We start from the raw sequence: 922,746 nt of genomic DNA, 5'->3' as shown, positions 1-922,746 counted from the left end.
GTTCTTATAACGATATTGAAAATTACAAGGATTTCTTTTCTTATAAAGTAATTGATGACAACAGCGAAAGCCTGGTTAAGGTTAAAGTGGGCGACCGCTTTTACACACCTATAGAGCTATCGGGGCTTATACTTAAGGAGCTGAAAGAACGTGCCGAACATGCGTTGAAAACACCAGTTAACCGAGCTGTAATTACCGTACCTGCTTATTTTAATGACTCGCAGCGCCAGGCCACGCGTGATGCCGGCAAATTGGCTGGTTTAGATGTATTACGCATTGTAAACGAACCAACAGCGGCAAGTTTAGCTTATGGTATTGGCTTAAACCCTGAAGAGACCAAAACTATTGCAGTTTATGATTTAGGCGGCGGCACGTTTGATGTATCTATACTGCAAATACAGAACGGTATATTTGAAGTGCTTTCCACTAATGGCGATACGTTTTTAGGTGGCGATGATTTTGACCGCGCCATATTGCAGTACTGGATTGAAAAAAACCAGCTTGATAAAAATGAACTAGCCAATAACCGTGAACTCACACAACAACTGCGCTTGAAAGCCGAAGAGGCAAAAAAAGCATTTGCCCACCAAAGTCTGTTCAATGAAAAAATAGGCGACATTTGGTGTACCATTGATCGCAATACATTTGAAGAACTAATTACTCCTAAAGTTGCGCAAACCATAACAGCCTGTACCAACGCATTAAAAGATGCCAACTTAACTGCAGCTGATATTGATGAAGTGATTATGGTAGGCGGCTCAACCCGTACTGCACTCGTACAAAACAAAGTGGCCGAATTTTTTGGCAAAGCCGTGCATAACGAGATGAACCCGGACGAGGTGGTAGCTTTGGGTGCTGCTATACAAGCTGATATATTGGCCGGTAATCGCAAAGATATACTGTTACTGGACGTTACGCCCCTTTCACTCGGTATTGAAACCATGGGCGGTCTGATGGATGTAATTATCCCACGAAACTCTAAGGTGCCCACCAAAGCTGGCCGACAGTATACAACCTCGGTTGACGGACAGGTGAATATGAAAATATCAGTTTTCCAAGGTGAGCGCGATTTGGTGAAAGAGAACCGGAAATTGGCCGAGTTTGATTTAAAGGGCATTCCTGCTATGCCGGCAGGCTTTCCAAAAGTCGACATCAACTTTTTGCTGAATGCTGATGGAATTTTAAAAGTTCAGGCTATCGAGTTACGGTCGGGTACCAAGCAAGAAGTAGAGGTAACGCCGGCTTACGGTATTACTGATGAGCAGGTAGAACAAATGTTAATGGATAGCATCACCCATGCTAAAGACGATGTTAGTCAACGTATGGTGATTGAAGCTCGTACCGAGGGCGAGCAGATGGTATATACTGCTGAACGCTTTATTGAAAAACATGGCGAGTTACTCAGCATTGCAGAAGTGGCCAGTACCCATCAGCATATACAAGCACTTAAAGAAGTTTTGACCAGCGGCGATAAGGATCTGATACTGAAAAAGGTTGATGAACTTAATGAGCTAACCCGCCCCTATGCAGAGCGTGTGATGGATCAAGCCATTAGTACGGCCATGAAGGGCAAAAGCATCGATGAATAATCTATAAGCCCAATAATAAAAAGCCCTCATAATTGAGGGCTTTTCTTTTTTACAGTTTATCGATTGCTTCTTGCTCTTTGAGCGCCTGAATATTATTCTTGCTGTTGTAATCGCTGGTTTGATCAGCAAAATCTTCCAGGATAGACGCAATTGTATCCAGATTGTCGGCAACACGCTGGTGCATATCGGGCAAATCTTTCTCGAGCCGTTTGTCGCCCAAATCTATATTGTCCACTTCAATTTTCCCTAATTTTTGTATGATAGCCTGCTGGCTATTTTTTAGGTCCTCTAACTCATGGACAATCTTTTCCATTAGTTCAAACTTTCTGATCTTATCCATTTGAGTATGTATTAGTATTTACTTACAAGCATAATTTTTACAAAAAGTTTGATGTGTTGATATTAACTAATACCTTAGTTGATATTAATCGGATGTATGAACACTAAATTCTTCCTCATATTTGTTTCTCTATTAGCTGTTAGCTCGTGGGCAGCAGCACAATCCAGCACCGTAAGTGACCGTACACTGCTGGAATACTACCAGGCGCAAAAATATGTTGAAGCGGCAACCTATCTAAAAAGCGTTTATAAGGAACCTGTAAGCGATCCTAATGCATTACGTAATTTGGCTTACACCACGCAAATGGCGGGCAAATTGGTTGAGGCCGAAGCCTATTATCAACGCCTGTTTCAATTAGATACTACCAAGCTTTCCGTTTTGAATAGTATAGCGGGCATCAATTTGCGAAGGGGTAACCTGCAAAAGGCTCAAACCTACTATTTGCGTATTATTTCGGTCGATTCAACCAACTTTTATGTCCTCAAACAATTGGCCGATATTAGCTCACGCAATAATGACACTACCGGCTATGTCAAATACCTAAGCAAAGCTAATGCGGTTAACGGAGACGACGCCGATGTGGCTTCGGACTTGAGCAACTGGTATGTGAACGTAAAAAAATATGCACTGGCCAAGGCTGTGTTAAACAAGGCTATAACTGCTGATCCGGAAAATGTGGTGCTGCTACAAAGCCTTCTAAGGCTGGTACATGCACAATCAAACTGGGCTGAAACTGTTAAAGTGGGCATGAAACTGTTGCAACTGGGCGACGGCACCTACCCTACCGCGCTTAAGCTAGGGCAAGCGTACTATAAGCTTAAAAACTACATGTGTTGCCTCGAAACGCTGGCTGGTATGGAAGATATACAGCAAACAGAAACTTCCTTTTATTATATGGCATTAAGTTACAAAGCCCTTAAAAACTATCCGAAGTCTATTGTATACTTTGAGCGGGCCATTACCGAAGGCATATCACCAGCCATACCAACCTACTACGGAGAAATGGCTGGCAGTTACCAGGAACATAAGCGCTTTAAAAAAGCGGTGTACAGTTACGAGAAGGGTTTGCAGTTTGAGGAACGGCCACTGCTCCTTTACTCGTTAGCTACCTTATATGATAGCGATTTGAAAGACAAGGCCAAGGCGGTAAGGTACTACAAACGGTACTTAGGCACTAATCCGCCGGCTGTGCAGCAGGTGTATGTAGATTATACCAGGAGCCGTATCAGCGCCTTAGGCAGCCGACTTTAGCGCTGCATTAAGCGGGCCACGTATTTGCCTATAATATCAAACTCCAGGTTTACAACCGAACCTTCGCGCACACTTTGCAAGTTGGTATGCTCATAAGTATAGGGTATAATAGCAACAGAAAAGCTGTCATCCTTTGAGTTAACAACGGTTAAGCTGATGCCATTTATGCATATAGAACCTTTTTCCACTGTTACATTACCCTTGGTGGTATCGTACTGAAAAGTGTATTCCCAACTACCTTCAAGCGCCTTGTACATGGTGCAAACAGCAGTTTGGTCCACATGCCCTTGTACAATGTGGCCGTCTAAACGAGCGTTCATTTGCATACAACGTTCTAAATTTACCAGGCCGCCTAATTCAAGCTGACCAATGTTGGTTTTGTTAAGCGTTTCTTCAATAGCAGTAACCGTGTGCCGGTTTCCATCTACAGCTACCACCGTAAGACAAACGCCGTTATGCGCTACCGATTGGTCGATTTTTAGCTCGGCTGATATTTCAGATTCTATGTTAAGATGAACATTGCCTTGTTCACGCTTAAGTTCGGCCACGCGGCCTAATGTCTCTATAATTCCGGTAAACATTTAACCCCCTAATCCTCCTGCCGGAGGGATATTGTTAAGCAGCAAAACTAAGTATAATGTTTGGTGCGTTTATCAGTTGTAAATCATTATCATTACTGTAACGTTAACAAATTACAGCAAGAATCGGGTTTTGGGGCACTGGCAGGCGGGCTACTTTTGTAGAAAGATTAGCATAACATGGAAACGCAGAACGAAATAGATTACAAAAGGATAGCGCAGGCCATTGAGTATTTAAAGCTCAATTATAAACGCCAGCCCACGCTGGATGAGGCGGCCGCACATGTACACTTAAGCCCTTTCCATTTTCAGCGCATGTTTAAGGACTGGGCCGGGATAAGTCCAAAACAGTTTTTGCAGTACTTGAGCATTGAGCATGCCAAATCCATCTTGCGCGAAAAGCAAACTTCGCTTTTCGATGCGGCTTTTGAAACCGGCTTGTCGGGCACAGGCAGGCTGCATGATCTATTTGTTAAGATAGAAGGCATGACACCCGGCGAATATAAAAATGGCGGTGAGCAGCTGCATATTAATTACAGCTTTACCGAAAGTCCGTTCGGAACCTTACTGGTAGCCTCAACACCCAAAGGAGTTTGTTATATGGCCTTTGTTGATGAGCCGGAGCCGGATGCTTTGGCCAAGCTTCGCCACAATTTCCCAAATGCTACTTACCATCAATTGCTTGATCAGCTACAGCAGAACGCGTTGCAAATCTTTACGCAAGACTGGAGCCAGCTTGATAATGTTAAACTACATTTAAAAGGTACCGCATTTCAACTTAAGGTATGGGAAGCTTTACTTAAGGTGCCAATGGGTGGCCTATCTACCTACGCTGGCCTGGCCGGCATTCTTAATAACCCTAATGCCTGCCGTGCGGTAGGTTCGGCTGTGGGCGATAACCCGGTGGCATTCCTTATTCCCTGCCACCGAGTGATACGCTCAACCGGTGAGATTGGGCAGTACCATTGGGGCAGCGTGCGCAAAAATGCCATGATTGGCTGGGAAGCAGCAAAGTTGTTAGTTGTAGCTGGCTAATATGTACCGGCATACTGAATTAGGCATTACAGTTTACGCGCGTGCCAGGAGACTTTATACCCTAATTAATTCTAACGAAGTCAGTTTAGCAGGCTACACTAAGAACAAGGTATATGGTACACTTTCTTGTGCATCCGGTAAGCTCATGAAAGCCGAAAACAGAGTGTTTTTCCAGAACGAACAGGAAGCTCTCAAGGCAGGCTACCGCCCCTGCGGAAACTGCATGTCTGAAAAATACAGACAATGGAAAATATCTTCTGATAAATAAGTGATGAATAGCATTGAATATAACTTGCAAAGCAAGGATTGGGAATTTATAGCCAACAGCCTGAACACTAATGGTTATGCCGTTGTAAAAAACATATTGAGCGCCGAACAATGCCAACAGCTTATTGTAAATTACGGAGACACCAGCGCCTACCGTAAAACTGTAGTAATGGAACGTTACCGTTTTGGGCTGGGCGAATACAAATACTTCGATTATCCTTTGCCTGACCTGATTACTACAATCAGACAAGCTGCTTATCCCTATCTGGCTAAAGTTGCCAACTTATGGATGGATGTTTTGGGCACCGGCATCATTTATCCGTTAACACATGATGAGTTGAAGCGACAGTGTCACAAGGCAGATCAAACAAAACCCACAGCACTTATTTTGAAGTATGGTCCGGGTGGCTTTAATACACTGCATCAGGATTTGTATGGCGAAATTTACTTCCCTATGCAGGCAGTACTTTTTTGAATGAACCCGGCACCGATTATACCGGCGGCGAATTTGTGCTTACAGAACAAACACCACGTGCTCAATCAAGAGCTATAGTTTTACAGCCTAAACGTGGCGATATGCTTATTTTCACCACTAGCTTTCGGCCGGTTAAAGGCACCAAAGGCTATTACCGTGTAAACACGAAACATGGCGTAAGCACAGTAAATACCGGCGAACGGTATACGCTTGGCATAATTTTTCATGATGCTTTGAGTTAATGTAAAATGGATTTGTTTAGTGCCGATATTGATATTAGAACTAATTTACTGCCTTATGATGGGGAGGTGAATTATTATGGCCCTATCTTAAACCTTAATCAAGCAAATTTTTATTTAGACGCTTTTTTAAGCACTATTGCCTGGAAGAATGACGAAGCTATCATTTTCGGAAAACACTTTATCACCAAGCGCAAGGCAGCCTGGTACGGTGATGAAAACTATGCTTATACCTACTCTAATACCACCAAACAAGCGTTGATATGGACACCCCAACTGCTGGAATTAAAAGCATTGGTTGAGCAACACAGCAATCACCAGTTTAACTCGTGCCTGCTTAACCTTTACCACGATGGTAACGAAGGTATGGCATGGCATAGCGATGATGAAAAGTCTCTTGGACAAAATACCACTATAGCATCGCTAAGCTTAGGCGCGGAGCGTAAGTTTGCTTTTAAGCACAAAATCAGCAAGTACACTACTGCTGTTATTTTACAAGCCGGCAGCCTACTGGTTATGAAAGGCGCTACACAAACCAACTGGTTGCACGCTTTGCCAAAGACCACCAAAGTTAAGCAACCAAGAATTAATCTTACTTTTCGCACTATCAGTTATTAACGTTTTAATTAATAAAAAAAGGCTGTTTGAAACAGCCTTTTAGCATTGTAGATTGTGATTAGGTATGTAGGGCGAAAGTCTTACTAAACTTTTCAATTGGGTTATGATCAATAATCAGAATTCAACGTAGCAAAGGAAATTTGCTGGTTGTTGATTACGATTTTACATACTACTGTATTAACTAAAAGGTAAGCTAAACATATTATGGTGACAACCGTTGTGTTCTCATGTCCCATTTGCTTGGATCACGATATAAAGATAAATGCTTATTTTCCTGTAGGTTAATCTTTAACATATCTTAACACTATTAGTAGTATAAGGCTATGCATCGGCACGAATATGAAAATGCAACTTACATCACAGCTTAATAACTATGGTTCGAAAAAGCGCAGGAATCTTATTGTACAGATTGGTTGACAATCAGTTAGAGGTATTCCTGGTACATCCCGGGGGCCCTTACTTTGTAAATAAGGATGTTGGTGTATGGAGCATCCCGAAAGGAGAATTTGATGAGCATGAAGATGCACTAACTGCTGCCAAGCGCGAGTTTGAGGAAGAAACAGGTCAACCTATACAGGGTGCGTTTACACCTTTGCAAACCATTAAACAAAAAGGTGGCAAGCTAGTGCAGGCCTGGGCAGTTAAGGGTGATATTGACCATAAGGTAGTAGCGAGTAATACCTTCAAAATGGAATATCCCTACAAATCGGGCAAATGGATTACGGTACCCGAAATTGACAAGGCGGCCTGGTTTACGGCTGAAGAAGCAAAAGAAAAAATTATCGGGGCACAAGCAGCTTTGATTGAAGAGCTAACAGAGTTGCTATTCAACCAAAGCTAAATTGAAAAGTTTATTGCGCTGGTGTTGCGGCAGGTTGCGGTGTAGCAGGTGCACCTTGCTGGCGCGGCATGCGGGCAACGTGTGCGGCCTTTACTTCGGGATGTGCTGACCCTTTATGACAGGTATTACAGTTAACCCCCATTTCCATAATGCGTCCTAGTGAATCTTTGCCGGCTTTAAAATATTTTTTGTTAATGTTGGCTGTCATGCGGTACATCTCGCGGGCCATTTGTTTCTCGGGTTTACCATCAAGCGCCCAATCCATTTTCTTGGTTTCTTCGTTACGCGAATGGCAGAAATTGCACCGTACGCCCAAAGCCGCGCCCCACTCGTCCATTACGTTGTGCAGCTCTTTTTCTGAAATGTCTTTCGGCAGAACTTTGAGATTCTGAAACTTTTTTTCGTCAACAGTTTTCGACTGCTGCTGCATAGATGTGGTAGAGACGAAAATTACGGCAGATACTAAGCCAATGGTGACGATGAGCTTTCTGTTCAGTAGCATATATTAATTAGCGTTATGGTTGAGTAAGCATAGATAATAAAACTTATTTACAAAACCATGACATTATTACATGTTACAACATTGTTACGCTCATCTTAAAAAAGGTGCCGCTAACTGCTCGCTAATCTGCCATAGCTTATTACGTGCTGATGCATTTTGTGCCGCCAGATTAGTTTGTGCCACACTCCCTTTTTTAAAGTACTGACCGCTTAACTTAGGATTTAATTTTGGAGCGCCGGCCAGGTAAATGCTGGTTTCTGCGCCTTGCCGTGGTGTAATCATAAAAGGCTTAGCCAGCAACATCAGCACTTTACCAAATCCACCCAGCTCAGTGCCAAAGCCCGTGCTTACAATGCCCGGGTGTACAGCGTATGCAGTTATGCCAGCCTGAACATATTTTTCAGCAAGCGATTTAGTGAAATAAATATTACACAGCTTGGCCAAACCATAAGCCTTAAAGGATGAGTAATCGCGTTCGAACTGAAAATCGTTTAACAACTGCGGTCTTGCAATTTTGTGCGCCTCTGAGCTTATATTAACAATGCGGGCCTGCCCTTTTTGTAGCAAAGGCATCAGGCTCATCGTTAGCAAAAAGTGCCCCAGGTGGTTCATAGCAAAAGTTAACTCATAACCGTCTTTGCTTAACTTACGGGTTTGGTTAATACCACCAGCGTTGTTGATTAACGTATTGATAGCAAAAAGCTTTCCCTTTAACTCGGTAGCCGCCCGCTGTACAGACTCCATGTCTGCCAAATCGCAGTACACTACAAAGATACTACGGTTGCCGGTTTGTGCTACCAGTTCCTTTTTTAGGGCCTCGCCTTTGTCAACATTACGTACCAACAGGTACAACGCATGGTCTATTTTAGCCAGTGCTAAAGCAGTTTCTTTACCTATACCCGATGTTGCACCCGTAATAACTGTTGTTCTAAAAGGCATTTTATTTTATTTGAATTACAAGTTGCTAAGTTATTAAGATTTAGAACTGCAATTGTTTCTCCATGGTAAATTATACCATTTACGGCCTGCCCTGCTTCTAATTAATCTACCAACTTATGATCCATTACGCGATGAAAGTGTTTATAAGCCACAAATATCTAAAAATTATTTTTTTATTTACGAAACTTTCGTAGATTTACGAAGTTATCGTAGAAAGATGGAAAAATTAACGCAGCAAGAAGAGGACGCCATGCAGGTGATATGGCAAAACACAAAAGGTTTCATTAAAGACTTTTTGGATGCCATGCCCGAACCAAAGCCGCCTTATACTACCCTTGCCTCCACTGTAAAAAATTTAGAACGCAAAGGATTTGTGAAAGGTGAAAAGATTGGAAATAGCTATCAATACTCGGCCTTAATAAAGGAAGAAGATTACAAGAAGCGCTTTATGAGCGGGTTTGTAAATAATTACTTTAAAAACTCTTATAAAGAATTGGTTACTTTTTTTGCAAAAGACCAAAAGATAAGCGCCGATGAATTACAAGATATTATAAAACTAATTGAAAATCATAAAAAGTAAAGCCATGCCTGCATTGTTAATATATCTACTTAAAGTGAATATTGCCCTGCTGCTGTTTTGCCTTGGCTATTATGCTGTGCTACGTAAACTAACATTTTATACATTAAACCGCGTATACCTCATAACGGCAATCTTATTTTCAAGCATTTACCCGCAAATTGATTTGAGCAACATGATGCAGCACCACCAAAAACTGGTGGAACCGTTGCAGATTGTTGTAATTAACCTAAACAGCCGTGCAGCAGTATTGGCAAAACCTATTGCACATGCCAATTATTGGGAATGGGTGATTGTAGTTTTTTGGATTGGCGTTTCTGTTATGGCTTTGCGTTTAGCAATCCAATTTTGGTCGCTTTACCGCATTTACCACAACTCTAAACCAGCTAACTTAAATAACCAAAAGGTAAGAGTTATTGCAGATGAGGTTAATCCCTTCTCTTTTTGGCAAAGTATATTTATCAACCCAAGGCATCATGCTGCCGAAGAACTGCATTCAATTATTGCTCATGAGCAAGTGCACATTAAGCAATGGCATACGCTGGATATCTTATTAGCAGAACTGAGCTTGATGTTTTACTGGTTTAACCCAGGCGTATGGTTAATGAAAAAGGCGGTAAGCGAAAACCTGGAATTTATTACCGACCGCAATGTACTGCAAAAAGGTACTGACGTAAAAAGTTACCAATACAGTTTACTATACGCCAGTTTCAACACCTCTCCTAATGCCATGGTGAACCACTTCAATATTTCCACAATTAAAAAAAGAATTATGATGATGAACTCAAAAAAATCTTCGGCTTTTAGCCTCACCCGCTATAGCTTTATAGCACCAGCTGTGTTAGTGCTGTTATTAGCCTTTGGAACATCTAAGGCTGCACTCATAAGAAAAGGTTATCATGCTGTCAAAGCAGCATCTAACAAAGTTATAGCAATAGCAACTGAAGCCACAACTTATGCAACGGCAAGCAACCAGACTGTTATTAAGCCAGTAGTTAAACCGGTAACCATACGCACTAACACCTCGGAGCTAAAGGGCTACAGAACAGAGCTTAACCAAACGGTCGATACCACCTTTAATGATGTAGTTAATCAAATAAACATTAGCAATGACACGCCAAAAGTAAAGGGTAAACTTGTTTTAGGTTCCGTTGGAGTCGATTCGGCCTATTACCTCATAAACGGTAAGCCTATCTCTTCTAAAACAGCTCTGGGCAGCCTTAACCCCAATGCTATCCATAGCGTTAACGTGCTTCACGGCACAGCAGCCACCAGCCTGTTTGGCGAAAAGGCAAAAAACGGAGCTGTACTTATTGTAACCAAAGACGGCATTAATACCCCTGAAACGAAAGAGATGCTGGAAAAAGTCACCAGCTCGAATTCTGCTATTTTAAAAAGCTCTTACAACAGCGGTTCAGCAACCAGAACAGCCGGTGTTATAGGTGTAACTACGAAACATGACACCAGCAGACTAAGCCTTACACGTGTGACGTCTGCTGCCTCCCAAAAAATGCTCGACAGTCTTCATAAGTCATCGCCCAAAGGCCAGTTAAAAGAAGTAGCCGTTATGGGATACGCTACCCCCCGCTCGCGTGAGCCATTAACCTTATCTTTTAAAAACCCAAACTCCGCTGCCAATCCGTTAATTTTAATTAATGGCAAAGAAGCCACTAATGAAGACATGAAAGGCTTAAATCCCAACAGTATTAAGAGTATTGATATAATTAAAGATTCCGCTATTACCACGCAATACGGAGCAAAAGCATCGTATGGAATTATAAAAATAACTACTCAAGAAAGCACCAAGAGCACCCCGAAGAAATAATTTTTTGTGTTAATATAGTTTCCTGTTCTTTATAGATCAGCTGGCCTCGGCCAGCTTTTCTTTTTCCAGTATCTCGAGCAAGGCTTTCTCTGCAGTATTAAGTTCCGAAGCCCTGATATCCTTATCCTCGTCCAGGTTCTGGATGTATTTAAAAAGCGTGCCCTCCTCGTAACTTTTAATTACGGTTGGGTGCACGTAATACTTTTTACATACCGTGCGGGTGTTGCCCAGGTTAATGGCTACTTCGTCCAGCACACTGATGATATTTTTTTTGCATTGGGTCTGGTTTTCAAATTCGCCCGCTTCCTTGAAGGCATATAGAGCGCTTACACTGCCAGCCCAGGTACGAAAATCTTTGGCAGTAAAATCCTCGCCGGTAATTTGCTTCAAGTAACCGTTTACATCACCCGAATCGATGGTACAGCGTTTACCTTCATCATCATAATACTGAAACAACTCCTTACCGGGTATATCACGGCATTGCTTAACCAAACGGGCCAGTCTTTTGCTTTGCAAGTCTATCTTATGATAAACTCCTTTTTTGCCTTTAAACTCAAAATTAATTTTGGACCCATCAACTTTTACGTGCTTATCCTGCATGGTGGTTAAACCGTAAGAGCCATACAGCTTTTTGTACGACTCGTTGCCTATACGTATACTGGTTAGTTCCATTAACCTAACAACCAGCGCTAAAACTTTATCATGATCCAGATTACGGCGCAGCAAATCCTGGTCAACCTGCTTACGAATGGCCGGTAAATGAACGGCAAACGCCTGCAGGCGGTGATATTTAGATTGGTTACGGATTTTATTCCAATCGGCATGGTAACGATATTGCTTGCGGCCGGCAGCATCAGTACCGGTAAACTGCAAGTGGCTGTTCTCGTAAGGAGATATCCAAACTTTGGTATAAGCCGGCGGAATAATGAGCTTGTTAAATCTTTGTATAAGTTCTTTATCTTTTACCAGCCCCCCATCCGCGTCATAAAAAGCGAAGCCCTTGCCTGAGGGTTTGCGTGTATAACCCGGCGAGGTGTCAACCACGTATCTTAACCCCGCTGCCTTAGCAGTTATCTTTGGGTCGCGGCCAATTTTTTCAAGTTTTTTAAGGAGGCGGTTCATTATACCATATAAAACAAGAAACATCATTAATGTTTTATATTAGCCTGCACATGCAATAAATAACTATGGGCTTAGACATTCACATCCACGTAGATAACCCTGTTGATGTCTTCGACGCAACTTATTACGATCATGATGACAATAATTTTAAAAGGCACAGCTTAAGCAGGACTTTTTGTGATTTAATGTCCAGAAGAGACCTGATAGAAGGTGAGCCCGAATTGGATCAAATAGCAAGAATGGCCGGAACAGATATTTCTCCGCTGTATGACATGAATAATTATGGGGATGAAAGCGAAATTCAGTTTCGGCTTGAATATGCAAAGTCGGATATTGAAAGAGAAGAGATTTTACAAAAAGTAGAAGCACGAAGGAGCGCTTTAAGGGGAAATATTGATAAAGTTAGCGTATTGATAACACAATTAATAGAGAAGCTATCAACCGTAGCCGATATACCGGCGTTACTTTTACCCGATGAAAATGAAGAAGATATTCTAAACAGAAACTTCTACTTTTCTGACTTTAATACCGACCTGGGCGATGGCTACATTGACAACAATCTTGGACATGACCTGCGGAACTTTAAACGCTTTTTAGAGTACGCTAAGGAACGTGGCACAAAGACTGTTTATTTCGTGTATGGCTAAGGCATGCACCGGTGTTGAGGTATGACTATTGGCTGACCATGCTACATAAACAAAAGCGCTGCCCCTGTAGTTAAAATTTCTAAACAACACTAACATGAAGTACAACTTTTTAGGCGGAACCGGGTTGCTGGTTTCCGAGATTTGCTTTGGTACCATGACCTTTGGCGGAAAGGGTATTTGGGAAGCCATAGGTAAAATACAACAGCAAGAGGTAAACGAGTTGATGAAGACGGTGATTGACGCCGGCATTAACTTTATAGATACGGCCAACGTGTATTCTTTCGGCGAATCTGAGAAGCTGCTTGGCCAGTCTATTGTAGATTTAGGCCTCAGCCGTAACGATCTGGTGATTGCCACCAAGGTTCGCGGTAAAATGGGCGATGGTATCAACAACGTAGGTCTTTCACGTTATCATATTTTTAATTCTGTTGATGAAAGTCTGCAACGTTTACAGTTAGATCATATAGATATTCTATATGTGCATGGCGTAGATCAACGCACTCCGGTTGAAGAAACCATGCGGGCCTTAAACGATGTTGTACTAAGCGGCAAAGTACGTTACATAGCCTGCTGTAACTGGCCAGCATGGATGGTAATGAAAGCACAGGGTATTGCCGAAAAGCATGGCTGGAATAAATTTGCTGGCTTGCAATACTTTTACTCATTAGCAGGCAGAGATATTGAGCGGGAAATACTGCCATTAGCGCAAGACCAAAATTTGGCAGTAATGCCATGGAGCCCACTCGCAGGAGGTTTCCTTTCGGGCAAGTATACCAGGGATGATGAAAAGACGGGTGACGGCCGCCGGGCAACGTTCGACTTCCCGCCCATTAACAAAGAAAAAACGTATGACATTATTGACGTGATAAGCGAAATTGGCAAGCGTTATGATGCCTCTGCTGCTACAGTAGCACTGGCATGGGTAAGGCAGCAACCAGGCATTACGAGCACTATCATCGGGGCAAAGCGGATCGATCAACTTCACGACAATATCAAATCAACCGGGCTTGAACTCTCGGCTGATGACCTGAAAAAGATTGATGAAGTAAGCGCCCTCAATAAAGAATATCCGGGCTGGATGGTTGAAAGACAGGGAGCTGATAGATAAAGTGAGTTAATAAGTCCGCTAGTTGGTAAGTCAGCATATATCTGCCAACTTACCAACTAGCGGGCCTCACACAAACTTACTGGCTAAAGGCTCTTCAACACCTGAACGGTATACTCAATCTGCTCAGGGTGTATATCCAGGTGAGTTACAAAGCGGATACGTTTGGTATCGGTACAACCTGCCTTAATGCCTTTTGAAAGTAGTTTGGCTACAACGGCATCCGCCGGCCCTTCTGTATCAAATAATACTATATTGGTTTCGGTCGGCATCACATTGATTACCCATGTACATTTAGCCAATTCGTCGGCCAGTATCTGAGCATGCATATGGTCAATTTTCAAACGCTCTACGTGATGGTCTAAAGCGTAGCTACCAGCTGCTGCTAAAAAGCCGGCCTGCCGCATACCACCGCCTAACACCTTGCGTATACGGCGTGCATAAGTAATGGTGTTCTTACTGGCCAGCAATACCGAGCCTACCGGTGTACCTAATCCCTTAGACAAGCAAACCGATATACCATCAAAATACTTACCATAATCAACAGCTTTATCACCAGTATGTGCCAGCGCATTAAATATCCGGGCGCCATCTAAATGCAATTTCAAGTTGCGGCGTTTGCACAAGGCTGCAATAGGTTCAATCTGATCCAATGTATAGCAGCTCCCGCCTCCTTTATTCACTGTATTTTCCAGTACAACTAAACTGGTATTAGGGTAGTGTATGTTGCCTACGGCGTTAATTTCAGGCTCTATCATTTCAGCTGTTAATATGCCACGGTAACCGTTCAGCAAACGGGTAGAAACGGCAGAGTTGAAAGCAATCCCCCCGCCCTCATAACGATACACATGCGCAGTTTGGTCGGCAATCAGTTCATCGAGCGGTTGCGTAAAACACTTTATTGCGATTTGGTTGGTCATGGTACCCGACGGGCAAAAAATTGCGGCTTCCATGCCGAACATGGCGGCAGCTTTGGCTTCCAATTCATTCACACTCTCATCCTCGCCAAAAACGTCATCACCAACCTTAGCGCTCCACATAGCTTCGAGCATACCTGGCGTTGGTTTAGTTACGGTGTCGCTTCGTAAATCAACAGTCATCATTTTAATTTAATACTATATTCGTTTCAAATATCTAAATCTTATGCGTACAATTTTACTGCTATTGTGTATTTTGACTGTTACAGTGCCAAGTAAAGCACAGTTGTTCCGCGATTGGAAACCCGGTAGTTATTACGACACGCTTAATAAGAAAAAAACTGGGTTAATTTCCTGGTATATCGTTAATGCGAAATCACCAAAGCAAAATTTCATTCGGTTTAAACCCAACGAACATACGGATGACGCAAAAATTAGCACGCAAAATATCAGAGCTTTTACATTTGGCACCGACAGCTTTGTGGTATCAAAATCTAAGGAAACTCATTTTGCGCCTGTATTGCAAGTGTTAGCTAACGAAAATGTAAAATTGTATAAGTTGTTAGTAAGCAATGGTTCTTTACGTTTAGGTGGAGGTAGCATGGGCTTCGGCGCTGTACCTGCGGGCTATGGTAGTAGTACTAAGCTGGAATATTATGTTGGCTCCAATCTTGAAAATTTAACCTTGCTAACCAAAAAGAACTTTATTGAAATGATGAGCCTGGTTATGGCTAACAAACCCGATATTCAAGATAAAATAAAGAGTAAAATACTCCGTTTGGAAGATATGCAGGATTTACTGGTATATTACCGTACGGGCAAAATGCCAGTACCACCTGACGATGACGTGTATCATTAATTAACTATGTTTCGCAATCTAACCTTTACAGCTGCACTATTACTAAATCTGTCTGCTTTTGCTCAAAAGTGGCAGCCTGGCTATTTTTTTGATACCAAGGGCAACAAGGTACCCGGACTAATACAGATCGGCCAAACCGGCAAAGGCCCTATAAAGAACGAGGGGTTTATTATCTATAAAGACAATCCCAAAGCCAACGAAATAAAATTAAGTGCCAGTGATATTAAGTACTACGTAGCAGGTAAAGACAGCTTTATTGTAGCCCATCCCCCCTCTTATGAAACGTGGCCAAAAGCCGAATTGGATTTTGTACGGGTAGAACTGGATGAACCTTTAAAGCTATATGTTTACCAGGGGGGCAGCAGTGGCGGCGGTTTCAAATTGAGCCCGAGCTTTTCCGGAGGCTTTGGTACCGGCGGCTATGGTGGTGGCGGTGTTGGCATAAGCTTGGGCGGCGGAGGCGGTAATGGCGGCTACAGCACCCGAATCACCTATTACTTTGGTGCCAGCGTGGGTGAAATGAGCCAGGTCACCCCCATGAACTTTGTTGATGTTATGAGCGACATTATGGGTGATGAGCCACAGGTTGTAGAGGCCATTCAGAAAGGCAAATTCAGTATCAATAAGATGGATAATCTTATTAAGTACTACAAGGATGTAAAAACATCACACAAAAACTAACTGGCAGCTTGCAAAGGCTGTTCTGGCGTACCAATAGGATGTAGAATATTAGCAGCTTTAAGCTGCTTTTCCTTATTGCCAAAATCAGACATCAAGAGTTCATAAACCATTTTAGCCCATAAGGCGATATAAGGCCAAACCTTCATGGCGTAGCGGCTTACATAGGGCTTACGTATAAATGCCGGTATGGCATCGGTAGAAGCTAAACCTGCCAGCAACGCAATTAGTATAATAAACGCCAGATTACCTTTACTGAACGGACTTTGCTGTGCCAATAAATAAATCATAGCGCCAATAATGGCTATTATGTAAGTAGGCGGTTCAGAACCTGTACTAAACAATACAACTACCATTAAACACAAAGCGAGCACTTGTAGCCTAAAGCTTTGGTAACTAAATTGTTTAACCCTTAAAACAGCTAACCCCAGGGTAATAGCTCCTACAGCTAAAAATGGAATATTAGGAATAGTTAAGTTACTGGTGATACGCCTTACAACGCCCATAACCGAAAGGTCCTGAGCCGAATTTAAGCCAATGTTCACTAGGTTTTTATCGCTCAATGAGTGATACCAGTCCAGGTGTGACTGCAAAATAAAATGCGGACTTGAAATAAGCATAGGTAAGCACACACCTACAATTGCCCATATAACACACCACAATGCAAATGCTGCTTTCCTTTTCGAAAACATGAAGAAAGCCAATCCAATTATAGGGTACAGCTTAATTAAAGCACCAATCACAATAAATAGCGTAGCCCATTCTTCGCGCTTCTTCTCTAGAAAGTAAAAGCTGAATATTAAGAAAGCCGCAATTACCGGATTAAATTGAATAGAGTGTTGCGTATTAGCAAACTCGATTGAGCAAAGCAACAATAACAGTATCTTACGCTTATTTGCCAAGGGCAAAAGCGTAACGGCCCAGATCAGAACGCCAGCGTTCATCAGGTTCCATAAAAAAAAGCCTAAGCCTGTAGGTAATACCGCAAAAGGCGCTACCACCAAACTAAAAAATGGCCCATAGTGATTAGTATCATAATACTCGGCGGGATAAGGCGCATATAAGTTGGTTTGAGCGACGGTATGATGGTATACTCCGGCAAAGATGCTGTAATTGTTGTAACGATTATTAAAGTACTTGTACTGCCAACAAAAGATACTTACGGCAAGCCACAGGAAAACAATAGGTTTGTAACTGTTTGTTAGGTTTAATCTTTTAATCATTTGTAACAGGGGAGTTACAAAAATACATTTAAGATAATTATTTACAAAATAATAGAAACCACTATAAGTTTTGTGCTATAACAAACCCGCAAGCCCATGCCCACTGAAAGTTATAGCCTCCCAACCAACCGGTTACATCCACACACTCGCCGCCAAAGAAAAGGCCCGGCACCTTCTTAGCTTCCATCGTTTTCGATGACAATTCATTGGTGTCAATACCGCCCCGCATCACTTCAGCTTTGTCGTAACCTTTGTCGCCGGCCGGTTTCACTTTAAAGTGATGTATCTGTTGTTTAATTGCATCCAGGTCTTCCTTACTTAATGATGCCAAATTTTTCTGAACGGGCAATTGTCCGCTCAAGGCATCGGCGAACTTGCGGGTGTACAAGCCAGCCAGTAATAAACCCAGCGTTTTCTTCGGATTTATGAGTCGCTCGTTCTGAATAAGCTCCGCCACATCCCTATGCGGTAACAGGTTTATATAAAACACCTCACCGGCCTGCCAGTAAGAGGAAAGCTGTAATATGGCAGGACCGCTTAATCCCCAGTGCGTAAAGAGTATATTTTCTTCGAAGCTTATCTTGTCGTTGGAGACGCTGCAAAAAATACTGTTACCAGATAACTGCTCATACCATGGCTGGTCTTTACCCGTAATAGTAAGAGGGACCAGTGCAGGCATCGGTTTTACAACGTTCATCCCAAATTGCCGGGCAATGCGCAGTCCAAAATCTGTTGCTCCCAGTTTTTGTACAGGTAAGCCACCGGTAGTAATCACCACCTTAGGGGCCGTTAAGCTTCCCAATTTTCCGGCGCGCTCATAGCTTACAGTAAAACCTTCGTCGCTCTGTTCAACAGCGTTTACATTGGTGTTAAGCCAAACAGGCTGATCTAAATCCTGGCATAGCTGGGTAAACACTTCAACTATATCCTTTGCCTTGTTAGTTGCAGGAAAAAGTTGACCCAGGGTTTTCTCCTGGCCCTGTATGCCGTAAGCCTCAAAAAAGCTAATAGTATCATCAACCGTCCACTGGGCAAAAGCCGATTTGCAGAAGTGCGGATTAGCAGAAATAAACTGCTGGGCAGAGGTGTGCAAATTTGTATAATTACAACGGCCACCGCCACTTATCAATATCTTAGCTCCTGCCCGGTTGTTCTTTTCCAGTATCAGGGTACGCTTGCCTAAAAAACCAGCCTGAACAGCACACATTAAACCACAGGCACCGGCACCTATAATTATAGCATCAAAAGTTGTTTGTTTTGTTAAATTTGCAGACATGAATGAGGTTTCGCAAATATCGGAATTTGGAAAGATATTTATCTTCCTGATTATCGGCTTTGTGCTGGTTGGCATGACTTTGTTTTTAAGTAAGCTTATTTCACCCAACAAACCCAACCCCGAAAAGCTTACCTCATACGAGTGCGGCGAAGAACCGGTAGGCAGCGCATGGATTCCTTTTAATACCCGCTTTTATGTTATAGCGCTCATTTTTTTGCTGTTTGATGTAGAAATGGTATTTATTTTCCCGTGGTGCACCATATATGCCAACGCCGATCTGATTGCCGCCGATGCCAGATGGGGCGTATTTACGCTGATAGAAATGTTTGTTTTTGCTGGGATACTAATATTGGGTTTGGTATACGTGTGGCGCAAAGGCGATCTGGAATGGATTAAGCCTAAACCGGTTATTCCTGAGGTAAATACCGTTATACCGTTAGCTGTTTATGACGCACTAAATGAGCAGCAAAAAACGTTCAAAGTAAAAAGCTTTTCGGCTGAACCGGAGCCGGTTTTGGTTACTGCTGCTGTTGCAAGCACTTCTGCACCGGTTGCCCGAAAGCCTATGTTTAAACCATCATTTAAAAAAACCACAGATGAGTCAGGAAATGAATGAAGAGGGTGGTGTAATTGTCACTAAATTAAATGATCTGCTTAACTGGGCGCGTCTATCATCTATTTGGCCGCTAAGCTTCGGCATAGCTTGCTGCGCCATTGAAATGATGGGCATGTATGCCTCAACTTATGATGTTGACCGCATGGGCGTGTTTCCACGCCCCTCGGCCCGCCAGGCAGATGTTATTATTATTGCCGGAACGGTAACCTTTAAAATGGCCGAACGCATCAAACGTTTATATGAGCAAATGCCCGAGCCACGCTATGTGATATCAATGGGATCATGCTCCAACTGCGGGGGCCCCTATTGGCAACATGGTTACCATGTTGTTAAAGGCGTTGATCGTATTATTCCGGTAGACGTATATGTGCAGGGCTGCCCGCCCCGCCCGGAGGCTTTAATAGGCGCGATAATAGAACTGCAAAAGAAAATTGAAGGGGAATCTTTAATTACTGTCTAAGTAGCGTTAATTAATAATTAATTTAAAAAATAACTTTCTACCTTCTTATAGATATTAAATATTTATCTTATTTTTATATCATAATATTATTACTTAACGTAACTATTTATCCCCTAATTACGTCTAAGGACTAAAACAACTATTGATATGAAATTATTTTACAAAGCCCCTCTGGTTTGTGCGATGTTATTGGGTGCTGCCGTAATGCTTAGCACCGGCTGTAAAAGCTACAACGATCTTGCCGGACATTACAGCTCTAAACACATCAAAGCAAATACCAACCAAGTTACTGCTCAAATACCGGAAACTGGCGAATTAGGCTATATCCTTTTATCTTTAACGGAAACAGGTAGTAATGACACTACCCTTATTAATAAAGAGAGCGCTTACTATAAAGACGTTATGAAGCAGTTTGCTGCATTCAAAAACCACAAAGCTGTAAAATTACTGAACAGTGATTTATTAGCTAACGGTAATAATTTTTCCCACTTCCGTAACGGCCTTTATGCTTACAAATTTAATAAGCATAATAATATGGTTCTTAAAACCGAATACCGTGTTGATTTAAACCGTGTTGATTTTAGACGCTATGTTGGTGCTATTGAAGACTTTATAGAGAAAACAAACTTCCGCAGCTTTTATGCAGAGCATAATAACCTGTACACTAAAATTATTAAAGAGCAAGGCCAGCAGTTAAATATGAACGCAGCCTGGGCTACAATGGGCAAACAATACACCCAGCCGTTCCAAAGCTATCAGGTTATACTTTCTCCGTTAATGAAGGGTAACGCCAGCACTTTAGCTGTTAGTGGCCGCGGATTCCGCGAGTGCTTAATATTTGCAGAGTCGACTAACAAAGCGTTGTTTTATTCTTCAACTACGGCAAGCACACCTAAAGTTGCTTATAACGACTAATCAAATATTACAATATCAAAAAAAGCCGCTTTTCTTAAGGGAAGCGGCTTTTTTTATGAATTAACACCTATCATCTCATTATCTTTTTATAATTGCTATAATTTGCTTAAAAGCTTTTTTAGCCTCCGGTATAGGAAATAATATCCAGTCGTGAATCATATGTTCATACTCATAAAAGTTGATATTTACCCCCTGCGTATTTGCTAAATCCTTAAACTTATGAGCATCAGGATTTAGGATTTCATCCGTACCGGTGAATAAGCTTATTTCGGCTAAACCTTTAACCGGCCCATACATAGGGCTTACTAAGTAGTCTTTCATATCACGGTCTCCGGCGTGCATACGGCCTAATTGGTCGCCATTGGTTGCCAGATAAGGGTCCCGTTTGTCAACCTCCCTAATTTTCGGATTACTCATTGACACATCGAGCCATGGCGATAGCAGTACAATATGCCTTGGTTGGGATATTCTATCGTACAGGAGCTTTTGCGCTAATGATAAGGCTAAGTTTCCGCCTGACGAATCGCCCATTAAAAAGATATTACGTGGAGACGCATGATTTAAAAGACTATTATAAAGCTTTTTCGCCATTGCAATACGCTCTTTGTACGTATAATCGGGCAGCAACGGGTAATCGGGTGCGGTAATGGTAAATCCTGTTTCTCTCACAAGTTGAGCCAGCATACGCCAGTGATACAGCGTAAAATTGATAACATAAGCTCCACCATGAAAAAACAAGATATATTTATCTGCTTTATTTTTTTGGGGGCTGAGGGTATAAACTTTTCGTCCGTCAATTTCTGTAACTTTTAAATCAATGTCTTTCAAGGTGCTTTCAGGCGGGTCAGGCATATTTATCTTATGCAAGCGATTGCTGGAGAAAACATCAGTCGTTTTGCTAAGCATGCCTTTTATGTTTAAGGCTCTTAATATAAACCGCAATAATCTGCTCCGAATACTTTGCCCTTTATGATAATATTCTTGTTGGCTATTTGAGTTATTCATTTATTCTGGCTATTAACTTAAAATTAATTTTAAGGTTATAATAAGAAAGAGCCGTACAAAGTTTGTAATTAATTGCACAGCAGCTATTACCTGCAGGTTTATCAAATAGAATTCCAGATTACAAACCTATACTTGTGGAATGATTTGGTTAAAATGATTTAGGCTTTTTAAAAGATTTGGGGTAAAATTGTACATCGAAATATGAAAGCATTTTATGGTGATTTAAAGCTTGGCATTTTAGGTGGTGGACAACTGGGCCGCATGCTGATACAGCAAGCTATAAACTATAACGTTACGGTAAAAGTGTTAGACCCCGACCGGGAGGCACCTTGCCGTAAATTATGTGACGAATTTGTAGTTGGCTCACTAAGCGACTATGAAACCGTATACAATTTTGGAAAAAAGGTTGATTTGCTTACCATCGAAATTGAAAAGGTAAACGTTGATGCGCTTGAGCAGTTGGAACGTGAAGGTGTAATTGTATATCCGCAACCCCGCGTTATCCGATTGATACAGGATAAGGGCTTGCAAAAGCAGTTCTTTAAAGAGAACGACATTCCAACAGCCGAATTTCAGATCATCTCATCGGCAAAAGACTTGCAGCAAGCTAGCATCCCCTTTCCTTATATACAAAAGTTACGCCGTGATGGTTATGACGGCAAGGGTGTTTACAAGGTGGTTGATGAGTCATACCTGGCCAATGCGTTTACGCAACCCAGCCTTATAGAGCGTTGGGTTGACTTTGAAAAAGAGATTGCGGTAATTGTGGCTCGTAACGAAAACGGCGAGTTGAGCACCTTCCCATTGGTAGAAATGGAATTTAACCCACAAGCCAACCTCGTAGAGTTTTTGATATCCCCTTCAACGCTGCCATTTGAAGTGCAGCAGGATGCAGCTGAAATTGCCAAAAGAATTGCCGAAAGCCTAAAAATTGTAGGCTTATTAGCTGTTGAAATGTTTTTAGACAAAAACGGTAAAATACTGGTGAATGAATTGGCGCCGCGTCCGCACAACAGCGGCCACCAAACTATTGAGGGCAACACGGTATCGCAATTTGAACAGCATCTGCGAGCTATATTTAACCAGCCTCTCGGCAATACCGACAGCCTGAGCAATGCCATTATGATAAATGTTTTAGGGGAAGAAGGGTACGAAGGGCCTGCTATATATCAAGGTATTGAGAAAGCGTTGAAATGCCCTGGGGTGTACATTCATTTATACGGCAAGGCGCTAACCAAGCCATTCCGTAAAATGGGCCACGTTACCATTGTAGACACAGACCGCGAAAAAGCTATTGAAAAGGCACGGTACGTTCAGCAAACACTGAAGGTGATCAGCTAAACTTATTTAAAGAATGAACCAATTTAAAATAGGCATCATCATGGGCAGCAAGTCTGACCTTAATATTATGCAAGATGCTGCCGATGTATTAAGTGAACTAGGTGTAGACTATGAAATAACCGTAGTGTCGGCACACCGCACGCCCGACAGGTTGTTTGAATACGCTAAATCGGCCGCAGGCCGCGGATTAAAAGTGGTGATTGCCGGTGCAGGCGGTGCCGCCCATTTACCCGGCATGGTCGCCTCGTTAACGCATTTGCCTGTTATTGGTGTGCCGGTTAAATCCAGCAACTCTATTGATGGTTGGGATTCTGTACTTTCCATCCTGCAGATGCCAAATGGCATTCCGGTGGCTACTGTTGCGCTCAATGCAGCCAAAAATGCGGGGTTATTGGCCGCACAAATACTTTCTACTGCAGATGAAGATCTTGGGCACCGATTAATAGCTTATAAGCAGGATTTGGCCAAGAAGGTAACCGACTCGGCTTTGGAGATGAAACAACAAGGCTACCCTTCAGGGTACGACGATTAGGTAATGGTTGAAATGGCTTTAAACCCTGTCATATAACTAATGCGTATGGAGCGCAACCTACCTATCAACTTCGCCTAGTACAAAATCTATCGAACCTACAATAGCAATAAGGTCTGCGATCATTACACCCTTAGATATTTCGGATAAGACGTGCAAATTGTTGAAGCTCGGACCCCGTGCTTTTACACGAAATGGCACTTCCGACTTACCGTCTGCAATAAAGTAATAGCCTAATTCACCTTTAGAACCCTCGCCACGCATGTAATAGTCTTGAGCTTTCGGAATTATTTTACGTGGCAGCTTTGCCCTTGGGTCAAAGTCGGGCGTACGTTTAAGTTCTTTTTGCAGACGATCAAGGCATTGCTCAATGATTTTCAGCGACTCTTCAATCTCATCAACACGTACTTTATAGCGGTCCCAGCAATCACCTTTGGTACCCATTTCACCGGTCCCGGCAGGTATGTCAAAATCTATTTCAGGGTAAACTGAATAATTATCAATCCGTCTTAAATCCCACTTCAACCCCGATCCGCGTAACATCGGCCCGGAGCAGCCGTAATTTATCGCAACGTCGAGTGGTAAGATCCCCACATTAGCTGTACGACTAATAAAGATTTGGTTGTCGGTCAACAATCCGTTAAGCTCAACCATTTTTGGTTTAAAGTAGTCAACAAATTCACGGCATCGCTCTTCAAATCCCACCGGCAAATCAAAAAATAAACCACCAATCCATATATAGTTATAGAGCATACGTGAGCCCGAAGCCCATTCCAGCATGCCCATGATGTGCTCGCGATCTCTAAAACACCACAAAAAAGGCGTAAAAGCGCCAATATCTATTCCGTAAGTACCAATGGCAATCAAGTGTGCTGCAATGCGGTTAAGTTCGCACACCAGTACGCGTATATACTCTACCCGCTTGGGTATGTCTTTATCAATGCCCATCATGCGCTCAACGCCCATTACCCAAACGTGGCTATTATTCATAGAGGCCAGGTAATCCATACGGTCGGTAAACGGAATGGTTTGCTGGTAGGTAAGCGACTCGGCGTGCTTTTCAAAGCACCGGTGCAGGTAACCGGCATGCGGTATTACCTCTTTAACAATCTCACCATCGGTAATCAGTTCCAACCGTAACACTCCATGTGTAGACGGGTGCTGAGGCCCCATATTCAGAATCATATCCTGTGTGGCAGCCTGAGCTATTTTATGATGGTAACGTTCGAGTGCGTCGTTCTTCATGATTCTGGATTCTCAACCTCCAAAAGTCGAAATCAATCTATTTTTATGCCTTTGTAATATTCGGCCGCTTTGTAATCTTTCCTAACCGGGTAACCCTCCCAATCATCGGGCAGTAAAATGCGTCTTAAATCAGGGTGATTTTCAAAGAAAATTCCTAACAAATCATAAGCCTCGCGCTCATGCCAGTCGGCAGTGCGGTAAACTGATGAAACGCTGGGAAATACCGGTAGGTCTTCAATGTCGCGACCGTGTTCTTTACTTATTTTTAGCGTTAGCTGTGTTTGGTACGGTATGGAAGCCAAGTGGTACACTACCCCAAAGCGATTAGCCGTTATGCCATAATCCACGCCAGAAAGGCACGATAAGTAATCAAAATAGGTTGCCGGATTGTTACGAAGCTCAAGGCAAACATCTACAATACGTTCAGGCGAAATTATTAGGGCCGGCTGTAAACCGCCCACTTCTTCACCAATAATCACATTATTGCCTAAACGCTCAACGAGCAGTTGTTTAACTTCTTCAAACATCATGGCGCTAATCTCACAATTTTCCAGTCGCTTTTGCCGGCTTTCTTGTACAAAATACGGTCATGCAAACGGCTCGACCCACCCTGCCAAAACTCTACCAGCTGAGGTTTTAATATATAGCCACCCCAATAAGCCGGCTTAGGCACTTCTTTACCTTCATATTCTTTCTCCAACTGTTGCCACTTATTTTCCAAACTTCCACGGTTAGGTATTTCCTGGCTTTGCGGCGATGCCACAGCACCAATTTGGCTACCAAACGGACGGGAATGAAAATATTGTTCAGATTTTTCCTTGCTCAGCTTTTCGAGTGTACCTTCAATGCGCACCTGCCGTTCGAGCGGGCCCCAGAAAAACACCAGTGCTGCATGTGGGTTTTTCGCAATTTCTTTGCCTTTACGGCTCAGGTAGTTGGTATAAAACGAAAACCCTTGTTCATCAACACCTTTAAGCAGCACAATACGGGCCGAGGGTAATCCGTTAGTAGTTGCAGTGGCCAGCGTCATAGCGTTGGGCTCGTGTATTTCGGCAGCAACTGCATCATTAAACCAGCTTTCAAACTGCTTTAGGGGGTTACCTTTAACGGCAGCTTCAGATAAAGTACTGGCGCGGTAGTCCTGCCTTAGGTTTTGTAAATCTATTTTGTCCATTTTATGCAAACTTACTAATTGCTATTAATCATTTATCAGTGAAATGCTAAAATGAACATATTTCAACTGTTCATGTTATCTTAATAAATTGTAAACTATGTTAAGTACTATAACACCCGCATCAGGCCGCCTGTTAATTTCTGAACCTTTTATGATGGATCCTAATTTTAAGCGTTCGGTTATACTGCTGGCTGAGCATTCCGAAGAAGGCACATTGGGTTATGTACTTAACCAGCTCAGTGAGTACAAACTTGGGGATGTGTTACCTGATGCTGCTTACTCAGAAATGCCGGTTTATGTAGGCGGACCAGTGGCCAACAACACCCTGCACTTTATACACCGTTGCCCCGATAAAATTGAAGGCGGCGTTGAAATTTGGGACGGCATATATTGGGGTGGAAGCTTTGAACAGGTGAAGGAACTGCTCTCCACCTACCAAATCACCGAAGATGAGATTAAGTTTTTTGCCGGATACTCGGGCTGGACAACCGGCCAGCTAGACGCTGAGATACTGGAAGACACCTGGATTGTGGCTAATAAATTTAACCCTGAAATTCTTTTTACGCATGATGAGCAAAATTTATGGCGCGAGGTAGTAATAAGCCTGGGACAGCGCTATGCCCACATCGCTAATTTTCCGGAGAACCCAACACTGAACTAAGTAGATATAAGTAACACTCAAAAAGCTTAAATAAAAAAGGCCCTTCTCAGAATAAAGAAGGGCCCTTTTTATTTGATAAACGATGTAATTAATTGTACACCTTCACCATAAATACATAATCCTTAAGCTTTTTAAACTGCTGAGACTGATTTAAGCCAGTCAAACTGCTCTTGCTGTTTAAGGTTATCTTATTGTTAGTAGAATCTTTAGTTATTTCGCGGGCAATTTTAAACAGGTATTTTGATTTAATGGCGTAAGCAGCACCTTCAACCTGGGTTTGCTTACCGCTTATGATACCTATAATATTTCCTTTTCCATCAAGCACTGGGCCGCCGCTGTTGCCCGGATTAACTGGCAATGAAACCTGGTAAGCCACTGTATCACCATTTAAGCCATTTGCAGAGCTTAAATAGCCACGGCCTAACACCAATGAGTCGCCAGGAAAACCAACTGTATAAAGGTCTTCTCCTACATCACTCCGGCCCTTGCGAAAATTATAGGGTATGTTGCCTAAGGCAGTAAAAGCCGAATCATCGATTTTAAGTACAGCTATGTCGTATGCTGGTTCAGTAAAAATTAACTTTGTGTGATAAGAATCGCCGGCTGAATTTTGAACATATACAGAGTCGGCATTGCGGATCACATGGAAATTAGTAATAATGTAGCCGTTTGATGTTAAAGCAAAACCCGAACCTGCAAAAGTACCTGCACTAACCACCCGCTTACCCGACTTAATATCATGCAGTAAGGCTTTATTGCTACGCTCAGCATTTTCGGCTGTGCGCTTTATGCTTTGCATTTCGCGACGCAGGGCTGTGAAATTAGTAGTTGGCTTATTAAAATAACCGCTCAAGTAAAGTGTGCTTAAAATAGCGAATATAGCGATAGAGGCAGCCACCGATATTTTTGAATGATGGTTGCGCCACATTTTAACCACCCAGTTTGGATGAACAGTTAACTCTTCAGTAAGCGTATGCACATCAATTTCCTGGTGTATAGCGTTTAATCGTTTTTCCAGCTCAACACGCTCACCATATTGCTTAATCAAACCAACAAAGTGGGCATGATCAGTAATACGGCTATCAACGGTGGCATTTTCGCGACGCAAAGCTTCAAAACGTTGCTTTTCCTCGTCGTTCAGCTCACCGTTAAGGTACCGCTCTATTAATTCTGTTAGTTGTAACTCACTCATCGTATTACGCTTATGTTTGCTGAAAGAATAACTTTTTCAGCCGTTGCAGGCATTTGTATTTTTGAGTTTTGGCGTTATCTGCATTTGTATATCCAAACCTTTCACATATATCCTGCATGGAATGGTTGTGGATGTAAAAATCTTCAATAATTGTTTTACACGGCTCACCTAACAGCTTGAGTGCACCTTCCATCTTGGCAAACTGAATATCCTTTTCGGTATGCAGTTCGCTGTCATCTTCCATCACCAGGTGCTCCTGAAAATCTTTTATATCACCACCGTAACGGCTCATTTGGTGTAACCTTTTAAGCCAAAGTTTACGACAAACCGAGTATAAAAAGGTTTTCAATTTGCTGCTAAGCTCAAATTTTCCGCTTTTAACTTTGTTATAAAGAACAATGATGGCCTCCTGATAAACATCTTTTGCATCATCGGCCGTGCCATTATTATTAATGATTAGCTGCAACACCATCGGGAAATAAGCCACGTACAGTCGTTTTAAGATAGTTTCTGAATTGTTTAAGATTCCGAACACTACTTCACTATCTGTTGGTGCTGAACTATTTAACGCTTTACTCACTATTTAATACTGTTTATGCGAAATTGTAACCCATTATTGATAAAAAAAAATAATTAAGCAAATAAAGTTATGGGTTACCTTTCTTGCACAGCCCGGATTAAGGGTAAATAAAAACAACTACAACTATGAAGAACACAATGAAAGCTTTGGGCTTAGCAGTGGTAATTGCAGCCTTAACCTCATGCCAAAGCGGTACACCTAAAGGCACTACCGATTCGGTTGCAAATCATCCAAGCGATACTGGTACTTCTGTCACCGTTGATACCATGAGCACAAGTCCGGATACTGCTACTACTGATTCAACCAAATAAACACGTAAAATCTTGAAGATACTCACTATTTGAGAATCTCGCTAACACAACTCAAATTTTATACCCATGAAAAAAAATTTTAAAATTGTATTGGCCCTGGTAGCTTTGGCCAATATGCTGGTAGCTTGCGATGCCAGTGGCAACAAAAACACCGGCGACACAACATTGGTTGATTCGTCATCATCTGCACAATCCACTACCGACACAACTTACAAGGTCGACTCAACGAAAGTTGACACATCTGCTCTTGGCGATTCGTCGGCAACTGCAGCAGCAGGTGATACTGTTAGTAAAACCATCACCAAAAAAACTGTTGTTAAAAAAACAGTAAGTAAAAAGCAGTAATACTGAGGGTTTTATAGCGGTTGAAAAACTTTTTTATTTTTTTTTCAATTAAGCGGGTTACCTTTTGCAATTACCGGTATTAAAGAGAAACTATTAATCACTTATTAAAAGAAATTAAAATGAAAAATGCATTCAAATTCGGCTTTTTAGCCCTTGCTATCTCTGTATCAATGGTTGCTTGTAAAGGTTCTGGTTCAGGTTCATCTGCTGATTCTGATACTACTGCTGCTGCTGTTGACACAACTGTAAAAGTTGATTCAACTGTTACTGATACTGCTGCTGTTGATACTGCTGCTGCCGATACTACTAAAAAAATGTAATTTCTGCTTCAAGCAAATAAAAAACCCCAATGCATTAAGCATTGGGGTTTTTTATTGCTTAAATTTCCCGTATAAGTACTCAAAAAAAAATCCTTACCAATTTAACAGGCAAGGATTATTCAATTGTTCTTTTTAGGAAGCTTTACCTCTCCGGAAGAATTTATTTCTTTGTGGAATCTTTTTTTGCTGTGTCGGTTGCGGCAACCGGCGTAGGTGCTGCAGCTGTTGGTGCAGCCATAGTAGTGCGCGCACTAGGCTTGCCTTTAGGGATGGTCATACCACCTGAGCCGGAGTAATCTAACAAAGTAGCTCCGCCTGTGCTGGTAACTGTTTTAGAGGTATCTTTGTTCGACACATCGTAGTTATTTATATCCTTTACCGAGTCAGCAGCATCTTTGCTGGCATTGCCGACGTTGCACGCTTCGAACACAGAAACGCTGCCGGCAAGCATCATAAATAAAATTACTTTTTTCATCAATATGCTTATTGTAGTGATTGTTTAACAGCTTTAAAAGCTAAATGTTGTTTTCTGCTGCCAATATACAAAGATGCCTTCGCTTATGCGGCTTAACAGTAACAAAAAAGCATGCCGAAAACAAATCAGCATGCTTTAATGATTGATTGGAGTGGCTCTATTTTATTGCTCGGCTCTTTTAGCATCGCGCAAAGCTTTCACCTTATCGTGCGCTGCCTTTAAAGTAATATTCTGTTCGGTAAGCAAGTCTATTAAGTAAGCCGGCAGGTGCTCATTTTCTGTGGCAGATTTATAAGCCTTCTGCGTAGCATCCTCACCAAACTCACATTCTTCAAGCACACTTTTAGGATTATGGCCTGTAAAGAACGCCTTAACATTAATCCAGGTACGGTGTATATCACCACTGCTCGATGTAGTGTTTTCTACATCGCGTGCATAAGTTTGTACTTCGGTAGCTATGGCTAACTTAAATTGGTGACTATCGCCAATAAAGCTTGTAAAAAGCTTTTTCAAATCAGCATCCTCTTCAGGTGTTTCTTTAATAGCGCGTTCATAACCCTGTATACGGTCGTTATGAATCTTCACTAAGTCGTTTAATATCTCTACGGTTTGCTCTGTGTATTCCATCGTTTCGGCTTTTGCTTTTTAATAAATTATAAATGCGTTTGTTTTAACTTGACTATTGCTTGTGAAATGGTTACTATGACCTTCCTCTGAATAAAGAAAGTATCCACCAAATGATGGCGATAACAATAATTACGGCAATGATGCCTACATAAGCACCGGCTTTAAATATACCGGCTATGGCATCGCAACTGCTCAAAGTCATAACCAAGGCAGTTAATAATAACAGATTTAATTTTTTCATGATAAATGTTTTAAATAGATAGATGCTTATTAAATAAAAAACCTGCAATTTTTGTTTTGCAGGTTTGTATAAAGCGTTATAAAAAAGCTTTTTTACTTATTAAAGGCGCTTTTCAACTGGCTCACAGCATAAGCCTGGGCCTCCTTAGCATCGGGTACTAACGCTGCCATACCAAAAAACTCGTGCGTAACACCATTATACACCTTACGGTCAACCGTTACCCCCGCTGCTTTAAGTTTACTTTCCAACTTTTCGCCGTCACTTAAAAGAGGATCTAACTCGGCATTAATAATAGTAAACGGCGGCAAGCCTTTCAGGTTAGCAGCAACCAGGTTTAATCTGGGGTCTTTTGCTTCGGCCATAGTGTTGGTATAATTTTTCGTGAACCACATCATCATGCTTTTATCAAGTGGCCTTGCCTGAATATATTTGTTATATGACGGGCTAAACATGTCGGCACTTGCAATTGGGTAAACACTTACCACATGCACGGGGGCTTGCACCTTTTTATCACGGGCCATAATTGCCACGTTAGTTGCCAGGTTTCCGCCGGCGCTCTCCCCTACTACAGCAATTTTTTCCGGATCGCCTTTAATAGATGCTGCGTTTTTAACTACCCATTGATAGGCTTCAAATGAGTCGTTATGAGCGGTTGGAAACTTATGTTCCGGCGCTAAACGATAAGCAACTGATACCACAACAGCTTTAGTTTGATCGGCCAGCGATTTGGCAGAAGCGTCATACACATCAATGTTAGCAATAACAAAACCACCGCCATGATAATATACAATAACCGGTAACGGGCCATTAGCGCCTTGCGGTGTGTATACGCGTAAATGAATGTTACCACCTGTTACGGGTATATCTTTACCTAAGGTATCAACTTTCATTGCAGGTGTAGCAATGTTATAATCTTTCATCACATCCATTACAGCGTCGGTAGCGGTGTGGTTTTTACGGGCCTGTCCGGCCGTTAATTGTGGAATAGGTTTATCACCATAGCTAGCCAGCTTCTCCAGCACAACGGCCATCTGAGGTTTAATATCAGGCCCCCAAGCAGGCTTAGGCCCTTTTGGCTTAACACTATCCAAATTTGCACTTTGTGTACTGTCACCCATCGCTTGGGTAACCGTAGTTGTAGAGCTATCGGTTACTGTTGTAGTGCTTTCGCTACTGCTTTTGGGGTTGCTGCAGGCCGAAACCACTGCAATGCCGCATAAAAAAAGCCCCTTAATAACGAGGCTGCTTTTAAAATTAGTTTTTTTCATAAGTATTGTAGATGTATTGTTAATGTACACCTTATCAACCAATCAATTCTTAATTTGTTGATCAACACCCTGATAGTCTTAAAACACTATAGTTTTAAAATGTGTTGCTCTTTCACTTTGCTAGCTACCTGTTGTAATACCCCTGCATTCTTTCTATCTAACAGCTTTATTATGGCTGATGATACTACGCCTCCTGTAAAGTAATATAAGACCGACAACAACTGTGTTTGCGCTGTCCGGTTACTGTGCTTCTCGTTAAGTCCAAGTGGTTTTGGCAGTAACACTGCGCCTAAACCAGCGGCCAGGCCAAGGACTGTCCCTTTAAGCCAGGTTTTTTTGTCGCCCACACCGGTTAAGCTATAAAAAATGGTGTTGCTCACTATATCTCCAACCATGGTCATATAATAAAGCTTATCGCCCTCCGGCGGCTCAACACCTGCTTTTTGCAGCAATTTGGTTATAGATTCCATTCCCAGCAAATCCATACGGGGAGCATCTTCATCATTTTTTTTAATTACCTGATGTAAGACCGTAACAGCGCAAGCACCGGCAAAACCGCCTATCAACGCATGTAATAATTTCATAAGCAGCAATTTTGTAAGTAAAAGGTTTAAAGGTGCGTTTTTGTTCGTACCTACGTTATAATTTTTAATATTGCAACACAAGCTTTGTATATGTCTATTCTGTCTCTTCAAAATATTAGTATTAAAAACCGACAACATTTATTACTTAATAACGTCGGCTTTACGGTTAAACCGAGTGAGCATTGGTTGTTAGTAGGCCAGAGCGGCTCTGGTAAAACAGTGCTGCTTAACGCTATTGCAGGTGTTATGCCGCCAACGGCCGGTATACTAAATTACGGGCCAGATGTTAAGAACAGGATAGCGCTCGTTACCTCCAAACATCATTTTAAAGATAAAACCAACACAAGCAGCAATCTCTATTACCAGCAACGCTATAATTCATCAGACTCTGACCAAGCGCTCATTGTAGCTGAATACCTGGAAAACAAGCAGCCTGCCGTACCGGGTTCAACACATTGGACCGTTGACAAAGTGGTATCCTTGTTCCAACTTGAACATCTTTTAAGTAAAGAACTCATCAAACTATCAAACGGCGAAACCAAGCGATTAAGAATTGCTTCGGCATTGCTTGCTCAACCCAAAGTATTATTATTGGACGACCCACTATCGGGATTGGATCAGCAAACACAACGCAGCTTCAGTGGCATTTTAACTAAAATTATTGAAACAGGCATTACCATTGTAATGTCGGGAAGCGGACAAGAAATACCTACCCCTATTACACATGCAGCAGTTTTGGAACATGGTACCGTAACTCACACCATGCCGGTAGAGGAGCTCAGTCCTTTAATGACCAAACCAACGCTTACAATTAAACCGGAGGCCATAGAGGCGCTAACTTCGGGCTATGTTAAAGCGCCATTTGAATGGGTTATCAAAATGAGCCATGTAAACGTCGAATACGATAAACACATTATTTTGAACGATGTTGACTGGCTTGTTAAACCGGGCGAAAAGTGGGCATTGTTTGGTCATAACGGAGCTGGCAAATCAACGCTATTGAGTTTGATAAATGGTGATAACCCGCAAGCTTACGCTAATGACATAATTCTGTTCGACAAAAAACGCGGTACCGGCGAAAGCATTTGGGATATTAAGCAGAATATAGGATTTCTTTCACCCGAGCTATACCAATATTTCCCAGCCGATCAATCGGCCCTACAAGTAATAGAATCGGGTTTTTATGATACCCAAGGCTTGTTTAGGCCAAGTAGTGCGGCCAAAGCTGAAAAGGCTTTGCAGTGGCTTAAAGCCCTGAACATAGACCAGTATGCCACGCAGCTACTTAAAAACTTGCCAGCCAGCGCCCAGCGTTTATGCCTGCTGGCAAGAGCTGTTATTAAAAATCCTTACTTATTGATTTTGGACGAGCCTTGCCAGGGTTTGGATCAGCAGCAACGAGTGCTTTTTAATCAACTGGTTGATGCTATTGTTGAGGCTACCGGCGTTACGCTGATTTATGTCACACATTATCTGAATGAATTACCATTGTGCATTAATCAAACACTTAAACTTGACCAAGGGAAGGTGGTTAACAGCTAAAACCAGTATCAGTATTCTATCATATTATTGAGCACAGTTGCCCGTAATTGGCTTTGTCATAAATACAGGTTATCTTTGTGCATGAATACTGCCGATCTGTTACAACGCGCTCTAAACTTCGATTTTTTGAGTATTGATGAAGGCGTTTATTTGTATCACAATGCCTCTACCCCAGAGCTGATGTATGTGGCTAATGAGCTGCGTAAAGTTCAGGTTCCGCATGGTAAGGTTACCTGGCAAATTGATCGTAATGTTAATACAACTAATGTTTGTATAGCCAACTGTAAGTTTTGTAATTTCTTTCGCCGTCCGGGCCATGAAGACAGTTACATTACCGACCTTGAAACCTACAAGCAAAAGATAGAAGAAACGTTTCGCTTAGGCGGCGACCAGCTTTTACTGCAAGGCGGCCACCATCCCGACCTGGGCCTGTCTTTTTATACCGAACTGTTTGCAAAGTTGAAGGAGTTATACCCAGCATTAAAATTGCATTCCTTAGGCCCGCCCGAAATTGCACACGTGGCTAAGCTGGAAAGCATGAGCCATATTGACGTTTTAACGGCAATGAAAGCCGCTGGACTTGACTCGCTACCCGGCGCCGGGGCCGAAATTTTAAATGACCGCGTACGCCGTTTAATCTCAAAAGGCAAATGCGGCGGTCAGGAATGGCTGGATGTGATGCGTGCTGCACATAAAATTAATTTACCTACGTCGGCTACAATGATGTTTGGCCATGTGGAAACCATCTACGAGCGCTTTGAGCACTTGGTGTGGATACGCGAAGTACAGGCCGAAAAGCCGGAAGGCCACTATGGCTTTACTGCCTTTATTCCCTGGCCTTTTCAGGATGACGGCACTTTGCTGAGAAAAGTACGTGGCATAACCAACAACGTTACCGGTGATGAATACTTACGTATGATAGCGCTAAGCCGTATTATGTTACCTAATGTTAAAAACATCCAGGCCTCATGGCTTACTGTAGGCAAGCAGGTGGCGCAGCTTTGTTTGCACGCCGGCGCTAACGACTTTGGCTCGATTATGATTGAGGAGAACGTAGTATCAGCCGCTGGTGCGCCTCACCGTTTTACCGCACAAGGCATACAAAACTCAATTAAAGAAGCCGGCTTTGAACCACAATTGCGCAATCAAAAGTATGAATGGCGAGAAATGCCTGAGCAATTGGAAGAACAGGTAATAAATTATTAAAAGCTACAGCAATAAAAAAAAGCAACTCTAATTGAGTTGCTTTTTGCTTAACAAGCTATTTGTAACCTATTTAATTACAAAGTTGCTTAAAATTGCTAATGTCTGTTCTTTAGTCAACGGCTCATCAAATGATTCGGTTGCTGCTTTTACAGTGACACCAGAAATAGTGGTTAAATCTTTTCCTCCTTGTGACACGTTAGCTTCATTTTGATAAATTAAGTTAACTACCGATGGAGCTACAGAAATTCCACTTGCTGTTGTACCATCCTGAGTAACCCATGGACGGAAAGTTGTTGGTACACCTGAGGGACGCAACATACGTAGACGACGCAGGTATGAAGCATGACGCGCTTCAACAGAATGGATGTCTAAAGCTGCAGTTAAAACTACCGCGTTACCTTTCAAAAATCCAGCCTGGCCTTTGTAAGCTCTTACACCGGTATCCTCAAAAGCTTGCGCAACCGCTAAAAATACGTCGTAATCAGTAAACACTGAAGAAAACGGACCCGTACCTGCTGTGCTTTTTCCGCCAGAGTAGTCAAAAAACGCGTTTGTGTTACCAACAAGAATCGGGTCGGTTACACGCGCAGCATTTTCTGGGCTGATAGCTGTTTTCAACTGGTCTTTAAGAAACCTAACGTGATTATTTTCGTCGTTTCTGATTAGCGTAATCGCATCACGCGCTGTACCAGCCGGAACAATGTTTCTTGCTATTGCGGTGTTGTAAAAGCAAGCCTCTGTTAACTCAGCAGTTAAGGCAAAGTTTAATACATCGGTTACTGATGGAATAGCTGTTTGGCCATAGGCTTTTTTGAACAGTGTACTAAAAGCAAATGGCAAAGCAGCAACCGCTACTTTTGAACCAAAGCTTGTAATATTTCTTATGGCAGCTCTGCGCGGACTAATTCTGTCGGCAAATTCTGGGTCGGCTGCTTGTATCTCGTTAAATAAATTTAAAAAATCCATTTTCGTTTGTTTTTGATAGATGATAATTAAGCGCCTAATGCAGGAGCAGATAGTGGTTTACCAGTAATAAAGGAATTTGCTATTGGCAATACCTGACTTGGAGCTTTATGTTTTTCCAAACCAGTGCTTAAATCTAAAATGCTTTCATCAGCCAGGTTTTGGTTTAACAGGTTGCGAATTAATGCAGCATGACGGGCTTCAACTGATACAATTTTACCCGCTAACACCAAATATTCGGTTGTTTGAATTAAAGCACCAGCGCCATTGTAAGCAGCTACACCTAAATCTTCAAAAGTTTTGGCAGCCGTTAACACTGCGGTTCTGTCGTTGAAGTTGATAGTAGCGAAATTTGCTGTTAAATCTGGTATAGCATTACCACCAAGGGCAGCTTTAAAAAATGCTGCGTGGATAACTTCGTGATCGCGAATATCGGTCAGTAAAGCCGTTTCATCGGCGTTCATGCCAGAATACTTTGAGTCGATCACTCGCTTATAAAAGGCAGCCTCTAATTGCTCAAGTGCATAAGCATAATTTAAAACGGCAATGTCGCCAGTACCTAAATCAATTACTTGAGGGTCGCTTACTACGCCACCATGTTTTTGGCATGATGCTGCAGTTGCCAGTACACCAGCTGCTACAGCGCCCGCGCCAGCATACTTCAGGAACGACCGTCTGGCCATTCTAGAATCAGCCACAAAGGTTTCTTGTGTTGTTGTTTTCATAAGTAAAAAATGTTAATTATTAGATTACAGTTACTACAACGTACGCAGGTTTTAGTTTTACGGTTCTCACAACTACACGTTTTCTTTTACATTTGCTGAGGTGGCACAATTTGAACAGAATATTGAAGCGTTAATTTTCGCATCGGAGCAAGGCATCCGCATGGAAGAAATCATGTATTGCTTGCAGGCAGCTTTGAACACAGAGATCGACGAATCGGCAGTGATAAAGGCTATTAGCAATGTTACCAAAAAGTATGAAGCTGATGCTTTTGCTATTGAACTGGTTAAGATTAATAACGGTTATCAATTTCTAACAAAAAAAGTGTTTCACCCGGTTATTAGCCAGTTACAGCTGCAACGCTCCAAGAAAAAGCTTAGCCAGGCGGCTTTAGAAACTTTAGCTATTATTGCCTACAAGCAGCCGGTTACGAAGCTGGAAGTTGAGCAGATACGAGGCGTTAATTGCGATTATTCAATTCAGAAGTTACTGGAAAAGGAGCTAATTACTATTACCGGGAAAGCCGAAACCGTTGGGAAGCCCCTATTGTACGCTACGAGTAACCTGTTTGCCGATTACATGGGAATAAACAGTTTGAAAGACCTGCCCGCTATGAACGAACTAAGCGACCCGGCAAATACTATTGGTAATCAGCAGGAATAAATTTCGGGCTAATTTTTAACAAAACTGTTTTTTAATTATTTTTGATGTAAAGCAATTGCGATAAACACTTATTTTAAACTACTGGATTTAGAAACAAAAACCACTAATTACCATTCATCATGCAAACGCCAAAAAAAACCGTAAGCAATAGCGCTTCTTTTAAAAGTGCCGCTGTTAACACCGCCGAAAAGCCGGCAGAGCAAAAAAGATTTGATGACGAAGATGATTTTGATAACGACTTTAATGACGAACCGTTAGATGACTTAGATTACGACGGCGCAAACCGTTATGACGATGAAGACGACGATTATTAATCTGTATAATTAAGCTTTATATTTAGCATCCGGCTTAAATCGGATGCTTTTTTATTTTATCTGCCTTTTAAATATTTCATGACCATAACTGAAGTTAGCAACAAACAAACACGCCAGGCTTTTTTAGATACTGCACGTTACATTTATCAGCATGATTCCAACTGGATATGCCCGCTTGATAACGATATTGAAGCAGTGTTTGATCCGTCTAAAAACGTTTTCTTTAATTTCGGAAAAGCTTGTCGCTGGATCCTGACAGATGATGATGGAAAGCCCGCCGGGCGGGTTGCCGCTTTTATTAATAACAAAAAGGCTTTTAATTATGAGCAACCCACCGGCGGCATGGGATTTTTTGAATGTATTGAAAATGAAAAAGCAGCTGTTTTACTGTTTGACACAGCCAAAACTTGGCTACAGCAAAACGGCATGCAAGCAATGGATGGCCCTATAAATTTTGGCGAAAACGACATGTTTTGGGGCCTATTGATTGATGGCTTTGTACCACAGTCGTACGGCATGAACTATAACCCGCCTTACTATAAGCAGTATTTTGACAACTTTGGTTTTAAAACACTGTACGAACAGATAACCAATCACATCAGTGCACACAAGCCCTTCCCCGAACGCTTTACCAAAATTGCTAATTGGGTAGCTCAAAAACCGGGTTATACTTTTAAACACTTAAAAGCATCACAAATTGACCGCTTTGCGGCAGATTTTATGGAGATTTATAATGACGCCTGGAAAGACTTTGAAAACTTTGTGCCTATAGAACGTGCCACTATTTTAGAGAGTTTCCGGAAGATGAAGGTGATTATGGACGAAAATCTTATTTGGTTTGCTTACGTAGATAATGAGCCGGCTGCGTTCGTTGTTGTATTGCCTGACGCTAACCAAATGATAAAAACCCTGAATGGAAAGTTAGACCTGATAGGCAAACTGAAGTTTTTATATTATAAGTGGAAAGGTGTTAACCGTATGCGTGCAATTGTAATGGGTACCAAAACAAAGTTTCAGAAACATGGTCTTGAATCTGTTTTATTCATCAAACTAAAAGAATACGTACTGCCGCTTAACCAATACGACGAGATGGAACTTTCATGGGTGGGCGATTTTAACGATAAGATGATTGCCTTGCATGAGGCAATGGGCGGCGTATTCGGAAAAAAGCATGCAACCATGCGCTGCTTATTTAACGATAATAAAGCTTAAGCCGGTTATGCAATATTTCCAGATCGCTGTACGCCAAACCTAAGGCATCAACTGATGATTTATCATCCTGCAGTGCACTGAATATATAGTTCATAAACTGCGGATTCGTTTTAACAATATAGTAAACCAAAGCATAAGCAACATCATAACGAAAAGTTAGTTCTTCTTTCTTATTCCAGCCTGCATTGGTTTGTTCGCTAAGAAAATCATACAGGTCAAGCTTTCCGTCTCGCACGTATTCCTTCATGCGTTGTAAGCGGCCGGGTTGCGCATTTATGTAAATAGCACCGTTATCACCTACATATATCTCTTCAATAAACTCAGCCAAACCTTCGTCTACCCACCTTGGCATTCGTTTTACATTCTGAAAGTGCATAAAAAGGTGACTGACCTCATGATTAATGACGTGCTGAAAACCTTCACCTTTAAATACGAAACACTCCTTAGTAGCAGGACTGTAAAACCCGGTGTGCGTAACAGTTACATTAGCTTCTTTTTTTGCCTGATTAAACTGGCTACGCTTACTGAACAGATTTATAACAACAGGTAAAGAGTCGGGTATGGATTTGGCGAATAAGCCGTTGTAGATGTTAGCCTGATATTTTATCAAGCGGCCAAGCGAAATAGTATCTTGCTGAGATAACTTGCCGCCTATTGTATTGATGGAGATCTTTTGGGCTTGGGCGGCTAATGAGAGAAAAAGGAATAAAAGTATTACGGCCAGTGAAAATCTGTTAAAATCTTTACTGGCCGTTAAATAATTAAGCAGTTGCTTTGGTCTGTCTAAGCTCCTCAAACAGCTCTATTACTTTCTTCTGAAGGTCAATAACTTCCGTCTCTCTATCCATTAACTTCTTATTAACGTTCTCCAGCTCGTTCACATATTTTTGTTCGTACTCGGCATCGTTAAATGTAAGTAACTGAACCACTGACATTTCAAACAAATTAGCTATTTGCTCTAATCGCGATAGGTTGATATCTGTAATACCTGTTTCAATTTTTGAAAATGCAGGGATCGAGATGTCTAGCCTCTTGGCCACATCTTCCTGACTCCAACCTTTTTGATGTCTTAATAATCTAATTTTTTTGCCCAGTGTTTTCATTTTTTTGTTTTTGGATAAGGATTTCTCAATAGTTAATAAAGTTACAATAAAATATTTAAATATTAAAAATCCAAGTTCATTTATTTAATATTTTCACAGCTAAATCGTTTAAATCAACACCTCCAAAGTTTCCGGAGCTCATTAATAACAAGTTTTTATCGGTATAATCCTGTTGTTGTAAAAAAGCCTCTAAAACCTCCGGCTGATTATAAAATTGAAGCGTAGGCATGTCGAATGCTTCTTTTACGAAATCTTCGCCATAAGGTTCCATCTTTTTTTGAATAAACGTGTGTGCATCAATAAAAACAATGGCATGGTCGGCCTCATTCATACAACCAGCGTACTCATGCAAAAATTCCTTATTTAAGCTGCTAAATGTATGCAGCTCCATACAGGCAATGAGCTTACGGTCCGGAAACTGCGATTTAACTGCATTTATGGTAGCCTTTAGCTTTGACGGAGAATGTGCAAAATCTTTATAAATGTTGGTTGCTTCATTTTTTCCGAGCAACTCCAACCTGCATGCGGCTCCTTTAAAGGTTACCATACTGCTGTAAAAATCATCAGTACTTATACCCAACTCTCCGCATATGTTACGGGCAGCTTCTATATTGAGCAGATTGTGTTCACCAAATACTTCTAACGGGTATTGCTTTTCTTTATAAGTAATAATGGTTATGCCATTAACAACTTCGTATTGGGGTAATTGGTATTTTATCTTGTTAATTTTTGACGTGTTAGCTGCAATTACTTTTTGCAAGGCTTCATCGTTACCGGCGTAAAAAACAGTGCCTCCAGGAACCATAGTTTGAATAAATATTTCAAACTGCTCTGTATAATTTTCGAATGTAGGAAACACATTGATGTGATCCCACGCTATGCCGCTCAAGACGGCCAAGTTGGCTTTATATAAATGAAACTTGGGGCGGCGGTCTATAGGCGACGAAAGATATTCATCGCCTTCAATAACGATAAGTGGCGCATCGCTTAGTTTCACCATTGTATCAAAACCTTGCAATTGCGCGCCTACCAGGTAGTCAAAATCTTTACCGGCAGCTTGCAAAGCGTGCAAAATCATTGAGGTAATAGTTGTTTTTCCATGGCTTCCTCCTACCACCACACGCAGTTTGTCTTTAGATTGTTCATACACATATTCTGGGTACGAAAAAATCTTGAGGCCCTTTTGCTGCGCTTCCAATAGTTCTGGATTATCTGGCCGGGCGTGCATGCCTAAAATCACTGCGTCCAGATCGGGTGTAATTTTTTCAGGATACCAGCCATTTTGCTCTGGCAACAAACCGTACCTGGATAGCCGCGACACTGATGGTTCGTAAATGGCATCATCCGAGCCTGATACGATAAATCCCTTTTTATGTAAGGCGATAGCCAGGTTATGCATAGCACTGCCACCTATGGCTATAAAATGTACTTTCATGTAAATTGTTAGCAATTGAGCAACTGGGTGCAAAGAAAAGCAAAAATCAGCTATTTGTGATTATTACGATGTATGCATTTTCATCATCAAGATCTTAAATGACAATAATCAGCAATTGTTTACTTACTGTCATTATTGAGGAAAAGCTTTTACCCTACTCAAAATTATCATACCATTGTACTGTAATAATAAGCATTACAGATGAACGGAAGATTCCAGATAGCGGTCCACATACTCACCCTTTTACATTCAGCCGGAGACGCTATGCTGTCTTCTGAATATATAGCAGGCAGCGTAAATGTTAACCCGGTACTAATACGCAAGGAATTAAGCACTTTGCGTAACGCCGGACTTGTAGCCAGCAAAGAAGGTAAAAACGGTGGCTACAGCTTAGGGAAACCTGCTAACGCTATTTCTATGGCCGATGTATATGAAGCAGTGCAACAAGCGCAGGTATTAGGCAAAGCCCGTAATATTCCTAACCCGAAGTGCCCTGTAGGTCGGCAAATAAGCGCGCACCTGAACCATTTAGACAACAGCTTAAGCGAGTTACTGGTAAAGCAACTGAACAAAACATCACTCGAGGAATTCTATAGAAATTTTAAATAATATATTTTTTAAACAAAACTGTAACAATTTAAATTTCATTAAACATGAAGATTGCAATTATTGGAGCAACTGGCTTTGTTGGCCCTAAAGTAGTAAATGAAGCGCTAAGCCGCGGGCACGAGGTTACTGCCTTTGCCCGTCAGCCGGAGAAACTTGACATTGAAAATGAAATGCTGACAAAGCAGTCGGTTGATGTGACAGACACTGATATTTTAGCCAACTTAATGGTTGGCCATGACGTGGTTATAAGCACCTTTAATGCAGGGTGGACTAACCCTAACCTGTATAGCGATTTCTTAAAAGGTGCCAGATCCATACAGGAGGCCACTAAAAAGGCAGGTATAAAACGCTATATATTTGTAGGAGGGGCCGGAAGTCTGGAAATTGAACCAGGTGTACAGTTAGTAGATACCCCTAACTTTCCGGCTGAGTATAAACCAGGTGCAACATCGGCCCGTGATTACTTAACCGAACTTAAAAATGAACAGGAACTCGACTGGACCTTCTTAAGCCCAGCTATAAACCTGCACCCCGGAAACCGCACAGGCGTGTACCGTTTAGGTACAGATACACCCGTATTTAACGAAGCTGGTAAAAACGATATATCGGTTGATGATTTAGCCGTAGCATTATTAGATGAAGTGGAGCAAAACCGGTTTGTAAAAAAGCGGTTTACTTTGGGGTACTAACTAATTCCTACTCAAGCGGAGACGGGGCATTTAGTAACCCGCCTCCGTTTGAAATATTTAACGCTGCATTATGCTTTCACAAATTTAGCGGCAACCCACTCATTACTTACTTTATGACCTTGATATTGAAAGCCGCATTGGTGTGCTTCTTCTTTTATAATGTCCAGATCAGGTGATTGGTAGAAGCCGCTGAAAAAGATCTGTCCGCCAGCTTTAAGCACTTCACTATAGCGTGGCATCTGATCAATTAAAATATTACGGTTTATATTGGCCAGTATAATATCAAACTCTTCGTCTGGTATATCTTCTTTTGAGCCGCAAATGACATGCACACCTTTTACATGATTGAGTGCCGTGTTCTCAAAAGTACTTTTGTAGCACAGCATATCATAGTCTATTGCAGTTAACTTACCTGCTCCTAGTTTGCTGGCCAGTATAGCTAATATACCGGTACCGCAGCCCATGTCAAGCACGCTTTTACCGTTAAAATCGGTTTCCAGCATACTTGACATCATCAGGCAAGTGGTATCATGGTGACCGGTACCGAAAGCCATCTTCGGATCAATAATGATTTCGTAAGGAAACTCCGGCTTAGCCTCATGAAAAGTAGCGCGTACGTAAATTTGATCGCCTACGGTAATGGGCTTAAAATTACTTTCCCATACCTCGTTCCAGTTTTTTTGCGGTATCAAGTTCACCTCGTACGAAAACGAAACCATATCGTTATAAAACGATAACCGGTCATCCACCTGCGCCTTATCAAAGTCCTCTGAAGGTATATAGGCCTTAAAACCAAAATCAGTCTCCTCAAATGTATCAAAGCCCAAGTCTGCCAGTTCATCGATAAGTAAATCCTGATGATGATTTTCCGCACTCATTACGGTAAATAACAGCTCGTAATAATTCATCTGTTTGGGTATAATATGTTAGAAATAGAGATGAGTGCTCAACTTGAACCTTAACGTTTTGTTTAAACACTCAAATCTCATATCTCAAGTGCCCTGACTAATTAAACACTTTTACGATATCTAAAAAGTCGCGTGATTTTAGAGAAGCGCCGCCAATCAGGCCACCGTCAATGTCGGGTTGGGCAAACAACTCAGCGGCATTCTTAGGATTGCAACTGCCGCCGTATAAAATGGTAGTGTTATCTGCCACTTCCTGGTTATAAGCGTTGGCAATTTCTTCACGAATAAAAGCATGTACTTCCTGCGCCTGCTCAGCACTTGCAGTTTTACCTGTACCAATTGCCCAAACGGGTTCATAAGCTAAAACCACTTGCTCAAATTGTTCAGTAGGCAAGTGAAAAGTCCCTTCCTGCAACTGTGTTTTAATAACGTCAAAGTGCTGTTCGGCTTCGCGCTCATCCAATGTTTCGCCAATACAAAAAATAGGTTTTAAGCCGTTTTTTAAAGCGGTATCTGCCTTTACAGAAAGCAACTTATTATCTTCGCCAAAGTACTGACGACGCTCCGAGTGACCTAAAATCACATAAGCCGCACCAGTTGATTTTACCATTTTAGCCGATATCTCGCCCGTATAGGCACCCGATTCATTTTGATGAGCGTTTTGCGCTCCTATGGCAACTTTATCATACCCTTTAGCTAATTGTGCTAAGCTGTTTAAATGAATATATGGCGAGCAGATAACCGCCTGTTGTGAGCCGGTCACTTCGTCCTTTACCATGTTTACAATTTCAGAAAACAAGGCTAAGCCTTCGTTATAATCAAGGTTCATTTTCCAGTTGCCGGCAACTATTTTTTTTCTCATAATTTTAAAATATTCTGTATGGTTGGGTTAAGTTAAATATATCCAGCAGTAACTGCTTTTCTACCTCATCAAGCTCTTTATTCCGACGGTCATAAACCAGTTTTACGGTCTCGAAAACCTTATCCATTTTATAAACCTCGAAGCCGTGGGCTCCTCCCCAGGCAAAGTCAGGTACAAAGTTCCGGGGGTAGCCGGCGCCGAAAACGTTAGCACTTACACCTACTACGGTACCGGTATTAAACATAGTGTTGATGCCACATTTTGAATGGTCGGCCATTACCAAGCCGCAAAACTGCAAACCTGTTTTACGGAAGTGATGGGTTGTATAATCCCATAGCTTCACTTCAGTATAATTATTTTTAAGATTTGAATTGTTAGAATCTGCGCCAATGTTACACCACTCGCCCAGCACTGCATTACCCAGGTAACCCTCATGCCCTTTCGAAGAATGCCCCCACAATACTGCATTGTTAATCTCGCCCCCTACTCTGCATTTTGGACCAATTGTAGTTGCGCCGTATATTTTGGCACCCATTTTTATCTGCGAGTTGTTACATAATGCTAATGCACCGCGTACATGCGTTCCTTCCCAAACCTCTGTAGTCCTGCCGAGGTATATAGGGCCGTTTTTTGTATTAAATGTTGAGCATTCTGCCACGGCGTCTTCCTCAGCAAAAAAGTCGTCGCCTATAACGGTGTTACTATTACTAATGGCTGCGCTACTACGCCCTTTGGTTAGCAGCTTAAAATCGCGCCGTAGTTCTGTATCGTTCTTCCTAAAAATATCTTCCGGATATCGCAGCTGAACAAAAGAAGTATCATACTGCACTATGCGGTCCAAACGCATGTCGAAGGTAAACATGCGTGCATCGCCTTCATTTAGCTTAACCGCTATCAGCGAATCGGCATGGTATAACCCTTCACCTGTTTGCAATTTGTCAATGGCTTCCACCAGATCCTCATCTGGGCACACGGAACCATTGATAAAGACGTTATGAGCTGAGATGTTTACAGGAAACTTGCCTTGCAGGTAAGGTAGAGTAAGATAAGAATAGTCGGCGTTGAGGTACTTGGCCCATTTCTCGGCAATGGTTAAAATACCTATGCGTAAATTGGCTACCGGCCGGGTGAACGTTAACGGCCGTAAAGTATAATGTGCATTATCGTCGAACAAAATTATAGCCATGGGCCAAAAATAAAAAAGTCTCCCGATGTAATGGGAGACTTTCAAATATTTGTTTCTAAAGCTATTACTTTTTGTTGTAACGCGTACGGAATTTATCGATACGACCTGCAGTATCAACCAGTTTCATTTTACCGGTATAGAATGGATGCGAGGTGTGGGAAATTTCTAACTTCACCAATGGGTACTCATTGCCGTCTTCCCATTTTACGGTTTCACGGGTATCAATGCATGATTTAGTGATGAAAGAGTAGTCGTTAGACATATCTTTAAAAACCACTAATCTATAGTTTGCTGGATGCAGATCTTTTTTCATTTATATACTTTCCTTTCAAAAGAGGTGCAAATATAGTAAATATTTCACTTATAAAAATACGCTACTTAATTAATTTTCAACATTATTCGATGGCCCTTTTTAAACCAGCAACAGCGTTAAAATTAACTAACCATCAAAACATATTTATTTTTGATAAATTAACTGCTCTAAAATGGCAAAAACATGACGTACTCTGCCTGTTTAGTATAACTTTACTATAAAACATTTACTTATCTTTGTACTATTAATAAAACGGATATGAACCTTCCTATATATTTAGATAACAACGCAACCACACCTATGGATCCACGGGTGCTGGAAGCGATGATTCCTTACTTTACCCAAAAATTTGGTAACGCGGCCAGCCGCAATCACCATTTTGGCTGGGTGGCCGAAGAGGGCGTAGATTACGCTCGCGAGCAGGTGGCCAAAATAATTGGCGCAAACGAAAAAGAGATCATCTTCACATCAGGCGCTACCGAGTCAGATAACCTGGCTATTAAAGGGGTGTTTGAGATGTATAAAGATAAAGGCAACCATATCATTACTGCTGTAACTGAGCACAAGGCTGTGCTTGATGCCTGCAAACACGTTGAAAAATTAGGCGGCAAGGTTACTTACTTACCGGTTAAAGAAGACGGGTTGGTTGACCTTGCGCAGCTAGAAGCTGCTATGACCAAAGAAACCATTTTGGTTTCAATTATGTACGGCAATAACGAGATTGGTGTAATACAACCGGTTAAAGCAATTGCTGACATAGCTCATAAATATGGTGCTTTGTTTATGACAGATGCCACACAAGCTGTAGGTAAAATATCGGTTGATGTAAACCGTGACGGTATTGACCTGCTTGCGCTGTCAGCACATAAAATGTACGGCCCTAAAGGTGTAGGTGCTTTATACGTACGCCGTAAAGGTCCACGTGTTAAAGTTACCGCCCAAATGGATGGTGGTGGTCACGAACGCGGTATGCGTTCAGGCACCTTAAATGTACCTGGTATTGTTGGTTTAGGTAAAGCCTGCGAAATAGCTTACAACGAAATGGAAGCAGAAGCAGCACGTTTGTCAGCATTGCGCAATAAGCTGCAAGCGGCCTTAACCGTGCTTGAAGAAAGCTATGTTAACGGCAACCAGGAACATCGCTTACCGCACGTAGCTAACATTTCTTTTAAATATGTTGAAGGCGAAGGTTTAATGATGGCAATGAAAGATTTGGCTGTATCATCTGGTTCAGCTTGTACTTCGGCTTCATTAGAGCCATCATATGTATTAAAAAGCTTAGGCTTGTCTGACGATTTGGCGCATTCTTCAATCCGCTTTGGTTTAGGTCGTTTCACTACCGAAGAAGAAGTTGATTATGCTATTGAGGTGACCAAAAAGGCTGTTAATCACCTTCGCGAGCTTTCTCCGCTATGGGAGATGTTTAAAGAAGGTATAGACCTTAACTCAATTGAGTGGGCTGAACACTAATCAAGTGGGGTAATGAGTAATTGTACTCATTACTTTGGCATACATTTAGACGATAATTAAATAGCCGGCAACCCAAACGCGGCAAAACAATATAACTGATAACTAAATACATAAAGCTATGGCTTATTCAGATAAAGTAATTGACCATTACACTAACCCGCGCAACGTAGGTACATTAGATAAAAGCAGTACTAAAGTAGGTACCGGCTTGGTAGGTGCTCCTGAGTGCGGCGACGTAATGCGTTTGCAAATTGAAGTAGATGACAACAACGTTATAACTGATGCTAAATTTAAAACCTTTGGCTGCGGTTCGGCAATTGCCTCTTCATCACTGGCAACCGAATGGTTGAAAGGTAAAAGCATCGATGATGCAATGGCTATCGACAACATGGACATTGTAGAGGAACTTGCATTGCCACCGGTTAAAATTCACTGTTCGGTACTGGCCGAAGACGCTATCAAAGCCGCTATTAACGATTACCGTGTTAAAAACGGCTTAGCTCCTATTGAGCTTGAAAAATCACATCATTAATTTTTAAGGGTAAGAAACAAAATCAAGGAAATAAGATTTTCAACTTTTTCTACCTGGTTATTGTTTCTCGGCTCTTGGCTCTAATATAATAAACATGGTTACCATAACAGATAAAGCAAAAAGCAAAATTGATAACCTGATGCAGGATGCCGGGCTTGATGCCTCGTATTTTTTACGGGTTTCGGTTCAGGGCGGTGGCTGTTCGGGTTTATCATATAATATGGACTTTGACAACGAAGAGAAAAAGGGCGACCAATTTTTCGAAGACAGAGGCATCCGCATAGCTTTGGATATGAAATCTTTTTTATACCTGGCAGGTACTGAGCTCGATTTTTCGGACGGGCTGAATGGCAAGGGCTTTAATTTTATTAACCCTAATGCCAGCCGCACCTGCGGTTGCGGCGAAAGCTTCTCGGTGTAATTATTATTATACTTTTAAATAGAATATTTAGGCGCCGCTAGGCGCCTTTTTTTATGATCATCTACCTAGCTTGCTTAATGCGCCCCATCCGGGCCATAAATCAGTGTTGGGCAACTATAGTTAAATACTGATACGCCTAAGTAAATTACTAACCATAATGTTCATGTAATGAAGCAAACAATTAGGCATTAGCGTGCTTTTGTATTTATGGTTATTTGCCTAAGTTTGTTAAACTAATATAAGCCAAATTTAAACTTAATGGATACGGTTAAAAAACCCACTACTGTTCCTGCACTCATTCGTAATATTGTAGCCAACCTGCATCCCGACACGCATACTTTTCTTACCCATAAAGTAAAAGATACTTGGGTGGAAATTTCTTATCGCGAAGCTATCGAAAATATTGACGCTATATCGGCCTGGTTCCTAAATATGGGAATTCAGAAAGGTGATCGTTTAGGTTTGGTGATTGAGAATGGGCCAGATTACATTTATTTTGACCAGGCACTTCAGCAAATAGGAGCTGTTAATGCCTCCATATATCCAACGCTAACCGAAGCAGAAACCGAATACATTATCAATGATTCGGGCATGAAAGCCATACTAGTAGGTAATCCTTTTTTATTAAGGAAAATTATAAAGGTTGCTAATAACTGCCCTACCCTGCTCCGTATTATACCTGCCTTTGATGACTATGAAAAGTATACCGACAAGGTAAATTTGAATGCCGGCGTCATCAGTTTCGATAACTTGATCAAAGAAGGCTTACAGATTGTTAACCAATATAGCACAACGATTGATATTGCCCGTGAAGCTATCCTGCCATCAGACTTATCGTGCCTGATATACACTTCAGGAACAACAGGCACCCCTAAAGGTGTTATGCTGATGCACAGCAACTTTGTGCAAACCGTTTGGGCTGGCCTGGAGCAAATATCAATTGTTGATAAACACGATACTTTTTTGTCTTTCCTGCCCCTCTCCCACGTTTTTGAGCGCGCTGCCACTTATTATATATGCATGGGTGCTGGTTGTACAATAGCGTTTGCACAAAGCTTAGAGCTACTGGCCAAGAACATGATAGAAGTTAAACCTACTATTATGAATTGTGTGCCTCGTTTGTTGGAGCGTATACATGATAAGGCCATGAAAAACGGTACAACAGCCGGTGGCATAAAAACCAAAATCTTTAATTGGGCATTTGAAATTGGCAAGCAACGCCGGGAGACTTTTGAAAAAGGAAAACAGCCTGGGTTAATATTACGTAACCAGTATAAACTGGCCGAGAAACTGGTATTTAGCAAAATTAAAGAAAAAACTGGCGGCCGCCTAAAGTTCCTGATCTCTGGTGGTGGCGCTTTACCTAAAAATGTAGGCGAGTTTTTTGGCAATGTGGGTATACCTGTTTTGGAAGGTTACGGACTTACGGAAACCACCGGGCCGGTATGTGTTACAGAGTTTGACCGCCAGGTGTATGGCACGGCCGGTTTAGTTTTACCAGGGTCAGAAATCGCCATTCAAAACATCGAAACAGGAAAAATTTATACTGTACAAACGCATACTTCTATGGATCCTACCCTTATTTCGGAAGAGGGTGAAATTATTATCCGTGGTGTAGCTGTAATGAAAGGTTATTGGAACAAGCCAGAAGAAACCAAGGCTGCAATTGATGCAGATGGATGGTTTCACAGCGGCGATATTGGCCGGTTTTACAAAGGTTATCTACAAATTACCGACCGCCTAAAAAATATGCTCATTAATGCTTACGGTAAAAACATATATCCTACACCGGTAGAAAACACCTATCTAAAAAGCCCCAAAATAGAGCAGATATTTTTAGTGGGCGATCGCCGCGAGTATGTAACTGCCATTATTGTTCCGCCGAAAGAGCTATTGCAGGAAACGTTTAACTTGAACGAAGCCTGGTTTGAGCAGTCCGAAGCTTTTGTTGATGACAAGCAAATTATCGACTGGATTAATCAGGACATACGTAAGCTAAGTAATGAGCTGGCCAAATTTGAGCGCATTAAAAGCTTCAAAGTAAAGCGTAATCCTTTTAGTATGGAAGAGGGCGAAATGACGGTGACATTAAAAGCTAAACGCAAGGTAATCGAGAAAAAATACGCTCAGGCCATTGATGAGATGTACATGCAGGAAGTTGATGCAGATTAATTAACCAATACATTAACAGGTAATGGTTGCTAATTAACACATGCTCACACCCGAAGACATAAAGTTCTATCTCGGCATTTTTAAAGGTCTGAGTTTATCCGACCTGAATGAGCTGTTTAAAATGGCTCATTCTCGTAATTTAAAAGCTGGTAATGTATACATTGAGCAAGGCGCTGTCTCTAAAAAGCTCGGCTTAATAAGTAGTGGTTTAATACGCGCTTATTGCATTAAGGAGAATGGTGATGATATTACGCTAATGCTGCGCTGGGAAAACCAATTTGTGGCCTCCCATGATAATATAATTCTAAATCAGCCTTCCCGTTTCATTTATGAGGCGCTTGAAGACACGTCGTTACTGGAATTTGATTATGAGCGCATACAGGCGATTCTAGATAATAACCCTAAGCTTTCATCTCATCGCAATTTATTTTTATTGCGTATGCTGGCCGAAGCGTTGGAAAGAATGGAGTCATTTGTACTGTATACGCCCGAGGAGAGATATTTGCAATTGATGAAAGAAAAGCCTAATATTTTTAACCGGGTACATAATAAATATCTGGCTACCCTACTTGGCGTAACACCAGTATCACTAAGCCGCATCCGCAAGCGAATTGCACAAACCCATAAGCGATAATTATCTTTTGTTAATTGCTGGTTATTAACCGCTGTGTAATTTTGAGTTCGAAGGAATTATTGTTATGCACCCTATTTTAGAAATATTCATTAAAATATTCAGCATATCGGCTGTCCACTACTTTGTAATTGCGGGTTTGCCGTTTATTGTGTTCTATAAATTTTTAACCAACTGGTTTGCCAATAACAAGATTCAAAAACGGGAGGCAGATATAAAAGATTTTAAGCGGGAGATACTGCACTCTATGCAAACCACAGCTGTGCTGGTTGTTATCGGATATCTGGCCCTTTACACCCCACTAAAAAACCACACGCTTATTTACACCGATTTAAATGCTTATCCTTCTTGGTGGATAACCGCCAGTCTTGTCATTAGTTTGGTTATTCATGACACCTATTTTTACTGGATGCACCGTTTATTACACCATAAAAAGCTTTTTAAGTTAGCACATTTAGTTCACCATCAATCAACTAATCCGTCGCCATGGTCGTCCTATTCGTTCCACTTTATTGAGGCTTGGACAGAAGGTGCTGTTCTGTTCATAATCATCTTCCTGATACCCGTTCATCCGCTCACAGTAATGCTTTTTACGGTAATTGGTTTTATGATCAACGTTTACGGCCACCTTGGCTATGAGATTGCCCCTAAACAATTGCGTAATTCATTTTTGTTCGAGGTGCTTAACACCTCGGTTCACCACAATTTACATCACAGCAAGTTTAAAGGAAATTACGGCTTATATTTTCGTGTTTGGGATAGGTTGATGGGTACAGAACACCCGGATTATGTGAAGGAATACGACCGCATTCAGCAAAATCGATTTGGCACTAATTTGCAACAGGCAGCCGACCAGTCAGAAGCTTAACCAAACCTGTATCTTCAGTCAAATTTACTGTCTTTAAAGTAATGATGATTAAAATTTTTAACCGCCAGTAGCGTTTTTATAAAACCTTGCGTAAAGGTTTTATAAAGTTTAATTAATACGTACAGCAATGAAAAACATTACACAAATGGTTAAAGGGAGTGTGAAGATTTTAGGCCTTTTGTTTTTAGTGTCAACAACACTTACTTCCTGTTTAAAAGACAATGATAATGACGGTTACGTAGCACCTAAGTCCGCCTTAATTTCGGTAATTAATGCCTCACCCGATTCTCAGCCGCTTGATTTTTATCTGGATCAGAACCGTGGCAATAATTACCCTATTAGCTATGGCAACGGGCTCGACTACATTAACGCTTACACCGGTAAAAGAACTGCCTCTTTTTACGTAGCTGGCACGCAGACTAAAATTAAGTCGGATACGATGACCCTGAATGTTGACAGGGCGTACACGTTATACTTAACCAATTTAACTGCGACACCAGATTTTGTTTTGTTACAAGACGCTATTGAAAAGCCGGCTGCAGGTCAGGCTGCTATTCGTTTGGTGAACGTAAGCCCAACTGCCCCAGCTGTTGATCTGGCCATTAAAGATGGTGCAGTGTTAGTAAACAATAAAGCTTACAAAGGCTTCTCGACGTTTGTACCTGTTCAAGGAAATGGCACGTACACGCTTGAGATCCGCCAAACAGGCACAAATACGGTATTAGCATCTATACCCAACGCAAATTTAAAATCAAATGCCGTTTATACAGTATGGTTACAAGGTTTGGCTGCGGCCACCGATGCTAAAAAGCTTACGGCTCAAATACAAACCAACGCCTATTATAACCAATAACAGCGTTGCGCTAACCTTCTGAAAGGCTAATCATTTTACAAATGATTAGCCTTTCTTTTTTCCTGCCTATCCGCACCTGCCATGTATACCTATTCGCTGTAAACCACTAAGTAAAAATCCCTATCTTTGCAGCTTTAAAAATACCGTTTATTATTATGAGTATTGCAGCTTTATCTGAGCAAGAAATATTACGTCGCAAGTCTTTACAGGAGCTTAGGGCGCTGGGTATAAACCCTTATCCTGCCGAGGCCTACCCTGTGAACGCGTGGGCAAATGACATTATTACCAACTTCAACACTAACCCTGATAAATATAAAGAAGTAACCATTGCAGGCCGTATCATGACGCGCCGCATTATGGGCAGCGCTTCTTTTGCTGAAATACAGGATTCGACCGGCCGCTTACAGGTTTACATTAAGCGCGATGACATATGCCCTGGTGAGGATAAAACGCTTTACAATACCGTATTTAAAAAACTGTTGGATATTGGCGATTACATTGGCATTAAAGGTTATGTTTTTTTAACTCAAACCGGCGAGATTTCTGTACACGTGCAGGAATTAAACGTATTAGCCAAATCATTAAAACCGCTTCCGGTTGTAAAACGTGATGATGACGGTAACATCTACGATGGCTTTACAGACCCTGAGCTACGCTACCGCCAGCGTTATGTGGATTTGACGGTTAACCCCGAGTACAAACAGATCTTCATCAACCGCTCAAAAGTGGTAAGCACCATGCGTAATTACTTCAACGAGCAAGGTTGGATGGAAGTAGAAACTCCTATTTTACAAGCCATACACGGCGGCGCAGCAGCTCGCCCGTTCAACACGCATCACAACACGTTGGATATGCCCCTTTACTTGCGCATAGCTAATGAATTGTATTTGAAAAGACTAATAGTAGCTGGCTTTGATGGTGTGTACGAGTTTGGCAAAATGTTCCGTAACGAGGGTATGGACCGTACCCACAACCCGGAATATACCGCTATGGAAATTTACGTAGCCTACAAAGATTATATATGGATGATGGCGATGGTAGAAGAGTGCCTGGAAAAAGTGGCCGTTGCAGTACATGGAACACCAATTGTAAAAGTAGGCAGTAATGATATAAACTTTGCTGGTCCTTACGAGAAACTGTCTATGTATGAATCAATTTTGAAGTATACGGATATAGATGTATCTCAAATGGATGAGCCACAATTGCGTCAAACCTGTCGCGATTTGGCTATTGACGTAGATGCTACGATGGGTAAAGGCAAATTGATTGATGAGATTTTTGGTGCCAAAGTAGAGGCAAACCTGATACAGCCTACCTATATAACCGACTACCCGATTGAAATGACGCCGTTGGCAAAAAAACACCGTACCCAAGATGGCTTGGTAGAGCGTTTTGAGCTATTTGTAAACGGTAAAGAAATTGCTAATGCTTACAGTGAATTGAATGACCCTATAGATCAGCGCGAGCGCTTCGAAGAGCAGCTACTGTTAGCTGGCCGTGGTGATGAGGAGGCTATGGCGATGGACGAAGACTTCCTTCGCTCGCTGGAGTATGGTATGCCACCAACGTCGGGTTTGGGTATAGGTATAGACCGCCTGGTGATGCTAATGACTAATCAAAGCACTATTCAGGAAGTTTTGTTCTTTCCGCAAATGCGCCCTGAGAAAAAAGCTAAAGTAGTTACTATAGATGATTTTGTAAACATAGGCGTTCCGGCCGAGTGGGTACCGGTTATCAATAAGATGGGCTTTAACACTGTTGAGGACTTAAAGGCAGCCAATCCTAACAAGGTCTTCAACGATTTAGGCGGCATGCGCAAAAAGTTAAAGCTTGATTTAAGCATACCAACTAAAGAAAGCGTAATGGCTTGGTTTGAATAATTAAGAATATCGATTAATATATATTACGCCATTGTTTGGAGTCATAAAACTCAGGGCAATGGCGTTTTTATTAAAAACCTTAACCGAAACTTAAAATTAGAATAACTTCGTGTTCATAATGCTCATTTACTTTTATAAAAATGAGAATTATATGAACTCTACACTTGAAATAACAGAACAAGAATTTTTAATTAAGCTAGACCGTAAAAAGTTTAATGTATCCTTTGTACGTTCTTTGCTGAAGCTGGTTGAATTTTCGAACCCATCTGATGATAGCTTTGTAATGCCCGACCGTAATATACAACCGAGCTACCGCAACGCTGAGCCCAACTATTTTGGCAGTATCGATGAAAAATAAAAAAGGCCTGAATGTTTATTATTCAAGCCTTTTTTAATTCTTCTAAACTAATTAAAAGTTGCGGTAACCGCCACGCTGTACTTGCTGCTTATCCATTTGAGCCATCTGGCCCTTCATCATTTTGATTTGCTCTGCCAGCAATTTATTTTTATCTTCTTTAGCAGCTTCCTGTAGGTATTGCTGCGCCTCACGTTTGTTACGTTTAGCCATTGATATGCCAGCCAAACTTAATTTGGCCAGCGCTATATTGTGCGACATGGTCATGCCTAATGATATAGCTTTCTTAAAGTATTTCTCTGATTTTAAAGGCGCCTTGCGAGATTCTATTAAACCTACTAAAAGGTTATAGTAACCATGTTGTCCTTTAAATAATTGTTTTTCGTAATCGGTAATCTTCATTAACCACTTCTCAGCTTCTTCAGAATTCTCTTTACGCAGGTAGTATTGAGCAACCAGCATATTTTCGTTAAAAAAGAAAGTAAGTAATACCAAACCACCAATCAGGAACACCAAAATGCCCCAGCCCCAAAAACCAAAGGCACACAGGGTAACGCCTGCACCCATTACCACACAGGCTATTATTAACCGAACAATATTAGACATCGTTTGTACTTTGTTGTATTAAAGTGCAAATATCCGTTTATTTATACGTTTAAGCAATTAACCGCACAAATATTTATATGGCAATAGAATTGGAACCATCTTGGTTAAAAGTACTTCATAATGAGTTTGAGAAAGACTATATGATTAAGCTCAAAGAATTTTTGAAACAGGAGAAAGATGCCGGCCATAAAGTATATCCTAAAGGAAGCGATATTTTTAATGCCTTCAACCATACGCCTTTTAACAAATTAAAAGCAGTTATTTTAGGCCAGGATCCATATCATGGGGCCAATCAGGCCTTTGGTCTTTCATTCGCCGTACAAAAAGGCATAACAGTGCCGCCATCCCTCAAAAACATTTACAAAGAGTTAGCTACGGATATCCCGGGCTTCACAATTCCTAATCATGGTGATCTTACCAAATGGGCCAACCAGGGTATATTGCTCTTGAACGCCACACTTACTGTACAGGCGGGCAAACCAGGTTCACATCAAAAGAAAGGCTGGGAGATTTTTACTGATACGGTAATTCGTACCATCTCGGAACAGAAAGAAGGTATTGTATTTTTGCTATGGGGCAAATTTGCACAAGCAAAAACTGAGCTTATTGATACCGAAAGGCATCATGTGCTTAAAGCTGCTCACCCATCGCCCTACTCTGCCGATAACGGCTTTTTTGGCTGTCATCATTTTTCAAAAACAAATGGTATACTGACTTCTGACGGAAAAACACCTATCGACTGGCAAATTGACTAAAAAATAAAACCAGGCATTGTAAAATAAGTTTTTGATTTGAACAAGAACGGCTGCAAGTGTTATACATGCAGCCGTTTCAGTTTTACTTGTAAACTTAAATTACTAATATTCTAAAGGCACAGTAGGCTCTTTCTTACTGGTCGACATAATCATCATAGTTTGAAATGTTTTTACCACGGGTATCCGGCTTATCTTATCCATAATTAATTGCTCGTAAAGTTTTATATCGCGTACATATACTTTCAGCAAAAAATCGCATTGCCCGGTCACGTGGTGACATTCCGTTACCTCTTTTATTTTCTGAATTTCTTTTAAAAAAACATCTATTGTGTTGCTTTTATGAAAGTCCAGAGAGACCTGTATAAACGTTTTTATGCCTAATCCCAGTTTCTCTTCATCTACTAAGGCATGGTAGCTTTTAATGTATTCCGCATTCTCCAGCTTACGTACACGTTCTAAGGTAGGTGCCGGCGATAACCCAATTTCATTGGATAGTTGCAGGTTGGTGATACGTCCGTTCTCTTGAAGTATTTTAAGTATTTGTAAGTCTATCTTATCTAATTCAGCACCCATGTTTGCAAAGATATATCAGTACAGCACAAAATAAAATTTTTTATTCAGTTTGATAAACAAAAGTTAATTTTATAAGTTTTAAAATTTAGACAAGCCTAAATTTAATATTAGATTTGTATAAATGCACTCATTTACAGAAGAAAACTATATAAAAAGCATTTATCATTTACTTGTACGCACACAAAGCGCTACAACAAATGATATTGCGGCGGTGCTTGGCACCAAAGCTGCCTCTGTTACAGATATGCTTAAAAAGCTGGCAGATAAAAAGCTTATTAACTACACGCGCTACCAAGGCGTTAGTTTAACCGAAAGTGGTGAGCAGGTTGCATTAGCTGTTGTGCGCAAGCACCGCCTGTGGGAATATTTTTTAGTAGAAAAATTAAACTTTAAATGGGATGAAGTACACGAAATGGCTGAGGAACTGGAGCATATTACTTCGACAAAATTAATTGACAGGCTGGATGAGTTTATGGGATGTCCGCAATTTGATCCGCATGGCGACCCAATACCAGATGTAGACGGCCGGATAATCCAGCAGCAAATGCAGCCAATGCTAGTGCTTTGTAAAGATCAAAGCGGCACCATTGCAGGTGTAGCCAACCACTCCCCTGCTTTTTTGCAGTATCTGGAAAAGACACAGCTTACACTTGGCCAAACTATAACTGTAAAGGAAGTTACAGATTATGACCTTTCGGTGCAATTACATACAAACAACAAGGAATTTAATATAAGCCATGAAGTGGCTAAAAATTTATTAATAATTATATGAGTACTAACAGTGAATCGCTCAGCAGCGTACACAGTTCGGTTGAAACCCAAAATAAAACCGGCTGGCGTAAAATACTGGCTTTCATTGGCCCCGCTTACCTGATTAGTGTAGGTTATATGGACCCGGGCAATTGGGCAACCGATTTACAGGCGGGCAGCCAGTTTGGTTATAAATTGGTATGGGTGCTTTTGATGTCGAACCTAATTGCGCTGTTGCTACAATCGTTAAGCGCGCGGTTAGGCATTGTAAGAGGTTTGGATATAGCCCAGGCCTCAAAAAACACCTATCCACGATTTATAAATTTCTGTTTATACGTTTTGGCTCAGATTGCTATTATAGCATGTGATCTGGCCGAAATTATTGGCATGGCCATTGGCTTGCAATTGTTATTTGGCCTGCCGCTTATTTGGGGTGTATCCATCACCATGCTGGATACGATACTGCTACTTTTCCTGCTCAACAAAGGTATGCGACGGCTTGAAGGTTTCATTGTTTCGCTGATTTTTATTGTTGGGTTTTCGTTTCTTATAGAGATGATTATTGTAAAGCCCGATTTGCCGGAACTTGCCAAGGGCTTTATTCCATCCCCCCTAAATCACGATGCGTTATACATTGCAATTGGTATTATCGGCGCAACAGTAATGCCACACAACTTGTATCTACATTCGTCCCTGGTGCAAACCAGAAAAATAGACCGGAGTGATGCTGGTATACGCAGTGCCTTAAAGTTTAACTTTTGGGATACAACTATAGCTTTAAATCTTGCCTTTTTTGTAAACGCAGCCATATTGATTTTAGCAGCCAGTGCATTTTTTCGCAACGGCTACCACCAGGTTGCCGAAATTCAGGATGCGCACAAATTGTTAAGTAATATCTTTGGCCCAATGGCACCTAAACTGTTTGCCATTGCCTTAATTGCGGCTGGTCAAAGCTCAACTGTAACAGGTACGCTGGCAGGCCAAATTATAATGGAAGGCCACCTCAATCTGCGCATAGCGCCTTGGTTGCGCCGTTTGTTGACCCGTTTGCTGGCTATACTACCGGCATACCTAACCTTGCTGTACGCCGGCGAGAACGGACTAGGCCGTTTGCTGGTTCTAAGTCAGGTGGTTTTGAGCTTACAGCTCGGCTTTGCGGTAATACCACTGATACATTTTACTTCAGACAAGCAAACCATGGGCAAGTTTGTGATAAAGCCGTGGATAAAGATATTGGCCTGGATATTTGCAATTTTGATTGTAGGTTTAAACGCACGCTTGGTTATTGAAGAAATTAATAAGTGGAGTGATGCCAACCCCCAATCCCGCTATATTGTGCATTACGTAATTACTCCTATAGCTATAGCTGTAGGCGTCTTACTGCTGTATGTATTCATCAAGCCATTAATTAGCAAAACAACAAAAAGCACAGCTGCCGTGCCGCACGGCATCGCAGTAGCTATCCAGGAGTTGGATGAGGTGAGCTACAACCGCATTGGCATTGCTATAGATTTTTCGAACAATGACCAAATAGCCATAAAGCACGCCATAACGCAAGGCGGCAAAAAGGCTATGTATACGCTTATACATGTTGTTGAAACTGCAGGCGCCCGTTATCACGGCACACAAGTAATGGACTATGAAACCCAAAGCGATTTTGCCAATATGGAACAATACGTAACGGCGCTTGAGCAATTAGGTTACCAATCGGTAACGCGAATTGGTTATGGTAATAGGGCAAATGCCATAGCAAAGGTTGTACGCGACGAAGGTGTTGACTTTTTGGTAATGGGATCGCACGGCCATAAGGCCATGAAAGATTTAATTTATGGCACTACTGTTGATACGGTAAGGCACCTGGTAAATGTGCCTGTGCTGGTGGTAAAACCAGCCAAAAAATAATTTGCATATTTGCATGCTCAGCCATCATGAACGAACAACTCTATATAAAAAATAAAAAAGCGTATTTTGAATATCATATACTCGACGAGTATACTGCCGGCATAAAATTGCTGGGTACCGAAATTAAATCTATCCGTGATGGAAAGGCTAATCTTAACGATGCCTTTTGTACATTCATCAGTGACCAATTGTACGTTCGCAACCTGCACATATCCGAATATTCGCACGGCTCATTTTATAACCACGAGGCCAAGCGCGACAGGGTTTTGCTGCTGAATAAAAAAGAGCTAAAAAAACTTCGTACCCGGTCTGAAGAGAAAGGATTTACTATAGTACCACTTGCCCTGTTTATCAGTGAGCGCGGCTTCGCCAAATTGAAAATTGGCCTGGCCCAGGGAAAGAAGACTTTCGACAAACGCGAAACCATGAAGGAGCGCGACACCAAGATTGAATTAAGCCGGGTAATGAAAAGATAACCTTGATTTAGGAAGGGTGTGATGAGGAGTTATTATATATACAGTACTACACCGGGTTGGCATAACATCATTACCCTCAAATGCTTACCATGCCTTGTCGCCTACTAGTGGTACAAATCTAAAGGTATCCAATACTACCTTTTCGTAGTCATTTTCAGCTACTTTTAAAATAGTTACCATTTTTTGCTCATTCTCGTCGCCAACCGGAATAACTAGTAAGCCGCCCACATTTAATTGTCGCAACAATATTTCGGGCACCGTGGGTGCACCTGCAGTAACAATAATTTTATCATAAGGAGCATGGGCTTCGATGCCCTTAGAGCCATCGCCTAAAAAGAAATGCGGTTTGTAACCCATGTATGGCAACACCTGTATGGTACGCTCATAAAGTTTCTCCTGCCGCTCAATGGTATAAACCTGCGCACCTAATTCCATTAATACGCAGGTTTGATAACCACAACCGGTGCCTATTTCCAGCACCTTTTGCCCTTTATGAATATGCAATAACTCAGACTGGTAAGCTACGGTATAAGGCTGTGAAATAGTTTGCCCCGCCCCTATCGGAAAGGCAATATCTTTGTAAGCCTGATTCCAAAAGGTTTCATCAAAAAAGAAATGACGGGGTACTTTACCAATAGCGGCCAACACTTGTTCATCTTCAATACCCTTCTTTTTTAAAACTTCAACCAACCTTTTACGGGCACCCTTCTCGCGGTAATTATCAATAAACTTGTAAGCCATTTGTTCTGCAAATCTACGTTAAAACGGGCGCTTTTTGATGATGCTGTAAAAAGTTTGGGCGTGATTGGCGTTTAAGCTATTGGGTGTAAGCACAGTAAAAAATTGTTCTAAGATGTTTGGCATCGAAGCTAAACTTCACAATTTGATAACAATAAACGTTGTTGCATTTATGCAATGCTGCACGTACTTATTTAAACAATAACTAAATGACAAAATTTGTACGTACAAAAGCGTGGTTCGCGGCTTGTTTGTTGATCATATCAACAATAGCTTGCAATAAACACGATTGTGAAGAAGTCGAAGACGATCGCTTGGAAACTACTGCAACCATTATTGATAGTGGAAGCCCGGCCCTAGATGGTTGTGGATGGCTGATCAGAACAAACGGAACAACTTACAGCCCGGATAATTTGCCTGAGGCTTTTAAACTGAATAACATTCAGGTAAAAATTATTTACACTATATCAGAAGCTAAATTTCAATGTGGATTTAACAACAGTGGTCCGAATTTTATCCACTTGTACGATATCAAAAGATAGCCCGCCTTAGTAAGGATCTACATTGGGCTGTACCAAGCACCCTTTACTTAATTTGGTGGTCTGAAACTGCAAAATCACATCGCGAATTACGGTTTTAACCTTAGCAATAGAAACACTGTCCTTCTCGAATTTTAGCATGATAGATTTGATATAAAAGTTACGTATCCGGCTTATCAACGGAAACTCTGGCCCTATCACACGGTCGCCAAAGTGCTTACCAAGTTCATTAGCCAGGTACTCGGCCTGATGAAATAATCGTTCTGCATCTTTGTGTTTTACGTCCATTTGTATGATGCGATAAAACGGCGGATACTTAAAGCTCTTACGTTCCTCTATCTCTGTCAAATAAAGTTCCTTATAATCATTCCGTATTACTTGGTCAACAACCCGGTGATGCGGATTGTATGTTTGTATAACTACCTTACCTTGCTTGCCCCGTCTTCCGGCTCTTCCACTCACCTGTGCCAACATCTGAAAACTACGCTCGTTGGCACGATAATCAGGATACTTTAGCAAACTATCTGCATTGATGATACCAATAACGGTTACATCAGAAAAATCCAGTCCCTTGGCCACCATTTGCGTACCTACCAGTATGTCTATGCGTTTTTCCTCAAGGTCGTTAAGCATGTTTTGGTAAGCATTGCGTGTGCGGGTGGTGTCCAGGTCCATACGGGCTATGCGTGCATCGGGTAGCAAAACCTGCAGCTCGTCTTCTATTTTTTCCGTACCAAAGCCCTTATACTCCAAGTGGGTTGAACCGCATGCCGGGCAGGTATTGAGTGATTCCTCTTTATAACCACAATAATGGCAATGCAAATGGCTACTACTTTTATGGTAAGTTAAACTTACATCACAATTGATACAACGCGGTGTAAAGGCGCAAACGCGGCAAACCAATACAGGTGCGTACCCGCGCCTGTTCTGGAAAAGAATAACCTGTTCTTTATTGGCTATAGCATTTTGCATATCCTTCATCAGCACACTCGTAAAGTGCGATTGCATGGTTTTGCGCTTGGTTTCCTCTGTAATACTCACAACCTCAATTTGCGGCAGGCTTACGCCACCAAAGCGTTCCGTTAACTCGGCCAAACCATACTTTTTAGTACGGGCATTAAAGTAAGATTCGAATGATGGTGTAGCCGACCCCAACAATACTTTAGCTTGATAACGGCCCGCCAGATAAATGGCGGCATCGCGAGCATTGTACCGCGGAGCTGGCTCAAACTGCTTGTAAGAAGTTTCGTGCTCTTCATCAATGATAATAAGGCCCAAATTATCAAACGGCAAAAATACCGATGAACGTGCGCCAAGTACCACTTTGTATTCATGCTTTAGTACCTTTTGCCACACCTCTACGCGTTCATTGTCATTAAAACGGGAATGGTAAACACCTATATCATTACCGAAATATTTACGTAAACGCTCAATAACGTGCGTGGTTAAGGCAATCTCTGGTAATAGATATAAAACCTGTTTGCCGGCCCGTATAGCTTCTTCTACCAGCCTGATATATATTTGCGTTTTCCCGGATGATGTCACACCATGCAGTAATATCACTTCCTTTTCATGAAATTGCTGTTGTATATCTTCTAACGCCCCTTGCTGTGCCTCATTTAAGTTGAAGGTTGCAAATGATTCATAATCTTCATAATAAAGCCGGCTTACATTTTTATCTTCTGCTATCAATATCTGCTTATCTGTTAATGCTTTAATGATAGATGAACTTGCATCACTTGCATCAGTAAGGTCGTTTTTAGATACCAGCTTTTTCTCGCGCGACAATTTGATGTAAGCTAAAACGGCATCTGCCTGTTTAGGTGCCCGGCGTTCGAGTTGTACAAACAAGGCCTTCAACTGGTCCGGATCATCGTAAATCGGATTTAATCGGATGTAAGTACGCTTACGGGGTTTATAACGCTCACTCACCTCTTCCGATATGTGGATGATGTTCTTATCAAACATGGATTTGAGCACCGGCATTACCGTTTTTTGGCCCAGCAGCTTTACAATATCACTTACCGTGAGCACAGGTTGCAGGTCAAGTGCATCTACAATTAAAAATTCCTTATCATGCAATTGAGAACGGTCAACATGTTCGTCGGGGTTGAGCATAATGCGGGTTTCACTGGCCAGCTTTAGGGCCGATGGTAGCGCCGCAGCCATCACTTCGCCTATGTTGCATAAATAATAATCGGCCAGCCACTTCCAAAATTCCAACTGCTGTGGCGTAACAACAGGCTCTTTATCTAACACATCCATTAGATATTTGGCCTCATACCTACCAGGCGCTTCGTTTGTAATCTCTTTAATTATCGCAGTGTATAATTTGCTTTTACCAAACTGTACTACCACCCGTTTACCTATGGCAACGGCATCATTAAGTTCAAATGGCACACGGTACGTGTAATTTTTAGAAATAGCCAGCGGCAGTATTACCTCTGCAAAAAGAGTAACACGGTCGGTGTGGTGTGTTTCAGCAAATTCTAACATGATTTATTTTTCTTTCCCGGCGCCTAATGCCAGTGTAATCCAGCCGGCTATAAACAACAGTCCGCCTACTGGTGTGATTGGCCCCAACACGTGGAGCCAGCTCCATTGCAGTATACTATTACAGGCCAGCAAGTATAATGAACCGGAAAAAAATAATATACCCAACGTAAACAGCCAGTAACTGGCATAGGTAAAATTATTATTGCTGCGGTTAAATGCTGCCAGAAACAATAACGCAAAAACATGGTAAAAATGATACTGAACGGCAGTACCCCATACTTGCAGTTGCTGTGGTTCGAGCCGGGCCTTCAATCCATGGGCGCCAAAAGCGCCCGTAATAACAGCCAGTGCGCCTAATAACGCTGCAGTAACAATTATTCTTTTATTCATTCAGATGTAAATTCATGCTAAATTAACCAATTGCAAGTATTCCTTTATTGGCACAAGGTAAAAATCTACATTTGCCTATTGTAAAGCATTATGAAGAAACTGATTATCATCACCATACTTTTATTGATAGCAACCGCGGTGGTAACAGTTGCATATTTTAAACACCTGAACCCGCCGGGTCAACGAGCCACTCAAGTAATCAATACCATACCGCCGTCAGCAGCCTTAATTTTTGAGTTTAACAATGATGACAGCTTTTATGACATTTACCAAAAAAGCAGCCTATTTAGTGCTGTAACAGGCAAAAACAAAATGGCGCAGTTACACGCGCTACGTCAATCTGTATTGGGCAACAATTTGTTAAAGCCTTTCTTTTCTGATCAAAATATCTTCGTCTCCATACACCCACAACGTGATGACAGCCTGGCATTTTTAATAACCATATCTACCACAACAGAGCTAGGCAATAATGTTATAGCACAGGCAGTGCACCAGCCCAACGTTAAATTAAAAGCTGTTAAATTTGGTAAAAAAGCAGGCTATGCACTAAAAACCGATTCGCTTGATTCAGACTTTTATCTGGCTAACAAAGGTAGTGGTATTTGGCTGGGTAGTTTTTCGAAAGACCTAGTAGAGGAAAGCTTGAAGTATGCTGCTAATGAGCAAACAAGCCAATTTGTTTTATTACCTGATCAGCAAAATGCAACTTCTTTAGGCACCCTTTACGTCAATTACAAGCAAGTTGGACCTTTACTTAACCAATTATACAAAGGAGAAAATGTAGATCTTTGGAAGGGTTTGCCTATGCTCCCCGCTACCGCTACTTTAAGCCTAAATTATAAGAGCGACGCCTTAATGTTTAATGGGTTTACAACGTTTAAAAGCGCTCAGCACATTAGTTATGTTGACATTTTCAGAAAGATGGCCCCGGTTGCAATGGACCTGAAGAATTTGTTTCCCTCCACAACTGCCTATGGCTGTAGCTATGCAACACCGGATGTAAAGTTATTTAAAAAGTTGTTGAATAGCTGGCAACACAAGGCAGGTTTAGAAGCAGACAAATCATCGCTTTTTAAAAAGATAAAGAACGAAACCGGCGTGCAATTCAACAAGGAATTTGACAATTTACTCGATAATGAGTTTGCCGTAATTACCACCCGTTTTCAAGAAAAGCTAGCCATTATTAAAGTGAAAAACGGTACAGCACTTAGGCCATACCTTAACAACATTAGTACACTCACACCAGATGAGGAAAGCGGGCAGCTTAATTATAACCAGGTTTTCTTATTTTTATTAGGCGATGCCCTAACACCGTTTCGCCGGCCCTATTTTATAATTTTAGATAATTATCTGGTACTGGCTAACTCGTCGCATGATTTAGCCAACTTTAAACAGAATTATCTGAACAATGAATTTTTAAACAACAGTGCCGACTATGTGGCTTTTAACAACTTGTTGGCGCAACGTTGTAATGTAAGTTACTTCGTGCACTTTAAGAATGCCGGCTACGTTTTTAAGCGCACGCTTAAATCGCCATATGCAAAAGCTTACCAGCAGCAGCCCGGACTAAAAGATTATTACGCCGCATCCTATCAACTTTCTGCTTCTGAAAATCAATATTACACCAACCTTTGTTTCAAACTAAACACGCCCGACAGCGTTTCTTTATCCAGGTAACATTATTTTTACAATTTGTGGCTGGCGCTGTAATAAAAGGCAATATTCTGCGTCTATGCTACTAATACTTGCTTTAACGTCTGAATGAATAAGTTTTTAATTGGTTTACTATTAATTGGCATAAGTACTAAAAGTTACGCTCAACGTTTTGCCCACTATAATACCGGCACGTTGTACGACTCTTTTGAAAACCCATCGCAGGCTGCTTTTATACCCGACTCGAGCCGGCAGTTTGCTTTTAGTTTGTTACCCAACATAAGTGTAAATGCGTTTTTACAAGGTAACGGTCAATACACCTTAAAATCGAGACTTTTTTTGGGCCGATATAATAGTGAAGCGATTACTGTAGGCCAAAACCAGAATAACAATGTAATGGCTAATGTTAACGGGTATATTGGAATGCTTAAAATGTTTACCAGTTTAAGCGGCAAACAGGAAGTTGGCGTGTCATGGCAAGTTAAGGGTTATGGACGCGGTATGGTTACCGATGAAACGATGGCCCTTTTTAACGGAGCCGGCCCCTTTATTGGAAACAACCCCTCTCCTGTTATAAGCTATGCAAATATATTTAACAGCAAGGCCTTCTATGAAGCCTATCATCAGTTTAGTATCACCTACCGTGAAAAGGTAACGCAAACATTTGCAGTTGGCGTTAAGTTAAGTGCTTTATCAGGAATAGCTTACAACAAAATCAACATTACGCAATCGAACATAGACTTTTTCCGGCAACAAGATGCTGCCGTCCTCGCATTAGCCGGTACATTTCAAAGCACTTATGAGCTTGGCACCTTTCGAAAACGGGATTTGCTTCCTAATATAAATAATCCAGGCGCAGCTATTGGTTTAGGTGCTACGTATACAGGCTTAGCCGGCATCATTATGCAGGGTAATATTAAAGACCTTGGCTTTATAAGATGGGGAGGCGACGCAACAACTTATACCTTTGGCAATGGTGTACCACCTGCACGTATCGAGGGTCTATCTACACCGCAACGCGAAAAAAATGTGAGCAATGCTTTAACTAAATTAGTAGAACGATTACCAGAACAAAAACCTTTTGTTAAACCTATTGTGGGTAGGGCCGAATTTTCGATGGCTAAGAAATTCATGTTTGGTAAAACTACCTATTTACCTACGGCTATAGTTTCTAAGCAACTTTACGGATCTGGCACTGCCCTCGCATTGGTGAATCAAATAGATTTCGGTGGATTTGGTGCCTCTTTAAGCGGTATTTCCAATGAAGAAAAGCGCTTTGATCTAGGCCTTCAATTCATGTATAAATCACCGAACTTTGAGATTTTTGTTGGCAGCGAGCAACTCGGCAAAACAATGAACCTTAATAGTGCAAGCGGAAAAAACGAGGATGCTATACTCAAACCGATGTCACATTCGGGTGGAAATATCTACTTTGGCTTCTCCTTTAAGTTTGGTAAACTTATAGAACGCTGGAAGGGCGAAGGATACCATTACAACGGAGCAGAACAAGGACCGCTTGGCCAGGCCTGGAACCGGTGGTTTAATAAATAAGCTTAAGCACCTGCCTTTTTGCCGGCAATAAACTCCTTCAAATAAAAAGGCTCAAAGTAAGCAACGTCCTCAAACAGCCTAGCTTCAAAGGCTGCACCTGCACGGAATGCCAAATGAGCGGCAGAATTTATAAAGTTGGTATGAAATAAAGCGTTGCCGTGTGCTTCTAAAACGGACTGGCACTTAGCTGCACCATCTCCAAAAAATAGTACTTTTTGACTCGCCAGCACAGTAGCAAAACTATTTTCATCAATAATTTCTGCAGTGGTATTTTGCAAACGGTTTCCGTTAACATCAAATAAGGCCGTATAAACCTCCATTCGTCGGGCGTCAATCATAGGGCATAATAACAGGCTTTTATCCGTTACCTGCTTAGCCATACCATCAGCCATAGCTTGTAAAGTTTCAACAGCAATCAATGGTTTATCCAAAGCATAGCACATACCTTTGGCTGTTGATACACCTATCCGTAAACCCGTGTATGAACCGGGCCCACTGCTTACTGCAACGGCATCAATATCCTGGTAAGTTTTTTGGGCCGTTTTGAAGACGTCTTCAATAAATATTGTAATTACTTCGGCGTGTACGTTTCGCTGGTTGAGTTCTTTTAACGCTAAAACATTTCCATTATCCACTAACGCTACCGAACACGCTGTAGTGGCTGTTTCTATTTGAAGAATTAAACTCATTGGTTTTAGTTAAGGTACCGGATCATGCCCATGGCCTCCCCAAGGATTACAACGGATTATACGCTTTATTGTAAGCCAACCACCTTTAAAGGGACCATGTTTTTTTATAGCCTGCAAACCATAATGCGAACAGGTAGGCGTGTAGCGGCAAGATGCGCCCAATATTGGCGAAAGCACAATTTGATAACCTCTTATGAGCAGGATAAATAACCGGCTTATAACGTTATTAAACAGCTTTAGGATGGTTTGCATAAGCCTGCTCGCACAGTTGCGACAATAGTTTAACCATCTTTTTATCCATAAAAGTAAAATCGTTTATCTCTTTACCAATGTAGTTAAGGGATAAAAGGATTTGCGTGCCTTGCTCTTGCAACGGTTGGTAGAGTAACAGTTGTTTGTGTAGCCGGTACACCTCACGCATGCGCCTCTTAATCAAATTCCGATCAACCGCACGGCGATAGCGCTTCTTAGATACTGCAAAAACAACCTGCACAGTAGCCGGCTGCTGTACTGATGCCTGCAACCATGATACACGGAATGGATAACACAAAAAGGAAGAGCCGCTACGAAAAAGCTCATCTAAAAGCCTTTTATTGCATAGCCGCTCTTCCTTTTTAAAAGTATACATATTGCTTATATGGTTAACCGGAGATTAATAAATAACGGCACCAACCCCAGTTATAGGAGCAAGCAACCTGTATTATGCCTTATGACGACGCTCGTCAGACACTGATAATCTCTTTCTGCCTTTTGCTCTTCTGGCTGCTAATATCCTTCTGCCGTTAGCAGTTGCCATGCGCTCACGGAAACCGTGTTTGTTTCTTCTTTTACGTTGAGACGGCTGAAACGTTCTTTTCATGATTGTATATTCTTATATTCGTTATATTCCTAAAAAACGGGAGCGCAAATTTAGTGTTTTTCTGTTAGTTATCAAATATAATTATTACTATTTAAAATTATGGCTTATTGGCAGTAAATTACGATTCTAAACAGGTAATTATGAAATTAGGTCTTGTATATGTACTGCTACTTATACCCTTTCTGGCGCCAGCGCAAAACAACTACAAAGTGTTTAACACCACTACACAAAAGCTGGCCACGCTTGATGATATTGCAAAGGAGATGGCTAACGCGGATGTGTTGTTTTATGGTGAAGAACATAACGATTCGGTTGGCCACACATTAGAGCTAGCGTTGTTTACCAAACTTATTGAAAAATATCCAGGCAAAGCTACTTTATCGCTCGAGATGTTTGAGACAGATACACAGCCTGTGCTAAATGAATACCTCAACGGTTTGATACGCGAAAAAAATATGATTAGCGACGCACGTGCATGGCCTAATTACACAGACTACCGCCCGATGGTAGAATTGGCTAAACAGCAGCACATACCTGTTATTGCTGCTAACTCACCCGGCCGATATACCAACCGGGTAACCCGCTTGGGCTTAAACAGCTTAAACGATTTGAGCTCCACCGCAAAAACTTGGCTTCCTCCCCTGCCTGTTGATACAGCAACTGGTGCCTACGCTAAAAAGTTTGCCGCTTTAATGGGAGGGCACGGGATGCCGGGCATGCAAGTGTACCAATCACAAAACCTTTGGGATGCCACAATGGCCTGGTCAATTACCAAGCATCTTAAGGCACACGCCGGCTGCAAAATTATGCAAATCAATGGAGGCTTTCACAGCGAGGATAAGTTAGGCGCTGTAGAAAAACTTAAAAAGTATGCACCAACAGCACGCATAATAAACGTGGCGGCATATGCTATTGACAATATAGAAACGGTTGACTGGAGCAAATACAACAAAGCCAACAATTATATAATTGTAACCGACATTAAATTGCAGAAAAGCTTTTAGTTAAGCCTTACGAGCCAGAATATCTCTTATCTCAGTTAATAAAACCTCTTCTTTGCTTGGTGCCGGAACCACTGTGGGCGCCACAGCTTCTTTCTTTTTGAACCTGTTGATTGCTTTTATAAATAAAAATAAAGCAAAGGCAACGATAACGAAAGAAATGATTTGTGACAAGAAATTGCCGTACTTAATGGCCGTACCGGGCACCACCAACTGGCTCAGGTTTGATAAGTTAGCCGCTTTTAGTGCAGGCGTTAATATAGCCGGAGTAATTATATCCTCCACAAGCGAGCTAACAATTTTTCCAAAAGCGGCGCCTATAACTACTGCAACAGCTAAATCCAACACATTGCCTTTAACGGCAAACTCTTTAAACTCTTTTAAAATCGACATAAGGCGAATAATTAGTTGTACGCAGGCTAATTTACAATAATATTAGCATATCAAAATTCAATGTCAGCACAAACAAAACCCCGCTTTTGGTATTTACCCATTAATCTATAAACTTACTTTTTGTTTAATAACGCCTATTGATGTATTTTTGGCGTAGTCTATATTATGTTAAAACAGAATCTTCAACAAAAACTCTTACAAAAGCTTTCACCACAGCAAATTCAGTTTATTAAGCTGTTGCAAGTACCTACGGTATCGCTCGATACCCGTATTAAGGAAGAATTAGAAGAAAATCCGGCTCTTGAAGATTTAAGCTTAACTAATATGAGCGAGCCGGAAGAACAATATCCCGACCGCGACCCAGATGAAGATTACTCAGGCAACGAAGAAAGCAATGAGTATGATGAGTTTAATATCGACGACTACCTGCAGGACGACAACGTAAACGATTACGGCTCCCGATATGACCAAAACGGTGATGACGACGAGGAACGTAAGGAAATGCCTATAGCTATACAAAGCTCATTTTTCGAAAACCTGCAATCGCAATTGGATTTAGTACCATTGAGCGATAAAGATTTCCGTATAGGGCAGCAAATTATAGGCAGTTTAGATGATGATGGTTATTTACGCCGCCCTATCATGTCGCTAACTGATGACCTGGCATTTTCACAGAATGTAATGGCCGAGGACGAAGAAGTGGAAGAAATGTTAAAAGTGATTCAAAGCTTCGATCCTCCGGGCGTTGGTGCACGCAGTTTGCAGGAATGTTTGCTCATTCAATTACGGCGCAAAGACGTTACCGATCCTATCATTGTTAAAGCCATACTGGTAGTTGAGCACTATTTGGACGAGTTTACCCGCAAGCACTACGACAAGCTAGAGAAATCGTTGAACATGAACTCTATTGAGTTGCGTGGCGTTGTTAACGAAATTTTGAAGCTCAACCCTAAACCGGGCGACTCTAATGAGGTTAATACCAAACAACAGCAAGTTATTCCTGATTTCCATATCAGCAATAATGATGGCGTGCTGATACTTACCCTTAATGCCAAGAACGCTCCCGAGTTGCGTGTAAGCCGCTCTTACCAGGAAATGTTTGAGCATTATGATAAGGCTTCGCAGCGCGATAAAAAAATGAAAGAGGCGGTACAGTTTGTAAAGCAAAAACTCGACTCGGCCAAGTGGTTCATAGATGCTATTAAGCAACGGCAGCAAACATTGTTAAAAACAATGAACGCTATTATGCAGTATCAATATGAATTCTTTTTAACCGGCGATGAAAAGAATTTGCGCCCTATGATATTAAAAGATATTGCAGACCGTATCGGTATGGATATTTCTACAGTATCGCGCGTGGCAAACTCCAAATACGTGCAAACCGAACATGGAACTTACCTGCTTAAGTCTTTCTTTTCCGAAGCTATTCAAACCGAAAGCGGCGAAGAGGTATCCAATAAAGAGGTTAAGAAGATTTTGGAAGAGTGTATTGGTGGCGAAGATAAACGCCACCCACTGGCCGATGAAAAACTTACCGATATATTAAAAGAAAGGGGCTATAACATTGCCCGCCGCACCGTGGCTAAATATCGTGAGCAAATGAATATACCGGTAGCCCGCCTGCGTAAGGAACTTTAAGAGTATAAACTGGTAGCAGAAGCGAAGACCTGGCAAAACCAGGTCTTTTAACGTCTCTCTAATTCTTATTCAATTACTCGTTATCAAAATCAGGCTCTTCCTGGCTGTCGTTGTTGAATGCTTCAGGGCGCACACTTTGTATGGCGGCACCAATTCGCTCAACCAGGTCGTCATCCAAAGCGCCATCTTGCTGTTCCCAGCATTCAATTTCTTTACATGTGTGCACCAGCGTACACAAATGCTCGTCGTTAGCCACAACAATGTAAGTATCATTACAAGGTATGACTAACATGTTGCTTAAATCGCCGGTATCATAAAAATCAACTTCAATTCTAAATGACTCTTCGCTGTTTTGCTCGTTGAAGTCAAGCTCGTCGAAATTTTCTTGTTGCATATTTAAAATACAAACTTAGTCACGGATGGTTTTCTGAAAAACGATGAAGCAATCGTTAATATTAATTATAGATTAATTTTCACTAAACTAATTGCTAAGCCGCATTTTAATGAGTTACTTTACTATATGGAACTCAACCTCGCCAACTCAACAAGCCCCGAGATGCTCAAATTGCACTTTGTGCATCACTTAAACAGAGTTTATTTCGGCAAAAAATACCTACAGGAACATGTTCCTAATCTAATCGGTATATCCTCTCTTCGCAAGCTACAATTAGCTATACATGAGACTTGGGAAGATATTTGCAACCAGGTGAAGCGGCTGCAAGAAATATATGTGCTTATTGATGAACAGCCAGCTAACGAAAATTGCGTTCCTATAATTGCTGTATTTAAAGACGCCTTTGAACCACAGGATTATGGTGCTGATACCAACCTGATCAATGATGTGGATATTATACTCTACTTGCAGCTTTTAGAGCATATTAATTTAACCTCATACAGGCTGTTAAAAGTATTGGCCGCCGCACTAAATTATAAAGAAGCGGAGCAACTACTGCTTGAAAGCTTTGATGAAGCGATAGATAACGACAAACTTTTTGCGATGATTGCGGACGAATATGTTAAACGTTAACGCTTATTGATAAACTAAAAAAGCCTTTAGCGTTAAGCTAAAGGCTTTTTTAGTTTATATAAATTGCTTTAAATTATGCGTTTTGAACTGAAGTGTTCAGATCGTCAGCTTCGCCTTTAAAGGCTGATTTGGCTCTGTCAACAGAATCACTTGCATATGATTTTGCATCATCAAACTTAGCTTCAGCCTCGTCTTTGTAGTCTGATAAGTTACCCAATACGCCGTTGAATTTTGACTTTGCTTTATCAACCAGTGTATTGCCATATTCTTTCAGGTCATCACCGGTAATTTTTGCTTTGTCTTTCGTTTTTTCAACTAAGTCATTTACATAATCGGCAATGTCTTCGCGCAACTCTGAGCCACTCTCAGGCGCTAACAGTAAACCTATTGCTGCACCAGCTGCAGCACCTACTAAAAGTGCTGCAATAATTTTAGTTTGATCTTTCATGTCTTTGTTCTTTTTAGCAGATGATATAAATGCATAACGTTTTATGAACACTACTGTTTAAATAATTTGCAAAAAAGTGTAATTGGGCAGATTAGCAACAAGCTAAGCCTCATATCTATACAACGGTAACGAAAAGTAGAAGGCAGAGCCATTGCTTTTTTCACTCTGAACCCAAACATGCCCGCTGTGCCTTTTAATAATTTCGGCAGCTACATACAGGCCAATTCCAAAGCCAGAGAACGTTTGCTCATTTTTCCCTTCAACCCGGTAAAACCGGTTAAATATTTTTGCTTGCTCCTCCGGATTAATACCTATTCCATAATCCTGAACCGCAATCTTTACTTCATGCTCAGTAGCGCTTACTTTAACATCTATACGGTCACTTTCGGGCGAGTATTTGATGGCATTAGTCAAAAAATTAGTCATTACCTGGGCAATACGGTCGCGGTCGGCGTTAACGGTATAAGATGGCGCTGGCGTAAAAACGATGTCATGGTGTGTGGCTGTATGCTGCACTTCCTCTATCGTTTCTTTTAAAACATCATTCAACACAAACGGCTCGCAATTAAGGCTTAGCCTGCCGCTTTCCATTTTCGAAACGTCAAGTAAATCGGTAATTAAACGTGTTAGCTTATTAATTTGCTTATTAACGGTGTTTAAGGATTTCAACAGAAATTCATCCTCACTACGATCTTTATAAATGGAAAGTAACAGTTGTATATACGCCTTTATTGATGTAATTGGCGTTTTTAGCTCGTGACTGGCCATGCCGATAAAATCGTTTTTGACTTGCTCGTGTTCTTTCATGTCGGTAATATCCATACCCGAGCCTATATAGCCTTCAAACACACCAGCGTTCATCCGCGGAACTCCTTTCATACCAATCCACCTAAAGTCTTCGCCACTCTTCATCCGGTACTCCAGGTAAAATTCTTCGCGGTTATCAAATGCCTGGTTGTAGCTGGTGATAACCATTTCCTTATCGTTAGGATGCATAAGGCTGCTCTGCAGATGCCCATTATCTGACAGCAACTCGGCCACGTTGGCAAATTGCGTCCAGTTCTTATTCAAAAAAGTAGTACGTTTATCAACACCCGTCATCCAGATGAGTACCGGAGCAGAGTCGGCAATGTTTCTGAAACGCTCCTCGCTGTCTCTCAGCATTTGCTCAGATTTTTTACGCTCCGTGATATCCATACATGAGCCTACATAACCTGCAAACTCACCATTTGATAAATAACGCGGTTTTCCTGTTGCCGCTACCCACTGGGTACATCCATCCTTTCTTAAAACCCTAAAATCAACCTGATACTGGCTTTTAAGGTTAACATCCCGCCTAAAATTGTTGATGACCTGCTCACGGTCCAGCGGTACTACAAATTCAATCCAGCCGCGGCCCAGGTGAACATCGTACGGTTCGCCGGTCCAGTCAATCCAGGTTTGGTTTACAAAAATTATATCGCCTTTGGTGTCAACAGTCCACAACGCTGTTGCGGCTGCATCGGTTATATCTTTGAATAGTAATTGTTGTTCTGCAAATTGCTGGCGTGCTTGTACCTTAACGGTAACATCATGCCCAAATAAGATTAATCCATCAATATCATTTCCGGCACTTCGATAAGGAGAGCATGCGAAGTCGAAGAAGCGTTCAGATAAATTACCATCACTGTCCCAGTCTGCTGTTACCGCATACTCATATTTATGTGCGGTTTCGCCGGTTTTATACACCTCTTCTAACATCCGGAACCATTCGCCCCCTTCCGGGTCATGCCATGCCTGCCGTAAGGGTTTGTTTAACAGGTCTCTGCCTCCACATATCTTCTGAAACAAAAGGTTGTTAAATTCACATAAACTCTCAGGTCCGCGCAAAATAGCTAGCGCACCAGGAGCCTGCATAAATGCTTGCCTGAGTTGGTTATCTGACTGATAAAAGCTGCCGGCAGAAAAACCGGTCTCTTCTGTTTCGGATAGCATATAATAGATGTTAATCTAATTTCCAGATTTAATTGCGAAATAGCAAGCTTAATTTTTCAAATTGTATTAGTTTCAATTTTCACAAGTTGGCAAAGTACAGGAGGTAACAATTTTGAAGAACAACGAGAATTTTAAGAAAAAATCGAGGTTAATCTATATCTATTTAATAATTTTGCCTTTTAGGTAATGTTCGAATATCATATGTTCGCGCAAACCAAACTGATACTTACAGGTTGTGATAGGCCACTGGCATCATGGCCCATATTACAACCCGATGACTAACTACCAGGTAGATTTAACCAATTGCGATAGAGAGCCCATTCACATTCCGGGCAAAGTACAGGCACATGGCTTTTTAGTAGCTGTTGACAACAGCTTTGCTATTAACTACGTCAGTGAAAATATTTCAAAGTTTTTGGCAACAGATGCGAACAGCCTGTTAGGGAAGAAAATCGCTGACCTTGAAAGGCTGTTATTAAGCCAGGAAGACGCAGGATTTATAACTCAACTGCTGCTGCTGGGCAAGCATACTAAGTCTTTCGAAACCATTAATCCTTACCGGCTCAGCATAAGCAACGAGAGCTTTAATCTCATCTTATCGCAAGCTGGCACTAATTATTTGCTCGAGTTTGAGCCTGACAGTACCGCTACTGAGTTTGATATTCAAAAGACTATAGGTAGATCGGTTTCAGAAATGCTAACCGGCAAAAGCTTAAAACATTTACTTGATAACGCGGCCGAACAAATTAAAAACCTGATTGGCTATGACAGGGTGATGATTTATAAGTTTTTAGATGATGGACATGGCGAGGTAATTGCAGAAGTGAAAGAGGAGCACCTTGAACCATTCATAGGTTTGCACTACCCTGCAACTGATATTCCCAAGCAAGCACGTGAACTTTATAAAGTAAATTTAACCCGTATCATTACCGATGTAAATGCTGAAGCTTCTGCAATTTTAACCCTTGCAACCGAGGGCGAAACATTAGCCTTAAACCTTACGCATTCGGCCCTGCGTGCGGTTTCGCCTATACATATTCAATACCTCAAAAATATGGGTGTGGCATCTAGCTTTAGCATTTCATTACTTTACCAGGATGAACTGTGGGGTTTAATTGCCTGCCATAATTATACACCGCGTTTCATCAACTTCAAAGCACGTGAAGCATCCAAGCTAATCGGGCAAATAATTTCATCGGCGCTTGAATATAAACAAGACGAAGAGAACAGCAGTAAAAATAACCAGTATAAAGCTGCGTACGATGAACTTACGGGCATATTGCGCAAGGGCGGCAATGTTGCCGATGCCATAACCAAGCATACCACTAGTATTTTAGATGTAACTGATGCCAGCGGCGCCGTACTTGCGTTCGAAGATCAGTTGATTATGCTTGGCGTAACTCCAAGCACCGAACAAATGACACCATTGGTAGATTGGCTTAAAACCAATATGGAAGACCGCATATACCATACGCATAAATTACCTGACGTTTACCAACCAGCCAAGGCTTTTAGCACGGTTGCCAGCGGTGCACTAGCGTGCACGCTTTCTAAAGAATTAGGTGAAATGATTGTATGGCTAAAGCCCGAACAGATATCTACTGTTAACTGGGCCGGTAATCCTAACAAACCTGTTGAAATTAATGAGGATGGTTTGATGAGCTTGTCACCAAGGCGATCATTTGACGTGTGGGAAGAAACAGTTAAACACACCTCACAACGATGGAGCAAGGCGGAAATTAGCAATGTACTTAAGCTACGTGATGAGGTGGTTTTTGCCATAAACCGCCAGGCAAACGAGATTAGGATACTTAATGAGAAACTGAAACAGGCGTATGAGGAATTGGATACTTTCAGTTTTACAATTTCCCATGACTTGCGTACGCCTTTATCAACTATAAAAAACTATTCGGAACTGTTGTTGGAATCGAACTCCAGTTTAGATGAAGATGCTAAACGCATTCTGAACAAAGTAATTGGCGGTGCCGACAAACTCAATTTCCTTATTAAAGAAGTGTTAAATTACTCGCGCGTTGGCCGTGCAGAGTTACAGAATACTGACTTGGAAATGGCGAGTATCATTAATGATTTAAAAAATGATTTAGTTGTAGCATTTAATACCCACAATTTAGTTTTTGAGGTTGGAAACACACCGTCTGTCTATGGCGATAGAACCATGGTTACGCAAGTTTTCGCAAATTTGTTAAATAACGCCATTAAATATTCCAGCCGTTCGGCCCCTCCACACGTAAAGGTTGAAGGAAAAGAAACCCAGACGGAAGTGATATACTCGATCACTGACAACGGCGTTGGAATTGATATAAATTACTATAACCGTATCTTTGATCTGTTTAAGCGGATGGACAACGTGCGAAACTACGAGGGTACCGGTGTAGGCTTAGCCATTGTTAAACGTATAATTGAAAAACATAACGCCCGTATTTGGATGGAGAGTGAGCTGGGTGTTGGCACGGTATTTTATATAGCATTTAGAAAAAACCTATAATGGGAGCACCTGACATTTTATATATCGAAGACAATGAAGATTTTATCGACGTTGTTGAGCGTGCTTTGAGTCAAATAGATCAACAAACCGTTATGCATACCATCGAGGATGGCGCTCTTGCGTTGTCTACACTTGATAAATTAGTGGAGGATAAGGCCCCGCCTCGATTGATACTGATTGATTTGAATTTGCCTGGTCTCTCTGGCCTGGAGTTACTCCGAAAAATCAGGGAAAGTACGGCCTTACGCTACGTACCTACCATCATGTTTTCAACGTCCGACAATCCGAAAGATATTAGGGCATCGCTGGATTTTGGGGCAAACGCCTATGTAACCAAGCCGCTTGGATACAACAACCTGATTAAGTGCCTGGGCGCCATGCACCAATTTTGGATTAAAACCAATTGTGTTGCTTAAGCCGCTATAGCAAACAAAAAGCATTCTTTTAAAGTATACATAAAAAGGTTGACCATTGGTTGGCCTTTTAAATTTCCGATCTATGAAAGATATACGTTTAATACTGTTATGCCTGTTTGCATTTACCGCTTGTAAATCACAAAAGCAAAATTCGAACAACGGCTGTACCGATATAATGTGCACCGAGGAGTTTCAAATGATACCGGTTAAACTGATCAGCACATCTGGTAAAGAAGTTAGCTTCAAGTCGTACAAAATTATTGAGACCGCTACAGGCAAAGAAATTAAGAACAACGCCGAATTGCCTAACACCAGCGAAAATACCAATACCCTAATTGTAGCCGACGATAGCCACCGCAAGGAATTTGCCGAAAGAGGCACCGACCTGCAGTTACAAATTACCCGTAGCGATGATAAGATAATTAAGGTAGCATTTAAAATATCTGGCGGTAAATGTGCATGCCATGTTGCCAAACTTAACGGCCCAGACCAAGTTGATATGGATAGCTTGTAAGCAAGAAAACAAGTATTGTACAGCCATTAATTACCATAGTTTTATTACGTGCCTATCCCTGCTAAATTACTTACTCGGAAAGATGAAATCACCAAGGATTTCCTGCAGTTGTTTGAGGAGCATATTAGCGCCCTAATGAGTGGCCAGGTTCAGGAGCGCTATTCGGCAAGCCAATTTGCCAGCCTGCTATTTATTGCTCCGGGCCACCTCACCAATACCATCAAGCTCACTACCGGCAAATCCCCTTGCGATTTTATGGAAGAGCGCTTGCTGCTGGAAGCACAGAAAATGTTGCAGGAAACCAACTTTATCTGTTGCAGAGATAGGCTATAAGTTTGCTTATAACGACCCGACTAATTTTACCAAATTTTTTAAAGGTATGGCTGGCATTACGCCTTTACAATACCGCAAGAAAGTAAGATAACTGCCTGACAGATTCTGAAGAGTACACCTTTTTTGTTAGCGTAGCTAGGCTAACTTTGTCTCGTCAACAAATACTGAACAACACTTATGATAAACACCAATAAAATAGCCTTGGTTACCGGTGGTAGCCGTGGCCTGGGCAAAAACATGGCACTAAGCCTTGCACAAAAAGGGTTAGATATTATTCTTACCTATAACAGTAAAAAAGAGGAAGCGCTGGATACAGTAAAAGAGATTGAGTTACTTGGACAAAAAGCAATAGCGCTACAGCTCAATGTTGCTGATGTACAAAGCTTCGATTCGTTTTTTGCTGAGGTTAGCAGCGCCTTGCAACAAACCTTTGCTACCGACAGTTTTAATTACCTTGTCAACAATGCAGGTATAGGCATACATGTACCATTTGCCGAAACTACTGAAGAGCAATTTGACACCCTGCTTAATATTCAGTTTAAAGGAGTTTTCTTTCTTACTCAAAAAGCATTAGGGTTGTTGGCCAACGGTGGTGGTATTGTAAACATTTCAACCGGTTTAGCGCGTTTTAGTTTACCTGGTTACGCTGCTTACGCAGCCATGAAGGGTGCTATAGAAACGCTTACCAAGTACCAAGCTAAAGAATTAGGCAGCCGAGGCATTAGGGTGAACACGGTGGCTCCGGGTGCTATAGAAACCGACTTTGGAGGTGGTGTTGTACGCGACAATGATCAGCTCAATAGTTTCATTGCTTCGCAAACAGCTTTAGGCCGTGTAGGTAAAGCTGATGACATTGGCAGCGTAGTTGCCTTTTTATGCAGTGATGATGCCAAATGGGTAAACGCCCAGCGCCTCGAAGCATCAGGCGGTATGTTTTTATAATAAGCTTCTGAAGCAAAAAAGCAGGGTGCCTATGCGCCCTGCTTTTTGTTATGTTCGCACAACAAATTGGCAACTACTTACGACTTATTATTGGTAAAGCATTATATTGAATTTGATATACTATACTGAGAGGCTGCTTTAGATTTTTTACCTGAACGTTTCTCGAAGTAGTAATCAATTCGGCCCAGGTTTATGCCGGCCCAGCCTACCTGGTTAATAGTAGTGATATGGCCATCGAGGTTTTGCACATCTTCGGGCTGGTCCAAAAATGTATGCGTATGCCCACCTATAATTAAATCGATATTGCGGGTGCTTTTGGCCAACACCTGATCAGAAACTTTATTCTCTTTATATTGATAACCTAAATGCGATAAACAGACAATAAGGTTGCAATTTAAATCCTTTTTCAACAGTGAGGCTATCTCATTTCCTTTTCTGATTGGGTCCAGATAAACTGTCTCTTTATAGTTTCGCGGGTCAACCAATCCGGCCAATTCAATACCTAAACCAAACACCCCAATTTTTAAACCTTTTTTATCGAATATTTTATAGGGCTTAGTTGATTGGTTCATAACGGTATTGCTGAAATCGTAGTTACTCACCAGTATCGGGAAGTTAGCATTAGGCAATTGCTTGTAAAATCCGTCTATGCCGTTATCAAAATCATGGTTACCCATAGTGGCTGCATCATAACCCATATCGCTCATAAGCTTTAGCTCCAGCTCACCGCCAAATAAATTAAAATATGGCGTGCCCTGAAATATATCGCCTGCATCAAGCAACAATACGTTTTCATGCTCTGCTCTGATCTTTTTAATCAGTGCAGCCCGCCGGGCTGCACCACCTAAGCCCTGGTTACGGGACCCATCCATCGGGAAAGGCTCAATACGACTATGCACATCGTTGGTGTGTAATATAGTAAGATGCTGCAAGTCGCCGGCGGCAAAAGCATCAAACGAGTATGCGCTCAAGGCGGCAGAAGCCCCTAACAAGCTTGTGGTTTTAAGAAACTTTCGGCGATTATAATTTTGCAACTCGTCCATCTAATTGAGCGTTAACAGTTTTGCCTGCTGCAGTTTGCAGTTTTACATAATTAATTAAAGCGTCACGTACACGCAAGCCGAGCACCTTTCTTTCCAATGGGGTACTAAATCCAGCAATGTTGTCACCACCATTAGCTAGGTAATCCGAGGTTAGCACAATGTATGTTTTCGTACGGTCGAATGGCTGGCCTTTAACCAGCACATTAACGGGCTGTTTATCTTTTATCTTAAGCCTTATAGCACTAACCGGCTGTCCATTAGTTACAGCAATAAAATTAAGCAGTGCTTCTACATCAGTCCCTTTTAATTTTAACGTAACCAATTCGTTTTCAAACGGCATCATCTCGAACATGGTACTTAAGTTAATATTGCCCTTGGCTAAATCGTTGCGCAGCCCTCCTTTTGTAGTCGGAACGGCAAAATCAATATTCGGCTCAATCTTTTTAGCCTCTGTTAATACAGCATCAGCATAGAAATTACCCAACAAAGTTTCGGGGTCATCGCTTTTAGTAAGCGCCTGTGCACTTTGACCTATAACACGATTCATCTGCGCATCCATTTTTTGCTTGTATGGCAAATAAGTTTTTATAACGCCAGAATCTACGGCAAGACGATCATTTATATTGTATTCTGAACGATTACTTTTTACCAGTTGATAATGTGACTGGCAGGAAACCCAGCTAAAAAATGGCAGAAAAAAAAGAAAAAGCTGGTGAGGCTTTAAACGCATATATAAGAAATAATTTAGCAGGTGCCCTACATCAGCATCTGCACCACAAATATACCCTTAGCGCCCTAAACTCAGTAATATGAACAAAATTGTTATAATGAAGGCCATGCTAATTTCAGCCTACTTTAGTTGCTGTTAGCGTGGTAATTAGTCGGCTATCTTTGTCCAGGTCAGATCGTCATAATAAATATCACCATCAGTTGTGGATTGCCAATATTCATCACTCCCGCCTCTAAAAGTATGAAAGGTAATTTCTTTGATCTTCCGGTATGCGTCATTAGTTGTCCATCTTATTGCCTGGCTTAGCAGTGGCACGCCATCAATTTCATAAAGCACGTTACCATCAGTAGCGGTACCTGAATTACTTTTCACCCTTATTTTAACCGTGTACCACTGATTTTTATTAAGTCTTACACTCTGTTTACCAAAGCTATTGCCACAGTCTTCGGGCATGTCTTTATAGTAAACATACGGACGAAAATACGGTGCATCATTAACGCTATTACTGGTTTTAGTACCATTGGGGTTATACCACATTAAACGCGCTGTACCGCCGGTACCGTCATCGGCTTTATTGCAACCGGTAAATCCATTTCCAATATGAAAGCCAAATCCTACTTTCCCTCCCCTGCTCCATTCAAATGTAGATCCGAAACGGACCTTAAAGCTTAATTCGTATTCCGTTCCATCGGCAACATCAATATTTACAATATTTCCGTTTGATAAGGTGTTTGAAGGAATTTTAATTTTTACTGTATTGCTAAAGATATCAGCATTGCGCCAAGTGCCAATGATATCGCCCATGTCGCTCTTTGCGGAGGCAACTGTATAAACACCATCGGCATTAGAGTTCCAGTTTACTGATTTTGAAGCAACTGTAACTTGCGGCGGTAAAACACCGTTATTTTGGTTTGACGGGCCAATTGGCTTTTGTTTACCGCACGACAATAGTGCGTTGACAACCAACATGGCAATAAGTGTATGAGTAAGATTGCGAAGCATATATATTTATATTGTATTAAGAATAAAGGGTTGCCCCCAACCACAGCAACCCTTTAAATTAGTATTTAACTGGCTATGCGGGTATAGCTTAAATCATCATAATAGATTAAACCATCAGTAGTAGCTTCCCAGTATTCTTCACTACCGCCGCGGAACGTGTGGAACGTAATGTTCTTAATTTTACGGTAATTATCATCAGTTGTCCACCGCAAGGTTTGGCTTAGTAAGGTTACACCATCAATTTGGTACAGTACACTGCCGTTGGTGCTGGTTCCTGAATTACTCTTAACTCTGATCCTGACCGTATACCACTGATTTTTATTTAGGGTATTACTTTGCTTGCCAAAATTGTTACCGCAGTTTTCAGGCATATCTTTATAGTAAACATACGGGCGGAAATATGGAGCATCGCTGCTGCTGCTGGTTTTGGTACCGTTAGGATTGTACCACATTAAGCGTGCAGTACCCCCGGTGCCGTCATCAGCCTTGTTACAGCCGGTAAAGCCGTTACCAATGTGAAAACCAAAACCAAGTTTACCACCACGGCTCCAGTAAAAATTCGGCCCGAACCTTACTCTGAAAGTTAGTTCGTACTCTGTACCGTCAGATACGTCTATATTGACGATGTTACCGTTAGATAATGAATTGGCAGGGATACGAATGCGGGCCTGCTCGCTAAAAATGTCGGCATTTTTCCAGGTGCCGCTGGCTAACTGCCCCATATCAGCTTCGGCAGACGATTGCGAATAAGTACCATCCGGGCGGGCAAAACTGGTTGATTTGCTGGCGTAAATGGCTTGTGTTGCAACGGCATCATTGTCAACAATGGCTTCTTGCTGCACGTTGCCCGTTTCCTTTTTGCAGGCACTAAACACTGCAGGCAACAATAAGGTAGCTGCCAGCATTCTGGTCATGTTTTTCTTAAAATTCATAATTGATTGGTTTTATGTGGATTGGTTGAGTACTTGATTAGCTTTTCTTTTCCTCTAAAATCTCAAGGTTCTCTTTCAGGTATGACAGGTAACTGGCTTTTGAGCCCGAATCGTCGGGCAACACTTGTGCCTTACTGATGGCTAAGCGAGTATTGCGAGCGTCTTTAGCAACAACATAAGCCTCTGCCAAATTGAGGTAGGCAAACGCGGAATTAGGATATTGATGCACACAGAATTGAAATGCCTGCAGCGCTTGTTGTTTATTATGCACACGGTGCAAAAGGTTAATGCCAAATTGTGTTAAGGCCTGTGCACTAAAATCATAGCTGTTAGGCTCTGTTTTTTTCAAGGCAGAAAAAGTTTTAAAAGCATCCCTTATCTCGCCGGTACGGGCAAGTGCTTTGCTCATAGCCAGGCTTATGGGCATTTTGGGCTGTGTTAAGGCGCTACCGATGAGCCATTGTGCAACAAGTTTACCCAAATTAGCAGGGTTAAATTCACCCGCTATGTTACTGCTTACAGCCACGCCGATCTTCTTTTCGGGTATTAGCACAACCAAATTGCTGAAGCCACCGTACTGGCTACCCTTTAGAAAAATACGCTGGCCTTTTTCTTCTGTAATTTCCCATCCATACCCGATAGCAGTACTTTTACCTGTTTTAAACCGGGTTGATAATACTTCATCGTAAAAACCCGAACCAAATGATTCAGCTCTTCCAGCACGGCCTTTGTTTAGCAAGGTAAACATCCAGCTGGCTATATCCGTTGCGGTAGTATGGAAACCGCCGCTGCCACCGTTCTCGCGGTTATAAGGGTAAAGCGTATCCTGCTTTGTGGTGTGGGTAAGCCAGTTACTTGTTTTAAACGGCATAGCTGTACCTTTAACCTTAATAAAGGATGAACTTTTCATCCCTAATGCCCCAAAAACATTAGTCTTCATATAATCCTCAAACGGCTTGTGAGTTACTTTGCAAATTACATCTGCCAGTATATCGTAGTTGTAAGGCGAACGTTTTACCTGTGTGCCGGGCTCCTTAAATTCAGGGAGTTGGCTGCCAATGCTTCGGGTGGTCACCTCCAACGCATTGGGGTTATAATTGGGCATATCCCACATAATGTTGTAATGAGGTATGCCAGATGTGTGAGTTAGCAAATGCCGGATGGTTATTTTCTGATAACTGTCTCCCCCCATTTTAAAGTATGGTAAGTAATTTACTACCGGTTCATCAAGGTCGAGCTTTCCATCATTGGCCAGTTTTAATACGGCAGTAGCCAACATAGGTTCTGAGATGCTACCTGCTAAAAAGGGCGTATTTACTGTAAAAGGCTTGTTTGCAGCGTTAGCAACCCCCATAGTAGTACAATAAACAGAATCGCCACTGACCATGGCCAAGGAAATGCCTGGTACAGAAAAGTCGCTTTGAAAGGTTTTAATTAACTGATCGACTTGCTGTGTGCGGGCTTTAGCAAACGGCTCCTCAGTCTTCAGTTGCGGCTTTGTACACTGGCTGCTTAAAACTGCAACCAGTAGGTTAAACACAAAAAAAATGTTACGTTCCAAAATGGCATACTTATTCACTTTTGTGGTCATACAAGTCAGGTTGGTAAGAGGTTAAAAATTGGTTTAAAAGGTTATACCCTTAAAGTAGCAGATCTTTTAATTAAGCTATTGGTTTGCACAGTGCAGCAATAAGCCATTGCGTTGCAATTCAAATAATAGTTAAATAAGGCGTGTGCTTTGACTAATTGGTTAGACCAAATTAAGGGAGAATTTATCTTACTGTCAATATTAAAATACCAACAAAATGCTAAAAATCAACCAGTTGAGCCAACAGTGATACGCTTCAATAGCAAACAGACAAAGCGTTATTGATTTAATTATAACTTCAAATTGACCTTTGCCAAATGAAAGCACGTTACCTAGCGATACGTTAAAAAAACAATATAAAATTTTTGTTAAATGTCCGGGTTCAAGTTGATTAGCCCCCTTTAATGCTATCTGCCATAGCCTCGATTACGGGACAGGCGTTTATTTTACATAAGCATTGCGTTATATCTTTTGTTATACCGCGCTTCATCACTATCATTGTTTCAAAATTCGTCAACCTTATGTTTTCCGAACCCTCCTATCTGGCAGCGCGAATGGTAGCCGAAACCATTGAAGTTCATTTTGCCGAGCATTTGTCTCAGGCTCACGAACTCGGCGAGCAAGATCTGGCTACAGCTTGCAGCGCAAACATTATCGAAGCTGTTATTGACACTGCTTTTTGGGCCAGTTTGCGCCGGGAGGAAGGCCGTTCGGTAAGTATTTCTATGGCTTTGTTAAAACCAGAACAGGCTGGCAAGCCCCTGGTATTTGGTGACCGCCTAAGGCTTACACCACATAATCTGGTTAAACTGGCCCCAGCTGTAGAGCAACCGGGCATTCACCTGGGCGTATGGCACGAAAATGACGAGTTGTACATTTGGGGCACTACACACACTGTACCGGGAATTTGCTTTGTGCTGGAAGTGGTTGAACCGGGGTTACTAGTTATTAAACACCGCCGCCTGGCAGGCTTTGGCAAGTTTGTAAATATTGCTGTTTTACATGGCGATCAGATTAAGGTGCTCGACGAAAAATCAATGGGCATTGCAGATTGTCCTGCTTTGCATGCCTCGCTGATGAATATGTCTCTGCCTTCGTTTATGGGCGAAAAATTTAATGTGCTGGTACAGTTGGCATCATCTATACGCATACATCGCCGCGGGGGATTGGTCTTGATTGTTCCGCGCGCATCAACTGGCTGGCAGGAATCTATCGTTCATCCCATTAAATATGCTGTAACGCCGCCTTATACCGTAATTGCCGATTTGATGCTGCAAAAAGAGCAGGAGCGTAATAAGTTTGAATGGAAAGAAGCCCTGCTGCAGGCCATTGATATTATTGGCGGATTTACAGCGGTTGATGGCGCAACTGTGATTACACAACATTATGATCTGTTAGCATTTGGTGCAAAAGTGGCACGCTCTGCCAACAGCGTACCGGTTGAAGAAATTATACTTACCGAACCTATAGCAGGTGCCCAAGCCACACGCATTCATCCGGCGCAAAATGGCGGCACACGTCATCTTGCTGCAGCACAATTTGTACATGACCAGCATGATGCAGTTGCCCTGGTGGCCTCGCAGGATGGCCAGTTCACAGTATTTGCATGGTCAGAAAAGTTAAAGATGGTTCATGCTCATCGCATTGACGTTTTACTATTATAAGCTAAATCTGCCACGGCAACTATCTACGAAATGAGATTAATGAGTCGTGAGGGTTATAGCAAGGCATTATAAAGTATTTCTACCGGGTGTAATGCTCTTCGGCCTGTTCCATCCTTTATTTGATGACGGCAACTGGTACCAGGGGCCGCTATGATTACATCGTGTGGCTGCTTACGAACCGTTGGCAACAAAACCAGTTCGCCGATTTGCATAGAAATGTTGTAATGCTCTTTCTCATACCCGAACGAGCCTGCCATTCCGCAGCAACCGGAAGGTATCGTTTCTACGGTATAATGTTTGGGAAAAGACAAGATCCGACTTGTAGGGCCTAAGGCAGACCAAGCCTTTTGCTGGCAATGGCCATGCAGCTTAATTAACTGTTGTGCGTTGGTAAAGCTCTCTTGCTTTATATTCCCCTTAATTATCTCTGCAGCAATAAACTCGTCTATTAGGAAACTGTTTGATGCGAGATGTTTGGCAGCCGGTAAAAGATCATCATCTATCAGATCCACGTACTCGTCACGAAAAGTAAGTATGGCCGATGGTTCGATCCCAATCAAAGGCTCATCTGCTGAAATTAACTTACTAAGCATCTGGACGTTAACATGTGCTATCTTCTTAGCCTCTCGTAGTAAACCTTTTGATAAGTGTGCTCTTCCGCTTTCAGTATGTTGCGGTAGTATCACCTCGTAACCTAAGCGCTCTAGTAGCATGATGGCTTTAACGCCAATGCCGGTATCCTGATAATTCGTAAACTCATCGCAAAAAAGGTATACTCTGCCTAGGGTTTTTTTACTAGCAAATGAGTTGCTGCCTTTATGCTGAGCAAACCATTTTTTCAGCGTTAACTTACCAAGCGTTGGTATTGAACGTTTTTGCGCAAAGCCGGCTATGGATTTGACCAACCTGGCTGTTAACGCATTCGTCATTATAAAATTATATAAGCCAGGCACAACCGAACCTAATCTAGCTGATGCCGCATAGTTTGCTATTAACCGGGAACGAAAAGGAACACCATTGGCATCCTGATAGTGCTGCAAAAACTCAGCCTTAAGCTTAGCCATGTCCACATTAGAAGGACATTCAGATTTGCAGCCTTTACAGCTAATGCAAAGGTCCATCACCTCTTTGATCTCCTCATGGTCAAAGCGATTAGGTTTGTCAGAATTAGTCAAAAATGTCCTTAATATATTGGCCCTTGCGCGTGTGGTATCCTTTTCGTTTAAGGTGGCCATGTACGACGGACACATCGTACCCCCTATTAAATGCGATTTGCGGCAATCTCCCGATCCGTTGCATTGCTCGGCATGTCGCAGTACATCCTGATTGGGGTAGCGAAATACCGTACGGAATGCCGGGCTCTGCTGCCCGGGTTGGTAACGTAGCATAGTGTTCATGGGCGGTGTGTCCACTATCTTACCAGGGTTAAAGAGATTATTTGGATCCCAGGTGCTTTTGATTTCTCGCAATAACTCATAATTGCGTCTGCCTATCATCTGCTCTATGAATTCGCCACGAAGGCGTCCGTCGCCATGTTCGCCGCTTAATGAACCTTTATATTTTTTTACTAAGGCTGCAATTTCCTGTGCAATCACCCGAAACAGACGGTTTCCTTCGGCAGTTTTTAAGTTGATTATAGGCCTTAAATGCAGTTCACCCGACCCGGCATGTGCATAATGCACGGCATACAAGCCGTACTTTTTTAAAATTTCGTTAAAGTCTTGAATGTAGGCCGGCAAATCCTGTACATCTACGGCAGTATCTTCTATAACCGGAACGGCCTTCTCATCACCGGGCAAGTTACTTAATAAGCCCAGGCCGGCCTTTCTTAAAGTCCAAATGCGTTGCGTATCGGTTCCGAATAATAGCGGGAAATGATAACCCAGACCAGCCGCCCGCATTTCAGCCTCTACCTGGGCCGCTATAGCTAAAACTTCATCACGTGTTTCCCGCGCATATTCTATAACGAGTATAGCACCAGGATCACCTTTAACAAAAAAGCGGTTTTGGCTTTGTTCTATGTTATCTTTGGTACATTCCAGAATGTAATGGTCTATCAGTTCACTTGCGCCGGGGCGATACTTTAAAGCAATCACGTTTGCTCGTAAAGCTTCGTCAATAGAATTGAAATGCACACAAAGCAAACCATTCTCCCGGGGCGGCAATGGCTCAAGGTTTAGTTTGATCTCGGTTATAAATGCCAGTGTGCCTTCTGATCCGGCCAGTAGCTTGCAAAAATTAAAATCTTCGCCACCTGCTGCAAAGGGCGCACTTTGTAGTAGTATATCTATTGCATAGCCCGTGTTACGCCGTGCTATGCTTTGCTTTGGAAACTCACTCCTAATTTCTACTTGATTCTCATAATTACTTAGTTGGCTGCGTATACCTTGGTACACTCTGGCTTCCAACGTATCTCCGGCGCATTTTGAAATAAAGTCATCAAAAGACAAAGCTTTAAATTCAACCTCCGAACCATCGCTTAATAACGCCTTGATCTCAATAGTATGTTCACGAGTACTCCGGTAAATGATAGAGTTTGATCCACAGGAGTTATTCCCTACCATTCCTCCTATCATAGCTCGGTTAGCCGTAGAGGTCTCAGGTCCAAAAAATAGATTATAAGGCTTTAAGAACAGATTAAGTTCGTCACGCACCACGCCTGGCTGAACGCGCACCCAACGTTCAGCAGCATTTATTTCGAGAATTTTAGTGAAGTGTTTAGATACATCTACTACTATACCCTTACCCACAACCTGACCTGCAAGCGATGTACCAGCCGTACGTGGAATAAGAGAAGTGCCTTCAGTTCGGGCAAATTCAATCAGCTTTCTTATATCAACAACACTAGCAGGCATAGCCACAGCCAAAGGCATTTCCGCATAAGCAGAAGCGTCTGTAGCGTACAGAACACGCATAGTATCATCACAAAACAGCTCTCCCTCCAGCTGCCCGGCCAATTGCTGCAGCTTTTTATCCATATTGCTAAGCCTTGGTTTGCCCTGTGTAAGTGCTTTCAAAAATTTTATCTGCATTGTTCGTCTCAAAACCGTCGCGGCGGTGCCGGGTCAACAATTCATCCGGTTTTAAATGCGCAAATTCAGGCAAAGGAAGACGTTCGGCAAACTCCACATAGCTGCCCGCAATACTCATGGTTTGCCCGTCAGCAAATAAGGCATCCTGCATTTCGGCTACCGTACTACTTTGTTTCAGTAGGCCATCACCACTAATTTTGACTTTTCCACCCGCAGTATTTAATTTTATTCCTAAACTCTCCACAAACGCATCGAATTCTTCGAGCCGGTTATAGCCCTCTTTTAAGGCATGTACGCTTATCGTATAATGGTTAAGGTAATAGCGGTTATAAATTACCCAGGCTGCATACTCGCTTTCTTGCAATAGGTTTTCGTAGTCTGCTTTGGTTGGCAATGCCCAAAGTGATTGATGCAGAAACTCGCCAATCTGCGCTCCGTCGTTTAAGTTAACTGAATCGACAGGATCAGCAATGATGGAGTCGGTAAATTGGTGAATGATTCGCTGCGCCTGTTCTGATAGTTGATCTACAACTAACTCGCTCATAAAAATGCGGGGATACTTATCGGCCGGCGGCGCATACCAGTATGCATTTAGCTTTTTACCTTCAAAATAATAGTAGTCTTTTTTTTGATAGCCATGATGCAGAAATATCTTTTCGAAAGACTGTATACCCAAATGTGGAACGCCTAATGTACGAAAGGCAATATGATCGTTTACAATCTCGTCTTGTGATTGGACTACGTCTTGCGCAACGAGGGCATTCGTAATTTTATTTACCGCAGGTACCTTGTTACTATAGCGCTCAAAAAGAATATTAAGAAATATATTCAGCGGAGTTTCGTCACCAAAATACATAGGTTGTTTAGCTAAAGGATTATTGCTCAAATAACGCCCTTTATATAAACTTCTGCAAGTAAAATTCCAGTTGCTAAAGATTGATTATCCGGTCCCTTACTTCTTCCATAAGCCACATAGGGGTAGATGTTGCACCGCAAATGCCAACACGGTCATTTTGCTTAAACCATTCCGGCTGCAAGTCGCTTAATCCTGAAACAAAATGGGTTTTTGAATTAGCCTCTTTGCAAACCTGGTAAAGCATTTTGCCATTAGATGATTTTTTGCCTGAAACGAAGATAACCGTATCATAAAGGGCGGCAAATTCCCGCAGTTCCAGATCACGATTGGATACCTGCCTGCAAATGGTATCTTTTAAGTCTACCTTTGCTCCGGATGCCTCCAGGGTATCTTTGATGTTATAAAGTTCTGCAGTGCTTTTAGTAGTTTGGCTGTATAAGGTAATCTGCGCTGGGAGAAGCTCTGTTTGCAGTTCTGTGTAACTACCAAAAACCACGGCATTGTTGTTGGTTTGACCCTTTAACCCAATTACCTCGGCATGGCCTTCTTTACCAAATATAAATATCGGCTCCCCGTTATCATAACTTCGTTTAATTCGGTTTTGCAGTTTAAGCACCACAGGGCAGGATGCATCTATGAGCTGTATGTTATTAGCCAAGGCCAACTGATAAGTAGAAGGGGGCTCGCCATGTGCACGTATCAGCACTTTCTCGTTACGCAATACGCTGAATGAATCGTTATCAATTATCCGTAAACCTTTGTGCTGCAAGCGCTGCACTTCTTCGTCGTTGTGTACAATATCGCCCAGGCAATAAAGATAACCCTGTTCTTCTAAAATTTGTTCGGCCATCTCAATGGCGTAAACAACTCCAAAACAAAAACCAGAATTGGCATCAATATCAACTGATAAGTTCAGCATAGTATTCAAAGTTATAATAAATACAACTTTGAACCAAAACTGTTTGAATAAGTTAAATATTGTACTAACCCGTTTAACTATTGAATTCTTGCAAATCCCTCTTTGAATTGATGGTCTTCTTTTCGTGATGATGATAGTGGAACGATTCCAATTTTTGGAGCAGGTGCTGCAAAACCAGCTTTTCGGACAAGTTTAGTTCGCCTGTAACTATTTTACCTACGTTGTTCATTTCTTTAAACACATCATAAAGCAACTCGCGTCCGGCATCAGTAATGCAAATACGTTTTCCTCGCTTATCTTTGTCATCGTTCCACTGCTCAACTAACCCGGCTGTGATTAAACGTCTGATTACTTCTGTGCCTGATGTCTTCTCCTGCAAGTTACGGCTAATCAGATCGCCTTTAGACATATTATCGTGAGTAAGCAGAATGGCAAGACAGGTAAAGTCTTCACCCGTTTGCAAAGGAGTACCTTCTAAAGCCTTTTTGATATAATATTTGGCATAGCGGCTCATGTAAATAAACAAGCGTGCAATGCTATTATCAATTTGATAAGCCTGTGATTGAGCCTCTTTCTCATTTTCACCAAAGCGAATATCTGGTGTGGTTTCGTTCGGAGCCGAATCTTGCAAATGATTAACTAAGAAACCAGCGAAGCCCTGCATCGATATTTCCGATCCGTTACTCTCCTTTTCAAACTGTTCAACAAGGTTCAATAATTGGTGTACCAGTCCGTACGATTTCATGTCAATTGAACCATATTATGTTCATTTTGTTTAAGTTAAAAGGAATACAGCGTTATACTGTCTTCTTAACCATATTGTTATAGGCAGAACTAGTTATTTAATTTAATAAAGCCTCCATCAATAGGATAATCACATCCTGTTATAAAGCCGGCCTCGTCAGAACATAAATAAAGCGCTAAGGCGGCTACCTCTTCGGGCTTAGCCATACGGCCTATAGGCTGGCTTTGCGATAGCTTTTCAAACATCTCTGCCTCACGACCAGCATAGTTCTTTGCAATAAAGCCATCAACAAATGGTGTATGAACTCTGGCCGGCGATATGCTGTTGCTACGTATGTTATCACCCAGGTAATCGCGTGCTACAGACATGCTCATGGCATGAATTGCACCTTTACTCATAGAATAAGCAAAACGATCGGCAATACCCACAGATGATGCAATGGAAGCCATACTAACGATAACACCACCTCCGTTGCTTTTCATAATCGGCACAACTGCATAAAGGCAATTATATGCACCTTTTACGTTAACATTATATACCCTTTCAAAATCGGCCTCTTCGGTTTTTTCAACGTTGCCAACATGGGCAATACCGGCATTATTAACTAAAACATCTATTTTACCTATAGATTGGAAGACCTGTATTATCTGTTGTTGATTAGTTACGTCGCCGCTATGCGCAAAAGCATGCCCGCCAGATGACTGTATTTCATCAATCGTTTGCTGCGCCGCATCAGCATTAAGTTCTATGACATGAACGGTTGCACCTTGCTGTGCAAATAATTTGGAAATGGCTTTTCCTATACCACTACCACCGCCGGTTACAACAGCGATTTTATCTCTTAAACTAAACATCTGTAGTTGTTATTAGTGTAATACTCATTACGCATTTAACACATCTGTGTAACATGCACAGCTTCAAAGGTATCATTTTGTGATATGCATAAAACTTTTTGTTTGATTATTTCGCCTATTTATCACTTTATCGGCAGGTCTGCCCCTTATTGCTTCCTGACTTATAGGCAATGATGGTGATTGTTATGCAAAACACTTAGTGTTACCAATGGTTAAAAAAAGATGGAACTACAAAACAACCATTTAACAGGTAAGACAATTGTTATAACAGGGGCATCAAGTGGTGCCGGCCGTGCAGCTGCGCTTGAGTTTGCTCCATTTAGTCCTAATTTGGTTTTAGCTGCCCGTAATGAAAATGCATTAAATGAACTATCAGACGAGTGCAGGCAATTAGGCGCGCAAACGCTGGTTGTGCCTGTAGATGTAACTGATGCCAAAGCCATGATAAACCTGGCCAATGCGGCACAAGAGTGGCAAGGCAAAGTAGACGTTTGGATAAATAACGCCGGCGTGTTAGCAGCCGGCGATTTTGATAAAACGCCAATGGAAGTGCATCAGCAAATTATAGAAACTAATTTGTTGGGCTACATGAATGGAGCCCATGCCATATTACCTATTTTCAAAGCACAGAAACAGGGCACTATTATTAATAACATCTCTATCGGCGGATTTTTACCAGTACCTTATGGAGCTGGTTATACTGCAAGCAAATTTGGCTTAAGAGGCTTTTCAGAGGCGCTTAAGGCCGAATTGACTGCATGGCCTGATATTCATATTTGTGATCTGTTCCCGGCTTTCTTGGACACTCCCGGCATTCATCATGCAGGTAATTACACTGGCAAGGTGCTAAGGCCTGCGCCACCGGTTTACGATCCTAAGCGGCTTGCTCAAACCATGGCAAACGTGATCAAAGATCCCCGGTCTAATACCTATGTAGGGAGCTTGTCGCTTTTGCTTAAATTATCACACGCCTTATTTCCGGAGCTTACGGCTAAAGCTACCGGATTTGTAATGCGGAGATATTTTAAAGTAGCCGATAACCTTCCTTTAACAGATGGCAACTTGTTTACCACCGTAAAGTACGGAATGAGCACGCATGGCGGTTTTGGACTACCCGGGAAGCCACGAGCACACCGTAAGTATTTAGCAGGAGCTTTATTGGCCGGCTTGCTTACAAGCGCACTGGTTATTGGCTTAAAGAAATAATTGATATTTAAGTAATAAAAGAAAAGCCTGTAGATTATTCATCTGCAGGCTTTCTTTTGATATGTAATGAGGTTTGAAGTTTTTAAATCATATTACTTACTATCAACTATCTTATTTTAGCTAATTCGTTTACGTACTTTTCTATTAGCGTATAGCCGTCTTTGCCTACTTTACTGGTATCTGCCAGGTTAGCTGTATCACTTAGGTGAGTCGACTCCCATTTATCGGGTATACCGTTGCCGTTTGTGTCGGCTAACTTTTGCGCAACAGGTAATTCCGGCTGGCCGCCGGCATCAACTTCGCTTTTAAATATAATGCCCGACTTGCCCAAACTCCGGAGGTAGCCAATAATGCGTGTATCGACGGCATCACGTGACAGGGATGCGCCTGCTTCGGCCAATACTTTTTGGTAAGCCTCTGTGGCACTTTCGGCTTTGACATTGGCTTTGTAAGTAGGGCGCGGCAACATGGTTAAGCCACGTTTTACAAAATCTGAATCTACTGTTAAACGGCCATTCAGTTTGCCGTCTTTGTTCATATCTACATAGTTACCCTTATGGTAAACCTTATCAGTTGTCGAAAACATGCCAATAAAAGCATGACCGGAATTAGGACCGGCAATAAAGTAATTATTTATAATATCTTGTGTGTGCACAGCGGCTGAGTGTCCACCTACAAATCCGTTTACTCCCCAATTATACACCACGTTGTTCACATACTCTAAACCGGCCTTACCTTTGGGGTTACGGCTTTGGTTGTCAATCCACAAACAGTGGTGCACGGTTACATTAGTTGGGTTCTCGAACAAGGCTCCAAATCTTTGCGGGTCAATGGCTTCACCTACGAGGCAGTATTGTAATGTGATGTTTGAGCTGTTTTTGATGTGCAAATTATCCCATCTTCCCCACTCAATACTTACGTGATCAAATATTACATCTTTACAATCATCAGCCACTACTGTGCAGGCGCCGCGTGGCATGTTGATGCTGCCTCTAAAACGCATATAACGCACAATGGTACTGTCTGAAAATGACACACCGTTGCCGTAAACTACAATTCCTTGTCCCGGTGCGGTTTGTCCGGCAATAGTAATTTTGGATGCGGCGGCTATTTTATCGGTAATTTTGATTACACCAGTTACATCAAACACCACAATACGGCTGGGTTTGCTAACTGCATCGCGGAAAGAACCTTCGCCTTTATCATTTAAATTAGTAACATGATATACGCTGCCTCCCCTCCCGCCGGTTGCAAAGCGGCCAAAACCTTCGGCACCCGGAAAAGCCAGCTGTTGCGCCTCAACCGTAGTTGATGCAAGGCATCCTCCTAAAGCAATAGTTGCGCAAATACCTTGCGCTGCTTTTTGAAGGCGTAATTTTAGAGATGGTATTGAAAACATAATAGAGAAGTTAATTTTTGTTTATGTTATTTAAAAGGTAAAAACCAGTTGCTTGTATTCATCAGGCGTGCCCTTACCGCCGAAGCTGCAGGGTTACCATCTTTCAAAAGCTTATTGTATACCTTATCGGCCAGGAAAGCCGGATTGTTACGGCGTTGCGCTATACGCATCAGATCTTGCCACCGGTTACCCTCGTACGCTAACTCCAGGGCGGCTTCTTCCATAAGCTTGTCTTCCATGCCGAGCATATCCTGTTGCAGGTTTACGTTAAGCAGCGTGGTGTTAACACGGGCACGAATGCCCAAATTGCGGTGATACTTTCCACGAATTGAGGGCGCATCAAGTTTGCGTGCATCAAACGCATAAGGTTCAGGCAATAGCGTTATTCTTCGTTTAGTTGCATCAGGCTGCGTTAAATCATCATACGCACTTTTTATACCAGCATTTACCAGCGCCCAGGCAATTTTAGTTTGGCCATCGCGGTTAGCGGCTTCTGCATAGCGCAAGTGCAGGGTTGCCGTACGATACAAGAACCATTTGCCATTTTTTTCGAGCTGGTTTATAGGCAAGCCTGTAGACGTGCTTAAGTAGTTGTATAAAAATTTAACAATTACCGGCTGTCCATTTATAATCCTATATGTATTGTTTGGTCCTCTTAAATCGAATGGTGTGCCGTCACTTTGCTGCTGGGCGTTCCAGTTATCAATTGCTGTTTGTGATGGTTTAACCAAGTACCTGCCGCCTGAATTTGCAAAAAGATCAACAAATGGATTTTCCGGAGCAAAGTTTTTGTCGAATACCATAGACCATATCCACTCGGTTTGATATTCACGATCTTGTGTAGAGCGTGAGAAAAATGTTTGCCAGGCGCTTGCCGTAACAGCATCATTGTCTGAGCCGCTATTAAGCGTGTAGGTATTAAAGTAATTGTAACTATCACTCGGTCCTGCGGGCGTCGATGTTTCCAGTACCTGTTTAAAAACTACTGCAGCATTATGATAGTCGTTATTCCACAAATACAAATCGCCCAGTAAACATTTCTTGTTGATAAAGAAAATCTTTGATGGATAGCCGTCTATTTGAGTAACCAGTGAGTTGGCTGCCGGGTAAGGATCTTTATACGGTAATGCCTCCATAAAGGCAATGAGTGTTTTTACTAATGCATCGAGCTTTAACTTCGGATATTTACTTTCATCCTTTACATCGGCCGCATTAGCCAGGCTCTCTGTAACATAGGGCACCTCGCCAAACTGCAAACCCAACTGAAAGTATAACCACGAACGCAGGGCGGCAACATCACTCCAACGCTGGTTAAAATCGTTGCTGGTTATCTTTTTGGTATCGTACATTACTTTCAAGTTCTTCATAACATCGTTACAGTTGAGTATAACGGTATAAAAAGGCTGCGGGTCGGCATAAGTATTACCCGCCTGAACGCTGTGCGTGTTAATTTGCTGCAGTTCGGCACCTGCATTAGGGGTTACGTCCATTAAATCGGCACGTAACTCATTGAGTACTTCATACTGCCTGGCCAGCCCAAGCATTTTACCGTATATGCCAATAACGGCTGCGTCGGCATCGTATATATTCTGAAATGTGTTTTTGTACTCAATTTGGTTTTGAGGCTCTACATCATACATATTGCGGCATGAGTATGAGCCTGACAACAATACAACTAACGCTGCACTTTTTATAACAGAAGATATTTTAAGTTTCATGTTGTGTTCTTATTAAAGTCCAATACGTACGCCTAATTGCGCCGATCTGATGTTGGGTTCTAAAGCCGTATCAATACCTTGTGTTAAGGCGCTACCCGATCCGCTGAATTCCGGATCGTAGCCTAAATACTTAGTAACCGTAAATAAATTATCGGCTGTTAAATAAATGGTTGCGTACTTCATGAACTTAGGTTTAACCGGCAGGTTATAGTTTATAGCCAATGTTCTTAAGCGCAGGTAAGAGCCGTCCTCAATAAACCGGTCCGAAAAGCGGGCGTTACCCATAGGGTCTCTGTAGGCTGCCCTCGGTACATCGGTTGCCTGCCCGTCAAAACGCCAACGGTTTATAACGTTTGCAAACTGATTGGCTGGTGATGACAGTGACTGCAGGATAGCTCTTGGGCCGTTATAAAGCTGATTACCGCTGCTGAACGTAAATAATGCAGCTATAGATATGTTTTTATAGCTTAAACGCCCATTAAAGCTTCCAAAAAAGTCGGGGTTGGGGTTCCCGATTATAGTTCGGTCGTTATCATCAATAACGCGGTCGCCATTGGCATCAACAAAACGCACATCTCCCCCTCTAAAAGGAATTAAACCGCCATCGGTGCCTCTTATACTTAAATTTGCGGTTGCAGCCTCTGCATTTGACGCGTATATACCACTGGTTTTATAGCCATAAAACATAGCAGCAGGCTGCCCTATTTGCGTAACAACTGTAGCACCGCCATAGTTGGTAACAGTGTTGTTAGATGGTAAGGCTGTAATGCGATTGCTATAGGTTGACAGGTTAACACCCACATCGAGCTTAATTGCGCTGTTAATTATGCGGCTATTTAAAGCCAGATCTACTCCGTTGGTGCGCATGCCACCGCTATTAGCTATTACATAGCGCATACCCGCAGCACTGCTAACCGGGTCAAAGGTTATCATTTTTGATGTTACGTTATGGTAAGCATCAATGCTTAAAGACAGGCGCTCATTAAATAGAGCAATATCCAAACCCAAATTGGCTTTTTTGCTCAACTCCCACTGCAGTTGCGAGTTGGCAATATTGCCCAGTACTAAACCTTGTGAGCCCAACAGGTTTTGTGAAACGTAATAAGATTTGGTACTGTAATTGCCAATATCATCATTACCGGTTAAGCCGTAGCTCACTCTCACCTTAAACAAATCAACGGCGCTCAAACCCGACATAAACTCTTCCGACGAGACGAGCCAGCCAGCCGCTACTGATGGCAGTACCGCATACTTGTTGCCGGCTATACTTAACGCCCCCGGAATTTCCTTACCGAAGCGTGATGAGCCATCAATTGAAAGATTAGCCGAGACGAAGTACTTGTGCTGAAAACTATAATTGGCTGCTGCGTAAGTGTTTAACCATCGCCATTTTCCATAATCTCCGCTAAGGCGGCGTAAACTGCTTACACCGGTGCCTATGCTTACAAAATCATCTGTTGGCGAGTTATATCCCTGGGCATAATCCTGCTCGCTTTCACTATCATGATACCGGAATCCGGCGTTAAACATAAGATCGTGCTCACCGGTAAATGACCTTTTGTAGCTGTACCAGGTATCATTATAAAATGAATTATAACGCTGAATAGATGCACCCAGGCGACTGTAAGCCACCGCATTTCTAAGCGTGTCTGGCGCTACACCTAACCGTGGTATAAAGGTATTTTCACGCACTTTATCATAAACCAAGCCGGTTAAAGAACTAAGGCTGTGATGTTTATTAAATTGGTAATTGAACTTTACAGAGCCGAAGAACCGGTAGTACTTGTTGGTTTGCTGTGCGTTCTTAATTAACGAGACCGGATTGCTTACGTTAAACACATCAACATCGGCCAAATTGGGCGATTGTACGCCGGTTTCAGATATCTGGTTAATTGACAAGAACGGCGCTTTTACCAAGCTAACCAACATAGGGTTAGAAGTACTTAACCCCTGATCGCGCAGGTTTTGTTCGGACGATGAAAACGACAAGTTAGTATTAGCCGTTAGCTTGGCTGTTAAGTTTAAATCGGCATTAAAACGGGTGCTGTAACGCAGCAGGCTGGTACTGTCAATAATACCACTATTGTTTAAGTAACCTACCGATAGCGCATACTTAGCTATATTATCGCCACCGGTTACTTTAAGGTAATAGTTTTGGCTGTAGCTGGTGCTGAATACTTTCTTGTGCCAATCTGTTTCGTTATGATACTGATAATAGGCCGGGTTAGTAACCGGATTATCATTCATGTAGGGTTGCGCTTGAATTTGCGCATCGGTTTGCCCGGCGCTCCTCAAAACATCGGATAAGTACAAGCGGTAATCATTGCTTTTTAGAAGCGGGACATTTTTGGGAGTAAAATTCATGCCACCATAAACAGCAAAATCTATACGTGTGCTTAGCTCTTTTGCATGCGCTGTATTGATGAATACTATGCCGTTTGCGCCCCGGCTTCCATAATAAGAGGCACCATCCTTTACAACAGTTATGTTATCAATATCTTTAATGTCGATATTAGAAAGTGGATTAGTAACATGACCACTTATGATAGAGTTACCATAAGTACTGGCATCATATATCATTCCGTCAATTACATATAATGGTTGGTTACTGGCATTTAAAGAGTTAAAACCATGTAAAAAAAGATTCGCGCCAACCCCTGGCGTTCCCGAACGCCGTGTTACATTGAGGCCGCTTACCTGCCCCTGCAAAAAATTATCAGGCGTTTCTTTAGGGCGGTTCCAGCTGCCATCGGTATTAACAGAAGCAACCGAATAATTGATCTGCGATTTTGCTACCTGCCTGAAAGGAAGTGTTACCTGATCATAAACCGAGGCAAAACTATCCTCATAAAGTGCTACATTAATAGTTTTACGGTTATTAACAGACACTTCCTTGTACTGGTAACCCTGGCCCGATACCTGAAGCAAGCTATTGCGCGAAGGTGCGGTAATTTTAAAATTACCCCTATCATCGGTAATTGCTGCCGATACATCTTCAATAACTACATTTATGCCGGGCAGCGGCTTTTTAGTTGCAGCGTCGGTAACCTGACCAGTTACTTCTAACCCGGTTATATTCTTATTTTTAACTGCAGTAACTGTCTGCGGAGCGCTGGTTTGCTGGGCATAAGCTGCCGTACACAAGCACAGTGTGCCGCATATAGCCAATACAGGTATTTTGGTAAATATGCGCATGTTTATAGGTTGTATAAAAATCTTATCAATTAGTTAGGGTATTTGCGGCACCAGTATGAAATAATCGAGGTTTATAGAGTTGGTTTGATCTACGCCATTGTTGGCCGCTATAACATAGGCTGTTATGCCGCCAAATGTTGCTGGAGAATAATCACCCACATAAATTTCACTATAGTCTTTTAAGTTGACCTGTGTTTCGGCAAACGCTGTTGAGTTAGGATCGTTTACCGCAAAGCGCTGTTTAAATGTTAATGTTTGTACATCATTTGGTGCTACCCAGTACACCTTGTATTTAACCTTGTAAAGCTCTTTCAGGTTATATCTTACATTAAACAGCGGTATTTTGTGGTTAAAAATATAAATGTCATTAAACTGCTGCCCGTTGTTGGGATTTACTCTTAGGCGATAAGCTATGTTACCACTTTTGTCGTTTCGGCTAAAGCCGTCGGGTTTTTCTCCTTCCCGCTTTACCGGTCTGATCTTATCAGAGAGCTTTACATTTGCCTCACTCATTACATACACTATGCCATTGCTGGTAACGCGCGTTTCGAGTATAGCATTTTTGTTAATGGGCACAACTACCCCATCGGCAGATACAAGCGTAGCAGGTAAGTCTTGAGGGGCATAAACACCTTTTATTACCAGATCCTTTATCACATGCAGAGAGCTAAGCTTATCTGTTTCGGCCTCTGTTGTGCTTTGCACATAAGGCTTAATTTTATTTTTTTCGGCGTCGAGTGCATCATCGGTTAGCAAAATAAATGTGTATTCCTGATCCTCATTACGCAGATCGCCAACGCGGTCAAACAAATAGTTCTTGGTAACCAACCCTGTGCCCGCCTGGTAAATGGGCTTTCCGGTAGCCGGATCAAGGCCGGTTTGCACCGCTTTAGAAGAATCAATTGCGGTAAAGTCTAACGCTTTTATATAATCTTTCTGTTTATACGCTGTGCCGGTAATGTATTCCCAAACATTAGGTTTAGGTAACACTATTTTATTAATAATGTGCAGTACACCATTACCAACATACTGATTGCCTTGTGTAATAGTAGCATCTTCAAATTGCGTTGATGTAAGTTTGATATACTTACCATTAAGCGTTTTAATACGCAGGCTTGGATTGGGGCTGTTAGTATAGTAAGCCAAATTAACAATGTGATTACCTACAAATTGCTTCAGGCGTTCACCGTCGTTTGTAATAGCAGCATCAAGCGATTGCAGTGTTTGATTATCCGGAGCCCAAACCGTGTACATTTTTGATGTAGCCAGCAACTTGTCATATCCGGTTTTTACTAAAAGTTCATTAAAACGGCTAATGGATGGCGTTTGCTGTATTAGCTGCGCAAGCGATTGCTCCAAAGCCTCGCTGTTAGCTTTAGTTTGCTCATTATATTTATTGCAGGCCGCCAGCGTTGCAATGAATATAATTGATGCTACAAATCTGAATAAGTTTTTTAATATCATGCTAGGCTTGTTACTGTTTATAAACTATTGAGCCATCGGGGTTAAACTTTGGATAAAGCTGGTCCATATTTTCGGGAATAAAGTGGATCATATCTATCTGTACGTCACCAGATACATCGGCTACTGCTTGCAGCCTTAGCAAATGACGGTCGGTTTTGGTCACGTCAATTGTACCAGCCAATAAAGCGTAGCTGTCACGATAGTAATCAATAGTTTGGGCGGGGTTGTTGTAATAAGGTACATTACCCCCGAAAGTCATTTTTTTACCCAAGGCCTCCAGCGACTCCGGAGTTGTGCCGGCAGGGTACGTCCATTTGTTACCCACTAACACTTGGGCAGGCAAGCTTTCAGTCAGGTTAAGCACCCGCGACAAAGGTTGTCCATCGAACAATACTGAAACGCCTCTGCCGCCACCGCGTCTTACAAAGCTTACCCACACTTTGTACCGGCCTTTAACCAGCAATGGTGTTTTAAATTCAACAAAGCTGTTGGCGGTTGCGGCAGTTCTTAACGCAGCTATAAACAAATAATCGTTATTGTACACGTAAAACTGACGTGCCTCTGGTGCCACCCGATAACTTACAGAACCGGTCTGCCAGCTTATATCCTTCAAATCGCCGTTCGAATAACTAGGACTGTTTTTATTAGTAACACGATAGACACCAGTAAGCGCTTTAAATTCAGGCTGGTCGGTTACCTCCCAGTATACCGGTATTGGAAATCTTACCTTTATGGCGTAATGACTAGCCATAAAATGCAGCACGCCATTTGATGTCGTATTATCGCTCGATGCCCTATCAATAGCAGCACCTGGCTCGTAGATGCCATTAAAGGTGTCGTCATTAATTAAGACGCTCTTGTTAACAAGCTTGGAAGTAACTACATCAAGCGGCGACAATGTAGTATGCGAAGATGCATTGAAAATATCCGGTAAATATTTTAAGCCAGGCAAGATGTGATAGTTAATGAAAAGATGCAGGCTATCATTTGCCAGTTGCGGATTACCGGTGTTACTGTATTTAGCCTTTAGAGCACTGTATGAACTTATACCGGCTGCCTTTAACACCGCATCCGATTCGGCCAGTACGGTCAGGAACCGCCTTGTGGTGTCGGGGTTATTGGTTGGCAGTATATTCAACGTGTCGTACAGCTTGGTTGCCTTCAATGCCTCGGTAAATATGGAGTAGGCCGGGTTTTGTTCAATAGTTTGCGCCAAGGTAAGTCTCGACGGTTTTAGTACCCTATCAATAACATGGATGATGCCATTACCTGTACGTATGTTGGCCTGCAAAAGTGTAGCCTGCCTGTTAATGGTTAGCGTTGTTACCCCATTTATGTTTTGTGCTCCTGTAAGTAGAGACTGACCATACATGGTTACGGTACGTAATTTACCATCGGTAAACTTGTCGGTGGTAATGGTATCTCTAATGAGGTGAAACTTAACTAGGTCCTTCAAGTCCTCAACACCAACCTGCTCTACGGAGGCTTTGCCAATCTCGGCAAGGTACTTGGTTATTGCCTCATTATTTGGAGCGAACAGGGTGTAAGTTCCATAGCCGCCCAAGGAGTTATCGCTGCCTGTTATCTCTAATATTTTAGACAATAGAGAGAAGCTGCCAGGGTTGTTCTTCAGGTATTCGGTTATGTTTACATCGCCGGTTGTGCTCACTGTAAATTCCTCGCGTTTACAGGCCGACAAAACGGTTATCAATATCCAAACCAGGGTTATTGATGCTATCCATTTGTGCTTTATTAATGTCTTCATAAACACTTTATTTAGTAGTACTTATTGATAAAAAGGATTTTGAACCAAGGCTTTGTTAGTTTGCAACTCTCCCAAAAAGATGGGGAAATAATGGCTGCGTTTATCGCGGTATTTAACAATAGCTGCCTGCTGATATTCCGGGCTGGCTGTTGTGCTTACTATATCAAGCAACAGGTCAATTCTTTCGTAGTTATTGCGGCGGGCGTTGCGGAGCAAATCATACCAGCGTTTACCCTCATAGGCAAACTCACGGGCACGCTCATTAAGCAAATAATCGGTTATACCCGATTTGTCGTCGGGCTGCACAATAGCCGCCGATGTTGGCAGCGCATTGCCCCTTTCACGTATAATCTGAATAATGTCCAGCGCGCCTTGTCCATTATTTAACTGATTAAGCGCCTCAGCTTTCATAAGCAACACATCAGCATACCGGTAAACAAACCAGTGTGCATATGAAGTAGCCGAGGTACGGGTTGAGCTGCCGCTTATGCCCTGATACTTGTAAATGCTACCATCATTAAATCTTACTGACGCACCGTTACCGCGTATGTCCTGATTGGTAATATCAATATTATCAACCGTGTAAAGCTCGGGAGCTACTTTTAGTGCAGCCCTAAAGCGTTTATTTGCTACAGCCAGCATGTCGTTAAACGGGTTAAGTTTATTTTGGCTAAACTGCAGCTCAAACAAACTTTCATTGGAGTTGCCTTGAAAGAAAAGGGTTGTAAACCAGTTATTATCGCCGGGTATTAAAATAAACTGATTTGAATTGATAATGTAATCGCAAGCTTTAACACAATCGTCATACCTGTCCATCCATAAATAAAGATCGGCCAGGGTAGCGTTTACCGTGTACCGTGTTATCCGCCCCTTATCATCGTTACGGTTGCCGTAGGTTGTTGCAACATATTGTTCGGCTTGTTTTAAATCGGCTAAAACCTGGTTAAACACTTCCTGCTGCGTACTTTTGGCTATCTGCAACACATCATCATCACTGGTTGTGGATTTGAGTTTGAGTGGCACATCGCCAAAACTGCGGGCCAGGTAAAAGTATAGCAGGCCGCGTAAAGCCAGCGCCTCGCCCATATAACCGTTTAAAGTGGCTTGGGTGAGTGTGTTATCTGACTCCATAACCTGCGGAGCAAAATCCAATACCGTGTTGCAATTGTTTATCGCTTTATATATTACAGACCAATCGGTTATGGTATTGGTGGAGGTAATGTTAACGTTAATCACATTTAGTTCCGGGTTCCTGATGCCCGAGCCGGGTGAAAGCATATCAGCTCTCAATTCGCCCCATAAAAACAAGTCTTCTACTAGCGGATCAGTCAGCATTGCAGCATAACAGCCCATAACCGCAGCCTTGAGCTGCTCCTTTGTCTTCCAAAAGTTTTGCCTGATGATGCCATCCTGTGGCTCAAGCGACAGGTACTTATTACATGATGTGGAGCAAAGCATCAACAGCAATAATATAACCGGATATTTAATTTTTTTATTCATGCCAGTACTTATCATTCATACTTAAAAACCTACCACTAAACCCGTTACAAAATTGCGGGTTGGCGGCGTCATCGAATTATCGGTAGCTACCCTGAACGGATCACTGCCTTTTACAGAAACTTCAGGATCCTGACCAGTATATTTGGTAAAGGTTATCAGGTTTTCGCCGGTTACGTAAATGCTTGCACTACGTATGCCAATTCGGTTAAGCAGGTTTTTGGTTAAATTATACCTAACTGTTACCGAGCGTAAGCGTATAAAAGAGCCGTCTTCCACATACCGGTCCGAGCCTAACCAGTTATATCCATCATTCCATAACGCCCGCGGAACATTGGTTACATCGCCTTCGTTACGCCATCTTTGCAACACCTCGGTACTTTGATTGTTAAAATTGTACATGTTACTGGTAAGCATGCGGGTACCGTTAACGAGCTGGTAACCGGTTCTGAAACTGAAGAAAGCGTTAATTTTTAAGTTGCCCTTATACGTAATTGTTGGCCCAAAACCACCGGTAAATTTAGGGTTACCGTTACCCAGGTAAACCACGTCCTGGTAATTAATGTTACCATCATGGTTCACATCTTCGTATATGGCATCGCCGGGTTTAAAAAGGTAGTCGGTTGCCGGATAATTAAAGCGCATTTGCAGCGGCTGCCCGTCCAGGCCTACTATAGGTTGTCCGTTTGCATTAATGGCTGTGGTAGCGGCCTGATCTTTGTATACCCCTTTAAAGCGGAACCCATAAAAAGACCCAAATGGATTATTGGTTTGCAGTAACGTTTTATACTGCCCGTTGGTGGTAATGTCGCCCTTCGTACTGGGGTAAAATTCTGATATGCTACGTATAATGTTAGTGTTATTGGCAATGTTAAAGTTCATTTCAACAATAACTTTTTTGCTTTTTACCGCCACAGCACCTAAGTTTATCTCCCAACCCTGGTTATCCATAGTACCCACGTTGAGGTTTATATTGCCGAAGCCAGATATACCAGGCAATCTTAGCCCGTTAAAAAACAAATCGGTGGTACGGTTACGATACACATCCACATCTACATTGATGCGATTTTTTAGCATGGCAAAGGTTAAACCTATATCCTGACCGGTTACGGTCTCATAACGCAGGTTGCGTAATTCGATATTTTGCGAATAAACAGCCGATGAGCCTAAATAATCATATGCATAATTTCCATAGATGTTATAGAACGAATAATTGTTTTTAGGATCATTACCGCTCTTTCCATAGCTTAAACGTAAGCTCAGATCATCAAAAACCGTTAGCTTTTTCATAAAAGGTTCGCCCGATATTCTCCACCGTGTGGATACAGATGGAAACAAACCCCAGCGATTTTCAGGACCGAATTTTGAGTTACCGTCGGCACGTAAAGCCATATTAACAATATAGCGGTCCAGAAACCCATACTGCGCATTCATCAATGCGGCCAAACTGCGCGATTGTGTAAAGCCAGAACTCAGATTGCGCACACGACCATCTACCGACGGATCTTGAAGATTTACCGATGCCGAGTTTGATGATTGTGCTTGTAATGTAGTTGTCTTATTGTCGTTAGTGATAAAAGATACCAGCCCCATTAAGCTGTGCTTATCGTTTAAACGGGGAGTATATATGAAGTTAGTTTTTGTAATAATGCCAAACTGATCTGCATCACCATCAAAAGCATTATTCACATTTACATCGCTTATAGGCCGACCGGTAGCTATCTGTGGTAAAAAGGTTTTGTTTTTAGTATTGTTGATGTCAAACTGTACATCAAAAGTAGCTCTGAATAAGCTGGGCAGTATATCATACTGCAGGTTAAAGTGCGGCACTATACGCTGGCCAATTACGTTGTTTTTACCAGCGTTTAGCATGGCTACCGGGTTAAAGGTGCCCGGATAACCGCCCTGTATATTTTGTATAGGCGATAAATAATTACCTGTGTTATTACCCGCACTATTGAACTCATAAATACTCATGTTAGGCATTTTCTGGTAAGCAATGCTGCGGGTATCGTCATCATAAACCCGGTCTGTATTTGAACGCGTGTAAGAAACATCAGTACGGAACCGAATTCGGTCTGATACGTTGTAATCAAGGTTAAGGCGGGTTGTTATACGATTTAGGCCGGTACCAATAGTTGTGCCCTTTTGGTTAAGGTAACTTACTGAGGCAAAATAACGCGCCTTCTCTCCACCGCCAGATAATGACAAGGAATGATCCTGCATATAACCGGTACGTGTTATAGCATTAATCCAGTTAGTATTGTTGCTGTAGTTGTTGTAGTAATAACGGTCGCTGGGGTCGTATAAAAACTCTTTAACCGTTTCAGTATTCAGCGGCGTACCGGTACGGTTCATTACCTCCTCGGGTATTAATTGGGAATATTGATCACCAGAAAGCATGGGTATGGCATTGGGTTGCCTTGAAGCGGTTGCCTTAACGGTGTAAGTAACCTGCGGAGCTCCAACTTTACCCCGTTTAGTGTTTATAATTAACACACCATTTGCCGCTCTGGATCCCCAAACGGCTGTTGCAGCAGCATCTTTTAATACAGATATATCCTGAATATCCGATGGTGCAATGTTAAGTAAGGAGGCGTAGCCCTGTTCATCGGCCGTACCAAAATTAAAATCGGAAGGTATGTTGGTTTCATAAGGCATACCATCCAATACAATAAGCGGATTGGTTGAACCATTGATGGTAGAGGTTCCGCGAATACGTATCTGCATACCTGCACCCGGATCGCCTGAGTTTGCGGCAATGTCTACACCCGGTAAACGCCCCTGTATAGCCTGATCGATAGAGGATGCCGAAAGCTCTTCAATATCTTTAGCACTTAATTTGGCAACAGCGGTTGTTGAGTTGCGCTGATCTATTTGCAACAAACCATTGCTCGACGTCCTGTTAGCAGTGATAGCTACATCGGCTAGTGTGTTTGTGCTTTGCTCAAGTTGTACAGTAACAGTTGTGCGGTTGTTTATATCCAGCACAACGGTTTTGTAGCCTATTAAAGAGATTGATATCCTGTTTTGCGGACTTTTAACCCGCAACGCAAAGTTGCCGCCAATGTCGGTAGTAACGCCGCCAATGGTACGTTTTTCTTTATCTACTTCAACTACGGTTACCCCTACCAGTGGCGCACGGTCCTTTTTATCAGTTACCTTTCCACGCAGGGTAGCCACAGGGGCAGCAGTAGTTTGCGCGTTAACGGTGGTGCTACATACCAAAGCCGCTGTAAATATGGAGCAGAAGAAAAAAAGATGGGTAAATATTTTTTCCATTAACTATATTTTTATTCAGGTTAATGCACCGGCATATTAACCGGTGCATATCTATTGTAATTGGTTATAGGTTTGCCAGTTATTAATTGGCGTTGAATTTCAGGAATGTGTTTAAAAGGTGTATAACCGTACGGTTTGAGAGGTTATTACTACTTGCCGGCACTACGCTGGCCGAACCACCCAACATGTCCTTTACCTGCATGTTATTTACGCCAACATTGGTAACGGTAACCGATGTGGGGTCGCCGTTGCTTCTCTGTAACAGCGTTAAATAACCGCCGTCTTTTTTTCCGTCGGGTACAATGGTTGCTTTTTGTATAATATGATAGCGGATAAAATTGGCTACCTTATCCTTACCCGGCTGATCGGTGGGTGTTATAGAGGCAGGCAAGTATCCCTGTGCCACAGCAGCATCTATGGCGGCATTGGTTGGGGCCAACACTGTGTAGAACGAACCGGCAGTAATACCTAATATTTCACCATTACTAGTGTTATAAATGGCGGAGTTTTTAACATAATCAACAAACTTTTTGTAATTGGAGCCAGCAGGTGCAGCTAATGCTTCGAGGTGTTTACCTACCGAAAGGCTGGGTTCTGATAATAGCCCATCAATAAAATATACGGTACCATTTTCTGCTTTGCGCGTTCCGGTTACATTTAACGTAACACCTGCATCGCGGGTACCGGCAGAGTAAACTGTGTTATTGCTATACCTGATATACTCGCCGCCGTAAGTTTCTAAAATGCCATTACCACCTAAACTCTGCTCATCCGAACGTACAACCTGGGTGTTGATAATGCGGTTTAGTTTATCTAACGCCGATGAGCCGGATAGTGCCGTACCTCCACCCGGCGGTGTATAACGCCAGGTATTAGCATCCAAATCATAAGTGAACCCTAAGGCACGTATGGTGGCATCAGAAGTTAGAAAAAGTGTGTACTTGAAACTGGTATTAATAATGTTGGTTTTGAGCGAAGCTGTTAAAGCCCTAGTCATTAACGAGTAATTGGGATTCAAATAAGCCCGGCCAAAAACAGTACTGAACACGTTGGCATTCTGTACTTTATTGGTACCATAAAACACACCGTTACTCAGTAACTTTTTATCAACCACGTCGGTAGCACTATTAAACAATGCGCCTTGTCCCTGCCCGTTTGTTGTTGTAGCAAACTTGCTCGGCCACACGGTAGTTAAAAACATGTGCGCGTTTAAAAAGTCGAACAATATATCCTTTGGTAAGGCGTCAAGTGACGGATAATATTCAAGCAACACATTTTTTATATAGGCATCCAATGCATCATTGGTAGGTGCGAACATAGAGTAGCCTTCCATTTGACCGTCGTTATCATCCAGTTTAAGATAATTTTCGTTATTCGGTGAGTAGGCCAGTCCGGCATCATACGTTTTGATATATATGTCCTGTTGTTTACCGGTATTTTCCAGATTTTTTGCCGTTGCAGCCTCACTAATGAGGTATGACACCATATAACTATCAAACAGCGATTTGAACTTGCTATACTGTGGATTGGCAGCAAGGTACTGATCAATATTAGGCAAGGGCAAAATGACCCGGTTAATTTCATGAATTACTCCATTCTCGGCAATTATGTTGCTACTTACCACTTGCGCATCGGCTACGTTGAAGCCGATGTAAGGGTTCTGATTATAGAAGTAATTGTAATCGGCAGAGGTAAGATTTTTGGGTGCCAGGAACCGGTCAAGTAAGTAAGGTACGTACTTGTTGTTATTATCGGTTACGCTAAAGTAGCTTGTGCTACCACGGTTATTGCGGTTGGAGTTTAAATACAAAATATCTTTACCGTTGTAATTTATAGGCTGCGGACCATCATAATAGGCCGTGCGACGTTTGAATGCTGTATTAGGCATCCAGCCCGCACTTGATTGAAAATCAGGTAAGCGGTCTGTTTTAAAAGCGTTAAACACAAGGGCGTACTTCACTATCTTTTGGGCAGTTGCCGCATCAATATCAGCCGCGCTGTTAATACCTTTCTCTTTAAAGTACGCAGCGAAAGCGGCATCATTTGGAGCAAACATTGTCCAAAACCCGGCTTTACTTAGAATGTCCTTATATCCAGCTTTTTCAATACAAACCAGTAAGCTGGTAAAATTTCCGCGCTGCTGCAGCTGCTGGTAAATAGGATCGGCCAGGGTTTCCGGACGATCATACCGCTCGTTGAACTCCTTTTTACTGCAGCCCGTTAAAAAAACAAGGCTTAATATAAAAACAGATGCACTTTGTAAAATTCTCCTCATATAAATGCATTAATAGTGAATTGCCAACCCTTTGTAAGGCAGACAGCTTTCCATGAATACTAAAAAAATGAGCATTTATTCCCGGAGGGCAGCAAAAGGTCAGACATAGGTTTTGACGCCTATAAACCCTGAACTTTTAATAAACCGGGAGATATGCTGGTTATAATTGTAAAGCAAACCTACTAATGGAGGAGGTTCCAAAGGTTTTAAAAATTGACAAAATGCTTCTAAAATTCGTTAAAAAGCACTTTTAATGAGCATTTAGCCCTCTTGTTCGCTCTGTTTATCAATGCAGTTGTTTGATAGACTTTAAATACTGCGATGGAGATTGATTATACTTTTCTTTAAAGCAAGTGCTAAAATATCCTGAGCTGCTGAAGCCTACCTGATAAGCTATTTCGGCCATAGTATACTCACCAGAATCGATGAGTTGCTTACTGCGTTTTAAACGCATCTCTTTTACAAACTCAACCGGAGCCAAGCCGGTAAAGCTTTTCAACTTTTTGTAAAAAGTGGTTCTTCCTAAGCCAACGGTTCGGGCTACATCATCAATATTGAATTCAGGGTCTGCCATGCCTTTTTCAACCGTTTCAATAACTTGTTTCAACAACTGTTCATCTTTCGAGGTAATCAATATTTCGCCGGGCGAGAGTTGAATAAGGTTTTTGCTGCCTAATAAACCATCAACAAGCTGCTTACGTTGTTTAATCAAGTTTTCAACCAGTACCAACAGGTATTCAGTGTTAAAAGGTTTAGTAACATAAAAATCAGCGCCATAACGCATCCCTTCAATCTGATGCTCTACCGACGATTTTGCCGTAAGCAGCACCACCGGTATATGGCTGGTAATCATATTGTGTTTAATAGCATCCAACATAGCAATGCCATCCATATTAGGCATCATTACATCACTTATAATTAGTTCCGGAATGAGTTCTGTGGCTTTTTGTAAGCCAATTACGCCGTCGGCGGCGGTCGCTACGCGGTAATAACGGCCTAACTGATCTGCCAAAAACTTACGCAACTCCGTATTATCTTCAACTATTAAGACCAAAGGATGTGTTTCATTGTGAACTACGGTTTCAACGCCACTTGACATTGTGGTGTCAGGTTCACTAACCAAGTTGTTTGGTGCCGGTATAAGCGGTGTAACAAAGTCAACATCATCATCTGCAAAATGGGCTTTGCCCGATTTTAATCTCACGGTAAATGTCATGCCCCCGGCGGGATTGTTAGCCGCACTTATTGTTCCATGGTGGCCGCTGATAAGCTCTTTGGAAAAGGCCAAACCTATTCCCGTTCCTTTAGTTGGCTGGCCTAAATTATTAGCCGCTTCGTAGTAAAGCTCAAAAATTTGCTTGAGCTTATCTTCAGGCACGCCCGTGCCTTCATCAATTACCTTAATACATAAATGGCCTGTATGCGTATCAGGCTCCAGAAGTACGTTGATAGCTTTACCCTCCGGCGTGTATTTGAATGCATTGGCCAGTAAATTATAAATGACTATGTCTATCTTATCTTCATCAACCCAGGTGTAATAAAACGGCACATGCGTTTGAAAATTGAAGCTTATGCCTTTTTCATGTGCAAGTTCTGTAAAATAGGTAGTTGTATTTTTAACCAGGGCTACAACATCTGTCTCAGCAATTTTTAAACGGATTTTACCGCTTTGCAGCTTTCTGAAATCAAGAAGCTGGTTAATAAACCTAACCATACGATCGGCGTTTTTGGTAGCCAAATTAATATGCTCCCTACCCTTTGCTGTTAAGGTCTCCTGATGGGCAATTGCCTTAAGGGGATTTACGATGAGTGTTAAAGGTGTACGCAGTTCGTGCGAAATATTGGTAAAAAAGCCCAATTTTAATTCGGCAACCTTTTGCTCTACTACAATACGGTTACGCAATTTCACCATGGTTAGGATGATTCGCCGTGCTGTTTCCATTAATGCCGCTCCAATTATTAGGTAAATGCAGTAAGCCCACCACGTTTTCCAGGGTGGTGGCAATATATTGATAGCTACGCTTTTTTGAGGGGTGTTGTTAAATAAGTAGCCACTAACACTCTTTACTCTAAAAACATACTTACCGGGCGGCAAATTGGTGTAAGTTGCCTGGCGTGCATTTTTCACCAGGTTCCATTGTTTATCGTATCCTTCAAGTTTGTAGGCGTACCATACCTTGTGGGCAGTTTTATAATTAAGTACAGTATAATTTATACTTATCAAATTTTGGTTATAAGCTAACCGAATATCGTTGGTCTGGTCAATCGCATATTTCAAGATAGAATCGGGCGCGCCCGGCAAAATATCCTTATTAAAAACCTGAAACCTGGTCAATGCAATGTTTGCACTTTGTTTTATGGTTCCGACAGCCATTGGGTTGAAGTTAATATACCCGCTTATACACCCCAGATAAAGATCTCCCGACTTCGACTTTATAAAAGCCGACTCTGAAAATTGAGTTTTGGGCAAACCATCATCACTGTTATAGTTTTTAAACGTTTCGGTAGCCGGGTTAAATTCCGATAAACCGTTTTCGGTTGCAATCCAAAGCCGTTGCTTGCTGTCACTACTCATACTGAGTATTATATCATTGGGTAGGCCGTTAGCTGTGGTATAAACTTTAAATTTAACCTTTTGGCTTGTGCTAAAGTTGGTGATTGCTTTTTGCAGACCGCCGCCGAAAGTGCCGAGCCACATTGTGCCTGCTCTATCGCGGTGAATAAATTGCACGTCATTGCCGCCTAAGGAGTTCTCATCTCCCCGAACCTTTGTATACCTCCGAAAACGAAAATAATTTATACCGTTATTCGGATTAAATATCACTAATCCGTTTGTGGTTGCAATCCAGATATTTCCCTTAATGTCTTCCTGGATATGCCTTATACCATTTGCCCTGGCAGCCGAATAATTTTTGAAGGCATTATTGGCATTTTTAAAAAGGGTTTTGCTGCCTGCCCGCTGAAGCAGGTTTAACCCACCGCCAAACGTACCCACCCAAATGCGCCCGTTCTTATCTTCATACACTGTATAAATGGTGTTACTGCTTATGCTATTGGGGGTATTTTTATCAGCAACATGCCGGGTTGTTTCATAATGCAAGGAGTCGTTTGGTAATGGACGCGCTTCAATCAAACCACTTCCCTTTGTGCCAAGCCATATGGTATGGTTCCGGCTCTCAAAAATTGTATATACTTTGCCGATGGCTTTTGGCTGCAGGTTAACAAAGGGATTGCCTTGCCTCACGCCGTTTTTATATAAAATCACCTCCCCTGCTTTAGTACCTACCCATAACCGGCCAGTATGGTCTTCGCACAGTGCCCTCACCTCATTTTCTGTTTTGGCTGTGGCATTAGGGTACATCACGTTGTGCTTAAAAACGTGGGGTTGTAAAATAACCTTGTTTATTCCCCTATCATATCCGCTAAACCACATGATGCCAGCTGGATCTTGGTATAGTGCAGTTACTACGTTTGAAAATTGCTGATCTGGCTTACCCGGTTCGTCATGAAAATACTTGACCTCGTCAGCTCGTTGATCATAGTAACCAAATCCACCTCCGGCCATACAAACCCACAACATGTTGTAAGCATCTTCAAACACCTGGTAAGTAGTATGAATAGTTAATGCTTCAGCATCCTTTTTTTGCGTAAACCACTTAAACGTGGCATGCTGTGGGTCGAATTTAATTACACCGTTGCCCGGTTCAAGCCATAACAGCCCTGTTTTATCCTGATAAATTTTGCGTAGCGTGGCAAAGCCGGGTACATGATAGCTAAGACTTTGTTCAGTTAGGTTATACTCAATCAGGCCCCTGCCACTAGTGGTTAGGTAAAGTTTATTCTTACTAACCAAAATATCATTTATGGGCGTGCCCGGTACTATGCGTATCGTTTTTTCCGACTTGGTTTTGATGTCATAAACCAGCACCACACCCTGTGTTGTACCAAAATATATCTCATTTTCATAAAACCTTATGCAGGTGAACGCATACTGACTACCCAGAATGCCCTGATGATTAACTAAGTTTACTTTTTGGTATTCACCGGCGGTTGTTTTACTCAGGCAAATTACACCCTTGGAGGTGCCTAGCCAAATCAAGTGATTTTTGTCTTCATAAAAAAAAGCTACGCGGTTACTTGGGATTTTAAACTGGCCGATAGCTTTTTGATGATACGATTTAACCAGGGGCATACCGTGTCCATGCTTCTTTGCAAACGCACAAAGCACACCTTGCCTTGCAGTTAACAGCCAGGTGTCTCCATTTGAAACAGGTACGATGCGATCAACCAATAACTTACCAAGGTATGCAGGCGACCCGCGCTCCGGAATTGATAAAAAGCCTTCGGTCTTTTTATCAAAGCGGTAAATTTTGTTATCGAAAGTTTTCACCCAAAGATAACCCTGCTTATCTTCAACTATAATTCTGATTTTATTATTTTCCAGGTTTGAACTATCTCCTGCCCTACCCTTGTAAGTAACAAAATTATGCCCGTCAAATCGGTTAATGCCATCCCAGGTGCCAAACCACATAAATCCTTGGCGGTCCTTCATAATGCAGGATACCCTGTCATGTGACAGGCCCTCTTCTGTAGAGTAATGCTTTAAATTATAATGCGGCTGCGCCTGTGCGCTAAAAAACAGCGCACCTATCGCAATAAGTAAAACTAAGGCATTAGAGCAGATTGCTATCCGTTTAAGCATTACAACACCGTAGCAAGAAAAGTTTATAATTGGTTTAAAACGTAAATATCGACAATATTTACGTAAGCCAGCAAACAAAAGGAAATTGTTTAACCACTCCAATTTCCGCACAATAAGTTATAATATCAAGTGAAAATCATTTAGGCCTGAATGCATAATATAACCTAACCAGAGGCCGGAATGTATAACTATGAAACAACCCTGTTTAATACAAAGGATAATTTTTTTATATATCTTAAAACTATAGTATAACCCAAACAATATTATTAATTTCTGGTTAATATTCAAACTTCAACAACGTATTGATCAATTAACTTAGCTATTATTATATGTTTTACCACCTTCAAAAACTAATCAACCCTATCGTTGCCGACGAACCAGATCCGGCCGCTGCTAATGCTTTACAAGAGGGCCTAGGCGGGCAGTTTGGTGAAATGCGTACCATGATGCAGTTTCTGTTTCAAAGTTTCAACTTTAGGGGCGACGGCATTCCTTACCTCGATCTTATTCAGGGTATAGGCATTGAAGAGATTAGCCACGTAGAGCTGATTTCTAAAACCATCGCTCAACTGCTTGACGGTGCACCGGGTTACAATGGAGACAAATTTGACACCCCAGGTAAAGGTGGCGAAGCAACGCTTGATATTGGTAAACTTGCTAAAAACCCGCATCACTTTATTCATGGTGCACAAGGGGCATTACCTGTTGATGCTGCCGGCAATCCATGGAGCGGATCTTATGTACATAACCACGGCAACCTAGTGCTCGACCTGATGGACAACCTGGTATTAGAGGCTACAGGTCGTTTGCAAAAATCCCGCATCTACCAGATGTCTTCAAACAAAACACTACGTGCAACCGTCTCATTCCTGATCGTTCGTGACGAGGCACACCAAATGGCTTTTGCTAAAGCGTTAGAAACGCTGGGTGTAGATTGGGCTAAGGTATTACCAGTTCCAAAATTTGACTCGTCTCAGTACCCGGAAGTAAAAAAACTACTGGATGCAGGATTACACCGTGAGCAATACCACTTCCGTTTAGATTCTTCGGAGATGGAAAAAATTTTTAGTGGCAGTGCGCCTGCTAACGACGGCACAGAACTGGTTACTAAAAAAGAGCCCGACAACTCTTATGATATACCGGTGGCACCAGAAAGACCAGAAGAATTTGCACCTGGACTTGATCCGGAAATGCAGGATTTAGCTGACGCCTTAAATGAGTTTAAGGAGAAAACCCTAAAAAACATGGAAGAAAAAGCGGGACCAAACCCAAGAAAAAAGAAACAATAACAAAAAAGGAGGCTTTCGCCTCCTTTTTTGTTATTGTTTCTTTTATTTTTAGCTGCCTTGCAGAAATAATTTCTAATTGAAAAGGGAATGAGTTAAAAATCGGGCAAAGTTATAATATGGATACAAGCGCTAATCTGCCTTGAATAGATTGCCCTTCGCTAACACTAAATGAAAAAAGCTACCTTGTTATAAACAAGGTAGCTTTTTAATTAAGTCATTTGTTATTTTACAAGGCCTGTCCTATCGGCAGCAAACTTCTTAGTGATCATTGCATCCATTTCCTGTAAATGCAAACGCGTCAGTTGGTTAAGTTTTGTTGCTTTTGACCTTTGCCTAAACAAGGATTGCAATTGCTGCAACTCGGCTTTTAGCATAGCATTAATATCAGTTATCGTGAAATGATATGTGTTGCCCATAAAAATGGTGCTCATCTCATTTGCGAGAAACGCCTGTTCGGTTAACCGGTATATGTACAGCTTTTGCACAGTACGGCGGTAAACATCAACATTTCCCGCAGCATACACCTCTTTAAATATACCTTGACGAAGATCTGTCAGCAAGTTATTTAAAGTGTAAACTTTAACTTTGCTTTCCAGTTGGTCGGTGTACATATGACTTAACCGCATACGTGTAATCAGCGAATTCAGTGCATTCTCTTGCAAACGGCTCAACTCTAACGGAAAGCTTAAAGCAAAAGATGACTGCAGATCAGGAGTGTTAAGCCATGTAGGTGTGTTAAATACCTGTCTGTTCAAAAAAGCTACAGCTTGTTTTTGACGATTGTAAGGTACCGGTTCGTAGCTTGGCAAATGTTCGCCATTTAAACGCACGGTATGGTAAGTGCCGCCCACGTTCTTTATCACATGACCGATGTACATCGACAATTGCCCCCATACGCCGTTATATCCTTCAAGGAGATTTTCCTGGTCTTCTTCCGGTTTATTGAGCCAATGTTTTAACTGGGGCACAATGCGTTTAAGGTTCTTAATACCATATTCGCTTGCTAATACCGAATTGTTGCCTAAGTCCTCGTTTTGTGAACGGGGGTCAAATGGTTCCATCTCGTTACCAAACCATAAGCGATGATTTTTAGCCAACGAGTCGGTTACCACCTTAACCATGCTTTTATGTTCTTCTGCCTCATTAGCGAATTCGGGACGCCAGGTATAGCCAAATTTAATAGCCCATCTGTCATAGTCGCCTATGCGTGGGAACAAACCCTTTTCACCAATATTATCTTCGGGCTGGGCCACATAATTAAACCGTGCATAATCCATGATTGATGGGGTATGACCGTGTGCCTCCACCCATGCTTTGTTACGTAAGTTCTCGACCGGTACAGTTGAACTGGAACCGAAATTGTGTAATAACCCCAGCGTATGGCCAACTTCGTGCGATGAAACGAAGCGGATAAGTGACCCCATCAGCTTATCATCCAATTCGGGCTTGCGCACACGTGCATCAACAGCGCCGGTCTGTAATCTGTACCACTGCTGTAAAAGCGACATTACATTGTGATACCAGAAAATGTGACTTTCAATAATTTCGCCACTACGTGGGTCTGAAATGCTTGGACCCATTGCATTGGCTACAACAGATGGCCGGTAAATGATTGCCGAGTGATTGGCATCATCAATGCTCCAGGTGCTATCTTGTGCCTTGGTGGGTGCTTCTTTAGCTATCACTGCATTTTTAAAACCGGCTGCTTCAAAGGCTTTTTGCCAGTCGTTAACGCCTTGCATTAAATAAGGTATCCATTTGCGTGGGGTTACCGGGTCTATGTAAAACACAATAGGTTTTTCAGGCTCAACCAGTTCGCCACGCTTATATTTCTCTTCGTCGCCTGGCTTCGGATTTAGACGCCATCTTTTAATATAAGTGGTAGTGCCTACACCTTGTGGCTTTACATCAAAGTCTCTGAAAGATGTGGTAAAATATCCTACCCGTTCATCCTGCAGCCTGGGGCGCATAGCTTTAATGGGGAGTAATACCAGCGAGGTATTTAACTCAACCGTGTAACTTGAATTAGTTGGATTCATCCCGGCGGCATAGGTTTTAACCGTATGGATTTCAACGTTGGTTGGAAAGGTGTGGATGTAATCGACATAGCTTTTGTCGTTTTGCTGCCCGCCCATACCAGCTTTATCTTTGAATTCTTTTCTTTGGAAATAAATTACGTCATTATCCGTATTTAAAAACTCGGTAACATCTACCACCATAGCTGTTGAATCGGACGTATATGAAACCACTGGAAAAGCTGCCATAATGGTACTCACGTTATTCTTTACTACGCTTGCGTACATACTGGACGTACTATCCTTTGCGTATTCCCTGAATGACTGGCGGCGCATAAACAGTTTATTGTCTGGCCCTTTTTCAAAAGTATAAACACTTTCGCCAATTTGATCACCTGCGTAGCCCATACTTCCATTTCGCATGTCTGATGATGCTTTGGAAATGCGGCTTACAGTAAGAATTTCCCGGCCTAATATATTCTTAGGAACTTCAAAATAATATTTAGCATCGGTTTTATGTACAGTTATAAATCCTCGGTTTGTTTTGGTGCCCTTAGTTACTATGGTTGCATAAGGTTTTAGGGCCGTTGCTCTTTTCAGACTATCAGCCCGTCTTTGCGCTGCATCTACAGCTGTTAGCGGGCGTACGGGCGCCGCCTTCTTTTTGTGCAGCAATCTACAAGCCGGCGCTAGTAATACCGTGCCAGTTGCAAATGCCACGAGAAGCATGTTTTTGTTAAAATTCATTGTAGTTTGTTATCTCGGATTCTGTGTAATTTCAGGGTTTAATAAAATGTACTTTTCGGCAATTGGGAAGGTATACCGGTTACTGCCGGGCTCAAGTGTATAGGTGGCATCTTTAAATTTGCGGGTAACAGTTGAAATAAAACCAGCATCTTTACTCAAACGGCGCTGATCGAACCAGCGGTAACCGCGGCCCATAAATTCGCGTTGGCGCTCATCAATCACCACATGTAAAGCGGCGTTGGCGTTAGCGGCTGTCAGGTCATAGTATTCAGCAGGCTTAAAGCGCTTTTTACGCAGCGTATTCACGGCGTCCATAGCATTGGCGGTGTTGCCGGCACGCGCTTCGCACTCAGCCTTAATTAACAGCATTTCGGGCACGCTTGGACCAATGTAAAGCCCGTCGTTAATTAAACGCTGACGGAACAGTCCGCGGCCTACTGTAAAATTTGTTCCAACTATGGCAGTAGCATCTTTCGTGAAAACCACATAACGCAGGTCTTTAGGATCGTATAAGCTTACAGCATTAGGGTTAAGCGGAAGGTTAGTAATGAACTGACTAGTACGTTTAAAAAACATCTCTTCGGGGTTGGCCAGTTTAAGTGGCAACACTGGGGTTGCTGCCAGGTAATTATTCAGGTCCAGCAAGCCGTTTTTTAATGAAAGTGCAAGGTTAGCATAACGCTCAGCTTCGGCAAACTCGCGTGTGTTAAGGCATAGGCGAGCCATTAGCGCATAAACCGCCATTTTTGATGGGTTTACATTATAAATTGGCACATCAGGCAGGTAGGGCAACGCATTCATCAAATCTGCTCTAACCTGATCATACACCTGTTTTACAGATGCACGGGTAAGATCAGCAAATAAGTTAGGCGTAAGCAGCAACGGCACACCCGGGTCTGAAGCAGATGTGGCTGCATCATACTGCTTGCCGTACATGTTTACCAGCGTAAAATAGGCATAGGCCCTGTGCACCATGGCCCAGGCTTCAATGGTTTTCTTCTGGTCGTCGGTACCGCCCTCGCTGGCTATAACACCGGTTATAGCAGTGTTAAAAATGTTGATGCTCTTATACAAAGTGCTCCAGTCAGTATCATCTTCGGCAGAGGTATATATCTTGTCGGCCCAGATGTAAGCATTCGCAGCAGCACTGGGGCTTAGGCGGGTATACCAGGTATTGTCTTCAACGCCATAATCATCGGCCATTAAAACGGGATAGTAGTAACCAGGCTCAATAGTTAAGCCTGCATTTAATAGCGCTTGATAATCAGATGTGTATTTTAAGGCCCTTACCGACTCGGGCGGAATTTCCACATATTTACGGCAGGCGCTGGCACAAAGCAACAGGCAGCTTAAAATCAATAAATTAACTTTATTCATGATAATGATTAGCGTTAGAGTGAAACATTGAGATTGAACAGGTAGGTTGCACTTGGCGGCAGGTTGGTATACTGGCCGGTTACCTGGTAATCCGGATCTACACCATCTTTATTGGCCCGCCAGATAAGACCCAGGTTAGTAACCGAGAAGCCCACATTAACTGCTTTAAGAAAAGGTGCCTTACGGAGTATTGTCTGTGGCAGGTTATAGTTAAGGGACAGCTGTTGCAAGCGTACATTGCCGGCATCTCTCAGGTTATAATCTGAATTTACGAACCAAGGTACATTGTTGAAGGTGTTGTTACCTAAGCCAGGGATGTTAGTGTTAGCTTCATCACCTGGGTTACGCCAACGGTTTACCAAACGGGCGCTGTTGGCAACAAGCCCAGAGTAGCTGGTGCCGGTTGGGAACGATTCGGCATTAATGTCTTTCATCAGGAACTTATAACCAAGGCTGTAGCTGGCCCTTACTATGAGGCTAAGATTTTGATAACGCACGGTATTAGTCCAGCCGCCAAAGTAAGGCGGAGTTGTACGTCCGCCGTAAATCAGGTCGGCGTTGGTTACGCTGCGCGAACCGTTAACGTTTAAAATGGCACCATCAGCACCATAAATGCGCGACAGGCCTTTATTGTCCAACCCGGCCCAACGATATACAAAAATGTTATCGCTGGGATAACCATCAGTAACCTGACTTAAACCAGCTATGCCGAAAGTACTTTTCAAGCGCTGATCGGTAATCGTATTGGTGGCATAGGAGAAGTTGAACGATGAGTTCCAGTTCCAATCTTTCGTAGCAACAGGCACGCCCGTAACCATGAATTCTACGCCACGGCCTTTAGCGTTACCTGCATTATACTGTAATGAAGTATAACCGTAGGTAGCATTATAAGGTAGATTAACCAGCAAATTATAGTTGCGTTTCTGATAAACATCTGCTGATAATGACAACCTATCATTAAAAAAACCAACATCAATACCTTCATTGATAGTGCGAGAAGTTTCCCAGGTAAGCTGGCTATTGGCAGGCACCACAATAGAGGCCGTTGGCTGACCAGTATTAGGATCATTCGAGCCAAGGCTGATAGTTGCATAAGAATTACCGGTATTAGGAATAGAACCACCTGTACCTAGAGTAGCACGCACGTTAAGGCTGCTTATCCAGCTAACATCTTTCAAAAAATCTTCGCGTTTGGCATTCCAGCGTAAGCCTGCCGAGTACAGTGGAATAGCACGTTGCCGACGGTCAAGGCCCTGGTTAGTGTAATCATCAAAACGAACACTACCACTGGCGTAATACTTGTTTTGGAAAGAGTAGGTAGCTAAACCAAAATAGGAAAGATAGCGTTTGGTGTCTTTATAAATATTGCCATCTGCGTAGCCTAGGGTTGAGGTTCCTCCAAAAAGAGTGGCATAAGAAACTGTTGGATTAACCGCCACTGAGGTTGATATATCTTCGTTATATCCATAACGGGTTTGCTGGCCGCCATTGTACTTGAATTGCCTGATTTCGGAACCACCTAAGAAATCAATGTGGTGATCTTTCCAGCTTTTGTTAATATTTAGCTGACCGCGAACGCTGTAATCATCGTAAGTGCCATTGGTTGTTTTGTAAATACCGCCTTTAGGTACACCATATGTTGCGATGGCTCCTGTATAAGTAGTACCATTGTTAATTAGCAAGCGTGTATCATAACTGTTTTGATTTTGCAGATAGTATTCATTCGTCAATACCTTTTGGAACTGCCCTTGAACACTTAACGTCAGCCATGAGGTAATTATACCCTTAATGGATGTGCCTAAGCGCAGCGAATTTTTGGATAAGATGGTGTTGTTATAGTTCAGCTCATCTATAGCGTTATAACCAAATGGCAGGTAACCTATGCGTTGTAAACTATCAGCTGTGCGCTGGTTATAGGCAATTGGTTTGCTGATCGCATTCCCGTTGGCATTAACCAGCATTTCATAAGGCGCAAAACCCCTAGAACCTGTACTTAGGGCCTGACTTGCAGCTCCGTTTATCTGGCTTTTTGAATTTACATAGTTAATGTTGGTAGCCACCACGATGTGACGATTCAGGAAATCATTGTTTAAGTTAGAGGTAAGCGAGTACGTTTGGCCGTAATTACTGCGATAAACAGGAACGTCCTTTGAATAGTTAGCTGATAAATAATAGCTGCTATTGATACCGCCGCCAGATATTGACAGGTTGTGCTGCTGGGTTGTTGCACGTTGCAGCAGATATTCGCGCAGTTGGTCGCGGTTTGAGCGGTTGCCTAACACCTTTAGTGCTGAGTCGCGTTGCGCAATTGTGGCGGTACCTCTTTTGACCCTGAACATCCATTCCTGCGCTTCGGTTACGGGGCCAGCCCTCCTATTTGAATTGGGGTCGGTAAAAAAGTTCTTGTCGAACATTTCCTGTTCCAAGTCAATATACTCGGCATTTGTCATGGCTTTTGCATTCGAAAAGTTTGCAGTAGCCGAAGTACTTAACGTAGTGTTGTAGTTGATGGTTGGCGCTGAACGCTGGCCCCTTTTGGTAGTAATTACAATAACGCCGTTGGCCGCAGAAGCGCCCCAGATAGATGCAGCTGCCGCATCTTTCAAAAATGTAATGCTCTCGATATCGTTCGGGTTGATGGTGTTCATTACAGCATTAACCGATGTATTGGGCTTTGTAACCGTTGTTGGATTGTTGGGTCTATTAGGGTTAGCGCTGTTATCAGCAAATCCTGTGCTGATAGTCACCAGGTTTTGATTCGCCGCCGGGAAACCATCGATCACTATCAAAGGCGGAGTGTTACCACTTGATAAGCTATTTGTGCTTCGCATCTGAATAGTATTGTTACGCACATCGAAACGCACACCGGGCACTTTACCTACCATGCGTTCTAAAAGATTTACGCTTGGCGTGGCCTCAATGTCCTTATCTGTCAGTACACTGTATGAGCCGGTTGTAGCTCCTTTGCGTACCTGCTGATAACCGGTAGATACCACTACGTCCTCCAGATTTTGCGGCTTAGGCGACAGCTGGACCACCATAGTTTCAGATGCAGTCTTTTCAATATTAGCATAGCCTATGTAAGAGAAAACCAGCACATCGTTATCCTTTATGTCTTTGAAAAGGAATGTACCTTTCTCATTAGTAAAAACCCGGCGCGTGGTGCCTTTAAGTGTTACATTCACGTTTGTTAGAGGTAAACCCGTCTCGGCATCTAGCACTTTGCCATTAGCATCAATGTTGCTAAATAAGCTCACTACCTTTTGGAGCAAGGTTTTCTCCTGCGGCTTTATCACTACCGTTTTGTTCACAATGGTATAAGTAAGCGCATGGGGTATGAGTGTTTGGTCAAGTACTTTTTGCAGTGTTTCTCCTTTATAATTCACATTGAGTTTTTGCTGCTCATTTACTTTGTTGTCTTGCCAAAAAACATTATACCCTGTCTGTTTTCGAATTTCTGTAAACAATTCTTTGAAAGAAGCGTTTTGTTTGACGAAAGTGACCTTCTGTGCAAATCCGGCGGCGCTAACCTGGATAAGGAAGGCAGTCATAAAAAATACAGTAAGTTTCACGATGCGAATGACTGAGATGTTATTGCAGGCGGAATGCCCCGATCTATTTAGATCTTGAAATTTCATTACATTTGTTTGTTAGTGATTTAGTTGAATGTGTGAATATGTCTCGGCTAAACACTGATCATTTTGGCCGGGGATGTTCCACCATTCCCGGCTTTTTTATGTGTTTATCAGGCTGGATAAAACTTATTGCATAGCGGTTACTCTCCTTCCTTCAATTTTAAAGTGAACAGAACCGGTTGTTTCCAAAACCTCAAGCAGTTCGGATATATTCTTAAAGCGTGATAAAGCCCCGCTAAATAGCTGTTTTTTCAGCTCCTTGTCCTCAAATACAACCTCTACGTTATACCACCTTGAAACCTGCCTCATAATAGTTTCTAAGCTTTGTTGATTGTATAGGAACAAGCCGTTTTTCCATGCCATTGCCTCTTCCAGATCTGCAGGTTGCACATCAATGTGATTATTAGTTAATACAGCCTGCTGCCCTGGCTTAATAATTATACTATGCGCCGGTGTAATAATATTAACACGGCCTTCCAACAAGGTGGTACTACTAACAGGTTCATCATCATAAGCATTTACATCAAAATGAGTTCCCAGTACTTTAATTTGCTGGTTAGCTGTAATGACCCTAAAAGGGCTTTTTTCATTTTTGGCCACTTCGAAATAAGCTTCACCCGTGAGTTTTACGGTGCGTTCATTTCCTTTAAATCTTACCGGGAAGGTTAATGCTGAAGCTGTGTTCAGCCAAACATGGCTACCATCTGAAAGCGTAACTTGAAACTGCCCTCCTTTGGGTGTTTTTAAAATGTTTACTGCAGTGTCGGTACCGACAGCAGAACCACGAGACTGAAAATCGTATAGTAATGCTCCATCGGCTGTTTTTTTAATAATAACACCCTGTTCCTGGGCCACAGCTTTGTCATTGGTTCGGCTTAAATCAATTATCTGGCCATTGGCCAGTGTTAGTGTGGCCTGAGTGTAGCCGGGTTTTATATCATTTTTATAACGTTTGGCAACGCTATTTTCAGAAGCGTGCTTTAACAGGTACAAACCCGTCGCCCCTATTAAGACTAGTACGGCTGCCGCTGCATATCTATACCAGGGTGTTATAGATCTAAGCTTGGATGATTGCCTGAACTTTTTGTTGGCTACTAAACGTTGGTAAAATGCGTTTTTTGCCTCGTCTGGATAAGCAAATTCATCTGTCTTTAAATCCTGCCAAATTTTTTCCATGGCAGACCATATCTCCTCATCATTACCTGATAGCTTAAAGTGATGGATTAAGATTTGAAAATCTTCGCGACTTATGGTGTTGTCTGCAAACTGCTCAAGTAAGTTGGCAATAGTTTTATCTGTCATGTATTAATACGGCCTTAACAAAGCCTTAATACTAACATTACACTTTAAAACTTAAGATGTACTAGTGAGATGTGAAAAATATTAGGATTTTTTTCAAAGAAGCCAAAAAAACTTGCCAAAATGAAAATGTTTGGATCAATTAAGTGCTTGCGCAACGTTTTTAACGCTGATGATAGGTGATTTCTTACGGTATTTTTAGAAATACCTAGCTGTTCCGCAATTTCTTCATAACTCAAACCCTCATTTCTGCTTAATTTAAAGATCTGCTGTTGCTGGGGAGGCAAAATTGCTATTTTACTCTCTGTAAAGCGCTGCAAGTCGTTCAGTAAAATGGCTTCTTCCGTTTGGTTAGAAACATTCTCCATTCGGTTCCAAAGATTATCAATTGCTTTCTGTGAGCTTGCAGTTTGCCTGAGTGCGTTGAGTGCAAGCCGCTTGGTTACCGTAAACAGATAAGGTGTAATCGACAACGAATCGTCAATCCTATCACGGTTTGACCATACATTTAGAAAAGCATCATTGACAACCTCCTCTGCATGCTCGCGGCTTTTGAGCATTTTAAAAGCAAAGACATACAGCTTTTTAAAGTTTTGGTCAAAAACCAGCTTAAATGCGGCTTCATCGCCAGCTTTAAATTTATGTATGAGATTTGAATTGAAATAATCGCTTTGCTCTGACATTAACCGGTATGAACCGGTAAATAACAAATCAAATAAAGTCCACCAGTTTGGGCTTTTTATAACCATCATTATTACCTAATTAAATCAATCACTAACTCAAGCATATTTTTCATTGGTAAATAGACAGAGTTTAAAGCTAACAATAAAATTGTTTTACAGAAAATTTAAGCAGCAAGTTTGTCTAGATTTTGATTGCTTCTGTCTGCAAATAGCTTGAAATATTGATAGGTGACTACAATTAGGCTGATATAACTGTAACTAAGAATAGCAATGATTGGGGGAAATTGCTGAGCGGGCAATGACATAAACCCAGTATATGGATACTGCATGATGGCACCCATTAAATTTCAATCACCCGGACTGCCAATGATCAGCATAGGATCCTTTACCCAGGTCGAACAGTTAGCGCCTTATCTAAAACTATAAGCATCTTCTGTTAGAGGGAGGCAGCTACGCTAACGTATTTCCGCGTAAGCCGATAAACGGCTAAAGCGGTTCGGCAGCATCTATAAACAAAGCATGCCGATTGACTGCAACCCTGCTTCTGTTTCGCGCATTTCGTTCTGTGCTTTAACATACGCAATGAACAAGATAATTGCAGCAACTACTATCAAACCCAAGATCACTGCCAGAATGATCTTTATGGCGCTATAGGGACGCTTGCCGATCACCTCGCCGGTGCAGGCATTGACCGAGAACTGAAACACTTTGCGATCATAGGTGTATGCGCTCACCCAAACCGGCAACAGTACATACTTGATGGCCAGGTTAAGGTACTGATTTTGATAACCGAAAATGCGCTGTTCATCTCCGCCGATATCATTCCGTATGGCTGACTCAATTGTTGAATCCATCACTATCTTTGCGGCCTCTAACCCGTCGTCCGGTTTTATCTGGAAAGTTTCTGCGCTAAACCCGCTCAGGTAGCGCTCATCATAAATTTGAAGGTCTACAAAATCCCAAGGATTAAGCGCTTCCAGTGTTTCTGCCGGCAAAGACTTGCTGGCCGGTATAGTAACATCCTCAAAGTCGCAATACACAGTTCCGCTAGCGCTGTACCAGCGCGTATGCCTTACCTCGCGGGTACGGGTTTCGGTTTTACCGTTTACAGTTACAGTATACGATTCTTTGGTATAATAATATTCACCACGCTCACCGGTATACTGAGTAACGGTGTTACAGTCGTAGGTCCAGTATGGCAGGTAAATACCTTTCAAGGATACATTTGCCTTCGCTTCCTTTACAATATCGTTGGGCGCAAACCAAAGATCCGCCAGCCAGTCTCTGAACTTTTGCCCGGCCTCCTGCTCATTTAGCCTGAACGGCAAAATGTAATGAGGCTTTAACGAATGATAACCCTTACCCAACTGAATAATTAGTGGAGAGGCACAAAAGCCACACTTGCCGGCTGCTTCATTGCCGCTAAAGTTTGTTTCGGAACCACAACTGCTACACTTGACAATTTTGATGTCAGTGGCTTGAGGCAGTTCGTTGACCGCTTTCAGAAACGAAGTATATTCAATAGCGGTTATGGCAGTATGCGGAACAGCAGATATAATCGGATTACTTTCCCCGCAATATGCGCATTGGAGTTCCCGCGTACCGGGCACGTAATGCAGTACAGCGCCACAGCCGTTGCATTTCAGCGAACCATGGGCAACAGCCTCACTTGTTGAATTCATATACTCGAATTATCAGGCTTGCGGTATTGGAGGCGGCATATTATTAAACAGATCGGCTAGTTCGGGCGCGTTACCTGCTGCCATCCAGGAGGCCATACCCTTCTTCCAGACCATGGTAGTGGCGCTGATTTTTTGCGTTGCTGCCATTTGGGTAAGCGCAGCCAAATCATGTGGGCCATCTGATTTTCCGTCAATTGCAATAAAAAACTCACCCATCTTCGGCAACGGTGGCGGAGCACCTGCATCATTATTGCCGGTGGCATCGAAGTGGTTAGGCTGAAAGATTTGACCCACCTGTCCCATTATGGCAGCGCCCACCCCCAAACCCATCCCGGCAGCACCCAGGTTGCCGCCTATCGTATTCTCGGCAGATTTTTCAATCGCATTAGCTGCCTGAAACTGTGAATAAGCACCCAGGTTACCGATGATGCCCATTTGACTCCGCTTGTCAAGTGCAGTTTCTACTTCAGGCGGCAGTGAAATATTTTCTACCAGAAGCGTAGTGAGTTCAAGGCCTAAACGGCCATAATCATCCTGTATTTTATTTTTAATAAGTTGCGATACCTCGTCATAATTGGCAGCCAGATCCAAGACCGGTATTTTGGAGGCAGCAACTTCATCCATGCCCCTTGATACAATAGTGTTGCGCAACTGCTCGTTGATGTCCTCTACGCTAAAATCAGGGTTAGTAGCTGCTACTTCCTGCAAGAAAGTTACTGCATTATTTATTCGGAAGCTGAAAGTACCAAAGGCGCGGAGGCGTACCGGGCCAAATTCAGCATCCCTAATCATAACGGGATTTTTAGTGCCCCATTTTTGATTAGTGAACTGCCGTGTACTCACAAAAAACACATCTACTTTGAACGGACTTTCTAAGCCGTACTTCCACCCTTGCAGGGTAGAAAGTATGGGCAGGTTCTGGGTAGTCAGTTCATACATGCCCGGTTTGAAGACGTCCGCAATTTTTCCTTCATTTAGAAAGATCGCTACCTGGGACTCCCGAACGGTCAGCTTAGCTCCCATCTTGATGGCGTTGTTATGCCGCTCAAACTTCCATACGAGTGTATCTTTGGTATTGTCCACCCACTCAATTATATCAATAAACTCACTAAATAAGTTGCTTAAAAGTCCCATATTTTGGTAATTAAGTACAAAAATGTGCAGGTGCTAAAATGCTGATTAACGCCCATAAAACAAATATCTTCAGAAAATTATAAATCTGCCTTTCCAGTCGGTATATACTACTCTGTATAGCAGCAAACAAATAGAACAATCTTTTAATCAATATTTGATATGAATTAATCCTTGCTTAGGTGTTGGGAATAACGGGAGTGATAATTCAATCTATTATTTATGGTCATCTTAATCGCCTTGGTAAATCAGCCCTTCCGCTTTCGCATAACCAGCCTCAATGGCCTTACCCATTCTCCCCAGCATACCTGTCAAATACAACACCCGGAACACCTTTAAAGACGCAAAACCCCAACAGGTGTTCGGATAGGGGAAATATAACTGGAAAACTTTGGTTTACTTTGGTATTTGAGGAAAGTGCCCTAAAGCACAAAACCCTGTGAATCAGACGATTTACAGGGTTTTGATTTGTTCTGATATCGCTATCTGTCGGGATGGCAGGATTCGAACCTGCGGCCTCCACATCCCAAATGTGGCGCGATACCGGGCTACGCTACATCCCGAAAGGGTTTGCAAAGGTAAGATTTAAAAACACGTTTGCAAATATTTTTTTAAAGAACTTTCGCGTTTCATGCTACTTAAAAAAGCAGCTTAATTATGCGATTGATTTACAACAAATTAATTTTAAGTCTTCTTATTTTTAATAAGACTTAGATCGTCTTTACCGTAAATCTGCTGCAAATATAACGTCATTCACTTCATTTGCAAATTATTTAATTCTATTGCCAAGGTGTATATGGCTATTAAATTGGGCGGCTACAAATTTCAAAAGTTGTACACAACTGATAAACAGACATAATGGTCAGTAAACAGCATACATACACTACCATAATTTTTTTTAAAAAATTATGGTAGCGGATAAATACCTCAATGTTAAAGAATGTTAAGGTTCATGGCATTTTAAGTATTTACGCTGACCTTGGTGCTTATTACAATATGGTAACACCTTTACTAATTATTTCATGCATTACAACCGGATCAACAATCTTTTAGGCTGGGCATGCTTTGCTATTGCGGCAACCACCTACATCCTTACCCTCGAACCTTCCGTAAGTTTTTGGGACTGCGGCGAATTTATTTCCTGTGCTTTCCGCTTGCAGGTATCGCACCAGCCAGGCTACCCCCTATTTGCCATGATTGGCAAGGCTTTCTCCCTGCTTTCAATGGGCAATAATGCCAAAGTGCCTTACTTCACCAACATGGCTTCGGCATTGGCAAGTGCTGCTACAGTTATGTTCTTATTTTGGACAATAACCGCACTGGCGCGAAAGCTATTAGTTAAACGGGGGGAAATACCAACCGGAAACAACCAACTGCTTGTTATGTGCGCTGGTGTGGTGGGGGCGCTAGCTTTTACATTTACTGACACCTTTTGGTACTCTGCAGTGGAAACAATTGTATTTGCACAAGCAGCTTTGTGCGTGTCGGTGGTGTTTTGGGCAATTTTGAAGTGGGAAGCACGCGCCGATGAACCCGGTGCCGACCGTTATCTTGTTTTGATAGCCTATGTAATGGGATTGTCTATTGGTATCCATTTGCTCAACCTGCTTACCATACCGGCGCTAACTATGGTGTATTACTTCAGGCGCTCTTCGCAAACGAGTACTAAAGGCACTATCATTGCCTTATTTACGGGTGTGGCTTTACTTGCCCTTGTACAGTTTGGCATTATTCAATATACGGTTAAAATTGCTGCTTACTTTGATCTGTTCTTTGTGAATAGCTTGAGAATGGGTTTTGGCAGCGGTGTATTCGTTTTTTTAATTACCTTGATAAGCCTGCTGGTTACCGGACTTTTCTACAGCATACGTAAAAACAAACCGGCTCTTAACCTGGCACTGGTTTGCCTTACTTTTATTTACCTGGGGTATGGATCGTTTGCTATGATACCTATCAGGGCTCACGCAGGCACCAATCTAAACAACAGTCATCCGGATAATGCTTTTAAATTACAAAGCTATCTAAACCGCGAGCAATACATTGCTCCGCCCCTGGTGTACGGCCCATACTTCGACTCGCAAGCCATTGAGCAAAAAGAAGGTGCTACCATATACCGTAAAGGGAAAACACAATACGAGGTGGTTGGTAAAAAGCAATCCCTTGTCTATGACCGTAACACCATCCTGCCACGTATTTACAGCAGCAATGATAATGATCCGCAGTTTTATAAACAGTGGTTACGTTTGGGCGAGGGACAATCGCCAAATTTTAGTGACAACCTGAAGTTTATGTTTAGCTGGCAGCTATATCAAATGTATTTTCGCTACTTCTTGTGGAACTTTGTTGGCCGCTACAACGACCAGGATGGCCAAGCAAGTACAGCTGACCTGGATGGCAACTGGACCTCGGGTTGGTTTGACGGCAAACATTTGCCAAAAAACATCACCCAAAATGTTACCTACACGCCGCTTTACGCCTTGCCGCTTATTATTGGTTTGTTTGGTATGTTTTACCACTTTAAACGCAGTAAAAACGATGCATCTGTAATAGCCCTACTTTACTTTTTTATGGGCGTTGCCATTGTTTTATATGTGAACCAACCCAGCATTCAGCCGCGCGAGCGCGATTACTCTTATGTGGGGTCGTTCTACGCATTTGCTATATGGATTGGGCTGGGTGTTATAGGCATAGTACAATTTTTGAAGCAAAAGATTAATGTGAGGTATGCCACCCTAGCAGCAACAGGAATATGCTTACTGGCAGCACCCGTTTTAATGGCCACCCAGGAATGGAGCGCCCATGACCGGTCGACCAAAACAACGGCGCATGACATGGCTAGCAATTACCTTAATTCCTGCGCACCTAATGCCATCCTGTTTACATACGGTGATAACGACACCTATTCGTTGTGGTATGCTCAGGAGGTAGAAGGCATACGGCCCGATGTGAGGTTGGTAAACCTCAGCTTATTTGGTACCGACTGGTATATACGGCAAATGAAGAAGCAAATGAATAAATCGGCACCGTTACCCATAACCATGAACAACGATAAGTTTAAAGATGGCGTGCGCGATTACTTAACTTTTCAGGACGCTAAAATACCCGACTCGGTAGAACTGAAAGAAATATTCGACTTCATTACTTCTGACGACAGCGCAGCTAAGCTCCAGTATGAAAATGGGACTACCAGTAATTACCTGCCAACAAAAAATTTCAAACTGAGCATTAATGCTGATGAGGTGATAAAATCTGCCACCGTACCTGCCGGTCTGCGCAACCAGATTGCAAGTGCAATGGAATGGAAGTTTCCAGGTAACTTTTTAACCAAAGACCACTTGGCTATGATAGACATTTTGGTACATAACCACTGGAAGAGGCCTGTGTACTTCACCAACTCGGCACCAGATGAAAGCATTTTAGGGCTACGACCATATTTGTACAATGAAGGCTTTGCGTATCGTTTGTTACCACTAAAACGTGATACAGCCACTGAGCAGTACAAGGATAAAACCAATACCATGGTCATGTACAACAATGTGATGAACAAATTTAAATGGGGAAACATGAAACATGCACGATACTTAGACCAGCAGTCGACCGCATTATTTTACCCATTCATAGCTACCACCTTTATGAACTTGAGCCAAAATCTGGTTAGCGAAGGCCGGCCGGAGCTTGCCGTGAAAGCACTACATAAGTACGACCAGGTTATGCCCGACCTTTATCCCTATATGAATGTTGCCGCCCGTAAGTTTTACATAGCAGACACGGCCTGCTATTTAAAAGATTTTAAACTGGCAAATAAGATACTTACCAGCGTTGATAGCTATATAAAGGATATATTAGATTACAACTACCACCAATTAAAACAGGACGCTGATACAGTAAATCTACATGATGTGCAAATGGGCGTGTCATTACTTAATGAAATGGCAATATTAGGCAATAAACACAAACAGTTAGCTGTGAACAACCGCTTGCAAAAACACCTTACCGAATACCAAAACAAGTTTGCTGCGCTCATGCAGCAATGATATTTAATGCCATAATTAAAAAGCCTGTAAGTTAAACTTACAGGCTTTTCTTTTTACTTAATTTAGCTTTTCTAGTATGATAAAAGGTGAATAATTTCTTAACTTCACCACAGCAAGACTTTTGAGACCCTTTATCAAATTTAAACGAAAGCTAACACCATTATGGCGTTGGTTAACCGGTTCTGTGACGGAGTTCGATCTAACAACACGCGTTTTTCACTCTATATGTTTGTTTATTATACTGGCGCTTGGCTATAACATTCCGTTTAATTACATTGTAGGTTTAAAGCGTATAGCTTTGTTGAGCGCAGCGAGCTTTGCTATGTTTACGTTGATTTATTACCTCTCAAGGTTCCGTAAAAATCGTTCAGCATCTTTAATACTCTTCTGTGCAAGCGGCAACGCGCTGTTCATAAGCAATTTCTTTCTAAATTCGGGTATCAACGGACCTACCGACCTGTTTTTCGTGGTCACCATGTCGGTTATGATAGCCGTTATTCCGGTTAGGCATTACTGGTATCTAATCATCAGTAATATAGCCATTGTTCTGTGGCTGCATTACATACAATACACCAACCCCCATTGGGTGCCTTATACTTACCGGAGTGAATTGTCGCGGTTCACCGACATAACATCGGCCTACGTAGTTGTTGTAGCCGTTGCTTTGTTTAATTATTACTTTATCAGACGCAACTATGAGGCTGAACGTAAATCAGCAGAACATAAGACTGCCATGATGAAGTTGCTCAATGAAGAAAAGAACAAATTATTTTCTATCATTTCGCATGATTTAAGAGCACCGCTCACCAATGTTCAAAATTATTTAGAGTTGCTTACAGAGGTTGACTTGAGTGCCAAAGAACAGCATGATATCCAAAAGAAACTTCTCTATTCAACCCGCAGTACATTAGATATGATGAATAATGTATTGTCGTGGTCCAAATCGCAAATGGAAGGCTTGAAGTTCAAGTTATCAGACATAGCGGTGCATGAATTACTGCTGCCACAATTGTTACTCTTTACCCATATTGCCGAAAACAAGAAGATAAAAATTGAGGTGTCGATTGATCATGAGCTACAAGTACTTGCCAATGGCGATATGCTGCAACTTATGGTACGCAACCTCATCAATAACGCTATAAAGTTTACAGCGCCCGGTGGCCACATCACCGTGAGTGCAAAACAGGATGATCAGTACGCGTTAATCAAGATTAAAGATAGCGGCAATGGCAAACCAGCAAAGCTGTCCAACCAGATATTTTACCTGAACGGCGAATCGACCAGGGGAACAGCTGACGAAAAAGGCGTTGGATTAGGCCTGGTATTATGCCGGGAATTTGCCGAGGTACAAAACGGCGAAGTTTGGTTTGAATGCGACTCGGTAAGCGGCGTTACCTTTTTTATAGAATTACCTGTATCACAGTTAAACTTAGCGGTTATTTAACGTTGGTTGCTGGTGAGCATGCTTATTGCTACCGGTATTTTAATTCCGTAGATCCCTCCTCTTCCATAATTACCCAAGCGCGTTAACAACCACCACATTCGGGGTCAAAACAAAAGATACCGGTTTGCTTGGTAGTGCCCATGCCATGGCTTAACACTTATTCTATTGTAATTTTCTGCACGGCAATCATTACTATAACGCGTAAGATTTTTTAAGCTTGTCACAAACCTACAGGTTATTGATGCTAGCAAACAATTCAGCACGTCATGCATTGAATTTGCCTGCTACAAGTGTTCTCGATTTAAAAGCTAACACAAAATACGCCGCAATTGCACCTGTTATGCTTGCTGATCAACTAAAATTGCCGTTAAGTATCTGTTAATAATGTAAAATAATTATGACTAAGATTTAACGAACATCCTGTAGATTAATGTGTTAAATTGATGCACTTCTCATCTAGTACATTTATAACCTGTTTTTATGCGCTTATTAAAATGCGGGCTGCTTTATTGTCTTGCATCTTTATAGCTTTGATTTTACTTTTACTGCTTAATTTGTACCCCTATATTAGCTGTTAAGTGCACTATTTATAACTATTGGTTAAATGGAATCGAGTTTAAATAAAGAGAATCCTGAAGTAAGACTACGTGCTTTTAGAGCCATTGACGAGCCTGAAACCTGCCGACTGTTTATTGAAGGACATACGCACGTCTTAACAAGTATAGGTGTAACCAAAGTCACATCGTCAAAAGACGAATGGACCGAAAATCCGGCAGCTTTTGTAATGGTTGTTGAATCATTAGACGGAAAAAAAGTTTACGGCGGCGCACGGGTACATGTAGCCGGAGGATCGCAGCTTTTACCTATTGAACAGGCTACAGGGCGCATGGACCCGAGCATATTTGATTTAGTTTGGCACTTTGCACAACACGGAACAGGCGAATTATGCGGCCTGTGGAACTCCCGCGAAATTGCGGGATACGGCATTGGCAGCATTTTTTTGATACGTACGGCAGTAGCTATTTCTTATCAAATTGGCATCCAATCGCTTTTTGCGTTGTGCGCACCTTATACCATCCCCCCCGGTGAGGCCGTAGGCATGGAAATTGAACCTACCGTTGGTAATAATGGTACATTTTATTATCCTAAACTAGACCTCGTAGCCACTACAATGGTATTAAAAGATGTACCTACGCTAGCCAGAGCTTATGAGGAAGATAAGGCAGCGATTCTTAAAATAAGGGAAAACCTGAATATTATCCGCACCGAAGTACTCAGAAAAAAGGAGATTACTATCCATTACGAAATTGAAATACCAAATTTACAGCAGTGGGATTTAAGCTCCGTTATAGCCAACGCTCAAAAAACCTATTCGCAGATTAAACTTAATGACGACGATCCGGAGATTTTGTAGTTGAACGGCCAGTAATAAACAGCAACACGATTAACAATTTGCCGATTGTTAAAACGTTTTCCTGGTAGCAGTCGTATAATGGCTCTACGTTTATTATGATCAACAACTACTCCACACTCTACACATCTCCTGAAGACAATTTGGTTTATCAGCCTCAATTTTTTAATTGTGCTTACGAGGATCAAAAATCACAGCTTAATGACCTGCTGGCACAAGGCAGGGTTTTACGCATACACGACTCCATCCAAACCCAGCTTCAAGAGCTAATAAAAAGCAGGAACCCTGCAGCGAAGATCGGTCCGGATGACTATAAACGTTTAATTGAGGCGCATTTAGCAGGCCGACCTTTGGAAGATTATGGTCTATGGGTTTTTTATCCCTGGAGCCGAAGCCTGGTGCATTTAGTTGAAGAAGAAGAGTTTATTGAAGTAAGAACTAACCGGAACCAGCTCAAAATTACCCAGCAGGAGCAGCAGCAGTTAAGAGAGAAAAAGATAGGCATAGTTGGCCTGTCGGTAGGTCAGTCTATTGCACTAACGTTAGCTATGGAGCGTACCTGCGGCGAATTAAGGCTTGCAGATTTTGATACGGCAGAATTAAGTAATCTTAATCGCCTGCGCACCGGCGTTCATAATATGGGTTTAAATAAAACAGTTATTGCCGCACGTGAAATTGCAGAGATAGACCCATTCCTAAAGGTAAAGCTTTTTCATGAAGGGTTACATCAAGGTAATATTGACGCTTTTTTTACCGGCGATGGCAAGCTTGACCTTTTCATTGAAGTATGCGATGGGCTAGACATTAAAATAGAAAGCCGCTTTAAAGCGCGGGAACTGAACATACCGGTGGTAATGGATACGAACGACCGCGGCATGCTGGATGTGGAGCGCTTTGACCTGGAACCTGACCGCCCTATCCTCCATGGTTTAACCGAGGGCTTAGATCCCAGTAATATAAAAAGCCTCTCAAATGAGGACAAAATACCTTACATTTTAAAAATGGTAGGTGCCGAAACCATATCAACCCGTATGAAGGTTTCAATGATGGAGGTACAGCAATCCATTAACACATGGCCTCAGCTGGCATCATCGGTAGTATTGGGTGGTGCACTTACAACAGATGTTTGCCGCCGTATCTTGTTAAATGAATTTCATGAGTCGGGCCGTTATTATGTTGATCTGGAGGAATTGGTAGCCGATAAAAAAACTGTATCACCAGCTTATGTACGCAGTAACCCGTTTACACCCCTTGCGGTTGATGAGATGAAACTGCTGGCTCAGAAAACGCCTGCAATTTATCATAATGCGCAAGCTATTAAGCCTGATGCTCGCACTATAGAAACTTTGGTACAGGCCGCCTGTGCTGCTCCCTCAACGGGGAACGACCAGCCATGGAAGTGGCTTTACACCAACGGAACATTGTTTTTGTACCACGATGAACACCGCTCCTACTCCTTCGGCGATTTTAGGAAGATGGCTTCATTCATTAGTTTCGGTGCCGCTTATGAGAATTTAAACATTCAGGCACTCAGCATGGGTTTGCAGCCTCATCTTCATTTCATGCCCAATAACAGCAGCGAGCGGCTGGTAGCCGCCATTAGCTTCGGGCCGGCCATTAACGAGCAACAGGCGGACCTGCTGACACCGCTGCAAGGCAGTATTTTTACAAGGCACACCAACCGTAACCTTGCTGGCCGTGCAGACCTGCAGCAGCCCATCTTCGATCAATTAACACTACTAACCGAATCTATCCCTGGTGCAAAGCTGCATTGCTTTACCGAAGCCGATACCCTGCGCGAGCTTGGGAAAATTATAGGGGCTTGTGATCGGATACGTTTACTGAACAAAGAAGGCCACCATGATTTTGTACACCACGAAATGCGCTGGACAAGTGAAGATGCCGAAGCCACAAAAGATGGCATTGATGTTAAGACGTTAGGACTGAGCAACTCGCAGCTGGCTGCATTAGGCGTTATTAAAGGCGCAGAGGTTGTGCAATCCATTAATGATTTTGGTGGTGGCAAGGCACTGGATATGTTAGCAACCCGTACAGTAGCGGCAGCATCAGCCCTTTGTTTTATTACGCTACCGCAACACGGCCTGCAAAGCTTTTTTGATGGTGGCCGGGCCATGGAGCGCTTTTGGCTGGCTGCTACCCAACTCAACATAGCTGTACATCCGGTTATTTCCCCATTATATATTTTCCCGAGGATAGTATACGGTAATGGCGAAGGCTTGAGTGAGCAAAACCAGCAGGAACTACAACAACTAAGGGAACGCTTTATAGCGCTAACCGGTATAGACAATAACCAGGCCGAGGTATTTTTAACAAAAATAGCTATTGCGAACGAACCAGATTTAAAGAGTTTCAGACTGCCTATTCATCAAACTCTTTTTATTGATTAATTGCACCAAATACAGCAATGAATACAGATATACGTGTTAAGCTTATCAGATACATCTGCGTTTTAATACTGGCACATGTAGCTTTTGTGCATAAAGCGGTAGCACAGCAGCCGGTAATTTACAAAAATGGTGGTAATGTAGTGCTTGGAGAGCATGTTGCGATATTGGAGGATTCTACCAACCGTTTAACCATCAACGAGGTATTAACAAATAAAAACTTTGCAGCTTCTGGCAATGAAGTCCCTAACCTTAAGTTAAGTAAGTCGAGTTTCTGGTTACGGTTTTCTATCAAAAATCAATCGGCGTACAATCACCTCTTACTGTCGCTAGAGTATCCTACGTTGAGTGTGTGTGATTTTTACCGTCCAGAAAATCACACCTATAAACTTACGCGGTTCACAGACACATCAGGGTTCTATAAAAGAAAATACAAACATCAGGATTTTATTTTCGACATCAATTTGCCAAAAGACAGCGCGGCCACTTACTACATTAAAGTAGAAAGCAGCGAGCAGATGATATTGCCATTAATTTTAAGCACCGAGCAGCAAACAGCCGAATCTTTATTGGCTAAGAACCTCTTTTGGGGTATCCTGATAGGACTTATACTAGTGATGATATTGTACAATTTGTTTGTCTATCTGTCTACCAAAGATGTAAGCTACCTGTATTACGTTTTGTATACAACCTTTATTGGCCTTACCCAAACTACCTTATCGGGCTATACTTTTCATTACCTGTTTTACAACCACCCCTGGCTTTTCAAAAAAGCCATAGTTGTTTTTCCGGGCCTGGCCGGTGTGGCGGCCGTATTGTTTGTAAGCAAGTTCTTGCATACCAAGCAGCGCACGCCCAAGCTTCATAAATTCTTCGGTGTTGTAATAATTCTTTACAGTACTGCCATCATTTTACGACTGCTTGGATACAATCACGCCAGTTATCGCATGATTGACATTTCTGCATTATGCGTTACGGGCAGTATATATGCGGCAGCCTTAATCACATCCGCGCAGGGATATCGTCCGGCTCGTTTTTTCCTGCTGGCCTGGACTATATTTTTAGGTGGCCTCGTCCTGTTCGTGCTGCGCAATCTGGGCGTGTTACCATACAATGTATACACCAATTATACTATGCAGGTGGGTACTGCATTCGAGATTACGCTGCTTTCTTTAGCACTAGCCGATAAGATCAACATTTTCAAAGCCGAAAAAGAAAAATCGCAGGAAGAGACGCTATTAGCGGTAAAGGAAAACGAACGCATTGTACGCGAGCAAAACGTAGTATTAGAAGCACGGGTAAGCGAACGCACCCTGGAGCTCCGGCAATCGAACCAGGAGCTCAACCAAACCCTGGAAGAACTAAAACAAGCACAAACCCAGTTAGTTGAAGCCGAAAAAATGGCCTCACTTGGTCAGTTAACGGCGGGCATTGCGCACGAGATCAACAACCCTATCAACTTTGTCACATCCAATATCAACCCGTTAAGGCGCGACATTGAAATGGTATTGGATACGCTGAAAACAGTTGAGGAAATTGGCATATCAGAATTACCCATAGCTGAAAAACAAAAGCAGATACAGGATTACAAAGACGAGTTAGATTTTGATTACCTCACGCTAGAGATCAACCACCTGATGAAAGGAATTACGGAGGGTGCCAACCGCACTGCCGAAATTGTTAAAGGTCTCCGAATTTTTTCGCGCCTGGATGAAGACGACCTGAAGCGTGCAGATGTTAATGAGGGTCTTGATTCGACACTGGTTATTGCCAACAATTTAATAGGAAAAATAAGGGTTGAAAAACAGTACGGTGACTTGCCGTTTATTGAATGCTATGCCGGTAAGCTAAACCAGGTATTCCTTAATATCATTTCAAACGCAGTTTATGCGGTGAAGAAAAGATTTGGAGACAGTGCAGATGGCAAGTTAGAAATCGTTACTACACACGATCAGCAAAATGTTTACATCAAGATAAAAGACAATGGTACCGGCATGAGCGTTGAAACACAACGAAAAATGTTTGATCCGTTTTTTACCACAAAAGACGTAGGCGAAGGCACTGGTTTGGGTATGTCTATTGCCTATAACACCATTAAAAAGCATCAGGGACAAATACGGGTTGAGAGTGTTTTGAATGAGGGCACAGAGTTTACACTGGTTATACCAATAAATTTTGATCCGAGACAAACCTAATGTAAACTATATTCGTACAAAGAGGTTATTTATAATAATATAGCCTTCTTCCCTACGATATTATCTTTCAATAAAATTTCTCAGGCATTGATCCCGAATTCAGAAAAAATTAAGATTTTGTACATCGACGATGAGCAGGATAACCTTGTTGGTTTCAAAGCATCGCTACGTATGAGCTATCAGGTGTTTACCACTGTTGATGTAAAATTGGCGGCAGGTATTCTTGATAAAAATCCAGACATCAGGGTCATATTTTGTGATCAACGGATGCCCGGAATGACTGGTGTAGAGTTTTTTGAGAGTATCAGACCTACTCACCCCCATCCTATCCGCATCCTCTTAACCGCTTACACGGATGTCGACTCCATCATTAACGCCATTAATAAAGGCAATATATTCAGGTATTTAAACAAACCGTGGAATGAGGCCGACTTACTTTCGGCTATTGAGGAGGCTAACAAGTTTTACCTGGCCAGCTCAATGCTCTCGGTAAAGAACGAGGAACTGAATACCGCTTATAATGAACTGAATAAGTTTGCTTATAGCGTGAGTCATGACATCAGGGGCCCAATAGCGGGTTTGTTAGGTGCCATTAACGTGGTGCGGGAGATTGACAGTATCGATGAAATGAAGGAGATGCTGGTATTGATGGAAAAATCCTTAAAGAAGCTGGATACATACATTGTAAGTATGCACGATTATTATGCTATTCAGAGAGGAGAGCTTAAATTAAAGGATGTTGACTTCAAATTATTAGTAGAAGAACTACAGGCATTTTATAACGTCATTTCAACTTTAGATAATATAGATTTTAAAGTTACCGTAAACCAAAGCGAGCCGTTTAGAAGTGATGACAGACCATTGAAGCTTATTTTAAATAATCTTCTCTCCAATGCCTTTAAATACCAGGATAAGAACAAGACAGAAAAAGCGGTAAATTTACATATCGAAGTTAAAAAAGGGGTAGCCACTATAACCATTATGGATACCGGAATTGGTATATTAGGCAACCATATAGGAGAAATATTCAACTTATTCTATCGTGCAACTGCACAAGGGTCAGGATCGGGCTTTGGCTTATATAATGCTAAAAGCGCCTTGTTAAAATTAAATGGGCATATAGAAGTTAATTCGATTATGGATAAGGGCACTACATTTAAGGTTGTTATCCCCTCAATTTAATCGGCATGAAACCAGCATTCATAATTATTGATGATAGTGAACTTGATTGCTTCATTATTCAGAAAATAATTCAGCACATAGATAGCAACTTCAACTTTAAAATATACCGTAGTGCCCAAAAAGCATTAGATGCCCTTAAAAAAGTTACCGAAGAGGATTATGTGTTTGGACTGATTGTGCTGGATATTAATATGCCGATGATGAATGGATTTGAATTTATTGAAGCATTTGAAAAGCTTCCTTCCGGCATAAAGGATAAGTATAGGATCGTTGTCCTTTCCAGCACCAGAAATCCCGGTGATATAGCCAGGCTTTCAACTTATAAATCTGTAGAAAGCTTTATCGACAAACCCATTACTAAAGAAAAACTTTACGCACTTCTGGCGCGAACCGACGTCGAAGCCTAATGCTTAAGACAGCAGTTTCTGCCTTAGTAAAAACTCCAGCTGGTTGTTAGAATCTTCAAGCTTCTCGTTCATTTCCTTTAGCTGATCGTTCTCCAGATATTTTTCGTAAGCGCGATTGATTGTCATATCCAGTTCTTCCTCATTCCAGGGCTTTGCTAAATAATGAAATATCTTGCCCTTGTTTACCGCATCTACTACGGCTCCCATATCGGCATAACCGGTTAAAAGAATGCGCATAGGTGCCGGATAAATTTCTAACACTTTTTCCAAAAACTCAACGCCGGTCATTTCGGGCATACGCTGATCGGTTATGATGATTTGAATTTTACGCGCCGCAAGTATTTTCAAGGCTTCGTCACCGCTAATGGCAGTCCAAACCTGGTACTTTATTCTAAAGGTCGCTTTAAAGGAAAACAAATTATTTTCCTCATCATCTACATATAATACTGAAATTTTTTCGGACGACATAACACGTATAAATTCAAAGCAAAGTTAAAGTAACTTAATAAAACCCCAAACATTCATTTGATAAGATGTAAGTGGTATCGGTTTTGAAACTGTTGTAAGCTTACTAATTGGTTATCATAAAGATAGCAAAGACAGTGCTGTTTACAAAAAGTAGTTTTCAACTTTTCTTATTAAGATTACATCTGCTTACGTGTTTTGGTTAAAATATGTTATAGGCCAAAGCGCATATTTGGTGCTTTGTAGCATAACTTTTAAGGGTTTGTTATAGAAGTAAGTGACAAGATATTTTACCGCCATTGCGGCCTGCACATTGTTGCGTTGGTTATTTACCGCACTGTTTACTTACGTTTATACATAAAAATATTTTTTCAAATCTAAGTGTCAGGTATACACTAAGATTTCCTATCTTTCGCCGGTGCACAGGGCATGGCTGGTTTTCAAAGCAACCGGTCCAATGCATAAGTTTTTCAGGGGCCATTAAGGCGCCGATTTAAGAACAGTAAAATGAATAACATTTCAAATATAGGGGTTTATACCTCCGGGGGCGATGCGCCCGGCATGAATGCAGCCATCCGTGCTGTGGTTAAAACAGCCCTGTTTAATAAAATAGAAGTTACAGGTATTCGTTTGGGTTATGAGGGGATGATTACCGGCGATATGCACGCTATGACGCCAAAATCGGTTGGTAATATTATCCATCGCGGGGGCACTATACTTAAAACAGCCAGAAGTGAAGAGTTTAGAACCGAAGCGGGAAAGCAAAAGGCTTACAAACAGCTAAAGCGCTTTGGTATTGATGCGCTGGTTGCTATTGGCGGCGACGGCACTTTTACCGGTGCTAATATGTTCAGCGAACTGTTTGATGTTCCGGTTATAGGCATACCGGCTACTATAGATAACGATTTGAAAGGAACAGATTTTACAATAGGTTATGATACGGCGTTAAATACGGTGCTAAAGTCTGTTGACCAGATCAGGGACACAGCCGAATCACATGACCGCCTGTTTATTGTAGAGGTAATGGGCCGCGACTCGGGTATGATAGCCATGCGGGCAGGTATTGCTGCTGGTGCAGAGGCGGTAATGTTGCCTGAAATTAAGAACAACCTGGAGCCTGTTTTTCAAAAACTGGAAGATTCCCGGCATCATAAAAGCTCTAAAATTTTAATTGTTGCTGAAGGCCAGGAAATAGGTGGAGGATTTGAGATAGGACGTATAATTAAAGAGAGATTTCCTCAGTATGATACTCGGGTTTCAGTTTTAGGCCATATGCAGCGTGGTGGCCACCCCAGTTGTACAGACAGGGTATTGGCAAGCCGCTTTGGAGTTGCAGCAGTTGAAGGCTTGCTTCAGGGTCGAAGCCAGGAGATGGTTGGCGTAAGGCACCATGACATTGTATATGTACCCTTAAAAGAAGCTATTTTACAACCTTCAGAACTGGATTTAAACATGCTGAAGATCATTGACGTGCTGGCCTGATATAGCCGCTTACAGGAGACATTTGTAACCTAAGGCCTGCAAATTACAGATGCCCTAACTTAAATTGTACAAAGGCTCAAGGTAATTGTAACTTTGACCTAGCCCTTCTATTGGGCAGTATATGAAAAAACTGGAAAAGCGGGATTACGATGCCATTGTGGTAGGTTCAGGGCCTAACGGCCTTTCTGCGGCCATCTTATTACAGCAACACGGCCTCCAGGTTTTAGTATTAGAAAGCAAAAGCACTATAGGGGGCGGTTTGCGCACTGCAGAGCTTACATTACCCGGTTTCAAACATGATATTTGCTCAGCCATTCATCCTTTAGCGCTGGGTTCACCATTTTTTAAAACACTGCCACTTCAGCAACATGGTTTGCAGTATGTTTTGCCTGAAATAGATGCGGCACATCCTTTTGATAACGGTAACGCAGCTGTGCTTAAACGCTCCATACATGAAACGGCAGCACTGCTGAAGGCCGATCAAAATACTTATCTCAAACTATTAGCGCCGCTTGTAAAAAGCTGGGCTGGTTTATCGCCTAATATATTAGGGCCTCTTCAATTCCCTAAGCACCCGCTTGACTTTGCCCGGTTTGGTTTATTGGCCTTGCAACCGGCCACTCTGCTAGCTAAAAACTTTAAAACTGCAGAGGCACGGGCACTATTTGCCGGCATGGCTGCCCATGCCATACAGCCGTTAGGCAATCTTGCCACATCGGCTGTTGCTTTGGTACTGCTGGCTAATGGCCATTTGGGCGGGTGGCCTATTCCAAGGGGCGGCTCGCAAGCTATCGCTAATGCGTTGGCCGGATATTTCTTATCGTTAGGCGGTAACATACAAACCGGCATTCATGTTACTTCGCTGGCACAGTTACCATCAGCACATGCCGTGCTGTTTGATGTAACACCTAAACAGCTTTTGCAAATAGCAGGTCATCGATTTTCGTCACTTTACAAGTGGCAGTTGGAACGCTACCGTTATGGAGATGGCGTATTTAAGATAGATTGGGCGCTGGACGCTCCCATCCCATTTAAGGCTGAGGAGTGCCGCAAAGCCGGAACTGTGCATTTAGGAGGCACGCTTGAGGAAATTGTTATGGCCGAAAATGCATCGGCTAAAGGCAGGCATGCAGACAAGCCTTATGTACTGCTGGCCCAGCAAAGTTTATTTGACAATACCCGGGCGCCCGAGGGCAAGCACACGGCCTGGGCTTACTGCCACGTACCAAACGGTTCCACTAAAGATATGACGGTTAGTATAGAACAGCAGGTAGAACGCTTCGCACCTGGCTTTCGCGACCGCGTTTTAGCCCGGCACACATTCAACACACAACAAATCGAAGAACATAACCCCAACTATATAGGCGGCGATATTAATGGCGGCAGGTTAAATATAGCACAATTGTTTACCCGCCCTGCTTTGCGCTGGTCGCCTTACAAAACCTCGGCAAAGGGTTTGTATATCTGCTCTTCATCCACTCCACCCGGTGGTGGTGTGCATGGTATGTGTGGTTACCACGCAGCCAAAAGGGTCTTGAAGGATCTGTTTCATATCATCGCCCCATAATAATAAGCCAAAAGAAATTACTTCAAGTATTGTAGGTACCGGACCGTGACGCGATGAAAAGACGCATACGGCATTAAGTTACGGTATGATATAAGCAAGTTTTGAGCAGATAATGCTACTTTTAATTCATGACAGAGCAGTTCCCTTTCTATATAAGTCTTGTTATTGCCATTGTTGTACTGGTGATGATTGCCGATAAGGTAAAGGTAGCCTATCCGGTAGTGTTAGTTGTTGCTGGGTTGGGCATTAGTTTTATGCCGTTTATGCCGGCGGTGCGCATGAATCCCGACTTGATTTTTGTCGTTTTCCTACCGCCGCTGCTATATGAGGCTGCCTGGGCCATTTCCTGGAAAGAACTTTGGCGCTGGCGGCGCATTGTAGGTAGTTTTGCATTTGTGGTTGTTTTTTTAACGGCCTTGTCTGTTGCGTTTATAGCCAACCGGTTCATTCCCGGGTTTTCACTGGCTCTCGGCTTTTTGCTGGGCGGCATTGTGTCGCCACCTGATGCTGTAAGCGCTGGCGCTATTTTAAAATTTGTAACGGTACCCAAACGGGTGTCCTCTATTTTGGAAGGTGAGAGCTTACTTAACGATGCTTCCTCACTAATCATTTTTCGTTTTGCAATGATTGCATTGGCTACGGGCCAGTTCATTTGGTACAGCGCCGCTTTAAGTTTTGGCTGGATGCTACTGGGTGGTTTAGGTGTAGGTTTGATTGTAGGCTGGTTGTTTATGAAGGCACACCGGCATTTACCTACCAATGCCAATATCGATACTGTTTTAACCCTGGTAACGCCTTACGTAATGTACATCATTGCCGAGGAAATACATAGCTCGGGCGTGTTGGCTGTGGTAAGCGGCGGCTTGCTGCTGTCTAGCAAGCGGCATTCGTTTTTAAGCGGCAGCTCTCGTTTAAGGGGCGTAAACGTATGGGAGAGCTTAGCCTTTGTACTTAACGGACTCGTTTTTTTACTGATAGGGCTCGAACTGCCCGAAATTACGGCCGGGCTTAAGCAGGAAGGGGCCAGTATCTCTGGAGCTATTGGTTACGGCTTGCTGGTTACAGGCGTACTTATTGTAACCAGAATTATGTCTGCCTACGGTGCGGTGTTTGTAACACTGATTGCCAGAAACTTCATTAAAGTTGCAGACCCACGCAACCCCGGTTTTCAAACGCCGTTAATATTGGGATGGACCGGCATGCGTGGAGTAGTTTCACTTGCGGCCGCCTTATCCATACCAGTGCAAATGAGCAATGGTGCTGCGTTTCCGCAGCGGAGCCTCATTCTGTTCATTACTTTTGTTGTTATCTTGGGTACGCTACTACTTCAGGGTCTTACTTTGCCTGCGCTGATTAAAAGAATCAAAATACCCGACTTTCATGACTACCCACCCGAAGGCGAAGCCGAAAACTACATACACCGCGAACTGGCCAAACATGCCTTGCAACACCTTGACAGTAAGTACACCGGGCAATGGGAAAATTCGCCTTTACTACAGCAAATGGTAGCCAAATGGCAAGGCAAGGTTAACGATGTTGCTGAAGTGGCTATTTCCTTGGAATACAGGTCTATTTACCTGAACCTGCTGGATAAGCAACGGAACTGGCTCATTCAAAAGAACGATGACGATGAGCATTTTGACGAAGACATAATCAGGAAGCATTTGCGGTTAATTGATATTGAGGAAGAAAAAATTAGGTCGCTTTAACATTATCAAAGTAAAACGGCCCCTATTGCTGTAACTGGTAAAAGAACTACTATCATTAATAGGAAGCTGGCAAACTAAAAACAAATCTGCTACCTTCACCTATAGCGCTTTCAACCCATATTTTACCTTGCTGCGCTTCTATAAAGTCTTTTGATATGGCAAGCCCCAGGCCCGACCCCGATTTATTCTGTCCATCTGTAGGTACCTGAAAATAACGATCGAACAAGCGCTTCTGGTACTGCTCATCTATACCCTTACCGAAATCGCGCACCGAAAACTCAACTTGTTTATGACCTACGGCCAACTTGACGATGATCTTCGATTTTTCGGCACTGTATCGCAATGCGTTTGATAAAAAGTTAACCAGCACCCAGGCTGTTTTTTCTACGTCAGCCTGCACTTTGGGTAAACGCCCATCGCTAACCACATCTATAGCTATCCCCTTTTGCCCCGCCTGAAAATTGACCGAATTAATTGCATAATCCACTATCTGCATTGGGTCAACCGGTACAAAATTTAATTGAATATTTCCAGTTTCAACTTGCGATAGCTCCAGCAATTCGCTGGTAATTTTGAGCAAGCGGGCGCTATCATCGGCAATGTGTTCTACCAGTTGCTGTTGTTCAGTGTTCATGGCTCCTACCCTTTCGTCCTTCAGCAATTTTAGACTCATCTTAATAGAAGATATCGGCGTTTTTAGCTCATGCGATATGGTTGCAATAAAGTTTGTCTTAGCCTCATCACGCTCCTTAAACTCGGTAATATTGCGCAGCACATAAACTTTGCCAGCCGATTTTGTAGCAATTTTAATTGCATCACTCTGCTTATCCAGGTTAGGCACAAAGATATCACGGCTTTGCAGCTGAAAATGCGATTCCTTGCTATCGAGCACAATCTTCAGTGCCTTAACAGCCGAATCATTTGTGATGATAGACCGAAACAGGTCGTTGTTCTGAACCAGCTTTTGGGTGTTTTGGCCAATCACCTTATCCTCAGTAATATTGAGTACTTTGCGCGCCGTATCATTCATAAATAACACCTCCTGCTTTTCGTCTACACCTACAATGGCATCCTGCATTTGCTCAATGATGGTCTCGATGCGCCGCTTTTCGGATAAAACGGTGGCCAGATTGCTGTTTTCCCACTCATTGAGCCGGGCCGCCATGTTGTTAAAGGCGCCGGCCACTTCGGCAAACTCATCGCCCTGGTCAAAATGCAATCGTTTGCTGTAATTACGCTCGCTAATCTCGCGGATACCCTCCAGCAGTGCACGCAAAGGGTTGGCAATAAAACCCGGGAAATTAACACTAAAACTAAATAGTACCAGAAAGGTAAAGGCACCGGCAATACCCAGCATTAAACTAGCCTGGTTTACCGATGCCCTTGCAGCGTCATTTTTGCGCACAATAGCCTGCATGTTTAACAACTCAATTTGCCGTAAATGCGAACGGACCTCTCTTTGGGCCACTTGCTGATTAAGGGGCGTTTGTTGGCGGTTAAGCTGATCAAAAGCTACGCGTAGTTGGGCTACCGCTTGCTGCTCGCCTTTCTCGGTTACATTATGTTCCTCTTTACCTAACTGCTTATCAAACTGCGCTGCAACTGCTGGCGCAAGGGGCAAGTTGTTCTCATCCAGCAGCGTACGCATTTCGCGGGTGTAGCTCAGGGTTTCGTAATTGTCTTTTAAAATTACTTTAGCATTGTTGGAGATATCCTGGATATAATAAAGAGAGATAGCGCCAAAGAACAGGACCACGACAAACAAAAAGCCGAATCCTAGTCTGAGTTTGGTTTTAATTTTCATGAGAGTATCACTAAATCGGTTTCTGTAGCGGCTATTTTTTTAAGCAGCTCGTTAAACACTGCAGTGCGTAAAATTACCTGAAATAAGCTTAAGTGCGGCTTGCCAATACAAATGGTGGTTACTTCGCGCTCATCGGCTATTTGCATAATGGTTTGGGTGATCTGGTCGCTTTTAATTTTCACAACCTCGGCGCCTAATTCGGTAGCCAGTTTAAAGTTATTAATTAAATGCCGCTGCTTGTCCAGCTTAATTTTGTCGAGGCTTTCGCTGCTGCTTTGCACGTACAATACCACCCAGGGCGACCGGTAGTAAGAAGCCAGCCGGGCGGTTTTGCGGATCACTATTTTGGCCGTAACTGAGTTTGACGAAATACAGGCCAAAAATTTCTCCGGACGGAGTTTAATCTGCTTAGGTATTTCGTTGTCAATTTTACGTTCCAGGTGATGTGCTACTTCTTTCAATGCCATCTCGCGCAACTGCAATATCTTATCGCTCTGAAAAAAGTTCTGCAATGCCAGTGCTATCTTGCCCTGCTCGTAAATTTTCCCTTCCTTAAGCCGGTCTATGAGTTCGTCGGCGGTAAGGTCAATGTTTACAATCTCATCAGCCAGTTGCAATATCTTATCGGGGATGCGCTCAGTGATGGCAATGCCGGTAATATCTTCAACTTCCTCGTTCAGGCTTTCCAAATGCTGAATATTTACAGCACTTATTACGCTGATTCCGGCCTCCAGTATATCCAGCACATCCTGCCAGCGCTTCCCATTCTTGCTGCCTTCAATATTAGTATGGGCCAGTTCGTCAACAATAACTACCTCCGGGTGCCGGTTCAAGATACCCTGCAAGTCCATTTCTTCGAGTTGCTTGCCTTTATAAAAGGTTTTGCGGCGGGCTATTACGGGCAATCCATCCAACAGGGCATGTGTTTCGGCTCGGTTGTGGGTTTCTATATAGCCAATTTGTATGCCTATACCATTACGCTGCAGGGCATGCGCCTCCTGCAGCATACGGTAAGTTTTGCCAACTCCTGCGCTCATGCCGATATATACCTTTAGCTTGCCACGCCTGGATTTTTTAACCAGCTCGATAAAGTTCTTAACCGAACCATCCTTATGTTCTTCTTCGGGCATCTTGGTTACTAATTAAAGGTGATTGTGTTTAATTGGTAGCTTAACCTTTTGCAACAAACCGGCTTTAACATTACTAAAACGAAACGGCTATGCTTGCCGTGATAGCCGGGTTGGTATTAACGGCATTACCCAACCTGGTAAATATTGCATCTTTACTATCATACACTTTACCTTCTAAGCGTAGTAGGGCATTGCTTACCGGTGCGTAATCCAAGTTAATGGAATAGCCTGTGGTTTTAAAACCATTAGGCGTTCCGGTGGCTATAATGACGCCATTTTTGTCATGATAATACTCAACCCTGCAAGCCACCGCCCATTGCGTAGCTAACTGGTAGCGGGCAATGGCTACAGGAGAAATAATATGATTGTATTGATTACTGCCTTTGGCCTGCTGCTGCATACCGTAATCGAAACCGGCTGTTAACCCAAAGGCGCTGCTGAGCTGAAACACGCCGTAAAAGTTATTATAAAACCTGCGTACAAGTACAGAGTCAGCTCCCTCTGTTCCTAAATAATTACTGTAATTAAGGGTAATTTTATCAGTTGGCTTGTAGTAAACCTGCAAACCACCGGCGGGCTTGCTGTTGGCATCCTGACGGTTAATGCGTTGCCATCCGTTAAGGTATAAGCCTGTTAGGGTTAGCTTACCATCTGTTGTGGTATATCCCAGCTTTACGCCCGATTCATAATAAGGTGTATTTTCGGCCAGGATGCTGCGGGTTAACGTCCAGCAGTCTTTTGAAATAGCACTTTCAAACCCGATGTGCGAGGCGAAGATACCCGCATCGAGCCAAAGGCTGGCTGTTTTTGAGAGCTTCACACCAGCATTAGCCTCCAGTATATTCTTAAGAACCCCAGGTTCGGCAGCTAAATTAGCATTGGCATATGTGCCTGCCATAACAGCCATGTTGGCTCTTATACTGCCGTTATCATAATTGGCTTTTATAAAACCCAGGTTCAGGTTTACCTCGTTGTGCCGGTTGTGCGAATAGATAAATCCCGGGCGGTTATTATTGGTTGGCCGATTAAAATCGAACCCATAGTAAATTTCGGCATAACCGCTAACGGTTAATTTACCGGCCTTTGTACTGTCCTGGGTTTGAGATTTCGCTAATAAAGTGGTGCAGCTAAGCGCTGTTATGAGCAGAATATTTTTCATTTCGTGTTGTCAGTTTTGCTATAAAGCATTCGGTCATTCAGTGTGGTAACGAGAGCAATCTTTTTTTTGCAGCGTAAACTTTTTGCCACTAAAAAGGTCCCTCATTAGTATTGGTGATGACAAAGGATATTATGGTAGTTTCGGGTTATTTCTTTAATGCGTCTAATGCTACGTTCAGTTTAAGAACATTAACGCTTGACGGGCCGAACAAGCCCATTAATGGCTTTTGTGTATTGGCAGCAACCAATTGAGCCACTTGTTTTTCATCCAGCTTACGAATTGCGGCTACTCTTTTTACTTGTATAGCAGCTGCTTCGGGTGAAATGTCGGGATCTAAACCGCTGCCCGATGCCGTAACCAGATCAGCAGGTATATCGCTCTTTTTAACACCGGGATTATATTTTAATAACGTATCTATGCGGCTTTGTACATCCTTTAAGTAATCGGGGTTACTGGGGCCTTTGTTAGAACCAGCAGAACCTGCGGCATTGTAACCTACGGCAGATGGGCGCGTCCAGAAATACTCCGGCTTATCGAACTTTTGGCCCAGCAGTGCGTAGCCTATAATTTTCCCGTTGAGGGTTACTTTCTCACCATCACCCTGGCCTTTGGCCAATTTGCCGGCAAAGGAAATTAATACAGGGTATATTACACATAATAGTATTACGAGTACCAGTGTTAGTCTTAATGACTGTGTTAAACTTTTCATTTTATTATTTTATTTATTGTTATAAATGACAGCGTTTAATTCATTTGGAGAGGCTAAACCATAAGTCCCACAACCAAATCAATCAGCTTTATGCCAATGAATGGCGCAACTACACCGCCAAGGCCATATATCAGCAAGTTGCGGCGTAGTAACGCTGTGGCACCAATGGGCTTGTATTCCACCCCTTTTAAAGCCAATGGTATGAGTAAGGGAATAATAACAGCATTAAAAATTACGGCCGATAAGATGGCGCTTTCCGGACTGTGCAAGCGCATAATGTTCATACTCTGCAGGGCCGGTATAGAGGCTATGAACAATGCCGGTACAATGGCAAAATATTTGGCCACATCATTAGCTATCGAGAAGGTAGTTAGCGTACCGCGGGTAATGAGCAACTGTTTGCCTATTTCTACAATTTCAATCAGTTTGGTGGGGTCATTGTCCAGGTCTACCATGTTGCCCGCTTCCTTGGCCGCCTGTGTACCACTGTTCATGGCTACGCCAACATCTGCCTGGGCCAGCGCAGGTGCATCATTAGTACCGTCGCCCATCATGGCCACGAGCTTTCCAGTTGCTTGTTCCTGTTTAATGTAGTTCATCTTATCTTCGGGTTTAGCCTCGGCAATAAAATCATCCACGCCAGCTTTTTCGGCTATAAACTTGGCAGTTAATGGGTTATCGCCGGTTACCATTACGGTTTTAACACCCATTTTGCGCAGCCGTTCAAAACGTTCGGCAATACCTGGCTTAATAATATCCTGTAATTCAACCGTACCTAAAACTTCTTCATTTTGGGTTACCACCAGCGGCGTACCACCGTTTGATGAAATAGCTTCTACCCTGTCTTTAACCACAGCTTGCACCGTATGACCGGCATTCAGCGCCAGCTTACGCATAGAATCATAGGCGCCTTTGCGTATACGTATACCATCGGGCGTATCTATGCCGCTTGAACGGGTTTCGGCAGTGAATTTTATAGATACCGAGCCTTGCGGAGCTTGCAAAGACACACGGCTATTATTGTGCTGAGCCAGTTCGATGATCGATTTTCCTTCGGGCGTTTCGTCGCTTAATGAGGCCATTACGCAGGCCTTAACCAAATCTTCTGGAGCTACGCCGGGCGCTGGCCAAAACTGGGTGGCTTTACGGTTGCCTATCGTTATAGTTCCGGTTTTGTCAAGTAGTAATACGTCAATATCACCGGCGGTTTCAACCGCTTTACCGCTTTTGGTAATTACATTGGCACGCAAGGCCCTGTCCATACCGGCTATACCAATGGCCGATAGCAAACCGCCAATGGTGGTAGGTATTAAACACACAAACAGCGAAATAAGTGCAGCAACGGTAATGGGCGTATTGGCATAATCAGCAAATGGCTTAAGCGTTACACATACGATAATAAAGACGATGGTAAAACTGGCCAGCAAAATAGTTAAGGCTACTTCGTTAGGGGTTTTCTGCCGTGATGCACCTTCAACCAGCGCAATCATTTTGTCCAAAAAACTTTCGCCGGGCTGCGTGGTAACCATCACCTTTATACGGTCTGACAGAACTTTTGTACCACCGGTAACAGATGATTTATCGCCGCCAGACTCGCGTATAACCGGGGCAGATTCACCCGTAATGGCCGATTCATCTATTGTAGCCAGGCCTTCTACAATTTCACCATCGGTAGGAATGGTATCGCCGGCTTCACAAACAAACACATCGCCCTTTTTTAATTGATTGGATGATACAACAGTGATATTGCCTTTATCATCGATCACATTAGCGGGCGTATCTTCGCGGGTTTTGCGTAAGCTATCCGCTTGTGCTTTGCCACGTGCTTCGGCAATAGCTTCGGCAAAATTGGCAAACAGCAGGGTTAAAAGCAGTATTAAAAATATGATAAGATTATAAGCAAAGGTACCCTGGCCATTGTGTGTTAAACTGTATATGGTTACGTATAGCATAATGGCGGTGCCAATCTCCACGGTGAACATTACCGGGTTCCGCATCATCACCTTTGGATTAAGCTTTATAAACGACTGTTTTAATGCTGATTGCACTAAGGCCGGTTCGAATAATTTATTGGATTGAGATTTCATTTTGAGTATGAAGGTTGCCGCTCTTAATCCTCCTCGGGAGAGGAAGGGCTTTGAGAAGCATAATTTATATTTCTGTTTCGATTGCAAGTCTCCCCCGGGGGGAGATGAGAAGGAGCTTAATTAATCATGGAAAAATATTCAGCAATGGGGCCTAATACTAATGCAGGGAAGTAAGACAAGGCGTTTAGCACCAAAATGATGGCAAACGTCATGAGGCCGAAGGTTACCGTATCTACACGTAAGGTACCTGCACTTTCAGGTATATATTTCTTTTGTGCCAATAAACCAGCTATGGCTATAGGGCCAAAAATGGGCAGGAAACGACCCAGTATAAGTACGATACCGGTACTGATATTCCAAAAGATATTATTATCGCCCAACCCTTCAAACCCGGAACCGTTGTTGGCGTTAGATGACGTAAATTCGTATAACATTTCCGAAAAGCCATGATAACCTGGGTTATTTAACCAATTGGCCGGCTTAACAGCCCAATCGGCATTACCGTGTGCTACAAAAACATAACTGGCCAGGGCTGTACCTGCCATAATCAACAGCGGACTTAGCAGGGTTATAAGCGCTGCTATTTTCACCTCACGTGCTTCCACTTTATGCCCTAAAAATTCGGGCGTACGGCCAACCATTAAGCCCGATATAAACACGGCTATAATAAGGTAGATAAAGTAATTAAGTATGCCCACACCACAGCCACCAAAGAAACCATTGATCATCATACCCAGCAGTTGCCACAAGCCGGTAAGCGCCATGGTACTATCATGCATCCCGTTAACCGACCCTGTTGATACAATAGTAGTTAATGTGCTCCAGTATGCGGTAGCTGCTGGTCCGAACCTAACTTCTTTGCCTTCCATGGCTCCGGTGGCCTGTGTTACACCCATTTTAGCAATGGCAGGGTTGCCACTTAACTCGCTTGTTATAGTAGGTATCAACAGCATAAACATACCCGCCATCATTACTCCAAATATTACCCAACCCAGCTTTTTACGTCGTATAAAAATACCAAAGGCCAATATCATAGCCATAGGGATAATCATTTGCGATACTATTTCGGTTACGTTGGTTAAATAGTTGGGGTTTTCGAGCGGGTGCGCCGAGTTGGCTCCAAACCAGCCGCCACCGTTGGTACCCAGATGCTTAATAGCAATCATTTGGGCAGCCGGTCCACGTGACACGTTCACAGTATCGCCTTGCATGGATACAAACTGATCTTTACCGGCGTAGCTTGATGGTGTACCGTTGAAAGTGAGTATTAAAGCTACAACAATAGCTAACGGCAGCAACAAACGGGTAATGGCCTTTACAAAGAAATTCCAAAAGTTCCCCAAATCGGTAGTTGTTTTATCGCGAAATGCTTTAAATAATGCAACAGCTGCAGCTATACCGGTTGCCGCACTGGTAAAGTGCAAAAACATGAATATAAAGTGCTGAGTTAAGTAGGTAGCGCCGCTCTCGCCAGAGTAGTGTTGCAGGTTACAGTTAACTACGAAACTTATAATGGTGTTAAAAGCAAGGTCGGCCGTCATACCGGGGTTACCGTCAGGATTTAGAGGTAACTTGTCTTGATATATTAACACAAAAAAGCCGTAAACCAACCACAGGATATTGATGGTCATCATAGCTTTCAAAAACTGTTTCCAGTTCATGGGCTCATTAGGATTAATGCCCGATAATTTAAAAAGGCCTCTTTCGAGCGGCTTCATGAAATCTGTCCATACCTTTTCGCCGGCAAACATTTTGGCCAGGTACTTACCCAGCGGAATGGCTATGACCAGTGTAATGACAAAAGATGCAATGATGCCTAATAGTTCAGTGTTCATTGTTTGTGAAGGTTAAAATTTTTCGGGTTTGAGCAGTACATACACCATGTATGCAAACACTGCCAGAGAGATGATGAATAGCGCTAACATAATTTTCAGATTTTTTCGAACCAGTCGATAGTTTTAAAGATGAGCCAGCACAGGATGAGCAGGATCGCAAAGAGCAGAATGGTAAGCATAGTAATTGTTTTTACCCCTAATGCCAAAGCAGGTGCCGTTTTTAATACGCTATAAATAGAACCTTGACTACCAGTCAATTAAGCCACAAAAACAACAAAGTGGCAAAACCAGGAAATAAAAAACCCTTCCATTTTGGAAGGGTTGATTTTCATTTTGGAAGAGGACAACTTCATAATCACGATTGCTGAACGGTATAATCGTATGATTGTGAAGTGATAGCGGCGCATTGGCATTACAGCTCTTACTAACCGGTAATAACGTGCCACCTAAATAGAAGAATATTGTTATCGATACTTTTAAGAGGGATGCCAGATTAAACACCTTATTGTCCTCAATTTTTTGATTACCTGTGCATATGAGTGTATCCCAGCTTGGCCGATAAGTGCTAAATGCTATGTTAGCTTATACTCATCAAGCTTACGGTACAAAGTGGTAAGGCCAATGCCTAACAGGCGCGCTGTTTCGGTTTTGTTGCCGCGGGTGTGTGCAAGTACTTTTTGAATATGCTGCCGTTCTACTGTTTCTAAGTCTAAAGCATTGGTATTGGTACTAACGTAATTAAATTCTGGCGGTAGTAAATCGGGCGTAAGCAGGTTGCTATCAGCCAGGATCACCACGCGTTCCATCACGTTCTTCAGTTCTCGTATGTTGCCCTTCCAATGATGTTGGGTGAGCAGGCGTAAAAAGTCGTCAGTAAGTTTGATAGGGTACTTGCCGGCTTTAACAGTGAATTCTTTAAGGTAGTGCTTTGCCAAAAGTTCAATATCGGCCTTGCGCTCATTAAGCGCCGGTAAATGGATGGTAAAAACCGACAAACGGTAAAACAAATCTAACCTGAAACGGCCGGCTTCTGCCTCTTTTTGCAAATCGCGATTGGTGGCAGCCAGTATACGTAAGTTTACTTTGGTAGTTTGTGTATCGCCTACCTTAATGAAGGTTTTACTCTCGAGCACCCGTAATAGTTTGGCTTGCAGTTCCATGCTTACCTCGCCTATCTCGTCTAAAAAAACGGTGCCATGTTGGGCCTCTTCCAAAAGCCCTTTTTTGTCTTTTAAAGCCCCTGTAAATGCCCCTGCCTTGTAACCAAATAATTCGCTTTCCAGCAGTTCAGCAGTGAAACTACTGCAGTTGATTGCCACAAACGGCATCAACCGCCGCTGACTTTCATAATGTATGGCCGATGCAAAAACCTCCTTGCCGGTTCCGGTTTCGCCTAACAGCAATACGGTGGTATCGGTTGCAGCCACCTTCCGGGCCAGGCTAACCGCTTCTGTAATGGTCTTGGATGTTCCGATTATTTGAGCAAAGCTATGCTTGCTATGTATTTTCTTTTCCTGTTCGAAGGTACGCTGTTGCAGTTGTGCTTTCTGTAATGCCTGGTTTATAAGCGGTATAATCTTGTCATTATCGTCGCCTTTAGTTATGTAATTAAAAGCGCCGTTTTGCATGGCTTTTACCCCATCTGCTATGGTGCCATAAGCGGTAAGATTAATAACCTCTACGTATGGTTTTCTTTCTTTAATGGTTTTTACCAGGTCAACCCCGTTTACATCGGGTAGCTTTACATCACTAAGCACTACCTGCACATCCTCCTGTACCAATAGCTTTAGGCCGTCTTTGCCGGTGGCCGCCTGCAACACGCTAAAACCTTCTAACTCTATAATGCGCGAAAGCAAGCCACTTAATTTCTTTTCGTCATCGATGATGAGAATGGTATTTTGCATAGCAAGTAAATCAATGCAATAATATGCTTAAACTCCCGTAGAGGCAAGAAAAACATTCGGCCTTGCTTAAGCAAAAACTGATAGGACGTGCAACCAATTTATAAAATAGTCAACCGAACCTCTAACGAAAGATTTACAACAGGCAAGGTGCGCTTATCGGTTCGCTGTTTTTTGTGTTATTTATTTTCCCTGGTCCACTTTTGGGCGTTAAACAATTTATACGTTCCATTCTTAGCGTAAATTATCAGCGTTAAACATTGTTAGTATGTTTTTTAATTGTACGTGCACTTTAGCATCTTTAAGCTGGTTTTGCACATTATATTTACAACCATGAAACGCATTTTATTGGCAATGCTTACTATGGCAACACTTAGCTCCTCTGCTCAAAACATAGACACTGTATTTTTAAAGAGATTATTAGAGTCGCGGCCAGACTTGTTCGCAAACATCCTAAAGCATCCGCAACAAAACGAGGTTCAGTTACTTTACACAAAAATTGACCGGGATAAGAATAACGTTCCGCACTTTACCTCATATAGTTACCGCCTTAACCCCAAACGATACTTTTACCCGGCAAGTACAGTAAAATTACCTACAGCCATTTTTGCGCTTGAAAAAATAAATGAATTGAAAGTTACTGGTTTTAACAGAGATGCGGTAATGATTACTGACAGCGCCTTTGCCGGCCAAACTAAAGTTACTAAAGACCCTACCTCACCCAACGGCGCACCCAGCATTGCGCATTACATCAAAAAAATTTTGCTGGTGAGCGATAATGATGCTTATAACCGCTTGTACGAATTTGTGGGCCGTGAAGAGATCAACCAAAAATTAAAAAAGTATCAGTTAAACAATACACGCATTGTTGGCCGTTTAGCCATTGGTGATGTAGGTGAAGGCACTAAACATACCAACCCGGTAAATTTTTTTAAAGACGGCAAATTGGTTTATACTAAACCAGCCCTGTTTGATGCTAATGATTACCCCATGCAAATGGACTATATGCTACAAGGTAAAGGCTATCTGGATAACAAAGACCAGTTAGTAATGAAGCCATTTGATTTTAGTGAAAAGAACATTTACACCATAGCCGACCAGCAATCGGTTCTAAAGCGATTGATGTTCCCGGAGGTATATCCGTTAAAGCAGCGGTTCAATTTACTACAGGATGACTACCGGTTAATTTATAAATACATGAGCATGCTGCCTACCGAGAGCGATTACCCTGCCTACAAACGCCCGGAGTTTTATCCTGCGTTTTGTAAGTTCTTGTTTTATGGGTCTGACAGCAGTGCAGTGATTAACCCGGATATAAGAATATTCAACAAAATAGGTGATTCTTACGGTTATAATATTGATAACGCTTACATTGTTGATTTCAAAAACAAGGTAGAGTTTATGATTACGGCGGTAGTACAATCAAACGAAGACGGTATTTACAACGATAGTAAGTATGAGTACCAAACCGTATGTCTTCCTTTTTTGAAGAACATAGGCCAGGTACTTTATTCATACGAGTTAAAACGCAAAAAAGAACACCTGCCCAATTTGTCTAAATTCAAGTAACCTATTAATGGCTTTACTCAATTTGGCTAAGCGCTAATTAAACTTACCTTTTGCCTAGCCATTGTAAAGCGTTTAATAAAAACTTATTTTGCATGCTGTTGTGAAATGTATAGGATAGGGTTCTATTAGTATTATCAAACTTGTGCTCGTAGTCCATATCGTTGTGTCCCATATTCACATAAACCATACGGTAATTCTTGTTTCTCCAAGCCACCGGATAGTCGCCGCTATGCCAAATTTCATTCGGTTTTGGCCCGGTTCCTAACGGAAAGCTACTCGTATCAACTGATAACAGAATTTCGATTGCAGCATTCTGGCGCAGGTTCTTTTCCCACCTATACCATTCGTTAGGGGCTGCTGTAAAAGTTGCCGGAAGACCTTTTGTAATGTCACTTCGTTTATTTTCTACACGCAATACAGCAGAAGTTGGCCGCCAGGTATTGCTGCTATACTGCCCGGAGCCCAAAAATTCGTTATGGTACCAGTCCCAGTTTTGAGGAACGCCTGAAGGACTTAATGCGAAGGCTGCAAAATGGAACCCCATCCAGGCGCCGCCACCTTTCATGTAAGCCTCAAACGCTGCACGCTGTTCAGGCTGCTCTGGTCTGGTATCTAAAAAAAGCACCACCTGGTACTTGCTTAAAAAAGCCATATTCAGGTTGTTCCAGTTATTGGTAGAGTCATAAGTAAAGTTGTATTTCTTAGCCATTTCGGGAAACCAATGATTAGCTTCATGTACGAAACTGATATGAGCTAAATCTGCTTTAGCGGTATAAAAAGCAATGACCTTAAATTTCGGTTTTGCTGCATCTGCAGCAGCACCAATAGCTACAAGCGCGAATAACGCAACTACAGTAGCCAGGCCTTTAAAAGCTGTCTTCATATTTGGATTTGTTGTTTACTATCGTGACTGCATATTTTTTAGAGAAAGCTGTATCTGATCTAACAACTGGCTGTTTGGATCGGCATCGTATTCCCAAAACATTACTCCGGCCATTTGATGATCGATCACATACTTGCATTTATGCCCAACCGACCATCCGTCTTCATAGGTGATAAACTGCCTGTTTTTTGGGTTAAAAAGATAGGGAGCCCGTGCTGAGGTGTCCTGGTATCTTTGAAATCCGTTTTTGTTTATAAATTCATCCTGCAACACATAAAAGTCACGGCCTTGCATGTAAGCACTTTTACGGTCACCAAGTCCGGTACGTGCAGTGCTGTCTAGCTGAAACATTCTTCCATAAAAGGCAAGGCCCATAACTAGCTTGGAGATGGGTACACCTGCTGCTATATAATCTCTTACAGCCTTATCTGCACTGTCGCCGCGCGGATCGCTTGCCGATGCATACAAATTACTATGATGTACAGCCCGATTACCACCAAAATAATCGTAAGTCATTAAATTGATGTAATCCAAACTGACCTGAACTTTGCCCATTTCGGTATGCTTTAAAAAGGTACGGAAAGCACCTGTGGCAGCAGTCAGCAGAAATCGCTTGTCGAGCTTTCGTCCAGCCAGATCCAGCTCCAAACGCAATGCTTTAAGCAACAGGGTAAAATTTTGCTTATCCGACGCCAGGAAGTGGTGCCCACTGCCGGCCATGCCCGGATATTCCCAGTCTATATCAAGCCCATCCAGGTGAAACCTCTTCAAAAGGTCAACAGCACTGGCTGCAAAAGCTTGCCTGGAGGTATCAGAAAGTGCTGCTTCTGAGAAGCTATCGCTCCAGCTCCACCCACCTACTGACAGTAACACTTTGAGTGCCGGGTTCTTTTTCTTAAGGCCTATTAAGTTTACTAAATTTATGCTGTCTGTTCTGGTATAAGCCAGCCTGACCCTGTTGCGTACAACCTTGGCAAACGCATAATTGATGTGTGTCATCTTGTTAACATGGATTTGTTCTGCAGGTATGACCCTGCCCCGGTAACCACCCACATAACCAATGATAACCTTTTTGGGGCCTTCGGCGACAATGCCAAACACCTGTAACGCCACGCTCCAACACAAAAAAACAGAAAGGTAAATTTTGCTCATCTCGTTTTTAGTTATATCGGTAAAAGATCATAGTATGCTCTTTAAAACCAAATGCCGTTTGTATACTTTAAGTTCTCAAGGCCCAGAATATCGCATTGCTAACAAGCCGTTTATAAGCCTCATTCTTAAACAATTCGGGGGAATGCCCCATAAAAATATACACGTTTCTTGCCTTGACTTGCGGATTCACCCAAACTACCGGATGATCACCCATTTTACTAGTGGCAGATGGCTCATACGTGCTTTCATCAACACTGGCCAGTACCTTAACCTTACCACGGGGGCTCTGATTGTAGGTGTACCATTCCTCTTTTTCGATAAGAAATGTAGCCGGAACACCCTCCATTACCGGGTGCTTCCCATCTTCTACCTTTACCATTCCGTTGGCAAACGTTGAGATGTAATTTTTAAAGCGGATATCACCCATAAAATGTGCAAACCACGACCAAAGCGGGTAGCCATCAAACTGCCCAAGCAAAGTGGCATGATGAAAGCCTAACCAGCCGCCTTTTCCCTGTTCTATATATTGTTGAAAAGCTTTTTCAGCTTTTGGTGGCCAACTGTAAGGAGGATAATCAAGCTGTATAATAAGTTGATAGTGATCCAGGCTACCTGGCCCGATTTGTTGCGCATCAGTGATATAATCTATCGTTAAACCGCTATCGGTAGCCAGTTTGTTTAACCAGTTTTTTGCTGCCAATGAATAGGCCAGGTGATGACCGCCATTTTCATATAGCACCAGCACACGCCGATGTGATACCTGGCCCGCCCGCGCCCGAAGCGCGCACATACTGAATAACATAACTAAGGCAATGCAAAACAGGCTTTTCATTTGATTTCAAACTTTAGATTAGTATTAATTGCGTTAAAGCCGGCCTCACTTGTTGCTGGACAATCCCTGGTTTACCACATCTTGTAACTCAAAATCTGTACTCAGCTTAATATCGTTTGAGGCGGCGCCAATCATTAATTTAAATGATCCCGGCTCAGTGATCCAGCCTTGCGTTGGTTTATAAAAAGCTAACTGATCTGGTTTAACCGTAAATGTAACGCCCTGATGTTCGCCGGGCTTAAGCATTATTTTGGCAAAAGCTTTTAGTTCTTTAACCGGCCTTACAACAGATGCCTTTTTATCCTGTAAGTACAGCTGCACTACCTCTTCACCGGCAAAGGCACTGTTGTTAGTGAGTGTGAACGTTACATTAAAGCTTTCCTTTTGCGTTAGCTTGGCTTTACTAATTTTCAGGTCGCTATAAGTGAAACTACTGTAGCTTAACCCGTAGCCAAATGCGTAACGTGGGGTATTAGGCAGGTCAATATATGCTGATTTGTACACGATTCCGCTGGTAGCAGTAACCGGCCTGCCGGTGTTTGAGTAATTATAAAATATAGGGATTTGCCCCATAGCGCGTGGGAAAGTGATCGGAAGCTTTCCGGATGGATTATAGTCGCCTGAGATAACGTTAGCTATTGCATTTCCGGCTTCAGAACCCAGCCAGAAAGCGTATATAATACCTTCTGCTTTATCAGCAATGTCATTAAAAATCATTGGCCGACCCGCCATTAATACAACAATTACCTTTTTACCGGTGGCCTTAATGGCATTAAACAATTCCTCCTGTTTACCGGGAAGATGAATGTCTGAACGCGACTTAGCCTCACCCGACATATCTCCTGCCTCACCCAACGCCATAATTACTATATCCGACTTGGTGGCCAGTTCAATAGCTTCATGAAAGCCTGCACTACTGGTATCATTGATGCCGCAACCACGGGCATAATTAAACGTGGTTTGCGAGCTAAACTTTTTACGCAAACCCATATATACGCTGGTTATACTTGCTGTATCTGCATACACGGTCCAGCTTCCCGCTAAGTCCTTTTTTGCTTTTATAAGCGGCCCAATTAGCGCTACCGATTTAGGTGCTTGCTGAAGGGGTAAAATATGGTTCTCATTTTTAAGTAACACTATTGATTTTTCCGCAACCGATCTTGCAATCAATTGGTGCGAATTATCGGCCATCACTTTTGCTTCGCGCGTTGCATCACAAAACCTATAAGGATCATCAAACAAGCCCAATTCGAACTTTTTATATAAAATGCGCCGTACGGCATCATCTATCCATTTGATATTGACCTTACCGGAAACAACCAAGCTTTCCAGCTCCTTTTTGTACGCCTGACTTTCCATATCCATATCGCTGCCGGCAGTAATGGCATGGCGTGCCGCATCTTTCAAATCATCAGCATAGCCCCAGGTTGTCATCTCACCTATCGATCCCCAGTCACTTACAACAAATCCCGGGTACTTCCAGTCGCCTTTTAATATATCGCGCTGCAAATACCGGTTGCCCGTAGCCGGGATGCCGTTCAACGTATTAAATGAATTCATAAAAGTGGCAATGCCGGCATCTGCTGCTGCTTTAAAAGGCGGTAAGTATACCTCCTGCAACATTTGCTCGCTCATATCAACCGCATTATAATCGCGGCCGGCAAGCGCAGCGCCATAGGCGGCAAAGTGTTTGGCGCAAGCCATAACGGCATCGGTACCCCCAAGCCTTTCACCCTGGAAACCCTTTACCCTTGCTTTGGCAATTACCGACCCTAAGTAAGTGTCTTCTCCTGCCCCTTCCATTACACGTCCCCAGCGCGCGTCACGTGCAATATCAACCATGGGTGCAAAGGTCCAGTGAATACCAGATGCAGCCGCCTCTTTAGCCGCTGTATGCGCAGACAAACGTATGGCGGCAGTGTCCCAGGATGCTGCTTCGGCCAACGGGACCGGAAAAACGGTTTTATAACCATGAATTACATCCAGGCTAAAAAGCAGCGGGATTTTCAGCCTCGATTGCAGGGCCACTCCTTGTATCTCGCGTGTATCTTTAACGCCCTTTACATTGAGCATCGAACCCACCATACCGTTTTTAATTTCGTTACGCAGGTTATATTGCTGGGGGTTGGATGGCCCGGTTACATCACGTCCGGAATATTGGTTTAACTGGCCAATCTTTTCTTTAAGCGTCATAAACCTAAGTACAGAATCAACCCGTTGATGAATGCGCTTGTTTTGAGCCGATGTATTGAGGCAATACATGAGCAGAAAACAAAGCGCCACATTGTATTTTTTCATTTTTGTTGGTCGTAATTTTAACTGCACCTGATGTATCACCCAAACATCTTGTACATATTTAGGCGATACAACGTTGCTTTGCAGTTTAATATCCCGGATTTTGAACAAGTGACTTGTCCCGGTTAATTTCAGTTTGCGGTATTGGAAACAGGTAATTCGATTCCACAAATACATGATTAGCGTTCCCCGACGGTGTAGCTACCACTTTAGCATAAGTGTAGGTATTGCCGGTCTTAGTGATCTTCATCGCATATATGGTTTGATTTTGCGTAAGAGGTGCAATTTTCCAACGTCGTACATCAAAATAGCGGTGATCCTCATACGCAAATTCTACCCGGTATTCGTTCTGTATCACTTTACGCATGTCGTCTTTCGAAAGGCCGGCAGTAAGACCGTATAAGCCATCTGCACCAGGTAAAATTCCGGCCCGCTTTCTTATCAGTTTAAGTTGCTCGTAAGCTGTATTTACATCTCCCATCTCGTTTTTTGCTTCTGCGTAGGCCAGCAAAATTTCGGCATACCGGATCAGTGGAAAGCATCTGTCGGTGTTTGACCCGCCATTTTGAGCAGAGTTATCGCTCATCATCTTTCGCCAAAAATATCCGGTGCTATTCTTCACTACATTGTAGCCGTCTCTGGCGGCACCATCATAAGTAAAAATAGGGTCTTTCTTTCCGGTGGTATTATTATACCACGGCGTTTCGTTGTAAATAAAGGTGTAATTAAAACGGGGGTCCCGATTTTTAAAAGGATCTGTAGCCGCATACATCGGCGATTTTGCAATCGGTCCGCCATCAACAATAGGTTTACCGTCAATCATTCCAAAAGCTTCGGCTAAATTCTGAGTGGGCATAGACTCAACCGTGTTGTTGCCTCTTGATGGTGGCAAAAGCCGGTTCTCTAAAGTTTTATTGGGAGCAAGCATACCCGGCAAAACGTACTCTGTGTTTACACGGGTAAGAAAGACTCTCGAGAAACCATATCCCGGGGCAGTTACATTGTCTTCCATCAGCATGTATTTATTCAGTTTAATAACTGCTTCTGCCGCATCAGCAGCTTGTTTCCAACGGTCTGGATTAAAATCAGGATAGGAAGTTAGCGCCTTTAGCTCAGGGTTGCCGGATACGCCGCCTCCATTAAATAACGGGCTGGCCGCATACAATAACACTCTGGCTTTTAAACCAAGGCAGGCTCCTTTGGTAATACGGCCGTAATTTTGCGGCAGGTGCTCTATCGGCAAAACGTTTGCAATAGCATCTAACTCGCTTATTATGTAGCTAACGCACTCGGCATAAGTATTTCGAGGTATGTTCAGATCGTCAGATGGCTCGAACAGCTTGTCGCCTATTAAAGGCACACCGCCAAAGTTGCGCAACAGTATGGCATAATACCACGCTCGCAAAAAGCGTACTTCGGCCATAGTAAGTTCTTGTGTGGCAGGTTTAAGCGGTGAATTTTTCACATTACCCAAAAACACGTTCGATCTTCTGATATTTCGCCAGGCAATGTTCCAGGCATCAATATAAGGTGTGGTTTGGGTTGGGTTCATGGTGCCCAAACTGGTCATTACAAAAGGCTGTGTAGGGCCACTTAAGGTACCCCACCCTTCTCCGGCACCTTCATCGGTTCCGGCAAAAATACCTTCATATCGCTTATAGCTAAAGGTGAAGCTAACATCGCTGTAAATGCCGTACATAAAGCGCATAGTAAGCACACTATCGGCAAAGGTCGACTCCTTATTTAGTGTTGTACTTGTTTGCGGGTCGAGCAAATCCTGGTTCTTGCATGAGTAAAGCAGTATACTCAACAAGGCCAGTAAAAAACTAAGCTTTTTCATATCGTTAAAAAGTAAGTTGTAATCCGAAGTTGAAAATTTTGGTTTGTGGGTAAAAGGCTGAACCGTCCTGCCCTGAGTTGTTCTCAGGATCTATTTGATAGATATTTTTATCTATCAATGCCCATGTGGCCAGGTTATAACCGTTGGCATAAACTCGTACACCGTTGAATTTGAATTTGTTTACAAACTTTGCCGGAAGTGTATAACCAATCTCCATGGTTTTAAGCCTCAGGTAATCCCCTCTTCTCATCCAATAGTCGGACACGTAATTAGCCGGGTGGCTGGTAGTTGCACCAATATTTGTTGCTATGCGAGGAAAACTCGGATTTTCCTGATTATCAGGCCGCCATGCATTCTGGTGAATGTCGCGGAAATTATTAACAAACGGAACAACAGATTCGGCTATTCCACGAAGTGCAAAATTAAGCGCGCTTTGAAACGTTGCCGTAATGCTGAAACCCTTGTAACTGAAAGAAGGCGTAAAACCGATAATCGTATTAGGTAAGTTCGGATATTTAAGCACGGTCTGATCATCGGTGGTGATAAGGCCATCGCCATTTCTGTCCAGGTATTTTAAATCGCCGGCGTTAGCTGCGCCAACCGCTGCTGGCTTGGCAACCTTAGGGTCGGCTATATCTGCTGCCGTATAGTAGCCCAAAAAGGTATAGCCCAGTATGGTACCCATTGGCTGACCGGTAAGCGATAACCATGGATAAGGCTGACGGGGCTCATCCCGCTCCAGCACTTTATTGCGGGCATAAGAAACATTGCCGCGCAATGAGTAATTTAAGTTACCAATGTTGTTGTTATAGCCCAGATCAACCTCAAAGCCGCGGTTTTGAACACGCCAAAGGTTAGCCGGAGGCAAATCAACTCCAATTAAGCTTGGAACTGATGCCCGAGGCTGCAGGATATCATAACGATAACGTTTGAATACCTCAACAGTGGCAGTTACTTTCCCTTTAAACATGGTTAAATCCATACCCACGTTGGTGACCTTTTCTTTCTCCCAGGAAACTATGTTGCCCAAAGCACCTTCAGTAATACCAGTAAAGCTGTTGTTAGATTCACCTACCGAATAGCTTCCACCGTTTGCGTACGTTTGCAGGTAGATGTAAGTATTGCCATACACCTTGTCACTGCCTGTTAAACCGTATGAACCTCTGAATTTCAGCAAGTCGACAAAGTGAATATGCTTCTTGAAAAACTCCTCTTCGCTAATGTTCCAACCTGCTGCAACTGCCGGGAAAAACCCGTAACGGCTACCCTCAGGAAAACGGTTTGAGCCGTTGTAACCTGCTGTGAATTCGATTAAGTACTTACGTTTATAATCATACCCTAAACGACCGGTTAATCCGCGCAGGGCGGCCGGATCACCTGTTCCGGTAACAGCGTTCTGATCGTTAAGCAAAGCCAGTCCATAAACGTGGTTTCCGCCAAACGTACGGTCGTAGTTTAAAGACGCCAGGTAGTTCAGACGCTTATAGGAATTACCGCCGTTTGTTCCATACACCAAGGAATACTTTTCGATACGACTGGTGTTGTTTTTGGGTGCATAGGTATCAGTAACCGGGTTATAGATGAAAGATGGAAAACCCGATGCAGTGCCACGGGTAAGGCTGCGCCAGTATTGATAGCGCCCGTTATAGCTAAAGTTGATCATAGCAGACAATCCTTTTGTAAGCATATCGAGTTTTTGTACTGCTTTAAGATTGGCGGTTATGTCATTATAATAGTCGCGGTTATAACCGCTTAAGGCAATACGGCCCACAATGTTGTTATTGATTGCCGTAGCTGAATTGGCACCGTAAGAGCCGTCAGGGTTGTAAATGGGATAGGCAAACGGTGGTAATTGGTTGTAATCACTTATTTCATAAAAAGCATTATTACGGCCGTTTCGGCCGCCTATATTTGGTTGATTGACCTCATTAAACGCGCCAGATAAATCCAATTTTAGCGCTAATGTCTTGGTTGCCTGGATATCTAAATTTGACCGGAAGTTTGACCGGCGATAATAGTAATTGGTGTTTACCTGTGAATTAGGGTCATCAAAATTTTGCAGCAAGCCGCCTTGTGATAGGTAACCTGCCGAAATGAAATACCGGGCTTTATCCACGCCGCCCGATATATTTAAATTCTCCCTGAACTCTGAAGCCGACGGCCTGATCAGTGTCTTAGTCCAGTTTACATTCGGATGACCATACGGATCTGTGCCGTCTTGAAAGAGCTGAAGGTCGCGGGTGTTATACAAGGGCTGCTGACCGGCGTTCACATAGCCTTCATTTACCAGCAAAGCTGATTGATAGGCATCGAGATAATGCGGTTGATTGGTAGGTGTTTGAAAGCCTGCCTCAGATCGCAAGGTGACCACCGGTTTTCCCAGTTTACCACGCCGGGTAGTAATTACCATTACCCCGTTTGCTCCTCTTACCCCGTAAATAGCCGTAGTAGCCGCATCTTTTAATAACGAAATTGACTCCACCTGATCAGGATCTAACTCACTGATGGGTTGTGTAAATTCTACATCATCAACTATAATAAGCGGGGCACCATCATTGGGTGTACTTAGTCCGCGTATTAAGAAAGAGGCACCATCAGCACCGGGTCTGCCCGAACGCTGTTGTGATGTAAACCCAGGTAAACGACCAATAAGCGCATTCTGGATACTGGCGGTAGGCGTTTGCCGAATATCGTCTCCTTTAATACTACTTATTGCGCCTGTGTTTGTGATTTTCTTTTGGGTACCGTAGCCTACAACCACCACCTCTTCAATGCCTTTGGCATCGGGCTGCAAGTCAATAACCAACTTGCTCCGGCCGGCTACATTTACCTCTTTAGTTAAATAACCTACCGACGAAACCACCAGCACCTGACTGTTACCTTTCAACGTAATCTTAAAATTACCCTCACCGTCAGACGTGGTACCGTTATTTTGGTTCTTCTCAAGTACCGTAACGCCCGGTATTTTTTCCTTTCCTTCGGTAACCGTACCGGTAATTGTTCTTTGCTGGGCAAACAGCTGCTGTATGCAGAGGAGCCCTATAATAATCAATAAATATTTTTTCATGTTTAGTTAAATGGGCAATCGTTACCAGCCATAGTTTTGAATCAGATTACTGCTTTTCGAGATTTCGGCAAAAGGGACGGGATACAAATACATTTTAGGAAAAGCAAAACGCACCTGCCCTACCGGCACTTTGGTATAGGTGAATGAGCCGTTTGCATTTTTAATGATTTGCATGCCACTGAGGCTTTGGTTCAGTACCTTTTCGGCATCTTTCCATCTGCGCAGGTCCCAATAACGGTGTTCTTCAAAAGCCAGTTCCAGCCTTCTTTCATTTTTAATGGCGTCGCGCATTTCGGCCTTGGTCATATTGTCTTTAATGCCAAACTTGTTGGTTGTGCCTTCGGTAATCTGAGCTCGTCTTCTTAAGTCGCGAAGGGCATTATAAATGTCTGCGCTTGGGGTAGATAGATATTCGTTTTGCGCCTCTGCAAAGTTGAGCAGTATTTCGGCGTAACGAAAAATGATAAAGTTGCGAGGGCCGTTAGCATAAGAAGTTGCCGTGGTAAAATTGCCCATGAATTTACGCAGGTAATAACCCGTTTTAGTTTGCACGCGTCCGCCTTTGTTAGGCTTGTCCAAACCACCTTCAAACATTTCCAGTTTGCGATTTAGCCAGGTTACATCATTAGCCAGTACGGTAAAAGCCAACCTGGGATCGCGGTTTGCGTATGGGGCTTGTGATTGATAGCCGGAGCCGGTCTCTGCTATGCCTCGTCCGGCAAGCGTTGGGAAAGCATCAACCAAATCCTGTGTAGGGCTGGTACGCCCCAAGCCGGTTGCCTGATTAGAGAAACCGATAGGCCCGTTATTGTACTCAATATCATAATTAACATCTCGCAGATAATCTAAGATGATCTCTGAATTTTTACGGTCTAAAAATATAGCGCTAAAGCTTTTGCTGGCAGGTGCAGGTAAGCTATACGGTTTGCCGGGAAGGTTAATAAGTTCTAAAGCTGCCTGGGCTGCTTTGTTCCACCTTTCAGCATCAAAATTGGCATAGCCCATTACCTCTCGCTGCTCAGCAGTGGCTCCGGCAGCAACACCACCATTAAATAACGGACTGGCGGCATATAATAGCACCCGTGATTTAAGCGCTAAAACAGCGCCACGGGAAGCATGACCCCAGTCGGTTGCTGAAAGCGGCTCTTGCTTCACCAGGGTTTTAATGGCATCGCATTCGTTAACTATGTAATCTACACAGGCGGCAAATGTGCTGCGTTTGATATTCAGGTTATCCGCATCAGAAAAAACCTGGTCGCCCACCAATGGAATACCACCGTAGCGCTTAAGCAGTTCAAAATAGGCCATGGCACGTAAAAAACGAACTTCTGCTTTCCAGCCTGGTATTCTGGCAGCTACCGGCACTACGTCAATTTTCTGCAAAAACACGTTTACTTTACGAATGGTGGTGTAACCGTTATTCCAATAACCGTCCGGGTTGCTGATAACGCTGCTAATACGTGCCTGAGAGACATTTTCAATATCCGTTCCATCTCTTGATGGCAGGGCATCATCTGTAGCGGCATCTAAAAAGTCGCCGCCAATGCGGTTAAATCCATTTGGCAAACTGCTATACAAATTATTTAAATATTGTTCGGCGTAATAGCCGTTTTTATCTTGAGGATCAAAAACCAGGTCTTCAGTCAGGTTTTCAAGTGGCCCATCCTGCTGATACTTTTTACAGCCTGATATAATCAGAACTGCTAAAAGAATTAAGTATATGTTTTTCATGAACTATAAATTGATGTTAACGCCAGCGGTAATAAGTTTCTGTACGGGATACCCGCCTGTGTAGCTTTCGGGATCCAAACCGTTGAGTTGCGTAGTAGTGAATAAATTGTAGCCATTCACAAAGATTCGTGCCCGGGTTAGCCTTATCTTTTTTATGATAGAAACTGGCAAGGTATAACCTAACTCAATAGAACGGAGGCGCAGATAATTAGCTGGTTTGTACCAGTATGATGAAAACTGCTGGTTGTTAAGATTACGACCGATAGAAAGACGCGGATAGGTAGCAGTAGCTGCTGTAGCAGGTGTCCACCGGTTAAGATGATGCTCATAAGCCTGCTCCTTACCACTACCTTGGAATTCCCAGTACGAATTTCCTGACAGGTAAACCATGCGGTTAGCTACACCCTGCACCAATGCCGAAAAATCAAATCCCTTCCAATTTGCACCCAGGTTCACTCCACCGTATAGCAAAGGTTTGGTGCCCCCAATGGCAGTGATATCATTTTCATCGATAGTGCCATCCTGGTTCAGGTCACGGAACTTGATATCGCCCGGTTGTGGTGTAATGCCCACAGGCACTGCGCTTGAAGCTATTTCCTGAGCAGATTGGTAAAGGCCGTCGGCCTGATAGCCGAACGCCTGGTTCACAGGCATGCCTGTGCGCTGCATCCAGCTATACTTCCGCTGAACTTCGTCCTGATAGGTAACTTTACTTTTGAGAGTTGAAATGTTTGGCGAAATAAAATAGCCGAACTTTCCTATTTTATTACTGTAGGTTAGCTGTAACTCCAAACCTGAGTAACGCTGTTTGCCGATATTTACCCTTGGGTAAGCGTTACCTAAAACCTGAGCATTAGCGCCAATAGACTGTAAAAGGTCATAATAGCTATCAATAAAGTAGTCGGCACTAATAGACAGTTTGTTTTCAAACATACTGGCATCAACACCACCGTTAAACTTTAGGGCTTTTTCCCAGGTTAGGTTAGGGTTGTTTAAAGCTCCTTCCTGTACTCCGCTTACCGGGGTTACTGCTTCACCAAAGTTATACCCGGTTCCTGAAGCATAGTACTTGTTATACTCAAAATACCCGGCGTTGTTGTTGCCCGTTTTGCCGTAACTGGCTCGTAGCTTTAAGATATTAAGCCAACTGGCTGTATTTTTAAGAAAATCCTCCTGCTTGATATTCCACCCCAAACCAATAGCCGGGAAGAAACCATAACGGTTATTTTTTGGATATGCAAGCGAACCGTTATAGGCTAAAGCTACATCCAACAGATATTTCTCCTGATAATTATAGGACAACTTGCCCGAAATGCCTTGAACGTAAGAAGGTAGCTGGGAATTTTCTGTTACATTATCAATGTTACCCAACAGCAGCGCCTGCAGTTCATGATTACCAATCTTTTTAGACCATCCGGATGATAGCTCGGTATAAAAACGGGTGTTCTGCGCAGTGATCTCAATGGCATTTGACATAGTACTTGGATTACTAAACTGCTGATAACCTGCCGCTCCCTGGGCATTGGCATTTTGTTGATACGTAGCAAAAGCCTTGGTACGGGTAATGGTTTCGGCCAGGTAGGCGTTAATGGATCCGCGCCCGGCAACCCATAAGCCAGGCAGTATCTTATCCAATTTGGCTTTTAGCCCTAGGTCTACCCTAAAATCGCGGAAGTACTGCGGCTGGTAGCCCGAGTAAACGGTTTGCCCGTAGATGTTATTGGTATAATCGCGGTTGCCACCTAAAGTCCCATTATCGTTTAATACAGGGTAAGCGTTATTAGGCGTTGCACGGAAACTTGAGAATATGTTAGACGCTGAATTTCCGGGCTGATCCTGGTTTTGGATGCGCGTAAAAACATTAAGGTAAGTACTCACATCCTTACTCAAATCAACATCTACATTGGAGCGAAAGATGTATCGTTTATAACCTACTCCTGTGTTGTAAGTATTGAAATCAGCCGTTTTGATTAAGCCTTGCTGGTTCAAATAATCCAGATCTACGAAGTACCGCGCAACCTTTCGTCCTCCTGAAATAGCCAGATCGAAACGGTTGTAAGGCGATTTGCTTTTCAGTATCTCCTTTTGCCAGTCTACATCCGGATGCCCGATCGGGTCTGTATGATTGCGGTACGCATCTAAATCGGCCTGTGTATAGGCCGGAGCTTTGCCGTCATTAGCCAATGCTTCATTGTATAAACGGGAGTAATCATAGGCGTTTAAAAAGTTGGGCAGGTTGAGCGGAGATTGCAGACCTGACAGCGCAGTAAACGAAATTCGCTGTGCACCTTCGGCTCCCTTTTTTGTAGTGAGTTGTATTACACCACCTGATGACCTCATGCCTAACATGGCTGTTGACACAGCGTCTTTAAGCACAGTTATGGATTCAATTTGTTCAGGATTGATAGATGAAAAACTTTGCGGTACCCCATCCAGCATAAAAAGCGGCGCCTGGCCACGAAGGGTTACTGTATAATTGTCGGCGCCAGGTTCGCCACTACCCTGAAAGGCCTGTAAGCCGGCAAGGCGGCCTGCGATTGTGCCATTAATGTAAGTCGAAACTGTTTTAGTGAGTTCCTCACTTCTAACTTCTCCGATAGCTGCTGTATTGGTTGTACGTTTTTGAGGCACGTACAATGAATTAAATACCTTAGGTAAGTCTGCAACCGCTTCCTGAAGCGTAACCTGAATCGTTTTGCCTAATTCGACTGCCACTTCTTTCTTTTGGTAAGAAACTACACTAAAAATCAGCACATCACCTGCGTTGGCATTAATACTGAACTTGCCGTCCAAATCTGTTTGGGTTGAAATGTTTTTAGATTTAACTTGAACGTTAACATCAATTAAAGGCTTTCCGGCAATGTCGGTAACAGTGCCTGTAACTTGCGATTGGTTAGCTTGCTGATGGCTGGTTAATATTTCGGCACCATTGTGCAAATAGTTTGGTGCATTGGCCAATACTTCGCCCCTATGTATGACAGCGAGCCATACCAAGGTCAAAGAAATTTTTTGCAAAACTCTTTTAAGTAGAATTTTTCTCATAAAGTTAAATTGGTTTGATATTACCAGTTGGAACCGGCGGGTTAAAGATATGTGAAAAGAGAAGAGAAATACAAGGAATTTTATTTGCAAATACTTGATAATTAGGTATTTATAATTAAAATAATACGGTTAATGCACCTAAATGGAACTGCATAACTAGCTGATTTCAAGAAGCGTTCATGAAAGCACTTTAAAATGCTAATACGGTTAAAGTTTAATACAAATAATTTTCAATTTTTAGCTCTTCACCGTAAGTGATTTAGTATTTAAAGACTGTTGTAGATACTCGCGTACCGCCAAACATTGCACAAGAAATCGCCCCCACACAGAATTTTGCTCAAACAGCAACTTAGAATGATATTGAGGTACAACTTAAGATTTGAAGATAGAAATGTGCCATAGAGGCATTAATGCTACGAAGGAAAAGAAGCAGAAAAATTCAGTATCTGGTTGAAAAATTGACCAGGTTGAAATAAAAAGGGCACGCTTTCAGCTGTTATGGCGGTTTTAAATTATACTAAAGCGTATTATTAGCACTGCGTTTTGGAAATATTCTGATGATACTTAATTTTTTGTTCCACTGATTACAACGCAAACAAGCAACTGTTTAATGAGAGAAGCGAGTATTTTTAAAGGTTGATGGATACAAAAAAGCTTTATAGCCAATATGCTGGACGTATTCCCTAGTATAATAACTATACATTATGCTTAATTACCTTTCACCCTAACATATTTAATAGTTAAGATAGTTGTTAACGTAATTAGCAAGATAGCTACACAAGCAATTAATGGTATAGCAGAAAGGATAGATTCCAGACCACCTGCTGCCAATGCGCCAAACGCGGCAACACCAATAGCTCCACCTGTTTGCCTAACAGTATTTAGCACAGCTGAAGCTGTGCCCGATAATGATTTTTCTACACTGGCTAAAATACCGGTGATCATGGCAGGCACAGCCATTCCCATGCCTACCGGCATAATTAAAAAAGGAAAGAAAAGCTGCCAATACGGGGTATTTGCTTTAGCCAGGAACAGGCCGGCAAAGCCGACGGCGAAGAGCGCAAGCCCAGCTATGATGGAAGCGCCGATACCAAACCGGTTAATCACCTTTCCACTCAGCAAATTAGTGATTACAAAGCCTACCGTCAATGGAACAAAAGCAAGCCCCGCGGTCATAGATGGATAATGTAGAACGTTTTGCAGGTAAAGGCTAAGCACAAACACGCTGCCATAATAAGTGCCGTTAAGCACCCCTCCTAACAAAAGCAGCACATTAAAGCGTGAGGAATTAAATAGATGTAAGGGTAATATTGGATACGATATCTGCTTTTCAATTGCTAAAAATAAAACGAAAAAGCTAAGGCTTAGCAATAACCCTCCCCAAATCAAAGGATTTTGCAATCCGAGCTGGTGCCACTCTATAATTGCGGCTATTAGTAAAGTAGCGGCCAGCATCCATATTAACTGTCCGGCGGTATCAAACTTTTTAGCAGCAGTTGAAATGGCGCCTTTATGGAGCTTAAAACTCAAAACAAAAGCCGCTATACAGAAAGGAATATTCACGTAAAAAATAAACCGCCAGTTACTAATGTGGATTAAAACCCCTCCAATAAGCGGACCAGCAGCCAACGCCGAGCTGCCGGCAGCTGTCCAGAGCCCTACTGCCCGTGCACGTGTAGCAGGTTCGTGTGCAAAGGCCTGGTTTAGTAATGACAGCGAACTTGGGATCATGGTTGCAGCCCCTATACCTTGCAAGATTCGGAAAATGACCAGGCTAAATGAATTACCCGCTAACCCACAGCCCGCAGAAGCAATACCAAAAATTACAATACCGATTTGGAAAATCCGTAAGGCACCTAGGCGGTCACTTAAGCTACCTGCTGACAACATGAGTACCGCAAAAGCCAGGGTGTACGCATCAACCACCCATTGCAAGGTGCTTATACCTGCCTGGTAAGACTGCGCTATTTGAGGTAAAGCAAGATTAACTATAGATACATCCAGTTGCGCAACCACAAAGGCTAAGCTGGTTATGGTAACCACCTGTACGAAACTGGTTTGTTTTACTGTACTCAATTTAACGGTATGCTAATACGCCGCAAAAGTAAGCAAACTTCATTAAGTATATAGGTTGGCCATTTTATGCAGTGTGAAATGCCTTTTGTTATTTGTTATCATTGCTGGAGGTAGCTAATTACGAATTTGTGATTGATCAATTTATAAGTGAGCCCTTCATTTGCTAATTTGGAATCTTAATTACTAAACGACAACGATAACGGCACTTATATTACATCTGAACCGGTTAGCACATAGATGATCATCTCTGTTCGGATTACGAATCCCATGGCCTGATAGAGGTTAATAGCACGGGTGTTATCTGCTCTAACGTGTAAGTAAGGCATCTTACCGGCGGCGCGTAATTGGCGGATATGACTGTTAATAAGCGCTCGTGCAAACCCTTTGCCGGTATGAACAGGATGTGTGCAAACAGCACTAATTTCGACATAAGGCCCGCAATGAAAGCGATGACCGGCCATAGCAACCAGTTGTTTATCCTCAAAGATACCTTCATAGCCACCAAACCTGATCGTTTTTTCCATGAAAGGTCCAGGCGGACTCAATTTGGTCAGTTCCAACATTGCCGGAACGTCTTCTTCACTTAATTTAGTAATTGTTATTTGCCGCTGTTCTTCAGGTGTTGCGCCGTCATACATCATTTGGTATCCATCTATCCGGTTAACAATGGTCCAGGGATGTGCATTCAGATTTTTATCGGTTGTAAAAACGGCAATGGTTTCACCCCAGGGTTTAAGGTCCATTAAAGCCTTGAAATGTGCAAAATTGTTTTCTGCAACAGCGGCGAAGGCCGAAACTCCCGGTGCATAATATCTAGCTTTATCGTTGCCTATAGCCAAATTCACGTTGCCCGACGTTAAAGCTGCCCAAACAGGGTTATCCAATTGTTCTATTAACATGTGCTCTCTTTACTAAATCCGTTCTGTCTTATTCCGGAGTTTTGTCTGAATATTTTGTATCGTATTTGTCCGGTCATTACGCATACCCCAACCAGATCCTGCTTCAGTGCTGTTGGGTGGTGTTGCGATCACGTAACCACTATTTCCAGCAAACCTAACCGGTCGGCCAAGATATGGGTTGCGATCTTCTCTGCAGAGTTTGGAAATTAGCAGCAGGTCGATTGCCCGTCCATTATCATGTCGCGCAAAATAATCAATTGTCCGTTTGTCGCCAAAGAAGTCGAGCGTTTAGACTCGGCGGTCCATCAGAACGCGACTTTATTTCCTTCATAAAAAAATGACAGTTAGTTACTTGTACTTACAAGTAACTAACTATCATTTTTAGATTGCGAGTGCAAATAATATAAATAAAAAGACTTATGTCACCGGTTAAACCAACGGAACCTAAACCCGAACAGAATAGTACCTTTTTAGCCCTACAAGCATAATAACAAATGAAAGCCCATCACTTGTCACCATTCGTGCTCCAGCAAGCATAAGCCTTTGACAAGTTTACGCAACCCTTAAAATACATTCCATCCTACTGTTAACTGCATATCATTGCTTCGGAAAATTCAGGGCGGCTTTAACTTCGTCTATTTGCTGCGTATGCCGGTTGCTGTGTGCCGCGATGAGCAGGATAAACTGATAGCTATCATAAGTACCAACAGGTAAAACCACAATATGGTTGCGCAAATCAGCGTTGGATTCTTTAACCAGGGCAATCAATTTTTCACGCCCGGCTTTAAAAGCAGTTAAGGCTTCGGCTACTGTTTGATAGGGTGAATTTGCAGGCTCCAGTGCTGTAAAAGTTTTAGATCTACGGCTACGATCTTCCACCGCTTTGACCAGGTCATCATCGCTGAACCTGATCTCGGTTCTTTTTTCCGGATTGGCCGGTTGAGATAAGGCAGGTTCTGCCATGGCCCAAAGTTCCTTTTCAGCGGCTGCAATATGTTTGATACATTCGGCCACGCTCCATTTGTCGGCCGCCGGTTTAAAGTTAAGTTGCGCTTCGCTTAAGCCTTTTACGGCAGCAAAGACGCCGGCTTCAGTTTGCTGTAATAGCTGGACTGCCTTTGATCGTTCTTGTGAGGTAAGCATATTTGTTGTTTTTTGTTGTGCCAGGCCTTGGTATACTGCAAGGCTTAAAAATGTGGTAATCAGGAGGTGTTTCATCTTAAAATAAAGGTGTTAAGGTTTGAGAGGTGTTAACGGCTTTAATTGCTTTTTCCAAATTTTGATAGGTTGCCCGGTAAACGAAAACCGCCATACTAATTCTCTTTATACCGGCTTTTGCCAACGATTCAACAGTAGCCAGGTTGGGGCCGCCTACGATATTAACCGGTAAGAATACGGCCGAGGTGATTGCTGAGATTACCGCAGGATCACCAATGCCGGTTACGAAAAGACCGTCCGCACCCACATCTCTGTAAAGCTTGGCCCTGCGGATAACGGTTTCAAAATGGTTCTGGCAATCTTTGTAGAAAAGCATCGGTGCGGGCGTTTATAAAAAGTTGCTGGCTGGTTCTTGCGAGGTAATTTTTTATACCTTCCAATTTCCGCAAATACACGGACTCACCTTCAGCATCTTCTAAATTGATGCCCGCAACTCCAAGATCGAGCAGTTGTTGAGTATGATCATTGATAACAGAAAGGTCGTTCGTATATCCCCTTTCAAAGTCAACGGATAAAGGTATAGTTGTAGAGGCTTTTATTCTTTGAATGATGTAGAGCAATTCCTTAAAAGGAATCTTTTCGCCATCTGCGTATCCTAATGAATCTGCAATAGCGCCGCTGGAGGTGCCGATGGCCGGAAAACCGGTAGCTTCGATTAGTTGAGCACTTTTAGCATTCCAGGCGTTAGCCAATAAAAACGGGTTCGATTGGTAATGTAACTGATAAAAGGTTTCGTATGAAGTCATCATCAAAGCTATTGTAATAATCGCGTACTGGCAGGCCGCTATTTAGACATCTTAGGGGGTTGATTTAGACAATACGTGCGCTTATCTTACGCCATAAAACACGAAAGTACGCCCGCTAATCACTGGCTAAATGACTTAAGCAGCATTATGGTCGCCTATAGCGTATTCGGCCGGTCCCTAGCTACGGCTAACAAGTTTAAAATTGAGCGGGTTGGTATCAAAAACAGTTCATTTCACCAAGTGCTCCTAAAGGCGTGACCGCATAAAGGTATCTCGCAAACCAAGAGAACCATCTTGTTATCATTGTTCGCCAAACCATTACGAAGGCTCAACCGCTATGAACAACGAAGTAATTAAGTTGCCGGGTAAAACTTGGAGGGCATAACTTCCGGCTGCTAAACGAATCGTTTACTGTAAGCTTTGGTTCATTTGACAAGCAAATGCTTGGCATAAATAAGTAGGACAGACAATGTCCTGAACAATAATTAATTTGTCGGTCAAAGGTGAACTAAAAAAGTGCTTTCATTGATCTGACCTATGTATCCCCACCGCTACGAGGGGGCATCCCTCTAAAGCGGCAAACCGTTTTCATGGCAGCCGGCTGCCTGCTACTGAGGCAGCAGCAGGTAAGTTTAATGTATCGCTTTTTACGTGACCTGTTTACCTTTGTTGTTGTACTATTTAGGTTGAACAGCAAGAGCTTCCTACAGGGCTGGTATCGAATATTTAATGCCGGCCTATTACAGAATTTCACTCACCGATTACCTTTCCATAAAACAGGAAAATGACGGATGTGACAGTCCGTCATTTGTTGTAAACATTTATTTCTCATTTCAATTTGCTCATCGAAATGGGCTTACTCGTCAAAGTAAGTTCGAACATATGTAATCTTTCCTCTCAGAACACCATTCGGTGAGGTTGGTGTGGTAATCAAAAAGGACCACTTCCCGTCTTTAAGGTCATTCGCTTCTTTATCAGATAGTGCATTTAAAGAAAAAAAGGCACTTGTCAGGCTATCGGTCTTCGGACGATTGTTCGCTGTTGTGGTACTAACAAAGATATCCCTAAGTTGAACGTTTTCCTGTCCAACTGCGTTTGGTCCATAAAAACGGGCAGTAACAACTGTAGTGTCCAAATTTTTCCAGTTTAGCTTGTAATTAAAAACCTTTTGGTTAGCATCATAAACACCGGAAAACGTTGCTGTGCCGGTTGAAGTTCCCGGCGGTGTTAACTGCGCAGCGTTACCGGTACCCGCAAAAACAAGCTTTCCAAGATCATTTGGCCTGCTGTCGTCAAACTTTTTACAAGAATAGAAGCTTAAGCTGCCAAGGCAGGTTATGACGTACAAGGCATTCTTCAAACAAATTTTCATGAGTTGAATAGATTGATTTTAGTTGGTAATCGTAAATGTGAATTCCTTAATAACTTCTGCACTGTTTTCGCTATCCTGATTTTTGGCTACGAAAGTCACCTTGTAAGTACCCGGCTTTTTAAATATATACCTAAAGTCCGTAGGTTTTACAGTAGCGTTTTTCAAAATCTGTCCATAATCTGATGGAATGGTGTTCAACACAAGTGGTCGGGAAATTGCCCAGTCTTCATCTTTTGCACTGCCGATTGCAGGAGCGTTGAATGTCAGCGAATTATTGGCAAAATTCCAGGAATTATCAATGTTAGCAACCGAAATGATATTATTCAGTCCCGCACTGTTAACGTTACTTGCCATTGTATTAACGGTATCTTTAAAAAAGCTTCGTATCGTCAATGCTGGTGTTGGACCCACTGTCCATTTACGCGATACAGCATTTACAGTTGACATATCGGCTAAATACCGAAAGGCTACATAAATCGGCGACGAGCCGTTCAACTGATCCTCCAGATGGACATTCCCCGAGGCAACGGCTGTTGTTGTGGTTGCCAATTTCGCACGGGAGGATATATCCGTCCAGGTTGCTTTTTGAAGACTTGCAATATCACTTCCGCCATTGAAATCTTTAGACACAAGCACCGCCAAATTATTAAGAGATGCAGGCTGTGTAGTTGCGCTAGGCGCAGTTGTTGATGTGGAAAAATTCAGGATTACGGAGTCTGGAGCGGCGCTAAGGCGTTCCCTGTTCTCATAACGATGGTTAGGTTCACCCGAGTAAAAGGTAATATAATCCGGGTTTCCGCTGAAAGAAAAATACACGGTGTCTTTAGTTGTCATATTTATTTTCGAAGCCTTTACATCAAAGTCCGAAGGGGGAGTTACTTTTACCTTATTGCATGCAGATAGCGCTAGTAATAAAGCAGGCATTATTAAGTATCTTTTCATGTTCAAGAAGTGAATTAATAACCTGGATTCTGTTTTATCTTTTTGTTAAGTAAAATTTCATTTTGAGGAATCGGCCATAAAATATCCTTGGAGCCTATGTTAGTTCCGGGAGCGGTTGCAGCACCAATAACATCAGCAGCTGTAATTTCAGTAGCCATTGGCGGTATTGGCATACTCCATTTTGGGTTTGACGATCCTGCTATATCTACCAACAAGCTCTGAACCGTTGGTATAAATATTCCCCAGCGCTTAAGGTCAGACTTACGCAGTGCTTCAAACGCCAGTTCAAGATAACGTTCGTTTTGAACAGCTATGCGAAAATCGTCTTTACTCAGAACCTGCGTTAAATCACCAGTGGTTACTGTTGTTAAATTTGCGGTCGCAGTAGCTTGAACTCCGGCATAAGTGAATGTGGCACCGGTTGTGGCGGGATTAGATGCGCCAGAAGCCTGTGTGGGTGGAGTTGCAGTTGAAACGCCAGCCTTGGTTACTGTATACAGTTTTCCTGCATTGGTTACTTGAGTGTTGAGTGCATAGTTTGTATTTGCTGCCCAAGGCGTACCAATTATAACGGTGGGTGCTGTAGCATAACCGCCACCGGCATTAGTTACCGAAATCAGGCTTACAGCGCCCGAGGTTAAGGTGCTTACTGCAGTAGCATTACCTGTGGAAAAATTAACCGCCGGAGCAGTTGTATAGCCAGAGCCTGCGTTAGTGATGGTAAAGTTATATATTAAAGGGGTTTTACTGTATGCCCTTCTGCGTACCTGATTTATGGCGTTGTAGGCTTCTGCGGTTGGCCCGTTAAGCTCATTCTCAGCTTCGGCATACATTAGCAGCACATCTGCATAACGCAACATAGGGAAATTCACCTGAGAAGTGGTCTGCGTTAAACGGCTAACGTCTGGTTCGTACTCCCTGTTCCATTTACTAATCTGCCTTGACCAAATCTGATTGGACGTATAGTAAGTTTTGTTTAAACCGGCCCAACCATAACTTGATAAATTCCAATCTCTTCTCAGGTCGCCCGGCTGGTAGGAAACATATAAGCGAGGGTATGCCCTTACGTAACCGTAACTATAGCCATCATAAACAACAGGTGAGCCGCTCCCGGTAGATTTGCCGATGTTCATGAACACATTGAACTGCCCCCCTGCTGAAACCGCTCCGGTAGCATTTTGATTGAACCCAATTTCCCAGATATTTTCCTGGTTATAGCGATTTTGAATCTCATCAAGAAAGACCTGCTGATAGGAAGAAAGTAAGGTATGCTGCCTTGATTCGATCACTTTTGCAGCCCACTTTTTTGCATCAGCAAAACGTTTGGTATCATTCACCGGATTTCCAGCAGCATAAAGGCACACACGTGCAAGTATTCCTTCAACTGCCGTGACGGAAATTTTTTCTGAATAGCCTATAGAAGCGAATGTTTGGTCGGTAAGCATTCCTTCTGCTGCAGTCATATCACTAATGATCTGGTCATAAACCAACTTTACAGGCGTACGTTCAATTTGCCCTTCTGATGGATCTTGGGTAGCATGGACCATGAGCGGCACGTCCCCGTACCACTGTGCAAGCAGGAAGTAATAATAACCTCGCAAAAACAGGGCCTCTCCTTTTGCCTTTCTTACGGTAGCGGCGCTTACTGTTCCCGATGCAGCGGACACATCTATGTTGTCTAACAAACTGTTGCAATAATTGATCGATTGGTAGCAAAGTCGCCAAAATGTGCCTATATCACCATCCGTAGAAGGGACAATCGTATAGCTGTAGTTATTGTAACCGTAGTTAAGATTATAAAAATAAGTTTCGTCGGTACCCAGTGTAAGGCGGGTTGCATAAAATGATCCATACAATGTACTGGCTCTTAAGTTAAAATACAGCCCTGCCAAAGCAGCCCTAACCTGCGCTTCGGAAGAATAAGAAGTCTGAGGTACCAATGCCCCTGTAGGTACTGTATCAAGCACCTTTTTACATGATGTAAAAGGCAATATGATCATTAAGTATATGAGTATCTTTTTCATTATGGGTCTTATAAGGTTAGGTTAGCGCCAAAGGTTAATACTCGCGTTCTTGGATATGGAGAGAAATCGAATCCAGGGGCTAAGTTGTTGCCGGCATTCGTGCTGACCTCCGGATCAGGTCCGGTATATTTGGTAAACGTTAGCAAATTTTGTCCCGACAGAGAAAACCGAAGGTTATTGATATGCAAGCGCGTAAGCATTTTCCTGGGTAAATTGTAACCGATTGAAACGGTTTTCAGACGTAAGTAAGAAGCGTCTTCAATGATGCGGGTCGAATATTGTCTCAGTCCGCCAGTATTCGCGTTTGCGCGCGGGTATTCATTGGTCGGGTTAGTCGGTGTCCATCTGTTAACATAGGAAGCAAACTGATTGACATTTACGCTACCTAAGTTTGTTGTTGGAGAATTTCCGGATTGGGGTGCGTTGGTATTCCCTTCAAACTTAAGTTTATTGGCGTTCATCACCTGGTTTCCATATGACCATTGAAGGAAGACGTTCAAGTCAAAATTTTTGTAGGAGAAGTTGTTAGAAAAGCCGCCGTAGTGTAGCGGATAAGGATTACCAATTACCGTGTAATCATCACCGTTGATCAATCCGTCTCCGTTTATGTCTTTGTATTTAGGATCGCCTGGTTGAACAACCAATGACTGATTTGTTTGTGGGCTTGCCAGTGTATTTTTGCCTGCGTAATAAGGAATGCCTTCTTTGAGCACGTAATAAAATCCGGCTGTTCCGTTCGGAATCTTGTAAAAGTCGTTCAGTTGGTATAAACCGTCAGCAACATAGCCGTAAAACTGCGCCACGGGCCGGCCAATTTTTGCAATATAATTGGGCGTCGTCATGGCAGATTCAAAGCTCCTTGTTGTTAACCTCGATTCCTCTCCTCCCGTTAACTCCAGTACCCTGTTCCTGTTAAATGAAATATTAAAGCTACTACTCCAAGTAAAATTCTTTTTACTGATGTTTACGGTTGCCAGCGTAAATTCAAGACCTTCGTTACTTACGCTACCCACATTTTGAAAAGCCGTTGTAAACCCTGTACTGTAAGGCATTGCAGCGCTCAAAAGAAGATTTTTGGTGATACGTTTATAATAATCGGTCTCAAAGTTCAATCGACCTTTGAACAATGAAAAATTAATGCCCAGGTCTGATTCATAAGTAGTTTCCCATTTCAAATTATAGTTAGACATTGTCTGTACGGTTGAGCCATAAACATTCTGATCGTTATAGGCATAGTAAATGTTGCTACCTGTATTAATTTGGGATAGGTAAGCAAAATCAGCTACCCGGTTGTTGCCGATCACACCATAACTAAAACGAATCTTGGCATCGTCAATGAACGAGTACTTTTTCATGAAATTCTCACCACTGAAACGCCAGGCTAAAGCACCTGAAGGGAAATATCCCCATCTGTTATCCTTGTAAAATTTGGAAGATCCGTCGGCTCTGAAGTTGGCAGTGAATAAGTAATTTTTGCGGTATGTGTAATTTAATCTTCCATAGTAGGATTGTAACGCACTCAGGGAAGAAGAAGAACTCACTCTGTAGGGGGTGCCCTGTCCCAGCCCGTTAATCCCCAACGATTCGTTCGGTAAATTTGTTGCAGAAAAGCCGTTACCGCTGTTCTTACTGGTTTGCGAGCTATAACCTATTAATGCCGAAAGGATATTATTTTGATTAAAATTTTTCGAGTAAGAAAGTGTATTCTCATTAATAAAACTAATTGACTTTCCTGCAGATGTGCTGCCGTTAACCCCGAAAGCAGCACCGGCAGCTGTTAACGGGCTGCCGGACTGTGTTCGGGAATTGTAAAAGGTGTTGGTAAGTGAGTTCGTTAAATTAATTCCGGCAGTTACACGAAGCTGCAAGCCAGGAATAATCTTATATTCAAGATAAGAGTTGCCAGTTAGCGTGTTAGCTAAGCGGTCATTAATCACATTGCTTGTGTTAATGTAAGGATTAATGGATGAGTTGCCACCAGGCAGGCCGCCATCCTCGTTATTATCGACCAAGTCATTGTAAATGAAGTTTTCATCAAACAGACCCGAACTCAGTACCGGGCGGTAGCTCCAAATGTTATACATGAGGTTGAATGCGGCCAAGTTTTGCCCGTTTCCTGTTGGATTGGCTTGAACCGAAGGAATGGATCCATAAGATTTGGTATCGGCGTAGTTGGTATTGATACCAATCTTCAGCTTATCATTAATTTCCTGATCAAGAACAATCCGCGCCTGATAACGCTTGAAACCACTTTTAATGATCAAACCAGCTTGGTCGGCATAGGAGGCAGAAACAGCGTAAGACGTTTTTCCTGATCTTCCGGTAAGAGACACGTTATGATTTTGGAATGCAGGCAGCTTATTGAACATGATATCCTGCCAGTTTATGGTTTGAGCATTTTTGTAACTGTCCAGCGTTTTTCCATTGCGGAAGTATACATAGCTGGTGAAATAAGGGTTAATATCATTCTGAAGTTTTACAAACTCATATGCATCCATCAGCTTCACATTATTAATAGATTTTTGAAATCCACTATTGGTAGAAAATGTTAGTTGCGGGATGCCGGAGGTGCCTTTTTTGGTCGTAATTAAAATAACGCCATTAGAACCACGGGCACCATAAATTGCAGTAGCTGAGGCATCTTTTAAAACATCGATGGAGGCGATATCAGCCGGATTGATGGAATTGAAGTTGGCATCTTCCTGAGGAAAACCATCAATTACGTAAAGCGGAGCCGAGGATTGCGACACCGAACCCACTCCCCGTACAAGTATCTCTGCATTAGCGCCCGGTTGGCCATCATTTGACGTGACCTGTACACCTGCAATGCGCCCTGCCAACGCTCCGTCAACTGAAGTCACGGCAGCTTTTTGAATATCTTTCATGTTTACGGAACCCACAGAACCTGTTAGGTCCCTTTTTTTTGACGTTCCATAACCAATAACAACCACATCATTGAGGTCATTAGCACTTGATTTCATGATAACGTCTATCGAATTGTTGGATCCAATGGGTATCTCCCTATTTTCATATCCCACAAATGTGAACACCAGCACTGCATTCCTATTTGGAGCAGAGATAGAATAATTGCCTTTAGCATCTGTACGGGTGGCGGTTCGGGTTGTTTTCAGGGTAACGGTCACACCAGCCATTGTACCCGTCTCGTCAGAAACGGTACCTTTAATAATGATAGCTTGCGAAAAAGCGGGCGAGCAAATGACGATGAAAGCACAGACTAACAATAGTATTTGCCACGTGACCGGGGTAGAAATAAAGATGCGACTGGTTAAAGCAAAAGTAGAACTTTGTTTCATCAATGTGTGGTTAGGATTAATTGGAATTATTCTTTAAGTGGATTTGAGATCGACTTTAAATTTTAAGTTAACTGCCCAAAATTACTAACTAAATCGGTTAAGTAATTTTGCATAATAAGTTTTGTCTAATTTTTATATTTTAATAATATTTCTTGAGCATTTTGTAGGTATATAATCTGGTATTTAGAACTTTGTAAATGACTAGCGCATTTTACTCTAAGACGTAAACCGATTTAGTAAATTTACGTATTCGACAACTGCTGAGTATTTTGGCGTGTTGGATTAAAGGTACTAAGCAAAAGAAATAAAGTTTATAATTGCAATTGAAGAACGTCACTGGCTGGCTATTGACGTTAACCAATTGTTTACCATATTGTTGCCAAGGGAATGATACCAATCCATAATAATAAAGCATTAGTAAACTTGTTTCAAGAACTGAAATTAGCCATGTTTTAACTAATCTGAGTGGAGCTTGGACACGGTTCATAAACAGCTTAGACATTATAATGAATCAGAAGGAATTACATCTCCTTACTATAGGAATACTTCTCATCGTACTTAATACCCTGACGTGACGACCTTAGGAGCGCCACCCTCACTCTTAATAAACTTATAGTTCTCTACATGTTCGCCTATGAAAATTCCACCCAGGTCTGATGTTTTGTAATACGATGGCTTTTGTGGCATTGAGTCAAAAAGGGTCCTCCCGTTTATTGTAAGATTCTCAAAGGTGATATTCTTGATTTTATGTAATTCGTCATAACCCGTAATAATAGAAGGACTTGCCTTATCGCCCTTATAAACAATGTTTCTGAATAACACATCTTCAATTCCACGCCCCGGTGAAGTATTGTATTTTTTGTTAAACATTACCCTAAGGTTAATCAATTGTCCTTTACGAATATTATCTACCCTAATGCTGTCAAAAACAATATCTTTTATCAAGTTATCATCACCAGCGTTTAATGCCAGGCAGCCTTGGTAATCCAACTGGTTTTCGTGCTGATCAAGAATATCAAGATTTGCAAATTTCATTTTGGACAAGGTATCAGGATCCGCAGAGTCACCATGCGTCCCAATCAGGAGCGGGTGAGCCACATCGGCCCACAGCACAGCGTTCTTAACGGTTATATTAGTACTGTTGCCATAATATTTCCAGCGATGGCCATAAATGGCAATACAGTCATCCGAATTCCGCATAAAGACTCGACTGATGTTCACATTAGTGCAGCAGAAAATATCCAAACCATCACCGTTTCCCTCAAAGCTAAAGGATTTAATATTGTCGACATTAATATCACTGGACTGGCCCATCAGAACTGTATACTTGTGAGGTAATACAATTATACCTTCCACTTTAACATCTTTCGAATATTCTACAGTGATCGCATCTGCTCTTCCATTGGCGTATTGCCGAGTAGCTGACCCGTTTCCGGCTCCAGGAGGCGCGTTGGGTTTAAACAATTGGGTAAGTATTCCATGTCCATAGATCCTTACATCTTCGGCGTTAGAAACAATGAACCTACCTTGAACAACCGCTCCACCTGCAATGTAAACCCGTTGGCCGGATTTTAATACCACGTCACCAATTGTATGCAATCCCGGGCCGTAATAAACCAGGTTGGCACCCTGGGTTGGCTGCTGCTCTAAAGGATTTGCAAATAGGTGTAGATTATTGAATATATCTCCATTTACCTCCAACGAAAAGTTTTTCGGTTTACTTAGCTTAAGTAAGATGGAATTGCCTGTCACTTTAATTGGCAAATTTTCTTGGTTAGGACGTAGTTTAGCCTCGCTAACCTGTTCTTTCAAAACCTGGACGAGTACATCAAACTCACCCTGAAAGTCGAAATAAGCAAAAGAACTGATTTGTGGACTAATTTTAGTGTCGGTGGTTTGAGCTACTTGAGCCATATAGACCGGAACAGGTAACCAACTACCTCCTTTCTGCCTTATAGAGACCTTATACCTTTCATTGTTGAGCGCACTACCCTTTGGTGCGGGATAGTTAACTACCTGCGCACAAATTGCAGAAGTAAAAAAAGTCAGCCATAGGTTTAAAAATAACGTTTTTTTCATCTTAATGATCGTGGCAGTCCTCCCCCAAAGCAACAATTTTGAATTTGGTAAAGCCATTGGTTTAGCTTATTGAACTGCATTGCATGATCGGATATTAAATCTGATCTTAACGCATAATGCATATTCAGTTCGCTAATTTGGTGGGTAATTCAGAAAGCCAAGGGGGGTATAGCGGTCATATAAAGGGGCCAAAATGACGAATTTCCCCTCATCTTCCACAATTTAAGGTTACAGCACTTAAATGCATAGAATCACCTAACAAATCGATTCTATTATATAATGCCGCTCTGGAAAAAGAATTAAGTAAGCAAGCACTACAAATACATAGGTTTAACTGCTTTTTGATTTTTGCCCTTTTAGCGTAGGGTTTAGTTTGTAGGCTGGAAGAAAAGCTCCTCTGTATTTTTTGATAAACCCGGAAGGGTTAGTTTTAAACAACTTTTGAAACTGTTCCCGAAAATATTTGATGTCTTGAAAGCCTACTTTATAAGCGATTTCTTTAATCTGCAAATCAGTCTGAATCATTAATTCAGCAGCCTTACGAAGCCGAATGTACCGAATGAACTCACTTCCGGTCAGACCGCAAATGGATTTGATTTTCCGGAATAATTTTGATCGGCTCATATTGAGTTCCTCAGCAAGTACAATCACAGTGAATTCTTCATTTTCCAAATGATTTTCAATAACTACTATGCATTTGTGTAAGAAATCACTGTATTCTGCCGGAACCTTTAACTCGTTGTTTTTTAAAGTAATTTCATTGAAAAAGTAATTTTTCAATGTATCTCTGCCCTTTAGTAAGCTTTTAATTTTGGCAACCAACAGATCGCTTTCAAAAGGCTTGCTGATGTAGTCATCTGCACCGCATTCGATTCCCTTTAATTTAATTTCTGGCGAAGAAGTACCTGTAAGCAAAACAATTGGAATGTGGCTCAATGATGGCGCATCCTTCATATCAGAACAAAATTCCACGCCGCTTTTCCCCGGCATAATAACATCACAAACAATAATATCTGGATGATGTTCCAGAACCAGCTCAAATCCTGCTTCAGCGTTCCCGGCTTCCAGTACGAGATAACTTTTATCCAATAAGGATTTAACGTAACTTCTGATCTCCTCATCATCGTCAATCAATAATACGACTGCCCTATTTTGAACAATTTCGTCCATCGCACCCGACTCAGAATTTATCCGAACAACCGATGATGATTGGAGGGGCTCGCTAGCAGCATCGGTTATAGCAATTTCCTGCAAGAGCGGCAAAGTATTACTCATAGAATTTGATGCTGTTTCGAACCTCGTTTGATCAATAGGTCTTACACTGCGCTGTGGAAGCAGCACATTGAAGGAAGTTCCTCCTTCTACCCTATTTGTATAACTAATGGCTCCTTTGTGTAGCTCTACAAACTTTTTTGCTAAAAACAACCCTATTCCAAAGCCGCTCTGTGCATGGCCAGATCCAGACTGGGATAGACGATAAAACTTATCAAAAAGTTTATCGCCAACGTGGCTCGGTATACCCTCGCCACTGTCTTCAACAAGCATTAATACCTGGTTATCTTTTAAACTTACGTCCAGCCTGACCGTCCCGCCAACAGGGGTGTACTTTAATGCATTAGATAACAGATTAAACAGAACTATTTCGATTTTCTCCCGATCAGCTAACATTTCAGCATGCTCGTTTACGCATGAAAATTCATAAAATATTCCTTTTGACCTTGCCTGATTATTAAAGCAGATGAATACCTCCAGGCAAACCTCACGAAGCGTAAAAACAGAAAGATCGAGATCTGCTATCTCGTTTTCAGACTTTTTGAAAAGCATGATCTGATCAACCAGATTCAGCAGCCGTCTTGAGTTACGGTACACAGAACTTAAATCAATCAGATCACGGTTTGCACCATCACTTTGAAGTAAATCTTTAAGGGGGTTTACAATTAAGGTAAGTGGAGTTCTCAGTTCATGAGCGATATTAGTGAAGAAAGAGATCTTCTTTTCATTGATCTCCTCTATAAATTTCAACTCATATTTTAAGCTGGTTTGCTTGCGATGATAAAAAAGATAACCGTAAATAGAACCAAATATTAAAGTAAAGTAAAATACATACGCCCACCAGGCCCGGTACCAAGGCGGTAAAATGACAATGGATATCCTTCTTTCTACCGTATTCCACAAACCTGAAGAGTTTGTCGATTTGATCCTTAAGGTGTATGCACCCTCATTTAGGTGAGAATAATTAATAGAGCGCTGGCTACCAACAAAATTCCAAACTTTATCTCTGCCCTGTAAGAGATAAGCATACTGTATTTTTCCGGGAAGTGAATACTCTAGTGCAGCATAATCTAACGAAATAATGGCCTTATCGTATGGTAATGTTAATTTTTTAACTTGATAAATGTTATCAGCACCAGGTAAATAATTTGAATTTGCCCCAACCGATAGATTGGCCAGGCGCACACCAGAGATAACCAAAGGAGGAAAGTCATGAAACTGCCTGACACTATCCGGATTAAAAATCGTGAAGCCTTTTATACCGCCAAATATTAGCTCACCTGTATGTAGCCGAACAGAAGCATTATAATAAAACTGGTTGGATTGCAGGCCATCTGCAGCATAATAATTCTCTATTTTACCACTGCGCTTGTTGAATTTGGACAGGCCATAATTGGTACTTGCCCATATGTTTCCTGCAATATCCTCTTCAATATTAAGTACTTTGTTATTGCATAATCCATTAGCCTCTGTATAGTTAGTAAGTTTACCCGTGCGAATATTGTAAACAAATAAACCCCTTCCATACGTTCCTATCCATAATAATCCAGAAGCGCTTTGATGCAAGGTCCGAACTGCTGCACCGAAATTCAAAACTTCTTTTATACCATGCGTTAAATCTGCCTTTAAAAGACTGGTAAAGCTACCCAGCCAAAGGTGCTGATCATCAGCACTGGTTATGGTAAGAATATCCTGATTTACAGGGAAATTAACTGGTTTTAACTCCTTGGCTAAAACATCATACCTAAACAAACGGTTGTTACCACCAGTTTTGCTATTTCCTCTCAATATGGACGCAAATATTCGTCCTTTTAAATCTGTATAAAGTTTCCAGACCGGGTTACGAAAACTCCGGTTGCTGAAGGGAACAGGGTCGAACCTGTTTGTGTTCCGATTGAATTTTTTAACGCCTTCGCCGCCAAAAATTCCAATCCATATTTGAGACTCATGATCCCTTGTAATACTCGAGATACGATTTCCGGACACTTGATCCCGACTGGTGAGCGATCCGGTAGGTATTTCGGTAAAACGTCCTGTAGCCCGCTTCCATAAACTTACACCGCCACCGTCCGTTCCAACCCACACATCGTCTCCATCCTCACAAAAAGAAAAAGTAAAATTGTTATTTAAACTTGTGCTATTGCCGGGTTGATGGCTGTAAGTGGTAAATTGATGTTTTTTATCATTTAAGATGTCAATCCCTCCCCGCAACGTCCCAACCCACTTGCGGCCCAATTCGTCTTCGTAAAGGGCATTGATTGCATCACTCGACAGATTACTTACTTTATAATACTGAAGACTAGCTATTGCCGGATTTGTAGTGGATGTGAGGTAAATGATACCCTTGCCATCAGTTGCGGCCCACAATTGTCCGCTTTTTGTCACTAATAAGTCGAAGATTTTGCAATTGTTGAGCTCAGAATCCCGGGAAGTAATAGAATACATCTTTTTAGATGGGATTTCATAACACAAAAGGCCAGTCGTGGTGCCAATCCAGACAAATTTTGAGTTAACAATTTTTAAGGAAGATGCCAAGGATTGAATTTTACAGCAAACTTTAAGTGACGAGCTCTTGTGGTCATAGAAACACAAGCCGACATTGTTGACCATAACCCATACATTGTCGCTTTGATCTACAGTGATGGCACTTGCGGTATAATTATCCAACTTTTTGCCATCTTTTTGAAGCGGAATGACATAAGCGTTAGCTTTTCCAGTTTCCTTGCACAATAACCCTAATTCGTTGCAGGCGAAGAACACATCACCTTTCTTATTAAACTCTATACCGTTGGTCCAATGTGTTGCCTTTATGAGTTGGTGATTGTTAATTTCGATTGGTAAGATGCTGAATTGGAGAGTTTTACTATTTAGCAGCCCTATCCCTTTTTCTGTTCCAACCCAAAGGTTACCATGAACATCAGAATTTATACAATTAACAAGATCATCTGGCAGGGAGGTGGAATCTTTGTATCGGTGTCGAAAGACTTTAAAATTATAACCATCAAACCGGTTAAGTCCATCTTTCGTACCAAACCACATTAACCCAATTTTATCTTTATGAATGGTGGTTACCGTATTATTAGATAGCCCTTGTTCTATACCAAGGTAGTATAGGGGCTGACCTTTAACGTAAGTAGAACATAGAAAGGCCGTTAAAAAAAATAGCGCCCTAAAAAGTATCCGGCAGTTTAACCTCTGGCAATCCATCCTCAAAAATTTACAATTAACCCCTGCACAACCATTTAAGGCGATATGAATGAGGAGAAATGGTTATTAAAATTGGCTACTGCTAAATTAATATAATTGATGAGAACTAAAAAGAAAAGAGCTGTTCTTTACTTAATTCCTCAAAACAGTAAAAGTTTGATTCGGGCTTCAGATTTTTGGGGGAATTGTAAAAGTTTCGATAAGCCTGTATAGTGCAAACTGCTTATCTGCCCTTCTTCACTAAGGCGCCTGAGGACGGTTGATAATCTAACACTTTAACGACATCAAGTTTCGTTAGCTGCCAGTTGCCGAACGCTGCATGACGGCAAACGATTCTGAGTTACCTAACATCTCAGAAGACACTGCAATCTGTGCAGCGTGTTTAATACGTTTGTTACCATGAGTAAAGATGCTCATATTACAACCTCAGAGGAATTTATCAACCTTGGGATACAAGCAGGTTGACAAATTACCTCAAGGTTTGTGGCACCGCATGCCAACAATCTTATGTAGCCAGTATAGACTTAATTGACCTGGTATGATCAGGGTGCTAGTTTATATTGGCCGGTCTTTAAATTGATAGACCAGGGCTTAGGCTCGGGCAGTTTTAATTTACCATCTCCTATTTCCAAAGGCATCCATAAATATCTCGAATCCCATTGCTCTTTGGGCTTCCAGATATCGCCCATAAAAATAGCCGTTGTTCCTTTTGTCCCGGTAACTTTAAGGATCATTGTAGATTGAGAACTGTAAGTATTAGTTTCGGGCGGTGCAATATCCTTAAATTCAGACCACGGGCCTGCAAGTGATTTTGCAGTTGCAAATTTATTAGGATTTGGCCGCCATCCGGTAAGCGCTGAACCAATGGCATAATAAAGCCCTTTATAATGCACAACAGCACCGCCTTCTAAAGGCGCATGGATAAAACAGACTTCCTTATCCACATTCATATAATCATCGGTTAAGCGGGCTATGTAAAACCCTTTAGAAGGTCTGCTTTCAAATATGAGATAAGCAGAGCCATCATCATCCACAAATTGCCCAATGTCCCGGCTCTCGTACCCTAAAGGTCGGAAGCTTTTTACGTACTGGTAATCGCCGTCGACCCGATCGCATATAGCAACGCCTACCCGTGCAACTTTGTATCGGGCATCATCAATATGCATATACATTACATATTTACGTGTTTTGGCATTATAAAACACCTTTGGCCGTTCCAGTACCCAACGATACCCAAGATTTTCGGGATCCTGAATATTGATAACCTTATTCCTGAAAGTCCAGTGTGTTAAGTCTTTTGACGAATAGCAACCCACATAGCGGCGGCTGGTATCGTTATCCTGAGCGCGGTATTCACCGAACCAATAATAGGTATCTTTAATTTTAATAATGCCACCACCGTGTGCCTGAACATGGTTGCCTTTATTATCGGGCCAAATAGCGCCTGGCTGAATAAGCCCTTTGCTGGCATCTTGTGCGAATGTGTTCGGGCCAGAAAATATGATGTATAAAGTAACAAGACTTAAGAATCTGAACATAATATGTAGAGCAAAAAATTGTATAAACAGCCTGCATCGGAATGCTCGATACAGGCTGATTTGTTATCTGTTATTTACCAACCCGGATTTTGAACAAGTTTTGGGTTAAGGACCAATTGGCTAGATGGTATTGGATATAAGTAATTTTTCTCAGTAAACTGCCTTCCGGTATTATCCAGTATCAGATTGCCATTCGCATCCAGGCCATTGGTTGGTTTTGGGCTAAGCGCGTTGGGTCCTAGTTCGGCCTGTGTGCCTTTGTATTTAATGCCAATTGGCCAAGGACTAACAAATGCAGCTGCATTACCATAAGCGGTTCCACCAACGTTAGTTACCAAGTCTGTTGCTGCACTGTGCCAGCGTTTGATATCATCAAATCTGAAATTTTCATAATACAATTCGATGAATCGTTCGCGTCTTATTTCGGTTCTAAAATCTAATCCGTTTGCAGACACAAAGCCGTTACTCAACTTTGGCATATTCTTATTAACGCGAAGCCGAACAACGTTAAGGGACTTGTCTAAATCCGCATCGCTTATGGCCTCATTGCTTTCATATACTGCTTCAGCATAGTTCAATAACACCTCGGCATACCGAATTACTGGATAATCATAAGATTCCTTGGTGTCAGGAACACTTCGCTCCGCTATCCACTTTTGGTTGGTGTAACCAGCTATTTGGGTAACTTTGCCACTAAAAGAGTTATTAATATCGGGCGCATCGTTTAACCAAGTGATTCTCCCATTGGAATTGCCATACCAATAGTAAGAATTCATTACTCTGATGGTATATTTTAGACGGTTATCGCGGTTTGTAAATTCCGACCCATATTGTTGAAATCCTTGAAACAACGGCGACTTTTCTATGGGTAAGCCATCCTGACAAAGAAACGCATTGACAAACTTATGCTGAGGGCCAATTTGCCAGCCCTGACGGCTGACATTAATGTTGATTACTTTCGATACATCATCGTAGCGATAGGCTAAGACATATTCATGATTGGCCACTTTGTTTACACCTGCAGGGTTTGATTTAGGATTCTCTAATATAAACAGGTATTTCTGAGCTGAATCGCCTAAGATGGTACTGTTTCCACCTAACGCGTTGGAGGCGGCTGTTCCAAAAAGTGCAAATTGATTGCTGGTGATAACAGCATTAGAAGCAGCGGCTGATTTGTCCAGTAACGCCTTGTAGCGTGTAGGACTTAAATTCCTGAATTTGAGCCAGGTACCTTCGTACAGGGCTACCCTGCCTAAAAAAGCCTGAGCGGCCGTACGGCTTACTCTTCCATAATCCGGAGAATTAGCCAGTATAGAGGCCGGCAAGTTAGGGATAGCTGCTTCTAAATCAGAAATAATCTGGTCGGCTATTGCATCGCGATCTGCCTTTGGACCGTAAAGTTCCGGTGAATTCAGATCGAGCGTTTTGGTAACTAATGGCACGCCACCAAACAATTGTAGCAGCTCAAAGTAACAGTACGCCCTAAAAAATTTAGCCTCTGCAACAAACTGTGCAATGCCAGCCTGGTCACTATAACCTGCCGCTTTTTCAAGCAAGTAGTTACAGTTGCGAATGTTTGCGTAATTGTTAGTCCAGTTATTGTCTGTTGCCGGTACAGTGTTTATACCGGCGCCGTAGGTGCCTCCACCGTTAAAGACGTCGGCCCGGCCGTCATAGTGAGCGTTATCTGCAAATGAATTGCCAAAGTTATGCAGATAGCTGTAATATTGATTTGCCCAAGTTTTGAAATCATTTGGGGTCTTGAAATAGGCCGCATCGGCAAGTGTGTCCAAAGGTTCAAGATTGGTAACTTTATTACATCCCCACTGGAATGCGATTAAAATAAGCGCTGTACAATACAGCATATTTCTATTAAGTTTTTTCATATCTACGTTTAAAAAGTAAGGTTTGCACCTAAGGTTACATAGCGGTAAAAAGGATACCTTTCATTTCCTTGTGTAGTTCGGGTTACTTCAGGATCCCATCCGTCACGAATACCACTGAATTCAAACAAATCACTTCCAGACAAATAAAATCTAACTGTTTTGAAAGCTTTTGTTCGCTGCATTAGCGATTTAGGTAAAGTATAACCCACCACAATGTTTTTACATCTTACGTATGCACCGTTCTCTACCGACCAGGTTGAAGCCTGATAATTATAGGCGTTAATAGCATTACTATGCAAATTAGGGTAATAAGCATCTGTGTTAGTTGGTGACCATGTTTTTCCTATCCAGGAAGTCACCTGGGCTTGTCCCAATGCGGTATATGGTATGCGCCAGTTATTCTGACTACCCTGGGCACGGAAAATCGTCCTGTTTCCTACTCCTTGAAAAATACTGTAGAAGTCGAACCCTTTCCACTGGAAACCAAAATTGAGTCCAAAGGTTAACCGAGGAATGTCACTTCCTAAATAGACTAAGTCTCCCATGTCGGCTGTTGAACTGCCTATTGACAATTTACCATCACCATTCACGTCAGCAAATGAGTTGTCTCCGGGACGTAAACCGGAAAATTGCCCGGGAAGATTGGGTAGTGCTGTAGCTGCCGGTAAATTGATATTATTATTCACACCACCTACATTGTAGTATTTATTGTAAGCGTCCACTTCTGCCTGAGTTTGCAGGCGGCCGGCATACTGCAATCCAAAATAAGAGTTGAGTGAGTAACCTTCAACTGTCGAATTAAATCCGGAAGCCACTAAAGGATTTCCATTGAAATAGATGAGTTTGTTCCGACTATCGGTTAGGTTACCTGACACCGTATAGTTAAACTGGCCAATATGATCTTTCCAGGTAATCACACCTTCCCAACCCCAGGTTTTCAAATTACCATTATTGCTTCTTGGTGCACCAATACCCAGTACACCCGGATAAGTGACGCTGATTAACATATTATCGTTTTTGCGCTGAAATACATCTACAGTGCCACTTAGCTTGCCCTTTAGCACACCAAAATCAAAACCTAAGTTCATATCACGGACAGTTTCCCAGGTTCGGTTTAGTGATACCAAGTTTCCGGTAGAGTTGGTTTGGGTTGCAATGCTGCTGCCCAATAAGTTGTTACTTGTTCTGGCCTGCAGTTGAAGAATGTAGTCATACAATCCAATGTCGGCTTGGCTTCCTCGGGTGCTGTAAGAACCGCGGAACTTTAAATCGTTGAAAATATTTAACCGTTTAATAAACCCTTCTTCGGACATACGCCAGGCTGCTGATAACCCGTAAAATGCTTTCCACCTTTTTTCAGCAGCAAATTTTGAACTGCCGTCGTATCTTACAGAACCTTCAAACAGATACTTACTTTTAAAGGCGTAGGTTCCGCGTGCAAAGTAAGAGCCTAGCGCATAGTGGTTACGTGATTCTCCGTTGTCCACAAAACCGCCTACACCGCTGGTTAAGCCTCCTCCTAAATAAGGGATATCTTCATTAGCTAAATTATAAGTCCTTGAATAAGTGGAATTATACTCATCTCTTTCATAAGAACTACCCAGCATCATACTCATATCGTGGTTCTTATCAAAAGTATTCGCATAAGTAACCCGCCCAACCAGGTTGTAGTAAGCATCATTTACATAACCCCTGTAATAATTAGCGTTCGCGCCAGTATTGCCCGCTGTCCCTGTTGAAGGATTAGTAGTAATTAAGTAACGATCGTCATAAGAGTAAAATCTTACGGACTTGGTTTGTATCTGAGCGTCCTGATACCACGAGTTGTAGCCAACCGTACTGCTGAAAGTTAGGTGCTTAGCAAAGTTGTAAGTTAGCGTAGAGTTCAGATAACCACGGGTGTTGAACTCCAGGTTGTCTCCACCATCGCGTAGTGCCCCTGGAGGGCTTGGTACGGTACCCCACTGATAAGGCTGGCCCGACTGTGTATATGCCGGTATGCCTGGTTGAAAACCATTACTGAGCGCACTATACCCTCCGTAGCCGTACTGCGTTGGCTGCTGAATATTATTGCGTTCGAGTGCAATACTTAAATCCAAATTTACTTTAGGGCTAAAGCGGAATCCGTTATTTAAACGTACGTTGTAGCGTTGATTACCATTATTGCCAACACGTAACTGGCTTCCATCATTCAAATAACCTAAAGATGCGCGGTAGGTAACTTTGTCGCTACCGCCTGATACTGCCAGATTGTGTTGCGTTGACGTAGCAGTTCCCCACAAGAAGTCAGACATTCTTGTATCAGTAAAATTCAGCTCCTTAACATCTCCAAATTTGGGAACAGGTAAGCCATTGTAAGTTAACTGCGGCGTTACATTGAATGAACCATTATAGCCAGGAACTTGTGAGCCAAGAACTATTGTACCATTGTTGGCTAAAGCAAAATTAGCCATCTGGTACCATAGATCGTTGGGATCAACAACGCCGTAATAATCGTTAATCTTGGCTTCTTTCAATCCATTTGCCCACTGCTCAACATTGGTCATCTCCGGCTGCAATCCTATGTACTTCTTCGAAACGGTTGGATCGTACTGTATTTGTGTGGTACCAGACTTGCCTTTTTTTGTAGTTATCAGCACCACGCCATAAGCGGCACGGGCACCATAAATAGCCGCAGAAGCGTCTTTTAATACTGATATGTTATCAATATCACTTGGATTTAAGGAATTGAGTGCATTATTGTTGTTCAACGCTACTCCATCAAGTATAATCAATGGATCCTGATTGTTGGTAGATGTAGCACCGCGGATTTGGAAGTTCCAATTTTCACGGCCTGGTTGAGCCGAGCTTCGGGTAACAACAACACCCGGTACCTGCCCTTGCAAATTGGCGATTGGGTTATTTGTAGGGCCGCGGTCTTGAAAAGTCTTAGACGATACTGTGGCAATGGCTCCTGTTAAGGTTGCTTTTTTTTGCGCGCCATAAGCCACAACCACTACCTCATCCAAATTACTGGCATTCGCTTCAATCGAGATAGACATTACTCCCAAACGGCTTGCCGGCACCTCCTTGGTGGTATAACCAACGTAGCTAATTTGAAGAACTGTACCGTCAGGAGCATTTATTGTAAACCGCCCATTAACGTCGGTTTGTGTTGATAATTGCTGTCCTTTTACCTTAACGGTAGCGCCAACAATAGATTCGTTAGATTTATTATCCAGAATTCGCCCCGTTACGGGGCCAGTCTGTGCAGCGGCGTGCAAGTATAACAGCAACATAGAAAAGCAGGTAATTACAAGCTGCCTTGTCCACTGTTTAAAAGTAGAGTTCTCCATACATGAAGGTTTAATAAATAATTAATTGGTTTTTAATCAGCGGCTTTTAAGTGAAGACCGCTTAATTGATGGAGGCTAAAATCGAGGAAAATAGAACTACGAAGAGGGGGAAAAGGGGTCAAACGAGGGGGGCATAATGAAGAATTGCTAAGAAAAGCCGGTTAGAAAGGCCTTAAAAGTTAAAACAAGCTAAATGGATAAGTTTATTAAATTGAATAAGTTAATGCTCCAATAACTTTTTACTGAACTGAATCAGCGTCATTAAATAAAGAACAAGAATTAACAGTTAACTTATACGAAACAATTTACGGGAGATATTTTTAGATAATTACCACCCTTGAATGCATCGATACCTAATCGGTTGATGTAGCTAAATTTTGCACCCTTCATTTGACTGAATTGACACCGTTCCGCCCGGGTTCAACTTCCTAGTTTTGGCTTAACCATAACCACTGAACCAATATCAAACTTAAATTTTTGTAGAATGAAAAAACAAACACTTATTGCTTTGGCGGCAGCATTTACCTTTACCGCTATCTCCTGTCAGAAAGAAAATAAAAGTAACAAATCTGAGCAGGCGGCAACGCAAAGCGAGCAGGCTGGTAAAGTCACTTTAGCAACCACCTTCGCCCATCCCGGACTGCTGCACAATGCTGCAGATTTTACCCGAATGATTAGTAAAGTTAATGCCAATGCCCAGCCACAGAAATCAGGCTGGGATAAACTTTTGGCTAACTCTCACTCATTAGCCACTTATACCATGCAAGGCCCTGCTGCCATTGTATATAGAGGATCGGGCAGTCCGGAGAACTATTCAAAACTTTATAATGATATAGCAGCAGCTTACCAAAACGCTCTTCGTTGGAAGATTGCAGGAACAACCGCTAATGCAGACAAAGCAGTTGCGATTATGAACGCCTGGTCAAACACGCTCACTTCCATTCAGGGATCAGCTGATCGATTTCTGGCGGCTGGTATCTATGGGTATGAATTTGCCAATGCCGCTGAGATTATGCGCAGTTACAGCGGCTGGGCTGCCGCTGACTTTACGCGTTTTAAAAATATGATGCTGAACGTATTTTACCCACTTAATCATGACTTTTTGGTTAATCACAATACAGCCTGCATCACTAACTATTGGGCTAATTGGGACGCCTGTAACATGGCAAGCATTTTAGCTATAGGCGTTTTGTGTGACGACACAGCCAAATTTAACGAGGCCATTACGTATTTTAAAAGCGGTGCAGGTAATGGGGCTTACGGTAAAGTTGCTCCTTTTGCTTACACAACTAATGGCGGTTTAGCTCAATGTCAGGAAAGTGGTCGGGATCAGGGGCATTGTGGACTGGATATTTCATTATATGGTGCACTTTGTCAAATGGCTTTCAATCAGGGACAAGATCTATTTCAGTACAATCCATGGAGCGACACCCGTCCCAGAATTCAAGGCATGTGCGAATATGTGGCTTCTTACAACCTTGGAAACACCGTGCCGTTTACCACTTACAATTGGGGAAGCGGACAAACTTGTACTGCCAATTCTCAAACGGTTATTTCTTCTTCGGGCAGAGGAGACACCCGTCCAAGCTGGGAACTGCTTTATGGCTATTATGTACAGTTAAGAGGGTTAAGCTCTCCTAACATCACTGCATATGCGCAAAAAGTAAGACCTGAAGGAGGTGGTGGCGATTATGGAACAACCAGCGGTGGCTATGATCAATTAGGCTTTGGAACGCTAACCTACACCCGATAAAAACACTTCACAAGTGGTTATGGTAAGCAGATGAATAGCCAATAATTCATCTGCTTATTACTTACATCATTTTTGGGCAAAATGCAACAGATGAATATATTAAGTATAGCGTAACCTTTGACTAACCTATCTACTTTCTATCATTTTGTATCGCTGTAACGTTATTAACATTAAGGCGATTGATCTATTTGAGTATGTATTTTGATGAATCAGAACTAAAAGAAGTGGCGTATTGGAGTTATGAAGATGAACTGCTGAACCATTCCGCTCCATCGCTTTATCCAATTTATACAGACCTCGCTTCAAATTTGTCTCACCATTACGGTTTTGCATCACTTCATCAGGAGCATTTGCTACTTCATAGTGATGATCGCGCCGTTATAAAATATAGTTCTGTAAGTAAAATCTCTAGGGGTTTCCAGGATAATGGCACTCAACCCGCACTTTCGACGATAATTGGCCACTGGAATTTCTTAACTATCCAGTTCAAATGTTCAAAAGCTAATCGGAATTTATACATCAGGTTTCACAATGACTCAGACGACGTAAAAATAACCCGCTATTATACATTCCTAGTCCGTGTTATTAGTTTAAGCGAATAAGTTGATGGCGCACGCTTATTTAAAACTTACGGCGTAGCCGTCTTTTAACCGAGAACTTTTGTTGTACCACTTGGGACCCATTTTGAAATTCCTGTTGGTATCATTCAGTTGGCAGAAGGTTCACTGCTAACATCTTCGCTATTATTAGCCTATGCTTTGTCCACCGTTATCTTAAAAATCCAAGCGCCCTCATTTTTAACGAACAGCTTGCATTTAGTAGAATACATTGTGAGTTATCTGATTAGTAACCGGATGATTTTACGATCGCATGCATAAAGCTGATCAATTTCATAACTTCGTTATAAACAGATTACTCTATCATCGGGTTTCTCTGATTTTTGGCCTGATGATAAGGGCCTGACCACCTTTAGCTTTAAGATTGATATCAAGTTGTGACTGGCTGGTAACTGTAACCTCTCTTTTTAAGATTCCTTTCTTTTCGTCATCTTCATAAATAGTAGCTATATATTCTTTACGGGGCGTCAAAAAGCTCAGTGGTATACTCGACCTCCATGCAATCAGACCGGCGGCATTGCCCATGTACCAGGTTTCGCCTTTACGTCGGGCAACGCTGATGTACTCGCCAATCTTACCATCAAGGTATTTGCTATCATCCCAAACGGTTGGAACATATTTAAAAAACTCTATCTCCTTTTCATCCTGATAATCACCTGCCTTTCCATACCAAAAAATAGCTTGCAACGGGTCAAAGTAAACCACAGTAAGTGCCAGTTGCTGGCCTTTGCTAACCTTTAAATTCTTAGCAAAGTCGCTTTTGGCGTTAGGGAAACAAAAAGTAAAATCAGCCGGGCCAGCCAGGAACCGGGTAAATGGCAAGACCATGTTATGGAATGCGTCCGGACTGTTCTCATCTCCGCGGATACCCTCCTGACTTAAATGGTAAGGGTAACGCCTGCTTGTTCCGGTTGGTTTATAATGGTCATGAACATTCAGCACAAACCCATAGTCATTCACTTTTTTAACAGCCTGATCTAGCCATGCTAAACCCTGTTGCGTTCCTCCATCAATAAAACCAAACTTCATCCCACTTACTCCCCATTTTTTGAACAGCGGTAAGATGGTATCTAACTTAGCTTTGAGTCCAACGTAATTAACATAAAGAATTACACCAATATCTTTTGAACGGGCGTAGTTTGTAATTTTAGGTATGTTTACTGTTGGTATAGGTTGTGTAGGATCGGAAGTGGTTCTGAATTCTGCGCCGTACCATCCAGCATCTAACATAATATACTGAAAATTCATTTTCGCAGCGAAATCCACGCCTTCCAAGGCGCCTTCTGTACTGATAGGTACTCTAAAGACTTTGCCCGGCCTGATGTTTTCAAGATTGGTATTAGACGGCTCGACCAACTTTAAATTTAATTGACTAAAATTGTGCAGGCCTACAGCATTTGTTGACATACTAATAGTACGCCAAGGGGATAATAAACTTTTATCAAACGTAACCGCTGTGTCTATAGTGACTTGCTTATCACGCCCAACGGTGTCCGTATAAAATTGGAGTTTCAAACTGTTCTTATCCTTACCATGGACGAAAACACATTTGGTATAATTCCGGTTATCTGCTTCACCTATAGAAAGGTATAAACCACTTTTTTGAACAAGGGTAGCCGGCTGATCACAGATGCCTGTTAAAGAGTCTAACTTGAGCGGTCTGAAGAGTGATTCTTCATGATATTGATAAACTGTTGAGGCGCTGGCCAGATTGTACTCTGTCAATTCTTCCTCTAAGCGGGTTGAGCCACTTTTTAAGTCAACCCTGTATCGTATTGCAATGCTGCCATTATATACACGTACAGATAGCTGATACGGCGTTCCCGTTGTTTTGCACTGCAGTGTTAAAGCATTATAACTGTTATCAACATAACTGGTTTCTCCCAATGGCCAGCGGAAGCTTGACCGTACCGAAGTTGTTTTTCCGGGTTGAGCATTAACTACTTTATCTGTTTTGTAGTTATGAAGACGCAAGCCAAGTAAAGACCAGAGAACCGCTGGTTTATGGTTAAAAGAAATACGATAAACCAAGTCCTGCTGATCACGAATTCCCAATTCGATGAGCGTTGTGCCATTTGGCGACCTTAAGCTGCTCACTTTACGCACCTGTGCTTGCGCGGAAAAGCACATAAATAACAGTAAGCCCGCCAATAATAAGAATCGATTCTTCATCTTTGAAAAGGTTTAAATATTCCAGTTAAACATTACATTGTAGGTAAACAGTGATGAACAGCCATCTACACACTCAGGGCAAGCAGCTTTCGGAATCATCACTTCAATTATCAAAATTTTTATAGAGCATTTCGCTCAATCCGGAACCAGTCAATGTCCGCGTAGCCTCCCACGCGTACATTTGGTTGACACACACTAAACAAACCTACCTTGGCCCCAATCCATTTATCGGGTTGAGCAGTGAACAATTTGCCAATGTTGTTAAATGTAACGCCATCTTCGCTATAACTAAACTTACAAGTACCCTTATCGTCAACCAATTCGACTCGAAGAAAAGCTGCTGCTCCACTTATACGTTGCTCTTCAAGAACACTTTCTGGAGTTCCTTCAAGTGCCCGGTCGCATTTTACCTGACTGATTTTATATCCTTTTTGATCTTTTGAGATTGCCAGATAAGCGTAGTCATTCCCCATAATTATAATTCCTGCTTTCTTACTTTGCCAAACGTCCCATTCCACTTGAAACTGAAGTTTGACAGTGGCCGTGAACCGCGGAGCAGGAAACTTTTGGAGAAGCAAGTTAGGCGTATCCCATAAGTTTTGGGCATTAGCTATTTGGGGATAACAGAAAAGGCGCAAATAGCCACTGCCAGGAAGTAGTGCACTCCATTGTATTTTAGGATTACTGTGCCATTGCCATTGCAAGCCTATATGGCTGACATTAAATTCATCATTTTCAACTGGTGTTTGAACACGGTAACTTCTTCCTACGTTAGGCTTTCTGTAAGTTAGTACCGGCTCACCAGTACCGTCGCCATCTGCATCAAGGCCCATTACTGGCCAATTGTTCACCCATTTCACCGGCTGCAGATGCACCACCCTGCCATAAGCGCCTTTATCCTGAAAATGCAGAAACCAGGACTCCCCGGTTTGTGTGTCCACAAGAGCACCTTGATGAGGGCCATTGATCTCAGATTTCCCTTGTGCTAAAACTACTTTTTGTTCAAATGGGCCGTAAATGGATTTAGCACGTAGTGCCAATTGCCAGCCGGTTGCCACTCCACCAGCCGGAGCAAATATGTAATAATAACCGTTTCTTTTATATAATTTAGGACCTTCAACCGTATGGTTAAACCCATGGCCATCAAACACATGCCTGCCTTCTGTAACAACCTTGGTGCCCGTTGTATTCATTTCGTAAAGCGTTAGCAAGCTATTAACCCCTGCCCTACTTCCTGCCCAGCCTACGGCCAGATAAACTTTTCCATCTTCATCCCATAATGGACACGGATCGATAACGCCCTTCTCAGCTAACACCAAAACTGGTTTACTCCAATTAGATAGAGGATTGGCTGTTTTAATCATAAATATACCGTAATCAGGATCAGGGTAGTAAATGAAATATTCACCCTTGTGGTAACGGATAGCTGGCGCCCAAACACCTTTGCCATGTTGTGGCAAATCATATACAGCATCAGGCTCTTGTTTGTTTAAGGCGTAATTAACGATAGTCCAGTTAACTAAATCACGAGAATGCAAAATGGGCAATCCAGGCATACAGTTGAAACTAGAAGACACCATATAGTAATCATCACCTACACGGATCGCGTCCGGATCCGAGTAATCAGCGTGTATAATAGGGTTCTTATAAGTTCCATCACCGTTATCTGCTTTCCATACCTCCGATACTTGCGAATACACATTAACGCCCGGTAAAAAGTAAAAACAGATCAAAAAAGCTTTTTTATAAAATTTCATTGCAGCACTTTATTAATAGTTTTAGTGATCTGATTATAAGTTTCGGTTCCTATATATACTTTCTGTTCATCAATGATTTTCAAGCCGGTCTTCAAATGGTGCACTGGTAATAATTATTTATGCTTGACTTGATAGAACTTTGCGCCAAAAAGAAAGATTACTGCGTAACAAACAATTGGCAAGTAATAAGCTGTTGCCACATCATGGTTAGCAATCAGCCCCATCAGCATCGGGAAAAAAGCTCCGCCTACTACACCCATAGAGATAAATGAGGAGGCTTGCTGGGTTTGTTTGCCCAGGTTCTTGATTCCAAGGCTGAATATGGTAGGGAACATGATACTGAAAAAGAAATTAATCATGAAAAGTGCCACATAAGAAACCCATCCCAATTTCTGAGCAACAATCAGGCACATGAGAATGCTTCCCACAGCAAACGCGGCCAACAACTTGTTAGGAGCAATAAACCGCATTAAAAATGTGCCTACAGCCCGGCCAATAGCCATCATCGCCATAAAAATGCTCATATAACCTACGGCTGTGGCATCACTTAAGCCCATTACTTCATGGCCATAGTTAATAAAAAAAGCCCAAGTGCCGCCCTGAGCAGCAACGTTAAAGAACTGCGCAATAACGGCCCACACAAAATGGCGGTGTTCATACAGCTTCTTCCTGGGTTCAATATCAACATTAACAGATTCAGGATCAACATGGGTGCCTTCTGCCGTGTGCGGATCGGTTAATACTGGAATGCGGAGAAAGAAAAAAACGAATGCAATTAAAACGATGACACAGCCGATACCGACATACAATGTTTTTACGGAAGATAAATGGTCTTCTTGGTTACCAGAAGCATGAAACAAAAAGTATTCGCCTATTTGCGGACCAACAATTGCACCTACTGCATTAAAAAATTGGGAAAGATTCACGCGTTGATCACTGGTACGTTGATCGCCTAAGGCAGCTGCGAAGGGGTGAGCTACTGTCTCGAGTGTTGCCATACCACAACCCAATACAAATAAGGCAATCCGGAAATAGCCGAAAGAACCAGCATTGGCTGCCGGCACAAACAGAAAGGTACCAATAGCAAAAAGACTTAACCCCAGGATGACTCCAGGCTTATAACCAAATCTCTTTAAAAAATAGCCGGCAGGAATGCTCATAACGAAATAGGCACCAAATACCGAGAATTGAATTAAACCAGATTGGGATTTTGACAGCTGAAGTACATTTTGAAAATGTTTATTTAAAACATCACTCATTGAATGTAGCAATCCCCACATCAAGAATAACGATGTTACAAATATGAAAGTGATAAGATATCTTCTTTCAGTAAAAGTCGCTTTTTGTTCCATGCAATGTCAGGTGGTTAAGATTTAGATTGGTTGTGAAGATTATGCTCAAAAGTGAATGCAGCACCAATTAAGGCAGCATCCTCGCCCAAAAGGTCTGTTACAACAAAGTTCGGGTCTATATATGGCGCTAATTGTATTTGTAACTCATTCAAAAACAAATGTTTTGATTTTGCAATGTTACCTCCAATCAGCACTTTTTGGGGCTGATGGCTAACTACCTTATCAGTTATAAATGCAGCAAAACTTCTGGCAAAGGAAAGAAAGACACTGCTCGCATTACTATCAACGTCGGCAAGTTCGGCTAAGTCCTTTACATTGTTGCAACTCACGCCTGCCAAAAGCGAGTATGCTTTAAGGAACCAGCGCGTTGAAAAGTAATCATCGGCAATACTGCTACCAAAACACTCGCTTCCCCAATTGGCATCAGTTGTGACGCCCGCCATACTCACTGCTGATCCCATTCCCGTCCCCAGCGTAAATCCGATTAAACGGGAGCAATCCTGTCCGGATCCAGCCATTACCTCGCCATGCACTAACGCTTCCGCATCATTACGAAACCTGATATTTTCAGGTTCCAGTTTGAGAAGGCTTGCCAGGCCTTCTTTCACATTAATCCCGTAAAGAAGTTCATACTTATGCAAGCCTTTGATGAAAGAAACACCGGTTTCATAATTGAAAGGGCCTGGCATGGCTAATGCTAAACGCATGATTTTTTCCGGAAATACCGTCAATACCGCTTTAATAGCATCGGACCATGCCGAAAGAATTCTATCTGCCGAATCTTGTGCGTTGACGGGGCGTCTCGTACGGGTATCTTTTAATATAGTTTTATTAAGTAAATCAATTACAGCAACTGTAATGTGCGATCCGCCTATGTCGGCACTAATAATGAACTTCTCTTCGCTTGGTATCTTCATTAACAAAAAAGTAAAAAAAGCATCGGTTATTTTGAGGGTGTCAGGTAAATTGCTTCTCCTCCTGATGCAAATAAATTAGCTTGTAGAACAGATTTATAATTTACCCTAACTGTCCGCACCTTGACATGCGTGGTGGTATTTAGCCCCGGATCATCACTGTAAATGGTAGCCGTGTACTGGCTGTCTTTATTTAAAAAGTCTAATCGAAGGCTGAGTTTCCTCGCATCGTTATTGGTGATGATGCCAACATACCAATCATCTTTACTTCTGCGAGCGGTGGCAATATACTGACCGGGTAAGCCTGCAATAACTTTAGTTTCGTCCCAACTGGTAGGAATCTTTTTCCAATAATCAAGTTCAGGTTCACCGTGGTATTGAGACGGCCTGTCGTACCAGAATAATGTTTGAATAGGACTGTAATACACGGCTGCAAGCGCAAGTTGGTGGGCATGAGTTGTTTTAATACGTTTATCAAAGTAACAGATCGTATAATCGGCCGCTCCGGCTATATATCGCGTAAACGGCAGTACCGTGTTATGTGTAGCGTCGGGCATTTCCTCATTTCCACGAATCCCTTCTGCTGTCATTAGATTGGGCCAGGTACGTTGCTCTCCGGTAGGGCGCCAATCGTCATGAATATTCACCATGATCTGCTGGTCGGCGGCTTGGTGAATTGCTTTTTCGAGCCAGGTCGTCCAGCGGTGAGAACCCACCTGTACAAAACCAAATTTTACGCCTTTTACACCCCATTTTTTGTAATAAGTAAATAAGCTATCGCTTTGAGCAAGCAAGGCTTGTTGATTAACATACAGCCAGACACCTATTCCCTTGTTAGATCCATACTGAATAATACCTGGCAGGTCGAAATCAGGGATAGCTACTTTGGTAGCATCCGAGCTGAAACTGAACGCCGGGCCATACCATTTCCAATCAAATAATATGTATTGTAAACCTTGTTGCGCAGCAAAATCGATGTTCGCTTTAGCCTCAGCTGTAGTCAAATTCATTACGCGCATAATTTTTCCGGGTTTAATCCACCCCGAGTTTTGAATCTGATTAGGAGGGTTTAAATTGAGCAGCAAACTATTATTCTCAATTAACACCCCTGGTGAGTTCGCAACCATAATGACTCTCCATGGTGTAGCTACAGGAGAAATCAAAGCTGCCTCGCCTGCCATTGAGGTAACGAGTGTATTAGGCTTATCATTACTTAAACGGAACTTGGCCCGTGCATAGTCAACCATCTGCGCTTCTGCGAGACAAGCATAAATGCCGCCCGGCAACTCCAGTGTTAGCGGTCGTTCACTTTCGCCAGGCCAATTTTTAAGTGGTAGTTTTTGATAAGGCGCTTGCGCCCAATTGGCAAACCAGGCCATTGTTCCAGCTGGTAACGAAAATTCAGTGTTTTCACTGGTTATGTTATAGTATGTACCTTTCGGATTTTCTGAAAAGCGATAGCGAATAGCGGCTCCTTCATCGTAAGCACGAATTTCAAGATACATTATATAGATCGGATTATCATCTTTAACAAACGCTATGGTAGCTGCGTTGTAGCAATCTCTGATTTGGGCTTGTTCGCCATAGACCGGTTTCCACAAAGAATCTTTGCTTGATGTTACAACCCCGGTCACTTTCAGATTTTCAAACCATCTTTGATGTGTATCTACCTGCAGTGCCATTGCCTTTTCAGATAAATTGTTATCCAGCCGCAAATCCAGTTCGGATTCCTTTATCACCGTTTTTCCATAAAAATTGACTGAATAGTACATCCTTCGGTGCCCTTCATCCCCCGTCTGATGAAAGTCAATCTGCAGGTTTCCGTTGGGAGATTTTAATACATTATGCTGAATGGCCGTAGTTTGTCCTTCGGCCGATGTGCAAATCACACACATCAGTTGTATTAGACAGGTAACCACTGCTTTGTTTATAGTAATCTTGTTGAATCCCCTACGCGACACTTGTATTAGCCAACATGAGAGCAAAGAACGACTTGTCTTCATGACTATAGATTTTGGCATAAACGCTTACCAACCTGAAGTTTCTTTAATCGGACAAGGGCTTCCAGGTAATAATAATCAGCATAGATTATTGATGCATCAATTTCGGAGCCATTAGGATGATGCCCGGTGGAATGCAATAGCGCTGCCGAATTTACATCCCTACTTTGATATTGAGCTGATGATAACGCGTTTAGCATTTGCTCAGCTTTTTGACGGTATAAGCGGGCCTGGCTTTTATCCTTCACAAAGGTCGACAGCTCGAGTAAAGCAGACGCAGTAATTGCTGCGGCTGACGCATCACGAGACTCGTTTGGTATATTGGGTGCATTAAAATCCCAATATGGCACCATGTCTGCGGGAAGCTTTGCAAGGTATATACCAGCTACTTTTTGTGCAAAATGCAAAAATTGCGGATCTTTAGTTTCCCTGTAACACATCGTGTATCCATATATGGCCCATGCCTGCCCTCTTGCCCACATACTGCTGTCTGAATAACCCTGGTGTGTAATGCCTTTAATTTTCTTTCCGGTTATTGTATCGTACACTACCACATGATAGGCACTATAATCTGGCCGGAAATGGTTCTTCATAGTTGTCTTTGCATGGGCAGATGCAATTTCACATAATCTTTTAGGGCCCCCGTTTTTAGATGCCCAAAACAGCAGTTCTAAGTTGATCATATTATCGATGATTGTATTATGCGGCCACCCCATACGTTTAACATTTTGAGGCCAGGATAATATTGTTCCGATTTTAGGATTAAATAGTGTAGCTAACGAATCTGCTGCCTTAAGTATAACCGCTTTGTATTCCGGATTTTTGGTTAAACGGTAGCCGTTACCAAAGCTGTTGAACAACTGAAAACCCAAATCATGATCAAATCCGGGCTCACTGGCAATCGGCGTTAAATGGCGTGTAAATTTATCGGCTTCAGACAGCCATTTTTTATTGTGCGTGCTTTCATATAAATACCAAAGTTCACCGGGCCAAAAGCCACTACACCAATCCCGGTAGGTTGTAAATTTCCATTTATTCTGACCGTTTTGAATATTTCGGGGCATATTCAACTCAGAATCGTTCGGTATAAGCTTAAGTACTTTATTAGCCTGGCTGGCGCAGTAATTTATATTGTAGATTGCTGAGAATGGTTGTTGTGCATAGGTATTTGAAACCAAACATAGACAACTTAAAAATAAGACAGCAATGTGTTTAATAGCCAATTTCATGGTAATATTCCTTAATCTTCTATTTATAATTTCTAAATGTTTGGCCATGTTAACTACATTACGCCTGCCTGCAAACATTTTATTATTGAGCAGCAAGCTCCAGTTATCATTACCGAACCGTTGTCTTCATAGATGCGCACTTTAATCTATCTCTGACGGCCCTTTAACGATAAGATAGCTTACTAACAAGCCATCTTTAAAGCATGGTCCTTAAATCGCGTTGCCAAAAAAACTATAAAGTTCAGTTATCATGAGCCGCAGAATAGAAAGAAGCTCGCGCTCAAAAATAATTACTAAATCGATTAAGTTAATGTCACAGGTTTGATTTGCTTAAAATTCATTAGCTTCTGAAATCTATTAGGAATCCAGAGCGCGGATTTAATTTAATCTGCACTTTTCTTAAAATAAAGTCACTTTAATTGAATTTTTAACAATAGCTATATCCTTTATCTGTATGTCTTGTTTAAACGTCTTCCAGTTTGAGCGGTCAGTAAATTACTAAATCAGTTAAGTGGAGAGTAAGTGATTTTACATTACTTGGTGAATGGAGGAATCAGCGCATTTGTAAACTATGAAGGTGCATGCTGTAAAAAGCCGGAGAAACAAGATTATGAGTTGGCATACCTCATCATTCAAGCTTCAAAACTATTTCATTGCAAACACACGTTTTTAAGCATTAAAAAGAATAGCGTTAAACGGGTGGAAGTGAATTAAAAGAGCTTAAAACCAGGTAAACGCTGAATACTTAAACACGTTGATGCCATAGTATTTAAACAAACAGCACTTATGATGATATTTACAGATACTAATGAAAGCTCGCTAATTCCCGATTATTTAAAGCATTACAACTTGCTTGCGAGTTGTAGAATTACGAACTATAAGGGAAGTGGCTAATTGGACAACTCTTGGGGCACTCTCACCATCATTGTCCAGTTGCTCCAGAATTAGTTGAACGGTCTGGTCGCAAATAGCTTGAATAGGTTGGGATATCGCCGTGATTGAAGGTTTGAAAAGGCGGAACAGATTAGCGTCGTCGAAAACGATAATACCTATTTGTTGTGGAATTTTAAGGTCAAGGTTCAATATTGCTTCAAGACCATTCTCGGCCAGATAGTTGGTTGCAAAAAATACGGCATCTATAGTTGGGTTATTTTTCAAATAATCTTCAATATCAGCTACTGTCTTTTCTTTTTGTTCATGGTATTTCAATTTCATTACATAGGATTGCCGGCCTGCCTCTTTTATACACTCCAGGTATCCCCTCTCGCGTTCTTTCATCTGCGCTTGGTCAGAAGCCAATGTAATCATTGCAATATGTTGATAATCATTATCCAAAAAATGCTGAATAGCCCGGGTAGTACCTTTAAAATTATCAACCAAAACACAACTGCTGTCTACTTCTGCAAGCGGCCTGTCAAAGAATACAACTGGTATCTTGTCATCAATTAGCTCTTGCACTGCCTGTTCAATTCCTGGCGCCGGAGCAATGATAAATCCGTCAACTTGATGGTTACGGAACACTTGGATAAGATCTTTTGTGACCTCCGTGTTATTCTCAGTGCTACCATAAACAATACGATAACCTTTATTCCCTAATATCTCTTCGAAACGCCTGGCAATTGTAGAAAAGAAAGCGTCTGAAATATCCTCAATCAATATTCCAATCGTTTTACTGCGGCCGGTACGAAGGCCTTGAGCCATTCTGTTAGGTCTATAACCAACTTTCTCAATATGCTTTAAGACCTTTTTTTGCATGGCCTTGCTGATACCGTTTTCATCTGCCTTACCATTCAAGACAAAAGACACTGTTGTTTTGGATACATTGAGCTGTTCAGCAATATCCTTTATAGATAATTTTTTTTTCATCATCAACGTTCAGCAGTCTTGTATTCGAGAGATTTTTAAAACGCAAATTACGAAAAGTGAAAAACTATATCGATTTTAATTTACTATTAGAAGTACAATCCGTTATTAGCTTAAATACGAGCATTATCCTTTTCACCTCGACAGTGTTACGAGCCAAAAACAGACCGACATTGTGAATAAGGTAAAGAGACAGAACTGGAAGGCAGTTGAAGCAGTTACGGCTAAACTGTCAAATCAAACTTTTTTATATGAATTACCTAGTAATCTTCACCTCGCCAAACCTCACCGTTGTAGGTACATCTTTTATTCCAGAATAAACCAACATCCCAAAATCGCCACTCTTTTTGCAATTCAATTGTGCTGAACCAGCTGTCATCCACGTCTTACCGTCTGTGGAGTAAGCAGCTGTGAACAAATTGTTTTTACGCTCCAATTTCAACCATACCGGGCCAGTTAACCGATTGTAAGTGACTGCAGGTTCGCTGATAACGGGCGACGTGTAAATGATATTGGAACTATCTGATGATGCAGCTCGAGCCCGTAATTGCACTACCCATCCAGGTGCTTCGATTTGGGATGTTGATCGGGGTGACACAACTATTTCAACGCTTTTTGACCCAACATCTGATGCCTCACGGAATGTTAAACCAAAGCCCGTAAACTGTGAACTTAATTGAGGAACGTATTTCCCCCCGATAGTAGCATCATCATTAACTGCTTTGGTCACAAACATAGCCTTATCATAAGGAACATCCATGCCCATTCCACTACTTTGAATGATAAACGTGTTGTCAATGTAATTCACTACACTTTGACGCTTAGCGGAAAGATCAGTTTGCTTCCATCCTGAAGGCAATCCAGCACTAAATGCTAAAGGATAGGCATTTGAACTTTGCACTTCTCCGTTTACCGCACATACCGTATAACGATATTGATTGCCTTTAGCGGCAGACAGGTCATAGAAAGCAGCAGGTTTAATGCCTTTAGCAATTATTTTAAAGGCGCCTTCACCATCTTGCGCCCGCTTTACTATGTAAGATGTTGCTCCAATAACCGGGACCCAAGTTAAGTGAACAGATTTGCTTTCATATTCTGCATGAAGTCCTGCAGGTGCAGCCAAATTGTTGTTATGCGATCTGTTTTTGCTGGCACCATTGTCTGCTCTCGAATAAAGGAAAGTTCCGAAGCCAATATGATCTGCGCCTGGCAAACCCTGCAGTTCGGGCCTAACTTTCTCTGCCGCCTGCTGGGTATATGGCGCTTGCACACTAATACGATGAACATAGTGATTGTAAACTTCTTCATAAACAGCTCTTAACTTCCCCCTGTCCTGTTCCGAAATACGAGGATGTAAGTATTTACCAGTTCTGTCCATTGCAGGCACATAAGGCACTTCCATACCTAAATTGTACTTAGCAGTGTATTCAAATCCCTTCAGGAGGCGGTTATCGTAAATGCTGTATAAATTAAGGCCTTGGTTCCATGCCATTTCCGAGCAGTCAGCCAGGTGCGCTATCCCCAGTTGTGTGTGGCCCTGATCACGCCCGCTTTCCTGGCATTGACCTTGTTCATTAATGATATAATTGGGTAAACTTCCGTCGCCCCAGCCATATTGGTAATATACAATAGCCCGTTCAAACATCATGCGATCATTACAGAATATAGCAATAGCCATCATTGTCTTAAGGGCGGCAGAATCCCAATTTCCGTTAGCAAATGGCGCAAAATCTTTGATTACCGGGTAAATCACCGTTTTGAAATGCACCTCGGCCTTTTTAATGTCATCTGATCTCCAACCAGCATTTGTGTACCGTAGAATTTCTGCTGCATTAACCATTTTAAATGGCCCGAGTCCGGCCATCAGCACAGCATCCCTACCTGTAATTTCTTGGAGTGTGCTAGCCCATTTGTTAATAATTTCTTTAGACTTTTCTGCATAGCGCTGCTCACCTGTTACAGTCCACATTATGGCATTTTGGTAAGCAGCGTTTGCATCTGCATCATAAATTGCTTGCCCAACTGTTGGGTTTCTCCCTACGGTAGGCATAGCCCCCTGCATTTTATAGTCGGGTTGTGATTGAGCATGCGCCTTAAAAACTAAATAACCGGCATAGAGAGGCTGGGAAGAGGTAAGAACTCCTTTCTTCAAACGGACTAAGTCCTCCTGACTTTGTAATATTCCCGGATGAATAAATGGTTGCGCCTGCAGCGAAATAACTTTGAGCAAAAAAACAGATAGAAAAATACCTTTTGAAATTATTTTCATTTTAGATTTTTGGTTTGTGTACTTCCATGTGATTTTAAATTTTATAATCATCATGTATTCTCACTCTTGGTTAGCTATAATAGATAACATCTTGGTTCACGTACTGTATCTTAAACTGCTTCCGCGTATTCAAATCAATCTCAAACGCGGCAGTGCTTATAGTAAATAACCTACAACTAAGTTGAATTTCTCAAGCAATTAAAAGAAACGTAACGAAAGCATAAAATGCAATTCGATATCGGAATAGCCGATTTTCTGTCTCACGAGATACTAAACTGCTTGATTTATGATCACATTCAATCTGAAAAGCCTTAAATTAAAATACGGTTCGCTAATAATCTCGATAGTCTTCTCTTTTCGATGCGTTAATACGGTTTTACTTCTGTTTAAGATCTAAATTCGTGTAACAGGATTAGCCCTCGCATTCACCCATCATAACCAATTCATCTATTTAATCATTGTTGAGCTCCTGAAGTCACCTTACTTTAAAATTGATTTACTACAGCAAACTTAGTTAACTTAAACGATTTAGTAAAGATTTATTGATGACAAATTTTACGATGAGCTATTGGCTTAACGTTTAAGTCGCAACTTGATGTCCACTCTTTAGATATCATTCCTACAAAAGATAGTGGCATCTGTTCGCTAGTTAGAAAAGTGATTTAGCATAAGCAGAGCACTTAAATATTATTGCCATTTCAACATTCTTAACGGCTAACTCCTACTTAGGGGCCTTGTTATTAATAATTGTAGAGGAAGTAGTTAAAGGCAATAAGTTAGTCATAAAGTCCCACTGAAAGCCAAATACAATTTAATGTAATCAAGCGATCTAGGCGCAGACAGCTGTAATTTTAAAAATCATTTACAACGGTTTAACGAACTACAACACCTATGCAATCAGCCTCATATAAACATATATTGATTAGAAAACTGGTGCTGCTGACACTTGAGTTCAATATGGGTGGTTAAGGTAACCACCCATATCGAACTTAATTTCATCACAAATAATTAAGCTGTATTCTACTAACAAACTCATACTCCGAATTAAAGAAGGAACGCAGGCAAAAGTATTCTTTTGGCTTTCTAAACGCATACCCAAAACCGCTGGCTTTAAAAGCGAGGCTTATCTAGCTTAATGCGTAACAGTAAAGTCGACCGCCCTGGTTTACTATAATAAAATACAGCTAGTTACAAATAGATTTATTGAAATGACGACAAATAAATGTACTTGGTTATCATACCTGTTGGTGTGTAATATTCTGCTTTAAGAAGCGCATACTGCCCGGCTCTCAGTTGCAAAGTACCGTATTGGCCATAATTAAAGTAGCTTTCCGGGTTACCGGCATAAAGACTTATGGAGCCAAATCCGCTTAATTCTCCTGATGTAAATTTTCGTGGCTCAAGATAAATTTCAGTATCCGGTGCTACATGATATTCCGGACAATAATACGGGTCATCACCCATTTCAAACGTCCCGTAAGAATCAAAGCCAGAATAATCTCCATAGGTATATTGGAAATAACATTTGTATTCAGTTTGCGCTGAAACCTTAGACGAAAAAGCTAATAGAAATATACAAGTAAAAATGCCTGGAAGATAGATTTTTAAAGTTTTCATTTTTGGTTTGATTAAATTATTGCCGCTATTCTGGGTCATGGCTTCCCCATCCTGTTTTGGAGAAGACAGGACACTCCATTGTTGGCCGAACAATATTTTAGCCCTCTGCGGGAGAACAATTTCCTTACAATAAAAGATACGGTTTGAATATTAAATGTAAGCACTCCTCTATCGCGTAATTGAATTAACGCATGTTGAAATACTTTTAAAAGTTGATTGCGGACTTAAATTCAAAGCTTTTCCTAAGTCAGTTAAGCAAATCTCCACATTCTTAAAGTAGTTTGAGGGGGGCAAAGCGGTTAGTTACAGGGGACAAATGTTGAAAATTGCATTCTGATGCAATAGCTTGAGGTGATCATGAACAATAGCTAGATAAACACTAATATTTCCCTTTATACAGATGATTTTCTTAATGCTTTGACCAAGTAGTAAAATAAAGCCCCCCCAAATTGATATCTAGAGGGTTTTAAATGTTTTGACAGGCTTATAGTGGTGACGGAGGGATTTGAGCCCAAGCCTTAAAATGTAGATCTACAGTGATTTATATTATTCAATCTTACCTACTCCCTAATTTACCTTTTTTAGAAGTACCAAAATTGTCTATAAACTAAAGATATCAACCCGGTAAAAACGGACGTAGCAGGAGATTATACCTGAGTGTTAAATACCTTTTAAAGGCTTATTAACAAACTCTCCTTTTTGCAAGGCAATCTGATTGCCCCAGCCAAGAACTGCATCAAGTACAGGTATAAAAGAACGGCCAAAATCAGTTAAGCTGTAAATAACTTTGATGGGTGGCTTTTCTCCGAAGACCTCTCTCGAGATCAGGCCATCCTCTTCCAATTGCTTTAATTGCAGGCTTAATGTCCTTTCAGTAATCCCCGGCATGTCCTTTCCAAGCTCACTATAACGCTTACCCGTATCTTTTAGGTGGTATAGCATTACCACTTTCCATTTTCCGCCTACCAAATCCATCGCCAGGCTTACCGTACATGGATAAACCTTATTATTCACCTTTATCAGATCGCTTTTACATTCTATACCCATTTGTTCGATTTGTTGCAGCTATCCTTATGGATAGTTATTGCAAAGCTATAAAGCTATACATAGTTTCGCAACTATAATTTTTATAGTTCACCATTTAATCATGAAAACAACACCACGGCAACATAAGCCGCTCATCACCATCACCGGTGTTTTAGGCAAACAAGGACGTAGCGCAGCTCAAACGCTTTTAGCAAGCGGCAAGTATCGCGTGCGGGGCATTACCCGCCGCATTAACTCTCCTGAGGCACTACATTTAGTAGCACAGGGAGCTGAACTGGTAAACATACCGCTTGATCAGGGATACCAAAAAGAATTTGTTGAAGCTTTTCGTGGCTCAGACGGTGTTTTCTTGATGACGCCTAATATTGCCCCACCGGCAACGCATGAGTTTGAATTAGGTAAGGAGTTGGCCGATGCCGCAGTTGAAGCGGGTGTACCTCGTATTATCTTCAGCAGCCTGGAGAATGTTGACCGCATTACAGCAGGTAAAATGTTTGCTCCTCATTTTACGGACAAAGCCAGAATCGAGGAGTATATCCGGACACTGCCAGTTATCAGCTCGTTCATTTACATGGCTTTCTTCTACACCAACCTGGTTGAATTTTACACGCCTAAAATGCAGGGTGATACGCTGGTATTCCCAATTTATTTGCCTGAAGATTTCCGCGCACCATTCGTCGACCCGCTTACAGCTACCGGACCGGCGGTTTTTGAATTATTATCTGACCCAGTCAAATATGCCGGTAAATCGCTGCCAGTAATAGGCGATATGATCTCACCCCGGGAAATGATCGAAACTTTTAACCGGGTCACCGGCAAAAGCGCTGTTTACAGTTCTGCATATACGCGCGATGAATTACTTCATCATTTCCCGGAATTTGGTTCGAACGAATTTTTAGTACGTGAGATTTTAGGCATGACAGCATATGCGGTTGACTGTGGTTATTTCAGTAAAGACCGTGACTGGTCATGGAGCCGGCAGATAAACCCGGAAAGTTTGAGTTGGGAACAATTTTTGCGAACCACCGGTTGGCAGGGGCAAAAGCTTTCCTATTAGGCCTGGTTGATGAAGAAGCATTTTACTATGTATTAGTAAAACGCTTCTTGTTATTAATCCTAAAATATTTTTCTTGCCATCATCTCTTTTTGTTGCTGATTCCCTACATTAAATATCTCCGTATTTCTGATATATCCATAATGAACCAACGCAGTAGAATGGTATCACATCCACCTAAACGCCTATTCCGTTACCAAGAAAGTATTGCCGGTCCTCAAAGTAAACCATTACAAAAATCCGAATAGCTAATGCTTCGTATTGGTTGAAAACCGTGCTTTGAAGGCATCTTTAGACATTAAATATGTTAGGTAGGTAAGTACATTGTGTTCGCATTCCGGCTTTGTTGGTTCCAAGCTGCGCATTACTAAGTTATTATTATTATCAGTCGATTCTACAGCTATCTTTTCATTCGTTCCCGTAAAATTAAACACGGGTACAGGGTTCTTTTGTGTTCCATAGTTCGAATCTGTCAAATCTTCTTTGTTAACATATACCAAGATTTCTTTTCCTTCCAATTTATCGGCCAGTGAAAAGGTACGCTGCCGATTGATATCACATAGATAGATCTTAAAAAATTTCCTACTTTTTTTATCGTAGATAGAGATCAGCATAAGTTGGCCAGTAATCCCTTTAAAACCTATTGGGTTAGCTCCCGCTCTGTAGCTGTCATATTCAACTTTTAATTGGTTAGTATAAGCAGTACTAATTTGTGGAACCACAATTTTGTATGGAATTATTTGCTGCAGATAAACTTGCAAGTACTTAGCGCCATCGTTTTCACTAACCATAACCCTGTTGTAGATGAATACAAAAATTGGAAAAAGGACAAAAATGCCGATCAACCATCCGATGGATTTTGAGCTCATTATTTTAAAGAAGTGATAAAATTAACGTCGTTGATCTATAAGTTCTGTTCATACGGTCGGTGGTATATTATGTTAGCAAAATACAAGTGTATACGCCTGGTAGCCACAACAGATCAAAGTCAGACCAGTTCATTCAATATTTAGCCTTTAGCTATTGGTTAAGACAATTAAATCTGATATGTCGGCAGACCAATTTTGCCTTAAGTATATGCTTAAGAATCTCAAAAATGAGATGAACTTGAAATTTTGAACTGCAGGCATAACTAAACAATTACTGGAACCGCTTTAATAAGACTTTAAGAACCCCTATTTAAAACAACTGAAAAAAGGCCGATTTGGATCGACCATTCTTTCGTTATTACCGATAAATTAAAAAAACGTTATTACGATGACTGCCAGATAACACGTTCTCCTTGAATAACCGCAAAGCCCACCTCAACAGCGTGATTGATCCCCGCATTCATCACATTTTCTACATTGCTGCCTATACGCGCGTAACCGAATAGTTTTGCCGTTTCTCTCACAAGGTCTTCCCTATTTAAACTGATCTGGTTTTGTAAAATCAGTTTGACACCGTTGGCTACTTCTTGGGGCGGCAGGTCACCGGCATCTCTCTTTTGCGCTTCATTTACCGCCACACGGTACTGTTTGTAATCAGCAGGATTCTGATCTTTTTTCCAAAAGAAGGCATTATAGGTGCAAGGAATCGGCGTCATGCCTAATTGTTCAAATAAAAGATCGAGATGAGCAGCAATCCTAGTTCCCATGCGGGTGATGCCCCAGGCCGCAAGCACCCTTTTGCTCAACAACGATTTGCTGATCGGCGCTTCAATTTCCAGAACATTAAAGATCTGCGTTTTCAACTTTCCTCTATTTTGCGGTAGCAGGATATCCTCATTCGAGCTGGTCAGCACAATTTCAATTGGGCAAATTTCGTACGCAACACCTGCAGTAACCGGGGGCTCCGATGCCCATTCCCTTTGAACCGGCGGTTGATAGGTCCGGTTCAATACGATTGGAGCTTCTTGTACAACGGCTTTAGGAACTTCTGCGGTGGGTAGGGTCACTTTATTTTCTTCAGCATGCTGAATGGCTGCAACAATGCCGTCTATTACCAGATCTGGCTTTTCCCACCAGGCTGTTGCATATATCTTATGAATATTCCAGCCCAGCATTTTCAATACATCGACCTGAACGATCTCCCGGTCACGCGATGTTTTCGCATTATAGTAATTAACGCCATCGGTCATGATCCCTAAAATATAGCCTGAAGGATTGTCCTTATCCACTACGCCGATATCGATTTTATAAGCAGAGCAACCGATATGTGTGTGCACGTTGTACCCTTTTTCGCGCAGTACATTAGCAATAAGGCTTTCGAAAGAATCACCGGGATCATTTTCGGGACTCGTTCTAATGGGCAATGCCGTCTTCCCTTTTTCGGCATAAGCCAGGAACGCTTTTAGCCCGGCTACCCCTTCTGACCCTGTGCGGTTCAAGTTGATCTGGTCTGCTTGTAAAGTAGAAAAGACCTTCATTTCGTAACGAGCCCGCGACACGGCAACATTTAACCTGCGCCAGCCACCTTCCCGGTTGATCGGTCCAAAATTAAGGCTTACTTTGCCCTGCTCATCCGGCCCGTAACCAATGGAGAACAGGATGATGTCTCTTTCATCTCCCTGTACATTCTCCAAGTTTTTTATAAATAGTGGTTCATCACGTTCCAAAGCAATTTTTTCCAGATCCGGTCGCAGCTTGAAAACATCATTTAACAGGTCATCCACCAGCACTTGCTGTACGGAACTGAAGGTAATTATACCGATACTTCGTTTCGCCAATTCAGGGTCAGACAGCCGGTGTACCACTTCATCTACAATCGCTTTAGCTTCAAACTTATTTTGCCTTGACTTACCCTTATCATAAAAGCCGGGCACGTGCACGAACTGGACCTTACTTACAATATCATCTGTGGACGGAAATGTAAGTAATTTGTTCTCATAATATTTGGCATTGCTGAACGCGATAAGGCTTTCATGCTTACTGCGATAATGCCATAATAAATGATGTGATGGCATGGATAGCGCCAAACAATCATCCAGTATGCTTTCCAGGTCTTCCTTGTCAATATTTTCTTCGTCCACATTATTGGTCGCGAAAAAACTGGTGGGCGGCATTTGCTTAGGATCTCCAACAACGATCACACTAGTGCCCCTGGCTATGGCGCCAACGGCTTCGCAAGTCGGCATTTGGGAGGCTTCGTCAAACACTACCAGATCGAACTTGGCGCTGTTAGCATCAAAGTATTGTGCCACAGAGATCGGACTCATGAGCATGCAAGGTGTTAAACGCTGCAAAAGATTGGGAATGGCATCAAATATCTTGCGGATAGACATGGCACGTCCGTTATTCCTGATATTGCGTTGCAGCATCCCAATCTCTGAACTTTGAGACGCCTCCTGTGTGAATGATGGAATTCTTGAAGCAAGTCGGGCGTATAGCTCCTGCTTGGTCAGCTCTTCAAAATCCTTGTTGATCTCGCGAAAACGGCGGACCTTCTCATCGAACAGGCTGCCGTTGAAGGTTGCCAGTTGCACATTTCTTTCAATAATATATTCAGCGGCAGAACGGTAAAACCCTTTTTCGAACTGTTGTGTAAGGTCTGCGGTCTGCACTTTTCCGCTTTCATAAGCGGCCACCAACGACTCCAATCCGTTTGTCAAGGCTTTCTGCCGGGCTGCCAGCCAATTGAACCAATCTTTCAAGGAGTCGATATGTACTAACCATTCGGACGCCGCAGCAAAAAGCGTTTTTTTCCAATCCGTACCCTGCTCTTCTGGAGTACTCAAGTTGATCCCCAATAGCGAGGCAAGCCTGTCCTGTAGCTGTAAGACGTTTCGGTTGGAACTTACATAAGCTTGTAGCAGCTTGTAATGGCCGGAAATAAAGGCCTGGCTCCCTTCTGCAAACTCATCTGCTAATTGCAGCCGCCAGCCTCTTAAACCGGCTGAACCGATAATAGTGCCTGCTGCCCTGTTCAATTGAATAACCTGTTCACAGGCTTTGATCACCCTGTCCCAATCGGCACCTCCACTACGCCAGAGGTGTCCTATTACCGGAGGCAACCATTCTGCTTTGGCCAATATTTCCTGCTCGTCTTGATACTGGATAATCTGCTGCAGGGCTCCCGGCACACCTTCTTTTTCGATTCCGCCGGATAACGACAGGCGGTTCACATCCTTCAACAAAGCCCTTTGCTTAAACCAGCGTGGTAAAAACCACTGCCCCGAGGCGATGTTCCAGTCCGCAAGCGTACGGGACGCCGGGTAAGTCAAGCTTTCTTTTTGAAAACGGCTTAATAAATCTGCACGGATATTATCTCGCTTACGCCCATGCGCAGCTATCTCCACCACCCTGCCCATAGTCTGCTCCAAAGAATCTGTGCGCAGCATCGAAGCCGGCAGATCTTCCATTTGCTGGAAAACTTCCGCTAAAAGTGCCAGTGCTGTTTCCTGCTCTCTTGTTCTGACCAACTGCCCAACCTTCAGTACCTCGCTCACCTTCTGCGTTTGCTCAGCAGAATTGTTTAATTGCGCTAATAAATCTTCAAGAACCACCTTTATATCCTGTTTGAGCTGAAGATTATATTGTGCGATCCGGGTCGCCTGCCAGGGGTGGCCGTAAGGATGCCCGATCAATTGACCGGCAGCTTGTAATTCTTGTACGGCATCTCTCCAAACCGTTAGCTGTTGCGCAGTTAATGCCTGCAATGAATCTGCCGAGAAATTGACCAGGTCGGGGCTTTGCGGCAAGCGGCTGTACCTGGTAAATAACTCAAACAGCGAAAACCCGAAAGGATATTTTTCATGCAATGCGGTCACGTAAACGTTGAGCTCGTTACGTAAATTGAGTAAGCGCTCTGCCTCGGCCTGGTAGGTTTCAGGCGGTTCTCTCCGGATAACTTCTGTAGCAGCTTTCAGCTGTTCAAGTACGGCAGATTTTTTCGATTTATTGGAATGCAGTTCCAGGCAAAAAGGACCGATACCGATAGATTCCAGCCTGCTTTCCACCACATCCAGGGCCGCTTTTTTAGCGGCCACGAATAACACTCGTTTACCTGAATACAAGGCGTTGGCGATGATATTGGTAATGGTTTGTGATTTGCCTGTTCCCGGAGGGCCATGCAGTACAAAGCTTTTTCCCTCTCCCGAACTGACTATAGCCTGTAATTGGGATGAGTCTGAACTGATAGGCAGGGAAACAGCCCCCGGATGCAACTGGTCGTCGGCTATCGATGCAGCATCTGCTTCAGCATCCGGCTGCCATTCCAATTTACCCGAGATAAGGCTCGCTACTACCTTATTTCGAGCCAGCTTATCTGCGTTATTATGAATATCGTTCCATAAGATAAATTTGCTAAAAGAAAAAGTGCCCAATAGGGCCTGCTCTTCCACGTCCCACCTTGATCTGGTCATGATAGCCTGGCGAATGATATTGAAAACGCGCTTGACATCTATCCCACTTTCGTCTTTTGGCAATGTTTCTAAACCACCGATCGTGATTCCAAAATCCTGCCTGATCATTTCCAGCAGGGTAATGTTCATGATCGTTTCCTCTTCCCGACTCCTGATCACATAGCCCTTTTGCGCCGATTTACGTACGATCTCAACGGGCAGCAGTAAGATGGGTGCATACCTGGGGCGTTCGCTAAGGTCGGTTTCAAACCATTTTAGCAAACCCAAACCAACATAAAGTGTATTAGCGCCATTCTCTTCCAGAGAGAGACGGGAAGACCGGTACAGACTGGTGAGGCTGTAATCAAGTTCAAGATCAGACAAATAAGTTCTCAGCCGCCGTTGTGACAGTTCATTTTTAACCAGGTCGGCAATGGGGTCTGATTGATGTAAGGCTTCATATACCCCGGTATCCCGTGGGTTATTACTCCAGTCTGTGGGCTTGGCCAGCACCTGGAACTCGGTACCATCTGCGAGTGCATCTTCCAGCTTACCCGCATTAATGGTGATGAACTGGATCACACTCTTGGTAATTCTTACGTTCAACAAACTATTGCGAAGGGTGAGGTCAAGCAACTTCCTCTCCCAAAGCCTTTGCTTGGAAACAGCTATCTTATCAGCATGGATCAGCTTTTCGCCGATAAAGATATCCTCCGGCAAGGCTGTTTCTTTGGTCAGCCTCGCTTCTTCAACGATCTCCCAACCAGCGGGCGTGGGCATTCGAAGCGGCAGCGGGCGGATGGAACTGAACCGGGCCCGTTTTACATCCAGGAAAAGAATGAAGTCTTCGGTCCTCATCATTTTTTGATCGGCCGATCGCACGGCATCGTCAAACGAGGCTTGGTTACCTGCATTCATACAGGTTGCTTCCAGAATCACAATATCGTTGATGCCATCTGCCGTGCGCTTGGTGATCAAGGATGGGTCATCATTAACGGTATCCGCAAACGACTCGTCGATGAGCCAGCCACCTACAAAGGCATGCCCCTTGATGATGATGACCAGGGGATGAATGCCTACCGCTTCCAAACAGGCTGCGTAAAGCAAAGACAGATCCAGGCAGTTCGCCAATCTGTTATGGAAAATATTATCAGCCAGCCTGATGCGCTGGCCACTTTCTTCAAAACTTGCCGGTACGGTACAATACACGAGGTCCATTGCAACTATGGCTTCAAATATAGCAGCCATCTGTTTCCTGACACGGTTTGGGTTACGGCTTTGATACTCATCGAACGATGGGCTGCCTGTCCATTCTTTTAATAAATCCGAAGCTGTTTTAATAACTTTAACTATCTCAGGATGATTAGGCGTAATAAAGGCCGCCAACATTTCCGGTAGGACAGCAACACCGTTCCATTGATCATAGGCCAGAAGCTCTATGCAGTAATGTTCCCGAAAGATCACATCGTTACCTGCAGTTACGGTCAGTATAAACTTGCCTGAAACGCGTTCGGTTAGTTCGGCAAGGTATTTCGACGAAATGTGGATGGGAATATTCTTGAAGACCTGCTCTTCCCCACTGTGCAAAATACTGATATCACCATCCCAAATGGCCGCAAAATCAGGTTCAGATTCAATATTTAACTTTACATTTTCCCAATGTAGTCCAGAATTGTTTTTGATAGTTAAACTGCGGATAACCGGGACATGGTTTTGCTGGAAAGCAAAATTGATGGCGGGAGAATGATCGAGAACTATTTCGGGTTTAGGATGGCTGATTGTGTTCATACAGGCTGTTAATATAAAAAAAACCTGTTAGTATCAACCCGTTAATTCTTAATTTAACGCCATAAACCCAAACCAATGTTCACCGCTTCAAACAAAAACAACCAGCTTGGTCCACTGAATTTGAATCGTATTTGTCTTGTCCGTTTATGTTTTGCTGGCTATTCTGACGGATACCATCTTTAAACTCCCTGAAGAAACCTCCATTCTACTGACCTACATTGATAACCTTACCCCCAATAAAGCCCTATGTCCCAACCGCAAAATACACCTTGACGATGTAGACCAGATATACAACATAGTGAACGTTACCCAATATAGATAGCCAATCATGAAAAGACTTTTTACAATCCTTATTGCTTTTATATCCATTCAATGCCTCGCGCAATCCCAGGATACAACCGGCCTTAAGATACCTTATACTGAAGGTAAAGTTATTTATGAAGAGGTTGTAGACCTCAATGGAATTAATAAGCAACAACTGTATTACAATGCGAGGCAATGGTTCATTGATTACTTCACTAGCTCCAAAGCGGTGATTGAAAATGAAGACAAGGAACAGGGTAGGGTAATAGGCAAGGGCACTGTAAACACTACAGTGAGCGGATTTTCGTCGACAACATACCCCACAGGATTAACTGTACAGATCGATGCAAAAGACAATAAATATAGGTATAAGATTTACGACTTTGTAATCACTAGCCCAGAGGTCGACCTAGGACGAATGTATGGGAAGCTTAGAGCGTTCGATTTTACACCGGAAAGGATCCTTGAAGATTTAGCGGCAGGCAGAAGAAAGACCTTCACAAAAAAACAGGCTAGAAACTTCTTGACCGCTTTCGACGCTCGGATTAAGGAAATGTCGCTTTCTATTAAAAAAGCAATGCTTAAAAACAACTCTAACGACTTTTAATACAAGCAAACGCCACTTTAAATTATCTGCAATCCATTAGGTTCATAAACCACACGATATTTATCCAAATTCATCACCACAATGGCAGGTTTAGATAAAGAATACCAGGATGTTATTAAGGCACAGCAAAGCCTAATTAACGCCATGAAAGCAGAAGTGAAAGCAAATAATCAGTTCGTGGACGTCAATAAGGCGTTCACCGAACGGGGCTGTAAAGAAAACATGGAGCTTAAAATGCGCATACTCAAACTGGAGAGGCCTAGCTTTGAGCCCGATGGTTTCTTCTACGATGATATGAACGGGTTGAACGCCGATTATAAAACAAAACACATAGACTTGCAAACCCGTCATTACCGCGCTTCGCTACTTCTTAATCAACATATCTAAACAATGCATGATAACCAGCTACTAGCACGGCTTGCTATTATTGTTAAAGAGGCAGGCACACAACAAGCTTTTGCGAATGCGGCCGGTATTACTCAGGCTAATGTTAGCCAGATGCTAAGCGGGAAACTGGCGGTTAATAAAGAATATCTGTTCTATGCTGTGTACAAGCTACATTACAATGCCGAATGGATCCTAACCAAAAAAGCAAAAAGCCCCCTACATTGCTGTAGACGGCTTTTTCTTGGCGGTGAGGGAGGGAACTGAACCACTCTCCTAACCTATTATTTTTCAGTGTTTTATATACTCAATTTTCTACTACTCCCGAAACTACTCGCAGTTTTCAAGAGCGCTTAAATCGTTTATAACACAAAGATAATCAATCCGGTACCATTTGCAAGGTTCGAAGTGAAAAACACCTTGAACCCTATTTAATCCTACCGCGAAAAACGTATTATAGCTTTAAAATGCAGTTCCAGTTAATCAAGATTAACGAAAATAAAGGCGATGTGGTAACCTAAGAAAACCTTTATGATACGCCACCTTCACCGGTATTTTCCTGTCCAAACAAGAGACATTTTTTGATCTACATCTTGATGCTGCTTTCAAAGACTATATACCTCCAAGTTTCTGATGCAGAGACCTATCATACTTCATGGCAAACAGCCGTTACAAAAGTTATTCAGTCGTTGAAGGCAGCTTGCAGTTCATCAAAACTTCAAATGGGCTCTATTTAGCATATAAATAAATTCTTTTATTGTCCGGATAAAGACCAGTCGAACGACATGGCAACAAACGCTGTAATTAGTCCCTGACGGACAATTATGACCACTAAATATCGCCTAATAACAACTTACAGTGCCGTCGCATCGGCGTCGTCTTCAAACTGGCCGAAAAATTCCCGAATAAACTGATCGACTTCGGCTTGGCCCCCCGGGTAGGTCGAGGAAAGTTCATTTGAAATGAGCAGCAGATTGTTTTTGATCGCATGATCCGGTTCATACAATTGTGCTATTGAACCCAGCAAAGCAAAAATCAGCCGGCGCCTTTGCTCATCGCCATTTTCACCATATATCTCGCTGAAAATTGGACTTAGTACCGTTTTGTAAAAGATATTGACTGCGATTGATAAGGATGTGTAGCCGTCGAAAAGGTCGGAATGTATACCGCCAAGTGCACGCAAGACAACAGGATGCACAACATCGCGGAAGCGATCCAGTGCTGTAAATACGACGATACTATCCGCGGGAATGCCATGATAGTTCATGCTAATCAGTTCCACGACCAAATCAGCATATTCTTTCTGGGATATGAGACTTCGTTCACGAAAATGATCGAGCAGCACCAGTGAGAAAATCCCATCGACCTTTTGCTCATCAAACGCCAGTGCCCTGAATGTCCATTCCTCCGCAAAAAGCAGGTAATCTTTTTCCCTTGCCGTTAACGCCGTATCTACAAAGCTTTCACCCATCAGCTCATTCAACTTCGTTTTCTCGGACCAGCCAAGATCAATGGCCTTATGGCAGGGGAGCACATCGCAACGTTGGGTGATCCAGTCATGCAACCTGGCCAGCTTTGCACGCTGATTGGCAATGTCCACGGCGGTCAGGTGTTGCCATGCAAAGCCGTCACCCTGCGGTAGCAGAGACTTACTTTCCTTCTTTCCGGCGGGAAAGTCCCTCATCAGATCATTCAAAACATCGAGGGTGGATTGACTGACCGCTAAGGGATTAGTCAAGGCGCCGACTAGATCAAGAAGCTTTAACTGCTCGAGCGTGAATAAAGTGATGATATCCATAATCATTCCTTTACCTGCCGCAAGCATGTTTCTGGCAGTGATGAACTCCTGCGGTCCATTCGCGGTCTGTATGCCGGGTGCGTCAAATGGCAGCAGTTCACTCCATATCTGTATTGGGTTTACCTGTCGAAGCGCTGCGATACCGCCGATCGTCATTTTACCGGTCGCTATAAAAGAGTTAACGTATCGCTGTTGCTTCACCTGTTCTTTTAATTGTTCAAACAGGGGCTGAAAGTCAACGGCAGGATTACCCGTCGTACCCAAGGAAAACTTCCGTAAGGCAGTTGAGCCGCTTTGCTCATCAGCCAACATGTCCATGCTAACCTGGTAGGCATAGTTATACCGGTGACGGATTTTCGCAATCGTCCATTGACCGGTCTCTAAAGTCACACGGTCACCGGGCTTTTTTCCGATCAGTAATTGAGCAATCGTTTCATCTTCCTGACGTTCGTCGGGTAGCAAGGTTCGTGTGGAGGACGGGCAGATCACCCAGCTTACTGTGGTGCCATCCTCGCCCGTTAGTGTAACTGCACTACCGATACCCGCTGTCTGCGGATCAGCAGGGTGTTCCACCGTAGAACCATGGCCGATCAGCAGGCCAAAAAAAAGTTCATGAGCCGCTAAAAGGGTAATAAATTGTTTTCTCGTTTCATACGCAGCAGCATAGCAACGCTCTTTCTGCCCGCATAGGTAAAATAGAAAAGCCAGTTTGTACTGCATCTCCATAGGCAGTTGCCGGTCAATTTCATGAATCACCGCCAAGTGCACGCGTATTGCCTGCCAATCATTCTGCTGATATTTGATCTGCAATAACCTCACAATCATCCGCTGGTCATCCGGGTAAATAGCAAGGTACTGTTCACATGCCCGTAAAGCACTCGGCACATCGTTTATATGGTGATAGGTGGCTACCATGTATTCCGTTAGGAATTGGTTTGGGCCATGATCATTGATCAGCCGCTGGCATAATTCAAACACTTTTTTGGTCAGACCTGCCGCGAAATATAATCTAACGAGGTCTTTAGATAGAGGGGAAAGCACCGAAGCATCCGTGATGTCTTCCATCAAACGTATCGCTTTATCATAAGCATCCACCTTAGCGAGCTCCATCGCCAGTTCGTGCACGTCCTCCTTCGAGGTCGCCTGGGGTACATTGGCGTAGGCCATTTCTAAATTATCGATAACTGCTACCGTATCTCCCTTCTCCCTGCACCTGCGTGCCTTATTGACATAGGGCGATATCCTTTCAGGCTGCCAAGCAATAACCTCATCGATCACCCGGTCGGCCGCCGCAGCATTTCCTATTCTGATCAATAATTTAATCAGCAGTTCATAGGCATGTGTTTTAATTTGTTCATTGGTCGCGTTGACCAACAATTCATTGAGTCCCGCGATGGCTTCAGCATATTTACCATCGACAGAATTGTTCTCTGCCTGCAATAGTTGGATATCCTCCCGTTCCGAAGCACTTTTGGCTAATTGCGACGCCAAGGAAGTGTATTGAAGGGCCTGTGCACTATCCCGCAATTCCATGGCGATGATGGCTGTTTCACGTAGGATCTCAAACGTCTGCTGCAAACGGCCGGCCTCCTGCATATCTTCTAAACAGCCTTTCCTGTTCTGCAATATCCGTTTGGCCACGCCGCGGTTCCGAAGGAACCAGCTACGGGAGGCGGCCAGGTCGGTACCCTGCAATCGGGACCAGGCTTCATCCAGTAACCGGATCACATAATTAGCCTTGTTCATGGTTTCCCGATTTACCTGACCTGAGGCGACCTTGAAGGGGTCGTGTATAGAACTCAGGATCACTGCTGCGAGATTACCCTTCAAGTCATGGTCTGTCTCGCCACCTGCATCCAGTGCAACCTGTGCCCAGGTGATCGCCTCATGCGATAATCCCCGATCCAGTGCGGCTTTTGATAGCATAAAAGCGACTTGGCTGTCCTGCCGTGCCGGTACCGGCATAATCGCTAAAAGCGTCGACCACGACTCGCCTTTGCTAATCTGAAGGTAGGTGGACCAGGCCTGTGCGTCATCAGGTGATACTTGGAATATCTTTTGAAGCAAGGTTCGAGCTATATCATGTTCGCCGATTACAGCATGCCCTAACGCCGCAAAGTTCAGAGCCTTCAGATCTTCCGGTTGGTATTTGCCCGCTTCCACCAACATGGTTCCCGCCGTTATATGTTCGAATAACTCCAAATGACAGATGCCCATATTGGCCAGCACGCGGTAACGCTGACGGTCGTTAAGCTGTTGCCAGTGCTTTCCCCTGAAATCGGAGTACTGCTTAATCGCCAGCCGGTGCTGATGCCCGTCGCGGTATTTCATGATATTGGTGATCTCTTCGTCGAGGTCGGCAGGCGCTGTTGCAGGGCTGTTTGAATCGATTTTTTTCATCAACGCAAGGATCTCAAGTGAGATACCGGTATGCGTGGCCTGTTCCGTAACCAGTTGCGTGGTCTGCTGCCTGATCACTGTCGTATCGTTTTTGATTGATTCGAGCTGATCCTGGTAGACCCGGTTAATCAGCTGCTCTTCCACAGCGAATTGCTGCCCGGTTGCCCGAAACTTCGACTCATGATTGGCTTTTATCTCCTTAAGTTTTTCGACCGGGTATTTATCGACGTTATTAGTCCTGACATGATGAGCATAACACATAAGCATCAGGTTGTCGAACCCCCGGCGCTTTTCGTTGGTCTGTTGTGTGTTAAATCGCTCGCCGCCTTCCATCGCCGCTTCGATGTGGCAGACCTGTGCGATGAAATTCATTTCTTCGTCAATCAACGGATGGGAACATCCCGGATAGGCACAGCAGTTACCTGACAAGGCGAACAACCTGGTTAGGGTTTCTTTCAGCGGCGCAAATCGTTTGGTGTCCTCATTCATCAGTTTCAGTTCAAAAAGTAAAAATGCAACATTAGTCCGAATTAACAGGCATCAATTCTTAGGCGTCGTATTAAATGAAATGAAAAGTAGCTCACATGACAGCACCATTTAGGGGAACGATTACCGTTCCGGAGTATAATGAAAGGCAGCCTATCTAGGAAGGATCCGTTCCAGGTAAATAAGCTTTTTTGTAAATTCGCCGAGTGAGAAGCGGTTTCAACATACAGCTTCTCTACAGTTGCTTGGAGCAACTGTCAACGATATGAATGTCAACAGTTGTCCATAGAAACCTGATTGAGAGTATTTGGTAACTATATGAGAGTCGCCGCTCATGGCAATTTTGTCTTTGCAAACACAAAACACAGGTTAGCCCAATATTTAATGGATAGATTTCCGCCATGAAGGTATAGCGGATGAATCAATGTTCTCATGTCTAAGCTGAATGAGGCGTCGTTGCTGTTTGAACATGCCTTCGAATAAAGGAAGAAGTTGACGTGGTTTGGAGCATCTTAAAAAAATTAACGATGCAAGAAAAAACGTAGAATTACCGATTTTTACCGGAACGCTATGGAAACGGAAGCAAAAGCAAGTGCTTCCATTGTTGCCTTAGGCACTTAACCATACAAACTTAATTTTTTAAGCTTCCTAATGATAACGAGTGATTTTTTATCAGATATAAAGTTCATCACGACTAAGCCCCTATTCTACCACATGGTGGATCAGTTGGTGGTTAAGCGATTGACCACTGAGGACCTGAGCATCGAACTGGTGGAACTTGATGGCGATGAACTCCATGAACGATCAGAATGGATTCCCATTTCATCATGGATTAACCTTATAGTGAAGGAAGCTTTCATCACCAACCATTTTAAAAAAAAGTCGGTCGCCTTTACAACGTTTATGCAGGAATGGGAATCAATTTTTTCCATGTTTAAAGGTGATGGGAAAGAGCGTTCACCTCTTAATGATTACCCGCCGCTTTCCATATGGTATGTAACTCATGAGAACATAAAATTGCGCTTTCTACTTACACACGGTTCCAAAGAAAGACTGAAACGCGAAGTAAAATCCGCATTCGAGACTATTTATGTGTTGAACAAAAGCAGAAAATCGCGGGTTAAATCTGTTTTAAAAACGGTGTTTGCTCAATCGGATCACATCAAGTATTTGCGCTTTATAGAAGACGAGTGGCAGGTAATCAATCCTATCTTTGAAGAAAGTTCCAGGATAAGCCGTAAATATTTACAAGAAAACGATTACCGAATTAAAAAACCTTGGATCGTATTTCAAAAAAATAATCTGCACCAGTATAAAATCACCAATAACAACTGGGTACTGGAATTCGACAACCTGGAAACGTTAATGCTTCAGCCAAACGATGTTGCAATTTATTCAAGTATCAGCGACCAAAATCTAAATTTTGCCCTTTCCTTCTACAACGAAACTATTCTTCCGCGCCATAAATACTACCATGGTATGTTTCCACATGTCGAGCAGCAACAGGAATACTTCACCTATTTTCAGTTCATTATAACTTCGTTGATATTTGCTTATACTGCCCTTGAAGCTTTTGCAAATATTTGTATTCCCGACAATTATTCGATCGAGGAGGAAAAACAAGGTATTAAGACCATCTATTCAAAAACTGGGATCGAGCGTACCTTTACGTTGAGGGATAAATTTAAGCGAGTGCTAACCGAAGTATTACAGACAACAGAACCAAGCCAGGAAAAGTGGTGGAGCAAATTTATTACGTTAGAAAAGCTTAGGAATGAGATCATTCACACAAAACAGTCCAGTTCAGATGGACGATATTCAACTTTGTTGTCGAAAAACATTTTCGATATGATCAAAGTTCACAAAACCATCATTTCTTATTACGGTCATTATATCAATTTGAATAAACCAGAACTCCTTGAGGAGTTCCCTTATCAATTTGGATATGATGATGTTGTTGCCGGGCTGAGCGATAGCCCTGAATTCGATTCATGGACCGTAGATCACAAAATGCACAAGGCGTTCTTCAAAGCAAAAGGGAAATAACGCCACTGTCCTGAGAAGTGACGTCCTGGAAGAATTTTGTCAAACCGAGGAAAGGCCTTGGCCCGTTTCTAAGCTGCTTATGATGCAGCATTACTGGCAAACCATTTTCGTTGTTGACATCCCGTTGACATGCCCTAGTGTAGAACATAGCCCGATTCATTTCAATCCCTCAACAACATTCAAAACAAAAAAGCAAGTTTAACGACAAGCCTTCTCTATATGGAGAAACCAATGAGATTAATGGTATTGTATAGCCCGTTTCTTTAAGATGGCAATCGCATCGTCGGCTAATTCATCGGTGAGTCCAACAGAGGGGCTAGTCAAAACCAAATGCTCTTTGATGTTGTCCGGCAGATTCCCCAGCATTTTATCGTCGTCTATAATCACAAACCTTTCCAAATGATTATGTTCATGGTGATACCATTCCAGTATTTCGTTCAGGCGACTGACTTCTAAACTGTTTGTGGATAGTTTTTGCACGTTTCGTGCCCTGATTCCTCTGACCGCTAACATTCTTTGCCACTCAGAATCGCTATACTGGCTCTTATGTGAAGTAGTCAGCAAAACGGAGGCATCCATTTCAACAATAATACGCTGCAGTGCTTTTACCGATCTGAAACTAAAGACGGGAAAACCATCCTCCATAAACTCCGGCTTTCTCCAGGAGTTCGCAGGAACCATAACACCATCAATGTCCAACAAAATCAACATGATACGAATTTACAATTAATTTTTCAGCGGGTGGTTATTCCCTTAACGAAATCCACTTCTAAATTGTTATACTTCGCATCCATTTCATTCAAGTGCGCGATTTTAGCGGGTGTATCCCAATCCTCTTCATCGAAGAGCACGGTATCCCAGCCGACTTCCTGGGTAGCTGAGGTAGCATGTGTTGCTAACTGGCCAAGTTCAACCGCCATGATCAAGGCACTGAGATAACGGTGATGCCCGTCGATCACCAAATGACCAGACACTTTAATTTCATCAAACTTAATATCATGCGCCATTTTCTGACAAAGTCGAAAGATAATCTGCACGCTCAATTTCGTTTGCGTAGCAACCAAAGGTATTTCTCGACCTTTGATAAAATTTTGAATGTATTCAAGATTGATATTTTTCTTATTCGATTCCATAATGTACGAACAATACACAAAGTCGTGGGTCGTGTCACGGCTCTTTTCAAGAAATAGTCATCTGCCGCGGCATACACCTTGTGGATGCTCGCATGGTTCAACATTTAAACTGACTATGCTAAACATGCTCTCACAAAGAAGTTTTGCGTACTTTTCAAAGCCGCCTACCCTGTTCGGCTGCCTCGATTAACCGGAATTGTTCGAAACTCGAACGGAAAATACTTCTTCTCCATCGAACCGTATAGTTGTAAAAAAACCTTAAACTCCGGCAAGTATGAATGCTCCGGAGGCACGTTATCGACAAAGTCAATGAGTTGGTTCCATGATTCGAATACATCAGCAAACCAATCCGCCAGGTACCAGGAATCTTCATTTTTATGATTGAACGAGATTGCGCTAATAATTGCCGATTCAAGATGTGTACAGATAAAGTCCAGCATGAGCGACTGCGCCTCAGGACACATTCTCAGTTTAGTGGTGGGCAAGTCACCATCCATCACAGTTTCGTTTGTCCGATTGTACTCATAGTATTGGATCACTTCGTAATTGACCTCCTCGTTATTAACGAGCACCTCCTTGAAATAACGCAGTAAGTAAGCACGAATCTCGTTGCGATCCAGCACCGAAGCCTCTATATTTTGACCAATTAAAAAGTAATGCAACAACTGCCCCTCGATATGAAACGGGTAAACGGCCTGCTCGAAGAGGCGTTGCACAAAATTCTTGAATAACCCCGCTACCCCGCCTTTGTCCTGGTAAACCTTATTCGAAATCCGGTGCTTATAATCATGCAGCTTATCTGCAATATCTTTCACCTGGACGGGCATATAATTCCAAGGAAAATGTGGATTCGAAACCAGCGGAACATTCGCGGCAAAGAAAACCGCCTGGATGACTTTTTCAAAATCCTGCTGATTATCCTCCATTTTAATCCGTTCAAAAAGGCGGTTGAGTTCTATCGCATGGCCGCCATGCAACCAACTGACAATACTTTCTTTGAATTCAGGAAGATCACTATTTCGTGCCTTCAGAAAACTGCTGTAAGATAGTTGGAAGCCTTTAAGGCTATAATGGAAGTACTTGGCAAAGTTTAGTGGATACCGGACGGATAAGAAATCCCGTTCTTCGTGCGCCCAAGTTTCTTTGAAGATACTGTTCAACAATATTTCAATTTTCTTTCCTTCCTCCTTTGAAAGGCGATACTCACCATTCGGTTCCGTCAACTCCGTAATCATCGCAGATTTGTGGTCGACCTGTTTCAGTTCATAGCTATGCTCCCGGTTTGAAACGACTGACCTGCCGGCGTAAAGCCAAGTGGTAGATTTATCAAACAGATCTTTATATATCCGTGGATAGCGATAGCGCAAAAGCTCTAACCGAAGCAGGTCTGCAATCAAAATCTCGTTTTTTAGCTCCTCGGAATTGACAAGCAACGCATTTAAAATATGATTGACATCTCGAAAAGAAGACAACCAGTCTTCCAGAATACTGACCTCGTGGTCATAGATCTTTTTGATCGCGGTTTGACACGCTTTTTCTTGCTGGGTGCCGAAAACCTTGATCAGTTCGCATTCGAGGTACTCTTTTAAGATATGACTGCTAAAGCTCGGTAGATTGATCTCCAACTGAAATATTTTTTCGAGAAAATGGTTGTATTGATGTTCATTTAGCGCTTTGATGGCGTTCAGCAGATAGTCGCGGTCATATGCGACCAAAAACACGGTGTTGTAAAAATTTGCCGTATTCCTGATTAGCCGGATAACTTCACGAATTTCGCTTTTATCCAGCCGGTCCAAATCATCGATCACGATGATAATCTGCCGGTCAATCTTTTTCAACCTGGCATTGATGTCTTCATACTGCTCGGACAACGAACCTGCACCGCCAGTGATCATTTCTGCACCAGCGGCTATACCCCGTACAATGGTATTGTCGTGTAAACTGATCAGTTTTTGACCATAATCATGAATATCGCGTGCTAAGGTTATGTGAAAAGGGCTGATCTTGTGTTCGAGGCTTTCAAAAAAATCTTTGAGAATAGCTGTAGGCTCGTGAGCGTTCCAGGGATTGAAAGGAACAATGAGCTGCGAAGGGCCATTCAATTTCTTCACAACAAGATTCAGAAAGCTAGATTTGCCACTGCCCCACTTGCCATTGATGCCGATAGCGAATGATGACTGAAAATGGCTCTTGTTTAATCGCTCTGCAATGGAGGCAGCATACGTCGTATACCCCAGCCTATCATCACTTTCAGCGGTAACCGGCAGGTTGCTATAAAATTCGGAACGGTCAATATTTTCCGGCTTACGCTTCAACCACTTAATTGCATGCAGGTAGCATTCACCGGCTGCAACCAGCATAAAAGTATCCCCATATTTCAAGGCCGGAAAGAAACGGTAAGGTGTAAATATCCATATATTGTGGAAGTAACGGTATGCTAAGTAAACCAAGGCCAAGCCCCAAAGCAGGGTACTGCGCCTGAGAGATGGGACATAGCCCAGCGGTCTTGACAGGTAATAGGCGATCAGCAGACCGGCCACACCTATAAATGCCAAGTCATTTAAATAGCTAGCCTCTACCCATTGCAGAACGTAAAACACGACCGTTTTGGTAAACAAGCTTTCCAAAACGAGATGAAAAAGCAGGATAGGCAGGAAGAAAAGAAGATACAGGCGAAAGAAACGGTTTATGGTCATATGAGCTAAAATAACAACAATGTTTAAAGTAAGCCAGTAAGAAACTGTCAGAAAGACATCCGAAAGCGCAAGCGGATCAAGCTCGGACTACGGATTGCAACCAAGAAAATCCGAAGCCTAAGTCGTCAACAGCTTTTCCAAAACGGCGGGAGACATATCGACCAAACGCTTTAGGGCAGGCTTTAGATGCTCATAGATTTCATCCGCTCCTTTGTTACCGGCGTAGCTCACGACAATACCGGCGGCACGCTGATACCAGCGCTTTTTGCCTAATGGAAACTCGGCTTTCAAACTACCAAAATCGCTTCGAAGCTCTTCGATCGAATTAAAAACGATCTCCTGGCCCGCAGCGAGTTTATCTAAAATCGCAATCACCTGATCCACTTTGCTGGAAAGCTCCTTGACCTGCTCCACCGAGAAAGTATCCTTGCCTAATTGCGTTACGCCCGCTTTTTCCAGTTCGCGCACGGCATAAAATATCTGGGCCTCGTACCGAAGCTTACACCGCTGATAATCCTGTTGCCTGGAGTGTTCTTCCAAACCGGTTATGCTAAACTCATCCTCGCTGCCACCAGTTCTTGCAGGCAACAGCCGCCCGGCGAGCCAGTCCAGCCGTTCATTGAAATAGTTGATAGCCTCCGCATAAAAAATGGTTTTGTCACTCTTACTGGCGAACCGGCGTGCACCATCGGCTAGCAGCTTTTTATGTTCGTCTCTTCTTTCGTAGGCATAATAATTGGCATTTTGTTCCAGGAATGCCCTTGTTTCCCTGCGAACAATACCCTGAAAATCCAGGTCGTTTATCTGCCTTAAGAAATCGTCTATTTGCATGTTGATATTTAACAAATGATATCTTGTCAAATATAATGGCGGCCTGTGCGATTACGCGAACTTAATTGACTTTCATAAGTCGTCCTGCTATATTTGTAAAGATGCCACCCAAGATGTTAAAGAAACACCGTCCAAAAGGAGAAAGACTCGGATGGAAGCCACTGCAAGAAGCGCAATGGGTTCGCGTGAACAGCATCACCGTTAAAGGACGCCCGGCATATGTCAACGAAAACCTAATGAAGCAACAGGTCCTTCTTCAGTTTACCCGGCCCCTACTTTCCTGGTTCCTTGATATAAACTTTAACCGGCTGCCCCTTAAAATTCATACAAAAGCACCCGTGCCGTGGTGAATGCTTGACTCGACGCCTCAGGTCTGGACGTTAAGGTACCTGATGTTTGGGTTGATCCTTTCTATCACCTGAAACAAATCATGATGCCATACGCTGTCTCCTAGAACCATTTTCTGGTAGGATATCCCGGTAGGATTCAGCTCCTTAAACAACAAAACGACCGCGGCTCTTCCTCGTATCTCCTCATGAATGGCCCTGGCATCAATATCTTTTTGCGTGATTGGAATGGCCCGGTTATTGGAAAAGCTGCTAAAGACGCGCTCGATACCCAGGACAATGACCAAATTTCCCTCTTTATAGGTTTTATGCTGTGCCAGTTTTTCCCTGATTTTGGTAACAAGTCGTTTATTCACGTCCGCTACTGTGGTGTTGGTCGCGACAAACGCATTAGCAACAAACTTATTCGTTTTCAAATCAGCTTCTATTTTAAACTTGATATACCCAGGATAGGAATGCAGCAGCTCCTCGTAGTGCTTTTCGTAGTGCTGACTGAAAGTTGGTTCAATGTTGAACACATACGTATCCGTTTCTTTTTTCGCAGGATGTAGGATCACGTTATCCTTCGCCGACCGGTAACCATGTAAAAAGGATTTTACGCCCTGATTAAACAATTCCTTACTTTGTCGGATTAGCGAATCATCGCGTTTTTTAAAACCCATATAGCCGGAAAAGATTTCATGGGGCATGAGCGTCCGGTTGATCGTTGTCCTATGGAGATGGCCAACAACATCTGTAGCGTAAGCCAAAAGCTCCTCGGTGAATACATCGTAGTACCTGGTGATTTCGACGTTATAAATCTGGCCGTTCAATGCCATTAAGATATCGATCTCCTTGTGCCGGCCATCGCTCAGATAGGTCTTCCCTATTTGGGGGTCCAGGCCAACGGTCCGTAAGAGGTAGTTGACATGTAGCTCGAACAACTTCTCGTTAAAGCCCTTGTAGTTAATTCTGCCATTTTTCTGGACCAGGTTATAGCAATGATGATCGGGTAAGGTCTTGTATAATCTTAACAGTTCCGCTACTTCGTTGAGCAGATAGATGGAATTGGGCTGCTTATCCGCTAAAATATGCAACAGCCAGCTATCGTGGTTTTTCATCAGCGGCGATTCCAGGTCCTCGGCAGGCAGAAACGCTGCCAGTTCATCCCGAATGCCCTCGATGTTTCTGAAATGCGGGTCATTGACCAGGACATGCTGCCATTTAAAGAGCTGAAGACTATTATACCACTCCTCTAAAAAATTCATTTTAAGCGTTAATTGTGTATTTTTATGAATGCCGGAAATTTCGGTTACTCCAATTGCACTTCGATGAATATACCAGAAAATATCCATATTGATTTCCTACATGAGCTGAAGTTTGTCACTTTCCCATTAAGCGATCTAATCAAAAAAAACGATCGTTTCACGGCGCTCATCGAAAAAGAATTTGCGCGACTGCAACCGCGGCCGAAACCCTATCTCTACGTGCAGGATTTAATTACAGACAAACAATGGGAAACATCGGTTGCTGAAAGTCATGCCCGGGCCAGCGTGTCCGGTCCTGGAACAGTCGCGGCGCCTGTCGTAGCGCGGACGGCGACCGAACGTCGCTATTACCAATTAATGGAACAATTCCAGGAAGCTATTGCCAACCAGTCCCTCGCCGAAAAATATTATGGACGGTTGATCACCGAAACCCCGACGGTTCAACTGCTCAAAAAAATCAACGAACAGGCAGAGGTCTTCAAGAAGTATATTTTCCGAGACTTGCACATTCCGAATTATCAAGCCTACGGTAACGCTGCAGCCAAAAGCATTGTGGCATCCATATCCAAAATCAATGATATGGAATTGAAGATGGCCTTATTGGATTGGGTAATGGCCAGTTCAATCGATGTCAATCTGGTTATCGAAGCGATGTTCGATCGGCTCTCTTCCACAGAACAGGAGGAGGCGAAAGGACGTTTCATCATCTTAAAATCCTATGCCGATGAAGTATTTCAGGCCGCTATATCCGCGTTACAGGATACCCTGGTTGCCGGGGCTGACCACCAACCAGAAAAACCACCGATCACACCCGTTGACCGCCTGTTGCGGGAACTAAATATCATTATCGCCATTTTCAAATCGCAATACAGCAAGTACGATCCCGAAAATCCGGAGGCTTACCCTATGGTACTGGGCCCGGACGGTCGTGGCGGCATCAACGGACGTTATATTCAACATATGGACATCTCGTCCGAAGTTGAACTCTTTAATCTCCAGGAATTCAAGCGGCAAATGACTGAACGCTTTGAAGCCGCATCGAATCACCGCTTGCTGGAAAACCAGCTGATCGAAATTCACGAGCGGGCATTGGAGGGTTTAAACTTTTTCAATCAAAAGCTGACCGCAAGAAACAAGCTAGTTGATGACTTTTTGAAAGATCAGGAGCGGCCACTGGAGGTTCGGATCCATGAACTCGAAAAGTACCATGCGATCGTCACTGTTCATCCCCACTATATTTCCAGTATCGTCTTTGGCACGGATCGGTCGGCTTTACAAGAAGCAGGAATTAACCTGCCAATCCAACCGTTTAACTATATCGCCGATAATGCGCGGCTGGCACAGATCTGCGGCGAGGTCATTGCTTTCATTGAGAAGTTCAACATTATCGCGGTGAATGACCGCAGCCATGGCTATTATGAGGCCCCGCACCGGTTTTTTTCTTTCAACCTGAACACCTTTCATTTTCAAAACGACCCGGACCTGACAGCGGCTGAAAATATCAAAAGCCGTTTCCAGCAGCAACAGATCGTTTTAGAGACCAAGTTCAACTATGCGTTCAAGCAGGCTACCGAAAGCGCACTGGTGCCTTTTTTGGAAGAACAATACCTTTTAACGCCTGCGCCGAAAGCAGACTTTCTGAACTATGTCGAACTGCTGGGTAATCGGAATTTAGAGCGCCACTCGGCTGGGGCCAACCTGAAAAAAGCAGATATCTTTCGGGTATGGCTGAACCAAAAGCGTGCGGCGGAAGGGCCGGTCAAGACCGTAGCGGCCACCCCGTCGCCAGTAGCCAGCATTTTTAGGAAACCCGCCCTTACCGAGCAATACCTCAACGTTTTAAAGGTGGTCAAACCGCCCATTGTCAGCCTGGCCGGACATTACATTTTAGGTGAACGCTCCAAAAGCGCGGTGGTCGCCTGGTTCGATGTGCTGCAGCGGGAACACAGAACCGACCCGGCGTTGAGTCCTGATGTAAAAACCAAACTCATCAATGAGCTGATACCCGGCCTGGACATCACCAAACGCACGCTATCGAATCCCCCCAGCAGAGCTTACCACCAGTATTATAACGACCTGGAGCGGCTCATCAAGCAGATTTAGCTTCATTTTCTTCTTTATCTTCATTCGGGAAAATCGCGAAAATCGGTAAGGGCAACTTGCATAAAAATCAAATTTTATGCGATCATTCAACAATTCATCTGCACCGCAGAACAGCAAATTCAACAACGTAAAATCAGCGCCTGATGAGTACCAACGCGTCATTGACGCCTTCTTTGCAGGTCCTGCAACGATGCGCATGATAGAAGTCCAAACAGGTGTACTCCGGCCCAACATCTGCCGGTATGTGGCCAGGTTAAAACGGGCAGGTCAGATCAAGCTGGTCCGTTACGGCTATTGTCCCTATACCCGGCATATCGCCGGCTTTTATTGTACCAACATGCAACTGATAGCCAACGCAGAGCGATGTTCACAATTGCGCTTATTGTAAACTCCGTCAAAGGCACTAACTTTTTTTCTAACAGCTATCACCGTAGTTTCATTCCCGGTGTCTGGTTCCACGTCACTACACGAAAACCCAAGCAGCAGCGAAACGCCTCGGCAAAGCCGGGGCGCCGGGGATGGTTACTGCATTAACGCTAGAGGTAGAACAATGCAGTTCGTGATAGCGTTTGCCAAAGGCATCCTAGGTTAATCCCGGCCTCTTGGTTATTCCTTCATAAGTTCTGACCAGCCATTAGCAGATACGTTAGTCAAATTCTGACACTAGCGTTTCCTTCTAGACAGTGGCGGTCAACGATATCGGCAGGCGGAGGTCATGTGCCCTTTGCAGCATCACCATCCGGCAGCTGGTTGCATTATAATCAACTTTGCTCAATTCAACGGATTGCAGCCGCTGCGCGTTTAAATATTACCAGAACACGGTTGAATAAAGTAAGATTTAAAAACAGTGTTAAATACTGGTTTACAACAGATTAATAAACGGAGTATGATTATTTTAGCGGACTTTTTGCGTACTTTGATCAGACGATCTGTATATGTTGGTAGATGCAGTTTTTGCTGAAGTCATGCATGTATGTTAGGCGGCGACTGTACAATCCCTAATGCTATGGCTTTTACCCTGGCGCAACGGACCGCCATATCCTAAATATGCGCCCCATTCCTCACCAAGCGTCCATCATGCGCTTGAAACAACTAGACGGACTGGTTGAATGAATCTCAATCTAATAGGCCCGTCGTAGGTAGACCAGTAAGCAACTTAGGCAATTATGATTTACCATTCTTAACCGGCACAAATAAAATTTAGGTTGATGGCCTCTCCTCGATTTTAATGCACTGGTAATGAATTTACTATTTATGGTTACTATACGGGTTTTGCGTCCAGTCCTATTGAGAGAGTCTGTTTTGGACAACGGCTCGATGTCATTGTAGACATTCTTTAGAGCCTCATCTATTGATGATAATCATCAAATATTTTATAAAAAATAGTCGAAGATTTGAAATAAAGCAGTATATTACCATCATATTCAAGCGGGTGACTTCTCGCCTGCTTTCCCTTCCATAGTCAGCGAATTCAGATTCGTCATTAATTCTCTCATTACATTTTACTGTATTATTCACGACTATGGCGGCAATAGAAATTATTACCAAAGAAGATTTACTGGCTTTTAAAGCCGAGTTACTCAGTGAGCTTAGATTACTGATTAGGCCACAACAAACGGAAGAACGACAATGGTTAAAGAGCAAAGAGGTCCGAACAATGCTCAACATCTCGTCAGGCACTTTACAAAATCTGCGTATCACCGGGCGGTTGAATTACACTAAAATTGGCGGCACGTTATTTTACAAGCATTCCGAGATAAAGCGATTACTAGATGCTGGAAAGGAGAATTTATAATGGCTTCAACAAACAAGCTTTTCATTTTCCTCGATCAAGCAGTTACAGATAATTTGATCACCCCAAGTCACATCTGCTTGTTTCTAGCTCTATATAGATGCTATAAGGAAGCAGGCACCAATCCTTTTAACATTTCAAGAAAACAATTAATGTTTCACAGTAAAATTTCTTCAGCTGCTACCTATCATAAGTGCATCGTAGAATTGAGTATCAGGGGTTATCTTTGTTATCAACCAAGTTTCCATCCAAAAGAAGGCAGCAAAATTCATCTATTTTAATATTTAGATATATTGAACTGGCTGTACAGAAAGATAGGGTAAAAAAATTTTCTCCCATCTCTATATTTTGCCGTTATTGTGCCCCTACTGATTGTTAAAATAAAGATAAAACAATAACTTAGAGCTGGGTATTCTGCTGAAAATGACCAAGTATTCCGGAATAAAGAGGTCGATCATTCCGGCGCAAATTGACCACCCTATTCCGGGACAAACTGACCAGGGATTCCGGGCGAAAATGACCACCCTGGAATGCAGCTGATGCGGTAGAAGCCGCCATCTTTGAGGGTTTAAAACTCCTCAATAGCATGGCAAACACTACGATCAGTATGAATAAGATAAGAAAGATCTTAAGGATGTATACGAATGGGCGCAGCATTATGTCTATAGCCGCCCAGGCCGATGCATCCAGAAACACCGTAAAGAAGTACCTGGCATCTTTCAAAGAGAGCGGCTTTACCTTTGATGAAGTAAATGCTTTCAATGACAAAGAGCTGGAAGATCTGTTTGGCAAAGCAAAAGAACAACCGCCCAATAGCCGTATGCAAGCCATGCTGCGCTGCTTTCCCAAAGTAGATAAAGAGCTGAAACGTACTGGTGTTACCCGTCATATACTTTGGGAGGCCTACCGCAAAGAGTTCCCGGATGGTTATCAATATAGCCAGTTCTGCTTTTACTATACGCAGTGGAAGGCCCGGGTTAACCCTGTCATGCATATTGATCACAAAGCCGGTGATAAGCTATACGTAGACTTTGCCGGTCAAAAGCTGAATATAACCGATAAGGAAACCGGTGAGATCATTCCTGTTGAGGTCTTTATAGGCATACTTGGAGCAAGCCAACTGACGTATGTAGAAGCTGTTTTGAGCCAGCAAAAAGAAGACTTCATAACGGCCTGTGAGAATACACTCCACTATATTGGCGGCGTGCCGGAAGCTATTGTTCCGGACAATCTGAAAGCTGCCGTCACTAAAAGTAACCGTTACGAACCTACGCTGAATGAAACGTTTGAAGACTTTAGCAATCATTATTGCACGACTATCTTACCGGCTCGGGCGTTCCGGCCACGGGATAAAGCACTGGTAGAAGGTGCTGTAAGGATCATTTACACTCGGATCTATGTGCCGCTTCGTAAGAACGTCTATCATTCTTTAAAAGAGCTGAATGCAGCTATACATGAACTACTGGAAGAGCACAATAACAGGTTAATGCAAAGCCGCCCCTATAGCCGCAGGCAGCAGTTTGAGGAGGTAGAGCGCGAAACACTCATGCCTCTGCCTGTATTACGCTATGAGCTTAAAAAACAGTTCCATGCAACCGTAATGAAAAACGGGCATGTCAGCCTTGGGCCTGACAAAAACTACTATAGTGTCCCTTATCGCTTTATCGGCAAAAAGATAAAACTGCTTTATTCCAGTTCCACAGTAGAGGCCTTTTATCATTATGAACGAATAGCCATTCACAAGCGTACCAGAGGACTGCATCGCTATATTACTGACAAAGACCATCTGGCCTCCACCCACCAGTTTGTTGCCGACTGGAATCCAGATAAGTTCCTCTCATGGGCGGCATCAATCCATGAGGACGTGCGCCTTTATATTCAACACATTCTCAATCGCAAAAATTACGCAGAGCATGCCTATAGATCTTGCGTTGGCGTACTGGGCTTTGCCAGTAAGGCGGGTAATGAACGCCTGATCATGGCTTGCAGAAGGGGGCTGAGTTATGGTATGTACAGTTACAAGACCATACAGATGATTCTGGAAAAGAACCTTGATCAGTACGAAGAAAGCCTGTTTGCAAATGAACTTACCATGCCGGAGCATGATAATATCAGAGGAGAAGACTATTACCAATAAACAATAATAATATCAATATGAACACGAACACTTTAGACAAGATGCGGAAGATGAAGTTCTTCGGCATGTTCCATGCTTTCCAAAGCAGCCTGGAAACCGGGCAAACAGATAGCTATACGGCCGATGAATTGCTGGCTCATCTCATTGATGCCGAATGGGATGATCGGCATAATCGTCGCATTGAGCGGCAGATCTATTATGCTAAGTTCCGGTACAAAGCATCTATCGAAGATGTAAACTACCATGCGGACCGGAGCATTGATCGTAATCAGGTAATGCGGCTTGCAGATTGCACATTCATCGAGCGTTATGAGAATGTATTGCTGACAGGTAGCACCGGTATAGGTAAGAGTTATATAGCCTCTGCAATTGGCTATCAAGCTTGTACGCAGGGTTACCGAGTACTCTACGCCAGTACCCCCAAACTACTGGCCAAACTAAAGATGGCCAAGGCCGATGGCTCATACATCAAAGAAATAGCAAAGATCGAACGGCAGCACCTGCTTATACTTGATGACTTCGGATTGCAGCCATTTGATGCGCAAAACAGGGCTGCCCTGATGGAGATCATCGAAGACAGGCATGGCAAAGCCTCACTGGTCATTACCTCACAACTTCCGGTAAGTAAATGGCATGAGGTGATCGGCGAAAAAACGATAGCTGATGCCATACTGGATCGTATTGTACACAGCGCTCACAGACTGGAGCTCAAAGGAGAATCTATGAGAAAAAAACGCAGGGCTGATGAAAAAGAAATCAGTTACCAATAATAACCTTTAATAGCTAACTTTGTAATAATGCTTCTACAGCATTTGCTGCACCATTCCGCCAGTTCTTAGACTGGTCAGTTTGCCACGGAATCGCCTGGTCAACATTCCCGTAATACCTAATTAGAACTATTGGATCTTTTAGAAAATGATGAAACTTTGGATTCATTCAAGATTAAAGAAACGATCGTCTCGATCTATGATCAAAAGGAGCCAGAACTGCGGGTGGAAGAAATGGAAAAGTTCTTTCACGGTGCCTATGAAAGTATCGATGAGGTTATTGCTTTTCATGTGAGTGTCGGGTTTCTCAAACACGATAGTAAGAAAAGAACTGATGGAAAGAAGTATGACAAGAATTATTATATCACCCATATATGTGCTGATCGTATAGAAACGTATTTGAAAGACATTCCCTCAGTCACCTGGTTTTTCGAGCGATGCTCGTTGATCAAAGAATATTTCGACAAATTTTCTGGTTCAGAATTAAAACAGCGGCAGTATCAGTATTCTGAATATAGCGTCTCTTATAAATCCTACATCCAGAATGTGAATAATAAAGTAAGGGACAAATTCAAAGACCGTTTTAACTTTCAGCTTTCATGAGCAGCACAGACATTAATTATAAAGAATTCGTAAAATATGTTCATGATCATTTTGCTGATCAGATCACTATTGAAGAAGTAAATGAAATACTTTACTTAAAACAAGGTTACAACAAAGATAGCCCTACATCGCTTGGAAAATCTCTTGTACTTAACCGGTTAAGATTTAGCGGACAAAAGATTAATGGTGACAATTTCATTTACGACAAGCCGCTTTTTAAAGGTATAAACGTTTGGATCGCTGATAATCACAAAGGTAAATCGACCATATTCAAAATCATCAAATTTGCTATTACCGGAACAGACAGTATCAAAAGGGACATCAAAAACTGGATCCATGAAATTCTACTGGAATTCCATATAGGCCAAGTTGTTTACACCTGTTATATTGATCGCCGGGGCCGTGATCGGGGAGCGTTATATAGATTGCCGATGGCCGAGTTTCTGACACTCAGAGAAAATCAGAAACTCGATGATGCCGGAAACGATGTTGAGTTCGAGTTCAGAAGTATGCGGCAATATGAAGAGAAGATCCAGGATTTTTTTTTCGAACAATTTTCTTTTTACACCTTAAAGTACACACAAAAGAACAGTTCTAAAGAGGAATTTGAATTAAACACGGCTAACCTTAGTTGGACAACTTATTTCAAATCGATTTACTTGGAATCGAGCAATTACGAATATCTGTTTTTCGACAATGAAAATTACGGTGCTCAAGGCAAAAAAATCTTCGAAATGATCCTTGGATTACCCTTGACCTACCCTATAAATATGTTAGGTATTCAGTTGGATAAGGTCTCTGAAGAGATCGGCCGGATAAGATTAACCGACAAAACAAGATCAGAAAACACGTCGACAAGCAAAAAAATTTTAGAGGAAAACTATCAAAAAGCAAGCGCTGAGCTTCGCGAAGCAGAAAAACTGACTATTGTTACATTTAGTGAAAAAGCGTTTGTAGCTGAGTATTCTACCATTCAAAACAAGGTTAATGAAGTTCGGCGGCAACAAAGGATCGCTGAAGATGCCTATCGCGCTGAACAAGCAAAACAAAGACCATACGATGAAGAATTGAGTAATCTACTGGAAGATAAGCAAAAGATCCAAGCTGAGATCACCCGTTTAAGTAAACAAGAAATAAACGTGGAGTTATATCGCCAGGCAGAAAGCTTCTTTACTAATTTGGACATAAAGCTATGTCCACATTGCGAAACGGAGGTCAGCGAACATAAAAAAGAAAAAGAACATGTCAGCCACGCTTGCAGTTTATGCGGAGAAACACCGACAGAACAAAAAATTGATGAGGAAGAACTCAAAGAAAAGGCTGAACGTATCAAACAGGAGATTAACGGCCATAGTGCCCGTCTGGTGGTAGTGGATAAACAGATTTTAGATCTGAAACTGACCATAAACCAATTAAAGATAACTGTAGCTAATCTGTATAACAAAGTGATCGCAGTTCCTTCGGTTCATAACGAGGTTGAAACGCTCAAGGAATTGGAAGATAAAATAGAAGCCGTTAACAGAGACAGAAAGAACCAGCAAGGACTATTCGATAAAAAAGAACAATTGATCAAGGAAAAAGCAGTATTGGAATTCCAATTAGAGGAGTTGCAGAAACAAAAACATGTGGATAATACTGAAACACTGTCTAAACTGCTACTAAGAAAAGAGATCCTTGAATATGCCTTGATCGCTCTCGGCAAAAAACGGAGCAAGTTGAATAAAAAGATTTTGAACATCCTGGAGGACTTAATTTTAAATGAGGTAAATGCTTTTGGTTTAACCAGTATCACGAAGGTTGATATCGATGACAAGTTTAACCTGTCATTTACTCAAAATACTGTTTCAGTGGACTTTAATGAAATGGAACCGGGCGAGAAGCTCAGGGTTAAACTTGGCTTCTATTTAAGTCTTATACAACTCGATATTGAACACAATCTTGGCCGACACCCAAGGTTTCTCATCTTTGACTCACCGGGCAGTGAAGAAATGGTTCCAAAGCACCTACAGGGTCTTTCCGAGATACTCAAGAAAGTTAATAGCCGCTTTAACAATCAGTTACAGATACTTATCGGATCAGCACTTAGGGAATTCGAGCAGATCACGGAACCGGAAAAGAGCTTTGTTAAAGATGAAGTTGAATTCGTATTTTGATAGCAATCGAACCCGCACATTTCACACTTTTTAGAAGCGGAAGTGTTTTCCAGCGAACACTTTTTCTTGATAATTTCTATTCCCATATCGACATAGATCAGGTCAGCGGGCCAGATCTCGCAGGTTTTTTATCCTATGTCATTTATGGGAGTGCTGAAAGTGCCATAAAACGGGAGGCTTTTAAAATCTTGGCTGATCTTTCTATTGTTGGAAAAGTCAATAACAGATATACCGTATTAAGTATAGCCCATGACTTTGTCAACGGAAATGATGTTCATCTGCAGGTGATTGCAATGAAATATCTCCCGTACTTTTCTTCATCCTTGAATGTTGACATGATTGACAGGATTACAAATCTTTCAGATAGTCCAAACGGGGATGTATCCAGCCAAGCTTATTACTTCCTCGGTTTGCATAAATTTACGTCCGGTGTCGGCGCAGATGATCGCAACAGTTTGATCGTTTTGCTCAATGAGGCATTACGTTTATTTCAGGCCTCTGCTGAAAGCGTAGAGAACCGGGTTGATGCTGTTTGCTTCGTAAGTTTTGTCAGGTTCAATTTATCACTCATGTATAACGATCATCAGGCCATGATGACCGCTTTCGCCACTTTCAAAGATGAATTGCGCAAATATGCTATGTATGCGCTGACTGAAACAGATTTCACAATTCAATACCGAATATTTCAGCAGGTAGAAATTATTAAACAGATCATGGAACATGCATCTGGTGCAGATGTATGGTTGGAACTAAAACCCAATATTGAAGTATTGATGCAATTGCAGGCTGGTCGTATTGATCATCTAACATCAGACTCGGTCAATGCCGGTATGCTAAGCGCTATAAATGGCCAACTTTTGTCCAGGCTGGAAGAAAGTGCTTTTTTATTTAACCTGGCTAACGAAAAACGAAGATTAGCCGCGCTGAAGGATTATAGTTCTGATAGCGATCTTGTCGCTTTTATATCTTATGTCATCGATCTTTTTCCACCCACCTCGGATGCACCGGTGGAGAACCTAGAATTATTAGCCATATTATCAGGCTTTGCCGGCAGTGATGAAGGGCTAACATTATATCAGCAGATCCAGCAAAAGGACATTTCTTTGGAAAAAGCCATCAGCTCCTTGCTAGAACAGCAAGCAAGTGTTTATAAGTCTTTTAAAACAGGAAGTATCTATGGTGAAGAAGTATTAATATCCCTTATGAGTAGTATTGATCAATCCTTGCCTGACTATGCTGGTGACAAACGACAAGCCTTTATGAACGTCCTTGAAGAAGTGATCCGTTATGCAAGGGTTACTTTTGTCAACAATGATAAAGTAAGATTTAAATTCCTATTCAGTGAATCAGATGGTGGAAAGGGTCAAACTGCCATTGAGCAAGATTTGCAAGATAGTATGCTAATATACTTAGAGCATTCGAAGATTGCCGATGGCCTGGAGCATGAAAAAGCTAAATTCGTAGATGGAGGGCGAGTTGACATTTTGTATAAGAGGGATGTGCTCACGCTTCCGATCGAATTAAAAAGAACATTTTTAAGACAAGACAAAACTTCTCTTGAAGTGAACTACATTGCCCAAGCTCAAACTTATACCGCCGGTTACGACCAGCTTGGTATTTTCGTGCTACTTGACTTGAGTGATAAAACGAAGGCTCCGCCACCAAATTTTAAAGATTGGTTTCAGATCCATCATTTATCCCCATCAACATTGTTGGACCTAAATTATCCTGACTTTATTGTATCAGTAATCATTCCGGGCAACCGGACACTCCCTAGTTCAAAAAGTATGTATCAATAGAATAAAACGAACAGACTCGATTGATTCGCTAAATCCCTATTCCTTTAGAAATTATACTTTTAAGCCATGATGAGTCACCTGAATGAATCTACTCTAAGATCTTGACTCTTACAAAAATTAACAGGAACAATACTCAATTCGATAGAAAATTGACTATCAAAAGCCCTCGATTCTCGTCGTACCGTACGGTTGAAAGCGTCGCGTTCAATGTGCCCTAAAGAGTTGGTTTATTCCATATTATAATAATAGAATTGGATTGTCCATATTAGGGGCGTGTTAAAGGATTGTAATGATTTGCCGCATTAAATGAAGCCGCATGGGTTTCTGGAAATGGCTTCACCAAAACACCTTGTGCATTGTTAAAACCATTGATTAACGCGGACCTCACTTCATCAAACGCATGGAAGACACTGTACCACACTGTAAAAAAACCATTCGTTTGCGCTAGATCAACAATAGTTTCTAAGTCGGTCGTGGGTACAACTTGTGTATATTTGGCCAAGTGCCGGGTAGCCAAATCGTATACCTTCAAACGGTTATCCCATCGATCATCCTTATCTGAATATTTCAGATGCCCTGGAACACGATCGAGACCGACTAACTCCAAATAGGCATTAGTTCTTGTCAAGTCATTTCCTGTCACGCCATTTTTAATGACGATTAATCCACCCGTAATCGCTTCCAAGTAACAAAGCAGGTTATCGGTGTGCGGCATAAAAGGGTTTAATACCGCGACATCTTTCTTTCCTTTGACACCATTACAATTTACACAGCCTAAAAGGAAATTATCCCACCTAAGTTTGAGGTGGTCGTAAATCTTGTTACCTTGAGCGTCCACAGCATTTTTGGCATAGATGTGCTCAACGTGGAGCGCAGATCTGGAATTGTACTTTTCGCAAAACGAACAGAAAGTGCCAATTTCGTCACATAGATCAGGCTTTGCGGCATCATAAGGATCGATCTCCAGAGGCGCTCCCAGAGCATCAAACCTGGCAGATTTTTCAACCGGTCGCATAACTATATCGTATTCGGAAATTCAGATTCTAACAAAGCTACATAGGCTGGATCGTTGTTGTACTTGATTCGGATCTCATCCAGCAACAACTTTGCGCGCTGAATGTCTTCAGCACTGGCGTTGGTTTTGATCAAGTCAAAGTACTCTTTTGCAATTCGCTGCATTTTTTGGAATGTCTCACTTCTTTGAACATGATCAACGCCCATTTCCTGGGATGCTATCTCTTCAATACTATATCGGTCGGGGTTATCGTCAAGTCCAGTAACCGTATCTAAGTTGATTAATTCTTCCGCTTTTAAACTTTGCACAATGAAGGGCGAATGTGTGGTAACGACAAATTGAATATTGGGAAAAGCTTTCTTGAGATCCTCTACCACGTGTTTCTGCCATTTAGGATGTAAGTGCAAATCGATCTCATCAATCATGACTACGCCTTTGGATTCCCTCACGGCTTGATCGTCTAAAAAGCCGTTCAAAGTGACACAACGGAAAGCCAGTTCTGCAACCATTTCCGTAAAGAAGCGGATACCATCACTATGCAAAGATATAGGCAGCAAGTCGGAAGTAAATTCGTCCAATTTAACTTTCAGAAGCAATTCGCCATTTTCGGTTTCAACTTCTAAGATATGTGGATTTGCAGTCTTGATCGCTTCTAAAAACGCTTCTCTCGTACGCGGTCGCTCTTTTCCCTGCTTTCGTAAAATCTTATAAGACCTTAACCAAGACTCATAGTTGAAGGTGGTTGATTTCATCTCGAACCAATCCTGATAACCTTCTTTAAATACTTGCCGGCCTAAGCGGGATTTGACGTTCCTGCCTGCACCATGCGCCCTTGAAGTTCCAAAAAAAGCAACAACAGGAAGAGGAATCTCCTCGCCCTTAGTGACTTTTGCATAGCTAATCTTTCCGACATTTCTGATGATTCCGACTTCAGATTCACTCGATGTTGTCGTGTTACTATTTTCCGTGATTTGCCTTTTCCAGTGCACAGATGTTTCATAGCCAGGGAACATTCCCACGGCTTCTATTTTAACTGGTTTTTGCTGAACCAACTGATAATTTAGTTCAGCCAAATGGATATCGTCGTTTTTAATATGCCTTTTTTTAACTTCCGGAATGGCTAAGAAGAATGCGCCACATGCTATTCTCAGGGCATGAAGAATCGTCGATTTGCCCTTTCCATTAATACCAATGATGGTCGTAAATTTGGGGTCTAGTTCGAATGAGCGCTCTTCTCCAATGTTCCTAAAATTCTTGATCGTTAATCTTTCAATATTCATTGCAATAATGTTGGCATATGAAATCAACTCCGGTGTGCAAACGCACGGACAGATAAGTTACTATGACCTGCTAAAATTACGAATACAAACCGAATACTGCACATAAACATTTCGAGCAACCAGAATGCCCGAGAAGGCCATTGCAAAAAAATCACCGTGTTTCTTCAGCAGTTATAAATATAAAACAAATTTTGATTGTACGTGTATTATACGTACATTTGCAATGCTAATACAAACACGACAAAGGGCTCTCAGACGGGCCGCTATCGTGAAAATTCAGATAAACAAAGTTTAACAAGTTAAAAATCAATAAAGTAAACGATCGAAAAGTAGAAGGTTAATCAGTCAGCAGCAATTAAAATCAGTCTTAACATATTTAAAGCGCATCATCAAAAATCAAAAGATCATCACATCAGTACAATCATTAATATTATATCAAGTACATTATCAAGATCATAATCATACACTTAAGCGCATCCGTTATTAAAAAGACAATCATCAAAAGCATCAATAAATTATAACCGAAGAAGAAAGATCAATTCAATAATCATCACAGAATATATTCAAATCAACAACAGTCAATACAGTCCAGAACGATATTTTATGTCAACCGCAGTTAACGATAGAATCGATGTTCGTATTAGCACAGAACAAAAAGAGCTGATTAAGTATGCGTCAGAGTTGCGGGGATTCAAAAGCTTGTCGGAGTTTGTTGTTTTCTGCATCAACGCAGAAGCAACAAAAATCATTAACGACAATAATAGCATGCTGACCAGCCTGGAAGACAAAAGGATTTTTGTAAATGCGCTGTTGAATCCGCCAGCTCCGAACGACAAACTTAAGAAGGCTTTACGAATAGCCAAAAAGTTTAACGGAAATGGAACTAACGATCTCGATACTTGATAAGACGCACGATAAAAAGGAATTCGAATGCGGCCAGCCGGCGCTGGACAACTATATAAAACGGCAAGCGAGCCAGGACGTCAAAAAGGACCTGGCAGTTTGTTACGTACTTTGCCAAAAGGGTAACACCACTGTGATGGGCTATTATACGCTTTCCAGTCATGCTGTCCGCAAAGACGAGCTACCTGACGACTTAGCCCAAAAGCTGAGTTATCAGGAAATACCGACAGTGCTGCTAGGCAGGTTGGCGTTGAGTAGTTCACATCAGGGAAAAGGTTTAGGCCACTATCTGTTAGGTGAAGCGCTCACCCGGTGTGCAGAACTCGGAAAGCAAATGGGGATATTAGCCGTTATGGTGGATCCCATTGACGACAAAGCAGCCAAATTCTATAAGGCCTTCGGTTTTATTCCTTTGCCCGGAAGCGGGCGAATGTTTATGACGGTTAAAACAATTGAAGCCGGGCTTGCAGCAGATGATGAGCCGGAAGATTAAAAAAGGGGAGCTTCGGCTTCCCTTTTTCTGTTAACATCAGCCGTCTAAGGGACGACCATTGGGGTTAATGTCGATGGTTCACACTTAGATTTAGATAGCACTGCTTATTTATTTCAAAGCATAAAATAGAGTGAGTTCAACGTTGGTCTAAGCGCACGTCTATAATGTGATTAGTTAAGTGAGCCGGTAAATGAGCACTCTTTACCTGCATCCAATAGATTATAACCCATTTCGCTAAATAGGGAATAGTAGGTTCAGATGGCTGGTTACGTTCATTTTTTACCAAATCGCAGATAGCGCAAACATAAATTATTGCTCAACAGCATTATACATTGCTGCGTACATAAATATTTGACCGCATCATTCGAACGTACGGCATCTTCCATGTCAATCAAATTTGTTTGATAATTGCTATCTGCATCACAAAGGATGTTACCGGTGTATCTTAGATTTATAATAATAACATATTTTGAGTAAATATATTCAGGTTAACCAAGCGTTGGCTGCCATTGAACAAGGGCGTTTTCAAATTCTTTGCAATGATTTTTTAAGAAGCGAGTATTCAGGAGATCTGCAAAGTACCGGCACAGTGGAGGGGAAAGAAAAAAGCCGCAAGGGGCAGCCGGATGCATATTTGCGTATGTCTACCGGCCAGTATATTTTAGGCGAGTTTACAACCAAAGATGACAGCAACAAACAAGCCTTCGAGAATAAGCTGCTTGCTGACTTGCAAGAATGTCTTAAATTCGATTCGCTGGGTATCAAGGCCCATCAGGTCGACCAGGTTGTACTGTGCTGTAACTCTGCGGTCGATCTGGCGTTCGAAGAAAAACTCCACCATATTGTCAGCCCGTTGAACATCCGGCTTCGCATTGTAGGCATTCATACACTGTCCACTTACTATTCAAGTACCGGTAAGGTATTTGCCCGAGACTTTCTGAATATCCCTTTTGATACCGGCCAGATATTGAGTAAAGCTGAGTTCCTGTCCCGTTACGGCCTGAAGAATTTGGCAACGCCATTAACGAACCCGCTCTTTGGCAGGGAAATGGATTTAAAAAAGGTTTTATCGATGGTTGAAAATCGGGCTATTTCGGTGTTATGCGGCAGTCCCGGAAATGGCAAAACCCGGCTAGCGCTTCAAGTGATGGATGATTTCGTGATGGCAAATCCTGAATATACACCCTACTATATATTTTTAAGAACCGGAGACATCATCGAGGACCTGGTAACTTTCCTTATTCCTGGGAAAAAATATATCCTGTTAATCGATGATGCGAACCGGCAGTTGACAAATCTGCTGTCAGTACTTGACCGGCTGCTGGATCATGACATTAAGCTTAAAATTATGCTGACTGTAAGGGATTATGCTAAAGAAGATATAATTAAATACGTCCGCAAATTGGATTTTGAATTTTATTATCTACAGAAACTAAATGACGAAAGCATTCAGAGAATGATCTCCAGTGAGCCATACCAAATCAGAGACTGGTCGGTAAGCAGGCGCATCTGCGAAATCGCGGAAGGCAATCCCCGCCTTGCGATGATGACTGCCAGAGTATATACGCAAAATCCAGTGGTCCATTCGATATCTGATATTTCAGCCGTATATGATGAATACTTCCAATCAATTATGGATGATGGATTTTCGCTTACGGACGAGTTATCGGTAAAAGTGTTAGGTATACTATCTTTCTTTAACAGCATTGACATCAATTCTGAACTGGATTTACCCATTCTCACCATGTTTGGTATTACCGTGGAAGATTTTTACAGTACGGCCGAACGCCTAGAGCACGTTGAGGTTGTCGAGATATATCAGCACACCGTAGTTAAAATTACGGAGCAGATTTTATCAACCTACATGTTTTACCAGGCTTTTATTGCCCGGGAAGTGCTGAACCTTCGTTTATTGTTGCACAAGTACCTTGAAAGAAACAGGTCGCGGTTCATGGATACGATCATACCAGTGATCAGCGTTTTTGGAGTCGAAAAGGTTATTGGCAAACACAGAAAAATGTTCCTGGAAGTGTTTGATGAAATACAGGAGGATACACAAACGGCCTCCGTGTTCTTGGAATTATTCGGCGCTTATTTCCCGGAGCAATTGTTCCTGTATGTGTCACGACAAATCAAAGACACTAAGGAGATCAAGCCAAGTGACCAACAAGCATTATGGGAGGCTATGCGGTTCAGCGGCAAAAGCACTTTGCTCAACCTGCTGTCGCCATTTTATTCGAAGGACAGTAATAATTTTTTAACAGCGCTGGCGCTGGGGTTCTTATATATAGAGAAAAGGCCCGATCGCCAAGACGAATACGTGGAACAACTTAAAAACTCCTTATACCCTGATGGTGAAGAGGTTTCCAACGGTTTTCCACGCTTGCGGAAATTTTCTGAATGGCTAGCTGATACCCAACACCTGAATGATTACAGGCGCAACGCCTTCTATCAGGTTTTTAAACATTGCTTTTTAAACACGCACTACGAACCACAGTTCTATATCACTATCGAGAATGGGCACCAGTTACATCCTAATTTCGCAGTGATGCGGACGTTGCTATGGGAAAGAATTATCAAGGAATATCTAGGTCATCCCAGGCTGATAGAACCTGTACTACAAAAGTATGTGCAGGATAAAGCCCACCTGAACATGGTGTTATTGCATTTCGACGAGGCATTCGTCATGCGGTTCATTTCGGCTAACATGCAACCTGCAGTGTTCGGACATTGTTATTTTGTGCAGGAGTTCCTGCGCCTTTTAAGTGCCACATACGGACGCTTACCGGAGCAGTACAAAAGCTTAAATGGCACCTACATGAATCGTACTTACGAAATATTCCAACTGCTCTCCTACCAAAATTACCGCGGCATATACAATCATGACAAGATCGAAGAAGCCAGAAGCAGTTCAATAGCGAAGCATCTTCCTGTTCATTCATTAACAGCTTTTGAAGAAATTTATCGACATATCACGACGATAACTAACTATTCTATAGAAAGCGCAAACGCCATTAGCGACGGTTTGTCCGTTATCTTGTCTGAAGCGCTGAAAATTGATTTGGAGGTCGGCCTTTCCGCGCTTACGTTCTACATGAAAGAGCCCAATGACGTTTGGATCAATGTCAACCGAATATTTGGAACACTTTTTTATCATTATCCGGAGGCTGCCACCCGCGTTTATGAGCTTGTCCTGAATGCAACATTTAAACATAGACAAAACTGGTTGGAAAACTTCTTTTACACGATGCCGGAGAAAATTGTCAATGCTAGCTGGTCAGAAAAAATGTTGTTGTGTTACCACCATGTGGCTTCTTCCAATCTCGCCATCTTTCCGGACCATTTCATGCGCTACGAGAAGGTAAGGGAAGATACGATATATGAATTACTGCATATCTATTATTCTAAACGGGAAGCAGATCAGGAGTTTATTTACAAGCTTGAGTATGAGTTTTTCCAAAAACTTCCCCAGCTTGTAGCAAAGCATCCTGCTTTTTGCGAGGCGCTGTATTTTCATCAGGACTTAATGGAAGCGCAATATGATTTACGAACTGATGAATTATTTTACCTCATTGATAACGATATCACTTTCTTCAACCGTTATATTGACCACCTAACTAGCCGGCAGGAACGGACATTCAATGGTAGCAGAAAGACACTGACGCGCATCTGGTTCTACCAGGAGCAATTGATATGGTTTACGGGGCTATTATCAAAATGCGGCATATGGAATATTGGAGTTCGGTTGACCTGCTGCCAGCTGTATTCTTTTTCCATGTGCCCGAAGAATTCATGTCCTTGGCTACAGAAGTATTGGATCGCTTGGTGTTAAATCATAGCACTGATGTCCGTATGCTTAATATTATTCTTGACATCACTCGCAACAACATCCCGGAATTATACCATCCCTACATTCAAAAGATCATAACGATTAACCCGAACCTTGAGGTTTTTGAAAACCTGCAATTTTTTAACAACCATTTCAGTTCATCAGGCAATCAGATTTGGGCGGATCATAAAGCCGATGTGCTACTTAGTATTTACGAGTATATCAGAGTTAATCTACCAAATCCTCTCGACTATCTTGAACACCGTGATTTCCTAACAAGGCGGATTGCGGCATTTAAAGAAAGCGCTGATTGGGAAAGAAAGTTGATCTTCCGCGGTTACAGGTAAGTTTCAACAGCGATATCTTTAACCATTATCATACTTGAATTAATGCCCTTAACGGTTGAAATCATCCCTCCGGCGTAGCCATTCCTCCAGCCGCCGTTCCCTTTGGCCTCTCTTCGCAGCTTTTTGCCTGCGTTTGTGCCAACCCCAAAAGAACCATGCCCACAAACCACAGGCGACGAGAATACCGGGAACGGCGTTAAGACTGCCTATGGCTACCATATAAATCCCGGTGGCCAAAAAGCAGGTGCAGAGGAAATAAATTAACGTTTTCATATTAGATCCATTTTAAGTTGCAGTAACTTCTGATAAAGGTCTTCCGTGGTAAGCGTATCGTTCGAAAGCGCTTTTGGTGGGTTTGGCCACCCGGTAGTGCCGGTAACCGTCTGATTGCAGCAGGGCCAAACCGAGGTTGGTCACCTTGATGATCTTACCATATAAATTTGTGACATACATATTTACGAGCATTGAGGTGCGTTGTTTCTTTTACGGCTTTTCTTAACGGTTACTGCTTTCGCAGGGGCAACAATTTTGAGGGGCTGGGTTCTGAAATCTTTCAGGTTTAAAAAGAAACCCCGGTTGGTCAGCATGCCTTCCCGAAACAGTTGCCAGAGCAGGGAAGCACCGAGATTAGCTAAAGTGGAGTTGATAAACAAGTCCTGTTTGGTCAGGGCTTCAGCGAGGGAGCAGCTTGGCGTATTATCGCCCTGTTCAGATGCCAGTAACAGATCTTTAAACTCGTCCGTTACCATCGGCAGTTCGGCAACTGTGTGATATTTCTGCATAAGGGGCTGAGCAATTTTCCCGACAGTGGACAGCACGACCTGCCCCGTAAAGCGGCTGTTACCGAAGTCCATATAATAAACAGGCTTGTTGCGGCTATGTGCCGACCGCTTTTCCACCTGCCTGAGGATAGCGGCTATTTCCAGCCTCGCCCCTACGGTATCGACGCAGGCAATCGTCAGCCCGGCGTGCGCCATTTCCGGCTGCTGCCGGAACAGCGTCCGGTCGTAGCATTCGGATATCGCTTTCCAGTTCGTACCGAAGAAGAGATTGATACGACTGATGAGCGCCGTTGCCTTGTACTGCCCGACTTCCGCGCTGGCAAACAGTTGCCTGCCGAGATTGGCGCGTTCAACCTTATCGTCATCAAACACGCGCACAAACAAGCCGGGATGGTTCAGGCTGATGAGCGCATGGTTCATCCGGGCTAAGGCGGTCAGCACCTGGGAACCTGTCCCTCCTGCCCCGATAAGATTAACCACTATGGGATTGTAAGGGTGCAGCCATTCGGGTTCCACGACATGAACGGCGGTTTTGGGTAAGGTATGCGTTTTCATGGGATGAGGGATTTAAAGGTGAGGGTATGCGGAGTTAAAGCGGCTTCTTGAAAAGGCTTGCCGCTATCTACCTGCTGCTGCCAGAGCTGAACGATATTGGTCTCAGTCAGACCGCCGCCTGCCAAGCCGTGACTGAAATAGCTGCCGAAAAAATATTTTTCCCACTGCGCCATGAAGTCTTCCAGCCGGGTACTGCGGTCGATGCGGATGCTGACCGTCCCCATGCAGACGGCACCATCCGCATAAATATTGAAGTACGGGGCATGGTACAATTTCGTGGTGATCGTCGGCTTGCGTTTGCCTTTGAGGGCAAAGACCTGCAAGCGATCTCTGGACGCTTTCCATAACATGGCTGGCACGAATGCTTTACCGCAGGAAATATTTAAATTCTCGACAAAAAACAGGCTTCGCTCCTGCGGCGGCGTATACCAAAGGGCATATCCTGAATTTTGCATATCGAGGTACAGCACGTTACCGGGAATGATGCCTTTGGCACGTAAAAAGCCGTTCTGTAATTCGCTGCTGCTTTGCAATAATCCGGCAAGGGTAATGCTTTCGGGGATAGTCAAAGGATGCGGATTGATGGGATTACCCTGTTTGCCGATGTCGTAACTTTCGACGTAAACAGCACAGGTATTATCGGAATGGCTATAGCCGCCGCTTTCTTTTGCGCACTGGTAGATCAGCAGGGCTTTATAGGGCCTATACTGGTCGCTGAAAGTATCACTGATGTTCGTCATGGTCGTAAGGGTTTAAAAATTCGCAAAGCCCATCGATGAGTTCAAAAAGTTTTCGCTCGTAGGCAAGGTCATCTCCTTTCGTTGCTTGCAGGGTGTCAAAGAGCCGGATGCTAGTGGGTTCATCGGTGATACCGCATTCCTGAAAGTCGTTGTTCACCATCTCGAAAAGCATATCGTAAAAGCAGTCGTTACCGCTCCAGTAAAAGCTGATATACTGTTCCCCCCGGATGCGCTCGTTTTCTTCGGGTTCTATGAGGTCATCGCGGATGTTATCAAACAGCCCATTTTGGGGGTAAGCCCGGTACAAGGCTAAAAGCTGTTCAGCCAGTTCAACGAAATCCACCCTGCACCCGGCAGTCTGGCGGTAAGCCGCTAGGTTCGCTTCCCAACTATCCAGCCAACGCCTATCGCGCAGAAGCACAAGCAAGCCCTCCCCTGCGCTGCGCAGGGTGTCCATTTCTTTGGTTTGCTCGTCTGCGCAGGCTTGGTCTTCCACGCTATCGTATTCGGCTTCATCAATCCAGTTTTGCAGGCTGTCATACTGGCAATCCATATAGGAACCGCTTTCACTATAGAATGGAATACCAGCCACCTGATAGAGATAAGAGTAGATCGAGAGCAGGAGTTCCGCCAAAGGCTGCTGCTCGGCGGTCTGCACGAGGTGCCACAGGGGTCTGACCGGGATATAATAAAGGCATCGTCCGGTGTCATAGGTTTTCAGCACCGCTAATGTGGCCAGATGCTTTTCGTCCCGTACGATGATGCAGTTTGCATTCGCGTCCAGCTTTTTCACTGCGGCGGCGGCTTCGGCATAGGCTGCGGCAACATTTTGGGGGAACGGCAGGTTATCATACTGTAGAACAGGCAACTCATAGCTATTTTGCAGAAAGGCGAAGGAGCGGAAAAATTCCGCTTCCACCTGCCTGTAAGTTCGTTGCGCCACTGCCCAGAAAGGCCGGAACGTATGTTTTAAAAAACCATTGGCACCATTCCCGGCGGTGCGCTCCGGGCAGGATTGCGCTGTACGGCTGCGGCGTCCGGCAAGCGGTCGAGTGCCTCGGTGAAGCTTTGGAATTGCTGGTGTAGCTGCCATTGGTCGTTCTCCTTTTGTATTTTTACCCTGCGTGTCTGAATATTGGGTTTTCTTTTCATAGTCATCAGCCTTTGGTGCCCATCGTGCTTTCAAAGCGGTACTGAATTTCGTCGTTAAGAATTTCCGGCCCGATAATTTTGGCGGTGGTCAGGATGGGATAAGTTCCCGAATAGAAGTTGAGTACTGCTTCGGGGCTGAATGTTTCGCCGGGGTCGGTCAGCCGGACTTCTATATGGTTTTCCCGATGCAGGAAAATGCGGGATAGTGTGGTGGTCTGTAACATGGTCGATAGGATAAAAGGTTAAAATAAAAGGGCTTTTTTCTGTTCGCGCCTGCGTTCGAGGTCTGCTTGCTTTTTGGCCAGTTCTGTTGCCTTGTCAGGGTAATCGGTAACAGAGGGCAGGACGGCCAGCGCCTCCTCGTACAGGCACTGACTGTCGAGCGCACTCACCTGCTGCATGGCTTCCTCCCATGCTCTGCGCTGCGCTTCCTTATCGGGCTTTGGCTCCGAAACTTCTATGCCGTCTTCTTCTTCACTTTCCTTGGGTTCGGTTTTGGCTTTCGCGGCTTTCGCCTTCTTATCCTGCTCCATTTTGGAGGCCAGCTTTGCCTTTTCCAGTTCTTTGGCGTAAGCGTTCAGGTTATGATACAAGCCTGCGGTTTGCTCTACGGGCTGCATAATTGCTTCAAAAAAGCCGTTGTCCAGTTCTTCGGCGGTTCCGCGCAGCAGCATGGGCGGTATGGCTTTGGTGGCGTTGTCGGCCTGATGCCCGGCGGTAAATAAGGCGGATATGGTAAGGTGGCCTTGTTCATCGCTATGGATGGACCGGTTCCATTTGCCGGGAACCTGTAAGGCTATGATATTTTGAAAAAAGTTTGTGGTCATGGTTGGTTCATTTTAAATGCGATTGGTCTTGGCTGAGTGCTAACAAGTGACCTGCCGGATGGCCATCGGCGGTAAAGAGATATTCGTCACTGCCGATACTTTCCCCCACTGCGGTATCACTGGTCAGGTATTCATACTGCTTTTCGAGGGTTCCATACAAGTAACGGTTCAGCGTTTCGGCAACCTGCTGCAACCAGTCTTCGAGTTTCAGCAGTTCCGCGCGGATGTTTCCATGTTCCCTGCCCTTATCTCCCGGCATTTGCACAATGAGGTCGGTAAAAACTCCGTAGCTACTGTGGCCGCCGATAATTTGAGGGTTAATAGTCAAGATACCTTCGGTGATTAAAGCCATTAGCCTGCGGTCGGCATCTGGCAAACAGAATGGAAAGGTTTGTAAGGGAGCATACGCCTTCCATGCCTGTTCAGGTATGGCCTTACACAGTTTCGGGAGGTTCACCCCGGCAGAGAATGCACTGCCGTCACCGGGCGAATCAAAGCCACTGAAGCGGATGCTCGACGGGTCTACGGCCATGCCAAGATAAGTGCAAAGCGTTGTAAAATCTTCATATTCCGTTTCCCACCAATCTAATTCTATATTTACATGCCTGTAGGTGGTCAGCGCCTTTTCCTGTGCGGTTTTGTCCAGTTCGTTAAATCGGTATAAGTTGAGGGTTATCGTTTTCATGAGGTCAGGGATTTAATAGCCTTTTTTCTTTCAAGGAGAATGTCCAGTATGAGTTCGCTGCTGTCATAGGCTTCGTTCTCGAACAGGTACATCTGGTTTTCTTCATCATAGTGGTAAGCAGCCCAATCATCATCTTCCAGACAAATGTCAGTCAGGTGACCGTTTTCATAGGTAGCCTCGCCATGTATACCGTTATCCGGTTCACTGTAGCTGTGGATAAAACCCACGCCCATAAACCGCGCAATCAGGATAAGGGTATGCGTGTTCGGTATCCATTTCGTACCATAACACAGCGCATCATCCTCCCACCCGATGTCAAAGAAATAACCGTCTTCCGCGGAAACAAAGCCGGGCAATTGCCCCATGTCCTGCCTGCGTTCCTCGTCTGCCATTGCTTGAAACAAGGTTCTCAGAGCGGTCATTTGATGCGCTTCACCTGTGAAAAGCACCACATTGCTGCACCAGTTTGCCATAGTCGTTTGCTTGCTTGGGTTGTTTACTTCAGTTTAATAAAGCCGTACAAGGCCGGAACCCTGTACGGTTATTACCTGGTTCAGAAAGGCAGGTCATCATCGTCCGCGCCTGCTCCTGCTGTGGTCATTTTGACCGCTACACTGTCCGCCCTTTCGATACCCGCTTTCCCGGAATTACCCAAGATTTTGATTTCGCTCACGTGAAAGGTGATGGTGGCTTTCGCCTCGCCGCTGCGGTTTACCCACGCTTCGGCACCCAGCCTGCCACTGACGGTAACCAGCGTCCCTTTTTTGAGGTATTCGGCCACGCCCGCATTGCGCCAGTAGGCACATTCAATGTAAGTGGTGATTTGTACCCGTTCGCCGCCAGACGGGCGGTAGCTGTCATTGATGGCGATTGTGAATTCGGTTACCTTTTTGCCGCCTTTGATGGTTTTGACGTTCGCATTAGCGGTCATTCTGCCTGTGATTTCCATTGTTTTTGATTTTAAAGGATTTCAAAAATTTGTTCGTTTATCCTTTCTTCCGTTTGCCTGTCTGTGTGTTATTTTTCAAAAGAAAAAGGGAAAAAAGAAAGCAAAGGAGGAGTGGCCGGAAAGGAAGCGGCGAGCTATAAGTCCCGGAGGGTGACGGCATGAAATGGCGGCATTATGCGCTCGGAGCGACCGGCGGCCAATACTTTAGCTGCCCTTTTTACCCGTTTCGCCTGGAAAATGGACCATCAAAAGTTCCCCGACAGTTACACCCGATAGGGATAGCAGTGACATCGGGCGAAGCAGATACAACGGATAGCCCGGGCCGGAGGCATCGGCCAAAGTGATATTAGGAGATTGATGTAATACTGAAAGATGAAAAACGGTAGAAAAATAAAGCATTACAGCAACTTATCTATCTATATTTCAGACAAATTCATTAATTTTATAATGATGTAAAATGGTTACCAGAGCTTAATGTTCCTGACCCAACCCATAACCCTTTGAAATTATGCAGTGCACCTTAACCGTCATCTTTACCGACGAATCTCTGTTCAGCCACGACTTCAAAGGGCCCAAAATCTTTAGCGTGGAAAATCCGCCGTTCATCCCCAATCCCGGTGAGACGGTCAGGTTCCACACTGCGGAGTTTACGAATGATGCGCAAACCATTGAAAACTTTACAGACTTTCAGGACAATGACCTGTTTTACTGCGACCTGCATTCCAAGACCTACGGCAAGGAGAAAATGGAAGTCAGGATACTGGTCTACCCCGAGAAGGAGTTCAGGGATGAATGCCCGGAGCTATATGCACAGGTAAACGGCAATTCCCGGTGAAACATTGACCATGTGTACCCAGGTGTGCCGCTTCAGACAGGTTTATTTAAAATTATCACAACGCTTCAATATCTATCGATTTCCCACAATTTGATCTTTTTGCGCCATGATTAAATGCATTATGACAGAAGTGGAAGGAACGACTTTTGAATTTAACACCTCCATATTTGTTTTATGTTGCGCTATAAGTAATGTCAAACGTTTCGTCACATGTACCTTCCATACTTAAATAAGAAACGAGGATTGCGTTTCTTGATGAACTGGAATGCTGTCCCATTACCCAATCTTAGTTAATAGACATTGAATTGGCAACAAAAAAGAAATACACCAAGTACTTCACCAGTTTTTTTAAGCAACTTTTTGGGCAAACACCATTAAATATAGGTCATTGAATTTGAAGTAAAATTGCGAGACTCGAACTAAATATTTCGCACTTTATGAGACGATTAAACTTACAAATCAACCTTTTGGATATTATGTGTACTAAATTGTTGTTTACTTGATTGCTTCTGTAACTACTTGTTTCTATCGAATCAAAACCAATTAAAGCTAATTATCAATGTCAGAAATCTTCTTCTCTGTGAGCTTCATTCCATTCATCGTCATTAGGCTCCGTATAAAACGGAATGTCATTTAAGCCAATTTGCGAAATTGGCGCCCGGCTCAAACTACCTACAGAATAGTAGGTTAAAGGAGTTTCCAAAATATTTGATAGTTGTGGGTTGACTATATCAATCACAAATTGCTCGTTTAGCTCTAATGACTGAGTTTGATTCAAACAGGGTAAGTTGAGCAGATATCGTCCTAATTTCGTAATTTTAACATATGCTGTCCCAACAAGCAGTCGTGCTGCTTGACTTAGATTGTCATTAAAACAAGGAAAGCTAATTCCAGTGATGCCTCCAGGAAATTCATCAGGGTTAAATCGCTCCATAAGCGAACTACTTAGTTCAGCAAGCTTGGCGATAACTTCCCGCTGCTTGTGTTTGTCTATGATTAGATATGGGGCGATTTCTATTCGCCCGTTGCTAATAAGATCATTGATAAACTTTGGATCCTGAATGGAATCAGGATTTGCTTGCAGATCCGAAAAAAATAAGATATATGTGAATAAGTTAGCGCTAATCTTGCCCTGATCAATGAGCCAAAGTATATCACGCAATATTAATCTAGCTTGTTCCTTTGTTTTTAAAATGAAGCCTATATTGCTTAGAGGTTGTTTATCAAGGTTCAAACCGTGAAACTCAATTCGTTCCTCGTCCCTCAAGCGCATTAATTCTAGTGTATATTCCTCAAGCGGATGATCTTCGTCAGAAAAATCCTGTTGAGGTATCATTTTGCTTATATAATCAAAATTGGCCCATCGCCATTCACGTTCATGTGTCCAATCTATTGCATAAGGCAAGCTGGTCGGATCATAGGCTACAAAGCGATATTTCTCTGTTTCAGGCAGTGCTTCGTTTTTGGTAGCCCCATAAATTACTGGGCGGGCACCGATGGCAAACATTTGCTTTTTGTCAAATACCAAAGCATAATTACTAATCTTCTGACCTTTGGACAGCCTATCTATACTGGTAGCGACAAACGCTGATATAGGCATATCTGTGAAGCAAGTAACAGGATAGTTGCCTCTGATCGTCGAACTCCCATTTCTATAGGACCAAGTGGACAAGACTTGTAATTTCCTGATTATTCTCCTCAGTATAAAAAATGGTGAAATTTTATCTTCTTCAACTAATTCGCCAAATGCGAATTCATAACTATGCATTTCGGACAACATGTAGTCATTGCTTTCCCTATTCACAGCCCTTACGAAATGAATTAATTTGTCAGAAAGATCGGTTCTAATAAACATTGATCAAGGTTATAATTGGTTAATTAGTTCATTTAACTTCATAGGACTGGGTATTTTCCATATTCACGAATCAAGCTATTAATCTCGATTATTCGCTCAGTCAAAATACCACGGTTATCTCTAATAAATTCATGTAACTCTTCCAAACTATTGGGGGCTACAATCACAGGATGTAAGTGGTGTCCCATAAACGTACCTGAGCGTTCTTCAATCAATGCATCAATCACTAAAATAGCCAAATCAAGGGCGCGATGTAATGGAACTTCTTCACTCTGACGTGTCCATCTTCCATCCACACTTCGCCATATTTTAACAGAAAATACATCAGGGTCGTCCCATTGTGCTTTACCAATCGATAACGACCGGACATCGGTCCAACTACCGTCATGTTCTGGATCATCTAAAGTCCTCGCATCAACTGTAGCTATGACTGGCTTATGCGTTAGGTGCATCGGCGCTATATCCTTAAAAGTTTTGCTGGCTTCAATGTAAGAAACTACGCGGTATTTGAACCTACTTAACTCTGTATTATCGATAGCCTGCCAATGGGGCGATTCTAACAATATTTCATTTCTCACGTCGGAATTTGGATGACCATAGGTATTTTTAGTCCCGTAATTCATTATGAGCGTTGTGTTTTCTAAATCGTCCAACTTCGATCGTTCCCAATTTACTTTTGAGCCGTGATGAGGAACTTGTACAATATGAGTTTGAATTATGCGGTCATTGATAAACCTTGACCATCCCTTTTTCATATTAGTGTCACCCGTCAGCAACGTATAGCAATCCGGGAAGTAGTCTTGTTCTCTTGGCGTCGACAGAAGTGCAAAGGAATGATTGATCGGACCATGCATAACTACGATGCCCGTACTGTTTGTTTCTTTGAAGTAACGTTTGAAAACCTTTTTTAACTGATCAACTCTATCCTGATATTTAAAAATCTTTTTTAAGTCTTCACCTTCGATGTAACCATTTTCAAGTTCTATTTCGAACGTATGTTTGATTTGAGCTCTAAAAGCTGCTATATCGGTGGGTTCCTGGCGAATTTGATAGAAGTAAAATTGCCAGTAAAGACCTGCACAAATGTCGCCACCGCCTTTCTTAAATTTTACTTTACCGCTATATTTAGCGTCAATCATCGCTTGTTCTTGATAAAATAAGCGTGCATCTTGATCGTCCAAGCCAATTTTTAAATCAAAAAGTTGATTATTCTTAATTTCTGACGTATCAGGAGAGCCTTGTGGACCGTTTGGATTTGGATTATTATTTACCAAACCATCGACTTCGCCATTTCCGGTAATGAAAATAACCTGGTCTACTCCGCGCTGTAGCAAAAAGCCAGCAGGGTCTTGAATAAAACCCGAATAAAGGTCATCATCAGTTGTGTCGTCATACCCATTTGCAAAATAAAGATACAAGCGCTCAATGGGAAACAAGTATGGGAGCACCGCAACCTTAACCTTGCAATTTGTTAACAGATAATCCAATTGATTGACGTGGTCGGCATCAAAGTGAGAAATTATCAGCAAGTCTAAATTATGCTGCTTTTCAGAGCCGATCAACTTCTTGAATTCACTAATTTCCTTTTTCAAGATGGCTGTCCCCTGCGTTGAACCGCAATCGTAAATCATTGAAAATTGTTGACTCCCTCTTGATGTGATCTGTCCGCCATAGAAACATCCCTGACCAGCCTTATAAAAATTCCAATCAGAGATTATCATTCTCTTCTGCATATCACCAAGTTTTAGCTTGTAAGGGCATTAATTTTACCGGTCAAATAAGTTTTCACCTCAAAGCTGATTGCATCATTGTTTGCAATATGACTATCGTACCAGCTTATTATTTCAGGGATTACTTCGTCGTTTGAAGAGCTTAGCAATTCAGGATTTATGAATCTATTACGGTCATATTCGGTCAATTCAAATTGATACCATTTAGGTTTGTAGTCTATTGCAAACTCATTGCTCTTAAGATCTAATTCGTTTGTACCAGATAAGACAAAAGAACTTTGCAGCTTCGGCCGATTACCGAATAATGTCGTCAGATCAAAATATTGATCTGCAACGTTTTGAGTTTCCAGTACCATGATTTGTCCTATATCACCCGGTACACCGCAAGCAGCAAAGTGAGCAGCGACCAATAGATCACTTGTCACATCCACGAAACCCGTATCAAAACCATAATGCTGCATCAAACCTGCAATTGATTCCTCAATTTTTGGGTGTTGTTTTTTCCGGTCAACAATAGAAATATTCCATAGAGCTTCGCGCAAAAAAAGGTACAAACTATAATTGTTAATAATTTCTAAAGTTGGAAGATGAATGCCAGTTACCAAATAATTAACTTCTTCAAAAATCGGCTTGCCATGTAGATTCCGGCTATAAGTCGATTTTGAAGTTTCCCATTTCGCCGAACGTTCTCCTCGAAAAAAGTATTTCGGCTGAGGGACTATAGGACTTGTTAATGTGCTGTTATCAAAATATTTCAGTGGTATTAATTCTTGGGGGTATCTCAACACGAGATTTTCAATAGTTTGGCTTAGGGTATTCATGTTTAGGGTTTCCCAAATATGATAAAAATTGACAAGTATGGACAGATTAAAAATACATCTTATTTTTGTGACAGTCCAATTTCAATCAATGGCAAAAAAGAAAAATATAGTTCAGGAAGATCCGGTTAAATTACAGGCCAAACATAAGCGGGACTATCTCTCACGCCTAAAAATGGTTTGCGATAAGCTGGTTGGCGCTGGCTGGTTTGAATTGATTCCTGCGGCTGATATTGATATTATTTACGAAAAACGTTACCGCTCGTTAACCATAAAACCAGTTCCAGGTGTGGTCATTGATACAGTCCGCTGGCAAACCTACCGTGAAACACTTTCGACTTTACTTGATGCTCCCGCATTCAATGTCATCGAGCAAAACATTCCCTTAAAAACGATGCTCAGCGAGGGTTTGACATTGACACATTTTGTTTCAATGATGGCCGAAAATCGATTTCCTCGGTCGGAAGAACTTCGTGCAGTGTTTAAACCCTTTCTAATCACAACCCATGGCTATTACGGCTATATTGCTGACCAGCTAGCTTCTCTGCTGTTTTTGATGGATGTGCGCAATGGGAATTTTCACGATGGTTTCCTGCACGCGGACTGTACACAGACAAACATCGGAAAAGTTCCTGCAACTGAAAATACGATCTTTGTTCACTTATTTAAGCCAATCATCAGTAATATAGCAATCAATGGCCGTAAGCGTGAAATAATAGCAGTTAACAGGTTTGTTCCGCGTGGTGTCAGTTTGCAAGTTAAAATTCGACCCTCCGCTATCGGTCTTCAATCTGTGGCAGATGATCCTTTACCGCTTTATATACAGCGCCACGCCCTTCAGCGCTTGGATGAACGACTGGGTTTACAAGCCAACAATGTACACGCACATTTATTTTTTAGCTTATTTGAACAGCCTTTAAATTACGTCCTTGGCAATGGCTGCACCCTAATCGAGTTCAATATGTATGAATACAAAGTCGGTTATTTACTAACTACGCTCCATGACGACAAACTGGTTATTCGCTCCTTTCTGTTTTTGACTAACGACGGCACACCCGAAGGCCGTAAATTGCGCCAGCTTACCGGGTTGGTGAAATACGACAAAAAATATTTAGGCATTGATAAACTGTCCACTTTTACCGCATATAAGATCCATGAGGATGAAGAATTAAGCTCTCTTTTTAACGAAGCAGGCTGCGGTTCATTGCTAGATGCAAGAAACCTTCAGACTATCGCCGCCGAATACATGCCCGAGCGCGACAAAGCCACCCTGCATAAATATATTAAGGCAGATTAGTCAAAACAATTATTCCAGTTTTACAAATTCCTGCTGAATGGCACCAAGTTGTAGTTTTTAAGATGCTTTTGAATGATTAGCAGATGGTTTTTGTAGACGTATGACTATTCATAAATTAAGGGATAAAGGTTGCATAAGAATAATAAAAGTCCCTTAACACTCGCTGCAAGGGACTTTCAACCTAAACCTTATCACAATAGTCAAGCTTTCGCTTAACTGTAGTGCAGCTAAGTTAGTATTTTATTCGTTATTAAATATTCCGCCCCTGTTTCCACCGGAGCTATACAACTCCACAGCAAGCAAGGTGCGTCCTCAAAATGGCGGACAACGGCCCCGTCCGACAATGTTGAAAACAAAGAGGTTTGCTCCCATTGCAGCGCTTAATTGGAAATCAGGGATTCGCTGCCATGCTGCACAAAATCGCGGCAAGGTCAATAGCCGTTTGTACCTACTATTTTACTGTTCCTTCCATGATAGACTTAAATTTTGCTTAATCGCTTTTAAAGCTGCGTACGTTCTGGAATTATTAAAATCTACATACTGACGGTGAACAGATAAAATGAATTAAACGTTGCAAGGCGGGTAAAGCTATTGTGCTTTATTAACACGTATAATACGCTCTCTTGCTGAAGCCCCGATTTTGTTCTGCTATCCGTCAGGGAAATGCCGAATTCATTCATAAGTGACTGGTGCGGTTTAGTGAGACTACCTATCTGTCAATAGAAAGTACTCGAAACGATGAAAAATTGGCGAGCTTGCGCTTAAGTGAAAAGGCAACAGTCATTTCTGCATCACTAATGCCTTGGCAAAGCATACACTTACAATTCCGTTTATGTCACTCACATTCTCTACTTAAAACTTGTACGTCAGTGCTATACCCCAGTTCTTATTCTTTAAAGAACCATTCAGCTGGGTACCACTAAATTCAGGTACCAGGTTCGCCAAGCCCAACTGGCTGTTGACCTGAGCAATCAGTCCTGAAAACACTTCATAAGCGGCTAATAAGCTGACACCGTAATCCAACGATTTACCATAAACGTAAGATTCTAAATTACCACCCTCGGCCGAGTCATTCCTGAAAATGACATCACCTTTATTGCCAACTACAATGTCGCCTATAACGGGGCTGGTCGCAGACTTCCAACTGCCGCCAATTCCGTAGCCCAAATAAGGACCGGCGCCCAGGTGCAAACGGCGTCCCAAAAGTTCAGGTTTAAAAATTAAGGTGACCGGCAACTCTATATAATCTGCTTTGATCGTGGCCTTCCCACCAGATCCGAAAACGCCGTCTTCCTGTTGATATCCTTTTCGGGAGTAGAATAAAGCAGGTTGGATGGAAAACTGACGACTTAGCGAAACCTCTGCATTTACCCCAACCCGCAAACCCGACACGGTTGCTGTATTGGCCTTATTACTCCGCTCTCCTTTAATAGATACATCGGAAAAGTTCACGCCTGCCTGGATATTAAATCTGGTTTGCGCGCGAACTTTGGTGATGGTGCCACTCAAGGCTACAACGCATATATAAAACAGTACCATTTTAAATCTCATAGCTCCAGCTTTTATGGTGTAACAATTTGTTGGCACGTCAATAAGACACGATCGTGACCATCTTATATCCGTATGGGTATCAGTTATGAAAATGCAAGCGAATACCCTGAAGCAGTTACGTGAAGAGAAAATCAGACGCGACAGGATGAGACTTATTTTTTAGGAAAATGCAATGACTTGTTAAGAATAAAATAGAACTTGCTTCAGCACGGTAAAATCCCTTTCCTGCCTTTCCGATTTGACCGTAAAATGAACATCCATCTGCCGGTCCCGAATACGATTGATCAGGCTTACAATCATCGGTTGTAGTGTTTCGTAGGTCTCTTGAAAAGGAAAATTTTGGGGCAGGCTTATGATCAGCCGGTCAGCCTTGACAACGAGCCAATCCTGGTATGCAGGTGACAACTCCTGCCTTAGGTAGGTTAACACTCTGTTCAGATATCAGTCCGTTTCCATAGGCCGTCAATAGAATTTACAAAAGGCAGTAAATGCGTTTTATTGTGGGTCAGTTCAACAATGGTTTTAGGTGCTTTTCTTTCCAGTCGAAAAAGTCCAGTGCCTCTTCCGATACGTCCCTGGTCATATAGCCTAACAGTTCCGGCGTCATCTCATTAAAGTCCAGTGACCGGCTCTCGATAAAGTCTTTTTTATAAGCCGGCGAATAAATGATCTCATCAGCAGTTAAACACCACTCCTTGGCCATATACTCACTGATGGCATTGCTGACCAGCTGGTGGCGGAAAAAAGGTTCGTAGTCAATATCATTGAAAGGGCAAATGCCAAAACAAACCACTACATCATCTTTGAAATGCTGCACCTGGGGATGGTTTTTCCATTTGATCACGGCAAAGACCAGAGGCAAATGATCCGGGTACGCAGGTATATCCAACCGTTCGGTCACAAAAATCTCCAGGTTGCGATTACGTGCACTTAACAGGTTATGCCCGTCCAGGTGTTCGATGTCAAATACTTCCTTCATACCTTAGCTTGACTGCGAAGATATACTAATTATTTTAGTAATTTAAAAAGTTTCTTACAACTTTTAAGAAGCATCCAACAAACTTTGAAACCCTTCATAATCGTAAGGTGCCATAACCTCCGGCGAATTAGAACTTTCATACCGGGAAGTGATCAGCTTGGAAATCGTATGCGCCGTGAAGTGTTCATCCCCTAAAGGCCGGATTAGTTCTTTCACATTTTCCTTAGCCAGATCATAGTCGATCCACGTTCCTTCGGATTCGCGCGGGAGAATAAACGGCTGACGAAGCTTGCTGTTATGGATGCGTGACATCAGCGAATTGGCCGGGTTAGTCAGGATAGCGTAGGTCCTCACAATTTCCCCGGTTTCGGGGTCCACCCAGTGGCTGTAAATACCGCCGAATGAAAAAATCTCCCTTGATTTGAGGTAAATGTAATGCGGCATTTTGGTCTTCTTGTCCAAGTGATGCCACTCAAAAATACCGTTTGCAGGCACCAAACAACGTTTTTGGCCGATGTAATTGCGGAAAGACGGTTTATCAAATACCGTTTCCCCAATCGCGTTTAGCGTCTGGTTACTGAATGCCCGGGCCTGTTGCAGAGCCGTCATTTTGTTACCCTGCGCATCCACGGCGCCTTCCTTCGGCTTGAACCAATGCGGGATCAGTCCCCAGTCATAAAGCTGAATTTTATGGGGCTCATCGGCCGTGATGACCGGCATGGCGCGGTGCGCAAAACCATCGTTATGATAGACAATATCGTAGTCGTTCATCAACTCAATCGTCTCTTCATCTTCCAGCGCATAGCGGGTACTGATCTCGACTTTATCCGCCGTCAAGGCATAATGATAACACATGATCGCAATTTATTGAATAACAAATTACAAGCAGAAAGTTGTAAACATTTTGTCCACACCTGTTGTAAATGCTAATATTATTAGCATAGTTTTGTAGTCCCTTAACTGAACAATTTATACATGAACGCCAATCGCCAGATCATACACATGGACCAGGACGCCTTTTTTGTGTCCGTGGAAGTACGCAAAGACCCACGTTTGACAGGTAAACCGGTCATTATTGGCAGCCTTTCCGACCGGGGCGTGGTTACCTCTGCCAGCTATGAAGCCCGCCAATTCGGCGTCCACGCAGCTATGCCGGCCAAGCTCGCCCGCATGCTCTGCCCGCATGGGATCTGGATACGCGGGAATATGGACGAGTATTCCAAGGCCTCCCACGAGATCACGGCCATCCTCAAAGAACGGGTGCCTGTCATCGAAAAGGCCAGTATTGATGAGCACTACATTGATATGACCGGTATGGACAAGCATCACGGTACGCTCAAGTACAGCAAGGAACTGCGTGCGGCAGTGATCAAAGAGACCGGTTTGCCCATTTCCTTCGGCCTGTCAGTCAACAAAACGGTATCTAAGATGGCGACCAATGAGTGCAAGCCTAACGGGGAACTCTTCGTAGAGCCGACCGGCGTCCGGCCCTTTCTGAACCCCTTGTCCATCAAAAAAATACCGGGCTTGGGTGAAAAGACCTTTATCAAGCTCAGTGATATGGGTGTTAAGCGCATCCATGAGCTCGCGCAGGTCTCCCCGGAATACATGACCAGCATCCTGGGAAAAAACGGTATATGGCTGCTGCAAAAAGCGCAGGGCATTGACGAGTTGCCGGTGGTACCCTACCAGGAACAAAAAAGCATCGGTACGCAATCCACGTTCAAGAATGACAGCATTGACCTGGAGTCAATCAATTTTTTATTGGCCTCGATGGTCAGCGAACTGGCGTTTGAGCTTCGGGAGAAACGCCGGCAGTGTGCCTGTATTACTGTCACCATCCGCTATACGACACGGGAGGACGTGACCAAGCAGGCAGCCATTCCCTATACGGCGCTGGACAGCGTGCTGATCAAGAAAGCCAAGGAACTGTTCAGGCAGGCCTACCAGAAACGCTTGCTGATCCGCCTGGTCGGCGTGCGCCTGTCCAATCTGGTCAGCGGATTCGAGCAGATCGACCTGCTCAGCGGCTCCGAGGAACAATACAGCCTGTGTCAGGCGATGGATAAGATCCGTCGCCGGTTTGGCTCAGACGCTATCAAAATGGCTTCAGGAATGAACTTAAACTTATAGCGCATGTACCTAAATGTCCATTCCCAATACAGCCTGCGCTACGGCACTATGTCCATCGGAACACTGGTGGAAGAGGCATTGGCACGTGGCGTTACCCAGATGGCTCTCACCGATATCAATAACTCCACCGGCATCATGGAGTTCATGCGGGAAAGTGAGGCAAAAGGTTTGAAGCCTATCGGCGGCATCGAGTTCCGCAGGGATGGCCGCTTGCTGTTCATCGGGCTGGCGCAAAACCGAGAGGGCATGAAAGAACTGAACGACTTTCTGACCGAGCATAACCTGGAGCAGAAGCCGCTGCCCGATTTGGCACCGGAGTTCAGCAACGTGTTCGTCATTTACCCTTATGCTTACCAGGGTGAACTGCGGGAGCGTGATTATCTCGGCATCTGCTTTCATGAACTCAACCAGCTTTATGGGAAAGACCTTTCCCTGATCCGGGATAAACTGCTGGCCCTGCAGCCAGTATTCGTATTGGACAAGATCGGCTACCGTTTGCATCAGTATCTTCGGGGCATCGACCTGAACACTGTGCTCACGGAGGTCAAGGCAGTGGATAAATGCCTGCCGACCGATATGTTCCTGGCACCGGGCGAACTGGAAGCTAAGTTCTCGAGGTATGCCTTTATCTTGGATAATACCCGAAGGCTCATGGACCGCTGCGTGATGGACTATCCCAAGGGACGAACCAATCTGAACCTGCGTACTTTTTCGAGTTCCGGCAGCAAAAAGGATGACCGGGAACTTTTGGAGAAGCTGGCTATGAAAGGACTGGTTTACCGTTACGGGCGAAATAACAAGCAGGCGCTGGCTAAAGTCAAACATGAGCTCAAGGTAATCGAGGAACTGGACTTTTGTGCCTATTTTCTGATCACCTACGACATCATCCGCTACTCAATGAGCCAGGGCTACTACCATGTAGGCCGGGGTTCGGGCGCAAACAGTATTGTGGCTTATTGCCTGAAAATTACGGATGTGGACCCTATTGAACTGGACCTGTACTTCGAGCGTTTTTTGAATGCACAGCGCACGTCACCTCCTGATTTTGATATCGACTACTCCTGGGACGAGCGCGAGGATGTGCAGGATTACATTTTTAAGCGCTACGGCAAAGGGTATACCGCGCTGCTGGGTACAATGACCACCTTTAAGGACCGCAGCGTGATCCGGGAAATCGGCAAGGTCATGGGCCTGCCCAAATCGGAGATCGATAGTTTTACCGACCCTACACGTGCGGCGCAGAACAGGGATAACGCCAAATTCAAAAAGATCGCAGCAATCTACGAGCACATGGCCGATATGCCCAACCAGCGTTCCATTCACGCTGGCGGTGTACTGATTTCCGAAGAACCGCTCACCTACTACACCGCGCTTGACCTGCCGCCCAAAGGTATGCCGACTGTCCAGTGGGATATGTACGAGGCCGAAAAGATCGGCTTTGACAAGTATGACATCCTGAGCCAGCGCGGTATCGGCCATATCAAAATGGCGGTACAACTGGCGGAAGAGAACCAGAACGCCAAGATCGATATCCATGACGTCAAAAAGTTCATGAAGGACCCGCTGATCAATGCCAACCTGAGCCAGGGCAAAACCTGGGGCTGCTTTTACATTGAGTCACCGGCCATGATCCAGCTGAATCGAAAGCTGGGGTGCAACAGCTACCGCGTGCTGGTAGCGGCCAGTTCCATCATCCGACCGGGCGTAGCTAGTTCGGGTATGATGGGTGCCTATATCAAGTACCATCATGCGCCACACCAGGTCAAGTACCTGCATCCGGTTATGAAAGAGCAGCTGGAGGAAACCTACGGCGTGATGGTCTACCAGGAAGATGTGATCAAGATCTGCATTCATTATGCCGGGATGGATGGCACGGATGCCGATATCCTCCGCCGGGGCATGAGCGGGAAGTACCGCTCCAGAAAGGAGTTTGACCGTCTGGTCGAACGCTTCTTCGAATGCGCCAAAGCCTTGGGCAGGCCCGAGCATATCACCGCCGAGGTCTGGCGGCAGGTATCCTCCTTTGCCGGCTACAGTTTTTCCAAGGCGCATTCAGCTAGTTTTGCGGTTGAGAGTTATCAAAGCTTGTTCCTCAAGACCTACTATCCAAGAGAGTTCATGGTCGCGGTACTGAACAACTACGGTGGTTTTTATGACCGGGCGATTTACGTTCACGAATTACAACGTGCCGGGGCCAATGTGCACCTGCCTTGCGTGAACCACAGCGATACTATCGTGAACATCAACGGAATCGATGCCTACCTGGGTTTTGTGGGCGTGCATGGCCTGGAGGGCCAGTTCGCGGAGCGCATCCCCGAGGAGCGCAGGATGAACGGACCTTATGCCGATCTGGAGAACCTGGTTAAACGGACCGGACTTGGAAAAGAACAAGCCATCATTCTGATCCGGGTGGGCGCATTGCGCTTTACGGGTAAAAGCAAAAAGGCGCTGCTTTGGGAACTGGAGCTGGTCGTAGGTGGGAAAGCAAAGCCATCTAATGACACAGCGCTTTTTGCCGTCGAAAGGAAAAACTATGCTTTGCCGGTGCTGGAGAACACCGACCTCGAGCATGCCTATCATGAACTGGAGCTCCTGGGTTTTCCTTTAACCATGAGCTACTTTGACCTGCTCGAAACGGAGTACCGTGGGCAGATCATGACAAACGATTTGATCAATCATGTGGGGCAAACGGTCGAGATGGTGGGGCGGTATGTCTGCGAGAAAACGGTGCATACCAAAAAAAATCAAAAGATGTGGTTTGGCAACTTCATTGATGCCGAGGGCAACTTCTTTGACACCGTGCATTTCCCGAATACCACACCCTCCTATCCTTTCCGCGGGCAAGGTTGCTACGTGATGCGCGGACGGGTAGTGGAAGAGTTCGGCTTTGCCAGCCTTGAAGTGCAGACTATGGAAAAGCTGCCCATCAAGGGAAACCCGGTGATGGATTAAAAAATAAAGTGAGCGCGATATGAAAGAAAAACTGAAACACCAGCTGCTGACGATAGAGATGAAAGCCTGGCTTAAACATCGGAACGGGACCAGCGATGTGGTTCGCATTCTGCCGGATGACAGCAGTCATGCCGCGCAATGCTACCAGATATATACGGCATATGGGGAATACCCAGGCTATCTGGGCCGGATATTGTTTGACCAGGAAGGATGCTGGATTTATGATGGCCATGACCTTGACATTGCGGAGCAAGAACAGCTGGCAAACTTTATACTTAGACCTGTAGAAAGGAGGTACAATTGAAGAGTTCGCCTTAATTTCCGAAAGTGGGGCAAAAGTTTCACTTAGCAATACCTGAAGTATTTCTCTGAGTAGAATGGTCTGTTTGAGAGGTGATATTGTAAAGATTCATCAACGAAATGCCCCGGAAACAGCGGACCCGGAACTTGTACATGAAGGAAGTGATGAGGCGCAGCTGCCACCCTGATATTGTGCGCATTCAACAAATGGAAACTGTTGATGATGAGATTTTAGATAAAGTTACCAAAGTGCTTGATGTATCAGCAGCAGGGATTGAAAGCTTTATGGAGAGATGCTGTAATTAATAATTTTAATATAATTGTAAGTACTGTAAACAGTCATAACCAGTCAACACAGTTCGTCTTTTATCTTAATTTCTACCTGAGAACTACTTAAGTTAACGCAGAACCTTTATCATCTACCTACTTGTCCTGATGCCTTAAAGTAATCTGGAAACCATGCTTACCTGTTTAGTACGATATGCATTATAGTATAAAAGGAGTCCTCTTGATCAAAAAAGAACTCCTTTTATATCTGATTACTCAATTGAGTCTTCTGCGCCGTCCTTATACAATGTTACACCGCCTTCGGAACAACACTTTTTACTACCACTGGGACAATTTGTATAGTCACAGGTTGGAGCAGCTATTTCTGTGGCAAAGGCTTTAATTGCTGATCCTGCAGACACTACGGTAATCAGGGCTAAAAATAATAATTTTTTCATGGTTTTAAATTTTAGTTTAATCAAATTTAGAAGTTTTAAAGACATAAAATAATTGATAATCAGGATATTACACAACTCAGCATATTTGTCATACGAACGTACGTAATGGCTATACAAGCACAACTTTTTCTGGCTGCTTGGTCGGAAACAGGATTATTTTTCCATTAAAAAAACCCGGTAAAATTTACCGGGTTTTAAGTTTAAAGCAGATGAATTAAAGGTCTGAAACAACCTCATCATCATGATAGGTCGTGATACCTCCGCTTGTGCAACATACTCTTGGGCCCGGTTCACACATAACCTTCAGACAATCATTTTCCTCTGTTGACATTGCGACTCCTTTTGAGCTGAATGCAGCTACGACTACCACTGTAATTAGCAATAACTTTTTCATAATTTAATTGATTTGATTGATAAATAGGCGTTAATATGTAAGAACAATCTTGAAAAACTTCTTTAACCTATATTCAGAAAGGACAGTACGTTTCCATTATCCTTATTCTAGATCTGTGTTGGATTCAATCGTTGTGGAGGAGATTTGTGTTTTAAAACACGAATGCTTAGTCGGCTACCCTTAAGATGATGTACAAGCAGAGAGAGGAATATCAGAATTGTGCATATGATATTGAAGTACATATGAGTTCTGTGCCCCAATTTCCCCAAAATACCACCGCAAGCACAAGGGATAAAATCCGGAAAATTCAATAAATAATAGATATAGAGGCTGAAGAAAAACATTAACGAATACGAAAGCCACAAACCAATAAGATAAAATCGTTTACTGAACAGAAGATATACAATAGCCAGTTCTACACCTATCACCGAAATGGCTGTAAAAAGAACTAGACTTCGAGGAACCAAAGGAGACCCGCTTAATTGAATTAGAAACTTTTGGAATTCCAGCCCTTTGGAAACAGCGGCATATAAGAATAAACCGGCGACTAGCCATTGAACCACTGTTTCAAATTTTGTTAGGTTTACGTTTTTCATATAGATGTTTTTAAGATTTTCTTGCTATAAACAAGATAAAGGCGGCCATTGGAATGAAAAGCATTTAACAATCGTCCATACTTTTTATGATCTTTTGGTACGCGTATGCTATTTTTATATGTATAATCGACTAACGAGTACCTATCGATGATATAGTTTTCTTTATCGTAGTCCTGAGCGATATCTTCATACGAGTAAACATTCGTGACAATGTTCAGGTATCTATCATCAGTAAACCCAAACAAATTTACGATGTCAAATTTGGAGTCTATCCGATAGCCTGCTTTCGAAAAATGCACGACTGGTGGAGCCTTTGTGTTGCTGTCAATCGTAAGCTTTGGGGCAGAAAATTTTAGGCTTGATTTATCAAATACTAAGAATCGGCCGACGTTATAATTAAGATATATAATCTTATCAGAGGTCGGTATGAAATCACCGTCCATTGCAAAGCCGCCATCATTATAGATAGGAGTATTCGGATGAAGCATGGAATCCTTATTTGTGTTTGAGAAATGAACAAAGAAATTCTCGTTGGCAAAATTGGCATCGAAGGTCTTATAGACAAATTTTGTATGATCAATCGGCACATTTTTCAGCAAAGGTGTACTAAGTGAAAATACGGACCGAATAGAGTCACCTTCGACTTTATCAATAGACTTCTCATTTGCCTCAGTAACAAATAATTTTCTGTCAGCTAAATACCAGCTGATCAGCGGGCGAGCAGACTTTGGAGATATCGATTTTAGCTTAAAGGTCTCCAGATCAACTGCAGAAACTTCATTATAACTTGCAGCATAGACTTTTCCTTCAAATGATTTCAACCCGACTATTTTAGGATTGGCCATCTCGGACAGAATGTTCACACCAGGTCCGGTATAAATCCTCTTAAAATTTTGTTTGACGCCATTAGTCTTTTTAATCGTCATGTGCAGTAGTAAAATTGCTGCAACAGGTAATAAACTGAATAAAGCGGCTGTTTTAATGAAGTTTTTCATTAGTTGATATTTTCTACATTATTTTTGTTTTTCTTGTCGTCTGCTGATGCTTTCTTTTTCGTTTGCGAATTGGCCTTTTTAGGTTTGCCAAATGAATACCGAGCACTGAAGAAAAGACGCTGCTGCGGGGTTATGCTTTCCGATTGTTGGTATAAATCAGGATATGTCCGGCGAAAAGCATAATCTTTAATAAATGGCTGCCTTAAGGAGAAAGTGAGCCGAAGCTTTTTTTCCAGAATGCTTCTCGATAAGGTCAAATCTTGATAGAAGAAAGCTGTACCATACCCCTGTAAATAAACATCCCTTAAATTGTAAATATTAGATAGCGCGACATTGTAATTTTTGAATAGTTTGGTAGTCAAATCAGCGCTAAAACTGCCATAAAATCCATTATTATTGAGCAGTAAGGTGTTATCCGGGAATGCTTTTTTCATCAACGAATAGTATAGGTTCGATGAGAAACTTAATTCAATCTTCTTGGCAAAGGTTATGGTGCTGCTGGCATTTAAGCCAAGCGTCTTTTGGCTATTTAGATTAATAAACTGCGTATTGACAGAGCTATCTGCCTGAAAGGAAGAATAGCCCTGGATGGCGTTTTTGTTATAGGTATAGGAAAACATCACCAAATAATTATTGCCACGGTTATCGTCCTTGGTAATTCTAAGCTCGACATTATGAGAAATCTCAGGCACCAATGCTGCATTCCCACTATTGGTCACATAGGGATTTGAGTTATTTCGAAATGGATTAAGATAATAAATTTGGGGACGGTTAATGCGGCTGGTGTATCCGAGGCCAATATTTATCCGTGATTCAGTAAATGTTTTATCAATGGAAATACTTGGAAAAAGATTGAATTTTTTATTGTCTATGAATACCTGAGAGCCGGTTGTGTTTTGGTAATCGGAAACCTCACCGCGAGTACCAGCTAAGACATTTATGCTTTTAATCTTTTTTGAATAGGATACATACGCACCGTAGATATTCTGCGTAAAATAGGAACTTTCACTATTTCTAACGTCTGAATTAAAATCTCTCAAACTTGTTCTCAAGCCGGTTTCAAAGCCAGCATTGACATAATCCAGTTGAATTATATTTTCTGAGCTTTGGCTTCTATTGTTGGAATTATTAGTTTCAGTACTTAAATAAGTAATTTCTGACCTGTCTTTCTGTTTGTTATACTTATAAGAAAAGATCAGGGATGCCTTTTTGTTAAATTTGTGTTCAAACCCTCCACCAATACCATAATTATGATTTACTAAATGGTTTATTGTGTTAACGCTACTTATGTTATCCGCGGCAAAGTACTGTGTAATATTTCCGTCGCCCGTATAACCGTTGACATCTATATTTAAAAGATTATTTGCATTAAAATCATAACTGAATTGAGCTAATGAGTTCAACTGCTTGCGTTTAGGGGTCGTCCGTCCCTGGTAATCATGAGTTATTCCGTTATCTGCCTGAACCAATGAATAGTCATAAGTTCCGTTTCGGAAAAACCCGCCGGATGCGATTAGCGAGTACCCGAATTTGCCCTCACGTCCAGATAGGCTTCCATTCAAATAGGACGTGTTGTAGGTATCGATACCAGCGCCAACAGCACCAAACGTGCCATCGACTTTCGATTTCTTCGTTATGATATTGATGATTCCTCCAATACCTTGGGCACTGTACTTTGCGGAAGGAATGGTTATCACCTCGATACTTTCAATGTCTTTACTATCGAGCGATTGTAAAAATGACCCGACATTGGTGTTAAGCGCAGCGTTGCTTTTCCCATTGAGTAAGATTCTGAAGTTATCCTGACCTTTTAGCCGTATAGATTCCGTCCCATTGATCGACACCAGTGGCGCATATCGTAAAACTTCCAAACCACTTTTCCCTTCTGCACGCAAATCGGTTGCTACGCTGTATATAATTTTTCCTGGAGCAAAGCTTAAAGCACTTTTTTTGCCTTGTACAGAGACTTCCTTCAGGGTATTGGTGGTCGATGTTAGTTCGATGTTCCCCAGGTTGAGGTTAGAAGATTGCTCTTTTAAATCAATGGGTAAAATTTTATCGCGATAACCAATACTGGTAAGTAACAGCGTGTATTTTGCATGGGACGCTGTAAAGCTAATCAGACCGTTTTGTTGCGAAGAAGTTGAATACTTGATACTGCCATATTGATCCTTCAGAACGGCAGTTACAAAGTCTAGCGGTCGCTTTGTAGCCGAATCAATTACATTTCCTATAATAGAATTCTGTGCCTGCAGACTGGCGGAAAAAGTCAGTAATAGCAATAATGAAGTAAGTATTCTGCTCATAAAGTCAGGTGCGTAGTGCTTTTCTCTTTGTAAAGACAAGGTCTTTTCTGATAAGCTGGGTAAAAGCTTCTTTGTATGCATGACCTAAAACCAGTATCGTTTTATCGCGCATGGTAATGTTGTTTTTTTCAATGGCTTTTATTTTTAAATTGTTGATGATATAGGATTTATGAATTCTTGTAAAATGATCCGGCGGCAAGTGCTGCTGAACCTCATTCATGGTGAGGTAAGTAATGAATCTCATATCATCCTGATGGATGATTACATAGTTAAGTGCTGCCTCTATGAAGTTGATATCGACAAAGTTTATCCTTGTAAATCTCCCTTTAACCTCACTCTTGATATAAAAGAATGTCCGCTCTGTCAAATGCTGTAAAAGCATGATTTTTTTATTAAAGAGGCTTTGATATCTGCTAATACATTGCAGTAGTCGTTTTTGAGCAACAGGTTTTAATAAATAATCAAAAGCTTGCCTTTCAAAAGCATCATAGGCATAATCTTTAACCTTGGTGGTAAAGATTATTGTTGTTGTTAACTTGATGTTTTCTGCAATATCCATTCCTGATAGACCAGGCAAATCCACATCGAGAAAGGTTAAGTCTGGAGACTCTTTATTATTAATAAGGTAATCCAATGCTTGATATGGATCACAAGAGGTACCGATTATTTTGATCCCGCTAACCTTTGCTATTAAGCCACGCAACACTGAAATCGCATCGTTATCTGCATCCACAATATAACAGGTAATCATAGTAAACTATAGTGATTAAAGCTTGAGATTTTACGAGTATCTTTAAAATAGATATCAAGCCTAATCTACTTGGATTAAAAGAAAAACTATCATAAAGTCAGAACTGTGTATCCCGAATGTTGACCTATCTATCCCGGAAAAACCAAGAACAGCCGGATTTATTTTGGCAGTACACGCTTAAGAAGTATTGAGACAACTTTAGTTGCTGCATAGTCACCAAGTCCTGGGTATGGTAAGCGGTTGCTGCAGCAATTTTTCATAAACGGGTGAGGCTTGCAGAAACCATAAAGATTACAGCCGATTAAAAAGACACGGATAACACTGCATGGCTGACGAATCGATATATAAAACCATAATACTATAGTACACGAAGAATTGCATATCCTAACTGTGATAACACCTTAAACAATTACGTTAACATGGAAACCATTCACACTGCAACATACTTAGACCTTCATGAGCTTCTTCCATTATTTAGGGATCTATGGCCGGATGATGAGCCAACAGGTTTGCATCAAACACTAACTGAAATATTGAGTTCCAATAAGTTCAGGATATGGGTTTCCCGGCAGGATACCACTGCAACCGGCTTTATCTATGTAAGCATCAGATATGACTATGTGGAGGGAGCTGACCACTCACCTACCGGGTTTGTGGAAGGTATTTACGTCCGGCCGGCTTTTCGTAAGAACGGCATAGCTTATCGCCTTTTACAGGCCGGTGAGCAGTGGCTTCGGGAAGCGGGCTGTCGTCAAATTGGCTCCGACATGCAGTTTGACAATCAGATGAGTTTTGACTTTCATCATCGTGCAGGATTTGTGGAAGCCGGGCGGCTGATTACGTTTATAAAAGATTTGTAGCCATGTGGTCAATCTGGCACGTCAAACCAATTACTGTTATATGGCTGTCTCCTGCTAAGTTTTCAACAATGTAAACAACTTACAGTAGCCGACGTTAAATTGGTCGAACAAATTTACTTTCCGATCCAGCCCTTGCTTATGCATCACATTTACCTTGAAAATGATGACCTGCTCATATGCCCTGTTGACCAGACTGCTTTGTTGAACTACCAGCGTTTAACTAAAGACATTTTCCAGTTATTGTCTGATCATAAAACATTACAGTTCTTACCTGAAAAGCGGTTGTTTAGTTTGGCCGAGGCAGAGCATTGGCTGGGTACAACCTTAATGAATATGTATTGCGGGCGCAACCAGACCCATCTGATTTTGTCAAAACAAACAGAACGTTTGCTTGGAATTATCGATCTCATTCCTCCACGGGTAGCGCAGGAATATTATCAGCTTCCGGAGTACCCCTACTTTCTCGAATTTTACCTGAACAAGTCTGCTTGTGGACAATTGCTCATGTCAAACCTGCTGCCACAAGTGGTGGAGCTGCTAAAAGCCAGGGGAATTGAACAGATTGCTGCTGTCGTCAACCGTAAAAACCTCGCTGCATGCAAAGTTCTGAGCAGAAGCGGCTTTTTGAACAAATGTTACTTTGACTGTCAACAGGACATGTATTTGGTTTCAGCCTGATCTCCAACATTGATACCCTTTTCTGTCGGATAATTTTAAGTGTCCACATTCAAATTCATGGCACTTCATTGTTACAAGATCATAACAGCAGCTTAATCTTCCTGCCTTAAATTTGCTGCCATGAAAAAATATTTAATTTTTGGTATCGTAGCCCTTTCTGCCCTGGTTTTAGTGTCTTGGGGTAGTATCGGGCACCGGACCGTTGCGCTGATCGCAGACAATCACCTCAACCCGAAGGCTAAAGCAGTAGTAAAGGAACTGCTGGGCGAGCAAAGCATGGCGGATGTGAGTTCGTGGGCGGATCAGGTCCGTAACCAGCCGGAGTTCAAACATACTGAACCCTGGCATTATGTAAATGCGCCGCTGGGCCTAAGCTACCACGACTTTGCGCAGTTAGTGACGAACCAGAGTAAGGACAACGTTTACACGGCAATCGAGAAAGAAATTGCAATTTTGAGAGACGGCTCCAGTACCCACCTGCAGCAGGCTGACGCTTTAAAATTCATCATTCACTTTGTGGGCGATTTGCATCAGCCGATGCATGTGAGCCGTGCGGAAGATAAAGGCGGCAATACCATCCAGCTGCAATATGAAGGCCAGGGGACTAACCTGCACAGCTTGTGGGACGGCAAAATGATTGCCACTTCGGGCATGACGGATATACAGCTGGCCAAAGCCGACGATAATCTTACCCCCGCAGCGATAGCGAAACTGCAGAAGGACCCGCTCATGCAGTGGCTCTGGGAAAGTTACCAAATCAGTTCCAAACTGTATGCGGAAATCGAACAGAACAACAAACCGGGAAAAGATTATTACGACAGCCATATGCCCATCGTACACGAGCGGCTGCAAAAAGCAGGCATCCGCCTGGCCGGACTACTGAACGAGGTACTGGCCAAGGTCAAAGTGTCACCGGCAACTGATGCAGCCGTCACCACACAACCGTCAGCTCCTCTTAAGATCAATGCCAAAGATGCGGCCAGCCATGTTGGTGAAACCGTAAGCGTTACCAGCAAAGTTTTTGGCACCAAGGCTTTCGGTGGTATGACGTTATTGAACTTTGGAGGTGAATATCCAAATGCACCCTTAACAATTGTCCTTCGCGGCGATGTTCAGAGCTTGGCCACTCAGGTTGACGGCAAGGTTATTTCAGTAGTTGGCAAATTGATCAATTATAAAGGAAAGCCGGAAATTGAGGTAAATGATCCTAAATCGATTACTGTTGCTCGTTAACCATGTCCTTCAAATTTGAAGTGCAGCTGAGTTGCAAAAATCATCGTAACTTAAGGTGAAATGCCAAAAACAGAACTAAAGCTATAGATGTCCGATTATCATTCTTCCCTTTAGCCTCAACAGTACCGGAAAAAAGATGCAACATTGAGAAGGTCAGTAAACAGACCTATTGTCCAAAAAAGAGCTTCCTGTCTTAGACTTATAGGTTTTAATGCCAAAACGGTAACCGGAAGCCCTTTCGAATGCATGCAGGCTAAAGCCTTGCTGGGGTAAACAAAAATGCTGATTACGGAATCTGATGTAAAGGCGTTCTTGACCGGTCAGTTCTAAGGATACCGGCAGGTTATGCAACGCAGCAGCAGCTTTCACATCTGCAATACGTCCCAGCAAATCATCCTCAAATATAAGGGCATAGCCTTTACCCTCGCAACTTTCCTTGATACGAGAAAGTTGCGAGGCATAAAGGCCCGCTCCGGTAGCCAGAAACAGGTGTTGGTACAGGGGGCCAAGCAAATGGCGGTACCGGGCGGCAAACAGAATGACCTCCATGGCTGAATGGCTGATAAAGACTGACTTTATAGCTGGATCACTTAACTCGCCCGCCATCCATAGACCTTCAGTTGCAGGGACCCGATGAAAGCCAAATCCAAAAACCTCCTGATGATCATGGTAAGAAAAGCACAAATTACCGCTATCATCATTCGTATAAAAGGGCGTAAAATGTTGTTGAATTACAGTCGGTATTCCTAATCTGGACAGAAATGGGTGCATTAGCGGGACATGCCTGAGCGGGAATAACCGCGTGAATATTCATTCTTGACTTCATATTCTGGCACTGCTGGTTTAGTGCTCCTTTGTGTCCGAAGGTCTTCCAGCGCCTGGCGGTAACCCGGGCTCATTCTGGCACGCTGTTTCTCATCCACAGTTTCACCGAACAGCGCGTGTAAACCTTTATAAAGCATATAAGATATGCCGCCGTCGATCATTATGGACGCTACGAGCGCCAATTTATTCGAGCGTACCCCCTGGCTGTTACTACCGGAAAACTGGATGACCGTACCATCCGGAAGTTCCACGGTTTTTCCCTTGCGATAACGTTCCTTTTGCTCGGTATTCAGCTTTTCGTTGTTAACCATCTCTGGTACCACTATTTTCTCGGTATCCGTAATGATAAATTCCCGGGTTTCCGGATCATATTCTACGAGGATATCCATCGGCTTGCCTTCGTCGTCTTTAATGATCTTCCAGATATTGGCCGCCTGTCCTTTCTGTAGTTCTTCAGCCTCCACATCGGTGAGGAATTCCGGGTAATCCGCTTCTTTATATATCGGGTGCAAGAATAATTCCAGCTTCCCATCTGCATCCGGGCGAATGGAAAGCTTGGCGTCCAGCTCGGCGATGTGAAAGCTATCCATGGACAGGTTATTCAGGCGGATCATTTCTGTCCGCCTGCCGGTGAGCAGCGTCTGCAACGTACCTGCATTCATCTGTATTTTGCCATCTTTGGCGAGCCCGATCTTTTCGAGCTCCGCCAAAGGCAAATCGTTTTCGTTGAAAATCTGTTGTGTCATGTTAAAATTCGATTAGCGTTTCATTCCCCGGCCTGGTGCCTGTTCCTGTTCAGCCATTTCCATCTGGTGACTGAATTCGACCTTGTCCTTGGTGGCATCATAATGCATCATCTGCTCAGCTTCGCGTGCAACGGGATTATTTCTGGCATAAACCAAGGAACTATACAGGCCGTCTTTAGGCCCTAGCTTAAACTTGTTACCGCTGTTCAGTTCTACCATTTGGGCAGTTTTGCCTTTCAGGATAGCTAAAACACGGTACTCTGCATTTTTGTAAGGGATGACATCGCCTTTATTGAGCACATTGTCATTTGTTTTTGCCGCGGTGACTTCCTGCTTTTGCGCCAGTTTATTCTCGATATCCAGCACAAAGTCGAATATTTTCTGGGCATCAGCCGAGGCTTTGTGCAGTTCGAACGGCTCATCTTTCAGGATCTTGATCCAGGAATCCACATAGGCAGCGTGCTGGCCGAAATTGTGGCCGATATTGATCTCGCTGCCGATCATGAGCGAGGCGATCTCCGCCCTTAATTCTTCACGGGCATAATCTTCTGAGCCGAACTTACCCTGCATGGGGCGGTCCAGGCGGCTTTCTGCCCCCGTCCAGTGGCCGAGCTCATGCAGCAGGGTCGCATAATACTTGGCCGCGGAATCAAACTGTTCCTTTTTAGGCAATTGGATGAAATCCTTGGTCAGGTTGTAGTAAGCCTGGTTACCGCCATGTTTGATCTTCGCCTTGCTGGCTTCCACGATCTGTTCTGCCTTTTCGATAGGCGACCATTGCTGTTCTGCCTGTTTGGCTTCGTAAGCTTCCTTCCAGTCCGGAATACCTTTGATCTGTTCGCCGTTAAATACCCAGGCATTGGTAATGATCGGATTCTCCAACTTCACCGTTTGCATTTTGGCCTTACCATTCTCGTCCAGCACTTTTTCACCTTTTTTGTCCAGTACCGGTTGGAGATCGGTGGTCTTGACGAAATTGATCAGCGTGGCTTTAGCGCCTTTTTCCACGGTCCACTTGTTAAACGAGGCCTGTTTCAGCGTCATCCAGCGGGGGTCCTGCCGGTCCTGCATGGCCAGCCATAAGGCGTTCATACCACGGTAAGGTTTGCCGGTCGTCGGGTTGAGCGGCGTCATAAAACCAGCCGTGTGATCGTCGGTCCAGGGCTTCTGAAACGGCGAGGTACCGGCTTCCAGTGCGGCAATCAGCTTTTCCGCCACCTGTTCGTGCAGTGCTTTGAATTTACTCATAATTTTGTTCTCCTTTTTCTGAGGTAAATGAATCGGGTTCAAGCAGGTCAGCGCCCTGCACATCATACAGGTCCGCCTCTTCTGCCGAAAGGGCGATCTCCTGTAATCCCATCAGCTCGCGGAGCTTGCGGGTCAAAGAGACTTCTACAGTGCTATTCATGATCAGCATGTGTTGGGTTAAAGCAGCTCCTTCGGAGAATTATTTTCAGAAAGAGCAGCGGGTTAATAAAACGGTTATTGAATTTCACGGCAAAGTGGAGGTGTTCACCGGTGACCTGGCCGGTAGACCCGGTCAGTCCGATAGGGCTTCCTGCGCTCAGGGTTTCTCCTGTTACGACCCATAATTGCGACAAGTGGCCGAATAGGCTTTCCAGGCCGCCGCCATGATTGATCCGGATATACAGGCCGAGCAAGGGATGATAACCCGTTTGGGTCACAACGCCGTCCATAACGGCTAAGACCGTGTCACTGCGCGCGGCGAGGTCAATGCCGGCATGAAACTTTTCTTTTCCGGTAAGCGGGTGAATGCGATAGCCGTAACCGAAGTTAAGTTTCAGGCGGCTTAGCGGAGAAGTGCTGTTCCATAGCGCAGTCTGCCCCAGCATAGGTGACGAAAAAGCAAGGCAAGTCACCCAAATGAGAAAGCGCGTCATTAGCGTCCAATCCTTACCGCAGAAGCCTGCTGAATATCCTGCGCAGCGGATTTTTTTAGCCCGAGATGGTCATCCAGCGTGTTCATCGCATGCTTAAGCAGGGTATCGTTGCCTAACGCCAGTTCCATAGCGGTCTTGATTTGTTTTGAAGTGCCGTGCTGTTGCAGCAGGTTGATCTGAAAAAGTGTTTTGAAATCATCTTTTTCCAGCTGTTTGAAATTAGAAATGAGATCGCGATAAAGCTTATCCGGGTGTTTCAGCACCATGAGCGCGTCGGTGGCATAGAGCGCCTGTTCCCCTTTGCCAAAGCTCACAAAGACATCGTCTTTTTCCAGGTCGGCTGAGGTAATCATGCCAATGACACCCTGCTTTCCAGCTGTATCTGACGGCAGCCTGGGGTGCACCAAAACAAGGGTACCTGTTAAATCATCCATAAATTATTTAATTAAAAGGTGAGTTTATTGGGTTGACGGGGCATTCATAGATGCCTTCGTTGCCGGAGGCGTAACCGGCGCTGACGGTGCAAAAGCGGCGATGACCTGCTCTATCTCGCTGTTAATGCGCAGGAAATTTTGGCGCAGTACCTCGTCCTTACGCCCTTGGAAATCATAAAACACCGGCAGGTCGCGATAACCGGCTTCTTCATCCTCGATTTCCTTCCGGTCAAGGTTGACCTTGCAGTTAATTGCCGACGTTTCGAAGCGGCCGGTGAAATTTTCCTGCACGTCCTGGGCGATCAGCCCGACCATTTCTCCCGTGTTCAGGGAAGCGATCTTACCCGCTGGTATTAGTGATTCCAGTTTTTCGTTGAGCGAGGTGGACGTTTTGTTACGGTCGATGGACAGGCCTTCGCCGATCTGCTTGTTTTTGCCCAGCAGCTTTTCCAGCCAGTCCAATGTATCCTTGTTTCGGACCGAGCCGGACAGGACATTGCCGGTCACCGCAGTGATCGTCGCTGCCGTGTCCTTGCCGTACTGCTGCTGGAATTGGGGCAGCTCCTGCAGGCCGAGCAGGATACTGACCTTATTGGAACGCGCTACGGCAATAAGGTTCTCTACTTTGTGCACGTAAAGCGTCGGCACCTCATCGATGATCAGCGCCGAAGGGAGATTACCCTTATTGTTAATGAGCTTGGTCAGGCGGTTCAGGATGACCGAATAGCAGGCCGAGTTGATGTTCTGCGTATTCGGATCATTGGCCAGAACGAGTATACCCGGCGCATCCTGGTTGGATATCTTCAAATCGAAGTCATCACCGGAGAAAACCCAAAACGATTCTTTCGTGGCCAGGCGGCTGATAAAGATTTTGAGCGTTCCGACCTGGCCTTCCAGTTGGTCAAAGGCCTTGGCCAGAAAGGCGCTCCTGAATGGTGAAAGCAGGGAGACGAGTTCCGCTTCACTAAAGAGCGTACCAAATATCTCTTCATAGCTTCGGTTCAAAAACGAAAGCACATGCGGCAGACTGGAGTACTTACCGCCTTCATGCTTGCTGAAGAAATAAACACAGGCCGCCAGAAAGTTGATCGCGGACTGCGTAAAAAACTGATCGCTGCCGCCGGACTTATCACCTTTTTTCAAAGCTTCGACCAAGCCCTCGGCACTTTCCGATGCTTCGGCCAGCGTGGTGATATAATCGCTGCGCCAGGGATTAATGCGTCGGCTCTTTTCTACCTGGTTAAGGTTAACCACATGGAATTCGTGCATCCTGCAACGCCCCTTCTGCTTGGCCAGGAGGTAATTGTAATAGGCAATCTTGCCCAGGTCAGGATATTTATAATCGTAGATACAGGCACAGAATTCCTTAGCAATCAGCTGGCGGATAAAGGGGTTCACAATCCCGTAGGACTTACCGCTGCCGGGTGTGCCGATCAGGATACTGCCGCGAAAGGGGTTGACAATATTGATCCAGCCGTCACGGACCTTACCTTTATAGTAGAACAGCATCGGGATATTGACCGAGTAAGGGGTATCAACGCGCCTGACCGGCTGCATAAAGCTTTCCCCTTCGACATTCCAGATATCCTTGCCCAGACCTGAACGGATGATCTTGGAGATATTGTCCATCGCCATACTCATCAGCAATGCCCCGGTGAAGGATAAAACTAAATAACCCAGGTTATACCAGCTGGTGTAGGCAAACGCGAAACCGGATGGACGGTTATAGAACCACAGGCTGCCAAAGAAAAACGACAGCCCCAGGGCAAGCGGATAAACGATATGTGTTTTCGGATCAAGTTCCGTTTCCTTTTTAGCGAGTGTCCCGATGCTGACCAGGGAGATTAGTAACAGGGTCGACAGTTTGCTGTAGACCAGGTTATCGTAAATCGCAATATGGCTGATCCTGACCAGTGCCGGGTGAAATATCCCCCAAACCGGCGCACGGATGTAAATAAAAATAGCCGCCTCCAGGACGACCATGACGTAAATGATGCATTGCAGAAAGCCATGCAGCTTCTGCTGTTCACGTGTTTCTTCCATAAATTCAATGGTTTAGTTATTGGTCTGAAACGACCTGAAAAAATTGCGCTAACGGCGGTAAGCAAACCTGCGCTCGTTCTGGCCTTCAGCAGCTATCGGCTGGCTTACGATTATACTTTCCGCAGAAACTTGTTTCGCTTCCGGTTCGCCTTCCGTCACATGTAACAGCACCGGTTCCGGGCATTCCGCTGCTTCAACCGGTTTTTGCTGGCTCTCCTGAATTTTCTTTGCTATCTCCTGTTCAAGACGCACCTGTTCGGCTTTTAGTTCGGCCAGCTCGTCTTCGTTATCAAAGCTCTTCTGCACCAGGTTGCGCAGCATCGGGACCTCCCGCTCATGTTCCTTCAGTTGCCGTTCGTATTTTTCACGAAGCGCTACCGTCCGGTCAATCGCGTTCAGAAAGTACCGGGCAGCCAGTTTCGGGTTGTCTATATTGGGATGCCCGTTGTTGTATATGTACTTGATACCCGAGGCAGGACTCTCCGCGTATAGCTGATTCTGGTAGCGGTACTGCACCATCTCATCCTTCTCGTAGGCTTCCCGTTCCCGGCGCACATACAATTCAAAGCCGTAAAGGCTGCCCATCAGCATCTCGTCCGGCTGGCCCTTAGCCGGTTCCCACTTCTGATAAAGTGAAATAAAATGCTTGCCAATAACTTCCGGGTCGGCGGAGACAAGCGATTGCACCATGAGCGGGTTTAACTTAGCGCCTTCCGCGTCATATTGCAGCTGCCCTTTATAGGTCGCCTCGTCTGTCATCAGCTTTTGCAGCGTGTCATGAGTCGATGCCGCCTCTTTCTCCATATTCTCCAGCGTATAGCGGCTCCTGGCTACTTCCTTGTAATGGGCTGAGCGGTAACTTTCCAGGACGGCGATCTTTTTCTCCACCCGTGTTTTTTCCAGCAGCGTAGTGTCACCGGAAAGAATGGCAATATATTCGGAAAAGTTCATGCCACTTTTCTCGTCCATTGCACCTTCATCGATGGTACGGACATTCAGCGTCGATTGCTTCATCTGGCTGATAAAGATCTGCTTGTTTTTGAGCAAATTGAACTTGTAATTGTCCAGGGACTGTTCGACCGCATAAATGAAGTTCCTGACCTTGTTGCCATAAAACAGCTTGGCGATCCAGTTACCCTGGCGTGCCCCGCGCCCCTCACGCTGCTCCAGTTCGCTTGGTTTCCAGGGGATGTCGAGGTGATGCATGGCGACGATCCGTTTCTGAACGTTCAGGCCGGTGCCCGCTTTTTCCGTGCTTCCCAGCAGTATCCTAACCTGGCCCTCATTCATTTTCCGGAACATGGCGGGCTTCGTTTTGCCTTTTGCCCAGTCAGGATCATGGATAAAGGAGATCTCATGCGCAGGAATATGAAAGTCACGGACCAGTTTTTCTTTTAGCGCGTCATAAACATTGAAGGCGCCGGGCTTCGGCGTGCCGATATCGCTGAATATAATCTGCGTTCCCTTGTTGGCATCGCTCTCAAAATAGATCTCTGCTACTTTCCGGGCGCAGACATTGACCTTATTGCCGGGATGATCGCCGTAGTCCGGATCAATGAGCCGCATATCCGCCGACATTTTTTTCGCATAGTTGGTCGCGATCAGCATGCGTGCGTTGTCTTCGTCCCCGGTCAGCGGAGGCCGGCCGATCAGCGTGGCATCCCCCGACTTGGCAAAGGCCATGAGCTTTTTGATGAATTCGGCCTGATCAGGCGTCGGCGGAATGTTGACTAATGCCTCGTCGAGTACCGGCCGGTCCAAGCTGATCTGTTTAGCCGTCTTATAATCGGTGATCTCGTTGTAAAACAAAGCCAGTTCCGGCACCTTGATAAAATGACGGAAACGTTCCTTGGCAATGATCTCGTTGGTGACGGAGAACTCAAAGTCGACGGTCTTGCGGGCAAAAACCGCCGCCCAGCCGTCAAAGTTCTGGATGCGCTGCCGCTCCAGTTCCCTTGGCCTGAGGTATTTGAAAAGCAAATACATTTCCGTTAAGCTGTTGGAGATGGGCGTTCCGGACAAAAAGGTCACGCAAAGATCAGCGCCAAACTTATCCTGCAGGCTGCGCACCGCGAAAAGCATATTCAGCGCACGCTGGCTGCCCTCGGTATTGCCCAGCCCCGCCACCCGGTTATGCCGGGTCGTAAAGGTCAGGTTTTTGAACTTATGCGATTCGTCAACGAACAGGTGATCGATGTTCATATCCTGGAAGGTGACGCCGGTGTCCTGGTGGTTCTCGATGGCATAAAGTATCCCATTGAGCTTGGCTTCAAGGTTATTCTTCCGGATCTCCAGTCCTTTGAGCATTTTCCGGCTGATCTCACCGCCGAGGTTGCGCAGGGTGTCCAGGTCACGGTCGACGTTTTCCAGTTCCTCCTCAACGATCTGCTGCTGGATCTCCGGCGACTGCGGGATCTTGCCGAACTGGTCATGCGTTAAAATGATGCAGTCCCAGTTATTATTCTTGATCTGGTGAAAGAGCTGCTGGCGTCGTTCCGGCGCAAAGTCATTTTCGGCCGGGGCCATGATACGCGCTTTCGGATAGGCCAGCCGGTAGGTTTCGGCAATCTGGCTGACATTGGCCTTGAGGGCAATGATCATGGGTTTATGCACAATGCCCAGCCGCTTCATTTCCTGTGCGGCCACGATCATGGTCAGGGTTTTACCCAGGCCGACCTCGTGGTCGATCAGCGCTCCCCGGTTCTGGATGATGCGCCAGGCGGCATCTTTTTGAGAATCGTACAGGTCCACAATACCCAATGCTTTCAACTGCAAACCCGGAAAACGCAGGTGACTTCCATCGTACTGACGCAGCACATAGCAGTTAAACGTGTCGTTATAAAGTTTTTCCAGTGCTGCCTTTTCTCCCTGCGGCAGTTCTTTCAGCCAGTCAAGGAAACGCGTTCGGATGGTCTCGATCTTCTGGTGGGCCAGTTGAATGGCTTCGTTATCCGGCAGCCGCACCCTGTCCGCGCCTTCTCCCACCTCGTAGGTGAAGTGCGACGAGGTGTTTTCCAGTGCGTGTTCCAGCAAAGTGTGACCGTTCATCTTTCTTCCCGATTTGGGCAATACCGCGAACTGCTCGTCCGTAATGGTATTGCCGAACTTATAGCTCACTTTAAACGTATCGAGCGAAGCGAAATATTCGATCTGCGTATCCAGCTCAAAAAGTTCGCTGGCAAAGCGCTGGTAATAATCCAGGGGTACCCAGCGTTCGCCCAGGTTAAAGTCCAGGATCTCGTACGCGATCTTTTCCGGCTGAACCCTGCGGATAGCGGCCAGGCTGCGGGCCACCTGCAGGTCTTCGGGGTTCTCCTGTGCGGCCTTTTCCGCTTCCCCCAATTTGATCACCACATTACCGGAAAGGTACCGGTCCGTCGTTTCCCATTCGCGGGTAGCCGGGTTAAGTATCACCTGCTTCTCCAAACGGCGAATAAGCTGATTCTCTTCCAGTCCGGTCATCCGGCTGATGTAAGAAAGATCAACGTAACCTTTATCATTGAGACAGCGCGCCAAAGCTTCCGCAGGGTCTTCCGTACGTAAGGATTCCTGTCTGGGGAAAACAGGTCCGCTAAAAATATCGGTCCTGATCCAGGCTTCATTTTCGCGCCTTTCCAGCGAGGATAAAATGACAAAGCCAAATGCGGGGTCATTCAGGATACGGGAACGGTTTAAGGTCTTGTTCAGCTCGCCGTAAGATTCGAGAAACTGCTGGTAACGAAAATTAAGCTCATCGCGCAGTTCGCGCTGCTCGGTCATCGTTTCCGCCTCCAGTGTGGACAGCTCCAGGTAACTGTCGCGTAGCGGTACGTAGGACTGATAGAAGCCGCGGTCGCGCTGCTCTTCGAAAGGCAGGAATACTGCCTGTCCCTTCGCCGGTGTATCCAGCAGGCCGGCCTTGCCTTCATGAATGACCAGCGTTTCCTTGACGTAGAAAGGTTGCAGCTGCGTAAAAGCAGCGGTCCGTTCGGGCTGCAGCCCGAATGCCGCTTCCAGGCTGCGGTCCCCTTCAAACCGGAAGTCATGTCCGAAATGCTTCAAACGCAGGGACAAGCCCTTCAGGTCATAGGTCAGCGCATTCCCGGTCAGCCATTTGTTCTGGAAGCGCAGCTCGGCCACATTGCTATAGAGCTTGTACAAGTAGCGGTTACTGCCCCGGGCTTTCGCCGTGATCAGGACCACCGCTTCATGTTCGGGCCGGTCATGGGTACGGATGGTAGCGATCAGCCTGGCTGTTGCAGCATCGATTGTCGCCTCATCCAGATCGGACAGGTAAGCATGCGCGCGGTTGTCACCAGCGGCCGGGGTGCTGTCGAACAAGCCCAGCTGCCCGGAGCTGGCGCCCTGTTTATTTTCCGGCATCGGCACATAGGTCAGTTGGGCAGCGCCGTTTCGCGAGGGCAGCACAGCGCCGCCGGTTTGCCGCTCTTCTTTTTCAACTGCCCATTCGCTTTGCAGGTTTGCGAACCTGCCTTTATCCAGCCGGGCGTCTATGCCTTCAGCAATCTGTTCGGCAAAGGCAGAAAAAAGATCTTCCAGTTCACCGTTATGCCAGATCATTTGTGAGGGTTTGCCGTATTGATTGGTGCCCTCGCCGACCTCATCGGCCAGTATCAGTTCGGGATGACGTAGGACGTAGCCATTCACCGTATAGCTGCCGTAACCGTTCTCCTGCTCCACGATGGAGATCAGTAACTGCTCATCCTCCGTCAAGGAATTTTTGTGATCGTTCTTCTGGACGACGAGGAGGTGGCTCGGCGCTTCCACGTTGGCGTTCTCTTTCATCAGGTTATCCGGCAGGACGGACAGGCTGATAAAATCGGCCGAGGTGAAGACCAGCTTCCGGGCAAGCTCATTGGCCGGGATGTTCAGAAAGGCGTTAGTCGTCAGGTAAGCCATGACACCACCATGGCCCAGCTTTTCCAGCCCCTTGGCAAAAAAGTAATTGTGGATGCGGCTCGTTACGCCACCGGCGCCATAGGCCGGGTCAAAAACCGAAAAGTTTCCGAAGGGAATATTGCTGACGACCAGGTCGTACTGGGCCTTCTCGGTAGCCGGCGTTTCTTCCAGCCCTCGGATCTGCACGGTTGAGGGAACGCTAATGCTGCTGCTGATTGCGGTCAGGATTCTACCGGTCAGCAAATCCTTTTCTACGGCATTGATCGCCTGCATATCCGGGAAGAACCGCAGGGCCTCCGTGATAAATATCCCGGCGCCTGCGCTGGGTTCATACAGTCTTTTGGGCAGGATATCCTGGTCAGCCAGTGCGGTGTAGAGTGCCCGCGGCACCAGGTCCGGTGTAAAAAAGGCGGTCAGCGCGCTTTGCCGCATCGCGTCGACGGCATCTTTATAAGCTGCTTCTGGAAGTTTTTCCTTGAGCAAGCCGTGCAGTTCCATGACTAAAGGGTACAGGCGCAGGTCGGCTTCAGAAGCGTTGTTGCTGACCCATTCCCCGCGTTCTCCCGCCGGGAACAGGATCACCTTGATCCCGCCGAAGCCGGCATAATTTTTCAGGGTCTCCAACTCATCGGAAGAAAACCGGCGCTGCCCGTCCCACTCGAGTGCCAGGCGGATAGCGGCGATATTGCCTGCGAGCTTTTGTGCTGCGTTAAATGCCATCGGGCGACCCTCCTTTCAGGAAGGTATCGATCGTGGCAATGACCGCGTATCGAAGCAGGCGGCTGTCCTCCTGCCCCGGGAACCAGTGCTGTTCAAAATCATCCGCACAGGCAGCCGTCAGGTTGATCAGTTCATAGCGAAGGATGCCGCAGCCGCTGAACAGCAGGTAACTGGCCAGAAAATCTTCTTCCAGGACACCGGCGACATAGTCATAACGGCTGGCGCCAAACCTGGAGGCCATTTCTGCCAAGGGATCAGGAACGGCATAAAAACTGTCGAGGTAATCAGCGAGGCGTCCTTCGTCCTGCAGGCGGATGTACAGTTCGGGGTCCAGCTGCGCCAGGCGGAGCGTTAGCTTTTTTACTTTGTCCTCCATAGCAATGATTATTAAGATGAATGATTGTCCTATGGAACAGGGATGATGTCCGCGTCCAAAATGTCCCGGTAAGGTATCTTCAGGCTGACCGTGCGGCCGGAAAGCTGCTTTTCACTGAGCTCGACCGTCAGCAGCTTATTGCCGGGAAAGGTGAACTTTTTGAAGACAAACACGTTACGGTAATGCTCTTTAAAAAATGGCGTGTTGAACAGCACGAAGTCCGGCCTGATCTCCAGCGTTTGAACAGTGCTGGCCTTGGTCACCTTTTTATCCTCGATTTTAAAGCGCAGCTCGTCAATATCATATTTCAAACGGGTGTCGTTCTCAAAGCCGATGTCCAGAAAGATATAGTCCCCTAATGTATAGACGTGGCCCAGGCTCGCTTTGATGCCATAGGCCTTGCTGTGTTCCAGGTGTTTCTCCGGCTTTCGGTTCATCAACCCGGCAGCATACCCGCGAAGTTCGGCCTGTGAAAAAGAAATGCCCGGAAAGTCCAGCGGCCGAATGTCGCCAGGCCCGATCTCGATAGTTGTTTTTACCGGCAGCGGGGGCTCAGGCGGAACAAACAACAGCCGGTACTGGGCAATGAATTTTTCGCCGACGATGGTCAGCACGGCATCGCCCTCTTGACCGGCGAACTTCAGGGAGTCGGTACGCTGACGGATGCGCAGGATGTTTCTGACCGGCAGGTCACCGGCAACGGACTTGCTGGAAATATCCACATAGCCGATCGGCTCGGGCGATACGAAGTGTATCGAAACGTTATCCGGCAGGTAAACGACGGGCAGCGCGTCTTTTCCTCCGTTGCTGTTCCCGGAAATTTGGGCAAAGATATGCCCGGCGGTCATCATCATGACCGCTAAAAGCATGCGTAATTTCAACATGGTTAATGGGTGTTTTGCAGGGCGTTCTGCTGCGCCTGCGGGTCGATTAAATAGATATAGGAATTGTATTTGATCTTCGCTTTGTTCTTGCGGATGGCGCTGGCGATGGCCGCAGACGTCGACTGGAACATTTTATCGAGCGTACTCATCAGGAACTGGCTGCCGTTTTGTGCGCCGCCGTCGATGGTCACCCCCTGCATGGAATTACCGCTCAGGTCCTTGGTAAAGTCCCGGAAAGCAGAAGCCGGCACATACAGGCCGGGCAACCCGTCCTGGTCGTACACTTCCAGTTTCACAGGCAGGATTTCATTCCCGGTCAGCACCGTGGTCACCGATAAGGTCACACGCTGCCCCTGGAAGCCGGAGATCAGCGCATACAAATAAGTACCTTTTCTGATCAGCACCCTTCCGGCATAGATGTCGTCCAGCAGGCGCAGCCGGATGCGGGAGCCGGCAAATCCGGTCACATTCTCATCAATGATCGCCGTAATGAATGCCTCTTTCTTTTGGGGCATGACGGTGTTGAAGTCATCCGGCATTTCCAGCGATTTACGGACTTCCAGTACCGGCTGGCTTTTGCGTAGGGCTTCCGCCTTGGCTAAAGCCGCCTTCTTTTGCTGCTCCGCCCGGTACTGCGGATCATTGGACTTGCTGACGCTGTCCATATAAGCCATCTGTGTTTTGAAGAGTTCCATCGGGTCTTTTTCTTTGCTGGTCATATCTGCAGCAGGGCGACTGGCAGGCGGATGTTGCCGCCCGGCAGAAAGATTGTTTAGCGCCGCTGCCAGCGCCCGGTCGTCCGCATCAGAAGCCGCAGGCCGCCGAGGACCGCTCACCGATGAATAGGAACCGCTTTTTCCGCGAGTTGCGGCCGTATGACCGCTGCCGAACTGCTGCTTCATTTGCTGGTCGATGGAATCCAGCCTGCGCTGCTCTTCCGTACTGTATCTACTGGTAAAAGCAGTGCCGCCGGACGATTCCGTCCCGATCGGGTTCACAGCGGTGTAGCCGTCAGCTTCTTTATAGGTATTGCGAAAAGCGTCCAGCTTATCAGAAAGCCCTTTCTTTTTGACATCAGGCGATACCTCGCCGATATTGTCCTGTATACCTGCATCGGGTTTTGCCGCCGGCTGCTGTTTTGCAGCATGGCTGTGCCACACGTAAAAGAACAATACCAGGAAAGGCAGCACGATCAGCGGCAGGATATATTTGGGCTGCTTAAAGTCGATCTTCATGGTCTTTGATTTATAGTTTTTTGTAAATGACTGAGCCTGTCCAGCGCTTTTTCCAGTTCTCCGCTGTCCGCAGCCGTGAGTGCCGGTTTGGCGAGCAGGTTTTCCACCTGCTTTCTGACGTCCAGCGTTTGCTGCAGTGCGGAGGTGGTCGCCATGATCTGGTCCAGTCCGTCGCTGACCGGGGCGTCCGGATGAATTGTTCCGTTTCTGTCAGGAGCATGTTGGGATGGCGTCACATTTGCCGGCTGGTGAAACAGCGTGAACGAGAGCACAAGGGAAACCAGAATACAAAGTGCCATCGCGGCCAGCGTATATTTAGGATGACGCTCCAGCAGGCACTGCGTAAGGCTGCCGGCATTTTTAAAATAGACAGCGAACTCTTTTTGGATCTCGCTGCCGAGCGTATCGCCCGGGTCGCGTTTAGAATGAATTCTTTTGAACATTTTCGAGATCTTTGTTTTCTAAGGTTTTCCAATCGGTGATGAGCACGCCGTGCGGGTTGTTGTCGCTCCTGGGAATATCTTTCAGGTTGCCTTCTGTGACCAGCGAACGGACGATGGTCGAGCTGCGCCGGTCGATTTTCAGCTTGCCGTAGAACCGGAAATAATGGTGCGGCAGGTCCAGGGTGATGGAGTCGGTCTGCAGGGTCAGCACGGAACTGGATGACAACACGGAATTGAAGTAACCCTTTTCCTTGAGGTTGTTCATCTGCTGAGCCCCGGACTCATCGATCAGGTACATGGCCTTTTTCATCTGGTACTCGATGTATTTGTCATCAGGTGTCAGCGAAAAAAAGATGGAATGGAACAGGTCGATATGTGCGCGGTACTCCGCAGGTCGGTTCATCTTGACATCGGTTTGTTTGGCGAGAATGGGCACATTGCCGTCCAGGATATACACACTCTGCCGGGCGCTGAGCACCTGGCGGTAAGCGTAACCGCAGGCCAGCCCGGCGATGATCACTGCGGCAACCAGGCTGCTGATGGCGACCGTTGTCGCCAGCCGGATCTTGGATTCAATATTTTTGATGATCATGATTTAATGAAAAAAGGCCGCCTGCAGGAAGTACAGACGGCCGGGTAAACAGGAAACAGAAAAGAAGAAGTGATCGATTGTATCAGAGGAAGCTGCCCGATGCCTTTTTTGCCAGGCCTCCGATGGTGGCAGCACCACGGCCGAAGCTGGAGGAGGCAGACGTGATGCCTGATGTGGAAATAATCCAGGTCGATATGCTCGGTACCGTGAACATACAAATGGCGCCGACCACAAAAGTAATGATCACCGTTCCGAAAGAGAGTATGCCGTTACCGGCAAACACCGCCATCTTTTCGATACTCGCATTGAGCCCGTCCTCGCCGACCAGTTCTTTATATTTACTGATCTCGGAGGTCAGCGCATATTTCTGAACCAGGGCACACAAGTACATCACCAGGTAGCCGATACCGGAATAAAGATTTACGGATACGAACCGTGCAACCCAGGTAGAAAAGCTGTCGCGGAAGGCCGGAAGGATACTGGCGGCAACCGCAAAGGGACCCAGAATGATAAGGATGGACGAGTAGATGATCTGGATCATGAAAATAATATACACGGCGATCCGGAGTATCCAGATGCCTGCCAGTTCCAGCAGCTGGGTGAAAAGCAGCTGCAAGCCGACGGTCAGCCGGTTTTTCAGTTCCAATAAGGGTGAGACGACCGTGGATATGCCTTCTTTGACCGTACTGGTCACCGAATCCCAAGCCCGGCCATACCAGGTATCCGATTCCTTGGCGGCCACTTCCGTCTGCGCCTGGTAAGTATACAGGGAATTGGCTACCTTGAGCATATAATCCGCACGGGTAAAGCGCAGGTCATTGACGTTATTCTGCTCGCTTTTAAACATTTCTTCGGTTTTTAAGGCGACCAGGTCGGTGGGAAAAGCGACGACTTTGGTAAAGCCCCCCCACCAGATGATGACCATGACCAGACCAAAGGGCCTCAGCAGCGGCATGATCTCCATCTTTTTATCGCCTGCCATCATTTCATAGGATTTGATCGCAAAAAAGATGATCATAAAAATGGCGGACAAGGCCTTGGCATCCGTGATGAACAGGTCAAAATTGCTCCAGATGGAATCCTTCAACCCTTTGAGAATGGTCATCATCCCTTCCTCATAGACGCCGTCACCCTGCAGGAACTGCAATGACTTTTTGTATTCCGGGCTGGGACCAACCTGGCCGAAACAAAGCGTGACGCCCAGCAGCATCCATAAGCTGAACGCCAGTGTGATTTTTTTCTTCATGATACTTGAGATTAATATTTTCTGTCAGCCAACACCCTGTTGGCGATCTGAATATCGGTAGCAGGCGACCAGTTGCCGATCGTGACCTGGCCGCTGGTCGCCCGCGACTGACCATCGGTCATCTGCCGGTTCAAAACGGCAGTAGCTGTTCGTGTGGCCCAGGTTGCAGCCAATACGCGGTATTCCAGGAGCATCCGGTGGTAAGCCATAATGCGCGAGCCGCGGTCCATATCGGTACTGCGCGCCGCGTCGAGCCGTTCTTTCAGCATGTCGAGTTCCCGGCTGTACCAATTGTAAATACCCTCGCTGACCACCTGGCTGCGGATAGCTGCGGGCAGGCTGCCCAGAATAGTTGCTTCCGAATGATCAAGCACCGGTCTTAGTTCTTTCGAATAAAAAAGCAACCACAGCGGATCAGCGCCGGAAAGCATGCCTTGCTGATTAGCGATTTCTGAAAGCGCTGAATTGCGAAGCGTATCTGCATGCAGCTTATAACTGTTGTCCGTGCTGTTCATCGTGCTGACCAAAGCGAGGCGCTGCGTTTGCGGTCCCGAAGGACCTAAGGGACGAAGGTCCGTCTTTTTATAACCGGGCATCAGTCCCCAGGTCAACCAGTAATAAGGGCTCAATCCTAAAAAACCGCTGCCAGGCTTGAACTTGTTCTGGTCCCATTGCTTGAAGACCATGCGTTCCTCCTGGTAGCGGATGGCCTCGTCCCTGATCGTCATCTGGGCGAAAGCCTGGGTTAACCACCACAAATTCATCAGCAGTATCATCGATATTTTTTTCATCAGTTATTGTTTTAAGTATTTAGCCTGGCGGATGATATCCGCTACAAACACCTTGTCGTTATTGATGTAAGCGGCAAAGGGGTTGACCGAAGCAATGATACCTCGCTGCTTCGCCCAGAACATGGCCCGCCACGCGCCATAGGCCATCCCGCCGATGATCTGCAGTTCCCGCCGGACATGATTCAACAGCTGGTCGCGGGCATTGTAATCAGCCAGTACGCCTCCGCCTTCCTTCAATACAAATCCGGATATATCAGTGACCAGCCGGGTAGCGCGCGCACCAATCTCACGGGCGTAGCTTTCTGCAAAGAGCAGCAGGTAGGGCTCGGATTTGGCCATGGCAATGGCCTGGTTCGTATAATTAAGGATATCAGACACGATAAAAGCCAGATCCTTAACCACCAGGCCGTTCTTCAAGGCCGAGTTAACATTAGCGAGCCCGTTGTAGATCATGGTTTGGGCCAGGACGACCGAACCGACGTTTGTATTGACCGTTTGCAGGTTAGCGTCTATTTTGGACAGGTACTGGCTGTGCGTTAATTCCGCCGAACTCTGGACGGAACCGTTCTCGGTCACCGCTGCAAAATGCTGCGAATCAAATACAATGCGCTGCGCGTAAGCCGAGGAAGCCAACATGTAGCCTAGCACCAGTAAGCCGTAGATTTTCATGGTTTGAGGTATTTGGCGTTGTGAATGATATCGTTGATCAGCGAGCGGTCCATATCAATGTAATCCTGGAAGGGATTGAGAGTCCGGATGAGGCCGTTGAAGTTCACATATTGCATGGAACTGGCGAGGTTCCGCGCCAGGTCGTCAATCACACTCAGTTCCGACAGGATAAAGTCGAACAGTACCTTCCGGTCAGCCATCCTCATCTGGTTGACGTCGCCAATAGCAGCACTCAGACCAACCAGGTAATTGACCAGGCTTTGCGCTTTACCCACGAACGCTGTTTCGGTTTGGTAGGCCAATGCGATCAGCGCAGGGTTTTTCTGCGCCAGCTCAACTAACTGCCGCTGGTTACGGATGATCCGGTTGACCATAGGCGTAGCCTGCAACCCGATTATTGCCGCGTCAATTGCCGTGCCCAGGGTGTTGTAGCGCCTTTGCAGAGTCCGGTAAGTGTCCTTCAGCCTGGCCAGCATGGTTTGATTGGCAGCTTCATTGGCGGTGACCACGGTCTGATTGTTTCGGGCCTCGTTTTGCAGCTGGTTTTCCGATTTGGAATAATCGACCAACTGCCATAACCCTGGGATGTTTAAGGCGCTTTTCTGCGCATGTGCACCGGTTAACCAGAACAGGAAGATAAGCGGACTTAGAATCATTGTTTTCATTTCTTGAGGTATTTAGCTTCAGCCAGCACACTGTTAGCGATCTGCACGTCCATATTCTGCCATTCCGACCAGGGATTGAGCGATGCCCAGATGCCGCGCATCTTTGCCCAGTACATCGCCCGCTGCATCCCGTAAGCGATGCCGCGCAGGATGCGCATTTCGTTCGCGATGTGGTTGAGCAGCTTACCTCTTTCCCCTGAATCCATTAAATTATCCTTTCCGCCTTTGAGCACAAAGCCGCTGACTTCCGCAGCCAGCATGGTTGCCCGGGCCTGGAAATCGCGCGCTCCTTGCTCGGCAAAGAGCAGCAGCGTGGGATTGGATCTGGCGGTCGCGACCGCCTTGCCCACGTCGCTGATAATGTCCGTCCCGATGTCCGCGATCTCTCTGATCGTGGTCAGATTGTTCAGCACACTGGCTACCTGGCTCAGACCGGCGTAGATCTTGTTTTTCATGTCGTTAACGACCACCAGCTGGCTGCTCACCGCCAGCTGCCCCCGCTGTATGGCCGTCAGGTTGTTATTGGTCGTTTGGAGCTGACCGTCAATGGTCGAACTGTGCATCAGCATGGCCCCGGAAGTCACCGGATCGACATATAGCACCTGCCCATCAACCAACCTTGCCGACAGCAACAGGAATAACAAAAGGTATCGTTGCATAATAATTAATTCATGATGGTTAACGGGCGTCCTGCCTGGTTAACCGAGGTAACAAATTCAGTGAGCGACTGACCGCTGCTGCGGTAATCGGCGACAAAGGCATCCAGTCCCCGGGTATATTCGCCATACTGCCGGGTGTAAATCTCCACCGCAGATTTTTCCGGCTTTTCCGTGGTATAGACCAAGTACTGTTCGAGGGAAACCTCGACACCGTAGACTTCACCGGTTTGCCCGCGGCGGATATAAACTTCCTTGAACAGGCCACGGCCTTCGCGGTTGTTCAGCTGGTTGGTCGTGAAAATTTTGCGCCGTTCGGTATCGGTGATGGAAAGCAGCCTGGCGACCTCATCGAAGTTTTCCAGCGCTTTGCTCTGGTCGAGCAGGATCACGGTATCGGAATTGTTGATGATACTGTCCTTGACGATCGGGTTGCTCAGAATGTCCGTTAGTTCCTGCGTGACCTCGATGATCTCGCCCCAGAACTTGCGGACGGTTTTATTGAGATACAAAAGGAACTCCGCCATGATTGGCGAGGCCAGTGCCTTCCAGGCCTCTTCCAGGATCAAGGCCTTGCGGCGGTCCTTACGATGGCGCATCTTTTGGATGAAGACATCCATGATAATCAGCGTGACGATCGGGAAAAGCACCTTGTTGTGTAGGGCTAAGCACCGGGCGCCTTTTAATATTACTATCTTAGGTTTCCCAGCACTCGCCTCCGAACCGTACGTACACCTCTCAGCGTATACGGCTCTCCACTAATATCCACAGTCTATTTACCGTGATGTATCTTCATGTGACAAGTATGGCATACGGCCATCGTTTTCCTTTTCCGTGCAATCATGTGAACTTCCCAAGGGTCTTTGCCCTTAGCGACGTCTTTCAGTTTCCTGACATGGTGCATTTCCAGTTCACTCGTCTCCCCGCATAATTCGCAATTGCGAGCTTTCAGCCTGTCAATCAGGCTTGTTCTCATTTTTGCGTGATAGTAATTGGGAAGCTTGTCAAAGAAGGCATCTTTGGCCTCTGTTTTCCGCTTAAAACCGTCATTGTAGAATGTGCGAAAACGCTGTTGCCGCTTCGTATTCGTGTAACTTACGGTGAACACGCCGTCTTTCTTGTACTTTCTACAGATGTTGGGTACAGTAGTCCTGTACTTACCTGCAAAAGTTTTGTACATACTATACTCCATGATGTACTTGAAGTTATTGACAGTTCCGGCGTTAAGTGCAATTGAATAGTAGTTATAGAAGCCAATCAGTTCTGCATTGTACTTGCTAAGGATTTCCAGGTCATCGTTGAATATCAATCCTTTCCGATGCTTTGGTTTCCATTGCTCCTTCCCGTTGTGTAGTTTTATTTCTAACACATCGTAGTCGAGCAACTTCTGTTTTATCGTATCAGGCGGTATTTTGAGAACCACTTTTTTGTGATATGCTCGCCTTATCTTGCCTTCAACGTTCCTTTTTGTCAAGTTGGATTTGCGTACAGTAATATCAAATGAAAGGAACCTTGCAGGTTTCTCAGTATGGGTAATCAACGTTTTTTCGTCCGATAAAGTAAGCTGTAACTGTTCGTTCAGGAAGTTTGAAATATCCTGTTTGATTCGCTTACAATCGTCCAAACTACCGATTACGCCAATTAAAAAGTCATCTGCGTACCTGACATATTTGAGTCTTTTGTAGCCCGCGTCCATCTCGTCGCAACTGGGTATCAATGCTCTTTTTCTATCAATTTCCTTAATGCGCCTGCCTATCAGTTTCCTGTCGGTAGCATCATCTTCGGCTTTAAGCATTTGCGTAGCAATTCGCTTATCGTATTCCAATTGATTGCGTTCCCTGCTCGGGGTACGCCCTTCACCCAAATCGAAGCGGTTGATATAGTCTTTAACATACTTGTCCAACCTGTCAAGGTAGATATTAGCCAGTATCGGACTAACGATACCACCTTGCGGCGTTCCGCTGTATGTCTTGTGATATACCCAATCTTCCATGTAGCCAGCATTCAGAAACTTCCTGATGAGCCTGATAAAACGTTCGTCGGAGATGCGTTCTTGCAGGATATTGATCAGAACATCGTGATTGATGTTATCAAAGAACCCTTTAATGTCGCCCTCAATGAACCATTTGGCTCCGTTGAAAGATTTGCTGATTTGCATTAGCGCAGTATGGCAACTCCTTTGAGGTCTGAAACCATGAGAGGTATGCTCAAAGCTTCCCTCATAAATAGCTTCAAGTATCATCCTGATTACCTCCTGCACCAGCTTATCATCGAATACTGGTATCCCTAAAGGACGCTTTTTACCGTTTTTCTTCGGTATATAAGTCCTCCTTGAAGGACGTGGCTGATAGCTTTCATTTCTGATAGCTTCAATTAGTTTCTCAATTCGGGAAAGGCTCATTTCGTCGATAGTTTGACTGTCTGTGCCATTAGTCATATTACCTGGCTTCGCATTAATATTTTGATACGCCACGTAATACATTTCCTCATTGAAAAGGATACGATAGAGCCTTTCAAACTTATAATCTGAAAGTTTGCTATGCGCTGTTAGACTGATTAATACTTTTTCTGGATTTCTCATAATGTCTCTCACATTTTCCTAAATAGGTATTAATAAATATTAGCTGCTTCCCTTCGCCATGTACAAGGCTTTCCCTTGCTCGGACTACTACGGAAGCTCCGTTACCATATCAGATATTCAAGAGCCTACGCTCGATAGCCGCGCCAGCGGCGTTCTGACTTAGGTAATCCACGTTTAGCTGCGTAATAACTATGGCGCAACAGATTGTCGGATATGATGTCCACCCTTTATTGCATATTGCAATTGCGCTGTGATTTGTTCTTGCTCTCCCTCCTCAAGGAATGGAAAAAGAGTATCACAGTATGACGAGTTCAGTTATCTTACGTCACAGATACAACGAGGAGCCGCTCAGGTTATCATTCAATCAGTATGGATTTTATCCTTATATCTGTTTTCTCATCCGCTATTCAGTCGTGGCCTGATAACTGGCCAACTTATAGATGCTGTCGGCATGCTACACTCCCCGATATTTGGTTTCCCTCACGGATAAGCCGACGGATGATAGGCCCTTTGAACACTGGCCTAATACCCTGCCATGGGTATATTTATTATGCAGCCATTACGTGCGCACCTTTCACATTATCAATTTCATAGATAATGAATGGCTCATGGAACAGTGACTGATCAGCTGCCTCGTTCAACATAGTTTCATATTCACCGCCTTTGTAAAACTTCTTGAGCACATAGCGGAACTCGTCCAGGTCGAAGGGAATATGGTCTTCGCTTTTGATTTCCGGTATTCTCCAGAGCGCAAAATCATAAAAGCTGTTGAAATTTAATGCCCTGACGCCGGTACGTTCATGCCTGATCCGCGCAATGCGTGTCTCTTCAGCAACCGCAGCGCGGTATTTCTGCCGGAAAGCAGCAATAAAGCCACCGGCTTCTGCACTGCCGGTCATCAGCTCCTCTTCCGTGTCGCTTATCCCGTACGCAAACACATCTTCTGCGAGGTCATCCCAGTCCGCATCCCCAAAATCTTCAAAGACGGGTTCCGCCTTCATGCTATCAAATACCCGGCGGCGAATGCCATACAAGTGCTTTTGGGTAAGCCCCGGAAAAGCGGGATTGAAATAACGGCTGTAATAGGCGCCGACCACGCCGGAGATCACATCGCGCTCCACCGTGCTGATACTGCCTTCCGCGCCTTTCCACAGCAGCCCGGTCATGGTCACCAGAAAATCTTTTTTCTCAATATTGTATTCCGCCTCACTGATGGCAAAGGGGTTCATGGTGATCGGCTTGTCTTCCGTATAGGTCACGTACTTCCCGGACTTAAAGGCGTTAAGGCCCGTATACGAGTGGCCGACGTCCACAATCACGACATCCATATTATACAGCAGGTACTGTTCGACCAGGTTATTGATAAAAAAGCTTTTGCCCGTACCCGAGCCGCCCAGAACAAAGCGGTTCCGGTTGCTGATGCGGCCGCTGCGCATGGGCAGGTCTGATAGGTCGATCCCGATGGGGATGCCTTGCCGGTCGGTAAAGCGGATCAGGAACTTGCTGGGATCATCCTGCGGCAGCGACTCCTTGAAAAACAGGCACAATGCCGCATCGCAGGTCGTCATGAACCAGTCGTAAGCGCCCAGCTCCACACCGTTGCCCGGCAGGGCAGCGCGGTAGAGTTCCAGTTGATTGGAAGAGCGCTTACTTGTGATAATGCCCAGGTTGAATAAAGCGCTTTCAATAAAATTCGCGGCTTTCTGCATCCTGTCCTCGCCAGTAGCGACAATGATATTGTAATGCACGTTGACCACCAGTTGGTTCTCCCGGGCCACGTCATTCAGCAGGTGATCTATGTCCTCAACGCAAAGCTGGTTAGCAGGGTCAGGTAAACTGGATTGCCTTTTCCGCTTGGCCTCCAGCTTGGCCAAAGTCATTTGCTGCGGCGGTATCTCAATCACCTGGTTGTACAGGATGGTTTCAAAATCCGGCACCTTCATCAGGAAGGCCAGTATATCGACGGGAAAGCCTTTCAACGTATCCTTCTCGTTCAGCACGGTATGCGTACCGACCTCGTTCGGCAGGTTGATCTCATCCGTATCGACCAGCAGGATCGAGCGTATCGACCGGCTGCCCATTTTTAGTTCGGTCTGATCGGGAACGATGTTATCCAGTACCAGGTTCTTCCCCTGGGAATCCATGGACAGCACCTCCAGAACGAGCCTGTTGATCTCCTTTTTACGCAACAGCCGCGGCTGCATGCTGGCCTGCTGAAGGATCGATAGCGCTTTAGCGACAGCCTGTTTAAATTCTGCCATTACCTTAGGATCGTATACGTAAAACCGGCCTCTTTTGGGCTGCCGCGTAATGGTCAGGTAAGTGCGCAATTTCAGGTGGTCGCGGTTCTCGAAATGGGCGTTATACTTATTCTGCAAATAATCATCAGCTGCCGCACCGCTATAGGTTGACCGGATAAAGATATCCTGTTTTTGGAGGATGTAGCCGCCCCCCAGTATCTTGACCAGGCTGATAAAGATGCTGTGAAATTCATCATAAGCTGCGGCTGATGCGGCATATTGCAACACCGGATTCGTGATTCCGATGGTTACCGAACATTCGCCCTTCAACCCGTACAGGACATCAAATTCAGGAAAGGTATCAATGCCGAGATAGGGCAGTTTAAACACGTTTTTGCTTGCCATATACTTTAAGAATTTTGAGGTTGACCGGATGGATGTAGATGCCACGGGGCTCGGGCTTGTCATGCAAGCCGCCCTTTTGCCTGGAAGCGGTATAAAAAAGTCCACCGACAATAATGGCGACCAATACCGCTGCGCCCACATACATGTTGACCAGCGCCATCGTAATGGACCCGGCCACCAGCCCGAGCAGCAGGGAGCCGACACCCCAGTAAATGAATTTTCCTTTGAAGCCTTTAAAGGTAAGGGGCCGCTGGAGCCCCTTATAAACGGCAAATCGCTTTGCCATACCTTATAGTCCAAAGAAGGCCTTGATGATCAGCGAGGACAAGACCAGGAAGAGGCAGGAACCACCCCAGCCCATCAATTCCTTGTTGATATCCTGGTCTCCGCTGTTCCACTTGGAATAGACACGGATACCGCCGACAATACCGACGATACCCCCGATCACCAGCGCGATATTGGTCACCGGGTCCATGTAGGTTTTCAGGGTACTGGTAGCGGTGTTCAGGCCGTTTACGCCGCTTTGGGCAAAGGCCTGTAATTGCGTAATGGCCAATAGCATGACCATAGCGAACATTTTTTTTGTTCTCTTCATTGGTTCGTTCGTTAAAAAATTGAATGGAATTGGGTCTAAAAAGAAGGCTGTCCCGGCCGGTGACAACCTGGCTTTGCAAGAGATTGGCTTAAATGCCAAAAATGGCGCGTACGAAGGCACCCATCAGGACCATAAAAAGGGAGGCGAAGAACCAGGCAGCCACGTCAGCGGTCATCCGTTCCTTACCCATCTGCCAGTTGTGATAGATCCGGACGGCACCGATAATCCCTAATACGGCTGCCAGCACCAGCGAAACATCCAGCGAGGAAAAGAACGAGGATGTCAGGTCCTGACGGGCCTGCTGCATTTCGCTGAGGCCCGGCTGCGCAAATGCTTGATATGCCGTATTGCATAAGCACAATAACATCAGCACTATTTTCACGATCTTTTTCATCGTTCAGAAAGCTACTTTAGCGGTATACTGGATAACCTCAGCCCTGGCCAGTAAAAAAATGTTGTCGACAGGCACGCCGCCTGTACCAACCGATTCGGGTTGAGCGACTTTTTTAGTGCGCTGCAGCGTAACGTTCGAAGGCGTTTCCGCTTCCGGATCATTTTTTTCCGGCGCCAGCGGAGCAACCTGCTGCGCCGTGACGGGTTCTTCGAAAGTGAGTTCACGGCTAAGGGCAGCGCCCGCCTGGTTACGCTTCTTGCCCAGTACTTCGGCCAGGATCACGACCAGGTAATAAATCGTATAAATACCGGTGATCCAGAAGAAAAATTGCAACCAGTTCATTAGTCAAGTTTTTGGATAAATTGTTTAATAATTGTTTTGATCTCGGGGTGCTTCGCCAGCAGTTCCCGTACGGCGTAAGCCACCAGTTTGGTGACATCAATGCCGGTCGCCATCTTGAACTGGTTCATGGTTTGCAGCGTTTTGGCATCGAAGCGCACGTGGATCATACTTTTATGATCGGAGTTGTCAAAAGCCCTGATCAGTTCCAGCAGCGGCGGGATCCTTGGTGGCGGTGCTGCGCGTGCCGGCTGTTCGGTCTCCACTTCAACCGCTGTCTTTTTTGTCTTTGCCGCCGCACCGGCAGCTCCGTTCGGTGCGACCTTACTGCGAAGCTGGTCGGCCAGTGATTTGATATCGCTCATAAATTATTTTTAAAGTATTGATCATAGATCGGCCCGAGCACATCCGTTAAGATCGGTGAAACGGCCAGCGGCGTCTGCTGGGTATTCACCCGCTGAAAATCCACCCGGTCGGGGATCTTCTGGCTGACTGTGCCGAATTTTTCCAGCTGCTCGTCCACGTCCCGCTGGGTATCCCAGCGAACGTTCGCCTTTGAACGGTTGGGAATGAAGCAGACCGGCACTTTGGCGTTGATCTTACGCAGTACGATGGAAAAAAAGATGGTAGACTCAAAGCTCATTTCGTCATAAGCAAAGGGACAGAGGACGAGGTCGGCCGCTTTGAAGATCGGGATCAGCCCGTCGTCGTCCAGTTTGCCCGGAAGGTCGATCAGGATGATCTTGTCTTCCGTCGTCAGCAGTACTTCGGCCATATCCGGAAAATGATCCAGGCCGGCTGGGATCACCTGGTAGGGTTCCTCGTTCTCCAGCATTTTCGCTTTCTCATACTTTTGCGAGATGGACTGCTGGTAATCTAGGTCCAGCACAATGACGCCCTTCTTTTTAGACAGGGTCAGGTAATTGGCCAGCAGCAGTGTGAGCGTACTTTTTCCTGCGCCGCCTTTCTGGTTGCCGATGATAACGACCATAATGATTTACAAATTTGAGGTTAACGGGTATTCGTGCGGGCCTTCTTCCTGCGCCTGCGGTTACGGCCATTGATCTGTTCGTCGTCGATGTCCCCGGCAATATTGACCGGCGGTACATAGCTAAATCCTTTAGAGGCTGCATAATCCTGTACCGCTGCGTGGTCGCCTGTCGTGGCATCCGAAAGCAGCTCACCAAGCGGCACCTGCACTTGTGCAGATGGATCAGTGAATAGCAACTGATCATGGGCGCGGGTGATCGACAGGCCCAAATCATGCAGTCCCTGGGCGAGGTCGGGGTAATTACGAACCGCGGCTTTCAATAGTGCGGCATAGAGCTGTACCGTTTCCGGACTGACGGGCTTAAGTTTCTCCGCCGGTTGCTCCGGCCTCACTGCATCCTGCTTGTTAAATTCCTGCTGCCCGGTTCGGCTGAGCAAGTCCTTCAACGGAAGAATGTCGCTTCCTTTCCATACCGTTTGGTTAGCGTGGTCGAGGACGGTGTAGCCATAGGCCGCCTGATTATCCCGGGCATGGAAGCTCAGTTGGAGGCCAAACTTTGCTTCCAGGAAACGCGAGAGATCAGACGTCAGTGCCTTCACCGGTTGACTGCGGCCGCCTGCAAGCGGCTGTTCAGCTTTGGTCAGCTCCGTGCGGTAGATGCTACTGTATTTCTCCAGTATTGCCCTGAGCTGCCGTTGCCGTCGCGCGTCGTTAACATACAGACCGGCTTTGTATTCCACCTCGCTCACCGGAATATGGTGCAGCCGCTGTCCGAACTTTTTGACTTCGATGTGGCCTTCTTCTAGCTTTAAGGCATACCCCAGACTTTCCAGGACCATCATGAACTGGGCAGTGGTAGAAAAGGAATAGTCCAGTGCCCGGCGCATATCCCGGGCCACGTTCTCTTCAGGTCTGACACCCATAATTTGGTTAAGATGCTGCAGGGCGTGAACATGTTCGAAAGCACTGCTAACTTTTTTGCCATCGCGGCCAATCCGTGTGGAGACCACATGAACATGATGGTTGTCCGTGTCTTTGTGAAAGACCACCAAATAGGGCTGCTCTCCGTATCCCATAGCTTCCAGCCATTTGACGGCGATATCGGTCAGCGCTTCCGGGTCATAAGTTTTGCCCTTTGCGGATATTGCTGCATGGAATTGCGGTTTGACCACTCGGGTGTTTCGGGCAGAAAGCATCTTCAGGTAGTTACGGTAATCTTCCGGCCGCAGGCGTTCCAGGCCCTGTAGAGAGCCGAAGTTTCTGACAAGCATCAGTTCGCCTTGACCACGGTCAACCTTGTCCGTATTATAAATTACGCCGTTAAAGGTCGCTGACGAGGACAATATCCGCACGATCACGGGGAATCACTTAAATCTTCCCGCTCATTTCCGCGCGAATAGCTTTTCATTCGCTCGGCCAGTTCGTCGTTCATCTGGCTGATTTTTTCTGTCGTACGGCCCAGCTCGTAAGCATATTGCTGCCGGACCTCGAGCTTGCCATGCTCGTAACCCCGGTGCCATTGCCGGTAAAGTTCCGGGCTTTCATACGGGACGAAAGGGTTATAGGGTGAGTCGCAGCCATCATATAGTTTGCGGTAACAGCTCCTTGCATATTGGTACAATAAGTATAAACTGAGGATCACCACCAGGTGGATCCAGGTCATATGAATTTCCATAGCCATAAATTTATTTAGTTAATAATCGTGTTAGTTTAAGGAGTTATCTGCCGCGTTTACCACCCTGCGAAAGTTCGCTGCCCTGGTTTCTGCCCTTTTCCAGTTTTTCCAGGTTTTCCGCAACAATATCCGGCAGGCCTGATTCGGACAGTGGCTTTACCGTACCAGCCAGTTTTTGAGGTATCGGGAAATTTTGGACGAATTCCGCCGGATCTACCCCATATTCGTGTGCGGCGGCATAAGGGTCGAGCTTGAGTTCATTGGGAATTTCCATCAAAACCACATTTGCCGGCAAGGCGGTGAGGTAAGGGTCAAAGTGCCAGACACGGTGTTGTGCCGTATCGTAAAAGAACAGGTAGTGGTCACCTTCGCGGTCCATGTCCATATGACGCATTGAGATAGCATTCCATGGCGCGGCGGTTTCCCGAAGTTCTTTGAGCCGCCAGTCGATGGTAAAATCTGTTCCGGCAATATAGATATGCGGCAGGATGCCTGAGGACCGCTGCTGATACCGTTCAGCGTCTTCGGTAAGGTTATGATGAGTATCCATAAAATTTATTGGTGGGATGAAATAGTTGATTCAGTGGCGATGGAGCAGCATAGCGACATAGTCGTGTAGCCTTACAGCGGGGAGGCGCAGTAGCTATTTAGCCCTGTAGCTATTATGCACTATAACATCATAGCCCGGAGGCTCTGTTGCTATAGGGTTATATAGATATATAGCTACATGGATATTGGGCTATATATCTATAGCGCTACCAAGCTCAATAGCCATCAAGTCATGTAGCTCTATTGCTCAGGGCTGCGTCATCAGACGGATCATTTTGCGGAGCGTGGCTTCCAGATCAGCCTGGTTTTGATGATAAGTTTCCAGCAAAATAAGGAACCGCTCGATAACCGCCTGGGACAGGACATGCTGCTTTTTCAGGATATTGGCATAACGGGCCAGTTGATTGATGTTATTCCCCGAACGCCCTAGTTCAGTACCGACCCGGTCAAGCTGCAGGATCGCTTCCTTAGCATTGATGACCCTTTGGGGTATATCGTTCAATAACCGGGCGCGGATCAGGTCGGTTCTGCTGATACCCAGATCAGCCTCCATCTGCAGAATAGATTTAAACTCTTCTTCTGTAAAGCGTACGTTGATCATTTTACTGCGCTTGCCCTCCAGTAAAGGGGGCCTTCCTCCCAGATTCTGCCGCTTGTTCATAAGGAGTAAATGAGTTGCGAATTTGCGATACTCCCTTAAAGCGAAGGACACGGAGCTTTAAGGCAAGATTCTTTTTGAAGACGGAAACAAAAGCAAAGCGGGTTTCTGTCTTACAAAAAGACATCTTGCAAGGAGAAAACCCAAAATATAACTATGTAACGCGAAAGGCGGTATGCAGCCTGAATATGTATTACAAAAGCCTGAATGTTGATCCTCTACCTAAGGAACGGCTTCGGTCGAAAGAACGATATTGAGTTCAAATTTATCGACTAGTACCAGTGTGCAGATCATTTCAGAAGCTGCTGTTTGTGGAGAACAACCGATTGGAGTGGCGGCGTTGCGCTATCAGGAAATCATTGTAATCATTGTGCCCCGCATAAGCTGTGGATTGATCCTTTGCAGCAGGCACAGCTTCAATGAAAGCTTTGGAAGCCGTGTGACCTGCCTCATCACGATCAAGGAAAAGTTCAATGTCGCCATAATCAGCGGCAATCCTGATTGCCCCGGGAAGTAATGAGAGTGAGTTCAACACCAACACATTGGCTCCGCCGTCCGGGTGTAACGACAGCCAGCTTAAATAATTCAAATAGCCTTCGAATATAGAGAGTTTACCCGACGGCCCGGAAATCAAGGTAATGGCCTTATGACCAAGACATCCTTTGAAATATTTGTTGCGGACCTCCCACGCACCCAGTTCGTTCTTCCACCCGGCAGCAAAGAAGTACTTGCGCCGTTTTTTCTCATCCTCTACGAAATAGTAGATCTCGTTAAGTCTGCCCTGAGCTATCTCCCATATTCCACGATTTTGCAGGTATTCGGTAATGACAGGGTTATTGCCAAGTTCTTTTACTTCTTCAATTCGATAGCGCGGCAATTTGACCGCATGACGGCGGTGCTTCCGCTCTGCGGAAATCCTGGAAAATCGCGGAGCTCCCTGCCATGCTTCATTGATTTTGGCAAGAACTTCTGGAAAAGATAAAGGGGCCCAGTAACGAAGACCAAAATCAATGACATCTCCACCCATACCTAAACCGTGATCATACCAGACATTGAGGTCCTCATTGATAGTCAAAGAGGGATTCGAATCTGAATCTCTAAGCATACTCAAGAAAAACAATTCTTTACCGGAACGCTTTGCCGGGCGATAACCCAGGCGCTCTAACAGTTCGGCCAGGGAAACCGTGTTCTTGATTTCCGAGGCAGTCAAAATTTCAGCCATAATTTAGATTTTTAATGTTTGTTGATGAGAGTAGCTAATGAATTCTGAATGAGGCTATTTGAGAGTTAACTCAAAACTTATTAATCAAACCAGGTGTCTTTCAGAACAGTCATCGTTGCTGTCAAAACAATTAACCGTTCATAATAAAAACCTGTCCCCTTATTACAGCGATTGTATTAATAGCCAGCTTTTGTCCAAAATTATCAGGACTCTTACCTATGCAGATCTTGGAAAGATGATGGCTAATTTTCGAGAAAGCTATGAAAGCGATTGGCGAGACAAATCCTTAGCCATCGAACTGCTTTCGCAGAAGTTACTGTTAACGACAAAGGGGAGCAACTGCTCCCCTTTGTCGTTATAACGGCCGAATTCGGCCGTTACTATCTTTTCGGGACTACTCACCTCATATTCTACAATACGGACATTCGTCTGCCCAGGCGTTTTCGGGTTTTGATATAATCTCACCTTCGCCCGATTTCCTGTGGTTAGCAGGATAATGCTTCATCCCCGGATGTCAAATAACGATTGCGTATGCGTTACCGCTACACACCTGCCATCTGCGGATGGCATGCTTGCCCAAGGGTTACAGATTGCCGATAGCATCCTGACAGCTTGAGCGATGTCGATCTAAGAGGATTGGATTTGGAAAACGACGGCAGAGATCCATCTACTTTGTCCGGTTGACTAGAAGCGACTGGCTCTCAAGAAGACAGGTCAGTAGTCTTTATGATAAGCTTCGTTCTGTTTTGCTATTTTCCCGGTGTTGAAATTCCCTATCCGGGTGCTTTCTCAAAAAGGATTACCTTTTCTCCGAAAGTTGTTTTGTGTCCAATGATTCCTCGATCATGGAGGCAAAACAACAGCATAAGTGAAGGCAAAAACAGTGAAAAGGGGTGAATAACCTCTTTTCACCCAAGGCTAAATAAACCTTATGGATATTGATTATCAGTATATTAGAAAATAACCCTATTTAAGGAAATACGCTCAAAAATGTAAATTGACGGAAAGAAGATGTCGGACTATTAGGCTCAAAAATCGTTGAAGGGACTCAAAATAAGGTAGCATTAAAGTTGCTGCCCCGGCTGTTATGAAGGGGGCATCTATTACAATTGAGCAGCATCTTTAAGCTTTCTAATATTTTTCGTTCAGCCAGTTGATCATGGCAATAAGTTGACCTTTCAACTTTTGAGCTGTCGCATACTCTACATCTGTTGACTTTTTTTGCAGGCTCTCAGGTGAAATATGTTCAGTTTGGAGAGAGTAAAAATGAGTGGCATAGAAACTGAAGATTTTGCCTATATGCTCTTTTGCAAGAATACCTTTTTCAATCTGCAACCTGATAAAAAGACCGAACTGAGCAACAGGCAGATTGATCCTGATTCTGGTCTGCTTTTTGGTGATCTCGTCATCCCTGAACTTTATTCTGCGTACTCGGATAAGTTCTTTCAAAGATTGCTTTTTGTCCTCGATGGACTCCATGAGCTCCTCTTTCAGCGATGCTTCCTCGATTAAAAAGCTATTGTTCCGGTCAAACGGGAGCTCATTAACATATTGCTGCTCCCGGATCAAGTTTTCCAATTGATCATGGAGACTATCCTCCGTATCAAGAAGTTGTTCCCAGCCAGACCGCCAATACCGTAAAAATGCAGGGGTATTGAAGTCAATCTGGTATAGAGTATTTTTTACGATAGGCGTAGTTAACGGCGACATGATGAGGAATCGATTCATTGACGTTCTAAGAATGGAGGCCGTTCGTCTTGTTAAGCGGCGTTCGCGTATCGCGAATAAAAACCCCTCCAGCATTAGTTTGCTTAAATTGCTATCCAAATCAAACTGGTTAAGATGCCGTTCAAGCCTGCGATATTGCACCGTAAGTTGCTGAACAACTGTTCTTCTTTGTTGATTAGTAAACGAAATGTCAGTAAATCTATCAGGGTAATTGCTGCTAATTTCATCGAGGCAAGCCGTGAGTTGATTCAGCACTTCCATATAAAGCTTCTTCAAGGGTAGAAAACTTGCTTGATGACGCCAAAGGTTGTTATATTTGTGAAGATAGGATTCCACTTTGTTGCTCCACAGCACCAGTAGATTAAGGGGGTAATCACTATTGCCGGCAGTCAAGTGGAGCGACTGCCAGATATCTTTCCGGTACAATTGCCATAAAGCTTTCCATTGCTGTTGTAAGTCGGTGATTTTCCGTCTACGATCCAGGTTCTCCAAACGAAGATCATACTCGATAAAATCCTTTAAATCGTTCACGCCATCCATATCCAACTCCTTTTGCTGTAACTCGCTCGAAACGAAAACAAAAGTGCTTTTGCTCAAACAATCAGGCAATACGTAAATCGGAGATTTGGTGTACGTAATTTTACTTAATCGACTTAAACCGGTGCTTAAAGCCCCCCCACCTAAGAAAAAGTTAACCGGTCAGGCGTGTCAAAAATGTTCGTTTCCAGTTTCCGGACCAGTTCCATCCGGCTACGGGTCTGTGTTTTGTTCATCATATTCTGCAAATGGGTCGTTACCGTTCGCTCAGCGATGAACAAGCGCTCCCCTATCTCACGGGGCTTTAAACCGGTTCTTAGGAGCTGAACGATTTCAATCTCACGGTTGGTCAGGTGGTACTTCAAGCAATTTTCGGTAAATAATTCGGGTCGAACACCGTTAATCATCATCTCCATGAATTGCCGGTATTCCAATCTGGAACGTTTAACGGACTTCCAGATGAATAGAATACTGATGGCAACAATTCCGGTGTTTGTGCAGAGCACTTCTATCAGCTGGCTTTCCTCTACCAACCCGAATACTGCTAATGCGGCCCAGGGACTCACCGCAAAGTACATGGCGAGCTCTTCCATCAGTTCCTCCCTATTTACTTGCGGATGATGCTTTTTCCAAATCGCGCGAAACATCATCCACAACAGCACCATGGCGTAGATAAAAGGCATGATCATGCCATAGATCAGATCTTTTTCAAAATCGCCGTTGATTGCATAAACAATAATAAAAAATATGACATAGGGCAACATTAGAAAAAGGGGCACACCGTACAGCGCGTGCCAGCGCAAAGCTTTTAAATCGAACGCTTTATAGAAATAAAATGGAAAATACGAGGCCATCAGAAAACCACTACCATAAGCGATACTCATTTGAACCGGAACAGGCACCGGAATATCAACATCCGGAAAAAGACCACCAGTAATATTGTAAATAAGCATCAACCCTAACAAAATAAGATACCATAACCGTTGCAGGTCCTGTGGACGAAACAGGTAGTAAATCAACTGGAAACAAAACATGATGAATTCCAGAATAATAAAGACGAAGGTTACAACATGTATTTGTGTTCCGGGTATCAGCATATATTCAGCCAAGGTGCTTCTTTCTTAAAAAATATAGGGAATAGCTTAAAAGCAGCTCATCATAGACCTCAAAACCATTCTTTTGATACCAAGGCAGGTTTTGGAGCGTGGATGTTTCCAAACAGACCGGGAGATGCTGGTCTGCAGCATGGTCCATTACATCCTGGAGTAGCCGGCTGCCAATACCCTGATTTTGCTGATGCTTGTCAACGCCAATAAACCATAAATAGGCCATAGGTTCCTGGGGTTGCTTGTTTTTGATCTTTTTTTCACGGTCGAGAACCTTGGCAACATTAGCCAAGCCGATAGCTTGAATGATAAGGCGTATGTCGAGCCAAACGGATTTTACTGTGACTCGTTTTTTATGTGGATAAAGAACCAACGCGCATGCGTTACGGTCTTCAGACAGCCATACGTCTCCAAAAAGGCAACACAAATCGAAGGAATATGCCATGAGTGCTGTTATGGCTTTTAGCCTTCCGTCACCTTGATGAACGATATAGTTCACGCTTTGATTACGGTCGAATGAGCGGGTTAAGATTTCGACAACTAAATTTCTGTCTGTCGCTGCAGCTTTTATCATAATATATGGGTCTGTTGGAAACATCGGCAAGGTTCATGTAAGATCGCAACAGAACTAAACCAATGGTTAAGTATTTAATCTAAAATAGATTGTTGTTGTCTAAAAATGAGGATTAGCCATACGAAATATAGCCCGAATTGCCTGTGATATATACCGAAAAGACGTTGAAACATCTTTTGCTTTAGAGATGCAGCGATGTCGATCACCATGCGCAGAAGCAAATGAGCAAAATCAAGTGGTTCAATAGGAAAGAATCCTTTCTAAAAAGAAAATTATACCATACATATAATTTATTGCACTACTGGGCCTTTTATTGATTGTTTTGACGGTACGCAACCACTAAGCCAGAATCTCAATGAAAATCCAATTGTTTCAAAAGGCCATCTGCCGCACGCCAGCTTTCTCTCCTACCGATATACTGGCCGATAAATGGGAGGAATTGAAGCGACTCATCTATGATGCCTCACCCGACTTTCATACCCTCATCAAAGACATACCATTCCATGAAATACCCTTGCTTGCCGAAAGGGCTCAACTAACCATATGGAAATACTTTAACAGGGCAAAATACAGGGCAACGCCATTCGGCGGGTTTGCCTCGGTATCGATTGCAGAAATAGCAGACCAACAGCAAACCCTTATAGTGCAGCGTAACCCAATATCGAATTATCTTACCGATTGGTCAGAAGTAGACAAGGCAAAGGATATGTTTGGAACTGCGCTAAGTGATACCATGGAGTTAATGACAAATAGCACGCTCTATAGAATCGGAAATGAACTACGGTATATACGGGCGCAGGAAGGAGCCGTTACGTTAGCCTCTGTAATGACAAACAAGTGGATCTCCGCCGTTGTGGATTGTTGCCAAGAAAAGATCACAGTGAACCAATTGAAAACATCAATGCAGCAAAAACTGGGATGCAGCAAAACAGCCGTACAAAATCTGCTCCTGCAGCTGCTGGACGCCGAAATCATCTTTTCTGAGCGGACGCCCAACATCACCGGAATTGACTATTTCAAACGTTCAGGATTTGGGGGTAACGGTGCAAAGATGTATCGTATAGACCATCGTTCTGTTAAGGCTGGAAAATTGGATGCAAACCAGTTCCGGGATTTACCAGCCTTCTTTAATTTCTGGAGGAATGTGAACAAACCATTTCGCTCAGCGGCCATGACCGATTTTGTGATTGCATTCAAAAACAAATTCGGAGACAGCATGATTCCGCTTGCGCTGGCATTGGATCCCGAGATGGGAATTGGTTTTGCGGGACTACACGAAACAACTTGGCCTTTATTCAAGATTAAAGCTCGGGCAAATTCGGGGTGGACGGCTGATGCGGAACTTAATGGCGTAGATTCATGTGACGCTGCCTTCCGGTCGTTTTTGATTAACGGCATGGTCGAGCAAAATGGCATCCAACTGGAGAATTTCAAACAAGCCGACCTTCGTCACAACGATCCGTTTCCCAATACCTTTTCAGCCGTTATGTCATACCTGGATGGATTACCGCTGCTCGAAACCGCCGGAGGCGCAACAGGTAACGCGCTGCTGGGAAGATTCACAATGATCGATCCATCGTTCGAAGCATTTGGAAGGGAGCTAGCTTCCATCGAGCAAGCAGCGAACCCAGACATTCTGTTTTTTGATGTTGCCTTCAGCGGAGAAAAGGCGGTCGACAACGTCAACCGGCGATTGAATGTTTATAATGCTGAGCTCCCTTTACTCGCATGGTCATTGAGTGATGAGGTCCTGGATCTATCCGATATCAGCGTATGCATCCGCAATTCAGAGGTTATACTCTGGTCAATGAAGTACCACAAACGGATGATGCCGCGTGTAAGCACAGCCTATAACTTTGGCAGGTCAGGGTTTGCACTTTTTCGGTTCCTTTGTGAGTTGCAACATGAACAGCTCAGAACACAACTCAGCTTTAAACTTGACGAACTGGTTCCTGGCTGCAACCGGTATCCGAGAGTTTGTTACCGGGGTATTGTTGTCTCTCCGGCTATGTGGCGTATACCGGAAGAATTTAGAAACAGCCAAGCTTCAGCCGACCACACCTCGCTGGAAACCCTGACAAGGTGGATGACGAATAATGAAGTTGGCCCTTATTTTAAATACGGTATCCACGACCAGACGCTAACCTTCGACACCCGCGAACCTGAAGATCTGCGAATATTTTTGAAGTTGCTTAAAGTGCATGGGGCAACACCGATCATTATTTCAGAGGCCTCGGTCGCCTCAGTTCCCGTAGCTGACGACCAAGGAAAAATGTTGAATGCTCAACTAATACTAACTTACTACCACAACGACCATCTTTTTCAAAGCGTGCTTCCGCAACTTAATCCGGTTATGAACATTGATGAAGCTAATGCTTTTCTCCCCGGAAGTATGTGGATATATTACGAAATCTTCTGCCATCCGATAAGAAGTGACGCTATTGTAGTTAACGAGATCGCTGCTGTGGTCATAAAAGCACAACATCTCATTGACAAGTGGTTTTTTATACGCTATAATACCCCATCCCCCCATCTCAGATTAAGAATCAAACTAAAGAGCCCGCGTGGATTGCGAACCATAATCTCCCTAATGGAGCAAATATTCAAACCGGCTCTAAAAGCCAAAAAAATTTCGGACCTTCAGATAAGAACCTACTACCCCGAACAGGAACGCTATGGCTTTGCCGGCATCGACTTAGTCGAAACGATGTTTTGGCGGGATTCGGAGCACGTTTTACATTTACTTCAACATCCTTTAGGCCGGCAGGATTTGCAGGTTCAAACGGTTCAATGGATGGATTCCATTTTCAACTGCCTGTACCCTGACGTTCACCAGCGGATGCTCTTGGTTAAGCGGTTGGCCGGTACGTTTGCGCTCGAGTTTGAAATGTCACCGCTGGATTTTAAAAGTATTAATTCGGAGTACAAGACGATTAGGGCGCTGCACTTCCCTGAATTGACGAGAAGTGCTACCCAACAAGCCTTATTTGAATTGATTGAAAATGCCATAGCCAAAATCGGCAATTTTTCGTTTTCAGAGAAGCTCCTCTCCGATTTGGTACATTTACATATCAACCGATTATTTCCGGACCACCAAAGGCAACAGGAGACGATCCTCTATCAGTACCTGTTGAACCATCTGCGGATGAAGGCCGCTCGCGTAGCAAGTCCATCAAAATGGTAATCCTGACTTCAAAGTGACTGCCGCTAGTAACACGATGCGTAAAACTGCATTGATCGCCGTAGGCATATTTAAGCCGCTGAGAAATATTGCTTAAGCCGCTCCCACTTGATCTTGATGGGACATATTGTAAGTTAATAGCGTTTCGCGTTTCAATGATCAGCTCATCGCCCTGTGTTGTTACAGTGAACCTGGCCGGATCGGATGGATCGTCCAACTCACCATGTTTAAAGATATTTTCTGCAAGAGTGAGTAAAACAAGAGGGATCAGGAACAGTCCTTCTACGGACCTATCCGACTGGAATAAGAAACTTAGGCTATCACTCTTTCGTACCTGGTTAAGAAAAATAAGATTATCGACCTGCTCAATCTCGTCTCCGAGAAGAATATAGCCCCCTGTTTTACTGGCATCCATGGCAAAGCGTACCATTTCCGAAAGGGCAATGATGGTGTTGGCCGCTACCGGGGAAACAAGAAGAACGTTGTGATAGACAAAATCCAGCGTATTAAACAAAAAATGAGGATTAATCTGTGCTTTTAAAAATTCGTTTTCTGCATTGGCAAGTTGTTGCTCAAACTTTTGTCTGTTAATGATTTCCCTTAATTGCTCCTTTTCTAAAGCGCTGCTCCTCTCCCGTTCCTTTAAAAACCTTTTCAGGAAATAATAGCCTGTACCAAAGCCCATGAAGAGCAATCCTCTGTAAAGTGTTTTGAGCTGGTAAGTAGTGTCAAAAGCGAGTGAACCGGCCCGCTTTATCATACTGGCTTCCACGAGTGCATAGTCTATGCAATAGCACGCAAAAATATATAACCATATCTCAACCGCTACCAGTAACGGCGTTCGCCACACGACATGAAGGGTACCGTTGACCGCCCTGGGCAGAACTACATCTGCATGAACGTAGAAAAGAACCAACGCAATGGCGTAATGGCTCAAATAAGTTAAAGGATGCCCAAACTCACCAAAGACCAGGCCAATGACCACGGTTTCATACAAGATAAATGCCGTCCAAATGAGGATGTGGACCTTAAATCTTCTAAACCAGTTCTGTGTAGCGGCAATCATGTAAATAGTGTTTTCAGTGGAGCATTACAACCTATACGAATAAAAACCTTCCGCAGTTATGTTTAGGTCTCTAAATTTCGAAAAAAAAACAATATGAAACATTCAAATTTCAAAATCAACGTTCAAACGCTTTTCACCTATAGCGGATCGAAAAGCGGGAAAAATCCAACTGAAGTTACGCTGGATACTGATCCTACCACCACCGTCATTACATTGACGAGAACCGGACTGCCTGTACCAAGAAAGTAGCTTTTTACTCAGGACCGGAGACTAAACTCCGGTCCTGAGTAGTTTATGATGTACAAACTTTTGAAACGCCGTTCGGTAAAGGTCCCCTACCGTGAACTCCAGGCTGTTATCCATCTTCACCGTGTTCCCAACAATGGAGTCAATATGGCTTTTCGCTATGATAAAACTGCGTTGAAACTGGACGAAATCAGGATTATCTGACAGCATCTTCGCCATGGACGTGAGCGACATATAAGTAAGGATATCCTTGTGAACAGTATGGATCAGCACATAATTCTGTTTACTTTCTACGGCTACAATATCGTTGTACCATACTTTAACGATACGAAGATGGTCATTGGTGTTTTTGACAAAAAAATACTGGTCCTTGCTTGGCGGCGTGTATTTCCTTTCTATGTGAGCAAACGCCTTCGAAACCGTTGAAGTGAATTTTGTTAGGGAATAAGGCTTTAGTAGATAGCCGTCTGCCTGTGCCTCAAAAGCCTCATATCCGTAATGGGTATAGGACGTTGTAAAAATCAGCTTCTTCGTTTTGGAGCGGATCTCTTTGGCCAGTTCGATGCCGGTGATTTGCGGCATGTGGATATCCAGCAAAATCAAGTCGATCATTGGCAGAGTAGCGAAGTCGACCAGCGCTTCAATGGGGTTTTGATAGGTCTTGATCAACTCCAGATTCGGAACTTCATTGATATACGCCCTCAATCCATCAATAGCATACCGGTCGTCATCAATAATTACACACTTAAACTTTTCCATATTTTGATTTGTGATTACGCGCTGTTACGGAAAAGCTTAAAGAAACCCTTTATCGGTTGAAAAACCCAAATCCTCGTAAAATGAAGAAAATCAACCCATCTATGTAGGAATTTGTCCGAACTGGATAAAAAACTTGCTTAAACCGATCTGAATTTTTAATTAGCAATAATTGAAAAGCTGTATTAACTTTATGGATATATCAATTACCATTCGATCATGATGCGTTGTGTGATCATAGATGATGAGGCGTTTTCTATTGAAGCGTTGCGGAAATACATTGAACTTGTTCCCCACTTAACCATAGCAGGGCAATACACCAATCCGCAGACGGCCCTTCAGGAGTTGTTGCATGCAGAGCCCTTCGATCTTCTGTTTTTAGATGTAGATATGCCGCTTATTTCCGGCATCGATTTAGCAAGAGTTCTTGGAAAACAATGCCGAAAGCTAATTTTCACGACATCTCACTCCAAATATGCATTTGACGCATTTGAAGTGGAAGCAGCTGCCTTTCTGTTAAAACCCTTTTCATTTGCCAAGTTCTCAACAACTATTGCCAAACTTTTTCCGGAAACCGAAAACCCGTTGGCAGCCAGTGAATACTTTCTGGTGAAGAATAAGGAAGAGGATTTACGGATTGTTAAAGTCAAATATGCAGACGTCATTGCTTTTGAGAGTTTGCACAACTATGTCAAAATCTATCTGGCCTCGGAAAAGTCGCTGACGGCATACCTGAGTATGAAAGATATTTTGGAACTGGTCAAGGGTCGTAAAAACTTTCTGCAGTTTCATAGAGCCTTTGTTGTGGCCACTGACCATATTAACTACATTGAAGGTAATTCTGTCAAAATGTGTAACAATTTGACTTTTACGGTTGGAGAGCGGTTCAAGAGTGTGTTCTCAGACTACCTCGGACAAAAACTTATTACAACGGCAAGGAAAAAATAATTTTATTCGATTGGGAGTAATTTTGAGGTCCCAAATGCTTTTGAACTGTAGCTTGTAAGAATGAGTTAGTAAATGATAATCCCTGAACTTTGACTCAGTTACAGGCACAGATTAACATCACATCGGTTCTTCAAAAGTAACGAAATCCATGAGATTTCAACGTTGTGGTACTTTGATAAGTTAACGGAATTTCTTTACCACTTTCCAATCAGAAACTTCCCATTTCTTTAATTCTGTAAATTGTTATAAAAAAGAACGTTTTCGTTACTGTAGTTCACGATATATAATTTATAAATATTTTACTTGCATAACTAAAACAATCATCGTAATATTGCAATATATAATTATGGGAATTACCAAAACAGAAATATTTACCGAAGAACAAAACAGGTTAGCTGTGATGCTCAAAGCTATTGCGCACCCTGCCCGTATTGCCATACTCGAGCAGATCATCAAGGCCAATGCCTGTATCTGTGGTGATTTGGTCGAGGAACTTGGTTTGGCCCAAGCGACCATTTCACAACACTTAAAAGAACTCAAGAATGCAGGTCTGATTCAAGGCACCATTGAAGGGGTAAGCGTGTGTTACTGTATTGAGCCGAAAGCCTGGGCACTGCTGCAAAATCAGTTGAATGGGTTCTTCAACCTGTACGAAATGCCTAAATCCTGCTGCTAAAATTTTTTATCTACAAACATCGCAATATTGCAATAAACCATTAATATAGAAACTATGGAAACTTTAAAATGGCAATCATTCAAAGAACAATTAGAAGCTAACCCAACATTAGACCTGCAATTTCAATATGCGGAAAACACCTGGGTAGATGCCTCTTACCATATTACCGAAATTAAACAGGCTCCCATTACCTCCGTTGATTGCGGTGGAGTGATGAACGCCTGGACAGAGGTAATTGTCCAATTGTGGGTGCCTGAGGAAGAACAGCAACTGCGCTCAATGAAAGTACGTAAAGCGTTGTCTATCGTTGAACTTGTAGAGAAAGCACTTCCGCTTAATCCCCATGCCGTAGTAAAGATTGAATTTGGCAATGCACAATTTGATACCCGACAGATGTTGCCAAAACAACTAATTGCAGATGGTGAAAACTTGATTGTGGATCTTCGTCCTGATGCCGTTCAGTGTAAGGCGATCACTCGGGGCGGTAGCTGCGGTACGAATGAAAAAGGAGAAGAATGCTGCACACCGGTGGTGGAAGTTAAGCCTAAGATTCAACTGAAAAACTTAGTTGCCGAAGCGCCGAGCTGCACTCCCGGTTCTGGTTGCTGCTAATCATAATCAGGATGTAATGACAAAAATCGAAATATTACAGCCTGCACATTGGCCGGACGTGAGACGGATTTATCTGGAAGGTATCGCCACCGGTCAGGCGACCTTTCAAACTGATGCTCCCCAGTGGGAAGATTGGGATAAAAGCCATTTATCTGATCTTCGCTATGTGGCACTAACCGATGATGGTAACATGGCCGGTTGGGTAGCTCTCTCCCCAGTATCCAGCCGTTGCGTTTATGCAGGGGTTGCCGAAGTAAGCGTATATGTGAGCGAGGAGTTCCGGGGCAAAAAGGTAGGCCAAGCGCTTTTGCAGCACCTGATTACCGAAAGTGAGAAGGCCAACCTGTGGACGCTGCAAGCCGGTATCTTTCCTGAAAACGAGGCAAGCGTAAAGTTGCATGAGAAACTTGGTTTCCGCATCATCGGCTACCGCGAACGGGTAGCAAAACAGTATGGGGTGTGGCGAAACGTCTACCTCCTGGAACGAAGGAGTAACGCGGTTGGAATTGATTAATTTACGTAAGAGCAGATACTTTATAATAAGGAATGAAACCTCGTAAGAAGCTTCATTGCCGATAAATACAAATTGAACTTAATGAAGAATATATTAGTGCTGTGTACCGGCAACAGTTGCCGTAGCCAACTAGCCGAAGGATACTTAAGGCATTTTGCAGCTGATAAAGCTGCCGTTTATAGTGCAGGTATTGAAACGCATGGCGTGAACCCGAAAGCCATCCAGGTAATGGCCGAAGATCATTTAGATATATCCGGGCATACCTCTAATCATGTGGATGAATACCTTTCTATCCCCTTCGACTATGTCATTACAGTATGCGATAATGCCAATGAAGCCTGCCCATATTTTCCTGGCAACGTACAACGTTTTCACTACAACTTTCCTGACCCTGCCAAAGCTACTGGTACACCCGATGAAGTAATGGAGCAGTTTAGAAAAGTACGGGATATGGTCAAGGTATATGCTGCGGAATTTATCAGTCAGAACTTACAGTAACAAGTATTAGGTTTAGCATAGCACTGCTATGCTTTTCTTTCATATCATTCAATCGTTAAATAGCAATAAACCAATATATCATGAAAAAGCTTAACTTTATCCTTTTAGCCTGCTTACTGGTGGTAAGCTCGGCCTTTGCACCGGCAGATCAAACCCTTTATCCTGAACTGGCGCAAACCATCAAACAGTTGAAAAAGAACATGACCTCAATTTCTTACAACAGGCAGGAAGAATTAACCGGTGTGCAGCAAATGGTGATACTGGCACGTCAGCAGAAAAAGCCGGTAGTAATTGAATTGCTAAGTTCTGACGGTTTTACAGCCCCGGTTGCCAAGGCCGTGTTTAAAGCAGCACTGCTTAGCTACGGCATTAGTGATATTGAAGTTAAAACCGTTGGCTCGGCTGCTTCGGAAACCGTCGCGCCGGTGTTAAGCAAAATGGGGTTTAAAGTAAGTACCGATAACGGTTTAACTGCGAAAGTAAATGAACAGGTCCCACCGCTTACCTTTAGTGCTTCTCCTTCCAGTTCTCAGGCGGTTCATGCCCTGCTACAGGAAGGTACAGAAAGCTTACTGGCCGGCCCCGATAAATATGCGGTTAAGTTAAAATACCCTGTTGCTACCGGCAGCGATGAGCAAGCTAGAAAGATTGCTTTAGAAATGACCTTTATTGCCATGAAGATAAAAGATTATACGAATTAAGCGTTTACAATTTACATTTAAACAATAACTATATTTTCCAATGTCAGCTAACAACTGCGCCCCTGTGGCAGAACGAAAAAAATTAGGTTTCTTAGACCGCTATCTGACCTTATGGATTTTTTTAGCGATGGCGATTGGGGTGGCCCTGGGCTACTTTCTGCCTTCGTCTTCGGGCTTCATCAATTCCTTTTCCAGCGGTACAACCAATATCCCCTTAGCCATTGGCCTCATACTAATGATGTACCCGCCACTGGCAAAAGTGAAATATGAAAAAATGGGCGAGGTATTCAAAGATACCAAAGTACTTACCGCCTCTCTGGTACTGAACTGGATTATTGGGCCGGTACTCATGTTTGTTTTAGCCATCACCTTACTACGTGATCACCCTGCCTACATGGTTGGTCTGATCTTAATAGGTCTTGCCCGTTGCATTGCAATGGTAGTCGTCTGGAACGAACTGGCCGAAGGTAACCGGGAATATGCTGCCGGACTGATTGCCCTCAACAGTATTTTTCAGGTATTGCTCTACAGTGTTTATGCCTATCTTTTTATTACCGTTCTGCCTCCGCTGTTTGGTCTGGAAGGCTTGGCTGTGAATATCACCATTGGCGAGATTGCCAAATCCGTAGGCATATATTTAGGTGTTCCTTTTGCTGCCGGTATCATCAGTCGTTATGCGTTGATCGGCTTAAAAGGTGAGCAATGGTTTCAATCCAAATATGTGCCGTTTATTTCGCCCATTACCCTGATTGCGCTGCTGTTTACGATCGTGGTCATGTTTAGCTTAAAAGGTAACCTGATCGTGCAGATTCCTTTCGATGTGGTACGGATTGCTATACCATTGGTAATTTACTTTACCATCATGTTTGTGCTCAGCTTCTTTATCGGCAAAGGTTTTGGCGCGGATTACAGCCGGAGCACGTCGATTGCCTTTACCGCTACGGGCAACAACTTTGAACTGGCAATTGCAGTTGCTATCGGCGTGTTCGGTATCAACTCGGGTGAGGCTTTTGCAGGGGTGATTGGCCCGCTCGTCGAAGTGCCTGCCCTGATTGCACTGGTGAACCTGGCTTTTTATTTCCGCAAAAAATACTATTCCACTCGAACTTTAACGCCTGCTGAATAATGAAGATTGCTCTTTTTTCTGATATACACGCTAACTTGCCTGCCCTGGAAGCTTTCTTTGCTGATTTAGAAAGCCGTAAACCCGATGCTATCTATTGCCTCGGTGATCTGGTGGGATATAACATTTGGCCGAATGAGGTCATTGATGAAATCCGTAAACGCGGTATTCCCTGCATCACCGGCAATTATGATTTTGGGATTGGTCGTCATAGCGATGATTGCGGCTGCGCCTACAAAACTGATGAAGAAAAAGCAATGGGTAAAATCTCCATCAGCTATACCAACGAGATCGTAAAGAACGAACAACGTGCCTACCTACGTACCCTGCCTTCACATATCCGTTTAGAGTACCAACTCAATAACGATAAGCTGAACGTGCTTTTGGTACATGGCAGCCCCCGCAAAGTAAACGAGTATCTGTTTGAGGACAGGGATGAAAAAAGTATGCTTCGCATTATGGAAGGGGCTGATGCTGACATTTTATGCTTCGGTCATACCCATCAGCCATACCATCGCGTTCTTCGAACAGGTGATACGTACCGTCATGCCATCAATATCGGCAGTGTGGGCAAGCCGAAAGATAAAGACCCCCGGGGTGGTTACGTGCTGCTGCAGATTAACGAAAACATCTCAGTGAAAGATAAGGACAGCATACAGGTAGAGTTTATCCGGTTTAACTATGACATCGAAAAAGCGGCCAAGGCTGTTGAGGACAGCCCTTTGCCGAACGAGTATGCGGATATGTTAAGGAACGGATAATAAGAATAGCGCTATTTTCCGATATACATGCCAATCTGCCTGCCTTTGAAGCCATGCTCGCAGACTTGGAAAACCGAAAACCTGATGCAGTTTATTGCCTAGGTGACCTTGTAGGCTATAACGTTTGGCCTAATGAGGTAACTGAAATTCTCAGGCGGCGCGGTATTGCTACGTTGGCCGGTAATCATGACCTGAAAGTACAGAAAATGGTTACTACATCTGGTAGCTTAAAAGAAGGTGGTAAGAACTATGCTTACCATTTAGTCTCGCCTGAAAACAGAGATTATCTGCTTACCCTGCCCCGGCATATCCGGCTCGAGTACCGGTTGAATCATGATACTTGGAACATCGTCCTCGCGCATGGCAGTACCCGCAGCATTGATGAATATGTCCTGGAAGATCTGGATGAAAGTTATGTTCTAGGGATGATGGCCGAAGCAAAAGCCGATATCCTGTGCGTGGGTCACTCGCATAAACCTTACCACCGGATTATTCGGCAAGGCGATACAGATAAGCATGTGATTAACACAGGCTCGGTAGGTAAACCAAAAGACGGTAATCCAATGGGCTGCTACGTGATGGTCACTATTCATCAGGATAGTAATTTAACAGCAAAAGAGACAATTGAAATTGAGTTTTGCAGGTTTGCTTATGACGTAGAGCAGGCGGCCAAGGCTATAGAAGATAGTCCTCTGCCTGATGAATTTGCCGACCGGCTGCGAAAAGCTTATTGAACAAATAGTGTTAGAAAGCCCTTGCAGTTAGCATAGGGCTTTTTTAGTTCCGTATCTAATATCACTCCGCTTTACTTTACATATAATACTTTATAGGGCATATTTGTAAAGTAAATCAACGTTTTCGTTACTGTTTGATATAGTAATATATAATAGGTATACAAACTAAAGATCTGCTAGTACTTTGATAATGTAAAAAGCAAAGGCGTTTTTCCTCTATAAAGCATAGTCGATTCTTAACTCACGAAATTTTATAAATTTTTCACAAAATACTATAAAGTCAACGCCTAGCGCTGCTGGTACTTTTGTAACGTTAATTAAACGATACAAATGGCAGCACAATTAGAAACACTTACATTTCCCGTTACAGGCATGACCTGCGCGGGCTGCGCAGCCAGTGTGGAATCTATGATTGGCGCTCAGACAGGTGTTGAAAAGGCAGAGGTGAATTACGCCACTCAATCCGTGAAAGTAGCATTTCATCCGGACGTCGTTGGACCACGCAATCTTAGGCAATCAGTCCAGTCCATCGGTTACGATCTCATCATTGATACGCTCAATGCACAGGAAAAGCAAAAGGAAGTTCAGCAGAGTCATTACAAACAACTGAAGCGAAACATCCTTTGGGCAACGATACTAACAATACCGGTTGTTTTAATTGGTATGGTATTCATGACGATACCTTATGCGAACTATATCATGCTTGTGCTTACAGCTCCCGTATTGTTTATTGCAGGTCGCAATTTTTTCGTGAACGCTTGGAAACAGGCTGGTCATGGCCGTGCGAATATGGACACCCTGGTCGCAATGAGTACGGGAATTGCTTTTCTTTTCAGCGTTTTTAATACGTTCAATCCAGAGTTTTGGCACCAACGAGGGCTTCATCCACATGTTTATTACGAAGCCGCTTCAGTGGTGATCGTCTTCATCATGCTCGGCAAACTGTTAGAGGAAAGGGCTAAATCTAATACTTCTTCCGCTATCAAAAAACTTATCGGCTTACAGCCTAAAACTGTAACGCTGATTACAACTGAAGGAGAAAAAGAGATTCCTGTTTCAGAGGTGCAGATCGGTGACTGCCTTCTTGTTAAACCAGGTGAAAAAATCCCGGTAGATGGTGCTGTAACGGAAGGACATTCCTTTGTGGATGAAAGTATGATTACAGGAGAACCGATACCGGTGCAAAAAGGTGCCGGTGAGCCTGTATTCGCCGGAACAGTGAACCAGAAAGGCAGCTTTCAATTTGTTGCAGAAAAAGTAGGTAGCAGCACCTTGCTTGCTCAGATTATAAAACTCGTACAGGATGCGCAGGGTTCAAAAGCCCCGGTTCAAAAGCTGGTTGATAAAATTGCAGGCGTCTTTGTTCCTGTCGTTCTATTGATCGCACTTATCACATTAGGAACATGGTTTCTTTTTGGCGGACAACATGCACTTTCCCACGGATTACTGGCCATGGTAACGGTATTAGTCATCGCCTGTCCCTGCGCTTTAGGCCTTGCGACACCTACTGCAATTATGGTAGGAATCGGAAAAGGTGCTGAAAACGGCATTCTCATTAAGGATGCAGAAGGGCTCGAACTCGCCTATAAAGTTACAGCAGTTGTCCTGGATAAAACCGGAACGATAACTGAAGGTAAGCCTGTGGTGAGCGACCTTGTATGGTCAGAAGGTCTAGAAAACAATGAAGAGCTGAAAGCTATCCTCCTGGGACTGGAACAGCAGTCAGAACACCCTCTAGCTGAAGCACTCGTTACTTACCTGAAAGCAGATGGTGCTGTCGCCGTAAAAATAGGCGGATTCAGCAGCCTGACCAGTCATGGTGTTGAAGGATATCATAAAGGTAAATTATACCGGGTGGGCACAGCGAAATTGGCTACCCAGCAAAACCTGCTATGTTCACCCTATTTAGCGGAAAAAGCGGACGAGTACCTAAATGATGCGAAAACGGTGGTCTACTTCATGAATTCCGAAAGGATTATCGCCTTTGCAGCCATCGCCGATCAAATTAAAAGTGGCTCAGCAGAAGCAATCAGCCAGTTGAAAAAACAGGGCATCGAGGTATACATGCTGACAGGTGATAATGCACAAACGGCAGCCGCAATTGCACGCAAAGCAGGCATCGAGCAGTACCAGGCGGAGGCCTTACCGAACGATAAAGCAGCGTTTATCAAAGCCTTACAGTCCCAGCAAAAAACCGTAGCCATGATTGGCGATGGTATCAATGATAGCCAGGCGCTCGCGCAGGCTGATGTTTCTATTGCAATGGGCAAAGGCTCTGATATCGCAATAGATGTATCTAAGATTACGCTGGTGTCTGCTGATCTGCGACAGGTGTCAAAAGCGTTAAGGCTGTCCAAGTTGACAGTTAGAACAATTCGGCAAAATTTGTTTTGGGCATTCATTTATAATATCATCGGCATTCCGGTTGCAGCAGGAATACTTTATCCACTGAACGGCTTTTTACTAAACCCGATGATTGCAGGCGCAGCAATGGCGTTAAGCTCTGTATCTGTAGTCAGCAACAGCTTACGGCTCAGATTTTCTAAACTTAGTTTATAATAATTATTTGAATAATATCATGGAAACTTTAAAATTTAAAACCAATATCAAATGCGGCGGCTGTATCGCTACGGTAACTCCTTCGATGAATAATTTAAAAGGTGTGGAAAAATGGGAAGTAGATACTGCAAACCCGGATAAGATTCTAACAGTTCAGGCGCAGAATGATCTGTCCCCTGAACTAATCATCAGTACATTGAAAGAAAAAGGCTACCAGGCAGAAAAATTATAATTATGGCTGGCTTTTGCCAGCAGCCTTTTTATTTGAATAACTTATATTGGAAGCAATATCTCGTTTTTTGAATTAAGGGGGAACAATTGTAACGATTTCGTGTACTATTATTAGATGAGAAAACTAGGTGCAATAAGTCTCGCTGCGTTTTACCTGTTATTAACGACAGGCGCATTCGCGTGCGTGATTCATTGCACTGAAGTTTTTTTGCTCGGGCCCAAAATAGCTACTGAACAACACCACGAGCAGGAAGAGAATGATCATCATGATGATGATCATGACAAAGATGCTCATTCTAAGGAAAAGGGTAAGCACAAAGATGATTGCGGGCCAGGTAAAGATTGTGATTGCTGCAGTAAAGACCATGGCTTGTACGTGGTGAAGGAAAATTTAAGTAATTACGATGAGCTTCAAATTATTGTCCAGGAGTTCATCCTATCGCACCACAATTATCTACAATTACCTCCCGTACATATATACAGTAAAGCATTAGTTAGCTGGCCGGATGCAACCGGACCGCCGCGTATATCTTGCATTCCGCTGTACATATCCCATCGTACCCTTCTTATTTGATTCAAGCATTGCCGCGACTCCCATCTGCGGCCGGACATTCCTTTGGTCTATCATTTAGCTTGAATTAACACATGACATTATTTATTAAGAATATGGTTTGCGACCGTTGCATTATGGTCGTACGCCAGCAACTGGAAAGTTTAGGGTTATCCGTCGATGCTATTACATTAGGCACGGCCAATATTCATCCTGACCCGGATGAAAGCCAATTATCCCATTTGACCTCTATGCTTAAGGTATCAGGCTTTGAGCTCATCAATAAGGAAAAGGATAAGCTTATTGAGCGAATAAAAAACGTTGTTATTGAAATCGTACACCAGGGTGACCTAAGTGAAATACAGGGAAATATCATGACATCAATCGCTGATCGACTATGTAAAGACTACGCCTATCTCAGTCGTCTTTTCTCTGAATCAGAGGATACGACCATTGAGAAATTTATCATCCAACAAAAGATAGAGAAGGTTAAGGAATTAATACAATACGGTGAGCTTAACATTACGGAGATCGCTTACAGTATGGGTTACAGCAGTAGTGCACACTTATCCGCACAATTCAAAAGTGTTACTGGCATGAGTCCCCGTCAATACAAGTCCTGTGGCGATCCATCCCGTAAATCACTTGATAAAGTATAAAGACACTACTATGAAAAGCATTAAAACGTTAATTTCTATATGGCTTCTGGTACTAACAGCTCAGGCAAATGCACAGCAGCATAACATGCCCGGCATGAATATGAGTGACAAGCAGGCTCCAATGGCTAAGAAGCCCCTGCCTTACGCTAAAGGCAAGAATAAAAAAAGTACTTCAAAACAGAAGACTGACAAAGCAATGAAAAGCATGGGCCATATGAAAAGTATGAACATGCAGCATTCCGGGGGCGGACGCTCTAAAGCCGAATCGAATCGTGTTAAGCCGATGTCAGATCATGATATGATGGATACGGATATGGCAATGCCGGATCATCCAATGAAAGGGATGGATATGAATCATCAAGAAAAGTCTTCGGAGATGAATATGCAAAGTATGCAGGCGCGACCGGGAGACACAATTAAGAGTACTTCCTCTTCATTGAATGATCACTTGATACATATTGGCAAGCGCGTTACATACGATCTTTACATCAATGACACGGTTGCAGCTTATGCAGGCAAAAAGGTAAAAGCGCTTGCCATCAATGGTCAGATTCCTGGCCCTGTGCTCCGATTCACTGAGGGAGATACTGCCGTTATCCGGGTACACAACCTGCGAAAAAAAGAAACTTCGATACACTGGCATGGGCTGTTGGTACCTAACAAATACGATGGTGTGCCCTACATCAGCACAGTGCCGATAGCGGCTGGCACAACCTATACCAATATCATTCCACTTCATCAGACGGGTACTTACTGGTATCACACCCATACGGAACTGGATGAGCAGGCTGGTCTTTACGGCCCCATTGTTATTGAGCCTCAAGCACAAAAGGATCAGGTGAAAGAACAGGTGCTTATGCTTTCGGATTGGACGAACTATCAGCCTAAAGAAGTGCTCCGAATGCTGAAGCGGGGAACGGATTGGTTCTCGATACAAAAAGGGAGTGTCTTGAGTTATGGCGGTGCATTTGCCCAGGGCTATCTTGGTGACCGTTTAAAACTAGATTGGATGCGCATGCCAGCGATGGATCTGCTGGATGTTAAGTACGATCGCTTTCTTGTTAACGGTAAAACAGACCAGCAACTTACACAGTTCGGGCCGGGACAAACGGTAAAACTGCGCATTATCAATGGTTCCGCCTCCAGTTATTTTTGGCTGAATTTTGCAGGCGGTCCGATGACGGTCGTTGCAGCGGACGGCCTAAATGTAAAACCTGTTACGGTGGACAAGATTCTGATTGGCACAGCAGAAACTTATGATGTACTCATCAAAATACCGTCTACGGGCAAGTATGAATTTAGGGCGACTTACCAGGATATCTCCGGGAAGGTTTCTGCCTGGCTAGGAGCCGGAAAAGAGGTCAAAGCGACAGACATACCAAAAGTGAACTATTATAAGTTCGCTCACACTTTTAACCGCATGATGACCCAGATGAAAATGCCTATGAACAGGGTCCCCAACGCAAAAGTCAAAAATGATGGTTTGTCCTTCAGCACCAGCGACGTGCCAATGAGTATGAAAGGCATGGATATGAAGGGAATGAACAAGGATACCCAACCTGGTGCTAAAATGCCACAGATGGAGATGAAGACAAAAGCCGATACGGGTATGAGTATGCAGAACCATCAAGGCATAAATATGGCCAAGAATGAAAGCAGCAAGTCTGGTATGGATGATATGCAAATGGGCGGCATGAACATGAAGGGTATGAGTATGAATATGCCGGACGACGGAAGAGGTACGCCAATGGGACCGGGAGGCTCTTTGCTCCTTGGATTAGGCGGCGATGGAAAAATTTTAAGTTATGATCAGTTGGAATCCAATAGTACAACTGCTTTCGACGGAAGGCATACGGTACGGACATATCACCTATATCTCACGGGTAGTATGATTCGTTATACCTGGCTCATTAATAACAAAGCCCTTTCCGAAGCCGACCGCTTACTGATTCGTAAGGGAGAGATTGTTCGCTTCGTATTTCATAATACGACCATGATGGAGCATCCCATGCACTTGCACGGGCACTTCTTTAGAGTACTAAACAATAAGGGGACATCATCACCACTAAAACATACGGTAAGTATTGAACCCATGCAGGTGCAGACGATTGAGTTTCTTGCCGATGATTCGCATGACTGGTTTTTCCACTGTCACACGCTTTATCACATGATGTCAGGCATGGCGCGTGTTGTTCGGTATGAAGACAATCCGAGCAACACTGAAGTTGCGAAATATCAACCGCGAAATCCGGTCATCAACGACGACCGGCAATTCTACACATGGTTTCAAGCATCATTCCACTCACAAACAAGTATCGGTTCATTATTTATCTCCAATACGCGTTATGAATTCAATGCCAACTACCGGTTCAGTTATGATGGGCGTTATGAAATCGACCCTCGCTTTCAGCGGTATCTTGATAACGGTCAATATTTTGCAGCGTACGTAGGTGCTGAATTTGAAAAAAATGAGAAAGGTGGCCGTTTTATTAAAGACGGCAGCAATGTGGCGGTCGTCGGTTTAAGATACTTATTGCCCATGTTCATCCAAACTGATGCACGGATCAGCCATAAAGGCAGATTACGCTTTACCGTGAGCCGTGAAGACATTCCGTTAACAAGCCGACTTTATCTCGGCGCATCCTACAACACAGACAGTGAATGGCAAGCTGATACACGTTATGTGCTCTCCAAATATTTTGCGCTTTCAGCCAGCTATGATAACCAGTACGGATTTGGCGGCGGTATCACTATACTCTATTAAATTTTATTTAATCACCATTAATAAATAATCTATGAAAACAACCATGTTAATGATTCCCATGCTTGCGCTAGGCGTAGCAGGATTTACTACTCAAAACACCATTAGCCCATTTGATCATGGAGCACTAATCATCACTGCACCTGCAGCCATCCAAAGCGATCCATTAATGGAATCTATGAACAAGATGATGAAGCAAATGCATGCTCAGCAAATGAAAGGAAATGTTGATTATGATTTTGCTTCCATGCTCAAAGCCCACCACCAGGGAGCTATCGACATGGCCAGGATCGAGCTACAGCAGGGAAAGGATGCTTCCATGAAAAAAATGGCTCAAAAAATACTGACCAAACAGACGAAAGAGGTTGCACAGCTCAATCAGTTGATTGCAAAGTTGCAAAACAGCACTAAAAACTACGATCCAGCTAACAAGCAATCAGGAGCTGGTAAAGCAATGAGTGATAATATGATGGAAATGATGAAACCGGGTAATATGTCCATGAGTTCTATCGATCATGAATTTGCGGACATGATGACCAAGCACCACAAAGATGGTATCATGATGGCTAAAAGTATTGTGACCTACAGTAAAAGCGCGAAACTAAAATCCATGGCGCAGCAATCTATACCGGAACAAACGCAGGAAATCCGTGAGATGGAACAATGGATGAAAGCACATCAATAAACAATATAAGAGGTAACTAAAAAAACAAACGATGAAAAACTTTTTAAAATTAATCACGCTGTCAGCAATAGTGGCTGTGATGAGTGCATGTAGCAAAGATGATGATAAAATCAAAATACAGGGTCATGACCAGAATCAGATGATGGGTATTATGCATCAGATGATGGCGAAAATGGACACTATGAAGATGACCAAAGATCCGGACAATGATTTCGCGATGATGATGCGCATGCACCACCAGGGGGCTATTGATATGGCTAACCTGGAGCTGAAAAGCGGCAGTGATGCGACGATGAAGCAAATGGCGCAGAGCATAATTTCCAGCCAGCAGGCAGAAATCACGCAGCTTTCTGCTTTTCTCAAATCACACCCCCCTCACGGCAACGATCCGGATTTCGATATGATGCTGATGGACAACATGAAAAAATCCGGAAAGCAAGCTGACCTACAAATTATCAACGGAGACATTGATCATGATTTTGCCATCCTGATGATTGGTCATCACCAAAGCGCTATCGAAAACTCGCGCCTTGAACTCATCCACGGCCAGGAACAAAGTATGAAAACGATGGCTACAAATATTATTGATGCTCAGATGAAAGAGATAGGCCAGTTTCAGGACTGGCTGTTAGCCCGCGGTAACAAGTAATAAATCATTATCTAACTATAAAACATTTCAATTATGTCATATCAAAAGTTCCGGGAATGTATCGATGCCTGTGTAGCGTGTGCAGTAGCTTGCAACTATTGTGCTACGTCCTGCCTGCAGGAAGAGGATGTAAAAATGATGGCAAAATGTATCCAGCTCGACCTGGAATGTGCGGCTATTTGCAGAGCCGCTGCAGAAGTTATGAGTTTGGGCAGCGGTTACAGTGCCCATCTTTGCCGTGTATGCGCTGACGTGTGTAATGCCTGTGCTGAAGAATGCGGCAAGCATCATATGGAGCATTGCCAGGCCTGTGCAGAAGCCTGTCGGAAATGTGCCGAAGTTTGCGAACAAATGGCAACTGCTGTTTAAATAACCTTGGTTCAGCTACTTGCCCTGCGCTGATGCAGGGCAGGTAGCTTTTTAAATAAGAAGTATTCACTTAACGTTATTACAATGGAAAAAGGAAATTATCAAAAATTTGCATTGATGCTCGTCGTTTCATTCTTCATCATGTATGCTATTATGTATTTGAATGTTGACGAGTTCGACCATGTGTACATTAATATGACCCGATTTTACATGACTATGCTGATGGTTTCGGCTATGGCGCTGGTTATGCTAGTGATGATGCGAATGATGTATCAAAACAAGAAAATTAATTTAATCATTGCCACCTCTGCTATTGCAGTGTTTATCTTGGCTCTCGCAGGTGTCCGAACGCAAACTGCTATCGGAGATCAACAGTATATGAAAGGCATGATCCCACATCATTCCATTGCGATCATGGTCAGCAAAAAGGCTCATTTGAAAGACCCGGAAGTCCAAAGGCTTGCCAAAAGCATCATTGATGCGCAGGAAAAAGAAATAGCGGAAATGAAACGTATTCTTGCCAGGATGGAAAAATAAGGTGATCTCAACGATACAATGATAGCGATGAAGAAATGTGCCATCTGGTTATTTAAGTTTCTCTTTGTTAAAAAGTGCTGCAGGTAAAAGATTACATTATATTAGCTCATACTTTGAGAATATGAATGATCATTTACAATCCATCATCAACCAATATAAAAACGACAGGGAATCTGTTTACAATACCTGGTTTATCAATAACGAGGAACGCCTGAAAGCATTTAGATCCATACGCAGAGGTGTGCTCCAGGTTATTGATGATATCAAAAATAAACGGTTTGGTAATGACTTCAAAGGCACATCTTTAGAGTTTGTACTCACCTGTATTACTGAACAAAAGCAAGTGTTTGAAGGAGCATCCCATCCTTTTTATTGGAAGCCGAAGCTACGCATACCTGATATTTATGAAAATCAGGAGAATAAAGTAGCCTTTGGCCAGTTTCTGGAAAACTGCCTGACTGCCAAAAATGAGGAACAACTCATCAAAGAAATTTTACATTTAGATTCTTTGAAAATCAAGGGTTTGGGGCCAGCAGTGGCCAGTATATTGTACTTCCTGCACCCGACACTAATACCGCCGTTTAATACAGCTATTATTAACGGCTTCAATTACCTGTTCAAAGACAAAAAGAAATTGGGCAGTTGGAGTGAGTACTTAAAAATTCGTGAGGTGATTATGGATATGAATAAAAAGTACTGTAACGAACTATCACTTGATACAGGAGCTTTTGCGGGGCTTTTATTTGAAATCGGCATGCAGAAGCTCCTGTTAGGCAAAGACGAATATCTATCAGAAACAGAAAGAAACCGTTTGGAAAAACTGATTGAAAAGCGGCATCAGGAAAAGAGGAAAGAAACAGAGGATGAACAATTACATAATGAAATGCAATATCATTTACTCAAAATCGGTAATGCGCTTGGTTATGATGTAATTGCAGCATCCAACGACCGCTCGAAATCCTGGAATGGTAATAAGTTTTCATTTATCTCCGTTAAGGATTTCCCTGATCTGCCGCTTGAAAAAGAAGTGCTCAACACCGTAAAACTCATTGATGTTTTATGGTTTAAAAAAGGAACGGGGCAGGTAGTTGCCGCATTTGAAGTAGAAAAAAGCACCAGTATCTATTCGGGTATTCTACGTCTTACAGACCTGAGCTGTAGCTTGGTAAATAATGAAGAAGTGTTTTATCTGGTCGTACCTGATAATCGCGAAAAAGATGTAGTCATGCAGTTGTCAAGGCCTTCTATCAAAAAAGGCCAAGTTCAAATGAAGTACATCTGTTTCTCGGAACTCCGACAGCATTGTGATGCACTGTGCAAATTTGGGGATGACCATTCTATCATGCAGAAAATTGCGAGAGCAGTTGCGTGATGTACTGCGATAAAATATAAATTTAAGTAGGAATTATATAAGTTCCCATTCTACGGCTGAAGTAAATTTGTATCAGGATGAAAAGTAAAGCACTTCTATTATTGACAACCTTCCTGCTCCATACGCTTGTTGGGCTAGGATGCGCTTTACGTTCGTCAAATCATGAAAACCCGAAGCATCAAATCAGTTTGCATGGGGCGACTCATCAGGAACATCGACAAAATAGTTCTGGAAAGAAAGGTTGTCAGGGACATTGTTGTAAGGATTCAGTAGGCAAGTTTAACGGTCTCGCAAAACTGGTTCCTTCTGCACAAAAACAGGTCAAACAAACGCCTATCTTTCTGACCGCAAACGATGAATTGAAAAGAGAAATCTTACACCCGGCCACTGCACGTAATTCGATTTCTTATAGCATCATACGGGAGCGCCCCCCAAATCAGAAAATTCGCATTTTACTTCAAAGTTTTCTGATTTGATATCGACTTATGGGATGTTGGTTCTTTTATTAACCGGAACCTCCTATAACTCAAATGATTGATCATAACCTTATGGCTCGTATCTTAATTTATTAATCGATAAAATTCATCATGAAAACCATATTTTTGGCTGTAGCCACTACTTCAATTTTTTTAGCTGCTTGTAACTCCGGGAAAACAACTAATTCTTCCACACAGGATTCAATGATAGCGACCCAAGTCCCCGCGGATCGGAAAGACGACGCAGGGGAAAAAAAGAGCTCACCGGCCTCTAAACTGATAAATGACTATCTGCAATTGAAAAACGCTTTGACCAAAGATAATACCGGTGATGCGGCAGCATCAGGTAAGGCCATAGCCACGGACTTTGAGGGGTTTGATAAAGCAGTTTTAGACGAAAAACAGAAAAAGTCATTTGAAGATATTGCGGATGATGGCCGGGAGCATGGTGAGCATATTGGGAAAAGTGCAGGGAATATTTCCCATCAGAGGGAGCATTTCGAGATGCTGAGCAAAGATGTGTACGATCTGGTTAAGCTTGTCGGCGCGGGGCAATCGCTATATGTAGATCACTGCCCAATGTACAACAATAATAAAGGAGCGAATTGGTTAAGCGAAACTAAATCAATCCAAAACCCCTACTTGGGTCAGAAAATGGCCAATTGTGGTGTGGTGAAAGAAGAACTGAAATAATTGTATGAAACGCAGCATCAAACTGGTGTTGGCAATCTTAGTTGTTCTGCTGCTGGGACTGCAGTTCATGCCGTCCTACAAGAACGAAAGCCATAAGCAGCCCTCGGCGCCGTTTGTTGCCGCTTATCCTGTTCCGGAAAACATCGAGTCGATACTAAAGCGGTCCTGTTATGATTGTCATAGCAATAATACGCAATATCCTTGGTATGCAAGAGTGCAACCGGTGAGATATTGGCTCGACAGGCATGTTGAACAAGGAACAGAAGAGCTTAACTTTGATGAATTCGGCAATTATTCAAACCGCCGTAGGCGAAATAAGCTGAGTGCCATTGCCAATTCGCTAAAGGAACGGAGTATGCCGCTTAAGTCATACCTGCTCATTCACCATAATGCCAAGATAAACAGCCGGGACAGTGCAACGATCGTAGATTGGATTAACAGGATTGACATTTCCGGAGTAAACTGAAGACCGAACAGGACAATGACCGTTCAATAAAATCATGGAACATCAACACGAGCACCATCATCAAATGCAGCACGGGCATGATAAAATAATGTCTGCTGCATCTTCAGATCATCCTATGGAAGTTCATGGTAGCCATCATAATCACCATGCGATGATGATTACCGATTTTAGGAAGCGGTTCTATGTCGTATTAGTTTTAACGGCGCCTGTGATGCTGCTTTCCCCTATGATACAGCGCTGGATAGGTACTAACCTCATTTTTCCCGGTTCGTCATACGTGCTCTTTGCCTTGTCCTCCATCATTTTTTTATATGGTGGCTGGCCCTTTCTTAACGGCTGGTTCTCCGAGATGAAGGCAAAAAATCCCGGTATGATGACGCTGATCGGCTTCGCCATTACAGTGGCCTATATCTACAGCGCCGCCACCGTATTTGGATTGAAAGGGATGGATTTTTTTTGGGAGCTCGCTACCCTGATTCTGATCATGTTGTTAGGTCATTGGATAGAGATGCGTTCTGTCGCGGGAGCTTCTAAAGAGCTGGAACTTTTGGTTCAACTCATGCCGGCGGAAGCACACCTTTTAAATGGAGGGCATACTCAGGAAGTTAAAACTGACCAGTTGAAAGCGGAAGATCTTATCCTGATCAAACCGGGAGAGAAAATACCGGCAGATGGGGTCATTGAGGAAGGGCAAAGCTTTTTAAATGAGTCTATGCTAACAGGCGAATCTGCTCCTGTCAGCAAAACTAAAGGCGAGCAGGTCATTGCAGGTTCGGTAAATGGAAATGGTTCCTTAAAAGTTCGGGTTATCCACAGCGGCGCTGATTCTTATTTATCCAAGGTCATCAACCTGGTAAGAAATGCTCAGGAGGCCAAGTCCAATACGCAATTGTTAGCCGATAAAGCTGCCCGTTGGCTGACTTTGATTGCGCTGGTAGCAGGTATAGGCACCTTTATATTCTGGCTGGGGGAAGGACAGGATCTTGCGTTTGCCATGGAACGGATGGTAACCGTTATTGTCATTTGCTGCCCTCATGCACTAGGCCTTGCTGTTCCCCTGGTGGTTGCCAAATCAACCTCTTTGTCCGCACAACATGGACTGCTCATAAAAAACCGTACGGCATTTGAAAACTCCCGGAAGATATCAACGGTCGTTTTTGATAAGACAGGTACACTAACCGTAGGCAAATTTGAGGTTGCCAGAATCGTCATACCGGAACATCCGGGAGGAGAAGCTGCCGAAGATAATCTGCTGCGGATGGCAGGCGCCTTGGAGCGAAACTCAGAGCATCCTATCGCCACCGGGATAATGGATCAGGTAAACAGGCGTAAACTATCACTTCCTGAAGCACAAAATTTTCAGGCGATCACCGGAAAGGGCGTGGAGGCGATGGTGGAAGGCAAACACGTGAAAGTAGTCAGTCCCGGTTATTTGCAGGAAAAGAGCATTTCTCTCCCCAACGACTTTGCTTCCACTAGCAACGAGACGGTAGTATTCGTTTTGGTGAATGAGCTGATGTACGGCTACATTGCGTTGGCAGACACCCTGCGTCCGGAATCGGCAGGTGCCATTCGAACCTTGCATGAAAACAGCATCAAAGCATTGCTGCTAACCGGGGATAATGAGAAAGTAGCCGCTAGCGTAAGCAATCAGTTGAATATGGACGGTTATTTTGCAGGGGTGCTGCCACATGAAAAGTTGGAGAAGATCAAGCAGCTCCAGGCAAAAGGTGATTTTGTGGCCATGACCGGCGACGGCGTCAACGATGCACCCGCACTGGCACAGGCCGATATTGGCATAGCAGTAGGATCCGGAAGTGACATTGCCGCAGAAACGGCTGGTATCGTTTTGGTGAACAGCAACCCTAAGGATATTGTCAATCTAATTTTATTTGGAAAGGCAACTTATCGCAAAATGATACAGAATCTGGCTTGGGCTACTGGGTACAACATTATTGCGCTACCATTGGCTGCAGGCGTTTTATACAAACAAGGAATATTGTTAAGCCCTGCGGCTGGCGCGGTCCTAATGAGCATTAGCACGGTTGTTGTTGCGATCAATGCAGGCTTACTAAAAGTCAGAACTTAAATCTACCATAATAATGAAAGACGATAAAACATTTCAGATTGAATATCAATCAGGCAATGATGTGCAAGCCGTGCAGGTTGTGCATTTCAGTGAAACCTACGACTTTGAACTAAACGGAAAACAAACCGCCATCATCAACAATGGCGATAATTCTTGGAGTTTAGCCAGTGGCGACCTGGACCAGCTGACCGTTAATTTAATTGGGGACGCGATTGAAAAATTTTATAAAAAACAGGGCTGGTAAAACAAAGGCAAAGTAGCAACTCTTTTGCCCGGTCAATTGATTATCATTACTTTTGTATAAATGAAAAGGTTCATAGCCATCTTCTTGATCCTGCTGTATGCCGGTGTCTCTTCGGGCACCAGCCTGACCCTGCATTACTGCATGGGTGAGTTACAGGGAATGAGCCTGAACCAGCAGCAAAGCGACCACTGTGAAAACTGTGGAATGCTGAAGAGCAAAGCACTGAAAAACAAATGCTGCAAGGATAAACAGCATGAATTCAAAATTGGAAAGGAACAGCGGGTTGCTAGTTTCAGCTTTCAGTTTGCTGCCCTGTTTCCGGTCGTTCTACCCGCCAGATTTACTAATCTGAAGTCTGTAGATGTGCATTCGCTCGCAGTGGTTTATCCGGTAAGCCAAAGTCCCCCGATAGGAATTGGTAAACCTGTTTACCTGCTTAATCGAACATTTCGTATTTAATTTCCCACCTTTTCGACTTCTCAAATCTTTCTGATTCGAGAAGTCCCCTCACGCCTGCGATTTCCTGAAAATGCTTGTATGCCATGTCGGCAACAGCAACCATGCTGCTTTATGTTCTGCAGGAATGGCTTTGGCTTATCGCACCTAATGATTTCAAACCCTTTTAATAATTTTTAATAATTCTTCAACAATGAAAAAGCTATTTGTAATTGCCCTGTCGTTAACCGTTTCTGCTTCAAATTTATTTGCCGCTCATCAATCACCTGCTCAGAAAAAAGCAAAAACACAGAAGACCGATACTGCTAAGGTACAGTATACGTGCCCTATGGATACGGACGTCATTGCTTCTAAGCCCGGCAAATGTCCCAAATGCGGCATGAATCTGGTGAAAAAAGAAACGTCCAAAGCACCAGGTAAACAAAGTAATTCCATGAACCATAAGCACTAATTACATGATAGATCAACTGATTTCCTTTTCGATGAGGAACCGGTTTCTGGTCTTGCTGGTGGCATTGATTCTGTTTGGCTGGGGTGTATACTCGGTCAAACAGAATAAAATTGATGCGATACCGGACTTGTCCGAAAACCAGGTGATCGTATTTACTGAATGGATGGGGCGCAGTCCGCAGATCATAGAAGATCAGGTAACTTACCCGTTGGTTACCAATCTGCAGGGCTTACCGCAGGTGAAATATGTACGCGGCACCTCCATGTTCGGGATGAGCTTTGTTTACATTATCTTCAATGACAATACAGATGTTTACTGGGCGAGGGAAAGGGTGCTTGAAAAACTTAACTATGCATCACGGTTACTGCCGCAAGGTGTAACGCCGACACTTGGTCCTGATGGCACTGGTGTTGGTCATATTCTCTGGTATACGCTCGATGCGCCAGGGATCGATTTGGGGGAACAGCGTGCCATCCAGGATTGGTACGTCAAATTTGGACTACAAAATGTTCCGGGCGTAAGTGAGATCGCCTCTTTTGGCGGATTCCAGAAACAATACCAGGTCACTGTAAACCCCAACAAACTTAACTATTATAAAGTATCCCTACTGGAGGTTATCCGTGCTGTTCGTAGCAATAATAACGAAGCTGGCGGCAGAAAACTGGAAATGGGTGATGTCGGCTATATTATCAAAACCAGTGGCTACCTGAATTCCATTGATCAAATCAGCCGCCTGCCCATTGCCTCACGAAATTCCATACCTGTAACGGTCGGTGATATTGGAACTGTACAACTGACCGGAGAAACCAGGCTGGGCATATTTGACCTGAACGGCCAAGGAGAAGCAGTAGGCGGCATTGTCGTGATGCGCTATGGAGAAAATGCAGACGAAGTGATTCGCAATGTGAAAGCCAAAATGCAGGATGTAGCCAAGGGGCTCCCAAAGGGCGTGAAATTCAATATTGTTTATGACCGGAGCGGCCTGATTGAAGAGTCGGTAAACTCGATAAAACATACGCTGATAGAAGAAATGATTGTTGTTTCACTAGTGGTGATTATCTTCTTGCTACACTGGAGAAGCGCAGTCAGTATCATTATTCAGATTCCAATTACCATTGCAGCCAGCTTTATTGTATTGAATGCCCTGAACATTAGTTCCAATATCATGTCCCTGACCGGAATCGCTCTGGCGATCGGCGTTATTGTCGATAACGGTATTATCATGGCCGAGAATGCGTACAAAAATCTCGCGGTCAGGCAGGCAGAATTAAATAAAGAAGCAAACCTTAAAACAGATAAGAACTGATGTGGCCGAATTTTAAAAAAGGGACTAATGATTATGTCAGGCTCAGCAACACTGAGCGCCTTGAAATTATAGAAAGGTCTTGCAAGCAGGTATCGCGTGGTGTATTTTACTCTACCATTATCATCATTGCCTCGTTTTTGCCGGTTTTTTTGCTAACCGGTCAGGAAGGAAAACTCTTTCACCCGCTGGCTTATACGAAAACGTTCATCCTGATTATAGATGCCCTGCTCGTCGTCACATTGGCACCGGTCACCATCTCCTTTTTTATGAAGGGAAGGTTTAAGGATGACACTCACAACCCTATCAACCGATTATTGGAGCGCGTGTACGAGCCGGTAATCCGGGCCTGTATGCGCAACCGGAAAATAACTTTAGGAATTAATGTCCTTGCCCTGCTTATCAGCATTCCGCTGCTATTGAATATGGGGCGTGAGTTCTTTCCGCCACTTGACGAACAATCCGTATTGTTTATGCCGGTGACCCTGCCTGATATTTCTAATACAGAGGCCAAGAGAATTCTGCAGGTGCAGGACAAGATCATTAGCATGCAGCCCGAAGTAGCCAAGGTCCTTGGTAAGGCAGGACGAGCCAGTACCGCAACGGATAATTCCCCTATTAGTATGATTGAGACGATCATTATGCTGAAACCGAAAGACCAGTGGCGGCCCGGAATGACAAAAAAGAAGATTATCGAAGAATTGGACCGCAAGCTGCAAATTCCCGGCGTGGTTAATGGCTGGACGCAGCCTATCATCAACCGGATCAACATGCTTTCTACCGGTATACGCACCGACGTAGGCGTAAAAGTCTATGGACAAAATCTGGACACCATCAGTGCAGCCTCCGAAAAGGTTAGTTCATTGCTGAAAGGTATTCCAGGGGTCAATGACTTATACGTAGAGCCTGTTACGGGCGGGAAATATCTGACGATGGATATCAAGCGCGAAGCATTGGGCCGGTTCGGGCTTTCTGTAGACGACGTGAATACAGTTGTAGAATCTGCCATTGGCGGCGCACCGGTAGCCACGACAGTAGAAGGGCGCAGGCGTTTCTCAGTCAATGTAAGGCTGGCCCAGGACTTTCGCAACAGCCTGGAAAGCTTTAAGCGCATTCCGGTACAAACAGCCACAATGGGTAGTATCCCACTTTCCGAAGTAGCTGACATTCGCTTTGAGGATGGGCCGCCCATGATCAATTCTGAAAATGCGCTGCTCAGGGGGGCGGTTATGTTTAACGTCCGGGGACGGGACCTGGGTAATACGGTCGATGAAGCAATTAAAAGACTGAATGCATCCCTGAGCCTGCCCAAAGGTTATTATATTGAATGGAGCGGACAGTATGAGAACCTGATCCGCGGGCAGAAAACCCTGCTGCTCATCCTGCCTGTGGTACTGATCATCATCTTTCTGGCCTTGTACCTCGCTTTCAAATCCGCCCGCGAAGCCTTTTTGAGTCTGATCACCATACCATTCGCCCTCATTGGCGGGGTATTCATGGTTTACTTCTATGGCGTAAACCTATCGATTGCAGTGGCCGTAGGGTTCATCGCATTGTTTGGCATAGCAGTGGAAACCGGTGTGGTCATGGTCATTTATCTCAATGATGCCATGCGGCAACTGGTGGAAGTTAAAGGAAACTCCAAAGACAGTATCACCAGGGACGATTTGCGTGAATATGTGATTCATGGTGCAGCTAAACGGCTGCGACCCAAAATCATGACCGTAAGTGTAGCCCTGTTCGGCCTAATTCCTGTGCTTTGGTCTACCGGTGTTGGCAGCGACGTGATGCAACCTATTGTATTACCAATGATCGGCGGCGTACTGACCTCTTCCACCCATATTTTGCTGGTCACACCACTGATATTTTTAATGACAAAAGAATACGAACTAAAAAAGTTTGGAAAATTGGAGGTATACGATGTCAAGCATTAAAAAAAGCATTCTGGTTTTCGTATCTCTGCTGAGCGCACCCGCTGCTTTCAGCCAGAACATATTATCCCTGGATTCCATTATAGCCCGAATAGATCAGCAAAACGCTAACCTGCGGGCGTATACAAGCCGGGCTCAAAGCCAGGTGGCCAAATCGCAGGGGTCCACGGCACAGATGGCCCCGATGATAGGTGCGGGCACCTGGATGACGCCGTACCCCGGTACAAAAGTCATGGATGAAACTGATAAGGGGGCATGGATGCTCTCCGCCGAACAGGATATCACCAATCCTGCCAAACTCAGACGAAAACAAGCGTACGAAAATTCTTTAGCCGCTGTTGAACTGGAAGGCCGGAACGTAGCGTTAAATGACGTTCGCACACAGGCGAAGAAACTATACTATGGTTGGCTGGTGGCCAGTAAGAAAATGAGCGTACTGAAAGAAAATGAGCGCATCCTAACCACGCTGAATAAGTTGGCAAAGATCCGTTATCCGTATAATAAAGCTACATTGAGCAGTGTATACAGTGCCGAGGGCAGGCTTGCCGAAGTACAGAACATGCAGTTGATGACAGAAGCGGATATGCGAAAAAAGATGTATCAGTTGAATACCCTGATGAACCGTCCGGCCAGTTCAGCATTTGCCATCGACACGGCTTACCAACTGAAATTTATCCCTGTAGCTGTTGCTGATACAGCTTATCTAAGTTCTGCAAAAAGCGTTGTGCGGCAAATGGATAAAAATATCAGTTCGATGAACTTGAACATCGACGCAATGAAAGCAGAAGCTAAACCGGATTTCCGGTTGCGCCTGGATAATATGTTCAATAGAGCGCCGATGATGCCGACACAATTTACGGCGATGGCGATGGTATCCATACCGATTGCGCCCTGGTCTTCCAAAATGTACAAATCAGGGGTTAAATCGATGCAATACAGCATTGAGGCAATGAGAAACGAGCGGCAGGCTATGCTGATTGAAACAGAAAACATGGTTGCTTCCATGTTAACAGATATTACGACTATGCAACGCCGTTTAAAAAATTTCGAGCAAAAAATTCTACCTGCCCTGCAAAAAAGCTTTGATGCCAACAGGATCGCCTATGAAGAAAACACACTTGCTCTGCCTCAGGTTATGACCTCTTGGGAGACTTACAATATGAACCGGATGAATTATCTGGATGAATTACAGGCTTATTACTTGATGACCGCAGATTATGAAAAAGAGATTGAAAAGAATTAGCTGGACGTTTCTTCTACTCGCTATACTGGCCTTCATATTTGTGAGTTGTAACCATCAGTCCAAGAAACAGAAAGGTCAGCAAAGCCAATCGGCGCAATATACTTGCCCCATGCATCCCCAGGTTGTAAGTGACCATCCTGGCAGCTGCCCCATATGCGGTATGGATTTAGTCAAAAAATCTGGCAGCGAGAAAGATACCTTACAGGTTCCTGCTGATCTGGCTTCGTTGATCAAATCGCCTAACGGTACCGTGGTGTCTAATATTGGCATAATCAGTCCGGAAGAAAAAACGATGCAGGACTCTCTCATTGCACCGGGTGTGATCACTTATGATACCCGCAGGCAAAATGTGGTAGCAGCCCGCTTTGGAGGCAGAATAGAAAAACTGTACCTGAAATATCAATATCAGCCGGTAAGCAAAGGCCAGCTTGTCGCTGAGATATACAGTCCGGAGCTTGTGACTGCCCAGCGGGAACTTTTGTACATTCTGAAAACAGACAAAGACAATCAATCGCTGATCAGTGGTGCCGTTCAGAAGCTGAAATTACTTGGCGTAACCAGCCAGCAGGTCAACACCCTAATGCGAACCGGACGGGAATACTATCGTTTTCCAATATACAGCCCTTATAACGGGTATTTGGCAGGTCCGTCTGTTTCAGCCCCCCAGGCCATGAACCAACCTGCAGCAGCGGCAACGGCTGACGACGATGGCATGAACAACAGCGGTGGTATGCGGACTTCCGGTGGAGGTATGAGCAGCGGCACGACGAGTGCTGCTGACATCAACACTGCTCAGCCTGGAACAGGTCTGTTACAAGAAGGCGGATACGTCAGTGCAGGTCAAACTCTATTTAACATTATTAACCCAAGTGAACTTTGGGCAGAAATCAATATTTCCACGTCACAGGCTGCCAGCTTTAAAAAAAACGCCAGGGTTATGGTGATTGCGGATGACGGGAAAAAAACACAAGGCCACATTGAACTCATTCAGCCTTTTTACGATCAGGGGTCAACCTTTACCAAAGTCAGGATCAGTTTAAACAACAGTTCCCGTAACCTTCGCATCGGTCAGTTGATCAAGGCGTCCGTTGTGGGCAAGCCAATTCTTGGTCTATGGATACCATCGTCGGCTCTACTTGACCTTGGTACACGCCGCGTGGCGTTTGTCAGAAAAAATCATGCACTTTCACCTGTGCCGGTCACTGGTGGTGCAGAGGTATTGAATTGGGTACAGATACGAAGGGGACTAGCAGCCAACGATGAGGTTGCTGCTAACGCGCAGTTCCTGGTGGATAGTGAAAGTTTTATCGAAACGAAAGAAGAAAACAAGGAATGAAAAAATTATTAATAACAGGGTTCTTTCTTGCAGCCGTTTTCACCGCCTGCCAGCAGCAGCAAGGTGATCGGCAGGAAATAGCCAGCGGTCATGCCCCGGAACATGCGGCAGTTAAACAGCAATATACCTGCCCGATGCATCCGCAAGTCATAAAGGACCATCCGGGCGACTGCCCGATCTGCGGGATGACCCTCGTTCCGGTTGCGCATAATGAAACCAAAGCTCATTCCTTAAAATTCAGCCCTGCCCAATTGGAACTGGCCAATATTACCATGATGATAGTTGGTAATGGTCATTCGGGACAAAGCCAACTGATCAATGGGAGGCTGGCTGCCAACACTACACAAAACGAGGTTATCAGCGCACGTGCAGCAGGAAGAATTGAGAAACTATTCGTCAAACAGACCGGTATTAGGATCAATCAGGGTCAGCCCTTATATGAGCTGTACAGCGAGGAGTTATTAACGCTTGAAAACGAATTTCTTTTGGCTTGGGACCAGTATAAAGCTATGGGAAATGAAAACGAACGGTTTGGTTCATTTCTTGAATCCGCAGGCAAAAAACTGGCATTATACGGACTAAAGCCTGCACAGATACGACAGCTCAAAAAGACGCACCAGGTTCATGCAAGAATCACCATGTATGCAACCACTGGAGGTGTCGTTACAGAAATAAAGGCGACGGAGGGGCAATATGTCGCAGAAGGTACTGCCCTGTATAGCCTGGAAGGCTTGAATGAACTATGGGTGGAAGGCGAACTCTATCCCGAAGAAGCCGGTAAAGTAAAAATGGGACAGCAAATCAAAGTCTTGCTCCCCGGAAGCGAAGACCAGCCGCTTACCGCTAAAGTTTCCTTTATCAATCCGGAACTACAGGCTGGCACGCAACTTTCGGTTATACGGGCAACTATTCAAAACCCCGGGCTTAAGCTGCAGCCAGGCATGCAGGTGCAAATAGCTATGCCATCTGCAGGACAACAGGCCGTGGTTGTTCCTTTAAATGCACTGGTTCGTGACGCAAAGGGCAGTATGGTTTTTGTTCAAACAGCGAACAATACGTTTGAACCACGTATGGTGAAAACCGGCACAGAAAATGAACGGACAATTGAAATTGTGAACGGGCTAAGTGCTGGCGAGACCATTGCAGCAAGTGGGGCCTATCTGATCTATAGTGAACTGGTGTTGAAACAGGGCGGTAATGCTATGGCAGGAATGCAGATGTAATTACACCCGTTAAGTGCTTAAAGATGAAGCTGAGTCAGCTTCATCTTTAAGCAAAACCTATTTCTTACAACTTCATTCGCTGTATTCTTACTGCGTTCAGAATTGCCAGCAGGGCGACGCCTACATCGGCAATTACTGCTTCCCAAAGGTTGGCGACCCCTCCTGCACCCAATACGAGGACGACCACCTTCACAAGCATGGCAATCGTAATATTCTGCCAAACAACACGGCTCGTTATTTTACCGACATTGATAGCTGTGGTGATTTTAGAAGGCTGGTCATTCTGAATGACAATATCTGCGGTTTCAATTGTGGCATCACTTCCCAAACCGCCCATGGCGATACCGGCATCGGCTAAGGCAACCACCGGCGCATCATTCACGCCATCACCTACGAAAGCGATACGGCTGCCAGCATCTTTAAAGCCCTGTACCTTTTCAACTTTTCCGTCTGGTAACAGGTCGCCATACGCTTTATCTATGCCCAGGGATTTCGCTACTTTATCTACGACGGCTTGCTTGTCCCCGGATAACATGACGGTTTGCAGCTTCAGATTGTGCATCCGCTCGATGGCAGATCTCCAAAATCGCTATTTTTCTATATGCTCTAAATTTGAACATCCTTTTTGAAACACCGAATTTACTTCAGCACAGATCTACCGAGAATTTCCTAAAACTAAAATCGTATAGCTCTGTAGTCATTAAGAATAACGATGAAAAAAACGGCTGCGACCATATTGGCAACTTTTTATTTGACCTTGATAACAGGTGTCTTATACTGCAATGTTGATCGCGGGTTGATATTGGTATATCAAGTTCTTTCAGGAAAGTCAGCGACGATTGTGAGTGCTGACCTATTTTCAGAATGCAACAATGAGTGCAGTGAAGACGTAATCTGCATTTATGCCAGCAGCAAAGAAGCGCTTAAGCCGGTTCTTAAAGACCTGGACGGACTGAAAGTTCCTTCCAAGCAAGAAATACCAAGTTTGCCAGATATCTTCCATACCTGCAATTGGTATATTTGCAAAATCTCACCCGCCGATCCGTCATTTGCTTTCCCCCTTTATTTGAAGAACCGTGTACTTCTGATCTGATGTTACATAATATCTATTGCAATCAAAACCTGAAACCAACATCACGATAGCATAATTTTTTAACATAACATCACAACATCATGAATACCGAAAATTCAAATACAGACCAAAAGGAACAACATAACCATCCGGAACATCACCCTCATAAGGAACATCATGAGGGTCCGGGTCATGAGAATGAACCTGAACATCACCTGGAGCAGGAGCATCATTCAGAAGAAGAACACCACGATGCGGGGGCGGCAGCCGGTCAGCAGGAGAAAGATGCTCATCCCGAACACCATCCGCACCCGGAACATCATGAGGGTCCGGGCCATGAGAACGAGCCTGAACATCATCAAGAGGCAGAGCATCATGATGAACAGGAGCACCATGACCAAAACTCCGAAAACTCCGGTGAACAGTACCAACATCCTGAGCATCATCCCCATCCAGAACACCATGAGGGATCCGGTCATGAAAATGAACCGGAGCATCACCAGGAGCAGGAACATCATGGTGAACAGGAGCATCACGATGAAAATACTAATGCTAAGTAATAATTAGCATTAGTACAAGGTCTGGCGCTTACCCCCGCCGGACCTTTATTATTCCTCAGGATCTTTCTCCTTTATACGTTTCTTCCAATTTACATACCAGGATTGGTGATGAAGAGCCAATAAAAAATATAGGATGAGGGAAGTACCGATGGCAATGATGAATTCGTTCAAACCAATAGTGACCCCTACTGCAGCTGTACACCATACGGTCGCCGCTGTGGTCAGACCAAATGAACTCTTGTCTTGCTTATCCCGCGATATGATCCCGGCCCCTAAAAAGCCAACGCCGACCACGATATTAGCAACGATACGCGAGGCAGCTGCAACATCACCCAGGTGAGCGGCTATAGCTGTAAATAAACAGGCACCAACGCTGACCGCCGCGTACGTACGGATGCCGGCATCACGTCCATGCTTTTCACGATCAAATCCAATAATTGCTCCTAATATAGCAGCGAGTAAAATCTTTGCAAATATTAATAGTTCTCCCTGATAGGTCATATTTTAATACTGTAAGTTAATGGAATTTTGCAGCAAATACGTGCTAATAGCTAAACAAAAGAGTAGTCTACTCGTTTAACTGTCAACATAAAGTAGTATTATATCTGTTCTGGCATTTGTCACAAGTATATATTATATTTGCCTCATCAATGAAATGGTTTTGCTTTTTACTGGCCGCTTTCTTTCTTTGCTTGGACCTGGAGCCTTGCAAGGATAGTGTGGGCGTTGCCTTAGCAGGACTTTCATTTGAAGCCGCGGATCATTCTCATACGTCTAAACCGTATCAGGATCAGTGTCCCCCTATGTGTCATTGCGGATGCTGCAACATGCAGGTCGTTTTTAACAAATCGATAATTATCAGGCCACTTCAGATCACCGTGGCCCCTAAGATCACCGCTTTTATTCCTCAGAAGCCGGTCACTCGCCCGACCAATATCTGGCAGCCGCCAAAACTTAACGCATAACTTTTCTGCCTGTTGCTGACGCGTGATACTTCACGTGTACAGGCGACTTGTCCTATTTATTTATTACTTACTTGTATTGGTATGGCAAAGACCAGGTCAAAGCCTGTTAAGCATACCTCTGTCAGGAAAAAACGTGCGCCTTCCAAACCCCTTTGGATGAGGGTTTTCAGGATGATCGGGCTCATTATCATCACGCTGGTGCTGCTGATAGCCATGATAGGCATTGTACAGAGGTACTGTCATATCTTATCCAAGCATTAAATTTCGTTATGCTTAATAAGATCATTCATTTTTCAATTAATAATAAACTTATAATCGGAATATTCACCCTTGGGCTCATTGCCTGGGGTATATATTCCCTTAAACAACTGCCTATAGATGCTGTACCGGACATCACCAATAATCAGGTACAGGTGATCACTCAAAGTCCGGCATTGGCGACACAGGAAGTGGAGCGATTGATTTCATTCCCAGTAGAACAGACCATGGCCACGATCCCCGAGATCGAGCAGGTTCGTTCCATCTCAAGGTTCGGCCTTTCTGTGGTAACCATAGTCTTCCATGATGATGTGGACATCTACTGGGCGCGTCAGCAGGTAAACGAAAAACTGGCTGAAGCAAAGAACGTCATTCCTGCCGGGCTTGGTAATCCGGAAATATCCCCTATTTCTACTGGCCTGGGAGAGATATATCAATATGTGGTGCATGCCAAACCCGGATTTGAGAAAAAATATAACGCCCGCGAACTCCGAAGCATCCAGGATTGGATCGTTCGGCGTCAATTACTGGGAACACCGGGCATAGCCGAGGTCAACAGCTTTGGCGGCTTGCTCAAACAGTACGAGATCGCTATTGACCCGGACAAACTGCGCAGTTACGACCTGGGCATCTCTGATGTCTTCAGCGCGCTGGAAAAGAACAACCAGAACACCGGAGGCGCTTACATCGATAAAAAGCCCAATGCCTACTTCATTCGTAGCGAGGGGCTCGTTGGCAGTCTGGAAGACATTGGTAAGATCGTTGTTCGCAATAATGAGAATGGAACGCCTGTATTGGTCCGTGATGTCGCCACTGTTCAGATCGGCAGCGCCATCCGTTACGGCGCTTTAACCCGTTCGGCCAAGGGAAGCAGCGGCGAAGCTGTGGGTGGGATCGTGATGATGCTTAAAGGCGCTAATGCCAACAAGGTCGTGAATGAAGTGAAAGGGCGTATCGCCCGGATCAACAAGACCCTGCCTAACGGCGTGGTCATTGAATCATTCCTTGACCGAAGCGCTTTGGTAAAACGTGCGATCGGAACGGTTGAGAAAAACCTGACAGAAGGCGCACTAATTGTCATATTTGTACTGGTGATCTTCCTGGGTAACCTTCGTGCAGGCCTTGTGGTCGCCTCGGTCATCCCATTGGCCATGCTCTTTGCGATCTGCTTGATGAACCTTTTTGGTGTATCCGGGAACCTCATGAGTCTGGGTGCTATAGATTTTGGTCTGATCGTCGATGGTGCTGTGATCATTGTAGAGGCTACGATGCATCACCTGGCGTTACGCAATTCGACAGAAAAGATGAGTCAGGAAGAAATGAACGATGAAGTCTATGAATCGGCCAGCCGGATACGGTCTGCCGCCGCATTTGGAGAGATCATCATACTCATTGTCTACTTACCGATCCTCGCCTTGGTAGGCATCGAAGGAAAAATGTTCGGCCCAATGGCGCAGACGGTAGCCTTCGCCATTTTAGGGGCATTCATCTTGTCACTTACCTACGTACCTATGGTTTCTGCACTTTTCCTAAGCAAGAAACCACAGCACAAAAAAAACTTTTCGGACCGGATGATGGACCATGTTCACAAAGCTTATTCACCATTGATCAAGGGCGCACTGAACCTGAAAAAGACGGTGGTGATCACGGCGGTGGTCTTACTCGCGGTAGCTGTGTTTATTTTTACCCGTTTAGGCGGCGAATTCATTCCGCAATTAGAGGAAGGTGATTTTGCAGTGGAAACAAGACTGCTGACCGGCAGTTCCCTTTCACAGACCATCGACAAGGTCAACCAGGCATCAGCGATACTGGTCAAGAAGTTCCCGGAGGTCAAAGAAGTGATCGGTAAGATAGGTGCGGCGGAGATCCCTACCGACCCCATGCCGATGGATGCCTGTGACCTTACAGTTATTCTCAAAGATAAAAAGGAATGGACCTCTGCAGAAAGCCGGGATGAGCTGGCCAACAAAATGGCGGCTGAGCTTGAAAAGATCCCTGGTGTTACGTTTGGATTTTCACAGCCTATACAACTCCGCTCCAACGAACTGATCTCCGGTGTTCGCCAGGATATTGGTATCAAAATATTCGGCGAAGACCTGCAGACGCTGACTGACCTGTCACAAAAGATAGGCAAGATCGCCGGGTCTGTAGAGGGGGCAGCAGATATTTATATCGAGCAGGCCACCGGTCTGCCGCAAGTGGTCGTAAAGATCAACAGGGATCATATCGCTCAATATGGAATGAGTGTGGAAAGCGTGAACCAAGCGGTCAATGCTGCGTTCGCCGGACAAGCTGCGGGTCAGGTTTACGAGGGGGAACGACGCTACGATATGGTCGTACGCTTGGACGACCGTAATCGCAGGAAGGTAGATGATGTAAAAGACATATTTGTCACCAGCCCGGATGGCAGGCAGGTACCTTTGGAACAATTAGCTGATATCAGCCTGCAGGTCGGTCCCAATCAGATCCAAAGAGAAGATACGAAACGAAGAATTGTTGTCGGTCTGAATGTTAGGGGAAGGGATATCGAAAGTGTCGTCAACGAGATCGAAGGCAAGATCAGCCAGCAAGTAAAGATGCCGGCAGGTTACTATGTTACCTATGGGGGGCAGTTCGAGAATCTTAAAGCTGCTTCTGCCCGCTTATCGATCGCTGTACCAGTGGCCTTACTGTTGATCTTGGTCCTTCTCTATTTTACGTTCGCCTCATTCAAACAGTCCATCTTGATCTTCACTGCTATCCCGATGGCAGCGATCGGCGGGGTGTTCGCTTTACTACTGCGCGGTATGCCGTTCAGTATTTCTGCAGGTGTGGGTTTCATCGCTTTGTTCGGTGTGGCGGTACTTAATGGGATAGTCCTGATCACTGAATTCAACCGGCGTAAAAATGAAGGAGAGACAGATACTGATCAAGTGATCTTAGAAGGTACACACGAACGTTTGCGGCCGGTACTGATGACCGCGACAGTTGCCTCGTTAGGCTTTTTCCCGATGGCAATTTCCACGGCAGCAGGCGCGGAAGTTCAGAAACCTTTGGCCACAGTGGTCATCGGCGGTCTGATCACTTCCACAATATTGACCTTGATCGTATTACCCGTATTATATTCTTATTTCGAGAACTTCAAGTTTGGAAAAAAACAGTTGAAAACAGCGGTGATCTCCGGTTTAGTATTATTGCTTTGTTCAGGTGGTTTCAATGCCAAGGGACAAACGATAGGTGGGGCGCCCGTAAATATGCAGCAGGCCATCAGTACGGCACTGACCAATAACTTTGGTGTCCGTTCCGGGCAATTGCAGATCGAACAGGCCAGAACGTTACGTTCAAGCGCATTTGACCTGGGCAAGACGAACGTTAGTTTACAATATGGCCAATTTAACAGCAGGCTGCAAGATAACCAGATCAATATCCAACAAAACATCCCCTTTCCTGGCTTATTCAGAAGTCAGCGTCAGGTTTATGAAGCACAAACACAAGGTGCTCAATTAGGCTTGGACGTAACGCGGGCGCAACTGACCTATCAGGTGAAACAAGCATATACGCAACTAGCCTATTTTGAGGCTTTGCAGCGACAGTATATCAGTCAAGATTCCATATACCGTGAATTCTTGCGTGCAGCTACAGCCCGTTACCAAGCCGGCGAGACGAACTTGCTGGAAAAAACGACAGCGGAAACACAAGCCAACGAAATTAGGAATCAATTAGTTAAGAACAGTTCGGATATCAAGGCTTCCAAATCTGAACTCGCCAGATTAATGAATCAAAATGACTCAGTCAGTATTCCCCGGAATGCGCTGGTCAAGGCGACAGCTGCTTTTAACCAGCTGGACAGTACGATCAATAAAAATCCCGTATTAGCTTATCAACGTCAGCAAGTGGAAATCGCCGATAAGAACATTAATCTGGAAAAAGCAAGATCAGGACCGGATTTCATGATCGGGTATTTCAATCAAAGTATACGCGGCAGCCAGGTCGTGAACGGCCTGGAACGAAATTACGGTGCAGGTGACCGTTTCCAGGGCGTACAAGGGGGGATCGCCCTGCCGTTATTCTTTAAACCCTACGCATCACGCATCAAAGCAGCCAGGATACAAAAGGAAGTTACCCAAGCTGAATATGATCTTGCGCAGCGCAATCTGAGCAGTGAGTACGCACAGGCATTCCAGGATCTTATCAAAAATCAGCGATCTACAGAATACTACGAAAAAAGCGCTTTACCCAATGTGAACCTCATCTTGAAACAAGGTCAGATCGCCTACCGGAACGGTGAGATCAGCTATGTCGAATTCGTCCAGGCGCTTAAGACGTTCTCGGATATTCGCATTGCTTACTTACAGGCCATCAATCAATATAATCAATCCGTATACACTCTTGAATACCTTATCGGGCAATAACATCATATGAAAAGTACCATTTTAAATATTTATACCGCCGCTGTTCTGATGACAGGGGTGATCACGTTTACAAGTTGTGGAGGTGGCAAATCAGCTAAAGAGGGAGAAGAACAAACGGCTGCTGCAGACAGTGCACAAAAGAAGGAAGACCCTACCAGCGTGGAGATCACACAAGAGCAGTATCAAACCATCGGTTTGACCTTGGGCTCCTTGCAGGACAAAGCTTTGAGCGGCGTCTTGAAAGTGACCGGCTTCATCGATGTCCCGCCTCAAAATCTGGTCAGTATCAGTACCCAAATGGGCGGCGTGGTCAGGTCTATACCGGTTCTGCAAGGTAGCCCCATCAAAAAGGGCCAGGTGATCGCTGTGCTGGAAAACCAGGACTACGTTCAGCTGCAGCAGGATTATCTCGATAGCAAGAGCCAATTTGAACTTGGCACTACTGAATATGAGCGCCAGCAGACCTTGTCCAAGCAAAATGTCAATTCCACCAAGATCTTGCAGCAGGCCCGGGCTAATTACCAAAGTTCAATGGCACGGCTTTATGCGCTGAAGCAACGGTTACGCCTGATCAATATCAACCCGGATAATCTGACCGCATCAAGCATCCGCAGTAGGGTGAATATTTACGCCCCCATCAGTGGTTACGTGACTAAAGTGCTGGCGAACATAGGCAAATTCGTTAACCCTAACGACGTGATGATGGAAATTGTCAATAGCAATAATCTACATGTGGAGCTGAATGCTTTTGAAAAAGATGCGGATAAACTTAAGGCAGGTCAGCTTGTCCGGTTCACCTTAACCAATGATACAACCGAACGTACGGCGAAGGTGACGCTGGTCGGAAAAGAAGTGAACCAGGATAAAACGGTACGTGTTCACAGCATAGCACAGGGCAGATTCAATTTTCTCCCCGGCACCTACGTAAAGGCTTTCATTGAGACCGGTAAAAATCTGGTGCCCTCTCTCCCAGAAAGTGCCATTGTCAATTTTGAAGGCAACAAGTACATCTTTGTTAGTGAGGGGCAAGAACGGAAAGCGGTCGAACAGGCGTCCGCGTCGGAGTACAAGAAAGAAGATAACAAGAATGAACCAGTGACCACGGTATTCACCTTTAAGATGGTCCAGGTATCTACCGGGACCTCAGAAGGTGGCTATGCTGAAGTTCATATCCCTGCGAACCTTGACCTTAAAGGTAAGATCGTGATCAAGGGCGCTTATGACCTTTTAAGTAAATTAAAAAATAGTGAAGAAGAATAATTAAACAATCATCTCTTATGGAAGAACAATCAAAAGAACAGGCGCCTGAGAACGGTCGCCAGGGCAGGCAACCCCAAATTGATATCAGCACGGCTAAGGACAAGGAAGAAAAAAAGGACCACGGGCAAAAAGGCCATGTGCATGAGGAAGGCGAAAGCGAAGGCCACGAGCACGGCGGCATCTTTGGTAAAAACACGGAACTGGTCTATGCACTGTTATGCGGCGCACTGCTGGCAACCGGTTGGGGACTATCTTTTGTTAGCGGTATCTCGCCGACCGTAAGCCTGGTCTTGTACATTATCGCATATTATTTCGGTGGTTATTATACCGCTAAAGAAGCTGTTCAGACGATCGCCAAAGGAGGTTTCGAGATCGATTTCCTAATGCTTGTGGCAGCTATAGGGGCCGGTATCCTGGGCGAATGGCTGGAAGGTGCGCTATTATTATTTCTTTTCAGCCTGGGCCATGCGCTGGAACATTTCGCGATGGAAAAAGCGAGAAAATCTATCGCTGCACTGACCGACCTTGCTCCGCCGACAGCACTGGTCGTTCGTGACGGAAAAGAAACAGAGGTCCGCATTGAGGAGCTGCGCCTGGGCGAGACCATTATTGTCAAACCAAACTCCAAGATCCCTGCCGACGGGGTCGTGATCAAAGGGGAAGGCAGTGTAAACCAGGCACCGATCACAGGTGAAAGCGTCCCAGTGGACAAACGACCGGTAGATGATCCGGCAAAAGATTATAGTGCGGAAAAGACCATCAAACCTGAACATCGCGTTTTCGCTGGTACGATCAATGGCGGCTCTGTGCTGGAGATCAAAGTGATCAAAGAGGCCAAGGATTCCACGATATCCCGGTTGATCAAAATGGTAAACGAGGTTGAAAAGCAGAAATCTCCGACGCAGATGTTCACCGATCGATTTGAAAGATACTTTGTTCCTTCCGTGCTGGTTTTAGTGACGCTGCTGTGCTTCGCCTTTCTGGTGATCGACGAACCATTCAGTAAAAGTTTTTATCGGGCGATGTCCGTATTGGTGGCTGCCAGCCCATGTGCTTTAGCGATCTCTACACCCAGCGCGGTCCTCAGTGGTGTTGCACGGGCAGCCCGTGGCGGCGTACTGATCAAAGGCGGGCGTCCCTTAGAGGACCTGGGAGAATTGACCGCCATCGCTTTTGATAAAACAGGCACCCTTACAGAAGGAAAACCCAAGCTGACCAACGTTTTCCCTTTAAACGGGATCGGTGAACAGGAGTTGCTTCAGATCGTGGTGTCTGTGGAAAAGCGCAGTGATCACCCGCTGGCTGAAGCCATTGTTAAGGGAGCCATGGAAAAAAATAAGGATCTTTCCGTACCTGAAGCAACTAATGTGAAAGGCATCACAGGTCGCGGCGTTCAGGCTGATGTCGCTGGGGAATTGATCTACATCGGTAATAAGGCGTTGTTTGAGGACCAGGGAAAAGGTAGTATTCCAAAGGATATACGCGACCAAGTCAGTCATTTGGAAAAAGACGGGCATACGAGTATGCTCGTCAAACGCAAGGATACGTTCATCGGCATCATATCGTTGATGGACACACCGCGTAAAGAGGCTCAGCAAGTACTGCAGGAATTGCAAACCTTAGGCATTCGTAAAATGATCATGCTGACCGGCGATAACCAGCAGGTAGCCGAGGCAGTAGCTAAGCAGATCGGGGTTACCGAAGCTTGGGGAAATCTAATGCCTGAGGACAAAGTGAGCTCTGTACAAAAACTCGATCAGTCGGAGAAAAAAGTAGCTATGGTGGGTGACGGCGTGAATGATGCGCCAGCTATGGCCAAAAGCACGGTAGGCATTGCGATGGGGGCTGCAGGCTCGGATGTCGCGCTCGAAACAGCTGATATCGCGCTGATGGGCGACAAGCTGGAAACGCTGCCGTTCGCGATCGGTTTAAGCCGCAAGTCCAGAGGGATCATCAAACAGAATCTTTGGATCAGTTTGGGTATTGTCGCTGTGCTTATCCCGCTGACCATATCCGGTATCGCCTCCATTGGCCCAGCCGTGGTCGTTCACGAGGGTTCGACACTATTGGTAGTGATCAATGCTTTGCGATTACTGGCTTACAAGAACAAGGTAAAAGCATAAACGATGTGGCAGAAGATCAAGCGTTTTTTTAAAATACTGGGGCCGGGACTTGTGACCGGCGCCAGTGACGATGACCCGTCAGGTATCGCAACCTACTCACAGGCCGGTGCACAATATGGCCTGGCAACATTGTGGACAGTGATCATCACATTCCCGCTGATGACAGCTATCCAGGAGATGTGTGCGAGGATCGGCTTGGTCACCTCTGCGGGGCTGACGACCACCTTAAAGAAGCATTATTCCAAGCCAGTGCTGTATATCATGATCATCTTCAGTGTACCCGCCATTATTTTGAATATTGGCGCGGATATCGCTGGTATGGGAGCTGTGGCGAACCTTTTGTTCCCGGCAATAGCCCCCATCTGGTTCAGTCTCTTTTTTACCGGACTACTGATGCTGCTGATCATTTATCTTCCCTATAATAGGTTCGTGAGTGTGCTGAAATATCTGTGTCTGGCATTGTTGTTATATATCATTGTTCCTTTCCTCACCGGACCGGACTGGAAAAAGGTGTTCCACAGTCTGTTCATACCCACTTTATCCGCTGACCGCAATTTTATCGGGATGTTGGTCGCTATCTTGGGAACGACTATATCCCCCTACCTTTTTTTCTGGCAGACCGCCATGGAGGTGGAAGATGTGAAAGCCCTCAAAGGGCAGATCATGGTAAATAAAAGACTGATCGCTGTCGGTGCTGATAATGCTGACCCGCAACGTCGGGAAAAGCGTCTAATGGACCTCATCATTCAGAAAATGGGATTTGATGTCAACATGGGCATGCTATTGTCTAACCTGATCATGTTCTTCATTATCCTTACCGCGGGCACTGCATTATACAATAATGGTGTTCGGAAGATCGAAACGGTTGAACAGGCAGCAAAGGCGCTTCAGCCTGTGGCGGGAGACCTGTCCTACTTATTATTTGCGGTAGGTGTGATCGGAACGGGATTTATAGCCATTCCGGTGTTAAGCGGATGCATGTCCTATATCGTTTCGGAAACTTTCGGATGGAAAGGCAGCCTCGACAAGAAGTTTCATCAGGCCAAGGGGTTCTACATCATTATTATTGTTGCCTTATTGCTCGGTCTATCCATGAACTATTTAGGCATCAACCCTGTACAGGCACTGATCTATACCGCTATCCTTTATGGCATAACATCCCCAGTGATCATTGCGATCGTCCTCCACTTGGCCAACAACAAAAAGATCATGGGCGATTATACCAATTCAAGGTTATCCAATACGCTTGGGATCATCACTTTTGTACTCATGTCGCTATCAGCGGCCTATTTGATCTACCTACAGTTCTTTGATCCATCATGAGCAGGTCGATACCTAACGGCAATTACCAGGCATTGAGTATATCGATATCGATCGTATGCTTACTCTACCTGATCGTGGTGATCTCGATGGTTTTTGATGCACCATTGATCCGGCTTAATGAAAGCACAGCATCCGTATTCCACCGAACGCCACCATCCTGGTTACAGGCCATCGTACCGCATCTCAGCCAAGGAGCATATTGGTGGCCTTACTGGTGCGCTGTACTATTATTGTTCCAATACAAAGCCAGTTTCAAATCGACTAGATGGTTCAAACGATTCGGTGTGTTCATTTTCATATCGGTGTCACTGGCGCTACTGATCGATCTGCTGATCAGCGTCATTTTACCAAAGCTATGTGCGAGATCAGCCAACTTCATCCATCAGATACGTCAGCACCCGTCCTGCGCTTTACTTTCGCCTTTAGTAACCGGCATCGCCGGTACAACGTGGTTAGCCATCCTCGTTCTGCCAAGACGCCATTGGATGGAAAAGATCATGTTATCGATCTCCACGTTGGCAATTGTGGCTAGCCTGTTAAATCAAGGCCGTTATTATCCTTTGCAGATGGTGATCAATATGTTCATGACCATCTCGGCAGCGACGATCGCCTATATGATCTACAACGCATTAGAACAAGAAAATACATCTATCAGATCAACATAATGAGTAAGCCAATACAAGAACTATTATTCACCATCCTACCTGTAATTCTGCTATTTAGTGGTGGTGTCCTGGCGGTCTATAGAGCCGCCAGCAGCAGTTTTAAAAGCATAACCCTTCATTTTGCGGCAGGCGTTGTATTCTCCGTTGTTGCGGTTGAGTTGCTTCCGGACATGGTGAGGCTGCACGCTCCGCTCACGATCATTATCGGCTTTACCATGGGTATCGTTTTTATGCTGGGGGTCAAACAGGTGACCGGTAATTTAGAGAAAAAAGCAGTGGGTTCAGGTAAGTCCAGCGGTCTACCATGGCCGGCTCTTAGTGCCGTAGGGATCGACCTGTTGATAGACGGTATTCTATTAGGGATCGGTTTCGCTGCCGGCGAAAAAGAAGGTTTGCTATTGGCGATCGCCTTATCTCTAGAATGTTTTTCTCTGGGTATTGCCATCGTAACAACGATCGACCAGGTCGCGGAAAAAAAACGCTCGATCTTTGTGGTCTTGGCAGTAATGGGTTCGATCTTCGTTGCAGGTGCAGCTGCAGGGCTTTTGCTCCTCCATAATGCTGGAGACCAATTGATGGAGCTCATCTTATCTTTTGGCGCAGCGGCATTATTATACTTGGTTACAGAAGAGCTTCTGGTGGAAGCGCATGAAGAAAAGGACTCTCCTTACTATACGGCCACATTTTTTGCGGGGTTTCTGATCTTTCTGATCTTGGGTATTATTTTATAACGTTCATGTATCCTATGTTTAATGAAAATGATTTCGCTGCTTTTAGCAATCTAAAACCAGCGATCAAAGAAAAAGCGATAGAGATCGCGAACACCCTGGCAGAGGACGAAATTCCGGTAGGCTCTGATCGCGTGAAAACAGCGATCAGGTTAGCCCAGGAATGGTTCACCGACCTAGAGGGTTGAGATCGTTCCGCGAACAAGTGATTTATCTGTCCCATCATAAGCATTCACAACTTACTCAAAACAGCGTATGAAACCTACATTTAAGATTACACCCACTTCCAACGGCCACACTTACCTGTGGTTCGACCAACCTGATTTTCCTTTAACGATCAGTTCTTGTGAACAGCGCTTATGTGCCTACCTACGCTTCGTCAAAAACCTGATCGGCAGTAAGGGTATTTATGCGATAATCCCTTATTCAGTTTCGCTGGAAGATGCGCCGGATGTTTTGGCGACCACTAAACGAAGATATGATTTGATCGCCGACGATTTCAGAGGTATGGCCGTGAACCCCGGCTTTACCTGTTCTTCTCCTGTGAATGCAGCGGTTTCATCAGCGGACCGATTGGTGATCAGGCTTAAAGATGTCATGACCATACGGAGTATCCCCGAGGAAGATCTCGGGGAAGACAGCTCTCAGATCTCCTTTTTCTGTTTGATTCAGGAACGGAAAGACGAATTGATGGAATGGCTTCAGAATGGTCTAGACAGTGATCCGGGAACAGTGCTGATAAAAGACGAATTATTTATGCATATCAATTGCGCGAAGCGACAAGGTTATTATGACGCTATCGCTGTGCACAGCAGAAACGATATCCAGGATCAGCTGGAGCAAGCCTTTTCGCAAGCGCTTGATATCACCTAAGAATAGAACAACAAATGGATGTAATAGTCATGATCTTACAGTTTCTGGCTGGAATGAGTCTGGTCGTTTTTGTACACGAACTAGGCCATTATCTGGCAGCAAGGGCATTTGGCATCCGTGTCAAGAAATTTTATTTGTTCTTTGATGTTTTTGGCCTGCGTCTTTACCACAAACATAAAAATGGGACCGAACTGGGAATAGGCTGGCTACCTGTAGGTGGTTATATCCAGATGGCTGGCATCTTGTCCAAGGGGGACGATGATACGGATGCCCAGATACCGGATAACGAGCGATTCGATACAAAGCCTGTCTGGCAACGGGTACTGGTCATGCTTGGCGGTATTATGATGAATCTTGTGTTCGCCTTACTGGTGTTTTCCATCCTGTCATACGTATACGGCAGAAATCAACTTCTCGGTGTCGGTGAAGCATTTACCATCACACCTGGCAAGTTAGGTCATCAAGCAGGCCTGCGGCAAGGTGACAAGGTCCTGGCGATCAATATGGACTCTACCCTGTTTGAAGATGAGCTTTTCAATACCCGATTGCTGAAGGGTAATACTGTACTGTCGGTCATCAGGAAGAAAGGCAAGGAGCAGGTTCATCTGCATATCAGCGTTGCGCCTGGGATCATGCAACAGATCGCTGATAAAGGGATCGGTCAATTCTTTTCGATACAGGCCAAATATCAACTCGACTCCATCTTCACGAACCTGGACCTGCGAAAGATTAAAAATTTCAAATTGGCAAAGATCGTTGCTGTTGGCAAAGACAGTGTTCACTCTTACGAAGAATTTATCATACGCTTAAAGAAAAATGAACAGCGACAGTTGTTGCTTACGGTCATTCATGAGGGTAAGACCAGCATTATTCCTGCGCACCGTGACCGGGATGGGCACATCTCCTTTAGCATGAATGATAGAATAAATACGACGCGGCGTGAACAGGTTTCAGCTATAGCCTCTATCTCAGACGGGACGGGAAGGGTTTGGAATACGATCGCTGCTAACTCACAAGGTTTTAAACAGATCGTAAATGGCAATATCAAACTTAAAGATGGACTGTCTGGCCCGCTGAAAATCGCCGCATTGTTCGGGAACAGCTTTGAGGCACTTCGTTTTTGGAACATCCTGGCGGTGTTGTCTATTGCGATCGCGGTCTTCAATTTATTGCCCTTGGGTATATTGGACGGCGGTGCTGTTTTGCTGCTTTTCTATGAGCAGATCACCAAGCGCCCCATAGAGCCCAATATCAAAGCGATATTCCAATTGGGAGGCTTAATCATTTTGATCATCCTCATGGCATTTGTCCTTTACAATGATATCTACACACTATTAATCAATTGACCTTATGAAACAACTGATCGAAGAGACCAAGACCTATGTGACCCGAATGCTGAGCAGCCAATTACCAGATCATTACTATTATCATAATTTACACCATACACACCAGGTCGTAGCTGCGATCAAAACACTAAGCGCAGATACATTGATCAACGAATGGGAGAAGAACACGCTTCTTTTGGCAGGATGGCTACACGACGTGGGTTATTGCTACACCTATGATGGCCTTGAATCTATCAGCATGACCTTGGCGATGGATTTTCTCAAAGATCATCGCTGTTCAGATCTCCTGATCAGAGGTGTGACCGATTGTATTCGGATTACCCGGATGCCACAAACGCCCAGATCGCTTACGCACTCGATCATGTGCGATGCCGATATGGCTCATCTCGGAGATCCGAATTATATCATCGAATCCGAATGGCTGCGCCAGGAATGGAAGCAGTACTGCAAGCTCAAATATTCAGACCATGATTGGGCACTGATGAGTTTAAATTTTTTGAAACAGCATCATTACTTTACTCAAACCGCCAGGGAACTTTGGGATAAAGGGAAGGACAGGAAAATCATCTCACTGGAACAGTTCCTGAAACCTTAACCCTATCGAATACTTCGACGGCATATTCCTTAAGACTTTCTTAAGCCATGATTGGTCGTTCGGTCCATTTGTTCCAAATGTTCTTTGTATTTGCGTACCGACTTGATATACGAGTGCATTTTAACGAGTAACGCCAAGGCGAGAAGTATCCCAGCGATCACCTGAATGATCAGCAGTGTCCTTGATCTCAACGACCGTGGATTTCGCTTCCTACTGGTGTCCGCCGTATCACGTAGTATCATAGCTCTTTTATATTCCTTCCGCCTATGTCTCTTATTTCTGCTTACTGGCATATATCTTTCTAAAGGGATTCATGGATGTGACTATAATTATGATGTTTTTTAATTGACCCAATGATGTACGGACAACAGACGCCGGCTTGTTCATTTTTGCACGATACCGGAGATCAGATTGATACTTAAGGCTAAAATGACGGTATTGAAGATAAATGACATTACACCGTGCAGGCAAACGACCCGCCTGATCTTTTTCGAGGATATGGCCACGTCAGCTACCTGAAAGGTCGTTCCGATCACATAGGTGAAATACGTAAAATCGAGGTAATCAGGCTCCTCATCTCCGGGAAAGTCCAATCCGCCTGTCGTGTCCTGATCTCCTTTGCGCTCAGAGTAATATAAATGTGCATACCTGAATACAAAGTTGGTATGAATAAGCATCCAAGCGCAGAACACTGATGCGATGGCCAGGACGACATGGATGGTCTGACTTCCATCACCTAGGTTTTTAATGGGACTTATCAGTATAGCTAGCGCAACCAAACTGGCACAGGCAGCAATCAGTATGAATACCGATATGACAGCACGGCCCGTATCTTGTTTTCCTGCGGTCCGTCTGATCTGCTCGGGAGCACAGGTAGCGATCGTTAACCAACTGAATAGCAGATGCGTGGTACAAAAGCCAAGCCAGGTCAGCATCCAATGCCCGGATGGAACTGCATTTTTTAAACTCAAGATAAAAAGTATCGCTGATACACCCAGCGATATATATAGCCTGACCTTGCTATCCAGACCGACCAGCAACTTCTGCAGATCGCTGAAGGATTTAATAGTATACATCATGTCGGTCGTCTGTTTAAAAGCTGGCAGAGAATTGTACACCCAGACTTCCATTACGAAATGATGGTAACAGCAAGGCATTATTCTTATTCGATTTAATCCGGAAGACTTTTTTTCTTATAGTGGGATAAATATAATATGCCGTTTTCGTGGCGATGATGCCGAAACCGGCACCAGCCACAATATCACTGAACCAGTGCTTATCGTTATAGACCCTGAGAACGGCAGTGGTGGTCGCAAACGAATAAGCGGCTACTCCGTACCAAGGCGAACGACCTGAAAATTCCTGCGCCATGAATTCCGCTGATGTAAAGGCATTGCCGGCATGACCGGATGGCCAAGACAGCCGGTTAGATTCATCCGGTCTTAACCTTCCGGTCGTTTCCTTAAGAAAAGCGGTCATACCATAAAAGATTGCTTCGGACATGACCAGTAAGATAGTGCGGTCTATGAATGTATTTTTCCCCTTTACCCCTGCGAGGTTAAGGGCATAGACACCGACGGTCGGCGCAAATTGGAGGTAGTTATCTATAGGTGATCGGAAATTGGGATAATGCTGGGTCATTTCGTTATGAATGCGGTGATCGATCTCACGGATAGGAGGAACTGCAAACGATAACGCTCCATAGGTAATACAAGCACCCGGTACAATAAAAGCACGGAATTTACTTTTAAGTGGTTTTACAGAATCGGGTATTACGGTCAGGCTTCTGGCAGAATCTACCCGCGCAGTGTCTTTTGAAGATTGGGCTTTAAGGTTAGCGAAAGGCAATAGGACCAAAAGGGTGCAGCACACCCGCAAAAGTTGTAGTTTCATTATAAGTTATTAAGAATTGACAGATGATATGTGTGACTAGGTATTTATTACCGTTCACATCAGATCCTGAGAATCTTAAACCACAAATAATGATACATAAAAATGCAGCGATTGGCTTGCCTAGCATACCTGATCAACGCTAATCTACCGATGATCATTACAAATAATACCCTGGACAACGAGCAGATCGCACTGCTAAGTTTGATGAAAGATTCGGCACTGATCCTGGCGGTCCGCCACTCGCTGAGGATACTCTTATAGTCGACCGTTGTCTTATGTTTCAACAGATCGCAAGCACTTGAACAATCTTTGTGGGCATGATCAGGTGCGGACGCTTCATTACGTCCCATCACTTCCATCAGCACACTCAATCCCTGACCGACATAGCAATCAAGATCACCCGCTGTAACCAGCAGATAGAATAGGCAGGCGATCAATGATAATACTGTTCTCATGGGAATGATTCTAACTTCAATGGCCATCCGGCGGAATTATAACAAATAATAGGTTCCTTTTTGATCGTTGTCGGCTATTTCGCCATCCATAAGAGACATTTCTCGCAGGTTCCGCTCAATCGTGAGACTCAACGCTGTAGTGGGTGTATCGGTAGGCCTATTCTCGAACGGGTCCTGCATCAAATGGGCTGTCTTTTCTATGCTGATGAATAGTGCAGGTATCACAAAGGTGAGCAGGACCTCCACCAGTTTGGAGTTGTCCTCAAGACCGAATGGTAACAGGCTCATCAGCACATATATAATGAAATGCAGTAAGACACTGTAGGAACGGGGAAAGACCGTGTTTTTGATCCGCTCGCATTTGCCCATGGAATCGCACAAACGCATGATCGTCATATCGATCTGCACCTGCTTGTTAGGGTCAATGCTGAACTCCTTGCTTACCTTTGCCAGTAAGCGCGAATGCTCGCTAAGCAAATGGTTCGGCAGATTCGTTGTGGTAGTGTGCAGTTGGTCGACATGATCTTTTACGAGCCCGGACCAGGGTAATTTTCTTAAAGATTGAGACAGGGCATGACACCAGACGATCTGCTGTTCAGCGATTTTTTTTACGTAAGCTGCACCTACATGATCATCGGGTAGAAACTGCTGGACCTGCCTGACCAATGTCCGGCTGTCATTAACAATCGCTCCCCAAACAGTTCTTGCCTCCCACCATCGTTCATAGGATTGTGAGGTCCGGAAAGCAAGCAGCAGTGATAATACCGTACCTACAAAAGCGGAGATCGCAAGCGGAATATTGATCTTGGCAAATATCCAGTAGTGATCAAAAGATCCGGCTAGAATTGCATAGGATGCGATAGCAATAAGATCATATTTGATCAGACTTATAAAATAACCTATAGAAATCTTTTTATTTAACAGCATAACGAACATTCATTGATTATAATAATTAAATTGCTTAAAGTTAGTTTGATCTCATAGTCTTTTAAATTCCATTTCACTCTGTAAATTATATTAAAGATTATATAGCAAACGATTGTCTCTAATACTATCCTCCGGAACCTTAATTGCTGCCCCAGCATTATGGAATATACAAATAAGTATTTAAAGTATCCTAAGGCACTTTTGCTGATTGAATATCACCCTTGCGCCTCAAATATGAATTGTTCCATGTCTGTAGTAGTTTGCCGGCTTAATCATTGATAACCGCGAGCCCATTGAACCAGTTGGTTTTATGGTAGGCAAAAAGCCCTTCCGTTTTCGGGCGGAAGTATCTCTAACGTATCATTTAGTAAAGGACGGGGAATCTCTAATCAGGCCTTCTCTGTGAAATACCGCTGCGCTGAATAGCCAGTGCTCACTATGGTTTTGATTACGCATGACCGCTATATTTTTCTAAGAGAAACCTTTCGCCCCAAATTCATGTACCCGTTAGCATCAAATCTTAGGCTGTTCGAACTAATTCAAGGCTAATATAAATTCCTTGTATTCTCAGTTATCCAAAAAGCTTGCACCAAATCTATCATCAAGTTTTTGAGCGAGAGCTTCGCGATAGACAAGAGTTAGAAGATGAAGGAAATGCTATATTTAAAAAGCGTGCGGTTAGGGAAAAAAGCCCAGCTACCATTTTACGAAACGACCAGTGCTTTACAATTAAAAGATTTATAAAAATTTCAAGTTACGGGATATAAACTGACCTGAATGGCCAATTGCTCCTTCAGCAGAAATACATTCCATCCCTCCCCTCACAGCAATATGAGTGGTGTACGGGGGTACACCAACAATTGAAAAATTTCAAACAGATTATAGCGAGGACCAAGCAAGTTGGGCTGGATGCCAGATGTTTATTGCCCTTGTAACCGTCTTTGGCTAGATCGCGTCGCTATATAAACAGTTTTTGATCCGGTCGGTAGGTAACAGGACTAGCATGCTTAAATGAACAATTGAAATGTACTGAAACAGCCGCAATTGCATAACGGTGGACATTTGTGTTCACCGGTTTCATCGATGCCCATTTAAACCTGTATTCCGCTTCCAGGCACAATGATCATATCAATGCAAGACTCCAAATTCAGCATCAAAAAAAGCAAGATGAGAGTAGACACAGCTATCTCATGCCTGGTTATGATCAGCGGAAGAAATTATTGACCTCAAGCGCGACAAATAGGGATCGTTTGGGAATGGAATTCTTTAAAGGATCAGCAGTAATCTGCCTATCAATATATATAGTAAGGAGATATACAACATCTGTAACTATAAAGTTCTTGCAAACCAGTTCAATCACTCACATTAGTCAGTTATGATATGGTTTAACAAAAATTAGGATACAAAACTACCTTTATGGATATGGTCCTCATAACAGGCCGAAATTGCTCGTAGCCGTATATTAGCCTATCTTTTTATTATTTCAAGTCTTTTGCAGCCGTTTATGATAAACTTTATAAACCGCTTAATAGTACGGCTGGTTCAATTTTCTCAGTCGCATGTTCAACACTAATCAACCAAAACGATTTCGTTACTGTTCAAAATAAAAGCTCTTGCCGTATGACATGAGCTTTAACATTTTCTATCAGTTCAAAGTTTCATTCGCTGTATCCTTACCGCATTCAAAATAGCCAGCAAGGCAACACCTACATCTGCGATCACTGCCTCCCAAAGGTTCGCAACACCGCCTGCGCCTAAAATCAATACGATCACTTTCACGACCATGGCGATTGTGATATTTTGCCAAACAACACGGCTCGTTATTTTACCGACTTTAATAGCGGTCGTGATCTTCGAGGGCTGGTCATTCTGGATCACGATATCTGCGGTCTCAATTGTGGCATCACTTCCCAAACCGCCCATGGCGATACCCGCGTCAGCTAAGGCAACCACCGGCGCATCATTCACCCCATCACCTACGAAAGCGATACGGCTGCCAGCATCCTTAAAGCCCTGTACCTTTTCAACTTTACCGTCCGGCAGTAGATCACCAAAGGCTTTATCTATGCCCAGGGACTTAGCCACTTTATCTACGACGGCTTGCTTGTCCCCGGATAACATGACGGTTTGCAGCTTCAGATTGTGCATCCGCTCGATGGCATCTTTAGCGTCCTCTTTAATTTCGTCTGCAATGGTGATGTAACCCGCATAACGGTTATCGACAGCCAGCACGACAACGGTATCAACCAAACCATCCACTTCGCCAGGATAGGCAATATTGAATTTCTTTAAAAGCTTCGCGTTGCCAGCCAGCACCACTTTACCGTTTATGATACCTTTCAAGCCATGGCCGGAAATCTCTTCGACATTTTCTGCCTGGATAGCTTTGGCCTTATCGCCAGCATAAGATACCACCGCTTTGGCGATAGGATGAGTTGAATTGGCTTCGATAGCCGCTGCCATCCCCACCAATTCATCATTACTCAATCCTTCGGCTTTCACTTCCTGCACCTTAAACACGCCTTTGGTCAGGGTTCCCGTTTTATCCATGATGACCGTATTGATCTTCGTCATGACGTCTAAAAAGTTGGAACCTTTAAAAAGGATACCATTTCGTGAGGCCAGCCCGATACCCCCAAAGTAGCCCAGCGGTATTGACACTACCAGCGCGCAGGGGCAACTGATCACCAGGAAGACCAAGGCCCTATAGAACCATTGATGGAAGTTATAACTGTCCAGAAAGAAGTAAGGTGCAAAACATACCAGTAAGGCCAAAGCAAAGACGATAGGCGTATAAACTTTGGCAAAGCGGCTGATAAACAATTGCGTCTGCGATTTACGGGCGGTAGCATCCTGCACCATTTCCAGAATTTGGCTTAGCTTGCTGTCTTTAAATAAGGCTTTGACCTGAACCTCGCTGACCTTATCCAGGTTGATCATACCCGCTAGTACCTTTTCGCCCTTGCGCTTCGTGTCCGGCTTACTTTCACCCGTCAGCGCTGCGGTATTGAAGCTGGCCGAATCTGAAGAAAGCTCGCCATCCAATGCGACCTTTTCACCTGCCTTCACCTGGATGATCTCATCCACCTGGACGCTTTTCGGGTCAACCTCCGAGGGCTTGCCGTCACGCATCACCGTCACCTTATCCGGCCGGATATCCAACAATGCCTTGATGCTTTTTTTCGCGCGGTTCACCGCTGCATCCTGAAACCACTCACCGATGGAATAAAACACCATTACGGCCACGCCCTCGCTGTAAGACCCAATGCTGAAAGCACCAATGGTAGCCACGCTCATGAGGAAAAACTCGTTAAAGAAATCGAAGTGCTTCGCCTTACGCCAAGCCATGTCCAGTACGTTATAGCCAGACAGCCCAAAGGCAATTAAAAAAACGATCAGATTCACCGGAAACGGCGGCTGCCACTCGAATCCATATTCCAGCGTCAGCATCACGACGAGGATCAAAAGAGCGGTGAGCAGCGGCCAGTGGCTCAGCCAGCTTTCCGCTTCCTCGGGCGCTTCCGTCAGGTTCAGCGTCTCATCTTCCTCGTCATGATCATGCTCCTTTGCGGCGTGCTGGTCGGCTTCGTGTGCCCGCTCATTATTCACTGCGGTCCGCCGGTTTTCAGAAGGCTTTCCGATAGGTTCTTTACCATCAACCTGGTATTGCTCGTTTTCCATTATCTTAAATTAAGTGAATGTCTACAAATTTGTTTGCTATGCTTTTGCAGCCTACACGAGACTGCGGATATCATTATAAAAAACTAAAGCCACGATCACCATCAGAATCAAAAAGCCGGTGATCTGTATACGCTGCAAAGTCTCCGGCTTAAAAGGGCTGCCCCGTATGCCTTCAATGGCTACCAGGAAAATTTGGCCGCCATCAAGTGATGGTATGGGCAGCACATTGATAAAGCCAATGCCGATCGAAAGCAAGGCAATCAGGCTCCAAAAGCGCTTCCATTCGAGGTGTTCGCCAAACATGGTCGCGATTTTAACCGGCCCGTTCAGCGCTTCTTTCATCTTGACCTCGCCCGAAAGCATCTGCCCGAACCCTTTTACATTATCCGATATAGAAGTCAAGGTACGTGTTGTCCCGGTTGCAATGGACCCTGCCACTGAAACAGGCCCGGGCCGGTAAGCAGGTTTTTTACTGTTCAGACTAAAGCCGATATGACCGTCCTTGTCCCGGTGCGCCCTGAGCCGCATCGTCTTACCATCATGAATGACCGTGACATACAATTCACGCTTCTTATTCTCTTGTAAACGGACCTGGAATTCCTCATAGGAATGTATCGAATCCCCGTTGATCGTGAAAATTCCGGTATGCTTGAATTCTTTGGTGCCGTACAAATTAAGATTGGTTAGCACGGAATCCGCTTTATAATCTGCATTGACCGAAAAGAAATCGGTCATGCCTTCATCAGCGATCGTCTGCATCACCTGCGGTGGAACGGCGATATGCAAATGTACCCGCTCTCTGCCTTTTGACCGTATTACGGACAGGACTGTTTTGCCGCGTATCAGGCGGCTGCTTGTTAGTTCTTCTTCATCCACCAGGGGTTCATCGTCAACCGCGACCAGCTGATCGCCTGCCTCAAGGCCAGCGAGTTTACCCAATTTACCCGGTTCGATCCGGTATTCCTGTCCAAGCGTGGCAACAGACCCTTTACCGTATCTAAGCGTCAGGCCGGTAAATACGACGACCGCCAGCAAGACATTCATGAGAATGCCGCTGAGCATCACAATAATCCGCTGCCATACCGGCTTGTTATGGTACCTGCGGTGCGCAAAGGTACCTTCATGACTTTCCTCATCCTCATGGTTACTAAGCATCCCTGCCATTTTCACATAGCCGCCCAGCGGGAGCCAGCCTATCCCATATTCCGTTCCTTTAAAATGGAACCGGAACAATCTCAATCCCCAGGCATCAAAAAACAGGTAAAACTTCCTGACCCTTATGCCAAATGCCTTTGCGGCTAAAAAGTGCCCCAGCTCGTGCACCAGCACCAGGAGGGACATTCCGGCCACAAATTGCAATATCATGATCACTATTCGCATCTGTTCTCCTTTGTTAGGTTATTCCTCCTCGTCGCCGGTAGCGTTCTCCGAGGAAAGAATGTAAAATGCCCCTTTGGTGACGATCTTGATATCTTTAGGCAAGGCCTTCACCAGTCTAATTTCAGTATACCCCAAATCGCTGACGCCGGTCACTACCTCTGCTTTTTCAAAAACATAAGATTTACCGGATGTATCTTCTTCGTCCTTTTCTGACTTTTCTTTTGCGCCAGCACGTTCAGCAACCCGAACCAGATAATAAATATATTCCTTGCCACCGGTTTTGATGACAGCCTCTCTTGGAACGGCTGTAGCCTCCTGCTTGCCCACGTCGATCAATGCCGAGACATACATACCCTGGATAAGGTTATTTTTGGCCGCCTGCTCGATCACTGCGTGTGCAATAATGGCCTTGCTTTCGTTTTCAAAGGACTGGTTTACGCCGTAAATTTTCCCGGTGATCTCCCGGTTGTTCTGGTTGGTGAGGATAAAGCTTACCTGCTGGCCCGCCTTTACTTTAAACAAGTCCTTTTCATAGACCACCAAGTCACAATGCACTTTCGAGTTATCAATAATGTTCATTAGCGGCCTGGCTGGTTCCGCGTAGGAGCCGGTCTGGATCACGATCTTACCTATAGTGCCGCTGATCGGCGCGTATACGGGTATCTGCGTGATAAACCTGCCATGGGCGGCACTTTCCGGGCTAACGCCCACCTGCCGGAGCTGGCGGCCGAGCGCAGAAACTTTGGCCTGCTCGCTTTGTAAGGCAGTTTGCGACTGCTGGTAGATCTTACCGGTACCTGCATTGGCTTCATTCAGTTCCCGCTGGCGCTCGTACTCCTTGGCCGCATAAGACAGGCTGGATAACGCAGCCATATAGTCCTGCTGCAACTGTATGAGCTGGTTGTTTTCAATGGTGGCCAGTTTTTGACCTTTGGAAACATGCTGCCCCTCCAAAACAAACACCTGGTTGACAACGCCGCCCATCAGCAGCGTTACCTCGGCTTTGTTTTGCGGCGGTACTTCAAGCTGGCCGCTGGCTTTTACCACTGACTTTAGATTTTTTTGTTCGATACTGCCCAGGCGGATACCAACCGCATCGAGCTGGCTTTGCGTCAATGTAACGCCTTCGGGTGCAGCTTCAGGCTTTTCGCTTTTGGCTTCTTCGTTGTCCCCGGTTTTCGGCTGCTGCGAGCAGGATGTGAGCAGTAACAATGCTGCAAACATCGCAGCCAAGCCAAGTTGAAATTTTTTAATTATCAATGTATTCATTATAATTTTTCGCTGGAGGTCAAATAATTGAGTTCAATAACGGCCTGGTTGTAATCGCGCAATGCGGTCAGGTAGCTCAGGCGAATATTCATCGCCTGGGTCATGTTTTGAATGAACTCCACATAACCGATCTCCCCTTTGCTGTAGGCAAACTGGGCAATCCGTATCTGTTCGGCTGCCTGTTTTAATCCGGCCTCATTATAATAGCGGAGCGCCTCGTCCTGCTTTGCCAGCTCCTGCAAGCCCTGATTGTATTGCTTGGTCAAGAATATTGCTGCCTGCTGCTGCTCGGTCTGGGCAATCTGCTGGCCGACCTGTGCCGCTTTGACCTTGCTTTTCTGCGCCCCGAAAAACAAGGGAACAGCAACGCCAACTTCAAATCCCCCAATACGGGTTCCCGGATAGTAATTGCGGTTGATGTTTGCCGGATTAAAGGCACCGACCAAAAGCTGCTGCCGGTATCCTAAGGTCAGGTCGGGCAGATACCTGCTTTTCTCGGCCTTAAACTGTGCCTCGGCTAAGGCGCTGCGCTGCTGGTAATAAGCCACCCGGGGATGCTTGCTGATCGCTGCGCTGTCCGGCGCGGTAAAGATCAACCTTTCTAAAGGAGCCTCGGGAATTGAAGGCAGATAGTTTACGCTTAAAAGCTGCTGTAATTCCTGCCTGGCGATGAGCACGTCCGCTTCGGCCTGCTTTTTGGCTACCCCGATTTCCCGGTAGGCATTTACGGCTGATAGCTGTTCGAGGTAAGAGGTTTCCCCGGTTTTATAGCGCAAGGCAGCCCGCTCGGAAAAACGTTTATACAAGCTGTCCTGGCTGGTAAGCTGCCCGAGCTTGTTTTGGGCATACCATAATTGGTAATAAGCTGCGCTGACCTCTTTTTCCAGTTCGTTTTCCGTTATGGCCTTTGCCCGTTCACTCAGAGCGGTTTGCGCTTTGAGTACCTTACCCTGCGCCTTGTAGACGGTCGGGAAAGCAAAGCTTTGCGTGATTCCCAGGCTATTATCAATATTTCCGCCCGAAGTCGGGTCTTGCGTCAGCGTAATATCAGTTTTGCCAGGGTCAAAAGCCGTTCCCTGCAATGCCTTGTTCTGGCTTACTTCGAGGGTTGACCTTCTTAGATTCGGGTTATTCCGGATAGCCGTTTGGATACTTTCCATTAAAGTAAGCGGCCTCGCATCCTGCGCCTGTACGGTCTGCGTAGCAAACAAGCTGCCTGCCAGTAGGACGAATATGGTCACTAATTTAGGTGATAATGGCATAACCTTATCCGGTTTTTGAGGATGGTTTTTAGTAAAAAGAATATAAAGTACGGGGAGTACCAGTAAGGTGAGCAGCGTTGCGGAGATCAGCCCGCCAATCACCACAGTTGCCAGTGGTCTTTGTACCTCGGCACCGGCCGTAGTAGATATTGCCATCGGCAAAAAGCCCAATGAAGCGACCGATGCGGTCATGATGACCGGCCTTAACCTAACCTGCGTACCTTTTTTGACACGTTCTACGATATCCGAAATGCCTTCGGCCTGGAGCTGGTTAAAGTAGCCGATCAGTACGATGCCATTGAGTACGGCAACGCCAAAGAGCGCGATAAAGCCAACGCCTGCACTGATACTGAATGGCATACCTCTGAGGTATAAAGCTGCTACGCCGCCCACTGCCGATAACGGCACTGCAGAGAAGATCAGCAGCGTTTCTCTTACGGAACGGAAAGTAAAATACAGCAGCACCAAAATCAGCAGCAGGGCTACCGGTACGGCAACCCCCAAACGGCCTTTGGCTTCCTGCAGGTTCTGGAACTGGCCGCCATAGGTCGTATAATATCCGGCAGGCATTTTCATCTTTTGGTTTAACAGCTGCTGAATATCCTTAACGGTGCTTTCCACGTCACGGCCACGTACGTTAAAGCCCACATAAATCCTGCGCTTGCCGTCCTCCCGGCTGATCTGTGATGGTGCGTCCTCAATTTTGATGGAAGCCACCTGGCTCAACGGCACCTTGCTGCCGCTCGGCAACGGGATATACAGATTTTCGATATTCACGATATCGGAACGTAGTTCGCGACTTAAGCGCAAAACGATTTCAAAACGTTTCTCGCCCTCGAACACGACACCTGCCACCCTGCCTGCAAAGGCTGTACTTAAAGCGGTATTGACATCTTCAATATTCAATCCATACTGCGCAATCTTATGGCGGTCGTAGGTAACGGCTACCTGCGGCAGGCCGCTTACTTTTTCAACGATTGGTTCGCTGACGCCTTTTACGCTGCTGATCAGTTTGGCTGTTTTATCAGCTTGTGCTGCAAGCACGTCCAGGTCGTCGCCAAAGATTTTGATAGCGACGTCCTGACGGATACCGGTCATCAGCTCGTTAAAGCGCATCTGCATGGGTTGCGTAACTTCCACATTGATGCCGGGAATATTATTAAGGGTTTGCTCTATCTTTTCCATCATTTCCCCGCGGTCACTGGCTGAAGTCCACTCGTCTTTCGGCTTCATCGACAGCATCATATCGCCGCGCTCAAACGGCATCGGGTCAGTGGGCACCTCTGCACTGCCAATGCGCGTTACGGCCTGTTTGATCTCCGGAAACTTCTGCTTTAAAAGCCTTTCCGCTTTACCGAAGGTTTCGACCACCTGGCTAAGCGAAGTGCCCTGCATCATAGCAATCTCTACGGTTAAGTCGCCTTCTTCCAGCGTAGGGATAAACTCACCGCCCATTTTGGAAAACGCCCAGATAGCAACAGCTAATAATACGGCAGAAAGAAAAACAGTCAGCTTTTTGGCTCGAAGTACAGCATTCAAAGCAGGCGTGTAAATGCGGTGCAAACCATCTATAATACGGTCGGATATATTACGCTTGTGGTGTGTTTTCTTGCTTAAGAATAAGGCGCTTGCCATCGGCACATAGGTCAGCGAAAGGACAAAAGCACCCAGGATAGCAAAGGCTACCGTTTCTGCCATTGGGCGGAACATCTTGCCCTCAATGCCCACCAGCGCAAACAGCGGCAGGTACACGATCAGGATAATAATTTCTCCGAAAGCAGCACTATGCCGGATTTGCGAGGCGGCTTCATAAACCTCACCATCCATTTCCTGTTGATTAAGCGCTTCTCTATCCTGAAACTTATTGGTTTCTGTGATACGGTGAACAATGGCTTCGACAATAATAACGGCTCCATCGACGATCAGGCCAAAATCTATTGCGCCCAGGCTCATCAGGTTGCCTGATACGCCAAAGAGGTACATGAGCGTGATGGCAAACAGCATCGCCAGCGGGATAACCGATGCCACGACTAAACCGGCCCGCCAGTTACCCAATAGCAGCACCAGTATGAATACCACGATTAAACCGCCTTCAATCAGGTTCCGTTCGACAGTACCAATAGCCCTGCCGACCAGTTCGGTACGGTCGATAAATGGTTCGATCACTACGCCTTCGGGCAGCGATTTCTGCACCTGTGCCATGCGTTCCTTAACGCGCTTGATGACCTCGTTAAAGTTTTCACCCTTGAGCATCAGGGCAACACCCGCCACCACTTCGCCCTGCCCGTTGCGGGTAACGGCACCATAACGATTGGCACTGCCATACTGTACTTTGGCAATATCACCAATGACCACCGGGGCATCTTCGCGGTTCTTGACCACGATATGTTCAATATCGTCCAGCGTTTTAACCTGGCCCAATCCCCGGATAAAATAAGCGTTGCTGCGCTGCTCGATATAAGAGCCGCCGGTATTCTGGTTGTTCTTTTCCAGTGCCGTATAGATATCGCTGATCGTAATGTTCAGGCTGTTGAGCCTTTCATTGTCAATAGCAATTTCGTACTGCTTAACATAGCCGCCCCAGCCGCTGATCTCGGCAATGCCTGGCGTTCCGGCCAGTTGCCTGCGGACTATCCAGTCCTGCATCGTGCGTAAATCGGTGGCCGAATACTTATGCTCGTAACCTGGCTTGGCATGAATGACATATTGGTAAATCTCACCCAAACCGGTAGTAATAGGTGCCAGCGTAGGTTCCCCGGTATCTTTAGGTATCTGCGCTTCGGCTTCTTTCAGCCCTTCGCTGATCTGCTGACGTGCCCAGTAAATATCAGCATCATCTTCAAACACCACAGTAATGACCGAAAGACCGGAACGGGAAATAGAACGTTTTTCGATGACTTGCGGTACGTTGGCAATTGCCAGCTCAATAGGCGCGGTAATATACTGCTCCACTTCCTGAGCACCGAGTGTAGGTGCCTGTGTGATGATTTGCACCTGATTATTAGTAATATCGGGCTGCGCATCGATGGGTAGCCGCGACAGGGAATAAATACCCCCGGCTACCAGTAAGAATATGAATGCTCCCACCACCAGCTTATTGCTGATGGAAAACGCAATGATCTTATCAAACATAAAATAGTAAGATTAATACGGAATACTTCATTGCAGATAAGGCATAGGCATAGCTATCCTTTAGGCAATGATTGAATCAAAAAAAGTAAGCGTATTAACCGAGCCGGGGCGGTTGCCAGATAGAAATGCTTTGCTCCCGGACGGCAGGAACAGGCGCTTCCGCGTAAGAGCGGGAAATTGGCTGAATGAATATCGTCGTCTTAGAAAGCTGCGGGGTAAGAGTTCTTACCGTAGAGCAGCAGGCACATGTGCAAAATGGCGGGCAGGTTTCTTGCCCTGCTTTTTCATTTGCGGTATGACTCTTCCCGATAGAAGGATAAGACCTGGCAACATCCGCAAAATCATCACTGTCCCTGCAAGGCAGTACGGCCAGGATGGTCATATAGAGGCTGAATATGAGTGCCAGATACTTCATTCAGTAGCAAAAGTATAATTTATTGGAAATGAGCAAAGCTAAAAACGAAATTTTTACATACAGGATATAATTAGCTTTGCACTAAAAACAAATGGTGTACTTGACATATAGCACTTTATAAGATTCTGAAAACCAATATAAGCCAATGATCTAAGTCCTAATTTTGAACTTTCTGCCATCGCAATTTTACATACTGCGCCTATGCACCAATGCCTACTTCCCAGGTTAACGCGAAATAGACGTAGCCGCAAATTGAAACGTTTTAGCCACTAAGTTTCCGGACACACTCCCCACATTACGGACAACACGACCGGAGGTCTAACACACCTTCAGGTATTGATATATTTCTCAACAGTAAAAATTTCCGGTACAGATGGCATCCTTTTCGGGATGGATATAAGCCTCAATTTTATGGGTGACGGATAACATTAAATAAATTTGTTCAGAGCAAACGATCGCTGCTGCAACCAATAATTTAATCCTTAACCGACAAGAAAATAAATTCTTGAATACAAACCCATTGTATTATGAAAAACTTTTTACTTTACTTTTTTGCAATCGTAATCCTTGCAGGAAGTTCCTGTAAAAAAGCCGAACAAGGCTATGATGATCAATTAACGCACAAATACCCGGACCCTCTCCGACCAGCGGATGGCTTTGTAACATTGAAGTCAGGTCTAGTAGTCAAAAAGCAGGGTGATAACTTTTTCTGGCTTGGTGATATCGCCCTATCTTCAGCTCAATTGAAAGCTTTAGATGAAAATGGATCCTTTTTTACTGGAAAACCATCTTACATAGGTCCGGATACCTCGATAAATCCAGTGTTAAACATACCAGTCAAGGTGGGTACGAACAACACAGCGATACCGAGAGCATTTGGTGTTTACCCAACCTCATACAATTTATGGGCTATGGTTAGGTTCAGATATGCCAATAATCTGACATCCGACCGGAGATATATTGCGCAGCAGGCTATGCTTCATTGGCAAGCCAATACCAACGTACGGTTCTATAATGCCACCGACCAACCAACTCAAGACCCAACATATGGCTTTCCTTATCCGTATATTGAATTCACCAATTCAAACGTTAACAATTCACCTGTTGGACGGCAGCCACAGCAAGGCTCTGGACCAACGGCTGGCAGGCAAATCATAAACCTTGCAGCCTTTCAAACTGTGAGTGTTGCCATACACGAGATAGGGCATGCGATAGGCTTGTTTCACGAGCAATCCAGATATGACCGGGATAATTCAATCAACGTTAATCTGAACAACGTCGTTGATACGAACCGGCACAACTTCCAAAAAATCACAACAAACTATTACGCTATTGGCGGTATAGACTATAGTTCAGTTATGATCTATGGCTCTTATGATTTTGCAATTAACCCCTCAGTCCCCGTTTTGACCAAGAAATCAGATGGATCAACATGGTCTCAGGGAAGTGTTGTTTCAACCCTGGACAAAGCATGGGCAAACACATTCTATATTCCCTACATCGCCAGATCCGACGTTTATGCCGAATTAGATGCTACGGTCTATAAACCGGACGGTACAATCATGACACCGCAGGAACGACTAAATTTGCAAGCCCAATTAAACAACGGCAATCCGAACCCTCCCAACTGTTGCCGTATCCCTAATAATCTTTAAGGCGAAAAATACGACTTCAACTTATACCAGAAAGTAGCGGGCACCACCTGCTACTTTTTTGTTTCAATAATCTCAGTGCTTTGACATTAAAAATCTTTGTCGTACTGTTCCTCTCAAGCGGAGTACTGACTTGCAGGGCCCAAGCGAACTTCTCCTTCTCTACTGGCGTGGCAACTGGAACGAGTAAACTCACTTGGTCTATAGCAGGAAACAGTGAAGGAAAATCACCAAACATATTATCGGAATTAAAATGGAATAGAATTGCTTCCGCTGGCATATTCTTTAATAGCGAGTACCGACCGATTAGCTTTTTGAGCGGGTATATCAAGTTTCAGCAAAATTTTATTTATCACGGAACCGGAACCGATGTTGATTATCAAGGTGACGACAGATCGAATCCGACATATGATGAAGGCTTCACGAGCAGTAAAGGTAGTTTGAAAAACCTGGAAACAGGCATATCTTTAACTCCTCTTGAACTTCAGAAGGTAACTTTACAAGTGGGAATTGCCTACCTTTCAGACACGCAGCAGCTTTTCATTTTAAATACGGGGTTTGATAATCTTAACAGTACTTACACTGCCAGTTGGAAAGGTTTGATGCCACATGCAGGTGCAAGAATTGATATCAGTAAACGAGTATTGCTCAAAGCCGTTTGTAAGTATGCTTTGGTAAACTACAACGCAACGGCAGATTGGAACCTAATTGAGACATTCATGCATCCTATAAGTTTCCTGCAACATGCCAATGGACAAGGCGTTACTGGGGAAGTTGTAATTAATGTTAAGGTAAGTCGCTCGTGCAGCATTTTCGCCTCGACTACCTTCACTCATTTCAAAACCAATATTGGAGTGGATGAATCCTTTCTACAGAATGGCAATCGCCTTCTAACTCAATTCAATGGTGCTCAATACAGATCGTCGGCTTTACAAGTGGGCGTTACTATTGAACTTGTTCATCATTGAGCAGATATAACTATTCATTTTTGACCGATCTATATACTATTATTCACGTTTGTCGAGCTTGGAACTGTAAATAAGTTGGATTGCGGTTCGACTAATCAAATTACATCAGGGGTAAAATATTAAAAGATATTTTGGACACAAAGCTATGGAAACATACGTCTGATTTCGCAGGTTGCTTCAAATCCGTGATTTATTACTATTTATTTCTCTGTGCTAAAAGATGACTGATATTTCTTTGTTTGACATTCTTAGATGCCTGTTTAACTACCAAAGCCAAAATTAAATTAATATCAACCTCCAACACCTGAGAGAGCTTAATCAGATCTTCAATAAGGAATTTCTCGGGTGCTGCACATTTCTTGACAAAGCTATCATATCCCATTCCCAAAGCAGCTAACATTCCAGTGACATACAGCTCAGTTAGGTCATTCATACTATGTATCGATCCAGTTTCAAATCGGGCTTTTATGGATGCAATCGTATTAAGTAGTCTATCAGAGTTAATTTTTACCATGCTGAGAGTTCCTAACCAAAAATCAGTAGCACGGCACTTAAAACAATGGAATATTACCAACACTGATATAAATATTCCCATTTTGGAAACATTTATTAGCCATATACAAATATTTAACTTAAATTAGCAATACATTATTCATACGACGTGAATAATACTCTACAAGCTATTTAATTGAGAAATAAAAATGGCACACACGGTCAGTTAAGTAACATTTTATAACTTAGCAGTTTCAAATAATAAAGCTGCTAGAACGAGCCTCGCCCTAAAATCTGGTAAATTTTTTCCCGCGAGCGTAAGTTGAGCTTCCACCCTATACATGTGATAGGGCCGGGGCTCGCTTATGTCCATGGGGGAATCATTTCGCAAGAAGTGAGAGGCTTACCAGAGCCTTAGGACATCGGATATGACGAGTTACCGGCCCTATTATAATCAAATTGAAGATTAATCGGCGGTAATCAGAGGCTCAAACATAACCTCTGATGGCAGCTAAAAATATAAATACCTCACTCCTTCTTCACGAATTGCAGCGCGGCAGTGACAAGGCCTTTGTTGTAATCTATGATTATTACAGTAGACCATTATACCGTAATTTACTTCACTTGATTAAGGACGAAGATGTGGCCAAGGAACTCTTACAAGACTTGTTTCTAAAATTATGGACTAAGCGCACCGAATTGAATGTAGAGAAACCTTTGCAACCCTACCTGTACAAAATGGCAAGTAGATTGGCCTACAACCATTTTCGAAAGATTGCGCAAGACCAGCGCCTCATCAGCCAACTCATTCTGACTACAGTTGATCACGTAACCAACATCGAAGACACGCTCATCGACGAAGAAACACAGGCGTTATTACGGCAGGCCATCGATCATTTGCCAACTCAACGAAAGAAAGTATTTACGCTATGCAAATTGGAAGGTAAAAGCTATGATGAGGTAAGTAATACCTTAGGCATCTCCAATGCAACAATAAACGAACACGTTGTCAAGGCAAATAAAGCGATCAAGCAATATTTTTGGGCTAATTACAGCATGACTGTGATTGTAGTTGTCCTCCATCTTATCGACCATTGATTCACTCTACCCCATCCGCTCAGCAAACCAAAAAAATTTCCTTATCAACCATTGATTTTATATCCAAGCGTGTTTTAGGTAAAAAAGCACCAGTGAAAGATCAAGAACAATTAACCTTCCTCTTCAAGAAGTATATCGCACAACGGTGTTCTGCTGATGAAATTCAGCAACTCTTCGAGCTGATCAACCAAAAGGAGAACGACGACCATTTCTTCTCGCTAGTAACAGCAGAATTCAGCGGCGATGTGCCCAAAGCAGAAGACATCGAAGGTGAAAAGAAAGCAGTTGCGATAGTAAAAACGACATTGTTAAATGAAATCCACTCCCCGCGTCTTTCATCCAAATCCCCTGCAAGTAAAGTTATAAAGAAACTACAGAGCACATGGTTCAAGGTAGCTGCATTATGGCTCTTTGTTGGATCTGTTACCCTTTTTCTATTTTACCGGCACTTTACTGATAACTATACAGCCAAGCTAAAGCAATCCACAAAAACTCTGGTCACCCGTACCGGGCAAAAGAAAATGATAACACTATTTGATGGCACGAAGATATGGCTTAGCCCGTCCAGCACCCTGCAATATACCGATCAGTTAATAAGTAGTTTTCGAGAAGTCACGCTGGACGGCGAAGCTTTTTTCGAAGTCGCCAAAGACAAAAGGCATCCCTTCATTGTTCACAGCGGCGCCATGCAAACAGAAGTTGTTGGTACATCTTTCAATGTCAAATCATACTTAAAGGGAAAAGATTACACCGTGACGGTGGTCACTGGCGTGGTTAAAGTGGCTCACTTGTCTGCCGCTTCAAAGAAGCTATCACAAGTGATTCTAAGGCCAAACCAACAGGTTGTTTTCACACCTCACAGACCATCTCTAATCGCGAGCGAAGTGCCAGATACTAAGCCTGTTCTACAAAAAAGAAACGGAATCCTAAGCTATAATGGGACACCGATAACTGAAGTTGTTGCGGATCTCAACCGATATTACGATACGCACATCATCATGCAAAAGCCTTCGTTCTCTTGCTTGTGCTATGGAGAGTTCAATACAACAAGACCAATTTCAATCGTCCTGCGTCAGCTTTCCACCGCCATAGGCGCGAACGTTTTGGAGAAAGAAGGCCAGTATATCTTAGAAGGGGGATGTGATGAACGATAGTAGTCTCAAGTAATTCTGACTGGCGCTTCTGCTGCCCTATAAGCTTATTTTATACCATCACGATTTAACTGCAAAAAACAAATTATTTGCTTTACAGGACCGCTAGTGCCTTTTCTGTCAAGTTTATTCCCTGATTGACTTACCCTAAAACATAAAACAAGTTCCTCTTCAAACCCCTAAACAATCAACACTATGCTCGAAAATGCCCTTTTTAAATTAAGGATCAAGCTCATTGTCATGACTGCGATGGTAAGCTGTATCCTAAACCTGGCCTTCATCAGACCACCTGTGCGGTCACAAGATTTAAATCAGCGGATATCCCTGGACGTCGACAGGAAAACGCTGAAGCAAACGCTTGACCTGATTGCAAGCCAGGCACATATTTCATTCATCTACAGCGACTTAAAGGGAATGACCACTAAAGCAGTCACCATCCACGTAAAGGACAAGGCCGTTACCAAAGTGCTGCATGACTTGTTACGACCGCTGAACCTGACTTACGAAGATATAGATGACCGTATCGTCATCAAGTTTGCGTCTGCAGAATTCAAAGCACCGACTTCAGAACGCTCCAGCGATCAGTACCACCCTTTGAAGGGCCGTGTCATCAATTCCAACAACTCCCCCTTGTCCGCTGTGACCATCCAGGTAAAAGGCGGGGCTGTGTTAACTACAACGGACAGCAACGGAGAGTTCCACGTTGAAGACATCTCAGATAGCACCATTCTCCAATTCAGCATCGTTGGCTACCATACCAAGGATATTGTTGTTAACGGTAACGAATATCTAACGGTAACGCTCCAAAGCAATGCTTTCTTGCTGAACGAAGTGAACGTGGTATCAACCGGTTACCAGACACTGCCAAAGGAAAGAGCCACTGGATCTTTCGATCAGATTGATAGTAAACTTGTTAGCCGCAGTACCAGCTCTAATATTTTGGATCGTCTAAATGGTGTTGCCAGTGGCATACGCTTTAATGGAGCAGCCCTGAACAATATTTCGACAAGTCCGGCCAATCGCCTGCTGGGAATCAACATTCGGGGAGAAAGTACATTATCTAACAACGTGGGTCGAGACCCCTTGATCGTATTGGACAATTTCCCCTATGAAGGAAACATCAGCAATATTAACCCGAATGATATCGAAAGCATAACCGTACTGAAGGATGCAGCAGCAGCTAGTATTTGGGGTGCCCGTTCAGGCAACGGGGTTATTGTCATCACAACAAAAAAGGGACGCTCAAACCAGCCCCTGAGTGTGGAATGGAACGCTGTAGTTACCCTGCAAAATAAGCCCAATTTGTTTTATGACCGGAATTATCTATCCGCCTCAGATTATATAAATGTAGAAACCGATCTGTTCAAGAAAGGATATTTTGACAGTTACCTCAACGACGCCCAGAACCTACCGCCGTTATCTCTTGTCGTTGATATCCTGGACCAACAAAAGAAAGGACTGCTATCAGCAGCGGAAGCCGACACGCGTATAAGCAATGTTCGCAGCTATGACATCCGGAATGACTTGCAGAAGTATGTCTACCGGAAAGCCGTCAAACAACAATATTCCCTGGGGCTTCGAGGCGGCAACACGATGAACCGGTATTCGTTTTCGGTAGGCTATGATAATAATCAGGACAATTTGCAAAGGAACGGGTTTAACCGTTTTACCCTCAATGCGACGAATGTTTATAACCCTGTTCAAAACCTGGAATTAACGGCAGCCATCAACTATAGTGAAAACACAACCGCACTGAACAACAGTCTAAGTATGGGCAGTATCGCCGTCGGAGGGCCAGTAAGCAACATCTATCCTTATGCAAGGCTGGCTGATCCTTCCGGCAGGTCGTTAGCTGTTACCAAAGACTACCGGGCCTCTTACATCAACGACGCTGTAAGCAACGGCTTCCTGAACTGGTATTATTTTCCACTTGACGAGTTGCAACTGGCTGATAATACAACCAAAGTGAATTCCTTGCTTTTGAGAGCATCAGCAAAATATAAGTTCACTCCTGACCTGAATGTGGACATACAATATGGACGCGAGCGGCAAGTGGCGTTGCTAAGAAATTACCAGTCCGCGGATAGTTATGCTGCCAGAAAATTCTACAATCAATTCACCCTTATTGACCCTGTTACGAAAGTTGTCACCCATCAAGCACCCGCAGGAGGTTTTCTGGATCTGAGTGATAATGAACTTGTCTCTCAAAATGGCAGGATACTTCTAAACTTCAACCGGAATTTCGGAGACCGTCATCAAGTCACAGCTTTGGCGGGCGCAGAGATCCGGCAGGTCGTTGCTTCAGGTTATAACCGCAACAGCATCGGCTACGATGACGAATTCGGAACTGCAGCAGGTGCTTTAAATTACGTTGACTTTTATCAGATCAGCCCCTATGGATATGCGCAACTACCAAGACCTGACAATGCCGTGCGAACCAGTACAAACCGTTTCATTTCCTATTTTGCAAATGTAGCTTATACTTTTAATCAAAAGTACACGGCAACTTTAAGCGGACGCAAGGACGGTGCTAACCTGTTTGGTGTTAGAACCAATGACAAGATTACACCGTTATGGTCGGCTGGTATTGCCTATGACATTGACAGAGAAGATTTCTATTCGGTTGAATGGTTGCCGAGATTAAAGTTGCGGGCAACTTATGGTTACAATGGCAACGTCTATAATGGCTCAGCTTATGTAACAGGCACCTACTCCACGAATTCTCTCACCGGTGCGCAGCAGATCACCAACCTGACCGCACCCAATCCGGAACTCAGATGGGAGAAAGTGAGAAACATCAACCTCGGGTTGGACTTTGCCACAGCAAAAAGCCGGCTTGCTGGCACCATCGAATATTATCGAAAGGACGGGCAGGATCTCATTCAGAACATCCCGCTTTTCCCATCGTCCGGATTTTCTTCTTTTATCGGAAACGCAGCAAGTACAGTGACAACTGGATTTGATGTCACCCTTGCCTATAAAGTATTGAGTAACCGTTTAAAGTGGATAGCAACAATTCTCGCCAGCACGCTGCACGATGAAGTAAAAAATTACAATATCACCTATAATAACGCAACGATCCGGCAAAATCCAGGTGGTGGGATTCCTTCTGTCGGTCGCTCACTGTATGGAATTTACAGCTATAAATGGGCGGGCCTTGACCCCATCAATGGTGATCCCATGGGATATTTAAACGGAAAGGTTTCCAAGGACTATGCCGCCATCATCAATAATTTCCGGCCGGACAGCCTGGTTTATAACGGACCAGCCCGGCCGAAAGTTTACGGTTCACTACGGAACGATTTCAGCTATCATAATTTCACCTTATCAGCGAACGTAGGCTATCAGTTCGGGTATGTCTTTCGCCGAAATTCGGTGAGCACCAACCTTCAGGACCTGATTAGTGCTCCTTACGGCCAGCACGCTGATTATGCTGCACGCTGGACAAAAACTGGAGATGAGCTACACACGAATGTACCTTCATTAGCTTACCCTGCCAACAACAACCGCAACCTGTTTTACCAGTACTCAGAAGCGCTGGTTGCCGATGCTTCGAACATCAGACTACTGGACCTCCGGTTAGGATATGAGTTTCAAAGGACGGAATGGGCAAAACTGCCGTTTAAATCACTTCAGTTATTTGCCTATGCGACAAATCTCGGCGTTATATGGCGGGCAAATAAATACGGTCTGGACCCGGGCCTGCCGACTTTTCAGTCTCACCTCCTGCCGAACCCATTTTCCATATCCTTTGGACTTAATGCTCACTTATAATCAAACATATCATGAATAAGTATCATATGAAAAAAATCAGCCTGATAACGGTTTGTTATATCTGCTTGATTGTTATGATGACAGCCTGCAAAAAACAAGATGAATATCTGGACATCAAGCGCAACAAGACAGACGTGACGCCCAAAACACTTGAAGATTTCCAGGCCGTCTTGGATAACAATCAGGTTATGAACGGATATAGTTCTATTATCGGCCTAATCGGAACCGATAATCTGTATGCGCCGGATACTTACCTGGATGCTGCAGATCAGACCGTCCGTAATGCTTATTTATGGAACAAAGATATTTACCAGGGAACAACCGCAGCGGAATGGCAATACCCCTATCAAGTGGTTGAGTACGCTAACATTGTTCTTGATGGCTTGAATGCCCTAAGTGCTGATGAACAATCGCAAGCCGTCAGTAACATTAAGGGATCCGCGTTATTCTTCAGGGCATACGCGTTTTATGAGTTAGCGCAACTGTATTGCAAAACTTATACCCCCGAAAGTGCAGCAACTGATCTTGGTATCCCGTTACGGCTTACATCCGACGTTAACGTCAGGGTGGGCCGTTCGACGCTACAAGCCACTTATGATCAGATTCTGAACGACCTGAAATCATCCGTTGTACTGCTGCCTAAGGTGCCGCTTTATAAAACCCGCCCGTCATCTACAGCAGCTCAAGCCTTACTGGCTAAAGTGTATTTTTCAAAAGGAGACTATGATCAGGCACTGAATTATGTGAATAACGCATTGCTAGATAACAGTTCACTCATAGACTTTAACACGCTGACCCTAACTACAGCCAACCCATTTCCAACGTTGGCCAAAGGAAATCCCGAGGTCATCTTTCATGCATGGGGTCTTGGTTACACCCTAACTACCCTGAGTGGAAGAGGACGCATCTCCCCTGATTTGTATCAGTCCTACGAAGCGGGTGACCTGCGGAAAGCGGCTTTCTTTACTGCTGATGGAACCACCGGATATTATCGGTTTAAAGGCTCCTACTCAGCTAACGCCTATTATTTCTGTGGTATAGCTGTCAACGAATTATTACTCATCAAAGCGGAATGCCTTGCTCGCCGGGAAGATATCACAGGCGCATTAGATAATCTTAACCTGCTGTTGCGTAACCGGTACACGAAGACTGCTTACTTGCCCGTGAGCCTGGCTAATAAAGGCGCAATTCTGAATCGGATTATACTGGAGCGTCGTAAGGAAATGCCTTTTACGGCACAACTCCGATGGGAGGATCTGAAGCGATTAAATCGGCAAACTGAGACACAAAGCACATTGCGCCGCTTGTATAGAAATAACGAATACATTCTGCTCCCCAATGATCCACGGTATGTATATCCGTTACCAGACGACGAACTACAGCTCAATAATCTTCCACAAAATAGCCGCTAAGTTTTAAAGATGAAACAACAGAATCTAATCTCAATTGCAAACGCCTGCCTAGTGCTGACGTTGTGCATTGGCCACGCGAATTTTAGTATGGGACAGTCCCGGATAAAAATTAACCACACAGACCAGAAAGCAATAAGGCTAAAGGTTTTCTATCCAAATACGACAACTGAGGATACCCTAATCCTTTTTAGTACCGACAATGTTCAGAAAATACTTACCAATAATTTTTTCGAGGAGAAGATGGGCATTAAATCCGTCAAAGGCAAAGACGGGGCTTTTGACTTCATAATGCCTGCGGGTAGATCACCTTATACCCATGTTATACTGGCTCGCCTGAAGCGTCAGAGCGAAAGAAAAGACACCAACGCTATTTCTCAGGAATCATTTGTAGGAGAAGAGATCCTGACCTATTATGCGTTTAAAAACGGAGATAATTTGGTTCTTCAAGTTAGCAAAAAAGGCAACTTCGAACCGCGGCGGGGATACCGGCACAATTTTTCCTTACGCTTTTCGGGAAAAGGTGCAGAAACGCAGAACTTATGGTATGGCGTGGACTCGATTGACTATCATGTCCGCCTTTCTCCTTTTACCGGTGAAAAGCACACTTACCTTGTTGAGAACTATGAAAATAAAATCATTGCCGACAGTAAGCGTTTCTTGGAAAACCACAAAAACCATCTTTCACAATCGGACTATCTCTTCCTTATAGCGCATGCAACGTTCAAGGCGAAAAAAGACGAAGCCTATCTTATCACCCGTACGCAGGAGAAAGCGCTGCGGAATTACAGCGATACGGAACGTAAAGCATTTCAAAGTCGATACGATTCCGCATTTCATGCTGCTCAGTCTATTCTTCCACCCGGTATACTACGTTATTCCATGGATTATCCGCAGGCGGAATATTATAAAAAATGCATTCATGCAATATTAACCGGCACTTTTGATTATCGGGACAGCCTATTTGCAAAGATCAGGTCTGAGAAGCCGGGGTTATTGCGAGATCAATTACTGGTTCAATACTTTGCCTATTTATCGCATACTCATCCTGGCGCAATCGGCAATTTACATGAAGCGGCTATGCTTGCCGAGGAAGGAGATTACAAAAACTATCTCAACTCCCTTACTTTTGGGCCGGGTGCACCAGCTTTTGATTTCGACTTACCCGATAAAGATGGCAGACACATACGGCTTTCAGATTTTCGAGGAAAAGTAGTTCTTATAGACTTTTGGTATACCGGTTGTGGTAACTGCCTGTATTTTTATCGCAATGAACTGTCCAAAGTGGAAGAATATTTTAAAAACGACACCTCGGTCGTCTTTTTGACGATTAGTATTGACCGATCAAAAGCCCTATGGGTAAAAAGCATACAGGCAAGGCAATATACCTCCTCGGACGTCATTAATCTGTACACTGATGGAGCAGGAACCAACCACGATGTTATTAAAAGGTATGGTGTATTTGGCTACCCTCGGCCTGTATTGATAGGAAAAGATCAACGTATACTTAAAGCAGACCACATCCTTCGTTCAGCTTCAGCGATTATTGCGTCCATAAGGAGTGCGAAATAACAGGTGGGAATACTGTTGTATTCCCACCTGTTCCGCCTACTTCTGGAAGGCACCATTTTGGACTAACTCAGCCCCCGCGATCGGTATTTCTTTGGTCATCGGGTTTGGAGTTGCGTCTGAACGAACCTCACAAATTCTTGAGCTAACGTTACATGTAGAGCCTGCGGTCACCGCAGTTACTACATACGTTGATGCATTGGTCTGCAATACACCCCAAGTTTGCAGTGCGGCTGAATTCCGCGGCGTCATGGCGAATGCGCCGCTGATGCCCACGATGGTAACTATCGCCAACATGGCGATACGAGCCCTTTGTAAAAGGCTTTTCTTGTTGTTTAACATAATAGCGAATTTTTGAATTAGTGCCTACTCTGATACAGGTTTTCGGCTTCTCCTGATTCGATGCGCATAGAATATCTTATAGTGTCAGTACCTCTGTACTGGCCCTTTCGAGCTTTACTTTAATGAATATACCTGCTGCGGCAAGGGCAGTAAATGCAATGTTAAACAGGAAATGTTGGTGCCAGCTCATTTGATTGAATACACCGGCACAGGAACAGGGTACTCTCGGAAAGATCTGCAAGATGATCAATCCGATATACATCGTGAAAGCAGTCATCAAGACTAAGGATAGCCGTAGTCCGAGCATACGTGTCTTTACTTTCATAAGGAGAAAAACCGCCAAAAATTCCACAAAGGGCACCGCCACTACCAGAACGGCAGACAATGACTTGGAGAAAACCTGATTGTTCATCTGGCGGACGAAATGGTTCCAATCCAGGATTTTATTGGTTGCTGTAAAAAGGAAAAGTAATGCCAAAAGGTGAACACAGCCTTCATATAGCCAATACATGATTTTCATAGTCATTATGCTTGCTTGAAATTGTCAAATAATGTTGGATTGCCTGTTTTATATCGTCAATTCTACAGCGTTGCTGCCTTGTTGCCTTCAAGCATTTTATTACGGCATCAACTAATACTACACTACCGGTTAAGCGTAAAAGCTTGGTACGGAGAGTCTGAAGATTTGCAGAAAGCAATACGTGTGGCTGGACACCCGTCAGTACAAACGCGAGCAGCGCGCCTAGCGAATAAACATCATCACCTGTGTCAGGTTCCTGATACTCCAGTTGTTGCGGTGACACATACCCAAACGTTCCAAGAAGAAACGGAGGGTCAGGTTTTGTCTCCAATCGGGAATAGCTTAGCTCAAAGTCTATAATGCACAGGCTATCGTCCTGCAGAACGATGAAATTACTGTCTGTAATGTCCCGGTGTATCATTCCAAGATTGTGGATTTGCTCTGTCAGCAGAACAGCTTCCAGAAACCATCGAACCATTCTTTCCTGGTTTGCCCTGTCAAGAGAACGCCATTCCCGGCCCTGTAATGCAGAACGCACGTGATGGCCCAGGGACTCGCCTTCTGCAAAGTCCAATACCAGGTAGGCTTTGTCTCCTCTTTCGATATAATCAATGAAGCCTGGTGTTTTGATGTGATCGTGAATCTGAAGAACCACCTCCTTTTGCCACAACAACCTGTCTTTCATATCCCGGTCAAAATGATCATCAAAGATCATGGGCCTCCCTTCTTTTATCAGGCACCAGTTGAAAGCCATCATTCGCAAGTTCACAGCTTTATAAACTGCTCCCTTAGGACTTGTTCTCATTTCTTGTACCGGGAGGTAGCACCCGCCAAGAATTTTCGGCCGGTTAGCTTCCTTCTTATAGATTTTCGGGATTGCAAAAGGAAAGCCCTTTTTGTCTGGTTTTCCCAAATGCATAACTCCATCGCCGAGAAATACTTTCTGAACATACAATATTTCTCCGATTCGTAATGCTGCAGGCACCACCGGTCCCTGGTAGCCCCTACTTAAGTCAGCTAATTCCACCGCTATTTCAAGAGCCAATTCTAATGTATCAGGAAAGACGATGATTGCTTTACCAATTTCTTCTTCACCATAGGTTCCTGAATTAAGCCTGTATTGGTGCGTCTGGTCTTTTATAATTCGGAACGCACACTCCGAGCTTTTCAAATAAGGAAGAACTTTTTGGAGAAGATCAGGGGTACTTTTTGTTTTGCAGGATATGATTAAAGCCCATCCATTGTGGGGCTTGATGCTGCCCACTACTAGGCATTTTTCATCCTCCCTGAAATTTAATCGTGCCTGCTTCAATAACGGTTTGTAGGAAACAAGCTGGTAGAAATAGGTCTGTGCCATACGCCATCGCTTTATACAAAACTATAACGCCTATTAAACAAACTGAAATAAAGCACCTTCCGGGGCAGCTCCGAGTGTCTCAATTGAAACAATGGCAATGCTCACAGCGGACATACGCTGCTCTTAAAGCAGACGTTCGAAGAGGTCATCACTTGTTGTTAATCTTCTCCGCAAGGATGCAATGCTATTTGGCCCGAAAAGTGGTATGTGGAAAATATCACTATAGGTATGCCTTCAAAATTTGAACAGGATACTTTTAAGATGACCGGGCACTTCTCGTACGGCTGTAGTGGGATCTGGATACGTTAAGGTAGGATACGATATCTTGTTGTTGCAGGCGACTTGTATCGAATAGACGACTAAATGTTTCATCACGAAGCTGCGCAGGCAAGCTCAGCAGATAGCTTCGAAAATCCGACCGTTGTTTAAAGCCCAATATAATCTCCCTCTCAAACTGAGTTGTTTCGGGAAACAGTTTCCGAGTCGCTTCAAGTTGCGCATAGGTAATAACGGACAAACTGCTATCGGCTAATAACTGCACATAATGCCGATTGGGTTCTTTGCCAAAAAAGCTATCTACTGCGCAGATAAAATCGCCGTCTGCAAGAAAACAATCAATAACTGGCCGTTTGTTCATCCTATGGTCCTCAGAAAAATGAAAAATCTTGGCAAGACCACTCCGGATGTACCAAATTCGATTATTTACATCACTTGGCCGAAGTAAAACAGTATCCTTGGAATAATATTCCGGATAAGCAATAGACCAGAGATATTTCGTAAAGTGATCAGAATACCGGGATTGATTTGGATAAACCATAATAGAACTTAGCTAAAGATTTTTAAACCGATTGATTTGCGAAAATCGGAGCATAGTTTTTCAAGACAAATAGCGTAGCGTATATTAAAATAAAGGAACCACCTTTTGCTTCCGTACAAAATTATCTATTTAAGTTGTAAGGCTTCCTTACTGTTATTGTTAGCTATATATTGAATTCGAGACCCACACTTCTTGTTTTTCCCAAAAACGATACCAGGATATCTAACAAAAACAATGGGATATACTTATAAAAAGCTCATTATCAGTAACTTTAGTCAAATGTTTTTACTGAAGAACTCGCAGTACTTCACTACAGAAAAGATAGCAGTTTGGGACTGTGGCTGAAAGAAGCTTGATTACCAATCAGTTTTCGGGCTACAAAGCACTCAATACGGGATAAAAAAACGCATAGAATTTCACAAAGGAAATATTTCGAAGGTGATAATTATTGGTATGAAATGGCTGATATGTTGGATACTCTTCCCGCTTGCTAGCAGATTTTCGCCTATCCTAGACCTTTTTAATACGGTCATAGATGGACACATTTGATCAAATCAAATAGGTGTTCCCTGCAATGGAAGCCATTTTCGCTGCTTTTCTACAAAGAAAATAAAACGGCAGGTACTTGTGTGAGGAACGCAATACAGAAACTGAAAACACTGGCTCAGAAAATGCGCCGTGAAGTAGCTGAGCTTAAAAACAAAGCCGAATACAACATCGGGTTCAAAAGGCATCCGCAAACAGTAAAGCTACTTTACCACAAATGCAGGACGAGGGACAGTCCATAATTGCAGCTGTAAAAGAAAATCATTTTCTAGAATGCGGATTCAATCTGCGGCTACCAGGAAGATTTGTTTTTCAGCCAACTAGTAAACCGGTTTGCCAAACGAAGAAAGCTTAATGCTGTCATCATGGAACCAGTTGTCGGGTTAGCAAGCAGGTGCCTGGGAAGTAGAAGAACGTAAAAAACTCGCTCGCATGTTATGTCACCACTTTTGAAAAAAGCGGGACTTATCTTTATAGAAAAAAAAAGCCATGATGAAACAAGGCCCATCAAAGATTGCATTTCCGGAATTTCAGGAAGCCAATCTTGTATTCACAGAAGCGATTGCAGTACTTACAATGCAGGAAGATATTTTATTACTGACGGCCGGTCGTATTGCAGAACAGGCCAATCGCCCGCAGAGCGACATTGTCAAATACTTCGGCAGCCTCGATACGCTTTTGGCCATGTATCATCAGCAGCGCAACGTGGAACAATGGCTTAAAGACAACTTCCGCAAATAGTTTACGCTTAACGGGCCACAAGTAATGACCTATCTACATTTTCCTGGTTCGCTGGACATTGACCACGAGCAATTCTGCCTGACAGCTAAAAAATAAAGCCTTCCGGCACTCGCTGTCTGAAGGCTTCAACCTAAACCTTATCACAATTCGGAAAGTGGGTTGCTTTCCTTATGGGCAAGTATCGTCAAATTTACCCTTGGAACCAAAGATTAAATGCATCATTAATTCGATGTGTCAACAATTATAGGGCTATGCCAACAGCAAACGGACCGCGCTATGGGAATTGCCTGATCTTGACTGATAATAATTCGAACGCAAATCCATCGCTGATTTCCTTTAAATACTGATGTGCTGCTGGCATCAGTACGCAGGTCATGTGCCGGATTTAAGTATAACACTGCAGAAATTGCTATAAATATGGGGGGGGGGCAAACTGCTACCCGAGTGTCAGTAAGTTTTCAAGGCGGGTATCTCCTTTTCAAACACCTTGACCTAAAGCATTCAATATTAAGGCAATGCTGCAGAAATATTGCAATTGGCCACATCCGGCAAACCGGCTTTTGCGTATAAATAGCTTTCTTTAATGCGAAGATATTATTTTTAGGATTCTATATCACTTGTTTATGCCGATACTGCTTCCATTTAATACCTCGTCTCTTCGTCAAACGGAGGAACAACAGCTTAATCAGGCCCGCATTCAAATACTACGTGCGCTGCTCGTAGCCTACGCCGGTATTTTTGTCCTGCTCACTTTATTTTATCTGATATTCGAAAGAAACTACCTGCTGGTTCGTTCCAGTTTTATCCTGGTGGTCCTTGTCATCAACCTGATATGGCTACTGCGAGGCGGAAGCTGGCGTCGCATTGCTCATGCCTTTATCTTTTGTCTGACGTTGATCATCTGGACGAATATTCTCTTTATCCGGCAGGGTGTCAACCTGGTCATGGTTCAGTACATCGTTTTGATTGTTACCTGCGGCTTTTATCTTTTAGAGGAAAAATGGGGACTGGTTTACGCCACCATCAATATTATACCGTTACTGGCCTACATCTATATGAATGAATACGCCGGCCTCAGCATCGCCAGCCCCATTCAGAACCTCAACAATACTGCTTATCACGTTGTACTGGCCTGCAACTTCGTGATACTGATCTATATACACTACTATTTTTTTCGGGAATACAAATCGGTCAACGTCCAGCAAGCTGAAAACAGACGTGAATTACAAAAAGCTTTGCTGGCGGCGAATCACACGGCACAGGAGAAGACCAACTTCTTAGCCACCATGTCCCACGAACTGCGCACGCCCTTAAACGCCGTGATCGGAATGACCAACCTGTTGCTGATTGAAAAGCATACGGAGGAGCAGAAGGCAAATCTGGAAGTTTTACAGTTTTCTTCAGATAATCTCATGTCCATTATCAACGATATACTGGATTTCAATAAGCTTGATGCGGGCAAAACGGAACTACGTCCTGTCGATTTCCGTCTGGATGTGCTGCTGGATCGTCTTTGCGGTACGTTTAAAGAAAGAGCGGCAGCAAAGGGAATCGATTTCCAATGCCAGTCTGCACCAGAGCTGTCAGGCAAAACGCTTCATGGCGACCAGGTCCATTTAACCCAGATTCTCTTCAACCTGATCGGGAATGCGATCAAATTTACCGCCGTCGGAACGGTAGCCGTCCTGGCAAACGTAAAGACACAGGCAGCAGAAGTCCTTGAAGTTGCTTTCGAAATCAGCGATACCGGCATCGGGATACCTTCGGAAAATTTAGCACAAATATTCGAACCTTATACCCAGTCTCGGGCCAGTACCAACAGGCAATACCACGGTACCGGGCTCGGCCTTACCATCGCTAAAAAACTGGTGGAGCTGTTGGGCGGGGAACTGCTGCTGGAAAGCGAGGAAGGGACGGGAACGAAGTTTAACTTTACACTGTTGTTCAAGATAGCAGGTGAAACGGTTGTCACCCGGGCAACGGTGTCTCACGACCAAAAAGAGCTGGCCAGCCTGCGCGTTTTAGTGGCAGAGGACAATCCATTAAACGTGCTGGTGATTAGGAAACTACTGAAAGTCTGGTCTATTACGCCGACGGTAGTAGAAAACGGGCGGTTGGCGATAGATGCCGTTGTATCCTGTGATTATGATGTCGTGCTGATGGATATCAATATGCCGGTAATGGATGGCTTCGAAGCCTCCCGGCTGATCCGGGAATTACCCGATTCCCGCAAGGCTAATATCCCCATTATTGCCCTGACCGCATCCGTAGGGGCAGCTATTGAACATCACCAGGCCTATGCTTACCTGACGGATTGTATCCTGAAACCCTTTAAGCCGGACGACCTGCGCAGCAAGCTGGAAACGTTGCTGTAGTAGTCCGACAGAAGTCGATAACTCGAGCATGACACCCACGCTTCGCGGCTGGCTTATGCGTGCAGAAGCGGAACAAGCGTGTTTTTGACTGCTCTATTCGATCTCCGGTGTGTCTTAAATCGGGACAACAGTAACAATCCATACCTGAATTTCGTACACTTACAGCCCCAAAGGCGGGCCGATGCTTTTCACTCCCCCTAAAAAGAACTGGAAGATTAATGAAGTTTCTGCTGCAGTTAACGAACTGAAAAAAAGACAAGCGCTTTCCGGCTACAACCTGGATTTTAATGGGCTTCCGAGTGTTGGTGATGAAAATTTTTTCATGATCGCTGCCTGTAGACACACCTGCTCGGGTCGCACCATTATTATCGGTTGCACTAGGAAGGATAGAGTTGCTATGAACTTTCCTGGCCCCTGGCTTCTTAAATAAAGAAATTGTGATCGCCAGGAATGCACCTTTCGTCGCAGAATGCAAAGTTACTACAGGCAGCGGCATTTTTACTTGTGCCCCTGCTGTTATTGATAACATTGCCACCCTTTCAAATAGTTTTAAAGCGGCAGGTACCGGCATAACGAACGGTGTGCAGCAAACAGGAACCATTGGCTCAGGAAGTAACCAAGCTTAACAACCAAGCAGAATAAAAGGTCAGGAGTGTTCTGGAGAAGCCATGCTGTTTGCAGCATGGCTTTCTAATGTATGCTTATATTCGTTCCTAGGCAAATCATGCAGTCCTTATTTTCATTTAATATAATAGAGTTTGAGATCAATACTTCAATTCCGAGTTAAATGGTTAAATCCAGCAAACAAGGGGTTTCTGCCCTTATAGTTACAATCCAGACTGTAATCGCTTCTTCAACAGGTGCATATCACTACTGACTTTAATATCTAAAATTCTCGCGTAATGTTGTGTTTGCTTGAGGTTCTTATGGCCCAGCATTTTGGAAACCGACTCGATAGGTACGCCCTTGCTCAAGGTAACTGTTGTTGCAAATGTATGGCGGGCGATATGAAAACTGAGGCTCTTACGAATACCGCAAACATCGGCGATCTCCTTTAAATAAGCGTTCATCTTTTGATTACTCAAGATCGGCAAAACGGTACCTTTTACCTGACACAATGGATGATCAGCGTATTTTCTGACAATTGACAAGGCTTGTGGTAACAAAGGTATCTTGGATGCACTATTTGTTTTCTGCCGACTGGTGTCAATCCATTCCTCACCATCAAAACCGATAACAATCTCTGAACGCTTGAGTTTTAGCACATCAGCATAAGCTAAGCCGGTGTAACAAGAAAACAAGAAAATGTCACGCACAACAGCAAGCCTTTCAGTCGCAAATTCCTTTTGGCTTATTTTAGTTAATTCACCGTCGGTTAAAAAAGGTCGGTCATTTTCCTTTTTGGCCAGGCTGAATTCTGCAAAAGGGTCTTGAGGCAACCAGCGCCGTTTGACGCATAAAAGAACAATTTTTTTAAAGTAGGTCAGGTATTTAATGGTTGTATTGTGCTGACACTTCCGGATGCTCTTGAGCCAGAAAGAGAACTGGCTGATAAATTCATAATCCAGTTTGCGGATATCCAGGTCATCGGCCTTGTACTGCCATTCGATAAAATTCTTCGTATGCAAAAGCGTCCGTTCGAAAAGGTCCAATGTGCCTTCCGAATACTCCTCCGGCACCAATGCCTTTACCTGATCATTATGCGCCCTAAACTCCCGAAGAATATATTTCCGGTCGTCCACGCCCATCAGATAGTTCTTAATGCTAACTGCTGTAACTGCTTTGTTCAGGTCAATCAAACAGCGTCTTGCATCATGAACTTTGTTCGTCATGATCTCCAGGAAGTTGTTGATGGACTTCGCATCCTCTTTTGTTCCCGAAGCTCTTCCGCTCCGCTTATTCCAACGGGCAAGGTCCCAGGTGCGCTTGGTTGATATTTCTACTGGAATGCCGTCCACGGTAATCCTTAAATAAACTTGGTAAGGATCACCATCCTTGTAAAACTTGGGTTTTTTGAGATGAGTTAAAATACTAAAGCTTCTTTCTAACATAACACTGCAATTAAAAGGTTAACAAATGTCGACTTGCAGCGCTTGGAAAACAAGATGTTCAAATAATGAACAAGTTGATTATCAGTTATTTGTGGCACTTTTCGGGAGTAGTAAATCTGATTGCTACTACTCCCGGAATTACTCCCATTTTTTTTGATAATTATTGAATAGTTTGGGATAGCAGCAGAAACAAAAAACCCTCTAAATCAACGATTTAGAGGGTTTTGAGCTGTTTTAACACTGTTTCTAGCGGTGAGGGAGGGATTCGAACCCTCGGTACAGTTTCCCGTACGTCAGTTTAGCAAACTGATCCTTTCGGCCTCTCAGGCACCTCACCAATTTTCAATAATACGTCCCCGTTTGGGATTGCAAATATAGTAATTCAAGTAAACCGTCAAAAAAAAAATACGGTATTTCTAATAATCTATTCGCACGTGGTAAATACTCATGAGCATGCGCTTAAATATAGTTTTAATGGTTTCCAAATCTTTCAACGTAATATCACTGTCTTTCAACTGGTTCTGATTTAATTTGTAATTCACAATGCGGTCAACCAGGTCGCTTATGGATTTTGCATCTGGCTCTTTTATTGAGCGCGAAGCGGCTTCTACAGAGTCGGCCAGCATTAAAACACCCGTCTCTTTAGAGAAAGGTATGGGTCCAGGGTAACGAAAAATGTTCTCATCAATGAATTTTTCGGGAAAATTTTTCAGGAATGACTGGTAAAAGTAATCAACCCTTGTATTACCGTGGTGGGTACGTATAAAGTTAATGATATCATCAGGCAGGTTGGCTCTACCAGCCATTTCTACTCCTTTGCGCACATGCCGGATAATGATTTGTGCGCTTTCTTCGTATGATAGCTTATCATGAGGATTAAATCCTGCCGTTTGGTTCTCAATAAAATACAGCGGGTTCTCCATTTTACCAATATCATGGTATAAAGCCCCTGCCCTAACCAGAAGCGCATTACCGCCAATGCTGTAAATTGCATTTTCGGCCAGGTTAGCCACCTGCAGGGAGTGCTGAAAGGTTCCGGGCGCTTTGAAAGCCATTTCACGCAGCAAAGCGGCATTCGTATTGGTGAGCTCAATAAGCGTTAAATCAGACGTTATCCTGAATGCTTTCTCGAAGGCGTAAATAAGCGGGTAAGCTAATAATGTAAGCATTACGCTTACTACAAACGGAAAGAACTCCAGCCACTCGATACTGGAAATATCACCCTCTCTAATAAAGGATATACCTACAAAGGCAGCAAAATAGTTTAAGGTAATAATGAGTGCCGAAGTTAAAAACTGCCCCCTGCGCAACAGGTTTTTGATACTGTAGATAGATACCATACCGGCTGTAATCTCATAAAAGGCAAACTCAAAGCTGTTAGGTACATAAAAGCCGGCAATTAGTATGACGAGCAGGTGAATGTTGAGCGCCAGCCGCGTATCAAACAATATCCGGATGATGATGGGCACAATACAGTAAGGGATGTAATACAAATTTGGTATTTGCAGCATAATAGCACCCGACAATGTAGCCAGCATGGCTGTGATTACCAATAATATCAAACCCACCAGGCGGTTGTTCTGATAAATATCTTTACGGAACAGCCTTAGGAATATAATAAGCAGCGTTATTGTTAACGATACAAGTAAAAACTGACCAAAGAAAACTTGCCAACGGTTACCATTTGCCCGTGCGCTATCTTCAAAATATTTTTTGTAGGAAACAAGCTTTTGGTAAACTTCGTCGTTTATCACAGACCCCTTTGTGATAATTACTTCATCTTTTTGTACCATGCCTTGCGTGGTCGAAATATTATCCAGGGCATCGCGCTTTAAACGACTGGTTAATTTATCATCATAAATGAGGTTGTTTTGAAGGCGGTTTTGCAGCAGATCGAGCATAAACGCCTTATCTACGTTATGAAGGGTAAGCTCCTGCTCAAAATAGGTCACAGCCTTTTCTTTTGTAAATAAGCCTGATGTGTTCTTAGCTGACGCTACGTTTTTATTTACTGCGGTGACATTATAGTTATCGGTGGCTGGTTGGTTTTTTATACCCAGGGTTATTAAGCCGGTAGCATAAACATGATTAAGCAACGTTCTACCCATTTCCAAGTAACGCGACTTAACTTTGTCGGGCAGGCCAGCACTAGCCCATTTCAGGTTAAAATCGTTAACGAAACCTTCAACCTGTTGGCGCTGTACGTCCTCGTTAAGCTGGTAAACGGGCGAAATATTCTGCAGTGCGGCCTCCTGATCTTTTTCCAGTTCGGCACTCGTTTTTAGGATGGCAAAATTATAGGGGGCAATCAGCTCTTTCTGATTCCAGATACGGCCTTTCTCGAATTCGTACCTGAATTTGGTTTGCTTAGGAAGCGCTAAAATGATTAATAATACACACAGGAGTATCAATAAAAACTTTACGCCAACCGCGTACTTGCGTACTACTGCCCTTTGTCGTGAAATACTAAACTTTGCCATTCAAGAGTTACTTATCAAATATAGTGCGATTTTGGCGCCTAAACTAATCCTTGCAATTATAGTCTAAATGCTACAATATACATTCAGTAAGTTCATTTTGTTAAATTAGGCGGTTAACCGACGCTCAAAACCAAGGTTTAGCTATAACCAATTTTAATCTTATACGTTATACATTTGCATGAGAAAATTTTTCTTACTGTTTACTTTAATTACTACTTGCCTGCTTGGTAACGCACATGCACAGCGTTTCAACTCGCCAGACCAGCTCAATAAGCTGCGCCCGTTACAGGATAGCCTGATTAGGCTGGGTAGCCAAATGGTTAATAACCCGGGCGATCCGGAACGCAAGAATGCTAATTACACATTTATCCGCACGCTCGTAAGAGCACTCCAGGTACCTAACTCCTATGCTTTCAATTTTGATTCCCTCAAAATGATAAGCATTTTGCGTGCGCCCGATAACAAATTCCGCATTTTTAGCTGGTTCGTTATGAACGAAGATGGCAGTTACCGCTTTTACGGTGCGTTGCAGGTAAACACGGGTGGCAAATTACAACTACACCCACTTGAGGACTATTCTCACCTACTTAAAAATCCCGAAGATTCTGTAACTGACAATCATAAGTGGTATGGTGCCGAGTACTATAAAATTATTCAGGTTAATGCCGTAACACCTTATTACGTGTTATTGGGCTGGAAAGGAAATACAATAAAATCTACTAAAAAGGTTATCGAGGTTATATCATTTAAAAATGGCAAGCCGGCTTTTGGCTTACCTGTATTTGCCGGCAATAAGAAAACCAGGAACCGTGTTATTTTTGAGTACAGCCGCCAGGCCTCTATGTTGCTTCGGCATGTACCTGAACAGCATCTAATTGTGTTTGATCACCTGGCCCCTCCAGATGACAAGTTTAAAACCCAGCAAGACACATACGGCCCCGACCTTACCTATGACGGTTATAAGTTGCAAAATGGCAAGTGGACCTATGTAGACAATTTAGACATGCGTAACATTCCCTCCCCGGTAGACGTGGATATTGCAGACCCTAAAAAGCAAGCTATTAGAGATCGCAATTCTGTTCCTTTACGAAAAAATTAAGTGCGGTAAGTTATACTTGCACCCTCGGTTTACTGTTGTAACTTGTAAAGATTTCAACACAAAATTCCGGTTTCGGGGATAAATACTATTTTTAGAAAATTTTTTAATTGAAACTATGGTTCAAGATACGCTTTCGATCGATAAAGAACTTGTCGAACCGAAGTACCCAAAAAGTATTCCCTACATTATAGGCAATGAAGCCGCAGAGCGTTTTAGCTTCTATGGCATGCGCTCTATACTTGCCACCTTCCTGGTAGCACAGTTCTTCAACCCCACCCATAACGCTGCATTGCAAACTGTGGCAGAGGCGAAAGCTAACGAAATAACCCACATATTTGTGGCACTGGCTTATGCCATGCCGTTTGTTGGCGCCTTAATGGCCGATTGGTTCTTTGGTAAATACAAAGTAATCTTATACGTTTCGATATTATATTGCTTCGGCCACTTGTTGCTGGCTATATTTGATACCGATTTGCAAGGCTTTCGTTACGGCCTTGTATTGATTGCAGTTGGCGCCGGTGGTATTAAGTCATGTGTATCAGCTAACGTGGGCGATCAGTTTGACAAAACCAACCAAAGCTTACTATCAAAAGTTTATGGATGGTTTTATTTTGCCATTAACTCTGGTTCTGTACTCTCAACCATCGCTATACCGTACATTTATGAGCATTATGGTGCTAAATGGGCTTTTGGCGTTCCTGGTATTTTGATGGCCCTGGCCACTATTATTTTCTTTTCGGGCCGTAAAAAGTATGTCAAGCTCCCGCCCTCAGGCATCAACCGTAACAACTTCCTGTTCATATCTCTTTATGCGCTGTTTAACATTGGTAAAAAACAAAAAGGGCAGGCATTACTCGATGTAGCTAAAGACAGTTTCGACCATGAAAAAGTAGAAGGTATTAAAGCGGTATGGCGTGTAATGGCTGTATTTGCGTTTGTCCCTATCTTTTGGGCCATGTGGGATCAAAGCTTATCGGAATGGGTGTTGCAGGCTACCAAGCTTGATTTACACATGTTTGGGTACCAGTTACTGCCTGAGCAGGTTCAAACTGCCAACCCTGTTTTCCTGCTTTCGTTTATTCCTATTTTCAATTATGGTATCTACCCATTTTTAGATAGAATGGGGCTTAAAACCACGCCGTTACGTCGCTTTGGTGCAGGTTTAATATTAACAGGCTTGTCTTTTGTAATCATCGCTTTGATACAAACCCGTGTTGATGCTGGCGAACATCCGTCAGTTTGGTGGCAAATATTGGCCTATATGGTACTGTCGGCTGGTGAAACACTGGTTTCGATTACCGGCTTAGAATATGCTTATACACAATCTCCCAAATCAATGAAAAGTACCATGTCTGCTATCTGGTTACTTACAGTAGCTATAGGGAACATCTTTGTAGCTTATGTTAACAATAGTATATCAAATAAAGGCTTCTTCTCTCAGTTTGAGGGGGCTAATTATTACTGGTTCTTTGTGGGTCTGATTTCTGTATTCATTTTTGTTTACCTGTTCGTTTCCCCTCGCTTAAAAGAACGTAATTATGTGGCCGAAGATGAGAACCAAGTTGCGGCAGAAACGACTAACTTGTAAAAACTTAACATCTTTTAACAAAAGCAGGAAGGTACATGCTTTCCTGCTTTTGTTTTTTAAGGGCTTAAATACGTACTTTTGCGGCTTAAAACTTTATTACACCCGTGCCCGATAGCATAGTTATCATACCTACTTATAACGAAAAAGAAAACATTGAGCGCATGATACGCAAAGTGTTATCGCTTCCGCATGACTTTCATTTACTGATAGTTGATGACGGATCGCCCGATGGTACAGGCGCAATTGTAAAAGGTCTGCAGGCTGAATACCCCGAGCGTTTGTTTATAGAGGAGCGCAAGGGCAAGCAGGGTTTGGGCACGGCGTATATACACGGTTTTAAGTGGAGCATACAACGCAAGTACGATTACATATTTGAGATGGATGCCGATTTTTCACACAATCCGAACGATTTGCTGCGCTTACGTGAGACTTGTGTAGAAGGTGCCGATATGGCCATAGGCTCACGCTACGTTAAAGGCGTTAACGTGGTAAACTGGCCCATGAACCGAGTGCTGATGAGCTACTATGCCTCGGCATACGTGCGGTTTATAACCGGCATCAACATTAAGGATGCTACCGCAGGCTTTGTATGTTACAAGCGCAAGGTGCTCGAAACTATCCGGCTGGATAAGATCAAATTTGTAGGTTACGCCTTCCAGATTGAAATGAAATATACCACCATTAAACATGGCTTTAAGGTGGTAGAGATCCCCATCATATTTACCGACCGCACCGAAGGCGTCTCTAAAATGTCAACACGCATTTTCCGCGAAGCCTTTTTAGGCGTAATCCAGATGAAGCTGAACAGCATTTTCAGAAAGTATCCCGAAGGAGAATAATTGGGTCTCTGTGTACAATTTATTGCTTGTGGAACTGTGGTTCCAATGTGATTATTGATTACTATTTAATTGCCTAGCGATTATGCAGATCAGCATTCACTTACTTGCAAATGCATCATAAAAATGCTAAATTTGTTGGTAAATGAATGAGAATTTAGACCCAAATCAGGAACGCCTTACCTCTACCGAACGCGACATTGAAAAAGTGTTGCGGCCGCAGGCTTTTGAAGATTTCACCGGTCAGCATAAAATATTAGCCAACTTAAAAGTGTTTGTACAGGCGGCACGCCAGCGCGGCGAATCGCTTGATCATGTGCTGTTGCATGGCCCTCCCGGCTTGGGTAAAACTACCCTATCGCACATTATCGCCAACGAAATGGACGTAGGCATTAAGATTACTTCCGGTCCGGTACTGGACAAGCCCGGCGATCTGGCCGGCCTGCTAACCAACCTCGAAGCCGGAGATATACTTTTTATTGACGAGATACACCGCCTGAGCCCACTGGTAGAAGAATACCTGTACTCAGCCATGGAGGATTTCAAGATTGACATTATGCTGGAGAGCGGCCCAAATGCCCGCTCGGTGCAGTTAACCTTAAATCCGTTTACGCTGGTGGGCGCTACTACCCGCTCAGGTTTGCTTACCGCACCGTTACGGGCCCGCTTCGGCATCAACTCAAGGCTGGAATATTATGACGCCAAGTTGCTTACTACAATTGTTCTGCGTTCGGCCTCTATCCTTAAAACGCCCATTACCGATGAGGGCGCTTATGAGATTGCACGCCGCAGCCGTGGTACACCCCGTATTGCCAATGCCCTGCTACGCCGTACGCGCGATTTTGCGCAAATAAAAGGCAATGGCAGCATTGATACCGAGATTGCCAAATATGCACTTACTGCCCTGAACGTGGACGAGCACGGGCTCGACGAGATGGACAATAAGATACTGCTTACTATTATTGAGAAATTTAAAGGGGGCCCGGTTGGCGTAAAAACCATTGCCACCGCCGTAGGCGAAGATGAGGGCACCATTGAAGAAGTTTACGAACCTTTCCTGATCCAGGAAGGTTACCTGATGCGTACCTCGCGCGGGCGTGAAGCTACCGACAATGCCTACCGGCACCTGGGCATCATGCGCACAGGCCAGGCTCCAAGGTTATTTTGATATTAAAAGCGGCTTATGCCGCTTTTCTTTTTGTTTCCAAGTGCAGCTTTGGCTAAACGATATATTTTAAACACAATTTAGTGTGTTTGTGGTTTTTTCAGAATATTTGCTCCTCCTGTGTCTTTTATCGGCTAAACAACAATTACAGAATGCCCGGGCATGGCCACGTTTTTATCAACAATGAATATTAAGTCTATCTATATTTTACTGATCATATTCCTCACAAGCAGCACGTCTTTCAATGCAAATGCCCAAAACAGCAGGCTTGACAGAATTGAAGATGGGATTCTGCTGGATCTGGCGAAATCGCGCACACGCCCGCAAACCGAAGTGCTGATGTTTTTATCCAAAAACTACCAATACATCGATTACAGCATCCCGGTAGGTATGTTTGTAGGCGGTGCCATTGGCCAAAATAAAGAACTACGACAAAATGCGGCCTATGTAGCCAGCAGCACACTCATCTCCTATGGCTTATCGGCTATTATAAAAAAACTGGTTAAGCGCGACCGGCCATTTATCCGCAACGTGAGCATTACACCTGTTTACGAGCCAACACGTTACTCCTTCCCTTCGGGCCATACGGCACTCAGCATTTCTACCGCTACGGCACTCAGCATTTCCTACCCCAAGTGGTATGTAATTGCGCCCTCGTTTTTATGGGCAGGCGCCACCAGTTACTCGCGCATGTACCTGGGCGTACACTACCCTACCGATGTAGCCGGAGGGGCAGTTTTAGGTGCAGGTACAGCGGCATCACTTATTTTCTTAAAAAAGCCCTAACCTGCTTAATTACAACTCTTTTGTAACGGCTTTCATACTATTTTGTACTGCATATCGTTTTTCAGATAACTGATATGTGCAAGAGATTTTTTTTTACCACAACCACTTTACTTCTTTTCCTTTTCATTGGTCTTACTAGCCTTAAGACGCTTAATCCAACCGGTTCTATTGTGTTGCAGGATGAACCCCTGGCTTTAAAACCGATGGGCTTTTACATTGCTAACGTAGCGGATGAACGGAGCAGCAAAAACGCCATAGCGCAGCTGATTGTTAAAGCACCCGGCAACAAAATGCTGGTACAACCGGCCGACCTGCAAGGTGGCCCGAGCAAAGCCATTCAACAATTTATGGAGCGTAACCTTCCTAAAAACGAAGCCGAACGCCCCGTAATCATGAGCTTAAAGGAGCTTAAAATTACAGAGACAAGCTTGGCGGGCAACCGTGTTGAAGGCAGCATCCGCTTGTATCTATCTTTCGGCCTGCAAAAGGATTGGGGCACCGATCCACTAGTTGGGTATGGAAGCACTTTCCGCTATGTGCGCTCGGCCGATAATGCCAACGTAGTAGAACCACAGCTACGCAAGGCTTTAAAAAACGGGTTAAATTATTTTAACGACTGGATGAAAACGAACCATGGTATGAACGTAAAACTGGCGCGCAACGTTAAATTTATTTTTACCAATTACACCGATAATATAGAAGGCGATACCATTTATTACACTGCCAAGCGCCCGCTTACCTGGGCCGATTTTCAGTCGAAATATAAGCCAAGCGGCACCTTTAGCGCCATGGTAATGCCCAGCATAGCTTATGAGCAACATGCCAATATTAAAGATGGAACCATTTATGTAAACATAGCCATGAAAGCATTTGTACCCAAAAGCACCTGTTGGGTTAGTTACAATGCTAAAGAAGATTACACGCTGAACCACGAGCAAAAGCATTTCGACATTGTTAAGATTATAGCGGAACAATATAAACGGAAAGTGCTGGCCGAAAAACTAACGCCAGATACTTACGAGGCTTTTCTGAGCATGCAGTACCTCGACTCGTACCGCGATATGGATGCTATGCAGTTAGCCTATGATAACCAAACCAGTCATGGCAGAGACCGTTACGTGCAATCGCAATGGGACGAAAAGATTGAGAAAGAATTGAAAACATTAACCAAATAACGAAGAAGGGCCCCGAGATCATCTCTGGGCCCTTCTTCGTTATAACAGAAACCTATAATCTTACTTACAATCGGTAAGCACAAAGGTGGCATCAACCACCACGGTGTTCGAAACCGCATCGTAACGTGTTGTTCCGCTTAATCCATTAACAGCCGGTATTGCAACCACGGCCGATTTATCGAGCTTAAATGCGCTTGAGTTGTATGTTTTGCCGGCATAAGTGGTTGTAATACTATAGCTGTTACCATCTACCAGGTTTGTGGTTGCTACGCCATCGGTCATATAAACATTAGTACTTTCGCCGGTTGTGGTGTTCTTAAGTACTAACCAGGTTGATGGATAAGCAACCACTTGCTGGTTTGAGCATTTTGCAACCACGTTAACCATGGTTTTTATATAGTTAACAGTAGGCTGTGTAGCCAGTGTTACCTCTACCGAACCCTTACCACACGCGCCGAAGGTTGGCGTTTCGCCAAGTTTGGTTAAGCTGTTACCGTTGCGTGCATAAACCACTACTTTTAAATCGCCTGCGTCTGCGGGGATATCAGATAAAACGGCTTGCACACCTTCCTTAAGTTGGCTTACAGCTGCAGAGCTCACCGGTTGCTCGTTTGCCGTAGTCAGGCTCACCAGAAAATCGCCGTTCAACTGTTGCGCAGTATGCATATTAACGGTTAAGGTTGATGAACAGCTGGCGCCATACCAGTCGGCACTCCAGCTCGAAAGGTGCGTAATAGGAAAGGTAACAGCCAGCTTATTACCTTTGCGGATCACATTAGCTGTAGTTTCATATTTCCATTGGCCGGTTTGCTCGTTTAAACTCCAAATAGGGATGGCATCACCCGCAGCAACCTGTTGTTTGGTTTGCGGGTTAACCAGATTGCTGTTAATCTCCATGGTTAGCGTAACCGGTTTAGAAAAACCCTTTACCGCTGTTGAGCCGGCAACCATATTGATAGATAATAAACCGGCGGTAACAAATGAGGTACCGGCTGGTAATGCTTGTCCGTTAGGGCCAATGGCATTTGATGGATTTAAGCCACCTGGCAGCGCATTATAAGACGAGGTATTACCGGTTCCGAAAAATACAACGCTCGATTTTAGTTGCGAACTGTTGATTAGACTGCCGTTTGCATCCAGCAGCTGTGTGCCCGATGGTATACTAACGTTGCTGGCCTCGGTAGTAGATGTATTAGCGCTGGTATTAATGCTAACGGCTGAAGATGTACCTGCGCTAACCGTAGATTGTTGTACTACAGTTGCTGTACCATTAGCCGGGCTGGCGTACTCCACTAACGGAATAACCGGTGCAGAAGCGGCATTACTGGTAACAACAATGGTTTTTGATACCGGCATAAAGCCCGGTACATTCACATAAATATGGTAAGTAAGCGGATTGGCAATACTCGGGTTGGCGCTTTTGGTAAGGCTTAAAGGCAAGATGCCGTTGGTGGCCGTAAAATTTGTACCGCCACCATCAACCTGTACCAGCGCCGCATTGGCACCACTTATGGTAACAGCAAAGCTGGCAGGTATGGCCGTATTGCTTGTTGGGTTAGCGTTAACAAACTGCAACAGCGTTGGCGCTTTAGACAGCGTACTGGTATTAACAATGAGATTAATATCGTCAGTAGGTTTTTTACAGGCATTTATAGCCAATAAACTTACCAGGCTAAATGATGCTGCAAAAACAAATCTGCTTAATAGTTTCATAAGTAGTATAAATTATCAGGGGTTATTATCGTATCTTGAAATTAAAGTTAAGCTGTACTACAGGCAGCCAGCGGTAGCTTTTAAAGTTGGAATCGAACTGCGGCTCGAGCTTGTAATTATCGGCCAGCATTTCGGTACCGGTAATCTTGCTTTGTGGTTTTGACAGGTAGTAGGTACCTAAATCAAGGTTAACGTTAAACAACCGTTGCGGAAAGCTTTTGAACAAGCCAATGCCTGCATAGGGGGCAATGCCTTTCCAGCTCATATCAATATTGAGTGTGCCTAAATCGGCGCTCGAAAGGTTGTAGTTGCCCACCTTGTAATTACCCGTTGGCAATACTTCTATCCCACCGGTAGCCTTGTACAAGTAACCCGCCCCGCCTACCAACCTAAAGCCGCGGGCGTTTTTAAAAGGCACAAAATCGGCCAGCAGGTGTATGTTCGAAAACTTTACAGAAACATTGTTGGTAGACTGGAAGCCCGAAAAGCTGAATACGTTATTAGCTTTTACCGGTATAAAAGCAGCACCAGCCCGTACGGAAAGATTTTTAGTAACGCCGTGACGCACATCAGCTCCCACACCCTGCGTACCTGCCACAACCTGTAGAGACCAATTGTTATTGAAGGTAGAAGTGGGCGGTACTTGTGGTTTGCTCTGTGCTTTAGCCTGAACCGTTAATGCCACAAATGCTGTTAAAAATAAGTAAAATTTATTCATATCCCCTTAGTCGTTACTTTTTGTCGGTATGTTACGGAACGATTATACATATTTTCTGCAACAGCCACTTATACCGATTATACATACTTATAGTTACTATAAATATGTACAATAATAAAAGCTGGTAATATATGACCTTAGTGTGGTCCTCCCCCGTAAAACATAGTACTTGATTGTGTCACGTTTGGCAACTGTTTTATATTTGTTACATCAACACATACCCATGAAGTATATCTGGTCTCTTATTATATTTTTGATAGCCACCGCAGTACAAGCCCAGCAGGTAAACAAAGTAACCGATCCGGCCGAGTGGGTGAACCCGCTTATGGGTACCGACTCAAAGCCCGATCTGAGCAACGGTAATACTTATCCTGCTGTGGGTGTACCCTGGGGGATGAATTATTGGTCGGCCCAAACAGGCACTATGGGCAACGGCTGGATGTACCAATATGCGGCTGATAAGATACGGGGCTTTAAGCAAACCCACCAACCCTCCCCCTGGATGAACGACTACGGGCAATTTGCCATTATGCCGGTAACTGGTAAAACCAAATTTACACAGGAGGACAGGGCCAGTTGGTTTAGCCACAAGGCAGAGGTGGTAAAACCTTATTACTACAGCGTTTACCTGGCCGACCATGATGTAACCGCCGAGATGACCACCACTGAGCGTGCTGCGCAGTTTCAGTTCAGTTACCCTAAAAGCGATAGCTCATTTATTGTAATTGATGCTTTAGACCGAGGATCGTATATCAGGATCATACCTCAGCAAAACAAGATTATTGGCTATACTACGCGCAATGCCCGCAGCAAGCCGGTTAATTTTAAAAACTACTTTGTAATCTATACCGACAAGCCTTTTAACATTGCACGGGCATGGCATGGTAAAACACTAGCCGGTGCCGATTCGCTGGAAATAACCAACAACCATGCGGGCGCTATTATTGGTTTTAAAACTGCTAAAGGCGAAAAGGTGCACCTGCGGGTAGCATCATCGCTCATTAGCTTTGAGCAGGCCGAACTGAATTTACAGCGCGAGGTAGGCGATGACAGCTTTGAGGCCACCAAGCAAAAAGCTCACATTGCCTGGAACAAGGTACTGAGCCGCATACAGGTAGAAGGTGGCACGGCAGATCAAACCCGTACTTTTTACTCCTGCCTGTACCGTACGGTGATGTTCCCTAATAAGCTATATGAGGTTGATGCTAAAGGCAAAGTAGTTCATTACAGTCCTTACACCGGCAAAACTATGCCGGGTTACAAATTTGCTGGCACCGGTTTTTGGGATACTTTCCGGGCGCTGTACCCTTTTTTAAACTTGGTGTATCCATCCATTAACAAAGAGATGCAGCAGGGCCTTATTAGTGATTATACGGAGGGCGGCTGGCTGCCCGAGTGGAGCAGCCCTGGTTATGCCGATATTATGGTGGGCAACAACTCGGCATCGGTAGTGGCCGAAGCTTACCTGAAAGGTTTGCGGGGCTACGATATTAACAAGCTATACGAAGCCCTGCAGCACGGTGCTAACAACGAGGGCCCGGTCACGGCCACTGGCCGTTATGGTGTAAAATATTATAACGAACTGGGCTACGTACCTTATGATGTTAAAATAAACGAAAGCGCTGCCCGTACCCTAGAGTATGCTTATGACGACTTTGCCATTTATCAACTGGCCAAGGCCTTAAACCGCCCGGCATCCGAAGTGGAGTTGTACAAAACGCGCAGTCAGAACTACCGAAAGCTGTTTGACCCGGCAACGGGCTTAATGCGGGGTAAAAATAGAGATGGCAGCTTTCAGTCGCCTTTTAACCCGTTAAAGTGGGGCGATGCCTTTACCGAGGGTAACAGCTGGCACTACTCCTGGTCGGTGTTTCATGATGTGCAGGGGCTGATTAACCTTATGGGCGGCGAGCGGAAATTTACTTCCAAGCTGGATTCGGTATTTAGCCTGCCGCCTGTTTTTGACGACAGCTACTATGGCGGTGTGATACATGAGATACGGGAGATGCAGATCATGAACATGGGCCAATATGCACACGGCAACCAGCCCATACAGCACATGATTTACCTGTATAATTACGCCGGCCAACCCTGGAAAACCCAATACTGGGCCCGCGAAGTGATGAACCGCCTATACAAGCCCACACCAGATGGTTACTGCGGCGATGAAGACAATGGTCAAACATCAGCTTGGTACGTATTCTCGGCCATGGGCTTCTACCCAGTTTGCCCCGTAAGTGACCAGTATGTACTGGGGGCACCGTTATTTAAAAAGGTTACCCTAACACTTGAAAACGGCAAAACTGTTGTGATTAGTTCGCCCCAAAACAGTGATGCGAACAGGTATATAAACAACTTAACCTTTAACGGTAAACCTTACACTTACAATTGGTTAAGCCATCAAACATTATTAAAAGGCGGTGTATTACATTTTAAAATGCAGTCTGTTCCCAACAAAATAAGAGGAAACAGGCAAACAGATTACCCGTTTTCGATGTCTAATAAGCAGTAAACCAATTATTCTTTATATGCCATCTGATATCGTTATTGACTGTAGTCATACTTTAAAAGACCGTAAATTAACCATTGCATTTGCCGAGAGCGTAACTGCCGGTAAAGTTATATCTGAGTTTGCGCTTATACCCAATTGTGGCAGCGTACTTAACGGCAGTATTGTGTGTTACGATGTGAGTGTAAAAAAAAGCTTACTGGGCGTAACTGACGAAATGATTGAAAAATTCACGCCCGAATCTGCCGAGGTAACAGAACAATTGGCCATTGGCCTGCGCAAGCTCATCCCCTCCGACGTAATAGTTGCAGTTACCGGCCTTGCAGCGCCTGGTGGCAGCGAAACGGAAGAAAAGCCCGTAGGTACCATGTTTGTACATGGCTTTTTTAAGGATAAGCCCTGGAAACTTCGCCTTTATATTGATGATGAGCCGGAACAGGTAATTTTGAAAGCTATAGATGAAATAGCAAATTATCTACTTAAAGAGCTTGCAGTGAGCGCATAAAGCTTTCATATTTACAGTTATAATTTTATATACGTTGTCTTCTTATTTATTTTATTTTCGCCTCAGATACTTTTTGCGTATTTGTTATCCCATGTATAGAATATTTACAGCTATTGCCGCTTGTACCCTAAGTTTAGCTGCCTGTCAGTCGGGCAAAACGGCCAGTGTTACTGATAGTACCGCTACTACTACAACAGCCACTACTACAACCGCAACAACAGAGCCAGCAGCCAAAAAGCCAGGCAAAATGGGCACCAATGCCGAGATTATTGCCCGTAAGCAGGTGCCTATTTTGTGCTACCACCAAATACGCGACTGGCGCCCGCGCGACTCTAAAACAGCGAAGGACTATATTGTACCCATAGCCAGCTTTAAGGAAAAAATAAAGATGCTGGCCGATAGCGGTTACCATACCATACTGCCCAACCAATTGTATGACTACCTTACCACCGGCGCTGCATTGCCCAGCAAACCCATCATGCTTACGTTTGATGATACCGATTTGGACCAATTTACCATTGCCAATCCCGAACTGAAAAAGTATGGCTTTAAGGCGGTATACTTCATCATGACCGTATCTATTGGCCGGCCTAACTATATGAACAAGGAGCAGATCAAACAACTGTCAGACGAGGGCAACGTAATTGCTAGCCACACCTGGGATCATCACAACTTTAAAAAGTTTGCCGGTAAAGATTGGGAGACACAAATTGATAAGCCTACTAAAAAACTGGAAGAAATAACCGGTAAGAAGATAGAATATTTTGCCTACCCATTCGGTTTATGGAATGCGCAGGGTTTGCCTGAACTGCATAAACGTGGTTTCAAGGCAGCCTTTCAATTGGCTGAGAAGCGTGATCCTAATGATCCGCTGATGACCATACGCCGTATTTTAGATAGCGGTTACTGGAGCGCCAAAACCTTGCATAACAGTATTAAAAATAGTTTTTAACGCATTATTAAAAGCAAAAGCCCTTTCTGCATGCAGAAAGGGCTTTTGCTTTTTACAGGTTTTCGTTTGCCGGACCCTGACCTTTGTTGGATGACTCCTCACTCGGAGCACCGGGCGCGCCACTATCATTATCGGGCACCACAGTATCTACGCGTTCATCATCTTCTTTGGTATGTTCGGTAGGCGTATTGCCTTTTGATAATTCGCTATCACCGGCATTTTCGCCTATCTGATCATTGTTAGGGCTGGTATCTTCGTTGCCATTCGGGGTGTTCTCAGTTGCCATAAGTAGTATATTTATAGTTGTTAATTATTCTGCTATCCATTTAACGGCCTCTTCCAGTTTATCTAACGAAAAACCTTTTGAAGTTCCCGGAATCAGGAATTTAAAAATATTGCTGGTAAACCATTCTACGCTTTTCTGGTCGGTTACTACGGCCACTTTCTTCCATTTGGTAAAATGCTTAAGGCCTACTTTTACATCGTCCCACCATGCCCCGGCGCTAAAGTTCTGCGCATCAGTTTCAAGTACCAGCAGGTAATTGATCTCGCCCTGGCGTTTTACCAGATCATCCAATCGTGGTATTAGTACGTTATCAATGTCTTCTTTGGTCACCTCTCCTATGGCATGTATGCCAATTATATTATCAGGTAAATCATTTATAAATTGCAGCATATAGGTTAAATGTTGTTTCGACTATACAACGCCTACAGAGCAAATGTGTTTGCCGGTAGTGGTATTTGGCTGATTGCTAAGTAAGTTTCCCTTTTGGGTGATATTGCTAAGCCCAAGACTTTCTTGTTGGTTTTGACAATAAACTATATGCATTTGTGCTTTAAGTTGCACCTGTGTTTACTAATTTTCAGGACCAGTGCACTTACATTGGCTGCTCTTGGCGGTAAAGGCCGGTTACTACAAAGTAAGAGCTACAGCAACAGAGTAGACGAGGGGTGTTAACACCAACCTATTTTTAGCATTAAACAAGCCGAACTCAGACCACTTACAATTGTTTATCTTTGTATAAATGAATCAGCAGTTACAGCAATATAGCCAGTTAATTAAGGCCGAGGCTAAGCGCCTGGGCTTTATGTTCTGCGGTATTGCCAAGGCAGATTTCTTAGAAGAAGAAGCACCACGTCTTGAAAGCTGGCTAAAACAAGGCCACCATGGCGAAATGCAGTACATGGAAAATCATTTTGATAAACGCCTTGACCCGCGTTTACTGGTGGATGGTGCCCAATCAGTTATCTCGCTCGCATTAAACTATTATACCGACCAGCAGCAGGCTGATCCATTAGCTCCTAAGATTTCAAAATACGCCTATGGCATGGATTACCATGAGGTAATTAAAGACAAGCTAAAGCAACTGCTTTACTTTATGCAGGAAAGCATTGGAGAGGTTGGCGGCCGGGCCTTTGTGGATTCGGCACCTGTTTTGGACCGTGCCTGGGCGCAACGTGCGGGCATTGGCTGGATTGGCAAAAACTCCAATCTCATTAACAAAAAGAATGGCTCGTTCTTCTTTTTAGCCGAACTGATTGTTGACGCCGAACTGGCGTATGACATAGCACCGACCACCGACCATTGCGGTACCTGCACCCGCTGTATAGACGCCTGCCCTACCGAGGCCATTGTAGCGCCCTACGTAGTTGACGGTAGTCGCTGCATTTCTTACCTCACGATTGAATTAAAAAACAACATCCCCGAAGAATTTAAAGGCAAAACCGATAACTGGATGTTTGGCTGCGATGTTTGCCAAAACGTTTGCCCCTGGAACCGCTTCTCGACCACACACAACGAACCCGCTTTTAATCCCAACCCCGACTTGCTCGGAATGAGCCAGCGCGACTGGCAGGAAATTACGCAGGAAACTTTCCAGCAGGTATTCAAAAAATCGCCCGTAAAGCGCACCAAGTTCGACGGACTAAAGCGCAATATTGAATTTTTAGTTTAAGGATGCATTGCTGCCTGAAAGAACAGGATGGCTTTGTAACGGTAAAATAATACTTTTACTATTCCTTACAACCAATTATGAGAAAACTTAGTTTATTAACCTTACTCATAGGCCTAGCTTTTAGTGCCTATTCGCAAGAGTACGTGATTACCAAATTTGGCGTTGCTGCCAACGACAGCACCAAACTTAACACCAAAGCCATACAGCGTGTTATTGATAATGCTAACGCCAAGGGCGGTGGCACTATTGTGATTCCAAAAGGCACTTACCTAACCGGCGCCTTGTTTTTTAAACCAAAAACCAAACTGCGCTTGCAAGAAGGTGCGGTGCTGAAAGGGTCTGACAATATTGGCGACTATCCTCTTCTACCATCACGTATGGAGGGCAGGAGCCTGGATTATTATGCAGCTTTGGTTAATGCGCGCAATGTAGATAATTTTAGCATTACCGGCCCGGGGGCTATTGATGGTAACGGACTTAAGTTTTGGAAGGGATTTTGGGCGCACCGCGATTCCATGAGCCGGTTAAAAAAGGAGAGCACCAATCTGGAAGTACATCGGCCAAGATTAATTTTTATTTGGGGTAGTAATAATGTGAACATTCAGAATGTGAAACTCCGTAACTCCGGTTTTTGGACTACCCACTTGTATCAGTGCAACAACGTGTTAATTGAGAATTGCGATATCCGCTCCCCCTTTAGGCCGGTAAAAGCGCCAAGCACCGACGGTGTAGATATTGACGTATGTAAAAAAGTAACCGTACGTAATTGTTACATATCGGTTAATGATGATGCTATTGTTATAAAAGGCGGTAAAGGCCCCGATGCACATAAGCGGCCCGAAAACGGCATAGTTGAGGACATACTGGTAGAAAACTGCACATTTGGCGAGGCGCATGCCACCCTTACCTTAGGGAGCGAATGCATACATGCCAAAAACATTGTAATGCGTAACTGCAAGGTGAACAACAACTGCCCCATCCTGAAACTGAAAATGAGGCCGGATACCTACCAAATATATGAGGATGTAACCGTTGAAAACATAACCGGCAAATGTGGGATGGTGATTGACATGAACCCCTGGAAACAGTTTTTTGATTTGGGCGGCAGCGCCGAAAAACCGTTCGGAACCGTGCGTAACATTGCTATGAAGAGTATTAAAGTAGAATGCAACAGCTTCGGCGCTATGGAGGGTAATACTGCCGACAAAGTAGCCAACGTAATTTTTGAGAATATAGAGGCTACAGCTAAAAACCCTCAATTTAAAAACAAATACCAGGATGTTAAAGCTAAAAACGTAACCGTAAACGGCACTCCGTTAGTGATACAATAACACATCATGAAACAACCTAAACAAACAAGGCCTTTTTTACAAAAGGCCTTGTTTGTTTAAGCTATATTTTGTCCAAAAGTAAGCAGGTTATTATCCGGGTCGAGAATAGAAAACTCTGTTTGCATCCAGGGTTTGTGCTCCAGTTTGTTATAGTTAAGGTTTTTATCTTTTACAAAGTTGTACCAGCGTTCTATGTCATCCGTACGGATATAAACTTGCCCGTAGTTTTCTTTTGGGTCCAACGCGGCAAACTCAAAAAAGTGGATCTGAATATTGTCTTTCTGCACCATAAGGTAGCCTTCATAATCGCCGCCAAATTGCTCAAAGCCCAACCGCTTAAGGTAAAAATCTCTGGTGGCAGCTTTGTTGCGCATAGGTAACTTAGGGTTGATATGGGTAAGCATAGGGATTGTGATTTATATTAGTGTGTAGAGTAAAGGTACGATGTTAATTTAAATTCGCATATTGTATCAACAGCGCATCAATCAGGTTGATCAACAATTAAATCCCTTATTATGAAGATAGTAGGAAAAAAGTTTGAGGTAGATTTTGGGGCGAAAGCCGTACTCGACATTGAAAGCGAAACAAGCTTAACTTTTTATATCTCCGAAAAAGACGGCGTACAGGTAGACGAGTCTGAAACTGTGGAGATTGCCATTACGCAGATCAGGTCCAAAGTTTTTATGCTTACCTGGAAAGAAAAGAACGGCAATACTATAGTGCAACTGCAAGACCACAAAAAACAGGTTGTTTACATGAACTGGACCTGGCCCAACGGCAATTTTGTGCACGCTAAAGGGAGTATTAAACCAGTTAATTAACAAGTTTTACTTTAAGCATCCTTAGCCGATTCAGTTAAACGATTGCCTGAACTCCAAGGGCGACTGTGTAGTTTTTGTTTTGAACAGTTTACTGAAAGATTGAGGATGCTCAAAGCCCAGTTCATAAGCAATTTCACTCACAGATAAACCCGTTGTAGATAGCCTTTCCTTCGCTTTTTCAATTAGTTTTTCGTGGATATGATGCTGGGTACTCTGGCCGGTTAATACCCTTAAAGCCGAACCTAAATACCCTGGCGAAAGGTTTAATTTTTCGGCAACGTACGTTACCGAAGGCAATCCCTTTTTCAGTAAATCTCCGTTTTTAAAGTAATCGTTAAGCACGTCTTCAAGCCGGTTCAGTATCTGGTGGTTGGTTATCTTCCGGGTGATGAACTGACGTTGGTAAAATCTTTCGGCGTAAGTAAACATCAGTTCCAGTTGGGCAATAATAATTTCCTGGCTGAACTTATCAATGTTAGCGTGGTACTCCTGCTCAATATTCAATATAATACCTTCAATAGTGGCCTCCTCTTTCTCCGATAAAAACAATGCTTCGTTCACCGAATAATCAAAATACTCGTACTGCTTTATTTTCTGAGCTAAAGGCGTGTTCCACAAAAAGTCAGGATGGATATATAATATCCATCCCGAATGCTTGAGATCTTCATCGCCGCTTACTTCTATACCGAAAACCTGGCCGGGTGCCACAAAAGTGAATATACCACCATCAAAATCATATTCCTGCTGCCCATACTTCATCCGGCCGTTAAAGTTCCGTTTCAGGGCAATGCAGTAAAAGTCGAGCACCAAGCTCATGGGCTCATCGTTGCTTAATCGCTTCATTTGTTCCACATTCACCACACTAATGAGTGGATGCTGGGGCTTAGGCAACTCCCTGAAATGATGTATTTCGCTTATGGTTTTAATCCTGAACGGTGTGCTACTGGCCATAATACAAGGTAATTACTTTTGTTTATAAACTGCTGCAAATTCCTGAGCAAAATCGGCCACCTTTACTTTACCCATTACTGCTGGTCTGTTTTTGTAATAGTCTTCGGCTAAAAGGCCGCTGTGTAAACCGGCGTACATTTCAACTAAACCAGCTGCAATGCCGGGGTTCATACCTGCGGCCTTCAAACCATTCAGCATTTCCTCGTCAGTTATAATATGCCATTGCAAATCTGGCTTACCAATAGCTTCGCCAATAACACGGGCAGTATCATTGCAACTAAGCTCTTCGCTGGCTACGTACCTTATTTTAATGCCCGTAAGTGGCGTTTCCAATTCTTCGGCAACGGCAGCCGCTATATCTTTCGGCGATACCCAAGGCACAATGTCATCTCCGCCATAATTTGCAGCGATAAATCCGGCGTTTTTTATCATGTCTGCATAAGCGTATAAATTGTAATAGAATGATGTAGGGCGCATATGTGTAATAGCCACTTCGGGTGCTAACTCATCTAAAATAAGTTGCAAACCATGAGCACCAAGTAATATCCCCGAGCCCTTTTCCAGCTGGCCGCCAATGGTGCTGAGGTTTACCACGCGTTTTACGCCCGATTGCTTAACGGCAGTTGCGTAATTGTGCCCAAGCCTGGTATAATAAGCAATAAGATCCAAATTGGGGTCGAAGTAATTGTTGGGTGGCACCATAGTGTAAACAGCATCGGCCCCAGCAAAGGTATCAGTTAAAAACTGAACGTCTTCTAGGGAGCCAATAGCTGCGGTAGCACCAAGGCTTTCTATTTCTGCTTGTCTTTCTGCACTGCTGCTAATTACGGTAACTGCATGTCCTTTCTGTACCAACTCTTCGGCAAGCGGTTTACTAATGTGTCCTAATGAACCTGTTACAATGATTTTCATATTTGTTTGTTTTGATACCCCAAAGCTCGGCTGTATCAAAACGGCAAACGTAACCGATTCAACTGTTGTTGTAGCCAAAACAGCTATTGAATAGACAAGCGCGCAAAACAAAAACGGCGGGCTGTTACCCACCGTTTTTTTTAAAGAATTTATAGGAAGAAGGCAGTTTCTGACGCTTAATCAATTAGAATTAACCGATCAACTACTCCAGTAAACTAACTTTTCTTAAATTTATTAGCCAGCGCCTGTAGCATATCCTCATTTACGGGCTGAGCTGGTGTTTCATCTGGCCTTCGTTCCGGCTTTTGATATGGCTTTTGCTGAAAATTCGGCTTGTTGAAAGGCTTTTGAAACGGCTTCTTTTGGGTATTGCCATCAGCCTGTGCCGGTTTTTGCTGCGCCGGCTTGGGTTGCTGCGGACGAGGCGCCCGATGCTGGTTCCATCTATCGTGTATCTCTTTAACTTTTTGCTTGGTATACAGCGGAAAATCGCCCTGCATAATCCAGGCAAAGTAGCTGGGCTCTATATCAAACACGTCCTCAACCCGCTTGCCTTTATGCTTGCCGAAGTTAAACAGTTCTTCACCGGCATCATTGTAAACCATACGGCCTACAAAATCAACCGCGCGCTGCATGTTCGTAAATTCGTGCAAGGCAGCTATCTCATTTTGTACAGGTATTAGTTTGTTGCCCTTTTTGTCAATAAATTCGGTGTCTTTATATTTCTCAACCTGGGCCAGCAGCACTTCCATGGTGGCACGGGTATCTGCTTCGGCCGAGTGGGCGTTTACAATTTCCTTGTTGCAGTAAAACTGGTAAGCTGCCTTTAAAGTGCGCTGCTCCATCTGGTGAAAAATGTTCTGCACATCCACAAAGTGTCTTCCAGATAAATCGAAAGCAATACCAGCCCGTAAAAACTCCTCCATCAGCATGGGAATGTCAAACTTGTTTGAGTTGTAGCCTGCCAGGTCGGCGTCGCCTAAAAACTCAGCTATTTCGGTGCCTACCGCTTTAAATAAGGGAGCATCTTTCACATGCTCATCGTAAAAACCATGTATCAGCGAGGTTTCGAGCGGTATAGGCATTTCTGGGTTAATAACCCAGGTTTTGCTGGCCTCGCTCCCATCAGGTAATAATTTAATTATGGCTATTTCAATGATCCGGTCGGCGCCAACATTGGTACCTGTAGTTTCCAGATCAAAAAAAGCGAGCGGGCGTTTTAAGTTTAATTTCATCAACGGGCGTTTTCACAAAGGTCGTAAAACGTTTAAAAAGATTTGTTATAAGTTTTTATATTTATGCCATAGTATTTATTGCTTCAATCCTAAACTATTCCAATTTAAATGAGAAAACTTTTACTCCTGCTGGTAATCGCCGCCCTGGCCTGCAAACCCGCCTTTTCCGAAGACTTTCCCTACGGCAACTACAAGCTCGAAGACATGAGCATGAAGAGCTACGCTAAAGACCCAACTGCAAACGCCGTTGTATTGCAAGAGTTTGGCAAGAGCTGGATTAGTAGTAATGATGGTTTACCATTGATACACGAGTATCACGTTAAAATAAAAATATTTAACAGCAAGGCTTTCGATGAAGGCAATGTGACTATCCCTATTTATAAATACGATAATAACAGCTTTCAAAGAGTACGTGACATTGAGGGCATGACCTTTTATACCGACGAGCAGGGCATGGTGCAACGCAGCGTATTAGATAATAAAAAAGTCATCATCGAGAACCGTAATAAATACTGGGACCTGGTAAAGTTTGCCATGCCTAACTTACGTGAGGGATGCGTAATTGAATACAAGTATACCCTGGAGTCGCCCAACCCGCTAACTTTTCGCGACTGGGATTTTCAAAGCAGTATTCCTAAAATATATTCTGAATACGAAGCCCGTATACCGGCCTATTTTAATTTTAAAGCAACCTTAAGAGGGCCGTACAAGCTTACTAAAAATACGGGTGATATTGATCGTGATTGCTTTCAGGTACGCGGTAATAAGTGCGATTGTTCCAAACTCGTGTTCGTTATGGCCGATTTACCTGCCTTTATTAAAGAAGACCACATGACGGCTCCTAAAAATTTCATGTCGGCTATAAATTTTGAGTTGAGCGATTATATAAACCCGTACGACGGCACTAAGCAATCGAAAACACAAACCTGGGCCGATATTGACAGATACCTGAAACAGCAGGATGAATTTGGAAGCCAGCTCCGTAAAACCAGTTTATTCAAAGAAAAGCTCCCTGAAATGGTTGCTGGTAAGACCGATGATTTGGCTAAGGCCAAGGCCATATATGTGTATATTCAAAAACACATTAAGCATAATAACTATACCGGTATATGGTCATTAAACGGTATACGTAAAACGCTTGAAACCCGAAGCGGTAGTATTGGCGATATAAACCTGTCCCTTGTTGTAGCGCTCAATGCCGCCGGTATAAAAACAGAAGCAGTTTTGTTATCAACCCGCGAAAATGGTGTGGTTAATAAGCTCTACCCGGTTGTAAGCGATTTTAATTACGTTGTGGCAAAGGCCAACATAGGCGAAAACTCTTACCTGCTTGATGCTACCGACGCCCAACTGCCATTTGGTTTGCTGCCTATAGAGTGTATTAATGATCAGGGCCGCGTGATTAGTTTGGATAAACCGTCTTACTGGATTGACCTGAAAGCCTCGCAAAAACGCGGTCAGACTTATTTAATGGATCTAACGCTGCAGCCTACCGGCAAGCTTACCGGTAAGATAACTCAATATTCGCTGGGTTATGAAGCGCTGGAAAAACGAAAGGCAATTAAAAAATTTAACAGCCTGGACGAATATGTAGAGAACCTGGACGAGAAGATGCCAAAAATCAAGATTTTAAAATCAAACATAACCAATTTGGATAGTCTTGATTTGCCGCTTAGCGAGGTTTACGAAGTGGAAATGAATCTGTACAATGATTTGAACGCCAGCCGCCTTACTTTTAATCCCTTCATCTTTAACCGGTTTACAGAAAACCCTTTTAAACTGGCCGAACGTACCTATCCGGTTGACTGGGGCGCACCATTTGAAAGCCGGGTAGTGTTAACCATGCATTTACCTGCCGACTTTACACTGGAAACACCTCCGCAACAATTGAGCGTTGGCTTGCCTAACACTGGTGGTCAATTCATCACGGATTACAACAACGACAAAAATGTGCTGACGTTTTCTCACGTTATCAAGCTTAATCAATCCATATACTCGTCAGCAGAGTACCCTTACCTGAAGGAGCTTTTCAACAAGATTATACAAACAGAGAAGGCAGACATCGTATTCAAAAAGCAATAATGAAGCGTTTAAAATTAACCTTAGTGCTTGGCATTATAGCTTGCCAAAGCTACGCACAGGCCAGGTATGAAGTAGCTGCCATTGCTAAAGACCTGCTCCCCTATGCAAGTGCAGTGGTGCGTAACATGGATGTAATAACCGAGGTTAAAGATTTAACCAACACTACTTACCACTATAAAACGGCAGTTACGGTACTTAACAAAAATGGTGATAGCGACGCCAGCATAAGAATTTGGTATGACAAGAGCCGCCGGATAAAATACTTGAAAGGGACCGTTTATAATGAACTTGGCATGCCCGTAAACAAATTTTCGGATAAAAACTTTACAGATCAAAGCGCGGCAGATGGCTTTTCGATGTTCACTGATACTCGTTACAAATATTACCAGCCAGCCGTAACAGATTATCCTTACACTGTTGAATATGAATATGAGGTTAATGCAAAGCAATCATTAAACCTAAGTGAATGGCAACCCAATGCTGGCACAGGCACGGCGGTTGAACACAGTTCATTCCAGTTGGTCTGTAAGGCCGATTTTCCAATCCGTTACAAAGAAATTAATTACCAGGGTACGGCTAAAACAGCTACTAATGCCGCCGGGCTAAATACCTACAGTTGGGAAGTAAGCAATTTAAAAGCGCTACGCAATGAGCCTTACAGCCCCGATCCTGAACGTTACCAAACCATGGTAAAAATCGCTCCGGATCATTTTACTTATGAAGGCTTCGAAGGTTCGTTCAGCGATTGGAAAGGTTTAGGTGGCTGGGTATACAGTAAATTACTGGTTGGCCGAACCGTTTTACAGCCCGCAACTGTAGCGTTTATAAGGGGTTTAACCGACACCATTACCAGTCAAAAATTAAAAGCTAAAGCAATTTATGAGTACATGCAGCGCAAAAGCAGGTATGTAAGCATACAAGTGGGTATAGGCGGGCTGCGGCCTTTTACTGCGAGCGAGGTTGACCAGCTCAGCTATGGCGACTGTAAAGGCTTAGTGAATTACACACAAGCGTTGTTGAAAGCTGTTAATATTGATTCTTATTACTGCATAGTACAGGCGGGCAGTATGAAGAAAAGCCTGATGCCCGATTTTGCCAGTATAGAGCAGGGTAATCATATTATATTATGCCTTCCCTTTAAAAACGATACAACCTGGTTAGAGTGTACAAGCAAACACATGCCGTTTGGTTTTTTGGGTGATTTTACCGATGACCGCTGGGTTTTAGCCTGCACGCCAGATGGTGGAAAACTGATGCATACACCGGTGTATACCTCGGCAGATAGCCGGCAGAGCCGTAAAGCGATGCTTACCTTAAAGGAGGATGGTGAGCTTGCCGGTAATATGGTCACTACTTTTGAGGGTACTCAATATGACAATATTACGCTTACGCCCGGCGAAACTAGCGACGAGATTAAAGACGCCGTTAAGCGCTACAGCATAGAAAATCTGGAAATAGAAGACTTGAAATTAAGTCCGTTAAAAACGTTGCATCCGGTTAATAACGAAGAGATGAAATTTAAGGCGCGTGATTATGCTTCGGTATCGGGCGGGAAATTATTTTTTATGGCTAACCTGGCCAACCGCCGTACTTCGGTGCCCCGCGAAGTGCGCAACCGAACTACAGAAGTGTATATAAACCGCGGCTATACTGATGTGGATGAGATTACTTACCAAATACCCGCAGGCTATAAGTTAGACAACAACCCGCTTTTAGTTACTATTAACAAGCCCTTTGGCAGGTACACGGCCAGCGCTTTTCTGAACAAGGATAACCAGGTAGTTTATAAGCGCACACTGGAAATTATCGACGGCACTTATCCTAAAGATAAATACGAGGAACTGGTTGACTTTTACCAGCACGTAGCCGATGCCGACAACCACAAAATTGCCCTGGTAAAGGCTAACTAAACAGCATAATGCCTACAATAATACCAATAATCATAATTACGTAAAGCAATATCTCATTACCGGCAAACTGCTTATATTTAGTCCAAAAGGAGTAGTCTTCTTTTTGCTTTGACATATACAGCACAAAGATATAAAATCAAAAACATTAACACTCAACGTCATGAACGCCGCCGAGCAACAGGAGATTAAGAAGGAGTTTTTGCTGGAAAGGATAATCCTGTTTAGCGATGCCGTGTTTGCCATCATTATTACCATTATGGTAATAGAGATTAAAATGCCCGAGCATTTAACCACTTTGGCCGAGGGTTTAAAGGGCATTAAAAACACAGATAGCGAAAAGGTTCACCAATTTAACCATGAGGTAAAGCACGCTTTTAAGGAATTAGTACCGCGGTTGTTGGGTTATGCTTTAAGTTTCTTTCTGGTAGCTAATTTTTGGATGCGGCACATCAAGATATGCAGTTATCTTAAAGATTATAACAGAACGTTCCTGGTGTATAACCTGCTCTTTCTTTTCACTATCTCGCTGTTCCCTTTCGGCATCTCATTTTTTGCAGGAACGGCAGGCTTTAATACCCTACTGTATACTTACTCTGTTAACATTTATATAAGTGTTGTGCTGGCCAATCTTTTAACCCAAGCACTATTGGTAGGTTTTATTGTAAGAAACAAAGCGGAACTCTGCATTGCTAACCCCAATATTGAAACAACCCTGCAATGGAAGGTGCAACGGCTTTATTATTTTATGATACCTGTTTTAGGTATAGCTGTATTGCTTTTTAATTACTTCAATTTAAATTTCTTTTTTTCGCTTTACACAATTCCGGTTGCTGCCATTATAACAGGCATTGCCCGTCGTAAGTATTACCCCAAAAAATAAAGGCATAAAAAAAGCTCCGCAAAAGATGCGGAGCTTTTTTTATGCCTGATTATATTAAGCGCTTTTTTTCCATTTAATAGTGCAGCCTATAGCTTTGGTAGCAGTAGTCTCAATCTTTTTACCGGCTATTAAGGCGTTTACAGCAGTTTCAACGTATTTAACCTTATCGGTTTTGGTGTTTTCGGTATCGTTATCTATAGCGCCTATATATTGCACCACGTTACCGGCTGCAGTTTTTTGAAGTACATACACATGCGGCGTAGCTTTAGCACCGTAGGCACGGGTAATATCCTGTGTTTCGTCAATTAAGTAAGGGAAGGTATATCCTTTTTGCGCAGCCAGTTTTTGCATGTTCTCATAAGAGTCTGCCGGCTCGGCAATCGGATCGTTAGGGCTAATGGCAATAACCGGGTAGCCCTTGCCGGCGTATTGCTTATCAAGCGCCATTATACGGCTTTCGTAAGCCTTGGCAAAAGGGCAATGGTTGCAGGTAAACACCACAATGTAACCTTTGGCCGCTTTATAGTTGGCCAGCGACACCGTTTTACCATCCACATTTTTCAATTTAAAATCGGTGGCCACGTCGCCCACTTTGTAACCGGTGTCGGCAGGTTTAAAAGCCAGACCCGCCATGGCAATCAGCGTTAGTGCAATTAACTTTTTCATGGTATACTATTTATTGGTTTGATAGAGTTTATTCAGTTCGTCATAAGTAAATTCCTGCTCCTGAAATTTACGGATGCCTTTTTTACCATTTACGATAAGAGTGCCCGGTAAAGCCCCGCTCCACTCCTTGTCAATTCCATCAATCATCTCCTGGTCGCTTTTACGGGTGGCCAAAAATACTTCAGATGCAAGCTTATGTGTACGGGCAAAAGTTTTAACGGCCTGCAGCTTCGATTCGAAATCCATGCTAACCAGTAATACTTTTAACGGCTTACTTTTATAAGTAGCCTGCAACTTCTCAAAGTACGGCAACTCAGCTACACAAGGCGCACACCAGGTAGCCCAAAAGTTTACCACATAAACGGTATCGGGATTACTTATGCGCTTTTGCAGTTGCTGCAGGTTGATTGTTTTTACCTGCGCAAAAGTTGCCGCGCTGCACAAAACCATACCTATGCAAAGTAAAACACGCTTCTTCATAAAGTATACAACGTTAGCCTGTAACTAAAGTTATTCATTCTGAGCAATATTGGTTGTATTGGAAACCGACCCGCCGCGCGAAAAGTATTTGTACATAGATGGATCTCGCAGTTTGACGATCATTACACCACGGCGTGTGCTGGCATGTACCAGGTAGCCGTTTTGGAGGTAAACCCCAACGTGACTAAATTTTTTACCATCAAAATCAAAGAACACCAGATCGCCCTCCTGTAGTTCTTCTTCGTACTTACGTTTAATGGCATTAATTTGCTTACCCGTATTACGCGGAATGGTGATACCATAAACCTGCTGTTGCAGCAACAAGGTTAGTCCCGAGCAATCAACGCCATCATGGTCCATGCCACCAAATTTGTAAGGTGTACCATACCATTGTTCTATAAAGTTATACAACCGGCCGTTGGCAATGTCATTTTCGCTTACCCCCATTATACCAGCATATTTTTCGGCTATAAATGCCTGCGGCTTTACAACATCGCCGGGCGAGCCTTTCAGCACCGCCTTTTTGGATTTACAGGAGGACAGCACAGCACATATTATAACCAGCAGCATAACTAACCGGGGGGAACGACTAAATATCATAAATTAAAGGTAAAGAATATAGAAACAAGAGGCAAGTACCAGGAACCTTAAACGACGTATAGGTCTTTTAAGTTTAATAGTTTAAAAAGATATTTCGCATACGCTCGATATGACGATCTCAATTGCTTTTAGAATGATTACAACGAATTTATTTGGTACCTGTATCTGTCAATTTTTTCAAAAACGCTACAATATCTTTTTGGTCCTGCGGTGTTAAATGCAGTTCATCAAACGGCAGGGTAAGGTTAGGCAGGTTGGCGCCGGCACTTAGGCCGCCACCCTTGTTGTAAAAATCAACCACGTCTTCAAGCGTTTTAAATACGCCGTTGTGCATGTAAGGCGCTGTTAAGGCAATGTTACGTACTGTAGGTGTACGAAAGGCATACTTGTACAAGTTAATTTTACGAAGTTCATACTTACCTTTATCGTCATCAATACCCAGCTTTCCAGCTATTGCAGGCACACCAATTACCTCTGTCTCTATGGTCCTGTAGTCGGGCGGTACGGTGCCGTTAAACAGCGGCATAAAGTGACAGGTTGCACATTTAGCTTTGCCCATGTATAAATTAAACCCGTTTACCTCGGCGGCATTTAGTTGCGTACGGTCGCCCCGCATGTATTTATCAAAAGGTGAGTTTAAACTTTCGAGCGAGCGTATATAGCTGCCTAAAGCATTACGCAGGTTATAATCGGTAACCGGCTCCTTTACCTTCGGAAAAGCCCTTTTAAACAAGCCGTTGTATGCCGGGTTTGCACCGAGGCGTTTAAGCGCCGCCGGCAACGAGCCATGCATTTCGTCCTTATTATTTATTACATCCGTTGCCTGATCTTCTAGGTAAGCTACGCGGTTATCATAAAACAATGCGGGTTGTAACCCGGCATTAAGCAGTGTTGGTGTGTTGCGGCGAATGCGCGTCTTACCATCGATGGATTCGCTTTTAACTAAGCCATCGGTAAAAGCCTTTGGCGGTTCGTGGCAACTGGCGCATGAGCGCTTGCCCGTGCCTGATAGAATGGGATCATAAAACAGGCGTTTACCCAGCTCCACTTTGGCGGGGCTGCTGTGGGCATCATAGCTTGCCGTATAATAGTCGGGGTCAAAAGCATGCTCATCAAACACGGTTTTGGCATTTGCTTTAAGCGCCCTCATTTCCAAAAACTTATCAATGCCAAGCAGATGCGATGCTTTGGCCAGGTTTACAGAAAGCGGGTTAGCATATTGCATAATAAACGCCATACGGTTGAAACTATTAAAGCCGGTATGCTGGCTTAAGTACCGCCTGCTCTTGCCGATAGTTTGTTGCAGCTGTTGGTATAGGTTTTCGTCTTTACTTGTAATATCATCTTCATAAATAGCCAGTACATCATGCAAAGTGCTTAAAACCGCCGATGCCTCGGCCATTGAGTTTTGTGCAATTGGCGCGTCAAAACCGGTAATGCCTTGCGTAATGATGCGGAAGACCTCCAGTCGCATGGCATCAAATATCTGTGCATCGGCCAGTTCCTGCGTTTGAGTGAGTTGTTTCAGCCGTTTAAAGCTCGGTATCATCATATCGAGTTGCTTCAGCAATTCAGCTTTATTATTTCCATCAATCACCGGGAACAAATAGGGCTCAATTACCTGAAAGCCCTCTGGAAGGTCTATACGGTGCTGGTCATTGTCGTCCATTACGGGTATAGGAGCGCCGTTCAGTGCCTTGGCGGTAACAGGTGTATAATATTCGGTTAAAAATTCGGTACGCTTGTAGGCCAAACGCGCGTTTTTAAAAGCCTGTTGTAAGACCAAGGTTTGCGCTCCGGTTTTTACCAATAATCTTAATTGCCTAAGGGCTGAGTCGGCGTGCTCTACCTGCAACAATTGGAAAGCTTGGACCTGCTGGGCATGTGTTTGTTGATTACGCTGCCTGCAGGCCAGCCATAATATGGTAGACAGCAGAAAAATTACAATCAATAATTTTTTCATTCCGGATAGTTAAAACAGAAAATCCCCCGGACGAGCGCCCGGAGGATAAGGATATTGATTTTAAGAACGTTAACGGGGTAAGCCTTTTAATACCACAACCTGGCTGGCCTGGCTTTCACTTGGTCGTTTTGTGCCACCGTCAGGGCTTTTAAATGCGTTACCGGTCCAGGTGTGTGGCTGTATCGATAAAGTAAACGTATCCGGTATACCCACAACGTCAGATATATCAACCAGTGCACCGTATTCCCAGTTGCCCTTTGCAGCAGTAGCGCCAAATTTAGGGTCATTACGGCGGTGGTCTAACTCTAATACTACTTTTAGCTCTTTGGTAGCAATATTGTATTGATAAATATAAGCATCATGTGTTTCGGCACCGTAAGTGTTCGAATCTTCCTGAATGTATACGTAGTTGTTGGTTACACAGATATTATCCGGGTTTTGGAAATCTTTAGCAGGACCATTATCATTATCACCATCCAGGATACACTCCATTTTACCTTTAGTCGGATCATTAACATCCATTACCAACTTGTACGTGCGGCCAAAAACAGTTCTGGACTTATCAGCATTAGCAACGGTAGCAGCTTGCCCGGTTACGTTGAAGTATATTTCGCGACTATTAGCACCACCTCCTTTGCGGTAGTCAACATCCTCAACACGGCCAAATTTGATGGCTTTGAGCGGATCAACCATCGCCTGGATCTGCGCACCTGTAAGCGTTTTATGATTCTCTATCTTCACAAATTCTACATCGTAGCTGGTACCAACGGCTATATCAGTTTCTTTTTGATTGTTATCAGTACGTTTGAGCATATACTGTGAGCCATTGTTAAGATCGCCTACAGTATTAGATACATAAAGTACTAACTGGCCACCTGATGTGTCATCAGCATCCTCGCCTATGAGTACAACGGTTTTACCTGTATACGCATCTTTAGGCAACGGAACAGCGTTTTCAGCGCTCCAGTGACTAAAGCCCTGTGTTACCGTATTGCTTTGCAAGCCTGCTGTAAACGGATTTAAGCTATGTGTTTGTGCTTCAACCGCGCTTTCGCCGGCACTTAAGTATAACGGGCCAAAGCCGTGTACGGCCGGGGTAACCATGGTGCCGGAGCACAGGCGCCATTGCCCACCATCAGAGTTAAGTGCATATTCACCCTTTACAGGTTTAAAATTATTATCTAAGGTAATGCGCGACACGGAGTAATTGTCCTCGTTGTTCACCATCATTATATAACCGCTTCCGTCAGGATTTTTAACCACACCTGCACCATCTGCCGAACCACCAAAAATGTAATTAGGAGATTGCTCAAACTTGTCTTCAGAACTAAAAAGCGAGAAAACCTCAATACTTTCAAAGCCTGCTTTCTTTAAGAGCAGTGCCGGGGTGGCCGAGTAATTTTTTAGCATTACCGGGTTTGTGGTTTCTTCGCCGCCATCATCATCCTTACCACAACCGGCAACAAATGCAGCCACCGCTATAGCCGATGCTGTAAATGCCAGACCTAATTTTTTTGCGTACAAATTTTTCATGAGTAATTATTTGCAGCAAACTTAACCTGCCACTGTAACGTTAAGATAAGCGCGGGTTTAACGTATTGTTAAGCGCAAAACATGGAATCATTCTAAACAGCATTCGGCTACCATACATCCAGGCATCACACAGCAAAAGGGCCTGCAGTAAATCTTCTAAAAGATTTGCTGCAGGCCCTTTATGAATTAAAGCCTTATAATGCCTAACTACTACTTAGCCGAAAATTTATAAATAGTGGTAGTTTTATAAGTTTGCCCTGGCTTTAACTCTGTTGACGGGAACGAAGGTTTATTAGGTGAGTCTGGAAAATGTTGTGTTTCTAATGCAAACGCAGTGCGGTTATCATCCTTCACATCATTTTTAAATTTGAACTCGCCCTTCATAAAATTACCGCTATAAAACTGGATGCCCGGCTCCTCAGTAAACACCTCCATTACAATGCCGGTATTATCGCCTTGTACAGTGGCAATCGGCGTTTTAAGATCATGCTTGTTCAATACAAAGTTATGATCATAGCCCTGGCCGTTTTTCAATTGTTCATCGCCTTCATTAATACGGGCGCCTATCGTAGTCGCTTTTCTAAAATCGAATGGTGTACCATCAACCGGGGCAATTTTACCGGTTGGTATCAGGGTGCTGTCAACCGGGGTATAAGCATCGGCTGCCAATTGTAAGCTGTGCTTTAAAATAGATCCGCTGCCATTACCATTTAAGTTATAATAAGCATGGTTGGTTAAATTAACCACCGTAGGCTTATCTGTAGTAGCATTATAGGAAATCTCTAAAGCGTTATCATCTGTTAGCTTATAGGTAACCGTGGTTTTCAGGTTGCCCGGAAAGCCTTGCTCGCCATCGGCCGATAGGTATGAAAGCTCTAAGGTATGATCATCAACCTGCTTAGCATCCCAAACTTTTACGTCGAAACCTTCTTTACCTCCATGTAAGGTATTAGGACCGTTGTTAGCAGGTAGCTTGTATTCTTTACCTTCTAAAGTGAATTTAGCATTGCCTATGCGGTTGCCGTAACGGCCAATCAACGCGCCGTAGTAATTACCTTTAGCATCCTCAAAACCGTCTACACTGCCTGCACCCGCTACTACGTCTACCATTTTACCGCTTTTATCGGGCACCAGCATACTAACCAAACGACCGCCGTAATTGGTAATGGCTGCCTGCACGCCCTTGCTGTTTTTTAATACGTAAAGTTTGGTTTGCTTACCGTCGATAGTTTTCTCGAAGCCTGAAGCCGCCGGCAGTTGCCCAGTGTTGGTGGTACTGTCTGTCATATTAGTAGATTGTTTGTTAGATGATTGGTTGCAGGCTGCTACCGATAGTAAACCGGCTGCCAGCATAGCTGCATAAAAACTTTTACTTTTTAAGTTTATCATAACAGGTTAATTGGGTTTTAGAATCGTTTTACCTCATTACAAGCGTCTGTTCCTCTCCGTTAACTGCTGTAATCAGGCCGCCTAAAATGTGTAAAAAAATCAGTATTCGCAATAATTGTTTAATCTACATTTATTCACGGACCGGCCTTGCGGTTATAGCGCTGTGCATGCTTTGGGCCGTAAATCTCAAGCGGTGTAAGCTTATCCTGAAACATTATATAATTGTTTTGATAAAACTGTTTAAAATCAGGTGCACTAACCTGCCCCGGATAGGGCGCGTAATAATGCTCCGGCCCGTTATTACGCCAAATCAACAGGTACGAAATCTTATTGTTTTGAGATAATATAGGCCCCAGGGTTTCAGTCCACCAGTTGGCTACTGGTAAGCCCTGGTAGCCGGTTTCGGCAATACAAGTTAGTTTATGATGCTCATCAGCCACCTGCTGCAATAGTTTTAATTGGCGGTTCATATTGCGTTGGTATAATGCAGTGCTATCGAAGCAATAGCGATCAAACCCCATAAAATCAACATAATCATCGCCGGGGTAGCGTTCCAGCAGTTCCAATTCCTCATAAAAATCGGCGGCCGAGTATACCATGAGCAAGTTATGCAGCTTTTTGGTATTGCGCAGATAGTCTACCGTAAATCGCCACAACTCCTTAAACTCGTCGGGCGTGGCGGTGTAAATACCCCACCAAAACCACTCACCTGTTAATTCATGAAAAGGTCTGAACAAAATGGGAATAGGCTCACCATCGCGGCCATTAAGGGTGCTTATATATTTAGCAGCCTTGTCTAAGTAAGTTAGGTAGGTTTGATGAAAACTACCGCCCGGCAATAATTGATTAACCGTGGTGCCAACAGTATCCCAGGCCGACTTGCCATTTACTGGGTTGTGCATGTGCCAGCAAAAAGTGTTAACGCCTCCCCGCTCATAAGCTTCGCGCACCAACCGGCTTTGCGTTGCAAACGGTATGGCATTAATATCATAAGTACTATCTACTTCAATACCCGAAAGGTCCCAGCCGTAAACTGCGGGATAGCTGCCTGTAACGTTCTTTATGTCAGAGCTATCCTTTAAACGCCAATTTACACCATATGCTGTAGCATCATGATGACCAAACAACACCCCTGCACCGGTAAGCTTCCGCATACTGCTCAACAGCCACCGGGTTTCGGTTGTGGCCAGCGTATCTGCCGGAGCTTGCTGCTGGGCAACAGCAATTTGCATTATACTTAACAGCATGGTAATAAGTATGCAATGCCTTTTATTTATCATTACTTCAAATATGCTTATCAAAACAGTTTTTACAAAGCACTTACAAAGTTTTGCCAATACTTTGCTGTTATTTGGCGGTTAGTTGAAAATATGGTGTAATTTTACCAGCTTAATTAATGGATACACAAAATAGCACATCAGCAACGGAAGCGAAAGCAGTACCGTCTATATTTAAAGGCTTTACCCAGTTTTTTGTAGACGTTTACGACGTATTCCGCTTTATTGGTCGCTTTTTTAAGGAAGCCTTTGTGCCGCCTTACGAGTTCAGGGAACTGATTAAACAGTGCTGGGAAGTGGGCGTGCGTTCGTTATTGCTTATTACAGTAACCGGATTTATTGTAGGGCTGATTTTCACCAAACAGTCGCGTCCGTCACTGGTTCAGTTCGGGGCAACCTCGTGGATCCCATCATTGGTATCCATTGCGCTTATGCGGGCACTGGCACCATTAGTTACGGCCTTGATAAGCGCTGGCCGGGTGGGCTCCAGTATAGGAGCCGAACTGGGCTCTATGCGGGTAACCGAACAAATCGACGCAATGGAAGTATCGGGTACGCGCCCATTTAAATACCTGGTGTGCATCCGCACGCTGGCTACCACTATCAGTATTCCTATTTTGGCTATATATAACGGCTTGATTGCCATGCTGGGTGGTTATTTAAACGTAATGGTGAATGAAGGTACCAGCTTTAGCACTTACATACAGCAATTTTTTCAGCCACTCGGCTTTATTGATTTCGAATCATCCATCATCAAATCTATGGTGTTTGGCTTTACGATAGGCATTGTGGGCGCTTACAAAGGCTGGAACTCATCGAGCGGCACGTCGGGTGTGGGTAAGGCGGCTAACTCGGCCGTAGTAACAGCTATGTTTTTGGTGTTTATTGAAGAAGTAATTATAGTGCAGATAACCGGCTGGTTCCGCTAAGAATTTATGACATGGGCAAAGAAAATTCATCCATAAATTACAACGAAAAGGTAATCAGTATTAAAAGCCTTACTAAGTCGTTTGGCGATTACCACGTACTGCGTGGCGTTGACCTTGATCTATATAAGAATGAAAACCTGGTAGTACTTGGCCGTTCGGGTACCGGAAAATCGGTATTGATCAAGATTATTTCGGGCTTACTCCGCGCTGATGCAGGTTCGGTAAATGTACTGGGCAACGAGGTAACAACTATTACACCCAGGGAGTTAGAAGATTTACGCCGCCGCATAGGTTTCTCCTTTCAAAACAGTGCTTTATACGACAGTATGACTGTGCGCAAAAATCTTGAGTTTCCGCTGGTGCGTAACCAAAAAAATTTACGCCGCAGAGAGATCGATGAGATGGTGGAGCGGGTGCTGGAGGCGGTTGGTTTAAAGCAAACCATTAACCAGATGCCGGCCGAGTTATCGGGCGGTCAGCGTAAGCGTATAGGCATTGCCCGTACACTCATATTACGGCCCGAAATTATGCTGTATGATGAACCAACCGCTGGTTTAGATCCAATTACCTCAATGGAAATTAATAATTTGATTAACCGCGTTCAGGAGCGTTTCAATACATCATCTATTATTATAACGCACGATTTAACCTGTGCCAAGGCTACAGGCAACCGTGTAGCCATGTTACTGGATGGGCAGTTTCAGCGCCAGGGCAGCTTTGAAGAAGTGTTTACAAGCGAAGATGAACGGGTGAAACAATTTTACGACTATAACTTTATCAATTAAGATGGAATTAAAGGAAAATAAATATGCTTTTTGGGTGGGCTTGTTCATCGCCGTGGGTTTGGCTATTTTAGTGGTAGCCATATTTACGTTAGGTAACCAGCAAAAAAGCTTTGCTAAAGGCTTGCACTTAAAAGCGCGTTTTGATAACGTTTCGGGCTTAATTAAAGGCAACAACGTTTGGTTTTCGGGCGTTAAGGTAGGTACCATTAAAAACATATCGTTCACCGGCGTAAACCAGGTTGACGTAGAGTTTAATGTTGATCAGGCTATACAGCAGTTTGTTCACAGAGATGCGACTGCAGCTATAAGTTCCGAAGGCTTTATTGGCAACAAAATCATCACCATTGATGGCGGCAGCCCCTCTGCCCCTACCATTCAGGATGGCGATTTGTTAAATTCAAAAGGTATGCTCTCTACTGATGAGATCATGAAGACCTTCCAGAAAAACAACGAAAACCTGTTGGTTATCACCAACGATTTTAAAACGCTTAGCAAGAAATTGGTAGAAGGCAAAGGTTTAGCCGGCTCTTTACTGGCCGACTCAAGCCTAGCCATGCAATTTAGGGCCATGGTACAAAACCTGCAAACTACAACTGCACGTACCGCAACCATGGCCGATCAACTGAGCCGCTTTGGCAACAAAATGAACACTAAAGGCGGTTTGGCTGATAAAATGCTGACTGACACTGCTGTATTTGCCAAGTTGCAACAATCAGCTAACCAGTTACAGGAAGCAACTGCGAAGGCAAGTACTTTGACCGACAATTTGAACAAAGCCAGTAATAAGCTAAACACTAACGACAATGCGATTGGTGTTCTGCTGAATGATCAGCCAACGGCTAATCAATTAAAAAGCACTCTTGATTATCTTAACCAAAGCTCCATTAAGTTAAACGACGACCTTGAGGCCGTTCAGCACAACTTCCTGCTTCGCGGATTTTTCAAAAAACGTGATAAAGAGCGCGAAAAAGCAGCAGAAGTGCAGCAAAAAAAGTAAGCCGCTAAAAATATCATAACAAACTTGTTACTTAGGGCGCTAAACTTTATATAATGCCGAGGTAACATTTACTCTTGTTTTGCGTAATAGTAAAACAATACTTAAACCATAAGAAAACAAGAGCAAGTTATGTTAATTGATTACACCGGCAAAACTGTACTTATTACAGGTGGCTCAAGGGGCATAGGTAAGGCTTGCGCTCAATTGTTTGCATCACTCAACGCTGATGTTATTATCACTTATAACATTAACCATGACGAGGCCGAGCGCACACTGAGTGAGTTAGACCCACGTGGCAATCATGGCCTCTTTCAGTTAGATCAACGTCATCCTAAAAATGTAGAACGCTTTTTTACCAAGCTGCTTCAGCATTACCCCCGTATAGATGTTATTGTTAACAATGCCGGCGTATACCTTGAACATAAAATAGATGAGGTGAGCTATGCGCAATGGCTGCAGAGTTGGGAAGATACCATCAGCACCAACCTCAACGGCGTAGCCAACCTGTGCTTTTTTGCTTCAAGACATATGATTCAAAAAGGCGGCGGCAAAATCATTAATATTTCTTCACGAGGTGCATTTCGAGGCGAGCCCAACCATCCTGCCTATGCAGCCAGTAAAGCCGGGCTAAATGCCATGAGTCAGTCCTTAGCGGTAAGTTTGGCGCCGCATCACATCAGCGTTCATGTTATAGCGCCCGGTTTTGTAGAAACCGACATGACAGCCGAACTATTGAACAGCGAGGAAGGCATAGCCATTAAAAAACAAAGCCCATATAACCGTGTGGCCGAAACGCAGGAAGTTGCCCGTGTGGCTGCCGTATACGCTTCGCCAGGCTTTGAGTTTACTACCGCCGGCATAATCGACTTAAATGGCGCTTCCTATCTGCGCGCTTAAACTTCCTACTTTGTTGTTGCTCAATACGCCGAGTCATTCGGTCTTAAGATGACTCCTTCATGGGCGTTGGTAACACCATTGGCAAAGTCGTCTCCGTTAACAAAGAGCTTGTCATTATCAATTACAATACGGTGCCCGTTCACGCTAAAATCGCCTCTGACCATAAGCACCGGGTAAGCGTGCTGTGCGTCAATCTCGTTAACAATGTGACTCGATAACTCTTTATATTCATCTTCATCCAATTGTCGCACATCCAATACCGGCTCTTCATGGCCCGGGCGAAACAATTGAATACGTTTGTCACTTATGCGCGCTTCAGTGTTAGTTCCTGCATCGAGTTGGTTATCCTGAATATTGAAATTAACCCCGTCTGATGTGCCTATTTGGGCATCGATGCGCAAAACTTTATCGGGCGTATTATTACTGTGATGCTCGTAAAAGGATAAAATTTTTAAAAATTCTATCTTCTGATCTTCAGTGGCATAGCTTATTGTGCGCTCACCACTAATAAAAACATTGGTGGCGAAGATAAAGGCGTGTTTCATAATGCTGATTTAATTAATACTAACTAATTAAGTACCAATACACGCATTTGTTTTTAAGCAACCCAACAATACTGTTACAATATCTGCCGTAAAAATTGCTGAACCGCAAAGGAGGATAATTGTCCACCTGGCCCGTTAAGGTGATGATCGAACCCGTGAGTTGCCCAAGGCAACTGCAGCCAATAGTGCGGTACACCATTTTGCTTAAGTTTCTCGCTCAATCGGCGGCTATGCTCATAAGCTACCAGCACATCATTAGCACCGTGAATGATGAGCGTTGGCACACTTTGCACGCTAACATACCTTATAGGTGAGCTACCGGCATAATTTTGCGGAACTTTTGAATAATAGCCATCCAGATAATTAGCCATTACACCGCGCGAATCCATAATCAGCTTAGGTGCGGGCACTGAGTATCCCCAAACCATATCGGCGGGCCCGTAAAAATCTATTACCCCTTTAATGCCTTGCTGCTTAAGGGTGTAAGCCGCAAGTAAAGCTATTTGTGCACCGGCTGATCGGCCTAACAGGATGATCTTACCGGTATCAATCTGCAATTGGCAGGCATGTTTGCGTAAATAGGTTAATGCAGCCTTTACATCCTGCAAGGGGGCGGGGCTTTTCCAACGAGGGGCCAAACGATAGTTAATGCTGGCCACCTGATAGCCAGACTGAGATAACATAGCATTTAGTTCGGGCAGTTGCCGGCTATCGCCACTACTCCACGATCCGCCGTGTATAACTACTATGCACGGCCGCTTGCCTGTAGCATTGCTTTTGTAATAATCAAGCGTTAAAGAGGTGTCCGGATAGCTTACGTACTTTAACGTTTGGAAAGCAGATTGCGGATCTTTCCGAAAAAGCTTAGAAAAGGTAAAAGGCTTAAATGCGGAAGAAAATGTTTTTGCAGGCTTTCCGCAAAGTAAAAACGCCCGGTCTATATCGGCTTTTATATTGGTACCGACGTTATAAGCCTTTACTATAGGCAATAACAAAAGCGCCAGGGTAATTATTCCTGCGGCTGTACCTAACACCTGATATTTTTTAATCCACAAGCCGCTTAACAAAACCAGCACTGTAACGCCGATAAAAAGCAGCCCATACTCGCTTACTAGAATAGCCAGCATCCATAAGTGGTATGTAGGCGCTTTAAAGCAAGTAAGCAGTGATGCAAAAAAAAGTAAGATTAATACAATAAGGCGTAGCATAATGATAAGAGCCAAAGCCTAAACACTGGCAAATTGTTTAAGTAAGGATAAAACAATCCTGTTACATGCCTTTGGCTTCGTTGAAAACCTTTGTTTTTATGGCATTAAGATTCTCCACCATGAACAAATACCTGCTTGGCTTACCAATTGATTTCACCCAACCTCGCCTTTGCTTAGCGGTACATTGCCAGGCTATACTTACTTCCAGTCCTCACTGTTTTTCCGCTCCCTCGTTTGGGACATCATTGGGCAACCTTTCAAGCCAAGCGTTCTTAACCATTCTGTTAAAATGCTTAAGCCTTGGCCAAAGTGTAATGCGTGGCAACACTAAACCGCTTCTTTACCTAAACGACTGTTTTTGTAGCCGTAGGTAAAATAGATCACCAAACCTATCACCAGCCAGATCAGGAAACGCAGCCAGTTAATGTAGCCCAATTCCGTCATTAAATAAAAGCAACTTAACAAGCCCAACACGGGTATCAATGAAAGATTTTTAACGAAAGAAAGCACCGCTAATGCGGCTGATAAGATAATGAACAACAGAAACGGAAAGCGTTCATGACTATTCTCTTCAGCAAACATGGCCATCATAGGTTTCCAAAAGAATATCATACCGGCTATGAACAGAATTGGCACAATCCATTTAGCGTTCACATAGGGAATGCGAAACTTACCCTTTACAGCTTCGGTTTTGGGCAGCAACAACACGCCCCCACATACCAGCACAAAAGCAAACAGGGTTCCTATACTGGTTAAGTCGGTCACTTCAGTTAAATTCATGAACAAAGCAGGTATAGCCACCACAAAACCGGTTACAACAGTAGCAAATGAAGGTGTTTGAAATTTGGGATGTATACGCGAAAAAGCTTTTGGCAATAAACCATCACGGCTCATGCTCATCCATATACGCGGTTGCCCCATCTGGAAGATGAGCAACACACTCGCGGTGGCTATTACTGCACTAACGGATATCACGTAACTAATGTTGGTTAAACCCACTCTTGCAAATACAAATGCCAGCGGATCGCCAACCTGCAACTCTTTGTAACTAACCATACCGGTAAGCACCAGCGCAATAAGTACATACAAAACAGTGCATACAATAAGGGAGTAAATCATCCCCTTTGGTAAGTCGCGCTGTGGGTTCTCACATTCCTCGGCAGTGGTAGAAATGGCATCAAAACCTATATAGGCAAAAAATACGCCCGATACGCCTTTCATCATCCCGCTAAAGCCATTAGGCATAAAGGGGTGCCAGTTGGCTGGTGTAACGTAAAAAAAGCCTAAAACAATTACAGCAATCACCACGCCTACTTTGAGCAGTACCATGGCGTTGGTTACTTTTTTGGTTTCGCGTATACCAATGTATACGAGGTAGGTAATCAGCACTACAATTAGTAAAGCCGGCAGGTTTGCTACAAATTTTATTCCGCCTATGCCGGGCGCTGTGCTCCAGGCAAGGGCTTCGGCTTTAATACGTTCCGTTATTTCGGCAGCATGGCCGGATGCTGTTAGCTGCTGCAACTGTTCGTACCCCTTAAAGGCCGAAAAGTAGTCCATAGTGAGATAACGGGGCAAATGAATGTGAAAACCTTCGAGCAGGTTTACAAAGTATTCGCTCCATGATATAGCAACCGCAATGTTACCAATGGCATATTCCATCAATAAATCCCAGCCAATAATCCAGGCTATTAATTCACCAAAAGAAGCATAAGCATAGGTATAGGCGCTGCCAGCTACCGGTATACGTGAAGCAAACTCAGCATAGCACATGGCCGAAAAGCCACAGGTAATTGCCGTAAGTATGAACAGAATGCTAACTCCTGGTCCGCCGTTAAACGAGGCGGTGCCTATGGTTGAGAATATACCGGCGCCCACTACAGCAGCAATACCCATCAGGGTTAAATCTTTTACACGGAGTTCTTTTTTGAGGTGTGTGCCTGAGTGTTCGCTGTCGCTAAAGCCGCTTTGCACATCGGCCAGAATTTTATCAAGGGATTTTTTGCGAAATATACTTTTCGACATGTACGTTAAATAGTTTGCAGTACCAAACATAACCAAATTTTATGTGATTAGTTATATTGTGCTTAATTTGTAACATGAACGCCCGCATTACCGATGTTTTACACCAGATAAGACTATTCTTTTTACCATATTTAGCTGTATTAGTTACTTGTTTAATAATCAAGATTAACTATACCCGCGAAGAGATCTATTTTTCCCTAAACGCGTTACACAGCAACATCGGCGATTATATCTTTCCCTACGCTACCCACTTAGGCGAATTTTATATGGTACTCATCATAACTTTTATTATGCTTTGCCATAGTTACCGTAAAACGCTTTTAGTAGCTAGTAGCTTCGCCATTAGCGGTATACTGGTACAGATTGTAAAACACATTTATCATGCGCCACGGCCTGTGGTATACTTCGAAAAACAATTGAGCACCATTCACTTTGTAAAGGGCATTAACATGTTGCATAACAACAGTTTTCCTTCCGGCCATACGGTTACGGCATTTTCTGCAGCGGTAGTGCTGTCCTATGTGGCAGTAAACAAACGTTACGGCTTTATCTTTTTGTTGTTTGCTATGTCGGTTGCCTATTCGCGCATGTACTTGAGTCAGCATTTTTTTGAAGACGTTACAGCTGGTTCTATATTGGGCACCTTTAGCACTATTATGTGGATAACCTGGCTGGATAATAGGCCATTTATGCATTCACAAGGTTGGAGCAGGGGTATATTAAAAAGAAAATGATCGTGTTATCCCAATAAATAGCTATTGCAATCGTCGCCCCGAAATTATAACCATAAAAAAAGCCTGCTTATGAGCAGGCTTTTTTTATGGTTATAATGTATTAAATCACACGATTGATGGTAACCGTTTCGGGGTCGGTAAGCATGAGCGGTACCTTTTCTACCGTTACAAAGCTCAGGTCTAAGCCAAAGCCGCGTTCTTCAGATATACTCACCTTTTTAAGCTGGCTATATGCGGCCATAATAATGCGCTCGTAAAAAGACAGGTTATGTGAGCGCGAAAGCACTTTTTCAATTACCACAAATCTAAAGTCGCCCACAATTTTACGCTTGCTCAGAGATTCATACCTGCTGGTGATATCCACCTCGCCGTTCTTAACCAAGTCTTCTACTACTTTGCGGAATAAGAGGTTTATTTGCTGCCCTACCCTAAAGCCCAGTTTAAAGTCGATACGGATTAGTTTGTTTGGCACTAAAAAGTCCACTTCGTAATCGCGGGTATACGGCTCATCCATAACGTCAACATGCACCAACCAGTACACATCGGCACGTTTAGGTTGCTTTTGCAGTATAGAGTAAATAATCTTCGACTCGAGCTCGGAGTTAAAATTGGCGCTGGTAAGGTAAACTAATTGCGAGGCATACTTAGGTACCGATTCGTCTTCACTCAGCTCTTTTAAGATATCATAGTAGTCTTCAACTTCAACAAACTTAACATAGCGGTTACGGATTTTACGGGCAGTGTGCCAGGTCCACATTACGCCGAAGAGCACCACACCTATAGTTACGGTAAACCAGCCGCCAGCAGCAAACCGACCCAAATTTCCGTATAGAAAAGTACCTTCAACCAGTACGTAAACCACCAGGAACAAATTGATCAGATAGGATGGCACCTTACGTCTTCTCAAAAATTTAGACACTAAAATGGTAGTCATGAGCATGGCAATTGTGATGCTTAAACCGTATGCAGCTTCCATCTTTTTAGACTCCTGGAAAAGCAACACCACGCCAACACAGCCCGCTAATAAAATCCAGTTTATGCTGGGCACGTATAATTGTCCCTTTTGCTCAGACGGATAATTGATTTTTACTTTAGGCCACAAGTTTAAACGCACCGCCTCGGCAATAAGCGTATATGACCCCGAAATTAATGCCTGACTAGCGATAATAGCCGCTATAGTAGCTATACCGATACCAAATATCAAGAACCATTCGGGCATTATTTGATAGAACGGATTCAGTTTATCCAGATCAAGCTTTTGCCCGTTGTGTTGCAGTAACCATACGGCCTGCCCCAGGTAATTGATAATTAAACAGCTTTTTACATATACCCAACTCGCCCTGATATTTTTACGACCGCAATGGCCAAGGTCTGAATACAAAGCCTCAGCCCCGGTTGTACACAAAAACACCCCACCTAATATGGCAAAAGCAGCCGGATCGGTGGTTAATATATGGTAAGCGTAGTAAGGGTTTAGTGCCTTCACTACCGATGGCATCTCCACAATGTAATTAACACCAAGTACACCAATCATGGTAAACCATATAAACATCATTGGACCGAAAGCCTTACCCACTAAGGAGGTACCAAACTGCTGGATAAAAAACAAGAAAGCAATAATGGCAATAACCACGCTCATGGTGGGCAAATGAGGATACCGGGTGTGCAGCCCCTCAATAGCCGAAGATATGGTAATTGGTGGTGTAATAATACCATCTGCGAGCAGAGCGCAGCCACCAACTATGGCCGGTATAATAAGCCATTTGGCACGCCGGCGTACTAAAGAGAATAGAGAAAATATGCCGCCCTCGCCTTTATTATCAGCCTGAAGCGTGATCATGACATACTTTATAGTGGTTTGCAGTGTGAGCGTCCAGAAGATACACGAGACGCCGCCTAATACCAGTGCTTCTGAAATTGGTTCTTCCCCTACAATTGCTTTAAAAACGTATAAAGGTGATGTACCAATATCGCCATAAACAATTCCTAAACTGATAAGCAACCCGGCGGCTGTCAGTTTTTGCAGATCTTTATTGTGTGATGACACTTTTAGAATGAATAAAATTATAAAATTCAGAACATGCGCAGAATAACGCATAACAGGCTGTCACCTGTTTAAAATCAACTGATTAGTAGCATAACCAGCCAAATCAATTTTTGTTAAAAATTGTTAAAAAATGTATATGTACTTTTTACACTGTAACGATTAACTTGATTTATTAGTACCTTTGTAATTGAATGTAAATATGGGGCAAAGATATACTTTTAATCATTTATGGATAATATTAATTGCTTCGGCAATGGCCATAAACTTTGCCTTTGCTGCGGGGCCCGGTAAGGACACGCGGCGCGACACTATTTATGTGCGTAAACCAAAGGTTAATCAAAAAAGTTCTTACCTTAAAAATGGCATCAGCGTCGCTTCAATGCCACAGGTAAAGCCGTCGCCTTACTCAAACATAAAGCCGAGCGTACAAACCAATACCGATAAGCTGCTCAGCAATGTGCAGATATACCCAGTTACCGTAACCGATCAGATAACACTGAAATACATGTTATCGCGCAACAGCAACGTAACAATTAAAATTATGGATGTGTTAGGCAACAATGTGGCTACTTTGTTTTCTGACAGGGTGGAATCTGGCGAAAAGACCTTTGTTCATAACATTGCTACAAACAGGTTAACCAGTGGTTTTTACTTTTTACGGGTAATGGTAGGCACCGAATCGGTGATAAAGCGTATTACGATACTGTAAAGCTTTTTACATTCTTATTAGGCGCTCAATTTGCTGCCCAAACATGCCTTTTCTTAAAGCAGGTATTGCAAAAAAATCTTTTTACAGGTAAGAAAAAGAACAAGCGCTTTACCAGGCGTGTGCGTGGTACACGATAGCTGTAAGGCTTTTTACATTTACGGCAATGAGGTACTCTCTCTTCCATTTTTAAGGGATCATAACTTCCATAAGAAAAGCGTTGACTGGTTGCTCTAAATATATAAAATCATTAAAACTTATGCTTGAACTTTAAGTTATTATTTCTGTTACTTGAAAGTTACATGGCGCAACAACTTAAATTATTGTGTAAATAATATAGATTTGGCCTTGTACACACTATTTTGCTATGAAGATAATTGCCATTGGCCGCAACTACGCCGAACACGCTAAAGAACTGAATAACCCTGTGCCTACTACGCCGGTAATATTTATGAAACCGGACACTGCACTGCTTAAAGACAATAAGCCTTTTTATCATCCGGAATTTTCGCAGGATGTACACCACGAGATTGAACTGGTATTGAAGGTAAGCAAAGAAGGCAGGCACATCAGCGAAAAATTTGCAGGCGATTATTTTGACGAAATAGGTTTGGGAATTGACTTCACCGCCCGCGACATACAAAGCCGTCATAAAGAGAAGGGCTTGCCATGGGAACTGGCCAAAGGGTTTGACCACTCTGCACCTATCAGTAACTTTTTACCCAAAAGCCAGTTTGCCGACTTATATAACATCAATTTAAAACTTGATGTAAACGGGCAAACACGCCAGGACGGTAACACCAAAGACCTGCTGTTTTCTTTTGAGCGGCTAATTGCTTTTGTATCTCAATACATTACCCTTAAAAAAGGCGACTTGATCTTTACCGGTACCCCAGAAGGTGTAGCTGCCGTTAAACCGGGAGACCACCTGGAAGGTTACCTGGAAGGACAAAAACTACTCGATTTTCACGTTAAATAAGCTGATGCTAAAAAATATTATTTGTTTGCTGGGAGGCATAGCTATGTTCACATGTAGCCATGCGCAAGATATTGTAAAAAGTAAAACTTACCCCTTGGGTGCGTTTCAGTACCCGCTCGATTTACCGCCAAGTACGGCTGGCTCCTTTGGTGAATTGCGTGCCAATCACTTTCATTCTGGGCTCGATTTCAGGACCAACCGCCGAATAGGCTACCCTGTTCATGCTGCCATGTATGGTTACGTGTCGCGTTTGCGTGTGCAACTAGGCGGCTTTGGAAATGCGGTTTATTTAACTCACCCTAACGGCTATACAACGGTTTACGGCCACCTCGATCACCTGACACCTGAACTGGCCAAGGCTGTGCGTCAGTACCAGTATGAGCACCAAACTTATGAGGCCGATTTCAGGCTGCAGCCATTTCAATTCCCGGTTACTAAAGGGCAGCTTATTGCCATATCGGGCAATACCGGCGCATCAGGCGGGCCACACCTGCACTTTGAAATACGCGATTCGTTAACCGAAGAAACTGTTAATCCTCAACTGTTTGGCTTAACCATCCCTGATAATATTCCGCCGGCAATTAACAGCATTACTTTATATCATCTTAATGGCCACCCTTTTAGCGAAAACACCTTGCGCCAGTATTATGACGTATCAGGTGCTGGCGGCAACTACCGCTTAACCAAACCGCAAACACTGTTTTTAAGTGGCGATATAGGCTTCGGTATAACCGCTTACGATCAGAACAGCTCATCGGTTAACCGCAATGGCTTTTACTCACTACAGCTAAAGGTTGACGGCCGTACAGTGTATACGTTTGCAGTTGAACGTTTTGCATTTGACCAAACACATGCTATTAACGGCTATATCGACTATCCGCAATACATCAAAGCCAGGCGCTGGATACAGAAATGTTTTGTGCCGCCGGGCAGCCATATTTCACTTTATCCGCAGTCAGAAAACCGGGGCGTTGTCAGCTTCCGCGACACTTTGCTGCACGATGTGGAATATGTGGTTAAGGATATAGCCGGCAATACTTCTACCCTGAAGCTTAAAGTACAATCCAGCATTGCTAAGGACAGGCCGGTGGTTAATTACACCGGTACCCGTTTCCGGTACGATCAGCGTAACGAGTTTAATAGCGGCCCGCTTAAAGTGGTAGTTTCTCCCGGCAATTTATATGATGATGTGGATTTTCAGTACAGTCTGCTACCGCAAAAGCCGGGCACATACTCGGCCACACACCGTGTACACAACCGGCTCACCCCTATTCATCTTAACTATGACTTGTGGATAAAGCCAGATGCCAGCATTGGCAGCCTGGCTAATAAAGCAGTAATCGTAAACGCCATGGGCGGCTCAGTGGGCGGCATTTACCAGGATGGCTATGTTAAAGCTAAACCAGCTTCATTTGGCGACTTTTATATACGGGTTGATACCGTTGCACCGGTAATAACTCCAATTAACATTCGCAATGGCAGTAACCTGGCTGGTGTACGCAGTATTGCCTTGCGCACAAGCGACAACCTCTCTGGCGTAAAAACCGTGGTGGGCAAGATTGACGGTAAATGGATTTTGCTGGAACAGGATTATAAAACCCGCGTTTTTAGATATACCTTTGACGAAAGCATCACGGCAGGTAAACATACTTTTGAGGTAACCGTTACCGACCAAAAAGATAATGTATCGCAATACGCGGCAGCATTCAACCGATAAGTAACCTATATTTATATGGCAACATTAAACGAAGGTGATAAAGCACCTAATTTTACCGCTAAAGACCAGAACGGCAAAACCGTATCATTAGCCGACTATAAGGGCAAAACCGTAGTACTCTATTTTTATCCTAAAGATGATACCCCGGGCTGTACGGCCGAAGCCTGCGATTTTAGAGACAATTACCAGTTCCTTTCAACACAAGGTTATGAAGTTATCGGCGTTAGCACCGATGACGAAAAATCGCACAAAAAGTTTGAGACCAAGTATAACCTGCCGTTTACGCTTATTGCCGACGCCGACCAGCAAATTGTAAACAATTATGGCGTTTGGGTTGAAAAGAACATGTATGGCAAAAAGTATATGGGTACCCAGCGCACCACTTTTATTATAAACCCTGAGGGGGTTATAAGTCATATCATTAGTAAAGTTGACACCAAGAATTCATCGCAGCAAATACTGGATTTGCTCAAGGCATAAGGCTATTATAAAAACATTTAATATCTTTAATTCTGTTATAGTTAAAACAGTTTTGTATTAAACCTATTACAATTCCATCCATCCAATAGAAAGAACAATAGATGTCAGCATCCGTTAGCGATACCGAGATACTCAGCAAGTTTCAGGACGAAAAAACCCGGAACGAAGCTTTTAACTTACTGCTGAGCAAGTACCAGCAGAAAATATATTGGCACGTGCGCCGCATGGTAATTGACCATGACGACGCCGATGACCTGGTGCAGGACGTGTTTATTAAAATATGGAAGAACCTGCCCGGCTTTAGGAGCGATGCCCAGCTTTACACCTGGATGTATCGTATTGCCACGAATGAGTGCATTACGTTCTTAAATAAAAAGAAACAGAAAAATAACATACCGCTGGATGATGTATCTTATGAGCTGGCCGAGTCATTAGCCGACTCAACTTACTTAAGTGGCGACAAAGTACAGTTAAAGCTGCAACAGGCTTTACTTACCCTGCCCGACAAACAGCGGTTAGTGTTTAATATGAAGTATTATGATGATATGAAGTACGAGGAAATGTCTGAAGTATTGGGAACCAGTGTAGGTGCGCTAAAAGCATCGTTCCACCTGGCAGTGAAAAAGATTGAGGCGCATTTACTCTCACACGATTAATTTTCATTTTTACATTAAACCTTATTGTTTTATTTTCATCAAACGTAGGATATGGAAATCGATATAGAACATAAAGACTGGCATGAGGACGACTCATGGCGCCAAAAGTTACCGACAGGTAACCCTTTTAGCGTGCCTGCCGGATACTTTGATGACTTGAGCGAGCGGATTATATCGGGTGTACATTTAGAAGAAATTAAGCAAGCCGATGCTTTAGGAGGTTTTACCTTACCTGGAAACTATTTTACTGAATTAAGCACCAACATACAAAGCCGCATTGCCATTGAAGAAGCAATGGCTGCAGAAGGCGAGAGTTTCGCGGTTCCGAAGAATTATTTTAATGAGCTGAGCAGCAATATACAAAGTCGTATTGCCTTAGAAGAAGCGGTGGGTGAAACCGCAGAAAGCTTCACCGTACCGCAAGGCTATTTTGACGAGCTGAGCAGCAACGTACAAAGCCGCATAGCTATGGAAGAAGCTCTGGCGGGTCAGACTGAAGAGTTTGCCGTTCCTGAAGGGTACTTTGAAAGTTTAAGCAGTAATATACAAAGCCGCATAACTATTGAGGAAACTGTAAGCGCTGACAGCAATGCTTATGCTGTGCCCGATGGTTACTTTAATCAGTTACAGCAAAGCATTTTAAGCCAAACAGCTCAAAAGCCGGAAACCAAAGTGGTTCAAATGCCATCAAGAGGCAATGTTATAAGAAAACTGGTATCAACAGCGGCATTTAAGTATGCATCTGCTGCATGTTTTGCTATCATTGTAGGATTGGCTGTTTACATGAAACAGGCCTCATTACCATCTGCAGCTCAAAACCATACATTTATGCATGAGCAATTACAAGATGTATCAACCGATGTATTGGAGAACTACCTGGAAAACCAGGCAGATGCCACCCAAACAGAACGCACCGTTATAGCTGACGGTTCGCAGCTTGATGACGACGCACTAAGAGCCGCTATTCAGGATTATGTGGACGCCCAATAAAAGATTTTGAAATGAATAACTTTGTTAAATATATAATAGTTACCCTGCTTATTGTTGCCGGAGCTAAGGCTTATAGCCAGCCCCCGGCTTCGTTCAGGAACAGTAAGGGTAATTTTTCTCCTTATAAAAAGATCGAAACTGCCAGGGAGAACTACATTGACAGGCAGCTGGACCTATCTGACGATGAGTCAGTTAAATTTTGGCCGCTTTATCGGCAGTACAGCCAGGAAATAACCAGCGTGCGTAAGCTGAAACGCCAAAACATGCTGAATAACCGTTCAAAAGACCAAATTGATAAGGATTTGCTTTATGATCAGCAACTGGTTGATATCAAACGTAAGTACACACAGGAGTTTTCAAAGATATTACCGCAGGCCAAAGTGAATCTTGTCTTTCGGAGCGAAAGCGAGTTTAGAGATGAGCTTATAAAAATTTACCGCGAACGCGGAACACCAGATTGAGATTAGTTGATAAAGGCACATGCAAAGTCTGTTTCAATAGTTAGCTATTGCGAGCCGATTATCAAACTACTTAACCAAAAAATACAAAAGGCCTTACACGGAAAGTGTAAGGCCTTTTGTATTTTTGCCCCATGTTAACCCTCCGCCAGCTGTTTTTAGCAAATAACGCTCAAACCACCGATTTTCCGCTTCTACTGGAGTTTGAACGTGCGCAAGGAGTTTATCTGTACAATGCAGAGGGCAAACCATACCTGGACCTTATATCGGGCATTGGTGTGAGTAACATTGGCCATGGCAATGCGCAGGTTATTGAGGCTATCAAAAATCAGTTGGATAAATATATGCACCTAATGGTATATGGTGAATACGTACAAACCCCACAGGTACGTTTCGCCGAAAAGCTTACCTCCCTCCTGCCCGAAAGTTTGCAGTCGGTATACTTTACCAACTCGGGAGCCGAAGCGATTGAGGGCGCCATGAAACTGGCTAAACGCTATACTGGCCGTAACCAGATCATTGCCTGCCATAACGCTTACCACGGCAGTACGCAAGGTGCACTGAGCATAATGGGTAACGAGGATTTTAAACAAGCCTACAGGCCCTTACTGCCCGGCATACAATTTATTAATTTCAATAGCCTTAACGATCTGGATCTCATTACCAGTGAGACAGCCTGCGTGGTGATAGAGACCATACAGGGCGAGGCAGGCATACGCGTACCTAATGCAGCATACATGCTGGCCCTGCGTAACCGCTGCACCAAAACAGGCACGCTATTGATACTCGATGAAAACCAAACAGCCTTTGGCCGTACCGGAAAGCTGTTTGCTTTTGAGCATTTTGGCATCATACCCGACATTTTGGTGCTTGGCAAAGCCCTGGGTGGCGGGATGCCGCTGGGCGCTTTCATTGCCTCGAATGAAGTAATGGGAGCCCTGAAAAACAATCCTATTCTGGGGCATATCACCACATTTGGCGGGCACCCGGTGTGCTGTGCATCCGGACTGGCATCTTTAGAGGTTTTATTAAATGAAAACCTGATTGAACAAGTTGCCGCCAAAGAAGCGCTGTTTAAACAATTACTGGTACACCCTGCCATTAAACAGATACGCGGAAAAGGGCTGATGCTGGCTGCCGAACTGGACAGCTTTGAACTTAATAAAGCCATCATTGATCATTGTATTGAGCAGGGCATTATTATCGACTGGTTTTTACATTGCAGCAATTCCATGCGCATTGCTCCTCCTCTTATTATCACTTCTGAACAAATTAAAGAAGCCTGTGCTACAATAATTCAGGCCATAAACATATTTGCGGTATAGTTGACTTTGTAAATTACAACGTAAGCTAAGACTTGCGCACATTTGGTTATGCAACTGCTTAACTAAACAAACCACATCCGTTTCTTTTAAGTCATACGGCTTAGTGTACGTAAAACACTAAAATTGGAACATTTTGGTACAATTTGTGCGATATATAGCATGATATTATTCTATACGGGCTATAGCCCTGAATATGCAGTATCGATGAGCGGCCATTGCCCTGTTTTATAGTCAAAGTGTATATTACTGCATTACTTTATCTGTTTCAACATAATATTAACGGTTAACACCAGATACTTTTATATAAAATGAAAATAGCGTACATCTCCACCTATCCTCCCCGCGAGTGCGGAATTGCTACATTCAATCAAAACCTGATGCGTGCAATCAGCGCCAACTTTCCTAACCGCGAATCACTTGTTGACGGCGGTTATGTTGTTGCGGTTAATGATTCGGAAAGTCTGCAGGAATATGAATATCCACAGGAGGTAAAGTATGTTATAAGACAGAACCACCAAAAGGATTATATCCGTGCAGCAAATTACATTAACACCAGTACTGCTGATGTTTGTATTATGGAGCATGAATTTGGTATTTACGGCGGCGAAAGCGGTATTTATATACTGCCATTGCTTAATCGTTTAGAAAAACCGCTAATTTCAATCTTACATACCGTATTACGCGAGCCTAGCTACGCACAAAGGATCATCATTCGTGAAATTGCTGAGCAATCGGCCAAAATTATAGTGATGAGTAAACGTGCTGTTGAGTTTTTAACCACTATTTACGATATACCGGCCGAAAAAATACAAATTATTGAACACGGTGTGCCTGATCTGGAAGCGCCTATGCTAAATCCGGTTAAAGGGCTTACCGCATTTAAAAACAGAAAAGTGCTTTTAACCTTCGGTTTAATTAGCCGTAACAAAGGGTTGGAAGTGGTAGTAAAAGCTTTGCCCAAAATTGTGGCCAAGCACCCCGATGTAATGTATGTTGTGTTAGGAAATACTCACCCGGGCGTTGTAAAGCACTCTGGCGAGGAATACCGCGATTACTTAAAAAGCCTAGCTGCTCAGCTAAAGGTATCAAACCACTTAAGCTTTATTAACAAGTTTGTGGCCGAGGAAGAATTGATTGACTACCTAACAGCTGCGACTGTTTATGTTACGCCATATCATAACGAGGCGCAAATTACCAGCGGTACTTTATCTTACGCTGTAGGTGCGGGCGCTGCTGTGGTATCAACTCCTTACTGGCATGCTACCGAGCTGCTGGCCGATGGCCGCGGCTGCCTGTTTGATTTTAAAGATGCAGACGCACTTGCCGACACCGTTAACGAGTTACTTGACGATGAAGCCAAATGGAACGAAATTAAACAAAATGCTTACGAATACGGCCTGCACTTACGTTGGCCGGTAGTTGGCGCCGAATATATAAGAGTTGCACAAGAGGCCAGCAGCCGTCATGATTTTAGAGATAAGATACTGCGTAACAGTATTGTTGACCCCGAAATTATGCCTGCCTTTAACCTGGCCCACGTATTACGCTTAACTGATGATACTGGTATTGTACAGCATGCTAAATACGGAATACCTAATTTAAAGGAAGGATATTGCCTAGATGATAACGCCCGTGCTTTAATTATGGCACTGATGGCTTATCAGCGTAATAAAAGCCCCGAGGCTTTCAGGTTATTGCCAATATACCTCAGCTACATCCATTACATGCAGACCGATGATGGCAACTTCCGTAATTTCCTGAGCTTTGACCGTCGCTATTTGGATGAGGTTGGTTCAGAGGATTCATTTGGGCGTACTATTTGGGCACTGGGGCACCTGATTGGTTGCGCAGCACACAATTCATACCGCGAGTTTGCCATGGAGCTTTTTCATCGCTCATTCCCGCACTTTCAAAAGCTGCAGCACATTAGGGGCATGGCTAACACCATTATTGGGATATGCTTGTACTTAAAGGCTGTGCCTACCGATGAAGGCATGATGAATGAGCTCAACAGGCTTACTGCTCCGTTAATAGAGGCTTACGAAAAGACTGCTAGCCCGGAGTGGCAATGGTTTGAAGAGGTAATGACTTATGACAATGCTATTTTACCGTTAGCACTATTACATTCGTACGAAATAACCAGTAACGAAAAGGTTAAGGAGATTGCCCTTGAATCGATGGCCTTTTTAGATAAGCTTACTTTATCAAACGGCTATTTAAGCCCTATTGGTAATGATGGCTGGTACTACCGGGGAGGCACCTTCCCTACTTTTGATCAACAAGCTATTGAGACCATGGCTATGGTACTAATGTATTTCCAAGCTTATGAAACCTTACGCAAGCCCGAATACATTGAAAAAATGTTCTTGAGCTACAAATGGTTTCTTGGAGAAAATACCTTGCGCGCACCATTGTATGACCATGAAACTAAGGGTTGCTGCGATGGCTTGATGCCTACCGGTATTAACCGTAACCAGGGTGCGGAAAGTACACTTGCTTATATGATATCGCACCTTACCGTATTAAAAGCGTTTGAACTGGAGTACGAGTATAACAAGTTTGGGCAGAAAGCTGAAGTTTGCTAAATGAGGGTTGCCGTTTTATCACCCGTTGCATGGCGCACACCGCCAAGGCATTATGGGCCATGGGAACAAGTAGCCTCTAACATAGCCGAGGGACTGGTAGCAAAAGGCGTGGAAGTCACCTTATTTGCAACCGGCGATTCTATAACTGCAGGCAAACTTGATGCTGTTTGTTCTACAGGTTACGAGGAAGACCGTAACCAGGAAGCCAAGGTGCTTGAGTGCCTGCACATCAGCAACCTGATGGAAAAGGCCGGGCAATTTGATTTAATACACAACAACTTTGACTTTTTGCCACTAACCTACTCCGGGCTTATTAAAACACCGGTGATAACCACCATACACGGTTTTTCATCACAGCGTATTATACCGGTTTATAAAAAGTACAACGCTACGTCACATTACGTATCTATAAGTAATGCCGACCGTAGCCCTGAATTGAATTATTTGGCTACAGTTTATAACGGATTAAATACCTCAGACTTTGCCTTTAGCCCAAAGGCAGAAGATTACCTGATGTATTTTGGCCGTATACACCATGACAAAGGCACTGCCGAGGCAATTGAAATAGCGCTTAAAAGCAATAGAAAACTTTTGATAGCAGGCATTATACAAGATGCCGGGTATTATCGTGAAAAAGTAGAACCATTTATTGATAATGAGCAGATTGTATACGTGGGCCACGCCGGACCAGAAGAACGCAATGCGCTTTTAGGTAAAGCGGCTGCACTGTTACATCCCATTAATTTTAACGAACCGTTTGGTATGAGCGTGGCCGAAGCGATGCTTTGTGGTACACCAGTCATAGCTTTCAGCAAAGGGTCGATGCCTGAGCTAATTAAACACGAACAAACCGGCTTTTTAGTAAATACTATAGATGAAGCTGTGAAAGCCGTATCAAACCTTAACACCATTAACCGGCAAGATTGCAGGAATTGGGCAGGTGATCAGTTCTCGAGTGAGAAAATGGTAAACGATTACTATAGCCTGTATGAGAAGATTTTGAACGTGTAGCGCGTAACTTCTTGGTATCCCAAAATAAAGCCCGCCATTGGCAGGCTTTATTTTTAACACTAGTCCGCAGAATTCGCAATTGTACACAAAGCAGAAAGGCTAACCATGAGGTTAGCCTTTCTGCTTTATCAATGATGTGAATTACACACCATCCTCTTTTAGCTTGTTCAGCAATGTTTTCAAATCTACCTCAGCAAATGATGAGGAATAATCAGACAAACCGTAAGGAATAATTAGTTTATCGTTATGAACTATTGAACCGCACGAATAAATAACGTTAGGAACATAACCTTCACGCTCATCGTTGTTAGGCGTCAATAGTGGTTCCTTAAGGCGGCCAATCTCTATTGCCGGATCATCCAGTTTAAGTAAGCTGGCACCTAAAACATATTTACGCATAGGACCTACGCCGTGGGTAATCACCAACCAACCGTCCTCTGTCTCAATAGGCGAACCGCAGTTACCTATCTGGATAAACTCCCAGCTAAACTTAGGCTTTTGCAATACCTCTGGCTTTTCCCAGATGTTTATTTTATCTGAGTACATAATGTAATTGTTGCAGCCATCAATACGCGACATCATAACATACTTACCGTTTATTTTACGCGGAAACAGGGCCAGATTTTTATTTTGTGCGCCTGCACCATAAAGCGGCATGATACGGAAGTTTATAAAATCGTTAGTTTGCAACAATTTTGGCATAATCAGCGCCCCATCATAAGCGGTGTAAGTGGCATAGTACGACCAGCTCCCATCGTCGTTTATAAACTTTACAAAACGGGCGTCCTCAATACCCTTACGTTCATACTCCGAAATAGGGAAGATAACGCGGTCGGATATATCGGTATCCAGTGAGAAAACGATCTCATAATAAGAATCGGCCAGCCAAAGCACTTTATCATACTCTAGTTTGCGCATATCATCATGCTGCAGGCTTTGCGAATCCTGAATTAACCGGCGCAAATTAGTGTACTCAAAATGATGATCCAGCTTTTCTTCGAGCTCCTTCAGTACATCAACATTAATTTGCGTTGTAGTTGCCTTTTCGAAAAACAGCTTTTTATTGTAAACCGCATTACGAACAATCTCGGCCTCATCAATATAATTACCAGCTGGCATCACGGTAATATTATTGTTTTTATCAAAAAGTGCGCGGCGGAAAGTAATGGACGAAATATGGCCCTCACCTACTGCCCTAAAACTAATAATTACCCGACGCTCACCTGCTTCCAAATCACTTTGGTCGGGGTCTTCAATAATAGATGGGTTAAAAAATGCTGCCGACTCAATAGAATACTCATGCGTAAAGTACGAGCCTATCAATAACTTACGGTATACGCTTAACGAGTCGAAATCGATTTCCAACTCGGTAAACAGGTGCTTGAGCTTGGCACAATGCCGGTTAAGCACACGGGTTATGTTACGGTGACGACTGGAATACTCTTGCAGCAGCGGAGAGATGAGGCTAAACACCCTTTCTTCATCCACCTCCATTACACGTTGTATTACATCTTTTGAACGTTCGTTACCATTAAAAAAGAATCGGGCAATAACACGCTTCGGATCAGGATTTACTTTAACAGCCTTACGCTCGATGGAAAGTCTCATATGGGGAATAATATATTATATCAGTAGTATATTGGCTAAAAACTTAACGCAACAAATTTAATACCCGGCTCTTACAAAAAAGCTGGTTTAACATCTTATCTAAAGCAAATTATATTCACTATAGTTTTAGGTTTTTGAAATATTAGTGCTTACGCATTGGCGCTACGCGTTCAAATCACCTTGTTACGCTTCACCAGATAAGCTTTCAGCAGGTGATTATATCCTTCGTCAATATTAGCATCAACCAGCTCTACCTGGTATTGCGCACACTTCAGTTCGAGTTCATGCCGGTATTGGTTAAGGGCCTGGCGATAGCTTTCGCGTACCCTGCCCGGATGCACCTTCACTTCCTGCCCGCTTTCCATATCTACAAAATGGTGTGGTCGGTTATCAAAGTCAAAATCAAGCTCGTGCCGCCGGTCATTTACGTTAAATATGATTACCTCATGTTTGTTGTATTTAAGGTGCTGCAATGCAGCAAACAGGTCCTGGCTTTTGTTGGCATCCATGCTGTTCCCTAGCATGTCGCTAAAAATTATAATCATGGAACGCTGATGCACATCCTCAGCAATGTGGTGTATTACATTGCTCAGATTGGTTTGCGTACTTTGCCTGGGCTGATTGTAAGCTTTCTCCAATTCCGCAAACAGGTAATACATATGTGTGGAGGTAGAACGGGCCGCGCTCAACCAGTCAATCTTGTCAGCAAACAAACCCAGCCCAAAGGCATCGCGCTGTTTTTTGAACAGGTACATTAACGAGGCAATGGCATATACTGAAAACTGCAGTTTGCTTAACCCTTTTTCCGGAAAATTCATAGATGATGAGGTATCCAGCAATAGGTAGCTACGCAGATTAGTTTCTTCCTCAAATTGCTTCACAAACAATTTATCGGTTTTCGCAAAAAGTTTCCAATCAATATTCTTAACCGATTCGCCGCTGTTATACAAACGGTGTTCGGCAAACTCTACAGAAAAACCATGAAACGGACTTTGGTGCAAACCAGTAATGAAGCCCTCCACCACCTGGCGGGCCAGCAACTCGAGGTTGGCTAACTGACGGATCTCCTGATTATTATTTAGCTGGGCCATTGCAACTAAAGTAAATAAAAAAAGCGCTACCGCTTTAAGGTAACGCTTTTTTTATATGATTATAAACCGGGCTTAGGCCAGTTGTTTAGCCAGTTTATCGGTTAATACTGATTTAGGCACTGCACCAATTTGTTTATCTACGATCTCACCGTTTTTAAAGAACAGCAAGGCGGGGATATTACGGATGCCGAACTTCATGGACACACCGGGGTTATTGTCTACGTTTACTTTTCCTACAATGGCCTGACCATCATATTCTTTAGCAATCTCTTCAACTACGGGGCCTACCATACGACAAGGACCACACCACTCTGCCCAAAAGTCAACTAAAACTGGTTTATCTGATTTTAACACTAATTCTTCGAAGTTAGCGTCAGTAATTTCTACAGCCATGATTTCTATTGTTTATGTTTTAACAAATATATAATAATCAAATAGCTTGCCACAAGTGATGCATGACAAAGTGACAAACAGATTATGTTCCTTTAAAGCAGTTAGTATTTAGCCACTTTAGGTACAGCCTAAGCGCATATAGTTTAGCACGTCTAAAAGCCTAATGATAGTTTGTTACTTCTTTAAGCTCCTGATTACCTTAGCCGGGTTGCCTACTGCTAAAGAGTCATCCGGGATATCTTTGGTAACAATCGAACCTGCGCCTACAACACAGCGATTCCCGATAGTAACACCCGGGCAAATAATAGCGCCGCCACCTATCCAGCAGTCATCACCTATGGTAACAGGTTCGGCATTCTCTTTACTCCGGCGAAACTCGGCATCCAGCGGGTGCGTAGCGGTATAAATTTGTACGCCCGGTGCACAAAACACGTTCGAGCCTAACTTCACCTCCATTACATCAAGCACTACGCAGTTAACATTGAAGTACACATTCTCACCACAAGTTATATTATAACCATAATCACAATGAAAGGGAGGCTCAATGTAAAGGCTTGCCGGTGCATTAGGAATGAGTTTAGCCAAAATAGCTTTGGTTTTATCACTCACTACATACTCCGTAACATTAAGCTGATGCAGCAGGCGCTTGCAGTCGGTACGTTCTTGTAAAAGTTGGGGATCATTGGCCAGGTAATACTCGCCCGACAGCATTTTTTCTTTTTCGGTCTTCATAAAATTTTGATAAGTACCAAAGGTCACGCTCGTTACTTCCGAATACATCTGCACATCTATAACCGTACATTGTACTTTGTGATCGTTACTTTTTCTGCTCAATAACCTTAGCTACCAAAAAGTGCTTGCCGTCTTGCTGAGGGGCGTTTAGCAGCGCTTCGTCGTGCGTTATTTCTTGCTTTACCACATCCTCGCGCAAAGTATTTACTTCGTCGGTCATGTAAATCAGGGGCTCTACGTTTTCCGTATCAACCTCATTTAGCTTAGCCATAAAGTCCAGAATCTTGTTCATGTCGGTCATGAGTGTCTCGGTTTCTTGCTCATTCACTTCGAGCCTGGCCAGGTGAGCTATTTTGGCAACGGTATCTTTATCAATTTGCATAGCTTTCAAATTTACGGTTTATTAAGGCATATACCTCATCGCGCAATGCATCAGCATCATCAACGGTAAGGTTAGCGGTTTCTATAGGTTTATGCACGTAAACATCACAAATACCCGGGCGGCTGCCCAGTTCCAAACCCGTGTCCCAAAGTACCTTCCAGGTGTTTAAGGATGTTACCGGTATAATGGGTACCTTATGCTCAATGGCCAGCCTGAACGGCCCGTTCTTAAACTCATGCAAACGGGGCGGGTAATCATCAGGTATCTTGCCCTCCGGAAAAATCACCATGCTCATGCCCTGCTGCAAGCGCTCGGCCGCACTTTTAAACGCCCTGAACGATGACATCTTGCTGTCTCGGTTCACCGGGATATCAATGGTTTTAAAAAATATTTTGGTCACGAGGTTTTTCAGCAACTCTTCTTTACCAATAAAACAGAAGTTACTTTTGACCAGTATGCTCATGGCCGTAATATCCAGGTTGGAGGTATGGTTTGAGCAAATGATGTAAGTTTTGCTCCAATCTAAAGGCTGCTCGAACTGGAAACGATAAAAAATACCGGCCATTGAGGAGCTGCATAAACCCCATATGCGGCGAAACACATTCATGGAGCCATAACGCTCCGGCTTACGCGAAAAGTAATAGAGAAAGGGCCATAACAAAAAATAGAAAAAAGCCACGCCATAGCGGTAAAAATGACTGTGTACTTTTCTCAATAGTTTTTTCATCGATGCCAAAAATATAAAAATTCCTTACTTTCGCCCCATTATGGAAACTGTTGTTAGTGGTATTCGTTCAACCGGTAAACTGCATTTGGGTAACTACTATGGTGCTATCCAGAATTTTATTAAAATGCAGCACGAATACAATTGCTATTTTTTTATTGCCGACTTACACTCACTCACCACACACCCTACCCCTGCCAACCTGCATGGCAACGTAAAACAGGTGTTGGTAGAGTACCTGGCCGCAGGCATCGACCCTGAACGCGCCACTATATATGTACAAAGTGATGTACCCGAAGTAGCAGAGCTATACCTGTACCTTAACATGAACGCTTACCTGGGCGAGCTGGAACGAGCCACTTCATTTAAAGATAAGGTACGCGCCAACCCCGATAACGTTAACGCTGGTTTGCTTACCTACCCAGTGTTAATGGCAGCCGATATCATCATCCATAAAGCCACCAAAGTACCTGTGGGTAAAGACCAGGAGCAACACCTGGAAATGGCCCGCACTTTTGGCAATCGTTTTAACCGTTTATATAACACCGAATATTTCCCCGAGCCTTACGCTTTTAACTACAGCAGCAACCTGGTCAAAATCCCCGGATTGGACGGTAAGGGCAAAATGGGCAAATCGGAAGGCGAAGGTAACGCTGTTTACTTGTCAGACTCTCCGGAGGTGATCCGTAAAAAGGTAATGAAAGCCGTTACCGATGCCGGCCCAACTACCGAAAACCAGGAGAAGCCATCCGAAATTCAAAACCTGTTCGACCTCATGAAGGTGGTATCAACTACGGATACGTATGAGCATTTTGATGGCTTATACAATACGATGCAAATACGTTACGGCGATTTGAAAAAGCAACTGGCCGAAGATATGATTATAGCCACAGCGCCCATTCGCGAAAAAATAAATGATATAGCCAACGACCAGGCCTACCTACGCCAGGTAGCCCGCTACGGCGCCGCTAAAGCCCGCGAAAGTGCGCAAAAAACTATTAGAGAGGTACGGGAAATTATAGGATTCAGAAACTTTTAAAGTTATTATTGAGCTGTTGGTTAATAGTTATTAATTGCCTTGTATAAAACCGCAACCATAAAATTTAGCCGCTATCTCAATTATCCTGTTAACTTAGTAACACAATAACTATTAACTTTACCAAATGCACATTGCAATTGTTGGAAATATAGGTGCGGGTAAAACTACCCTTACCAGTTTATTAGCTAAAAATTACGGTTGGGAGCCACAGTACGAGGCGGTAGATAACAACCCCTATCTGGAGGATTTTTATAAGGATATGAAGCGCTGGAGCTTTAACCTGCAGATCTACTTCCTCAACAGCCGTTTCCGCCAGATTACTGATATACAGCAGAGCCAAAAAAATATTATCCAGGACCGTACCATTTATGAAGATGCCTACATCTTTGCCGAGAACCTGCACGATATGGACCTAATGGATACCCGCGATTATGATAATTACCAATCCATTTTTGAGAATATTACATCATTCATAAACCCGCCCGACCTGCTGGTTTATCTAAAGGCCTCCATACCTAAATTGGTTAATAATATACACCGTCGTGGCCGCGAGTACGAAATTGGCATCCGGTTGGATTATTTATCTAAACTGAACGAAAAATACGAAAAATGGATATCCGGTTATAAGCTGGGCAAACTGCTTATTGTAGATATGGATAATCTCGATTTTGCCAATAACACCGAAGACCTGGCCACAATTATTGAACGCATTGAAGGCGAAATAAACGGATTGTTTTAGCCTGATAGTTGATCGGTGAGTGATTAAGCAGTTTTTAACTTCTTCTCAATTCAAACAACCAACAACTTTACTCACATGAAAATACTTGGCATTATACCTGCACGTTATGCGTCTACCCGTTTTCCGGGTAAGCCACTGGTTGATATTACCGGCAAAGTAATGATACAACGGGTGTACGAGCAGTGTGTTAAATGCGCAAGTTTGGATGAAGTTATTGTGGCTACCGATGATGTGCGCATCCTCAATCACATTCATGACTTTGGTGGCAAGGCAGTAATGACTTCTCCTGACCATCAAAGTGGTACCGACCGTTGCGCCGAAGTAGCAGCTAATCATCCCGAATATGAGATCGTCATCAACATACAGGGCGATGAGCCCTATATCGATCCGGTACAAATCAGTAAAGTAGCCGCCTGTTTTAACACTCCTGGTACACAAATAGCTACCCTCATTAAAAAGATTACGGTTGCTGCCGACCTGCATAACGCCAACTCGCCGAAGGTAATTGTGAACAAGCTGGGAGACGCCATTTACTTCTCCCGCTCGGCCGTGCCGCATATACGTGGTCAGGAGCCGGAACAGTGGTTTGAACATTTTGATTACTTCAAGCACATTGGTATTTACGGCTTCCGTTCGGAGGTGTTGCAGGCTGTAACACGTTTACCTGTTTCGTTATTAGAGAAAGCCGAAAGCCTGGAGCAATTACGCTGGATTGAAAACGGTTACCGTATTAAAGTAGCCGAAACGGAGCTAGAAACACAAGCGGTAGATACGCCTGAAGACTTGGAAAAGCTAAAACAGGCTACTAAATAATTAGCTGTCATTACGAGTGCAGAAACATTGTACTCTTACTATCCATTTTGCTACACAAGTAAAAAAGCGTTCGCCTACACCTTTTACTGTTTTTATATTTGATTATAAGCAGCAGTAAACCAACCGGTTATGGAGAATAAGAATTTACCATTAATTACTATTACGTTATCGGGCTTATTTGCCATATTAGGGACAATTGTGGGAGGCGTCGTTCAAGGGTACTGGAATGTTCAGCTCGCGGAAAGAAAATATCAGTCGGATCTGGTGTTAAAGGCTTTGGAGTCAAGTTCTGCCGAAGAACGTTTACAAACGCTTAAACTGCTTGTTCATACCAACTTAATTAAAGAATCAGACGTAAGGGATAGTGTAAGCAGGTACATACTGCAAAGCGAAAAAGACCCAGAGACCATTCCACAAATTAAACCGGCAGCAGCTCAATCTCTTGAACCGCCTATAATAAATAACGCCAGACTTTATTTACTAACAGGCAGTAAAAATAAGGCTATAGCATTTACCGACCTTAACAGCAAACTTACTTCAGCTGGTTTCAAAGTAATGGGAGCAAAAAATATCATTGATGTTGGTCGGCCCGATGCACCGGAGGTTAGGTATTTCAACATGTCTGATCAGCAACAGGCTGAAAAGATAGCAGAATTTGTAAGATTTAAATTTGATGCATCAAACTTTGCAGCCAAATACTATGTAGATGCCAAGGCAAAGCCTGGATATATAGAAATATGGCTGGGCAGGTAGCGCTATGTAAACTGATGCAAACCTGTTACTTGTACTACGTTCCATACTTTAAAACCTTTCATCATACATCAGGTTTAAGAAATTAAACTTTGGTGATGAAGAATTATTCTGCCTGTCTTTTTTTAATCTTTTTAACAGCAATGCTTTGCTGCTCTTGCAGCAAAAGAGGCCCGCTTGCGCTGTTTAACAAACTGTCGCCACATGATGCCTATGCCCAACGACTGAAAGATGCTGGATTAGAACGCTCAGCTATGGGCAGCGCCTGGTTGCAAAAAGGGCAGTTGAGCGTTAGCAATCCTTTAAACATTAGCATTCCATACAAGGAAACCGGTTATTTTTCGGCCGAAAAAATACCAGTTACTGCTTTGCGATTCGATGCCCGGCGTGGGCAAAAGCTAAATATAAGCCTAACTAAAAAGCCGCAGACCAATTTCTCCATCTATATAGATCTGCTGCAGGAACAAAGCGCGACCGAACAAAAAGTTTTAGCCTCGGCAGATACTAGCGGCCGCAGCTTGGAATACGAGGTTAAGGAGAACGGTAAATACGTATTACGCCTCCAGCCAGAATTGTTGCGCAGCGGCGAATACACCCTTACCATCACTTCCGGCCCTTCACTCAGCTTTCCGGTTTCATCAAGCGGCAAGCCGCATATAGGGAGCTTTTGGGGCGATGGGCGCGATAACGGCGGCCGACGGCACGAGGGCGTTGATATATTTGCTACCAAACACACACCAGCCATTGCTGCTGCCAATGGCACGGTAACCAAGGTCACCGAAAACACTTTGGGCGGCCTGGTAGTATTTATGCACCCCGATAACCGCGATTATACGCTGTATTATGCCCACCTGGACAAACAACTGGTGCAAGACGGACAAACTGTACGCATAGGCGACACCCTTGGGCTGGTAGGTAACACTGGTAATGCCCGCACTACACCGCCGCATCTGCACTTTGGCATTTACACTAACGGTGGGGCAATTGATCCGCTGATTTTTGTCGACCGCGAAGTAAAGTCTCCACCTCCTATCAAAGCCTCGTTAACATTGCTCAATGCCACGGCCCGTACAACCGCCCGCAACAACGCCCTACATATCGAACCGACTGACAAGGCACTTACCCGCCAATCTGTACCCATTAGCACACCACTTACTCTTGAAGCAGCCACAGACGGCTGGTACAAAGCCACCCTTCCTGACGGTACGCAGGGCTACATACAAAGCCGTAACGTAACCACAGCAACAGCTACTCTGCGCCGTATTACCCTCAATCAAGCCCGGCCGCTGTTAGATGCACCGGATAGTGCAACGGCTGCCCGTAAAGCAACCCTGGCCAACGGTACGCAGGTGGCTATCAGAGGCTCGTTCAAAAACTATTATTTAATTACTGATGATAACGAAAACACGGGCTGGATAAATATGAAAATTGAGTAGTTTTCCCTGCCCGGAGTTAATTATATATTAATAAGTTTAACCAAAAATTTGTATAGCGTTAAACTTGTGAAAAAATCTTATTTCGTAGCCTTATTCATTTTGCTACAGCTGGTTGCAAAAGGCCAGGTCATTAACCAATTTTCCAGATTTGACTTCAGCATATCCGGAGGTATCAGCAAGTCATTTACCGATGAAAGGAACTCAGATGTTGCCGTTCTTGGTTTGGCGGGCATAACTTACAACCAAACACCTTACATAAATTACGTTGCAGAGATACAAGGCGGTCAGTTTATGGGAAACAGTAACTATGCTAATTCGTTACAGAGAGATTTTAAAACTAACTATCTGGCGCCAAGTTTCAGGGTACAGTTTCAATTGGGCGAGTTTGTAGATTATAACAGCAGCAGTTTTTTAAACACTTTAAAAAATATGTATATCAGTCCGGGTATAGGCGTTATTTATACTCGATCAAACGTAAACACTATTGCTGCATCCGGTAGCAGCTATACCACAGGCTATGATAAGGTAGTTGATTATTCAATGTTTATTCCGGCTCGATTGGGTTATGAATTTAAGATCTTTGTAGAGGATGAACCATTCATGAAAATTGATGTAGGGTATCAATTCAATTATCTTATTGGCGATAAATTGGATGGTAACCTCAGCGGTAAAAGTAATGACATGTTTCACCAGCTCACACTGGGTTTTAAATTTGCTATTCCGGGAGTTACCACTTACCGTAAGCCTATTTAGGTAAAAACAGCATCAGAGGTAATAAGCTTCGCCATTGCTTTTAACCCGGCCGTTATCAAGCAACTGCCTGATCACGGTCAGTCTGTCGGCACTTTTGCCGTGTTTAAGCGAGGTAACTAGCTGTTCGAGATGCAAAGGGCCAGTGTTTAAGAGCTGCAGTATTTCTTCGGTAATTAAGCCCTGCAACTGACCAGCGTTTTGGGCCTGCTTCTCACGGCGGCAAACATCACACACGCCACATTTTGGAGCGTTCAACTCGTTGAAATATGCCAACAATTGCTGGCTACGACATTGATTGTGGGTTACATAGCCCAGCATGGCTTCCATTTTTTTGCGGTACACGGCCTTACGGTTTTCCAGGTATTGGCGGTCAATCCATAAATGGTCTGACGTTTGGCGGGGTTTAAGATAGGTAACCTGCGGTTTATCGGTTTGCGGCAGGTAGGTTAAAACACTAAAGTCATTCAGCTGCTGCATGGCATCAGTTACCTGCTGTACGCTGAGGTTAGTACGCCGGGCAATATCAAACTCGCGCATGCGGGTATAGTTCTCAAATGCGCCACCGTATGAGCGCAGCAGCGTTTTTATAAAAGGATCCCAAGCCGGGTTTTGTATCTGGAAATTATATAATTCCTCGTGCCCTATCTCAAACTGAAAACGGGAAGGAAGAAAAACGCTTTCGTTGAATGACAGGTATTCGCCCTGTTCCAAAAACTTAAGCGCATTTAAACTTTTCAAGGCATCGAGCTTAAAACGACTGCTAAAATCAGCCAAATCCAGATCAAAGCTCATACCCTCGCCAGCCCCATAGGCCAGCTGGTAATAATTGGCCAGGTAATGATATACCTGCTTAATTTCTTCTACGGTTGGAAATGCTACTTCAAATTTACGTTGCTGTTTAAGGCGGTCGTTTTCGTTATAAAACAGCACGGCGTAAGCTTTTTGCTCATCGCGCCCCGCCCTACCGGCTTCCTGATAGTAGGCTTCCAGGCTTTCGGGCAAATCTTTGTGCATTACATAACGCACATCGGGCTTGTCAATACCCATACCAAAGGCGTTAGTGGCTACTATAATACGTATATGATTGTTTTTCCACTGCTCTTGCCGGGCGGTACGCAAATCACCGCTCAGGCCTGCATGGTAATAATCGGCCGGGATGCCGTTCTCGTTAAAGAAGCGGGCCAGTTCGGTAGTTTCCTTTCGGCTGCGCACATAAACAATGCCGCTGCCATTAACACTTCGCGCCACCTCCAGCATACGGCGAAGCTTATTTTCTTCATGTTGTACCCGGTAACTTATATTCTGCCGCTCAAAGCTTTGCTGAAAAACATTGCGTTCCCTGAATAGCAGCTTATCTTGTATATCGTCCTTTACCTCGGCTGTGGCCGTCGCTGTCAGGGCCAGGATGGGCACCTTGGGGTGCAGCTGCCGCAAATCGGCCACGTGCAAATAAGGCGGACGGAAATCATATCCCCATTGTGATATGCAATGCGCCTCGTCAACCGCAATCAGGTTTACTTTCATGTACTTGATGCGTTCCCTAACCAAGTCGCTCATCAACCGTTCGGGCGAGAGATACAAGAATTTCACCGGGCCATAAATGCAGTTATCAAGTGCAATATCTACCTCGCGCTTACCCATGCCCGATACAATGGCAATAGCCTCAATACCCTTTGCCTTCAGGCCATCTACCTGGTCTTTCATCAGGGCAATTAAAGGCGAAATAACCAGGCAAATACCCTCCATAGCCAGGGCAGGCACCTGGTAGCAAACCGATTTACCCCCACCAGTGGGCAGCAAGGCCAGCGTATCGCGCCCCTGCATTACCGACTCGATAATGGGCTGCTGCAACGGCCTGAAAGCCTCATGTTTCCAGTAATGCTGTAGTATTTGCGCTATGGTCATGTTTTGGTACAGCAAGTATAACGCATTTTGAGGCTGGGTGTGTGCGGGCGAAGTAGATTTGTCGGCTTTACAGCAGGCTAATGCCCGTTAGCATACTAATTGGCAGTCTAACCCTGTGAACGGTGGCGCGGTAATTAATTTAAAACGCTTGTACCGAATTGTACTTAAAGTGCATGCCGTGGGAATTGGCTCCGGAAGCCTTATCGATAATATCAATACAAAGATATTCCTATATTCAATGCATGAAACTATTAGTTTATTTAGCAACGCTCCTATTACTAACATCAAAGTTATCTGCGCAAGTTATTGAAGCTAAAGAGGCTGCGGCAAACATTGGCCGGTATGGTTACGTGGACGGACAAGTTTACGAAATCAGAAAAATAGCGAACACTAAAACCACATTAATATATATAGGCGATCATCCCCCTAAACACCAGCTTGCAGTAATAGTAAAAGATAATACAGTTGGGTTAAAGTATTTAAAAAACTACACCTACCTGTTAGGTGAGTATGCCCGGGTACGCGGCACGTTAATTAAATATGGCGGCAAGCCGGCTATTGTACTACCTAATTGGGAAGAAGTACAGACGCTGGACTTTAAGGATGAGTCGCCAAAAAACTATTACAAAATCAGAACAGAACTTAGACAGCACCTCCGGCAGTTTGTTGATTAATGCTGCTCTAATGACAACCGCATAAATTTAAGCACCTCATCTGTCAGGTCATCTGTACTGTACATTCTGAAATGATGATTAACCTGACTTGTGCTGCCAGGTACCAAGCCAATTTTGGTGAAGCATAAATTATCGTAATAGGCTTCTTTAAAAGGAAATACTACATGTATAAAATTCTTACCTAGCTGCGTTATCCAGGCTACACGTTTATCGGGATGGCCTATGGCAATCATGGTTTTAGTAGGATGAAGCATGATGTTTCCCAGCCGTGCGTATTGCTGTACAAAGTAGTGGAACAAAGCAAGTGTCTGTTCGGATTTCCCGTTTAAAAAGGCCGCAATAAGTTCCGTATCGCCTGCAGATTGCGTAAAGTTTTGCATAATTAAATATATTGAATTTTGTCGCATCGGTTCCCTAAAGCAAGCGCTTAAACAGCTAATTAAACCTTTTTATTTCTTAATAGTCAAAAAAACGTCTATTGAAAGCAAAAAACGCTTTGTGATAGCGGTGAAGATCATACTAGTACTAGCCGATCCTGGCCCGTCATGTATTTGACGGGCCTTTTTATAAAACTAATTTAAACATGGAAATTGATTTAACGCTCAACGTACTGGAAGAGACTGTAAGCAGCTTTTTCAAAGACTTTTTTGATGAAATGGATTTACGAGCTGTTCACATTCCTACCAAGGCGGTTGTGCTTACCGCCAACCGCAAAGGATTTCAGTTCAAGCACACATTTAATTTAATGGAATGGGATGTATACTTTGGCGCCAAACTGCAATTACAGGCTCTCCGTAGCATCAGAAGCATCATAGTACGGCAAGAACAAGCCTTATTAATGGAAAAACCAAAGGTTGATGGGAACAGTTAAACGCGCAGCAGCAATTAGCTGATAAGCATTAATTCATGCTCGGTAAAACACAGATTAGTGTTCACTATGCAGACGAAATGTTCAAGGTAAAGGTCGCTTCTTTTCCCACATTAACATGGGTTTGAACGCAGCTTAAATCTAGTACCGACAAAAACCACGTGGCGAAAAATGACGGCTCCGCTTGTAAACAATCAACTACTCCTAACTCTTATAAGCCTGCCAGTATGTTATCCAGCCCCCAGCGCTCCTCTATCCCCAGTCCAAACAGTGCAAAGTCGTATTTTACCGGGTCGAGCGGGTCAAACTGGCGCAGGTGTTCGGTAAGTTCGAGAGCGGTTTGCCAGTCGGTTCGCTTGCGGGTAATGAGTTTCAGCCTGCGTGCTATACGGTCTACGTGCAAATCGCAAGGGCAAACCAGTTCTGCCGAATTGATGCGGTTCCAAATGCCAAAATCTACCCCCTGCTCGTCCTTACGTACCATCCATCGCATAAACATATTCAGCCGCTTGCAAGTCGATTTTTGCGATGGCGATGATACATGCTTCTTGGTACGGTGCGGATAATCGGGCAGCGAAAAGAAGTAAGAACGGAAATGATTGAGCATAGCTTCAGCTTCCAAGCCGGCTCCTCCCGGGTTCCCTAAAGAGAAATCATATTCGGGGCTTGGCAACTCCTGCTCTACCTTCGGGCGGCCAGGGGGTAAAAACGCATCCTCCAAGCTCTCATACTGCTTATAATGCTGTTTAAAAAAGCTTATAAAGTAAAGGGTATCAACATCGTTAAAAGTGCGGTGCTTAAAGCTGAGCAAACGTTTCAAGTCGGGCTCCTGGTGGTTGACAATGAAGTCATACGGAGCGCCATCCATCAAGGCAATCAACTCCCGGCATTTTTTAATGATGGTTACCCGCTGCCCCCAGGCCAGTGTAGCGGCCCAAAAGCCCATGATCTCGATGTCTTGCTGTAGCGTAAACTGGTGGGGGATTATAATAGGGTCGTTTTCAATAAACTCCGGCCGGTTGTACTGCGCTACTTTAGAATCGAGAAAGGCTTTGATGTCGGTAACCATGTATGGAGAGTAAAGAATAAAGAGTCAGGAATCAAGACTAAGATCCATATTGCCTAATATGACCTTAAATGTCATGCTTCCTGACTCTCTACTCTTGATTCTAGCTTAATGCGTTCTTCAAATCTTCCAGCAAATCCTCAATATCTTCTACGCCTACGCTGATGCGCAGCAGGTTATCAACTACGCCGGCAGCTTCGCGGGTTTCGCGGGGTATGGAGGCATGCGTCATGGTAGCAGGGTGATTAATGAGCGATTCCACGCCACCTAATGATTCGGCCAGTGTAAATACTTTGAAGTTAGAGGCAATTCGGAAAGTTTCCTTTAAATCGGCTCCTTTAAGCACAATAGAGATCATGCCGCCAAAATCTCGCATTTGTTTTGCGGCAATGTGATGGTTTGGATGATCGGTAAAGCCCGGCCAAAAAATGCGCTCCACCTTAGGGTGATCTTTCAAAAATTCGGCAACGGCACGACCGTTTTCGCAGTGGGCTTTCATGCGCAGGTGCAGCGTTTTAATACCACGCAGCGCCAAAAAACTATCCATTGGCCCAGGTGTAGCACCGCAAGAGTTATAGATGAACCACAAGCGTTTATACAAGTCCTCATCATTCATCATCAAAGCCCCCATAACCAGGTCAGAGTGACCGCCAATGTATTTGGTAACTGAATGCATCACCAGGTCGGCCCCTAAATCCATTGGGTTTTGCAGGTATGGCGAGGCAAAAGTATTATCAACCACCAGCATTACATTGCTGGCTTTGGCTATGCCGGCTACTTCCTGTATATCTACCACCTGCATGGTGGGGTTAGTTGGCGTTTCGATCCATATCATTTTGGTATTGGTGTTTACATACTCACTGATAATTTCAGGTTTATGCAAATTCACAAAATGGAACTTGATGCCATAGTTAGCAAATATTTTGGTAAAGATACGGTAAGAACCACCATACAAATCATTATTGGTTATTACCTCATCGCCTGGCTTTAATAGCTTCATTACCGCATCAGTAGCGCCCATGCCACTTGAAAAGGCCAGGCCGTACTTTGCATTTTCCAAGGCTGCCAGGCAATCCTCCAGCGCTTTACGCGTAGGGTTAGTACCGCGCGAATACTCGTAACCTTTATGATCGCCCGGCGCAGCCTGGGCATAGGTTGACGTTTGATAAATAGGCGTCATCACCGCACCTGTAGTTGGGTCGGGGTGCTGGCCTGCATGTATAGCTTTAGTTGCGAATTTCATAATTATGTTTTCTATACCCGGTTGTCTGCTACCTATGTTAATCTTAATATACCCAAGATACTTTCTGCAACAGGCAACCGCTAACTCAATTTAGTACGCTCTTGCAAACAACACCCTTTGGGTTGATGGCTTGCCGGTTAAAATGCATTTACCTTCTTCCTGTTTGTTGTTTAAAGGTATGCAGCGTATGGTAGCTTTAGTTTCTTCTTTTATGCGTTGCTCAGTTTCAGACGTGCCATCCCAGTGGGCAGAAAGGAAGCCGGGTTTTTCGTCAAGCAGACGTTTAAATTCTTCGTAGCTGTCAACCTCGGTGGTGTTTTCGGCTCTGAAATTAAATGCCTTTTGGTAAATATTAGCCTGAATCTCTTCCAGCAGCTTTTCAATACGGTCGGCTAAGCCTTCCTGGTTTACGGTCTCCTTGGTTTTGGTATCACGCCGTGCCAGTTCAACCGTGCTGTTCTGCATGTCGCGGCTGCCTATGGCTATACGCAACGGCACACCTTTCAGCTCATACTCGGCAAACTTAAAGCCTGGGCGTTGTGTATCGCGGTCATCAAATTTTATGGAGATACCTTTTGCACGCAACTCGGCAGTTAAACCTTTAACGTAGGTACGTATGTTCTCCAGTTCCTCATCATGCTTGTAAATAGGCACCACTACAACCTGTATAGGCGCTAATTTTGGCGGCAATACTAAACCGGCATCATCAGAATGGGTCATTACAAGCGCGCCCATTAAGCGGGTTGATACGCCCCATGAGGTGGCCCAAACATAATCGAGCTTACCTTCTTTGCTGGTGAACTTTACATCAAATGCTTTCGCAAAGTTTTGACCTAAGAAGTGTGATGTACCTGCCTGCAAAGCTTTTCCGTCTTGCATCAACGCTTCAATACAATAGGTATCTAACGCACCGGCAAAACGTTCGTTAGGTGTTTTACGGCCTTTTACTACCGGCACGCCCATCCAGTTCTCCACAAAGTCGGCATAAACCTCCAGCATTTGTTCTGTTTCGGCTACAGCTTCTTCGGCTGTGGCGTGCGCAGTATGGCCTTCCTGCCATAAAAATTCACTGGTACGTAAAAATAAACGTGTACGCATTTCCCAGCGTACCACGTTAGCCCACTGGTTAACTAAAATGGGTAAATCACGGTAAGATTGTATCCACCCACGGTAGGTATTCCAGATGATGGTTTCAGAGGTAGGACGAACAATCAGTTCTTCTTCTAATTTTGCATCCTCATCAACAATAATGTTCCCTTCACCATCGTTCTTTAACCTGTAATGTGTTACAACCGCACACTCCTTAGCAAATCCTTCCACATGGCTCGCTTCTTTTGAGAAGAAAGATTTTGGTATAAACAGCGGAAAATATGCATTGCTGTGCCCGGTATCCTTAAACATTTTATCCAACGCGGCCTGCATTTTTTCCCAAATGGAATAGCCGTATGGCTTAATGATCATGCAGCCTCTTACCGGTGAATATTCGGCAAGATCAGCTTTTATTACAAGGTCATTAAACCATTGCGAGTAATCTTCGTCTTTACTAATAATCCCCTTGCTCATATGTACTTTTGTGGAATAGATTTTGACTATTGAATGTGTTATATTGCGTCAAATTTATAAATTAATTATGTTTTTAAACTTCAACTTTTAACTTCCCTATAAAATGAAAAGGAACATACTGCACACCTTCGTTCTTTTAAGTGCACTAGCACTGGCTTCCTGTTCAACCACCAATAAAGTTGCGTCTAATCAGAAAGTTGATGATGACGTTTATTTTAGCAAGGCTGAAGCCGGCGAGGCGCCTGTTTACCGCCAGCCTGTAAGCGGCGACCTGTACACACAATCCAACACCGGCGATGATGATGATTATTACTATTATGATAGCTATTCATCACGTATAAATCGTTTTGGTTACAACTCACCGTTTGATTATTATGATGATTACTATTACGGGTATTCGCCATATGCTTACAATAACCCATACGGCTACGCCGGCGTTGGGTCATACGGCGGGGGCTGGGGTTTGGGCCTTGGCTTAGGCTATGGTTACGGCGGGTACGGTTACGGCGGCTTTGGATATAACCCATGGGGTTATGGCTATGGTTTAGGCTATGGCTACGGTGGCTTATACTCACCTTACTCCTACTGGGGTACTGGGTACGGCTATGGCGGCGGTTACTGGGGTGTTTACTCGGCTAACAATACGGTAGCCAGGGCACGTCCATACCGTGGATCAGGTTTCCCTAGTTCTAATACAGGAGGCCGCACATCCGGCCGTCCGGTTGGCTATAATGGCAATTATCCAAACACAATGAGCTATCCCGGCCGCAGAACCAGCAGCGTAGAAGGCAACACTTATGGTGGCAACGGCGCAAGACCAACACGCGGCGCTGCAAGCCCTCAACCAGTTTACCGCCCGCAACGTACTGAGGTTAGTCGCCCAACCTATCAACCAGCTTCTGTAGACAGGAGCATGTCTTCTGGCTCACAATCATCCGGTAGTTCATCATCAGGTGGCGGCGGTGGTGGTAGCAGAGGAGGCGGCCGTCCATCAAGACCTTAATATCTTATTGCATATACTTCAATGAAAATCAAATATTCATTACTGGCAATGGCTACAGTAGCCATTACACAGCAGGCTTTTGCTCAATATTCGCAAGATGCCATACGCTTTTCGGGGTCGCAGGCCGGCTCAACATCGCGTATTAAGGCAATCGGTAATGCTAACGTTGCTGTTGGCGGTGATTTAACCGCCATTGGTAGCAATCCAGCCGGACTAGGCTTTTTTACCCGTTCGGAACTTAGTATTACACCGGAGTTTAACATGAGTAAAAGCAATAGTTCTTACTTAACCGGTAACTCTAACGATAAACGAAACGATGCTAATTTTAATAATGCATCTGTAGTTTTTTACGGTAAATTAAACAAAGGTCGGGGTGAGGATAAAACTAAGGGCTGGTTAAGTGTAAACTTCGGCGCATCATATGCCCGCACTAATAATTTTTATCAGAACACTTATTATAGTGCCGTTAATCCCAACAGCTCTATTGCCGATTACTATGCCTACCTGGGTAACCAGGCTGTCGACAATGGCTTTAGTTTGGATGGTTACCTGGAAGGTTGGGCACGCAATCATCAGTTAATTAACAACAATGCAGATCCCAATACTTATGTACCAGCAACAACTTTGGGTGGTACCCAGTCAAACACAATTACATCAACCGGCGGCCAAACCGAATACAATTTCTCTTTTGGCGCTAACTACAGCAACAAGCTGTATATAGGTGCTGGTTTTGGCATTACCAATATACGTTACAACAGTACTTCCGATTTTGTGGAAGATAACTTCAACCTTGCTAATAATCGCGATTTTATTTCTACTTATACACGTGATCAGGTTACTAAGGGAAATGGTTTTAACGCCCGTTTTGGGTTTATATACAAACCGGTAGAAGCTGTGCGTGTAGGCGCTACCGTAACTACACCAACATGGTATACTGTTGATGACAACAGTTATGAGGGCTTGGCCACCAACTATGTGGGTGGTGCTAACTACCGTAACAGCGACACCTACCCTGCGCGTTATAACATGCGTACACCGTTTAAGGTTGCCGGTGGTTTAGCTGTATTTTTAGGTAAGGCTGGCTTTATCACCGGTGATGTTGAATATCTGGATTATACCAGCACCAAAATTACCAGCGATGACTATGATGTTACCCAAGATAACAATGATATTAAACGTAATTACCAATCGGCCGTTAATGCACGTATAGGTGCCGAAGCCCGTTTACCTGGAAGCTTCTTTTTAAGAGGTGGTTTCGGTATACAAGGCAGCCCATCCAAAACTAATGCAAGTGACATCAAAACGGCAAGCGGCGGTTTAGGTTACCGTTTTGCTAATTATTATATTGATGCCACATATACCCATGTAAGGCGCACAAACTCGCAGCTGCCCTATGATATTGGTGATTTTAGTCCTGTTGCTGATATCAAAAGTAAAAACAGCAACGTATTCTTAACCATGGGCTTAAGATTTTAAAAGACCAAAAAGCAATAATAAAAAAGGGTCGGCTAAATAGCCGGCCCTTTTTTATTCATAACATGTTATTCAGATTAATCTTCATTTACGAATGAACGCAGCATCCATGTATTTTTCTCCTTGTACTGCATAAAACCGTTCACCATATCATTAGTGCCGTCGTCGCCGGCAGCAGCACTTATCTCTAAAATTTCGCGTTCTTTTTCAATTAGTATCGCCATATCTTCAATTAAGGCCTTAACTAAAAAAGTATCGGTTTGACCAATGGTATTTACTTCTTTTATGGTAGATACCCTGATGTAGTCGTCAAAAGTACTGTAAGGCGGTTTGCCTAAGGTTAAAATACGCTCAGCCAAATCATCAATGGTTTGTACTGCAGTGGTATACATTTCCTCAAATTTAACATGCAGCGTGAAAAAGCTTGGCCCTTTAATATTCCAGTGGCAACCTCTTATTTTTTGATAGTGAATATGATAGTTTGCTAATAGCTCATTCAAATGATCAACAACTGGTTTTACCTCTTTCTCGTCGAGGCTTATTTCTTTTGCATCCATGGTACGATTTGTATTTATAAAGTTAGATTTTCAACACAAACCTAAAGTAAGTGTTTCAAAAAAGCTAACATTTAAATAAAAAGACTACTTTTAAACATGACTCAGTTAAAGCTGTTGATAGCCGAGCATTTTGATGGAGAAGTATGGCGCATGGAAATAGACCCTGTAACTCATACTCTGTTTGCTGAAATACGCAAAAGCGAAGACCGAAAAGTAAGCTTTGCCGCACTTGGCCTTACCACCGGTAAAACTTATTTTAAAAACCACACCATTGATGAAAGTTGGTTAACCGGCATTGAAACTGCTTATGACGGTGTTTTGCTGCTCCATTACTACCAAACAGCCGGCAGCCCGGCACACAAAGGCCTGGCAGCTATTGAAGCCGAAAACGGACAAGTACTTTGGCATAACTTTAACTACACTTTTGACCACCTCAGTGCTAACGGCCCTGTCGTGTTTGATAACCGGCTGCAGCCCCCCAGCTATAAGCTTGCAAACATTAAAACAGGCGCTGTACAACGTAATTACAATGCGGCTATTGATATAGTGGCCGACAATAAGATCATCCTTCCGCAAGTTATACCTTTGCCTGACAATTTTCCAAAACTTCCGGTGGAGCCTCACCGTAACAGTGTGCATTACGTAGAGCACAATAGCTTAAGAATTGTATCTTTGCACGCGTTTTGGGCAGGCCAGCTAAGGCAGTACTTATACCTTTACCAGGATGATGAGTTAGTTTTTGAAGATATATTAAATACCAATATACAAAAATTGCAGCCCGAGGCGTTTGTTTTATACCATAATCAACTTATCTACCTGAAAGACAAAGTAGAGATTAAGGTATTGAATTTATAGCTGAAAAGTTTAAACATGACATTGAAAATTTCTGTACTGGCAGGTGTATTATCATTGCTAACTGCACCGCTAATAGCCCGCCCCCTGCTCGACTCTGTTGGCGTCGAAAACCAGGATGGCAAAAAGATCATTCTGCATAAACTGGAACCCAAGGATAACTATTTCTCAATTGGTCGCCGGTATAACATTAAACCCGGTGTTATTATTCAATACAACAACAATGCTTCGCTTAGGGTTGGTGGTATTATTAAAGTACCAACCGAACAGCCCTTTGTTATAGCCGGTTCACAGCAAGCCAGCACAGGCACAATCAATCAGGGTACTGCCAACGGAGCTGTTACCGAATACAAAGTATCGGCCGGTGAAACATTATACGCTATATCCAGGCGTTTCAGCGTTCGGGTTGAGGATATTATTAGCCAAAATAATTTAAAATCAAGCAGTCTGTACCCGGGTCAGATATTGCAAATACGCGCAGTAGCCGCAGCTGCAACGCCGCCGCCAGTTGCCCAAACCACTACAACACAACCGGCTGTAGTTACAACACCACCTGTAACCGCACCTGCAGTTACCAAGCGTGATTCTATTCTTGTTGCCAAAACCGACACTAGTGCTGTTGAACGCCGTTTACCGGCTAACCGTTATGGCTTAACCGAACGGAACGAGAAAGGCGTAGCTACCTATTTTGATGATGCAGGTTTAGGCCTTGACCCAAACAAAAAACTGGTTTTACACCAAACTGCGCCAATAGGTACCGTATTTAAGATTACCAATCCTATGACTAACCGTACCACTTACGCCAAAGTGGTAGGCCGTTTTACCGATAACCAAATGACTAAAGATGTAATCATTGTGCTCACTAAAAGTGCAGCCGATGCCTTAGGTGCGCTTGATAAGCGTTTTCAAGTAAATATTAGCTATGGAACGCCAAGTGAGCAACAATAAGCCTTACATCATTGGTATTGCCGGCGGTAGCGGCTCGGGCAAAACCTTCTTTTTAAAATGTTTTTTGCAGCACTTTACGGCTGATGAAGTATGCCTTGTGTCGCAAGATGATTATTACATCCCGGTTGCCCACAACATGACGGCCGAAGAAAACAAGTTGTATAACTTCGACCTACCCCGTACTATCGACAGCAAACATTTTCATGATGACATCATAAGCCTGATGAATTATGAAACGGTATTAAAACAAGAGTATACTTTCAATAACCCTACTGCAGTACCTAAAACGCTGGAAATTAAACCCGCACCCATACTGATTGTGGAAGGTTTATTTATTCTGCATTTTAAGGACATTGCCGAAAAGCTTAACCTCAAGATATTTTTAGAGACCGATGAAGATGTAGCGCTTAAACGTCGCCTTAAACGCGATTTGGAAGAGCGAGGTTACTCGAATGACGACGTAATGTACAAATGGCACAACCATGTAGTACCTGCTTATAAGGAGTACTTGTTGCCCTATCGCGAAACATGTGATAAAATTGTGGTGAATAACACGCAGATAGCCGACGATATAATCAAAATAACCGATGACATATCGGCCGAATTAAGGCACAAGCTTTTTAACGAGTAACAAAAAAGGAGTAGCTGATTTAGCTACTCCTTTTTTGTTACAAGGCTGTGCAGAATCAAAACTGCTCGTGTATTTGGGTCATGATGCGCACCATCTCGCCGCGTATGTCGGCTGTTGGGCGGGTGTAATTGTTGTTCATGTAAGAGAAAAGCAGCTTTTTGCCTTTGCGGGTCACAATATAGCCGCTCTGGTTGTGGTTATTAGATAAACTGCCGGTTTTACCCCAAACAAACGGCACACCATTATCGGTCTTATAGGCGTTTTTGAGCGTACCCGATACACCGCCCGTTGGAAATAAGTTGTGCATGCGCTCCTCGCTACCCAGCTTGGCAGATATTTTAGTTAGCAAAGCAATGGTAGTACGCGGCGTAAACAAATCCTGCCGCGAAAGCCCCGAGCCATCCACCCACTGTGGCACATCGGGCAAATCGCTCATATAGTTTTTTATGCTGTGTGCAATAACGGCCGATGTGCTTAAGGCGCCGCCACGTAAGGTAGATGAACATACCAGCAATAGTTGCTCGGCTATAAAATTATCACTTGGCAACATCATGCGCTTATACACCGAGTCTGATGATGCAGAATAAAGTGTACGGGCGCTGTCTGGCATATTCAGCCTGATTAAGCTGATGGGTTTCTTTAGCGTATCCTGCAATAAAGCGAGTGTTAACTCCGGACTGGTTTTCCAGGGTATTTCCTGACGAAAATTTGCCGGCACAGGCATGGCTGGGTAACGGAACTTATTTTCGGTAAGCGAACGTTCCACTTCAAATGAACGCGGGTGAAAGGATGTATCCTGCTGTAAATAAACTTTAAAGTAAGCAGGCCATATTTTCAAGCCACCTTTGCCATCAGCAGAAATGACGGCTACATTATCCATCACTGGCATATCGTTAATTTCGGCCTGAAAATAATACTTGTAATTATCGTAAGGCCAGTTCGCACCATAAAAGTCGCCTTTGTAGTTGGTTGGCGAATAAAACAACCGCTTGGATGAATGCTTAAGCAAATCAAAAGCCTTGGTCGATTTTAACGTTGAATGCAGGAAAGACGGATCTCCCGTACCCCAAAAAATCAGCGAATCGCCTTTGTTTACATAACGTAAGCCGGGAATAGAGTCACCCAGCATCTGCAGTGCAGTATACAGGGTGTAAAGTTTGGTGTTGGATGCCGGTATAAAGTATCTGTCGGCATTCATTTCGTAGATCATCTTTTTCTGCTCCGGATCGTATAAAGCGAAGCCGGTATAGTGGTCGCGATTAATAGCCGAAGATTCCACCATTTTACGGATTTTATTTTTAGGTATGCTTTGTACGGTGCACCGGCTTAGCACTACGCAGGCCAGAAGCAAACCCAGCAACAGTTTACCGTTAAGGCATACCGAAGATGGGCTAGCGGATAATGTAAGGCGTTTATTCATTGTATAATTTTACAGATTAATTGATAGGTTGCTGCTGGTAGGCTTTACGCAAAACGCGGGCTAGTACATCCAGGTCATTAAAAGTATGCAGAGCGTTCAGCACAATGCGTTTAAGCCGCACACCAGCGGGGTTAGGATACGGGAAAGAGGAAATCAAGATGCCTGAGTTGTAAAACACATCCTCGTTAATAGCCGAAGGTAAGATGAATACGGGCAAATCCGGGTGATGCTGAATGCCAGGTAAATCCTGCACAAGCATCTCAAAGTATGCAATATTTGCCTTAAGTTTTTCGTGCTGACGGGTGTAGATGTGCTGTCCTTTTAAAAATGCGTAAACCTGTGCCGGCGATATAGGTGTAGCACCTGTGTATTCGGGCAAATTACGTAAAGCAGCAGCTTGTTCCTTTGTGCAGCTTATAGCACCGCCGCCTATACCTAAAGCTTTCGATAAAGAATAAGTTAGGATGTAGTTAAGCTGATTGTGCCTTGGCAAGGTAGCGCTGGTGCCAAAACCGTTTTCGCCCAACAACCCTATTCCATGTGAATCATCAACAATGGCCAAAGCTGGCTGCGACAAATGGGCCAGGAACGAAAAGTTAATAACAGTAGAGGTAAGCGGGTTAACAGAATCACTTGCTAATACCATAGGGATACCCACACTGGCCTGACGCCTGCCCTCACGCAATACCCATTGCTGCCATTCTTCCATATCCTGAATGATGGCCTTTTGCTGTAATATAGCTGGGTGCGAATTGGGCGAGTTGTATACCGTTTGGTGCCCTGCAATAGCTACCCGCCCGGCAGCAAAGCCAGACGAAAATAGCACGGTATCTTCAGTACCTGTAAGCTTAGCAAGCAAGGCCTCACAAGCTTCATATAAATCCAGCCGGGTATTTGAGATGCGCGAAGATGGGTACAGCCAACCATACTTATCCATACCTTCCGCTACTAGGTTCATGAACTCGGGGTCTGAATTAATGCCCAGGTAATGGTATCCGGTAAAAAAGAGATACTCCTTACCATTTACCACGGCTGTGCGGCCCGGCTTACCGTCTAAGTATAAATTGGCTTCTATACCTTCCATCTCCTATTATTTTGCAGCAACTTTATTAAATTTTTACTGATTCAAGCTTATCCAGATAAGCCTGATCTACATCAGCCCCAATACCCGGGGCATCGGTAATCTCCAGCTCCATCCCATTGTACCAAAAGCCACCAATAACTGGGTCGGCCAGTTGGCCCAGTAAGCAGGTATCCAGGTCAAAATAATGCAGGTTGGTATGAGCCATAGCAAAATGCACGTTAGCGGTAAGGGCCAGTCGGCTTTCGAGCATACTGCCCAGCATACATTGCACACCGTTCTTTTCAGCTACCTGGTTTATTAGGATGGCCTCGTTAATGCCCCCGCTTTTGGCAAATTTTATATTAATATATTTAGCAGCCTTGTTGCGAATGATGCGCTCTGCATCGCGATGGGTGTAAACGCTTTCGTCGGCCATAATGGCTATTGGTGATTGTTCGCACAGTGCGGGCAGCAATTCATCGTTATAAGTACGCATCGGCTGCTCGCAAAAGGCAATATCATATTTGGCCAGTTCCTGCAGCGCATAAACAGCCTCCTCAAACGTCCATCCCTGGTTAGCATCTATCCGAATTTGCGTTTCAGGTTTTAAGGCCCGCCGTATATGCTGCATACGTTCAATATCAGCATCAGGCTTTTTGCCGAGCTTGACTTTAATAATGTTAAAGCCCTGACTTTCGAACTTTACAGCCGACGCAGCCATACCCTCGGGCGTATCTATACCTACCGTAACATCAGTAATAATTTTTCTTTTTTGGCCGCCCAGGTATTGATACAAAGGCATGCTGGCTTTTTTTGCTGCCAAATCGTAGAGCACCATATCAAAAGCGCTTTTAATGGTATAGTTGCCTGCTGTATATAGATGCAGTTCGGCCAGGCGTGCTTCCATATTGGCAGCATCTTTATCTTTCCAAATGGCTGCGAAGTCTTTGGCCATTTCAAAGCCGGTTGCCTGCGTTTCACCAACTATCATGGGGAAAGCCGAGCACTCGCCTAAGCCGGTTAAGCCATTATCGGTATAGGCTTTCACCAAAACGTTTTGGGCAAAGTGCATAGTACCCGTTGCTATGGTAAAAGGCTCAATTGGTATAGAGTATTTGTAAATCTCAAATGCGGTAAACTTCACGGTAAGCTTTAGTTATTTTATAAGTTTTCTCTTTAAAAATTCGGCGGTGGCTTCACTCACGGTTACGGCGTTACTATACTTCATCCAGTGGTGCGTATCATCCGGAATGGCCAGAAACTCGTAAGGCATGCCCTTATTTTCAAAACGGCGTATCAGATCAACCGTTTGACTATAAGCCACATTGCGGTCGTCATCGGCATGAATAAATAATACCGGCGACTTCCAGCCGTCTATCCAATTTACCGGAGATGATTGACGGGCTACTTTCAAGGCTTCTTCGGCATCCGGCGCTTTTTCCGGGCTTTGGGTTGCCGGAGTTCTCACCCAGTTGTGTACGCCATGTATATCTACGCCGGCGGCAAACCTGTCTGAGTTTTTGGCTAAGGCCATAGCGGTTAAAAAACCACCGTAAGAGCCGCCATAAATACCTATGCGTTTGGCATCAATATTAGGTTGCGCAGCCAGCCAATCGCCAGCTGCCTTTATATCCTGATACTCGATAGCGCCTGTGGCGCCACCCTGAGCAGGTTTGTGAAATTCGTAACCGTAACCCACGCCCAGGCGATAGTTTACAGACAATACAGTAAAACCCATGCTTGCCAGGTATTGATTCAGGGCATAATCTATCGAATAATAGTCCATAAAGTGCCAGCCTAAAACCATTTGCCTTTGCGGGCCACCATGTACATAAACAATGGCTGGGCTTTTACCTTTAACGCCAACAGGCTCAAAAAGCTGCCCATGAACCTCTATCCCATCAGGCGCTTTAAACACTACCTGCCTGGGCGCAACCATCTGTTTAGGAAAGTTCCCTGGGATTAGCTCTTCACCAATTAAGGCTACCTTTTTTTTCCGGACATCCATTACAGCAGGCACCAGCGGCCGTTGGGCGGTTGAGCTTAAGTAAACTATGGTATTACCATCGCCGGTAAGCACAGGGTAAGCTTCAATACCATTGCCCGCGGTAAGCATCTCCATGGCAGCTTTATCAACCGCAACACGGCCTATATGCCTTCTGTCAATATCCTGTTTTTCGGTGCCTTTATTGGCACTGAACAAAACACTCTTGCCATCGGCACTTAGCATAACCTGCTCTACCATAAAGTTACCGGGTGTCAGTAACAAAGGCTGTCCGCCAGTTGAGGGCACGCTGTATAAATGCGGCCAACCATCATGGTAGGATACAAAAACAATACGGTTACCTGCAGCCCAGTTGAGGTTAGCACCCCCATCAGTCGTAGGCATAGAGCCAGCCAGCGTTGCAGGGGCTTTCCATACTTGAGTTGCTTTGCCTGTATTTAGGTCGGCGGTCCATATAGCCCAGGGCTGGTGCTTGCGAGCCAAAATAGAATCAGGCACACTGCCGGTACCAGGAGTGCGGATAAAAGCCATGTGCGTACCATCGGGCGACCAACGCGGCTGCCCGTCTCGCGCAAACGATGGAGCTATCCATTGTATTGGTTTGCCGGCGCCTGAGTATATACCTATAAAACTGTGATCGGTACGGGCAGAAACGAAAGCCAGCTTCTCACTATCAGGCGACCACTTAACCGAACTTGAACTGCCGCGGGCTGTAAATAAGCTTTTAGCCGGTACAGAGCCATCAATAGGTGCAATCCAAACTTGGCTGTTTTTTATAAATGCTACCTGGTTACTTTTTGTCGAAATGGCTGGATAATCGCCTTCGCTTAATGCCTTGGCTTCTCCGCCAGCAAAGGCAATGCTCCATACCTGCACTTTAGTACCCGCCGGATCAAAAGCCGGATTTACAGGCACACTACCCTCGTTGGAGCTGTGATCGCCGCCCCGCACAAACACCACGAAATTGCCATCAGGTGATATGGATAAGCTACTTATTTCCTGCCCGTCGTCTGTATTATAGTTAGTTAACTTTCGTAATTTGAAACTTGGCCCTTCAGCTACGTAAACATTGCGTTTGCCCTCCTCGTTAATAGCAACGGCAATTTTAGACCCCTGTTCACTACTTGTAAGCTCGGTTGGAAAAGGGTAGCTGAGCACCTGGTTTAAGGAGAACTTTTGGGCAAATGTTGGACCGCTGCAGAATATAAGAGCGAATAAAACACGAAGTATCAGTTTTTTCATGGCTATGGCAGACGGGCTAATTTATAATTATTATTTTCTTATAGTTAATTTTTTGCTATAACTTCACCTTTGTAAAGTTTTAAAAATTAATTGGTAAACTCAGCAACAGCTATATAAAATTTACAATTAACTTTTACACCAATCTTAAGCCATTTTTTATCTAATTTTCTGAACAATATTTAAGTTGCGGCCAAAATACGTCCGTTTTGCATAGGATGCATTACCGCTTTTCATAAAAATTCGATAATTATATTAAATTTATTGACTTTATTGAAAATTATTTACCATTTTCGTTAAAAACACTTAACATCAATAATATTTTTGCGCTAAATTTACTGCTTTATCATTTCATTGACTAAAATCCATTTTATGAAGAAAATTTTTACGTTAAAATTTCTGCTTCTGATGATGTTTTGCGCCGTAACTGCTATGGCGCAAACCGTTGAAATTAGCGGTAAGGTTACCGACGCCAATGACAACACCCCTGTGACCGGCGTTACGGTATCGGTTAAAGGAACCACTACTGCCGTAGGCACCGACGTAAACGGCAACTATCGCATTAAAACGCCGCAGGGCAGCACTGCACTGCTATTTAGGTTTATTGGCTACACAAGTCAGGAAATAGCTATTAGCGGCCGTCGCACCATCGACGTAAAACTTGCTCCCGATAGTAAAATGCTGAACGAGGTAGTGGTAAATACCGGTTTAGGTATTGCCCGTAACAAAAAGGAGCTGGCTTATGCCGCACAAAGCGTTACCTCAGAAGAGCTGAATCAAAACCATCAGCCAAATTTGGTAAATGCCTTACAGGGCAAGGTTGCTGGCGCTACCATATCCAGTACGGGTGGCGGTCCGGGCCAGGGTGCACGTATTATCATCAGGGGTGTAAACTCTATCGATCCTAATAAAAGCAACCAGCCTTTATTTGTGGTAGACGGTGTTATTATAGATAACAGTACTTCTACAGTAGGTGCCGGCTCAGGCTTCAACGTACGCAGTGTAGGCAACCGCGGTTCAGATATCAACCCCGAGGATATAGAAACTATTAACGTATTAAAAGGCGGCGCTGCAACTGCGCTGTACGGGTTATTAGGCTCAAATGGTGTAATTGTAATTACTACTAAAAAAGGCAAGGGTAATGAGCTTAGGGTTGACCTTACCAGCACTTACGGTTTTGAGAATCCAGATAAGCTCCCTAAGGTACAAAAAGAATATACCGCAGGTATTTTGGGAGTTTACACCCCCATTGGCTTAGGGCCAGCCTGGGGACCTAACATTGCAGAGGCAAAACTGCTCGATCCAACCCATCCGGATGAGCTTTTTGATAATTATAAGCAAGCGTACCGCACAGGTCACCAGAATCGTAACTCGCTTTCTGTATCAGGCGGAACGGAGAATGCCCGTATCTTCTCGTCGTTATCTTACTTCAAACAAAGCGGTATGCTGCCATTTACAGATTATCGCAACATATCAGCCAGATTAAACGCCGACTTTAAAATCAGCAGTAAATTCAAAAGTTCAGTTAACATGAACTTTGTTAACTCGGGCGGTTACCGTTATGATGCCGACCGTTTTGGAGAAAGCCTGGCCTATTTTTCGCCACGCTGGGATGTAAGCGAATACCTTAACCCAGATGGTACCCAGCTTTGGAAGGGCACCAATAACCCAATTTACGGCGCAGCTACTAACCGTTTAAAAGATGACAACAACCGCTTTATAGGTGGTGTTACCTATAGTTACACCCCAGTTAAGTGGTTCGATTTAACTTACCGCTTTGGTGTTGATATCTATAATGAAAACCGCTTCCGCACCGCTCCTGGCCCGATGGGTATACCCGGCGAGCGACTGTACGACAACTCCGATGGTTATGTAGGTGATTATAATAATAAATACCGCTCACTGAGCTCTACCTTAATTGCTACTTTAAATGGCCAAATAACTACAGACCTGAAAGGAACCTTGCGTTTAGGACAAGATATATTCGACAGGCAAAATTCGAGCAAAGGCATTACCGGAACCAAACTGGCAAAGTACGATTTGTTTACGCTTTGGAATGCCACTGCATTTCAGGATATAGTTGACAGCCAATATAAATACCGGTTAATGGGCTTGTTTGCAGAAGGTACACTTGATTATAAGAACTATTTATTTTTAACCCTTAGCTTAAGAAGAGATATCACATCCACCCTGCCAGAATCGAACCGGGCGTTCTACTACCCTTCTGCCAGTTTATCTTATGCATTTTCCGATCAGTTCAAACTGCCCGAATTTATATCATTTGGTAAGCTTAGGTTATCATACGCTAAGCTGGGTAAGGATGCGCCCGAATACTCATACGTAAACGGTTATACCAGAAACAGCAGTATTGCTACCGGCTCAACCGGCTTTACCAGAACCAACAGCTTACGTAACCCCGAACTACGCCCAGAATTTACCAGCACTTATGAAGCAGGTTTGGAAATGAGCTTCCTGAAAAGTCGTTTTGGATTTGACTTCACCTATTATCGTTCTTTAAGTAAAGATATGATTACCCAGGCCGACGTTTCATCCGCAACAGGCTATCTTACCGCTTTTGTAAATGCAGGCAGCATACAAAATAAAGGTGTAGAGCTTATATTAAAGGGCTCCCCCATACGTTCAAAAAACTTTAGCTGGGATGCAACTTTAAACTTCTCTGCTAATCGTAATAAGGTGGTTGAAACACTTAACCATGCCCCTGTTAACTACGGCGGCAACAGCGGTGGTTACTTAAACTCGCCGGTTACCTTACGTTTGGTTGAGGGCGAAGCTTATGGCAACCTGTATGGAACGGTTTGGCAACGCTATGGCGCCGACCCTAATGCAACCAAGGCAGAAAAAGACCTTCCATTATTAATAGGCGCTAATGGTTTCCCGGTGTTGGGGTCGGTTAACAACCTTAAAATTTTAGGAAACTCACAACCCCGGTGGATTGGTGGCTTATCAAACACCTTCACCTACAAGCGACTAAGCCTTACTGCGCTTTTAGACGGTCGCTGGGGTTTGCAGAAATTTAATCGTCTCGAAAACTTCTTTGCTGCATTCGGTATTGCCGATTACACTGCCGATCGCCGCCAATTTAAAGTGTTCGATGGCTTATTAGCTAATGGTCAGCCAAACACTAAATCGGTATGGTTAGGGCAGGCAACAGGTCCGGATGGTGTAAATTACGGCGAGGGTTACTACCGTACATATTACCGCGCCATATCTGAACCTTTTGTGAGCGATGCCTCATGGATCCGCTTACGCTCGGCGAGTCTTAGCTACAACATTCCAAATAATTATTTGCCCAAATTCATAAAACGTGCTTCGGCATCGGTTACCGGCACCAACTTATGGTTGCATACCAACTATTATGGCCTGGATCCGGAATCTGTTTCGGCAGATAGCGGCAGCAACGTTGACGGATGGTCGGGCTTTACTTACCCGGCAGCCCGTCAGTTCTTTTTTACTATTAACGTAGGATTCTAATTTTACAGAAATGCAAAGAATATATAAATATACATCAATAGCACTTTTAGCCCTGGCTACGGCAACTATGCCGAGCTGCAAAAAGTATTTTGCGCTGGATCAAGACCCAAATTTGGTAAACGACCCCACACTGCAATCGTTGCTAACTAACACTACCTTTAAAATGGGGAATAACAGTTACAACGCTGGCAGTACAGTAGCGCCCTATGTACAATACCTGGCAAACCCAACGGCCAGCTCGGCCACCGATACTTATCAACCGGTTGATTATTCGGGCACGTGGGACGCCATCTACTATGCTTTGGCCGATGCTACTGACATGAAAAATAAGGCAGTTGCGCAAAATTCGAGTGAATTTATTGGCGTAGCTGATGTAGCTCTAGCTTATAACTTAAGCCTGATTAATGACCTTTGGGGAAGCGGCCCTTACAGCGAAGCTTTTAAAACAAATAACTTTACGCCGAAATATGACTCGCAGCAAGACGTTTACAACACTTGTGTTACCTTAATTAATGAGGCGATAACCCAATTATCAAAAACCGATGCGACCATAAAGCTTAACACTACACCTACTGCTGATCTGGTACACGGCGGCGACCGTGTAAAATGGCTTAAAACGGCTTATGCAATAAAGGCCCGTTTATTAAACAAATTAAGCAAAAGACCCAATTATGACGCAGCAGCCGTTTTAGCTGCCGTAAGAAGTTCATATACCACCAATGCCGATGATGCAGGCATGGCTACATTTATTACACGTAACCCGTGGGCAGGCGTAGCACTATCCAACGCCAACGCCACCTTAGGCGGCTGGCTGTCCGAACAATTGGTTGATCACCTAAACGGTACTACTTACGGCATATTTGATCCACGGATTCGTAAGATTACCGACCCTACGGTCACTAATACATTTATTGGTACGGTTAATGGTGCGGGCAACAGGGCCCCAGGTGCAAATACCACTAAGGATGAGAACTATATTTCTCAAAAATCGCCCTGGACGGCTGATACTGCTCCCCTGCTTATTGCAACTTATGCCGAAATGAAGTTTATTGAGGCAGAAGCTGCCCTGCGTTCAAACGACCGTACCAGTGCATACGCGGCTTACCTCGCCGGTATCAATGCCAATATGGATAAACTGCAAGTGCCCGCTACTGATGCTGAACGGATAGCCTACATGGCCAGCCCTATAGTAGCTGTTGGTGCCGCTAACCTTACTTTGGACTTGATTTTTAAAGAAAAGTATGTAGCCACCTACCTCAACCCGGAGGCTTGGAACGATGCACGCCGTTATGATTATAAATACAAGGATTTTACGCTGCCTGCAAACGCAGTGCTTACAACATTCATCCGCCGTTTGGCTTACCCAACCAGCGAGACCAGGAAGAATACGGCTAATGTGCCAAATGTAGGTGCACTTACCGACCGTATATTCTGGGATCAGCCGTAAACAGTTTTTCGGTTTAATCAACAAAAAGGCATTCTGTTAAACAGGATGCCTTTTTGTTTTAATGCGGTTATGCAGGTATGGCTATCAAACGTATTTTTGCATCGCTGTTTCAGGCTGTAATTTCATGAACAACATCAACTCTATCGACCATACGCTGTACAAAGAATCCTTATTCACCAACCGGATCATCAAACATAGTACATTAAAAGACAAGGTTAATAAGCTGCGAAGCCACGGACTATTTAAGGTAGATGTTGCTGGATACTCTGCACAGCAACGAGAGATTTATAGTGTAACACTGGGTCACGGCAGCACCTCCGTGTTGCTGTGGAGCCAAATGCATGGCGATGAACCCACAGGCACCCTGGCCTTTTTTGACCTGTTTAATTTTTTTGCCGCAAACGATGAGCACAAAGCATTGCGCGAACACCTATTAAACACCTGCACGCTGCATTTCATCCCCATGGTTAACCCTGATGGTGCCGAACTTTACCAGCGGCGCAACGCACAGGGGATTGACATTAACCGTGATTTTTTACAGCAGCAATCGCCTGAGGCTCAATTGCTGGCTCGTTTGCAGCAAGAGGTACAACCCGAGTTTGGTTTCAATATGCATGATCAGGAGAGTTTATGGTCAGTGGCAGGTACTAAACAGCCGGCGAGCATATCCTTATTAGCCCCTCCCTGTGATGCTGCTGCAACAGTAACGCCTGAACGGCTTAAAGCCATTCAGGTTATATCGTCAATATCCGAGATGCTTAATGAACTCATTCCCGGTCAGGTTGGCCGCTGGAGCGAAGATTTTGAGCCACGTGCTTTTGGCGATAATTTTCAGCGGTTGGGAACGGCTACCATACTGGTAGAAGCCGGCGGCCATCACAACGATCCTGAACGGCAACTGGTGCGTAAACTCAATTTTGATGTAGTGCTGCATGCCTTAAATCATATAGCAACCGGACAATACCGCAACCAAAGCGCCACACCTTACTATAATATACCAACCAACAGTAAAGAGCTATTTCACATCATTATCAAAAACTGCAAGGTAGCAACTTATGGCGGTACCATAACTGTTGATGTTGGTTTGAATTACACAGAAAAGCTTGACCCTGAAAGTAAAACCTTAATTAAGACTTACGCAGTAACAGACATGGGCGACCTCTCTGTTTGGAATGCCTACCACCGGCATGACGCAAACGGCGCTGTATTAAGCGGAGCGCTCATACTGGATGAGAAAGCCAACCTTAACATAATTATTGACGATCAAACACATCTCGTATTTGTAAATGGCCTGCTAATACAACAATAATTATATGTTGTATTAGCAGGCTATTCAGCTTCTGCCCTTTGCTATTACAACAATTGCTCACGCTCAATAAAAGCCTTGATAGTATCCGGTGCAGTCATTAAAAAAGTTTGGATACCCAAGGTTTTAGCGGCAGCCAGGTGTTGAGGGCTATCGTCAATAAATAAAGTTTCGGCCGGGTCAAGGTTATTCTCTTGTAACACCTGTTCAAATATGGCAATCTCGGGCTTGCGCTTGCCGGTGAAGTGCGAATAGTATATTTTCTCGAAAAGGTGGTCGTTATTATCAAACCCGAATTCATCTTTCAGGTACTTCATAATGAAGTTGTAGTGTATATCGTTTATATTACTGAGCAAAAAGGTACGGTACTTATCTTTCAGCTGCAGCAGCAGGTCATGTGTACCTTCGGCGATACCCACCAATATGCTGTTCCAGGCTGTATCAATTTCTTCGTCAGAAAGCGCCGCATTATTAGCTTTTTCGCGTATGCGATCTCTAAATTGTGCAGCAGTGATCTGCCCGCGGTCAAAAGCATCAAATATGGCATCCTGTTGCAAATGGCCATAAAATTCATCCACATTGCTGATACCCAGCCCCTTCAGCGACTGTTGCACCTTTGCAAAGTCAATACTAAAGATAACATTGCCGTAGTCAAAAATGATGTTTTTAATATTTTGCATATTGTATTTGGGTATTTGCTGCAAATATCTAAATTTGCACCCGGAAAGCAAATCCAAACCGCGCCTATAGCTCAGTCGGTTAGAGTAGAAGACTCATAATCTTTTGGTCCCTGGTTCGAGCCCAGGTGGGCGCACCCAAGTGGGCAAGACTGATTTATCAGTTCTTGCCCTTCTTTTTTTAGCAGCTAACACAGTGAAAAACAAGTAGATAACAGCATTAGACAGTTCATTACTTACTGTTGAGGTAGTACCGCGCTGACTTGCAGTTAAAGCTTTGTAATCAACAAGGATTGGCAATCTCTAGCCATTAGGGGCTATAATTGATCAATGACTCTTAAAATAAAACGTAGCCAGCGCAAACGTATGTAGCGTCTGGTCGCCTTTCTCGCCGTTGTGCTGACAAGAACGGCTACCATACCTTAAATGCTATCAACTTCCTCTTTTGTTGCCCTGAGATTCGCATTAATGGCAACTAATCCACTATCCTACTTAATTGATCTATTGTGATCAAACGTTAATGCTGATCCGTCCAGATCAGCTTTTCGACGTCATAGCCGAGTGCTTTGGCATGATCAAGGTATTGTTTCCGGATGTTATCAGGTATAGACTTCTCTCTGGAAAGAAGCCAAAGATACTTCAGATTATTACCTACAACCAACGCATATTTGTAACTGCTGTCAATCTCTATTACATTATAACCGGCATAAAAGGGGCCAAAAAATGACACCTTCAGTCTGCCTTCGGTAGGTGAACCGACCGCCTTGGCTTTGCCTATACTTTGTTTCCATTGCTGGTCTTTTTCCTTGAAGCCTTTATTATTTACGCTGATCGTTCCGTCACCATTGGCTGTATAGGTTGCAGTAACACGAGATAATCCTTTCTCAAACTTAAAATCCATGCGGGCTATTTCATACCAAGTGCCCAAGTATCTCTTCTGGTCGAAGGGCCTAACCGGTGTAGCACCACGTGGTATGGAAACGCAGGACGCTAATTTCATTCCAAGCGCCACAACGCCTGCCAGACCGGCTATCAAGTACAGATTTTTACTCATGATATTACGCATTTAAATGGAACCCTAAATACTTCGTTTGTGTTTTGATGACTGTTTGCTAAAAGCTATTTAACGAATAGCAGGCGATCTACTTTTGATCAGCAAAAACAAAATGGCACGATTTGAAGTATTGGAAAGCACGGATAATTGAGGTTGATCATAGTAGCATGATTTTTGTCACTCCCGTAAAACTATTATAAAAGCTAAAACGGAAAAGTGCTATGACAAGAAGGTCAATATTAATTATAGAAGATGATCCGGATATTGCCGAGGTCATTACAATTATTTTAACAGATGATGGCTACCGGGTTACGGCAATAGCAGAAACAGAAGACATCATCAATAGCGTGCAAGAAATCAAACCAGACCTGGTCATTACCGATTATATCTTAAACGGCATTAACGGAGGCGAGTACTGCAGTCAGCTGAAGCGCGACCCGCGTACATCACACATACCCGTAATTATTCTATCTGGCTATGGCAGAGTACTGGAATCTTTGGGACATTATGGCGCAGATCAGATAATTCACAAACCATTTGATAACGAAGATCTTTCTCGAAAAGTAGCAGCCCTTCTTAATTTGTCAGCTAGTGACAGCTCAAATGAGTAATAGTTTTGTAGCAATGAGGTAAACAAACCTGTTGCTGGATCGCTAGCCTACCTCACTTTGTTAATCAGCTTCTTTTCTAATACCTATTAAACGGGTTGTTATGTATTACCGAATCTAGCTCTTGGTGGCTTTAATTACTGCGCAGGGGGATCCAACTGCCACACTATTTGCAGGTATGCTTTTGGTAACAACGCTACCTGCTCCTATCGTACATCCATCCCCAATGCTAACTCCTGGAAGTATTACACAATTGCCTCCTATCCAAACGTCATTTCCTATATTAACCGGACTGGCAGAACCAATATGCTTATTGCGTTCTATGGGATCTATTGGGTGGCGTGCTGTATATATCTGCACATTCGGCGCAATAAAAACGTTATTGCCGATGGTAACTGGAGCGCAATCCAGCAACACGAAATTGAAGTTGATAAAGACATTACTGCCTATAGTTGTATTGATTCCATAGTCAATCCTGATAGCCTTTTCGATATGAACATTGTCTCCTACACTACCAAAAATTTTTCGTTGTAAAGCTTCTTTTAAATCCTTATCACGTGGACCAGTATTATTAAATTCATCTACGAGCTCTCTTGTTTGATATCTTATTTCAACCAACTCAGGATCATTGATATGATAGGGTTGCCCAACCAACATTTTTTCTCTTTCAGTACTCATGTTTGTATTTTTAATAAACCTCGCCACCTCACCCACCTGCAATCGGATGAATTGTATAACAGCTTATAAAGATAAGAACTGTACTACGATTATTTGAATTCGTTAGAAAAAGCGCAATGATCAATTCTTCAATATAGCCCATGAATGACCGTTTGTCTTATAGACTTTTAAGAGGTTAATATATCCCAGATAGGTGTTATGGTTGTGGGCAGCTACTTTCCAACCTGTTGCCTACCTTTAATAAATTCACTACTTAATATAAGGTGCCTATGAATTGATTACAAATTGGCCCACTCCGGGGTAGGCACAAAAGACAGTTTGCCTGCACGGCTTAGCCGTAATCATAGGTGTCATCTAAAGGCGGCTAATAAAACCCTGTTCTGCTCCAGCATTTTTATTACTTTGCAGTAGAACAAACTTAAACAATGCTTATGCCGCTACAGCGATACCTGATATTCATGCTATTGCTTACCAGCCTGTCGCTGCCCGGCCAATTATTGGCACAGCAAAAAAGCCACCAGGTGGAGGGCGTGGTGGTTAGTAATACTACGCCGGTTCCTTTCGCTACGGTAGCCTTATTAACAGTTGGCGGGCTAACCAGGATTCAAACACTGACTGACAGCACCGGACAGTTTAAACTGCCGCCGTATAACATTAACGGCAGTTATGTGCTCAAAGTAAGCTGCGTTGGCTTTATAACCTGGCAAAGCACACCTTTTAGGCTTAGAGATACCTTATTCAGCAGCATTAGTTTACAAGCATCGGCCAAAACGTTGAAAGATGTGGTAATACAAGGAAAAAAGAACCCTATTGAACTGGACGGTAGCACTTTGGTTTACAACGTAAGCGGCACCATTGCTGGGCAGGGCGTTACAGCTTTAGAGGCCTTGAAGAAAGCGCCCGGGGTATTTGTAGAGAATGAAAGCAATATCACACTTAACGGCAAAGCAGGTGTGCTGATCATGATCGACGGTAAACAAACGTATTTATCTGGAAAAGAGCTAACCGACCTGCTGAAAGCCATGCCTTCCAGCAGTATCAAATCAATTGAAATTATGAATAACCCATCAGCCAAATATGAAGCCTCTGGCACGGCTGGTATCATCAATATCAAAACCAACCGCATTTTGGCTAAAGGTTTTAATGGCTCAGTAACTACAGGCGTTGCTTATGGTATTACGGCTAAACAAAATGAAGACATCAGCCTTAATTATCGCACTGGTAAGCTTAATGTTTATGGCAGCTACAGCCATTTTTTAGGCAACTATACCTACCTATACGGTACCGACCGCCTGCAAAGTGGCAAAAATTATAACAGCGACACCTATGATGTAGACAAGCGACAAAAAATGTCGGGCCGCGTGGGTGCCGATTATGTGATTAACCGAAAGAATACTATAGGGTTGCTGGTAAGCGGAAACTTTATTTTTGGCGGCGGTTTAACCGATACCAAAACGCTCATCAGCACACCGCCGGCATCCGGTATCGATCAAACACTCGATGCCTATAATGATTATTATGGGCAGCACACCGAACGCTATAATTTTAACCTGAACTATAAATACGAGGACACTGCTGGTCATACTTTTAATGTAGACGCCGATTACGGCTCGTTTAATAAGTGGAACGGCAATCTGCAATCCAATGTTTACCGTGATGCTCAAGCATTGCTGCAAAGCCAAAACCTGTATCGCACGCTGAATGATATTGATATTAACCTGCGGGGAATCAAAGTGGACTACACCACTAACCTGTTTAGCGGGCAACTGGAATCGGGTCTAAAATACTCATCGGTGGCTTCGGGTAACGATGCAAGATTTTACCATGTGCTGGCCTTTGATAGTTTGGATTACCGCCGGTCGAACGATTTTAAATATACCGAGCAGATTAGCGCCGGTTATGTGAGCTATAAAAAAACCATGGCGAAATGGCAGGTACAAGCCGGATTGAGACTGGAAAACACAGCCTCGTCCGGTAACCTACGTTATCAAACCCTCACCGCCGATTCGCTTACAATCATTCATCGCAACTATACCAGTTTATTCCCGGCGGTTAGTATTACCTTAAAACCAGCTAAGCTACACAGCATTGCCCTGTCATACGCCAAACGTATTGAACGGCCGGCCTATCAGGATTTAAATCCATTTGTGTATTTACTGGACGAGCTTTCTTTTTGGCAGGGTAACCCGTTTTTAAAACCTCAACTGGTTCACCGCCTAGGGCTGTTGTATGCCTACGAAAGTTCCACCATCGTTGGCCTAAACTTTTCATACACCAATCAGTTCAGCGCCAACGTGACCGATACGCTGCAGCAAAATAAAATTGTAATGGTGAGCCGCAATCTGGGCACGCAAACCAATTGGTCTGCATCATTGACGCAGCTGTTTGCGCTTACTAACAAATGGGACATCACCTTTAACGGCTTATTATACTATATTAAAAACGATATTGCTTTTGATCAGTACCGCACCTTAAACCTAAAACAACTGGCCTACCGGATGAGTTTGCAGCAAACTATAAAACTTCCGTTCGATTTAACCGGCGAAATTATCTCCACATTCAATTCGCGCCGCTTAACGGGGGCTAATAACTTTGTACAGGCCACCAGCCAGTTGGATTTGGGTTTGCAGCGCCTACTATTCAATAAAAAAGCAACGATCAGATTAGCCGTAAATGATATCTATAAGGGCAATCAATCCCGCTTCACCCAAAGCTTTCCAGGGTATTATGCAACCAACTACGGATATTACGAATCGCGACAGGTGCGGTTAAACTTCACCTACCGGTTTACGGGGGGCAACGCAAAAGGTCCGCGCGCCCGAAACTCGGCACTTGATGCAGAGACTGGAAGGATTAAATAGTAATACAACGCATAGCCGAGTATGCTTACTTACAAGTAAACTCAAATGAGTAGCAAAAATCATTACGAATTTCAGATATCGCTTGTGGATATTAAGATAAATCTAAAGGTAGCTGTAAATCAAAGCAAATAAATCAATATCATGCATCTGAAGTATAGCCGAATTTACTTTTTATACCAGTCTAATGAATCAAATGAGATCCAATCTTTAGCATATTTGGCAGATCTGTCTAAAACGGTTAACTCGGCTTCGAAATCCTTCCCTGAACCCAGCTCGCCAAAAAAATAAGTTAGCCTATTCTTTTTGTTTTCCCAAACCCGGTAAGCTTGTTTTTGCTCTTTGCCACGTTCTATTGGGTCTCCGTTCAGGTCCAGTGCTACCTCTCCTTTATCCAGACCAATTTTTTCAAACTGTGGTTTCCCCATTTTCTCAAGCTCCTTCAGTAAAGCGTCAGCTTGTTGCTGTGTGTAAAGCGCAACCACGTAAAAAGCCAGCGCCTTTGTCTGATCATCATAATGGAATAAGACGTGGTTTTTGTTAGTGCCGTTCGCTCCAGACAAATCTTTGCCTCCAAACCGCAGTACATTAGCGTTGCTGCTTTTTAAAACCTCGTAACCTAATAACGTCTGCTCAACATCTGAGACCGGCTCGGGTTTAACTTTACGGGCTGCTATCAGACCCGGCGCATTCTTTTCTTTCAGTGTAAGTGTGGCCAGATCGAAAGGTCCGGTATTTGATACCGACGCCGCAGCGTTTGTAGAATCGGCTTTGGCATTATCTTTACGCCCCGATGTGCAAGACAGTACAGTTAAACTAAGTAACAGGTTTACAAAAAGGTATTTCATCAATATTATGGGTTAATATAAATAACTACTGAACGCACCTATCAAGCCCCGTTTAAAATACAAGTATATACACAAGCTTTAGCTCGAATATACAATTCAAAGTAACCAGGCAAAGCTATCATTGTTTAACTGATCAGCGTTTTTCAACACGCAGAACCGGGCCTGTAACGATATTCTGCGGATTACTGACTTCCATCGAAAAGCGTCCCTTAGCTTGGCGAAGCAAACCGATGGCGGTAAATGTGTCACCCAACGGCGACTCGACCCTATAATCAATCTGCAAGTATTTCTTATGGTCCTTTATTGCGCGTGTTTTTGCGCTTCCAACTATTGTAACATATAACAAAGGCATAGAACTGTCTTCACCCATTGACATTGTTAATGTATTATTCCGCTCCTCAAAATCACACAGGTTGCCTGAGATCATTACGAATTGCCCTAGGTGCTTTGGTAATTTTGATTTTGTAATATATTCTATATCTAAGGGTGCTATAAGCATTTGGTTTCCGTAATCCTGATAAGTCCGTTCTTTCAATGCCTTTGCCGAATAGTTAATCTTTATATTTTCAATAGCATGTATTAACCAGCGGTTGTTTGATTTTGCTAATTTGGCCCGTTGTCTGATCTTTGTACCGTCTTTAAGCATTACGCTATATAAAACTGTAGCAATATCATCTTTAAATTGCGCCGTAAGTTCCCCGAAATTCCATTTCTGGCCGTTGTAAAGTGCATATTTATCTTGTTCAATAATGGATATTTCCTTTATAACCTCAGGGGCAGCCATAGTATCGGCACTTGTATACTGTCCGTTTCGCAGCTCATTCAAAAATTGCCCAGTTAATCTTTTTGGCCCTGGTGTACAACCGCTGGCAAACGCCAGCAGTATCAATAAACGTATAACCCACAGTAGTTTTTTCATTTTATAATTTATCGGGTTTGCCTAAATAGCCAATGGAATAACGTTAAACCAAGAACCCCATTATTTTGTATCGTCTTGTACCTTTTCTGAACTGGGTTTATGGTCGCCCTTGCAGTGGCCTTGTTTGCATTTGCAGCAAATGTCTTATCGCCATACCGGGAGTGTATAGCTACTTTACTGGCCAAAAGACTGCAAGGTCCGGTTTTGGTAAGTTTCCATAAATAGCCTCTTTATAAAAAAACATGTTACAAGTTTGCACATGAACGCTGGTGGTTTATAACACCGCTACCAAGATTAAGACAATTAACTCTATCGCATAAAGAGCATTTAACTTCATAAGCCAATATTATTTATTTGTCACTTTACATATTTCAAAACGTTTGCCGGGGTTTGATGTTTGCATTTTATTGCCGATGGAACACACGCTTACCGTGCAGGAAGTGCTTGAGCAGGGACGAAAACAACTTCTCCTGCCACGTATATTATTGCTATTTGGAGCTTTAATCTTTATAGCGCCACTTACTTTGCTTGCCCTGATCGTTGCTAATTATACCAATGGTTCCGGGCAGCCATTACTAATTATGGCAGGCGTTATCCTATTTACTTTTTTCCTCTTTATTTATTTGCCCTTTCGCTATTGGAGCAGAAAAATGATTTCATGGAACTTATGGGCGTTTGCGCACTGCAGTGATGTGCATCAATTACGTAAGGACGCTAAACTTGCCGGCCTCTACCTGGATAATGACACACTTATTGGCCGGATGCTTCCAATCACACCGGCAGACCGTGCGATATGGAAGGAACTAAATGAGCGCTTTGCCCAGCCGGTTCAATTTGTTGACGACCCTGGCGTACCGGCTAAAACCACAATCGGGATCTCTTGGCGGCACTGGCTATTCAACTTTGCTTTTCAATTGTTGGGTATGGGCTTAGCAACGATTGTGCTGATATATGCACCAAAAGATGTAAGCTTATTAGCTCGTATTCTGGCTGGCGGATTGTTACTTGCGCTGGCTTATACTATGATTACGCTTATTCGGGATATGCTGATTAAACGGCCTGAATTGATTCTTGACGATGAAGGTATACAAACTGTTCAGTCGGGTTTTCATTCCTGGAAAGATATCAAAAATGAAAGGATCGTTGAACGTTCGCTTGGCAAAGGTGCCCGGTCAGATTTCTTATGTTATGATCATAGCAGCGGAAGTGAGGACCTTAAACTCACCTTATACGCCATAGGCCGTATAGAGCTAGAACGCTTGCTATATGTCTACCGTCGTCGTTATGACAGCCATCTAACGGCTATTGATAACAATACCGATCAAATGCGAACGGCAAAAAAATGAGCATTCATATCATTGATACGATTTAAAAGTTTTAACCATGAGCTTAACTATATTCAGAACACTATTTTTTTGCCTCGTACCATTAGGTGTGTTCATACTTATTAAAGCTATCCGCATGCTTAAAGATATATTCAATGGAGAAGTCATTGCAGAAAAGCCGTTTACCGAAAAAGAGATCCACTTTGAAGTCAAAAAAAAGGGGGTGTATGCTGTTTGGCAGAAAGGACGGTTATTTCGGCGTACTCCGGTTGATAGGTTTGCTTTAAAGCTATTTAGTGTGCCATCCGGTGAGCCTGTTCCAATAGACGCATCTGTTTTTCGTCCTCATTCAAGTAGTTTGGATACGGCGCGCATAGAGATGAACCGGTTCTTCGCTGAACCTGGTCACTATCGTCTGCAAATTGTGGAAGGATCGAGCGTATCTTTGTTCGAGCGCTTGCTTTTTGAATTATTTCCTGGTAAGCCCGTTGACTATAGCCAGTATTTTTTACAGGTGAGAGAAAGCAGGTCGGCTTATTACATGGTCGCTGCCATACCGTTATTCATACTTTGCGCTTTCTGTATTATGGGTGGTTTCGTTGCCGGGTTTATGGCACCTTATATCTTAACAGATTTGGGTATTCCGTTTAATCCATAAGCATATATTAAACAATATCTACAATATGCACGCATCAGATGAGGTGATTATCAAATTTTCTAAGTTAAAAATACTTTGGTTTATGGCCATGGCATTAGTATTCGTCGGCGGCATAGTTTCATTGCTTCAGGGTGGCAGTGTCATCAAATATATTATGTCCATAGTAAGCATAACAGTTGGTGCTACACTCGCCTATCAGGAATACTGGAACATATTGAACTTGAATAAGCCTCAGCTTGTTATCAGCACCAAGGGCATTACCACTCACGACGGAGAATTTTATGAGTGGCAGTACATCTCCAATGAAAAGTTGGTGCCGCTCGGTTCGGTTAAACCAACATGGTTTCTGTGGTTTGAAACGCCCGGCAGAAACCGTAAATTCCATTTAGACGGCTTGGACAAACGGCCTGAGCAAATATTGGCATTGATCAAAGATTTCCGCAAGACCTCAGAGAGGCATCGTTAAAACTGTGAGATTACAAAATCATCATTGGTAAACTACCAAAATTAAAAGATAAATGCGGCCACGCTCAGCGCCCTTTTAAGCGATTGTAATGCATTGCTTCACAAGCAATCAGGTAAATAAAAAGGCAGACGCAGCAATCAGAACAAAAATCACAAAAGATATGACCACATCTTTGCTGACAAACCAAAACGCTTTCTCTGTGGCGGTGGATGTTTGCAGCTTACTCTTTAAAAGTTCAACCTGCACCTCGTTCAATGCTGCTTCTGTCTTCATCAACTTCACGTTCGGGAACTTTCGCCCGTCCTGTGAGGTAACCGGGTAAATAATGTAAAGCCATCCGGGTGTTTGGAGATAGATCAAAGAGATGTTATTGGTGATTTTCTTAAATTCATAATGCACCACATTTATAGACTCATCATCAATCATAACACCGTTGAACCAAGTAAGCTTTTTACGCGCCCAAAAAAAATATAAAAATGTAGCCAGGATGATTACTGGTCCGGCCATAAAGGCGGTCGAACTGTGACCAAAGTAATCATTTATGGCATGAGCCTGCTCTGCCAGCTTTGGGAAACCGCTATACTCTGCCATTTGACAAAGAAAAACTAAGCTAAACAACCAAAAAATCATGCAGAATATCAGAAACGCGGCGCGCACGTTGCCACACTTTAAATTCACACTGGGCTCACTGTCGCCGGCAATAACTGTGGATTGGCTGTATGGCATAAGAATGAAACGAAGTTTCGCGATCAAGGTTTTATAACTACGCCACCAACAGATTGGAATATCCTTTTTAAGAAGAGAAACGCCAAATATAAGTTGGTTTACGTTTAATGTAGTAAACGCGCTGTAGGCCATGTGTTGCAGGCTGCAAAGTGAGTAAAACCAGTTGAATAAGCAATTTTTCGCAATAGACACCTTCATTCGGGGCATTGAAGAATGCACAGGAATCAGTATTAAAAACGACTACAACAACCTATAGTTCGGCTACAAAAGTATACTAGGATGTGCTGAACTTTGTGTTATTAAAAGTATAAAGTATGTCAACAAAAAACAAAATTGCAATTGTAACCGGTGGTAGCCGTGGTTTGGGCAGAGATATGGTGATCCAGTTAGCGAAAAATGGAAACAACATCATCTTCACCTATCGCAACAACAAGGCAGAAGCGGATAAAGTGGTACAAGAAGTATTATCCATGGGCCAGAAAGCTATTGCTTACCAACTGGATGTGAGTGACACCAAAACCTTCGACGCTTTTGTAGCACAGGTTAGTCAGCATTTACAAGAACACGAGGGGTCACCTAACTTCGATTTTTTAATTAACAATGCCGGAGCCGGCGTATATGGTTCGGTGACGGAGACTACCGAAGAAGCATTTGACGCCATGATGAATGTTCATTTTAAAGGAGTTTATTTTCTGACTCAAAAACTTTTGCCCATCTTAAATGACGGCGGAGGGATTATTAATATTTCCTCAGGGCTAACAAGAATAGCTTTTCCGAATGTTTCGGCCTATGCAAGCATGAAAGGCGCAATTGAAACTTACACCAAATGTTTGGCCAAAGAGCTTGGACCAAGGCAAATTAAAGCCAACGTGGTTGCACCCGGCGCAATCGCTACTGATTTTGGCGGAGGATCAAATAAATCTGATGAAAACAAAAGAAACATGATAGCTTCGGTTACCGCGTTGGGACGTGTGGGCGTACCCGAAGACATTGGTGGTGTAGTTGCTTTTCTTTGTACCCCTGAAGCCGGCTGGATGAACGGCCAAAGGATTGAACTCTCCGGTGGAATGATGATATAACATTATTTGTAAATTTGAATATGAGTCAACATCAGGTACACAGGGTAAGATCGATTGCTGAATTTCACAAAATGAAAGGCTTGCCTTCACCTCAGCACCCCTTAATCAGCTTGTTTGATTATGGAACCTTCAACTGCTCAGAAGAAATCCATCATAAGAACTTTGTATTTGATTTTTATCATATCTCCATCAAGCGCAGCATTGGTGCAACATTCAAGTATGGGCAAAACCATTACGATTTTGATGATGGAGTGATGTTTTTTATTGCCCCTAACCAGGTTTTTGGTATTGAAACCATCGAAGAACTGGCATCTACTAAAAGCGGCTGGATTTTAATGATCCATCCTGATTTTTTATGGAACACGCCCCTGGCAAAAAGCATTAACCATTATGAGTTCTTTGATTACGCCGTAAATGAGGCGTTGTTTCTTTCTGAAAAGGAAGAGGCAACGCTTAATGCTATTGTTAAAAATATTGAACAGGAGTATAATGCCAATTTAGATAAGTTCAGTCAAAATATCATCGTTTCTCAAATCGAAACCCTGCTTAACTACTCCGACCGCTTTTATCAAAGGCAATTTTTAACCCGAAAAGCTAACGATCATAAAATTTTAGAGAAATTAGAAAAAATTATTGACGATCATTTCAACAATGAAAACACCACCGGTTTGCCGACTGTACAGCATATTGCTGATTCTTTGAATATATCGCCCATGTACTTAAGCAGCTTACTTAAATCACTTACGGGGTTAACCACGCAACAGCATATTCACGAAAAACTAATAGAAAAAGCAAAAGAGAAGCTATCAACTACTGAATTATCTGTTTCGGAAATTGCTTTTCAACTGGGGTTTGAGCACAGTCAGAGCTTTTCCAAATTGTTCAAGATCAAAACCAGTGTATCGCCTTTAGCGTTTAGAAGCTCATTTAATTAGCACTACTTTTAATGTTTTGATGTAGTAAAGGATAGTATATTACCGGAATACTATCCGGCTGTAAATATGAATCCTTTCCTTCTTGCCCTTAAAGCAAGCAACCTCACGGTAGAGATTCATCACCACGCTGCGTACCAGGGGGTATTGCCTGCCCTCTTTCCTGATCTGAAAAAAAACGGTTAACCTCAGCTTTTCTCAAGCTATCACTTCTCAAAAACTTAAAAAGGGCTAAAAGCACATGTTAATACATTCCAATCCTCCACTAAACACACCATGCCATTTTACAACAAAATGTTAGATCAGATTAATGACCGGTACGGCCGGGCCAGATGGTTTATAGACGCTTATGAAAGATACAAGGAGCTGCAACTGCGTAATTAACTCCTCAGCCCATGCTTTATAACCAAGATTGAAGATGTTATCCGTGTAGAGATTGAGTAGCGAGAGCTTTCTTGGTAAAAATGGTTTGTTCGTTGCGCGCGATCTTTCCTTTCATGTTCTCGAGTATATGCAATGCCATTTTAGACCTTGAATAAAAGTTCCACTCGAATAAATTGAAGGTATAAGAAAAAGGGATATTATGGTAAGTAGCACTGACCTTTAACATTTTGGCGGGCATCTGAATTGCCTGAAAGTGCATTTCGTCGAAGAATCCGTCAAAAGACTTTTGTATGAAGCCTTCTAGCGTATCCAGTGTCATCTCAACTTGTGTATTCATAAGATTTGGTTGTTAAAGTAAATATGCCCGCCCATAAGAACGGGCTTACTTACAATACCTTTAGTGCACATACCATAAAGCGAATTCTGCTTTTAGTCCACCACTTGCTGCTTGTACGGCTTAATTATTTAAAAGTTGCAAACCGCATGAAAAATAATTGAGTTGGATATAACGGCGCAAAAACGAAAAAAGCCGGCGCTTAGCCGGCTAGTAATTGCTAGTGTTACATTTTACAATTAACTAAAGTTAAATTTAACGCCTGCTAGCCCTTCAGTCAGTTGCCATAATCGCTTGGCACTAGCCTCCTCTAATGAATAGGATTTTACACCGTTGGAAATGGATGAATCGGTAGCTAAGGCAGCTACGTCAACATCCTCGAGGTACACACCGCCTGTTGAGCTAAGCAACGGGCTCGTAGCAGCCCAAACTGTTGTGGCAGCACCTTGCGGAACCGTTTTCAGCGATTCAATTACTTCAGGTACAGCATTGCCCTTGTCATCATAAAAGCCAAACTGCTGTAATATTTCCAATGGTGCCTCCCTGGTTAGTTCTGTTCCCCATATATTACCCGGATGTAAGGAATAAGCTCTTACTCCAAAAGGTTTGGCACGATTGTCCAGTTCGAGCGAGAACAAATTAACAGCTGTTTTTGAGTGACCATAAGCCTGCAGGGTATTATACTCGCGCTGCTCAAAATTTGGGTCATCAAAGTTAAACGGTGCAAAATGATGCCCCAGCGAAGAAACGTTAATTACTCTCGCGCCATCAGCTTGTTTTAGCGCTCTCTACAACAGGGCAGTAAGTTGAAAAACGGCCAGATAATTGACTGCAAGTTGCGATTCGATACCGCGTGAGTTGCGACGTAAGGGCACGAACATGATACCCGCGTTGTTGATGAGCAGATGTAACGGCCGACCCGATGCCAAAAACTTTTCGGCAAAAGTGTCAACAGAATCGGGGTTCATCAGGTCCAATTCCTCTATTTCAACGTTAGTAATCCCTTCGAGGTTTTTCCTGGCCTTTTGTACATCACGTGCCGGTACAATTACTGTTGCGCCTGCTTTGGAAAGTGTTTTTACCGTTTCTAAACCTATGCCTGTATTACCGCCGGTAACAATGGCAATTTTTCCGTTAAGATCTATTCCCTTAATTACGTCGGTAGTTGTTGATGTGGCGTTAAAGCCTGTACCTATGGGATGCTGTAACGCTCCGTTATAATTTTCTTTTGCCATTTTGATTATTTATAATGTGTAAGGCAGGTTTAAACTAAAATCAGAACCCGTAAATACCGCCTGATACAGAAATTTTTTCTCCGGTTATCCAGGCAGCTTCATCAGAAGCGAGGAATAAAGCAACTTTGGCAATGTCGTCGGGCTGGCCGATACGACCGAGCGGTGTATTGGCAATCAGCATCTTTTCAAGATCGCTACCCGTAATCCCTGTGCTATGCGTGCCTTCGATTTCTACTGAACCGGGTAAAATGGAGTTAACACGGATATTTTTGGCGCCCAGCTCTTTAGACAAGGCGATAGTAATAGCATCTAACGCAGCTTTAGTTGCTGCATAAACCGATCCGGTACTAATAGGCATTTTGCGTACTTCTGAGCTGATATTAATGATATTGCCACCATTATCACCAAATAACTTTACCGCTTCGCGGATAGCCAGCAAAGACCCCAACACGTTGATATTAAAATGCTGATGAAAAGAATCTGTGGTGAACTGCTCGATTGGACAAAATTGGTAAACACCTGCATTGTTTACTAAAATATTCAGCGTACCGTACGCATTTTTTGTTTCTTCAAACAGCCTGATCACGTCGGCTTCTTTAGATACATCGGCCTGTACCGCGATGGCCGTACCCCCGTTAGCAGTTATGGCTTCAGCTACTTTATCTGCCCCCTCTTTGCTCGAGCCATAATTTACCACAACCTTAGCACCTTCTGCTGCAAAATATGTTGCAATAGCGGCACCTATGCCTTTTGATGCACCTGTAACTATAGCTACTTTGTTTTTTAACTTATTCATATTGTTGTTACTATTTAGGTTGCAAAGCTACATCCACGAAATATATTTTAGTAACTTTGTATACAAAAGTAACAGTATCCTTGAGGTAACGAAGTAACCTATGGAGTGCAAAAAAGAATTTCAAACAGACCGCAAAAAAGAGATGATGGCGGTCCACGATGCTATGGACGTGTTAAACGGGAAATGGAAAATCTATATAATATCTTCCATCTGCCATTACAATAAGAGGCGATTTACAGATATTTTAAACGATGTGGTAGGCATTTCGAACAAAATGCTCAGTAAAGAACTAAAGGAGCTGGAACTTAATAAGTTAGTAGAACGAACCGTTTTGGACACGCACCCGGTAACGGTCCAGTATGAACTGACCAAACATGGTAAAACATTACAAACAATTATAAACAACCTGACTGATTGGGGAATAAGACACCGTCAGGAAGTAATCGGAAAAAGCTAAAGCCCGCTTATTTGCTTGATGCATACAAGGTTTCAAGATCGTTCTCAAACTTGTAACCTATTGCATTTAGCGGTGATTTGACTACGGCTTCTTTACTTTTAAGTGTTAGAATGGTCGAGTTGGCCGGCTACAACAACCGTAACATTTCTACATGGGGAATGCCGTCCTCATCGTAGTGTTCGCCCTGGGCTTGGAAGCCAAACTTCTCATAAAAAGGCACGGCATAAACCTGCGCGCCAATACGGATATGCCCTGTACCAAATAAACGCTGGCACTCTTCAATAGCATGGCGCATCAGTATAGCGCCCATGCCCGTTCCCCTAACCGAGCCACTGGTAATAATTCGGCCTATAGATACCTCGCGGTAAGACAATCCGGCTGGCACCAAACGGGCGTAGGCCACTAATAAACTGTCCTGCCAAAGCATCAGGTGATAGCATTGCTGGTCTTTATTGTCGGCATCCTGAAAAACACAGTTTTGTTCAACCACAAACACTTCATTACGTAGCCGCATGGCTGCGTACAGTTCTGTATTAGTAATTTCGTAAAACGATTTACAACGCTGAATATAGCTAATAGGGTTTGCCATTGATTATTTTGATGCAGATAGTATAAGCTAACTATTTCATTTAACACCGGATGCCTACAGAAATTAATCCTAAGCAACGGCATTTTAGATATAAAGCTCGTTCCCGCAAAGGTAATCTAATTGTGCACTTTGCGGTTCAGCGAATGTAGAAATGACTTTTTAATACACGTACAGTAAATTGAAACGGTTTTTAACAATTTATAGTTATACAACCACCTGTTACTACCTTGCCGCATTTAGCCCTCAATTTGTCGTTCTATCCCTTAAAAGGCTTACCGCCCTTGTGTATGTTTGTGTAACACAGTTAAACTTATGCTATGAGAAAATTAAAGCTACAGGTGCAAATGACGATAGATGGTTTTATAGCCGGACCAAATGGGGAAATGAACTGGATGACTCTACCCTGGACAGAAGATCTTAACAAATATGTAGGCGAGATTACGGCAACTGTTGATACTATTGTTTTGGGCAGAAAACTTGCCGAAGGCTTTATCCCCTATTGGGCTTCTGTTGCCGAAAACTTAGACGCGGCCGACTTTATTGCTGGTCAAAAGTTCACTAATACACCCAAAGTTGTTTTTACAAAAACACTCCAGCAATCAACCTGGAACAATACCGTTTTGGCAAAAGGCAACCTTGCCCAGGAAATCAACCAACTAAAAGAGCAAGACGGTAATGATATTATCGCTTACGGTGGTGCAACGTTTGTATCATCGCTTATTAAAGAGGGGTTGATTGATGAGTTTAACTTATTAATTGACCCGACCGCGATTGGAAGTGGCATGGCTATTTTCAAAGATTTGGATAGCCAACAAAGCTTGAACCTGGTAGGTTCCACAGCATTTGAGTGCGGGATTGTAGCTTTCCAATACGAGTTAAAGCGCAGCTAAGTACGGCATTGACTACCTAAACGTTTTCAACGTGATGAAAGCTAATCTATTTTAAAGATCTTAAAATAGATTTGGCCCAAAATTCGCCTAAAGCTTTATCTCCTTTTTGATTGGGATGCAGGTAATAAACACCCGAGGGGCCTTTCTGCTCTTTAAAATCGGTAAGGTAGTTTTCCCTGAAATATTGATAAGCCTTTTTATCACCCAGAAATACACGTTGCGGTCTGGCCTTTTTGTACAGGTTGGTAAGCGTATCAATTTGCTTTTGGTAAAGTAACACCCGCTCCTGCCCCGCCTTCAGGTAAGAGGAATGACCATTAGCCGTACTATCGCTATACCATATCGGATAGTTGATAATAACCCTGCAATACGGATAACGGGCCATAAGGCTATCGGTGATAGTTTTAAGATTAGCACGATAGTTTGCGGGTGTAAGGGGTGCACCCAAAGGCCCTTTTATGGCGCTATCATTAGTACCCAACATAATGGAAAAAATTAGCGTTGCATTTGTATTTGCCTGAATGGTATCTGCAGCAAGCTTAACCTTTTCATAAGTGCTGCTACCTGGTAAAAAGTTAACGGTGGTGTAGCCACTTATACCCGCGTTTGCCACTTTTACTTTACCTATGCCCCGTTGTTGTTGCAAGTACTCGCCCGCAAATCGGGGTGGCGACTGCACGCGTGGCACAGAACCAACCGTAATACTGTCTCCAATAAACACAACACTCAGGTTTTGCTCATCTTTAATAATGAACGAACAAACCACAACAAAAACGAGCAAAACTGCCCATTGAAAGCTCCGATGCATGCTATGCAATTTTTGGTAGAAGATGAACTGGTGAAGTTAAGCGTTTTGCCTGACACATTTTTGCTTTAGGCTTAATTACATACCCCTGCGCTTTTTTTCTTTGATAATCAATCCCAACTCGCGGCTCATTTGGCCGGCAATAGCCGTGTTTTCCTGCGCTCGGCGAAACAGGTACGGCATTACTGCTTTCACTGGTCCGTAGGGTACATATTTTACCACATTGTAGCCCGCATTGGCCAGGTTAAAGCTCAGGTTGTCGCTCATGCCGAGCAATTGCGAAAAGTATACATGCGGATGGTTATGCGGTATATGCAGCTGGTTCAGTAAATCGGCTAGCAGACGGCAGCTATCTTCGTTATGCGTACCGGCTACCAGCGCAATGCGATCAATATGCTCAATGCAAAAACGCAAAGCGTCGTTATAATCGCGGTCGGCAGAAAGCTTATCGGGCTGTATGGGCGATGGATAACCCATTTCTGCGGCGCGGCGGCGTTCCTTTTCCATATAGGCGCCACGCACAATTTTAACGCCCAGCATAAACTCTTCAGTACGGGCTATATCAAAATCAGTTTTTAATGAGGCTAGCTTATCGTGCCGGTAAATTTGATAGGTATTAAATATAATGGCTTTATCGCGGTTATACCGGCGCATCACATTCAGCGTCAGTTTATCAATCGTCTTTTGTATCCAGGTTTCCTCTGCATCAATCATAACCGGTATGCCGGCCTGATGCGCTTTTTGGCAAATGGCCTGTACCCTGTTCTGCACTTTTTGCCATTCCTCTTCCTCCGCCTGCGTTAAAGCGGTACCAGCATCCAATTTCTCGAGCAGGCCAAAACGCCCTACGCCGGTTACTTTAAAAACAGTTATGGGAATGGCCGGGTCGCCGGTGGCACGTTCAATAGTACGAATAATTTCGTCGCGCGTATGATCAAACACTTTTTCATCTTCCTCACCCTCAACAGAGTAATCGAGAATAGTGCCTACCCCCCCTGAGTATAGGTTTTTTATGGTGTCATTGCATTCTGCAATGGTTTCGCCGCCGCAAAATTGTTTAAATATAGTAGCCTTAATAATGCCTTTAATAGGCAGGCCAATGTTCATGGCAAAATTGGTCATGCCTGGGCCAATCTTCACTAAAAAGTTGTTGTTTATAGCGGTAAACAGCCAATAAGCACGTTTTAAATCGGCGTTGGAGGCATGCTTAAAAGCAATTTCTGTATTCTCAAAGGATAAGTTACCCCTTTCGGGCTGTGGCACATCGGTAGGTTCAGCAAACATCGCGCAAAATTAGAAAATCAATCTATATAACTCATTTTATGCGGTAATAGTTTATTTTTGCAATATCATGATTGAATTTAAACTAAACGGCGACTTTATCCCTCTAATACAATTATTAAAGGCCACCGGTTTAGTATATACCGGCGGCGAAGCACAAATTGTGGTAACTGAAGGTGAAGTGAAATATAACGGCCAGGTTGATTACCGCAAGCGTCTTAAAGTAAAAAAAGGCGATGTAGTAGAATTCCGGTCGAAAAAGATTGTGGTGATTTAATTTTATGGATACGATTGATAGCATTGACTACCCTGTATATTTTGAGGATACGCTAACCCAACTGGTTAATTTTATTGAACAAGGCAATTACTCCCGTTTTTTTATTTTAACTGATGAACATACCGGCCAGCATTGTTTACCATTGCTGCAAAGCCGCTTAGAGCATTTAAATAACAATTATGATGTAATTGAGGTAAATGCCGGTGAAGAAAGCAAGAATATTGATTTTTGCGCAGGCATTTGGAAAATGCTGATTGATTTTGGCGCCGACCGCCATAGCCTTATGATAAACCTGGGAGGTGGTGTAATTGGCGATATGGGTGGTTTTGCCGCGTCAACCTACAAACGCGGGATAGATTTTGTGCAAATGCCCACTACCCTGCTTTCGCAGGTTGACGCGTCTGTTGGCGGCAAAACAGGTATCGACTTTGATAACCTCAAAAATATTATAGGCACTTTCACGTCGCCTAAAGCGGTTTTTATAGAGCATGCCTTTTTAAAGACGCTTCCCGAACGCCAGGTTTTGTCTGGCTATGCCGAAATGCTGAAACATGGCCTGATACAGGATGCCGCTTACTGGAATGAGTTGAAAGGCCTGGGCAGCCCCTTAAGCTTGCCATCGGCCCAGTTGGTTTATCAATCGGTAGCCATAAAAAACAAAGTCGTAGTTTCCGATCCATTTGAAAAAGGTTTTCGCAAATGCCTCAACTTTGGCCATACCGTTGGGCATGCGGTTGAAACGTACTCGCTGCAAAACGATGATAACCACTTAACGCATGGCGAGGCCGTAGCATTGGGTATGATATGTGAAGCTTGGCTATCACACAAAAAAGCGGGCTTAAGTTTGGAAGAACTTAATGATATAAGCAGCGTTTTAAAAGCGTTATACCCTAAATACGTGTTAGAGGATTCGTGCCATACGGTTCTGTACGCATTAATGAAAACCGACAAGAAAAACCAAAATGGCTTAATTAACTGTACCCTGATCAATAGAATTGGAGAGTGCAGCATAGACCATATATGTACTGAAGAAGAGCTGTGCGATAGCTTAAGCTATTACAATAAGCTGTAAAAAACATAAAAGGGGGCTATCGCTTAAAAGCAATAGCCCCCTCTAATTCAATCTACACGGAATACTTATCTTTCAGATTCCGGAAAATCTGCACTCAGCGTAAGGTCTTTCAACGATTCGAAGTTCGTTTTCAACTGGTCAATCTTTTCCATTGCTAAATTGTAAGCAGGCTCGCCTAACAGTAAACGCAACTGGTGCTGCTCCGCTTCTACCGCTTTAATAATGGCCTCGCAGCCTCTAACCGGGTCGCCCTGCTGCTTGCCGCTTCCGTTTTGGCTGGCTTCCATGCGTTTGCCTACCGCATCGGCATAATCTGCTATCTGAACCGGCGTACGCGAGGTTGAACGACCGGCCCAATCAGTGCGGAATGGTCCGGGCTCAACCAGTAGTACTTTAATTCCCAATGAGGCAACTTCCTGCGATAAAGATTCAGACAAGCCTTCTACTGCAAACTTGGTTGCATGATAATAACCCGTTGCGGTAAATGCCCTTAAGCCGCCAATAGACGAAAAGTTAATAATATGCCCCGCTTTACGGCTGCGCATACCGGGCAACACAGCCTGTATCATACTCACTAATCCAAAAAAATTGGTTTCAAACTGTGCCCTTATCTTTTCTTCTTCGCCCTCTTCAATACTACTGAAGTAACCGTAGCCGGCGTTGTTCACCAACACATCTATCTTACCAAAGGTTTCTTCGGCTTTGGCCACAGCCAACGCGATCTGGCCTTTATCGTTTACATCCAACGGTAGTACCAGTGCCGAATTTTCGAAACCATTGGCCAGATCCTTGACTTGGTCAATATTGCGGGCTGTTATTACCGCATTCCATCCGCGGTCTAATATCAGTTTGGCCAGTTCTCTGCCAAAGCCGGTAGAGCAACCTGTAATAAACCAAACCGGGTTATTGTTATTTATCATGAGTTAATATTTTGTTCTTTCTATAAAAGGTTGCACCGCATCATTGTTTTAAACAAACTATCATTTGAGTGTAAAGCATTGCAGCAATAGATAACTCGCAAATCATGAATCTGACTGCGCAAAGTATCATAGCAGCCTATATGATAAGTACCATCATCGGATATCACTGTTTAACCTGGCTTGAATACTTCACACGCTTATCAGTTACGGGTAGTGTGTTCCGGTTAGCGGCCAGCTTTTTAGTTTAACTACTGTACTATCCTTTTTCAGAAACAGGTGTTTTACAAATTATTATTATACTAAAGAACAGCCGGTAAAAGCGTTAAAACGCTTGTTTACCAGCCTCATGAAGTGTTTGCTTAATCGGCGAGAATGTGTCTCCATTACATTTAACGCACTTATAAGGTTGTTCTTTACAATAGTCCCATAATGATAGAACGCTTATTTTTCTCTTTTTATCACCAACTTGGCACTCCCTATCCCCTCAACAAGTGCTACCACAAACCCAACAAAATTTGGTTTAAATAATTTTTTTAAAATTTTCTCTTGACAGTTCGTTTTTATCTTGTACATTTACCGTCAACAACACAACAATGAAGTTAAACAACGCATTCGGTTTTGGTTTCTATTACTTTTACTTTAGCAGTAAGAGCCGGGACTGATATGCTTTAACAAAGACATATAAACAAACAGAAAGTCCCGGCCCAACAGCCGGGACTTTCTGCATTTAACAGGGTTATGGAAAGTAAAACGCCACGAGTGGCCATACAAGGTATCCGCGCATCGTTTCATGAAGAAGCGGCCTTTAAGTATTTTGGCACCAACATACAAACGGTGGAGTGCAACTCATTTAAACAAACATTTGAGGCACTCAAAAATAAACAGGCCGATTATGTGGTGATGGCTATTGAAAACAATATAGCCGGCAGTATACTGCCCAACTACTCGTTGCTCATGAGTTATAACTTCCCTATTGTGGGCGAGGTATATTTACCTATACAGCTGCATTTTTTAACGCTACCTGGCGTTAAGTTTGAGGATATTAAAACGGTTATTTCACACCCCATTGCCCTGCGCCAATGTGTTGATTTTATGGATGAGTACCCGCATATTAAAGTGGTGGAGAGCAGTGACACCGCGGCCTGCGCTAAACGGGTACACGATGAAAAATTAACCGATACCGCCGCTATTGCCAATAGCTTAGCAGCCAAGATCTATGATTTAGAGGTTAAGGAACGCCGCATAGAAAGCAATAAAAAGAACTTTACCCGCTTCCTGATTTTTACCAGCCACGAAAACGCAAGAAAAGTACCAGCTAACAAAGCCTCGCTATGTTTCCAGGTGAGCAACGAGGTAGGCGCATTGGCTAAGGTGCTGAATGTACTGGCTGAGCAGGAAATTAACATGAGCAAAATCCAGAGCATGCCGGTGCTGGGCAAGCGTAACGAATACAACTTTTACGTAGACATAGAGTGGAATGAAAACACTCAATATGACCAAGCCATACGCCAAATACTGAAGTACACGCAAAACTTTAACATTTTGGGCGAGTATGAGCGGTACGTGGAGGAGGTTTTGAGCCCCTAACACCGTGTGCTTACATACAAATTAACACTAAACAACAACACATAATTTATAAAATACAAACTCCCGGACTTAACGTCTTGCTAACTTCCGGACTAAAAAAACGCATATGAAACTCGATTTAAAAATACAGCCGCTTAGCTCTTGGATTACCGCTAAAAAAGAGCCTTTGTTAATTGCCGGTCCTTGCAGTGCCGAAACTGAAGAACAATTGGTAGCAACCGCACACCTGCTGGCAAACACCGGCAAGGTAACTGCCTTGCGTGCCGGTATTTGGAAACCACGTACCCGCCCCGGCGAGTTTGAAGGTATTGGCAGCATTGGTTTGGAATGGTTAAAACGCGCCAAAGCCGAAACCGGCCTGCCCACAGCTGTTGAAGTAGCCACCGCAAAACACGTAGAAGAAGCGCTTAAAGCCGGCGTTGATATTTTATGGGTAGGCGCCCGCTCAACCGCCAACCCCTTTACCGTGCAGGAAATTGCCGACGCCTTGAAAGGAGTTGATATTCCGGTAATGATTAAAAACCCTGTAAATCCCGACTTATCTTTATGGATTGGGGCTTTGGAGCGTATTAATAACGCTGGTATTACCAAACTGGCGGCTATTCATCGCGGCTTTTCATCTTACGAAAAAACAGCTTTCCGTAACGAGCCAATGTGGGATCTGGCTATTAATCTTAAAACTCACGCACCGGAGTTGCCTATCATCTGCGATCCGAGCCACATTTCTGGCAACCGCGAGCTGATTCCTTACGTGTCGCAAAAAGCTTTAGATATGGATATGCAGGGGCTTATGATCGAATCACATATCGACCCATCGGTAGCCTGGACAGATGCTAAACAGCAAGTAACCCCTGCCGCTTTAGTGGATCTGATTGACCGCCTGGCGCTTCGTAAGCCAGAGGTAGTAAATAATGATCTGAAAGACAAACTGGCCGACCTACGTAATGGCATCGATAAACTGGATGACCTGGTAATTGCCAAACTTGCCGAGCGCATGAAAATTGTGGAACAAATAGGCAACTACAAAAAAGAAAACGGCATCACCATTTTACAAGTTAACCGCTGGGACGAGATACTGCAAAAACGCACTAATTATGCTAAAGCCTTAAATCTGAGCCCGGAGTTTACCGAGAAATTACTCGAACTTATTCATGGCGAGTCTATCCGCAAGCAAACTGAGATTATGAACAAGGGCCAAGGCAACGCACCGGTTCAGGAACAATTGACGCACTAATTAGCTGTTCATCAAAAAACTTGTCATTCCGAACGTATAAAAGAAATCTTTTAGAGGCAATTAACTTGTTAACCTAAAAGAATCTTTCGCCATCGTTCGGATGACATCATGAGATTTGTATACAATTACACAGCTTCATATGTCAAACAACATCACCCTTAGCCGCAACCACAAAACGGTTAAGGCTACCATACAACTTACCGGCTCCAAAAGCGAGTGCAACCGTGCGCTGGTTATTGAAGCACTGAGCAAAGGCAAAGTTAAGGTAACTAACCTATCAGATGCTGCTGATGCCGTTACCCTGGCAGGGATATTAAGAGGTACAGAAAGCGAAGCAAAGCTTCCGAAGAGCAAAGAAAACTTCGGGTCGTTATCCTCACTCCCGGCCTCCACGCTCCTTGCTCCCGAAGTAAACATTGGCCCCGCCGGTACAGCTATGCGTTTTCTGACAGCATATTTTGCGTTGCAGAATGGCGAAGTGCTATTAACTGGCACCGAGCGCATGAAACAGCGCCCTATAGGCATCTTGGTAGATGCTTTAAGATCGTTAGGTGCCAACATTAGCTATGCCGAGAATGAAGGCTATCCGCCCCTGCACATTAATGGCGGCTTTACCCAACTTACAGATAACATCACCATTAAGGGAGATATCAGCAGCCAGTACATCACTGCGTTGCTGTTGATTGCCAGCAGTTTGCCGCAAGGATTGCAACTACATATTGATGGCGAGCTTACCTCCCGCCCGTATGTTGAAATGACACTAAGCATGTTACAGCAAGCTGGTATTCAGCACCAGTGGGATGACAAGGTGATCAGCATAGCACATCAAGACTTTAGAGAAACCAGCATATGGGTGGAGCCCGATTGGAGCGCCGCTTCTTATTGGTACGCCGTAGCCGCTTTAGCCGATGAGGTCGAACTTTTTTTACCAGGATTAACCTCGTACAGCTTACAGGGAGATAGTGTGATTACTGAGTTGATGGCAAACTTTGGTATTACCTCACAGTTTAAAGATGGCGGGGTATACCTCCGTAAAGACCCTAAGCCGGTTATCCGTAAAATATTTGACCTTAAATCGTGCCCCGACCTGGCACAAACGCTGATTGTGGTTTGTGCAGCTTTAGGTCATGATGCCACTTTTACCGGGCTGGAAACACTTAAAATTAAGGAAACCGACCGTATTGCCGCTTTACAAAACGAGCTGGCCAAAATGGGCGTTAAACTGATTGAAAAAGGCCTGGTGTATAAACTGGATTGCAGTGAACGCTTTATTCCAGAGCACATCACTATCCAAACTTATGAAGACCATCGTATGGCTATGGCATTTGCACCGCTTGCCCTAATCATTCCTCAAGTGGAGATAGAAGACGCACAAGTGGTCGAAAAATCATACCCTGCTTTTTGGAAAGATTTTGAAAAGGCCGGGTTCGACGTAAAATAAGGGAAAAGAAAACCAAGTGCTAAGCAACAAGAATCAAAAATGCTTGTGCAAACCGTAATTGCCTGACGCAAGCAATTACGGTTTGCTTTTATACCTCCCCATCTGTTATTTCAAAAGCTCTGATTTTTAGCTAGTGCCCATGATAAACCGCTTCTAAAGATGGTTTAATATGCATAATAAAGAAGATTCCCACTCCATACTCGCAGGCCAGAGCATCATCACCCCTCCTATTCTTGCGTAACACTCTGCAAAGAGTTAAATATCAGTTAAATCACTATCATCGCTAATGTAACTCATGTGCTCAGCGTTCGGCTTGTGGAAAGCCAAAAGCGCATAGCTACTGTTCGGCATATTACTTTGGGCAAGCCATAGCGTTTGCAATAAACGTGTAAAGCTCCTGCTTAGCCGTATTATTGGTATATTGAAAATAACGAAAAAAAATGTAAGCGGCCCACAAGTTTTGGCATTAGAATTTTGTGATATTGCCATGGCGGTGGCTTTGCTAAAAATAATTAGCTATTTAATAATTTGCCTGCTGCTATCTAACGTTTATGAAAATTCACATCAAAAATATGGTTTGCCACAGGTGTAAACTGGCGGTGGAACAAGAGTTGAAGCAAAGCGGGTATCATCTGCAGCACCTGCAACTGGGCGAGGCCATCATTCACGAAGAATTGAACGGCCAGCAATTACATAACCTCGACCTACGGCTAAAACACTTGGGCTTTGAACTAATTGACGATCGCAAAAGCCGACTGGTTGAAAAAGTTAAAAACCTGATTGTAGAACTGGTACATCATACCCATGAACCATTAACAATAAATCTTTCCGAATACCTCGCTGGTCAGCTGCATTATGAATATAATTACCTGAGCAATCTCTTTTCCGAAGCGGAGGGCACTACCATTGAGAAATACTACATTAGCCAGAAAATAGAGAAAGTAAAAGAGTTACTGATTTACGATGAGCTTACTTTAAGCGAAATTTCGTACCAAATGGGTTACAGCAGTGTGGCCTACCTGTCGAGCCAGTTTAAGAAAGAGACCGGTTTAACGCCCACTTATTTCAAGCGTATTAAGGATAACAAGCGTCGTAATATTGAGGAACTGTAAATTTCGAAATACTATCTATAAAAAGTATAAACTCTCCACATCATACCGCCGTACCTTTGTATGGTAAATAACGAAGACATGAAACACACCTATAACGTAACCGGCATGACCTGCGCCGGTTGTCAATATAAAGTACAGCATCTTTTATCGCAAGTTGATGATGTAAAAGAGGCTACTGTTGATTTAGCCAAGGGCGAAGTAACCGTAGAAATGGATAAGCATCTGAATACCGGTACCCTGCAAAATGCTTTAAAAGATTACCCAAAATATCAATTAACCGACATACCTGCGGCAGTAACAAGTCCCATTAGTGGCGATACAATGGGGGATGGTGAGCAAAAATCGTGGTTGGAAACTTATAAGCCTATTGTGCTTATCTTTTTTTATATCACGCTAGTATCAATTATAGCCGGCTCTACCCTATTGGGTTTTGATGAAATGCTAGCCATGCGGGTATTTATGGCTGGCTTCTTTCTGGTATTTTCATTTTTTAAATTGCTCAACCTTGATGGCTTTGCCGAAAGTTATGCCATGTATGATGTAATTGCACGCCGCTTTAAGAGCTGGGGTTATGTGTATGCACTTTTGGAACTGGCACTAGGCATCGCTTATGCCGCTAACATTAGCCCTGTTATAACAAACCTGGTTACGCTGGTTGTCATGTCGGTAAGTATTATTGGTGTACTTCAAAGTGTACTCAACAAAAAAGCAATACGCTGTGCCTGCCTGGGTGCTGTATTTAACCTGCCCATGAGCACTGTTACCATTATAGAAGACGGCCTGATGATTGCCATGAGCGCAGTGATGCTATGGATGATGGTATAAAGAAAGTTACTGGCCGATTTCCGCTATCGTGCCGACCTCTCCCTCGCCGGGAGGGGTTAAAAGCATAAGTCAAAACCCTTATAAAGAAGCGTATACCTGTTATGAGGGTGCGGAAGGAATTCCAACTGTGTATTATTTCGGACCGCTATATGCTACGTTTAAAAGGTATGCATTAATATTACAGCTTTACCGTTTTATCCCTTAACCAATGATCGGCTAATACTAATGCCGCCATTGCTTCCACAATAGGTACGGCGCGGGGCACTACGCAAGGATCATGACGGCCTTTACCTTGTATTTGGGCAGCGTTGCCTTCAGCATCAATAGTGTTTTGATTGGTCATGATGGTGGCTACTGGCTTAAAGGCCACTTTAAATTCTATGGGCATACCATTACTGATCCCGCCTTGTATACCGCCCGAAAAATTGGTTAACGTTTTAACCTCGCCCGAAGCTTCTTTAATAAAAATATCGTTATGCTCCGAACCTAGCATTTCGCTACCGGTAAAACCCGACCCATACTCAAAACCATGCACTGCGTTAATGCTCAACATGGCTTTGCCTAAATCGGCGTGCAGCTTATCAAAAACCGGCTCGCCCAAACCAACAGGGCAATTGGTAATAGTGCAGCTAATTTTACCGCCTATAGTATCACCTTGCTTGCGTATCTCGTCAATACGGGCAATCATCTCTTCGGCAGTGGCCGGATCGGCACAACGCACAATATTGGCCTCCCTTACTTCTAAAAACTCATTGGCCGATGTAATGCTGATATTAGGCGCATCAATAGTGCCTACGCTGCTTACATGAGCCAGCACATCCATACCTGCCGTTTTAAGCAGTAATTTGGCTATGGCGCCTGCCGCCACACGTGCAGCCGTTTCACGCGCCGATGAGCGCCCTCCTCCTCTATGGTCGCGTATGCCGTACTTGGTAAAGTAGGTGTAATCGGCATGCGAAGGGCGAAAAACATCGGTGTTGTGACTGTAATCTTTAGAACGCTGATCCTCATTGGGTATCAGCATGGCTATTGGTGTACCGGTAGTTTTTCCGTCAAACATACCTGATAGTATCTGCACCGTATCGCTCTCTTTGCGCTGGGTAGTAATTTTAGATTGGCCCGGTTTACGCTTATCCAATTCGGCCTGTATATATTCAATATCAACAGGTAAACCAGCCGGGCAACCATCAATAATTACCCCAATGGCCACACCATGTGATTCGCCAAAGGTAGTGATACGAAATATTTGCCCAAATGAATTGCCAGCCATTGCTCAAGATTATAGATTACAAAATAAGAGTATACATGGCAAATATGTGATTTTTTGATGGAACTGCCTATCCTAAAGTCATCAATATTGACAAGAAGCGCCAGCCTCAGCTTATAAAACATCCGCCTAAGACGCGAAACCTATGTAAATAAAAAAGCCTGCCTTTAATAAAGGCAAGCTCTAAAATCCAAGTTTATAATAAGTATTTTTTTAGAAAGTGAAATCTTCTTCAGTAGCTCCGGCAACACCGGCTGCTTTAGTTATTTCATTCAGCTCGCTGTATTCATAACGTTTTTCAACTACTTCCTGGTTGGCTTTGATGTAATCAACAGTATCTTTCAATCCTTCTGCGAATTTCTCGAAGTCTTCTTTGTAAAGGAAAATTTTGTGTTTCACAAAAACACCATCCTCTAAACGCTTCTTACTCTCCGTAATTGTGATGTAATAGTCGTTTGAACGTGTTGCTTTTACATCAAAAAAATAAGTTCTCTTTCCGGCTCTTACCTTCTTCGAGAAAACTTCATCCCGCTCTCTGTTGTCAAAATCTCCCATTTTTTTAAAAGTGTTGTATTAGTTTGATTGCATAAATATAATCATTTTTTGAAATCGCAAGTATTTTTCTTAACAATGTTGATAAAAATTAAACTATTAACACTATTAAATATAATCTACTTAATAAATTCTAATACGGTGTTGTGCCTTATTTTGTTACTTTAGGTAACAGCCAGATATCCATCTGCTGCCATTCCTTTGGAAGTGATATTGGTTATAATATAAGATGCTAATGGATCTCCTCTTGCTCCTCCAGCAACTGTTTATCATACAAATCGGCATAAACGCCTTTCAGGTCCATAAGCTGCTGATGGTTTCCCTGCTCGGCAATTCGGCCATTTTCCATTACCAATATTTTATCGGCGTTACGAATGGTGGAGATGCGGTGGGCAATAATGACGCTGGTTTTCCACTTCATGATACGGCCCATATTGCCTAATATGGCTTCTTCCGTACGGGTATCTACTGCCGAAAGGCAATCGTCGAATATAAGAATCTGCGGCTGTTTAATAATAGCCCGGGCTATACTTACACGCTGCTTTTGACCACCCGATAGGGTAACGCCCCGCTCGCCAATAAGCGTAAGAAACTTATTTTCGAGCTCCGCAATGTTATCATATACGGCGGCATCCTTAGCGGCCTGTTCAACAGCAGCCATATCCAGCTTATTGGCGCTAAAGGCTATGTTATTAGCTATGGTGTCCGAAAACAGAAAGACCTCCTGCGGCACAAAACCCACCTGTGAACGGTAATCTTCGAGATTAAGCTGCCTGATCGATTGGTTATCAATTCTGATCTCGCCGCCGGTAACATCGTACATACGCATCAGCAAGTTAGCCATAGTTGATTTACCTGAACCTGTGCGACCGATTATAGCCACCAATTGCCCGGGCTCAATGGTAAAGCAGACAGATTTAAGTGCTTCTATACCGGTATCGGGATAAGTAAAACTTACATTATCAAACTCTACCTTGCCTGCAACGGTGTGTATAGCTGTAGTTGCCGAGGTTATCTGCGGCTGTTCATGTAAAAACTCGTTAATGCGCTTTTGCGAGGCTGCTGCGCGTTGTATTAAAGAGCTTACCCACCCCAAGGACATTACCGGAAAGGTTAGCTGCCCCAGGTACACCACAAACTCGGCAATGTTACCTGAGGTTATGTTTCCCTTCATAACCTCTACCCCGCCTATGTAAATAATGAGCACGTTACTGACACCTACCAGCAGCAGCATCATCGGAAAAAACAATGCCTGTACCCGGGTAAGTTCCATCGAATGACTTTTGTAGTTCTCGCTTTCGTGCTCAAAACGTTCGTTTACAAAGCCTTCGCGCACGTATGATTTAATAACCCGTATACCCGATATGTTCTCCTGCACAAAGCTTGACAGCGACGACAGCTTTTCCTGTATCCTCTCGCTGCGGTGTTCTATTATATTGTTTACATAATATATACTCAGCACCAGCAAAGGCATGGGTAACAGCGAGAAGAATGCCAGCCACACGTTTACACTCATCATAGCGTAAACGGTGAGTATAAAGAGCACAATGGTGTTAATGGCGTACATAATACCCGGCCCCAGGTACATGCGTACTCGGCTTACATCTTCCGTAACACGGTTCATTAAATCGCCCGTGTTGTGGTGGCGGTAGAACGCAAGCGACAGTTTTTGATAGTGCTCGTACAACTCATTTTTTAAATCATACTCTATATGCCGCGACATAAGGATGATGGTTTGCCGCATAAAGAACAGGAACAAGCCCCTCAACAGAGATAGCACCAGCACCAGGCTCCCAAACAAAAGCAGGCTCGACCCAAAGATGTCATAAATAATACGCTGCCGCTCAAATCCTGAATAAAGGTGATAGATCTGAATATTTTCGGCCACCAGGTTAAATGCAACCCTGATTACCTGTGCGGGCAACACACCAAAAACATTGGATATTACTACAAACAATACACCCGGCACCAAGCGCCAGCGGTACTTGTAAAAGTATTTATTAAGGTAAGCAAGGCTTTTCATGTTGCAGGGCAAATGTACTACAAATACCAGGCCCATCCAAAGTAAGGTAGCTTAAGTAGCGCCTTGCATCCCGGTAAAATAGAGTTATTATAATGCTTGCAAGGATATGCACTTTGCGCCCACATGCTCAATACGCTACAACTTTTCTGTGCTCGGCTATTTACCTGCAAATAAAAATTACCTACTTTTGCCCCATAATCGGTTCATTGATTTGATGGGTTCAAATGGTTTGCGGAATTTGTGCTAGCGCTAATTAATTTTTTAATTTGCTGCAACAAAAAAACCGCTTTGCTACTTAACTACTTACTTAATAACCGTTAGCTAAAATTTGAATAATACATCTTACAAAAATCGTTCTTATCCATGTTAAATAGAAGGCACCTGAGGGTAAAAGTATTACAGGCACTGTACGCTTATCATCAATCTGAACCAAAAGATGCGAGCCAGCACGAAAAACTGCTGTTGCAGAATATTGACAAGGTTTTTGAAATGTACATCTGGATGCTGTCCCTTATTGATGAGGTGATACAATACTCCAGCAACGATGCTGCCGAAAGGGCTAACAAACACCTGCCTACTGCCGAAGATCTGAAACCCAATCTTAAAATTCTTGAAAACCGCTTTATTGCCTCGCTGCATGTGAACAAAGACTACATTGCCGCTATCAAGAAGTACAAAGTATCATGGGATTTTGAACCTGAATTGGCTAAGTCATTATTTATCATTCTTAAAAGCTCTGATGAGTATAAGGCCTATCTTCAAAAAACGGATGATACGCTGCAATCCGATAAGGATATCATTAAGTTCATCTTTAAAAAAGTAATATTAAAATCGAGCCTTGCCGAGCAGGTTTTTGAAGATAAGTTCATATCATGGCCTATTGACAGGGACGTATTACAGGCGTTGATTGCCAAAACATTCAAAAACTTTTCTTTTGACAATCCTCAGCAAAATAAATTGGCTGATGTAACCGGTAACTGGAATGAGGATCGTGATTTTATTGTAGACCTGTTTAGACAGGCAGTAAGACATGATGCCGAATATCAGGAGCTAATTGGACAGAAAACCCAAAACTGGGAGCCTGAGCGTATTGCCATGATGGACACCCTGCTCATGAAAATGGCCATTACCGAATTTGTCAACTTTGCATCGGTACCTGTAAAGGTCACCATAAATGAGTACCTGGAGATTGCGAAGGAACTGAGCACGCCAAAAAGTAATTCGTTTATAAACGGTATATTGGACAAAATTTTATTTGAGCTTAAGGAACAAAACAAGATCCGTAAATCCGGACGTGGCTTAATTGAATAATGATTAAAAAAATAACCGCAGTATTAAGTATGGCCATCGCTTTGGCCGCCTGCAACCAAGCCAACACACAAACAAAAGTTAGCGGCGATAGTGCAAAAACAGGCACAACCGTAAATGCAGCTAATGCGCCGGTAATGAAGTTTGAAACTGAATCGCATGATTTTGGCAAGATAAAACAAGGCGATAAAGTAACTTACGAGTTTAAGTATACCAACACTGGTAAATCGCCTTTAATTATTACAGATGCCTATGCAACTTGTGGTTGTACCACGCCTGAGATTGCAAAAGAGCCTATACAACCCGGCGCTGCAAGCACCGTTAAGGTAACTTTTAACAGCGCAGGCAAAAGTGGCCTACAGGATAAACTGGTAACGATAGTGGCCAATACCGTACCTGCAGAAAACCGTGTACACTTAACCGGCGAGGTAACAACCGATAAAAAGTAAATTTAAACAGTAAATGACAAAAGCAATTTTATTACAACTTGGAGGTGGCATGGCTACCGGCCAGATCGTCACTATGGTGTTAATCATTGTGGTGTTTTATTTTTTCATGATACGCCCTCAGGTTAAAAAGCAAAAAGACCAAAAAAAATATGTTGATGAGTTGAAAAAAGGCGATAGGATAGTTACCACTGCCGGTATACACGGCCGCATCATAGACCTGAACGATACAACGTTTTTGGTCGAGGTTGAAAACGGCAAGATCCGTTTTGATAAATCGGCAATATCGCTGGATGCTTCTAAAGCCTTAAATACTCCTGCAGTTACTAAAGCATAACCGCACTGAAATAGAACTTAAAATGCCGTTCCCTTGCAAGTAAGGAAACGGCATTTTACATTTACGCTAATTATACTTTTTGCATGCCCATTATAAAATTGTCAGTATCTGAGCGCAGACGCCTTACGGTGTTTTTCTTTTGCCTGGTGCTGGCATTAGTGGCCTGGGTATTCGCTACCCTGTCGGGCAGCTACAATTTTACGGTTAAGCAGGTACTCACCTTTAAAAATGCGCCGCAGCGCCGTGCATTCAGGGCTCTGCAAGCCGATACGGTAGAAACCACCATACAAGGCAGTGGGTGGCAAATGCTTTTTTCCCGTATGAAAATTAGCGACCAGCCTGTGGCCGTAGACCTCCATACTTTAGAACATAGCAACTTTATAGCGCTTAACACACAAATAGAGCAAATCAACAAAAAGAAAGATTCAGCTCACCGGATAATCGCTTTTAACCCCGACACATTATACTTTGACTTCACTAATCGTGTAGTAAAAAAAGTACCTGTGGAACCTGTTCTCGACATTGTTTATGAGCGGCAGTTTGCTCCATCAGGTAAAACAAGCATTCACCCGGCATATATTACATTAAACGGGCCCGAAAATGTTATTACCAGTATCCATTCATGGAAAACCGACACCTTAGCAGCAACACGTGTAAATAATGATGTAACGGCTACGCTCAAACTACAGCCTGTTAAAGTAGGCAACATTAGTATTTACCCTAAAGCGGTGCAAATACATATTCCAGTTGAGGAGTTTACCGAGAAGACTTTGCGTATTCCCATAAAGCTGATTAACAACCCGCATTATTATCATGTAAAAATTGTTCCGCAGTTTGTAGCTATAAAATTTATGGTGCCGCTTAGTCGTTACATGGAGATTGATGAAAACTTTTTTGAAGCTACAGCCGATCTGGCTTTATGGGAAAAAGGGTACAGCGTATTGCCTGTAGACGTTAGCCGCATGCCGGCCTATTGTAAGGTAATGAGCGTTGTACCGCGTAATGTTGATTTTTTAGTAACAAAATAAGATGCTTAAAATTGGGATAACAGGCAATATAGGCAGCGGAAAAACAACCGTAAGCCAGGTGTTTGAACTTTTAGGCATACCCGTTTTTTATGCTGACTATCATGCTAAAAATGTGATGGTAACCGATGCAGAATTGATAAGCGGCATCATGCAAGCTTTTGGTACTGAAGCTTATTTTGCTGATGGCCAATTGAACCGCAAGTACATATCCGGCATTGTATTCAATAATGAGGACGAATTGCAAAAACTAAATGCATTAGTGCATCCGGCAGTGTTCAGGGCGTTTGATGCCTGGGCTTTACAACATATCCATTCGCCTTATGTGCTTAAGGAAGCTGCCGTACTGTTTGAAAGCGGCTCCTATAAAGATTGCAATTACACCATTATAGTAACTGCACCAATAACTATGCGTATACAGCGTGTTATGCAGCGCGATGGTATTAGCCAGCTTGAGGCGGAAAGCCGCAACGCCAAACAAATGCCGCAGGAAAAAAAAGAACAGCTGGCCAACTTTACTATCAAGAATGATAACTCAGAGCTGATCATTCCGCAAATTTTGGCTTTACACCAACAGTTCCTCGAACTGTCTTCTACCCTTTCATGACTATTTTAGATGACTTTTTGGCCTTTGATGAAAATGGCCTGTACTGCAAATACGGTAAGTTTTATTTGGACCCCAAGCAACCTGTTGAACATGCCGTAATAAGTCATGCTCATGGTGATCATGCTGTACCCGGCAATCTTAACGTTTACTGCACCACTCCCACAGCCGATTTTATGCGGCTGAGATATGGTAAAAATGCAGGTAAAAATTTTAGCTTGTTCGGTTGGCACCAAACGTTTTTGTTAGGTGAGGTTAGCGTAAGCTTCCTTTCAGCCGGGCATATATTGGGTTCGGCACAGGTAATTATGCAGCACCGCGGCGTTACTTACCTGTATACCGGCGATTATAAGCTGCAGGCCGATGCAACCTGCGAACCAATTGAATGGATAAAGGCTGATGTGCTAATTACAGAAAGTACATTTGCTAACCCCGCTACGCTCCACCCTGATCCGGAGGCTGAAATTCAAAAACTTAATTCCATTCAAAGCAATATATTGCTTGGCGCTTACGGACTGGGCAAAGCGCAGCGCCTTATTAAAATGATAAACGATTACGCACCACAAAAACAGGTGCTGGTTCATTTCCGCATTGCACCGCTAAATGCCATTTACGAAAAAAATGGCTTTAACCTGGGCAAATACCAGCTTTACAACCGCAAGCTAATGAAGAACCAGGAGCAGTTTGTTTATGTAGTGCCGCCGTTTACTTTTGATAGTTACGCACGTGCCACAGGTGTAAAGCGGCTGTTTGCCTCAGGGTGGAAAAACCTGCAGGTGAATGAGCAGGATACCCTATTTATATCTGACCATGCCGACTGGAGCGACGTATTACAGGCTATTGACCATGTATCACCTACACAAGTTTGGACATTGCACGGCGAGGGTATACATTTAAAAAATTATCTTGGTAGCCGAATATTTACTAAAGCCCTTAACTAAGCCGTATGCTAATTAAGGGTACCGACTATTACATTAACGTTGAAGGAAATTATGTTTTCACGCGCGAGTATCACCTCAAACGAGGGCATTGCTGTAAAAACAAATGCCTTCATTGCCCTTGGCTGTTTGGGCAACCAAAAACACCAAAAGGTTGTAAAAAAAAATAAATGTAACAGCTTATTTACTATAATTGTAACGGATGAAAATAGAAGACGAAATACAGAGCAGTAAATTCGAAGACAACTACCATAAAGCAGTCATCAATATTTCATATACTTATAGTTGGATGAGCAACCTGCTGCGCATCCATTTCGAAAAGTATAACCTTACCAGCCAGCAATTTAATGTGCTGCGTATTTTACGCGGCCAAAGCCCCAAACCGGCTACCATAAACATGATTAAGGAGCGCATGATCGACAAAATGTCGGATGCCTCGCGTATTGTGGACCGCCTGGTGCAAAAAGAACTGGTATCGCGTTGCACCAACAACGCTGACCGCCGGGCGGTTGATATTCATATTACCGAAAAAGGTTTAGAGGTGCTTGCAAAAATGGATGCCGAATTTAAAACGGCCAACCTTTTCAAAAACCATTTTACTGAAGAAGAAGCCTCTACCCTAAGCAATTTACTGGATAAGTTGCGAGGATAATATTGTATTAGGTATAATTACCGTGCAGTTTTGAAACCGTTTAGATTAAAAAATTAGAACGGCAACCCTATACCAAAATTAATCTGCATAAAACGGTAAGGCTCGTTATTGCTGTTATAGTAAGCATCTTTAAATGATCCTGCTTTAAACAGTTCGTCGAAATGCCTTAACAGCACATACTGATCGCGACCTGTGAACTGTGGATCCTTAAACTTAAACGCTGCATCCAAACGAAAAACAAAGAAAGTTAAATCGAACCGCAAACCGGTACCGATGCCAATAGCGGTAGACTGGAACAGGTTGTTCAATTTAAATTCGCCGCCTGGGTTCTCTACCGATTCTTTTAAGCGCCATATATTTCCAAAATCCATAAAGAAAGCGCCTTTAACCTTGGAGCCATAAAAGTCATTAGCTATCTTATACCGGTATTCGGCATTGCCTATAATTTTTATCTCCCCAAACTGATCGAGATATTTTAACCTGTTACGTAGCGTATTGGTAGTGTATATGGCTCGATTAAACTTACCTGGGCCAAGTGTGCGTGGTAGCCAGGCACGCATGTCATTAGCACCGCCTGCATAAAAGTTCTTTTCAAAAATAAGCTGATCGCTGTTACCAAATGGAATGCCAATGCCCGGGTTTATGCGAAAAACAAATTGCTGCTCATTAGTACCAAAGCTCTTGTAAAAACGCAAGTCTACATCGGCCTTGGCATATTGGGCAAATGTATAACCAAACATAGTACGCTGCCCTGCGGTATCACGCGGCGTGTTAAACAAGTTGCTGAGTGCGCTTAAGGTATTGCCACCAATATCGGCCGAACCTCTGAAGTATATAAAGTTTGCCAGTGTGTTCAACTTATTGGCATTAAGTTGAAATGTATATTGTGTGCTGGTAGTAAATACTGTACGGCCAATAAGATAAACGTATGAGTACCTGTCCTGCTTTAATAATGAATCCTTAGCGCTGGGGTCGATGGTTCCGTTTGAAAACTCAATACTAATTGGTGTAAAGGAGTGCTGCTTGCGGGTGGTCTCTATCCAGTCATAAGTAATTGAATTGATAAAGCTGCGGCGTTTAACCAGTCCATTTTGATAGAATAACTGAAAGTTTGACGAGAAGGTCGTATGTGGCACGCCGTACTTACCTAATACCGGCACATTAAATGGCGCTATAATGCGCGGATAAACCAGATTTACCCCAATTTTAAAGTCTTGATTTTGTATGCCACCAATTATGCCTGAATTTTCGCCACCATATAAAACACTATAGTTGAGCTTAAATTGCAATATTTCAGCCTGCTTAAACAAGTTGCGGTTGGTAAAAGTGTTACCGATGTTAAAGCCGAACCCGGTCCCCGAAAAGAAATCAAAAAATGCCGGTCCCGAGTGCAGGTATTCAGCCTCAATCCGGTCAGACATGCGCTTGAGCGGAATGATATCTATACGGCTGTCTAAACGTCGGTTAGTACTGTCGGGCAGCTTCTTATACACTGGGTTAGGCACATTCCTGAACACATTAAGCTCTGATAAGCGCGATGTGGTGAGTGTTTGCTGGTCAATGTTATAAATATCTCCCTTTCGCTGAAATATGTACCTGGTAAGCGCATTAGGTTTAAAACGGCGCGAATAATCTACAAACGTAAATTGCGAGTCTACTTTTAAAGTATCAGCCAAACCGGTAGTGCGGCCGGTTGAGGTTGATATTGTAATAAGTGTGTTATTGATTTTGTATATGGGATGTTCTTTTTTGCCGGGCGGATTGTCGATGATCATTTTAACATCCACTACGCTATTGTTAAAAGTGGTATCGTAGTTGTAATTTACGTATTGTCTGTAAAAATCATAATAGCCATTACGTTTCATCACCTGGTAAAACTCATCGCGGTCGTAAGCTAAACTATCCAGGTCAAAACGCCCGCCAGGCTGTACATGCGAAAAACGCCTGCGATTCACCCGGTACAAGGCCTGAACTTTAGGGTCGCCCACACTATCCTGAATGTTCCTTATCCTGAAAAGCGGACCTTGTTTGGCGGTAAACTTAAGGTAAGCCTTTTTTTGCTTGGTTTCGATATCGCTGGCCACGGTTGCCTTTACATAACCTTTGTTACGCAGAAAGCGCTCAATTTGCAGGCGCGAATATTCGACTAGGCTACTATCTAACAAAGCGGGTGGTTCACCTAAATCTTTTTTGCCTTTTCTGTTAAAAAGGTAGTAAAGTTGCAGGTTAAACCAGCTATTAGGCTGTTGCAGGCGGTCAACGTGCAACAAAGCTGCATCCGAAAATTCTTTGTCTACGCTGTCAACTTTTATACCGCGCACCAGGTACTGGTTATCGGGTACCCCCCGGGTTAAGCTGCAGCCACTCACCGTAAAAATTAAAAGAATACTTATTATTGCAAGGCAGTAAAGCTTAGTTTCCGGGTAGAATGGTTTCAAAATCTCAGATCAGTTTAATAAAGTCCTTACAACAAAAAAAATTCCGCAAAGAGCACCGGCTTTTTGTGGCCGAAGGCTATAAATCTGTATCAGAATTTATAGCAGCAAGTTACCATATACAAACGGTATATCATACGCCCGATGTAGGTGCAAAATTGCATAAACTATCAAAGAAAATCAATTTTCAAGAGATATCGGCAGCAGATCTGCAAAAAATAAGCAACCTTACCACCCCGCAGGAAGTATTAGCCGTTATAAAAATGCCCGAATGGCCCGCTTTAACGCAAACCCGGTTGGTAAATACTTTTACGCTGGTGCTGGATGGCGTACAGGATCCCGGCAACCTGGGCACTATCATTCGCACGGCCGACTGGTTCGGCATCCAAAACATTATTTGCTCGGAAGATACTGTTGATGCTTATAACCCAAAGGTTGTACAGGCTACTATGGGCTCATTAGCACGTGTAAAGGTGCATTATAGTAACCTGGCCGAGCTGTTACCACATCTCAATTTACCTGTTTTAGGCGCTATGCTAAATGGTGATAACATTTACACTACCGAATTTGGCCACGAAGGATTAATTGTGATGGGTAACGAAGGCAATGGCTTACGCGCTGATATTCAACGCCTCGTTACACGGGCAATCACTATACCGCGCATTGGCGAGGCTGAATCATTGAATGTGGCGATAGCAACAGCGCTGTTTTGTTCAGAAATAGGTAGAAAAAGGTTTAAATAATATTGCTGGTGAATAAATAATTGTTATTTTTGCGCTCCATTAAAATGGTCGGGTGGCCGAGTGGCTAGGCAGAGGTCTGCAAAACCTCGTACAGCGGTTCGAATCCGCTCTCGACCTCCAAAGGGTTAACCGTTAAAGATAAATTACCATGGGCGTAACACGTTTAAAAAGAAAAGACAGAAAAAATAAAACTGTATCTCGTTTAGAAGTACAGTTCTTGAAATTGGCTACTAACTTAGAGCTGGGAAGCCGCTCAGCAGAGCCTAAAAAGAGCCAGATTGCTAAAAACAATGCAGTTTTAGCTCAGCTTTCTTCTAAATAAGAAAACTGTCGTAATCAAGCAACAAAAAAAGACCTGCAGATATATCCTGCAGGTCTTTTTTTGTTGCTCATTTTCTCCGTGATCGCAAAGCAGGGATTCCAAATGACAATTGTTAGCTGGTTTGCGCTAACAACTTTTGATTAATGCGGCCAATCAGCGCCGGCCCTTCGTAAATAAAGCCGGTATATAATTGCACTAATACCGCGCCGGCAGCTAATTTCTCCAACGCATCCTCCGGTGAGTGTATGCCACCCACTCCTATTATTGGAAACGATTGATTAGACTTTTGCGCCAAATACTTGATTACTGCTGTTGAGCGTTGCGTTAAAGGCTTACCACTCAAACCACCCATTTCATTAACCACGCTTTGCGGCGCTGCTAATCCATCCCGACTTATGGTTGTATTTGTGGCAATTACGCCGGCGATACCGGTTTTTTGTACAATCTCAACAATATCGTTCAGTTGCTCATCCGTTAAATCGGGCGCTATTTTGAGCAGTATCGGCCTGCTAATATCATTTTTGCGATTACGTTGCTGCAGCGTGTTCAAGATGTTCATCAATGGTTCTTTTTCCTGCAGCGCCCGTAAGCCGGGTGTGTTGGGCGAGCTTACGTTTACCACAAAATAATCAACCACATCAAACAGCCGGTCAAAACATTTTATGTAGTCGCTTACGGCGTCTTCGTTAGGCGTGTTTTTATTTTTGCCGATATTGCCGCCGATAATGACCGGATTTTTGGCAGCCTCCGCACTTTTGCGGTATGCAGCTATACGCGATGCCAGTACATCTACCCCAAGGTTATTGAATCCCATTCGGTTAATTAAAGCGCCATCGGCAGGCAGTCTGAACATACGGGGTTTATCGTTCCCGGGTTGTGGCAATGGTGTTACCGTGCCCACTTCAATAAAACCAAAACCCAGGTTAGCCATTTCGGCTATGGTATCGCCGTTTTTATCAAACCCGGCTGCCAAACCAACCGGATTTTTAAATTTCAGACCGAATACCTCGCGCTCCAGTCGCTTATCATTCACTGCCCAAATTGAACGACTAAGTGCCGCCCCACCGGGTAACCGGTTAAAGCGTTTCAGGTTGCGGGTTACAAAATAATGTACCTTTTCAGGATCGAACTTAAATAAAATGGGTTTAAGTATGGAATACATAGCGCGAAGTTATAGCTTTATACACTCAGTTTGCAGATTTGATGCAAAGAATATACTTTAGCAAACCAACTTATTATAATGAGTAACCAATTTAACCGACGTAATTTTATAAGCAGTGCTGCCACAGCCACTCTTGCTGCCATCGCTATACCCGATATGGTATCGGCTGCTGTTAAAAATGAGAATGCTAAAAAGCTAACCTTAAATGCTAATGATATCATCCTGTTTCAAGGTGATAGTATTACCGATTCTGGTCGCAACCGCACTAACACATCGCCTAATAGTAACGGGATGCTGGGCAGTGGTTATCCGTACCTGGCCAGCGCCGATCTGCTGCTCAAGAACCCCGGAAAGGATTTCAAGATATATAACAAGGGGATCAGCGGGAATAAGGTTTTTCAATTGGCCGACCGCTGGGATGCCGACTGCCTGCAGATTAAACCCAATGTACTAAGCATAATGATTGGCGTGAACGATTTTTGGCATACGCTAACCAATGGCTACCAGGGCACGATTGATACTTACCGTACCGATTACAGGAAGCTGTTAGACCGTACTAAACAAGCGCTACCTGATGTGAAATTTATTATAGGTGAACCGTTTGCGGTTAAAGGTGTTAAATCTGTAAACGATAACTGGTATCCCAAATTTAATGAATATCGCCGGGCGGCACGCGAAATTGCTGCCGAATACGATGCGCCTTTCATCCCTTACCAGGATGTATTTGATGAAGCACAAAAAACAGCCCCAGGCAGCTACTGGACTGCCGACGGCGTACACCCTACTCTTGCAGGCGCCAACTTAATGGCCCATGCATGGTTAAAAGCAGTGAAGTAATACAGATAGTAATGTACAAACATTGAGTATAGTTAGCTATGCTCAATGTTATAAGCGCTGGCCTGTAGCATGGCCAGTATATTTTCATCTTCGATAATTTTCATACCCAGCCTTTCGGTATTTACACCATCTCCCAGCTTATAGTTGTAGAAAGCTTTATTTCCTTTTAAGCTGGTACTAAAGCATTTAAAAAAAACGCCATTGGTTTCCTGCAATTGCTCGGCAACTTCTATAATATGAGTCGATACAATAAATATACATTTTTTAACTTGGGCAAGCGCCTTAATGATTGCCAGTGATGCATCATAAGCATCCTTTACATTTGTACCTCTAAAAAGCTCATCAAAGATCACTACAATGCTTTCAAGGTCGTTAATATGTTGAGCTATTTCTTTAACTCTTAAAACCTCAGCGTAGAAATGGCTGTGCCCTAAATTTATATTGTCTGAGAGATTGATGGTGGTAAACAAGCCTTTAAACAAGGAAGTCTTCATTGCCGACGCAGGTACAGGAAAACCAATATGTGCCAGCAAAACAGCAACGCCGATTGATTTAAGCAGGGTAGATTTACCAGCCATATTTGCCCCCGTTACGAAACACAAGTTGTGTTTGGCGAAACTGATGTTGTTGGTTACCGGGCGTTGAACAAACGGATGGAACAAGTCTTCTAACTCTAACACAGGGCCATCTTGATCAACAATTACCGGGTATGAAAACCCTCTTGATACAGCAGTGCAGGCTACTGCGTTATAAACATCTACCTCATAAACCACATCTAAAAATGCTTTCACCTGTTGATGCGCTTTTCGTCTGAACAGATAATCACACCGCTCCAGATCCATTGCATTTAGGTAGCGCTTGTTTTTTAAACCGCTGATAATAATGCCATCCCCTGCATCAAGGAGTACATTCGTACAAAGGGCAAAATCAACAAATAATGACGGCCTGTGTTGTGAATGGATGCTTTGAAAAAAGTTATCCATATAATTAAGCAACTTCACCAATAACCCAACCCCTCTTTTAACCACATAATAATGGTTTGAAGGACTAATCTTATTCAATAAATCATTTTTGACAGCCCTAACTTTTGATACGCTATCCGGACTTTGACCCTGCCTAAGGTAATGTTCAATAAAGTCCAGCTCATCCTTGTCAAACTTAATCTCAAATTCATTTACATGCAAATAAGCTATTGCAGCCGAGCGATTCCAAAGCAATTCCATATCAGCCAACGGATGATTAAACAACTGGATAAGCATTGTCTGTCCTCCCAACGTATCAGGCTTGAATAGGCTCGTCAAGGATTGCTGTGTTCCTGAACCGGCTACTGCCAAATCGGCCAGCGTTTGTCGATCTAATGTAAATTGCATAAAAATAAGGGGTTGGTGTTATAGTAACTCTATTTAGGGTGAATTAGTATGATTCTAACGTATTCATTTTTAAGGCAATGCCAAACACAATATTTAAAGCAATTAAAGCATTTTTGACAATCCCCTTAACCTTTCCTCTTTAGCCTTTCGGCCCAAAATGGTATATTTGTAGGTAAATGATTGCTATAAATAACCTGACGTTCGAGATTGGTGCCCGCGCCCTGTATGATGAAGCTAACTGGCATATTAAACCCGGAGAAAAAATAGGCCTAATTGGGGCCAACGGAACCGGTAAAACTACTTTACTTAAAATTATTGTAGGCGACTACAAACCTACATCGGGCACTATATCAAAAGCCAAGGATTTAACTATTGGCTATCTGAACCAGGATTTGCTTTCTTATTCGTCAGACAAATCGATTTTGCACGTGGCGATGGAAGCTTTTGAACGCCAAAATCAACTACATACAGAAATTGAAGCGCTATTAAAAAAACTGGAAACCGACTACAGCGAAGATTTATTGCACAAACTGAGCGATAAACAAAGTGAGTTTGAAGCTTTGGACGGTTACAGCATTGAATATAAGGCACACGAAATTTTAGCCGGTTTAGGTTTTGCTGATGAAGATCAGGAACGCAAACTGAGCACGTTTTCGGGTGGGTGGCGCATGCGGGTTATGCTGGCCAAAATACTTTTACAAGCACCCGATATTTTGTTGCTGGATGAGCCCACCAACCACTTAGACTTACCCTCTATTGTGTGGCTGGAAGATTACTTAAGAAACTTTGAAGGTGCTATTGTAATAGTATCGCACGATAGATGGTTTTTGGACAAGGTAATTAACCGTACGGTTGAATCGCGCAAAGGTAAGCTCACGGTTTACTCAGGCAATTATACTTTTTACCTGGAAGAGAAAGGCATGCGTGAAGAAATTCAGCGTGGCGAGTTTAAAAACCAGCAAGCTAAAATTAAACAGGAAGAGCGCCTGATTGAGCGTTTCCGAGCCAAGGCATCTAAAGCCAAAATGGCTCAGTCGCGCATAAAAATGCTTGATAAAATGGAACGGGTTGATGATGTGGATGATGATAATCCATCCGTTAACTTCACCTTTAAATTTGGCAAGCAATCGGGCCGTAACGTTATCACTGTAGAAGGCATAAACAAGAGCTATCCTAATTTAACTATACTGGATAATGCCGATGCTATAATTGAAAAAGGCGATAAAATTGCATTGATTGGTGCTAACGGCCGTGGTAAATCTACCTTGTTACGCATTATTGCAGGTGCCGACAAGGAATTTACGGGCAAATGTGAAACTGGTTACAACGTAACACAAACCTTTTTTGCCCAGCACCAGCTGGAGTCGCTGCATTTGGAAAGCGAAATTTTGCAGGAACTGCAAAACTTTGCCCCTAAGCATACCGACACTGAGCTGCGCTCTATTTTAGGTTCGTTTCTATTTACGGGCGACGATGTGTTTAAGAAAATCAAGGTACTATCGGGTGGTGAAAAATCGCGGGTTGCGCTGGCTAAGGCCCTTACAGCCGATGCTAACTTCCTGATACTGGATGAGCCTACCAACCACCTGGATATGCAATCGGTAAACATCCTTATACAGGCCCTGCAACAGTACGAGGGCACGTTTATAGCCGTATCGCACGATAGGTACTTTCTGGATAATATTGCCAACAAGATTTGGTTTATCGAAGATCATAAGATTAAAGAATACCCGGGCACTTACCAGGAGTACGAGGAATGGATGAGCAAGCGAAAGTTTGAGCCTAAAGCTACACCTGCTCCTCAGCCTAAAAAAGAAGAAAAGAAAGAGCCTGTTAAACAACAGCCTACAGAAGATAAAAATAAACAGTTAAAAAAGCTGAACGGCGATTTAACCCGCATGGAGCAGCAAATTGCCGACTTGGAAAAAGAGGTAAAACAGCTGGAAAGTAAATTAGCCGAAGATGGCGTTTTTAACAACGCCGCTAAGCTAAAAGAAACCAATGCCACCTATCAGCAAAAGCAAAGCCAGCTTAAACAGGTACAGGGGCAATGGGAATCTTTGGCCGAACAGATTATGGAGCTGGAAGCTTAAGGCTTACTTATACCTGTAAGATGTCATTTCGAGTGATAACGAGAAACCTTTTTAATGCTGCAGGACGCAAAGTTTGCAATTCAAAAAGGTGGTTCTCTAACGTTCGGAATGACATTTTTTTTGCGGCTCTTTTAACATGCGCTTTTTTTCTGAGCTTCGGTATACTACCATCCCAGGCACAAACAGGCATGCAGTATACCGATCACACGTATCGTGCAAGCATCAAAAGTGTAGAATGTTATAATGCTACTAAGCCGGGTTCCTTCCCTATCATACAATTACGCTCTAACGAGCAAATAACGCTGGCTTTTGATGATTTAGAAGGCCGTAGCCGCAATTACTATTATACGATTGAACATTGTGACGCGCAGTGGAACACCTCGCGCCTGTCGCCGGCTGAGTACCTGCAGGGCTTTATGGAAGACCGCATTATGGATTACAATTACTCTAGCGGTACGGTGCAAAAGTATATTCATTATGAAGTTAAATTGCCTAATCAGAACCTCAGTCCTAAACTATCCGGCAATTACCTTCTGAAAGTTTATGAGGATAACGACCAAAGTAAGCTCATTATTACTCGCCGCATTTATGTAACCGGCTCGGCTACAGGTATTGGTGCCGAGGTGGTGCCATCAAATAACGTGACCTTAAGGCTGCGGAATCAGAAGCTTAACTTTCAGGTAAACTACGGCGGCCTTAACGTGCAAAACCCTTATAATGATATTAAAGTAGTGGTGATGCAAAACGGCAGGCCCGAAACTATGCAGCTCAATACAAAACCAACGTTTATCCGAGGCAATCAACTAATTTACAATGACTATAACATTAACGATTTTGCAGGTGGCAATGAGTTTAGACATTTTGATACACGCACGTTAAAATTAAACTCTGAGCGCATTGCACGCATATTTAAGGATACGGCTAATACCGTTTTATTGCTCGGAGATGAAAGCCGGAATCAAAACGCTTATTTGTTTCAGTATGATATTAACGGCAGCTTTTACGTAATTAACCAGGATGGCCGCGATGCCCGCACCGACGCAGACTATGCATATGTATTCTTTAACCTCTCGGCTAGCAGCGTACCGTCAAAAGGCGATATTTATCTTACTGGCAAGTTTAACAACTTTGGGTTGACAGAAGCAGGTAAACTGGTGTTTGACGCCTCGCGTAACCAGTATACCGCCCATGCCCTGCTTAAGCAAGGGGTATATGATTATCAGTACGTATGGATAAACCCCGATACAAAAAAACCCGACAGCCAGCCATTAGAAGGTAGCTATTTTGAAACTGAGAATGACTATCAGCTCCTGGTTTATTACCGCCCCCCCGGCTCGCGCTGGGAGGAACTCATTGGCTACAAAGTAGTGAACACTAAGCGCTGACTGAGCAGGGCGAGGTGCGTCAATAAGACGCAAAGGTCAAAATTTTCAAGGTAAACATACACCACCTCGCATCCATTTCTTCCGCTTCTCGTACCCGCTCTCCACCCCTTACCTGTCGCTCGCGCTCTGACAAAAAATTTTATCTTTGCCTTATGCAAGCCAAAAAGCCTCAGGAATCTTTAGTTATAATGAATGAACTGGTATTACCTAATGATACCAATATGATGCACAACCTGATGGGGGGGCGCTTGCTGTACTGGATGGATATTGCAGCGGCCATGTCGGCCCAAAAACATAGTAACCGCCTGGTGGTTACCGCATCTGTTGACAATGTTTCCTTTCAGCAATCTATTAAACTGGGCGATGCCGTAACTATTGAGGCCAAGGTTACGCGTGCATTCAACAAATCTATGGAAGTGCGGCTGGATGTGTGGGCACAGAACATACCGTCGGGTACTAAAGTTAAGAGCAATGAGGCTTATTATACCTTTGTAGCGTTAGATGATGCGGGCAAGCCAGTGGCTGTTTCTGAAATTGAACCAGAGACCGAGCAGGAACAACTGATGTATGACGGCGCATTACGCCGTCGTCAATTACGTCTTATATTAAGCGGCCGTATGGAACCCAATGATGCTACCGAATTGAAAGCGTTATTTTTGGCAGCTAAGCACGAGTAACCTGACTAATCATCTCAGAAGCAATTCATCTATTAAAAAATAAAGCTGTCCCTTCTTACTTACGTTCGAAACAACAGCCCTAATATTGAGATGAGGCTTTGCTTAAAAATGTCCCCTTATTTTGTCGTAAATCTGTTCATCGTACAATTTTCTTAATTGCTGATGCACATCTGCAGATAACGGAGCCAGATCTGATGCCTCTACATTACTGCCAACCTGGCTAATTTTTGAAGCCCCTGGAATAACTGTAGTTACTTCAGGATGGTCTAAAATCCAACGGATAGCCCACTGCGCCATCCGTTCGTCAGGTAACAGTGTTTTAATTTTGTCCGAAAGGTTAACCCCTTCTTTAAAATCTATTCCAGAGAACGTCTCACCTGCGTTAAATGACTCACCATTTGCGTTAAAATTACGGTGATCATTACTTTCAAACTTAGTTTCTTGAGTAAACTTTCCGCTTAAGAGCCCGCTGGCCAGAGGCACACGCACAATCAGTGCCACTCCTTTTTCTTTGGCTTTGGCAAATACCTCGTCGGCCACATGCTGGCGAAACAAATTGAAGATGATTTGCAGCGATGCCAATCCCTCTTGCTCCAAGCATAAAAGCGCTTCTTCCGAAGTCTCCACACTGGCGCCGAAATGCTTAATTAAGCCTTCGTGCTGCAATTTGCGCAAGTGGTCAAATACCTTCCCCGAGCGCATTTCTTCAGTAGGAATACAGTGTAATTGTTCTAAAAACAATTGCGATACCCCCAGGTGCTGTAGCGAATCTTCAGCCTGGCGCTTCATAGCGTCGTAAGTAAAGTTTTGCGGCCATCCATTGCCATCATCGCCACGCCGACCTAACTTTGTAGCAATGTAAATTTTTTTGCCAACCGTTTTTAAAAATTTACCAATAACCGTTTCGCTCACGCCCATGCCGTATACATCGGCCGTATCAATAAAGTTACCGCCTGCATCGGTGTAAGCTTTTAATATTTGTAAGGCTGCCTCTTCGTCAACATTGCCCCAATCTGCACTGCCTAACTGCCATGTGCCCAAGCCCACTTCGGCCACCTGTTCTTCTTTAAATGATCTGTATTTCATGGTAGATATCGAAAATTGATGTCTTTTTAATAATGCTGTTTAAGACGAACAAACAACTTTACTTAAAGATTGATACTGCAGTTATTATTTAACTGCCCATTTCAATGATGCGGTCAAACTCTGTGGCCTTAAGTTCCATTACCGACAAACGACCTTGCCTAACCAGCGAAATGTCTTTTAACTGATCATCAGCTTTGATCTGCTCGAGCGTAACAGGTTTTTTCAAAGATTCAACCGGCGACAAATCTACCACTACCCAGTTAGTATCATCCGTAGTTGGATCCTGATAAGCTTCTTTAACCACCTTGGCAATCCCTACCACCGCCTTACCCTCATTACTATGGTAAAACAGTACTAAATCGCCTTCCTGCATTGCTTTCAGGTTATTACGCGCCTGGTAATTGCGTACCCCATCCCAAAAGGTCCGTCCATCCTGGTTAAACTTTTCCCAACTGTATTTGAAAGGTTCCGATTTGACTAAAAAATATCGCATAAATCCCTGATTCTGATAATGTTTAAGCAGTTTTGCTTTGTCGTCAGAAGGCCTAACGACGACAGTAGCTACAAAATAAGGCAAAAAAATGCAACAATGAAAAAGGTCGCTACTAATTCATGGCATAGGAAGACTATGAGTTCTTTCTAGCCGGCCTAATCATTGTGAAGGCATAGACAAGCTATTTATTTACTTCCACTACATAGTAAGTGGCGAACAGAACCAGGACGACATTTACAGGCTTGCAAGGTGTAAAACTGTTTGAAATAATAAGGACCTATCTTGTTGCATGATCCTAACGTATATACAATGGTTGTAGGTTAGCTCTGTTCTTCACCCCTCTTAAGGGATAGCCTTTTTTAAGTATTAAATAATCATAACAAGCATGTGATTTCCGCCTTTAAGGTTTGCAAAAGCATTACCGAAAAAACATCGCATACTAATTTGTCCGATTTTAATGATTATCTGCAAACCAGAGCATTAAACATTTGTATTTAAGAATATGGTATCTGACAAAGATTCTCCCTCTCAACTTTATGCTATCAGCAGGTCTCAAATAGAGCATGATGACATTTCCATAGGCATGAGGCTGATCTGGCTTAATAACTGCCTGGCATTTATGTTTGGTGTATATGCTGCAGTTACCCTATTTTCATCACCAACTACCTACTGGCATGCCAAGGCACAAATGTTAAGTATTGTGCTCCCGTATGTTGGCGTATTGGTAAGCCTCTTTACCTTGTTAGATATCGTAAAGGCTATAAGGCGGATGAGCAATATTAGAAAAGATTACGAACTACATAAGAATGCCGAACTTAGCGGCATACCCATGCTGGATGGAACTTATTTCGACCGCCTGTTTCAGCGGCTCTCCCCGGTAGCACAAGCCCTGTTTTTTTTGCTGATCTGGCTCTACCTTCTGCTTTATGACAAGCAGGTGTTTTAATGCATATTGCATCATTAACACTTACGTCAGCTTGCTTTTGTTTGGCTATGCTTGTAAATTAAACATTTATTGATTGCTCACTTAATGGTTATGGACGAACGCTTTTTGTTAGAAGTGATTTATAACGGAGAAGTATTAAAGTATGATGCTGAATTTCGCAATTACGGCTATGTCCAAAAGGTAGCGGTAGATTTGGATGGCTTAATAGTATTTTTTGAGCCCGATGAAGAAGGAAGTTACAGAGCATTAATCAACCCAGAACAATTATCTGACAAAAATAACAAGCTGGAAATTGGTTTACTTCAGGCTATTGCTTTAAGATTACAGGCGCTTCAAGCGTGAACTAAGATGTTGTTTTGAAGGAAGCCACCAGTACAATAATTTTTTTCATTAAATGTGGCCGGCAAGTATTTGATTAAGCAAAAGGTATCTTCATATAAAAAGTTGAGCCTTTTTTTACCTCGCTTTTAACGGTTAAGTGCCCGCCCAGCGCCTCTATGTGGCTTTTTACTAAAAACAAGCCCAGGCCTTTCCCTTCAACCTTAAAATCAAATCGTTTGTAGGGCTTAAATAATTCATGGCCGTGCTTATTCAAGTCAATACCTTTACCGTTATCGGCAACATAAATTACGGTATGCTCATCCGTAAGGTAATAATCTATTTTAATGTAAGGCGTTTGGTGTGATTTATACTTAATAGCGTTACTGATTAGGTTATAAAAAATGCTGTGAAGGTAAGCGCGGTTGGTGCGCATTACCACTGGTTTAACCGGTATTTTCACATCTGCATCAGTCATTAAAATTTGGGGCTGTAAATCTATCAATACCTGTTGCAGGGTATCCTGTAAGTTTACGGGTTCTTTCAACAGCTCTTTGCTTGCATTATTTACGGTAAGTATATAACTTAAGTCTTTAATTACGGTGTCGAGATTGCTGGCCGATTTAGATAATTCCTTGAGCGTCTGATTTAACGTTTCGCTGTCGTCTTTAAATAACTCCATCAAATTAATTAGTCCAACGATATTGGCTACAGGCGAACGAAGGTTATGCGATACAATGTATGCGAACTGGTGCAGTTCCTTATTTTGCCGATACAAATCATCGGCCAGTAAACGGAGTTCCATTTCTGTTTTGCGTTTTTCAGTGATGTCAGAATGTATAGTAATACACATTTCCATCTCACCTTCCTCATTCAAAACGGGCGCAAGTCTAAGCAAGTTCCAATAACTGGTTCCATCTTTTTTATAACAGAGCACTTCGCCTTCCAATGGCAGGCCGTTCGCCATTTTTTGCCGGGCTACTTTAGCTACCTCTGTGTCGGTTTCGTCCATTTTAAGCAATTCTCCCAAACCCTTGCCTATGGCATCCATGCGGGTGTAACCGCTCATTTGCGTAAACCCATCATTAATAAGCTCTATCTCAAAATTCTTGTCCAACACCGCCACCCCATTGGTAGCTTTATCGGCCACAAGTGATAGTTTTTTAAGATTTTGCTGCAGCGCTATTCGTTCGGCAATATTTTTTACTACTAAATAAGTTTCGATAGTTTTGCCATGATAAATAACAGGTATCATGGTTAAGTTTACATCCAGTGGTTGTTGTTGGGCTGTCAAAATCTGAATATCAAACGTTGACCCTTTACCGAACTTGGTTGTATTAACGTATTCTCGTAACACCCGCTGACGGTATTTGGTAAGCACAAAATTCACAAACGCGGTTTGTTGCAATACAGCCAGGTTGTAACCTGCATCGGCGTAAAGCTGCGGGTTAATATTTGTAACCTCGCCATCGTTATTTAACCTTAACACACCAAATGGATGCCCTTCGAAAAAGGAAGCATGTGTTTGTTTAACTTCATCCATTTCCTGCTGCGCCTGCTTGGTCACATCACTCAGGCTAATCATTATGGTGTGGCTGTTGTTGCCTTGTTGCGGCAGGCAAGTAAGTACCATGCCGGCCCATTTAACTGCATCTTTGCAAAAAAAAGCTATACGCGGCAGGTTAAGGCTATCCTGAAAATAAGGCTCACTCAAAAAGTTGTTAACTAACTGCGCGTAGGTAGGTAGTAAGTAATTTTGTATGGGCTTTTGCTGTAATTCAGAAAGATGATAACCTGACCAGGCCTGAAATGAATTATTAAAAAAGGCTATTCGCCCTTCTGCATCCAGCAGCAAATGAAAATTCATGTATGTAACGTTGGGATGATGCCATCCGAAAGTACAACTAAAAACTCTAAAGCGTAAATTAAAGAGGTGATATTATTATAACTGTTATTTAAGTTAAAAGGAACTTTACTCAAAATTAAAATATGCCGCAAAACATTCATTTCTTTAGACAGTTTAAACAAAAAGCTCAATAACTATAATATGAAAAACGGATTATTTGAATACGGAGACGAGGTGGTAATTACGGCTACCGATGAAAAAGGCACTGTAAATATAAACCAGTTAAAAGATGGCGATCCTGTTGAGGTAGCACTGGCATCGGGAGAGGTAAAGCAGTTTAACGAAGATGAACTGGACTTTGATGAAGATTACCAACCAGACAATACAGGCGAATAACGTATAAAACCAAGAGTTAAGAAACTAAAACCATGTTATTATTCCTTAGCTCTTGGTTCTCTTTAATGCAGTACCTTAAATACTAATTCTTTTAAGAGCTCGCCGTGCGATGCAGAAGAGTTTAGGCCTTTGCTTTTAAGATCATACTCGCGTAGCCAGCCTATAATTTGGGTAGAACGATAATAGTCGAAGCTGCGGGCTGCCATTTCATAATCCTTGATAAAATATGGGTTTACGCCCAACTCGCGTGCAACGTTTTGTGGTGTTTTATCTTTCACGTAATGGTACAGTAGTACCTTACTGAAAAAATTATTAAGATTACCTAGTATAAGCACAATAGGGTTTGCCTTGGGGTTAGCTTCAAAATAATTTATAATCTGATTGGCTTTTAGCACATCTCTTTTAATAAGCGCCGATTGCAGCTCAAATACATTGTATTCCTTGCTTATACCAATATTATCCTGAACATCCTTTAATCCAATCTCCTGCCCTGCCGCAATGTTGAGCATTAGCTTATCCAGCTCGTTAGCTATCTTAGAAAGATCATTACCCAAATACTCACAAAGCATGGCAGCCGCCTGGGCGCTAATTCGATACTTTTTTTCGGTGGCATAGCTCTCAATCCAGGCCGGTATCTTATTATCATACAAAGATGTCGACTCAAATACCAAACCGTTCTTCTCAATGGCTTTGTAAGCCTTTTTGCGCTTGTCAAACTTTCCGTACTTGTAACAAAATACCAGTACAGTACTGTTAAGTGGATTTTCGAAGTAGCTCAGCACTGGGTTTATGCCTTTCTTATCGGCATCTTCCTTGCCCCACTTCATATCTTGTGCTTCTTTTATAAGGATAACCTGGTATTCAGCCATCATTGGGTAACGCTTAGCTGCGTTAAGCACCGTCATTATATCGGTATCCTTTCCGTACAAAACGGTTTGATTAAAGCCTTTTTCCGCATCAGACAGCACATTGTCTTCTATATAATTGCCAATCAAATCAATAAAGTACGGCTCCTCTCCGTGCAGCAGGTAAAGCGGCTTAAAACGGCGGTTTTTTATATCTTTTATAATGTCGTTAGCGGTCATTGTATAAGGGCAAATTTACGAATACCGATTAGGATTTGGCAGATTTAATACGGAATTTAGCCGCATGGATTTGTTGCAGCCTTTGGCTTTGCCACCCTACCCTTTTAAGTTAACAGAGCAAAGCGGCCAACTCTATATATTTGACGATATACGTAAAAAGCAACTGGTTTTAACCCCCGAGGAATGGGTACGGCAACACTTTGTGCAGTACCTTATTCAGCAAAAAAGCTATCCCAAAACACTTATTAAGCTTGAGGGAGGGCTCAAAGTACATGGTATGGCCAAACGATCCGACATCGTTGTATTTAATCCGGCGGGAGAAAAAGTATTAATGGTTGAATGCAAAGCGCCGGGCGTGGTCATAGATCAAAAAGTATTTGACCAGGTTGCCCGTTATAACATAACTCACCGCATAAAGCTGCTGGCAGTTACCAATGGCTTGCAGCACTATTATTGTGCCATTAACTTTGACAAGAAAAACTACCGTTTTTTAGAAGAACTGCCCGCCTACGGGTTATTTTAAGCCGACGGTTGATTAAACATGGCCTTACGGTTCACTAACGTAATAATCTTCTGCTTTAGCTCTTCAGGTTTAAAAGGTTTCGAAACATAATCGTTCATACCTGAACTAAACACTTTTTCGCGTATATCAGTTAACGCCGATGCAGTTAACGCAATGATAGGTATACTTGCCTTTTGCGAATCGGGCAGTTTACGTATCTCCATAGCAGCATCAAACCCGTTTAATACCGGCATCTGCAAATCCATCAGTACAATATCAAAGTTGCCATACTGCATCATTTCTATTGCACGCTCACCATTTTCGGCAAACGACGCCTTTACTTGCCACTTCGAGAAAAATTTCTTCATAAGCATGGTATTAACCATGTTATCCTCTGCTACCAGTATATTAAGGTGGTTTATTTGACTATCACTGTCATCACTGCTACTAACTTTTGCAGCAGGCTCTTCTAGTCTTTCTGTTGCTACAGGCAAATCAAGATTAAAAGCAAACTCCGATCCCTGCCCGGGCTTACTGTTGACTTCCATTTGCACACCCTTTAACTCCAGTAAACGTTTAACTATGGCTAAACCTAAACCGGTACCACCATATTTTCGCGTAGTGGTAATGGATTCTTGCGTAAACGGTTCGAATATCGCCTTTAAGTTATCGCGCTCAATGCCTATGCCCGAATCCCTAACAGAGAACCGAATCAGGACCTGATTATGCCTGTCTTCTACACAATTTACCTTTACTTCAACAAAGCCCTGGCGGGTAAACTTAATGGCGTTGCTTACCAGGTTAAAAATAATCTGTGTAATACGGGTAGGATCACCAATTACAATGCGGTTACGCAGTGCATCATCTATCTTTAGCTTAAATATCAGGCCTTTTTCGTTTGCCTTGATGATCTGGCCGCCGCAAATATTGTGCATCAACTCCATAAGGTTGAACCGAATGTTTTCAAACACAACCTTCCCTGATTCGATCTTATTAAAGTCGAGCACATCGTTTACAATAGCCAGCAAGTTGTTGGCCGAAAATTTGAGTATTTCCAAATTTTCCAACTGATCGGGCCGTGGGTTACCCATTAATAACAGGTTGCTCATCCCAATCACCGCGTTTAATGGTGTGCGTATTTCATGAGACATGGTAGACAAAAACTCTGACTTGGCATGCGACGATTTCTCGGCCTTTTCGATAGCTGTTTCCAAATTCACATTGAGGCGAGCCTGGTCTTCGCTGGTACGTTTAAGTTGCCAGATATTCTTCAAAAATGCATTGTAGAAGTGATTGTGTATGAACACCATCAAAGTAAAATTCGCTATAACGCAAATGATAATGGTGGATTGCTCTAACACCTCAGGCTTCATGTCGATGATGTATATGTTATTATAGCTATAAACCATAAATAACAGAACAGGCAACAAATTGGCTAATGAGTATAACAAGCCCCAATTTTGCCCAAGCATATAGAAAGCAAATATGATAATGAGCAGTACTAATTGCACTGTTAATATATCAACTTTTTGAAAAATCAAAAATGCGTCCGAAAGGTTGATAATTGTACCTATCACCAGCAGAATATGAGCAACGGCTTTCCAGTCAGCTTTCCACGTTAAGTATTTAAATAACACGGCAGCTATAACCAATACGCTTGCGGCAATTACTACTAATGCGCTTTGATGCAAAAAGAGCACATTTATTAATACAGCACTTACAGATACAAAAACCAGAAACATACCATAATACAACAAGCGAATACGCGCTTGCGTAAGCATTGACTGCCCGGCAAACACAATATTCTTTATAGAGAGGTTAAAGAAACCTGCTTCGTTACTCATTTTTATTACAGTTTGTACTTATCAATTAGGGTTAATAATAAGTATTAGGTTGGGCAATAATTAAAGTTGTTTATTTGGTATTACCCCTGTGGTGCAATTAGTTTGCCAAAAAATTCAAATTATCTTCAATTATCTGCAGCTTGGCTTGTGCATCGGCCTTTTTCTTGCGCTCATTCTCTATAATTTCGGGCTTTGCGTTATTAACGAATTTTTCGTTAGATAGTTTAGCATCAACAGATTTCAGGAAGCCGATTAAATACTCTTTTTCCTTTTGCAAGCGTACCCGCTCTTCTTCTGCATCTATATTATTGCTCAACGGTATAAAAAACTCGTCTGTTGATACCATAAAGTTTACAGCGCCAGCTAATTTATCATCTGTGAAGCCGATGCTCGAAATATTACCCAGCTTAGTGATAATGGACAGAAAAACCTCATACTTTACCATTGAATTCTGCTTGATGAATAGTTCGAGGCTTTCTTTAGGAGACAGCTTTTTTGCGTTGCGGGTATTGCGTATTTCAGTAATTATCTGTTTTATATTTTCGCATTGGGTTAACAGTTGTGTATCTGTTTGCTCAACTACAGGCAATTGTGCAACAATACAGCAATCTCCAGCCGCACGGTTTCCAAATAGGTCGTCATGCCATAACTCCTCGGTAATAAAGGGCATAAACGGATGCAATAACTTCAGTATATCTTCAAAGTAAGCTATTGTCACTCTAAAAGTCTCGGCATCAATGGGCTGCTGATAAACCGGCTTAACCATTTCAAGGTACCAGGCACAAAAATCGTCCCATACGAGTTTATAAACGGCCATTATGGCTTCAGATAAACGGTACTGATCAAACAGGCCTTCAATTTCACCCAAGGCTTCGTTGAAACGGTTTTTAAACCAGCTTATCGCCGTCGTGTTAGGATTTTCTAACTCCTGGCTTACCTCCCAGCCTTTTACCAACCTGAAGGCATTCCATATCTTATTGGCAAAATTACGGCCTTGCTCACAATAGCTTTCATCAAACATGAGGTCGTTACCTGCGGGCGAGCAAAGCAGCATACCCACGCGTACACCATCTGCACCGTATTTTCCGATCAAATCTATAGGATCGGGGGAATTACCAAGCGATTTTGACATTTTACGGCCCAGTTTATCGCGCACTATACCAGTTAAGTACACATTCTTAAACGGCGCTTTACCTTTAAACTCATGCCCCGCCATAATCATACGCGCCACCCAGAAGAACAGGATCTCAGGTGCAGTTACCAGATCGTTAGTTGGATAGTAATAATTAATATCTGCGTTGTCAGGGTCCTTAAATCCATCGAAAACAGAAATGGGCCACAACCATGATGAAAACCAGGTATCCACCACATCTTCATCCTGGCGCAGATCTGCTATAGTTAAGTGTGTGTTTTGTGTATCCAGCTTCTTAGCTTCTTCTAAAGCCTCAGCAGCCGTTTTAGCAACTACAAACTGCCCATTAGGAAGGTACCAGGCGGGTATTTGTTGTCCCCACCAGAGCTGCCGGCTAATGTTCCAGTCGCGCACGTTCTCCATCCAGTGCCGGTAGGTATTAATGAACTTATCGGGTATGAGTTTTACGTCACCATTTAATACATAATCTAGCGCTGGTTTGGCCATCTCGCCCATCTTGCAAAACCACTGCATAGATAGTTTAGGCTCAATTACAGCGTCAGTACGCTCCGAGAAACCTACTTGCGATTTGTATTCTTCAACTTTATCCAACGCGCCGGCCTCTTCTAACAGCACGGCTATCTTTTTGCGAGCTGCAAAACGATCTTCGCCTATAAGTATCTCGGCACTGTCATTCAACGTTCCGTCATCATTTAAGATGTCGATCACCGGCAAATTGTGTTTTTGGCCCAGCTCATAGTCATTTAAATCGTGTGCAGGTGTCACTTTAAGACAGCCTGTACCAAAATCCATGGTTACATACTCGTCCAGTATTACTGGTATCTCGCGGTTAATTAGCGGCACTTTAACTTTCTGACCATGCAAATGTGTATACCGCCCGTCTTCGGGATTTATACATACCGCCGAATCGGCCATTATCGTTTCGGGCCGGGTGGTGGCAATAGTGATATAGTTAGCAGGCCCCTCGGTTGTTTGTGCCGGATCAAGTTCATTGATAACTGATAGTTGCTCGCCCACAATTTCATAACGTATGTAGTAAAGTTTCTGATTTACTTCCTTACGGATCACCTCCTCGTCTGATACTGCGGTAAGTCCTCTGGGGTCCCAGTTAATCATACGTACCCCTCTGTAAATCCAGCCTTTTTTATAAAGATGAATAAAGGTATCAATAACTGCTTCAGATAAATCATCCTCCATAGTAAAGCGGGTACGGTCCCAGTCGCATGAAGCGCCCAGCTTTTTTAACTGATCCAAAATAATACCGCCGTATTTCTCTTTCCACTCCCATGCGTAGTTTAAGAACTCTTCGCGGCTGAGGTCAGTTTTAGCAATGCCGCGTTCTTTGAGCATAGCAACAACCTTAGCTTCGGTTGCTATACTGGCATGGTCGGTACCGGGTACCCAACAAGCATTTTTGCCTTTCATGCGGGCCCGGCGTATCAATACGTCCTGAATGGTATTGTTAAGCATGTGCCCCATATGCAGCACACCGGTAACGTTAGGTGGAGGAATAACTATAGTGTATGGTTCACGCTCATCGGGCACCGATTTAAAAAACTTATGTTCGAGCCAGTAGCTGTACCATTTATCTTCAACTTCATTAAACTGATAGGTCTTTGAAATACTCATAGCCTGCAAAAATAATGTTTTGCAGCAAATAACTTAGCTAAGTACAGCAAACGATTACATATAAATATGAATGTTAATTTCGCAGCTATTCCTTTTAAAACTAGGGTGTTTACTCACGAGCCCCGGTGTAAGCTTACACGCCTGCGGTATTTACTACAAGCAAGTACCTGCCCACTATTGGTAAGGTATAAAACTCAATTTTAAGCATAAAAAAAAGCGCCATATTTAATAATGGCGCTCTACTCACATTTAGCAGGGAGGTAGCTGGCTGGCCTTACTCCTGCATTTGGAATACGATTGGAATAGTATATTTCACACGTACAGGTTTACCGTTTTGCATGCCGGGTTTCCAGGCTGGTGCTAATTTAAGCACTCGCATGGCCTCGCGGTCAAGCTCAGATACTACACCTTTTATAACTTGCAGATCGGTTAAACGACCATCCTTCTCAATAATAAAACTGATCACCACACGGCCTTGCACCTCGGTATCAGGGTAGCGTATGTTCTTTTGCAAAAACCTGCTCCACGCAGCTGCACCACCATACGGCTCAGGCATAACGTCTAAACCATCAAGGGTTACGGGATCGTTTGTGTCGCCCTCTCCACTACCTCTTGGATCGGTGATGGGGCCGTTTCCCGGGCCAACCTGGGTTGTGGTATTTAAAACCGGCTGGTTATTCTTGCCCTCATTATTTACGTTCGAAATAACCCTCTCATCAATTGGAGTTGGTTCTGTAGTTACCGGATTATTTGTTACTACCGGTTCAACATATCGACGGCTGGCTACGTCTATTTTCGGTGATGTTACTTCTGTTTTAGGCCCCTGAGCTTGAGATTTAGGTCTTATTTTAGCTTCAATAGGTTCATCTACCTTGGGTGGCTCTATATATTTCGTAGGTCCAACCTCTGTAACTATAGTTACTTCGGCAGTTTTTTTATGCTTAAATGCGATTGTTAAAGATACCGCGGCGACTGTAAACCCTAACACAGTTACGGCTAATGCCTTAAGCATATTTTCGCCGTAATGGGCTCTTAAATCATAAGCGCCATAATTTTTGTTCCGGTCAGCGAATACAAGGTCGAGCCACTCGGTCTTGTACAAATCAAATTTTGAGTTAAGCATAGTGATTGAAATTATATTTTAAATATAACATCAAACACCTCTTATTTATTTCACCGTATCTTATTATTATAAAAATAATATTTACAGATACATGTTATAACAAACTTTCTATTTCAAACGCACTTTTACAAGAAAAAAGCTAATGAATTGTTTAATTCATTAGCTTTTTTAAACAGCCATACGTGCTGATTATCAGCACAAATATAGTTGGCAAAGAAATTATCTACCAATTCTGAGTATCAATTTTCTTTAAACCCGCCGGATTACTTTTTGCCGGCTCGGGGTTATTAATATAATTTTGAATAAGCTTGTCCACTTTAGCACAATAAGCACCCAACTTATCTAAATAATTATTAAGCTGTTTATCTCTTATTTTTCCCTGCGCTTTTTCAAGGGGGGTAGTAATGCCGGTAGGTGCAAACACGCCAAAACGGTTGCGCTGATATGGCGTAAACATAAAATCGGTTATCATGAGCCGGTACTTGTTATCTTTAAAATCAACAGTCAACTTATAGGCAATTTGCCCATCTTCCTGCCCGGTTACTAAACCCTGTTTGTACACCAGCATACCGCCCTTAGCGGCCATGCCGCCGTTATCAACCACAGTGGCAGACTGCACGCCCGACTCATTCTTTTTGAGATATGCTGCCAGCAACTCCGCGCTAACCGGTTTGCTTACCGGCTTTACTTGGAAATAAGTATACTGGTTATGCTCGTTTAACGACAACAGCCCTTTTTGTGCATAGCTAAACTGGCCTATACATAAAGCTATAAATAATAACATTAACTGTTTCATCATAAAAAAGGGCTACCGGGATTAACATCGGCAGCCCTCAAATTTAATTTTTTGTTTTACTTAAAACGCGTACACAGCTGCGAATAAAAATTGGCCGGCTGATTTACTTGGTGCACCACTCTTTTTAAAGAAAGAAGCATCACTTTTGGCGTTATCTAAACGCACTTCAGGAATAAAAGTAAGCGGCCCGGCTTTCACATTAGCCGTTAAAGTAAATGCCTTTACGTTATCACCTGGGATAATATTGGAATAAGGGGCACCTGTTTTGGCCTTATTTTTAAAAAACTCACCTCTTAAACCTAATGTTACGGCATCAGATACCGAGTATTGCGGATACAGTGCGGCACCAGAAAACCCTCCGCCATCTTCTGGCAACGATAAGGTTGCTGCATTTAAGCCCAATTTGAACTTGCTGGTTATTTGATAAGAGGTTGTTAAATCAACTTCAGTACCCGAAGCATAGCCGCTCAACAAATTTACATAGGCTGTCCAACCGGTAACCGGGCTTACCATTAGCTGTGCACCAAAAGTTGATACATCACGGCTTGATTGGTAACTGTTCCAGCTGTCATTAAATACGCCGGCCATCAGGCTTACCTTATCGGTAAAAGCATAAGTAAGCTTTACACCAGCATTTTGAAATGGACCGTTAGTAAATAAATAAGAAGTTGAGTAGTTGAAATTGCCTACCGGCGATATCACCTCATAACCTACAAAAGTAGCCATGTACCCTGCAGTAACGTTCAATTTATCGGTCAGATCATAACCTACATACAAGTTTTGGATGTGGAAGCTTTGGCTACCTATTACATTGGTATTATTGTAAGGTACGCCATTATCATTAACAACAATACCTCCTGTTAAATCCTGATTGGGTATTGATTGCCCCTGACCGCGCGGACCGAACGACAATTCGCCTACAAACAAGGCCTTTTTATACTTCTTTTTTACTCCTAAATCAACCATTCCTATGGAAATAGAATTGGATTCATTGGCAAAGCTGGTAGCAATGTTTGCATTTTTTTTACCGGCGAAATCATATTTGTAATAAGTATCAACCGAGCCAAAGATAGTTAAGCCCGGATCGGCCGTTGCCGGGGTGGCCTTGGTTGTGTCTTGCGCCTGCGAAGCGTAGGCGGCAAACAATAGTGCACCTGCAAGTAAAAATTTCTTTTTCATGTGTGATAATTTAATTAAGGGTTTGATGTTGAATTAATTATACGTTTACCGAATGCCTTTGCAATAGACATACCAATGGCTAACCAGCTATTTTTGTTGAAATAACGCGGGCAATTAAGCACGGCAAATTTTCAGTTAATGAAGCAGATAATAAAAGCGCTGCATTGGTATAAAATGCAGCGCTTTTATTAATATTTACACGGTAAGGCGTTGTGAAGTGTAACGCTCGTCGTGCTGGCTGGCATCCAAACCAAGCTCTTCTTCTTCGGTAGTTACGCGAAGCGGCTCAATTAGGTTAACCAGTTTAAAAATCAGGAATGATACGATAAAGCTAAATGGTATTACTACCGCAAGGCCTTTCAGTTGGGTAATCAGGAAACCCACGTCGCCATACAATGCACCGTTAGGGCCTGCTGCATTCACAGTTTTGGTAGCAAAAACACCGGTAAGGATCATACCTACTATACCTCCCACACCGTGGCAAGGGAATACATCTAACATATCATCAAGGCTGGTAGTAGTTTTCCAGTGTGCAACCAGGTTTGATATAATTGCTGCAATAAAGCCGATAAAGATACTTTGCGGAATTGCCACAAAACCTGCACCCGGCGTAATAGCAACCAAACCAACTACCGCACCAATACAAAAACCTAAAACCGATGGTTTTTTACCGCGCAGTACATCAAAAAACATCCATGATAAACCGGCAGCACCAGCAGCAGTATTAGTAGTAAGGAAAGCAGAAACAGCTAAAGCGTTTGCACCCAGCGCAGAGCCTGCATTAAACCCAAACCAACCGAACCACAACAAACCGGTACCAATTAACACATATGGAATGTTGGCGGGCGGAATTGATAAACCTTCAATATGAGCTTTGCGGCGTTTTAAAACAATAGCACCAGCCAAAGCAGCACAACCGGCTGAAATGTGCACTACAGTACCACCGGCAAAATCCCACACACCCATTACCGCTAAAAAGCCTTTTGGATGCCAGCTCCAGTGTGCTAAAGGCGCATAAACCAGTAAGCTGAACAGAACAGTAAATAAAATGTAGGAAGTAAAACGTATACGTTCGGCAATAGCACCCACTACCAGGCCGGGAGTGATAATGGCAAACATTAACTGGAAAACGGCAAATAAAGAACGTGGAATGGTAGGAGCCAAATTCCATGGACCGCTCGAGTTCACACCTTTGAAGAAAAGGTGGGTACGCGGATCACCAATGAAACCGCCAATAGAATCGCCAAAGCACAGGCTATAACCTACTACGATCCATAAAACAGTTACTACTCCGGCCGCTACCACACTTTTAATCATGGTCGACAATACGTTTTTCCGTGTCACCATACCGCCGTAGAAAAAGGCAAGACCTGGTGTCATCAGGAAAACTAGTGCTGAAGCCACAATTACCCAGGCAATGTCGGCGCCGTTATATTTGGTAACGTCAGTAAAGTCAGGAATAGCGGGAATAAAAATAGAAACGACCGCTATTGCGAGTAATACAATGAAAGGGAGATACCTTTTAAACGAATTTTCCATGCTTTTTTGTCTTTTTGGGTTAGTTTTTAATCATTAAGTGAATATTTTATTTAGTTTTTCTAAATTTAGCAACAAAAATGTAAAAAACTACAAATATTTTTAATAAAATTTTGTCAAAAACACATTTTACCTAATAAAATATCCCCACTTACCTAACAGTACAATAAAATTCGTTTAACAATAAAGCTTCTGGCGTTTTAGTTGGCGTTAGTTACATTTGCTTTAGCTTTTGTTAAGTAACCTTATTATCCACACGTCTTTTTTGATCTTAACTAAGTATTTCACCACATTTTTACATCAATTCCACCTATATATATAAGGTATAGCGCTATATTTGGCAACTTAAAGCCTTAAAGCAGCAGTTATATATGTCTAATATTCGTTTTCAGGCACTTCAAGCAGTGCTTACACGTACAATTCCTGAAGTAAAAGCACCGGCGGCAAAAATTTCAGAGTATTTCGGTTCTAACGTTTTCGATAAAAAGAAAATGAAGGAATATTTATCCAGAGAAGCTTTTGAAAGTATTGCCAATTCCATAGATATGGGTGAGCCTGTTGAACGCGACATGGCAGACCAAGTGGCATCTGCCATGAAGGCTTGGGCATTAAGTAAAGGAGCTACACACTACACGCACTGGTTTCAGCCTTTAACCGGTACTACTGCTGAAAAACACGACGCTTTTTTTGAGCCGACATCCGACGGAGCTATTGAAAAATTCAGTGGCGACGCATTGGCACAGCAGGAACCTGATGCGTCCAGCTTTCCAAATGGTGGCATACGTAATACTTTTGAAGCCCGCGGTTATACCGCCTGGGATCCCTCCTCGCCGGCTTTCATCATGGGCCGTACATTGTGTATCCCTACGGTATTTGTTTCTTACACTGGCGAAGCACTTGATTATAAAGTACCTTTATTAAAGGCGCTGAACGCGCTGGATAAGGCAGCTGTTGATGTAGCGCAGTATTTTGACAAAAGCATTGAAAAGGTAAATGCTTCGTTAGGTATTGAGCAGGAATACTTTTTAGTTGATTTAGCTTTATTTAACGCCCGCCCCGATCTTTATTTAACCGGCCGTACGCTGTTTGGTCACATGTCGGCCAAAAACCAGCAACTGGAAGATCACTACTTTGGTTCTATACCAAGCAGGGTGTACGCCTTTATGCAGGATTTTGAGAACGAAGCGCTGCAATTAGGCATCCCGTTAAAAACACGCCATAACGAAGTAGCACCCTCCCAATTTGAGTGTGCACCAGTTTACGAAGAAATAAATTTGGCTATTGACCATAACCAGCTGTTAATGGATATCATGGATCGTGTGGGCAAGCGTCATAACTTTAAAGTTTTGCTGCACGAAAAACCATACGCCGGCGTAAATGGCTCGGGCAAGCATAATAATTGGAGCATGATTACCAATACAGGTAAAAATCTGCTTTCGCCAGGTAAAACGCCAAAGAGCAACCTCATGTTCCTTACGTTTTTTGTAAACACCATAAAAGCAGTTTATGAGCATGCTGATCTGTTACGAGCATCTATCGCATCAGTAAATAACGACCACCGGCTGGGAGCCAACGAGGCGCCGCCTGCTATTATATCTATATTTTTAGGCAGTCAGTTAAACGATGTGCTCGACGAAATAGAGACCTCACGCATCAGCAAAAAAGCTAAGGAAGAAGCTTTGTTATGGCAAGGCATACCTAAAATACCACAAATATTACAGGATAACACTGACCGTAACCGCACCTCACCTTTTGCCTTCACCGGTAATAAATTTGAGTTACGCGCTGTAGGTTCATCAGCCAACTCAGCTAACCCCATGACCATCCTGAACCTGATCGTAGCCGATCAGTTGAAGAAATTTAAGGTTGAGGTTGATAAGTTGCTAAAAAAAGGCGAAAAGAAAGATGTAGCCTTATTAACCATCATTAAAAGGTACATCAAGGAATCAAAATCAATACGTTTTGAGGGAAATGGTTACAGTGATGAATGGCAGCAATTGGCTGAAGAACGTAACCTGGCCAACATTAAAACTACACCAAAGGCCCTTGATGCACTCATTAGCGAAAAAGCGGAAACGGTATTTGAAAGTACCGGTGTATTTACTCGCCGCGAAGCACATGCACGCCATGAGGTGCTGTTAGACGATTTTTACAAAAAACTCCAGATTGAGGCCCGTGTTATGGGCGAACTGGTAAATAATGTTATTATCCCTGCAGCTATCAACTACCAAACCAAGCTGGTAGAGAACGTAAGAGGCTTAAAAGATATTGGCTTAAAAGAGGATGTCTACGCTGCGCAAATGGACATTATTAGAAAGCTTGCCGAGCACATCAACTTCATTAAAACCAACAATGACGAGATGGTTGACGAACGCAGGAAAGCTAACGTAATTGAAGATGCCCGCGACAGAGCCATTGCCTATGACGAAAAGGTGAAGGCTTACTTCGACCCCATCCGTTACCATGTTGACAAGCTGGAGCAATTGGTAGATGATGCCCTTTGGCCACTTCCTAAATTTAGGGAATTGTTATTTATTAAATAGTTATAACACAAGAAAGCCTCCAAATTGGAGGCTTTCTTGTGTTATAATCAGCAAGTGTGTGATTAAGCTGATATAGCGTTGATAATGTCATATTGCGTAATAATCTCAATCTTGCCTTCCTCATCTTCAACCAGTACGGCAATATTGTCTTTGTTAATCATGCTCGATATTTTATCTATAGAAGCATTTAAGTCAACAAACGGAAATGGTGCAGTAGTGATAGTTTGTACAGGCTGAGATTTAAGCGCGGGGTTCTCCAACAAAGCATCCAAAATATCGCTTTCGGTAATCTTACCTATTACCATACCCTGTTGTGTAACCGGAATTTGCGAGATATTAAGCGTTTTAATGGTATTAATAGCCTCCAAAACTGTTTTTTCCGTATCAATCGTAACAATCTCCGTACTTTCCTTTTTGCGGATAATATCGCGGGCCGTCAGCTTATCGTCTTTTAGGAAACCGCGCTCGCGCAGCCAATCCTCATTATACATTTTACCCAGGTAACGCGTACCATGATCGGGGAAAATGATCACAACCACATCTCCTTCTTTGAAACGGTCTTTCATTTGCAGCACACCGGCCACTGCCGATCCGGTTGAATTGCCAGCAAAAATACCTTCTTGCATGGCTATTTGGCGGGTCATTAAGGCGGCATCCTTATCGCTCACTTTTTCAAAATGGTCAATTAAGCTGAAGTCAACGTTTTGCGGTAAAAAGTCTTCGCCAATACCCTCGGTGATGTATGGATAAATTTCATTCTTATCAAATATTCCAGTCTCTTTGTACTTCTTAAATATAGAACCGTAAGTATCAATACCCAACACCTGTATATTGGGGTTCTTTTCTTTTAAAAACCTGGCCGTGCCTGATATAGTACCGCCAGTACCTACTCCCACCACCAAATGAGTGATCTTTCCTTCCGTTTGTTCCCATATCTCAGGACCGGTTTGCTCGTAATGAGCCTGAGAGTTCGACAGGTTATCATATTGGTTGGGTTTCCACGAATTAGGTACTTCTTTCTCTAAACGTGAAGATACTGAATAATATGAGCGCGGATCTTCGGGCTCCACGTTAGTGGGGCATACAATTACCTCAGCACCAAAAGCGCGCAGGGCGTCAAACTTTTCTTTTGATTGCTTATCGGTACTGGTAAAAATACATTTGTAGCCTTTAATAACGGCGGCAATGGCCAGGCCCATGCCCGTATTGCCCGATGTACCTTCAATGATGGTTCCGCCCGGTTTCAGGCGACCATCCTTTTCGGCGTCTTCTATCATCTTTAAGGCCATGCGGTCTTTAATAGAGTTACCGGGGTTGGTGGTTTCTATCTTAGCCAGCACAGTAGCCTTAATATCCTTTGTTATTTTATTGAGTTTAACCATGGGCGTATTGCCAATGGTTTCCAGTATATTATTACTCCACATAATTAGTAGACAAATTTGGGATTATTAAATGAATATAAAAGTTTTAGTTGCAGAAATTATCGCAACCTCACATTTATACAGGATTAAAAGTAGCCGAACAGCGAATTACGCAAACCTACAAAGCTTGGTTAGCTGCACAATAATAAAGGCGTTCCCCTATAGGGTCATGCTTTAGGTTCATACTGCACAGGCCTTAGTCACGGGCCGGTATCCACTTCAATCTTTAACGCAGGGTGTGCAAAGCCTCTGTTGTATTAGCCTTGCACTTTGTTCACCTCGTCAATCAGCATTTTACTTAAGCCGTTAAAGTATCGTTTAATGCCGTATCCTATCACCCATTGTATGCCACGGGTGGCATTAGTAACAAACACCTCATCTGCTTCGTGCAAAATATCCGGGTTAATCTGCGCTTCGGTAACTGGAATCTCCTTTGCTATGCATAGGTTGATGACCACCTGCCGCATTATGCCGGCCACGCAGCCCTCACTTAACGCAGGCGTGTATAAATGGTCCTTGTACCACACAAACACGTTCGAACTGATACTTTCACACAAAAAGCCACCCTGGTTTAGCAAAAATACGTCGTCGAGCCGGTGTTCAGTTTTATAAAGGCCTGCCATTACATAAGGCAGGGAATTACAGGTTTTGTAGTTAGAAAGGAAATTTACCGGCTTAAGCAATTCGGTATACACGTCCATTATAAGCCCCTTTTGGTTGAGGCGATAATTAGAAACTTCATCGGGCTGCAGCTCCAAACACCAGCCCGATTTATTGTCATTGGGCGTATACAAACCATCAGCATCACGGTAAACTGTTAAGCGTAGCCGGCCATTTTTGGCCTTATTCCAAACAGCCAGCTCTTCGGCCTTATCCTTTAAGAACCAGGAATCCAACAGACTATACCCTTCCAGCTTCAGCGCCTTCATTCCTTGTTGCAGGCGATCGGCATGCAAATCGGCGAACTTAAGCTGTCCATTTACCAGGCGCATGCTCTCAAACAAACCATCACCATATTTAAAAGCCCGGTTAGCAACCGTTAGCAAAGCATTGTCAGCAGGTAACAGCTGACCGTTAAAATTTACAAAAAAAGGCATCATGCAATGGTGTAAACAACTTTTCAGGCATTTTGCTCTACCGAGCCGCTAATATATTTTCGCCATTTTTGTAAAACGGCATCAAAATCGGCAGGCAGAGGCGCCTCAAAGTAAATGTATTTGCGGGTAGTTGGGTGCACAAACCCTAAACTTTGTGCGTGAAGGGCCTGGCGAGGCATCAGCTCAAAACAGTTTTCTATAAACTGCTTGTACTTATTAAAGGTAGTTCCCTTTAATATTTTATCACCACCATAGTTGGCATCACTAAATAAAGGATGTCCTATGTGTTTCATATGTGCTCTGATCTGATGCGTGCGACCGGTTTCCAATTGGCACTCAATTAGTGTAACATACCCAAAGCGCTCTAGAACTTTATAATGCGTTACCGACCATTTACCTTTGCTTTCATCGTCATAAACCGACATTACGCGCCTATCTGCAATGCTGCGGCCAATATAGCCACTTACCGTACCATCCTCCTCCAGATCTCCCCAGGCAAGGGCCATGTATTTGCGCGTAATAGTATGCTCATAAAACTGACGTGCCAGCCAGGCCATAGCCCGCTCGTTTTTACTAATGAGCAGCAAGCCCGATGTGTCCTTATCTATTCGGTGTACCAGCCCCGGCCTGCCGTCATTACCCGGCAATGTGGGCAATTGCTGAAAGTGATACACCAAGCCATTAACTAACGTGCCAGTATAATTATTATAACCGGGATGAACTACCAGCCCGGCCGGTTTATTTATAACTAAAACGTCGTCATCCTCGTAAACAATGTTTAATGGAATATTCTCTGGGTAAACTTCGGTATCACGTGGCGGGTGTGGCAACACAACCGAAATAACATCCTGCGGTTTAACCTTATAGCTGGATTTGGCTGGCTTTTCATTCACCAGCACATTACCTAGCTCAATAGCGTTTTGTATGCGGTTGCGTGATGCATTCTCTATCCGGTGCATCAAAAATTTATCTATTCGGAGCAGCGATTGCCCCTTATCAACCACAACGCGAAGGTGCTCATACAGATCCTGTTCGTCAGGCTCATTAAATGCTGTATCTGTTAACATCGGCGCAAAAATACGGCTTTTTAAGCCGGCAGTTGTCAAGTAATTTTTTATTAACTTTTAGATATATATATGAAAAAACTTTTACCCCTTATAACAATCATCACGCTGGCTGCAACGCAGGTTAAAGCGCAAGACGATGGTATAGCGCAATTACTTAAAACAGCACCGGGCGATGCAGGAAAGTTGATTGGTGCATATGCTAACCCGCTTTTTAAGGGCCTGGGCACCGGCTTAAATAACGGCTGGACCAACACTGCAAAAACTAAAGGCCTGCTAGGCTTTGAACTAAGAGTATCGGCATCGGGTGTGTTTGTGCCCACTGCTGATAAAACTTTTGATGTTACGAGAATTGGCTTATCAAGCAGTGTACGTCCTGTTCAGGGTAGCCCCAGCATTACACCTACTATTGGTGGCAGTAATGACACCAAGCCAGCTACATTGGGCATATACTCCAACATAGCCGGCACAGAAGCCGAGGTTGACCGCTTCACCTTACCTGAACGTGTTACCCCTATTATACCGGCCCCACAATTACAGCTCACCGTAGGTTTGATACACCATACCGATGTAACTATACGTGCCATTCCTAAAATAAAGGCAGGTGATGATGTAGGTTCTATTGGTATGATTGGCTTTGGCTTCAAACACAACATCATGGAAGATATTTTTGGCGGCGTTGGCGGTAAATTAGTCCCTTTTGATTTAGCAATCGCTGCTGGTTATACCCGCATCAACTATGAACTACCGGTACAGGTGCGCCCAAGTTCGGGCAAAGTGCCGGAGCCGGGCAGTGTTGGCCGTACCGACTTCAGCACCCAACGCTTAGACGGACACTTTAACGGCTTTAACGTGCAAGCTATTTTTTCAAAAAAACTATTGGCTTTTACACCTTTCGCGGCTTTGGGCTACAATACTTCTAAAACCGATGTTGGTTTATACGGAAATTTTCCGGTGACCAATGGCGCTGCAACCTACACGGTATACACTGATCCGGTTCGTATTAATGATAAAAGCAACGGCATTAGCAGCTTCAAGGTAGATGCCGGCTTTCAGCTGGATCTGGCGTTCTTTAAATTCTATGCATCCGGAAGTTTAGGTAATTACAAATCAGTTACTGCAGGTATTGGTTTAGGCTTGTAAATTTGCCTAATGTTTAATTTAGAAATATTCAGCCCCATTCAGCCGTGGCAGCATCCGCTGTTTGCTGAAAAGGGGCTGAATGTTTTTATTAAGCGGGATGATCTCATTCATCCGCTGATATCGGGCAATAAATGGCGCAAGCTTAAATATATACTGCAAAAAGCGCATTCGATAAACAAAAACCACCTGGTTACTTTTGGCGGTGCGTATTCCAACCATTTGTTAGCCACGGCTGCGGCGGCGGCGCGTTTTGGCTTTGCATCCACCGGCTTTGTACGTGGCGAGGAGGTGCAAAATGACACGCTATTTTTATGCCGCCTGCACGGTATGAAGCTTATATTTGTTGACAGGGACACTTACCGGGAAAAACAAGTGCTTTTTGAACGTTACTTTGGTGATGACCAACGTGCCTATTTTATAGGTGAGGGTGGCGCATCAGCTGAAGCGGTTCAAGGTTGCGCCGAACTTGTTGATGAATTACCCCTTTTATACAACCACCTTTTTTGCGCATGTGGCACGGGTACAACTGCGGCCGGCATCATTACCGGCTTAAGCCGGCATAAATTACCTACCCAATTTCATGCTGTGCCCGTTTTTAAAAACGGCAATTTTATGCGAAATGAAATAGATAGGTATTTGCCGTTTAAAGCCGACTATACCTTGCATACCGAATACCATTTTGGTGGCTATGCCAAAACCTCTCCCGAGCTTATCAGCTTCATACAAAGCTTTGTTGCTAACACAGGTATACTGATTGAGCCGGTTTACACCGGCAAAATGCTCTATGCCCTTTATGATCAAGTTATTAAAAATCGCTTTAACCCCGGTAGCAATATTCTGGCCATACATAGTGGTGGCATATGGGGGCTATTAGGCATGAAAGAAAAGTTTATGTAATGGTGTGCTTAATAGTTTAAATACTATAAAAACACTTGTTCATAAAATGATCATATTGGCAATCCGTACATTTACTAACAGTTAACATTTCATTAGTATTTCTGCGAATATTTTAAATAAGTTCGTATAATTTTAACTTGCAAGACAACGTTATGGTTACATAATGATATTAAAGTATATCATTATACTTCACACTACTGTGATAATACAGATAATGAAGCTTACTTTGCAATGAAATAAGTTTTTATTTGCTGTATACTATTATTGTACGGTTACGTTATAATAATGAAGAAACAAGGAAGTAAACATTTATCTAGCTGAAACATTGTTATATTATTAAAGGGATTAAGGGATCTACTATTAAAATGAGTAAACAAACTGAGAAATTGAAAAAACAGCTTCTCGAATTTTCTGATGTTATCAACGCATTTCAATCTGAGGCTGTACAAGTAAAAATTATTGACAAACTGTTAGACACCTTGGAGTGGGAAAAAGAAGTTGATGAAACTTTAAACAGGCGGAGCCGTAACCACAACGGCGAAACAGGGCCACGAGGCGAAAGCATAAGAAAGCCGGGGGCAACTAAAGTTTTAAATCAACTATTGCAAACTGATTATTTTAACGCACCACACTCTATTGCCGATATTGCTACTTTTTGTAAAAACCAGTACGATTCAGATTTTAAGACTTCGGAACTTTCGGGCATACTGCTGAAACTGGCTAACGAAAATAAACTGCGCCGGGAACGCAGCGATGAAAGCAACCGCTTTGAGTACGTAAGAACGTAATTAGAGCCACAGCTCAAAACAAGAGCCAGTAAACAAGAACCTCTAAGCTTATTACACAAAGCTTGTTCTTGTTTACTGGCTCTTGACTTTTTACACCTATTTTAAATCAAATAAGCTATCAACGCCCAATATCTTTCGCGAAGTAAAACCCTCGGCATACCTGGTCTGAATTGAACGCGCCATTTCTCTGGCTCGTGCTTCTACGCCTTTAATAAATTCTGGTGACGAAATGTACGTTTGTGGTTCGTTTTCCCAGTTTGGATTGTGGAATTGGGATCCATAGGCCATAATGCTGGCAACTTTTGTGTCCCAGTAGTCTGTTATATCAACTAATATATCCGGTTCAATATACCGGTCTTGTATAAAGTGCAGCAATTGCTTAGGCCGCCATGCTTCTTGTGGTTGCCCATCATGGAAAGTTTCGATTTTGCGCAAGCCGGCTAAAAAGCACGATGTTTCTACTAACTCACTGGCCCGCCCATGGTCAGGATGACGGTCGTGATAGGCGTTAGTAATTACTATTTCGGGCTGGTAGCGCCTAATTACTTCAACAATTTTAAGCTGATACTCGGGAGTATTTTGAAAGAAACCATCCGGAATGCCCAAATTTTCGCGTAGGGCTAAGCCTAAAATCCGGCCTGCGGCTTCGGCTTCGGCGGCACGTATTTCAGCAGAACCACGTGTACCCAGCTCGCCCCGGGTTAAATCGACGATGCCTGTTTTTTTACCCATAGCGTTATGCTTTAAAATAACGCCGGCACAGCCCAGCTCTGCATCATCGGGGTGCACAGCCAGTACCAGTATATCCAACTTTATGCTCATGAGCTTAAGATTGCCTCATCAGCCGAAAGCAGTTCGCCTATCTTCTTTTTAATTTTAGCTGAGGTAGGTTTAGTAAAAGGGTAAAAAAAATCGATCACGTGGCCGCTACGATCAACCAGATATTTGTGAAAGTTCCATCTTGGCGCCGCTTGAATACGGCCGTTAAGGTTTTTGCTGCCTAAAAATTTAAACAGCGGATGCGCATCCTGCCCTTTCACTTTTACCTTGCTGAAAACCGGAAAATGCGCGCCGAAATTGATCTTACAAAATTTGCCTATCGTATTTCCTTCCAAGGGTTCCTGCCCTCCAAAATCGTTTGATGGGAAAGCAAGAATTTCAAAATCCTTTCCCTCAAACTCGTTCCTTAGTACTTCAAGGTCTTTAAGCTGTGGGGTAAAGCCGCATTGCGAGGCTGTGTTAACAATTAATAAAACTTTGTTTTTATAATCGCTCAAGTTCACTTCTTCACCGTTTAGCTTTTGTACGCTAAACCGGTAAATACTTTGTTCGTCCATTATTAATATCTGTTGGAGTAATAGCCCGCCTGTCTGAGGATGGCTTCTATATCACGTTCTTGATCCGGGTCGTAAGTTTCTTTTAAATTGTGGCCAAATATACGTGCTACAGATTGAAACATAAAAGCATGAAATCCACCTTTTAATTGTTTTGCTAAATCATAACTGGTAGCGCCTGTTTCGCGGTCAATTAATTTAATTAAAATTTCGCCCTGTGTGATGGTCAGGTTCTTTACTTGCTTATTAAATAATTCCTTTACCTGCATTTCGCAGGCCTTAATCAACTCCTTCTGTTTATCTTTATCGGTAGTAACAGCCAAATCACGCTGCAGCTGGCGGTACTTGTCACCCGCTATACGTGCATAAGGTATAACCTTATAAACGTTGTATTTTAACCGATAGTACGCTTTGCGGTCAGCCTCACTCGGAAATATGCGGACCCCGGTTACCGGCACTTCTGCCAAAACAACCCAAGGCACCAGTTCGCCGTTGCTTTCTGTCAGGTAGGTTTTAATGGTATCATTTTTGCCCACTTTAGGGTGAGGCAACTGGTTTTGAGACATCACCTGCCCCACCACACAGCATAACAATAGCATTAAACCAATATATTTCATATATTTACGTAACACAAAAATAATGCTATTTTTTAGTGATTTACAAATCTCGGGCAATTAATTATTTAGCTGCCCTATTTATGATATTTAGATAACAAACGCTTATAAATGAAAGATTTAGTGATTGATCTGGAAGCCGAAAAAGCGGAAATATTAAAAAGATACCGTGCTTTGTTGCGGGCATCCAAGTCTACCTTGCAAAAAGGCGACAAGAGAATGATTCGCAAAGCATTCGATATGGCTTTAGAGAGTCATAAAGATATGCGCCGAAAATCGGGCGAGCCTTATATATATCACCCCATTGCCGTGGCCCAAATTGCGGCCGAAGAGATTGGCTTGGGCACTACCTCTATTGTGTGCGCCTTGTTGCATGATGTGGTTGAAGATACCGACATATCACTGGAAGATATTGAAAGAGAATTTGGTAAGAAGGTAGCTAAGATTATTGATGGCTTAACCAAAATATCAGGTGTATTTGATACCAACAGCTCCCTGCAGGCCGAAAATTTTAGAAAAATGCTGCTTACCCTGGCCGATGATGTAAGGGTAATACTGATAAAGCTGGCCGACCGCCTGCACAATATGCGTACAATGGAGTTTATGCCGCGCGACAAGCAGCTTAAGCTATCATCTGAAACGGTTTATCTGTATGCGCCACTAGCGCACAGGCTGGGTTTATATGCCATTAAGTCAGAGCTCGAAGACCTTTCCATGAAATACATGGAGCGCGAGACCTATCAGTTCATTAAAAAGAAACTGAATGAAAAAAAGGCCGAACGCGAACGATTTATTCATGATTTTATTGAACCGGTAAAAGCTACCCTAGCCAGCCAGGGCTTACATGCTGATATTTTCGGAAGGCCTAAATCCATCCATTCCATTTGGAATAAGATGAAAAAGAAGGCCATTCCGTTTGAAGAGGTATATGACCTTTTTGCGATCCGCATTATTCTGGACAGCACCCCTGAAAATGAAAAAGCAGACTGTTGGAAAGCTTACTCAGTAGTAACAGACTCCTATCGCCCTAATCCCGATCGTTTGCGCGATTGGGTATCATCACCTAAAGCCAACGGTTATGAATCATTACACACTACGGTAATGGGCCCACGCGGGCAATGGGTTGAGGTGCAAATACGCACTAAACGCATGAACGAGATTGCGGAGAAGGGTTTTGCAGCACATTGGAAATATAAAGAGTCATCGAGTGACAGTGGTTTAGACCAGTGGATACATAAAGTTCGCGAATTATTGCGTAACCCCGACAGTAACGCGCTCGACTTTTTGGACGATTTTAAGATGAACCTCTTCAGCGATGAAATTTTCATTTTCACACCTAAGGGTGCGCTTATTCAATTGCCATCAAACGCTACCGCGCTTGATTTTGCCTTTGAGATACATACCGACGTGGGTGCCAGCTGTATTGGCGCCAAGGTAAACCACAAACTGGTTCCGTTAAATTACAACCTGCAAAACGGCGACCAGGTGGAAATCATCACCTCAAGTAAGCAAAGCCCTAAAGAGGACTGGCTTAACTTTGTGGTTACAGCAAAGGCTAAAGCTAAAATTAAATCCTCGCTTAAGGAGGCTAAGCGTAAAATTGCCGAGGATGGTAAAGAGATACTGGAGCGTAAGTTAAAATCATTGAAGATTACTTACAATTCTGAAAACATTCATAAGCTCTCTTACTACTTCAAACTTTCATCAACCCAAGATTTGTTCTACAATGTAGCCAAGGGCCTGATTGATTTGCAGGATTTGAAAGAATACCAGGCATCTGAACGGGTGATTGAGAACAAGCCGCAGGATAAGATTGATCAGGAACAGGTGCAAAGCCTGATGCGTAACGTTAAAGCCAAGGACAGCGACATACTGCTTATTGGCGAAGACATGCAAAAGATAGACTATAAACTGGCCACCTGTTGTAACCCCATACCCGGAGATGACGTGTTTGGGTTTATTACGGTAAGCGATGGCATTAAAATACACCGCACCAACTGCCCTAACGCAGCCAAACTGATGGCAAACTATGGTTACCGCATAGTGAAAGCCCGCTGGACTACCCAGCACGAGCTGGCCTTCCTGACGGGATTACGTATTACCGGTATTGACGATGTAGGCTTGATTAATAAATTAACCACCGTAATATCGTCTGACTTTAAAGTAAACATGCGCTCCATATCAGTAGATAGTGATAATGGTATTTTTGAAGGCACCATTATGATGTATGTAAACGATACCGAGCACTTAGATAACCTGATTAAGCGCCTGAAGCAAGTAAAAGGCATAACTGCCGTTACACGCTTCGACTCGGCGCCTACGCCGGTAGAAAAAGCGTCTTAAGCACAAAGACCAACAAACAGCTGAAGCCAAGACATTATAAACCGTCTCAGCTTCTGCTTTTTGTTGGTTAAAAGAATTACATTAGCCTGTCAACCCTGCCTTCGTTTCTTGGCTCTTAGTTCTTGTTTCTATACATAAATTCCTACCTTTGACTTCTTAACTGTTGTAATATCATGCCTCTACAGGAAACCATTGATATGGTTAAAAAAATTTTCGAGGCGTATCTCGAAAATAAAAGTTTGCGCAAAACGCCTGAGCGCTTTGCCATCCTCGAAGAGATCTACTCGCGCAGTGATCACTTTGATGTGGAATCCCTATACATCCACATGAAGAATAAGAAATACCGGGTAAGCCGCGCCACGGTATATAACACACTCGAATTACTGGTATCGTGCGATTTGGTAACCAAGCATCAGTTTGGAAAAAACATGGCCCAGTTTGAGAAATCATACGGCTATAAGCAGCACGATCATATTATTTGCATTGACTGCGGTAAAGTGGTTGAATTTTGTGACCCGCGCATACAGCAGATACAAAGCATGATGGGTGATTTATTAAAGTTCGACATTAAGCACCATTCTTTAAATTTGTATGGCAACTGCACCAAATTAAAAGAAGGCTACTGTGACCGCAGGAATTAATTTTCTGCATACTTGTCCCTATCAAATTCAAAGCAGAAGTTTTTGGATTTGATAGGGATTGTTTCTTTTATAATCTTACTTTTGCAGCTTAAAATTTTGATCTGCATACTGTTGTTGCAACAAAGGGCAACGATGTAAAAATATTCGATAAATGGCTGTTGATGTTTTATTAGGCCTCCAATGGGGCGACGAAGGCAAGGGAAAAATTGTAGACGTGCTGAGCGCTGGTTATGATTTAATAGCACGCTTTCAGGGTGGCCCTAACGCCGGGCACACATTGGAGTTTGATGGTAAAAAGTTCGTACTGAACACCATTCCTTCAGGTATATTCTTCGAAAACACCATGAACCTGATTGGTAACGGTGTTGTAATCGATCCAATTACTTTAAAAAAGGAACTGGACAAATTAAAGGATGCCGGCCATGATTTGTTGGCTAAAGGCAACCTTATGATTGCCAAAAAAGCGCATCTCATTTTACCTACGCACCAGTTGTTGGATGCAGCTAATGAGAAAAAGATGGGCGAAGGTAAAATTGGGTCAACGCTGAAAGGCATTGGTCCAACTTATATGGACAAAACTGGTCGTAATGGCTTACGCGTAGGTGATATTACCCTGCCCGATTTTAAAGAGCGCTACCAAAAGCTGGTTCACAAACACACCTCAATGCTCGAGGCTTTATATGGTGATGTGGTTGATTTTAGCGAACGTGAAGCTGCTTTCTTTGAAGCGATTGAGCTAATTAAACAGTTTAAACTGGTAGACTCTGAACATCTGGTAAACGATTACCTTAAACAAGGTAAAAAAGTTTTGGCCGAAGGTGCACAAGGCGCTATGTTGGATATTGACTTCGGCTCATACCCTTTTGTTACGTCATCAAACACCACAACTGCAGGCGCTTGTACCGGTTTGGGTATTGCACCAAGCAAGATAGGCGATGTAATTGGCATTTTTAAAGCGTATTGCACCCGCGTGGGTGGTGGTCCGTTTCCTACGGAACTAGATAATGAATTAGGTGAACAATTACGCCAGTTAGGCCATGAGTTTGGCGCTACAACCGGCCGCCCCCGCCGTACCGGTTGGATCGATCTGCCGGCTATGAAGTATGCGATTATGCTAAACGGCGTAACACAGCTTGTAATGACCAAGGCCGATGTACTGAGCGGCTTTGAAAAGATATACGCTTGCACACACTATAACTACCAGGGCGAGACTATTGATTACATGCCGTATGATATTTGCACGATTAAGCCGGAGCCTGTATTAAAAGAAATTGATGGCTGGAATGAGGATTTAACCGGCATTACCGAACTATCGGAAATACCTGCAAGGCTGAAATCATACATCGACTTTTTGGAGGCCGAACTCCAGGTACCTATTAAGTATCTTTCAGTAGGTCCAGATAGGAAGCAGACATTGGTGTTACATTAATTCCGTTAATACCAAGAACGAAGCGATATCTGATTAAGGTGAGCAAATTGCACAGCATAACTCATGAGTTGCTTTGTTTCTCGCAATGATGAAATGTTTATCTAGGCCGGTTCTCCCGGCCTTTTTGTTTGAAGCTTATTTTGAAGTAAATGATTTTCGAAACGCACGATAGCGCATATGTTAAAAAGCAGGCATTGCAATGGGCCGCTTCATTTAATGTGTGCTGCTATCTGGATTCAAATCATTACACCAGCCTATATAGTAAGTTTGACGTGTTACTGGCAGTTGGTGTGCAAGATCAGGTTACTGCCTTTGCAGCCGACGCATTTGAGGCCTTAAAGGCGTTTAGGATGCAACATAACGGCTGGATAACCGGCTTTATGGGTTATGACCTCAAAAACGAACTCGAAGATCTCGAATCAAATAATGCAGATAATCTGCAATTTCCTGACCTGTATTTTTTTTCGCCACTACACCTTATTATGATTGAAGGTAACAAGGTAGAGATTATAAGCGATGATGCGGTACAAGTATGGAATGACATCAACCAGCAAACCATCAGTCGGTCGAATGGAGAAAGTAACGTAAATCTGCAATCTCGTTTCACAAGGGAAGCGTATATTGATACCTTCAACCAAATCAAGCAACACATTAACCGGGGCGATATTTACGTTACTAACCTTTGCCAAGAGTTTTATGCTGAAAATGCGGTCATAGATCCCCTAGATATTTTTCATGAACTTAACAGGGTGTCGCCTACCCCATTTGCCAGCTTTTTAAAATATAATAATCAGTACATTATTTGCGCCTCGCCCGAACGTTTTATGGCCAAGCGCGGCAATAAGCTTATCTCTCAGCCTATTAAAGGAACAGCCAGGCGCGGTAGCACACCCGCCGAAGATAAAGCCATTCAACAAGCGTTACGCAGCAACCTCAAAGAGCAGCAGGAGAATGTAATGATTGTTGACCTGGTACGTAATGATCTCACCAAGTCGGCCCTACCCGGCACCGTGCAAACTGAGGAACTTTTCGGTATCTACAGCTTTGAGCAGGTGCATCAAATGATCTCTACCATAACATGCCAGGCACAGACGGGAATTTCAGTTATAGATGCTGTGCGCAATACTTTCCCTATGGGTAGCATGACAGGTGCACCTAAATTGCGTGCCATGCAGCTCATAGAGCATTATGAGCGAAGCCGGCGCGGAGTTTACTCGGGCGCTATAGGGTACTTTAATCCCGATAATGACTTTGATTTCAATGTAGTGATCCGAACGCTCTTTTATAATGCCAATAACAAGTATTTGTCTTTCCAGGTAGGCAGTGCCATCACTTTTGATGCCGTGGCAGAGCAGGAATACGCAGAATGCTTATTAAAGGCAAAGGCAATCATGGAAGTGCTCGGCGTGAATAAGGCGGCCAACTCCTAAAGCAAATGCCTGTGCCATTTCAAGCGGTATGCGGAGAAACCTTTTCTAAGCGTCACTACACTATTTAAAAAAATCTCTCACTGTCGCTCGAGATGACAATTGCAATTATAATTGGTTATCTCACCAACGCGGCTTAAATTCTCACGGGAATAAGCCCGCGCGTATTCTTGTTTAAAATTTCAGATGTTTTACAGTCAGGCCGTTGTTGATAAGTTGCTTTAATGATTCGATACCTACCTTTAAATGCGTTTCAACGTATTGCTCGGTTACTTTAGAATCGCTTTCAGCTGTTTTTACACCCTCTGGTATCATTGGCTGGTCTGATACCAGCAACAAGGCTCCCGTAGGTATTTTATTGGCAAAACCGGTGGTAAAAATAGTTGCCGTTTCCATATCCACTGCCATGGCACGCAGTTCTTTAAGATACTTTTTAAACTCCTTATCGTGCTCCCACACGCGGCGGTTAGTGGTGTAGCAGGTACCGGTCCAGTAATCGCGGCCCATATCACGTATAGTGGTCGATATCGCCTTTTGCAGTGCAAACGAAGGTAATGCAGGCACTTCGGCAGGCAGGTAATCATTTGAGGTTCCTTCTCCCCTGATAGCGGCAATGGGCAGAATAAGGTCGCCTACATTGTTTTTCTTTTTCAAGCCGCCGCATTTGCCTAAAAATATCACAGCCTTGGGATGAATGGCAGTCAACAAATCCATTACCGTGGCTGCAACAGAGCTGCCCATACCAAAGTTAATCATAGTAATACCATCAGCCGTTACACTTTGCATAGGTTTATCTAAACCCATTATAGGGGCGTCGTTGTGCCATTGCGAAAACAGCTGCAGATATTTTGAAAAGTTGGTAAGGATAATGTATCCGCCAAAATCTGCCAAGGTACGGCCGGTATAACGGGGCAGCCAATTGGCTACAATAGCTTCCTTCGTTTTTAAGCCGCTTTTTACGGGCGACTGTACTTCTTTTACTTTTTTTGCCTGCGCTACAATTTCAGCGTCTTTGTTTACATCCATTTCTTCATTCATATTCTTTCTCCTTTTTTTATTGTTAACCGGACTACCGGATGACATGTTTGTGTACAAGAAAGCCTCCGGTTTTTCCGGACGCTATTATAACCATGTTATTGTTGTAAATGTTTAATTGCGCTGATATGCCCTGTAACAGGTTGCACGTTTGCAATTAAACAGGAGTTACTTCTCCAAAAATCTATAGATACAACAAACCCCGGCGTTGCACCAGGGTTGTGTTTTTTTATAAGAGATTTTACAAATATAAGCGTTTTTGCGCTTACTTGTATTAAGCTACCTTCAATTTCTTCAGATCAGATTTTTCAAACTTCTCACGGGCGTAGTCAAGGGTAACGGTCAATCGCTTTACATCTTTTTTAGACGGGAACTCAAACATCGCATCGATCATGATAGCCTCGCAAATTGAACGCAAACCACGTGCACCAAGTTTAAACTCCATTGCTTTATCCACGATAAAGTCAAGCACATCATCATCAAACTCCAGTTTCACACCTTCGTAATCAAACAGCTTTTTATACTGTTTAAGTAATGAATTTTTAGGCTCTATTAAAATATTCTGCAAAGCCTCGCGGTCTAACGGGTTTAAGTACGTTAAAACCGGCAAACGGCCAATTAACTCAGGTATTAAACCAAATGACTTTAAATCCTGTGGCGTAATGTATTTATAAAGGTTTTTTGTATCTACCTCGTTTTCATCGCGCTTCAGCTTATACCCTACCGTTTGTGTACGCAGGCGGCTAGCAATCTTCTTATCAATACCATCAAATGCACCGCCACAAATAAATAGGATATTGCTGGTGTTTACCGAGATCATTTTTTGATCGGGGTGTTTACGTCCACCCTGAGGCGGTACGTTTACCATGGTGCCTTCCAGTATTTTTAATAAAGCTTGTTGAACGCCCTCACCAGATACATCGCGGGTAATAGAAGCATTATCGCTCTTGCGGGCAATCTTGTCTACCTCATCAATATAAACAATGCCTTTTTCGGCAGCAGCAACATCATAATCGGCGGCCTGCAGCAGGCGGGTTAAAATACTTTCCACATCCTCTCCTACATAACCGGCTTCGGTTAATACAGTAGCGTCAGATATGCAAAAAGGAACGTTCAGCACTTTGGCAATGGTCTTAGCCAGTAAGGTTTTACCTGTACCGGTTTCGCCCACCATCATAATGTTCGATTTTTCAATCTCTACCTCATCCTTTTCCACCCGCTGGTTAAGGCGTTTGTAGTGATTGTAAACAGCTACAGCCAATACTTTTTTGGCATCATCCTGCCCAATCACATACTGATCCAGGTGAGATTTTATTTCAGATGGTTTAAGTATAGCAGGTGCAGAAGGTGCAGATTTTACTTTCCGTACTTTTAACTCTTCGGCTAATATTTCGTTGGCCTGGTTTACACACTTATCACAAATGTGCGCATCAAGTCCGGCTATCAGCATCAGAGAATCCTGTTTTCCGGCACCACAAAACGAACACCTGATTTCCTTGCTGTTTTTGTTCATCTGATTGAGATTTGTATATCAAAAATACTAATAACTGAATTATTTTAAGCAATAACCTAAAATAATTCAGTTAGTTGGAAAAACTATTAAATAATTATTTCTCGTTGTTGCGACCTAACACCTCATCAACCATGCCAAACTCTTTAGCTTCATCGGCAATCATCCAATGATCGCGGTCAGATGCTTCCCAAACCTTCTCATATGGTGTACCGCTGTGTTTAGATATGATCTCGTAAAGTTCCTTTTTCAGTTTTTGAATTTCACGGGCAGTAATTTCAATATCAGAAGCCTGACCTTGCGCGCCACCCAGCGGTTGGTGAATCATTACACGTGAATGCGGCAATGCAGCACGTTTGCCATCGGCACCTGCACATAACAACACGGCAGCCATTGATGCAGCCATACCGGTACAAATTGTAGCCACATCGTTGGTTACAAATTGCATGGTATCATATATGCCCAAACCAGCATATACTGAACCACCTGGCGAGTTAATGTAGATTTGGATATCGCGTTTGGCATCGGCTGATTGTAAGAACAGCAATTGTGCCTGAATAATGTTGGCGATATTCTCATAGATGGCATCACCTAAAAAGATGATACGGTCCATCATTAAACGAGAGAATACATCCATTTGTGCTACGTTCAGTTGGCGTTCCTCAATAATATAAGGAGTCATGTCAACCGGGTGGGCAATAGCAGTAGGCATCATTTTATGCTCTACGCTCGATATAAATTTGTCAACAAAAATGCTGTTAATACGGTGGTGCTTAACCGCATACTTGCGGAATTCGTTTTTATCAATGTTATTCATTGTGTGAAGATATTTTTTAAATTTAATTGCGCATCCGGCGCAGGCGGTTAAAAATTTTTAGTGCACTTGCACATAAGTGGGGCAAAATATAAAATTATCACCTTAAAGCAAGACACTTATTAAAATGGCTTATTTAACTTGATTAAATAACCGAAGAATCGTTTATAAGCTGTTCAAGTAAGTGTTTTCCTTTTCAGCTAAGTTTGCAGTCATACTACGCAGGCATCAACCTTGGGCCTACCGGCCTTAACCTTGCGCCATATAACTACAAATCATATAACTTAATTATTCAAAACGTTTCATTTTACGGGGTTAAATAAAGCCGTAGCTGTAACAACTCCTTTAAAACTAAGTTTTATAAAAAGCAAAAAGCAACCCCGGATGTGAGGTTGCTTTCGTTTTCAGTATAAGTTGGCGGTTAGGATTGTCCTAACTTGCTAAACTCATCAAAAGTAATTTCCTGTTCTTCCAGTGTAACTACGCTTTTCAGGTACTCAAACACTTTAAGTGATTTGGCTTCCTCAAAAATGCGGTTGGCGTTTTCTTTATCCTGTAAAAACTGTACAGCATACTGGTTAAGCTGCTCCTCGCTGATAGGCTGAGGGCTGTACATCCTAAACTGTGCATCAATGCGAGCTTTAGCCATATCCAGTACATCTTCGTATTTTACTTCGATGTTATTATCGCGGATAATCTTGTTGCCGATTAAAGTCCATTTCAGGTTTTTGGCAAAATCAGCATAACCACCAGTTAATTCCTCTTCGCTCAATTTTTCGTTGGTGGCTTTCAACCAGCGCTTAAGGAACTCATCAGGCAGTTCGAAGTTGATTTTGTTCAAAACATAATTGTACATCTCGCCTTGCAGTTTATTGTCTGCATCCTGTACCATCATGTTTTCCAGTTCTTCGGTAATCTTAGTGCGGAACTCTTCTTCAGTTGTTACCGTACCTTCGCCAAATATTTTGTCAAAGAACGCCTGATCCAGGTCGCTTTCCTCTAAACGGTTAATGTTCTTAACAGTTAATTGAAATTTCGATTGCAGATCAGTTGCGGTAGCTTCATCTATTTTAAGGATGGCAGCTACACGTGCAGCCTCATTGTTGAACGCTTTTTGAATATCAAATTCAACTACATCATCTTTTTTCAAACCAATTAATGAGGCTTTGATAGCTTCATCTTGTACCTGGTCTAAACGTACAGATGCTGTATTGGTAATACCCCCTTCAAAAACAGAACCATCTGGCGAAAGCTGTTTCAATTCTGCGTATAACACGTCATTATCTGCCGATACGTCAGGGTTTGTCATCTTGCCATAGCTGCGGCGAAGATTTGAGATACGTGAAGCTAGCGTTTCCTCGTCTACCTTGATTTTATAACTGGGCAGTTTATCTGCAGATGAAAAATCAACCGCAAACTCTGGTGCCAAACCTACTTCGTAGTTGAACTCAAAATTATCGGCAAAATCCCAGTTGTACTCTTTTTCGTCGTCAACCTTTGGCAACGGCTGACCTAATACTTCCAGTTGCTGCTCGTTTAAGTAATTGTTTAGTGTATCTGATAACAGGTTGTTGATCTCATCAACCAATATGCTTTTGCCATACATGCGTTTAATATGTGATGCAGGCACCATACCTTTACGAAAGCCAGGTATCTGGGCTTTTTTTGCCTGATCTTTAATCGCCTTATCCACACGTGCCTGATAATCCTCAGCGTTGATGTTGATCTTGATAACCGCGTTTAGGTTATCCTTTTTTTCCTGTGATATATTCATAATTTATACCTGATATTAAGTATTTGATAACCGCGATAACTATACGCTAACCTTAGCGGTTTTGGAGCGCAAAGGTAAGCAAATAATTTTTTATTTCAGCTACTTAATCATCAGTTGTTTACCCCTCCATATAGATGCTTGCCGGCTCGTACAACAGTAGCGCAGCACACAAATTGGCCATCAAAAAACGCTCATGTGGCATCAGCGAATCCTGCAGGTAAACTACGCCCTTATTTATGGCTGAAACCGCAGCCACGGCTTTACCTTCGGCATTGCTTATCTCGTACCCTACCAGGCCAAAAGGAATACGCGAAGGGCCGTTTTTGCCCATTACGTGCCGCACCGGCTTAATAGTATAATACTCTTCATCGTTGAGCGCAAAGTAGCCCATGTAATTTTTAGCATTCAAGTCAATGGCGTCCATGTCCAGCAACAGCTCCCAGGGACGGTCGGCACCGGGTTCAAACACCTGTACATAGTAGCTGTTTTCGGTTTTACTGCCCAGACCTAGTGATTTGAGCAACCAGCTAAAATTGAGCTCTAAACTGCGCCCCACAAAATAGCTTGACGCATTAAGATGAGTAAAGGTATACACCTGCCACTCAGGCCCCCTGCCATTGCTCAGCCTGAACCGGCGCGACGACTGACTGCGCTCGTGCAATAAGCCAAGCGTATTTTGGTGCCGCTGAGCAAGGCGTCCGTCCAGATCGGTGGTGTAGACTGAAGATTTTTTAGAAGAGGTTTTAACGCTGGTAGTATAGAACTCGCCAAAACGTAGCGGCTTTTTTTGTAGTACTGTTTGCGTGCGTCCCTCTACCGCATAACCTATAGTATTATGCCATGAAGCGTCGGTTAAAGCAATGCGGGGTGCTGTACAGCTACTGAGCAGGTATAGCGCTGCACTAAGCAGCAGCCAGTGAAATTTTTTCATAAAGTGATAAGGTTGTGTTTAATTTACTTGTTACCAGCAGGCCGTAGCAGCTTTGCCAGCAACAATTCGATAGACGTGTAAACTAAAACAAGGTTTAAACGTTAGCTTAATCATATCATGAAAATTCAAAGATCAGTTTTAGGCTTAGTGTTGTACGCTGCTATAGGGCTAAGCGTTGCCAGCGGATGCAAAGCAAAACGTACAGGAAAGGTTGCGAAAAACAGCCCTGTACCAGCCAGCAGCTTCAATAACGACTCAACCGGAACAACGCCTACTGCTAAACTAACGCCTTCGCCAGTACCCAACGTTCGGCCCAATCCTATTCCTGACCCACTGCCGCCAAGTCCGCCCATGTAAGGTTCTGCATGCTGAGGCAGGTAGCCTTGCACTTGTTTGGCCATTTCAAACAATTGAAAGGCCATATCCAAGCTGATTTACTTACCAACGCCAGGGTTTCCCACATGAACCCCAAATGACATTAAAGGCTATATTACAAAGCCCTGCTTACGGGCATATCAGAGGCATTTTTATTGCACCTTCTTAATAGACGAAGCGCCTGATTTATGTGTTTCTACATTGGATGGATTACCCTTGTACTGAATGTTGGCTACACCACTGGTATGCGTAATAAGACTTTTCAACACATTGATTTCACAGTTGCCGGAGCCCGAAGTTTTAATGTTGTAATTACCTACCACAAAATCGAATGCGTGCAATTTACCCACGCCTGATACCTTTAAAGTGTGCGATGCAGCCTGTCCTTTTAAGTTAATTTGCGTTGCGCCACTGGCTTCGGTCTGCAGATCTGCCACGCTTAAGTCCATATCGATTTTGCTAGCGCCAGAAAAACTCATTTTAAAGTTCTGTGCATTTATACGGCCTTCCGAAACTAGCTCTACAGCGCCAGATCCTTTAATTTCTTCCAGCTGGCCAATGCCAACGTTTAACATAATGGGGCTTTCACTGCAAAAGTTTTTGCGGGTATATAGTTTAAGCTTATTGCCACTTACCTCGGTGCGAATGTATTTCATCAGGTTTTCATCAGCAGTAACGCTTAACGTGTAAGAGCTGTCTTGTTTCAGGTTTATTTTAAACCCGCCCGAAATTTCTAATTTACTGAACTTAGATATCTTACGATTTTCGCTCACCTGCTTACCTGAACCTTTAATGCATCCTAAATGGCAGGATGACATAACAGACAAGCTGGTAACGGCTACTAACAAAAGGAGAATAGATATGCGATTTTTCATGTCTTATTTTTCAGTATGACGACGGTTTCGGGGTTCAAGTTACACCAAAAATGCAAAAGCCACTAACACAGTGCTCTTTTAAATTAACTTCGCTTTACCTTAGGTATCATCTAAATAAAAAAAGCTACCCCTTGTTTACAAGAAGCAGCCATTTATACTGGTGCTTGTTTACCCGGCTTTTGGCTCACTTTGCAGGTTGGCTACATACCTTTCCAGTTTTTCAACATTTTGCTTCTGCCCCTCATCAGCTTTATGTGCTTTAATCACTATTTCACGCATGTCTGCTGTATCGAACAGCATACTCCAATCTATTTGGGTTTCCTGACCTATAGCCTCAAAAACAACTGTAGTAATGAAATGCGGATTAAAGTGCTCGAACACTATTTTCTTTAACGGAATGATTTCCTTAAAGATACTTTTGTTAAGGTAGTCCGTTCCATCTGGCCCATGCATGGTTAACTGCCACTCTCCTCCGTTTTGCACATCCATTTGGTGAATAGTATTGCTAAAGCCATTGGGTCCCCACCAATTTACAATGTGCTCGGGGGCTGTCCATACTTCCCACATCAATTCAATAGGCGCTTTAAATACCCGGGTAATGCGCATTTCCCTGCTTTCTGTGTGTTCCATTGTTATAGTTTGTTTTGTTGAATTTTTTCTAAATACTTATCCAAATTATTAAAGCGCTCATCCCAGACCCTTTTAAGTTGATCCAACCAAACGTCAATTTCTTTCACCTTGTCCATTTTAATCTGGTAGTATATCTCCCGCCCTCGTTGGTTCGATTCTATTAAATCACATTCGGTTAGTATCTGGATATGCTTGGAAACGGTAGATCGGGCAGCATCAAATTGATCGGCAATTGCCCCTGCTGTAATAGACTGTGAAGCCAGCAGAATTAAAATAGACCTTCTGGTTGGATCGGCAATGGCCTGAAATATGTCTCGTCTTAAAATCATTGTGTCGCTATATAACGACAAATATAAACATGACGCCATATAACGACAAATAAATATTCTTTAATTTTTAGCTTGCTCCAGGGTGCATGTTATTTACATGCCCAAATAAAAAAGGCGCTCCTTTAGGAAACGCCTTATTAAATACCAATTTATAATCCTGCAAGCATTTTTGACGATGCTTGGAAGTCGTTATGATTACATCACCTCTATCTGCTTAAAATTTTTAGTGAATTTAAAGTTTAGCACTTTTTCAGCCGTAAAATCAAAATCACTTACCTCTTTACCGTCGGCAATTATTTTGGTCGGCTTAAACGGCAACCCGGCTACATTGAAATAATAATTTTCGTAACGCGGTGTGTAAAGGCCCTCCATAGTTTGCTGTATAGTCATGGATGATGGCTTGCCGCTTACCACAAACTTTTTTTCTGAGTAGATATCCTGTTCGTAAGCAAAGGTTTCACCATAATCTTCAAAAAAGAAAGAGTTGGCGGGTGCGTCGCTGTAGTAAACGTTCAGCTTTACCTCCTCTATTTCTTTTTCACCGACATATTGCATTACCGGGTATTCGGGTATAACAGAACCGGCTTTAACAAAGATTGGAATATTTTCTAACGGTGTAGCCACTTCAACTTCTTCGCCACCCGCAACCATAGCATTATCCCAATAATAGTACCAGTTGCCCTTGGGCAGGTAAACACGCCTACTGGTTTGGCCGGGCTCCATTACAGGGCATACCAAAATTTTATCACCATAGGTAAACTCATCCTGGCGCGCCTGGTTATTGATCTCGTCCTGCTCCTGCATTATTACCGGGCGCAGGATAGGAAAACCGTAACGATGGTGCTCCCAAAAAGTAGAATATAAATAAGGGATAAGTTTATAACGCAGTTCAATAAACTTACGGTTAATAGCGGTATACGGCTCACCAAAACTCCATGGCTCACGCTCCTTGGTATCGCCGGCTGAATGCGCACGCATAAACGGCGAGAAGGTGCCCATCTGTATCCAGCGTGTAAACAGCTCACCATCGGGCTCGCCGCTGAAGCCGCCTATATCAGTGCCGCAAAATGGTATGCCCGACATAGACAAACGTTGGCATTGCACATTGCCTAAACGCAAATGCTCCCATGAGGCTACGTTATCACCCGTCCAAACGGAGGTAAAACGCTGCACACCCGAATAGCCCGCACGGGTAATAGTGAACGGGCGCTTGTTTTTCATCAGCTTGCGCATGCCCTCGTAAGTAGCACGCACCATTTGCATACCATATACGTTATGCGCCTTACGATGAGAGCCACGGAAGCCATCAAACTGATGACGGACATCATCCGGGAAAGTTCCGGCACCGAACACAGCCGGCTCATTCATATCATTCCATACACCGGCTACGCCCATTTGTACCAGTTCATCAAATAATGTTCCCCACCATTCGCGTACTTCGGGGTTGGTAAAGTCTGGGAACTGGCAGCGGCCTGGCCATACGTGGCCTTCCATAAAGTAGTCATCGCTGCGTCGGCAAAAATACCGGTTGGCTTTCCCTTCCCTAAACACTGAGTAATTGTCGTCCACCCTTATACCCGGGTCTATAATTACTACGGTTTTAAATCCATCAGCCGCCAGTTCCTTAATCATCTTTTTTGGATCAGGAAAATATTTACGGTTCCAGGTGAAGCAACGGTAGCCATCCATATAATCAATATCCAGATAAATACCATCACATGGAATTTTATGCTCACGGAAGTTTTTGGCCACCTTGTGCACTTTAGATTCGGGGTAATAGCTCCAGCGGCATTGATGATATCCCAGCGCCCAAAGCGGTGGCATTGGATGCGTACCGGTTAGTATGTGGTAACGTTTAACCACATCCATCATATTAGGCCCATGTATATAGTAATACTGCAGTTCTCCGCCATCGGCCCAAAAACTAGTCTTACCATGATCTTCGGCACCAAAATCGAAATGTGCTTTAAAGGTGTTATCAAAAAAGATACCATGAGCAATACCTTCGTTTAAGCTAATATAGAAAGGTATGCTGCGGTAAATAGGATCCTGATTCCAGGCAAATGAATACGCATCTGTATTCCAGTTTACAAAACGTTTGCCACGCAGGTTAAGGTCAGTAGGCTTATCGCCCAGGCCAAAAAAAGCTTCCTCGGGATGGCAAACCTTGGTGCCAAAAACATAATAACCACCAAACTGCACATTTTCTTCCCAGTGCATGGGGGCAGCATCGGCGCTGGTTACATGGTTTTGGCTGTCTGAAAACGATATAAAAAAGTCCTTCTTGTTTATATGGCAATTAGCGGTGTTGGTGGAAATGCGATATTCTTCATCATTTTCGTGCAGGTGAAATACCGACACTTTAGATTGGAGCTTAGGCACAGCGTATGAAAACTCTTCGAGAAACACGCCGTGCGGGGCCATACGTACCCGAATAATCTCATCAGTTACAACAACCACTTCAACCTTAGCCTCGCCATCGCTGAAAAAGAACTTGTTGCCTTTTTGCTCAACCTGGTTGGGTGAGCCCAGATATTTTTTTACAATGGGTTTTAAACCCAGTACGGGGTTATTAACGTGTTGAAAAACTTCCTCTTCCTGTTCAATTAATTTTACAGCAGGAGATTCCGGAGTGGGTTCAGTTGGGGGAATAATAGGTTCCATTTAAATTAACTAGTAGAATTAGGATATATGTAAACGCATGTAACAAATATTTAGGCTTAAGTACCAATAATTAAGCCATAACACAATAACTGTTAACGTATTTACTACGGTATACGAAAATATTGACCGAAAAGTAGAAAGAAAATTATCAACACCATCATTTTTTTTGCTTTTAACATACCTATATCGGCTTATACGCTGATGTAATGTGAACTTTTGTGTGTCTATAGCGGTATGGCTACCCTAAATTTAAGTTAGCTCTTAGTTAACTATCCAGTTGTTTTACATATTAGTACACAAAATTATATTACATTTTATAGGAGTATCTTGCTGTTTAATTATTTGTAACTTTAAGTAACCAATTAAAAAGGAGGACATTATGAACATGGTACAGAAAGTGGAGCACTGGGGCGACCTGCATCACACCAAATGGCTCGAAGTGGTTAGGATACTGCTGGGACTGGTCATATTTAGCAAAGGGGTTACCTTCATTAGCCAAACGCAGGTACAGCAAGACTGGATTATACAAAATAGTACGTTTGGTGTATCGGGACTTATGGCTATGGTGCTAATCCATACCGTGGCGCTGGTTCATCTGGTAGGTGGGCTACTAATTATGATCGGCTTGATAACCCGGTTTGCCGTTGTTATTCAAATCCCTATTTTGTTAGGAGCCATTTTGTTTGTGAACAGCACCCGTGGCTTATCCTTCATCAACTCCGAACTTTGGCTATCAATCGTTGTACTTTTGCTTCTCGTTGTATGCTGGGTAACCGGATCAGGACCTTACTCATTAGACCACTGGATTAAAAATGGCTACCAGAACTATAAAACTCAACCCAGGGATTGACTAGTTAGTTCAGACCATTCTATAGGCGAAATGAAAAAGCCGCTATGCAACAAATGAGCACAGCGGCTTTTTTCAATTATATGCACATTCCATCGCTACAATTGTAACGCAAGCCATTCAGGCACAATGGCAGCTAATTTGTTTTCAACAAAACCGGCATGCTAGCTGTTCAATTCAAAGCCTTTCGTATTTTTACTGACTTACTATCCGATATGGAAAATAAACCTATTGCTGGCCGCCTTAAGCTTTTAGCGCAATTAATGGAACTGCATAATCAAAATGCATTCAAGATACGTTCGGTGGCAAATGCCGCTTTTAAAATTGATAAGCTCCCCTACAAGTTAGCCAGCAAGAGCATTGAAGAGATAAACCAGATTGATGGTATAGGCAAAACTCTGGCTGCCTACGTAAAGGAACTGTTGGATACAGGTTCCATCAAAGACCTGGAAGACCTGCTGCAGGCTACACCCGACGGTGTTGTTGAGATGTTGCACATCAAAGGCATTGGCCCCAAAAAGGTAAGCATTATATGGAACCAGCTGGGTATAGAAAACACTGGCGAGCTTTATTATGCCTGCAACGAAAACCGTTTGGTGGAAGCAAAAGGCTTTGGTATAAAAACCCAGGACGAGATCAAACGCGCATTAGAATTTCGCATGGCCAGTAACGGCAAATTTCTATACGCACAAGCCCGCCACGAGGCTGAAGAATTGATGTTACTGCTCACAGAGATGTTCCCGGGTGCGCTGGCAGAGTTTGCCGGCGATTACCGCCGTTGCTGCGAGGTAATATCAGAACTTTCCATTGTGTTAGGCACACGTGACGTAGAACTGGCGCTGAGCAATTTATCGACTTCCACCCTGCTTAACAAACTAACGGTGAAAGACTGCCATGTGAACGGCGAAACCGCAAACGGTTTGCTGGTAGATATTATTGTGACCGAGAAACGCTTCTTTTATCGCGATTTGTTTGCCTACACCGGCAACGAGGAGCACGTAGATGCCGTAATGAAAAATATTGTGGACGTGGTTGACCAGCCGGAGAGCGAGGAATTTATTTACACAAAGGCAAGCCTGCCCTGGATTCCGCCTGAGTTACGGGAAGGCGATAGTTATGTTAACAAGCCGTTATTGCCCGATTTAATTGACCTGTATGACCTGAAAGGTTCATTACACAATCACAGTACCTGGAGCGATGGCATCAACACGCTTGAGGAAATGGCCCTCTATTGCCGCGATGAAATCAAATTGCAATACCTGGGCATTTGTGACCACAGCAAAAGTGCGTTTTACGCCAAAGGTTTGAGCATTGAGCGCGTTTTGCAGCAGCATGAGGAGATTGACCGACTGAACCAGAAACTTGACAACTTTCATATATTTAAAGGTATAGAGTCGGACATTTTGAACGACGGTTCGCTTGATTATCCGGATGAGATATTGGAAAAGTTTGATTTCATAGTAGCATCGGTACACTCTAACCTTAAAATGGACAAGGAAAAGGCTACCGCGCGGATTATAAAGGCCATTGAAAATCCTGATACCACTATACTTGGACACCCTACAGGCCGGCTCCTATTAAGCCGTAAGGGATACGAGATAAACTACGAAAAAGTGATTGACGCTTGTGCAGCTAATAATGTAGTTATTGAAATTAATGCTAATCCTTTTCGCCTGGATCTGGATTGGCGCTGGTGCCAGTACGCCATAAATAAAGGCGTTAAGCTATCTATAAATCCAGATGCTCACCGTGTTGAAGGGTTTAGGGATATGGAGTATGGTGTACTAGTGGCCCGCAAAGGCGGCGTAACCAAACAAAACTGCCTTAACGCATTTTCGCTATCGGAGATAACGGAAATTTTTAAATTTAAAAAGTCAGGTCAACCTGTACAAGGCTAAAACATGGAAAAAAATGTAGAACAACAAATACTATCTAAAATAACCGACCATGCAACATTAAAAACCAAAGTAAATGAATGGAAGCAGCAAGGCCAAAAAGTAGTATTTACCAATGGCGTATTTGATCTGGTGCATATTGGGCACATAAGCTATATGGCAAAGGCGGCGGAGTTGGGTGATAAGTTAATTATAGGCCTCAATGCTGATGCATCGGTTAAGCGATTAAAGGGTGAGAGCCGACCGGTAAACAATGAAAATAGCCGGGCCATGCTTTTGGCTGCATTCTTTTTTATTGATGCCATTGTTTTGTTTGAAGAAGACACACCGCTCAATCTGATCAGCACCTTGCTGCCGGATGTATTGGTAAAAGGTGCCGATTACCAGATAGAAAACATTGCCGGGGCTAAAGAGGTAATTGCCAATGGCGGCGAGGTAAAAACCATCACCTTTGTAGATGGATACTCGTCTACCGCAATAATCAACAAGATAAAAGGGTAAATCGTTATATTTGCAGCTTTTTACCAGTTACTATGGTTAGCGAACAATGTAATAAGCTGTTTAACGAGGTTGTTAAAGACTATCACATCTATAATGAGATAGAACGCCCACCCGTAAATCCTTATGCCGCCGGAGATCTTTCGAACCTGCTATACCAAAAATGCTGGATAGATGCTGCGCAGTGGCATATGGAGGATGAGGTACGTCACCCCGACATTGACCCTGTAGCTGCACTGCGCTGGAAACGTCTCATTGATAAATCGAACCAGGACCGGACCGATATTGTGGAGCGTATAGACGATTACTTTGCCGAACAATTTAAACATGTAGTACCCGGTCCATCTGCCCGGTACAACACAGAAAGTCCTGCCTGGGCAATTGACCGGCTTTCCATACTTGCACTAAAAATATACCATATGCAGGAAGAAACCCAGCGCATTGACATTGACCAAGATCAACTTGCAGCCTGCAACCGTAAATTAACGGTCTTATTACAGCAACGCGTGGATCTGTCGACCGCTATTGATGAGCTCTTGGAAGATATTGCAAGTGGCGAAAGACGTATGCACGTTTACCGGCAAATGAAAATGTATAACGACCCCTTGCTTAACCCGGTATTATACGGCAACAAGCAATCATGACAGGCAAAAAGCACATACTCGTTATGCGCTTTTCGGCTATGGGCGATGTAGCTATGACGGTGCCGGTGATCAAAGAACTGTTGCAACAGCATCCCGATTTGAAGATCACCTATGTTTCGCGCCCGGCTTTTGCAGCCTTCTTTGAGGGCATCGACCGGTTGCAGTATGTGAAAGCAGATTTTAAAGCGGAGTACTCAGGTTTTACAGGCACGCTTAAGTTGTTTCGATATTTAAAAACGCTTGGGCCTTATGATGCCTTAGCAAATCTCCACAATAACTTACGCACAAACCTGTTGCAGGCCCTCTTTAAACTAAGTGGCATCTCCGGCCAACAAATCACAAAGGGCCGCCAGGAGAAAAAGCTGCTTACCCGCTTCCCTAACAAAGTACTGAAACCGCTTCGCTCTATACCCGAACGTTATGCAGATGTATTTAGGCAGCTCGGTTTTAGTTTGACGCTCTCCGGAAAACTTGGCAAATCATTACCAGCAGTCAACACGTTTGCAGACACTAAGAATCAACCTTGGATTGGTATTTCTCCCTTCGCACAGCACAAAGGCAAAATTTACCCGTTAGGCCGTATGGAACAGGTGATAGAAATGCTTAACCGCAGTAGGGTGAAAATATTTGTATTCGGCGGCTTGCCCTACGAAAAAGCCATAGCAGATGAATGGGAACAAAAGTATGCATCGGTTACATCCGTAATTGACCGAATGGATATGAAGCAGGAACTTGACCTGATTACACAACTGGACGTAATGCTGGCCATGGATTCGGCCGGTATGCATATGGCATCACTAGTGGGCACACCGGTTGTGTCGGTTTGGGGGGCAACACACCATTACGCCGGCTTTTTAGGTTATGGCCAGACTGAAGATAATATAGTGGCAGATGATATTGCATGCCGCCCCTGCTCGGTATATGGTAACAAACCATGTTTCCGTGGCGACTATGCTTGTTTATATAATATCCACCCCCAGGATATTGCCAGTAAACTGCTTGCTCTTGTCTCTCTTTAACGAGTGAGAAACACACATTTAACCGCACGTTTAATTCAATGCAAAAACGTGCTATTCAAGAGGCCAGCTTCCGTTAAAACGCCTTTTCCCTCTATATTTAGGCAATAAATTTCCCCACATAATATGAAGAAAACCTTACTCACAACTTTATTGGCCTGTTTTACACTGTTAGCTTTCGGCCAGTTCACTTTACCTAACAAAACAACTTTTGGCTTCAAAGGCGGACTTAACTTAGCCAATATGGAACTTACTCAAACCGGCGAGTCCGGCTCATACACCTTCAGCACACTTAAGGCATTCTCCGCCGGCGTATTTGCAGATGTTGTAGTTACCGAAAATTTCTCTATCCAACCAGGCCTGTACTATACTATAAAAGGACTTAAGTTGGATGAAGTAATGCTAGATTTTGAATTTGAGCCGGGCTTTACCGGTTCGTTACAAACCAAAATAGATAATAAGATAACCTATGTAGAGTTACCTGTGCACTTTCTTTATAATGGTAATATAAATGCCGGCAAATTCTTTTAGGAGCCGGCCCATTCGCAGCAGCTGCCATTTCGGCCAAAAACAAACGCAAAGTCTTTTTATCTGCAACTATGGGCGGTAATACAAGTACTGATACACAAGATTTTGATGAAAAAGTTGAGATTGGCAAAGAAGATGGCATCAAAAGGTTCGATTACGGCGCTACGGCTTTGGCTGGTTTTAGATTCAACAGCGGGTTTTTATTGAGTGCAGGTTATGATTATGGTTTAGCTAACATCTACTTTGGTAATGATGGGGCTGTAACCAAGACACGCACATTCACCGTTTCGGCAGGATTTAGTTTTTAAGGAAAGTTAACAATAATTTAATTTTCTGCATCAGTGTTAAGTTATAACTTTATGGGGCTGTATTAGATATAATAACAAGTGTTTAAGGCAGCTTACTATTTAAACTTTCCTGGTCTTACCCTAAAAATCTATACACTGTTTATGAAAAAGCGTTACTGTTCATTTTAGCGGCAGGTTCATTTTTAACGGCATCTGCACAATCAAAATCATCTATTGGCATCAAAGGTGGCATAAACTTCGCTTCAGCCAAACCTTACAATGGCAGTATAACGAGTTTTTCGGCGGGTATTTTTATAAACGTCAAACTAAGCCAGGCTATATCTTTACAACCGGGCACATTTTATTCGGGAAAAGGGTATAAAATGGGAGACCGCAATGAGAAAATAAATTTAGGTTATATACATATTCCGGTTCCTTTCGTTTATCAACAATCGGCAGGACCTGGCAAATTCTTTTTTGGTGCGGGCCCATTTGCTGCTGTAGCTGTTAGTGCAAACAGAAAACGTTATGGCCCCACATACTATTACGATACAACCCCAGGATATTATAGTTCTAAAATAACCATAGGCAGCAACACAAACCTTGCCGACGGGAGTTCTGATAACATTAAACGTATGGACTACGGCATTACAGGCCTGGCAGGTTATTCACTCAATAATGGCTTGCTGTTTACGGTTTCGTACGATTTAGGCGTGGCAAATACTTCTTATTACAATAATGTAAAAACACGTGTATTGGGCGTATCAGTTGGCTACTATTTTAAATAGCCGCACGTAAGTATTGAAAGTTAAACTTAAAGTACCATCAGCATAAAACTACTACTGTAACAGAAAAAGTAATGCCATTTCATTCCAATTCAACAATCATTTAGCAACATTATTCGCTATGAAGCAGGCTTACGAAGATTAATTTGAGTTTATTTTTAATTTTATAGTACTAAAAGTCAGTCTGTTGTGAATTATTTTCAAATAGCCGTGTAACTTTTGACCTTTTGCGTAGTCTATCCCATCATTCAACAACAAATTTATATCACAATTCATGAAAAAACTACTATTAGCCATCCTGGCAGCAGGTTCATTTGCAACAGCATCTGCACAATCAAAAGTTACTTACGGCATCAGCGGTGGTGTAAACTTCGCTAAAGTCGGCATTTCAGCAACCGGGTCGTCTTTGAGCATTTCAACAAGCTCATTAACAACATTCTCGGTAGGTGCATTTGCCGATATACCTGTTGGCAGCAAAAATCTTTCTGTACAACCCGGCTTATATTACACCGGAAAAGGCTTCCAGCTTAGCGAAGCTGGTACTTCCATTAAATCTAAACCCTTCTATCTGCAAGTGCCTGTAAGCCTGGTTTACAATGTACCGTTCAGTGAAGGTAAGGTATTTTTCGGTGCGGGCCCATATGCCGCTATAGGCCTAAATGGCAAACTGGAAGGTACAGATGGTAATGCTAAAGAAAGCGAAGACATTAAATTTGGCGATAACCCAGCTACAGATTTCTACAAAAGAACTGATTTTGGCGCTACCGGTATGGCTGGCATCGGCTTAACCAATGGCCTACTTTTTAAAGTAAATTACGATTTAGGTCTAAGCAATGTATCACCTGAATCTGATGCTAAGATTAAACATCGTGTGGTAGGCCTGTCTGTAGGTTATAGCTTCTAATACCATTAAATAAAAAACAAAAAAAGAGGGCATCAATGTCCTCTTTTTTTGTTTTTATTGCATCATGAAGCACCTACTTTTGATCAGGCACGCCAAAGCAGAACCAGACTCACCCCATGGAGACTTTGAAAGGGCATTGTCTGCTAAAGGAATAAAGCAGGCAACAGAACTGGCTGGCAAACTAAACCAATACAATATCATACCCCATGCAATTGTATGCAGCCCTGCAATGCGTACCATTACCACAGCACAGATACTGGCAAACGAATTACACTTATCAGAACCGCACACCGATCCAGCAATTTATGAAGCGTCTGAGCACACCTTACTAAAAGTTATTAACCGCTTTCCGGATGAACACGACTTTACGGCACTGGTAGGCCACAACCCCGGCATCAGCTACCTGCTGCTCGGCTTATCGGGCGAAATAAGGGACGTACCGCCCTGCACCGCTATACTGGTGACGTTTGAGGTGGATAGTTGGCAAACTGTAAGTTCAGGTTCTGGCTCTATAGCTTATTATACCTCCCCAAAAGAGGCTAATTAATAGCGTACAGTTTACCGGGCCGGGTGCTGATGTATCCCTGCATTTCCATGTTTAACAAATTCATGGCCAGCTGACTGGTAGGCATATTGAGCTTAAAGCTTAACTCATCAATAGCTAATGGTGCACTGTGCTGGTACAAAGTCTCAAAAATAATGCGCTCCTGATCGTTCAAATCTATAGGCAGGGCAAATTGCTTAACGGCCGGTTTTCCGCTTTTTTCATTATCCCACCCTAACAAGTAAGCCAGGTCGGCCGCACAAGTGAGCAAGCCGGCTTTGTTATGCCTGATCAGGAAATTACAACCTTCAGAAAACTCATCAGTAGTACGGCCCGGAAAAGCAAATACATCCCGGTTATACGAGTTGGCTATCTCGGCAGTTATTAAAGCCCCTCCCTTAATTCCGGCTTCTACCACTACCGTTACATCGGCCATGCCGGCCACAATGCGGTTACGTTGCGGAAAATTTTCCCGGTCGGGTTTGGTACCCGATGGATATTCGGAAAGCAGGCCTCCGTTCAATAACATCTTCTCAGCCACTCCCCGGTTTTGAGTAGGATACAACCTGTCTAATCCATGCCCCAACACACCTACTGTCGGTATATCAAGGCGCAAGCTCTCCTTGTGTGCAGCTACATCTATACCCAACGCCAAACCACTTACTACCAGTACCTGATATTGCTGCAAATCCTCCAGCAATTGTTTACACAGTTGCCGTCCATAATCAGTGGCGTTGCGGGTACCCACTATGCTTACAATGCGCTGGTTGTTTAAATCGGCATTACCTCTGCTGTATAATAATATGGGGGCATCATTACAGTGCTTAAGTTTTTGCGGGTAACGGCTATCTGTATAAAATATAACGTCAATATTGTTCTTACTAATAAACGCCATCTCTTCCTCGGCCCGCTCCAAAGCCTCCGTTGTGTTAAGCAGCTCGGCCCTGAAGGCGCCTATTCCCGGAACTTTTTTAAGGTGGCTTAATGGTGCATTAAAGATTGCTGTAGCATTGCCGAAATAGGTAATTAAGGCTTTAGCCGATGCAGGACCTATGCCCTTGATAAATGATAAGGCTAATTGGTGTTTAAGTGACATAACTATTTGCCCTAAAGTACGCACTTGCCTTCATTCCAACCAACAATAAATAATTATACTTAATAATCAGACTGTTACACATTAAAACTATTTAAATAGTTTGCAAACTATAACCATAGTAGTATATTTGACTATCCGAACTATAAAAACAGTTTGCAAACTATTCGCATAGTTTACCCAAACTACAGAAATAGTTATCTATTTGGAGCGAAAAAATCATGAAAGAATTAACTAAAGCAGAGGAGCAGGTAATGCAGATTTTATGGCAGTTGAAAGAAGCCATAGTAAAACAGATATTAGACAAAATGCCCGATGACCCAAAGCCGGCCTACAACACTGTAAGTACCGTAGTACGGGTGTTGGAAAGCAAAGGCTTTGTTGACCACAAGGCGTATGGCAACTCGCACGTCTACTTCCCTATCGTGAGCGAAGAAGAGTACAAGAAATTTGCTTTCGATAAGGTTATCAAAAGCTATTTTAACAACTCTTACAAAACCTTGGTATCCTACCTCGTAAAGGAGCAAAAGCTAAACTTGAGCGAATTGGCAGAGTTGATTTTACTGGCCGAACGCAGCCGCAATAAAGACAAATGATGATGAGCTGGCTACAATACCTTTTGGAAGCAAACTTATACCTTGCGGTGGCTTACGGATGCTATTGGTTGCTATTCCGCAAACAAACGTTTTACACCGCCAACCGGGTTTACCTGCTGTTAAGCACCGTAATCTGCTTTGTAATGCCAGTGGTACAGTTAGGCACGCCCGGGCGGTCACATCAGGCTTTGCAACCGCAGCAAACAATAACCATAATTAGCCAAACTACGCATCTGGTTAGTAAGCAACCGACTATAGAGCCGCTTATAACGCGAAATAAAGCCGCTACAGCGCTTTACACAACTGGGGTGATACTAGCATTCGCTTTATTCGTCTTAAAGCTTTACAGCCTTTTTAAATTGATTTTTAAAAACACCCGAATCAAGCATAAAGGCTACACATTAATTTGCCTTAATAACAGCCCTGCTCCATTCTCGTTTCTTGGCTACTTGTTTGTTGAATGTAATCGACAAGTAGAAGATGCCGTTTTACAGCACGAACTGGTGCATATCCGGCAAAAACATAGTTGGGATATCCTATTCACCGAACTGGTTAAAATCATCAGTTGGTTTAACCCACTCGTGTACTTGCTGCAAAACAGCCTTAAAGCTCTCCATGAGTTTGAGGCTGATAACAAAGCGTCGTGCGCTGAGCAAAAGGACGAGTATGTCAATTTCCTGATCGCTCAAGCCTATCAAACCAGTGGGGTACCGTTTGCCAATCATTTCTCAAACCAGCAACTTTTAAAATCAAGAATAATGAAGCTCTATCAAAAAAGATCAGGTAAGTTAGCCAGGCTAAACTACCTTGTGGCCATACCGCTCTGCGCCGGCCTGCTCTGTGCTTCTACCTTAGCCTTTAGCAAAGATTATGGCTGGATTAAGCTTAACCTTAAAACACAGAAAATTAGTGAACTAATGCAAAAAACCTCTAGTGACACATCAGTAAGAAAATTAAGACTAAAGGTAACTAGTGGAGGCGTGACAGGAATTACGGACAAACTGGAAATTAAAGGCAATCCAGGTCAAACCTTTATTTATACTGCTAAAACATTAGTTGAGGAGGACAAGAAATTATTACTAAAAAATTATGGAATAAGGGTTGAAATAATCAGCGCATTAGCAACCACTACAAGTATTGTTTTACCGCCCACGCCCCCCACAGCATCACGAAAGCCTAAAAAACCGGCTGTGGTATCTGTAAGCGTTAAATACACCCCACAGGTAATGGAAGAGGTTAAAGGCGTGCCGCCGCCGCCAGATGTAAAACCGGTTAAAAACAAATCGGAAAAAGCTATGCAGCCAGGCACCTTATCATCTGCTATTAACGACAGTAAGGGAAGGGTGATTTCTGCATTACCCGGACTGAAACACTTTGTAGGTAATGTGTTTTTAGGGTCGTCGCCAGAAATGCAGTTCGACAACATGACAGACGAATACTTAATAAGGCCTCAAAAGGTTTACATACAGGTGAATAACCTTAAAATGGAAAATATCGAACCCAACAAGCCCATCGTATTTGGCGACAACCCTATTTATCTTATTGATGGCAAAACATATACGGTAGATGAGTTAGAAAGACGGTCTGCGAGCATTAGCACGAAGAACAAAACAGGCAGACTGCTATATGCCGAAAAGGTAATTTATCACAAACCTAATAATCCGGATGATATAGCCAAATACGGCTCCATTGCCAAAGATGGCATAAAAGAATTTGTCGGCATAATTTCGTCAAACTTGTAGCCACCCCTTCACATAAATCACCTGCTTAGTCTCGAAGAACTCTTCCTCAAAGTAGTTCTTCAGGAAGTATTGCTGAACGGCTAAACCCGACTCGGCAATTTCCTGTTTCAGGTCTCCACCTTTCAAATATAAAATTCCATTAGCCAGCTGATTGTCAGACTGCTTGCTGAATTTGTTTTTTACCCAGGGATAAAAATCCTTCAACTGCGTTACTGCTCTTGATATAACGAAGTTCACCTTACCGGGCACTTGCTCTGCACGGCTATGCGAAGCTTTTACGTTTTGCAAACCCAGGGCGTTAGCTACCTCCTGCACCACTTTAATCTTTTTGCCAATACTATCAACCAAATGAAAGCTGGTTTGCGGAAACATAATAGCCAGCGGTATACCCGGAAATCCGCCTCCGGTACCAACGTCTAACACTTGCTCGCCAGGCAAAAAGCGCATTACCTTGGCTATCCCCAATGAATGCAGCACGTGCCGCTCGTATAGCAAGTCCAAATCCTTGCGAGATATAACGTTGATCTGCTCATTCCAGTAGCCATACAACTGGGCCAGTTGGCCGTATTGCGCCTGTTGTAATTCGGTTAACTCAGGAAAATATTTAAGTATGAGTCCGGCGTCCATTTATCTGTCTATGCGGTTGATGATGTTACCAAGCAAGTACTTGGCGCGGAACAATTGGGCCTTAACTGTACCCAAGGGTAAGTCCAGTTGCTGTGCAATCTCTTCGTAAGATAACTCGTCGAAATACCTTAGGGTTAACAAGTTACGATATCTTGGCGGCAAGCTCTCGATCAGTAGCTTTATCTCTGCTGATTGTTGCTTCTTAATGGAGGTCTCCTCAGGATTTAATGTATCCGACTTAATTTGCAGTGGTCGGTCATCCTCCTCGTCCATCATGTTGTTAATGGATACAGTATTTAACTTCTTTTTACGCAAAAAGTCGATACAGTTATTAGTTGCCACCCTGAACAACCAGGTACTGAATGCATACTCCGGTTGATACTTGTCCAACTTTTCAAAAGCTTTCGCAAACGTTTCCACCGTTATATCCATTGCATCTTCCCTATTGTTCACCATTTTAAGCGACATAAAGTAGATCGAATCCTTATAGCGCTGCATCAGATCAGCATAAGCTTTCTGGTTGCCTTCTTTGGCTTTCATTACAAGTTGAAAGTCGTTTTTGGCGTTCTCAGTAAAATTGGCATTTACTTCCATTGGGTGGTTTTTATAAAGGTTCCTATTAGGCCAAATACATTCAGGTATAAGTAGTACAATAAATCAAAGAAGGGAAGAAACCATATTAAGTCCTTCCCTGTCAATTTATTAGCCGATTTTTTATAAATTATAACTTGAGTTATCAAACGCACAAAATATGCTACAGCAATTACCATGGGCTGCATATGGTAATGCAAGCATAAACATAATGTTACGTAAAATAAAAACCCGGCCATAGCGTCGAGGCTCAGCATACGCCGGTGCTTATTTTTATATAAACCGCCCACACCCATGTGTCGCTTCTTTTGGCGATAATAGGCTTGAAGAGTTTCCTTGGCATCGGTATAAACAAAGGAATCGGCGTGCAGTTCAACGGCCGTATTATCTGGAGTGGCATTACGGTTTACAAACAAATCATCATCACCAGCCAGTATATGGAGGTGCGAGGCAAAACCCTTTGTACGAAAAAACAATGATTTGGTATAAGCCAGATTACGACCAATACCCATGTACGCGTTGCGGCCTAAAGCGGCCGAAAAGTAGTTAATACCTGTTTTTAGAGTTTCGAACCGGGTAAAAGCGTTTATAAAGCCGCCTGCTTTTACATAAGGCGAATAGCCTAGTACAATCTCTGTTGCACCGGTAAAATTAGCTGCCATATGGGCAATCCAGTTAACGGAAGCCGGTTGACAGTCGGCATCAGTGAATAGCAAGTGCTCGTAGGTAGCAGCTTTAATACCCATGGTTAAGGCGAATTTTTTTCCGGTTTTAAAACGCGGATGCTCTGTAACAGTAACCATTTTAAGATGCGGATAGTTTTCACTCATATTCAGTAAAATATGATGTGAATCATCAACTGAACAGTCATTTACAACCACAACTTCGAAGGTTGGATATTGCTGCCCTAAAATTGCAGGCAAATATTTAACTAGATTTTGGGCCTCATTACGTGCGCTGATGATAACCGAAACCGGCAGTTGCACAGCCGACAAATCCTGCTCGGGCAAACGATAAACAGCCAGGCGACATTGCTGTATCAGCAAAAACCCCATTTGCACCACAAAGCAAAACAGGAATAGATAAAATAAAACTTCGGGTATATATTGTTCCAAATTTTAACCAACTAAAATAAAGGGCAAATTTGTTAAATTTAAGCGACTTATAGGGCAAATACTTCAAATTAACCTGTAGCTAACCTCTGCTTTAAACACACCACTTATTCCTCTTTGATTTCGACTAAATCCTTCTGTAAGGGCACGTAAACGGCTTTTTGGCTTAGGTTTATTTATTTAGTAATTTTGTCAACTTACAATGAAATTTAATTTAACTGCTCAAGATAAATTTTCAAAGGCTCGGGCCGGCGAAATAACTACAGACCATGGCGTTATACAAACGCCCATTTTTATGCCCGTTGGTACCGCCGGAACCGTTAAAGCGGTCCATCAGCGCGAACTAAAGAATGATATTGAAGCGCAAATTATACTGGGAAATACCTATCATCTTTATTTGCGCCCCGGGTTAGGCACACTTGAACAGGCCGGCGGCCTGCACAAATTTAACGGCTGGGATAAGCCCATTTTAACAGATAGTGGTGGCTACCAGGTGTATTCGCTAAGTCAAGCGCGTAAAATTAAGGAGGAAGGCGTTACATTTAGATCGCATATTGATGGCTCGAAGCATTTGTTTACGCCAGAATCGGCCATGGACATACAGCGCGTTATTGGTGCAGACATAATTATGGCTTTTGATGAATGCACACCCTACCCTTGTGAATACGGCTACGCACGCCGGTCCATAGAAATGACGCACCGGTGGCTTAAACGCTGCTGCGACCGGTTTGATAGCACTGAGCCTAAGTACGGCTATAGCCAAACACTCTTTCCTATTGTGCAGGGATCTGTTTACAAAGATCTTCGGGTAAAATCAGCCGAGGTAATTGCCAGCTTTGAGCGTGAAGGTAATGCTATAGGCGGCCTTTCGGTTGGAGAACCCGCCGAGGAGATGTACGCGATGACGGAACTGGTATGCAATATACTGCCCGAAAGCAAACCCCGTTACCTTATGGGCGTGGGCACGCCTGCTAACATACTGGAGAACATTGCCTTAGGCGTTGATATGTTTGACTGTGTAATGCCCACCCGTAATGCCCGGCACGGATTGCTGTTTACCAGCAACGGCATCCTCAATATGCGTAACGAGAAATGGAAGAACGATTTTTCGCCGATTGACGAGAATAGCGACCTATGGGTAGACCGCGAGCACTCTAAAGCTTATTTAAGACACTTAATAACCTCCGGCGAGATGCTGGGTGCACAAATAGCAAGCTTACACAACCTGCATTTTTACCTGTGGCTGGTAACGCAAGCTCGCGAAAAGATAATAAGTGGAGAGTTTTACAGTTGGAAGAATAGCATGGTTAAACAATTAGCCCAACGCCTCTGATGTTTAAATTCTTAGATAACTACATCAAGATCATCGACTGGTACATCATTAAGAAGTATCTGGGCACCTTTGTGTTCACGCTGTCGCTGTTTTTGGTAATAATCGTGGTGTTTGATGTATCTGAACACCTGGATGATTTTTTGAAGAGCAAAGCCCCCCTGAGCGCTATTGTTTTTCAGTACTATGGGGGTTACCTACCCTATTACGCCAACATTTTGCTGCCGCTTATCAATTTCCTGGCGGTGATATTTTTTACGGCCAAAATGGCCAACCAAACTGAGATTGTGCCCATATTAAGCGGCAAGACGAGTTTTAACCGCTTTTTAAGACCTTACTTCATTGCGTCGGGTGTTATTTTCGTCTTCTTTTTTATCGGTAACGTTTACCTGATCCCGTTAACCAATCAGTTAAGCGTAAAATTCGCTGACACTTATACCAACGAATCGGATCCAACCAAAAAAGAGATGCACATGCAACTGGACGACCGTACCTTCGTTTATCTCCAGTCATACGATAATGCGGTAAAAGCAGGTTATAATTTCATGCTCGAAAAATTTGACGGCGATGTTTTAAAGGAAAGGCTAACTGCTCAGAGAATTAGCTACGACTCATTGAAACACACCTGGTCGATACAAGATTTCAAAGTACGATATGTAAACGGACTAAAGGAGCAAATGATAGAAGGCTCCCGGAAAGATACACTGCTGGATATGAAGCCAACAGACTTTGAGGCAAACACCGATATCAACACCAACATATACAGGGCTATATCAACCCCCGACCTAAGCAAGCAGATTGAAAAGGAAAAAATAAGGGGCACAGGCAGGTTAATTGAACTGCAGTTGGAGAAGTACAGGCGTTTTATTTATCCGTTTTCGGCTTTTGTGCTTACGCTCATCGGCGTTTCCATATCATCACGTAAAGTACGCGGAGGGATAGGCCTGCCCTTGGGAATAGGCATACTGCTGTGCTTTTTATACATCGTAGTAGACCGCTTCGCGAACGTATTTTCACTCAAAGCCGGCTTAGCTCCTATCATTGCCGTTTTTATTCCCAATGTACTGTTTGGCCTTACGGGTTTATACATGTTACAAAAAGCGCCTAAATAAGCGCTAAAAAAATATTGTTCTTATGCCCAAACTTACAGCGCCCAATACCGAATTGAATAAAAACTTACTTATTCTGCACTTTACTGTATTTATATGGGGTTTTACCGGCATACTGGGCAAACTAATAACTATCACGGCGGTAAGCCTGGTTTGGTACCGGGTTCTCATTGCATTTTGTACACTTTTCCTTTACTTCAAATTTAATAAGCAGGCGCTTAAAGTAAATCGCAAAACGTTCCTGAAATTGTTTTTCACAGGCGCTTTGGTAGGCGGGCACTGGATACTTTTCTTCCAGGCCATTAAGGTTTCTACTGTATCGGTAACGTTGGTTTGCCTGTCGTCGCTTACCTTGTTTACCGCGGTGTTTGAGCCGCTTATTAAACGAAAGCCTATATCCAAACTGGAGATCTTTTCAGGATTGCTCATTATTACCGGCATAGTACTTATCTTTAAATTTGAGTCTCAATATACTTTAGGGATTTTTTTAGGGCTGCTTTGCGCTGCTGCCGCTAGCCTGTTTTCGATAATTAACTCAAATGAGGTAAAAAGCCACCACCCTGCCATCATTGCTTTTTACGAGCTTATAGGCGCTTTCTTTTGGATTACACTGTTTATGCTGTTAACCAATGGCATGGCTGATTTACACATTCCTAAGGCCAATGATATTGGCTATCTGGTTATATTAGGAACCATTTGCACTTCACTGGCCTACGTAGCAGGCGTATCGGTTATGCGCGAATTATCCGCCTTTAAAGTAGCACTTATAACCAACCTGGAACCCGTGTACGGCATTATTATGGCCTTCATGTTTTTTGGAGATTTGCATACTATGAGCTTAGGTTTTTGGATAGGTGCGGCTATCATATTATCTACCATTTTTCTTTTCCCGGTTGTACAGAAGCAAGCATCACGAATTAAAAACCGAAGAGCTGGCACACCGGCATAATCATCAACGATACACTAAGAAATTTTCCTGGCTATTATAAAAAGCAACAACTTCACTGCTAAGTATGTCCTTTTAGCCAGACTGTCCTAAGCAATCACATTCCACCGTTTGTTTGGCGTATTCATGTCGCCTGACTTCTTGCCGACGAAAAGCATGTGACTTCAAGTTGCTCTCCGGTTATCCAAAACTTGCTGATCGTTACCAGACACCTCCATACTTTTTTAGCGTACAAGTTCTTCTAAGCATTTAGATTCAATAATCTAGGCGGCTCGCCTTTCTTAAATTATGAACCAAAGCCTAAGTTGGGCACTCACCTCTAAAACTCATTTTAAAGACCTGTATTGAAGTTTAGCTTTTTTTAGCTACACAGGAACACCATCATTAAAATAATTGAGCAGATGTAAAATCCATTTTTTGCTTAGTGTATAGATTTAGAAATGGCCATCTTATAAAATTCTTCAAATTTATCTAATAAAAGACTGAACACGTCCAGTAATTCACTTTACGAAAATTTTATTATAAATTGATTATCAATTAATTATAAAAATCATATAAACATAAAAAACATACTATTACACAATTTATAAAATGGACTTACTAACAAAATTAGCAATTGACGTTTTCTAAAGTCGTGATACCTACTTTAAGCATTGTATATCAAATATTTAACATAAATCATATAAACTAATTTTACTACAACGTTTGTTGATAAGCCAGTTTAGTTAGTGTAATTAACAAAAAGTTGAGGTACCATGGTTTTTGTTAGGAGTGGTGTTAGTTTCAGTAAAATGTATACTACCCTATTTAATCCCTCGTAGTTATTACATTCGTTTTTGCTAACCCTAAGTCTTTTACACAAGTTGGCGTAAGCTTAAATTTGGATAGTATAGCGTTAGGTAAAGAAGGGTTTGCCGAAAATTTTGCATATTAGGCCACACAACTTTTAAAGGATCATGAGCTTTAGAACCACCTTGGCTATCATAATAACTGTCTTCCTCACGGTTACTATTATGCAAAATACAGAGGAAACAGAATTCATAATTCTGTTTGTACCGGTAACCTTACCTAAGCTGGTTATGTTAACAGCTATCTCTGTAAGTGCCTTTATTTTGGGTGTACTGGTTAGTCGCCCTCGGCAGAAAAAGGTGGTAAGACAATACGAAGATGACCAGGAAGATGACACTGATAACGAACAGCCCAGAAGGCGTCCCGATACACTAAGTGACGAGGATAGAGAATACATTAGCTAAGCACCAAGGTGCTTAGCTAATCTTAAAAACATTGGATGTTTATATATTTATGCAATAGAGGAAATTCCAGATCAGGCGTTAACTGCGCAAATCTCTCTGATCTTGCTCACTGCAAAATCTACTTCTTCGCGGGTATTGTATTTGGAGAAAGAGAAGCGAACAGCAGGGCGATTGGGATTAGCGCCTATACCATTTAAAACGTGTGAACCAATATTAGTACCGGAGCTACACGCGCTACCACCCGATGCAGAGACGCCGGCAATGTCCAGACTAAATAAAAGCATATCGGCCATTTCCATCTCCGGGAAAGAAACGTTAAGAACCGTATACAGGCTCTTATCCGGATCAGTCTCACCATTAAAGTGTATACCCGGAATTTGCTGTAACTGCTCCATCATATAGCTTTTTAGGCCTTGTATGTATGACTGATGATGAGACATCTCGCTATAAGCCATTTCTAAGGCTTTAGCGAGACCCACAATGCCGTACACATTCTCGGTTCCCCCGCGCATATTTCGTTCCTGAGAACCGCCGTAAATCATCGGGTTTATCTTCACTTTATGATTTATGTACAAAAAGCCGGTACCTTTTGGCCCATGAAGCTTGTGCGCAGCGCAAACCATGAAGTGAACTTTTAACTTGCTCAGATCATGCGCATAGTGACCAACCGTTTGCACAGTATCACTATGAAATAATGCATTGTACTGTTCGCAAAGAGCACCAATACGCTCTAAATCATTCAGCGTACCCAGCTCGTTATTGGCATGCATAAGCGAAACAAAACTGCGCTCGTTATCCTTCAGTAATTGCTCCAGATGCTCGTAGTTAACATGGCCTTTATCATCTATATCTACGAAGCTTAGCTTAATAGCACCAGTTTTTTCCAGTGCTTCAAGCGTGTGTACTACCGCATGGTGCTCGATACGACTGGTAATAGCATGCCTTAAGCCATGATCAATGATACCGCAACGAATTGCTGTATTATCAGCCTCGGTACCGCCCGACGTGAAAAAAATTTCGGCCGGTGACGTGTGCAGCAAATTAGCGATGGTTTTACGGGCCTTTTCCACTATGGAACGAGCCTCGCGACCATGAGCATGGATGGACGACGGGTTACCATATTGGCTTTCCATCACCTGCACCATCTGCTTCATTACTTCCGGATCAATTGGCGTAGTAGCTGCGTTATCGAGATAAATTCGCATGTTTAAGTGATTATTTAAGTACGTGTTGGGCTAATAATCGATTTATTTGAAACCAATCAACCACTAACACATCAGTTACCTATTGTATATTCAAAATTCCTTTTATGTCAGCTATAATCTTGTGTGCTAAATCATTAGCAGCGGCTTCATCTTCGGCCTCCGAGTAGATGCGGATAATGGGCTCGGTATTCGACTTACGCAGGTGTACCCATTGCTTATCGAACTCTATCTTTAAGCCGTCAATAGTACTGTGGGGTTGCGACATGTACATCTCTTCCACCTTTACCAATAGCCCATCTATGTCCATACCTGCTGTTAGCTCTATTTTATTTTTAGAAATAAAGTAGCTAGGATAGCTGGCACGTAATACAGATACCGGTTTGCCAAATTTGGCAAGGTGCGTTAAAAATAAGGCAATACCAACCAGGGCGTCGCGGCCATAATGTGTATCCGGATAGATGACGCCACCGTTACCTTCACCGCCTATCACAGCGTTTACCTCTTTCATTTTAGTAACCACATTCACTTCACCAACAGCGGCAGCATGGTACTCTCCTCCCGCCCGCTCGGTTACATCGCGCAGGGCACGGGTTGATGATAGGTTAGATACTGTATTGCCTTTAACGTGCTGCAATATATAATCGGCAACTGCAACCAGGGTATACTCCTCGCCAAACATCTTACCATCTTCACAAACAAAGCAAAGGCGGTCAACGTCAGGGTCAACAGCTATGCCCAAATTAGCCTGATTAGCCAATACCTGCGCAGATAACTCAGTCAGGTTTTCAGGAAGTGGCTCGGGGTTATGCGGGAAATGACCGGTTGGATCACAATATAGTTGATGAACGGTTTTAACACCTAAAGCCTCCAATAATGCAGGTACATAAATGCCTCCTGTAGAATTTACCGCATCTACCACTACCTTGAAATTAGCAGCCGCTATTGCTTCTTTGTCTACCAAAGGCAGGGACAATATTTGGTCTATATGCTTTTGCAGGTAGCTATTATCGGTAGCTACCTTACCCAAATCATCTACAGATGCATAATCAAATGCGCTGTTCTCCGCCATTTCCAGCACCTCTTTACCGTCAGTATCTGTGATGAACTCACCGGTACTGTTTAGCAATTTCAAGGCATTCCATTGTTTAGGGTTATGGCTGGCTGTTAAAATAATACCACCTGCAGCTTGTTCGGCGGGTACGGCAATCTCAACCGTAGGTGTTGTAGATAAACCCAGGTCTATCACATTGATGCCTAATCCCTGTAGCGTTCCTATAACCAGGTTGTTCACCATTGTGCCCGATAAGCGGGCGTCACGGCCTACCACAATCTTGCGGATCCCGGTCTTTTTAAGAGCCCATGCGCCAAAAGCCGAGGTGAACTTTACAACATCCAAGGGTGTTAAACCATCGCCGGCACTACCACCAATGGTACCCCTTATGCCTGATATAGATTTAATGAGCGTCAAAATGAGTATGAATTAATGGAGCAAAAGTAAAAATTTATTGATGTATAGCTTATAAAAAGCGTGTGGTATTTATGCCATAGTTAATTGGTTATATTTGCTGCGCTTATAAAACCGTTATCAATGCCCGATTTTTTACTGCAGCTAGACCGGCAGTTATTTCATTTTGTTAACTATACGCTTGCCAATCCGGTATTTGATGTAGTAATGCCCTGGTTGCGCAACCCCAAGTTTTGGATACCTGTTTATGTGTTCATCATCGCATTCAGTATTTGGAAGTACAAGAAAACCGGCGCATGGCTTATTTTACTACTCATAGTTACAGTAGGCGTAGCCGATTTTAGCAGCGCAAGCCTCATAAAAAAGCAAGTGCAACGCTTAAGGCCCTGCCGCGATGATGTGGTATCGAAAACTATTATAAGCCGGGCCCCCTGCGGTACAGGCTTCAGCTTCCCCTCAACCCATGCTACCGATCATTTTGCCATGTCGGTGTTTTTAGGCATGGTTTACAGCCGCAGGTGGCGTTGGGTATGGGTTTGGGTATTGCTATGGGCGGTGCTGGTATGCTTTGCGCAAGTGTATGTAGGCGTACATTTTCCGGTTGATGTTACAGCCGGGGCTCTGTTTGGTGCTTTAATAGGCTCTATTTTTGCGCAAGTGTTTAAAAAACTTCAACCTCAATTTTAATGTACTGGTATTTAGTTCTGCTTTTCTTGGCGGCCTTTTTAGGCGGCATGGCCGTTTTTCTGTTTAAAGGCGGTAATCACAAACAGCTAAAGCTGGTATTGTCTTTTAGTGGTGCCTACTTGTTTGGCATAACGGTACTGCACTTAATTCCGGATGCTTATCATGGCAACGACCACCTGGTTGGCGTATTTATTTTAGCCGGCTTTATCTTTCAGATCGTGCTGGAGCAATTTTCAGAAGGCATTGAGCACGGCCACATGCATGTACACGAACATGAAAAAGCAGCATTTCCGTTGGGTGTTATGGTAAGTTTATGCCTCCACGGCTTTTTAGAAGGTATGCCCCTGGCTGGCGGTTACCAAAACCAGTTGGTTTTTGGTATTGCGTTGCATCATATTCCGGCAGCATTTGCACTGGCTACGGTGCTACTGGCCAACCACCAAAGCAAAAACAGGACTATTTTTTTTATAGCCCTGTTCGCAATTATGGCACCTGCCGGCTACTTTTTCAGCAACGCCTTAAGCAGCGGCGGAATTGGAAACCTACAGCAATATTTTAACCGCATTATGGGTGTGGTTATTGGTATATTTTTGCATATATCAACTACCATTTTATTTGAAGCAGGCCCCGATCACAAGTTTAACCGGCGTAAGTTAATCGCTGTTTTATTAGGTGTTGCGATTGCCTTAGCCGGATTTGTTAGCGAGATATAGTATTACAGATTTAGTTTAATTTAATCACCCTTCGGGTAACTATGGCCTGGTCCTGCCTAATCTCTACCAGGCAAACGCCATAAGGTGTACCCGTTAAATCAATGCGTTGCGAGAACTCGTCGGCTTGCTTGTTAAAGCTATAAGTGCGATACGCCCGGCCTGTGCGTGCATCATACACTTTAATATCTACTTTGCCACTCAATTTATTGTTAAACGTTACATCAACATAATTTATAGCCGGGTTAGGATACACCTTTAATGTATTGCTTATGATACCGTTTTGCACCGAGTCGGTTTTATTGGCAACTTTAGTGGCCAGTTTCAACATCTCTCCTGTTTCAAAAGCTTTAGGTGATGAGGGTATCACAAATTGAGGCGTTTCGGTAACGGTAAGCGCTAACTGACCATTACTGATCTGCACTTTTTTCAGTTCCATCTGGTCGCTTCCTACTTTGGGTGTGTATATGCTGGCTGAGTCTGCATTGCCCAAATCAAGCGTATAATCGGCTGTTCGGCCCTTTTCATCAGGTATAACAAGCATATAGGCCGATTGCCCGTTGTTCTCATATCTGTCTACAATCGGGTTGCTATGAACAGTTTGTTTGAAAGTATAATTACCCAACAATTGCTGCGCCTGGTAAATGAAGTCTCCCGCTGGCTTACGTGATTTATCGCGGTTAAGCAAGCCAGATGAGCCAAATTGTATAGAACTATTTGGGTTATCGTCATAAGCCTGGTAAAAGAAAATACGGTCGGCACCTACCCGGGCATACAACAGCGCAGAACGCAATATCCAGTCGGCCTGGGTTTGCAACGCCGTTTTGTCGCCAATCGGAATAGCTTTTAAGTAACTACCCTGGTTAACATCATATCCAAGTTCGGTAACCCATACCGGCATATCTGCAGCATATTGATGAGCGGCTGCAATAAAGTCTTGCGCTACCTGGGCAGTTTCACCGGTTTCGGGCGCCATGCCGCGTGTAGCGTTTCCACCCTGTGATGATTTAGCATCGTTTGAGTACAGGTGGTAATTAATTACATCCCAACATAAATTTACGCTGCCGTCGGCATTGTAACCCCGGTTTTGCTTGCACCAGTCAACCATGGCGCGTAAGTAATCGGTATTGGGCGAAGCCAAACCAGCCATTACCACTTTCATATTCGGGTCGGCATTTTTAACACCTACACCCGGCCCCATGGTATTCTTGTGCCCATCATAGAAAGCAGAAAGGTTGGCCGCATATTCAAAGGCGGTTTGATAAGCCTTGCGGCCTTTCCACCATTTGTCGCGCTCGTTATCACATTCAATGTATTTAATCAGGTCCATCCCCTGCTTTACGGTGTTTACACCATCGCCATACCAGCGTTGCGTGGTATTTACGCTAAGCTGAGATGCATCTACGCCTGTACTTGAACCGTACCTGGCCGCAAACTGAAAGCCAGCCCTGGCCTGCTCAATGTAAGATGTTGGTTTGGTAAAATCCTGACCATATTTTACAGGCACGTTTTCAGCATCGCGCATATCGCCTGGATAGCTATCGAGCAACCAATCAGGTAACGTTTTCAAGTCAGCAAGTATTTCAATTCCTTCGGCCTTAGCACGTTGGTACATGACATCATAATTCCAGCCACCGCTATGGGAAGGGTTGAAAGTGAAACGACCTTGTTGCGGTTCAATACGTTGCCAATCCAGATAATGCCTTACCTGGGTAAAGGTTTTCATGGCTTTTAAACGCGATTCATCTATCTCGTACGGCTTGTTCGGATCTTCAAAATCCCACTCAAAGGCATTTACACCAAAGTAATGATTAAAAGGCACGTCTTTTTTTGGTGCAGCCGTAACTGCATGCGCTGCCTGGTAGGTGCCATAAAACTCTACCTCGGTCGGGAACATGTACCAGCAGTTAAACACAATAAATTTAACGTCGGTAATTGGGTTGTCCAATTCAAACTGACCGTCGCCGTTTAAGTTTCTTTCGGGGTAAGGCCCAACCCAGGTGTTATACCTGTCGCCGTTAAACGTTGCAATTTGTATTCTTTTGCCGCTACTGGTAATTACTGATACGGTAAATGGCTTATCACCTAATGTACCTGAAGCATCATAAAACTTAATTTTTGATAACGTGATCTTCTCACCATCAGCAACCGGGTACCAGGCGTCATAGTTGTTAAATATCTTTCCCCAGGTATTACTAATAGGTACATCAACCACACCGTCAAACAAATCGGCTATACCATCATTGCTGCTGTTGATCTGGTACCATCTTTTAGCATCAATAGGAATTTTTACAATAGCTGCCGGATCTGCAGGCGCGGGATCAGGTTTTGGTGCAGGGTCAGGAGCGGGAGTGATTACAGGGCTGGGCGTAGTAACAACCGGCGCCGGTTTCGCAGGTTCCGCTGGCAATACCACAGGCGGCGTTTTTACCGTATCGATTGGCACTTCTACAGGCGCAGGAGTTGGATCGGGCAGCACTACTGGTGGCGTTTTTACTGTATCGGCTGGTGCTTCAACAGGTGCTGGAGCTGGTTCAGGCAACACTACCGGCGGCGTTTTTACCGGATCAGCAGGTGTTTCAACAGGTGCCGGAGTTTGCTCTACAGGTTCGGGTTTAGCCTCTTCTGTCAAATATCCGTACACGAACACCTTTTGCGGCATGCTGTTACAATACTTATGTATTATAATGGCATCAGCTTCCATTGGCTGTGGCAGATTCATATCCTGCATTACCATGTAGCTTGGACCGGTAAATTTTCCTATGAGGGTTTTAGTTTTTCCATTTAAAATATAAATATCCGCAGGATTATCATCGAATACGCCTTTGTAATCGTATAATGACAGACGTGAAATGGTACTGCGTTTTTGTAATCGCAGCGTTACATCAACATACTTAAAATTATTTTGCCAGGCATCAGGTATCAGGTTGTTTAGATCATCATTTAATAGCGATGAGTAATCCTGACCTGTATCTTCGCTCGCATTAACGGAGATGACAGGTATTCTCTGTTCTGATTGAGCTAAACACCGTGCATTGAAGAAAAATATGATCGTTGCCGAACATAGCACACCTAAGGCGTGGTAAAAATACTTACTGCGCATAAAAGCTTATATAAAATGGAATTCGAGATTAATTTGCACGCAACGCAAATATGTTTGGGTACCAGCTAAAAGATGTGTATACTGTGAAGTAGACAATTACACAGTGAACTGTGCAACTTTTGTGAAGTTTTTAACAATAGCGAACTATTTACAAAAAAGTTTCAACTCAAATATACAAATATTAATACAATAGAAATAAAATTACCTGTTATTTGTAATTATTTCTTTATCAATTTGTACGTTAGCCTATGATAGAATGTTTCAGCCCGTCGAAGATACTTTCGAAAAATGTAGGAATGCTTAATCCTTTGCTATAATTAAAATACAGAAAGATTATGAGCACGATGGCTGCTATTACAATGAAGCGTTTAAATAGGTAGCCTATAAATACAATAATAAGCGGAATAGCCACCAACCACATCCAGCTTATGCGCAGCGGACTTAGCTTATCGCCATGCTTATATATATAATATAGCGTAGAGTAAGAACCGCTTTCGTTTTTGTGCTTAATAAACATGAAAGCAGACTTTTCCACCTTATGCCTGTAAAAAGCTGTGCCGTTCTGAAAAGTCAGTTCATTCTCGAATCCATTCAGGGTGAAGGTATATTTACCACTGATGTTTTCCTGTACCTGATTAAGCGTATCGGTGGCCACAATGGCGATCTCCTTTTGTGCAAACGGATTTTCTTTAATTACGAAACGCTTAATGTTAACGGTATCTGCCATGGCCAAGCCTGCAAACAGCATAAACAACATTACTGAAAAGAGTGTCTTTCTCATTGTACTTATAGGATGACAAAGGCTTAGGCTCTTAAAGCTACTACCTGTTGAGCAGGTAAATATACAGATTTAGCACCGAGGCGAAGCTTACCCATAGTAAATAGGGAACAAGAAGCCCCGCCGCAACTTTGCTATACTTACCAAAGTAATAAATATTAGCTACAATAGCTATTAAGAGCAATACAATCACAACCAGCGCTCCCCAAATTTGGTGCATACCAAAAAACATGGCAGACCATAAAAAGTTAAGCAGCAGTTGTACAAAGTAGACTATCCGGGCTGAATTATATTGTGCACCACTGTTTCGTTTTTGATAAACCAGGTAGGCGGCTATCGCAATCATTACATATAATGCTGACCACACAGGGCCAAACAACCAGTTTGGCGGATTAAAAGATGGCTTGTTAAGCGCGCTGTACCAGCCCGGTATTTGCGGTATAGTAAATAACGACGCCGTTACAGCTATACATAACGTAATAAGCAGGCTAACGATTAACGGCCATAATTTAAAAGTACGGTGTTCTGCAGATTGCACAATGAGGGTTGTATTAATCTGCAAATCTATCTAATTCCTGCTGTAATGAAAACAAAGCGTCGCGGGTTAGCTTCAATTGTTTAAGCAGAATGTTTCGCTGCTCATCAGTTAATGTATTTTCATCCATTACTGTTTCGTAAGCTGTTTCTGCCGCGCGGTCTCCTCTTATACATTCATTCAATACCGACTTTTCATCGTTACTTACCAACGCTGTTTTAATATCAACCCAAACCCGGTGCAGTGCGCCTACCGGTCCGCCACCTGTTTCGGCTTCAAAGCCACTGGCTTGTACCAGCGTGCGTAACTCATCAGCAAACTCCGCCCGCTCGGCGGCCAACCTGGCAAATACCGCTTTTAATATGGAGTCGCCAACAATTTCTGTAGCTTGTAAATAGCCTTCCTTACCATCGTTGGCAATAATGATTAAATGATTTAAGCCGTCGGCCGTATTTTTAAGGGTACCTTCCATAACTGTAGCGTTTATTAACACTACAAAAGAACCGCATGTGTGGTTTACCGTAATCAGGTTTGTGATATTCACATGAGAATACTTTTATATAAAAAAAGCGGAAGCCCTGTTGGCTATCCGCTTTATCAATAACAAAAAATCAGGAGGCTTATTTAGCAAATTCGTTGATGGTTTCGATGCTGCCATCAGGACGATGCTTTAGTTCGGTTACTTTTACATTACGCAGGTGAGTTTTGCCAGATAGCTCCGTATCGTGGTAGAACAGATACCATTTATCTTTAATTTGCACAATAGAGTGGTGAGTGGTCCATCCTTGTACCGGTTCCAGAATTACGCCTTTATAAGTAAACGGCCCGTAAGGGCTGGTACCAATAGCATAGCATAAATTATGCGTGTCGCCGGTTGAATAGGTGAAGTAATACTTATTGTTATATTTATACATCCATGAGCCTTCGAAAAAACGACGATCGTGGTCTTTACCCAGCAAGGGCTTACCTTGCTCATCTAGTATAATTACATCCTTAGGTTTCTCGCTAAATTCGAGCATATTTGCGCCCAGTTTAGCTACTTTAGCTGTTAACGCCGGCGCATCGTCTTTTTGCAAATCCGTTTTAGACCCATTAGGCCCTGAGTAGCTTCCGGTAGCCCAGCGCTGTAACTGGCCTCCCCAAATACCACCAAAATACATGTAGTAACTACCATCAGTATCTTTAAAAACGCAAGGATCTATACTAAAGCTTCCCTCAATTGGCTTAGGTTGTGCTTTGAACGGCCCCACCGGCGATTTGCTGGTTGCTACGCCGATACGGAATATGTCTTGCTTGTCTTTAACCGGAAAATACAGGTAATAAGTCCCTTTTTCAAAGGCTGCATCCGGAGCCCACAACTGGCGACCTGCCCACGGAATGTTTTTAATATCTAATGCTACCCCGTTGTCTTTAACCTCTCCACCTACACTGTCCATTGATAACACATGAAAATCTTTCATATTGAAATGGTCGCCATTATCATTCTCGGGCGTACCGGTATCAATATCGTGCGATGGATAAATGTAAACCTTACCGTTAAACACATGTGCTGACGGATCTGCCGTATAAATATGGGTAACTAATGGTGGAGATATAAATTTTGATTTCGGTATTTCTTTACGGGTAACGCCAGGTATGCCCGTTTTATTACCGGCATTTTGACATGAAGCCAATGCGGCAACGCTTAACAAAGCAACAGCAGGCAGATGGGTGATTTTAAGCATAATTGATGTTGTAAAATAGTTTTGCAATCGGTTGCATAAAGAAACAACTTTTTTTTTAATTGCCTGCTATTTTAAAAATCATTTAATGCAGAATACTTTTAGGGAAAGAAGTATGGTAACTGAACTTAAGACACTGCTAATAAAGCCTCATACAGTTTTTCAATTTCAATTGGCTTCCTTAAAAAGCCGGTGAAATAGTCAGCATACTCCTCGTTATTCTCGGCCGTTATATCTGCCGTTAAAGCAAATATGGGCGTAAGTAAGTTAGGATTCTGGTTTTTACGAATATGCACGGTAGCATCAAAGCCGTTCATTTCGGGCATGTGTATGTCCATTAAAATAAAGTCGAAAGCTTTGGTTTGGGCTTTTTCTACTGCATCAAGCCCATTTATGGCGTGCTCTGCCAATATCCCCCACTTTGACAATAACTTGCGAGCTACCATAGCGTTGATCATATTATCATCAGCAAGGAGCGCCACCTTGTTTTGCAACTGATTAAGATGCTTTGTAGGTGTTTTTTGTAGCAGGATGCTTTTCTTGAATTTAATATCGAAGTAGAACTGCGAACCCTGCCCTATTTTACTATTAAAGCCCACCTCACTACGGTGTAATTCGACCAGCTTTTTAACAATGGCCAAGCCTAAACCTGAGCCACCCTGCCTACGCGTAGTAATTGCTTTAGGCTGCGAAAAACTATCGAACATTTCAGCGAAAAATTCTTCGGGTATACCTATGCCCGTATCGGTAATAGTGAAGCGAATAACATCGTGCTCTGGTTCGGTCGAAAGCAAAGTCACTTGTGTTGTTACTTTACCTGCATTAGTATATTTTATAGCATTTCCGATCAGGTTGTTGAGTATCTGGGAGAGTTTAGTTTCATCCAGTTCGTAAATGTCGGCTATACGGTTATCTATAATTAGTTCACATTCCAGCCCTTTTGCTTTGCCTACTTTGCTAAAGGCTTCGCAAAGGCCGTTCAACAGCTTAATTAAGCTGCTTGGGCGGCATTCTAAATTTACTTTGCCGGTGTCCAGTTTGGTAAAGTCCAGAATATCATTAATAATCATGAGCAGGTTATTGGATGCAAACTTGAGCGAATCCATCAACTGCTTCTCCTCATCCACAATGCGTTCGCTTAATAGTGACGTTATGGTGATAACAGCATTAAGCGGCGTGCGAATTTCATGGCTCATGGTGGAGAGAAAGTTCTGCTTCATTTTTGCGGTATGCTCGGCCCTGGCCTGGTTTTCCATAATACGGGCCCGCTCCTGCTCCATTTGAGCGGCTTTTTCAAGCGACTCCATACGTGTTATCAATTCGTAATTCTCAATAATCTTGAGCGTTTGCGTGTTAATAACCGCTTCCTTATTATGCAGATACTGTTCGAGGTATGCTAACGACTTAACCGTATCCTGCTCTGATTTATAAAGCTGATAAAGCTGGTAATTAGACTTGAACTTGATATAAATGATATTGTACTGCGTGCTGAACTGAACAGCCTTTTCGAGTATGTGCTTGGCTTTATCAAACCGGTTGGTTTTGATATATAATTCGCCTAATTTGCAATAGGCCATAGCTAAGCCAAGCCTTTCGCCCATCTCCTGATGTATATTAAGCGCGTTCTGATAATCAAGCTCGGCCTCATGCCAAAGTCCTTGTGCTGCATAGACTTTTCCGCGGCCATAGAGGGCAAATGCCAATCCCCTTACATCGCCTGTTTTTTGCTTGATAGCAATAGACCGTTGTATAATGTCCATCGCCTTTTTTATCTTATTTTGCTTAAGATAAATACCCGAAAGCGGATTGTAAGCGTTGGCAATAAGATCTGCATCTTTTACTTTTTTGGCTGCCTCAATCGAGGCCTCGTAAGAGCGTATTGCATTTTTACGGTCGCCAAAATACTCGTATATGGTTCCTAACGACTTTTGTACACGGGCCTCATTATGATAGTCGTTAAACTTACGGTATATAACAAGGCTATCAATAAGGTGCATTAAGCCCAAATGATAATTATCTGTTTTATAATAAACACCTGCTATACTGTACTGTGCATCGGCTATTCCTCTTTCATCTTTAAGCGCTTTGAAATACCGCATGGCTTCTTTAGCCGCACTAATGGAGCGCTTATACTCACCCCTAATCATGTAAAACAGCGAGAGGTGGTTAAGGCTTTTACCTATGAGGCTTTGGTCACTTCGGTCTTTGCTAATTTGAAGCGCTTTTTTGGCCAGGCTAATGCTATGATTGGGGTTATGGCCACGGCAGTTATAGGCATCACTGAGCAATTCAATTACGTCAGATTCAGGGACCATAGCCGCTACATTCATGAGCTTGATAAGATAAAAATTGGTGTTTATACGGAGGTGGGGTAACCCAGGTTATAAACAAAGTAAACAAAATAATATGTTAAAAAGCAAACTATTTAAGATATTATTTTGATGTAATAACTCGTAAGCCATTTAAGTGCATCATACGATTATTTATTAATTGAATGCACAGGAAATGGCTACTTTTGCTCCTGAATGTTATCTATAATTTACCGAGATGAAGATCTGATTGCCATTAATAAGCCTAATGGCCTGCTCGTTCACCGATCGCCTATAGCTGCTGATGCTTCAGAGTTTGCTTTACAACTGTTGCGCAACCAAATTAACCAGCATGTTTACCCCGTGCATAGGCTTGATCGTAAAACTTCCGGTGTATTGTTGTTTGCATTAAACAAGCCGGCAGAAATTGCCATGCAGCAGCAATTCTCCAACAATCAGGTCATAAAGTCTTATTTGGCGATTGTGCGCGGGCATACGCCCGAAACAGGCGCAATTGACTACCCATTGAAAAAGGAGAATGGTACTGTCCAGGAGGCCTTTACTGCTTACACAACACTTGCCCATACAGAGCTGCCGGTTGCCCTGGGTAAACACCCTACCTCGCGTTATTCATTAATTAGGGCAAACCCTACCACCGGACGTATGCACCAGTTGCGCAAGCATTTCAGTCATATCTTCCATCCTATTATAGGAGATCGCACGCACGGCTGCAATAAGCAAAACAAGCTATTTACCGAAACATGGGAAATGAACACCATGATGTTACATGCACAGCAGTTACAATTTACACACCCTATGAACGACAAGCCAATTACCGTACAAGCGTCATTGCAACCCGAGTTTGAACGAATGATGTTGCTGATGGGATGGAACGACGCATTAATTATGCTCTAATTACAACCCAAATATCTCCGGGTACTGCAACGCTGCTTTGAGTATAAAGTTCATGGAATCAGTTACCCATATTTTACCTTCTTTTACGTATTGCAATACCTGGGGCGCAGGCATGGTGAGCACTTCAATATTTTCAGTAACATCAAATTTCTGAACCGAATTAATCTCCGCATTGAATAGCAAATATCCGTAGGTGATCTGCCGGGTTTTAGTAGGATTATTGGCTATCATGCCTAATGATATCAGCTGGTTCTCGTGGGCTTTAATACCGGCTTCCTCTTCCAATTCATTTAAAGCCGATTGAATAAGCGACTTACCTTTTTGCTGCATGCCGCCGGGTAATTCGAGCAATATTTCGCCTAAGCCATGTTTGTATTGCCTTACTAATATCACCTCATGCGATGGTGTAAGCGCTAACACTTGTACCACATCACCCAGGGGTGAAAAGTAGTAATCGTCTATAACCTGACCTTCAGCTATTTCAACGGTATGGCGCAATAGCGGAAACCAAGGGCTTGGCGACACGTCTTCTTCATTCAGAACTTTCCACTTTTGAATATCATTGTTAGCCTTCATGCTGCTAAAATAGCAAAAAAGCTGCCTCCCGCAATCTGCTGGCAGCTAAAGCACAACAGTGTGCATGCTTTATTACCTGTTATGCTTTCATTACACCTATCTTCTCGCCTTTCCAATCCGGAAATAGTAGTCTGTCATTGTTCACTTTAAGCTGGCGGTCGGCTACTTCGCTAAATACGCTACGGAAATCGGTGGTAACAGCAAGGTCACGGCCATCCTCCAAATTCTCTACAGCCAGCGGCTTAATGTTACCATGTACCAAACCACCATTAACATTATTACCTAAAATAAAGTTACAAGAGGCGCGACCATGGTCAGTACCACCAGTACCATTTTGATGCACGGTACGGCCAAATTCGGTCATCGTCATTACGGTTACATCATCCTGATAAGCGCTCAGGTCGTTCCAAAAGGCCATCATGCTATTACTTAAGTCGCCAACGTTACGAGCAAAAATACCGTTTTCTGTGCCCTGGTTATAGTGAGTATCCCATCCGTTAGATTCAGTAAAAGCCACTTCAAGCCCCACATCCATCTTAATTAACTGGGCTATTTGTTTAAGTGAATTGCCCAATGCCGAGGTTGGGTAAGTTACGTTGTTGGCCGGCTTATAATTTTTGATATCGGCTTTCTGCAGCATTTTTACGGCATCGAAGCTTTCCTTGCCGGTGTTATGCAACAAGCCTGTTGATGTTTTATCATACAGGTCTTCAAAACTTTTAGCAGCCAGGTTAGCCCCCGCCTTGTTACCCTGCATTTGTATGGCAAAATCTTGCAAGTTGCTAATAGCTACAGCCGGGTTATCGCCATAAAAAGAACGCGGCATAGCCGAAGTTAAACTTACCGCCGTAAACGGTGTAACAGCATCATGCCCCAGCAAACCTACAGCCCGGTTAAGCCAGCCACTGGCTGTACCTTTATTAAATGGCGTGCCCGACTCCATAAAGTCCTGTGCATCAAAGTGAGAGCGGGTGGTGTTAGGTGAACCAATACCATGTACAATACCCAAACGCTTTTCTCTAAACATAGGTTCGAATGCCTGCATGGCCGGGTGCAAACCAAAATGACCATCTAAATCAATTAGCGGCTTGCCAGTGGTACTTGCTTTTGCTGCCGACATAAACAGCGTAGGCCGCGCAGCCTTTAAATACGTATCGGTAAATGGCGTTACGGCCATCAAGCCATCCATAGCGCCGCGCTGAAATATACACACCAGCACTTTACGTTTACCATAAGGTTTTATGATTTGCTCACTGGCAACGGCTTCGGCCAAAAAGCCAGGTATACCGCCCATAAGGCCTACACCCATTAACGCTAAACCGCCAGATTTTAAAAAGCCTCTTCTGTTTACCATAACATTTGGAGTTGTTTTGTTTATAATTAGTTAACGGCGCTGAAATTCCGGCGATCCAATAATAACACCTACCACCTGTGCCAGCATAGAATTATTACCATTAGCTGTTTGCACAGCCGTATAGGCATTCCTACCTTTTCCTTTGAGCCCTTTTCCTTTCATTGCAGGTTCGCTGCCGCCCATCATTGGGTCATCAGGTAACATGGCTGAATTACCTGCCGGCTTGGCTTGTGCGCTGGCTACTTCTACCTTGGTCATCAACTGCGGATCATTTAACAAAGGTGTAAGCCGCTTAATGGTCTCGCTTAAATTACGCTCGGGCATAATCAATTTACTGTACGTAGCTAAGGCATCTTGTGCACTCTCTGGCTCGCGATGATTGTTTAAAGAGGCCAGATCTACCTTAACACCAGGTATACGGCCAGAGGCTAGGGCCAAACCAAAGTTCATACGGTTTAATAACGCTCCGGTGTTTATCCAGTATTGTCCCTTATCAGGGAAACCGGTTGGTGCCTGGTAGTAATATTTCTTCTCTCCCATTTTGTTTACCCAGCTATAAAGCTGGTAAGGTTGCCTTATTTCGGCATGCAAGCTCCGTACAGCACCAACTGCTAATTCAAACGGCGACTTGGTCTTCTCCCTGAGAGCTGAAGCGCTCCAGAACTCGGGCGATGATACCAAGGTTAATAAAACTTCTTTAATATCACCATCCTTTTCTTTAAAAGTGCGGGCCATTTTATCAACCAATGATTGTACGGGAGCATCGCTCACAAAACGCACGGCCAACTTACGGCTTATGAATTTTGCTGTAGACTGATGATGGGCCAGCATATTAAGTAGATCCACCCCTTCCTGGTAACCACCATTAGGGCCAAACTTTTTGCCCAAAACAGTTTTCTCGCCTTTATCATGCCGGTTAGGTATAAACAGGAAGTCGCCCTCGTGTACAAAGCCTTGCTTATCCAACTGTTCTGGGCTTAAACGCTCCAAAACCTTCTTCACTCCGCCCCCGTATGCTTCGTCACCCATTGGGTAAACGGTCCAACCAGTTAGCACTCGTGCTGCCTGGGTAACGTCTTGCTGGGAGTAACCACCATCAACGCCTAAAGTATGCAGCTCCATAACCTCACGGGCATAGTTCTCATTCAATCCTTGCGCCCTCTTTGCTTTAGGCAGCTTTTTAACCATTGGTGCATTTGTCATCATCGAATCGCCCTGATTGCTTTGCATCATGGCAGCTAAACGCTTACGCTTAAGTGCAGCTACCGGCTTAGCTCCCCCTGCATTTTCACCAACGCTGGTAAAGTTATCAAGGTAGACCAGCATGGCGGGCGCTTTTGCGGTGGACAGCAGCATGGTTCCGAATTTACCAAACACATTTGGCCTAATTACATCGCGCTCATAAGCCGGAATAAACACGGCACATTGATTTTTAGTAATAGACACGTTAAAATGGTTAAACCAAAAATCGGTCATTACTTCCTGCAGTTGGTTTTGCGTATAGGCTGCACGCAGTACCTTTTGGTTAATAAACTGACGAAACAGCTCCTGCTCAGGCGCCATGCCTTTTTGCTGCATGTAGTTGAGCAGCACAGTACGATATTCTTTTTTATCGGTTTTAACCGAATCTTTGTTCACCACGCCATCGCGTATGGCCATTCTAACTAATTGGCCGTTACGCGGATATTTGGCAACCAGTTGCGCATTACTCATGTTTTCCGCATCCAAACGGTTAAGTAGTTGTGCGAGCGAATCGTCAGACTTCTTTGCTTCGAGTTGTTGAGCAAACCAGTTCTCCAACCCTATTTTAATTACCTCATCAACCTGCCCGGGCGTAGCGCCGTAAGTGAAACGGCTTAATAAGTGCGCCGCGGCCTGCCGCTCGGTTAACCCCGCTTGCTTGTAGGGAAACTTTACGGTTGCTTTATAAGCATGAGCAATACTGTAAAAAGCGCAAAGCCCGGTTACCATAAACAAAATGGCAACTACATATAACAGTTGTTGGATGCGAATTTTCATAAATAAGGTTATTGATAGCGGATTTTAGACGCTAAATTTTCATCAAGGTTTAGCGATATAGTGAATTTAACACAAACTTAACTTTGATAATGAACTTGTTACACTGCAAACAACTGACCCATATCTTTAAATGCCTTAAACTCTAAGGCATTGCCTGACGGGTCCAGGAAAAACATAGTGGCCTGCTCGCCCGGCTGGCCAACAAAACGAATTCCCGGCTCAATAATAAAATGGGTATTTTTTTTCCGCAAGCGGCTTTCCAACTCGTGCCATGCTTCCCATTCCAATACCACACCATAATGCGGTATGGGTACATTGTGACCGTCAACTAAATTGGTTGGATGTTCTTCCGGAACGGCCGGCCTGGATTTTAAGTGAATAACAAATTGATGTCCGTATAAGTTAAAATCTGTCCAGTGGTCGGAGCTGCGGCCTTCGGCACAGCCTAAAACATCGCGGTAAAACCGGCGTGCCCCGTCTAAATCATAAACTGGCACCGCTACATGAAAAGGTGTTAATCTGCTCATTACTATTACTAATGCTCAAATTTATACATATTTTTATAAGCGCCGCCTTATAACATATTAACAATTCATCAAATACCAATAATCACTGCCGCAACCATTTAAGACGTGATTTGCGAAGCTTAGGCAATGGGCCTAATGTAGACTAGAAGAAAATGTTTTAGGAATATACATAGCGAATGATAAGATGCGTATTTGTAAGTGCAAATCACCTCTTGCCCTTATAGGTGAAACACAGGTTTTAGCCGATGGAAAAAGACAATTGCCTCCCAGTGATATATAACGAACGGCTGATGAAAGATTACGCATAGGTAAACACCACAACATTGGAAAAGCCTTCCCACGCAAAATAGTGGCTCCACCTGTGCCTGCAATTCAACCCTATGGCTAAATCACCCAAGAAGAAGTAGTAGCATCGTTAATTATTCTTTAAAAATTCAAACTCAGTTTCCTGCTTGTTTATAAATATTAAGTATTCCGCTACTAAATATTACTTATTAATCAACAAGCGCATATTTGCGCACTGTGGAAGTATGGGGATTAATTAACCACTGTTTGAGGCTTTGTTCTCTCATGTTTTGGGGAAATGCCACCACAAATATATTGAGGTAACTACTTTTTTAGCTATAAATAGGCGTTGGAACACCGTTTGCCTAAAGGTATTCATACAACGAATAAATAATTATATGAAACACCTTTTTACATGTGCATTATTAGCGGGAGTAGTAACATTCTCGGCTTGTAAGAAAGACACAATGCAGCAGGAAGAAACAACCACAACTACTGTTACCGGAAATAAAATAGCACCTGATGGCTTTAATTTTTCTACCACCAAAAATGTAGCTTTAAACCTTACATTAAAAGCCAACAATAATGATGCGTTAGGCGGCGTAGTAGTAAGCGTTTACTTACCAACCAATACTGAAGAGCCTATTTTTAAAGGCGTTACTAATAGCAATGGCGTATTGCAAGGCACTATTACTGTACCTGCTTCTGTTAGCCAGTTAATTATAGATCCGGCTTATGTTGGATTGATGCGTTATGCACAAGGCACTATCACTAACAGCAATACTATTACAGCTACTATTGGTGGCAAAGACGGTTTTAGTGGTGATATCACTGCTCAGGAGGTAACTGTTAGTACCACAACCGGTACAGCCTCAACCAAATCAACGGTTGCTTACGGCGATCCGATAATTGCTTACCCAAGTCCTTATAGCGGTTCATCAAGCGCTATTGTTAATACTACTACTTATCCGTTTAAATTGGGTCGCCCGGTTTACCTTGAGGCAACACCCGATAACATTGATGCTTCCCTACTTTCTTATATCAATGCATCATTACCAGAAGGCGTAGCATTACCAACCTCACACCCTGAGTATTTGACTACTACTGCAGTGCCTAACCTGAATATAACTGCAACTTCTGATGTTTGGATAACATTTGTATCTGAAGGTGCAGGTTACGCGAACAGCCTTGCTTACTACACCTATCCTACTAACAATCCGCCGCAAAGCGTTTATGATGTTGACAATGCTACATTGGTATTTCCTAATGCATCGTCATACGGTTCAGGCGGTGGCTTAAAAGCTGGTGACAAAGTTAAAATCGGCCGTTTTAGCGCAGGTACTTCTGTAGGCTTTGTTTTGATTCAAAATGCATGGAATGGCAGTGGCGTATTAACCGGCAACACTAAATTCTATTCAGATTACAAACTGAACCCTGAGATCAGAACTAGTAATAAAAAACACTCAGTAACCCTTTGGGATGACGTTCACAAATTGTTCCTAATGGGTTTTGAGGACATTAACCGCGAAAATGGTTCAGACCAAGATTTTAATGACCTTGTAGTATATGCTACTTCTAACCCGGTAACTGCTATATCACCTATCGGTGTACCAGCTATTGATAAAGGCGGAGATACTGATGGCGATGGCGTGCAAGACGAGCAAGACGCATTTCCTACCGATCCTACTAAAGCTTTTGTAAGCTACTACCCATCACAAACTGGTTATGCCAGCATTGCTTTTGAAGACAACTGGCCTAAAAAAGGTGATTTTGACCTGAACGACTTAGTAATCAACTATCGTTATACTTTTACCAGCAATGCCAACAACCAGGTAGTGCAATTAAAAGGTGAGTTTTTACCTTTAGCCTCTGGTGCATCATTCAAAAACGGTTTTGGTATACAATTACCGGTTGCAGCATCAGCAGTTAGCGCTGTTAGCGGTCAGAACCTTACTACAGGTATAATTAGCAGAGCTGCTAACGGTGTTGAAGCCGGCCAAAGCAAAGCGGTAATTGTTCCTTTCGATAACCATGAGAACCTGCTGAGAAACCCTGACGGTGCTTTCTTTATCAACACCCTGATGGATAAAAACAAAGTTACCGGCAGCGTGGCTACTGTAATTGTTGATTTTGCCTCAGCAGTATCTGCTTCAACCTTACAGGTATCTAACTTCAATCCGTTCCTGATCAGCAATGGTCGCCGCGGTTATGAAATTCACCTGCCAGGTTTTGCACCTACCGATAAAGCTACCACCAGCCTGTTCGGAACTGATGATGATGCTTCGGCTCCTGCAAGTGGCAAATATTACCTGTCGAAAGAAAACTACCCATGGGCTATTAACTTTGTTGGCGAGTACAAATACCCTGTAGAATTACAACCTGTAACCGGTGCTTACCTGCACTTTGCTGAGTGGGCACAATCAGGTGGTACATTATTCCCCGACTGGTACAGCAGTGTATTAGCCGGTTTCAGAGACAACTCTAAAATATACAGCAAATAACTATTTCTAAATACCAACTACGCAACAGGGCTGCCTCAAAAGGGCAGCCCTCGTTGTTTATATAAATCAGGCAATACTATTAGCCGGTAACCCAAGGAGTGGGTAATAACGACAATATCTCTTTTTTGAAACTGAATTTATTGCTTACTTCAGCACCGGCTGTACGTTAGTTAACGCATAAATACCTTCCAGCAGATCGTCACTTGGGTTTACGCGGCATGTTTTGGATGGTAGGTCTATAAACAAAGTATCCTCGCTATCCTTCACCATAAAGCGTAAAGCACAATTTTTCACCTCGTACTTTTGGTTATTGGCTTCAACCATACGCTCCAGGCTTTCTACCAATTGCTCATTAATGTTATGCAGATGCAGACATACCGTGAGGGACTTGGTCATTTTATCGCGCATTTCAGATAACAGGTTGATAGCCGAGAGGCGCAAATCCCAGTTATCTTTCTGGCGGTATTTTTCTTCTACATTACCTTTAATTTGTATAAAGTAGCCGTCACCCAGCAGGTTTCGGAATTTAATGTAGTCATCGCCAAACAGCGCGAACTCGTAGCTGTCAAAGTAATCTTCTATTACAAATGTACCAAAGGGCTTGCCGGTTTTGGTCATTTTGTGCTGCACGTTAGCCATTAAGCCGCCAATGGTAAGTTCGCCCTGCTTACGCAGGTGTGCAAAGCGTTCCATAATTTCGGGCGGAGCCTCGCCGTTACGCATGGCAACTAATATTTTAAGGTCCGAGACCTTGTTCTGGCAATATTTTTCCAGCTCCAGCTTGTAATTATCTAACGGGTGACCGGTTAGATAGATACCAATCACATCCTTTTCATACTTCAGCTTCTCAATCAGCGGCCACTCTTCGCACTCGGGCAGAGCAGGCTCTGGTATATAAGCTTCTACTGTTCCGCCAAATAATGATGATTGTGAACTATTTTTGGTGTTTTGGTAATCGTTACTATATTTTATCAAACGCTCTATACCGGTGAGCAAGCCGTTTTCGGTTTTGGCAAAAAAGCACGAACGATTTAAACCAAAGCTATCAAACCCACCACTATACACCAGGTTTTCGTATGATTTTTTGTTAACGTTGCGCACGTTACTGCGCTGTGCGAAATCGAATATAGATTTGTAAGGGCCGCGCTCGTTACGCTCCTCTATAATACTTTCAATCGCCTTATCGCCCACGCCTTTTACACCGGTTAAACCAAAGCGCACATCGCCGGCTTTATTTACGGCAAATGCCATGTCCGACTCGTTCACATCAGGTCCTAAAACTTTGATACCCATCCGGCGGGTTTCTTCCATGAAGAAAGAAATCTTATCGATGCTGTTCTGGTTATTTAATACCGCAGCCATATACTCGGGCGGGTAATGCGCCTTTAAGTAAGCCGTTTGGTAAGCCACAAACGCGTAACAGGTGGAGTGCGATTTATTGAAAGCGTATTGTGCAAAAGCTTTCCAGTCGGTCCAAATTTTAGTAAGCTTATCTTTTGGGTGGCCTTTGGCCGCTGCCCCGTCCATAAACTGGGCTTCCATTTTGTTAAGTACCTCAATTTGCTTTTTACCCATGGCCTTACGCAAAACGTCGGCATCGCCTTTACTAAAGCCGGCCAACTTTTGCGATAAAAGCATTACCTGTTCCTGGTACACCGTAATACCATAGGTTTCGCCCAGGTACTCTTCCATATCCGGCAAATCGAACGCCACGGGCTCTAAGCCGTGCTTACGCTTAATAAAGCTGGGGATGTACTCTATCGGACCCGGGCGGTACAGGGCATTCATGGCAATCAAATCCTCAAACCTATCGGGTTTCAGGTCGCGCAGGTACATTTGCATACCATCACTTTCAAACTGAAATGTACCGTTGGTATCGCCGCGTTGGTATAGCTCATATGTCTTTTGATCATCGAGCGGTATATAGTCTATATCAATTTCAACGCCATGGTTTTGCTTAATGAGGCGCAGCGCATCCTTAATAATGGTAAGGGTTTTTAAACCCAAAAAGTCCATCTTAATTACACCGGCATCTTCAATTACACGACCGTCATACTGGGTAACCAGCAGGTCAGAATCTTTAGCCGTTGCAACCGGAACAATATTGGTTAAATCATCGGGCGCAATGATGATACCCGCGGCATGCACACCTGTGTTGCGTACAGAGCCTTCCAGCTTTTCGGCCTCGCGCAGCACAGTGGCTCGTAAATCGTTACCGTTTTTTATAGCCTGCAGTTCGGGTACTTGCTCAATAGCCGTTTTAAGGTTGATGCCCAAGGTATCGGGCACCAATTTTTTCATGGCGTTTACCTCGCTCAGCGGCATATCCAGCACACGGCCTACGTCCTGTATACTGGTACGTGCAGCCATAGAACCATAAGTAATGATCTGGGCCACCTGATTCTTACCATATTTATCAACCACATAGTCAATAACCCGCTGGCGACCGGCATCGTCAAAGTCGGTATCAATATCGGGCATGGATTTACGGTCGGGGTTCAGAAACCTCTCGAAAAGCAGGTTATATTTTATAGGATCGATATTAGTGATACCCGTACAATAGGCCACCACTGATCCCGCCGCCGAACCACGGCCGGGCCCAATGAACACGCCCATGTTTCGGCCTTCCTTAATAAAGTCGGCCACGATTAAGAAGTAACCTGCAAAACCCATGGTTTTAATGGTGAACAGCTCAAAATTGATGCGCTCTTCAACCTCAGGGGTAAAATCAACATACCGTTCGCGCGCACCGGTCATGGTAAGGTGCTTAAGGTATTCCCACTGGTTCAGCACGTCAGATTCGGGTCCATCGTGTATCTTAAACTCGGGCGGTATAGGGAAATTAGGCAGCATGATGTCGCGCTTCAGCTTCAGCACGTCTACCTTATCAACAATCTCGTTGGTATTATCCAACGATTCTGGAATATCATGAAACAACTGGGCCATTTCGGCCTGGGTTTTGAAATAGAACTGATCGTTCGGGAAACCGAAGCGATAGCCTTTGCCGCCTTCCTCGTCGGTAGCAATGGGCGTGCTCTGCATATCGCCGGTATTTACACACAGCAAAATATCGTGCGCGTTGGCATCCTGCTGGTCAACGTAATGCGAGTCGTTAGAGCAGATTATTTTTACCTGGTGCTTTTTGGCAAACTTCCGCAGCGTATTATTGATAATCTCCTGCTCGGGGATTTCATGGCGTTGTACCTCTATATAGTAGTCCTCACCAAAAATATCCAGCCACCATTTAAACTCAGCTTCGGCTTCCTCCTCTGTTTTTTTGAGAATAGCCTGTGGTACCGATGCACCGATACAGCAGGTAGTGGCTATTAACCCTTTGTGATATTTTAAAATAAGTTCCTTATCAATACGAGGCCATTTACTGTACAAGCCCTCCATATACCCTAGGGAACACAGCTTTATCAAATTGCGGTAACCCTCGGCATTCTTTGCCAGAAATAACTGGTGATGACGAACATCCTTTTTCTCTTTGGTAAACTGCTTTTTATGGCGGTCTTCTACTACGTAAAACTCGCAGCCCACAATGGGTTTTACATTGTGCTTAGCAGCCTCGGCCACAAATTTAAACACACCAAACATGTTACCATGGTCGGTTATGGCAAGGGCTTTCATGCCATCGGCGGCTGCTTTTTTATAAAGTTTAGATATATCGGCAGCACCGTCTAGCAGTGAGAATTGGGTATGTACGTGTAAATGAGAAAAATCAGGCATAGCTTATCCGTTCCAGCAGTACAAAGATACGAAAAAGCCCTACGGCCTACTAAACGGGTGGCAAATAATTACTGACAAGGCAGGCTACTTTTCAACAAAAATAATCTGTAAAAACATTTTTAGGCCATGCAGGTTTCTAACTTAGATACCCCTCTGCACTTCGCTCAGGAAGCCGGAGGCATAGTGTTTGTACTACTTCAAACACACATCAAACTCCACCTTGAAAATCTACTAAAATTGGAAAAATTTGGACGTATAGCTTTAAAAACCATTCTTTGGATAGTTGGCAGTGTCATTTTTCTGGTGCTGCTTGTAGTTCTTTTGATACAAGTACCCGCTGTACAACAATTCGCAAAAAATAAAGCCGTAAGCTTTTTAGAAGGTAAAATTCATACCAAAGTTGAAATTGGTCACATCACCATCGGCTTTCCGAAAATGCTGGTTTTGGAAGACGTTTACTTTGAAGATCAGAAACGCGATACCCTTATTGCAGGCGACAAACTGAAGGTAGACATCAGCATGATGAAACTGCTGAAAAGCCAGGTTGAAATTAACGAAATTAACCTGCAAGGCATTACTGCGAAAATAAGCCGCGGTGCCGACAGTACCTTTAACTTCGATTACATTATTAAGGCCTTTGCCGGCGAGCAAAAAAAGGAACCTAAACCAACCGATACTACCTCCAGCATGAAGTTTGCGCTGGATAAGATCATCCTCGACCGTATTAACATTGCCTATAAGGATGTAACTACTGGCAACGACGTTAAATTTTTGCTGGGCCATTTTGATACCCGCATTAAGACTTTTGATTTGGACAGCATGCGGTTCGCTATCCCTAAAATAAACCTGAGCGATGTTAACGCTCGCATTATACAAACCCCGGCAGGATCCACCATCGCCCAAACCAACGCTGTTGATACCGCTACTACGCCGCTTAATCTGAAATTGGAGCTGGGTACCATCGATTTTTCTAAAATTAAGGTCGATTACCGCACTAAAGAAATGTCTACCGTTACCAACCTGGGTAAATTACTGGTTGAGATGGATAAGATAGACCTTAAGAACCAGCGCGTGGGTGTTAAGAGCATTACGTTAAATGACACCAAAGCTAACCTGCGTTTGTCTAAACCCGAATCGGTTGCTAAAGCGATAGAGAAAGGTGTTAAAAAGCTAGATACACTGGTAACCGCCCCTAAAAGCAGTGCACCGTGGCGCGCTACTGTAGGCAAAATCACCTTCGCCAATAACGACATTAAGTTTGACAACGATGCTACAGCGCCCCTGAGTCGGGGTTTGGACTTTGCCCACATGGACATTAAAAATCTATCTACCGATATTGATGACCTGGCTTATACAACCGATACCATTACCGGTAAGGTAAACCAATTTACCTTCAGCGACAAAAGTGGTTTTAACCTGAAACAGTTTCACACAAGCTTTTTATACGGTCCCAAAAGTGCTTACCTGAAAGACTTATATGTAGAAACGCCGCAAACAGTTATTCAACGTAATTTAGAAGTAACCTACCCCAGCATTGAAAGCCTGACTAAGAATGTTGGCGCTTTAGGTATTAACGCCAATTTGGACGGCAGCCGTTTGGGATTGCGCGATGTGTTGCTGCTGATGCCTACGATGGCCAGCATGGAACCTTTCAGAAGCACGCCTAATGCGGTATTACGCATAAACGGCCGGGTAAGTGGCCGGGTAAACGATTTACGGATACAAAACTTTGAGCTTATAGGCTTATCTAATACACACATTAAAACATCGGCCGTATTACGCGGACTGCCCGATGTAAACAAAGCTTACTTTGATGTAAACCTGGCCGATTTTACCACCAGCCGCCGCGATATTATGCGCCTGGCACCACGGGGCACCATTCCGCCGAGCGTAAGCATACCCGAATACATGAGCTTAAAAGGCAAGTTGAAAGGCAATATGGCTAATCTGGCCACGCAAATGAACTTGCGCTCGAGCTATGGTAGTGCCGATGTAACTGCCAACGTGAAGAATGCTACCAACATCAACCGCATACAATACGCCGCCAAAGTGCGGGTAAATAACCTTAACGCAGGCGCGCTAACAAAGCAGCCCCAAACCGTAGGACGCTTAACCCTTACGGCCAATGTGGAAGGTGCCGGAGCTGATCCAAAACATTTGAACGTGCGTTTTGCGGCTAATGTGGTGAGCGCGCAGGTTAAAGGCTACACTTACCGCAACCTGGTTGCTAAAGGCAGCGCCCGCAACGGCAGCTATGTAGCTACTGCCCGCATGAAAGACCCGAACATCAACTTTAGTTTGGATGCCAAGGCTAACATGAACAAAAAGTACCCGTCTGTCAATGCAACGATGATGATAGACAGCATTAACCTGCAAAAACTGAACTTTGTAAAGGATGATATGCGTTTTCATGGCAAGCTGGTGGCTAATTTGCCAACTGCCGACCCGGATTTTCTGAACGGTAGTGTACTGCTAACCGACATGCTGGTTGTAAACAAAGGCCAGCGCATACAGCTAGATACTGTGAGTGTGGTATCCACCGCTAACGCCGATAGTAGCAGCCTTCGCCTAAGCACGCCATTTTTAAGCGCCCATTTGGGTGGTAAATACAAGCTTACCCAAATAGGCACCGCACTGCAAGATAACATTAACAAGTACTTCAACACCGCTTTAGCTGCTGCCCCAACCACACGTGGCGGTGCAGTTAAAACGCCACCTTATTCGCCACAACAGTTTAACTTTGACCTGCGCATGGTAAAAACACCGCTGGTGACACAGTTTGTTCCTGATTTGAAACAGCTGGATCCTATAGTGATTAACGGCCGTTTTAACAGTCAATCCGGTGAATTGCTGGTAAACGGTTCTATACCGCGTGTGGTATACGGCACTAACATTGTAAGCAATGGCAAGCTGAATATTAATACAAACAACGCATTAAACTATAGCTTAACTTTCGACCAGATACAAGCCGGCTCGAGCTTAAAGCTGCTATATCCGAGTATAACCGGCAACGCCGCAAATGATAAACTAAACCTGAGCCTGCAAGTACGTGATGCTGCCCGCAAAGAGCGTTACCGTATTGCCGGTGTTTTCAGTGTATTGCCAAGCGCTTACCAATTCAACTTTCTGCAAAACGGTTTACTACTCGATTATACCGAGTGGGCTGTTAACCCTAACAACATGTTCCAGTATGGCAATAAAGGCATCCTGGCACGCGATTTTGCCATCACCAGTAACAATCAGGTACTAAGTATCAACAGCAACCCACCGCAGGCCAATGCACCGCTAACTGTTCAATTCACTAATTTCCATATAGAAACTTTAACCCGTTTAGCTCAACAGGATTCCTTACTGGTAGGTGGTACCATTAACGGTAACGCCGTAGTAAGCAACCTGCAAGCGTCCCCTGTTTTTGTGGCTAACATGAACGTTGGTGACTTTAGCTTTAAAGGTGATACAGTGGGTAACATTGCCATTAAGGTCAACAATCAAACTGCTAATGCCTATGCAGCCAATGTAAGTATAACAGGCAAAGGCAACCAGGTTGATTTAACCGGCATGTACTACACTGCACCCGAAGGCCGTATGGACATGAACCTGAACATTGTGAACCTAAGCATGAAGAGCGTTGAAGGCTTCAGCTTTGGTAACATACGCCGGGCTACGGGTAATATAACCGGTGGTTTAAAAATTACCGGAACTACCACTGCACCAAGCGTACGCGGCGATATAAAGTTCAACCAGGTTGGCTTCAACGTATCGATGCTGAACTCGTATTTCACTATGCCTAACGAGAGCATAAGCTTTACCAGCGAAGGTGTGCGCTTTAACGACTTTACCCTGGTCGACTCGACCGGTAATAAAGCTGTGGTTACCGGGGCAGTTTATACCAAGACCTATACGGATTTCCGCTTTGGTATTGATATGCGTATGGATAATTTCCGTGCGGTTAACTCTACACGTGCCGACAATAAGTTATTTTATGGACAACTTTATGTAGATAGCCGTGTGAAAATACGTGGCGACATGAACAAGCCTATTGTGGATGCCAGCCTTACCGTGAACGACAAAACAGATATGACCTTTGTGCTGCCCACAACCGATCCAAGTATTGAAGACCGGAAAGGCGTGGTTGAATTTGTATCCAAAGACCCTAACCTTGATTCAATTCTTATAGCCAAACGACTGGACTCTTTACGGAAATCGGACGTAACCGGGTTGGATTTAAATGCTACGCTGAACGTTAGTAAGAATGCCAATTTTAACATTGTAATTGATGAGCGCAATGGCGACGTAGTACATATTAAAGGTGACGCTCAGCTAAGTGCTGGCATTGACCCCAGCGGTAAGATCAACCTAACCGGTACCTATACGGTAAACGAAGGTTCTTATCAGTTATCTTACGGTCCGGTTAATCGCCTGTTCCGCTTTAAACAAGGCAGTACCATTGTTTGGAACGGCGACCCCACCAATGCAACTGTTGACCTAACCGCTATTTATGTAGCCAATATTCCACCTATTGACCTGGTTGAAAACCAGTCGGCCGGAACCGATGCGCAGAGCGGTATGTATAAACAAAAACTGCCATTCAATGTAAACCTGAGCCTACGCGACCAATTACTAACTCCGCGTATTGGCTTCGATATCGTTTTGCCTGATAGTAATTACACCGTTCAGCCAGATGTTATAGACGCTGTAAATGTTCGTCTTGGCCAAATACGCCGAGACCCTAACGAGATGAATAAACAAGTACTGGGTGTATTGGTATTGGGCCACTTCATTGGAGATAACCCACTGCAAAGCCAGGGTGGCAGTGCAGGTGTTGAAGGCGCCGTTCGTAACAGTGTAAGCAGCTTACTTTCGAACCAGCTGAATAAACTGGCTGGTAACATGATCGGAGGCTTCGATTTGAACTTCGACCTGCAATCCGGACAGGATTACTCAACCGGTACCGAACAAAACCGGACGGACCTGAACGTAGGGCTATCCAAACGCTTCCTGAACGATAGGCTTACTGTAACCATTGGTAACAACTTCCAATTAGAGGGTAAACAGCAACCGGGTCAGCAATCAAGCACCATTGCGGGCAACGTATCTGTTAATTACCGCCTAACTAAAGATGGCCGCTATATGCTACGTGCTTACCGCCGCGACCAATACATTGTGATACAGGGTCAGGTTATTGAAACCGGCGTTGGCTTCTCGCTCAATGTAGACTACAACCGCTTTAAAGAGATCTTCTCGAAAAACAGCCGGGAAGAAAAAGCGTTACTGCGTCAAAAGAAACGCGAAGAAAAAGAACGCAAAGAACAACAAGAAGAAAAAGAAAAACAACAACAGCCTGCTGAAGAACCAAAGCAGACTACTACCGCTACGACAAACTAAACCTATGATTAAAAATTTAGCATATTTTACTTTAACATCGGTTATACTTTTAAGCGCATGCAGTACCACCAAAGATTTACCTGCAGGCCAAAAGTTATATACCGGCGCTGAAATAAATTTTACTGATAAAGACCTGCCTAAAAAAGAAAAAAGCTTTTTAAAAAGTGACCTGCAAGGTTTATTAAGACCAAAGCCTAACGGCAAAATTGGTCCGTTCAGGTTTAAACTTTGGGTTTACCAAAAAACACGCACTACCAAAACTAAAGGTTTAAAGCACTGGCTAAATACCAAATTTGGCGAGCCGCCTGTATTGGTAAGCGCTGTTGACCTGGTGCAAAACAGCAGTATTTTACAAAATCGCTTGCAAAACCGCAGCTATTTTCAGGCCCAGGTAGCGGGAGATACTGTGGGGAAAGAGAAGGTTGCCAAGGCGGTTTATACCGTATCGGCAGGCCCGTCTTACAAGTACCGCAATATCATATGGCCAAGTGGTACCAACCCGTTAGATAGCGCAATTGCGGCTACTGCAGGCGAGACTATCTTAAAAAAGGGCGACCAGTATAACTTGGATGCCATTAAGGCCGAACGCTTACGAATAGATGCCCGGCTTAAGGAAAAAGGCTTTTACTACTTTGCGCCCGAAAATCTAATTTTCAGCGCGTTCGACACCACCGTAGCCGGTCATCAAATCGATGCGCGTATCAAAATTAAAGACGACGTGAGCGATCGTGCACGGCAGGTTTACAAGATCAATAAGATTTATGTGTATCCTAACTATTCGTTAAGAGACACTGCGCTTAAATTAGATTCTGCCCTATCTTATCGCTGGTATAATATTATAGAAACTCGCCGCCGAACCGTAAGGCCGTTTGTATTTAAAAACACAGTTTTACTGCACCCAGGCGAAGTTTATAATCGTACCGATCATAATAACTCATTGAACCGCTTTGTAGAATTAGGGCCGTTTAAATTCGTAAAGAACCGCTTTGAGGATGTAACCACAGATTCGGCCAAACTTAATGTGTTTTACTTTTTAACACAGTACCCACGTAAAACGCTTTCTTTTGATGCCTTGGTACGTACTACATCGGCCAATTATAATGGTACACAGCTAAATATTAACTGGCGTCACCGCAATGCCTTTAAAGGTGCCGAGGCGCTTACCGTTACTTTGTTTGGTAGCACCGATGGACAAATAGCTGCTAACAACGGTGGCTATGCTTTATCGCAGGTAGGTATTCAAACCACATTATCGTGGCCGAGGTTTATTAGTCCTTTTAATTTCAGTGCCGATAACGCTTACATTCCGCGCACTAATTTTAGCTTGGGCTATTCCATCATCAACCGTAGTCAGCTCTATAATTTAAGTTCGTTTAACGGATCATTTGGTTATCAATGGAAACAAAGCGTACACAAACAACATGAGCTTAACTTGCTGATGGTGACTTATGTAAAACCTGCAAGTGTAACCGAATTATATAGGGACAGCATTAGAAGGACGCCAAACCCGGCCCTTAAGCATGTTATTGATCCGCAGTTTACTTTTGGTCCAACTTACAGTTATACTTACACCAATACTACTGAAACTTATCGTACTAATACCGTTTATTACAACGGCCGTGTAAGCTTATCGGGCAATGTACTGGGTATTGTAAGCGGTGCCGATACTTTAGCCGGTAACGCAAAAAAACTATTCGGAACCAACTACAACCAGTATGTTAAGCTGGAAAATGAATTCAGATTTTTTCACAAGCTTGGCCCCAAAAGCACAGTTGCTGCCCGTGTAATTGCCAGTGCTGGTTTGCCTTACGGAAACTCCACTATATTGCCATACAGTCAACAATTCTTTATTGGCGGTGCTAATAGCTTACGTGGTTTCAGGGCCCGTTCTATCGGTCCGGGTACAGTTGATCCTCTGTCAGCAAATCCTAACGGCTTTATAGGCGATCAGTCGGGTGATATTAAATTAGAAGCCAACGTAGAATACCGTCCTCACCTTTTCAGCATTGTTTATGGCGCGCTGTTTTTCGATGCAGGTAACATATGGAACGCCAAATCTTATGCAACGCTGCCCGGCGGCACGTTCAATAAGAAGTTTTTAACCCAACTGGCTACCGATGCTGGCTTTGGTTTGCGCTTTGATGCCAGCATACTGGTATTACGTACCGACTTTGGTTTCCCGCTGACCCGCCCTTACAAGTCTGATACTGCTAATGATAAAATGGTATTTAACTTAGCTATTGGGTATCCATTCTAAATACTGACAACAAAATAAAAAACGCCATCTCGTACTACGTGGATGGCGTTTTTATTTTAATACCGTTTACTATTCTGTTACTTTTACCGCTCATGAATATCAACATTCCGCTTCATATCATCGATATGCAAGGCGACGGCTATCACCTACTGGTTGACGTTAAAATTGGCCGTAATGCTTACAAACTTGTGCTAGATACCGGTGCATCAAAAACGGTTTTTGATCACCAAACGCTATTACAGACTCATAATAAGATTGATATCGTATCTACCAACAGATTATCAGCCGGCTTGGGCACGCTATCCATGGAATCATTCACGGCAGTTATACCCGAGTTAAAGCTGGGACGTTTTAAATTGACAGGCTTTGAGGTTGCTATCTTAGACCTCTCAACCATTAATCAGGCCTATGCTCAATTCAACCACCCGCAGGTGCTGGGCGTACTTGGCGGCGATATTTTAATGGAATACAATGCGGTGATAGATTACGGAAAGAAAACCCTGAAATTAAAGCAAATGTAAGAGAATCGGTTATGACCGAGGGTCATGATGGTTTAAGATGCCAAATTACATCTTGTCTCTTGCCTCTTACCTGCATCTAACCTAATACGCTGTTGGTAAAATCCATCTTTATTTTCGATTGGAAATTGCCAATCACTTTAAAGATCTCCTTTAGAGTTACCCGCTCAATTTTAGTAAGGCTGGATAGGTCAATGTAATTATCGGGTGAGGCTTTATCGTAAATAATTTGCACGGCTTGTTTTTTAAGGCGCATGCTCATTAAAAAATAATATGATTGTGAAAGCTCATGGTAAGCCGTTTCTGAGAATACTTCCAACTTGCGCAATGCTTTCATCCGCTCACCTGTATTTACTTCAAAAACACGGTTCTTTAAGGCGTATACCCGCACCAGATCCACAATAGGCGTCATTGCTTTTTTAATATCAAAAACCTCACGCTCATTCTTTTTAAACGTGCGTATGGTGTTAAAAAAGGTAAGCGGCGGCTCATACTGCAAGGCATTTATGGCCATGTTATGGAACAGCTTGTCCATAGGCTTTTGCAATTCCTCGTTTAAAAACTCGTGCAACTCATCCATAATAGACGCCTCTCCATACACAAAACGGCAATCAAAAAAGGTAGAAAAATTAATCACCGTTTCGGGCAGCGATTCAGCCATCCAGCTTATATAATTACGTTTCCAGTGCGAAAGCGAATGCGTCCATTTTGGGTTTTGCGCCATAAAACCTCCGGTGCAGTAACTAATGCCAATACTATTTAACCGGCCTGATACCTGTTGCGCAAAGTCGAGAAAATACTCCCTTACTTCTTCTCGGTGTTCGTTGGCCTTATCCTCGTAAATAATGGCATTGTCTTGGTCGGTCTTAAAAGTTTGCTCCTTGCGTCCTTCACTACCCAATACCATAAACACAAATTTGGCCGGCGGTAAACCTACCACATCAATAGTGCTTTCAATTACTTTTTGCGCAATGGTATCGGCAATAGTGCTAATTACCTGGTTGGCAATCTGAGCGTTTACACCGCGCTCCAACAACTGGTTTACAAAGTGCGGTACCGAATCCCATTTACGTTTCAGCTCTTCATCGCTTACTGCAGATTTAACCGACTGTATGAACACCAACGGCGATTGTGCCTGTTCGCTCAGCAGTTTGTTACGGCTTAAAAAGCCAACGTACTGGTCATCCTTTTTCACCAGTAGGTAACGTGTTTTGGTACTGAACATCATCAGCACAGCCTCATACACATAAGCTTCCACATCAATGGCAACAATGGGGTTGCCCATTACGCTGCTTACAGCATCAGCGGCACTGCGCTGCTGGGCAATTACCTTATCACGCAGGGTAATATCGGTTACGTAGCCAACTATATGGTTCGCTTCGTCGGTTACAAAAAGGCAACTTACTTTATGCGCAGCCATGTGTGCGGCCGCTTCAAAAACAGGTGTATTGCCCGTACATTGCACAATAGGACGATACTCTACACTCTCAATTTTACGCGAATAAACCTGATCGGCAGCCAAATAGCTTTCCTCAAAGGCGGCAGGGCGCTTAAAGAAATGCACAAACTCCTCATTTTGCATGCGCTTGCCAAACTCTGCGGTAAAGTACAGGAAGAAATCCTCATATGCCTTGCACAGGGCTCTGAAGTCTTTACGGTGCAAAAAATAAACCAGCGTACCTTTTTTGGCAATTACCGTGCGTAACGATTGCCTGCGGTTAAGCAATACCGAAACGCCGCCATAACAAAAACCAGCATCGTGGTATTCCATCAGGCGCTTATTTTGTACACTATCATAAAAAAAAGACTCATATTGCCCTTTAACGATAATGTCTACCCCTTTCAGCTTGGTGGTTTCCTGCTGGTATATAATCGTATCTTTTTTATAACTTACTTCCTGTAGCTGCTCCGCAACGCTTTGCAAAACCTCTATGGGTAAGAGATTAAAGGGGGTGATGCTTTGCAAATATTTTACACGCTCATTCATAAATGGTGTGCTAGTAATACCATGAGTATTAAAACAACAAGCGGAACAAAAACCTGCAACACTTTACCGGAGCCTTTTTTAAGATTTTTGATACCAGCCTGTTCCTGTTGCTTCTGGATTAGCTTTTCACCGATCTCACCACGCTTCATCAGTTCAAAAAAGCAATCGGCCGTAGCCGTGGCATCTGAAAGAGCATTGTGCTGGTTTTGCAGCGGATGATAAAACAGGTAAGCGTAAAGGTCGCCCAGCAGCAAGCTTTTGGGCATAGGGTTCCAGTTAAACTGCGTAGTGGCCAGCATGGTGCAAAATAAAGGCAAGCCTACTAACGGATTGTCGATACCGGCACGGTAAAAATCAGCGCTCAGGATATGGTAATCCAACTGTACAAAGTGGCCTATAATCAAAGGTTTATATTGGTTCAGATCATTGGCCAGCAACTGCATCACCTGCGCACGGGCTTCTCCTTTTACGGCTAAAATACCCGGATTAATGCCGTGTATCTCCATAGCCTTGGGCGTAATTACAAAATCGGCGTTAAGAATGTAATGGTCTTCGCGCTTAATTTCCCGCCCATCCCTGGTATAAACCATCCAACTGATTTGTACAGCCGACGGCCAGTTACCCTCTGTTGAGTAGGGCAAATGCCAATTCACCGGCAAACCCGATGCTTCTGTATCTACAAATAAAAGGTAGTCGCTCACGCTTGGCAGTATTAACTTATTAAAAAACTGCCCTAAAGCTTATAATTGGTTAGATAAAGCAGCAGTTTACAGGTGCAAAATACTAACTTATAACTATTAAATATTCAATTAGTTGACAAGAGCAAGAAATTTATTCCCAGCACTCTTAGTGTTTAATAATCATATTCTTTCTTAGGCCGTAATTTATTGCTAGAGCATAAAAAAAGCCCCGCCTTTTTGGGGCGGGGCTTTCTTATATTTAATATCAGTTATGCATCAATACGTGCATACTTTGCATTTTTCTCAATAAACTCCCGGCGTGGTGCAACTTCATCCCCCATTAGCATAGAGAAAGTGTGATCACACTCGGCAGCATTTTCAATGGTTGCACGGCGCAAAGTACGGGTTGCAGGGTTCATGGTAGTGTCCCACAACTGTACGTCGTTCATCTCACCTAAACCTTTGTAACGCTGTACGTGTACGCTATCCTCTTTACCGGCACCTTTAAGGCGCTGTATGGCTGTATTGCGCTGCTCATCGGTCCAGCAGTATTCAAACTCTTTACCTTTTTTAACCAGGTACAACGGCGGCGATGCTATGTATACATAACCGTGCTCAACCAGCTCTTTCATGTAACGGAAAAAGAAGGTCAAGATTAGCGTGGTAATGTGCGAGCCATCCACGTCAGCATCCGTCATGATTACGATTTTATGATAACGCAGCTTAGAAATGTTCAGCGCTTTGTCGTCCTCAGGCGTACCAATACTTACACCTAAAGCTGTAAACATGTTCTTGATCTCTTCATTCTCGTAGATCTTATGCTCCATTGCTTTTTCCACGTTCAGGATCTTACCCCTCAATGGCAATATAGCCTGAAAATCACGTGCACGGCCTTGTTTGGCTGTACCACCAGCCGAGTCACCTTCCACCAGAAATATTTCACAAACCGAAGGATCACTATTAGCACAATCGGCCAGTTTGCCAGGCAAGCCCGAACCGGTCATTACGCTTTTGCGTTGTACCATTTCGCGCGCCTTACGAGCAGCTGCACGGGCAGTAGCTGCCAAAATCACTTTGTTAACAATCAGTCTTGCCTCTTTTGGGTTTTCTTCCAGGTAAATACCTAATATCTCACCAACGGCAACGTTAACCGCACCACTTACCTCACTGTTACCCAGTTTGGATTTAGTTTGGCCTTCAAACTGAGGCTCGGCTACTTTAACTGAAATAATTGCTGTTAAGCCCTCTCTAAAGTCATCGCCGGTTATATCAACCTTCACATTCTTTAGCAAGCCCGATTTATCAGCATAGGCTTTTAAAGTACGTGTCAAGCCCATTCTGAAACCGGCCACATGCGTACCGCCCTCAATAGTATTAATGTTGTTGACGTAAGAGTGAACGTTCTCGCTATAAGTTTCGTTGTATTGCAGGGCCAGTTCAACCGGTATGCCCTGTTTAATACCCTCTACATAAATAGGCTCAGGAATAATAGATGCACGGGTGCCGTCCAAAAATTTAACAAACTCTTTTAAACCGCCTTCAGAGTAGAACTCCTCGGAGGGATGTGTACCATCATCTTCGGTAACGCGCTCGTCTGTTAAAGTTAGACGGATGCCTTTATTTAAGAAAGCCAGCTCGCGTAAGCGGGCGGCCAGTGTGTCATATTTATATTCTATAGTTTGGGTAAAAATTTCCGGATCGGGCTGAAACCATTGAATGGTACCTGTACGGTTTGATTCGCCGATGGCTTTTACCTCGAACATTGGTTTGCCACGCTCGTACTCTTGGGTAAATACTTTACCCTCGCGGTGTACCAGTGTTATTAAATGGGTAGAGAGTGCGTTAACACAACTTACACCCACACCATGCAAACCGCCCGAAACCTTATAGGTATCTTTATCAAATTTACCACCGGCGTGTAATACGGTCATTACAATTTCAAGCGCGGATTTATTTTCTTTAGTATTGATACCTGTAGGAATACCACGGCCATTATCTTCAACAGTGATGGAATTTCCTTCGTGAATAGTAACCTTAATGGTATCGCAGTAACCAGCCATGGCCTCGTCAATCGAGTTATCAACCACCTCATATACCAGGTGGTGCAGGCCTTTTACGCCCGTATCGCCAATATACATGGAAGGTCTTTTGCGTACCGCTTCCAAGCCTTCCAGAACCTGAATATTATCTGCTGAGTAATTGGATCTGTCCTGAATTTCTTCGCTCATGTTTAAGTTTAAAAATAACTAACAAATATACGCTTTTTTGAGCAATTTAAACGTATGTTGATAACTTGGGCAGTCACACACAGGTCATTAAAAATGATTAGGATAGTGCGATTGAAATGATATATTTGTGAAATTTTTTTAATTGAGCAAGATGAAAACCCCGGCTTCGATGATATCGAAAATTACTTTAAGCTTATTACTGGCAGGAAGCTTAGCCGCCTGCAACCAGAACAAAACCGAAGAAAAAACTACAGCTGCCACACCAGCGGCAACCTCTGCTTCTGCAACACCTAAGGCTGAAGAAATTGTATTTGTAAACTCTGACTCATTGTTAACCAAGTACGATTACTTCAAAGACATGAGCGCGCGTTTGGAGAAAAAAGGCAAAGCTGCACAGGCCGACCTTGTGAACAGAGGCCAGGCTTTTCAACGTGAAGTGGCCGAGTATCAAAAAGCTGCTGCTACCATGCCTGCCGATCAGCGCCAGGCTACCGAGCAACGCCTGCAACGCAAACAGCAGGAATTACAAGCTTACCAGCAAAATGCAGGAGCCCAGGTACAAAATGACCAAGCCGGCGAGCAGGCTAAACTTTATGAAAAAGTTGCCGAGTTTTTGAAAACTTATGCTAAAGATAAAGGCTACAAAATGGTAATGACCTACCAAAAAGGCAACAGCGGTATTTTATACGGCGACCCAAGCTTGGACATAACCAGCGATGTGGTTAAAAAACTAAATGAGGCTTACGCTAAAGACAAAAAATAATAGCCTAACTCTCCCTGGAGGGATGGAACAAATATAGAGTGCCTTCTGCTGATAAAAAGCAGAAGGCATTATTTTTTAACTACTAATTTTCACATTAAAGTCTTCCCTTCAGGGGGAGGACTTAGGAGGGGTTTATGAACCACGAAGAATTTATGCGCATGGCCATTGGCCTTTCAGAGCAAAATGTTGCGCTGGGATTGGGCGGTCCGTTTGGTGCCGTAATTGTAAAAGGTGATAAAGTTATAGCGGCTAGCGGCAACAAGGTGGTACCCAGCAATGACCCTACTGCCCATGCCGAGGTATCGGCTATACGACTAGCCTGCCAGGAATTGGGAACTTTTAGTTTGGAAGGCTGCGTAATTTACACCAGCTGCGAGCCCTGCCCTATGTGCCTGGGCGCTATTTATTGGGCGCGGTTGGACAAGATATACTATGCCAACAACAAAAGTGATGCGGCTGCTATAGGCTTTGATGATCAGTTTATTTATGAAGAACTGGACCGCCCGAAAGACCAACGAAAGTTACCCGTGGTAGAGTTACTGCGCGATGAAGCTTTAGGGGCATTTAAGGCTTGGGAAACTTCGGTATCGAAAACACATTATTAAAATGCGGGCTCGTAAGGCGGGGCCAATCAACGAGCACTGTCATTTCGATAATGGCGAGAAATCTTTTCGAAGCGGTGAACCGATGACTATTCCTGCCGGAAGATATCTTATTGTTGTTGGGGATGACAGTGCCTTAAATAAATTACCTCTTATCTGAATGCCCTAAACTTTTCTCAGGGGCCACTACATCACGTACCAATTGTTTTAATTCTTTAATCTCCGGAAAACGGCCTTCAAGTTTACGGTTAAAGATTTCCTGATCGTTGACACGAATCACGTAACTGCCACTCACCTCGCTCGGCTGCAATAACACGCCGTGCACATCATCAGTAAATGTGGTGAGCAGTTCTTGCGACATGTAGGCCGCCCGTAGCATCCAGCCGCACTTGGGGCAATATTCTATACTAATAGTCGGCTTCATTCGCTGTCCTCTTCGTCAGGTTTGGCAGGGGTAAAATAGCCGCCTTGCAAATCATCAATCTCACGGCGGTCGCGTTTGGTCGGTCGGCCTGCACCACGGTCACGGCTTAGTACAGGTGCATGGAACATAGATTTAAAAGCCGTAGTTTGCTCAACCGGCGTAATGTCATCATAAAACATTACAGCTGTTTTGGCATCAGTCCTGCTTTCCAGCAAACCCGTTACTTTCACCACTTTGCGTTCTAGCCCTTTAGATACATGGTATATCTCCCCTACCTTAACCTCGTGCGAGGGTTTGATATTGGTGCCATTTAATTTTACACGGCCAGCTTTACAGGCATCAGAGGCCAGCGTACGTGTTTTAAACAGGCGAATGGACCACAGGTATTTATCTATACGGAGCTTTTCTTTTTCAGGCATAGTACAAATTTAACACTATCCGCTTAAAATTGATTTAACGAACAGATAGTTTACCTTTTACCAACGCGCTAATGATACCCGCTAAAAAAACAAGCAGACTTAAAACAAACACAACAATTGCAAACCACATTAACGTTTGCTCATAAAAAAATAGGCGGCTTCCGCATAAAAGAATAATAGCGCCTGGGCCCGGCATAGTTGAATGTGCCGGCATAAAGCGCTGTAAATATGAATAGAACACTCAGTAGAACATGGCCTAACCCTATAAAACGGTTTACCGGTTTATGATATCTGTCAAACAGCTCATATATAATACCATACCCAATTAACACCATTGCTGGTATACCAGACCACCACCACCAAGTTATAATGTAGTAAGTATCATTCATACTGATAACGAATTGCCAGGAGAACTTAGCCGACCAAAAAGGACGACAATTACCGCGGTTAAAATAAAAATGTATTGGGCTTTGACGTACTGCATTGCTAAGTGATTTAAGGTAGGGATAGTGCTTATTCGCGTGTTGATGATACAAGCGTTCCTAATATGCCTAAAATTCCCTTAATTTGCGAAAACTTTAATCATGCCCGCTACTTTAAAAAAAATGATCGAGGATGCCTGGGAAGACCGGGGATTACTCAATATGAATGAATATGTCAATGCGGTTGAAACCGTTATTGAGCGCCTTGATAAGGGCGAAATGCGTGTTGCCGAATTAATCACTAACCGCTGGCACGTAAACGACTGGGTTAAAAAAGCTGTTATCCTGTACTTCCCTATCATGCAAATGGAGGAGATAAAGGTAGGTCCGTTTGTGTTTCATGATAAAATGAAGCTAAAAACCGATTACAAGAAAACCGGCGTGCGTGTGGTGCCGCATGGTATTGCCCGTTATGGCGCTTACCTGGCCAAAGGCGTAATCATGATGCCATCATACGTAAACATAGGCGCCTATGTAGATGAAGGTACCATGGTAGATACCTGGGCAACAGTAGGTTCATGTGCACAAATTGGCAAGCATTGCCACCTGAGTGGAGGTGTAGGCATTGGTGGTGTACTGGAGCCAGTACAAGCGGCACCGGTAATTATTGAAGATAACTGCTTTATTGGTTCACGTGCTATTGTAGTAGAGGGCGTACATGTAGAACGCGAAGCCGTTTTAGGCGCCAACGTAGTATTAACTGCTTCTACTAAGATTATAGATGTTACCGGCGAAAAGCCTGTTGAGTATAAAGGCCGCGTACCTGCCCGCTCGGTAGTTATTCCTGGCTCTTACACTAAAAAGTTCCCTGCCGGCGAATACCAGGTTCCTTGTGCTTTAATTATTGGCAAACGCAAACAATCAACCGACAAAAAGACTTCATTAAACGATGCATTACGTGATAACAACGTAGCTGTATAATTAATCTTATTTCCTCATTGCGGGGAATGAAGCAATCGCTGCAGGGGGGCATTTCTATTGTTCGTATACAGCTCAGAGATTGCTTTGTTCCTCGCAATGCCGTTTTAACTTATAACCAATCTATGAACATCGGCTACGATGCCAAGCGAGCTTTTTTAAATAATACCGGCCTGGGTAATTACAGTAGGTGGTTAATTAAAGCTATGGCAACGTATTATCCTGATAACATTTATTGGTTATACACGCCTAAAATAAAAGATAACCGGCATTTAGGCTTATTAAAAAGTTTGCTTAACACCAAATGCATTGAGCCGGATACCAAATTTCTTTCTTCCTGGTGGCGCACGAAGGGTATAGTTAAAAATCTGAAAAGCGATGAGATTCAGTTATACCATGGGTTAAGTCATGAACTGCCTCTTGGCATTCAGCAAAGTGGCGTAAAAAGCGTGCTAACTGTGCACGATCTGATCTTTCTGCGCTTTCCGCATTATTACGGCTGGATAAACCGCACCATTTACAAAGTAAAAATTAAATACGCTTGTAAAGCGGCTAACCGTATAGTTGCCATTAGCCAAAAGACCAAAAACGACCTGATTGAATTACTCGGAGTCGATGCAGCTAAGATTGAGGTAGTATATCAAAACTGCGACCGGGCCTTTTCGCTACGTCAAAGTGATAATTACAAAACCACCGTGCAAAAAAAATACAAGTTGCCTAAAAGGTTTCTGCTAACGGTTGGGACAATTGAGGAGCGTAAAAACCTGCTGCTGCTTGTCAAGTCGCTGCAATACACGCGGGGAAACATTCCTTTAGTTGTGGTTGGCAAGCCTACGCCTTATCTTGATCAAGTAAAAGCTTTTATAGAACAGCATCAGCTGGGCAATCGCGTAACTTTTTTGCATGAGGTGAGCTTTGATGAGCTGCCGGCTATATACCAGCTGGCAACCATATTTATTTACCCCTCACGCTACGAAGGGTTTGGCATACCTGTACTCGAAGCTTTGCACTCAGGTACACCTGTTATTGCTGCAACCGGCTCCTGCCTGGAAGAGGCTGGCGGCCCGGATAGCGTTTATGTTGATCCCGACAACGAGCACGACCTGGCTAAGAAGATAAACCGTGTTTGGAACATGCCCGCGCTGAGGCAAAACATGGCTTTGAAAGGCTTCGAATATTGTCATAACTTTGACGATGAAAAACTTGCCGGCCAATTAATGGCCCTGTACCAAAACACACTTACACATGCTTAGAGACGAGGTAAAAAAGGCTTTTGACGTTGTACAGCAAGGAGGTATTATTTTGTACCCTACCGATACTATTTGGGGTTTAGGGTGCGATGCTACCAATACTGAAGCCATAGAGAAGATATATAAACTAAAGCAGCGTGCTCAAGAAAAAAGCATGATTGTTTTGCTGGATACGGAGAACAAGCTGGAAAGCTATATACGTGAGGTACCGGCCATTGCTTATGATTTAATTGAGTTTGCAGAAAACCCGTTAACACTGGTTATGCCCGGTGCTAAAAATCTCCCACCGGCTCTTATTGCCGAGGACGGCAGCATTGGTGTGCGTGTCAGTAAACACCCCTTTTGCCAGCAACTTATACAACGCCTGCGCAAACCGCTGGTATCAACCTCTGCTAATATAAGCGGACAGCCATCGCCACAAAACTTTCAGCAAATATCGCCGGAAATTATTGATGGTGTAGATTATGTAGTTGATATTGACCAGCACGACCTTTCGGCCAAAAAGCCGTCTACCATCATGCGTTTGGATCCAAGCGGAAAGTTTGAATTTATCAGACGTTAAGTTTAATACCTGTATCATACCTTAAATTTTTTAAAGAACTTTTACGGGTATGCCTATTAATAACTAAGTTGTGTGTAAAACCGCACCTGTCAAGGAAACATTTATTGCCAAGCTGCCGGCCAATTAGGATGAATCCAACGTTGCCTAACTTTTATCATCTATAGCGTAATAGCTATCATCAATTATTACAGAGAAACAGTGAACAAACTAATTCTTATTTTTAATTTGGTAAGGCAAAATAAGTAGACAAAATGGGCTGGCTTCGTTATTAGCAACTGTATATCAATACTATAACAGCAAACTGATAGAAGTGTATAAAAAACAGGCCGTTGTTTTTTAAAAAACACACATTTTATATACGCCCATCAGCAAAATTTGCAATTGTTAAGAAATGATAAATTTTTGTGCAAAAAAGGTGCTTTAACATCGTTTTAAAAGATGTTGCTACACTCTACCTAAGTACTTAGGTAACGAAATAGCTAGTTTTACTAATCCCCGCCATAAATTAAAAGCTTAACTTTTACTGTCAGAAAGCACTATTTGCTTTACAATAGCTCATAAAACGGCCGAAGCATATTGTTTGGCTTATATATTGTAAATGCATGTTAACTGCTTACTGTAATTATTACAAACCTTTGTAAGACCAAGGAGTTAGGCAGCCATTAAACATAAGACTTATATATAGCGATGAATAGGATATTGGCGGTAGACGATGATCAGGATATTTTGGAAGTACTTCAGTTGATACTTGAAGATTCTGGCTATCAGGTTAACACCCTCTCTGACGGTCACCTACTTTTTGAAAAATTAAATGAGGAACTCCCTGACCTCATTTTGATGGATATTATGCTGAACGGCCTTGATGGCAGAGATCTTTGCAAGAATGTTAAGCTGAATATAAGAACGCACGATATTCCGGTAATCATGATATCAGCCAGTCATAATGTGTCTGACGTTCTGAAGCAGGAATGTGCTCCCGATGATTTCTTGGCTAAACCGTTTGACATCAATACACTACTCATTAAAATACAGCGCCAACTGGCTGCTTAACTTTAAAAGCCTTAACAAGCTGTTTCGGATATTTAAATTTAATGTGCTGTAGGTAAACGCTTTGTTCCAGAAACTTTACCTACATATACCATCTAATCTTTACTTTCGTTAAAAATATGCTATCCGGTTTGTGAAAACATGCTACGGATTGCATTTTTGCATTTGCTTTTGTTAAACGCTTTCTATGATTAAACTCAAACCTATTGCCGCGTGTGCATTGCTGTTGGGCACGCTTACTGTAAAGGCCCAGCAAAACGCCTCATTTCAAATATACCGCACTTACCATACCGCTACTACGCTGCTTAACAATGGTCAATATGTAGCCGCAGCCGAACAGTTTCGTCTAATCGAACAATCGCGCCTTAAGGCTGCCAATCAGCCTCAGTTTGAATCTGAACTGTCGTTGCTGAAGGAAAACGCACAATATTATGAAGCCTTATGCGCGCTCGAACTCAATAATGATGATGCAGAAAGCATGTTTATGCGTTTCATTAAAGAGCACCCCGAAAATCCCTTAGCTAAACTGGCTTTTTATCAGATTGGTAAGTCATACGCCAAACAACACAAGTATGGCGATGCACTGCTTTGGTTCAATAAAATTGATGGCAGCGAATTAAGTGGCCGCGAATATGTTGAATACAAATTTCGCAAAGGTTACGCATATTTCGAGCTGGCCGATTACCCAAATGCCCAACAGCAGTTTAGTGATATTAAGGACAAGAAATCGCAGTTCTCTGAAGATGCCACTTACTATTACGCCTACATTGCTTATCTGAACAAAGATTACCATGTAGCACTGGCCAGTTTTGAGAAACTTAAAAATTCAAAAAAGTACGAGAATAGCTATCCGTATTACATTACCGCAGTTTATTTTTTAGACAAGCGGTATGATGACGTCATCAATTACGCCATCCCAATTTTAAACAGCACACAACAACAGCACGAAACAGATATGCTGCGTATTGTGGGCGCCTCTTATTTTGCTAAAGCCGATTATGTAAACGCCGTAAAATATTACAGCCGTTTCCAGGACCGCGACTTAGGCAAAACACAAAACACGCAAGACAGCTACCAGATTGGCTATGCATATTACAAAACAGGCAACAATGCTAAGGCTACAAAGGAACTGGAGAAACTGATTGATAAAAACGACGTTTACAGCCAAAGTGGTAATTACACCCTGGGCAGTATCTTTTTAAAGCTTAACAACAAACAAGCCGCCCGCAACGCATTCCAGGTTGCATCCAAGCTGGATTTTGACAAACAGTTGCAGGAAGATGCCCTTTTTGAATATGCAAAGCTATCATACGAACTGGACTTTAATAACCAGGCTTTAGAGGCAACGCGCCTGTACCTGCGCAATTATCCGCGTTCAAAACGTTTAGACGAAGTTAAAACGTTATTGGGCGAAGCGTTGCTCAATTCTAAAAATTATAAGGAGGCTGTTGAGATACTGGAACCCGTAGTTGCAACTAACCCCGGCGCTGCGGAAGCTTATCAAAAAGTGACTTATTACCGCGGCTTGGAATTTTACAATGAGCGTGCTTTTGAGAATGCCATAGGCATCTTCTTACGCTCTTTAAAACATCCGCGCGATGAGAAAATTACGGCGCTAACTACCTACTGGCTTGCTGAATCAATGTACGAGGTACGAAAGTATGGCGAATCTGTTGAGCAGTTTGAGGACTTTTTAGCTAACCCGGAAGCCAAGCAATCCGGGGTATATAACTACGCCAATTACGGTTTAGGCTACGCTGCTTTTGGCGATGAGCAATATAAAAAAGCGGCTACCTATTTTGAACGCTTTTTAGCAGGCGAGCCAAAGGATAAAAATACGATCAACGATGCTACAGCACGTATTGCCGACAGCTATTTTGTATTAAAGAGCTACAGCACAGCGTTGAACTACTATGATCGTTTGAGGAGCAGTGGCAGTCAAAGTCAGGACTATGCGCTGTTTCAACGCGGTATGATACAAGGCCTGCAATCGGCACCCGACGCAAAAATTAGCACCATGAATGATGTGCTGACGCGTTACCCAAATTCTGACTTTGCAGATGATGCCGCCTTCGAGATAGCTTATACCTACTTCCTGAAAAATGAGGGTGATAAAGCTAAGGCCGATTTGCAATCAATGATACAAAAGTATCCAAACAGCAGCTATGTACCACGCGCGTTGGTTACGATGGGTTTAATTGATTACAACGCCAACCAGGACGATTTGGCTGTAGAGTCTTTCAAAAAAGTGGTACAAACCTACCCTTCTGCGCCAGAAGCTAAACAAGCGCTCAAGCAGATCGAAAAAATTTACACCGATAAGGGTGATGCACAAACCTTTATTAACTATGCCGGCACTACGCCAATTGGTAATTACAGCGCTGCCGAGCAGGAAAGCATTATGGCTACTGCCGCCAACAATTTGTATTTAAAAGGCGACTGGGCAGGTACCGTTGCTGCCGTAGGTGCTTATTACGATAAAGCCAAACGCCCTATTTACGATAAACAAATGCGCTTTATAAGGGCGCAAAGCTTAGTGAACTTAAACCGCCCGGATGAAGCAGTGGCCGATTACAATGTTATTTTGAACGATTGGACCAGCGCATACACTGAAAAATCGCTCATTAGCATGGCTAAGCTTTATATGGCGCAAAAGAAATATAACGAGGCGGTTGTATTCCTTAAACGTTTAGAGACCAATTCTGAATATAAAGCCGACTATACTTTTGCTATTAATAACCTGCTGCTGTGCTATGCACACATGGAAATGGCCGATGATGCCCTGCATTATGTTCAACTCGTTCGCGAAAACGAAAAGTCATCCGAAGAGGATAAGTTTAAAACCGGATTGTACGCCGGCTTAGCTCACTTGGATAAAGGCGACACTACAGCCGCTGTAAAAGAGTTTAATTATACGGTTAACAATACCAAAACCGTGGCAGCTGCCGAAGCAAAATACAACGTTGCTTTGATTGAATATAAAAAGCGTAACTACAAAGCCTCGTTAAACACCAGCTTCGATTTAACCAAAAAACTATCCAATTACGACTACTGGCTAACCAAGGCTTACATTCTGATTGCTGACAACTACGCCGCATTAAAAGACACCTTCCAGGCTAAAGCTACCCTGCAAAGTGTAATTGAGAATTATAAAGGCGATGATGATATATTGCCTACAGCTAAAGAGAAATTGCAAAAACTGAATGAGGCTACCGGCACTGCACCCGCCACCGGTACCGACCCCAACAAACAGGATTAATAAGCAATACCCAACCCATAGTCATGATAAAGAGACCTATATATATATTACTTACAATATTACTGGCTGCAAGTGCAACTACACAGGCACAAGTAAAGCAGCCGGTCAAAAAGCCGGCACAAAAATCTACTCAAAGCAAGCCGGCAGCAAAAAAGCTTGGAGATGCCGCAGCTAAAGCAAAACAGGATACCTCCAAAAAAGGAGGTCAAACAACGCCCGCTAATGCCGCTCAAAATGGCGGCAGCCTATCTGAAGAGATTGTAGTAACCACGGTTTACAAACCAGTACTGGCCGATGCCGTTAAAATACGCCGTAACCCAAACCTTGATGATACCCAACCGTACAAAGCCCCTTTGAGCTACACTACGCTTGATAAACGCCTGGAACAAAACAGTGATATACGCCAGTTGGAGGCCATGAAAATGCCTGCCGAACGCGACTCCTTACCCGCTAACAACTTTGTACGCGCCGGCTTTGGAAGCCTTAAAACTACTTTCGGCGAGGCCTATTTTAATAATGGGCAAGATGAAGCGCTGCAGGTAGGTGCATTTTTAAAGCATTTCGGTCAGCAGGGCAACCTTCCTAAACAAAATGAAAGCCGCAGCGAGGTTGGTGTATTCGGCAAAAGTATTGGCGAGGCTAACACCATTACAGGGCGTGTAAACTACTTGCGTCGCAACAATTATTACTATGGCTATAATACACTGGCCCTAACAAACCCGGCGGCTGAACCAATGAAGCAGCATTATAACACCCTAAGTGCTGAAGGTGAGCTGGCCCGCAATTACCAGGATACCGACCGCGTACTTACCTATGCCCTAAAGGTGAACGGCTACCTTTTTAACAATGCCTTTAAAGCAAAAGAAAACAACGTGGTTTTAAGCGGCTATTTAAATCAAACTATCAACCAATTTTATGCAGGGCTGGGTGCATCGTTAGACTTGGCCTCTCAAAAAGACAGCTTATATTCTTTAAACAACAGCTTTTTGCGCTTAAACCCTTACTTAAAGTTTCAGGGCGATAATTATAAAATTGATGCAGGCGTAAATATTGCTCAGGAGTTTGGCTTCTCATCACGTTTCTTCATCTTTCCGGCCGTAAAACTGGAGTTCCAGGTAATACCTGATTTTGTGCGCCTGTTTGCCGAAGCTAAAGGCGATGTGAATCGTACTTCTTTGCGCAATCTATCAGAAGCCAATCCGTTCCTTGACCAGAATATCGGTATTCAAAACTCGGTTGATAAGCTTGACATCACCGTGGGTTTGAAGGGCCGCATTATACCTGGCTTAGGGTTCAAAGCCGCTATCTTCCGCAACACGGTCTCTGATCTGCCGTTGTTTGTAAGTAATGTACAACCGGCCTTAACCGGCAATCAGCCTATACCGGGCACTTTGCACCGCTTTAACGTAGTTTATGATGATGGCCGCGCCCGCATCAGCGGCTTTAACGGCGAGCTGGATTACAAAGCTTCCGACGATGTAAATATCTTTGGACTTGTGGAATTTCGCGATTATAAGCTGGCCAGTCAGGCACAGCCCTGGAACCTGCCTAAGTTTAAATTGACAGCGGGTACCGCTATTCATATCAACGATAAAGTGGACATCAACGGTTCTTTACTTTTTAGAGGCACAACTAAAGATTTGCTCACCAATGAGCAGGTAGTTACCCTAAAATCGTTTGCCGATTTGAGCGGTGGTGTAAACTACAAAGCTACCAAGCAAATCTCGGTTTTTGTTCAGGTTAACAATATTTTAAACACTACATATCAAACTTACTTAAACTACCCCAACTACGGATTTAATATATTTGGCGGTGCAGGGTTCACTTTTTAACTATATTTGCCTCACCGCAAATTAAACCCCGGACATTATTAAAGAATGGATTTATCTGTTTACATCAGTGAGCTGCTTAACGAACAAGGCACTGTAAGCATCCCTCAGATAGGGGTGTTTAAGCAGGTTCGTAAAAGGGGCTACTATAATGCTGATGAAGGCAAACTGTATCCACCTTATTATGAAACCGAGTTTGAGCAACAACCGGTAGAGGATGAAAGCCTGTTACAATACCTGGTTGCTAAAAGCAAGGTGTCGGGAGCATCGGCCAGGTATTTTATGGACCGCTATCTGCACAGCATTTTGCAACAAGCCGAAATAGGCGAAGTTATGTTGGGCAGATTAGGTTGGTTATCTAAAGAACAAGATACACTGAACTTCAGACCTGTACCTAATGCAGATACCAGTACCTCTCCATTTGGCTTCACGCCAGTATCTGTTCAACCTGAGCCGGTTACAAATACAGCTGAGGACCATTTACCAGACGATGCTCCTGTTGTGGCAGAGCCGCAACCTGCACCAGCTTTGCCACCCGTTAATACGCCCTTATTCTCAGTCGAAAAAGACGCTTTAAAAGCAGGAAATGCCATACCCGAAGGACCGGTAACGGCAACCTCACCTCTATTAAGGCAATCTGTTAAACCTACAGCTCAACCGGCAAAACCAGTTGTGGAGCAACAGCCAGCCGACGTTAAACCAGCGGCTGAGCCCCAACCGATAGCAGTTGCAAACAGTACGGCAGAAACTAACAAACCATTCTACGCCAAGCCCTGGTTTTGGGGATTAGCCGCAGCTGTGCTTATTGCAACAGCAGTAGCGGTATTCTATTCAAAACAGAACGTCTCCACCCGTCCGGCTGTAGCAGCTTCGGACAATACAACAACGACTACACCAAGCATGGATTCTGTAGTGGTTAAAACACCAGTTAAAGCAGATACCGGAACCGAACAGCACCAAACACCAGTAACGCCAGATACATCTGTACAAAAACAAGCCTTACCGGCTTCAACCGAGTATGCGCCCGAGGTGGAAACGCCTGTTGCAACTGGTAAAAATAACACTTCGGTAGTATTGGCCAACCCAAAGGGTTACAACAATGTGCTCATGAGTGGCGCTTTCAGCAACGAGGCAGAAGCCATTAAAGTTGTAAACCGTTACAAGGCCGTAGGCATTAATGCTGGCATTGTTAAAGACTTTAATCCAACTAAATACGTTAAGGTTGGACTTGGATTTTATAAAACCTATGCCGAAGGACAGGCAGCTAAAGTAAGACTCGTGAAACTGAAACACCTCAGAAGCAGCGATCTTTATGTTGAAACTAAAAGAAATAAAAAGAAATGATGCTATTTATGCTGTTACAGGATACAGCTCAAAATGTTGTTGATTCGGTAAACCGTGCAGCACTGCCTGCCACCACTGCCGCCCCTGTTGATGATTTACGCTTCGGCGATCTGCTTATAAAAGGTGGATGGGTTATGGTTCCTATCGGAATACTGGCCGTTTTAGGTTTGGTTATATTTTTTGAGCGCTATTTTACCATCCGTAAGGCCGCTAAAGATGAATCGAACCTAATGAGCCAGATCCGGAGCAGTATAACATCGGGTAAATTGGACTCGGCCGTTGCGGTTGCCCGTAACAGTAATACGCCGCTGGGCCGCATGCTGCAAAAAGGTTTGCTGCGCATCGGTCGGCCTATTAAAGACATTGAAGGCGCTATTGAAAACGTTGGCAAAATTGAAGTAGCCAAACTGGAAAAAAACATTGGCATTATTGGCATTGTGGCCGGTATTGCGCCCATGTTCGGCTTTTTAGGTACCATCGCCGGTGTAATTAAGATCTTTTATGATATCTCTAAAACAGATAACATTAGTATGGGCGTTATATCAGGAGGTTTGTATGTAAAAATGGTGACCTCAGCAGCTGGTTTATTTGTGGGCATAGTAGCTTATGTATGCTACCACATCCTGAACATGATGGTAGAGAAGGTAATTTTGAAATTGGAGACTGACGCCATTGAATTTATTGACCTGTTAGAAGAGCCCAGCAAATGAACCTGAGAAAAAAACATAGCCGTGCATCAGCCGAGGTACATACCTCGGCCATGAATGATATTATGTTCTTTTTGTTGCTGTTCTTTTTGATAGCTTCAACTGTTACCAATCCTAACGTAATCAAATTGATGCTGCCCAAGTCTTCATCAGGCCAGGCGGTATCTAAAAAAACCATTACTGTTTCGGTTACGCAAGACTTAAGGTATTACGTGGAGAAGAAAGAAGTAGCGGTTGATGCTTTACAACCTACATTAGCCGGTTACAAAAACATAGCCAGCGAACTGACTATTGTACTGCATGTTGACCGCACGGTTGCTATACAGGATGTGGTACAGGTGATGGACATAGCACAGAAATTGAATATTAAACTGGTATTAGCCACCGAGCCTAAATAACAGGATATGGATTACCGTCAGGAAGAAAATAATTACCCAAGGGCCTTTTTAGCAACCGGCATTATACTGGCTTTGCTGATAGGCCTGAGCTATTTTATTGTCTTTCAGCATCCGGCTAAAGAAGAAGACGGCACGGGCGGTATCCTGATAAATTACGGCACAGTAGATGAAGGCATGGGCGATGACTATATGAGCACCGAGGAGCCATCTGTTGCCGAAAATGCGAACCATACCAAGCCTGACAAAGTAACCCCTGCCCCACCAACCGAGCAGGTGAACACAACAGACAACAGCAGCAAACAGGTAGTAACTCAAAACACTGAGGATGCGCCTGAAATTGCCAGCAGCAAAAAGCCTACACAATCGGTAAATACACAGCAGCAGCCTACCAAAGAGCCACCTAAGCCTACTATAAACCAAAACGCCCTTTACAAAGGCAAAACCAACAATGGTACAGGCGAGGGAGATGGAACTGGCAACACACCCGGCAACCAGGGCAAAACAACGGGTACGACCTTAACCAACAATTATAACGGTACGGGCTCAGGCAACGGCGGTAACCTTACCGGCATGCCTCAGCGCAACTTTGTAAGCAAACCATCGGTAAGTGATGATAGCCGCCATACAGGAAAAGTGGTGGTTGATATACGCGTGGATAAGGACGGCAACGTAACCTACGCCCGCGGCGGCGCCCGTGGTACTACCATAACCGACCAGGCGCTGATCGAAAAATGTGAAGACGCCGTAAAACGCTCCCGCCTCAACTCTTTAGACAGTGCCCCCGAAATGCAGCAAGGCACTGTAGTATTTGTATTCAGGGTACAGTAAAAGTAATTTGAATGGCTTACAGCCTAATTTTCCTTTTCAATTTTAGTTGATAGCTTTGCGCCCATGGCAATCCATCATTGCCTACATCTTCCAGAATGAATTACGCAGAAACGCTCAACTATCTGTACAACCAGCTCCCTATGTTTACCCGGGTGGGCACATCGGCATTTAAGAAAGATCTAACCAATACCATAGCCCTTTGCGACCGGCTGGGTAATCCACAGCACCAATTTAAGAGCGTTCATGTAGCAGGAACTAATGGAAAGGGCTCTACATCGCATATGCTGGCGGCGGTGTTACAAACTGCCGGATATAAAACCGGATTGTATACCTCACCTCACCTTAAAGATTTCAGAGAACGTATTCGCATCAACGGGCAAATGATCAGCGAAGACGAGGTGGTTGATTTTGTGGCAAAGCACCGGGCAGATTTTGAGGAAATTGAACCTTCTTTTTTTGAAATGACCGTAGCCCTGGCCTTCGATGCCTTTGCCCGTCATGAGGTAGATATTGCAGTTATTGAAGTGGGCCTGGGCGGCCGGCTCGATTCAACCAATATTATTACGCCGCTGTTATCCATCATTACCAACATAGGCTGGGACCACATGAACATGCTGGGCAATACCCTGCCCAAAATAGCTGCCGAAAAAGCCGGCATTATTAAACCGGGCATCCCGGTCATCATTGGCGAACACCAGCCCGAAGTAGCACAGGTATTTATTGAAAAAGCGCAAAAAGCAGGAGCCGAATTAATATTCGCATCCGAACAATGGAATGAAGGGAGCATAGAACCGGGCACCAGGAACCGGGAAGCATTAGAGAATGAGAAATATTTATCTGCAAGCTTTGAGGCTCTCAACGCTACCCATAATTTACAACTCGACCTAACAGGTAGTTATCAGCTTAAGAATGTGAAGGCGGTTCTGTGTGCAGTGCAGGAGTTAAACACACAGGGATTTAATATTGCTGTTAAACATGTAGCCGAAGCTTTACGCCAGGTTAAAACCCTAACCGGTTTACAGGGCCGCTGGCAAACTTTGAGCACCCACCCGCTTACCATTTGCGATACCGGCCATAATCCTGATGGCATATTGGAAGTGCTGAAAAACATTGCAGCCGTACCATACGAGCACTTACATTTTGTGATAGGTATGGTGAACGATAAGGATATTACCAAGGTATTAAACCTGCTGCCTAAGGATGCTACGTACTACTTTTGCAAACCAGATATTCCTCGCGGGCTTGAGGTGCAGTCTTTGCAACAACAAGCTATGATGGTTGGCTTGCAGGGTAAAACCTACCCAACGGTACCTGAAGCCTTGCAAGCCGCGCAACAAAAGGCAGGCCCAAAAGATTTGGTTTTTGCAGGCGGCAGCACCTTTGTAGTGGCCGAAATAGTTTGATATATTTACAGCTGATGTTCATGGATAATGGTTTATATTAAAAAGAATATGAACCTAGCATCTACGAACTATAAACCATCAACTACATGACTTATCTACCTTCTTCCAGCCGCTATGAAACTATGCCTTACCGGCGCTGCGGCAAAAGCGGCATTAAGTTGCCTGCACTTTCGTTGGGCTTGTGGCACAATTTCGGCGGTGTAGACGTGTTCGAAAATTACCGAAAAATCTTGCACCTAGCGTTTGATAGCGGCATTACACACTTCGATTTGGCCAACAATTATGGTCCGCCGTATGGCTCGGCCGAAGAAAATTTTGGGCTGCTATTAAAAAAAGATTTTGCAGCCTACCGCGATGAGTTGATCATCTCAAGCAAAGCCGGCTATGACATGTGGCCTGGTCCGTATGGCAACTGGGGATCAAAAAAATACCTGGTAGCCAGCTTAGATCAAAGCCTGAAACGCATGGGACTTGACTATGTAGACATTTTTTATCATCACCGCCCTGACCCTGACACACCACTTGAAGAAACGATGATGGCACTTGACTTGATTGTACGGCAGGGCAAGGCTTTGTATGTAGGCATCTCTAATTATAAGGCCGATGAAGCGCAAAAAGCAATTACTATTTTGAAGCAGTTGGGCACGCCCTGCCTTATCCACCAGCCTAAATACTCCATGTTTGAGCGCTGGGTAGAGGGCGGCCTGCTAGATGTGCTGGAGCAGGAAGGCGTTGGCTGCATACCGTTTTCACCTCTGGCACAAGGCATGCTTACTGATAAGTATCTACACGGCATACCGCAAGATTCAAGGGCAGCTAAAACCACCGGAAATCTGCAAACTAAGCAATTGACCGATGATAAGCTGGCACAAATTAAACAGCTTAATGAACTGGCCCTGCAACGCAACCAAACACTGGCACAGATGGCACTGGCGTGGTTATTAAAAGACCAGCGCGTTACCTCCGTTCTTATAGGTGCCAGCAGGCCCGAGCAACTGGCTGACTCGCTTCAATGTTTACACAACAGCGTCTTTACGACCGAAGAGCTCACTCAAATAGAAACCATTTTAAACAATAAATCCTAATGGCAAGCCTTAACTGGGGAATAATAGGCGTTGGCGATGTTACCGAAAAGAAAAGCGGACCGGCATTTAACAAAGTAACGGGCAGTAAACTAGTAGCCGTAATGCGCCGTGACGCCGAAAAAGCTGCCGATTATGCCCAACGCCACGGCGTTGGAAAATGGTTTAGCAATGCGGCCGATCTTTTTAATGATACTGAAGTGAATGCCATCTACATAGCTACGCCACCTTCATCACACCTAGAGTACGCGCTAACCGCATTAAAAAAAGGCCTGCCCGTTTATGTAGAAAAGCCGGTTACGCTAAACGCTGCACAGGCTGAGGAACTGGCTAACGCAGTTCAAAAGCACAATGGAAAGTTGGTAGTTGCCCATTACCGCAGGCAATTGCCTATGTTTTTAAAGGTGAAAGAGCTATTACAACAGCAAGCGATTGGCGAAGTGCGTACTGTACAACTCAGGCTGTGGCAAAGCCGCAAACCGGCGTTAGTAACCACAGGAGCACCCAACTGGCGTGTACAACCCGAACTTTCCGGCGGTGGTTATTTTCATGACCTCGCTCCTCACCAGTTGGATTTGATGCTATACTTTTTTGGAAACCCCGCTTACTATCAGGGATTCGGCTTTAACCAAACCCAAACAAACCAGGCCGATGACCATGTATGTGGCTCCATATTGTTTGAGAACAACGTGGTGGTAAATGGTTCATGGTGCTTTAGTGTGGCCGAGACCGAAAACGTTGACAGTTGCGAGATGATAGGCAGTGAAGGCAAGATCAGCTTCCCTATATTCGGTAATACGGTTACCTTAAAAACCGCTGAAGATGAACAGGTAATTGATTTTGTACCCCCAGAAAACATACAGCACCCAATGATTGCCGCCGTAGTAAGCTATCTGAATGGCGAAGGCCCAAATCCCTGCACCATTGATGAGGCGCTAACCCTCATGAAAATCATGGACGCTTTTTCGAGCAAACCCAGCAAATAACACTATCTTTATTTACCATAAAAAAGACACATAAACCATGAAACAGTTATTCAAATTATTGGCCATAACCGGCTTTATTTTAACTACCATTTCGGCATCGGCACAAACGCCTAAAAAACCAAGACCCAGCCCTGCTGATACCGTTAAAGCTACGACCAAGAGTGGTGTTAACATTACCATTGCCTACAGCCAGCCATCGGTAAAAGGCCGTACCATTGGTACTGATATTGCTCCTTACGGCAAATGGTGGCGTACCGGCGCTAACGAGGTGACTACAATTGAGTTTAGCAAAGATGTAAAAGTGGAAGGCAAAGCACTTGCTGCAGGCAAATACGCCTTATATAGCATTCCTAACGAGAACGAGTGGGTAATTATATTTAATAAAGACATCAAAAGCTGGGGTACGGTTTACAAAGAAGAAAACGATGTACTGCGTGTAAATGTTAAACCGGGTAAATCAAGCGGCTTTGTGGAGCAGCTAAAATTTGCAGTAGACCCATCGGGCAAAGTAAGCTTGGCCTGGGGCGATAAATTAGTTGCCTTTACAGTGAAATAAGGATATTAGTCAATACTCATTAAAAGAAAAGCCCCGGCACAAACCCGGGGCTTTTCTCTTAATGTCTTTTACAAAACTGTATTATTTTGAAGATTTCTTGGGCACTTTCGCACCGTTTTTACGCGCTTCCGAAAGGCCAATGGCTACTGCTTGTTTAGGATTGGTTACCTTTTTATCGCTCTTGCCGCTCTTCAGCTTGCCTTCCTTCATTTCGTGCAGGGCCTCGCCAACTTTCTCCTGTGCTTTTTCTGAATATTTTGCCATGGTACTCAATTTTAAGTGGATACTTCCATAAGTACAATTAAGACAGAGATTGGTTTATTTATTATGAGCTACCGTCTCCAGTTCATCCAAATTTATGGAATTAATGAGGTGCAAATGCTCGGTTATCTTTTCGGCGCTCCAGTTCCACCAGGCTATACCGAGCAAGCGTTCAATAGCATCTTCGTTAAAACGCATCCGGATCACTTGGGCAGGGTTGCCACCTACAATGGCATAATCCGGCACATCCCTGGTCACTACACTTTTACTGGCTATTACAGCGCCGTTGCCCACTTTAACACCCGGCATCAGCGTAGCATCATGTCCTATCCACACATCATTACCAATCACAGTGTTACCTTTGTTAGGGTATTTTTCAGTCAGATCAACACCTTCATTTATCTTTTGCCAACCATTTCCAAATATGCCGAAGGGAAATGTAGATATTGGCGTAATTTCATGATTAGCGCCATTCATAATAAACTTTGCACCGCAGGCAATAGCACAAAATTTACCGATGATAAGCTTATCGCCTATAAAATCAAAGTGGTATAATACGTTCTTTTCAAAATTGTAGGGATCGAGCGTATCATCGTAATAGGTATAGTCGCCCACCTCGATATTGGGATGCGTAATAATATTTTTTAGAAAAACGAGATGAGGATAATTTTCTAAAGGGTGTATCTTATGCGGGTTAGGACCTTGTAAAAGCATAACAGTTAATTTAAATGGGACCAGTAAATGTTAACCGGGAATTACCGACCTGCAATCTTAAAGGGGCGTAAGATGAGAAGCAATAACGTGTGCAGCAGGTCGATTATATTACCATTGGTAAAGTTGCCTTATGCTTAAGGCCTTACAAAATTAGATATTTATTGTTAAAGCAAACAACATATTACGCCTAATTTTAACGCGTCATGAATTACATCTCTGAAACTGATTTGATATTAAATGCCGATGGCAGCGCCTACCACCTTAATATTTTACCTGAGGATGTTGCCGACATTGTGATTACGGTTGGCGACCAGGACCGGGTGGCCGAAATAAGTAAGCATTTCGATAACATAGAACTAAGAAAAGGTAAGCGCGAATTTATTACACATACGGGCTACATTGGCCAAAAACGCATCACCGTTATATCTACCGGTATAGGCACTGATAATATTGATATTGTACTGAATGAATTAGATGCCCTGGTGAACATTGATTTTAATACCCGTACGGTGAACGAAAAGTTACGCAGCCTTAATATTATCCGCATAGGTACATCGGGTGCTGTGCAGGCCGATATTGCTGTGGATAGCCTGCTGGTATCGGCCGCGGCTATAGGATTGGACCCGCTGATGCATTATTATGAGCACAGCCTTAGTAAGCAGGAAGCGGAGATACTGACTGCATTTAACAATAGCTTACCGGCGCATTTTAAACTTCACCCTTATGTTGCCACAGCCAGTGCCGAGTTAATAAGCGCCCTCGCTACCGATTTACAGCAAGGCATTACCATTACCGCACCGGGCTTTTACACACCGCAAGGACGGCAAGTGCGCGCCAGATCTTCTACACCCAATTTGCTCAACCTTATCAGCGATTTTAGCATACACCAGCAACGCATCACCAATCTTGAAATGGAAACAGCGGGCATTTACGGTTTAGGGGCTAATCTGGATCATAAGGCCATATCGTTCAACATTATTCTGGCCAACCGGGTCACACATCAATTCAGCAAGCAGCCGCTTAAAATTATGGACAAACACATACGTGAGGTGCTTAACCGCATCACAAGTGCTTTATAATTTTCAGTTACAACTTCGTTTCAAAACCAAAAGCCACGAGTCATGTTAACCCTTTGATCCATATTACGCGATACCAGCCAGCCCATGATAGTTAAAAATACGCCTCTGCCCTTTTATGCCAAACTTGCCTTTATACTCATCGGTATTATGGCGCTCGGCTTTTTAATTATCCTGGGTAAAGAACTTCTCGACCCTCTGATGTTCGGCTTTCTGTTCGCCATATTGCTGCTGCCGTTAGCTAACTTTTTTGAAAGACGGATTAAATTACCTCGCAGCATGGCAGCTTTTCTGTCTATATTATTAATGGTAGCTTTCTTAGGCGGTATTATATACCTGGTGGGCACACAAATATCTAACCTGGCTAATGATTGGCCGCAGCTTAAAGAACAGGTAAGTAAATCACTGGTTGATCTGCAGGTATGGATCCAAAAGACCTTTCATGTAAATGCGGAAAAACAAATGCTGTACGTGAATGACACCACCGATAAGATTGTGGCTTCGGGCACTACCGTATTAGGCACAACGTTTGGTGCATTATCATCTCTGCTCCTGTTTTACCTGTTTATCATCATTTTTACCTTCCTGATTCTTTTTTACAGGCGTTTGCTTTTCCGCTTTGTACTTTATGTATTTGATGAAGAATCGACACCGGTGGTGCAGGCTGTGGTAGAAAACATACAAAGCATTCTCCGCAAATACATCCTCGGCTTGTTGCTGGAAATGGTGATTGTAGCCACTATATCTTGCATCGCTTTTTGGATTATTGGGGTGAAATATGCTATTCTTTTGGGCATCATTACAGGCATATTTAATATTATACCCTATGTTGGCATATTTTCGGCACTGGTGTTGAGTTCCCTCATCACCTTTGCTACGGGCGCTATCAGCAAAGCGCTGGTGGTGGCTCTGGTAGTTATCGCTATCCATGCGGTAGACTCGAACGTGATCCTGCCTATGGTAGTGGGTTCCAAAGTACGTTTAAATGCCCTGATTACCTTTATAGGTATTATACTAGGCGAAATGCTTTGGGGATTATCGGGCATGTTCCTGTCTATCCCGGTGATTGCCATATGCAAGATCATATTTGATCACATTAATGGCTTACGGCCATGGGGATACTTACTGGGCGGCGATTACGAATATAAGCGTGAAGCGCAGGAAGAAATGAAAACGGAGTAGTTTCCACTACTTCAACACTTGTTCGTCTTTGGCCGGTGCGGTAGATATTAAACGGGCTACAAACATGGTATCGGCCTTGCGCTCATATCCCTTTAGTACCTGCATTTCTTCGAGCTTAAGGCCCAACTCTTTTACCATAAAATCTACAGCGTCCTCGTTCTCGGCTTTAAAGGCTGAGCAAGTAATGTAAATAAGCGGTTTTCCGCCCTTCAGGTACTTTACTACGTTGCGGGCTATGCTCTGCTGCAAACGCTGAAAAAACTCAATACGGTGGCCGTTAAACTGCGTAATGAGCTCCGGCGTACGCCCCCAGGTTCCCGAGCCGGTGCAGGGCGCGTCCAGTATAATGCCATCGAAGGCATAATTATGCATGATATAGTCGGCGTTCTGTGTCAGGTCGAGTATCTTCTTTTGATACTTCATCAGCCCCGCCTGCCTGAAACGTTCGTCCAAATTAGCCAGTATCGATTCGCGAATGTCTGACACTACCAGCTTCAAATTTACTTCCTGTTCATGCAGCAGTAATGACTTACCACCCGACGCAGCACAGGCATCCCACCAGTTCTCCCACTTGTGCGGCTTAAAGTAACGTGCCGTTTGCTGCGATGAGTAGTCCTGCACATCAAACCAGTATTGGTTTGGAAATAAGGTTTCTAATTTTGTACCATTGGGCAGGGTAAGGCAATTATTGCCTTCATCTTTAAAAACAACCTCTGCTTTGCTTAGTATGGCTTTTACCTGCTGCTCAAAGCCTTTGCGTACACGTATAAACAGATCGGGCTGTATAAAAAACGACTTCAAGAAAGCCTCTTTATCTATCCCTGCCGATAACTGGTCATGCCAGGGGTAAATGTCTTCAAGCTTAAAATCAGGATACGCCGCTTTTACCATTTTTAACTTTTCGTCCACCTCAAAATGTACGCAGGCGGCCCACTCCGGCTTAAAATGCTGCAAAAAAGAGTTGATTTGGATATTGCATAAAAACTCGGCAACCATCAGGCGATCCTCAGCCGGTAAGCCGTGCAAGGCATTACCCAGCCGAAAATAATTATACACCAGCCTGCTTGCCACACGCCGGTCTGTTGAGCCCATCTGCTTGTTTTGCCTGAAAAAGCCAGGTAAAAATTTACTAAGCTGGGTGTTCTCTGGAAACTCGGCTAATATGCGCTGAAATATTTTGAGCTGATTGAAGGCTTTCATTCTACTTTCCTTAACTCGAAGTTTACATATTTCAACACACTTACATGAGTGTTTACCCAACCCAGGCCTGGCTTTGTTATAAATTGAAAGTCATTATGCAGGGCCGTAAACTTATGCTGGTTCAACCGGGTCATTTCATTCCCATCCTGCCCTAGTATTTCACCAAAGTACATTCCTTCGTCAAACCCTTTGTAAGCATAAGCAGTGGGCTCACTGGCAAAGGTTTTACGATATGCTTTGATAAAATTAATGGTAGCTGCCGACCGGTAATTTACCCTATCGGCCGAAGTAATGTGCGTTTTGATACGTTGCAACAAGTCTGCCTTTAAAAAGGTGGCTTTTTCCCAATTAGGGTGGCCAATTACCGTAACCGGATAATGCCGCGAGAGCGTATCCAACGACCGCAGAGTGACCGACAAAAACGATTGATTAACCGATGCCACAATAAAAACGTTCTCTACTTTGTTATTCAGTTGGGGCAATAAAGCAGTAATGCTACCATGCGATACAGTAAAGTTAATCACTTGTATCTTCCGCTTACTAGCGGTGTCAATCGTTTTTTTAAAAGGGTCGATGTATTTGTTATCTGCACTGAAGCCCGACCGCAGGATAAATATTTTACGGGGCCTGAGCTTATTGTTTACATACAACGCGGCCGACCGAGCATGATACTCCAGCGGTGGGTTGATGGTTATGAGGTTAGTGCTTCCAAACTCATCGGGCGATGCCGGCGACAGCGGCGATAACAAAGGCTTGTTCAAAGCGGCCGGCTTACCGATGAAAGACTTGATACCTTCCGGAAACACGGGGCCTACAATTAACTGACTGCCGCGCACATTTGGATTACCCGCCAGACTGTGCGTGTAAGCAGGCTCATCCTTGGTGTCAAAAACCTGCAGTTTGTAGTTATAACCGCGGCTGGTAAGCGAGTCGAGCGCAAGTTTAAAGCCCTGATAATACTCGATGGCAATGTTCGCTTTCTTTAAATCGGCGGCACGGTAACCTCTCACCGAACCCAAATTATCTAAGCTGAATGGCAATAGCAAAGCAACGGTTGATGTTTTGGCAGACGCAGGCGTAACCAGCGGCCTAACAGGCGTTGCCGTAACGGGTGGTACTGCGGGCTGCGTTGTAACCGGCGCAGGCTTACGTGCTGGCGTTTTGGTTACCGGATTTACCTTGGGCGAGCAAGCGCTTACCCAAAGTAAGGCCAGCAGCCAGAGAGCCTTATTCCCACTCAATGGTAGCCGGTGGTTTTGAACTAATGTCATATACAACCCGGTTTATTCCTTTCACGTTGTTAATAATCTCATTTGATATCTTAGCAAGCAGCTCATATGGTAAGTGGCACCAGTCGGCCGTCATGCCATCCAGTGATTCTACGGCGCGTAAGCAAACTACGTTCTCGTAGGTTCGCTCATCGCCCATTACACCCACCGATTGTACCGGCAAATAAATAGCGCCCGCCTGCCAAACCTTATCGTAAACACCAGCCTGGCGCAAATTATTGATATAAATTGCATCTGCCTGTTGTAATATAGCCACCTTTTCAGGTGTTACTTCGCCCAGTATACGGATAGCTAAACCAGGTCCGGGGAAAGGATGACGACCTAAAATTTTATCGTCAATGCCTAAAGTTTTTCCTACGCGTCGTACTTCATCTTTAAATAAAGTGTTTAGGGGTTCCACTACCTTCAACTTCATAAAATCGGGCAAGCCGCCCACGTTGTGATGCGATTTAATGGTAGCCGATGGGCCGTTAACCGATACGGATTCAATTACGTCGGGATAAATAGTACCCTGGCCCAACCATTTTACGTCTTGTACTTCATGGGCAGCGTCATCAAACACTTCAATAAATACACGGCCAATCGCCTTACGTTTCTTTTCAGGGTCGCTTAAGCCTTCCAGTGCATCATAAAAACGCTGTTTAGCATCAATGCCCTTTACGTTTAAGCCCATGTCTTTGTAAGAGTCGAGCACAGATTCAAATTCATCTTTGCGCAGCAACCCATTATCAACAAAAATACAATACAGGTTTTTGCCTATTGCCTGATGCAGTAGCACAGCCGCAACCGATGAATCTACACCGCCCGAAAGGCCTAAAACTACTTTATCATTGCCCAGCTTCTCTTTTAAAGCGGCAACGGTGGTTTCTACAAATGATTCTGAAGTCCACTCCTGGTGACAACCGCAAATATCAACCAAAAAGTTTTGCAGCAGTTGCTTGCCATCTAAACTATGGGTAACCTCCGGGTGAAATTGTATGGCGTAAGTTTGTGTGTCTTTTATTTGATAAGCCGCTACCTCAACGGTATCGGTACTGGCAATAATGTCAAAATTATCGGCAAGGCTGGTAATGGTATCGCCGTGCGACATCCAAACCTGTGAGTTAGCCGGGACATCTCTGAACAGCCGGTTAGATTGATTAATGTATTGCAGGTTAGCCCGGCCATACTCGCGGGTGTTCGAGGCTTGTACTTCGCCACCATTATGCTGCGCTAAATACTGTGCACCGTAGCATACACCTAAAATAGGCATTTTACCATGGTAAGGCGCAAAGTCAAACTGCGGCGCATCTTCCTGACGGACTGAATACGGGCTGCCGGAAAGGATGATACCTTTTACAGTGCTGTCAACTTCAGGAAAATGATTGAAAGGGTGGATTTCGCAATAAATGTTAAGCTCTCTGACACGGCGGGCTATTAGCTGGGTAAACTGGGAGCCGAAATCGAGAATAAGAATTTTTTCAGGCATGGGCAAAGATAGTTTTTAGATGCGAGATTTGAGATAAGAGATTTAAGATAAGACCGCAGTAGTCGCAGTTACGCACATAATTTGTATGAAAGTGCCAGATAATTTGAATTACTTTGCAGCTTATAGACTTATGAAACTAAGCAAATTTTTAGCTAAGCTAGTTATCAGATTGGTATTTATCCTGCTTCTGGCGGCTGGTTTTGGCATTATGCAAAATACCGGTAAACTACAACAACTAGGTTATATTAATCTACTTCAATGGCAACTGATATTCCCGGTGCTGTTACTTGGTGGCTTTGTGGGATTGATGATTACTGCGGCCGTTAAAAAGTTTAACGTTCAGGAGCTAAACTGGCTTTTAGTGGTTAACGCCGTAATGGTTATTGCTTATGGTGTGGCTGTGTTTATACAAATTAATAAGGTAATCAAGTAAGGTACAGTAATCACCTACAGGTACCAATCCGCCTTTACCATTGCTCCTACACTGAAGTAAAGATTTGACAGAGCACCCTTATCTGGCAACTGGCAATCAAAAGTTTCACTTAGATACGTTCTGTACAATCAATTACTGCCTACAACCCACTGTTGCTTCTGAACAGCTTGATAGCAATGGCCAGCAATATGATGCCAAAAGCTTTACGCAATACGCCCAAGCCGGTTTTACCCAGCATTTTTTCCAGCAACTGCACGTTTTTCAATACCACATATACAATTATAGTATTTAGTGTAATGCCTACAATGATGTTAGCGGTAGCATATTGAGATTTTAACGAAAGCAGCGTAGTCATGGTGCCGGCACCGGCAATAAGGGGGAATGCCAGCGGTACGATGGAAACGGTAGATGCTATGTGCTCGTCTTCCTTAAAAAAGGTAATGCCCAGTATCATCTCCATAGCGATAATAAAAATGACCAACGAACCGGCAATGGCAAAAGACGATATATCGAGTCCAATAATCTTAAGCAGTTCCTCCCCTACGAACAGGAATACGATCATCAAAATTAATACTGTGAAAGACGCCTTTTCAGATTCGATATGGCCTGCACGCTGGCGCAGATCGATGATGATAGGAATGGCTCCCAGAATATCAATAATGGCAAACAGAATCATGGTTACAGATAGTATTTGCCGCGGATCGAACGTATTGAACATGGATTAGGTTGTTTGCTTCTCTTTTGCTTTTAAGCGAAAGGTAAGCAAAAAGCCCATCAAAATAAAAAATGCCGATAAAAAGAACACCGCGTGTATGGATACGGCTGTCATTAAACCGGCAGCAACAGGCCCCAGTGCTTGCCCTACCGAGGCATATGATTGATTTACACCCAGGATTTCGCCTTGCGTGTTATCGTCGCTTCGGTCGGCAATAATGGCGTTGAGCATAGGGTTACGCAAGCCATTGAATAAACCGTATATAAACAAGCAGGCCGCAAACGGGATTAGAGCATTTGTAAAGCCGGTAAAAAGCATAGCACCTAAACATACAGCCGTTGAAAGTAAAAGGATTACCGCCTTTGATGAAATAACCCGCGTTATAAAAGGCACGGCCAATTGCATTAAAATACCGGTTATGCCAAACCCCGCATACAACAAACCAATTTGTGTGGGCTTAATCTTAAGCTCATCAACCGAAAAGGTTTGAAAACCGATGATCATTATAAACTGCGCCATGGTTAGTAAAAACCCGACAAATACAGCAGTACCTACTACCGGTATCTTTAATGAAGTAACGAGCGATGCAAAAGAAAACTTGTGTTTTTGATGGTTTGTTTTAGATTGTTGGCTGCCAGTTGCCTTACCTCCATTGTTACCAGTGCTTGTCTCCTCGCTCGTAGTTCCTTGTTCTACTCCAGGCTTGGTTTCTTTTAAAAAGAAAAACGTACAAAGTGCACCAACTAAAGCAATACCTGCGGCAAAAAAGAAGGGCACCTGCATGCCCAGTTTGCTTAACAGGCCCCCAAGAGCCGGCCCTAATACAAAGCCGAAACCGAATGCCGAACTCAGGATACCAAACTTTTTGGCCCGGTCTTCGGGTGTGGAGCGGTCTGATACCATGGCTTGGGCCACTGATATGTTTCCACCTGTAATGCCGTCTAAAACACGTGCGGCAAACAGCATAACCAGGTTTTGCGCCAATGCAAACATCAGGAAGGACAGGCATGTACCTGCCAGGCTTATAGCTAGGAGTGGCTTACGGCCCCATTTATCTGAAAGTGCGCCTAATAGCAGCGTAGCAAAAAACTGGGCAACAGAAAACGAAGCGGTAAGAATACCGATGGTCTGTCCCGTTAAACCGAATTTCTTACCATAATCATATAATAAAGGCACAATGATGCCAAACCCCATAGAGTTGATTACACATATAAAAACCAGTATCCATAAATTCTTATCTCCTTTCATTCAGGCTGTGTAGTTGCTGGTACGGATAACAAAGGATTGAAAACAAAAAAGGTTCTGCACGATATGCAGAACCTTTCTTGTTTATATACAATATTTGATTAATCAACAAATTTAGGATTTGGCGGATCCAGTGGTGTTTTATCTGCCCCCAAACGTACTTTGGAGTGCTTAATACCATAACCAAAGTAAATAATAAAGCCTATAATTAACCATACAATTAAGCGTGCCCAGTTCTCCCAGCCTTCACTGGCAATCATGAATAAGCAAACAATAGCGCCCAATGGGCATACTATGAAGTACAACGGCGTTTTGAAAGGACGATTAAGGTCAGGGTCGGTTGAACGCAGGATGAATATACCTACACATACCAGTACGAATGCAAACAAGGTACCAATACTTACCATATCGCCCACGATACTATCGGGCACAAAGCCTGCAAACAGCGATACAAAAACGAAGAATAACCATTGTGATTTATAAGGCGTACGATGTTTAGGGTGCAGTTTGGAGAATACCGGAGGAACCAAACCATCAATACTCATGGTATAAAATACCCGGGTTTGACCCATCAGCATCACTAAGATAACTGATGAAAAGCCTGCTAAAATAGCTACTGTTACCAGCTTAGCCAACCACTCGTAACCCGGCATATGATGACGGATTGCATAAGAAACTGATGCTTCGCTCCCCTGGGTTAAAAACTCTTTGTAAGAAGCTATACCAGTTAAAACGTGAGAGAACAATATGTACAAAGCAGTACAAATAACCAGCGATACAAGAATACCCAAAGGCATATCTTTCTGTGGATTTTTAGCTTCCTGAGCGGCTGTAGATACGGCATCGAAACCAATGAAAGCGAAGAACACAATACTAGCGCCACGTAGTACCCCAAACCAACCATGGTTACCTGTGGTTGCGTAATCGTGCAATACACCAGTGCTTAGTTTTACAGTACCGGCATCAGCAGGTATCATGTACGGAGTGTGATTTAACGGGTTTATAAATTGCCAACCAAAACCGATAATCAGCAACACGATAGCCACTTTAACCATTACAATGATGTTATTCACTACTGCAGATTCTGCAGTACCGCGGATAAGCAGCATGGTTAGCAAAAATATGATCAGGATAGCCGGTAAATTAACGATACCATGCACACCTCCTGCCGACTGAAATGGCGAATGGCTCCATTCATACGGTATAGAGGTACCAAAAAACGTCATGAGCAAATCATTGAGATACTGCGACCAACCAATGGCTACGGTAGCTGCACCTAAGGCATATTCAAGCACTAAGTCCCAGCCAATAATCCAGGCAATAAATTCGCCCATGGTGGCATAAGAGTAAGTGTAAGCGCTGCCTGCAATAGGAATCATACTGGCAAACTCAGCATAGCATAAACCAGCCAGTGCGCAACCAATAGCAGCAATGATGAACGAAATGGTTACGGCCGGACCGGCATTACCACCTGCCGCAGCAGCTGTACGCACAAACAAACCTGCACCAATAATTGCACCTATACCCAAGGCAATCAACGCCGTTGGGCCTAAAGTGCGCTTTAAGCTCTTATCCGATTCAGCTGACGCAGCCAGCAACGACTGAATGGACTTTTTAATAAATAAACTCATGTTCTTTGATCAGTTGTATAGATTTAATCATGTTTCCCCAAACGTACTTATTTTTATTGAAAAGATAAAACACCGCTTGTAACATTAAAATGATGATAATGTAACCTTTAATTCATGTTCAAATTCATGAAGTTAACTATTTTCAATAGCACAGGCGTCGCCACAAAACCGTCCAAGCTTTTCAGATAATTTAACTAAATGTGCTTTACTGTATCCATAATTCTGGCGTTTCTGTGTATAAAAATTATGTCTGCCAGCAATCCTCCATAACTTTATTACCGAAAAAGGGATGCTTTCGCATCCCTTTTTTCTTCAGGCCTTTTTATCAGCCTTTAAAACATGTATGGTTTGTGACTGCATTCGTAATTCTTTCTGTATACGCTTGTTGGAATTTACCTCCTGGTTTAGATGCGGGGCAATAACCAGCGACACAATAGACATCAGCTTGATCAGGATATTCATAGACGGCCCTGATGTATCTTTAAACGGATCGCCAACGGTGTCACCTGTTACTGATGCCTTGTGCGGGTCAGACTTTTTGTAATACATTTCGCCATTGATTTCTACACCTTTCTCGAACGACTTTTTGGCATTATCCCACGCACCGCCGGCATTGCTTTGGAATATCCCCATCAGCACACCCGATACAGTCACACCGGCCAGCAGACCGCCCAATACTTCCGGCCCGAAAGCGAAACCAATAATGATAGGTGTAATCAGCGCGATAAGACCAGGCGCTATCATTTCGCGAATGGAAGCCTTGGTTGATATAGCTACGCATTTTTCATATTCAGGCTTAGCCTTGTACTCCATTATACCAGGTATTTCCCTAAACTGCCGGCGCACCTCCTCTACCATGGCCATAGCTGCCCGGCCAACAGCCGATATACACAGCGCCGAAAAGATAAACGGTATCATGCCGCCTACAAACAAACCGGCCAGCACATTTGCCTTGTAAATGTCTATATGCTCAATACCTGCCACGCCCACAAAGGCTGCAAACAAGGCCAGCGAGGTTAACGCCGCTGATGCTATGGCAAAACCTTTGCCGGTTGCAGCAGTAGTATTACCCACAGCATCCAGATTATCGGTACGGTGACGAACTTCCTCGGGCAGTTGGTTCATTTCGGCAATACCACCGGCGTTGTCGGCAATTGGCCCAAAAGCATCAATAGCCAACTGCATGGCCGTGGTAGCCATCATACCAGCAGCAGCAATAGCTACGCCATACAGTCCGGCAAAATGGTATGACCCAAATATGCCAGCGGCTAATACCAGGATAGGTAATACAGTTGACTCCATACCCACAGCTAAACCTGCAATAATATTGGTAGCATGCCCGGTTGACGATTGCCTGATGATGCTTAACACCGGCCGTTTACCCATGGCCGTATAGTACTCTGTAATGATAGACATTAATGTGCCTACAATTAAGCCTACCATGATAGACAGGAACACGCCGGTTTTGTCAAAAACCAATGCGCCGGCTTTCACTTGGCCATTTACATCTTCATCCCTAACTAAATGGAACGAGCCCTCTGGCAGCATCCATTGTACTACAAAAAAGGTAGCAATAGCGGTTAGAAATATAGATGACCAGTTACCTATGTTCAACGCCTTTTGCACACTATCCGTTTCGTTTTTAATGCGGACAAAAGAGGCGCTTATAATAGAGAACAGTAGCCCAAGGCCTGCAATTACCATAGGCAACAGCACAGGTGCAATACCGCCAAAGCTATCGTGTGATACAATTTCGCGCCCTAAAACCATGGTAGCCAAAATGGTGGCTACATATGATCCGAATAAATCGGCACCCATACCGGCCACGTCTCCTACGTTATCGCCTACGTTATCGGCAATGGTAGCGGGGTTACGTACGTCATCTTCCGGAATACCGGCTTCTACCTTACCCACCAAATCGGCACCAACATCGGCAGCCTTGGTATAAATGCCGCCGCCTACCCGGGCAAACAGCGCAATCGACTCTGCCCCTAACGAAAAACCGGCCAGCACTTCCAGTGCCTTTGACATGGCTGCGCCGTTAACGTTACCGCCTGTTTTAAGCACGTAAATGTGGTAAAACAAAATAAACAACGCGCCTAGTCCCATAACCGCTAAACCGGCAACGCCAAGGCCCATCACGGTGCCGCCGGTAAACGATACTTTTAAGGCTTTTGCCAAGCTGGTTTTGGCAGCCTCAGTAGTACGTACGTTTGCTTTGGTGGCAATGCGCATTCCTAAATAGCCGGCAAAAGCCGACAAGAATGCGCCAATTAAGAAAGAAACAGCAATCACCGGACTTGAGTTTTCGACCGCGTTGCCCGACCACGCCAATAGCACTATGGCTATTACAGCAAAATAGCTCAGCACTTTCCACTCGGCACGCAAAAACGCCATTGCCCCATCAGCAATGTAGCCGGCCAGCTGATTCATGCCTGCATCGCCGGCTGGTTGCTTGGTTACCCAAGCCGATTTTACCGCCATTGCTACCAGGCCAACGAGGCCCATAGCCGGAATAAGGTAAATTAAATTGTGGTACAAAAAATCCATAATAAGTAAATTGGTTTATAAAAGATTGGTATTAACGAATGTGCGAAAAAATAATTGAATATTGCAAGTCGACGGCTTGACTTTCAGGTATTTATTATAAAATACTCCACATTCAAAATGCCCGTGTTGCAGCTTTACGAAAGCCTTAATCTTCGTTGATTATTTATATACAGCTAAAGCTTATAAGCAGGCTGGATAATTCAGGCTTTGTTTCGTTTCCCTTTATTACGGGGGGGGTTCCTGGTCCGAGTCATCCGCGTATAGACCTGCAGGTTTTATCTAAAGGCTGGTAGCAGCTATCAACCCTAACGCATAAACTTGCCTGCAGCATAACCATACAGCAACGAGTGCGGCGTGGCTCATTAGGGTATGCACGGTTAACTGACGCTAAGCGCCAACGCCATTTTTTTGTTACCCATTCAAAATGCAAACATTTTTAAATAGCTTAGGGCTTTTAAGCTGTAACCATTAATGGAACGAACCTCTACGCAACCTAAACTTAAAAGTGAACTTGGCCTTTTAGATGGCACTATGCTGGTAGCCGGCTCTATGATCGGGTCGGGTATTTTTATTGTAAGCGCCGATATTATTCGCAACGTAGGCTCGGCCGGCTGGCTGATTGCCGTTTGGGTAATTACCGGTTTTATGACCTTAACCGCAGCTGTAAGCTATGGTGAGCTAAGCGCCATGTTCCCTAAAGCAGGCGGCCAGTATGTTTACCTCAAAGAAGCTTATAATAAACTCATCGCCTTTTTATACGGCTGGAGCTTTTTTGCAGTAATACAAACAGGTACCATTGCTGCGGTAGGTGTAGCATTTTCTAAGTTTGCAGCTTACCTGATACCTGCGGTTAGTGAAGCCAATATTTTGCTTAGCCTCCCCCTCGGTAGCTTTACTTTTACGCTAAGTGCCGCTCAATTAGTTTCCATTGTTATAATTGTGTTGCTTACTTATATTAACACCCGTGGCGTTAAAGGCGGTAAGCTTATTCAAACTACTTTTACTTTAACCAAGCTTTTAAGCTTGTTCGGTTTAATAACGTTTGGCTTTATTATGCTGAAGGGTGATGTATGGACAGCTAACTGGACCAATGCCTGGGATATGCACAATTTGGGTAAGGATGGCAGTGTTACATCACTTACAATGGCTGCCGCATTGGGTGCTATTGCTGCATCAATGGTAGGTTCTATCTTCAGCAGCGATGCTTGGAACAACGTAACTTTCATTGCCGGCGAAATGAAGAACCCACAGCGCAACATAGGCTTAAGCCTGTTTTTAGGCACCATGATTGTTACGCTGATTTATGTATCGGCCAACGTAATGTACACAGCTGTATTGCCTTTGCAGGAGATAGCCAGTGCAGAAAGAGACCGTGTCGCCGTAGCGGCATCTCATGTTATATTTGGTAACATCGGTACTATTATCATCGCTATCATGATTATGGTATCTACGTTTGGCTGCAATAACGGCTTAATCCTGGCTGGTGCCCGTGTGTATTATACTATGGCCAAGGATGGTGTTTTCTTTAAAAAGACCGGTACCTTAAATAAAAATGCTGTTCCTGAATTTGGCTTATGGATACAATGCCTGGTGGCCAGCATACTATGTTTAAGCGGCCGGTACGGCGATTTGCTGGATATGATTTCATTTGTTGTCGTTATATTTTATGTGTTGACGATTGTAGGCATTTACATATTACGCATTAAACGTCCTGAGGCGCCAAGGCCATACAAAGCTTTCGGCTACCCGGTATTGCCTGCTATATATGTTGTTATGGGGCTAGCCTTTTGTACACTTTTAATCATCTATAAACCGCAATATACCTGGCCCGGCCTGATTATTGTATTGATTGGCATCCCTATATATTATATATCGCAACGCAACGTTAAGCATGAGGATACCATACTTTCTGATAGTTAGTTTTTTATTTGTTAATACTTATACCCAAGGGCAAACCACTTTACAAAAAAGCCTGCAAACGGCTTTTAATCGCTTACAACAAGACAGCCAGTGCCAGTATGCCTCCATCTCGTTAACCGTACTCGACGCGGCAACAGGTGAACAGGTTTTTGCCGTAAATCCTAAAATGGGTTTGGCACCGGCTTCTACTTTAAAAACGGCCACCTCAATAACTGCATTTAACCTACTGGGTGCCGATTACCAGTTTCAAACCCAATTTGGTTACACCGGCGCTATAGATGCTGCCGGCACGCTAAATGGTGACGTGATCATGAAAGGTGGCGGCGACCCTACCCTGGGCAGCTGGCGCTGGCCTAACACGCAGGAGGGCCACGTTTTGGCCGAACTGGTTAACAGCCTTAAACAAGCCGGCATTAAACAGATCAATGGCCGCATTATAGGTGATGATTCCCTTTTTGATACCCAGTCTGTACCCGATGGCTGGATATGGCAGGATTTGGGTAATTACTACGGCGCTGGTCCATCGGCCTTATGCTGGCGCGAAAACACTTTTGATATTAAATATGAAACTGGTGTGGTGGGCAGTCCGGTAAAAATATTGCGCACTGTACCGGCCATGCCTTATTTTGATTTTAAGAGCGAGGTCGCCACCTCTGGCCCGGGTTCGGGCGATCACTCTTACGCTTACTTGCCGGTTGGTAACAAATCGATGTACATACGGGGCGCGTACGCCATAGACAAGGCTAAAAAGAGCATCACCGTTGCCTTGCCCGACCCTGCTTATGACGCCGCCTGGCGCTTAACTGATACGCTGAAACGCATAGGTATTACGGTAAGCCGCGAGCCGGAATCGGTAATTACACTAAACACAACAGCAGAACAAGCTCCTGTAATTAATACTAAGCTGGCTACCTTAACGTCACCGCAACTTAGCCAGATTGTATATTGGCTCAATAAAGAAAGCATTAACCTGTACGCAGAGCAGTTACTTAAGACCATGGCGCTCAAAGCAGGTAAAAAAGTATCAACCAATGCCGGTGTACAAACGTTGCAAAACTTTTGGAAGGCACGTGGCATTGATGCCAACTCCATGAATATTTATGATGGCAGCGGCCTGTCGCCCGGCAACCGCATAACTACCCATACGCTGGCCAGCATTTTACAATCAGCAGTGGCGCAACCCTGGTTCAGCGCTTTTTATGATAGTTTGCCCTTGTACAACGGCATGCACATGAAAAGCGGCACTATAGCCGACGTGGTGGCCTACGCAGGTTATCAGAATCATAACGGTCGCCGTTTGTGTTTTTCGGCTATCATTAACAATTACAATGGCTCAACCAGCACCGTAAGGCAGAAGCTGTTTAAGGTTTTGGACGAGTTGAAGTAAGTATGAGGTTTAATCGACGAACCAATAGTGGGAGAAAGATTTTTGTAATTTGTGGAAAAGACTATCGACGTAAATAACAGGCCCGAACGTTATTTCATATCTATTTGAATAAGCCGGTCTAAAAGGTATATTTGATTATGAAGCTGCTAAGTTATCCTGTTCGCCCAAAGCTGTATTACTCGCCGGGCTTAATCAGCTTAGTGCTACTCCCAACAGTTTGCCTTGTTTGGCTCAAACAGCATAAGGCGTTCGAAGAGAAGCGCATTATTGACATCGTATTTTTTAATCCGAGCTTCATAGTCATTTACCCTAATAATGTGTTCCCTCCAAAAAAGAAATACACCACTATTAACTTAACAGGAAACCTTGAAGCCGATAAAATAAGCCTGCAATATGCGCAGGTACTATTAAGCCGGTGGAAAGCGGCCAAGGACGACATACAAGGCGTTAACTTTCATTTCGGAAATAAATCAAAATACTGGGCTTTTGTTGAAGCCATTAACGTTTGCAAGGCAATAGACCTACAGCTATACATGCCCTATCAAAATAACATGTACGCCATGTGGAGCTTTCATCCGGGGCATAGAGATAAAAAGTTACAGCTACCACTATGCGGTGGCATCGGAAATTTTGAGCCGCCACCGCAACGCCCAACTTTTTATAAGATGATGCTTGATAAATTCGGTGACTATTGGCTTTCGGGGATTGTATTTATGCTGATGGTTAGTGGCACCTTATTAAAGCTAAAGAGCAAATCGGCAAAGCACAAACTCACTTTGCAGAACATAGATTAAATGCCCTGTAAAGGCTTCTTCATTTCCATGCAGTCACGTATATAATCTCCCTACCGCACAGGCAGCTTCAAATCATACCTAACTGCCAATATACGAATGCTACAAATTATAGCTATGGCTATTACTTTAGCCCAATTGGGATCCATAAACGGTATGAGGGCGAAGTAAACGACGCCACCAACAATGCAGGCCGTGGCATAAATTTCTTTGCGGAATATAAGCGGGATGTTATTAAGCAGAATATCCCTCAGTACACCGCCAAAGCACCCCGTAATAGTGCCCAGTATGACACATATACCAGGTTTAAGGCCGGCATCTATACCTTTTTGCAAGCCAATTAAGGTAAACAATCCCAAGCCCAAGGCGTCAAAAACAAACAGCGTAACCTTAAAGTTCTTGATATTCCTTTTGAATAGGATGGCCACAACGGCAGTCACAGTTATGAGAATTGGACCATTCAAATTGCGCATCCAGCTTACAGGTGTATAGCCAATTAGCACATCGCGTATGGTACCGCCGCCAATAGCGGTTATAAAAGCTATTACAATTACCCCAAAGGCATCCAGTCGCTTTTGCATGGCCGAGAAAGCGCCCGCTATGGTGAAGGCTATAGTACCCAGTAGCTCTATAACGGAGGTTACGCTCAACATTACACCTCCCCTTCCCGCTTGCGTAAAAACCACTCCATGCCTAACAAAACAACAATGAGTGCAAATAGCCATTTACTATCAATCAGGTCGCTGAAGCGCTGGTCGTCATATACAATGGTTTTAATGTTTTCATTCTTCTTGATCAGATTAGCCAGCTGATTGATTTGTGCAGGCTGTAGCATGCGCCCGCCCGACTGAGTGGAAAGGTTGTAAAGCAACTGGTGATTAGCGGTACTTTGCCTGCTTTCAAGATTTAACGGCTTAATAGTAAACTGCCCTTTTGCACTAAAGGCTTGCTTGCCCAGTTTTGTATTTGCCGTGTAACTGTAATTACCTACCGGCAGCATACCGGCATTAAGCTGATAGCTTTTACCACTACGGCTGAACAGATAACTGTAATTTTTACCACTGGTACTTTTGAGGTTGATGTTCACGTCAGGGGCATTCACCAGCTCGAGCGCCTCGTTGTATAGTTCGGCATTAAGCAGTATATTTTCCCCTTCATCAAAAACATTTTTAGCAGGGTAAGCTCTAAAACGTTGGCGGTTAGCATTAGCCGTTAAGTATTGAATACTTTGGCTAAAAAGTTCTTCCAAAGCATAGTGCGAGCCGTAATCCTGGTACTCCGATAAATTCCAGCGCCAGATGCCCTCGCCAGCTAACACTGCTGTGCGCCGGCCATCCGCCTCGTTAAAGGCCATTAGTGGGTAGGTTGTGCTTACACTGCCTATTTTTTGTTTAAGCAATATAGATGCCGTGGCAGCCGATCCATAATTACCGAAGGGCGCCATTAACGGCGGCATCTTACCCAATTTATTTATCGTAGAATCGGTTAGGGTAAAGAGGGAAAAACCGGTTACCGGCACGGCAAACTCCTCCTGCACATCGGTACGGCCTGCTATAATACGTATGGTATTTTGTTCTTGGTTTAAATCTTGCAGGTCGGTTTGCGCGCCGGCGATGTACCATAGTGGCACCTTGCTTTGTGTTATAAAGCTTTTAAGCGACAGGTTATCGGCAGCCGTTATCTGGTGAAGGATGATAATCCCGTAATCACTAAGCTTTACAGTGGATAGCTTATCCAGTTGTACAGCTTTAAGTTCGTAGTTCTTGTTGCGCTCTATGAGTTGTTTAATAACGCTAATATCGGGGTGTGGTGATGCATAGGCCAGCAGTACCTTTTGCCGGGCGTCCAGCACCTCAATATAAACAGTTTCAGTATTGTTTTGCACCGAAAGCTCGTTGCTTACCGGCGCGAGTTTCACGGTAAACTGATGTATGCCCTTTTTATCGGCGTTCAGCTTAACCGATATGGTCTTACGGAAGGCTGCTGATGCAACTGGTATATTTTGATTATAAATACTACGCCCATCTTCGGTAATGCTAAGTCTTAATACCTCGCCCTGACTTTGGTAAGCTTCGGCCAGTACTTCAAGCATAAAATCGTTGCCTAAAAAGGCCGTTTTATTGTAATTAATGTTGCTAGTTACTAAATCACGACGGGGCACAGTATCGCCCAGGGCAATGGTATAGATACTAGTTTTAAGATTGCGTGCCTCGTATTGCGGATCGGCTCCTTGATTATACAAACCATCAGTTGAAAGGATAAGCGCACCAATATTTTGGTTTACAAAGCGCTCATTTAATTGGTGTAATGCAGAGGCAATATTGGTTTGCTTGCCCCCGTATGTGGTGGAAAGACCTGGGTGCAAATTGCTGTCGAAGTTAAACTCGCGGACCTCATAATCGTTACCCAACAATTGCTTAAGTGTGCCGAGTGTGCTGTTAAACTGGCTGATGTTCAAACCGGCCGGTTTAAAAGTATTTATGGACGATGAGTTATCCTGCGCTATCATTACCAGCGGTTTTTGTGGCTGATATTTAACCGTTTTAACCAATGGCGATACGAGCAGGAAAGCGATCAGAAAAACGGCTACCGCACGAAAACCAGACAGTAAGAAACGGAAATTGGAAGATAGATGGCTTGGCTGCTTGTACATGAGCCAGGCGTAAAGCCCGCCCAATAGCAAACAAGGCAGGGTCCACCAGCCCGATACCGAACCCCAGGCAATACTGTTGAATAGTAAGTTGTGAGTAGCTAAGTAGTTCATTGTTGTTACCCTCAAGGGGTATCGCTTTAAAGTTATTTAATTTTGGCAACAACTCACCAATCAACTCCTTAACTACTCACTTTATTATTTTGATACGTACGGGCCCTTTAATGTGATTTACATTAACCGGCTCCCCTTTTTGGGTGATGACAACCTTGCCCTGTTGCTGCAATGCAACGGCAGCCTCCCGCACCTCATCCATATGTTTGCGCCAGTTAGCAGGAAATAAAGCCCTGGCCACTTCCGACGGGCAGATGGTTTTATCCGCTCCACGCTCGGTTGCCATGGTTAGCACACGTTCTTGTATTGCACTTTTATCCAAACAAAAAATATTGGTTTCTGGCTCTTAATTCTTGTTTCTTTCGTTAAGCCATCCCACCATCAACCGATATTACCTGACCGGTTATATAAGTGCTCATGTCTGACGCCAAGAAAACGCAGGCATTGGCAATATCTTCGGTTTCGCCTGCACGTTTTAATGGAATATTTTGAGTCCATCCTTCAACCACTTTCGGGTCAAGCACCTCGGTCATTTCAGTTTTGATAAAACCGGGGGCTACCACATTGGTACGTATATTACGCGAACCCAACTCCTTAGCCATTGATTTAGAAAAGCCTATAATACCCGCCTTAGAGGCTGCATAATTACCCTGGCCGGCATTGCCCTGAATGCCTACCACCGAGCTCATATTGATGAATACACCCTGGCGAGCTTTCATCATGATTTTTGATGCTGCTTTGGTTACGTTGAAAATTGATTTCAGGTTTACGTTCAGCACTTCATCCCATTGCTCCTCGGTCATACGCATCAATAGGCCGTCTTTGGTAATGCCGGCGTTGTTCACCACAATATCCAGTTTGCCAAAATCGGCTACTATATCATTAATGAGTTTATCGGCTTCATCAAATTTGGAGGCATCAGAGCGGTAACCTTTTACCTGGGTACCGTACGCCTGTAGTTCTTGCTCCAGCGCCTGGCCCTTTTCTACCGACGATAAGTAAGTGAATGCTACATTAGCGCCTTGCTCGGCAAACTTTTCGGCTATTTTGCGGCCAATGCCTTTTGAAGCACCGGTTATTAATGCGGTTTTTCCTTCTAACAATTTCATATTTTTAGGATAATATAAGAGGGCGTGAAGGTAGGGAAATTAGTTTTTAGTTCATAGGCGTGATGACAAGTAGACTTAATGAGCAAGGATTTAAGTAGTTGTTGACCTAAATTTGTCGTTATTTCATTGACCGAACATATTAGCCAGTGAACGGTGCGGTATAGAGAAATTTTTTAATTTCAGTGATACTTATTATTCGTTCAAACGCAAGGCAACTTTCTTTGTTAGGCTAACACACATTAAGCGGAGCCAAGTATATGTATACAGCCAAAATTATTCGTCACAGGCATAAATACCATCATTATATGAATGATGATCTAAAAGAGGTTAAAGAGGAAACGCATTTCAAGATCGTTTTTTCAGAACCTGCCGAGTTTGACAAATTCAGGGAATGGATTAAACAACATGAAGGCGAATATAATTACAACAAGGAAGAAAGCCGCCAGGAAGGCAAATTCCCCAAAGTGCCCATGTTTCATGACGAGATTTGCTGGTGCGATATCATGACCTACTACCTGTTACATGTAGCCGGGTACAATTTTTACGATACCATCACGCCGTATAAGGGAGAGGTATACATCAAGGAATAAGTAATAGAGTCAAGAAATAACAGCCAAGGAGCTAACATTGCGATGTAAACAATCTTGCCCTTGGCTCTTATTTCCTGATTTTTGACTTTATTTTTTATTTCCCTTTTTCAATTCACTTTCTGATTTGAGCACTTTTGTGCCGTTGGATTGCTTTATCTCATAGGCGGGTTCGTCTTTGCTGGCATTGCGTTTTACCGTGGTGCCTTTGGTTTTCTTTTTTACCGGCTCGGTATGCTTAGCTTCTATTTTGCCTTCTGCCTCTGATTTTCCCCACGCCCAGTGTACGTTTTCTCCCTTTTTCATAGTAGTATGTTTAGGTAAGATTACACAAAACGCCGGCCAACAATTTACTTTAAAACAACGAGTTGTGGCTTTACAAAAATGTTATCAGGAGGCAAGATGGAGGTTGTAATACGTCAGCAACCATTCGGAGCAGCTTAACAGAATGATTAAAAAGCTACTTTACAGTTAGCGTATCCACAATTGGGCGGGCATTACTATCAGGACCAACGAATTTTAAAAAATAAGTGCCTGCCTTTTTTGCCCTAAACTTATATACCGACGAGTGTTGCACTTCTTTGCCGGTGCAGTCGTCGGCTATGTTAGTAGATGTAAATAATTTGATTTTTGTGGTATCACTCAGGCTATCTGCCTCAAACTTGCTAAATTTTTCGCAATTACCGGTGTAAGGCCATGATACGGTAAAGGTAACGTTCTGATTAACAGTTGCCGTGGTAGGGCCGTTTACGCTGGCTATAGCTGCTTGCTTCACGCTAAAGAAGTTATCGGCATTTACCACGTCCTTCAGCTCCGATTTCTGGCAAGAAACGGCTGTAAGCACAGTTAAAATGGTAAGTACAGATAAAATTTTCTTCATGTTCAGGCGGTTGTAACGTGAACTGTTCTACACAATTTCGACTACAGAAAAATCAAATAGGTTTAATTGTGCTGTAAAGCTACCTGTTAACTATTAAATAAACAATAAACCACCGTTAAAATTAGAAATTGTATCGATAAACTTACGCTTATGATAAAAAAGGGTTAGCTGTGTGCTAACCCTATCTGTTTTCTTACTTCATCAAATCAACAAAGTCATCAAATAAATAACGGCTATCATGCGGGCCAGGTGATGATTCCGGGTGGTATTGTACCGAAAAAGCCTTTTTGTCTTTCACGCGAATACCTTCTATAGATTGATCGTTCAAATTTATGTGGGTAATTTCTACTTTATCAGAAGCCCGAACAGCATCTTGCACCACACCGAAACCGTGGTTCTGTGAAGTTACCTCGCAGTGGTCTTTCACTATATTTTTCACGGGGTGGTTTAGTCCACGGTGACCGTTAAACATTTTTTTGGTGGGTATACCATTTGCCAAAGCTAATAACTGGTGACCTAAGCAAATACCAAACATAGGTTTGTCGGCTTCCAGAATTTCTTTTACCGTATCAATAGCATAAGGCATGGCCGATGGATCGCCGGGACCGTTAGAAATAAAATAACCGTTAGGTTGAAAATCTTTCTCCATTTCCTCGAACGATGTTTTGGCTGGATAAACCTTGGCGTATACATCGCGCTCAGAAAAATTGCGCAGAATGTTTTTCTTCACACCTAAATCGAGCACGGCAACACGGTATGCAGCGTTCTCGTTACCAAAAGTGTAAGTTTCTGTAGTTGATACCTGCGATGAAAGCTCCAGTCCATCCATTGATGGTACGGCATTCAAGCGAGCTTTCAGTTCTTCAACATCTAAAATCTCGGATGAGATTATAGCATTCATAGCGCCCTTATCTCTGATATGACGTACTAACTGGCGGGTATCAATATCTGAAATACAGGAAATATTCTGCTCCTGGAAGTAATCCTGAATTGACTCATCGGCCTGTTTACGGCTATAAGCGATGTTGTAATTCTTACAAACTAAACCGGCTATCTGTATTTTATTCGATTCGGTTTCTTCGTTAGTTACGCCGTAATTACCAATGTGCGCATTGGTAGTTACCATAATTTGTCCGAAGTATGATGGATCGGTAAAAATTTCCTGATAGCCCGTCATACCGGTATTAAAGCATATCTCCCCGGTTGTAGTACCTATCTTCCCGGCTGCTTTACCATGAAAAACAGTACCATCAGCCAGTAATAAAATAGCCGGTAACTTTGTGTAGTTAGTCATTTTACAAAAAAAATAAAAGGATGAATGATGGGCCGGTTGGCCTGCGTTGCAGCTCCGTGAAAGCAGTGTTGTAGCAGCAGTAAACTTGCGTCTGTATTCACGCCGCAAAAATACGTTATTTTTATGTTTACGCCATGTAAATTTTCAATAATTATATGATGGGTAGTTTCTACCTTTGTAACATTTAGAATGGTGAATAGAATTTACGGTGAGCTGCCAAAGGCTGCTTACCCTATTTTTTGTACGGCCTGATCTGTACTACTAACTCTTTACTCTTGACCTTATTTAAAACATGTCAGTTAACAAAGAAATAAAACGCGTTACTACCCACATATTACAGGCCATGAAAGGCAAGGGCGAAAAAATAGCCATGCTCACCGCCTATGATTACTCTATGGCCAAAATTGTGGATGATGCCGGTGTGGATGTAATCCTGGTGGGTGACTCGGCTTCTAACGTAATGGCCGGTCATGAAACCACCCTGCCTATAACGTTAGATCAAATGATCTATCATGCTTCATCTGTGGTTAGAGCCGCCAACCGCGCTCTGGTAGTGGTAGATCTGCCCTTTGGCTCGTATCAAGGTAATTCAAAAGAAGCGTTAAGCTCGGCCATACGTATCATGAAAGAATCGGGTGCGCATGCCGTAAAGCTGGAGGGCGGTATAGAAATTGCGGAATCTATTACACGTATCTTAACGGCAGGTATACCAGTGATGGGTCACCTGGGCTTAACGCCTCAATCTATTTACAAATTTGGCACTTATACCGTACGCGCCAAGCAAGAAGCTGAGGCACAAAAACTACGGGAGGATGCGCAGAAATTACAAGAGCTGGGCTGTTTTGCGGTGGTGTTAGAAAAAATTCCGGCTGCATTGGCCCAAGAGGTGTCACAAAGCCTGCAAATACCTACCATAGGCATTGGTGCCGGGCAGCATTGCGATGGACAAGTGCTGGTAATACATGATATGCTGGGTATAAACAAAGGCTTCCGTCCGCGTTTTTTGCGCCAGTACGCCACTTTGTATGAAGTGATGAACGATGCCATTCAAGGTTATGTTGGCGATGTAAAAGCCAAGGCTTTTCCGAACGAAAAAGAACAATATTAGCTATAAGGGACGAGAATCCTTCTTTGATCATGGCTCATACCTGATAAAACAATCACTCAATAAATTCGTATTTTTATATACACTAACTGACTTACGGCCTACCGACATTCCAACTACAAAAACCTATGCAAGAAATATATGCCGACGTTACTGATAATGATGTGTTGTATGAAGACAATCACCTGATTGCCATCAATAAGCGCGCGGGAGATATTGTGCAGGTTGATGATACCGGCGATGAGCCATTGGATGAGAAAGTAAAACGTTACCTGGCTAAAAAATACAACAAACCAAACGGCGCCTTTTTGGGTGTGGTACACCGGCTGGACAGGCCCGTAAGCGGCGTTATCCTGTTTGCTAAAACGAGCAAAGCGCTTGAGCGGGTAAACGAGATGTTTAAAACGCGCGAAATGCGTAAAACCTACTATGCCGTAGTACGTAACCGCCCCGATCCACCTTACGGCAACCTGGTACACTGGCTGATTAAAAATCCGCAAAAGAATGTAACCAAGGCTCATGGGCACGAGGTACAGGGCAGCCTGCGCTCGGAGTTGCATTACCGCCTAACAGGCGAATTAAACGGCTATTACCTTATACAAGTTAACCCTATAACCGGCAGGCCGCACCAAATAAGGGTACAGCTTTCTACCTTGGGCTGCCCTATAGTTGGAGATAATAAATATGGCTATCCGCGTGGTAGTTTAAAAAAGAGCATCTGCCTGCACGCGCGTCGCCTCCAGTTTATTCACCCGGTAAAAAAGGAACCTGTTGATATCAAAGCCCCACTACCTAAAGACGGTTTTTGGGAAAAGTTTGCTCACCTGGTACAGGATAAGGATAGTGAAATTGTTTTGAAAGAAAACTAAGGCGCGGGCCAATACCAGGGAACATCTAGCAATCATAGCTCCAGTACTTTATTCCAAATTTCTTCATCTACTGGGATCCCTTCCTTCATATTTTGTAACCTGGTTTTCAAGGTACTTTCCCCAGGATAGCGAATAGACTGCTGATCATCAACCAAACCGCTGGTTTTTGTAAAGCTGACGATCTGTTCTATTAAACCGGCTATTTGTGCATCGCTGGCAGGCTTTATGCAAATAAACACTTGGGATACGCCGTATTCGGCCTGGCTCTTCGTAATCTCTGCCGTGGAGCGGCCCTCACTTAACACCGTTACCAGCAGATCAAGCATTAACGATAAGCCCGAACCTTTCCAAAAGCCCACCGGTAGCAAACGGCCACTCTCCATAATATCCGCAGCATTAACCGATAGCGCCCCTTGTTGGTCATAACCACCCGGTAAGGGCAACTCCTCATCTTTTGCTTTATACTGCTGCAGCTTGCCAAATGAGTATTGCGATACGGCCATATCCAGCACCACATGCCCCTCTGCACGGGGTACAGCTATCACTAAAGGATTGTTACCCAAACGTGGGTCTACACCACCCCACGGCGGTAAATTGGCAATGGTGTTGGTAAAGCAAATGCCAATGCAACCACCGTCCGCTGCCTGCCAGCCGTAGGTACCGCCGCGCATCCAATGATTAGTATTGCGTATGGCTACGCAGCCTATACCATGTTCTTGCGCCAATTTGATAGCCCTGTCCATACAGAAGCGGGCGTTTAGCGGGCCGGGGCCTAGGTGGCCGTCCCAGCGTTCTACCAAGCCTAAGCCCTGCTCGGGTGTAGGTTCAGCATGGGGATGTACTAAGCCATCTTTCACATACTGCACAAACACCGGAAAACGGTTTAATCCATGGGTATAAACACCATCACGGCTATTTTCGGCAAAAAGGGTAGCACATTGCTGCGCCTTTTCGCTTGAAAAGTTAAGGCTAAGTAGCACGCGCTTAAATTCGGCCTGCAGGGTTTCAAAAGGTACTCTCATAGGTGTACGATGACTATATATTGAGGGTAAGTTAACAAATGCTGTTTATTTAAAGGATTATGCTGCTTGATGGTTTTTATGATAACGTAAAACTTAGAACGTGCAGCAGTTATTCCCGGTCTTCATTTCCTTAAAACCTTACACACCCATCCAGGGTTATTTCTATAATCATTTATCTACTTGAATAACATGGAACAAAACCAAATCAATACCGATGGTCAGACCACATCGGGCACGCATTTATCCTGCTGGACGGCAACGGCACAACCGCTGTCTTTCGAGAAACTAACTAGCGATATTAAAACACAGGTGGCCATTATAGGCGCAGGCATCTCGGGACTTACCGTGGCTTACTGCCTGGCCAAAGCCGGCAAACAGGTGGTGGTTATTGAGGATGGTTTGATTGGTAGTGGCGAAACCGGTCGCACTACAGCCCATATAGTGAATGCACTGGATGATCTTTATAGCGAAATAGAAAGTTTGTTTGGTGAAGAAAAAGCACGCTACGCTGCCGAAAGTCATACCGCCGCTATAGATTTGGTTGAAAAAATTGTGACCGAAGAAAACATAGACTGTGACTTTAAGCGGGTTAACGGCTACTTATTTTTGCACCCCAGCGATGAAAAAAAATCATTGGATGAAGAATTAGACGCAACACACAAAGTGGGCATAGCTACCGAAATGGTATACAGCGTACCGGGTATTCCGTCTGAAAGCGGACCAAGCCTGCGCTATCCTAACCAGGCGCAGTTTCATCCCTTAAAATACCTGAACGGCCTGGCTGAAGCCTTTGTGAGACTGGGTGGCAAGATTTACACTCAAACCCGTGCTGACAAGGTTGAAGAAGGCTTGGTTGAAGCCAACGGCTTCAAAGTAGAAGCCGAACAAATTGTGGTAGCTACCAACACCCCTTTTAACGACTGGGCAACCATGCACACCAAGCAAGCGCCTTACCGCACTTATGTTATTGTGGCAAAAGTGCCTAAGGATGCTATTGAACCAGCGCTGTGGTGGGATACCGGCGATCAAAATTCTGTTTGGCCTACTATGCCTTATAATTATGTACGTACCCAGCCTTTTGACGACCAGTATGACTTACTGATACACGGCGGTGCCGACCATAAAACCGGCCAGGCCAACAAAGAGGAAGAGGTTGAGGAAGAACGCTACCAACGTTTGGAAACCTGGCTGCGTGAACGGTTTCCGCAAGCACAGGAAATAGTTTACCGCTGGTCGGGCCAGGTAATGGAGCCTGTGGATGATATGGGTTATATTGGTAAGAATCCTGGTGATGAAAACATTTACATTGTAACCGGCGACTCAGGTAATGGCATGACGCACGGAACCTTAGCTGGCATACTCATCACCGATCTGATTACCGGCAAACAAAACCCTTGGGCAGAATTGTACGACCCCAGCCGTATTACGGTGACCCTACAAACTACCAAAACCTACATTGAAGAACAGTACACCACGCTAAAGCAGTTTGTTGATTACCTGCTGCCATCGGATGTTGAAAAGCTGACCGATATTAAACCCGGCGAAGCGGCCATAGTAGGCAAGCTTAAAAAGGTAGCCGTTTACCGCGATGAAGCCGGCGCCTTTAACGCCTACAGCGCGGTTTGCCCGCACATGGGTTGCGTAGTACAATGGAACAACGACGAAAAATCATTTGATTGCCCCTGCCATGGATCACGCTTTAGCTGTAAAGGCGAATTAATGAACGGCCCGGCCAATTCAAATCTCGAAGAGGTGAAGGTTCCGGAACAATAAATAATTTTCAAAAAGAATACATAGCGGTATACTTAAGCAAAGCGAACACTTGTGTGTTCGCTTTTTGAACGTTTACGGGCATCAGCAAAGTACTGGGAGCTTCGGTTGCGCAGATCACATTAGTGTTATCTAAGGATTTTATCCGGCTTATTGTATACTATTCGACGCCTACAATTTATAACGGCAAGCAGCGTTTATATATGTACAATCCCGTACCCAGTAGTTTGCGGGATTTTGTATTTTTGCACCGTGTACACCATCAAAAGTAAGCTACCTGTGTTAATCGTTATTGCCTTTATGCTCACGGGCGCATTGGTGAGTTCGTGCAAAAAGGAGGCCGATACCAGCATAAACAATCTGCTAACAGGTAACGGCATATGGCGCCTTGCCTCAATGCGGGTTGAAACCTTGCATGGCGACACCACCATACGCAGAGACACTTTAAACACTAACTGCGGTTTTGCACAGTCGTTTAAGTTTACCGATGACGCCAGATGCACATACAAGTATTATAGCTGCATTAACGATAGCGCAAGCAGCACCTGGGAGCTAACCTCAAATGATTATGATTCCGTTTTCTTACGCTCACCTTTGGTTTGTAAGGATACCACTAAGATTGGCACCATAAGCATAAGGCCATTCTCCCGTTCGCAGGTGATTAACCTGGGCCGAAACTCGCTCATATTACAAACGGTGATTATTGATACGTTTCGTAAAACCCCGGTTGTCGTATTAAGGCGCAAAATTACACGGTACGGGTTTATTCATTAAATCCCAAAAATGTTATATTTATCTCCAAACATATACTTGCAGCTTTGAAAACCAGAATAGCCATTTTTGCTTCAGGATCGGGATCGAACGCCCAAAAGATTATGGAGTACTTTAAACACCATACTCAAGCCGAAATTGTATTGGTATTAACCAACAACCCGCATGCTTTTGTACTGCAAAGGGCCGATAATTTTGAGATACCAACACACATCTTCAGCCGCCAGGAGTTTTACCAGACGGATGATGTGGTAAAACTGCTCAAGACGATGGAGGTTGATTTGATTGTGCTGGCCGGCTTTTTATGGCTGGTGCCAGCTTCACTGCTCAAGGCTTTCCCCAATCAAATTATAAACATACACCCAGCTCTGCTACCCAAATACGGCGGCAAAGGCATGTATGGAGATCATGTGCACAAAGCCGTACTGGCCGATGGTGAAGCCGAATCAGGCATTACCATACATTTTGTGAACGAGCACTTTGACGAGGGAGAAATCATACACCAGGCCAAATTCAAGATAGACTCTGCCGACACGCTCGACTCCATCAAACTTAAAGGCCAACAACTAGAGCACCACCACTTTCCGAAGGTGATTGAAGGCTTAGCTGCTAAAATGAAAAGTCTGAAGGCTTAAATTGCTATGATTGTTGTTCATCACAGTGACGGCGCAACCAACAAAGCCTTTGATTTTACATACGGCACAGCAAAAATTACCATTATACTTTTGCCCGCTATGGGCACCCGGGCTATTCTTTATAAAAAGTTTGCCGACAGTCTTAAAACAGCAGGCTTTAATGTTATTGCTATGGACTGGCGAGGCTCGGGTCACTCAAGCGTAAGACCAGGTGGTAAAGTCAACTTCGGTTACGAGCGCCTTATATTTGATGTAAAAGACCTTGTTGAACAAGCCGAACTTCATTATCCCTCAACCACCAAAATCATTATAGGCCATAGCTTAGGCGGGCAAATTGCGGCACTGTTTGCCAGTAGGTTCAGTAGGCTGGTTAGCTCAATAATATTAATTACATCATGTAACGTTTATTACAAGGGCTGGCGCGGTAAAGAACAACTCAAGGTATTTTTGGCCGGCTGCACATTTTATCGGCTGGCTAACCTCTACGGATATTTTCCAGGTCATAAAATAGGATTTGCCGGTAACGAAGCCCGAATGGTTATGAAAGATTGGTGCAGCAACGCCTTAACTGGAAAATACAATCTATCTGAATCGGCTTTTAATTATGATGAGGCTTTGCATAACCTTTCCATTCCGGTGCTGGCCTTGTCTGTTAAAGAGGATAAGATGGCTACTTACACCTCCGTAATTAACTTAGTAAACAAATTCCCTACAGCGCCATTAGAACACATGCATTTAGATGAAATCACTTTAAATGTATCTCCATTAAACCATTTTAACTGGCTAAAAAAGCCCCATGCCTTAGCTAAGCTCATTTCAGAATGGTTAAGCTCCAGTTTACCCAAATCAATTTAGAATGACCAGAATAAGCCTAATTAAATTGAAACAAACCCGGTGGTTACAGAAGATACTATATTCGAATAGGCAGCTTATCAACGGATAAGCTATTTAATGATGGGGCTTGTTTGCATATCAGCTTTTATTTTATGAGATTTCGCCTGAAATAATTTTTTAGTCGTCTCATGAAGTGGTTATCTTTCCTTTTGATTTTGTTATTTAACCTGCCAGCCAGCCATGCACAAGAAACGGTTAAGCGAACTAATAAAAACTTAAGCTTTTACACCGAAAAATTTGAAGTTCTTAAATCAGATAAAAAAATTCGCCACGGGCTTTATAAGGCTGTCGATAGCAAAGACACGCTAATAGCTCAAGGCCTATATAGTCGGGGTAAAAGAATTGGGCATTGGGTCTTTTATAACTATAAAGGCGAACCTGTGCAGAACTATGATTACAGTAATAAAAAGCTATATTATTATAACCCGGACGATGCAAAGTATCTGAAATATCATTTCACAGATAGCGTGCATCAAGGCGATACTGTACGTTATCCTGTAAAAATTGGTGGCTCCTATTATGGCTTAAATTCATTTGTTAACGCACAACCCGATTTGGTAAGAACCCTGACAAATGACTTTCCTAACACAAACCAATTTCCATGCGATCATATTTTCACGGTTAGTCCGGAGGGTAAACTAATTAAGCATGAAGCACTGGTTACGGTAAATAACACCAGCAAGCTTTATTTATTGACTGACAAAGAGTTTGACGAAGACTCTAAAGAATTTATCCCTGCTACCGTTAACCATACCACGGTGGAATGCAAAGTGGTCATGAATGTTGTTGTAAATGTGTACTCGACTTTAAGAAGGTAGACCTACGAGTAAATTTCAATATTCATCATACATTATTTCAATACAAAACAACAAAGGCAAACAGCTATTCTTTTTTAAAATCACTACCTTTGCGGCTCAAAAAAAACATTATTACATGAGCCAGTCTGTTCAAATAAAAAATGCTTTAATTTCGGTTTATTACAAGGACCACCTGGAACCTGTTATTCACGAATTAAAACGCCTGGGGGTTAAAATTTACTCAACCGGCGGAACAGAAACATTTATACGCAGCCTGGGCGCTGATGTAATAGCAGTTGAAGACCTAACATCCTACCCTTCTATACTGGGTGGCCGGGTAAAAACGCTCCACCCTAAAGTATTTGGCGGCATACTGGCCCGCCGCAGTTTTGAAAGCGATGAGCAGCAGCTGGCCGAATACGAAATACCAGAAATTGATCTCGTTATAGTGGACCTATATCCTTTCGAGGAAACTGTACGCTCGGGTGCAGAACAGCCCGATGTAATTGAAAAGATTGACATTGGCGGTATATCACTCATACGTGCAGCGGCAAAAAATTTTAAAGACGTAGTTATTGTGGCATCCAAAGATGATTACCAGCAGCTTGAAGAACTGTTGAAAACTCAAAATGGATCAACCACATTTGACCAACGCCGCAACTTTGCACAAAAAGCCTTCAACATCTCATCGCACTATGATACGGCTATATTTCAATACTTTAATATAGCGCAAGATGACCAAAGCCAGCCTTTACCGGTATTTAAACAAAGCATACAAACCAGCCAAACGCTTCGTTATGGCGAAAATCCACATCAGCAAGGCACTTTCTATGGTAACCTGGATGCTATGTTCACCAAACTGCACGGCAAAGAGCTATCCTACAATAATTTGGTTGATGTGGATGCAGCGGTTGCACTGATTGATGAATTTACCGACCCTACCATCGCCATATTAAAACACACTAATGCCTGTGGTATTGCTACACGGTCGTTTATTAAAGAAGCCTGGATTGATGCTTTAGCTTGTGACCCGGTATCAGCATTTGGTGGTGTAATTATTGCTAATGAGGAAATTAACGCCGAAACTGCGACAGAAATCAGTAAAATTTTCTTCGAGGTATTGATTGCTCCGGCCTACACTGATGAAGCTATCGAGATACTAAAAGCCAAAAAGAACCGTATAATACTCATCCGCCAGCGGGTTGAGCTCGGTGTTAAGCAGTTTAAAACCTTGCTCAACGGCGTAATTGAGCAGGATAAGGACCTGGTGATCGAAGGTCCGGAGCAAATGACTACAGTGACGCAGCAACAGCCAACTGAGCATGAACTTAAAGATCTGTTCTTTGCCAACAAAGTAGTAAAGCACACCAAGTCGAACACGGTAGTACTGGCTAAGAACAACCAGCTGCTGGCCAGTGGCGTTGGGCAAACTTCAAGGGTTGATGCTTTGCGTCAGGCTATTGACAAAGCCCGTAATTTCGGCTTTGATTTGAATGGCGCTGTAATGACTTCGGATGCTTTCTTTCCCTTCCCAGATTGTGTAGAGATAGCTGCCGAAGCTGGGATAACAGCAGTTTTACAACCGGGCGGATCAATCAAAGACCAGGATTCAATTGACATGGCTAATGCCCGCGGCATTGCCATGGTTACAACTGGCGTTAGGCATTTTAAACATTAAGGAACAGAACCAGGAAAGAAGAGCCAAGAAGCAAGAGAGCGGTACTTAGAAAGTACAATGGGCATCAAAAATGCCATCGTTTTCACTCTTATTTTTTGACTCTTATCTCTTGAAGTTTGTTTTGAAATGCAAACGCTTATTGATATACTTACACATAATTTTTTAATCTTTGCAGATTATTTGACACAAACATTCAATGGGTTTATTTAATTTTTTCACGCAAGAAGTTGCTATTGATTTAGGAACTGCAAATACCCTCATTATACATAACGACAAAGTAGTGGTCGACGAACCATCTATCGTAGCATTTGACCGAAAAACCAACAAGGTAATTGCCATTGGCAGGCAGGCAATGCAGATGGAAGGTAAGACACACGATAATATTCGTACAGTACGACCGCTAAAGGATGGCGTAATTGCCGACTTTGATGCAGCCGAGCACATGATACGCGGTATGATCAAGATGATTAACAAAGGCAAGGGCTGGTTTTTCCCTTCTTTGCGTATGGTAATCTGTATTCCGTCGGGTATTACTGAGGTAGAAAAACGGGCGGTACATCAATCGGCCGAAATTGCAGGCGCTAAAGAGGTTTACCTTATTCATGAGCCTATGGCAGCTGCTGTTGGTATTGGTATTGATGTGGAAGAACCCATGGGTAACATGATAATTGATATAGGCGGCGGTACTACCGAAATTGCCGTTATTGCTCTATCAGGTATTGTGTGCGATCAGTCTATCCGTGTAGCAGGTGATAATTTTGACTCTGATATTGTGCAATATATCCGCCGTCAGCATAACATCATGATTGGCGACCGTACGGCCGAAAAGATCAAAATTGAGGTTGGTGCCGCTCTTCCTGAGCTTGCCGATCCTCCGGGCGATTTTGCAGTACAAGGCCGCGATTTAATGACCGGCGTACCTAAGCAAATTACCGTATCGTACACTGAGATTGCTCATTGCCTCGACAAATCAATCTCTAAAATTGAGGAAGCTATCTTAAAGGCCCTCGAGATCACTCCTCCGGAGCTATCTGCTGATATTTATCAGACCGGTATCTATTTAACAGGTGGTGGCGCATTACTGCGTGGTTTGGATAAACGCGTTGCAGCCAAAACCAAATTACCGGTACACGTAGCCGAAGATCCGCTTCGTGCGGTAGTACGCGGCACCGGCACCGCCCTTAAAAATATCGGTAACTATAAATTCTTAATGCAATAATTTGGATATGAGATTACAGATGTGAGATATGAGCCAATGCGCAAGCCTTGTAATAAATTATCTCACATCTGTAATCTCAGTCCTCACATCTCCTAGCCCATGCGTAACCTTTTGATCTTCATCAGTAAGTACAACGCATTTTTCCTGTTTCTTATTTTTGAGGTTTCGGCGCTGGTTATTTATGTAAAGTACAACTCGTTTCAGCGGGCTACTTACATTAACACGGCTAATGATGTTACCGGCAGCATGTATGCCCGGGTGAACGAGTTAAATAGCTATTTGTCACTTAAAGACGTTAACGACAGCCTTGCACGTGAAAATGCCAGGCTGCGGGGCCAGCTTAATTCAGCCTACTATACTGATACGCTGGCTAAACGCACCGTTACCGACAGTGTTTACAAACAGCAGTACACATACACCGAGGCACGTGTAATTAACAACTCGGTAAATAAGCGCAACAATTATATCACTATACTTAAAGGCACCAAAGATGGTATCACCAAAGGCATGGGCGTAATCAGCAGCTCGGGTGTGGTAGGTAAAATCATTTATACGTCAGAGCATTTATCTATCGTGCAATCATTGTTACACAAAGATTCGCAAGTGAGTGCCATGCTGGCCGATACCAAAGACATTGGCAGCCTGGTATGGGGGGATGATATCGATCCGCATAAAGGCTTACTGAAGGATGTGCCAAATCATGTTAAACCGCACATTGGCCAATGGGTAGTTACCTCCACTTACTCCAGCTTGTACCCTGCCGGCATACCGCTAGGCCGTGTAAGTAACCTGCATGCAAAGAGTGGCGGTTTCTTCCTTAACATGGAGGTTAACTTAGCGGTTGATTTTAGCAAACTGCAATACGTGTACGTAGTAAATAACAAACTTTCTTTAGAGCGCCAGGCACTGGAGGGGCAGGAAAAACAAGATGAGTAGAGCATTGATATATAACCTCATTCGCTTTATTGTGCTGGTGCTTTTACAGGTATTTCTGTTAAAGAACATCAGCCTGTACAACTTGTCAGTACCCTACCTGTATATCTTGTTCATTCTGCTGCTCCCGCTCGAAACGCCGAACCTCTTGCTATTTGCCTTATCGTTTTTAATGGGATTAACCATTGATGCGTTTTATGACACCCCCGGCCTGCATGCTGCTGCCAGCGTGGTACTGGCATTTGTTCGGGTGTTGTTTGTGAGCATAACGGTGCAAAAAGATGGATTTGATAACGAGCCCGAGCCTACGCTGGGCAACATGGGCTTCAGGTGGTTTTTTACTTATGCTGCTATACTTACCCTGTTCCATCACTTTTTTCTTTTCAACCTCGAGGTATTTCGTTTAACCGAAATACAATATACTTTACTGCGTTTCCTGTCAAGTTCAGTATTTACCTTATTTTTGATATTAATATCCAGCTTTTTATTTTACAGAAGGAAAGAACGTTAAAATGAACAGCTATTTTGAGCGACGCTACGTAATTACCGCTATTTTTATTACGATTGCTTTCATACTGCTGGCAAGGTTGTTTTATATACAAATAATTGACGACCGCTATTTTCTATTTGCCAAAGGCAACGTATTAAGGCGTACTATTATTTACCCTGCCCGCGGCCCGATATTTGACCGCAACAATAAAATACTGGTGCAAAACGTACCCGTATATGATATTTTGGTTACCCCCCGGGAGGTGAAGCCCTTTGACACGCTGGAGTTTTGCCGCCTGATTGGCATTGATAAAGCTGGCTTTGATAAACGCTTTGAAAAAGCCAAAAAATACTCTCCTTTCCGCGCTTCTGTCTTTGAGAAACAGATTTCTGTGCAGCTTTACGCCCCTTTGCAGGAGAGATTGGCTGATGAATTTAAAGGGTTTACCGTACAGGCCCGCACCGTACGTACCTACCCCGACTCTGTTGCTGCACACTTTTTAGGCTACATTGGTGAGGCCAGCCAAGCCACTATAGAAAAGTCGGGGGGCTTTTACCGCCCTGGCGACTATGTAGGCATTTCCGGTATCGAAAGATCATTTGAAGAAGTATTGCGCGGACAGCGCGGTGTGCGGAATGACATGGTTGATTCGCGCAATGTAAAAAAAGGCAGCTTTGCCAATGGCGCATATGATACTGTTGCGGTAGCAGGCGAGCGACTGATATCATCGCTGGATATTCGTATACAGAAATTGGGCGAGCAGTTAATGAGGAATAAAGTAGGCAGCATAGTAGCCATTGAGCCATCAACGGGCGAAATCCTGGCCTTTGTAAGCAGCCCCACATACGATCCTAACCTTATGGCTGGCCGCGAACGTGGAAACAACATGGCCAAAATGCTAAAAGACCCTTACAAGCCAACCTTTGTACGCCCCATTCAGGCTACCTATCCGCCGGGTTCTTCATTTAAGCCTTTGGATGCGCTTATTGCTTTGCAGGAAGGTATAATTACACCACAAACAACATTCTTTTGTCCGCATTACTACATGGCGGGTAACCATAGGGTAAACTGCGAGCACTTTGACGGCGTCACCGATCTCAGAAAAGGCATATCTCAATCATGCAACCCCTATTTTTGTAATGTGTTTGATAAACTGATGAACGTTAACGGATCGAGAAACATCCGTAACACCCTCACCACGTGGAAAGAAAAAGTGAACAAGTTTGGGTTTGGGGTTAAGCTGGATGTGGAACTTCCGTTTGAGTACAAAGGTAACGTGCCGACTCCATTACGTTATGACAGGGTGTTCGGCAAAAATCGCTGGCGGTCAAGCTCTATTATTTCGCTGGCTATTGGTCAGGGAGAATTACTGGCCACACCCTTACAGATGGCCAATATAGAAGCGGTAATAGCCAACCATGGGTTTTACTACAAACCTCACTTAATTAAGGCCATTGGCGATAAGCAGATCATAAAAAAAGAATATACACAAAGAAACTATGTGGGTATTGATGCACAATATTTTGAGCCTGTAATTGATGGCATGCAGGATGTGGTTGACCGTGGTACAGCTGCACAGGCGCGCATACCGGGCATTGTAATGTGTGGTAAAACCGGTACGGTACAGAACCCGCACGGCAAGAATCACTCGGTATTTGTAGCCTTTGCCCCACGCGAAAACCCCAAAATTGCGATTGCCGTGGTGGTAGAAAACGCGGGTTACGGCTCCTCATGGGCAGCCCCTATTGCCAGCTATCTGGTTGAAAAATACTTGCGCGACACTATCACCAAACCTAAGGCCGAGGTACGTTACATCCTCAACGCCAACTTACTGCCCCCTCCTCCGGGATGGAAGCCTCCGGTAAAGAAGCTGTCCAAAAAAGATAGTTTGTGCAGAGATAGCCTCAGAAAGGACAGCATAAAAAAACGCAAGGCCGATACCATCAGCGTTAAGCCCGAACTGCGGTCGGCAGGTAAGAAAAATAAGAACGATACGGTAAACAAGATACTAGCCTATCAGCCAAAACGAAGAGAGGATGAATAATCAGCGCAGTTTTTTCTTTAATGTAGACTGGTTAACAGTATTACTTTACCTGGCCCTTTGCACCATTGGCTGGTTTAACATTCATGCTGCCGTTTTTGACGAAACGCATCCAAGTATTGTTGATTTGGATACCAATTATGGCAAGCAATTCATATTCATCCTATCGGCCATTGTATTGGGCGCTGTTATCTTGCTTTTGGATAGCCGCTTTTTTAGCGGCCTGGCGCCGGTATTTTATGTTGTTACCGTACTGTTGTTATTAGTAGTTTTAGTAGTTGGCCGCAATGTGGGCGGCAACCAGGCCTGGATACCGTTGGGCAGCTTCAGGCTTCAACCCTCCGAGTTTGCCAAGTTTAGTACCTGCCTGTTGCTGGCTCGATACTTAAGCGGTGTAAACGTTCGTATTACAGAGCCTAAATCTTTTTTTACAGCGGCGGGTATTATTGCATTACCCATGATGCTTATTATGCTGCAGCCCGATACCGGTTCTACACTCGTTTTTTGTTCGCTTATATTTGTACTCTATCGCGAAGGCCTTTCACCCTACTTTCTCATTATTGCAGGTGTGCTTATAGCCTTGTTTGTATTATCACTATTGTTTAATCAATTGTACTTAATTGGAGCGTTGGTAGTTTTAACCGTTTTAGTGGTTTACCTGCTGCGCTTGCGAAGAGACGCTATTATTGCGTTAGTGGGCGCATTAATAGTTTCTATTGCCTTTATATTCAGCGTTAACTTCTTATACAAAAACGTACTCCAAGCGCATCAAAAATCCCGTATCGACGAGCTTTTGGGTATATCGAGCGACCCCCGGGGAGCGGGTTATAATGTTAATCAGTCTAAGATTGCCATTGGTTCGGGTAAGCTGTGGGGTAAAGGTTATTTACAGGGTACGCAAACCAAGTACTCGTTTGTACCCGCCCAAAGTACCGACTTTATTTTTTGTACTATTGGCGAGGAATGGGGCTTTGCAGGCTCGGTGGTGGTTATTGGCCTGTTTATGTTTATGCTCATGCGCGTCATCATGATGGCCGAAAGGCAACGATCGCCTTTCTCGCGCGTTTACGGTTACGGGGTAGCCTCCATCCTCTTTTTTCACCTGGTTATCAACATCGGTATGACGATAGGCCTGGTGCCGGTTATAGGCATCCCCTTACCTTTTATTAGCTATGGCGGTTCGTCGCTGTGGAGCTTTACTATCCTGTTATTCATTCTGATTAAGCTGGACTCGAACCGGTTAGGCCACGTGCTATAACAAGCAGTTTATAAACTCAAATTATAATAACCAATGTAATTAAGTTCGCTGCTCTACTGCAAGCGTTAAATTGGCCTGCTTGTTATTTTTAAAACGGTTGCTTAACTTGTAGTACCAATCAGTAAAAAAAATGCCATCCTGTAACCCACAACACGACGCCTACATTGGCAAAGCGGCCGATTTTGCAAAACCCATTCTTATTCATTTACGCGAGTTAGTACACCAATCCTGTCCCGAAATTGAAGAAACTATTAAATGGAGCATGCCTTTTTTTGAGTGCAAAGGTGCCGTTTGCAACATGGCCTCGTTTAAGCAGCATTGTGCTTTCGGTTTTTGGAAAGGTTCATTACTCACCGATCCTCATAACCTGCTTAGTGTTAAAGATAATAATGCCATGGGCCAGTTGGGACGCATAACCGCTGTAACTGATATGCCTTCGGCGGAAATTTTGATAGCGTATATACGCGAGGCTGTAGCGCTCAACGAAAAGGGTGTAAAAGTGGTAAAAGGTAAACCTGCCGAAAAAGCGGAGCTGCTTATTCCGGATTACTTTGTTGATTTTCTGAAAGATCATCCGAAAGCCGAGACACAATTTAACCAGTACGCTTACTCGCACAAAAAGGAATACCTGGAGTGGATTACCGGTGCCAAAACGGAAGCCACCCGCTTAAAGCGCATGCAATCTGCAGTAGCACTTTTAAGTGAGGGCAAGTCAAAAAATTGGAAATATCAGAAATAAAATTTTATGTAGTCCACGATAATAAGTCGGTATCCTCTCAAACAGTAGTTAGAGGTCCTTTCGAATTGATAAGCTCGCCGAGTGGAAAGGTTCCTCACTGCCGATCGGGTGAACAAGTATGGTGAGACCGTCAGGAAGTTTGTACGTGTATAAGTTATAGCCCTTCCTGATATTCCTTTTGCAACTCGAGCAAGCAGTTGGCGCATAGGCAGCCGTCGTACAGCTCTGCCACGTATTGCACCTCGTTTATAGTGAGCTGAACCGCGCTGCACTGGCAGCGCGTGTAAGAATTGGCCTTGCACTCAAAAGCCGTGCGACAGCGGTCGCATTGTATTATTTCGTGCTTTTGAAACGTGGTGTGCATGGTTACAAATATAAAAAGCCCTGAAGTAATAATACTTCAGGGCTTAGTCATTTATTGTAAGAGGTTATGCTTATGCAGAGCAGGTTACGCAGCCTTCTTCCATTGAGCAGGTTGGGCCGGCCGGCACATCATCTGCAACGGTGGCAACCTGGGCCGGAATAACCGGATCCATGTTTTTGCCGCCTTGGTTTTCTACTGTAAACTTAACTGCTTGCGATGCTGCCTGTGTACGCAGGTAATACATACCAGTTTTCAAACCTTTTTTCCAGGCATAGAAGTGCATCGATGTTAACTTAGATGCATTTGGTGCATTGATAAACAAGTTAAGCGATTGCGACTGGCAAATATAAGCGCCACGGTCGGCAGCCATATCAATGATGTTACGCATTTTGATCTCCCAAACTGTTTTGTACAGTTCTTTCAAGTCGGCCGGAATTTCGGCAATGCCCTGTATTGATCCGTTTGCAGTAATAATCTGATCTTTAATGTTACCGTTCCAAAGGTTGCGGTCAACCAGGTCACGTAACAGGTGCTTGTTCACAATTACAAACTCACCGCTTAATACACGGCGGGTGTAAATATTTGAGGTGTAAGGCTCAAAGCACTCGTTGTTACCCAAAATTTGCGATGTTGATGCTGTAGGCATTGGCGCTACCAACAGGGAATTACGCACGCCATGGTTCATTACATCCAAGCGTAGGTTTTCCCAATCCCAGCGGCTGCTGGCAGGTTTAACACCCCACAGGTCAAACTGAAACTTACCTTCAGAAAGTGGCGAGCCTTTAAATGTTTCGTAAGCACCATCTTTAATAGCCAGGTCTTTTGAAGCCGTCATGGCTGCAAAGTAGATGGTTTCAAAAATCTCTTTGTTCAGTTGCTTGGCCTCGTCACTTTCAAATGGCATACGCAGGCAAATGAACGTATCTGCCAAACCTTGTACGCCTAAACCAATCGGACGGTGACGCAGGTTAGAATACTCGGCCTCTTTAACCGGGTAGTAGTTATGGTCAATGATCTTATTCAGGTTTAAAGTAGCCTGATAAGTAACCTCATATAATTTTTCATGATCAAACTTACCGTTTATTACGTAGCGCGGTAATGCCAGCGACGCCAGGTTACAAACAGCTACCTCATCAGCAGAGGTATACTCCATAATTTCGGTACATAAGTTTGAACTTTTAATGGTACCCAAATTTTGCTGATTTGATTTGCTGTTAGCCGCATCTTTATATAAAAGGTAAGGCGTACCGGTTTCAACTTGTGAATCCAATATAGCATACCAAAGTTCTTGTGCTTTTACTTTTTTGCGTGCACGGCCTTCATTTTCGTATTTAGTATACAAAGCTTCGAACTCTGCACCAAAACACTCGGCCAGGCCTGGTGCTTCATGCGGGCAGAATAAGCTCCAATCTTCGTTAGCTTCTACACGTTTCATGAACAAGTCGCAAATCCACAGGGCGTAGAATAGATCGCGTGCGCGCATTTCTTCTTTACCGTGGTTCTTGCGCAGGTCAAGAAATTCGAAAACATCAGCATGCCATGGTTCCAGGTAAATAGCGAAAGCTCCTTTACGCTTGCCACCACCCTGGTCAACGTAACGGGCAGTATCATTAAACACACGCAGCATTGGGATAATACCGTTGCTGGTACCGTTAGTGCCGCTGATGTAAGAACCGGTTGCACGTACATTGTGAATGCTTAAACCAATACCGCCGGCACTTTGTGAGATTTGTGCAGTTTGTTTAAGCGTATCGTAAATACCTTCAATGCTATCATCTTTCATGGTTAATAAAAAGCATGATGACATTTGAGGTTTTGGCGTACCTGCATTAAACAAGGTTGGTGTAGCATGCGTAAACCAACGCTCACTCATCAGGTTGTATGTTTTGATAGCGCTATCAATATCCTCTTTGTGGATACCTACCGATACACGCATGAACAAATGCTGCGGACGCTCGGCAATGCGGCCGTCTAACTTTAACAGGTATGATTTCTCAAGGGTTTTAAAACCAAAATAGTCAAAACCAAAGTCGCGATCATAAATAATGCTGCTGTCTAATACATCGGCATTGGCTTCAATTACATCCCAAACATCATCGGCTATTAAAGATGCGTTTCTGCCGGTTTTAGGATCTTTGTAATTATAAAGCTTACGCATAGTTTCACTGAACGACTTAACCGTGTTTTTATGCAGGTTTGATACTGCTATACGCGAAGCTAGCAAAGCATAATCGGGATGCTTAGTGGTTAGTGATGCAGCAGTTTCTGCAGCCAGGTTATCCAGTTCGGAAGTGGTTACTCCGTCGTATAAACCTTCAATTACCTTGCGGGCCACATCTACCGGGTCAACCAGGTGCGGGTTTAGGCCGTAGCATAATTTTTCAATACGCGCGGTAATTTTATCAAATTTTACCGACTCCGTTCTTCCGTCTCTTTTAATTACAAACATGGCGATGTTTTATTATTTAGTAGCTAATATTAAGTATGGACACGTTTACTAGCTGCTTATGTTGAATATTGTTAATTACTTATGATGTTGTTAATCGTGATAATCGATGACAGGTACTTGAGAACGCTTCTTAGAAATCCTCATCCAATGAAAATGCCTGACCTGAAGGTTGCGCGTTAAGTACACCGCTCTTTTGATAATCGCCAACGCGTTTTTCAAAGAAGTTGGTTTTGCCTTGCAGTGATATCATTTCCATAAAATCGAACGGATTGGTAGCGTTGTACACTTTATCATATCCTAATTCCTGTAACCAGCGGTCTGCCACAAACTCAATGTATTGGCTCATCAAGTCGGCATTCATACCAATTAATCTAACTGGCAGCGCATCAGTAATAAATTCCTTTTCAATTTCTACAGCTTCAGTAATGATTCCGGTAGCTTCTTCTTTGCTCAATTTATTCTCTAACATTGAGTACAACAAACAGGCAAATTCGCAATGCATACCTTCATCGCGAGAGATCAATTCATTACTGAAGGTTAAGCCCGGCATTAAGCCACGTTTTTTTAACCAAAAGATAGAGCAGAAACTTCCGGAAAAAAAGATGCCTTCTACGGCAGCAAAAGCAACCAGGCGTTGAGCAAAGGTTCCGTTATTGATCCATTTTAAAGCCCATTGCGCTTTTTTACCCACGCAAGGCACGGTGTCAATAGCATGAAATAAACGATCTTTCTCTACCGGGTCTTTAACATACGTATCAATCAGTAAGGCGTAGGTTTCTGAATGGATATTCTCCATCATGATCTGGAAACCGTAAAAACAACGCGCCTCTGGCACCTGTACCTCGCTCATAAAGTTTACGGCCAGGTTTTCATTCACAATACCATCGCTGGCCGCAAAAAAAGCAAGCACATGCGATACAAAGTGACGTTCGCCGTCGTTTAGACCATCCCAATGCTTCTGATCGTCTGATAGATCAATTTCTTCTGCTGTCCAAAAGCTGGCTTCATGCTTTTTGTACATCTCCCAAATTGCCGGGTAGTTGATCGGCAGGATAACAAAACGGTCTTTGTTCTCTTTTAATAATACTTCGTTTTCCTGGCTCATATTCTTCCTTTTAATATCTTATTTCTCTCTCAAATACCGACAGCCAACCCAGCCGCCCAACTGTTAATCAGGTTATTGTGTTTGCTGTATAGTGGTGGTTTTTAGTTACTTCACCTGCACATTTCGGGGCCAGCAGACTTAGATTGCCTAACTACCCTTGCTTTACCGGAGACAGCCGATAACTGTGATGAATTCTGTGAAGAACTCATGGTATCAAATGTACATACTAACTACGTTTGGATTTCATGGTGGTTTAACGTAGTTTTTCACATGCCCCAAATAGTTATCAACATCAGTGTAGGGAACTATTTTTGCCGAAAAGCTACCTACATTCAAGGGTTATGTAAATCAGCAATTTAAGGGCATAAAAGCATCAAGTACATAATTTTCCTCAACAAAAAGCTCACTTAAAATAATGTGCATAGTAGGTAAGAAGCAGTAATACATGATGCTTTACGGAATTAATAATCATTTAGTTTAATATTTTTACTCTTAAGAATTTCAAGTAAACATTTAAACCCGTGCAATTAAAACCATAGTGCAACACATACATTTGGATGACAAATGGCAACGCTTATTTACCAAAGGCAACCGGTACTCTATAACAACAAAAAGCCCTGTTAAACTATAAGCTTAACAGGGCTTTCGATATCGTAGTTAAAAATTATTTAGCCTCGTTAAGTGGTACAAACTTCATCGAGATAGAGTTGACGCAATGACGGGTATTTTTAGGGGTAAAACGCTCGCCCGTAAACACGTGGCCTAAATGCGCACCACAGTTTGAGCACAGTATTTCGGTACGGCGGCCATCAGCATCCGTCTCTTTGGTAACTGCTCCGGGTATCTCATCATCAAAACTTGGCCAGCCGCAAAATGATTCAAATTTATCCTCGCTACGGTACAAGGCCGCATCACAACGGCGGCATACATACAGGCCTTGCGCCTTATTATTTAAAAGCTCGCCGGTAAAAGGGCGCTCGGTACCTTTATGTAATATTACGTATTCTTCGGCAGGTGTTAACTCGTTATATTTTTTGTCTTCCATTTTATTTATCACGTCACCGATTGTTTTGATTGCACTAATTGAAAAGTTTTGCAGTGACTACCTAATATACTAATATTTGACTTGATTGGTTTGCAATGGTTGCTTATTGACGCGAGCCTGACCAACGTCACAGCCAACAATTTTATCAGTTCGAAACGTCGTCATTCTTTATCCCTCTTATATTCTTTTTAATGTTACTCTTTAACTCGCCAAAGTTATAATTAAGGCTTACGCTATAACTGCGAAAATAATCGCGGGTAATATTCAATTGCGTAAAGTTTGCCCCTATGGTTCTTTGCTCATTATTGCGGTATTTGGTAAATGGATTATTGATCACGGTGGCAAAGTTCAGTTTATTTCTAATCAGTTCCTTATTAACGCTAAAGCTTGTACGTAACAATCCGTTAGCTTTGGTTTGCAGGTCGGTAATGTTACGGCCAATATTTACGGCACCGGCATTTAAACGCCAGCCCCTATCCAGCTTATAACTGGTAGAAACTGTAACATTTCGAGTCAGCATTTTATTTTCGATTTCGGCATTGTCTACCACGCCCATAACGTTAAAGTAGGCCAGGTTGCCATTAGCGCTCAGGTTCCAGCGTTGTGTAAGCGGGTAACTGAGGTTAAAATCGAGATTTAAATTACTTGCCTTACCCATGTTTTGATAGGTACTACGGGTAATGCCAGTAGCCGGATCTGTTATATAAACCCTTAGATCGATATTATTTATAAAAGAATAACTCAGCCCCATGGTAACAGCTAACTTTTTAGGCAGGTTATAAGTTAACTGAAAATTATTGATTAAAACCGGTTGCAACGCGGGGTTACCGGTGCTTTCATAATTAGGGTTAGACCTGTCTACAAATGGATTAAGCCGGTTTATACCCGGACGCTTGATACGCTGGTTATAGCCAACGCTCAAGCTGCTTTTATCTGTAAAGGTTTTGTTGAACGATACCGATGGCACTACGTTTAGGTAATTGGGACTAATAACAGTACCGGATGAGATAAAATTAGCATCGATAAAGGTTTTTTCCAAACGGACTCCAGCGTTAACACTCCAGCTTTTTAAATTATATTGGTAGGAATTGTATGCGCTAAACACGTTTTGATGGTAATTAAACTGGTTCGAAAATTCTGAAAAAGGCTCAAACTTGCTGGTACCCGCATTATATAACAGGTATTGAAAATCGCTTTCACTTTTGCGCAATATACCTTTTAGCCCGGCTTCAATTACCAGCGCTTTAATGCCCTGTACATAATCAATCTGTAGGGTCTGTTCGGCGGTTTGTGTGCTATTATCCTGTTCGTAGTCGGCCTGGTTATAATTTACGGGATTCGCAATATCTATTTGCCCGTTACGAATACTTCCATAATTAGTGTAGCGGTACGAAAAGGTAAGCAACTTACTTTTATCGCTCTTAAAGCCGGCCTGATAGTTTAGCCCAACATCGAAGCCGTTATTACTGCCCGTATTATTGTTATACAGATTATAGCTTTCTAAGGTGCCTGTATTGCCGGCAAGTAAAGATTGCTGGCTATAGTCGCTATCAAAATGATAGCCATTAATACTCAGTTGTGCAGTGAGCAAATTACGCGGGTTGATCTCCAGGCTTAACTCTGTGCCCATATAACCTGTGCGGCTTTCAGGCTTACGGTTACCTGTTTGTGTTAACAAGGTAGCATTGGAGCCAAAGGTTTGCCTGCTATTTAAATTCTGTACAGCGGGCGAACGGCTATAATTAGCACCCCCGTTAAAACTAAAACCCACTTTGCCCTGCTTAATCGAAAAGCTGCTACCCAAGCCCGGCCCACCTACCGGATAATTGCCGTTGGTGTTTAATGTACCTTTGTATCCGTCACCTATCTTTTTCAGGGTAACTATGTTAATAATGCCCGCCAGCCCTTCAGCATCGTACTTGGCTGGTGGATTGGTAATAACTTCAATACGCTCAATGGTAGAAGCAGGCATACTTTGCAAAATAGCCTTTAAGTTATTCTCAATCATATTGGAGGGCTTACCATCAATAAATACCTTAAAACTGCTATTGCCCTTAAGTAAAAGATTGTCGCTGGCATCTACCGAAATAAAGGGCACTTTGCGCATCATGGTCATCAGGTTATTTCCCTTACTTTCAGGATCGGCCGTGAGGTCATATATAATGCGGCCGGCCTCCTGCTTTATTGTTGGCCTGTTACCTGCCACCACCACATCTTTCAGTTGTGTAGTCTGCCTAATTAAAGCTATTTTACCTACATTAATGTGGAGGACCGATGCCGTGTTAATAGCAACCGCTATGGTTCTGGTTTGATATCCTACCCCTACTATCACCAGTTTATAGGGTTGTGGCTCGGTTACTTCCACACTAAAAGAGCCGTCTGCGGCGGTTAATGTTGTTTTAATGTTCTTGTCGGCAGTTCTTAAATTCACCGTGATCAGGTCTGCAGGCTTGTTATTTGCGGAGTCGATTACTGTACCATATATTTTGTAAGCCGCAGCTTTTTGCGCCTGCACCGTTTGGTTTAAACATATGATAAGAACTGCCACAAGCACGGTGATAAGGTTGTTTTTCATTTCTATTAGCTTAAAATTTTGGAAGTAAAAGGCATAGCAATCCCCTTAAAGGCTAAATGCACTTTTTAATTATTGACGGTTAATAAATTGGGAGCTACAGTTGGAAAAGGCTGATCCGAACCGAGAAGATTAAGCTTGCGGCTTGCGTGCTACCAGGTAGTACACAAAAAAGCCCATTGCCAGAAACACAGCTTCGGTACCATAAGGCAAGGGCGAGTTAACGGCCATTTCGTCCAATGGCACAAATGGAATGACTATAAGACCTAATCCGGCAAAAAACAACATAATAGCCCATTTAAGAGCCGCTCCTTTATAGTCACTCGTTTTTTTGAAAAAGTAGGCATAGGTATCCCTACTATCTGAATTAAGGATACGCATTTTTAAAATAAAATTGAGTATTGCCATTATGATCACCACAAGCGCTAAAAAAAACGCCAGCGTAATGGTTATGCTTTCAATATATCTCATGGTTTTGTGCTTTAATTTGCCCAGTAGTCAACACTCGGCCCCAAAGGGTTGCAACAATTTATAAAAATTAATTGCAACCTTTACTGCACAACCTGTGACTACTTGTACATGTTTAATGAAAAGGAGGTCGTTTCCAGTATTTTAAAAGGCAATATGCAAGCCTTTGAACTGCTGGTGAAACAATATGAGCGACTGGTCTTTTTTGTAGTGAACCGGCTTATCAGCAACCGCGAGGACATGGAAGATATTTGCCAGGAAGTGTTCGTAAAGGTGCATAAAAGCCTGCACAACTTTGCGTTTCAATCTAAACTATCAACCTGGATTGCCCGTATAGCCTACCTTACAGCCATTAACCACTTACGCAAAAACAAAACCGAAAGGATAACACACTACCCAGATGATATTGAGAACTTCCATTTTACCTACGATACACCAGAGCTTACCTTAACCCGTAAAAACACTGCCGAATATGTTAACCTGCTCATTGCGCAAATGCCCGTACAGTACAGAACCGTACTTACGTTATATCACTTAAACGAGTTTAGCTACCAGGAAATTGAGGAGATAACCGGCATACCCGAGAGCAATATAAAAAGCCACCTTTTCAGGGGGCGAAAATGGCTTAAGGAAAAAATACAACAAGACCTGAAAGACGAACAGTTATGAAAGAACTAAATGATGATGAACTGCAAAAGCTGCTGGACAATAGCTTAAACCAAGCAAATTTGCCTGTGGCTCAAGAACAGCAGAATGAATGGCAAGCCTATCAACTGGTATTTGAGGCCCTTAAACAAGAGCCGGTCAAAGGCTTGCCTTATCACTTTTCGGCCGGGGTAATGCGGCGGGTAAAAGCGCAAACGGAACGGGCACAAAGCCGTGGATTATATGGCTTATTGGCATTACTTGTAATGTTTAGCACCATATTGGCGTTTGTTATGCTTTACTACGCCCGTACACCCCTTGCCTCCCAACTTGCCTATGCCATAAGCCCTTACAAATGGGCTATTGTATTTGCAGCGCTGGGCTTAATAGCCGTGCAGTATTTAGATTGGAAACTGGTGAAGGAAAAGCAAGTTGGCTAAGCCAAGGTAAGTAAGGTAGTTGACTGGAAACGGCTGTTATTGAAGCAGCAAGATACTATCAGAAAGTTTATTTTAAAATTCAGCGCAAACAAAAAATCCCGGCCATAGTTGACCGGGATCTCTATATATTTCAAGCCATACCTGGCTTTTGTATTTAGCTTGCAGTTTCAGTTACGCTAACTTAGCCAATTCTTCTGCCATGGCAGCGCCAATTTCGGCTGGCGATTCTACCACGCGGATACCGCACTCGGCCATAATTTTCATTTTGGCTGCAGCTGTATCATCAGCACCACCCACAATAGCACCAGCATGACCCATTCTGCGGCCCGGAGGCGCGGTTTGGCCAGCAATAAAGCCTACTACGGGTTTAGTACCATGTTCTTTAATCCAACGGGCAGCATCAGCTTCCATACCGCCACCAATTTCACCAATCATGATGATACCGTGTGTTTCCGGATCGTTCATTAGCAATTCCACCGCTTCTTTGGTTGGAGTACCTATGATAGGGTCGCCACCAATACCAATAGCTGTAGTAATGCCTAAACCGGCTTTTACTACCTGGTCTACCGCTTCGTAAGTTAAAGTTCCTGATTTTGATACCACACCCACATTACCTTTTTTAAAGATAAAACCGGGCATGATGCCAATCTTAGCCTCATCGGCAGTAATAATACCAGGGCAGTTAGGGCCAATTAAACGAGTGTCTTTGTCGGTTAAATACTCTTTAACCTGTATCATATCCTTGGTTGGTATACCTTCAGTAATACAAACAATTACCTTAATACCAGCTTCGGCAGCTTCCATAATGGCGTCTGCTGCAAACGCGGGCGGTACAAAAATGATAGATACATCGGCGCCGGTTTGGTCAACCGCATCCTTAACGGTATTAAACACCGGGCGTTCCAGGTGCTGCTGACCGCCTTTACCGGGGGTAACACCACCTACTACCTGGGTTCCGTACTCAATCATTTGCGATGCATGATAAGTACCTTCGTTGCCGGTAAAACCCTGTACAATTACTTTGGAGTCTTTATTTACGAGAACACTCATGGTTTTAGTTTTTGTACGGCAAAGCTATAAAAAAAGAAATAAGGCACAAGTGAATGTAATGAAGAATTTGGAGCGGGGTTTAGGTTACGAAGCAGCTAAAGTGGCAGTTTTGCACCAAGTACAGGTTTCAGACACCAAGTACAGGCTATACATACGAAGGGCCGATCATCACAGAACGAGAAGAAATGTGTGTCCGTATACCTTGCCTTGTTGCCTACTACTCACGAAGATATTTAAGAGGAGCTATTGGCTGTGGCTGCCTCGTATTTACTGCGGTCAAATGCCTTCTCACTGATGGCTATCACCATAGTAGCTACGCCGTTGCCAATTACGTTGGTAATAGCCCGCGCTTCAGACATAAAACGATCTACGCCCAGCAGCAGTGCCACGCCTTCTACCGGGATAATCTTTATGGCGGCGAGTGTAGACGTTAGCACGATAAAGCCGCTGCCGGTTACGCCCGCTGCACCTTTTGACGTTACCATGAGTATACCTATAATGGTAAGCTCCTGCCCTATGGTTAGCGGCACATGAAAAACCTGCGCCAGGAATATGGTAGCCATAGATAGGTAAATGGTGGTACCGTCCAGGTTAAAGGAATAACCCGTAGGGATAACCAGTCCTACCACCGAGCGGGCGCAACCCAGCTTTTCCAACTTCTCCATCATGAGCGGCAATGCTGGTTCAGAGGATGATGTTCCGAGCACAATCAATATTTCTTCACGAATGTAACGGAGATATTTAAACAAGCTGAATTTAAAAAAATAACAAATGGCATTCAGCACTATAAAAATAAACAGCGCCATGGTAAGGTAAACCGATCCCATGAGCATAGCCAGGGGTTTTAATGTTTTTATACCATATGTGCTTACGGTATAGGCCATGCCGCCAAAAGCTCCAAGCGGTGCGGCCCTCATCACAATATGCATCATGTTAAAAAACACTTTGGCAATTTTATCAAAACTTTGCAGCAAGGTTTGGCCGGTTCCGCCCATGCGGCTTAGCCCGAAGCCAAACAAAACAGCTATAAAAAGCACTTGTAAAATGTCGCCCTCAGCAAAGGCACCTATAAAATTACTGGGTATAATGTGTGTAAAAAAGTCGCCCCAATTCATCTCGCCGGCTTGCTTCTGATATTGAGCTACCTTACTTAGGTCGGTCGGGAGTTGCATATTTAGGCCGGCACCTGGTTTAATTAAATTAGCAACCGTTACACCTATAACAAGGGCAAAAGTAGTTACCAGCTCAAAATACAGCAAAGCCTTGCCGCCCACTCTGCCCACCTTTTTCATATCGTTCATACCGGCAATACCTAGCACTATAGTAAAAAATATGATGGGGGCTATCAGCATGCTAATTACGCTGATAAACATTTTACTGATACGCTGTGCTGCGGGGGCAAACTCAGGCAGATACAATCCTACCAGCACGCCCAGCAAAATGGCAGCAATAACCTGAAAAGTAAGATTAGAGAGTAAACGTTTCATAAAACGGGCGTGACATTAGGCAACAAGTATAAATATAATTGTTGCTTAAAGTAAATCTTAACGCCGTTTTAGAGATGTAACTTTTATAGATTAATCAGCATACTGAGGCTTACGAACATAGTAGCGTTCTAAGCAGTGTTCACAAAAATAACGTTTCATGGTTAGCCAAAAGAGCAAGATTTTTACCACGCGGCTGCGCTTTACACGATATTTAAACTCGTGCCCGCAAACGGGACAAAGAGGTAGCCGGCCATTTTTACCCGGTCTTTTTCTGGCGGATAGTAGATCCATTTAAGTAATTAGCAGGTTCAGGATTACAATAATAAAAATTATTTTCGCATGAAGCAAACTTTTGATTTTCTGTTAGTTATCAGTACATACACATTCGGACTAAAATAGTTCGCCAGATAGCAAATTTGCGGTGGACTGCAGTTACGCCGAATTATTTTATTTACCCTGTTCAGCTAATACATCAGGCCGCACAAACCAATTAGTACCGGGTTAATAATCTCATGCAGATAGCTTTCGTTATATAGATAGCAGAAAGTAAAACAGGCAGTTTATCTGCTGAATTTACTTATACGCTTAAAAAGTAGCTTCTGATTTTTTTCGTAGTTTCGCGCATTATTTGTTGAGACCCTGCGAAATGGATTATCAGTTTAAAGACATCGAAAATAAGTGGCAGCAATTTTGGGCAAGCCATCACACCTATAAAGCCGATAACCAATCGGCCAAGCCAAAGTATTATGTGCTCGATATGTTTCCGTATCCTTCGGGAGCCGGTTTACACGTAGGTCACCCGCTTGGTTATATTGCTTCAGATATTTTTTCGCGCTATAAACGCCTGCGGGGTTTTAATGTGCTGCACCCTATGGGCTACGATTCGTTTGGTTTACCGGCCGAACAGTACGCCATACAAACCGGTCAGCACCCAGCTCTTACAACGGAGCAAAACATTGCCACTTACCGCCGTCAGCTGGATCAGCTTGGCTTTTCGTTCGACTGGAGCCGCGAGGTGCGCACTAGTTCGCCCGATTATTATAGATGGACGCAGTGGATCTTCATGCAGCTATTTAACTCATGGTACAACAAAGCCGATGAGAAAGCAGAAGCTATTGAAAAGCTAACTGCTCATTTTGCCACCAACGGCTCTGCCGGCATCAATGCCGTTTGCGATGATGAGGTATTAACCTTTACCGCTGCCGAATGGAACGCCATGAGCGAAGAAGAGCAACAAACAGAACTGTTAAAATACCGCCTAACCTACCTGCGCGAAAGCACCGTTAACTGGTGCCCAGCACTGGGTACGGTGTTGGCTAACGATGAGGTAAAAGACGGCTTTTCAGAACGTGGCGGCTACCCTGTTGAGCAAAAGAAAATGATGCAGTGGAGCATGCGCATTACCGCTTACGCCGAGCGCCTGCTGCAGGGACTGGACACCATTGACTGGCCCGAGCCTCTGAAAGAAATGCAGCGCAACTGGATAGGCAAAAGCGTTGGCGCGAGTGTGCGTTTTCCGTTAGCAGTTAACAGCGGTCAGTTATCTGACAGCTCACAACAGAGAACAGACAACTACATAGAGGTTTTCACCACCCGCGTCGACACCATTTTTGGTGTTACGTTTGTAGTACTAGCACCCGAGCATGAACTGGTGCCAAGCTTAACCACGCCTGAGCAAAAAGAAACAGTGGAAGCTTATATTGCTCAAACCAAAAAGAAATCAGAACTGGACCGCATGGCCGATACTAAAACCGTGTCGGGCGCTTTTACAGGCAGCTATGTACTTAACCCGCTAAACGGCGAAAAAATACAGCTTTGGATTGCAGACTATGTATTAGCTGGTTACGGAACAGGTGCAGTTATGGCCGTACCATCAGGCGATCAGCGAGATTACCTGTTTGCCAAGCATTTCAATTTGCCTATTGTACCTATCATCGATATTCAGAACATCGAAACAGAGGCCGACCCCACCAAGGACGGAAAGTATATTAATTCTGATTTCATTAACGGTTTAGGTTATAAGGAGGCTACGGCTGCAGTTGTAGCTAAACTGGAAGAAATTGGCGCTGGTAAAGCCAAGGTAAACTTCAGAATGCGTGACGCCATTTTTGGTCGTCAGCGTTATTGGGGTGAGCCGGTACCAGTTTACTTTAAAAACGGCTTGCCTTATCTGATCAATGAAAGCGAATTACCGCTTATACTGCCCGAAATAGACAAATATCTGCCAACTGAAAGCGGCGAGCCACCACTGGGCCGTGCCGACGGCTGGAAATATCAGGATGCGTACGAGTATGAGCTAAGCACTATGCCAGGTTGGGCCGGCAGCAGCTGGTATTGGTACCGCTACATGGATGCACAAAACCCCAATACTTTTGCTTCAACAGAAGCCATCAACTACTGGAAAGACGTTGACTTGTATATTGGCGGATCGGAGCATGCCACCGGGCACTTACTGTACAGCCGTTTCTGGAACAAGTTTTTGAAGGATATAGGTTTAGCCGTTGAGGAAGAGCCGTTCAAAAAGCTTATTAACCAGGGCATGATACAAGGTCGTTCGAGCTTTACTTATAGGCTGAACCCCTTGTTGTTAAATACCGATGAGAACTTTGCAAAACCCGAAGTTTATGTATCTAAAGGTATTTATGAGCTTTATAAAGAGGGCGACTTTGATACTATTGAGCAAATTGCACTTTTTTACAAAGACCTGCTTCCCGAAGGTGCAGAGCTTGGCGAAATGGAATTCAGCAAGCTGCATGTGGACGTAAACATTGTAAGCAATGATGCACTTGACGTAGCTGCTTTCCTTAAATGGCGGCCGGATAACGCCGGTGCTATCGTGATTTTAGAAGATGGCAGCGTTAGTTATCCTAATGATGATACACAGTACGAGAGCAAGTTTATTTGCGATGTAGAGGTTGAGAAAATGTCGAAATCAAAGTTCAACGTGGTAAATCCCGATGATTTGATTGAGCGTTACGGCGCCGATACACTGCGCATGTACGAGATGTTCTTAGGTCCGCTGGAGCAAAGTAAACCCTGGAACACCAACGGTATTGAGGGTGTCTTTAAATTTCTGCGCAAATTTTGGCGTTTGTTCCACAATGAGCAGTGGGATTTTAAGGTGTCTAATGAAGCGCCAACTAAAGCGGAGCAGAAAGCACTGCACAAAATAATCCGTAAGGTTGAAGAAGACGTGGAGCGTTTTTCGTTCAATACCTCAGTTTCCAGCTTTATGATTGCGGTAAATGAATTGACCGATTTGAAATGTAATAAACGCAGCATATTGCAGGATATGGTCATCATCCTCTCCCCTTATGCTCCGCATATTTGTGAAGAACTTTGGACCTTGCTGGGCAACGAAGCCGGCACCTTATCCTACGCTGCTTACCCGGTATTTAACGCTGCTTATCTGGTAGAAGATGAGTTTGCTTATCCTATATCGGTAAATGGTAAAACCCGTCTAAATATAAACATGCCGTTAACTATGGAGCCAAAAGAAGTAGAAGCGCTTGTACTGGCCCATGCCGATGTACAAAAATACCTTGAAGGTAAGACACCGAAGAAGGTAATTGTAGTAAAAGGCCGTATCGTAAATATTGTGATATAAGAATTTCACTTCTCCATACTGTCATCTGAGCTGATAGCGGGAAGTCTTTTTTTAAGTGATCAGCTTACTTATTAAAAGTATCTCGCTATCTGCTCCAGATGACATTTATAAATGCATTAATATATTCTTTCGCACCATTCGCGCCGCAAAAACAACCGTTCGCCCAAAAACATACCGCTGTTTTAAATCTGCTATGCACCTTTGCTGCATGATCACCAATAACCGCACAGCAGCATACCTTTAGCTTAATCTGCAACATTTGTGATACAAAAGGTGCTTTACGCATATTTTAAAAAAAATAGGTGATAGGCTGTAACAAATCAATCCTTATCCAATCTTACTACCAAAATCATTATAAATGAAACGTTTTTTTACCCTAATTGCATTAATAGGTACCATGCTGAGTGCCAGCGCCCAAATCACGGGTCGCATCTCAGGTACGGTTATCGACTCTGTTACTAAAAAACCTTTAGATTACGCTACCATAAGCCTTTACCGCAGCGGCGGCAAGGCGGTGTTGAACGGTACCCTAACCGACGGTAAAGGCTCGTTCAGACTGGACAATATTGCGCCGGGCAAATACAAAATTGCGGTTACTTATATTGGTTACCCAACCAAAACTATCGATCCGGTTGAGACCACTCCAGGCAAACCCGATAACAACGTAGGTACCGTTATAGTTGCCCCAAGTGGCAAAACACTGGGCGCCGTTACTGTAACCGGCCAAACAGCCATCATTGAAAACAAGCTGGATAAGATTGTTTACAATGCCGAGAAAGACGTAACATCTGCTGGTGGCAACGCTACCGACGTGCTGCGTAAAGTACCGCTGGTATCGGTAGACTTAGACGGCAAACCATCTCTGCGTGGCGACCAAAATGTTCGTGTATTGATAAATGGTAAGCCATCAGGTGCCCTATCAAGCAGTTTAGCTGACGTATTGCGCACCATCCCTGCTGATCAGATCAAAAGTATTGAGGTAATCACTGCTCCATCTGCCAAGTACGATGCAGAAGGATCAGGCGGTATCATCAATATCATTACCAAAAGCAAAAACGTATCGGGCTTAAGCGGCTCAGTAAGTGGTGGAGTTGGTACTCGTCAAAACAATGGCAACGTTAATATTAACTACAAAAAGAACCGTTTTAGCTTAGGCGCTAACATAGGCAGTAACTTCGCATGGCCTCAAACTTCGTTGGTTGATTTTGAAAGTGCCCGCAGAAGCAATGATACTACAACCACAAACGTTCAGAATTCAAGCGCCAGAACTAAGCGCTTTGGAACTATTGGCTCCGTAAATGCCAGCTATGATATAAATAACTACAATAGTTTTACTACCACACTGAGAATCAATGGCGGTGGTTTTGAAACCAACGGAGGCGCTACCAACTCTTTTAGAACCACCAGAATCAATCCGGTGGGCTTTATACCACAAAACTTTGCTTATACCAGCAATAACTTTAATAAAGCCTCTTTTAGCGGTTTTGATTACAATGCCGACTACACTCACAAATTTAAAAAAGAAGGTGAAGAACTGACCATTGCCGGACAGTGGAGCCATAGTAAAATAGCATCAGATTATACCTCTGAATATTTTAACGTTCCGCCGAGGGCATTCCCTAACCAACAAGGTAGCAACAATGGCGTTAATGATGAATATACCGCTCAAGCTGATTATGCTAATCCTTTAAGTAAGGTGATTAAACTGGAAGCCGGTGGTAAAGCTATTTTAAGAAAGATAAATAGTGATTATGACGTTTACAGACAAATAAACGCACAAGGGCAGATCATTAACCAGGGACCTTATACGCTTAATGATACGGCGTCTAACAAATATGATTACAGCCAGAATGTTTATGCCGGATACACAGTTTTAAGCTTTACTTTACCTAAAAACTACTCGTTACAAACAGGTTTACGTGTTGAAAACACACAAATTGATGGTGACCCCACTAACTTAGTTCAAAGAAACCTTCAGCCGTTTTCACAAAGCTATACAACCTTTGTACCTAGCTTTATACTGTCAAAAACCGTAAAAGGCACGCAGACATACAAATTAAGTTACAACAAGCGTATTCAACGCCCAAGCTTACAGTTCTTAAATCCGTTTATCAATAAGGCTAATAACCAAAACCAATCACAAGGTAATCCGGAGTTATCACCGGAGGTTACCCAAACCATTGAATTGGGCTATACAACGTTTATTAAAACGTCTGTAATTAACTTATCAACGTATTACAAGTACACTAATAACTTGATTGAAGGCATTGTTCAAACCATTAATGACCCCGATCTGAGAAGCGAAAGCAACCCTAATGGATCAGCATCAAGAACAGTTTATCAAAACATAGGCAGCAACAAATCATTTGGTGCAAGCTTTTTTGGATCGGTTACACCGTGGAAGCCTTTAACCATCAGAGGAAGTGTTAATGGTTATACTTATCGGCCAACCGTTAATTCTGCCAATCAAAATCAGCAAACTGCAACCGGCACTACTTATTTTCAATACAACGCGTTCCTGAGTGCTTCGGCAACTATAAAAGGCGGCTGGACAACTGAATTCTTTGGTGTATTTAACTCACCACGCCGTACCATACAAGGCGAAAACCCAGCCTTTAACTTATTTGGCTTTGGTGTGAAGAAAGAAATTATCGCTAAAAAATTCACCTTAGGATTGAACGCATTGTCACCGTTCCAGAAATACTTAAAGCTGGATCAGTCGATCAATACACCTAACCTAAACCAAACTCAGAAAATCAGATATCCTTTGCAATCATTCGGTATCTCGTTTACTTACAACTTTGGTAGTGTTACTTACGGTCAGCAAACCAAGAAAAAAGGTGTAAACAACGACGACTTACTGCAAGGCGGCGACCAGGGCGGTGCCCCAGGTGGCCAAGGCGGTGCACCTCGTCAATAAGCAAATACAACAGAGCCACGAAACAAGACGGCTTTTAAAGAAAACGCCATTCCGTAGATCCGGAATGGCGTTTTCTTTTTAGTCCTTATAGTGTTATGCCGAACTTGTTTCGCTACGGGAAGATTAACTATGCTGTTACTCAGCCTGCGTTTTAATGCCTATTCTTTCCAGCAGCAGCGATGCATTAAAGGTTTTGCACTCCCCGGGCTTAAGTTTGTAGTCGAACAACATTTCGCCATCCTGTACTTGTATGTCGAAGTAAAAGTTACGTATGTAGTCAGAGTATTGCTTCTCGAGCTCGGCCAGCTGCAAATCATGCGTGGCCACCAGGCCTACTTCGCGGCGGCTAACCAGCCGTTCTATCACCGCTTTTGAGCCGAGGTATTTATCAACTGAATTGGTCCCCCTGAGCATTTCATCAATTAAAAAGAAGATGTTTGGCTGCTCCTCTACTGCCTGCAGTAGCATTTGCAAACGATCAAGCTCTGCTTTAAATGTAGAGGTACTCTCATTAAGTGAGTCCTTAATGCGCATATAACTAAACAACTGTACTACCGAAACCTGCATAGCCTGTGCACAAGCCGGTGCACCAGCTAAAGCCAGCACGGTATTAATACCAAGCGTACGCAGAAAGGTACTTTTGCCGGCCATGTTTGAGCCTGTTATAATATCTACCGTACGAGTATTAACCAACGTATAATCATTAGCTACCGCAACTGTTCCCTTTATTAGCGGGTGGGCTATTGCTTTAGCAGTTAACGTATAATCCGCCCCTTCGGCTATCTGTGGCATACACCATTCAGGGTGGTTGATACGCAGGCCTGCAACACTCAGCAAGGCTTCAAACCCGGCAATTGCACCAAACGCTGCCTCTACATTTTCATGGTTATTGCGCTTCCAGTCTTCAATGGCTATTACATAACGCACATTCCATACCAGCACTACATTCAAAACAAAACCTACAACCAGGTTTAAACGGGCATTTAAGCTATTGATATGTGCGGAAAGTTTTGCAACAACCAAAGCGGTGCTTCTGCCGTTTGCCGGTTTTATTTCCTGTGCAAGTGCAATACTCAATTTGGCCGCCCACTGCTCCTCCTCTATGCTCTTAAAAATATCGGCATAACTTTTCAGTGTATTGCCTATTCTGCCTGCTATAAGATCGGTTTGTTGGGTTGCCTTGCTGGTTAAACCTGTGATCGCAAAATTAAGCAAACCTAAAAACGTAGCGAGATGCTTAACCGGCGCATAATAAAAGGAGGCTACGATGGCGACAATCATTATCCAAGGCGCAACTTTTACATAATAGCGCAGCCAGGCCTCGCCCGGAATGATTACCGGCTTGTTGAGGTAGCTAAACAACCTGTCCAGTTCATCGGTCTCCTGCTTATTGTTAAACAGCAGCATGGCCTGCATTTTAAGCTTCCACCCAGTTTTAGAAGCAATATCTTCAATAGCTTCCTGGCGGCTTAATATATCGGGTTTGCTGGCAGGCGCTTTAAGCCAGCGAGCAAGCAAGTTTTTGCCAGGCACTGTAGCAGCACGATTGGTAAGCTGATAAAGGGACGCCTGACCGAATATGTCAAGATCGGCGGTATAAAAGTGCTTGTCATCAGCGTAAGCCTGTCCGTTATCATATATATTGGTGTGCGCATTAACGCTCTCTATCTCGTTTTGATTAACGGCTTTAAAGCTCTCGTAATAGTTTCGTTGTTTATCAAACTGGTTTTGCTGCCCTACCAACCAGTTAAATACCGCGCCTATTGCAACGGCTCCTATGGCAAACATACCTAAAGACCCAATTTTTACCGACCAGTATACCAGCGCCAGCAGGCAGCCAAACGCTACTAAGCGCAATACAGAAAACAGGTTTACCCTTTGCTGGTAGTACTTAATTTGCTGCTCGGAAAGACTGATATTCTGCGTATAAACAGATAAGACATTTGTAGACATAGCGGCTGAAATTTGAACAAATTAAACGAAATTTTACGAGCCCGGCATTTTTAGCGTTTATTTGCAGCATGAAAATCGTTTTGCTTACCGTAGGTAAAACCGAAGATGCTTATATTAGGGAAGGGATTGATAAGTTTGTGAAAAGACTAAAGCACTATACCAAGCTGGATATGGTTGATCTGCCCGAACTCAAAAACACCAAAGCCCTAACGCAGGACCAGCAAAAAAGCAAGGAGGCCGAGCTGATATTGAAAAAAATTACAGCTACAGACCATGTGGTTTTGCTGGATGAAAAGGGCCTGGAATTTAGTTCTGTTCAGTTTGCCGATTACCTGGATAAAAAAGCGATAACCTCAGTGCAGAACATCGTGTTTATTATAGGTGGTCCGTATGGTTTTGATACCAGCGTATATCAACGAGCCAATGCACAACTGGCCTTATCGCGCATGACGTTTTCGCACCAAATGGTACGCCTGTTTTTTGTGGAACAGCTTTACAGGGCATACACCATCATTAAAGGGGAGCCTTATCATCATCAATAGTGTGCGCTGTTATTTACAACTACCAAACAATCCTCGAATAATCCAATTACATAAGTAATATAGCTTGTTATATTTGAGTTAAATACAATATAGAGCAGTTACGCTTAGCCTGGCTAAAATTATGGGTCACGACCACGCACATCACCACCACGATCACGCGCCAAAGCTCGATCATCTGAACACTGCCTTTATAGTAGGTATCATACTAAACTCCTTGTTTGTAGTTGTTGAGGCGGTGGTAGGCTTTGCCAATCATTCGCTCTCCCTGCTTACCGATGCCGGCCATAACCTGAGCGATGTGGCCAGTTTAGCCCTTGCCCTGCTGGCCTTCAAGCTGTCTAAAATGAGAGCCAACAATGTTTATACCTATGGTTATAAGCGGTCAACCATTGTGGTATCATTACTTAACGCTATAATATTGGTAGGCGCTGTAGGTATTATTGCCTATGAGGCTATCATGCGCATTGGTCATCCCCAGCCTATCTCGGGCATTACGGTAGCTTGGGTGGCCTTTGCCGGTATACTGGTAAACGGCGTTACGGCATGGCTATTTATGCGAGATAAGGAAAAAGACCTGAACGTAAAAGGAGCTTACATGCACATGGCTGTTGATGCACTGGTATCATTAGGGGTAGTAGTATCGGGTATCGTTATTTATTTTACCAAGTGGTATTGGATAGATAGCGCCGTAAGCCTCATTATTGTAGTGGTTATTATTACGGGTACCTGGCGGCTACTGATGGATAGCATACGCCTGGAAATTGACGGCGTACCCAAGCAACTGGAACTTGATAAAATTAAAGCAGAATTATTAAAGGCCAAAGGTGTAAAAGATGTTCACCACATGCACGTATGGGCGCTCAGCACTACAGAGAACGCTTTAACGGCCCACCTGGTTATACACACAGAAGAAATGGCTAATTTCAATGATATAAAGCACGACCTGCGCCACAGGCTTGAGCACCTGGACATTCAGCATAGCACATTTGAGCCTGAGTTTGCAGGCGAGCCGTGTCATGAAAAGATATGCAGCTAAATCTGCTGCTATCATTTCCTTTTAAATAACAAAAGCCGGCAGGTAGCCGGCTTTTGTTATTTAAGCGCTTAAACTTTTATTCTTCTACCGCTGCTACTTCGGCCTCGCCTTCAGTAGCTTTAGGTGCTGCTGCTTCCTCGTTAAACAACGGCATGTCTTTTAAAAGGTGAAACCAGGTTAAGATCTTTTTCATGTCCGATGCATAAACTTTCTCTTCATCATGATCGGGCGCTACTTCTCTGAAAAACTCACGCATCGTTTTACCATCAGCTTTAGCCTCGGGTACTGATGCTGCGTTTTTCATTCGCTCTAATACGTCAGTCAGTTTAATATCTTCATCGTTACTAAAAATGGTAATCTCATCTAAAGCAGCCAGTTTAGCGGTCGATAAGTTTACAACCAGTTTGGTCTTTTTCTCATCCAGGCTTTCGAGCACAAAACCGGTTTTGTTTTGGGCCAGCGCTCTCCACAAGCCCGGCTTACCCGCTACCGATACAATTCCTTGTAAATTCATTTCTTTTAAGTATGTGAATTATATGTTTCGTGTTGTAAGCGAAGCCAGGCATTCAACTTACAACACAAAACTTACAACCGTATATTATTCCTCAATTACGTCTACGCTCAAAATTTTATCGCCTTGGCGGATAGCATCAACCACATCAACGTTTTCAACCACTTTACCAAAACAAGTGTGGTTTCTGTCAAGGTGAGCAGTGTTATCGCGGCTGTGGCAAATAAAGAACTGAGAGCTGCCGGTATTACGGCCTGCATGTGCCATAGAAAGCACGCCACGGTCATGGTATTGGTTCTCGCCGGTTAATTCACAATTGATACGGGTACCAGAACCGCCAGCGCCTGTGCCGGTAGGATCGCCACCTTGTACAACAAAATTAGGTATTACACGGTGAAAAGTTACACCATTGTAAAAGCCGGTTTTAGCCAGGTTAAGAAAGTTGGCTACAGTATTAGGAGCGTCTTTATCGTAAAATTCGATAGTCATGTCGCCCTTTTCGGTTCTCATTATTGCTTTGCTCATATCTTCTCAATTATTTCAACAAGGTGGCAAAGTTAAACATTTTGTGCATTACCGTAAATTTATAATAGCTTCAATATTTAATCGTTACATTTGGTAAGCCCGCTTCATACTCCTGGTTACAGAGTACTTAGAAAAAGGGCTCCAGCAATCTGAAATCGAATATCCGGTATCCGAAATGAAGAAATACCTCTTAGCTTTCTCCCTTATATTTTTTTCATCCATGCTAAGGGCAGCCTCAATTTTGCTGCCGATGGATGAGGTACAAAAAGATCATTTAAAGTCATACGGTATTGCTTACTGGGTTTTAAGCAACGGAGAGTCTATTGATTGGCTGCTTAATTACCGGGGCGGCAGTTTCATGACCAAGTATAGCAAGCAAATTGAAGATGAATGCAAAATACGCGGCGTAAGCTACGAAGTGGTGGCCGATGCCAAGGTAAACGCCATATTAAGCGAAGTGAGCGATCCGTCGGTTAACATGGACGTGGTAAAGCTGGAAAAAGCGCCAAAAATGGCAGTTTACTCCCCTAAAAATAAGCTACCCTGGGATGACGCCGTTACCTTGGTGCTCAAATATGCCGAGATCCCCTATGATGTGGTTTATGATGAGGAAGTGATAAAAGGCGACCTGCAGAAGTATGACTGGTTACACCTGCATCACGAAGATTTTACAGGCCAGTATAGCAAGTTTTACGGCAGCTTTCGCTTCCAGCCCTGGTACCAGGATGATGTAAAAGCGCAAGAAGCTACGGCACGAAGGCTGGGCTTTAAAAAGGTGTCGCAAATGAAACTCTCGGTAGCACAGCACATACATGATTTTTGCGGTGGTGGCGGCTTTCTATTTGCCATGTGTTCGGGTACCGATACGTTTGACATTGCCCTGGCTTCGGCTGGAACCGATATTTGTGAGGCCATGTTTGATGGCGACCCGGCCGATTACCGTGCCCAGGGAAAGCTTGATTACAGCCAAACCTTTGCGTTTCAAAACTTCCGGCTGGATATGAACCCGATGTCGCACCAATTTAGCGATATTGACGTAACGCCTTACCGGCAGGTTGAGCGTACGCACGATTTCTTTACGCTATTTGATTTTTCAGCCAAGTGGGATATCGTACCTAGCATGCTAACCCAAAACCATGATAAAGTTATTAAAGGCTTTATGGGTTTAACAACAGCCTACAATAAAAGCCGGTTAAAGCCAGGTGTAACCATTATGGGTGAAATGAAGACCCAAAACGAAGCCCGCTACATACATGGAGAATATGGCAAAGGGCAGTGGACTTTTTACGGCGGTCATGATCCTGAGGATTATCAGCACGCCGTTGGGGACCCACCTACAGACTTGAAACTTCACTCTAACTCGCCGGGCTATCGCTTGATCCTGAATAACGTGTTATTCCCTGCGGCTAAAAAGAAAAAGCAGAAGACTTAATTTATCTTGCTTTGATGACCTTTTTTTGTCTCAATCAAGCAAATATAAATATAGCGCACAGTATCCTTTAAGCAGCTATTACTTCTGGTATATCTTAATTAGTTATAGAACGTCCAGCTTACGCCGAATTTAAGCAACTTATCGGGCGCGGGGTAACGGTTCACCATGTAGTAACCGTTGCTTTGCAACCCCTGGTTGGCATAATCATACATCAGGAACAAGTTAGTACGGAAAAGCGTGGCCTTAACATATGGTGTGATAACCGGATAAGTTAAAAAAGATATATCGGTGCTATTATAAAACTGGCCGATTCCTATGGCATAATTAGGTGCCGTGTAAGCGGTATTGTAACGTGCATTAACACCGATGCTGGTATTAAGTACCGTAAAGAACAGCTTGGTAAAATAGATGTTAACATAATTATAGATCTGCGGCGTGCGCAAGGTCGACTGGTAATCTGACCGCTGGTAAACAAAATAGTCTTCAAAGTGCCAGTTACCTAAATCGAACTTTTTACCTGCGCTAATTTTAAGCAAGTTAAGCGGCGAACTGAGCTGTGCCGGTGCGGCATCAATACCGCCGGGCGTTTGCGCGGCAAAGTACTGGTAACCATTTACCAAAAAGTATTCTGCTTTTAAATCCAGCTGCAATTTATCGTTAATGTAATTGAATGATATGTTATTGATCTGCTGCTTGCCAATACCCGTGTTACGATAAATATAGTGGTTTGATATCCAGTCTTTAAAAATAAGCGGAGCCTCGTTGTTTTGTGCATAAGCACCTAAAATTATGCGCCCGGCCTTTTGCCCTCCGGCCAAGGTTAGCTTGGCATCATACAGGTAATCTCCGAAGTTGTAACCCTGAACCACCTGCTGAAAGTCACCTTCCAACCCCACTCTGTCGCTAAAGCGATAACTGAATTTAGCGTTTAGTTTAATGTTTTGATAAGTAGCCTTTTGCACCCGGCGCTGCTGGTTACGCAAATTTGTATTTACGTCTATAGAATCAATAATGTACTGCGAATAATGAAACAAGTCATGCGTTAAGCCGACATCCAGCTTCACCTCGTTTTTAACAAAACTGACCGATTTTCCTCTGAGGTAAAAGCTGTAGGAAAAGTCGTTACGTATATCAGTTACCGCCAAAGAATCCTGCCCTACAGTCGAATTAAAGAAGTAATCGGGAAAAACCCGATAGTTATCAGGCTCATTTTGATAGAACCTGTACTTTTGAACATTGTAATAAAAAGTGTGCGACAAGCGCTGCGTGGGCAATATCTTTTGCGCATCTTTTGCCTGGTTCACGATGGTATCAATACGGCCCAGGTAGTAAAATTGCTTTACATATAAGCCATTGTTACGGTTGTTTATGTAAGCGCTGCTTAGCCTTACCGGCAGGTTCTGCTTATCGTTATTAAATGTTGAAGCGTTAAATATATTATTATCAACAATGGCCCCGCTTTCCGGCGCTTTCATATTATTGAATATAACGTTGGCTAACAAGTTATACCGCTTGCTTTTCGACTCGTACCAGGTAGCCACCGCGGCATTTAAATCACTCACATTCTGCCGGCGATAAAAGCCGCGCGAACCGGTTGAGTTGAAGTTGAATGTAAAATTCCAGTTTGGCTTTATGTTTTGCGTATGTACCAGCTTAAATATCTGATCGGCATTGGGGTTACCAAAGGCTCCGCTATAAAACGACAAGTTGGTATAGGCTACTCGGGTACGGTAATACATAATATCCTGTGGCGTAATCATGTACACATCGAGTGCATGGTTACCCACATCAAACCCTACCCCTTTTAATGGTTCAAACAACAGCGGGCGTTGTGGCAAGCCGGTACTGCCCAAGTGTATACGCGGACTACGTGGCTGATTAAGGGGGCTGTAATTTTCAAAGTTCACCAACCCAGTATCTAACGGAAATACCTGCGTGCTATCATTCAATAAGCGCTCGTTGGTCACCTTAACAAATTTAGATGTGTAGATGACGGTATCGCGTTTATTTTCTTCGCGCTTGCGCGTACTGTCTATCATCTGAGCATCGGTGAGCTTGCTGCGGCCATTGCGCAGGGTATCGGCACCATAAGGGCGGTCAGGTATTTGTGCAAACGCCGTACGAGCTACAGCCAGCAGCAGCAACGTTGTAAAAAGGTATTTAAGCTTGTTCAGCATTTAAATCAGTCAAAACAGACCTTCGTTATCTAAATTAAGTAAGGCAAGAAAAAAGAAGCGCGCCGCTCAACGGCCAAGCCGAAACTTTAAAGAAACCACTTCTTGTAATTTCTGCTTGTTTACATAGTTTACGCTAACCCTGCGCAATCAATTCTTTTAAAATGTGTGTCATATGCGGCTCAGCATGCTGTGCTATATCAATAATCTCTTCTATAGATACCGGCTGCAGCGTGTCAGGGAAACCTTCGTCGGTAAGTACCGATATGGCAAAAACCGGCAAACCCATATGATTGGCTACTATAACTTCGGGCGCAGTGCTCATGCCCACGGCATCGCCGCCTATTATACGCAGATACCGGTACTCAGCACGCGTTTCCAGGTTAGGCCCCGTTACCGCTACATAAACTCCTTTATGGCAAGTAATATTGTTAGCGGCTGCAATTTGTAAAGCTTTTTCGGTTAAACGGCGGCTATAGGGCTCGCTCATGTCCGGAAAACGTGGACCAAGCTCCTCATCGTTAGTACCCACCAGTGGGTTTGTAGGTTGCAGGTTAATATGATCGTCTATCACCATCAGATCGCCTTTTCTAAAATCCGGATTAAGCGCACCGCTGGCGTTTGATACAAAAAGCGTTTTAATGCCCAGCATTTTCATTACCCTAACCGGAAAAGTGATCTGCTGCATACTGTATCCTTCGTAATAGTGCAGCCTACCCTGCATGGCCACTACTTTTTTACCTGCCAAAGTACCAAATATTAACCTGCCTGAGTGAAACTCCAGTGTTGAAATGGGAAAGCCAGGTATGTTGGAGTACGGTAATTGCTTTTCAATCTCCATTTCTTTTACCAAGCCGCCAAGGCCGGTGCCTAAAATAATACCAGCCTCGGGCTCAAATTCGCCAATACGGCTTTTAATGTAAGCTACTGTGCTTTTTATACTGTTTAACATAGTTATTTATCGTTTCGTTGAACTGCTGTTCACCATTGTTTAAAAATTTTATGCCTATAGGTAAAGTCCATATAGGCAAGGTTTGTACATAGGGCAGCAATTCGGGTTCTCTTAAGCGCTGTGCATCCTTTTCGGTAGTAATAATTACCTTTTTTGCGGCACTGCAGATGTCATAATCCTGCGCAAGTTTAACAATATTTTTTAAGCTAAATTGGTGATGGTCGGGATAATTATGATGTACAATATGTACGCTGTATTGTTTAATATATTGCAATAAAGGCTGGGGGTTGGCTATTCCGGTTAACACAAAAACGGTAGTATCGGCATCGGGCAATGTTTTAGCCGGTCTTCCGTCTAAATCAAGCATAGCCAGGTAGTCTATCGCGGTAAAATACACCTGTTGAAAGCCAAATGGCTTTAATCGTTGCTGTGCCGCATGCAGCTGGTTAGCCGTCATATTGACGGGACATTTGCTCACTATCATAACATCGGCCCGGTAGCGGCCTACAAAGGGCTCCCGCAGGTTGCCTGCAGGTAAAAGCAGGTGGGGTTCATGCAGGCGGTTATAATCAAATAATAAAATACTTAAACCCGCCTGTACTGCCCTGTGCTGGTAAGCATCATCTAAAATTACCAGGCTGTGGTTGATTTGCAATTGCTCAATACCTATTACCCGCTTCTCGCACACGGCCACGGTAACATCCGGAAACTTTTGTTTGAACTGAGCAGGCTCATCCCCTATTTGGGCAGCAGTAGCATCTTTCTCAGCTATCAGGTAACCTTTGGTTTGACGGCCATAACCACGGCTTAAGGTAGCCAGTTGATGATTGTTTTTAAGCAGCCTTACCAGGTACTCCGTCATAGGGCTTTTGCCTGCTCCACCAATATCCAGATTACCTATGCAAATAACCGGAATGGTAAACCGCCGGCTTTGAAATATTCCGGCATCGTAAAACCAGTTGCGTAATATAACAACCAGCCCATACAATAGCGAAAAAGGAAATAATAACCAGCGCAGGTATTTCATAACTAAAGGGCTAAAGATACGAAAAGCAAATAGCCTTTAACAGAAGGTGGAGAGCGGCTTAAATGAAGGATGCGTCAGATTTAAAAGGAGACGGTTTAAAACACAAATTTATCGCCTGCTTTTGTTTCATTGCGGCGGCTTTCATCACAAACCTCGAAGTAAAAAAAATCGCTCACATGGCGCTGAACAGATATGCCGTTAACATCCTGGTCATTATACATGATTTTCTGAATGCCATACTTGGCCGATTGGGTTCCTTTTTGAAAGTATGAAATTAAGATGTTATGCTCGTAACTGCCTGATGGATTAAACGCCACAGGAAATGTGCCCGGCGATTGCTTGTAGCCGGCCTGCAATTTGGCCACACCAAGCTCTGTTTTCAGCTTTTGTAATACTTCATCCATATCAGCGTCTGCCTCGCCGTAGGCAATTACGGAGTAAGGCTTATCCAGGGCGTTATAAGATATCTTGATTTTAGCTTTGATTTCCTTGCCGCCGGTTTTGATGACGATATCGCTGGTATCTTTATAAAGGTTGTAAATGCGGTCAACATCCAGTTCAGGACCGGTTGCTTTCTTTTGAGCCACAACAGCCTGGGCAAATAATAAGCTAATAATAATGAAGTAAACTTTTTTCATGTATGCTGTTTAACGCCTGTACCGAAGTACAATAATACGTATAATACAACATAACTTCATAAATCACAGGTTTATTGTAGCGGAAAATACCTTTTACAACACTATTTTCGCTTAGGTAACGTATTAGTTAGCTACTACAACAACCGGCAGTTTAAAAATCAAATTTTTCGGGCTTGCTGGTTCTTTTACGCGCGGTATCACCTACTTCAAAATAAAAAAAGTCTGAATTGAAGCGGGCGGTGCCATTTTCACCAGTAAGCTGATTACGGGCCTCCATATCTTTAATACCATATTTAGCGTACTGTGTACCTTTTTGATATGCCCGCACCGGTATGTTATTCTCGTACATGCCGTTCTGATCAAAGTTGACCACGTTGGCGCCGCCGAGCTTTCGGTAACCCGATTTTACTTTAGCCTCTCCCAGCTGATCAACCAGTTCTTGTAAATCGGTATCGGCTGCTGCTTCGCCGTAAACTATAATGCGGTACGGCTTATTTTTGGTATTATAGCCAATAAGCACCCGGGCAGTTATTTCACGGTCGCCCACAAAAATGGTGGTTTCCGAATGGCCTTTATACTTTTCGTACAAGCGGTCAACGTCAAGCTGGGTAGTTTGCGCAGTGCCGCTCTCTACAAAGCACAAACAAACTATTACCAGCGCAAAAACCGATAATAAACCACTTTTTATACGTAATAAGTTGCAGCTACTAAACATTCTACAATAATAACAACATTACAACACATTAAACGCAGCCACAATCCTGTTTTTTACGCAGCTACAGCATCAGTGTAACATTTTGGCTACTACCCTACAGTGCATCACAGTTGTTTGCCCTACGAAATTTATTTTAACCTCATCAATTAAAACCAATTACCTAAAATGCGAAATTATTTAAAGGCAGCGTGCCTGCTCTGCGCGGCAACGCTGTGTACAGGCACATCTGCATTTTCACAAAAAATGATGGAAAAGCTGGGCCGCGGCGTAGTAGCCGTTAACCAGGGCGGCGGCAAAGTGTACGTAGGCTGGCGATTGCTGGGAACCGACCCGGATAAACTGGCATTTAATTTATACCGCCAAGCCGGGAACAAAACGGCTGTAAAGCTCAATAAAGAGCCTGTTATGGCAACTACCAATTATGTAGACCAACTTACCGATACCACTGCTACAACCGCTTACTTTGTAAAAGAAGTAGTAAATGGTAAAGAAGGCAAAGCAAGCGCTCCTTTCACCCTGCGTGCCGGTGCCAAACCTTATTTATCTGTGCCATTACAAACCCCAGACGGATACAAGCCTAATGATGGTTCGGTAGGCGACCTGGACGGCGACGGCGAGTACGAAATTATTGTACATCAGGTTGGGATGGGGCACGATAATTCGCATAAGGGTATGACCACCCCACCCATACTGGAAGCTTACAAACTGGATGGCACCTTGTTATGGCGCATTAACCTTGGCCGTAACATACGCGAGGGTGCACACTACACCCAGTTTATGGTATATGACCTGGATGGCGACGGCAAAGCTGAAATTGCCTGCAAAACAGCCGATGGCAGTATGGATGGTAAAGGCAAGGTAATTGGCGACTCTAGCAAAACCTGGCGAAACCAGGACGGCCACGTTTTACAAGGCCCCGAGTACTTAACCGTTTTTAACGGACAAACCGGCGCTGCCATTAATACCACAGCCTATGTGCCCGGCCGTCATCCTACCAAACAAGACCCCACTACCGAAGAAATGAAAGCCATTTGGGGCGATGGCTACGGCAACCGTGGCGAGCGCTATTTGGCTGCAGTAGCCTACCTGGATGGCAAGCACCCCAGCTTAATTATGTGCCGCGGTTATTACACCCGCACCGTTATTGCAGCCTGGGATTTAGTAAAAGGCCAGTTGAAACAGCGCTGGGTATTTGACAGCGATGCCACGCCCGAAACCCGTCCTTTTCGCGGCCAGGGCAACCACAACCTAACCGTTACCGATGTAGATGGTGACGGCAAAGATGAAATTGTATACGGCGCCATGACGCTCGACGATAATGGCAAGGGCTTGTATACCACTGGCATAGGCCATGCAGATGCCCTGCACGTGTCTGACCTTGACCCCGACCGGCCTGGTTTGGAAGTATTTGACATACAGGAACGCTTTGGTGATGCCGGGGCTAATTTTAGAGACGCACGCACCGGCGAAGTGATCTGGAAAAAGAGTTCGGTGAAGGCGGGCGATGATGGCGAGGGGCCAGGCCGTGGCCTTTCGCTGGATGTTGACCCGCGTTACCGCGGATTTGAATCATGGGTGGCCGGGGCTGGTATTTCGGGTATGTTTGATGTGAAAGGAAATAAGATAGCCGAGCGCAACCCATCTGTAAACTTTGGTATTTTTTGGGACGATGATATGTTGAGCGAGTTGCTGGACGGTACCCGCATAACCAAATGGGATTACCTCAACAGTAAACCGGATATGCTCCTGAACGCTGCCTTATACGATTGTGTGAGCAACAACGGCACCAAGCAAAACCCAGTACTGAGCGGCGATATACTGGGCGACTGGCGCGAAGAAGCCATTTACGCCACACGCGATGGTAAGGAACTGCGCATTTTTACCACCACCATACCAGCCAAAAACCGCTTTTACACCTTTATGCACGATCCGCAATACCGCGTAAGTATTGCCTGGCAAAACGTAGCGTACAACCAGCCACCCCATACCAGCTTTTACATAGGCGAGGGCATGAAAACACCGCCTAAACCTAACATTGTAATTGCTGGAGACAAAGCAAAATAACTATCTTAATTGTTGTCCAACATAACAATCAGGGTGTTTCATGAAAAATGTATTTTTATGAAACACCCTCAATAATCATCACTCATAAAATACACCGTTAACTCACGATTTAGTTCAGTATAATAATGCTGAATTTCAAGCAGTCGCTGTATGCCATTTTTGCCAAGTGTTTATTGTCTTGAACAATGAAATTCCGGATAAACATGTTTTTCGAGGCAATTCTCTTTCAGGCGGCAGCAGCTCGCCAACAATGAAGGCATCCTACTGCAATAGTGTTTCATGCTAAACAAATTGCTGCTTAGGGTTATTATTTACACATGACCCGCTACCAAAATACCAGCCGCGACTCGGGCGTTGTAGCCTACCAAATTGAGGCCGACCGCATCCTGGTGCAATTTGCCAGCGGCGATATATACGCCTACACCTACAAAAAACCCGGCAAGGTAATGGTGGAACAAATGAAGGAGTTAGCCCGGCAAGGGCGTGGGCTAAGTACCTTTATTAGCAAAGCAGTGAGGGGCAGGTATGAGCGGAAGTTGTATTAATATTTAAAGCCTTGCTGAACTTGTTTCAGCATCTTGCTTAGTGTACTACCTATCCTAGGGCTTGCTGAAACAAGATCAGCAAGGTTTGCAGGCTAAGATCAAAAGTTGTAAGTGCAAGGACAGGTAGATTTGTATGTTGTAACCCAGCGTTACAAATATTTGGACCGTATAGTTAGTGAGGAAAGCTTCGCTAAACCTATACCTATCATGAAAATTAAATTAGTTTTATTTAAAAAGCAGATTCCCGATGGCTATCATGTGGTGACTTGGAAAACTGCCACAGGGCAAGAACGTTACAGCACTTTCCAGGGAGATGACAGATTGATGTCGTTTCGTACGCACACGGAAGCAGTGGCTTATGCAACAAAGCATAAGAACAATGGGGGTTGACCAACAGGCTTCTCAACCTAGCTCAAGACGCAGATAATAACACAAATTGTAATAATTCATTCTCATAACCACAAAGTCACAATAGCCCATCCGCATATCTGCACATTCGCACATCCGGAATCAAAATCTTATCTTTGCGGCCATAAAAATTAGCCTATGTTAAAAGGATTTTTTAATGTGCCGGAACCTCAAAACGAGCCGGTTTTAAACTATGGTCCGCGCAGTGTGGAACGTGCCGCTTTAAAGGCTGCACTGGATGAAGCTCGTGCGCAGCAACTGGATATACCTATGTACATTGGCGGGGAGGAAGTACGCACCGGCAAAACGCTGGAAGTACGCCCCCCGCATGATCATAAACACCTGCTGGCCACCTACCACGAGGGTGATGCCAGCCATGTACAAGCGGCTATTGATGCTGCCTTGGGCGCTAAAGCCAACTGGGAAAAATTACCCTGGGAGCACCGTGCCGCCATTTTTCTGAAAGCTGCCGATTTGATTGCCGGTCCGTACCGCGCTAAAATCAACGCCGCTACCATGCTGGGCCAAAGCAAAAATGCTTACCAGGCCGAAATTGACGCCGCTTGCGAGCTGATAGACTTTTTGCGTTTTAACGTGCATTTCATGACGGAGATTTACGCCCAGCAGCCTATATCGGGCAAAGGTGTATGGAACCGTGTAGAGCAACGCCCGCTGGAAGGTTTTGTATTTGCTATTACGCCGTTCAACTTTACGGCTATCGCCGGCAACCTTTGCGCCGCCCCTGCCCTTATGGGTAATGTGGTGGTATGGAAACCTGCTCCTACCCAAATTTATGCAGCCAACGTGCTTATGCAGATCTTTAACGAGGCCGGCGTTCCTCCGGGTGTTATCAACATGATCAGTGTGGATGGACCGGTGGCTGGCGACGTAATTTTTAGTCACCCAGATTTTGCAGGCCTGCACTTTACCGGTTCAACACATGTGTTCCAAAACCTGTGGAAAATCATTGGCAATAACATTAGCCTGTATAAAACTTACCCGCGCATTGTGGGCGAAACCGGTGGTAAAGACTTTGTGCTGGCCCACCCAAGCGCCGATGCCGATGTGGTAAATGTAGCCTTGGTACGTGGTGCGTTTGAGTACCAGGGACAAAAATGCTCGGCTGCATCCCGCGCTTATGTTCCCAAATCATTATGGCCTGCGGTAAAAGAGAAATTGCAGCGCGATATTGCTACTCTGAAAGTAGGTCCGGTTGAAGATTTTGAAAACTTTGTGAACGCCGTAATCACCGAGGCATCGTTTGATAAACTGGCTAAGTATATTGACGAAGCCAAGGCTAATGCTGATGTTGAGATTATTGCGGGTGGTATATACGATAAATCTATCGGTTATTTTGTAGAGCCTACCGTGATCCAGGTGCAGGACCCTTACTACGTAACTATGTGTGAGGAACTTTTTGGTCCGGTATTAACAGTTTACGTTTATGAGGATGAGCAGTTTGAAGAGATCATGAACATCATCGATAAAACGTCGGCCTATGCCTTAACAGGTTCTATTATTGCGCAAGACCGTTATGCAGTTAATATGGCCAGCCAACGCTTACGTAATGCTGCCGGTAACTTCTATATTAATGATAAGCCTACTGGTGCAGTGGTTGGTCAGCAGCCTTTTGGCGGCGCGCGCGGCTCGGGCACAAATGATAAAGCTGGTTCGATGCTTAACCTGCTGCGCTGGGTATCCCCACGCACCATCAAAGAAACCTTTGATCCACCGAAGGATTATAGATACCCGTTTTTAACAAAAGAACTTTAAAAGAGTAGAGCCAGGAGCCAGATTCAATGAGACTGAAAAACTCATCAATGTTTTGGCTCCTGGTTCTTTTTTACTGTTTCAGGTTCGCATCATCAGGGTCGCCCTCTGCTTCGCCTGCAGTGCCGCCGGCAAAGTCTCCGGCATCCAGGTTCAATTCATAAGATGGTGTGGATGCTTCGTAAGCACGGTTCCATGCTTCTACTTCTCCTGCCTGTTCATTCTTCTCAATGTCATTCAGTTCTGCCGAACCTAAAGAGGTGTCTTGCGGATCGCGGCTGGCTGCATTTTCATTTTCTTCCTCATTAATAGGAACTGTATTTTCGGATGCCATATGATTTATGTTTAATGTATCCTATTAAAGCAATTACGAAAGGCTTTGTTTGGTCACGCTTTTACTTAGTTTCCATTTTAGAATGCTTTTCAGGGTTGGCCATGCGGATGCTGACCACCAGCGACAAAGCAATACACAAGGTGATATACCAGTAAAACCAGCTGGCATGACCCGCATTTTTAAACAACAGGGCAACATACTCGGCCGTTCCGCCAAATAGCGCCACCGTAAATGCATACGGAAAGCTCACCCCTAGCGAGCGTACATTAACGGGGAACAACTCAGCTTTGATGATTGCTGAAATAGAGGTATTCAAACTCAGGATGCCCAAAGCAATAACAATGAGCAAGGTAGCCAGCCATGCCTGGTGAGTGTTGCCCAGCATCATCAAAATAGGCGTTGTGGTAACTAGGGCCAACACACCATAAATAATCATTAAGCGTTTGCGGCCTATATAATCGCCCAGCATACCGGCAAGGGGCTGCATGAGCATAAAAGCCAGCAAGGCAAGCGTAGTAATCAAGGTAGAGTCGCGCTTTGTAAAACCTGCCGTGTTCACCAAAAATTTCTGCACATAGGTTGAAAACGTATAATAAGACACCGTTAACCCAATGGTAAATCCCACTATAGTACGTACCTGGCGGTTGTATTTCTTTAACTCGGTAAACGTACCCCGCTTTTCTACCGATACGGTTTCTACGCTAAAAGATTCCGTTTCGGGCAGGTTACGGCGCAGGTATAAGGCGGATAAGGCCAGCAGCGCACCAACGGCAAACGGTATGCGCCACCCCCACTCGGCCAATTGCTCCGGCGTTAATAACCAGCGTTCCAAAATTATTAGTATCGCCAAAGCAATAAGCTGCCCCATAGTGGTGGTTACGTACTGAAAGCTGGAGTATAACCCGCGGCGGTTGGGCGGTGCTATCTCGCTCAGGTATGTAGCGGCTGTGCCATACTCGCCGCCTATGCTTAATCCCTGAACCATCCGGGCCAGCACCAGTATAATGGGTGCTGCTATTCCAATTTGCCTGTAGCCCGGCACCAGCGTAATCATGAGCGAGCCGGCACTCATCAATAATACCGATAGGGTAAGCGCGGCTTTGCGCCCTTTACGGTCGGCATAGGTTCCCATTAGCCACCCGCCTATAGGCCGCATTAAAAAGCCAATAGCAAATATGCCAGCCGTGTTAAGCAACTGTGCCGTTTCACTTTCTTTTGGAAAGAATGTTGAGGCAAAGTATAATGAGAATACCGAATAAGCATACCAATCGTACCACTCTATAAGATTGCCTACCGAGCCGCCAAATATGGCTTTAAACTGGTGTAATTTAACGCTTGTGGTTGATTGCATGGTAGTTTGCATATGGCAGCTGCTACTAAAATAGCATTTATAACAGTAGTTGCAATACGCAGTTTAATACAGCCAATAATGGCAGCCTTTAAACATTATTATAACCAACTTGTTGCTGCTATATCACAACCCAATTATGGAAGATCAAAGAGTAATAACAGGAAGTACCGAGCAGGAAGTATTTGCAGCCATTGAGGCCGACCTCACCTCTACAGAAGAAGAAATTTTAAGCTACGACGCCTTGATTAATCATGGCTCGAGACAGATTGAGCTTTACATTGACATTGACTTGGGCGGCGGCTTTGAAGGTGGTTCTGAAACTACCCAGCTTTCGGCCCCTTTATCTATAACACCCGAATTTAAGTTTGCCGTGCATGATGAAGACTTTTTAGACAGCATAGGCAGCTTTTTTGGCCTCGACAGTGTAAAAACCGGTTACCCCGATCTGGATGAGCACGTTATTATAAAAACAAACCACGAACCCAAAGTACGGGAGCTTTTTGCCGACCCGGAAGTAAGACAGGTGCTCAGCACATTGGAAGACTTTGATTTGGGCATACATCACCGCGCGCTTGAGGAGACTGGTTACGAACAGCCTTTTTTAGAGCTGAACATCAACCAAGGCCTTATTGACCCCGCAGAGCTGCGTCTGGTTTATCATGCTTTTTATACCATTTTAACCCAACTGGAAAGCTAAGCTTTGCCGTCACATAAAAAAGGGAGTAAGCCGTGGCTTACTCCCTTTTTTATTGAACATTTATGAGGTTTTACCACACGTAAGTAGCTACCGAACCACTATTTAATGCCGCCTTGGCTATGCGACCGTTACAATTGATATTGAAGTTTTGAACTTCATTGCTATTATTTATTACAATAAGAACTACTTTATCATCGGGCGTTTTAAAGGCCACATTAGGTAGGTTGGCCAACAGGTTAGAACCTATGCGAACCGAGCCAGGCCTTACAAATTTAGCGGCATGTGCCACTACGTAATAAGCCGGGTTGCGTGTTACCTTATCCTGATCGATGGTAACGCCCCCCATACAGCTACTACAGCCGCCGCGGTCGGTATGGGGGTTACTGTTAGGGTCTGCAGCCAGGTTCCATTCAATTACGTTACGGCTCCAGTTACGGGTAGCGCCAATGGTAAGTTTATTAATGTGTTGCGATATATCGCGCTTAAAATTGCCCGGCGCGCCCATCCATTGCTCGGTAAAGTAAACGTTGTGGTCGGGGTGCGCTTTGTGAACCTCGCTTAGCGCTTCAATTTTGCCGGCATACAGGTGAAATGCCGATCCGTCAATGTATTTTTTAGCTTCTGGGTCGTTGAGGATAGATATTGGGTACTCGGGTTTATCGCAGTTGTGATCATAAATAATAATCTTCGTTTTCAACCCGGCATTTGTAAATGCCGGTCCTAAATTGGCCTTCACAAATTTGGCTTGATCGGGTGCCAGCATTAGCATACTCGGATTATTACCCGGGTGCAGGGGTTCATTCTGCACCGTAATGGCATCAATGGCTATACCCTGAACTTTCATGGCCTGAACGTATTTGACCAAGTAGCGGGCATAGGCATCAAAATATTCTGGCTTCAAGCTGCCACCGCGGGCATCGCCGTTATCCTTCATCCATACCGGTGCCGACCATGGCGAACCTAATATTTTTATCCGGGGGTTTACAGCCAGAATTTCTTTCAATACCGGCACCACGTCTTTTTTATCCTGAGCCAGGTCAAATTTTTCAAGCTTTTCGTCGGTCTGACCGGCAGGCAGATCATCATATGAAAAAACAAATTCGTTTAAATCTGATGCACCGATACTTACCCGTAAATAACTAATGCCAATATTTTTGTCGTTTGCGGCAAAAAGCTCCTTAATCAGCGCCTTGCGGCTCTCCGCCGACATTTTCATCATCAATTGTGCACTGCCGCCGGTTAAGGAAAAGCCAAAGCCATCAATAGATTGGTAAACCTCTTTAGCGTTAATTGTGATAGTAGAATCAGCGCCGGTGGCTTTTTCAAACGCCAGAGTCTTAGCCTGCTTCTCAAACAAAGCCGACTGATCAGCATTAGTAAGCCATACCTCTGCAGCACCCTTTTGTTGTGCAAATAACGCAGCTGTGCATAGCGTAAATGCAGCTGATAACAGTGTGTTTTTTAAATTAATCATGTTGTAGCCTTACTCAATTATTAGTGTAGCAATAGAGTGCGGCAGGCTTGATACTGCTACAGCCTTGTTTTTTAACCATAGTTTATAAGATATGGCAGCATCTCCCGGATTCATTACCACTACGGCAATTTTACCGTCGGGGTTCAGGTAAGCGGTGGTTAACAACTTATCGCGGCTTGATGAGCTTACGATTCGCTTAGCACCCGCTTTAATGTATTTTGAAAAGTGACCAATGTAATAGTACTCGCTGGTATAATGCAGGCTGCCATCGCGTGTATCGGCATGTATGGGCGCAAAGCAAAAATTGCCTACATGGTTAGGGCCGCCTTTTTCATCGAGCAGTATGTTCCAGTCTGTCCAGGCTACGGTGCCGGCATTAAAGTCGTTTATCATGGAGTTGCCGTACTTTTCGCCCAATGCCCAATCATCCAAACGGTTAAAATCAAATTTTTCGATGCAGCCTTCGGTGAAAACCAAATGGGTATTTGGAAAAGCTTCGTTTACGCGGCGTGTACTTTCAAACTGCATACCGCCACCTGTCCAGGTTTCGTACCAGTGGTAGCCTACACCCCAAACATACTTGGCAGCCGCCGGATCATTTAGTATGGTACTGGCACGCTGATACAGCAAATCGCGGTTATGATCCCATACAATCAGCTTTTTGCTGGCCAAACCTTCTTTCTGCAGGGTGGGGCCCAGGTACTGTTTTACAAAATCGCGTTCTTCTTCCGCCGTAAAAATGCATGATTCCCATTTTTGTACAGCCATTGGCTCGTTCTGTACAGAAAGCCCCCAGACGGGAACACCTTCCTTTTCATAAGCCTTAATAAATTTAGTATAAAAGGTTGCCCATGTTTGGCGGTACTCGGGTTTCAATTTGCCACCCCGCAGCATATTGTTGTTATCCTTCATCCAGGCAGGCGGGCTCCAGGGGCTAACAAACAGGGTAAACTTGCCGCCGGCAGCCTGCTGTGCTGCTTTGATGAAAGGTATACGATATTGCTTATCATGGCTTATATCAAACGACTTTAACTGCGGATCGACATTGGGTACATAGCTGTAGCTACCGCTCGAAAAATCGCAGCTTTGTATATGCGTACGGGCAAAAGTATAACCTATACCTTTTTCTTTATCATAGTAAGCGGTTAAAAATTCTTTCTGTTTAGCAGCGGGCAGCTTGGCATAAGTTTCGGCAGCGGCATCAGTCAGGGCTCCACCAATGCCTACCATGGTTTGAAAAGTTTTGGTTGGATCCACAAATACCGACACTTCAGTTTCAACAGGCTGCGGCGTAACAGCCAAGTTTAGTGTTTCGGTTGACTTGAAGCGATAATCGGTGCCCTTAGCCGTTACAAATATTTTAACACGGCTGGCAGAAACTTCCGCTGGCTTTTTTGCCACGGGCTTAGTTTGGGCTCCTGCTATGCATGCGCATCCTAACAAAATGGGTAGTAACAATTGTTTTTTCATAAGACTGGATTTGCTACCTGCGGTAGCTTGTAATTATTCATATTATATTTAAGCGCAATCAACTTTTTGTTCTTTTTATAAAGGCTGTTATCTCCTTAGTTTTATCGGGGTAAACAGCTATTTGGTGGGTATGCAAATAGTAAGACGATCTCTGTTTAGCTGCTGTTACCTGGTAAGTAATCAATTTTGAAGGCATAGCAGGCATGTGGCAATCAATACACTTATTATTAATTGCCGCACCAAGCTTAGGGGCCATTTTGCAAAAGGTATGGTTCTCCTCTTTATGGCACGTTATGCACTTTTGTGTATAAGCCGTTAGCTTATTAGTTTCTTTTGTGTGTGAACTGTGGCAGGTTGTACACGTCATAACGGCGCTATTGGTATAGCACTTACTGCTGCTAAGCAGGTTAGCCTGGTTACCGTGCACATCGGGTATATCGTTCGTTTGACCGAATGGCACATAATAATCGTTTAACCTGTCGCCAGGCTTAAAGGCAAAGATTGTTTTCTGAAGCTCTTTATCGCTACCCGAATGGCATACAGCACACATGTCTACTTTTTGTGCTCTGGTTAATGATTGATACCTTACCATGTACTTGGCGTGCTTATCATCCGGATGCTGCTCCTGGTATTCTACATGTTGTGCTGCCGGCCCATGGCAGCGCTGGCAATTAATGCCATAAATCATACTGTTTTTATTGTACTCCTGGGTTACCGACAGACTACCGGTTTGTACAAATTGATTTTCGGCAAATGAGGCATGGCATTCAAGACACCGGCTAATGATTACCCTGTTAAAGTTAGCCGCCTGCGAAGGAAACCCCGGGCTGTTGGCCCAGTTGTGTATCTCTTTAAAGTAAGAAAGCGGCAGTTGCAAGAGCCGGTTACCCTGCCAGTACGCGTAAGTTTGCGCCCTTGTGCCCGAACCAAATGCCACATCAAATCGCTCAGCACGTAATTTTTGATTACCGTTATAAGCGGCCTGATACATGCCATCGGGTTGTTGAGTTACATTCACTTTTAACGTATCGTTAAACAGGAATGTATTCACCTTAGCCACTATGTTTTTTGGCAGCGCATGCTCAGTTAAAGGTGCCGATGTGGTGTAATGACTGGTATGTGCATAGTTGCGGCTAATGGCATTGTGGCATTTAACGCAACTTGCTTCGCTCGCATAGGCTGCACCCCTCGGATCGGCTTTAACTTGGGCAGAATTGGTGCACTGAATACCTGCAAGTGTAAGAACACCTGCCAGCAATGCAATTATAATAATGACCGACCTGATATTACCTGTCATACAATCAAAAACAAACCAGGGTATGCACTTGGCATACCCTGGTTTATAAGGTTCAATTATTTAGTCCCGCCCCACTCTTTGTTTTGTTGGAGTTTAGTGTTGTTCAGCTCACTTTGCGGAATTGGGAACACTTCATGTTTGCCGGCCACAAAGCCTTTAAATGCAAGGGCACTCGCAGCTTTGCCCCAACGTACCAAATCCAGCCAGCGATGGCCTTCTCCGGCCAGTTCAAGGCGGCGTTCTTTTTCTATGTTATCCATAGTGACAGCTACAGGGTTAAGCGCTACACGTGCGCGCACTGCATTAAGCAGCTGGTAGGCCCGGCTTCCGGTACTTACGTTTGCGCCGGCACTTAATAGCGCTTCAGCCTCAAGAAGGTAGGTATCAGCCAACCGGATTTCGTAAATATCATGTGGAAAATTCAGGTCGATGGTTGCGGAAGGCTGTGTGGTACGGTTTGACACACGGCCCGCAAATTTTTCCAGAAAATAGCCGGTATTATTGAAGCTGTTTTGGTAATTAGCTATACCATTGGTTTTCAAACTATCCAGGTTAGCAACAGTAGCTTTATTTCTTGGGTCAAAATGAATCAGATCAAAAAAGCTTTTGTAGAAACTTAGAAAGCCGTATCCGGTATGATAATCGGGCGCAGTTGTAGTTAACGCTGCATACCCGCGGGGACCGGCTATAATACTTAATAAATTACCTTCGCTGGCACCCGCATCACCCCATCCTCCTAAAGAGTTTGCACTATGTACAATCTCCAAAATAGATTCGGAATTGAATTTATTGGTTGTTTTGAACAAATCGCCAAAGTTGGGTATCAGTTTATAACCATAAGTGGGATTGGTTTGTCCGGGAGTTGGGCCATTCACAATTTGCAATTGATCAGCAGCCTGCTGGTACTTTTTTTGCCACAGGTATACTTTACCTAACAATGCCTGTGCTGCACCTTTGGTGATACGGCCATTCTCGGCTGCTACTACCGTGTTAGGCAAACCCGGTATAGCTTCCGTAAGGTCCTTTTCAATAAGTGCATACACTTCTGCGGGTGGAGCTTGTACTACATTATACAAATCGTTAGGATCAACAATACCTGTAATTAATGGTATATTTTTGAAGAACCTAACCAAGTCAAAATAGAATATAGCACGCAAAGTTTTGGTTTCGGCGGCAATGCGGGCTTTTTTACCGGCATCCATATTAATGCCATCAATTTTCTGAAGTAACGTATTGGCCCTAAAAATGCCTGAATAACCACGGTTCCATAAATAACCCTGCGGACCAACGTTGGCACTTAGCGAATAATTCGATACAACCTGTAAATCGTTAATATCTGTTGCACTACCACCACCGGCAACCTGGTCATCAGAAGCTACGTCCATAATGGCCACCTTGTCGTACAGGCCGCTGGCTTGAAAGCCAAAGCGGTCGTAAACTGATACTAGAGCGGCAAATGCATCTGCCTCTGTTTTATAATAATTTTCTAAAAGGATACGATTCTGTGGATTAACATCCAAATCTTTCTTACATGAGCCTAATAACTGAGTGGCAATAACCAGTGCAGCTAAGTATGTATATTTCTTTTTCATCGTTATGTTAATTAAAATCCAACGTTTACACCAAATAAGAACGTGCGAGCTTGTGGATATGCACCACGGTCAACGCTAAACACAGCGCCACCACCTGCATCAGCACTCACACCCAACTCCGGATCGTAACCGGTATATTTTGTGATAGTGAACAAGTTTTCGCTCAACACATAAACACGCAATCTTTTCATGCTGATTTTGCTGATCAATTTTGACGGTAAATTATAGCCAAGCTGAATTGTTCTGAGACGGAAATAGCTGCCATTCTCCAGGTAAAGGTTAGTTAAACGGGTATAGTTAAATGTATTTTCACCTTCAGACAGTCTTGGAAGCGTTGCAGATGTATTGGTTGGCGACCAGGTATTCAAATATTTAGTCTGATAATTAGCTGTGGCCAAATCAAGCCTTCTTAAACCCTGGAATACTTTGTTGCCACCTACCCCACTGCCAAATGCAGTAAAATCGAAGTTCTTATAAGCCAGGTTAATGGTTAAACCATAACTCATGGTTGGATTAGGGTTACCAATGTAGTCGCGGTCATCACCGTTAATGGTATTATCGTTGTTTAAGTTGGCGTATTTCAAATCACCAGGACGGGCGTTAGGCTGTAATTTAGTTACACCATCAGCACCTACGTGACGGTCAATCTCGGCCTGGCTTTGGAAAATACCCAAAGTTTCGTACCCGAAGAACTGATTGTATGGACGGTTTAAGCCTGTACGGGTAATATCACCCAGTGTTTGGAAAGTAGCGTTGTTATCATTAATAAATTGAATACCCGGCAGCAGCTTGGTAACTTTATTTTTGTAGAATGATACATTACCATTTACACCAAAGTTAAAGTCGCCGATTTTTTTGCGGTAGCCAAGCTCCAGTTCCAAACCTTTGTTCTCGATATCGGCAGCATTTTGTGCAAAACTGCCATAACCTGCATAGCCCGGAATAGGTGGGTTTTGAAGAATACCGGTAGTTTTCTTTTTGTATACGTCAAACGCTACAGTTAAATTCTGAAACAGGGTAGCGTCAAAACCCAAGTCGAGCTGGCTGGTTTCTTCCCAACGCAAATCGCGGTTCTCAGGCACGCCAGGGCTGTAGCCAATGTTAATCGACTCTACTGTACTGGTACCAAAAGTATAGTTACGCTGACCGCCTGCATCAACTTGTGATACGAAAGCAAAATCGCCTATACCGTCATTACCGGTAACACCATAACTACCACGTAGTTTCAGGAAAGTCACTACATCATTTTTGGGGAAGAACGACTCCAGTGTTGGTACCCATCCAACTGATGCCGAAGGGAAATAGCCGAACTTGTTATTAGCACCAAACCTCGATGAACCGTCTCTTCTGATTAACGCAGTTAACAAGTACTTTTCGTCATAATTATACTGCACACGTGAAAACAGGGAGTTAATACGGTGATCGGTACCATCGCGACCTTCGCTGGTACGGTTAGCCTGTAATGCATTAAAGCGGAACGAAGCCTCGTCGAAGTTGGTGGCCGGAATGTTGGAATAAGTTACCGTTGTACCACGGGTATTATTGTCTTTATACTCGCCATGGCCTAACAATAAGGTAAGGTTGTGTTTGCCAAAAGCACGGTTATAAGATAACGTGTTTTCGATGTTCCAATTAATAAGGTAGTTGTTGGCACGTGATAACGAGTTTGGCTGAACCGACGATGAGGTATTAAAATACACGGAAGGGTTAAAAGTCTCGCTGCCGTAAAATGCCAGTTTAGTACCTAATGATGAGTGGAACCTCAGGCCTTTTACCGGTTCGATATCCAAAAAAGCATTACCTACGATGTTGTGGTCCCAGGCATAGTTACCCAAACGGGTTTGGATATAAGCCAGCGGGTTTCTCATCTCATTAGCTACATATGGCGATATACCATAAAAACGGCCTTGCTGATCTCTAACTGCTGCCGTATAAGCCGCCGTTGGCGAAACACCTGCCGGAGGTGCAGCCGGGAAGAATGCGCCTTGTGAGGCTGGGTCGGTAATAACTACAGGGGTTAAAGGATCCAAATTTACAGCTGAGCTTAAAACACCACCGTACTCGCGGTTAGTTTCGCCAATGCCGCTGTTTACACCGTGTGCATATCCTAAGTTTTCACCAAAGCTTATCCATTTTGCCGGTTTGTAGGTTGAGTTTAAACGGATGTTGGCACGGTTAGCTTTAGATATTGGCGTAGCTACGATACCTTTAATATCATAGTAAGAGAATGAGGTAAAGAAAGTAGCTTTCTCACTGCCACCACTTACGCTAAACTCATGGATCTGTTTAGGTGCACTGTTATTAAATATCACAGATTGCCAATCGGTGCCCTCGCCGTACTGCGAAGGGTTAGGGAATGGTAATGGCCGGTTTGCATTAGCGGGATTATTGGTAAAGGCCAGGTTTCTTAACGTAGCATACTCGGTTGCGTTTAGTAAATCAACTTTTTTTGCAGCACGTTGCGTACCGTAATAGCCGTTGTAATTAATATTCATGGTTCCGGCTTTGCCTTTTTTAGTGCTAACTAATATAACACCCGCAGCAGCACGCGTACCATAAATAGCTGCCGAGGCCGCGTCCTTTAATACTTCTATAGACTCGATGTCATCCTGATTAAGGTATCCGATACCGCCATTGTCGATAACCACACCATCAATTACCCACAGGGGCTCGTTCTTGCCGTTACCCAACGAGGTGAAACCACGTAAACGCACCGTTGAAGCTGCGCCCGGCTGGCCTGAATTAGATGCGATGGTTAAACCTGAAGCACGGCCCTGCAGCGATTGCTCTATACGAATTACAGGCTGGTTTTCGAGATCGGATGCTCTAACGCCTGAAATGGCGCCCGTAACCACGCTTTTCTTTTGGGTACCGTAGCCTACCACTACTACATCGTTCAGATTGTTTTGGCTTTCGGTTAGGGTAACGTTAACTACCGACTGACCGCCTATAGTAACAGTTTGCGACGCAAATCCGATATAACTAAAGGTCAATGTTCCGTTTACAGCCGGGGTTATCGAATACTTGCCGTTAACATCGGTAATGGTGGTATTAGTAGTTCCGTTTGCTTTTACGGTTACCCCTACCAGTGGCTCACCGGCCTTGTCGCTCACCCTGCCCTGCACGGCCGAAGACTGAGCAAGCACAATCGAATATTGGGTTATGAGCAAGCAAATAATAAGTGTAAAAATTTTTCTCATAAATGTTATTGTTAAAAATTGATGGGTTAAGATCGGCAGCTAAGGCTGCTAGATTGTTGGCGTTGACCTATAACTTAGCCGTACGCTGTTAGATAGCACAGAGATTTGAACATGGCGTTTTAATTGGTTAAATTAAAATGGCGGCCGGGAGGCGGCCATTATTAATGAGTCAAAATTATTGAATTTCGATTCAATTAAACAAGAAAAAAATTTATAACTTACTGATAATAAATAATTTACACAGATATTAATACGCTTTATGAACAGTGCATTAGTTAAGTTTAATGCTCATTATTAATACAATAACAGGTTTTGCAATATATCTAGGGAGAAAAGCAATACGTTAAAATCCTGAAAAAAAAGTTTTATGACGGCAATAGTGGTTAGGCAAAAACGCCCCTACTGCGCTAAAACGAAGCTTAAGTGTTAAATTGACAGCTATTTTTGCATAAAGCGTATTAAAATAATATGCTCCGGATACGTTTAAATTTTGGTGCTTTATAACGTATATTTACGCTCCAAATGCATACTGATGGTGCCTTAATGGCTACACAGCTTTGCTAACCAATTATTATTTACCGTCTTATAACAGTAGGCAACTTTCTATGGGCAGAAAAACTTTTACTAGTCTGTTTGTACTTTTTGTAATTATATTTTGGCACACCGCAAATGCTCAAAACACTGTTGAAATAAGCAACAAAATCGAGCAGCATATTTTTATACATGGTGAAGTAAATGTGCTTAAAGAGGATAAAAAGCAGCTAACATTTGGCGATGCGCAACGTGCCGACCGGAACCATCAATTCAAAATTAACTACAATTATTACCCTGAAAATGAACCCAACGCAACTTACTGGTATAAGGTAAAACTACACGTTACACAACCCATAGGCGATAAAGCAGCGGTGATAGAGTTTTTTGATCAGACCACTAATCAAATTACTGCGTTTTTACCCGATTCAAATGGCCGCTATTACGAAAGCCGTGCTGGTGCCGATTACAATTTCACCCAACGGCTTTACCAGCATAAAAACTTCGAGTTTCAATTGCGTGCCTTACCTAAAGGCGACCATACCCTGTATTTCAAGGTGCGGTCTAAAGATGGCGTGAATCTGATTATCGTGTACCGTACGGTAAGCTTTTTTGTACATTATGCTTTAACGGAGTATTTGACCTATGGCCTGTTCTACGGCATTATCTTAATTTTTAGCTTTCATAACCTGCTTATGTTTATGGCGGTTAAAAAGCGCCAGTACCTGTACTATGTATTATATATACTGAGTGTTGGTGTGTTTGAGATGAGCACAGATGGTATCGCCTTTCAATATATATGGCCCAACGCCCCTAACTGGAACCAATACGCCTATGGCGTAGCCTTGTACAGTTTAAGCTTTTTTGCCTTGGTTTTTACTAAAGAACTTTTGCATGTACGAAAAAAAGCGCCCAAGCTGCACCGCCTTATTAATTACGTTATTGCCTTAAGAACAGCCTATTTCCTTTACTGCCTGCTATTTGATCATAGCCTTTTTTATTACAAGTTTGTTGAATTTATTCCGCTGGCTATTGCTTTTGCTACCGGCGTGCGTATATGGCTCAATGGCTTTAAGCCGGCCCGATTCTTTGTATTAGGCTACACTTTCCTTGCCCTTGGCTTTATTGTTAAAGCAATTACGGTGCTGGGTTATGCGCGTATTATACCGGGCGTGGTATCTAATTATAGTCTTGGTTTCAGCTTTGTACTCGAAATGCTGTTCCTGTCTTTCTCCATTGGCGATCAGGTACGGTTGCTGCGCCGGCAGAAAGAAAAAGCGCAGGACGAAACCATCAGGCAAATGGATATCAATTACAAATTGAAAGACTCCATCAATAAAGAACTCGAAATTAAGGTAAATGAGCGCACGCGGGAGGTACTTGAAAAATCAGAAGAGATCATCAAGCAGTCTCAGATAATAGAAGATCAGAACAAAGAACTGGTTACTATAAACCATCAGCTCGAAGAGCAGGCATCTGAGATTACCCGGATGAATGTGTTACTGGAAAAAGACAATATCGAACTCAAGACCAACATTGAGAAAGTGACCGATGCCCGGGTACTCTCAACTGAGCTATCATTTGAGGAGTTCAGCTCCAAGTACCCAGATCAGGAAACCTGCAATAAATTTTTAGCGGATATTAAGTGGGCTAACGGCTTTGCCTGCAAAAAATGCAGTCATGACGCATATAAACATGGCAGGGCGCCGTATAGCCGCCGTTGCACCAAATGCAATTATGAAGAGTCGGTACTGTTTAACACTATCTTTCAGAACAACCGCATTCCTATTAACAAGGCCTTTTATATTGTGTATTTAATTTATACCACCAAAGGCACTATTTCATCTTATCAATTGTCCGAAAAATTGCAGATAAGGCAAAGTACCTGCTGGCAGTATGCCCTGCGCATTAAAAAAGTAATGGAGGAGCATAAACACCGGAGCAAGAAAAATACACGCCAGGGATGGAGCAAACTTATATTAGAGCAACCGGTTACCGCTGTAAAAAGCCCAGCTATGGCTACAAAATAACCTTTGTTAACACTTGCATAAATAACTGATAGTAAGAAGTCGACCTTTCTAACCACTAATACTCATAGGCCCCTATATCTGGTGCGGTACCCTGATCTCTTATGCGGCCGTCAAAATCTGTTTTACTAAATATTATGGTATGGCCCTTATCAATAGCTATACTATTGCTTAGTAGTTTAAAACTGGCCTTAAGTGAATTAGCTGGGTTTACAAACCCCGGATTTACACCGTTTATACAGGCAGGGCCGGTAATGCCCAGTTTTTCATATTTAGGATAGGTAATATTGTAATGTATATTATTTTGATAAGTCAAATTAGTATTAACATAATTTGAGTTGATCATAACGGTCGAATCTGATACCAGGATGTTGTTAATAATTTTATTATCGTTGCTTAATCCGGAAAGGATTTGACCGGCATTTAGCCCTTTGGTACGCGAGTTACAATAAGCCGTATTGTTGATAATATCAATATGATCGCTTTGAAAGGTATGTATGCCAGTACCGCCATTAAACCAGCTAATATTATTCTCAATAAGGGTACGCCCTTGGTAGTTACCTAATCGCGAGCCGTTCTGCTTGTTCCTGAAATCATCGATAATAATGCCATTTCCATCGCTAATCTGACAGTTTTTCATCCACGGCACCAATGATTTATTGTTATAGCATTTATTACGCCTGATAATGTTATGATAGCCCCCTGCCCTGTCCGAATTCCAAAACTGGTAAAATGCAATGCCGCTGGTACCAAATACAGTATACCAGCTGGTGTTGTAAACAGTATTACCTTCTACTATAATATAGTCGGCTTGTATAGCACCAATACCGCCACCTCCACAATCATGTACTGTGTTATTGGAGATAATGATATGGTGTGAACGCTTATTTTTTTCGGGCTGAACTATAATGCCGTTACCATTGTAAAGCGGATCGAGCGTTCCTTTTTTATTTACGCAACCCTGTGGTTGCGCTAGGGCTTTTGCCAATTTTACGTTTGCATTGTCTCCCACCACTTCAAATCCATTTATACGAACATAGCTAGCACCCTTTTTTATAGATATACCCGCCCAACCATCAAACTTAATTACAGGGTGCTGTCCCGGAAAATTAGTGAACACAACATACTTGTTCCTTTTGCCGCCTTTGGTTACAGAGAGCACATCACAAACGTCACAATCATTGCTATACACACCGTTCATTACAAAAACAGTATCGCCAGCTTTGGTTAGCATGGCGGCATTTTGCAAGTGCTTTTTTGCTTTTGCCGGACTCTGCCCGCTAAAGCTGTCGTTACCAGTACGGCTGCTTACATAATAATTTTTTCCGGCAACAGGCAGCCACAGGATCAGGAAACAAAAAGCGTATAAAAATTTCATGTAAGGAGTATTACTTAATAGACAAATTTCAGAACAGCGCGAAATTAAATGAAATACCTGGCCAATTTTTTATTGCAACTCGATTCACAAAGTCGGATTTTATATTTAGGTTTGTTGCCGCAAATTGCCGCTTTAATTAACCATTAATATATTATATATGTATTATGAGTTAATAATATCATCCCACAATAAATTATAACCGCCCTTTAAAAAACTATAGCTGATACCAAAAGCCTTGGGTTTACCATTAACATCTGCTTTGGCATAAATGTTGAATGCTTGTGCTTAAATTGTTGCATTTAAACTATTAGTAAATAAAACTTGCATTGAATTTTAAACGATTTGAAGTATAAGTTATACACTAATTCATGGAAACAAGGAGTTTTTACATTCTGAGATATGCACTCGCTTTTAGCGACATGCTGCTGGTCAATTTATGTTTTTATGCCGCTTCCAATTTATCAAATACTTATGATTCGACTTTTACACTTGACTACCGCTATGATTTAATCATAAGCAACTTATTATGGATACTATGTACATCTATATATGGTTTATACTTCGATAAAACCATTCATAAATTAGAAAGCGTGTACAAAACCACCTCGCAAAGTATTATACTGCACCTTGTACTGTTTCTAACGTTTCTTTTCTTTTGTGAGCAAACTCATTTTCCGCGGCGGTTCTTAATTTATTTTTATGCGGTAATGGTGATGGGATTTTTGCTCAGCCGTTTTATCGGAACACTGATAATGAGTCTTTACAGCAAGAATTTACACATGGGTAAAGCGGTGGCTGTGTTGGGTATGAATGAGTGTGGCCTAAAATTGGCGTCCTATTTGATCAAACAAAACAGTTTAAATTTTGTAGGTATCCTGGATAAGGACAGGGCAAACGCTCACAGCAATGAGGATGTTGACCTGTCGGATGCTGTACAATATATACGTAACGCGGCATTAAATGGAGTGGAGGAAGTTTATATATCTGTTAAGCCAGATAAGATAGACAACCTAAGCTACCTGCTTAAAGTAGGCGAGCAAAATTGCATACGCCTGAAATTTGTACCTGATTTGAGCGGATTAGAATCAAAATTTAAATTTAACCGCATGGGAGATTTCGCAGTGTTATGCGCACGCCGCGAGCCTTTGGAAGATATAACAAACAGGTTTAAAAAACGTGTATTTGACATTGCTGTTAGCCTTGGAGTGATCGTTTTCATTTTCAGTTGGCTATACCCGCTTCTGGCCGTACTTATTAAATTACAAAGCCGCGGCCCGGTGTTTTTTGCCCAGTTACGCACAGGCCGTAACAACAGGCCATTTTGGTGCTACAAGTTTAGAAGCATGCGCATGAATACGGACAGTGATAAACGGCAGGCCAGTGTAAACGATGACCGCATAACGCCAATAGGCCGGTTTATCCGGAAGACGAGTCTCGACGAGTTTCCGCAGTTTTTTAATGTTTTGCTGGGTTATATGAGTATTGTTGGCCCACGGCCGCACATGCTTTCGCATACGGAGCAGTACAGTAAAATAATTGATAAATACATGGTGCGCCAATTTCTAAAACCAGGTATTACCGGATGGGCACAAATAAACGGCTATCGCGGTGAAACCCGTGAGAGTTACCTGATGGAAAAACGAGTGGAACACGACATCTGGTATATGGAACACTGGTCGGTTATGCTCGATCTTAAAATTGTGTTCCTGACGATAATTAATATGATAAGGGGCGAAAAGAACGCTTATTAAAGTTAAATTTTAAATCTACTATATAATACAAGTACCATTATGAAAACAAACGTTACCATTAAATCTTCTAACTTCTTTCAGCTGCTTGTGGCAGTAGCTGTACTGTTCCTAAGCTCATGTGCATCATACCAAAAAGTACCATACTTTCAGGACTTGAGCCGTAGCCAAATTACCAGTACTGAAATCAACAATTTATCTTTCCCAACCATTCAGGCTAAAGACCAAATCTCAATCAGCGTAACCAGTTTAAATCAGGATGCTGCCAATGTATTCTCTAACAACGTACAAAATGCGGGCACTACAACCGAAAGCCCTGTTTATGGCTATGTGGTTGATCAGAACGGCGAAGTTAAGCTGCCATTAGTAGGTGTAACCAAAGTGTCCGGGATGACTACTCAGCAAGTAGCTACCATGCTGGAGCAGCGCCTGGCTACTTACTTAACAACACCAACAGTATCTGTTAGGTTGGTAAATTTTAAAGTTGCCGTATTAGGCGATGTATTACGCCCGAATGTATATACCAGCCCAAGCGAAAGATTAACCATTACTGAGGCATTAAGCTTAGCAGGCGATTTAAATATTACCGGTCACCGCGATGACGTAGTGCTGGTAAGAGAAGTTGATGGTAAAAGAGTTTACGTTCCTATCGACCTGACTTCTAAAAAATTGTTCGAGTCGCCATACTTCTATCTAAAACCAAATGATTTGATTTATGTGCAACCTGGTAAACTTAAATTAGCCAACGCCGATAACGGTTACCAAAAAGCATCACTTATCATTTCGGCATTATCACTAATTGCCATTGCTATATCCCTATTTCATAACAACTAAGCCTTAACCGGTTACTATACAATTAAGTGTTAAAATGGACAATAAAAGTCATTTTACAGATCTCAGGTCTGTTTTAAAACGATACCTCTACCACTGGCCCCTGTTTTTACTGGGGCTTATATTAGCCGCTGCCGGAGCCTATACTTATCTGCAAACTGCAAACCGGGTTTACGAAGTTAGTGCAACCATTTTGGTTAAAGACGAAAAAAAGTCGCCCGAAGAGAAATCTATGGTACCAGAACTGGATCAATCGGCCTCTCCTAAAAATGCAGAGGCCGAGATTGAAATATTGCGTTCAAAAAACCTCATTAACCAGGTAGTAAACAGATTTCAGTTATGGACCACCTACAAGACCAAAAGAGGCTTAAAAACACTTGATTTGTATGAGTCGACCCCGGTAAAATTTGAGATGGTGCAGAAAGCAGGTATGCTTACTGCCCACTCTCTTGAAGTGCTTATAAAAGATAAAAATAGCTTTGAGATTGAAAATCTAAGCGGCCAAAAGCAAACAGTTGCTTTTAATACGCCTTACAAAAGCGAGTTTGGAAGCTGGAAACTTAAACCGACAGATTTTATTGACCAATATATTGGCTCAACCATCACTATTGAGGTTGATGATGAACAAGCGGTTACTAACAACTACGTTAAATCGCTTGATGCACATTTACTCGATAAAACGGCACCAACTATTGGCTTATTTGTGAGTGACGAAGTACCTCAACGCGGACGCGACTTTTTGAACGGCTTAATTACTGCATACAACGATGCGGCAATGGCGGAGCAAAAGCGTAAAACCAAATCCACTATCGACTTTATCGACAATCGTTTATCTTCCCTTTCGGGTGAGCTAAGCCATGCCGAAAAAAGCGTTCAGGGATACCGCAGCAGCCAGGGATTAACCGACATCAGCACCCAGGCTAAAACCTATCTCGAAAACACCCAGTCTAACGATTCGAAACTGAATGATGTAAACGTGCAACTTAATATCATTAACGGTATTGAGCAGTATGTAAATTCATCATCAGACAATCCACCATCAACCATGGGTATCTCCGACCCTACCCTGGTAAATTTGGTAAGCAAGCTTTCAGAGCTTCAACTAAAACGCAGTGCGTTGCTGGCCACCACGCCCGAGAGCAACCCTATGTTTAACCCAATCAACAAACAAATTACGCTAACCAAGCAATCAATTAAAGATGCTATCAGCGGCGTAAAATCATCGTTGCTAAATTCTAAACGTGAGTTACAATCAGTAAACAACAGAACACAATCTTCTATCCGAGACCTGCCTGTTCAGGAACGTCAGTTTGTGGATATGAAAAGGCAGCAGTCTATTAAAGAGAACCTGTATGTTTACCTATTGCAAAAACGGGAAGAGCTGGCTTTAAGCTATGCCTCTACCTTTACTGATGCCCGCATAGTAGATAATGCTACCGTTGGTGATGTGAAATGGCCACGGCCGGCGCTTATATCTGCAATTGCATTACTGTGCGGCATTGGGTTGCCATTCCTGCTCATCTTCTTCCGCGATTCATTTAATGATAAGGTTACCAGTCGCCGTGATATTGAGCGTGCTGTAGACGTACCTATTGCGGGTGAAGTTTCATATGATACCAGCGACAACAAAGTGATTGTTGTAAACAACAAGCACAGTTTGCTGGGCGAGCAATTCAGAACCATACGCACCAATTTGTACTATTTGCATCAAAACCGTAAGCTTAGTCCATCGGCCATCAAGCTAAACCTTCACAACGGCAGCTTAGAGAGCAGTTCATTACATGATGGCAATGATAACCATGCCCGTGTAACTCTCTTTACATCGAGCATTGCTAAAGAAGGCAAAAGCTTTGTGAGCACTAACACAGCCGTAGCATTAGCCGCCTTACGCAGAAAAACAGTTATTTTAGAAATGGACCTGCGTAAGCCTAAAATTCTAAAGAATTTTGACCTGTCGGCAGATCATATAGGCATAACCGACTACCTAACCCACAAAGCTAATCTTGATAGCATTATACGGCCATCGGGCATCCCTTACCTGGATATTATAGGAAGCGGTGAAATTTCAAGTGAGCCATCAGAATTATTGGAAAGCAACAAACTAGCCGAACTGATTGCCGAACTGCGCGAACGTTATGATGACGTAATCATAGACTCTCCGCCCTTGCACCTGGTAACAGATGCCATGATTATATCTAAACTGACGGATATTAATCTTTATGTAATCAGACAAGGGTATACCGGTAAGGAAGAGCTCACTTTCATAAAAGAGGTTAACGATAGTGAAAAGATAGCTAATTTGAATTTGGTATTCAATGGCATTCGCACTAATAAGTACGGCTATGGTTACCGCTATGACAACAGCTACTATTCTGAGCCACAAAAAGCAACATTTACGGGTTCGTTTAAACGCTTTATGAGCCGGTTTTAGTAACCGGCCATTTACTTATTTAACAATATACTGTTTGATATTTTTCAATGTCGGATAAATTGATTTTCATTTTACCGGGCATAACCTTACTGCTGTTCTTTATTAACGTTTTTTGTAAAGGGAATACAGTACAATCATGCCTGTTATTCATCCTAACTTTTTTGCCCCTCATGGATCTCAAAGTAACCATTGAGGCCTGGGGTGGCTTTAAAGTATTTGATTTTATTTGCGTTTACTGTCTTGTATTCCTGCTTAAGGAGTTTATAACCATCAACCTGAATGTAAATAACAACCTTTACTTTTTGCTGTTCTTGCTACTCGGCATTGTTACGCTTATAGGTGGCCTGGCATCTGAGTTTCCGGATAAAACATACCTTAACGTAGTAAAAACATGCACTATATTCATTTTTGGACGGTTTTTGCTAACTGAAATTTATAAAGACCCAACGTTTCATTACCGGGCCATAAAAGCGTTAAAGGTGGCCTATTTCGTTTCGCTGGCTTTCCTGCTTTTGCAGGTAGTTGTAGGGCTTAAACTTACCTTCTATCCTTCACTGGCACCAAACACAGTCGACCCGGTATTTAAGACGATACGTTACCCCGGCGTATTTTACGATTCGCAGGCCAGCGGTCAGTTTCTGGCTATGGGCAGCTTTTTATTTTTATACTTTGAGAAAAACGCACCACGCAAAACAGCCGTACTTAACTACCTGGTATTTGCCATTGCCGTTGCAGGTGTAATACTGGCCGGCAGCCGGGCTGCATTGGGAGGCCTTGTTTTAGGTTTGGTTGTTGTAATCATGCTCGGGTCAGCCCAGTACCGGTTATACGGTAGCATTGTAATAGGCGCGGGTTTAATTGCTTACCTGGTATTCACGCCCTCATCAGGTATCTTTGAACGGGCTGGCAATATTTCTGAAGACTACTCATTCCGTGCCTCTATTTGGAAAGAAGCTTTACAAATTGCTAAAAAGCACCCTTACCTGGGCATTGGCAGTAATAACTATCAGAACTATATTATGCGGCACGTACAGGATCAGTACCTAGAGGTGGAAAACAACGAGCTGGTTTACTTTACACAGCCCGAGAACGGCTACCTGAAAATTATGGTTGAACTGGGTTATACAGGCTTTGCCATATTTGTATTGTTTTTGGCCATACCTATCCTTAAAGGGCTCATTAACTTTTTTACAGGCGTGTACGACCGGCGTGTTTTGTTGTTGATTGCGGCGCTCATTAGCTGGATGGTTGCCTTTTACACTGTTTATACTATATCCGAATTTCGGCTACTCATCATGATAACAAGCATGCTTATCCTGATTATATCATTCCCACGAAACGATTACGATGCTAACAGCGCAGCCTGAAAAGAAAAATAAGCTCTTGCAATCATCGCTGGTTAAAAACAGCGCTTGGGGAATTATTGCCAATATTTTACAAATTGTATTCGTATGCCTTTTTTTCGCCATAGTAGCACGCAAGTATCATCCTGATGAGTTTGCACGGTTTTTAATATCGAATACGGTATATCAAATCGTAGCAGCATTTTCATCGATGGGTTTGGGTCAGTGGTTTATTAGGCAGTATGTATTGGAGGATAATAAGCTATCATTTACCAGTAAGTTTTTGAAAATGCAGGCAGGCCTCGGCCTGCTGTTTATGGTGGTAAACATACTGCTTGCACTGGTTATATATCCTGATGCGCAGATTCGCATCTTATGCTTTATACTGGGTACCAACATCATTTTTGACAATTTTATTAATGCAATAAAAACCTTGAACATAGCAGAGGGTGAGCAAAAGAAGACGGCAGTCATCTTAGTGGCCGATGGGTTTTTGAAATTACTGGTAGGCTGCCTTCTGTTCATTTATCCTCTAAGCACCGTAGTGTTATCGGTATTGATGATTGTGGTACGTCTGTTAACGGTAAGCTTGTTCATTAAAGTAGGTTCATCAAACAGCATTAGTTTAAAACTGCTCTGGCAGGCGCAAATAGTATGGGAGGATGTGAAACAGCTGGTTGTTAAAAACTGGCAGTTTATGGTGATAGGCAGTATCTCTATTATTTACTGGAAAATTGGTAACATTATCATCTCCAAACAACTAAGCCTCGCCAATGTGGCCGATTATGAAATTGCTTTTCGCATTTTCTCTGTACTGCAGATTGTACCGGTAGTGGCGGCATCAACGGTTTATCCGCAATTTATTAAATATTACAACGAAGGCAGGCAGGCAGATCTAAAGGGCTTCTTTCATAAAGTTTTTATGTTATATACTGCTTTTGCGGTCCTATCGTATGCCTTCATCTACGCATTTTCTGGGCTCATTGTGCCTTTAGCGTTTGGTAATAACTATCCGGGTGCGGCACTTTGTATGCAGCAAATGTTTTTAACCTTTCTGCTGTTGCCTACGGTTATTTTACAAGCCAACATTATTGTAGCCATCGGGCTCGAAAAATTGGATATGTGGTTTAATCTGCTAAGCTTGGTTATTAATGTGATTGGCTGCTTAATTGGTTTACACCTTTACAAGGAGCTTTACATAGTGAACTACTCCATATTCATATCTTTCTTTGCGTTTCATGTGCTGCAAGATGTATCGCTTATACGCCGTAAAATAATGACCGTGAGCCACTGTCTGCTATTTTACGTCATTTTATTAGGAACCATTGTAAGCTGCTGGTATTTCAGCTCTATGATGAACCCTTACTTGTTTTTTGTATGTTTTGCTGCAATTTTAACGCTTGTATTTATGTTATACGCCTTTGGGCAAAAACGATTAAATGCAGGCGGGCTAATTAATGAAATTAAACTGTAAGCCAACATGCCTACCCTATCTGTAATTGTACCGGTTTATAACAAAGAGCAATACATTGCCGCTTGCATTCAATCCATCTTGGATCAAACATTTACCGATTTTGAACTTATTTTGGTTAATGATGGCTCAAAAGATGATAGCGCAGCCATTTGCCAGCGCTTTGCCGAAACAGATAAACGCGTGAAGCTAATCAACAAACCTAACGGAGGTGTATCTACTGCACGTAACCGCGGTTTAAGCGAGGCTTTGGGAGAGTATATAGGCTTTATAGATAGTGATGATACGATAGACCCTGATATGTATGAGCTGCTTTTGAGGAATATTAAGACATACAATGCCGATGTATCCGTTTGCCGGCTCAGAACTATATTTCCTAATAAAGTGGTAGCGCCGCAGGAAACGCCAGGGATAGAAAAATATGATCGGGAACACGCATTATCGCTATTTTTGAAAGGCGAGCTGGATATGAGCGCTAATACAAAGGTTTATAAGGCGGCATTAGCTAAATCTGTTGAATTTGCCGGGCGTATGTATGAAGATATCCTGTACCTGAGTCAGATATTTTTGAAAGCGCAAAATACCGTACTGGAAAACGCTATTAAATATAACTACCTGGTGCGTGATAACTCGGTGAGTGTTGGGCAGTTTAGCCCTAGATATTTTGAGACGACAGCCGTGTCGGCCAGCATTGTAAACCGGGTACAAGAGCAAGCGGTTAACTGCCTGCCCGAGGCGCAGGCCTTCGATGTGATGGCCAACATCTCATTACTAAACCTGTTACTGCTGTCGGGCAAGGATGCATACCCCGAACAATATAACCGGGTAACGCACACCCTAAAGCACTATAGCTATTTCATAAATAAAGATGGACATGTGCGGCGAAAGCACAAGTATGCTTACCGTATGTTTACTGCATCGCCCTGGCTGTATACGCAAATCATGTACTTGTATAGCGTTTTAACCGGTGCCGAAATAACCAAACGAACTCAAAAACAACCCTCAACTATAGATGCCGCTACCGGAGCTCAATAATCGTATTAACTGGATAGACAACTTACGGGTTGTAGCTATAACCTTTGTTATAGGCATCCATGTTACGGCTTATGGCGTAGTTAATGAGGTTAATAAGGTGGGGGCTACCAACAATTGGTGGGTGTGCAATTTCTACGAGTCGGCTTTTAGGTGCTGTGTCCCTTTTTTCCTGATGTTAACCGGCGCTTTATTGCTGCCGCAAGAATTACCCTTAACGGCATTTTTAAAAAAGAGACTTAACCGCATACTGTGGCCGGCCATTTTTTGGGGGTGTGTTTATGTGGCCTATAATTTCGGCATCAAACATAAAAATGAGGGACAGGAGGCATTTGGCAATATTGGCCCATGGTTAAGCACTCAATTGCTGGATGGCCCTATATACTCCTACTGGTACATTTATGTGCTTATTGGCCTGTACCTTATTATACCCATACTACAGCCCTGGATACAAAAAGCCAGCAACCGGGCCTTGCAATACTTTTTAATTATATGGGTTATTACACTGGCTTTAAATCAATTTAAGGCCGTGCCTGCTTCATCTCCTATAGAGCTGCGGTATTTTAGTGGTTATGTTGGATTTTTAATACTTGGCCATTACCTGGCCAACCGCGTTATCATTACTAAAGCACTTAAATACCTTGCGGTGGCGCTTATATTAACTGGTTTTTTCATAACTTTTACAGGCACGTATTTACTATCGCATAAGGCCGGTACTTTCACAGCATCCTTGTATGAATATCTTACGCTTAACGTAGTTTTGCTGTCAGCAGGTGGCTTTATTTATATTAAAGGCGCCTTTACCGGTACGCCGCCTGATACTTTATTGAACGTAAGAAATTTTATGACCCGGTACGGGTTTAGTATCTACCTGATTCACCCGTTACCACTTATGTTTATGGTTCACTTTAATTTGAACTATAATTTGGTAACACCGTTAATAGGGATACCTTTAACTACCATTATTTGCCTGTTAATTACCTGCTTTATAGCGTGGGCTGTTAGTAAACTACCTTACGGGAGGTACATAACAGGATAAATTATTATAGCGTATATGTCCTTCTTTACTTTTATTTTTCAAGACTGGGATGCAAACAAAGGCAATATAAAAGGCCGTGTTATACTCCTGCTTTTCCGAATAGCTAATTTTTGCTCTACCCGTAAAATCTATTATTATATAGGTTTTGTGTACCTGTTATTTTACCGCATCTTGGTAGAGTGGTTCTTTAGTGTAGAAATACCATGGAACACTAAAATAGGCAAGAACCTGCGCCTGTATCATGGTCAGGCCTTAGTAATGACCAATCAGGTTGTGATTGGTGAAAACTGCACCTTAAGACAAAGCACTACTATTGGCAATAAGCAATTAAAAGACGGTGGCTTTAGCGCTTCGCCAAATATTGGAAATTATGTAGACATAGGCAGCAACGTGTGCATAATAGGCAACATTGTAATTCAGGACCATGTTAAGATTGGTTGCGGAGCTGTGGTGGTTAAAAACGTATCACCTTACAGCGTTGTAACCGGCAACCCCGGTGTTGAGAGAAAAATAACAAGTGCCCTAACAAATTCGACAACTGTATGAAATCGCGTATATTATTTAGTGTGCCCACCCGCCACCATGTTGAAATTGCGTTAGATGAGTTGGATGGCCTGCAGGAACTTGGATATACGTGCGGCCAGTTTAGCTATGCAGCTAAAGAAGGTGTTACTTCTACGCCCGGCAGGTTGAAAGTAATTGTGCAAAATGCGCTCTCGCTCATTAGAACTGCCCGCCAGTTTAAACCCGATGTTATCTATTTAAACTCGAGGCTGGAAGCGCTTGCCGGCATACGCGATTTTATAACTATATCATTATTCAAAACTTTTTACCGGCAGCCTGTAAAGTTCCTGCTTAAATCGCATGGTTCAGACATGGCCGTACTGCAAAGCACCAAAGGTATTTTGCAAAAGCTGGTGCTCCCTTATTTACGAAAAAATGTAACGGGCTGGCTTTTTTTGTCGTCAGAAGAAAAGGCTAACATTGTGGATTCGGGCTTTTTGCCAGCTGATAGAGTGTTTGTAACTAAGAACATTGTACGCACTAATCATTTCAAAAAAGATCCGGCATTTAAATCAAAACTTAATATAACAGAAAGCACGCAGGTTTTACTATTTGTTGGCCGGCTGATACCCGAAAAAGGTATTAACGAAGTAATTGAGGGCTTTGCCAAACTACCGCACAATGCCGATGCGATATTGATAGTAGTGGGATGGGGAACCGAAGAGGAAAATTTAAAAAAGCGATGCCAGGAGTTGGGCATTAATGAAAAAGTGATTTTTACCGGTTTCGTACCTGAGCAGGATGTGGTTAGCTACTATGCCAACAGCGATATATTAGTTTTTCCTACTTATTTCCCTGAAGGGTTTCCAATGTCGCTGTTTAATTCAGTAGCTGCTGGTTTAGCCGTTATTACTACCCCTACCCGCGCCGCGGCAGACTACCTGACTGAGCCGGTTAATTGCCTGTGGGTTGAACCACAAAACAGCCAAAGCGTATACAACGCTGTACAAAAATTACTGAACAACTCCCAATTGGCACTAAGTATGCGGGATAATAATGTTGCCAAAGGTGAATCGTTCAGCAAAAAGCAGGTATCTTTGGAGCTCGCTCAAATAGTTAATCAGTCAATTAAATTGTAATGTGGTTAATAACTGCTTTAAAAAAACTCAGAAACGAGCTGTTGCGTAGAGTAATTTACCGCAGATACCAGATTGGTCCTGGCTTTCACAGCGGTATCAGGGTACGGATTTGGGCGCGGCAGAAAATAGTTATTGGCAAAAACTTTTACATTGGCCGCGACTCATTTATTGAAAGCGACGTGGTTATTGGCGATAACGTACTTTGGGCAAACCGTGTTGCACTGGTAGGAAGGTACGATCATAATTACCAGCAGGTAGGCGTACCGGTTAGACTGGCCTCACAAATACGTGATAAAGACTATAACTGGCTCGGTTTGGACAATCTTACCGTTATAGGTGACGACGTTTGGGTGGGCTATGGATGTATTATTATGAGTGGCGTTAGAATCGGCACCGGTTCCATTATCGCAGCTGGCTCTGTAGTCACCAAAAATGTGGAGCCCTACTCTATATATGCAGGAGTGCCTGCTAAAAAGATCAAAGACCGATTCAATTCTCAACAAGAATTAGAGCAACATATAAAAAGTGCCTAATTTTCGCTACTGTAAACTTAACTGCAGTTTCCTAATATTTCCGGATGCGAAATACGATTAATTTTTAACATATTAAATTTCGCTAAAATTTAGTAGATTTGTGCCTATATGCACGTTGTTCACTAAACTGAACAGTTAAAAATATATTAAAACCTATACTATTGAAGTTTAAACACTTCTTGTCTATAACTTATACGATATTGAACCAAATAAGTTACTGTAAAAAGTAATATATAATATTTTTTGAAAATATTATAGCGTATGAGTTAATTGGCATGCTTACTGCATAGTTTAACATGATTTTAGATATTAATAATACTTTATTAACAGTATAGAATTAATATTATTCATTAATTAACAATATTAACCATAGGTAAAAAATGTTACTTCAAAATCAATACAGCTTATCCGAGTATCCGATTTTCGATCATAATATTGATGATCTTTTGACCGACAATTTACCCCAAAAATCTGTGCTGATTAATACCATAAACCAGTACTCGTTTTGCATGGCCGCTCAAGACAAAGATTTCAAGGAATCATTGCAACACTCGGACATACTACTTCCGGATGGCGTTGGTGTGGTTGCCGCTACACGCTTTTTAACCGGCGAGAAACTCCATAAAATAGCCGGCGCAGATGCACATGGTTTCCTGCTTAAAAAATTGAATAAGGATGGTGGAAAATGTTTTTACTTGGGTGCATCAGAAAGCACTTTAAAAAAAATCAAAGAAAAGCTATCTAAGGAATATCCGAACGTTAAAGTTGGTTCTTACTCTCCCCCATTCAAAAAAGAATTTAGCGATTTGGATAACGCTGATATGGTTAAAGCGGTTAACGCTTACAAACCAGATGTATTGTTTATAGGCATGACTGCTCCTAAACAAGAAAAATGGGCTTACCAGCACAAAGCACAACTCAATGCCAGGGTTATATGCACTATAGGCGCCGTGTTTGATTTTTACGCAGGTACGGTTGAACGCCCAAGTAAGGTATGGATAAATTTAGGTTTAGAGTGGTTGGGCCGTTTGGTGCATGAGCCAAAGCGCTTATGGAAAAGATACCTGTACTACGGACCTGTATTTGTTGGGTTAATATTGAAAGAAAAATTTAGACCTAGCGCTTATAAGTCTATTATGCATAAAGCGTCGTTAAACTAGCAAATATTTCACTATGCCACCGCAGGCTGCTTACCTTTGCAGCCTGCCCGAAGATGCAGAGCGAGAGGTATTAGCTGCCAAATAGCTTACTGCGTTATTACGTGGCACATCAACTGCAGCCACTCTCGAAACTTTTGCCGGCTGCCTGCTGCTTAAGAGCAACACCACCGATGAATAAGAACCAATGTTTATTTTACCTGAATAAACATTGTTGTGCGCATCCACATAGCGATTTTTTAATACCACAGTTTTGCTGCTATTGCTGGCATTGTACTCAAACAACATCGACTCCGAGTTAGCTTCTGTAGAAGATATATCTTTGCCTGAGGTTGATTTCCAATTAGCCAGGTTATAATTTTTAAAATCATTTTTTCCGTTCTTCACTGTCGCGGCCTCTATAGTTGCTGTTTTGCGGGCCGGCTGGTAATAGTAATTACTGTCAAGTTGGCCAAACTCGCTAATATCATCCTGGTGGGTTGAAAACTTAGCGGTAGACTGAACCGGGGAAGCGGACATGAACGTGTTGTTACGAATTTTGTTATTGCGGATGTAGCTGCTGGTTACCAGGTAATGGTCCTGCTCTAATCTTAGCTGTACACCATTATTCACTACATTGTTGTTGTGGATGGTTACATCTTTCGCATTATGAATTTTGATACCGTTATTATTGCACATTGCTACAGTGTTGCTGGCTATAGTTACACTTTGCGAGTTATCGTCAATGTATATACCTTCAGCCTGTAAAGAGGTAGACCGACCAGCACCCGAAGCATTGCCAACACCGTGTAGTATAATGTTACCAATTACTTTCTTGTTGATAGTCTTGGTCCAGTCGCCAATATAGATACCACCACCATCATCCTTAACAAGGCAAAAATAGGCTATATAATTATTCTTAACATAAGACGAGTTACCACCGAAGTATATGCCGTTATAACCAACACTATCAATTGTATTTTTTACAATCTTGGTGTTATCGCCAAACGAAGTGATGGCTTCATAAGTACCCGAACCACTTTTACCAGCACCAGCTATTAGTCCGGTGTTTTGGATGTGATTATTTAGGATAGACGAATTGGCGCAACCGGCATCAAAAGAAATACCACTGCTTAATGAATGATTGATCTGGCAGTTTTCAACCGACATAAAAGGCGTATAGTTTGCATATACAGCTTCGGCCCCAGTCATATCTATGCTACAGTTTTTAATGGTAATGTTTTTGGCCTGGATAATATTAAAAGTGTTATTGCCAGCGCCTGTAAACGCAAGATTTTCAAAAGTGATGTAATTGAACCGGCGTATATCTACCAGGTTGTTTACAACCGATGTTTTAACAGCCAACGCATTTGGATTTTTTGATCCGAAATACACTTGCATATTTTTTCCGGCAGCGTCATAGTACCACTCGCCAAAAACATCAAGTGTTTTTGCGCTCTTTTGAATAAAATAACCATATCCGTTAGTCGGCATATCGCGAGTACCGGCGGCATAGGTTAAGGTACCACCAGCCTGTGACGTTACTTGGCTCTTGTCAATAATCCACCTGTTTTTACGGATCACCACTTCAGCGCCAGTCCAGTTTATATCGTCGGCAAGTTCCTTGTCAGTAATTGAACTGTTAGCCTGGTGTGACTCATATGAAAGGTAACCGGCATTAGGATATCTACCCATAGGCTTTTGCGCGCCGTTAACTAAGAGCAATGAACCGGTTGCCTCACATGCAGTTTGGAATACGCCTGTTTTAACCTGTTTCCAGTTGGTTAATGTGGCCAAGCCGTTAATTTCGGGTGTTTTACCACTGCCATAGGCGCCAAGATAAATAGGTGAAAATACCGCACCTGATTTTGATGCGATGATAGAGCCATTAAATACATCACCTCTTTTAAAAAGAACAGAGTCACCCGAATTCAAGTTCCTGAAAAATGTGTTTAGCTTGCTTAAGGATTTCCAGGGTGTGGCCGGATTGCGCGCCTGCAAACTATTGTAATCATCGTTACCAGTTGAGCTGGAGAAGTAATATACTGTAGCATATCCGGAGTTAGATAGTGCTGTTAGCAAGCATAAAGCTATCGTTTTACCGATAGCTTTATACAAGTTATCAAATATTTTCATGTATCGGCGCTTATATAAAAAAGTAACTAAATAGGCTATAAATAATTAACCATGAACAAAGGTTTCCCATAACTAAAGCGATAATAATAGCTAGCTTATTAGTGCTTATTATGTAGTTTTTTTGTGTCATATTAGTTATTACGATTAAGTTATAAAGAAGGTTACACAAAAGCAAAAAATTGTCGCAAAAAACAAACACAGCGACCTTAAAATACTACACCAAGCATAAAAAATTTAAAAAATCAGGCAAATAACACGCATGCCAGTTTGGCCAGTCATTAACAAGAAGAGCAGATAATTGCCTAAAAAGGCTGTTTATTAGGTTAATGCAGAACCCAAAGAATTTGAGAGATGTATATTCGAAAAGAAAAGCGTCCAGATAAATACCCCGTGCCAAAGGCACTATATCTGTAATTTTATTTTAATTAAAATGAAGGGAGAGCGCTTTAAAGACAAATAATATCGTTATTATTTATTATTTTACTTTAAATGAAATAGGTAAATAACCCAAAGAAGGTATTTGCCAACAGTTGGCTTAAGATTGCAATTGGGAAGTTTCGACTTCGGGTGTTTTAAAGGTTTTGCCACGCTTTAAAGCATTGAGTTGAGTCTCTAACGCCTTGATCATGAATTCATCTTGCACATTTGAGACATAATTCCCAACCTTGGGGCCATTTTCAACTTCAAAAGCAATAATTGCAAAACCACAACCCGGAATTTCAGATTTTACGTAATCAGCAAGGTCACGCATTTTCTGACCATTTAACTTTAAGCTATTATTTGCGGCACTCATATAACAGGTATTTACTAATATTAAGTTTTACGATAACCTGGGTCAAAAGGTTATATAAAACTTTTTAAATTTAAATTATTATTTTCAAATTTGAAATAATAAATACTTCAGCTTGATGAGAAAAGCTTAATAATTCTGCAGATTTGTGTACCAGGTACAGCAACTAATAACCAACTGCGTTTACCTACGGAGGTTGAATTTCACCGGTGTGTTTTAAGCCACTACATTATGCTGTCTTCCCAAGCCATTTAGTCCTTAACAGTAATCTTTTCCAGCGAAACGAAATTTCCCTTACTACCATAATCAGATCTTTGCTTATCTGACCAGCTTCCATGTTCTCCCAATACCGAAACGGTTAATGTATACAGTCCTTTAGGTAAAACAGGACTCAAGAATCTAAGCCCTGTTACCGGATATTTGCTATACGTATCAATCATGGCATGCAGCATTGCTTTTCCTTTATTATCAAACAAAATTACCCTGGCATAACCGCCATCAGGTCCGGCCTGCCCATAGAATCCAATCTGTGTACCATTATATTGTACAGAAAAACTGTCGCCTTTTTGATCAGATCTGCTTATTAACACCGTATCAGACAATGTATGCTGCCAGTTTCCTTTATACTGTATACCCGTTTTATTAACTCGGTTAATACCCTTGTTCCTAGCATCAATTATTCGTACAACTGCAGCAGAGGTGTTAATTTGCCAGCCCTCCATATACTGTGAAATGGAAGCAGTACTTCCGTTTACAATAATTGGCTGCCAAACATAAGTGGCCGATGAAGCTTGATGCGGGTATGACCACCTATCGCCCATAAACATAATCGTGGTGTCATTTGCTCCTGTTATTGGCATTACAAACGTAGTTTGCGAGTTCCAGGTAAGGGTGCCTTTGGGTGCAAAATTACCGCGCGCAATCCAAGGCCCTTTGAGCGTTGTAGCTGTATAATAAAAATTATCATTACGCTCCCAACTCGTCAGATCTGAAGCCAGCCAGAAATAAATGCCACCTTTTTTAAATATCGCCGGAGATTCGTGTCCGCGCCACTTATTGTCTACCACCTTTTCAGTAATGCTTTTGTAATCATCGGCCAGTTTAAAAAGGAGGCCGCTGTGTATAATCAGGTAGCCAGTACCATCACTGTCATTAAATGTGCCCATGTCCCATTTACGCACAGGCTCTCCGTTAAACAATAGTGGTCCTTGAAACTTGTAAGGACCCGTAATACTTTTAGCCGTCGCATAACCAACGCAAGGATCTTTGTAAGCTAAGTTGTCCGTATGCATAAGCATTATATACTCTCCCGTTTTAGGGCACCTCAGCACTTTCGGACGTTCGCCAACGCGGCCAGGCCCTAGTTTGCCACTGTCCTGAACAGGTAAGGCAATACGTTCAAATTTCCAGTTATACAAATTGTCAGATGAATAACAATTAAAACCGGCAAACGCATTACTGGTATCAGAATGCGCTTCACCGAAGAGATAAAATTTGCCATGGTCTTTCACCATATTAGCTCCGTGTGCACTAACTACCTTTCCATTATTATCAAACCACGGAATGCCCGAATAGATAGCGTTGTATTTGCCCAGCTTTTGCGCAAATGAGTTGCAGGCAATTAGTAATAATGCAAACGCCAGTATTAAGTGTCTATTGATTTTCAAAGTCGAGTTTTTATTTGGGTAACCTTATAATGCTATCAATGCAAACCACCTGGCAACCAGTTATAAAGTTGCTTATATATTTGTCAATTTACAAACACAGCGTCAGAAGGACGACGATACGAGAAATTTTTGGATTAACCATTACCGGCGGTTTAGTTAAAACACAAAAGCTGGTTCTATCGTTTATTGCTCTGCCGGCAAGGCATTAAAACTAATATTTATTTCAATCTATTTTATATATAGTGCTTAATTCAATTACTTACGCTGCTGAAACATCACCATTTCATTCGTTCTGGATGGCCGGTTACGAATGCTCTGACAAACTGAACTTACACCGTAAGCGTGTTGACTTGCTTACCGAAACCGGACACCTGCAACATATCGATTCAGACTACCTTTTACTCAAGCCTTTCGGAATAAAGACTGTGCGCGAAGGAATCCGCTGGAGTGTTGTTGAAACTGAGCCGTACAAGTACGATTGGTTGGCCGTAGAACAAATGTTGCAAAGTGGTAAAAGGAATGGCATTCAACAGGTTTGGGATATTTGTCACTTCGGCTTTCCGGATGATCTGGATCCATTTCATTCTGATTTTTCAGACCGGTTTGTTGCCCTGTGTTGCGCATTCGTTAAATTTTACCGTTCACAACTACCAGATGACGCACTAATTGTAACGCCTATTAATGAGGTAAGCTACCTTTCGTGGCTGGGTGGTGAGTGCGGAGGTACAGCACCCTATTGTGCGGGAAAAGGCTGGGATGTTAAATACCAGCTCATGAGGGCTTATATTAAAGGAGTTGCCGCTATGAAAGAGTTAGACCCTACCATACGTATACTCACAACCGAGCCGCTGGTTAATATGGTTCCTCCTTTAAATGCAACTAATGAGGAGATTGAAGAGGCTTTAAAAGAGCACGAACTGCAATACCAGGCCGTAGATATGCTTTGCGGAAGAATTTGCCCTGAGTTGGGCGGTAAGCCGGAGTATGCTGACCTGTTAGGATTTAATTTCTACTACAACAATCAATGGATAATTGGGCAACAAGGCTTTTTGCCTTGGGCTAACTTGGAGCCTGATCCCAGGTGGCGTTCATTAAGCAGTTTGTTAAAAGAAGCTCATGAAAGATACAGCAGGCCGGTATTATTAACAGAAACCAGTCACTCGGGTACCGACAGGCCTAATTGGATCACTTTTATTGCAAAAGAGTGCCAGTTATTGCTTGAAGAAGACTTTCCGTTATGGGGAGTTTGCCTCTACCCTATTATAGACCGCCCAGATTGGGACAGTCTAAGTTACTGGCACCATTCCGGCTTATGGGATCGTGTAGAGACGTCAGACGACATACAACAGCGAATGCTTCACCGGCCTTATGCCGAAGCACTGCAAGATGCTATAGGCGCCACAAACGCCATTATGAATCGCAGTCAATCAAATACCTTGCTATAGCAAATAATTGTTATTAAGCGCTACGCCTATTACACTTGTTAATTGCCGACACTGGAACTTGCCTGTGCCGGTGGTAACTGGTCCGTGTTAATTAATCACAGACCTTTTAAGCGAGCCGATAGATAGCTCATATCAATCTTTAACCCTCCTATTGCCTTTTAACAATAAATCCATCATCTTTTCTGCAGCAACCCTACCCTTGTTCCGCAACATCTGGCGCGATGTATTATCGCCAACTTCATAGGTAATGGCATCTGTGCCTAAAGCACGCATCATCCAGCTTTTAGATACATTCCCTCCATTACCCGATGCCTGCACTCTTGCTTTAAAACCCGGAATGGCCTGTTGGAAGGCATTCAACCATTTATTAGTAAACCCAGGCACTGTAGTGTGAAGGGTATCAATATTAGTGTAAAATACATCATGATAAGTTGAATGAAAGTCGATTCCGAAATACACCTTAGCATCTTCATGAGCCACCATTTTTGTCAAGAACTGCTTAGCAGCCTGTGTTTCGGGCTGTTTAAAGGCATCCCAGTCACGATTTAAATCTACTCCTGCAGCACTATGACGCCAATTACCCTCATCAACACCGTCGGGATTAAGCAAAGGAATCAGCACTAAACGGTACTGTTTCCTAAAAGCTTGAGCCAGCGGAGTATTGCCTGTTACGCTATTTACAAATGCCTGCATGGCCATGTACCCTGTTACCTCTGGTGGATGCTGCCTGCTTAATACCACAACCAGCTTTTTACCATCATCGTTCGTGGTTGTTAAGGCCACAATGGGATTACCCAGCAAGCTATTGCCAATAACATACTTCTTAATAAACGGACTGCGGGCCAGGCTATCCATCCAGGCATAAGAATTAGCGGACGATATAATCTCCTGTGCGGCGATTAATGCTGTATCACCGGTTAGGTTTAGTTTAAAGGAGGCTTGGGTACTGTCACGACTTAAATTAACCCGGCCAATATCAGTCCATACTTTAGCTTGGTAACTTATTTTAGGATTGTACCTGTGTTTTACCTTTGCATAATTTAGTATAATCGTTATACGCTTACCCGCCTTGCCCCAAACTTTAAACGCGTACCAGGGGCTTGGGTTAACAGGCGTACTTTCGGGTTTAATAAGTATTGCAAATGTACTGTCATCTTGCTGAAGAACATCATTGGCGCGGGCGGTCGCAAATTGGTTGTTGAAATGCACAGCATCAAAATCGAAGGTTTTTCGGGCTTGCATTTCAATCACCGCTTTGTTGATAACACGAGTGGCTCCCACCTTCTTGGTTATCGTACAAGCATATAAAACACAGAACCCCAACACAGTAAAATAAATCCACTTTTTATCTGAAAAACTCATAATCAGCGAATTAAATTCATGTCATAGTTAAGGTTTAGGTATTTGAGTGCCGCCCTTGCTATGGCTCCCGATGATTTTGCCCTTAAAGCCGGGGTATTCCTTACGTCAACACCGGGTGTTTCTAATTGTATAGCCGAAATATTGCCTCCTTTGCGCGATCCATATTCAGCTGTACAATATCCGCCATTAAAGTATTTGTCGGTGCCGGGAGTAGGTTCCTGCTTGCTTGGTACGGCACGATAACCTTCGTTTTGCAGCAGGGTACCCAAACTTATATCGCCCCTTATTAATGCCGAAAAAGGCTTTTTTGTACTCAATGCCAAAGCCCTGATGCTGGATTGACTTGCCTTTTTATCAATAGCCGCATCATCCTCGTTTAATTCGGCCGGGCGCAATAAGTAACCAACCTCAATACGATGTATAGGATGCGCATGCCCATGCATATCAAGATACAGACCTTTACCAACATGCTGTTCTACTATTTTACGCGCTTTCATTATAAAGCCCTGGTAATCGTTCCAAGCGGCTATAGCATCAGCATTGGTTAAAAATGCATCATCTAAAGAGCGGTTAGGTTCCATTTTTATGCGGTGCAAATTATTAATGATAATGTGCGGGCGTAAGCCAGTAAGCTTTTGAATGGTATCGGCCATTTTTAGAACAAGGTCGGTCACAAAAACGTCCGACTTTAATACGCCTTCCGTACGGTCTGGAATTTCGTTGGGCCTCAACGTGCCTGCATGCGGAGAGGATAATATTATTGGAGAAGCAAGATCGCCCACCATAAACTGTGTGTACCGGTTAGAGCCATAAACAACGGAACCCGGCTTCAGGGTAGCGGTTGTATCAGCTATACAGTGTAAGGCAAGAGACTTGTTAGGGTATGCGTATGCAGCAAGGCATGCGAAAAATGCAAGGGTATATTTTATAAAAATTTTCATAAACGGAATAAAGAGGGCATTTGCAGCCTAAGCCACAAATGCCCATATTAACTATTTAACTAACACAAAGTGCAGCATTATTGCATACACCATTAACTTTAAGGATTTTGTTCTATTGATGGATTGCTTTCAATTTCTCTGCGCGGAATAAGAAATTGCCAGCGTACATCGCCTGCAGGAATTGGCGTGGTAATACCTACGGTGGCTAACGCAACGGTAGCACCCGTGCCACTGCGATCGAGCGGGCTATTGGTACGTTTAAGGTCTAAAAACCTAAAGCCCTCACCCCAAAGTTCCACTCGCCTTTGTATCATGATTTCATCAATAAGCGCCTGGCCGGTTTTGGTCGACTTTTTATAACTTGGGTCACGCGCAACAGCTAATGGAAATAAGGCGGTTGCCGCAGCATCGTTAAGGCCGGCACGAGCATTGGCCTCAGCCTCTATCAAATACATTTCGGCTGTTCGCATGTACGGTATATCGCCTACACTTACGGTTGGATCTTTTACCAGGTACTTACGGTGCTGGTAGCGGGCCTTCCTCTGCGAAGGTTCGGGCTGTCCGGTTGATGCATTGATAACTCCCGGAAAATTCACGGCATCGGCGGTGGTTCCGTCCCACCACAATTTTTTACGTATATCAGTAGCGGTAATTAAAGCATACAGTTTAGAATTGATAAGCTTTGGATTTGGACGAGTATGCGCCGAATTAAAATTGGCCGACATGTAGGCAAAGAACGAACCGTAAGTAGGTAGTTGATCGGCCAGTTGATTTGCTCCCCACATCCACTCTGCATTCGCCAGGTTATTGAAACCGGAAAAATAATCGGCAGCCGACATCAGGCTACTGCCTGCACGTGCCTCAGCAGCATACTTAGCTGCGTTTGGCCAGTCTTGCATGGTTAAGGCAACACGGGCTCTTAAACCTTTGGCTACATTTAAATCAATATGTGTTTTGTAAGCACGCGCACCTGCAGAAGACAAACTCGTTATAGCGGCATTTAGATCGGTAGTTATCTGCTTATATACATCCTCAACAGAGCTTCGTGGCTGTGCATCCAACGAGTTGGTTAGTAAAATCGGGATGCCCGGCTGCGAATTAGGTACCGTAGTTGCATCGTAGCGTTTGCCAAAAAATTGTACCGATTGGTAATGTGCCCAGCCGCGTAAAGCCAATGCCTCACCTTTAATGGCTGCTTTCTCAGCTGCTACGCCATCCATATCGTCAATACGGCTCAATATCATATTGGCATTGGCAATAATCTTGTAAAAGAACCGGTACGAAAAGTAGTTCAGGTCGCTTGAAACACTTCGGTGATCGGTCCACCGTAAACCACCTCTGAAGTAAACCGTTCCGGCTGCAGAATGCACAATATCCTCGCCCATAAAATCAGAAAAAATCATCAGTGCCGGAAAACCATCCTGTTCCTGATCGGAATACTGCATATACATGGCCCGGTATATACCGTTTAAAGCCACACGAGCATTGGCTACGGTACTTAAAGCATCGGCTTCTGATACCTGATCAGAAGGCTTGGTATCTAAATATGTTTTTTTACAAGATGCAAACGCAGTTAATATCAATAACAGTGCGTATTGGGTTAATCTTTTTAATTTCATTGCACTTTATATTTATAAGGTTACATTTAAACCAAGGCTAACCACACGAGCCGGGGCATACGTGTATGATGGCGCACCTGTAAAAGTTTGAGTAGGATCGAGACCTTTGCGGGCTGTGGATATAAACAAGTTTTCGCCGCTCACGTACACCCGGGCATTTTGTATCCCGAGCCTGTTTGACAGGGTTTTGCTTATGTTGTAATTGAGGGTGGCAGTGCGCAGGTTTAGGTATGAGGAATTCACCAGCCAGCGGTCACTATCGTACATGGTTGCACCTGTTATGCGGCGTGGCACGTCGGTTTCATCGCCAGGATTTTGCCAGCGTTTTAATGCATCTACGTGCAGTGCCCGGCCGTAAGTACCCTGATACATTAACGATTGATAATCACTATCGAAAGTTTTACCACCCAACTGGTAAATCATTTGCACCTGTAACGAAAAGCTTTTATAAGTAAACGTATTGCTGATACTGCCATAAACCTTAGGTATAGCACTACCGGTGTAGTGATATTTGGCATTGGTTGCACTGGTGGTAAGGGTATCGGTGCCTATATAAACCAAACCCGTGGTGGCCTTAGTGTTTTCGGCAAAATAAAGCTCACGACCATCGGCCGGGTTTACACCGTACCAATCGCGTAACCAAAACTCATACATAGAGCGGCCTTCTTCATACCTTTTAGTTCCGTTTATACGCCCTCTGTATTCGGCCGGTAGCGTAACTACTTTATTTTTAAATGTGGTAGCATTTACATTGATATTCCAGTTGAAGTTCTTTTTCCTTACAGCATCTACCGCAACCTGCACCTCAATACCCTGGTTACGCATACCGCCCAGGTTTACGTTCCGGTTTAGCAAACCACTAGTAAGCGGCAAAGGCAGGCTGAACAGCAGGTTGCTCGATTCGCGGTGAAAGACTTCGATAGTTCCGCTTACCCGGCTTTTGAACATGGCAAATTCTATTGCCGCATCTGCACTGCTGTTAGTTTCCCATTGCAGATCATTACTGGCTACTGTGCTTTGCTGCACGCCAGGTTCTGAACCGTTGTTATAACCAATAGTGTATAAGGCTTGGTACAAAAAATAACCAGAAAGATTGTCGGCACCTACTTTACCGTATGAACTGCGTAACTTAAGATAATCTATCCACTTGGACTTAAAAAATGATTCACGATCTATATTCCAGGCAGCACCGACAGACCAAAAGTTACCCCATCTTTTATCAGGGCTGAACTTCGATGAGCCATCATGACGGAACGAGCCGTTTACTAAATACTTACCCTTATAATCGTAATCCAGTCTCGAAAAATAACCCTCGGTTTTGTACTCACGATCATACGACCCCACATCGGTAGTTGTTGTATAATTATCGAGCACGATGGAGCCCTGCACAATTTGCCCGCGACGGGCAGCATTGAAGTTATCATAGCCATTATAATAGTTTTCATGGCCTAATAACACCTTTACCCTATGATTATCAAACGTTTTGCTGTAATTAAGCAACTGGTTAAAGTTGCTGTATGTTGAAGTGGTATTGGTACGTGAGGTACGCCCCGCACCAATGGCATCACCTATAATAGGATTATCAAAAGCAATAGACCTGTAATTACCCAGGTTAACGCTGAAGTTGGTACTGAACTTGAAATTTTTTAAAAAGGTAATGTCAACGTTACCATTACCCAGTATAGCGCTACGATTAATTTCGTTTATGTTGTACATGGTTTCGGCAACAATATTACGTCCGGTCATTACCGAACGTGAATCGCCGTTATCAAATATTTTATTGCCATTGCTATCATACAAGTAATCGCCGGTTACCGGGTCATGCCGGTAAACGGAATATATGGGGCCTAAAATTAAATCTGCATAAAAAGGATTTTCATTTATACCACTGGCTTCATTAGCCTGGTTAGATATACTACGATTGGCTGAAATGTTTAAACCTGCGTTTAACCAGGTTTTTGGCTGCGCGTTTAATTTCACCCGCCCCGATATACGCCTAAAATCGGAACCAATGGCAAAACCCTTATCGTTGAGGTAATTTAACGACACAAAATAATCGCTCTTGGCAGCGCCACCACTCATACTTAGAGTGTAATCACTACGTACACCCGTACGCTTGATAGCATTCTTTATACTCAGATCATCCGGATAAAGCAACGAGGTCGAAGGGTTGATGATTCCGTTAGGCAGTACAATGTTATTATCGGCAACGTTAAACGGATTTACACCCAATGCGTCTTTAACACCATAGATAGCGCCACGGCCGGGATCAGGATCCAGACCGGATGCTATACGGTTCGCCTGCTCTGTAGTAACGGTAGCGCTTACTAATGTATTACGTAAGGCCTCCCACATTAAAGGGTAATATTGGTAGGCATTTACAGTTTCATAATTTGGCAATCCCCGTGAGATAATGCCCTGCATTGCCTTTACCGAAATGTTATTTTGGTTACGCTTGCCTCGTTTAGTGGTAATGAGTACAATGCCGTTTGCTCCCCTCGAACCATATAAGGACGTTGCAGAAGCGTCTTTTAATACCGATATGCTCTCTATATCATCGGGGTTGATATTACTGATCACACCCTCGTATGGTGCCCCGTCAACCACGTATAACGGCCCGTTACCATTGTTGATAGAACTGAACCCACGAATACGAATATCAGGACCATCGCCCGGTTGCCCGCTGCCAGCATTAGTTTGGACGCCAGGGAAAGCGCCAACCAAAGCGCTGTTTAAATTGGTAATCGCTCTCTTATCAAAATCTTTACTGGTAATTTGCGCTACTGAATTGGTAAGTTCACGCTTGGTTGATGTGCCGAAGGCGACCTGCACCTCGTTCAGCTGCGTTACCTGCGGCTCCAGCTTCACACTTATTTTGTTGCCCGGACCAATGGGAGCCTCTAAAGTGGCGTATCCCAAAAAGCTGAATCGTAAAGTTTTGACATTATCAGGTACATTAATGGAAAAACGGCCTTCTTTATTTGTAATTGCCACGGTTTGGCTGCCTTTGATACGCACCGTTACGCCCTGAAGCGGAAAGTCTGTATCGGCAGCGGTTACTATACCGGTAACCACTTTTATAGCATTTGAATTAACAACCGTAACCTGATCGGCTTTTTCTTTTACAATGATAATTTTTTCCTGCACCTCATAAGTAAAGGGCTGATCTTTAAACACAGCGCTGAGCACATCATTCAGCTCAGTGTTTTTTACATTTAAAGTAATGCTATTGGCATTTGATAAGGAAACGTTGTTGTAAATAAAAAAGTAACCTGTTTGCTGGCGCAGCTTTTTAAATACTGACTTGATTGATGCATTTTTAACAGATACACTTACTTTTTGAGCGTAGGTTGCTGCGCTTACCTGTAAAGCAAAAACCAACACTATAAGACTTGTAATTTTCATGATGAGGAAGGCCTTTCTTACTCCTTTTTTATACTTTGAATGCGTGTTTCGATGCGCCGATAAAGGCATGGCAAGGGCTTTACAATGTATAGGTTGTTTCATACATTTGTTGTGTTTGGGTTTGTCATTAAATCAATAGAGGGTTTTAATTAAGACCAGACATTTATGGCCCTTTCCGGCTGCAACCGGGGAGGGTTTTTTATCTGGAATTGTAATTGCATACTCTTCTAAGTAGCTGGTTTCATCAATTAATCGGGGGAGTTTTAATGTTTACGAATAGTTTTTACAATTATCTTGTCGCCTGAAATTTCAAACCTTACACCTCCTGTAAGCTCCAGAACATGTAGTACTTTAGACACATTGCTGTTACGTGGTATTACACCGGTAAAGCTCATTTGCGGCTTGGCACCTGCATATTCAATTTCCAAATCATACCATCGCTCAATCTGTTTCATAACGTCATCAATGGTATGGTTATCAAATAAGAACAGGCCATTTTTCCATGCTATTACATCTTCTGCATCAATCTCTTTTATTTGAAGCTGGTCTACCCCGGCCTGAAACAATGCCTGCTGACCCGGTTTTAAAATTTGCTGATGCGATAAATGGGCAACTTGTACAGCGCCTTCGAGCAAGGTAGTTTCCTTTACCTTATCGTCTGGGTAAGCCATCACATTAAAGTGAGTTCCTAATACCTTTACCTCGGCATCGGCTGTTTGTACTATAAAGGGCTTTGTCTTATCCTTGGCAACTTCAAAATAAGCTTCACCACTTAATGTAACCCTACGGGTTTTATCTGCAAATGCAACCGGGTAGGTAATAGATGAAGCAGCATTTAGCCACACATTGGATCCGTCGGGTAATACCAGGTGGTACTGCCCGGCCCGAGGAGTAGCTAATGTATTATAGGGCACATCGTTGCTTTGTACAGCCGCCACCTGTTTATCATTTGCGGCTTCATAAACCAGCAGGCCGTCACCAGCCTTATCAATGGCAATTCCGTTCTCTTTCCTTATAATTCCCTTGCCTGCATTATCCAAAGTTATTTGCGAGCCATTAGCTAACGTTAGTACGGCTTTATTGCCACCTGCCTTAACGTCTTTTTTAGCTGCAACCTGTTGATGCTGTTGTTGTGGCCGCTGCAGTGTCCATAAACCGTAACCGGTTATTAACAACAGCATAGCGGCTACCATATATTTTATCCATGTGTTAGTCTGTACAGGTTTCGCTGCTTTACCGCCGGTTATGTTAGTGTAAACATTATCCCAGTCCACCTGATGCACATCTGCATTGATCTCGCTGGATTTATAAGTTTCATCCATAAAAGCCAACAAGTCGTCTTTACTTTCACCTTGCTTAATGATGGCAAACAGCTCACGGAGTTCTTCCTGCGTACATGTTTTATCGGTGTACCTTTTCAAAAGGTAATTATGGCGTTCTTTATCCACAGACATATTTCTTAAGCAGACAGTACATAGCCTGGCTGTTTAATAATATAGACTGTTAAAACTCAATATAGGACCGGAATTATTTTATAATTGTTAAGAAAAGTGAAAGAGGAGATGAACAAGACCTGATAAGTTTGCTATCAGCTACAAGTAAAAGCTGGAAAATTAGGGTCTGCTGCCGGTAATTACCATAAGCAAAAGGCTTACTATTACCGAATTTTGAGTTAAATAACACCTGATATGTTTTAGCACCTCAACTATAATATTTTTTACCCTGCTTTTAGATAAGCCGGTTGCTGCGGCAATCTCTTCATGGCTCATATGATCTGATCGGCTCATATTAAAAATTGCCTGCTTTTGATCTGATAGTTGAGAAAGTGCAGAGTTGATCAGTAGTCTACACTCTCTTGCCAATAAAGAATCTTCGGTTGTATTAGCCTCCTGTTGCATATTGCTCCATGCCAGCGTAATTGATTGCTCGTTTCGGGCTATTCGGGAAAGATAATCGTAAGTTTTGTTGCGTGCTATAGTATATACATAGTTGCGCGGCTGTTCAATTAGCGTAAGACCCGCCCTATTCTTCCATAAAACCATGAATGTTTCCTGCACAATCTCTTCTGCATCTGCTGCTGAGTGCACAAACTTGCTTACAAAAGCGAAAATTTTGTTCTTGTATGCATCGTACAATAATTTAAAGGCTGCTTCATCGCCAGTTGATAAGCGATAAAGAAGCAACTTTTCATTTTGAACGTCATAAGCTGGCATAACTTTCACGGAATAACACTTAAACTCACATTTACGACCGTAATTTAAATAAAAACATGTTATTACGAGTTAATTTTCCAATAAATTGATGCATTATTATGAAATTTTAAACATTTTGATGCAATTTCATTTACATAACATCAATATAAATGCATTTTTAGTAAAAGTTATCTCTTAAAAAATAACAAGCCTTAAATGCCAGGAAGTACCTGCTAACTCAAGTAGTTTAACAGTCAGATAGGTGCCCATAACAGAGATTCTTAGTATGGCTATAGTAAATACAACCTAATGTAAAAGCTAAAGCCGTTACCTAAAAGGAACGGCTTTAGCTACTTTAATAAGTCCTGCCTCTGATTAAACGGTTTTATTCTATCCTTACAAACTTCGGCAATGATAAAAATACCAGGTAGAAGCTAACAGGCACTGCTATGTCTGAATGTTAATTTCAGCGTTCGATTTACTGAAGCTCAAATTCGGCATTTAGCTTTATATCATCAGAGGCACTACCAATCATGATTTTAAACCTTCCGGGTTCGGCCACCCACTGCAGCTTTCTGTTGTAGAAACAAAGCTTATCGTAAGTAATTTGAAACTTGATAATCTTGGATTCTCCGGGGTTTAATGATACTTTCTGAAAATCTTTAAGCTCTTTAACGGGGCGGGCCAAGGAAGCTACCGGGTCCTGAAGATATAATTGTACTACCTCCTCGCCGGCGTACTTACCTGTGTTGGTCAGCTTAAAGCTAACACCTACCATTTCATTCCTTTTTACTGCTTTTTTGCCCAGCTTTAAATCGGTATATGCAAATGTAGTATAGCTCAATCCATGCCCAAAAGCGTACTGCGGCGTGTTAGGCACATCAATGTAAGCTGATTTATACTTAATGTCTTTAGGACTTTTGATGGGTCGGCCTGTGGTGTAACTGGCATAACTTAAAGGTATCTGCCCTACTGCCCGCGGAAAGGTTGCCGGTAATTTGCCCGACGGATTGTAATCGCCAAAAAGCACATTGGCTATAGCATTCCCACCTTCGGCACCTGGCCACCATGCATATAGTATAGCCTGGGCTTTTTCAGCAATCTGGTTAAAGATCATGGGGCGGCCAGCCATTAGTACAACTACAACCGGTTTACCTGTAGCGCTGATGGCGTTAAATAATGCTTCCTGCCGGCCAGGTAAGCGAATATCAGCCCTTGATTTAGATTCACCGCTCATATCCCAAGCTTCGCCGAGCGCCATTACCACAATGTCAGCTTTTCGAGCGGTAGCTACAGCATCGTCAAAGTTGCCGCCTAGTTTACCCATTACATCTGTACCCTCAGCACAAATTAAGTTTACACTATCGTTTACTTTATTTTTTAAACCTTCGTACAAACTAGTAACCAGTGTAGTGTCTGACTGCGGTATCCAGCTGCCCTCCAAATCGCGCTTTGATTTAACGAGTGGACCGATTAAGGCAATGGTTTTTATTGTTTTGGAAAGAGGTAATAAATGGTTTTCATTTTTAAGTAACACCATAGATTTTTGAGCTACATCACGCGCAATGAGCTTGTGCTGAGGATCATTTAGCACCAGCTTTTCACGGGTTTCGCTACTGAAACGGTAAGGGTCCTCAAATAAGCCCAGCTCAAACTTTTTATACAAAATGCGTCGTACCGCATCGTCGATGAGTTTTATATCTACTTTCTTGTTTTTTACCAGCTGCACTAAGCTGGTAATGTAGGCATGGCTTTCCATGTCCATATCACTGCCAGCGGTTATAGCTTTAAGTGCCGCATCGGTATTGTTACTTGCATAACCCCACGAAACCATTTCGCCTATAGAGCCCCAGTCGCTTACCACAAAGCCTTTGTAGCCCCATTTGCCTTTTAAAATATCACGTTGCAGATAGGTGTTTCCTGTGGCTGGTATGCCATTAAGCGTATTGAACGAGTTCATGAAGGTAGCCACACCTGCATCTGCTGCCGCTTTAAACGGTGGCAGATAAGTTTCCCAAAGCATATTATCGCTCATATCAACTGCGTTATAATCACGTCCGGCTAAGGCTGCACCATAAGCCGCAAAGTGTTTGGCACAGGCCATTACCGCATCTGTACCACCCAGCTTTTCACCCTGGAAGCCTTTTACCCGCGCTTTTGCAATCATTGAGCCGAGGTAAGTATCCTCACCCGCACCTTCCATTACACGGCCCCAGCGCGGATCACGGCCTACATCAACCATGGGTGCAAACGTCCAGTGCTGACCAACTGCAGCTGCTTCCTTGGCAGCAATATGAGCCGATTGCCCGATGGCATCCATATCCCATGAAGCTGCTTCGGCCAACGGGATAGGAAATATGGTTTTATACCCATGTATAACATCAAGGCTAAACAACAACGGAATTTTAAGGCGCGACTGCATAGCTACCGCCTGTATTTCGCGCGTGTCCTTAGCACCTTTTACGTTAAGCATAGAACCTACCAGCCCATTTTTGATATCATTAAGCTGGTTGGTTTTACGCTCACTTACCGGACCGGTTACCTCTTTACCTGAGTACTGGTTTAGCTGGCCTACCTTTTCCTCCAGCGTCATTAACCGTAGTAAGGAATCCACACGCTGGTTAATCGTTTTCTTTTGTGCGCTTGCCGTTGCCGCCCATATAACAAGTATGAACAGCGTGCCGAGGAGTTTTCTGTAGCTAAACATGTTGTAGGAATAATCATCGTCTTTAAGTTCTTGCCAGAGCCCATCAGGGCCGTATCTGCAAGCCGTCAAAGAAGTAATAAAAGTTTGTTTTTCTTAAGTAATTTAAATCATACAAACAGGCTCTGGCATCATCACCCCAGGCCGAATCAGCATCACCTACATTCCACAGTGTGATACCCCATCGCTGGTTAACCGGTACTATGCGGGTATATATCTCAACCACATCCTTGTAAAGCTGCTTTTGCTGCAACTCACGAGTGGTTATTGTTGAAGCTGCTAATACCGTATTGGCTTCCTGCTCGGCTGCCGAACGCAGGTTTACATCCAGCTCAGCTATGAATACTTTTAAGCCTGTTTGTTTCATTTTTAAAATGGCAGCCTCTACGTTTTCCTTAGGTGTATTGTAACGTATATGCATTTGCATGGCTACGCCATCAATAATGGGCAGGCCACCTTCGGTCATGGCTTTTAAGGCCATTACTTTGTTATAGATCGCGTTGCGTTTGCTCACACTATAATCATGACCATAGTCGTTATAAAAGAGCTTCAGATCGGGGTTGTTATTGGCGTTAGCTGCTTGCCTTGCGTACCTGAAAGCTGTTTCAATATATGATTCGCCCATGTAGTTCATCCAAATACTGCCTTCGGCCGTGTTGCCGGTACGCAGTGCGCCTGCATCATCATAAGCCTCATTCACCACGTCCCATGATTTTACCAACGGCTGGCCATTCACATCTTTAAAGTTGTTGGTGTAGTAAGCTATGGTTTTGTCAATATGCCGCTTCATCATATTCCGTAGCGTATCTGCCTTTTGCGCGTTTGATGCACTGGCCGTACGAATATCCGTAACATGCTGCGGCAATGCCCGGTGCCATACCAAAACGTGCCCATGAATACGTGCAAAATGAAAATCCTTGGCAAACTGAGGAATTGTGCTTTTAGCGGTAAAGTTCCAGACATACTTTGATGTGTTTAAAGCATTCATCTTCATGTCGTTCTCAGCGGTAAGGCAGCTGTACTGCTTTTTAACCATTTCGCGATAAGCAGAGCCCACCTCTGCCAGCAACGAAGAGTTAACTGCAGCACCAACCAGCACGTTGGGGTTAGCCTCTTTTAAAATCTTTTCAGAATCAGCGAAGGCGTGGTAATTACCGGTTTCAGTCAGGTCCTTCGAAAGCCCTGTGTTTGCCGCTTCTTTCTTGCAGGCGCCCATCACCATGCAAGCAGCAATTAAGGTTAATGTTACATTTCTCATAATATAGATTTATTGGTTTCATATGGTTAGCAGCTGTTTATTTTACGCCATCTAAAATGCCTTGGTAGGCAGGTTTTCGGTTGTAATTGTTATCAAAAGGCAGTGGCCAGTCGGGTCGGTTATAGTTACCGGTTATCCAAGTGTCGGCGTCTGACACGTTCCAGGTAGTAATGCCAAATTGCTGTGTTTTAGGTATGGCATTGTATGCTTTTACAATGTATGCGTACTTTTGTGCCTGCGTTTGAGCCAAAGCCGGAGTTAAGGTAAGGCTTTGATTGTCATCCGGGTTCATGGCAATGTCCAATTCAGATATATGAACTTTTAAGCCGGTTTGCGCCGCAGTGGTTATGGCAGTTAGCCAGTTGCTTTCGGTCATGTTATAACGCGTATGCATTTGCATGCCTATACCATTGATAGGAATACCTCTGGTTTTTAAATTATTAACCAGGTTCAAGATAGCGGTACGCTTGGTTGGGCCATATTCATGACCGTAATCATTATAAAACAACAAGGCGTCAGGGTCGGCCTCGTGTGCGTATTGAAAGCTGCGGGCTATATAATCAGGCCCCAGCTTTTGCAGCCAGATACTGTTGCGCAAAGTACCGTCATCTTCAAAAGCTTCATTAACTACATCCCACGAGGCTACTTTACCTTTAAAGTGCGTTACTATGGTTTGAATATGTGTTTTAAGCAAGTTCTCCCAAGCAGCAGCATCACCCTGAAAATTGGTGATCCATGCCGGCAAAGATTTGTACCACACCAGCGTATGACCGTGTATACGCTTGTTGTTCTGTTTCGCAAAGTCAACCAGGTAGTCGGCATCGGTCCAGTCATACGTGTTTTGCTGTGGGTGCAAACTACCGGTTTTCATGGCATTTTCGGCCGTTAAGCTGCTGTATTCTTTTACAACAGTGGCCCTATACGCCGTATTGGTTTTTAGCAACCCGATGTTTACCGCCGCACCAAATGGAAACGGCAAGCTGTTTTGCAAGGTTGTATTATCCGGAACCACTGGTACGACAGGTGCCGTAGGATTTGGATCGGTGGTTACGCCGCGCTTTGAACAAGCCAGCACCATAGAACAGGATAGCATGGCTAACAGAAGAAGCTTTTTCATAAAGTTGATGTTATTTATACTTCATTTGTACCTGATCATAGAAATTTTTGAGCACGTAGAAAGCAAGTTTCTTTTTGCCCGTTTCAGACACCAGTCCCTTACGGTTCCAAAAATTTTGATAAACCGGGTGCTGGCGGCGCGGTGAACGAAAGTCGGCCAAAATCCAGGGCGTCATACCCCGTAAGGCGGTAATTTTGCCTAGCATGGCTATCTGGTTCTTATATAATGCTTCCTGGTATTCCTCGCTCCAGCGGGTATTAGCATCAGCATGGTAACCGGCCAGGGCATCGCCGCCAAACTCGGTTATCACTACCGGCTTGTTATATTTAATGTTGAAGTTGTACTTGGTAATGCCTGATGGATCTCCACCCCAGTACCAGCCTGCATACTCGTTAAAGCTTACCAGGTCCAGTTTTTCGCCAAGCGGATCATCAACAATGGCCTCATTTCCTTTGCGGTGCACTTCTAAGGCGGCAGCAACTAAACGGGTATTATCCAAGCTGCGGGCTTTACTGGCCAGGCTGCTCATAAATTTAAGCCGTGGTTCGCTTACGGGTGTTTCGTTGCCTATTGACCATACAACAATACTGGCCCTGTTGGCATCGCGGGTTACTAATCCGGTAAGCTGATTTTCAGCATTTTGATAAGTAGCAGCGTTTTCCCATGAGATAGTCCAGTATACCGGCACTTCGGCCCAAACCATTAAGCCCATCTCGTCGGCCAGGCGCAGCATTTCTTCGTTGTGCTGGTAATGCGCCAGGCGAACATAGTTACAGTTCATCTCTTTAGCCCATGTAAGCAGCATTTTTAAATCACCGGTTGAACGGTTACGGCCCTTTAATAACGGGTTCTCATCGTGTATAGAAATACCTCTTAAAAAAACCGACTTACCATTCAGCAATATATCTGTACCCTTTACCTGTATGGTGCGGAAACCTATCCGGTCGGCCACGTTATCGCTTGCACTGCTTAAAGTAACATTGTAAAGCTTAGGACTTTCGGGCGACCAGTAGCTTAATTTTTTAACCGGCAGATTAATTAAAGCACGCCCATTACCATCAGTTTTTAGCGTAGTTTTTACGCCCGCTTCGGGTATGTTCAATGTCACTGTTTGCGAGAGGTCTTTACCATCTAACTGCACATAACCTTCCAAGTGCGCAGCATCGCCTTTGGCTAACTGCACTTTGTAGTCGGCTATGTAAGTATCAGGCACTTCGGCTATAAATACATCGCGGGTTATGCCGCCATAGTTCCACCAGTCGGTATTAATGGTGGGTATTTCGTCCTGCTTACGGCTGTTATCTGCTTTTACTACCACAAAGTTTTCACCATCCTTCAACTTACCCGTAACATCAAACTGAAAAGAGTTAAAACCGCCTTTATGTGTGCCCAGCTTCTTACCGTTCAGGTAAACATGCGATTCGTAATTTACGGCGCCGAAGTACAAGATGTAGCGTTTACCCGCCTTAACATCGGCCTTAAACTTACGGCGGTACCAAACCGTTCCCTCGTACATTTCGAGCTTTTCAACTTGTGAGTTCCAGTCACCCGGCACATTTAAGGTTGGCGAGTAGTCAAAATCATACTCAATCAATTCGCCTTTGTCCTTTGGCTTCTTATCATCATAAAAACCACCGGTACCTGATGCCGACTGATCGAAAGCCTCATGCCGGTAATCATAATAGCCGTTTTCGTAAGGGTCAACAATGTAGTTCCAACGGCCGTTAAGGCTCAGTACCTTACGTGCCTGAATGTTCTGGATAAGCGGTGTTTGCGCAACACTGCTTTTGATAGTTACTAATAGAAGTAGAATAAGTATGTAGTGTAATTTTTGCATACAATGGTAGAGTTATTAGTTCCAGTTAAAGGTCATTACAGACCGCGCTGGTATGGTGTAGGTGAATTTATTGGTTGTGCCCTGCACCTTGATGTCAACAGTTTTTGCAGTGGTGTTTTTGTTTACCAACAGTACGGTTTTCCAGCCGTCGGTATTCAAAAAGGCCACGTTATCAATATTCTGATTGGCCGATATATCGGTTGAACTCATGCGTCGAGTAAGGCCAGGCTGTATAAACTTTGAAACGTGGCTTAACACATAGTAATCGACATTTTTAGTAATGGCTTTGGTTGTTTTGTTGATAGTAACCACCGGACGGCTATAATTGGTGCCGGCCCTAACATTAGGTTCGCTTACCTCATCAAGCGCCAGGTTCCAGTACATTACGCTTTTGGCCCAATTACGAAAAGGTTGTATCATATACTTACTGGCCATATTATCCAAATCATTAGCCCAGGTGTAATCACGGCGGCTGGTCCATTCGGTCATGTGCACCTCTTTGTCGGTATCCAGGTTGCGTATGTTAGTCATCACAGCAGGTTCTCCGGCATACCCATGAAAGGCTGCGCCCTGCACTTTGCTACGCGCTGTTGCATCTGCGTAAATGGCAGATTGATAGCTGGAACCCGACCAGTTGTTATCGCCAACAAAAATCTTTGTTGATGTTAATCCGGCTTCATCCAGCTTTTGCCGTAAATAATCACGCACCAGAACCTTTTGCCATTGTGGATCCATAAACATGGTGATGTACTCATTGCTACTGGTTCGTGGCTCGTTTTGAGGAGTTATAGCATTAATTGTAATATTGTTGGGGCTGGCTGCCATAGCTTCCACATATTTGGTTAGGTAATTGGCCCACGTTAAATAATAGCCATATTTCAGCTGATTATTGGCGCTATCTGTAGCTGCAGCTACAGCCTGCTTCAATAAATTATTCTTTTTCATCCATGCAGGAGCACTCCAGGGGCTGCCCATTACATACAAGTTAGGGTTGGCTTGTTTAATGGTTTTTATCTCCTGAAGTACCGGTATCACATAATTCAGATCGTCTCCTTTTAATGCAAAATCGCTCAGGTCGTTGTCTGTGTTGGTGCCGGTTTGATCATCATAAGTATATTCGGTTGTAGAATAGTCTGATGCACCAATAGTTACTCTCAGCATATTCATTTTCATGCCGCTATCGCCAAAAATATCTGTAAGCAAGGCCGTACGGTTATCAGTTGGCAACTGCTTTACGGTATAAGCTGCGGAGCCGGTAAGGGCCATACCTACGCCTTGTATATGCTGGTAAAGGGTATTAGGGTCAACTGTAATTTCTATACTGCTTGCCGGATTGGTATTAAAAGTTAAATTAAGTTCGCGGTACATTTTTTTGGAAGCATCCTCTGCTGTTTGATAAACAATTATGGAACCTGTAGCACTGTCTTTTTTTTGTATTGTACCATCGGTAACCTGCGTTTGCCCATGATCCATCTTTTTGCAGCTAATTAAAACTATGGCTAAAAACAAGCCCTTATAAACATTTAATCTTCTCATAATTGGTGTTTTTGGTCAGTGAACTTGAATTACTTTAAACGCTATTACTGTTGGGTGGTCTTAATATTACGGTCCTTATTAATGCAGATGCGCTTTTAAGATTAATAGCCTGGGTTTTGCCCTAAAGCAGGTGCCCGGTTTAGTTCGTTCTGGGAAATGGGATATAGATAGTTCTGATCTCCAAATACACGGTTTTGTACCTGGAAGCGCTCATAATTAAAGGTACCGTTAGCATTTTTTGTAATGCGCATACCATTTACAGGCACGTTAAAGAAACGGGCACCTTCTTTCCAGCGCCGTACATCAAAAAAGCGATGGCCTTCAAAACAAAGTTCTACCTGGCGTTCATGATGTATACGCTCGCGCATGGCCTCTTTAGTAGGCTGTACGTAAGCATTCCCTGTCGGGTTGGTAGTTTGTAGGGCTGGCAAAGCTACGCCTGTACGCTGCCTAACTAAATTTACGTATCTTAACACCTCGGCGTTAGGACCTTGCACTTCATTAAGCGCCTCTGCATAATTGAGTAATATTTCGGCGTAACGGAAAATTACCCATGGCCGGCGAGAACTGGTATTGCTTTGCTGGTTCCAGGTAACCCCATCGTTAAAAAACTTACGCATGTAATAACCTGTTTTTGTAGCATTCACATTAGCCCCTAGTCCATCACGACCACCCACAAATGTTTCGATAGCGCGGCTTTTATAAGTTTTACCATTGTAATGAATAACCAGATCGAAACGGGGATCGCGGTTGGCGTAAGGGTTGGTAGCGCTATAACCCGAAAGCGGATCGGTAACAAGGCGACCGGTGGTACGCATTTCGAAAGCATCTACCATTTCCTGTGTAGGATTGGTTCTGCCCAGCGCACCATCATAACCAACGGGCGCATTGTTCTGCTCAATATCGTTACGGCTGCTGGGTTGCCCGGAAAAGATCACCTCCTTATTATATGGCGCTGTGCCGAACAGGAATATGTTGTTGTAAGGCGTAATTAAAGAGTGTAAATTACGGTCGATGATAGCCTTAGCAGCGTTGGCGGCGGTTTGCCACTTCGCAACATCGGCCGATGGATTGTACTGAGGGCTGGCAGCGTATAACAGCAAACGCGATTTCAGCGCCATAGCTGCAGTCTGTGTGGCCCTGCCTTTGTAAGTATTGCTGTAGGAATCGGTATAAGCAGGCAGGCGCTGAATTGCCGAGTCGCAATCGAGCGTTATCTGGCTTACACACTCAGCAAAGGTATTGCGGGGCAGGTTAAGCTCTTCGTTATTCTCAAAAACGCGGGTAGCCAACACAATACGGCCATAACGTTGCAACAGCTCAAAATGAAAGTAGGCACGCAGAAAAAACGCCTCGCCTTTCAATCTCGCTTTTTGGCCTGTTAAGGTCGAATCATAAGCGGCCTTTACCGGATCCGGGTCTTTCACCACTTCAGAAGGTACGCTAACAATGTTACTGGCATTTACATTAGCCAAGAATAGGTTGGCCCGTCTTAAGCCGGTATACAGGTTACTGTACAGATCATCAACCGTGCGAAACGGGCTCCAAGTGCCGTTGGTAAAGGTGTAGATACTTGAGTTCAGGTTAGAGTTAACTGCCTCATCGGTGGCCGATGCCTGCATGGCACCGTTATCGTCAATATCATAACGATCGGGCACATTGGTGTAGGCGCTGTTTAACACACCGCGGGCATAATCATTATTTGCCCAAACCTGCTGGCCGGTTATAGGACCTTCGGTAACACTACCATCGTCCAGATACTTTTTGCAACCTGTGCCCAACGCTGTAAGCAGCATGATAGCTATGTAAAAGGTGTATTTTTTACTTTTCATCTCATTCAACATCATAGGTTCACAATTAAAATTTCACGTTTATACCAACAGAGTAGGTCCTGAGGTTGGGATAGGCGAACGCATAACCCGATTGTGGCATCTCCGGGTCTATACCCAAACCATCGAGCTTATCAAACGTAAGCAGGTTAAAGCCACTCAGGTAAATGCGCAGTGATGAGAGCTTTATCTTATTAACCCAACGGGCGGGTAAGGTATAGCCAATTTCGGCATGCTTGAGGCGCAGGTAATCGCCATTGCGCAGCCAGAAGTCAGAGTTTTGCGTGTTGTTAGCGCGATCGGCCACCAGCAGGCGTGGGTAAATCGCAGCATTAGCGTTGGCGGGTGTCCAGCGGTTAACGCTAAACTGGTTAAGGTAACCATTACTTGCAGTGCCGCTGTTTACCAGGTTATTAATAGAAATTGTTCGGCCTGCTGTTCCCTGAAACATCACGGCCACATCAACACCTGCATACTTCACCGAGCCACCAAAACCATAGTAAGCCTTGGGCACATAATTGTAATCGGTACGCACAAAGTCTAAATTATCAATAACGTTATCGCCGTTAATATCTTTGTACTTGATATCGCCAGCTTTAACTGTACCGGCAAAACGCTGTACGGGTGAAGCAGCAACCTCGGCATCGCTTTGGAAAATACCGTCGGCCTGTAAAAAGTTGCTAATGTAGGTAGGGCCGCTTGAACTTACCTGCATTACACTGCCAATAGTATGGCCTAACGCTTTCTGGTAAGCGGGTAAACCAGCCTCTTCATTAATAGCCAGAACTTTGCTTTTTTGATAAGTATAGTTACCAAATAGGTTCAGCTCAACTTTATTCAGTTTTTTATAAAAGCTCAGTTCTGTTTCAACACCGCGATAGCGTGCCTTGCCGGCATTAACCTGTATTAAGTTCTGGCCTATAATACTTGGTGTGAGCGAATTGGTCAACAAGTCCGAACGCAGTTCCTGAAAATAATCAGCGCTCAAGCTGAACATCTGGTTCAGAAATTTGGCATCAAAGCCAATGCTGGTTTTGCGGGCTCTTTCCCAGGTAAGATCAGGATTGGCCAATGCATTTTGGGTTGTTGCATTTGGTGCAGAAAAGCCGGTACCAAATATAAAGCCGGTTTGCCCGCGGCTAAAGTAGTTGTTATAAGCGTACCGACGGCCCAGGCTATAGTCATCGTTACCTACTATGCCGTAGGATGCGCGCAGTTTTAGGTAGTTTAAAAGCTTTGCCGATTTTAGGAAGCTTTCCTCAGAGACAATCCATCCGGCAGACACGGCCGGAAAAAAGCCCCATTGCTTACCCGGCGCAAACACTTGCGAACCTGAATAGGTGCCAATTACATCCACGAAGTAACGTTGGTTGTAGTTATAAGAAAGCCGGTTAGACCAACCCTCTGCCTTATCATCAAGTGAACCAGGGGCCGATATAACAGTACGCATATAGCGTGTAGTAAAATTGATGCCGTGACTGCCAAACGTCTTATCATAATCAAAACCGCCCCAAAACTCGTTACTGCGCAGGTTGCTGTTAAAATCGGTATTGGCAAAAGTTAATGGAGTTGCTGTACCATAAGCCGAGTAGCTACCCGCGGTTGCACCCGGTTCATACACGGCGAAATCCTGTGCATAGCCCGAGGTATAATTGCTGCGTATGTCATACGAATACAACACATTTATAGAAAGGCCTGGTATAAAGTTTACCTTTTGGCGGGCAGTTAAGGTGGCCAAAAGGCTTCGGGTTAAATCGGTGGCATTACCATCGGCTGTTAAAAGTGCCAGCGGGTTATTTCTGAACAATGAAGTACCACCAAATGAGCCATTTGGATTTAACAAAGGATAGGCATTTGCCGGTGTGGTATAAATAGCACCCAGTATAGTTGAGTTAGTAGCATCGGCATGGCGCAAGCTGTTAATACGGCCGCCTACATCAACCTGCACATCCAGATTTTTGTTAACATGCAGATCCAGATTGGTACGAAAGTTATACCGTTGAAAATTGCTGTTAGCATTGTACTCCGGGTTGTTGGCGCCTTTGTATAAGCCATCCTGGTTAAAATAGCTTATCATGGTAAAGTAACGTGCAAAGCTGTTGCCACCGCTAACCGTGGCTACATAGCGCTGTACCGGTGCAGCTTTTTTAATAAACTGATCAACAAAGTTGTTGTTCGGATAGGCTATTGGATCTGTTCCGTTACGGTAAGCATCCAATGCAGCCTGGTTATATACAGGAGCTGCTCCGCTGTTTGCCTGCGCCTCGTTGTATAAAGAAGCATAGGTATAAGCATCCAATGGCCTGGTGAGGCTTAACGGTGTTTGCATACCTCCCTGTGCATCAAACGTAATGCGGGTGCGTGTAGCTGAACCACGTTTGGTACGTACCGATATAATGCCATTAGCACCATACATACCGTACCAGGAAAGCGATGCTGCGTCCTTGAACACACTGATGCTTTCAACTTCGTTCAAATCCATATCGGTAAAGTTGCGCTGCACACCATCAACCAATATAATTGGTTGCTGGTTACTGTTGTATGAGGAGCGCCCGCGTACCAGAAACGTAGCCTCATCAGCACCGGGCCCAACATCAGTTTGCTGTATATACAAGCCGGCAAGGCGGCCCACCAGTACGTTGTTTAAGGTTGATGAAGGCAACTGTGGTAACTGGCTTCCCTTAACAGCACTTACCGTGCCTGTTAACTGCCGCTTTTTACGAATGCCGAATGGTATATAAACATCGTCGGCATCGCCAGCATCAATCAATGCGGGCTGGAGCACCACGTCGGCGTTTGATAACTCCGGGGCTATTTTTGTTATAGTTATGTATCCTGCGTATTGAAAAACAATAACGTCGGTAGCTGTACCTTGAAAGGAAAAGCCACCATCGGCACCGGTTTGAACCGATGCTCCCGATTCTTGCTTGTAAACGTTTACGCCGGCCAGTGGCTGCCTGTTAGCGCCCAGCACTTTACCCGAAATGGTAAGCTGCTCATCAGGCCTTTGGGCCAGTACCATACCTGCCCAAAGCAAACAGCATAGTACCGAAAGAATATATTTGTATTTGGTTAAGCTCATAATGAATTTAGGGTTAAGAGAAATATTTCCCGACTGTTAGTTACGCTACCACCCGGTATTTTGCACCAGTTTGCCCTTACTCTTGTATATCTCGGTGCGTGGTATAGGATAGCGGTGCATATAATCCCTGAATACTTTTTGGTAGTTGGAACCCAAAAGTACCTTGCTGTAGGTAAAACTGCCGTTAGCATTTTTTATCACATTCATCCCATAAACGGGCTGGGCCACAATCTCGGGGCCTTTTTTCCAGCGCATGATGTCATACCAGCGATGATCTTCAAAGGCTAGTTCAACGGCACGCTCGTTACGGACACGTTCGCGCATTTGATCTTTAGTTAAGCCGAGGGGCAAGGGTGGCATGTTTACATCGCCTCGTGCCCTTATCTGGTTTATGGCATCATACACACTGGCATCCGGACCAACTGCCTCATTTTGTGCCTCGGCATAATTGAGCAGTACCTCCGCATATCTAAAAAACAAAAAGTTAAGGTAAGTGGCGCCTGCTACACGGTTAATGTAAACCTCGGGCCAGTATTTGCGGCAATAGTAGCGGGTAGCAGTATAAATTATGTTGTTGGCATTGTAATCTTTGCCGTAGGTTACGGTACCGTTAGCATTGTTTTGCGACCACATTTCTATTCTGCGAGACTGATAATTTTCGTCGTTATAAATAACGTTCCAGGTTAAACGCGGATCGCGGTTAGCGTAAGGCCGCTGCTGGTCATATCCTGAGGTGGGATCTGCTATGGCCTTGCCATTGGTCATTTCATACAAATCCACATGGTTTTGGGTAGGGTTCATCTGCCCGTTGGCTCCGCCCGAACCTGGGGATTGTGCAAAGTCGATGATTTTACCGTCCGTATTAACACGGGTCGATCTAACCTTCATCATGATATACTCGGTTGATGAGGTTACATTTAAGATATCTTTGTAGGTAGGTTGCAATGAGTAAGTGCCTAAATCCATCACCGCTTTAGCGGCTGCAGCAGCTTGTGCCCATTTAGATAAGTCATTACTTTCATTATTCAAAGCGCTGGCCGCATACAACAGTACTCTTGCCTTCAGCGCTTTGGCAGCACCGATTGTAGCGCGGCCGTTCTCGGCAAGGGGCAAATCTTCTGCCCGAGGCAATTGTGTTTCGGCTTTCTCCAGATCGGCCATGATGAACTTTACACAATCATTGTAGCTTGCACGTGGCAGGTCAATGTCTTCATTAACGCCATAAACGCGATCTATAAGCGGCACACCGCCAAACCTTTTAATAAGTTCGAAATAAAAAAATGCCCGTAGAAAACGTGTTTCACCCTCTATACGTGCCGGGTTTTGAATGCTTGTCCAGGGCACGGTGGCCATTTTAGAGAGCATCATGTTGGTAATGGCAATCCCTTGGTACTCCCTGTCCCAAACGTTCACAATATCATTCAGCGAGGCTACCCTTTCTGAATGATCATGAAAAAGCCCTTGGTTCAGATAAAGCACTGAGCGGTCGAGGTTACCGGATACGGCCTCGTCTGAGGCCTGCGATGTGGTACCGCGGTGGTCGTCAAAGCGCACGTAATCGTCCACGAGATAAGCGTAGGCGCTAATGGCATATTGTGATGCCAGTACCGGATCTGTAAACACTGCATCTTCAGGTAGGGTTACACCCGGGGTGCGGTCTAAAAAGTCTTTACTGCATGAGGTGAGCAGTAAAGCGGTGCATATGATAGTGTATAATTTAAAAGCTTTCATAACAAGTTTAAAATTGCAGGTTAACACCAAAATTGTAGATGCGTGATGACGGGTAAAGCGATTGCTTAGAGAAGCTCGTGTTAGAAAGGTTCACGTTCTCCGGATCTACATACATTTTAAATTTGGTCCAGGTGTGCAGGTTTTGACCGTTGGCAAATACCCTTATGGATGCTACTTTTAATGCCTTAACCCAGCGCGAAGGCAACATCCAGGCTAACTCAGCATTACGAATTTTGAGGTAAGCCGCGTTTTGCAGCACAAAATCATTAAGCTGGTAGTTGGGGTACGTGCTTGAACGTGAGTGTATAGCAGGCCATGTTGCACTGGCCGCGGTTTGTGGCGTCCACCTGTCGAGCATGAATTCATACATCTGCTGGCCATTGTTTTGCTCAGACAAAAAAACATCCGAACTTACATTGGCTACCCCCTGAAACAGGATGGATAATGATATATTATTCCATGATGCACGTGGTGTAAAACTGTAAGTATACTCGGGTATGCGCGAATAACCTATCGCTACACGGTCATCCGTGTTAATTACATTGTCGCCATTAACGTCAACATATTTCAAATCGCCGGGGATGGATTTAGTTGTAAAGCTTACTAAAGGCGAGTTGGCTATATCCTGCTCGGAGGTAAAGAAGCCGTTGGTTTTATAACCAAAGAACTGGCCAACCCTTTTACCTTGCTGCTTTTGATAGTCGGGCGCACCAATTGGCTCATCGGCATTGTCAATACGGTTGCGTGCAAATGATAGCTGGGTATTAATGCCCAATGTTAGCTTACCAATCTTGTGTTGATAGTCAACTTCCGCCTCATAACCTTTATTGTATACTTCACCTACGTTAAGCGATGGGTATAAGTGCCCAAATGCTAATAAGCCCGAACGCCTGTCGGTTAAGATATCCGAACGCTTTTCGTCAAAGAAATCAACATTAATTTTCAGGCGATGATTAAAAAACTCACTCTCAAAACCGATGTTCCTTTTAATACCGGTCTCCCAGGTAATATCCGGGTTGCCTAACCCGTTAAGGGTCGAGGTATTTGGCAGATAAACTATTTGGTTGTTGGTTGGCGCAGTTACCTGGCCAAACTGTATACCGTTGGTGGTAATAGCGTAATTGGTAAGGAATAAGAAGCGCTGATCTAACTGATCATTACCCACTTTACCGTAACTTCCTCTAATCTTCAAAAAGTCCAGCCATTCTACATTTTTCAGGAAGCTTTCTTTAGAGATAGTCCACCCGGCCGATATTGCCGGAAAGAAACCATACTGTTTGCCTTTGGCAAAGTTTTCAGAACCATTGTAACCAGCATCAGCTTCAAAGAAATATTTTTCGCGAAAGTTGTAGGTAATACGGCCTAATACGCCCTGAGCGGCACGTGGCGGTATGGTGTATTGTGTAGTGCCCTCACCTTTTATGAGCTGGCGGGTGCCTAACAATAACCCGCTTACGTTATGATCATTACCGAAACTGCGGTTGTAATTAAACCCTGTTTGGATATTGGTACGCAATGTACCGCCGCTTTCAGATATCAGTGTACTCAAAGGCTCATCGCGCGGCCTGTCGCTCGATAGCGTTATTGCACCTGTTTGCCTATCATAAGTATAGGCGGCCCAAACGGCATTACGGCGGGTGGCGCTGGTGTAATAGGAGTCGTAACCAAAATTGGTAGTAAAGGTTAGTCCTTTAGTTATGGCATCCAGTTTCCAGTTAAGGTTAAAGGTACTTTCAACCGTGTTATTATCATCGTTACGAGTGCCCCAGCGGGTAATTACCGCCAGTGGATTCCAAATATTGGTACCCACTTCGGAGTTTTGTGCAATGCGACCATCGGGCAACATAACCGGATAGGCAAATGATGGCGTTTGTAAAATACGCGAGATCATACCTTCCAGGTTATCGTACGAGAAATTGCCCGATGAAGCGCGCAAACCCGCCGGCTGATAGCGGCGCTCCATGCGCCCGCCAAGTTTAACGCTTACCGTTAAACTTTTGCTCAGGTTTATATCAACGTTGCTTCTGAAATTATAACGGTTATAATCGGGTTGTGAGTTGATGCCAAAAGGCGAATCGAACTTTTTGAATATACCACCCTGATATAAATAGCCGGCAGAAACAGCATACCTGATCACATTGGTACCGCCGCTAATGTTTACGTTATGCTGCGTTTGCGGGTAATATTTGCGCGTGAGGTAATCAAACCAGTTTACATCCGGATAACCCAAGGGATCTGAACCATCCTTAAACTTTTGCAGCTCGGTGTCGGTCCAGCGTGGAGCAACGCCATCATTGCGCATGCCCTCGTTCATGAGGTAAGCATTATCATAGGCACTTAACGCCTTAGGAATACCGGTATAGCTTTGCAAACTGAAGTTACCGGTATAGCTTACTTTGGGTTTACCTATACGGCCCACCTTTGTGGTAACTACAATTACCCCGTTGGCACCACGTATACCATAAATGGCCGTTGAAGCGGCATCTTTTAGTATGCTGATGTTTTCAATCTCGTTAGGGTCAATGTCGCCAAAATTGGGGCGCTCAATACCATCAACCACCACAATAGCACCTGAGTTGTTGTAAGTGGACTGCCCGCGTACGTTAAGCACGGCACCATCTGCACCTGGCTGCCCGCTGCGCTGCACAGCGGTAACACCCGTTACCCTGCCAACCAGGCTATTGGTAGTATTAGCTGTTGGCGACTGCAAAATTTCGCGCCCGCTAACTGTACTTACTGCCGCTGTTAATGATGATTTCTTTTGTTGCTGGTTAAAGCCCAATACTACCACCTCGTTAAGACCGGTAGCATTATCGCCCATGGTAACATCAATTCGGGTTCTGCCTGCAATGGCAACTTCTTGTGTACCAAAGCCAATAAAACTGAATATCAGCGTAGCGTTGGCATTAGGCACCCTGATGCTATAGTTGCCGGTAGCCAGTGAAGTAGTACCCGATTGCGAATCTTTGATGCGCACGCTTACGCCGGGCAGCGCCTCGCCTTTTGAATCTTTTACGGTACCGGTTACCGTTATGGTCTGTTGAGCAAACGAGTTTAAACCTGAGCAAAGTACAATACCAGTAATCAGGATTGTTACTATTGCTTTGAGCTTGCTAAAAAAACTGTTCCCAACAGACGCTCTTACAGAGTAAAATTTGTCCATACAGTGGTTTATGGTTAATTGGTTTTTATGAATTTGCCAATGGCTGATTGACCGGGCACACATGCCGGGTGCATAGGTAAGGCAGGCGTATACAACACAAAGTTGCCTTTGCCCTGGTGAAGGTAAAAGTCTCTCATCTTAAAAATTAGTTAAATTGGTTAGGCAAATATGTAGCGATTTTACATGGACAGGGGGCGTCAAATTTCCTTAAATAGGGGTAAAATCTTCGCCATAAAGCAAAAATCGGCTTATTTAAACTAAACCGATATGGGTTTGCGAATTATAACGTGTTAGTTGGCAGCTTCGGGGGCATGCTTAGACAGGTACTCTGATGGCGACAAGTTGAATTGCTTTTTAAACTCTTTACTAAAGTACTTCCGGTCGTTAAAACCAACGGCAAAAGCTACCTCAGCAATTGAGAGTTTGTTTTCGTCAAAATACTGTGCGGCCTTCTTAAGGCGAATGAACTTTATAAAATCGGCCACAGAAAGATTAGTTAAAGCCTGTACTTTTTTATAGAGTACATTTTTGCTCATGCCTATTTCCTCAATCAGTTCGGCTACTCCAAAACCAGCATCATCCAAGTGCTTTTCAATAACACTCATGAGCCTGGCTAAAAATTTATCATCTGGGGATACGAGTGTTGTTTTTTGTGGCTGCAATAGCAACTCCCGGCTAAACCTTTGTCTTATAGCCTGCTTGGATGCCAAAATGTTGCTCACCTGTAACTGCAGCAGTTGCAAGCTGAAAGGTTTAGTAATATAGGCATCGGCGCCATGTTCAAAACCGCTTAACTGATGCACATAGTTTGCGCGGGCCGTAAGCATAATTACGGGAACATGATTCAACCGTTCATCGCTCTTTACCTGCCTGCAAAATTCTGTGCCATCCATTTCGGGCATCATCACATCAGTAATTATCAAATCGGGCAAATACTCAAGTGCAGTCGTCAACCCTTCAACACCATGCATTGCTCCTATTACCCGGTATTGGCTTTCGAGCGATTCGGTTATAAACTTTCGTACTTCATCATTATCTTCTACCACTAAAATGGTATAAGCGCTTTCAACGGTTAAAGCATTACCGTGATTCTCGGTTATATCGTCAACTTCTGTATGTAAATAATACTGGGCTGCATCTTCACCGTTGGCATCATGTTCTATAATGGCACCGGCATTCAGGTGTTGCGTTCCTTTTTGAAGAGAAACAATAAACTCGGTTTCGCCCGCAGCAGTGGCAGTGGCCATTTTGCTGCGTACATCAATTTCTCCTTTATGTAACTCAACAATGTTTTTGGAAAGCGCCAAACCAATACCAGTTCCTATCGGATGATTTTGGCCATCCTCTACTTGGAAAAAGTTCTGAAAAAGGTTTTGCTGACCATTTTCTGGAATACCCCTGCCGTTATCTTTTACGCTGATCTCAATCCAGCCCTCGTTTGCACTACTTTGCTGTATAGTTAAGGTAATACAGCCTCCGTTAGGTGTAAACTTAAAAGCGTTGGAAAGCAGGTTAAAGAATACCTTTTCTAACTGGTCTTTGTCGAAATAAATTTCTTGATGGTTATAGACCGAAGCAAACTTATAATTGATGTCTTTACTAATAGCCAGGTTCTGAAACGAAAGGAAGATTTCTTCTACAAACTTTACAATATCGTTTTCGGCATAGTACATTTTTAGGTGGCCGGCTTCGGCCTTTCTAAAATCGAGCAACTCCGTAACTAAGCGCAGCAGGCGGTCAGCATTGTTTTTTACGGTACCAATCTGCCTATAAAGGCTGAAGTTTTCCCTTGTGCTTTCCATTAGCTTTTCCAGCGGACCTAAAATGAGCGTTAATGGTGTACGTATTTCGTGCGATATATTGGTAAAAAAATTCAGTTTCAGTTGGTAAAGCTCCTGCTGCCGTTCGTTGTGCAGGTGTTCGTGATACAGATCCCGCTCCAGGCGAGCCTGTACTTTAAAAAACCTGATGATAACATACAGAACAAAGAAAAAGGTTATTGCATACAAAGCATAAGCCCACCAGGTGAGCCAAAACGGAGGCAATACTTTAATGTTAAGCACCGTTGGCTCGTCGTTCCATAAACCATCGTTATTGGACGCTTTTACTTTAAACACATAATTGCCCGGATCTAAATTGGTGTAGCTGGCGCTATGCTGCGCACCCACGTAATGCCAATCATCGCTACTTTTTAAACCTTCGAGCTTATAGGCATACTGGTTATTTTCAGGGTTATTAAAGTTTAATGCAGCAAAATCAAGCGTAATATATCCCTGATTGTATTGAAGTGTAAGATTTCGCGTTTCCGTTATCGCTTCTTTTAAGGGTGAATCTTCGTCATTAATTGCCACCGGCTTATTTTTGATCGACAATCGGGTTAGCACCACCTGCGGTTTATGGCTATTTTTAAGCAAGCTTTGGGGATTGAAGATAGTTAGACCGTTGATGCCTCCAAAAAGCAGTTCGCCATTTTTAGTTTTGAGCCCCGAGTTGGTTAAAAACTGGTTGCTGGCAAGGCCATCATTGGCGGTGAACTGAGTGATGTGTGTATTAAGGCTGGTAAAGGGAAATTGATGATTGCTGAAGCGTATTCTGAACAAGCCGTCGTCAGTACTTACCCATAGTTTGCCTGTGTTATCTGCCACAATGGTGTGTATTACATCATCCGTAACACCCAACTTAGTGTTGACATTGTAAAACCGGCCCGATTTTTCATCAAAGCAATTGAGGCCTCCACCCTCCGTACCTACCCAAAGACGTTTTTTACTGTCATAAAACAGGCAGGTAACTGTATTATGGCTTATAGCGAAAGGTCCTTTTCTTTTATAGCAGGCTGTTATACGTTTTTGCGCCTTGTCATAATAGTTTAAACCACTTTGCGTCCCTATCCACAGGTTACCTTTTTCATCATACAGCAGTGCGGTAACAAAATTATCGCTTAGCGAGTGCTTGTCGCTTTCCTGGTGCGTAAGGGTTGTGTAAGAACCGTCGGGCTTTAAAAACTGCAAGCCGCCGCCGTTAGTGCCCGCCCAAACGCCATCTTTATCGGGCAAAACAGCATTAATCAGATTTTCACTTAATTTACCCTCATGAATGGCAAATTTAAAATAAGTAACGGCTTTAGTTTGCTTGTTAAATTTACACAGACCATCCAGCGTACCAATCCACAAGTTGCCCTGCTTGTCTTGCGCCAAGCACTTTACACCGTTGCTTGAATTGCCCTGTCGTGTGTTTTTAACAGAGTAGTAAATGTGGCTGCCAGTTTCACGGTTAACCAGGTTAAGGCCACCCCCATAAGTGCCAATCCACAACTTGTGGCCGGTATCCTCTAATATGGCATTTACCACCGGGTGGTTTAGGCCGGCCTCGTTACCTACCCGTTCGCCGATGTTGGTAAAATTGTTATTTCCGGGATAGGATATGTTGATCCCACCAGCAAAAGTACCAATCCAGACTCCGCCCGCATTATCCTGCAAAAAACTCCAGATTGTGTGGTCGTTCAGGCTAGTTGCATTGGCCGGGTCGTGCGTGTAATTATCAAAATTTTCACTTTCGGGGTGGAAAATGCTTAAGCCACGACGGGTACCCACCCAAATGGTATTATCATTACGTATCAATAAAGCTTTAATCCAGTCTGATTGCAGTGATCTAGTGTTTTGATCATCATGCTTGTATTGGTGACAGTTGCCCGTAGCAGGATTGTAAACAAACAGGCCCGATGTTTCTGTACCAAACCAAATGTTGTTTTGCCTGTCCTGCCTGATCACCAGAACCTTGGATTGAGATAGCTCTGTGTTGTTAGCCAAACATGGTGGAAGGGGAACTATTGCTTTGGTTTGGGGATTGAATCGCTTAACTCCCTGGCGTGTACCTATCCAGATGACGGATGACCTGTCCTGAAAAAGTGTAAAGGTAATGCCATTATTGATGTCTGAATGGCCATCACCTTTAAAAGCCGCAACGTCTTCGATTTTTAGGGTTGCTGTATCTACCTGTTTTACACCACCGAAAGTGGCTATCCAAATATTACGGTTATGGTCCTGAATAACAGACGAGATATAATTGCGCCCGCCTTTGATATTCAGGATACCTATATGCTTGAATTTTTCAGTCTTAGGATCATAAATATTCAGCCCGTTTGAGGTAGCAACCCAAAGCCGTTTTTTTTTATCCTGGCAAATAGCATTTACCCGGTTATTACTTAAACTTTCGGGGTTATTTTCCTGATGCTTAAAAGTGGTAAATTCATAGCCATTATAACGGGTTAAGCCTTTCCAGTTACCAATCCAAATAAAGTCTCTATCGTCCTGAAACAATGTTGCTACAGGACTTTGTATAAGCCCTTCCTTGAAAGACAAATGATTAAACCTCAGTGGCTGTTGAGCTAAGGTGGCAGCAAACTGAAATAAAAAGAAAATAACAAGTATATAGAAAGTATGCTTTCGCTGCACAAATCCGCTCATACTTTAGCTTTAACAATTGGTTCAGGTAAATATAATTAAATTTCTAAAAATAACGGCCAATTTAGCGCTATCCTGCTTAATGGCTAGCCATTAGTAAAGATTAGATGCGGACCGGATTATTTTGAGAACAGGAAAATTGAAAGAGGAAGAATACCCTACTTATTCTTGTAACTGGCTATCATCCTGAATTAGTTGCAGCACCACTTGATATGCATTTTTTTTCTTCCACTGTGCTATTAACCAACTGATAAAGCTTAAAATAAAAATGTCGCTATTGCCGGTCTCGCCTTGAAAGTTCAATACCTTTTTTTGATAAGATGTTTCAAAAACAATGTCGGGCTTTAACAGGTATCTCTCAACCAAACTTAAAAACATCAGCACACGCTCTTCAGATGTTTTAAGCAAGTACTTTCTGTATCTGCGGCGAAAGCTGGCTAAGCGGGACATGGCAAGCTCAATGTTAGAGAATTGTGCTTGTACCAAAATTTCCATCAGGTTTTTGCGGATGGCCCAAAGCATACCCATCTTTTTCTCATACCAGGTGTCTGTACGTGTTAGCAGCGTTAACTGCTTCAAGCTTTCGCGGTTGTCACAGAGGGCTAAAAACATAGCCAGGCATATTCGTATATCCTCAATGTCCTCGGGTTTAGATGAGGGTTTGGAAACCGATAATGATTCCCGCAATATGACTACTGCCCGATCAGCAAAACCGGTAAAGAATAGGTTGAGGGCTGAGAGCAACTGATAACGCAAATAAAACACCGCATGATAACGACTATCCAAAGTCATCAAGTCTATCATTTCCTTTAATATAGCCGTACTCTTTGCGAAATCCTTTTGTCGTAAATGGAAATTTGATAGAAAGTACAAGATGGAGATATGGTAAAAGAGATAGGCTTTCTTTTGGTTAGCCTGCCTTTGTATAAACTGATGAGTCCGGTCGATGTAGCGTTCTATTAACCCGTAATTATGCTGTATAGCTGCGTATTCATTAGCAATAAAAAGGATTTGGTAAACGGACTTGTAAGTCATCAGATCCTGCACCGAAATTTTGTATTTCCGGATAGTAGTCAGCATTAAGGTATTCAGATTAACAACCTTCCCTCCCAGGTGTATCTGCTGCAATTCATGCCTTAAAAAGGCATAGGCCATGTTGAGTTTGGCTTCGCGTTGCATATCTGATTGATTGTGCAGGAAGCGTGCCGTTAAACCTTCAAAATCCTCGGCTTCCGGTAAGTGCGCATATTGCAGCTTTAATAGCAGAAGCTCATTCAACAAGTTAAACTGCTCTAAGTGCTCAGCCAGCCGTTCTGCCTTATCCAAACATTTGAAACCCACCTTCACCACATCGTTTTCTAATAGGAAACGCCCTACAACCACGAGTCGTAGCGCGTCATAAGTGTCCGATTGATTGCTTTCGAAGGCTTTTTGCGACAAGAACACGAGCAGGCTATCCTGTAGCCTTTTACGTAAAGAGTGGTAGGCGTCCTTGTTTTTTTCTGGATGATAGAGTTGGTCTAACCTGCTGATATCGTCAGTTTCTATCAAATCTAGTAGTTGCAAATTCTTTACATCGTTCCGTTTGTTTTTGCGCTTTAAAAACTGCCTGAAAAGCTTTTTATCGTTAGTATCGAGCAAACTGATTAACGCTGAAAGTGGATCCATGAGGATACAATAATACCTATAAAGCTAATGTTATCATAGAATGTATCGTCAGTAAATAGCGAAATCTGAATTTATAAGTGCTGTTTTATAGCGCACATTTGCTTCCATATTAATCATTAAAACAAAAACAACATGGAACCGCTACAACACAAAACAGACGAAAATTCAACTTTTACAAAACTTACTGAGAACGGCAGAAACCCGTTCAAACCAACTGCCGCGTTTATAGGCGCCTCCTGGTTTGCCTTGTTATCCGGAACAGTAGCCTATTGCATTGGCTTATGGAATGCCAGTATGCAGCTGAACGAAAAAGGCTATTACTTTACCATTTTATTGTTTGGTCTATTCGCCGTAATCTCCGTGCAAAAGAGTGTAAGGGACCGGGCTGAAGGACTAGCAGTGACCGACTTATACTACGGCCTGAGCTGGTTTGCCACCATAGCTTCAATGATTCTGTTAACGATTGGCTTATGGAATGCTGGCATCGCCAGAAGTGAGAAAGGCTTTTACGCAATGGCTTTTTGCCTCAGCATATTTTCGGCCATTGCTGTACAAAAGAATACCCGCGACGCAAAGTTGATTGGAGATAAAGAACTGTAACGTAGCGGTTACTTCCCCGCAGTGCCTTGCCTTGCAAGCCTGCGGGGTTTTATTACCCTATTTATTAATTTACCCCAGCCGACTTCCACCCTTTATTTAAATATCTTAAAAGTTTATTGCTCCTAAACTCACGAGCACCAGTAGTTAACGTTGAATAAACATAATAAATGGAGTTACAACTAAGTTGGTAGCTCCAATGGGAATTGTACATTCATTTAAAAGACATTCGTTCTTAACCATCCGAGTATGGATCTGAGCCATTTAGTACCTGCAAAACTTGCAATATTCTTCAGGATTATTTTCCTCAATAATAATGTGTAGATTTTTTGTTTAAAATTGAAATTGCTTCATCCGCGAGATCATCTGTCAGTCCTACAGAGGGGCTTGTTAACACCAAGTTTTCTTTAAGATTTTCTGGCAAATTACTTAACATTTTATCATCGTCAATAATGACAAATTCCTCCTTTAAATCAGGATGTTTTCTATACCATTCCAATATTTCATCCTGCCGGCTCACCCTCAAACTATTTGTGGGCAACCTCCGCACTTTTTTCGGATTAATTCCTCTAGACTTTAAAATTCGCTTCCACTCATTAGCGTTATACTTCGTTTTATGCGACGTTGTTAATACAACAGATGCATTAGTTGCAGCTAATATTCGCTGAAGAGCTTTCACAGATCTGAAATTAAAGATTGGAAAGCCGTCTTCCAAAAACTCAGGTTTCTTCCAAGAGTTAGCAGGAACCATTACACCATCTATATCTAATAAAATCAACATATTACAAATTTATTACTAAATCCCTATCTATTAATTACCTTGTTAATTACTTCGAGAGCAACATTACTGTAATTTGCATCTAATTCATTTAAGTGTGCAATCTTAGCAGGGGTATCCCAATCCCCGTTATCCAATTCAACAGTGTTCCGCGCGATTTCCCGAGTTGCGAAAATGGTACTTGCATCGGATTTGAGACGCAAAAATATGCAACATGAAATCTCCTCCATTTTATAGATAAATCCAATTTACAGTGAAGCAAAGGCGCGAGGAGTTGAAACACGGGCATCTCCTGTGATATTTCCACACAAAAAAGTCCTTTAAAAACCGCATCAAAAGGGTTCAAACACCGCAAATATAAGGTATCTCTACATAACAACCAGCTGTATCAAAGCCAGTTAACCCCCTATTTGGTACCTGCAAATTAAAAGACTTTGACAGGTATCCTTTTCGGTATCACAGCTATCAAGAAATTTTGATCAGTTTTGAGTAAGTTAGAAAACAAAAAACCCTGCAAATCAGCGATCTACAGGGTTTTGATTTGAGTTGATACTCGTTCTGGTGGTATCAGCTGGAATCGAACCAGCGACACAAGGATTTTCAGTCCTTTGCTCTACCAACTGAGCTATGATACCGTCGTTTTGGGACTGCAAATGTAGCTTGTTTTTTGATTTATGAAAATTTATTTTGAAAATATTTTCACTTTTTCTCCCGTCAAATCTCAATCAGCGGCTTAATTAATTGACTTCAAGACGAATAAGGTAATTATTTTTTTTCGAGAGCCTGTAGTAAATATAGCAGGAGATAGATACTTCTAAAAAAACAGCTCTATCCTACCTGCCCAAAATCAAATTATGCTTAAAGGCATGGTGCATTCGTTATCCGGGTATCTGCCTGCTATGTTAGTGCTGCTTTACGTTACAAGCAATGACTATGCGAAACCTCCCATCGGGGCCAGGTTTGTAATTTTCTGAGTACCGTAAATAGCCATATTCATCAGCAGGAAATTGAAAAGTTCATTTACATATCGACAAGCGGGGTTATGTAATGGGCGATACGCTTTGGTTTAAAGTTTAAATTTTTGATGCAGCTTTCTTAAGCGCTTCTGCTAAAAGCGGCATTATATATATCGAGCTGGCTAATGATTGTAACGGTTTGGTGAAACGTATTATTCGCTCTCCGTGCGTTGGAAGCTTGTAATAGCAACTCATCAAAGATGGCAAGGCTACAGCTTTACTCTTCACCGCCAATAATCCCGGCATGTATACAGTTTCATGGAGGGATCGGATATGGACGAAGAATTGGGCACTAAGCACGCTAAGCCAACCGTGGTTAAACAAGTGGTAAAATTAAAAACTACTTTACGCCCATTGGTATCTTCAAAAAATTCAACGCAGTGTACAAGCTATCCAACCGTTCGGCTTCCATATTTTTGACAGGAATTATCAGGGTGGTGGTCATAGAGTCTACATTGCCTTTAGGGTCATTATAGGTTTGTACAATGATATCGTCGGTTTGGGTTTTTATGCGGAGTATGCCGCGGGTGGTGGTACCCAGGTAATCCATGTCTTTGAAGCGGCGCAAGCTAACAGAATAGTATTCCTGCTTACCGTTTTGATAAACTTTCTTGAAGCGTAAAAAGTCATCATGCGTTAAATTAAGCTCCCACCTGCGCAGTTTTATCTCGTCAGATGGGTCATAAGCCTCGAACAGGCATTTATTGCCCCAGGTAAGGGTTTGAAACCTATCGAGCATTGTAGTGAAGCTAAGCCCCGCTCCTGCCAAGGCAATAAGTCCACCTACGAATAGCCCTTTGTATGTTCGAAAACCTGATTTCAGCATGACAACAATACTCTCATCCCGAAGTTACAAAAATGATAACTTTGTATATGCAATTTTCTCAAAATTCAAGAGTATGGATTTACCAGTCAAACAAAGAGTTGACAGATGATCAAACTCAGCAACTACAACAACAGCTTCAGGAATTTACCCAGGCCTGGACCGCTCATAACAACCAGCTTAAAGCAGGCGCGCAAGTTAAATACAACCGCTTTATTATATTAGTGGTTGATGAAAGCCAGGCTGGTGCCAGCGGCTGTTCTATTGATAAGTCGGTGCGTTTTTTGAAAGAGTTAGAAGAACAGTTTCAAATTAACTTGTTCGACCGCTTTAACCTGGCCTATCGTAATGGCGGGAACATTTTTTCGGTTCCGCGTAATGAGTTTGAGGAACTGATTAAAGCTGGCGAAATAACTGCAGATACCGTTGTATTCAACAACCTGCTACAAAACATAGCTGAGTTGCAAACCAAATGGGAAGTGCCGCTAAAGGATAGCTGGCATGTGCAGTTGTTTGGTAAGTTACTGGCAGAGTAAGGAAGTTTTCAAATCTGTGATCTCGAACGATAGTGAGAAATCTTTTCATATTGACAAGGCTGTTGCATGAAAAGATTTCTCGCATACGCTCGAAATAACAGTTCTGGTAGTATGATTAAGCTATATAGCTTTCCAATATTTTAAATCCGGTTGTGGTAGTTAGCTCAATCTGGTTCACACTGTTAGGCAACAAAATACTATCACCCATCTTTACTGAATAGGTCTCGCCGTTGTATTTAATCTGGTAGCTACCTTCCAGGCAAACATGTATAACAAAGGAATCTAATGAGGAATAATCCTTGCTCACCCCTTCGGTATAATCGAGCACATTAGTTGTAAAATACGAGCAGCTTACCAGGTGTACGGCCTCATTCTGTTTAGGCTCGTATTGGGTTTTATATTCAGGATACTTTTTGTAATCAATTGCCGCTAAAGCTTCTTCGGTATGCAACTCGCGTTTTTGGCCTTTATCATCTACACGGTCAAAATCGTAGATGCGGTAGGTAATGTCTGATGTTTGCTGTATTTCGGCAATCAGTAGGCCTTTTCCAATAGTGTGTACCCGGCCTGCAGGTAAAAAGAATACATCGCCCGCCTGTACATCCTCACGGTTGAGTATATCGGTAAGGTGACCGCTATTCAGCTTGTCTACATAAACCTGCTCATTCACTTCCTGGTTAAAGCCGGCAATGAGGCTCGAACCTGGATCGGCTTCAATCACATACCACATTTCGGTTTTACCAAATGAGTTATGGCGTTTTTTGGCTAATTCATCATCAGGGTGTACCTGTATAGAAAGATCATCATTGGCATCAATAAACTTTACCAGCAACGGAAAAATATTACCAAAACGCGCGTAAACCGCCTTGCCTACCAATTCATCCTTATACTGCTCCAATAAATCGGCTAAAGATTGCCCTTCAAGCGCGCCTCCGTTTACAACTGACACATCAGACTTTACGCCCGATATTTCCCAGGTTTCTCCACAGTTAGGCAGGTCGCCAAAATCTTTATGCAGGTAGGTTCTGATTTTTTGGCCGCCCCAAATTTTATCTTTATAAATGGTTCTGAATTTTAAAGGATAAAGTACCGACATGATAAGCTACTGATTAAATACTAAGTTGATAAATAGAAATTGTTCAAATTTAGTTTTTTAAACCTAATGTTATAAAACTACTTACACCCAACTTGTTGTTGGTGTACAACACCTGTGTTTAAGATGCTCTCAACATGAACAATGCATTCTATAAACAGCAATGCCCTACTTATGGGGAAGTAGGGCATCGCTTGTTTATGTAAAAACTAATTAGGCTTACTTACCCAACTTAGCTTTCAGGTTTTCGTTGATAGCCTCTAAAAACTCTTCGGTGTACAGGTAATCGGTACCATGCTCAACTTTAGGTTTTACTGTTATGGCCAAATCTTTAGTCATTTTGCCGCTTTCAACAGTTTCAATACAAACCTGCTCTAGAGTGTGGCAAAAATCAATCAGTTCCTGGTTGTTATCCAGTTTACCACGGAACTCCAAACCGCGGGTCCAGGCAAAGATAGAAGCAATAGGGTTAGTTGATGTAGGGCGGCCGGCCTGGTGCTCGCGGTAGTGGCGGGTAACGGTACCGTGTGCAGCTTCAGCTTCCATTACAGTACCATCGGGTGTAACCAATGTAGAGGTCATTAAACCTAATGAACCAAAACCTTGTGCTACGGTATCAGACTGAACGTCGCCGTCATAGTTCTTACAAGCCCAAACAAAGTTACCGTTCCATTTAAGGGCCGATGCAACCATGTCATCAATTAAACGGTGCTCGTACACAATACCTGCTTCGTCGAATTTAGCTTTGTAATCGTTTTGATAGATCTCTTCGAAAATATCTTTGAAACGACCGTCGTATTTTTTAAGGATGGTGTTTTTGGTTGACAGGTATAAAGGCCAGCCTTTCATCAATGCCTGGTTAAAACAAGCATGTGCAAAACCACGGATAGACTCATCGGTATTATACATAGCCAGGGCAACGCCATCGCTCTTAAAGTTAAACACCTCGAATGATTGCTCTTCGCTACCATCCTCAGGAGTGAAAGTGATGGTTAATTTACCTTTGCCTTTAGTAACAAAATCGGTAGCACGGTACTGATCGCCAAAAGCATGACGGCCAATGCAGATAGGCGCTGTCCAGTTTGGAACCAAACGCGGAACGTTGCTCATCACAATTGGCTCACGGAAAACTGTACCGTCCAAAATATTACGGATCGTACCGTTTGGTGATTTCCACATTTGTTTCAGGCCAAACTCTTTTACACGGGCTTCGTCTGGCGTAATAGTAGCACATTTGATACCTACACCATATTGTCTGATAGCGTTAGCCGCATCAATGGTAACCTGGTCGTTAGTTTCATCGCGGTACTCAATACCTAAATCGTAATACTTAACATCCAGATCAAGGTAAGGGAATATCAATTTGTCCTTGATAAATTGCCAGATGATGCGGGTCATCTCATCGCCATCCAGTTCAACTACCGGATTTTCTACTTTAATTTTTGACATATCGGGTTTGTTGTAGTTGTATTTAATTTTAAAAACGCCCAAATATATACATTTTGCCTATAGCCGAATTTATTTTATAACTTAAACTTTTGTTTAATCGTAACAAGGAAAAATTGGTGGCCGATAAATAAAACACTAATTTTAAAGGCGAAAGACATGACGAAAAAGATTTACGGCGTTTTATTACTGGTAACTATACTATTTGCCAGTGGTTGCAAAACGGATCCGGCTGTTGTTCCGGATAGTTTGCAAAACCTTAAACTACTTGGCAAGTGGTTTTTAACTGATTTTGAGATCACCACCCAGGTTGATGCAGATGCTCCTACCACGGTTAACTTAACCGATTTTACTGATAAGGATTATTTTGAATTTAAAACAGACAACCAGGCTACCTACTCATCTACCTTATACGGAAGAGTCTTTGAAGGCTATTATTCTGCCAACTCCTCAACCACGCCGCAAACCCTAAGTTTTAAAAGCGGCAATTTGCTGTTGAAATACCAAGTGGAAAGTATAGACACGCTGCAGTTTGTTATTTATGAAACTACAACCAGCACTGTTGGGGGCGTAACCACAACCATAACTAATCGTTACACCTACAGCCGGATACCATAATAATGAAAAAGCTATTTTTAACAATAGGTATCTGCCTTTCCTTCCTTTTCGCAAAGGCGCAGTTAGGTTATAATTATGCCCAATATGATTTAGGATTTGCTGCAGCGCTCAACTATGCATATACCGATGCCGAAACGGTTAAGGGAACACCTGCTGCACACATAAATTTCACCTACAACCATACTCCATTCTTAAATTACATTGCTGAGGTGCAAATTGGTAAACTGGCAGGCGGCGATTCGCTCAATACGCTATCGGGCCGGCAGTTTAAAAACAACTATACAGCGGTAACTTTTAGGGCGCAAATACAAGCTGGCGAGTTGATGGATTACAACAACAAGCCATTTTTTAACGCATTAAAAAACGTTTATGCGAGTGCCGGCTTGGGTGTTATTTATAACAACATAACTGAAATTAACCGCAGTTCGCTATACATACCCGATTTTACATCCACCGGCCGCAATACCAGCAGTGAACTCATGATACCGCTAAAACTAGGTTACGAGCTAAAAATATTTAATAGTTATAACGAGCCTACCATTAAAGTGGATTTTGGCTGGCAAGCTAATTACGTATTAGGCGACCAACTTGACGGCATAAAGGCGGGGACCCGTAAAGACCTGTACAGCCAGTTTGTACTGGGCTTTAAATTTGCAGTTGGCGGTTTCACCTCCTACCGCAAGCCGCTTACATTAAGGTAAATAGTTCCTCCTAAAAAATTAATCTTCTTAACACCTACCTGTCATCTCGAACGATGGGAGAGGTCTTTTCAAACTGGTTTCGTTCATCGCTTTGAAAAGATTTTTTGCCTACGCTCGGGAATGACGGTGTGGTTGATGATTATGCGTCAAGAGCTTTCGTCTTAATATTTCAAACCGTTTAAAACTTTGACAGGATGTTTAATGTTCATCTATATACAAAGTTTAAACCTATGAAAAACGACGATACCTTCTATCCTGGTTTTAATGATGAGAACCTGGACAGAGATAAGAAAATGAAAGATGATCTGGATGGCGAAACATCATCACACGATTTGAAATACGACCCGGAAACTGACAGTTACGAAATTGCTGTGGAAAACGATGATCCGGACTATGATCCGCCTCAATTGTTTGATACGGCAGCGCCCGGAGGCAGTGATTTCGACTCAAGTTATGACGAGGCTAATCCTTATGATACCAAAGGGGAATATGATAAGAACCGCTCACTCGAAACAGATGTTGATGGTTTAGGAATGCATATTGACAGCGGTGAGATTGTGGAGCTTGACCCAATTGACGAATCGCTTGCCCGCACACCTGAGGATGACCGTGACGACTTGGACGAAGAAGGTTATCCAAAAAACGATGCTGACTTAAGTGGAGGCGATTCAAAATCCGACTCCGACATTAGTGCCGAGGATGAAGATAACGAATATTTGAAATAATAATCTTATGCTGTCAGCCTGAACAAAGCAGTTCATACTGACAGGAATATATCAAAAAGCGGTTTTAATCTAACTCCAGATTAAACCGCTTTTTTAATTCCATCAACTGGGAGTTTTTGGCTGCCATGTGCTGAAACTTTTCCATTGCGGTGTACGGCTTCTTTACTACCGTTTGTTCATCTATACGCGTAGTTACTTCAATATCAAAGTTACGCAACGTGGTGCGTAAGTGATTCATCAAACCTGGTTTCTCATCCCTGAAAACGTTCTCCTGCGTACGGTTACTTACGGCAATTTCGAATTGATAAGGTTTGTGCATTACCGGTGCATTGGCGGTAAGTATGGTAACCAGCGTCGCTTTACCATCTGCTTTAACCTTGGCTGCGTAATCATGCCAGCACTTCAAGAAAGCATCTGTTGTAAAATCCTCTTTATCGGTACCGTACAGGTAAGGGTCTTCCTCTTCTTCAACCACAAGCGTACCGCCTCCTCCCCCTTTTAGCGACGGGCTTAGCGATGGCGTAGCTAATAAAGATGCAACAAGCGGCTTTACCATGCCCGGATTTTCGGCCACGGTTGGTGCTGGTTTCTTAACCTCCGGTTGTGGCGATGCAGACGGCAGCGCCTCGGTATGTTTTGCTATGGGCTGTGCCTGTAACGATGGTGTTGCCGAAAGTTGCGGTGTAGCCTGGAGCGATGGCGTTGCCTGCTGATAAGCCGGTTTAGGCTCATTTACCACCGGCACTGCAGGTGGTGCCACTACAACCTTATCAGCTTTTGGGACCTCTATCGAAATAGCATTTACCGGCTTTGGCACCTCGGCTACGCCTGCATTAGAGTTTTTTTTTAAGACCTCACCCTGTGGTGAAGTTTGTGTAGATACACTTGCAGCGGCAAACACAGAGGGCAAATGACATATTTTTAACAAGGCCAGCTCCACTTGCAAGCGCTGATTTTTACTCAGCCGATAGTTTAAATCGCACTGATTAGCAATATTCATGGCCGATAGCAGGAACGATGCAGATGCTCTTTGAGACTGCTGCAGGTATTTTTGGCGTATGCCTTCGCTTACTTCAAGCAGCTTAAGTGTGGGTGCATCCTTAGCCACAAGCAGGTTGCGTAAATGCCCTGATAAGCCGGTTATGAAATGGCTGCCATCAAATCCGTTAGATAAGATTTCGTCAAACAGCAGCAAGGTATTGGTTGTATCTTCGCCCAACAAACTATCGGTTACATTAAAATAGTAATCGTAGTCGAGTATGTTAAGGTTATCTATTACCGAACGGTAAGTAACCTGACCGCCCGAGAAACTTACAATCTGATCGAACATGGACAAGGCATCGCGCAAGCCGCCATCTGCCTTTTGGGCAATGATGTGCAGCCCATCGGGCTCATAGCTTATGCTTTCCTTTTGGGCAATAGAGGCCAGGTGATTGGCCATGTCCTCTACCCGTATACGGTTAAAATCAAAAATCTGGCAACGCGAAAGTATGGTTGGCAGTATCTTATGCTTCTCGGTAGTAGCCAGGATGAAGATAGCATAATTGGGCGGCTCTTCCAGCGTTTTCAGGAACGCGTTGAACGCGGCCTGCGAAAGCATGTGCACCTCATCAATTATGTAAACCTTGTAACGGCCGGCTTGTGGTGGTATCCGTACCTGCTCAATCAGGCTGCGTATATCATCAACCGAGTTGTTAGATGCCGCATCCAGCTCGTGCACATTAAAAGAGTTTCCGTTCTGAAATGCGCGGCAGGAATCACATTGACTGCAGGCTTCGCCATTAGGCTGAAGGTTGGTACAGTTAATGGTTTTAGCCAGTATACGCGCGCATGTTGTTTTACCCACCCCACGTGGCCCGCAGAATAAAAATGCCTGCGCCAGCTGATTATTTTTAATCGCATTTTTTAGCGTATTGGTCACATGTTGCTGACCTACAACGCTTTCAAAAGTAGCCGGGCGGTATTTACGAGCCGAAACAATAAAATTATCCACAGCCACTAAGTTAGGCAAATTTGCTGAAATGCTCAAGGCAGAAAATCATTCAACTGTCTTAAAACTTAACCTCAACTTTACATGCATTGGTTAAATTAGTGGCCTGCACTTTCAACCTTTATACAAGTACCTATCACAGTTTACCTGCATTATTGCAATGGTTATTTAAGGGCACAAGCAAGTTGCTGTGCCCTTAAATACGACGCGTTTACTCCTAAGCTTAGCTGTGATGTGCCGAATGGGTTGTTACAGAATATCGACTGCGGTGATTTCTTTCACCTTATAATAGCCTTTTGCCTGCGGCAGGTATACTTCAATCTCTTTCCAGTTAATTTTAACCTTTTTACCGGCGTATGAAGCTGGACGATTAGACAAATTTTCTGAACCGGCAAACTGCCGCAACCATAAAAACGTGCGCTCTTTGCTATCGGCATCCAGCAACACTATATAATTGAACCCCTTATTCTCCATACGCTTAAAGGTGCCGGTGGTGCTTCCTGAGGTATTATTGGAAGCACTTTCATCCTGCTTGTTTGAAATTACAGAGAGCTTGATAAAATTGCTGCAATTCTGCTTTAGTAGATTTTTGCCAATATCGGTTCCAATCTGGCTCATAGCATCGTCATTGGTAAATTCAATTTTGCGCTCTTCGGCAATTTCCATAAGTATGGATGTATACTTGGTAAAACAATCCATAATAGCCGCGTTGGCAGCTTCAGTTGTTTTTATTGAACTAACATTTACTTGATTTACACAATTGCATATACTGTCGGTCAGTTTCTTTTCGGCCGGGCCGGGCTTAGTTTGTGCTTTAAGTGCAGTAATAGCAGTAAAAGCCATAATAAGCAACAAAGATATTTTTTGCATGACAAGTGTTAGTTTGCTGCAAATATAGAGTTATCAGTACATGTACATAGTCTTTAGCATATGCTATAGGAGCAAAACTTTTTTTACAATTGTTAATACAGCTACTTAAAAATTTCTCACTGAATGTCAGCTGCCTGCACTTTGATAACTCCCGGATCAATTACTGAGCTACTACCGCCATATACCCATAGCTTATGGCCAATAATTCCCGAGCTGGCAAAACGCCTTCCGGCCATATTGCTTTTCAATTTAATGAACCGACCACTATCGGTATTGTAATACCCAATAAAATCGGGGTCGCCGTATGATCCAATAACATAAACGTTTTTGCCGGTTGACGCTATGCCCGTAGCCGACACCCGGTTGGGTAGCTTACCTGCACGCTTCCAGGTATCAGTCTTAATATCGTAAGCATAAACTTCATCGAAAATGAACTTATTGTAAGGATTATAACCACCAAAAGTATAAAGCACGCCGTTTATCACTGTACCAGCTGTTTGCGCAGTAAAAGGCATGTCCTTTAAACGTTTAAACTTTTCGGTAGCTACATCAAACTCATACAACCTGCTCGAACCATAGCCGTTATCACTACCACCAAACAAATAGATCTTGTTATCCCAAACGGCCAGCGCACAGTTTATTTGCGGGTTAGGGTTTTCTGTTTTTAAAATACTTACCTCTCCAGTTTGTGTATCAAGAGTCTCAACATTGAAAAATAAGCCGTTCGAAAATACCTTCATACCCCCCATAATATATATTTTGTGTACTGATGGCACATAAACGGAGGCTGCATTAATTTTAGGTACTAACTTGTCGGTTATTTGCCGCCATTTTTTGGTGGCCGGGTCAAACCGCAGAGCTTTTGGCGATATACGCTTATTATACAACATACCGTTTAAACTGTACAAATACTGCCCATCATTAGCATATGATGAGTATATAACGCGTTCGGGCATGTCTGCAAAATCGGTAAAGTTTAATGCGGCATCACCCGGCGTGCTACTTTGTGCATGCGCACCAAAGCGCACTAACATTAAAGCCAGAACAATACAGGTAAGGCTGCGGTAAGCTCTTTTCATATAATACTTAGACTTTAAACCACTAAAAAAGTTTACTACCAAATTAGTAAAACACAGGCAACTTCATGCCAAGCATACACAAGCTCAATTAATTATCCGAATCAGGCTTGCATTTTACTGTAAATATTTCTACATTTGCGTCCCCGTTTTGCACGGGTAATTAATTAACAAAACGTATAAAATGCAACAGTACGAAACCGTAATCATTCTAACCCCGTTGTTATCGGATGAGGCTGCTAAAGAGGTAATTGCCAAATTTAGCAAGCTTTTAACTGATAACGGAGCCGAAATTGTTCAAGAGGACAATTGGGGTTTGAGAAAACTAGCGTACCCGATTCAAAAAAAATCGACCGGGTATTACCACCTCACCGAATTCCGCGCTCCGGGTGAATTAATCAATAAACTGGAGGTTGAATTCCGTCGTGATGAGCGTGTAATGCGTTTCTTAACTATTGCTTTGGATAAAAATGCCATTGCTTACAATGAGAAAAAACGCAGCGGTGCTTTCAACAAAAAACCTAAAACAGAGGAGGCAGCAGCTTAATTATGGCAAACGATCAAATTCAATACGTTACCGCTCCTAAAGTGGACGATAACCGCAAAAAATACTGCCGTTTCAAAAAGAACGGTATCAAGTACATTGATTATAAAGACGCTAACTTTTTATTAAAGTTCATTAACGATCAGGGTAAAGTATTACCACGTCGCTTAACTGGTACTTCATTGAAATTTCAGCGTAAAGTGGCCCAGGCTGTTAAACGTGCCCGTCACATTGGTTTATTACCTTACGTTACTGACTCGTTAAAATAATATAGGAGGTTAACAAAATGGACATTATTTTAAAACAAGACGTTAAAAACCTCGGCGAGAAAGACGAAGTGGTTAAAGTTAAAGCCGGTTACGGCCGTAACTTTTTAATCCCAAAAGGTTTTGGTATCCTGGCTACCGAATCAGCACGCAAAGTTTTAGCTGAAAACTTGAAACAAGCTCAGTTTAAACAAGACAAAATCCGTAAGGATGCTGATGAAGTTGCTGCACGTTTAGAAGGCGTTAAATTAACTATCGGTGCTAAAGCCGGTGAAAGCGGTAAAATCTTTGGAGCTATCAACACTATCCAGGTTGCTGATGCCCTTAAAAAACAAGGTTTTGAGGTTGACCGTCGTCGCATTACTTTCAACGAGGATCCTAAATTTGTTGGTGAGTACACCGCAATCTTAAACCTGCACAAAGAGGTTAAAGTTCAGGTACCTTTCGAAGTAGTAGCTGAGTAAATTTGATTTCAACATCCGGAATGTCAATTTCGGATTTGAGAACATTATAATATTGAAAAAGGTGTTTAGTTTAGGCTAAACACCTTTTTTATTTACTTTTATGGCATGATTAAAAGAGGCATTGGCAAGCTGATCTGGCGCTTTGTTAGGCTGTTTGTTATCGCATTTGTAGGCATTTCGTTTTTATGGGTACTGCTGTACCGCTTTGTCAATCCGCCGGTAACCTGGCTCATGATGAGCAGGGGCTTTGAACGCAAAGCTGCCGGAAAGACCTGGAAAATTGACAAAGAATGGAAAGACTTTGACGAAATTTCCATAAACATGAAGAAAGCTGCTATAGCCGGCGAGGATCAGTCTTTTCTGGAACATAATGGCTTTGATTTTAAAGCCATTGAACGAGCAATTGCCAAAAACCAAAAGAGTAAAAAGGTTATTGGTGGCAGTACTATTTCTCAGCAAACGGCCAAAAACGTCTTTTTATGGTCAGGCCGTTCTTACATCCGTAAGGCATTCGAAGCATATTTTACCATGCTTATGGAATTGTTGTGGAGCAAACAACGCATTATGGAGGTGTACTTGAATGTTATTGAAATGGGCGATGGCATTTATGGTGCTGAGGCCGCAGCACAAAACTATTTCCATAAACCTGCAGCCAATCTTACCCGGCGCGAAGCGGCGGCTATTGCGGCTATCTTTCCCAGTCCGTTAAAAAGATCGGCTACCAATCCTACCCGTTTTATCAGGCACCGCCGCTATCTCATCATGAAAAACATGCGCAGGTTAGGTCCGCTTGATTTTTAATATTGTTGTCTTTTATTTTGGAATTTAAAGAATTGCTATCATGAACAATTGTGAGAGCTCTTGCCTGATGCATTTCTTGCTCCGGTATAACGCCTCTCATAATCGTTTTAGAAGACCAAACATCCTTCTCTTCTGCTTAATTGATTACCAAACTTCATCAGGCATAAAAATCTACAACTCCTACCCCACCATTCGCCCCTTAAATTCTGCCATTCACCGAAAATAGTTTCCTATGCCACGTCTTGAACCTTACTTTTAGGGCATGGCAACACAACCTATCATTTCAGTTAACAATCTGGTAAAGCAGTACGCTGATTTTACAGCCGTTAAGGGCATAAGCTTTGAAGTATACGAAGGTGAGATCTTTGGTTTGCTCGGCCCCAATGGCGCAGGCAAAACCACTACGCTCGAAATTATTGAAACGCTTCGCTCCAAAACATCCGGCGAGGTAAGCGTTGATGGTTTTTCAATCGATAAGCAAGCCAACCAAATTAAACAGCGCATTGGCGTTCAGCTACAAGCGGCAGGATATTACCCTGGCCTCAATTTAACCGAACTGCTGGAGCTATTTGCAGGTCTGTATGGCAACCACATTAACCCCATAGATATGCTGGCCAAAGTTGCACTGACTGATAAGGCCAAAGCCAAGTACAAGGACCTTTCGGGCGGACAAAAACAGCGTTTCTCCATTGCCACCACCCTAATTAACAACCCCCGCATTATTTTTTTGGATGAGCCTACAACCGGCCTCGATCCGCAGGCACGCCGCAATCTGTGGGAACTTATTCGTGAAATACGCAATGCCGGAACCACAGTAGTAATTACTACCCACTACATGGACGAAGCGGAGGAGCTTTGTGACCGGGTAGCCTTTATTGATGGTGGCCGTGTAATAGGCATTAACACCCCCGACAGCTTTATTGATGAATTGGTAGCCACCGGTTTTGAACGTAAGAAAACTTTTAAGCAAGCCAACCTGGAAGATGTGTTCATTAACCTTACGGGAAAGGAATGGAGGGAGTAATTGAATTGCTTGTCAGCTTACCGCTATCAGGTCTTCCCTACTCTTACAATCCATTAAAACAAATAAACCACCGAACAAATCAACCCTAATCACATGAACAATTATAGTAATACCCGTGCAACGTTAGCCATAACCAAAGCCAGTTTACGATCTATATTCCGCAGTCCATCGGCTGTAGTTTTCAGCCTGCTGTTTCCGCTTATTTTTATTGTCATCTTCGCTAATGTGGGTGGCGGGGCAGTAAGTGTGGATGTAGGCGTTGCAAAAGGCTGTGATACCACTAATTTCGTTTATCTCGCTTTAAAGCAAAGCAAAATCATTAACCTCATACATAACCAGGATGAGGCTACTATGCTTAAAAATCTAAAAAAAGGCAGTATAGATGCCGTAATTAACATCAAGGTAAATGGTTCCTTCACTATATACCCGCCGCTCTCAGCCTTGCCACAAGCACCAATAGCAGCAAACCGATCACCTTTTGAGGTTAGCACACAGTACAGTGCTGCATCGCCCGATAAAGTCAACATTCTTAAGTCGGTATTAAACAGTACTATTTATCAAATTAATACGTTTGCGCTTAGTGGCATGCCTAAAATAGTTAAACTGCAAGAAACTGTTGTAAAAGGCCGCGAGTACAAGTACATCGACTTTATTCTACCCGGTCAGCTTGGCTTCTCCTTGCTTAACATCGGTGTATTCGGCACCGCCTTTGTGTTCCTGAGCCTGCGCCAAACACTGGTTATAAAACGCTTTTTTGCTACACCTGTACAAAGGTATAGCATTGTGCTGGGTGAGATGCTTGCCCGGGTGGCTTTTGCTTTACTCGGCGCAATTGTAATTATTGGCATAGGCCATTACGCGTTTGGCTTTACGCTGGTACACGGTGCCGTCACTGTTTTAAATATGTTGTTGCTCGCTTTTATTGGACTGGTCATATTTATGGGTTTTGGCTTTATCATATCAGGCTTGGCCAAAAACGAAACAAGTGTGCCGCCGCTTTCAAACATCATTACACTACCGCAATTTCTATTATCAGGCACGTTCTTCTCCACTTCTGCATTTCCAAAATGGCTGCAGCCTGTTAGCAATGCATTGCCGCTAACCCACTTAAACAACGCAATGCGTAAAATAGCATTTGAAGGTGCCGCATTAGGAGACGTTACACACCAGTTGCTTATACTGTTTATATGGGGAATAGTAATCTATGCAGTAGCTGTAAAATCTTTCAAATGGGAATAACAATAAATTAACATTAAGTTTAAACTACTCTTATATTTGTGCGCTTGTTAATATTAGCTTAACAAGCGCGCTTTATGTTTAAACCGCTTTTTTTCTTCCTCACTTTATTTGTTACCACTTTAAGTGTCAAAGCCCAATACAATGGTGTAGGTGGCTGGAATGTAGTTACCCTTAATTTGCCCTCCACTACTGAACACCGCTGGGGTGGGTATTTGGAAGCGCAAAACCGCAACTATAGCGTTACCAATCGGTTTTACTACTATGAGTTTAAGGGTGGGGTAAGCTATGCCTTAGATAAAAACAACACGGCCCTGTTAGGCATGGGCAGATATGTAACTTACAACTACCAAGATATAGATGATGGCCCGGATTTTCAGGAATTTCGTTTATGGGAACAATTTGCATCAACGCAGTACTTAAGCCGTATTAAGTTTGAACACCGTTACCGTGTAGAGCAACGCTGGTTCAATACCGGCTATCGCAACAGGTTTAGGTACAGGTTAAGTGCCAACATTCCTATCAACAAGCCCAAAGTGGAGCCGGGCACCTTGTTTGGGATTGTTTATGATGAATTATTCTTTAACAACAAAGAACCAAATTTTGAACGGAACCGGGTGGCAGCATTGTTAGGTTTTCAATTTAATAAAGCATTCAGTATACAAACTGGTATACTTAACCAGTTTAATAATACCAATACAGCCGATAACCGCAAATACTATTTCCTTTTAAACGCTATTTACACTATACAGCGCAAATAGTTATTTGCAATATTTATAACTATTGCTGAACGGCTGCTCCCGCCGGGTTTAAGTTATTGTAAACAAAACACTAAGTATTCAATTTTTACACTTTGAATATCATTTTTTGCCCTTATCTTAGCGCGCAAATAATTGTATACCCATACACTTACCAAAAAATTATAATAGCATTATGAGCTTAATTATTAATGTACATGCCCGCCAGATACTCGACTCGCGCGGTAACCCAACTGTTGAAGTTGAAGTTTTAACCGAGAACGGCGCTCTAGGTCGTGCTGCTGTACCATCGGGCGCGTCAACAGGTGCTCACGAAGCGGTTGAACTGCGTGATAACGACAAAACCAAATACATGGGCAAAGGCGTATTACAAGCTGTAGCTAATGTAAATGACAAACTGGCTAAAGAGTTACAAGGCATGGACGTTTTTGAGCAAAATGCCATTGATAAAGTAATGCTCGAAATAGACGGCACCGCTAATAAAGGCAACTTAGGCGCAAACGCCATCCTGGGTGTATCATTAGCCGTTGCTAAAGCTGCTGCACAAGAAAGCCGCCAGCCATTATACCGTTACATTGGGGGCGTTAATGCTAACACGCTGCCTATCCCTATGATGAACATCGTTAACGGTGGTTCACACTCTGATGCACCTATCGCATTTCAGGAGTTTATGATTATGCCAGTGGGCGCTCCTTCTTTCTCTGAGGCCTTACGTTGGGGAACTGAGGTATTTCATAACCTGAAAAAGATTTTGCACGACCGCGGCCTGTCAACCGCTGTAGGTGATGAAGGTGGTTTTGCCCCGACCTTTGAAGGCACTGAGGATGGTGTTGAAACCATTTTAAAAGCTATAGAAAAAGCAGGCTACAAAGCTGGCGAAGAGATTTTTTTGGCGTTTGATTGTGCTGCATCTGAATTTTATGTAGACGGCAAATACGACTATACTAAGTTTGAAGGCGAAAAAGGTGCTATCCGTACCAGCGCTGAGCAGGTTGAATACCTGGCCCAATTAGCCGAAAAATATCCGATCATTTCTATTGAAGACGGCATGGCCGAGGACGATTGGGATGGATGGAAATTGCTGACAGAAAGAATTGGCAATAAAGTTCAGTTGGTAGGTGATGATTTGTTTGTAACTAACGTAACCCGTTTACAACAAGGCATTGATACTAATGTGGGTAATTCTATTTTGGTTAAAGTAAACCAAATTGGTTCTTTAACCGAAACCATCAACGCGGTATCATTAGCACAAACTAATGGTTACACCTCGGTAATGAGTCACCGTTCGGGCGAGACTGAAGACAGCACTATTGCCGACCTGGCAGTTGCGCTTAACTGCGGTCAGATCAAAACTGGTTCAGCCTCACGTTCAGACCGGATCGCTAAATACAACCAACTGTTGCGCATTGAGGAAGAATTAGGTGCCAACGCTAAATTTATAGGCAAAGACTTCAAATTTTTGAAGAAGAGATAATTAATTGATTAATGAGTAGTTGATATGTTCAGCTGCCAGTAACAATAAAAACAATAAAGCCGCTCAATGAGCGGCTTTATTGTTTAGTAATATCGGGTTTCAACAACAGGTGTCAATCTGTAAACTTGTGTACAATAGCAAAAAGGTCTGCTAACTCAAAAGGCTTTTTCAGATAACCATCGGCTAAGCCAGCTTCAGTAACTTCTTTAATATTGCTAACTGCCGATACCATTATTATAGGAATATGACTGGTAGCAGGATTGGTTTTTAACTCCTTACTTAGCTGCTGCCCATTGGCATCACTTTTCCAGTCGGTTAACCAATTATCCAACAGAATAAGATTTGGATTGATCTGGGCAATGTCCTTCAAAATTCTGGCATCTTCTGATGCTATTACTTCGTAGCCATGCTCCTTTAAGGCATAGGTGATGGTATCTCTTATGTCCTTATCATCTTCAATAAGCAGAACTTTCTTAGCCATAACTCGTAGCGGTAAGTATAATAACGTGATCTATCTAAAAAAATGACTTCAGCTATTATTGAAGCCTCATTAATTTTAAATAGTAAACAGCAATACCCCTGCTTTTTGTTTTACTATGCTAGTAAATACTACAAATTTTTAAAGGCCCGGGCTTATTACACAAGCCTGGTTAATGTCTTAATTTTGGCAGGTTTGGTTAGCAACACTGGCGATACTCTAACAAAATGTTTATAATGCACAGCTTCCTGGTGCTTCTTTAATGATTCTTCGTCTTCCCACTCTTCTATAATCACATACCGGCAGCGTTCATCATTGTACTGGTACAACTCATAACTCATACAGCCTTCTTCGCTTAATGATGTTTCAACCAGTTTTTTTAACTCCTGCTCAAATGCTTCCTCCGCATCAGCATGGCAATGCAAAATAGCTATCAGTTTAACACTCATAATTGGTTGGTTATATTACTTAATAACCAATAGCAGCAACAATTTGTTCAGCAATCTTAAAGTAAGTGTAATAAAAAGCTAGTTCTATGCTTCCATATAGCAGGGGCGGCAGCGGGGTTCGTAGCTTTCTTTTTCGCCAAGCAATATCCGGTTACCATCAGCAACCAGCCGGTAAGAATATAAAGCAGGATTGCCACATTTTACACAAACAGCATGTACTTTGGTAACCGATTCGGCCATGGCCATAATGGCAGGCATGGGGCCAAAAGGCTTGCCTTTATAGTCCATATCTAAACCGGCAACTATAACCCTAACGCCTCTGTTTGCCAGCGCATTACATACGTAGGGCAGCTCATCATCAAAAAACTGGGCTTCATCAATACCAACTACCTGTACATGGCTGCCTAAAAGTAAAATGGCCGATGAGCTTTCAACTGGCGTACAGGGAATGCTGTTCTGGTTGTGAGAAACTACCGCGCTTTCGTCATAACGGGTATCTGTATTGGGTTTAAAAATCTCCACCTGTAAACGCGCAATTTGTGCACGTCGAAGCCTGCGTATAAGCTCCTCGGTTTTGCCTGAGAACATAGATCCGCATACCACTTCAATACTACCGCCGTGTTCACTGCGCCTTTTAAAAACATCTTCACTAAACAGCATTCCAGAACTTTTTACAGCCGGCTAATATCAGAATTATATCTTACTTTTGAGTGGATACATTTTCAACACCCGGGTACATGAAACAGCAGGAGATATTAAGAAAGATAGGCAATATACTGAAAGAGCTGAACGAGCAGTACGAGTATCTGCAAGCAGAAGAAATGCATCAGAACGACTTAGAACTTGAATTATTTGCAGCCAATGCCAAGTTTTTAACCGATCATACCGAAATACTCAGAAAGATCAACATACAGCTTCATGATGCAAAATTAAGCCTGCCCGAACATACCGATGATCACGCCACGCTTTTGCTTGAACCGGTAACCACCGAGGACAATGAAATACCCCAGGCTAACGTATTCGAACTGCCTGAAAATACGCCACTACCGCCATTGTCGGAAACAGCGATAAACTATCATTTAAACTCCGAAGAGGATGAACAAGTAAGGCCTGACGTTACTGAAACATTTACTGAAGCTAACACGGAATCAGCCTGGCAACAGTTGCCTGAAGAAGATAATAACCACCACCATGATGTAGTTATTGAGCATACGCAGGACACTTATGGCTTTTTTAGGCATGAACCAGAAGTAAGCAGCGAACAACATAGCTTTAGCTTAAGCAGCAGCCATACCGAAGAAGAGCCAACACCAGTACATGTAGATGTTACTGAACCAGCTGCCCCCCTGTTTGAAGCACCTGCAGCAGAAACAGAACCTGCATACACTCCTGAAATACAACAACCCGACGAAGAGGAACCACAGCCCCCGGCAGAACCCGTTGAAGAACCCACTGCGCCTGCACCTGTTGAAGAACCTACGCCACAGCTTGCAACAACACAACAACATGCGTTTGAGCCTATAGCACAGGAGCCTGTAACAACTTATGCACCACCGGTTTTTGAACAAGCCAAGCTCGAGCCTGAGCAGCCTTTAACATTAAATGAGCGGCTTTCGGCCCAGTTAAACGGCAGTAAACAAGCTGCCACTGGTGCATTACATGCTCAATCGGTTACTGATATTAAATCGGCAATTAACCTGAATGATAAGATGCTGTTTGTAAAGGACCTGTTTAATGGCTACAGCCTGGCTTATAGCGAAGCTATTGAATTGCTTAACCGGTGCAAGACGTTTGACGAGGCCGACCGCTTCCTGAAGTCGAACTATGTAGCCAAAAATAATTGGGCCGATAAGCCCGACACGGTAGATAAGTTTTACGCAATTCTGCAACGGCGGTTTGCTTCTTAAATTACCGGCAAGCGAGCTTAGTGTTTAAGCCGCGGTGTTTTTTATATTTACATCACACATTTGAATGTGGTTAGAGGTTTATAGTAAAGCAAATGCAACAACTATAAATGATTGTAAATTATACCAGCCAGGGATGGGAAGTAATAACACAACGTGCACACGGCTTACTGGCTGCCCAGTTGGCCATGCACTGGAATAAGAAGGAGCGCCCAACGCGCTGGACAGAAACGTTGCTGGCCATTGCCGAGCATGATGATGCCCGCACCGAGCTCGAATCAGACCAATTATTGACCGAACAAGGCGGCCCACTAAATTTTGACATGCAATTGTTCGACCCGGAACATTGCCGGTTAATGGCTAATATATCGCTATCTAAAAGCCGTTATATAGCGTTGCTTACTTCCATGCATATGGTTTTCCTTTTTGAAAAAGAGGCTGACAGTAATCCGTTATTAAAGCCTTTTTTAAAAGAGCAAGCCCGTTTGCAAAAGCAATGGCGTACCGACTTAGAAATTGATGAACAGGAAGCTAGCCAGATATACCGTTTGTTGGAATGGTGCGATGCTTGCTCACTATTGCTTTGCCGCAATGAGGTGCAGCCCGAGAAGCGCAATATTGAGATAAGCCAGGGCCCCTCAAACACCACCTACCACCTTCAGCAAAAATCAAATGAGCAATTAACCGTCACCCCCTGGCCATTTGAAGAAGATGAATTTCAAGTAAGGTTGGAAAAGAGAACGATACCTCAGTTAAGTTTTAAAGACAACAAAGATTTTAAAAAGCACTTATTAGATGCGCAAATCGAAGAGATGGTTTGGCGCTTTAAAAAATGACTATCATTGCGCCAGGTATGCGTCTCTACACCACTTAAATGCCCAATACCTGCTTTAACCTGGCATACCCAGCCTTGCTAACCGGAATACGGGTTCCAGATTTCAGGATGGCAACATGTGCATCTTTCTCAAACGGATCAATACGGGTTATTTGCGATAAGTTGATGATGTAAGAACGGTGCACACGGGCAAAATGGCGCGCATCAAGGGTTTGCTCAAAAAAGCTCATCGTCTTGTTCTTTAAAAATGAACCCTCGGGCGTATAAATGCTAACATAATCGTCATCAGCAGCAAGATACTCAATGTCATGCACCGGAATGATCTTTACCTTAGTACCGGTTTTAACCACAATGCGCTCATGCTGCGCTGGTGATTGCGAAGCAGTTTCTAATAAAGCTTCCGTTGGTTTAACAGCAGGCTTAACTGAATTTTGCGCCAGGTACTTATCTATAGCCTTATTAAAGCGTTCACGACTGAAAGGTTTCAAGAGGTAATCTACCGCGTGAGTTTCAAAAGCTTTTATAGCGTATTCATCAAATGCAGTGGTAAAAATAACCTGCGGCGGCTGATCCACCAGTTCCAACATTTCAAAGCCGTTTATTTTAGGCATTTGTACATCCAGAAATATCAGGTCGGGCTGGTGTTGCATAATGGCTTTTATACCCTCAAAACCATCGCCGCATTCCTGCAATACCTGTACCTGTTGGTTAAAAGGCTGCAAATATTCCTGCACTACCATGCGGGCTAAAGGTTCGTCATCAATAATCAGTACGCGTGTCATACCTGTGGTATCTTAATCATGATAGTAAATATATCATCATTTTGGTAAGTTTCCACCAGATCATTACGGGCAAATAGTAAGTAAAGCCGGCGCTGAATGCCACGTATGCCAAAACCGGTACCATGCCGCGGCCGAGACGTTTGCGGATCGTAAGGGTTTTGCACCATCACTAACAGGTAGTTATCTTCAGTTTCGGCCCGTACACTGATGGTTACTTCGCCGGTTGTATCATACAAACCAAACTTTATGGCATTTTCAACAATTGGTTGTAAAAGCAGCGGTGGCAACATGGCCTGTCTGCATTTATCGTCACAGCTAATCTCAGTTTGCAAACGGTGGCCAAAACGTACTTTTTCGATATCCAAATACAGGTTAAGGTGTTGCAGCTCCTCACTTAAACTTACCTGCTGCTGGTCGTCTTTTTTTAAAGTGCCACGTAAAAAGTCAGACAATTGGTGAATCATTCTCCGCGCCTCATCGGGCTTAAAGCCAATAAGGGCGTTTATAGAATTTAAGCTATTAAACAAGAAGTGGGGTTGTAGCTGCTGGCGCAAATTGTATAGCTCCGCATCACGGGCTAACTGCTCAGCTTCGGCCTTGCGCTTTTCGTTCTCCTTTTGGTCTTGCTGCACGTACCAAACCAGGCTAATCATGGCCATCCAGCCAATAGCCAAAAAGTTAGTGAACAGCCTGATGATCAACGATTGCTTTAAAAAGGCGATGTAAGTATCGCCCACACTTAAAAAGGGCAACGCCCATCTAACAGCCAACGTACAAGCGCCAGCCAGCACAACACACCATATAAACAAATTAATGTAACTGCCTTTGCCGGGCTGGTAATAACGCAGGTTGTTATCAATAAGCCAGCAAGCTGCAGCCAGTGGTACGGCACTTACCATACTATCCAAACCGGCTATATACCAATCGAAGCCGAAACTATGTATAATATAAGTTTGTAAAGCCGCCCAAACCAGGCCACCTATTATAAAGGCCAGGTTCAGTTTTCTAAACAGCGTGGATGATGAGGTCATGCGGGGTTAAAGATTTAAGCTCAACGCTGTTAATTGATAGGCGCGGCTAAAAAGCCAATTATCAATTTTAGAATGGTGTATACGCTAACGATGATTAAATACCAGTTCATGATTCCTGAATTTTAAAGTTTAAAAACTACGAACATCTACACCTGCAAAAATTGAGGTGCCTTTTAATACCAATATCTTGTCAGAACTCTGTGCGGTTGCATTGCCAAAGCGCTTGTCATCAACGCTCGCAAATATGGCTGCCACATCAGATCGTACTTGCCAGTGCGGGGGCACCAAAAGCTTAACACCTCCAAATATTTGCACAATCTCAATCTCTACTATCCCGTTAATATCTGCCCGCGTAAAATCCAGCTCGGCACCGCCAAAAATGTTTATGATCTCCCCTCCTTTAAAATCTTTAGAGAGTATGGTCTTTTTTATACCGCCAAAAACAGAAACCGCTTCAATAACATCATCGCCTTTGCCCTGGGTAGTGAATTTTTCCTTAGCAGTAAAGTCACTACCGCCGGTGCCTGCATCAGCCGTTTCGGTTGAACCATCCGGCCTTACCACGTAATCTGCCTCAACTGCATTATTAAATTTATCTGCTCTCCATTTCTTTTTGTACGCAGGTGTATGATTACGTTTAACAATAAGCCATAAACCCACGCCAATAATGGCTAATGGCCAGAAAAAAGCCCGTAAATTAAAATCCGGAAGAATACGGCCTGATAGAAAGAATACACCGATACCTACTAATATAAGCCAGGCTGAGCTTTTAAAATTATTCTTGAAGCCAACAAAAAGCCCTATTACTATCAGCAGCATGGGGAAGCTAAACAACCAGCTCGGAAAAAAGAAGTCGGCAAATTGATGGAGCAGCAACAAACTGCCTACAGCTAGTAAAATCAATCCGGCAAAAACTTTACCGTTATTTTGCGGAGAGTTAGGATATGATGGTTCGATACTCATGATTATGTATATGCTATGTATTTGATGATTCAAAACTACAGCAATACTTAAAAAACGCCTACTCAAAACTGGCAACCGGCTGTAGTATGTCGGTAAACGGCAGGATTTTGTCGGTAAAAAATTTGTTTGTAACTTATTGCCGGTAAGCAACGTCCTAATTATAACCTTATTACATTAAAAATATGCCTAAAAAAAAGAACAGGTTGGGTAAGATTGTTATTATTATCCTCCTTTTGCTCGCTGTAGTAATAGCTTCCGGTGTAAGCTACCTTAAACTGGCCAAACCGAATGTTGGTCCACCTCCAGAAATTCATGTTAAAAACACTCAGGCATTAATTGAACGTGGCCGCTATATGGCTATGCATGTAATGGCGTGTATGGACTGCCATAGCACGCGTAACTTTAGCCAATTTGCCGGCCCGATGGTTGAAGGCACATTAGGCAAAGGTGGCGACCGCTTTGGGCCGGAGATGGGCTTTCCGGGTACGTTCTATGCCCGCAACATTACACCGGCCAGTTTAAAAGACTGGACTGACGGGGAGATCTTCAGGGCCATTACTACAGGTGTTACCAAAGGAGGTGAGCCCATTTTTCCGGTTATGCCCTACCACGCTTATGGGCATGCCGATTCGATTGATGTAATTGCTGTGATTGCTTATCTACGCAGCATTCCTGCTATTGAGAATAAGGTACCTGCCTCAAAAGCCGATTTTCCGGTTAACCTCATTATGCGTACTATGCCCGTTAAAGCCAGTTTACAGGCAAAACCGGATACCACTAACCAGTTGGCTTATGGAAAGTATTTAGTTACAGTAGCAGCCTGCCAGGATTGCCATACCCGGGTAGATGATAAAGGAGCTGCTATAGCAGGAACCGAATTTGGTGGTGGCCGCAAATTTCCGATGCCCGGCGGCGATATAGCATCAGCTAACATCACTTCGGATGTATCTACCGGACTTGGCAGTTGGACGGAAGCCAACTTTTTAAGCCGCTTTGCGCAGTACCGAAATGCCAATGCGGCACATCGCGCGGTTAATCCGAACGAGTTTAATTCTATTATGCCGTGGACGATGTATGCCGGCATGAAAGACAGTGATTTGAAGGCGATTTTTGCTTACTTGAAAACTTTAAAGCCTATTACTAACCAGGTAGTAAAGTTTACGCCCAAAAGCTAGGCCCCGCAAAAGAGCTGCTTTGATATAACCTTAACTGGTTAAAAACAAAAAAGCCCGGCTCAGGTGAGCAGGGCTTTTTTGTTTTATTATATCTCCGGTTCTTGCTGGCTGAGACAGTGAAAACTGCCTAAACCCCAAATAATATCGGTAGAATCAATTCCTACCACTTTACGATCGGGGAAACATTGCGTTATAATATCTAATGCTTTGTCATCGCTGGCGCAGCGGTAGGTTGGCACAACCACGGCTGCATTGCTAATGTAAAAGTTAGCATATGAGGCCGGCAGCAATTGGTCTTCATGAATAACCGGCGTAGGCATAGGCAATTCAACTACGTTTAGTTGTTTGCCATTTAGCAGGCGCATACGGCTTAACGCTTGCAGGTTCTCTTGAAGAAGGTGATAATTTTCATCGTTTTTGTTTTCCTCAACAACAGTAACAACGGTATCCTCGTTTACAAAACGGGTTATGTCATCAATATGGCCATCCGTATCGTCCCCAATAATACCATCACCAAGCCAAAGTACCTGCTCCACACCATAGTAGTTTTGCAGGTATTCTTCTATCTGTTGCTGATTTAAATGTGGGTTCCGGTTTTGGTTCAACAAACAGGCGGTAGTGGTAAGTACTGTACCTGCGCCATTAAAATCAACCGAGCCACCTTCCATCACAATACCCGGATGGTAAACCGGCAGGCTAAAATGTTCGGCTATACGGGTCGGAATCACATCATCCAAATCATACGGCGGATATTTACCCCCCCAGGCGTTATAGCCCCAGTCAACCACCACTTTTTGTTTAGTATCGCGGTTTATCAAGAACGCCGGACCATGGTCTCTGCACCAGGCATCATTCGTAGGAAAGTTATAGAACTCAATTTGGCTTAAGTCAACACCATTTTCTACGAGGTGACGTTTTGCAAATTCTTCCATTTGCCGGTCGGCCACGTTAATGCGTACTAACTCGCCTGCAGTAACTTCTTTTATGAACTCACTGTAGCGGGCAAATATAGTTTCAATCTTTCCGGGCCATGAGGCTTCCTTATGCGGCCAGCTCAGCCAGGTAGCCGTATGCTTCGCCCATTCGGCCGGAAAAGCAAAGCCATGCTTAGCAGGCGAGCCATCAAAATTACTCATCGTCTAACAGGCGTTTGGTAATGGGCTGATAGGTGTCTATGCGTCTGTCGCGCAGGAAAGGCCAGTGGGTGCGGTAGTAATCTGTTTTAGCTAAATCAAGCTCAACAGTGGTTACCTGCTCTTCCCGATGATCCCCCTGGAAAATAACCTTACCAAATGGATTAGATACAAAAGATCCACCCCAGAATTTGAGGCCAACTTCCTCGCCTACTCTATTCACACTTACCACATGCACACCATTGGCCACCGCATGCGAACGCTGTATGGTTTGCCAGGCATCGTATTGCTCCGTGTTGGTGTCTACATCCTGGGTTGATGCCCAGCCAATAGCCGTTGGATAAAATAAGATTTCGGCGCCCATTAAAGCGGTAATGCGGGCTGCTTCAGGATACCATTGATCCCAGCAAATAAGCACGCCTATTTTGGCAAACTTGGTTTGAAATACTTTATACCCTAAATCGCCCGGCGTAAAATAAAATTTCTCATAAAAGCCCGGATCATCCGGAATATGCATTTTACGATATTTACCGAGGTAGGCGCCATCAGCATCCAATATAGCTGTGGTGTTGTGATACAACCCTTGCGTACGTTTCTCAAACAGCGACGCAATGATAACTACCCCCAGCTCAGCCGCCACTTTAGACAGCTCATCTGTTGACGGGCCGGGTATTGCCTCAGCTAACTTAAAATTGTCGTAATTCTCCTCATCGCAAAAATACAACGAAGTAAAAAGCTCCTGCAAGCACACAATTTGGGCACCCTGTTGGGCTGCCTCGCGTACTTTTTCAATAGCTTTCTGTAAATTTTGCTGCTTATCAGCTGTACAGCTCATCTGTACCAAACCTACTTTTACTTTGCTCATGGGCTATAAAAAATTTGCGCAAAAATACAGATTGTGAACTGAATAATTGGTTGTAAACAATGAATAGTTAACTGGCATTCATAGTTATTACAAAAAGATGTTTTTTTAAGGAATACACTTTGTAAACTGATTGCTACTTAAGCCGCCAGTATTCACTTTTCAGCGATTTTTCATAGTTTTGCCGTTGAAATGACTGATAAAGAAACTGTCACGAAGCCGAAAACCTGGAAAGATACTTTATGGAGCATCACCAAACTGCTGCTTAAGCTTGCAGTTACATCGGCTTTACTTTACTACGTTTTTAGCAAAATTGAAATTGGCAAGGTCAAAAATTTGATCCTACAATCTAATCCCTGGTGGATGCTGGCCGCGCTGTTATGCTTTTTTACATCTACTATTGTATCGGCATCCAGGCTATTAAGCTTTTTTAAATCCATTCATCTCAGGTTGGGTACTGCCTTCAACTTGCGGCTTTATTTATTAGGTATGTTTTATAACCTGTGCCTGCCAGGCGGCATTGGCGGCGACGGCTATAAAATTTACCTGCTTAACCAACGGTACAACTTACCTGCTAAAAAAGTATTTTGGGCTATATTGTTTGACCGTTTAAGCGGCTTTTGGGCTATTGGGTTAATTACGGTAGCACTAATTCTATTCGTACCGCAAGTTGAAATTCATATTGCTATTCCACTCACTATTTTTTTAGCGGGCACAGCTGTTTACTACTTTGTAGCGCGGCGCTTTTTTAAGGAATATACCCATTATTTCTTTGAGGCACATATTAAAGCAGTAGGCGTACAATCGCTGCAGGTACTTACGGTTTTAATGGTACTGCTGGGCTTGCATTTTGATGGTAAGTTTGCCCCTTATTTGCTCAGCTTTCTAATGTCATCATTGGCTGCGGTATTTCCATTTACATTGGGTGGTTTGGGTGCGCGAGAGTATATCTTCACCTGGCTTTCTACCATATTTGATATGAATGCCAATCTTGCTGTGTTTGTAAGCCTGTCGTTCTATGTTATATCGGCAATTGTATCGTTAGTAGGTGTGTACTATGTTTTCCGGGAGGATAAGCTGGAAGAAGGCGTACCGCCGGTTGTGGACGAGGACGAGGAACTGGCCCAAAAACCAGTACAATAATTTACTGTTGATTGATAAGGCTTTTCTAAAAAGCATTTTAGCAAAAACGTTTATGAACATTGTTATTACAGGTGCCAGCAGCGGCGTGGGTTTTGAGGCAGTAATAGAACTTGCGCTAACCAACAACCATCAAATAATTGCATTGGCCCGTTCACAGGATAAGCTTACCCGTTTACTGGAAATTGCGAAGGGTTTAAACCCGGAGTGCACTTTGTATCCTGTTGCGTTTGATATTGTACATGATGATTACGACGGCTTGCAGCAGTTTGTGAACAGCCGCTTTGAGGGTAAGATTGACGTACTTATTAATAACGCCGGCGCTTTAATTAACAAACCATTTAACCAAACCGACGAGACTGACTTTGTTGAAATGCTGCAAAGCAATTACCTGGGGCATGTGCGTATGATACAAAACCTGCTGCCGCAAATGGCTCAGGGCAGCCATATTGTAAATATTGGCAGCATGGGTGGCTTTCCCGGTAGTATTAAGTTTGGCGGATTATCGGCTTACTCTGCCAGTAAAGCGGCACTACACACACTTACCGAGTGCCTGGCACTCGAATTGCGCGATCAGCAGATCAGCGTAAACTGCCTGGCTTTGGGTTCGGCACAAACCGAGATGCTGGAAAAAGCTTTTCCGGATTATCAATCGCCGGTGATGGCCTTTGAAATGGGTAAGTACATTGCCGATTTTGCTATTACCGGTCATAAGTTTTTTAATGGCAAGGTACTGCCGGTTGCCGTAACCACGCCTTAGTACCCCTTGTTAAAACATACTTTGAACAGGTTAAAAAGGGTGTTCCATCTGGCATGCGCCTCTTCTGAAACACTTTGCCTATCAACATTCTAAAAGTTTAGTGACAAATTTGCGTCAGTGAGTAAACACTACTTAAATTTTAGCAAATAATGTATTAGGCTTTTAGGGGAGGTCCGTAAAAATGTTGTTGAAACACCTTGCCAATGAGTAGTTGAATAGCAGTATTGCGTCGTCAGCAAGCCCAGCTGCCCAGGCATGCTGTACCAATTTACGGCGTACAAAACTATTCAGCAACTGTTTCCTACCATTCGTCCGGAAAGGCATTAGCACCATTATTGTCCAGCCTAACTTTACGCTATGAAACCGCTTTTTGTACTTTTAGGTGTGTTTGGTTTAAGTTGTTTGCTTACCTGGTTTAGTGGCGGGCAAGTTGCCCTATTGCTAAGCGGACGTAGAGCAATGGCCGCCATGCTGGTTTTTACTTCAGTTGCCCACTTTGTATTCTGGCGGGGTATGGCGCTCATGCTGCCCAAGGCACTACCAAACAAAAAAGCCATTGTTTACGGTACGGGTGTATTGGAAGTTATAGCAGGTATTGGCTTACTCATACCGGCTGCTACCAACATAATGGCCATCCTGCTTGTGGCTTTTTTTGTACTAATACTGCCCGGCAATATCAAAGCAGCCCGTGAGCATGTTAATTTAGAAAGGGCAGACTACACCGGCAACGGTTTAAGCTATCTATGGTTCCGCATACCTCTGCAGGTACTGTTTATAACGTGGACCTGGTACTTTGGGATTTACCTGGCATACTAAAATAAGCGTTAACTGAAAGAACCGGTGTAACCACGTAAGCAGTAAAGACCGGTTCTTTTAAATAACCGAGCAGTAATTAAAAACCGGCAATTACTTCTTCAGCGCTTGTCCAGTTAACGTCCGGATAGCGGTCATTATCGAGCGGCCGGGCTTGTATGGTAAACATGCTCTGAATATACTGGCTGCTTTGCCAGCGTGGATAAATTTCATTTTCGCCTTCGGGATGGGCCGCCCTTTCGGCTTTGTTATAGGCGGCAAGGCTTTCCAAAGTACCCATATTTATCAGCTTAAATTCTTCCTGTTTTACTTTGCTGGCAACAACAGCCATTTGGGTTTGTGTAAGCTGAAAGCTGGCAATGTGCAGTATTCTTGGCGTAGCATCGTCTAAAGCTGCTGCTGCTGTAAAATCGGCCGTATTATCCATGGTGGTATAATCAATCAGCCAGTCGGCATTATCCCAATAGCCAGCTGTCTTTTTACGTACGTCCAGCACAGGCGTACCATAACCCAATATTTCTGCAAAAGCACCGTTTAAGATAGAAGTTGCGGCTATGGGAGCTTGATTTATGCGTTCCATAAACTCTTTACGCAGGTCAAAATTGCGATTCTCGCCCATGGGCTGCTGTGTAAAGTCTGATGCAAAATCTGACGGAATAAAACGTGGCACACCTGCCGCAACAGCAGCATCTACCAACACCCCTTGCATATCAATCAGCACATCGCGCAAACCTTGCACAGCCGAAATTACGCAAGAGACGCCCATACATGCTTCCGTAATTTCCGCCTTATTAAGCAAATCTGCTTCCATCACCTCCACTCCCATTTCCTTAAACTCATTTACTTTTACCGGGTCGGTTGTTGAACGTACTACTGCACGTACACTTGCACCGCGTTTAAGTAAGGCTTTTACAATGCGGCCACCCAGATTGCCGGTAGCGCCTGCAACCAGAATTATTTTTTCCATAACTATTTAAGTAATCTTTGTTTTATTGTTGCAGGTTGCATCATTGAATTTAAATAGCAACCTTCCTATCGAACGCAAAATAGTAAACATTGTTTACTATCTTATTAATTAAGCATGATGGAATCCAAAAGCAAAAAAGATTTTCCGGAACATAACGACGATAAAAATTGGGCACGGCTGGTATATATTGCCAAAAAGCACCTCGATATATGGTCACATCAAAGCATCAGGCCGGGGCAAGGGCAGTTAAAGCTTTCCTATATGCCGCTTATATTCAACATCAGTACCAAGGGCAGTACCAATACCGAGATTGCTAAGCGGTCGCTTACGGCCAAGCAGGCCATGAGCCGCACGGTAAAAGAGTTGGAAAACAAGGGTATGATTAGCACGCAGCCCTTATCAAACGATAAAAGAAGCTACCAAATTAATTTAACCGATGAAGGGTTGCAATTTGTACAGGCCGCAAACCTGAGGCTATCTAACCTGGTAGCTAATTACAAGCTACTGGTTGGCGAAGATGATTTCAACATCGCAACTGAAGTGCTGCACAAAATCATTCGCTATCATGAGCAAATGAATAGTGATGACGCTACTGAAGAATGAAGATTTATAAAGCTGTGCGTAAAACCGCTTAACCAGGCTTAAACCTTTATAGCCTTCCGCCTTACAAGCAAACCGATCATCTGTCGGCAATAATTGCTTATCTTAACCTAAGCTCCGTCCTTTCAGTAAAAAGGTGTATTTTTGCGTTGTTCTATCAGGTTATGCTACTCGCAGCAAAAAACCGTTATCAATTATATCGGTTATACTTTAGTCTATGATCACCAGCTACAATAAAAACATCGGTACCAAACATAAAGCCCTAACCATTAATCTGGACCCTGCAATTTATGGCACTTTTGCCGAAATTGGCGCAGGGCAAGATGTTGCGGCGCACTTTTTTAAGGCAGGCGCATCATCGGGCACAGTGGCTAAAACCATGTCGGCTTATGACATGATATTTTCTGACGCCATTTACGGCGTACAAAAAGTAAAACGCTATGTAAGTGAGCAGCGGCTCATAGCCATGCTGGAGCGCGAATACGGGCTAATGATAGAACGGTTAGCCGAACAACGCGGAAGCACCTCAACATTTTTTGCCTTTTCGGGCACCTTCTCAACCCTCAATTACCATAAAACCAACGAGGGCCACGGTTGGATGGGTGTACGCTTTCAGTTAGAACCCAATGGCGAGTACCACGAAGTAGTTATACACGTAAAATTAATTGATAACGATGCCAACCTGCAGCAGCAAGCTGTAGGTATATTAGGTGTAAACCTAATATATGCCTGTTTTTATTATAATGAAACACCATCAGTTTTCCTGATGTCGTTGATGGATGACTTATCTAAAGACCGCATCCAGATAGATATGGTGCGCTTTGAAGGGCCAAGGTTTGCCAAGGTAGACAACCGCCTGATGAGCTTACATTTGGTTAAGTACGGTTTTAGTGACGCTGCCCTGTTTGGTCCGGATGGCAAGAACATGCAACCATCAGAGGTGTTATATAAAAAGCACATGGTGGTTATACGCGGCAGGTTCAGGCCGCTGATTAATGTGCATTTAGATATGCTCAACACCGGTGTAAAGCAATTTATGCAAGAACCCGATGTGGACGAAAGCAAGGTTGTGGTGGTTACCGAGCTTACGCTGCAAGCCCTGAAAGAACGTAATGCCGATGAAACGGCCGATATTGATGAAAAAGACTTTTTAGACCGGGTTGACATTTTATGTTCGTTAGGCCAAACGGTGCTAATCTCCAATTTTCATGAATATTATAAACTGGTGGCCTATCTTTCCAAAATTACCAAATTAAAGGTAGGCGTGGTTTTAGGCTATCCTAACCTCGAATATATCTTCTCGGAGGAGCATTATCAGAATTTGCCGGGCGGTATCCTCGAATCGTTCGCTACGCTGTTTAGCCGTAAGGTAAAACTGTTTGTTTACCCTACCCTGCGCGATGGCCTGATCTGGAACTGCCTTAAGTTTACGCTTCCGCCACACCTTATTGATTTATACCGCTACCTGATTGCCAATGACAAGATTGAGGATATAAGGCATTATAACGAAACCAACCTGCATGTACAGACAGATAAAGTTTTGGAACTGATAAAACAGGGAGCAGATGGCTGGGAAGAATATGTACCGGCCGAAGTAGCCACCATGATTAAAGAACGCTGCTTGTTTGGCTACCCATGCGAAGTACCAGCCACCAATATAACCGATATGGGGGCTGAGAACGCCAGTCTCTCTTAGTTAAATATTTCTGCAGGCACGTTAACGGTTAGTATTGTCATCAGCTCGTTATGAACTGTTGCCGTCTAAAACATTTCTATGGTTTCTTCGTCTTTTCAAGAAACAAGTGAGGTTTTAGATAACACACAGTAATTCATCCGGATGAGGCAGCGCAATTACGTTTACATAACGTTTAAACTACAATTAAACTTCTTATTTGCATTTCTGCTTGCAGTAATGCCGTTTTGCAGTTATGCCCAGCTTACACCGGTCGATTCGCTAAAGGCCGATTCATTGCGCCGTGCACGTTTGGGCCAACCCAAAGTAGTGGATACGCTTTACAAGCAATATGACGTAGGCGACCTTTTCACGACCATCTTTCATCCGGGCAGAAAGCCCGACTCGTTGAAAAAGAAATCAGGCATTACCATTATTCCAAACATCGCTTCTAACCCCAGCATTGGTTCGCAAATTGGTATCAAAGCGGTAGCCGGCCGTAAGTTGGGTAATGATCCGCGCACCTTAATGTCGGTAGCGGCAACCTCTGCATCTATTACTACTAAAGGCATCATTTATTTTTACGTTAACCACAATGTGTTTACGCCACAAAATAAGTGGAACCTGCAGGGTAGCCTGGTTGTAGCCAAAACCGTTACACCCGATTTTGGATTGGGTATTGGCCAAAGTGCCGAAGGCAGCACGGCCGACCAGGTACTGGCCAACCCTGCACGTAAAGGATACGTGCTCCACTCCATTTACTTCAACATTCGCGAGAAGGTGTATAAGCAGGTTTATCCCAACCTGTTTGTGGGCGCTGGCGCATCGTTCGATATCAGACGAAGTATAGAAGACCGGATATCGACTACCAACCTAACACCTTATAATATTTATAGCGACCGCAACGGGTTCGACCTGAATAATTACACTTCCAACGGCTTACTTTTTAGTGCAGAATATACCACCCGCGACAATCAGAACCGGGCTTATAAAGGCATTTATGCTGATGCCGGCTTCAGGATTAACCAACGCTGGATGGCCAGCAGCAAAAATGCCGTACAATTTACCTACGATTTGCGGAAATATATCAGTTTATCGAAACGGCATCCCGAGCATGTGATTGCATTATGGAACTGGAGCTCGTACGTATTAAGCGGGGCACTACCTTACCTCGATTTACCTGGCACCGGCAAAGATCCCAGCCTGCGGAGCGGCCGTGGTTATACCATCGGTTATTTTAAAGGCACCCAGTATTTTTATACCGAAGCCGAATATCGCTTCCCTATAACCCGTAACAAGTTTCTGAGCGGCGTAGCCTTTTACCACCTGCAAACCGCTAATGATGATGCCGGTACGCAGCTCTTTGAAAAATGGCAGCCCGGCTATGGCGGTGGCCTGCGCGTACTTTTCAACAAAGCTACCCGTACTAATCTTTGTTTAGATTATGCTTTTGGAAAGTTTGGCGCCCGAGGTTTCTTTTTGGGATTGAACGAGGCATTTTAATGGGGCTGCCTGTCTGTCTTGCATCTTGTTACTTGCCCCTTGCGGCTAATTTGCTACCTTAGCCGCCGGCATGACGGTACTGGCAGTAACTCTTATAATTTTAGCCGGCTCGTACCTGGCGGGCTTACTCGGCTCCTTAACGGGTTTGGGTGGCGGTGTGGTTATCATACCCCTGCTTACCCTGGTGCTCAACGTTAACATTCATTACGCCATTGGTGCATCATTGGTATCGGTTATCGCTACATCCTCCGGTTCTGCAGCGGCCTATGTTAAGGAAGGCATCACCAATATACGGCTGGGTATGTTCCTGGAAATTGCCACTACTATCGGGGCCATGGTAGGCGCTATGCTTGCCCTGCACATTCAAACCAGTGTTATTGCTATAGTTTTCGGACTGATATTGATCTTCTCGGCCCTGATGTCGCTTAAAGAGAAAAAAGAACACATAAACCAGCACAAAAGCCAACTGGCCGAAAAGCTGAAACTAAACAGCCACTACCCTACCCAGGATGGCTTGGTTGAATACGGCGTGGTAAACGTAGGCGGCGGCTTTTTTATGATGCTGTTTGCCGGTATTATATCGGGCCTGCTAGGCATCGGGTCGGGCGCATTAAAGGTTGTGGCGATGGATGGCATTATGCGCATCCCTTTCAAGGTATCAACCACTACCAGTAATTTCATGATAGGCGTTACAGCCGCAGCCAGCGCCGTAGTGTATTTACAGCGCGGGTATATCGATCCAGGTCTTTCTATGCCGGTAGTAATTGGCGTATTGCTGGGTGCATTAACCGGTTCCAAAATACTGGTGCATACGCAATCCTCGCAATGGGTACGGTGGGTATTTGCTGTTATAGTAACTTTTTTGGCCGCGCAAATGATTTACAACGGTATAACTCACAAAATTTAACTCATTATGCTTAGCCAAAAATCAACAACTGATATAGATATACAGCACATTATCGGCTGGATACTGCGCCTGGGTGTGATCATATCCATGTTTGTTGTTTTTGCAGGTGGCTGCTTATATTTGTACAGGCACGGCACCGAGGTGTTGCAATACAGCCAGTTTAAAGGTGTTCCCGACTTTGTGCATACGCCGTTAGGCATATGGCATGGCATATTAACGCTAAGGGGCAGGGCTATTATACAAGCTGGTATTATATTGCTGATTGCTACACCGGTGATCCGCATTATATTTTCGGCCATTGGTTTTGCGTTAGAGAAAGATTGGCTGTACACGGGCTTAACGCTCCTGGTGTTGGCCATTATAATAGGTAGTGCGTTAACTGGTCATGCCGGGTAACAAGCCGCATTTTTGATAGCATATTTTGATGATGAAAAAATTACTTCTGCTCAGCAGTCTCCTTTTAAGCTTACTACCCGCACTGGCACAAACTGAACCAGGCAACTACCGTGCGGCACTAAATAAGTTTATGCTATACTACAACCGCAACCAGGCAGATAGTATTTTCCTGATGTTTTCTCCTGAGGTAAAAAAGGAACTACCGTTGGAGAAGAACCGGCAAATGCTGGGACAACTGCAAACACAGTTAGGTGGTATACAAAAGGCCACCTTTATGAGCATGAGCGATAACGTAGCCACTTACAAAGCTGATTTCCAGAAATCGAGCCTGGCTATGAAAGTTAGCATGAACACCGCCCACCAGATAAGCGGGCTATTATTCGACAACCTGAAACCAGAAACACAGGCTACTACTGCTACTAATACCAATGACCCTAATACGGCAGAAACACCTTTAGAACTAAAAACCCTATCGGGTACTATTCACGGAACGTTGGCTATGCCTAAACAAGTAACTGGTAAAGTGCCGGTTGTGTTAATTATAGCAGCCGCTGGGCCCACCGACCGCAACGGCAACAAACCTAAAGTAAACCAAACCACTAATAGTTACCGGCTACTGGCAACCGAACTGGCAAAAAACGGAATTGCTTCACTACGTTATGATAAACGTTTGGTTGGCGAAACCATTAGCTCCACCCGCGAAGCACAACTACGTTTTGATGATTATGTTGACGATGCGGTAGCGCTGATAACTCAATTGCATGATGATCCGCGTTTTTCGAAAGTAGTGATACTTGGGCACAGCGAAGGCTCTTTGGTAGGTATGCTCTCAACGGCAGGCCAGCCGGTAAGCGCCTTTATTTCGGTTGAAGGCGAAAGCATGACAGCCGACAAGATTATTACCGAACAGCTAAAATCGCAACCCGACTATATTACAAAAGGCTTTAAAACTATTACCGATAGTTTGCGCAAAGGGAAAACCTACGATCAGGTTGATCCGGCTTTATACAGCATTGCCCGCGTGAGTGTGCAACCTTACCTCATGACCTGGATGAGATTTGATCCTACGAAAGAGATTAAAAAAGTAAAAGTACCGGTGCTACTTGTACAAGGCGCTAATGATGTACAGGTGAGCGTTGCCGATGCCGAAAAGCTAAAGAAAGCCAAGTCGGATGCCAAACTGGTTATCATTCCGGGGATGAATTATGTACTTAAAGACGCACCATTAGCTGCGCCAGCCAACATAGCCACCTACAATCAGCCCAACCTGCCTATCAAAACCGAGTTGGTAGGCGCAGTGGTTGACTTTGTTAAGGCCCTTAAATAAGCCTTACAATAATGCTATGTTTTGTGCGGGTATTAACCGGCCTGGGTTAAGATTTCCAGCTGCCCAGCAAGCGCCTCAATACAATAATTTCGGCGGTATGGTAAGCAGTATGATCGGCAGCTTGTAATGCCTCACGCAACAAAGTTTGCCCGCTACCATGCGGAATAGGCTTGTACAGATCTTCCGTTCCAACAAGCTCCATCAATTCGTGCAAATCTGTTTTAATTTGCGTTACTGAGCGGTCCCAATCATCTTCGCTGGCCGGCGCGGCTTCTTTAGGCCAGTATTCGTCTGGCCATTTAGGCGATTGATGGTTGCCGTCTTTACAAAATTCCAGCATATCCCATTGCGCAATGCGTATGTGTTCTACCAGTTGCCATATGCTATAAGGCAACCCATAAGGCCTCTCGCCGCGCTGGCTCGCTGGCAAATCTTTCAGGGCGTCATCTAAACCGGCATGGGCTGTACCTCCATCCATCAGTTTATGCAACTCGGTTATCAGGTTTGAATTATTGTCGGCCATAAAATCTTTTTAGCGACAACAAACTGTAGCGCACTTGGTTGATGATAGAATAAATTATTAATTTGTATTGATATATCAACTCAATGATAAAATGGCTTAAACGTATAGGCTTTGCCGGTTTTATGTTCTTCCTGCTAAAAGGCTTGGTTTGGGTAGGCATATTCTTTTACGTTAAATCCTGTTCAGACCAGAAAAAAACAAAGGCCGGTAATGTTTCCCGGCCTTACAAAACTGTTACTTCCTGTATTTATCACGTATAGCTTTAAACTCCGAACCTGCTTTCCATTTAGGCCATAGCGTGGTGGAGTAAGCGAGTTTGTAACCCACGGCATAAAGCAATTGCAAATCCTGTATGGTTCCGCTTACATCCCAGGTGGTGGCATTGTATTCGTCTGATGGTTTGTGGTAGGTTTTGGCAGTAAAATCATCATGCAGCTGAGTGCCGGCTGCTTTGCCTTTGCCCACTAGATCTATACCGCTTTCGGTGTAAAGGGCAGGTATGCCAATCTTGGCAAAGTTAAAATGGTCAGACCTAAAGTACATGCCTTTAGACGGGTCAGATTCGGGTGCGATGTAACGGCCCTGCCCTTTGGCAACTTCCTTCAAGTAATCTTCCAGCTCTGACTGGCCAAAGCCTATCAATCCAATATCCTTGGTTTTGCCATACGGGTAAAACATATCCATATTAATATCGGCCACAGTTTTCTCTTTGGCGAAAACCGGGTTCTCGGCATACCAGGCAGATCCCCACAACCCCTGCTCCTCAGCCGTTACCGACAGAAACACGATACTACGGGCGGGCTTATTTTTGCTCCTTTTAAATACGCGGGCCAGTTCGAGCAAGGCAGCCGTGCCGCTGGCATTATCAACGGCACCGTTGTAGATGGTATCTCCTTTTGCGTTGGGCTTACCTATGCCCAGGTGATCCCAGTGGGCCGAGTAAATAATGCACTCATCCGGCTTTTTACTGCCCGGTATAGTGGCTATTACATTGTGCGATTTTTTGTAGGTGGCTGTTACGGCTAATGATGTATTCAAGGTGAGCGAAAGCGGCTTAGCCTTAAAACCTGGTTGCAGTGCACTTTCGAGCATTGCTTTGTAAGCCCTTTCTCCCCCAAATACTAACTTGGCAGCATCCATCGAGAGCCAGCCCTCAATAGCACACTTATATGTTTCATGGCCCCTGTTATCCAGATATAATTTGGTAGCCTTCCAGCTGTTTTGCACCACGCCGAAGCCATAAGCAGCTGGGCCAGTATCATGTATAATTAAGCAGCCTTTGGCGCCGTGCCGTGCAGCCTCGTCGTACTTGTAGGTCCAACGGCCGTAGTAAGTCATGGCTTTGCCTTTAAACTGTTTGGCATCATAGTAACCAGGGTCATTTACCAGCACTACTACAATTTTGTCTTTTACGTCAAGTCCGGCATAATCATCATGGTTATACTCAGGAGCTGTTATGCCGAAGCCGGCAAAAATCAGTTCCCCCTTAACGTCAATGTTACTTTCTGTCCGGCGTGTCCACAATACGTAGTCCCTCAGGCCTTGCAATTGATAGTCAGCATTCGGCACTCTATCCTGCTGCCCAAGGGTCATTGAGGGGTTAGGATTGCAGCTGATAGCGACCATGGGTACTTCCTGCACATAGCTGCCTTTGTTACCTGGCTGAAGACCCAATGCCTTAAACTGCTGCTCCAGGTAAGCTATAGTCTTGGTTTCGCCGGCACTGAAAGGCATGCGGCCCTGCAAATCATCCGCCGACAGCTCTTTTACATATTTAGTGTAAGTAGCAGCGCTGAATAACTTGTTACCGCTATTACTTTGCGCAACGGCAACTAATGAAGTGCTTAAAGCCAGCACACTGAAAACGGCCGATAATTTTTTGATAGACATAAAAAAAGCAGTGCACGAATAAATGCACTGCCCAATTTATCAAATTTAATTTAAGCTTACTTATTTAAATAGGCCTGTAAATCATTCAAGGCCTTTTCCCACCCTTCCTGGTGTGGGTTAATAGATTCTTCACTCTGAAAGTTTTCCTGCACCACTTTAATCCGGCTGCCTTCACCTTCCGATACGAACATAATGGAGAGCAAATGCTCGCTGGGTTTGAATTCGGCGGTTGGCACAGTCCAGTTCCAGCTGTATACTAGCTTTTCATTTTCTTTTACTTCTTTATAATCACCGGTTATGGTAAGCGAAGGTTGTTCATCTTTTCCCATAAACTCGTACTTAAACTGCCCACCTTCCTGAATATCGAGCTCCACATTTTGTAAATGATTTTCTGATGGATGCCACCACTGTTTCAAGTCTTCGGGAGTTACCCAAGCTTTATATAACACTTGCACAGGAACTTTGAAATCCATTTCTGCGCTTAATCTCAATGCCGTAGTTTCCATAAGGTTAATATTCTTTCTTTAACCACGTTTTAACATTCAAATAGTTTCATAAAAAGGTAAACCCTGTGGCTCTATAAACTTATTGCGCTGATATTTTAAGTAGTTTTGAACGTTTAAACTTCATCTGCAACATGGGATACCCAAGCTTACCAGCCTGCATAACCGACCTGGAAAAAAACGGTCATTTAATACGCATTAAAGAAGAGGTAGATCCTTATCTGCAAATGGCCGCTATTCACCTTCGGGTGTTTGAACATCAGGGACCAGCCATTTTATTCGAAAATGTAAAAGGCAGTAAGTTCCCCGCCGTATCTAACCTGTTTGGTACGCTTGATCGCTCACGCTTCATTTTTAGGGATACGCTGGAGAAAATCAAAACGCTGGTTGATTTAAAGACCGACCCGATAAAAGCAATTAGAAGGCCTTTTAGCTATGCCAATGTGGCACTCACTGCACTATCAGCCCTGCCCATGAAAACTGGCAAAAGCGCCCCTATCAATTTTGGTCGCACAGTAATAAGCGCCTTGCCTCAGGTGGTAAATTGGCCCATGGATGGTGGTCCTTTTGTAACCATGCCACAGGTATATACAGAGGATGCCGACAAACCAGGTATCCTGAATGCCAATTTAGGCATGTACCGCATACAGTTGGGCGGCAATGATTACATAACTGATAAAGAGATAGGCCTGCATTACCAATTGCATAGAGGCATTGGAGTGCATCAAACTAAGGCCAACGCTAAAGGGCAGCCGCTTAAGGTCAGCATATTTGTAGGTGGCCCGCCATCGCATCCGGTAGCGGCCGTTATGCCCTTACCCGAGGGGCTATCAGAAATGACATTTGCAGGTGCATTGGGAAACCGCAGGTTCAGGTACTTTTATGATGCTGAAGGCTTTTGTATATCGGCCGATGCTGACTTTGTAATTACAGGTACGGTGATGCCGCATGAAAACAAACCCGAGGGCCCCTTTGGCGATCATTTGGGTTACTATAGCTTAACTCATCCTTTCCCGTTAATGAGGGTGCATAACGTATACCATCGTAAGGATGCTGTATGGTCTTTTACGGTGGTAGGCCGCCCACCACAGGAAGATACCAGCTTTGGTGCGCTGATACATGAAATAACCGGCTCAGCCCTGCCATCAGAAATACCCGGACTACATGCCGTAAATGCTGTAGATGCCGCCGGTGTGCACCCCTTATTGTTTGCTATTGGCAGTGAGCGTTACACGCCTTACCTGAAAGAGCGCCGCCCGCAGGAGATACTTACCATTGCCAATCACATTTTGGGCAAGAATCAGCTGAGCCTGGCTAAGTACTTATTTATTGCAGCAAAGGAAGACAACCCGGATTTGAACATTAATGACATTACCGGCTTTTTGAAACATGTGCTTGAGCGTGTTGATTTAACCCGCGACCTTCACTTTTACACCCGGACCACCATTGATACGCTTGACTACAGCGGCAGCGGCCTCAACAGCGGCAGCAAGGTAGCCATAGCCGTAGCCGGCGAAAAGAAGCGTGAGTTGTGGACCGAGCTGCCTGCCGGTTTTAGCTTGCCACGACCATTTAATGTATTTAAAATGGCTATGCCTGGCGTATTGGCTATTGAAATTGACAAGCACTTGCACGAAGATGATGTAACAAATGCTTTAAGCATTTTAGATGATTATTTGAAAGATGAAAACCTTACAGGCCTGCCATTAATAGTGCTATGCGATAACGCTGGCTTTACCGCACAAAACATCAATAACCTGGTGTGGGTAACCTTTACCCGCAGTAACCCCTCACACGATATTTATGGTATTCGCAGTTTTACCGAGCATAAGCACTGGGGCTGCAACGGCCCGCTTATCATTAACGCCCGCATTAAGCCTCACCACGCACCCGTGTTAGAAAAGGACCCGGCTGTAGAAAAGTTAGTAGATAAGATGGCTCAAAAGGGCGGCAGCTTATATGGTATAATATAAGTGGGTATGATTAGTTAAAACAGCATTCTCTTTTAGGGACTAAATTTTATCCCACATTATTCTAATGAAGTAATTTATACTAATGCTGTTACTTTTCTGCTGTTCTTTCTTGCTGCTAACAGCCAAAGCTTTTATGTAAGTGATCTTACAAAGATGATAAGAGCTACCTTTGTAAATAATGTGCATCAAACAACTCTAATATATTCGCTAATGAATACGGAATATTTTATTCCCAGTTAGCCTGCCCCAAAATGTATTAAATCAAAAAAGGCACATCACTGTGCCTTTTTTGATTTTGTATAAAGTGAAAATATCAGTCTTCTTTCTTCTTCTCTTTTACGATCACAAAAACGTCTTCATTAGCGCGTTTCATCAAATACTTTTCACGGGCAAATTTCTCAAGCTTTTGCGGATTAGAGCTTAACTCATCAAGCTCCTTGGATACCTGAGCGGTCTCTTTAGTGTAAAAGTCGCGTTCCTGTTCCAGCTTGCTCAACTGTTGCCGTTGCTCATACTGGCTGTACAGATCGTTCTTATCAAAAAACAGCATCCATACCACAAATACTACAGTTACCAGGAAAAACTTGTTCTTAAACAAATCAATTGCCCGTTTCATATTAAAAGGTGATTTCAAATTCATTATAAATGTAAATCGAAAAATTGAACCCTACAACTATCTGACTGTTAATTTTTTGATGACGTATCAGCCCTGCTTCCGCCGCTACGGCTGTTACCGTTACTGTTCCCAAAACGGCGCTTGCCATTACGGTGATTGTTGGATGAACGGCCGCCTTGTCCAGGCTTTTCATTACTCATCTGCTCGCGAATGCGATCTACCGTGTTCATTTGTTTCATGGGATAAGGGTGCGCATCATTCACAGGGATGGTTTTGGCAATCAGCTTGTGAATGTCTTTCAGAAAATCTTTTTCCTCGTGATCGCAAAAAGAAAATGCAATACCACTGGCACCTGCCCTACCTGTACGGCCAATGCGGTGTACGTAGGTTTCGGGCACGTTGGGCAGTTCAAAATTAATCACGTGCGTTAATTCCTCCACGTCAATACCACGTGCTGCAATATCGGTAGCTACTAATACCCTTGTAGTACGGGCCTTAAAGTTACTCAACGCACGCTGCCGCGCATTTTGCGATTTATTGCCATGTATAGCCTCGGCTGTGATACCTACACGGCTCAAATCTTTTACAACTTTATCGGCACCGTGTTTGGTACGGGTAAATACCAGTACGCTTTGTATGCTTTTATCTTGCAGAATGTGATTAAGCAGGGCTTTTTTATCTCCTTTTTCTACAAAGAATACCTCCTGTTGTATGGTATCTGCAGTTGAAGATACCGGTGTAACCTCAACCTTTTCGGGCTTATTTAAAATCGTGTCGGCCAGTTGCTGTATCTCTTTAGGCATGGTAGCCGAAAAGAAAAGCGTTTGACGCTTGGCAGGCACCTTGGCAATGATTTTTTTAACATCGTGTACAAAGCCCATATCCAGCATACGGTCGGCTTCGTCCAATATCAAAAACTTGATATGATCAAGATGCACAAAGCGCTGGTTCATTAAATCCAGTAAACGGCCGGGCGTAGCCACCAATATGTCAATACCACGCCTTAAAGCATCTGTTTGCGGGTTTTGTGACACGCCGCCAAAAATAACCATGTGTTTTAAGCCGGTATGACGGCCATACGCTGCCAGGCTTTCATCAATCTGAATAGCAAGCTCGCGGGTTGGCGTTAATATTAAGGCTTTTATAGTTTTTTGTTCCTTATGCTGTGTACGTTCCTCGTGCAGTATTTGCAGCAAAGGGATGGAGAAAGCCGCTGTTTTACCGGTACCGGTTTGTGCACAGCCAAGCAAATCCTTTCGCTGTAATATAATAGGTATGGCTTGTTCCTGTATGGGGGTGGGTTGAGTATATCCTTCGGTTTTAAGCGCTTTAAGAATAGGCTCTATTAAATTTAAATCTTGAAATAACATGTAAAATGAATAACGTATATAAAGCTGTACAGACAGTACAGTATCATGATGAGTTTTAGCAATCCGGGATTAATTATAGTGGACTGATAACACAAAGATACGATAAATACGCCAATAAAAAAAGCAGGCCCATAAGGCCTGCTCTTCATGATGGTTGCTAACAGTTGTTAAACAAATTTGTAAACGTCACCCATTGCACTGCTGTCGCTCGCGCCCACTTTCAAGTCTTTTATCAAACCTGTATCCAAGGCATAAACCCAACCGTGAACATGCAGTTCCTGGCCTTTTGCCCAAGCGCCTTGTACTATAGTAGTTTTACAAAGGTTATTTACTCCTTCAATTACGTTGTATTCAACCATTTTATCGAACTTCTCCTTCGGATCAGTAATCTCGCTTAAATCAGTCGAATACTTGTTATAAACGTCTTTAATTACGCGCAACCAGTTATCAATCAGGCCAAACTGCTGGTTACCCATTGCAGCCTGCACGCCTCCACAACCGTAATGACCAACTACAATAACATGCTTAACTTTCAACACATTTACGGCATAATCAAGCACCGATAACAAGTTTAAATCGGTATGCACTACTACGTTGGCAATGTTACGGTGCACGAATATTTCACCCGGATTAGTGCGGGTAATACGGTCGGCAGGCACCCGGCTATCGGCACAGCCAATCCATAGTACCGGTGGCTTTTGCCCGTTTGCCAACTTTTGGAAAAACTGCGGGTCTTCCTGTAACGCCTCTTCTACAAACTTCTGGTTACCTTCCAGCAAACTTTCGTAAGTGATGTGACTGGTGTCATGAATACTTAAATGAATTGGTTGATTGTCCATGATATAAATTCAATTTGGTTTGTTATTAATATGTTATTAAGTAAAATACATTTTACAGGCACAGCAATATTTCCAGCCACATTAACAACTAAAGCATCTGGCGCGTTCCCGCCTTATAGTAAAGCTCGGCCAAGGTTTTCTGATAACCCGAGATCATACTTTCCAGTTTGATCCGCATATCAATTAATTTAGTTTCACGGCTGTTAATTAAAAAAAGCGTGCTCTCGCCAAGTTCAAACTTTTGGTTTTCACCCTGCAACAGTAAACTCTGGTTTTTAACGCTCTGCAATTGTACCGCTAATTGCGATTCATAGGCCTGCAAATCGTTATACGCTGTGCGGATATTATTGTTGATCTCGCGCCCGGATTGCTGCAGGTCGAAATCCAATTCCTGTTGCTTAATTTTCACCTCCCGGAGCTTACCTCTTTCGGCACGCAAAAATAACGGAAAAGAAAAATCAAGACCTATTTTATGGTTATTCCAATTAAAATCATAATAATCGGGTACATAACTATTCAGCGATCTGCGGCTGGATATCAGGGTTCCGCTAACATTAATCTTTGGTTTAAGCAACTCCTGCCGGTACGCCTGTTCAATGGCTAGCTGGCCTCGTTTTGAACGGAGCTTGACCAGCTCAGGGTGTTGTACGGCCGCCTGGGCCACCAGTGTATCCAAAACAACTTTATTTACATGCTGTACGTTCCCATCTAACACCTGTGGTACGGCATCTTGTGGCAGTTCCAGCGGATTACCTTGCTCATTCCACAAATGGTTAGATAGTATCAAACGGGCGTTGGCTAATTCAATCTTATTCTTTTCAAACTGAATGAGCCGCTCCTGTACCGTAACATAAGCCTCTACAGAATCAATGGGAGCCTTATCGCCAATTTGGGTTTGAGCGCTTACCGCTTTAAACCGTCGTTGCGCTAGTTCAACCCCTTCTTGGGTCAGCATTAATTGCCTGTATGCATAGTACCAGCTCCAATAATCTTTAGCTATGGCATACCACGTACTGTTTATCTGCTTCACCCTTTCGGCTTCCGCGTACTGTACCATTATTTTTGCCTGCCTTAAGGTACTGCGCCTGGCATCGATCAGGAGACCCTGGCCGAGCGGAATTGACAAGCCAACACCTGTTAAGCCCGACAGGCTGGTACGGGTTTCGGGGTTGGTATAATAACCTACGTTACGGTCATACCCTACTTTCAGGTCGGCACCGGCCAGCCAAAGCGGCACTTTAAGCTCGCTGTTCCAGTGGTTGTAATAATCGGTACCGCCAAAAAGCTTACGGCCAAAAGTAGCCTTTATGTTAGGATCAAAATATCCCAAAGATTGTAACACGTTTGCCCTTGCGGCATCTGTTAAAAGCGCAGCCTGCTTTATGATGGGATGGTACCTAAACGCCATCATTTGCAAATCATCAAGCGCAAATATTTTATTGGTATCAATAGTTTGCCTGTTTTGGGCACTAACTGCCATTGAATGTAGCAATAACAGCAGCGGCAGTAACAGAGCAATCATATGAGTTCTTACTTTCAGTATCTTCATATTCTCTTCTGTCAGATGCTACTAACTTTTCTTTTCTTTTTCTTTATCCTTGCTACCGGTATCAGGTTCCTTTTCCAGGCTGGGCGGGAAACCGTTAAGCTGCCGCCATATTTCATACCATACCGGTACCGAACGTAATATTACACGGCCGTACACGCCCGATCCCTGACGCAATTGCGGCGGCCAGGGCTCATCTTTGGTTGGAACCGGGTTAGCTTGCTTTATTAACAAGCGATACTTTCCACCCGAACTGCTAACCTTATCAATAGAAAAGACCTTGCCGGCAAACGTCCCTACCGCAACCGATGGCCAGCCCGAAAACTGGATTGATGGCCAGCCCTCAAATTGAAGCCTTACATCGCTGGTATCCAGTATAAGCGGAACATCCATTGCGCTTACATAAATTTCGGCAGCCACCTGTGGTGATTTAGGCTGCAGGGTGGCTATAGATTCGCCTTCCTTAATATTTTCGCCTAAACCTGCTTTTAAAGTTTTTACCACAAACCCGCTTTGCGGCGCCCGTACCACATACAAGTTACGCCTGATAGATATGTTGGCAATATCATTACGCAGTTTGGCAATCTCACCCTGCACACTGGCACGGCCAGATATGGCCGAACCCAGGTCAGACTGGGCTTTAGCCAGCGTTTCCTGATATTTGGCGCGGATATTATCCAGATCAATACGTGCGTTGATTAGATTTTGCTTGGAATTATTGAGCTTATTTTGCTGACTGATCACTTTAGCTTTATCTTCCTGAAGTTTGAGCCTTCTCGACTCAATATCAGTAAGCGAAAACAAACCGGTTTTGTAACCCGCTTCATAACGCTTAAGCCGTGCCTGGCTGATGTCGTAAAAATTTTGAACAGCCACTAAGTCAGCGCTGTCAATGTCAACATAGTTTTTAGCCTGCCTTACTTTATTTTCGGCCGCACTTAACTGAAAGCGTAAGCCGTTGGTTAGCGCCGCAATCTGCGCATTGCCTGCCTCTATTTTCTGAACTGCGGCTACTTCGCTTCCACGTTTAGCAGTTAGCTGCTCATTTAACCTTTCGGGCAATTCCGGATCAAAGTACGACTGGCTGGTTTCTGATAACACAAGTATAGTGTCACCTTTCTTTACTTCCTGTCCTTCGCTAACCGCCCAGCGCTCAATACGGCCCCCAATTTGGTTTTGCACCGTCTGCGGCCGGTCTTGCGGCCGCAAGGCTGTTACAGTACCCCTGCCGGGTATGGTTTGCCGCCAGGGCAACATTAAAATAATGATAAAGAGGATTAGTACGGCAATAAGTATGCGGCCCAGCAAACGCGCACCTTTGGCCGGCATTAATTTCTGAACCGATTTTTCGGATAGCTGCTCCCAGTTTTCCATTACCTCAGTAATATTCTGCTTTTTACTCATGGCTCAACTCTCCTTCCTGTAACTCTAAATCAGTTACTATAGCCAGCTTTTCACTACCGGTAACCATGTCAAATACAGTGTTCATATTGGTCATAAGCTTTTCTATCGCATAGCTAATCTGAACAACAATAACTTCTGCTGCCACGAACTGGCCAAATGACATTTCGCGCGTTACCACAAAGTAAGATCCCAGTAATAGCAGTCCACCCATGAGGATAGTGCGTATGGCAACCGCACTTACAAAAAAGCGTTTCAGGATAGCAAAGTGGTCGTTACGGGCTTGCAGGTAGTTGGCGGTAATTTCGTCAGTCGTTTCAACAACTTCCCGCCGCTTCTCAGCGCTGTTGCGGTAAGGGTCTAAATCGGCAGCTACTTCTTCAAGATAAGCAACAACCTCGTATTTATATTCAGATTCTTCCATACTGGTTTCAACACCCGACTTGAAATACAGCCATAGTATCAAGATAACAAACAGTATAACAAGGATACCAAATGCGATAAAAAACGGGTGATAAAAAGACAGTAGTATAGCACTAAAAAAGATCTGAACTGCAGCTGCAACAATTTCAACCAGCAACTTGGTTAACCCCTTTTGAATGGTGAGTATATCAAAAAATCGGTTTACCAATTCCGACGGATTCTCATCAGCCAACGCTTGTTTTTTAATGCGTGGCAGCCTATAGGCAAATTCAAGTGCAGTTTTGGCAAATATCTTTTGCTCAATTACTTCAACCAGTGATAACTGCCCGATGAGGAGCAACCCACCAATAATTATGCCCACCAGAATTACGGCTATGAGGAGGTAAGTAGAACTGTATAACGCGCCGTTTGATAACAAATTGAATACGGCAGTAGTACCTAAAGGCAATGTAAGGCCTATGAGGCCTATAAGCATTGCGTAAATAAATATGTAGTTAATGGTTGAACGCTCGTAGTGCAAAATACGCACAAGCCTTTGCCACGGTGTAAGTATTTCCTTGTGATGATGTTTCTTCATTATTAAAAATTGGAGAACAGTAATCCGGTTTTCGATTCTTTAAGTTTGGCTTTACCCACTTAACCAACCGTGCTGTTTGGGAACAAAGCGCTGTAACGACGTTAACGGCAAATGGTAAATGTTACAACTACTAAATGAGCTTCAACTAACACCGTTGCATGTTGGTAGAGCCGTGTACCCGGATGTACTTATTATTTTATTATTTGGATATAAGCAATAGTTTATGCTTTGTCATTCAAAATATTAGTTTCTGTGCTTGCTTTTCCAGGTAGATGAAAAGAGCGCTGACTTACCAAAGAGTTACAGTGATTATACTGGTTGTTTATACTTTAATTCCTTAAATGCAGGTACATCATACCTGTCTTTTATCTCATAAAGTTCTACTATGATGCCTTTGGTAAAGGCGTTGTGCTTATAATTATGAATGATCTCCAACACGTCAACATCAATATAACGTGAGTTGGAACCATCAATAACCACATGCGACTCGGCCGGCAGGCTGGTTAGCGTTACTTGTATAGCGGCTTTATTTAAAAAGGATACTTCTTCGGCCAGTTTGATACGAATTACCTCTTTGTCTTCCTTGCAATCAATTTGATAAAAGTAAGGGTTACGCAAATTGGTACGCAGTATATAGAATATACCTACCAGCATGCCTATCCCTACACCAATCAGCAAATCGGTTAGCAGTACGGCCACAATGGTAACCACAAAGGGGATGAACTGGCTCCATCCTTTGTGCCACATATGCTTAAATAAAGCTATACGAGCCAACTTGTAACCTGTTACCAGCAGTATAGCCGCTAAACACGATAGTGGTATCAAATTAATAAGCGTAGGTATAAACAGGAATGACAACAGCAACCAAAAGCCGTGTAAAACAGCGCTGGTTTTGGTACGTGCACCGGCATTTACGTTAGCTGATGAACGCACAATAACGGCAGTCATGGGCAAACCGCCTAAAAGGCCACTCACAATGTTGCCCGCACCCTGTGCTATCAACTCGCGGTTAGTGGGAGATATACGCTTTATAGGGTCGATCTTATCCACAGCTTCTAAACTGAGCAGTGTTTCCAAACTGGCTATTACAGCAATGGTAAAGGCAGTAATCCAAACTTGCTTATTGGTTATCTCCGAAAAATTAGGCGACTTGAACAAGGAGAGGACAGATCCAATACCATCCACAACGGGTATTTGTACAAACTGTTTATCGCGCAACGCAAAGCTGGTGCCGGCAAACAAAGTGCTTAGTAATACACCGGCCAGTACCACCAGCAGTGGCGCAGGTACAAGGGCTACCTTCTTAATTTTGGGCCAGTAAATCATCAATGCCAGCGATACCAGGCTGATGATCACAGCTCCATAATTAATTTTAGACACGGCACTCAATATACCCGAAAAGGTATTGTCCTTATCAACCTGCATAAAACCTTCATCACCTTCAAAATCTGCATCGTAACCTACTGCGTGCGGAAACTGTTTCAATATCAGTATTAAACCGATAGCCGCCAGCATACCTTCAATTACTGCAGAGGGAAAGTAATTACCTATTGTGCCGGCTTTAATTACACCCAGCAGTATTTGGAATACACCAGCTATCATTACACTTAGCAAAAAGGCCTCGTAAGAACCCAGTTTGCCAATTGCCGTTAACACAATAACCGTTAACCCAGCAGCAGGGCCTGCCACGCTCAGTTGTGAACCGCTGACCGTGCCAACTACTATACCGCCAATAATACCGGTTAACAAACCGGCAAAAAGCGGTGCACCCGATGCCAGGGCGATACCCAAACATAGCGGTAAAGCCACCAGGAAAACGACAATACTTGCCGGAATATCCTTCTTTAAATTTTTAGACAAGAAATATTTTTGCAGATGCAAGCCACCTGCAGCCGACCCTTGTTGCGCCATGACAATTATTGAAAAGCCTTATTAAATAAAGTACTATTACAAAGTAAACTAAGCCTGTAGGGCTTACGCTATTTTGCAGTCGGGAGGCGGTGTGGGTACCGAAGAGTGGTAAATTTGCTGATAAAGGCAGAGCTCGGGGTTGAGCGTTGTTAACGTGTTAATGATTAATGGCTCATGCACTATTTGAAAGGCGTACATGCAGTCTTCATCAAAAAACTTTTTTTCTTTGCTGCCTTCCTTATCAGGATCGTCTTTTTCGTTTTTACTTTCCTGTTCAAGCTGCATAATTACAGCACTAACAGTTTTGTTATTAAGCGATAAAAACGCAGGAGCTATAGATATGATCAACTTTGTAAGAAAGATGGTCATAAACAGCAAGCAAACAAAAACTTTGTTAGTCCTGATTTTCATCAACTGCAATTATAGCTTTTTTTTGTCATAAAAATATTGCGATTTCCCTATAATTACAAAACCGTAACAATTGTTTAACCAAATTAAAATTGGATAATTTACATATAGAGCAAATAAGGCCAGAGTTAACCTGGAGGCTACGTCGTGGTGCTTTATATCCTGAAGCGCCCCTGCATACCATGGAGATGGACGAAGATGATTACGGCGTGCACTTTGGCGCTTTTTACCCGGATAAACTGGTTGGTGTGGTATCGCTTTTTCAAGATGGCACCGATTTCCAGTTTCGCAAGTTTGCGGTAGACCCACAACTACAGAATCAGGGCATTGGTTTGCAGCTGCTACAATACATCAGCCATTTTGCATTGGCCCAGGCTGGTGAACGCATTTGGTGCAATGCCCGTCTATCGGCTACAGGCTTTTATTCCAGAGCGGGCTTTGTCCAAACAGGCTATCCTTTTAATAAGAACGGCATCGAATATGTGGTAATGGAAAAACCGCTTATATAAAAAGAACCGGTTTGTCTCCACAAACCGGTTCCAGAAAACTATTAACTCCTGAAATTTTACTCATCACAAAACAACAGGTTACCTATTAAGTTTATATTAAACTACAAACAAATTTGAGCTTTCGTGGTACTACAAGTCCGGCAAACTCAATGTCAGCAGCTTTATTATATTTGCTACCTGATAAACAAGTAAATACACATTATGTCTGAACAAGAAAACGATAATAAGCCTCAGCATGTAGCTGTTGTAAACGATACTTCCCTTTCATTTTTTGAGAAATATATAAACAACCCCTCGCCTACCGGCTTTGAGTGGAAAGGCCAGTTACTTTGGCTCGAATACCTGAAACCGTACATAGATACTTACTATGTAGATAACTACGGCACTGCTGTAGGTATCATTAACCCTGAAGCTGAATACAAAGTGGTAATTGAAGCACATGCCGATGAAATATCATGGTTTGTGAATTACATTACCAGCGATGGCTTGATTTACGTTATACGCAACGGCGGCTCCGACCACCAGATAGCGCCATCGAAACGGGTTAACATACATACTGACAAAGGCGTTGTAAAAGCTGTTTTTGGCTGGCCTGCTATACACACCCGCCAGGGCGGCGACAAAGAAGAAGCGCCCACGTTGAAAAACATATTCCTGGATTGCGGCTGCACTTCTAAGGAAGAGGTTGAAGCTATGGGTATACATGTAGGTTGTGTTATAACTTATGAGGATGAGTTCTCGGTATTAAACAACCGCTACTACATGGGGCGTGCGCTGGATAACCGCGCTGGCGGCTTTATGATAGCTGAGGTAGCTCGCCTGTTGAAAGAAAATAACAAGACGCTACCCTTTGGTCTGTATATTGTAAATGCCGTGCAGGAAGAAATAGGCTTACGTGGTGCCGAAATGATTGCTCACAAAATTAAACCGCACGTAGCCATTGTAACCGATGTTACCCACGATACACAAACGCCAATGATTAACAAGATCACGCAGGGCGATCTGGCTTGTGGCCGCGGCCCGGTTATTTCTTATGCACCGGCTGTGCAAAACAACCTGAACAAGCTATTAATCGAGTCGGCTCAAAAAGCAGACATCCCATTTCAGCGCCAGGCGTCATCACGTTCAACCGGTACAGATACGGATGCTTTTGCATACTCAAATGACGGTGTGCCTTCAGCGCTTATTTCGTTGCCTTTGCGTTACATGCATACAACAGTCGAAATGATACATAAAGAAGACGTAGACAACGTAATACGCCTCATTTATGAAACTTTATTAAATATTGAAGCCGGACAGGATTTCAGATATATTAAATAATTGTTATCCTTGTTCTAACTATAAACTTTAATTCACTTAAGTAAGCCTGTAAAGCTTATATTTATATTTTACAAACACTATGAAACCAACGTTATTAATATTGGCCGCAGGTATGGCCAGCCGTTATGGCAGCATGAAACAGGTTGATGGATTTGGCCCTAATGGCGAAACCATTATTGACTACTCTATTTATGACGCTATTAAAGCTGGCTTCGGTAAAGTGAGCTTTATCATCCGCGAGGAGTTTTTAGATTCATTCAAAGCCATATTTGAGCCAAAGCTTGCCGGCCGTATCGAGACTGATTATGTGTTTCAGAGTTATGATTTAACCCAGTTTGGCATCGATAAAACCATTGAGCGCGCCAAACCATGGGGTACTGCCCATGCTGTATTGGCTGCACGCAACCAGGTACACGAACCTTTTTGTGTTATTAACGCCGATGATTTTTATGGCTACGAGGCTTTTGAAAAAATGGCCCAGTTTTTAACCACTGAAGTTGCCGATGACAATTACTCGCTGATGGGTTACCAGATTGACAGAACTTTGTCTGACTATGGTTCCGTATCTCGCGGTGTTTGTAAAGTAGAAGACGGTTACATGGTTGAAATTAACGAACGTACCGAAGTTTACTTTAAAGATGGTGACGTATTTTACAAAGATGCAACAGGCGAGCATCCGCTACCTAATGATACCCGCGTATCGATGAACTTTTGGGGCTTTACACCGGCTGTATTTAAACAAAGCGAAGAAATGTTTAAGCGCTTTGTTGACGCTAATGAAAACAACCCTAAAGCCGAATTTTTCATCCCGCTGGTGGCTGATGAATTGATTAAGTCGGGCACTGCACAGTTTAAAGTTATCCCTACCGGTAACAAATGGTTTGGCGTTACTTATAAAGAAGATAAGCCAATTGTACAGGAAAGCATTTCTGAATTGGTTAAAAACGGTACTTACCCGGAGAAACTTTGGTCGTAATTACCTTTTTGATATTAAACAAAAAAGTCCTGCCATTTGCGCAGGACTTTTTTGTTTAACCCATGCGATGGTGTAACATTCTGAACCCTGTTAACGTCTGATAGATTAACCAACGGAAACTCAACCTTCTCCTTTGGTGCCTTACACAATTTTTCAGACCATGACCTTAAACTTTAAGTGCGTTATTGCGCTGTTATTACTCATCACTTTATCTGACACACAGGGCAGCGCACAAGGCTTATTCGGAAAACTAACTCAGAAAGCCAAACAAATAGGCGAAAGAGTATTAGACAAAGCAGTGGATGATGCTCTGAAAGGCAAGAAACAGCCAGAAACCAAATCGCCCACTACCAGTACCGGAGGAGAGAATGGTCCATCAGAGCCGGATAACACCGCCATTAGGGATACACCAGCGCCACTAGTTAATGATATGATTACAACCGACACGCTGATTACCAATACAGATACGGTATACCATTTTAACACATCAACCCTAACACCCAAAGATTTTGTAGCCTATGCCTTAACGCTAAAAGGCACGCCCTATGTATATGGCTCCACCAATCCGGCTTACGGGTTGGATTGCTCGGGCTTTATTACCCATGTATTTAATCACTTCAATATACAGGTACCCCGGCGTACATTCGATTTTAAAAATGCAGAAAAGAAGGTATCTATCACTGAAGCCCGCCCGGGCGATATTTTACTGTTTACCGGTGCCGATGCCAGCAGCAGATTACCGGGCCACATGGGTATTATAACCGCTAAGGGGAAAGATATACAGTTTGTGCACGCCTCATCGGGCCAGGCTAATGGCGTAACTACATCAATGCTGAGTTATGACTATTTTAAATCGCGGTTGGTTGCCGTTGTTAGAGTTTTCTAAACAATCAACTTATTCAAAGCCATGCATCGACTCCTTTAAATCCTGGTAAACCTTGCGGAACTTGGAGAACGCCCGTAAATAGACGTCGTGGTTTTGCGGTATACAGTCGGTAATAATGGTTTCATCAGTAGTTGGAATGGTTTTGCCCGGAAACAGCGCACCCAGCGTAAGCAGTATGGCACCAATGGTAGAGGCATCCTCCTGTTGTATTACGCTTAACTTTTTACCGGTAATATCGGCAAGGGTTTGCACCCAGGTCTTTGAATTTACAAAGCCACCGCTAATGTTTAAGCGTTCAATAGTAATATTTGCCGTGCTTTCTAACGTCACAATAACATCGTTAAGCGCATAACAAATACCTTCCAGAGCCGCCCTTAAGAAGTGGTTTTGCGTATGCTGAGGCTTTACATTTAGGAATGCCCCGCTGCTTTGCGAATCCCAAATCGGTGCACGGTCGCCATACAGGTAAGGCAAAAACAGTAATCCATCGCTGCCGGCAGGTACCTCATCTATAGCTGCAAAAAGTAAATGATAACTATCTTCTTTAATGTCTTTCAGGTTCAAAAAATTACGAATCAGCCAGTCAACAGCTATACCACCATTATTTACCGCTCCGCCACATACATAAGTATTCTCGTTAAGCAGGTAGTTAAACGTCATGGCCTTAAAATTATAGATGGGTGTTTTGCTGGTAATACGTACCGCGCCACTGGTGCCAATAGTTAAGGCTGCAGTGATAGTATCGTTTATTTGGCTACCCAAATTAGCACAACAACCATCGCTTGCGCCTATTACAACAGGCGTTGATGCAGGTATGCTTAAAAGCGCTGCAGTTTGCTCATCTATATCTCTGCGGGTGTAGTTTGTATTAACCGGCTCAGATAATTGTGCCGGGGTTACACCTGCCAAGTTGCAGGCTTCTGTACTCCAGGTAAGGCTTTTAATATCAAACAAACCCGTGGCCGAGGCAATAGAGTAATCTACCTCAAAGTGGTTAAATAGTTTATACCATATATATTCTTTAATGGAAATGAACTTAGCCGTTTTTTTAACCAATTCATTATCGTTTTCCCGCAGCCATATCAGCTTACACAACGGCGACATGGGATGAATAGGTGTACCGGTTTGCCGGTATAATTCTTCTGCCTGGGCAGACTCCCTGATGTTTTTAGCTATCGCCTCGCTCCGGGTATCGGCCCAGGTAATCATAGGGTGTAACGCTTTGCCTCCTTCATCAACAGCTATTAGGCTGTGCATGGCACTGCTAAAGCCCATACCTTCCGGCTGATAGTTGAGCTGCTTTACCACATCGTTAACGCAGCTAACAAAAGCCTGCCATATCATTTCAGGATCCTGCTCACTATAGCCCTGCTGTGGGCTGCTTATATCATAATGATGCTGCGCAGAAGCCAGTACTGCACCATCAAAACTAAGGGCAACGGCTTTAGTACTGCCAGTACCTATATCAATCCCTAACAAATATGGTAACATGTGAAACTATTAACAGATCGAACTTTATTCTTTGAAACACTTACATCTCAATAATATTAAAAGTTCTTTTTATCACCTAAACGATGCCTAAAGATGACTTTTAAATGCCACAATTAGTAGAGATTGCTTTAAATAAATTTATTGCCAAACTACACAACTTTATTACTGTTGAATTTATGTCCAAATTGCAACACATCATCGCATACCGTATGAACTTTAAGATACTAGGCCCCGCTCAAAGCATTAACTCTAACAACAACCAGCTTGTCATTAAAACTGCAGAAGCTGAGGCACAGATTACTATTTATAGCCCTTCTATCATCAGGGTGAAGGTTATACAGCAGCCCAATAATGCAGATGAATCCTTTGCTGTTATCCGGAAGCCCCTGTCTAACGCGTTAACATACCAGGAGACAGAAGCAGAAATTACCCTGCAAACATCGGCGCTAACCGTTCGCATCAATAAGAGTTCGTTACGCTTTGCATTTTATACACCCGAAGGCCATTTGCTCAGTCGCGATGATGAGCGCTTTGGCATTGCATGGCAAAACAGCCAGGTAGTAAATTACCGGGAGCTTCAGCCTGATGAAAAGTTTATTGGCTTGGGCGAAAAAGTTGGCAACCTCAACCGCCGCGCCAGTTCGTATGTTAACTGGAATACCGATGCACCCGATTATGGTCCCAAAACAGATCCTATTTACGAAAGCTTTCCGTTTTTTATAGGCATACACAGCGGGCGTACTTACGGGCTGTTTTTGGACAATACGCATAAGAGCTACTTTGATTTTGGCGCTTCTACCGATAATGAATTTATGTGGCTGGGGGCTGATGACGGCGACCTGAATTATTATTTTTTTGGGGCGCAAACCGTAGCCGGCATTATTGAAGATTACACATGGTTAACCGGACGCATGGAAATGCCACCGCTTTGGAGCCTGGGTTACCAGCAATGCCGCTGGAGTTACATGAGTGCTCAGGAAGTGCTGGATATAGCCGCCAAGTTCCGTGAGCGGAATATTCCTGCCGATGTAATGTATTGCGATATCGATTACATGGACGGCTACAAAATCTTTACCTGGAACCCTGACACATTTGCCGACCCCAAACAATTTTTGGAACAGTTAAAGGCAATGAACTTTAAACTGGTTACGATAGTAGACCCGGGTATTAAGGTTGAAAAAGGGTACCCACAATACGATGAAGGGGTTGAAAAAGGGTTCTTTGCCACTTACCCAAATGGCCAAAACTATGTTGGCGAAGTATGGCCGGGCCGTTGCCATTTTCCCGACTTTTTTAGGGAAGACGTGCGCGAGTGGTGGGGGGCCTCTTTCAATGCGCTTACCGAGCCCGGTGTTGACGGTTTTTGGAATGACATGAACGAGCCTGCCGTATGGAACCAAAATATGCCTTGGATTGTAAAATTTGGCGATAAATTTATGCCTGAAGTACGTAACGTATATGGCATGCAAATGGCTCGTGCCACTTATGAGGGGACGCGTAAGCTGTTGTATAACAAACGCCCTTTTGTACTAACCCGTGCAGCCTATGCAGGCACACAACGGTATTCGGCGGTGTGGACGGGTGACAACACGGCTAACGACGATCATATTCTGTTGGGCGTTCGGTTGGTAAACAGCTTGGGTGTAAGCGGTATGGCTAATGTAGGGGTTGATATTGGCGGCTTTAGCGGCAATCCAACGCCCGAAATGATGGTGCGCTGGAACAGCCTGGGCACTTATACGCCTATGTACCGCAACCACGCCATACAGGGTGCCGATTACCGCGAACCTTGGCAGTACGGATCTGAAAATGAAGCCTTAATTAAAAAGTCTATTGAAAGGCGCTATGAGTTGCTACCCTACTTATATTCTGCTTTTTACACTGCTACGCAAACCGGCCTACCGGTTTGCCGTACCCTGGCAATTGATTATACGCACGACGAAGCTATATATTACGAAGATTACCAGAACCAGTTTATGTTTGGCGATAGCCTCCTGGTAGCGCCGGTTATAAGCACACAACTAACGGCAAAAGTATACCTCCCGCAGGGTAACTGGATAAGGCTTAGCACTGAAGAAAAATTTGAAGGCGGCCGCGAATATGTAGTGGATTCACCACTTAATGACCTGCCCGTGTTTGTAAAAGCAGGCGCCATTATACCTATGCAAAGTGTAATACAAAGCACGCAACACGCCGGCGATGGCATATTAAAAATACATGTTTACCAAGGAGATAAACCAACCAGCTTCGTTTATTATGAGGACGATGGTGATACTTATAATTATGAAAACGGTAGTCACCATAAACGCATTATTAACTTCAATCCGGCAGCAAAAACAATTACTTTATCAGCAGTAGAGGGTGGTTATACATCAAAATTCCAACAGGTACAAGTGGTATTACACGGTTTTGATGGAAATGAAGTGAATAGGGTAGCCTATATAAATGAGGAAATAGTAATACAATACTAGTTTAAACATTCGTAGCTAAGACCGTCATTTGGGACGTATGCGAAATCCTTTTAGAACGATAAGCAATCAGTTGAATGAGATCTTACCCTGCTGTTTGAAATGACCTGTTTTTAAACACCTGCCTTAAACAAAAAAAGCCTCCCGACACTCGCTGTCAGGAGGCTTAGCTCAATTTACAAATTCTTTATAACACTGCTGATTTAACAGTCTTGATAATACGTGCTGCTACTTTGTAAGGATCTGCCGCTGAGTTAGGACGACGATCTTCCAGGTAACCGCTCCAGCCTTTTTGTACAGTATACAAAGGGATACGGATAGAAGCACCACGGTCAGATACACCATAGCTGTAATCATGTATTGATGCAGTTTCGTGTTTACCGGTTAAACGCAATTCGTTATCGGCACCGTAAACATCAATATGTTCTTTAACAACCGGACGGAAAGCTTCCAAAATCTTTTTGTAAGTTTCTTCGCTAGCGGCGGTACGTAAAGTAGTGTTTGAGAAGTTGGCATGCATACCTGAACCATTCCAATCTAAGGTACCCAATGGTTTACAATGCCAGTTGATTGACACTCCGTATTTCTCGCCAATTCTTTCTAATAAATAGCGGGCTACCCAAATCTGGTCACCTGCATCTTTTGCACCTTTAGAGAAGATCTGGAATTCCCATTGACCTGCAGCAACTTCAGCGTTGATACCTTCTACGTTCAAACCAGCCTCTAAACATACGTCTAAGTGCTCCTCTACAATTTCGCGACCGAAAGCATTATTAGCGCCTACCGAACAGTAGTAAGGGCCTTGCGGACCAGGATAACCACCTGCAGGGAAACCTAATGGTTTATTAGTTTGTGGATCCCATAAAAAGTACTCTTGCTCAAAGCCAAACCAAAAATCATTATCGTCATCCTCAATCAACGCACGGCCGTTTGATTCATGCGCGTTACCGTCTGAACTTAAAACTTCGCACATAACCAGGTAACCTTCTTTTCTTTGCGGATCAGGACAAATAAAAACAGGTTTCAAAATACAATCAGATGAACCACCTGGTGCCTGCTCGGTTGATGAACCGTCGAAGCTCCAGTTTGGGCAATCTTCTAATTTACCAGAAAAATCCTTTTCAATTTTTGTTTTGCTACGTAAACTTTGGGTTGGTTTGTAACCATCCAGCCAGATGTACTCTAATTTTGCTGCCATTTTTTGTAGGTTGTTTACTAATTAAGGGAAAGTCGCTTATTTTTTTACCTTGATTTTTTAAATTGAAAGCTAATATAAAACTTTCCGTGCCAAATCTTTAAAAATTTTATCAATAAACAAACTTTATTTTAAAATATTTCTAAAAATCTGATTGAAAGTAAATTATTTAAAACACTTTGACCAAAAACTCAAATTTTTAAAAATTAATTATCTCCCAATTTAACATCGTATCTCTATAGGAAATATAGACTTTTACAGCCATCTGCATCTTATTCAAAAAGTTGCCAAAATAAAAGCCCCCGACCTATCGGCCGGGGGCTTATTATTAATCAATAAAAAGTTTATTACTTCACTTCTTCAAAGTCAACATCAGTTACGGTGTCGCTGCTGTTTTGAGCGTTACCCCCGGCATTATCAGCACCTGGCTGAGCTCCGGGCTGGCCACCTTCGGCTGAGGCTTTGTACATATCTTCAGAAGCAGCACCCCAGGCAGTGTTTAATTCTGTTTGTGCAGCTTCAATATCAGCTAGGTTTTTAGAAGCGTAAGCTGTTTTCAATCTTTCTAAAGCCGATTCGATAGGTGCTTTTTTGTCAGCAGGTATCTTATCACCGTATTCTTTCAACTGTTTCTCAGTCGAGAAGATCAGCGCATCAGCAGCGTTCAGCTTTTCAATTTCCTCTTTTGCTTGTCTGTCAGCGTCAGCATTCGCTTCAGCTTCTTCCTTCATTCTCTTGATCTCTGCATCAGTTAAACCAGATGAAGCTTCGATACGGATTTTTTGCTCTTTACCGGTTGCTTTATCTTTAGCTGATACGTGCAAGATACCATTGGCGTCAATATCAAAAGTAACTTCGATTTGAGGCACACCACGAGGCGCCGGCGGGATACTATCCAAATGGAAGCGGCCTAACGTGCGGTTTTGTGCAGCCATTGGGCGCTCACCTTGCAAAATGTGAATCTCAACTGATGGCTGGTTATCAGATGCAGTAGAGAACACTTCTGATTTCTTGCTCGGGATAGTGGTGTTAGATTCGATCAGCTTGGTCATTACACCACCCATGGTTTCGATACCTAATGAAAGCGGGGTAACGTCTAACAATAACACGTCTTTAACCTCACCGGTTAATACACCACCTTGTATAGCAGCACCGATAGCAACTACTTCATCAGGGTTTACACCTTTTGAAGGCGATTTGCCAAAGAATTTCTCAACAGCTTCCTGAATGGCCGGGATACGGGTTGAACCACCTACTAAGATGATCTCATCGATATCTGTAGTGCTGTAACCTGCGTTTTTCAAAGCAGTGCGGCAAGGCTCAATAGTACGTTTAATTAAGCTATCGGCCAGTTGCTCAAATTTAGCACGGGTTAATTGCTTAACCAAGTGTTTAGGCATACCGTCAACAGCGGTGATATAAGGCAGGTTAATCTCAGTAGTGCTTGAGCTTGATAACTCAATCTTTGCTTTTTCAGCGGCCTCTTTCAAACGTTGAAGGGCCATTGGATCGCGGCGCAGGTCAAAACCTTCGTCGCTTTTAAACTCGTCGGCCATCCAATCGATAATAACCTGGTCAAAATCGTCGCCACCTAAGTGTGTATCACCATCAGTAGATTTCACTTCGAACACACCATCGCCCAGCTCAAGAACTGATACGTCATGTGTACCGCCACCGCAGTCAAACACCACAATTTTCATGTCTTTGTGGGCTTTGTCAAGGCCATAAGCCAAGGCAGCAGCAGTAGGTTCGTTAATGATACGGCGTACTTTTAAGCCTGCAATTTCGCCGGCTTCTTTAGTAGCCTGACGCTGTGCATCATTGAAGTATGCAGGTACGGTAATAACCGCTTCAGTTACTTCAGTTCCTAAGAAATCTTCAGCAGTTTTCTTCATTTTTTGAAGAATCATAGCCGAAATTTCTTGCGGAGTATATTTTCTATCGTCTATTTCAACGCGTGGAGTATTGTTATCACCTTTAACAACTGAATAAGGTACACGCTCAGCTTCTTTAGTAACCTCGTTAAACTGGTTACCCATAAAGCGTTTTACCGAATAAACAGTTTTACGGGGGTTGGTGATAGATTGACGTTTAGCAGGATCACCTACTTTACGTTCGCCGTTATCAACAAAAGCTACTACTGATGGCGTAGTGCGCTTACCTTCGCTGTTGGCAATAACTACCGGCTCGTTACCTTCCATTACTGCTACGCAGGAGTTTGTTGTTCCTAAGTCGATTCCAATGATTTTAGACATATGATTGATTTTTCCTTTTTTGCTATTTAGTGTTACCTCTATTTATCAAGGGTTGTGCCAACGTTCTAATGGCAGTGTATAATGTGTAATATTGGTGAGAAAGTTCTATCTGGTCAGGCATAATTATTTAACCAGTGACAGCTTGGCAGATTTGATGATAATTTAACATTGCATAATATTTTCTGATTGATGAAATGGCATTAGGGATATGGTTGCTGCTGGCATATTGCTACAAACAAATAGTAAGCAAAGCAAACCGGATGATTCTCGTACTTATCACAAATTTAAGTTACTAGCTGCGTTAGGACGGTCGTAACGCGTTTAGATATATAAAGGGAGTGTTCCACTAACAATGCATGCAGAAACTTTTAGCTAATCAACGTGTTACCCATTAGCGTAACCTTGTAAACATATGGCCATGAAAACATTCCTTTATTCAGCCTTTGGCTTGTTTCTAACAGCAAGCGCAATTTCCTGCTCATCTGGTAACGGCACTGCTGGCAAGAATTCAGACTCGGGAGTGATTTCAGCAAGGCCTGCAGAACAAGCTCCTGTACGAACAGCCACGCCAAAAGCTGATAGTATGAAGACTACAGACACCGCCGGGCGGCAATAAATCCCTATCTGTAAAGCTTAAGTTCGATGCTATTATTATTAAACCTTGGCTTGTATCTGAAAGTTAGCTGCTGTAAAGTTATGCGCTAATGCATTTGTGCAATATTACAACTTAAGGCAGCCATGCCTTGGGTTAAATAGACATCGCCACAGGTGGTGCCACCAATCTAAAAAATGGTCATCCATAATCGTAACGTTGTTCTTAACTTTAAGCTATTACATGTATTATATCGAATCGGAAAGGTTGAAATTGATACCGTTAAATTATGAGCACTTGCTGCTTTGTAAAAACAACAGGCCGGCGTTGGAAAAGGCTTTAGGATTAAATCCATCCACCATGGTAATTGATGCTTTTTATAAGGCCGAAACTAAGGATGCGTTGCAAAACTTTTGGCTGCCCAATACTAAGTTATATCCGGAACTGTATTACTGGTATACCAGTTGGGAAATTGTACTTAAACAAACTAATACTTCCATTGGCGGCATAGGCTTTGGCGGATATCCCGACGATTATGGCGAAACGTCAATTGGCTATGTAGTAGACCAGCAGCACTGGGGTTTTGGTTATGCTACTGAGGCGTTGAATACAATTTCAAAATGGGGATTTGCATTTACCTTACTTAAAGCCTTAAAGGCCGACACGCAATCACACAATCTCCTTTCGCAAAGGGTGCTTATTAAAGCCGGTTTTAAGCATACCGACAGTAAAAATGGCTTGCTGTATTACAGGCTTCCAAAAGGAAACACATTAGCCCCGTAAATTAAACTGGGCTTTTTTTATGTGCAACTGACGTTAACTTTTTATAATTTGGTAACAACACTAAAACATGTTCGAACCGCTCATCACACACATACAGAAATTTGTTGCACTGAATACAGAAGAACAAGCACTACTTACCGCCTACCTAAAGTACGAAGAGCTAAGCAAAAAGAAATACTTACTTAGCGAAGGGGATATTTGTAATGCGCAGTACTTTGTAGTGGAGGGCTGTATCAGGATGTATTTCATTAAAGAGAACGGGGTAGAACAGATTGTACAGTTCGGTATTGATAATTGGTGGATCAGCGATTACACCAGCTTTACTTTACACAATCCTTCACAGTTTTATTTGCAAACCGTACAGCGCAGCAAGGTAATTACGCTCACACAAGCCAAGCAAGACGAATTGCTGGACAAGCTACCGAAACTAGAGCGCTATTTTAGAAGGATATACCAACGGGCCTATGCAGCGGCACAAACACGGCTGATATTTTTTACAGATCTATCCGGCGAAGAGAAATACCATCACTTTGCCAGTCGCTTTCCCGATTTTGTACAGCGCATTCCGCAGTATATGCTCGCTTCGTACCTGGGCTTCACCCCCGAATTTTTAAGCAAAGTAAGAGCAAAGCATCATTAATTTTAATCCTACTTCATTTCTTAATCATGATTAAGATTCTGGCGGGTGGCCCTGTGCACCTTTGCTATGTCGACACACAACAACGACTAACAAAGTAAAACACAAAAACAATAAAATCATGGAATCCAGAATCAACATCAACGAAGTAGAGCCAGACGCTTATAAAGCCATGTTCGCACTGGAAGGCTACATACAAAAAAGTGGTCTTGATAAGAAGCTTTACGAACTCATCAAAATTCGCGCATCACAAATAAATGGATGTGCTTTTTGTTTGGACATGCACACAAGGGATGCCCGCAAGTTAGGCGAAAGCGAACAACGCATCTATGTATTAAATGCTTGGCGCGAAACTAATTTCTTTACCGAAGAGGAACAAGCAGCTCTTGCCATAACAGAAGAAATAACTAATATCCAGGGCCACGTTTCGACCGAAACTTATAACAAAGCCGTAAGTATATTAGGCGATAAGAAAACAGCTCAGGTAATTATGGCTGCCGTAACCATCAATGCCTGGAACCGCATAGCCATCACCACACATTTGATGCCGGCGCAGGCCTAATCAAATAAACAAATAGCCGGTTTATAAAAGCCGGCTATTTGTTTAAACCGTCGCTTTAGATACAGAGACGTTGGTTGTCTTCCTTATCCTGATAAGCAGGTTGCCAAACAGTTGGTTCCACCAGGGCCGCTTTGCTTCCAGGTAGGTACCAATCACACTAACGAGTATCACTACTATCAACATGCATACAACAAAATGCATAGTTGTACTTAGCTGCACTTTGAGCAAGCTTTTTACCACAACAAGTAGCGGAAAATGCAAAATGTATAACGGAAAGGTAAGGTCAGCAACCTTTCTGAATGTATTAAGGCTTTTAGGTTTAGGCTGTGATGTGCCTTTCATGCCGGTAATCACCCACAAAGCTCCAGCTACCATTACGCCGCAAGCCAGGTCTGTTAAAAATTAGCTGGCGTAATACAAAGGGGCATATCCAAGACTGCGCGGAATGCCGCCAAAATTATAAGCTAGCAACAAACCGCCCATAAGCAGCACTATGAATATGATGTAGGATAGCCAGGTAGGTAACACCGGCTTTTTTATTTTATAAGCAAAGCCGCCTAATATCCATATAGGCATCATCAACAATATGGAAGGTCCGGCTACAAGTGCCGCTATAAATATGAACAAACGCTTAGACGTGTTGCGGTAATAAAACCACAAACCAAATATTACGTAATACCAAAACTCATACCCTAAAGACCATAATGGCCCATTCAACGGCGGAGTAGCAGATTTAAACCAAACATCGGTTATGTAGAACGCAGCCAGCACATAACGCAGGCCAATCTGTGGCTTTAAAAATTGGATATTGGTTTGAGGATCGGTTTGCCACAACACCCATTGGCATACAACCGTAATGATGATAGCCGGAAATAAAACAGAATACAGCCGGCTTAACCGTGCCTGTGCATACTGCATTATACCCCTATCGTTGTTAAAAGTAGTGTATGAAATTAAATAGCCTGACAAGGCAAAGAACACAATCACACTGAAATGGGCAATTATTTCTAAATCGAAACCCTGCAGATTAAAGGTGTGATACCATATTTTGTAGGCGTGCACTATAAACACTATTGATGCAGCGCAGAGCCTGAGCGAATCAAGGATATAACTTATACGCCAACTTAATTTTTCCCCAGTTTTAACACCCATTAAATATGAATAACAGTATGCAGTACCGGCCCAAGCAAGTACACAAAATATAATAGCTAATATTTAGACGTTTAAATTTAGCAATTACCGCCGTTCTTTTGGCATAAAAAAAGCCTTGTTCGAATGAACAAGGCTTTTTTCTATAAATAGCTAAAAGATTATTCGCCTTTCTCAGCGTTCTCTTCGTTAGCAGCCGGAGCTTCAGGTGTTTCTTCAACAGCAGGAGCAGCAGTAGCTTCTGGTTCGGCAACTACAGCTTCGTCAGCAGGAGTTACTTCGGCAGTTGCAGCAGCAGCTTTACCTTTACCAGCACCACCACGACGACGAGTAGCTTTCTTAGCAGGAGCAGCAGCTTCGCTACCACCGTATACAGTGTTGTAATCAACTAACTCGATAATTGCCATTTCGGCGTTGTCGCCCAAACGGTTCTCTAACTTAATGATACGTGTATAACCACCCGGACGGGTAGCTACTTTCTCGGCAATTTCGCGGAACAGGATAGTTACCGCATCTTTATTTTGCAGGTAGCTAAATACAGTACGGCGTGAGTGCGTAGTATCGCTTTTTGATTTGGTTACCAAAGGCTCAACATACACACGCAGTGCTTTCGCTTTTGCCAAAGTGGTAGTAATACGCTTGTGAAGGATAAGCGATGAAGCCATGTTACCCATCATTGCCACGCGGTGGCTTTTGGTACGGCCTAAGTGATTGTGTTTTTTTCCGTGTCTCATTTGTTTGTTTGTTTCGCACGTGCATACCGTTGGGCGGCTGTTTAAGTCAAGCCCGCGGAATTATGCCCTCGCTTATTGTATATTAAATGAAGGCCTGGGATGCTGTGCTAAAGTGGAAGCTTAGCACGTTATCCCAAACCTATTATCAAAGGATTACTCCTCGTCTAATTTGTATTTAGCCAGGTTCATACCAAAAGATAAGCCTTTTGATTTAACCAGGTCCTGAATCTCAGTTAAAGACTTTTTACCAAAGTTCCTGAACTTTAACATGTCAGCTACGTCATAAGATACCAGGTCAGCCAGGCTGCGGATATCAGCTGCTTTTAAGCAGTTTAACGCACGTACTGAAAGATCAAGATCAACCAATTCAGTCTTCAAGATTTTACGCATATGCAGAATCTCTTCGTCAACTTCTTTGGTTTCCTCTTTAGCCTGCGCCTCCAACATCATGTTCTCGTCAGAGAACAACATAAAGTGTTGTATAAGGATCTTAGCAGCTTCTTTAAGAGCGTCTTCAGGGTGAATAGAACCATCAGTAGTAATATCCAAAACCAACTTTTCGTAGTCAGTCTTTTGTTCTACACGATAGTTTTCTATAGTATATTTTACGTTTTTAATTGGTGTGTAAATTGAGTCGATAGCAATTACACCAATAGCAGCATCAGGGTTTTTATTCTCTTCGCTTGGAATGTAACCACGGCCTTTGCCAACAGTTAATTCAACTTCCAAAGTAACTGAAGGATCCATATTGCAGATAACCAGCTCAGGGTTCAGGATAGAGAAGTTGTTGGAGAACTGTGTGATATCACCAGCCTTGAAACTATCTTGTCCGCTTATGATGACAAAGATCTTTTCAGAATCGCCCGAATCACCTGTTCTGCTCAAGCGTACTTGTTTCAGGTTCAATATAATTTCGGTAACGTCTTCAACAACACCTTTGATGGTTGAAAACTCATGCGTTACACCTGAAAAACGTACAGAGGTAATAGCATAACCTTCCAGTGAAGAAAGTAAGATACGACGTAAAGCATTACCAATGGTTACACCGAAGCCTGGTTCTAACGGACGAAATTCAAACGTGCCTTCAAAGTCGGTTGACTTCTGCATGATAACCTTGTCTGGTTTTTGAAATGCTAAAATTGCCATTTATATGCTTGGTTTATTGTTTACTGATTAATAGATATGAGACATGAGATATTGGATATGAGAACCACTATGGGCTATCTCATATCCAATATCTCACATCTCTGTACTACAAGTATTATTTAGAATATAACTCGACAATTAAGTTTTCCTTAATATTTTCAGGAATCTCATCGCGGTTAGGATAGTTTAACAGTTTACCGCTTAAAGCAGCAGCATCCCATTCAAACCAGCTATATTTGTTAATCTTACGGCCAGCTACAGAGTTAGTGATAGCTTCCAGTGATTTTGATTTTTCGCGTACAGCAATTACGTCACCAGCTCTTAATGTGTAAGATGGAATGTTCACCACCTCACCATTTACTGTGATGTGTTTGTGACCTACTAACTGACGGGCACCTGAACGTGTTGGCGCAATGCCTAAACGGTAAACTGCATTATCCAAACGTGCCTCTAACAATTGTAGCAAGTTAGTACCAGTTATACCTTCACGAGCTGATGCACGGTGAAATAAGTTTTCGAAATAACGCTCTAATACACCGTAAGTGTATTTAACTTTTTGTTTCTCCATCAGCTGTACAGCGTACTCTGATTGTTTACCTCTGCGTTTCGACACGCCATGCATGCCGGGAGGATAATTTTTTCTTTCTAACACTTTATCAGGGCCAAAGATAGGCTCTCTGAATTTACGTGCAATTTTGGACTTGGGTCCGGTATATCTAGCCATTTTGTTTTTGTTTTTAAAGTATCATGCAACCTGTAGCTGCAGAATCTTAGCTTTAAAAAATCGATTAATTAAACTCTTCTTCTTTTTGCAGGACGGCAACCATTGTGTGGAAGCGGAGTAATGTCCTTAATAGTGGTAACTTCAATACCTGAAGTTTGCAGGGTACGGATAGCTGACTCACGACCAGCACCAGGGCCCTTAACAAACACTTCAACTTTACGTAAGCCTAAATCATAAGCTACTTTACCGCAATCGGCAGCAGCCTGGGATGCAGCGTAAGGAGTGTTCTTTTTAGAACCTTTGAAGCCCATTTTACCAGCTGAAGACCAAGATATAGCCTGGCCTGAACTGTTGGTAAGGGTAATAATAATGTTGTTGAAAGTAGCATTCACGTGAGCCTGACCTACCGGTTCAACTATTACGATGCGCTTTTTGGTTACTTTTTTAGCTTTAGCCATTTTTTGAATTATTGAGCTAATGGATTAGTGAGTTACCGAATAACCCGGACCCATTAACTGTTTGATAATTTATGTATTCCTAATAAAGCAAGAAAATTAATCCTCCTACTTTATTAATCAATTACTACTTAGTAGCTTTTTTCTTGTTAGCAACTGTTTTACGTTTACCTTTACGGGTACGTGAGTTGTTCTTAGTACGCTGACCACGCAGAGGTAAACCTTTACGATGACGGGTACCACGGTAGCAACCAATATCCATTAAACGTTTAATGTTCAGTTGTACTTCTGAACGCAGAGCACCTTCAACTTTAATTTGATCGTTGATAATTCCACGGATTGCAGCTAATTGCTCATCGGTCCATTCTTGTACTTTTACATCATATGATATGCCAGCCTGGTCCAAAATGCTTTGTGCAGTTGAACGACCAACACCGTAGATGTAAGTAAGTCCGATTTCTCCTCTTTTATTTCTTGGTAAATCAATACCTGATATCCTTGCCATATTTCTAAATTGTTCTTTAAGTGAATGACCGAACGGCGGGCCACCGTTGTACGATCATTCCAATGTTTTAATTATCCCTGACGTTGTTTGTACTTAGGGTTCTTTTTGTTAATTACAAAAAGCTTTCCTTTACGACGGATGATTTTGCAATCAGCGCTACGCTTTTTGATGGATGCTCTAACTTTCATATTAATTATTTATATCTGTAGGTTATTCTGCCTTTTGTTAAATCATACGGGCTCATCTCCAGCTTTACTCTGTCGCCAGGTAAGATTTTGATGTAGTGCATGCGCATTTTACCCGATATGTGTGCAATAATCTCATGACCATTTTCCAGCTCTACCCTAAACATTGCATTTGATAATGCCTCCCTGATAGTTCCGTCTTGCTCAATCGATGATTGTTTAGCCATATTTTACTGATTATTACTTGTTTATACCGATTTTATTCGGGACGCAAAAATATAAATTATTTTTCTAATTTTTAATTATTTTTTGCTAAAACTTCTTCAACGTATGAAAATGAAGAAAGAATATCGGCTTTACCTTTGCGTACAGCTACGGTATGCTCAAAATGGGCGGATGGCTTGCCATCAACTGTAGATACGGTCCAACCATCCTTCCAAAACTTAACACCGGCTTTGCCGGCATTAATCATGGGCTCAATAGCTATCACCATGCCTTCTTCCAGTTTAACGCCAGATCCGCGTTTACCATAGTTAGGAACCTCCGGCTTTTCATGCAGTTTTACGCCTACACCATGGCCAACCAGCTCTTTAACCACACCAAAGCCATGCTTCTCTGCATGGTCTTGCACAGCGTAACCAATATCGCCAACACGCATACCGGTAACCGCCTTTTCTATTCCTTTCTCAAGGCATTCCTTTGTTACCTTAAGCAGTAATTTAGCTTCCTCACTAACCTCACCAATAGCGAATGTGTAAGCAGAGTCGCCATAAAAACCATTTAGAATAACTCCGCAATCAACCGATATGATATCGCCATCAATGAGTACATGCTCACCCGGAAAACCATGAACGACTTGATCGTTTGGAGAAATGCAAAGGGAGCTTGGGAAACCATGGAAACCAAGGAAAGCTGGCACTCCCCCATTATCACGGATAAAGGTTTCTGCCAGCTTGTCCAATTCTATAGTCTTAGTACCGGGCTTTACAATCTTAGCTACTTCACCTAAGGTTTTAGCAACCAGTAAAGCACTTTGACGTATGAGCTCTATCTCTTCAGCTGTCTTATAAATTATTTTCGACATGCGTTAAATTAGATAGCCGGTGGAACAGTACCTGCTGCGGTTGGTATAGCCGTACGTCCTTTTACTCTTCCGGTTTTCATTAAGCCATCATAATGACGCATCAACAAATGACTTTCTATTTGCTGCAAAGTATCCAGCACCACACCTACTAAGATAATCAGTGATGTACCACCGAAGAAGCGGGCAAATTGGCTGTTCACATGGAATATACTCGCCAAAGCAGGCATAATGGCAATTATTGCCAAAAAGATAGAGCCAGGCAATGTAATGCGTGAAATAACAGCATCAATAAAGTCGGAGGTTGCATTACCAGGAGCAACACCCGGAATGAATCCACCATTCTTCTTCATGTCGTCCGACATTTGCTTAGGGTTCACCGTAATAGCCGTATAGAAGTATGTGAATAAAATAATCAATACAGCAAATACGATATTGTGCAACCATGAGGTATAGCTTGATAAAGATATCAATATACCGTTTGAAGCAATGTTAGGGAAGAACGAAGATATAGTCGCCGGAATAAACATTAAAGCCTGAGCAAAAATGATTGGCATTACACCCGCTGCATTTACCTTCAGAGGAATGTACTGACGTACGCCGCCGTATTGCTTGTTACCTACAATACGCTTAGCATACTGCACCGCAATTTTACGTGTACCTTGTACCACCAGTATAGTAAACATAATAACACCGATAAGGGCTAATATTTCTACAATAAACACCAATGGGCCGCCTGATGCGTTTGCACCGCTTACACGTGAACTGAATTCATCGATAATAGCTGATGGCAACTGGGCAATGATACCCACCATAATGATTAAAGAAATACCGTTGCCAATACCTTTGTCTGTAATTTTTTCACCTAACCACATCACAAACAAAGTGCCTGCGGTTAAAACGCAAACAGTGCTGATGGTAAACATGGTCATCCCGATAACAGGGCTGATGGCGTTAGGTGTGATTTGCGAACGTACGTAAGGTACCGCCTGGGCCATGGTGATACCAATGGTCAGGTAACGGGTCCACTGGTTAATTTTGCTACGGCCGCTTTCACCTTCCTTTTGCAATTTAGCAAAGTAAGGTACCGCAATACCTAATAACTGCACCACAATAGATGCAGAAATGTAAGGCATTACACCTAATGCAAATATAGACGCACGAGAGAAAGAACCGCCGGCAAACATATTCAGTAAGCCAAGCAGACCTTCTTTAGCAGCCTGATTGTTTAAAACGTTAGCATCAACACCGGGTAAGGCCACGTATGAACCTACACGATATATTAAAAGAAATAAGAGTGTGTTTGTGATACGCACTCTTAAATCTTCAATTTTCCAGATATTGGATAATGTGGTGAAAAAATTTTTCATTGAAAATTACAACTTAACAATTGAACCGCCGGCTGCTTCAATGGCTTTTTGTGCAGTAGCAGAAAATGCATGTGCCTGAACATCAACTTTAGCTGTCAGTGTACCACGACCTAAGATTTTAACAAGATCGTTTCTTGACACTAAACCGTGCTCTTTTAATGTATCAAAGTTAATAGTTGACACCGAATAAGTATCAGCTAATTGTTGTAATGTATCCAAGTTGATACCGTTGTACTCAACACGGTTAGGGTTTTTAAAACCTACCTTAGGTACGCGGCGCTGTAAGGGCATTTGGCCACCTTCAAAACCAACCTTGGTTGATGTACCTGAACGTGAACCGGCGCCTTTATGACCACGGGTTGATGTACCGCCACGGCCTGAACCAGTACCACGGCCTATTCTTTTTCTATTTTTAGTAGAACCTTCTGCAGGTTTAAGATTACTTAAATTCATAACATTAAATGTTTTCTACTGCTACCAAATGATTAACTTTTCTAATCATGCCAATGATAGCAGGATTAGCTTCAACTTCAACGCTATGGTTAATTTTCTTTAAACCTAACGCCTCAACAGTTTTTTTCTGGCGCTCACTTCTATCGATCACGCTTTTAATCTGAGTTATTTTGATTTTTGCCATGACTGATTACCCGTTAAATACTTTACCTAAATTAATACCACGGTGCTGAGCTACTGTGTAAGCATCACGCAATTGCGCTAAGGCCGATACTGTTGCTTTAACCACGTTATGCGGATTTGATGATCCTTTAGATTTTGCCAATACGTTATGTACACCAGCACTCTCCAGAACGGCACGCATCGCACCACCTGCAATTACACCAGTACCATTTGCTGCTGGTTTGATAAACACAAAACCGCCAGAAAATTTACCTATTTGCTCGTGAGGTATAGTGCTGTTAATGATAGGCACTTTTACCAGGTTCTTTTTAGCATCATCTATACCTTTGGCAATTGCCTCAGTAACTTCTTTTGCTTTACCTAAACCGTAACCAACAACACCGTTCTCATCACCTACTACCACAATGGCAGAGAAGCTGAAAGTACGGCCACCTTTAGTTACTTTGGCAACACGCTGTATGCTAACCAAGCGATCCTTTAATTCGATCTCGCTTGTTTTTACTCTTTTAATATTTATTGTTGACATTACTTGTTACGGTTAGAAGTTTAAACCAGCTTCACGTGCACCATCAGCCAGTTGTTTAACACGGCCATGATACAAGTATCCATTTCTATCAAATACTACGGCTTCGATACCAGCAGCTTTAGCTTTCTCGGCAATCAGTTTACCTACGGCTACTGATTGTTCGCCTTTGCTACCGGTAGCAGTAAAATCTTTTGATAAAGATGATGCTGAAACCAAAGTTTTTCCGGCTACATCGTCAATGATTTGTGCGTAGATGCCTTTGTTGCTTCTGTACACTGACAAGCGCGGACGTTCTGCAGAACCTGAAACACGTTTCCTGATTCCTTTTTTTATTCTGTCTCTTCTTGATAATTTACCTGTCATGACGCTTATTTTTTAGATGCTGATTTACCTGCTTTTCTTCTTAACACTTCGCCAACAAACTTGATACCTTTACCTTTGTAAGGCTCTGGTGTACGTAGTGAGCGGATTTTGGCTGCAACCTGACCAATTAACTGTTTGTCGATCGACTCGAGAATAATGGTTGGGTTTTTACCTTTTTCAGCAGTAGTGGATACTTTGATTTCTTGTGGTAACTCAAACACGTAATGGTGAGAATAACCTAACACTAAGTCTAATGTATTACCAGTGTTGGTAGCACGATAACCTACACCAACCAACTCTTGCTCCAGTTTGTAACCAGTTGTTACACCTGTAACCATGTTGTTGATTAAGGCACGGTATAAACCATGTAATGCTTTATGACGTTTTTGATCTGTTGGACGTACTACCGTAAGTACGCCGTCTTCTTGTGATACAGTTATATCACTGTCTATCGCCTGTACAAGTTCGCCTTTTGGGCCTTTTACAGTTACTAAGTTAGCATCGCTAACAGAAATAGTAACACCTTGCGGGATAGTAATGGGGGCTTTTCCTACTCTTGACATTTCTTAATTCCTCCTTGCAATTAATAAACGAAGCATAAAACTTCGCCACCGATGTTTTGCTGACGGGCCTCTTTATCAGTCATTACTCCTTTTGAAGTTGACAGGATAGCGATACCTAAACCATTTAATACTCTTGGCATTTTGTCCATGCCTGCATATTTTCTCAAACCTGGTTTACTTACACGTGTAAGCGTGCGGATAGCAGGAACTTTAGTTACAGGGTGATACTTCAACGCAACTTTAATATTGCCTTGAGGACCATTGTCTTCAAATTTGAAGTTAGCAATGTAACCTTTGTCGAAAAGCACTTTAGTGATTTCCTTTTTCAGATTTGATGCAGGAATTTCAACAACCCTTTGGTTGGCTTTAATAGCATTCCTTACTCTGGTAAGATAATCTGCGATTGGATCTGTATTCATTATGTTAAATTATGATGGTGGTTTCCTTCGTTTTCCCAACGACGACCTTCCATCGGTTAAAAAATTCTTTTTGCTATTGCAGGTCTATATTTTGCAAATTGCCGGCCGCAAAGGTAAGAAATTAATTCTCAACCTGCAACCGGCAATTTTATACCTGTAATACTGATTGTTACCAGCTAGCTTTCTTTACTCCGGGGATCTTTCCGGCCAGAGCCATTTCACGGAACGTTACACGTGAAATACCAAACTGACGCATGTATCCGCGAGGGCGGCCGGTAAGCTTGCAACGGTTGTGCAATTTAACCGGTGATGACGCTTTAGGCAATTTGTCTAACGCTTCGAAATCACCAGCGGCTTTTAGGGCTGCTCTTTTATCAGCATATCTAGCTACTAATTTAGCACGTTTAACTTCACGCGCTTTTACACCTTCTTTAGCCATTGTTAGTAGGATTTTGATTTTTAAATGGTAAACCAAACTGTTTAAGTAACTCTAGTGCTTCAACATCATTTGTTGCCGAAGTTACAAAGGTAATATCCATACCCTGAATTTTGTTGATCTTGTCAATGTTAATTTCAGGGAAAATGATTTGCTCGGTAATACCTAATGTATAGTTACCTTTTCCGTCAAATCCTTTATCGTTGATACCTTTGAAATCACGAATACGTGGCAGCGCAACAGCAATCAAACGATCTAAGAACTCGTACATGTTGTTGTCACGTAAAGTAACACGTACACCTACAGGCATACCTTTACGTAACTTAAAGTTCGAGATATCTTTCTTAGATTTCGAAGCAACTGGTTTTTGACCGGTAATAGTTGCCAGTTCAGCAATTGTAGTATCAATCAGTTTCTTATCAGTTGTAGCAGCACCAACACCCTGGTTGATTGCAATTTTCTCCAACTTAGGAACCTGCATTACGCTTTTGTACTGAAATTTATCTTTCAGTGCGGTACGGATCTCCTCTTTGTATTTGGATTTTAATCTTGGAACGTAAGACATTATTTAATTTCCTCCCCTGATTTTTTTGATACTCTAACTAATTTACCAGCATCATTCTTTTTACGACCAACACGGGTAGTTTCTCCTGATTTAGGATCAACCAATGCCAGGTTAGAGATATGAATAGCGGCTTCCTTTTTTACAATACCACCGTTAGGGTTGGCTGCATTGGGCTTAGTGTGTTTAGATATCATGTTGACACCTTCAATCACCGCGCGGTTTTTATCGATTATGATTTCGGTAACCTTACCTTGCTGACCTTTTGAATCACCGGCAATAACCTTAACCAGGTCACCTTTACGGATCTTTAATTTTACTTTTTTGTTTTCCATGTTACAATACCTCCGGTGCTAATGATACAATTTTCATGAATTGTTTCTCGCGTAACTCTCTTGCTACCGGACCGAAGATACGTGTGCCACGAGGCTCATCCTGGTTGTTTAACAAAACAGCTGCGTTATCGTCGAAACGGATATAAGAACCGTCTTTACGGCGAACCTCTTTTTTGGTTCTTACAACTACGGCTTTTGATACAGTACCCTTTTTAACGTTACCTGATGGTATAGCGCTCTTTACAGTTACTACAATTTTATCGCCAACAGAGGCATAGCGCTTAGCTGTACCGCCTAATACGCGGATAACCAGCACTTCTTTAGCACCACTGTTATCAGCTACATTTAATCTCGATTCCTGTTGTACCATCTTATTTAGCCCTTTCTAAAATTTGAACTAATCTCCAGTTTTTATTTTTGCTCAGTGGGCGTGTTTCCATAATCAATACGGTATCACCAATACCACAGGTATTAGCTTCGTCATGAGCCATGAACTTGGCAGTTTTGTTTACGAACTTACCGTAGATAGGGTGTTTTACTTTCCTTTCTACTGCAACCACGATAGATTTATCCATCTTGTTGCTTACTACCAGTCCGGTACGTGTTTTTCTTAAATTTCTTTCCATTGTTTCGACGCTTAAATTATTGCTGTTCAGAAGCTGACGCCGCTTTACGCTTGGTTAATTCAGTATTTAAACGAGCAACTTCCTTACGTACATTTTTAATACGGATAGGATTCTCTATCGCCGAAACTGCATGTGCAAATTTCAGTTTGGTAAGATTAGTTTTTTCCTCGCCAATTTTAGCAACCAACTCTTCAGTTGACAGCGCTGATATTTCTGAGCTTTTCATTTTGTGTGAGTTTTGAACAGTGAGAGGTAAGTTGGATGCTTACGTCACGCTTCTTTCTTTTGTTATTATATTTCAGGTTACAGGTTGCAAGCTCTTTACGCAACTCACAACTTACAACCTGTAAACTTACTATGCTTCTACGTAATCCCTACGTACTACAAATTTTGTTTGAATTGGCAGTTTTTGTGCAGCCAAACGAAGTGCTTCTTTAGCAACTTCTAATGGCACACCTTCTGCTTCAAAGATGATCCTGCCGGGGCGTACAACCGCTACCCAGTATTCCGGAGCACCTTTACCTTTACCCATACGTACCTCTGCAGGTTTTTTAGTTACGGGTTTGTCAGGAAATATCCTGATCCACACCTGGCCTTCACGTTTCATAAAACGTGTTACAGCGATACGTGCAGCCTCGATCTGACGGCTGGTAATCCAGGCCGGCTCGAGTGATTTTATACCGAAAGATCCGAATGAAAGCTCAGCACCACGAGTGGCGGCACCTTTCATTCTGCCTTTTTGCATCTTTCTGAACTTCGTTCTTTTTGGCTGTAGCATTTTATTAGCTTATTATATCTAAACGATGTCTGTCTCGACTTTGATTAATTATCTGTTTCCGCCCGGACGGTTACCACCACCCTGACGATTTTGGCCACCTGGACGGTTGTTGTTACCACCACCACGCTGGTTGCTGTTGTTACCACCTCTGCGGTCACCGCCACCACCTTGACGACGGTCACCACCACCACGGCGATCACCACCACGCTCGTTGCCAAATGCGGCTGCGCCTTCCGGACGACCACCACGGCCACTTGCGCTGCTGGTTGAACCTATGTTTGGAGATAGATCACGTTTACCGTAAACCTCACCTTTACAGATCCATACTTTAACACCTATTTTACCATAAGTAGTTAAGGCTTCAGCCAGTGCATAATCAATGTCAGCACGGAAAGTATGCAGAGGAATTCTTCCTTCTTTATATTGCTCAGTACGTGCCATCTCAGCACCACCTAAACGGCCTGATGTCATCACTTTAATACCTTCAGCACCCATTCTCATGGTTGAAGCTATTGTAGTTTTCATTGCACGACGGAAAGAGATACGAGCCTCTAATTGCTTAGCAATACCTTCAGCTACTAATTGAGCGTCAAGTTCAGGACGTTTGATTTCAAAAATGTTGATTTGAACGTCTTTCTTGGTAAGTTTTTTAAGCTCTTCTTTGATCTTATCTACTTCCTGACCGCCTTTACCGATAACGATACCCGGACGGGCAGTGTGAATGGTTACAGTGATGCGTTTTAAGGTACGCTCAATAACTACTTTTGATACGCCGCCTTTTGCAATACGTACAGATAAGTATTTGCGGATTTTTTCGTCCTCAACTAATTTATCGGAGTAGTTGTTGCCACCGAACCAGTTAGAATCCCAACCACGGATGATTCCTAAACGGTTACCTATTGGATGTGCTTTTTGTCCCATTTCTAATTAGTTGATTTCGGTTTTACTATCCACAATTAAAGTAACGTGGTTTGAGCGCTTACGGATACGGTATCCGCGGCCCTGAGGAGCCGGACGCAGTCTTTTTAACTGACGACCACCACCCACTGAAACTTCTTTTACATATAAAGCACTGTCTTCAACACGCTTGCCTTCATTTCTGGATTCCCAGTTTTTGATAGCGGAAAGAAGTAATTTCTCCACACGGATAGCTGCTTCTTTGTTAGTGTATTTTAAGATATATAATGCTTTTTCAACCTGCTCACCGCGGATCAGATCTACCACTAAGCGCATTTTACGCGGCGAAGTTGGGCAGTTCTGTAATTTGGCAACAGAAGCTCCTCCTTGCTGAGCTTTCTCTTGCTCTTTGCGTTGTCTGATTAATACAGACTTTTTAATTTTTGTTGTTGCTTCCATTGCCTATTATTTTTTCTTTTCTGCGTGACCACGGAATGTACGGGTTGGGGCAAACTCTCCCAGCTTGTGACCCACCATGTTTTCTGTTACGTACACAGGTATAAATTTATTACCGTTGTGTACAGCGAATGTATGACCAACGAAATCTGGAGAAATCATGGAACGACGTGACCATGTTTTTACAACAGATTTCTTACTTGAATCATTCAGCACCTGAACTTTTTTGTCCAGATTGTGATCAATATAAGGTCCTTTTTTAATCGAACGTGCCATTATTTCTTCCTTCTTTCTATGATATAACGATCAGATGTTTTCTTTTTGTCGCGGGTTTTGTAGCCTTTAGCTAACAAACCTTTACGTGAGCGTGGGTGACCACCTGATGAACGGCCTTCACCACCACCCATAGGGTGATCTACCGGGTTCATGGCAACACCACGAACTCTTGGACGACGACCAATCCAACGTTTACGACCAGCTTTACCCAGTACTTCATTTGCTTTCTCAGCATTTGATACCGTACCGATAGTAGCTAAACAAGTTGACAATATCATACGGGTTTCACCTGAAGGCAACTTGATGATGGCATATTTACCATCACGGGCAGACAGTTGTGCGTATGTTCCTGCAGAGCGGGCAATTGTGCCACCCTGACCAGGGTTCAGTTCAATATTGTGTATGATAGAACCTAAAGGAATGTTCTTTAACGGTAAGGTATTACCTACTTCAGGAGGTGAACCTGCACCTGAAAGAACTATCTGACCTACGGTCAAGCCTTCTGGAGCGATCATGTAGCGTTTTTCGCCATCTGCATAGTTAAGCAGAGCGATACGTGCTGAACGGTTTGGATCGTACTCGATAGTAGCAACAGTTGCGGGGATGTCAAACTTGTCACGTTTAAAGTCGATCAATCGGTATGATTTCTTATGTCCCCCACCGATGTAACGCATGGTCATTTTACCGGTATTGTTACGTCCGCCTGATTTCTTGTGAGAAACCACCAATGATTTTTCAGGAACGTTGGTAGTTACGTCAGAGTAATCAGCACCTACCCTGAAACGGGTACCCGGAGTAACCGGTTTAAATCTTTTAACTGCCATTTCTCTTTTTATATTGTGCTATAAAAATCTATTGTTTCACCATCCTTTAAAGTGATGATCGCTTTCTTAAAAGCAGCTGGCCTCCCGGTTACAGTTCCTGCTTTAGTTGAGCGGCTCTTCAGTTTGCCGGCATATTTCATTGTGTTTACTGCGGTAACAGTAACACCGTACATTGCTTCTACTGCTAATTTGATCTGAATTTTATTCGCTCTTGGATCAACTTTAAAAGCATAACGATTCAGTTTCTCTGTTAGCAGAGATACTTTCTCAGTAAGTAAAGGTTTTTTTAATATCTCCATAATTACTTAGCGAACGCTTCCTCCAGAGTTTTAACAGAACCTGTAGTCAGTAACAGCTTACCAGCGTTTAACACATCATAAGTGCTTAACTGATCGGCGGTGATAACCTTGGCTTTTTTCAGGTTTCTGCTTGATAAATAAATATTGTTGTTAGCAGCAGGCAACACCAGTAATGTTTTTTCATTGGTGAAGTTTAAATCAGCAACCAACTTAATGTAGTTCTTGGTTTTAACACTGTCGAAGTTGAAGTCTTCTAAAACAACGATACTGTTATCCTGAGCTTTGTAAGTAAGGGCTGATTTACGCGCTAATTGTTTAAGCTTTTTGTTCAGCTTGAAATTATAGTCGCGTGGTTGCGGACCGAATACACGGCCACCACCGTTAAACAAAGGTGATTTGATGCTACCCGCACGGGCGCCACCAGTACCTTTTTGCTTATGTAATTTGCGGGTTGAACCTGCAATTTCATTACGCTGTTTTGCTTTGTGTGTACCTTGACGTTGGTTAGCTAAATAAAGCTTAACATCCAGATAGATTGCGTGATCGTTAGGTTCTACCGCGAAAACCGAATCAGGAAGCTGCACCTTGGCACCTGTTTGCTGACCTGATACATTTAATACATTAACTTCCATCTTATTTATCCACGATTACGAATGAACCCTTAGCTCCTGGGATGGAACCTTTAACAACCAGCAAATTTTGCTCGGCAAACACCTTAACCACTTCAAGGTTTTGTACTTTAACACGTACATTACCAGTTTGACCCGCCATACGCATACCTTTAAATACGCGAGAAGGCCATGATGAAGCACCCAGTGAACCCGGAGCGCGTAAACGGTTATGCTGACCGTGAGTTTGCATACCCACACCGCTAAAGCCGTGACGCTTTACAACACCCTGAAAACCTTTACCTTTTGAAGTTCCAACCACATCCACAAAATCTCCGGCGGCAAAAATATCAACGGTAACAGTGTCACCTAATGATTTTTCGTCTTCGAAGGTTTTGAACTCAACCAGTTTACGCTTTGGCGTTGTACCGGCTTTCTGGAAATGACCTTTTAGAGGAGCAGGGGTGTTTTTTTCTTTTTGCTCATCATATGCTAGCTGAACAGCTGCATATCCGTCTGTATCAACAGACTTAACGTGAGTTACCACGCAAGGGCCAGCTTCGATTACTGTACAAGGAATATTTTTCCCTGCCTCATCGAAAATGCTGGTCATTCCTACTTTTTTACCAATAATTCCTGACATTTTCTTAATTAATTTGTTTTGCCCATCGAAGCAGTAGGGCTTCGTTCAAGGCATTTTCCCGGTTTAAGGGAGGGCAAAGATAGGAATTTTTAATTATGTGTCAAATAGTTACGGAATTATTTTTCAAAGAATTTGAGGTTGATTATCAACTATTTTGACTAACCTTTTTAGTTCACAAACTTTTCATGGAATTTAGACGTCAAGAAACGCCCACCTTCCTCAAATACATTACTTACTTATGCAGCTTTTAGCAATATAATTCGTCGGTGAGTAATTCAACAAGAAATGCCTCCTGCTATGCTTGAAGCCATCACTTGAATAGTGTATAAGATATTAACGTGCCCATTTAAGTAAGGCAGCAGAGGCGATAATTGGCACCTTTTATTAACGCTTGCGCCGGTTTGCCAAAGCAGCCTTTGCGTAGCTAAAGTCACACAGCACTACTATTGCCATCTGGTATAAAAAGCGCACGTAATCTTTTCCGTGGAGAGAGAAGCCAGCTTTCTTTTGGTATATAATTGCGTAATTATGTTTCTTTCGGTTTAATCTTTCAAGCCAGGGGTCCTTGTTTTTTCTTTGCTCATACTCCTTGTAACTTTCAACTGGTAAATTAGCTCTGCGCTGTTTTATGGCATACCTTGCGTAAGCAGTATAATTTAAAACATACCACCTGTTTTTTACACTGTCGGAGTTTGGGTGAACCCGATACTTCATTAGTATCTCCTGAATGATTACCAGGATGTACCCCTGTTCAATTATATTGTTAGATATCTCCAAATCATCACACGGCCAAAAATTCTTTTTCATTCCGCCTATCTTAACGTAGGCTTCTCTGTAAATCATTAAACCGGTGATGGCGATCATAACTATCTTATTTTCGCTTATTGCAGCGCGGCACTCCGCTTCGGAGCGGAGGCCGGGATATACAGCAACACCCCTGTCGTTCCCGTCGCTATCAATGTACCTGCAGTTGCAACTCGTTGCCGAAACATTTGGGTGAGCGAGGTGGTATGCTACCTGCTTTTCCAACCGTTGAGGCAGCATAATATCATCGGCATCTAAAAAAGCACATAGTTCTCCCCGAGCCATTGATACTATTTTGTTGGCAGCCTCACTACGCCCGGCGTTATCATGAAAATATGCCCGTATTCTACCATCCTTTTTTAGGTATTCTTTTATAACTTGTGCTGTGTTATCTGTCGAACCATCATCAAGTATAACAATCTCGAAATCCTGGAAGGTTTGCGCTAATACGCTGTCAATTGTTTGGGCTATATATTTTTCTTGGTTATAAACAGGCAATATAACAGATACCTTTGGCGGGAGCATAATGAACTTATAGTAGTGGCAAGATTTATATATTTAGCGTGTGCTTTGTATACACAGGCTAAGTTAGCATTAATTACAAGGAATTAATTTAAATGTTTATTTATAGCTTCGCTCCCACTACTGTCACTATACAAATTTGTACTACAACTTAAACGCTGATGCCTTCGTTAAATATTGCTTTCTGTATAAATCGCTTAGCACTTGTGGGCTTAGGTTCAACAGTATCATCACTAATCAGAAACTGCTCGGATCCGTCAAAAATCACATTCTGGTTTATGTGTGCCGGACTAACTGAGACAGACAAAAACAATATCAAGCTCCTGTTAAATGCCGAAAACTTTAAGGGTTCGTATCATTTGGTTGATTTTGATCCGGTAAGCCAGTTTAAAATGTTAACTCCTTTGCATGGCGACTGGACCCCTTATGGGAGATTACTGCTTGCCGATTTACTGCCAGTTGATGTAGTGATGTATTTAGATGCCGATTTACTTATAGAAGTAGATGTACTAGAGCTGCTTGATGCCGATTTGGGCAACTATGGTTTAGCTGCGGTGCCTGGCGCAAAATTAAAACACGCCTTAGACAATCCCTTTCTGAATGGAAAGCTAAACATATCATTAGAGGCCGACTATTTTAATTCGGGCGTTTTACTGATGAACCTTGTTCACTGGCGCAGTGAAAACACCAAACAAAAGTTATTAAACATTGCAGAGAGGTATCCTAATGATTTAATTTCTCATGATCAAACACTGCTAAACGCTGTGTTTGCACAAAATTATTACCACCTTCCGGCAGCGTACAACTGTGCCTGGTACGCTTATAGGAACAGGCCCAAAATTGCCGACAGGATGATACTGCACTTTTTAGGCTCACCAAAGCCATGGGATATAGGTGGCCGGTTCTTACACAAAGCCTACTTGGCATGGAAAAGCTATTTGAATAAAGATTGGGCTAAGTATTACTTTAAAACTTCTTTAAACGATGTAAAGCGCGCCTGGAATATTCGCAGGTCTTATGGTAAAGTGGTTCGTAAAATGATGGGCAAATAGCTGATGTATTCAGTTAGGGTTTCATTAAACGCCGTATCATATCGGCACTTTGCTTTTGTGCCTCGGCAAGCCTGTCACTAAAAAAGGATTGCACCTGATTGAAGTGTTTCTTGTATCCTTCTATATCCCCATAGTTGATAATGGATGCCCACTCTCGTACAGCCGAATGAAACTCTAAATCATCGCCTCTAATAGATTTGTCATACAATGCGGTTTGTATAGATTCTTCCAGCAAATCGTCGTTCTTGAATAAGTACTCGGCTATACCCAAGCGCAAACGGAACGGCGGTGTTTGTCCTATCAGATTGTCGTAAGGGTTTACGCCCAAATGGTACCAGGCATCAACCATACTTAATACACTTAAATGCGAATTAGGCTTACGCTCGCCCTGGTTGCCATGAAAAGCAAATTCATCCATCACCGCATCATTGAGCATGATAGGTTTACGGCTTTCATGAAATACAAAATCACGGGCTTTGTATAAACGCTCCCGCAAGGTCGCTTCATCTTCCTGTATCATTAGCTTAAACAGCTCCGATTCTGATTGCGCATATCGCCTTACTTGTTGGCGGGCGTACGGGTTCAAAATGGCCAGCCCGGCGTAAACGTGTGCTTTGTAACTAAATATGCGTAAGGTTATTAAAATCTTCACATTGTCTATACCGCCCAAATAGGAAGCATTCTCCCACGGGAAAAAGCCCGATGCAGCCCACGCCGTACCCATACTCTCGAAACCCACATGGGTAACGGCCTGCGTGTCGGCTACAATCTGATCATGTTCATGATAATCGGCCAATTCAACCAGGTCAGAACCAATGGCAACAAACAAATCCAACATGCGCTGGTAAGCGTCATCTGTGGCTCGGTATCGTATGAGTATAAGCTTTTGGCCTGCCGGTTCAAATCCGCCGCCGTGCATGGCATGGAAAGTTATAATCTGTACATCGGCTGGTAGATACTTATCAAACAGCTCAATCTCGGGATGCTTAACTGAAGTTTGCCCTGCCACGATGGCGCCATACTTAATAGCATCACAACTTTGCGCTATTACCTGCTCCATCAGTTCGGCTTCTACCGAGTATATAAGCAGATCGCTTACACGGGCCACCTGCTTTCCATCATCCATAAGCTTAACACCTATCGGATTAAGATCGGCCTCCAACACCTCACGGTTTTGAGGCAGGTCGCAGCCGCACACACTATAGCCTGCTTTAGCAAACGCCCTGGCATATACCTTGCCCATATCGCCCAAACCTATTATACCGATGTTCATTTTATACTTTTATAATATACTGCCGAAAGATAGTATTCTGTTTCGCAAGGCTAATATCTTTTTTCTATTTTTAACCGTCAGTAAAATGACGGTTGGAATTACCTAAGTATTCGCCCTGCTGGATTGTCTGCGAAAGCTGCAGGTATGCATTGCAAGGCTTCCACAAAATTGCTATATCAATAAGCTTTTTTTAACACTAAATAGTACATATTAAATACAGTTGTGTTTATTTGCAATTACTAACCATCATTTATATGAATACTTGCTTTGCTTTTAAGGCTTTATTATTGTCGATCTTTTTTTCGGGAAGTGTGCTGTTGGTTTCGGCACAAGACAGCACCCGTAAAGCCAAACCTGCGGTTAATAAACCCACTTCATACCGGGCACCGGCTGTTGCACGTAATCCATACCCTGCTCAACAACCTATTACTGCTCCGGTAAATACCGATAAAAGCTTAAACGGTCAGTATCAATATCTGTCTTCTAAATTTTATAATTACCAAAAGCCGCAACTGGCTGCATTTTATAAAAACGTGACCGATACTTTGCGCGCTCAAAAAAACAAAGTGAAAGAGTTGCAGAAATCACTAACTGCGCAGGGCAAAACAGTGCAAACTTTACAATCTGACGTTAATGCAAAAGAACAAAGCCTGAGCGAGTCAAATTCTAAAGTTGATGCAATTAGCTTGTTGGGCATACCCGTGTCTAAAGCCACTTACAATTCAATAATGTGGGGACTTGTTATTGTATTTGGTGCGGTAGCCACCATAGTGATCCTGCAATCGGGCAGTGCACGCAGGGAAGCCAAATACCGCATTAAGCTTTACGAAGAGCTGGACGAGGAGTATAAAGCCTACAAAGTAAAAGCCAATGAAAAAGAAAAGAAACTAGCCCGGGAGTTACAAACTGAGCGTAACAAGCTGGACGAACTCTTAGGCAGGAGCTAATCACCCCACCCTAACCAGTGTTAGCATCCTAATCCAATGTCCATAACATGAACCGCAGAAGCTTTGTTAAATCGGCTACGGTTGGTACAGCAGGGTTAGTTATAGCCACACATGCTGCTGATGCTGCGTCGATGTTTACTGCGCCTTCTTCTGAGCTATATACACTGAGCCGTTCGCTTTTGACCACCTGGGTCAATGCCTTGCTTGAATTGCAGATTAAAGACAAGCGGAATGCTGCCGACTACGGCGGAATCTTGAGCCCGGCCAATGGCAAGGTGCATGGTCGTGTGGCCGATACTATTTATCCACTGCTCTATCTGGCTAATCAAACGCAAGAGAGCAGGTATGTGGATGCCGCTTCACTATTGTATGCGTGGATGGAGCGTAACGTCACCCAGCCCGACGGTTCATGGCTCAACGAACCTGTAAAAGGCTCATGGAAGGGAACAACGGTATTTACAATCATTGCGCTTTGCGAAGCCATAAGCAAGCATGGCAATGTACTTGATCCCGGATGGAAAGCAGGGATGCTCGACAGGCTCAAAAAGGCCGGTGAGTATGTGTACAACACTTTCACTATTGAGTACGGCAACATTAATTACCCTATCAATGCAGCCTATGCGCTGACCTTACTAGGTGAAATACTCGATCACAGGCCATACACCGAAAAAGGGCGTTTATTTGCGCATCAATCACTCGCATGTTTTACGAAAAATAATCATTTTTTATACGGCGAAGGCAGCCTTAAACACAGCGCCAAAGGTTGCCTGCCCATCGATTTAGCCTATAACGTAGAAGAATCGTTGCCGGCACTAACAATGTATGCCTTGCATACTAAAGATGAAGAAGTGCTGGATATGGTAATTAAATCATTACGAACACATTTAGAGTTTATGCTGCCCGATGGTGGCTGGGACAACAGCTGGGGCACGCGCAACTATAAATGGACCTACTGGGGCAGCCGTACTACCGATGGCTGCCTGCCCGCATACGCTTTATTAGCAAGTAGGGATGCACGCTTTTATAAAGCTGCGCTTCAAAATACGAAGCTATTACAGGCCTGTACACATGATGGCTTATTAACCGGCGGACCGCATTACAGTTCACATGGCGTTAAAACCAGCGTACATCATACTTTTTGTCATGCCAAGGCACTTACTACTATATTAGATAATGGTAATAGAGCCACCTTGTATCCGGGTAATCTGAAGCTACCCCGCGAGGAGGTGTATGACTATAAATTTTATCCCGAAATACAAACCTACCTGGTAGCTCAAAATGATTTCAGGGCCACCATTACCGGGTACGATTGTGAATACAAGAATTATAGAGCCGGGCATCCTACTGGGGGCGCTTTAACCATGCTGTGGCATCCGCTAACCGGGCCTATACTGGCCGGCAGTATGAATGAATACCAGTTACTCGAGGCCGATAACATGCAGTTGGATACTGATCCATCTTCAATGTCGCTTACACCACGTTTGGAATTAAAAACAGATGATAAAACTTATACTAACATTAACGATCTATCGGCACGTATTGAAGTGTTAGAAGATGCAAATAGTATAGTGTTGAAAACTTCTTCTAAGCTCGTCGACCGCGATCAGCACGAGCATCCTACGGGAAAAATATCATGTGCTATAACCTATGTGTTTACCAAAGATAAAGTTAGGATTAAGTATGAAGCTTTTGGAGCCGATCATAGTACGCCGGTTGACGTTATATTCCCTATCATAGCATCAAAGCAGGAGACGTTACATTTGAATAATAACAAGCACTTAGTAATCAGTAAAAAGGCAGCAACGGTAAGCGTTAAATCCAGCATGCCATTTAAGTTTTTACCAAACAATAATAGCCGGATATTTAACTATGTGCCTGGCTTAGAAGCTATTCCCATCCTTTTAAAAGATGGAGTTACTATTGACATTGAAGTTATAAAAACGAGCTGATACCTTTATAATTGGGCTTTCGATAAATGAGCAGACTACTCCCTCAAAATTGCTTACATAATCAGAATGTGTTGAATTCTGCCGAGCACAAATACCATAACAATAAAGGCCACCTTTGCAAGGCGGCCTTTATTATATTTAGAGTATTTCATTCGGTACGAAGGCTTTTGACAGGGTTGGCAAGCGCTGCTTTAATGGCCTGAAAGCTTACCGTAAGCAAGGTGATGGCTAAAGCGCCAGTCGCCGACAGGGCGAATACCCACCAGGATATCACCGTGCGATACTCATAGACCTGCAGCCACTGGTTAAGAAAATACCAAGCTATAGGTATAGCAATAGCACACGATATGATAACCAGTGTGATAAACTCTTTCGACAGCATATTCCATAGGTTATATACCGATGCACCAAGCACTTTACGTACGCCAATCTCTTTGGTACGCTGCTCGGCCACAAAGGATGCCAAGCCAAATAAGCCTAACGATGATATAACGATAGCCAGTATGGCAAAAAAGGTGGCCAGGTTACCAATACGCTGCTCGGCCGTAAATTTGCGCCCATAGGTTTCATCCGTAAACTGGTAAGCAAACGGGCTGCCGGGGTTAATGCGCTTAAATACGGCTTCTACCTTGCCAAGGGCTTCGCTTGCAGGCATGTTAGGCTTAAGCCGGATGGTAATGGTTGAGATCCACCCATAATTGATCATAAACACCGTAGGCTGTACCGCCGTGTATGGCGATTCCATAATCATGTTTTTAATTACACCGGTAACCGTAAGCGCTTTGCCATTGTAATTTATTGTTTGCCCAATGGGCTCTTTAAAGCCCATCATTTTGGTGGCCGCCTCGTTCAATATAATGCCTGATGAATCGGCTGCATACGCTCTCGAAAAATCTCGTCCCTTTATTATTTGCCAGCCTATCGTTTTACCAAAATCATGGGTAACGGCAATGGTACCCAGTAGAGGATTTGAGCCTGGATCCATGCCTTTCCAATCATAGCCGATTTGGTTGCTGCTCACTTCGGTGGAGCGGCTCGATGATTCAGCCATATTTTCTACCGCACCGGTAGCAAGCAGTTGCTCTCTCAAAGCATCATAATGCCCCTCCAGCTCAGGCGTGTTAATCTCAACGGCAATCAACCCATCACGACTGTAGCCTACCGGACGGTTCTTGGCATGCTGTATTTGCCTGTATACTACAATAGTGCCTATAATGAGCATCACCGACACAGTAAACTGAATAACCACCAGTACTTTGCGAGGTAATGCCGCATACCGGCCGGCTTTAAACGTTCCTTTAAGCACTTTTACGGGGTTAAAACTGGATAAATATAATGCAGGATAGCTGCCCGACACCAAACCTGTGATAAGTGTAAATGTTAGTGACAGCAGCCAGAATACCGGGTTTAGCCAAGGTAAGCTCATCTCTTTGCTCGACAGATTATTGAACAGCGGCAGGGCCAGCATTACCAAGGCAATAGACAATGCAAATGCAAGTAACGACATTAGAATAGACTCACTTAAAAACTGCGAAATGATTTGCTGACGCATGGAACCTATGGCTTTACGTACGCCTACTTCCTTAGCACGTTTTTCGGACCGGGCGGTGCTCAGATTCATAAAATTGATGCAGGCCAGCAGCAGCACAAATATGCCAATAATACCAAACAGCCAAACAAATCTAACTAATCCGCCTGTAACTTTACCGTTTGTGAACTCACTGTATAAATGCCATTTACGCATAGGATGTAATTGCAGTTCATCGTTCCCTTCTTTAAAGTGTGCTTTAGCTATATTTTTAATTTTGGCGTTTATTTTATCAATGTCTGCATCATTATTAATCTGGGCAAATAAAGCGAAGGAGTGATTTCCCCATTGTTCTGCCGAGCTTTTAACCCAGTTTTCCGTAGCCTCGAACTTTTTCCAGGGCAAAAGTATCCTCACTTCTCTAAAGGTAGTATTACGTGGCAAATCCTCGTAAAGGCCTGCTATCTTAACTTCTGTTTTGTTGTTGATGCGTACAGTTTGATTAATAGGGTCCGCCTCTCCAAAGAGCGACTTTGCAAGCGATGGTGTGATAAGTGCTGATGAAGGGTCTTTCAGCGCGTTTATATCACCTTTTAACATCTTAATACTAAACATTTCAGGCAAGTCCTCTTCAGCCCACAACCCTTTACCTGTTATCTTTTTGTCGCCCGCTTTGAGCACAAACTCCTGCTGCCACGATGTTAAGGCCACATGTTTAAAATCGGCCGGAAACTTAGTACGCAATTCGTTGGCCAGGGGCATGGCTACAGCCTCACTTGTGCCTATGTGGCCGTTGAAAGTTTGGGTATTCATTACCCGCGTAACAGTTTTATAATCTTTATGGTAAGTATCAAATGATACCTCATCCCATATCCATAAACCAATTAGCATAGCTACAGCCATACCTAACGCCAGGCCCATTATATTGATGAAGGAGTAAACCTTGTTTTTGAGCAGATTACGCCAGGCAATTTTAAAGTAGTTCTTTAACATAAGCGTGATGTTTTGAGTACTTGAAGTATAGCACATATATTGCCAAGACAGTGCCACCCGAACATCTTTTTGATAATCAACATATTATCTTCAAATTACCTAAATAAGCGTTCGTTTCTGATACAAGTTTACGTACGGTAGTGAAACACGTTGTAAAATACAAAAGGCCACCTTTTGTAAGGCAGCCTTTTGTATTTGTATCTTCCGGTACTATCACACTTTGATTTCTACTTCAACACCGCTAGGTAGTTCAAGTTTCATCAACGCATCAACAGTTTTAGAGTTAGAGCTGTAAATGTCCAATAAGCGTTTGTAGCTGCATAATTGGAATTGCTCACGTGCTTTTTTGTTTACGTGCGGTGAACGCAATACTGTAAAGATTTTCTTTTCAGTTGGTAAAGGAAGCGGTCCGCTTACTACAGCGCCGGTTGGCTTTACAGTCTTAACGATCTTCTCTGCTGATTTGTCAACCAGATTGTAGTCGTAAGATTTCAGTTTAATTCTGATTCTTTGGCTCATTTTGTTTTGTTTGTTTAACTACCTGTAAGAGCTATTTATTACAGAGAGTGATTTATTGATTTCAGACGTGCAAATGTGCAGATTTAGCATCCGCACATTTACTCATCTGCATATTTGCAAATTAAGCTGAAACGCCTTTTTTACCTTTTGCTTTGGCAACCACTTCGTCTTGTACGTTACGTGGTGCTTCAGCATAGTGATCAAACTCCATAGTTGAAGTAGCGCGACCTGAAGTGATGGTACGTAATTGCGTTACGTAACCAAACATTTCTGAAAGTGGCACAGTAGCTTTAATTACTTGAGCACCGGCACGGCTATCCATACCTAACAACTGACCACGACGACGGTTCATGTCACCGATCACATCACCCATGTTTTCTTCAGGGGTTAAGATCTCGATTTTCATGATAGGCTCCAGTAATACTGGTTTACATTTTGGCAATGCCTCGCGGTAAGCCGAACGAGCTGCGATCTCGAAAGATAACGCATCCGAATCGACTGCGTGGAACGAACCATCAATCAAACGTACTTTTAAGCTGGTTAAAGGATAACCTGCTAACACACCATTAGCCATGGCAGCAGCAAATCCTTTTTCAACAGATGGAATAAACTCGCGAGGGATAGCACCACCGCTAATTTCGTTCACAAACTGCAAGCCCTCTTTACCTTCATCATTTGGAGAAATGACAACCTGGATGTCGGCAAATTTACCACGACCACCAGTTTGTTTTTTGTAGGTTTCGCGGTGTTGAACAGTACCTGTGATAGACTCTTTGTAAGCCACTTGTGGCGCACCTTGGTTAACTTCCACTTTAAACTCACGTTTTAAGCGGTCCATGATGATATCTAAGTGTAACTCGCCCATACCCGAAATAACGGTTTGGCCGGTTTCTTCGTCAGAGTTTACGCGGAAGGTTGGATCCTCTTCGGCAAGTTTACCTAAAGCCATACCTAATTTATCTACGTCGGCCTGTGTTTTAGGCTCAATAGCCAAACCGATAACCGGTTCAGGGAATACCATTGACTCCAGAACCACAGGGTTCTTCTCGTCACAAAGGGTATCACCTGTTTTAATATCTTTAAAGCCTACTACCGCAGCAATATCACCAGCACCTACATTAGGGATAGGGTTTTGCTTGTTAGCGTGCATTTGGAAAATACGAGAGATACGCTCTTTGTTGTCTGAACGCATGTTGTGCACATACGAACCAGCATCCAGATTACCTGAATACACGCGGATAAAGCACAAACGACCAACGAACGGATCGGTTGCAATTTTAAATGCTAAAGCGGCAAACGGCTCTTTCACATCAGGTTTAACAATCACCTCTTCGCCAGTGTTAGGATTGGTACCGGTAACGCCTTTTGAATCGATAGGTGAAGGCAATAACTCCATCACGTAATCAAGCATGGTTTGTACACCCTTGTTTTTGAAAGATGAACCACAAGTCATCGGAACGATTTTACCGGCTAAAGTAGCTTGGCGTAAAGCGTCTAATACTTCGCGCTCAGTGATAGTGGTCGGATCGTCGAAGAATTTCTCCATTAACGTGTCGTCAAACTCAGCAACGGCTTCCAGTAATTTCTCTCTCCATTCGGTAGCTTCGTCAACCAAATCGTCAGGTATTGGCACTTCGGTAAAGGTCATACCTTTATCGTGCTCATTCCAAACCACACCACGGAAGTTGATTAAGTCGACCACACCTTTAAAGTTATCTTCAGCACCGATAGGGATTTGCAGCGGCACAGCGTGGCTGCCCAGCATATCACGTACTTGCTTAACAACTTTTAGGAAATCGGCACCTGAACGGTCCATTTTGTTAACGAAACCTATACGCGGTACGTTGTAGTTGTTAGCCAAACGCCAGTTAGTTTCTGACTGAGGCTCAACACCATCAACGGCCGAGAAAAGGAAAACAAGACCATCCAGTACACGTAATGAACGGTTTACCTCTACGGTAAAGTCAACGTGGCCCGGAGTGTCAATTACGTTTACCTGGAATTTGTTACCACGGTAGTTCCAGAACACGGTAGTAGCAGCCGAAGTAATGGTAATACCACGCTCTTGCTCCTGTGCCATCCAGTCCATGGTAGCAGCACCTTCGTGTACCTCGCCTATTTTGTGGCTCACACCAGCATAGTAAAGGATACGCTCGGTAGTAGTGGTTTTACCGGCATCAATGTGAGCGGCAATACCAATGTTTCTAGTATATTTAAGATCTCTTGACATGTCTTTTATTTGTTAAGTATAAAGTAAAAGGTACAAATTACGGAGTATAACCTCGCTCCTCGTACCTTTCACTTCGTACCGTTTTTTCTTAGAAACGGAAGTGTGAGAACGCTTTGTTGGCTTCAGCCATTTTATGCGTATCTTCTTTTTTCTTCACGGCAGCACCTTCACCTTTAGCAGCTGAGATGATTTCACCGGCCAGTTTCTCCATCATGGTTTTTTCACCACGACGACGAGCATAGCTGATTAACCATTTCATACCTAAAGCGATTTTACGCTCCGGACGAACTTCGGTTGGTACCTGGAAGTTAGCACCACCCACACGACGAGATTTAACCTCAACGGCAGGCATAACGTTGTTTAGTGCTTTTTTCCAAGTTTCTAAACCGTTTTCGTTTGTTTTTTTCTCAACAATATCAACGGCGTTATAGAAAATGCCATATGCGGTAGATTTTTTACCGTCATACATCATGTTATTTACGAACCTGGTTACCATCACGTCATTAAAACGCGGGTCAGGAAGAAGGATTCTCTTTTTTGGTTTCGACTTTCTCATTATTACTATCCTCCTTTAATTATTTCTTTTTGCCTTTAGCTGGTGCACCTTTGCCTGCTGCAGCCGGTTGACCTGGTTTAGGGCGTTTAGTACCATATTTAGAACGACGTTGGTTACGACCATTTACACCTGAAGTATCCAATGCACCACGAATGATGTGGTAACGAACACCTGGTAAGTCTTTAACACGGCCGCCACGTATCAACACAATAGAGTGCTCCTGTAAGTTGTGACCTTCACCCGGTATGTAGGCATTCACCTCTTTACCGTTAGTAAGGCGCACACGGGCCACTTTACGCATTGCTGAGTTTGGTTTCTTAGGGGTAGTGGTGTATACACGGGTACACACGCCTCTTCGCTGTGGACAGCTGTCCAACGCTGGGGATTTACTCTTATCCTCCAGAGCTACTCTACCTTTTCTAACTAATTGTTGAATAGTAGGCATTTCTTCCTTTTAATGTTACAGTTTTATCCTTATTTTAAGGACTGCAAAAGTACGCACTTGTTTTTTGATTATCAAGTGGTTGACGAAAAGATTTTTAAGAGTATAACCCGGCAGTACTAACAGATGTTAAATTAAGAGCTTCAGTAAGTTAAATAAAAACTAAATGGTTTTTATTTAACGCATATCACCCATGGTAAAGTTACTAACACAAGTGCCAAAGCCAATAATGAGAACTAAAGCACCGGCTAGCAGCCATATCCAGCGTTGTGCAACTAAAGCCGCTATTATGGCCACTACAAAATGGGCAATGGATATAAAAAATGCCACAAAAGCACCCTCTTTAGGGTTAGCCAAAATTGCCAACACCGTATAGCCTGCAAACACCAGCAGGTTATAGCCGAGTATTTTACCGTCGGAGGTTCTTTTTGGAGGTTCGGGTGGTGCTATCATACGGGTATTTCATTTCTGAGGGTTTCCAAATAAGCAGCTTTATCGTCCCGATAAAACAGGTTCATGGTTTCGAATGGGATAATCCGCATATCTTTATTTACAATGTGCACGCATGATTTTTTAATGGCACGCACATCAAAATTCTGCGCGTCAATAAAGTTCATGATGATAACACGGAACAAATTATCATAACTTAATCCAGGTGCATCAATGTTTGGCAGGCAGCACATAATGGATGCCAGGTGCTCCTGCGCCTTATCAACCGAGTTACCGGTGCTGAACATGTGCAACAAGTGCTGCTTTAACAATTCATCCTGCTCGTATACAATCGTATTTTTTGAGTTATCCAGCAAGTCATCCGGGTTTATCATCCGCGTAAGTGGGAACACACAGCCGCCAACTTTTAACGCATAGCCCATTACCAAAGCATCGGGATTACAGGGTACTGGTAACAGATCTTGAGCCGTAAATGTATCGGTTTGCTCCAATATGGCCGAGCGTACTTCAGTAAGTGTATACCGGTCTGTAGCCGGATTAAAGTTTTCCAGCCGACCGGCCTGTTGAGTGGGCTGAAAGGTAACGCCGCGTACGCAACGCTGCTGCAGGGCGTATTCTATAATTGTTCCTATCTCGTCGGTATTCAAATTCTTTTGCAGGGTAACCACCAGCGTGGTAGATAGGTTGTATTTGTTCAGGTTGGCCATAGCCTTAGCCCTTACCTCGCGCAGATCTTCGCCACGCAACTGCTCAAGCGCTTCTTTCTTGAACGAATCAAACTGCAAGTATATTTCAAAATCGGGCGTGTATGTAGCCAGCCGCTTTACGAACTCTTCATCCTTTGCTATGCGTATACCATTGGTGTTGAGCATGAGATGTTTAATAGGCTTGCGCTTGGCGATATCCAATATTTCGAAAAACTGCGGGTGCACGGTGGGTTCGCCGCCACTTATTTGCACTACATCGGGTTCGCCCTCGTTAGCTACAATTACATCCAGCATCTGTTCTATTTCGGCCAGGGAACGGTGCCTGCCATAATGTGGCGATGACATGGCATAGCAGGTAGGACAGGCTAAATTACAACGGTCGGTTACTTCGATTACGGTAAGGCAGGAGTGCTGCTCGTGGTCGCGGCACAGGCCGCAGTCGTACGGGCAGCCGTAGTGGGTGGCCGAATTAAATTTAAGCGGCATTTCACTGCGCTTGGCGTAATTGCGGCAGTTTTTATAATACTCAATATCGGTGGCTATCAGCACTTTCTCGGGTCCGTGCAGACGGCAATTCTTAAGCATGTACACCTTTTCATCCTCAAATACAATTTTAGCATCCACGCGCCGCAGGCAGGTTGAGCATATACTGATCGTAAAATCATAATAAACGTACGGGCGCTCAGGCATAGGTTTTCGTTATTTTTGAAGGATATACAAACACTTTATAGTAATAGGCCAAACCAGCAAGGCAGGCCAATTGCAGAACCGATAGTCCGAAGTTAAAGAAATAAGCCGGCTTTATAAATTCTATACAAAAGCGGAAGCCCAAATAGGCAACCATCAATAATTTAAAACGATAGCCATCTGCAAATTGATATTTACGTTCAATGGCACTTAAACTCAATCCTAGTATGAGCCAAAACAGTATTTCGTACAAATTGGTAGGATGACGGTAAATGCCATCACCAAAGTTGATAGCCCAGGGCAAACTGCTTGCAATGCCATAGGTACCATCTTCAAGCCCGGCTAAAAAGCATCCGGTACGACCAATCATCATGCTCAGCACAATGGGATAAACCATTAAATCTCCGGATGAAACTTTAACGCCGATTTGCTTTTTAATAAGCTCCACTCCTATTAGTCCGCCTAACAAGCCTCCGATAATAGTAGTGTTTCCCATAAAGTAAATCAGATTGGTACGGAGCAACTTAGCGGGATTCTCTAACACCCCCAAAATATGCGAACCTAAAAAAGCGCCTGCGGCGGCGCCTATAAAAATAATAAGCCGGTTATGATCGCTAATGGTATCGGGCTGATGTTTCCTTAAGTACACATAATAACGGTAACCAACGGCATAAGCCAGTGTTTCTAACAAAAAGTGAATGGGTATAACCGAATCACCAAGCGGTATGTTGAACGGAAAATGCAAATGTGACCTTTTTGGAAACTAACTGGCTTACAATATCTACTTAATTAGTTAAAAGCACAAGTTTAGATCAATCTGGCTTAAAATAAAAACAACCTATAGCTAATCACTATAGGTTGGTATAAAACACATTAAAACTTTTTAAAACTTACGCTTTTTGCGCTTTGTGATGACGGAAACCACCATGCCCTTTTCGGTCTTTGAAAATTTCCTTCATTTGGGCTTTTTGCGCTTCGGTAAGGGTGGCTAAAAATGCTTTTCTGCTTTCTTTACGTGCTGCTTTATTGGCCGCTATGGTTTTTTTCTGCTCGGCAGTAAAGGTTTCGGCAAGCTTGCTTTTACGTTCTTTATGCGACAGTGCCTTATCCTTCATTATCGCTTTCTGATCAGCAGTTAAACTAGCTCTAAAACCGGCCATGGCTGCCTTCTGCTTGTCATGATTTTCTTTTAAAGCGGCCTGTTGCTGCGGTGTAAGTAACGCTTTAAGCTTTTGGTGAGCCTCTTTGCGAACAATTCTACTGCTATCGGCGTGGGCTTTGGTTTGCGCCTTTGCACCTAATGATAACGCTGAAACCACCAGGGTAACCAACGCTATAGATTTTACAAACTTTATCATATCAATAATTATTTAATGAGATAGATTGATTTATAAAGCCAAGGTTTAAGTAACAAATTTGTGAAGATAGCGTAACGGCCTTATTGTAATATGCAAACAAATCGGTACAAGTTTTACTTACTATATTGAAAACATGAAAATTAAGTTACAATGAAATCAACAATAAAAACAGGATTATTTGTACTGGCGCTTACAAGCATGCTGGCAGCGTGCAAAGGTGGTTTCTCAGGTGATAAACAAGACTCAACCATGCTAGACAGAGAACGGAACGATTCTATTGCCAGATTAAACAGCGAAACAGGCAAAATGGCTGCCGACTCAAACTCGGCTGCTAAACAGGATACCAATGGGTTAGATAGTTCAGCTTACCATAAAAACAAATAACTCCCGGTAATAGCATAACCGGGAGTTAGAGCAAAACAATGGTTCAGCCGCATACTGCAACTGAACCATTGTTCACTTACTTTCTTTTTTCTCTTCCTTATTTTTGAGCCTGCCGGCTTCGGTAAGGGCTTTGTGTAAAATCCATTCTATTTGCCCGTTCACACTCCTAAACTCATCTGTGGCCCACCTTTCAATGGCCTTCATGGTTTCTGCATCAATACGTAAGGCAAATGATTTTTTTTCGGCCATAATTACTGATATAATGTTCCGGTGTTCACCACCGGCTGTGTTTCCCTGTCGCCGCAAAGTACAACCATTAGGTTGCTTACCATAGCAGCTTTTCGTTCTTCATCAAGGTTAATAATATCTTTTTCAGATAAGAGTTTTAGTGCACTTTCAACCATACCTACAGCGCCCTCTACTATCTTATGCCTGGCCGCCACAATGGCCGATGCCTGTTGCCTGCGCAGCATAGAATGTGCAATCTCGGGTGCATAAGCCAGGTGGCCAATACGTGCTTCGACCACCTCAATGCCTGCCATCTCCATACGCTCGGCTATCTCATGTTCCAGCGCATTATTAATATCCTCAAAGTTAGTACTCAGGGTAATTTGTGCGCGCTCGTCCTCAAAATGATCATACGGAAAACTGCCGGCAAGCTTACGTACGGCCGAATCGGTTTGTATACGTACAAACTGCACATAATTATCAACCGAGAACGAAGCTTTATAGGTATCCTTTACCCGCCACACCAATATCACACTGATCAGAACCGGGTTACCCATCTTATCGTTCACCTTAATCAGTTCGCTTTCAAAGTTGCGGGCTTTTAATGAAACATCGATGCGCCAGTAAAGCGGATTTACCCAAAACAAACCATTATCAACAACACTGCCGGTATACTTACCAAACAGCAAAAGCACTTTTGAACTGTTGGGACCAATAATGACCAGACCCTTTACAATAACGATGAATATGAACACACCAGCAATAACGCCCAACGGAGTCTGATTAACCAGGCTGAGCATAAATAGCACTACGCAACCGAGTGCTAAAAAAATGGCTAAGTAACCACTAAAAGGCTTAAGTATCTTTTCAGTTTTCATAATGATTCAATTTGATATTAAAATGATATCACAATAGTAAACGTAATTTCCCAGACCATCAAGCAATTTTTAAAATTACAGTTGATCTGCCCCCCACCATCAAACATCGAAAAATGCAAACTTTATTTTCGGACAATAGTTAGTTTAAATACCAAATTGTAAAACGCCATGTCTGCTTTGTTTTTTACTGTAGAAGAAATGCCCTTAATGATTGTACCAGACACAAGGGCACAGGCCAACGGTCATGCTGTAATCACTTATACTTATAGTGTATTTAGAGATACAAGCCATGGCAACCCCGCGCTGGAACAAACCAAGAGCAATGAACTGCACCTGGAAAAGCATACTGATCCAAACTATATGGGCTTCATTACTTTCGAAGATCCGGGCAAGTTATTTACCTACACGGCAGATGGAAAGGAAGAGCTCAGCTCAGATCAGGTTGAAGAGATTATAGAACACATAAGCCACTACAGAGACAACCCGGGCATGTGGCGGCACCTGCAACAATAGATACTTACTTAAAAATTATATTAAAATGGAATTTCAACCAGGCGATGCCGTGAACACACCAAAGGGACATGGCTATATAAACGAAGTGATAGATGACGAAATATTTGTTGATTTGACAGATGGCGATCACAAACGTGAAATTTTCAGCAAAGAAGAAATTAGCTTACTGCCCGAGTAGTAAGTGAAGTCATATCGCGGCAAATAGCCGCGATATGACTAAAAGTAAAGCTGCTGTTAAGCTGGTTCCAAAAAACGTTTAAGGCTGGCACCAATAATATGTTCCCATCCCGCTGCGAAGTTCGATGCAGCAAAATCAGGGTTATTGGCAGGAAAGGTTTCCAGTCCTTTATGCGTTAATTTTAGCCGGGTACCATCGCCCTCCGGGAAGAGCTCAAAGCTTACTTCTGATTCTCCTGGATAACCTTCATAGCGCCAGGTATAGCTTAGCTTTTTATTTTCCTCAACATTGGTTATTTGGCAAACATGTTTATACTGTATGCCATTTTCGTGGCCACCTAAAAAGGTAAAAGTATAACCCACCTCGGCTTTAAAGCCTGGTAAATCAAAATACCATTGTTTCATCTGATCGTAAGTGGTGAGGGCTGCCCATACTTCGTTGACAGGAGCGCGGTACACCCGCTCAATCTCATAAGGTTGTGTCATGGTTCATTGGTTTTATGTTGTTGGTTAAGAAAATTTTCCAGGTTGTTTAGTTTCTCATTCCAGAACTTATCAAAATAAGCGAACCAATTGGTTACCTCTTTAAAACCCAGTTGATTGAGCGTACAATACCGCTCACGGCCGGAATCGGTAATTTTAACCAGCCCCGACTCATGTAACACTTTAATATGTTTTGATACCGCTGGTCGGCTCATTTCAAAATTTTCGGCCAGGGCGTTTACAGGCAGGGCTTGCGTGGCAAGCATTACCAGTATAGCACGCCGGGTGGGGTCGGCAATGGCCTGGAATACGTCAGGTTTATTTTTAAACATTACTATAGTCTTTAAGTGTTTGCTGAAACCTGCGTAGCACTTTTCCCCAGCCTTTTTCCATCATGAAGCTCGATAGGTAGTTTTTGATTCCCTTAAACCCTTTGTGTTCAAGCCGCAATAGGGTGCCCCCGTTTTGAGGAGTGAGCGTCCAGGTAAGTATGGTGTCCAAATTGATTATTCCAGGCTTGGGTCCACCTTTCCAGGTGTACACCAGTTTGTGCTCAGGTGTACTTTCCAACACCTCGCAGTAAACAATACCGTCCCAATTTACCGCACGTATAGGTTTACTGATAAAGGTAAACTGATGTCCTACCTCAGCCTTAAAGTCATTCTTCATAAACCATTGACTCAGCAGCTCCGGCTGGGTTAGGCACTGCCACACTTGCGCAGGCGATTGCTCAAAATACCAGGTAACAATAATATCTCGCTCCATAATAGGTAACCATTTGGTTACACAATAATACGTAACTTATGGGTTACGAAAAGAAATTATTTAATCTTTATTTAAAACCAAAACGGCCCGGCAAATTGCCAGGCCGCTCCAAGTAGTGGTTATTTAATCTATACCTCTATATTTTCCAGGTACTTATAGCCACTGCCTGTGTTTAGTAGCAGTACCTGCTCATTACTTTTTATCCAGTTTTTGGCTTTTAGCTGTTTAAATGCTTGCCAAAGGGCAGCACCTTCGGGAGCAATAAGCATTCCTTCATGGCGGGCAATTTCCTTTAAGGCAGCACTCATGAGCACATCAGGTATGCTAACGGCTGTACCGTTACTATCACGCAACACCTTTAGTATTAATTTATCGGCATAGGGTTTGGGTACACGTAGTCCGTTGGCTATGGTAAAGCCGCCATCTACAAAAGTGGCCGTCACTTGTCCGCCATGAAACGCCTGTACAATACCATCACAACTGGTGGACTGTACGGCTACCATCCTCGGGCGGTGGCTTCCTATCCAGCCTAACTGCTCCATCTCATCAAATGCTTTCCATAAACCAATTAAACCGGTGCCGCCGCCTGTTGGGTACAAGATCACATCGGGTAGTTGCCAGTTCAATTGTTCAGCAATTTCATAACCCATCGTCTTTTTACCTTCAAGCCGGTAGGGTTCTTTAAGGGTAGATACCTGGAACCAACCGTTAATCACAGCCTGTTCATTAGCCAGCTTGCCGCAATCACTAATGTTACCTTCTACTTCAATCAGTTCTGCACCGTACAAACGGCATTCATCTTTAAAAACGTGCGGTGTTAGTTTAGGCATGTACACTACAGCTTGCATACCCGCCCTTGCAGCATAAGCAGCCAATGCACCGCCCGCATTGCCAGCGGTAGGCGTTACAATGGTGTTAATACCTAACTCTTTAGCTTTTGATACCGCCGCTCCTATTCCGCGCGCTTTAAATGAACCAGTTGGATTACCAGACTCATCCTTCCATAACACCTCAATTTTACCGGCCAGGTGCTGTAAATTTTTCAAAGGTAGTATAGGCGTAAAACCTTCGCCCAAGGTTACAATGTTTTCTTCGTTTACAATGGGCAACACCTCTTTGTAGCGCCACATGTTAGCCACCCTACCAATGAGTATGTCCTTATGTAGCCCGCCAGTTAAATCATATCGGGCCAGCAGTGATGATAAACAGGCTGCATCTTCACAAACTGTTCTTACTACATCTGTACTATAAATTTTCCCACAGTTGGGGCATTCCAAGTGACTAATGAGGGTTCCGGTTGAGGCATTTATGAGAGACGGCGCAGCACTATTCGGTAACATGATGATGATAATTAAAACCTAAGCGGCATCAGCTAAACTGTTGCACAATGACAAACCTACTCAATAATTCACATAGGGCATTGCAACAATTATGTGCAACTCCACGCACTATTATACGCAATATGTAAAAAATCGAAAACAAAATCTACTACTTCTATATACTTTATATATATTTGAAAAGTAATGACAAAACAAATAGCCCATAGCATGCGCATTAACTGCATCTGTTGCTGTATATTCAGCACTTATTGAGGCTTATTTTAAATTTTAAGTGATTAATTATATAAGCCTCTTTCAGTAACCTGTAAGAGGCTTTCTTGAATATAAACACATGCAGAGTTTTAGAACCGAACTGGAAAACCCTATTGTTGAAAAAGACATCATCGATCTGGACAGAAAGATAAGGGCTTTCCGTGAAGGCAAAATACACGAGGAAAAGTTCAGGAGCCTGCGCCTGGCACGCGGAGTTTACGGCCAACGCCAGCCCGGTGTCCAAATGGTACGCATTAAGCTGCCGTTTGGCAAGGTAACTTTTAAACAAATACTGCGCATTGCCGATATAGCCGACGAGTACGGCAGCGGCAATCTTCACTTAACCACCCGGCAGGATATACAGATACACTATGTTAGCCTTGACCGTACACCGGAATTATGGGCCAAGTTAGAGCAAGATGATATAACCCTGCGCGAGGCTTGCGGTAACACAGTACGCAATGTAACGTCCTCGCCCACTTCAGGCATCGACCCGAAGGAACCGTTTGACGTATCACCATACGCTCATGCTACGTTCGAATACTTTTTGCGCAATCCTATTTGCCAGGAAATGGGCCGTAAATTCAAAATTTCTTTTTCATCAAACGAAGAAGATACTGCATTTTCTTACATCCATGATCTGGGTTTCATTCCAAAACAGCGTGGCGACGAACGCGGCTTTAAAGTACTGTTGGGCGGCGGTTTAGGTGCACAACCTGCTTTAGCCAGTGTGGTAAAAGAGTTTTTACCTGAAGATGAGGTGATACCTTATATCGAGTCGATTATTCGTGTGTTTGACCGCTACGGCGAACGTAATAACCGTAACAAAGCACGCTTAAAATTCCTGGTTCAGAAGATTGGACTTGATGAAGTTTTACGCCTGGCCGAGACTGAAAAAATTGCCAATAAAGTAAAGACCTATAAAATTAACCGCGATGCCGTGCCACAACCAGTGGCCCCGGAAGCGGTTACCTTTGCCGAAGTTGCTTTACAGAACCCGTTAAAGTATGAACAATGGCTGCTTACCAACGTTTTTGAACAAAAGCAGCCTGGTTTTTATGGCGTATTTGTAAAAGTGCCCGTTGGCGACATACACACACCAGAAGCCCGCAGGCTGGTTGAAGGCTTGCGTGGTTTAGTAGCTGATGAAATACGCATTACACAGAACCAGGGATTGCTGTTAAAATATGCCCGCAAGGAAGCTCTGCCCGCCCTGTTTAACGTCTTAAACGAACTGCACCTGGCCGAACCCGGCTTTGATAGCGTGGCTGATGTTACCACTTGTCCCGGTACCGACACCTGTAACCTGGGCATATCTAACAGCATGACTCTTTCCCGTGTGCTGGAAGATGTGATCTATAATGAATACGAGGATTTAATTTATAACCGCGATATTAAAATTAAGATTAGCGGTTGCATGAATAGCTGTGGTCAGCATGGTTTAGCTCATATAGGATTTCATGGCAGCTCATTAAAGGCTGATAAACGCGTATTGCCGTCTGTGCAAGTGCTATTAGGCGGAGGTACGGTTGGCGATGGCATTGGCCGTGCTGCCGATAAAGTAATTAAGGTACCAGCCAAGCGTGCTACACATGTGCTGCGCTATGTTTTGAATGACTATCAGACTAACTCCATAGCTGAAGAAACCTTTCATGCCTATTACGATCGCCAGGGTAAGGATTATTTTTACCAACTGTTAAAGCCGCTGGCCGACCTGACCACCCTAACCGAAGAAGAATTTGTAGATTGGGGCCACGAAGAAACTTTTGCCACTGCCATTGGCGTGGGCGAGTGCGCCGGCGTAATGATTGACCTGGTGGCTACGCTCCTTTTTGAGGCTGATGAAAAACTGGGCTGGGCCAAAGAGGCTTTTGCGGGAAGCCGCTGGGCCGATGCCATTTATCATAGCTACAATACTATGGTGAGTACTGCAAAGGCATTGTTGTTGGATAAGGCGGTTAACAGCAGCACCCAGGCAGGAGTAATAAAAGAGTTTGACAACCACTATGTAAATACCGGACTGGTAACTTTACCAGTATCCTTTAATGATCTTGTATTGCAGATCAATCAAAACGAACCATCAGAGGCATTTGCCGGTGCATACCTGCAAAGTGCCCAAGAATTTATAACCGAAATGACAGCGGCTAGGGAGGCGCTAAAAGCATGATTATATCAACAGAAACAAAGCAATCCGTAAAGGAACCTAAAATAACTTTAGTTGGTGCCGGCCCAGGTGATGCTGAGCTGATTACCATAAAAGGCATGAAAGCTTTACAAACTGCCAACGTGGTTTTATATGATGCACTGGTGAATGAAGATCTGTTGAGCTTTGCCCCCGCACATGCGCACAAAGTGTACGTTGGCAAACGTTCGGGCGAACACTCCTACTCGCAGGAAGCTGTGAATAAGTTAATGATCGATTACGCCATAAATTATGGCCATGTGGTACGGCTGAAAGGCGGCGACCCGTTTGTTTTTGGTCGCGGTTATGAAGAACTGGATTTTGCAGCGTCGTACAGCATCCCCGCCGAGGTTATCCCTGGTATATCCAGTTCAATTGGTGTACCGGGCTTACAGCAAATACCCGTAACGCACCGCGGTTTAAGCGAAAGTTTTTGGGTGGTAACAGGCACCACCGCCAGCGGAGAAATATCTGGTGATTTGCAACAAGCCGCCCGCAGCAAAGCTACTGTAGTAGTTTTAATGGGATTACACAAATTAGCCGAAATTACTGAGATCTTTAAAGCTGAAGGCAAACATCGCCTACCTGTTGCACTAATTCAAAGCGGCTCAACCGCAAATGAAAAGGTGGTGGTAGGCATTGTAGATACCATTGTTGAACTAGCCGAAGAAAATAAGATAAAGGCTCCGGCTATGATGGTATTTGGCGAGGTAGTTTCATTACATCCAAAGTTTCAACCCATTCGCGAATTTTATGACATCCTTGCCCAGGAATAATCATATAACCCCTTTAGCAGTTTCGGAAGCTCTGGAAGGCAATCAGCTTTTCCCTGTATTCCTAAAACTCAACCAGCTGCACACGGTGCTTATTGGCGGTGGTAATGTAGGTTTGGAAAAACTGACCGCATTGCTGAACAATAGCCAGCAAGCACAGGTAACGGTAGTGGCTGAGCAGTTATTGCCTGAGGTGTATGATTTGGCGGCCGGGTACCCTAGGGTAAAGCTGATAAAAAAAAGCTTTACAGAGGAAGATCTGGATGATGCCGACCTGGTAGTGGCTGCCACAGCCAATAATATTTTGAATGAGCGCATAAGGCAGGCAGCACATCAGCGTAAACTATTGATTAATGTAGCTGATAAACCAGAACTTTGTGATTTTTATCTGGGCTCAATTGTTAAAAAAGGCGACCTTAAACTGGCTATATCTACCAATGGTAAATCGCCTACAGTAGCCAAGCGCCTAAAGCAGGTTTTAAACGAGGCGTTACCTGCCGAATTGGACACTACTTTACAACAACTAAGTGCCTTACGCGAAACTCTAACCGGCGACTTTGCCGGAAAGGTAAAAGCGCTCAATAAAGCAACAGCCATCCTGGTTGAACCTAAACCGGTTAAAAAGAAAAACTTTAAATGGCTGATCTGGCTATCCATTATTGCATCAATAGCTATTGCTGTAACAGCGCTGTGGTTTAACGAACCGGGATTTAAGTTGTATGTACAAGACATCAGCCCCGTATTTTACTACTTCCTGGCTGCGGGTTTTGTATTTGCCATGATAGATGGCGCCATTGGCATGTCGTATGGTGTTACTTCAACAGCTTTTTCTTTGTCCATGGGCATCTCCCCCGCTTCAGCAAGCATGGCGGTGCACCTGTCTGAGATCATGAGTAACGGCATTGCCGGCTGGATGCACTACCGCATGGGTAATGTAAACTGGAAAATGTTTAAGCTGCTCATCATACCCGGCATAATAGGTGCAGCAACTGGCGCTTGCTTAATATCGTCATTAGAGCATTATGCAATGTATACCAAGCCCTTGGTATCGGTTTATACACTTATATTAGGGTCAGTAATCCTTTCTAAAGCATTTAAAACGGGTAAAAAGAAATCAGCCGATAAAATTAAGCGGATATCGTTACTGGGCTTAGGCGGGGGTTTTATTGACGCTGTAGGCGGAGGTGGCTGGGGCTCAATTGTATTATCGTCGTTAATAGCAGGTGGCCGGCACCCCCGTTTTTCATTAGGTACGGTAAAATTAACCAGATTTTTTATAGCCATGATTGGCTCGCTCATATTCTTAACCATGCTTAACGGTGCCCCGTGGAGCGCTATAGCAGGGTTAATCATTGGCAGTGCCCTGGCAGCACCTATTGCGGCCCGTATCTCAAACCGTATATCGGTTAAGGTTATTATGGTTGCTGTGGGCATAATTGTGATATTAGTTAGTTTAAAAAGCATCACCAGCTTTTTAATGAAGTTTATTTAAGATGAACAGTAAGATTGTAGAAGATATAAAGCAACAAACCACCGGCATGGCACCCAGCAGTGCTTTGGCCTGGCTGGCAGATGCTTTTCCGGGTGAGATTGTGTTCTCTACCAGCTTTGGGTGGGAAGATCAGGTGATTACGCATATGATTTTCTCTAACAACCTGCCTATTAAAGTATTTACGTTAGAAACCGGCCGCCTCTTCCCCGAAACCTATTACGTGTGGAACCGCACCATGGAAATATACGGGCAACCTATATATGCTTACTACCCGCAAAACGAAGCGCTTGAAGCCATGGTGAACGCTAAAGGCCCGAGCAGTTTTTATGAGTCGGTAGAGAACCGTAAAGAATGCTGCGGCATACGCAAAATTGAACCGTTGAAACGGGCGCTCAAAGGTAATAAGATATGGATCACTGGCATACGTGCCGAGCAATCGCCCAACCGCCAGGATATGGTAAATGTGGAGTGGGACGAAGGCAATCAGCTGGTTAAATATCACCCTGTATTTGAGTGGAGCCTGGATGAGGTAAAAACCTATATTAAAAACAACAACATACCCTACAATACCCTGCACGACCGCGGCTTTCCGAGCATTGGCTGCCAGCCTTGTACCCGTGCGGTACAACCTGGCGAAGACTTTAGGGCAGGCCGCTGGTGGTGGGAAGATCAATCGAAAAAAGAATGCGGTTTGCATTCAGTTAAAGAAATTATAACAGAAAAATGAGTAAACATCACTTAGATTATCTGGATGAACTAGAGGCGGAAGCCATACACATATTGCGTGAGGTGGCGGGTCAGTTTGAGAAGCCTGCCCTACTGTTTTCGGGCGGAAAGGACTCTATCACACTGGTGCGCCTGGCCGAAAAAGCTTTCCGACCAGGTAAGTTTCCCTTTCCGTTAGTTCATATCGATACCGGTCATAACTTTCCGGAAACCATACAATACCGCGATGAGATGATTGCCCGCCTGGGCGAAAAACTGATTGTAGGCCATGTACAGGATTCAATAAACCAGGGCAAAGTAGTAGAGCAAAAAGGCAAGAACGCGAGCCGCAATGCGTTACAAACCGTTACTTTGTTGGATACCATTGCGCAGCACCAGTTTGATGCCTGTATTGGCGGCGCACGCCGCGATGAGGAAAAAGCCCGTGCCAAGGAGCGTATCTTTTCGGTACGTGACGAGTTTGGCCAGTGGGATCCTAAACGCCAGCGCCCGGAGTTATGGAACATCTACAACGGTAAAATTCATAAGGGTGAGAACGTACGCGTGTTCCCTATCAGTAACTGGACCGAACTGGATGTATGGAACTACATCCGCCGAGAAAATATTGCCCTGCCATCCATCTATTTTGCACATGAGCGCGAGTGTATTACCCGCAATGGTCAGCTTATGGCTGCTGCCGAGTTTTTAAATATGGATGAAGAGGACGTGATAACCCGCCGTAACGTACGTTTCCGT

At 43.5% G+C, this 922,746-nt stretch carries 809 protein-coding genes, 5 tRNA genes and 3 pseudogenes (2 of these 817 only partly in view); 372 read left to right on the top strand and 445 right to left on the bottom strand.

Translation table 11 applies throughout. From position 1 onward, the window contains the following. On the top strand, positions 1-1,589 hold the 3' portion of the coding sequence (gene hscA, locus ABDD95_RS08735) for a Fe-S protein assembly chaperone HscA (RefSeq protein WP_345951505.1). It extends 271 nt beyond the left edge of the window; only the last 1,589 of its 1,860 coding nucleotides appear in the window; the start codon falls outside the window, past its left edge; its stop codon occupies positions 1,587-1,589. Between the two features lie 49 nt (positions 1,590-1,638). Here the strand turns inward: hscA and ABDD95_RS08730 are convergent, their stop codons facing one another. Next, entirely contained in the window at positions 1,639-1,929 is a 291-nt protein-coding gene (locus ABDD95_RS08730; RefSeq protein ID WP_345951504.1) for a hypothetical protein, read from the bottom strand. Positions 1,930-2,025: 96 nt separating this feature from the next. On the opposite strand from ABDD95_RS08730, the gene ABDD95_RS08725 reads away from it, so the two are divergent. Beyond that, positions 2,026-3,180: a tetratricopeptide repeat protein gene (locus tag ABDD95_RS08725; RefSeq protein ID WP_345951503.1), complete on the top strand. Its 1,155-nt coding sequence runs from the start codon at positions 2,026-2,028 to the stop codon at positions 3,178-3,180. Here ABDD95_RS08725 and ABDD95_RS08720 read toward each other — a convergent pair. Then, complete coding sequence (locus tag ABDD95_RS08720) at positions 3,177-3,761, bottom strand: riboflavin synthase (protein WP_345951502.1); 585 nt, start codon at positions 3,759-3,761, stop codon at positions 3,177-3,179. The two genes, ABDD95_RS08725 and ABDD95_RS08720, sit on opposite strands and share 4 nt — an antisense overlap. 177 nt (positions 3,762-3,938) lie before the next feature. Here ABDD95_RS08720 and ABDD95_RS08715 point away from each other — a divergent pair, with 177 nt between their 5' ends. From ABDD95_RS08715 to ABDD95_RS08695, 5 genes and pseudogenes are all read left to right on the top strand, one after another. Further along, positions 3,939-4,793, top strand: coding sequence for a methylated-DNA--[protein]-cysteine S-methyltransferase (locus tag ABDD95_RS08715; RefSeq protein ID WP_345951501.1), 855 nt, complete (start codon positions 3,939-3,941; stop codon positions 4,791-4,793). A gap of 1 nt (position 4,794) precedes the next feature. Then, a complete protein-coding gene (locus ABDD95_RS08710; protein WP_345951500.1) occupies positions 4,795-5,061 on the top strand; it encodes an Ada metal-binding domain-containing protein in 267 nt (88 codons plus the stop codon). Positions 5,062-5,064: 3 nt separating this feature from the next. Next, positions 5,065-5,777 (top strand): annotated as a pseudogene (locus tag ABDD95_RS08705) (2OG-Fe(II) oxygenase). A 6-nt stretch (positions 5,778-5,783) separates the two neighbouring features. Next, positions 5,784-6,392 (top strand): alpha-ketoglutarate-dependent dioxygenase AlkB, encoded by a 609-nt coding sequence (locus ABDD95_RS08700; protein WP_345951497.1) that lies wholly within the window; start codon positions 5,784-5,786, stop codon positions 6,390-6,392. A gap of 373 nt (positions 6,393-6,765) precedes the next feature. Continuing rightward, positions 6,766-7,233, top strand: a complete 468-nt coding sequence (locus ABDD95_RS08695; RefSeq protein WP_345951496.1) for an NUDIX domain-containing protein — start codon at positions 6,766-6,768, stop codon at positions 7,231-7,233. Positions 7,234-7,243: 10 nt separating this feature from the next. Here ABDD95_RS08695 and ABDD95_RS08690 read toward each other — a convergent pair whose 3' ends face one another. Together ABDD95_RS08690 and ABDD95_RS08685 are read right to left on the bottom strand one after the other, a co-directional pair. Then, complete coding sequence (locus tag ABDD95_RS08690; protein ID WP_345951495.1) at positions 7,244-7,735, bottom strand: c-type cytochrome; 492 nt, start codon at positions 7,733-7,735, stop codon at positions 7,244-7,246. 90 nt (positions 7,736-7,825) lie between these two features. Continuing rightward, entirely contained in the window at positions 7,826-8,674 is an 849-nt protein-coding gene (locus ABDD95_RS08685) for an SDR family oxidoreductase (RefSeq protein WP_345951494.1), read from the bottom strand. 217 nt (positions 8,675-8,891) lie between these two features. Between ABDD95_RS08685 and ABDD95_RS08680 the strand changes: the two genes are divergently transcribed. Both ABDD95_RS08680 and ABDD95_RS08675 read left to right on the top strand, forming a co-directional pair. Next, positions 8,892-9,254, top strand: coding sequence for a BlaI/MecI/CopY family transcriptional regulator (locus ABDD95_RS08680; RefSeq protein WP_345951493.1), 363 nt, complete (start codon positions 8,892-8,894; stop codon positions 9,252-9,254). Between the two features lie 4 nt (positions 9,255-9,258). Continuing rightward, positions 9,259-11,076: a M56 family metallopeptidase gene (locus ABDD95_RS08675; RefSeq protein ID WP_345951492.1), complete on the top strand. Its 1,818-nt coding sequence runs from the start codon at positions 9,259-9,261 to the stop codon at positions 11,074-11,076. A gap of 36 nt (positions 11,077-11,112) precedes the next feature. Here ABDD95_RS08675 and ABDD95_RS08670 read toward each other — a convergent pair whose 3' ends face one another. Beyond that, a complete protein-coding gene (locus tag ABDD95_RS08670) occupies positions 11,113-12,225 on the bottom strand; it encodes a DNA topoisomerase IB (RefSeq protein ID WP_345951491.1) in 1,113 nt (370 codons plus the stop codon). Between the two features lie 38 nt (positions 12,226-12,263). Between ABDD95_RS08670 and ABDD95_RS08665 the strand changes: the two genes are divergently transcribed. Both ABDD95_RS08665 and ABDD95_RS08660 read left to right on the top strand, forming a co-directional pair. Then, the gene (locus ABDD95_RS08665; RefSeq protein WP_345951490.1) at positions 12,264-12,845 is read left to right on the top strand and encodes a hypothetical protein; all 582 of its coding nucleotides are present in this window, start codon (positions 12,264-12,266) and stop codon (positions 12,843-12,845) included. 94 nt (positions 12,846-12,939) lie between these two features. After that, a complete protein-coding gene (locus ABDD95_RS08660) occupies positions 12,940-13,953 on the top strand; it encodes an aldo/keto reductase (protein ID WP_345951489.1) in 1,014 nt (337 codons plus the stop codon). 83 nt (positions 13,954-14,036) lie between these two features. On the opposite strand, the gene ABDD95_RS08655 is transcribed toward ABDD95_RS08660, so the two are convergent. Continuing rightward, a complete protein-coding gene (locus ABDD95_RS08655) occupies positions 14,037-15,053 on the bottom strand; it encodes a GntG family PLP-dependent aldolase (RefSeq protein WP_345951488.1) in 1,017 nt (338 codons plus the stop codon). 40 nt (positions 15,054-15,093) lie between these two features. On the opposite strand from ABDD95_RS08655, the gene ABDD95_RS08650 reads away from it, so the two are divergent. Both ABDD95_RS08650 and ABDD95_RS08645 read left to right on the top strand, forming a co-directional pair. Continuing rightward, entirely contained in the window at positions 15,094-15,726 is a 633-nt protein-coding gene (locus ABDD95_RS08650; RefSeq protein WP_345951487.1) for a hypothetical protein, read from the top strand. Between the two features lie 6 nt (positions 15,727-15,732). Beyond that, complete coding sequence (locus ABDD95_RS08645) at positions 15,733-16,407, top strand: hypothetical protein (RefSeq protein ID WP_345951486.1); 675 nt, start codon at positions 15,733-15,735, stop codon at positions 16,405-16,407. Here ABDD95_RS08645 and ABDD95_RS08640 read toward each other — a convergent pair. After that, the gene (locus tag ABDD95_RS08640) at positions 16,404-17,627 is read right to left on the bottom strand and encodes a glycosyltransferase family 87 protein (RefSeq protein WP_345951485.1); all 1,224 of its coding nucleotides are present in this window, start codon (positions 17,625-17,627) and stop codon (positions 16,404-16,406) included. The genes ABDD95_RS08645 and ABDD95_RS08640 overlap by 4 nt on opposite strands. A gap of 61 nt (positions 17,628-17,688) precedes the next feature. Next, positions 17,689-18,903, bottom strand: coding sequence for an NAD(P)/FAD-dependent oxidoreductase (locus ABDD95_RS08635; RefSeq protein WP_345951484.1), 1,215 nt, complete (start codon positions 18,901-18,903; stop codon positions 17,689-17,691). Here ABDD95_RS08635 and ABDD95_RS08630 point away from each other — a divergent pair. The 3 genes from ABDD95_RS08630 (at position 18,902) to ABDD95_RS08620 (ending at position 20,894) form a co-directional block, all read left to right on the top strand. Continuing rightward, entirely contained in the window at positions 18,902-19,519 is a 618-nt protein-coding gene (locus ABDD95_RS08630; protein WP_345951483.1) for an NADH-quinone oxidoreductase subunit A, read from the top strand. The two genes, ABDD95_RS08635 and ABDD95_RS08630, sit on opposite strands and share 2 nt — an antisense overlap. Then, positions 19,500-19,979 carry an NADH-quinone oxidoreductase subunit B family protein gene (locus ABDD95_RS08625; protein WP_345951482.1) on the top strand — a complete coding sequence of 160 codons (480 nt, stop codon included), beginning with the start codon at positions 19,500-19,502 and terminating at the stop codon, positions 19,977-19,979. Before ABDD95_RS08630 ends, ABDD95_RS08625 begins: the two co-directional genes overlap by 20 nt. Positions 19,980-20,126: 147 nt before the next feature. Continuing rightward, positions 20,127-20,894 carry a hypothetical protein gene (locus ABDD95_RS08620; RefSeq protein WP_345951481.1) on the top strand — a complete coding sequence of 256 codons (768 nt, stop codon included), beginning with the start codon at positions 20,127-20,129 and terminating at the stop codon, positions 20,892-20,894. Positions 20,895-20,972: 78 nt separating this feature from the next. On the opposite strand, the gene ABDD95_RS08615 is transcribed toward ABDD95_RS08620, so the two are convergent. Continuing rightward, entirely contained in the window at positions 20,973-21,800 is an 828-nt protein-coding gene (locus ABDD95_RS08615) for an alpha/beta hydrolase (RefSeq protein WP_345951480.1), read from the bottom strand. 300 nt (positions 21,801-22,100) lie between these two features. Here ABDD95_RS08615 and ABDD95_RS08610 point away from each other — a divergent pair, with 300 nt between their 5' ends. Both ABDD95_RS08610 and purE read left to right on the top strand, forming a co-directional pair. Next, a complete protein-coding gene (locus ABDD95_RS08610) occupies positions 22,101-23,240 on the top strand; it encodes a 5-(carboxyamino)imidazole ribonucleotide synthase (protein ID WP_345951479.1) in 1,140 nt (379 codons plus the stop codon). A gap of 13 nt (positions 23,241-23,253) precedes the next feature. After that, complete coding sequence (gene purE / locus ABDD95_RS08605; protein ID WP_345951478.1) at positions 23,254-23,772, top strand: 5-(carboxyamino)imidazole ribonucleotide mutase; 519 nt, start codon at positions 23,254-23,256, stop codon at positions 23,770-23,772. Positions 23,773-23,829: 57 nt separating this feature from the next. On the opposite strand, the gene ABDD95_RS08600 is transcribed toward purE, so the two are convergent. Genes ABDD95_RS08600 through pdxH form a run of 3 tightly spaced genes read right to left on the bottom strand, consistent with a single transcriptional unit; the run spans position 23,830 to position 26,188 of the window. Further along, positions 23,830-25,014, bottom strand: a complete 1,185-nt coding sequence (locus ABDD95_RS08600) for an NADH-quinone oxidoreductase subunit D (RefSeq protein WP_345951477.1) — start codon at positions 25,012-25,014, stop codon at positions 23,830-23,832. 32 nt (positions 25,015-25,046) lie between these two features. Then, positions 25,047-25,544 (bottom strand): NADH-quinone oxidoreductase subunit C, encoded by a 498-nt coding sequence (locus ABDD95_RS08595; protein WP_345951476.1) that lies wholly within the window; start codon positions 25,542-25,544, stop codon positions 25,047-25,049. Further along, entirely contained in the window at positions 25,541-26,188 is a 648-nt protein-coding gene (pdxH, locus tag ABDD95_RS08590) for a pyridoxamine 5'-phosphate oxidase (RefSeq protein ID WP_345951475.1), read from the bottom strand. The genes ABDD95_RS08595 and pdxH overlap by 4 nt, the downstream gene beginning before the upstream one ends. A 97-nt stretch (positions 26,189-26,285) precedes the next feature. Between pdxH and ABDD95_RS08585 the strand changes: the two genes are divergently transcribed. Then, complete coding sequence (locus ABDD95_RS08585) at positions 26,286-26,849, top strand: YqgE/AlgH family protein (RefSeq protein ID WP_345951474.1); 564 nt, start codon at positions 26,286-26,288, stop codon at positions 26,847-26,849. An 88-nt stretch (positions 26,850-26,937) separates the two neighbouring features. On the opposite strand, the gene ABDD95_RS08580 is transcribed toward ABDD95_RS08585, so the two are convergent. Further along, positions 26,938-28,041: a serine protease gene (locus tag ABDD95_RS08580; RefSeq protein WP_345951473.1), complete on the bottom strand. Its 1,104-nt coding sequence runs from the start codon at positions 28,039-28,041 to the stop codon at positions 26,938-26,940. 10 nt (positions 28,042-28,051) lie between these two features. Continuing rightward, the gene (locus tag ABDD95_RS08575) at positions 28,052-28,621 is read right to left on the bottom strand and encodes a sigma-70 family RNA polymerase sigma factor (protein ID WP_345951472.1); all 570 of its coding nucleotides are present in this window, start codon (positions 28,619-28,621) and stop codon (positions 28,052-28,054) included. A 125-nt stretch (positions 28,622-28,746) separates the two neighbouring features. Here ABDD95_RS08575 and ABDD95_RS08570 point away from each other — a divergent pair, with 125 nt between their 5' ends. The 3 genes from ABDD95_RS08570 (at position 28,747) to ABDD95_RS08560 (ending at position 29,597) form a co-directional block, all read left to right on the top strand. Continuing rightward, a complete protein-coding gene (locus tag ABDD95_RS08570) occupies positions 28,747-28,932 on the top strand; it encodes a hypothetical protein (RefSeq protein WP_345951471.1) in 186 nt (61 codons plus the stop codon). Between the two features lie 66 nt (positions 28,933-28,998). Continuing rightward, entirely contained in the window at positions 28,999-29,277 is a 279-nt protein-coding gene (locus ABDD95_RS08565; RefSeq protein WP_345951470.1) for a hypothetical protein, read from the top strand. A 119-nt stretch (positions 29,278-29,396) separates the two neighbouring features. Continuing rightward, positions 29,397-29,597, top strand: coding sequence for a hypothetical protein (locus tag ABDD95_RS08560; protein WP_345951469.1), 201 nt, complete (start codon positions 29,397-29,399; stop codon positions 29,595-29,597). A gap of 160 nt (positions 29,598-29,757) precedes the next feature. On the opposite strand, the gene ABDD95_RS08555 is transcribed toward ABDD95_RS08560, so the two are convergent. The 5 genes from ABDD95_RS08555 to ABDD95_RS08535 all read right to left on the bottom strand — a co-directional run bounded on the left by ABDD95_RS08555 (position 29,758) and on the right by ABDD95_RS08535 (position 32,792). Beyond that, a complete protein-coding gene (locus ABDD95_RS08555; RefSeq protein ID WP_345951468.1) occupies positions 29,758-30,072 on the bottom strand; it encodes a hypothetical protein in 315 nt (104 codons plus the stop codon). A gap of 162 nt (positions 30,073-30,234) precedes the next feature. Beyond that, positions 30,235-30,699 (bottom strand): PA2169 family four-helix-bundle protein, encoded by a 465-nt coding sequence (locus ABDD95_RS08550; RefSeq protein ID WP_345951467.1) that lies wholly within the window; start codon positions 30,697-30,699, stop codon positions 30,235-30,237. A 73-nt stretch (positions 30,700-30,772) separates the two neighbouring features. Continuing rightward, positions 30,773-30,940, bottom strand: a complete 168-nt coding sequence (locus ABDD95_RS08545) for a hypothetical protein (protein ID WP_345951466.1) — start codon at positions 30,938-30,940, stop codon at positions 30,773-30,775. 92 nt (positions 30,941-31,032) lie between these two features. Then, positions 31,033-32,208 carry an alpha/beta hydrolase gene (locus ABDD95_RS08540; protein WP_345951465.1) on the bottom strand — a complete coding sequence of 392 codons (1,176 nt, stop codon included), beginning with the start codon at positions 32,206-32,208 and terminating at the stop codon, positions 31,033-31,035. An 86-nt stretch (positions 32,209-32,294) separates the two neighbouring features. Next, positions 32,295-32,792: a hypothetical protein gene (locus ABDD95_RS08535; RefSeq protein WP_345951464.1), complete on the bottom strand. Its 498-nt coding sequence runs from the start codon at positions 32,790-32,792 to the stop codon at positions 32,295-32,297. A 90-nt stretch (positions 32,793-32,882) separates the two neighbouring features. Here ABDD95_RS08535 and ABDD95_RS08530 point away from each other — a divergent pair, with 90 nt between their 5' ends. Continuing rightward, complete coding sequence (locus ABDD95_RS08530) at positions 32,883-34,334, top strand: ATP-binding cassette domain-containing protein (protein WP_345951463.1); 1,452 nt, start codon at positions 32,883-32,885, stop codon at positions 34,332-34,334. A gap of 81 nt (positions 34,335-34,415) precedes the next feature. Next, positions 34,416-35,540: a cyclic dehypoxanthinyl futalosine synthase gene (gene mqnC, locus ABDD95_RS08525; RefSeq protein ID WP_345951462.1), complete on the top strand. Its 1,125-nt coding sequence runs from the start codon at positions 34,416-34,418 to the stop codon at positions 35,538-35,540. A gap of 66 nt (positions 35,541-35,606) precedes the next feature. Here mqnC and ABDD95_RS08520 read toward each other — a convergent pair whose 3' ends face one another. Both ABDD95_RS08520 and ABDD95_RS08515 read right to left on the bottom strand, forming a co-directional pair. Then, positions 35,607-36,506 (bottom strand): ferritin-like domain-containing protein, encoded by a 900-nt coding sequence (locus tag ABDD95_RS08520; protein WP_345951461.1) that lies wholly within the window; start codon positions 36,504-36,506, stop codon positions 35,607-35,609. Between the two features lie 26 nt (positions 36,507-36,532). Beyond that, a complete protein-coding gene (locus tag ABDD95_RS08515; protein WP_345951460.1) occupies positions 36,533-37,228 on the bottom strand; it encodes a ferritin-like domain-containing protein in 696 nt (231 codons plus the stop codon). Between the two features lie 100 nt (positions 37,229-37,328). On the opposite strand from ABDD95_RS08515, the gene scpB reads away from it, so the two are divergent. The 3 genes from scpB (at position 37,329) to ABDD95_RS08500 (ending at position 39,415) form a co-directional block, all read left to right on the top strand. After that, a complete protein-coding gene (scpB, locus tag ABDD95_RS08510; protein ID WP_345951459.1) occupies positions 37,329-37,889 on the top strand; it encodes an SMC-Scp complex subunit ScpB in 561 nt (186 codons plus the stop codon). A 119-nt stretch (positions 37,890-38,008) separates the two neighbouring features. Further along, positions 38,009-38,203 carry a hypothetical protein gene (locus ABDD95_RS08505; protein ID WP_345951458.1) on the top strand — a complete coding sequence of 65 codons (195 nt, stop codon included), beginning with the start codon at positions 38,009-38,011 and terminating at the stop codon, positions 38,201-38,203. A 78-nt stretch (positions 38,204-38,281) separates the two neighbouring features. Then, positions 38,282-39,415 carry a GNAT family N-acetyltransferase gene (locus tag ABDD95_RS08500; RefSeq protein WP_345951457.1) on the top strand — a complete coding sequence of 378 codons (1,134 nt, stop codon included), beginning with the start codon at positions 38,282-38,284 and terminating at the stop codon, positions 39,413-39,415. On the opposite strand, the gene ABDD95_RS08495 is transcribed toward ABDD95_RS08500, so the two are convergent. The 3 genes from ABDD95_RS08495 to ABDD95_RS08485 form a co-directional block, all read right to left on the bottom strand. Next, complete coding sequence (locus tag ABDD95_RS08495; protein WP_345951456.1) at positions 39,396-40,211, bottom strand: DUF1570 domain-containing protein; 816 nt, start codon at positions 40,209-40,211, stop codon at positions 39,396-39,398. The genes ABDD95_RS08500 and ABDD95_RS08495 overlap by 20 nt on opposite strands. Then, complete coding sequence (locus ABDD95_RS08490) at positions 40,177-40,518, bottom strand: helix-turn-helix transcriptional regulator (protein ID WP_345951455.1); 342 nt, start codon at positions 40,516-40,518, stop codon at positions 40,177-40,179. Before ABDD95_RS08490 ends, ABDD95_RS08495 begins: the two co-directional genes overlap by 35 nt. Positions 40,519-40,594: 76 nt before the next feature. Continuing rightward, complete coding sequence (locus ABDD95_RS08485) at positions 40,595-41,953, bottom strand: Mur ligase family protein (protein ID WP_345951454.1); 1,359 nt, start codon at positions 41,951-41,953, stop codon at positions 40,595-40,597. A gap of 201 nt (positions 41,954-42,154) precedes the next feature. Between ABDD95_RS08485 and ABDD95_RS08480 the strand changes: the two genes are divergently transcribed. Then, the gene (locus ABDD95_RS08480) at positions 42,155-42,562 is read left to right on the top strand and encodes an Rrf2 family transcriptional regulator (protein ID WP_345951453.1); all 408 of its coding nucleotides are present in this window, start codon (positions 42,155-42,157) and stop codon (positions 42,560-42,562) included. A 44-nt stretch (positions 42,563-42,606) separates the two neighbouring features. Further along, positions 42,607-43,251, top strand: a complete 645-nt coding sequence (locus ABDD95_RS08475) for an NAD(P)-dependent oxidoreductase (protein WP_345951452.1) — start codon at positions 42,607-42,609, stop codon at positions 43,249-43,251. Positions 43,252-43,319: 68 nt separating this feature from the next. On the opposite strand, the gene prmA is transcribed toward ABDD95_RS08475, so the two are convergent. The 4 genes from prmA to ABDD95_RS08455 all read right to left on the bottom strand — a co-directional run bounded on the left by prmA (position 43,320) and on the right by ABDD95_RS08455 (position 46,520). Continuing rightward, on the bottom strand, positions 43,320-44,159 hold the full coding sequence (gene prmA / locus ABDD95_RS08470) for a 50S ribosomal protein L11 methyltransferase (protein ID WP_345951451.1): 840 nt from the start codon (positions 44,157-44,159) through the stop codon (positions 43,320-43,322). A gap of 97 nt (positions 44,160-44,256) precedes the next feature. Next, on the bottom strand, positions 44,257-45,021 hold the full coding sequence (gene tpiA, locus ABDD95_RS08465) for a triose-phosphate isomerase (protein WP_345951450.1): 765 nt from the start codon (positions 45,019-45,021) through the stop codon (positions 44,257-44,259). Between the two features lie 4 nt (positions 45,022-45,025). Continuing rightward, on the bottom strand, positions 45,026-46,207 hold the full coding sequence (locus ABDD95_RS08460) for a putative sugar nucleotidyl transferase (protein ID WP_345951449.1): 1,182 nt from the start codon (positions 46,205-46,207) through the stop codon (positions 45,026-45,028). A gap of 64 nt (positions 46,208-46,271) precedes the next feature. Then, positions 46,272-46,520: a type B 50S ribosomal protein L31 gene (locus ABDD95_RS08455; RefSeq protein ID WP_345951448.1), complete on the bottom strand. Its 249-nt coding sequence runs from the start codon at positions 46,518-46,520 to the stop codon at positions 46,272-46,274. Positions 46,521-46,778: 258 nt separating this feature from the next. Here ABDD95_RS08455 and ABDD95_RS08450 point away from each other — a divergent pair, with 258 nt between their 5' ends. The 9 genes from ABDD95_RS08450 to ABDD95_RS08410 all read left to right on the top strand — a co-directional run bounded on the left by ABDD95_RS08450 (position 46,779) and on the right by ABDD95_RS08410 (position 55,705). After that, a complete protein-coding gene (locus ABDD95_RS08450) occupies positions 46,779-47,990 on the top strand; it encodes an IscS subfamily cysteine desulfurase (RefSeq protein ID WP_345951447.1) in 1,212 nt (403 codons plus the stop codon). Positions 47,991-48,108: 118 nt separating this feature from the next. Further along, positions 48,109-48,522: a Fe-S cluster assembly scaffold IscU gene (gene iscU, locus ABDD95_RS08445; protein WP_345951446.1), complete on the top strand. Its 414-nt coding sequence runs from the start codon at positions 48,109-48,111 to the stop codon at positions 48,520-48,522. A gap of 94 nt (positions 48,523-48,616) precedes the next feature. Further along, positions 48,617-48,943, top strand: a complete 327-nt coding sequence (locus ABDD95_RS08440) for an iron-sulfur cluster assembly accessory protein (protein ID WP_345951445.1) — start codon at positions 48,617-48,619, stop codon at positions 48,941-48,943. Positions 48,944-49,201: 258 nt separating this feature from the next. Next, positions 49,202-51,115 (top strand): long-chain fatty acid--CoA ligase, encoded by a 1,914-nt coding sequence (locus tag ABDD95_RS08435; RefSeq protein ID WP_345951444.1) that lies wholly within the window; start codon positions 49,202-49,204, stop codon positions 51,113-51,115. 40 nt (positions 51,116-51,155) lie between these two features. Next, positions 51,156-51,749 carry a Crp/Fnr family transcriptional regulator gene (locus ABDD95_RS08430; RefSeq protein WP_345951443.1) on the top strand — a complete coding sequence of 198 codons (594 nt, stop codon included), beginning with the start codon at positions 51,156-51,158 and terminating at the stop codon, positions 51,747-51,749. 64 nt (positions 51,750-51,813) lie between these two features. Next, on the top strand, positions 51,814-52,614 hold the full coding sequence (locus ABDD95_RS08425) for a sterol desaturase family protein (protein ID WP_345951442.1): 801 nt from the start codon (positions 51,814-51,816) through the stop codon (positions 52,612-52,614). Between the two features lie 127 nt (positions 52,615-52,741). Continuing rightward, positions 52,742-53,467, top strand: a complete 726-nt coding sequence (locus ABDD95_RS08420; protein WP_345951441.1) for a DUF4397 domain-containing protein — start codon at positions 52,742-52,744, stop codon at positions 53,465-53,467. A 155-nt stretch (positions 53,468-53,622) separates the two neighbouring features. After that, positions 53,623-55,347, top strand: coding sequence for a lysine--tRNA ligase (gene lysS, locus ABDD95_RS08415; protein ID WP_345951440.1), 1,725 nt, complete (start codon positions 53,623-53,625; stop codon positions 55,345-55,347). A gap of 151 nt (positions 55,348-55,498) precedes the next feature. Further along, the gene (locus ABDD95_RS08410; protein WP_345951439.1) at positions 55,499-55,705 is read left to right on the top strand and encodes a hypothetical protein; all 207 of its coding nucleotides are present in this window, start codon (positions 55,499-55,501) and stop codon (positions 55,703-55,705) included. Positions 55,706-55,756: 51 nt separating this feature from the next. Here the strand turns inward: ABDD95_RS08410 and ABDD95_RS08405 are convergent, their stop codons facing one another. After that, positions 55,757-56,308, bottom strand: coding sequence for a DUF2892 domain-containing protein (locus tag ABDD95_RS08405; RefSeq protein WP_345951438.1), 552 nt, complete (start codon positions 56,306-56,308; stop codon positions 55,757-55,759). Positions 56,309-56,385: 77 nt separating this feature from the next. On the opposite strand from ABDD95_RS08405, the gene ung reads away from it, so the two are divergent. After that, a complete protein-coding gene (gene ung, locus ABDD95_RS08400) occupies positions 56,386-57,063 on the top strand; it encodes a uracil-DNA glycosylase (protein ID WP_345951437.1) in 678 nt (225 codons plus the stop codon). Positions 57,064-57,165: 102 nt separating this feature from the next. On the opposite strand, the gene ABDD95_RS08395 is transcribed toward ung, so the two are convergent. Next, the gene (locus tag ABDD95_RS08395; RefSeq protein WP_345951436.1) at positions 57,166-57,636 is read right to left on the bottom strand and encodes an Lrp/AsnC family transcriptional regulator; all 471 of its coding nucleotides are present in this window, start codon (positions 57,634-57,636) and stop codon (positions 57,166-57,168) included. Positions 57,637-57,757: 121 nt separating this feature from the next. Here ABDD95_RS08395 and ABDD95_RS08390 point away from each other — a divergent pair, with 121 nt between their 5' ends. From ABDD95_RS08390 to smpB, 3 genes are read left to right on the top strand one after another with little or no spacing between them, the layout of a single operon-like run. After that, positions 57,758-58,408 carry a metal-dependent transcriptional regulator gene (locus tag ABDD95_RS08390; RefSeq protein ID WP_345951435.1) on the top strand — a complete coding sequence of 217 codons (651 nt, stop codon included), beginning with the start codon at positions 57,758-57,760 and terminating at the stop codon, positions 58,406-58,408. After that, complete coding sequence (locus tag ABDD95_RS08385) at positions 58,405-60,288, top strand: Nramp family divalent metal transporter (RefSeq protein ID WP_345951434.1); 1,884 nt, start codon at positions 58,405-58,407, stop codon at positions 60,286-60,288. The genes ABDD95_RS08390 and ABDD95_RS08385 overlap by 4 nt, the downstream gene beginning before the upstream one ends. 26 nt (positions 60,289-60,314) lie before the next feature. Then, positions 60,315-60,764: an SsrA-binding protein SmpB gene (gene smpB / locus ABDD95_RS08380; protein ID WP_345951433.1), complete on the top strand. Its 450-nt coding sequence runs from the start codon at positions 60,315-60,317 to the stop codon at positions 60,762-60,764. Positions 60,765-60,848: 84 nt separating this feature from the next. Here smpB and ABDD95_RS08375 read toward each other — a convergent pair whose 3' ends face one another. Beyond that, complete coding sequence (locus tag ABDD95_RS08375; RefSeq protein WP_345951432.1) at positions 60,849-61,505, bottom strand: protein-L-isoaspartate(D-aspartate) O-methyltransferase; 657 nt, start codon at positions 61,503-61,505, stop codon at positions 60,849-60,851. A gap of 206 nt (positions 61,506-61,711) precedes the next feature. On the opposite strand from ABDD95_RS08375, the gene ABDD95_RS08370 reads away from it, so the two are divergent. Next, positions 61,712-62,044, top strand: a complete 333-nt coding sequence (locus ABDD95_RS08370) for a hypothetical protein (protein WP_345951431.1) — start codon at positions 61,712-61,714, stop codon at positions 62,042-62,044. 6 nt (positions 62,045-62,050) lie between these two features. Here ABDD95_RS08370 and priA read toward each other — a convergent pair whose 3' ends face one another. Together priA and ABDD95_RS08360 are read right to left on the bottom strand one after the other, a co-directional pair. Continuing rightward, a complete protein-coding gene (priA, locus tag ABDD95_RS08365; protein ID WP_345951430.1) occupies positions 62,051-64,537 on the bottom strand; it encodes a primosomal protein N' in 2,487 nt (828 codons plus the stop codon). Between the two features lie 3 nt (positions 64,538-64,540). Next, positions 64,541-64,927, bottom strand: a complete 387-nt coding sequence (locus tag ABDD95_RS08360; protein WP_345951429.1) for a DUF423 domain-containing protein — start codon at positions 64,925-64,927, stop codon at positions 64,541-64,543. 90 nt (positions 64,928-65,017) lie between these two features. Between ABDD95_RS08360 and ABDD95_RS08355 the strand changes: the two genes are divergently transcribed. Both ABDD95_RS08355 and ABDD95_RS08350 read left to right on the top strand, forming a co-directional pair. Beyond that, positions 65,018-66,604 (top strand): hypothetical protein, encoded by a 1,587-nt coding sequence (locus ABDD95_RS08355; protein WP_345951428.1) that lies wholly within the window; start codon positions 65,018-65,020, stop codon positions 66,602-66,604. 84 nt (positions 66,605-66,688) lie between these two features. Then, a complete protein-coding gene (locus tag ABDD95_RS08350) occupies positions 66,689-68,131 on the top strand; it encodes a DUF5723 family protein (RefSeq protein ID WP_345951427.1) in 1,443 nt (480 codons plus the stop codon). A 2-nt stretch (positions 68,132-68,133) separates the two neighbouring features. On the opposite strand, the gene tsaB is transcribed toward ABDD95_RS08350, so the two are convergent. The 4 genes from tsaB to rpmH all read right to left on the bottom strand — a co-directional run bounded on the left by tsaB (position 68,134) and on the right by rpmH (position 69,679). Then, entirely contained in the window at positions 68,134-68,820 is a 687-nt protein-coding gene (gene tsaB / locus ABDD95_RS08345) for a tRNA (adenosine(37)-N6)-threonylcarbamoyltransferase complex dimerization subunit type 1 TsaB (protein WP_345951426.1), read from the bottom strand. Between the two features lie 9 nt (positions 68,821-68,829). Next, positions 68,830-69,072: a membrane protein insertion efficiency factor YidD gene (gene yidD / locus ABDD95_RS08340; RefSeq protein WP_345951425.1), complete on the bottom strand. Its 243-nt coding sequence runs from the start codon at positions 69,070-69,072 to the stop codon at positions 68,830-68,832. Further along, the gene (gene rnpA, locus ABDD95_RS08335; RefSeq protein WP_345951424.1) at positions 69,047-69,448 is read right to left on the bottom strand and encodes a ribonuclease P protein component; all 402 of its coding nucleotides are present in this window, start codon (positions 69,446-69,448) and stop codon (positions 69,047-69,049) included. The genes yidD and rnpA overlap by 26 nt, the downstream gene beginning before the upstream one ends. A gap of 72 nt (positions 69,449-69,520) precedes the next feature. Further along, positions 69,521-69,679 (bottom strand): 50S ribosomal protein L34, encoded by a 159-nt coding sequence (rpmH, locus tag ABDD95_RS08330; RefSeq protein ID WP_158827814.1) that lies wholly within the window; start codon positions 69,677-69,679, stop codon positions 69,521-69,523. Positions 69,680-69,819: 140 nt separating this feature from the next. Between rpmH and ABDD95_RS08325 the strand changes: the two genes are divergently transcribed. Continuing rightward, a complete protein-coding gene (locus tag ABDD95_RS08325) occupies positions 69,820-70,683 on the top strand; it encodes a ChaN family lipoprotein (RefSeq protein WP_345951423.1) in 864 nt (287 codons plus the stop codon). Here ABDD95_RS08325 and mscL read toward each other — a convergent pair whose 3' ends face one another. Then, on the bottom strand, positions 70,684-71,073 hold the full coding sequence (gene mscL / locus ABDD95_RS08320) for a large-conductance mechanosensitive channel protein MscL (RefSeq protein ID WP_345951422.1): 390 nt from the start codon (positions 71,071-71,073) through the stop codon (positions 70,684-70,686). A gap of 165 nt (positions 71,074-71,238) precedes the next feature. Between mscL and rpoN the strand changes: the two genes are divergently transcribed. Continuing rightward, complete coding sequence (gene rpoN, locus ABDD95_RS08315; protein ID WP_345951421.1) at positions 71,239-72,711, top strand: RNA polymerase factor sigma-54; 1,473 nt, start codon at positions 71,239-71,241, stop codon at positions 72,709-72,711. A gap of 73 nt (positions 72,712-72,784) precedes the next feature. Here rpoN and ABDD95_RS08310 read toward each other — a convergent pair whose 3' ends face one another. Continuing rightward, positions 72,785-73,105 (bottom strand): hypothetical protein, encoded by a 321-nt coding sequence (locus ABDD95_RS08310; RefSeq protein WP_345951420.1) that lies wholly within the window; start codon positions 73,103-73,105, stop codon positions 72,785-72,787. 126 nt (positions 73,106-73,231) lie between these two features. Here ABDD95_RS08310 and ABDD95_RS08305 point away from each other — a divergent pair, with 126 nt between their 5' ends. Continuing rightward, positions 73,232-73,738, top strand: a complete 507-nt coding sequence (locus ABDD95_RS08305) for a DUF892 family protein (protein ID WP_345951419.1) — start codon at positions 73,232-73,234, stop codon at positions 73,736-73,738. Positions 73,739-73,811: 73 nt separating this feature from the next. Here ABDD95_RS08305 and ABDD95_RS08300 read toward each other — a convergent pair whose 3' ends face one another. Together ABDD95_RS08300 and ABDD95_RS08295 are read right to left on the bottom strand one after the other, a co-directional pair. Next, positions 73,812-74,186 carry a YtxH domain-containing protein gene (locus tag ABDD95_RS08300; RefSeq protein WP_345951418.1) on the bottom strand — a complete coding sequence of 125 codons (375 nt, stop codon included), beginning with the start codon at positions 74,184-74,186 and terminating at the stop codon, positions 73,812-73,814. A 102-nt stretch (positions 74,187-74,288) separates the two neighbouring features. Next, positions 74,289-76,160: a PAS domain S-box protein gene (locus ABDD95_RS08295; protein ID WP_345951417.1), complete on the bottom strand. Its 1,872-nt coding sequence runs from the start codon at positions 76,158-76,160 to the stop codon at positions 74,289-74,291. Between the two features lie 274 nt (positions 76,161-76,434). On the opposite strand from ABDD95_RS08295, the gene ABDD95_RS08290 reads away from it, so the two are divergent. From ABDD95_RS08290 to ABDD95_RS08270, 5 genes are all read left to right on the top strand, one after another. Next, positions 76,435-78,666, top strand: coding sequence for an ATP-binding protein (locus ABDD95_RS08290; RefSeq protein WP_345951416.1), 2,232 nt, complete (start codon positions 76,435-76,437; stop codon positions 78,664-78,666). Continuing rightward, complete coding sequence (locus tag ABDD95_RS08285) at positions 78,666-79,082, top strand: response regulator (RefSeq protein WP_345951415.1); 417 nt, start codon at positions 78,666-78,668, stop codon at positions 79,080-79,082. Before ABDD95_RS08290 ends, ABDD95_RS08285 begins: the two co-directional genes overlap by 1 nt. Positions 79,083-79,164: 82 nt before the next feature. Continuing rightward, positions 79,165-79,596, top strand: coding sequence for a hypothetical protein (locus ABDD95_RS08280; protein WP_345951414.1), 432 nt, complete (start codon positions 79,165-79,167; stop codon positions 79,594-79,596). Between the two features lie 48 nt (positions 79,597-79,644). Next, positions 79,645-79,929: a hypothetical protein gene (locus tag ABDD95_RS08275; protein WP_345951413.1), complete on the top strand. Its 285-nt coding sequence runs from the start codon at positions 79,645-79,647 to the stop codon at positions 79,927-79,929. Positions 79,930-80,106: 177 nt separating this feature from the next. Beyond that, a complete protein-coding gene (locus ABDD95_RS08270) occupies positions 80,107-80,871 on the top strand; it encodes an SDR family oxidoreductase (RefSeq protein WP_345951412.1) in 765 nt (254 codons plus the stop codon). Positions 80,872-80,972: 101 nt separating this feature from the next. Here the strand turns inward: ABDD95_RS08270 and ABDD95_RS08265 are convergent, their stop codons facing one another. The 5 genes from ABDD95_RS08265 to ABDD95_RS08245 all read right to left on the bottom strand — a co-directional run bounded on the left by ABDD95_RS08265 (position 80,973) and on the right by ABDD95_RS08245 (position 86,169). After that, on the bottom strand, positions 80,973-81,914 hold the full coding sequence (locus tag ABDD95_RS08265; RefSeq protein WP_345951411.1) for a metallophosphatase: 942 nt from the start codon (positions 81,912-81,914) through the stop codon (positions 80,973-80,975). Next, positions 81,892-82,644: a 5'-nucleotidase gene (locus ABDD95_RS08260; protein ID WP_345951410.1), complete on the bottom strand. Its 753-nt coding sequence runs from the start codon at positions 82,642-82,644 to the stop codon at positions 81,892-81,894. Before ABDD95_RS08260 ends, ABDD95_RS08265 begins: the two co-directional genes overlap by 23 nt. A gap of 147 nt (positions 82,645-82,791) precedes the next feature. Beyond that, positions 82,792-83,646, bottom strand: a complete 855-nt coding sequence (locus tag ABDD95_RS08255) for a polysaccharide lyase (protein ID WP_345951409.1) — start codon at positions 83,644-83,646, stop codon at positions 82,792-82,794. 65 nt (positions 83,647-83,711) lie between these two features. Continuing rightward, positions 83,712-84,578, bottom strand: coding sequence for a polysaccharide lyase (locus tag ABDD95_RS08250; RefSeq protein WP_345951408.1), 867 nt, complete (start codon positions 84,576-84,578; stop codon positions 83,712-83,714). Positions 84,579-84,615: 37 nt separating this feature from the next. Beyond that, positions 84,616-86,169 (bottom strand): serine hydrolase, encoded by a 1,554-nt coding sequence (locus tag ABDD95_RS08245; RefSeq protein WP_345951407.1) that lies wholly within the window; start codon positions 86,167-86,169, stop codon positions 84,616-84,618. A gap of 518 nt (positions 86,170-86,687) precedes the next feature. On the opposite strand from ABDD95_RS08245, the gene ABDD95_RS08240 reads away from it, so the two are divergent. Next, positions 86,688-87,830 carry a putative sensor domain DACNV-containing protein gene (locus ABDD95_RS08240; protein ID WP_345951406.1) on the top strand — a complete coding sequence of 381 codons (1,143 nt, stop codon included), beginning with the start codon at positions 86,688-86,690 and terminating at the stop codon, positions 87,828-87,830. A 53-nt stretch (positions 87,831-87,883) separates the two neighbouring features. On the opposite strand, the gene ABDD95_RS08235 is transcribed toward ABDD95_RS08240, so the two are convergent. The 5 genes from ABDD95_RS08235 to ABDD95_RS08215 form a co-directional block, all read right to left on the bottom strand. Continuing rightward, entirely contained in the window at positions 87,884-90,808 is a 2,925-nt protein-coding gene (locus ABDD95_RS08235; RefSeq protein ID WP_345951405.1) for an FAD-linked oxidase C-terminal domain-containing protein, read from the bottom strand. A gap of 4 nt (positions 90,809-90,812) precedes the next feature. After that, positions 90,813-91,748 (bottom strand): DUF1338 domain-containing protein, encoded by a 936-nt coding sequence (locus ABDD95_RS08230; protein ID WP_345951404.1) that lies wholly within the window; start codon positions 91,746-91,748, stop codon positions 90,813-90,815. A 43-nt stretch (positions 91,749-91,791) separates the two neighbouring features. Then, on the bottom strand, positions 91,792-92,637 hold the full coding sequence (locus ABDD95_RS08225; RefSeq protein ID WP_345951403.1) for a 4-hydroxy-3-methylbut-2-enyl diphosphate reductase: 846 nt from the start codon (positions 92,635-92,637) through the stop codon (positions 91,792-91,794). 73 nt (positions 92,638-92,710) lie between these two features. Next, positions 92,711-93,382 carry a MarR family winged helix-turn-helix transcriptional regulator gene (locus ABDD95_RS08220; RefSeq protein WP_345951402.1) on the bottom strand — a complete coding sequence of 224 codons (672 nt, stop codon included), beginning with the start codon at positions 93,380-93,382 and terminating at the stop codon, positions 92,711-92,713. 89 nt (positions 93,383-93,471) lie between these two features. Further along, complete coding sequence (locus ABDD95_RS08215; protein ID WP_345951401.1) at positions 93,472-94,236, bottom strand: SDR family oxidoreductase; 765 nt, start codon at positions 94,234-94,236, stop codon at positions 93,472-93,474. Positions 94,237-94,458: 222 nt separating this feature from the next. Here ABDD95_RS08215 and ABDD95_RS08210 point away from each other — a divergent pair, with 222 nt between their 5' ends. Beyond that, a complete protein-coding gene (locus ABDD95_RS08210; RefSeq protein ID WP_345951400.1) occupies positions 94,459-95,442 on the top strand; it encodes an SDR family oxidoreductase in 984 nt (327 codons plus the stop codon). A gap of 106 nt (positions 95,443-95,548) precedes the next feature. Here ABDD95_RS08210 and ABDD95_RS08205 read toward each other — a convergent pair whose 3' ends face one another. The 9 genes from ABDD95_RS08205 to ABDD95_RS08165 all read right to left on the bottom strand — a co-directional run bounded on the left by ABDD95_RS08205 (position 95,549) and on the right by ABDD95_RS08165 (position 116,739). Then, positions 95,549-96,841, bottom strand: coding sequence for a hypothetical protein (locus ABDD95_RS08205; RefSeq protein ID WP_345951399.1), 1,293 nt, complete (start codon positions 96,839-96,841; stop codon positions 95,549-95,551). Between the two features lie 26 nt (positions 96,842-96,867). Continuing rightward, positions 96,868-98,559, bottom strand: coding sequence for a RagB/SusD family nutrient uptake outer membrane protein (locus tag ABDD95_RS08200; protein WP_345951398.1), 1,692 nt, complete (start codon positions 98,557-98,559; stop codon positions 96,868-96,870). A 12-nt stretch (positions 98,560-98,571) separates the two neighbouring features. Beyond that, positions 98,572-101,754, bottom strand: a complete 3,183-nt coding sequence (locus ABDD95_RS08195; RefSeq protein ID WP_345951397.1) for a SusC/RagA family TonB-linked outer membrane protein — start codon at positions 101,752-101,754, stop codon at positions 98,572-98,574. A gap of 33 nt (positions 101,755-101,787) precedes the next feature. Beyond that, a complete protein-coding gene (locus tag ABDD95_RS08190) occupies positions 101,788-103,218 on the bottom strand; it encodes a fasciclin domain-containing protein (RefSeq protein WP_345951396.1) in 1,431 nt (476 codons plus the stop codon). A 10-nt stretch (positions 103,219-103,228) separates the two neighbouring features. Next, positions 103,229-104,983, bottom strand: coding sequence for a fasciclin domain-containing protein (locus ABDD95_RS08185; protein ID WP_345951395.1), 1,755 nt, complete (start codon positions 104,981-104,983; stop codon positions 103,229-103,231). 21 nt (positions 104,984-105,004) lie between these two features. After that, complete coding sequence (locus ABDD95_RS08180) at positions 105,005-106,483, bottom strand: RagB/SusD family nutrient uptake outer membrane protein (protein ID WP_345951394.1); 1,479 nt, start codon at positions 106,481-106,483, stop codon at positions 105,005-105,007. A gap of 21 nt (positions 106,484-106,504) precedes the next feature. Beyond that, positions 106,505-109,762, bottom strand: coding sequence for a SusC/RagA family TonB-linked outer membrane protein (locus ABDD95_RS08175; RefSeq protein ID WP_345951393.1), 3,258 nt, complete (start codon positions 109,760-109,762; stop codon positions 106,505-106,507). An 82-nt stretch (positions 109,763-109,844) separates the two neighbouring features. After that, entirely contained in the window at positions 109,845-112,037 is a 2,193-nt protein-coding gene (locus ABDD95_RS08170; protein WP_345951392.1) for a fasciclin domain-containing protein, read from the bottom strand. Positions 112,038-112,323: 286 nt separating this feature from the next. Next, on the bottom strand, positions 112,324-116,739 hold the full coding sequence (locus ABDD95_RS08165; RefSeq protein ID WP_345951391.1) for a two-component regulator propeller domain-containing protein: 4,416 nt from the start codon (positions 116,737-116,739) through the stop codon (positions 112,324-112,326). Between the two features lie 329 nt (positions 116,740-117,068). On the opposite strand from ABDD95_RS08165, the gene ABDD95_RS08160 reads away from it, so the two are divergent. Further along, entirely contained in the window at positions 117,069-118,028 is a 960-nt protein-coding gene (locus tag ABDD95_RS08160; RefSeq protein WP_345951390.1) for a manganese catalase family protein, read from the top strand. Between the two features lie 221 nt (positions 118,029-118,249). On the opposite strand, the gene ABDD95_RS08155 is transcribed toward ABDD95_RS08160, so the two are convergent. The 8 genes from ABDD95_RS08155 to ABDD95_RS08120 all read right to left on the bottom strand — a co-directional run bounded on the left by ABDD95_RS08155 (position 118,250) and on the right by ABDD95_RS08120 (position 131,160). Next, positions 118,250-120,790, bottom strand: coding sequence for a zinc-dependent metalloprotease (locus ABDD95_RS08155; protein WP_345951389.1), 2,541 nt, complete (start codon positions 120,788-120,790; stop codon positions 118,250-118,252). A gap of 9 nt (positions 120,791-120,799) precedes the next feature. After that, positions 120,800-122,167 carry a RagB/SusD family nutrient uptake outer membrane protein gene (locus ABDD95_RS08150; RefSeq protein ID WP_345951388.1) on the bottom strand — a complete coding sequence of 456 codons (1,368 nt, stop codon included), beginning with the start codon at positions 122,165-122,167 and terminating at the stop codon, positions 120,800-120,802. 14 nt (positions 122,168-122,181) lie between these two features. Continuing rightward, complete coding sequence (locus tag ABDD95_RS08145) at positions 122,182-125,718, bottom strand: SusC/RagA family TonB-linked outer membrane protein (protein WP_345951387.1); 3,537 nt, start codon at positions 125,716-125,718, stop codon at positions 122,182-122,184. A gap of 210 nt (positions 125,719-125,928) precedes the next feature. Further along, positions 125,929-127,104 (bottom strand): FecR domain-containing protein, encoded by a 1,176-nt coding sequence (locus ABDD95_RS08140; protein WP_345951386.1) that lies wholly within the window; start codon positions 127,102-127,104, stop codon positions 125,929-125,931. Positions 127,105-127,148: 44 nt separating this feature from the next. Beyond that, positions 127,149-127,853: an RNA polymerase sigma-70 factor gene (locus ABDD95_RS08135; protein WP_345951385.1), complete on the bottom strand. Its 705-nt coding sequence runs from the start codon at positions 127,851-127,853 to the stop codon at positions 127,149-127,151. Between the two features lie 437 nt (positions 127,854-128,290). After that, positions 128,291-129,466 carry a hypothetical protein gene (locus ABDD95_RS08130; protein ID WP_345951384.1) on the bottom strand — a complete coding sequence of 392 codons (1,176 nt, stop codon included), beginning with the start codon at positions 129,464-129,466 and terminating at the stop codon, positions 128,291-128,293. Between the two features lie 12 nt (positions 129,467-129,478). After that, the gene (locus tag ABDD95_RS08125; RefSeq protein WP_345951383.1) at positions 129,479-130,600 is read right to left on the bottom strand and encodes an SPFH domain-containing protein; all 1,122 of its coding nucleotides are present in this window, start codon (positions 130,598-130,600) and stop codon (positions 129,479-129,481) included. A 486-nt stretch (positions 130,601-131,086) separates the two neighbouring features. Then, positions 131,087-131,160 (bottom strand) — tRNA-Pro (locus tag ABDD95_RS08120). Between the two features lie 459 nt (positions 131,161-131,619). Between ABDD95_RS08120 and ABDD95_RS08115 the strand changes: the two genes are divergently transcribed. The 7 genes from ABDD95_RS08115 to ABDD95_RS08085 all read left to right on the top strand — a co-directional run bounded on the left by ABDD95_RS08115 (position 131,620) and on the right by ABDD95_RS08085 (position 143,675). Next, positions 131,620-134,631 carry a DUF2723 domain-containing protein gene (locus ABDD95_RS08115; protein WP_345951382.1) on the top strand — a complete coding sequence of 1,004 codons (3,012 nt, stop codon included), beginning with the start codon at positions 131,620-131,622 and terminating at the stop codon, positions 134,629-134,631. A 184-nt stretch (positions 134,632-134,815) separates the two neighbouring features. After that, a complete protein-coding gene (locus ABDD95_RS08110; RefSeq protein ID WP_345951381.1) occupies positions 134,816-136,075 on the top strand; it encodes a HAMP domain-containing sensor histidine kinase in 1,260 nt (419 codons plus the stop codon). 604 nt (positions 136,076-136,679) lie between these two features. Then, positions 136,680-137,489 carry a hypothetical protein gene (locus ABDD95_RS08105; RefSeq protein ID WP_345951380.1) on the top strand — a complete coding sequence of 270 codons (810 nt, stop codon included), beginning with the start codon at positions 136,680-136,682 and terminating at the stop codon, positions 137,487-137,489. 95 nt (positions 137,490-137,584) lie between these two features. Beyond that, a complete protein-coding gene (locus tag ABDD95_RS08100) occupies positions 137,585-139,894 on the top strand; it encodes an Rv1355c family protein (protein WP_345951379.1) in 2,310 nt (769 codons plus the stop codon). 17 nt (positions 139,895-139,911) lie between these two features. Next, positions 139,912-142,086, top strand: coding sequence for a 7TM diverse intracellular signaling domain-containing protein (locus ABDD95_RS08095; protein ID WP_345951378.1), 2,175 nt, complete (start codon positions 139,912-139,914; stop codon positions 142,084-142,086). 117 nt (positions 142,087-142,203) lie between these two features. Next, positions 142,204-143,268, top strand: coding sequence for a hybrid sensor histidine kinase/response regulator (locus ABDD95_RS08090; RefSeq protein WP_345951377.1), 1,065 nt, complete (start codon positions 142,204-142,206; stop codon positions 143,266-143,268). A gap of 5 nt (positions 143,269-143,273) precedes the next feature. Then, complete coding sequence (locus tag ABDD95_RS08085) at positions 143,274-143,675, top strand: response regulator (protein ID WP_345951376.1); 402 nt, start codon at positions 143,274-143,276, stop codon at positions 143,673-143,675. A gap of 3 nt (positions 143,676-143,678) precedes the next feature. Here ABDD95_RS08085 and ABDD95_RS08080 read toward each other — a convergent pair whose 3' ends face one another. Beyond that, positions 143,679-144,143: a response regulator gene (locus tag ABDD95_RS08080; protein WP_345951375.1), complete on the bottom strand. Its 465-nt coding sequence runs from the start codon at positions 144,141-144,143 to the stop codon at positions 143,679-143,681. A 504-nt stretch (positions 144,144-144,647) separates the two neighbouring features. Here ABDD95_RS08080 and pfkA point away from each other — a divergent pair. The 3 genes from pfkA (at position 144,648) to ABDD95_RS08065 (ending at position 148,898) form a co-directional block, all read left to right on the top strand. Next, positions 144,648-145,622, top strand: a complete 975-nt coding sequence (gene pfkA / locus ABDD95_RS08075; RefSeq protein ID WP_345951374.1) for a 6-phosphofructokinase — start codon at positions 144,648-144,650, stop codon at positions 145,620-145,622. A 130-nt stretch (positions 145,623-145,752) separates the two neighbouring features. After that, entirely contained in the window at positions 145,753-147,189 is a 1,437-nt protein-coding gene (locus ABDD95_RS08070) for an NAD(P)/FAD-dependent oxidoreductase (RefSeq protein WP_345952099.1), read from the top strand. Between the two features lie 128 nt (positions 147,190-147,317). Next, a complete protein-coding gene (locus tag ABDD95_RS08065) occupies positions 147,318-148,898 on the top strand; it encodes a Na+/H+ antiporter (protein WP_345951373.1) in 1,581 nt (526 codons plus the stop codon). A 55-nt stretch (positions 148,899-148,953) separates the two neighbouring features. Here ABDD95_RS08065 and ABDD95_RS08060 read toward each other — a convergent pair whose 3' ends face one another. The 8 genes from ABDD95_RS08060 to ABDD95_RS08025 form a co-directional block, all read right to left on the bottom strand. After that, positions 148,954-150,702: an ATP-binding protein gene (locus ABDD95_RS08060; RefSeq protein ID WP_345951372.1), complete on the bottom strand. Its 1,749-nt coding sequence runs from the start codon at positions 150,700-150,702 to the stop codon at positions 148,954-148,956. Then, the gene (locus ABDD95_RS08055; protein WP_345951371.1) at positions 150,699-151,832 is read right to left on the bottom strand and encodes a sensor protein KdpD; all 1,134 of its coding nucleotides are present in this window, start codon (positions 151,830-151,832) and stop codon (positions 150,699-150,701) included. Before ABDD95_RS08055 ends, ABDD95_RS08060 begins: the two co-directional genes overlap by 4 nt. A 73-nt stretch (positions 151,833-151,905) precedes the next feature. Continuing rightward, positions 151,906-152,991 (bottom strand): porin, encoded by a 1,086-nt coding sequence (locus tag ABDD95_RS08050; protein ID WP_345951370.1) that lies wholly within the window; start codon positions 152,989-152,991, stop codon positions 151,906-151,908. Positions 152,992-153,136: 145 nt separating this feature from the next. Further along, positions 153,137-153,700: a K(+)-transporting ATPase subunit C gene (locus ABDD95_RS08045; RefSeq protein WP_345951369.1), complete on the bottom strand. Its 564-nt coding sequence runs from the start codon at positions 153,698-153,700 to the stop codon at positions 153,137-153,139. Positions 153,701-153,753: 53 nt separating this feature from the next. Continuing rightward, positions 153,754-155,787: a potassium-transporting ATPase subunit KdpB gene (gene kdpB, locus ABDD95_RS08040; RefSeq protein WP_345951368.1), complete on the bottom strand. Its 2,034-nt coding sequence runs from the start codon at positions 155,785-155,787 to the stop codon at positions 153,754-153,756. Positions 155,788-155,903: 116 nt separating this feature from the next. After that, on the bottom strand, positions 155,904-157,622 hold the full coding sequence (gene kdpA / locus ABDD95_RS08035; RefSeq protein WP_345951367.1) for a potassium-transporting ATPase subunit KdpA: 1,719 nt from the start codon (positions 157,620-157,622) through the stop codon (positions 155,904-155,906). A 12-nt stretch (positions 157,623-157,634) separates the two neighbouring features. Further along, positions 157,635-157,712: a potassium-transporting ATPase subunit F gene (locus ABDD95_RS08030; protein WP_188418949.1), complete on the bottom strand. Its 78-nt coding sequence runs from the start codon at positions 157,710-157,712 to the stop codon at positions 157,635-157,637. 482 nt (positions 157,713-158,194) lie between these two features. Next, a complete protein-coding gene (locus ABDD95_RS08025) occupies positions 158,195-159,526 on the bottom strand; it encodes a sigma-54 dependent transcriptional regulator (protein WP_345951366.1) in 1,332 nt (443 codons plus the stop codon). Between the two features lie 330 nt (positions 159,527-159,856). On the opposite strand from ABDD95_RS08025, the gene ABDD95_RS08020 reads away from it, so the two are divergent. Beyond that, the gene (locus ABDD95_RS08020) at positions 159,857-161,092 is read left to right on the top strand and encodes a serine hydrolase (RefSeq protein WP_345951365.1); all 1,236 of its coding nucleotides are present in this window, start codon (positions 159,857-159,859) and stop codon (positions 161,090-161,092) included. Positions 161,093-161,135: 43 nt separating this feature from the next. On the opposite strand, the gene ABDD95_RS08015 is transcribed toward ABDD95_RS08020, so the two are convergent. The 24 genes and pseudogenes from ABDD95_RS08015 to ABDD95_RS07900 all read right to left on the bottom strand — a co-directional run bounded on the left by ABDD95_RS08015 (position 161,136) and on the right by ABDD95_RS07900 (position 201,842). Next, positions 161,136-161,975 (bottom strand): ThuA domain-containing protein, encoded by an 840-nt coding sequence (locus ABDD95_RS08015; RefSeq protein ID WP_345951364.1) that lies wholly within the window; start codon positions 161,973-161,975, stop codon positions 161,136-161,138. A gap of 18 nt (positions 161,976-161,993) precedes the next feature. Further along, on the bottom strand, positions 161,994-163,127 hold the full coding sequence (locus ABDD95_RS08010) for a glycoside hydrolase family 18 protein (protein WP_345951363.1): 1,134 nt from the start codon (positions 163,125-163,127) through the stop codon (positions 161,994-161,996). Positions 163,128-163,194: 67 nt separating this feature from the next. After that, complete coding sequence (locus ABDD95_RS08005) at positions 163,195-163,959, bottom strand: ThuA domain-containing protein (protein ID WP_345951362.1); 765 nt, start codon at positions 163,957-163,959, stop codon at positions 163,195-163,197. A gap of 45 nt (positions 163,960-164,004) precedes the next feature. Further along, positions 164,005-166,257, bottom strand: a complete 2,253-nt coding sequence (locus tag ABDD95_RS08000) for a glycoside hydrolase family 3 N-terminal domain-containing protein (protein WP_345951361.1) — start codon at positions 166,255-166,257, stop codon at positions 164,005-164,007. A gap of 85 nt (positions 166,258-166,342) precedes the next feature. Next, the gene (locus tag ABDD95_RS07995; RefSeq protein WP_345951360.1) at positions 166,343-168,094 is read right to left on the bottom strand and encodes a RagB/SusD family nutrient uptake outer membrane protein; all 1,752 of its coding nucleotides are present in this window, start codon (positions 168,092-168,094) and stop codon (positions 166,343-166,345) included. Between the two features lie 4 nt (positions 168,095-168,098). After that, positions 168,099-171,161: a TonB-dependent receptor gene (locus tag ABDD95_RS07990; protein WP_345951359.1), complete on the bottom strand. Its 3,063-nt coding sequence runs from the start codon at positions 171,159-171,161 to the stop codon at positions 168,099-168,101. 21 nt (positions 171,162-171,182) lie between these two features. After that, positions 171,183-172,892, bottom strand: coding sequence for a RagB/SusD family nutrient uptake outer membrane protein (locus ABDD95_RS07985; RefSeq protein ID WP_345951358.1), 1,710 nt, complete (start codon positions 172,890-172,892; stop codon positions 171,183-171,185). Between the two features lie 3 nt (positions 172,893-172,895). Further along, positions 172,896-175,934 carry a TonB-dependent receptor gene (locus ABDD95_RS07980; RefSeq protein ID WP_345951357.1) on the bottom strand — a complete coding sequence of 1,013 codons (3,039 nt, stop codon included), beginning with the start codon at positions 175,932-175,934 and terminating at the stop codon, positions 172,896-172,898. Between the two features lie 708 nt (positions 175,935-176,642). After that, entirely contained in the window at positions 176,643-178,010 is a 1,368-nt protein-coding gene (locus ABDD95_RS07975; RefSeq protein WP_345951356.1) for an MFS transporter, read from the bottom strand. 206 nt (positions 178,011-178,216) lie between these two features. Continuing rightward, positions 178,217-178,909, bottom strand: coding sequence for a GNAT family N-acetyltransferase (locus ABDD95_RS07970; RefSeq protein WP_345951355.1), 693 nt, complete (start codon positions 178,907-178,909; stop codon positions 178,217-178,219). A gap of 597 nt (positions 178,910-179,506) precedes the next feature. Next, entirely contained in the window at positions 179,507-180,127 is a 621-nt protein-coding gene (locus ABDD95_RS07965; RefSeq protein ID WP_345951354.1) for a DinB family protein, read from the bottom strand. 1 nt (position 180,128) lies between these two features. Further along, entirely contained in the window at positions 180,129-180,443 is a 315-nt protein-coding gene (locus tag ABDD95_RS07960; protein ID WP_345951353.1) for an isocitrate lyase/phosphoenolpyruvate mutase family protein, read from the bottom strand. Then, positions 180,409-180,876 (bottom strand): isocitrate lyase/phosphoenolpyruvate mutase family protein, encoded by a 468-nt coding sequence (locus tag ABDD95_RS07955; RefSeq protein WP_345951352.1) that lies wholly within the window; start codon positions 180,874-180,876, stop codon positions 180,409-180,411. Before ABDD95_RS07955 ends, ABDD95_RS07960 begins: the two co-directional genes overlap by 35 nt. 853 nt (positions 180,877-181,729) lie before the next feature. Further along, entirely contained in the window at positions 181,730-182,245 is a 516-nt protein-coding gene (locus ABDD95_RS07950) for a CHRD domain-containing protein (protein WP_345951351.1), read from the bottom strand. Between the two features lie 18 nt (positions 182,246-182,263). Beyond that, on the bottom strand, positions 182,264-183,187 hold the full coding sequence (locus ABDD95_RS07945; protein ID WP_345951350.1) for a DUF5017 domain-containing protein: 924 nt from the start codon (positions 183,185-183,187) through the stop codon (positions 182,264-182,266). A 14-nt stretch (positions 183,188-183,201) separates the two neighbouring features. Continuing rightward, positions 183,202-185,211, bottom strand: coding sequence for a RagB/SusD family nutrient uptake outer membrane protein (locus tag ABDD95_RS07940; RefSeq protein ID WP_345951349.1), 2,010 nt, complete (start codon positions 185,209-185,211; stop codon positions 183,202-183,204). An 8-nt stretch (positions 185,212-185,219) separates the two neighbouring features. Continuing rightward, a complete protein-coding gene (locus ABDD95_RS07935) occupies positions 185,220-188,525 on the bottom strand; it encodes a TonB-dependent receptor (protein WP_345951348.1) in 3,306 nt (1,101 codons plus the stop codon). Positions 188,526-189,083: 558 nt separating this feature from the next. Then, on the bottom strand, positions 189,084-190,604 hold the full coding sequence (locus tag ABDD95_RS07930) for a glycosyl hydrolase family 28 protein (protein ID WP_345951347.1): 1,521 nt from the start codon (positions 190,602-190,604) through the stop codon (positions 189,084-189,086). A 330-nt stretch (positions 190,605-190,934) separates the two neighbouring features. Then, positions 190,935-194,915: a response regulator gene (locus ABDD95_RS07925; protein WP_345951346.1), complete on the bottom strand. Its 3,981-nt coding sequence runs from the start codon at positions 194,913-194,915 to the stop codon at positions 190,935-190,937. A 12-nt stretch (positions 194,916-194,927) separates the two neighbouring features. Further along, a pseudogene (locus tag ABDD95_RS07920) lies at positions 194,928-195,083 on the bottom strand (hypothetical protein); the annotation flags it as partial. A gap of 294 nt (positions 195,084-195,377) precedes the next feature. Then, complete coding sequence (locus ABDD95_RS07915; RefSeq protein ID WP_345951345.1) at positions 195,378-195,500, bottom strand: hypothetical protein; 123 nt, start codon at positions 195,498-195,500, stop codon at positions 195,378-195,380. Between the two features lie 125 nt (positions 195,501-195,625). Next, the gene (locus tag ABDD95_RS07910) at positions 195,626-196,621 is read right to left on the bottom strand and encodes a family 43 glycosylhydrolase (RefSeq protein ID WP_345951344.1); all 996 of its coding nucleotides are present in this window, start codon (positions 196,619-196,621) and stop codon (positions 195,626-195,628) included. Positions 196,622-196,695: 74 nt separating this feature from the next. Next, positions 196,696-198,507, bottom strand: coding sequence for a RagB/SusD family nutrient uptake outer membrane protein (locus ABDD95_RS07905; protein ID WP_345951343.1), 1,812 nt, complete (start codon positions 198,505-198,507; stop codon positions 196,696-196,698). Positions 198,508-198,515: 8 nt separating this feature from the next. Next, positions 198,516-201,842, bottom strand: a complete 3,327-nt coding sequence (locus tag ABDD95_RS07900) for a TonB-dependent receptor (protein WP_345951342.1) — start codon at positions 201,840-201,842, stop codon at positions 198,516-198,518. A gap of 484 nt (positions 201,843-202,326) precedes the next feature. On the opposite strand from ABDD95_RS07900, the gene ABDD95_RS07895 reads away from it, so the two are divergent. Then, positions 202,327-203,595 carry an alginate lyase family protein gene (locus tag ABDD95_RS07895; protein ID WP_345951341.1) on the top strand — a complete coding sequence of 423 codons (1,269 nt, stop codon included), beginning with the start codon at positions 202,327-202,329 and terminating at the stop codon, positions 203,593-203,595. Positions 203,596-204,515: 920 nt separating this feature from the next. On the opposite strand, the gene ABDD95_RS07890 is transcribed toward ABDD95_RS07895, so the two are convergent. From ABDD95_RS07890 to ABDD95_RS07845, 10 genes are all read right to left on the bottom strand, one after another. Then, a complete protein-coding gene (locus ABDD95_RS07890; RefSeq protein ID WP_345951340.1) occupies positions 204,516-206,384 on the bottom strand; it encodes a glycoside hydrolase family 97 catalytic domain-containing protein in 1,869 nt (622 codons plus the stop codon). A 119-nt stretch (positions 206,385-206,503) separates the two neighbouring features. Then, on the bottom strand, positions 206,504-208,141 hold the full coding sequence (locus ABDD95_RS07885; protein ID WP_345951339.1) for a glycoside hydrolase 43 family protein: 1,638 nt from the start codon (positions 208,139-208,141) through the stop codon (positions 206,504-206,506). Positions 208,142-208,254: 113 nt separating this feature from the next. Beyond that, complete coding sequence (gene fucP, locus ABDD95_RS07880) at positions 208,255-209,493, bottom strand: L-fucose:H+ symporter permease (RefSeq protein ID WP_345951338.1); 1,239 nt, start codon at positions 209,491-209,493, stop codon at positions 208,255-208,257. 14 nt (positions 209,494-209,507) lie between these two features. Next, positions 209,508-210,410 (bottom strand): ROK family protein, encoded by a 903-nt coding sequence (locus ABDD95_RS07875; protein WP_345951337.1) that lies wholly within the window; start codon positions 210,408-210,410, stop codon positions 209,508-209,510. Between the two features lie 26 nt (positions 210,411-210,436). After that, a complete protein-coding gene (locus tag ABDD95_RS07870) occupies positions 210,437-212,302 on the bottom strand; it encodes a glycoside hydrolase family 97 N-terminal domain-containing protein (protein ID WP_352432932.1) in 1,866 nt (621 codons plus the stop codon). A gap of 110 nt (positions 212,303-212,412) precedes the next feature. Continuing rightward, positions 212,413-213,471, bottom strand: a complete 1,059-nt coding sequence (locus ABDD95_RS07865; RefSeq protein WP_345951335.1) for a glycoside hydrolase family 88 protein — start codon at positions 213,469-213,471, stop codon at positions 212,413-212,415. 999 nt (positions 213,472-214,470) lie between these two features. Further along, complete coding sequence (locus ABDD95_RS07860; RefSeq protein ID WP_345951334.1) at positions 214,471-215,505, bottom strand: LacI family DNA-binding transcriptional regulator; 1,035 nt, start codon at positions 215,503-215,505, stop codon at positions 214,471-214,473. A gap of 250 nt (positions 215,506-215,755) precedes the next feature. Beyond that, positions 215,756-217,768, bottom strand: coding sequence for an alginate lyase family protein (locus tag ABDD95_RS07855; RefSeq protein WP_345951333.1), 2,013 nt, complete (start codon positions 217,766-217,768; stop codon positions 215,756-215,758). Between the two features lie 1,200 nt (positions 217,769-218,968). After that, positions 218,969-219,424, bottom strand: coding sequence for a hypothetical protein (locus ABDD95_RS07850; protein ID WP_345951332.1), 456 nt, complete (start codon positions 219,422-219,424; stop codon positions 218,969-218,971). A gap of 621 nt (positions 219,425-220,045) precedes the next feature. Continuing rightward, complete coding sequence (locus tag ABDD95_RS07845; protein ID WP_345951331.1) at positions 220,046-220,432, bottom strand: helix-turn-helix domain-containing protein; 387 nt, start codon at positions 220,430-220,432, stop codon at positions 220,046-220,048. 100 nt (positions 220,433-220,532) lie between these two features. On the opposite strand from ABDD95_RS07845, the gene ABDD95_RS07840 reads away from it, so the two are divergent. Beyond that, entirely contained in the window at positions 220,533-221,489 is a 957-nt protein-coding gene (locus ABDD95_RS07840) for an NmrA/HSCARG family protein (protein WP_345951330.1), read from the top strand. Between the two features lie 245 nt (positions 221,490-221,734). Here the strand turns inward: ABDD95_RS07840 and ABDD95_RS07835 are convergent, their stop codons facing one another. Beyond that, entirely contained in the window at positions 221,735-222,355 is a 621-nt protein-coding gene (locus ABDD95_RS07835; RefSeq protein WP_345951329.1) for a hypothetical protein, read from the bottom strand. Between the two features lie 383 nt (positions 222,356-222,738). Beyond that, positions 222,739-228,594 carry a DUF3320 domain-containing protein gene (locus ABDD95_RS07830; protein WP_345951328.1) on the bottom strand — a complete coding sequence of 1,952 codons (5,856 nt, stop codon included), beginning with the start codon at positions 228,592-228,594 and terminating at the stop codon, positions 222,739-222,741. Positions 228,595-228,922: 328 nt separating this feature from the next. On the opposite strand from ABDD95_RS07830, the gene ABDD95_RS07825 reads away from it, so the two are divergent. Further along, positions 228,923-229,504, top strand: a complete 582-nt coding sequence (locus ABDD95_RS07825) for a DUF4468 domain-containing protein (protein ID WP_345951326.1) — start codon at positions 228,923-228,925, stop codon at positions 229,502-229,504. Positions 229,505-229,585: 81 nt separating this feature from the next. Beyond that, complete coding sequence (locus tag ABDD95_RS07820) at positions 229,586-229,891, top strand: hypothetical protein (RefSeq protein WP_345951325.1); 306 nt, start codon at positions 229,586-229,588, stop codon at positions 229,889-229,891. 850 nt (positions 229,892-230,741) lie between these two features. Here ABDD95_RS07820 and ABDD95_RS07815 read toward each other — a convergent pair. Next, positions 230,742-234,575, bottom strand: coding sequence for a tetratricopeptide repeat protein (locus ABDD95_RS07815; RefSeq protein ID WP_345951324.1), 3,834 nt, complete (start codon positions 234,573-234,575; stop codon positions 230,742-230,744). Positions 234,576-235,286: 711 nt separating this feature from the next. On the opposite strand from ABDD95_RS07815, the gene ABDD95_RS07810 reads away from it, so the two are divergent. Next, positions 235,287-236,618 (top strand): hypothetical protein, encoded by a 1,332-nt coding sequence (locus ABDD95_RS07810; protein ID WP_345951323.1) that lies wholly within the window; start codon positions 235,287-235,289, stop codon positions 236,616-236,618. Between the two features lie 237 nt (positions 236,619-236,855). On the opposite strand, the gene ABDD95_RS07805 is transcribed toward ABDD95_RS07810, so the two are convergent. The 5 genes from ABDD95_RS07805 to ABDD95_RS07785 form a co-directional block, all read right to left on the bottom strand. Next, positions 236,856-237,329 (bottom strand): HAD domain-containing protein, encoded by a 474-nt coding sequence (locus ABDD95_RS07805; RefSeq protein WP_345951322.1) that lies wholly within the window; start codon positions 237,327-237,329, stop codon positions 236,856-236,858. 23 nt (positions 237,330-237,352) lie between these two features. Next, on the bottom strand, positions 237,353-237,751 hold the full coding sequence (locus ABDD95_RS07800) for a hypothetical protein (protein ID WP_345951321.1): 399 nt from the start codon (positions 237,749-237,751) through the stop codon (positions 237,353-237,355). Between the two features lie 164 nt (positions 237,752-237,915). Then, the gene (locus ABDD95_RS07795; protein ID WP_345951320.1) at positions 237,916-240,447 is read right to left on the bottom strand and encodes a P-loop NTPase fold protein; all 2,532 of its coding nucleotides are present in this window, start codon (positions 240,445-240,447) and stop codon (positions 237,916-237,918) included. 117 nt (positions 240,448-240,564) lie between these two features. Next, on the bottom strand, positions 240,565-241,278 hold the full coding sequence (locus tag ABDD95_RS07790; protein ID WP_345951319.1) for a hypothetical protein: 714 nt from the start codon (positions 241,276-241,278) through the stop codon (positions 240,565-240,567). A gap of 367 nt (positions 241,279-241,645) precedes the next feature. Next, the gene (locus ABDD95_RS07785) at positions 241,646-242,959 is read right to left on the bottom strand and encodes a hypothetical protein (RefSeq protein ID WP_345951318.1); all 1,314 of its coding nucleotides are present in this window, start codon (positions 242,957-242,959) and stop codon (positions 241,646-241,648) included. Here ABDD95_RS07785 and ABDD95_RS07780 point away from each other — a divergent pair. The 8 genes from ABDD95_RS07780 to ABDD95_RS07745 all read left to right on the top strand — a co-directional run bounded on the left by ABDD95_RS07780 (position 242,936) and on the right by ABDD95_RS07745 (position 254,226). Continuing rightward, positions 242,936-244,975, top strand: a complete 2,040-nt coding sequence (locus ABDD95_RS07780) for a hypothetical protein (RefSeq protein WP_345951317.1) — start codon at positions 242,936-242,938, stop codon at positions 244,973-244,975. The two genes, ABDD95_RS07785 and ABDD95_RS07780, sit on opposite strands and share 24 nt — an antisense overlap. A 76-nt stretch (positions 244,976-245,051) precedes the next feature. Beyond that, positions 245,052-245,363 (top strand): hypothetical protein, encoded by a 312-nt coding sequence (locus ABDD95_RS07775; protein ID WP_345951316.1) that lies wholly within the window; start codon positions 245,052-245,054, stop codon positions 245,361-245,363. Between the two features lie 1,134 nt (positions 245,364-246,497). Then, complete coding sequence (locus ABDD95_RS07770; protein WP_345951315.1) at positions 246,498-246,770, top strand: helix-turn-helix domain-containing protein; 273 nt, start codon at positions 246,498-246,500, stop codon at positions 246,768-246,770. Between the two features lie 604 nt (positions 246,771-247,374). Further along, positions 247,375-248,904, top strand: a complete 1,530-nt coding sequence (gene istA / locus ABDD95_RS07765; protein WP_345948853.1) for an IS21 family transposase — start codon at positions 247,375-247,377, stop codon at positions 248,902-248,904. Between the two features lie 17 nt (positions 248,905-248,921). Then, positions 248,922-249,674, top strand: a complete 753-nt coding sequence (gene istB, locus ABDD95_RS07760; RefSeq protein ID WP_345948854.1) for an IS21-like element helper ATPase IstB — start codon at positions 248,922-248,924, stop codon at positions 249,672-249,674. Between the two features lie 129 nt (positions 249,675-249,803). Continuing rightward, on the top strand, positions 249,804-250,274 hold the full coding sequence (locus tag ABDD95_RS07755) for a hypothetical protein (RefSeq protein ID WP_345951314.1): 471 nt from the start codon (positions 249,804-249,806) through the stop codon (positions 250,272-250,274). Next, on the top strand, positions 250,271-252,427 hold the full coding sequence (locus ABDD95_RS07750) for a hypothetical protein (RefSeq protein WP_345951313.1): 2,157 nt from the start codon (positions 250,271-250,273) through the stop codon (positions 252,425-252,427). Before ABDD95_RS07755 ends, ABDD95_RS07750 begins: the two co-directional genes overlap by 4 nt. After that, entirely contained in the window at positions 252,424-254,226 is a 1,803-nt protein-coding gene (locus ABDD95_RS07745; RefSeq protein ID WP_345951312.1) for a hypothetical protein, read from the top strand. The genes ABDD95_RS07750 and ABDD95_RS07745 overlap by 4 nt, the downstream gene beginning before the upstream one ends. A gap of 265 nt (positions 254,227-254,491) precedes the next feature. Here the strand turns inward: ABDD95_RS07745 and ABDD95_RS07740 are convergent, their stop codons facing one another. Beyond that, positions 254,492-255,241 (bottom strand): hypothetical protein, encoded by a 750-nt coding sequence (locus tag ABDD95_RS07740; RefSeq protein ID WP_345951311.1) that lies wholly within the window; start codon positions 255,239-255,241, stop codon positions 254,492-254,494. Positions 255,242-255,243: 2 nt separating this feature from the next. Then, positions 255,244-256,521: an AAA family ATPase gene (locus tag ABDD95_RS07735; protein ID WP_345951310.1), complete on the bottom strand. Its 1,278-nt coding sequence runs from the start codon at positions 256,519-256,521 to the stop codon at positions 255,244-255,246. Between the two features lie 603 nt (positions 256,522-257,124). Here ABDD95_RS07735 and ABDD95_RS07730 point away from each other — a divergent pair. The 4 genes from ABDD95_RS07730 to ABDD95_RS07715 all read left to right on the top strand — a co-directional run bounded on the left by ABDD95_RS07730 (position 257,125) and on the right by ABDD95_RS07715 (position 262,093). Next, positions 257,125-257,424, top strand: coding sequence for a DUF1778 domain-containing protein (locus tag ABDD95_RS07730; protein WP_345951309.1), 300 nt, complete (start codon positions 257,125-257,127; stop codon positions 257,422-257,424). Further along, complete coding sequence (locus ABDD95_RS07725) at positions 257,399-257,917, top strand: GNAT family N-acetyltransferase (protein WP_345951308.1); 519 nt, start codon at positions 257,399-257,401, stop codon at positions 257,915-257,917. Before ABDD95_RS07730 ends, ABDD95_RS07725 begins: the two co-directional genes overlap by 26 nt. 469 nt (positions 257,918-258,386) lie before the next feature. Next, on the top strand, positions 258,387-261,749 hold the full coding sequence (locus tag ABDD95_RS07720) for a hypothetical protein (protein WP_345951307.1): 3,363 nt from the start codon (positions 258,387-258,389) through the stop codon (positions 261,747-261,749). Continuing rightward, the gene (locus ABDD95_RS07715) at positions 261,716-262,093 is read left to right on the top strand and encodes a hypothetical protein (RefSeq protein WP_345951306.1); all 378 of its coding nucleotides are present in this window, start codon (positions 261,716-261,718) and stop codon (positions 262,091-262,093) included. The genes ABDD95_RS07720 and ABDD95_RS07715 overlap by 34 nt, the downstream gene beginning before the upstream one ends. A gap of 48 nt (positions 262,094-262,141) precedes the next feature. Here ABDD95_RS07715 and ABDD95_RS07710 read toward each other — a convergent pair whose 3' ends face one another. The 11 genes from ABDD95_RS07710 to ABDD95_RS07660 form a co-directional block, all read right to left on the bottom strand. Continuing rightward, entirely contained in the window at positions 262,142-262,366 is a 225-nt protein-coding gene (locus ABDD95_RS07710; protein WP_345951305.1) for a hypothetical protein, read from the bottom strand. Positions 262,367-262,378: 12 nt separating this feature from the next. Then, on the bottom strand, positions 262,379-262,546 hold the full coding sequence (locus ABDD95_RS07705) for a hypothetical protein (RefSeq protein WP_345951304.1): 168 nt from the start codon (positions 262,544-262,546) through the stop codon (positions 262,379-262,381). A gap of 2 nt (positions 262,547-262,548) precedes the next feature. Continuing rightward, on the bottom strand, positions 262,549-263,430 hold the full coding sequence (locus tag ABDD95_RS07700; RefSeq protein WP_345951303.1) for a PRTRC system ThiF family protein: 882 nt from the start codon (positions 263,428-263,430) through the stop codon (positions 262,549-262,551). Next, on the bottom strand, positions 263,427-264,170 hold the full coding sequence (locus ABDD95_RS07695; RefSeq protein WP_345951302.1) for a PRTRC system protein B: 744 nt from the start codon (positions 264,168-264,170) through the stop codon (positions 263,427-263,429). Before ABDD95_RS07695 ends, ABDD95_RS07700 begins: the two co-directional genes overlap by 4 nt. After that, on the bottom strand, positions 264,154-265,089 hold the full coding sequence (locus ABDD95_RS07690) for a hypothetical protein (RefSeq protein ID WP_345951301.1): 936 nt from the start codon (positions 265,087-265,089) through the stop codon (positions 264,154-264,156). Before ABDD95_RS07690 ends, ABDD95_RS07695 begins: the two co-directional genes overlap by 17 nt. Positions 265,090-265,139: 50 nt before the next feature. Then, a complete protein-coding gene (locus ABDD95_RS07685; protein WP_345951300.1) occupies positions 265,140-265,322 on the bottom strand; it encodes a hypothetical protein in 183 nt (60 codons plus the stop codon). A gap of 5 nt (positions 265,323-265,327) precedes the next feature. Further along, positions 265,328-265,546, bottom strand: a complete 219-nt coding sequence (locus ABDD95_RS07680) for a PRTRC system protein C (RefSeq protein ID WP_345951299.1) — start codon at positions 265,544-265,546, stop codon at positions 265,328-265,330. A gap of 18 nt (positions 265,547-265,564) precedes the next feature. Next, the gene (locus ABDD95_RS07675) at positions 265,565-266,149 is read right to left on the bottom strand and encodes a PRTRC system protein E (RefSeq protein WP_345951298.1); all 585 of its coding nucleotides are present in this window, start codon (positions 266,147-266,149) and stop codon (positions 265,565-265,567) included. A 7-nt stretch (positions 266,150-266,156) separates the two neighbouring features. Continuing rightward, positions 266,157-266,834 carry a hypothetical protein gene (locus ABDD95_RS07670; RefSeq protein ID WP_345951297.1) on the bottom strand — a complete coding sequence of 226 codons (678 nt, stop codon included), beginning with the start codon at positions 266,832-266,834 and terminating at the stop codon, positions 266,157-266,159. Next, positions 266,831-267,256 (bottom strand): hypothetical protein, encoded by a 426-nt coding sequence (locus ABDD95_RS07665; RefSeq protein WP_345951296.1) that lies wholly within the window; start codon positions 267,254-267,256, stop codon positions 266,831-266,833. The genes ABDD95_RS07670 and ABDD95_RS07665 overlap by 4 nt, the downstream gene beginning before the upstream one ends. Positions 267,257-267,387: 131 nt before the next feature. After that, entirely contained in the window at positions 267,388-267,783 is a 396-nt protein-coding gene (locus ABDD95_RS07660) for a single-stranded DNA-binding protein (RefSeq protein WP_345951295.1), read from the bottom strand. A 508-nt stretch (positions 267,784-268,291) separates the two neighbouring features. Here ABDD95_RS07660 and ABDD95_RS07655 point away from each other — a divergent pair. Continuing rightward, positions 268,292-268,618, top strand: coding sequence for a hypothetical protein (locus ABDD95_RS07655; RefSeq protein WP_345951294.1), 327 nt, complete (start codon positions 268,292-268,294; stop codon positions 268,616-268,618). Positions 268,619-269,180: 562 nt separating this feature from the next. On the opposite strand, the gene ABDD95_RS07650 is transcribed toward ABDD95_RS07655, so the two are convergent. From ABDD95_RS07650 to ABDD95_RS07640, 3 genes are read right to left on the bottom strand one after another with little or no spacing between them, the layout of a single operon-like run. Then, on the bottom strand, positions 269,181-270,473 hold the full coding sequence (locus tag ABDD95_RS07650) for a hypothetical protein (protein WP_345951293.1): 1,293 nt from the start codon (positions 270,471-270,473) through the stop codon (positions 269,181-269,183). Positions 270,474-270,511: 38 nt separating this feature from the next. Further along, complete coding sequence (locus ABDD95_RS07645; protein WP_345951292.1) at positions 270,512-272,206, bottom strand: DUF6530 family protein; 1,695 nt, start codon at positions 272,204-272,206, stop codon at positions 270,512-270,514. Positions 272,207-272,217: 11 nt separating this feature from the next. Continuing rightward, entirely contained in the window at positions 272,218-273,024 is an 807-nt protein-coding gene (locus ABDD95_RS07640; RefSeq protein ID WP_345951291.1) for an FRG domain-containing protein, read from the bottom strand. 37 nt (positions 273,025-273,061) lie between these two features. On the opposite strand from ABDD95_RS07640, the gene ABDD95_RS07635 reads away from it, so the two are divergent. Further along, the gene (locus tag ABDD95_RS07635; RefSeq protein WP_345951290.1) at positions 273,062-274,318 is read left to right on the top strand and encodes a hypothetical protein; all 1,257 of its coding nucleotides are present in this window, start codon (positions 273,062-273,064) and stop codon (positions 274,316-274,318) included. 852 nt (positions 274,319-275,170) lie between these two features. Here ABDD95_RS07635 and ABDD95_RS07630 read toward each other — a convergent pair. The 3 genes from ABDD95_RS07630 to ABDD95_RS07620 all read right to left on the bottom strand — a co-directional run bounded on the left by ABDD95_RS07630 (position 275,171) and on the right by ABDD95_RS07620 (position 277,703). Beyond that, positions 275,171-275,869, bottom strand: a complete 699-nt coding sequence (locus tag ABDD95_RS07630) for a porin family protein (protein ID WP_345951289.1) — start codon at positions 275,867-275,869, stop codon at positions 275,171-275,173. Between the two features lie 505 nt (positions 275,870-276,374). Then, the gene (locus tag ABDD95_RS07625; RefSeq protein WP_345951288.1) at positions 276,375-276,848 is read right to left on the bottom strand and encodes a hypothetical protein; all 474 of its coding nucleotides are present in this window, start codon (positions 276,846-276,848) and stop codon (positions 276,375-276,377) included. Positions 276,849-276,911: 63 nt separating this feature from the next. Beyond that, complete coding sequence (locus ABDD95_RS07620; RefSeq protein WP_345951287.1) at positions 276,912-277,703, bottom strand: SOS response-associated peptidase; 792 nt, start codon at positions 277,701-277,703, stop codon at positions 276,912-276,914. Positions 277,704-277,850: 147 nt separating this feature from the next. Here ABDD95_RS07620 and dinB point away from each other — a divergent pair, with 147 nt between their 5' ends. The 4 genes from dinB to ABDD95_RS07600 all read left to right on the top strand — a co-directional run bounded on the left by dinB (position 277,851) and on the right by ABDD95_RS07600 (position 282,539). After that, positions 277,851-278,981 (top strand): DNA polymerase IV, encoded by a 1,131-nt coding sequence (gene dinB, locus ABDD95_RS07615; RefSeq protein ID WP_345951286.1) that lies wholly within the window; start codon positions 277,851-277,853, stop codon positions 278,979-278,981. Positions 278,982-278,984: 3 nt separating this feature from the next. Continuing rightward, on the top strand, positions 278,985-281,933 hold the full coding sequence (dnaE, locus tag ABDD95_RS07610) for a DNA polymerase III subunit alpha (protein WP_345951285.1): 2,949 nt from the start codon (positions 278,985-278,987) through the stop codon (positions 281,931-281,933). 19 nt (positions 281,934-281,952) lie between these two features. Next, a complete protein-coding gene (locus ABDD95_RS07605) occupies positions 281,953-282,237 on the top strand; it encodes a hypothetical protein (protein WP_345951284.1) in 285 nt (94 codons plus the stop codon). A 116-nt stretch (positions 282,238-282,353) separates the two neighbouring features. Continuing rightward, positions 282,354-282,539 (top strand): hypothetical protein, encoded by a 186-nt coding sequence (locus ABDD95_RS07600; protein WP_345951283.1) that lies wholly within the window; start codon positions 282,354-282,356, stop codon positions 282,537-282,539. Between the two features lie 233 nt (positions 282,540-282,772). On the opposite strand, the gene ABDD95_RS07595 is transcribed toward ABDD95_RS07600, so the two are convergent. The 5 genes from ABDD95_RS07595 to ABDD95_RS07575 all read right to left on the bottom strand — a co-directional run bounded on the left by ABDD95_RS07595 (position 282,773) and on the right by ABDD95_RS07575 (position 288,000). Then, positions 282,773-282,958, bottom strand: coding sequence for a hypothetical protein (locus tag ABDD95_RS07595; RefSeq protein WP_345951282.1), 186 nt, complete (start codon positions 282,956-282,958; stop codon positions 282,773-282,775). A 501-nt stretch (positions 282,959-283,459) separates the two neighbouring features. Then, a complete protein-coding gene (locus tag ABDD95_RS07590) occupies positions 283,460-283,948 on the bottom strand; it encodes a MauE/DoxX family redox-associated membrane protein (RefSeq protein ID WP_352432931.1) in 489 nt (162 codons plus the stop codon). After that, positions 283,945-284,943, bottom strand: a complete 999-nt coding sequence (locus ABDD95_RS07585) for a hypothetical protein (protein WP_345951281.1) — start codon at positions 284,941-284,943, stop codon at positions 283,945-283,947. Before ABDD95_RS07585 ends, ABDD95_RS07590 begins: the two co-directional genes overlap by 4 nt. Further along, entirely contained in the window at positions 284,943-287,249 is a 2,307-nt protein-coding gene (locus tag ABDD95_RS07580; RefSeq protein ID WP_345951280.1) for an outer membrane beta-barrel family protein, read from the bottom strand. Before ABDD95_RS07580 ends, ABDD95_RS07585 begins: the two co-directional genes overlap by 1 nt. Before the next feature lie 4 nt (positions 287,250-287,253). Continuing rightward, a complete protein-coding gene (locus ABDD95_RS07575; protein ID WP_345951279.1) occupies positions 287,254-288,000 on the bottom strand; it encodes a LytTR family DNA-binding domain-containing protein in 747 nt (248 codons plus the stop codon). Between the two features lie 419 nt (positions 288,001-288,419). On the opposite strand from ABDD95_RS07575, the gene aac(6') reads away from it, so the two are divergent. The 3 genes from aac(6') (at position 288,420) to ABDD95_RS07560 (ending at position 290,771) form a co-directional block, all read left to right on the top strand. Next, positions 288,420-288,860, top strand: coding sequence for an aminoglycoside 6'-N-acetyltransferase (gene aac(6') / locus ABDD95_RS07570; protein WP_345951278.1), 441 nt, complete (start codon positions 288,420-288,422; stop codon positions 288,858-288,860). 138 nt (positions 288,861-288,998) lie between these two features. Continuing rightward, positions 288,999-289,538 carry a GNAT family N-acetyltransferase gene (locus ABDD95_RS07565; RefSeq protein ID WP_345951277.1) on the top strand — a complete coding sequence of 180 codons (540 nt, stop codon included), beginning with the start codon at positions 288,999-289,001 and terminating at the stop codon, positions 289,536-289,538. A gap of 171 nt (positions 289,539-289,709) precedes the next feature. Continuing rightward, positions 289,710-290,771, top strand: a complete 1,062-nt coding sequence (locus ABDD95_RS07560) for a S1/P1 nuclease (RefSeq protein WP_345951276.1) — start codon at positions 289,710-289,712, stop codon at positions 290,769-290,771. Between the two features lie 153 nt (positions 290,772-290,924). Here the strand turns inward: ABDD95_RS07560 and ABDD95_RS07555 are convergent, their stop codons facing one another. The 35 genes from ABDD95_RS07555 to ABDD95_RS07385 all read right to left on the bottom strand — a co-directional run bounded on the left by ABDD95_RS07555 (position 290,925) and on the right by ABDD95_RS07385 (position 325,490). After that, positions 290,925-291,542, bottom strand: coding sequence for a hypothetical protein (locus ABDD95_RS07555; RefSeq protein ID WP_345951275.1), 618 nt, complete (start codon positions 291,540-291,542; stop codon positions 290,925-290,927). After that, on the bottom strand, positions 291,542-292,342 hold the full coding sequence (locus ABDD95_RS07550; RefSeq protein WP_345951274.1) for a DUF4099 domain-containing protein: 801 nt from the start codon (positions 292,340-292,342) through the stop codon (positions 291,542-291,544). Before ABDD95_RS07550 ends, ABDD95_RS07555 begins: the two co-directional genes overlap by 1 nt. A 12-nt stretch (positions 292,343-292,354) precedes the next feature. Next, positions 292,355-293,590 (bottom strand): zincin-like metallopeptidase domain-containing protein, encoded by a 1,236-nt coding sequence (locus ABDD95_RS07545; protein ID WP_345951273.1) that lies wholly within the window; start codon positions 293,588-293,590, stop codon positions 292,355-292,357. Then, positions 293,583-293,726, bottom strand: coding sequence for a hypothetical protein (locus tag ABDD95_RS07540; RefSeq protein WP_345951272.1), 144 nt, complete (start codon positions 293,724-293,726; stop codon positions 293,583-293,585). Before ABDD95_RS07540 ends, ABDD95_RS07545 begins: the two co-directional genes overlap by 8 nt. 16 nt (positions 293,727-293,742) lie before the next feature. Further along, positions 293,743-294,243: a M23 family metallopeptidase gene (locus tag ABDD95_RS07535; RefSeq protein WP_345951271.1), complete on the bottom strand. Its 501-nt coding sequence runs from the start codon at positions 294,241-294,243 to the stop codon at positions 293,743-293,745. Further along, positions 294,243-294,677 carry a hypothetical protein gene (locus tag ABDD95_RS07530; RefSeq protein ID WP_345951270.1) on the bottom strand — a complete coding sequence of 145 codons (435 nt, stop codon included), beginning with the start codon at positions 294,675-294,677 and terminating at the stop codon, positions 294,243-294,245. The genes ABDD95_RS07535 and ABDD95_RS07530 overlap by 1 nt, the downstream gene beginning before the upstream one ends. Positions 294,678-294,701: 24 nt before the next feature. Continuing rightward, the gene (locus tag ABDD95_RS07525) at positions 294,702-296,720 is read right to left on the bottom strand and encodes a type IV secretory system conjugative DNA transfer family protein (RefSeq protein WP_345951269.1); all 2,019 of its coding nucleotides are present in this window, start codon (positions 296,718-296,720) and stop codon (positions 294,702-294,704) included. Between the two features lie 48 nt (positions 296,721-296,768). Next, positions 296,769-302,339 carry a helicase-related protein gene (locus ABDD95_RS07520; RefSeq protein ID WP_345951268.1) on the bottom strand — a complete coding sequence of 1,857 codons (5,571 nt, stop codon included), beginning with the start codon at positions 302,337-302,339 and terminating at the stop codon, positions 296,769-296,771. Then, positions 302,329-302,715, bottom strand: coding sequence for a hypothetical protein (locus ABDD95_RS07515; RefSeq protein WP_345951267.1), 387 nt, complete (start codon positions 302,713-302,715; stop codon positions 302,329-302,331). The genes ABDD95_RS07520 and ABDD95_RS07515 overlap by 11 nt, the downstream gene beginning before the upstream one ends. Before the next feature lie 29 nt (positions 302,716-302,744). Further along, positions 302,745-303,599 carry a conjugative transposon protein TraN gene (gene traN, locus ABDD95_RS07510; protein WP_345951266.1) on the bottom strand — a complete coding sequence of 285 codons (855 nt, stop codon included), beginning with the start codon at positions 303,597-303,599 and terminating at the stop codon, positions 302,745-302,747. A 2-nt stretch (positions 303,600-303,601) separates the two neighbouring features. After that, positions 303,602-304,834, bottom strand: a complete 1,233-nt coding sequence (traM, locus tag ABDD95_RS07505) for a conjugative transposon protein TraM (RefSeq protein ID WP_345951265.1) — start codon at positions 304,832-304,834, stop codon at positions 303,602-303,604. Then, complete coding sequence (locus ABDD95_RS07500) at positions 304,831-305,277, bottom strand: hypothetical protein (RefSeq protein ID WP_345951264.1); 447 nt, start codon at positions 305,275-305,277, stop codon at positions 304,831-304,833. Before ABDD95_RS07500 ends, traM begins: the two co-directional genes overlap by 4 nt. Further along, positions 305,255-305,869, bottom strand: coding sequence for a conjugative transposon protein TraK (gene traK, locus ABDD95_RS07495; RefSeq protein ID WP_345951263.1), 615 nt, complete (start codon positions 305,867-305,869; stop codon positions 305,255-305,257). Before traK ends, ABDD95_RS07500 begins: the two co-directional genes overlap by 23 nt. A gap of 82 nt (positions 305,870-305,951) precedes the next feature. Further along, positions 305,952-307,115, bottom strand: a complete 1,164-nt coding sequence (locus ABDD95_RS07490; protein WP_345951262.1) for a plasmid transfer protein — start codon at positions 307,113-307,115, stop codon at positions 305,952-305,954. 11 nt (positions 307,116-307,126) lie between these two features. Beyond that, on the bottom strand, positions 307,127-307,906 hold the full coding sequence (locus ABDD95_RS07485) for a hypothetical protein (protein ID WP_345951261.1): 780 nt from the start codon (positions 307,904-307,906) through the stop codon (positions 307,127-307,129). A 3-nt stretch (positions 307,907-307,909) separates the two neighbouring features. Then, complete coding sequence (locus ABDD95_RS07480) at positions 307,910-308,575, bottom strand: hypothetical protein (RefSeq protein ID WP_345951260.1); 666 nt, start codon at positions 308,573-308,575, stop codon at positions 307,910-307,912. Beyond that, the gene (locus ABDD95_RS07475; protein ID WP_345951259.1) at positions 308,572-309,240 is read right to left on the bottom strand and encodes a hypothetical protein; all 669 of its coding nucleotides are present in this window, start codon (positions 309,238-309,240) and stop codon (positions 308,572-308,574) included. Before ABDD95_RS07475 ends, ABDD95_RS07480 begins: the two co-directional genes overlap by 4 nt. Further along, positions 309,237-309,899, bottom strand: a complete 663-nt coding sequence (locus ABDD95_RS07470) for a hypothetical protein (protein ID WP_345951258.1) — start codon at positions 309,897-309,899, stop codon at positions 309,237-309,239. The genes ABDD95_RS07475 and ABDD95_RS07470 overlap by 4 nt, the downstream gene beginning before the upstream one ends. A 5-nt stretch (positions 309,900-309,904) precedes the next feature. Next, a complete protein-coding gene (locus tag ABDD95_RS07465) occupies positions 309,905-310,516 on the bottom strand; it encodes a hypothetical protein (protein WP_345951257.1) in 612 nt (203 codons plus the stop codon). Between the two features lie 152 nt (positions 310,517-310,668). After that, a complete protein-coding gene (locus ABDD95_RS07460; RefSeq protein WP_345947681.1) occupies positions 310,669-312,477 on the bottom strand; it encodes a reverse transcriptase domain-containing protein in 1,809 nt (602 codons plus the stop codon). 548 nt (positions 312,478-313,025) lie between these two features. Further along, positions 313,026-315,122, bottom strand: a complete 2,097-nt coding sequence (locus ABDD95_RS07455; RefSeq protein WP_345951256.1) for a DUF87 domain-containing protein — start codon at positions 315,120-315,122, stop codon at positions 313,026-313,028. Further along, positions 315,100-315,408 carry a plasmid transfer protein gene (locus tag ABDD95_RS07450; RefSeq protein ID WP_345951255.1) on the bottom strand — a complete coding sequence of 103 codons (309 nt, stop codon included), beginning with the start codon at positions 315,406-315,408 and terminating at the stop codon, positions 315,100-315,102. The genes ABDD95_RS07455 and ABDD95_RS07450 overlap by 23 nt, the downstream gene beginning before the upstream one ends. Positions 315,409-315,411: 3 nt before the next feature. Next, the gene (locus ABDD95_RS07445) at positions 315,412-315,717 is read right to left on the bottom strand and encodes a DUF4134 domain-containing protein (protein ID WP_345951254.1); all 306 of its coding nucleotides are present in this window, start codon (positions 315,715-315,717) and stop codon (positions 315,412-315,414) included. Between the two features lie 88 nt (positions 315,718-315,805). Continuing rightward, on the bottom strand, positions 315,806-316,111 hold the full coding sequence (locus ABDD95_RS07440) for a DUF4134 domain-containing protein (protein WP_345951253.1): 306 nt from the start codon (positions 316,109-316,111) through the stop codon (positions 315,806-315,808). 3 nt (positions 316,112-316,114) lie between these two features. Next, positions 316,115-316,453, bottom strand: a complete 339-nt coding sequence (locus tag ABDD95_RS07435) for a hypothetical protein (RefSeq protein ID WP_345951252.1) — start codon at positions 316,451-316,453, stop codon at positions 316,115-316,117. Further along, a complete protein-coding gene (locus ABDD95_RS07430) occupies positions 316,453-316,815 on the bottom strand; it encodes a hypothetical protein (RefSeq protein ID WP_345951251.1) in 363 nt (120 codons plus the stop codon). The genes ABDD95_RS07435 and ABDD95_RS07430 overlap by 1 nt, the downstream gene beginning before the upstream one ends. Continuing rightward, positions 316,812-317,441, bottom strand: a complete 630-nt coding sequence (locus ABDD95_RS07425; RefSeq protein ID WP_345951250.1) for a ParA family protein — start codon at positions 317,439-317,441, stop codon at positions 316,812-316,814. The genes ABDD95_RS07430 and ABDD95_RS07425 overlap by 4 nt, the downstream gene beginning before the upstream one ends. 20 nt (positions 317,442-317,461) lie before the next feature. Beyond that, positions 317,462-318,799, bottom strand: a complete 1,338-nt coding sequence (locus tag ABDD95_RS07420) for a relaxase/mobilization nuclease domain-containing protein (RefSeq protein ID WP_345951249.1) — start codon at positions 318,797-318,799, stop codon at positions 317,462-317,464. Then, positions 318,796-319,116 carry a hypothetical protein gene (locus tag ABDD95_RS07415; protein ID WP_345951248.1) on the bottom strand — a complete coding sequence of 107 codons (321 nt, stop codon included), beginning with the start codon at positions 319,114-319,116 and terminating at the stop codon, positions 318,796-318,798. The genes ABDD95_RS07420 and ABDD95_RS07415 overlap by 4 nt, the downstream gene beginning before the upstream one ends. 43 nt (positions 319,117-319,159) lie before the next feature. Beyond that, entirely contained in the window at positions 319,160-319,666 is a 507-nt protein-coding gene (locus tag ABDD95_RS07410) for a hypothetical protein (RefSeq protein ID WP_345951247.1), read from the bottom strand. A 246-nt stretch (positions 319,667-319,912) separates the two neighbouring features. Beyond that, complete coding sequence (gene mobC / locus ABDD95_RS07405; protein ID WP_345951246.1) at positions 319,913-320,266, bottom strand: plasmid mobilization relaxosome protein MobC; 354 nt, start codon at positions 320,264-320,266, stop codon at positions 319,913-319,915. A gap of 352 nt (positions 320,267-320,618) precedes the next feature. Beyond that, entirely contained in the window at positions 320,619-321,545 is a 927-nt protein-coding gene (locus tag ABDD95_RS07400; RefSeq protein WP_345951245.1) for a toprim domain-containing protein, read from the bottom strand. Between the two features lie 1,131 nt (positions 321,546-322,676). Continuing rightward, complete coding sequence (locus ABDD95_RS07395; RefSeq protein WP_345951244.1) at positions 322,677-323,870, bottom strand: hypothetical protein; 1,194 nt, start codon at positions 323,868-323,870, stop codon at positions 322,677-322,679. Between the two features lie 83 nt (positions 323,871-323,953). Further along, complete coding sequence (locus ABDD95_RS07390; protein WP_345951243.1) at positions 323,954-324,919, bottom strand: helix-turn-helix transcriptional regulator; 966 nt, start codon at positions 324,917-324,919, stop codon at positions 323,954-323,956. Further along, on the bottom strand, positions 324,912-325,490 hold the full coding sequence (locus ABDD95_RS07385) for a GNAT family N-acetyltransferase (RefSeq protein WP_345951242.1): 579 nt from the start codon (positions 325,488-325,490) through the stop codon (positions 324,912-324,914). The genes ABDD95_RS07390 and ABDD95_RS07385 overlap by 8 nt, the downstream gene beginning before the upstream one ends. 355 nt (positions 325,491-325,845) lie before the next feature. On the opposite strand from ABDD95_RS07385, the gene ABDD95_RS07380 reads away from it, so the two are divergent. Next, the gene (locus ABDD95_RS07380; protein ID WP_345951241.1) at positions 325,846-328,674 is read left to right on the top strand and encodes a thiopeptide-type bacteriocin biosynthesis protein; all 2,829 of its coding nucleotides are present in this window, start codon (positions 325,846-325,848) and stop codon (positions 328,672-328,674) included. Here ABDD95_RS07380 and ABDD95_RS07375 read toward each other — a convergent pair. Then, positions 328,562-329,737 carry a histidine kinase gene (locus tag ABDD95_RS07375; protein WP_345951240.1) on the bottom strand — a complete coding sequence of 392 codons (1,176 nt, stop codon included), beginning with the start codon at positions 329,735-329,737 and terminating at the stop codon, positions 328,562-328,564. The genes ABDD95_RS07380 and ABDD95_RS07375 overlap by 113 nt on opposite strands. Positions 329,738-330,007: 270 nt before the next feature. Beyond that, complete coding sequence (locus ABDD95_RS07370; protein WP_345951239.1) at positions 330,008-330,742, bottom strand: LytTR family DNA-binding domain-containing protein; 735 nt, start codon at positions 330,740-330,742, stop codon at positions 330,008-330,010. Between the two features lie 216 nt (positions 330,743-330,958). On the opposite strand from ABDD95_RS07370, the gene ABDD95_RS07365 reads away from it, so the two are divergent. From ABDD95_RS07365 to ABDD95_RS07215, 31 genes are all read left to right on the top strand, one after another. Further along, the gene (locus ABDD95_RS07365; RefSeq protein WP_345951238.1) at positions 330,959-331,687 is read left to right on the top strand and encodes a LytTR family DNA-binding domain-containing protein; all 729 of its coding nucleotides are present in this window, start codon (positions 330,959-330,961) and stop codon (positions 331,685-331,687) included. Positions 331,688-332,033: 346 nt separating this feature from the next. Beyond that, complete coding sequence (locus tag ABDD95_RS07360) at positions 332,034-332,363, top strand: metalloregulator ArsR/SmtB family transcription factor (protein WP_169611313.1); 330 nt, start codon at positions 332,034-332,036, stop codon at positions 332,361-332,363. Positions 332,364-332,417: 54 nt separating this feature from the next. Further along, positions 332,418-332,975 (top strand): DUF6428 family protein, encoded by a 558-nt coding sequence (locus tag ABDD95_RS07355; protein ID WP_169611314.1) that lies wholly within the window; start codon positions 332,418-332,420, stop codon positions 332,973-332,975. A gap of 58 nt (positions 332,976-333,033) precedes the next feature. Next, positions 333,034-333,489: an N-acetyltransferase family protein gene (locus tag ABDD95_RS07350; protein WP_345951237.1), complete on the top strand. Its 456-nt coding sequence runs from the start codon at positions 333,034-333,036 to the stop codon at positions 333,487-333,489. An 81-nt stretch (positions 333,490-333,570) separates the two neighbouring features. After that, complete coding sequence (locus ABDD95_RS07345) at positions 333,571-333,987, top strand: arsenate reductase ArsC (RefSeq protein ID WP_169611316.1); 417 nt, start codon at positions 333,571-333,573, stop codon at positions 333,985-333,987. A gap of 80 nt (positions 333,988-334,067) precedes the next feature. After that, entirely contained in the window at positions 334,068-334,688 is a 621-nt protein-coding gene (locus ABDD95_RS07340) for a hypothetical protein (RefSeq protein WP_169611317.1), read from the top strand. Between the two features lie 40 nt (positions 334,689-334,728). Beyond that, positions 334,729-335,814 (top strand): ACR3 family arsenite efflux transporter, encoded by a 1,086-nt coding sequence (arsB, locus tag ABDD95_RS07335; RefSeq protein ID WP_169611318.1) that lies wholly within the window; start codon positions 334,729-334,731, stop codon positions 335,812-335,814. Continuing rightward, positions 335,814-336,572 carry a metallophosphoesterase family protein gene (locus ABDD95_RS07330; RefSeq protein ID WP_169611319.1) on the top strand — a complete coding sequence of 253 codons (759 nt, stop codon included), beginning with the start codon at positions 335,814-335,816 and terminating at the stop codon, positions 336,570-336,572. Before arsB ends, ABDD95_RS07330 begins: the two co-directional genes overlap by 1 nt. Positions 336,573-336,625: 53 nt before the next feature. After that, positions 336,626-337,306 (top strand): metallophosphoesterase family protein, encoded by a 681-nt coding sequence (locus tag ABDD95_RS07325; RefSeq protein ID WP_345951236.1) that lies wholly within the window; start codon positions 336,626-336,628, stop codon positions 337,304-337,306. A gap of 330 nt (positions 337,307-337,636) precedes the next feature. Continuing rightward, positions 337,637-339,865: a heavy metal translocating P-type ATPase gene (locus ABDD95_RS07320; RefSeq protein WP_169611320.1), complete on the top strand. Its 2,229-nt coding sequence runs from the start codon at positions 337,637-337,639 to the stop codon at positions 339,863-339,865. Positions 339,866-339,884: 19 nt separating this feature from the next. Next, entirely contained in the window at positions 339,885-340,097 is a 213-nt protein-coding gene (locus tag ABDD95_RS07315) for a heavy metal-associated domain-containing protein (RefSeq protein ID WP_169611321.1), read from the top strand. Positions 340,098-340,304: 207 nt separating this feature from the next. Beyond that, a complete protein-coding gene (locus ABDD95_RS07310; RefSeq protein ID WP_345951235.1) occupies positions 340,305-340,670 on the top strand; it encodes a hypothetical protein in 366 nt (121 codons plus the stop codon). A gap of 92 nt (positions 340,671-340,762) precedes the next feature. After that, positions 340,763-341,305, top strand: a complete 543-nt coding sequence (locus tag ABDD95_RS07305; protein WP_345951234.1) for an AraC family transcriptional regulator — start codon at positions 340,763-340,765, stop codon at positions 341,303-341,305. 10 nt (positions 341,306-341,315) lie between these two features. Further along, positions 341,316-344,069, top strand: coding sequence for a multicopper oxidase domain-containing protein (locus tag ABDD95_RS07300; protein WP_169611324.1), 2,754 nt, complete (start codon positions 341,316-341,318; stop codon positions 344,067-344,069). Between the two features lie 31 nt (positions 344,070-344,100). Beyond that, entirely contained in the window at positions 344,101-344,751 is a 651-nt protein-coding gene (locus tag ABDD95_RS07295) for a DUF305 domain-containing protein (protein WP_169611325.1), read from the top strand. A 31-nt stretch (positions 344,752-344,782) separates the two neighbouring features. Beyond that, a complete protein-coding gene (locus ABDD95_RS07290) occupies positions 344,783-345,400 on the top strand; it encodes a DUF305 domain-containing protein (RefSeq protein ID WP_169611326.1) in 618 nt (205 codons plus the stop codon). Positions 345,401-345,433: 33 nt separating this feature from the next. Then, positions 345,434-345,769, top strand: coding sequence for a four-helix bundle copper-binding protein (locus tag ABDD95_RS07285; RefSeq protein WP_169611327.1), 336 nt, complete (start codon positions 345,434-345,436; stop codon positions 345,767-345,769). 84 nt (positions 345,770-345,853) lie between these two features. Then, the gene (locus ABDD95_RS07280; protein WP_169611328.1) at positions 345,854-346,306 is read left to right on the top strand and encodes a DUF305 domain-containing protein; all 453 of its coding nucleotides are present in this window, start codon (positions 345,854-345,856) and stop codon (positions 346,304-346,306) included. A gap of 64 nt (positions 346,307-346,370) precedes the next feature. Continuing rightward, positions 346,371-347,678: a hypothetical protein gene (locus tag ABDD95_RS07275; protein WP_345951233.1), complete on the top strand. Its 1,308-nt coding sequence runs from the start codon at positions 346,371-346,373 to the stop codon at positions 347,676-347,678. Between the two features lie 77 nt (positions 347,679-347,755). Beyond that, on the top strand, positions 347,756-348,154 hold the full coding sequence (locus ABDD95_RS07270) for a hypothetical protein (protein WP_169611330.1): 399 nt from the start codon (positions 347,756-347,758) through the stop codon (positions 348,152-348,154). A 111-nt stretch (positions 348,155-348,265) separates the two neighbouring features. Then, positions 348,266-348,847 (top strand): DUF3347 domain-containing protein, encoded by a 582-nt coding sequence (locus ABDD95_RS07265; RefSeq protein ID WP_169611331.1) that lies wholly within the window; start codon positions 348,266-348,268, stop codon positions 348,845-348,847. Between the two features lie 4 nt (positions 348,848-348,851). Further along, positions 348,852-349,313: a heme-binding domain-containing protein gene (locus tag ABDD95_RS07260; protein ID WP_169611332.1), complete on the top strand. Its 462-nt coding sequence runs from the start codon at positions 348,852-348,854 to the stop codon at positions 349,311-349,313. Between the two features lie 34 nt (positions 349,314-349,347). Next, on the top strand, positions 349,348-351,402 hold the full coding sequence (locus tag ABDD95_RS07255; RefSeq protein WP_169611333.1) for a copper-translocating P-type ATPase: 2,055 nt from the start codon (positions 349,348-349,350) through the stop codon (positions 351,400-351,402). A gap of 13 nt (positions 351,403-351,415) precedes the next feature. Then, on the top strand, positions 351,416-351,646 hold the full coding sequence (locus ABDD95_RS07250) for a hypothetical protein (protein WP_169611334.1): 231 nt from the start codon (positions 351,416-351,418) through the stop codon (positions 351,644-351,646). Between the two features lie 60 nt (positions 351,647-351,706). Further along, positions 351,707-352,105, top strand: coding sequence for a hypothetical protein (locus ABDD95_RS07245; RefSeq protein WP_169611335.1), 399 nt, complete (start codon positions 351,707-351,709; stop codon positions 352,103-352,105). Positions 352,106-352,295: 190 nt separating this feature from the next. After that, the gene (locus ABDD95_RS07240; RefSeq protein ID WP_169611252.1) at positions 352,296-352,553 is read left to right on the top strand and encodes a heavy metal-binding domain-containing protein; all 258 of its coding nucleotides are present in this window, start codon (positions 352,296-352,298) and stop codon (positions 352,551-352,553) included. Between the two features lie 4 nt (positions 352,554-352,557). After that, on the top strand, positions 352,558-353,859 hold the full coding sequence (locus tag ABDD95_RS07235; RefSeq protein WP_169611336.1) for an efflux RND transporter permease subunit: 1,302 nt from the start codon (positions 352,558-352,560) through the stop codon (positions 353,857-353,859). Then, the gene (locus ABDD95_RS07230; protein WP_169611337.1) at positions 353,859-355,790 is read left to right on the top strand and encodes an efflux RND transporter permease subunit; all 1,932 of its coding nucleotides are present in this window, start codon (positions 353,859-353,861) and stop codon (positions 355,788-355,790) included. The genes ABDD95_RS07235 and ABDD95_RS07230 overlap by 1 nt, the downstream gene beginning before the upstream one ends. Beyond that, on the top strand, positions 355,777-357,030 hold the full coding sequence (locus tag ABDD95_RS07225; RefSeq protein ID WP_169611338.1) for a TolC family protein: 1,254 nt from the start codon (positions 355,777-355,779) through the stop codon (positions 357,028-357,030). Before ABDD95_RS07230 ends, ABDD95_RS07225 begins: the two co-directional genes overlap by 14 nt. 109 nt (positions 357,031-357,139) lie before the next feature. Further along, a complete protein-coding gene (locus tag ABDD95_RS07220; RefSeq protein WP_345951232.1) occupies positions 357,140-358,366 on the top strand; it encodes an efflux RND transporter periplasmic adaptor subunit in 1,227 nt (408 codons plus the stop codon). Next, the gene (locus ABDD95_RS07215; protein WP_169611341.1) at positions 358,363-359,589 is read left to right on the top strand and encodes an efflux RND transporter periplasmic adaptor subunit; all 1,227 of its coding nucleotides are present in this window, start codon (positions 358,363-358,365) and stop codon (positions 359,587-359,589) included. Before ABDD95_RS07220 ends, ABDD95_RS07215 begins: the two co-directional genes overlap by 4 nt. Positions 359,590-359,653: 64 nt before the next feature. Here the strand turns inward: ABDD95_RS07215 and ABDD95_RS07210 are convergent. Beyond that, positions 359,654-360,160: pseudogene (locus tag ABDD95_RS07210) on the bottom strand (HAD-IC family P-type ATPase); the annotation flags it as partial. A 141-nt stretch (positions 360,161-360,301) separates the two neighbouring features. Here ABDD95_RS07210 and ABDD95_RS07205 point away from each other — a divergent pair. Together ABDD95_RS07205 and ABDD95_RS07200 are read left to right on the top strand one after the other, a co-directional pair. Further along, positions 360,302-360,682, top strand: a complete 381-nt coding sequence (locus tag ABDD95_RS07205; RefSeq protein ID WP_345951231.1) for a hypothetical protein — start codon at positions 360,302-360,304, stop codon at positions 360,680-360,682. 80 nt (positions 360,683-360,762) lie between these two features. Continuing rightward, entirely contained in the window at positions 360,763-361,221 is a 459-nt protein-coding gene (locus tag ABDD95_RS07200; RefSeq protein ID WP_345951230.1) for a hypothetical protein, read from the top strand. A gap of 48 nt (positions 361,222-361,269) precedes the next feature. Here ABDD95_RS07200 and ABDD95_RS07195 read toward each other — a convergent pair whose 3' ends face one another. Further along, positions 361,270-361,722 (bottom strand): MgtC/SapB family protein, encoded by a 453-nt coding sequence (locus ABDD95_RS07195; protein WP_345951229.1) that lies wholly within the window; start codon positions 361,720-361,722, stop codon positions 361,270-361,272. Positions 361,723-361,871: 149 nt separating this feature from the next. Between ABDD95_RS07195 and ABDD95_RS07190 the strand changes: the two genes are divergently transcribed. Next, a complete protein-coding gene (locus tag ABDD95_RS07190; protein ID WP_352432930.1) occupies positions 361,872-362,186 on the top strand; it encodes a DUF6660 family protein in 315 nt (104 codons plus the stop codon). Between the two features lie 96 nt (positions 362,187-362,282). On the opposite strand, the gene ABDD95_RS07185 is transcribed toward ABDD95_RS07190, so the two are convergent. Continuing rightward, positions 362,283-362,429 (bottom strand): hypothetical protein, encoded by a 147-nt coding sequence (locus ABDD95_RS07185; protein WP_345951228.1) that lies wholly within the window; start codon positions 362,427-362,429, stop codon positions 362,283-362,285. A 26-nt stretch (positions 362,430-362,455) separates the two neighbouring features. Between ABDD95_RS07185 and ABDD95_RS07180 the strand changes: the two genes are divergently transcribed. The 10 genes from ABDD95_RS07180 to ABDD95_RS07135 all read left to right on the top strand — a co-directional run bounded on the left by ABDD95_RS07180 (position 362,456) and on the right by ABDD95_RS07135 (position 375,748). Continuing rightward, the gene (locus tag ABDD95_RS07180) at positions 362,456-366,835 is read left to right on the top strand and encodes a CusA/CzcA family heavy metal efflux RND transporter (RefSeq protein WP_345951227.1); all 4,380 of its coding nucleotides are present in this window, start codon (positions 362,456-362,458) and stop codon (positions 366,833-366,835) included. A gap of 6 nt (positions 366,836-366,841) precedes the next feature. Further along, a complete protein-coding gene (locus ABDD95_RS07175; RefSeq protein ID WP_345951226.1) occupies positions 366,842-368,095 on the top strand; it encodes an efflux RND transporter periplasmic adaptor subunit in 1,254 nt (417 codons plus the stop codon). Between the two features lie 17 nt (positions 368,096-368,112). Next, on the top strand, positions 368,113-370,218 hold the full coding sequence (locus ABDD95_RS07170) for a heavy metal translocating P-type ATPase (RefSeq protein WP_345951225.1): 2,106 nt from the start codon (positions 368,113-368,115) through the stop codon (positions 370,216-370,218). 3 nt (positions 370,219-370,221) lie between these two features. Further along, positions 370,222-371,541 (top strand): Nramp family divalent metal transporter, encoded by a 1,320-nt coding sequence (locus tag ABDD95_RS07165; RefSeq protein WP_345951224.1) that lies wholly within the window; start codon positions 370,222-370,224, stop codon positions 371,539-371,541. Beyond that, positions 371,538-372,206, top strand: a complete 669-nt coding sequence (locus ABDD95_RS07160) for a hypothetical protein (RefSeq protein ID WP_345951223.1) — start codon at positions 371,538-371,540, stop codon at positions 372,204-372,206. Before ABDD95_RS07165 ends, ABDD95_RS07160 begins: the two co-directional genes overlap by 4 nt. Beyond that, a complete protein-coding gene (locus ABDD95_RS07155) occupies positions 372,206-372,937 on the top strand; it encodes a transporter (RefSeq protein ID WP_345951222.1) in 732 nt (243 codons plus the stop codon). The genes ABDD95_RS07160 and ABDD95_RS07155 overlap by 1 nt, the downstream gene beginning before the upstream one ends. A gap of 14 nt (positions 372,938-372,951) precedes the next feature. Then, positions 372,952-373,122 (top strand): hypothetical protein, encoded by a 171-nt coding sequence (locus tag ABDD95_RS07150; protein ID WP_345951221.1) that lies wholly within the window; start codon positions 372,952-372,954, stop codon positions 373,120-373,122. 67 nt (positions 373,123-373,189) lie between these two features. Next, complete coding sequence (locus tag ABDD95_RS07145; protein WP_345951220.1) at positions 373,190-373,807, top strand: hypothetical protein; 618 nt, start codon at positions 373,190-373,192, stop codon at positions 373,805-373,807. A 14-nt stretch (positions 373,808-373,821) separates the two neighbouring features. Then, entirely contained in the window at positions 373,822-375,153 is a 1,332-nt protein-coding gene (gene rseP, locus ABDD95_RS07140) for an RIP metalloprotease RseP (RefSeq protein WP_345951219.1), read from the top strand. 4 nt (positions 375,154-375,157) lie between these two features. Then, positions 375,158-375,748, top strand: coding sequence for a hypothetical protein (locus ABDD95_RS07135; RefSeq protein ID WP_345951218.1), 591 nt, complete (start codon positions 375,158-375,160; stop codon positions 375,746-375,748). Positions 375,749-376,131: 383 nt separating this feature from the next. On the opposite strand, the gene ABDD95_RS07130 is transcribed toward ABDD95_RS07135, so the two are convergent. From ABDD95_RS07130 to ABDD95_RS07090, 9 genes are all read right to left on the bottom strand, one after another. Beyond that, positions 376,132-376,827: a DUF1345 domain-containing protein gene (locus ABDD95_RS07130; RefSeq protein ID WP_345951217.1), complete on the bottom strand. Its 696-nt coding sequence runs from the start codon at positions 376,825-376,827 to the stop codon at positions 376,132-376,134. Between the two features lie 13 nt (positions 376,828-376,840). After that, positions 376,841-377,641 carry a phosphatase PAP2 family protein gene (locus ABDD95_RS07125; protein ID WP_345951216.1) on the bottom strand — a complete coding sequence of 267 codons (801 nt, stop codon included), beginning with the start codon at positions 377,639-377,641 and terminating at the stop codon, positions 376,841-376,843. 59 nt (positions 377,642-377,700) lie between these two features. Next, positions 377,701-378,096 carry a hypothetical protein gene (locus ABDD95_RS07120; RefSeq protein WP_345951215.1) on the bottom strand — a complete coding sequence of 132 codons (396 nt, stop codon included), beginning with the start codon at positions 378,094-378,096 and terminating at the stop codon, positions 377,701-377,703. A gap of 36 nt (positions 378,097-378,132) precedes the next feature. Then, positions 378,133-379,023 (bottom strand): bestrophin family ion channel, encoded by an 891-nt coding sequence (locus ABDD95_RS07115; protein ID WP_345951214.1) that lies wholly within the window; start codon positions 379,021-379,023, stop codon positions 378,133-378,135. A 1,650-nt stretch (positions 379,024-380,673) separates the two neighbouring features. Next, a complete protein-coding gene (locus ABDD95_RS07110) occupies positions 380,674-382,704 on the bottom strand; it encodes a heavy metal translocating P-type ATPase (RefSeq protein WP_345951213.1) in 2,031 nt (676 codons plus the stop codon). Between the two features lie 51 nt (positions 382,705-382,755). Next, the gene (rseP, locus tag ABDD95_RS07105; protein WP_345951212.1) at positions 382,756-384,084 is read right to left on the bottom strand and encodes an RIP metalloprotease RseP; all 1,329 of its coding nucleotides are present in this window, start codon (positions 384,082-384,084) and stop codon (positions 382,756-382,758) included. Positions 384,085-384,102: 18 nt separating this feature from the next. Beyond that, the gene (locus ABDD95_RS07100; RefSeq protein WP_345951211.1) at positions 384,103-385,353 is read right to left on the bottom strand and encodes an efflux RND transporter periplasmic adaptor subunit; all 1,251 of its coding nucleotides are present in this window, start codon (positions 385,351-385,353) and stop codon (positions 384,103-384,105) included. Further along, positions 385,353-389,747 carry a CusA/CzcA family heavy metal efflux RND transporter gene (locus ABDD95_RS07095; RefSeq protein ID WP_169611253.1) on the bottom strand — a complete coding sequence of 1,465 codons (4,395 nt, stop codon included), beginning with the start codon at positions 389,745-389,747 and terminating at the stop codon, positions 385,353-385,355. Before ABDD95_RS07095 ends, ABDD95_RS07100 begins: the two co-directional genes overlap by 1 nt. A 94-nt stretch (positions 389,748-389,841) precedes the next feature. Beyond that, positions 389,842-390,129, bottom strand: coding sequence for a hypothetical protein (locus ABDD95_RS07090; RefSeq protein WP_352432940.1), 288 nt, complete (start codon positions 390,127-390,129; stop codon positions 389,842-389,844). A gap of 560 nt (positions 390,130-390,689) precedes the next feature. Between ABDD95_RS07090 and ABDD95_RS07085 the strand changes: the two genes are divergently transcribed. Then, positions 390,690-391,817, top strand: a complete 1,128-nt coding sequence (locus ABDD95_RS07085) for a M12 family metallopeptidase (protein ID WP_345951210.1) — start codon at positions 390,690-390,692, stop codon at positions 391,815-391,817. Between the two features lie 80 nt (positions 391,818-391,897). Continuing rightward, a complete protein-coding gene (locus tag ABDD95_RS07080) occupies positions 391,898-392,782 on the top strand; it encodes a hypothetical protein (RefSeq protein ID WP_352432929.1) in 885 nt (294 codons plus the stop codon). 196 nt (positions 392,783-392,978) lie between these two features. On the opposite strand, the gene ABDD95_RS07075 is transcribed toward ABDD95_RS07080, so the two are convergent. Next, positions 392,979-393,215, bottom strand: coding sequence for a hypothetical protein (locus tag ABDD95_RS07075; protein WP_345951208.1), 237 nt, complete (start codon positions 393,213-393,215; stop codon positions 392,979-392,981). A gap of 683 nt (positions 393,216-393,898) precedes the next feature. Between ABDD95_RS07075 and ABDD95_RS07070 the strand changes: the two genes are divergently transcribed. The 5 genes from ABDD95_RS07070 (at position 393,899) to ABDD95_RS07050 (ending at position 402,278) form a co-directional block, all read left to right on the top strand. Beyond that, the gene (locus ABDD95_RS07070) at positions 393,899-394,372 is read left to right on the top strand and encodes a sigma-70 family RNA polymerase sigma factor (protein WP_345951207.1); all 474 of its coding nucleotides are present in this window, start codon (positions 393,899-393,901) and stop codon (positions 394,370-394,372) included. Beyond that, positions 394,369-395,526, top strand: a complete 1,158-nt coding sequence (locus tag ABDD95_RS07065) for a FecR domain-containing protein (protein ID WP_345951206.1) — start codon at positions 394,369-394,371, stop codon at positions 395,524-395,526. Before ABDD95_RS07070 ends, ABDD95_RS07065 begins: the two co-directional genes overlap by 4 nt. Positions 395,527-395,718: 192 nt before the next feature. Next, complete coding sequence (locus ABDD95_RS07060; protein ID WP_345951205.1) at positions 395,719-399,297, top strand: SusC/RagA family TonB-linked outer membrane protein; 3,579 nt, start codon at positions 395,719-395,721, stop codon at positions 399,295-399,297. Between the two features lie 74 nt (positions 399,298-399,371). Next, positions 399,372-400,709 carry a RagB/SusD family nutrient uptake outer membrane protein gene (locus ABDD95_RS07055; protein WP_345951204.1) on the top strand — a complete coding sequence of 446 codons (1,338 nt, stop codon included), beginning with the start codon at positions 399,372-399,374 and terminating at the stop codon, positions 400,707-400,709. A gap of 9 nt (positions 400,710-400,718) precedes the next feature. After that, positions 400,719-402,278, top strand: a complete 1,560-nt coding sequence (locus ABDD95_RS07050; RefSeq protein ID WP_345951203.1) for a TlpA disulfide reductase family protein — start codon at positions 400,719-400,721, stop codon at positions 402,276-402,278. 36 nt (positions 402,279-402,314) lie between these two features. Here ABDD95_RS07050 and ABDD95_RS07045 read toward each other — a convergent pair whose 3' ends face one another. The 4 genes from ABDD95_RS07045 to ABDD95_RS07030 form a co-directional block, all read right to left on the bottom strand. Next, positions 402,315-402,617, bottom strand: coding sequence for a hypothetical protein (locus ABDD95_RS07045; RefSeq protein ID WP_345951202.1), 303 nt, complete (start codon positions 402,615-402,617; stop codon positions 402,315-402,317). A gap of 76 nt (positions 402,618-402,693) precedes the next feature. Then, complete coding sequence (locus tag ABDD95_RS07040) at positions 402,694-403,137, bottom strand: MauE/DoxX family redox-associated membrane protein (protein WP_345951201.1); 444 nt, start codon at positions 403,135-403,137, stop codon at positions 402,694-402,696. After that, positions 403,112-404,494, bottom strand: a complete 1,383-nt coding sequence (locus ABDD95_RS07035; RefSeq protein ID WP_345951200.1) for a protein kinase — start codon at positions 404,492-404,494, stop codon at positions 403,112-403,114. Before ABDD95_RS07035 ends, ABDD95_RS07040 begins: the two co-directional genes overlap by 26 nt. A gap of 256 nt (positions 404,495-404,750) precedes the next feature. Next, entirely contained in the window at positions 404,751-405,311 is a 561-nt protein-coding gene (locus tag ABDD95_RS07030) for a cyclic nucleotide-binding domain-containing protein (protein ID WP_345951199.1), read from the bottom strand. A 629-nt stretch (positions 405,312-405,940) separates the two neighbouring features. On the opposite strand from ABDD95_RS07030, the gene ABDD95_RS07025 reads away from it, so the two are divergent. The 5 genes from ABDD95_RS07025 (at position 405,941) to ABDD95_RS07005 (ending at position 409,599) form a co-directional block, all read left to right on the top strand. Beyond that, positions 405,941-406,099, top strand: a complete 159-nt coding sequence (locus ABDD95_RS07025) for a hypothetical protein (protein WP_345951198.1) — start codon at positions 405,941-405,943, stop codon at positions 406,097-406,099. Between the two features lie 247 nt (positions 406,100-406,346). Then, a complete protein-coding gene (locus ABDD95_RS07020) occupies positions 406,347-406,598 on the top strand; it encodes a hypothetical protein (protein WP_345951197.1) in 252 nt (83 codons plus the stop codon). 623 nt (positions 406,599-407,221) lie between these two features. Continuing rightward, positions 407,222-408,973 (top strand): ATP-binding protein, encoded by a 1,752-nt coding sequence (locus ABDD95_RS07015; protein ID WP_345951196.1) that lies wholly within the window; start codon positions 407,222-407,224, stop codon positions 408,971-408,973. Between the two features lie 181 nt (positions 408,974-409,154). Then, complete coding sequence (locus ABDD95_RS07010) at positions 409,155-409,403, top strand: hypothetical protein (RefSeq protein ID WP_345951195.1); 249 nt, start codon at positions 409,155-409,157, stop codon at positions 409,401-409,403. A gap of 7 nt (positions 409,404-409,410) precedes the next feature. Next, positions 409,411-409,599: a hypothetical protein gene (locus ABDD95_RS07005; protein ID WP_345951194.1), complete on the top strand. Its 189-nt coding sequence runs from the start codon at positions 409,411-409,413 to the stop codon at positions 409,597-409,599. A gap of 201 nt (positions 409,600-409,800) precedes the next feature. On the opposite strand, the gene ABDD95_RS07000 is transcribed toward ABDD95_RS07005, so the two are convergent. The 3 genes from ABDD95_RS07000 to ABDD95_RS06990 form a co-directional block, all read right to left on the bottom strand. Next, positions 409,801-411,024, bottom strand: a complete 1,224-nt coding sequence (locus ABDD95_RS07000) for a site-specific integrase (RefSeq protein WP_345951193.1) — start codon at positions 411,022-411,024, stop codon at positions 409,801-409,803. Between the two features lie 250 nt (positions 411,025-411,274). Then, a tRNA-Ser gene (locus ABDD95_RS06995) sits at positions 411,275-411,361 on the bottom strand. Between the two features lie 79 nt (positions 411,362-411,440). After that, on the bottom strand, positions 411,441-413,504 hold the full coding sequence (locus ABDD95_RS06990) for an HDIG domain-containing metalloprotein (RefSeq protein ID WP_345951192.1): 2,064 nt from the start codon (positions 413,502-413,504) through the stop codon (positions 411,441-411,443). Between the two features lie 178 nt (positions 413,505-413,682). Here ABDD95_RS06990 and ABDD95_RS06985 point away from each other — a divergent pair, with 178 nt between their 5' ends. From ABDD95_RS06985 to ABDD95_RS06960, 6 genes are all read left to right on the top strand, one after another. Continuing rightward, complete coding sequence (locus ABDD95_RS06985; protein ID WP_345951191.1) at positions 413,683-414,603, top strand: hypothetical protein; 921 nt, start codon at positions 413,683-413,685, stop codon at positions 414,601-414,603. Between the two features lie 115 nt (positions 414,604-414,718). Then, on the top strand, positions 414,719-416,191 hold the full coding sequence (locus ABDD95_RS06980; protein ID WP_345951190.1) for a POT family MFS transporter: 1,473 nt from the start codon (positions 414,719-414,721) through the stop codon (positions 416,189-416,191). A 104-nt stretch (positions 416,192-416,295) separates the two neighbouring features. Then, on the top strand, positions 416,296-417,030 hold the full coding sequence (locus ABDD95_RS06975) for a polyprenol monophosphomannose synthase (protein WP_345951189.1): 735 nt from the start codon (positions 416,296-416,298) through the stop codon (positions 417,028-417,030). Between the two features lie 142 nt (positions 417,031-417,172). After that, complete coding sequence (gene ruvB / locus ABDD95_RS06970) at positions 417,173-418,195, top strand: Holliday junction branch migration DNA helicase RuvB (protein ID WP_345951188.1); 1,023 nt, start codon at positions 417,173-417,175, stop codon at positions 418,193-418,195. Between the two features lie 180 nt (positions 418,196-418,375). Further along, positions 418,376-418,978 (top strand): phosphatase PAP2 family protein, encoded by a 603-nt coding sequence (locus ABDD95_RS06965; protein WP_345951187.1) that lies wholly within the window; start codon positions 418,376-418,378, stop codon positions 418,976-418,978. 74 nt (positions 418,979-419,052) lie between these two features. Continuing rightward, positions 419,053-420,153 (top strand): hypothetical protein, encoded by a 1,101-nt coding sequence (locus ABDD95_RS06960; protein WP_345951186.1) that lies wholly within the window; start codon positions 419,053-419,055, stop codon positions 420,151-420,153. Between the two features lie 60 nt (positions 420,154-420,213). Here ABDD95_RS06960 and ABDD95_RS06955 read toward each other — a convergent pair whose 3' ends face one another. Further along, entirely contained in the window at positions 420,214-421,866 is a 1,653-nt protein-coding gene (locus tag ABDD95_RS06955; protein WP_345951185.1) for a hypothetical protein, read from the bottom strand. A gap of 25 nt (positions 421,867-421,891) precedes the next feature. Continuing rightward, the gene (locus ABDD95_RS06950) at positions 421,892-422,584 is read right to left on the bottom strand and encodes a hypothetical protein (RefSeq protein ID WP_345951184.1); all 693 of its coding nucleotides are present in this window, start codon (positions 422,582-422,584) and stop codon (positions 421,892-421,894) included. A gap of 223 nt (positions 422,585-422,807) precedes the next feature. Between ABDD95_RS06950 and ABDD95_RS06945 the strand changes: the two genes are divergently transcribed. The 3 genes from ABDD95_RS06945 (at position 422,808) to ABDD95_RS06935 (ending at position 426,550) form a co-directional block, all read left to right on the top strand. After that, on the top strand, positions 422,808-425,096 hold the full coding sequence (locus tag ABDD95_RS06945) for a GH92 family glycosyl hydrolase (RefSeq protein WP_345951183.1): 2,289 nt from the start codon (positions 422,808-422,810) through the stop codon (positions 425,094-425,096). Between the two features lie 16 nt (positions 425,097-425,112). Next, positions 425,113-425,598: a nicotinamide-nucleotide amidohydrolase family protein gene (locus ABDD95_RS06940; protein WP_345951182.1), complete on the top strand. Its 486-nt coding sequence runs from the start codon at positions 425,113-425,115 to the stop codon at positions 425,596-425,598. Positions 425,599-425,689: 91 nt separating this feature from the next. After that, positions 425,690-426,550 carry a polysaccharide deacetylase family protein gene (locus ABDD95_RS06935; protein WP_345951181.1) on the top strand — a complete coding sequence of 287 codons (861 nt, stop codon included), beginning with the start codon at positions 425,690-425,692 and terminating at the stop codon, positions 426,548-426,550. 52 nt (positions 426,551-426,602) lie between these two features. On the opposite strand, the gene ABDD95_RS06930 is transcribed toward ABDD95_RS06935, so the two are convergent. Both ABDD95_RS06930 and ABDD95_RS06925 read right to left on the bottom strand, forming a co-directional pair. Next, a complete protein-coding gene (locus ABDD95_RS06930; RefSeq protein ID WP_345951180.1) occupies positions 426,603-426,836 on the bottom strand; it encodes a hypothetical protein in 234 nt (77 codons plus the stop codon). 24 nt (positions 426,837-426,860) lie between these two features. Beyond that, entirely contained in the window at positions 426,861-427,226 is a 366-nt protein-coding gene (locus tag ABDD95_RS06925; RefSeq protein ID WP_345951179.1) for an STAS/SEC14 domain-containing protein, read from the bottom strand. Positions 427,227-427,575: 349 nt separating this feature from the next. Between ABDD95_RS06925 and queG the strand changes: the two genes are divergently transcribed. Then, positions 427,576-428,505 (top strand): tRNA epoxyqueuosine(34) reductase QueG, encoded by a 930-nt coding sequence (gene queG, locus ABDD95_RS06920; protein ID WP_345951178.1) that lies wholly within the window; start codon positions 427,576-427,578, stop codon positions 428,503-428,505. Between the two features lie 77 nt (positions 428,506-428,582). After that, positions 428,583-429,836 carry a glycosyl hydrolase family 28 protein gene (locus ABDD95_RS06915; protein ID WP_345951177.1) on the top strand — a complete coding sequence of 418 codons (1,254 nt, stop codon included), beginning with the start codon at positions 428,583-428,585 and terminating at the stop codon, positions 429,834-429,836. A gap of 56 nt (positions 429,837-429,892) precedes the next feature. On the opposite strand, the gene ABDD95_RS06910 is transcribed toward ABDD95_RS06915, so the two are convergent. Beyond that, on the bottom strand, positions 429,893-430,240 hold the full coding sequence (locus ABDD95_RS06910; RefSeq protein WP_345951176.1) for a VOC family protein: 348 nt from the start codon (positions 430,238-430,240) through the stop codon (positions 429,893-429,895). Positions 430,241-430,351: 111 nt separating this feature from the next. Here ABDD95_RS06910 and ABDD95_RS06905 point away from each other — a divergent pair, with 111 nt between their 5' ends. Beyond that, positions 430,352-430,657 (top strand): hypothetical protein, encoded by a 306-nt coding sequence (locus ABDD95_RS06905; protein ID WP_345951175.1) that lies wholly within the window; start codon positions 430,352-430,354, stop codon positions 430,655-430,657. A gap of 30 nt (positions 430,658-430,687) precedes the next feature. Here ABDD95_RS06905 and ABDD95_RS06900 read toward each other — a convergent pair whose 3' ends face one another. The 3 genes from ABDD95_RS06900 to ABDD95_RS06890 all read right to left on the bottom strand — a co-directional run bounded on the left by ABDD95_RS06900 (position 430,688) and on the right by ABDD95_RS06890 (position 433,755). Beyond that, entirely contained in the window at positions 430,688-431,608 is a 921-nt protein-coding gene (locus tag ABDD95_RS06900; protein WP_345951174.1) for a helix-turn-helix transcriptional regulator, read from the bottom strand. Between the two features lie 12 nt (positions 431,609-431,620). Next, positions 431,621-432,520: an NAD(P)H-binding protein gene (locus ABDD95_RS06895; protein ID WP_345951173.1), complete on the bottom strand. Its 900-nt coding sequence runs from the start codon at positions 432,518-432,520 to the stop codon at positions 431,621-431,623. Positions 432,521-432,735: 215 nt separating this feature from the next. Continuing rightward, positions 432,736-433,755, bottom strand: coding sequence for an exonuclease domain-containing protein (locus tag ABDD95_RS06890; RefSeq protein WP_345951172.1), 1,020 nt, complete (start codon positions 433,753-433,755; stop codon positions 432,736-432,738). A 108-nt stretch (positions 433,756-433,863) separates the two neighbouring features. Here ABDD95_RS06890 and ABDD95_RS06885 point away from each other — a divergent pair, with 108 nt between their 5' ends. Together ABDD95_RS06885 and ABDD95_RS06880 are read left to right on the top strand one after the other, a co-directional pair. Continuing rightward, positions 433,864-435,837 (top strand): DUF3857 domain-containing protein, encoded by a 1,974-nt coding sequence (locus ABDD95_RS06885; RefSeq protein WP_345951171.1) that lies wholly within the window; start codon positions 433,864-433,866, stop codon positions 435,835-435,837. Then, positions 435,837-437,747, top strand: coding sequence for a DUF3857 domain-containing transglutaminase family protein (locus ABDD95_RS06880; RefSeq protein ID WP_345951170.1), 1,911 nt, complete (start codon positions 435,837-435,839; stop codon positions 437,745-437,747). Before ABDD95_RS06885 ends, ABDD95_RS06880 begins: the two co-directional genes overlap by 1 nt. Here the strand turns inward: ABDD95_RS06880 and ABDD95_RS06875 are convergent. Then, positions 437,740-437,862, bottom strand: coding sequence for a hypothetical protein (locus ABDD95_RS06875; protein ID WP_345951169.1), 123 nt, complete (start codon positions 437,860-437,862; stop codon positions 437,740-437,742). The genes ABDD95_RS06880 and ABDD95_RS06875 overlap by 8 nt on opposite strands. A 45-nt stretch (positions 437,863-437,907) precedes the next feature. Here ABDD95_RS06875 and ABDD95_RS06870 point away from each other — a divergent pair, with 45 nt between their 5' ends. Then, on the top strand, positions 437,908-438,627 hold the full coding sequence (locus ABDD95_RS06870) for a TMEM175 family protein (protein WP_345951168.1): 720 nt from the start codon (positions 437,908-437,910) through the stop codon (positions 438,625-438,627). A gap of 54 nt (positions 438,628-438,681) precedes the next feature. Here ABDD95_RS06870 and ABDD95_RS06865 read toward each other — a convergent pair whose 3' ends face one another. From ABDD95_RS06865 to ABDD95_RS06835, 7 genes are all read right to left on the bottom strand, one after another. Continuing rightward, positions 438,682-439,293 carry a thioredoxin family protein gene (locus ABDD95_RS06865; protein ID WP_345951167.1) on the bottom strand — a complete coding sequence of 204 codons (612 nt, stop codon included), beginning with the start codon at positions 439,291-439,293 and terminating at the stop codon, positions 438,682-438,684. A 6-nt stretch (positions 439,294-439,299) separates the two neighbouring features. After that, positions 439,300-439,773, bottom strand: coding sequence for a TlpA disulfide reductase family protein (locus ABDD95_RS06860; protein WP_345951166.1), 474 nt, complete (start codon positions 439,771-439,773; stop codon positions 439,300-439,302). Between the two features lie 30 nt (positions 439,774-439,803). After that, the gene (locus ABDD95_RS06855) at positions 439,804-440,373 is read right to left on the bottom strand and encodes a C40 family peptidase (RefSeq protein ID WP_345951165.1); all 570 of its coding nucleotides are present in this window, start codon (positions 440,371-440,373) and stop codon (positions 439,804-439,806) included. 148 nt (positions 440,374-440,521) lie between these two features. Further along, positions 440,522-442,336: a cytochrome c peroxidase gene (locus ABDD95_RS06850; RefSeq protein ID WP_345951164.1), complete on the bottom strand. Its 1,815-nt coding sequence runs from the start codon at positions 442,334-442,336 to the stop codon at positions 440,522-440,524. Between the two features lie 69 nt (positions 442,337-442,405). After that, positions 442,406-443,869, bottom strand: coding sequence for a hypothetical protein (locus ABDD95_RS06845; protein ID WP_345951163.1), 1,464 nt, complete (start codon positions 443,867-443,869; stop codon positions 442,406-442,408). A gap of 210 nt (positions 443,870-444,079) precedes the next feature. After that, positions 444,080-445,258, bottom strand: a complete 1,179-nt coding sequence (locus ABDD95_RS06840; RefSeq protein ID WP_345951162.1) for an aldose epimerase family protein — start codon at positions 445,256-445,258, stop codon at positions 444,080-444,082. A gap of 134 nt (positions 445,259-445,392) precedes the next feature. Continuing rightward, complete coding sequence (locus ABDD95_RS06835; protein ID WP_345951161.1) at positions 445,393-446,505, bottom strand: glycosyl hydrolase; 1,113 nt, start codon at positions 446,503-446,505, stop codon at positions 445,393-445,395. A gap of 149 nt (positions 446,506-446,654) precedes the next feature. Here ABDD95_RS06835 and ABDD95_RS06830 point away from each other — a divergent pair, with 149 nt between their 5' ends. The 4 genes from ABDD95_RS06830 (at position 446,655) to ABDD95_RS06815 (ending at position 450,143) form a co-directional block, all read left to right on the top strand. Next, positions 446,655-447,464 (top strand): ABC transporter permease, encoded by an 810-nt coding sequence (locus tag ABDD95_RS06830; protein ID WP_345951160.1) that lies wholly within the window; start codon positions 446,655-446,657, stop codon positions 447,462-447,464. Positions 447,465-447,475: 11 nt separating this feature from the next. Next, the gene (locus tag ABDD95_RS06825) at positions 447,476-448,249 is read left to right on the top strand and encodes an ATP-binding cassette domain-containing protein (RefSeq protein WP_345951159.1); all 774 of its coding nucleotides are present in this window, start codon (positions 447,476-447,478) and stop codon (positions 448,247-448,249) included. A gap of 1 nt (position 448,250) precedes the next feature. Further along, complete coding sequence (locus ABDD95_RS06820; protein ID WP_345951158.1) at positions 448,251-449,246, top strand: MlaD family protein; 996 nt, start codon at positions 448,251-448,253, stop codon at positions 449,244-449,246. Positions 449,247-449,375: 129 nt separating this feature from the next. Further along, a complete protein-coding gene (locus tag ABDD95_RS06815; protein ID WP_345951157.1) occupies positions 449,376-450,143 on the top strand; it encodes an SDR family oxidoreductase in 768 nt (255 codons plus the stop codon). A gap of 20 nt (positions 450,144-450,163) precedes the next feature. Here the strand turns inward: ABDD95_RS06815 and ABDD95_RS06810 are convergent, their stop codons facing one another. From ABDD95_RS06810 to ABDD95_RS06800, 3 genes are all read right to left on the bottom strand, one after another. Next, on the bottom strand, positions 450,164-450,688 hold the full coding sequence (locus ABDD95_RS06810; RefSeq protein ID WP_345951156.1) for a hypothetical protein: 525 nt from the start codon (positions 450,686-450,688) through the stop codon (positions 450,164-450,166). 74 nt (positions 450,689-450,762) lie between these two features. Continuing rightward, complete coding sequence (locus ABDD95_RS06805) at positions 450,763-451,815, bottom strand: alpha/beta hydrolase (protein WP_345951155.1); 1,053 nt, start codon at positions 451,813-451,815, stop codon at positions 450,763-450,765. 408 nt (positions 451,816-452,223) lie between these two features. Then, positions 452,224-453,921 (bottom strand): amino acid permease, encoded by a 1,698-nt coding sequence (locus ABDD95_RS06800; protein ID WP_345951154.1) that lies wholly within the window; start codon positions 453,919-453,921, stop codon positions 452,224-452,226. A gap of 74 nt (positions 453,922-453,995) precedes the next feature. On the opposite strand from ABDD95_RS06800, the gene ABDD95_RS06795 reads away from it, so the two are divergent. Continuing rightward, a complete protein-coding gene (locus tag ABDD95_RS06795) occupies positions 453,996-454,655 on the top strand; it encodes a phosphatase PAP2 family protein (RefSeq protein ID WP_345951153.1) in 660 nt (219 codons plus the stop codon). Between the two features lie 100 nt (positions 454,656-454,755). Here the strand turns inward: ABDD95_RS06795 and ABDD95_RS06790 are convergent, their stop codons facing one another. Continuing rightward, complete coding sequence (locus ABDD95_RS06790) at positions 454,756-456,702, bottom strand: KUP/HAK/KT family potassium transporter (protein ID WP_345951152.1); 1,947 nt, start codon at positions 456,700-456,702, stop codon at positions 454,756-454,758. Positions 456,703-456,901: 199 nt separating this feature from the next. Between ABDD95_RS06790 and ABDD95_RS06785 the strand changes: the two genes are divergently transcribed. The 10 genes from ABDD95_RS06785 (at position 456,902) to ABDD95_RS06740 (ending at position 467,609) form a co-directional block, all read left to right on the top strand. Next, positions 456,902-457,411 (top strand): T9SS type A sorting domain-containing protein, encoded by a 510-nt coding sequence (locus ABDD95_RS06785; RefSeq protein WP_345951151.1) that lies wholly within the window; start codon positions 456,902-456,904, stop codon positions 457,409-457,411. A 364-nt stretch (positions 457,412-457,775) separates the two neighbouring features. Then, positions 457,776-458,387: a fumarylacetoacetate hydrolase family protein gene (locus ABDD95_RS06780; protein WP_345951150.1), complete on the top strand. Its 612-nt coding sequence runs from the start codon at positions 457,776-457,778 to the stop codon at positions 458,385-458,387. 4 nt (positions 458,388-458,391) lie between these two features. Next, a complete protein-coding gene (locus ABDD95_RS06775) occupies positions 458,392-460,104 on the top strand; it encodes a peptidoglycan DD-metalloendopeptidase family protein (protein WP_345951149.1) in 1,713 nt (570 codons plus the stop codon). A gap of 15 nt (positions 460,105-460,119) precedes the next feature. Then, the gene (gene bcp, locus ABDD95_RS06770; RefSeq protein WP_345951148.1) at positions 460,120-460,584 is read left to right on the top strand and encodes a thioredoxin-dependent thiol peroxidase; all 465 of its coding nucleotides are present in this window, start codon (positions 460,120-460,122) and stop codon (positions 460,582-460,584) included. 101 nt (positions 460,585-460,685) lie between these two features. Next, positions 460,686-461,240 carry a sigma-70 family RNA polymerase sigma factor gene (locus ABDD95_RS06765; protein WP_345951147.1) on the top strand — a complete coding sequence of 185 codons (555 nt, stop codon included), beginning with the start codon at positions 460,686-460,688 and terminating at the stop codon, positions 461,238-461,240. Positions 461,241-461,291: 51 nt separating this feature from the next. Beyond that, positions 461,292-462,230 carry a hypothetical protein gene (locus tag ABDD95_RS06760; protein ID WP_345951146.1) on the top strand — a complete coding sequence of 313 codons (939 nt, stop codon included), beginning with the start codon at positions 461,292-461,294 and terminating at the stop codon, positions 462,228-462,230. Positions 462,231-462,241: 11 nt separating this feature from the next. Further along, entirely contained in the window at positions 462,242-462,691 is a 450-nt protein-coding gene (locus tag ABDD95_RS06755) for a hypothetical protein (protein ID WP_345951145.1), read from the top strand. 131 nt (positions 462,692-462,822) lie between these two features. Next, positions 462,823-464,013: an aspartate aminotransferase family protein gene (locus ABDD95_RS06750; protein WP_345951144.1), complete on the top strand. Its 1,191-nt coding sequence runs from the start codon at positions 462,823-462,825 to the stop codon at positions 464,011-464,013. A gap of 308 nt (positions 464,014-464,321) precedes the next feature. Beyond that, the gene (locus tag ABDD95_RS06745; protein ID WP_345951143.1) at positions 464,322-466,598 is read left to right on the top strand and encodes a glycosyltransferase family 4 protein; all 2,277 of its coding nucleotides are present in this window, start codon (positions 464,322-464,324) and stop codon (positions 466,596-466,598) included. Next, positions 466,599-467,609 (top strand): glycosyltransferase family 4 protein, encoded by a 1,011-nt coding sequence (locus ABDD95_RS06740; RefSeq protein ID WP_345951142.1) that lies wholly within the window; start codon positions 466,599-466,601, stop codon positions 467,607-467,609. It abuts the gene before it with no gap. A 141-nt stretch (positions 467,610-467,750) separates the two neighbouring features. Here ABDD95_RS06740 and ABDD95_RS06735 read toward each other — a convergent pair whose 3' ends face one another. The 6 genes from ABDD95_RS06735 to ABDD95_RS06710 all read right to left on the bottom strand — a co-directional run bounded on the left by ABDD95_RS06735 (position 467,751) and on the right by ABDD95_RS06710 (position 472,542). After that, on the bottom strand, positions 467,751-469,217 hold the full coding sequence (locus tag ABDD95_RS06735; protein ID WP_345951141.1) for a glycoside hydrolase family 130 protein: 1,467 nt from the start codon (positions 469,215-469,217) through the stop codon (positions 467,751-467,753). Positions 469,218-469,387: 170 nt separating this feature from the next. Beyond that, positions 469,388-470,308: a DUF58 domain-containing protein gene (locus ABDD95_RS06730; RefSeq protein WP_345951140.1), complete on the bottom strand. Its 921-nt coding sequence runs from the start codon at positions 470,306-470,308 to the stop codon at positions 469,388-469,390. A gap of 72 nt (positions 470,309-470,380) precedes the next feature. Further along, complete coding sequence (gene trxA, locus ABDD95_RS06725) at positions 470,381-470,701, bottom strand: thioredoxin (protein ID WP_345951139.1); 321 nt, start codon at positions 470,699-470,701, stop codon at positions 470,381-470,383. A 174-nt stretch (positions 470,702-470,875) separates the two neighbouring features. Further along, complete coding sequence (locus ABDD95_RS06720) at positions 470,876-471,433, bottom strand: sugar O-acetyltransferase (protein ID WP_345951138.1); 558 nt, start codon at positions 471,431-471,433, stop codon at positions 470,876-470,878. A gap of 85 nt (positions 471,434-471,518) precedes the next feature. Then, positions 471,519-471,815, bottom strand: a complete 297-nt coding sequence (gene gatC, locus ABDD95_RS06715) for an Asp-tRNA(Asn)/Glu-tRNA(Gln) amidotransferase subunit GatC (protein WP_345951137.1) — start codon at positions 471,813-471,815, stop codon at positions 471,519-471,521. Then, positions 471,805-472,542: a lysophospholipid acyltransferase family protein gene (locus ABDD95_RS06710; protein ID WP_345951136.1), complete on the bottom strand. Its 738-nt coding sequence runs from the start codon at positions 472,540-472,542 to the stop codon at positions 471,805-471,807. The genes gatC and ABDD95_RS06710 overlap by 11 nt, the downstream gene beginning before the upstream one ends. A gap of 40 nt (positions 472,543-472,582) precedes the next feature. Between ABDD95_RS06710 and trpS the strand changes: the two genes are divergently transcribed. The 6 genes from trpS (at position 472,583) to ABDD95_RS06680 (ending at position 478,069) form a co-directional block, all read left to right on the top strand. Next, positions 472,583-473,578: a tryptophan--tRNA ligase gene (trpS, locus tag ABDD95_RS06705; protein WP_345951135.1), complete on the top strand. Its 996-nt coding sequence runs from the start codon at positions 472,583-472,585 to the stop codon at positions 473,576-473,578. 124 nt (positions 473,579-473,702) lie between these two features. Further along, positions 473,703-474,317: a deoxynucleoside kinase gene (locus tag ABDD95_RS06700; RefSeq protein WP_345951134.1), complete on the top strand. Its 615-nt coding sequence runs from the start codon at positions 473,703-473,705 to the stop codon at positions 474,315-474,317. A gap of 75 nt (positions 474,318-474,392) precedes the next feature. Further along, positions 474,393-475,130, top strand: coding sequence for a 3-deoxy-manno-octulosonate cytidylyltransferase (kdsB, locus tag ABDD95_RS06695; protein ID WP_345951133.1), 738 nt, complete (start codon positions 474,393-474,395; stop codon positions 475,128-475,130). Between the two features lie 129 nt (positions 475,131-475,259). After that, a complete protein-coding gene (locus tag ABDD95_RS06690) occupies positions 475,260-475,883 on the top strand; it encodes a hypothetical protein (RefSeq protein WP_345951132.1) in 624 nt (207 codons plus the stop codon). Between the two features lie 95 nt (positions 475,884-475,978). Further along, positions 475,979-477,316 (top strand): peptidoglycan DD-metalloendopeptidase family protein, encoded by a 1,338-nt coding sequence (locus tag ABDD95_RS06685; protein ID WP_345951131.1) that lies wholly within the window; start codon positions 475,979-475,981, stop codon positions 477,314-477,316. A gap of 66 nt (positions 477,317-477,382) precedes the next feature. Beyond that, positions 477,383-478,069 (top strand): hypothetical protein, encoded by a 687-nt coding sequence (locus ABDD95_RS06680; protein WP_345951130.1) that lies wholly within the window; start codon positions 477,383-477,385, stop codon positions 478,067-478,069. A 12-nt stretch (positions 478,070-478,081) separates the two neighbouring features. Here the strand turns inward: ABDD95_RS06680 and ABDD95_RS06675 are convergent, their stop codons facing one another. Continuing rightward, positions 478,082-479,974 (bottom strand): ATP-dependent DNA helicase RecQ, encoded by a 1,893-nt coding sequence (locus tag ABDD95_RS06675; protein ID WP_345951129.1) that lies wholly within the window; start codon positions 479,972-479,974, stop codon positions 478,082-478,084. Positions 479,975-480,216: 242 nt separating this feature from the next. On the opposite strand from ABDD95_RS06675, the gene ABDD95_RS06670 reads away from it, so the two are divergent. Further along, on the top strand, positions 480,217-480,648 hold the full coding sequence (locus ABDD95_RS06670; RefSeq protein ID WP_345951128.1) for a hypothetical protein: 432 nt from the start codon (positions 480,217-480,219) through the stop codon (positions 480,646-480,648). On the opposite strand, the gene ABDD95_RS06665 is transcribed toward ABDD95_RS06670, so the two are convergent. Beyond that, positions 480,645-481,028, bottom strand: coding sequence for a hypothetical protein (locus ABDD95_RS06665; RefSeq protein WP_345951127.1), 384 nt, complete (start codon positions 481,026-481,028; stop codon positions 480,645-480,647). The genes ABDD95_RS06670 and ABDD95_RS06665 overlap by 4 nt on opposite strands. 203 nt (positions 481,029-481,231) lie before the next feature. On the opposite strand from ABDD95_RS06665, the gene ABDD95_RS06660 reads away from it, so the two are divergent. Further along, positions 481,232-481,519 (top strand): hypothetical protein, encoded by a 288-nt coding sequence (locus tag ABDD95_RS06660; protein ID WP_345951126.1) that lies wholly within the window; start codon positions 481,232-481,234, stop codon positions 481,517-481,519. 208 nt (positions 481,520-481,727) lie between these two features. Here ABDD95_RS06660 and ABDD95_RS06655 read toward each other — a convergent pair whose 3' ends face one another. The 3 genes from ABDD95_RS06655 to proS all read right to left on the bottom strand — a co-directional run bounded on the left by ABDD95_RS06655 (position 481,728) and on the right by proS (position 485,388). Then, on the bottom strand, positions 481,728-482,585 hold the full coding sequence (locus ABDD95_RS06655) for a TIGR02757 family protein (protein WP_345951125.1): 858 nt from the start codon (positions 482,583-482,585) through the stop codon (positions 481,728-481,730). 100 nt (positions 482,586-482,685) lie between these two features. Beyond that, positions 482,686-483,825, bottom strand: a complete 1,140-nt coding sequence (locus ABDD95_RS06650; protein WP_345951124.1) for a cystathionine gamma-synthase — start codon at positions 483,823-483,825, stop codon at positions 482,686-482,688. 90 nt (positions 483,826-483,915) lie between these two features. Beyond that, complete coding sequence (proS, locus tag ABDD95_RS06645) at positions 483,916-485,388, bottom strand: proline--tRNA ligase (RefSeq protein WP_345951123.1); 1,473 nt, start codon at positions 485,386-485,388, stop codon at positions 483,916-483,918. A 103-nt stretch (positions 485,389-485,491) separates the two neighbouring features. Between proS and ABDD95_RS06640 the strand changes: the two genes are divergently transcribed. Together ABDD95_RS06640 and ABDD95_RS06635 are read left to right on the top strand one after the other, a co-directional pair. Next, positions 485,492-486,391, top strand: a complete 900-nt coding sequence (locus ABDD95_RS06640; protein WP_345951122.1) for a hypothetical protein — start codon at positions 485,492-485,494, stop codon at positions 486,389-486,391. Positions 486,392-486,412: 21 nt separating this feature from the next. Continuing rightward, a complete protein-coding gene (locus ABDD95_RS06635; protein WP_345951121.1) occupies positions 486,413-487,867 on the top strand; it encodes a hypothetical protein in 1,455 nt (484 codons plus the stop codon). Between the two features lie 74 nt (positions 487,868-487,941). Here ABDD95_RS06635 and ABDD95_RS06630 read toward each other — a convergent pair whose 3' ends face one another. Next, positions 487,942-488,421: a DNA starvation/stationary phase protection protein gene (locus ABDD95_RS06630; RefSeq protein ID WP_345951120.1), complete on the bottom strand. Its 480-nt coding sequence runs from the start codon at positions 488,419-488,421 to the stop codon at positions 487,942-487,944. A gap of 96 nt (positions 488,422-488,517) precedes the next feature. On the opposite strand from ABDD95_RS06630, the gene ABDD95_RS06625 reads away from it, so the two are divergent. From ABDD95_RS06625 to ABDD95_RS06615, 3 genes are read left to right on the top strand one after another with little or no spacing between them, the layout of a single operon-like run. Further along, a complete protein-coding gene (locus ABDD95_RS06625) occupies positions 488,518-489,276 on the top strand; it encodes a DUF4905 domain-containing protein (protein ID WP_345951119.1) in 759 nt (252 codons plus the stop codon). Between the two features lie 15 nt (positions 489,277-489,291). After that, positions 489,292-490,221, top strand: coding sequence for a LysM peptidoglycan-binding domain-containing protein (locus ABDD95_RS06620; protein WP_345951118.1), 930 nt, complete (start codon positions 489,292-489,294; stop codon positions 490,219-490,221). Continuing rightward, positions 490,196-490,852: a uridine kinase gene (locus ABDD95_RS06615; protein ID WP_345951117.1), complete on the top strand. Its 657-nt coding sequence runs from the start codon at positions 490,196-490,198 to the stop codon at positions 490,850-490,852. The genes ABDD95_RS06620 and ABDD95_RS06615 overlap by 26 nt, the downstream gene beginning before the upstream one ends. Positions 490,853-490,907: 55 nt before the next feature. Here ABDD95_RS06615 and ABDD95_RS06610 read toward each other — a convergent pair whose 3' ends face one another. The 4 genes from ABDD95_RS06610 to ABDD95_RS06595 are packed head-to-tail and all read right to left on the bottom strand — an operon-like array spanning position 490,908 to position 496,582. Next, on the bottom strand, positions 490,908-492,272 hold the full coding sequence (locus ABDD95_RS06610; RefSeq protein WP_345951116.1) for a D-alanyl-D-alanine carboxypeptidase: 1,365 nt from the start codon (positions 492,270-492,272) through the stop codon (positions 490,908-490,910). Positions 492,273-492,288: 16 nt separating this feature from the next. Continuing rightward, the gene (locus ABDD95_RS06605; protein WP_345951115.1) at positions 492,289-493,356 is read right to left on the bottom strand and encodes an aminotransferase class I/II-fold pyridoxal phosphate-dependent enzyme; all 1,068 of its coding nucleotides are present in this window, start codon (positions 493,354-493,356) and stop codon (positions 492,289-492,291) included. Between the two features lie 25 nt (positions 493,357-493,381). Then, positions 493,382-494,479, bottom strand: a complete 1,098-nt coding sequence (locus ABDD95_RS06600) for a dipeptide epimerase (RefSeq protein ID WP_345951114.1) — start codon at positions 494,477-494,479, stop codon at positions 493,382-493,384. A gap of 12 nt (positions 494,480-494,491) precedes the next feature. Further along, complete coding sequence (locus ABDD95_RS06595) at positions 494,492-496,582, bottom strand: alpha/beta fold hydrolase (protein ID WP_345951113.1); 2,091 nt, start codon at positions 496,580-496,582, stop codon at positions 494,492-494,494. Between the two features lie 369 nt (positions 496,583-496,951). On the opposite strand from ABDD95_RS06595, the gene ABDD95_RS06590 reads away from it, so the two are divergent. The 3 genes from ABDD95_RS06590 (at position 496,952) to ABDD95_RS06580 (ending at position 502,827) form a co-directional block, all read left to right on the top strand. After that, the gene (locus ABDD95_RS06590) at positions 496,952-500,071 is read left to right on the top strand and encodes a SusC/RagA family TonB-linked outer membrane protein (protein WP_345951112.1); all 3,120 of its coding nucleotides are present in this window, start codon (positions 496,952-496,954) and stop codon (positions 500,069-500,071) included. A gap of 10 nt (positions 500,072-500,081) precedes the next feature. Further along, a complete protein-coding gene (locus ABDD95_RS06585; protein ID WP_345951111.1) occupies positions 500,082-501,518 on the top strand; it encodes a SusD/RagB family nutrient-binding outer membrane lipoprotein in 1,437 nt (478 codons plus the stop codon). A gap of 124 nt (positions 501,519-501,642) precedes the next feature. Next, positions 501,643-502,827, top strand: a complete 1,185-nt coding sequence (locus ABDD95_RS06580; RefSeq protein ID WP_345951110.1) for a M14 family zinc carboxypeptidase — start codon at positions 501,643-501,645, stop codon at positions 502,825-502,827. 44 nt (positions 502,828-502,871) lie between these two features. On the opposite strand, the gene ABDD95_RS06575 is transcribed toward ABDD95_RS06580, so the two are convergent. Beyond that, positions 502,872-503,504, bottom strand: a complete 633-nt coding sequence (locus ABDD95_RS06575; protein WP_345951109.1) for an HAD family phosphatase — start codon at positions 503,502-503,504, stop codon at positions 502,872-502,874. A 60-nt stretch (positions 503,505-503,564) separates the two neighbouring features. Between ABDD95_RS06575 and ABDD95_RS06570 the strand changes: the two genes are divergently transcribed. Next, positions 503,565-503,638: transfer RNA gene (locus tag ABDD95_RS06570), tRNA-Ile, on the top strand. Between the two features lie 380 nt (positions 503,639-504,018). Here ABDD95_RS06570 and ABDD95_RS06565 read toward each other — a convergent pair. Further along, complete coding sequence (locus tag ABDD95_RS06565) at positions 504,019-504,555, bottom strand: lipocalin family protein (RefSeq protein WP_345951108.1); 537 nt, start codon at positions 504,553-504,555, stop codon at positions 504,019-504,021. Between the two features lie 221 nt (positions 504,556-504,776). Between ABDD95_RS06565 and ABDD95_RS06560 the strand changes: the two genes are divergently transcribed. Beyond that, positions 504,777-505,166: a response regulator gene (locus tag ABDD95_RS06560; RefSeq protein ID WP_345951107.1), complete on the top strand. Its 390-nt coding sequence runs from the start codon at positions 504,777-504,779 to the stop codon at positions 505,164-505,166. A 114-nt stretch (positions 505,167-505,280) separates the two neighbouring features. Here the strand turns inward: ABDD95_RS06560 and ABDD95_RS06555 are convergent, their stop codons facing one another. Beyond that, positions 505,281-505,841, bottom strand: coding sequence for a sugar O-acetyltransferase (locus ABDD95_RS06555; RefSeq protein WP_345951106.1), 561 nt, complete (start codon positions 505,839-505,841; stop codon positions 505,281-505,283). A 431-nt stretch (positions 505,842-506,272) separates the two neighbouring features. Between ABDD95_RS06555 and ABDD95_RS06550 the strand changes: the two genes are divergently transcribed. Then, positions 506,273-508,702 carry a TonB-dependent receptor gene (locus tag ABDD95_RS06550; protein ID WP_345951105.1) on the top strand — a complete coding sequence of 810 codons (2,430 nt, stop codon included), beginning with the start codon at positions 506,273-506,275 and terminating at the stop codon, positions 508,700-508,702. Positions 508,703-508,866: 164 nt separating this feature from the next. On the opposite strand, the gene ABDD95_RS06545 is transcribed toward ABDD95_RS06550, so the two are convergent. Beyond that, a complete protein-coding gene (locus ABDD95_RS06545; protein WP_345951104.1) occupies positions 508,867-509,547 on the bottom strand; it encodes a hypothetical protein in 681 nt (226 codons plus the stop codon). A 133-nt stretch (positions 509,548-509,680) separates the two neighbouring features. Further along, the gene (locus ABDD95_RS06540; protein WP_345951103.1) at positions 509,681-510,466 is read right to left on the bottom strand and encodes a hypothetical protein; all 786 of its coding nucleotides are present in this window, start codon (positions 510,464-510,466) and stop codon (positions 509,681-509,683) included. A gap of 413 nt (positions 510,467-510,879) precedes the next feature. Between ABDD95_RS06540 and ABDD95_RS06535 the strand changes: the two genes are divergently transcribed. Genes ABDD95_RS06535 through ABDD95_RS06525 form a run of 3 tightly spaced genes read left to right on the top strand, consistent with a single transcriptional unit; the run spans position 510,880 to position 512,915 of the window. Then, on the top strand, positions 510,880-511,812 hold the full coding sequence (locus ABDD95_RS06535) for a hypothetical protein (protein WP_345951102.1): 933 nt from the start codon (positions 510,880-510,882) through the stop codon (positions 511,810-511,812). 37 nt (positions 511,813-511,849) lie between these two features. Further along, positions 511,850-512,449: a hypothetical protein gene (locus ABDD95_RS06530; RefSeq protein ID WP_345951101.1), complete on the top strand. Its 600-nt coding sequence runs from the start codon at positions 511,850-511,852 to the stop codon at positions 512,447-512,449. 25 nt (positions 512,450-512,474) lie between these two features. After that, positions 512,475-512,915: a hypothetical protein gene (locus tag ABDD95_RS06525; RefSeq protein WP_345951100.1), complete on the top strand. Its 441-nt coding sequence runs from the start codon at positions 512,475-512,477 to the stop codon at positions 512,913-512,915. Positions 512,916-513,023: 108 nt separating this feature from the next. Here ABDD95_RS06525 and ABDD95_RS06520 read toward each other — a convergent pair whose 3' ends face one another. Further along, positions 513,024-513,506 (bottom strand): hypothetical protein, encoded by a 483-nt coding sequence (locus tag ABDD95_RS06520; protein WP_345951099.1) that lies wholly within the window; start codon positions 513,504-513,506, stop codon positions 513,024-513,026. Between the two features lie 449 nt (positions 513,507-513,955). On the opposite strand from ABDD95_RS06520, the gene ABDD95_RS06515 reads away from it, so the two are divergent. Together ABDD95_RS06515 and ABDD95_RS06510 are read left to right on the top strand one after the other, a co-directional pair. Next, positions 513,956-514,720 (top strand): SDR family oxidoreductase, encoded by a 765-nt coding sequence (locus ABDD95_RS06515; protein WP_345951098.1) that lies wholly within the window; start codon positions 513,956-513,958, stop codon positions 514,718-514,720. Positions 514,721-514,791: 71 nt separating this feature from the next. Beyond that, the gene (locus ABDD95_RS06510) at positions 514,792-515,655 is read left to right on the top strand and encodes a helix-turn-helix transcriptional regulator (protein ID WP_345951097.1); all 864 of its coding nucleotides are present in this window, start codon (positions 514,792-514,794) and stop codon (positions 515,653-515,655) included. Positions 515,656-516,073: 418 nt separating this feature from the next. On the opposite strand, the gene ABDD95_RS06505 is transcribed toward ABDD95_RS06510, so the two are convergent. The 4 genes from ABDD95_RS06505 to ABDD95_RS06490 form a co-directional block, all read right to left on the bottom strand. Continuing rightward, positions 516,074-516,373 carry a hypothetical protein gene (locus tag ABDD95_RS06505; RefSeq protein ID WP_345951096.1) on the bottom strand — a complete coding sequence of 100 codons (300 nt, stop codon included), beginning with the start codon at positions 516,371-516,373 and terminating at the stop codon, positions 516,074-516,076. Positions 516,374-516,609: 236 nt separating this feature from the next. Beyond that, positions 516,610-517,008: a hypothetical protein gene (locus tag ABDD95_RS06500; RefSeq protein ID WP_345951095.1), complete on the bottom strand. Its 399-nt coding sequence runs from the start codon at positions 517,006-517,008 to the stop codon at positions 516,610-516,612. 150 nt (positions 517,009-517,158) lie between these two features. Further along, on the bottom strand, positions 517,159-517,605 hold the full coding sequence (locus ABDD95_RS06495) for an SDR family NAD(P)-dependent oxidoreductase (protein ID WP_345951094.1): 447 nt from the start codon (positions 517,603-517,605) through the stop codon (positions 517,159-517,161). A 40-nt stretch (positions 517,606-517,645) separates the two neighbouring features. After that, positions 517,646-518,401, bottom strand: a complete 756-nt coding sequence (locus tag ABDD95_RS06490; RefSeq protein ID WP_345951093.1) for a glucose 1-dehydrogenase — start codon at positions 518,399-518,401, stop codon at positions 517,646-517,648. A gap of 100 nt (positions 518,402-518,501) precedes the next feature. Between ABDD95_RS06490 and ABDD95_RS06485 the strand changes: the two genes are divergently transcribed. Beyond that, a complete protein-coding gene (locus ABDD95_RS06485) occupies positions 518,502-518,858 on the top strand; it encodes a helix-turn-helix domain-containing protein (RefSeq protein ID WP_345951092.1) in 357 nt (118 codons plus the stop codon). A gap of 127 nt (positions 518,859-518,985) precedes the next feature. Here the strand turns inward: ABDD95_RS06485 and ABDD95_RS06480 are convergent, their stop codons facing one another. Continuing rightward, a complete protein-coding gene (locus tag ABDD95_RS06480) occupies positions 518,986-519,447 on the bottom strand; it encodes a GNAT family N-acetyltransferase (RefSeq protein ID WP_345951091.1) in 462 nt (153 codons plus the stop codon). Positions 519,448-519,764: 317 nt separating this feature from the next. On the opposite strand from ABDD95_RS06480, the gene ABDD95_RS06475 reads away from it, so the two are divergent. Further along, the gene (locus ABDD95_RS06475) at positions 519,765-520,337 is read left to right on the top strand and encodes a dihydrofolate reductase family protein (RefSeq protein ID WP_345951090.1); all 573 of its coding nucleotides are present in this window, start codon (positions 519,765-519,767) and stop codon (positions 520,335-520,337) included. A 46-nt stretch (positions 520,338-520,383) separates the two neighbouring features. Here the strand turns inward: ABDD95_RS06475 and ABDD95_RS06470 are convergent, their stop codons facing one another. Together ABDD95_RS06470 and ABDD95_RS06465 are read right to left on the bottom strand one after the other, a co-directional pair. Beyond that, the gene (locus ABDD95_RS06470) at positions 520,384-521,145 is read right to left on the bottom strand and encodes a GDSL-type esterase/lipase family protein (RefSeq protein ID WP_345951089.1); all 762 of its coding nucleotides are present in this window, start codon (positions 521,143-521,145) and stop codon (positions 520,384-520,386) included. A gap of 75 nt (positions 521,146-521,220) precedes the next feature. Continuing rightward, positions 521,221-522,426: a proline dehydrogenase family protein gene (locus ABDD95_RS06465; protein ID WP_345951088.1), complete on the bottom strand. Its 1,206-nt coding sequence runs from the start codon at positions 522,424-522,426 to the stop codon at positions 521,221-521,223. Positions 522,427-522,493: 67 nt separating this feature from the next. Between ABDD95_RS06465 and ABDD95_RS06460 the strand changes: the two genes are divergently transcribed. After that, positions 522,494-522,700, top strand: a complete 207-nt coding sequence (locus tag ABDD95_RS06460; protein WP_345951087.1) for an RNA-binding S4 domain-containing protein — start codon at positions 522,494-522,496, stop codon at positions 522,698-522,700. A gap of 4 nt (positions 522,701-522,704) precedes the next feature. Further along, a complete protein-coding gene (gene aroB, locus ABDD95_RS06455) occupies positions 522,705-523,772 on the top strand; it encodes a 3-dehydroquinate synthase (protein WP_345951086.1) in 1,068 nt (355 codons plus the stop codon). A gap of 65 nt (positions 523,773-523,837) precedes the next feature. Here the strand turns inward: aroB and ABDD95_RS06450 are convergent, their stop codons facing one another. After that, the gene (locus tag ABDD95_RS06450; RefSeq protein ID WP_345951085.1) at positions 523,838-524,692 is read right to left on the bottom strand and encodes an oxidoreductase; all 855 of its coding nucleotides are present in this window, start codon (positions 524,690-524,692) and stop codon (positions 523,838-523,840) included. 738 nt (positions 524,693-525,430) lie between these two features. On the opposite strand from ABDD95_RS06450, the gene ABDD95_RS06445 reads away from it, so the two are divergent. The 5 genes from ABDD95_RS06445 to ABDD95_RS06425 all read left to right on the top strand — a co-directional run bounded on the left by ABDD95_RS06445 (position 525,431) and on the right by ABDD95_RS06425 (position 530,891). Next, positions 525,431-526,279 carry a prephenate dehydratase gene (locus ABDD95_RS06445; RefSeq protein ID WP_345951084.1) on the top strand — a complete coding sequence of 283 codons (849 nt, stop codon included), beginning with the start codon at positions 525,431-525,433 and terminating at the stop codon, positions 526,277-526,279. A gap of 106 nt (positions 526,280-526,385) precedes the next feature. After that, on the top strand, positions 526,386-527,513 hold the full coding sequence (locus tag ABDD95_RS06440; RefSeq protein WP_345951083.1) for a chorismate mutase: 1,128 nt from the start codon (positions 526,386-526,388) through the stop codon (positions 527,511-527,513). Between the two features lie 139 nt (positions 527,514-527,652). After that, a complete protein-coding gene (aroA, locus tag ABDD95_RS06435; protein ID WP_345951082.1) occupies positions 527,653-528,954 on the top strand; it encodes a 3-phosphoshikimate 1-carboxyvinyltransferase in 1,302 nt (433 codons plus the stop codon). A gap of 551 nt (positions 528,955-529,505) precedes the next feature. Next, positions 529,506-530,066, top strand: a complete 561-nt coding sequence (locus ABDD95_RS06430; protein ID WP_345951081.1) for an AraC family transcriptional regulator — start codon at positions 529,506-529,508, stop codon at positions 530,064-530,066. 78 nt (positions 530,067-530,144) lie between these two features. Continuing rightward, the gene (locus ABDD95_RS06425) at positions 530,145-530,891 is read left to right on the top strand and encodes a heavy metal-associated domain-containing protein (RefSeq protein WP_345951080.1); all 747 of its coding nucleotides are present in this window, start codon (positions 530,145-530,147) and stop codon (positions 530,889-530,891) included. Between the two features lie 178 nt (positions 530,892-531,069). On the opposite strand, the gene aroC is transcribed toward ABDD95_RS06425, so the two are convergent. From aroC to ABDD95_RS06410, 3 genes are all read right to left on the bottom strand, one after another. Further along, complete coding sequence (gene aroC / locus ABDD95_RS06420; protein WP_345951079.1) at positions 531,070-532,161, bottom strand: chorismate synthase; 1,092 nt, start codon at positions 532,159-532,161, stop codon at positions 531,070-531,072. Between the two features lie 210 nt (positions 532,162-532,371). After that, the gene (locus tag ABDD95_RS06415; RefSeq protein ID WP_345951078.1) at positions 532,372-532,713 is read right to left on the bottom strand and encodes a DUF3276 family protein; all 342 of its coding nucleotides are present in this window, start codon (positions 532,711-532,713) and stop codon (positions 532,372-532,374) included. 229 nt (positions 532,714-532,942) lie between these two features. Beyond that, entirely contained in the window at positions 532,943-534,733 is a 1,791-nt protein-coding gene (locus ABDD95_RS06410) for an ABC transporter ATP-binding protein (protein ID WP_345951077.1), read from the bottom strand. A 363-nt stretch (positions 534,734-535,096) separates the two neighbouring features. Between ABDD95_RS06410 and nusB the strand changes: the two genes are divergently transcribed. From nusB to ABDD95_RS06370, 8 genes are all read left to right on the top strand, one after another. Continuing rightward, positions 535,097-536,044, top strand: a complete 948-nt coding sequence (nusB, locus tag ABDD95_RS06405; protein WP_345951076.1) for a transcription antitermination factor NusB — start codon at positions 535,097-535,099, stop codon at positions 536,042-536,044. Then, positions 536,044-536,490 (top strand): DUF1573 domain-containing protein, encoded by a 447-nt coding sequence (locus ABDD95_RS06400; protein WP_345951075.1) that lies wholly within the window; start codon positions 536,044-536,046, stop codon positions 536,488-536,490. Before nusB ends, ABDD95_RS06400 begins: the two co-directional genes overlap by 1 nt. A gap of 13 nt (positions 536,491-536,503) precedes the next feature. Next, complete coding sequence (yajC, locus tag ABDD95_RS06395) at positions 536,504-536,824, top strand: preprotein translocase subunit YajC (protein ID WP_345951074.1); 321 nt, start codon at positions 536,504-536,506, stop codon at positions 536,822-536,824. Positions 536,825-536,907: 83 nt separating this feature from the next. Then, positions 536,908-537,852: a YbbR-like domain-containing protein gene (locus tag ABDD95_RS06390; protein ID WP_345951073.1), complete on the top strand. Its 945-nt coding sequence runs from the start codon at positions 536,908-536,910 to the stop codon at positions 537,850-537,852. Position 537,853: 1 nt separating this feature from the next. Continuing rightward, positions 537,854-538,456, top strand: a complete 603-nt coding sequence (gene coaE, locus ABDD95_RS06385) for a dephospho-CoA kinase (protein WP_345951072.1) — start codon at positions 537,854-537,856, stop codon at positions 538,454-538,456. Next, positions 538,453-539,394 carry an exonuclease gene (locus ABDD95_RS06380; RefSeq protein WP_345951071.1) on the top strand — a complete coding sequence of 314 codons (942 nt, stop codon included), beginning with the start codon at positions 538,453-538,455 and terminating at the stop codon, positions 539,392-539,394. Before coaE ends, ABDD95_RS06380 begins: the two co-directional genes overlap by 4 nt. A gap of 5 nt (positions 539,395-539,399) precedes the next feature. Next, complete coding sequence (locus ABDD95_RS06375; protein WP_345951070.1) at positions 539,400-539,561, top strand: DUF5522 domain-containing protein; 162 nt, start codon at positions 539,400-539,402, stop codon at positions 539,559-539,561. Positions 539,562-539,593: 32 nt separating this feature from the next. Further along, entirely contained in the window at positions 539,594-540,043 is a 450-nt protein-coding gene (locus ABDD95_RS06370) for a MarR family transcriptional regulator (RefSeq protein ID WP_345951069.1), read from the top strand. Between the two features lie 53 nt (positions 540,044-540,096). On the opposite strand, the gene ABDD95_RS06365 is transcribed toward ABDD95_RS06370, so the two are convergent. Further along, entirely contained in the window at positions 540,097-542,412 is a 2,316-nt protein-coding gene (locus tag ABDD95_RS06365; protein ID WP_345951068.1) for a BamA/TamA family outer membrane protein, read from the bottom strand. A gap of 59 nt (positions 542,413-542,471) precedes the next feature. Here ABDD95_RS06365 and ABDD95_RS06360 point away from each other — a divergent pair, with 59 nt between their 5' ends. From ABDD95_RS06360 to ABDD95_RS06350, 3 genes are all read left to right on the top strand, one after another. Continuing rightward, on the top strand, positions 542,472-543,221 hold the full coding sequence (locus tag ABDD95_RS06360; RefSeq protein ID WP_345951067.1) for an RNA methyltransferase: 750 nt from the start codon (positions 542,472-542,474) through the stop codon (positions 543,219-543,221). 46 nt (positions 543,222-543,267) lie between these two features. Next, a tRNA-Cys gene (locus tag ABDD95_RS06355) sits at positions 543,268-543,341 on the top strand. Between the two features lie 28 nt (positions 543,342-543,369). Continuing rightward, positions 543,370-543,543 carry a spore protein gene (locus tag ABDD95_RS06350; RefSeq protein ID WP_345951066.1) on the top strand — a complete coding sequence of 58 codons (174 nt, stop codon included), beginning with the start codon at positions 543,370-543,372 and terminating at the stop codon, positions 543,541-543,543. Positions 543,544-543,655: 112 nt separating this feature from the next. Here ABDD95_RS06350 and ABDD95_RS06345 read toward each other — a convergent pair whose 3' ends face one another. Beyond that, positions 543,656-544,705: a quinone-dependent dihydroorotate dehydrogenase gene (locus ABDD95_RS06345; RefSeq protein ID WP_345951065.1), complete on the bottom strand. Its 1,050-nt coding sequence runs from the start codon at positions 544,703-544,705 to the stop codon at positions 543,656-543,658. A gap of 78 nt (positions 544,706-544,783) precedes the next feature. On the opposite strand from ABDD95_RS06345, the gene ABDD95_RS06340 reads away from it, so the two are divergent. After that, the gene (locus ABDD95_RS06340) at positions 544,784-545,542 is read left to right on the top strand and encodes an SGNH/GDSL hydrolase family protein (protein ID WP_345951064.1); all 759 of its coding nucleotides are present in this window, start codon (positions 544,784-544,786) and stop codon (positions 545,540-545,542) included. Positions 545,543-545,574: 32 nt separating this feature from the next. On the opposite strand, the gene ABDD95_RS06335 is transcribed toward ABDD95_RS06340, so the two are convergent. Further along, entirely contained in the window at positions 545,575-546,912 is a 1,338-nt protein-coding gene (locus ABDD95_RS06335; protein WP_345951063.1) for a hypothetical protein, read from the bottom strand. A 176-nt stretch (positions 546,913-547,088) separates the two neighbouring features. Here ABDD95_RS06335 and ABDD95_RS06330 point away from each other — a divergent pair, with 176 nt between their 5' ends. From ABDD95_RS06330 to ABDD95_RS06320, 3 genes are all read left to right on the top strand, one after another. Next, a complete protein-coding gene (locus tag ABDD95_RS06330) occupies positions 547,089-549,005 on the top strand; it encodes an ABC-F family ATP-binding cassette domain-containing protein (RefSeq protein WP_345951062.1) in 1,917 nt (638 codons plus the stop codon). A gap of 188 nt (positions 549,006-549,193) precedes the next feature. Continuing rightward, a complete protein-coding gene (locus ABDD95_RS06325; protein WP_345951061.1) occupies positions 549,194-550,390 on the top strand; it encodes a DUF5103 domain-containing protein in 1,197 nt (398 codons plus the stop codon). Positions 550,391-550,542: 152 nt separating this feature from the next. Next, a complete protein-coding gene (locus ABDD95_RS06320) occupies positions 550,543-551,067 on the top strand; it encodes an acyl-CoA thioesterase (protein ID WP_345951060.1) in 525 nt (174 codons plus the stop codon). Positions 551,068-551,169: 102 nt separating this feature from the next. On the opposite strand, the gene ABDD95_RS06315 is transcribed toward ABDD95_RS06320, so the two are convergent. Together ABDD95_RS06315 and ABDD95_RS06310 are read right to left on the bottom strand one after the other, a co-directional pair. After that, positions 551,170-552,153 (bottom strand): aldo/keto reductase, encoded by a 984-nt coding sequence (locus ABDD95_RS06315; RefSeq protein WP_345951059.1) that lies wholly within the window; start codon positions 552,151-552,153, stop codon positions 551,170-551,172. A gap of 88 nt (positions 552,154-552,241) precedes the next feature. After that, the gene (locus tag ABDD95_RS06310) at positions 552,242-552,646 is read right to left on the bottom strand and encodes an EVE domain-containing protein (protein ID WP_345951058.1); all 405 of its coding nucleotides are present in this window, start codon (positions 552,644-552,646) and stop codon (positions 552,242-552,244) included. 502 nt (positions 552,647-553,148) lie between these two features. On the opposite strand from ABDD95_RS06310, the gene ABDD95_RS06305 reads away from it, so the two are divergent. Both ABDD95_RS06305 and ABDD95_RS06300 read left to right on the top strand, forming a co-directional pair. Then, positions 553,149-553,592, top strand: coding sequence for a hypothetical protein (locus ABDD95_RS06305; protein ID WP_345951057.1), 444 nt, complete (start codon positions 553,149-553,151; stop codon positions 553,590-553,592). Between the two features lie 90 nt (positions 553,593-553,682). Further along, positions 553,683-553,934, top strand: coding sequence for a hypothetical protein (locus tag ABDD95_RS06300; protein ID WP_345951056.1), 252 nt, complete (start codon positions 553,683-553,685; stop codon positions 553,932-553,934). 73 nt (positions 553,935-554,007) lie between these two features. On the opposite strand, the gene ABDD95_RS06295 is transcribed toward ABDD95_RS06300, so the two are convergent. Continuing rightward, positions 554,008-555,777: a PAS domain-containing protein gene (locus ABDD95_RS06295; RefSeq protein WP_345951055.1), complete on the bottom strand. Its 1,770-nt coding sequence runs from the start codon at positions 555,775-555,777 to the stop codon at positions 554,008-554,010. A gap of 180 nt (positions 555,778-555,957) precedes the next feature. Here ABDD95_RS06295 and ABDD95_RS06290 point away from each other — a divergent pair, with 180 nt between their 5' ends. Then, a complete protein-coding gene (locus tag ABDD95_RS06290; protein WP_345951054.1) occupies positions 555,958-556,152 on the top strand; it encodes a hypothetical protein in 195 nt (64 codons plus the stop codon). A gap of 62 nt (positions 556,153-556,214) precedes the next feature. Here the strand turns inward: ABDD95_RS06290 and holA are convergent, their stop codons facing one another. After that, entirely contained in the window at positions 556,215-557,237 is a 1,023-nt protein-coding gene (gene holA / locus ABDD95_RS06285) for a DNA polymerase III subunit delta (RefSeq protein ID WP_345951053.1), read from the bottom strand. Between the two features lie 64 nt (positions 557,238-557,301). Here holA and ABDD95_RS06280 point away from each other — a divergent pair, with 64 nt between their 5' ends. Next, positions 557,302-557,760, top strand: coding sequence for a type I restriction enzyme HsdR N-terminal domain-containing protein (locus tag ABDD95_RS06280; RefSeq protein ID WP_345951052.1), 459 nt, complete (start codon positions 557,302-557,304; stop codon positions 557,758-557,760). On the opposite strand, the gene ABDD95_RS06275 is transcribed toward ABDD95_RS06280, so the two are convergent. From ABDD95_RS06275 to ABDD95_RS06250, 6 genes are all read right to left on the bottom strand, one after another. Beyond that, positions 557,757-559,583, bottom strand: a complete 1,827-nt coding sequence (locus tag ABDD95_RS06275; RefSeq protein ID WP_345951051.1) for an ATP-binding protein — start codon at positions 559,581-559,583, stop codon at positions 557,757-557,759. The genes ABDD95_RS06280 and ABDD95_RS06275 overlap by 4 nt on opposite strands. A gap of 97 nt (positions 559,584-559,680) precedes the next feature. Further along, positions 559,681-562,365, bottom strand: coding sequence for a valine--tRNA ligase (locus ABDD95_RS06270; protein ID WP_345951050.1), 2,685 nt, complete (start codon positions 562,363-562,365; stop codon positions 559,681-559,683). A gap of 274 nt (positions 562,366-562,639) precedes the next feature. Beyond that, positions 562,640-563,488, bottom strand: a complete 849-nt coding sequence (locus tag ABDD95_RS06265; protein ID WP_345951049.1) for a TonB family protein — start codon at positions 563,486-563,488, stop codon at positions 562,640-562,642. A gap of 223 nt (positions 563,489-563,711) precedes the next feature. Beyond that, complete coding sequence (locus tag ABDD95_RS06260) at positions 563,712-564,287, bottom strand: DUF4468 domain-containing protein (RefSeq protein WP_345951048.1); 576 nt, start codon at positions 564,285-564,287, stop codon at positions 563,712-563,714. Between the two features lie 57 nt (positions 564,288-564,344). After that, positions 564,345-565,463 carry a porin gene (locus tag ABDD95_RS06255; RefSeq protein WP_345951047.1) on the bottom strand — a complete coding sequence of 373 codons (1,119 nt, stop codon included), beginning with the start codon at positions 565,461-565,463 and terminating at the stop codon, positions 564,345-564,347. 195 nt (positions 565,464-565,658) lie between these two features. Continuing rightward, positions 565,659-567,002 carry an ammonium transporter gene (locus ABDD95_RS06250; protein WP_345951046.1) on the bottom strand — a complete coding sequence of 448 codons (1,344 nt, stop codon included), beginning with the start codon at positions 567,000-567,002 and terminating at the stop codon, positions 565,659-565,661. A 368-nt stretch (positions 567,003-567,370) separates the two neighbouring features. Here ABDD95_RS06250 and ABDD95_RS06245 point away from each other — a divergent pair, with 368 nt between their 5' ends. Beyond that, on the top strand, positions 567,371-569,542 hold the full coding sequence (locus tag ABDD95_RS06245; protein ID WP_345951045.1) for a glutamine synthetase III: 2,172 nt from the start codon (positions 567,371-567,373) through the stop codon (positions 569,540-569,542). 62 nt (positions 569,543-569,604) lie between these two features. Here ABDD95_RS06245 and ABDD95_RS06240 read toward each other — a convergent pair whose 3' ends face one another. From ABDD95_RS06240 to ABDD95_RS06230, 3 genes are all read right to left on the bottom strand, one after another. Next, positions 569,605-570,966, bottom strand: a complete 1,362-nt coding sequence (locus tag ABDD95_RS06240; RefSeq protein WP_345951044.1) for a pyridoxal-phosphate dependent enzyme — start codon at positions 570,964-570,966, stop codon at positions 569,605-569,607. A gap of 254 nt (positions 570,967-571,220) precedes the next feature. Then, positions 571,221-572,063 carry an aminotransferase class IV gene (locus ABDD95_RS06235; RefSeq protein WP_345951043.1) on the bottom strand — a complete coding sequence of 281 codons (843 nt, stop codon included), beginning with the start codon at positions 572,061-572,063 and terminating at the stop codon, positions 571,221-571,223. 20 nt (positions 572,064-572,083) lie between these two features. Beyond that, positions 572,084-573,127, bottom strand: a complete 1,044-nt coding sequence (locus ABDD95_RS06230; protein ID WP_345951042.1) for an RluA family pseudouridine synthase — start codon at positions 573,125-573,127, stop codon at positions 572,084-572,086. A 69-nt stretch (positions 573,128-573,196) separates the two neighbouring features. Between ABDD95_RS06230 and ABDD95_RS06225 the strand changes: the two genes are divergently transcribed. The 3 genes from ABDD95_RS06225 to ABDD95_RS06215 all read left to right on the top strand — a co-directional run bounded on the left by ABDD95_RS06225 (position 573,197) and on the right by ABDD95_RS06215 (position 575,952). Then, positions 573,197-574,267, top strand: a complete 1,071-nt coding sequence (locus ABDD95_RS06225) for a DUF6588 family protein (protein WP_345951041.1) — start codon at positions 573,197-573,199, stop codon at positions 574,265-574,267. Positions 574,268-574,276: 9 nt separating this feature from the next. Further along, on the top strand, positions 574,277-575,164 hold the full coding sequence (locus tag ABDD95_RS06220) for a pyridoxal-phosphate dependent enzyme (protein ID WP_345951040.1): 888 nt from the start codon (positions 574,277-574,279) through the stop codon (positions 575,162-575,164). A gap of 365 nt (positions 575,165-575,529) precedes the next feature. Continuing rightward, positions 575,530-575,952 (top strand): hypothetical protein, encoded by a 423-nt coding sequence (locus ABDD95_RS06215; RefSeq protein ID WP_345951039.1) that lies wholly within the window; start codon positions 575,530-575,532, stop codon positions 575,950-575,952. Positions 575,953-576,048: 96 nt separating this feature from the next. Here the strand turns inward: ABDD95_RS06215 and bshB1 are convergent, their stop codons facing one another. Genes bshB1 through ABDD95_RS06200 form a run of 3 tightly spaced genes read right to left on the bottom strand, consistent with a single transcriptional unit; the run spans position 576,049 to position 577,903 of the window. Next, positions 576,049-576,768: a bacillithiol biosynthesis deacetylase BshB1 gene (bshB1, locus tag ABDD95_RS06210; protein ID WP_345952098.1), complete on the bottom strand. Its 720-nt coding sequence runs from the start codon at positions 576,766-576,768 to the stop codon at positions 576,049-576,051. A 2-nt stretch (positions 576,769-576,770) separates the two neighbouring features. Next, positions 576,771-577,289 carry a glutathione peroxidase gene (locus tag ABDD95_RS06205; protein ID WP_345951038.1) on the bottom strand — a complete coding sequence of 173 codons (519 nt, stop codon included), beginning with the start codon at positions 577,287-577,289 and terminating at the stop codon, positions 576,771-576,773. 2 nt (positions 577,290-577,291) lie between these two features. Further along, positions 577,292-577,903: a DUF4294 domain-containing protein gene (locus ABDD95_RS06200; RefSeq protein ID WP_345951037.1), complete on the bottom strand. Its 612-nt coding sequence runs from the start codon at positions 577,901-577,903 to the stop codon at positions 577,292-577,294. 108 nt (positions 577,904-578,011) lie between these two features. On the opposite strand from ABDD95_RS06200, the gene ABDD95_RS06195 reads away from it, so the two are divergent. The 4 genes from ABDD95_RS06195 (at position 578,012) to ABDD95_RS06180 (ending at position 583,743) form a co-directional block, all read left to right on the top strand. After that, entirely contained in the window at positions 578,012-580,243 is a 2,232-nt protein-coding gene (locus ABDD95_RS06195; RefSeq protein ID WP_345951036.1) for a bifunctional (p)ppGpp synthetase/guanosine-3',5'-bis(diphosphate) 3'-pyrophosphohydrolase, read from the top strand. 173 nt (positions 580,244-580,416) lie between these two features. Then, a complete protein-coding gene (locus ABDD95_RS06190) occupies positions 580,417-580,884 on the top strand; it encodes a transcriptional repressor (protein ID WP_345951035.1) in 468 nt (155 codons plus the stop codon). A gap of 151 nt (positions 580,885-581,035) precedes the next feature. Then, positions 581,036-582,313, top strand: a complete 1,278-nt coding sequence (locus tag ABDD95_RS06185) for an adenylosuccinate synthase (RefSeq protein ID WP_345951034.1) — start codon at positions 581,036-581,038, stop codon at positions 582,311-582,313. Between the two features lie 149 nt (positions 582,314-582,462). Next, entirely contained in the window at positions 582,463-583,743 is a 1,281-nt protein-coding gene (locus tag ABDD95_RS06180; RefSeq protein WP_345951033.1) for an anthranilate synthase component I family protein, read from the top strand. Positions 583,744-583,914: 171 nt separating this feature from the next. Here the strand turns inward: ABDD95_RS06180 and ABDD95_RS06175 are convergent, their stop codons facing one another. The 10 genes from ABDD95_RS06175 to ABDD95_RS06130 form a co-directional block, all read right to left on the bottom strand. Beyond that, positions 583,915-584,778, bottom strand: a complete 864-nt coding sequence (locus ABDD95_RS06175) for an AMP nucleosidase (RefSeq protein WP_345951032.1) — start codon at positions 584,776-584,778, stop codon at positions 583,915-583,917. 271 nt (positions 584,779-585,049) lie between these two features. Beyond that, positions 585,050-586,288, bottom strand: coding sequence for an ATP-dependent Clp protease ATP-binding subunit ClpX (gene clpX, locus ABDD95_RS06170; RefSeq protein ID WP_345951031.1), 1,239 nt, complete (start codon positions 586,286-586,288; stop codon positions 585,050-585,052). 94 nt (positions 586,289-586,382) lie between these two features. Beyond that, on the bottom strand, positions 586,383-587,102 hold the full coding sequence (gene clpP / locus ABDD95_RS06165; protein WP_345951030.1) for an ATP-dependent Clp endopeptidase proteolytic subunit ClpP: 720 nt from the start codon (positions 587,100-587,102) through the stop codon (positions 586,383-586,385). A 418-nt stretch (positions 587,103-587,520) separates the two neighbouring features. Further along, the gene (tig, locus tag ABDD95_RS06160; RefSeq protein ID WP_345951029.1) at positions 587,521-588,873 is read right to left on the bottom strand and encodes a trigger factor; all 1,353 of its coding nucleotides are present in this window, start codon (positions 588,871-588,873) and stop codon (positions 587,521-587,523) included. Between the two features lie 118 nt (positions 588,874-588,991). Continuing rightward, the gene (locus ABDD95_RS06155; protein WP_345951028.1) at positions 588,992-589,804 is read right to left on the bottom strand and encodes a hypothetical protein; all 813 of its coding nucleotides are present in this window, start codon (positions 589,802-589,804) and stop codon (positions 588,992-588,994) included. A gap of 125 nt (positions 589,805-589,929) precedes the next feature. Next, positions 589,930-590,226, bottom strand: coding sequence for a hypothetical protein (locus ABDD95_RS06150; protein WP_345951027.1), 297 nt, complete (start codon positions 590,224-590,226; stop codon positions 589,930-589,932). 105 nt (positions 590,227-590,331) lie between these two features. Then, positions 590,332-591,054, bottom strand: coding sequence for a head GIN domain-containing protein (locus ABDD95_RS06145; RefSeq protein ID WP_345951026.1), 723 nt, complete (start codon positions 591,052-591,054; stop codon positions 590,332-590,334). Positions 591,055-591,222: 168 nt separating this feature from the next. Continuing rightward, positions 591,223-591,684: an SRPBCC family protein gene (locus ABDD95_RS06140; protein WP_345951025.1), complete on the bottom strand. Its 462-nt coding sequence runs from the start codon at positions 591,682-591,684 to the stop codon at positions 591,223-591,225. A gap of 2 nt (positions 591,685-591,686) precedes the next feature. Next, positions 591,687-592,013, bottom strand: a complete 327-nt coding sequence (locus ABDD95_RS06135; RefSeq protein ID WP_345951024.1) for a metalloregulator ArsR/SmtB family transcription factor — start codon at positions 592,011-592,013, stop codon at positions 591,687-591,689. Positions 592,014-592,208: 195 nt separating this feature from the next. Beyond that, positions 592,209-594,677 (bottom strand): glycoside hydrolase family 31 protein, encoded by a 2,469-nt coding sequence (locus tag ABDD95_RS06130; RefSeq protein ID WP_345951023.1) that lies wholly within the window; start codon positions 594,675-594,677, stop codon positions 592,209-592,211. Between the two features lie 379 nt (positions 594,678-595,056). On the opposite strand from ABDD95_RS06130, the gene ABDD95_RS06125 reads away from it, so the two are divergent. The 10 genes from ABDD95_RS06125 (at position 595,057) to ABDD95_RS06080 (ending at position 602,628) form a co-directional block, all read left to right on the top strand. Then, positions 595,057-595,527, top strand: a complete 471-nt coding sequence (locus tag ABDD95_RS06125; protein ID WP_345951022.1) for a DoxX family protein — start codon at positions 595,057-595,059, stop codon at positions 595,525-595,527. Between the two features lie 212 nt (positions 595,528-595,739). Then, entirely contained in the window at positions 595,740-597,422 is a 1,683-nt protein-coding gene (locus ABDD95_RS06120) for a helix-hairpin-helix domain-containing protein (protein WP_345951021.1), read from the top strand. Positions 597,423-597,425: 3 nt separating this feature from the next. Continuing rightward, on the top strand, positions 597,426-597,920 hold the full coding sequence (rfaE2, locus tag ABDD95_RS06115; RefSeq protein WP_345951020.1) for a D-glycero-beta-D-manno-heptose 1-phosphate adenylyltransferase: 495 nt from the start codon (positions 597,426-597,428) through the stop codon (positions 597,918-597,920). A gap of 32 nt (positions 597,921-597,952) precedes the next feature. After that, positions 597,953-598,561 carry a DUF4254 domain-containing protein gene (locus tag ABDD95_RS06110; RefSeq protein WP_345951019.1) on the top strand — a complete coding sequence of 203 codons (609 nt, stop codon included), beginning with the start codon at positions 597,953-597,955 and terminating at the stop codon, positions 598,559-598,561. Beyond that, positions 598,558-599,580 (top strand): glycosyltransferase family 9 protein, encoded by a 1,023-nt coding sequence (locus tag ABDD95_RS06105; RefSeq protein WP_345951018.1) that lies wholly within the window; start codon positions 598,558-598,560, stop codon positions 599,578-599,580. The genes ABDD95_RS06110 and ABDD95_RS06105 overlap by 4 nt, the downstream gene beginning before the upstream one ends. 123 nt (positions 599,581-599,703) lie before the next feature. Continuing rightward, on the top strand, positions 599,704-600,108 hold the full coding sequence (locus tag ABDD95_RS06100) for an outer membrane beta-barrel protein (protein ID WP_345951017.1): 405 nt from the start codon (positions 599,704-599,706) through the stop codon (positions 600,106-600,108). A gap of 68 nt (positions 600,109-600,176) precedes the next feature. Then, a complete protein-coding gene (locus tag ABDD95_RS06095; RefSeq protein ID WP_345951016.1) occupies positions 600,177-600,413 on the top strand; it encodes a hypothetical protein in 237 nt (78 codons plus the stop codon). Positions 600,414-600,568: 155 nt separating this feature from the next. Then, on the top strand, positions 600,569-601,180 hold the full coding sequence (locus ABDD95_RS06090; RefSeq protein ID WP_345952097.1) for a porin family protein: 612 nt from the start codon (positions 600,569-600,571) through the stop codon (positions 601,178-601,180). A gap of 271 nt (positions 601,181-601,451) precedes the next feature. After that, positions 601,452-602,081, top strand: a complete 630-nt coding sequence (locus ABDD95_RS06085) for a porin family protein (RefSeq protein WP_345951015.1) — start codon at positions 601,452-601,454, stop codon at positions 602,079-602,081. Between the two features lie 64 nt (positions 602,082-602,145). After that, positions 602,146-602,628 (top strand): histidine phosphatase family protein, encoded by a 483-nt coding sequence (locus ABDD95_RS06080; protein WP_345951014.1) that lies wholly within the window; start codon positions 602,146-602,148, stop codon positions 602,626-602,628. Here ABDD95_RS06080 and dprA read toward each other — a convergent pair. Continuing rightward, the gene (dprA, locus tag ABDD95_RS06075) at positions 602,621-603,721 is read right to left on the bottom strand and encodes a DNA-processing protein DprA (RefSeq protein WP_345951013.1); all 1,101 of its coding nucleotides are present in this window, start codon (positions 603,719-603,721) and stop codon (positions 602,621-602,623) included. The genes ABDD95_RS06080 and dprA overlap by 8 nt on opposite strands. A gap of 218 nt (positions 603,722-603,939) precedes the next feature. Here dprA and ABDD95_RS06070 point away from each other — a divergent pair, with 218 nt between their 5' ends. After that, positions 603,940-604,314 (top strand): BlaI/MecI/CopY family transcriptional regulator, encoded by a 375-nt coding sequence (locus ABDD95_RS06070; RefSeq protein WP_345951012.1) that lies wholly within the window; start codon positions 603,940-603,942, stop codon positions 604,312-604,314. Then, positions 604,311-606,056 carry a M56 family metallopeptidase gene (locus tag ABDD95_RS06065; protein ID WP_345951011.1) on the top strand — a complete coding sequence of 582 codons (1,746 nt, stop codon included), beginning with the start codon at positions 604,311-604,313 and terminating at the stop codon, positions 606,054-606,056. The genes ABDD95_RS06070 and ABDD95_RS06065 overlap by 4 nt, the downstream gene beginning before the upstream one ends. Here ABDD95_RS06065 and rsmG read toward each other — a convergent pair. The 3 genes from rsmG to ABDD95_RS06050 are packed head-to-tail and all read right to left on the bottom strand — an operon-like array spanning position 606,045 to position 608,389. Then, positions 606,045-606,683 carry a 16S rRNA (guanine(527)-N(7))-methyltransferase RsmG gene (rsmG, locus tag ABDD95_RS06060; protein ID WP_345951010.1) on the bottom strand — a complete coding sequence of 213 codons (639 nt, stop codon included), beginning with the start codon at positions 606,681-606,683 and terminating at the stop codon, positions 606,045-606,047. The two genes, ABDD95_RS06065 and rsmG, sit on opposite strands and share 12 nt — an antisense overlap. Continuing rightward, on the bottom strand, positions 606,684-607,277 hold the full coding sequence (locus ABDD95_RS06055; protein ID WP_345951009.1) for a sigma-70 family RNA polymerase sigma factor: 594 nt from the start codon (positions 607,275-607,277) through the stop codon (positions 606,684-606,686). After that, positions 607,268-608,389, bottom strand: coding sequence for a glycosyltransferase (locus ABDD95_RS06050; protein ID WP_345951008.1), 1,122 nt, complete (start codon positions 608,387-608,389; stop codon positions 607,268-607,270). The genes ABDD95_RS06055 and ABDD95_RS06050 overlap by 10 nt, the downstream gene beginning before the upstream one ends. 199 nt (positions 608,390-608,588) lie before the next feature. Between ABDD95_RS06050 and tgt the strand changes: the two genes are divergently transcribed. From tgt to ABDD95_RS06030, 4 genes are all read left to right on the top strand, one after another. Next, positions 608,589-609,719: a tRNA guanosine(34) transglycosylase Tgt gene (gene tgt, locus ABDD95_RS06045; RefSeq protein ID WP_345951007.1), complete on the top strand. Its 1,131-nt coding sequence runs from the start codon at positions 608,589-608,591 to the stop codon at positions 609,717-609,719. Continuing rightward, positions 609,719-610,828 (top strand): LptF/LptG family permease, encoded by a 1,110-nt coding sequence (locus tag ABDD95_RS06040; protein ID WP_345951006.1) that lies wholly within the window; start codon positions 609,719-609,721, stop codon positions 610,826-610,828. Before tgt ends, ABDD95_RS06040 begins: the two co-directional genes overlap by 1 nt. Before the next feature lie 22 nt (positions 610,829-610,850). Then, positions 610,851-611,774, top strand: a complete 924-nt coding sequence (locus tag ABDD95_RS06035) for an EamA family transporter (RefSeq protein ID WP_345951005.1) — start codon at positions 610,851-610,853, stop codon at positions 611,772-611,774. 953 nt (positions 611,775-612,727) lie between these two features. After that, positions 612,728-613,024: a hypothetical protein gene (locus ABDD95_RS06030; RefSeq protein ID WP_345951004.1), complete on the top strand. Its 297-nt coding sequence runs from the start codon at positions 612,728-612,730 to the stop codon at positions 613,022-613,024. Between the two features lie 71 nt (positions 613,025-613,095). Here ABDD95_RS06030 and ABDD95_RS06025 read toward each other — a convergent pair whose 3' ends face one another. Both ABDD95_RS06025 and glmM read right to left on the bottom strand, forming a co-directional pair. Further along, a complete protein-coding gene (locus ABDD95_RS06025) occupies positions 613,096-614,229 on the bottom strand; it encodes a cysteine desulfurase family protein (RefSeq protein ID WP_345951003.1) in 1,134 nt (377 codons plus the stop codon). Positions 614,230-614,308: 79 nt separating this feature from the next. After that, on the bottom strand, positions 614,309-615,697 hold the full coding sequence (gene glmM, locus ABDD95_RS06020) for a phosphoglucosamine mutase (RefSeq protein ID WP_345951002.1): 1,389 nt from the start codon (positions 615,695-615,697) through the stop codon (positions 614,309-614,311). A 120-nt stretch (positions 615,698-615,817) separates the two neighbouring features. Here glmM and ABDD95_RS06015 point away from each other — a divergent pair, with 120 nt between their 5' ends. Next, positions 615,818-616,381: a phosphatase PAP2 family protein gene (locus ABDD95_RS06015; RefSeq protein WP_345951001.1), complete on the top strand. Its 564-nt coding sequence runs from the start codon at positions 615,818-615,820 to the stop codon at positions 616,379-616,381. After that, a complete protein-coding gene (locus ABDD95_RS06010; RefSeq protein WP_345951000.1) occupies positions 616,381-617,094 on the top strand; it encodes a ZIP family metal transporter in 714 nt (237 codons plus the stop codon). The genes ABDD95_RS06015 and ABDD95_RS06010 overlap by 1 nt, the downstream gene beginning before the upstream one ends. Positions 617,095-617,104: 10 nt before the next feature. Here ABDD95_RS06010 and ABDD95_RS06005 read toward each other — a convergent pair whose 3' ends face one another. The 6 genes from ABDD95_RS06005 to ABDD95_RS05980 form a co-directional block, all read right to left on the bottom strand. After that, positions 617,105-620,194, bottom strand: coding sequence for a T9SS type A sorting domain-containing protein (locus ABDD95_RS06005; protein WP_345950999.1), 3,090 nt, complete (start codon positions 620,192-620,194; stop codon positions 617,105-617,107). A gap of 241 nt (positions 620,195-620,435) precedes the next feature. Continuing rightward, the gene (locus ABDD95_RS06000) at positions 620,436-620,975 is read right to left on the bottom strand and encodes a hypothetical protein (protein ID WP_345950998.1); all 540 of its coding nucleotides are present in this window, start codon (positions 620,973-620,975) and stop codon (positions 620,436-620,438) included. 40 nt (positions 620,976-621,015) lie between these two features. Beyond that, complete coding sequence (locus tag ABDD95_RS05995; RefSeq protein WP_345950997.1) at positions 621,016-621,534, bottom strand: TspO/MBR family protein; 519 nt, start codon at positions 621,532-621,534, stop codon at positions 621,016-621,018. Beyond that, complete coding sequence (locus ABDD95_RS05990; RefSeq protein WP_345950996.1) at positions 621,524-621,979, bottom strand: PA2169 family four-helix-bundle protein; 456 nt, start codon at positions 621,977-621,979, stop codon at positions 621,524-621,526. Before ABDD95_RS05990 ends, ABDD95_RS05995 begins: the two co-directional genes overlap by 11 nt. Positions 621,980-622,127: 148 nt before the next feature. Then, entirely contained in the window at positions 622,128-623,231 is a 1,104-nt protein-coding gene (locus ABDD95_RS05985) for a glycoside hydrolase family 43 protein (RefSeq protein WP_345950995.1), read from the bottom strand. Between the two features lie 125 nt (positions 623,232-623,356). Further along, complete coding sequence (locus tag ABDD95_RS05980; protein WP_345950994.1) at positions 623,357-625,558, bottom strand: ATP-binding protein; 2,202 nt, start codon at positions 625,556-625,558, stop codon at positions 623,357-623,359. A gap of 195 nt (positions 625,559-625,753) precedes the next feature. Between ABDD95_RS05980 and ABDD95_RS05975 the strand changes: the two genes are divergently transcribed. Continuing rightward, positions 625,754-626,452 (top strand): pseudouridine synthase, encoded by a 699-nt coding sequence (locus tag ABDD95_RS05975; RefSeq protein ID WP_345950993.1) that lies wholly within the window; start codon positions 625,754-625,756, stop codon positions 626,450-626,452. Here ABDD95_RS05975 and ABDD95_RS05970 read toward each other — a convergent pair whose 3' ends face one another. From ABDD95_RS05970 to ABDD95_RS05955, 4 genes are all read right to left on the bottom strand, one after another. Continuing rightward, complete coding sequence (locus ABDD95_RS05970) at positions 626,453-627,028, bottom strand: NUDIX hydrolase (protein ID WP_345950992.1); 576 nt, start codon at positions 627,026-627,028, stop codon at positions 626,453-626,455. Between the two features lie 79 nt (positions 627,029-627,107). Further along, positions 627,108-628,382: a DUF1501 domain-containing protein gene (locus tag ABDD95_RS05965; RefSeq protein WP_345950991.1), complete on the bottom strand. Its 1,275-nt coding sequence runs from the start codon at positions 628,380-628,382 to the stop codon at positions 627,108-627,110. A gap of 30 nt (positions 628,383-628,412) precedes the next feature. Beyond that, positions 628,413-630,401: a DUF1800 domain-containing protein gene (locus ABDD95_RS05960; protein WP_345950990.1), complete on the bottom strand. Its 1,989-nt coding sequence runs from the start codon at positions 630,399-630,401 to the stop codon at positions 628,413-628,415. A 98-nt stretch (positions 630,402-630,499) separates the two neighbouring features. Next, entirely contained in the window at positions 630,500-630,928 is a 429-nt protein-coding gene (locus ABDD95_RS05955; RefSeq protein ID WP_345950989.1) for a VOC family protein, read from the bottom strand. Positions 630,929-631,611: 683 nt separating this feature from the next. Here ABDD95_RS05955 and ABDD95_RS05950 point away from each other — a divergent pair. Then, positions 631,612-633,714, top strand: a complete 2,103-nt coding sequence (locus ABDD95_RS05950; protein ID WP_345950988.1) for an LruC domain-containing protein — start codon at positions 631,612-631,614, stop codon at positions 633,712-633,714. Positions 633,715-633,858: 144 nt separating this feature from the next. Here ABDD95_RS05950 and dnaE (ABDD95_RS05945) read toward each other — a convergent pair whose 3' ends face one another. After that, a complete protein-coding gene (dnaE, locus tag ABDD95_RS05945; protein WP_345950987.1) occupies positions 633,859-637,443 on the bottom strand; it encodes a DNA polymerase III subunit alpha in 3,585 nt (1,194 codons plus the stop codon). Between the two features lie 126 nt (positions 637,444-637,569). Between dnaE (ABDD95_RS05945) and ABDD95_RS05940 the strand changes: the two genes are divergently transcribed. The 3 genes from ABDD95_RS05940 (at position 637,570) to ABDD95_RS05930 (ending at position 645,606) form a co-directional block, all read left to right on the top strand. Then, positions 637,570-642,828, top strand: coding sequence for a translocation/assembly module TamB domain-containing protein (locus ABDD95_RS05940; RefSeq protein WP_345950986.1), 5,259 nt, complete (start codon positions 637,570-637,572; stop codon positions 642,826-642,828). Between the two features lie 4 nt (positions 642,829-642,832). Further along, entirely contained in the window at positions 642,833-645,085 is a 2,253-nt protein-coding gene (locus ABDD95_RS05935) for a BamA/TamA family outer membrane protein (RefSeq protein ID WP_345950985.1), read from the top strand. Positions 645,086-645,177: 92 nt separating this feature from the next. Further along, positions 645,178-645,606, top strand: coding sequence for a retropepsin-like aspartic protease (locus ABDD95_RS05930; RefSeq protein ID WP_345950984.1), 429 nt, complete (start codon positions 645,178-645,180; stop codon positions 645,604-645,606). 76 nt (positions 645,607-645,682) lie between these two features. On the opposite strand, the gene ABDD95_RS05925 is transcribed toward ABDD95_RS05930, so the two are convergent. From ABDD95_RS05925 to gyrB, 3 genes are all read right to left on the bottom strand, one after another. Further along, positions 645,683-647,590 (bottom strand): DUF294 nucleotidyltransferase-like domain-containing protein, encoded by a 1,908-nt coding sequence (locus tag ABDD95_RS05925; RefSeq protein WP_345950983.1) that lies wholly within the window; start codon positions 647,588-647,590, stop codon positions 645,683-645,685. Next, positions 647,587-648,291 carry a 3'-5' exonuclease gene (locus ABDD95_RS05920; RefSeq protein ID WP_345950982.1) on the bottom strand — a complete coding sequence of 235 codons (705 nt, stop codon included), beginning with the start codon at positions 648,289-648,291 and terminating at the stop codon, positions 647,587-647,589. Before ABDD95_RS05920 ends, ABDD95_RS05925 begins: the two co-directional genes overlap by 4 nt. A gap of 248 nt (positions 648,292-648,539) precedes the next feature. Then, the gene (gyrB, locus tag ABDD95_RS05915) at positions 648,540-650,498 is read right to left on the bottom strand and encodes a DNA topoisomerase (ATP-hydrolyzing) subunit B (RefSeq protein WP_345950981.1); all 1,959 of its coding nucleotides are present in this window, start codon (positions 650,496-650,498) and stop codon (positions 648,540-648,542) included. Positions 650,499-650,649: 151 nt separating this feature from the next. Here gyrB and ABDD95_RS05910 point away from each other — a divergent pair, with 151 nt between their 5' ends. Together ABDD95_RS05910 and ABDD95_RS05905 are read left to right on the top strand one after the other, a co-directional pair. Continuing rightward, the gene (locus ABDD95_RS05910; protein WP_345950980.1) at positions 650,650-651,261 is read left to right on the top strand and encodes an OmpH family outer membrane protein; all 612 of its coding nucleotides are present in this window, start codon (positions 650,650-650,652) and stop codon (positions 651,259-651,261) included. 134 nt (positions 651,262-651,395) lie between these two features. Next, the gene (locus ABDD95_RS05905; protein WP_345950979.1) at positions 651,396-651,866 is read left to right on the top strand and encodes a nucleoside deaminase; all 471 of its coding nucleotides are present in this window, start codon (positions 651,396-651,398) and stop codon (positions 651,864-651,866) included. 142 nt (positions 651,867-652,008) lie between these two features. Here the strand turns inward: ABDD95_RS05905 and ABDD95_RS05900 are convergent, their stop codons facing one another. Both ABDD95_RS05900 and ABDD95_RS05895 read right to left on the bottom strand, forming a co-directional pair. Next, a complete protein-coding gene (locus ABDD95_RS05900; protein WP_345950978.1) occupies positions 652,009-652,287 on the bottom strand; it encodes a SelT/SelW/SelH family protein in 279 nt (92 codons plus the stop codon). Beyond that, positions 652,284-652,706 carry an RNA-binding S4 domain-containing protein gene (locus tag ABDD95_RS05895; RefSeq protein WP_345950977.1) on the bottom strand — a complete coding sequence of 141 codons (423 nt, stop codon included), beginning with the start codon at positions 652,704-652,706 and terminating at the stop codon, positions 652,284-652,286. Before ABDD95_RS05895 ends, ABDD95_RS05900 begins: the two co-directional genes overlap by 4 nt. 584 nt (positions 652,707-653,290) lie before the next feature. Between ABDD95_RS05895 and ABDD95_RS05890 the strand changes: the two genes are divergently transcribed. The 14 genes from ABDD95_RS05890 to ABDD95_RS05825 all read left to right on the top strand — a co-directional run bounded on the left by ABDD95_RS05890 (position 653,291) and on the right by ABDD95_RS05825 (position 669,357). Next, a complete protein-coding gene (locus ABDD95_RS05890; RefSeq protein ID WP_345950976.1) occupies positions 653,291-654,109 on the top strand; it encodes a 2,3,4,5-tetrahydropyridine-2,6-dicarboxylate N-succinyltransferase in 819 nt (272 codons plus the stop codon). A 122-nt stretch (positions 654,110-654,231) separates the two neighbouring features. Continuing rightward, positions 654,232-655,359, top strand: coding sequence for a glycosyltransferase family 1 protein (locus ABDD95_RS05885; protein ID WP_345950975.1), 1,128 nt, complete (start codon positions 654,232-654,234; stop codon positions 655,357-655,359). Next, positions 655,352-655,918: an L-threonylcarbamoyladenylate synthase gene (locus ABDD95_RS05880; RefSeq protein ID WP_345950974.1), complete on the top strand. Its 567-nt coding sequence runs from the start codon at positions 655,352-655,354 to the stop codon at positions 655,916-655,918. The genes ABDD95_RS05885 and ABDD95_RS05880 overlap by 8 nt, the downstream gene beginning before the upstream one ends. A 687-nt stretch (positions 655,919-656,605) precedes the next feature. After that, complete coding sequence (locus ABDD95_RS05875) at positions 656,606-656,968, top strand: response regulator (protein WP_345950973.1); 363 nt, start codon at positions 656,606-656,608, stop codon at positions 656,966-656,968. Positions 656,969-657,152: 184 nt separating this feature from the next. Next, positions 657,153-660,224: a tetratricopeptide repeat protein gene (locus ABDD95_RS05870; protein WP_345950972.1), complete on the top strand. Its 3,072-nt coding sequence runs from the start codon at positions 657,153-657,155 to the stop codon at positions 660,222-660,224. 23 nt (positions 660,225-660,247) lie between these two features. Beyond that, the gene (locus tag ABDD95_RS05865; RefSeq protein ID WP_345950971.1) at positions 660,248-662,056 is read left to right on the top strand and encodes a hypothetical protein; all 1,809 of its coding nucleotides are present in this window, start codon (positions 660,248-660,250) and stop codon (positions 662,054-662,056) included. A 45-nt stretch (positions 662,057-662,101) separates the two neighbouring features. Continuing rightward, complete coding sequence (locus ABDD95_RS05860) at positions 662,102-663,397, top strand: hypothetical protein (protein WP_345950970.1); 1,296 nt, start codon at positions 662,102-662,104, stop codon at positions 663,395-663,397. Continuing rightward, positions 663,394-664,107, top strand: a complete 714-nt coding sequence (locus ABDD95_RS05855) for a MotA/TolQ/ExbB proton channel family protein (RefSeq protein WP_345950969.1) — start codon at positions 663,394-663,396, stop codon at positions 664,105-664,107. Before ABDD95_RS05860 ends, ABDD95_RS05855 begins: the two co-directional genes overlap by 4 nt. After that, positions 664,104-664,502, top strand: coding sequence for a biopolymer transporter ExbD (locus ABDD95_RS05850; protein ID WP_345950968.1), 399 nt, complete (start codon positions 664,104-664,106; stop codon positions 664,500-664,502). The genes ABDD95_RS05855 and ABDD95_RS05850 overlap by 4 nt, the downstream gene beginning before the upstream one ends. Before the next feature lie 6 nt (positions 664,503-664,508). Then, the gene (locus ABDD95_RS05845; RefSeq protein WP_345950967.1) at positions 664,509-665,330 is read left to right on the top strand and encodes an energy transducer TonB; all 822 of its coding nucleotides are present in this window, start codon (positions 664,509-664,511) and stop codon (positions 665,328-665,330) included. Between the two features lie 95 nt (positions 665,331-665,425). Next, complete coding sequence (locus ABDD95_RS05840; protein ID WP_345950966.1) at positions 665,426-666,733, top strand: folylpolyglutamate synthase/dihydrofolate synthase family protein; 1,308 nt, start codon at positions 665,426-665,428, stop codon at positions 666,731-666,733. A gap of 86 nt (positions 666,734-666,819) precedes the next feature. Beyond that, the gene (gene mgrA / locus ABDD95_RS05835; RefSeq protein ID WP_345950965.1) at positions 666,820-667,818 is read left to right on the top strand and encodes an L-glyceraldehyde 3-phosphate reductase; all 999 of its coding nucleotides are present in this window, start codon (positions 666,820-666,822) and stop codon (positions 667,816-667,818) included. Continuing rightward, positions 667,818-668,801: a Gfo/Idh/MocA family oxidoreductase gene (locus tag ABDD95_RS05830; RefSeq protein WP_345950964.1), complete on the top strand. Its 984-nt coding sequence runs from the start codon at positions 667,818-667,820 to the stop codon at positions 668,799-668,801. The genes mgrA and ABDD95_RS05830 overlap by 1 nt, the downstream gene beginning before the upstream one ends. Before the next feature lie 37 nt (positions 668,802-668,838). Then, positions 668,839-669,357 (top strand): DUF2911 domain-containing protein, encoded by a 519-nt coding sequence (locus ABDD95_RS05825; protein ID WP_345950963.1) that lies wholly within the window; start codon positions 668,839-668,841, stop codon positions 669,355-669,357. Positions 669,358-669,438: 81 nt separating this feature from the next. Here ABDD95_RS05825 and ABDD95_RS05820 read toward each other — a convergent pair whose 3' ends face one another. Next, on the bottom strand, positions 669,439-669,621 hold the full coding sequence (locus ABDD95_RS05820) for a DUF6496 domain-containing protein (protein ID WP_345950962.1): 183 nt from the start codon (positions 669,619-669,621) through the stop codon (positions 669,439-669,441). Positions 669,622-669,675: 54 nt separating this feature from the next. Beyond that, positions 669,676-670,332 (bottom strand): CatB-related O-acetyltransferase, encoded by a 657-nt coding sequence (locus ABDD95_RS05815; protein WP_345950961.1) that lies wholly within the window; start codon positions 670,330-670,332, stop codon positions 669,676-669,678. A 203-nt stretch (positions 670,333-670,535) separates the two neighbouring features. Here ABDD95_RS05815 and ABDD95_RS05810 point away from each other — a divergent pair, with 203 nt between their 5' ends. Further along, a complete protein-coding gene (locus ABDD95_RS05810; RefSeq protein ID WP_345950960.1) occupies positions 670,536-671,411 on the top strand; it encodes a nucleoside phosphorylase in 876 nt (291 codons plus the stop codon). A gap of 84 nt (positions 671,412-671,495) precedes the next feature. Then, positions 671,496-672,590, top strand: a complete 1,095-nt coding sequence (locus ABDD95_RS05805) for an AI-2E family transporter (RefSeq protein WP_345950959.1) — start codon at positions 671,496-671,498, stop codon at positions 672,588-672,590. 6 nt (positions 672,591-672,596) lie between these two features. On the opposite strand, the gene ABDD95_RS05800 is transcribed toward ABDD95_RS05805, so the two are convergent. The 3 genes from ABDD95_RS05800 to guaA are packed head-to-tail and all read right to left on the bottom strand — an operon-like array spanning position 672,597 to position 676,547. Beyond that, entirely contained in the window at positions 672,597-673,790 is a 1,194-nt protein-coding gene (locus ABDD95_RS05800; RefSeq protein ID WP_345950958.1) for an RsmB/NOP family class I SAM-dependent RNA methyltransferase, read from the bottom strand. Then, positions 673,787-675,061: a hypothetical protein gene (locus tag ABDD95_RS05795; RefSeq protein ID WP_345950957.1), complete on the bottom strand. Its 1,275-nt coding sequence runs from the start codon at positions 675,059-675,061 to the stop codon at positions 673,787-673,789. The genes ABDD95_RS05800 and ABDD95_RS05795 overlap by 4 nt, the downstream gene beginning before the upstream one ends. Beyond that, the gene (guaA, locus tag ABDD95_RS05790) at positions 675,018-676,547 is read right to left on the bottom strand and encodes a glutamine-hydrolyzing GMP synthase (protein WP_345950956.1); all 1,530 of its coding nucleotides are present in this window, start codon (positions 676,545-676,547) and stop codon (positions 675,018-675,020) included. The genes ABDD95_RS05795 and guaA overlap by 44 nt, the downstream gene beginning before the upstream one ends. 130 nt (positions 676,548-676,677) lie before the next feature. Between guaA and ABDD95_RS05785 the strand changes: the two genes are divergently transcribed. Next, positions 676,678-676,980 (top strand): hypothetical protein, encoded by a 303-nt coding sequence (locus ABDD95_RS05785; RefSeq protein ID WP_345950955.1) that lies wholly within the window; start codon positions 676,678-676,680, stop codon positions 676,978-676,980. A 139-nt stretch (positions 676,981-677,119) separates the two neighbouring features. Here the strand turns inward: ABDD95_RS05785 and ABDD95_RS05780 are convergent, their stop codons facing one another. The 4 genes from ABDD95_RS05780 to ABDD95_RS05765 form a co-directional block, all read right to left on the bottom strand. Then, the gene (locus tag ABDD95_RS05780) at positions 677,120-677,698 is read right to left on the bottom strand and encodes a MarC family protein (RefSeq protein ID WP_345950954.1); all 579 of its coding nucleotides are present in this window, start codon (positions 677,696-677,698) and stop codon (positions 677,120-677,122) included. 3 nt (positions 677,699-677,701) lie between these two features. Next, complete coding sequence (locus ABDD95_RS05775; protein WP_345950953.1) at positions 677,702-678,943, bottom strand: MFS transporter; 1,242 nt, start codon at positions 678,941-678,943, stop codon at positions 677,702-677,704. Positions 678,944-679,041: 98 nt separating this feature from the next. Beyond that, on the bottom strand, positions 679,042-680,571 hold the full coding sequence (locus ABDD95_RS05770) for an amino acid permease (protein WP_345950952.1): 1,530 nt from the start codon (positions 680,569-680,571) through the stop codon (positions 679,042-679,044). A gap of 312 nt (positions 680,572-680,883) precedes the next feature. Next, positions 680,884-683,121: a sodium-translocating pyrophosphatase gene (locus ABDD95_RS05765; protein WP_345950951.1), complete on the bottom strand. Its 2,238-nt coding sequence runs from the start codon at positions 683,119-683,121 to the stop codon at positions 680,884-680,886. A 471-nt stretch (positions 683,122-683,592) separates the two neighbouring features. On the opposite strand from ABDD95_RS05765, the gene ABDD95_RS05760 reads away from it, so the two are divergent. The 3 genes from ABDD95_RS05760 to ABDD95_RS05750 all read left to right on the top strand — a co-directional run bounded on the left by ABDD95_RS05760 (position 683,593) and on the right by ABDD95_RS05750 (position 687,222). After that, complete coding sequence (locus ABDD95_RS05760) at positions 683,593-685,041, top strand: amino acid permease (RefSeq protein ID WP_345950950.1); 1,449 nt, start codon at positions 683,593-683,595, stop codon at positions 685,039-685,041. After that, the gene (gene dacB, locus ABDD95_RS05755) at positions 685,013-686,428 is read left to right on the top strand and encodes a D-alanyl-D-alanine carboxypeptidase/D-alanyl-D-alanine-endopeptidase (RefSeq protein WP_345950949.1); all 1,416 of its coding nucleotides are present in this window, start codon (positions 685,013-685,015) and stop codon (positions 686,426-686,428) included. Before ABDD95_RS05760 ends, dacB begins: the two co-directional genes overlap by 29 nt. A 137-nt stretch (positions 686,429-686,565) precedes the next feature. After that, complete coding sequence (locus tag ABDD95_RS05750) at positions 686,566-687,222, top strand: hypothetical protein (protein ID WP_345950948.1); 657 nt, start codon at positions 686,566-686,568, stop codon at positions 687,220-687,222. A 50-nt stretch (positions 687,223-687,272) separates the two neighbouring features. Here ABDD95_RS05750 and ABDD95_RS05745 read toward each other — a convergent pair whose 3' ends face one another. The 4 genes from ABDD95_RS05745 to fabG form a co-directional block, all read right to left on the bottom strand. Beyond that, positions 687,273-687,872 (bottom strand): trimeric intracellular cation channel family protein, encoded by a 600-nt coding sequence (locus ABDD95_RS05745; protein WP_345950947.1) that lies wholly within the window; start codon positions 687,870-687,872, stop codon positions 687,273-687,275. Then, entirely contained in the window at positions 687,872-689,983 is a 2,112-nt protein-coding gene (locus ABDD95_RS05740) for a hypothetical protein (protein WP_345950946.1), read from the bottom strand. The genes ABDD95_RS05745 and ABDD95_RS05740 overlap by 1 nt, the downstream gene beginning before the upstream one ends. A 76-nt stretch (positions 689,984-690,059) precedes the next feature. Further along, positions 690,060-690,305 carry a DUF3253 domain-containing protein gene (locus ABDD95_RS05735; RefSeq protein WP_345950945.1) on the bottom strand — a complete coding sequence of 82 codons (246 nt, stop codon included), beginning with the start codon at positions 690,303-690,305 and terminating at the stop codon, positions 690,060-690,062. Positions 690,306-690,348: 43 nt separating this feature from the next. Continuing rightward, positions 690,349-691,092, bottom strand: coding sequence for a 3-oxoacyl-[acyl-carrier-protein] reductase (gene fabG, locus ABDD95_RS05730; RefSeq protein WP_345950944.1), 744 nt, complete (start codon positions 691,090-691,092; stop codon positions 690,349-690,351). 305 nt (positions 691,093-691,397) lie between these two features. Between fabG and ABDD95_RS05725 the strand changes: the two genes are divergently transcribed. Further along, entirely contained in the window at positions 691,398-691,682 is a 285-nt protein-coding gene (locus tag ABDD95_RS05725) for a hypothetical protein (RefSeq protein WP_345950943.1), read from the top strand. A gap of 87 nt (positions 691,683-691,769) precedes the next feature. Here ABDD95_RS05725 and ABDD95_RS05720 read toward each other — a convergent pair whose 3' ends face one another. The 3 genes from ABDD95_RS05720 to carA form a co-directional block, all read right to left on the bottom strand. Further along, on the bottom strand, positions 691,770-691,985 hold the full coding sequence (locus tag ABDD95_RS05720) for a DUF2945 domain-containing protein (RefSeq protein WP_345950942.1): 216 nt from the start codon (positions 691,983-691,985) through the stop codon (positions 691,770-691,772). 154 nt (positions 691,986-692,139) lie between these two features. After that, positions 692,140-692,559, bottom strand: coding sequence for a hypothetical protein (locus ABDD95_RS05715; RefSeq protein ID WP_345950941.1), 420 nt, complete (start codon positions 692,557-692,559; stop codon positions 692,140-692,142). 193 nt (positions 692,560-692,752) lie between these two features. Next, entirely contained in the window at positions 692,753-693,853 is a 1,101-nt protein-coding gene (gene carA / locus ABDD95_RS05710; protein ID WP_345950940.1) for a glutamine-hydrolyzing carbamoyl-phosphate synthase small subunit, read from the bottom strand. 292 nt (positions 693,854-694,145) lie between these two features. On the opposite strand from carA, the gene panB reads away from it, so the two are divergent. Beyond that, complete coding sequence (gene panB, locus ABDD95_RS05705; protein ID WP_345950939.1) at positions 694,146-694,961, top strand: 3-methyl-2-oxobutanoate hydroxymethyltransferase; 816 nt, start codon at positions 694,146-694,148, stop codon at positions 694,959-694,961. Positions 694,962-695,086: 125 nt separating this feature from the next. Continuing rightward, the gene (locus ABDD95_RS05700) at positions 695,087-695,827 is read left to right on the top strand and encodes an RluA family pseudouridine synthase (RefSeq protein WP_345950938.1); all 741 of its coding nucleotides are present in this window, start codon (positions 695,087-695,089) and stop codon (positions 695,825-695,827) included. Between the two features lie 32 nt (positions 695,828-695,859). Here ABDD95_RS05700 and yiaK read toward each other — a convergent pair whose 3' ends face one another. Beyond that, positions 695,860-696,849 (bottom strand): 3-dehydro-L-gulonate 2-dehydrogenase, encoded by a 990-nt coding sequence (gene yiaK, locus ABDD95_RS05695; protein WP_345950937.1) that lies wholly within the window; start codon positions 696,847-696,849, stop codon positions 695,860-695,862. Between the two features lie 189 nt (positions 696,850-697,038). Between yiaK and ABDD95_RS05690 the strand changes: the two genes are divergently transcribed. The 12 genes from ABDD95_RS05690 (at position 697,039) to ABDD95_RS05635 (ending at position 710,074) form a co-directional block, all read left to right on the top strand. Further along, positions 697,039-698,622 carry an FAD-dependent oxidoreductase gene (locus tag ABDD95_RS05690; RefSeq protein WP_345950936.1) on the top strand — a complete coding sequence of 528 codons (1,584 nt, stop codon included), beginning with the start codon at positions 697,039-697,041 and terminating at the stop codon, positions 698,620-698,622. A 249-nt stretch (positions 698,623-698,871) separates the two neighbouring features. Next, positions 698,872-699,393 (top strand): hypothetical protein, encoded by a 522-nt coding sequence (locus ABDD95_RS05685; RefSeq protein ID WP_345950935.1) that lies wholly within the window; start codon positions 698,872-698,874, stop codon positions 699,391-699,393. A gap of 44 nt (positions 699,394-699,437) precedes the next feature. Further along, positions 699,438-700,025: a phosphoribosylglycinamide formyltransferase gene (purN, locus tag ABDD95_RS05680; protein WP_345950934.1), complete on the top strand. Its 588-nt coding sequence runs from the start codon at positions 699,438-699,440 to the stop codon at positions 700,023-700,025. A gap of 6 nt (positions 700,026-700,031) precedes the next feature. Then, entirely contained in the window at positions 700,032-700,880 is an 849-nt protein-coding gene (locus tag ABDD95_RS05675; protein WP_345950933.1) for an alpha/beta fold hydrolase, read from the top strand. A 167-nt stretch (positions 700,881-701,047) separates the two neighbouring features. Continuing rightward, complete coding sequence (locus ABDD95_RS05670; RefSeq protein WP_345950932.1) at positions 701,048-701,737, top strand: hypothetical protein; 690 nt, start codon at positions 701,048-701,050, stop codon at positions 701,735-701,737. Positions 701,738-701,852: 115 nt separating this feature from the next. Beyond that, positions 701,853-703,394: a bifunctional phosphoribosylaminoimidazolecarboxamide formyltransferase/IMP cyclohydrolase gene (purH, locus tag ABDD95_RS05665; protein WP_345950931.1), complete on the top strand. Its 1,542-nt coding sequence runs from the start codon at positions 701,853-701,855 to the stop codon at positions 703,392-703,394. Positions 703,395-703,590: 196 nt separating this feature from the next. After that, on the top strand, positions 703,591-704,613 hold the full coding sequence (locus tag ABDD95_RS05660) for a rod shape-determining protein (protein ID WP_345950930.1): 1,023 nt from the start codon (positions 703,591-703,593) through the stop codon (positions 704,611-704,613). A gap of 99 nt (positions 704,614-704,712) precedes the next feature. After that, positions 704,713-705,549 (top strand): rod shape-determining protein MreC, encoded by an 837-nt coding sequence (mreC, locus tag ABDD95_RS05655; RefSeq protein WP_345950929.1) that lies wholly within the window; start codon positions 704,713-704,715, stop codon positions 705,547-705,549. Continuing rightward, entirely contained in the window at positions 705,542-706,057 is a 516-nt protein-coding gene (locus tag ABDD95_RS05650; RefSeq protein WP_345950928.1) for a rod shape-determining protein MreD, read from the top strand. Before mreC ends, ABDD95_RS05650 begins: the two co-directional genes overlap by 8 nt. Before the next feature lies 1 nt (position 706,058). Next, complete coding sequence (mrdA, locus tag ABDD95_RS05645; RefSeq protein ID WP_345950927.1) at positions 706,059-708,080, top strand: penicillin-binding protein 2; 2,022 nt, start codon at positions 706,059-706,061, stop codon at positions 708,078-708,080. Next, the gene (gene rodA, locus ABDD95_RS05640) at positions 708,073-709,335 is read left to right on the top strand and encodes a rod shape-determining protein RodA (RefSeq protein WP_345950926.1); all 1,263 of its coding nucleotides are present in this window, start codon (positions 708,073-708,075) and stop codon (positions 709,333-709,335) included. The genes mrdA and rodA overlap by 8 nt, the downstream gene beginning before the upstream one ends. 130 nt (positions 709,336-709,465) lie before the next feature. Further along, complete coding sequence (locus ABDD95_RS05635) at positions 709,466-710,074, top strand: DUF1801 domain-containing protein (RefSeq protein ID WP_345950925.1); 609 nt, start codon at positions 709,466-709,468, stop codon at positions 710,072-710,074. A 154-nt stretch (positions 710,075-710,228) separates the two neighbouring features. Here the strand turns inward: ABDD95_RS05635 and ABDD95_RS05630 are convergent, their stop codons facing one another. From ABDD95_RS05630 to ABDD95_RS05605, 6 genes are all read right to left on the bottom strand, one after another. Next, a complete protein-coding gene (locus tag ABDD95_RS05630) occupies positions 710,229-710,438 on the bottom strand; it encodes a cysteine-rich CWC family protein (protein WP_345950924.1) in 210 nt (69 codons plus the stop codon). A 70-nt stretch (positions 710,439-710,508) separates the two neighbouring features. Next, the gene (locus ABDD95_RS05625) at positions 710,509-712,887 is read right to left on the bottom strand and encodes a ribonucleoside-diphosphate reductase subunit alpha (protein ID WP_345950923.1); all 2,379 of its coding nucleotides are present in this window, start codon (positions 712,885-712,887) and stop codon (positions 710,509-710,511) included. A 130-nt stretch (positions 712,888-713,017) separates the two neighbouring features. Beyond that, positions 713,018-713,992 (bottom strand): ribonucleoside-diphosphate reductase small subunit, encoded by a 975-nt coding sequence (locus tag ABDD95_RS05620; RefSeq protein ID WP_345950922.1) that lies wholly within the window; start codon positions 713,990-713,992, stop codon positions 713,018-713,020. A gap of 664 nt (positions 713,993-714,656) precedes the next feature. Continuing rightward, a complete protein-coding gene (locus ABDD95_RS05615; protein WP_345950921.1) occupies positions 714,657-715,037 on the bottom strand; it encodes a methionine-R-sulfoxide reductase in 381 nt (126 codons plus the stop codon). A 145-nt stretch (positions 715,038-715,182) separates the two neighbouring features. Then, entirely contained in the window at positions 715,183-717,612 is a 2,430-nt protein-coding gene (locus ABDD95_RS05610; RefSeq protein ID WP_345950920.1) for a TonB-dependent receptor family protein, read from the bottom strand. Positions 717,613-717,741: 129 nt separating this feature from the next. Next, positions 717,742-718,080, bottom strand: coding sequence for a hypothetical protein (locus ABDD95_RS05605; protein WP_345950919.1), 339 nt, complete (start codon positions 718,078-718,080; stop codon positions 717,742-717,744). Positions 718,081-718,188: 108 nt separating this feature from the next. Between ABDD95_RS05605 and ABDD95_RS05600 the strand changes: the two genes are divergently transcribed. Beyond that, positions 718,189-718,746, top strand: coding sequence for a sigma-70 family RNA polymerase sigma factor (locus tag ABDD95_RS05600; RefSeq protein WP_345950918.1), 558 nt, complete (start codon positions 718,189-718,191; stop codon positions 718,744-718,746). Then, on the top strand, positions 718,743-719,162 hold the full coding sequence (locus tag ABDD95_RS05595) for a hypothetical protein (RefSeq protein WP_345950917.1): 420 nt from the start codon (positions 718,743-718,745) through the stop codon (positions 719,160-719,162). The genes ABDD95_RS05600 and ABDD95_RS05595 overlap by 4 nt, the downstream gene beginning before the upstream one ends. Before the next feature lie 171 nt (positions 719,163-719,333). Here the strand turns inward: ABDD95_RS05595 and sucD are convergent, their stop codons facing one another. Further along, positions 719,334-720,212 (bottom strand): succinate--CoA ligase subunit alpha, encoded by an 879-nt coding sequence (gene sucD, locus ABDD95_RS05590; RefSeq protein ID WP_345950916.1) that lies wholly within the window; start codon positions 720,210-720,212, stop codon positions 719,334-719,336. Positions 720,213-720,445: 233 nt separating this feature from the next. After that, positions 720,446-721,699, bottom strand: a complete 1,254-nt coding sequence (dctA, locus tag ABDD95_RS05585) for a C4-dicarboxylate transporter DctA (protein ID WP_345950915.1) — start codon at positions 721,697-721,699, stop codon at positions 720,446-720,448. 646 nt (positions 721,700-722,345) lie between these two features. On the opposite strand from dctA, the gene ABDD95_RS05580 reads away from it, so the two are divergent. Further along, a complete protein-coding gene (locus ABDD95_RS05580) occupies positions 722,346-725,306 on the top strand; it encodes a class I tRNA ligase family protein (protein ID WP_345950914.1) in 2,961 nt (986 codons plus the stop codon). A gap of 358 nt (positions 725,307-725,664) precedes the next feature. Continuing rightward, positions 725,665-728,226 carry a TonB-dependent receptor gene (locus ABDD95_RS05575; RefSeq protein WP_345950913.1) on the top strand — a complete coding sequence of 854 codons (2,562 nt, stop codon included), beginning with the start codon at positions 725,665-725,667 and terminating at the stop codon, positions 728,224-728,226. Between the two features lie 135 nt (positions 728,227-728,361). Here ABDD95_RS05575 and ABDD95_RS05570 read toward each other — a convergent pair whose 3' ends face one another. After that, positions 728,362-730,179, bottom strand: a complete 1,818-nt coding sequence (locus ABDD95_RS05570) for a DNA mismatch repair protein MutS (RefSeq protein WP_345950912.1) — start codon at positions 730,177-730,179, stop codon at positions 728,362-728,364. Between the two features lie 68 nt (positions 730,180-730,247). On the opposite strand from ABDD95_RS05570, the gene rlmH reads away from it, so the two are divergent. After that, a complete protein-coding gene (gene rlmH, locus ABDD95_RS05565) occupies positions 730,248-730,721 on the top strand; it encodes a 23S rRNA (pseudouridine(1915)-N(3))-methyltransferase RlmH (protein WP_345950911.1) in 474 nt (157 codons plus the stop codon). A 121-nt stretch (positions 730,722-730,842) separates the two neighbouring features. Further along, positions 730,843-731,757, top strand: a complete 915-nt coding sequence (locus ABDD95_RS05560; RefSeq protein ID WP_345950910.1) for a cation diffusion facilitator family transporter — start codon at positions 730,843-730,845, stop codon at positions 731,755-731,757. Positions 731,758-731,833: 76 nt separating this feature from the next. On the opposite strand, the gene ABDD95_RS05555 is transcribed toward ABDD95_RS05560, so the two are convergent. Both ABDD95_RS05555 and ABDD95_RS05550 read right to left on the bottom strand, forming a co-directional pair. After that, positions 731,834-732,271 (bottom strand): DUF5606 domain-containing protein, encoded by a 438-nt coding sequence (locus ABDD95_RS05555; RefSeq protein ID WP_345950909.1) that lies wholly within the window; start codon positions 732,269-732,271, stop codon positions 731,834-731,836. An 84-nt stretch (positions 732,272-732,355) separates the two neighbouring features. Continuing rightward, a complete protein-coding gene (locus ABDD95_RS05550) occupies positions 732,356-732,793 on the bottom strand; it encodes a peptidylprolyl isomerase (protein ID WP_345950908.1) in 438 nt (145 codons plus the stop codon). 175 nt (positions 732,794-732,968) lie between these two features. Here ABDD95_RS05550 and ABDD95_RS05545 point away from each other — a divergent pair, with 175 nt between their 5' ends. Further along, positions 732,969-734,225 (top strand): asparagine synthetase B, encoded by a 1,257-nt coding sequence (locus ABDD95_RS05545; RefSeq protein ID WP_345950907.1) that lies wholly within the window; start codon positions 732,969-732,971, stop codon positions 734,223-734,225. 98 nt (positions 734,226-734,323) lie between these two features. On the opposite strand, the gene ABDD95_RS05540 is transcribed toward ABDD95_RS05545, so the two are convergent. The 5 genes from ABDD95_RS05540 to ABDD95_RS05520 all read right to left on the bottom strand — a co-directional run bounded on the left by ABDD95_RS05540 (position 734,324) and on the right by ABDD95_RS05520 (position 739,731). After that, positions 734,324-736,402, bottom strand: a complete 2,079-nt coding sequence (locus ABDD95_RS05540; RefSeq protein ID WP_345950906.1) for a putative porin — start codon at positions 736,400-736,402, stop codon at positions 734,324-734,326. 133 nt (positions 736,403-736,535) lie between these two features. Further along, a complete protein-coding gene (locus ABDD95_RS05535) occupies positions 736,536-737,351 on the bottom strand; it encodes a purine-nucleoside phosphorylase (protein WP_345950905.1) in 816 nt (271 codons plus the stop codon). Beyond that, positions 737,314-738,378, bottom strand: coding sequence for a tetraacyldisaccharide 4'-kinase (gene lpxK / locus ABDD95_RS05530; RefSeq protein ID WP_345950904.1), 1,065 nt, complete (start codon positions 738,376-738,378; stop codon positions 737,314-737,316). Before lpxK ends, ABDD95_RS05535 begins: the two co-directional genes overlap by 38 nt. Before the next feature lie 95 nt (positions 738,379-738,473). After that, on the bottom strand, positions 738,474-739,016 hold the full coding sequence (locus tag ABDD95_RS05525; protein WP_345950903.1) for a hypothetical protein: 543 nt from the start codon (positions 739,014-739,016) through the stop codon (positions 738,474-738,476). A 151-nt stretch (positions 739,017-739,167) separates the two neighbouring features. After that, entirely contained in the window at positions 739,168-739,731 is a 564-nt protein-coding gene (locus ABDD95_RS05520; protein WP_345950902.1) for a hypothetical protein, read from the bottom strand. A gap of 165 nt (positions 739,732-739,896) precedes the next feature. Here ABDD95_RS05520 and ABDD95_RS05515 point away from each other — a divergent pair, with 165 nt between their 5' ends. The 4 genes from ABDD95_RS05515 to pruA all read left to right on the top strand — a co-directional run bounded on the left by ABDD95_RS05515 (position 739,897) and on the right by pruA (position 744,521). After that, complete coding sequence (locus ABDD95_RS05515; protein WP_345950901.1) at positions 739,897-741,795, top strand: rhamnogalacturonan lyase; 1,899 nt, start codon at positions 739,897-739,899, stop codon at positions 741,793-741,795. A 317-nt stretch (positions 741,796-742,112) separates the two neighbouring features. After that, positions 742,113-742,340, top strand: a complete 228-nt coding sequence (locus tag ABDD95_RS05510; RefSeq protein ID WP_345950900.1) for a hypothetical protein — start codon at positions 742,113-742,115, stop codon at positions 742,338-742,340. A 111-nt stretch (positions 742,341-742,451) separates the two neighbouring features. Further along, entirely contained in the window at positions 742,452-742,730 is a 279-nt protein-coding gene (locus tag ABDD95_RS05505; protein ID WP_345950899.1) for a hypothetical protein, read from the top strand. Positions 742,731-742,886: 156 nt separating this feature from the next. Next, positions 742,887-744,521 (top strand): L-glutamate gamma-semialdehyde dehydrogenase, encoded by a 1,635-nt coding sequence (gene pruA, locus ABDD95_RS05500; protein ID WP_345950898.1) that lies wholly within the window; start codon positions 742,887-742,889, stop codon positions 744,519-744,521. A gap of 70 nt (positions 744,522-744,591) precedes the next feature. Here the strand turns inward: pruA and ABDD95_RS05495 are convergent, their stop codons facing one another. Both ABDD95_RS05495 and ABDD95_RS05490 read right to left on the bottom strand, forming a co-directional pair. Further along, the gene (locus ABDD95_RS05495; protein ID WP_345950897.1) at positions 744,592-744,852 is read right to left on the bottom strand and encodes a hypothetical protein; all 261 of its coding nucleotides are present in this window, start codon (positions 744,850-744,852) and stop codon (positions 744,592-744,594) included. A gap of 61 nt (positions 744,853-744,913) precedes the next feature. Continuing rightward, positions 744,914-746,215 carry an MFS transporter gene (locus ABDD95_RS05490; RefSeq protein ID WP_352432928.1) on the bottom strand — a complete coding sequence of 434 codons (1,302 nt, stop codon included), beginning with the start codon at positions 746,213-746,215 and terminating at the stop codon, positions 744,914-744,916. Positions 746,216-746,339: 124 nt separating this feature from the next. On the opposite strand from ABDD95_RS05490, the gene ABDD95_RS05485 reads away from it, so the two are divergent. Further along, positions 746,340-746,900: a hypothetical protein gene (locus ABDD95_RS05485; protein WP_345950895.1), complete on the top strand. Its 561-nt coding sequence runs from the start codon at positions 746,340-746,342 to the stop codon at positions 746,898-746,900. A 70-nt stretch (positions 746,901-746,970) separates the two neighbouring features. Here the strand turns inward: ABDD95_RS05485 and ABDD95_RS05480 are convergent, their stop codons facing one another. The 5 genes from ABDD95_RS05480 to ABDD95_RS05460 are packed head-to-tail and all read right to left on the bottom strand — an operon-like array spanning position 746,971 to position 755,933. Then, the gene (locus ABDD95_RS05480) at positions 746,971-748,374 is read right to left on the bottom strand and encodes a glycoside hydrolase family 30 beta sandwich domain-containing protein (RefSeq protein ID WP_345950894.1); all 1,404 of its coding nucleotides are present in this window, start codon (positions 748,372-748,374) and stop codon (positions 746,971-746,973) included. Between the two features lie 9 nt (positions 748,375-748,383). Further along, the gene (locus ABDD95_RS05475; RefSeq protein ID WP_345950893.1) at positions 748,384-749,844 is read right to left on the bottom strand and encodes a glycoside hydrolase family 30 protein; all 1,461 of its coding nucleotides are present in this window, start codon (positions 749,842-749,844) and stop codon (positions 748,384-748,386) included. Positions 749,845-749,902: 58 nt separating this feature from the next. Beyond that, a complete protein-coding gene (locus ABDD95_RS05470) occupies positions 749,903-751,141 on the bottom strand; it encodes a cytochrome c3 family protein (protein ID WP_345950892.1) in 1,239 nt (412 codons plus the stop codon). Between the two features lie 56 nt (positions 751,142-751,197). Then, positions 751,198-752,733: a RagB/SusD family nutrient uptake outer membrane protein gene (locus ABDD95_RS05465; RefSeq protein WP_345950891.1), complete on the bottom strand. Its 1,536-nt coding sequence runs from the start codon at positions 752,731-752,733 to the stop codon at positions 751,198-751,200. An 11-nt stretch (positions 752,734-752,744) separates the two neighbouring features. After that, complete coding sequence (locus ABDD95_RS05460) at positions 752,745-755,933, bottom strand: TonB-dependent receptor (RefSeq protein ID WP_345950890.1); 3,189 nt, start codon at positions 755,931-755,933, stop codon at positions 752,745-752,747. A gap of 605 nt (positions 755,934-756,538) precedes the next feature. Here ABDD95_RS05460 and ABDD95_RS05455 point away from each other — a divergent pair. Next, positions 756,539-758,494, top strand: coding sequence for a 7TM diverse intracellular signaling domain-containing protein (locus tag ABDD95_RS05455; RefSeq protein WP_345950889.1), 1,956 nt, complete (start codon positions 756,539-756,541; stop codon positions 758,492-758,494). 55 nt (positions 758,495-758,549) lie between these two features. On the opposite strand, the gene ABDD95_RS05450 is transcribed toward ABDD95_RS05455, so the two are convergent. Next, positions 758,550-759,869: a right-handed parallel beta-helix repeat-containing protein gene (locus tag ABDD95_RS05450; RefSeq protein ID WP_345950888.1), complete on the bottom strand. Its 1,320-nt coding sequence runs from the start codon at positions 759,867-759,869 to the stop codon at positions 758,550-758,552. 368 nt (positions 759,870-760,237) lie between these two features. Here ABDD95_RS05450 and ABDD95_RS05445 point away from each other — a divergent pair, with 368 nt between their 5' ends. From ABDD95_RS05445 to ABDD95_RS05395, 11 genes are all read left to right on the top strand, one after another. Then, positions 760,238-761,620, top strand: a complete 1,383-nt coding sequence (locus tag ABDD95_RS05445; RefSeq protein WP_345950887.1) for an undecaprenyl-phosphate glucose phosphotransferase — start codon at positions 760,238-760,240, stop codon at positions 761,618-761,620. A gap of 39 nt (positions 761,621-761,659) precedes the next feature. Beyond that, a complete protein-coding gene (locus ABDD95_RS05440) occupies positions 761,660-762,451 on the top strand; it encodes a polysaccharide biosynthesis/export family protein (protein WP_345950886.1) in 792 nt (263 codons plus the stop codon). Between the two features lie 34 nt (positions 762,452-762,485). Further along, entirely contained in the window at positions 762,486-764,879 is a 2,394-nt protein-coding gene (locus ABDD95_RS05435; protein ID WP_345950885.1) for a polysaccharide biosynthesis tyrosine autokinase, read from the top strand. Positions 764,880-765,049: 170 nt separating this feature from the next. Continuing rightward, positions 765,050-766,246, top strand: coding sequence for an O-antigen ligase family protein (locus ABDD95_RS05430; protein ID WP_345950884.1), 1,197 nt, complete (start codon positions 765,050-765,052; stop codon positions 766,244-766,246). Next, entirely contained in the window at positions 766,227-767,696 is a 1,470-nt protein-coding gene (locus ABDD95_RS05425) for an oligosaccharide flippase family protein (RefSeq protein WP_345950883.1), read from the top strand. Before ABDD95_RS05430 ends, ABDD95_RS05425 begins: the two co-directional genes overlap by 20 nt. Before the next feature lie 6 nt (positions 767,697-767,702). Continuing rightward, on the top strand, positions 767,703-768,728 hold the full coding sequence (locus tag ABDD95_RS05420) for a glycosyltransferase (protein WP_345950882.1): 1,026 nt from the start codon (positions 767,703-767,705) through the stop codon (positions 768,726-768,728). Beyond that, positions 768,706-769,764 carry an acyltransferase family protein gene (locus tag ABDD95_RS05415; protein ID WP_345950881.1) on the top strand — a complete coding sequence of 353 codons (1,059 nt, stop codon included), beginning with the start codon at positions 768,706-768,708 and terminating at the stop codon, positions 769,762-769,764. Before ABDD95_RS05420 ends, ABDD95_RS05415 begins: the two co-directional genes overlap by 23 nt. A gap of 15 nt (positions 769,765-769,779) precedes the next feature. Further along, the gene (locus ABDD95_RS05410) at positions 769,780-770,310 is read left to right on the top strand and encodes a serine acetyltransferase (RefSeq protein WP_345950880.1); all 531 of its coding nucleotides are present in this window, start codon (positions 769,780-769,782) and stop codon (positions 770,308-770,310) included. Then, complete coding sequence (locus tag ABDD95_RS05405) at positions 770,307-771,407, top strand: glycosyltransferase family 4 protein (RefSeq protein ID WP_345950879.1); 1,101 nt, start codon at positions 770,307-770,309, stop codon at positions 771,405-771,407. Before ABDD95_RS05410 ends, ABDD95_RS05405 begins: the two co-directional genes overlap by 4 nt. After that, entirely contained in the window at positions 771,407-771,940 is a 534-nt protein-coding gene (locus ABDD95_RS05400) for an acyltransferase (RefSeq protein WP_345950878.1), read from the top strand. The genes ABDD95_RS05405 and ABDD95_RS05400 overlap by 1 nt, the downstream gene beginning before the upstream one ends. Positions 771,941-772,320: 380 nt before the next feature. Further along, the gene (locus tag ABDD95_RS05395) at positions 772,321-773,100 is read left to right on the top strand and encodes a WecB/TagA/CpsF family glycosyltransferase (RefSeq protein WP_345950877.1); all 780 of its coding nucleotides are present in this window, start codon (positions 772,321-772,323) and stop codon (positions 773,098-773,100) included. Between the two features lie 30 nt (positions 773,101-773,130). On the opposite strand, the gene ABDD95_RS05390 is transcribed toward ABDD95_RS05395, so the two are convergent. The 3 genes from ABDD95_RS05390 to ABDD95_RS05380 all read right to left on the bottom strand — a co-directional run bounded on the left by ABDD95_RS05390 (position 773,131) and on the right by ABDD95_RS05380 (position 777,669). Next, positions 773,131-775,212: a right-handed parallel beta-helix repeat-containing protein gene (locus tag ABDD95_RS05390; protein WP_345950876.1), complete on the bottom strand. Its 2,082-nt coding sequence runs from the start codon at positions 775,210-775,212 to the stop codon at positions 773,131-773,133. A 535-nt stretch (positions 775,213-775,747) separates the two neighbouring features. After that, entirely contained in the window at positions 775,748-776,005 is a 258-nt protein-coding gene (locus ABDD95_RS05385; protein WP_345950875.1) for a hypothetical protein, read from the bottom strand. Positions 776,006-776,253: 248 nt separating this feature from the next. Then, a complete protein-coding gene (locus ABDD95_RS05380; protein ID WP_345950874.1) occupies positions 776,254-777,669 on the bottom strand; it encodes a family 43 glycosylhydrolase in 1,416 nt (471 codons plus the stop codon). Between the two features lie 242 nt (positions 777,670-777,911). Between ABDD95_RS05380 and ABDD95_RS05375 the strand changes: the two genes are divergently transcribed. Beyond that, positions 777,912-779,114: an amine oxidase gene (locus tag ABDD95_RS05375; protein ID WP_345950873.1), complete on the top strand. Its 1,203-nt coding sequence runs from the start codon at positions 777,912-777,914 to the stop codon at positions 779,112-779,114. A 132-nt stretch (positions 779,115-779,246) separates the two neighbouring features. On the opposite strand, the gene ABDD95_RS05370 is transcribed toward ABDD95_RS05375, so the two are convergent. The 18 genes from ABDD95_RS05370 to ABDD95_RS05285 form a co-directional block, all read right to left on the bottom strand. After that, the gene (locus ABDD95_RS05370) at positions 779,247-780,476 is read right to left on the bottom strand and encodes a M14 family metallopeptidase (RefSeq protein ID WP_345950872.1); all 1,230 of its coding nucleotides are present in this window, start codon (positions 780,474-780,476) and stop codon (positions 779,247-779,249) included. 2 nt (positions 780,477-780,478) lie between these two features. Next, complete coding sequence (locus ABDD95_RS05365) at positions 780,479-781,417, bottom strand: hypothetical protein (RefSeq protein WP_345950871.1); 939 nt, start codon at positions 781,415-781,417, stop codon at positions 780,479-780,481. Positions 781,418-781,515: 98 nt separating this feature from the next. Then, positions 781,516-783,036, bottom strand: coding sequence for a RagB/SusD family nutrient uptake outer membrane protein (locus tag ABDD95_RS05360; RefSeq protein ID WP_345950870.1), 1,521 nt, complete (start codon positions 783,034-783,036; stop codon positions 781,516-781,518). A gap of 12 nt (positions 783,037-783,048) precedes the next feature. After that, complete coding sequence (locus ABDD95_RS05355) at positions 783,049-786,441, bottom strand: SusC/RagA family TonB-linked outer membrane protein (RefSeq protein ID WP_345950869.1); 3,393 nt, start codon at positions 786,439-786,441, stop codon at positions 783,049-783,051. A gap of 263 nt (positions 786,442-786,704) precedes the next feature. Then, positions 786,705-787,895, bottom strand: a complete 1,191-nt coding sequence (locus ABDD95_RS05350) for a FecR domain-containing protein (protein ID WP_345950868.1) — start codon at positions 787,893-787,895, stop codon at positions 786,705-786,707. Between the two features lie 159 nt (positions 787,896-788,054). Beyond that, complete coding sequence (locus ABDD95_RS05345; protein ID WP_345952096.1) at positions 788,055-788,654, bottom strand: sigma-70 family RNA polymerase sigma factor; 600 nt, start codon at positions 788,652-788,654, stop codon at positions 788,055-788,057. Between the two features lie 457 nt (positions 788,655-789,111). Continuing rightward, on the bottom strand, positions 789,112-791,340 hold the full coding sequence (locus tag ABDD95_RS05340; RefSeq protein WP_345950867.1) for a glycoside hydrolase family 3 N-terminal domain-containing protein: 2,229 nt from the start codon (positions 791,338-791,340) through the stop codon (positions 789,112-789,114). Between the two features lie 43 nt (positions 791,341-791,383). After that, positions 791,384-792,595 carry an endo-1,4-beta-xylanase gene (locus ABDD95_RS05335; RefSeq protein ID WP_345950866.1) on the bottom strand — a complete coding sequence of 404 codons (1,212 nt, stop codon included), beginning with the start codon at positions 792,593-792,595 and terminating at the stop codon, positions 791,384-791,386. A 37-nt stretch (positions 792,596-792,632) separates the two neighbouring features. Further along, positions 792,633-793,712, bottom strand: a complete 1,080-nt coding sequence (locus ABDD95_RS05330) for an endo-1,4-beta-xylanase (protein WP_345950865.1) — start codon at positions 793,710-793,712, stop codon at positions 792,633-792,635. 10 nt (positions 793,713-793,722) lie between these two features. After that, a complete protein-coding gene (locus ABDD95_RS05325) occupies positions 793,723-795,549 on the bottom strand; it encodes a glycoside hydrolase family 2 TIM barrel-domain containing protein (RefSeq protein ID WP_345950864.1) in 1,827 nt (608 codons plus the stop codon). A 15-nt stretch (positions 795,550-795,564) separates the two neighbouring features. Beyond that, positions 795,565-797,085: a glycoside hydrolase family 30 beta sandwich domain-containing protein gene (locus ABDD95_RS05320; protein ID WP_345950863.1), complete on the bottom strand. Its 1,521-nt coding sequence runs from the start codon at positions 797,083-797,085 to the stop codon at positions 795,565-795,567. Between the two features lie 101 nt (positions 797,086-797,186). Next, positions 797,187-798,932 (bottom strand): RagB/SusD family nutrient uptake outer membrane protein, encoded by a 1,746-nt coding sequence (locus tag ABDD95_RS05315; RefSeq protein ID WP_345950862.1) that lies wholly within the window; start codon positions 798,930-798,932, stop codon positions 797,187-797,189. Positions 798,933-798,942: 10 nt separating this feature from the next. Beyond that, positions 798,943-801,996, bottom strand: coding sequence for a TonB-dependent receptor (locus ABDD95_RS05310; protein ID WP_345950861.1), 3,054 nt, complete (start codon positions 801,994-801,996; stop codon positions 798,943-798,945). A 45-nt stretch (positions 801,997-802,041) separates the two neighbouring features. Continuing rightward, positions 802,042-803,727, bottom strand: a complete 1,686-nt coding sequence (locus ABDD95_RS05305; protein ID WP_345950860.1) for a RagB/SusD family nutrient uptake outer membrane protein — start codon at positions 803,725-803,727, stop codon at positions 802,042-802,044. Positions 803,728-803,734: 7 nt separating this feature from the next. Further along, a complete protein-coding gene (locus tag ABDD95_RS05300) occupies positions 803,735-806,890 on the bottom strand; it encodes a TonB-dependent receptor (protein ID WP_345950859.1) in 3,156 nt (1,051 codons plus the stop codon). Positions 806,891-806,904: 14 nt separating this feature from the next. Next, a complete protein-coding gene (locus ABDD95_RS05295; protein WP_345950858.1) occupies positions 806,905-807,027 on the bottom strand; it encodes a hypothetical protein in 123 nt (40 codons plus the stop codon). Between the two features lie 153 nt (positions 807,028-807,180). After that, complete coding sequence (locus ABDD95_RS05290) at positions 807,181-811,353, bottom strand: two-component regulator propeller domain-containing protein (RefSeq protein ID WP_345950857.1); 4,173 nt, start codon at positions 811,351-811,353, stop codon at positions 807,181-807,183. A 159-nt stretch (positions 811,354-811,512) separates the two neighbouring features. Next, a complete protein-coding gene (locus tag ABDD95_RS05285) occupies positions 811,513-813,018 on the bottom strand; it encodes a hypothetical protein (protein ID WP_345950856.1) in 1,506 nt (501 codons plus the stop codon). 132 nt (positions 813,019-813,150) lie between these two features. On the opposite strand from ABDD95_RS05285, the gene yiaA reads away from it, so the two are divergent. Next, positions 813,151-813,618: an inner membrane protein YiaA gene (gene yiaA / locus ABDD95_RS05280; protein ID WP_345950855.1), complete on the top strand. Its 468-nt coding sequence runs from the start codon at positions 813,151-813,153 to the stop codon at positions 813,616-813,618. A gap of 304 nt (positions 813,619-813,922) precedes the next feature. Here the strand turns inward: yiaA and ABDD95_RS05275 are convergent, their stop codons facing one another. From ABDD95_RS05275 to ABDD95_RS05265, 3 genes are all read right to left on the bottom strand, one after another. Beyond that, the gene (locus ABDD95_RS05275) at positions 813,923-814,396 is read right to left on the bottom strand and encodes an HAD domain-containing protein (protein WP_345950854.1); all 474 of its coding nucleotides are present in this window, start codon (positions 814,394-814,396) and stop codon (positions 813,923-813,925) included. A gap of 556 nt (positions 814,397-814,952) precedes the next feature. After that, positions 814,953-815,028: transfer RNA gene (locus ABDD95_RS05270), tRNA-Phe, on the bottom strand. Between the two features lie 721 nt (positions 815,029-815,749). Next, positions 815,750-816,235, bottom strand: a complete 486-nt coding sequence (locus ABDD95_RS05265) for a hypothetical protein (protein WP_345950853.1) — start codon at positions 816,233-816,235, stop codon at positions 815,750-815,752. Positions 816,236-816,282: 47 nt separating this feature from the next. On the opposite strand from ABDD95_RS05265, the gene ABDD95_RS05260 reads away from it, so the two are divergent. After that, positions 816,283-816,768: an ABC transporter ATPase gene (locus tag ABDD95_RS05260; RefSeq protein ID WP_345950852.1), complete on the top strand. Its 486-nt coding sequence runs from the start codon at positions 816,283-816,285 to the stop codon at positions 816,766-816,768. A gap of 115 nt (positions 816,769-816,883) precedes the next feature. Here the strand turns inward: ABDD95_RS05260 and ABDD95_RS05255 are convergent, their stop codons facing one another. Then, positions 816,884-817,864 (bottom strand): type I phosphomannose isomerase catalytic subunit, encoded by a 981-nt coding sequence (locus ABDD95_RS05255; RefSeq protein ID WP_345950851.1) that lies wholly within the window; start codon positions 817,862-817,864, stop codon positions 816,884-816,886. A gap of 216 nt (positions 817,865-818,080) precedes the next feature. Beyond that, on the bottom strand, positions 818,081-819,310 hold the full coding sequence (locus ABDD95_RS05250) for an NADP-dependent isocitrate dehydrogenase (protein WP_345950850.1): 1,230 nt from the start codon (positions 819,308-819,310) through the stop codon (positions 818,081-818,083). Between the two features lie 156 nt (positions 819,311-819,466). Between ABDD95_RS05250 and ABDD95_RS05245 the strand changes: the two genes are divergently transcribed. From ABDD95_RS05245 to ABDD95_RS05235, 3 genes are all read left to right on the top strand, one after another. Next, positions 819,467-819,925: a hypothetical protein gene (locus ABDD95_RS05245; RefSeq protein ID WP_345950849.1), complete on the top strand. Its 459-nt coding sequence runs from the start codon at positions 819,467-819,469 to the stop codon at positions 819,923-819,925. Positions 819,926-819,927: 2 nt separating this feature from the next. Next, positions 819,928-820,626, top strand: a complete 699-nt coding sequence (locus tag ABDD95_RS05240) for a hypothetical protein (RefSeq protein WP_345950848.1) — start codon at positions 819,928-819,930, stop codon at positions 820,624-820,626. A 230-nt stretch (positions 820,627-820,856) separates the two neighbouring features. Continuing rightward, complete coding sequence (locus ABDD95_RS05235; RefSeq protein ID WP_345950847.1) at positions 820,857-821,351, top strand: hypothetical protein; 495 nt, start codon at positions 820,857-820,859, stop codon at positions 821,349-821,351. A gap of 64 nt (positions 821,352-821,415) precedes the next feature. Here ABDD95_RS05235 and ABDD95_RS05230 read toward each other — a convergent pair whose 3' ends face one another. The 3 genes from ABDD95_RS05230 to ABDD95_RS05220 all read right to left on the bottom strand — a co-directional run bounded on the left by ABDD95_RS05230 (position 821,416) and on the right by ABDD95_RS05220 (position 825,290). After that, complete coding sequence (locus ABDD95_RS05230) at positions 821,416-823,344, bottom strand: DNA polymerase III subunit gamma/tau (RefSeq protein ID WP_345950846.1); 1,929 nt, start codon at positions 823,342-823,344, stop codon at positions 821,416-821,418. Between the two features lie 246 nt (positions 823,345-823,590). Beyond that, positions 823,591-824,211: a hypothetical protein gene (locus tag ABDD95_RS05225; RefSeq protein ID WP_345950845.1), complete on the bottom strand. Its 621-nt coding sequence runs from the start codon at positions 824,209-824,211 to the stop codon at positions 823,591-823,593. Between the two features lie 116 nt (positions 824,212-824,327). Next, positions 824,328-825,290, bottom strand: a complete 963-nt coding sequence (locus ABDD95_RS05220; RefSeq protein ID WP_345950844.1) for a kelch repeat-containing protein — start codon at positions 825,288-825,290, stop codon at positions 824,328-824,330. 181 nt (positions 825,291-825,471) lie between these two features. Here ABDD95_RS05220 and rpsF point away from each other — a divergent pair, with 181 nt between their 5' ends. From rpsF to eno, 8 genes are all read left to right on the top strand, one after another. Continuing rightward, positions 825,472-825,834, top strand: a complete 363-nt coding sequence (gene rpsF / locus ABDD95_RS05215) for a 30S ribosomal protein S6 (RefSeq protein ID WP_345950843.1) — start codon at positions 825,472-825,474, stop codon at positions 825,832-825,834. A 2-nt stretch (positions 825,835-825,836) separates the two neighbouring features. Beyond that, positions 825,837-826,100 carry a 30S ribosomal protein S18 gene (gene rpsR, locus ABDD95_RS05210; protein ID WP_311952365.1) on the top strand — a complete coding sequence of 88 codons (264 nt, stop codon included), beginning with the start codon at positions 825,837-825,839 and terminating at the stop codon, positions 826,098-826,100. A 17-nt stretch (positions 826,101-826,117) separates the two neighbouring features. Then, positions 826,118-826,561, top strand: a complete 444-nt coding sequence (rplI, locus tag ABDD95_RS05205) for a 50S ribosomal protein L9 (RefSeq protein WP_345950842.1) — start codon at positions 826,118-826,120, stop codon at positions 826,559-826,561. A gap of 105 nt (positions 826,562-826,666) precedes the next feature. Then, the gene (gene mtgA / locus ABDD95_RS05200) at positions 826,667-827,362 is read left to right on the top strand and encodes a monofunctional biosynthetic peptidoglycan transglycosylase (protein WP_345950841.1); all 696 of its coding nucleotides are present in this window, start codon (positions 826,667-826,669) and stop codon (positions 827,360-827,362) included. 262 nt (positions 827,363-827,624) lie between these two features. Then, positions 827,625-828,386 (top strand): ABC transporter ATP-binding protein, encoded by a 762-nt coding sequence (locus ABDD95_RS05195; RefSeq protein WP_345950840.1) that lies wholly within the window; start codon positions 827,625-827,627, stop codon positions 828,384-828,386. A 93-nt stretch (positions 828,387-828,479) separates the two neighbouring features. Further along, the gene (locus ABDD95_RS05190; RefSeq protein WP_345950839.1) at positions 828,480-829,625 is read left to right on the top strand and encodes an ABC transporter permease; all 1,146 of its coding nucleotides are present in this window, start codon (positions 828,480-828,482) and stop codon (positions 829,623-829,625) included. 74 nt (positions 829,626-829,699) lie between these two features. Next, positions 829,700-830,383 (top strand): DUF2490 domain-containing protein, encoded by a 684-nt coding sequence (locus ABDD95_RS05185; RefSeq protein WP_345950838.1) that lies wholly within the window; start codon positions 829,700-829,702, stop codon positions 830,381-830,383. A 172-nt stretch (positions 830,384-830,555) separates the two neighbouring features. Further along, positions 830,556-831,854: a phosphopyruvate hydratase gene (gene eno, locus ABDD95_RS05180; RefSeq protein WP_345950837.1), complete on the top strand. Its 1,299-nt coding sequence runs from the start codon at positions 830,556-830,558 to the stop codon at positions 831,852-831,854. Between the two features lie 112 nt (positions 831,855-831,966). On the opposite strand, the gene ABDD95_RS05175 is transcribed toward eno, so the two are convergent. From ABDD95_RS05175 to ABDD95_RS05165, 3 genes are all read right to left on the bottom strand, one after another. Beyond that, positions 831,967-832,335, bottom strand: a complete 369-nt coding sequence (locus ABDD95_RS05175; protein WP_345950836.1) for a response regulator — start codon at positions 832,333-832,335, stop codon at positions 831,967-831,969. 155 nt (positions 832,336-832,490) lie between these two features. Further along, the gene (locus tag ABDD95_RS05170; protein WP_345950835.1) at positions 832,491-832,781 is read right to left on the bottom strand and encodes a putative quinol monooxygenase; all 291 of its coding nucleotides are present in this window, start codon (positions 832,779-832,781) and stop codon (positions 832,491-832,493) included. Positions 832,782-832,865: 84 nt separating this feature from the next. Next, the gene (locus ABDD95_RS05165) at positions 832,866-833,441 is read right to left on the bottom strand and encodes a thymidine kinase (RefSeq protein ID WP_345950834.1); all 576 of its coding nucleotides are present in this window, start codon (positions 833,439-833,441) and stop codon (positions 832,866-832,868) included. Positions 833,442-833,518: 77 nt separating this feature from the next. Here ABDD95_RS05165 and ABDD95_RS05160 point away from each other — a divergent pair, with 77 nt between their 5' ends. Together ABDD95_RS05160 and ABDD95_RS05155 are read left to right on the top strand one after the other, a co-directional pair. Beyond that, complete coding sequence (locus tag ABDD95_RS05160; RefSeq protein ID WP_345950833.1) at positions 833,519-834,688, top strand: hypothetical protein; 1,170 nt, start codon at positions 833,519-833,521, stop codon at positions 834,686-834,688. A gap of 107 nt (positions 834,689-834,795) precedes the next feature. Further along, entirely contained in the window at positions 834,796-835,521 is a 726-nt protein-coding gene (locus tag ABDD95_RS05155; protein ID WP_345950832.1) for a DUF3891 family protein, read from the top strand. Between the two features lie 34 nt (positions 835,522-835,555). Here the strand turns inward: ABDD95_RS05155 and ABDD95_RS05150 are convergent, their stop codons facing one another. The 3 genes from ABDD95_RS05150 to ABDD95_RS05140 form a co-directional block, all read right to left on the bottom strand. Continuing rightward, on the bottom strand, positions 835,556-836,302 hold the full coding sequence (locus ABDD95_RS05150; RefSeq protein WP_345950831.1) for a LytTR family transcriptional regulator DNA-binding domain-containing protein: 747 nt from the start codon (positions 836,300-836,302) through the stop codon (positions 835,556-835,558). Further along, a complete protein-coding gene (locus ABDD95_RS05145) occupies positions 836,299-837,333 on the bottom strand; it encodes a histidine kinase (protein WP_345950830.1) in 1,035 nt (344 codons plus the stop codon). The genes ABDD95_RS05150 and ABDD95_RS05145 overlap by 4 nt, the downstream gene beginning before the upstream one ends. A gap of 129 nt (positions 837,334-837,462) precedes the next feature. Further along, entirely contained in the window at positions 837,463-838,296 is an 834-nt protein-coding gene (locus ABDD95_RS05140; RefSeq protein WP_345950829.1) for a DUF5668 domain-containing protein, read from the bottom strand. Positions 838,297-838,478: 182 nt separating this feature from the next. Here ABDD95_RS05140 and ABDD95_RS05135 point away from each other — a divergent pair, with 182 nt between their 5' ends. After that, positions 838,479-839,471: a c-type cytochrome gene (locus tag ABDD95_RS05135; protein ID WP_345950828.1), complete on the top strand. Its 993-nt coding sequence runs from the start codon at positions 838,479-838,481 to the stop codon at positions 839,469-839,471. A gap of 86 nt (positions 839,472-839,557) precedes the next feature. Here the strand turns inward: ABDD95_RS05135 and ABDD95_RS05130 are convergent, their stop codons facing one another. Together ABDD95_RS05130 and ABDD95_RS05125 are read right to left on the bottom strand one after the other, a co-directional pair. Beyond that, complete coding sequence (locus ABDD95_RS05130; protein WP_345950827.1) at positions 839,558-840,607, bottom strand: agmatine deiminase family protein; 1,050 nt, start codon at positions 840,605-840,607, stop codon at positions 839,558-839,560. Then, positions 840,600-841,469 (bottom strand): carbon-nitrogen hydrolase, encoded by an 870-nt coding sequence (locus ABDD95_RS05125; protein ID WP_345950826.1) that lies wholly within the window; start codon positions 841,467-841,469, stop codon positions 840,600-840,602. Before ABDD95_RS05125 ends, ABDD95_RS05130 begins: the two co-directional genes overlap by 8 nt. 189 nt (positions 841,470-841,658) lie before the next feature. On the opposite strand from ABDD95_RS05125, the gene ABDD95_RS05120 reads away from it, so the two are divergent. From ABDD95_RS05120 to ABDD95_RS05110, 3 genes are all read left to right on the top strand, one after another. Then, complete coding sequence (locus ABDD95_RS05120) at positions 841,659-842,609, top strand: lysylphosphatidylglycerol synthase transmembrane domain-containing protein (RefSeq protein WP_345950825.1); 951 nt, start codon at positions 841,659-841,661, stop codon at positions 842,607-842,609. Between the two features lie 52 nt (positions 842,610-842,661). Continuing rightward, positions 842,662-843,366 carry an SDR family oxidoreductase gene (locus tag ABDD95_RS05115; RefSeq protein WP_345950824.1) on the top strand — a complete coding sequence of 235 codons (705 nt, stop codon included), beginning with the start codon at positions 842,662-842,664 and terminating at the stop codon, positions 843,364-843,366. A 357-nt stretch (positions 843,367-843,723) separates the two neighbouring features. Beyond that, entirely contained in the window at positions 843,724-844,182 is a 459-nt protein-coding gene (locus tag ABDD95_RS05110) for a hypothetical protein (protein ID WP_345950823.1), read from the top strand. Between the two features lie 76 nt (positions 844,183-844,258). On the opposite strand, the gene ABDD95_RS05105 is transcribed toward ABDD95_RS05110, so the two are convergent. Beyond that, positions 844,259-845,146, bottom strand: coding sequence for an NmrA family NAD(P)-binding protein (locus ABDD95_RS05105; RefSeq protein WP_345950822.1), 888 nt, complete (start codon positions 845,144-845,146; stop codon positions 844,259-844,261). Positions 845,147-845,260: 114 nt separating this feature from the next. On the opposite strand from ABDD95_RS05105, the gene ABDD95_RS05100 reads away from it, so the two are divergent. The 6 genes from ABDD95_RS05100 (at position 845,261) to ABDD95_RS05075 (ending at position 851,551) form a co-directional block, all read left to right on the top strand. Further along, on the top strand, positions 845,261-845,749 hold the full coding sequence (locus ABDD95_RS05100) for a MarR family transcriptional regulator (protein ID WP_345950821.1): 489 nt from the start codon (positions 845,261-845,263) through the stop codon (positions 845,747-845,749). Between the two features lie 214 nt (positions 845,750-845,963). Further along, positions 845,964-847,442 carry a TonB-dependent receptor gene (locus tag ABDD95_RS05095; RefSeq protein WP_345950820.1) on the top strand — a complete coding sequence of 493 codons (1,479 nt, stop codon included), beginning with the start codon at positions 845,964-845,966 and terminating at the stop codon, positions 847,440-847,442. Positions 847,443-847,658: 216 nt separating this feature from the next. After that, positions 847,659-848,921: a BamA/TamA family outer membrane protein gene (locus ABDD95_RS05090; RefSeq protein ID WP_345950819.1), complete on the top strand. Its 1,263-nt coding sequence runs from the start codon at positions 847,659-847,661 to the stop codon at positions 848,919-848,921. A 70-nt stretch (positions 848,922-848,991) separates the two neighbouring features. Beyond that, positions 848,992-849,828 (top strand): sulfite exporter TauE/SafE family protein, encoded by an 837-nt coding sequence (locus ABDD95_RS05085; RefSeq protein WP_345950818.1) that lies wholly within the window; start codon positions 848,992-848,994, stop codon positions 849,826-849,828. Between the two features lie 6 nt (positions 849,829-849,834). Beyond that, positions 849,835-850,224 (top strand): DUF1634 domain-containing protein, encoded by a 390-nt coding sequence (locus tag ABDD95_RS05080; RefSeq protein WP_345950817.1) that lies wholly within the window; start codon positions 849,835-849,837, stop codon positions 850,222-850,224. Positions 850,225-850,255: 31 nt separating this feature from the next. Then, positions 850,256-851,551 (top strand): alpha/beta fold hydrolase, encoded by a 1,296-nt coding sequence (locus ABDD95_RS05075; protein WP_345950816.1) that lies wholly within the window; start codon positions 850,256-850,258, stop codon positions 851,549-851,551. A gap of 46 nt (positions 851,552-851,597) precedes the next feature. On the opposite strand, the gene ABDD95_RS05070 is transcribed toward ABDD95_RS05075, so the two are convergent. From ABDD95_RS05070 to ABDD95_RS05060, 3 genes are all read right to left on the bottom strand, one after another. Continuing rightward, on the bottom strand, positions 851,598-852,074 hold the full coding sequence (locus tag ABDD95_RS05070) for a DinB family protein (protein WP_345950815.1): 477 nt from the start codon (positions 852,072-852,074) through the stop codon (positions 851,598-851,600). A 234-nt stretch (positions 852,075-852,308) separates the two neighbouring features. Continuing rightward, a complete protein-coding gene (locus ABDD95_RS05065) occupies positions 852,309-853,964 on the bottom strand; it encodes a M28 family metallopeptidase (protein ID WP_345950814.1) in 1,656 nt (551 codons plus the stop codon). Between the two features lie 56 nt (positions 853,965-854,020). Then, the gene (locus tag ABDD95_RS05060; protein WP_345950813.1) at positions 854,021-854,470 is read right to left on the bottom strand and encodes an SRPBCC family protein; all 450 of its coding nucleotides are present in this window, start codon (positions 854,468-854,470) and stop codon (positions 854,021-854,023) included. Between the two features lie 131 nt (positions 854,471-854,601). On the opposite strand from ABDD95_RS05060, the gene ABDD95_RS05055 reads away from it, so the two are divergent. Further along, the gene (locus ABDD95_RS05055) at positions 854,602-856,440 is read left to right on the top strand and encodes a UbiD family decarboxylase (RefSeq protein WP_345950812.1); all 1,839 of its coding nucleotides are present in this window, start codon (positions 854,602-854,604) and stop codon (positions 856,438-856,440) included. A gap of 313 nt (positions 856,441-856,753) precedes the next feature. Here ABDD95_RS05055 and ABDD95_RS05050 read toward each other — a convergent pair whose 3' ends face one another. From ABDD95_RS05050 to ABDD95_RS05015, 8 genes are all read right to left on the bottom strand, one after another. After that, entirely contained in the window at positions 856,754-857,056 is a 303-nt protein-coding gene (locus ABDD95_RS05050) for a septum formation initiator family protein (protein ID WP_345950811.1), read from the bottom strand. A gap of 68 nt (positions 857,057-857,124) precedes the next feature. After that, the gene (locus tag ABDD95_RS05045; protein WP_345950810.1) at positions 857,125-858,426 is read right to left on the bottom strand and encodes a DEAD/DEAH box helicase; all 1,302 of its coding nucleotides are present in this window, start codon (positions 858,424-858,426) and stop codon (positions 857,125-857,127) included. A 167-nt stretch (positions 858,427-858,593) separates the two neighbouring features. Beyond that, entirely contained in the window at positions 858,594-859,265 is a 672-nt protein-coding gene (can, locus tag ABDD95_RS05040; RefSeq protein ID WP_345950809.1) for a carbonate dehydratase, read from the bottom strand. Between the two features lie 88 nt (positions 859,266-859,353). Further along, positions 859,354-860,814: a TolC family protein gene (locus tag ABDD95_RS05035; RefSeq protein ID WP_345950808.1), complete on the bottom strand. Its 1,461-nt coding sequence runs from the start codon at positions 860,812-860,814 to the stop codon at positions 859,354-859,356. A 21-nt stretch (positions 860,815-860,835) separates the two neighbouring features. After that, a complete protein-coding gene (locus ABDD95_RS05030) occupies positions 860,836-862,215 on the bottom strand; it encodes a biotin/lipoyl-binding protein (RefSeq protein WP_345950807.1) in 1,380 nt (459 codons plus the stop codon). Then, the gene (locus ABDD95_RS05025) at positions 862,208-863,212 is read right to left on the bottom strand and encodes an ABC transporter ATP-binding protein (protein ID WP_345950806.1); all 1,005 of its coding nucleotides are present in this window, start codon (positions 863,210-863,212) and stop codon (positions 862,208-862,210) included. The genes ABDD95_RS05030 and ABDD95_RS05025 overlap by 8 nt, the downstream gene beginning before the upstream one ends. A 309-nt stretch (positions 863,213-863,521) precedes the next feature. Beyond that, on the bottom strand, positions 863,522-865,123 hold the full coding sequence (locus ABDD95_RS05020; RefSeq protein ID WP_345950805.1) for a SulP family inorganic anion transporter: 1,602 nt from the start codon (positions 865,121-865,123) through the stop codon (positions 863,522-863,524). A gap of 63 nt (positions 865,124-865,186) precedes the next feature. Further along, positions 865,187-865,492: a hypothetical protein gene (locus ABDD95_RS05015; RefSeq protein ID WP_345950804.1), complete on the bottom strand. Its 306-nt coding sequence runs from the start codon at positions 865,490-865,492 to the stop codon at positions 865,187-865,189. A 131-nt stretch (positions 865,493-865,623) separates the two neighbouring features. Between ABDD95_RS05015 and ABDD95_RS05010 the strand changes: the two genes are divergently transcribed. From ABDD95_RS05010 to ABDD95_RS04995, 4 genes are all read left to right on the top strand, one after another. Continuing rightward, on the top strand, positions 865,624-866,040 hold the full coding sequence (locus tag ABDD95_RS05010; RefSeq protein ID WP_345950803.1) for a GNAT family N-acetyltransferase: 417 nt from the start codon (positions 865,624-865,626) through the stop codon (positions 866,038-866,040). 201 nt (positions 866,041-866,241) lie between these two features. Then, positions 866,242-867,360, top strand: a complete 1,119-nt coding sequence (locus tag ABDD95_RS05005; protein ID WP_345950802.1) for a M42 family metallopeptidase — start codon at positions 866,242-866,244, stop codon at positions 867,358-867,360. Positions 867,361-867,439: 79 nt separating this feature from the next. Further along, positions 867,440-868,336 carry a sugar phosphate nucleotidyltransferase gene (locus ABDD95_RS05000; RefSeq protein WP_345950801.1) on the top strand — a complete coding sequence of 299 codons (897 nt, stop codon included), beginning with the start codon at positions 867,440-867,442 and terminating at the stop codon, positions 868,334-868,336. Between the two features lie 160 nt (positions 868,337-868,496). After that, entirely contained in the window at positions 868,497-869,222 is a 726-nt protein-coding gene (locus tag ABDD95_RS04995) for a C40 family peptidase (RefSeq protein ID WP_345950800.1), read from the top strand. A 9-nt stretch (positions 869,223-869,231) separates the two neighbouring features. Here the strand turns inward: ABDD95_RS04995 and ABDD95_RS04990 are convergent, their stop codons facing one another. After that, positions 869,232-870,713 carry a gluconokinase gene (locus ABDD95_RS04990; RefSeq protein WP_345950799.1) on the bottom strand — a complete coding sequence of 494 codons (1,482 nt, stop codon included), beginning with the start codon at positions 870,711-870,713 and terminating at the stop codon, positions 869,232-869,234. A gap of 176 nt (positions 870,714-870,889) precedes the next feature. On the opposite strand from ABDD95_RS04990, the gene ABDD95_RS04985 reads away from it, so the two are divergent. After that, complete coding sequence (locus ABDD95_RS04985; RefSeq protein ID WP_345950798.1) at positions 870,890-873,184, top strand: glycoside hydrolase family 31 protein; 2,295 nt, start codon at positions 870,890-870,892, stop codon at positions 873,182-873,184. 184 nt (positions 873,185-873,368) lie between these two features. Here the strand turns inward: ABDD95_RS04985 and ABDD95_RS04980 are convergent, their stop codons facing one another. Together ABDD95_RS04980 and dnaK are read right to left on the bottom strand one after the other, a co-directional pair. Further along, positions 873,369-874,379, bottom strand: coding sequence for a glutamine synthetase beta-grasp domain-containing protein (locus tag ABDD95_RS04980; RefSeq protein WP_345950797.1), 1,011 nt, complete (start codon positions 874,377-874,379; stop codon positions 873,369-873,371). Between the two features lie 344 nt (positions 874,380-874,723). Continuing rightward, positions 874,724-876,631, bottom strand: coding sequence for a molecular chaperone DnaK (gene dnaK, locus ABDD95_RS04975; protein ID WP_345950796.1), 1,908 nt, complete (start codon positions 876,629-876,631; stop codon positions 874,724-874,726). Positions 876,632-877,049: 418 nt separating this feature from the next. Between dnaK and ABDD95_RS04970 the strand changes: the two genes are divergently transcribed. From ABDD95_RS04970 to ABDD95_RS04955, 4 genes are all read left to right on the top strand, one after another. Then, positions 877,050-877,247: a hypothetical protein gene (locus tag ABDD95_RS04970; protein WP_345950795.1), complete on the top strand. Its 198-nt coding sequence runs from the start codon at positions 877,050-877,052 to the stop codon at positions 877,245-877,247. A gap of 219 nt (positions 877,248-877,466) precedes the next feature. After that, complete coding sequence (locus tag ABDD95_RS04965; RefSeq protein WP_345950794.1) at positions 877,467-878,006, top strand: GNAT family N-acetyltransferase; 540 nt, start codon at positions 877,467-877,469, stop codon at positions 878,004-878,006. Positions 878,007-878,073: 67 nt separating this feature from the next. After that, on the top strand, positions 878,074-878,646 hold the full coding sequence (locus ABDD95_RS04960; protein ID WP_345950793.1) for a Crp/Fnr family transcriptional regulator: 573 nt from the start codon (positions 878,074-878,076) through the stop codon (positions 878,644-878,646). A 118-nt stretch (positions 878,647-878,764) separates the two neighbouring features. Next, positions 878,765-879,205, top strand: a complete 441-nt coding sequence (locus tag ABDD95_RS04955; protein WP_345950792.1) for a carboxymuconolactone decarboxylase family protein — start codon at positions 878,765-878,767, stop codon at positions 879,203-879,205. Positions 879,206-879,247: 42 nt separating this feature from the next. On the opposite strand, the gene ABDD95_RS04950 is transcribed toward ABDD95_RS04955, so the two are convergent. The 17 genes from ABDD95_RS04950 to rpsH form a co-directional block, all read right to left on the bottom strand. Next, positions 879,248-879,547 carry a hypothetical protein gene (locus ABDD95_RS04950; protein ID WP_345950791.1) on the bottom strand — a complete coding sequence of 100 codons (300 nt, stop codon included), beginning with the start codon at positions 879,545-879,547 and terminating at the stop codon, positions 879,248-879,250. Between the two features lie 60 nt (positions 879,548-879,607). Next, positions 879,608-880,276: an acyltransferase family protein gene (locus ABDD95_RS04945; RefSeq protein WP_345950790.1), complete on the bottom strand. Its 669-nt coding sequence runs from the start codon at positions 880,274-880,276 to the stop codon at positions 879,608-879,610. Between the two features lie 239 nt (positions 880,277-880,515). Further along, complete coding sequence (gene rplQ / locus ABDD95_RS04940) at positions 880,516-881,088, bottom strand: 50S ribosomal protein L17 (RefSeq protein ID WP_345950789.1); 573 nt, start codon at positions 881,086-881,088, stop codon at positions 880,516-880,518. Between the two features lie 153 nt (positions 881,089-881,241). Further along, the gene (locus ABDD95_RS04935) at positions 881,242-882,234 is read right to left on the bottom strand and encodes a DNA-directed RNA polymerase subunit alpha (protein WP_345950788.1); all 993 of its coding nucleotides are present in this window, start codon (positions 882,232-882,234) and stop codon (positions 881,242-881,244) included. Positions 882,235-882,349: 115 nt separating this feature from the next. Next, a complete protein-coding gene (rpsD, locus tag ABDD95_RS04930; protein WP_345950787.1) occupies positions 882,350-882,958 on the bottom strand; it encodes a 30S ribosomal protein S4 in 609 nt (202 codons plus the stop codon). A 68-nt stretch (positions 882,959-883,026) separates the two neighbouring features. Next, positions 883,027-883,416 carry a 30S ribosomal protein S11 gene (rpsK, locus tag ABDD95_RS04925; protein WP_345950786.1) on the bottom strand — a complete coding sequence of 130 codons (390 nt, stop codon included), beginning with the start codon at positions 883,414-883,416 and terminating at the stop codon, positions 883,027-883,029. A 124-nt stretch (positions 883,417-883,540) separates the two neighbouring features. Continuing rightward, the gene (gene rpsM / locus ABDD95_RS04920; RefSeq protein WP_345950785.1) at positions 883,541-883,918 is read right to left on the bottom strand and encodes a 30S ribosomal protein S13; all 378 of its coding nucleotides are present in this window, start codon (positions 883,916-883,918) and stop codon (positions 883,541-883,543) included. Positions 883,919-883,989: 71 nt separating this feature from the next. Further along, positions 883,990-884,106, bottom strand: a complete 117-nt coding sequence (gene rpmJ / locus ABDD95_RS04915) for a 50S ribosomal protein L36 (RefSeq protein ID WP_157539780.1) — start codon at positions 884,104-884,106, stop codon at positions 883,990-883,992. Between the two features lie 5 nt (positions 884,107-884,111). Next, positions 884,112-884,330 carry a translation initiation factor IF-1 gene (gene infA, locus ABDD95_RS04910; protein ID WP_022833270.1) on the bottom strand — a complete coding sequence of 73 codons (219 nt, stop codon included), beginning with the start codon at positions 884,328-884,330 and terminating at the stop codon, positions 884,112-884,114. Positions 884,331-884,401: 71 nt separating this feature from the next. After that, a complete protein-coding gene (gene map / locus ABDD95_RS04905) occupies positions 884,402-885,187 on the bottom strand; it encodes a type I methionyl aminopeptidase (protein WP_345950784.1) in 786 nt (261 codons plus the stop codon). 8 nt (positions 885,188-885,195) lie between these two features. Continuing rightward, positions 885,196-886,554, bottom strand: a complete 1,359-nt coding sequence (secY, locus tag ABDD95_RS04900) for a preprotein translocase subunit SecY (RefSeq protein WP_345950783.1) — start codon at positions 886,552-886,554, stop codon at positions 885,196-885,198. Between the two features lie 6 nt (positions 886,555-886,560). Next, positions 886,561-887,007: a 50S ribosomal protein L15 gene (gene rplO / locus ABDD95_RS04895; protein WP_345950782.1), complete on the bottom strand. Its 447-nt coding sequence runs from the start codon at positions 887,005-887,007 to the stop codon at positions 886,561-886,563. Positions 887,008-887,011: 4 nt separating this feature from the next. Continuing rightward, the gene (gene rpmD / locus ABDD95_RS04890) at positions 887,012-887,191 is read right to left on the bottom strand and encodes a 50S ribosomal protein L30 (RefSeq protein WP_157539784.1); all 180 of its coding nucleotides are present in this window, start codon (positions 887,189-887,191) and stop codon (positions 887,012-887,014) included. A gap of 6 nt (positions 887,192-887,197) precedes the next feature. Continuing rightward, positions 887,198-887,716 carry a 30S ribosomal protein S5 gene (gene rpsE, locus ABDD95_RS04885; protein WP_345950781.1) on the bottom strand — a complete coding sequence of 173 codons (519 nt, stop codon included), beginning with the start codon at positions 887,714-887,716 and terminating at the stop codon, positions 887,198-887,200. Between the two features lie 12 nt (positions 887,717-887,728). Then, positions 887,729-888,079, bottom strand: coding sequence for a 50S ribosomal protein L18 (gene rplR, locus ABDD95_RS04880; protein ID WP_345950780.1), 351 nt, complete (start codon positions 888,077-888,079; stop codon positions 887,729-887,731). A 5-nt stretch (positions 888,080-888,084) separates the two neighbouring features. Then, a complete protein-coding gene (gene rplF / locus ABDD95_RS04875) occupies positions 888,085-888,642 on the bottom strand; it encodes a 50S ribosomal protein L6 (RefSeq protein WP_345950779.1) in 558 nt (185 codons plus the stop codon). Positions 888,643-888,662: 20 nt separating this feature from the next. Further along, the gene (rpsH, locus tag ABDD95_RS04870; RefSeq protein ID WP_345952095.1) at positions 888,663-889,064 is read right to left on the bottom strand and encodes a 30S ribosomal protein S8; all 402 of its coding nucleotides are present in this window, start codon (positions 889,062-889,064) and stop codon (positions 888,663-888,665) included. Here rpsH and ABDD95_RS04865 point away from each other — a divergent pair. Next, positions 889,063-889,221, top strand: coding sequence for a hypothetical protein (locus ABDD95_RS04865; protein WP_345950778.1), 159 nt, complete (start codon positions 889,063-889,065; stop codon positions 889,219-889,221). The two genes, rpsH and ABDD95_RS04865, sit on opposite strands and share 2 nt — an antisense overlap. A gap of 9 nt (positions 889,222-889,230) precedes the next feature. On the opposite strand, the gene rpsN is transcribed toward ABDD95_RS04865, so the two are convergent. The 15 genes from rpsN to ABDD95_RS04790 all read right to left on the bottom strand — a co-directional run bounded on the left by rpsN (position 889,231) and on the right by ABDD95_RS04790 (position 897,130). Beyond that, positions 889,231-889,500: a 30S ribosomal protein S14 gene (gene rpsN, locus ABDD95_RS04860; RefSeq protein ID WP_345950777.1), complete on the bottom strand. Its 270-nt coding sequence runs from the start codon at positions 889,498-889,500 to the stop codon at positions 889,231-889,233. Next, positions 889,493-890,062 carry a 50S ribosomal protein L5 gene (rplE, locus tag ABDD95_RS04855; protein ID WP_345950776.1) on the bottom strand — a complete coding sequence of 190 codons (570 nt, stop codon included), beginning with the start codon at positions 890,060-890,062 and terminating at the stop codon, positions 889,493-889,495. The genes rpsN and rplE overlap by 8 nt, the downstream gene beginning before the upstream one ends. After that, on the bottom strand, positions 890,062-890,394 hold the full coding sequence (gene rplX, locus ABDD95_RS04850) for a 50S ribosomal protein L24 (RefSeq protein WP_345950775.1): 333 nt from the start codon (positions 890,392-890,394) through the stop codon (positions 890,062-890,064). The genes rplE and rplX overlap by 1 nt, the downstream gene beginning before the upstream one ends. A 1-nt stretch (position 890,395) precedes the next feature. Further along, positions 890,396-890,764 (bottom strand): 50S ribosomal protein L14, encoded by a 369-nt coding sequence (gene rplN, locus ABDD95_RS04845; RefSeq protein ID WP_158825046.1) that lies wholly within the window; start codon positions 890,762-890,764, stop codon positions 890,396-890,398. A 1-nt stretch (position 890,765) separates the two neighbouring features. Next, positions 890,766-891,020, bottom strand: coding sequence for a 30S ribosomal protein S17 (rpsQ, locus tag ABDD95_RS04840; RefSeq protein WP_158825047.1), 255 nt, complete (start codon positions 891,018-891,020; stop codon positions 890,766-890,768). Between the two features lie 16 nt (positions 891,021-891,036). Then, the gene (gene rpmC / locus ABDD95_RS04835; RefSeq protein ID WP_345950774.1) at positions 891,037-891,246 is read right to left on the bottom strand and encodes a 50S ribosomal protein L29; all 210 of its coding nucleotides are present in this window, start codon (positions 891,244-891,246) and stop codon (positions 891,037-891,039) included. A gap of 129 nt (positions 891,247-891,375) precedes the next feature. Continuing rightward, the gene (gene rplP / locus ABDD95_RS04830) at positions 891,376-891,798 is read right to left on the bottom strand and encodes a 50S ribosomal protein L16 (protein ID WP_345950773.1); all 423 of its coding nucleotides are present in this window, start codon (positions 891,796-891,798) and stop codon (positions 891,376-891,378) included. A 48-nt stretch (positions 891,799-891,846) separates the two neighbouring features. Beyond that, on the bottom strand, positions 891,847-892,719 hold the full coding sequence (rpsC, locus tag ABDD95_RS04825; RefSeq protein WP_345950772.1) for a 30S ribosomal protein S3: 873 nt from the start codon (positions 892,717-892,719) through the stop codon (positions 891,847-891,849). A gap of 6 nt (positions 892,720-892,725) precedes the next feature. After that, entirely contained in the window at positions 892,726-893,031 is a 306-nt protein-coding gene (gene rplV, locus ABDD95_RS04820) for a 50S ribosomal protein L22 (RefSeq protein ID WP_345952094.1), read from the bottom strand. Between the two features lie 129 nt (positions 893,032-893,160). Then, entirely contained in the window at positions 893,161-893,427 is a 267-nt protein-coding gene (rpsS, locus tag ABDD95_RS04815) for a 30S ribosomal protein S19 (RefSeq protein ID WP_311952162.1), read from the bottom strand. Continuing rightward, positions 893,427-894,251: a 50S ribosomal protein L2 gene (rplB, locus tag ABDD95_RS04810; protein WP_345950771.1), complete on the bottom strand. Its 825-nt coding sequence runs from the start codon at positions 894,249-894,251 to the stop codon at positions 893,427-893,429. The genes rpsS and rplB overlap by 1 nt, the downstream gene beginning before the upstream one ends. Before the next feature lie 8 nt (positions 894,252-894,259). Continuing rightward, positions 894,260-894,550, bottom strand: a complete 291-nt coding sequence (rplW, locus tag ABDD95_RS04805; RefSeq protein ID WP_345950770.1) for a 50S ribosomal protein L23 — start codon at positions 894,548-894,550, stop codon at positions 894,260-894,262. 2 nt (positions 894,551-894,552) lie between these two features. Beyond that, entirely contained in the window at positions 894,553-895,182 is a 630-nt protein-coding gene (rplD, locus tag ABDD95_RS04800; protein ID WP_345950769.1) for a 50S ribosomal protein L4, read from the bottom strand. A gap of 1 nt (position 895,183) precedes the next feature. After that, complete coding sequence (gene rplC / locus ABDD95_RS04795) at positions 895,184-895,801, bottom strand: 50S ribosomal protein L3 (RefSeq protein ID WP_345950768.1); 618 nt, start codon at positions 895,799-895,801, stop codon at positions 895,184-895,186. A 384-nt stretch (positions 895,802-896,185) separates the two neighbouring features. Continuing rightward, positions 896,186-897,130, bottom strand: a complete 945-nt coding sequence (locus ABDD95_RS04790) for a glycosyltransferase (protein WP_345950767.1) — start codon at positions 897,128-897,130, stop codon at positions 896,186-896,188. A 158-nt stretch (positions 897,131-897,288) separates the two neighbouring features. Between ABDD95_RS04790 and ABDD95_RS04785 the strand changes: the two genes are divergently transcribed. Beyond that, on the top strand, positions 897,289-898,179 hold the full coding sequence (locus tag ABDD95_RS04785; protein ID WP_345950766.1) for a glycosyltransferase family 8 protein: 891 nt from the start codon (positions 897,289-897,291) through the stop codon (positions 898,177-898,179). A gap of 13 nt (positions 898,180-898,192) precedes the next feature. On the opposite strand, the gene ABDD95_RS04780 is transcribed toward ABDD95_RS04785, so the two are convergent. Continuing rightward, the gene (locus tag ABDD95_RS04780) at positions 898,193-899,452 is read right to left on the bottom strand and encodes a prephenate dehydrogenase (protein WP_345950765.1); all 1,260 of its coding nucleotides are present in this window, start codon (positions 899,450-899,452) and stop codon (positions 898,193-898,195) included. A 254-nt stretch (positions 899,453-899,706) separates the two neighbouring features. Between ABDD95_RS04780 and ABDD95_RS04775 the strand changes: the two genes are divergently transcribed. Together ABDD95_RS04775 and ABDD95_RS04770 are read left to right on the top strand one after the other, a co-directional pair. Then, on the top strand, positions 899,707-900,399 hold the full coding sequence (locus ABDD95_RS04775) for a hypothetical protein (protein ID WP_345950764.1): 693 nt from the start codon (positions 899,707-899,709) through the stop codon (positions 900,397-900,399). 47 nt (positions 900,400-900,446) lie between these two features. Further along, on the top strand, positions 900,447-902,348 hold the full coding sequence (locus ABDD95_RS04770) for a hypothetical protein (RefSeq protein ID WP_345950763.1): 1,902 nt from the start codon (positions 900,447-900,449) through the stop codon (positions 902,346-902,348). A gap of 148 nt (positions 902,349-902,496) precedes the next feature. Here the strand turns inward: ABDD95_RS04770 and ABDD95_RS04765 are convergent, their stop codons facing one another. From ABDD95_RS04765 to ABDD95_RS04725, 9 genes are all read right to left on the bottom strand, one after another. Continuing rightward, positions 902,497-904,869 carry an ABC transporter permease gene (locus ABDD95_RS04765; RefSeq protein ID WP_345950762.1) on the bottom strand — a complete coding sequence of 791 codons (2,373 nt, stop codon included), beginning with the start codon at positions 904,867-904,869 and terminating at the stop codon, positions 902,497-902,499. 213 nt (positions 904,870-905,082) lie between these two features. Continuing rightward, positions 905,083-905,388 carry a 30S ribosomal protein S10 gene (gene rpsJ, locus ABDD95_RS04760; RefSeq protein ID WP_022830652.1) on the bottom strand — a complete coding sequence of 102 codons (306 nt, stop codon included), beginning with the start codon at positions 905,386-905,388 and terminating at the stop codon, positions 905,083-905,085. Between the two features lie 121 nt (positions 905,389-905,509). Further along, entirely contained in the window at positions 905,510-907,618 is a 2,109-nt protein-coding gene (gene fusA, locus ABDD95_RS04755) for an elongation factor G (protein ID WP_345950761.1), read from the bottom strand. Between the two features lie 88 nt (positions 907,619-907,706). Continuing rightward, positions 907,707-908,174, bottom strand: coding sequence for a 30S ribosomal protein S7 (gene rpsG / locus ABDD95_RS04750; protein ID WP_345950760.1), 468 nt, complete (start codon positions 908,172-908,174; stop codon positions 907,707-907,709). 19 nt (positions 908,175-908,193) lie between these two features. Further along, a complete protein-coding gene (gene rpsL, locus ABDD95_RS04745; protein ID WP_345950759.1) occupies positions 908,194-908,619 on the bottom strand; it encodes a 30S ribosomal protein S12 in 426 nt (141 codons plus the stop codon). 174 nt (positions 908,620-908,793) lie between these two features. Beyond that, positions 908,794-909,069 carry a hypothetical protein gene (locus ABDD95_RS04740; protein ID WP_345950758.1) on the bottom strand — a complete coding sequence of 92 codons (276 nt, stop codon included), beginning with the start codon at positions 909,067-909,069 and terminating at the stop codon, positions 908,794-908,796. After that, positions 909,066-910,463 carry a radical SAM protein gene (locus ABDD95_RS04735; protein ID WP_345950757.1) on the bottom strand — a complete coding sequence of 466 codons (1,398 nt, stop codon included), beginning with the start codon at positions 910,461-910,463 and terminating at the stop codon, positions 909,066-909,068. Before ABDD95_RS04735 ends, ABDD95_RS04740 begins: the two co-directional genes overlap by 4 nt. Further along, complete coding sequence (locus ABDD95_RS04730; RefSeq protein ID WP_345950756.1) at positions 910,456-911,205, bottom strand: prolipoprotein diacylglyceryl transferase family protein; 750 nt, start codon at positions 911,203-911,205, stop codon at positions 910,456-910,458. The genes ABDD95_RS04735 and ABDD95_RS04730 overlap by 8 nt, the downstream gene beginning before the upstream one ends. A 145-nt stretch (positions 911,206-911,350) precedes the next feature. After that, the gene (locus tag ABDD95_RS04725) at positions 911,351-911,818 is read right to left on the bottom strand and encodes a hypothetical protein (protein ID WP_345950755.1); all 468 of its coding nucleotides are present in this window, start codon (positions 911,816-911,818) and stop codon (positions 911,351-911,353) included. 150 nt (positions 911,819-911,968) lie between these two features. Between ABDD95_RS04725 and ABDD95_RS04720 the strand changes: the two genes are divergently transcribed. Further along, positions 911,969-912,202, top strand: coding sequence for a hypothetical protein (locus tag ABDD95_RS04720; protein ID WP_345950754.1), 234 nt, complete (start codon positions 911,969-911,971; stop codon positions 912,200-912,202). A 72-nt stretch (positions 912,203-912,274) separates the two neighbouring features. Here the strand turns inward: ABDD95_RS04720 and ABDD95_RS04715 are convergent, their stop codons facing one another. Beyond that, positions 912,275-912,451, bottom strand: coding sequence for an Arc family DNA binding domain-containing protein (locus ABDD95_RS04715; protein WP_345950753.1), 177 nt, complete (start codon positions 912,449-912,451; stop codon positions 912,275-912,277). Between the two features lie 2 nt (positions 912,452-912,453). Continuing rightward, positions 912,454-913,308 (bottom strand): SPFH domain-containing protein, encoded by an 855-nt coding sequence (locus ABDD95_RS04710; protein ID WP_345950752.1) that lies wholly within the window; start codon positions 913,306-913,308, stop codon positions 912,454-912,456. Positions 913,309-913,476: 168 nt separating this feature from the next. Between ABDD95_RS04710 and ABDD95_RS04705 the strand changes: the two genes are divergently transcribed. Both ABDD95_RS04705 and ABDD95_RS04700 read left to right on the top strand, forming a co-directional pair. Next, the gene (locus tag ABDD95_RS04705; RefSeq protein WP_345950751.1) at positions 913,477-913,821 is read left to right on the top strand and encodes a hypothetical protein; all 345 of its coding nucleotides are present in this window, start codon (positions 913,477-913,479) and stop codon (positions 913,819-913,821) included. A gap of 25 nt (positions 913,822-913,846) precedes the next feature. After that, positions 913,847-913,999 carry a hypothetical protein gene (locus ABDD95_RS04700; protein ID WP_345950750.1) on the top strand — a complete coding sequence of 51 codons (153 nt, stop codon included), beginning with the start codon at positions 913,847-913,849 and terminating at the stop codon, positions 913,997-913,999. 56 nt (positions 914,000-914,055) lie between these two features. Here ABDD95_RS04700 and ABDD95_RS04695 read toward each other — a convergent pair whose 3' ends face one another. The 4 genes from ABDD95_RS04695 to ABDD95_RS04680 all read right to left on the bottom strand — a co-directional run bounded on the left by ABDD95_RS04695 (position 914,056) and on the right by ABDD95_RS04680 (position 916,586). Then, on the bottom strand, positions 914,056-914,484 hold the full coding sequence (locus ABDD95_RS04695; RefSeq protein ID WP_345950749.1) for an SRPBCC domain-containing protein: 429 nt from the start codon (positions 914,482-914,484) through the stop codon (positions 914,056-914,058). Further along, on the bottom strand, positions 914,481-914,813 hold the full coding sequence (locus tag ABDD95_RS04690; RefSeq protein WP_345950748.1) for a metalloregulator ArsR/SmtB family transcription factor: 333 nt from the start codon (positions 914,811-914,813) through the stop codon (positions 914,481-914,483). Before ABDD95_RS04690 ends, ABDD95_RS04695 begins: the two co-directional genes overlap by 4 nt. Continuing rightward, positions 914,806-915,246 (bottom strand): SRPBCC domain-containing protein, encoded by a 441-nt coding sequence (locus tag ABDD95_RS04685; protein ID WP_345950747.1) that lies wholly within the window; start codon positions 915,244-915,246, stop codon positions 914,806-914,808. Before ABDD95_RS04685 ends, ABDD95_RS04690 begins: the two co-directional genes overlap by 8 nt. A gap of 128 nt (positions 915,247-915,374) precedes the next feature. After that, the gene (locus tag ABDD95_RS04680; protein WP_345950746.1) at positions 915,375-916,586 is read right to left on the bottom strand and encodes a threonine synthase; all 1,212 of its coding nucleotides are present in this window, start codon (positions 916,584-916,586) and stop codon (positions 915,375-915,377) included. Between the two features lie 331 nt (positions 916,587-916,917). Here ABDD95_RS04680 and ABDD95_RS04675 point away from each other — a divergent pair, with 331 nt between their 5' ends. The 5 genes in view from ABDD95_RS04675 to cysD are tightly spaced (at most 1 nt apart) and all read left to right on the top strand, a layout consistent with a single transcriptional unit that may run on beyond the window. Continuing rightward, positions 916,918-919,005: a nitrite reductase gene (locus ABDD95_RS04675; protein ID WP_345950745.1), complete on the top strand. Its 2,088-nt coding sequence runs from the start codon at positions 916,918-916,920 to the stop codon at positions 919,003-919,005. After that, on the top strand, positions 919,002-919,796 hold the full coding sequence (gene cobA / locus ABDD95_RS04670) for a uroporphyrinogen-III C-methyltransferase (RefSeq protein WP_345950744.1): 795 nt from the start codon (positions 919,002-919,004) through the stop codon (positions 919,794-919,796). Before ABDD95_RS04675 ends, cobA begins: the two co-directional genes overlap by 4 nt. Further along, positions 919,774-921,285: a TSUP family transporter gene (locus ABDD95_RS04665; RefSeq protein WP_345950743.1), complete on the top strand. Its 1,512-nt coding sequence runs from the start codon at positions 919,774-919,776 to the stop codon at positions 921,283-921,285. Before cobA ends, ABDD95_RS04665 begins: the two co-directional genes overlap by 23 nt. A gap of 1 nt (position 921,286) precedes the next feature. Next, positions 921,287-922,012, top strand: coding sequence for a phosphoadenylyl-sulfate reductase (locus ABDD95_RS04660; RefSeq protein WP_345950742.1), 726 nt, complete (start codon positions 921,287-921,289; stop codon positions 922,010-922,012). Continuing rightward, positions 922,009-922,746 carry the 5' portion of a sulfate adenylyltransferase subunit CysD gene (cysD, locus tag ABDD95_RS04655; protein WP_345950741.1) on the top strand. The gene runs 168 nt beyond the window's last position, so the window shows 738 of its 906 coding nt (coding positions 1-738); it begins with the start codon at positions 922,009-922,011; its stop codon lies beyond the right edge, outside the window. Before ABDD95_RS04660 ends, cysD begins: the two co-directional genes overlap by 4 nt.

This window comes from Mucilaginibacter sp. PAMB04274 (genome assembly GCF_039634385.2).
In the GTDB taxonomy this organism is placed as follows: domain Bacteria; phylum Bacteroidota; class Bacteroidia; order Sphingobacteriales; family Sphingobacteriaceae; genus Mucilaginibacter.
Note: the sequence above shows the minus strand (reverse complement) of the source record. Positions and strands in the feature narration are given on the sequence as shown.

Coding starts and splice junctions, on each gene's coding strand:
- ABDD95_RS08730 (WP_345951504.1), bottom strand. CDS start 1,929: ATGGATAAGATCAGAAAGTTTGAACTAATGGAAAAGATTGTCCATGAG.
- ABDD95_RS08725 (WP_345951503.1), top strand. CDS start 2,026: ATGAACACTAAATTCTTCCTCATATTTGTTTCTCTATTAGCTGTTAGC.
- ABDD95_RS08720 (WP_345951502.1), bottom strand. CDS start 3,761: ATGTTTACCGGAATTATAGAGACATTAGGCCGCGTGGCCGAACTTAAG.
- ABDD95_RS08715 (WP_345951501.1), top strand. CDS start 3,939: ATGGAAACGCAGAACGAAATAGATTACAAAAGGATAGCGCAGGCCATT.
- ABDD95_RS08710 (WP_345951500.1), top strand. CDS start 4,795: ATGTACCGGCATACTGAATTAGGCATTACAGTTTACGCGCGTGCCAGG.
- ABDD95_RS08700 (WP_345951497.1), top strand. CDS start 5,784: ATGGATTTGTTTAGTGCCGATATTGATATTAGAACTAATTTACTGCCT.
- ABDD95_RS08695 (WP_345951496.1), top strand. CDS start 6,766: ATGGTTCGAAAAAGCGCAGGAATCTTATTGTACAGATTGGTTGACAAT.
- ABDD95_RS08690 (WP_345951495.1), bottom strand. CDS start 7,735: ATGCTACTGAACAGAAAGCTCATCGTCACCATTGGCTTAGTATCTGCC.
- ABDD95_RS08685 (WP_345951494.1), bottom strand. CDS start 8,674: ATGCCTTTTAGAACAACAGTTATTACGGGTGCAACATCGGGTATAGGT.
- ABDD95_RS08680 (WP_345951493.1), top strand. CDS start 8,892: ATGGAAAAATTAACGCAGCAAGAAGAGGACGCCATGCAGGTGATATGG.
- ABDD95_RS08675 (WP_345951492.1), top strand. CDS start 9,259: ATGCCTGCATTGTTAATATATCTACTTAAAGTGAATATTGCCCTGCTG.
- ABDD95_RS08670 (WP_345951491.1), bottom strand. CDS start 12,225: ATGATGTTTCTTGTTTTATATGGTATAATGAACCGCCTCCTTAAAAAA.
- ABDD95_RS08665 (WP_345951490.1), top strand. CDS start 12,264: ATGGGCTTAGACATTCACATCCACGTAGATAACCCTGTTGATGTCTTC.
- ABDD95_RS08660 (WP_345951489.1), top strand. CDS start 12,940: ATGAAGTACAACTTTTTAGGCGGAACCGGGTTGCTGGTTTCCGAGATT.
- ABDD95_RS08655 (WP_345951488.1), bottom strand. CDS start 15,053: ATGATGACTGTTGATTTACGAAGCGACACCGTAACTAAACCAACGCCA.
- ABDD95_RS08650 (WP_345951487.1), top strand. CDS start 15,094: ATGCGTACAATTTTACTGCTATTGTGTATTTTGACTGTTACAGTGCCA.
- ABDD95_RS08645 (WP_345951486.1), top strand. CDS start 15,733: ATGTTTCGCAATCTAACCTTTACAGCTGCACTATTACTAAATCTGTCT.
- ABDD95_RS08640 (WP_345951485.1), bottom strand. CDS start 17,627: ATGATTAAAAGATTAAACCTAACAAACAGTTACAAACCTATTGTTTTC.
- ABDD95_RS08630 (WP_345951483.1), top strand. CDS start 18,902: ATGAATGAGGTTTCGCAAATATCGGAATTTGGAAAGATATTTATCTTC.
- ABDD95_RS08635 (WP_345951484.1), bottom strand. CDS start 18,903: ATGTCTGCAAATTTAACAAAACAAACAACTTTTGATGCTATAATTATA.
- ABDD95_RS08625 (WP_345951482.1), top strand. CDS start 19,500: ATGAGTCAGGAAATGAATGAAGAGGGTGGTGTAATTGTCACTAAATTA.
- ABDD95_RS08620 (WP_345951481.1), top strand. CDS start 20,127: ATGAAATTATTTTACAAAGCCCCTCTGGTTTGTGCGATGTTATTGGGT.
- ABDD95_RS08615 (WP_345951480.1), bottom strand. CDS start 21,800: ATGCTTAGCAAAACGACTGATGTTTTCTCCAGCAATCGCTTGCATAAG.
- ABDD95_RS08610 (WP_345951479.1), top strand. CDS start 22,101: ATGAAAGCATTTTATGGTGATTTAAAGCTTGGCATTTTAGGTGGTGGA.
- purE (WP_345951478.1), top strand. CDS start 23,254: ATGAACCAATTTAAAATAGGCATCATCATGGGCAGCAAGTCTGACCTT.
- ABDD95_RS08600 (WP_345951477.1), bottom strand. CDS start 25,014: ATGAAGAACGACGCACTCGAACGTTACCATCATAAAATAGCTCAGGCT.
- ABDD95_RS08595 (WP_345951476.1), bottom strand. CDS start 25,544: ATGATGTTTGAAGAAGTTAAACAACTGCTCGTTGAGCGTTTAGGCAAT.
- pdxH (WP_345951475.1), bottom strand. CDS start 26,188: ATGGACAAAATAGATTTACAAAACCTAAGGCAGGACTACCGCGCCAGT.
- ABDD95_RS08585 (WP_345951474.1), top strand. CDS start 26,286: ATGTTAAGTACTATAACACCCGCATCAGGCCGCCTGTTAATTTCTGAA.
- ABDD95_RS08580 (WP_345951473.1), bottom strand. CDS start 28,041: ATGAGTGAGTTACAACTAACAGAATTAATAGAGCGGTACCTTAACGGT.
- ABDD95_RS08570 (WP_345951471.1), top strand. CDS start 28,747: ATGAAGAACACAATGAAAGCTTTGGGCTTAGCAGTGGTAATTGCAGCC.
- ABDD95_RS08565 (WP_345951470.1), top strand. CDS start 28,999: ATGAAAAAAAATTTTAAAATTGTATTGGCCCTGGTAGCTTTGGCCAAT.
- ABDD95_RS08560 (WP_345951469.1), top strand. CDS start 29,397: ATGAAAAATGCATTCAAATTCGGCTTTTTAGCCCTTGCTATCTCTGTA.
- ABDD95_RS08555 (WP_345951468.1), bottom strand. CDS start 30,072: ATGAAAAAAGTAATTTTATTTATGATGCTTGCCGGCAGCGTTTCTGTG.
- ABDD95_RS08550 (WP_345951467.1), bottom strand. CDS start 30,699: ATGGAATACACAGAGCAAACCGTAGAGATATTAAACGACTTAGTGAAG.
- ABDD95_RS08545 (WP_345951466.1), bottom strand. CDS start 30,940: ATGAAAAAATTAAATCTGTTATTATTAACTGCCTTGGTTATGACTTTG.
- ABDD95_RS08540 (WP_345951465.1), bottom strand. CDS start 32,208: ATGAAAAAAACTAATTTTAAAAGCAGCCTCGTTATTAAGGGGCTTTTT.
- ABDD95_RS08535 (WP_345951464.1), bottom strand. CDS start 32,792: ATGAAATTATTACATGCGTTGATAGGCGGTTTTGCCGGTGCTTGCGCT.
- ABDD95_RS08530 (WP_345951463.1), top strand. CDS start 32,883: ATGTCTATTCTGTCTCTTCAAAATATTAGTATTAAAAACCGACAACAT.
- mqnC (WP_345951462.1), top strand. CDS start 34,416: ATGAATACTGCCGATCTGTTACAACGCGCTCTAAACTTCGATTTTTTG.
- ABDD95_RS08520 (WP_345951461.1), bottom strand. CDS start 36,506: ATGGATTTTTTAAATTTATTTAACGAGATACAAGCAGCCGACCCAGAA.
- ABDD95_RS08515 (WP_345951460.1), bottom strand. CDS start 37,228: ATGAAAACAACAACACAAGAAACCTTTGTGGCTGATTCTAGAATGGCC.
- ABDD95_RS08505 (WP_345951458.1), top strand. CDS start 38,009: ATGCAAACGCCAAAAAAAACCGTAAGCAATAGCGCTTCTTTTAAAAGT.
- ABDD95_RS08500 (WP_345951457.1), top strand. CDS start 38,282: ATGACCATAACTGAAGTTAGCAACAAACAAACACGCCAGGCTTTTTTA.
- ABDD95_RS08490 (WP_345951455.1), bottom strand. CDS start 40,518: ATGAAAACACTGGGCAAAAAAATTAGATTATTAAGACATCAAAAAGGT.
- ABDD95_RS08485 (WP_345951454.1), bottom strand. CDS start 41,953: ATGAAAGTACATTTTATAGCCATAGGTGGCAGTGCTATGCATAACCTG.
- ABDD95_RS08480 (WP_345951453.1), top strand. CDS start 42,155: ATGAACGGAAGATTCCAGATAGCGGTCCACATACTCACCCTTTTACAT.
- ABDD95_RS08475 (WP_345951452.1), top strand. CDS start 42,607: ATGAAGATTGCAATTATTGGAGCAACTGGCTTTGTTGGCCCTAAAGTA.
- prmA (WP_345951451.1), bottom strand. CDS start 44,159: ATGAATTATTACGAGCTGTTATTTACCGTAATGAGTGCGGAAAATCAT.
- tpiA (WP_345951450.1), bottom strand. CDS start 45,021: ATGAGAAAAAAAATAGTTGCCGGCAACTGGAAAATGAACCTTGATTAT.
- ABDD95_RS08460 (WP_345951449.1), bottom strand. CDS start 46,207: ATGGCTATAATTTTGTTCGACGATAATGCACATTATACTTTACGGCCG.
- ABDD95_RS08455 (WP_345951448.1), bottom strand. CDS start 46,520: ATGAAAAAAGATCTGCATCCAGCAAACTATAGATTAGTGGTTTTTAAA.
- ABDD95_RS08450 (WP_345951447.1), top strand. CDS start 46,779: ATGAACCTTCCTATATATTTAGATAACAACGCAACCACACCTATGGAT.
- iscU (WP_345951446.1), top strand. CDS start 48,109: ATGGCTTATTCAGATAAAGTAATTGACCATTACACTAACCCGCGCAAC.
- ABDD95_RS08440 (WP_345951445.1), top strand. CDS start 48,617: ATGGTTACCATAACAGATAAAGCAAAAAGCAAAATTGATAACCTGATG.
- ABDD95_RS08435 (WP_345951444.1), top strand. CDS start 49,202: ATGGATACGGTTAAAAAACCCACTACTGTTCCTGCACTCATTCGTAAT.
- ABDD95_RS08430 (WP_345951443.1), top strand. CDS start 51,156: ATGCTCACACCCGAAGACATAAAGTTCTATCTCGGCATTTTTAAAGGT.
- ABDD95_RS08425 (WP_345951442.1), top strand. CDS start 51,814: ATGCACCCTATTTTAGAAATATTCATTAAAATATTCAGCATATCGGCT.
- ABDD95_RS08420 (WP_345951441.1), top strand. CDS start 52,742: ATGAAAAACATTACACAAATGGTTAAAGGGAGTGTGAAGATTTTAGGC.
- lysS (WP_345951440.1), top strand. CDS start 53,623: ATGAGTATTGCAGCTTTATCTGAGCAAGAAATATTACGTCGCAAGTCT.
- ABDD95_RS08410 (WP_345951439.1), top strand. CDS start 55,499: ATGAACTCTACACTTGAAATAACAGAACAAGAATTTTTAATTAAGCTA.
- ABDD95_RS08405 (WP_345951438.1), bottom strand. CDS start 56,308: ATGTCTAATATTGTTCGGTTAATAATAGCCTGTGTGGTAATGGGTGCA.
- ung (WP_345951437.1), top strand. CDS start 56,386: ATGGCAATAGAATTGGAACCATCTTGGTTAAAAGTACTTCATAATGAG.
- ABDD95_RS08395 (WP_345951436.1), bottom strand. CDS start 57,636: ATGGGTGCTGAATTAGATAAGATAGACTTACAAATACTTAAAATACTT.
- ABDD95_RS08390 (WP_345951435.1), top strand. CDS start 57,758: ATGCACTCATTTACAGAAGAAAACTATATAAAAAGCATTTATCATTTA.
- ABDD95_RS08385 (WP_345951434.1), top strand. CDS start 58,405: ATGAGTACTAACAGTGAATCGCTCAGCAGCGTACACAGTTCGGTTGAA.
- smpB (WP_345951433.1), top strand. CDS start 60,315: ATGAACGAACAACTCTATATAAAAAATAAAAAAGCGTATTTTGAATAT.
- ABDD95_RS08375 (WP_345951432.1), bottom strand. CDS start 61,505: ATGGCTTACAAGTTTATTGATAATTACCGCGAGAAGGGTGCCCGTAAA.
- ABDD95_RS08370 (WP_345951431.1), top strand. CDS start 61,712: ATGACAAAATTTGTACGTACAAAAGCGTGGTTCGCGGCTTGTTTGTTG.
- priA (WP_345951430.1), bottom strand. CDS start 64,537: ATGTTAGAATTTGCTGAAACACACCACACCGACCGTGTTACTCTTTTT.
- ABDD95_RS08360 (WP_345951429.1), bottom strand. CDS start 64,927: ATGAATAAAAGAATAATTGTTACTGCAGCGTTATTAGGCGCACTGGCT.
- ABDD95_RS08355 (WP_345951428.1), top strand. CDS start 65,018: ATGAAGAAACTGATTATCATCACCATACTTTTATTGATAGCAACCGCG.
- ABDD95_RS08350 (WP_345951427.1), top strand. CDS start 66,689: ATGAATAAGTTTTTAATTGGTTTACTATTAATTGGCATAAGTACTAAA.
- tsaB (WP_345951426.1), bottom strand. CDS start 68,820: ATGAGTTTAATTCTTCAAATAGAAACAGCCACTACAGCGTGTTCGGTA.
- yidD (WP_345951425.1), bottom strand. CDS start 69,072: ATGCAAACCATCCTAAAGCTGTTTAATAACGTTATAAGCCGGTTATTT.
- rnpA (WP_345951424.1), bottom strand. CDS start 69,448: ATGTATACTTTTAAAAAGGAAGAGCGGCTATGCAATAAAAGGCTTTTA.
- rpmH (WP_158827814.1), bottom strand. CDS start 69,679: ATGAAAAGAACGTTTCAGCCGTCTCAACGTAAAAGAAGAAACAAACAC.
- ABDD95_RS08325 (WP_345951423.1), top strand. CDS start 69,820: ATGAAATTAGGTCTTGTATATGTACTGCTACTTATACCCTTTCTGGCG.
- mscL (WP_345951422.1), bottom strand. CDS start 71,073: ATGTCGATTTTAAAAGAGTTTAAAGAGTTTGCCGTTAAAGGCAATGTG.
- rpoN (WP_345951421.1), top strand. CDS start 71,239: ATGTTAAAACAGAATCTTCAACAAAAACTCTTACAAAAGCTTTCACCA.
- ABDD95_RS08310 (WP_345951420.1), bottom strand. CDS start 73,105: ATGCAACAAGAAAATTTCGACGAGCTTGACTTCAACGAGCAAAACAGC.
- ABDD95_RS08305 (WP_345951419.1), top strand. CDS start 73,232: ATGGAACTCAACCTCGCCAACTCAACAAGCCCCGAGATGCTCAAATTG.
- ABDD95_RS08300 (WP_345951418.1), bottom strand. CDS start 74,186: ATGAAAGATCAAACTAAAATTATTGCAGCACTTTTAGTAGGTGCTGCA.
- ABDD95_RS08295 (WP_345951417.1), bottom strand. CDS start 76,160: ATGCTATCCGAAACAGAAGAGACCGGTTTTTCTGCCGGCAGCTTTTAT.
- ABDD95_RS08290 (WP_345951416.1), top strand. CDS start 76,435: ATGACTAACTACCAGGTAGATTTAACCAATTGCGATAGAGAGCCCATT.
- ABDD95_RS08285 (WP_345951415.1), top strand. CDS start 78,666: ATGGGAGCACCTGACATTTTATATATCGAAGACAATGAAGATTTTATC.
- ABDD95_RS08280 (WP_345951414.1), top strand. CDS start 79,165: ATGAAAGATATACGTTTAATACTGTTATGCCTGTTTGCATTTACCGCT.
- ABDD95_RS08270 (WP_345951412.1), top strand. CDS start 80,107: ATGATAAACACCAATAAAATAGCCTTGGTTACCGGTGGTAGCCGTGGC.
- ABDD95_RS08265 (WP_345951411.1), bottom strand. CDS start 81,914: ATGGACGAGTTGCAAAATTATAATCGCCGAAAGTTTCTTAAAACCACA.
- ABDD95_RS08260 (WP_345951410.1), bottom strand. CDS start 82,644: ATGCGTTTAAAGCCTCACCAGCTTTTTCTTTTTTTTCTGCCATTTTTT.
- ABDD95_RS08255 (WP_345951409.1), bottom strand. CDS start 83,646: ATGCTTCGCAATCTTACTCATACACTTATTGCCATGTTGGTTGTCAAC.
- ABDD95_RS08250 (WP_345951408.1), bottom strand. CDS start 84,578: ATGAATTTTAAGAAAAACATGACCAGAATGCTGGCAGCTACCTTATTG.
- ABDD95_RS08245 (WP_345951407.1), bottom strand. CDS start 86,169: ATGACCACAAAAGTGAATAAGTATGCCATTTTGGAACGTAACATTTTT.
- ABDD95_RS08240 (WP_345951406.1), top strand. CDS start 86,688: ATGTTTTCCGAACCCTCCTATCTGGCAGCGCGAATGGTAGCCGAAACC.
- ABDD95_RS08235 (WP_345951405.1), bottom strand. CDS start 90,808: ATGGATAAAAAGCTGCAGCAATTGGCCGGGCAGCTGGAGGGAGAGCTG.
- ABDD95_RS08225 (WP_345951403.1), bottom strand. CDS start 92,637: ATGCTGAACTTATCAGTTGATATTGATGCCAATTCTGGTTTTTGTTTT.
- ABDD95_RS08220 (WP_345951402.1), bottom strand. CDS start 93,382: ATGAAATCGTACGGACTGGTACACCAATTATTGAACCTTGTTGAACAG.
- ABDD95_RS08215 (WP_345951401.1), bottom strand. CDS start 94,236: ATGTTTAGTTTAAGAGATAAAATCGCTGTTGTAACCGGCGGTGGTAGT.
- ABDD95_RS08210 (WP_345951400.1), top strand. CDS start 94,459: ATGGAACTACAAAACAACCATTTAACAGGTAAGACAATTGTTATAACA.
- ABDD95_RS08205 (WP_345951399.1), bottom strand. CDS start 96,841: ATGTTTTCAATACCATCTCTAAAATTACGCCTTCAAAAAGCAGCGCAA.
- ABDD95_RS08200 (WP_345951398.1), bottom strand. CDS start 98,559: ATGAAACTTAAAATATCTTCTGTTATAAAAAGTGCAGCGTTAGTTGTA.
- ABDD95_RS08195 (WP_345951397.1), bottom strand. CDS start 101,754: ATGCGCATATTTACCAAAATACCTGTATTGGCTATATGCGGCACACTG.
- ABDD95_RS08190 (WP_345951396.1), bottom strand. CDS start 103,218: ATGATATTAAAAAACTTATTCAGATTTGTAGCATCAATTATATTCATT.
- ABDD95_RS08185 (WP_345951395.1), bottom strand. CDS start 104,983: ATGAAGACATTAATAAAGCACAAATGGATAGCATCAATAACCCTGGTT.
- ABDD95_RS08180 (WP_345951394.1), bottom strand. CDS start 106,483: ATGAATAAAAAAATTAAATATCCGGTTATATTATTGCTGTTGATGCTT.
- ABDD95_RS08175 (WP_345951393.1), bottom strand. CDS start 109,762: ATGGAAAAAATATTTACCCATCTTTTTTTCTTCTGCTCCATATTTACA.
- ABDD95_RS08170 (WP_345951392.1), bottom strand. CDS start 112,037: ATGAGGAGAATTTTACAAAGTGCATCTGTTTTTATATTAAGCCTTGTT.
- ABDD95_RS08165 (WP_345951391.1), bottom strand. CDS start 116,739: ATGCTTAAACGGATAGCAATCTGCTCTAATGCCTTAGTTTTACTTATT.
- ABDD95_RS08160 (WP_345951390.1), top strand. CDS start 117,069: ATGTTTTACCACCTTCAAAAACTAATCAACCCTATCGTTGCCGACGAA.
- ABDD95_RS08155 (WP_345951389.1), bottom strand. CDS start 120,790: ATGAATTTTAACAAAAACATGCTTCTCGTGGCATTTGCAACTGGCACG.
- ABDD95_RS08150 (WP_345951388.1), bottom strand. CDS start 122,167: ATGAATAAAGTTAATTTATTGATTTTAAGCTGCCTGTTGCTTTGTGCC.
- ABDD95_RS08145 (WP_345951387.1), bottom strand. CDS start 125,718: ATGACTGCCTTCCTTATCCAGGTTAGCGCCGCCGGATTTGCACAGAAG.
- ABDD95_RS08140 (WP_345951386.1), bottom strand. CDS start 127,104: ATGACAGATAAAACTATTGCCAACTTACTTGAGCAGTTTGCAGACAAC.
- ABDD95_RS08135 (WP_345951385.1), bottom strand. CDS start 127,853: ATGATGGTTATAAAAAGCCCAAACTGGTGGACTTTATTTGATTTGTTA.
- ABDD95_RS08130 (WP_345951384.1), bottom strand. CDS start 129,466: ATGAATTCAACAAGTGAGGCTGTTGCCCATGGTTCGCTGAAATGCAAC.
- ABDD95_RS08125 (WP_345951383.1), bottom strand. CDS start 130,600: ATGGGACTTTTAAGCAACTTATTTAGTGAGTTTATTGATATAATTGAG.
- ABDD95_RS08115 (WP_345951382.1), top strand. CDS start 131,620: ATGCATTACAACCGGATCAACAATCTTTTAGGCTGGGCATGCTTTGCT.
- ABDD95_RS08105 (WP_345951380.1), top strand. CDS start 136,680: ATGGAATCGAGTTTAAATAAAGAGAATCCTGAAGTAAGACTACGTGCT.
- ABDD95_RS08100 (WP_345951379.1), top strand. CDS start 137,585: ATGATCAACAACTACTCCACACTCTACACATCTCCTGAAGACAATTTG.
- ABDD95_RS08095 (WP_345951378.1), top strand. CDS start 139,912: ATGAATACAGATATACGTGTTAAGCTTATCAGATACATCTGCGTTTTA.
- ABDD95_RS08085 (WP_345951376.1), top strand. CDS start 143,274: ATGAAACCAGCATTCATAATTATTGATGATAGTGAACTTGATTGCTTC.
- ABDD95_RS08080 (WP_345951375.1), bottom strand. CDS start 144,143: ATGTCGTCCGAAAAAATTTCAGTATTATATGTAGATGATGAGGAAAAT.
- pfkA (WP_345951374.1), top strand. CDS start 144,648: ATGAATAACATTTCAAATATAGGGGTTTATACCTCCGGGGGCGATGCG.
- ABDD95_RS08065 (WP_345951373.1), top strand. CDS start 147,318: ATGACAGAGCAGTTCCCTTTCTATATAAGTCTTGTTATTGCCATTGTT.
- ABDD95_RS08060 (WP_345951372.1), bottom strand. CDS start 150,702: ATGAAAATTAAAACCAAACTCAGACTAGGATTCGGCTTTTTGTTTGTC.
- ABDD95_RS08055 (WP_345951371.1), bottom strand. CDS start 151,832: ATGCCCGAAGAAGAACATAAGGATGGTTCGGTTAAGAACTTTATCGAG.
- ABDD95_RS08050 (WP_345951370.1), bottom strand. CDS start 152,991: ATGAAAAATATTCTGCTCATAACAGCGCTTAGCTGCACCACTTTATTA.
- ABDD95_RS08045 (WP_345951369.1), bottom strand. CDS start 153,700: ATGAAAAGTTTAACACAGTCATTAAGACTAACACTGGTACTCGTAATA.
- kdpB (WP_345951368.1), bottom strand. CDS start 155,787: ATGAAATCTCAATCCAATAAATTATTCGAACCGGCCTTAGTGCAATCA.
- kdpA (WP_345951367.1), bottom strand. CDS start 157,622: ATGAACACTGAACTATTAGGCATCATTGCATCTTTTGTCATTACACTG.
- ABDD95_RS08030 (WP_188418949.1), bottom strand. CDS start 157,712: ATGTTAGCGCTATTCATCATCTCTCTGGCAGTGTTTGCATACATGGTG.
- ABDD95_RS08025 (WP_345951366.1), bottom strand. CDS start 159,526: ATGCAAAATACCATTCTCATCATCGATGACGAAAAGAAATTAAGTGGC.
- ABDD95_RS08020 (WP_345951365.1), top strand. CDS start 159,857: ATGAAACGCATTTTATTGGCAATGCTTACTATGGCAACACTTAGCTCC.
- ABDD95_RS08015 (WP_345951364.1), bottom strand. CDS start 161,975: ATGAAGACAGCTTTTAAAGGCCTGGCTACTGTAGTTGCGTTATTCGCG.
- ABDD95_RS08010 (WP_345951363.1), bottom strand. CDS start 163,127: ATGAGCAAAATTTACCTTTCTGTTTTTTTGTGTTGGAGCGTGGCGTTA.
- ABDD95_RS08005 (WP_345951362.1), bottom strand. CDS start 163,959: ATGAAAAGCCTGTTTTGCATTGCCTTAGTTATGTTATTCAGTATGTGC.
- ABDD95_RS08000 (WP_345951361.1), bottom strand. CDS start 166,257: ATGAAAAAATACAATGTGGCGCTTTGTTTTCTGCTCATGTATTGCCTC.
- ABDD95_RS07995 (WP_345951360.1), bottom strand. CDS start 168,094: ATGAAAAAGCTTAGTTTTTTACTGGCCTTGTTGAGTATACTGCTTTAC.
- ABDD95_RS07990 (WP_345951359.1), bottom strand. CDS start 171,161: ATGAAAAAATATTTATTGATTATTATAGGGCTCCTCTGCATACAGCAG.
- ABDD95_RS07985 (WP_345951358.1), bottom strand. CDS start 172,892: ATGAAAAACATATACTTAATTCTTTTAGCAGTTCTGATTATATCAGGC.
- ABDD95_RS07980 (WP_345951357.1), bottom strand. CDS start 175,934: ATGAGAAAAATTCTACTTAAAAGAGTTTTGCAAAAAATTTCTTTGACC.
- ABDD95_RS07970 (WP_345951355.1), bottom strand. CDS start 178,909: ATGTTAATAGAACAATTGGATAACCCTGTTTGGGCAGCTTTAACGTCG.
- ABDD95_RS07965 (WP_345951354.1), bottom strand. CDS start 180,127: ATGAAACACCTCCTGATTACCACATTTTTAAGCCTTGCAGTATACCAA.
- ABDD95_RS07960 (WP_345951353.1), bottom strand. CDS start 180,443: ATGCTTTTCTACAAAGATTGCCAGAACCATTTTGAAACCGTTATCCGC.
- ABDD95_RS07955 (WP_345951352.1), bottom strand. CDS start 180,876: ATGATGACTTCATACGAAACCTTTTATCAGTTACATTACCAATCGAAC.
- ABDD95_RS07950 (WP_345951351.1), bottom strand. CDS start 182,245: ATGAAAATTTGTTTGAAGAATGCCTTGTACGTCATAACCTGCCTTGGC.
- ABDD95_RS07945 (WP_345951350.1), bottom strand. CDS start 183,187: ATGAAAAGATACTTAATAATGCCTGCTTTATTACTAGCGCTATCTGCA.
- ABDD95_RS07940 (WP_345951349.1), bottom strand. CDS start 185,211: ATGAAAAAGATACTCATATACTTAATGATCATATTGCCTTTTACATCA.
- ABDD95_RS07935 (WP_345951348.1), bottom strand. CDS start 188,525: ATGAAACAAAGTTCTACTTTTGCTTTAACCAGTCGCATCTTTATTTCT.
- ABDD95_RS07930 (WP_345951347.1), bottom strand. CDS start 190,604: ATGAAAAAAACGTTATTTTTAAACCTATGGCTGACTTTTTTTACTTCT.
- ABDD95_RS07925 (WP_345951346.1), bottom strand. CDS start 194,915: ATGTGGTTTGGTACGAAAGATGGACTTAACCGGTTTGATGGTTATAAT.
- ABDD95_RS07915 (WP_345951345.1), bottom strand. CDS start 195,500: ATGAGCATCTTTACTCATGGTAACAAACGTATTAAACACGCTGCACAG.
- ABDD95_RS07910 (WP_345951344.1), bottom strand. CDS start 196,621: ATGTTCAGATTCTTAAGTCTTGTTACTTTATACATCATATTTTCTGGC.
- ABDD95_RS07905 (WP_345951343.1), bottom strand. CDS start 198,507: ATGAAAAAACTTAATAGAAATATGCTGTATTGTACAGCGCTTATTTTA.
- ABDD95_RS07900 (WP_345951342.1), bottom strand. CDS start 201,842: ATGGAGAACTCTACTTTTAAACAGTGGACAAGGCAGCTTGTAATTACC.
- ABDD95_RS07895 (WP_345951341.1), top strand. CDS start 202,327: ATGAAAAAACAAACACTTATTGCTTTGGCGGCAGCATTTACCTTTACC.
- ABDD95_RS07890 (WP_345951340.1), bottom strand. CDS start 206,384: ATGAAGAATCGATTCTTATTATTGGCGGGCTTACTGTTATTTATGTGC.
- ABDD95_RS07885 (WP_345951339.1), bottom strand. CDS start 208,141: ATGAAATTTTATAAAAAAGCTTTTTTGATCTGTTTTTACTTTTTACCG.
- fucP (WP_345951338.1), bottom strand. CDS start 209,493: ATGGAACAAAAAGCGACTTTTACTGAAAGAAGATATCTTATCACTTTC.
- ABDD95_RS07875 (WP_345951337.1), bottom strand. CDS start 210,410: ATGAAGATACCAAGCGAAGAGAAGTTCATTATTAGTGCCGACATAGGC.
- ABDD95_RS07870 (WP_352432932.1), bottom strand. CDS start 212,302: ATGTGTGTGATTTGCACATCGGCCGAAGGACAAACTACGGCCATTCAG.
- ABDD95_RS07865 (WP_345951335.1), bottom strand. CDS start 213,471: ATGCCCCGAAATATTCAAAACGGTCAGAATAAATGGAAATTTACAACC.
- ABDD95_RS07860 (WP_345951334.1), bottom strand. CDS start 215,505: ATGATGAAAAAAAAATTATCTATAAAGGATATTGCTGAACAGCTCAAT.
- ABDD95_RS07855 (WP_345951333.1), bottom strand. CDS start 217,768: ATGAAAATAATTTCAAAAGGTATTTTTCTATCTGTTTTTTTGCTCAAA.
- ABDD95_RS07850 (WP_345951332.1), bottom strand. CDS start 219,424: ATGACCCAGAATAGCGGCAATAATTTAATCAAACCAAAAATGAAAACT.
- ABDD95_RS07845 (WP_345951331.1), bottom strand. CDS start 220,432: ATGGGTATAGAATGTAAAAGCGATCTGATAAAGGTGAATAATAAGGTT.
- ABDD95_RS07840 (WP_345951330.1), top strand. CDS start 220,533: ATGAAAACAACACCACGGCAACATAAGCCGCTCATCACCATCACCGGT.
- ABDD95_RS07835 (WP_345951329.1), bottom strand. CDS start 222,355: ATGAGCTCAAAATCCATCGGATGGTTGATCGGCATTTTTGTCCTTTTT.
- ABDD95_RS07830 (WP_345951328.1), bottom strand. CDS start 228,594: ATGAACACAATCAGCCATCCTAAACCCGAAATAGTTCTCGATCATTCT.
- ABDD95_RS07825 (WP_345951326.1), top strand. CDS start 228,923: ATGAAAAGACTTTTTACAATCCTTATTGCTTTTATATCCATTCAATGC.
- ABDD95_RS07820 (WP_345951325.1), top strand. CDS start 229,586: ATGGCAGGTTTAGATAAAGAATACCAGGATGTTATTAAGGCACAGCAA.
- ABDD95_RS07815 (WP_345951324.1), bottom strand. CDS start 234,575: ATGAATGAGGACACCAAACGATTTGCGCCGCTGAAAGAAACCCTAACC.
- ABDD95_RS07810 (WP_345951323.1), top strand. CDS start 235,287: ATGGTGGATCAGTTGGTGGTTAAGCGATTGACCACTGAGGACCTGAGC.
- ABDD95_RS07805 (WP_345951322.1), bottom strand. CDS start 237,329: ATGTTGATTTTGTTGGACATTGATGGTGTTATGGTTCCTGCGAACTCC.
- ABDD95_RS07800 (WP_345951321.1), bottom strand. CDS start 237,751: ATGGAATCGAATAAGAAAAATATCAATCTTGAATACATTCAAAATTTT.
- ABDD95_RS07795 (WP_345951320.1), bottom strand. CDS start 240,447: ATGACCATAAACCGTTTCTTTCGCCTGTATCTTCTTTTCTTCCTGCCT.
- ABDD95_RS07790 (WP_345951319.1), bottom strand. CDS start 241,278: ATGCAAATAGACGATTTCTTAAGGCAGATAAACGACCTGGATTTTCAG.
- ABDD95_RS07780 (WP_345951317.1), top strand. CDS start 242,936: ATGAATATACCAGAAAATATCCATATTGATTTCCTACATGAGCTGAAG.
- ABDD95_RS07785 (WP_345951318.1), bottom strand. CDS start 242,959: ATGGATATTTTCTGGTATATTCATCGAAGTGCAATTGGAGTAACCGAA.
- ABDD95_RS07775 (WP_345951316.1), top strand. CDS start 245,052: ATGCGATCATTCAACAATTCATCTGCACCGCAGAACAGCAAATTCAAC.
- ABDD95_RS07770 (WP_345951315.1), top strand. CDS start 246,498: ATGGCGGCAATAGAAATTATTACCAAAGAAGATTTACTGGCTTTTAAA.
- istA (WP_345948853.1), top strand. CDS start 247,375: ATGAATAAGATAAGAAAGATCTTAAGGATGTATACGAATGGGCGCAGC.
- istB (WP_345948854.1), top strand. CDS start 248,922: ATGAACACGAACACTTTAGACAAGATGCGGAAGATGAAGTTCTTCGGC.
- ABDD95_RS07750 (WP_345951313.1), top strand. CDS start 250,271: ATGAGCAGCACAGACATTAATTATAAAGAATTCGTAAAATATGTTCAT.
- ABDD95_RS07740 (WP_345951311.1), bottom strand. CDS start 255,241: ATGCGACCGGTTGAAAAATCTGCCAGGTTTGATGCTCTGGGAGCGCCT.
- ABDD95_RS07735 (WP_345951310.1), bottom strand. CDS start 256,521: ATGAATATTGAAAGATTAACGATCAAGAATTTTAGGAACATTGGAGAA.
- ABDD95_RS07730 (WP_345951309.1), top strand. CDS start 257,125: ATGTCAACCGCAGTTAACGATAGAATCGATGTTCGTATTAGCACAGAA.
- ABDD95_RS07725 (WP_345951308.1), top strand. CDS start 257,399: ATGGAACTAACGATCTCGATACTTGATAAGACGCACGATAAAAAGGAA.
- ABDD95_RS07710 (WP_345951305.1), bottom strand. CDS start 262,366: ATGAAAACGTTAATTTATTTCCTCTGCACCTGCTTTTTGGCCACCGGG.
- ABDD95_RS07705 (WP_345951304.1), bottom strand. CDS start 262,546: ATGTATGTCACAAATTTATATGGTAAGATCATCAAGGTGACCAACCTC.
- ABDD95_RS07700 (WP_345951303.1), bottom strand. CDS start 263,430: ATGAAAACGCATACCTTACCCAAAACCGCCGTTCATGTCGTGGAACCC.
- ABDD95_RS07695 (WP_345951302.1), bottom strand. CDS start 264,170: ATGACGAACATCAGTGATACTTTCAGCGACCAGTATAGGCCCTATAAA.
- ABDD95_RS07685 (WP_345951300.1), bottom strand. CDS start 265,322: ATGAAAAGAAAACCCAATATTCAGACACGCAGGGTAAAAATACAAAAG.
- ABDD95_RS07680 (WP_345951299.1), bottom strand. CDS start 265,546: ATGTTACAGACCACCACACTATCCCGCATTTTCCTGCATCGGGAAAAC.
- ABDD95_RS07675 (WP_345951298.1), bottom strand. CDS start 266,149: ATGACCACAAACTTTTTTCAAAATATCATAGCCTTACAGGTTCCCGGC.
- ABDD95_RS07670 (WP_345951297.1), bottom strand. CDS start 266,834: ATGAAAACGATAACCCTCAACTTATACCGATTTAACGAACTGGACAAA.
- ABDD95_RS07665 (WP_345951296.1), bottom strand. CDS start 267,256: ATGACCGCTCTGAGAACCTTGTTTCAAGCAATGGCAGACGAGGAACGC.
- ABDD95_RS07660 (WP_345951295.1), bottom strand. CDS start 267,783: ATGGAAATCACAGGCAGAATGACCGCTAATGCGAACGTCAAAACCATC.
- ABDD95_RS07655 (WP_345951294.1), top strand. CDS start 268,292: ATGCAGTGCACCTTAACCGTCATCTTTACCGACGAATCTCTGTTCAGC.
- ABDD95_RS07650 (WP_345951293.1), bottom strand. CDS start 270,473: ATGTTTATTAGAACCGATCTTTCTGACAAATTAATTCATTTCGTAAGG.
- ABDD95_RS07645 (WP_345951292.1), bottom strand. CDS start 272,206: ATGCAGAAGAGAATGATAATCTCTGATTGGAATTTTTATAAGGCTGGT.
- ABDD95_RS07640 (WP_345951291.1), bottom strand. CDS start 273,024: ATGAATACCCTAAGCCAAACTATTGAAAATCTCGTGTTGAGATACCCC.
- ABDD95_RS07635 (WP_345951290.1), top strand. CDS start 273,062: ATGGACAGATTAAAAATACATCTTATTTTTGTGACAGTCCAATTTCAA.
- ABDD95_RS07630 (WP_345951289.1), bottom strand. CDS start 275,869: ATGAGATTTAAAATGGTACTGTTTTATATATGCGTTGTAGCCTTGAGT.
- ABDD95_RS07625 (WP_345951288.1), bottom strand. CDS start 276,848: ATGAAGGAAGTATTTGACATCGAACACCTGGACGGGCATAACCTGTTA.
- ABDD95_RS07620 (WP_345951287.1), bottom strand. CDS start 277,703: ATGTGTTATCATTATGCCTTGACGGCGGATAAAGTCGAGATCAGTACC.
- dinB (WP_345951286.1), top strand. CDS start 277,851: ATGGACCAGGACGCCTTTTTTGTGTCCGTGGAAGTACGCAAAGACCCA.
- dnaE (WP_345951285.1), top strand. CDS start 278,985: ATGTACCTAAATGTCCATTCCCAATACAGCCTGCGCTACGGCACTATG.
- ABDD95_RS07605 (WP_345951284.1), top strand. CDS start 281,953: ATGAAAGAAAAACTGAAACACCAGCTGCTGACGATAGAGATGAAAGCC.
- ABDD95_RS07600 (WP_345951283.1), top strand. CDS start 282,354: ATGCCCCGGAAACAGCGGACCCGGAACTTGTACATGAAGGAAGTGATG.
- ABDD95_RS07595 (WP_345951282.1), bottom strand. CDS start 282,958: ATGAAAAAATTATTATTTTTAGCCCTGATTACCGTAGTGTCTGCAGGA.
- ABDD95_RS07590 (WP_352432931.1), bottom strand. CDS start 283,948: ATGAAAAACGTAAACCTAACAAAATTTGAAACAGTGGTTCAATGGCTA.
- ABDD95_RS07585 (WP_345951281.1), bottom strand. CDS start 284,943: ATGAAAAACTTCATTAAAACAGCCGCTTTATTCAGTTTATTACCTGTT.
- ABDD95_RS07580 (WP_345951280.1), bottom strand. CDS start 287,249: ATGAGCAGAATACTTACTTCATTATTGCTATTACTGACTTTTTCCGCC.
- ABDD95_RS07575 (WP_345951279.1), bottom strand. CDS start 288,000: ATGATTACCTGTTATATTGTGGATGCAGATAACGATGCGATTTCAGTG.
- ABDD95_RS07565 (WP_345951277.1), top strand. CDS start 288,999: ATGCATCACATTTACCTTGAAAATGATGACCTGCTCATATGCCCTGTT.
- ABDD95_RS07555 (WP_345951275.1), bottom strand. CDS start 291,542: ATGCACCCATTTCTGTCCAGATTAGGAATACCGACTGTAATTCAACAA.
- ABDD95_RS07550 (WP_345951274.1), bottom strand. CDS start 292,342: ATGACACAACAGATTTTCAACGAAAACGATTTGCCTTTGGCGGAGCTC.
- ABDD95_RS07545 (WP_345951273.1), bottom strand. CDS start 293,590: ATGAGTAAATTCAAAGCACTGCACGAACAGGTGGCGGAAAAGCTGATT.
- ABDD95_RS07535 (WP_345951271.1), bottom strand. CDS start 294,243: ATGACGCGCTTTCTCATTTGGGTGACTTGCCTTGCTTTTTCGTCACCT.
- ABDD95_RS07530 (WP_345951270.1), bottom strand. CDS start 294,677: ATGGATGATTTAACAGGTACCCTTGTTTTGGTGCACCCCAGGCTGCCG.
- ABDD95_RS07525 (WP_345951269.1), bottom strand. CDS start 296,720: ATGGAAGAAACACGTGAACAGCAGAAGCTGCATGGCTTTCTGCAATGC.
- ABDD95_RS07520 (WP_345951268.1), bottom strand. CDS start 302,339: ATGGCATTTAACGCAGCACAAAAGCTCGCAGGCAATATCGCCGCTATC.
- ABDD95_RS07515 (WP_345951267.1), bottom strand. CDS start 302,715: ATGGAGGACAAAGTAAAAAAGCTAACGCTCCGCCTGGCGCAGCTGGAC.
- traN (WP_345951266.1), bottom strand. CDS start 303,599: ATGTTGAAATTACGCATGCTTTTAGCGGTCATGATGATGACCGCCGGG.
- traM (WP_345951265.1), bottom strand. CDS start 304,834: ATGAAGATCGACTTTAAGCAGCCCAAATATATCCTGCCGCTGATCGTG.
- ABDD95_RS07500 (WP_345951264.1), bottom strand. CDS start 305,277: ATGTTCAAAAGAATTCATTCTAAACGCGACCCGGGCGATACGCTCGGC.
- traK (WP_345951263.1), bottom strand. CDS start 305,869: ATGATCATCAAAAATATTGAATCCAAGATCCGGCTGGCGACAACGGTC.
- ABDD95_RS07490 (WP_345951262.1), bottom strand. CDS start 307,115: ATGAAGAAAAAAATCACACTGGCGTTCAGCTTATGGATGCTGCTGGGC.
- ABDD95_RS07485 (WP_345951261.1), bottom strand. CDS start 307,906: ATGAAAAAAATATCGATGATACTGCTGATGAATTTGTGGTGGTTAACC.
- ABDD95_RS07480 (WP_345951260.1), bottom strand. CDS start 308,575: ATGAAAATCTACGGCTTACTGGTGCTAGGCTACATGTTGGCTTCCTCG.
- ABDD95_RS07475 (WP_345951259.1), bottom strand. CDS start 309,240: ATGAAAACAATGATTCTAAGTCCGCTTATCTTCCTGTTCTGGTTAACC.
- ABDD95_RS07470 (WP_345951258.1), bottom strand. CDS start 309,899: ATGCAACGATACCTTTTGTTATTCCTGTTGCTGTCGGCAAGGTTGGTT.
- ABDD95_RS07465 (WP_345951257.1), bottom strand. CDS start 310,516: ATGGATGTCTTCATCCAAAAGATGCGCCATCGTAAGGACCGCCGCAAG.
- ABDD95_RS07460 (WP_345947681.1), bottom strand. CDS start 312,477: ATGAGAAATCCAGAAAAAGTATTAATCAGTCTAACAGCGCATAGCAAA.
- ABDD95_RS07455 (WP_345951256.1), bottom strand. CDS start 315,122: ATGGCAAGCAAAAACGTGTTTAAACTGCCCTATCTCGGCATTGATACC.
- ABDD95_RS07450 (WP_345951255.1), bottom strand. CDS start 315,408: ATGGCAAAGCGATTTGCCGTTTATAAGGGGCTCCAGCGGCCCCTTACC.
- ABDD95_RS07445 (WP_345951254.1), bottom strand. CDS start 315,717: ATGAAGAGAACAAAAAAAATGTTCGCTATGGTCATGCTATTGGCCATT.
- ABDD95_RS07440 (WP_345951253.1), bottom strand. CDS start 316,111: ATGAAAAAGATCGTGAAAATAGTGCTGATGTTATTGTGCTTATGCAAT.
- ABDD95_RS07435 (WP_345951252.1), bottom strand. CDS start 316,453: ATGAACTGGTTGCAATTTTTCTTCTGGATCACCGGTATTTATACGATT.
- ABDD95_RS07430 (WP_345951251.1), bottom strand. CDS start 316,815: ATGAGCGATATCAAATCACTGGCCGACCAGCTTCGCAGTAAGGTCGCA.
- ABDD95_RS07425 (WP_345951250.1), bottom strand. CDS start 317,441: ATGGTCGTTATCATCGGCAACCAGAAAGGCGGCGCAGGAAAAAGTACG.
- ABDD95_RS07415 (WP_345951248.1), bottom strand. CDS start 319,116: ATGGAAATTCATATGACCTGGATCCACCTGGTGGTGATCCTCAGTTTA.
- ABDD95_RS07410 (WP_345951247.1), bottom strand. CDS start 319,666: ATGGATACTCATCATAACCTTACCGAAGACGCTGAACGGTATCAGCAG.
- mobC (WP_345951246.1), bottom strand. CDS start 320,266: ATGATCAACGTACGCTTTACAGAAGAAGAGTTTAAATCTATTCTGCAG.
- ABDD95_RS07400 (WP_345951245.1), bottom strand. CDS start 321,545: ATGGCTGAAATTTTGACTGCCTCGGAAATCAAGAACACGGTTTCCCTG.
- ABDD95_RS07385 (WP_345951242.1), bottom strand. CDS start 325,490: ATGATAAAAGCTGCAGCGACAGACAGAAATTTAGTTGTCGAAATCTTA.
- ABDD95_RS07380 (WP_345951241.1), top strand. CDS start 325,846: ATGAAAATCCAATTGTTTCAAAAGGCCATCTGCCGCACGCCAGCTTTC.
- ABDD95_RS07375 (WP_345951240.1), bottom strand. CDS start 329,737: ATGATTGCCGCTACACAGAACTGGTTTAGAAGATTTAAGGTCCACATC.
- ABDD95_RS07370 (WP_345951239.1), bottom strand. CDS start 330,742: ATGGAAAAGTTTAAGTGTGTAATTATTGATGACGACCGGTATGCTATT.
- ABDD95_RS07365 (WP_345951238.1), top strand. CDS start 330,959: ATGATGCGTTGTGTGATCATAGATGATGAGGCGTTTTCTATTGAAGCG.
- ABDD95_RS07360 (WP_169611313.1), top strand. CDS start 332,034: ATGGGAATTACCAAAACAGAAATATTTACCGAAGAACAAAACAGGTTA.
- ABDD95_RS07355 (WP_169611314.1), top strand. CDS start 332,418: ATGGAAACTTTAAAATGGCAATCATTCAAAGAACAATTAGAAGCTAAC.
- ABDD95_RS07345 (WP_169611316.1), top strand. CDS start 333,571: ATGAAGAATATATTAGTGCTGTGTACCGGCAACAGTTGCCGTAGCCAA.
- ABDD95_RS07340 (WP_169611317.1), top strand. CDS start 334,068: ATGAAAAAGCTTAACTTTATCCTTTTAGCCTGCTTACTGGTGGTAAGC.
- arsB (WP_169611318.1), top strand. CDS start 334,729: ATGTCAGCTAACAACTGCGCCCCTGTGGCAGAACGAAAAAAATTAGGT.
- ABDD95_RS07330 (WP_169611319.1), top strand. CDS start 335,814: ATGAAGATTGCTCTTTTTTCTGATATACACGCTAACTTGCCTGCCCTG.
- ABDD95_RS07325 (WP_345951236.1), top strand. CDS start 336,626: ATGCTCGCAGACTTGGAAAACCGAAAACCTGATGCAGTTTATTGCCTA.
- ABDD95_RS07320 (WP_169611320.1), top strand. CDS start 337,637: ATGGCAGCACAATTAGAAACACTTACATTTCCCGTTACAGGCATGACC.
- ABDD95_RS07315 (WP_169611321.1), top strand. CDS start 339,885: ATGGAAACTTTAAAATTTAAAACCAATATCAAATGCGGCGGCTGTATC.
- ABDD95_RS07305 (WP_345951234.1), top strand. CDS start 340,763: ATGGTTTGCGACCGTTGCATTATGGTCGTACGCCAGCAACTGGAAAGT.
- ABDD95_RS07300 (WP_169611324.1), top strand. CDS start 341,316: ATGAAAAGCATTAAAACGTTAATTTCTATATGGCTTCTGGTACTAACA.
- ABDD95_RS07295 (WP_169611325.1), top strand. CDS start 344,101: ATGAAAACAACCATGTTAATGATTCCCATGCTTGCGCTAGGCGTAGCA.
- ABDD95_RS07290 (WP_169611326.1), top strand. CDS start 344,783: ATGAAAAACTTTTTAAAATTAATCACGCTGTCAGCAATAGTGGCTGTG.
- ABDD95_RS07285 (WP_169611327.1), top strand. CDS start 345,434: ATGTCATATCAAAAGTTCCGGGAATGTATCGATGCCTGTGTAGCGTGT.
- ABDD95_RS07280 (WP_169611328.1), top strand. CDS start 345,854: ATGGAAAAAGGAAATTATCAAAAATTTGCATTGATGCTCGTCGTTTCA.
- ABDD95_RS07270 (WP_169611330.1), top strand. CDS start 347,756: ATGAAAAGTAAAGCACTTCTATTATTGACAACCTTCCTGCTCCATACG.
- ABDD95_RS07265 (WP_169611331.1), top strand. CDS start 348,266: ATGAAAACCATATTTTTGGCTGTAGCCACTACTTCAATTTTTTTAGCT.
- ABDD95_RS07260 (WP_169611332.1), top strand. CDS start 348,852: ATGAAACGCAGCATCAAACTGGTGTTGGCAATCTTAGTTGTTCTGCTG.
- ABDD95_RS07255 (WP_169611333.1), top strand. CDS start 349,348: ATGGAACATCAACACGAGCACCATCATCAAATGCAGCACGGGCATGAT.
- ABDD95_RS07250 (WP_169611334.1), top strand. CDS start 351,416: ATGAAAGACGATAAAACATTTCAGATTGAATATCAATCAGGCAATGAT.
- ABDD95_RS07245 (WP_169611335.1), top strand. CDS start 351,707: ATGAAAAGGTTCATAGCCATCTTCTTGATCCTGCTGTATGCCGGTGTC.
- ABDD95_RS07240 (WP_169611252.1), top strand. CDS start 352,296: ATGAAAAAGCTATTTGTAATTGCCCTGTCGTTAACCGTTTCTGCTTCA.
- ABDD95_RS07235 (WP_169611336.1), top strand. CDS start 352,558: ATGATAGATCAACTGATTTCCTTTTCGATGAGGAACCGGTTTCTGGTC.
- ABDD95_RS07230 (WP_169611337.1), top strand. CDS start 353,859: ATGTGGCCGAATTTTAAAAAAGGGACTAATGATTATGTCAGGCTCAGC.
- ABDD95_RS07225 (WP_169611338.1), top strand. CDS start 355,777: ATGTCAAGCATTAAAAAAAGCATTCTGGTTTTCGTATCTCTGCTGAGC.
- ABDD95_RS07220 (WP_345951232.1), top strand. CDS start 357,140: ATGCATCCCCAGGTTGTAAGTGACCATCCTGGCAGCTGCCCCATATGC.
- ABDD95_RS07215 (WP_169611341.1), top strand. CDS start 358,363: ATGAAAAAATTATTAATAACAGGGTTCTTTCTTGCAGCCGTTTTCACC.
- ABDD95_RS07205 (WP_345951231.1), top strand. CDS start 360,302: ATGAAAAAAACGGCTGCGACCATATTGGCAACTTTTTATTTGACCTTG.
- ABDD95_RS07200 (WP_345951230.1), top strand. CDS start 360,763: ATGAATACCGAAAATTCAAATACAGACCAAAAGGAACAACATAACCAT.
- ABDD95_RS07195 (WP_345951229.1), bottom strand. CDS start 361,722: ATGACCTATCAGGGAGAACTATTAATATTTGCAAAGATTTTACTCGCT.
- ABDD95_RS07190 (WP_352432930.1), top strand. CDS start 361,872: ATGAAATGGTTTTGCTTTTTACTGGCCGCTTTCTTTCTTTGCTTGGAC.
- ABDD95_RS07185 (WP_345951228.1), bottom strand. CDS start 362,429: ATGACAGTACCTCTGTACAATGCCTATCATGGCTATCAGCAGCACCAG.
- ABDD95_RS07180 (WP_345951227.1), top strand. CDS start 362,456: ATGCTTAATAAGATCATTCATTTTTCAATTAATAATAAACTTATAATC.
- ABDD95_RS07175 (WP_345951226.1), top strand. CDS start 366,842: ATGAAAAGTACCATTTTAAATATTTATACCGCCGCTGTTCTGATGACA.
- ABDD95_RS07170 (WP_345951225.1), top strand. CDS start 368,113: ATGGAAGAACAATCAAAAGAACAGGCGCCTGAGAACGGTCGCCAGGGC.
- ABDD95_RS07165 (WP_345951224.1), top strand. CDS start 370,222: ATGTGGCAGAAGATCAAGCGTTTTTTTAAAATACTGGGGCCGGGACTT.
- ABDD95_RS07160 (WP_345951223.1), top strand. CDS start 371,538: ATGAGCAGGTCGATACCTAACGGCAATTACCAGGCATTGAGTATATCG.
- ABDD95_RS07155 (WP_345951222.1), top strand. CDS start 372,206: ATGAGTAAGCCAATACAAGAACTATTATTCACCATCCTACCTGTAATT.
- ABDD95_RS07150 (WP_345951221.1), top strand. CDS start 372,952: ATGTTTAATGAAAATGATTTCGCTGCTTTTAGCAATCTAAAACCAGCG.
- ABDD95_RS07145 (WP_345951220.1), top strand. CDS start 373,190: ATGAAACCTACATTTAAGATTACACCCACTTCCAACGGCCACACTTAC.
- rseP (WP_345951219.1), top strand. CDS start 373,822: ATGGATGTAATAGTCATGATCTTACAGTTTCTGGCTGGAATGAGTCTG.
- ABDD95_RS07135 (WP_345951218.1), top strand. CDS start 375,158: ATGAAACAACTGATCGAAGAGACCAAGACCTATGTGACCCGAATGCTG.
- ABDD95_RS07130 (WP_345951217.1), bottom strand. CDS start 376,827: ATGATGTATACTATTAAATCCTTCAGCGATCTGCAGAAGTTGCTGGTC.
- ABDD95_RS07125 (WP_345951216.1), bottom strand. CDS start 377,641: ATGAAACTACAACTTTTGCGGGTGTGCTGCACCCTTTTGGTCCTATTG.
- ABDD95_RS07120 (WP_345951215.1), bottom strand. CDS start 378,096: ATGAGAACAGTATTATCATTGATCGCCTGCCTATTCTATCTGCTGGTT.
- ABDD95_RS07115 (WP_345951214.1), bottom strand. CDS start 379,023: ATGCTGTTAAATAAAAAGATTTCTATAGGTTATTTTATAAGTCTGATC.
- ABDD95_RS07110 (WP_345951213.1), bottom strand. CDS start 382,704: ATGGAAAACGAGCAATACCAGGTTGATGGTAAAGAACCTATCGGAAAG.
- rseP (WP_345951212.1), bottom strand. CDS start 384,084: ATGCGAATAGTGATCATGATATTGCAATTTGTGGCCGGAATGTCCCTC.
- ABDD95_RS07100 (WP_345951211.1), bottom strand. CDS start 385,353: ATGAATACATTGATAATTAAAAAATTTCAACTTGGCTTGGCTGCGATG.
- ABDD95_RS07095 (WP_169611253.1), bottom strand. CDS start 389,747: ATGTTTGATAAGATCATTGCGTTTTCCATCAGCAATAAGCTGGTGGTG.
- ABDD95_RS07090 (WP_352432940.1), bottom strand. CDS start 390,129: ATGACCATCCTGGCCGTACTGCCTTGCAGGGACAGTGATGATTTTGCG.
- ABDD95_RS07085 (WP_345951210.1), top strand. CDS start 390,690: ATGAAAAACTTTTTACTTTACTTTTTTGCAATCGTAATCCTTGCAGGA.
- ABDD95_RS07075 (WP_345951208.1), bottom strand. CDS start 393,215: ATGAATGACCTAACTGAGCTGTATGTCACTGGAATGTTAGCTGCTTTG.
- ABDD95_RS07060 (WP_345951205.1), top strand. CDS start 395,719: ATGCTCGAAAATGCCCTTTTTAAATTAAGGATCAAGCTCATTGTCATG.
- ABDD95_RS07055 (WP_345951204.1), top strand. CDS start 399,372: ATGATGACAGCCTGCAAAAAACAAGATGAATATCTGGACATCAAGCGC.
- ABDD95_RS07050 (WP_345951203.1), top strand. CDS start 400,719: ATGAAACAACAGAATCTAATCTCAATTGCAAACGCCTGCCTAGTGCTG.
- ABDD95_RS07045 (WP_345951202.1), bottom strand. CDS start 402,617: ATGTTAAACAACAAGAAAAGCCTTTTACAAAGGGCTCGTATCGCCATG.
- ABDD95_RS07040 (WP_345951201.1), bottom strand. CDS start 403,137: ATGAAAATCATGTATTGGCTATATGAAGGCTGTGTTCACCTTTTGGCA.
- ABDD95_RS07035 (WP_345951200.1), bottom strand. CDS start 404,494: ATGGCACAGACCTATTTCTACCAGCTTGTTTCCTACAAACCGTTATTG.
- ABDD95_RS07030 (WP_345951199.1), bottom strand. CDS start 405,311: ATGGTTTATCCAAATCAATCCCGGTATTCTGATCACTTTACGAAATAT.
- ABDD95_RS07020 (WP_345951197.1), top strand. CDS start 406,347: ATGATGAAACAAGGCCCATCAAAGATTGCATTTCCGGAATTTCAGGAA.
- ABDD95_RS07015 (WP_345951196.1), top strand. CDS start 407,222: ATGCCGATACTGCTTCCATTTAATACCTCGTCTCTTCGTCAAACGGAG.
- ABDD95_RS07010 (WP_345951195.1), top strand. CDS start 409,155: ATGCTTTTCACTCCCCCTAAAAAGAACTGGAAGATTAATGAAGTTTCT.
- ABDD95_RS07000 (WP_345951193.1), bottom strand. CDS start 411,024: ATGTTAGAAAGAAGCTTTAGTATTTTAACTCATCTCAAAAAACCCAAG.
- ABDD95_RS06990 (WP_345951192.1), bottom strand. CDS start 413,504: ATGGCAAAGTTTAGTATTTCACGACAAAGGGCAGTAGTACGCAAGTAC.
- ABDD95_RS06985 (WP_345951191.1), top strand. CDS start 413,683: ATGAGAAAATTTTTCTTACTGTTTACTTTAATTACTACTTGCCTGCTT.
- ABDD95_RS06980 (WP_345951190.1), top strand. CDS start 414,719: ATGGTTCAAGATACGCTTTCGATCGATAAAGAACTTGTCGAACCGAAG.
- ruvB (WP_345951188.1), top strand. CDS start 417,173: ATGAATGAGAATTTAGACCCAAATCAGGAACGCCTTACCTCTACCGAA.
- ABDD95_RS06965 (WP_345951187.1), top strand. CDS start 418,376: ATGAATATTAAGTCTATCTATATTTTACTGATCATATTCCTCACAAGC.
- ABDD95_RS06960 (WP_345951186.1), top strand. CDS start 419,053: ATGTGCAAGAGATTTTTTTTTACCACAACCACTTTACTTCTTTTCCTT.
- ABDD95_RS06955 (WP_345951185.1), bottom strand. CDS start 421,866: ATGAAACTATTAAGCAGATTTGTTTTTGCAGCATCATTTAGCCTGGTA.
- ABDD95_RS06950 (WP_345951184.1), bottom strand. CDS start 422,584: ATGAATAAATTTTACTTATTTTTAACAGCATTTGTGGCATTAACGGTT.
- ABDD95_RS06945 (WP_345951183.1), top strand. CDS start 422,808: ATGAAGTATATCTGGTCTCTTATTATATTTTTGATAGCCACCGCAGTA.
- ABDD95_RS06940 (WP_345951182.1), top strand. CDS start 425,113: ATGCCATCTGATATCGTTATTGACTGTAGTCATACTTTAAAAGACCGT.
- ABDD95_RS06935 (WP_345951181.1), top strand. CDS start 425,690: ATGTATAGAATATTTACAGCTATTGCCGCTTGTACCCTAAGTTTAGCT.
- ABDD95_RS06930 (WP_345951180.1), bottom strand. CDS start 426,836: ATGGCAACTGAGAACACCCCGAATGGCAACGAAGATACCAGCCCTAAC.
- ABDD95_RS06925 (WP_345951179.1), bottom strand. CDS start 427,226: ATGCTGCAATTTATAAATGATTTACCTGATAATATAATTGGCATACAT.
- queG (WP_345951178.1), top strand. CDS start 427,576: ATGAATCAGCAGTTACAGCAATATAGCCAGTTAATTAAGGCCGAGGCT.
- ABDD95_RS06915 (WP_345951177.1), top strand. CDS start 428,583: ATGAGAAAACTTAGTTTATTAACCTTACTCATAGGCCTAGCTTTTAGT.
- ABDD95_RS06910 (WP_345951176.1), bottom strand. CDS start 430,240: ATGCTTACCCATATCAACCCTAAGTTACCTATGCGCAACAAAGCTGCC.
- ABDD95_RS06905 (WP_345951175.1), top strand. CDS start 430,352: ATGAAGATAGTAGGAAAAAAGTTTGAGGTAGATTTTGGGGCGAAAGCC.
- ABDD95_RS06900 (WP_345951174.1), bottom strand. CDS start 431,608: ATGGCCAGTAGCACACCGTTCAGGATTAAAACCATAAGCGAAATACAT.
- ABDD95_RS06895 (WP_345951173.1), bottom strand. CDS start 432,520: ATGAAAATCATTGTAACAGGTTCATTAGGACACATTAGTAAACCGCTT.
- ABDD95_RS06890 (WP_345951172.1), bottom strand. CDS start 433,755: ATGAAATTAAACTTAAAACGCCCGCTCGCTTTTTTTGATCTGGAAACT.
- ABDD95_RS06885 (WP_345951171.1), top strand. CDS start 433,864: ATGAGAAAACTTTTACTCCTGCTGGTAATCGCCGCCCTGGCCTGCAAA.
- ABDD95_RS06880 (WP_345951170.1), top strand. CDS start 435,837: ATGAAGCGTTTAAAATTAACCTTAGTGCTTGGCATTATAGCTTGCCAA.
- ABDD95_RS06875 (WP_345951169.1), bottom strand. CDS start 437,862: ATGTCAAAGCAAAAAGAAGACTACTCCTTTTGGACTAAATATAAGCAG.
- ABDD95_RS06870 (WP_345951168.1), top strand. CDS start 437,908: ATGAACGCCGCCGAGCAACAGGAGATTAAGAAGGAGTTTTTGCTGGAA.
- ABDD95_RS06865 (WP_345951167.1), bottom strand. CDS start 439,293: ATGAAAAAGTTAATTGCACTAACGCTGATTGCCATGGCGGGTCTGGCT.
- ABDD95_RS06860 (WP_345951166.1), bottom strand. CDS start 439,773: ATGAAGAAGCGTGTTTTACTTTGCATAGGTATGGTTTTGTGCAGCGCG.
- ABDD95_RS06855 (WP_345951165.1), bottom strand. CDS start 440,373: ATGATATTTAGTCGTTCCCCCCGGTTAGTTATGCTGCTGGTTATAATA.
- ABDD95_RS06850 (WP_345951164.1), bottom strand. CDS start 442,336: ATGAAAAAATTATTGATTGTAATTTTTCTGCTGTCTACCATATTATGG.
- ABDD95_RS06845 (WP_345951163.1), bottom strand. CDS start 443,869: ATGAAAAATTTGTACGCAAAAAAATTAGGTCTGGCATTTACAGCATCG.
- ABDD95_RS06840 (WP_345951162.1), bottom strand. CDS start 445,258: ATGATAAACTTAAAAAGTAAAAGTTTTTATGCAGCTATGCTGGCAGCC.
- ABDD95_RS06835 (WP_345951161.1), bottom strand. CDS start 446,505: ATGCTGTTAAGTATAATGCAAATTGCTGTTGCCCAGCAGCAAGCTCCG.
- ABDD95_RS06830 (WP_345951160.1), top strand. CDS start 446,655: ATGGATACACAAAATAGCACATCAGCAACGGAAGCGAAAGCAGTACCG.
- ABDD95_RS06825 (WP_345951159.1), top strand. CDS start 447,476: ATGGGCAAAGAAAATTCATCCATAAATTACAACGAAAAGGTAATCAGT.
- ABDD95_RS06820 (WP_345951158.1), top strand. CDS start 448,251: ATGGAATTAAAGGAAAATAAATATGCTTTTTGGGTGGGCTTGTTCATC.
- ABDD95_RS06815 (WP_345951157.1), top strand. CDS start 449,376: ATGTTAATTGATTACACCGGCAAAACTGTACTTATTACAGGTGGCTCA.
- ABDD95_RS06810 (WP_345951156.1), bottom strand. CDS start 450,688: ATGAAACACGCCTTTATCTTCGCCACCAATGTTTTTATTAGTGGTGAG.
- ABDD95_RS06805 (WP_345951155.1), bottom strand. CDS start 451,815: ATGCTGGCTATTCTAGTAAGCGAGTATGGGCTGCTTTTTATCGGCGTT.
- ABDD95_RS06800 (WP_345951154.1), bottom strand. CDS start 453,921: ATGTCGAAAAGTATATTTCGCAAAAAATCCCTTGATAAAATTCTGGCC.
- ABDD95_RS06795 (WP_345951153.1), top strand. CDS start 453,996: ATGAACGCCCGCATTACCGATGTTTTACACCAGATAAGACTATTCTTT.
- ABDD95_RS06785 (WP_345951151.1), top strand. CDS start 456,902: ATGGGGCAAAGATATACTTTTAATCATTTATGGATAATATTAATTGCT.
- ABDD95_RS06780 (WP_345951150.1), top strand. CDS start 457,776: ATGAAGATAATTGCCATTGGCCGCAACTACGCCGAACACGCTAAAGAA.
- ABDD95_RS06775 (WP_345951149.1), top strand. CDS start 458,392: ATGCTAAAAAATATTATTTGTTTGCTGGGAGGCATAGCTATGTTCACA.
- bcp (WP_345951148.1), top strand. CDS start 460,120: ATGGCAACATTAAACGAAGGTGATAAAGCACCTAATTTTACCGCTAAA.
- ABDD95_RS06765 (WP_345951147.1), top strand. CDS start 460,686: ATGTCAGCATCCGTTAGCGATACCGAGATACTCAGCAAGTTTCAGGAC.
- ABDD95_RS06760 (WP_345951146.1), top strand. CDS start 461,292: ATGGAAATCGATATAGAACATAAAGACTGGCATGAGGACGACTCATGG.
- ABDD95_RS06755 (WP_345951145.1), top strand. CDS start 462,242: ATGAATAACTTTGTTAAATATATAATAGTTACCCTGCTTATTGTTGCC.
- ABDD95_RS06750 (WP_345951144.1), top strand. CDS start 462,823: ATGTTAACCCTCCGCCAGCTGTTTTTAGCAAATAACGCTCAAACCACC.
- ABDD95_RS06745 (WP_345951143.1), top strand. CDS start 464,322: ATGAAAATAGCGTACATCTCCACCTATCCTCCCCGCGAGTGCGGAATT.
- ABDD95_RS06740 (WP_345951142.1), top strand. CDS start 466,599: ATGAGGGTTGCCGTTTTATCACCCGTTGCATGGCGCACACCGCCAAGG.
- ABDD95_RS06735 (WP_345951141.1), bottom strand. CDS start 469,217: ATGAGACTTTCCATCGAGCGTAAGGCTGTTAAAGTAAATCCTGATCCG.
- ABDD95_RS06730 (WP_345951140.1), bottom strand. CDS start 470,308: ATGGCCCAGCTAAATAATAATCAGGAGATCCGTCAGTTAGCCAACCTC.
- trxA (WP_345951139.1), bottom strand. CDS start 470,701: ATGGCTGTAGAAATTACTGACGCTAACTTCGAAGAATTAGTGTTAAAA.
- ABDD95_RS06720 (WP_345951138.1), bottom strand. CDS start 471,433: ATGAAGACCGAAAAAGAAAAAATGCTGTCGGGCGAGTATTACCTGGCC.
- gatC (WP_345951137.1), bottom strand. CDS start 471,815: ATGCAAATTGATAAAGATACCGTTGCCAAAATAGCTCACCTGGCCAGG.
- ABDD95_RS06710 (WP_345951136.1), bottom strand. CDS start 472,542: ATGAAAAAACTATTGAGAAAAGTACACAGTCATTTTTACCGCTATGGC.
- trpS (WP_345951135.1), top strand. CDS start 472,583: ATGGAAACTGTTGTTAGTGGTATTCGTTCAACCGGTAAACTGCATTTG.
- ABDD95_RS06700 (WP_345951134.1), top strand. CDS start 473,703: ATGCACATTGCAATTGTTGGAAATATAGGTGCGGGTAAAACTACCCTT.
- kdsB (WP_345951133.1), top strand. CDS start 474,393: ATGAAAATACTTGGCATTATACCTGCACGTTATGCGTCTACCCGTTTT.
- ABDD95_RS06690 (WP_345951132.1), top strand. CDS start 475,260: ATGGAGAATAAGAATTTACCATTAATTACTATTACGTTATCGGGCTTA.
- ABDD95_RS06685 (WP_345951131.1), top strand. CDS start 475,979: ATGAAGAATTATTCTGCCTGTCTTTTTTTAATCTTTTTAACAGCAATG.
- ABDD95_RS06675 (WP_345951129.1), bottom strand. CDS start 479,974: ATGACCATAGCGCAAATACTACAGCATTACTGGAAACATGAGGCTTTC.
- ABDD95_RS06670 (WP_345951128.1), top strand. CDS start 480,217: ATGAAACTATTAGTTTATTTAGCAACGCTCCTATTACTAACATCAAAG.
- ABDD95_RS06665 (WP_345951127.1), bottom strand. CDS start 481,028: ATGCAAAACTTTACGCAATCTGCAGGCGATACGGAACTTATTGCGGCC.
- ABDD95_RS06660 (WP_345951126.1), top strand. CDS start 481,232: ATGGAAATTGATTTAACGCTCAACGTACTGGAAGAGACTGTAAGCAGC.
- ABDD95_RS06655 (WP_345951125.1), bottom strand. CDS start 482,585: ATGGTTACCGACATCAAAGCCTTTCTCGATTCTAAAGTAGCGCAGTAC.
- ABDD95_RS06650 (WP_345951124.1), bottom strand. CDS start 483,825: ATGAAATTCGCAACTAAAGCTATACATGCAGGCCAGCACCCCGACCCA.
- proS (WP_345951123.1), bottom strand. CDS start 485,388: ATGAGCAAGGGGATTATTAGTAAAGACGAAGATTACTCGCAATGGTTT.
- ABDD95_RS06640 (WP_345951122.1), top strand. CDS start 485,492: ATGAAAAGGAACATACTGCACACCTTCGTTCTTTTAAGTGCACTAGCA.
- ABDD95_RS06635 (WP_345951121.1), top strand. CDS start 486,413: ATGAAAATCAAATATTCATTACTGGCAATGGCTACAGTAGCCATTACA.
- ABDD95_RS06630 (WP_345951120.1), bottom strand. CDS start 488,421: ATGGATGCAAAAGAAATAAGCCTCGACGAGAAAGAGGTAAAACCAGTT.
- ABDD95_RS06625 (WP_345951119.1), top strand. CDS start 488,518: ATGACTCAGTTAAAGCTGTTGATAGCCGAGCATTTTGATGGAGAAGTA.
- ABDD95_RS06620 (WP_345951118.1), top strand. CDS start 489,292: ATGACATTGAAAATTTCTGTACTGGCAGGTGTATTATCATTGCTAACT.
- ABDD95_RS06615 (WP_345951117.1), top strand. CDS start 490,196: ATGGAACGCCAAGTGAGCAACAATAAGCCTTACATCATTGGTATTGCC.
- ABDD95_RS06610 (WP_345951116.1), bottom strand. CDS start 492,272: ATGAATAAACGCCTTACATTATCCGCTAGCCCATCTTCGGTATGCCTT.
- ABDD95_RS06605 (WP_345951115.1), bottom strand. CDS start 493,356: ATGGAAGGTATAGAAGCCAATTTATACTTAGACGGTAAGCCGGGCCGC.
- ABDD95_RS06595 (WP_345951113.1), bottom strand. CDS start 496,582: ATGAAAAAACTGATACTTCGTGTTTTATTCGCTCTTATATTCTGCAGC.
- ABDD95_RS06590 (WP_345951112.1), top strand. CDS start 496,952: ATGAAGAAAATTTTTACGTTAAAATTTCTGCTTCTGATGATGTTTTGC.
- ABDD95_RS06585 (WP_345951111.1), top strand. CDS start 500,082: ATGCAAAGAATATATAAATATACATCAATAGCACTTTTAGCCCTGGCT.
- ABDD95_RS06580 (WP_345951110.1), top strand. CDS start 501,643: ATGAACAACATCAACTCTATCGACCATACGCTGTACAAAGAATCCTTA.
- ABDD95_RS06575 (WP_345951109.1), bottom strand. CDS start 503,504: ATGCAAAATATTAAAAACATCATTTTTGACTACGGCAATGTTATCTTT.
- ABDD95_RS06565 (WP_345951108.1), bottom strand. CDS start 504,555: ATGAGTAAAAATCTGTACTTGATAGCCGGTCTGGCAGGCGTTGTGGCG.
- ABDD95_RS06560 (WP_345951107.1), top strand. CDS start 504,777: ATGACAAGAAGGTCAATATTAATTATAGAAGATGATCCGGATATTGCC.
- ABDD95_RS06555 (WP_345951106.1), bottom strand. CDS start 505,841: ATGAGTACTGAAAGAGAAAAAATGTTGGTTGGGCAACCCTATCATATC.
- ABDD95_RS06550 (WP_345951105.1), top strand. CDS start 506,273: ATGCCGCTACAGCGATACCTGATATTCATGCTATTGCTTACCAGCCTG.
- ABDD95_RS06545 (WP_345951104.1), bottom strand. CDS start 509,547: ATGAAATACCTTTTTGTAAACCTGTTACTTAGTTTAACTGTACTGTCT.
- ABDD95_RS06540 (WP_345951103.1), bottom strand. CDS start 510,466: ATGAAAAAACTACTGTGGGTTATACGTTTATTGATACTGCTGGCGTTT.
- ABDD95_RS06535 (WP_345951102.1), top strand. CDS start 510,880: ATGGAACACACGCTTACCGTGCAGGAAGTGCTTGAGCAGGGACGAAAA.
- ABDD95_RS06530 (WP_345951101.1), top strand. CDS start 511,850: ATGAGCTTAACTATATTCAGAACACTATTTTTTTGCCTCGTACCATTA.
- ABDD95_RS06525 (WP_345951100.1), top strand. CDS start 512,475: ATGCACGCATCAGATGAGGTGATTATCAAATTTTCTAAGTTAAAAATA.
- ABDD95_RS06520 (WP_345951099.1), bottom strand. CDS start 513,506: ATGGCAGAGTATAGCGGTTTCCCAAAGCTGGCAGAGCAGGCTCATGCC.
- ABDD95_RS06515 (WP_345951098.1), top strand. CDS start 513,956: ATGTCAACAAAAAACAAAATTGCAATTGTAACCGGTGGTAGCCGTGGT.
- ABDD95_RS06510 (WP_345951097.1), top strand. CDS start 514,792: ATGAAAGGCTTGCCTTCACCTCAGCACCCCTTAATCAGCTTGTTTGAT.
- ABDD95_RS06505 (WP_345951096.1), bottom strand. CDS start 516,373: ATGAATACACAAGTTGAGATGACACTGGATACGCTAGAAGGCTTCATA.
- ABDD95_RS06495 (WP_345951094.1), bottom strand. CDS start 517,605: ATGGCAAAAGAAAATTATAACGGAGCGTTACAGCATCCCATAGGTACA.
- ABDD95_RS06490 (WP_345951093.1), bottom strand. CDS start 518,401: ATGAATAAGTTAAAAAACAAAGTAGCTATAGTTACAGGTGCATCAAAA.
- ABDD95_RS06485 (WP_345951092.1), top strand. CDS start 518,502: ATGGAGTGCAAAAAAGAATTTCAAACAGACCGCAAAAAAGAGATGATG.
- ABDD95_RS06480 (WP_345951091.1), bottom strand. CDS start 519,447: ATGGCAAACCCTATTAGCTATATTCAGCGTTGTAAATCGTTTTACGAA.
- ABDD95_RS06475 (WP_345951090.1), top strand. CDS start 519,765: ATGAGAAAATTAAAGCTACAGGTGCAAATGACGATAGATGGTTTTATA.
- ABDD95_RS06470 (WP_345951089.1), bottom strand. CDS start 521,145: ATGCATCGGAGCTTTCAATGGGCAGTTTTGCTCGTTTTTGTTGTGGTT.
- ABDD95_RS06465 (WP_345951088.1), bottom strand. CDS start 522,426: ATGTTTGCTGAACCTACCGATGTGCCACAGCCCGAAAGGGGTAACTTA.
- ABDD95_RS06460 (WP_345951087.1), top strand. CDS start 522,494: ATGATTGAATTTAAACTAAACGGCGACTTTATCCCTCTAATACAATTA.
- aroB (WP_345951086.1), top strand. CDS start 522,705: ATGGATACGATTGATAGCATTGACTACCCTGTATATTTTGAGGATACG.
- ABDD95_RS06450 (WP_345951085.1), bottom strand. CDS start 524,692: ATGATAAATAACAATAACCCGGTTTGGTTTATTACAGGTTGCTCTACC.
- ABDD95_RS06445 (WP_345951084.1), top strand. CDS start 525,431: ATGGAAAGTAAAACGCCACGAGTGGCCATACAAGGTATCCGCGCATCG.
- ABDD95_RS06440 (WP_345951083.1), top strand. CDS start 526,386: ATGAAACTCGATTTAAAAATACAGCCGCTTAGCTCTTGGATTACCGCT.
- aroA (WP_345951082.1), top strand. CDS start 527,653: ATGTCAAACAACATCACCCTTAGCCGCAACCACAAAACGGTTAAGGCT.
- ABDD95_RS06430 (WP_345951081.1), top strand. CDS start 529,506: ATGAAAATTCACATCAAAAATATGGTTTGCCACAGGTGTAAACTGGCG.
- ABDD95_RS06425 (WP_345951080.1), top strand. CDS start 530,145: ATGAAACACACCTATAACGTAACCGGCATGACCTGCGCCGGTTGTCAA.
- aroC (WP_345951079.1), bottom strand. CDS start 532,161: ATGGCTGGCAATTCATTTGGGCAAATATTTCGTATCACTACCTTTGGC.
- ABDD95_RS06415 (WP_345951078.1), bottom strand. CDS start 532,713: ATGGGAGATTTTGACAACAGAGAGCGGGATGAAGTTTTCTCGAAGAAG.
- ABDD95_RS06410 (WP_345951077.1), bottom strand. CDS start 534,733: ATGAAAAGCCTTGCTTACCTTAATAAATACTTTTACAAGTACCGCTGG.
- nusB (WP_345951076.1), top strand. CDS start 535,097: ATGTTAAATAGAAGGCACCTGAGGGTAAAAGTATTACAGGCACTGTAC.
- ABDD95_RS06400 (WP_345951075.1), top strand. CDS start 536,044: ATGATTAAAAAAATAACCGCAGTATTAAGTATGGCCATCGCTTTGGCC.
- yajC (WP_345951074.1), top strand. CDS start 536,504: ATGACAAAAGCAATTTTATTACAACTTGGAGGTGGCATGGCTACCGGC.
- ABDD95_RS06390 (WP_345951073.1), top strand. CDS start 536,908: ATGCCCATTATAAAATTGTCAGTATCTGAGCGCAGACGCCTTACGGTG.
- coaE (WP_345951072.1), top strand. CDS start 537,854: ATGCTTAAAATTGGGATAACAGGCAATATAGGCAGCGGAAAAACAACC.
- ABDD95_RS06380 (WP_345951071.1), top strand. CDS start 538,453: ATGACTATTTTAGATGACTTTTTGGCCTTTGATGAAAATGGCCTGTAC.
- ABDD95_RS06375 (WP_345951070.1), top strand. CDS start 539,400: ATGCTAATTAAGGGTACCGACTATTACATTAACGTTGAAGGAAATTAT.
- ABDD95_RS06370 (WP_345951069.1), top strand. CDS start 539,594: ATGAAAATAGAAGACGAAATACAGAGCAGTAAATTCGAAGACAACTAC.
- ABDD95_RS06360 (WP_345951067.1), top strand. CDS start 542,472: ATGGTTTCAAAATCTCAGATCAGTTTAATAAAGTCCTTACAACAAAAA.
- ABDD95_RS06350 (WP_345951066.1), top strand. CDS start 543,370: ATGGGCGTAACACGTTTAAAAAGAAAAGACAGAAAAAATAAAACTGTA.
- ABDD95_RS06345 (WP_345951065.1), bottom strand. CDS start 544,705: ATGTATTCCATACTTAAACCCATTTTATTTAAGTTCGATCCTGAAAAG.
- ABDD95_RS06340 (WP_345951064.1), top strand. CDS start 544,784: ATGAGTAACCAATTTAACCGACGTAATTTTATAAGCAGTGCTGCCACA.
- ABDD95_RS06335 (WP_345951063.1), bottom strand. CDS start 546,912: ATGCAATTTACATTAGATCGACAAACGCTGGCCGATTTGGCAGTAGCC.
- ABDD95_RS06330 (WP_345951062.1), top strand. CDS start 547,089: ATGATTGCTATAAATAACCTGACGTTCGAGATTGGTGCCCGCGCCCTG.
- ABDD95_RS06325 (WP_345951061.1), top strand. CDS start 549,194: ATGCAGTATACCGATCACACGTATCGTGCAAGCATCAAAAGTGTAGAA.
- ABDD95_RS06320 (WP_345951060.1), top strand. CDS start 550,543: ATGCAAGCCAAAAAGCCTCAGGAATCTTTAGTTATAATGAATGAACTG.
- ABDD95_RS06315 (WP_345951059.1), bottom strand. CDS start 552,153: ATGAAATACAGATCATTTAAAGAAGAACAGGTGGCCGAAGTGGGCTTG.
- ABDD95_RS06310 (WP_345951058.1), bottom strand. CDS start 552,646: ATGCGATATTTTTTAGTCAAATCGGAACCTTTCAAATACAGTTGGGAA.
- ABDD95_RS06305 (WP_345951057.1), top strand. CDS start 553,149: ATGGTATCTGACAAAGATTCTCCCTCTCAACTTTATGCTATCAGCAGG.
- ABDD95_RS06300 (WP_345951056.1), top strand. CDS start 553,683: ATGGACGAACGCTTTTTGTTAGAAGTGATTTATAACGGAGAAGTATTA.
- ABDD95_RS06295 (WP_345951055.1), bottom strand. CDS start 555,777: ATGAATTTTCATTTGCTGCTGGATGCAGAAGGGCGAATAGCCTTTTTT.
- ABDD95_RS06290 (WP_345951054.1), top strand. CDS start 555,958: ATGAAAAACGGATTATTTGAATACGGAGACGAGGTGGTAATTACGGCT.
- holA (WP_345951053.1), bottom strand. CDS start 557,237: ATGACCGCTAACGACATTATAAAAGATATAAAAAACCGCCGTTTTAAG.
- ABDD95_RS06280 (WP_345951052.1), top strand. CDS start 557,302: ATGGATTTGTTGCAGCCTTTGGCTTTGCCACCCTACCCTTTTAAGTTA.
- ABDD95_RS06275 (WP_345951051.1), bottom strand. CDS start 559,583: ATGAGTAACGAAGCAGGTTTCTTTAACCTCTCTATAAAGAATATTGTG.
- ABDD95_RS06270 (WP_345951050.1), bottom strand. CDS start 562,365: ATGAGTATTTCAAAGACCTATCAGTTTAATGAAGTTGAAGATAAATGG.
- ABDD95_RS06265 (WP_345951049.1), bottom strand. CDS start 563,488: ATGCTTAACTCAAAATTTGATTTGTACAAGACCGAGTGGCTCGACCTT.
- ABDD95_RS06260 (WP_345951048.1), bottom strand. CDS start 564,287: ATGATGAAACAGTTAATGTTATTATTTATAGCTTTATGTATAGGCCAG.
- ABDD95_RS06255 (WP_345951047.1), bottom strand. CDS start 565,463: ATGAAAAAGAAATTTTTACTTGCAGGTGCACTATTGTTTGCCGCCTAC.
- ABDD95_RS06250 (WP_345951046.1), bottom strand. CDS start 567,002: ATGGAAAATTCGTTTAAAAGGTATCTCCCTTTCATTGTATTACTCGCA.
- ABDD95_RS06245 (WP_345951045.1), top strand. CDS start 567,371: ATGTCTAATATTCGTTTTCAGGCACTTCAAGCAGTGCTTACACGTACA.
- ABDD95_RS06240 (WP_345951044.1), bottom strand. CDS start 570,966: ATGTGGAGTAATAATATACTGGAAACCATTGGCAATACGCCCATGGTT.
- ABDD95_RS06235 (WP_345951043.1), bottom strand. CDS start 572,063: ATGATGCCTTTTTTTGTAAATTTTAACGGTCAGCTGTTACCTGCTGAC.
- ABDD95_RS06230 (WP_345951042.1), bottom strand. CDS start 573,127: ATGTTAACAGATACAGCATTTAATGAGCCTGACGAACAGGATCTGTAT.
- ABDD95_RS06225 (WP_345951041.1), top strand. CDS start 573,197: ATGAAAAAACTTTTACCCCTTATAACAATCATCACGCTGGCTGCAACG.
- ABDD95_RS06220 (WP_345951040.1), top strand. CDS start 574,277: ATGTTTAATTTAGAAATATTCAGCCCCATTCAGCCGTGGCAGCATCCG.
- ABDD95_RS06215 (WP_345951039.1), top strand. CDS start 575,530: ATGAGTAAACAAACTGAGAAATTGAAAAAACAGCTTCTCGAATTTTCT.
- ABDD95_RS06205 (WP_345951038.1), bottom strand. CDS start 577,289: ATGGACGAACAAAGTATTTACCGGTTTAGCGTACAAAAGCTAAACGGT.
- ABDD95_RS06200 (WP_345951037.1), bottom strand. CDS start 577,903: ATGAAATATATTGGTTTAATGCTATTGTTATGCTGTGTGGTGGGGCAG.
- ABDD95_RS06195 (WP_345951036.1), top strand. CDS start 578,012: ATGAAAGATTTAGTGATTGATCTGGAAGCCGAAAAAGCGGAAATATTA.
- ABDD95_RS06190 (WP_345951035.1), top strand. CDS start 580,417: ATGCCTCTACAGGAAACCATTGATATGGTTAAAAAAATTTTCGAGGCG.
- ABDD95_RS06185 (WP_345951034.1), top strand. CDS start 581,036: ATGGCTGTTGATGTTTTATTAGGCCTCCAATGGGGCGACGAAGGCAAG.
- ABDD95_RS06180 (WP_345951033.1), top strand. CDS start 582,463: ATGATTTTCGAAACGCACGATAGCGCATATGTTAAAAAGCAGGCATTG.
- ABDD95_RS06175 (WP_345951032.1), bottom strand. CDS start 584,778: ATGAATGAAGAAATGGATGTAAACAAAGACGCTGAAATTGTAGCGCAG.
- clpX (WP_345951031.1), bottom strand. CDS start 586,288: ATGAACAAAAACAGCAAGGAAATCAGGTGTTCGTTTTGTGGTGCCGGA.
- clpP (WP_345951030.1), bottom strand. CDS start 587,102: ATGAATAACATTGATAAAAACGAATTCCGCAAGTATGCGGTTAAGCAC.
- tig (WP_345951029.1), bottom strand. CDS start 588,873: ATGAATATATCACAGGAAAAAAAGGATAACCTAAACGCGGTTATCAAG.
- ABDD95_RS06155 (WP_345951028.1), bottom strand. CDS start 589,804: ATGAAAAAATTTCACTGGCTGCTGCTTAGTGCAGCGCTATACCTGCTC.
- ABDD95_RS06150 (WP_345951027.1), bottom strand. CDS start 590,226: ATGGCCTTTCAATTGTTTGAAATGGCCAAACAAGTGCAAGGCTACCTG.
- ABDD95_RS06145 (WP_345951026.1), bottom strand. CDS start 591,054: ATGAAAAATCGCATATCTATTCTCCTTTTGTTAGTAGCCGTTACCAGC.
- ABDD95_RS06140 (WP_345951025.1), bottom strand. CDS start 591,684: ATGGAACACACAGAAAGCAGGGAAATGCGCATTACCCGGGTATTTAAA.
- ABDD95_RS06135 (WP_345951024.1), bottom strand. CDS start 592,013: ATGATTTTAAGACGAGACATATTTCAGGCCATTGCCGATCCAACCAGA.
- ABDD95_RS06130 (WP_345951023.1), bottom strand. CDS start 594,677: ATGGAACCTATTATTCCCCCAACTGAACCCACTCCGGAATCTCCTGCT.
- ABDD95_RS06125 (WP_345951022.1), top strand. CDS start 595,057: ATGAACATGGTACAGAAAGTGGAGCACTGGGGCGACCTGCATCACACC.
- ABDD95_RS06120 (WP_345951021.1), top strand. CDS start 595,740: ATGGAAAATAAACCTATTGCTGGCCGCCTTAAGCTTTTAGCGCAATTA.
- rfaE2 (WP_345951020.1), top strand. CDS start 597,426: ATGGAAAAAAATGTAGAACAACAAATACTATCTAAAATAACCGACCAT.
- ABDD95_RS06110 (WP_345951019.1), top strand. CDS start 597,953: ATGGTTAGCGAACAATGTAATAAGCTGTTTAACGAGGTTGTTAAAGAC.
- ABDD95_RS06105 (WP_345951018.1), top strand. CDS start 598,558: ATGACAGGCAAAAAGCACATACTCGTTATGCGCTTTTCGGCTATGGGC.
- ABDD95_RS06100 (WP_345951017.1), top strand. CDS start 599,704: ATGAAGAAAACCTTACTCACAACTTTATTGGCCTGTTTTACACTGTTA.
- ABDD95_RS06095 (WP_345951016.1), top strand. CDS start 600,177: ATGGGCGGTAATACAAGTACTGATACACAAGATTTTGATGAAAAAGTT.
- ABDD95_RS06085 (WP_345951015.1), top strand. CDS start 601,452: ATGAAAAAACTACTATTAGCCATCCTGGCAGCAGGTTCATTTGCAACA.
- ABDD95_RS06080 (WP_345951014.1), top strand. CDS start 602,146: ATGAAGCACCTACTTTTGATCAGGCACGCCAAAGCAGAACCAGACTCA.
- dprA (WP_345951013.1), bottom strand. CDS start 603,721: ATGTCACTTAAACACCAATTAGCCTTATCATTTATCAAGGGCATAGGT.
- ABDD95_RS06070 (WP_345951012.1), top strand. CDS start 603,940: ATGAAAGAATTAACTAAAGCAGAGGAGCAGGTAATGCAGATTTTATGG.
- ABDD95_RS06065 (WP_345951011.1), top strand. CDS start 604,311: ATGATGATGAGCTGGCTACAATACCTTTTGGAAGCAAACTTATACCTT.
- rsmG (WP_345951010.1), bottom strand. CDS start 606,683: ATGGACGCCGGACTCATACTTAAATATTTTCCTGAGTTAACCGAATTA.
- ABDD95_RS06055 (WP_345951009.1), bottom strand. CDS start 607,277: ATGGAAGTAAATGCCAATTTTACTGAGAACGCCAAAAACGACTTTCAA.
- tgt (WP_345951007.1), top strand. CDS start 608,589: ATGAAATTTAATTTAACTGCTCAAGATAAATTTTCAAAGGCTCGGGCC.
- ABDD95_RS06040 (WP_345951006.1), top strand. CDS start 609,719: ATGTTTAAATTCTTAGATAACTACATCAAGATCATCGACTGGTACATC.
- ABDD95_RS06035 (WP_345951005.1), top strand. CDS start 610,851: ATGCCCAAACTTACAGCGCCCAATACCGAATTGAATAAAAACTTACTT.
- ABDD95_RS06030 (WP_345951004.1), top strand. CDS start 612,728: ATGAGCTTTAGAACCACCTTGGCTATCATAATAACTGTCTTCCTCACG.
- ABDD95_RS06025 (WP_345951003.1), bottom strand. CDS start 614,229: ATGCGAATTTATCTCGATAACGCAGCTACTACGCCAATTGATCCGGAA.
- ABDD95_RS06015 (WP_345951001.1), top strand. CDS start 615,818: ATGCCCGATTTTTTACTGCAGCTAGACCGGCAGTTATTTCATTTTGTT.
- ABDD95_RS06010 (WP_345951000.1), top strand. CDS start 616,381: ATGTACTGGTATTTAGTTCTGCTTTTCTTGGCGGCCTTTTTAGGCGGC.
- ABDD95_RS06005 (WP_345950999.1), bottom strand. CDS start 620,194: ATGCGCAGTAAGTATTTTTACCACGCCTTAGGTGTGCTATGTTCGGCA.
- ABDD95_RS06000 (WP_345950998.1), bottom strand. CDS start 620,975: ATGAGAAAGACACTCTTTTCAGTAATGTTGTTTATGCTGTTTGCAGGC.
- ABDD95_RS05990 (WP_345950996.1), bottom strand. CDS start 621,979: ATGGAAGGTACCCTTAAAAATACGGCCGACGGCTTAAATCATTTAATC.
- ABDD95_RS05985 (WP_345950995.1), bottom strand. CDS start 623,231: ATGCTTAAAATCACCCATCTGCCTGCTGTTGCTTTGTTAAGCGTTGCC.
- ABDD95_RS05980 (WP_345950994.1), bottom strand. CDS start 625,558: ATGAATGTAGCGGCTATGGTCCCTGAATCTGACGTAATTGAATTGCTC.
- ABDD95_RS05975 (WP_345950993.1), top strand. CDS start 625,754: ATGTTATCTATAATTTACCGAGATGAAGATCTGATTGCCATTAATAAG.
- ABDD95_RS05970 (WP_345950992.1), bottom strand. CDS start 627,028: ATGAAGGCTAACAATGATATTCAAAAGTGGAAAGTTCTGAATGAAGAA.
- ABDD95_RS05965 (WP_345950991.1), bottom strand. CDS start 628,382: ATGGTAAACAGAAGAGGCTTTTTAAAATCTGGCGGTTTAGCGTTAATG.
- ABDD95_RS05960 (WP_345950990.1), bottom strand. CDS start 630,401: ATGAAAATTCGCATCCAACAACTGTTATATGTAGTTGCCATTTTGTTT.
- ABDD95_RS05955 (WP_345950989.1), bottom strand. CDS start 630,928: ATGAGCAGATTAACACCTTTTCATGTAGCGGTGCCAGTTTATGATTTA.
- ABDD95_RS05950 (WP_345950988.1), top strand. CDS start 631,612: ATGAAACACCTTTTTACATGTGCATTATTAGCGGGAGTAGTAACATTC.
- dnaE (WP_345950987.1), bottom strand. CDS start 637,443: ATGCCTGATTTTTCTCATTTACACGTACATACCCAATTCTCACTGCTA.
- ABDD95_RS05940 (WP_345950986.1), top strand. CDS start 637,570: ATGCAGGTTTCTAACTTAGATACCCCTCTGCACTTCGCTCAGGAAGCC.
- ABDD95_RS05935 (WP_345950985.1), top strand. CDS start 642,833: ATGATTAAAAATTTAGCATATTTTACTTTAACATCGGTTATACTTTTA.
- ABDD95_RS05930 (WP_345950984.1), top strand. CDS start 645,178: ATGAATATCAACATTCCGCTTCATATCATCGATATGCAAGGCGACGGC.
- ABDD95_RS05925 (WP_345950983.1), bottom strand. CDS start 647,590: ATGAATGAGCGTGTAAAATATTTGCAAAGCATCACCCCCTTTAATCTC.
- gyrB (WP_345950981.1), bottom strand. CDS start 650,498: ATGAGCGAAGAAATTCAGGACAGATCCAATTACTCAGCAGATAATATT.
- ABDD95_RS05910 (WP_345950980.1), top strand. CDS start 650,650: ATGAAAACCCCGGCTTCGATGATATCGAAAATTACTTTAAGCTTATTA.
- ABDD95_RS05905 (WP_345950979.1), top strand. CDS start 651,396: ATGAACCACGAAGAATTTATGCGCATGGCCATTGGCCTTTCAGAGCAA.
- ABDD95_RS05900 (WP_345950978.1), bottom strand. CDS start 652,287: ATGAAGCCGACTATTAGTATAGAATATTGCCCCAAGTGCGGCTGGATG.
- ABDD95_RS05895 (WP_345950977.1), bottom strand. CDS start 652,706: ATGCCTGAAAAAGAAAAGCTCCGTATAGATAAATACCTGTGGTCCATT.
- ABDD95_RS05890 (WP_345950976.1), top strand. CDS start 653,291: ATGCCCGCTACTTTAAAAAAAATGATCGAGGATGCCTGGGAAGACCGG.
- ABDD95_RS05885 (WP_345950975.1), top strand. CDS start 654,232: ATGAACATCGGCTACGATGCCAAGCGAGCTTTTTTAAATAATACCGGC.
- ABDD95_RS05880 (WP_345950974.1), top strand. CDS start 655,352: ATGCTTAGAGACGAGGTAAAAAAGGCTTTTGACGTTGTACAGCAAGGA.
- ABDD95_RS05875 (WP_345950973.1), top strand. CDS start 656,606: ATGAATAGGATATTGGCGGTAGACGATGATCAGGATATTTTGGAAGTA.
- ABDD95_RS05870 (WP_345950972.1), top strand. CDS start 657,153: ATGATTAAACTCAAACCTATTGCCGCGTGTGCATTGCTGTTGGGCACG.
- ABDD95_RS05865 (WP_345950971.1), top strand. CDS start 660,248: ATGATAAAGAGACCTATATATATATTACTTACAATATTACTGGCTGCA.
- ABDD95_RS05860 (WP_345950970.1), top strand. CDS start 662,102: ATGGATTTATCTGTTTACATCAGTGAGCTGCTTAACGAACAAGGCACT.
- ABDD95_RS05855 (WP_345950969.1), top strand. CDS start 663,394: ATGATGCTATTTATGCTGTTACAGGATACAGCTCAAAATGTTGTTGAT.
- ABDD95_RS05850 (WP_345950968.1), top strand. CDS start 664,104: ATGAACCTGAGAAAAAAACATAGCCGTGCATCAGCCGAGGTACATACC.
- ABDD95_RS05845 (WP_345950967.1), top strand. CDS start 664,509: ATGGATTACCGTCAGGAAGAAAATAATTACCCAAGGGCCTTTTTAGCA.
- ABDD95_RS05840 (WP_345950966.1), top strand. CDS start 665,426: ATGAATTACGCAGAAACGCTCAACTATCTGTACAACCAGCTCCCTATG.
- mgrA (WP_345950965.1), top strand. CDS start 666,820: ATGACTTATCTACCTTCTTCCAGCCGCTATGAAACTATGCCTTACCGG.
- ABDD95_RS05830 (WP_345950964.1), top strand. CDS start 667,818: ATGGCAAGCCTTAACTGGGGAATAATAGGCGTTGGCGATGTTACCGAA.
- ABDD95_RS05825 (WP_345950963.1), top strand. CDS start 668,839: ATGAAACAGTTATTCAAATTATTGGCCATAACCGGCTTTATTTTAACT.
- ABDD95_RS05820 (WP_345950962.1), bottom strand. CDS start 669,621: ATGGCAAAATATTCAGAAAAAGCACAGGAGAAAGTTGGCGAGGCCCTG.
- ABDD95_RS05815 (WP_345950961.1), bottom strand. CDS start 670,332: ATGCTTTTACAAGGTCCTAACCCGCATAAGATACACCCTTTAGAAAAT.
- ABDD95_RS05810 (WP_345950960.1), top strand. CDS start 670,536: ATGAATTACATCTCTGAAACTGATTTGATATTAAATGCCGATGGCAGC.
- ABDD95_RS05805 (WP_345950959.1), top strand. CDS start 671,496: ATGATAGTTAAAAATACGCCTCTGCCCTTTTATGCCAAACTTGCCTTT.
- ABDD95_RS05800 (WP_345950958.1), bottom strand. CDS start 673,790: ATGAAAGCCTTCAATCAGCTCAAAATATTTCAGCGCATATTAGCCGAG.
- ABDD95_RS05795 (WP_345950957.1), bottom strand. CDS start 675,061: ATGACATTAGTTCAAAACCACCGGCTACCATTGAGTGGGAATAAGGCT.
- guaA (WP_345950956.1), bottom strand. CDS start 676,547: ATGCCTGAAAAAATTCTTATTCTCGATTTCGGCTCCCAGTTTACCCAG.
- ABDD95_RS05785 (WP_345950955.1), top strand. CDS start 676,678: ATGAAACTAAGCAAATTTTTAGCTAAGCTAGTTATCAGATTGGTATTT.
- ABDD95_RS05780 (WP_345950954.1), bottom strand. CDS start 677,698: ATGTTCAATACGTTCGATCCGCGGCAAATACTATCTGTAACCATGATT.
- ABDD95_RS05775 (WP_345950953.1), bottom strand. CDS start 678,943: ATGAAAGGAGATAAGAATTTATGGATACTGGTTTTTATATGTGTAATC.
- ABDD95_RS05770 (WP_345950952.1), bottom strand. CDS start 680,571: ATGAGTTTATTTATTAAAAAGTCCATTCAGTCGTTGCTGGCTGCGTCA.
- ABDD95_RS05765 (WP_345950951.1), bottom strand. CDS start 683,121: ATGGATTTTTTGTACCACAATTTAATTTACCTTATTCCGGCTATGGGC.
- ABDD95_RS05760 (WP_345950950.1), top strand. CDS start 683,593: ATGGAACGAACCTCTACGCAACCTAAACTTAAAAGTGAACTTGGCCTT.
- dacB (WP_345950949.1), top strand. CDS start 685,013: ATGAGGATACCATACTTTCTGATAGTTAGTTTTTTATTTGTTAATACT.
- ABDD95_RS05750 (WP_345950948.1), top strand. CDS start 686,566: ATGAAGCTGCTAAGTTATCCTGTTCGCCCAAAGCTGTATTACTCGCCG.
- ABDD95_RS05745 (WP_345950947.1), bottom strand. CDS start 687,872: ATGTTGAGCGTAACCTCCGTTATAGAGCTACTGGGTACTATAGCCTTC.
- ABDD95_RS05740 (WP_345950946.1), bottom strand. CDS start 689,983: ATGAACTACTTAGCTACTCACAACTTACTATTCAACAGTATTGCCTGG.
- fabG (WP_345950944.1), bottom strand. CDS start 691,092: ATGAAATTGTTAGAAGGAAAAACCGCATTAATAACCGGTGCTTCAAAA.
- ABDD95_RS05725 (WP_345950943.1), top strand. CDS start 691,398: ATGAATGATGATCTAAAAGAGGTTAAAGAGGAAACGCATTTCAAGATC.
- ABDD95_RS05720 (WP_345950942.1), bottom strand. CDS start 691,985: ATGAAAAAGGGAGAAAACGTACACTGGGCGTGGGGAAAATCAGAGGCA.
- ABDD95_RS05715 (WP_345950941.1), bottom strand. CDS start 692,559: ATGAAGAAAATTTTATCTGTACTTACCATTTTAACTGTGCTTACAGCC.
- carA (WP_345950940.1), bottom strand. CDS start 693,853: ATGACTAACTACACAAAGTTACCGGCTATTTTATTACTGGCTGATGGT.
- panB (WP_345950939.1), top strand. CDS start 694,146: ATGTCAGTTAACAAAGAAATAAAACGCGTTACTACCCACATATTACAG.
- ABDD95_RS05700 (WP_345950938.1), top strand. CDS start 695,087: ATGCAAGAAATATATGCCGACGTTACTGATAATGATGTGTTGTATGAA.
- yiaK (WP_345950937.1), bottom strand. CDS start 696,849: ATGAGAGTACCTTTTGAAACCCTGCAGGCCGAATTTAAGCGCGTGCTA.
- ABDD95_RS05690 (WP_345950936.1), top strand. CDS start 697,039: ATGGAACAAAACCAAATCAATACCGATGGTCAGACCACATCGGGCACG.
- ABDD95_RS05675 (WP_345950933.1), top strand. CDS start 700,032: ATGATTGTTGTTCATCACAGTGACGGCGCAACCAACAAAGCCTTTGAT.
- ABDD95_RS05670 (WP_345950932.1), top strand. CDS start 701,048: ATGAAGTGGTTATCTTTCCTTTTGATTTTGTTATTTAACCTGCCAGCC.
- purH (WP_345950931.1), top strand. CDS start 701,853: ATGAGCCAGTCTGTTCAAATAAAAAATGCTTTAATTTCGGTTTATTAC.
- ABDD95_RS05660 (WP_345950930.1), top strand. CDS start 703,591: ATGGGTTTATTTAATTTTTTCACGCAAGAAGTTGCTATTGATTTAGGA.
- mreC (WP_345950929.1), top strand. CDS start 704,713: ATGCGTAACCTTTTGATCTTCATCAGTAAGTACAACGCATTTTTCCTG.
- ABDD95_RS05650 (WP_345950928.1), top strand. CDS start 705,542: ATGAGTAGAGCATTGATATATAACCTCATTCGCTTTATTGTGCTGGTG.
- mrdA (WP_345950927.1), top strand. CDS start 706,059: ATGAACAGCTATTTTGAGCGACGCTACGTAATTACCGCTATTTTTATT.
- rodA (WP_345950926.1), top strand. CDS start 708,073: ATGAATAATCAGCGCAGTTTTTTCTTTAATGTAGACTGGTTAACAGTA.
- ABDD95_RS05635 (WP_345950925.1), top strand. CDS start 709,466: ATGCCATCCTGTAACCCACAACACGACGCCTACATTGGCAAAGCGGCC.
- ABDD95_RS05630 (WP_345950924.1), bottom strand. CDS start 710,438: ATGCACACCACGTTTCAAAAGCACGAAATAATACAATGCGACCGCTGT.
- ABDD95_RS05625 (WP_345950923.1), bottom strand. CDS start 712,887: ATGTTTGTAATTAAAAGAGACGGAAGAACGGAGTCGGTAAAATTTGAT.
- ABDD95_RS05620 (WP_345950922.1), bottom strand. CDS start 713,992: ATGAGCCAGGAAAACGAAGTATTATTAAAAGAGAACAAAGACCGTTTT.
- ABDD95_RS05615 (WP_345950921.1), bottom strand. CDS start 715,037: ATGGAAGACAAAAAATATAACGAGTTAACACCTGCCGAAGAATACGTA.
- ABDD95_RS05610 (WP_345950920.1), bottom strand. CDS start 717,612: ATGAAAAACAACCTTATCACCGTGCTTGTGGCAGTTCTTATCATATGT.
- ABDD95_RS05605 (WP_345950919.1), bottom strand. CDS start 718,080: ATGAGATATATTGAAAGCATAACCATTACGCTGGCGTTTTTTTTAGCG.
- ABDD95_RS05600 (WP_345950918.1), top strand. CDS start 718,189: ATGTTTAATGAAAAGGAGGTCGTTTCCAGTATTTTAAAAGGCAATATG.
- ABDD95_RS05595 (WP_345950917.1), top strand. CDS start 718,743: ATGAAAGAACTAAATGATGATGAACTGCAAAAGCTGCTGGACAATAGC.
- sucD (WP_345950916.1), bottom strand. CDS start 720,212: ATGAGTGTTCTCGTAAATAAAGACTCCAAAGTAATTGTACAGGGTTTT.
- dctA (WP_345950915.1), bottom strand. CDS start 721,699: ATGAAACGTTTACTCTCTAATCTTACTTTTCAGGTTATTGCTGCCATT.
- ABDD95_RS05580 (WP_345950914.1), top strand. CDS start 722,346: ATGGATTATCAGTTTAAAGACATCGAAAATAAGTGGCAGCAATTTTGG.
- ABDD95_RS05575 (WP_345950913.1), top strand. CDS start 725,665: ATGAAACGTTTTTTTACCCTAATTGCATTAATAGGTACCATGCTGAGT.
- ABDD95_RS05570 (WP_345950912.1), bottom strand. CDS start 730,179: ATGTCTACAAATGTCTTATCTGTTTATACGCAGAATATCAGTCTTTCC.
- rlmH (WP_345950911.1), top strand. CDS start 730,248: ATGAAAATCGTTTTGCTTACCGTAGGTAAAACCGAAGATGCTTATATT.
- ABDD95_RS05560 (WP_345950910.1), top strand. CDS start 730,843: ATGGGTCACGACCACGCACATCACCACCACGATCACGCGCCAAAGCTC.
- ABDD95_RS05555 (WP_345950909.1), bottom strand. CDS start 732,271: ATGAATTTACAAGGAATTGTATCGGTAGCGGGTAAGCCGGGCTTGTGG.
- ABDD95_RS05550 (WP_345950908.1), bottom strand. CDS start 732,793: ATGAGCAAAGCAATAATGAGAACCGAAAAGGGCGACATGACTATCGAA.
- ABDD95_RS05545 (WP_345950907.1), top strand. CDS start 732,969: ATGAAGAAATACCTCTTAGCTTTCTCCCTTATATTTTTTTCATCCATG.
- ABDD95_RS05540 (WP_345950906.1), bottom strand. CDS start 736,402: ATGCTGAACAAGCTTAAATACCTTTTTACAACGTTGCTGCTGCTGGCT.
- ABDD95_RS05535 (WP_345950905.1), bottom strand. CDS start 737,351: ATGTTAAACAGTATAAAAAGCACAGTAGCTTACATTAAAAGCCGTATT.
- lpxK (WP_345950904.1), bottom strand. CDS start 738,378: ATGAAATACCTGCGCTGGTTATTATTTCCTTTTTCGCTATTGTATGGG.
- ABDD95_RS05525 (WP_345950903.1), bottom strand. CDS start 739,016: ATGAAAAAAGTTTACTTCATTATTATTAGCTTATTATTTGCCCAGGCT.
- ABDD95_RS05520 (WP_345950902.1), bottom strand. CDS start 739,731: ATGTTTAGTAGCTGCAACTTATTACGTATAAAAAGTGGTTTATTATCG.
- ABDD95_RS05515 (WP_345950901.1), top strand. CDS start 739,897: ATGCGAAATTATTTAAAGGCAGCGTGCCTGCTCTGCGCGGCAACGCTG.
- ABDD95_RS05510 (WP_345950900.1), top strand. CDS start 742,113: ATGACCCGCTACCAAAATACCAGCCGCGACTCGGGCGTTGTAGCCTAC.
- pruA (WP_345950898.1), top strand. CDS start 742,887: ATGTTAAAAGGATTTTTTAATGTGCCGGAACCTCAAAACGAGCCGGTT.
- ABDD95_RS05495 (WP_345950897.1), bottom strand. CDS start 744,852: ATGGCATCCGAAAATACAGTTCCTATTAATGAGGAAGAAAATGAAAAT.
- ABDD95_RS05490 (WP_352432928.1), bottom strand. CDS start 746,215: ATGCAAACTACCATGCAATCAACCACAAGCGTTAAATTACACCAGTTT.
- ABDD95_RS05485 (WP_345950895.1), top strand. CDS start 746,340: ATGGAAGATCAAAGAGTAATAACAGGAAGTACCGAGCAGGAAGTATTT.
- ABDD95_RS05480 (WP_345950894.1), bottom strand. CDS start 748,374: ATGATTAATTTAAAAAACACACTGTTATCAGCTGCATTTACGCTATGC.
- ABDD95_RS05475 (WP_345950893.1), bottom strand. CDS start 749,844: ATGAAAAAACAATTGTTACTACCCATTTTGTTAGGATGCGCATGCATA.
- ABDD95_RS05470 (WP_345950892.1), bottom strand. CDS start 751,141: ATGACAGGTAATATCAGGTCGGTCATTATTATAATTGCATTGCTGGCA.
- ABDD95_RS05465 (WP_345950891.1), bottom strand. CDS start 752,733: ATGAAAAAGAAATATACATACTTAGCTGCACTGGTTATTGCCACTCAG.
- ABDD95_RS05460 (WP_345950890.1), bottom strand. CDS start 755,933: ATGAGAAAAATTTTTACACTTATTATTTGCTTGCTCATAACCCAATAT.
- ABDD95_RS05455 (WP_345950889.1), top strand. CDS start 756,539: ATGGGCAGAAAAACTTTTACTAGTCTGTTTGTACTTTTTGTAATTATA.
- ABDD95_RS05450 (WP_345950888.1), bottom strand. CDS start 759,869: ATGAAATTTTTATACGCTTTTTGTTTCCTGATCCTGTGGCTGCCTGTT.
- ABDD95_RS05445 (WP_345950887.1), top strand. CDS start 760,238: ATGGAAACAAGGAGTTTTTACATTCTGAGATATGCACTCGCTTTTAGC.
- ABDD95_RS05440 (WP_345950886.1), top strand. CDS start 761,660: ATGAAAACAAACGTTACCATTAAATCTTCTAACTTCTTTCAGCTGCTT.
- ABDD95_RS05435 (WP_345950885.1), top strand. CDS start 762,486: ATGGACAATAAAAGTCATTTTACAGATCTCAGGTCTGTTTTAAAACGA.
- ABDD95_RS05430 (WP_345950884.1), top strand. CDS start 765,050: ATGGATCTCAAAGTAACCATTGAGGCCTGGGGTGGCTTTAAAGTATTT.
- ABDD95_RS05425 (WP_345950883.1), top strand. CDS start 766,227: ATGCTAACAGCGCAGCCTGAAAAGAAAAATAAGCTCTTGCAATCATCG.
- ABDD95_RS05420 (WP_345950882.1), top strand. CDS start 767,703: ATGCCTACCCTATCTGTAATTGTACCGGTTTATAACAAAGAGCAATAC.
- ABDD95_RS05415 (WP_345950881.1), top strand. CDS start 768,706: ATGCCGCTACCGGAGCTCAATAATCGTATTAACTGGATAGACAACTTA.
- ABDD95_RS05410 (WP_345950880.1), top strand. CDS start 769,780: ATGTCCTTCTTTACTTTTATTTTTCAAGACTGGGATGCAAACAAAGGC.
- ABDD95_RS05405 (WP_345950879.1), top strand. CDS start 770,307: ATGAAATCGCGTATATTATTTAGTGTGCCCACCCGCCACCATGTTGAA.
- ABDD95_RS05400 (WP_345950878.1), top strand. CDS start 771,407: ATGTGGTTAATAACTGCTTTAAAAAAACTCAGAAACGAGCTGTTGCGT.
- ABDD95_RS05395 (WP_345950877.1), top strand. CDS start 772,321: ATGTTACTTCAAAATCAATACAGCTTATCCGAGTATCCGATTTTCGAT.
- ABDD95_RS05390 (WP_345950876.1), bottom strand. CDS start 775,212: ATGAAAATATTTGATAACTTGTATAAAGCTATCGGTAAAACGATAGCT.
- ABDD95_RS05385 (WP_345950875.1), bottom strand. CDS start 776,005: ATGAGTGCCGCAAATAATAGCTTAAAGTTAAATGGTCAGAAAATGCGT.
- ABDD95_RS05370 (WP_345950872.1), bottom strand. CDS start 780,476: ATGAGTTTTTCAGATAAAAAGTGGATTTATTTTACTGTGTTGGGGTTC.
- ABDD95_RS05365 (WP_345950871.1), bottom strand. CDS start 781,417: ATGAAAATTTTTATAAAATATACCCTTGCATTTTTCGCATGCCTTGCT.
- ABDD95_RS05360 (WP_345950870.1), bottom strand. CDS start 783,036: ATGAAATTAAAAAGATTAACCCAATACGCACTGTTATTGATATTAACT.
- ABDD95_RS05355 (WP_345950869.1), bottom strand. CDS start 786,441: ATGAAAATTACAAGTCTTATAGTGTTGGTTTTTGCTTTACAGGTAAGC.
- ABDD95_RS05350 (WP_345950868.1), bottom strand. CDS start 787,895: ATGTCTGTGGATAAAGAACGCCATAATTACCTTTTGAAAAGGTACACC.
- ABDD95_RS05345 (WP_345952096.1), bottom strand. CDS start 788,654: ATGCCAGCTTATGACGTTCAAAATGAAAAGTTGCTTCTTTATCGCTTA.
- ABDD95_RS05340 (WP_345950867.1), bottom strand. CDS start 791,340: ATGTTTAGCTACAGAAAACTCCTCGGCACGCTGTTCATACTTGTTATA.
- ABDD95_RS05335 (WP_345950866.1), bottom strand. CDS start 792,595: ATGAGAAATGTAACATTAACCTTAATTGCTGCTTGCATGGTGATGGGC.
- ABDD95_RS05330 (WP_345950865.1), bottom strand. CDS start 793,712: ATGAAAAAGCTTCTTCTGTTAGCCATGCTATCCTGTTCTATGGTGCTG.
- ABDD95_RS05325 (WP_345950864.1), bottom strand. CDS start 795,549: ATGCAAAAATTACACTACATACTTATTCTACTTCTATTAGTAACTATC.
- ABDD95_RS05320 (WP_345950863.1), bottom strand. CDS start 797,085: ATGAGAAGATTAAATGTTTATAAGGGCTTGTTTTTAGCCATAGTTTTA.
- ABDD95_RS05315 (WP_345950862.1), bottom strand. CDS start 798,932: ATGATGTTGAATGAGATGAAAAGTAAAAAATACACCTTTTACATAGCT.
- ABDD95_RS05310 (WP_345950861.1), bottom strand. CDS start 801,996: ATGAGCTTAACCAAATACAAATATATTCTTTCGGTACTATGCTGTTTG.
- ABDD95_RS05305 (WP_345950860.1), bottom strand. CDS start 803,727: ATGAAAGCTTTTAAATTATACACTATCATATGCACCGCTTTACTGCTC.
- ABDD95_RS05300 (WP_345950859.1), bottom strand. CDS start 806,890: ATGGACAAATTTTACTCTGTAAGAGCGTCTGTTGGGAACAGTTTTTTT.
- ABDD95_RS05295 (WP_345950858.1), bottom strand. CDS start 807,027: ATGAGAGACTTTTACCTTCACCAGGGCAAAGGCAACTTTGTGTTGTAT.
- ABDD95_RS05290 (WP_345950857.1), bottom strand. CDS start 811,353: ATGAGCGGATTTGTGCAGCGAAAGCATACTTTCTATATACTTGTTATT.
- ABDD95_RS05285 (WP_345950856.1), bottom strand. CDS start 813,018: ATGGATCCACTTTCAGCGTTAATCAGTTTGCTCGATACTAACGATAAA.
- yiaA (WP_345950855.1), top strand. CDS start 813,151: ATGGAACCGCTACAACACAAAACAGACGAAAATTCAACTTTTACAAAA.
- ABDD95_RS05275 (WP_345950854.1), bottom strand. CDS start 814,396: ATGTTGATTTTATTAGATATAGATGGTGTAATGGTTCCTGCTAACTCT.
- ABDD95_RS05265 (WP_345950853.1), bottom strand. CDS start 816,235: ATGCTGAAATCAGGTTTTCGAACATACAAAGGGCTATTCGTAGGTGGA.
- ABDD95_RS05260 (WP_345950852.1), top strand. CDS start 816,283: ATGCAATTTTCTCAAAATTCAAGAGTATGGATTTACCAGTCAAACAAA.
- ABDD95_RS05255 (WP_345950851.1), bottom strand. CDS start 817,864: ATGTCGGTACTTTATCCTTTAAAATTCAGAACCATTTATAAAGATAAA.
- ABDD95_RS05250 (WP_345950850.1), bottom strand. CDS start 819,310: ATGTCAAAAATTAAAGTAGAAAATCCGGTAGTTGAACTGGATGGCGAT.
- ABDD95_RS05245 (WP_345950849.1), top strand. CDS start 819,467: ATGACGAAAAAGATTTACGGCGTTTTATTACTGGTAACTATACTATTT.
- ABDD95_RS05240 (WP_345950848.1), top strand. CDS start 819,928: ATGAAAAAGCTATTTTTAACAATAGGTATCTGCCTTTCCTTCCTTTTC.
- ABDD95_RS05235 (WP_345950847.1), top strand. CDS start 820,857: ATGAAAAACGACGATACCTTCTATCCTGGTTTTAATGATGAGAACCTG.
- ABDD95_RS05225 (WP_345950845.1), bottom strand. CDS start 824,211: ATGCAAAAAATATCTTTGTTGCTTATTATGGCTTTTACTGCTATTACT.
- ABDD95_RS05220 (WP_345950844.1), bottom strand. CDS start 825,290: ATGAAAAGAGCTTACCGCAGCCTTACCTGTATTGTTCTGGCTTTAATG.
- rpsF (WP_345950843.1), top strand. CDS start 825,472: ATGCAACAGTACGAAACCGTAATCATTCTAACCCCGTTGTTATCGGAT.
- rpsR (WP_311952365.1), top strand. CDS start 825,837: ATGGCAAACGATCAAATTCAATACGTTACCGCTCCTAAAGTGGACGAT.
- rplI (WP_345950842.1), top strand. CDS start 826,118: ATGGACATTATTTTAAAACAAGACGTTAAAAACCTCGGCGAGAAAGAC.
- mtgA (WP_345950841.1), top strand. CDS start 826,667: ATGATTAAAAGAGGCATTGGCAAGCTGATCTGGCGCTTTGTTAGGCTG.
- ABDD95_RS05195 (WP_345950840.1), top strand. CDS start 827,625: ATGGCAACACAACCTATCATTTCAGTTAACAATCTGGTAAAGCAGTAC.
- ABDD95_RS05190 (WP_345950839.1), top strand. CDS start 828,480: ATGAACAATTATAGTAATACCCGTGCAACGTTAGCCATAACCAAAGCC.
- ABDD95_RS05185 (WP_345950838.1), top strand. CDS start 829,700: ATGTTTAAACCGCTTTTTTTCTTCCTCACTTTATTTGTTACCACTTTA.
- eno (WP_345950837.1), top strand. CDS start 830,556: ATGAGCTTAATTATTAATGTACATGCCCGCCAGATACTCGACTCGCGC.
- ABDD95_RS05175 (WP_345950836.1), bottom strand. CDS start 832,335: ATGGCTAAGAAAGTTCTGCTTATTGAAGATGATAAGGACATAAGAGAT.
- ABDD95_RS05170 (WP_345950835.1), bottom strand. CDS start 832,781: ATGAGTGTTAAACTGATAGCTATTTTGCATTGCCATGCTGATGCGGAG.
- ABDD95_RS05165 (WP_345950834.1), bottom strand. CDS start 833,441: ATGCTGTTTAGTGAAGATGTTTTTAAAAGGCGCAGTGAACACGGCGGT.
- ABDD95_RS05160 (WP_345950833.1), top strand. CDS start 833,519: ATGAAACAGCAGGAGATATTAAGAAAGATAGGCAATATACTGAAAGAG.
- ABDD95_RS05155 (WP_345950832.1), top strand. CDS start 834,796: ATGATTGTAAATTATACCAGCCAGGGATGGGAAGTAATAACACAACGT.
- ABDD95_RS05150 (WP_345950831.1), bottom strand. CDS start 836,302: ATGACACGCGTACTGATTATTGATGACGAACCTTTAGCCCGCATGGTA.
- ABDD95_RS05145 (WP_345950830.1), bottom strand. CDS start 837,333: ATGACCTCATCATCCACGCTGTTTAGAAAACTGAACCTGGCCTTTATA.
- ABDD95_RS05140 (WP_345950829.1), bottom strand. CDS start 838,296: ATGAGTATCGAACCATCATATCCTAACTCTCCGCAAAATAACGGTAAA.
- ABDD95_RS05135 (WP_345950828.1), top strand. CDS start 838,479: ATGCCTAAAAAAAAGAACAGGTTGGGTAAGATTGTTATTATTATCCTC.
- ABDD95_RS05130 (WP_345950827.1), bottom strand. CDS start 840,607: ATGAGTAATTTTGATGGCTCGCCTGCTAAGCATGGCTTTGCTTTTCCG.
- ABDD95_RS05125 (WP_345950826.1), bottom strand. CDS start 841,469: ATGAGCAAAGTAAAAGTAGGTTTGGTACAGATGAGCTGTACAGCTGAT.
- ABDD95_RS05120 (WP_345950825.1), top strand. CDS start 841,659: ATGACTGATAAAGAAACTGTCACGAAGCCGAAAACCTGGAAAGATACT.
- ABDD95_RS05115 (WP_345950824.1), top strand. CDS start 842,662: ATGAACATTGTTATTACAGGTGCCAGCAGCGGCGTGGGTTTTGAGGCA.
- ABDD95_RS05110 (WP_345950823.1), top strand. CDS start 843,724: ATGAAACCGCTTTTTGTACTTTTAGGTGTGTTTGGTTTAAGTTGTTTG.
- ABDD95_RS05105 (WP_345950822.1), bottom strand. CDS start 845,146: ATGGAAAAAATAATTCTGGTTGCAGGCGCTACCGGCAATCTGGGTGGC.
- ABDD95_RS05100 (WP_345950821.1), top strand. CDS start 845,261: ATGATGGAATCCAAAAGCAAAAAAGATTTTCCGGAACATAACGACGAT.
- ABDD95_RS05095 (WP_345950820.1), top strand. CDS start 845,964: ATGATCACCAGCTACAATAAAAACATCGGTACCAAACATAAAGCCCTA.
- ABDD95_RS05090 (WP_345950819.1), top strand. CDS start 847,659: ATGCCGTTTTGCAGTTATGCCCAGCTTACACCGGTCGATTCGCTAAAG.
- ABDD95_RS05085 (WP_345950818.1), top strand. CDS start 848,992: ATGACGGTACTGGCAGTAACTCTTATAATTTTAGCCGGCTCGTACCTG.
- ABDD95_RS05080 (WP_345950817.1), top strand. CDS start 849,835: ATGCTTAGCCAAAAATCAACAACTGATATAGATATACAGCACATTATC.
- ABDD95_RS05075 (WP_345950816.1), top strand. CDS start 850,256: ATGAAAAAATTACTTCTGCTCAGCAGTCTCCTTTTAAGCTTACTACCC.
- ABDD95_RS05070 (WP_345950815.1), bottom strand. CDS start 852,074: ATGGCCGACAATAATTCAAACCTGATAACCGAGTTGCATAAACTGATG.
- ABDD95_RS05065 (WP_345950814.1), bottom strand. CDS start 853,964: ATGTCTATCAAAAAATTATCGGCCGTTTTCAGTGTGCTGGCTTTAAGC.
- ABDD95_RS05060 (WP_345950813.1), bottom strand. CDS start 854,470: ATGGAAACTACGGCATTGAGATTAAGCGCAGAAATGGATTTCAAAGTT.
- ABDD95_RS05055 (WP_345950812.1), top strand. CDS start 854,602: ATGGGATACCCAAGCTTACCAGCCTGCATAACCGACCTGGAAAAAAAC.
- ABDD95_RS05050 (WP_345950811.1), bottom strand. CDS start 857,056: ATGAAACGGGCAATTGATTTGTTTAAGAACAAGTTTTTCCTGGTAACT.
- ABDD95_RS05045 (WP_345950810.1), bottom strand. CDS start 858,426: ATGTTATTTCAAGATTTAAATTTAATAGAGCCTATTCTTAAAGCGCTT.
- can (WP_345950809.1), bottom strand. CDS start 859,265: ATGGACAATCAACCAATTCATTTAAGTATTCATGACACCAGTCACATC.
- ABDD95_RS05035 (WP_345950808.1), bottom strand. CDS start 860,814: ATGAAGATACTGAAAGTAAGAACTCATATGATTGCTCTGTTACTGCCG.
- ABDD95_RS05030 (WP_345950807.1), bottom strand. CDS start 862,215: ATGAGTAAAAAGCAGAATATTACTGAGGTAATGGAAAACTGGGAGCAG.
- ABDD95_RS05025 (WP_345950806.1), bottom strand. CDS start 863,212: ATGAAGAAACATCATCACAAGGAAATACTTACACCGTGGCAAAGGCTT.
- ABDD95_RS05020 (WP_345950805.1), bottom strand. CDS start 865,123: ATGGCGCAACAAGGGTCGGCTGCAGGTGGCTTGCATCTGCAAAAATAT.
- ABDD95_RS05015 (WP_345950804.1), bottom strand. CDS start 865,492: ATGACCATCTTTCTTACAAAGTTGATCATATCTATAGCTCCTGCGTTT.
- ABDD95_RS05005 (WP_345950802.1), top strand. CDS start 866,242: ATGTCTGAACAAGAAAACGATAATAAGCCTCAGCATGTAGCTGTTGTA.
- ABDD95_RS05000 (WP_345950801.1), top strand. CDS start 867,440: ATGAAACCAACGTTATTAATATTGGCCGCAGGTATGGCCAGCCGTTAT.
- ABDD95_RS04995 (WP_345950800.1), top strand. CDS start 868,497: ATGACCTTAAACTTTAAGTGCGTTATTGCGCTGTTATTACTCATCACT.
- ABDD95_RS04990 (WP_345950799.1), bottom strand. CDS start 870,713: ATGTTACCATATTTGTTAGGGATTGATATAGGTACTGGCAGTACTAAA.
- ABDD95_RS04985 (WP_345950798.1), top strand. CDS start 870,890: ATGTCCAAATTGCAACACATCATCGCATACCGTATGAACTTTAAGATA.
- ABDD95_RS04980 (WP_345950797.1), bottom strand. CDS start 874,379: ATGGCAGCAAAATTAGAGTACATCTGGCTGGATGGTTACAAACCAACC.
- dnaK (WP_345950796.1), bottom strand. CDS start 876,631: ATGTCTAAAATCATTGGAATCGACTTAGGAACAACAAACTCCTGCGTA.
- ABDD95_RS04970 (WP_345950795.1), top strand. CDS start 877,050: ATGAAAACATTCCTTTATTCAGCCTTTGGCTTGTTTCTAACAGCAAGC.
- ABDD95_RS04965 (WP_345950794.1), top strand. CDS start 877,467: ATGTATTATATCGAATCGGAAAGGTTGAAATTGATACCGTTAAATTAT.
- ABDD95_RS04960 (WP_345950793.1), top strand. CDS start 878,074: ATGTTCGAACCGCTCATCACACACATACAGAAATTTGTTGCACTGAAT.
- ABDD95_RS04955 (WP_345950792.1), top strand. CDS start 878,765: ATGGAATCCAGAATCAACATCAACGAAGTAGAGCCAGACGCTTATAAA.
- ABDD95_RS04950 (WP_345950791.1), bottom strand. CDS start 879,547: ATGAAAGGCACATCACAGCCTAAACCTAAAAGCCTTAATACATTCAGA.
- rplQ (WP_345950789.1), bottom strand. CDS start 881,088: ATGAGACACGGAAAAAAACACAATCACTTAGGCCGTACCAAAAGCCAC.
- ABDD95_RS04935 (WP_345950788.1), bottom strand. CDS start 882,234: ATGGCAATTTTAGCATTTCAAAAACCAGACAAGGTTATCATGCAGAAG.
- rpsD (WP_345950787.1), bottom strand. CDS start 882,958: ATGGCTAGATATACCGGACCCAAGTCCAAAATTGCACGTAAATTCAGA.
- rpsK (WP_345950786.1), bottom strand. CDS start 883,416: ATGGCTAAAGCTAAAAAAGTAACCAAAAAGCGCATCGTAATAGTTGAA.
- rpsM (WP_345950785.1), bottom strand. CDS start 883,918: ATGGCAAGGATATCAGGTATTGATTTACCAAGAAATAAAAGAGGAGAA.
- rpmJ (WP_157539780.1), bottom strand. CDS start 884,106: ATGAAAGTTAGAGCATCCATCAAAAAGCGTAGCGCTGATTGCAAAATC.
- infA (WP_022833270.1), bottom strand. CDS start 884,330: ATGGCTAAACAATCATCGATTGAGCAAGACGGAACTATCAGGGAGGCA.
- map (WP_345950784.1), bottom strand. CDS start 885,187: ATGTCGAAAATAATTTATAAGACAGCTGAAGAGATAGAGCTCATACGT.
- secY (WP_345950783.1), bottom strand. CDS start 886,554: ATGAAAAATTTTTTCACCACATTATCCAATATCTGGAAAATTGAAGAT.
- rplO (WP_345950782.1), bottom strand. CDS start 887,007: ATGAATTTAAGTAATCTTAAACCTGCAGAAGGTTCTACTAAAAATAGA.
- rpmD (WP_157539784.1), bottom strand. CDS start 887,191: ATGGCAAAAATCAAAATAACTCAGATTAAAAGCGTGATCGATAGAAGT.
- rpsE (WP_345950781.1), bottom strand. CDS start 887,716: ATGTCAACAATAAATATTAAAAGAGTAAAAACAAGCGAGATCGAATTA.
- rplR (WP_345950780.1), bottom strand. CDS start 888,079: ATGACAGGTAAATTATCAAGAAGAGACAGAATAAAAAAAGGAATCAGG.
- rplF (WP_345950779.1), bottom strand. CDS start 888,642: ATGTCAAGAGTAGGAAAAGCCCCCATTACTATCCCGCAAGGTGTTACT.
- ABDD95_RS04865 (WP_345950778.1), top strand. CDS start 889,063: ATGTTAAATTATGATGGTGGTTTCCTTCGTTTTCCCAACGACGACCTT.
- rpsN (WP_345950777.1), bottom strand. CDS start 889,500: ATGGCTAAAGAAGGTGTAAAAGCGCGTGAAGTTAAACGTGCTAAATTA.
- rplE (WP_345950776.1), bottom strand. CDS start 890,062: ATGTCTTACGTTCCAAGATTAAAATCCAAATACAAAGAGGAGATCCGT.
- rplX (WP_345950775.1), bottom strand. CDS start 890,394: ATGGAAAACAAAAAAGTAAAATTAAAGATCCGTAAAGGTGACCTGGTT.
- rplN (WP_158825046.1), bottom strand. CDS start 890,764: ATGGTACAACAGGAATCGAGATTAAATGTAGCTGATAACAGTGGTGCT.
- rpsQ (WP_158825047.1), bottom strand. CDS start 891,020: ATGGAAAGAAATTTAAGAAAAACACGTACCGGACTGGTAGTAAGCAAC.
- rpmC (WP_345950774.1), bottom strand. CDS start 891,246: ATGAAAAGCTCAGAAATATCAGCGCTGTCAACTGAAGAGTTGGTTGCT.
- rplP (WP_345950773.1), bottom strand. CDS start 891,798: ATGCTACAGCCAAAAAGAACGAAGTTCAGAAAGATGCAAAAAGGCAGA.
- rpsC (WP_345950772.1), bottom strand. CDS start 892,719: ATGGGACAAAAAGCACATCCAATAGGTAACCGTTTAGGAATCATCCGT.
- rplV (WP_345952094.1), bottom strand. CDS start 893,031: ATGCGCTTAGTGGTAGATCTGATCCGCGGTGAGCAGGTTGAAAAAGCA.
- rpsS (WP_311952162.1), bottom strand. CDS start 893,427: ATGGCACGTTCGATTAAAAAAGGACCTTATATTGATCACAATCTGGAC.
- rplB (WP_345950771.1), bottom strand. CDS start 894,251: ATGGCAGTTAAAAGATTTAAACCGGTTACTCCGGGTACCCGTTTCAGG.
- rplW (WP_345950770.1), bottom strand. CDS start 894,550: ATGGAGATATTAAAAAAACCTTTACTTACTGAGAAAGTATCTCTGCTA.
- rplD (WP_345950769.1), bottom strand. CDS start 895,182: ATGGAAGTTAATGTATTAAATGTATCAGGTCAGCAAACAGGTGCCAAG.
- rplC (WP_345950768.1), bottom strand. CDS start 895,801: ATGTCAGGAATTATTGGTAAAAAAGTAGGAATGACCAGCATTTTCGAT.
- ABDD95_RS04790 (WP_345950767.1), bottom strand. CDS start 897,130: ATGCTCCCGCCAAAGGTATCTGTTATATTGCCTGTTTATAACCAAGAA.
- ABDD95_RS04785 (WP_345950766.1), top strand. CDS start 897,289: ATGCCTTCGTTAAATATTGCTTTCTGTATAAATCGCTTAGCACTTGTG.
- ABDD95_RS04780 (WP_345950765.1), bottom strand. CDS start 899,452: ATGAACATCGGTATAATAGGTTTGGGCGATATGGGCAAGGTATATGCC.
- ABDD95_RS04775 (WP_345950764.1), top strand. CDS start 899,707: ATGAATACTTGCTTTGCTTTTAAGGCTTTATTATTGTCGATCTTTTTT.
- ABDD95_RS04770 (WP_345950763.1), top strand. CDS start 900,447: ATGAACCGCAGAAGCTTTGTTAAATCGGCTACGGTTGGTACAGCAGGG.
- ABDD95_RS04765 (WP_345950762.1), bottom strand. CDS start 904,869: ATGTTAAAGAACTACTTTAAAATTGCCTGGCGTAATCTGCTCAAAAAC.
- rpsJ (WP_022830652.1), bottom strand. CDS start 905,388: ATGAGCCAAAGAATCAGAATTAAACTGAAATCTTACGACTACAATCTG.
- fusA (WP_345950761.1), bottom strand. CDS start 907,618: ATGTCAAGAGATCTTAAATATACTAGAAACATTGGTATTGCCGCTCAC.
- rpsG (WP_345950760.1), bottom strand. CDS start 908,174: ATGAGAAAGTCGAAACCAAAAAAGAGAATCCTTCTTCCTGACCCGCGT.
- rpsL (WP_345950759.1), bottom strand. CDS start 908,619: ATGCCTACTATTCAACAATTAGTTAGAAAAGGTAGAGTAGCTCTGGAG.
- ABDD95_RS04740 (WP_345950758.1), bottom strand. CDS start 909,069: ATGATAGCACCACCCGAACCTCCAAAAAGAACCTCCGACGGTAAAATA.
- ABDD95_RS04735 (WP_345950757.1), bottom strand. CDS start 910,463: ATGCCTGAGCGCCCGTACGTTTATTATGATTTTACGATCAGTATATGC.
- ABDD95_RS04725 (WP_345950755.1), bottom strand. CDS start 911,818: ATGATAAAGTTTGTAAAATCTATAGCGTTGGTTACCCTGGTGGTTTCA.
- ABDD95_RS04720 (WP_345950754.1), top strand. CDS start 911,969: ATGAAATCAACAATAAAAACAGGATTATTTGTACTGGCGCTTACAAGC.
- ABDD95_RS04715 (WP_345950753.1), bottom strand. CDS start 912,451: ATGGCCGAAAAAAAATCATTTGCCTTACGTATTGATGCAGAAACCATG.
- ABDD95_RS04710 (WP_345950752.1), bottom strand. CDS start 913,308: ATGAAAACTGAAAAGATACTTAAGCCTTTTAGTGGTTACTTAGCCATT.
- ABDD95_RS04705 (WP_345950751.1), top strand. CDS start 913,477: ATGTCTGCTTTGTTTTTTACTGTAGAAGAAATGCCCTTAATGATTGTA.
- ABDD95_RS04700 (WP_345950750.1), top strand. CDS start 913,847: ATGGAATTTCAACCAGGCGATGCCGTGAACACACCAAAGGGACATGGC.
- ABDD95_RS04695 (WP_345950749.1), bottom strand. CDS start 914,484: ATGACACAACCTTATGAGATTGAGCGGGTGTACCGCGCTCCTGTCAAC.
- ABDD95_RS04690 (WP_345950748.1), bottom strand. CDS start 914,813: ATGTTTAAAAATAAACCTGACGTATTCCAGGCCATTGCCGACCCCACC.
- ABDD95_RS04685 (WP_345950747.1), bottom strand. CDS start 915,246: ATGGAGCGAGATATTATTGTTACCTGGTATTTTGAGCAATCGCCTGCG.
- ABDD95_RS04680 (WP_345950746.1), bottom strand. CDS start 916,586: ATGTTACCGAATAGTGCTGCGCCGTCTCTCATAAATGCCTCAACCGGA.
- ABDD95_RS04675 (WP_345950745.1), top strand. CDS start 916,918: ATGCAGAGTTTTAGAACCGAACTGGAAAACCCTATTGTTGAAAAAGAC.
- cobA (WP_345950744.1), top strand. CDS start 919,002: ATGATTATATCAACAGAAACAAAGCAATCCGTAAAGGAACCTAAAATA.
- ABDD95_RS04665 (WP_345950743.1), top strand. CDS start 919,774: ATGACATCCTTGCCCAGGAATAATCATATAACCCCTTTAGCAGTTTCG.
- ABDD95_RS04660 (WP_345950742.1), top strand. CDS start 921,287: ATGAACAGTAAGATTGTAGAAGATATAAAGCAACAAACCACCGGCATG.